Here is a 907,937-nt window from a genome sequence, read left to right on the forward strand (position 1 = left end):
TGAAGAGCAAGACGCTTTTCGGCGCCTACGCGGAAGATCCGTCGATCTTTCGCGACGAGCGGATTTTCCTTGCGATCTACGACAGCTATCTTTCCCGCGAAGCGTCGGCGGAGCAGAAGAAATGGAGAGCGAAGAAGGAGACCGAGCAGTTCGAGGACGGTCTCCTGGCGAAATCGAGCACGCTGACGACGTACGAAGGCTGGCGCAAGATGCCGGCGGGCGCGTGGCTGATCGACTGCTCCTTCATCAATTCCAGAAGGCCGAAATTTCGAGGAATATTCAGGGTCTGGGAAGGCGGACTTCTGGAATTGTCCGAATCCAGCATCCAATTCGCCTATCGGATGCGCTCGATAGTGATAGGAGACCGTTCCTTCAAGCTTTCACCGGCGGAGAAGCGTAGCATCGAGAAGAAGGCGGCCACGCTTATCCGGGCGGCTCATAGAAGTCGCAGCGACCTGCTCGCACTCGGCGATCTTGTGCGTATCTGTCGAAATTGAAAAAGTACGCCCATCCTTCGTGAGGAGGCGGCGTTTCCTCGTCGATCAAGTCGCCGGCGCCGGGTCTTCCTTCGTGCCACGTGCGACGATCCGCAGCGCGCCGTCCGGCAGCGGCCGCTGCAGCTTCAGCGCTTCCTCCGCCGGCGCGGTCATCCAGGTCTCGACCTCGTCGGGCGTCGTCAGGATCACGGGCATCGCCTTCGGGTGGATGGCGCCGACCTCGGCGTTCGGCTCCGTCGTGAGGAACGCGTAGAGGTCGTTCGTGGTCTCGCCTTCCTTGACCTTCCGGACAGACGTCCAGTTCGTCCAGATGCCGGCGAAGCAAGCGAGCGACCGGGTCTCGTCGAGCGCGAACCAGACGTCGCCGCCCTCGGGCTTGTTGAACTCACTGAACGAGTTGAACGGGACGATGCAGCGGTGCTCCGGACCCAGCCAGCGCGCCCAATGTTTGCTCTTCACGTTGCGGATGTTGGTCGTGCCGCCGTCGGGCTCCATCCGGAGCAATTCCTTGAAATCGACCTCCTTGCCCTTGGCTTGGTGCTTCTCGGCGCGCTTCTTGGTGGCATCCATCAGCGCCTTGGACGACGAAGGCATGCCCCACCGCGCGGTTGCAAGCTCGCGGCCGTCTCGTCCGCTGCGAACGATCGGCGCCTTGTAGTCCGGAAAGACGCCCGGCATCGGCGCGAGGTTGCCGACGTAGCGGTTGACCACGCGGAACAGCGCGCTGATGGCGGCTTGATTGGTGGTGATTGAATAGAGGTTGCACATCGTCAGGTCTCCGCAGCGGCCTGGCGAGCGCGCTGTGCCAACTGTAGCAGCGTGGCCGGCGGGCGGCGATTGACCTTGGCGCACTTGCTGCAGCGGAGCCGGCTCGCCAGGTCGTGCACGAAGGTCGTCGGCGGATGGCGCAGCGCGGCCAGGTCGACGTCCCGCTTGGTCTTGCACCGCGAGCATTCGATCTCGAGCCACGGGTAGCCCCCGTTCACCGCTTGGTCGATCGAGGGAGACGGGTCGATGGGCCGGCCGTCGCTCCACATCCGCTCGTTCCATGATTCGCACAGCAGCTTGTCCGCGGTCCGGATCAGAGCCTCGCCTTTGGCCCGGGCTTCGGCGGACTGGCCCGCGAGGATCGAAGTCATCGCGCGGGCCTTCCCCAATTCCTTCTGCAGCGCCTTGCGGTCGCCTCCGGAGAGTGGGGTCGGGTGGTATTTAGGGGCCATGGCCGTCCCGCCAGCGAACTACATGCCGCCAAAGTCCGGCCAGCACCCATCCTCTTCGTGACGCCCGGTCCGCTGGCCGCACGTGTTGTCCAGCAGACGCTGGCCGACGTCACGCCAGAGCGCCGCCGCACCGTACAGCCGGACCGCGTCGGCCTTCTGGATCTCGACGGTCCGCCCGCAGCGCCGGCAGCCGACCCGCAGCAGGTGCTGCGGGACATCGGCAAGTCGCCGCGTCCGGATGCCGGGGTCGGCCTGCCTGGCGTCGGCGCCGGCGTCCCGCAGCAAAGCGTCCCAATATTCAGCTGGCATCGGGTCCGCCGGACCGACGGGAGGCACTGTGGGGACGCGCCTGCCGACCGCAACTTCGGCGGCCATCTTCTCCATCTGCTTGGGGGTCGGCAAGCGCCAGCTGGCGGGGCGATCGGTCATGCCGAACTAGAACATATCATGAACATTGGAGTCCAGCCCGTTTGGCTGGGATAGTGGAACGGAATGTGTTCGCGCGCGACTAAAGTAAAAACGATTGCGCTTGCGGGACGATTCAACCCATGCGACGATTCTGCTGCTTTCGCGGGCACTCGGAGCTCCTAGAAAGCAGCGAGATCAATTTGGCTGGGTCATTTTCTCGACTTCTACATTGCCGACGAACGTCATGCGCGGAGCGCTGAGCATCAGGGAGGACATCACACCCCTGCGGTTCCAACGGCGAAATAGGAGGGAAGGAAGCCGGCCTGAGGCTGAGGTAGGGGCATGGGCATTTTGGAAGCGACCGGCAGACCCGAGCGGATTGTAGCCGCCTGGCGTCTTGCGGCGTCCGGATTCATGATGGCCGCCGTGGGCTGGAGGGCCATCTAAGGTGCCAAGCTATCTTGAGTTCTTCGCAGGCGGAGGAATGGTGCGCGCCGGACTCGGGGGCCGGTGGAAATGCCAGTTCGCGAACGACTTCGATCCTTTGAAGGTCCAAGTCTACTCGGACAATTGGGGCGAAAAGGAAATCCTGGAGGACGATATTCATAAGGTCGAAGCCGCCGACCTCGGGCGGCGCGCCGACCTGGCGTGGGCTTCGTTTCCTTGTCAGGATCTCTCGACTGCGGGCAACGGACTGGGGCTCGGCCAAGCGAATGGCCGCGATCGAACGCGATCCGGAACGTTCTGGGCGTTCATCGACCTCATGAAAAAATTGAAGGCGAACGGCCGCCTGCCCCGCATCGTCGTGCTGGAGAACGTCGTCGGGCTCCTGACCATCAACGGCGGCGAGGAATTCAAGGCGGTCATCGCCGCGCTCGACCGGTTGGGAATGCGCGCCGGCGCCGCCGTGGTGGACGCTCGACACTTCGTTCCGCAGTCACGACAGAGGGTCTTCATCGTCGCCGTTTCAAAGACCGCGAAGGTTGCTGACGCGCTCGTTCGCGACGAACCGCACCCGATCTGGCACCCGGATCCTTTGGTGAAGGCCGTCGGCAAGCTCTCAGGCCAGTGCCGCGAGCAGTGGATGTGGCTCAATCTCGGCGCGCCGCCCGAACTGAAGAAGACCCTGAACAAGATCGTCAAGAACAAGCCCGTCGGCGTCGAATGGCATACGCCGGCGGAGACGAAGCGCCTCCTGGCGATGATGTCGGACGCGCACAAGAAGAAACTGGCTGAGGCTAGGAACTCCGGCAAGCGCATGGTCGGAACGCTCTCGCTGCGGATGCGGCCCTCGCGCGGCAAGACCGTTCAGCGGACCGAGATCTGCTTCCGAGGTCTGGCCGGTTGCCTCCGGACGCCCAAAGGCGGCGGATCGCGGCCCCGCGTCATCGTCGTCAGGGGCGGCAACGTGCGGACGCGCCTCCTTGCGCCCTCGGAGGCGGCTTCGCTGATGGGATTGAAGGCCAGCTACCGACTGCCTGAAGTCTACGAGTACGCATTCAGGGTCATCGGCGACGGCGTGGCGGTGCCTGTCGTCTCGTTCCTGCGCGGAAAGCTCCTGACGCCGCTGCTGCGTTCGATCAAGAAGTCTGGCGGGGCCGAGGCGTCCAGGCCCAAGCAGACTGCGCGAGGGGCCGACCAAAGAAGCCGTCGCGGCCAGCTGGAGCTTCGCATCTGAAAATGACGGTGGCCCTCCCATGCACGTATCTGGAATGGGAGATCGCTCTAACGCGCCACTTCTTGTCTATCGGCCAGGGAGACGCTTCGCCGCTCCGATCTTTCGAAGTCACGGACTACACCCTGACGGAGGCGGTCGGCCAAAAACACACGGATCGGGAACGGGTGATCGAGGCCTTCCGTTCGACTTTGGCGGACAAGCAGGATGCGCTCGTAAAGGCGCTGCAGCGTGGAGAATATCGCAGATATTCGGGCGACGAGATTCCGGGCTGCTTCGCATATTTGGCGCTTACGATGCTGGTCGAGGGAATGATCGATCCCGACGCGAGCGGCCACGCGTTCCGGCCCAAGCTGGCCTCGTTTCTCAAATTGGACCGCGCCTTCCCGCACCTTCCCGGCATCAACCGCATGTGGCTGGACCTCGACGCCTGGCTCAAGGACAGGGCGGCGAGAGGATCGCCTTTCCGCGTGCTCGACCTGCCGCCCGAAGATGAATGGCGAACGCAGATCGGATACTCGGTGCACATGTCTTTTCCTTCCAGGAAAGACAAGCAGGTGGTCCAGAGCTTCCTTTCCGAAAACCGCGACGCGCTGTCCAGCCCGCTCGACTTCCTGGACCGCTTCAGGCGCGTCGCCGACGGCTCCAAGTCGTCCGCATATCTGAAATCGGCTTACAGCGATTTCGCGCGCAGCTATCTCGCCGGGCATCGCGCGCTGTCCGATCATCGCTTCTGGCGTCTGGTTCAGGCAATCAGCTTGGGCAGGAAGACGTCGTCGACGTTCGAGCTCTTGCTCGAGATGGTCCACGACGAGGACGATCTCTGGTCGTTCTTGGTCTCCGACCTGACGACCGGCCGCGGGCTCGGGTCTCACGCAACGCTCGCCAAGGCTCTTGTCGCATGCGCCGCCGTGGAGGGACACGATCTGACGCATGCCATCGATCTCGGCGTGGTCTTCTTCCATCAGACTGGGCATGCCCGCTGGGAAGCGATGCCGTCTCTCGCCGACGGACCCAGCAAGGTCATCGTAGGCCTGTCGCCGCGGGTCGCTGGCAAGATCGGCGCGAAGCTGGGGGTGCTGGAGCAGAGCGGCGATTGGGCCCTCACGCGCATCGTGCCGTCCGGCAAAGCGCACGACGTCATCAGCGCCGTGATCAAGCTTCCGTCGGCGGGAGAGCAGATCAGGAGCGTGCGGGTGTTCGGCGGAGTGCGCAGCGCCGGCGAGTGGCTTGGCAGGCCTCGGGTTCTGCCGAACGTTGCTGCCGATGCATGTGGCCTGTCGATCGCGCCTCGCGGCGGCGCGGCTGACCTCTCGGTCTCATGCGGGGAGAAGTCTCCCGGGACCTATGCGATCCGGAGCGAACGCGCCCTCCATGGGACGTACGTGGTGCAATCGGCCGCCGACGCGACCGGCACATCTCCGTCTTGGTCTCGCAGCCTCACTTTCGTTCGCGACGCGCACGTTCACCGTTCGATAGGCGAGGCAAAGGGCGCATCGGTCCCGGAATGGAGCGATGTCGTCGCCATGCAGGATAAGGTCGCCTCACCGCCTCGGGGATGGAGCGACATCCACCCCGCGCTCGATGACCTCATCGAGGCCGTATACGCGGGTGGAGGATCGTCCGGCTGGTCGGAGGCCGAGCTCGTGCCGATGCTCTCCGACATCCTCTCCGGCGAAGCCAGCCCATGGGACGTTCTGCGGAGCCTTCAGGAGGCGGCCATGATCGAGCCGATCCTGAAGCCAGGATGGAAGGGGCGCACTTGGATGCTGCGCCGGCCGACCATCGCGCCGCTGGGACCGCCCGCGGCCGGACTTGTCGTCGTCGATGGCTGCGTCGGCGCGCGTCTGGCCGAGGACTTCAGGGAGGCCGTCGCAGCCATGGGCGGCCAGCCGTTCCGATCGGGCGGGGTGGCGCGTTGGTCTCCGCCGCTCCTCGGTGCGGCCTCCGTGCAGCCCGACGAGCTTGCCGCGCGCCTTCGTTGGATGGTGGACTCGCCGAAGGTGGCAGGTAAAGCGCCGGCGTCGTTCGTCCGGACGCCGATCAGCCACGAGTTCTATGCTCCGGCTTCCTTTTGGTCATGGAAGCGCGGCCATTTCGTCACGGCCCGCGACGAAGACCGCGAGCCGGTGCGCCTGGTCCGCTGGAAAAGCGTCGCCGACCGTGATCACGATGTCTACGTGGTCTCCACCCGAGGAGGGGAAGCCAGGTTGCTCTCCAGGCAGGCGGCGATCGCGCATGCCCACGTCACTCGCCGCGCCGCGATGTTCAGCTTCGAGGCAGGGACACTTGTCCGGTCCGCCAGCGAGGGCGCGCTTCCGGCGCCGATCTCCTCCTGGCTCCGCTGCCGGAATCTCGCGAATGCAGGCTCGTCCGGCAAGCGGCATTATGCGTATCCCGCAGCGGCGACGGACCTCCCAAGACTCCAGAGCCTGCTTCCGAACATCGTCCAAGCCGATGCGGCTGGGTCAGCGCACGATGCGGCGCTCGCCGTGCGCAGGTCGCGCGACGGGACGCGCCTGCTTTGGATCAACGACAGCGTAAAGGCGGCGCGCGTGTTGCCGCCGGTTGGGTAGGTGCCAAGTGTCAAACGACAGCAACTTCGTGGTGGGCGTCTGCACGAGGACTCAGGGGCCGTCGGCCTTCGTCGAGGTGCGTGCGCAGTCGATCGAAGGCGCGATTACGGACATATCGGCGTCGTCCCATAATCTCTTCGGCAAAAGCGGCGAGATCGAGGTCAGGGCGGTGCGCCCCGCGCTGAAGCCGGGAGACTGGGTGCTCGCGCGTCCTTCGCTCGAAGGTCCTCCGAAACGGCAGCGTTACGTCGCGGCTTCAGGCAAGCGGCTCGTCTCCTTCGAGGATTTGTCGGGCCTCTACGCGCCGGAAGCGGCCCGCAGGCTGCTGGTCGAAACCGGGCGACAAGACGGCTTCGCGGGCGACAAGATCTTCCGCATCAGCGCGTCCGACATGATCGAAGTGCGGATGGCGGTCTCGCCCGATGGACGCTCGCGGATCGTCGATCCAAAAGACCTGAGGTCGCTGCCGCTCTGGCCCTACCAGGCGGACGCGCACATCCGTGTGCCGACCTCGACCGGCCATCTCGACCTCCTCGCCAAGGATGCCGCGGCGTCGCAGAGCGGGGTCGTCAACTGGAGCACGGACGCCGACTTCCTGGCGCAAGTCATTCGAAGCCTGGCAAGCGAGGGCGCGGAAGACGGCGCTCTAAATCAGGTGGCGACGCTCCTTTCTGGCCACGTCGCGAGGCTCGAGAACTCGCTCTCGGAGGCCGAGCGGCTCGATCCGCGGGTCGGGCACGAGATCATGCGCTCGAGACGGCTCGCCGATGTCATGAAGTCGCGCGACGACTTGCTCCGCGACTTCATGAACGTCCTTCGCTCGGATCCGGAAGTAAGGGCACAGCTGACCGCCCGCACCGAGGAGCTCGCGGCGGAAGCTGCTCAAGCCAGAAGCGAGACCCTCGTGCAGGAACGCACGGCCGCGCTCGAAGCCGACCTGAAGGAACGGCGCGCGGGCGGCGAGGCTGAGATAGCCGCAACGCTCCGCGAGCTTGAGGCGGCCGAGCTGGCCTCGATGACTGCGCGCCTGAAAACGGCAGAAGAGGCCGCGCTGGCGGGCATTTCGGCGAAGAAGGCGGAAGTCGAGACCGAGGTCGAGCTCCTCGCGGAAAGAAGTGCGCAAATCGAGGCGCAGAACGCCGCCGAGGGCGGCCGTCTCGCCGAAACGCAGCAGCTGCTGCGAACGCTCGACGCCGAACTCGCGAGCCGAAAGGACGAGATCGACCGCATCGTCCGCATCGAGTCGCTGCTGCACGCCCGAGGGAATGCGCCGGCGGAGAGAGCGCGGATTCCAGGGATCCGCCCCGTCAACGATGCGAAGCCGATCGCGCTCGGCGAACTAGCGGCCTGGGTCGACGCCAGCAAACTGCTATCGACGGCAGGCAAGCATCTCTGCGTTCGGGCCCTGACCGACCTGCTTTCTGGCAGCCTGCCTGTGCTCAGCGGGAGCGAGGTCGACGATTTCGTCGCGCTGCTGGCGGCGGCGGTCGGCGGAGGAAGGCATGTCTCGTTCGACTGCGACCCGACGGTGATCACGTTCGACGATCTCTGGGTCCGTCCCGCCGGCGGGGCGCCAACCGCACTGGGCGAAGCAGTCGCTGAGTGCGCCGGTCAGGGCGCGGTTCGCGTTTGCGTGCTCCGCAACATTGACCGGTCTGCCGCGCATCTCTGGGTGGAGACGCTGGCGGACAAGCTTCGCAGCGGCGTCATCCCTGAAAACATGCTGATCTGCCTGACGTTCGCGGAGCCGCCTAGCGAGGCGCTGGCAGAGGCTCTCAAGCGGCTCCCGTCCATCGACACGAGCGGCGCAATGGAGAAGGCTGGCGTCATTGCCGCGCTTGCGCGATCGCCTGCCGATCGCCTTGAGCGGCGCATCGAAATGTCGACGATCGAGCCGGCGTCCGGGCCTGCAGCCGCCGAAGCGGCCGGGAAGCTTCTGGTCAAGGACGTGCAGATCGGTTTCGCGGACGTCGACTGGTTCGCTCGCCTGGTGACGGTCGCCTCCGCGCTCCTCAAGAAAGACGCGGAAGATTTCATCCTCGCGGCGGCCCGCCGACGGGCGGCGGCCGAGAAGGGCGGCGCGCCGAGCAACGGAAAGCCGGGTCTGCGCGTGATCGAGTCCGGAGGCGCGTCGAATGCTTGACCCGGTCGGCGGCTTCGAACGCATCAAGGACTTCTTCATCGCCTACGTCGAGACGGCGTTCCGTATCTCCGATCGCAGGACCGCCGCAGCGCGCCGATCGCTGCTCGAGTCGGAGGGAATGCTCGCGGCGGCGCCGTTCGTCGAGCCGGTGCTTCGTTACTTGGCGGCCAAGGAGCCTATCGAGGAGCTCATCGACGATCCGGCGCTCGATCGGCTTTCACGAGCCGGAAAGGTCGCTTTCGCCGAGCTTTCACTGTCGGGGTTGTTCGACGGCGAGCCCGCGGACGGCGAGATCAAGCGCAAGTCGATCTTCGCGCCGTACATCCATCAGAAGGACATGCTGCTCCGGGGCGTGCAGCCCGGAAAGCCCGGCATCGTGACGTCGGGCACGGGATCGGGAAAGACGGAAAGCTTCATGCTGCCGCTGCTCGCGCAGCTTTCCGACGAGGCGGTGGGCTGGCCGGCCCCCGGACCCGGCTATCTACAGGGCCGCTGGTGGCGCGGTTCGGAGCGGTACCGGGCGCAGAGAGGCGGCGAGACCAGGCGCGCGGCCATCCGTGCGCTCGTTCTCTATCCGATGAATGCGCTCGTCGACGACCAGATGGTCCGTCTCCGCCGGACGCTGGATTCGGACGCCGCCCGGGCCGTCATGGACGACCGCTTCAAGGGCAATCGGATCTTCTTCGGCCAATACACCAGTGCGACGCCGGTCACGGGCTACGAGCGTCATCCGCGCCGGTTCGCCGATCCGGTGGAGAAGAAGCGCCGAGCACGGCGGCTCGGCAAGCTGCGCGCCGACATGCGCTCGTTCGAGAAGAGCCAGAATGCTGCCCGCGCGCATGACGCAATGAAGGCGGCCGACGCCGCAGCGGGAATCGCTCCGCCGGAAGACCCGACGCGCTACATCTTTCCGAGCGTGGACGGCGGCGAGATGGTCAGCCGCTGGGACATGCACGCCGCGCCTCCGGACATCCTCGTCACCAACGCGTCGATGCTCGGCACGATGCTGTCCCGTGAAGTCGAAGAGCGGATGTTCGAGGAGACCCGCGACTGGCTGCTGAGCGACGACAAGGCGTATTTCTACCTCGTCATCGACGAGCTTCATCTGGTGCGCGGCTCGGCCGGGACCGAGGTCTCGTTCCTGATCAAGTCTTTGCTGCAGCGTCTCGGCCTCGACGATCCGGAGCACATGCACAAGCTCCGGATCCTCGCGTCCAGCGCCTCGCTGCCGCTGGACGAGGTCCGCGGGCCCCAGAGCTTGCGGTATCTGCGGGATCTCTTCGCGCCGTTCGGCACCTGCAAGGAAGCAGGCGACCTCGGGACGACGGAGACCGAGTTCTGGCGCGGTTGCGTCGTGCCAGGCGAGGCGAACGTGCTCCCGTGGGCCGGACGGAGCCTCCCGCCGGAGCCCTTCGAGCGCCTGCTCACGGCGAGCGATCCGGACCAGCACGGGTTCGTCGCCAAGATCGAGCCGACCGAAGAGATTCGATCCACGTTCGCCGACGTGCTGGGCGCGCTTGGGATCGCGCGCGACGCACCCGACCGCGTGGCGCAGGCCGCGGTCCAGGCCGCTGCCGCCTTGACCGCGGCATGCCAAAGCGGCGACGGCGTCCGGGCGACCTCGGTCTCCGACATCGCCGCTCGCCTTTTCGGCCACAAGACTCGGATCGACGCCGTCCGTGGGCTCATGCTCGTCCGCGCGCTGCCCGAGAGCAAGCACGCCGAGTTCAAGACCAAGCTGCCGGAGGGCGTGCCGTCCTTCCGCTTCCACGGATTCATCCGGAACGTCGAAGGACTATTCGGATCGATCCGCGCCGTGGCGGACGGAATCGAAGTGGAGGATCTGACGACCGAGAGGGGCATCTCCCATGGCGTTCCGGCGCAAGGCGAGACGCGAGGCCGCCGCCTGTTCGAACTCCTATACTGCGAAGCTTGTGGAGAGCTCCTGATCGGCGGTCAGCGCGGCGACAAGAACTCGGGCGCCGTCGTCGAGATGCTGCCGTCGGCGGCGGACCTGGAGAACATTCCGGAGAAGGGCATCTCGGAATACTACGACAAGATGCTGTTCGATCAATTCGCGGTCTTCTGGCCACGGCGAGACGCATGGAAGGGCTCCGAGAAGGGGTTCGACCGCTGGGAGCCGGCTTCGCTCGATCCCAACACCGGCGCGGCGACGGTCGGCAGCGACGTGCCGCCCGGCCACATCGGCGGACATCTGTACTTCCAGACCGACGCGGCCGTGACCGTGAAGAGGAGAGTGGCGTTCCCCAAGACGGCGCAGCCCTTCTGCTGCCCGAAGTGCTCGACCGACTATTCGTCCAGGCCGAGGGAAAGCCGGTCCCGCTCTCCGATCCGTGCGTTCCGGACCGGCGTCGGGAAGGCCTCGCAGATGGTCGCCACCGAGATGTTCGAGCTCCTGCACGCCATCGGTGCCGACGCGAAGAGCATCGTCTTCAGCGACAGCCGTCAGGATGCCGCGAACCAGTCGCTCGAGATCGAGCGGCTGCATCTCCGCGACCTTCGACGCGAGATACTCGTTTCCGCCGCGAGAGCGGCGCTCAGCGAGGCGGAAGCCACGTATCTGACGAAGGACCAGCAGAACGCGATGATCGTCGAGATGGCGAAGACCGATCCCGGCGCCATCCCCGCGATGATCGAGGGCTGGAAGAAGAACTCGGGCGGCGGCGCGATCAGCGTCCCGACCCGAAAGGTCCGTCTCGACCACCTGCTGCAGTTCTCCGTCAACAGCACGAGCGTGTCTCGCATCACGTCGGAGCTCGTCCGGCTGGGCATCCATCCCTTCGACGAGTTCGGCAGAAAGCGCTTCAACCGGCAACCTTGGTGGCAGGCGTTCAGCCAGACCGCTGACGAAGTCACGTTCTCCGGCGCGTTGACCCCCGTCCTGCGCGGCGACCTCTCGCAGGAGATCATGAGGAGCCAGTACGAGCTCATCGAGGACGTGATCTTCGCGAACAGCTTCTTCGCGATCGAGGAGACCGGCCTCGCGTACCCGTCTCTGTCGGAGGACGACGGCGACGCCGCGGACGAGATGGACGCATGGCTCCGCGTTTTCGCGAGCGGCAACCGCGTCCAGGAAGGTCAGTATTTCGATCCGACGGACTACAAGCAGTGGCACTCCGCGCAGGATGTCCAGGAATCGAACAAGGTGCGGCGGTTCGCGGACCAGATCTTCGGCGCGCAATGGCAGATCGGCCTCGACGACGTGCTGAGGCGGCTAACGGCGAAGGATCAGCTCGGTGGCACGATTCAGGTCGGAAAGCTCTATCTCAAGATCGCGCGGAAGGACGATCCGTACTGGCGGTGCATCGCATGCGAGCGGGTGCACATGCATCGGGGCGTCGGCAGATGCACGCGCTGCTACGCGCCGCTGCAAGTGCCGCGGACTGGATCCGTCGAGGAGCTTTGGGATTCGAACTTCCTCGGACGGCGGATCGTGCGCGGCGCCGAGCAGGGCATTCCGCGCTTCAGGCTGAAGTGCGAGGAGCTCAGCGGCCAGACCGACGACTTCTCCGACCGCCTGCGGCGATTCAAGGACATATTCGTGGGCCTCGACAACCTGGTCGGCCAGCATGCGCAGGAGATCGACATGCTGTCGGTGACGACGACGATGGAGGTCGGCATCGACATCGGCTCTCTGCAGACCGTCTATCAGGCGAACATGCCGCCGCAGCGATTCAATTATCAGCAGCGCGTCGGCCGCGCCGGCCGAAGAGGGCAGGCGTTCTCGTTCGTCACCACGTTCTGCCGCGGCCGCAGCCACGACGCATTCTACTTCCGTCATCCGGAGTCGATCACGGGAGACCCCCCGCCCGCCCCGTTCCTTGCGGTAGACCACAATCCCATCCCGCTGCGGCTGCTGCGAAAGGTGTGGCTCCGGCAGGCGTTCGCGCTGGTGCGGAACGAAGCCATACGGGACGGGCTGCCGTATCCCGGGGACGATCTCACGCCGCCGGACGTGCACGGCGAGTACGTCCCGACGACTGAGTTCTACGAGGCGGGCTCCGCCTGGCCGGACAAGCTCCGCAAGGCTCTGGACGAAACGGAGGAGGTCCGTCAACGCTTCATCCGGACGGCGGTGCTGAAGCCAGCGCAGCGCCAGCAGCTTCTCGACAGGTCCGCGCCCGAGACGCTCATGGGCGAGATCATGGGCCTCGCCGCGCAGAAGCCACGGGTGCGCGGCGGCCTTGCGCAGTTCCTGGCCGAGCAGGGGCTGCTGCCGATGTACGGCATGCCGACCCGCGTCCGGAATCTCTATCTCGGCGCGAGGCGCGAGCCCGGCGTCGTGCCCGAGGAGTACGACTGGAGCCTGATGGATCGGGACCTCGAGATGGCGATCTACGAGTTCGCGCCGGGGGCGGTTCTCGTCAAGGACAAGGCGCGGCACCGCGTCATCGGCTTCACGGGGCCCCTGCCTGAGCCGGAGCGGCGCGGAAGGGAAATCGTCGTCGATCCGCCCAAGTCCGACTGGTTCGGCGAGGCGACCCACGTGGCGTGGTGCGGCGCTTGCGGCGCTGCGAGCCACACGGCCGACCGTCCCGGAGGGCCGGTCACGTGCGATGATTGCGGAGTCGACATCGCCGAGGATACGTTCAACTATTACGTCTCGCCGAGCGCCTTCCGCACCGACTTCCGCCCGACCCCCAAGGACGTCGAAACGCCCGGTCAAATGGCGATCCGGACGGTCGCGACGATCCAGCACGACGGCGTTCCCAGCACGATCGGCAGTCTGACGGTGCATGCAGGCGCGGGCACCACGATCATGAACCTGAACAGCGGCGTCGAGGACGAGAACGGCCAAGCAAAGTTCTTCAGCGCTGACGTCGCCACCGACAACGACGTGCTGGGCTGGCAGAAGAACGTCACTGTTCCCGAGCAGGCCATCGATCCGGACATCGAGCGGATCGCGGGAAGCCCGAGATGGACCCTTACAGCGCCGCACGGCATGCGTTTCGGGCTCCTCGCGCGCAAGGAGACCGACGCGCTCTTCCTCGAGGCGACCGGCTTCAATCGCCGGCTCAACCTGGATCTCGTTGCCCGGCGCGGCCTTCGGTCCAGAATTGGCGCCAGGTCGGCGGCCGTCAGCGCGACGCATCTGCTGGTGCAGAAAGCGGCGCTCGTTCTCGACGTGGCTCCGGACGAGTTCGAGGCGCTGGAGCCGCGACTCAGAGGCGACAGCCCGATGCTTCAGATCGCGGACACGCTGATCAACGGATCCGGACTCTGCCGGCGGCTTGGCGAGCCCGGGCCCGACGGCCGTCCTCAGATCGTCCGGCTGGTCGAGGATGTCCTCGGAGACGACGGGCAGTGGCCTCTCAGGGACTTTCTGAAGGAAGATCACGTCACTCGCTGCTCGACGTCGTGCTACGTGTGCGTGCAGCAATATCAAAACCGCAGATACCATCCGCTGCTCGACTGGAGGCTGGCGCTGGCGTACCTGCGCGGGATGATGGACCCGCACTATGCGTGCGGACTCGACGGGAATTTCGACGGACACCCTGAGCTTCGAGGTTGGCTCGAGAAGGCCCACTCTCTCGCGCAGGACGTCACGTCGATGCGACCGAGGACGCTTCGCTACGTTCGCGTCGGCCCCCAAGGACGGATCCCGTGCATCGAGGAGCGCACGGTGGATGGACGGCTCGAGCGGCGCTACGCGGTCGTCCATCCACTTTGGAGACTGGATGCCGCCTCGGCGCGCGAATTCGGCATCGCCCCGGACGGCAATCAGCTTTGCTTCGTCGACACGTTCGATCTGGAGAGGCGGCCGCTCAACGCCTTGAGGTTCGCCGCAGTCCGCCCAGAGGACACCGCTCTGACGCGTTGAGGCGGCTGATGTCTTGACGGCAGTCACCGCGTCTTGGGCGACCTCGCGACGACTTTTCGGCGGAGAATTCCAGCGAGCTTTCGGGGATTCTTCGCCTCGCACTCCCAAATGCGGACACATCGCCAGCCGGCCTTTCGCAGGTCGGCGGCGGCGCGCGCGTCCCTGCGTACGTTCCGGTCGAACTTGGCGGTCCAGTATTCGACGTTCGAAGCTGGCATGCTCGCCCTGCGGCAGTCGTGCCTGTGCCAGAAGCAACCATGCACGAACAATGCGATGCGCCTCGACGCGAAAACCAGGTCGGGCGTCCCGGGCAGATCTTTTCGGTGAAGTCGGAACCGCAGCCGCAATGCATGCGCTGCCTTGCGCACCGCCATTTCTGGCTTGGTGTTTTCCGAGCGGACCTGGGCCATCGTCCATGAGCGGAGCGACGGATAGCTTTCCTTCGAGCTGTGCGTATGCATTGCGGTTCGCTTAGCGGCCTTCAGGTAAGGCCGTTTTGGACGTGCTCGGACGGTTGCTCTGCGATGGACTGCCATTGCGCGTCTAAACCGTCGAGTCCAAGTAGTTCGTCAGACACCGAACTCTATTTCGTCATCGACCCTCGGGCACTGCAACTCACGTTTTCAGCTTTGCCCGCTTTTGTTTGCGGCGCTCAACATACTCGCGCGCGGCATCCTCTATTACCGACCATGCAGCCCGCCTCTCTTCGATCGCTACATCTTTGATGTCGGCGACGACCACGGGATCGAGCATCACCAAAACCTTGACCCGATTGCCGATCGGCGTCCGCAGCCCCCTGACGGGAGCTTTCCTCCTGCCGCCCATTCCACCTGTCCGCGTGATTCCACTTTGTTAACCATATCGGACAGGCGCCCGCGGTGCGAGCCATAAAGGCACCGTCTTATATAAGAGTGCGAGTTCCTCTTATATAAGAATTTTCACCAACCGCTTGACTCCAGCTCGCCTTTTGCGTTCTATGTTCTTGTTTTGTTCTAAGTCACGTTGAGGTCGGTAATGTCGGGCGTCGTTGGAAATTGGAGAGTCGAGCTCGTCGAGCGTTACCGCGATCTCTTCCATCCGCCGGCCGGCGCACCGATGTCTGCCCAGGGATCCCCCGAGTGCGGGTCCGGCTGGCGCGACTTGCTCGACAGGATGTGCGTCCGAATCCGGGCCGCGGTCCGGCCTGACGGTGGTGCATTCCGCTTCACCCAGATCAAGTCCAAGTACGGGACGCTGCGCGTCTACTGGGACGGCACGCTGTCTCCGGACGCGGCCGCCCTGGTCGAGGAAGCCATCGCCTTGGCGGAAGCCCGCAGCGCCTGTAGCTGCGAGATCTGCGGCGAGGAAGGCCGGCTCTATGAGGGCGCCTGGCTGACGACGCGCTGCACGACGCATGCCGAAGGTCGCTCGCCGGTCGCCGTCCGCCCTGGCTTCGAGAACATCTACATCGTCAGGTACGTGGTCGGCGGCAAGAGCCGGATCACCTGCCGCCGATACGACCGCGAGAACGACGCCTTCGTTGACGTTGATCCCGCCTCGCTGGACATCGAGGAGGAGTGAGATGGCGCGCACCCACGATTGGCGCATCGACCTCATCGAGGCACACGCCGCTCTCTTCCGCGCTCCCGTTGGACATCCGGAGCAGGCATCCGGCTATCCCTGGTGCAAAGTCGGCTGGCGCGATCTGCTCGAGCGCCTGTGCCAACGGATCGAGACCGCGCTGCGCGAAGGGGAGACCGTCCACTTCAACCAGATCAAGGAGAAGTTCGCCGGATTGCGCTGCTACTGGCGCGGCGACGTTTCGCCGCAAACGGCGGCGAAGATTCATGAGGCGGTGGCGCTCGCGGGGGCCCGCAGCGCCTGCACGTGCGAGCGGTGCGGGGCGGAGGGCAGGCTCTACAATGACAATGGCATCTACATGACGCGTTGCGTCTTGCACGGCCAGGGCATGCCCGTGCCATCCGGACCGGGGCAGCAGAACGTCCACGTTGTACGGCTCCCGACGCCCTCTGGCTTTCGTCTCGTCGCGCGGCGCTACGACCGCGAAGCCGACCGTTTCAGCCAACCGCCGTCGCACGACAGGGAGCACTGAAATGGCCAGATTCCGCTGCCGCGCCTGCGGGCAGGAAGGCGAGTTTACCTACATCGGCGGCCACGAATGCCCACGCTGCGGCTCCGCCGACGTGCAGTTCGCGCTCGGCATCGACGAGATGCCGGTCGAGCTCATAGACCGCATCATCGAGAGCCTCAGTCAGGCTGAGTCCCTGGATGAAACTCCGACCGACGAGGAGGACCGCTGACATGAGGCTCTGGATCATGTCCGACCTCCACATCGAACTCACCCGCGGTTGGGACCTGCCGGCAGCAGCCGATCGTCCGGCTTTCGACGTCTTGATCATCGCCGGCGATCTGATCCCAGGCGCGGAGCGCGGCGTCGCGTGGCTGCGCGAACGCGTGGCGGACCGGCCGGTCATCTATGTCATGGGCAATCACGAATCCTATGGCGGCGACATCGATCGCACGCTCGAAAAGGCCAGGGTCGCGGCCGAAGGAACGAACGTGTTCGTGGTGGAGAACGAGTGCGTCCGGATCGGTCACGTGATCTTTGCCGGCTGCACGCTTTGGACTGACTTCGCCATCCGCGGCGACGCATATCGTGGCATGGCGGTCGCGGGCGAGCGGATGAACGATTTCAAGAAGATCCGGACCGCGAATTACCGGCAGCGTTTCCTGCCACGACACGCGCTTACTCGGCACCTCACGTCCGTGGCGTTCCTGGAGAGCGAGATGCGCAAGCGACGCAACGGCAAACTCGTAGTCGTTTCGCACCACGCTCCAATTCCCGAGATGACCGACGACCCCGGCGGATCGGGCGAGGATCATACGCTCGATCCCGCATATCGGAGCGATCTCAGGCGGCGGCTGATGGTGTCGGTGCCGGACGACGGGAGCGGCGCGCTGCAGCCGGCGGATCTATGGGTCTTTGGCCACACCCACTCGTCTTTCGACGCCGAGATCGGCGAGACAACGCGGGTCGTGAGCAACGCCAAGGGCTACGGCCCGTGGCCCGGCCATCAGCGCGGCTGGGACAACCCGAATTTCAACGAGAAACTCGTCATCGAGATCTGAAAAGGGGGACGGCCATGATCGACGCTAGACAACCAGATTCGCACGGAGACCCGCGCCGCCCTTTCAATGGTTTGGGATGCTTCATCATGTTCACCTTGATGCTCGATGCCGAGCCTCTCGAAGATGAAGGCGAGGACTGACATGAGGCTCTGGATACTCAGCGATCTGCATATCGAACTCACGCGCGGGTGGGACCTGCCGCCCAGAGACGCGCGCCCTCAATTCGACGTCCTCGTCGTCGCCGGCGATCTGATTCCGCGGGCGGAGAGAGGCGTCGCGTGGCTTATCGAGCGCGTGCAGGACAAGCCCGTCATCTACGTGGCAGGCAATCATGAATTTTACGGTTGCGATATCGACAGGACCGTCGAGAAAGCGCGCGCGGCCGCGTCCGGGACGAACATCCACGTGCTGCAGAACGAAGCCGTCTCCATCGACGGCATCACCTTCCTGGGCGCGACGCTTTGGACTGACTTCGATCTGTTCGACGACCCGGAATACGCAATGAGGGTCGCTGGCGATGTCATGAACGACTACCGCAAGATCCGGCACGGCAATTATGAATTCCGGCTGCGCCCGACGCACACCCTGACGCGCCACCTGCAATCGCGCGACTTCATCGCGCGCGAGCTGCGGAAGGGTGGGCGAAACGTCGTGGTCACGCACATGGGGCCGGTGCCGGAAGCCATGCGACGCGGTTGCGAACACGACATTTCGTCGGCGGCTTATACCAGCGATCTCCGGGATCTCATCCGCGAGGGAGCGCCTGAACTTTGGGTGTTCGGCCACACGCATGAGAGTCGCGACTTCGAGGTCCGCAGCACGCGCATCGTTAGCAACGCCAAGGGCTACGGCCCGTGGCGCGAGGGTGAGACCTGGGACAATCCGAACTTCGACGTGAACTACGTCATCGAGATCTGAAAGGGAAAACGTCCATGATCGACGACAACCATCAGCCCGCCGAAACTCGCCCCGTCATTTCAATGCTTTCGGATGCTTCGTCATGTTCACTCCCACCCGCCGCGGCCGCCCCGACTTCTTCACATCCGCCAAGACCCCGACCCCGGTCCCTGCGCGACACGTTGCGTTGCGCGAGGCTCTCGTCCTGGCGTCTCTCGATCCGGCGGTCCGGTCGATCCTTCACGTTCCGTCGGCGCCTGCTGGGGCCGCGCAAGTAGAGGTCGTCGTCCTGCAGCATGACCGCGGACGATTCCATCTCGACGTCGTGCCGGCGCGCCGCGTGCGCGACCTCGACGAGGAGGGTCTCATCCAGATCGCGCTGCGCGACCTCGGTCTGGAGCCGCTCGTCGTCACGGCCGAGGACCTGCGCACCGAGCCCCGCAGATCCAATGCGCGCCTGGTCTGGTCATACAAAGACCGGCCAGTGCCCGTCCCGCTGCGCCTGAATATCCTGAAGACCGTTGCCGACGAGGGCCCGATCGAGCTTGGCCGCCTGCTCGAGATCATCCGCAGCGGCGAGGACCCCTCGCCGGCCGTGATGGCGCTCGCCTGCGCCGACCTGCTCGAAATCGACCTGACGTCCGAACCGCTCGGTCCATCCACCATGTTGAGAGCCCGCACATGAAAAAGCCGACACGCGGTCGCCCGTCCGGCACCGTCATCCGCATGACTCCGAAACGACGCCACGATCAACGCACGGCTCCGCTGATCGACCGCATCTACGACCCCAAGCTCGGCCGGTTCGAGGACGACGATGACGACGACCAGGTCGAGGGAAACTTCCTCCTCGAACCCGAGGAAGACGCGGCCCCGCCGGACGGCGACCGCCCGAACGCGGTGACCGCTCTGGTCGGAGCGGCCTTCGAGGCGGCCACGACGCCGGAGCTGCGGCGCCGCCTCCGCCATAACCAGGCGCTCTGCGCCATCGTCCATGTGCCGAGCACCGCTTGGGTCATGCCGGTCTCGCTCTATTTCCGGAGCACTTTCGGCGAACGCTGGCTGCAGCAGACCAGGCATGGCCCCACTCCGGGCGACAGAGGATTCTCGACCAGCTCTGCCTCGGTCTCCCTCGCCTTGTCGGGCGGCCAATCGGTCGTCGGCATTGCCGCCGATCTGGACCTGCTTCCCCGAGCGCTGATCGGCGCCGCGGACACGACGGTCCGGCTCACGCATCCGAATGGCACCGTGCTGAAGACGGCGATTGCCAGGTTTTCGAAGCGGACGGCCCCGCCGCTCGACGATTCAATCGCGGCCGATCTCGACCTCACCGACCTCGTCGCGGCATTCCGCCCCGGCGCCGGCCCCGCGCGGATCGTGCAGCGGCTCGCTGCGGCCGCCGCCGCGCTGCGCGTCTATGCCGACAAGAGGGAGACGACGCCATGCTCGTCGTGACGGTCGAGATCTTCCCCGGCGGGTTCGAGACCGCGCGGCGGACAGTCGGGACGCTGCGCATCGCGAACGAAAGCAACCTCGCCGACGTGTCGGACTACCAGGTCGTGGCCATTCGGTCCGCCAATCCCTTGACGGACGAGCCGGCAGGGGTCGCCGAATTCCGGGTCCTCGGGCACGACCGCCGGCAAGCCGTCTGGAAGCTCCTGCAGCGCGCCTGCGAGGAGGCCATCGTGGCCGACTGGGTCGAGCTCTAGGCCAATTGAGGAGAGAAAGATGCGCTTTCTGATGGTCCTGATGCCCCCAAATTCAGCGCCCGACCTTGCACCTACGATCGGTTTGCGTCGCCCGCCGGTCCGGCCCCCCTCGAAAAGGGCGGCCTCTAGGTCGCAGGCGCGAGGTTTTCCACAGATCTGTCGAGACCCAGGAAAACTTGGCTTTGTGGTCCGCGACAGGACGCCAGAGCGCGAACGGACCCTGCCGCGGTCCTTGCGAGCCAGAGTCCGGCCAAACCCGCTTTTCAAGGATTCGAGGTTTTTGTCACAAGCGGCGGTAGTGCCGACACCGCGGCCTCGGACGCGGATTCCCCTCCATCCGGAGTTTGCAAGTCCCGAGTCGGCAATGGACCTGGCGATGGAGCCCGAAACGACGTCAGCCTATGCCACACAAACAGATTCAACCAGCCAGTTGTGCTGGCCCAAGGTGGCGATCGTAGATTTGGCGGGGCCGGCGAGGCTTCCGAGATTCTCGTTGCGACCGAAACCAGCGATCGTCATCTTCCCGCCCGTAAACGCAAAAGAGGCCCAAAGCGAAAGGAGACGGACGACCCCATAGGCCAAAAAACGAAAGCGGCCCCGCGCGAACGGGACCGCCTTTCGTTCAAGGGTAGCCGACTTCGAGAAACCGGACACCGCCATCACAGAGACCCGCACCTGAACAGCTTGGCGCGGGCATGGCAAGGTCTCGGCCATCCGGTTTCTCCCAGATCCCCGCAATTCACCGCCCCGCCGGGAACACCCTTCCCGGCGAACGGCGAAGCCTTGCCGAAACCGGCGTCTACGAACTCACGGAGAGCTTTTTGACGAAACGAGACAACCGGATCAGCCGGATCGCCGCCGGCCTGGTGCAGAGCGGACCCCGCATCGTCGAATCCGACGACGGCGGACCGCTGCGCCTCATCATCAACGGCCGGCACATCAAACCTACCAGCCGGTATCCCGCTTTCAAGGCGAACGGGGCAGGCCTCCCGTGCGAGGCGGATCATGAGGAGGGGCTGCTGAAGATCAGCGACGCCGACAAGGCGGTCATCAGAGTCCTAGCCCAACCGCATCGCGTCGTGATCCCTGTGCCGTGGCAGAGCCCGCCGCTGATCTATTTCCCGGACCTGCGCAGAGACTTGGCCGACGGCACGGTCGAGATCATCGAAACCGAAGGAAAGAACGATCGCAGGAAGAAGGAGCCCCACTATCAATTCAAACTCGACGTCGTCCGCGAGGTCTATGCCGGCGAAGGCTGGACGTTCCGGACACTCGTGCAGAAGCAGATATTGGGCGGCCGCCTGTACAGGAACGCCCACGAAATCAGCACCTGGGCCTATGCAAAGATCCCGTCATCCCGCCAGTTTGCGCTGGAAGCCGCCATCGACGAAGCCGCAGGAGCGCTGCCTTTCGGCAAGGCGGCGGAAATCGTCGGCGGCGCGCCGCTGCTCTATGCGCTGGTGGTCCGCCGCTCGGTCTATTTCGACCTGAAGCTGCCGGTTTCGGACGACCTCCCGGTGATGCGCGTGGATCACGACGCACTGCGCCGCCATTCGCCGCCGTTGCTCTGAGGAATCTACGTGACCGTTTCTCTCGCCATCAAGCAAAACGATGTCATCGAACGAAAGCGCGACCTGTACCGCTATGCGCTCGAATTGCCACTGGCTCGCATGCTGTTCATGCCCGTGGAGCCCGGCCAGGGGGCCGAGTTCACCTGCACCGAAGACGAATTCGGGAAGCTCTTGAAGGAATGCGAAATCCGCGCCCACACCATCATCCGGGACCATAACGGCGACATCATCGCGGACGGTGACAAAGACCTCGCCCCCGGCAAGGATGACAGTAAAGCAGTCAATGACGCCCGTTCGCTGTTCTTCTTTCTGAAGAAATGGCACCAAAACCCGACGAGCCTCCACCACCCTCGTCTGGACGATTTCGTCGAAGAGCATGCAACGGAGGCACGCAAGCTCGGCCATACCTGGATGCCGAGTTCCGGCGCCATGCATCGCCACATCCTCAAGTACCCCGATATCGAGCAACTGACCGCCCGGTTCCTCATTTCGAAGTCGGGCACGGTGACGCGCCAGCGCTGGCATCCGGAGATTGGCAAACTCCTGGAAAAAATCATCGATTGGCACTGGGAAGAAGGAACTAGCGGCCGCCATCTGAGCGACTCGATCGCCGAATTCGATGGCTGGTTCAACGAAGCCGCAAAGCGCCTTGCCACGGATACCGCGCTCATCGAGCCGCTGCACAAGCCCAGCGATGAAACCGTGCGCGCCTACATCAACTCGGCGGAGTGCTATGAAACGGTCTGCCGGAAGTTCGGTAAGGCACGCGCCGATGCACAGTTCGCCGGCAACTACCATCCCATACCCGCATCCAAGCTGCTCGAGGTCGTTCTGATCGACAGCACGGTCCTCGACACTTGGTGTGTGCTCGACGACGAATTCATGCTTCCGCTGGGCAGGCCCACGCTGACCGTCGCCATCGACCTTTTCACAAGGATGATCCTGGCGGTCATCATCACGTACGAACCCCCGAGTCTTTACACCGCGATGGCGTGCTTGAAGCGCGTCAACATGTCCAAGGAAGACATCAACGAACGATGGCCGACCATCGTCCGTTCGTCTGACGGATGGGGCAAGCCGACCACGGTCGTGGTCGACAACGAGCTCGCCCAATCCGGAAAATCATATCAATCGGCCTGCGAGGACGCCAAGGTCCACGTCAAGTGGGCTCCTGTCGCTCGGCCTCAGTATAAGGCCGTGATCGAAAGATTCTTCCTGACGCTCAAGAAGATGCTGCTCGATAAGCTTCCTGGCGGCATCCCCTATAAACCAGACGTCATGCGGCAACTTGGTATCGACCCCAAAGAGGTCGCGACCATTCCGCTGAGCAAGCTCACCGAGCTTGTCAACATGTGCATCAACGACGTCTACCACTACGAACCCCATTCGACGATCGGAATGCCGCCGGCGCTGGCCTGGGAAAAATCCAAGCAGAAACACAAGCGCCCGTTCATCGGCGACATCGACTTCCTGGACAAGGCCTTCGGCGCGCTGGAAACAGGGGTGCTCACGACGTCCGGCATCAAGTTCGACAACATGGAGTTTCACGACCCCAAGACCACGGGGGCCCTGATGGACGATCTGGGCGGCAAGGCGCCGCGGCGGAAACGCCGCAAGTCGCTTCTATCATCCCTGAACCCCCAAGTGATGTTCAAGTACAATCCGGCGAACATCGAAGCCATCAGCGTCTGGAACGAGCTCCGGAAGGAATACATCCGCCTACCCAACATCGCCGGAGAAGGCGCCGCCGGTCTGTCGATTTGGCACTGGCGGATCCTGCGGATCTGGACCGAGCAGGAGAGCATCGCGTTCTCGACGCCGTCCGAACAATTGGCGGCCCGCCGCCGGCTCCGCGAAGCGGTCGAGGAACAGATACCGGCGGCGGCGTTCAAGGCTATCAAACAGCAACGCCGCATCCTCCACGAACCCTCGGAGCTCATCGAAGGCAAGATCACCTTGAAGACCAAGGCCCCTCCGACGGTCGGGGGGATGGCGCAGGACGACGTCGAAATCGACGTCGCCGCTTTCGCTCCCGATGGCAATCGCGTCCCGCCGCCGGGCCCCGCACGCGGCCGGAGCAAGGGCAAGAAGGTCGACGGCCGGACGAAGGAACGCATGAAGGAGGCCAAGCAGTCGGCTCCGGAACTTCGCTCAGCAAAAAGGGCCGACCTTGTGGCGGCCTTTGCCCGGGATGCCGCAACGAACCACCCCGCGCCGCCGGTCCAGGCCGGACCGGCTTCGCCTGCCTCGGGCGTCGACGCCTCGCTCGCAGCTTTCTTCCGCAAGCGCAACGCCGGCAAGACCGACGCCGGCGACACCAGCGTGTGAGACCTACACCATGACCCCTGCAATCTATTCGCCAGATGAAATCGCACGGCGCATAGCGCTCTTCGAGCGAATTCGCCACCCGCACAAACTATTGAGCGAGATTCATCGCGCGCTGAACATCGTCCGCGCCGAAGTCAACCAGTCTCGCGCCGACATGGTCGAATTCGCGAAACAAAACCCCGGAATGACGATCAAGCCAAGTCCGCTTCCGCTGATCTGCGTCATCGGACCGTCCGGCACGGCGAAATCTCACGTGATCAAGACCTACTACGAAGATGTCTGCCGAACCGAGAACTGGCAGGTGGGCAGGCGGGCAGTGTTCGACTTCGAACTGTCGGTCGACGCCAACAAGAGACAATTCCACGTCGATGCCCTGACGGCCTTGAAAGACCCCGATCCCGAGAAGGGTAACGAATCCGTGCTGCGGCGCCGCTTCGGCAAATTGACCGACAAGCTCGGCACCGAATTGGGCCTCTGCGACGAGGTGCAGCATTTCATCGCCAGCGACACCGGAAAGCGTACCAAGAGCGTCATCGACGCAATGAAGAAGACCCTCAACACCGGCATCTGCGCACTGGGGCTGTTCGGAACCCAAAAGGCCGCGGACATTTTCGATGCGAGCGAGGAGTTCGGCCAGCGAGCGCACATCCGGTTCGACCTCAAGGGAGGCAATCCCGACGTCGCCGACGACCGCGCGCTGTTCGTCGCCTTCCTGAAGACGTTCAAAACCGAAATCGAAAAGATGGGCATCCTCATCAGCACGAAGACGCTCGAGGACGCCGAGACCATCGGCTGCCTGTTCCTCCAGGCCAGCGGAAGACTGGGCCTGTGTCAGAGGATCATGAAGGCTGCCCTCCGCGTCGCGCTTGAGAGCGGCGCCACTACCCTCCTCCCGGTCCATTTCGCCGTCGCCATCGATCGCGGCAAGTTGCTGTTCGGGATCAAGGAGAACCACTTCGCGAGCCATGCCGAAGCGTTCGCAGACTAGTTCGGGCATCCCATCCATGAACACCTTCCCAATCCCGACGACTCCTCTACCTGATGAAAGCCTCATGGGCTTCGTCGCACGAGCCTGCGACGACAACGGGCATCCTTCGGTCATCCGTGTGCTGGAGCTCGCCGGGTTTGAGACGCTCCGGGCACGCTTTCTTCCGGTCAGCGAAACCGTTGATCTTGAAAGCCTCGCACAATTCTTCGGCTGCAAGGAAGCAGAACTGCGCTCGAGAATGCAGTTGCCCATCGAGGTTCAGGGCTCGCTGCCGAACACTTTCATTTCTCATTTCGGTTCGCCGGTCCGACGCTTGATGCGCGAACCGGCTCTTCGGCGCGTGTCTCCTGCATCCCTTCGCGTTTCGCCGCATCACAGGGCTCTCTCGGCACTGCGACCGCTGCGGTACTGCCCCGAGAGCGGCGAATTGCTGACGTCCGACTGCCCGAACCCGGCATGCGGCAAGCCACTCGGCTGGAATTATGCGCAGGGCATCCCTTTCTGCGAACACTGTCTCGACGACGACTTTTGTCCCACCACGGATCTGCGGGATCTGGAATTGCCGCGTCTTGTTGGGGACGAACTAGCCCTCTACCGCTCGGCAACGGGCTTGCTGACCGGTCACCCCGACGCCATGCGTGCGCTGCCCCCGGCTTTCGCGTCATGGCATGGGTGGGAAGTCTTCGACATGATCGTCATGCTGGGCAACCACCTATGCAGACGCTTTCCCGATCGGTTCAAACTGAGGGGGGCGGCGTGCTTCGCTCTTCCCGACTGGCATCAAAACCTCATGTCGTCCGCTCGCGCGGTTCTGAACTGGCCAGACGGCTTCGGCGACCTGGTGAAGATCCTGAATGATGCTGCCGGCACGCGCACTGGGCACTACGGCCGCCATAAAGAGCTCGGGCCCTTGGCCGACTTCGGTGACAATTACGGCGCGCTTCCGAAGGTCAAGGCCGCGATCGAACTCGCGATCGCCGGCCACTATGAGACCGTCCGCGGGTCAGCCCCCGAACGCAGCTATCAGGCGCCTCCGGAGCGTGCAGATGAGATGATCTCCTACCGCGAGGCCCTCACGAAGTACGATGTGACCACGATCTTCTTGACCTCGCTCGCGAAGAACAAGGACATCGAGGTCATCCAGACCGGGGACGAGAAGTTCGCCCCGACCTATTACAACGAGCGGCAACTCGTTGAATTGCTGGAGGCCCGTCGGGAGGTTTTGTTGATCGATCGCCTGGTGGCGATCACGGGTCTGCCCATGTTCGCGATCGAGGGATTGGTTGGGTCCGGCCACATCCACCTCGCCGCCGGTGCTCTGGCAAGATTTCGCGATCCATCCGTACATAAGTCCGAAATCGAACGGTTCGGAAGCAGGATCGAAGCCAATGCGAGCGCGGCCGGCTTCCAAGATGGCAAGCCTTTGATGAGAACGGTTTTGGATGCCGGCGGCGCCGGCGGCGGCCTGCTGGTGAGGCTGGTTCAACTTTGTCTCGATGGCCGAATTGAGTATTGGCTATCGGAACGCCGCGGCGGCTTCATTTCGCGAGTGGTCCTGTCCGCTAAGGCCGTCGGGCTCGTTGAGACAATGGTCGACGAAGTTGCGCCGGCCCCTACCCCGACGAAGATGACGCGTCGGGACGTCACGATGTATCTCGACATGCCGACCGAAGACATCGTCGCGTTCGTCAAGGCTGGGGTGCTGCAGGCGGAGTACAAGGTAAACGGGGAGAGCGTCCGACGATTCAACGAAAGCTATGTCACTACCTCCACGGTCGCGAGGCGGCTGAACATCAGCGTTCAAGGGGTCAAGCGCATCATGGATGGCCGCGGCGTACAGCCGGCGCATTCGGTCGATCCGCCTGGACGTTCGACGACTTTCGCCTGGCGCAGGGCAGACGTCATTCCGATCATCGAACGAAGCGTTCATGCCCCGCGACATCGTGAAGGTGTTGGATCGAGCACACAGCAGCCATTCGACGAGCATTCGGCTGATGACGACACTATCCCGTCGGACCGCCGATCGTCCAAGACGTCAAAACCGAAAGGAGCCGCTTTCGATGAGTGACAGCAGCACTGCACCGGCGGCGCCGACCGACGTATCTCGCCGGCCGAAAACGGGAGCCGAACGACAACGGGCCTTTCGCCAGCGCCAGCGGGAGAAACGCCAGATTGCGCTGGCTTCTGCCGGCATCGGTTCGCCTGGCCCGATCGGCGATCAAATCGCCGCCTTCGAGCCACCAGTCACGACGAACGTCACGGTCACGCCGGTAACGGTCAGCGCGTTACCCGTGACACTCGTCACGAAAGACGTGACGTCACGCGTCACGGAAGGCGTAACGTCTCGCGTTGCGGACGAAGTAACGGTGTCACGCCGTCACGTCACGGAGCGGAGTTCGATCGCTTCATACTGTCTAACGACGGCGGCACTGGCGCTCGCCGGCGTCGGCCTCGTTATGAATGGGTGGTTCGCCCGAACGCTCGGATCGACCGATCTGGCAGGCTGGACGTTCGTTGTGGGCGGCATGGCAAATGACGTCGTTGCTCTGACGGTGCCTGCAGCAGCCGCAAGGCTTTGGCTTGAACGGCAACGAGTGACTTCGGCAGTGGCGTGGCTGGTATGGTCCGCCTCTTTTGTTTTCGCTCTGATCTCTGGTCTGGGGTTCGCCTCCGTCAACATCGCGGATTCCACCCTGGCTCGCGCGTCACGCGTCACACCTGCCGTGACGATTGCTCAGGACGCGTTACGTGATGCCATGACGTCGCGTGACAGGGAATGCGCGGGCGGCGTCGGCCGCTTTTGTCGCGAGCGCGAGCAAACCGTGATCGAGCGTCAGCGTGCGCTGAATGCTGCGGTCAGTTCGGTCGAGCGGGCCGTCGATCCGCAAACCGAGGCCGCGAGTAAGATCGTCGCTTGGCTCAGTGCCGGGAATGCTAATCCCACAGCGGCGGACTTCGCGATGCTCCGATTGTTGCTGCTGTCGTTGCTTCCGCAGGTCGGTGGCCTCCTCTTGATGATTGGCCGAGTCCGCTGAGGGCTGCGCGCTCTTGCGACCGGGCTCCAGATTTGACAGAATCGGACGGTTCCGCCGCTTTTCCGCGAAACGACTCACCGTTATTGCGGAATCCGACTCACCACGGATTCAAGAACCCCCGGTTTTATTGAGTTCGGGCGACTCGCTCTTACCTGGGGCGGATACGAGCAGCTGCATCCCTCGCTGCGCGGTCATCCCAAGATCGTCTCGATGGAAGAGACCGACATCCGCTCTTACGAAGGCAAGCGCCTGCCGGCGCGGCCCGATGTCGTCGTCATCGACGTCAGCTTCATCTCGCTGAAGGCGGTGCTGCCGGTGGCGCTGTCGCTGGCGGCAGCACCGATGAGCCTACTCGCGCTGATCAAGCCGCAGTTCGAGGCCGAGCGGAAGCATAACAAGAAGGGGATCATCCGCGATGCCGCCGTGCATCAGGAGATCTGCGCCGAAATCGCGGCCTTCGCCGCCTCGCTCGGCTGCACCGACATCGAGGTGTTCCCCTCGCCGATCACGGGCGGCGACGGCAACATCGAATTCTTCCTGGGCGCGCGCCGTGGTTGAGCGTCTGACAATCGATCACGTCGGACATCGGGGCGACGGTGTCTGCCTCGACGGTCGCGAAGCGATCTACGTGCCCTATGCGCTCGGCGGCGAGACCGTCGAGGTCGAGCAGGTTCCCGGCCATCATCCCGACCGGCGCAAGCTGCTCGCTGTGGCCGTGGCAAGCCCCGAACGCATCGCGCCGTTCTGTCCGCATTTCGGCGTCTGCGGCGGCTGCGCGATCCAGCACTGGGCGGAAGCGCCGTACCAGGCCTGGAAGCGCAATATCGTGGTCGAAACGCTGGCACAAGCCGGCGTCGCGTGCGAGGTGGCGCCGCTGGTCGACGCCCATGGCGCGGGACGCCGCCGCATAACGCTGCATGGCCGCCTCGGCACGCATGAGATCCTGAAAGTGGGCTTTGCGGCAACAAGCTCGCATGACGTCATCCCGATCCATCGCTGTCCGATCCTCGATCCGGCGCTCGAAGGCGCGCTCGATGCCGCCTGGGCAGTCGCCGAGCCGCTGACGTCGAAAATGGCGGTCACGAAGCCGCTGGACATCCAGGTCACCGCGACCGAGAACGGCCTCGATGTCGATGTGCGCGGCTCAGGTCCCCTGCCGGCGGCGATGGTCGCGGCACTCTCGCGCGTTGCCGAGCAGCATCGCCTGGCGCGGCTGACGCGGCATGGCGAACTCGTGCAGCAACGACTGCCGCCGACGCTGCGCATGGGCCGCGCCGAGGTGACGCTGCCGCCGGGCTCTTTCCTCCAGGCAACCGTCGCAGGCGAAGAGACGCTGGCCGCGCTGGTGAGCGAGCGCATCGGCAAGGCGAAGGAGATCGCCGATCTCTTCTGCGGCGTCGGTCCATTTGCCTTGAGACTTGCGGAGAAGGCGCGCGTCGCGGCTCATGACAGCGACGCCGGCGCCGTCGCAGCGCTCGCGAAAGCCGCGCGCACCCCGGGCCTGAAGCCGATCACGGCCGCGCCGCGCGACCTGTTCCGCCGCCCTCTGGTGCCGCAGGAGTTGCGCGAGTTCGACGCCGTCGTGTTCGACCCGCCACGCCAGGGCGCGCAGGCGCAAGCGCTAAAACTCGCCGCAAGCAAGGTGCCGGTCGTGATCGCCGTGTCCTGCAACGTCGCGACGTTCGCGCGCGATGCGCGGCTCCTGATCGACGGCGGCTACAAGCTCGAGACCGTGGTGCCCGTCGACCAGTTCCGCCACACGCCGCATGTCGAGCTGGTGGCGCGGTTCAGCCGGTGACGATCCTGCCAGGGCCCTATGCCGAAGGCTCGAATTGCGGCTGCCAGCGCAACAGGTAGGACTGCAGCGAGCGCACGGCGACCGCCAGCAAAATTCCGACGAACATCATGACGAAGATGGCGACCATCATCTCGCTGGCGTTCGCGCGTGCCTCGGCTTCGATGATGAGCTTGCCGAGCCCGCGTTCGGCGCCGATGAACTCGCCGACGATGACGCCGATCAGCGCAAAGGAAACTGCGGGCAGGAGCGAGGCGAACACCCAGGCGAGCGCGGAGGGGATCACGACGGTGCGCAGCACGGTGAATTCGCTGGCGCCGAGCAGACGGGCGGCTGCGATCTGGTCGCGATCGACCGCGCGCGTTCCTTCGAATGTATTGAAGAACACCACGAAGAACACGACCAGCCAGGCGGTCGCGATCTTGGAGAGATCGCCGAGGCCGAAGATCAGGATGACGAGCGGCACCAGCGCGATACGCGGGATCGAGTTGAGCGCCACGACGTAGGGGCCGAACACGCGGGCCAGGAAATCGGAACGGCCGAGGATCAGGCCGGCCGCGATTCCGCTCGCCGAGCCGAACAAAAATCCCCACCAGGTGTTCTTCAGCGTGACCAGCGTGGCAAGCCACAAATTATTGTCGTTGCCGTTGATGCAGGCGGCAAAGCCGCCGGCATCGGCGAAGCAGCTGAGCCGCAGGAAGCTTTGCCAGATCAGCGACGGCTTGGCGACGAAATAGGGATCGAGGATTTTTGGCACGTAAGCCTTCGGCAGCAGCGCCTTGCTCCATTCAAAGCCCCACTGCCAGATGACGAGCACGGCTGCGAGAATGGCAAGTTGCCAGAACAGGATCACGGTGCGGCTTTTGGCCATGGTCAGTCAGCCCTGGTGCGGCGGAATTCTTCGCCGAGGGAATGCCAGATGTGGGAATAGAGGCGGCCGAATTCGGCGGTCTCGCGCACGCCCACGGGATCGCGCGGCCGCGGGATGGCGACGTCGAAATCCTCCTTGAGCCGCCCGGGCCGCGCCGAGAGCAGGATGATGCGGCTTGCGAGCGTCAGGGCCTCGCCGAGATCGTGCGTCACGAACAGCACGGTCTGTCGCTCGCGTTCCCAGATTTCCAGCAGCGTCTTGTGCATCTCGAGCTTGGTGTGGGTGTCGAGCGCGCCGAACGGCTCGTCCATCAGCAGGATTTCGGGCTCCAGGATCAGCGTGCGCATCAAGGCGACGCGCTGGCGCATGCCGCCGGACAGCATGCGCGGGAAGCTCTGCGCAAAACCTGTGAGCCCGGCCTTCTCGACAGCCAAAGCGACGCGCCGGGCACGCTCGGTCTTCGGCAGTCCCGCGATCTCCAGCCCATAGCCGATGTTCTGCTCCACGGTGCGCCAGGGAAACAGCGTGTCGCGCTGAAAGACGTAGTCGACCCTGGGGTTGACCTTGCCGGTCTCGACGGTGTCGTCGTCGATGAGGATGCGTCCGCCCGAGCGCGGCAACAGCCCCGCGACCATGTTGAGGATGGTGCTCTTGCCGCAGCCGGATGGGCCGAGCAGGGCGACGAATTCGCCCTGCTTGACCTCGAAGGACACATCATCGACCGCCACGAATTCGCGGCCGCTCGCATTGAAGCGTTTGGCGAGGCCTTGCACGGCGATGCGCGTACGCGCCGCTGCCCTGTCATCGTCGTCTCTCGCGCGCGCGAGGCCCGGGCTGGGTCCGGCCATCATTTGTATTTCGCCCTGGCTGCCTGGAGGAAGCTCATGTCGACGACATCCTCGTACTTGGTTTCGGGAATGTCGGTTCCCTTGCGGTACCAGGGCTTGGCACCGCGTTCGAACGAGGATCTGTCGATGCTGCCGTCATAGGCCCAGGTCGACTTGTCGAAGCCGAGCTCGGCGCTGATCGCATCGGGGTCGATGCCGGAGAAATATTTCGGCGTGACCAGCGCCTGCACGTCGGCCAGCGGCGTCGCCTTCACGAAGGCCATCGCGCGGTAGATCGCGTTGACGTAGGCCTGCACCATCGCCTTGTCCTGCTCGACAGTGTCCTGGAGCGTGTAGATCACGAGCACGGGCAGCGTGCCGCCAAAATCCTTCTCGAACACGCCGGGCTTTGACGTGTCGTAGATCGTCCTGCCAAAACCCTTCTTCTCGACTTCGACGATCCAGCTCGGCGGCGCCATGATGGCGTCGAACTGCTTGGTCTGGAGCGAGGGGAACATCGTGTTGGGCCCTCCGCCGGCGACCCAGTTCACCTTGTCGGCGAGCCCGCGCGCCTCGAACACATAGGTGCCGAACACCCAGGTGCCCGAGCCGATTGCGGTGGCGGCGACGATCGGCTTGGCGCCGTCAGCGCGCTTGTAGTCCGCGAGCTTCTCGACCGAATTGATGCCGCTCTCGTAGAGGTCCTGCCGGACCACGATGTTGGCATAGGAGCACACCATCTCGGTCGCGAGCAGGATCTTGCAGGGTTTGCCGCGCGCGCTCAGTTGCAGCGGATGGCTGGCATCGCCATGCGCGAACAGCGCCTGCCCTGCCGCCAGCGTCTGGCGACCGAACGTGCCCGCATTGCCGGTCACGAGCTTCGAATCGAGCCCTTCGTCCTTGAAGTACCCCTTCAGCTCCGCGATCATGCCGATGGCGTAGACCGGCGACACCGGTCCGAAGGCGAGCGAGACCTGCTTGTTCTCCGCGTGCAGTCGTCCCGGCAGCAGCGATGCACCGGCCAATGCAGAGCCCGCGATCAGCGCCTGGCGCCTGGTGATACTCATGTGCTCCTCCCGTGTTCTGTTTTGATCACGCCGATCAGTCAGGACGGCGTGACCTTGATCGTCCCTGCTTGTCGCAGCGTTTCGATTTCGTTCGCGGAAAGGCCGATCTCGCTCAAAATCTCGCTCGTTTGCTCGCCGATCTGCGGCGGATCGTAGCGGTTGGGCAGGCGGCGGCCGTCCATGGAGATCGGCAACAGCGGCGTTTTTGCCTCGCCGCCATCAGGCAGGCGAATGTCGGTCAGCCCGCCGGACTGGTTGAGATGCGGGTCATCGAAGAGATCGCCGGGCTTGTTCACCGGCGCGTATGGCAGATCGAGCTGCTCGAGGCGCGCGGCGAGATCGGCCTTGTCCCATTGCTTGAAGATCTTCGCGATTTCGGGGATCAGCCAGCCGCGATGGTCGACACGGTCGTTGCTCGTCGCAAAGCGCGGATCGGTCAGCCAGGATTCGCGATCGAAGGCGCGGCAGAACGCCTCCCATTGCTCTTCACCGACGATGGTGACGAACAGTTTTGAGCCATCCTTGGTGTCGAAGAGGTCGTAGACGGGCCAGGGGCTGTCCTTGATCGAATAGGGGATCGACGGCTGGCCGCTGACCACCTCGCACATCATGGCCTGCGCCATCAGGAACACGTTGTTCTCGTACAGTGCGCTCTGGATGTAACGACCGCGGCCGGTGCGCTGCCGCTCCGCCAGCGCAGCCTGGATCGCGATCACGCCGAACATGCCGCCCATGACGTCGTTGACCGAGGCGCCGGCGCGCATCGGCCTGTCGGGCAGGCCGGTCATGTAGGCAAGGCCGCCCATCATCTGCACGACCTCGTCGAGCGCGAGGCGGTTCTCGTATGGGCCCGGCAGATAACCTTTGAGCGAGCAGTAGATCAGGCGTGGTGCAAAGGCCGCGACGCTCTCGTAGTCGAGGCCGATGCGCTTCAACAGGCCCGGTCGGAAATTCTCGATCAGGACGTCGCTGCTCTCGATCAGCCTGCGCGCGATGTTCTGGCCTTCCGCGGTCGATGTATCCAGCGCGATGCTGCGCTTGTTGCGGCTGTAGGTGGCGAAGAAACCGGCGGCCGGTCCCTTGAAATAACGCGTGCGGTCGCCCTTGGGCGGCTCGACCTTGATCACGTCGGCGCCGAGATCGGCGAGGATCAGCCCGCAGCTCGGGCCCATCACCATCTGGCTGAACTCGATGACGCGAAGGCCGGCCAGCGGACGAAGCTCCGACGCGGTCTCGCGCATAGAAGCCGTCATGCCGCCCCCCTCAGGACCCTGGGGATGCCCGCCTCGTGCAGATGCCCCGTCAGATGTTTTTCCGGGATATGGCGAGCGAGAATCTCGCGGGTTTGCATCAGGCGATCGAGGTCGATGCCGGTGGACAGGCCCATGCGCTCCAGCATGAACACGAGATCCTCGGTGACGATGTTGCCGCGCGCACCTGGCGCAAAGGGGCAGCCGCCGAGCCTGGACACCGCCGCATCGAAACGGCGGATCCCCGCCTCGAGGCCGGCGACGGCATTGGCAAGGCCCGCGCCGAGCGTATCGTGCAGATGCAGGCGCAGCGTCATCTGCGATCCGACCTCGCGCCTGACAGCTTCGACGATCTGCCCGATCAGTTTGGGGGTGGCATAGCCGACGGTGTCGGCAAGCCCGATCTCGTCGGCACGGGCGTCGGCAAAGGCGCGCGCAACCCGGCACACGGCAGCTTCGCTGACCTCGCCTTCCAGGGAGCAGCCGAAGGATGTAGAGATCGCGCCCATCAGTTGCGGCCGCTGGTCCACCGGCCGGGCGTCGATCGCGGCGCGGACCGCGCGAAATCCGTCGAGCTGCTCTTCGACCGAGCGACGCACATTGGCGCGGTTGTGCGTCTCACTTGCCGAGATGACGAAATAGACGATGTTGACGCCGGCGGCGATGGCGCGCTCGGCGCCCTTAGGATTCGGCACAAGTGCGCCGATGGTCGCCGTCTTGTGCGTGAGCGCATGCGCCATCACCGCATCGACGTCGGCGAATTGCGGCACGACCTTTGGCGGCACGAAGGATCCGGCATCGATCTCGCGCACACCGGCGGCAGCGATCGCGTCGATCAGCGCGCATTTGGCTTCGGTGGGAACGAAGATGCCGAGATTCTGCAGACCGTCGCGGGGAGCGACCTCGCAAATATGAACATCCGGCGCGCGCGCCATCGGGCTCTCCCTGCTTGATTGTATATTGTTGCATAAAAGAACAATTCATGGGACAGTCTGTCAAGCCCTAAACTTTGCGTGCACTGCAATGACATCCGACAGTTCCCGACAGCGCGCCGCGAGGAACGGCGGTTCCGAGCGCGCCGAGCACCTCGCCGGCCTGATCATGGCGCTCGCCCGGCGCGAAGGTATGAAGGCCGGCGATCGCTTGATCGAACAAAGGCTTGCGGACGCGCTGGATCTTTCGCGTGCGCCGATCCGGCTCGGCCTGAAGGCTCTGGAAGCGGCGGGGCTGGCGCGCGGCGAGCCGCATCGCGGCTTCGTGCTGGCGAAGAACCCGACCAGCAGCGCAGCCCAACCCGCGCTCGCGGCAGTCAGGCGCAGCGAGCAGGTCTACGCGACGATTGCGGGCGATGTTCTCGCGACCCGGCTGCCGGCCGACGTCACCGAGGCGGAGCTGATGCGCCGCTATGAGCTGAGCCGGGCCGAGCTGCAGCGGCTGCTCGACCGCATCGCGGCCGAGGGGTGGATCGCGCGCCTGCCGGGCTATGGCTGGCGCTTTGCGGAGACCGTCTCCAGCCCCGAAGCACAGGCCAAGGCGATGGCGTTTCGCGTGGTGATCGAGCCGGCGGCGATCGCCCAGCCCGACTTCATGCTGTCGCAGGAGGTGATCGCACGCTTGCGCGAGCGCCAGCTGCGCGTCCTGGAGGGCGAGCTCGAGAAGATGACGATCGGCGAGGTCTATCATTCCGGCTGCGAGTTTCATGAAGAGATCATCCGCGGCGCCGGTAATCCGTTCTTCGTTGAAGCGCTCAAGCGGGTGAACTCGATCAGGCGCCTGTTCGCCTATCGCAGCTTCGCCGACCGCGACGGCATGCGGCGGCACGTGCGTGAGCATTTGCGCCTGCTCGACGTCCTGGAGGTGCGGCGCTACGCCGAGGCGGCGGAGCTGATGGCAAAACACCTGCAACGCCCGCTGGTGGCCGGCTTGTCTTGAGGCCTGAGGTAGGCAGCGGCGGCTGATTCTCCTGCGATTGCGAGCGGTGACAAAAATGTCGCATACTCAGAAAAGATCAGTGCCCTGCTTTGGAACTGGCTGATCTCCCGGTCCAGCCGGTCCGGAATCCGGTAATGTCCGCAGTTGTTACATTGTCCCTTTTTAATGCGGAACGACTCAAGTGATCATTGAAATCGCTTGTTCTGTAATTTGCATCGTCGCGATGCGGGCTATTTCGAAGACGTACAAGCGACGGCGAGACGTACTTTATGGCCCGTATATAACCCCGGCCGATTAATTGCCGGGCGGCGAAGTCGGCTCTGTCGTCAGCTTCCCCCAAGTCGAGGCGTGAACAGCAGCGCCCGTCGATGGCATGCGATTGCCATCAAAAAGAATGCGCCTGCCACCTGAATTGGCAGATAGGCAAATCCGCGTACCGGCGACTACTCTGGCAAAAAATACCGCCGGAGCATTGCCATGTCGGCTCAGATTATTCAGTTCAGCAAATATCGGAAATCCCGTGAACTCGCTCGGATGCACAGCGACATCGAAAGGAGCCTGACCAAGCTAAGCGAAATGGCCGCCCAAGTGTTCAACGCCTTACGAGACGATACAACCGCTGCCCCCTCTGGAGTGAGCGCTCGACAACAGACATATCCCATTGAACCAGGGCTCGACTGCCGGCCGCTTCCGTCATCCGACCTCCAGCGCGACCTTGGTCCGCACGCAGGCGGGCTGCGATGGCTCAGTGGACAAGACGACAATTCCTGATTGTCCGGGAGTGGGATCGCTGGATCACGAGGCAACGATTGCCACGCTATCGAACCACGCGCAAAGCAACTCTCGAATTTTTCCTCGAACTTCAAAATGCCAAGTCGCCGCTCCTGGACTTCAATCCACGCGGACGCGACAAATGGGCGATCGTGCATCGTTGGTTGGTAATTGCGGGGCGGGTGCCCGACGGTAGGCCGCGCTCAAAATAGGCAGCCATTCAATACGCACGGACTCCACTCGGCCACGCCGCCCTACCCCGCGCCTGCCGAGCCATGGCTGGCGCTTTGCGGCGACGGTCGCCACCCGCGGGCCGCTGGACCTTCTCCGAGAGCCGGTTACCATCGAGCTCGCGACGAGGTTTGCGCAGACACGTTGAACCTGCAGCGCGCCGGATTGACCCACATAGAGGACCCGCGGATTTCCGAGAGCGTCGCTCTCGTCACGGCCGATGGCTCGTGCGCGGTCCGGCAAAGCACAACTGCTGGTAAATGCCCGACACCGCATGGAGGTTGTCATGGAAGTCAATTCCGACAAGTTAAATGCCTTTATGGGCAAGATGATCACCGAGGTCGGCGCGGCCATGAACGCATCGCTGGTCCTGCTCGGCGACAAGCTCGGCCTCTACCGCGCCCTCGCCAAAGCACCGATGAACTCTGCCGAGCTCGCGAGCGCCACCGGAACGAAGGAGCGCTACATCCGCGAGTGGCTGGCGAGCCAGGCTGCGTCCGGTTACGTCGAATACGATTCCGCGTCGGGCAAGTTCTCGATGCTACCGGAACAGGCGATGGCGCTGGCCGACGAGGAGAGCCCGGTGTTTCTCGGCGCGGTTGGCAACGTCATTGCCGCGGCGTTCCTGGACGAGCCGAAGGTGACGGACGCCTTCAAGACCGGCAAGGGTGTCGGCTGGAACCGGCGCAGCGAGTGCCTGTTCTGCGGCACGGCCCGCTTCTTCCGCACCGGCTACAAGCACCATCTGGTGCAGGAGTGGCTGCCCGCGCTCGAGGGCGTGGTGGAAAAGCTCAAGCGCGGCGCCAAGGTCGCCGATGTCGGCTGCGGGCACGGCGTTTCGACACGGCTGATGGCCGAGGCCTTCCCGAACTCCCGCTTCTACGGTTTTGACTATCACGAAGGCTCGATCGAGACTGCACGCCGGTCTGCCGCCGAAGCCAAGCTCGGCGATCGCGTCAGCTTCGCCGTCCACTCGGCCAAGACCTATCCGGCCGAAGGATATGATCTCGTCTGCTTCTTCGACTGCCTGCACGACATGGGCGATCCCGTCGGCGCCGTCAGCCATGTACGCGAATCGATGGCGAAGGACGGCACCTGCATGCTTGTCGAGCCGTTCGCCAATGACCGCCTCGAAGACAACCTCAACCCGGTGGGGCGCGTCTACTACGCGGCATCGACCATGATCTGCACGCCGGCATCGCTCGATCAGGAAGTTGGTCTGGCGCTCGGCGCACAGGCCGGCGAAGCAAGGCTGCGCAAGGTCGCGCGCGAGGGCGGCTTGAGCCGCTTCCGTCGTGCCGCCGAGACGCCCTTCAACCTGATCCTGGAGGCGCGGATCTGACGTCGATCATGCCGGGCTCGGGTCTGCGCGCGACGTAACCGACGCGCAGGCCCGGCACGAAACCGCAACGCTCGTAGAAGCGATGCACGCGCGCGTCCTTGCGGCCGCTTTGCATGAGCACGTGGTGGCAATCCCTGGCCCAGGCCGCCTCCAGCGCCGCGGCGACGACGGCCCGCCCGTGTCCGCGCCCCTGAAATTTTGGGTGTGTCACGACATTCTCGAGAAAGCCGTGCCGGCGGCCGCCGCGCAACAGGTTGGGCGCGGTGATGAGCATGCAGGTGGCGACGATTTGGCCGTCGGCTTCCGACACGAACACGGCGAGGTCGTCGCGAGACAGGGTCTGCCGCCAGATGATTGCGGCCTCCTCAGGCGCAGCGCTCGCACTGACGTCGGACACGCGGAACAGCGCGAGCAGCCCCGCAAGATCCGACGTTTGCGCAAGCCTGGCGTTCGCCATCGATTTCACCCGGTCAGGACGACGCGCCAGTCTTGCCCGCTGCCGGTCCCGTTGGCAATGCGAACCATCAAGCATCCGCCCGGGAGTTGACCATCGTCGTCAAGAGGACCATACCCGCCGCCGGAAGCACACGGCACCGTGCGGGATCTCACCCGATGGCAGCGCAGACGGACATCCAGCGCGATCCGCTCATCGAGCGGGTGGTATCCACGCTTGGCGACGTCGCAGGCGTCGAGGCCATCGTGCTCGGCGGCTCGCGGGCGCGCGGGACGTCGCACGAAAACTCCGACTACGACATCGGGCTGTATTTCTCGGAAAGCCTGAAGCTCGACACCGATAGTCTGCAACAGGCGGCGCGGCAGGTTGCCGACGACCCCGAGGAGACGACGGTCACCTCGGTCGGCGAATGGGGACCGTGGATCGTCGGCGGCGCGTGGCTGACGATCGAGGGGCAGAAGGTCGACTTGCTCTACCGGAACATCGATGCGGTCCGCCGCACGATGGAGGCCTGCCGGACGGGGCAGATCAGCATGGACTATCAGCCCGGACATCCGCACGGGTTCTGCTCGGCGATCTGGATGGGCGAGATCGCCTGCTGTCAGGCGCTGCGCGACGAGCGCGCGGTGATCGCGGAGCTGAAGTCGATCGCACTGCCCTATCCAAAGCCGCTGCGCGAGGCTCTGATCCGGCGCTTCCGGTGGGAAATCCTGTTCAGCATCGAGAATGCCGAACTTGCCGCGCTGCGCGAGGATCAGATCCATGTCGCCGGCTGCGCCTACCGCGCGCTCACCTGCGTCGCGCAGGTGCTGTTTGCGCTCAACGGGGAATATCTCATCAACGAGAAGGCGGCCTTGCTGCAGGCCGCGGAATTTCCGCTGACGATCCCGGACCTGATTGAGCAGACCTCGGCGATCTGGCGGCGCATCGGAAACCATTCGTTCGGGGCGGCGCTTTCGAACCTACGCACGATTGAGCGGGAGCTGGCGGCACTCGAACCGCGCTAACGAACGGGCTCAGGTTCTCGCCTACCTGCCCCAGCGGTCCTGCCAGATCTTTTCCCCGATCAGGCAGCTCACGCGCGGCTCCTTGTCGGCGACGTGCACGACCTTGCGCTCGGGCGTGCGGCCGGCGACTTCCATCAGGAGCTTGGTGCGGATCGCCTCCTTGAACTTGTCGCGGTCCTTGATCGCGATCACGAAGGAGCCGGGGCCGCCGACCACGCAGTCCTCGTAGTAATAGTCGAGATTGTCGATATCCATGGTCGAATAGGACGGCTCCTTGACCATGATCGGCAGGCCGTTGATGACGATACCCTTCTCCAGCGCTGCGTCGCGCGAGACGGTGACCGGTCCGCCATTGTTGTTGGGACCATCGCCGGAGATGTCGATGACGCGGCGCAGACCGCGATAGGGATCCTCGTCGAACAGCGGCATCGCGAAATTGATCGCGCCCGAGATCGAGGTGCGTGAGGCGCGCCGGATCGGCGTCTTCAGGATTTCGGCAGCGACTGCATCCGCCGTCTCGGGCCCGTCAATCAGCCGCCAGGGGATGATGATCTTCTGGTCGCTGGAAGCGGCCCATTCGAAATAGGTGACCGCGACCCGGCCGTTGGGCCCCGCCTTCAGCGCCTGGAGGAATTCCTTCGACTGTAGCGCCTGGGCGTAGCCCTCGCGCTGGATCGCAAGCTCGTCCATATCCATGGAGTAGGAGACGTCGACGGCGAGGATCAGTTCGACATCGACGCTCTGCGCGTCCTTGTCTGCTGCTTGCTGCTGATATTTGGCCCCCGGTGCCGCGATGCTCGCGACGTCACCTCCGGCAATCACCCCGGCCACCAGCACAGCCCCGATCGAGATCAGCAAGCGCATCGCGCCCTCCCGTCGTATGACGCGATGGTGACATGCAAATGCATTTCCGCAAAGCGCGAAGATCGCCATGGCTTCACATTCGAGTTAGGGACGCACGCTCTTGCGCAAAGCTGCCGCAGCTCCGCCAACGTCGTGCCGCTTCGCGCTAGCGATCACCACGAACGTCATTCCGGGACTCGCGAAGCGAGAGCCCGGAATCTCGAGATTCCGGGTTCGGCTCTGCGAGCCGCCCCGGAATGACGGCGTGGACATCGAAGCAAAGCCGCCACCCTATTGTGCGGCGCGATTTCCATGCTAGGCTTGTCACACAGATGGGGATGGAGTCCCCCGATAACCGCCCGACGATGTCAGATTGTATGGGCTGATGACTCCTGCTTGAGGTGAGGCATTTTGGAAAGCCTCGCCTTCGGCGGGAGCATGGATAACCCGCCGGTGGCGGGTTTTTTGTTGCCTGAATGCGAAAGGCAAGAGGTGACGACGGCGACGCCAAATCCATCCGTGACCGCGGTCCCCAGGGGAGTCTGGGTGCTCGGCTTCGTGTCGCTGCTGATGGACGTCTCCTCCGAGATGATCCACGCGCTGCTGCCGGTCTATCTGGTTACCGTGCTCGGCACCTCCACCATGACGGTCGGCATCATCGAGGGCATCGCGGAGGCGACCGCCTCGATCACGAAGATCTTCTCCGGCGCGCTGTCGGACTGGCTCGGCCGGCGCAAGCTGCTCGCAGCGCTCGGCTATGGGCTCGCCGCGTGCACCAAGCCGCTGTTTCCGCTCGCGCCCAGCGCCGGATGGCTGGTTGCGGCGCGCTTCATCGACCGCATCGGCAAGGGCATCCGCGGCGCGCCGCGCGATGCGCTGATCGCCGACATTGCGCCGGCGCACCTGCGCGGTGCGAGCTTTGGCCTGCGCCAGTCGCTCGATACGATCGGCGCCTTCGTCGGGCCGCTCGCGGCGATCGGCCTGATGTGGTGGACGGCGAACAATTTCACGGCCGTGTTCTGGGTCGCGGTTCTGCCGGCGTTCCTCTCCTTTGCCCTGATCGCGTTCGCGGTCAGCGAGCCCGAGCCCGACGGGGCCCGCGCGCCGTCGCGTAACCCGCTCAACACCGCGGCGATGCGGCAGCTCGGCGCCGCCTATTGGTGCGTCGTGGCGGTCGGTGTCGTCTTCACGCTGGCGCGCTTCAGCGAGGCCTTTCTGATCCTGCGGGCGCAGAATATCGGGCTCAACGCGATGTGGGTGCCGGCGGTGCTGGTGCTGATGAACATCGTCTATGCGCTCTCGGCCTATCCGGCCGGCGCCTTGTCCGACCGCATCAACCGCACCGGCCTGCTGGCGCTCGGGCTCGTCTTTCTCGCCGCCGCCGATCTGGCGCTTGCGCTGCTGCCTAGCCTTGCGGGCCTCGCCCTCGGCGTCGTGCTATGGGGCCTGCATATGGGACTGACGCAGGGCCTGTTCGCGGCGCTCGTCGCCGATACCGCGCCGCCGAGCTTACGCGGCACCGCATTCGGCTACTTCAATTTGTTCACGGGGCTTGCGACGCTCGCGGCCAGCATACTCGCGGGCGCGCTGTGGGACGCCTATGGGCCGGCCGGCAGCTTCCTTGCCGGGCTGGGCTTTGCGCTGATCTCGCTTGCTGGACTGCTTGCGATCGGCAAGAGCTTCGCGAGACCAGTGGGACAGTGATGGGACAAGCAGGGGATCATTCGACGTGGTGAGCGGTATTCTTGCAATCGCAATCGGCAGCGTGCTCGGCGGCTGCGCGCGCTATTTCCTCTCCGGCGCGATCGCGCGGCGCTTCGGCGAGACGTTTCCCTGGGGCACCATGACCATCAACGTCACCGGTGCCTTCCTGATCGGCATTTTCGGTGCGCTGGCGACGCATCCGGGCTCGATCTTCGCAGCCCCGACGCCATGGCTGTTCGCAGTGACCGGTTTCCTCGGCTGCTACACCACCGTGTCCTCGTTCAGCCTCCAGACGCTGACCCTCGCGCGCAGCGGCGAGCAGCTTCCTGCGCTCGGCAACATCGTGCTCTCGGTCGGCCTGTGCCTCACCGCCGTGACGTGCGGCTTCCTGCTCGCTGACCGGTTCGGAGGCTAGAGGCGATGACCGCCCTCACCTCCAGTGCCCGCTGGCGCACCGCGCTGCTGTATGCCTGGGTCGCCGCCGGCAGCATCATCGGCGGGATGACGCGCTGGCTCGTCGGGCTCCTGCTGGACACCGGGCCCGGCTTTCCCTTCGCGACACTGTTCATCAACGCCACGGGATCCCTGATCATCGGTTTCTATGCGACGCTCACCGGCCCCGACGGCCGCGTGCTGGCGCGGCCCGAGCACCGGCAGTTCGTCATGACCGGCTTTTGCGGAGGCTACACCACCTTCTCCACCTTTAGCCTCGAGACCTTCCGCCTGTTCCATGGCGGCATGAAATATACCGCGCTGGCCTATATCGCGACCTCGCTCATCTGCTGGCTGGTGTCGGTGTGGCTCGGTCATATGATGGCGAGCCGCTATAACCGCTTGAAAAGGAGCTGATCATGCAAATTCCCCGTCAAGCAGTCCTGCTCCGCATCTTCATCGGTGAGAACGACCATTTCGACGGCAAGCCGCTCTATGAGGCCATCGTGATCAGCGCGCGCGAGCGGCACCTTGCCGGCGCCACCGTGCTGCGCGGGCCGATGGGCTTTGGCAAATCGAGCCGGCTGCACACCTCGAAAATCCTGCGGCTGTCGGAAGACCTGCCACTGGTGATCGAGATCGTCGACAGCGAGGACAACATCAACGCATTCCTGCCCATCCTGGATGGCATGATGTCGAGCGGGTTGATCACCTTGGAGAAGGTGCAGGTCCTGCAATATGGTGAGAAGGCCGCGTCATAAGCGCCGCAGCCGGAACCCCTCGCGTTTTTTGGAGGCGGAATGAACGACACCGTCACCAAGCCTAAACCTAAGACGAAGACCAAGGTCGAGCGGCCGCGGCTGCACAAGGTGATCCTGCTCAACGACGACTACACGCCGCGCGATTTCGTCACCCTGGTGCTGAAGGCCGAATTCCGCATGACGGCCGATCAGGCCTACAAGGTCATGATCACCGCGCACAAGCTGGGCGCCTGCGTCGTCGCCGTCTTCACCAAGGACATCGCCGAGACCAAGGCGACGCGCGCCACCGACGCCGGCCGCGCCAAGGGCTATCCGCTATTGTTCACCACCGAGCCGGAGGAATAGAGCGCGCCAGTCTGCCGCATGCATTTGCGTCAATTTTACCGATCCGCGCTACCACAGGTTTAATCTCCTGTGTCACCACCATGCGATGACAATCGCACTGCGCAAGCAACTCGAGCTCCGGTCCGCCCGCCACGAGACCTCGTTCGGTCCCTTCAAGCTTCTACATGCCCTGCCCTGGCTGATCCTGGCGGCCGCCATGCGGGTGATCGCGTTCGGCGGCGGTCCTGCGGCGCTGCCGGCGACGATCATTTCCGACTTGTCGGTGCTGCTGGCCTTCTTTGCGACGGCGCAGCGCTCGATCGAAGCCGCCGGCGGTCAATCCTCCCTCGGCGCGCTGACGATGGGTGAGCAGTTCAAGCTGTCTTTCGCGATCTTCTGGCGGATTACCCTTTTGATGATCGCCGTGTCCATCGGCACCGAGGCAATCGGCTATGCCGCATTGTCGCGGCACCTGATGGCCGGGCTCGACGGCATGGCTTTCGACCAGTTCACGCACGTCGGGCGTTTCTGGAGCGCATTGATCGCCACCCTGGTGCTCCTCATCATCGTCCATGCCGACCGCAATGACGGTCAGATCGCGCTGTTTGCCGCGATTGCCGAGTTCGCCCGGCGTGGGTTGTGGCTCGGGGCCGCCGTGATCGCGCTCGGCGTGGTCAACATCGCACTTTTCTACGGGCAGGAGCTGGTTCGCAGCGCGATCTGGAATTTCTGGCAGACTTCGCTGGCGAGCCAGTTCACCAAGAACCTGATCTATTTCGTCTTCATCTTCAGCTTCGCCATGCTGCGGCTATGGATCACCCTGACGATCCTGACGTTCGGGTTGAAGCAGTCGCATATTCGTGGGGACCACATCTGATCGTCGCAGTCATGGCGATCTCGGCGATCGAGTTGCCCATCCTCATGTTTCAATTCGGGTTGGGCCGGTACGGGCTGCGGGGCGGAAAAGATTCGCCTTCTCTCGCGAGGCGGCGCCATCTCGAAACGGACAGGATTGCAGCTAGGCCATGACTAGGCGCCAGCCGTCGTGTCGGGCAGATCGACGCGCTCGCCGCCTGGCTTGCTGACATAGAGATGGCTCTCCAGTACCGATTGCATGGTCTCAAACATCGCATAGAGATCGTCGCAATAGACCGAAGGATTGTCGTAGCCGTTGTTTTTGGAGAAACGATGCGGGAGATAGCCTCCCCCGCACGCGTTCATGAACTTGCACTGGCGACACTTCGCGCAAAGATTGATTGACGCATCGCGCGCGGCTTTCCAGCGAGGCTCGTTCCTGACCTCGTCGATCGCATGATCGAAGATGTTGAAGTTGGTCTTCGTAAAGCCGTCGCCTGCGATCCGCAGCACATCGTGAGCCTCCACGGTGCCATCGGTCATGACGGTGCAAAGCTCGACGGGTTTGTGGCCCACGCCCTCGGTCGGCGAATTGTTGCCAAGCAGGGCCGTGATCATGTCGGAAATGATACGGATATTGGTCGTCGGCGCCTCGCGATTCGCTTCCAGCCAGAGGTCAAACAGACCCTTGTAGAATGCGGCAATGGATGGTGGCTTCTCGTCCACCGTCGCGTCCGGGATCATGATGTCGTAGTTGGAGATTCCGCACGCGGCGAAAAAATCGGCATATTGCTGCGGCGCGTAAGCGGGATTGCAGACTGCCAGGGCAATGACGCCGATGTCGCGCGATACCAGCATGCGCGCGGCACGTTCCACGGCGGCATGGGTGCCCGTACCCTGAAACGTCCTGCGATGGAGGTCGTGAATATGTGCCGGCCCGTCCAGGCTGATCGCAACCGAAATGTTGCGGGCCTCGAAGCAGGCCAGCCATTCGTCATCGATCAACACGCCGTTGGTCGTGACGGCGATGGGTATGTCGCAGCCAGTCCGTGATGAAATGCCTTCGCAGGCCGCGGCAAAGCGGTGGAAGTTCTCGACACCCCACAGCAACGGCTCGCCGCCGTGCAGAATGATGGGAAAATCGACGAGGGAGAATCTGACGACGTGCTCCTCGATGCGTTGCAGCAATCGATGCTGCACGTCGGGGCTCATCAGCTTGGGCTTCCCATAAACGGACGCGTCGCGGAACCAGTAACAATAGGAGCAGTCGATGTTACATCTCGCTGCGACCTTGACCAGCAACTGCGTGATCGGCTGATCCTCGAAGGCGGTTAAATCTGAACCGTCAGCCGACATGCCGACACCGAGACGGGGTTGAAGGACCTACCTAGTATCCTCGAACAAATCCCCCTCGGCGGAACGCGCCCACGCCGGGAGCGTATCCCGCTCTGCGAAAGGCGCCAGCATTCGCCCCCTTGGCAAAAGCCCCTCGTCTGAAAGCGGCCTGGGTCACTACGGGTTCGCCGGAAACAACGCCTTGCTCCGCACTCTGCCCACGCAGATCGTTCAGTAATGCGTCGATACCCTGATGGTCGCTCTGAATTGTCGCGCCCGGCCCATGCAGTTGCATGAGGCTCGCCAAGACCTTCAGCGTCGTAATCGGCATGATGATGCTCCTCTTTTCGCGACGCTGTGCAGGATCGAACGAAAGGCCGGTATGTCGAACCGGCTGAGCAATGACGAACAGTATACCTTTTCTATCGTAACGGCAACGTGTCGGGCTCGGGCCCCCGGACTTCAACGGATCGAGATCCGGTCGGACTCCTCTAGCAGGCTGTTGAAGAAGTCTTCGAGCGACGCGCGATAAATGGGATGTCGTCGCCATTAAGGAGGCAGATTTCACCTTCGAGTGAGCCGTCATCCCGCAGTTCGGCCTAGCCATCACCGTTGGCTGGCTCCATTTCGTCGTTTCCCTGCCAGCCGAACTGGACGGCATCGCCGTCACAGGCTCCATGAATGCAGCCCGTGAGGCAATCGAAGGCGAACTCGCCGCCGTCGTCATCGAACAGGATGTAGGCGCCCGCCACGGCCATGTCGTAGCCTGGTGTCTCGACGACCCGCCATCTACCTCGGATGCTCATGCCGGTGCCGCCAGAAGCTTGGGCAGCCGGATCAGATTATAGGCCGCAAGCGCCAGGACGAAGACGGCATCCACCCGGTCGCGGCCTCGCAGCTTGACCTTGGCCAGGCCAGCGGAACTCTTGATCCAGCCGAAGACTTCTTCGATGCGTTTGCGGCAGCGTTGGCTGATGTCATAGCCGTCGTGACGCGTGGTACGCGCGTCGACCGCCGTCTTGCGCCGCTTGCCGGTCTTACTCAGATGTCCATTGATCGCGATATGCGGAGTAACCGATCTATCTCTCAGGTCATGCACGAACTGCGTGACGTCGTAGGCTTTGTCCGCCCCCAGAGTGACCCGCTTCGCACACCCGCGCCTGTCGATCATGGCAAGCGCAATCTCTCGTTCGGCGGTGCCAGTAGCTTGGCTCACTCCACCTAAAACCGCCAAACCATTGCGGTTCTCCATCAGCGCATGGCCCATATAGCAGAGTTTGGCCGGCTGGCCGTCGCCCTTTTTATAGAGCCTGGCCTCAGGATCGGTCGTGCTCTCATGGGTCTCGTTGGATCGCTTCTCCTTGTGGAAGCTGCGCTCGGCATTGCGTCCCGGACCGTCCTGATCTTTGTCGCTGCCATCCTTCCTCCGGAAGCTCTTGATCGAAGCCCAGGCTTCAATGAGCGTGCCGTCCACCGAGAAGTGATCGCTCGACAAAAGACGCTTCACCTTCGGCTGCGCCAAAAGCGCGTTCAAGAACTTGGCCGCAATCTCACCTTCAAGCAGCCGGTCGCGGTTCTTCGAGAAGGTTGAATGGTCCCAAACCGCATCGTCCACCCCAAGCCCGACGAACCAGCGGAACAGAAGATCGAACTCCATCCGTTCCATCAGATGCCTTTCCGAGCGAACCCCATAGAACGCCTGTAGGAGCATCGCCCGAAGCAGTTTCTCCGGTGCGATCGAGGGCCGACCGAAGTCCGTGTAGAGCTTGCCAAACTCCCCAGAAAGATCGCCCAGCGCCGCATTTGCCAGATCCCTGATCGCCCGCAGCGGGTGGTCGACGCGAACCCGAGCCTCCAGGTCAACATAACTGAACAGCGAGCCAGACCGTTCGTCACTTCCCCGCATCGTGCCACCCCAGCAAAATCCTGATCCTAGGGAATCACGATCCAAAACGCTTCGCCAGAGACTTCTTCAACAGCCTGCTAGGCCATGACGACCGGCGCTTCGTCGGCGAGGCCATAAACGCGCTGCGCCTTCGAAAAGCCGGCGATCGGGAATTCGCCGAGCTCGTTCCAGTCGGCGCCGCAGGCACGCACGAAACCTTCGGAGGCCACCACCGTCCGCCCCATGCGGCCGGCGATCTTCTCCAGCCGCGCTGCGAGATTCACGGCGGGGCCGATGCAGGTGAAGTCGAGACGGTTGCCGCCGCCGATATTGCCGTAGAGGATGTTGCCGACATGCAGCGCGACGCCGAAGCGGAAGCGCTCGATCGCCTCGCCGACCGGAAATGCCAGCGCATCGACGCTGCAGCGTGACTCACGCGCGGCCTCGAGCACGCGCGCACAGACGTGGTTCGCATCCCCGATATATTCGTCGATCGGAAACACCGCGAGCAGGCCGTCGCCCATGAATTTCAGCACCTCGCCGCCATGTGTGCGGATCGAGGCGACCTGGCAATCGAAATAATGGTTGAGGATCTCGACCACGGTCTCGGCCGGCAGACGGTCCGACAGCGCGGTGAAGCCGCGCAGGTCCGACAGCCAGATCACCGCCTGCATTGTGTCGGTGTGGCCGCGGCGGATCTGGCCGCCCATGATGCGCTCGCCGGCGCGGTTGCCGACATAGGTATCGAGCAACGTCGTGGCGGTGCGGCGGAGCGTAATGATCTCGGTGATGCGCGTCAGAGGTTTCGTCAACGCGCGCAGCGCCACGACCTGCGCATCGCTGAAGCCGCCGGGTTGCTTGGTGGTCAAGGTCATCGCGTGGACGGTACCGTCGAGGAAGCGCAGTGGCATCGCGACGTAATCTGTGGCGCCCTCCTGCTTGAGGTCCCCGAGAAACGGAAAGCGCTCGACGTCGCCGGGGCTGTCGGGATTGCCGCGCACCTCGAGGCCCTGGTTGAAGACGAGGCTCAACGGGCTTCGCTTGAATCCCGGCGTCTGCTGGATCTCGAAATCCACCGTGCCGACCTCAACCTCGGGGTCGCCCTGCCGCCAGATGAAATTGCGGCCGAAGATTTCGGGGTGCAGCGTGCGGATGAACACGCCGACCCGCCACAGCGGCAGGCCGGCTGCGACCATGCGCTCGCAAGCCTGGGCCATCATCTGGCTCGGCATCGGCGCCGAGCGCGCGCCGTCGATCAGCCAGTCGGCGATGGCGTTGATTTCGGATGCATCCATGGCACCCACAATTTGCGGGCGAACCTTGCGCCCCGTCAAGCTGCGCTGGCGGTTAGCGCGGGACGCCTACCGCCCCACCTGCCCGCGATCACGCAGGAAGTGGTCGGCGAGCACGCAGGCCATCATGGCCTCGCCGACCGGAACTGCCCGGATGCCGACGCAGGGGTCGTGGCGGCCTTTCGTGAAAATTTCGGTGTCTGCGCCCTTGCGATCGACGGTCAGGCGCGGCTGCAGGATCGACGAGGTCGGCTTCACCGCAAAACGCACCACCACCGGCTGGCCCGTGGAGATGCCGCCCAAGACGCCACCGGCATGATTGGACAGGAAGCGCGTGCCATCATTGCCGGTGCGCATCTCGTCGGCGTTCTCTTCGCCGGTGAGCTCGGCCGCGCCAAAACCGGCACCGATCTCGACGCCCTTCACCGCGTTGATGGTCATCATCGCGGCCGCGAGATCGGAATCGAGCTTTGCGTAGATCGGCGCACCGAGCCCCGCGGGCACGCCCTCTGCGACAACCTCGATCACGGCGCCGATCGAGGAGCCGCTCTTGCGGATGCCATCGAGATAGCTCTCGAAGAACGCCGCCTTGTCCTTGTCCGGACAGAAGAACGGATTCTTGGCGACCTCGTCCCAGTCCCATTTGTCGCGGTCGATCTTGTGCGGACCGATCTGCACCAGCGCCCCGCGCACGGTCACGCCGGGCAGCACTTTTCGCGCGATGGCGCCGGCGGCGACGCGCATCGCGGTCTCGCGCGCCGAGGAGCGCCCGCCGCCGCGATAGTCGCGCAGGCCGTATTTGGCCTCGTAGGTGAAGTCGGCATGTCCGGGGCGAAACTTGTCCTTGATCTCGGAATAGTCCTTCGAGCGCTGGTCGGTGTTCTCGATCAGAAGCCCGATCGGCGTCCCCGTGGTCACCTGCTCGCCGGTCTCGGGATGCGCCATCACGCCGGAGAGGATTTTCACCTGGTCCGGCTCCTGGCGCTGGGTCGTGAAGCGCGACTGGCCGGGCCGGCGGCGATCGAGGTCGCGCTGGATGTCGGCCTCGACGAGCGGGATCAGCGGCGGACAGCCGTCGACCACGCAGCCGATCGCCACCCCATGGCTCTCGCCGAAGGTGGTGACACGGAACATATGGCCGAAGGTGTTGAAAGACATCGCTGCTCGCTGGATCGGTTCCGGCGTGTGGTAACGCGCCCTCGAAGGAGGGTCAAATGGCGCCTCGTAGCCGCGGCGCGGGACGGTCACAACCGCCCATTGGCTACTTTGCATGGGGTTGTTTTGGGACTTTTTGCCCGGAACCCGAAATGCCCTTCGGGCGCCCGACCGGCGGTACCCCCGTTAACTATGCTTCTCCAGGCGGCCGGCGCGGAACACGTAAACGACGCCCTGCTCGATATAGAGCTCGGCGGCGCTCGCGGGGGTCTCCAGCCCCAGCGTCACCATCAGGGCACGCGCGGTGCCGCCATGGGCGACCGCGACCGTGTCGGTCCGGAGCTGGTCGTACCATTCGCGCATGCGGGCCTGGACGTCGGCATAGGTCTCGCCGTCCGAGGGCGCCACCGTCCATTTGTCGACCAGGCGCCGCGCGTAGACGTCGGGATCGGCGGCCTCGCTCTCCGGCAGCGTCAGTCCCTCCCAGGCGCCGTAGCCGATCTCGCGCAGGCGGTCGTCGAGCGAATAGTCGGCAATCGGCAGGCCGAGCTTGCCGCGCGCGAGCTCCATGGTCGTACGCGCGCGCCCGAGCGGGCTCGAGACATAAGGCAGCGAAGCCTTGTCGCGGCCTTCGCGCGCAAAGAGATCGGCGAGGATGCCGGCGGCCTGCACGGCCTGGCCGCGGCCGCGCGCATTCAGCGGGATGTCCTGCGTGCCTTGAAGACGCCCGAGCGCATTCCACTCGGTTTCGCCGTGCCGAAGGTAGTAGATCGTGGGCGTGGGCATTGTCGGAGGGAGTTAGCTCTTATGTTTGAGCATGATCTTTTCGGAAAACCGCTACACACTTTTCCGGATCATGCTCAGTCCTTCCCGCCCAGCGCCATATCGGGCGCATCCGGCCGCTTCATGCCGAGCACGTGGTAACCGGAATCGACATGATGCACCTCGCCGGTGACACCGCGCGACAGGTCCGACAGGAGATAGAGCGCGCTGCCGCCGACGTCCTCGGTGGTCACGTTACGCCGCATCGGCGCGTTGACCTCGTTCCATTTCAGGATGTAGCGGAAATCGCCGATGCCCGAGGCGGCCAGCGTCTTGATCGGTCCCGCCGAGATCGCGTTGACGCGGATGTTCTTCTCACCGAGATCGGCGGCGAGATAGCGCACGCTGGCCTCCAGCGCGGCCTTCGCCACGCCCATGATGTTGTAATGCGGCATCCACTTCTCGGCGCCGTAATAGGACAGCGTGATGATCGAGCCGCCGTCGGTCATCAGCTTCTCGGCGCGCTGCGCGACCGCGGTCAGCGAGTAGCAGGAGATCAACATCGACTTGGTGAAGTTCTCCTGCGTGGTGTCGACATAGCGGCCGTCGAGCTGCTCGCCATAGGCGATCGCGTGCACCACGAAGTCGATCTTGCCCCATTTCTCCTGCACGACCGCGAACGCCGCGTCGATGGTCGCGGCGTCCGTGACGTCGCAATGGCCGAGCACGAGGCCGCCGATCTCGGCGGCGAGCGGCTCGACCCGCTTCTTCAGCGCGTCGCCCTGATACGTGAACGCAAGCTCGGCGCCGGCGGCGTGGCATGCCTTGGCTATGCCCCAGGCGATCGAACGGTTGTTGGCAACGCCGAGGATCACCCCGCGCTTGCCCTGCATCAGACCCGAATTCTGCGCCATGCCTGTCATCCAATCGAGCTGGTCAAGGGGTCTGGAGGTACACCAGCGCTTCCCTGCGGTACAGTCCTAATCCGCCGCGTTAACGCTGTTTCGGTTGCCGGAATAGCCGTTCCATTCGGGTGTTATGATGAGTGAAGGCGCTCGCGCCAAACGTGAAGGACAATCGAGGCGGCATGAGCGCGTTTCGCCAGAGTGTTGAAGCCATGATCCCGGCGCTTCGGCGCTATGCTCGGGCGCTCGCACGCGATGCCGACATCGCCGACGATCTGGTGCAGGACACGCTGGTCCGGGCGTTGCGTTCGGAGCGGCTGTTTCTCGGGGGCGACGTCAGGAGCTGGCTCTACACGATCCTGACCAACCTCAACAAGAACCGCCGCCGCTCGCTGGCGAGGCGGCCGCAGTTCATGCAGCTCTCCGAGAACAATCCGGACGCCAGCGGGACGGAAGCCGAAGGGCGGGACATTGAGAAGGCGCTGGCGACGCTGGTGGAGGAGCAGCGCTCGGTGCTGCTGCTCGTGATGCTGGAAGGCCTGAGCTACCGCGAGGTCGCCGACATCCAGGGCGTGCCGATCGGTACGGTGATGTCGCGCCTTGCGCGCGCTCGGGCCCACATCAAGGCGGCGCTGGAGGGCGAGCGGCCGGCGCTGAGAAGGGTGAAATGATGGCAGGGTCCAGGCAAAGATCCACACATCGGATTTTCAGCGCCCTGTGCATGCAGCGGGGACGAATGGATTTGAACGGCGAACGATATTTTGGGCCGACGAGCCAGAGACGACCGATATGACCGAACGCAGGATTTCCGTGACCGAGGACGAATTGCACGCCTATGTCGATGGCGAGCTGCCGGCCGAGCGCCGCGCCGACGTCGAGGCCTGGCTTGCCGCCAATCCCGAGGAGGCCGAACGGGTCAACTCCTGGCGCGCGATGGCCGAGTTGCTGCACGCCCGCTATGACACCGTGGCGCAGGAGCCGGTGCCGAGGCGCCTGGAGCTCGAGCGGCTGGTGCGCCGTCCCAGGCAATGGCTCTATGGCGCCGCGGCGGCCGCCCTGCTGGCGTTCGTGGCCGGCGGCGCGGCCGGCTGGCTGGCGCACGACGCCGCCAATACGCCCTCGACCTTCCAGAGCTTCACCGAGGACGCGCTCGACGCCCACCGCCTTTATGTCGTCGAGGTCCGCCACCCCGTCGAGGTCCCCGGCAACGAGCGCGACCATCTCCAGGCCTGGTTGACCAAGCGCTGCGGCTGGACGGTGTTCGCGCCGAACCTCGAGGCGAGCGGGCTCAAGCTCGTCGGCGGCCGGTTGCTGCCGGGGCCGAACGGCCCGGCCTCTTTCCTGATGTATGAGAGCGCCTCCGGGGAGCGGTTCACGATCTACACCGCCAAGACCAAGACCGGCGAGACCCAGATGCGCTACACCACGATGGACAAGGACGGCGCCTTGTTCTGGGCCGATCGCGGCGTCGGCTATGTCGTGACCGGCGGCGGCGACCGCGACCGGCTCACCAAGGTGGCGCGCGCCGTCTACGACCAGGCGGAGAAGAACGGCACCTAGACAACGTCCAAGCGCATTCGCCAAGATTCGGACATTGAAAATTTGGAATCAAGACATCGGCGCGTCTCATTATCGCACCGGATGATCACGCGAAAATGAGCAGCGTTCGATCCGCCGATCGGCGCAGGCGGCCTCGATTGGGGTTTTTGGTACCGCGCTGGTCCCCCTCTCGAGGCCGCACTCTTTTCGCGGCTGCATTGCGGCAGCCGGCACGCCGGACACGATAGCGCCGCGACCGCGCTCCATGCGTCTATTGGAGCATTACCTGTTGGGAAAATGCTCTTTGCGAGCGCGTGATCCGTTCCCACGAGCGCGCCCCGCTCGTCCCGATCATGCGTTAGCCGAGCCCACTACGCGGATTGTAGGGGTGCTGGTCCCGCCACTTCTGCATCAATGCTTCAAGCTCGGCATCGTTCCCATCAGGCAGCATGATGCGGGTGGTGACGAAGAGGTCGCCTGTTCCACCCGATTTCGGCAGGCCCTTGCCCTTTAGCCGGAAAGTCCGGCCGCTGGAGGTGTTTTTCGGGATCGTCAGCTCGACCGCATTGCCGAGCGTCGGCACACGGACCTTGCCGCCGAGCACCGCCTCATAGAGCGTGACCGGCAGATCGATCCGCAGGTCGGCGCCATCGACCTTGAAGAACGGATGCGGGGCAATGGTGACGGTGATGAGCAGGTCGCCCGGCGGATGGCCCGGCGCAGTCTCGCCCTGCCCCTTCAGCCGGATCTGCTGGCCGCTCGCGACGCCGGCCGGAATCTTGACGTTGAGCTCCTTGCCGGTCGGCAGCCGGACGCGCTTGTCCCCGCCATGGACCGCCTCCTCCAGCGACACCGTCATGGCGACATTGAGGTCGAGATCGACCCCGACCCCGCCGGTGTCGAACTCGAACTGGGATCCGCCGCCACCGGGCCGCGCACCGCGCGCCGCGCCGCCGAACATGCTGTTGAGAATGTCCTCGAACGCGCCCCCACCCGGACCGCCACCGCCGGAGCGGAATGAATATTCGAAGCCGCCGGGGCCGGCGCGCCCGCGCGCGCCCCCGCCGCCCGGAAAGCCCTGGAAGCGCGGCTTGCCCTCGGCGTCGATCTCGCCGCGATCGAACTGCTTGCGCTTGTCCTCGTCGCCGAGGATCTCGTTCGCAGTGTTGATCTCGGCGAAGCGCTCGGCTGCCTTCGGGTCGTTCTTGTTGCTGTCGGGATGATGCTTCTTGGCGAGCTTGCGATAGGCGCTCTTGATCGCGGCAGCGTTGGCGCTCCGCGGCACCCCCAAGACCTCATAGGGGTCGCGCATCCGTCACGTCTCCCTTCACGGAAATCGATAGTGTCAAAAGGGCTCCCCACCCCCGTCTGAGGATCATCTGGGGTGCCCGTGGCATTTTTGCAACTAGGGTCGCTGAGCGAATCCTAGCTCCGCCATGGCTTTAGCGTATGAATCTCCCAGCGGCCATGGCCACTCTGGCAACCGGCGCCCTGGAGCCAGCTTTCGGTCTGACCGTTAACGTAGCTCGCCAGGAAATCCCGGCATTTGCGTCCGTCTTCGGCAGCGTAGGACTGCGCGATCGGGGTCACCGAACCGCGTGCACCGGTCTCCGGATTTTCCCAGTGCTGGCTGGCATCCTTGTCACCCTGGCTCAACACGTCGGACGCCGCGTTGCGGGCGAAGGCGAGATCGCCCTCGGTCGGCGCCTGATCCTTGGTGATCGAGCCAGTGACATCGCCCTCGCCCATCTTGGCGAACGGCCCTTTGGCAAGGACGCCGCCGTCATTGCGGGAGAGACTACAGCCGCCCGTGCCGAGCCCGATTAGAATCATTGTCATGGCGAGGCTGGAGGGCCGGATCGCCGATAGGCCAACGCTCCCCCATGCCCTATATAGGGCAGAAGCGGACAACAACGCGCTTTGGGCCGCGGAACGCAACTCGGACTCCAGACATGACCGATACGAGCTCGATGAAACACCAGACACCCTTAACATCCGGTGATTTCACCTCCGCCGACGAGCCGTTCGCGCTGTTCGAGGCCTGGTTGAACGAGGCGATCAAGAGCGAGCCGAACGATCCCAACGCCATGGCACTCTCGACCGTCGACGCGGACGGCCTGCCCGATGTGCGCATGGTGCTGATGAAAGGCTTTGATTCCGACGGATTCGTCTTCTACAGCCACATTGCAAGCCAGAAGGGCCGCGAACTCGCCGCAAATCCTAAGGCGGCGTTACTTTTTCACTGGAAGTCGCTGTGCCGGCAGGTGCGCATCCGCGGCAACGTGACGCCGGTGACCGATGCCGAGGCCGACGCCTATTTCGCCACGCGCCCCAAGCAGGCGCAGATCGGCGCCTGGGCGAGCAAGCAGTCGCAGCCGCTGGAGAGCCGCTTCGCCTTCGAGCAGGCGATCGCCAAGGTCGCCGCCAAATACGTCATCGGCGAGGTGCCGCGGCCGCCGGGCTGGAGCGGCTGGCGCATCACCCCGTCGCGGATCGAGTTTTGGCACGACCGCCCATTCCGTCTGCACGACCGCATCGAATTTCGCCGTGACGCGGCCGGCCAGCCGTGGTCCAAGACGCGGATGTATCCCTGAGCTGAAGAACCCCCCATGCCGCATTCATCCAATGCGCCGCGCCGCACGCTGCTCCTGACCGGGGCGAGCCGCGGCATCGGCCACGCCACCGTGATCCGCTTCTCCTCGGCGGGCTGGCGCGTCATCACCTGCTCGCGGCATGCGTTCCCGGAAGACTGCCCATGGGACGCCGGCCCTGAAGATCACATCCGGGTCGACCTCGCCGATCCCGAGGACACGGCGCGCGCGATCAATGAGATCCGCCGCCGCCTCGAAGGCGGCATGCTGCATGCGCTCGTCAACAACGCCGCAATCTCGCCGAAGGGCCCGGGCGGCTCCAGGCTCGGCTCGGTCGACACCGATCTCGACACCTGGACGCATGTCTTTCACGTCAACTTCTTCGCGCCGATCATGATGGCGCGCGGGCTGATCGAGGAGTTGAAGGCGGCGAAAGGATCGGTGGTGAACGTCACCTCGATTGCCGGCTCGCGCGTGCATCCCTTTGCGGGAGCTGCCTACGCCACCTCGAAGGCCGCGCTCGCCGCCCTGACGCGCGAGATGGCCTCCGACTTCGGCCGCGTTGGCGTGCGCGTCAACGCAATCGCGCCGGGCGAGATCGACACCTCGATCCTGTCGCCCGGCACCGAGAAGATCGTCGACCAGCAAATCCCGCTGCACCGCCTCGGCACGCCCGACGAGGTCGCCAAGATCATCTACGTGCTGTGTACGGAGACGTCGTCCTACGTGAACGGCGCCGAGATCCACATCAACGGCGGCCAGCACGTGTAGAACGCGGGCGAAACGATGGGTCGGTTCGCTACCACGGCGTCACTCTACGAACTCCTGCGGCCGCCTTATCCGCCGGAATTCTTTCGCAGCGTCGCGCAGCGGCTCGCGCTCGCCGAGCGATCCGCGCTGATCGACCTCGGCACCGGACCCGGTCTGCTCGCGCTCGGCTTCGCCCCCTATGTCGGCCGCATCGTCGGCGTCGACCCGGAACCGGACATGCTCGATGCCGCACGGCGTTCGGCCGCGCGCACTGGCCGGGATCTCAGGCTGATCGAGAGCAAGGCCGAGATGCTTCCCTCCGACATCGGCACTTTCGACCTCGTGACGATTGGGCGCGCCCTGCATTGGATGGATCGCGCGCCTACGCTCGCATTGCTCGAGCGGCTGGTCGCGCAAGACGGCGCGATCGCCATCTGCGCATCGTTCTCAACCCCCGATAACCGCAATCCGTGGCTCGACGACTACAATGCGGCGCGCTGCAACTGGTCGCCAGCCAAACTCTGGGAGGAAGCTGGCCGCGGCGAGCGAACGCATCGCGACCTGCCGGCCTTCTTCCGCGGCAGCACGTTTCAGGTCGCGGATGTGATCAAGGTCGAGACGAGGCACGAGATCAGCGTGCGTGACCTGGCGCGGCGCGTTCTCACCTTCTCCTCGTCATCGCCGGAAGCAGTGGGGGACAATGTCGAGGCGATGCTGCGCGATGTCGAGAAGCGTCTTGCGCCCTTCAGCCGCGACGGCGTGATCACCGAAACGCTGCTATCCGTGGCCGAGATCGTGAGGCCCTAAGGGCACCTGAGCTGGGTGACGATGCGGCGGGTTTTCAGAGGAATAATCCGTGTTTGGAAACGGAAGCAAGGCAACCCAGACAAAGCCGCCGCAAGACCTGGATTGCCTTAACCCCTCCCGTTTCTCAATCGGCACGAATCCGACGCGACGTCTCACGCAGCCGCGGAGTGGCTGCATTGAATGCGGTCGAGCAGTCGTCGTCATTCTCGCCGTCGAGCAGCGGAGCACCACAGTGCCGGCACAGCCGTGCCGACATCGACGACGCCTTGCCGTTCGCCAGGACCTGACGATAGCTCGCCAGATCGATGACGTTGCGGGGCGTCGTTATGCGTTTTTCAACCATGGCTGTTCCTCGCGGCTTACCCGCTGCTTATCGCAGACAAGTTTCGCCCAAACGTTCAGCCCAACGCTCAAATTTTAGCTGAGGAAATGAGGCAGAGAATGTGACCTAGATACCGTCTACGCAGCGCCACATTTCACAACAAGCGTTCACGGTCTCTCCGCAAACTGCGTAACAGTTCGGTAGCTATCTCACAGCCACTTCTTCCACTTGAATATCCAGTACGGAACAATCGCGGCGGCGAGCATCATCACCAGCGCCATCGGATAGCCGTGCACCCATTCGAGCTCCGGCATGGCCTTGAAGTTCATGCCGTAGATCGACGCGATCAGCGTCGGCGGCATCAGGACCACGGCCATCACCGAGAATAGCTTGATGATGTTGTTCTGCTCGAGATTGACGACGCCGAGCATGGCGTCGAGCACGAAGGTGATCTTGTTGGAGAGATAGGAGGCATGATCGGTCAGCGATGCCACGTCGCGCTGCATGGTCTTGAGCTGCTCGCGCATGTCCTTGGACCATTTCACGCCTTCCACGATGGCCGACAGGAACGTGACGACGCGGCCGATCGACACCAGGCTCTCGCGGACCTTCGAGGTCAGGTCGCCCTTGCGGCCGATCGCGATCAGGATCTGGGAATATTGCTTGGCGTGACCGTGGCGCTCGCTCTCCGGCTCGAAGATATCGTGCGAGACCTGGTCGATGTCGGCGCCGCAGCGTTCCAGAATGTCGGCGCAGCGGTCGATCACGGCATCCAGAAGTTCCATCAGCACCATCTCGCCGGTGATGGCGGGGGTGCAGGAGCGGCCGAGCTTAGCCTCGACCAGCGCAAAGGGCTTGGGCACGTCGTAACGCACGGTCACCAGGCGATGGTCGCCAAGGATGAAGGTCACCGCCGTGGTCCGGGGCATGTCGGTATCGGAGTGACACATCAGCGTCGCCGTCATGTAGCGCGCGCCGTTCTCGATATAGAGACGGCTGGAGATCTCGATCTCCTGCATGTCCTCCCGGGTCGGGATTGCGATCCCCGCCAGCCGCTCCACCGCCTTGTCCTCGGCGCCGGTGGGGTTGAACAGATCAATCCACACCGCGCTCTCCGGCAGCACCGAGAGGTCTTCGACGACGGCCTTTTTCAGGGCGGACTCGGAGGGAACGAACACCGAAAACATGAACTACTCCAGCGGGGGCCGAAAAGGCCAGCTCACGGCCCTTAGCGCGATTCTGACAGGTGCAGAATGACAATCACATTAACGGGGCGTTTGCATTTGTGGCCGGCTGGTGGCGTAACCGCGGCATGGAACCGACAGTTCTGCATCCTTTGCCCAAAAATCGGCCCAGAGGCTCAAAACTTGCGGCAAAAAAGCCACAGCTTGGGCTTTGCAGCGCGGGATAAGGCCCTAAACGCTGGAATTGTGGCAGGTTTCAACCGATAATAGGTCCATCGGAATCGTGGAACTTGGGCGGCAAGCTCAAGGCCTGCGCATGGGTATTTGTTTCGATTGGAACCAAGCCAATGTCGTCGCTGAAAGTTAAGTTGGGAATTCTGGCCGCCGGTTTGATGCTGACGGGCTGCATGCAGGCCACTCATTTCGAGGCGACCGATACCAAGGCCTTCAAGCCGAAGGACAAGGAACTCCTTGCCAAGATTCGGTACGAAAACACCCCCGTCGCGGAGCCCTTCCGCCGGGCCATCGTCGATTACCACCGCAAGGAGTCGCCGGGCTCGATCGTGGTCGATTCCGACAATCACTACCTCTACTACGTGATGGATGGCGGCAAGGCGATCCGCTACGGCATTACCGTCGGCGAAGAAGCCATGGCCTGGTCGGGTATCGCCAAGATCGGCAGCATGACCGAATGGCCTGCCTGGCATCCGACCCCCGGCGAAATCTCGCGCCTGGGCGTGCCGACCTATGTGGCGCCGGGTCCTGACAATCCGATGGGCTCCCGCGCGATGTATCTCTACTCGGGCGGCAAGGACACGCTGTTCCGCATCCACGGTACGAACCAGCCTGAATATATCGGCGCTTCGATCTCCTCGGGCTGCATCCGCCTGACCAACGAGGACGCGATCGACCTCTACGGCCGCGTCAAGGTCGGCACCATCGTGGTCGTGCTCGAGCCGAAGCACGGCGACTCCCCGTACAATTCGCAGCTCGCCCTGCGTGGCGGCGGCAACAGCAATTCACAGTACTGAGCTTTCCTGAGGCTTTCGAGAAAGCGTCGGCTTGCTACCGGCGCTTTTTTGTTGCCTGCTTTCGGGGCGCTTCGGCACCGCCGGCAGGCTCGTCCGGCTGTGAGCCGGATTTCGCCGCATCGCCCTGCTCCACACCCTCCTTGTCCTCCCCCGACTTGGCTGCCACCTCGCGCGGCGGAGCTTCCTCCGGCCGCTCGGCCGGCAGCAGCGGGGCGACCTGTGGCAGGGGATCCCAGACGTTCCACTGGCAGATCCGGTAATCGTTGCGGCGCTGCATCAGATCGAGATGGATGTGGTCCTCGTGATACCAGTCCGATCCAGGCCCCAGCACGGTTGAAAAGCGCGCGCAGACGGAATGCAGCACACGCTCGCGCAACTCGCGCGGCACGGTGCGGTCGGTCAACCCGATCGACTGCCCGTTGGCGAGCTTGAACGCGCGCACGTCGAGCGCGTTGGCGCGGCCGTGCTCCGACAGCATGGCCCCGACGATGCGGTTGCGGCCGCGACACTCGAAGGAATCGAAATTGTCGAGATCGCTGATGGTGCTCCCGAGGCTCGCGGCAAGCGGCGCCATGTCCGAACGGACCCAGTCGGCAATGGCCGATGCCATGCCGCAGCGAAGGATCGCGGCCGGCTTGACCTGCACCTTGCGCTTGTCCGGCAGCACGATCGCCTCGAGCCGCACCAGATCCTCGCCGCCGCAGGCGCCCGGGCCACGAATGTCGGGGATCGAGGGCGCAATTGCGATCTCCTCAGTGAGGGCGAGCCGGCAGGCCGAGGCCTGCTTCTCTGGTGGGGCCGCCGGTCCGGCCGGCTTGTCGGCAGCAGGCTTTTCTTCGGCCGCCGGCCGCTCCGGCACAGGCTTGGCCACTTCCTTGGGCACATCCTCCGGCCGCGGTCTCGGCAAGGGAATTTTGGCCGGAATTTTGGCCGGATGAACGGTGCCGCGAGGTCGCGGCGGACCGAAGCCGAACAGGTCGAGCGGCGCGGCATATTTCCGCGCCCCGGCAGGCGCAAGCGACAGCCCCAGCACGACGGTAACCATTGCCGCACCGGCGGACATATAGCCGCGACAAGACCATTTGCGGCAAAAGTCCGGCAGGCTAAAATTCATGACAATTCTTTGGCCCAGAGCTGAGAGCGATAACAAGTCCAGCCCTTATTCGGAGGAACGTCGGAATGCTTGGTTTGATGCAAGACTGGCCCCTGCTCTGCCACCGGATCATCGAACACGCCGCCAGGATTCATGGCAAGCAGGAGGTCGTCACGCGCTCGATCGAAGGACCGATCCATCGCACCAACTACGCCGAAATCCACGCGCGCGCCCTGAAAGTTTCGCAGATGCTGGAGCACGACGGCATCAAGCTCGGCGACCGCGTCGCCACGATCGCCTGGAACACGTGGCGCCACCTCGAGGTCTGGTACGGCATCATGGGCATCGGCGCCATCTGCCATACCGTCAATCCCCGCCTTTTCCCCGAGCAGATCGCCTGGATCATCAACCATGCGCAGGACCGCATCGTGATGACCGACATCACCTTCGTTCCGGTGCTGGAGAAGCTCGCCGACAAGCTGGGAAGCGTCGAGCGCTACGTCGTCCTCACCGACAAGGCGCACATGCCGCAGACCACGTTGAAGAACGCGGTCGCCTATGAGGAGTGGATCGCGAAGGCCGACGGCAAGTTCGCATGGAAGGATTTTGACGAGAACACGGCCGCCGCCATGTGCTACACCTCCGGCACGACGGGCGATCCCAAGGGCGTGTTGTATTCGCATCGCTCCAACGTGCTGCACGCCCTGATGGCCAACAATGTCGACGCGCTCGGCACCAGCGCCTCCGAGACAATGCTGCCGGTAGTGCCGCTGTTCCATGCCAACAGCTGGGGCATCGCCTTGTCCGCGCCTTCGCAAGGCACCAAGCTCGTGATGCCCGGCGCCAAGCTCGACGGCGCGTCGGTCTACGAGCTGCTCGATACCGAGAAGGTGACCCATACCGCAGGCGTTCCGACCGTGTGGCTGATGCTGCTCCAGCACATGGCGGCCAACAATCTGAAGCTGCCGCATCTGAAGATGGTGATCTGCGGCGGCTCGGCGATGCCGCGCTCGATGATCAAGTCGTTCATCGACATGGGCACGCGCGTCCGCCACGCCTGGGGCATGACCGAGATGAGCCCGATCGGAACGGTTGCGGCGCTCAAGCCGCCATTTGCCGAGACCACCGGCGATGCGCGGCTCGACGTGCTCCAGACCCAGGGCTATCCGCCGTTCGGCGTGGAGATGAAGATCACCGACGATGCCGGCAAGGAGCTGCCGTGGGACGGCAAGACCTTCGGCCGCCTGAAAGTGTCGGGCCCCGCGGTTGCAAAAGCGTACTACCGGATCGATGCCAACATCCTCGACGGAGAAGGTTTCTTCGACACCGGCGACGTCTCGACCGTCGACCAGGACGGCTATATGCGGATCACCGACCGTTCCAAGGACGTGATCAAGTCCGGCGGCGAGTGGATCTCCTCGATCGATCTAGAAAACCTCGCGGTCGGTCACCCCGCGGTCGCGGAAGCGGCCGTGATCGGCGTCCATCACCCCAAATGGGATGAGCGCCCGCTGCTGATCGTGCAGCTCAAGCAGGGCCAACAGGCCACACGCGAGGACATCCTGAAGTTCATGGACGGCAAGATCGCGAAATGGTGGATGCCCGACGACGTCGCCTTCGTCGACGGCATCCCGCATACCGCGACCGGCAAGATCCTGAAGACGGCGCTGCGCGACCAGTTCAAGGACTATCGCTTCCCGCACGCAGCGGCGTAGGGGATCACAAGAGCATCGGCGGCGCGGCCCCTGCGGGATCGGCAGGGGCCGCGTCGTTTTCGAGCGCTTACAATTGCGAGCAGCGAAAGCCCGCCTCCGGCCGGCTGAGGGACATCCGCTTGTTCGACCACCACAGAGGGATCCGGAACGGGGATAAAGGTGGGGGATAAACCGCTTCACAGCCCTGCGGAAAATGCGCTAGGTCAGCTTGCTCCCGTCGCCCGTGCCCCGCAACCGGCGACTGACATCGGTGATGGAACAGCATGGCCCGCAGGTTTTCCGCTCCCTACCAGTCAGAGCCCGTGTCCGGGCTCGCCAGCTGGGCGCGTAATCTGGCCGTGTTCGCGGTGGTGGCGGTCCTGGTCTCGATCATCATCGTCCGCTTCGGCTTTCTGGAGATCAAGCCGGCGCTGGCGACCTTCTTCGGCGGGCTTGCGATCGCGGGGCTCTCCATCCTGTTCGGGCTCGCGGGCTTTGCGGCGATCTGGCAGAACGGCTCGCGCGGAATGGCGCGCATCCTGTTCGCCTTCCTGATCAACGCGCTGATCCTCGCCTATCCCGCCTATCTCGCCTTCCAGTACCGCAGGCTGCCGGCGATCCACGACATCACCACCGATCCGATCGACCCGCCGCGCTTCGAGGCGCTGGCGCGCCTTCGCACCGGCGACGGTGCCAATCCGGCCGTTTATGCCGGCCTCTATTCGGCCGAGCAGCAGCGCCGCTTCTATCCGGACATCGAGCCGATCGAGCTCGAAATTTCCGTCGACCGAGCCTATGCGCTGTCGCTCCAGATCGCCAACAAGCGCAAATGGTTGATCATCGACGAGCGTCCGCCGCAGCCGCCGCGCCGCATCGGCCGCATCGAGGCGGTTGCGCGCTCGCCGATCATGGGGTTCCGCGAGGATGTCTCGATCCGCATCGTGCCTGACGGCGACGACTCACGCGTCGATATCCGCTCGGCCTCGCGTTACTTCGAGAGCGACCTCGGCAGCAACGCCGCACGCGTCAGCAAGTTCATCGACGATCTCAACACCGCGGCCGACGCTGATGCGCTGAAGCCGGCGAAGAAGGCGCCGGTCGTCCCGGTCAAGCCGCCGGCGAAGACGGTGAAGAAATAGCCTTCCGTCATTCCGGGGCGCGCAAAGCGCGAACCCCAATGCGCAATTGCGCATTGGGGAATCTCGCGCCACAATCTCCGGATTCCGGGTTCGATGCTGCGCATCGCTCCGGAATGACGGAGGTTAGGCCATCCTGTACGTCCCCGCAATCACGGGATCGCCGTCCGTCGCCACCACGCCGCGGGCGACGAGGTCCTCCAGATGCGCCAGCACGGAATAGCCGGCCGCCGTCGTGAGCCGCGGATCAATGCCGATATAGATCGCGCGCACCATGGTTGGGATGTCGGCCTCGCCCTTGGCAAGGCGATGCAGGATCGAGGCTTCGCGCGCCTTGCGGTGGCGGATCAGGAAGCGCACATAGCGCGGCCCTTCGGGAATCTCGGCGCCGTGGCCGGAGAAATAGAGATCCTCCTCGCGCGCTGCGAGCCGGTCGAGCGAGTCCATGTAATCAATCATCGAGCCGTCGGGCGGAGCCACGATCGAGGTCGACCAACCCATCACGTGATCGCCGACGAAGCTGAATTTCCGCTCGGGCCAGGCGAAGGCAAGGTGGTTGGCGGTGTGGCCCGGCGTCGCGACGGCTTCGAGCCGCCAGCCTGAGCCTTCGATGTCGTCGCCATGGGCAACCGTCACGTCGGGCGCGAAGTCGCGGTCGGCACCCGATTCCGGATTGTGCTTCTCGCTCTCGAAACGCGGGCGCGAGGCACGATGCGGGCCTTCGGCATAGACAGTCGCGCCGGTCGCCTGCTTGATGCGGCCGGTGTTCGGCGAATGATCGCGATGGGTGTGAGTGACGAGAATATGCGTGACCGTCTCGCCACGCACTGCATCGAGCAGCGCCGCCGCATGGGCCTCGTTGTCCGGACCTGGGTCGATGATCGCAACCTTGCCCTGACCCACGACGTAGCTGACCGTGCCGGTGAAGGTGAACGGGCTCGGATTGTTGCAGAGCACGCGGCGCACGCCGGGACGGACTTCCTCGACGACGCCGGGCTTCAGCGGAAAATTGCGGTTGAACGGGACGTCGTCGTTATCGGACATGATCTTTTCTTTGACGTCATTCCGGGGCGGCCCGCAGGGCCGAACCCGGAATGACGGAGGACCTGATCAGAAAAACGCCTGGATGCCCGTGATGGCGCGGCCAAGGATCAGGGCGTGGACGTCGTGCGTGCCCTCGTAGGTGTTCACGGTCTCGAGGTTATGGACGTGGCGCATCACGTGATACTCGATCGAGATGCCATTGCCACCATGCATGTCGCGCGCGACGCGGGCGATGTCGAGCGCCTTGCCGCAATTGTTGCGCTTGACGATCGAGATCATCTCGGGGGCGAACTTGCCTTCGTCCATCAGGCGGCCGACGCGCAGGCTTGCCTGGAGGCCCAGCGCAATCTCGGTCTCCATGTCCGCGAGCTTCTTCTGCACGAGCTGGGTCGCGGCGAGCGGCTTGCCGAACTGCTTGCGGTCGAGCGTGTATTGCCGGGCGCGGTGCATGCAATCCTCGGCCGCGCCGAGGGCGCCCCAGGAAATGCCGTAGCGGGCGCGGTTGAGGCAACCGAACGGCCCCTTCAGGCCGGACACGTTGGGCAGCAGTGCACTCTCGGGCACCACGACGCCATCCATCACGACCTCGCCGGTGATGGAAGCGCGCAACGACAGTTTGCCGCCGATCTTCGGCGCGGAGAGGCCCTTCATGCCCTTCTCCAGCACGAAGCCGCGGATCTGGTTGTCGTGCTCGGCCGACTTGGCCCAGACCACGAACACGTCGGCGATCGGCGCATTCGAGATCCACATCTTGCTGCCGGTCAGGCGATAGCCATCCGAGACCTTCTCGGCGCGGGTCTTCATGCCGGCCGGGTCGGAACCGGCGTCGGGCTCGGTGAGGCCGAAGCAGCCGACCCACTCGCCGCTGGCGAGCTTCGGCAGGTACTTCTTGCGCTGATTCTCGTCGCCATAGGCGTAGATCGGGTACATCACCAGCGAGGACTGGACCGAGTTCATCGAACGGTAGCCGGAATCGACCCGCTCGATCTCGCGGGCGACGAGGCCGTAGGCGACGTAGCCCGCATTGGCACAGCCATATTCCTCCGGCAGCGTGATGCCGATCAGGCCGAGTTCGCCCATCTCGTTAAAGATCTCGCGATCGGTCTTCTCTTCGAGATAAGCCTTGGTGACGCGCGGCAGCAGCTTGTCCTGGGCGTAGGCTCGCGCAGTGTCGCGCACCATGCGTTCGTCTTCGGTGAGCTGCTCGTCGAGCAGGAACGGATCGTCCCACTGGAAAGAAGCCGCAGCCGGCTTGTCCTTGGCCTGAGGGCGCACGCTCATGAAACGTCCTTTCGCATCTGGTTCCGTCTAATTGACCGTTAAATTAAAGCGCCGCAGCGCCAGTTGCAATTGCGTCCTGGTTTCGGTCGTTCCGGGCCGCGTGGCGCGCGCACGGAATGACCGCGCGTCAGGTCTCGAGCTGCTCGTTGGCGACGATCTCGATGCCAAAGCCGGACAGGCCCTTGTAGTCATGCACCGACGACGTCAGATGCCGGATCGAGGTGACGCCGAGATCGCGCAGGATCTGCGCGCCGACGCCGACCTCGCGCCACTGCCGGTTGCGGTCGGCCTCGGCCGTCGATTCATCAGGCAGGGGCTCCACGGGCACGCCGGCTGCGCCGTCGCGCAAGTAGACCAGGACGCCGCGGCCGGCCTTCTTGAAATGATCGAGCACGATCTGCATGCGCTTGTGGCCTGTGAAGATATCCTTGACGATGTTCGGCTTGTGGAAGCGCGTCAGCACATTCTTGCCGTCGCCGACGCCGTTATAGACGAAGGCGACATGGGCGATGGAATCGAAGGGCGAGCGGTAGGCATAGCCCTGCAACGGCCCGATCGGGCTTTCGGTCACGAAGGTCGCGACCCGCTCGATCAGCTTTTCGCGCGCCTGGCGGTATGCGATCAGGTCGGCAATCGTGACATGCTTGAGCTTGTGCCGGGCGGCAAACTGCGCGACCTGCTCGCCCTTCATCACGCTGCCGTCGTCGTTCATCAGCTCGCTGATGACACCGACGGGCGGCAAGCCGGAGAGCTTGCAGAGGTCGACGGCGGCCTCGGTATGGCCGGAGCGCAGCAGCACGCCGCCATCCTTGGCGATCAGCGGAAAGATGTGGCCGGGACGGGCGAAATCGCCGGCGCCGACGTTTGGATTGGCGAGCGCGCGGCAGCAGGAGGCGCGCTCCTCGGCCGAGATGCCGGTGCCGCCGTCGGGCTTGTAGTCGATCGAGACCGTGAAGGCCGTGGTGTGGGCGGAGTCGTTATGGGCGACCATCGGATCGAGCCGCAGGCGCCGCGCGTCCTCCGTGGTGATCGGCGCGCAGACGATGCCCGAGGTATGGCGGATGATGAACGCCATCTTCTCGGCGGTGCAGAGCGAGGCGGCGACGATCAGATCGCCCTCGCCTTCCCGGTCCTCGTCATCGGTGACGACGACGAGCTCACCCTTGGCAAAGGCCTGCAAGACTTCCTGTACGGTATCGGGCATGTCCAATCTCTGGCTATGGTGGCCGGAGGCTTAGCCGGACTTCGATCCGGGCGCTAGTGTCCCGAACGCAACCGCTTATGCCTTCGCTTGGTCCCGCCAGCACCCGGCTTGCACCGGAAATACCAGAGATATAGGCCCCTCCCGGGCTGCGTGGAAGGTCGCCGAGCGCGCCTAAGGCAGCACTTCGCGCCGCTCGCTCAATCGCAGGTCAAGCTCGGTCCGCTTGTCCTCCAGAAGGCCGGCCTGAGCCGCCTCGATGACCGTGAACAGCTCATGCGCATCGCTGAGGCGGGTCACGGTGACGTAGCTGGCGCCCGCCGCGTAGAGCTCGCCGACATCGGACAACAGATCGGCGGTAGCCACGATCAGGGCGCTCGGGTTGAGTGCGCGGACGTGGCGGACCAGCTTCTCGTTGGTAGCCCCCTTCAACAGCGCATCGGGCACGCTGAGAATGATCATCTCGGACTTGCCTACGCCGGCATGGACGAGCGTGTCGACGTTGCTGATGTCGCCGTAGATCACGTGCAGACCGCGCGAAAGCAGCGTCCGATACACATTGGGGTTGAAGTCGACGACCGTGATCTGCTCGAGCAGCACCGGCGCCTGCCGCTCGATCTCCGCAAGCAGCGCGCTCGCCGCGCGGAAAAAGCCGAGGATGACGATCCGCCGCGCCTCGCCATGGCCGCCCTCGCGCCCCTCCTCGGCGTGGCCGTGATCGAGGTCACGCAGGCCCAACCGCTTCAAGGGGCCGATCGCCCGGCGCGTGATCTCGTCACTCCTCATCATCACGAAGGTCGAGAGCACCGCGAGCACCACGAAGGCGAAGGAGGCGGCATTGGCGGTCTCCTGGGCGATGTGGTTGTCGGTGACGCCGGTCTGGATCACGACCAGCGAGAACTCGCTGATCTGCGCCAGGTTGATCGCCGGCAACAAGCTCGCGCGAAGCCCCTGCTGCATCAGATAGAGCGGCACGAAAGTGGTCACGAGGCGGCTCACGACCGTGAACGCCGCAATCATCACGGCAAGCCCGATTACCGACATGTTCGGCACGGGAATTGTCATGCCGAGCGCGACGAAGAACAGCGTGATGAAGAAATCGCGCAAGGTCGTGACCTTGGCGGTGACGTCGAGCGCGTAAGGAAAGGTCGAGAGCGAGACGCCGGCGATCAGCGCCCCCATCTCGCGCGACAGGGACAACCGCTCGGCGGTCTCGGCGACCAGGAAGCACCAGGCGAGCGCCCCCAGCAGGATCAGCTCGGGCCGGCGGGCGATCTGGTGGAACAGGCGCGGCAGCACGAAGCGGCTGACCAGCAGCGCGGCCGTGACCAGCACCACGACGCGCACGATCGAGAGCAGGATGACGCTCGCCTGCAACTCGGCAAGGCTCGGCTGCACGGCGAGGAACAGGATGGCGAAGATGTCCTGGAGCACAAGGACGCCAAGAGTGATGCGGCCGGGCAGCGTGTCCAGCTCGCGCTTCTCATACAGCACCTTGACGATGATGACCGTGCTGGAGAGCGCGCAGGCCACGCAGAGATAGAGCGCATCGAAATGACCGCCGCCGAGCGTCAGGCCGATGGCGGCGAAGAACAGGATGCCAAGCAGGCAGCCGCCGAGGAGCTGGCCGGCGGCCGCGAACAGGATCACCCGTCCCGCCCGCACGATCTTCTTCAAATCGATCTCGAGCCCGATCATGAACAGCATGAAGATCAGGCCGAGCTCGGAAATAACGCTGATCGATTCCTGCGACTTGACCCAGCCGGCGCCGAATGGACCTATGCAGAAGCCGGCGATAAGGTAAGCCAGGATCAGCGGCTGACGGGAGAAATGGGCCAGAAGCCCGAGCATCCAAGCGAACAAGATACAAAGAGTGATATCGCCAATGAGTTCGTGCATCTCAAAGCAGTCCTTTTTGCCGCACCCTAGAGGCGGCTCGCAGGGCGGCAAACGAGCAATTCGTCACATGCCAATTGTCCTGCCAATCGTGCTCGCATTGATAGGTGGCCTGCTCGGCATGGCGTTGCCTGCCGCGGCACAGCCGAAGGTCAATATCGAACAAGGTTTTGCCGATTCGCTGACAGCGATGCCGACAGAGGAACTCGCCGTCTCCGGCGGCTTCTACGTGCCGGCCTATTCCAGCGTCGCGATGAGCCAGGGCAAGCTGCGCGTCGACTTCTCGGTGACGCTGAGCGTCCACAATGCGTCGGAGAACCTCCCCCTCGTGCTGAAGCGTGTCGCCTATTTCGACACCGCCGGCAAGATGATCGAGAGCTACCTGAAATCGCCGGTCGCGCTGAAGCCGCTCGCGACGGTCTCCGTCGTCATCCCGACCGAGGACGTACGCGGCGGGACCGGCGCCAACTTCATCGTCGACTGGGCGGCAGCGAGCGAGATCGCCGAGCCCGTGGTCGAGGCCTTGATGGTTGGCGGTGTCGCCAATGCGCACTACGCTTTCATCAGCCAGGGCCGCCCGACCCGGACGGTCGGCAAGAAGTAACAGGCCGGCCGGCGCAATGCCGGCTGGCTCAACAAGAACAGAGGAAACCGCCCATGACTGCCCACTTCGACTTCGCGCCCCTGTTCCCGCCGGGGCTGCCGGCTCCTTCTGCGCGCTGGACCGGGCTTGCCAAATACAGCTTCGTCGGCGGCAACAATGATTCCGAGCAGGTGCCGGTCGATGACCTCATCGCGGCGGTCGATGCGGTGCTGCGGCGCGAGGGCCGCAACCTCGCGACCTACGGACTGGCACATGGTCCGCAGGGCTATCTGCCCCTGCGCCAATTCCTGAGCGCGAAGCTGAAGCGCGATGCCGGCATTGTCTGCGCGGTCGACGATCTCCTGATCGTCTCGGGCTCCTTGCAGGCGCTCGACCTCGTCAACCACACCCTGCTCGCGCGCGGCGATACCGTGATCGTCGAGCAGGAAACCTATCAGGGCGCGCTCAACCGTCTGACACGGCTCGGCGTGAATACGGTCGGCATTCCCCTCGACGGCGAGGGCCTTCGCATCGACGCTCTTGCGTCTGCGCTTGCCGACCTGAAGAGTCGCGGCATCCGGCCGAAATACATCTACACCATCCCCACCGTGCAGAATCCGACCGGCAGCATCATGCCGGAGAGCCGCCGCGCCGAGCTGTTGCGACTTGCGGCCGAATACGGCGTGCCGATCTTCGAGGATGATTGCTATGCGGACCTGGTCTGGTCAGGAAAGCGGCCGCCAGCCATCCATGCGATGAGCGACAAGGGCGGCGTCATCCATATCGGCTCGTTCTCCAAATCAATCGCGCCGGCGCTCCGCGTCGGCTTCATCGTCGCGCCCTGGGAGGTGATGTCGCGGATGCTCGCGCTGAAGACGGACGCCGGATCGGGCGCGCTGGAACAGATGGTGCTCGCCGAATATTGCCGGTCGCATTTTTCGACCCACGTGCCCGCGCTGACGCGCGTGCTGCGCACCAAGCTCGACACGCTGATGGAGGCGCTGAACGAGCAGTTCGGAACGGCGGCCGAGTTCGAGGAGCCCAAGGGCGGCATCTTCCTCTGGGTGAAGCTGCCCGATCATGTCGACACGCTAAAGCTTTATCAGGCCGCGCTCGCGGCCGGCGTCTCGATCAATCCGGGGCCGGAATGGTCGACCAGCAAGGGCCGTTCGGGCCCGCGGCTTCGGCTCTGCTTTGCGAGCCCTACCCATCAGCAGATCCGTGAGGGCGTCGCGGCGCTCGCCGAAGTCTGCCGCAAGGAGTTTGGCGTGCCGGCACGGATTGCGAACGTGGAGAGGGCGCGGGGTTGAAGCTGCGTCAGGCCGCCTGGGGCTGGCTGCCGTGGATCGCGGAGGCCAGCCGCAACAAGAGGACGATCGAGACGTTGCCCTTGCCGGCCTCGATCTGCGCGATGTAGCGCTCGGAGATTCCCGACCTGCGCGCGAGCTCCCGCCGCGACAGCTCGCAGCGCATGCGCGAGGACCGCACCCGCTCGCCGAGCTCCACCAGGAATTCGGTCTCGGAGTATGGCGGCACGGCCGTGCCACCCGGCAGCGCTTCGCCCGCGAAATCGGTGACTTCATCCAGCATTGATCTATCCACGATCGCCTCCCGAAGCCGGCATTATGGCGCAGCTTCGGCCCGCCTCATTGACGCGGATCAAATAGCGGAACGATTGCCGACCGGCGTGGACGACCAGGCTGGGCATGCTAAACTTCGCACTCGTTCGAGGGCGGGGCTCCTGAAGATATGAAGTTTTGCTCGAACCGCTGCGCGCTGGTTGCGCTCGTCTGGATTGCGCTCGTATCCGCGGCCGGCGCCGAGACGCTGGCGGCCACGATCATCAATTGGGGGCTGCTCGGCTCCTGGGCGATCGATTGCTCGCTCCCGCCCGATCGCGACAAGGGTGCGGTGCTCACCTACGAAGTCACCCCGGACGGCCGGGTGATGTACCGCCGCAACTTCGGCGACGCCAGGGACGAGAACGAGGTGGTGGCGGTTTCGACCGATACGGACGGACTGCTCACCATCATGGTGTCCTTTCCAGTACTGCATCAAACGCGCGAGTTCGGCCTCGCGCTGCAGAAGGACGGCAGCCTGCGCGCGATCTACAATCGCGGCGAGCGCGGCGACTACACCATCCGCGACGGCAAGTTCGTCAAGACGGGCGCCCCGACGCCCGCGCAGCACCGCTGCGGCAACAGCACGTGAGCGCGAACGCCGAAGCTGAACAGCCGTTCAGAATTCTCCCGACAGTTCCTCCGGAACGTTCGCGCGCATGCGCGGTTTAAATTGGCGTTCATTGGAGGAGGACATCATGAGGAAGCTTGGCTATGTCGCCGCCGCTCTCGGTGCACTTGCGATCGCGGTGCCGACGATGGCGAGCGCCGAGACGGTGGTGATCAAGAAGCACCATTACGGCCCCTACGGCACCCGCGCCGAATTCCGCGAGCACCGTGACTTCGGCTGGCATCGTGGCTGGCATCATCACGGCGACAATGTCGTCGTGATCAAGCGCGGTTATCGCCACTACGACTACTGATGCGCACGCTGAAAATGGCCCCACGGGGCCATTTCTTTGCGTACACGGATAGGCAGCGACACTAATCCCACGCCGGCGCGAAGCTGGCATTGACGCTGCGCCTGTCCTTCGGCAGCGCCGCGATTTTTCTGCGATCGTCATCATCGAGCGTGATCTTCAGCGCGTCGAGATTGGCCTGCTGGCTCTCTCGCCGTGATGCCTTCGGAATCGCAGCGACACCTTTCTGATCGAGCAGCCATTTCAGCCCGACCTGCGCGGCGGTCGCGTCGTGCTTGCGGGCGATCTCGCCCAACACCGCATCAGAGGCGATACGTCCCTGCGCGAGCGGGCAATATGCAACCAGCGGAAACGACTTTGCGGCGAGATAGTCGATGACTTTCGATTGATCGAGCATCACGTGATATTCAATCTGGTTGCAGGCGATCGGCGCCCTGATCTCGTCGACCGCGAGCTTGAGCAGCGCGGTGGTGAAATTGGCGACGCCAATGGCGCGGGTGCGGCCCTCTTCCTTCAGCTTCATCAGCGTCTCGAAGACCGCCGGCCAGTTCGCATTGCGCGACGGCCAGTGCACCAGATAGAGATCGACGTGGTCGAGCCGGAGCTTGTTCAGGCTGGCGTCGAAGGCGCGGCGGATCGCGTCCGGTGCCAGGTTCTCGTGCCAGACCTTCGTCGTGACGTGCAGCTCACCGCGCGGCACGCTGGCGGTCGCGATCGCGGCGCCGATCGGCTCCTCATTGGCGTACATCTCGGCGGTGTCGATGTGGCGATAGCCGAGCGACAGCGCGCTTTCGACCGCGGCGCGGCAGGCATCGCCCTGCATGCGGAACGTGCCGAGGCCGAGTTTGGGCATGCTGATGCCATGGATTGTCAGATCTTGGGTTTTCAGATTTTCCATGAGAGCACTCCTGACGAATTCCAGCCCGCTGGATGCGCGCGGCAAAGGCCACGCAAGCAGATTTTTCTGTGGTGGAAGAGAGCGATGGCGGGGTGAGCACTATAGCGGGGCGGCTAAGGCGCGGCCAATCAAGATCGGGTTAGCTGGGCCTCTTACGAATGCTGTGCCACCACAGCGGGCCGCACTTGCGGCTGCGGGAGGATGTCGACCGACCAGAGGTCGCGGTTGTCGACGTCCTTCAGGGTTACGGTCATAACTTCCGTGCGACCGTCGATGTCGACGCGGCCGAAGAACTGGAGTCCGAAGCAGGGCGCAAGATTCTCGCCCTGCTCGGAATTACAGCCGTGCTGGTACATCGCGACCGGTCCGAAGGTGTTGTCGAGCTCGCCCGGTCCCCAGGTGCCGGCATGGAGGGGGCCTGAGACGAACTCCCAGAACGGTTCGAAATCCTGAAAGACCGCGCGGTTGGGATCGTAGTAATGCGCCGCGGTGTAGTGCATGTCGGCCGTGAGCCAGACGATGTTGCGCACGCCGGCGCGCCTGATGAAGGAGAGCAGGTCCGCGATCTCGTGCTCGCGCCGGTCGGGCGGACCGTCGCCGAGCGCGACGGCATCGAGGCTGATCAGGCCGATCGGCAAGTCGGCCGCGACCACCTTCCAGGTCGCGCACGAAGCGGCGAGTTCGTGCTTCAGCCAGGCGAGTTGCTCACGGCCCAGGATCCAGCCGTCGTGCTCCTCGCCCTTGTTCCAGGTGCCGTCGCGGTAGCTGCGCATGTCGATCATGAAGACGTCGAGCAGTGGTCCGTAAGAAATCTTCCGATAAATACGGCCTTGCTGCTGCGGGATCTCGCGGATTGGCATGAAGTCGAAAAACGCACGCCTCGCGCGCGCGACCAGGCGTGAGGTTCCGTCGACGTCAAAGCCGGTCTCGTCGACGCTTCCATAAGGCGACCAGTCGTTGGTAACCTCGTGGTCGTCCCATTGTGCGAACATCGGCACCTGCGCATGGAAGGCGCGGAAATTCTCGTCGAGGTGGTTGTATCTGTAGTTGCCGCGGAATTGCGCCAGCGTGTGCGCGACTTCCGATTTCTCTTCGGTGACGCGGTTGCGCCAGATCTCGCCGTTCGGCAACTTCAACTCGGCAGGAATGGTGCAGTCGGCATAGATGTGGTCGCCGGAATGGATGAAGAAATCCGGGCGATTGTCGAACATGGTACGATAGCTGCGCATGCCGCCGCGCGACGTATCGATGCCCCATCCCTGCCCGGCAGTGTCGCCGGACCACACGAACGAGACCGACTGGCCAGCGGCCGGCGCGGTACGGAAATGTCCAGTGCGCGTTTCGCCGGCAACGCCGGTCGCGATGTCGTCGAAGCGCACGCGGTAGAAGATATCCTGTCCGGGCGGGAGGTCGCGCAGCAGCACCTTTGAGGTGAAGTCGGCGTCCGGCAGCGCGTCAGCGGATGCCGTGCACAGGATCGTCTTGAAGCTTTCGGCCGAGGCACATTCGACCCGCATCCGCGCAGTCCGGTCGGCACGCGCCCAGATGACGGCAGAGCCTTCGGACACGTCGCCCGACTGGATGCCGCCCGCAATCAGCGGGCGGTCGGCGGCGCGGCTGAGATTTGGTCTGGTGAGAGGGCCGAGGCCAGCGAGCGCGAGGGAGGACGTGGAGCGGACCAGGAACTGCCGCCGGGTCCATGCGCGCGAGGCGCGGAGCGTTGCCATTCAGGAAACCTTCGTCGAATCGCGACGAAAGGTGCCTGCGCTCCTTGACTCCAAGCCGACGGTTTCTTGACTCCGGGCCTACCGTTTTGCGACGGGCGGATGACGCTGCTCGCTCAACGTCTCCAGTTGCAGATGCCGCCCGACCTGCATGGCCAGGTCTGAATGCGCGTGTCCATCGCCAGCGCGTCCAACGGACTGGTGTGCCGATGCGCAAGCTTGGTGCGGGCAGCGCCACGCAGTTGCGTGCTCTTCGCGTGGGCAACCCGCGGCTCCGGCGCCTTCACGCGCTCGGTCGCGACCGTCTTCGGCGTGACGTCAGGCACGGCGCGCGCCGCGTCACTTCTTGCTTCCACCTCGACCGGCGCGAATTGCGTCGCGGGGCCGAGCCGCTTCGGCGACAGCACCGCCTTGGAGAGGTCGAGGCCGAGATACTCGTCAGGCTTGTAGTCGTCAGCCATCGCCGCGCTGCTGCATGCGAGCAAGAGCGCGGTGGCGAGGCTGAAAGAAACGCTTTTCAGGACCAAGAGACGCCTCCTGAAACTCAATTGAGGGCAATTTTACCCTCATCTAGGAGGCGCGAGACGGATTTCCAGCGGCAGATTGCCATCAGGGTTACCGGCCACCGAAGCCGTTCCCCGATTCGCGGACCTTTCGCAGGCTCAGGTACCACCGGCCAGCGTCTTGACCAGCCGGTAGAGATACTCCTGACCCCTGTAGAACGACGCCACGGGAACACGCTCGTCCTTGCCGTGGATGCGGTTTTCCCCAATATCGATCGCCATGCCGGAATGGCCGTAGGTCGGGATACCCGCATTGCGCAGGTAACTGCCATCGGTGGCACCGGAACTCATGACTGGGAGCACGATGGCGCCGGGGAAGAACTCGCCCGAGAGCTTTTCGATGGCGCCCATGATCTCCTCGTGCAGCTCGCTGGGCGCGCTGATGACAGCCGTATCGATCTGCGTCAGCTTGATGTCGGGATCCGCCAGCACCTGCTCCAGCGTCGCCTTGACCTCCTCGACTGGCTCGCCCGGCATGATGCGGCAATTCACCTTGGCACTGGCCGATTGCGGCAGCGCGTTGATGGCATGCCCGCCCTGGAGCATCGTCGCCACGCAGGTGGTGCGGAGCTGCGCGTTGTAGACTGGATTCGCAGCGAGCCGGATAAAGGACAGCGCCGCCGGGTCGGGTTTGTCCGACATCACGGCGCGCATGTCGGCCGCGGTCTGGTCGTTCTCGAACTGCGCGCTCTTCTCGAAATAGCCGCGCGTTGTCGCGTTCAGCTTGAGCGGGAAGTTGAACTTGGACAGGCGCACCAGCCCTTCGGCGAGCTTGTAGATCGCATTGCTCTTGCGCGGCACCGAGCTGTGGCCGCCGGGATCAGTAACGTCGAGCTGGAAGCTGACGGGGATCTTTTCGCTGGTCTGGACGCCGACGCGGATCGGCTTGCCGTCCTTCAGGCCAACGCCGGCGCCCTCGTTGAGGGCGAATTCGGCATCGATGAGGTCGCGCTTGTTCTTGATCAGCCACTGGATGCCGAGACCGTCGCGGTCGAATATCTCCTCGTCCGTCTCTAGCGCGACGATGATGTCGCGGTCGGGCTTATAGCCCTCCTGCTTGAAGCGGATCATGCTGGTGACGAAGGCCGACGCCATGTGCTTATCGTCGGCCGTGCCGCGACCGTAGTAGTAGCCGTCCTTCTCGGTGAACTTGAACGGATCGACCGACCAATCCTCGCGCAGCGCCGGCACGACGTCGAGATGCGCCACCAGGAGGATCGGCTTGCGGGCGCCGCTGCCGTGCAGGCGGGCGACAAGATTGCCCTTGGGCGGCGCGGGCGAGAAGACGTGCACGTCCGAATCGGGGAAGCCCACCGCCTTCAGCCGCGCCGCCATCGCTTCGGCCGCGCGCGCGGTGTCGCCGGTCGCGGTGGTGGTGTCGATCTCGACGAGCTCCTTGTAGACATCGTGGGAGAGCTGCTGCTGCGGGCTCAGGCCTTCGGCAGCCGCCGCACCGCCGGTGAGCAGCAGGGCCGCGCAAGCCACTGAGAGGAGCGCGTTCCGGCACGAGAAATTGTTGATGGTGATCGTCTTCTTCATCTCGTGCTCCCAGAATGCGGCCTCGCTGAATTCAGACAGCGGAGGCGCGCTTTGGCAAGCGCGAACGTTCTGCCGTTTTTGCAACCGCCCCCGGCTTATTTCGCGTCCTTCACCGCGATCACCTCGATCTCCACCAGGAAGCCGGGATTGGCGAGCGCAGCGACGCCGACCACCGAGCGGGCCGGCAGGTTGGGCTGACTTCCGCCAAAAAATTGGGTATAGCCTTCCATGAAGGCCTTGAAGTCCATCGGCGCCGACGCGTTGTGCACCAGGAAGACCTGCATCTTCACGACGTCGCCCATGGTGAGGCCGAGCCCCTCCAAAATGCCTTTGATGCGGTTGAGCACGCCGACGGTCTGAATTTTGGTGTCGCCATAGGCCTCTCGGCTCTGGGGATCGGCATCCTTGTTGGCAACCGGCGGCACCTGGCCGCTGACATAATAGGTCGTGGCATTGCCGGTGACCTGCACGGCCTGCGCGATCGGAAAGGTCGAGTTCGGAATGGGATGCCGGATGACCTCGGCGTGAGTGGTGCCCGCATGGGTAGTCGCAAGCAGCGCGCCAACGACCGCGGCGGTTCTGAAATTCATTGGTTCCCCCTCTTGCCGGGACGTCAGCGACGCGCGTCCCTCACCTCATTCGCCGTCACTGCATCATCATAGCTATTGCCGAAATGCGTGCGCAGATAATTCACGACGGCCGCGATCTGCGCGTCCGTCATCATCTCGCCGAACGGCGGCATGGCACGCCGGCCGTTGAGCACGAGATAGACGGGATAGCCGCGCGCTTCCAGATTCTTGTCGGCGACGAGCGACGGATAGACGCCGGCGCCAGAGGCCCCGCCGGCATCGGGCATGTGGCAGCCCTGGCAGACATTGGCGAACAGCTCCTCGCCCGTGGTCTCCGCAAAATTGAAGCCCGAGCTGAAGATGTGGTTTTCGGGGCCGTCATGCGCCCGCGCCGTTGCCGACAGCATCATGAGTGCCGACAAGGCAAGCCGCACCGGCCATCGCTCCCGTCGTAGGCCCTGCCTCGTCAAGCCCTGCCTCGTCAAGCCTTGCCTCGTCAAGCCTTGCCTCATCACGTCCTCACCACGCGGTCATGCAGCCGCGCAATCGCGTCGAGCGCGGAGAGGATCGCGCCCTCCTGCCAGGCCGGCAGTGCAGAGGCATGCTCGCCCGCGAGCACGATGCGGCCATCGATCTGGCAGAGGTTGTTGTAGTGCACGGCGCGCGTCTCGTCGCTCCAGTCGCCGCTGCAACCGAGCACGAAGGGCACCCGGTGCCAAGCGACCGCGATGCCGTTTTCGAATTCGCTTTTGTATTGCGGGTGAATGACGGCGCCGAACTCGACGGCGCGCGCGACCCGCTCGGCCGGCGACATCGCGGTGAATTCGTAGGAGTTCGGACCGTCGAACAGATAGGCGCCGAGCAGCACACCGCGTCCTGCGCGGTTGTAGTCGTAGTTGGGATAGGCGATCTGGCGGATCGGCAGATCGGTGTAGCTGATGCCGCCATAGATCGCCTCGTCCTCCTCCCAGAACCGGCGCTTGAATTGCAGGCCGATCTTGACGGACGCGGCATAGGGAACGGCATCGATCGCGGACTTCATGGCGGCGCCGACGTCCAGCGGCAACTGGCTCAGGATCGTCAGCGGGATCGTGCAGACGCACCAGTCGCCGTGCACCTGCTGCACCGCGCCCGGATTCTTGGCATCGACATAGCTGACGGTGACGCCGCGCGCGTCCTGCTGGATCTGCGTCACCTTGGCATTGTAGCGGATGAGATTGCCGACCTCCTTCGCAAAGGCCTTGCCGATCATGTCCATGCCGCCGACCGGCTGGAACATCGTGGTCTGAAAGTTGTAGTGCGCAAAGCCGCGCAAATAGCGCCAGAGCCGCGACTTCAGCACCTCCGGCAGACCAACCGGCTCGCTCGGCTCCGGCATCGCCGTCAACCCGCCGCCGGGATCCTTGGTGTAGCCGCGGAACTCCGCCGAGATCAGATTGGCCTTGTAACCATAGCCATTGTCGAGCGCGCCCCAGGAGCGCAGCGCCTGAAGCAGGATCTCCTGATCCTCTTTCGACACGGTCTCGTCGAGCTTGCCTTGCTGCGTCACCTTTGCGAGCAGCTCGGCGATCTGGCCCTGGAAATCCGCCTTCACGGCGCGCAGCCGCTGCGGCCTGCCGCCGAAGGCGCGCACCGAATGCAAGAGAGCGTTGTGGTTGAGCTGATTGAACGGCTCGAGCGCGACGCCCAGGCGCCTGCAGTAGTCGAGCAGCGCGCGGTGATGATAGGGAATGCGCCACGGCCCTGGATTGAGATAGAGACCGTCCTCGAACTCGCACACCTGCTTGTGGCCGCCGAGCTCGGTAAAGGCATCACCGCCGCGCAGCGTCCAGTTGCGGCCGCCGGGGCGGCTGTTGAATTCGAGGATCTGGACTGTGTAGCCCGCCTTGCGCAGCTCCAGCGCCGCGGTCATGCCGGCAAGGCCCGCGCCGAGCACGAGCACGGAGGCGCCCTTCGGATCACCTTCGAGCCGGATCGGCCCGTTGTAGCGCGACTCCGACGCGAGCCCGAGGCTCGTCATCGCGTGATACATCGCCGCGCTGCCGGCCACCGTGCCGATCAACGCAAGAAGATCACGTCGCCTGACGCTCACGGGTTCGCTTTGCATGGCGTTATGGGAGAGGGCCCAGTCCTGAGCCGTCAGCAAACAGCACGCCGCGGAGCGAGGCAACACACGCGTTGTTGATCGGCGCACCTTCGCACGGCGCGACGAGGATACTGATCGCGATCCTCGTCATTTTGGCCGCAAATACGACGTCACGCGACCTTGCGCGCCTCCGCCTTGCCATCGAGGAAGCCCATGAGCCGGCCGCGGATGATCTCGTTCGCCTCGGCCATGATGCGGTCGACGAGCTCCTTGCACGAAGGGATGTCGTGGATGAGGCCTGCGACCATGCCGCAGCTCCAGGCGCCGGCATCCATCTGGCCCTCGATCATGATTCTGGGATAGACGCCCGCGACCTGGTCGTGGATGTCGTCGATCTTCAATTTATCGCCCTTCTCGCGCTCGATCTCGAGCAGACGATCGACATTGGCGTTCTTCAGCACGCGCTCGGTGTTGCGCAGCGCGCGCATGATCAGGCGAGTGTCGAGCTCGGTCGCTGCGACCAGCGCATTCTTCACGCTCTGGTGCACCGGCGCCTCCTTGGTGGCGATGAAGCGCGTCCCCATGTTCATGCCGCTGGCCCCAAGCGACAGCGCTGCGACGAGGCTGCGACCGTCGGCCATGCCGCCGGAGGCGACGAAGGGAATCTTCAACTCTTCCGCCGCGCGCGGCAGCAGGATCATGTTGGGGATGTCGTCCTCGCCGGGATGGCCGCCGCATTCAAAACCGTCGACGCTGACCGCATCGCAGCCGATCCGCTCGGCTTTCAGCGAGTGGCGCACCGAGGTGCATTTGTGGATCACCTTGATCCCGGCCGCCTTCAGCGCAGGCATGTATTGTTCCGGGCTGCGGCCTGCGGTCTCCACGATCTTTACTCCGCCTTCGACGATCGCGGCGATATATTCCGGATAAGGCGGCGCCGAGAAGGTCGGAAGAAAAGTGAGGTTCACGCCGAACGGCTTGTCGGTCATCTCGCGGCAGCGCGCGATCTCCTTGGCAAGCAGCTCCGGCGTCCTCTGGGTCAGCCCTGTGATAATGCCGAGCCCGCCGGCATTGGAGACGGCGGAGGCGAGCTGGGCAAAGCCGACAAAATGCATGCCGCCCTGGATAATCGGATGCTCGATGCCGAACAGTTCGGTGATCGCAGTCTTCACGTAGACGTCCTCCCGGATGTTTGTCTGGCGCGAGTTTAGCCGTAGACCTGCGCCGCGGTCACCATTTCTCTCCGAAGGGACGGATCTCCATCTCGAAGGTCCAGGCGCTTCTGGGCTGCTGGTAGAGCTGCCAATAGGATTCCGCGACCGAGGCCGGCGGCATCAGGAGGTCGGGATTGTCGAGCGCGTCGGGACCGAGCGCTTCGAGGCGGCGCTGCCGCACCCATTCGGTGTCGACGCCGGAATCGATGATGAGGTGGGCGACGTGGATGTTCTTCGGCCCCAATTCACGCGCCATCGCTTGGGCAACCGCGCGCAGGCCGAACTTCGCGCTAGCAAACGCCGCATAGCCGCTGCCGCCGCGCAACGATGCGGTGGCGCCGGTGAAGAAGATGTTGCCGCCGCCGCGCGGCAGCATCAGCCGCGCCGCCTCGCGCCCCGCCAGGAAGCCGGAATAGCAGGCCATCTCCCACACTTTCCGGAACACGCGCTCGGTGGTGTCGAGGATCGGGAAATTGACGTTGGCTCCGACGTTGAAGACGCAGACTTCTAGCGGCGCGTGCTCATCCGCGTCGTTGAGGAAGGAGATGATCTCCTCTTCCTTGCGCGCATCGAGCGAGCGGGCGTGGATCTCGCCGCCGGCGGCTTCGATGTCGCGGACGAGCGGCGCGAGCTTGTCACCGTTGCGCCGTCCGGCGAAGACGGTGAAACCTTCGGCGGCGAACTTCTTGACGATCTCGGCGCCGATATAGTCGCCGGCGCCGATGATGGCAGCCGTGGCGTTTCGCTTGGACAAGGTCGCCTCCTCCTGTGGGGCCGCGACGCGGCGGCATCGACCGCCCGGGCGACGCGGGCCGTTGGGTGATATTGAGGTCGAGGCTATAGTTCTAAAATAGAACTGTCAAACTTTCGCTTTGCTGGCCAGATGTTCGAGCAGAATATCCTGATCTTCCGGACAGGTTCTTTTTCAGACTTAATCGAAAATCGCTGGACTGGTACCGCCGAGCTTGAGACCCGCCCCGTTCCGGGACCGTCTTCGCGTGCTCTCCACCCCGGCCCGGAACAACGCCGAAAGGCAGCGGTTCTCCCTGGTGCAATTCAAGGGCACCGCGACAGGTGCTCGAATCCATCCTGCCGAGCGAGGAGCGAGACATGAGCGACTTTCGCGACATCCAGCATGGCGTCAACGATCCCGTCAGCGGCGTCGACGTGAAGCGGCGGATCAACAACAACGAGACGCCGCACGAGCGGGCACAGCGCTACGCCGACGTCCGCGCGATGCCGAGCGCCCAAGAGGACGAACCGTTCCTGCCCGAAAGGCTGCGGCGGTCGCCGACCAGGCCGCTCAACCCGCGCACCGGCCGCAATCCGACCAACTAGTCGCAGACACGGAATGTCCCTCGTGCCTTGGCTTTACAGGATGGACACGGTGCCCGCTCGCCGACCGAACAACGATGGCACTCGTTACAGTCAAGCCAACCCGGATCGATATCGCGATCGCCGATGAAGTCGCCGCTCATGCCAGGCTTGGCATGAAAGAGGCCGCGAAATCTGGCCGGTCTCATCCGCAGCCGTGTTCTACCTCATCGTCTCGGCAAGCGTTGCAGCGGCGTTTGCGGTCGCACTGTCGCGTGGGGAACCGTCGCCGTGTCGATGTGGTGGCTGCGTCGCAAGCTGCGCGTCGTGCGCCATCGCCGACAGCACGGCCACGCATCGGCGAACGGGCTAGCGCCGAAGCGACAGAAACTCGTGCATCTCGACGGCGGCCTGAAGCTGCTCGAGACGCGCCGCAAGCAACTCGCGCTGCCTTCCACCCTGCAGTTTTGCAAGTTCGCCTTCGAGCCGGAGTCGGTGCGCTTCGAGCCGTTGCTCGAACGTGTGGGGATCAGAACGTTTCCGTTTCCGCATCGCGACCTCGTGGGGGTTGCAGGCCGGGGCTGTTGGCCCAGCGATCGAGTTGCTCAATTACTCTTCGATGACTTGGCCGGCGCGGCTCTGGCGCCTCGGGCTCTTCGGATAGTTTGCGCGGCAGTCTGACCTCGTCGGGCATGGCGTCTCTCCAGTTCTTGGAGCGATGTTGAGCTTCAGTATGATCCTTTGCAGCCACCCTCACAATTACATAAGTTATTGATTTTTCGTGATAATTTCACTCACTTGGCAGAATTTGAGAAGCCTGCGGAACCCGCGCCGAGTTGGTTCGTTGAGTAAACTACTCATCTTGCCAACTTTGAGTGGCTGAACATGAACGATCTTCGCGCCGAGCGACTGCAGGTCATGCTCTCGCCTGAAGAACTGAGTGCAGTCGACGATTTCCGCTTCCGCCACCGCATGCCGACCCGCGCAGCCGCTGTGCGCGAGATTCTCAAGCTGGGTCTCGCCGCTGCGGGCGTCGACGCCAAGGCCGGCGTCAAGTCGAGCGATTTCGGCGTGTTCGGCCGCGGGCCCGAGGGGCACACGCCGGACACCCCGAACGGCAATGCCGAGGATTGATCTCGATCGAGAATCCAAAAGCAAACGGCCCCGGCACGGGGGTGCCAGGGCCGTCCTTGGAGATTGCTTCCAGCCCACCGGGGGTATTTAGCCGAAAGCAATCCGTCTACGCGACGAAGATGGATTCGTTCCTCGTCCGAATCTCAGCCCGTCGGCGGCGTGCCGGAATCGTCCGGCGTCATGCCAGAGCCCGGCGCCTTGCTCGCATCATTCAACTTGGGATCACGCGTCGCTTCCTTCGAGGGCGAGCCTTTCGAACCGGACTCATGGACGGTCTGCGCGCGCTGCTTGTCACGCGGCTGGTCTTCGGCGCGCTTGTCGCGAACGATGCCATGGTTGGAATGCGTCATGGTTGCACTTCCAGCTTTGCGTTTGCCTTCAAGACGCTTACGCGCCGCAACGGCGATGGTTCCGGCGCGTCAGCGGGGATCAGGAAGGTGAGGCGCGCCTAGCTGCGCGCATGCTGTGCGACAGGCGGCGACGAGTGTGCCAAGTGGACTTGCCGGAGCGTCGTCACGGTCGCGAAGGTGACAGAAATGCCAAACGCCATGATGAGAACGAACAGAGCCAGACGGGGAGCCATTGCAATCCTCCTGCTGGAAATGAACAAACGCGGTTTTGTAGCGACTTTTCCCGGGTCATCATCAGTTGGTCGCGCATCGTCCGTGAGCGGTCTTACACGAGGACTCACGAACGCGAGAGCGGCTATGACGTCCGCTTCTTTTGCAGCACGCGTTGGGCGACTGGCGGGATTTCGCCGTCGAGCCAGTCCTGTTCCTCCGCCAGCGCCGACCAGGCTTCCGCCATCCGCTGGTAGCGCTTGAAGGCGGGTTGCCCTTCGGCCCGCTCGGCAAGATGCAGGCAGTTCTCGGCGTTTTCCCTGAAGATATCGGATTGCTTCATGTGGAACAGGTGGTGAGCACAGGTGCTGTATGCAACCGCCCTTACCGGATCGTAATGTCGCAGGAACTTCGGCTTAAGCCCGCTATTGACGGTCCAAGCACGTGATCGTCGCTACTGTCTGTTGTTCATGAGCAAGAACACGGCGGGGCGAGACTCCGCACGCACGCAGACGGCAACCGGCGCCATCAGCGGTCTTTATGCGGTCGGGCGATTCCAGCAGGGCCTGCTCGAGCACTTTCTGCGAGCGCCCGACAATGACGCGCTCAGCGCCCCGCGGCCGCTCGGTGCGCCGTTCTGCGCATAGGCCGCACCGGCGATCGGTAAGGTGGCCGCGATGGCTACGGTTACTATTCTCATAACTGGCTCCTTCCTTTCGCGGGCTAACCGGAGTTCGCGCGCTCCGTTCCGAACGACCCCGCCTCGCCGTTCCGCATTGGGAACGGAAAAAATTCCTGAAACCGGATGGAACCCTGTTCCCTCCCCTGCGTTGTTTTCGCCGGGTTGAGCGAGGCAGGTTCCAGTTTTTTCATGCTCCGATGTGGCAGCTTGATTTGGAATTTCGCTGACGTTCTATTTCCAAGACTGCGTGCTTGCGTTGGATTCGGATACGCACCTGCGGGGGAATGACATGAGCGACCTCGATCCCGGACCAGTTTCGCAATCCGGTCGTCGCGTCCCCAAACGACAAGTAAATGGCACTCCGGAAGCCGACTCCCGGCAGGAATTGCTGCTGGCATTGCAAGCGATGCGCAGCGGTGATTTTTCCGTGCGCATGAGCGGCGATTATCTCGGCATCGACGGCAAGATCGCCGACACCTTCAACGAGATCATCGCCGCCAACCAGCGCATGGCGCAGCAGCTCGAGCTGGTCGGCCAGGTGGTGGGCCGCGAAGGCAAGACGCGACAGCGCGTGAAGTTCGGGCTTGCGAGCGGCTCGTGGGCCGACATGGAAGGCTCGGTCAACACGCTGATCGACGATCTCCTGTGGCCGACGCGTGAGGTGACGCGCGCGGTCGCGGCGGTGGCGCAAGGCGACCTGCTGCAAACCGTCAAGCTCGACGTCGACGGCCGCCCGCTGCGCGGCGAATTCTTGCAGTCGGCGACCATCGTCAACACCATGATCAAGCAGCTCGGCGTGTTCACCTCCGAGGTGACGCGTGTGGCGCGCGAGGTCGGCACCGAAGGCAAGCTCGGAGGCCAGGCCCAGGTGCCGGAAGTGACCGGCGTCTGGAAGGATTTGACCGAGAGCGTCAACTCGATGGCGAACAACCTGACCAACCAGGTGCGCAACCTCGCGGAGGTGACGATCGCGGTGGCCAATGGCGACCTGTCCAAGAAAATCACGGTCGACGTCCGCGGCGAGATTTTGCAGCTCAAGGAGGCCATCAACACGATGGTGGACCAGCTCCGCTCCTTCGCCTCGGAAGTGACGCGCGTGGCGCGCGAGGTCGGCACCGACGGCAAGCTCGGCGGCCAGGCCATCGTGCCCGGCGTGGCCGGCACCTGGAAGGACCTCACCGACTCCGTCAATGCGATGTGCGGCAACCTGACCGCGCAGGTGCGCAACATCGCCCACGTGACCACGGCGGTCGCCCGCGGCGACCTGTCCCGCAAAATCACCGTGGACGTGCGCGGCGAGATTCTGGAGTTGAAGGACACCATCAACACCATGGTGGACCAACTCAACTCCTTTGCTTCCGAGGTGACGCGCGTGGCGCGCGAGGTCGGCACCGAAGGCAAGCTCGGCGGCCAGGCGCAAGTGCCTGGTGTGGCCGGCACCTGGAAGGACCTCACCGACAACGTCAACTTCATGGCCTCGAACCTGACTGCGCAGGTCCGCAACATCGCCGACGTCGCGACCGCGATCGCGAGCGGCGATCTCTCCAAGAAGATTACGGTGAACGTATCGGGCGAGATCCTTCAGCTGAAGGAAACGCTCAACACGATGGTCGACCAGCTCAACGCGTTCGCCGGCGAAGTGACGCGCGTGGCACGCGAGGTCGGTACCGAAGGGCGGCTCGGCGGCCAGGCCAACGTGCTCGGCGTCGCCGGCACCTGGAAGGACCTGACGGAGAGCGTCAACTCGATGGCGTCGAATCTCACCGCCCAGGTCCGCAACATCGCCGAGGTGACGACGGCGGTTGCCAACGGCGACCTCTCCAAGAAGATCACCGTGGACGTGCGCGGCGAAATCCTGGAGCTGAAGGACACCATCAACACCATGGTGGACCAGCTCAACGCATTCGCGGGCGAAGTCACGCGCGTTGCGCGCGAGGTCGGCACCGAAGGCAAGCTCGGCGGCCAGGCCATGGTGCGTGGCGTTGCCGGCACCTGGAAAGATCTCACCGACAGCGTCAACTCGATGGCCTCGAACCTCACCGGCCAGGTCCGCAACATCGCGGAGGTGGCGACCGCGGTCGCCAAGGGCGACCTGTCGAAGAAGATCACCGTGAACGTGTCGGGCGAAATCCTCCAGCTCAAGGAAACGCTCAACACGATGGTCGACCAGCTCAACGCGTTCGCCGGTGAGGTCACGCGCGTGGCGCGCGAGGTCGGCACCGAAGGCAAGCTCGGCGGCCAGGCCGAAGTGCCCGGCGTCGCCGGCACCTGGAAGGATCTCACCGACAGCGTCAACTCGATGGCGGGCAACCTCACCGCCCAGGTTCGCAACATCGCCGAGGTGGCGACCGCTATCGCGGGCGGCGACCTCTCGCGCAAGATCACCGTCGACGTACGCGGCGAGATTCTGCAGCTCAAGGACACCCTCAATACGATGGTCGACCAGCTCAACCGCTTCGCGGGCGAGGTGACGCGCGTGGCGCGCGAGGTCGGCACCGAAGGCCGCCTCGGCGGCCAGGCCAACGTGCCCGGCGTTGCCGGCACCTGGAAGGATCTCACCGACAGCGTCAACTCGATGGCGGGCAACCTTACCGCCCAGGTCCGCAATATCGCCGAAGTCACCACCGCCGTGGCGCGCGGCGACCTGTCACGCAAGATCACCGTGGACGTGAAGGGCGAAATCCTCGAGCTCAAAAACACCATCAACACGATGGTGGACCAGCTCAACGCCTTCGCTTCTGAAGTAACGCGCGTCGCGCGCGAGGTCGGCACCGAAGGCAAGCTCGGTGGCCAGGCCCAGGTGCCTGAAGTTGCCGGCACCTGGAAGGACCTCACCGACAACGTCAACTTCATGGCCTCGAACCTGACCGCGCAGGTCCGTAACATCGCCGAGGTGGCGACCGCGATCGCCGGCGGTGACCTTTCGAAAAAGATCACGGTGGACGTCCGCGGCGAGATCCTGCTGCTCAAGGACACCCTCAACACGATGGTCGAGCAGCTCCGCTCGTTCGCCGCCGAAGTGACGCGCGTCGCACGCGAGGTCGGCACCGAAGGGCGGCTCGGCGGTCAGGCCGTGGTGCCCGGCGTCGGCGGCACCTGGAAGGACCTCACCGACAACGTCAACTTGCTCGCCGCAAACCTCACCACGCAGGTGCGCAACATCGCCGAGGTCACGACCGCCGTCGCGCGCGGCGACCTGTCTCGCAAAATCACGGTCGACGTGAAGGGCGAAATCCTCGAGCTGAAGAATACCATCAACACCATGGTGGACCAGCTCAACGCCTTCGCCGGCGAAGTCACGCGCGTCGCGCGCGAGGTCGGCACCGAAGGCAAGCTCGGCGGCCAGGCCCAGGTGCCCGGTGTCGCCGGCACCTGGAAGGATCTCACCGACACCGTGAACTTCATGGCGGCGAACCTCACCGAGCAGGTACGCGGCATCGTCAAGGTCGTGACCGCGGTCGCCAACGGCGACCTCAAGCAGAATCTCACCGTGAAGTCGAAGGGCGAGGTCGCAGCGCTGGCCGACACCATCAACAACATGACCGAGACGCTCGCGACCTTCGCCGATCAGGTAACGTCGGTGGCGCGCGAGGTCGGCGTCGAGGGGCGCCTCGGCGGCCAGGCCAACGTGCCGGGCGCCGCCGGCACCTGGAAAGACCTCACCGGCAACGTCAACCTGCTGGCGGCCAACCTCACGTCGCAGGTGCGAGCCATCGCTGAGGTCGCGACCGCCGTGACCAAGGGCGACCTGACCCGCTCGATCCAGGTCGATGCCCGCGGCGAGGTCGCGGAGCTGAAAGACAACATCAACACCATGATCACCAACCTGCGTCTCACGACGGACGTGAACACCGAGCAGGATTGGCTGAAAACGAACCTCGCCAAATTCACCAACATGCTCCAGGGCCAGCGCGACCTCACCACCGTCGGCCGTCTCCTGCTCTCCGAGCTGTCGCCACTGGTGAACGCCCATACCGGCGTGATCTACCAGATCGAGAACGAGGACAGCCCGCAGCTCCGCCTGCTCGCCTCTTATGCCGGCGACGGCGCCTATCCCTATCCGCAGGTGCTGCAATTCGGTGACGGTCTCGCCGGGCAATGCGCACTCGACAAGCGCCCGCGCATAGTCGCGGACATCCCGGCCGACGTGGTGCCGGTCAACTCGGCGCTGCTGCGCGCCGTGCCGAAAAACCTGGTGGTGTTGCCCGTGCTGTTCGAGAGCCAGGTCAAGGCGGTGATCGAGCTCGCCTCGCTCGCCTCCTTCACGACCTCGCAAATGACATTCCTCGAGCAGCTCACCGACTCCATCGGCATCGTCCTCAACTCGATCGAGGCGACGATGCAGACCGAAGGCCTACTCAAGCAGTCACAACAGCTCGCGGGCGAGCTCCAGGCCCAGCAGCGTGAATTGCAGCAGACCAACGATCAGCTCGAGCAGAAGGCGCAGCAGCTCGCCGAGCGCAACGTGGAGGTCGAGCGCAAGAACCAGGAGATCGAACAGGCCCGCCGCGCGCTGGAGGAAAAAGCGACCGAGCTCGCGCTGACCTCGAAATACAAGTCCGAATTCCTCGCCAATATGAGCCACGAACTGCGCACGCCGCTGAACTCGATCCTGATTCTCGGCCAGCAACTCACCGACAACCCGGATGGCAACCTCTCGGCCAAGCAGGTCGAGTTCGCCCGCACGATCCACGGCGCCGGCACTGACCTGTTGAACCTGATCAGCGACATTCTCGATCTTTCCAAGATCGAGTCCGGCACGGTGACCGTCGACGCCGAGGAGATCCTGACCGCAAACCTGCTGGAGACCGTCGGGCGTCCGTTCCGGCACGAGGCCGAGAACCGCAACCTGTCCTTCAACATCGAGGTCGATCCGAACCTCGCCCGCAGCATCGTCACCGACTCCAAGCGGCTGCAGCAGGTGTTGAAGAACCTGTTGTCGAACGCCTTCAAGTTCACGGCCGAAGGCGTCGTGCGGCTGAAGGTCGCCGGCGTGCTTGGCGGCTGGACGCCGGATCACCCCGTGCTCAACGCTGCGCCGGCAGTGATCGCGTTCGAGGTCTCCGATACCGGTATCGGCATTCCCCTGGAGAAGCAGAAGCTGATCTTCGAGGCCTTCCAGCAGGCCGACGCCGGCACCAGCCGCAAATATGGCGGCACCGGCCTTGGGCTCGCCATCAGCCGCGAACTCGCAAGCCTGCTCGGCGGCGAAATCCACCTGCGCAGCGCGACCGGCAGGGGCTCCACCTTCACGCTGTACCTGCCGCTGAAATACTCGGGACCGACACTCGCGCCACGGGCCGCGCCCGTAGCCAACCAGCCGCCCGCGCTCCAGGCGCAGGCGACTGCGCCCGAGCGCGTCATCGAGCAACTGCCCGACGACCGCCTCAATCTCGAGCCGGGTGATACCATTCTGCTGATCGTCGAGGACGATCCGCATTACGCCCGCGTGCTGGTCGATCTCGCCCGCGACAAGGGTTTCAAGGTGCTGGTCGCCGCGCGCGGCGCCGAAGCCCTCGAGCTCGCCAAGCAATACCAGCCGACCGCGGTATCGCTCGACGTGTTCCTGCCGGATATGCTGGGCTGGACGGTGTTGAGCCAGCTCAAGCACAATCCGCTGACCCGGCACATCCCCGTGCAGATCATCACGCTGGACGAGGATCGCCAGCACGCGCTCGCGCGCGGCGCCTTCTCCTTCGTCAACAAGCCGACAACGACCGAAGGCGTTTCCGCCGCACTGACCCAGATCAAGGAATATGCAAGGCCGCGGCGCAAGCGGCTCCTCATCGTCGAGGACAACGAGGCGGAGCAGCTCTCCATCCGCGAGCTGCTGCATCACGACGACATCGAGATCGTGGCCACCGACACCGGCGCCGGCGCGCTCTCGACGCTGCGCGACGCTCCTTACGACTGCGTGGTGCTGGACCTGCGTCTGCCGGACATGAGCGGCTTCGAGGTGCTGGACCAGATCCGCAGCGACGAGGCTCTGTCGAATATTCCGGTCGTGGTCTTCACTGGCCGAGAGCTCTCGGCCGAAGAGGATGCCGAGCTCCACACCATGGCGCGCAGCATCGTGGTCAAGGGCGTGGAGTCACCCGAACGCCTGCTCGACGAGACAGCGCTGTTCCTGCACCGGGTGATCACGGAGCTGCCGACCGAAAAGCAGCGCATGCTGGAGAAGCTGAACAGTTCCGACGAGGATCTGATCGGCAAGACCGCGCTGCTCGTCGACGACGATGCCCGCAACATCTTCGCGCTGTCGAGCGTGCTGGAACGGCGCGGCATGAAGGTGTTGACCGCCACGACCGGCCGCGAAGCGGTGACGCTGGTGGAGTCCAGTCCGGAGATCGCGATCGTGTTGATGGACATCATGATGCCGCAGATGGATGGGTATCAGACCATCGGCGTGATCCGCGAGAACCCGGCCCTTTTGCGCCTGCCGATCATCGCGCTGACTGCGAAGGCGATGAAGGGCGACCGAGAGAAATGTCTGGAAGCGGGTGCTTCCGACTACCTCGCCAAACCCGTCAACACCGATCAGTTGCTGCTTGCGATCCGCATGTGGCTGCATCGCTGAGTGGGATCCGAGTATGGACCACGAAAAGGTCAACATCCTCCTCGTCGACGACCAGCCGGCGAAGCTGCTCGCCTATGAGGTGATCCTGAAGGATCTCGGCGAGAACCTCGTGATCGCCTCCTCCGGCCGCGAAGCGCTGGAGATCTTGCTGAAGAGCGAGATCGCGGTAATCCTGGTCGACGTCTGCATGCCCGAGCTCGACGGCTTCGAGCTCGCGGCGATGATCCGCGAGCATCCGCGCTTCCAGAAGATCGCGATGATCTTCATCTCGGCAATCCAGGTCTCCGATATCGATCGCCTGCGCGGCTACGAGATGGGCGCGGTCGACTACGTTCCGGTGCCGGAGGTGCTGCGCGCCAAGATCAAGGTGTTCGCCGAGCTCTATCGCAAGACGCGCGAGCTCGAGCGGCTGAACCGGGAGCTGGAGGATCGCGTTCGCGCGCGCACCGCCGAGCTCGAAAGCTCCACCGCCAAGCTGCTCGAGAGCGAGCAGCGGCGCAGCATGGCGATCGCCGCCGGCAAGATGGGATCCTGGGACTGGGACTGGATCAACGGCGACTGGATGTGGGACGAGGGCCAGTATCGCATCTTCGGCGTCAGCCCGGAGGCCTTCGACGTCACCTCGGCCAGCGTGCAGGCGCTGCTGCACCCCGATGATGTCGATCAATTCCGCAAGGCGATCGCCGAATTCAACACGGGCACACGCGCCTATGAAGCCGAATTCCGCATTCAGCGGCCGGATGGCGAGGTGCGCTGGTGCGTCGGAACGGCGGCGGCGACGCTGGACGGAAACGGTCGCGTGGTGCGGGTGAGCGGCGTCACTGTCGACATCACCGAGCGCAAGCGCGCCGAGGAGCGGCAGAACCTGCTCGCCCGTGAAGTCGATCACCGCGCCAAGAACGCCCTGGCGCTCGCGCAATCAATCGTCCGGCTGACCCGCGCCGACGACGTCAAGACCTACGTCAACGCCGTCGAAGGACGCATCAATGCGCTGGCGCGCGTGCACACCATCCTGTCGCTGTCGAGCTGGCAGGGGGCCGAGATCAGCAAGCTGATCGAGGAGGAGCTTGCCCCCTACTCGCTCGGCGGCCAGATTCGTCTGTCGGGTCCCGAGGTGCAGCTGGTTCCCGCTACCGCGCAGACGCTGGCGCTTGCACTGCACGAGCTGTTCACCAATTCGGCCAAATACGGCGCGCTGTCGACGCGGTCGGGGCGACTTGCGATCGGCTGGGAGGTAGATGGCGAGATGCTCGCGCTGACCTGGGAGGAATCCGGGGGGCCGCTGGTCAGGCAGCCAAAGACGCGCGGCTTCGGCACCAAGAGCCTGCTTGCGAGCGTCGAGTCCCAGCTCGGCGGACAGGCGCAATTCGATTGGCGTGCCGAGGGTCTTCTGTGCCGCCTCGAAGTGCCGCTGACGCGGAAGGCGACGCTGCCGGCAGCCGAAAAATTCGACGCTGCGATCGCCGGCGAATTGCAGCGCGCCTCAGGCTAGCGCCGGGCACACACCCTCACCGCCTGCATCTGCAACGGCGCATCCGCGATGCGCCCCTCGAGCCACGCTTCGCTCCGCTCAAGATCGCGCAGGGCCATCGCATAGCTTCGCGCGGCGCGCTGCTCCGCGCCACGCGGCAGCGTGCGCGCCTTGCGCAGCATTTCCGCCGCCGCGTTGCGATAGGCAAGCGAGCGGTACAGAAAGATCACCTTTCCCATGATCGAGCTTCCCTCGTCGTTGCTTCGGTCCTCATCTTCACAGGCCTCGCATGAACGCCACCTGAAGATCGCTCACCGTGAATGTTTGTTCCGGAAGATGCGGTGTTCGAGGAACTCACGGTGATCCGGCGCGTTTTCAGGATGATTGTCGAGGGTGACAATGCGAACGCGAAAATCGCCACGCTTGGTTTCGACCGCAGGCGCCATCACGCTGATGACGCAGGCGATGATGGGCGCGGCCCTCGGGCTCGCCTTTGGCCTCGCGCTCGTGCTCATCAATCCTGCCGTTGCGGCGCTGCTCAGAGCTGGTGGAAGCCCGACGATTGTCGTGTTTGTCATCACACTCGTGACGAGCTTTGCGATCGGCGCAACGCTGACCGGGGTCGTGTTCGTTTTGATGGATGACGAAGAAACTTGAAGCACGCGTTGCGGCGCATGCGGCATCATCGAGGCCGGCACGCTGCAACTGGCGAATGGCCGACCCAGGTTCGAGAATCTCGGCGCGCAGTTTCAGAGTCCGGTACGCATCCGGGTCCTCATCCACGGCGAGCACCCGGCTTCACCGGCGGACGGCCATGCGGGCCGGTTTGTGACCGTTCTTGTTGGGATCGCTCTTGAGGCCCGCGCGGAGGCCCATCCGCTCGCCGATATTGGGCAGGAGATCGCCGCCACCGGCCGACTTCCAGTCGACGATTAGTTGCTTCATGTCCTGGCGCAATCCGAGCAATCGGAGCGCGCTTTCGCTGCAATCACGATCGCGGTTGACGAGATCGCGCACCGACGCCTCAAGGTCGATCATCTCAGACCTTAACACACTGATTTTACGACGAATTTCATTAATTCTGTTGTCCATGACTTGTTAGAACAAAATAAGAACATATAGTCAAGAAACGATTCAGGGATGGAGAGTGGAAATGCGAGTGGAAGGTAAATACGACGCCAAGGATTTCCTCGCCGCGCAGATGACGCGGGCCCAGGTCCTGCGGCTGAGGCGGCTAAGCGAGGAGGCCTATCAGCCCGGCCAGTATGCCAGGGATCTCAGCTTCGACGAGGCGGCAAAGCGCATCCAGGCGCTGGAGGCCGAGATCGAGCTTGCCAATTCGTTCTGACCTGCCGGGTCAGCTCGCTCGGAACTATTGCGCGCCAGGCACTGTTCTCCCGCAACCGAGGGAGATCACCGATGGCACGCAAGGCAAAGAAACGGCGCTATTCGAAGAGCTCCGGCAAGGATGTCGAAAGCGAGATGCGCCGTTACAAGAAAGGCACGGCCAAGAGCGGTCCTGGCGGACGCGGTGGACGCGTGAAGAGCCGCAAGCAGGCGATCGCGATCGGCGTGTCCAAAGCGCGCAAGAAGGGCAAGAAGGTCCCGAAGAAGAAGACGTCGAAGCGGACGAGCTCGAAGAAGAAGTCGAGCAAGAAGCGCTCACGGTGAGACGACATTCGGCGGCGAAGCTCTCGTGCGCCGCCCAATGTCGATGCGTCGCCCTCAGATCATAGTGCCGGGCATGAAGCAGCGGATCGAAATCCCGAACGCGGTCTTGACCGGCCACACCATGGTGCGGCCGGCACGGTTGGGTTCAGTGATGATGGCTTCGTCAGGCACCTCGACCCATTGGCCGTCGATCCGAACGCGATAGTGCCCATTGTGGGATTCCCAGTCCGGATCGGCGAGGGCGACGCCATCGGCATCCGAGCAGCAGGGACCGAGATGGCTGCGCAGGCTGTCGAACCAGGGCTTGAGAGGTGAATCCGTATAGCGCCCGTCATCCCGCCCGGCGGCGCTTTGGGCAAAGAGTATGAGCGGCGCAAGGAGCAGCGCGCCCCTGCTGAAGGCCCTCAATCGATCCATCTTCGGCACCGACTTCCGACGAAGTCCGGTTCCACAAAGCGGCAACGCGACCGGAAGTTCCGCCTTGAGGACCGCCCTCGTCCGACGAGCAGCACAATGCGACTCGTGACCACTTTGAGTTAGTGTGGTTTTTGGGGCCGAAGCCTGTCCGCAACGCTCCCGTTAACGCGAATGTTATCGGAAGCCTGTGGGAATCTCCCCGAGACGCGAAAAGGCGGCCCGCGGGCCGCCTTTTGCCTGAGCTGCTTGAGGCCGATGCGCCGGCTTACGCCAGCGGCACCGCGACGAACTTCGTCGCCTCCGCGCTCTTCACCTGCAACAGCACGCTGCGTTTGCCAGCAGACTTCGCCTGCTTCAGCTCAGTCCGGACGTCGTCGATGCTGGCAACGGCCTTGCCGCCGACATTGAGGATGACGTCACCGGTCTGGATGCCGCGGCTTGCCGCCGGGCCTTCCGGATCAACCGAGGTGACGACGACGCCCTTCTGGCCTGCGCCCTGCACGTCGCCGGCCGGAGCGAGGCCGAGGCCGAGACGCGGCGTGCCGGCGGTCGACTGACCTTCATTCGCCTTCTCATTCGCCTTGGCCTGACGCTCGTTCGGCAGCTCGCCGAGGTTCACGCTCACGGTCTTGCTCTCGCCCTTGTGCCAGACGTCGAGCTTCACAGAGCTGCCCGGTGCCATCGTGCCGATGGTGCGGGCAAGATCGCGGGAGTCCTTGACCGCGGTGCCGTTGACGGCGGTGATGACGTCGCCGGCCTCAATGCCGGCCTTGGACGCCGGGCTGTTGTCCTGTGGCGTGTCGACGATCGCGCCACGGGCTTCCTTCAGCCCGAGGCTGTCGGCGATATCAGCCGTCACCGGCTGCACCTGGACGCCGAGCCAGCCGCGCGTGACCGAGCCCTTGTCCTTGAGCTGGGCGACGACGAGCTTCGCGGTATTGGCCGGGATGTCGAATCCGATGCCGACCGAACCGCCGGACGGCGAGAAGATCGCGGTGTTCACGCCGATCACGTTGCCGTTCATGTCGAAGGCCGGACCGCCGGAGTTGCCCTTGTTGATGGGCGCGTCGATCTGGATGTAGTCGTCATAGGGGCCGGCGCCGATGTCGCGGCCGTTGGCCGAGACGATGCCTGCCGTCACCGTGCCGCCGAGGCCGAACGGATTGCCGACGGCGACCACCCAGTCGCCGATCCGCGGGCGCTGCTCGGAGAATTTCACGAACGAAAAGTCCTTCTTGCCGTCGACCTTGATCAGCGCGAGGTCGGTCTTCGGATCGGTGCCGACGACCTTGGCCGTGTAGATCGTGCCGTCGTCCGCCGTCACCTGCACGGACTGGGCGTGGTCGACGACGTGATTGTTGGTCACCGCATAGCCGTCGGCCGAGATGAAGAAGCCGGAGCCTTCGCCGGTGATCACGCGGTGGCGCTGCGGCATGCCATTGGGCATTTGCTGCATGCCCTTCGGCAGGCGGAAGCCGAATTCCTTCGGGAACTGATCGAACGGCGAATCCTCATCCGAATCCATCCGGTTCTGCTGCAGCATCGCACTCTTGTCGTCGGTCTGATCGATCTTGACACGCACGGAGATCACTGCGGGCTTCACCTTCGCCACCAGGTCGGCGAAGCCGGGCGGGGTCGGCGTCGTCTCGGCAGCGAGCGCGGGCGAGGTGAAGGAGGCGCCGCCAAACGGCGAATATCCGGTCGGAGCAGCGGCAAGCACGGCAACGCCGAGCGCGGCCACGGTGCCGAGCAGCGCGAGGCGCCGGGGTTTCAGGATCGCACGCGGCCGGGCGGAATCGGGATTGATGTGGTCGTTCATGTCGAATTGTCCATGTTGGATGAGCAGTCGCCTTGCCCGCAACATTGACGATGCAACATTACGACGTCCCGTCCACGCGATTAATTCTTGGCAAAGAAAGCTGCGACGTGCCGCCGCGGGTGACGGCGCTTGATGCAGGTCAACGCGCATCGATGGATCGGTGAAAAATTACGGCGTGGAAATGAAATGATCTCCGCCGGAGGCGCCGCCATGATCAAAGATATTCTCGTCCACATCCCGACCGAACGCCCAATGCGCCCGGTCATCGACGGCGCGGTGTCGCTCGCAGCCGGCTTCAACGCCCATCTCGATGCGGTCTCGGTCGGCTATGTCGCAACCAGCACGGCCTATGTGATGGAGGGCGGCGCGGCGATGGCCGCCGTGTTCGAGATGGAGCGCGAACGAGCGGTGGAACGCGCCGAGACGGCGCTCACGGTGTTCGAGACGGAAGCCGGGCATGCCGGGATTTCCCGTAGTTGCCACCCGGTCGGTGCGATCCCGGCAGATGCGATCGACGTGGTCGGCGCGATGGCGCGACTCCACGATCTCAGCGTCGTGCTGCAGCCCGATGCAGAACAAGGATCCTTCGACAGCGACCTGCCGCAGGAGATCCTGTTCCAGGCGGGTGGGCCGGTGCTGTTCCTGCCGCATATCTTCCGCGGCACCCTCAAGACACGGCGGATCGGCATCGCCTGGGATGGCAGCCGCGTCGCGGCGCGCGCGATGCGCGACGCGATGCCGTTCCTGTCGCGGGCCGAGGAGATCGTCATCATGACGGTGAACGAATCGACGTCGGCGCCCGGCACGGCTTCGGCGGATCAGCTCGCAAGACATCTGGCACGGCTCGGGCTGGAAGCTCGGATCGTCAGCCTGTCGGCGAGCCGCGCCGACATTCAGCCGACCATCCTGTCACTCGCGGCCGACGAGAGCCTCGATCTTCTGGTGATGGGCGGCTACGGCCATTCGCGCTTGCAGGAGCGCGTGCTGGGCGGCGTCACCCGCGCAATGCTGCAAACGATGACGGTCCCGACGCTGATGTCGCATTAGCGCGAGCTTTGCGCCTCACGCGGCGGCGGTGCGCTGCCACTCTCCTGGGGCTGCTGCGTCGTCAGCGCCTCGTGTATTGCACGCGTCGAAGTGAGCCTTCAGCTCTGCTTCGGCGAGATGTTCGAAATGCTCGGCTTGGCCGAGAAGATCCCAGCTCTGCAGGGGTCGATACGCCGCCTGCTGACGGCACAGGGACGCCAGAGCACGGTACCGACGCACGTTCTCCATGAGAATCTCCCACCTTGGCCACGCCCGGCTTATTTCGCCGGTTTGCGTCACACTCATTGCACTCGTGCGAAACATTTTCTGCGCGGACTACTCTTTTCTTGAAAGAGTTAACGCGTACGCCGGTCCGTTGGCATTGCCCTGGGTCAAACTTCGGGGATGTTTCGCCGAGACCTGAGTTCTAATCATGCCACAAAGTTGCGGCATCTGTGGGGCAAGTCACAGCCAAATGAAGCAATTTTGGCTATGAGTTCCACGGTATGGCCGCAAACAAGGTAACGGCGGTACACAGGGGCTGCGACAGATGAGCATGCAGCCCGCGACTTCCCGAGCCGCACGGAACTGGAGCCGGCGGCTCTTTCATTTAGGCAGGTTAGGTAGCGGCGCCACTCCACCGCGGGAATCGCGCCAATCGCATCCAAATACCGCCACTCGACAGATTGCGGCAAGACTCCGATTAGCGGGCGGTGACTACCGGACGAGCTCGCTCTCGCCGGCACGTACCAGCGACGCCGAACTATATTGCAGCTTCGGAACCCGACTGGCTTCCGCGGCAACGCGGATGGCCGCGATGTTGTTCGCGTAGTCAGCGCTGCCGTTGCCGCGGAACACCGCCGATCCCGCCACCAGCGTATCCGCGCCGGCGGCTGCAACCACGGCCGCGTTGTCGTGCGTTACGCCGCCATCGACCTCGAGCCGGATCGGCCGGTCGCCGATCATTTTGCGGATGCGCTGGATCTTCTCGATCTGCGAACCCAGGAAGGATTGCCCGCCAAAACCCGGATTGACCGTCATCACCAGAATGAGATCGAGGCGGTCGAGCACATATTCGATCGCAGCTTCCGGCGTTGCCGGGCACAGGCTGACGCCGGCCTTCTTGCCGAGCGCGCGGATCGCCTGCAACGTGCGATCGAGATGCGGGCCGGGCTCGGCATGGACCGTGATGATGTCGGCACCGGCTTTCGCGAAGGCTTCGAGATAGGGATCGGCCGGCGCGATCATGAGGTGGACGTCGAACGTCTTGGTCGTGAACGGCCTGATAGCCTTGATCACGTCGGCGCCAAAGCTGATATTGGGCACGAAATGCCCGTCCATGACATCACAATGGATCCAATCGGCACCGGCCGCGTCGATCGCGGCGATCTCCTCGCCGAGCTTTGCGAAATTCGCCGCCAGGATCGATGGCGCAATGATGATTTCCTTCGTCATGGCTTTGCACTCCGCGCGTCAGCTCCGCCGCTGAACACGCGGCTCGCCAGCACGTCAGCGGAATCGATGGTCTCGAGGTCAGCGATGTCGAGCATGCGGTCGAGATCGGCAACCAGCCGGTCGGCCTGGCGCAACCGGATGCGATCGACCGCGTTGCGGATCGAGCGCGCATTGGAGAAGAACGGCTGCGTCCGCCGCAGCGCGATGTACTTTTCGAAAGCCTCGCGCGCGGCAGTCGAGAAGCGATATCCCCGCTCTTGCAACATCAAGTCCGCAATGAAGAGCAATTCGGCTTCCGAATAGTCGGGGAATTCGATGTGGTGGGCGATGCGCGAGCGGAAACCCGGATTGGAGGCAAAGAAATTCGTCATCCGCTCGCCATAGCCGGCGAGAATGACCACGAGGTCCTCGCGCTGGTTCTCCATCACCTGGAGCAGGATCTCGATCGCCTCCTGGCCATAGTCGCGCTCATTGTCGGGCCGGTGCAGGTAGTAAGCCTCGTCGATGAACAGCACGCCGCCCATCGCTTTCTTCAATATCTCTTTCGTCTTCGGCGCAGTATGGCCGATATATTGCCCGACGAGATCATCACGCGTCACCGAGATCACCTGCCCGCGCCGCACGAAGCCGAGGCCGTGGAGGATCTTCGCCATGCGCAGCGCGACGGTGGTCTTGCCGGTGCCGGGATTGCCGGTAAAGGACATGTGCAGCGTCGGCGGCGAGGATACGAGTCCCGCGCGCTGCCGGATCCGCTCGATCAGCAGCAGCGACGCGATCTGGCGCACCCGGCTCTTGACCGGCTTCAACCCGATCAGCTCCTGCTCGAGCTCGCGCAACGTCTCAGTGATCCCCGCCGCCTCGGCCTCCTTGCGCAGATCGAAGGCGGCCTCGCTGGTCTCGGTCTTTTGTGGCACATCAAGCATCGGCGCCTCGAATAAAAAGGGCTTCGCTGCGAACGAGCGGCGAAGCAGTTGTCCGCCAAGGAAGCGGAGCAGGGAGAGCTCCGCGCGGAAACGAATGCGCTTTACACTGAGGCGTGCTCGGCCGGCTTGCGGATGGTGGTGTAGCGGATCGCACGTCCCGCAGCCTCCTGCCGCACCAGCTCGAATTCGGCTTCCTTCGCAGGCCGATTGACGAGGAAGGAGATCCGCACCGACTCCCAGCCATGGCTGGAATCGAAGCCGCTGATCCGGATGTAGCTGTTACCATAGACCCTGCGGCACTCGGCGAGCTCCATCATCACGCCGGCAGCGTCCGCGAGATCGAACATCGGCAGGCCCCACATCTCCCAATAGGTGTTGCGGGGATGCGGATCATCGGTGAACTCGATGTTCACGGCCCAGCCGTTCGCAAGGCAATACTGCACCTGCTTGTAAATCTGGTCGTCGGTGAGATCAGGCAGGAAAGAAAAACACCCTTGCGTCAACTTCATCTCAAGTCTCCTCAAACGGTTTCCAGCGCTGTCGGAACGAAGTCCGGCGTGTCGGTGGATTGATAGTTGAAGGTGACGTCCTTCCAGACGTCGAGCGCGGCCTTCAGCGGCGTGCATGTTTGAGCCGCCTTGGCCAGGATCTCCGGCCCTTCATGGACGTAGTCGCGGCCCTCGTTGCGGGCGAGGATCATCGCTTCCAGCGCCACGCGGTTGGCGATCGCGCCCGCCGCGATCCCCATGGGATGACCGATCGTGCCGCCGCCAAATTGCAGCACGACGTCCTCACCCAGGAGGTCGAGCAACTGGTGCATCTGACCGGCGTGGATGCCGCCGGAGGCGACCGGCATCATCTTGTTCAGACTCGCCCAGGGCTGGTCGAAGAACAGGCCATGCTCGAGCTTCATCGGATTGAAGTCCTCGCGGCAGACGTCGTAGTAGCCGCGCGTGGTGTTGGGATCGCCTTCGAGCTTGCCGACCACGGTGCCGGCATGGATGTGGTCGACGCCTGCAAGCCGCATCCATTTGGCGATGACGCGGAACGACACACCGTGGCTCTTCTGCCGTGTGTAGGTCGAGTGACCGGCGCGATGCAGATGCAGGATCATGTCGTTGCGCCGCGCCCATTTCGCCATGGACTGGATCGCGGTATAGCCGATCACGAGGTCGATCATGACGATGACCGAGCCGAGCTCCTTGGCGAACTCCGCGCGCTCGTACATGTCCTCCATCGTCGCGGCGGTGACGTTGAGGTACGTACCCTTCACCTCGCCCGAGGCGGCTTGCGCGCGGTTCACGGCCTCCATGCAATAGAGGAAGCGGTCGCGCCAGTGCATGAACGGCTGCGAGTTGATGTTCTCGTCGTCCTTGGTGAAGTCGAGCCCGCCCTTCAGCGCCTCGTAGACCACGCGGCCGTAGTTGCGACCGGAGAGGCCGAGCTTCGGCTTCACCGTTGCCCCTAACAGCGGCCGGCCGAACTTGTCGAGCCGCTCGCGCTCGACCACGATGCCGGTGGCGGGCCCCTGGAACGTCTTCACATAGGCGACCGGGAAGCGCATGTCCTCGAGCCGCAAGGCCTTCAGCGGCTTGAAGCCGAAGACGTTGCCGATGATCGAGGCAGAGAGGTTCGCGATCGAGCCCGGCTCGAACAGGTCGAGATCGTAGGCGATATAGGCGAAATACGAGCCCGGCGAGCCCGGCACCGGATCGACGCGGTAGCACTTGGCGCGATATTTCTCCGCCGCGGTCAGGCGATCGGTCCACACCACCGTCCAGGTCGCGGTCGAAGATTCACCGGCGACCGCGGCCGAAGCCTCAATCGGGTCGACACCCTCCTGCGGCGTCACCCGGAACAACGCGATGACGTCGGTGTCCTTCGGCACATAGTCGGGCTCCCAATAGCCCATGCGCTTGTATTCCATGACGCCGGAGCGATAGCGCTCTTTGCCGCGGACCGTGCCTGCATGTGCGTTCATGTCTCTCTCCTGCTCTTCTCTCTGCTCTTTCCAATTGATTAGGCCGCGACGGGTTCGCGGGCGTCGATGCGCGGGTCCAATTCGCCGGCGCGGTATCGCCGCGCCATGTCGCTCATGGGAATGACCTTGATCTTGCCGGCATGGCCTGCGGTGCCGAACTGCTCGAAACGCTCGCGGCAGAGATCGCGCATCGCATCCATCGCGGGTTTCAGGAATTTGCGCGGATCGAACTCCGAACGCGCCTGCGACGCCACTTTGCGGAACACCGCGGTCATCGCCAGGCGGCAGTCGGTATCGATATTGACCTTGCGCACGCCGCTCTTGATGCCGCGGACGATCTCCTCCACCGGTACGCCCCAGGTCTGCGGCATCTCGCCGCCGAACTGATTGAACATGTCCTGGAGCGGCTGCGGCACCGACGAGGAGCCATGCATGACAAGGTGTGTGTTCGGCAGCCGGCGATGGATCTCCTCGACCACCCGCATCGCCAGGATGTCGCCATCCGGCTTGCGGCTGAACTTGTAGGCGCCGTGCGAGGTACCCATTGCGATCGCGAGCGCATCGACCTTGGTGGCGCGGACGAAGTCGACGGCCTGGTCGGGATCGGTCAGCAACTGGTCGTGGCTGACCTTGCCCTCGACGCCGTGACCGTCCTCCTGCTCGCCGCCGCCATGCTCGAGCGAGCCGAGCACGCCGAGCTCGCCTTCCACGGAGGCGCCGACCCAATGCGCGAGGTCGACGACGCGGCGGGTGATCGCGACGTTGTAGTCGTAGTCGGCCGCCGTCTTGGCGTCGGCCTTCAGCGAGCCGTCCATCATGACCGAGGTAAAGCCATGGGCGATCGCGGACGCGCAGGTCGCTTCGTCGTTGCCGTGGTCCTGGTGCATGCAGAGCGGGATGTCCGGATAGGTCCGCTCCAACGCATCGATCATGTGCGAGAGCATGAGATCGCCGGCATAGCTACGCGCGCCGCGCGAAGCCTGGATGATCACGGGCGCATCGACCTCGGCCGCCGCCTGCATGATAGCGATGCCCTGCTCCATGTTGTTGATGTTGAACGCCGGAACGGCATAGCCGTGGTGAGCTGCGTGATCGAGCAGTTGCCGAAGGGTAATGCGTGCCAAGGGAGTTCTCCTATTTGCCTGCGTTGGCGCGGTCGACCGAGCGCCTGGCCGCCCCTGCAACGCTCTGTGGTGTGATGTTGAATTCGCGATACAGCACCGGCGCCGGCGCAGAGGCGCCGAAGCCGCGCATGCCGACGAATTCGCCGTCCGCACCGATCCAGCGCGGCCAGTCTCCAAGGACGGCGGCTTCGATGCCGACGCGCGGCGCGGCGCCCAGCACGGCGGCGCGGTACTCCTCGCTCTGCTCCTCGAACAGCGCAAAGCACGGCGCCGAGACCACGGCCGCACGAATGTGCTCGGTCGCAAGCAGGCGCGCGGCCTCGATCGCGATCGAAACCTCCGAGCCGGTTGCGATCAGCGTCACATCGCGGCCCCCATCAGGCGTGACGACGAGATAGGCGCCGCGCGCGACGCGGTTCGTGCCGCGCGCATCGCTGCGGAAGGTCGGCAAGGCCTGGCGCGACAGGCACAGCACGGAGGGGCGCGTCGTCGCCTCCAGCGCGCAGTCCCACGCCTCCAGCGTCTCCACGGCGTCCGCGGGACGAAACACCAGCAGATTTGGAATCACGCGGAGCGCCGCGAGATGCTCGACCGGCTGGTGCGTCGGGCCGTCCTCGCCAAGACCGATGGAGTCATGGGTCATCACATGGATAACGCGCAGCCGCATCAGGGCTGCAAGGCGGATCGCCGGCCGGCTGTAGTCGGAGAAGGCGAGGAACGTGCCGCCATAGGGGATAAAGCCGCCATGCAGCGCAATGCCGTTCATCGCCGCCGCCATGCCGTGCTCGCGAATACCGTAATGGATGTAATCGCCGGCGAACCTGCCGCGCGTGACGGGAACCTGCGTCTTGGCATGCGTCAGATTCGAATGGGTCAGGTCGGCCGAGCCGCCGATCAGCCCGGGTAGCGACGGCGCGATGCCGTCGAGCACCTGTTGCGAGGCCTGCCGCGTCGCAAGCTTCGGACGCTCGGTGGCAAAACGGTCGCGCAATTTCGCCGACGCCTGGGCATAGGCGCTCGGCAGGGCCAGAACCTTGCCCTCGATGAACAGCTCGCGCTGCGCAGGGCTCGCGCCCTCATAGCGATCGAGCCAGGCGAGACGGTCGACCTGCCCGCGCTGCCCGATCATGCGCCACGCCTTGAAGATCGGGATCGGCACCACGAAGGGCTGATAGTCCCAGCCAAGAGTCCGACGGGCGGCCGCCGTCTGCTCAGTGCCGAGCGGCGCGCCATGCGCCTTCTCGGTGCCCTGACGGTCCGGCGCGCCATAGCCGATGATGGTGCGGCAGGCGATCAGCGACGGCCTTGCGGTATGGCGCTCTTCCGCGATCGCCTGCGCAACCGCCTCAGGATCATGCCCATCGACGCGGCGAACCGACCAGCCGGAGGCGGCGAAACGCGCGAGTTGATCGTCCGAGGTCGCAAGCGAGGTCGGCCCGTCGATGGAAATGCCATTGTCGTCGAACAGCACGATGAGACGGCCGAGCTGGAGATGACCGGCGAGCGAGATCGCCTCCTGGCTGATGCCTTCCATCAGGCAGCCATCGCCGGCGATCACATAGGTGAAGTGATCGACGAGGCCATCGCCATGCTGCGCGTTGGCCATGCGCTCGGCGAGCGCCATGCCGACCGCGGTGGCGATCCCCTGCCCGAGCGGGCCCGTTGTGGTCTCGACGCCCGGCGTGTGGCCGTATTCCGGATGCCCCGGCGTCTTCGAGCCCCATTGCCGGAATGCCCTGATGTCGTCGAGGCTGACGGCACCGCCGGTGAGATAGAGCAGCGCGTAGAGCAGCATCGAGCCGTGGCCGGCCGACAGCACGAAGCGATCGCGGTCCGGCCAGTTGGGATGCGCCGCGTCGAATTTGAGGAAGCGCGAGAACAGCACGGTCGCGACGTCGGCCATGCCCATGGGCAGGCCGGGATGGCCAGACTGCGATTGCTCGATGGCATCGACCGCAAGGAAGCGGACGGCGTTGGCGAGATCGGCATGGCTGACCGCGCTGAGGTCGGCTTCGGCATGAACCGAGATGTTCATCGGACCCTCCCGTTGTTGTCGTTGTTGTGCGTCACTTCATGCTTCGCTTGCGCTCGATGAGCTGCATGATCAAAGGCGTCAGGATGAGCTGCATCGCGAGATCGAGCTTGGCACCCGGGCAAACGATCGAGTTGGCACGCGACATCCAACTGTGCGGCAGCATCGAGAGCAGATAGGGGAAGTCGATGCCGCGCGGGTTCTTGAAGCGGATCACGACCATCGATTCGTCAGGTGTCGGGATCCAGCGCGCGATGAAGGGATTGGACGTGTCGACCGTCGGCACGCGCTGGAAGTTGATGTCGGTCTCGGTGAATTGCGGGCAGATGTAGTGGATGTAGTCCGGCATCCGCCGCAAAATGGTGTCGGTGACGGCCTCGGTCGAATAGCCCCGCGCGCTGCGGTCGCGGTGCAGCTTCTGGATCCATTCGAGATTGATGACGGGCACGACGCCGATCTTCAGGTCGGCATAGCGCGCGACATTGACCTTGTCGGTGACGACGGCGCCATGCAGGCCCTCGTAGAACAAGAGGTCGGAATTCTCCGGCAGCCGCTCCCATTCGGTGAAGGTGCCGGGAGGTGCGCCGTGCAACGCAGACTCCTCGGCATCGTGGATGTAGTGGCGTGTCACCGCGGTGCCGGTCTCGCCATAGTCGCGGAACGCCCGCTCCAGTTCCTCGAACAGATTGGTCTCGGGGCTGAAATGGCTGAAGTGCTTGTTGCCGCACTCCGCCTCCTTCGCCATCTGCGTGCGCATCTCGGCGCGGTCGTAGCGGTGGAACGCGTCGCCCTCGATGTAGACGGCATTGACGCGTTCGCGGAAGAAGATCTGCTCAAAAGTCTTCTTGACCGAAGTCGTTCCGGCGCCGGAGGAGCCGGTGATCGAGATGATCGGATGCTTCCTGGACATGCGCTATTCTCCTCACAGCCGGAAGAAGCCGCGCCGCGCGAACAGCGGCGCCGACACGCTCGCGACCAGCAGCGGATCGCAATGCAGCTCCTCGACGCGCCGCACCTCATGGTGCGAGCCCATGATCAGCGGCACGCGCTGGTGCAGATTGTGCGCGGCGAGATCGAGGATGCGCTCGCGCCCGGTCGAGGCCGCCCCGCCGGCCTGCTCCATGATGAAGGCCATCGGATGCGCCTCGTAGGTCAGGCGCAGCCGGCCGTCGCCGTAACCGGGACGCGCATCGGACGGATAGAGAAACACGCCGCCGCGAGTCAGGATGCGATAGGATTCCGCGACGAGTGAGGCGACCCAGCGCATGTTGAAATTGCGGTTCGCCGGACCGTCCACGCCGGCGAGGCATTCGTCGACGAAGGCGCGCACCGGCGCATCCCAGTGCCGGCGGTTCGAGGCGTTGATTGCGAACTCGTCTGCCGTCTCGGGGATCTGCACGCCCCGCCGCGCCAGGCGGAAAGAGCGCGTGCGATCCAGCGTGAAGACGTCAACGCCGTCGCCGAGCGTCAGCACCAGCGAGGTCTGGGGACCATAGGTGACGAAGCCCGCCGCAAGCTGCGCGGAGCCGCGCTGGTGGAAGGCAAGGCCAAGATCATCGGGAGCCGGCAGGATCGAGAAGATCGTGCCGACCGTCATGTTGATGTCGATATTGGAGGACCCGTCGAGCGGATCGATCGCGACGCAGATTTTTGCCGCGCGGTCGACGATCTGAGGCTCGCGCATCTCCTCCGAGGCAAGCGCAGCGATCGACGCTTTGCCGAGGCAGCGGCGCAGGACTGCATCCGCCCGCAGGTCGAGGTCGCGCTGCAGATCGCCGTCGCTGTTGCAGCCGGTGGTCAGACCCGAGGCATCGGACAACTGACCGGTGCCGGTGAGGTCGGCGATCTCGATCGCGGCGGCGGCGATGGCATCGACCGCGGCCGCCACGGCCAGCGCCTCGGGCGCGGTTTCAGAATACCGTTGAAGATAGTCGTCCAGCCTGAGTTGCCCGGTCATCTTGCGTCCATCCCCTCGCGGCTGCCGCTATCCTTGTTCCCGGATCAGGGAGTGGAGCGGCTGGTCCCAGCACGAAGAAATTGACAGAGCCGAACTAATAAGGAAAATTTCTATTCATAATGAGCGCCAAAGAATTTTCTTATAATAGCCATCCGGCGACCCAGCTCCGGCATCTGACGATCCGGCAGCTCCGGTCGCTCGCAGCGCTGTCGGCCAAGGGCAGCGTGACGGCGGCCTCGACACATCTCGGGCTGACGCAGCCGGCGGTCACCCAGCAACTCCGGCAATTGCAGGATCTGGCGGGGCTGCCCCTGGTGCAGCGGACCGGCGACGGCATGCTGCTGACGGAAGCGGGCAAGGAGGTGCTGGCGCTCGCCGATCGCGTCGAAGCCGCGATCGCGGATTGCCAGGGCGCGCTCGATCTTCTGGCGGGGCGAACCGGCGGCACGGTGCATCTCGGCGCGGTCTCGACCGCCAAATACTTCGTGCCGCACGCGATCGCGGCGTTCTCGCAGCGCTATCCGAAGATCGAGATCAAGCTGACCATTGGCAATCGCGAGGAGATCCGCGAGGCCATGCACGGCTACGATCTCGATTTCGCGGTGATGGGTCGGCCACCGGCCGACGTCACGGTCGACGTGCGCCAGCTGGGGCGCAACCCGCACATCATCGTCGCGCGGAAGGGGCACTGGCTGGCGAAGGATTCCGGCCTCAACCTGACCGACCTCGTCCACGAGACTTTCCTCACCCGCGAGCCTGGATCCGGTACTCGGACGCTGATGGAAGGCATGTTCCAGAAGTCGGATCTCGAGCCGATCATCGGCATGGAGATGAGCAGCAACGAGACCATCAAGCAGGCGGTGATCGCAGGCCTCGGCGTCGCGTTCATCTCCGCGCATACGGTGGCGCATGAGCTCGCCGAGGGCCGTCTCATCATCCTCGACGTCGCTGGCCTGCCGATCGTCCGGCAATGGTACGTGATCCGCCGCAGCGACAAGGTGCTGCTGCCACCGGCGCAGGCGATGTTCGATTTTCTGGGCTCGGAGGGCTCGAACTACCTGCCTGACGTGCCGGAATTGCGTGGACGGTAGATCCCGCCCGCGGTTGCCCTCACCGGCCGACATTGGGCCAACTTTAGGAAAGCCCGTATCGGCTCCTTAAGCCTGGCGTCGGCCGCTGTCGCAGCTTCCGTTTTTGCGACGCGCAAATGCAATTCTCTTAAGGATTGCCCGGCATCATGATTGAGCGTGCGGCGGCACGCCAGCGCGACGGCCCGCACGGACATGTCAACGCTTCCGGGACGACGATCCAACCATGCCCCCCAGGACATTCGATCTCGCGCACCCCTCGGATTCGAAGCGGACGATGCATGTGGGCGCCATACTTGCGGCGCTGGCGATCGCCGTTCTCGCCAAGACGGCCTGGTTCTCGGGGGCCGGTGCACAGCAGCCGCGCGGCCTCGTCGATTTCGACGACTTCTATCTCGTCGCGCAGAAGGTTTGGTCCGGCGATGTCGCCCAGGCCTACCAGCTCGACAAGCTCCTCCAGATGCAGATCGAGACGTTCGGCATCTCGAACTTCATGCCGTGGGCCTACCCGCCGCAGTTCGACCTCATGATCGCGCCGCTCGCGCTGCTGCCGCTCGGCGCGGCATACTTGCTGTTCACGGCCGCAACGCTCGCCTTTTATCTCGCGACATTGCGGTTGCTTGCAGGGAATGCCTTCGCGCTGCTGCTGGTCGTGCTGCTTCCGGCCCTCGCCGTGACGCTCGATTGCGGCCAGAACGGATTTTTGACCGGAGGGTTGATCGGACTCATCTGCCTCAACGTCGAGCGGAAACAGATATTCGCACAGATCATCGCCGGCCTTGCGCTCGCAGCGATGGTCATCAAGCCGCATCTGGCGGCGACCATGGTCGCCTATCTCGTGCTGACGCGAAGGTGGATGGCGCTGGCGACGGCTGCGATCGTCGTGCTGACGAGCTCGCTGTTCTGCACGCTGCTGTTCGAGCCCCAAATCTGGACTGCGTTCTTCGGCGCGATCAGGGACCAGGCCGCCTATCTCGCCCAGGGCGACCTTCCGCTCTATCGCATGATTTCGTTCTACGCGGCTCTACATTCGCTCGGCGCGGCCCCTTCCTTCGCCTTCGCAGGACAGATCATCGTCGCGAGCCTTGCGTTGCTGTCGATCGTGCTTGCCGTCGCGCGCGAGGCGCAGCCGCGCACCGCGCTCGGGGCCGCGACTCTGGCTTCGGTGATGGTAACCCCCTATGCCTATGACTACGATCTTCCGATCGCAGGCATTGGTCTTGCGCTGCTGCTTCCGGATCTTCTCAAGGCTGCAAACGCCCGCGAGCGGGGCGCCATCTACGGGCTGATCTTCGTTGCCGGCAGTTACGGCATGCTGCTGGCCGCCGGCCTGCGACTGTTCTACGACCCGCGCACGGCGGTGAGCCCCCCGCTGATTCCCTCGCTCGGCGGTCTCGCGATGGTTGCCTTACTAGCGCTGGTCCTGCTTCGGCTGCGGTTGTGGCCGAGCCCGGATCCGATGGCCAAGGCGAGTCCCTGACCCGCAAGTACTACTGCGAATTCGGCGCGACCGTCTTGTCGGTTGCCTTGAGGCCACCGCCATTGATCATCGTCACGGTCTGACGACAGAGATCGGCAAGACCGATCAACAGCACGCTGAACAGGAAGAACAGATTGATGTCATGCGCGTCGGCACGGGTCAGCGGGCTGAACTCGAAGAAGGGCGGCATGAAGGCCCACCAGACCAGCGGAACGGTGAGCAGGATGGCGAGCGCCGCCGCAGGTGCTCCCGCAACGATCCCCACGATGAAGACAGCCGGCAGGAACGCGGCGAAATAGAGCTGGGCGCCAAAGAGAACGCAAACACCCTGGAAGCCGGCCGAAGCTGCCAACACAATGACGGCGAACCCAAAGGCCTGCCAGGACCACGGCTGCATTTTCGGTCCAAAGAACGTTTCCGGGCGACCCATTGGAAATCCCCTTTTGCGCCGCGAACGCGGCTGAGGTTCCAGTCAAGCTAGCACACCTGTTCCGGGCCCGCGATAGTTGTGCAGTGCGGAAATGAGCCATGCGGGGCCGTGGTAAATGGCCACCGCTGCAAAAAGTCGAAAACAACCCCATGCAAAGTAGAAATGGCCTGTCGGCCAGGGGGCTTGCAGCCCGGGCGCGGCGGCCTTAGCCCTCACGCCGCCATCAGTTCCATGCGGGCTTCGGCAGGCCTGGACCAGCGTCGATCGCCGCCGGCGAAGTAGGCCTCGAGCTCGGCCAGCGCGCGGGATTCCCACTCGCTCGCCTGCTCCAGCAGAGACCAGCTCTGACGCGGCCGGAACGCGGCCGTCTGGCGGTGCAATGACGCGATCGCCCGATAGCGCCGTACGTTCTCCAGGATGGCTTGCCCGTCCATATCAAAACTCCCCAATTCCCATTCGCGGAGCCCAAGGTGCGTCAGAACCTTTTTCGATTCGTTAGCGGCGGACGCAGACGCGGCGGATAGTTTCCGAATCCTTGCCCGCGCCGCCAAACGCCTCACTCCAAGCAAGTGCCTCACTCGAAGGCAGCGTAGACCAACGCCGCGGCTGGCAGCGCTAAGCCGATCCAGGATGCAAGCATCCAGCCGCCATGCGCAAAGGCAAAGCCGCCGAGCGCGGAGCCCGCAGCACCAGCCGTGAAGAACGCCGCCATGTAGAGGCCGTTGAGACGGCTGCGGTGCTCCGGGCCGAGCGCGAAGATCGCGCGAAAGCCGAGGACGAGGTTGCCCTGCACGCCGAAATCGATCGCGATCGCCGCAATGACGAGACAGGCGAGATTCAGCGTGGAGCCGGCGGCGCCGAGATGCGTGATCAGGAAGGCGGCCGCGACCAGCAGCATGGCGGCGAGCGTCGCGCCGCGGCTATATCCGCGATCGGCAATCCGTCCAGCAATCGGCGCGGCCACCGCGCCGGCGACGCCAGCGAGCGCGAACAGCGCGATGCCGCGCTGGGACAGGCCGAACGCAGGGCTTGCCAGCAGAAGCGGCGTCACCGTCCAGAACAGGCTGAACGCTGCGAACAGGAAGGCTTGATACAGCGCACGACGGCGCAGCACCGGCGTCGTCCGCGCCAGATGCGGCATCGACCTCAGCAGTTCGAGATAATGCAGCCGCACCACCGGCATGCGCGTTGGCAGCGTACGCCACAGAACGCCAGCGAGCGCGATCATGAGCACCGTCGAGCCGAAGAAGATCGCATGCCACGAGGCGATCGACGTCACGAAGCTCGAAACCGGCCGCGCCAGCATGATGCCGAGCATCAGGCCGGTCGAGACATTGCCGACGACGCGTCCGCGCGTCGCCGCCGGCGCAAGGTGCGCGGCATAGGGAATGATGACCTGGACCGCGACCGAGCCGAGCCCGATGAAGAGCGCGGCGAGGAGAAACGGCAAGGCCTGCGTCGCGCAGGCAGCGGCAAGCAACGCAGCGGCGCCAAGTCCGATGACGGAGCAGATCAGCGTACGGTTCTCGACGAGATCGCCAAGCGGGACGATCAGCAGGAGCCCGAGGCCATAGCCGATCTGCGTCATGGTGACGATCAGGCCGGCAGCGTCGTGCGACAGGCCCAGCGCCGTGCTGATCGGCCCGATCAGCGGCTGCGCATAATAGATGTTCGCCGCGACCATGCCGCAGGCGGCGGCAAGCAGAAAGGTCAGGCGCCGCGAAACTGCGCCCTCGTCGGGCACCGCTTCGATCGTGGCATTCATCGTCATCACACGCTCCATTTATAGGAAACGATCGTTTCCTAATTAGGCAAACAAATCAGGCGAGCAGCTTCATCGCGATCCCGACCAGGCGCTCGCCATCGAGCGGCAGCCGGGCCTTGCCGACGACGCGGAGCCCTTGCGTCATGCAGATCATCAGGCGCGCGGTATCGTCGGGATCGACATGGCGAGGGACCGAGCCGTCGGCCTGCCCTTCGCGAATGAGGCCGGCGAGGAAGCTTTCATTGGTTTTGAGCCGGGCCGCGACCCACACCGCAATCTCCGGATCGACCGCGGCCAGCTCGACGGCACTGCCGACCACGAGGCAGCCGCGTCGTCCTTCGCTGCCCTGGGACGCCTCGACGTAGGAAAGCAGTACGTTGCGCAGGCGGTCGCGTCCGCTTGTACCCTGCGCGGCAGCGCGCCGAACCTCATCCTGGCGCCGCGCCGCGTAGCGCTCGAGCGCGGCGAGGAACACGGCATGCTTGTCTCGAAACGCCTTGTAGATGCTGCCGGTCGCGAGCTCCATTGCCTCGGTCAGATCTCCGATCGAGGTGGCGTGGTAACCGCGTTCGCAAAACACCCGCACCGCCTTGTCCAACGCGACATCCAGGTCGAACTCGCGCGGGCGGCCGGGCGGACGGGAGATGGGCTGCAATCCTCGTGCGTTCCTTCGCATCCGCACACGATAGGGAACAATCATTTCCAAATCAAGTCCGCCCTTGCCGTTTGACAGCCCGGCCGCCATTCGCGATTTTCAAAGCAAGATTCTCGCAAAGACATGATTCACCATCAAAGATCCCATTGGAGCCGAAGCCGTGACCCTGACCCGCCGGCGCGCCCTGCAGGCGCTGTCCGCCCTGCCCGCAGCCGGCCTCGCGGGTGCCGTGCCGCGCGTTGCCCGCGCCGCCGAGTTCGCGCTGACCTACGGCAACAACCTGCCGCTCACGCATCCGCTCAATATCCGCGCGCAGGAGGCCGCCGATCGCGTCGCGAAGGAGACCGGCGGCCGGGTCGAGATCACGATCTTCCCGAACAACCAGCTCGGCGGCGACACCGACATGCTGGCGCAGGTGCGCAGCGGCGCCATCACGTTTTTCACGCCATCGGCGCTGGTCGTGGCGACGTTGGCCCAGGTGGCCGCGATCAATGCGGTCGGCTTCGCCTTTGCCGACTACGACCAGGTGTGGAAGGCGATGGACGGCGCGCTCGGCGCGCATGTGCGCGCGGCTATGGCCAAGGTCGGCCTCCATGCGTTCGAGAAGATGTGGGACAACGGTTTTCGCCAGATCACGAGCGGCACCAAGCCGATCGAGGGGGCCAAGGACATGCGCGGATTGAAGATCCGCGTGCCCGTCAGCCCGCTGAGCGTTTCGATGTTCAAGGCGCTCTCGGCCTCGCCCACCGGCCTGCAATTCAGCGAGGTCTACTCGTCGCTCCAGACCCGCATCGTCGATGCACAGGAAAATCCGCTGCCGATCGTCCAGATCGCCAAGCTCTACGAGGTGCAGAGGTACTGCGCCATCAGCAACCACATCTGGGACGGCTTTTGGTTCGTCGCCAACGGCCGCACCTGGCATGCCCTGCCCGCGGACCTTCAGGCCGTCGTCGCCAGGGCCCTCAACGAGGCCGGCCTCAAGCAGCGCGAGGACATCAAGGCGTTCAACGCGACGGTGCAATCGGATCTTCAGGGCAAGGGCCTGGCATTCACGAAGCCCGCGCCCGACAGTTTCCGCGCCAAGCTGCGCGAGGCAGGATTCTACGGCGAATGGAAGACACGGTTCGGCAATGAGGCCTGGGGACTGCTCGAAAGCGCCGTCGGCAAGCTCGCCTGAATACCGCAGCGCATACGCGGCGGCGCAAATCCACGACACGACATTTGACGAGCCGAACCGGCGCGAACATCTTCTGTTGAAGAAGCCGGCACCCGTTGTCATATGGTGTGTCGTATTGCGAAAATAGCTTTACGATGGCGGAAAAAAGCGAAAAACAACAATCAGGTAAGTGCGGCGGCTCCAGAATTCCCTTCATTCTTTGCTGCAAGTTCTCCGAGGGGACCTCTGAACTAAGAACAATAGAGTCAAAGACTTGTAGTGTCCTTTCGATTTGAAGTTCGCTCGGGAGGGTGCGGCAGAATCAAGCGAACTTCGGATTCGGCACTCTAGCCTGTCGAGCATTTGCCATGAGTCAGCCCCCCTCCTCTTTCATCAATCGCGTGCTGGGCGTGATGAATTCCTTGCCCGATGCCGAGCGCCGTCTTGCCGAATTGACACTCGACTTTCCCGGGGATCTGGCGAGCTATTCAGCCTCCGAATTCGCCGCGCTGGCCGGCGTATCGAATGCGACCGTGAGCCGCTTCTTCCGGCGTCTAGGCTTCGACGACTTCAACACGGCCCGCCGCAGCGTACGGGCGGAAAAAAATATCGGTTCGCCGCTCCTGCTCGACGCCAAGCGCCGGCCTGCTCCCGATACGATCGCGTCGCATCTCGCCATGAGCCGCGCCAACCTGGAGGCGACGATGGCCCGCTTGAACGATGCAACCATTGACGAGATCACACAGGCGATCATTGCCGCACGGACGATCTGGGTTGCCGGATATCGCAGCAATCAGTCCTTTGCTGCCTATTTTCGCTGGCAAATCTTCCAGTTTCTGCCGAAGGCACAACTGCTTCCTGGGCCTGGCGAAACGATTGGCGAGTACATGGCGAACTTCGAGGCGTCCGACTGCCTCGTTGCATTTGGGGTTCGCAGGCGGGCACGGCCGTTGCAGCACCTGATTGCTCAGGCGGGCCGATCGAAGACGAAGGTCGTCCTGATCACCGACCATCTGTTCGGGGCGTCGCGCAGCGTCGACTGGATGATCCGCTGTGACGCAAAAGCACCCGGCGCGCTGGACAACCACACCGCGGTGATCGCCTTCTGCGACCTGCTGATCACCCGCCTCTTCCACGCGACTGGAAAAAAAGGCCGGCGGCATCTCGCCGCGGTCGAAACCGCGCACGACGCAGCCGACGAATTGTCGCCGCTTTAGGCAAACTGCCGCATCTCAATCGCGTGTCGGGATCTGCTGCCTTCACGCTAGGCGATGATTGCCAATATTTCCGTCACGCGCAGCATTGAAAATGTTTTTTCACAAGATAGACTTCTTGAAATTATATTATCGTTCGTTGACGTGGAGGATTACCGTGGAGACGGCTAACACCAGCTCGGCATCAAAGTCGTCGGCGGCGATGCAACAGCTCGAGTCGACGCTCGAGCAGATCGGCGTCACCAAGGCGCACAAGCACATCATTGCGCTCATCCTGTTCGGCTGCCTGTTCGACAGTTTCGAGCAGAACACCATCGGCATCGCAGGCCCGGCGCTTCGCGCGCAATGGGGGTTGACGGCGACGGATATCGGCCTTCTCAACACCATCACGTTCGGCACCGCCGCCATCGGACGGCTCACATCCGGTGCGATCGGCGACCGCTACGGGCGCCGGATCATGCTCGGCATCAATCTCCTGCTGTTCACCATCGGCTCGCTCGCATGTGCGCTGGCACCGAGTTTCGGCGCGCTCTGCGTGGCCCGCGCCATCGTCGGATTCGGTGTAGGCGGCGAAATTTCGACCGCCGTCACGATGCTGGCCGAGTTCTGTTCTCCGAGATTCCGCGGGACCGCCGCGGGCCTCGTCAACGTCGGGGCCGGTGGCTTTGGCAACTTCCTTGCGCCAGCCTTCGGTCTCGTCGTCTTCAGCCTGTTCTCCGGCTCGGAGAACTGGCGCTGGCTGTTTGCGTCGCTCGCACTTCCGGCGCTTCTCGTGGTGTTCTATCGCCGCTACATCCCGGAAACACCACGATTCCTGGTATCGGTCGGAAAATTGGCCGAAGCGAACCGGGTGCTGTCTATCCTCGCCTCCGGCTCGCTCAACCCGCGCGGCCTGGAAGTCACACACTATTTGACCGAGTCGAATGTGACGAACGAAGCCGCACCCAAGGGAGCGTGGACCGGCATCTTCAAAGGCCAATATCTGGTTCGGACGATCGCCGTCTCTATCGCCATCGTGATGAGCTACGGAGCTCAGCTCTCGGTGCTGACGCTGATGCCGATCATCTTCGTCGCGAAGGGCCACACATTGTCGGGCAGCCTGCTCTTCACCATGATCATTCAAAGCGGCAGCGTGCTCGGCACCATCGCGGCGTCGATGTTCGGTTACTATCTGCCTCGCAAGAAGGTGCTGACCGTCGGGGCCGTTTGCGCGTGCCTTGCCGCGCTTTGCATCGTCTACCTTGGCAACAGTCTGGTGATGCTGCTCCTGCTGGGCGCCCTGTTCCAATTTTTCGTGCTGTTGCTCAATACTTCGATTTGGATCTACGCGCCGGAGCTCTTCCCAACCCGGATGCGCGCGTTCGGCGTGGCGTTCATTCTCGCCGCGGGTTCGGCCGCGGGCTCGTTCGTGCCATCGATCTCGGGCCTGCTGTTCGACCACTATGGTATCATCGGCGTGTTCGCACTGGCGGCCGCGATGTATGCGGTCTTTGCGGCGTCGATCCAGTTCGGTCCGGAAACCTACGGCAAGCCGATGGAAGAGTCGGTGCGACCTGCCGAAGCGAGGCGCGAGACATCCGCGAAGTTTGCATGACGCTGCGCGCCGACGATGGGCATATCGTCCTGATCAATCCGAACAGTGCGCAATCGACCACGGAGATGATGCTGGCGATCGCGAGAAACTCGGCTGGCGAGAACGTATCCGTGATCGGCGTGACGGCGACGCGGGCACCGGCCATGATCGTGTCGCCGCAGGAACTCGAGAGCGCCGCCGACGAGGTGGTGGAGCTCGGACTCGCACGGCGGCAAAGCTGCCTGGGTTTCATCGTTAGTGCGTTTGGCGATCCGGGGCTCGAGGCACTGCGGCGTGAGTCGCAACTTCCCGCTACCGGCATTTGCGAAGCATCGATGTTGGCGGCCCACGCGGGAGGCCGCCGCTTTGGCGTCGCCACCGTAACCCCCGAGCTCGCCGACGCCATCGCGGCAAGGGCTCTGCATCTAGGGCTTGCGGGGTTCTACTCCGGCATTCGTTGTACACCCGGCGACCCGAGAGCCATCGCTGCACAGCCGCGCCGGCTGAACGAAGAATTGGCCGAAGCGGTCAAGGCGTGCATTGAGCGCGACGGCGCGGAGGCCGTCATCATTGGCGGCGGCCCGCTCGGCGAAGCGGCAACGCATCTGCAGGCGTTCTTCGCCGAGCCGATCATTGCACCGATCCCAAGCGCGGTGAGGCGGCTTCTTGGCCTGATCGAGCGACACTGAGTGCCGCCTGGGGCAGGCGCCGTTGGAGCGGACCGTCCCGAGCCATGCCGCGCGCACAGGCCGCCCTGCCGGCCCAGAATCGGCCGTGGACGCCCCCCTGAAATCCGTGCAAAAAGGCACCGCAAGCTGCGGCGGTTTCCCGCCAAGCCTCTGCAAAACGTCGACTTTTGGAAATAATGGTCGGAGTGGCAGGATTCGAACCTGCGACCCCTGCGTCCCGAACGCAGTGCTCTACCGGGCTGAGCCACACTCCGACAAGAAGGCGGCTTATAGCGTCGGGTTTGGCACACCGCAAGCGGCCGATTTGAGGAATTTTGTCCCAGTGAAAACGGGCCTGACCACCCAGATTCTATCGGCCGGACCGGCCGCCACCGATGCCGCCGCGCGGGCGCTTGGGGCAGGCCGGCTGGTCGCGTTCCCGACCGAGACGGTCTATGGGCTCGGTGCGGATGCCGCCAACGCGACCGCGATCGCCCATCTCTACGCCGCCAAGGGCCGCCCCGCCTTCAATCCGCTGATCGCTCATGTCACCGACCTCGCCGCCGCAAGGCGCATTGGACGGTTCAATTCGCAGGCGATCAGGCTCGCGCAAGCGTTCTGGCCGGGGCCGCTGACGCTGGTGGTGCCGAAGACGGATGACTGCCCGGTCGCTGAGCTTGCGACCGCCGGGCTCGATACGGTCGCGATTCGCGTCCCCGCCCATCCCGTCGCGCAGGCGATCCTGCGCGCCTTCGACGGGGCGGTGGTGGCGCCGTCGGCGAACATCTCCGGCCATGTCTCGCCGACGCTGGCGGCGCATGTGGAAAGCGATCTTGCGGGGCGGATCGACCTGATCGTCGACGGCGGGCCGGTCGAGGTCGGCGTCGAATCGACCATTCTCGGCTGCTTCGAGGCGCCGACGCTGCTTCGCCCCGGCGGATTGTCGCGCGAAAAAATCGAGGCCGTGCTGGGTGCGCCGCTGGCGCGGCCGCCGCACGATGTCGAGAGCGACGACAGCCAGCCGCTCGCGCCCGGCATGCTCGCCTCGCACTACGCGCCACGCGCCACAGTGCGGCTCAATGCGCATGATGTCGCGCCCGGCGAGGTGCTGCTTGCCTTCGGATCGGCCCTGCTACCCGGCGCCGAACAGGGCGCCGGCGTCATGAATTTGTCAGCGAGCGGTGATCTCGATGAAGCTGCCGCCAACCTGTTCGGCTATCTTCGCGCCCTCGATGCGAAGAGCCCGCGCGCCATCGCGGTGATGGCGGTGCCTGAGGAAGGGCTCGGCGAAGCGATCAACGACCGGCTGCGGCGCGCAGCGGTGGCGCGGTAACACGCGGTGAAGAGAGAAGAAGAGATGAACGTCACGACACCTGCCGTCGCTCCGCTTGCGCCGGAGCTGATCGAGAAATTCCGCGCCATTGTCGGCGCCAAATATGCCGTGACCGACCCGGCCGACATCGAGCCTTACCTCACCGAGGAGCGTAACCTGTTCCACGGTCGCTCGCCGCTGGTGCTGCGGCCCGCGACGACCGCGGAAGTTTCCGCGATCTGCAAGCTCGCCTCCGAACACAAAATCGCGCTGGTGCCGCAGGGCGGCAACACCGGCCTCGTCGGCGGTCAGACGCCGCACAATGGCGAGGTGGTGGTGTCCCTGCGCCGGCTGGACAAGATCCGCGAGGTCGATACCGCCTCCAACACCATGACCTGCGAGGCCGGCGTGGTGCTGCAAATCGCGCAGCAGAAGGCGGCCGAGGTCGATCGCCTGTTCCCGCTGTCGCTGGGCGCGGAGGGCAGCTGCACCATCGGCGGCAATCTGTCGACCAATGCCGGCGGCACCGCCGCGCTCGCCTATGGCGTCGCGCGCGAGATGGCGCTGGGGCTCGAGGTCGTGCTAGCCGACGGACGCGTGCTCAACGCTCTGTCGAAGCTGAAGAAGGACAACACCGGCTATAACCTGCATAACCTCTTCATCGGCGCCGAAGGCACGCTCGGCATCATCACGGCTGCGACCTTGAAACTGTTTCCGAAGCCGCGGGCGATCGAGACCGCATTCGTCGGGCTGAAGTCGCCGGCGGAGGCGCTGAAGCTGCTGACCATCGCGCAGGGCGAGGCGTCGACCGCGCTGACGAGCTTTGAACTGTTGGCGGAGATGGCGGTCGATTTCTCGATCCGCCACGGCATCGACGTGCGCGATCCGCTCGAGCAGAAGCATCCCTGGTACGTGCTGATGGAATTGTCCTCGCCGCGTGACGATGCGCGCGCCACGCTGGAATCGATCCTCACCCGTGCGATGGAGGAGGAGATCGTCGACGACGCAGTGATCGCCGCGAACCTCACGCAGCGCGCCGGCTTCTGGAAGCTGCGCGACGAGATGTCGGCGGCGCAGAAGCCGGAGGGCGGCTCGATCAAGCACGACATCTCCGTTCCCGTCGCCGCGGTGCCGGCCTTCATCGCGGAAGCCGATGCCGCGGTGGTCAAGCTGATCCCCGGCGCACGGCCGGTGCCGTTCGGCCATCTCGGCGACGGCAATCTGCATTACAATGTCAGCCAGCCGGTCGGCGCCAACACCGCCGACTTCCTCGCCCGCTGGCACGACGTCAACACGGTCGTGTTCGAGATCGTGCTGCGCATGGGCGGCTCGATCTCGGCCGAGCACGGCATCGGCGTACTCAAGCGCGACGAACTGCCCGACGTGAAGGACAAGACCGCGATCGAATTGATGCGGCAGGTCAAGGCAATGCTCGACCCCCTCCAAATCATGAACCCCGGTAAAGTGCTGTGAACGTGCCCGCGTCCCCTTCCCCGCTCGCGATCGCAGAGATTGCGGATGCCGATATTGAGACCGTCGTTGCGCTGTGGCAGAGCTGCGGCCTGACACGGCCCTGGAACGATCCGCATGCCGATATCGCGCTGGCGCGGCGCGAGGCCAATTCGACCGTGTTGATCGGGCGGGACGGCGCTGCGATCGTGGCCAGCGCGATGGTCGGCCATGACGGCCATCGCGGCTGGATCTATTACGTCGCGGTGGATCCCGATTGCCGCAAGCGCGGCTATGGCAGCGGCATCATGGCCGCCGCCGAGGACTGGCTGCGCCAGGCCGGCATCGCAAAACTCCAGCTCCTGGTCCGCCGCGAGAACAAGCAGGCCGGCGCGTTCTACACGTCCCTCGGCTTCGAAGAGTCAACGTCGGTGATGTTCGCCAAATGGCTCGACGGCCGCGACCCGACCCCTTAGAGGCCTGCATGTCCGTTTCCGATCGCGTCCGCGTCAAAGATGTCCGTGTGCTTTCGGACAAGAAGTACCTGCTGAAGGCCACGACCTTCGACTGGCGCCGCAACACTGGCGAATGGCAGACGCAGGTGCGCGAGGTCTATGACCGCGGCAACGGTGCGACGCTGTTGCCTTATAACCGCAAGCGGCGCACGGTCGTGCTGGTACGGCAATTTCGCTATCCGACATTCGTCAACGGCTATGACGACCTGCTGATCGAAGCCGCCGCCGGCATGCTCGACGACGCCGATCCCGAAGCGCGCATCCGCACTGAAGCCGAGGAGGAAATCGGCTATCGGCTGCACGACGTCCAAAAGGTGTTCGAGGCCTTCATGACCCCTGGCGCGGTAACGGAGAAGCTGCACTTCTTCGTCGCGGAATACGAACCGGAGATGCGGATTGGCGACGGCGGTGGCCTCGTCGACGAGGGCGAGGAGATCGAGGTGCTGGAGCTGTCGATCGACGAAGCGCTGGCGATGATCGCCGACGGCCGCATCGTGGATGCGAAGACGATCATGCTGCTGCAATATGCGGCGCTGCATGTGTTCCGGTAGGTAGGTCGAGCCACTTGCAAGGTGCCATCCCTTCTCCCCTTGCGGGAGAAGGTGGCGCGAAGCGCCGGATGAGGGGTCTCTATCCACGCGTTCGATCGTTGAGAGCTTCTCTCGCGGAGAGAGACCCCTCACCCGTCTCGCCGCTAACGCGGCGAGCCACCCTCTCCCACAAGGGGAGAGGGGAAGGCGGCAGACAATTTGCTCCAACACGCCTGCAATTCTGACCTGCGGCGCCCTGCCCGCTGTTGAGCAAATCGCAGACTATCTCTACTCTATCCGCAACGAGAACGAGAGGAGACGCGCCCCATGTCGGCTTCCATATCAGCTCCGCGCGATGATGAATTCGGCTTTGCGCCCGACTACGACGCCCCCATTCCCTATATGCAGCGGACCCGCGATTACTACGCGGCCATCGGCTACAGCACGCCGTATCGCTGGGCGCATTATGTCGACGCACCGTTCCAGCCGCTGAAGAGACCGCTGGCGCAATCGCGCGTGACGATCATCACCACGGCCGCGCCTTACGATCCGACCAAGGGCGACCAGGGGCCGGGCGCGGCGTATAATGGCGGCGCAAAGTTCTACGAGGTCTATGACGGCGACACCTCGCAACCGCACGATCTGCGCATCTCCCACATCGGCTACGATCGCAAGCACACGAGCGCGACCGACAGCGGCACCTGGTTTCCGCTGCCGCAGCTCCTGAAGGCCTCCGCCGCGGGGCGCATCGGCGAGATGAGCCCGCGCTTCTTCGGTGCGCCGACCAACCGCAGCCATCGCGTCACGCTCGACACCGACGCGCCGGAGATTCTGGCGCGCTGCCTCACCGATAAGGTCGATGTCGCAGTCCTGGTGCCGAACTGCCCGGTCTGCCACCAGACCACAGCGCTGGTCGCGCGGCATCTGGAGGAGAGCGGCATTCCCACCGTGGTCATGGGCTGCGCCAAGGACATCGTCGAGCACACAGCCGTGCCGCGCTTCCTGTTCTCCGACTTCCCGCTCGGCAATTCCGCCGGCAAGCCGCATGATATCGCCTCGCAGGCGCAGACGCTGGAGCTCGCATTGAGGCTCCTCGAGTCCGCCAGCGGCCCGCGCACAACGATGCAATCGCCGCTGCGCTGGAGCGAGGACGCTTCCTGGAAGCTCGACTACAACAACGTCGCGCAGCTAAGCCCTGAGGAGCTCGCACGGCGGCGCGCCGAGTTCGACAAGCAGAAGGAGATCGCGCGCGGCAATCGCGCGGCCTGACGGGAGAACGCGACGTGACGAGGCCGTTCGAAGGCGTCAAGATCCTCGACTTCACGCAAGTGCTCGCCGGCCCCTATGCGAGCTACCAGCTCGCGCTGCTGGGCGCCGACGTCATCAAGGTCGAGCGGCGCGAGGGCGAGGACATGCGCCGGACGCCGCTCAGCCGCGAATGGGCGGAGCGTGGGCTTGCGCCCGCGTTCCAGGCCATCAACGGCAACAAGCGCAGCCTGACGCTCGATCTGCAAAAGCCGGATGCGATCGCAATCGTCAGGAAGCTCGCCGCGCATGTCGATGTCGTCATGGAGAACTTTCGCCCGGGCGTGATGGACAAGCTCGGGATCGGCTATGAGGCGCTCTCCGCGGTCAATCCAAAGCTGATCTATTGCGCCGTGTCCGGCTTCGGCCAGACCGGCCCCGAGCGGCTGCGCCCCGGCTATGACGGCAAGATGCAGGCGCTCTCCGGCATCATGGCCATCACCGGCCATCCCGAGACCGGGCCGACGCGCGCGGGCTTTGCGGTTTGCGACGTGCTTTCGGGCGCGACCGCGGCGTTCGCCGTGTCCAGCGCGCTCTATCAGCGCGACCGCACCGGCAAGGGGCAGCTCGTCGACGTCTCCATGCTGGAGGCGACGCTGGCGTTCCTGTCGGGCCAGATCGCGGACTGGTCGGTCGCAGGCCATCGCCAGCAGCTCTCGGGCAATCAGGCCGTGAGCCGCAAGACCACCGCGAACCTGTTCAGGTGCGGCGACGGCTACATCCTGCTCGCGGTCAACAACGAGAAGCAATACCGCGCACTGATGACGGCGCTCGGCCGCGCGGACACGCTCGGCGATCCGCGCTTTGCCGACTGGTTCTCGCGCAACGAGAACGAGCCTGCGCTGCGCGCGATCATCGAGGAGGCGCTGGCGACGAAGAGCCCGCGCGAATGGGAGACGATTTTGGAGGACGCCGGCGCGCCCTGCGCCAGCATCTGGACAATCGAGGAGATCATCGACCATCCGCAGATTGCGGCGCGCGGCGCCATCCAGGAGCTCGACACTCCGTACGGCCGCCTGCGCTTCGCCGGCAGCGGGTTCAAGCTCGCGCACGGCGGCGGCAAGCTCGACCACATGGCGCCGGAGCTCGGCGCGGACACGGATGCGGTGCTGGGCGAGCTGGGCTTCGACGCGGCGGAGATCGCGGCGTTAAGGGCAAGGGAGATTGTGTGAGGGCGGCGCCACAAACTCCGCAGTCGTAGGGTGGGCAAAGCGAAGCGTGCCCACCGCATCGAGTAACCTGAGAGATGGTGGGCACGGCGCGTTGCGCCTTTGCCCACCCTACGGCGCCTGCAATCAGAACAACGACCCCTACCCGTCATCCGACGACGCGCCAACGGCTTTTCGCGCCACCTTCTTCTTCGGCGCTTCCGCCTCCATCTCCTCGGCGCTGATCGGCAGCAAAAGCTGCGAATCGTCATTGGCGACGCGGTTGACGCGGGTGGAAACCGGGTGCCAGGCGAACTCGCCGATCCGCGGGGCTGTCATCAGCGACAGAATCGCGTCGACCTCGTCGCCGCGACAATCGAGCCAGCGTTCGAAATCCTTCGGCGAAATCGTCACCGGCACGCGGTCATGTAGCGCGGCGAGATCCTCGCTCGCCGCCGCCGTGACGATCGCGACCGTGTCGAGCTCCTCGCCGTTCGGCCCGACCCATGTCTCGAACACCGCGGCGAAACCGAGCGGCTGTCCGTCGGCGCGGTGGATGAAATACGGCTGCTTGCGGCCGTCCACCGCTTTCCACTCGTAGTAACCGTCGGCCGGGATCAGGCCGCGGCGCCTGCGAATCGCGTTCTTGAAGGCGGGCTTTTCCAGCACCGTCTCCGAGCGCGCGTTGATCAGCAACGTAAAACCACGGGGATCCTTCACCCAGGTCGGCAGCAGCCCCCAGCGCATGAGCTGGAAATGCCGCGCGCCCTTGTCGACCAGCACCACCGGAATTGGTTGTGTCGGGGCGACGTTGTACCGTGGCGGGAAATTCGGCTGATCGAGATAGCCAAAGAGTTGCCGCAAAGCCGCCGGGGCCGAGGTTATGACGAAGCGTCCGCACATCCTTGAGCGCCTATATGGGGTCCGTTCAGCACCTTTTAACCCCCAACGTTAACACTGCGGCCGATGAGCTCAATGGTCGCCGAACCCGCGCGGACACATGTAGTGACGGGCCCCGAGGCGGCGGCCTGGGCTGAGCGGCTGCGTGTGGCCAACATCAACCCACGGACCGGGCTTGCCACCGACTATCTGAACCATTTCAATGAAGCCGTCATGCTGCTCGAAATGGTCCCGGACATGCCGGAATGCGCCGAAGACTTCCTGACCTGGACGCCGCTGTCCTATGCCGAGCATTTCACGGCCTCGAACTTCAAGGCGCGCGATCTCGCGATCGAGGCCTATGAGAAGGCCGCTCCCAACGTGCGCGCCCAGTTCGACCACATCACCGACACCATGACCTCGATCCTGACTGCGGTCGGGTCGGCCATGCGCGAGGTGGAAAAGGATACGACGCGCGTGCGGCTCGCCGAACAGGCCACCCTCTGGGTCAAGCCGCTGATCGCGGCCTGCGGCGGTATCATCAATGGCGGCGCAGAAGCCGACGTCGATACCATCATGTCGAATTGAGGCCGACGCCATGCAGCCGAGCCATCCCCAGCTCGCGGTCAGCGCCGCGATCTTCCGCGACGGCAAGGTGCTGCTGGTTCGCCGCGCCCGCTCGCCGGCCAAGGGCTTCTATTCGCTGCCGGGCGGCCGTGTCGAGTTCGGCGAATCGCTGCACCAGGCGCTGGCGCGCGAGGTTGACGAGGAAACCGGGCTGGCGATCGAGATCGTGGGTCTCGCCGGCTGGCGCGAGGTGCTGCCGTCCACGGGCGGCGCCGGCCACTACCTGATCATGTCCTTTGCGGCGCGCTGGACGGCCAGGGAGCCGGTTCTGAACGAGGAGCTGGACGATTTCCGCTGGCTCGCTCCCGACGCGCTGGGCGGCCTTGGCGACCTCAAGCTCACCTGGGGGCTGGACGAAGTCATCCAGGCCGCAGCGCGCCTGATCGGGTCCTGAGGGCCGGGGCGGCTGCCTTGCGTCTGCCGCCCTTAAGGGGCATACACGCCCCGATGTCCAAGCGATTTCCGGCCATTTTGGCCCTGATTCTTGCCTGCGTCGTCCTGCCCGCCCGGGCCCAGGACGTGGCTGCGCCGTTCGACGGCGACTTGCAGCGGCTGGCGGAAATCCTCGGCGGCCTGCACTACCTGCGCGGCATCTGCGGGGCCAATGAAGGCAACAAATGGCGCAACGAGATGCAGGCGCTGATCGACGCCGAAACCCCCTCCGGCGAGCGCCGCACGCGTATGATCGCCGGCTTCAACCGCGGCTATAACGGTTTTCAGCAGACCTACCGGAGCTGCACGCCGGCCGCGACGGTAGCGATCCGCCGCTACATCGAGGAAGGGTCGAAAATCTCCCGCGACCTCACGGCGCGTTACGCGAACTGAATTCAAACGCGATCTCGTCAGTGAAGCTCTGAGGTCGGAGAGTGTGTCGCAAGAACAACTCATCCACATTGTTCACCTCCGTTAACCTTTCCTAAAGATGTGGCCTAGGCGGCGTTAATCTGCGTGCTACACCTCTCAGGCAGCGCATCGCCGTGGATTGCGCCTCCAGCCATTCGAGTTTCATGAGCATTCCAGTGTCCTACGCCCCCGCCCGCGCACCGCTGCCCGACCACGAGCAGAAGCAGGCTGCCCTGAGCTATCTCAACGAGGCCTGGGCGGAAGCGCGCCATGACGGCGTCGACGGCGATTGCCTCGCACAGGCGAGCCTGTTTGCGGCGCTTGCCGAGCTCGTCGGCACCTATGGCGAGGACGCGGTGGCGAAATTTGTCGAGGGCTTTCCTGCCCGCATCCGCAACGGCGAATTCTCGGTCGCGCTCGCCAAGCAGTAGCCTAAAATCACCCCGCCGGAAGCGGCGGGGCGAAGTCTGCGGATGAATGACCTCGCGACAGGTCGCGATGGCTGCGCTCAGGATCGCACGAAAGCGCGCGTCACGAGATAAGCAATAGTCCGCAAAGCACCGGGAGTTTTTCCTGATATCGCAGGGGAAAACGTCACGGCTCTACGCTGAGCGTCGCTTTCATGTTCGGATGATAGCGGCAATAGTACTCCACCATCCCCGCCTTCTTCAGCACGAACGTCGCCGACTTCTTCGCCGGCAGGTTCACGTCGAAATCGCCGTTCCTCGCCGTCGCAGTGTGGGCAAACACGTCCTTGTTGGTCCACTCGACGGTGTCGCCGACCTTCGCCGAGACGTCAGCCGGCGATATCTCGAGATTCTCCATTGATATCTGCACCGATGCGGCGCGCGCCGGGACCAGCATCGACGCGAGCAGGATTGCGGTCATCGCCAACAGCCGTCCCGACATCATCGCCTCCAACCTATTTCAGCTCGGCCGCGACGTGCTCGGCGTGCTGCTGATGACCCTGAAAAATCTTCAAGCCCGTTTGCAGCAGGCCCTTCAGCTCCGCATTGTTCGCCGACGGAATGAGCTGGGTCTCGAGCGCGCCGTTGACCGCCTTGTGATAGGCGACCTCGTTCTCGACATAGGCCTTGTCGAAGGCCGCGCCGCTGAGCTTATCGAGCTCGGCGAGCTTGTCGCTCGCCTGCTTCGACAGCGTGCGGCTGGTGTCGTTGTCCTCCGGCGTGACGTTCAGCTTCTTGACCAGCGCGAGCGCCTGCTTGTTCACCGCCTCGTGGTCGCGCACCATGTCCTGCGCGAACGCTTTGACGTCCTTGTTGTTCGCCTTCTTCATCGCCTGCTTAGCGGCATTGATGTCGATCGCGCCCGCGGTGTAGGCGATATGGGCGATCTGCGGATCAGTGGGCTTTGCGCCTTGCGCCAGCGCAGGGCTGATCAGAAGGGCGATCGTGGCGATCGCCGCGCTGCATCGAATGAACATGGCTTGACACTCCTGTGGTGCCGGTCGTCTCCGGCATGTGACCTCACAGGCGTTGGATGGAAAACCGTCGCGGACGTTCCCGAGAAAATTACGCGCCGACGCCGAGCCGCTTCAGCACGATCTCGGTCAGGTGCTCGCAGCGCTGGCCGGCGAACGGGAACGCATCCATCACCACCGGTCCGATCTTCTTCTCGACATTCTCCCGCAGCATCGTGCGGGCGCGGTGCAGCCGCGTCTTCACGGTTTCAGGCTTGACGCCGAGCAATTCCGCGGTCTCCTCGATGGTCATGCCCTCCATCACGCGCGCGATGAAGACCATGCGGAAGACGTCGGGCAGTTCATCGACTGCGTGCTCGACGACGCGCTGGATTTCACGTTGGGCCATGGATTTTTCCGGATCGCCTGCGGTGGAGGACACGGGGAACTGGATGATCTGGGCTTCGAGCGCTGCTTCGGGCAGCGCGCCGAGCTCGACATGCACCTTCCGGCTTCTCACCCGGCCGAGCGCCTCGTTGATGGCGATGCGCGACAGCCAGGTCGACAGGCCGGACTCGCCGCGAAAGCCGTCGAGATGCGTGAACGCCCGAACATAGGTCTCCTGCACCACATCCTCGGCCTCGCTGTCGCTGCGCAGGATGCCGCGCGCCAGCCGATAGAGCCTGCGATTGTTGGCCTGCATGATCGCGCGCAGCGCCGCCTCGTCGCGGGCCCGCGCGCGCTCGACCAGCTCGGCCTCGGCCAGACCTGCGGCTTCCGATATTGCAGTGCGGCGGATGGCGGTCACGGGCTCGTCTCCAGCTTTTCCGGACATTGGATGCAGGACCGCCCAAAAGGTTCCCGCCAATCTACTCTCTGTCCGTCTCGATTGGCAGCTCAGGATCCTTGGCCCATTCGCCCATGGAACCGTCGTAGAGCGTCAGCCTGTCGTAGCCGAGTTGCGCCAGCAGGAAGAGATCGATGGTCGCGGAAATGCCGCCGCCGCAATAGCAGATCACGTTTTTGTCGCGTGTGACGCACTTGCGTAGCGAATTTCACTTCGGCATCGGCAAGCGTGGTCAGCGTCTTGTCGGCGGCATTGACCAGCGTTGCCGCCGGGACGTTGACGCTGCCGGGAATGCGACCGCGCCGCCCATAGCGGCTCGGTTCCTGCCCGCGATGAAACTGTGGCCCGAGCGCGTTGACGATCGTGGTGGAGGGATCGTCGATCTGCGCGAGCACGGCGGATTTGTCGACAAAGAAGCCTTCGCGCGGCGCGGCCTTGAAGGTCGTCGCCGGATAGCCGCCCGGCGGCCCTTGCTCTACCGGTTGCCCCTCCGCCTTCCACTTGTCGAAACCACCATCAAGCACGCGCGCATCGACGCCGAGCGAGCGCAGCATCCACCAGAACCGCGTCGCCCACATCATGCTGCCGATGCTGTAGAGCACGATCGTCTTCGACGCATCGAGGCCGTAGCGGCCGAAGGCGCTCTCGAGCTGCGCTGTCGCCGGCATCATGAAGCGCAGATGCGTGGATGGGTCGGAGAACTCGCCTTGCAGATCGAGGAAATCCGCGCCGGGAATATGGCCGGCCTCAAACGTCTTGCGGCCCGACACGACGAGATAGGGATCGGTGCTCCCTTGCGGCGCCGGCTCCAGATAGGTCGTGCAGTCGTAGAGGCGGAGGTGCGGCTGGCCGAGCATGGCCGCGAGCTGTTCGGTGGAGACGAGGGATGTGGGCTGGGTCATTCTCGCATCCTCGCTATCGCAAGGGATTGTACATCCCCGAGAGCCACGCGCACAAATCTATCACCGTTACCCTGAGGCGCCGGAGCGTAGCGGAGGCCTCGAAGGGCTACGGCCCGACTGCATCCCGGCCGTTCATCCTTCGAGGCTTGCCATGCGGTGCAGGTGCACCGCATGGCGCGCACCTCAGGATGACGGGACGAACGTTGTACGCGCGGCACTAGATCCTACTGCTTCAGCGTCTCCAGAAACCGGACCGGCTCGCCCTGTGACGGCGCCGCGAGCTCGCCTTGCCACATCACACGCTTGCCGCGGACGAAGGTGCCGACCGGCCAGCCCGTGACGCGTACGCCGTCGTAAGGCGTCCAAGCAGCTTTCGAGGCGATCCATTTGTTGGTGATGGTCTCGCTGCGCTTCAGGTCCACGATGGTAAAGTCCGCATCATAGCCTGCCGCGATGCGGCCCTTGCAGGCGATGTTGAACAGACGCGCGGGGCCGGCGCTGGTGAGATCGACCAAGCGGGTGAGCGACAGCCGGCCGGCATTGACGTGATCGAGCATCAAGGGCACCAGCGTCTGCACGCCGGTCATGCCCGAGGGCGAGGCCGGATAGGTCTTCTGCTTCTCCTCCAGCGTATGTGGCGCATGGTCGGAGCCGAGGATGTCGACGATGCCCTGCTCGATGCCGCGCCAGATGCCGGCGCGGTGATCGGCCGAGCGCACCGGCGGATTCATCTGCGCGAGCGTGCCGAGCCGCTCATAGCATTCAGGCGCGGCCATGGTGAGGTGATGCGGCGTCGCCTCGCAGGAGGCGACATCCTTGTGGTCGCGCAAAAACTCGATCTCTTCCTTGGTCGAGATGTGTAGCACGTGAATGCGCCTGCCCGTCTCGCGCGCGAGCTTCACGAGGCGCTGCGTCGCCAGCAGCGCCGCGGCCTCGTCGCGCCAAACAGGGTGCGAGCGCGCATCGCCCTCGATGCGCAACGACTTGCGCTCGTTGAGGCGATATTCGTCCTCCGCGTGGAACGAGGCGCGGCGGCGGATCACCTGGAAGATGCGGCGCAGGCTGTCGTCGTCCTCCACCAGCAGCGCGCCGGCCGAGGAGCCGATGAACACCTTGACGCCAGCGCAGCCCGGCGCGCGCTCGAGATGCGGCAGATCCTGCACGTTCTCGCGCGTACCGCCGATGAAGAAGGCGAAATCGCAATGCATGCGGTGATGGCCGCGCTTCACCTTGTCGGTGAAATCGGCTTCCGTCACCGTGAGCGGCGAGGTGTTCGGCATCTCGAACACGGCGGTGACGCCGCCCATCACGGCGCTGCGCGAACCGGTCTCGAGATCTTCCTTGTGCGTCAGGCCGGGCTCGCGGAAATGCACCTGCGTGTCGATGACGCCGGGCAGGATGTGCAGGCCCTTGCAGTCGATCACCTCCGCCGCCGCGCCTTGCGCGAGCGAACCGATCTCCGCGATGCGGCCATCCTTGATGCCGATGTCGCGGACGCCCTCGCCGTCCTGATTGACCACCGTGCCGGATTTCAGGATCACGTCAAAACGCTGGGTCATGGCTATCAGTCTCTCTCATCCCTCAGGCGCAGGGCTCCAGGCCTTGTCGTTTAAGCAGGGCGGGCTTACGTTCGAAGCCGACATGTCGCAAGAGATTTTCGCAATGAAAGCAGCGTTTCTCCCCGATCGGGGCGTGGTCAAGGTCGCAGGCGAGGATGCGCAGAGCTTCCTCAACGGCCTGTTCACCACGGATATCGGCAGGCTCAAGCCCGGGCTCGGCCGATTCGGCGCGCTGTTGACGCCGCAGGGCAAGATCATCGTGGATTTCCTGATCACGGAGGCACCCGCCGGCCATGGCGGCGGCTTCCTGATCGACTGCCCGAAGGCGCTCGCGGAAACCCTCGCCACCAAGCTGAAGTTCTACAAGCTGCGCGCCAAGGTCACCGTGGAAAATCTCTCCGACGACCTCGGCGTGCTCGCAGGCTGGGACGGCAAGCCTGCCGCCCAGCCGGACCTTGCTTTCACCGACCCGCGCGACGAGCGGCTCGGGTTGCGCATCCTGGTCCCCGCGGAACTCAAGGAGAAGCTGGCCGCGCTGATCGGCGCCGAGCTCGTCGATGCGTCCGAATATGACGCGCATCGCATTGCGCTCGGCGTGCCGCGCGGCGGGCTCGACTTCATGTATGGCGATGCGTTCCCGCACGAGACCAACATGGATCGCCTTGCAGGCGTCGATTTCGACAAGGGCTGCTATGTCGGCCAGGAGGTGGTCTCGCGCATGCAGCATCGCGGCACTGCGCGCACGCGCAGCGTCAAGGTGCTGCTCGACGGCCCTTCGCCCGAGGCGGGCGCGACCATCCTCGCCGGCGACAAGCCGGTCGGCACCATCGGCTCGACGGCGCAGGGCAAGGGCATTGCGCTGGTGCGCATCGATCGTGTCGCCGACGCGCTCGATGCCGGACAGACGCTCACCGCCGGCGGGCTCAATGTGAGGCTCGCGGAACCCGATGTGGTCCGCATTCCAGCGAAACAGCCCGTCGCATGAGCCGCGCCCCTCGCCTGCATGCCGACGGCCTGACGCGTTGCCCCTGGCCCGGCGAAGATCCGCTGTACGTTGCCTATCACGACACCGAATGGGGCGTGCCGGAATATGACGACCGCGCGCTCTATGAGAAGCTGATTCTCGACGGTTTTCAGGCCGGCCTCTCCTGGATCACGATTTTGCGCAAGCGCGACAATTTCCGCAAAGCCTTCGATGATTTCCAACCGGAGAAGATCGCGCGCTACAACGCCAAGAAGGTGCATGCGCTGATGAACGATGCCGGCATCGTGCGCAACCGCGCCAAGATCGACGGCACGATTCTGAGCGCAAAATCCTATCTGGAGATCATGGACAAGGGCCCCGGCTTCTCGAAGCTGCTCTGGGATTTCGTCGACGGCAGGCCTCTGGTCAACAAGTTCAAGACCACCGCGAGCGTGCCTGCCTCGACGCCGCTGTCTGTGCAGATCTCCAAGGAGCTGTCCTCGCGCGGCTTCAAATTCGTCGGCCCCACTATCGTCTATGCCTTCATGCAGGCGACCGGGATGGTCAACGACCATCTCGTCGACTGCCATTGCCACGCGACCTGCGGCAAGACGCAGCGCAAGCTACGCCTCAAAGTCAAATGAAGGCCGGCAAGCGCGCCGCAACCGATCTGCAGTCCCGCGCCTGGCAGCGCATGCTGTCCGGCCGCCGGCTCGATCTGCTCGACCCCTCGCCGCTCGACGTCGAGATCGCCGACATCGCGCACGGGCTGGCGCGCGTCGCGCGTTGGAACGGTCAGACCACTGGCGCACACATCTTCTCCGTCGCCCAGCATACGTTGCTGGTCGAAACCGTGATGCGCCACGAAAGCCCGCGCCTCGACCAGCGCGTTCGGCTCGCCGCTCTGCTGCACGATGCGCCGGAATACGTCATCGGCGACATGATCTCGCCGTTCAAGGCGGTGCTCGACGGTCACTACAAGGCGGTGGAGAAGCGCCTGCTCGGCGCCATCCACATCCGCTTCGGATTGCCGGCGGTGCTGCCCGACGAGATCACGCTGACCATCAAGGCCGCCGACCGCGGCGCGGCATATCTGGAAGCAATCGAACTCGCCGGCTTCAGCGACAGCGAGGCCAGGCGCCTGTTCGGCCGCGACCCAGGCCTGCCCGAAACCGTACTGCGCGACTACCTGACGCCATGGACGGCCGCCAGGGCCGAGAAGCGGTTTCTGGAGCGGTTCAATGCGGTGTTTTCGTAGCTCTGCTTGTTCGTAGCTTCGTAGGGTGGGCAAAGCGAAGCGTGCCCACCGATCAGAGCAAGGTGCAGGATGGTGGGCACGGCGCGTTGCGCCTTTGCCCACCCTACGGTGACGGCTATAATCGCGACCAAAAGGAACGCCATGATCCACGTCTGCTCGCTTGCCGCCCTGCCCGAAACCGTTCGTCTCACCGGCGCCAGCCATGTGCTGACCGTGATGGCCAATGTCGAGCAGGTGGTGCGGCCGGTGTCGGTGCTGCCGGCCAATCATCTGAAAGTCTCGATGGATGACATCACCGAGGAGCTGGATGGCTTCGTCGCGCCCTCGGAAGGACATATCAACCAGGTGCTGGACTTCGTCCGCGGCTGGGATCGCAGCGCGCCGCTGGTCGTGCATTGCTATGCCGGCATCAGCCGTTCCACCGCGAGCGCCTTTGCCGCGGCATGCTTGCTCAATCCGCATCGCGACGAGGTCGAGATCGCGAAGAAGATCCGCGCTGCCTCCCCGATTGCCTCGCCCAACCGCCGCATCGTCGAGCTCGCCGATCGCGCGCTCCGCCGCGACGGCCGCATGCTGCGCGCGCTCGACGAGATGGGCCCCGGCGCGATGATGGTGGAGAGCCGTCCGTTCGTGATCGAGCTCGAATGACCTCGCAAAACCCGTTTCCCGGATGAGCGACCAGCTGCTGACGCCGATCGAGATCGGCCTGACTGCCGCGATCGTCGCGATCGAGGCCCATGAGCCGCTGATCCTCACCGCGCGCGGCAGCGATGGCCTGGCCGGCCTGCCCTTCGGTCCGTTCGATGCGCTGACGCATCGCACCTTCGAGATCGGCCTGCGCGCCTGGGTCGAAGCGCAGGCGGGCTTAAGGCTCGGCTATGTTGAGCAGCTCTACACTTTTGGCGATCGCGGCCGGCATGCGGAAGCCGCCGACACCGGCGCACATATGGTGTCGATCGGCTATCTCGCGCTGACCCGCGCCGCCGACAACGGCGTGCGCGCGGCCGGCGCGTCGTTCGAGCCGTGGTATCGCTTCTTCCCCTGGGAAGACTGGCGCGAGCAGCCGCCGGCGATCATCGCCCGCGATATCATTCCGGCACTGACGCAGTGGGCCGAGGAGGAGACACCGGAGACGATCCGTGCGCTGCCGCGCAGGGATCGCGTGCGGCTCAATTTCGGCCTCGAGGGCGCAGCCTGGGACGAGGAGCGCGTGCTCGACCGTTACGAGTTGCTCTACGAGGCCGGGCTGATCGAGGAGGCGCGGCGCGACGGCCGTCCTGCGGCATTAGCGCGCAAGGCACTTCCCGCGCTCGGCCTCTCGATGCGGTTCGATCACCGCCGGATTCTCGCCACCGGGATTGCAAGACTGCGCGCAAAACTGAAGTATCGCCCTGTCATCTTTGAACTTTTGCCCGCCGAGTTCACACTCACGGAATTGCAGCACACGGTGGAGGCAATCTCCGGCCGGCACCTGCACAAGCAGAATTTCCGTCGTCTGGTGGAAAGCGAGGCTCTGGTCGAACCGACCGGCGTGATGTCGACACAGACCGGCGGGCGGCCGGCAGCACTGTATCGCTTCCGCCGCGAAGTGCTCCAGGAGCGGCCGGCACCCGGCTTGCGCGTCCGCTCCCGGCGCTAGGAGCATGTTACGCGGGTCGCTTTTCGCGGCTCGCCTGGAGGCCTTATGTTCGACGCCCCGTTCGACGTCTTCGCGGTGATGATCGCAATCGCCGCCTTCCTCATTGCATTGAAGGCCTCCAATCAGGCGACCGAATTGCGCCGGCGGCTGAGCACGCTGGAAGCCAATTTGCACACTCCGCGTCAGGTCCAGCCGCCGCCGCTCACGCCGCAGCAGGAGATGGAGCAGACGCTTGAGACTTCGACGCCGAGCATCGCAGAGCCGCCAACGCCTGACGCCGAGCTGGCGCCGCCCCTCGTCGTCGATCAGGCGACCCCGCCCCCCATCGACACGGACGCCACTCAAGCCGCGCCACCGCCTCCGCTGCCAGCTGCCGGGCCGGGTCTCGAAGAGCGGCTCGGCACCCGCTGGGTGGTGTGGATCGGCGGCCTGGCGCTCGCGCTCGGCGGCTTCTTCATGGTGCGCTATTCGATCGAGGCAGGCCTCGTCGGCCCCGGCGTGCGCGTGTTTCTCGGCGGCCTGTTCGCGCTGGGGCTGCTCGGTGCCGGCGAATGGACGCGCCGCAGGGAGAGCACTCTAGCGATCGAAGCACTGCCGACCGCAAACATCCCGGGGATCCTCACTGCGGCCGGCACGGCTGTCGCGTTCGCCACCATCTATGCGGCCTATGCGCTCTACGACTTCCTCGTCCCCGCAACCGCCTTCGTGCTGCTCGGCCTCGTCGCGATGGGCACGCTGGCCGCGGCGCTCTTGCACGGACGCGCGCTCGCCGGCCTCGGCGTCGTCGGCGCCTTCATGACGCCGATCCTCGTCTCCAGCGACAAGCCGGATTTTTGGGCGCTCTACGTCTATCTCGCCATCGTCACCGCGGCCAGCTTTGGCCTCGCGCGCATCCGGCTGTGGCGCTGGCTTGCGGTCACCACCACCGTGTTCGCGTTGCTGTGGACCTTCCCCGGGCTGGAACGTGGCCCAGAACTGGCCGGGCCGCACGTGTTTCACGTGATGGCTGGCTTCGTCCTCGCCGCGCTGCTCGTGGTCTGCGGCTTTCTGTTCGGCCCCAGCATCGATGACGGCCAGATCGAGCCGGTTTCCTCCGGCTCGCTCGCCGTCTATCTGTTCGGCGCGATGCTGGTCGTGCTGGCGAGCTTCCATAACAATGTCGTGCTGATCGCCTTCACCATGCTCGTCGCGGGGACGCTGCTCGTTGCCTGGCGGGCGCCGGCCGCCACCGGTGCGCTTGGCGCCGCCGCAGCCATCGTCTTCATCGTGTTCGCCAACTGGGCGGTACGTGCCAATCCGGACATGCTGGTGCTGCCCGGCGGTCCCATGCCCGGCATCGGACCGAACGCGACCGACGCCTCGGTGACGCTGCATCTGTTGATGGCGGCAACTTTCGCCGCCGGCTTTGGCATCGCCGGCTTCCTGGCGCAGGGACGCTCGACCTCCGCGATCATTCCGGTGGTATGGTCCTCTGTCGCGACGTTCACACCCGTCGCATTGCTGGTCGCGGTCTATGCGCGCATCGCGCATCTCGACCGCTCGATCCCGTTCGCAATCCTCGCGGTGCTGCTCGCCGCCGCCTTTGCGGCCGCGACCGAAGCGCTCTCCCGGCGCGAGAACCGACCGGGCCTTGCGATCTCGATTGCCCTGTTCGCCACTGGCACGCTCGGCGCGCTGGCGCTGGCGCTGACCTTCGCCCTGGAAAAGGGCTGGCTCACGATCGCGCTGGCGCTGATGTCGCTCGGCACGGCCTGGATCTCCATCCAGCGGCCGATCGCCTTCCTGCGCTGGCTTGCCGCAATCCTGGCCAGCATCGTCACCGCGCGCATCGTCTACGACCCGCGGATCGTCGGAGATGCCGTCGGCACCACGCCGATCTTCAACTGGCTGCTCTGGGGCTACGGCGTGCCGGCGCTGTCGTTCTGGGCGGCGAGCCGCTTCCTGCACCGCCGCGGCGACGACGCGCCGCTGCGGATGGTGGAAGCCGCCGCGATCCTGTTCACCGCGCTGCTCGCCTTCACGGAAATCCGTCACTTCGCCACCGGCGGCGACATGACGTCGCCGCCGTCGCTGCTCGAATTCGCGCTCCAGACCTGCGTGACGCTCGCCATGGCGATCGGGCTCGAACGGCTGCGGCTGCGCAGCGGCAGCATCGTGCACAATGTCGGCGCGATCGTGCTCACGGTGATCGCGGGCCTCATCAGCGTGTTCGGCCTCCTGATCCTGGAGAATCCGTGGCTGTTCAGCAGCATCGATGTCGGCGGCCTCGTGTTCAACCTGCTGCTGCTCGGCTATGCGCTGCCGGCGGTGCTCATGCTGCTGCTGTCCTATGCGGTGGCAGGGCATCGCCCCAAAGCCTACGCCAACACGATTGCGGGCAGCGCATTAGTGTTCGCCCTCGTTTACATAACGCTGGAGATCCGCCGTTTCTATCACGGGCCGATCCTGCTCTACGGCGCGACGACGGGCGCGGAGCAGTACACCTATTCGATCGGCTGGCTCGGCTTCGGCGTGGTGCTGCTCGGCGTTGGCCTCTTGGTCAACTCGGAGCGCGCGCGGCTGGCCTCCGCCGTCGTGATCGCGCTGACGATCCTGAAAGCCTTCGTCATCGACATGTCGACGTTGACAGGCGTGTGGCGCGCGCTGTCGTTCATGGGGCTCGGCATCGTGCTGGTCGCGATCGGTTGGCTCTACCAGCGGATCCTGTTCCGCCGGCAGGCGCAGCCAGCCGTCACGCAGACCAGCGCGTGAGCGTCAAGCGGCGCGGACCGACTCGAGGAAGCTCGCGACCTCGACCTTGAGGCGCGTGCTGTCGGAAGCAAGCGATTTCGCGGCCGACAGCACCTCGGTCGAGGCCGAGCCGGTCTCGATCGCACCGCGCTGCACGTCGGTGATGTTGGAGGAGACCTCCTGCGTACCGACCGAGGCCTGCTGCACGTTGCGCGAAATCTCCTGCGTGGCGGCGCCCTGCTCCTCAACGGCCGCGGCGATCGCCGACGACACTTCGGACAGCCGCTCGATGGTACCGGCGATCTCCTTGATGGCGCCGACGGATTCGTGCGTCGCCGTCTGGATGCCCGAAACCTGGAGGCCAATCTCCCCGGTCGCCTTCGCGGTCTGTTCGGCGAGCGCCTTGACCTCGGACGCCACGACGGCAAAGCCACGGCCCGCTTCGCCGGCACGCGCGGCTTCGATCGTCGCGTTCAGCGCGAGCAGGTTGGTCTGTCCCGCGATCGTGTTGATGAGCTCGACGACGTCGCCGATGCGCGCGGCCGCCTGCGACAGCGCGTTGACGCGCTCGTTGGTGCGCGCTGCCTGGTCGACGGCCTCCGCCGCCATCCGCGCCGATTCCTGCACCTGCCGGCTGATCTCGGTGATCGACGACGACAGCTCCTCCGACGCCGACGCGACCGACTGGACGTTGGTCGACGCTTCCTCGGACGCCGCCGCAACCACGGTCGCGAGCTCCTGGCCGCGCTGCGCGGTGCCGCTCAACGTGCTCGCGGACGCCTCGAGCTCGGTCGAGGCCGACGATACGGTCTCGACGATCTCGCCGATCATGGCCTCGAAATCGCGCGTGATGCCGTCGACGCGGTGCGCCCGTTCGATCTTGGCCTCGGCGTCGCGCGCCGCCGCCTCGTCGGCCGCCTTCTTGGCGATCAGCGCTTCCTTGAAGATCTGCAGCGCATCGGCCATCGAGCCGATCTCGGTCTGGGCGCCGCGATGCGGGACTTCGGCCGAGAGCTCGCCATTGCCGAGGGCCTGCATCGGCCGGACGATCGAGGCAATGCCGCGCGAGACGTCCTGCACGAGGAAATAGGCGGCCGCGATCGCGATCAGCACCGACGTCACGATGATGCCGAGCAGAATGCGAAAAGTGAAGGTGTAGCTGTCGGCGGCCTTCTTCGTCTCCGCCTCGGCGCCCTTGTTGTTGAGCTCGATGTCCTGCTGGAGCAGCGGATCGGCGGCCTGCGCCATCTTGGCGACCTTGGTCTGCAGCAGCTCGTTGGCGTCAGTCGGGAAGCGGCCGACGCCCTTGCGCGACAGCGTCATCACCTCCTGCACGCCATTCAGGTATTCGGCCCAGGCCTGGCTCCACTTGTCATAGAGGGCCCGCTCTTCGGGCGAGGTGATCAGGGGCTCATAGCTCTTGCGCGTCGTCTCGATGCGCTCGCGCAGCGACCCCATCCGCTTCTCTGCGGCGTCCTTGCCCTCGGCGCCGTCCTGCATCAGGTGCAGGCGGAGCGCAACCCGCAGCTCGTTGATGTCGGCGCGGAGCGATCCCAGCGCGCGGACGCTGGGCAGCCAGCTCTCGGAAATCTCGACCGTATGCGCGTTGATGGTCTGCATGGTGCTGATCGCCATGATGCCGACACCGGCGAGCGCGAGCACCAGCGCGCTCAACACGGTCAGTATCTTCAATCGGATCGACAGTTTCGACATGGCAATAATCCCGACAGATGGACGTTACGCAGAGCAGACGCAGTCGCTACCACCGCGACCGACAAAACAGACGATCGGACCGTGCTTCGTTCAACAATGCTGGCTGGTTCTCTTTGGGTCGAAGATGCGCCCCGAGTTCCAAGCCGCGGTTAATTTGATACCCCGTAGTAATACGTAATACGGTCGAATTGCGGGAATGATGCCTGCTTCGGTTTTCTGGATCGTTAACCCTGCGATTGCTTCGCCGCCGCATTGCACCATGAACGCACGCCGCCGCGGCACGCGGCGGCCGGAAGGGATCAGGACTAAGGGCTCCCGCTCAGACCTGTCGCGGTGTGCCGACCCTCATGCCGCGCGCACGGTGTCGAGGAATTTTCCGACCTCGAGCTTGAGCCGGTTGCTGTCGCTGGAGAGCGACTTAGCCGCGGCCAGCACCTGCGTGGAGGCTGACCCGGTCTCGCCCGCCCCGCGCTGCACGTCGGTGATGTTGGACGACACCTGATGGGTGCCCTGCGCGGCCTGCTGCACATTGCGCGAGATTTCCTGCGTCGCCGCGCCCTGCTCTTCCACTGCGGCGGCAATGGTCGAGGAGATCTCCGACAGCTTTTCGATGGTGTCGCTGATGTCGCGAATGGCGCTAACCGACTCCTGCGTCGCTGTCTGGATGCCGGAGATCTGCTGGCCGATCTCGCCGGTCGCCTTCGCGGTCTGCTCGGCCAGCGCCTTGACCTCGGAGGCCACGACGGCGAAGCCGCGACCGGCCTCGCCGGCGCGCGCCGCCTCGATGGTGGCATTGAGCGCGAGCAGGTTGGTCTGGCCCGCGATGGTGTTGATCAGCTCGACCACGTCGCCGATGCGGGTGGCCGCCTTGGACAATTCGCTGACGCGCTCGGTCGTGGTGCGGGCCTGGCCGACCGCCTCACCCGCGACGCGCGCGGACTGCTGCACCTGCCGGCTGATCTCGGTGATCGATGACGACAGCTCTTCCGTCGCGGAGGCCACCGACTGCACGTTGGTGGAGGCCTCTTCGGACGCCGCGGCGACCATCGTGGTCAGCTCCTGCGCGCGCTCCGCAGTGGAGGTGAGCGTCGAGGCCGATGCTTCAAGCTCGGTCGCAGCGGAGGACACGGTATCGACGATCTCGCCGACGGCGGCTTCGAAGCTGTTGGCGAGCTTGTGCATCTCGGCCTTGCGCTGCGCGGCGGCGATCTGATCCTGCCTGGTCTTGGCCTCGGCCTCCTCGCGCGCCTTCTGCTCGGACACGATCTTGAACTTCTCAACCGCCGCGGCGACGCCGCCGACCTCGTCCTTGCGGCCGAGCCCTGGCAGCACAACGGAGAAATCGCCACCGGCGAGCTTGTCCATGGCCATCGTGAGCGCGCGGATCGGCCGCGCAATCGTCACGAAGGACATCAGCCAGGAGCCGATCAGGACAAGCATAGCACATGCACCGACCAGTATGCCGATGCGCTCGCTGGAAGCCATCTCCTGCGCGGAGCCGGCGATCTCCTCCTCACTCCTGTGCCTGGCAAAATCGGCAATCTGGCTGGTAGCCTCGTCCATTTGTCCCGCGGTCGGCAGCGTGACCTCGCGGGAGAGGCGCGCGCTCTCTTCGGCAAGCTTGCTGAGACGAGCAGCAGCGTCCGCGCCGGTTGCTGCGATGGCCTCGCCGCGGATCGCCGCGATCTGCCGGGCGCCCCTGACATAATCGCCGGAGAGGTTCTTGACCTTCTCGATCCGCGCGTGGTTTTCCGGCGATTTCGACAGCTTAAGCATCGCGTCGGCTGTATCGTTCAGCGACCTCCAGCGCTCGGCGAGAGCGTCGCTCGCCTTTTGCACATCACCTGCAGTGTTGGCGAGCCGGATATCCCGGACGCTGAGCTGCATGCTGCGCACCCAGAGCTTGGCTTCGACGGCATCCCGCGCCAGCTCCTGCTGCGCGAAGGCAGCCTGGCTGGAACGACGCACATTGCCGTTGCCGACGATCTGGCTCGCGATCATGGCGACGACCAAAAGGATACCGAGCGCAGACGTCACCGCCAGCTTGGTACCGATCCGCAAATTCTGGACAAAGCTCAACATGGGCACGTTTCCCGGATAGGCGCGGCCAAGTCATTGTCGGCCGCTCTCGGCGTTGATCGCCCTTGCCTAAAAACTGAGCGACGGGAATTCCAATTTGGTTAACAGGGCACACCGGTGAAATACGGGAATTGAACGAAAACCCCTTGAAAACAAGCACGGAACGCGCGCTTAACAAGTTAACCACACGCAGCAGTAGGCTGCCCGGTTTCTAGCCAGCACGGCTGCGCTCCTACACCGCGTCGCCGACCAGGCTGACGCGAAACACGGGCTGCTCGCCTTCGTCGAGGAGATCCAAGACATGAAAACCGCCGCCCGTGTGAACACGGCGCGACGGCGGTGGCGTTGGGTTCAACGTCGATGGTCGAGGAAAGCCAGCGCGCACTGCGCGCAAGGCTCAGTCGGTCGAACGGCGCGTCAACGCGAGACGTGCACGCTCATGCCGCGCGCACGGTGTCGAGGAATTTTCCGACCTCGAGCTTGAGCCGGTTGCTGTCGCTGGAGAGCGACTTAGCCGCGGCCAGCACCTGCGTGGAGGCTGACCCGGTCTCGCCCGCCCCGCGCTGCACGTCGGTGATGTTGGACGACACCTGATGGGTGCCCTGCGCGGCCTGCTGCACATTGCGCGAGATTTCCTGCGTCGCCGCGCCCTGCTCTTCCACTGCGGCGGCAATGGTCGAGGAGATCTCCGACAGCTTTTCGATGGTGTCGCTGATGTCGCGAATGGCGCTAACCGACTCCTGCGTCGCTGTCTGGATGCCGGAGATCTGCTGGCCGATCTCGCCGGTCGCCTTCGCGGTCTGCTCGGCCAGCGCCTTGACCTCGGAGGCCACGACGGCGAAGCCGCGACCGGCCTCGCCGGCGCGCGCCGCCTCGATGGTGGCATTGAGCGCGAGCAGGTTGGTCTGGCCCGCGATGGTGTTGATCAGCTCGACCACGTCGCCGATGCGGGTGGCCGCCTTGGACAATTCGCTGACGCGCTCGGTCGTGGTGCGGGCCTGGCCGACCGCCTCACCCGCGACGCGCGCGGACTGCTGCACCTGCCGGCTGATCTCGGTGATCGACGACGACAGCTCTTCCGTCGCGGAGGCCACCGACTGCACGTTGGTGGAAGCCTCTTCGGACGCCGCGGCGACCATCGTGGTCAGCTCCTGCGCGCGCTCCGCAGTGGAGGTGAGCGTCGAGGCCGATGCTTCGAGCTCGGTCGCAGCGGAGGACACGGTATCGACGATCTCGCCGACGGCGGCTTCGAAGCTGTTGGCGAGCTTGTGCATCTCGGCCTTGCGCTGCGCGGCGGCGATCTGGTCCTGTTTGATCTTGGTCTCGGCCTCCTCGCGCGCCTTCTGCTCGGACACGATCTTGAACTTCTCGATCGCCGCGGCGACGCCGCCGACCTCGTCCTTGCGGCCGAGCCCTGGCAGCACCACGGAGAAGTTGCCACCGGCCAGTTCGTCCATCGCCGTGGTCAGAGAACGCATCGGACGCGCAATGGTCATGAAGGAAAACAGCCAAGTGCCGACGAGGACGACCACCACGCAGGCTCCAACGGCCGTCGAGAGCCGTTCAATTGCGACCATTGCTCGTGCGGCCTCTGCGTTCTCCTCTTCCGACTTTTGCCTGGCAAGATCCACGATTTGATTGGTCAGTGTGTCCAGTTCGGCGGCGATCGGCAGGGTCGTTTCGCGCGCGATGCGAACCGCCTCTTCGTTCAGCTTGGCGACACGAGCGGCGCCGTCCGCGCCTGCGCTCGCAGCTGCCACGATTTCGCTCCGCACCCCGGATATCTGTTGCGCGCCCCTGACATAGTCCGCGGCGAGCGACTTCAGCTTCTCGATCCGCGTACGGTTTTCCGCAGCATGCGACAGCTTCAGCATCGTATCGACGAGCGCATCTACGGCTCTCTGCCGCTCGGCCAAGGCGTCGCCGGCCTTCTGAAGATCCGCCGAACTGTTGGCGAGTCGAACGTCGCGGACGCTGAGCTGCATACCGCGGACTGCGACCTTGGCTTCGATGGCGGCTTGCGCGATCTCCTGCTGCGCGTGGGCTTTCTGACTGGTTTCGCGAATATTCGCGTTGCCGATCATCTGGCTCCCTATCATCGATACGACAAGTAGAACGGCAAGCGCCGACGCGGCCGCCAGCTTGGTACCGATCCGCAAATTCTGGACAAGGCTCAGCATGGATACGTTTCCCCGGAAACGCGCAGCCAAGTCATTGCCGGCGGCACGGACGTTGATCGCCCTTGTCGGGAAAGCTACCGGTCAGAGTTCGATCTTTTGGTTAACGGGGGCCCTCGGAGAACTACTGAGATTTCACGCTAAATAATTGAAATTGAAAGGATCAAATCTCGCCATAGTTGTAAATTGCAGCCTGAAGTCGCCGCTAGGTGCCTTTGCAGCCGATGGCATCCCCGAGCACGCTGATTCGAAAAACCGGCCGCGAATAGCGCCCGGTGCTGATCCGAAAATAGTACAGCGCCATCGTCGAGCCTTCGTATCGGGCCGCTCCCTGCCGACCGTCACGCAAGGCTGTGGCGCGAACAGCTACCAAGGCATGAAAACCGCTGCCCGTATGACTACGGCGCGGCGGCGATCACAGCTCGTCAGGTTTCAACGAAAACGGCGCGGAAAAGCATATGCGCTCGTTGCAAGGCTCAGTCGGTCGAGCGGCGCAACTCGAGCGGGCCTTCATTCTTCGGCGCTTCGGGCTTTGCTTCCGACTTCACCGGCTCGATGCGGCCGGTCTCGACGCGCGGCGTCTCGACACGCGCGGCAACTTCGGTAGCGGATGCGCCGACGGAGCCGGTCGTGCGCGGCGCATGCAGCGATCGCGGCCGCGCCACCGCGCGCGCCATCAGCATCTGGTTGCCGCCCTGGTGGTGGAAATCGCAATAGGCGAAGCCCATGCCCGAGACCGAGCCGCGGAAGCTGCGATCATCGGTCTTTTCCAGGTTGAAGCAGGGTTCGAACGGAATGCCCTTGATCGAGGCGCAGACGTTCTGGCCGCGGATCTGGAGTGTGTTGCCGGGCAGGCGAAGGTGGCGGACCGGGCCTGCGCCCGAGAACTGCACCGCGCCGGCGGCGCCGAGGTCGTCGAGAATGCGACCTGCCCCGCGGGTCCCGTCGAAGCAGGTGAAGGCGAACACCTTGCCGGCGACAAAGCGGCGCGCCTCATCGGCGTTCATGCTTCCTGCAACGGCCGGCACAATCGCAGCTGCCGCCGTAACGGCTCCCAACACAATACGCGCAAGCATGCTCTTACTCCGACGACCCCAGTAGCGGGCAAGCCTGATCTCTTTACCCGCTGCTTACCATACTAACCGTGGCGACATTGAAGCAGCTTGGTTGGTAAAGTCTGAACGCCGTTAGAGAATTTTTACCACGATGCGGCCGCGGACCTCGCCGGCGAGAATCTTCGGCCCCCACTCGACAATTTGGTCGAGCGGAATTTCCTTAGTGATTTCAGTGAGTTTCGTCCGATCCAGATCTGACGCCAGGCGCTGCCAGGCAGCCTTCCGCGGCGCAATCGGGCACATCACCGAATCGATGCCGAGAAGGCACACCCCGCGTAAAATAAATGGCGCGACCGAGGACGGCAGATCCATACCGGCGGCAAGTCCGCAGGCGGCAATCGCTCCGCCGTACTTCGTCATCGACAAAAGATTCGCGAGCGTGGTCGAGCCGACGCTGTCGACGCCACCAGCCCAGCGCTCCTTGGCGAGCGGTTTTGCGGGCGCGGACAGCTCGTTGCGGTCGATGACCTCGGCCGCTCCCAGGTCCTTCAGATAGCTCGCTTCCGCCGCGCGACCGGTGGAGGCGATGACGTGGTAGCCGAGTTTCGACAGCACGGCGGTCGCAACCGAGCCGACGCCACCGGCCGCGCCCGTCACCACCACGGGGCCGCTCTTCGGTGAGATGCCCTGCTTCTCCAGCGCCAGCACCGCGAGCATCGCGGTGAAGCCGGCGGTGCCGATCGCCATGGCGTCGCGCGCCGACAGGCCCTGCGGCAACGCGACCAGCCAGTCGCCCTTCACCCGCGCCTTCTCGGCATAGGCACCGAGATGCGTCTCGCCCATGCCCCAGCCGGTGCAGACGACCTTGTCGCCCGCCTTCCATTGCGGATGGGAAGACTGCTCGACGGTGCCGGCGAAATCGATGCCGGCGATCATCGGGAAGCGGCGCACCACCGGCGCCTTGCCGGTGAGCGCAAGGCCATCCTTGTAGTTCAGCGTCGACCATTCGACGCGCACGGTGACGTCACCTTCCATCAGTTCGGCTTCGTCGAACTGCGTCAATGCGGCGGTCGTGCCCTTGTCCGCCTTGTCGATCCGGATCGCCCTGAACGTTGCCACGACTGCACTCCCTGACTTGTTTCAGGGGATGTTTAGCCGATCAGGCAGGCTGCGCAACCGCTCGCTGAACCGGTTTCTCCACGATCGGCAGATTGATCAGCGCGGAGAGCACGCCGAACAGGATCGAGAGCCACCAGATCGGCGTGTAGGAACCGAAGCGCTCGAACACGATGCCGCCGAGCCAGACGCCGAGGAAGCCGCCAACCTGGTGGCTGACAAAGGCAAAGCCGTAGAGGGTTGCGAGCCAGCGTGTGCCGAACATCAGCGCCACCAGCGCCGAGGTCGGCGGCACGGTCGAGAGCCACATCAGGCCGGACACCGCACCAAAGGCGATCGCCGAGAACGGCGTGATCGGGAACGAGATGAAGGCGAGCGTTGCGAGTGCACGGATGAAATAGATCGTCGAGAGGATGTAGCGCTTGGGCAGATAGTTTTGCAGCCAGCCGACGCTCAGCGAGCCCACCATGTTGAAGAGCCCGATTGCGGCGATCACCCAGCCGCCAACCTGCGTGGAGATGCCGCGATCGACGAGGAACGCCGGCAGATGCACGGTGATGAAAGCAAGCTGGAAGCCGCAGGTGAAGAAGCCGAGCACGAGCAGAACATAGGAGCGGTGGCCGAAGGCCTCGGCGAGCGCCCTGGTGAAGGATTGCTCCTCAGTGGCCGGCGTGCTGGATGAACTCGCAACCGGCGACGTGGACAGCGCGAACGAGAGCGGAATGATCAGAAGCATCAGGCCCGCGAACACCGTGAGCGCCTGCTGCCAGCCGAAATTGTCGATCAGCGCGACGCCAACGGGCGCGAACAGGAATTGCCCGAACGAGCCGGCCGCAGTGCCGGCGCCGAGCGCGAGGCCGCGCTTCTCGGCCGGCAGGAGCTTGCTGAAGGCCGACAGCACGAGATTGAACGAACAGCCGGCAAGGCCGAAGCCGACCATCACGCCGGCGCCGATGTTGAGCGAGAGCGGCGTCGAGGAATAACGCATCAGCAGCAGACCGCCGGCATAGAGCACGGCGCCGACGCACATCACGCGAAACAGACCGAAGCGATCGGCGACCGCGCCGGCAAACGGCTGGCCCAGTCCCCACAACAGATTCTGCACGGCGATTGCGAGGCCGAAGACGTCGCGGCCCCAGGAAAATTCATGGCTCATCGGCTGGACGAAGAAGCCAAGGCTCGAGCGCGGACCGAAGCCCAGCATGCCGATGGCGCAGCCGCAGAGAATGATGATCGCTGGCGTGCGCCAGGAAGAAGGAGGAGTGGAAGAACGCGAAACCGGACCGACGTCGCCCACGCTTGCCGACATGCAATTTCCCTCTTCTGCCGTTGGCGGGTCCGGAATCGGCCGCCGCGCGGAACCAGTTAATGCATCTGCATGAAAATCCCAAGAGGGATGCCGGGCATTGCAGCCCTGCAAATCCCGCGCGGGGTGAGCGCTCGGGCGAGAGCACGGGCGAGAAGCACGGGAATGTGTCCGGATGGGTCTGGCGGTCACCGCTCTCCCATGCTATGTTTGATTTACTCATATTGAGCATATCAACCTGAGCTGCCGACCCATCTCCGAGCTGCGGATGGTGTCCGGCCAATCCTGATGCGGCTCGCGAACCCAACCGGCCTAGAAAGGCCGGATTTCTAACAGATCATATATACTCAAATTGAGTATATATGACGGGAGGCTTCAATGCCGATCTCTGGAATTTATGGTCCCGACGATTTTACCAAGCGGCCTCAGGGCGACCCCGCTCCCACCGCACGCAAGTCCGTCGACAATCACCGCCCCGCATTGCCGCGGCCCCTGCTGGAATGGACACCGCAGGTCGAGCAGGCCACGGCGCATCTCTACGCGCGCGTGAAGCACGTGATCCCGTCGATCGAGTGGCCGCTGATGGCGCCGACCATCAAAGCGATCAACGAGCTGAAGCAGGCGCGGGGCGCGGTGATCCTCGCGCACAACTACCAGGCACCGGAGATCTTTCACTGCGTCGCCGACATCGGCGGCGACTCGCTCCAGCTCGCAGTCGAGGCGACCAAGGTAAAGGCGGACGTCATCGTGCAGTGTGGCGTGCACTTCATGGCGGAGACGTCAAAACTGCTCAATCCGGACAAGACGGTGCTGATCCCGGATTCCCGCGCCGGCTGTTCGCTCGCCGCCAGCATCACGGGTGCGGACGTGCGCCTGCTGCGCGAAAAGTTTCCGGGCGTGCCCGTCGTCGCCTATGTCAACACCTCGGCGGAAGTGAAGGCCGAGGTCGACATCTGCTGCACCTCGTCGAACGCGGTGCAGGTGGTCGAAAGCCTCGGCGCGGGAAGCGTGATCTTCCTGCCCGACCAGTACCTCGCGAAATACGTTGCGTCGAAGACCGACGTGAAGATCATCGCCTGGAAGGGCGCCTGCGAGGTGCATGAACGTTTCACCGGCGAAGAGCTGCGCGCATTTCGCGACGCCGATCCGTCGGTGCAGATCATCGCGCATCCGGAGTGCCCGCCGGACGTGCTGGCGGAGGCCGACTTCACCGGTTCGACCGCGCACATGATCAACTGGGTGCGCGAGAAGCGGCCGAAGCGGCTCGTCATGATCACCGAATGCTCGATGGCCGACAATGTGCGCGCCGAGCTGCCCGACGTCGAGATGCTGCGCCCCTGCAATCTCTGCCCGCACATGAAGCGCATCACGCTGTCGAACATTCTGGACAGCCTGCTGACGCTCGGTGAAGAGGTGACGATCGATCCCGCCATCGCCGAGCGCGCGCGGCGTTCGGTCGAGCGGATGATCAATCTGAGGAATTAGCGCGACAACCAACGCTGTTGTCCCGGACAAGCGCAGCGCAGATCCGGGACCCATAACCACAGGCAGATGTCGTTGCGAAGAACGACGTCAAACAGCCTCGCAAAACAATTTCTGCCGCGAGTTATAGGTCCTGGCTTTCGCCAGGACGACAATGAGGAGACAACCATGCCCAACACCATCCACGATCTCACCCGCACCACCGACGACGTCGTCATCGTCGGCGGCGGCCTCGCCGGGCTGTTCTGCGCGCTGAAGCTGGCGCCGCGGCCGGTGACGCTGATCTCGGCAGCGCCGCTCGGACAAGGCGCATCATCCGCCTGGGCGCAAGGCGGCATCGCGGCAGCGGTCGGCGAAGGTGACAGCCCCGAAGCGCATGCGGCCGACACCGTCGCAGTCGGCGCTGGTCTCGTCGATGAAGCAGTCGCACTCGGGATTGCACGCGAGGCAGCACCGCGCATTCACGATCTTCTCAACTACGGCGTGCCCTTCGACCGCGATCTCGAGGGCAGGCTCGCGGTGGGTCGCGAAGCCGCGCATTCGGCGCGGCGCATCGTACATGTGCGCGGTGACATGGCGGGCGCGGCAATCATTGCGGCGCTCAGCGAGGCCGTGCGACACACGCCGTCGATCCGTCTGATCGAAGGCCTTGTCGCCGAGGCGCTGCTGACCGAGGACGGCGCCGTCACCGGGCTTCAGCTCCGTGACGCCAGCAATGTGACGTCGCGTCCCGTCACCATCGCTTCGCGTGCGGTGGTGCTGGCCACCGGCGGCATCGGACATCTCTACGCCGTCACGACCAATCCGGTGGAAGCAAGCGGATCAGGGCTCGCGATCGCGGCACGGGCCGGAGCGGTCATCGCCGATCCGGAGTTCGTGCAGTTCCATCCGACCGCCATCATGGCCGGCCGCGATCCGGCGCCGCTCGCGACCGAAGCGCTGCGCGGCGAAGGCGCAACGCTCATCAACGGCAAGGGCGAGCGCTTCATGGCGGCACGCCATCCGCTCGCTGAACTGGCGCCGCGCGACATCGTCGCACGCGGCGTGTTCGCGGAGACCGCTGCAAGCCGCGGCGCGTTCCTCGATGCGCGGGAGGCGTTGGGTGCGCGCTTCGCCGAGAAATTCCCGACCGTCCATGCAAGCTGCATTGCGGCCGGCCTCGATCCGGCGGTGCAGCCGATCCCGATTGCGCCCGCCGCGCACTACCATATGGGTGGCATCGCCGTGGACGCCCGCGGCCGTACGTCCATCGACGGGCTCTGGGCCGGCGGCGAGGTATCGTCGACCGGCGCGCATGGCGCCAACCGGCTCGCCTCGAACTCGCTGCTGGAGGCCGTCGTCTATGCCGCCCGCATCGCGGAGGACATCGCCGGCCGCGCGATCCCCTCACCGGCCTGGTTGCCGGAAGCGCTGGTGACGCCGCGCAACGCCGCGATCGACACGCGGGCCGAGACCAGTCTGCGCGCCATGATGAGCGCGCATGTCGGCGTGATCCGCGATGGCGACGGGCTTGTGCAGGCTGTGGAACATTTTGCGGTGCTTGAGCGCGATGCCGGCAGCGCCGCGCTGCGCAACATGGCGACCGCGGCGCTGCTCGTTGCCGCATCCGCCTTCACGCGGCGCGAGAGCCGCGGCGCGCATTTCCGCTCCGACCATCCGGCCGAGGCGCCTGCGTTCGCAAAGCGCACCATGACGACGCTCGCCGCGGCACGCGAGATCGCCGAAGCACTGACCGAACAGCCCGCGCGCCGGACGGCGCAAGCCATGATCGCCTGACGGAGACCCTTGTCATGACCCCAGCTTCCCTGCTTCATCCCGACGCCTTCCTGTCGCCGCTTGCGATCGACGAGGCCGTGCACCGTGCACTCGACGAGGATCTTGGCCGCGCCGGCGACATCACCTCGCTCGCGACGATCCCCGAGGCCAACACGGCCCGCGCGATCCTGGTGGCGCGCCAGGCTGGCGTCATCGCCGGTCTGCCGCTGGCGCTGGCGACGCTGCAGAAGCTCTCCGATGCCATCGAGGTGCAGGCGCACGTCCGAGATGGCGCGCGCGTCAAGGCCGGACAGCGCGTGCTGACGATGTCAGGCCCTGCCCGCGCCATTCTCACGGCCGAGCGGACCGCGCTGAATTTCGTCGGCCGGCTCTCCGGCATTGCGACGCTGACGGCCGACTACGTCCGCCAGACCGAAGGCAGCAAGATGCGGATCTGCTGCACGCGCAAGACAACGCCGGGGCTGCGCGCGCTGGAGAAATACGCAGTACGCTGCGGCGGCGGCTTCAACCATCGCTTTGGCCTGGATGACGCGATCCTGATCAAGGACAACCACATCGCGGTCGCTGGCGGCATCCGCCCGGTGCTGGAGCGCGCCCGCAGCCACGCCGGCCATCTCGTGAAGATCGAGATCGAGGTCGATACGCTGGCGCAATTGCGCGAAGTGCTCGATACCGGCCTCGCCGACGCGGTGCTGCTCGACAACATGGATATCGCCACGCTGCGCGAGGCGGTGAAGCTCGCGGAGGGTCGCGTTGCGCTGGAGGCATCCGGCGGCGTCACGCTGGAGTCGATCCCGGCGATCGCAGCGACCGGCGTCGACTACGTCTCGTCCGGCGCGCTGACGCACTCGGCACCGAATTTCGACTGCGCGCTGGATATCGAGGCGTAAGCCGCTACCGCCGCTCGGTCGCGCCGAGCTCGGCCGAGCTCCTGGCTTCCTGCGCGAGCTCGGCTGAGAGCGCGGCGGTCTGCGCCGGCGTGCCCCAGCTCGGCTCCTCGCTACCGTCACCCCAGGCGCGCGGCCGGTAGAAGGTGTGCACGCCGAACTTGTACATCTTCTTCATCTCGGCGACCCAGGACGGGCGCACCCAATAGGCGTGGTAGTGCGTCGATTTGCCGACCTCGGGCAGCCAGATCTGACCGTCGAGCGTCGCTTTCGCGATCTTCTTGGCGCGCTCCCACATGTCGGGCTCGCGGATTACGTCGGGATTGTTGTCGCAGGCGAAGGTGAACTGGCAGGCGAAGTGGCGGTACTTGTTCTGATAGACCACGCCGCAAACGGTGTCCGGATATTTGCCAGAGAACACGCGGTTCATCACCACCTGCGCAACCGCCATCTGGCCACGCACGGCCTCGCCGCGCGACTCGAAGTACACGGCTTCAGCCAGGCACTTCTCCGATCTGGCGCGCGACTTCTCGTCGAGGGCGAGCCGTTCGGCCGGCGACCTGACGCGCTGGTCGTCGGCGTTGACCTCGCCCTTGGGCGCAACGCTCTCGCCGCTCTCGGTCGCCCTCGCGACCTCCTCCGACGGTTGCGGCAGCGAGGCCATCACCTTCATGTCGGGGTCCGGCATCACGATCAGCGGCTCGGCGCCGGGCTGCCAGCTCTCCATGCTCTCGAGACTGCCGCCGAGCGACGAGCGGCCGAAGAACAGGTTCGACGTCTTGACGCTGAAGGGATCGCGCGCCGGCGCGGCCGGGACCCGCTTCAAATCGTTGAGCGGCTGTGCCGCAAGCGACAGCGCCGTGTCGCTTGCCGATGGCGTGCCTGAATATTGCGGCAGCGGCGGCGCGCGCAGCGCCTCCTCGAGTTCGGGATCAAGCGCGGCCGCGGACTCCGGCGACATCGCCTGCGGCAACGCGGCCGTCTTGGCGCCAAAGACCGAGCTGTTCGATGTCGCGGGATCCTGCGCGGCGGGCGCGGCGGATGGCGCCGCCGGCTCAGCCGGCGCGGGCGTGACGGTCGCGAGACGATCGCCCTTCAGCGTACGATCCACGCGCGGAAAATCAGCGGCCTGATAGCGCGGTGGCGTCTGGAGCGCCGGATTGCGCGCGATGCTGCCCGTGATGTCGCGGTCGTCCAGGCTGGCGAGGCGATAGCTCGCGCTCTGCGGAACCGCGGTCCCGATCGGACGGGCAAAGCTGTAGGTGGCGAGCTGGATCGAGGACGCCGCGGAAAATACCTGCTTCTGCCAGCGCTCGGCGACGCCGGGTTGCCGCGCGAGCAGCGAAGCAATGTCCTGATATCCGGTCTCTCTCGGCACCAATGCGAAGATGCAGAGACCGAAACCGAAGGACGCGAACCGCGCGCCCTTCGGATGGTTACGCAACACAAACATCGATACGCTCACGCAACGCTTACGCTAGAGAAGATCGAAGGCAGTGCGTCCGTGCAATTCGATCCTTTTTGTTGCTATCTAATTTAGGTTGCTGCGGAGTTAATCGACGTTGCAGGTGCACCACACTCAAGCAATCGCAGGTGTTTTCGCGGGGAGATCGGGCGCGTTGGTAAATGCGACCTCACGCAAACAGGTAAATGCCTGGTCAACGCATATGGTGAAGGAACTCTTCACGCGGTGTGTCATTGCGGGACGCGCGACAACAAACGCCGTCATTGCGCAACGGTCCTTCCACACAACCGCTGTCATGCCCCGCGAAGGCCGGGCATCCAGTACGCCGCGGCTTCTCCGTATACGTCACTGTCTCTGGATACTGGATCGCCCGCTTTCGCGGGCGATGACATCAAGAGTATGGGACGAGCGTGCAAGAATCTCGTCATTGCGCAATGACGACGTGGACGGGGCGGAGCTTGAAATGAAAAGAGGCGGAGCCTTGGCCCCGCCTCTTTCGTTGTCCGATCTAAATCTCGTTCACGCCTGGCTTGCGGCCGCCTTGCCGAGCGCGGCCTGGGCGGCGGCGAGGCGTGCGATCGGCACGCGATAGGGCGAGCAGGAGACGTAGTCGAGGCCGATCGCGTGGCAGAACGCCACCGAGGCGGGATCGCCGCCGTGCTCGCCGCAGATGCCGACCTTGAGCGAGGCGCGAGTCTTGCGGCCGCGCGCGACGCCGATCTTGACGAGCTCGCCGACGCCCTCCTGGTCCAGCGCGATGAAGGGATCGATCTGCAAGATTCCCTTGGTCACGTAGGGACCGAGGAAGCTCGCAGCATCGTCGCGGCTGATGCCGTAGGTGGTCTGCGTCAGGTCGTTGGTGCCGAAGGAGAAGAACTCCGCCGACTGCGCGATCTCGGCCGCGAGCAGGCAGGCGCGCGGCAGCTCGATCATGGTGCCGACCTGATAGGCGAGCTTGGTGTTGGTGTCGCGCATCACCGCCTGGGCGGTGGCATCGATGCGCGCCTTGACGAGGTCGAGCTCGGCCTTGGTGGCGATCAGCGGCACCATCACCTCGAGGCCCACGGCCTTGCCGGTGCGCCGCTGCGCCTCGACCGCGGCCTCGAAGATCGCGCGCGCCTGCATCTCGGCGATCTCGGGATACGCGATCGCGATACGGCAGCCGCGGAATCCGAGCATCGGGTTGAACTCCGAGAGCTCGCGCGCGCGGTCAGCCAGGCGGCGCGGGTCGGTGTTCATGGCGCGCGCCACCTCCTCGACCTCTGCGTGGGTGTGCGGCAGGAATTCATGGAGGGGAGGATCCAAAAGCCGGATCGTGACGGGCAGGCCCTTCATGATCTCGAACAGCTCGACGAAGTCGGCGCGCTGCATGGGCAGGAGCTTCGCGAGCGCGGCACGGCGCGACTGCTCGTCCTCGGAGAGGATCATCTCGCGCACCGTGCGGATGCGCGTCTCCTCGAAGAACATGTGCTCGGTGCGGCACAGGCCAATGCCCTGCGCGCCGAACTTGAGCGCGGTGCGCGCATCCTCCGGCGTATCGGCGTTGACGCGCACGCCGATCTTGCGGACCTGGTCGGCCCAGTTCATCAGCGTGCCGAACTCGCCGGACAGCTCCGGCTCGATCATCGGCATGCGGCCGGCGAGCACCTGGCCGAGCGAACCGTCGATGGTGATGACGTCGCCGGTCTTGAAGGTGCGCGAGCCGATGCTCATGGTGCCGCGGCCGTAATCGACACGGATCGTGCCGCAGCCGGAGACGCAAGGCTTGCCCATGCCGCGCGCGACCACCGCCGCGTGCGAGGTCATGCCGCCGCGGGTGGTGAGGATGCCCTCGGCCGCGTGCATGCCGTGGATGTCTTCGGGGCTGGTCTCGATACGGACCAGGATGACCTTGCGCCCGTCGGCCTGGAGCTTGGCGGCTTCATCCGAGGAGAACACGATCTCGCCGGAGGCCGCGCCAGGCGAAGCCGGCAGGCCGGTCGCGATCACGTCGCGCTTGGCATTGGGATCGATGGTCGGATGCAGCAGCTGATCGAGCGAAGCAGGATCGATGCGCGTCACGGCTTCCTTCTTCGAGATCAGGCCCTCATTGGCGAGCTCGACCGCGATGCGCAGCGCCGCCTTGGCGGTGCGCTTGCCGCCGCGGGTCTGCAGCATCCAGAGCTTGCCGCGCTCGACGGTGAACTCCATGTCCTGCATGTCGCGATAGTGCTTTTCGAGCTGCGTGTAGATGCGCGTCAGCTCCTTGAACGCCTCCGGCATCGCCGTTTCCATCGACGGCTTGTCGGAGCCGGATTCCTTCCGCGCATCCTCGGTGATGTCCTGCGGCGTGCGGATGCCCGCCACCACGTCCTCGCCCTGCGCGTTGATCAGGAACTCGCCGTAGAGCTTGCTCTCGCCGGTCGAGGGGTTGCGGGTGAAGGCCACGCCGGTCGCCGACGTCTCGCCCATGTTGCCGAACACCATGGCTTGCACGTTGACCGCGGTGCCCCAGGATTCCGGAATATCGTGCAGCTTGCGGTAGGTCATCGCGCGCGCGTTCATCCAAGATGAGAACACGGCGCCGATCGCGCCCCAGAGCTGGTCGTGCGGATCCTGCGGAAACTCCTTGCCGGTCTCGCGCGCCACCGCATCCTTGTACTTGCCGACCAGGTCGACCCAGTCCTCGGCGGTGAGATCGGTGTCGAGCGCGTAGCCCTGGCTGTCCTTGAAGGTGTCGAGGATTTCCTCGAAGTGGTGATGTTCGAAGCCGAGCACCACGTCGGAATACATGGTGATGAAGCGGCGATAGCTGTCATAGGCAAAGCGGCGATCGCCCGACAATTCGGACAGCGCTTCCACGGTCTCGTCGTTGAGGCCGAGATTGAGCACGGTGTCCATCATGCCCGGCATCGAGGCGCGCGCGCCGGAGCGCACCGAGACGAGCAGCGGGTTCTTGGCATCGCCGAACGCCTTGCCGGTCAGCTTGCCGACATAGTCGAGCGCCTTCTCGACCTGCGCTCTCAATTCCTTCGGATAGGCCTTCTCGTGGGCGTAGAAGTAGGTGCAGACCGAGGTCGGGATGGTGAAGCCGGGAGGCACGGGCAGGCCGAGATTGGCCATCTCGGCGAGGTTGGCACCCTTGCCGCCGAGCAGGTCACGCATTTCGGATTTGCCCTCGGCCTTGCCGTCGCCAAAGGTGTAGACCCACTTGCCTGCCTTGACGACGCCAGGCGCCGCCTTCGCGGCGACCTTGGGCGCAGCCGGCTTGCTGACCGGCTTGGTCAAAGGCTTGCTCAGAGTCTTGCTCAGAGTCTTGGCTGCGGGCTTGGCGACTGGCTTGGCAGCGGTCTTCACAGCGCTTTTGGGCAGCGCCTTGCGGGCCGCCGGGGCGGCTTTCGCCTTTGCGGAGGGCTTTGATTTCGCTGGCATTTTTTTAGGCTTCGAGGCGGCTTTGGCCATGGCTTGCACACAACCTGCGAGAGGAACGGGAAATCGCGGGCCTTACACCATTTTGAGCGGGCTCGCGCAAGTCGGACTGATGGGGGATGGAGACTTTACAAATGGAGCCACTTCAGCAGCCCAAGCCCAATCGCGCCGTTCAGGATCAAAAAGATCGCGACGATCAGGTTGAGGAGCCGCGGCATAATCAAAATGAGCACGCCCGCGATCAGCGACATGATCGGCGAGATATGGGCGACGGTGAGGTGCATGAAATATCTTTCTCGGGGCTTCGGAAGCGAGGCCTTGGGGGTGATGCGAATCGCGGCCGGATCATACCGGTCCCGGCCCGGCGAGTAGAGACGCACGAGCCCATACTTCAGTTCCCCCATCGCGAAAACTGCCTGAAATTGCCGCGGATGCGGCGCTCAATCTTTCGGAACAACGGGCAGGTGCATGCATTGGCAACCGGGTCGCGCCACTGGCGTGGCGCCGAATCATCTTCGTGAGGAGTTGCCCATGCGGAACAGGATTCTTGCACTCGCAGCGCTTGGCGTCGCGCTCGGCGCGCCCGTCGCGGCGCAAGCCCAGGCCGACGTCACGATCGGCCGTGCGCCTGCCGTGGTCGAGCGCAGTCCCGGCATCGCCGTCGAACAACGTCCGGCGTTTCGCGACTATGTCGTCGAGCAGCGCGTGCCGGCCTTCAGCGTGCCGGACCGCATCGTGGTCGGCTCCGTGCTGCCGGAGACCGGCATCACCTATTACGACGTGCCGCAGCGCTTCGGCCCGACGACCTATCGCTACACCGTCGTGAACGGCGAGACCGTGCTGGTCGAGCCACGCTCGCGACGCATCGTCGAGTTGATCGACTAAGAACACTGGACTAGATGTCCGGCGCGCCAATCAAGGCTCGGCGCGTGTAGTGTTTTCGGACATCAGGCCCTGCCCGGTCCTCCCCCCGCCGGGCGGGGCTTTTTTCGTTCTCGTGTCCCGGGCAAGCGAAGCGCAGACCCGGGATCCAGAAGCCGAGTACACGCTGCGTGGGCCCCGGATCAGCAGCGCACCACGCCGCGAAGGGCGGCGCGCTGCGCAGCATCCGGGGCACGAGAGCAATCAGTCCTGGATCTTCGAGAAGTCCGCCACCGCACGCGTGGCGCTGCGAATCTCGTTCAGCAGCGTCAGGCGGTTCTCGCGCACTTTCGGATCCTCGTCGTTGACGCGAACCTTGTCGAAGAAGGCATCGACCGGCGGACGGAGTTTTGCCATTGCGCTCATCGCGCCGGCGAAATCTTCCTTCGCGACGGCAGCGCCTGCTTCCGCCTTCACCTCGCCGATCGCCTTCGCCAGCGCCTTTTCCTCCGTGAGGCTGTAGAGCGCCGCATCGGGTGCGCCGTCGAACGTACGCTTGTCCTTCTTCTCCTCGATCGCGAGGATGTTGCTGGCGCGCTTGGTCCCGGCCAGCAGGTTCTTGCCGTCGTCGGAGTCGAGGAACTTGCCGAGCGCCTCGACACGACGAACGATCATCAGAATATCGTCCTGGCCGCCGAGCGCGAACACGGCGTCGACGAGATCGTGACGCGCGCCCTGCTCGCGGAGCTGGACTTTGAGGCGATCGGCGAAGAAGGCGAGGAGATCAATCGCAATCTTGTGGCCATCGATGAGGCCCTGGCTGGTTCCGGTCTCCAGTAACCCTGCCCTTGCCGATTGAGCCAACTTTTGAATCGACAGGCGAAGCGTGTTCTCGGCAATCAACCGGATCACGCCCAACGCCGCACGGCGCAGCGCATAGGGGTCCTTGCTTCCCGTCGGCTTCTCGTCGATCGCCCAGAAGCCGGCGAGCGTATCGAGCTTGTCCGCGAGTGCCACCGCGACACTGATCGGATCGGTCGGCACGCGATCCGCCGGCCCTTGCGGCTTATAGTGCTCTTCACAGGCGGCCGCGACGGACGCATCCTCGCCCTGGGCAAGCGCATAATACTTGCCCATCAAGCCTTGCACCTCGGGGAATTCGCCGACGACTTCCGTCAGCAAATCTGCCTTTGCCAGATGCGCGGCGCGCTTGGCCTTGGTGACATCAGCACCGACCAGCGGCGCGATCTCGGCGGCGAGCCGCTCGATGCGCTTGATGCGCTCGGCTTGCGTGCCGAGCTTCTCGTGGAACACGATCTGCTCGAATTTTGGCAGCCGGTCTTCGAGCTTCGTCTTGAGATCGGTCTCGTAGAAGAACTTCGCATCGCTCAGCCGCGCGCGGATCACGCGCTCATTGCCGGAGACAATCGCCTTGCCGCCGTCGGTCGCCTCGATATTCGCGACCGGGATGAACTTGCTCGCGAGCTTGCCCGTTTTGGGATCGCTCACCACGAAGCACTTCTGGTTGTTGCGGATGGTGGCGCGGATCACTTCCGCCGGGATCGACAAGAACTCCTGGTCGAACGAGCCCATCAGCACGACCGGCCATTCGACGAGACCTGCGACCTCGTCGAGCAGGTTCTGGTCTTCGACCAGCTCAAAGCCCTGCGCAAATGCGAGCTGCTTGGCGTCGGTCAGGATCGAATCCTTGCGGCGCTCCGGATCGAGCACGACTTTCGCGTTGAGCAGTTTTGCCTCGTAGTCCTCGAAGCGGCGCACGTTGATCGCGGCTGGTGCCAGGAAGCGATGACCATAGGTGGTCTGGCCGGTCTCGATGCCGTCGACCGAGAATTTCACCACATCGGGCTCTTCGGTCTCGAGCCCGAAGGTCGCGGTGATCGCGTGCAGCGGACGCACCCAGTTGAGCGAGCCCGACTTGGCCGAGCGCGCGCCCCAGCGCATCGATTTCGGCCAGGGGAAGGTGCGGATGATCACGGGGAGGATCTCGGCGATCACGTCGATCGCCGCACGGCCCGGCTTCTCGATCAGCGCGATGTAGAAGTCGCCCTTCTTGTCGCTCTGGATCTTCGCTTCGCTGAGCGAGGCAAGGCCGGTGGCTTTCAAAAATCCCTGGATCGCAGGCTCGGGTCCGCCGACGCGCGGACCACGGCGCTCTTCCTTGAGATCAGGCTGGCGCGCGGGGATGCCGTGCACGGTGAGTGCGAGACGGCGCGGCGTCGCGAACGCTTTCGCGCCTTCATAGACGAGGCCTTCGGCAACGAGCTTGTCGGTGACCATGCGGCGCAGGTCGTCGGCCGCCTTGGCCTGCATGCGCGCGGGGATTTCCTCGGAGAACAGCTCCAGCAACAAATCGGGCATCAGGCCACTCCGCCCGCTTCGGTGTGCACCCAGGCCTCGCCGCAAGCCTTGGCAAGCTCGCGCACCCGGAAAATGTAGCTCTGCCGCTCGGTCACCGAGATGACGCCGCGCGCATCGAGCAGATTGAACACGTGGCTCGCCTTGATGCACTGGTCATAGGCCGGCAGCGCCATCAGGTGCTCCCTGCGGTTGCTGGCTTCGCGCCAGCCGGCCGCGAGGTATTTCTTGCAGGCCTCTTCCGCCATCTTGAACTGCTCGAACAGCATCGCGGTGTCGGCATGTTCGAAATTGTGCCGCGAATATTCCTGCTCGGCTTGAAAGAAGACGTCCTTATAAGTGACCTTCTGGTCGTCTTCGCGGCCGTTGAAGTTGAGGTCCATGATGCGGTCGACGCCCTGCAAATAGCAGGCTAGCCGCTCGAGCCCATAGGTGAGTTCGCCCGCGACCGGCGCGCATTCGACGCCGGCAACCTGCTGGAAGTAGGTGAACTGCGACACTTCCATGCCGTCGCACCAGCATTCCCACCCCAGGCCCCACGCGCCCAGCGTCGGGCTCTCCCAGTCGTCCTCGACGAAGCGGATGTCGTGCACGGCGGAGTCGATGCCGATCGCGGCGAGCGACTTCAGGTACAGCTCCTGGAGGTCCGGCGGCGACGGCTTGAGGATCACCTGGAACTGGTAATAGTGCTGGAGCCGGTTGGGGTTCTCGCCGTAGCGGCCGTCCTTCGGCCGGCGCGAGGGCTGCACATAGGCGGCATTCCACGGCTTCGGGCCGAGCGCGCGCAGGGTGGTCGCAGGGTGGAAGGTGCCGGCGCCGACCTCCATGTCATAGGGCTGGAGGATCACGCAGCCGTAATCCGCCCAATAGCGTTGCAGCGCCAGGATCAGGCCCTGGAACGAGCGGTCCGGGCGCATATGGGCGGGCAATGAGGCGTCCATCGTCAGGTCAGGCTTTCGCGGGGGGTTTTGAATCGCGCGGGACCGTATCGACGGCAGCGGTGGGAATCAAGGCAAAGGGCGCCGGTTCGGGCCAATCAGCCCGCCGTTCCGGGGGATGTGGTAGGGTGGGCAAAGGCGCTCTTGCGCCGTGCCCACCATCTTTCGTTAACCGCATCAGAAGTGGCGCTTCCGCCTTCGCTCTTCGAGCTACGGCGGACAAGTCGCTTTGCCCACTCTACGGCAGCAACTAACCCGGGCGATACGCTCCGGTGATGGGGTCACGCTTCAGCGTCTGGATTTCCCCCATGCGGGCGGCTTCGGCGACGCGCGACAGGCGCATCTCCTCCAGCTCCTGGTTGATCCGGACAGCGGTCTTGTAGGCCCAGCGGACCACGGCTAGCCCGCCCAGGACGCCCGCGAATGCAACGAACGGCGGCATCGGTCGATCCTTGTTCAATGCTCAGCCCCCACGCACATTCTCGCGCAGACAGGCCCGCGCCGCAATTGGCTTGGTTCGGACCAAATGGCGCGGGCCCGCGGCTGCTAGAACCCGAATTTCGCCCAAATCGCCCGCGTTTCCAGCGCCGAAATCAGTTCATCCGGCAGCCCGACCGTCCCTTCCAGGGCCGAAAGCTGGCCAGCGCCGGGTGATTTGCGGCCAAACAAGCCCGCCAGCAGCCCGGTCGGCTGCGCGATCACGGGGGTGAGAACCTTCTCGCCATAGCGGGCACGAAGAGTTGAGCGGAGATCGCCGATCCCGTCGGCAAGGCCCAGCGAGATTGCAGTGTCACCCGCCCAATATTCGCCGGTGAACAGCGCGTCCTCGCCGCCCTTCAGGCGCGCGCCGCGGCTCTCCTTCACGAGTGCGATGAAGATCGCGTGGATGTCGCGCTGGAGCTTCTTCAGCCGCGCCACGTCATCGGGGTTTTCGGGCAGGAACGGATCGAGCATCGCCTTGTGCTCGCCGGCGGTATAGAGCCGCCGCTCGATGCCGAGCCGCTTGATCGCCTCCTGGAAACCGAAGCTGCCGCCGACCACGCCGATCGAGCCGAGGATCGAGGAGGGATCGCAGAAGATCTCATCGCCCGCGCAGGCGATCATGTAGCCGCCGGAGGCAGCGACGTCCTCGACGAACACCAGCACCGGCAGCTTCTTCTCGGCCGCGAGCTGCTTGATGCGCAGATAGATCTGGCGCGACTGCACCGGCGAGCCGCCGGGCGAGTTGATCACGAGCGCCACCGCCTTGGCATTGCGGAAGGAGAAGGCGCGCTCCAGCACCCGCGCCACGCCGGCGAGCGTCATGCCCGGCCGCAGTGGCGTCACCGCACCGATCACACCGGAGAGCCGCACCACCGGCACGACCGCGGCCCCGGGGCGAAAGCGCGCCGGAAGGTACTGAATGCATTTGTCGATCAGGCCGGACGTGCTGGGATCGTTCAATTGTTCGGCCATGCCGTTACCTCGTCTTAACCATTTCTTATCACGCGACTGTCATTGGAAGTGCCTGGAACGTGTTTTGCAAAGTCTCCGTGGGGAGGCTGCAATGAAGCAGCGGAGAACAACATGAAGATCTATCTGCTGATCATGCTGATGGGCGCGCTGTTCACGGCGATTCGCTTCACCACAGCACAGGAACAGCAGTCGAACTCGCTTCCCCAGTAGATCTTCAAGCTGTCGCCAGCGGCAGCACCGCCCTCCCCGAAAGAACTTCCCGTAACTCTTTTTTAGGCACGCGCGACTCCTCGTTGAGCATCAGGCTTGGCAGGATACGCGTCGGCGCCCTGCCGCCTTTGATGGCGCGGACCAGCACGCGGATCGCAGGCTTTTCCGCGTCGCCATGAACCGGCAACACCGCGAGGCTTCCGAAGCCGCGTGACAGCGCTGTCAGCACGTCTGCTATCCCATCTGCGCGCCAGATCAAGGTCAGCACGCCACCTGATTTGAGAATGCGCCGTGCTGCATGCACCCAGGCATGCAGAGTCTCCTCCGTCGCGACATGGGCGACGTGACGCGCCTGGTCCGGCGAGCCGCGATGGCGCACGGCATCGTTGAAGGGCGGATTCATCAGGACCACGTCGATACTGTCAGGCGAAAGGCCGCTTGCCGCGAAGCTCTCCGCACCGGCCGTGACGTCGAGGACGATCGTCTCGGCTTCAATCGCATTCGCGGCCGCGTTGGCGCGTGCGAGGCTGCCAAGCTCCGCATCGATCTCGACCAGGGTCAGGCTGATCCCGGGGACGCGACGCGCCAGCGCCAGCCCCGCCGCGCCGACGCCAGCGCCGAAATCGACCACGCGATCGCCTGCCTTGGCCGCGGTCGCCGCGGCCAGCAGGATCGCATCGTGACCGGCGCGGTGGCCGGACCGCTTCTGCATCAGCCGCAATTGCCCGTCCAGGAACGCGTCCTCGGTGAGGCCATCCTCCGTGACGCTTTGGGCGAGTTCAGTCATCGCCGCGCAATTCGTGGCTCAGGCCGGCCTCGGTGAGGAGCTGCCGCGCCTCGCTGGCATCGTCCTCATGGACCAGGATCCGGCGCGGCAGGATCCCGAGCGACCCCTCGATGATGCTCATGTTCTGGTCCAGCACCAGATGGTGGATATTGGCGCTGTCGAGCAGCGCGCCGATCGCCGACACCAGCACCATGTCGTTGGTCCGAACCAGTTCGCGCAAAACGAGCCTCCTGCCTGACGCGGGGTGGGCGGAAATGTCAATGGTTCCGCGGCACTTGCCGCGTCCGCCCGCAGTTTCTATTGTCTTGTCGTCAGAATAGCCCTTCCCGGGCAAATATTGGAGACCGGCGTGGCCGTAATCGTACCTTTCGAAACTCCCGGCGCGTCGATCGAAGAGCTGGTTGCCCTTGTCGCCCCCGACATGGAGCGGGTCAATGCGACCATCCTGTCGCGGACCGGCTCCGAGGTGACCATGATCCCGGAGGTCGCCAACCACCTGATCTCCTCCGGTGGCAAGCGCCTGCGGCCGATGCTGACCCTCGCCATGGCCAACCTCGCCGGCTACACCGGCGACGGCCATATCAAGCTCGCCGCTAGCGTCGAGTTCATGCATACCGCAACCCTGCTGCACGACGACGTCGTCGACGAGAGCGAGATGCGCCGCGGCAAATTGTCGGCGCGCATGCTCTGGGGCAACGAGGCGAGCGTGCTGGTCGGCGACTTCCTGCTCGGACAAGCCTTCCGCATGATGGTCGAGGTCGGCTCGCTGCGGGCGCTCGACATCCTCTCGGCAGCGGCTGCGACCATCGCCGAGGGCGAGGTGATGCAGCTTGCGGCCGCCAAAAATACCGCGACCACCGAGGACGAATATCTCGCCGTGATCCGCGCCAAGACCGCAGAATTGTTCGCGGCCGCCTGCGAGGTCGGGCCGGTGCTCGCCAACCGTCCGAAGGCCGAGCAGACCGCCTGCCGCTCGGTCGGCATGAATCTTGGCATCGCCTTCCAGCTCGTCGACGACGTGCTCGATTATGGCGGCAAGAGCGCCAAGCTCGGCAAGAACACCGGCGACGATTTCCGCGAAGGCAAGATCACGCTGCCCGTGGTGCTCGCCTTCCGCCGCGGCAACGACACCGAGCGCGCCTTCTGGATACGGGCGCTGGAGCGCGGCGAGATCGGCGATTCCGACCTTGATCACGCCATCGGGCTGATGAACAAGCACCGTGCGCTCGAGGACACGCTGAGCCGCGCCCAGCACTACGGCGCCATGGCCGTCGATGCACTGGCGCTGTTCCCGTCCTCGCCGATGAAGAGCGCGCTGGAGCAGGTCGTGGCGTTCTGCCTCGCACGGTCGCACTAGCGGCCTCCGCGCAAATGGTCGACGCGAATTTCTGGCTGTTCCTCGCCGCCGCCCTCGTCATTGCGCTCGTCCCCGGTCCCGGCATCTTCTACGTCGCGGCGCGGACCTTGTCGGAAGGTCGGGCAAGCGGTTTCGCCTCGACCGCGGGCACGGCACTGGGCGGCATGGTCCATGTGGTCGCGGGCAGCCTCGGCATCTCGGCCATCATCCTTGCGAGCGCCGAGCTCTTCGCCGCCGTGAAGTTCGCAGGCGCGCTGTATCTGGTCTGGCTCGGCATCCGCACCTTTCGTGGCGCCGGTCGGACGCTTTCGCTCGAGAACGAGCCCGTCCGCGACAAGCGCGCCTTCCGCGACGGCGCGCTGGTCGAGGCGCTGAACCCGAAGACCGCGGCGTTCTTCCTGGCCTTCATCCCTCAGTTTCTCGATCCGTCCGCCGCCAGCCCAACGCTGCAATTCATCCTGCTCGGCGCAATCTCGGTGACGCTGAACACGCTCGCCGATGTCGTCGTCGTGCTGATGGCCTCCCTCACGCGCGCGCAACTGATCGGCCGGCCGCGTCTCATGCAGCGCCTCACCCAGGGCTCCGGTGTTTTCATCGCAGGTCTCGGCCTTTCGCTGGCGCTGGTGCGGCGGCCGGTGCAAAGCTAGCGAGCCGCAGGATCGTGGCATGATGCTCGCCCCGAAAAGTCGCTTCTACGAGTCGCATGGCCTGCGGCTGCACTATGCCGACTGGGGCAATGAGGGTGCGCCGGTCATCATCCTGGTCCATGGCGGCCGCGATCATTGCCGGAGCTGGGATGTCATCGCCCGCGCGTTGCAGCCGCATTTTCACGTTCTCGTACCCGACCTTCGCGGCCACGGCGATTCCGACTGGACCAAAGGCGGCAGCTACGCGCTAACCGAGTATGTGTACGATCTGACGCAGCTCGTCCGCGCCATCGCGGCACCAGAGGTGATCCTCGTCGGCCATTCGATGGGCGGCATGGTGAGCCTGATCTATGCGGGATCGTTTCCGGAGCAGGTATCAGCGCTGGTGGTTCTCGACGGCGTGACCGTCCTGCCGGATGCGCAAAAGGCCCCCACGCAGGAGCGCATCACCAAATGGGTCGGCCAGCTCGACAAACTGCATGACCGCGCGACCCGTTCCTATCGCACGATCGAGGACGCGGCGGCGCAGATGAGGACCTACAACAAGCGCCTGTCCCGCGAACTGGCGCTGCACCTTGCAACGCACGGGGTGCGGCAAAACGAGGATGGCACCTATCGCTGGAAGTTCGATCCCTACCAGCGCGTCACTGCGCCGCAGCGGTTATGGCCGGACGATCACGTCGCACTCTGGGCACGCATCGCTTGCCCGACGCTGCTCCTGAATGCCGACGAAAGCTTCCTCGCCGGCTCCAGGGCGGCAGGCCTGGAGCGCTACTTCCAGAAGGCGCGCGTCGAAATGGTCTCCGGCGCGGGACACTGGCTGCATCACGACCGGCCGCACGAAGTGCTCGGCGCGATCGAGCGGTTTCTCGGGGTTGCCGAGGACAGTGCGGACTAGCTCCGCCGCCGTAGGTGGGCAAAGCGAAGCGTGCCCACCATTTCTATCGCGCGGCTTGGATGTATGGTGGGCACGGCGCTGTCGCGCCTTTGCCCACGGCGGTTGTGCCTAACTCAACGTCCCCGCATGCACCCACCAGCCGGGGTGCTCGCTCCGGATCGTCTCGGCTGCGGCATGCGCCTCGGCCGGTCCGCCGAAGATCGCAAAGCAGGTCGCGCCCGAACCCGACATGCGGGCGAGCTTGACGCCGGCGCAGGCGCGCAAGGCGTCGAGCACGTCGCCGATCACGGGCTCGATGCGCATTGCGGGGGCTTCGAGATCGTTGGCAACGGTCGAAAGCACGTCGACCCAGTCGTCGGTCGAGGCGCCCTCCTCCGGCCAGGCCGGCGCTTCGAGGACGTCGGTGGCGCCGACCAGCAGTTCGCCGTTGCGCAAGCCCAGCGCCTGGAACACGTCCTTGGTCGCCACCGGCACGCGCGGGTTCACCATCACGCTGGGCATGCTCGGCAGCTTCAGCGGCAGGAGCTGCTCGCCGACGCCGGTCATGTCGCAGGCGCGCGAGAGCAGGCACACGGGCACGTCGGCGCCGGTCGCGAGCGCGACCTCCTGCAAACGGGGATCGTCGAGCGACAGATTGTTGAGGCGCGCGAGCAGCCGCAAGGCTGCCGCAGCATCCGCCGAGCCGCCGCCGATACCGGCTGCAACGGGAAGCACCTTGTCGAGCGCGAAGGCGCCGAGCCTCAGGTTCGGCACGGCCTCAGTGAGAAGCCTTGCCGCCTTGAGCACGAGATTGTCGGCGGTGTCGCCGCAGGCTGCAGCCAACGGGCCCGTGGTGGTGAGCTTCAGCTCGCTTCCGGGCTCGAGCGTGAGACGATCGGCACAATCGGCGAATGCGACCACGCTTTCGAGATCATGATAGCCGTCGGTGCGACGGCCGACGACGCGAAGGCTCAAATTGACCTTCGCCCGCCCTTCTTCAATCAACGCCGGCATCGGCGACCAACCCCCAAACTCTTATTTGCGCATGATCTCCGCGCAAACGCTACGCGTTTGTCGCGAGGGAAAACCGCTGCACACTTTTCCGGATCATGCGTGCCCCGATCAACCGCCCTTGCCGTCGTCCTTCTTCTTCTCCGCCTGCGCGGCCGAAGAATTCGAATTGTCGTCGGTGAGACCGTTGGCGATCTTGGCCTCGATCTTCGGCAGATCGTCCGGTTCGGGCTTCAGATCGCGCGCATGCGACCACTGGAATTTGGCTTCCAGCGTGCGGCCGATGCGCCAATAGGCGTCGCCGAGATGGTCGTTGATGGTGGGATCCTCGGGCTTCAGGTCGATCGCACGCTCGAGGTTCTTCACCGCCTCCTCGTAATTGCCGATGCGGTAATAGGCCCAGCCGAGCGAGTCGACGATGTAGCCGTCGTCGGGCCGCTGCTCGACGGCGCGCTTGATCATCTTCATGCCGTCGTCGAGATTGACGCCCTGGTCGATCCAGGAATAGCCGAGATAGTTGAGGACATGCGGCTGGTCGGGCTGGAGCTCGAGCGCCTTCTTCATGTCGGCTTCCGCCTTGCCCCACTGCTTGGAGCGCTCCTCGCAGATGCCGCGATAGTAGTACCAGACGCTGTTGGGTTTGTCGGCGCCGGCAGGCAGCACATCGATGCCCTGCGAATAGGTCGCGCCGCAATCACCGAACTTCTTGCGGCCGCGCTCGATATTGCCGAGCGCCATGATGGCTTCGAGATCCTTCGGGTCTTCCAGAACCACGGATTTCAGGATCTTGATCGCCTCGTCGGTCTTGTCGGCGGAGTCGAGATCGACCGCGAGCTGGATCTGCGCATTGCGCTTCAACGGCGAGTTCGCCGGCACGCGCTCATAGACCTTGATCGCCATCTGCGGCCGCTTCACCGATTCATAGAGGTCGGCGAGCGACAGCAGCGCGAGCGGATGGGTCGGCTGAAGGTAGAGCGCGAGCTGGAGATAGACCAGCGCGAGATCCTCGCCGCCGCGGCGGGTCAGCGTGGCGCCGATGCCGTAGAGCGCTTCGGCCGCACCTCCTTGCGCGGAATCGATCAGCGGCGGCATCTTCTTGCCGGCGCGGGTCTCGCGCAGGCCGTCCTGGATCAGCGGATGGCGGGCGAGCTTCTTGTCGAAGGCCTCGTAGACCGTAGTCGCGGCGGCCGCATCCTTATTGCGCGACAGCCAGCGCGCATAGGCTTCGGTAATGCGCAGCATGGAATCGTCGAGCTTGTAGGCGCGCTCGAAGCGGGTTCCGGCGTCCTTCTCCTTGCCGGCGAGTTCGAGGATCATGCCCGCATGGAGGTCCTTGAACAGCGGATACCATTCCGGGCCGGTCAGCTTGTCGATGCTGGCGACGGCGGCCTTCGAGTCGCCCGCGCCATAGGCGGCCCAGCCGGACAACAACGTCGCGACCAGATCGGTGATCGGCCCGCGGATCGACTGGTTGATGTTGCTCTGGGCGGTCGCATATTTCTTCATCTTCAGGTCGTGCACGCCGACCACGAGGCGCGCCACGCGGTTCGACTTGTCGATGGTCAGGATGCGCTCGGCGAGCTTGACGGCTTCGTCGATGTCGCCATCCGCGACGGAGGAGATGAAGGCGCGGTCGAGCAACTCGTTGTTCTTGGGATCGGTGCGCAGCGCCGAGCGGTAGAAGGCGGCCGCGGACGAGGCGTCGCGTTCGACGCTGGCGTGGCGCGCGGCGAGATAGCTGCCCGCGCCGGTGAGCGACTTCAAATCATTCCGGGTCGGAAACTGTATCGCCGTGTCGGCCGGATGATCCGGCGTCTGCGCCAGCACCACCCCGGGTACTGCCACGATCGCAGAACCGGCAAGGGCGATGGCAGCAGCAGTCCAGCGGTTGAAACGATTTGAAAACATCAGGGCTCGCCTTAAGTTTGGAAAGTCGGGGTCGTCTCGCTTGCAAACGCGACCGGTGGCATCGGGACCCGGAACCGTCATGGCGGGGAACAATGCCGCTTTTGGCGCCCAATCGCAAGGATTCGGCGGGGTTTTAGGAAGCCGATTCGGCGTTCGCCCCTTACCGGCCCGTCCGCACGCTTTTACTATGGCCTTATCGTGGCCGCGGACGGTGATCCGCGGTCACCGCCCCTCACGCAATCGTGCGGCAGTTTGCCCGAATCCTACATGGCCTCGTAGTTCGGCCCGCCGCCGCCCTCCGGCGGAACCCAGGTGATGTTGCCGTTCGGATCCTTCACGTCGCAGGTTTTGCAGTGGACGCAATTCTGGGCGTTGATCTGGAAGCGCGGAGCCGCGCCCTCCTCCACCCATTCATAGACGCCGGCCGGGCAGTATCGGTTCGAGGGGCCGGCAAAGACGTCGTGCTCCGAGGTCTTCTGAAGGTTCATGTCGGCAACCCTGAGATGAACCGGCTGGTCCTCTTCATGGTTGGTGTTGGACAGGAAGACCGACGACAGCTTGTCGAAGGAGATCTTGCCGTCCGGCTTCGGATAGTTTTTCGGTGCGTGGCTCGATGCCGCATCGAGCGTGGCGCGGTCGGGCTTGGCGTGCGACTGGGTGCCGAACAGCGAGACGCCGAACAGCGTGTTGCACCACATATCGAAGCCGCCAAGCGCGACGCCGAGCACGGTTCCGAACTTCGACCACAGCGGCTTGACGTTGCGCACCAGGAACAGGTCCTTGCCGACCGAGGAAGATCGCCACGCGTTCTCATATTCGGCGAGCTCGTCATTGGCGCGGCCGGCGGCAAGCGCGGCTGCGACATGCTCGGCGGCGAGCATGCCGGTGCCCATCGCGTTGTGCACGCCCTTGATGCGCGGCACGTTGACGAAGCCGGCCGCGCAACCGATCAGCGCACCGCCCGGGAAGCTCAGGCGCGGCACCGATTGGTAGCCGCCCTCAGTGATGGCGCGCGCGCCATAGGCGAGCCGCTTGCCGCCTTCAAAGGTGCCGCGGATCGACGGATGGGTCTTGAAGCGCTGGAACTCGTCGAACGGCGACAGATAGGGATCGTCGTAGTTGAGATGCACGACGAAACCGACAGCGACGAGGTTGTCGTCGTAGTGATAGAGGAACGAGCCGCCGCCGGTCTTCATGTCGAGCGGCCAGCCGAAGGAATGCTGGATCATCCCCTTCTGATGTTTCGCGGGATCGATCTGCCAGACTTCCTTCAGGCCGATTCCGAATTTCGCCGGCTCGCTCTTCGCGTCGAGCGCGAACTTGGCGATGAGTTGCTTGGTGAGGCTGCCGCGCGCGCCTTCAGCGAACAGCGTGTACTTGCCGAGCAATTCCATGCCGCGGGTAAAGGAGTCCTTCAGCGAGCCGTCCTTGGCGATGCCCATGTCGCCGGTGGCGATGCCGCGTACGTTGCCCGCCTCGTCGTAGAGCACCTCGGCGGCCGCAAAGCCCGGATAGATTTCGACGCCAAGCGCTTCGGCTTTCCGCGCCAGCCAACGGCAGACATTGCCGAGCGAACCGATGTAGCAATGATGATTGTTCATCAGCGGCGGCATCAGGAAGTTCGGCAGCTTGATCGCGCCGCCCGCCGTCATCCAGTAGAAGCGGTCGTCCTTGACCTCTGTCTTCAGCGAGCAGTCGGGATCATTCCGCCAGTCGGGAATAAGCTTGTCGAGGCCGGCGGGATCGATCACCGCGCCTGAGAGAATATGCGCGCCGACTTCCGACCCCTTCTCCACCACGACGATGTTGAGATCGGCGTTGAGCTGCTTCAGCCGGATCGCGGCCGACAGGCCCGAGGGGCCGGCGCCGACGATGACGACGTCGAATTCCATGGATTCGCGCGGGGGAAGTTCTTCGGTGCTCATCTGATCTCAGCCCTTGAGACGGTCCTTGGTCGTTTGCGCCCCCTTGTTTCCGATTTTTCCGGGCAGGACAACCTCGGAAATGCGTTTCGCTGGGATGCAAGGCCCCCTAAACTAACCTAAATGTCACAAGTTGCCATGATCAGCGAACCCGCCCCCACCGTCCGCGAGTTGCTGGCCTTCTATCTGGAGGCCGGCGTCGACTGCGCGCTTGCCGAGGAACCGATCGATCGGCTCGCCGAGCCGGAGGCGCCGCCCCCGGTCGCACGCGTGGCGCCGCCGGTCGAGGCGCCGCGCCCGGTTGCAGCGCCAGCGGTGCTGCGCGGCGAGGCTGCGCCCGCGCCTGACGTTGCGATCGCCTCGGCGCGCGAGGCGGCGCGGACCGCGCCGACGCTGGAGGCGCTGCGCGAGCTGATGCAGAATTTCGACGGCTGCGCGCTGAAGAACACCGCAACGCGGCTGGTGTTCGCCGACGGCAACCCGGAAGCGCGCATCATGTTCGTCGGCGAGGCGCCGGGTCGTGATGAGGACATCGAAGGCCTTCCCTTCGTCGGGCGCTCGGGAAAGCTGCTCGACCGCATGATCGGCGCGATCGGGCTCGATCGCAGCAAGGCCTATATCGCCAACGTCATCCCGTGGCGGCCGCCGGGCAACCGCACGCCCACGCCGCAGGAGACGCAAACCTGCCTGCCCTTCATCCAGCGCCAGATCGAGCTCGTGAATCCCGACGTGCTGGTGACGCTCGGCAATCCCTCGACGCAGACGCTGCTCTCGACGCGCGAAGGCATCATGCGCACGCGCGGTCGCTGGTTCGACTACGACACGGGCGCGCGCGTCATCCGCGCACTGCCGACATTCCATCCGGCCTATCTGCTGCGCTCGCCGTCCTACAAGCGGCTGGCCTGGCAGGATCTGCGCGCGATCGCGAAGGTGATGGCGGGGTAGCTCGCACTCGTGTCCCAGACGCGATGCAGCGTGTAACGCTGCGCCGCAGAGCCGGGACCCACGTGTCCGCGGAGAGACAAGCCCCGGCTCAGCAGCGCAGCATTTCATGCCGCGCTGCGTCCGGGGCACGAGACCTCACGTCCCCTTCGGGCGCACGATGGCCCAGCCGATGCGGAGCAGCGGCTGACGGCCGTTCACCAGCCATTCGAAGGCGCGCGGCACTTCGGGCACGATGCCGGGGAAGCGTTTCGCAATCTCCGGCGGCGGGGTGCCGGCGGTGTCGGAGGCGCGCCAGACCACGACGCCGCCGGTCTCGCTGAACCTCGTCGGCGTGAACCAGGGCGTGCGCTGCGGCTCGGCGTCGATGAGGAGATGCGGCCGGCCGGAATGCAGCGCAATCAGGCTCGCAAGCTGCGTCTCGCCGGCGACCGCGCGCAGGCGCTGGTTGGTGCGTCGGGCAAAGCTGTCGTCGAAAAAGTCCGAGATCGCACGCGCCGGCATCGAGGTCGCGATCTCGCCGGTCCCGGTCCAAGGCATCAGGAGAACCGCCAGCACGACGCCCACGGCGGGTGCAGCGACGGCGGCCGCCCACACCGTGCGCAGCACGCGGGCGCGACGCATGGCAATCAGCTCGCCGGCCGCGACGATCACGGCGAGGCCCGACATCAGCAGCACGACGCCCGCCCCACCCGCGACGCGGTCGAACCCGTACAGGCCGGAGATCAGCACAGTGCCAAGCCCGGGCGCCAGCGCGAAGAAATAGACGAAGTTGCGCGCCAGCGGCTCGACCGGCGGCCGGTAGATGATCGGCGCGTCCTCGGTTTTACCGGCGAACCAGCTGGTGTTGAGGAAGGTCAGCACCGGGATCGCGGCCGCGCCGAGCAGGAGGCCGCCGAACAGCCAGGCCGTGTTGATCGCGCGTGCCTTCAAATCCTCAACCTGCAGCAAGGCCGGCATGGACAGCGTCTCGGCGCGCATCAGCCAGATCGCATAAGGCAGCACCAGCACGGCAACGACGACCAGCGCATAGATCGGATCGAGCGCGCGTAGCGTTTTGCGGCCGCCTTCGGTCGCGACCGCGAAGATGGCGAGCAGCACCAACAGGCCGATGGCGGCCGGCGTCGTCAGCAGCAGCAGCCCGGCGGCGATCGACCAGGCGAACCAGGCGTTGCCGCGGCGTTGGCCGATCAGCTGCCAGGAATGCAAGAGGAGCAGCGCCCAGAGCGGGCGCGCCAGCACCATCGGACCGAAGTCGAGCGCGGACGAGGAGAACGCCAGCACCGTCATCGTCAACAGCACAGCGAGCACCGCCTGCTGGGTGCCGACCACGGCGCGCGCGAGATGATAGAGCGCGATGAAGGTCGCGATCTCGCAGAGCTCCGCCAGCACATAGACGCCGATCATGTGGCTGCCGGCGGCGCGATAGGCGATGTCGGCAAGCCAGAACGCCAGCGGCGGCCCGAGCCCGGTGCCGACCTGATATTCGCGGCCGAAGGCGAGCAAGATCGCGAGGTTGCCGGGAGGACTGCGGTAGAAGACCAGCGCCACGAACAGCCACATCGCGGCCTGCAGCAGCACCACGATCCACACCACCAGCCGCGGCCGGGCACGGATCAGCTCGATGACCAGGGAGGTAAACCGCATGCAGCGTCCGAAATGATGCAGCCAACCCGTCCAAGCCGGCGCGTCCATGTTTGATAAAGCGCGCTACGCGTCGTGGCAACCAGCTCGTCTGCCTCTCCCGGTTCCTACGGGGAGAGGTGAAGTGGGAGCGAAACCCGCTGCTAGAGATTGGCCGAAACGTCGCCCCGTACGTCCGCCTCAACCTGCACCACCGCCTCATCCACGGCCGTGAACAGGTCGCGCTTGGGTTCGACCGTCCAGGGCATGTGCTTCTCGCGCGCCGCGACCACGGGCGCGAAGAAGCTGCGGTGATGGATGGAGGGACCGAGGCGGTCGAGCGCGTCGAGATGGTCGGGAACACCGTAGCCCTTGTGCTGCTCAAAGCCGTAGCCCGGGCAGTCCTGCGCCAATGCACACATCAGCCGGTCGCGCGTCACCTTTGCAATGATCGAGGCCGCTGCGATCGAGAGCACCAGGCCGTCCCCGCCGATCACGGCCTCGCAATCGCAGGCGGTGTCGAGCCTGTCGCGGCCGTCGACGAAGACGTGCTTGGGCGACTCGGGCAGCGCCACCACCGCGCGCTTCAGCGCCCAGAGCGAGGCGCGCAATATATTGTCGCGGTCGATGCGCGCCGGTGAGGCGACGGCGACCGAGACCTGCGCGGTCGCGCAGATCTTGTCGAACAGCTTTTCCCGCTCCTCGGCCGTCAGGCGCTTGGAATCGTCGATACCGCGCGGAACCCGGTTCGGGTCGAGAATCACGGCGGCCGCAACCACCGGCCCGGCCAGCGGCCCCCGCCCCGCCTCGTCGCAGCCGGCAACCGGCCAGACGCCGCGCTTGATCAGCGCGCGCTCGCGGCGAAAACTCGGCGGCTTGATGACGCCCTTGGCGGCCTTCGTCCCGTCCGTCCTGGCGGCCTTTTTCGGCACGGCCTTGGCCGGCTTCCTGTCTGTTTTCTCGGCGGATTTATCCCGAATCATGGCCGGGATCGTGCGCATGCGAGCCCGGCCGCGCAACCGGGAACCTCAGACAATTCCCACTATTCAGGCCCGCGTCTTCCTCAGAACAAGCTCAGCTGCTCGCCGCCGCGCTTCGGCTTGGCGAAATGGTCCGTGGTCAGCTTGGAGCGGCGCTTGTTCAGGCCGAGCCGCTCGCAGGCGATCTCGAAGCGGCGGCCGATGGTCCATGCCATCGGACCCGTGCCCTTCATCCGCTCGCCCCATTGCGAGTCGTAGTCACGCCCGCCGCGCATGTCTCGGATTAGCGTGAAGACGTGGCGGTAGCGGTCTGGATAGTTCGCCATCAGCCATTCGCGGAAGAGGTCCCGGACCTCCAGCGGCAGCCGCAGCAGCACGTAAGACGCTTCCTTGACGCCGGCATGCGCGGCCGCGTCCAAAATGCGCTCGATCTCGGAATCGTTCAGCGCGGGGATCACGGGAGCGACCATCACGGTGGTCGGGATACCGGCCTCGCCGAGTTGCTTCAGCGCCTCAAGCCGCTTCGGCGGCGTCGAGGCGCGCGGTTCCATCGTGCGCGCCAGCTTTGGATCGAGCGTCGTCACCGAGATCGCGACCTTGGCAAGGTTGCGCTTGGCCATGCGCGACAGGATGTCGATGTCGCGCGTCACCAGTGCCGATTTCGTCACGATGCCGACGGGATGGCCCGCGCGCTCCAGCACCTCCAGGATACCGCGCATGATCTTCCGCTCGCGCTCGATCGGCTGATAGGGATCGGTGTTGGTGCCGATCGCGATCATCCGCGGCTCGTAGCCGGTCGCGGCGAGTTCCTTCTCCAGCAGCGCCGGCGCCTCGGGCTTGGCGAACAGCTTCGACTCGAAGTCGAGCCCCGGTGAGAGGCCGAGATAGGCGTGGGTCGGCCGCGCGAAGCAGTAGACGCAGCCGTGCTCGCAGCCGCGGTAGGGATTGATCGACCGGTCAAAGCCGATGTCGGGCGAGTCGTTGCGGGTGATCACCTTGCGCGAGGTGTCGACCGCGACGGTGGTCTTGAATGGCGGCAGTTCCTCCAGGCTCTGCCAGCCGTCATCGAAGGCGACGCGCGCCTCGGCCTCATAGCGGCCGCTGGCGTTGGACTGGGCGCCCCGCCCGCGCCTGCGCTCGCTGTCGATCGCGACGGCAAGCTCAGGAAACGCGGAAGGCGCACCCGCCGGCTCGGAGGGCGCCGTGACCGGCGGGTGCCTGAGGGCATGAGAGGATGCTCGACTCATGAAGCCAAGATAGCACGCGAATGGAACAAATCAAGAACACGAACATAAAAACCGGAAAACAACCCCATGCAAAGTAGCCGCCCAAACTTCGCGCGCGGAAGTTTGACCTCCCGCAAAGGTTGCCGGCCGCAGTGCGGTTTGATGCCGAGCGCTAGAAACGGATCGATCGCAGGGGGACCGGGTTGGTGACGGTCGACGCAACAGGGTCAGCATGATCATGACAAGCCAACAACAAGCGCGCACGAGCGCAGGCGACCTCGACCTGCTCGATCGCTACTGGCGAGCCGCAAACTATTTGTCCGTCGGGCAAATCTACCTTTTGGACAATCCGCTGCTGCGCGAGCCGCTCCGCCCCGAGCACATCAAGCCGCGCCTGCTCGGCCATTGGGGCACGACGCCGGGGCTGAACTTCATCTATGCCCATCTCAACCGCGCGATCCGCACGCTCGATCTCAGCGTTCTCTATGTCTGCGGCCCCGGCCATGGCGGCCCGGGCATGGTCGCCAACACCTATCTCGAAGGCAGCTACAGCGAGATCTATCCGAACATCGGGCGCGACACGGACGGATTGCGCAAGCTGTTCAGGCAGTTCTCCTTCCCCGGTGGCATTCCGAGCCACGCGGCGCCTGAGACGCCGGGCTCGATCCATGAAGGCGGCGAGCTCGGCTACGCGCTGGTCCATGCCTATGGCGCCGCGCTCGACAATCCCGACCTGATTGTCGCCTGCGTCGTCGGTGACGGCGAAGCCGAAACTGGGCCGCTCGCGGCGTCCTGGCATTCGAACAAGTTTTTGAATCCCGCGCATGACGGCGCGGTGCTGCCGATCCTGCATCTCAACGGCTACAAGATCGCCAACCCCACCGTGCTCGGGCGCATGCGCGACGAGGAGATCCGTGACCTCTTCCGAGGGCTGGGCCACGAGCCGCTATTCGTCGAAGGCGACGATCCCAAAGCGATGCACCGGATCATGGCGGACGCGCTGGACGTGGCGCTCGCCAGCATCCGCTCCATCCAGCAACATGCGCGCGAAACAAAGGCCACGATCGAGCGACCGCGCTGGCCGATGATCGTGCTGCGCTCACCGAAGGGCTGGACCGGCCCCAAGGAGGTCGACGGGCTGAAGGTCGAGGGTTTCTGGCGCGCCCATCAGGTGCCGGTCGCCAATTGCCGCGAAAATCCGGCGCATCTCAAAGTGCTCGAAGATTGGATGAGGAGCTATGCGCCGGAGGAGCTGTTCGACCGTAGCGGCACGCTTGTTCGCGAGTTGCAGGCCTTGGCTCCGACCGGCGCTCGCCGCATGGGCGCAAATCCGCACGGCAATGGCGGGCTGTTGAAGCGCGAGTTGAAGCTGCCCGATTTCCGCAGCTTCGCCGTCGAGGTGAAAGAGCCGGGCAAGACGGTCGCGGAAGCGACGCGCGAGCTCGGCAAATTCCTGCGCGACGTGGTCAGGCTGAACGCGGATGCGCGCAACTTCCGCATCATGGGTCCGGACGAGACCGCGTCGAACCGGCTCGACGCCGTGTTCGAGGCGACCGAACGGGTCTGGATGGAGCCGACCGAACCCTACGATGTGCACCTCGCCCAGGGCGGCCGCGTCATGGAGGTCTTGAGCGAACATCTCTGCCAGGGCTGGCTCGAAGGCTATCTCCTCACCGGACGCCACGGCTTCTTCTCCTGCTACGAGGCCTTCATCCACATCGTCGACTCCATGTTCAACCAGCACGCCAAATGGCTGAAGGTCTCGCGCGAGCTGACGTGGCGGCGGCCGATCGCCTCGCTCAATTATCTCCTGACCTCGCATGTCTGGCGCCAGGACCATAACGGCTTCAGCCATCAGGATCCCGGCTTCGTCGACCTCGTCACCAACAAGAAGGCCGACATCGTCCGCGTCTATTTCCCGCCGGACGCCAACACGCTGCTGTGGGTCGCCGATCACTGCCTGCGCACCTATGACCGCATCAACGTCATCATCGCCGGCAAGCAGCCCGCGCCGCAATGGCTCTCCATGCAGGACGCGGCGACGCATTGCGACGCCGGCATCGGCATCTGGACCTGGGCCGGCACGGAAAGCGCCGACGGCGAGCCCGACGTCGTGATGGCCTGCGCCGGCGACGTGCCCACGGTGGAGACGCTCGCCGCGGTCGATCTCTTGCGCAAGGCGCTGCCCGACCTGAAGATCCGCGTCGTCAACGTCGTCGATCTCATGACGCTGCAATCGAAGGAGCAGCATCCGCACGGGTTGAGCGACCGCGATTTCGACTCGCTGTTCACGCGCAACAAGCCCGTGATCTTCGCCTATCACGGCTATCCCTATCTCATTCACCGCCTCACCTACAGCCGCGCCAACCATGCCGGCATGCATGTGCGCGGCTTTGCCGAGGAAGGCACGACCACCACGCCGTTCGACATGGTCGTGCTCAACGAGCTCGACCGCTATCATCTCGCGATCGAGGCGATCGAGCGCGTGCCCGGGCTCGCGACGAAAGCCGCGCACGTCAAGCAGCAGTTCCGCGACAGGTTGCTCGAACATTCGCGCTACGTGCGCGAGCACGGCGAGGATATGCCAGAGATCCGCAACTGGATGTGGCCGAACAGCGCAGGCGGATCGACGCGGGCTTAAAGCGCGATGCGATTAAGACGATTGGCCATCTTGGGGACACCTCTCCCCAGAGGGCCAAGCCGCTCAGTCCCGAGTCCTTCGGCGCTCCTCATTCCTGTCCGACGCAGGTCCATGCCGGAGCGTCCGCAGGACGGCAATGAAGAGCAGTGCTGCGACTGGCCAATGAAACCAGATTCTGTGCAGACCGGTGAAAACGTTGATCAGAATCAGAAAGCCCGAAACTGTGAGGATTGCTGCAATGGGACGAGGCAGGATCGCCCACCGATCCGCGATGGAGCTCATCCAGTTGGACGGCTCGTATCGGCCGCGAATCGTTTGAGCGCCAGCTTCCGAGCCTGCAGCTGCTCCGACCTGAGGAGCAGGGCTTCCACTATCTCGCCCAACGGCCCCGCCGCCCACGGTCACCCGATAGGTGGTTACGGGGGCCACGTTCTTCATCTGTTGCTGGCCGAGACAGTCAAACCCAACAGATAGTTTGTTGTGCACCTGATCGTAGACGGAAGCCGAGACCATGACGTCACCGGGCTCGGCGAGTTCTTGCAGCCGCGCCGCGATGTTGACCCCGTCGCCAAAAATATCGGAACCATCCACCATCACATCACCTAGATTGACGCCGATGCGAAACCGCATCTGGGGCGCGCGAGGTGGAGCCGAATTCTGACTGGAAACTTCCTGCTGAATCTCGACCGCGCATTGCACGGCCTCGACCACGCTGGCGAACTCGGCGATCACGGCATCGCCCCAAGTATTCACAATCCGCCCGTCGTGGCGCTCCACCAATCCTGCAATGGCAGTGCGGCAGCGGCGCAGCATCTCCAGCGTTCCCGCTTCGTCTGCTCCCATCAGGCGAGAATAGCCGTGCACGTCCGCGCACAGGACAGTCGTCAGCCGCCGTTTCACCTTGTCGTCGGTCATCGACCATATGGTATCTCACTGACCGCCAAATGCACCAGGCATCGTCTGGCGCGACAGCGGTTCCCAAGCCATTTCCTATCGGGCCAAGCCCGCGATGTCGCCTCCAGTCCCGAATGGCGCTGTTGACTTGCCGCGGTCAAAGCCGCCCGCGGAATGTGACATCTACATGAATGATCCGGCGCAAGACTGCGCAGCCGCGTGGCATGACGAAATCGTCTCGTCGTTGGGCAGGTCGTCCATGAAATCCCAGATCATCGCAGAGCTCGGACAAGGCGACATCCTGTTGCCGTCACTGGTGGCGGAAGGGCTCGCTGCCAACGATCGCGTCAAGGTGCGCCTGAGTGCGCTGCAAGCTGCGCGGCAGCACGCCGAGGCGCCCGAACGGTCGGCGACGGACCTTGCGATCGAAAGTCGCGCGATCGGAATCACGCCTGCGGGAATTGCGGGGCTGATCGGTGGCGCACGTCGGGTCGCTGCCATGGGTCACCGCACATGCGCGGACGCTTGTGACGCGGGTACCTGAGATTTGGCTCGGCTGCTGAACCCCCAACCCGATCAAGATAGAGCGGGCCTCCATTTGGGTAATCCCCTTGCGCACTCATCTTCCAGCGCGCTCGGCACTAGTGTGAATCGGTCAAGTCCTCGATGGGCCGCAGCCGGCAAAAATGCGCTCGCAAGCGCCCCCCTCATTGCCGGCCGTCGGAGCTGGGATCTGGCCAATGTCGACTAGAGACCTGGGAGATCGCCTTTCTTAAATCCTCAATTGCCAGAGAAGATGCTTCAATCCGAGAATATTACACGTCGCGTGTTCGAAGTTTCCGCGAGCGCCCAACCTGAGGAGATGCCGGCCTTTTCTCAGCCTTGGTTCTTACACGCCGTGTACAGGAAGGAATACCGCGCAGCCAAAGCATTCAATAAGGCCGGCAAGCTAGTATGTGTTTTTCCGTACGGCCAAACGAAGGTCATGGGCCTTTTTTCAAAAGTGACGAGTCTAGATCGCTGGAGGCGCCTCAGCTCATTCGTCTTTCTCGATAAACAGATGAGTGATGGAGAGAAGCGAGATGCGGTCGCCGATATCATAAAACAGCTTCCTGGATCGACGGCTTATTGCCAATTCATCCTGGATGACGGTTCCGGCATCATTCGCGACGCGCTCATCAAAGCCGGGTTTGAATGTATCAAAATGCCCAGGTACATCCGATCACCCAGCAAACAACGTTATGAGCGTGCTGACGCGTATGCGAACGCCAAAGACAATGTACTGAAAACCATCTCAAAGGACGGAAGGACCCGATACCGAGCAACAATAGAACGAGCAAAGATAGAAACCATCTCAGCGTCTGATTTTTGTAAGTTCTACGAAAGCAATCTTATTGGTAAAGGCGTGCAGAGCTATTCCCCGCTAGGCATTGCGGAAACACTCATCGAGAATGGTATCCACCGTCAGAAGGCCCTCACGCTCGCAGCAAAGGATAAAGACGGCCTAGAAGCTGCGGCAGTTTTCCTGTTTGATTCGAAAACCATCTACGCATGGTTGGCGACCAGAAAATATCATCCGGAAAGCAGGAAATTTGGCCACGATGATAAATACAAGAAATTCTGCATGGATATATTGGTCATCGAAGCCATGATCTTCGCAGAGATGCATGGCCTGGTTTATGATGCCGAAATTTTTCCCGTTGAAAGGAGCGACGTCACCCAAACTCCGCACAGAATTTTTGTCAACGAGAAGATACTCCACCTCACAAAAGAGGAATCCAGATTTCTCTTCCAAAGAAGGGGTTGGTCGTATGACCAGGCATGGCTGGTTTTCTACAGGATAAGGGAACTTGCAAAGCGAGCATTTGATAGTATCGAACGCCGCACACGTCGGCTCAGGGTCAGAAGCGCCTTTGGTGGCTCTGCCGGTGGCTTAGTCGGCTCTTGGCCGATGTTTCAGGGTGTCGCCCAGGCGACGCGACGGCGACCGAAATAGTTCGACTGTGGCTTGAACGTTACATCCGCCCACGATGAACCCGTTTAAACTTTGGTCCGTTTTGGCGAGTTCTCGGGGCTTTTCATGAAGAAACTTGCTTTGGCGGTGTCCGCTCTCGCGGTCAGCGCGATGGGTGCATCCGCGGCCGACCTGGCTGTGAAATCCCCTCGATATCAAGCGCCCGAAGCAGCCGTTTTGAGTTGGACGGGCTTTTATGTCGGAGTCTCGCTTGGCGGCGAGCAGGCCAACGCCGATTGGACGACCAACTCGGTTGGCGTTGTCGCACCGGGCTTTGTAATTCCTCCCCCAACGGTAGACGCTAGTTCGCCTAGGCGCTTTAGCACCTCAAGTGGTCGCTTTGGCGGCTTTGCCGGATACGACTATCAATTCGCGCCTCAGTGGGTTGCAGGCATTGTCCTCGATGCCGGGTATTTCAACGGCACCGTCACGACGGTCGGGGTGCCCGGCTGCACGATCACGTGCATCTTGGGTGTCCCGGGACCCGGAGCCGATGTATCGAGTGTAAGAGCTAGATGGGATGCGGATGTGCGGGGTCGGCTCGGATATCTGGTAACGCCCAATGTTCTGCTCTATGGGACCGGCGGTATTGCGTTCCAAAACTTCTCCAATTCGGCAACCTGCCAAACCAGCCAGACTGATCCTGTTTGCGGACCAACTGCAATCCCCATTTTTACGACGGCGACGAACAGCTCCACCCGAACTGGCTGGACGGTCGGAGTCGGCGTCGACGCGAGAATCTTCGCAAACTGGATGCTTCGCGCCGAGTATCGTTACTCGGACTTCGGAACGTGGAACAATTCGCTGTCGCTGGTATCCCCTGGTGTTTCAAATGTAACGTTAGCCACGAGCTTGAAACTCAATACGCACATCGGAATGGTCGGAATAGCGTACAAGTTCGGTGGGCCCGTCGTTGCAAAGTACTGAGTTCTCCAAACTTCGATCCTTTCTTAAAGCCACGCCCATCACCGGCGCATCCGGAAGCTAGAGCGATCAAGTGAGATCGACGGCCTGACGACCATCTCTCCCGGGCCGGGAGAGGTGAACAGCTCCTCAGCTTGGCGTGATCCCTCGGCGGCCGCGGCTCAGTGAGTGCCGGCGAATATCTGGATGCAGCCGATCACGACCTCGATCACGATCAGCACCACCACAGCCACTTCGAGGCGCAGTGAACGCTGCGTGTCGATGATATCGGTCAGCGCGTTTGCGGTCCCGGAAATCGCGGCAAGCTTGCGCTCGAGCGTATCGAGACGCTCCTTCAATTCATACTCGTCCTCGAGCCGCGAATAGAGGCGGTCGAGCCCGGGTTTCTCCCAGAGCACGTCGGGCTTCTCCGCGACGGCGACACGGCCTGCGACGCGCTGCTGCACCAGCAGCGCGTTGCCGATCAGTTGCAGGATTCCCTTGCGGCGGCGCGGCGTGCGGCCGCGCTGAGCAAGTTCGCGCGCAAACGGCTCGATAACGTCGAAGACGGCAGCAACGCGGCGCTCGTCGCGGGCGAGCGCCGTGCTCTTCGCAAGCGCATCCGCGATGAGAAGCAGACGGTCCTCGGAAAATTTGCTGAGGCAGATCGGTCCACCCGGCTGGATCACTTCGGCGTTTTCATCGTTGCAGAGCTGCGCCTGCGCGGTTTCCTCTTCATACGGGCTGAACTCGCCGAGCACGCGTGGCTTCAAGGTGTCGATCAACACCTTCTCCTCCGACGGCAGCAGCCCGATCAGCACCACGACGCCGTAGCGGAAGATCACGGCGAGTCCGGCATGGACGCGGAACGCGACCGGCGTCGACGACACCAGCGCTCCGATCTCGAGGCCCGCCGCATTGATGCGGTCGCCCAGCATCACGGCGCGGATCCGCAAGGCCGGCGCGGCGTCCTGCCGGGGTGATGTTGCGGTCGAGCCAACAGCGAGTTGATCGACGTTCACGCGAACATCCTGCTTGGACAGATCAGATCACCCGTTTGCATGTTTGCTCGTCCAGACTCGAAGGCCGCACGCGGCAAGGGCGGCCACTCTTGCAGGGATGTAGTCAGTCGTACTGCCCCGACAATCTCCGCAGTGAAATCAGGTTGCATGCGGTCAGGGCCCGCGCGCGGCTGCCGAAATATTACGCAATAATACGGCCTGCGTGCGACGGGCTTGGCTGCGGCCGGCTGCACGGTTTACCATCCCGCGACACCGCGAGCACCAACGCGCCGGCAAATCGTTGCGTCCGGCACCACGGCACGGTTATACGCTATAACAATTGCGCTTTTCCCGCAGCTTGAGACAATCGAAGCCTCAATCATGTTGAGCGTCATCATACCGACGGAAGGCGTCGAGCAGCCCACGGTCGCAACTCTGGCCGCGCTGGTCCCGGGTGCTGCTGCCGGCCTGATCAAGGAAGTTCTGCTCGTCGACGGCACGCGTAACGGCGTGATCGAGCGCGTCGCCGACGTCGCGGGCTGCCGCTTCATCGGCTACGAAGGCTCCTCGCAGGGCGCGGCGCTTGCCGCCGGTGCGCTGCAGGCGCGTTCGCCCTGGCTGATGTTCCTGCATGCCGGCGCCGTGCTCGAGACCGGCTGGATCGAAGAGACCACGCAGTTCATCCAGATTGTCTCGGCCAGCGGACGCGACCGCGCGGCCGTGTTCCGCTACGCGCGCTCGCCCTACGCCGATACCGGCCTGCGCGACATCATCCGCCTCGTGGCGCGCAAGATCGTGGGGCCCTTTGGCGATCAGGGGCTCCTGATCGCGCGCGATCATTACGACCGGATCGGCGGCTACCCGCCCCAGGCCCGCCGCTCCGAGGCGCGGCTGCTACGGCGGCTCGGCCGCTCGTCCCGGACGCTGTTGCGGAGCAAGATCGTCAGCATGGCGTGATCCAGAAGATACTTGCCAAAGTCAAATAATTGATTGACAATGGCAAGTATCGGAGGTGCCCCATGTCGTCTGATATGTCATCCAGTCTGTCATCAAGCGCGCCCTCGGGCGTTTCGGCCCGACGGGTCCCCGACGATCAGGTGGAGGCGGTTCGTGCCTTCAACCGCTTCTACACCCGCAAGCTCGGCGTGCTCGATCAGCAATTGCTGAAGACGCCCTTCTCGCTCAGCGAAGCGCGCGTGCTTTATGAGCTCGCCCATTGCGAGGCGCTTTCGGCCAAGGAGATCGGCATCGAGCTCGGGCTCGACCCCGGCTATCTCAGCCGCATCGTGCAGAATTTCGACGAGGCCGGCCTGATCGCGCGCAAGCCGCTCGCAACCGATCGGCGGCAATATCAGCTCAGCCTGACGGCGAAGGGCCGGCAGGCCTTTGCAAAGCTCGAACGCTCCTCACAGGAAGACGTCGCCGCGATGCTGCGGCCGCTCAACGAAGCCGATCGCAGGCGGCTGACCGGCGCGATGGACGCGGTCGAGAAGCTGCTCGGCATGGCGCGCGCGGAGCCGCCGCCCGCATCCCTGCGCGATCCGCGCCCCGGTGACATGGGCTGGGTGGTGCAGAGCCACGGCGCGCTCTATGCGAGCGAATATGGTTTTGATGCAGGCTTCGAGGCGCTCGTCGCGGAGATCGTCGCAAAATACATGACCTCTTACGACGCCTCGCGCGAGCGCTGCTGGATCGCCGACATCGAGGGGCGCCCGGTCGGCTCTGTGTTCCTGGTGAAGGCCAGCGACGACGTCGCCAAGCTGCGCCTCCTGCTGCTCGATCCCACCGCGCGCGGCCGCGGCCTCGGCCAGCGGCTGGTCGCCGAATGCGTCTCCTTCGCGCGCGCCTGCGGCTATCGGCGGATGACGTTGTGGACGCAAAGCATTCTGGTCGGCGCGCGCAAGATCTATCAGGACGCCGGCTTCAAGCTGGTGGCGAGCGAGCCGCATCGCAGCTTCGGCCAGAACCTGATCGGCGAGACCTGGGAGCGCGACCTCTGATGCGCGCGCGGCACGAGCTTTCGCGCCGCGTCACGGCAGAGCTCGTCGATCTCTACAAACGCCGCGCCCGCCGGCTGCGCGCGGAAGCATGCCGCGACCTGTGGCGCGCGGTGTGGTGTTCGCTGCGGCGGACGAGTTAGACCGTCGCGCCTTGCGCTTTCGGTCTGCGCAAATGCTCGTCGAGCCGCGGCATGATCTCGACGAAGTTGCAGGGGCGCGTGCGATAGTCGAGTTGGGCGGCGAGGATGCCGTCCCAGCCGTCGCGGCAGGCGCCGGGCGAACCCGGAAGGCAGAAGATGTAGGTCGCGCCGGCAACGCCAGCGGTGGCACGGCTCTGGATCGTCGACGTACCGATCTTGGCGTGGCTCATCATGTGAAACGCGATCGAGAAGCCGTCCATCCGCTTCTCGAACAAGGGCTCGATCGCCTCCGGCGTGACGTCGCGTCCGGTGAAGCCGGTGCCGCCGGTGGTGACGACGACGTCGACGCCGGCATCCGCAATCCAGCGGCGGATGACGGCGCGGATCGCCTCGACATCATCGGTGACGATCTCGCGCGCGGCCAGATGATGGCCGGCAGCAAGGATCCTGTCCGCCAGCGTCTGACCGGATTTGTCGTCGGGGAGCGCGCGCGTGTCGGACACCGTCAGCACCGCGATGTTGAGCGGGATGAATTGTTTTGTCTCATCGATGGAGGACATTGCGCTTTCCTCTCGTGTCCCGGACGCGGTGCAGCGCGCCAGCGATGCGCCGCAGAGCCGGGACCCATGTCCGAGAGACCTCTGAGGGGCCGGCATTGTGGGCCCCGGCTCAGCAGCGCAGCATTTCATGCTGCGCAGCGTCCGGGGCACGAGATTCGTGACTACAACGACCCGTTCCCGAAGGTGTTGCAGGCCTGCACCGTGCCTTGCTGATAGCCGGTCATGAACCAGCGCTTGCGCTGCTCGGCCGAACCGTGGGTGAAGGAATCAGGCACCACGCGCCCCGTGGCCTGGCGTTGCAACGTGTCGTCGCCGATCGCGCTCGCCGTGGTCAGCGCCGCGTCGATGTCGCCCGGTTCGAGGAAGTTCGGACGCTTCTTCGCCTCGCGGTTGACCCAGACGCCGGACAGGCAGTCGGCCTGCAATTCCACCTTCACCTGGAGCGCGTTGGCCTCGGCCTTGGAGCCGGCCTGCTGCTGCAGCCGCGTCACGCGTGGAATGATGCCGAGCAGATTCTGGATGTGATGGCCGGCCTCATGGGCGATGATGTAGGCGGTCGTGAAGTTACAGGCGGACTTGCCGGAACAGCCGCGGAAGCGTGTCTCGACCTCGCGAAAGAAGCCGGTGTCGAGGAAGATGGTCTTGTCCGGCGGGCAGTAGAACGGTCCCATCGCCGACTGCGCCATGCCGCAGCGCCCGCCATTGGTGGCGTTGCGGAACAGCACGATCCTGGGACCGGTGTAGGACTGGCCGCTGGCCTGGAAGATCTCGCTCCAGCGATCGTCGATCTCGCCCAGGATGCCGGAGATCATGCTGCCCATCTCGTCGGTCGGCGCGCCGCGCTTGGCCTGCCCGCCCGAGGCCTGGCGATCGGTCTGGTAGCTCGGTGCCTGGCCGCCGCCGGTGAGGATCTCGGCGCCGCCGATCAGGATGCGCGGATCGATGCCGAAGGCATAGCCGAGCAGGCCGAGCACGATGATGGTTCCGATGCCGAGGCCGCCGCCGCCCATCGGCAGACCGAACCCACCGCCGCCGCCACCGCCGAACCCACCACCACCCTCGTCGCGACGATCCTCGATGTCGTCGCTGCGGCGGAAATCATCGTAACGCATGGCGGCTTCCCTTTGAGTCCCTGATTGCATCTGCGGGGGTGCGCAACAGCGCAAGACCCCACCCGCATCACAAACGTAAAATTTCCGTTCTGTTAATCAATATCCTGCTCGGCAAAAATTGCCTAGTGCGGCACCTTGCCGACCGCTGCAATTTTTTCCGGGAGAGCAGCAATTATTTCCGAGAGAAAGTTTGGCGCAAGCGCGGCGATCGCAGCGGCGCGAACACGAAATATGCTGCAAAACACGAGTGATCCGCGCATCTTCCCGCGCGCGATGCGCGATGTCGACGCAATCTCGAGAAGATGCGGGTTAAGTCGTTTTTTACTTTGCGCGGTCAATGTAACGGCCAGTCGGTTGTTTGGTCCCGCGTCGCCGACAGCGTCGCCTGAGTCAGAGTTCTTGAGTCATGGTTGTGTCGCGTCGCGGGGCGTCTGCAAGGGCGCCCCGCACAAATTTTGAGTCCCCATCGCATCGCATCATCGTCGGCGATTGCGTCGCCGAGATGTCGAAGCTGGCATCCGGTTCGGTTGATCTGGTGTTCGCAGATCCGCCCTACAATCTTCAGCTCAAGGGCGATCTCAAACGCCCCGACGAATCCCATGTCGACGCCGTCAACGACGCCTGGGACAAGTTCGATTCGTTTTCCGCCTATGACGACTTCACGCGCGCCTGGCTGCTCGCCTGCCGCCGCGTGATGAAGCCGTCGGCGACGATCTGGGTGATCGGCTCCTATCACAACATCTTCCGCGTCGGCGCGATCATGCAGGACCTCGGCTTCTGGCTCCTGAACGACATCGTGTGGCGCAAGTCCAACCCGATGCCGAATTTCCGCGGCCGCCGCTTCACCAACGCGCATGAGACCATGATCTGGGCCGCGCGCGACGAGAAGGCCAAGGGCTACACCTTCAATTACGAAGTGCTGAAGGCCGCCAATGAGGACGTGCAGGCACGCTCCGACTGGCTGATCCCGCTGTGCACCGGCGAGGAGCGCCTCAAAGGCGCCGACGGCAAGAAGGTTCACCCGACGCAGAAGCCGGAAGGCCTGCTGGCGCGCGTGCTGCTGTCGTCGTCCAAGCCGGGCGATCTCGTGATCGATCCCTTCAACGGCACCGGCACCACCGGCGCCGTCGCAAAGAGGCTCGGCCGCAGCTACATCGGCTTCGAGCGCGAACGGACTTACGCCAAGGCGGCCGAGGAGCGGATCGCGGCCGTCGAGCCGCTGCCGGAAGAGAGCCTCGCCCCGTTCATGACTGCGCGCGAGGCGCCGCGCGTGGCGTTCTCCGAGCTGATCGAGCGCGGCATGATCATGCCCGGCACGAAGCTGTTCGACGCCAAAAAGAAGCTCGGGGCTCTCGTTCGCGCCGACGGCGCCATCATGCTGGGCGACAAGGTCGGCTCGATCCACCGCATCGGCGCCGTCGCGCAGGGCTCCGCCGCCTGCAATGGCTGGACCTACTGGCACGTCGAGACCAAGCAGGGCCTCAAGCTGATCGACGAGCTGCGCGCCGAAATCCGCTCCGGCATGGCGGAGTAGCGCCCCTTTTTCCCGATCGTCATTCCGGGGCGCGCGTCAGCGCGAACCCGGAATCTCGCGCCACAATCTCCAGATTCCGGGTTCTCGCTTCGCGAGCCCCGGAATGACTGGAATACTTGAACCACTCGGCCCCCGGGACTACATTCAGGTATCAGTTCCCGTCTTGACCGGTCGAGCCATGCGACGACAGTCCGAGACATTGCTGTTCCTGCCGCTGCTGCCGATCTTCCTGGTCGGCATGTTTCCGATGTTGATGATCGGACTGCTCGGCTTTGCCGGACTTGCCTTGTTCGGCGTGCTGCTCATCTGCGTCGGGCTCGCCAGCGGCAACGAGGCGCACGACACCTTCAATCACGACGTCATCGTCCACGGTTATCCCAAAGGCTCCGAGCGCGCCGCGCGGGCCTCCGACGTACATGCCGCGACGCGTCTTGCGCACCGCGTGGAAGCTGCGGGGCTCGGCGTGATCATCGTCGCCATCCTCGGCTTCCTCTACGCCGGCTGACCTGCACGGCGTGCAGGCTCCATCCACGAACTCGTCACTTGTGCTTCCCGCAAGGGTTCGGGCAAGAGAGGGCCGCCAGCGGCAATGATGCGCGCGTCCGATCTCGGCTCACACAGGACTGGGGAGACTCTCGATGCTCAAATTCTACTTCAACGGCTCGCCGAACCCGACCAAGGTCGCGCTTTATCTGGAAGAGTCAGCCCTGCCGTTCGAGCCAGTCGCGGTCGACACCCGCAAGGGCGAGCAGTTCACGCCCGAATTCCTCAAGATCAATCCCAACGCCAAGGTGCCGGCGATCGACGACGACGGCGCCATCGTGTTCGACTCGAACGCCATCCTGCTCTATCTCGCCGAGAAGACCGGCAAGTTCCTGCCCGCGCCCGCCGTGCGCGCGCAGACGCTGTCATGGCTGATGTTCATCGCCACCGGCCTCGGCCCCTATTCGGGACAGGCGGTGCACTTCAGGCACTTCTCGCCCAAGGACCAGGACTACGCGCATAACCGCTATCAGTATGAAGGCCACCGCCACTACCAGATCCTCGACGACCATCTGGCCAAGCACCGCTACATGGTCGGGGACAGCTACTCGATCGTCGACATGGCGCTGTGGGGCTGGGCGCGCATGGCCGCCTTCGTGCTCGGCGAGGACGCCCCTAGCAAATATCCGAACGTCAAGCGTCTGGTCGATGAGATCTCGGCGCGGCCTGCGGCAGCCCGCGCGATCGCGCTGAAGGACAAGTTTGCGTTCAAGGCCGTGATGGACGACGAGGCCCGCGACAACATGTTCAAGCACATGAAGACGAAGGTGGCCTGATCATCACGCGATCATTCCGGGACACGCGTTTTTCGCGTGACCCGGAATCTCCCTCAAGGCCACGCCGCGGTCAGGCGGCGTGCACCGAGTTCAGGAACTTTGCGACCTCGAGCTTGAGCCGGCTGCTGTCCGCCGACAGCGACTTGGCAGACGCCAGCACCTGCGAGGACGCCGAGCCGGTCTCGGAGGCGCCGCGCTGCACGTCGCCGATATTGGTCGACACGCGCTGCGTTCCGCGCGCCGCATGCTGAACGTTGCGCGAGATCTCCTGCGTCGCTGCGCCCTGTTCTTCCACGGCGGCCGCGACCGCGGCTGAAATCTCCGACAGCCGCCCGATGGTGCCGCCGATCTCCCGGATCGAGCCGACCGACTCCTCGGTCGCCGCCTGGATGCCGGAGACCTGCTGGGCGATCTCGCCGGTCGCCTTGGCCGTCTGCTCGGCCAATGCCTTGACCTCGGTGGCGACGACGGCAAAGCCTCGGCCGGCCTCGCCGGCGCGCGCAGCCTCGATGGTGGCGTTCAGCGCCAGAAGGTTGGTCTGGCCGGCGATCGTGCTGATCAGCTCGACGACGTCGCCGATGCGGGCGGCCGCCTTCGAGAGCTCGCCGACCCGCTCGTTCGTCCTGCCTGCCTGCGCCACGGCTTCATTGGCGATGCGTGCCGATTCCTGCACCTGGCGTGCGATCTCGCCCACCGACGAGGAGAGTTCCTCGGTCGCGGACGCAACCGCCTGCACGTTTGCGGAGGCTTCCTCCGAAGCGGCGGCGACCTCCGTCGACAAATCCTGGGCGCGCGAGGCGGTAGTGGTCAGCGTGCCGGCCGAAGCTTCGAGCTCGCCCGACGCGGACGACACCGTCTCCACGATCTCACCCACAGCCTGCTCGAACTGGTCGGCGAGCCTGACCATGTCGGCCTTGCGCTGCTCGGCCTGACGCGCCTCGAGCTCCTTCTGCTCGGCGCGCAGGCTCTCGGTCTCGGCCATGTTGTCCTTGAACACCTGGATCGCCTTGGCCATGTCGCCGATCTCGTCGCGATTACCGCGCCCGGGAACCTCGACCCTGAGGTCGCCGCCGGCGAGCGATCCCATCGCGCGCGTCATCGAGGCCAGCGGCCCGACGATGCTGCGGGCGATCAGGAAGGCGACGATGCAGCCGAACAGGATTGCAATGGCGCCTGCGGTCTCCTGGATCAACGTCGTGCTCGCAATGACGCTCTCGGTCGCGGCCCGCGAAGCCTGATATTCCGTCTTCAATCCGTTTTCCGCGACCTTGAGCTTGTCGATGCTTCGGACGATCAGGGGCGCGAGGTTGTTGTTGTAGATGTCGTCCGTCTTGAGCATCGCAGCGGATGTCGTCTCGAAGGCGTTCTTGTTGATCGTCAGCGATGTCTTCACCGGCGCGATCGCGGATCGGACCTCCGCCGGCAGCGTGGCACTCTCGAGCGCGTCGAGTTTTTGTTGTGTATTCTCGACGCTCGTCCTGAAGGCCGAAGCCCCCTTGCTGTCGCGCAAGGCCAGGAAGCGCCAGTTCGCAATTCGGACAAGAGCAATCTTGGATTCGATATCCGCGACCGCGGCCGCGAGGTCGGCGTCGTGGGAGCTGCGCGCAGCGATGACCAGCTTGGCGGTCTTGGCGGCAAGATCGTCACCACCCGGCAACAGGGTCGCCCTGCCCGTCCTCGTCTCGTTGACGGCATCGCCCAGATCGTCGCGCAGAGTCCGCATCTTCGCGATATCGCCGACGAGATCGTTGTAGAGCTTTCGCCGCTCATCGGAGAGTGTCTGTTTTGCTCCCACCTGAAGCAGCTGGGTCGCCGCGGCCTCCCGGTCTCCAGCCTCCCTGAGAGACGGCTCGTTCCAGTCATGGATGTAGCGCAGGTTGGCCCGCTGGATCGCCTGGAGATGGCTCGATATTTCCAGGACCCGCGCCGTGCTGTCCGAGAGAGCTGATGCCTTTGCGACCTGGTCCTGAACGGCCCACAGATTCCAGACCGCCACTGCGCCCATGATCAGGCCAGCCGCCACCAGAGCTGCGAAGCCGGTATAAAGACGCCCCCTGATCCTCAAACGAAAGCTCGGCATTTCCACTGTCCACCCACAAGCAAGAGACGCAGGCAGCCGGACGACCCCGAGATCGCCAGGCGCCTCCCCTGCAGCCGTCGATCGCCCCGTCGGCGATTCGTGCTGCGCCGCGACACAATGCGGGACACTTGTTAATTGTGTCCTTCTGGCGCTTCGCGTGGACGCCGATGGAACTCAGGCAGGAGAACGCAATGGGCAGGCTGGCGCTGCCACTTTGCTCAGAATCGGCCGAAAGGGTCGAACGGCAAGCGGATCGGACGCAAACTCATGCGGACAAGCGCATCCCGGGCGCTCGTCCGCAACCGTGAGACAATGCGACCCCAATCAGCCGGCGGCCCGGATGGCTGGTTGCGGAAACGGCCCCAGCGCCTTCTCGGTCAAAACCGAGTCGCAATATTCCCTGATCTCCCTGATCCTGCCGTCCTCGATGCGAAACACCAGGCAATAATCGTTGTCGTAACGAGCGCCTTCCTTGGTGACGTTGTCGCCCTTGGCCTCGACCACGACGATGTCGCCGTCGGCGATGAAGCGGTGGGCCACCGTGCGCGTGCGGTCGCGAAGGCGCGAGCGGACATGGCCGTGCAAATCGTTGAGGATCGCGTCCTTGCCGGTAAAGGTGCGCGACCAGGAATATTGCCCGGTGACGACCCATTTGGCGTCCTCCGCAAGGCTCGCGATGAACAGCGCGCGGTCACGCACCTCGGGGTCGGGATTGGCGGCGGCGGCGAAGATGTCCTGCACCAGTTTCTTGTTGGCGGCGGCGCTCATGGCGGCTTCTCCTTTGCTCGAGCTCGCCGGGATCATCGCCGTCTCACGCAAATTCTTCCAATCGATAGTGAATATGATATCTATTCACCTCATGAATTTGAATTCGCTTGACCTCAATTTGCTGAGCGCGCTCGACGCGCTCTTGCGCGAGGCTAATGTCACTCGCGCGGCTTTGAGGATCGGGCTGTCGCAGCCGGCGACCAGCCACGCGCTCCAGCGCCTGCGCGACCTCTTCGGCGATCCGCTCCTGGTGCGCACTGGCGGGCGCATGGAGCTGACGCCGCGCGCGCAGGCGCTGCGCGCACCGCTCGCTCAGGCGCTCGACCAGGTGCGCGGGCTGTTCGTGCCCGAGGAATTCGACGCGGCACACAGCGAGCGGCAGTTCCGTCTGATGATGCCGGACCTCGCGGTCGAGCTCTTGATGCCACCCTTGATGGAGAAGGTGACGCGCCTTGCGCCCAACGTCCGCATCGACGTGGTGCCGTGGCGGGGACCTGCGATCTTCCATGCGGAGTTTGCCCGCACCATCGATCTCGTGATCTCGATCGGCAACGCCTTCAAGGGATTTCACCGCCAACTGCTCTACACCGACAGCGACGCGCTGGCCGTGCGGCGCGGCCATCCCGTCGGGGCGAAGCTGAAGCAGCGCGAGACGTTTCTCGCCGCGCGCCATGTCGCCGTCATCATCCGCGGCCAGGCCGAGGATCTGATCGACACCTGGCTGCGCAGCAAGGGCATCGAGCGGCACATCGCGCTGGTCGTATCAGGCTATCTCGAGGCGCTGCATGTCGCCGCCCGCACCGATCTCGTCGCCTTCGTGCCGCGCCGGCTGATCCTCGCGCTGTCGAAACAGCTCACGCTCGCCACCGTCACGCCGCCACTCGATCCCGGCATCGACGAGCAGTTCATGTTCTACCCGACCCGCGCGCAGATGGATCCCGGCTCGATCTGGCTGCGACGGCTGATGCTGGAGACGGGACGGGGATTGGAGAAGCGGAAAGCTTCGTAGGGTGGGCAAAGCGAAGCGTGCCCACCACTTCTGTTGTAGCCTGGCGAGATGGTGGGCACGGCGCTACGCGCCTTTGCCCACCCTACAACCCGAAGTTTTACGCCTTGTGCGCGTCCATCACCTTGCGCACGGCGGGCCGCTCGGACATCCGCTTGAAATGATCGGCGACCTTCGGCGTCGCCCTGATGTCGACGCCGTCGCCTTCAAGCCAGAGCGACAGCGTGTAGAGATAGGGATCGCAGATCGTATACTGCTCGCCCATCACCCAGGGCCCCCTGAGCATCTTCTGGTCGATCAGCGAGAAGCAGGCGCCCATGGTCTTCGGGATCATCCGCTTCATGTCCGCGAACGACGTCTCCTCCGTCGCCCAGCGCACGCCGCGCATCTTGTGGGCGTGCGCCACGTGCACCGTCGAGCACAGATAGGAATTGAACGACTGCGCCTGCGCGAGCGCGAAGGCATCGTCGAGCGGCGCAAGCTTCGCACTCGGAAACACTTGCGCGATATAGGCGAGCATCGCCGGCGTCTCGGTCAGCACACCGCGATCGGTGACCAGCGCCGGCACGCGTCCCTTCGGGTTGATCGCAAGGTAGTCCGGGCTGTTCTGCTGGTTGCTTTTGAAGTCGAGCCGTTCGGCCGTGTAGTCGGCGCCCGCCTCTTCCAGGGCGATGTGGGAGGCGACCGCGCAGGTGCCGGGGGCGTAGTAGAGCTTGAGCATAGGAGACCTCGTATCGAAAGCCGAACGTTACCGGCCGGCCGGCGCGGCGTCCATAGGCCGCCCTCTTCGCAGTTGCCCACGGCCGCCTCCCCGTGCGAAGAGGCGGCCAATCGGAGGGGTTTTGACATGACGGTCCTCATCGCCGGCGGCGGCATAGGCGGGCTGACGCTTGCGCTCAGCCTGCACGGAATCGGCATTCCCGCAAAAGTGTTCGAGAGCGTCGCCGAGTTGAAGCCGCTCGGCGGCGGCATCAACGTGTTGCCGCATGCGGTGCGCGAATTGATCGAGCTCGGCTTGATAGACAAGCTCGATGCGAACGGCGTGCGCACCTGCGAGCTCGCTTATTTCTCCAAGCATGGCAAGCCGATCTGGAGCGAACCGCGCGGGCTGGAGGCCGGTTACAAATGGCCGCAGTTCTCGATCCATCGCGGCATCCTCCAGCAACTCCTGCTCGACACCGCGATCGAACGGCTCGGCCGCGAGAACATTCTGACCAGCCATCATCTGACCGGCTGGCATGAGACCGCAGACGGCGTCCGCGCCGAGTTCATCGACAAGGCGACCGGCAAGCCCTCCGGAGCTTACGAAGGCGCGCTCCTGATCGCGGCCGACGGCATCCATTCCGCCGTGCGCGAAAAGCTCTACCCGCAGGAAGGGCCACCGATCTGGAACGGCCGCATCCTCTGGCGCGGCGTGACGCCGGCAAGAGCCTTCCTCACCGGGCGCACCATGATCATGGCCGGGCACGAGATCCTGAAATTCGTCTGCTATCCCATCACCAAGGCGCCGGACGCATCCGGCAACCACCAGATCAACTGGGTTGCCGAGCGACACATGCCGCCGACCTATCAGTGGCGGCGCGAGGACTATAACCGCACCGCGCGGCTGGAGGAGTTCTTGCCGTGGTTCGAGGGCTGGCAATTCGACTGGCTCGACGTGCCAGGCCTGATCCGGAACTGCCCGCACGCCTACGAATATCCGCTGGTCGACCGCGATCCGGTCTCGCAATGGACTTTTGGCCGCGTCACGCTGTTGGGCGATGCGGCACACCCGATGTATCCGATCGGCTCGAACGGCGCCTCGCAAGCGATCCTCGATGCCCGCGTCATCACGCGCGAGATCCTGGCGCACGGGCTGACGAGCGCGGCGCTCTCAGCCTATGAGGCCGAGCGCCGGCCGGCGACGACCGATCTTGTGCTGCTCAACCGCAAGAACGGCCCGGAGCAGGTGATGCAGCTCGTCGAGGAGCGCGCGCCTGATGGCTACGACGTCGTCACCGACGTGCTGTCGCAGAAGGAGCTTGAAGACATCGCCGCGAACTACAAGCGCGTCGCCGGCTTCCAGGTCGAGGCCCTCAATGCCAAGCCGCCGCTCGTGCCGCGGCATGCCGATGCGAGGCGCGCGAGCACCTAGCCAGGCCCAACCGATCGTGCATGATGTGATGGCGCTTTGGGTCGTTGCCGCACGGTCCGCAATGCCGTTGACGGGCGCGAGTTACCCGGAGCGACGACCGCCCAATCGCTTGAGCTTATTGATGACGCGGATGGCGTAACCGAGCCCAGCCGGATTGGTCTGGCGCAAGAAGGCGACCTTTTTTACAAACTTTTCGACGTGCCATTTGGCGTGTGCACCCTCGCGGAAAAAGACAACGTCGCCGACACCGTAGCGTTTCGGCGTCATGCCATCGCTCTCGAGCACCATTGATCCTTCAAGGATCATGATCGTCTCGTCCAGATCGTAGTACCAGTTGAACTTGCCCTCGGTGCAGGACCAGATCAGGGTCATGGCAGTGCCGCACGCGCTGGTCGACAGCAGGTGCGAGCGCGCTTCCGGGTTTCCTTCAATGATCCAGGATGGCTCAATCGGGGACGGCTTGAGATCGACGTCGCAGTGGCCGGTCTCAATAAGCGCAAGCGTCATGGCTCACCTCAAGGCCTCAAGTAAAGCGCGGCTCGAAAATTTATCCCGTTCAAGTTTGTTAATTTCTAATCGGGGCCACCTACAATCAAAGCTTCCGCAGAGAATATGAAGTGGCCACTTTGCCGCACGTCAGCTCGACAATGCGTCGAACGTCGCGATTTGCCCGCAGGCTGCGCCCATCCACCCGCCTCTTATCCGCTGCGACAATAAGCGCGGAATCCAAATGCTCGCGCTGTTGAAACCGGCAATGATCGGTGCACTCATTGCGCGCGCAAGGAATCCGCGAGCACATCTTCTCATTGCACGCGTGGGTAGAACTCCATGCTGATGCGGAAGCATTGTCCCCCTTTTTGGGGAACGTGAAGAAGGTTCATCGCGCCTGTATCAGCGAACCACCCTCGCCGCATCGAGCAGGCGCTCGCTGGCGGTGGCGGTCGCAAGCAGCGTGCCGTCTTCGGCCATCAGCTTCCCTTCGACAAACGCGATCGTCCTGCCGAGCTGGGTGACTTTGGCCTCAGCGACGATCGGCCCGGGTTTGGCCGGCGCGAGGAAGTTCACGGTCATGCTGACGGTCGTCGTATAGAGCCTGCCTTCGCTCATCACGAGCACTGCCGGACCCATCGTATCGTCGAGCATCGCCGAGAGCAGGCCGCCCTGGATGAAGCCGGCGGGATTGCAGAACTCCGGCTTGCCCTCGAAGCCAAGCTTGATCCAGCCCTCCTCGGGCCGGGCATCCAAAAGGCGCCAGCCCAGGAGCTTGGCACAGGGCGGCATGTTGAAATCGTCGAGCGCGGTCTTGACCATCGGGAGCCTCCGTTTCGCTTCCCGATAGCGCAGCGCTGCTGCCAGCATGCTGTCAGGAGTGCGCGCGGAGCGAGAGCGCGCTTTAGAGACCAAGCCCGTGCGCGATCACCTTGCGCATGACGTTGGGCAGCGCCTCATCGGCAAGGGTTGCGATCGGCACCCACCGCATGCCCCTTGGCGCGCGGGTGCGGCCGTCGACCTCGGCGGTGTAGACCACGAGCTCCAGCGGGAAATGCGTGAACACGTGGGTGACCACGCCCAGCTTGCGCTGCCAGCGCGTGAGGCCCTTGATCCCAGGCGCCTGCCCGCGCGCAGCCTTGTCGTCCTGGCTGGCGAGCCAGTCCGAGCCCGGCACCTCGGTCATGCCACCGAGCAGACCCTTTTCGGGCCGCGAGCGGACCAGCAGCTCATCGCCACGGACGACGACGAAGGCCGCGCCGCGGCGCAACGTGCCGCTCTTCTTCGGCGCCTTGCGCGGAAACGTCTCCTGCGTGCCTTGCGCCCGCGCGACGCAATCCTCGTTCAACGGACAGAGTGAACACGCCGGCTTCTTCGGCGTGCAGATCGAGGAGCCCAGATCCATCAACGCCTGCGCGCTGTCGCCGGCGCGAGACCTCTCGTCGCCGGCGCGAGAATCGGCGAGCAGCGTTGCCGCCAATTGCTGGATCAGCGGTTTTGCCTGCGGCAATTCCTCCTCGACGGCGTACAGGCGCGACACCACCCGCTCGATATTGCCGTCGACCGGCATGGTGCGACGGTCGAACGCGATCGCGGCGATCGCCGCCGCCGTGTAAGGCCCGATCCCCGGCAACGCGCGCAGGCCCTCTTCGCTATCGGGAAACATGCCGCCATGCTCGCGCGCGACCGCAACCGCGCAGGCATGCAGATTGCGCGCCCGCGAATAGTAGCCGAGCCCAGCCCACATCCGCAGCACGTCGTCCTGCGAGGCGCGGCCGAGCGCCACAACGTCGGGCCAGCGCGCGACGAATTTTTCGAAATAGGGCCCGACCGCCTTGACCGTGGTCTGCTGGAGCATGATCTCCGACAGCCATACGCGGTACGGATCGGCCGTCTCGCCCGCTGCCGCGCGCCACGGCAACCGGCGGCGATGGCGGTCGTACCATTCGAGGAGCAATTTGGGGCGAGCGGAGGGGCAGGTGGCTGCCTGTGTCTTGTTTCGCTCGAGAGCTGCGCCTGATAGACTCATGCATCCATATAGCGTCATTCCGCGATGGTGCGTAAGCACCAGACCCGGAATCTCGAGATTCTCAGGTGCGCAATTGCGCACCATAGTTCGACGCTGCACATCGCCCCGGAATGACAGAAAGCTTCCATGTCCAAACCCGGCCCCATCAGCGCAAAGCCGCTGTCGATCCTGCTCAACGACGTCTTTGCCGAGGCCTACGCCAAGCAGGGCTTTGCGGCGCGCGAATTGGTGACACGCTGGGGCGAGATCGCCGGCTCCGAGATCGCCGCGCATTCGGAGCCGTTGAAGATGCAATGGCCACGGCCGGTCGAGGGCCAGCCGCAGGAGCCGGCGACGCTGGTGCTGCGGGTCGAGGGGCCGATGGCGCTGGAGATCCAGCACTCCGCCGACGTCATCCTGGAACGGGTCAACCGCTTCTTCGGCTGGAATGCAGTCGGCAAGCTTGCCTTCCGCCAAGCCCCCCTGTCGAGCCGCGGCCGCCCGGCGCGGCCCCGCCCGCCCGACGCCGGGGCGGTGGCGAAGGTGGCCGAGACCCTCGGCAGTATCGAAGATGAACAATTGCGGGACGCGCTGGCTCGGCTGGGTGCCGCAATCAAGCGAAATTGAGCCGCATTCCGCCGCTAATCTGGAGCCGTTGTTGCGGCCCGCCATTGCCTCCATTGCGGTTTCAAGCTAGCGACAGGCCGCTCAATCGGGGAGCTTTGGGCGTGCTTACGCCAATTTCGGGAGTTGGACCTTTGATGATCACCCGCCGCGTCTTCACCACGATGCTTTCGCTGACCGGACTTGCCGTGGCTGCCGGGTTGTCGCCGCTGCGGCTCATCACCGAGGCCATGGCGCAGAGCACCTCCGATGTCGCCAAGCCGGTGTCGCTGCCCGACATGGCGCTCGGTCCGGACAACGCCGCCGTCACCATCACCGAATTCGCCTCGATGACCTGCCCGCATTGCGCGGCCTTCAACGAGCAGGTGTTCCCGAAGATCAAGAAGGAATTCATCGACACCGGCAAGGTGCGTTACATCTTCCGCGAGTTCCCGCTCGACATCAAAGCCGCCGCCGGCTCGATGCTGGCGCGCTGCATCGCCAATGGCGACGCGCCGAAATATTTCGCCGTCACCGACATGCTGTTCCGCTCGCAGGCCGACTGGGTGACGAAGAACACCACGGAGACGCTTGCCCGGATCGGCAAGCAGGCGGGCCTCTCCCAGAGCCAGGTCGAAGCCTGCCTGAAGGACCAGGCACTGCTCGACAAGATCGCCGCCGACCAGAAATATGCGAGCGAGGTTCTGAAGGTCGATTCGACGCCGACCTTCTTCATCAACGGCGAGAAGATCAAGGGCGAGGCCTCGTTCGAGGAATTCGCGAAGAAGATCAATCCGCTGTTGAAGAGCTGATCTTCACGCTTTGATCCTGATTCGCGCTTCAAAAGCCTTGGGAAAAGCGTTGCTGGCCGGTTGCCCTTGAGCACCGGCGCGGCCATTGTCGCTTGTGCATAAGCCGCTCGAAGCGGTAGCCCAGACACCGACATTTGCCTTCTATGGTATTGTCACGGCAGGGAGATTCGCGTCCTGCCAACAGAGAAGCGTGTTTTATGAAGATCACCCGCCTGCGCCTTCATGGCTTCAAGTCCTTCGTTGAGCCCACCGACTTCGTGATCGAAGCGGGCCTCACCGGCGTCGTCGGACCGAACGGCTGCGGCAAGTCGAACCTCGTCGAAGCGCTGCGCTGGGCGATGGGCGAAACCTCGCACAAATCGCTGCGCGCCGCCGACATGGACGCGGTGATCTTCGCCGGCTCCGGCAATCGCCCTGCGCGCAACCACGCCGAAGTGACGATGACGATCGACAATGCCGATCGCACCGCGCCGGCGGCGATGAATGACAGCCAGCTTCTCGAAATCTCCCGCCGCATCGAGCGTGAGGCAGGCTCGGTCTATCGCATCAACGGCCGCGACGTGCGCGCCCGCGACGTGCAGATCCTGTTCGCCGATGCCGCCACTGGCGCGCGCTCGCCGGCCCTCGTCCACCAGGGCAAGATCGGCGAGATCATCCAGGCCAAGCCCGAGCAGCGCCGCCGCGTGCTGGAAGATGCCGCCGGCGTCGCCGGCCTGCACGCCCGCCGCCACGAGGCCGAGCTGCGGCTGAAGGCGGCCGAAACCAACCTCACCCGCGTCGAGGACGTGATCGGCCAGCTCTCCGGCCAGATGGAGGGCCTGAAGAAGCAGGCCCGCCAGGCCGTGCGCTATCGCGAGGTCGCGGCCAAGGTGCGCAAGGCCGAGGCGACGCTGTTCCATCTGCGCTGGATCGGGGCGCATGCCGAGGTCAATGATTCCGGCCGCACCCATGATCTCGCCGTGCGCGAGATGGCCGAGCGCACCCAGCACCAGGCGGAGGCTGCCCGCATCCAGGCGATCCGCGCCGCCGGCATGCCGGCGCTGCGCGACGCCGAAGCCCGCGCCGCGGCTGGCCTGCAGCGGCTGACCAATGCGCGCGAGCTGCTCGACCGCGAGGAAGAGCGCGCCAAGGAGCGCGCCACCGAGCTCGAGCGCCGGCTGACCCAGTTCGAGGGCGACATCGCCCGCGCCCAGCAGCAGACCATGGACGCCGACGTCGCGCTTCAGCGGCTCGACGCCGAGGATCTGGAGCTGAAGGAAGAGATCAAGTCGCGCGTCGAGAAACGCTCCGGCGTCGACGAGCGCGTCTCCGAGGCCGAGGCGACGCTCACCGAAGCCGAACAGCAGTTCTCCGAGCTGACCACGGCGCTTGCCGACCTCACCGCCAAGCGGAATCAACTCGAAGCCAACGTCCGCACCCACCGCGACCGCCTCGCGCGGCTCGACCAGGAGATCGCGAACGTCGCCGCGGAAGAGCAAAAGCTCGCCGAGGAGACCGGCGGCTTCGGTGATCTCGACGAGCTCACTGCTGCGGTGGAGAACGCCGAGCAGACGCTGGCGGCCTCGGAAGCTGCAGCCCAGGACAGCGAAGCCGCACACGTCGCGGCTCGCCAGACGCTGGAATCCTCGCGCTCGCCGCTGAATGAGGCCGACAAGCGCGTGCAGCGGCTGGAAACCGAGGCGCGCACGATCTCCAAGATCGTCAACGGCGAGACCAAGAATCTGTGGCCGCCGATCATCGACGGCATCACCGTCGACAAGGGTTTTGAAAAGGCGATCGGCGCCGCGCTCGGCGACGACCTCGATGCACCCGTCGATCCCTCCGCGCCGATGCGCTGGACCAACGCCGGTGTCACCGAAGGCGATCCGGCGCTGCCCGAAGGCGTCGTGTCGCTCGCCAACCACGTGCAGGCACCGATCGAGCTTTCGCGCCGCCTGGCGCAGATCGGCGTGGTGCCGCGCGAGCGCGGCGCCGAGCTCGTCTCGCAGCTCAAGACCGGCCAGCGGCTGGTCTCGCCGGAAGGCGACGTCTGGCGCTGGGACGGCTTTGTCGCGGCGGCTCACGCGCCGACCGGCGCGGCGCGGCGGCTCGCCGAGCGCGCCCGCCTCGTCGACATCGAGAACGAACTGGAGCAGGCCCGCATCGACGCGCAGATCAAGCGCCAGGCGCTGGAGAACGCGGAAGGCCAGTTGCAGATGGCCGCCGGCACCGAAGGCGCCACCCGCGAGGCCTGGCGCGCCGCGCAGCGCGAGCTCAATGCCGCGCGCGAGCGCCATGCCACGGCGGAGCGCGAGATCAACCGTCGCGCCGCGCGCAAGTCGGCGCTGTCGGAAGCGCACAGCCGCCTCGCCGCCGACCGCGCCGAGGCCGAGGCCGCGCACGAATACGCAGCGGCAGCGATCTCCGAGCTGCCGTCGAGCGAAGACACCGAGATCCGGCTCGCCGCCGTGCGCAGCGACATCGAGGGCCATCGCCGCATGGCCGCCCAGGTCCGCGCCGAGGCGCAGGCACTGGCGCGCGAGGCCGAGCTCGCCGACCGTCGCGTGCAGGCGATCCTCGCCGAGCGCACCGAATGGCAGAACCGAAAGCAGAGCGCGGCCTCCCACATCGACACCATCCAGGCCCGCATCACCGAGGTCTCGATCGAACGCAGCGACCTCGAAAACGCGCCGGCGGTGTTCGCCGAGAAGCGCAGCGCGCTGATCAACGAGATCGAATACGCCGAGAATGATCGCCGCGTCGCCGCCGACGCGCTCGCCGAGGCCGAAACGGCCATGGCAGAGACCGATCGCGTGGCCAAGTTGACGCTCGAAGCACTGTCCAGCTCACGCGAGGCGACCGCGCGTGCCGAGGAGCGCATGGAGGGCGCGCGGCGCCGGCTCGAAGACATCGAGCGCGAAATCCGCGACATGCTGGAGGTGGAGCCGCAGGCGGTCGCCGGCCTCGCCGAGATCGAGCCCGGCGCGGAACTGCCGCCGCTGCACGAGATCGAGGAGGACCTCGAAAAGATGCGCCGCGACCGCGAGCGCCTTGGTGCCGTGAACCTGCGCGCCGAGGAAGAGCTGCGCGAGGTCGAGGCCCAGCACACGGGTCTCACCACCGAGCGCGACGACCTCGTCGAAGCCATCAAGCGGCTGCGCCAGGGCATCCAGAGCCTCAACAAGGAAGCCCGCGAGCGGCTGCTGACCTCGTTCGAGGTCGTCAACAACCACTTCAAGCGCCTGTTCGTCGAGCTGTTCGGCGGCGGCGAAGCGGCATTGCACCTGATCGAGAGCGATGATCCGCTCGAGGCCGGTCTCGAGATCATCGCAAAGCCCCCGGGCAAGAAGCCTCAGACGCTGTCGCTGCTCTCGGGCGGCGAGCAGGCGCTGACCGCAATGGCGCTGATCTTCGCGGTGTTCCTCACCAACCCCTCGCCGATCTGCGTGCTGGACGAAGTCGACGCGCCGCTCGACGACCACAACGTCGAACGGTACTGCAACCTGCTGCACGAGATGACCAGCTCGACCGACACGCGCTTCATCATCATCACGCACAACCCGATCACCATGGCGCGGATGAACCGGCTGTTCGGCGTCACCATGGCCGAGCGCGGCGTCTCGCAGCTCGTGTCGGTGAGCCTGTCCGAGGCGGTGGACATTCTCGACCAGAACGTCGCGTGATATCTCTGGCGTCATTCCGGGGCTCGCGAAGCGAGAACCCGGAATCTCGCGACACAACTTCCAGGTTCCGGGTTCGCGACTTCGTCGCGCCCCGGAACGACGGTGGGCAAACATGATCTCACCCACCCTCCCCCCCGAACTCAAGGCCGCGCTCGACGGCAAGCTCCAGGGCTTCTCCCGCACCGATGCCGCGCAGCGGGCCGGGCGCATCTCGAGCACCTATCGCGCTGGCGGTGGCTCCGCCGCCATCAAGTCCGAAGCCGATGCGCTGGCCTATGCACTCGCGCGCATGCCCGCGACCTACGCCGCCGTTGCGGCCAGCTTGAATGCACTGATCGAGATCGCGCCCGAGCTTGCCCCGGACAGCCTGCTCGATGTCGGCGCGGGGCCCGGCACCGCGAGCTGGGCGGCCGCGGAAGCCTTTGCGTCGCTGCAATCCTTCACCCTGCTCGACGCCAACCGCACGTTGAGCAGCCTGGCGCTCGAGCTTGCGCAGGACAGCACGCGATTGGCCGACTGCCGCTATTTGCCGGGCGACGCGGGCACGAACCTCGCGGAAGCCGCGCCAGCCGATCTCGTCGTCGCGAGCTACGTGATCGGCGAGCTCAGTGAGCACGACCAGCGCGCGCTCGCTGACGCGATGTGGACCAAGGCGCGCCACGCCCTCATCGTGATCGAGCCGGGCACGCCGGCCGGCTACGCGCGCATCCTTGCGCTGCGTCAGCAGTTGATTGCATCGGGCGCGCATGTCGCGGCGCCCTGCCCGCACGACAAACCCTGCCCGCTCACAGCGCCCGACTGGTGCCATTTTGCCCAGCGCCTGCCGCGCTCCCAGGCCCACCGGCAGCTCAAGGGCGCCGAGGTCCCCTTCGAGGACGAGAAGTTCATCTATGTGGCGCTGACCCGCGCGGCGGTCGCCGCGCGCTTTTCGCGCGTGCTGGCAGAGCCGGATATCGGCAAGGCCGAGATCACCGCAAAACTCTGCACCGAAGAGGGCGCCGAGCTCGTAAAGGTGCCACGCCGCGACAAGGCGGCCTATGCCAGCGCCCGCCGCTGGCGCTGGCGCTGGGGCGACGCCGCGATGGCCGAAAGTTAACCTCGATCAGTGCTTTTCCCTTGAACTGGATTGGGCTCGCGCCCGACCAAGCCTTACTTGCCTTTTGCCTGCCTTCTCGAGCCGGCCTGCCGCCCGGCATCATTTTAGTCTACGCTATCCGCCTTCTTCCCCCTTCAGGAGTTCTCCATGTCGACCGGCTGGATCGTCCTCGGCGTCATCGTCGTCCTCGTGCTGTTCGCCTTCAGCGCCTACAACCGCCTGGTGGCGCTGAGCCAGCGCGTGGGCCAGGCCTTTGCCGATATCGACGTGCAGCTCAAGCAGCGGCATGACCTGATCCCGAACCTGGTCGAGACCGTGAAAGGCTACGCCGCGCATGAGCGCGGCACGCTCGACGACGTCATCAAGGCGCGCAATTCGGCGATGTCCGCACAAGGGCCGGCGCAGGTGTCCGCGGCCGAGAACCAGCTCTCCGGCGCGCTCGGCCGGCTGATCGCGCTGTCGGAGGCCTATCCCGACCTCAAGGCCAATGCGAACTTCCAGCAACTCGCAAGCGAGCTCTCGGACCTCGAGAACAAGATCGCGGCGAGCCGCCGCTTCTTCAACAACGCGGTCCAGGAATACAACACCGGAATCCAGCAGATGCCCGCCGCCTTGTTCGCCGGCATGTTCGGCTTCACGCGCAAGGACTTCTTCGATCTCGGCGCGAGCCGCACCGAGGTCGAGGCGGCGCCACAGGTCAAGTTCTGATCTGAAACGATAGACCGGCAGGACAGCGCGCCATGGCCGCGTATGGTCTCTACACGCATATCGCCTCGAACAAGTTTCGTTCGATGGTGCTGCTCGCGGGACTGTTCCTGCTGTTCTACGTGCTGGTCTATGCCGGCGCGCTGGTCGCCGAAGTCGTCATCAACGGCAATCAGTCCGTCGCCTATTATCTGACCCGCGCCTTCTCCGACCTGATCAAGGCCTCCCCTTTCGCGACCGTCGCCGCGATCGCCTGGATCGTGATCGCCTATTTCTTCCACCAGTCGATGATCGACGCCGTCACCGGCGGCCACGACGTGACAAGGCAGGAAGAGCCGCGGCTCTATAATCTCCTCGAAAATCTCTGCATCTCGCGCGGCATCACCATGCCGAAGCTGAAGATCATGGAGAGCCCGGCGCTGAACGCGTTCGCGACCGGCCTCAACCCGCGGCAATATGCGATCACCGTCACCACGGGTCTGATGAAGGCGCTGAACGACCAGGAGATCGAGGCGGTGCTGGGCCACGAGCTGACCCACATCAGGAACGGCGACGTGCAGCTGATGGTGGTCGCCGTCATCATCGCCGGTGTGGTCGGCTTCTTCGGCGAGCTGTTCTTCCGCCTGTTCACCAGCTTCAACTGGAGCTCCGGCGGCTCCTGGTCGTCGGGTTCGTCCTCCTCGTCGCGATCGTCCTCATCATCAAGCGACAGCAAGAGCTCCGGCGGCGGCGCGGTGGTGGTCATCATCATCGCGGTCGTGCTGATCGTGGTGGCCTGGCTGGTGTCGCAAGTGGTCAAGCTCGCGCTGTCGCGTTCGCGCGAATTCCTGGCCGACGCCGGCTCGGTCGAGCTCACCAAGAACCCCGACGCAATGATCTCGGCGCTGCGCAAGATCGATGGCCGTGGCGAGTTGCCGGGCGCGACCTCCGCCGTGATGGAGCTCTGCGTCGACAATCCCCGCGAGGGCTTCGCCGACCTGTTCGCGACCCACCCCTCGGTGGACTCGCGGATCAAGGCCCTGGTGAATTTTGCCGGCGGCCATGATCCAGGTCCGCTGCCGCCGCCATCGGATGAATCTGAGCAAACGGACACGCAGGCGGAACGGCAGGACACCCCGCCGGCGCTGCCCACCGGCCCGTGGAACGATTCCGCCACGCCGGCCGATGCCACGCAGGGTACCGCTCCCAGCCGCTCCGGAACCCCCGTCGGCAATCCAATGGGGCCTCCGATCGGGCCTTGGGGCCGTCATTGACCGCACAATTTGCCGCATCACGAGGCCGGGCGCGGAAGGGATTTTGTTGCGCTTGGGAAAAACCGCGGGAATTGCCGCAACGAGGCTAGGAGGAATTGAATTCTCCCTTGTTTCTGCCATGTTCGCGCCCAACAGCAGACTCGGGACATCGATTTGGCACCCGGCCGATCGCAACCAGCGATCGGCGGGCGCGCGTTAGGGGACAGCAATGGCAAAGCCGGCAGTGGTTGTGGTGGGCGCGGACAAGGGCGGGGTCGGCAAGACCACGGTTTCGCGTACCTTGCTCGATTATTTTTCCGCCAACAACGTGCCGACCCGCGCGTTCGACACGGAGTCGCCGCGCGGAACCCTGAAGCGCTTCCACCCTGACATCACCGAGATCGTCGATATGACGACGACGGCCGATCAGATGAAGATCTTCGACACGCTCAATGCGGTGAGCCCGTCGGTGACCGTGATCGACGTCCGCGCCGGCCTGCTCTCGCCGGCGCTGGCTTCGCTGCGCGACATCGGCTTCCTCGACGCCGCCAAGGCCGGCCAGATCACCTTCGCCGTGTTCCACATTCTGGGGCCCTCGATCGCCTCGCTGGAGGAGATCGCCGAGACCGCAGGTTTCATGACCGGCGCGAGATATTTCCTGGTGAAGAACTTCATCAACGATACCCAGTTCTTCCAGTGGGACCAGGCGACCTACAATTCCTACTTCCACCGCATCAAGGACGCGACCGAGCTGACCATCCCCAAGCTCAACGAAATGGCCTATGAGCAGGTTGAGGTCTCGTCCGTCCCGTTCCTGAAATTTGTCGCCAACAAGGGCACCCACGACGAAGCCGCGAACTATTCGTTCGTGCTGCGCGGCTACGTCCGGCACTGGCTGGCGAACGTCTGGAGCGAGTTTGACCGCATCCGGCTGACCGACATCGTCGGCTCCAAGCCCGCCGCCCGCAGCAGCGAAAAATAGTTGCGGGCAAGCTGCGGATGCGGCTGGATTGGGCGCCGAACCCGCCTGATATAGCTGCTAATGGCCGCCACGCCCGTCTACATCATCTGCTCCCCCCGACCGCAGGTCGGCAAGACGCTGCTCGCGCGCTTGCTGACCGAATTCCTGCTGCTCAAGAACGGCGATGTCGCGGCCTTCGACGTCAATCTGAAGGAGCCGTCGCTGCTCGACTATCTGCCGAAGGTCACCGAGACGGCCGACGTCATCGACACCTACGGCAAGATGCAGCTCATGGACCGCGTCATCGTCGATGACGGGCTCGGCAAGGTGATCGACCTCGGCTTCCACGCCTTCGACGAGTTCTTCAAGATGACCGACGAGATCGGCCTGTTGAAGGAAGCCGCCCGCCGCCACGTGGCGCCGATGATCCTGTTCGTCGCCGACACCGACCGCGTCTCGGGCCGCGCATACGAGACGCTGCACGCACAAATCCCGCGGATCAACCTAATCACCGTGGACAACGAACATGTCGTCCGCGGCGAGCTGCCGCCCGCCATGGCCGGCGGCCGGCTGCTGCGCCTGCCGGCGTTGCCCGGCTTCCTGAAGACCTATATCGACCGGCTCAACTTCTCCTTCACCGGCTATCTGCGCCAGGAGAAGGATTCGTCGACCGAGCTGCACCAGTGGATCCGGCGGAATTACCTCGCCTTCCGCGAGCTCGAGCTCAGCCTGATCCTGCAGAGCTCTTGATTATTTTACCCGGGTAATATTGACCAACCACCCGGCGGCTTGTATGACCTCGCGCGACACCCTCCCCACGAGACCAAGCCCATGAGCATCGACCGCAAGGCCGCGATTGCCGCCTACAAGGAGCGCAAGACCGCCGTCGGCATCTACGTCGTCCGCTGCGCGGCGACCGGCGAAGCCTGGATCGGCCAGGCGCTTGATCTGGAGAAGGTCCCCAACCGGATCTGGTTCACGCTGCGCCAGGGCGGACACCCCTGCCGCAGCCTTCAGGCAACCTGGAACGCGCATGGCTCCGCTGGCCTCAGCTTCGCGGAATGCGAGCGGCTGGACGAGGAGGAGATGAGCTATGTCCGCGATGCGCTCCTGAAGGAGCGCATGCTGCATTGGCTATCGGAGCTCAAGGCCGAGGCGATTTAGCCCGGCGCTCGGGCTTCACCTCTCCCGCTTGCGGGAGAGGGAGCGCACCACCGACGCGGCTTGCGCTCAGCTAAATCTCGTCGTGTCGTAGATTTGCTCGTCGAGGCGGCCGCAGAGTCAGTGCCCTTCGAACGTCATCAGCGTGCGCACCGGCACGTCCATGGCGCGCAGCTTGGCGGCGCCGCCGAGCTCGGGCAGGTCGATGATGAAGCAAGCCGCCATCACGTTGGCGCCGATCTGCCGCAGCAGCTTCACCGCGCCCTCGGCGGTGCCGCCGGTGGCGATGAGGTCATCGACCAGGATGACGCGCTCGCCGGGCGCGACCGCGTCGACATGCATTTCCATCTCGTCGATGCCGTATTCCAGCGAATAGGCGATGCGCACCGTGGTGTGCGGCAGCTTGCCCTTCTTGCGGATCGGCACGAAGCCGGCCGAGAGCTGATGCGCCACCGCGCCGCCGAGGATGAAGCCGCGCGCCTCCATGCCGGCGACCTTGTCGATCTTGTTGCCGGCCCAGGGATGCACGAGCTCGTCGACCGCGCGGCGGAAGGCGCGCGCATCCGCGAGCAGGGTCGTGATGTCGCGGAACATGATCCCGGGCTTCGGATAGTCCGGGATGCTGCGAACGCTCGCCTTCAGATCGTAGTCAAAGGTCATTGGTGCCTCTCAATCGACGCCCGCATTCAGCCGGAATGCGTTCTCGACAATTCTTAAACCTACCTCGCCGCCAAGCGACATCAGCGACTCCGGGTGGAACTGCACGCCGGCGACCGGCAGCGTCTTGTGCTCGAGCGCCATGGCGACGCCGTCCTCGGTGCTCGCCGTCACCGATAGAACATCCGGCATGCTGTCCCGTTCAACATACAGCGAATGATAGCGGCCGATCACGATCTCGTTCGGCAGGTTGCGCATCAGGCGCCCACCCCGCACCTGCACCCGCGACGGCCGGCCATGGGCGGGATGCGTCAGTTGCCCGAGCTCGCCGCCAAAATATTCGCCAATCGCCTGCACCCCGAGGCAGACGCCGAACACCGGCAGCTTGTTCTGAAGCGCCGCGTCGATGGTCTTCTTGATCCCGAAATCTTCGGGCCTACCCGGTCCGGGCGACAGCACCAGCAAATCCCACGTCTTCTGCTTGAGCATGTCGAGCGCATGCACATAGCGGACCACGGTGACGCTGGCGCCGACCTGGCGGAAATAATCGGCGAGCATGTGCACGAAACTGTCGTCGTGGTCGATCAGCAGCACCTGCTTGCCCGAGCCGGTCGCATCGGGTGCGAAGGTCGACAGTGGTTTTGGTGGATCGCCGCGCAGCGCCTGGAACAGCGCCGCCGCCTTCACCTGGCACTCGCGGTCTTCTGCGGCCGGATCGGAATCGAACAGGCAGGTGGCACCGACGCGCACCTCGGCGAGGCCATCCTTCATCCGGATGGTGCGGATGGTCAGGCCGGTGTTGATGCTGCCGTCGAAATTCACCGCGCCGATCGCACCCGCATACCAGCGGCGCGGCGAGCGCTCGTGATCCTCGACGAACTGCATCGCCCAGAGCTTTGGCGCGCCGGTGACGGTGACGGCCCAGGCATGGGTGAGGAATGCGTCGAGGGCATCGAAGCCGGGACGCAACATGCCTTCGACATGGTCGACGGTGTGGAACAGCTTTGAGTAGGTCTCGATCTGCCGCCGTGCCAGCACCTTGATGCTACCGGGGACGCAGACGCGCGCCTTGTCGTTGCGGTCGACGTCGGTGCACATGTTGAGCTCGAACTCGTCCTTCTCCGAATTCAGGAGCTGGCGGATCTGCTCGGCATCGCCGATCGCGTCGGTGCCGCGCGCGATGGTGCCCGAGATCGGGCAGGTCTCGACCCGACGGCCGTCGGAGCGCACGAACATCTCGGGCGACGCCGACACCAGGAATTCGCCGTCGCCGAGATTCATCAGCGCGCCGTAGGGCGACGGGTTGATGACGCAGAGGCGCTGGAACACTTCTGCCGGCGAACGCTCGCAGGGCTCGGCAAAGAGCTGTCCCGGCACGGCTTCGAAGAGATCGCCGCGGGCAAAGGCCGCGCGCGCGGTTTCCACCGTGGCCTGATATTCGCCCGGCGCGTGATCGGCGAAGCCCTGCCGCGGCGTCTTCAGGTAAGGGCTATCCGCGGTCTCGCGCGGCAGGCCCTCGGTCGACCGGCCCTTCCATGTGAAGTCGTAGCTCAGCACCACGCCGCGGCCGGTGGCGCGGTCATAGGCGAGCAGGCGATCGGGCACGTAGAGCACGATGTCGCGCTGGTCCTTTTCGCGCGCGCGCTTCTGCACGAGGTCCTCGATCTGGAAGACGAGGTCGTAGGCGAAGGCGCCGAACAGGCCGAGCAGCCCGTCGTCATTGGCGGAAAAAGCAGCGACGAGATCGCGCACCAGCGACATCACGCTGGCGCGCCGCGTGCGCTGGTCCTCCTCGACCGGCGCATCGCCGCGGATGATGTGGCCGGCAAGCCGCGAGGCCGTCTTCTCGGAGATCACCACACAGGGCTCGCGCAGGACGTCGGCGAGGAAGGCAATCAGCACCTGCCCGCGCTGGTTCAGCGCTTCGAGCTTGAAATTGACGCCTGATGTTTCGAGCTCGAGCGGCGGATCGGAGAAGCCGAGGTCAAAGCTCTCGTAGCGGCCGGGCACGGTCGTGCCCGACGACAGCACCACGCCGCGGCGGCGGTCGAGCAGGTTGACGAGATCGTCGAGCCGACTGGCGCCGCCGCTAAACTGTTCGGCCACGCGCGTGATCGAAAGACCCGCGCGGGTCACATAGTCGCTTCTGGCCGGAAGGGCAAAGACTGTCCTGTTCATGTGATCCTCTTGGGCTCCTCTTACGAGACTTGCCGAGGGAACGCCACACAGGACAAACGATCAGGCCGCCGCACTGCGTTGGCGACCTTCGACGATTTAGGGAAACGAAATCGCACCGGCCACCTCTTTAGGAGGTGCGCCACCAACGACGGGATGGGCGGACAGCGGTGCTCATGGGAGCAACTACACACCATGGCGCGGGGACGGCGTCAAGATGCCTTCCACCTGCCGTAGCCCGGATCAATACGCCCCGACCTCATATCCGATCGCCCGGAAGCCGGCGTCGGGGGCATAGCGGAATTCGAAGGTGAACTCGGAATTCGTGTCATGCCAGGTCAGCGCGCAGCGGCCATCGGGCAGCGACAGGAGCTTTGCGGTGTGCAGATGCTTGCGCATGAAGGGCGTGAACAGCGAGTCGTAGCGTTGCAGGAATTCGGCTTCGGTCTTGACCGGACCGCTCTGCACATCGTGCTTGCCTTCCCCCGACCAATACTCGACGGGAAAGGAGATCAGCTTGACGATGCGATTCTTGTCGTTCGCATTCGCCGCGCCTTCGAAGTCGGTCCGGAAAGCCCCGAATTCCGGCCCGTTACACGCGGGATCCTTGGCCCAACAAGGCGCCGCAAGGCCGGTCACGAACAATGATGCGATCAGGAAGGCTTTCATGGGGGATGCTCGGCGCCAATGTGTTGGCTCCGACGCAGCAGAGTGCCTGACTGCGCCGGAGCGACCGCCCGACACCGGTCGGCCTGCCTTGTGTCGCATCAGCTCGGCTCTGCGTTCATCCCAGATGCTTCCTGAAGAACTCCGTCGCGCGGCCCCAGGCGAGCTCGGCGGCTTCGCGGTCGTGCACGGCCTGGCGCTGCTCGTTGACGAAGGCGTGCTCGGCGTCATAGCGGAACAGCTCGAGCGACTTGCCGGCGGCCTTCATGGCCTTTTCGAAACCACCGACGAGCTCCGGCGTGCACCAATCGTCCTTGTTAGCGAAATGCGCCTGGAGCGGGATCTTGACGTCAGAAGGCTTGGCCGCCTGCTCCGGTGGGATGCCATAGAATACGACGCCGGCCGCGAGCTCCGGGATCTTGGTGGCGCCGATGATGGTCACCGCACCGCCGAGGCAAAAGCCGGTCAGGCCGACCTTGGCGCTGTTGCGCGCGAGATATTGCGCGGCGCCGCGCACGGTCTGCGTGGTGGCGTCCATGAAATCGAGCGAGTTCATCTCGCGATTGGCCGCATCGGTGTCGTGATAGGGCACCACCTTGCCCTTGTAGAGATCGGGCGCGAGCGCATCGAAGCCGGCGAGCGCAAAGCGGTCGCACAGGCCCTTGATCTGATCCGACAGTCCCCACCATTCCTGGATCACGACCACGCCCGGCGCATTGCCGCGCGCGGCATTGGCGAGATAGCCCGACGCATCCTTGCCGTCCGGACGCTTGAAGGTGATGACGGTGCCCATGCTTTCCTCCGACGAGTTTCTGGGGGCGTTGTGTGCATTTTGGCTGGTGTATCCGCGATAAGCAATCGCACCGAACAACACACTCTCGTGCCCCGGATGCAATGCAGTGCGCCGCCCTTCGCGGCGTGGTGCATTGCTGATCCGGGGTCCAGCCGTGGGCACGCTGGGTCCCGGCTCTGCGCAGCAGCGTTGCACGCTGCAGCGCGTCCGGGACGCGAACGCCGCCAACAAAAAAGCCCCCTTGCGGGGGCTTTTTCATTTCCATGGCTATACGGCCGCTCAATGCGCGGCGGCCCAGACCTTCTTCTTGGTGAAGTACATCAAACCGGTGAAGATGATCAGGAACACGAACACCTGGAAGCCGAGCTGCTTGCGCGCTTCCATGTGCGGCTCCGCGGTCCACATCAGGAACGTGGTGACGTCCTTGGCGTATTGCGCGACCGTGGTCGGCGAGCCGTCGTCATAGGTGACCTGGCCGTCGTTCAGCGGCTTCGGCATCTTGATGGCGTGGCCCGGGAAGTACTTGTTGAAGTAGGAGCCCTCCGGGATGGTCACACCTTCCGGCGCCTTCTCCTCAAAGCCCTGGAGCACTGCCGCGACATAATCCGGGCCCTGCTCCTGGTACTGGGTGAAGAAGTCGAAGATGAACCAGGGGAAGCCGCGGCCGTAGGAACGCGCCTTGGTGATCAGCGACAGGTCGGGCGGCGCCGCACCGCCGTTCGCCGCGCGAGCCGCCTGCTCGTTCGGGAAGGGCGACGGGAAGTAATCCGCCGGGCGGCCCGGGCGCTCGAACATCTCGCCCTGGTCGTTCGGACCGTCCTTGATCTTGTACTCGGAGGCAAACGCCGACGCCTGCGCCACGGAATAGCCGGGGCCGCCGGCTTCCGCGAGGTTGCGGAAGGCGACGTAGGACAGGCCGTGGCAGTTGGCGCAGACCTCCTTGTAGACCTTCAGGCCGCGCTGCAGCGCGCCGCGGTCGAACTTGCCGAAGGGACCTGCGAACGACCACTTGATGCCCGGCGGCCTGTCGGAGCCTTCCGAAGCACGGGCATCCCCGAGCGTGCCGGCGAACAGGGCGCCGGCAGCGACCAGCGCGACCACGACGGAGGCCGCGACCTTGCCGCCCCTGGCCAGCACCGCGTCCGCGATCGAGTTCGGCACCGGCCGCGGGGTCTCGATGCGGGAGAGCAGCGGCAGCACGATCAGGAAGTAGGCGAAGTAGCAGACCGTGAGCACGCGGCCGGCGATCACGTAGATGCCCTCCGGCGGCTGCGCGCCGAGATAGCCGAGCAGGATGCAGACCACGACGAAGATCCAGAAGAACTGCTTAGCGAGCGGACGATACTTCGAGGACCTCGTCTTGGCGCTGTCGAGCCAGGGCAGGAAGGCCAGCACGATGATCGCCGAGAACATCGCGATGACGCCAGCGAGCTTGTTCGGGATCGAGCGCAGGATCGCGTAGAACGGCAGGTAGTACCATTCCGGCACGATGTGCGGCGGCGTCACGCCCGGGTTCGCCGGGATGTAGTTGTCGGCGTCGCCGAGATAGTTCGGCATGTAGAAGATGAACCAGGCAAAGAGGATCGTGAAGCAGGACACGCCGAACAAGTCCTTGATCGTCGCATACGGCGTGAACGCCACCGTGTCCTTTTCCGTCTTGGCTTCGACGCCGTCCGGATTGTTCTGGCCGGCGACGTGCAGCGCCCAGACATGCAGGACGACGACGCCAGCGATCAGGAACGGCAGCAGATAGTGCAGCGAGAAGAAGCGGTTCAGCGTCGGGTTGCCGACGGAGTAGCCGCCCCACAGCAGCGTCACGATGCTCTCGCCGAAATAGGGAATAGCGGAGAACAGGTTGGTGATGACGGTGGCGCCCCAGAAGCTCATCTGGCCCCACGGCAGCACGTAGCCCATGAAGCCGGTCGCCATCATCAAGAGATAGATGATGACGCCGAGGATCCACAGCACCTCGCGCGGCTCCTTGTAGGAGCCGTAGTACAGGCCGCGCAGCATGTGGACGTAGACGGCGAAGAAGAACATCGACGCGCCGCAGGCGTGCATGTTGCGGAGCAGCCAGCCGTAGTTCACGTCGCGCACGATCAGCTCGACCGACTTGAAGGCGAGATCGGCATGCGGCGTGTAGTGCATCGCCAGGATCACGCCGGTGACGATCTGCATCCCGAGCATGAAGGACAGGATGGCGCCGAAGGTCCACCAGTAGTTCAGGTTACGCGGCGTCGGATAGGCGACAAACGAGGAGTGCATAAGACCAAAGATCGGCAGCCGCCGCTCGATCCATTTCAGGGCTGGATTGCTCGGCTGGTAGTCGGAGGGTCCGCTCATGATGCGATCCTGAGGAAATAAACGACGACGCGACGGCGCGAAGCTTCGGACGCGGGGTCCGAAGCTCAGCCGATCTGGATTTTGGTGTCGGAGACGAACTGGTAGGGCGGCACCGGCAGGTTTGCGGGTGCGGGCCCCTGGCGGATGCGCCCCGACGAATCATACTGCGAGCCGTGGCAGGGGCAGAAGAATCCGTCGTAATTGCCCTCATGGGCGATCGGGATGCAGCCAAGATGGGTGCAGATGCCGATCACGACCAGCCACTGGTCGTGCCCGGCCTTGACCCTGGCCTCGTCGGACTGCGGATCGGGCAGGCTCGCGACGTTGACCGCGCGCGCCTCTTCGATCTGCTTCTTGGTGCGGTGGCTGATGTAGATCGGCTTGCCGCGCCAGAACACCTTGATGTCCTGGCCCTCGGCGACCGGGGTCAGATCGACCTCGATCGGCGCGCCGGCGGCGATCGTCGAGGCGTCCGGATTCATCTGGGAAATGAACGGCCAGAGCGTCGCAACGCCCCCTACTGCCGCTGCTGCCCCCGTTGCAACGAAAAGGAAATCACGGCGTGTCGGATGGTCCGCCGAAGACGCTGTCGTCACGATTCCAACCCTTTCTTCTTATGCGACCGGCGGAACCGCCCCAGGGGGCGCCCAAAGGTCCCCAGAACAGGCTGCCGGCGCCCGCGGCCCCCCGCGGCGGCAGAACTTTGCTTGATCCGCGCCAAAACGAGCGAAACAGCAGTCCAGAATCGTTCTATTGGCACCCTTGCCGGGCGAGCGCAAGCCCGCTATCGGCGCGGAAGCGTGCAATGCACGAATTCCGCGGCCAGCGATGTTTCATTGAGACATTTCCGGCCCGCACCACCCCCCCGCAGCCCATGCAGATAGCGCTTTTCCAACCCGACATCCCCCAGAACACCGGCACGATTCTCAGGCTCTGCGCCTGTCTGGACATGGCCGCCCATATCATCGAGCCGGCGGGTTTTCCCGTCTCCGACCGCTTGTTCCGCCGGGCGGGAATGGACTATCTGGACCAGGTCAGCGTCACCCGTCACGACTCCTGGTCGAAATTTGAGGCATGGCGCACGGAACAAGGGTACCGGCTGCTGCTGTTCACCACCAAGGGAGCGACCAACTACCTTGATTTTCGCTACCAGCCGTCGGACATCCTGCTGCTCGGGCGCGAGAGCGCAGGCGTTACCGACGAGGTGGTCGCGGCCGCGGATGCGCGGCTCGTGATCCCGATCAAGCCGGGGCTGCGCTCGCTCAATGTGGCGATGACCGCGGCGATGGCCGCAGGCGAAGCGCTGCGGCAGGTCCGGAACCAATCCGCCTAGAATGTTTGGGAGAGCATGGTGAGTTACGCGGTCAAGGAAATCTTCCTGACGCTGCAAGGTGAAGGCGCCCAGGCCGGACGCGCTTCCGTGTTCTGCCGCTTTGCCGGCTGCAACCTCTGGAGCGGCCGCGAGGCCGACCGCGCCGGCGCCGTCTGCCAATTCTGCGACACGGACTTCGTCGGCACCGACGGCACGCTGGGCGGGCGCTACGCCAGCGCGGCGGACCTTGCGGCGACGATCGCCGCGCAATGGACGGGAACCGACGGTAACCGTTATGTCGTCCTGACCGGTGGCGAACCGCTGTTGCAGGTAGACGCCCCGCTGGTCGATGCGCTACACGCGAACGGCTTCGAGATCGGGGTCGAGACCAACGGTACGATCCTTCCGCCTGATGGCCTCGACTGGATCTGCGTCAGTCCGAAAGCGGGAAGCGATCTCGTCGTGCGGCGCGGTCACGAGTTGAAGCTGGTCTATCCGCAAGCGCAGGCGCTGCCGGAAGCTTTCGAAGGCCTCGCCTTCGAGCGGTTCTCGCTGCAACCGATGGACGGGCTGGATGTGGCCGAGAACACAGCGCGCGCCATCGACTATTGCCTGCGCCACCCGCAATGGCGGCTCAGCGTACAAACACACAAGACGCTCGGCATCAGGTAGCTGGCATCAGATAGGACTGACGTTCACAAGATGTGGGAATTGACGAAATCATTCCGCTTCGAGGCAGCGCATACGCTGTCGGGTACGACCTTTGGCGCGGCGAGCGAAGAGATTCACGGCCACTCCTTCCGCGCCGAGGTGAGCTTGCGCGGCACGCCCGATCCCGTGACCGGCATGGTGGTCGATCTCGGCCTCGTCCAGCGCGCGATCGAGGACGTACGGCTGACGCTCGACCACAAGTTTCTCAACAAGATCGAGGCGCTGGGCACCCCGACGCTTGAAAACCTCTCGCGCTTCGTCTGGGAGCGTCTTGCACATCTCGGCGGGCTGACCCGCGTCAGCATCCATCGCGACAGTTGCAACGAGAGCTGCGCCTATTACGGTCCGCAGGGTTAGACTTCGTAGGGTGGGCAAAGCGTAGCGTGCCCACCATTCAAGACGACGATCAAAGTGGTGGGCACGGCGCAAGCGCGCCTTTGCCCACCCTACGAGCCGGTCCGCTTTGGGATTTAGATATGGACGTTTCTACGATTGACGGCCGCAAGGCACGCGCGCGGAGCTGGTTCGAGTCTCTGCGCGACGACATCTGCGCAAGCTTCGAGCGGCTCGAGGACGACGCGCCGCAAGAGCTCTATCCCGGTTCGGCCGGCCGCTTCGTGCGCACGCCCTGGCAGCGCACCGACCACTCTGGCGCGCCGGGCGGCGGCGGCGTGATGTCGATGATGTACGGCCGCCTGTTCGAGAAGGTCGGCGTGCACTGCTCGACCGTGCATGGCGAGTTCGCCCCCGAGTTTCGCGCGCAGATCCCGGGCGCGGCGGACGATCCGCGGTTCTGGGCGTCGGGCATCTCGCTGATCGCGCATATGCGCAATCCCAACGTGCCCGCCGTGCACATGAACACGCGCTTCGTCGTCACGACGAAAGCCTGGTTCGGCGGCGGCGCCGACCTCACTCCCGTGCTCGACCGGCGGCGCACGCAGGAGGATGCGGACACGATCGCCTTCCACGCCGCGATGCAGGAAGCCTGCGCCGGGCAGAACGGCGTTGCCGACTACGACAAGTACAAGAAATGGTGCGACGAGTATTTCTATCTGCCGCACCGCAAAGAGGCCCGCGGCATCGGCGGCATCTTCTACGACTGGCATGACAGCGGCGACTGGGAAGCCGACCTCGCCTTCACCAAGGATGTCGGCCGCGCCTTCCTGAAGGTCTATCCGGAACTGGTGCGGCGCAATTTCGCTGATGCCTGGACGCCCGCCGATCGCGAGGAACAGTTGATCCGGCGCGGGCGCTACGTCGAGTTCAACCTGCTCTACGACCGCGGCACGATCTTCGGGCTGAAGACCGGCGGCAATGTGGATTCGATCCTGTCTTCGCTGCCGCCGGAAGTGAAATGGCCATGACGTCGATGAAGACCGCAAAGCCCCTGCCCCGTGCCATGCTGATCGATATGGACGACACCATCCTGTCGGCCTATGGCCGTCCCGAGATCGCCTGGAACACGATCGCAACCGAGTTCGCGGCCGAGCTTGCACCGTTGCCGCCGGCGCAGGTCGCCGCAGCCGTGCTGACGTTTGCGCGGAATTTCTGGGCCAATGCGGAGGCCGCCTGGCGGCTCAAGCTCGGCGAGGCCCGGCGGCTGACGGTGAAAGGCGGCTTCGCAGCGCTCGCCGCAAGCGGGCACCGCGCCCTGCCCGACGATCTCGCCATTCGCCTAGCCGACCGCTTCACCACCTATCGCGAGGAGGAGATGTTCGTCTTCCCCGGCGCACATGAAGCCATCGACCGGCTGAAGGCGCTTGGCGTCAAGCTCGCGCTGGTGACCAATGGGGCTGCCGACATGCAGCGCGCCAAGGTCGAGCGTTTCGAATTGACCCATCGCTTCGACCACATCCAGATCGAGGGCGAGCACGGTTTCGGCAAGCCCGAGGAGCGCGCCTATCTGCATGCGATGGACGCGCTCGGCGTCACCGCCGGGGAGACCTGGATGGTCGGCGACAATCTGGAATGGGAAGTCGTGACGCCGCAGCGCCTCGGCATCTACACAGTCTGGATGGACGTGCATGGCGAGGGCTTACCTGCGGGATCGCCGATCAGGCCCGACCGCATCATCCGCTCGCTGACCGAGCTGCTGCCGTAAGCGGTTACGGTTCCGGACGGCATTTTCACCATGCCGTGATGTATGAACTCCCTCACAATGTCATTGGCGACAATCGGAGATTGTATCGGCTCGGCTCCTGACCGAACATACCTGGAGGTCACCGGTGTCCCAGGACGATGCAGCCAGGCCAACCTCTGATGCGAAAGCGCCTCCGCCTTCCGAACCGCCACTATCGTGGTTGGCGAAATTCGATCGCGGGTTTACGCTCGTCAAAAGCCTCTCGCTGGTGACGATGCTGGGCAGCCTCCTCGTCGGCTACTTCCAGTATCTAAACTCCTATCAGGAGAAGGTGAGCGCCCAGGCCAAGGAAAACATGCTGGCAGCGGCGAAGACGTTCGACGATATCTCGACGAAATTCTCTCTGGTGCAGGCGCTGCAACAGCAGCTGTTCTCTGATTACTCGGCTGCGCTCGACGATCGCGCCGACGCCAACGAACGGACCCTTGCTGTCAACAACGCCCAGGACATTCTCAAGGTCTACGAAACGGCCCAACTGGCGTTGTTTGAAACCGGCGAGCTGCTGGCGCGAAACGCAGAAATATATATCGACTGGGCTTCGAACTTCAGAGACAATCCGTTAGTACGGCTTGGCCCAAACAGTGACCCGCTCGACCAATCCCTGCTTCGCGCCTATGACTTCGATTGCGATCACCACTTGCCGCAATTCATGCCTTCAGGAGGCGGCGCGTCGACCACCCCTCGCATAACTGCCGAGGATGCCTGTTCGATACATGCCCAATACAACCTTGACCCGGCATATTCGTATGTCGATGTTTGCCCGAAGAACCGGGAAAAGGCCGGCACGAACGATTCCGTCACGATTCACTGGTTCAGCGCCAAGCATCAGGTGCTTGTGATGCACTATTGTCTGCGCAACCTGCATGAAAGACTGGCGCCAGTGCGCTACTGGGCCTCGCAACCCGAGGCGAAGCTCGCGCGCAAGCCTTCACCCCAGGTCGACCGCGACCGCATTCAGGCAGCGATCGACCTCCAGGCCAAGCGCCTCAATGCCTTTATGACCCTCGCGACCTACCAGATGGACTGGATTCGCGAGAGCTATCGCCCGGACAGCTTTGCCTGCCATGTGCCGGTCGTCACATCCGTGGTTGGCTTTTTCAACGATGCATGCACCCCGATCAAGACGACGCCGATCATCAAGGCGCGCTGATTCCGCACGGTAATCTCTGAAGGGTCGCCATCACCTTGCTGTCGACCGACGCAGCCGTCCGTGATCGGCATGTCATGACGGCTTGCTAGCGTTGAGCCGCGTCGATCAACACGGAGGACAAATCCATGGAACTGAAAGCCGGCGATGTCGTGATGCTGAAATCCGGCGGCCAGCCGCTGACCGTCGTCGAGGTCAAGGAGGAGGACGTGCTCTGCCTCTGGATGGGCATGGAAGGCAATCTCTTCCGGGAGACGCTGCCGCTCACCGTGCTCGAACAGGCCGGGCCCGAAGAGGACGAAGACGACGAGGATGAGGAAGAGGACGAAGAGGAAGACGACGAGGACGAGGAATAAAGCGCGACGAGATTAGGTTCGATGGCTGCCACATAGGAAGTGCGCTCCCTCTCCCGCTTGCGGGAGAGGGCTGGGGAGAGGGTGTTTCCGCAATCGAGACTCCCAATGCGGAGAGAGCCCTCACCCGGCGCTTCGCGCCGACCTCCCCCGCAAGCGGGGGAGGTTTGACCGACCCCGCGGCCTCCGACTTTCGCCCATCCAACAAAACTCTCGAAAACAACCCCATGCAAAGTAGCCAGCGACTGCCGACGCGACGTTTTGCGGATTTTACGAAATTACTTGACGCGTCGGGCAAATCAGGGGCATGATGCCATCATCGAGAACGAGGGCGAGATCGCGGCCCCCAATTGAAGTCGGGCGCGATTTGCTTTGAACAACGCTCGGCGCCAGACGATCCTCTTGAACCTGCCGCAGTTCGACCGCAACCAAATGGGGCAGTAGATTGATTCTGCGCCAGCGGGAGCGGTGAACTGACGATGCTTGATCGAGCCTACCGGCAGCGCCTCGAAGCCGATCTTGCACGATGGGAAGCCGATGGCCTGATCACGCCTGCGGCCGTAGCCGCCATCCGCGGTGGGCTTCCGGCGGCAGCTTCTGGCTTCAGCATTCCCGTCGTGATGGGCATTGTCGGCGGCCTGTTGATCGCGGCCGCGTTCGTGGCCTTCGTCGCCGCGCATTGGGTGGAGATCGCGCGGCCGTCGCGTTTCGCAATTCTCGTCGCCGGCATCGTCGCGTCCAATGCGCTCGGCGCGTGGTTCGTCCGCACCGAACGCCCCATCCTCGCCGATCTCTGCGCGAGCGTCGGTGCGGTCATTTTCGGGGCCGGTATCGCACTCGTCGGCCAGATGTATCACCTCGGCGACGACTTTGCCGGGGGCATGCTGCTGTGGGCCGTGGGCGCGCTCTGCACGGCTGCACTGACCAGCTCGCGCGGCGCGCTTGCGGTGGCACTCGTCGCGGCAAGTATCTGGACCTGCCTGCGCATCGCCGACATCCACGACGGCCCGCACCTTCCGTTCGTCGCGCTCTGGCTCCTGACGGGCGCCCTTGCTGTGATCTGGAATTCGCGCGTGGCCGCTCATCTCGTCGCGCTGGCGGCGTTGCCATGGTGGATTGCGACGGCAACGGAGCTCGGCCTGCACGACCTGGAGCCGTTCCTCGTTCTCGCCAACGGCGCAGCCCTGCTGCTAGGCGGCGGGCTGGCGCTTGCCGCGACGCCGTGGCAGAGGACACGTGAAGCTGGCGGCGTATTGTCGACCTACGGCGCATTCGCGCTGGCGGTCGTCGCCGTTGTCGAGGTGATTGCAGCCAACGACATGCTCCATCCCGGGTCGGATGCCAGTCTCCAGCCAGCGTGGGCCATCGCGTGCGGCGTCGCTGCGACGATCGCAGCCCTCGCAGTCGGGGTGCTCCGACGACGCGCCGGCCCGGCCTTTGCCGGCGGCGCGATGGCGCTCATGATGATCGCGACCGTCATGTGGCAGTTGCGGCAAACCGGCGAGCCATGGCCTGCCTATGCCGTCGTGCTCAGCGCCATGCTCTGCCTCGTCGTCTCCGGAATGCTCGATGGCAGCCGCGCGCGGATGGTTGCCGGCTGGCTCGGCATCGCAGGCGTGATTGCCGGCATTACCTGGGCCGTCAAGGGCTCGCTGCTGCGTCGCTCGGCGTTTCTCGCCGCGGCGGGCGTCGTCGCGATCGCGATGTCGGCCGTGCTCAACCGTCTGCTGCCGAGGACCGAGACATGACCAGCGTCGCCGGCTCCTTGCAGCGCATCCCCAAGATCGCCCTCTTCGCAGCCGCCGCGCTGATTCAGTTCGCGCTCCTGGCCGCCATGATCGTCGATCGGGTCCAGATCCTGCGCAACGGCGCGGAGATCGCCCTGCAGACGCATCCCGTCGATCCCCGGGATCTCTTGCGCGGGGACTACGTTCGGCTCGGCTATGATATTTCGGATGTGCGGTCAGGAGCGCTGCAAGATAAACCCGCAGGGGCCCGCAATCCGATCGTGTTCGTCAAATTGACGCCCGATCGCGACGGTCTCTACAAGGCCGTCGCGGTGCACACCGAAGTCGTCCCGGTGGCAGGCCCGGAGGTGTTGATCCGCGGCCGCGTCACCTACGGCACCAATTGCGGCGCGGATTCCCGCGCCTTCTGCGCCACGCTGCACGTCAACTACAATCTGGAGCGCTATTTCGTTCCCGAAGGTGAGGGACGGAAGCTCGAGCAGGCGCGCGACAAGCGCAAGCTGACCATCGTTGCTGCGGTCACACCGTCCGGGCGCGCCGCGATCAAGCGGCTCTTGGTCGATGGCGAGCCTGCCTACGAGGAACCGTGGTTCTGAGAGAACGCCAGGAGTCTCAGATCAACTGCTTCACCGCCGCCGAGATCATCACGAGCCCGCCCGTGATCACCGCGACGTCGAGGATCGCGGCGTGGATGTGCACCGGCATCCGCTCGACGAAGGCCTTTGCAAGGAATGCGCCCGGCACCGCCATCCCGCCGATCAGGAGCGCGAACGCAAGGACCTGCGCGGTCACCGCGCCGGCGAGGCCGAACACCGAGATCTTGATGAGGCCGGTGCCGAGCGAGATCATCGCGTCGGTCGCGATCACCGCCGCGCCTTCGAGGCCCGCGGCCATCAGCAGCGAGAGCAGGATCACGCCGGAGCCGGAGGTGCCGCCGACCAGCACGCCATAACCGACCGAGCCCGCCGCGAGCCCGGTGTTGCCGATCTTGACCTGGCGGCGGCGCAGCACGCGGCGCAGCGGCACGCTCAGGATCAGCATGGTGCCGATCACCAGCGCCGCGCCGGCATTGGTCAGGCGCGTGTAGCCGTAGGCGCCGAGCGCCGTCGTCAGTGCCGCGCAGGCAAGCACGACGAGCGCGCGACGGCGATCGGCATAGCTGACATAGGCAATCGCGCGGCTGAGATTGGTGAAGATCGCGGAGATCGCAATGATCGGCACCACGGGCTCGGCGCCGACCATCGGCACCAGCACCAGCGGCATCAGGGCGCCGGTGCCGTAACCTGCGAGCCCACCGATGATCGAAGCAAACAACGCCATCAACGCCACCAGCAGAAGCTGCAGAAGCGAAATATCGGCGAAGCCTGAGACGATGGTCACGTTCTCTGATCGCGGCTGACGCGTGCCGCAGCTTGATCGGCGATGGAAGCGAGCGCCGCCTCGTCTAGGGGAAAATCCGCCGCAAGCCAAGCGTCCTCGGCGAGCGTCAACACATGTCCGAGCGCGGGCCCTTCCGCCATGCCGCGCGCGATGAAGTCGGCGGCCTTCAGCGGGAATTTCGGCGGCATCCAGCGTTGCGGCAGCTCGGCGAGTTCGCGCCAACGCGCCGAATTCACCTCGCCCGCGTCCCTCGCCCACGCCAGCAACACACGATCGTGATAGCGCTCGGCGCCGAGCCGATAGAGCAGCCGCCGCGCATTGGCCTCGTCCTTGTTGGCGAATCGCCACCAGCGGTGCCCCATCGAATCCAGCGCCTTGGCCTCCGCATTGCTGAGTCGGAGCCGCGACGCGACGCGCTTGGCATCCTCGGTCACGGCGACCGTCAGTCCCGCAAGCCGCCGGGTCGCGCTCGCAGCAAGGCCAAGCTCGTGCTCGATCGCGATCATGCTCGCCAGCGGCCCGGTATAGGCCACGCCGCCGATCAGCAACTGCAAGAGGCCGCCGTCGGCCATGGCGACCGCCGCGGGCGCAGCACCAGCTGCGACCAGCAGCTTCAGCATTTCCATGCGCACCCGCTCGGCCGAGAGACCCGCAAGCCCGGCGCGGCCACGGATGCAGGCGAGATAGCCGCCGCGGTCCGGCTCGCCCTGGCCAAAGGCGGCGTGGATGCGGAAGAAGCGCAGGATGCGCAAGTAATCTTCCGCGATGCGCTGGTCGGGATCGCCGATGAAGCGCACGCGCCGCAGCGCAATGTCGGCAAGCCCGCCGACGTAGTCGTGCACGACGCCCGTCGCGTCGACCGACAGCCCGTTCATGGTGAAGTCGCGCCGCTCGGCGTCCCTCACCCAGTCACGGCCGAACGCAACCTTGGCCTTGCGGCCGAAGGTCTGGGTGTCCTCGCGCAGCGTGGTCACTTCATAGGGGTGCCCGTCGATGACCAGGGTGATGGTGCCGTGGTCGATGCCGGTCGGCACGCTCTTGATGCCGGCGCTTTTGGCGCGCCGCATCACCTCCTCCGGCAATGCGGTGGTCGCGATATCCATGTCGCCCGGCCGCAAGCCGAGCAGCGCATTACGCACGGCGCCGCCGACCACGCGCGCCTCCTCGCCGTCGGCGTTCAGGAGCTGCAGGACGCGCGCGGTCCCGCCGGAGGTCAGCCAGGACGCATCGGCAAGCAGGGGCTCCGCGCTCATCTGCCAGCCCCTATTTCTCGACGCCCGGCACAAGCCTGCCGTTCTCGACATGCGCAGGGACATAGGTCGAGTTCGGCGAGGCGCCGGTGAAATGTGCAAGTCCGACCAGGCTGGCGATCACCAGCACCAGCGCGACCAGCACGAGGCGGGCGATGGTGTAGACCGGCCAGGACGACTGCACGAACAGGCCGGAGCGCGTCGCGACCAGGAACAGGGCATAGACCGCGAAGGGAACGAGGAAGATTCCGATCTCGGTCAGCGCCGGCCGGATCATGGCAAATAGATCCGCTCATACAACACACGCAGTATTCCGGCGGTCGCACCCCAGATGTACCGCTCGGCAAACGGCATCGCGTAATAGAAGCGCTCCATGCCGCGGAATTCCTTGCTGTGCACCTGGTGGTTCGCCGGATTCATCAGGAAGGATAGCGGTACCTCGAAGGCGTCATCAACCTCGGAATGGTTGATCACAAGCTCAAATCCTACCCGCACCCTTGCGACAGTCGGCAGGATGCGGAAGCCGAAGGCGGTGCCGTAGAGATCGAGATAGCCGACCGGCTCGACGAAGTCGCGCAACAGGCCGACCTCTTCCTCGGCCTCGCGCAGCGCCGCATCGCGCGGCGAGGCGTCCATCGCGTCGATCTTGCCGCCGGGAAAGGCGATCTGCCCGGCGTGGTCGTTCAGATGCGCCGAGCGCTGCGTCAGCAGCACGGTCGGCTCGGGCCGATCGATGACCGGGATCAGGACCGCCGCGGGGCGCACCGGCTGCTCGCGCGCAATGATCTCGAGCATCTTGTCGGTGCCGGGATCGCCCGACGTCGGCACGATGTTGGGATCATAGAGGGCGGACGGCACGTCGAAGGTCAGCCGCGCCTTGGAGCGGGCGAAGAAATCCGCCGCGCCCAACCGGACGGGTTCGTCCTTCAGAAACGGCCTGGTCAAAGCGCAGCCCTCACCTGTTCGGCATCCGCCATGGCAAAGAATTCGCCGTCCGACTCGACACCGAACATTGCCTGGCCATCGACCATCCGCTCCTCGCCCATGTCAACCAGATCGTAATAGAGCGCGCGTGTCACCTTGGCCCAAAGGTCAGAGCGTACGTGCAGGTAGGGCGTCAGCCCGCCGTCGACCGCCTGCTCGAAGCGCAAGCCATGCGCCACATCGCACCTCACCCAATCGTCGACATTGGTGCGGAAGCTCAGCACGCGATGGTTGCCCTCGCCCTCCTTCAGCATCTCGACCGCCATAAACGGCGCGTCGTCGACGCGAATTCCGACCTTCTCCACGGGCGTGACGAGAAAATGCTTGTCCCCTTCGCGCTTCAGGATGGTCGAGAACAGACGCACCAGCGCCGGGCGGCCGATTGGCGTGCCCATGTAGAACCATGTACCATCGCTGGCGATTCGAATGTCGAGATCGCCGCAGAACGGTGGATTCCACAGATGCACCGGGGGCAGCCCTTTTTGGGCAGCACCCGCGTTCTTGGCGGCGGCGGTCAACCCGTCAAGACCCCGATCGGTGCGCTGCCCTTGGTTCGCCATGGTTTGCCCTGACATTGTCTTTGGCACGATTGGTGCAGGTCTAATTTGTACCTCTGTGAGCGGTTCCACACCGGAATCATCCGGTGTGCAAGGTCGCCACTTCGTGATGCCGTACATATCCCGAAGCCGATAAGGTGGGGATAGCTAAATTCAGCGAATACAGGGCCTTTCTGCAAGTCTAGCATGGGGCCCAAAACCTGACATGTCACGAGCTGACATGACATGAGATGCGACGCAAGCAGGCCGCGTGAACGGCTTAAGGAGCTGACGGATGGCGGAAAGTGTCGAAAAACTCGAAGACGTGATCGTCCGCTCGGCGGAGCAGGTGTCGGGACAGATTCGCGCCGCCAAGGACGCGATCGCAACCGTCATCTTCGGCCAGGACCGCGTGATCGAGAACACGCTGGTGACGATCCTCTCCGGCGGCCATGCGCTCCTGATCGGCGTGCCGGGTCTGGCCAAGACCAAGCTCGTCGAAACGCTCGGCGTCACGCTCGGCCTCGATGCCAAGCGCATCCAGTTCACGCCCGACCTGATGCCGTCGGACATTCTCGGCGCCGAAGTGCTGGACGAGAGCACCGCCGGAAAACGCTCCTTCCGCTTCATCGCCGGCCCCGTCTTCGCGCAGCTCCTGATGGCCGACGAAATCAACCGCGCCAGCCCGCGCACGCAGTCCGCGCTCCTGCAAGCGATGCAGGAGCAGCACATCACGGTCGCCGGCGCGCGTCATGACCTGCCGAAGCCGTTCCACGTGCTCGCCACGCAAAACCCGCTGGAGCAGGAAGGCACCTATCCGCTGCCGGAAGCCCAGCTCGACCGCTTCCTGATGGAGATCGACGTCGACTATCCCGATCGCGACGCCGAACGGCGCATCCTGTTCGAGACCACCGGCGCCGAAGAGACGCTGGCGAAGGGCTCGATGACCGCGGATGCGCTGATCGCGGCCCAGCGGCTGGTGCGGCGCCTGCCGGTCGGCGATTCCGTGGTGGAGGCCATTCTGTCGCTGGTGCGCTCGGCGCGTCCCGGCCCCGACGGTGGCGAAACCGGCAAGCTGATCGCCTGGGGGCCGGGTCCCCGCGCCAGCCAGTCGCTGATGCTGGCGGTGCGCGCACGCGCGCTGCTCGACGGCCGCCTCGCGCCGTCGATCGACGACGTGCTCGACCTCGCCGAGCCGGTGCTGAAGCACCGCATGGCATTGACGTTCCAGGCGCGCGCCGAAGGCCGCACGATTCCGGACGTGATCCGGCAATTGAAGACACGGATCGGTTGATGGCCGCAGAGAACGGGCACACAGCGAAGGAGATCATTGCGATCCGACGTGCCGATGGCGAGAGCCGTACGCTCGCCGCTTCGCTGCCGCGCCTGGTGCTAGAGGCCCGTCGCATTGCCGCCAACGTCATCCACGGCCTGCATGGCCGCCGCCGCGCCGGCTCTGGCGAGAGCTTTTGGCAATATCGCCGCTTCGTCTCCGGCGAGCCGGCGCAGAACGTCGACTGGCGCCGCTCCGCGCGTGACGACCATCTCTATGTCCGCGAGCAGGAATGGGAAGCCGCGCACACGGTGTGGATCTGGCCCGACCGTTCGCCGTCGATGGCGTTCGCATCCAGGCAGGCGCGTGACTCCAAGCTCGAGCGCACGCTGATCGTGGCATTCGCGCTGGCCGAGCTGCTCGTCTCCGGCGGCGAGCGCGTCGGCATCCCCGGCCTGATGGCGCCGACCGCGAGCCGCAGCATCATCGACAAGATGGCGCAGGCGATGCTGCATGACGACGCGGAACGGCCGAGCCTGCCGCCGTCCTTCGTACCCTCGGCGCTCGCCGAGACGGTGGTGCTGTCCGATTTCTGGTCGCCGATCGCCGAGATCAGGAGCATGCTTGCGAGCCTCTCCGGCTCCGGCGCCCATGGCACGCTGGTGCAGATCGTCGATCCCGCCGAGGAGACGTTCCCCTATTCCGGCCGCGTCGAATTCGTCGAGCCCGAGGGCTTCGGCGTGATCACGGCGGGGCGCGCCGAGAGCTGGGCGCAGGACTACACCGCGCGGCTCGCACTGCATCGCGACCAGATCCGCGACGAGACCAACAAGCTCGACTGGCTGTTCGTCACCCACGTCACCGATCGCTCCGCCGCCGAACTGCTGCTGTTCCTGCATGCCGGCATGCAGGTCAGCAAATCGGGCGCACGCTCGACCACCGTCAAAGCGGGGCCCGCCGCATGATCGGAAGCCTGCCGCTCGCCTTCACCGAACCGCTGCTCCTGATCGGGCTCGTCAGCCTGCCGGTGCTGTGGTGGCTGCTGCGCGTGATGCCGCCGCGGCCGCGCCGCATCGAATTCCCGCCGACGCGCCTGTTGTTCGACATCGCGCCGAAGGAAGAGACGCCGTCGCGGACGCCGTGGTGGCTCACTGCGCTGCGCCTGCTCGCCGCGGCGCTGGTGATCTTCGCCGCAGCCGGCCCGATCTGGAATCCGCAGACGGGTCTTGCCGGCAGCAAGGCGCCGTTGATGATCATGTTCGACGACGGCTGGAGCGCAGCCTCGAACTGGGACACGCGGATCAAGGCCGCCGACGAGCTGATCGCGAATGCCGACAGCGACCGCCGCGCCATCGCGCTGGTGCCGCTGTCGGAGCCGAACCGCGACATCACGTTGATGCCGGCCGGTGCGGCTCGCGTTGCGTTGCGGCAGCTCGCGCCGAAGCCGTATTCCATCGAGCGCGTTGAAACTCTCACCACGATCGATCGTTTCCTGAAGGCCACCGGCGATTGCGAGATCGCCTGGCTGTCCGACGGCGTCGATACCGGCCGCGGCGAGGAGTTCCTGCAAGGCCTGACGAAGACGATCGGAGACCGCAGCTTGACGGTGTTTGAAGGCGGCACGCCCTCCCCGCTGGCGCTGGTCGCGGCGGAGAATGCGGCCGCCAAGATGGTCGTGAAGGTGCTGCGCACCGACAGCGGCATTGCCGCGGGCACCGTGCGCGCGCTCGACCAGAAGGGATCGCCGATCGGCGAAGCCCGCTACGCGTTCGCCCCGCAGGACAAGGAAACCGAGGCCGCCTTCGACCTGCCGGTCGAGCTGCGCAACGACATCACGCGGCTCGAGATATCCGGTGAGCGGTCCGCAGGCGCCGTGCAACTGCTCGACAAGCGCTGGCGCCGCCGCGCCATCGGCATCGTCTCCGGCGCGACCAGCGAGACCGCTCAGCCGCTGCTGGCGCCGACCTTCTATCTCACCCGCGCGCTGGCGCCGTTTGCCGACGTCCGCCTCGCCGACAAGGGCGCGCCGCAGCAGGGCATTACGCAATTCCTCGACCAGAAGCTGCCGATGATCATCCTGGCCGATGTCGGCACCATCGCCCCCGAAATCCGCGAGCGGCTCAATGCCTGGGTCGACCAGGGCGGCGTGCTGGTGCGCTTCGCAGGTCCCCGCCTGGCGCAGGCCGAGGACGACCTCGTGCCGGTGAAGCTGCGCAAGGGCGGCCGCACGCTCGGCGGCAGCCTGACCTGGGAGAAGCCGCAGCACCTCGCCGCCTTCACCGCGGACGGACCGTTCGCCGGCGTCCCTGTCCCCAAGGACGTCACCGTGAGCCGTCAGGTGCTCGCCGAGCCCGATGCGGTGCTCGCGACCAAGAGCTGGGCCTCGCTGGAGGACGGCACGCCGCTCGTCACCGGCGAGCATCGCGGCAAGGGTCTGGTCAGCCTGTTTCATGTGTCTGCCGACATGCGCTGGTCGGATCTGCCGATGTCGGGCACCTTTGTCGAAATGCTGAGGCGGATCGTCGACATGTCCGGCTACACCTCCAAGCCCGGCGCCGGCGTTGCCGGTGAGGCGAGCGCCGAGACGGTGGCGCCGCTGCACATCCTCGACGGCTTTGGCGCCTTCGGTCCGCCGCCGGCCACCGCAAAGCCGCTGTCGGCCGATTACCGCGACCGCGCCACATCAGATCATCCGCCCGGCTTCTACGGCCCGGCCGAGGGACCGCTGGCCGTGAACACGCTCGCCGCCGCCGACCGCATCGCCCCGCTCGACACCGCGAGCCTGCGCGCCCGGCATGCGACCTACACCAACGCCGAACCGCGCGATTTGCGCGGCTGGCTGCTCTCGACCTCGCTCGCGCTGTTCCTGGTCGACGCCATCATCGTTGCGCTGCTCGGCGGCGGCCTCGCCGCGCTCCTGCGCCGGCGCGCGGCGCCCGCCGTGCTCGCGATTGGCTTGATCCTCGCCGGCATGCTGTCGCCCGCGCCATCGCGCGCCGACGGTGCCGCCGACGATTTTGCGATGAAGGCGGTGTCGCAAACCCGCCTCGCCTATGTCGTGACCGGTAACGCCGACGTCGATTCCATCGTCAAAGCCGGCATGTCCGGGCTGACGCTGTTCCTGGCGCAGCGCACCGCGCTCGAGGCCGGCGATCCCGTCGGCGTCGATCCCACGCGCGACGAGCTCGCCTTCTTCCCGCTGATCTACTGGCCGATCGTTCCGGGCGCGCCAAAGCCGCCGCAGGACGCCATCAACAAGATCGACGCCTACATGAAGCAGGGCGGCACCGTGATCTTCGACACCCGCGACGCGGTCGAAGCGTCGCCCGGCGAGAATGGCGCCTCGCAAACGCCCGGCATGCAGGCGCTGCGCGAGATCCTCGCCTCGCTCGACGTGCCCGAGCTCGAGCCGGTGCCGCGCGAGCACGTGCTGACCAAGACGTTCTATCTGCTGCGCGACTTCCCCGGCCGCTTCAACACAGGCCAAACCTGGGTCGAGACCCTGCCGCGCGAGGAAGAGGACGACAGCGCGCAGCGCCCGGCGCGCGGCGGCGACGGCGTCTCGCCGATCATCATCACCTCGAACGATCTTGCGGGCGCCTGGGCGATCCGTCCCGACGGCCAGCCGATGCTGCCGCTGACGCCGGGCGAGCCGCGCCAGCGCGAATTCGCCTTCCGCGCCGGCGTCAACATCGTGATGTACACGCTGACCGGCAACTACAAGGCCGACCAGGTGCACGCGCCGGCACTGATCGAGCGACTCGGGCAATAGGAGCGACATGAATTACGGCATCGCGTTCACGCCGCTTGTCCCTGCGATCGTCTTGTGGATCGCGCTCGCCGCGATCGTCGTCATCGCAGCCCTCTTGCTGCTGGCCCGCGCGCGTGGCGCCGCGGTGCGCGTCGCCGCGCTCGCGCTGTTCCTGCTTGCGCTCGCAAATCCCTCCTTCACCCGCGAGGACCGCGATCCCCTCACCTCGGTCGCTGCCGTCGTCGTCGACAAGAGCCCGAGCCAGAATTTCGGCAATCGCACCCGCGAAGCTGCCCAGGCGCAGGAGGCGCTGGTCGACAGCCTGAAGCGGATCAAGGGCCTCGAAGTGCGCGTCGTCGAGGCCGGACAGGCCGACGGCGAGACCGACGGCACAAAACTGTTCGGCGCGCTCACCTCCGCGCTCTCCGACGTGCCGGTCGATCGCGTCGCCGGCGCCTTCCTGATCACCGACGGCCGCGTCCATGACATCCCCGCGAATGCCGCCGCGATCGGCTTCCAGGCGCCGGTGCATGCGCTGATCACCGGACAGAAGAACGAGCGTGACCGCCGCATCGCGATCACGGCGGCGCCGCGCTTCGGCATCGTCGGCCAGAGCCAGACCATCACCTACCGCCTCGACGACCAGGGCGTCACTGGCGATCGCGCCAAGGTCACGATCCGCCGCGACGGCGAGGTGATCAGCGAGCGCACGCTGTCGAGCGGCCAGACCGCAAGCGTCGACGTCGACATCAAGCACGCGGGCCCGAACATCGTCGAGATCGAGGCCTCGCCGCTGGAGAAGGAGCTGACGCCGGTGAATAACCGCGCGGTGGTGGCGATCGACGGCGTCCGCGACAAGCTGCGCGTGCTGCTGGTCTCCGGCGAGCCGCATTCCGGCGAACGCACCTGGCGCAACCTCTTGAAGTCCGACGCCAGCGTCGACCTCGTGCATTTCACCATCCTGCGGCCGCCGGAGAAGCAGGACGGCACGCCAATCAACGAATTGTCGCTGATCGCGTTTCCGACCCGCGAATTGTTCCAGCAGAAGATCAACGAATTCCAGTTGATCATCTTCGACCGCTACGCCCGCCAGGGCGTGCTGCCGATCGCCTATTTCGACAACATCGCGCGCTATGTCCGCTCGGGCGGCGCGGTGCTGGTCTCGGCCGGTCCCGACTATGCGTCGAACACCAGCATCTGGCGCACGCCGCTGGATTCGGTGCTGCCGGCCGAACCGGTCGGCGTCACCGAAAAGCCGTTCTATGCGCATCTCTCCGACACCGGCAAACGCCATCCGGTGACGCGGGGTCTCGAAGGCTCGGCCAGCGAGCCGCCGCATTGGGCCCGATTCTTCCGCACTGTCGACACCCGAAACGCGACCGGCTCGCCGGTGATGACCGGTGCCGACGGCAAGCCGCTGTTGTTCCTGTCGCGCTTCGGCGAAGGCCGCGTCGCGCTGCTGCTCTCCGATCACATCTGGCTATGGGCGCGCGGCTATGAGGGCGGTGGCCCGCATCTCGACCTGCTCAGGCGGATGTCGCACTGGCTGATGAAGCAGCCGGATCTCGACGAGGAGGCGCTGCGCCTTCAGGTGCAGGGCAAGGATCTCGTGGTGGTGCGCCAGACCATGTCCGACAGCGTGCAGCCGGTGACGGTGACCTCGCCCTCCGGCGTGACCCACGATCTCACGCTCAATGCCGGCGACCCCGGCGAATGGCGCGCGAGCCTGCCGGCTGGCGAGCTCGGTCTCTGGCAGGCCACCGACGGCACGCTGAAGGCGCTGATCAATGTCGGCCCGACCAATCCGAAGGAATTTTCGGAAGTCACCTCGACTACCGAGACCTTGAGGCCGCTGACGCAGGCGACCGGCGGCGATGCCGTGCGCGTCGTCGACGGATCGAGCGTCGAGCTGCCGCGCGTCGTGCCGGTGCGCTCGGCCTCCATCTTCCACGGCGACGGCTGGATGGGGGTCAGGATGCGCGATGCCAGCGTGGTGAAGGGCGTCGGCGTGCTGCCGATCTTCGCCGGGCTGATCGGGCTGCTCTTGCTGCTCGGTGCGTTTGCCGCGACCTGGGTGCGCGAAGGGCGCTGAGCCCCACGAATTCCGTTGCATGAAGATCACAGCGGGAGGCCGGCCGCAGCGGCCGCGCCTCCCGCTGTTGACATGCGCGCCACGATCCTGCGATGTTACATTGTAACATCGTGATGGCCGGGGGATTGGCCCTCGCGATGCGGGGTGCATTTTTCGAATGAAGTGGTTCCGCTCGAACGTCAGGCACGGCGCCCGGCTCGCGATCTTCGCGATGCTGGTGCAGTTCGCGCTGACCTTCGGCCACAGCCACTGGTTCGCACAGGCCGCGCCGCTGCTCCAGTCGTCGCAGCAGGCCAACGGCATCGCATCCGTCGATCGTACAGCGCTGCAGAAGCAGTCGCCGGCCAGTCCCGACCACGACCAGCAGGGCGACGACAATTGCGCGATCTGCGCCGTGGTCTCGATGGCGAGCACCGTTGTGTTCGCGACGCCGCCGCTGCTGCATCTGCCGCAGGCGGTCGAATTCCTCTACCGCACCACCGACGCCGAATTCATCCATCTGAAGTCGGCCAGCCACGCGTTCCAGCCGCGCGGCCCTCCCGCAACCTGATCTCCGTCGATTGAACCGCCCAACGGGCTGCCGCCGTCGCGCGTGCAAGCCTCCCGTCGGGCTTTCGAGGATTGATCCGCCGCGTGTCGGCGGCAGGCGCTCGTTGTCGAAGCCGGATTTCGGCCGCGCCTGATCGGAATCAGGACAATGTTGCTATCTTCAGGACCCTGCTTGGCGCGCGCAGGCGTGGCCACGCTCACGCTTTTCTATCTCAACAGCACCGCCATGGCGCAGACCGCCGCGCCGAGCAACGCCACGACCTTGCCCAGCGTTGAGGTCACTGCCCCCCCGCGCGTGCATCCATCGCGTCCACCGAAGCTTCGCACCGTACGAAAGCGTCTCCAGGCGCCCGAAACGCCGCCGTCGACCGCGGCGCAGACCGTGGCTGGCCAGAATGCGACGTTCGACCAGACCCGCGACAACGTCGTCGCCCCCATCGGCGCCACCTCGCACACGATGAACCGCCAGGCGATCGAGGCGCTGCCCCAGGGCAACAACGCGACGCTGGACAAGGTGCTGCTGCAATTCCCCGGAGTGACCCAGGATTCGGCTGCCAGCGGCGAGTTGCACGTGCGCAACGAGCACGCCAATTTGCAGTACCGCATCAATGGCGTCATGCTCCCCGACGGCGTCGGCGCATTCGGGCAGATCCTCGATACCGGGATTGTCGGCAGCATGAGCCTCCTCACCGGCGCATTGCCCGCGCAGTACGGCTTCCGCACCGCCGGCGTGCTCGACATCCAGACCAAGGCGGACGCCTTCAACAATTCCGGCGTCGTCGGCGTCTATGGCGGCAGCAACGGCACGATCTCGACCAACGTCGAATATGGCGGGACCGCCGGGCAGACGCAGTATTTCGTCTCGGGTCGCTTCCTCCAGAACAATCTCGGCATCGAGAACCCGACGGCGTCGGTGAACGCGATCCATGACCGCACCAATCAGGAGAAGGGATTCCTCTATCTGTCGACGGTGCTCGATCCCACCAGCCGTCTGACCTTCATGAGCGGTGTGTCGAACGCGACGTTCCAGATCCCGAACAATCCGGGACAGACGCCGAACTTCACGGCGTTCGGCGTGTCCAATTTCGACTCGTCGAAGCTCAACGAGCACCAGAACGAGTTCAACCAGTTCAACGTCGTTGCCTACCAGAAGTCGGTCGGCGAATGGGACACCCAGATCGCCTATTTCAACCGTTACAGCCAGCTGCACTTCTACCCCGACCCGATCGGAGATCTCGTCTTCAACGGCGCGTCCTCGGACGTCTATCGGCAGAGCCTCGTCAACGGCATCCAGCAGGACACCGCCTGGCGCGTCGGCTATGCCCACACGCTGCGCTTCGGCTTCAGCGTCAGCGCGGAGCGGACTTTGGTCAACAGCGGCACGACCGTGCTGCCGCTGGCCGACCCGACCGATCCCACCGCAGGCACGATCGACGCGCCGTTCTCGATCTTCGATTCCAATGCCAAGACCGGCTGGTTGACCGGGACCTATCTCCAGGACGAGTGGCGGATCACCAACAATCTGACCCTGAACGCCGGATTGCGTTTCGACCAGATGTACCAGTATGTGAACGCCAACCAGCTCAGCCCTCGCGTCAGCCTGACCTGGAAGCCGTTCGACGGCACCACGTTCCATGCCGGCTATGCGCGCAACTTCACGCCGCCGTCGCAGGTGATCGCCTCGCCCACCAATCTTGCTCTGGTGACGCCGCCCAACGCGCCAGCGAACACGCAGACGCCGGAGGTGCCGGTCAGCAGTCCGGTATTGCCGGAACGGTCACACGTGTTCGACGTCGGCGTTGTGCAGAAGATCTATCCGATTCCGGGCCTCGAGGTCGGCGTCGACGGCTACTACAAGATCGCGCGCGATCTGCTCGACGACGGCCAGTTCGGCGCGGCCTATGTGCTGAACGGCTTCAACTATGATCGCGGCGAGAACGTCGGCATCGAGGTCAAGTCGACCTATCGCAATGGCAATTTCAACGCCTATGCCAATCTCGCCTGGGCCAGGCAGATCGCGACCAACGTCGTCTCGAACCAGTACCTGTTCGGCCAGGACGAGCTCAACTACATCGCGACCCACTATGTCTACACCGACCACGCACAGACGCTGACGGCCTCGGCGGGCGCCTCCTATCTGTGGGACGGCACGCGCTACAGCGTGTCGATGATCTATGGCAGCGGCCTGCGCGCGGGCTTTGCCAACACCGATCACCTGCCCGCCTACACGCAAGTGAACCTCGGCCTGTCGCACGACTTCAACATCGTGGCGCCGAACAAGCCGACGACGGTGCGGTTCGACGTGGTCAACCTGTTCGACACGATCTACCAGATCCGAGACGGCACCGGCATCGGCGTGTTCGCGCCGCAATACGGGCCGCGGCGCGGCTTCTATGTCGGCGTCTCGCAGCGGTTCTAAAGCATGATCCGGACCCGGAGGGCCGCGTTAGCGCAAAGTGCGAAGCGGTTTTCCCTCGCGACAAACGCAGAACGCGTTTGCGCGGAGATCATGCGCAAACAACAGCCTAAAGCGCGATGACGATTCATCCTGATCTCATCGTGCTTTAGGTGCGTTTCTCGGGCAGATCAGCACCAAGATGCGATCATCGCGCAGAAGGCCAACCGATGGTGCCGCCTCTCCGCTTCCGCGATTCAGTCCTTTCTGACGTAGCGCCAGAGCAGATCAGCGATTTCGTCGCGGCGCTGAGCTCTCGCCTTTGGCGACGACATGTCCCAGGCGAATTGCGCCTCGAAGGTGTGACGGTTGGCGACCGAGAAGAAGCACAGCGCGTTCAGCGTCATGTGCAGTTCGATCGGATCGAGGCCGGGCCGGATCACGCCGCCAGCAACGCCGCGCTCGAGCACCTTGGCAATCTGGCTGATGCTCGGCCGCGTCATCTCCTTGAGTTTTTGGCTGCTGGTGATGTGCCGCCCGCGATGGATGTTCTCGATCGTGACGAGGCGGACGAATTGCGGATGGGCCTGGTCGAAATCGAAGGTGAATTCGGCCAGCCTGCGGATCGCGGCCTCCGGCTCCAGCTCGTCGAGATGAAGATCCTCCTCGGCAGCGCGCATCTTGGCATAAGCCATCTCGAGCACTGCGATGAACAGCTCTTCCTTTGAGTTGAAGTAGTAGAAGATCAGCCGCTTGGTGATGCTGGCGCGGGCGGCGATGGCATCGGTGTTGCCACCGAGCAGGCCATTCTCGGCGAATTCCTCGAAGGCAATGTCGAGGATCTCCTGCCGCGTTCGCTCGCGGTCGCGCCGCTTGATCGGCGCAGGCTTGGCGCCCCGCGCGGGCTGCTTCTTCACGCCTGGCATCTGGCAGTTCGGTCCTTCGTGGCGGCCGCAAGCCGCCTCGCCTCCATCAATAGCTCAATCGAAGGCCCTTGACATCAATTATCCTACCGATTAATTACTAATTATCCTGCTGATTAATTATGTAGACGATGATGACCCCGCTCGGCCTTGCCCATCTCACCGCATTGCAGCTCGCGCCGCCGGTCGCCGAAGCTGTCGCGGCTGGGCCTAACCAACGGAAGACATGACATGACCAGAATCAGGATTGGCGTCATCGGCGCGGGATTGATCGGGCGCAAGCATCTGCGCAAGCTGGCCGAGCACAGCAACTATGAGCTCGTCGGCATCGCTGACGTGAATGCCAAGCAGGTCGCAGCCGAGCAACCCGGCGCGCGCGTCTTCGAGGATTACCGAAAGCTGCTCGACGAGGCGCGGCCAGAGGCCGTGATCATCGCCTCCCCCAATCAGCTTCACGCCGAGAACGGCATCGCCTGCGCGAGGCGCGGCATCCACATCCTGATCGAGAAGCCGGTCACCGATACGCTGCAGACCTCCGCCGATCTGATCGCCGAGGTCCGCAAGGCCGGCATCAAGTCGCTGGTCGGCCATCACCGCCGCCATCATGAGCAGGTGAAGGCGTTGAAGGCGCTGGTTGCACAGGGCCGGATCGGCGATGTCGTCGGCGTCTCGGCGATCTGGGCGACGCACAAGCCGGCCGAGTATTTCAAGATTGCGCCCTGGCGGTCGCAGGCCGGTGGCGGCCCGATCCTGATCAACCTGATCCACGAGATCGATTTCATGCGATTCGCGATCGGCGAGATCGTCGCCGTCTCGGCGATCGCCGCAAACCGCCAGCGCAGCTTTGCAGTGGAGGACACCGCGGCAGCGTTGGTGGAATTCGAGAACGGCGCGCTCGGCACGTTCTTCCTCAGCGATTGCGCGGTCAGCCCCTGGACGATGGAGCAGGGGCTCGGCGAGTCGCCGGAGTTTCCCTATAGCGGGCAGAGCAGCTACCGCGTGATGGGCCGCCGCGGCACGCTCGAATTTCCGAGCCTCGATCAATGGATCCAGGCCAATGACGCGCAGGACTGGAACAAGCCGATCCAGGCTCAGGCCAACCATGCCGGCTCGATCGATCCCTATGTCGCCCAGCTCGATCATTTTCGCGACGTCATCCGCGGTGTGGCGACCTCGCTGCAGCCGGTCGAGGACGGCGCGCGCAGCCTTTTGGTGACGCTCGCCATCGCCGAAGCCGCCACGTCGGGACGGCGCATCGATCTGCGCGAGCGTTACGCGGCGCTCTCGACGTCGTAGCGCGAAAAATTCTCGCACCAGGAAGTTTCTGGGCGAGATTGTGTCACAGCATTGAGGGCCGTTGTGGCCGTCAGCCGGCGATCAGGGCCCGGCCCGGACGCGCGAAGGTACTGCGTCCGTCTGCGACCACGGCCTCGCCTGCCACGAATACCGAACGGATGCCCGCCGGCATTTCCGTCGGCGCCTCGAACGTCGCTTTGTCCATGATGGTATCGTCGAACAGAGTCATATCCGCGATCATGCCCGGTCGCAGGATGCCGCGGTCGGACAGACCGAAGCGCTGGGCGGGCATCGCGGTCATTCGCCGTACGGCATCTTCCAAAGTCAGCCAGCCTTGCTCACCTGTCAGCCGGCCGGCGACGCGCGGGAAACTGCCATAGGCGCGCGGATGCGGCTTGGTGCCCGGGCGCGGAATGCCGTCGGAGCCGACCATGTGCAGGCGATGGGTGAAGGCCGCGCGCAGGTCAGCCTCATCGAGCTGGAACATGATGATGCCGGTCTGGCCCTGGTCTTCCTCGATACACCGAACCATGAGATCGAATGGCGAGATGCCGAGCCCGCGCGCGGCGTCGACCATCGACTTGCCCTCGAGCGGCTTCAGCGCGGGATTGCCGGTACCGGAAATGCGCACATTGTGCCAACCGATCAGCACGATCTTGGACTGCGCGGCATGCGGATCGGGATCGCCTTCCTCCACCAGCACGCGAAGCGCCTCGCGCTTGCCCGGATCGCGCAGCCTCGCGCGCAGCGCGTCGATGCCGCCTTCGAGCGCGGCCGGCGGCAGCAATTGCAGCATGTAGGAACTGCCGGCAGGATACGGATACATGTCGAAGGAGATATCGATCCCCTCCGCCCGCGCGGCCTCGAGCCGGTCGAGCGCCTTAGGGATGGCGCCCCAGTTCGGCTTTCCCGCCGACTGAAGATGCGACAGCAAACCCGCCGCGCCGGAGGCGCGCAGGATCGCGATGAATTCGTCGATGGATTTCAACAGGCCCGCTTCGTAGCTGCGGATATGCGCCGTGAGCAGCTTGCCGTGAGCGCGCACGGTCGCTGCCAGCGCACACAGTTCATTGGTGTCGGCATAGGCGCTCGGCGGATAGACGAGGCCGAGCGACAGGCCGGCGGCGCCCTGGCTGAGCTGCTCTGCGAGCAACGCCTGCATGGCCGCGACCTCCTGGTCCGTCGCCGCGCGGCGTTCGTAACCGAGAACGGCGAGCCGGATCGCGGCATGCCCGACCAGCGAGACGAGGTTGAGCGCCACGCCCGGCCCTTCCAGGGCCGATCGATAGCCGTCGAAGCTGTCGAAGACTTCGTTCGGCCGGGTTTCGCCCGCAAGCCCCGAGAAGTGCAGGCGCAGCATCTCGGCAGAGCTTGCGGTCGCCGGATAGAGCGAGAAGCAGCAATTGCCGACCACGAGCGTGGTCACGCCTTGCAGCGCCTTCTCGGGCCTATCAGGCTCGCGCAGGCAGATCAGATCGTCATGGCAGTGCGCATCGATGAAGCCCGGCGCGAGATAGCATCCGCGCGCGTCGATGATGTCGGCCCCGTCCGCGGGCAAGGCAGCGCCGATCGCCGCAATGCGGCTGCCGCTGATGCGCAGGTCGGCCTCGAACCACGGCGCGCCGGTGCCGTCGATCAGGCGGGCATTGCGGATCAGGGTGTCCTTGTTTCTGCCTTGGTTTGTAACTTGGGGCATGCTCCCCTCCTCAGTGGACGGCAACGGCGTCTCGCGGCACTTCCTCGGCAAAATCGGGAATCGATTCGATCCGCCCCAGCACCACGACATAGAAGAAGATGCCGATCAGCAGCACGACGCCGGCGATCATGAAAGCGCCGGCAAACGATTGTGTCCAGTCGACCACGATGCCGGTCACGATCGGTGCGAGGACGCCCATCATGTTGTTGGTGAAATTGAGAATGCCGCCGACGGTTCCCGCGCCGCCCTTGGGCGCAATCAGCGACACGATCGACGACCCGACGGGCGCGGCGGCGGACAGCCCCGAGATCGCGATCGACAGCCACAGCAGCGCCCAGCCCGGCTTCACGGTGAACGCGGCGCCGATCACGGCGAGCCCCATCAGCATGCCGACGATGATCACCGACTGGCGAACCCTCGTGCTGTCGTAGCCCCGCGCGATCAAGTGATCCACCAGGAACCCGCCGATCAGGAGGTCCGACAACGTCGCGAAAATCCAGGGGATCGTCGAATAGCCCGCAGCCGACATCAGGTTCATATGCATGGTCTGGGCGAGATAGCCCGGGAGCCAGGTGAGGAAGAGATAGAAGGTGTAGCCATAGGCCGAGAACCCGATGGTCAGCCCCCAGACCTTGCGGTTGCGCAAGAGGTAGCCGAGCATGCGGCTCTGCCCGGCCGTGGCCGGGCCTTCCGGCGTGCCGCCGCCGGCGACGATGTAGGCATGCTCCGCCTTGGAGAGGTTCGGATCCTCGCTCGGATTTCGATAGATGACGTAGTAGGCGACGAAATACAGAAAGCTCAGCAACGCCGTGACGCCGAAGCCCCAGCGCCAGCCGTAGAGAAAGATCACATAGGCGACGAGCGGCACGCCGATCACGTTGGAGAATTTGGCGGCGGAATCGAAGATCGCGGTCGAACGCGCGCGTTCGTCGAGCGGAAACCAGTGGCCGGTCGCCTTCTGGCTTGCCGGAAACGCCGGCGCTTCCGCGACCCCGAGCAACAGACGCGCGGCGGCGATGCCCCAAAGTCCGCTGGCGAGCGCGGTGATGGTGGCAGCGACCGCCCAGAGGAAGCTGCTGGCGCGGCCGACGGTCGTGACGCCGAAGCGGTCGAGCACCATGCCGCCGGGGACTTGCAGCAGCGAATAGGTCCAGAAGAACGCGCTGCCGAGCAGGCCGATGTCGGTGGCGGTGAGGCCAAGCTCCCTGGTGAGTTCGGGCGTCGCGGCGGAGAGCCCGACACGATCGATGTAGTTGATGAGGATTCCGACGCCGAGCAGACAGCCGATCAGCCAGCGTCGCCCGGGTACCTGTTGGCTTGCCTTCGCCATTTTGAATCCTCTCCTCGAAAACGCGGGATGATGACTTTCGTGCCGTCGCAACACGGGATCCGCCGGCTGCTGTGTTGTCTCTTATACTGGACAACGTTATCTTATAGTGTCATGCTAGATATGACGGCGTCGTGATGTCAAGCCCGGACATTGCGAACCGCCTCGCCTGAATGCGTTGCGCACGCGGCGAAGACGGCGCGAAGACTGCGCACGAGAAGACAGCGCAAAGACGATGCGGGTGCATCGAGCGTGCGCAGCCTGTCGGCTCGGCTCAGTGGCGATCTGAGAGTTCGGTTGCGGTGGCGACCAGGTCGTCGAGCAGCGCGGCCCTGCGTTCCTTCAGCGAGTCTGCGGGAACGACAAAGCAAAGCGTCGCGACCGCGACCCCCTTCTTGTCGCGGATGGGCGCGGCAAGACACGACGTAAACCGATCGGACAGTGCCGTCGTCACGCATCTGCCGTCGCGCCTCGCGCGCGCGACATCCTTGATGAAATCACCGACATCGATCAGGCGTCCGTCCGGAAGGCGAAAATCCTCCTTCGGAACGAACGCACGAATCTCCGAAGGGCTCATGTGATCGAGCAGCAACCTGCCGGATGCAGTCCACGGCAGCGGCACCTCGACGCCGACATCCGTCGTGATCCGGAACAGGCCCGACCCGTCCCTTGTATCGACCACGACGTATTTGCGGCCACGTAGCGCGCAGAGTTGCGCGGTCGCGCTATGCTCGGTCGCCAGCCTGTCGAGGGCTTCGCGGCATCGGCGATGCAGGGGATTGGCCTCCGCATAGGCCCGGCCGTAGAGATGCACCGCCTTGCCGAAATAGACCTGGCCGCCCTCGCCAACGCTCTCGAGCAGGTCCGCCGCGATCAGGCGGTTGGCGATGGCATAGACCGTCGACCGCGGCGCGCCCATCTGCTTCGCGAGGTCGCTGAGCCTGGAGGGCGCGCGCAAATGCAGCAGCGCTTCCAGGAGATCGATGGTCCGATCAATCCCGTTCTGGCGTTCCGCGGGCTCGGCGCCCTTTTTGGATGCGGCCAAACTTCACACGTCCTTTCGTCAGGTTCGCACCCACGGTTTTTGGCACAAACCGCACCGACAGTATAGCGTATCCGGCTTTCGCATTCAGGATCGGTCAATCGGCGTTGGATGAGCACACGCCTTGATCTAGCCGCGCGCCCTGCTCCAGTCGGGACCGACCTGCCCGGACACCCCCTCGAACGCGCCATCGACGAGTTCGAAGACGAGGATACGGCTGGCATCGACCGGGCCCGGCATGGTGATGCGGCCCTTGGGCACCGGCTTGAAGCCGACGCGGCTGTAATAGGGCTCGTCGCCGACCAGCAGAACGATGGCGTGGCCCTGCGCCTTCGCATCCTTCAGCGCGCGCTCGAGCAGCAGGCGGCCAACGCCGCGGCCGCGGAACGGCGGCTCGACGGTGAGCGGACCGAGCAGCAGCGCCTTGGTATCGCCGATCGTGATCGGCAATTGGCGCACCGAGCCAACCATCAGCGTGCCGATGCGGGCTGTAAAGGAGAGCTCGAGCAGATGATCGACGTGCTCGCGGATGCGGTAGGCGCTGAGCACGTAGCGTCCGGGCCCGAAGGTGCGCTCGTGCAGCCGCTCGATCGCCTGCGCGTCGCCGGCGGCCTCGGGAAGGATGGTGACTGAGAGATCGTTCATCTTGGCATAGCGTTTTCGAGCGAGGTGGGCACCGGTTCGCGTTAAGAAAACGCGTCAATACAAAGAGCGGGATAGCATCTGAAAGGACCAAGGTCCATCGGCGCGGCGCTCAACTTCAGTTCCTTTTCAGCGCCGGCTGAGACAGGTAGGCGAGCATCTTCATTTCCCGCCGTCCTCGCGTGACCGTGTCGAGCACGAGCCCCGACGACACCGACAACAGCGCCGTGATCATCAAGCCCATCGACAGAAAGGCAGTCGGGAAGCGCGGCACGAGGCCGGTCTCGATGAAGGTGATCACGATCGGAATCGCGAGGATGATCGACACCAGCGCCAGCAGAATTCCGATCACCGTGAAGAAGCGCAACGGCCGCTCGGAGCGGTAGAGCTTGAGCATGGTGCCGAGGATACGAAAACCGTCACGCCAGGTGTTGAGCTTCGAGAACGAGCCTTCGGGGCGCGCGTAATAGGGCGTCTCGACCTCGGCGACCGGCAGCGACAGTTCGAGCGCATAAACCGCAAGCTCGGTCTCGATCTCGAAGCCGTCGGCGAGCACGGGGAAGGATTTGACGAAGCGGCGAGAGAACACGCGGTAGCCGGACAGGATGTCCTTGAAGGCCTGGCCGAAGGTCGACGACAGGAAGCCGGTCAGCATGCGGTTGCCGGTGCGATGGCCGCGCCGGTAGGCGGCCTGTGCCTGATCGATGCGAAGGCCGACGACCATGTCGAGATGTTCGTCGAGGAGCTTGTCGATCATGCGCGACGCGCTCGGCGCATCGTAGGTCGCATCGCCATCGACGAGCACATAGACATCGGCCTCGACGTCGGCGAACATGCGGCGCACCACGTGGCCCTTGCCCTGCCGCCGCTCGCTGCGCACGATCGCACCGGCCTCGCGCGCGACGCTCGCCGTGCGGTCGCGCGAATTGTTGTCGTAAACGTAGATCTCGGCCGAGGGCAACGCCTTGCGGAAATCGGCGACGACGGTCGCGACCGCCGCCTCCTCGTTGTAGCAGGGCACCAGCACGGCGATGCGAAGCTCAGTCGATGTCATCGCGACAGCGCTCCGACGCTTGCCGCCCCACGACGGAGCGGCGCCTCTTCAGAAGCTTCCACCGGCTGCATCAGCGCGGCAAAGGACGTGCTCCACAGCGTCAGCATCGCGATCGGCACGACGTAATAGGGTGTGAAGACCGGGTGGCTCAGGAAGAAGACGAGATTGACCAGGAGGTTGCCGGCGGCAACCAGCGCGACCTGGCGCACGCCGCCCTCGCCCGTCAGCAGTAGCCAGGCGGTCGCGCCGATCGCGAGCACGATCAGCCCGAACTGCATGTCGTGCAGATACTGGCCGAGCACGCCGAGGCTGAACGCGGGCGCGACGACGTCGGCGCTGCCATAGGTGGTGGCCAGCGGACTGCCGGCGTTGACGGCCTGGGCCACCAGGGTCGGCGTCATGCCGACAAGGACCGCAGCGCCGAAGCCAAGGCCCTGCGCGAAGGTGATGACCTTACGTGACCACACGAAGGGAATACCGAGGAACAGGAAATAGCCGGCCGCAAGCAGCACATTGGGCAAGCGGAAATTGACGGAGACCCCCAACAGGAGGCCGACCAGCATGATCGGCCACAGGCTCTGCCGCGCCCTGACCAGCCACCACGCTGTCAAGAATCCCGCGGCGGCGCAGACCGCCATGGTCGGCGCGATCGAATAGCTCGCCTTGGCCGGGTTGATCATGAGATAGACGGCGAGCGCGCCGAACACGCCGGCACCCGCAGTCAACGGCAGCGTGGGCGCCGCGAAGATGCCGATTAGCGCAAGGGCACAGACGATCAGGCTCGCGCTGACATAGAGCGGCACCACCTGATGCCCGGCCGGAAACAATGCGAGCAGCGCGCCCGTACCGGGCGGATATTGCAGCACGAATTTGTCGCCCGGCATCGGCGTGTGGCAGGGCCAGCGCGCCGGATCCTGCCATTCGGCGTAGGCGATCTCCTGCAGCTTGCCCCGGAAATAATGATCGTAATCCAGCGCCGCATTCGTGTTGAATCCACCGATGCCAAAGCGCTGGAACAGATGGGCCTGACGCAGATAGCAGACATCGTCATAGACGCCGCGCGCCTCGTTCCAGCGCGACATCGTCACGATGTTGCTGGCGAGGATCCCAAGGCAGATCAGGCCGAAGGTAATTTTGAGGCTCTTCATCCGTGGTCCATGGCGCGCGGGGAACGCGCCGCCCTAGTAGCATAGCCGCCCATCATCGCCACGTGACAATCTGCGGGCGGCCCTCCAGCACCTCCGCGATCCGCAGCCGCGTGCCGGGCGTGGTGCCCTCGGGGAGGGCCGAGCTTGCGAAAAACCCGCATTCGACGATCTCGCGGTTGGGCTCCGGCAGGCGGTCCTGGCTGAACTCCCTGACCACATAGACCGCGACATGGTCGCGGCGCGAGACGTGGCTGTTGAGGAAGATGCCGTGCAGCACCGCCTCCCCGGTGAGGTCGATATCGCCCTCCTCCTTCAATTCGCGCCGCATCGCAGCTTCCATGGTTTCACCGAGATCGACACCGCCGCCCGGCAGATACCAGCCGTCGACATAGCTGTGCCTGACCAGGAAGACGCGATCGTCCCGATCCAGCACCACAGCGCGGACTCCGAGCGTCATGCCGCGAGCGAGCAGGAAGTAGGAGTGGAAGACACGCCGCAGCAGGTACTCGTATTTCCGTCGCATCTGGTCCAGACGTGCTGCCATCAGGCTCCTTCCAAGACTCCCTTGAAGCTTTCCTTGAAGCTTTCCTTGCGTCGCAAGACAGACCTTGCCATTACAGCACGGGAATAGCGAGGCAATCGCGCATCTGATGGCACCGTTCACACTCGCGCATCTGTCCGACCCGCATCTAGCGCCGATGCCGAGGCCCCGGCTGATCGAGCTCGCGGGCAAGCGTGCGCTCGGCTATGTCAACTGGGCGCGCAATCGCCACAAATATCAGCGGCGCGAGGTGCTCGACGCGCTGGTCACGGACATGAAGGCGCAAGGCCCCGACCACATCGCGGTGACGGGAGACCTCGTCAACCTGGCGCTGGAGGCGGAGTTCGCACCAGCGCTGGCCTGGCTCGAAGGCGTCGGTCCGCCGGATCGCGTCACCGCGATCCCCGGCAATCACGACGCCTATGTCAGCGCGACCCGCCAGCGCTTTGGCGAAACTTTCCTGGATTACATTGCCGGCGACGAGCCTGCAGCGAGCTTCTTTCCCGCCGTACGCCGGCGCGGACCGGCGGCGCTGATCAGCCTGTCGACGGCGGTGCCGACGGCACCCCTGATGGCGACGGGCACGCTCGGCCGCGACCAACTCGCAGCGCTCGCAGCGGTGCTGGCGCGGCTTTCGAGCGAGGACGTCTTTCGCGTTCTGCTCGTGCATCATCCCCTGCGGTCGAAGTCGCGCCACAAGCGGCTGACCGATTCGGATGCGTTGCTCGCGCTGATCAGGCAGCACGGCGTCGAGCTGATCCTGCACGGCCACGACCACGTGCATTCGACGATGTGGTTCGAAGGGCCGAACGGCAACGTGCCGGCGGTCGGCGTGCCCTCGGCCTCGGCGCTGGCGCATGGGCGTTATCCTGCGGCGGCGTATAATCTGTTCGCCATCGAAAAGGACAATGCCGGCTGGCGCTGCGAGCAGGCCGTGCACAGCCTGGATCATGGATTGCAGGTTCGGCAGATCAAGCATGTGCGGCTGGTGTGAAACTGTCATTCCGGGGCATGCGAAGCATGAACCCGGAATGACGGTGCTGTTGCTCACCAGCTCTGCAAGACCGCAAGCACGGCGACGCCGAACAGGGCGGCGGCACCGAGGATGAAGCCGAGCAGGAAGGGCCAGATGCGCGAGCGGCGCGGCTTTTCCGGCTCCGCCGCCTTCGGCTCGGGCGGCACGACCATCGCGTGCTCGCGCTCGATCATGCGGCGGGCGACGTAGTCCGTCACCGCATCGACGATGACCGCGGTGTCATGCGATTCGGCGAGCACGATACGGCCGAAGCGGGTGTCCTGGACGAAGCGATACATCCGCTTGTCGCGTCCCATCATGATGTGGGCAACGACGTCGATCCACAGCCGCGGCGTGTCGCCCTGGCTGACGCCGCGGTCGAACAGGTCGATCTGCTCCGGGACCTGCGCGAACAAGGGATCGAGCGCGTCGTTGAGGATCTCCAGCCGTGCCACCTCGGCATCGCGCAGATCCACGACGACGCCGGTCCGGTCGGCGGCCTCGATCCGCGCCCGCAACAGCGCATCGCGCAGCCGCACGGTGCGCGGCTGGCTGGGATTGGTCCCGCTAATCTCGGGCTCTGACATTTTCGGCCTCGTAACTCGACTGGCGCCGTTAACCTATCAGCAACCATGATCTTCGCAAAGGCCGTATAATTCCAGATACTTACGCCGTCCAAAGACGGTTTTCCCTGTCCCAAAAACAGACGACCCCACCCAGGCAGAGCCTGGATGGGATCGTCCGTCCTTGGACGTTTCTTGATTTGAACGGCAGCGCCTTAGGCTGCCGGAGCGCGTTGGGGTTCTTCCACGATGGAGAAGCGAACGCCGGCCTTGTGGCGGTTCTCTTCCGAGACCACCCGCCAGGCGTCCTCGGCTTCCTTACGGGTCTTGAACGGACCCTGCACCTGGGCCGAGCCTTCCACGAGCTTGTGGAAGTTCATCGAACCGAACTCGCCGCCGATCACCCAGAAATTGCTGCCTTTGCTCATTGTCAGTCTCCTCACGTCCACCGTTAGCCGAACTGGTTCATCGTGTTGTGGGCGCCGCCCGCCTTCAGGGCAGCCTCGCCGGCGAAGTACTCCTTGTGGTCGTCGCCGATGTCGGAGCCCGCCATGTTCTGATGCTTCACGCAGGCGATGCCCTGACGGATCTCGGCGCGCTGGACGTTCTTCACATAGCCCAGCATGCCCTGCTCGCCGAAATATTCCCTGGCGAGATTGTCGGTGGACAGAGCGGCCGTGTGATAGGTCGGCAGCGTGATCAGATGGTGGAAGATGCCGGCGCGCTTGGCCGAATCGGCCTGGAAGGTCCGGATCCGCTCGTCGGCTTCGATCGCCAGCGGCGTGTTGTCGTATTCCGCCTTCATCAGCTCCGCACGGCTGTACTTGCTGACATCCTTGCCGGCTTCCTTCATCGCGTCATAGACCTGCCAACGGAAGTTGAGCGTCCAGTTGAAGGACGGCGAGTTGTTGTAGGCCAGCTTCGCGTTCGGGATCACCTTGCGGATGCGGTCGACCATCTTGGCGATCTGCTCGATATGCGGCTTCTCGGTCTCGATCCACAACAGGTCAGCGCCGTTCTGCAGCGAGGTGATGCAGTCGAGCACGCAGCGATCTTCGCCGGTGCCGGGGCGGAACTGATAGAGGTTGCTGGCGAGGCGCTTGGGACGCATCATCTTGCCGTTCTGGTTGATGATGACGTCGCCGTTGCGGGCGTTCGCCGCCGTCACCTCCTCGCAATCCAGGAAGCTGTTGTACTGATCGCCGATGTCGCCGGGCTTGTGGCTGACGGCAATCTGCTGCGTGAGGCCGGCGCCGAGCGAGTCGGTGCGGGTCACGATGATGCCGTCCTCGACGCCTAGTTCGAGGAAAGCATGGCGACAGGCGCGGATCTTCGCCAGGAAGACCTCGTGCGGCACGGTGACCTTGCCGTCCTGGTGGCCGCACTGCTTCTCGTCCGAGACCTGGTTTTCGATCTGGAGCGCGCAGGCGCCCGCCTCGATCATCTTCTTGGCGAGCAGATAGGTCGCCTCGGCATTACCGAAGCCGGCATCGATGTCGGCGATGACGGGCACGACGTGGGTCCGGAAGTTGTCGATCTTCTCGATCAGCGCCTTTTCCTTCGCCTTGTCGCCTTCCTTGCGGGCGGCATCCAAGCTGCGGAAGATATCGTTGAGCTCGCGGGAGTCCGCCTGACGCAGGAACGTGTAGAGCTCCTCGATCAGGGCCGGCACCGAGGTCTTCTCGTGCATCGACTGGTCGGGCAGCGGTCCGAACTCCGAGCGCAGCGCGGCGATCATCCAGCCCGAGAGGTACAAATAGCGGCGATCGGTCGTGCCGAAGTGCTTCTTGACCGAGACCAGCTTCTGCTGGGCGATGAAGCCATGCCAGCAGCCGAGGGACTGGGTGTACTTGGTGCTGTCAGCGTCATAGGCGGCCATGTCGGCGCGCATCAGCGCCGCAGTGTAGCGGGCAACGTCCAGGCCGGTCTTGAAGCGGTTCTGCAGGCGCATGCGCGCCACGGCTTCGGCGGTCACGCCGTTCCAGGTCTCCTTGGTCTTGAGGAGCGCTTCGGCCGCCTCAATCTCGCTCTGATAGGAAGCCGGTCCCTGGATGGCCCGGTCGCTGATCTCGCGCGGTTGGAAATTCATATCCGTGATCCCTTGGCTGGCGACAAATTGCAGCGTCTGTGTTCGCCGTTCTTGTCGACATTCTTGACAGTGCATTGCGAAATGCGTGCTGAGAGCTAAACGCGAGAATCCATATCTCGTACAGTAGGCTTGTATTCGAATGGTGATGTCATGTAACATAAGAACATGTCACATGTGTTATTTTGTAAAATTTGTAAAAACATTGGGTCAATGAGGCTGTCCTTATCGCCTCCGGAGAAGCGCTGAATGGCTACCGATTCCGGCAAAAAACTCTTCGTCGGCCCGCGCTTCCGGCGGATCCGGCAGCAATTGGGGCTGTCGCAGACCCAGATCGCCGAGGGGCTCGGGATCTCGCCGAGCTACATCAACCTGATCGAGCGCAACCAGCGCCCGGTGACCGCCCAGATCCTGCTGCGGCTGGCCGAGACCTACGACCTCGACCTGCGCGACCTCGCCACCGCCGACGAAGACCGCTTCTTCGCCGAGCTGAACGAGATCTTTTCCGATCCTCTGTTCCGCCAGATCGACGTACCCAAGCAGGAGCTGCGCGACCTCGCCGAGCTCTGCCCCGGCGTCACCCATGCACTGCAACGGCTCTACGCCGCCTATACCGAGGCGCGCCAGGGCGAGACGCTGGCGGCCGCGCAGATGGCCGATCGCGACGTCGGCACGCGCTATGAGGCCAATCCGGTCGAACGCGTTCGCGAGCTGATCGAGGCCAACCGCAACTATTTCCCGGAGCTCGAACAGGCCGCAGAAAGCCTGCGCGACGAATTGAACGTCCCGGCCGAAGGGCTTTACGCCGCCCTCGTGACGCGGTTGCGCGAAAAGCATTCGGTGCAGACCCGCATCATGCCGGTCGACGTGATGCGCGAGACCTTGCGGCGCTTCGACCGCCATCGCCGCCAGCTCCTGATCTCCGAGCTGGTCGATCCGCCCGGCCGCGCATTCCAGCTTGCGTTCCAGCTCGGGCTCGGTGAATGCGCCCAGCATCTCGAAACCATCATCGGTCGCGCCGGGCCGCTGGACGATGCGCCGCGGCGCCTGTTCCGCATCACGCTGGGCAATTATTTCGCCGCCGCCGTGATGATGCCCTACCAGCCGTTCCTCGCGGCAGCGGACGCGCTGAACTACGACATCCACGTGCTGGCGCAGCGCTTCAATTCCGGCTTCGAGCAGGTCTGCCACCGCCTGACAACGTTGCAGAGGCCGAACGCGCGTGGCATCCCCTTCTTCCTGCTCCGCGTCGACAATGCCGGAAACGTCTCAAAACGCTTTTCCTCCGGGACCTTCCCGTTCTCGAAATTCGGCGGCACCTGCCCTTTGTGGAACGTGCATTCGACCTTCGACACGCCGGACCGGCTTCTGAAGCAGGTGATCGAGCTGCCCGACGGCACGCGCTACTTCTCGATCGCGCAGATGGTGCGCCGGCCCGTCGCGCCCCACCCTCTGCCGCAGCCGCGCTTTGCCATCGGTCTCGGCTGCGAGATCCGCCACGCCTCGCGCCTCGTTTACGCCGCCGGCATGGATCTCGAGAAGGCCGAAGGCACGCCGATCGGCGTCAACTGCCGCCTCTGCGAGCGCGAAAACTGCGCCCAGCGCGCCGAGCCGCCGATCACGCGCACGCTGATCCTGGATGAGACGACAAGGCGGGTGTCGAGCTTCGCGTTCTCGAATGCGCGGGAGTTGTGAGGGGCGTGCAATTAGCGGCTGAGCGCACGCCATACATTCCGGTGTCGTCCCGGACAAGCGAAGCGCAGATCCGGGACCCATAACCACAAGATTGCGTTTGGCGAAGATTCGCAATTGCGATCTCGCGCCACAACTACTCCCTGGGGTTATGGGTCCCGGCCTTCGCCGGGACGACGACGGGAGAGAGAGCGCCGCAACGAACTCCTACGCCAGCGTATGCACGATCACCGGGCCTGCGGCGGCACTGGCATGGCCGGCGAGAAGCGGGCCCAGATCCTTCTCGATCCAGGCGATCGCGCGCCGGTTCGCCTCCTCCGCCTGCTCGAACTTGTCGAAGATGGAGATCGCGGTCACCGTGTCGTCGCCGGCATAGACCACGTAATAGGCACGAAAACCGTCGACATCGCTGATGATGGGAACCGCGCCTTCCTTGATCCGGCGCGCCAGCTCCTCCGCGCTCCCGCTTTTCGCCTTGGCCTGACGGATGGCGGCATACATGGGATCCTCCTTCCGGCTCGCTGCTCTGGGGCCTGGTGCCCTGCGGCGATGTTACGCCGAAGCGCGCAGCCGATCCACGCCCTCGCGCGAAGTTGTGCAAGCGATCTGCCCGCCCCTTCACATTGCCGTCCGGATGCGGCATCTGCATAGTCGCGCGCGACAATCGTGACCGTTACCAAGAGGACAAAAGACATGGCGGACGCCGACCTGGATGTCGTGATCCGGCAACTGGCAAGACAGCTCCACACGGGCCTGATGGCCCGCGCCAAGGAGCGGCGGGATCGCTTCAATACCCTGGCGGCCAAGGCCAAGGGCAAGGACGCCCGTGAGCGCTACAAGCTGATCGCGAAGAACACCATGGAGCAGGCCACCTCTGCGGCCAAGCGCCTCCAGATGTCCGCCGACAACGTCGCCGACAGCTACGCAAGGTCGATGCGCCTCGCAGCAACTGCCGCCGCCGAGACGGTTGAGAAGAAGCAGGCGGCTGAGAAGAAGCCGGCGAAAGAAAAGCCGGCGGGCAAGAAGAAGCCTGCAAAAAAGAAGGCCAAGTAACTGCCCTGCCTCACCGCAGCGGGGCGGAGATGTGGGTCGGCCTTGGCTCGCCGAGCTCGGTGAGCTTGGCGCGGGCAAGCTGATGGGCGGCGCCGTCGGGGCGCTCTGGAAGCGCGAGGACGGCTTCGAAATCGGCGCGGGCTTCCTCCGTCCGTCCCCTCGTGAGCAATGCGACGCCGCGATTGACGCGCGCGTCGACATCATTGGGCGCGAGGCGGATGGCGGTGTTGTAGCTCAGGATCGCGCGGTCGAGATCGCCCTTGGCCGCCAGCGCGAGCCCCCGCTCGGAATAGGACGTAGCGAGCTTCGGATCGAGCGCGATCGCCTGGTCGTAATCGGCAACCGCAAGATCGAGCTCGCCGTGCTGCCGATATGCCTGGGCGCGATCGCGGAAGGTGGCTGCGCGGTTGGGGTTGAGATGAATGGCCTGGTCGAAATCCGCGATCGCCCGTTTGGCGTCACCGTGCCGCAGCGCGATGCGGCCGCGCCCCTCGTAGGCGAACGCGATCAGCGGGCCGCGGAACGGGCTGAAGCCGATCACGGCCGAGCATACGTCGGGCTCGTTGGCATCGCCGCAATTGACGACGGTGTGCAACGACAATCCGACGAGAATGCCCGACACGATCAACAATGGCGCGGTTAATCTGGTCATCGCCGGCCGTCGCCGGCATCAGGCCGGCCACGCATCCCCTTTCAGACGCTTGAGGTCTGCAGGTGTTAGCACCGGCGGGGACGATCTTGTGTGCGCCAGCTCACAAAGCCGGCCACAATCTCGGCTGCACGGGCCTCAGGTCGCCCAGTCAGACGGTCCAGGAGAGCGCTCTCATCAGCCACATCGCCAGCAGGCAACACCAGCCCACTGCAGCAAGTGCGAAGGACATCAGGAGGAGCGCGCCTTCCGCATTGACCAGAAAACTCGCGTGCGACGCTGCCTCGTCCCGCACAGCCCGGTTCATGTGCAACATGTGCACCTCCGGCAATTCCGATTAAAGAATTCTCACACTCGGCAAGCCGTCCGGCCTGCCGACTCGCCAAAAAAGACGAGTTGCATTGGTGTGAATCAAAGCGAGTCGAAACGCAAGAGTCCTTTAGGACAACGACACGCGCGAATCGCAGCCCATCTCATCCCCACGGTCCGCGCGAGGACGAGCGGCCCCATGGACTTTGCGGGGGATAGTTTTCGTTGGCGCCAAGCGACGGCGCCGCGTTCGCGCCGAGTTCGGCCGCGAGCTGCTGGAGCGCGTCGAGGCGGTTCTGCGTCGAGGGATGGGTGGCGAAGAGATTGTCGACGCCGTGCCCCGACAGCGGGTTGATGATGAACATGTGCGCCGTCGCGGGATTGCGCTCGGCGTCGAAGTTCGGCACCTGATGCGCGGCATTCTCGATCTTGACCAGCGCGGATGCGAGCCACATCGGCTGACCGACGATGCGTCCGCCGAGATCGTCGGCGGCATATTCGCGGGTGCGGCTGATCGCCATCTGCACCAGCATGGCAGCAAGCGGCGCCAGGATCATCATCAGGATCGAGCCGACGATGCCGGGGCCGGAATTGCTGTTGCGATGGCCGCCGAAGAACATGCCGAACTGCGCCAGCATCGAGATCGCGCCCGCGACCGTCGCGGTGATGGTCATCAGCAGCGTGTCGTGGTTTTTGACGTGCGCGAGCTCATGCGCGATCACGCCGGCGAGCTCCTCGCGGCTGAGCTGATGCATCAAGCCGGCGGTGACGGCAACCGCGGCATTCTGCGGATTGCGACCCGTGGCGAACGCGTTGGGCTGCGCCTCGTCCATCACGAACACGCGCGGCATCGGTAACCCCGCACGGCCCGCCAGCTCGGCGACGAGACCGACGAGCTCCGGCGCGCTGGCGCGGTCGACCTCATGGGCACCGTACATCGAGAGCACCATGCGGTCGGAGTTCCAGTAGGTGAAGAGATTGGTCGCCGCCGCGATAACCAGCGCGATCATGGCCCCGGCGGCGCCGCCGATGAGATAGCCGACGCCCATGAACAGGGCGGTGAGGCCTGCGAGCAGAATTGCTGTGCGAAGATAGTTCATGGCCGCCTCCGTAAACCGGCCGTGGGCTAGCCTTCAGCCGGCGCCATGGAAGTATGGATACGCCGTCGCGCCGCAAGATAGGCCGCTGCGTCGGAGAGCCGCGGCGCGTGCACGCAAGGTGGCAGTTCGGCAATGGTAAACCTTACCGCGCATTTGTGCCAAAGCCCACGCCGAAGTTTACCCGTTGGAAAGGCAGCCGTCGCTTAATCGACGATAACCGGGCACCCCAGGCCTGCCTGGGCATTACCCGGTTCCATTGCCACCAGTCAGCAAGGTGACTGCCCATGATGGACCGGTCTCGAGCGGCTTCCGCCGGCGATACATCTCCGTCCTCCGCGCACGAGGCAGAAAGTGCTTCCGATGCCAGGAGTTTGGATGCCAGGAGCTTGCAGCATGCGCTGCAGGAGCGCCTGTTTGCCGAAGAGGAACACCCGCAGGAACCCGCCGCCCGGATGGAGGCCGCGGAACCGGCGCGACGCTGGCCACACTTCTGGCGGGGCTTGAAGATCGCAGCAGGCCTTGCCGTGATTGCCGTGTTCGGCTGGCTGCCGCTGCGCGCCATGTTGCAGAATTCCAGTGTCGAAGCCGTGCTGAACTCGCGCCTCGTCACCCTGCGTGCGCCGATCGGGGGCCGCGTCGCCGCGGCCGCCCCCCTCAAGGACCAGGCCAGGCTCGAGGCCGGCACCCTCGTGCTGCGCGTGGTGAACTCGCGCGGCGATCGCACGCGGCTCGACGATCTCCGGCGGCAGAAGTCGCGCCTGGAGAACGAGCGGCCAAGCGTCGCCGCCAAGCTCGCCTCCGCACAAGCCGCGCAAGCAGACCTCGCACGTCAGGCCGCGCAGTTCAGGGACGGACGCGTCCTCCAGCTCGAGGCGCGCATCGCCGAGATCCAGACCTCGATCGAGGCGGCCGCGGCGCGGCGCGAGGAGGCCAGCGCCGCCGTCGACCGCGCCTCGTCGCTGGCAAAAACCGGCAACGTCTCCACGGTCGAGCTCGCGCGGCTGACGCGTGAGCTTTCGGTGGCGCAGCAGACCGAGCTCGGCGCGCGCAAGCGGCTCGATGCGGCCAAGGTCGAGCTGACCGCGGCGCAGGCCGGCTCGTTCCTCGGCGACAGCTACAACGACCGGCCGAGCTCGGTGCAGCGCGAGGAAGAGATGCGCCAGCGCGCGCACGATCTCGAGGCCGATCTTTCGCGCATCGACACCGAGATCACCTGGCTTGGCAACGAGATCATCGTCGAAGAGATCCGCTTCGCCGATCTTTCCGAGGCCGACATCAAAACTCCGGTCGCAGGCCGCATCTGGGAGATGATGACCTCGCCAGGCGAGGACGTACAGGCCGGTCAGCCCCTGCTCAAGGTGCTCGATTGCAGCGGCGCGGTGGTCACGGCCAACGTCACCGAGAGCGTCTATAATCGCCTGCAGCTCGGCGACCACGCCACCTTCGAGCCGAATGACGGCGGCGAGCCGATCTCCGGCACCGTCGTCAACCTGACCGGCGCCGCCGGTGCGCCCGCCAATCTCGCCATCAATCCCGACGCGCTGAACAAGGAGCCCTATCGCGTGACGGTGGCGATCGGCGAAGCCGCCGTGCACGGTTGCACGGTGGGACGGACCGGGCGCGTCGTCTTTGGTCGCAACGAGACCACGCCATGATGGCAGCACTGGCGCCCGGCTTTCTCGCGCTCGGCGCCTTCATGGCGATGGTGCCGCTCTTGAGGCGCGACAACACGCTGGCGCGTTCGCTTTTGACCGGCGTGTCGTTCGTCCTCCTGCTGCGCTACTTCTACTGGCGCGTCACCAAGACCCTGCCGCCACCTGGGCTGACGGCGGATTGCTTCTTCGGCTATCCCTTCATGCTGGCGGAAGCGGCCTCGCTGGTCGCGGTCGCATTGTCACTCTTGTTCCTCAGCCGCACCACCAGGCGCACCACCGATGTCGACGGTCGCGCCACCGATCCCAAGGCGCCGCTGATCGACGTCTTCATCTGTACCTATAACGAGGAGCGATCGATCCTCGAGCGCACGATCATCGGCGCGACCGGAATGGAGTACGGCAATTACCGCGTCTGGGTGCTCGACGACGGCCGGCGCCTGTGGCTGCGGCACCTCGCAGGCGAACTCGGCTGCCACTACCTCACGCGTCCCGACAACCGCCATGCCAAGGCGGGCAACATCAACCACGCGCTCAATCATGTCGGCGCGCTGCCGGAACGGCCGGACTTCATCGCCGTCCTCGACGCCGACTTCGTGCCGCGGCCGGATTTTCTCGCGCGGACCATCAGCCTGATGGACGATGCATCCGTCGGCGTGGTGCAGACGCCGCAGCATTTCATCAACCCCGATCCGATCCAGACCAACCTCGCTGCGTCCGACGTGTGGCCCGACGAGCAGCGCTTCTTCTTCGACATCTTGATGCCGGCCAAGGATGCCTGGGGCGTCGCGTTCTGCTGCGGCACGTCCTCGCTGATCCGCTACGACGGCTTGAAGGCGATCGGTGGCTTTCCGACCGATTCGGTGACGGAGGACTATCTCGTCACGCTTCGCCTGAAGGAGCGCGGCCTCAAGACCGTCTATCTCAACGAGCGGCTGACGATCGGCCTCGCGCCGGAGGGGCTGAAGGAATACATCACCCAGCGTGGCCGCTGGTGCCTCGGCCTCATGCAGATCGTACGCGGCCGCAGCGGTCCGCTGTCGCGGGATTCGAAGCTCTCCTTCATCGACCGGCTGTCGCTGGTCGACGCTTTCATGAGCTGGGCTGCGGTTTACCCGACGAGGATGTTCGGGCTGGTCGTGCCCTGGCTGTTCCTGCTTTTCGGCATCAAGGCCGTGCAGGCTGATCTGTCTGAGCTGCTGCAGTTCTTCCTGCCGTACTATGTCTGGCATGGGCTCGCCATGACCTGGCTGTCGCATGGCCGTGCGCTTGCCATGATGACGGATGTGTCCCAGCTCGTGGCGGCGCCCGCGGTGCTCAAGGCGGTGACGACCGGCTTGCTGAAACCGAAAGGGCACAAGTTCAAGGTCACTGCCAAAGGCGGGGACCGCGACAAGAAATTCGTCGAATGGCCGCTGCTGCGGCTCTATGGCGGCATGCTTCTGATCACGCTCGCGGCCATCGCCTATGCCTTCATCCTGCACTTGCGCGGTGAGAACATCGCCTATGGCGGGCTGGCGCTGGGCTGGAGCCTCTACAACGCCGTCGTCCTCACCGTGGTCTGCTTCGTCTGCATCGAGCAGCCGCGCAAGCGCAAGGCCGAGCGGTTCAATCGCAACGAGACGATCCTGCTGCGCCAGGGCGGCGCGTCGCATCTGGCGCGGCTCGCCGATATCTCCATCACGGGCGGGCGGCTGATCGATCCCGACCCGCCCGCGGTCGGCAGCGCGATCGAATGCCGCATCTATGGCCGCGCCATCGCGGCGATCGTGGTGCGACGGACTGTGGACGGATTTGCCGTCAGGTTCGAGGAAGGCATGGACACGCGCGTCCATGCGATCCGGGCATTCTATGCCGGCGAATATGTCCGCGCCTATCGCGGTATCCGGGCGCTCCCGGTCGGCAAGGCGCTATTGCTGCGGCTGTTCGGCTAGGCGTCCAAGGGATGGCGTGAGGCCGGGACTTCACCTAAACTTCGGCAGATTCCACGATTGCCCTTCCCGCTGCCGGAAACCTTATGCTCCAGACCCGATTCGCGATCGCGGCCGTCACGCTGCTCGCACTCTCCACAACCGCTTCCGCCCAATTGCTGCCGCCGCCCGCAAAGCCCGCGGCGCCGAAGCCCGCCGCACCCTCGCCGCGCGCGGCCTCGTGCCACAATGGCGCGAGCTTCGACCGCTTCCTTACCGAGGTGAAGCAACAAGCGATCGCCGCCGGCGTGTCGCAGCGCGCGATCAGCGAGGCCTCACCCTACCTCGTCTACGATCAGGGCATCGTCAACCGCGACCGCGGCCAGCGCGTGTTCGGCCAGCTCTTCACCGAATTCGCCGGGCGAATGGCCGCGACCTATCGCATGCAGAACGGCCAGCAGCACATCAAGCAATACGCGGCAGCGTTCGCACGCGCCGAGAAGGAATACGGCGTGCCGCCGGCGGTGATCGCCGCGTTCTGGGGACTGGAGAGCGATTTCGGCGCCAACATGGGCAATTTGCCGACGCTGAAATCGCTGGTGTCGCTCGCCTATGACTGCCGCCGCTCGGAGATGTTCGTGGGCGAGACCATCGCGGCGCTCAAGGTGATCGACCGCGGCGATCTCAGCCCTGCCGAGATGATCGGCTCCTGGGCCGGCGAGCTCGGGCAGACGCAGTTCTTGCCGACGCATTACGTCAACTACGCCGTCGATTATGACGGCGACGGAAGGCGCGATCTGCTCCGCAGCGGACCGGACGTGATCGGCTCGACCGCCAACTACATCGCCAACGGCTTGAAGTGGCGGCGCGGCGAGCCGTGGCTGGAAGAGATCAAGGTGCCCGCAAACCTGCCGTGGGAGCAGACTGACCTCTCGGTGCAGCAGCCGCGCTCGAAATGGGCACAGCTGGGGGTGACCTATCCCGACGGCCGGCCGCTGCCGAACGACAATCTCGCCGCCTCCGTGCTGCTGCCGATGGGACGAACAGGCCCGGCCTTCATGGCCTATCCGAATTTCGCGGCCTACACCGAATGGAATAACTCGCTGATCTATTCCACCACCGCCGGCTACCTCGCCTCGCGCATCGCAGGCGCAGCTCCCATGCGGAAGCCCGCGCAACCGGTGGCGCAACTGCCGTTCAACGAGCTGAAGGAATTGCAGCAGCTCCTGGTGCGCGCCGGCTTCAACGTCGGCAAGGTCGACGGCGTGCTGGGCCAGCAGAGCCGCAGTGCCGTAAAGGCGATGCAGGTCAAGTACGGCCTGCCCGCGGATTCCTGGCCGACCGCGGAGCTGCTCGCGCGCATGCGCGGCGGCACCGCGCAGGCACAGCCGGCGGGCGTGGTGCGGTAGAATTTTTGACCCGCGAACGCCACCTCGGCGATTGTATTTTCCTGCGATGCTCCCATGTCTTGGGATCAGGAAACCTCCTGACATCCCAACGAGAAGAGAGAGCTTCACATGTCCTTTTACGACGCCGTCGTCCCTGCCTATTTGCAGATGCTGAATAGTCTCTCCGGTCTGCTCAACAAGGCGGAAGCCCATTGCGCGGCCAGGAAGATCGAGCCCGGCGTGCTGATCGGATCTCGGCTTTTCCCGGACATGCTGCCATTCGGCAAGCAGATCCAGCTCGTCAGCGACTTCGCGGCCAAGGGCTGTGCGCGGCTCACGCATACCGAGGTGCCGTCGATGCCGGACACCGAGACGACGTTCGCGGAATTGAAGCAGCGGCTGGCAAAGACCATCGACTTCGTGAAATCGTTCAAGCCCGAGCAGTTCGACGGCGCCGATGCCAAGGACGTCACATTCCCGGCCGGCCCCGACCGGTCCGTTACATTGAAGGGGCAGCAATTCTTCAGCTCGGTCTCGCTGCCGAACTTCTATTTCCATGCCGCCACCGCGCACGGCATCCTGCGCCATAACGGCGTCGAGATCGGCAAGCGCGATTTCCTCGGCATGAACTGAGATTTGTGATCCATATTTTCCGCGGCACGGAGATCAACTCCGCTGCCGCGGATGAAATTGCAGAAGAGCTATCCTCTTTCAGCTTCCTTGGTGTCGCCCTGGCGCAGCTCGCCTGCACTTTCGGAATGGCTTCGCCCTTGCGCAGCGTGTGGCGATGCACAAGTCTGCTTGACCTGTCACTGCCTGAGAGCATCCCCCCATGAGCCGTCCGACCAAATTGTTTGAGCCCTATAAGCTTGGCCCGATCTCGCTGGCCAATCGCTTCGTGATGGCGCCTCTGACGCGCAATCGCGCCGCGCCCGGGACTTTCGTGCCGAGCCCGCTTGCGGCCGACTATTACGGGCAGCGCGCCTCCGCCGGGCTGCTGGTCACCGAGGCAAGCCAGATCTCCCAGCAGGGCCAGGGCTATCAGGATACGCCCGGCATCTATTCCAAAGACCAGGTCGCCGGCTGGCGCAAGGTCACCGATCGCGTGCATGAGCGCGGCGGGCGCATCTTCATCCAGCTCTGGCATGTCGGACGCATCTCGCACACCGCGCTTCAGGCCAATGGCGGCGCGCCGGTCGCTCCTAGCGCGATCCGCGCCAAGGGCAAGACCTTCGTCAATGGCACCTTCGCCGACGTCTCCGAGCCGCGCACGCTCGAGCTCGCCGAAATTCCAGGGATCATCGACGATTTCAAGCGCGCCACGAAGAATGCGCTGGAAGCGGGTTTCGACGGCGTCGAGATCCATGGCGCCAACGGCTATCTGCTCGACCAGTTCGCGAAAGACGGCGCCAATAAGCGCACCGACACCTACGGCGGCTCGATCGAGAACCGGGCCAAGCTGATGCTGGAAGTCTCGAAGGCGGTCGCTGCCGAGGCCGGCGCCGATCGCACCGGCATCCGCATCTCGCCGGTTACGCCGGCGAACGACATCTCCGATTCCAATCCGCAAGCGCTGTTCGACCACATCGTCGACGGGCTCAATGCCTTGAAGCTCGTCTATCTGCACGTCGTGGAAGGCGCGACCGGTGGCCCGCGCGATTTTGCGCCGTTCGACTATGCGGACCTGCGCAAGCGCTTCTCCGGCGCCTATATCGCCAACAACGGCTACGATTTCGAGCTGGCGACGAAGGTGCTCGATGCCGGCGCTGCCGACCTCATCGCGTTCGGCAAGCCGTTCATCTCCAACCCCGACCTGGTCGAGCGGTTGAAGAAGGGCGCGACGCTCAACGAATGGGACAAGAACACCTTCTACGGCGGCGGCGCCAAGGGCTATACGGACTATCCGACGTTGGAAGCGGCCGACGCGGCGGAGTAGCGCATCAGACTGTCATTCCGGGGCGCGCGTGCGCGAACCCGGAATCTCGCTCCACAGCCTCTGGATTCCGGGTTCGATGCGGCGCATCGCCCCGGAATGACGGGGAGCGCAACTCCGCCACGCGCTCCGCGCCCAGAAACGCCATCGCCGTATCCATCTCGCCGACGATCATGCGCAAGACCGCTTCCGCGCCCTCCTCGCCGCCGGCGGCAAGGCCCCAGAGCGGTAGGCGACCGAGCAGGACCGCCTCGGCGCCGAGCGCGAGATATTTCAGCACGTCCGTGCCGCGACGGATGCCGCTGTCGGCGAGCACCGTCAGCCGTCCCTTCACGGCATCCGCGATGGCCTGAATGCATTCTGCCGGTGCAGGCAGGCAATCGAGATTGCGTCCGCCATGGGCGGAAACCACGATTGCCTCACAGCCGAGCCCAGCCGCGGTCTCCGCATCCTTGACGGCCAAGACGCCCTTGATGATCAGCTTGCCCGGCCAGATCTCGCGCAGCCAGCGCACATCGTCCCAGTTGAGGCGATGGTCGAGCCGCACGGCCTCCGCGATGCTCGGCCGGGTGATCGCCGTGCGGAACTCGTCCGGATAGTGGCCGTAGGTTGGCATGCCTTCGCCCAGGAGATAGCGCGCGAGAACACTGACGAGCCAGCGCGGATGCAGTGCGATGTCGATCGTGCTGCGCAGGCCGGGGACGAACGGAATGCCGAAGCCGTTGCGCTTGTTGTATTCGCGGTTGGGCGCGACCGGCGTATCGGCCGTGACGACCAGGGTCTCGCAGCCACAGGCGCGGGCGCGCTCCAGAAGCTTTGCCGTCAGTGCCCGGTCGCGCCAGACATAGAGCTGAAACCACAGCGTCGCATCGGGCGCGCCGCGCCGGATGGTTTCGACCGTCGTCACTGATTGCGTCGAGATGCAGACGGGAATGCCGACGCGGGACGCCGCGCGCGCAAGCTTCGTCTCGCCGTCATGCGCGACCAGGCCTGCAAGCGCCGTCGGCGCCACCACGAGAGGCGCCGTGAGCTGCTGCCCCAGGAGCGTCGTGTCGAACCTTCGCCTGTCGTGCCCGGTCAGCACCGACGGCGTCAGGGTGATCTCGTCGAGCGAGGCGCGCAAGCGCCTCAGCGCAACCCCATCCTCCGTGCCGCGGTCGATATACTCGAACAGGCCGCGCGGCAGGAAACTTCGCGCACGGCTGCGGTAGTCGTCGGCATTCAGCAGCATCCGCATCAGGCGGCGTAGCGGTTGAATTTCGACTTCGAGATCGAGGTCGCGGCGACATGGACGTGCTGCACCAGCTCGGCCTCGGCGCGCTCCTTGGTCCAGCGCGTGGTCGGCACGGAGATGTTGACCGCGGCGACCGCCCGGCCGTGCTCGTCGATGATCGGCGCCGCGACGGAAATGTCACCCATGACGCTCTGGTTGATCTGGATCGAATAGCCGCGCGTGGCCGCGACGCGCACCTGCTCGAGAAGCTTGTCCGGATCCGTAATCGTATACGGCGTAAGCGGCTCGAGCTGCGTACGCATCAACAGATCCTGCCGCACCTCCTCAGGAAGAGCCGACAGAATGGCTATGCCGGAAGCCGTGAAATAGGCCGGCAATCGGCTTCCGATCACGAAATCGATATGGATGAGGTGCCGGCCGGGAAAGCGTGCCACGAACACGACTTCGTGGCCGTCGAGCTCGTGCAGGTTGCAGGTCTCGCCGAGATTGCGGCTCATGTCGAGGAGATAGGGCGAGGCCTTGTCGATGAGCTCGTTGGCCTTGAGATAGCTGTGCGAGAACTGGAGCACCTTCGAGGTCAGCCCGTAATTGCGCGTGCCTTCGATGCGCTTGAGATAGCCGAGCGTCTCCAGCGTGTAGACCAGGCGCTGGGTGGCGCTACGGTCGAGATTGGCCGCGCGCGCGATATCGGCGAGCGTCATGAAGCGCTGCGGTCCGTCAAAGGTGTGCAGGACCTGAAAGGCTTTCTCGGTCGAGCCGACGAACAGCGACGAACGCGCCAGCTCGGCGCTTTTCTCGACGCGCTTTTCTGCACGAGTTTTATCCGGGCTCGCTTTGTCCAGGCTCTTGGCTTTGACAGCCTTCCTTGATCCGCCCTGGCCGCTACGCGCCATGTCTCCGTCCTTTCGTCACCCAACGTTTTCAGTGAGCGCCAACTGCTTCTTGAACTCGGCCCGGAATGCCGAGACCAGCGCGGGCGCGGGCTGCACCAGTGGCGCCAGCATCCGCGGCGCGTCGACACCGACCATGTCCATCACCGCCTTCATCGGCCCCGGATTGGTCTCGGCAAACGCCATGTTCATGAACGGGATCAGACGGCGGTGCAGGCTCAGTGCCTCTGCCGTCCGACCAGCAATCGCCGTCTCGTAAATCTGTCGCCAGGCGCGCGGCAACAGACAGGCAGTGACGACGATGCCGCCGGTCGCGCCGGCCGCGAGATGCAGCGGGAACAGGCTGTCCTCGCCGCTGAGCACTGCAAAGCTGTCGTCGACGCCGGCCACGACCTGAAGGAAATGATACATGTCGAGATTGCAGGCCTTCATGCCGATGATGTTGGGATGCTTCGAGAGCTCATGCAAAACCTTGGGCTCGATCGCGATCCGGGTGCGGTAGGGAATCTCGTAGATCAGGACGGGCACCGGCGAGGCATCGGCATAGCGCAGGAAGTAGTCGCGAACGCCGGCCTGAGTCGGATTGGTGTAATATGGCGTAAGAACCAACAGGCCGTCCACGCCCTCGGCGGCGAATTCCTTGCCCGCTTGAAGCGCGTCGTGGAAGCCGGTGTCGAGCACGCCGGCGATCACGGGCCCCCTGCCCGCCATGGCCTTCACCGACAGGCCCGCCATCCGGATGCGCTCGGCGCGTGACAGCGCGCCATATTCGCCGGTGCCGCCGAGCGGCACCACGCCGTCGATGCCCTGCTTGAGCAGCCAGGCAAACAGCGCCGAGACCGCCTGAGCGTCGATCGTGTCGTCGGCCTTCACCGGGGTAGGAATGGCGGGAAACAGGCCGCGAAGACGATTTGCAGTGAGCATGACGATAACCTCTGGTTGGAACGCGGGATGACTACCTTGCGGCAGCGCGCCGACGCAGGCGTTCGGCGACGAATATCAAGAGCCCCATGAAGATGAACAGGCAGGTGGAGACGGCGGCGATCACGGGCGAGACCTGAAGCGTCACCTCGTCCCAGAACTGCTTTGGCAACGTGGCGTTGAGGCCGCCGGTCGCGAACAGCGCGATGGTGAGCTCGTCGAACGAGGTCGCGAAGGCGAACAGGAACGAGGAGAACATGCCCGCGCCGAGGATCGGAAAGGTGATGTAGCGCAGCGTCGCAAAGGGGCGCGCGCCAAGGCTTTGCGCGGCATGGTCGAGCCGCGTGTCGTAGTTGCGCAGCACGGCCATCATGGTCATGACGACGTAGGGCACCGCGACGACGGTATGTCCGAGAATGAGGCCAAAGGCGCTGCCGACGAGGCCCATGCTCGCGAACACGTAGAACATGCCGACCGCGATGATCATGCGCGGCACGACGATCGGCGACAGGATGAAGGCGAGCCAGGCGGCCTTGCCGGGGATGTTGCTCCTCACCAGCAGAAACGCCGCGGGCGTTCCGATCAGCATGGCGAGCCCACCCGTCCCGAGGCCAACCAGCAGCGAGCGCAGGAACGCCTGGGTCCATACCGGTGAATGCAGCACGGTCTCATACCAATGCAGCGTAAATCCCTGCGGCGGCCAGTTGAGGCCGCCGGTGCCGAACGACAGCGGGATCATCAAAATCGTCGGCGCACTGATGATGATGAGCATGGTCCAGACGAAGGCCTGCAAGCCGAGGCCCGCCTGATCCGGATTGCGGTCGCGGCGGCGCCGCGGCAGCACGAGAATGATGCGATCGGAGATCACACCGAGCAGCGTCAGCACGGTGTCGCCGATCCTCTGGATAGGCCCGGCGAGGCGCGAGGGCGCCGCGCTGCGCGGCGCTGCCGCTCCCGTCATGGTCGACAGGCCGAGCAGCCGGTCGTAGGCCGCAAAGACGATGAGCACGACGATCAGGAGAAGCACGGAGATTGCGCCGGCAAATCCCCAGTTCAGGGTCTGCTGGACCTGGTCGATGATCAACTGCGTGATCATGGTCTCGCGGCGCCCGCCGAGCAGCGCCGGCACGATGAAGAAGCCGATCGCGGTGACGAACACCATGATGCCAGCCGCGGCGACGCCGGGCAGCGAGAGCGGAAAATAGATCTTCCAGAACGCCATGCCCGGCCGTGCCCCGAGCGTTGCCGCCGCGCGCGGCAGGTTGCGGTCGATGTTCTCCATCACCGAAAGCATGGTCAGCACGGCAAGCGGCAGCAGCGCGTTCACCATGCCGACGAGGACGCTGCCGAAATTGTAGAGCAGGCTCGCAGGGCTCGAGATGATGCCGAGCGACAGCAGGAGCTTGTTGATGACGCCGTTGCGCCCGAGCAGCACGATCCAGGCGAAGGCGCGCACCAGAAAACTGGTCCAGAACGACAGCAGCACCCAGAACAGCAGCGTCGCCTTCCGTTCCTTGCCGACGACGGAAATCAGATAGGCGATCGGGTAGCCGGTGACGACGCACACCAGTGTCGTCGCCAGCGAGATCTTCAGCGTGATGAGGAGGACATCGACATAGACGGATGAGGCGAAGAGCTGGCGGTACGGCGCAAGCGTGAATCCGCTGTCATTGTGGATGCTGAGCAGCAGCAACTGGCCGACGGGGTAGACCAGGAAGAAGACGAGCAGCAGGACGAGCGGGCCGCCCATCGCAGCCCAGGTCCAGGCCTGCGACCGGGCGCGAGAGCGCGTCGTGGTCCGGAGTTGTCCCGGCTCGATCGCAGGCGCTTTGGCCAATGCCATGGCGTCAGTGTCCCCCGCCGTCGCGGATCGCCACGGCATCCGCGGAATTCCAGCCGAGCGAGACGCGTTGGCCGATCTCGTAAGGCGCCGCGCTCGATCGCGTCGGATAGGCCGCGACGAGCTGCGGCATGTCGGCCTTTTCGGGCGCGATATAGAGCCGCGTCATGCTGCCGCTGATCATCACGTCGACCAGCCTGCCGGTGAGCTTGCCGTTTGCTGCGTCCGCGACATGGAGGTTCTGGGGACGGACCATGAGCTTGATCGGCTCGCCGGCCGTGAAGCTCGCGCCGTTGCCGACGGCGCGCGAGGCCGCCGTCTGGTCGGCCAGCACGACGTCGAGCCCCTGCGCATCGACCTGCCCCACCGTTGCGCTGAGCAGGTTGGACTCGCCGAGAAAGTCGGCGACGAAGACCGATTGCGGGCGGAAGTAGAGATCCTCCGGCGTGCCGAGCTGCTCGATCGCGCCTGCGTTCATCAGGCAGATGCGATCGGACATGGTCATCGCCTCCTCCTGGTCGTGGGTGACGTAGATGATCGTGGTGCGGAGCTCGCGATGGATGCGCTTGATCTCGAGCTGCATCTGGTCGCGCAGCTTCTTGTCGAGCGCGCCGAGCGGCTCGTCCATCAGGATGATCGCGGGCCGGTAGACGATGCAGCGCGCGAGCGCAATGCGCTGCTGCTGGCCGCCCGAGAGCTCGCGCGGATAGCGTTTTGCGACGTGCGGCAGGCGAACCGTCTCCAGCGCTTCCGCTGTGCGGCGGCGCGCCTCGGCGTCGGCGACCTTCCGCATCCTCAGCGGAAATGCGATGTTGTCCTCCACCGTCATGTGAGGAAACAGCGCGTAGTTCTGGAACACGACGCCGATGTCCCGGTCATAGGCCGGGCTATGCGTCACATCGGCATCGTCGACCAGGATCTGGCCTTCGTCCGGGTGCGCGAGCCCCGCGACCAGGCTGAGCAGCGTCGTCTTGCCCGACCCCGAAGGGCCGAGCAGCGTGAGGAATTCCCCCTTCGCGACGTCGAGACTGGTCGGCGCCAGCGCGACGAAGTCGCCATAGCGCTTGGTAAGTCCTTTGACGCGCAAGCTCGACGATGTCATGCCCTGCTCCAATCGCGAGGCTTAAGCCAGGATCCAGCTATTGAAGCGCTCGATGACGGCGGCCTGGTTGTCGTACCAGAACTTCGCATCGATCTTCAGGCCTGCCTTGATGTTGTCCGGATAGGTCGGACAGTTCTTGGCGAGCTCCGGCTTGACGTAGTTGAAGGCCTCCGGCTGCGTGAGGCCGGCGGGGAAATACTCCATCAGCGCCGCCTGGCGCTTCGGATCGGAGGCGAACTTGATGAACTCGCGGCAGGCATCCGCATTCGGCGTGCCGGCGAGGATCGACCAGTTGTCGCCGCCCCAGATGCCCTGATTCCAGACGATCTCGACCGGTGCGCCGGCCGCCTGCGCGGCCTGCGGACGCGACACCCAGGTCGGCAGCAGGTCGATCTCGCCCGAGGTCAGCATCTGCTCGACCTGCGCGCCGCTGGTCCACCACACCGCGACCTGCGACTTGATCTTGTCGAGCGATGCGAACGCCTTGTCGAGATCACAGGGATAGACCTGCGCGGTCGGCACGCCGGCGCCCATCAAGGCCTCCTCGATCGTGTCGAACGGATGCTTGCGCACGGCGCGGCGTCCCGGAAACTCCGCCACGTTCCAGAAGTCGGCCCAGGACTGCGGTGCCTTGCGGCCCTTGAAGGCGTCCGTGCGGTAGGCCAGCACGGTGGTGTAGACATTGGTGCCGACGCCGTAGGGCGACATGAATTCGGCGGGGATCGATTTGATGACGGGCTCGGATTCGAGGCCGTGCTTTTCGAGATATTGCTTGCTGCCAGTGGTCAAGAGCAGGATCGCGGGCCAGCTGATCTTGGCCATGTCCCAGGTGTAGTTCTTGGTATCGACCATGGTCTTGATCTGCGCGACCGGCTCGGCATTGGCCTGCACCCCGACCACCTCGATGCCGGTCGCTTCCGTGAACGGACGGTAGAACACCGCACCATAGGCCTTGGTGTAGATGCCGCCGTCGTCACGCACCACGATGCGTTTTCCTGCGGCGCGTGACGGGGACCAAACGGCCGGCGCGGCGAGCGCGACGGCACCTGCGCCGGCACCGAGAAGCAGGCGGCGGCGGGAGGTGATGATCTTCGGAAGATGGCTCATGTCAGTCCCCTCTATGCGATGTTGCGATGGATGGTGAAGAAATCTGCGCGTCCGCTGATGGCGGCGGCAGAACCTGGCCGGGATTGAATAGCCCACGCGGGTCGAAGGCCTGCCTCACGGCGCGCATCAGCGCGAGCTCGACCGGCGGCTTGTAGCGGGTCATCTGCTCCATCAAGGTGCGGCCGACGCCGTGCTCGGCGCTGAAGGTGCCGCGGAGCGATGCCGCGACATCGTTGACGGCATGACGGATGCGTTCGCCGACCGCGTCGCGATCCCTTAAGGCATCCCATTCGGCAAAGCCAAAGAAGGGAATGAGATGGATGTTGCCATCGCCCATATGGCCGACGATCACGAACGGCAGATCGGGAATGATGGCGTGCACCGCTTGCATCGCCTGCGCAATGAAAGCTGGCACCGCTGACACCGGAACGGCGCTGTCCGACGTCAGCCCGACGCCGGCCTTCTTGTTGGCTTCCGAAACGCTGTGACGCACCAGCCACATCGCCTTGCGCTGGGCTTCGCTGGCGGCAACGACGCCGTCGCTGATCAAGCCGGCCTCGAGCGCGCGCTCGAGCACCGCCTGCATGGTCGCGTTGAGCGCCTCGGCACCGCCGGTGTCGGACAGCTCGACGAGCACATGCCAGCTATCGACTTGCGCGACCGGGCAGCGGCGGCCCGGCACCTGTTCAAGGACAAGCTGGATCTGTTTGGCGTTCATCAGCTCGAAGGCCGAAAGCCGCGAATTGCAGGAAGCCTGGAACAGGCCGAGCACGTCGAGCGCCTGCTGCGGGCTGTCGACCGCGAGCCAGGCGACGGCCTCGGCGGTCGGCAGCGGATGCAGCTTCAGCACCGCGCCGGTGACGATGCCGAGCGTGCCTTCGGAGCCGATGAAGAGATGCTTGAGGTCGTAACCGGTGTTGTTCTTGCGTAGTGCGTAAAGGCCGTCCCAGATGGTGCCGTCCGGCAGCACGACCTCGAGGCCGAGTACGTTGTCGCGCGTATTGCCATAGCGCAGCACGCCGGTACCGCCGGCATTGGTGGCGATGTTGCCGCCGATCTGGCAGGAGCCCTCGGCGCCGAGGCTCACCGGATAGAGCCGTCCATTGGCTGCCGCGGTCTCCTGGATCGTGGCCAGCACACAGCCGGCATCGACCACCATGGTGTTGTTGACGGGATCGATCGACCTGATCCGCCGCATGCGCGTCAGCGCGATGATGACCGGCGGCTTGCCCTGCCCGGTCGGCGTTGCGGCACCGCACAGGCTGGTGTTGCCGCCCTGCGGCAGCACGGGCGTGCCGCTCTCGACGCAGAGGCGAACGATGGAAGCGACCTGCTCGGTCGTGGACGGCAAAACGGCGCAGAGCGCCGGCGCGCGATAACGGCCGCGCCAATCCTCGGTGAGGCCTGCAAGATCCTCCTCGCGAACGAGCACGGCGGTGTCGCCCAGCAAGCGCTTGAACGCCTCGATCAATGCCATCAACCGGCCTCCCGGATGGGACCGCCAGTGGCCCCGACCGCCTGTTTGATTTTAATTGCTATACGATTACTTCAATCGCATTATGCTGATCATGGATTTGGGATCGGGCGGAGTCAAGCGGCAGCCAATCGATTGACCGCGATGGAGACATCGCGTTGGCGTCCGCCAAGACGACGTAGGGGATACACGACGCTTCAACACACGCCGTCATTGCGAGGAGCGAGAGCGACGAAGCAATCCAAACTGCCGCCGCGGATGCATTCCTGGATTGCTTCGCGGAGCCTGTCATCGGGCCGCGCTTTGCGCGGACCCGGTGGCTCGCAATGACGGTGTTGAAGCACAGCGCAAAAGAAAAAGGCCGGGATCGCTCCCGGCCTTTCGTTTTGGATGAGGTGCTGCGCGAGGCTTACTTCACTTCCGCGCGCTTGGGCGGGGTGGCCGGCCACGACTTGATAAGCGTGTCGTAGTCGATCGTTTCGCCCTTCGGCTTCTCGTTGGCGAGCTTGCGCTGGGGCGCGATGGTGCCGTCCTTCTCGGCCTTCGCGAACCAGTACTCGGCCGACTCCTTCTTGTGGAGCTTCGGACCGCAGGCGCCCTGCACGCCGGACTTCTCAAGACGCTCCATGACGGCGTCCTGGGCAGCAGCGAGCGAGTCCATCGCGGCCTGCGCGGTCTTGGCACCCGACGACGCGTCGCCGATGTTCTGCCACCAGAGCTGCGCGAGCTTCGGATAGTCAGGCACGTTGTTGCCGGTCGGGGTCCACTGCACGCGCGCGGGCGAGCGGTAGAACTCGATCAGGCCGCCGAGCTTCGGCGCACGCTCGGTGAACGACTTGTCCCAGATGTCGGATTCACGGATGAAGGTGAGACCGACATGGCTCTTCTTCAGCGACACCGACTTGGAGACGATGAACTGGAGATAGAGCCAGGCCGCCTTGCGGCGGTCAGCCGGGGTCGACTTCAACAGCGTGAGCGAGCCGGCGTCCTGGTAGCCGAGCTTCATGCCTTCCTTCCAGTACGAGCCGTGCGGCGAGGGCGCCATACGCCACTTCGGCGTACCGTCCGCGTTCATCACGGCGATGCCCGGCTTTACCATGTCGGCGGTGAAGGCGGTGTACCAGAACATCTGCTGGGCGATGTTGCCCTGCGCCGGCACCGGACCGGACTCGGAGAAGGTCATGCCCTGAGCCTGCGGCGGAGCATACTTCTTCAGCCACTCGAGATATTTCGAGATGGCGTAGACCGAGGCCGGACCGTTGGTGTCGCCACCGCGATCGACGCTCGAGCCGACCGGACGGCAGCCTTCCATGCGGATGCCCCATTCGTCGACCGGCAGACCGTTCGGAATGCCCTTGTCACCGTTGCCGGCCATCGAGAGCCAGGCGTCGGTGAAACGCCATCCGAGCGAGGGGTCCTTCTTGCCATAGTCCATATGGCCGTAGACCTTGACGCCGTTGATCTCCTTGATGTCGTTGGTGAAGAACTCGGCGATGTCCTCATAGGCGGACCAGTTCACGGGCACGCCGAGCTCGTAGCCATACTTGGCCTTGAACTTGGCCTTGTAGTCCGGGTTGGTGAACCAGTCGTAGCGGAACCAGTAGAGGTTCGCGAACTGCTGGTCGGGCAGCTGATAGAGCTTGCCGTCCGGCGCCGTGCCGAAAGACTTGCCGATGAAGTCGTTGACGTCGAGCATGGGGTCGGTGACGTCCTTGCCCTCGCCGGTCATGTAATCCGACAGCACGATGGTCTGGCCGTAGCGGAAATGCGTGCCGATCAGGTCGGAGTCGTTGATCCAGCCGTCGTACACGTTCTTGCCCGACTGCATCTGGGTCTGCAGCTTTTCGACGACGTCACCTTCCTGGATGATGTCGTGCTTGAGCTTGATGCCGGTGAGCTCGGTGAACGCCTTGGCGAGCGTCTGCGACTCGTATTCGTGAGTCGTGATCGTCTCCGAGACGACGTTGATTTCCATGCCCTTGAAGGGTTCGGCGGCCTTGGCGAACCACTCGAGCTCCTTCTTCTGGTCGTCTTTCGACAACGTCGAGGGCTGGAATTCCGCGATCCACTTCTGGATCGTGGCGTCATCGGCGGCGCGAACCGGCGCCGAGGTCGCGAATGCAGCCGCAATGATAGCTGCGGCACTAGATACCGTCAGAAAGCTGATCTTGGTCAATGGACCTTTCCTTCTCCTAAACTGTCGCATGTTGTTCCTCCGTTGCAGCGACAAACTCTAACAGGCCCGGGTTGACCCCGGATCTGGTCTTCTTCGCGAGCTTCAGACCGTGCGGAATATGAGCGCGGCCGTGACAAGCGAAATTCCTGATGCGAGCCACAGGCTCGACAATTCAAACCCCTCCTCGCCGATCGGCAGCGTGCCGATCGTGTCGGTCCCGACCAGGCCGATCCAGGCGAGATGGATGACGGCCGCCGCGATCAGCGAGATGAACAGGCGATCGCCGCGCGTAGTCGGAATGCGCAGGACGCCCACGCGCTCCGCCTCGGGATAGGCGGCCGCAAGATACGTCATCACTGCGAGCGTGCAGGCGAGCGCGCTGAAGAAGATCGCGGTCGGTATCGTCCAGGCCATCCATGCGATGGATTCCATGGTTCGCCTCCTTACACGCGGCCGAGCGCGAAACCACGCGCGATATAGTTGCGGACGAACCAGATCACGAGCGCGCCCGGAATGATGGTGAGCACGCCGGCGGCAGCGAGCAGCCCCCAATCCATGCCCGCCGCGGACACCGTGCGGGTCATGATCGCCGCGATCGGCTTCGCCTGCACCGAGGTCAGCGTGCGCGCGAGCAAGAGCTCGACCCACGAGAACATGAAGCAGAAGAAGGCGGCGACACCGATGCCGCTCGCGATCAGCGGGATCAGGATCTTCACGAAGAAGCGCGGGAAGGAATAGCCGTCGAGGAACGCCGTCTCGTCGATCTCGCGCGGCACGCCGGACACGAAGCCTTCGAGGATCCACACCGCCAGGGGCACGTTGAAGATGCAGTGCGCAAGCGCCACCGCCCAGGGCGTATCGAACAGCCCGATCGCCGAATAGAGGTTGAAGAACGGCAGCGCATAGACGGCTGCCGGCGCCATGCGGTTCGACAACAGCCAGAAGAACAGGTGCTTGTCGCCGAGGAACCGATAGCGCGAGAAAGCATAGGCCGCCGGCAGCGCCACGGTGATCGAGATGATGGTATTGAGGACGACGTATTCCAGCGAGTTGATGTAGCCGGAATACCAGCTCTCGTCGGTGAAGATGCGCTTGTAGTGCTGCAGCGTCGGGGTGTGCGGCCACAGCGTCATCGTCGAGACGATCTCGCTGTTGGTCTTGAAGCTCATGTTGACGAGCCAATAGATCGGCAACAGCAGGAAGATCAGGAATAGCGCCATGATGACGCGTCGGCCGGGGATCGAGTGCATCAGGCCACTCCTTCCTTGGGCTGAAGCGCATGCGCGGGCTGGAGCGCACCGGCGGGCTTGCGCTCCGCCGCGGGCTCTTTCTCCGCCTGCGTCTTGCGCTCGACGCCGGCATTGGTCATCACGGTGTAGAACACCCAGCAGACGATCAGGATGATCAGATTGTAGACCAGCGACAGGGCCGCGGCCTTGCCGAGGTCGAACTGGCCGAGCGCGATCTTGACGAGCTCGATCGAGACGAAGGTCGTGGAGTTGCCGGGACCGCCGCCGGTGACGACGAACGGCTCGGTGTAGATCATGAAGCTGTCCATGAAGCGAAGCAGCACCGCGATCAGCAGCACGCGATTCATCTTCGGAAGCTGGATCGCGGTGAACACCGCCCAGCGCGAGGCGCCGTCGATCTGCGCCGCCTGATAGTAGGCGTCGGGAATCGACTTCAGGCCGGCGTAGCACAGCAGCGCAACCAGGCTGGTCCAGTGCCAGACGTCCATGACGATGACGGTGACCCAGGCGTCGATTTCGTTCGATACGTAGTTATAGTTGAGCCCCAGGCTGTTCAGCGTGTAGCCGAGCAGGCCGATGTCGGGACGGCCAAAAATCTGCCAGATGGTGCCGACCACGTTCCACGGAATCAACAGCGGCAGCGCGAGGATCACGAGGCAGGCCGCCACGGTCCAGCCCTCTCGCGGCATCGACAGCGCGATGACGATGCCGAGCGGCACCTCGATCGCGAGGATCACCAGCGAGAAGAACAGGTTGCGGCCGAGCGAGGCCAGGAAGCGGCCGCCAAGGTCGGTCGAGGGATCGAGCAGCTCCTTGAACCAGCCGACGCCGTTCCAGAAGAACTGGTTGTTGCCGAAGGTGTCCTGCATCGAATAGTTCACGACCGTCATCAGCGGGATCACCGCGGAAAAGGCGACGACGAGGAACACCGGCAGAACCAGGAACCAGGCTTTTTGATTGATGGTCTTGTCCATCAGACGGCTCCCTCAACCAGAAGGCTGTCCGCATAGACGTGGACATGCGACGGATCGAATTTCAGCCCGGCGGAGCCGTCGGAGCTGGTGAAGCCGCCCGGCGCGCGGGCAGCGAGCTTGGCATCGCCGACGCGAACGCGGGCGAAGCGGATGCGGCCGAGATCGTCGATCCGGTCGATCTTCGAGGTGAGCAGCCCCGGCGCCGGCGCGACCACGTCGACGAATTCCGGACGTACGCCAATCTCGATCTTGGCGCCGGTCGGCAGATGGTCGTAGCTGCGGTTGAGCGCGATGACGTGGCCGTCGATCCGCGCCTCGCGGCCTTTCACTTCCGCCGGCAGGATGTTCATGCCGGGCGAGCCGATGAAGTAGCCGACGAAGGTATGCGCCGGCTTGTCGAACAGCTCAGCCGGTGTGCCGCTCTGCACCACGCGGCCGTCATGCATCACCACCACGGTGTCGGCGAAGGTCAGCGCTTCGGTCTGATCGTGGGTGACGTAGATCATCGTGAGGTCGAGCTCGCGGTGCAGCGCCTTCAGCTTCGAGCGGAGCTGCCACTTCAGCTCGGGATCGATCACCGTCAGCGGTTCGTCGAACAGCACGGCGGCGACGTCGTTGCGCACCAGCCCGCGGCCGAGCGAGATCTTCTGCTTGGCGTCCGCCGTGAGCCGCGTAGCCTTGCGGTTCAGATAGGGCTCGAGATCGAGCAGGCGGCCGATCTGAGCCACACGCTTGTCGATATCGGCCTTCGGCACGCCGCGGTTCTTCAGCGGAAACGCCAGATTCTCCCCCACCGTCATGGTGTCGTAGATCACCGGAAACTGGAACACCTGGGCGATGTTGCGCTTCTGGGTTGACAGCGGTGTGATGTCCTTGCCGTCGAACAGGATTTTTCCGCGCGACGGCGTGATGATGCCAGAGATGACGTTGAGCAGCGTGGTCTTGCCGCAGCCCGAAGGCCCGAGCAGCGCATAGGCGCCGCCCTGCCGCCAGGTCATGGTTACCGGCTTCAGCGCGAAGCTCTCGGGAGCGGCATCATTGCCGCTGTAGGAGTGCGCGAGATCGACGAGGTCAATGCGGGCCATTTCGCACCTCCCTCACGTGTTTATGGAGCTGGGCGCGGCGACCAGGCGGTCGGCCGCGTCGAACACAAAGACATCCTGCGGATCGAGCACGGCGTCGAGCGTCTGGCCCGGCTCGAACTCGTGCACGCCGTGCAGCACCGCAACCCAGTTCGATCCGTCGCGGGTCAAATGCACGAAACTCTCCGAACCGGTGATCTCGGTCACCGTCACTGTGGCGTGGAAGGCGTGGCGATCGATCTGGCCATTGGCGAGCCCGAGCTGGTGGGCGCGGAAGCCGACGCGATAGGGTCCGTCGGCGAGACCGGCGTAAAGGCCGGAGGCCGGCGCCGAGCTGCCGCCGGCATAGGCGACCTGCCCGTTCTTCTTCTCGATGCCGACCAGGTTGAGCGGCGGGTCCGAAAACACCTGCGCGACGCGCAGCGTCTGCGGGCGGCGATAGACGTTGGAGGTCTCGCCCATCTGGAGCGCCCGGCCCTCCCACATGCAGACGGTGTTGCCGCCGAGCAGCAGCGCTTCGGACGGCTCGGTCGTCGCATAGACGAAGATCGCACCCGAGGCCTCGAAGATGCGCGGCAGCTCGGCGCGCAGCTCCTCGCGGAGCTTGTAGTCAAGATTGGCGAGCGGCTCGTCGAGCAGCACGAGATCGGCGCCTTTCACAAGCGCGCGCGCGATCGCGGTGCGCTGCTGCTGGCCGCCGGAGAGCTGGAGCGGCGTGCGCTTCAGGAACGGCTCCAGCCGCAGGAGCTTTGCGGCCTCCGCAACGCGCTTCTCGATCTCCTCGCGCGGCTTGCCCTGCACGCGCAGCGGCGAAGCAATGTTCTCAAAGACCGTGAGCGAGGGGTAGTTGATGAACTGCTGGTAGACCATGGCGACCGAGCGCTGCCGCACGTCGATGCCGGTGACGTCCTTGCCATTGACCAGCACCCTGCCCGTGGTCGGCTTGTCGAGGCCCGCGAGCAGCCGCATGATCGAGGTCTTGCCCGACAGCGTCGGCCCGAGCAGCACGTTGAGCGTGCCGCCGTCGAGCGTCAGCGAGACGTCGCTGATGTGCGGAACGCCGTCCACAGAGCGGCTGACGTGATCCAGTGTGACGGTCATGAGCGTCCTCCTGCTTCGAGCAGGGGACTTTGCGGCACGGCATGGCTGGCGATCCAGTCGTCAAGTGCCGCGATCTGATCGGCACTTAGTCGCAGGCCAAGCTTGGAGCGCCGCCAGACGATATCCTCGGCGGTCACCGCCCATTCGTTGTTCATGAGATAGCGCACCTCGCGTTCCGTCAGCGTGGCGCCGAAGGACTGGCCGAGATCGGCCGCCGACTTGGCCTCGCCCAGGAGCTTGATGGCGCGGGTGCCATAGGCCCGCGCCAGACGGCGGGCATGCTCGACAGAGAGGAAGGAATAGCCGCGCTGGAGGTCCGCGATCAGCGCATCGACCGCCGACACGTCCATGTCGCCGCCGGGCAGCGGCCATTTGCCGGTCCAGCCCTCGCGCGCCTTGGCGCTACGCAAATAGGGAGCGAGACGCTCGAGCGCCTCCTCGGCAAGGCGGCGGTAGGTCGTGATCTTGCCGCCATAGATCGAGAGCAGCGGCGCGCCGCCGCCGGGCGTGTCGAGCTCGAACACGTAGTCACGCGTTGCGGCTTTGGCTTCGCTGGCGCCGTCGTCATAGAGCGGGCGCACGCCGGAATAGGTCCAGACGACGTCCTCGGGCTTCACCGGCTTGGCCAGATATTCGCTCGCGGCGGTGCAGAGATATTGGATCTCTTCGGCCGTCGCCTTCACCTTGGCGGGATCGCCGTCATAGTCGCGATCGGTGGTGCCGATCAGCGTGAACTCATCCTGGTAAGGAATGACGAAGATGATCCGGCCGTCCGCGTTCTGGAACATGTAGGCGCGGTCGTGGTCGTAGAGCTTTTTGACGACGATGTGCGAGCCCTGCACCAGGCGGACTTTTGCCTTGGCGTTCACGCCGGCGCCGCGGCCGAGCACGTCCTCGACCCAGGGACCGCCGGCATTGACCAGAGCGCGGGCGCGGATCGTCGAACGCGCGCCGGTGATGGTGTCGACCATGCTGACGGTCCAGACGCCGTCGGACTGGCGGATTTCGGTGGCGCGGGTGCGGGTGCGGATCTCGGCGCCCTTGTCGGCGGCATCGCGCGCGTTGAGCACGACGAGGCGCGCGTCATCGACGAAGCAGTCGGAATATTCGAAGGCGCGTGAATAGCGGTTCGGGATCAGCGGACGGCCGACTTCATCCTTGGTCAGATCGACCGAACGGGTCGCCGGCAACAGATGGCGGCCACCGATATGATCGTAGAGGAAGAGGCCCAGGCGGAGCAGCCAGGCCGGGCGCAGGCCGGCGTGATGCGGCAAAACGAAACGCAGGGGGCGGATGATATGGGGCGCCACGCCCCAGAGGATCTCGCGCTCGATCAGCGCCTCGCGGACCAAACGGAATTCGTAATATTCGAGGTAGCGCAAGCCGCCATGGACCAGCTTGGTCGACCAGGACGACGTCCCGCTCGCCAGGTCGTTCATTTCGCACAGGAAAACCGTGTTGCCTCGGCCAACCGCATCGCGCGCGATGCCGCAACCGTTAACACCGCCTCCAATGATGGCGAGGTCGAAAATACGCTCCAACAGACGCATCCCCCGGCGACCGCCCGTTCGCTTGGGCGATTTTGCTTTCGGTTTCGATTAGATCAGAACCGAAAACGAAAGCAAGACGAAAGAAAGCGAAAATGGAACTTTTTTCGTGGGCAATTGGAGGACTTTTGCTGGGCAGTTGGATGAAAGGGTGGGCAGACCTGCCGCCCTCTCCCGTTGAGACGCTCACATCGAGCACGCAGAAATGTGGGCTGGGAGCGAGCGACTACCTCAGCCTCACCACCGGCGCCGCTTCCGGCGCGGAATCCTGTGCGGGCTCCGTCACCGCGTCGTCGTCGGACGAGCCTTTCGGCATCGCCTCAACAACCTCGATGCCCTTGCTGTGGCAGATCGTGGCGAGGCGCTCGGGGAGTTCCTGGTCGGTGACGAAGGTCTGGATCTGGCTGATATGGGCGATGCGCACCGGCGCGCTGCGGCGGAGCTTTGTTGAATCGGCGACCAGCATGACGCTGCGCGCATTGGCAATGATCGCTTGCGCCACCTGCACCTCGCGATAGTCGAAGTCGAGCAGCGCGCCCTCCTCGTCGATCGCGGATGCACCGATGATGGCGTAGTCGACCTTGAACTGGCCGATCAGCTGCGTCGCGGTCGAGCCGACCACCGCACCGTCGGCGCGCCGCACGGTGCCGCCGGCGACCACCACCTCGATGCGGGGATGGCGATAAAGCAGCATCGCGACGTTGAGATTGTTGGTGATGACGAGCAGGTCCTCGTGCGAGGTCAGCGCGCTTGCGACCTCTTCCGTCGTGGTGCCGATGTTGATGAAGAGCGAGCAGCCGTTCGGTATCAGCGAGGCGGCCGCAGCGCCGATCGCTTTCTTCTCGTCGGCGGCAACGAAGCGCCGCGCCTCGTAGGCGAGGTTTTCGACGCCCGAGGCAATGATGGCGCCGCCATGGATCCGGGTCAGCGAGCGGCGCTCGCAGAGATCGTTGAGATCCTTGCGGATGGTCTGCGCCGACACTTCGAAGCGGCGCGCGAGTTCCTCGACCATTACCCGGCCCGAGGCGCGGGCGATGTTGAGGATTTCGGCTTGGCGATGGGTCAATCCGGTCACGGGCGGCAACCTCACATCAGAGTTTTGCATGGTGCGGCGGTTCGACGCCGAGGTCAACGAGAGAGCACGGTAAAGTTAACGAACAGCGCGCCGGCGCCCTGCCCTCACCACTTCATGGCGGCCGCGACCAGCTCCATCAGGGCGTCATCATCGTACGCGCCGGCCGAGGCGACGGCACCGGCAGCGACCAGATCGTCGTGACTGAGTGACGTCCGCATGCCGATCGTCGGTATGCCCGCAGCCGAGGCCGATTGAATTCCGGAACGGGAATCCTCGAACGCAATCGAGGCATGGGCGGCGGCGCCGGCGAAGCGCAGCCCTTCCAGATAAGGCAGCGGATGCGGTTTGCCGTGCGGCAGTTCGTCGCCGATCACGATCGCCTTGAAGCGATCCATGATACCGAGCCCCGACAGCAGCATCTGCGCATTCAGCCGCGGCGCGTTGGTGACGGCGACCATGGGAATGCCCGTCGCGTCCGCCTTGTCGAGCAGCGCCATCAGGCCCGGCACCGGCTTGATCTGCCCGGCCACCAGCGTGCGGAAGATGTGCTCTTTCTCATCCATGATCGCTGCGCGGGCTTCGAGCGATTCCCGCGGCAGGAACCGCTCGCCGATCGACGCATTGGAGAAGCCCTGCAACTCCTTCGAAAACCGGGCGTGGTCGAACACATGACCGCGCGGTCCAAACACCTGATTGAACGCCTCGCGATGCAGCGCGTCGGTATCGGCGAGCGTGCCGTCGATGTCGAACAGCAGCGCATGGCCCGTAGCTTGCGACATTTCAATGATTCCTTTTCGTCGGGACGCACCAATAGCCGAGGAACGACGGAACCGAAACACTCGACAAATCCGCGCGCGGCTGTAACACTCGCGGGCAAGAGCAAAAAGGAGGAAACGATGACCATCAATCGGCGCGAACTGGCCGTCTCGGCCCTTGTACTGACAGCAGTCGGCGCGGCGCCCGCGTTCGCCGCTCCGGCGGAGGAAGAGGCGGTTGCGAAAAAAGTCGAAGCTTTTCGTCTCGCCCAGATCGCGGCGGATCCCAAGGCGCTCGGTGCGCTCTGCTGGGACGATCTCAGCTACAGCCATTCCAGCGGCAAGGTCGAGGACAAGGCGACCTTCATCGCCAACGCCACGGATGGAAAGTCGAAATTCCTGTCGATCGAGTATCAGGATCCGACCATCAAGGTCGTCGGCCCGGCCGCGATCGTGCGCTTCCACTGGATCGCCGAGCAGGAGATGGCGGCCGATGGGAAAAAAGTGCCGACCAACCTTCACATCCTGATGAACTGGCAGAAGCAGGGCGACGACTGGAAGCTGCTGTCGCGCGCCGCGACGAAGCTGTGATGTTCTTCCCCTCTCCCCTTGTGGGAGAGGGTGGCTCGCCGCGCAGCGGCGAGCCGGGTGAGGGGTTCTCTCCGCGAATTCATCTGTAAAACGAAATCATCTGCAAGAGTTTTGTTTGCGGAGACAACCCCTCATCCGGCGCTTCGCGCCACCTTCTCCCACAAGGGGAGAAGGTACAGCGGAGATCGCGGTTGGCGCATCTCAACTACGCTTCCGCATTCCAGTACATGTCACGCCGCTTCCTTCAAATCGCCATTCATCAGCCGTCGCGCTGCGCGTTCGGCTTCGCGGGCGTTGCGGAAGATCTGGCCTTCGAGGCGGTTGAAGCGATGGGAGGAAGCGAAGAAGCGGTATCCTTCTGGGTTGCGTACGACGATACCTGCGGTCTTTGAATCGACTTCGATGATGTAGCTGTCCGGCATTACCCGTGATCCTCAATGCGGGCAAATAACGGTGCTCCTGTCCAAAGGTTCCTAAGGACACTGCGGCCGTTTCCACCCCGAATCGACACGCAATGGAGTACGCTGCGACCTCATCCGTTTTGTGACTTGTTCTTGGCGAAGCCGCGACATCGGCGGCGCACGATCACCACATGCGTTAAGGCAACACATGCGTTGAGGCTCCGCGCGCTTACGTCGCGATCGGCGACTCGGTGCCGTTGACGGTCTGCGGGCGGCCGTGATCGTCGATCGACACATAGGTGAAGTTGCCGTCGGTGACGAGGAACGGATGCTGTTCGCCGCGGCGCAGCGCCCAGGCTTCGAGACGCACGGTGAGCGAGGTGCGCCCCACGCGCACGAGCGTGGCATAGACCGAGACGAGATCGCCGACATAGACCGCTTTACGAAAATTCATCGCTTCGATCGCGACCGTCACGGTGCGCGACTTCGCGACTTTCGAGGCGAACACGCCGCCACCGACGTCCATCTGGCTGAGCAGCCAGCCGCCGAAGATGTCCCCATTGGCGTTGGTGTCGGCGGGCATCGCAAGCGTGCGGATGCAGAGATCACCGCGCGGTTCGGTATCGGTCTGTTCGGTCATGCGTCTCTCATCTGACAGTTCTTACGCGGTCACGAGTACCATGCTTAGCTCGAGGCCGAATATCAACACCGTCATTCCGGGGCGCGCGAAGCGCGAGCTATGATGCGCAATTGCGCATCTGAGAATCCATTGGACCGCAGAGATCCGGGCCTGCGCTTATCGGCGCATCCCGGAATGACGGAAGACCTAGTCCGGCCTGACCATCTCGAACATGTTTTCCGGCTTGATCTCGAAATAGTCGCCGCGCCGTCCCGCACGGACGATCGGACGGGTCGCAGCCGTCTGGTAGACGCCGTCCTTGATGAAGGCCTTGTCGATGTGGACGGCGACGACCTCGCCGAGTGTCAACCAGGCGTCGGCTTGCCGGCCGTCGGCGCCCTTGAGGCGCACGATGTCGGACACTTTGCATTCGAAGGCGACCGGGCTTTCGCCGACGCGCGGCACGTTGACGAGCCTGCCGGGCACGGCGGTGAGCCCTGCGATCTTGAATTCGTCGACCTCGGGGGCGACATGGGCGGCGGTCGCGTTCATCTGTTTCGCCAGGTCCATGGTGGCGAGATTCCAGACGAACTCTTTTGTCGCTTCGATATTGCCGACGGTGTCCTTCCAGTTGGTGGAGGAGAAGCCGATGATCGGCGGGGTGTAGCAGAAAGCGTTGAAGAAGCTGTAGGGCGCGAGGTTGACGTGCCCGTTCGTGTCACGCGAGGAGATCCAGCCGATCGGCCGCGGCGCGATGATGGCGTTGAAGGGATCGTGCTTGAGGCCATGGCCCTTGCCTGGCTCGTAGAAGTGCAGGTCTTTCTCGGTCACGTTGGCTTTTCCCCGATCGTCATTGCGAGCGCAGCGAAGCACTCCAGAATCCCTCCGACGAGACAGTCCGGATTGCTTCGCTGCGCTCGCAATGACGGAGTTTGCTGGTTCGTCCTGCGCGCCATTATCTCGTCATTCCGGGCCGGTCCGCAGGACCGAACCCGGAATGACGGCCAGTCCTTATAGGAGAAATTCCGCCACGCGTCAGTGACGCGGCGACAGGCCTGCGATGACGAAATCGATCATCTGGTCGATCGTCGGGCCCGGCTTGGTGGCGCATTGGGCGATCATCTGGGGGTGGAAGAAGCGCATCATCGCGGTGCAGGCGCAGAGCGAGGCCAGCTGCAGGTCCGGAGCCTCGAATTCGCCGGAGGCGACACCCTGGGCGATCATCTGGCCGATGATCGAGGCGATACACTCCATATGGGCGACGCAGACGTCCCAGTCTTCCTGCATCGCGATCTCGACCATCTCATGCAGCTTGGAATCACCGACATAGCGCTCGGTATTCATGCGATGGATGGTCGTCAGAAGCTGCCGGAAGCGGTCGCGCACCGGACCGGGCTGGGCCACGATCCGCTGCGCATCAAGTTCGACCTCGCCCATCAACGCCCGGGCGACGGACTGATGGATCGCCTTCTTCGATTCGAAGAAGCGATAGACGTTGGCCGGACTCATCCGAAGCTCTTTGGCGATGTCGCCGACAGTGGTCTTCTGGTAGCCGATCTGGCGGAACAGCCGCTCGGCCACCTCGAGGATGCGCTCCCGGGTGTCGCTTTCGATATGTTCCGAAACCAGTGTCATCTGTCAGGACTCGTCAATACTCACTCTTCATCTATTCAGCGGCCTCAGCAAGCGGAAATGCGGGCTCGGCATCGCTACCATGTTGCGGTGCAACTTCCGGCTGCTCGGCCGTTCCAGCCTCGTCCAGGCTCTTGCGGAACCAGAGGGCATAGAGGCCCGGCAGATACAGGAGCGTCAGGAAGGTCGCAACGAACAAGCCGCCCATGATGGTGATCGCCATCGGGCCCCAGAACGCCGAGCGCGACAGCGGGATCATGGCGAGGATCGCAGCGAGCGCGGTGAGCACCACCGGACGGGCGCGGCGGACGGTCGCCTCCACGATCGCCTCACGCCGGGTCAGGCCATGGGAGACGTCTGTCTCGATCTGGTCGACCAGGATGACCGCGTTGCGCATGATCATGCCGGCAAGCGCGATCAGGCCGAGCAGTGCCACGAAGCCGAACGGCTGGTTGGCGACATTGAGCCCGAGGGACGCACCGACGATGCCCAGCGGCGCGGTGAGGAACACCAGGATCAGGCGCGAGAAGCTCTGAAGCTGGATCATCAGAAGCGTCAGCATCACCATGACCATCACCGGGAAGAGGATGAAGATCGAGGCATTGCCCTTGGCGGATTCCTCGAATGCGCCGCCCGGCTCGATGCGGTAGGCCGGCTCGAGGTAGTCCTTGATCTGTTGCAGCTTCGGCGCGATCTGGCTGGTGACGTCGGGCGCCTGCACGCCGTCGACGACGTCGGAGCGCACGGTGATCGCCATGTCGCGGTTGCGCCGCCACAGGATCGGCTCCTCGTGGGAATACTCGATCTTGGCGATCTGCTGGAGCGGAACGGCGACGCCATTGCGCGAGGTGATGGTGAGATCGCCGACATGGGCGAGGTCGAGCCGCTCGGACGGGATCGCACGGGCGACCACGCCGACCTTCTCGATGCCGTCGCGCACGGTCGTCACCTGCGCACCGGAGATCAGCATCGCGAGCGACTGCGAGACCTCCTGCGGGGTGAGTCCCATCGCACGCGCACGGTCCTGATCGACGACGAGCTTGAGGTACGGCGACTGCTCGTTCCAGTCGAGCTGGACGTCCTTGACGTTCTTGTTCTGCCGCATGACGTCGCGCACCTGGTAAGCGATCTCGCGCACCTTGTTGGGATCGGGGCCGATCACGCGGAACTGCACGGGGAAGCCGACCGGCGGGCCGAAATTGAAGCGGTCGACGCGGACGCGGGCTTCGTTGAGCGCACCGTCGGCAACGGCGTTCTCGAGCTTCGCCTTGATACGCTCGCGCGCCTCGACACCCTTGGCGACGATGACGATCTCGGCAAAGGCCTCGTTCGGCAGTTGCGGATTGAGGCCGAGCCAGAAGCGCGGCGAGCCCTGCCCGACATAGGCCGTGTAGGTCGCGATGTCCTTGTCGTCCTTCAACAGCTTCTCGGCGTCCTTCACCGCCTTTTCGGTGACGTTGAAGGCCGTGCCTTCCGGCAGGCGGAGCTGGAGGAACAGCTCGGGCCGCTCTGAGAGCGGGAAGAACTGCTGCTGGACGTGACCAAAGCCGACGATCGAGGCGACGAAGACGCCGACGGTCGCGACCACCACCGTGATGCGGTGGTTGACGCACCACTGCACGATGGCGCGAAGGCCGCGATACATCCGCGTCTCATAGACCGCGTGCGGATCGTGGTTGTGGTGCAGCTTGATGTTGGGGAGCAGCTTGACACCGATGTAGGGCGTGAAGATCACCGCAACGAACCATGAGGCGACCAGCGCGATCGCCACGATCCAGAAGATGCTGCCGGCATATTCGCCGACCGCCGAATTGGCAAAGCCGATGGGGAGGAAGCCAGCGGCCGTGACCAGCGTTCCCGTCAGCATCGGAAACGCAGTCGATTCCCAGGCAAAGGACGCCGCGCGGATGCGGTCCCAGCCCTGCTCCATCTTCACCACCATCATCTCGACCGCGATGATGGCGTCGTCAACGAGCAGGCCGAGCGCGATGATCAGCGCACCGAGCGAGATGCGGTGCAGGTCGAGCGACATCGAGTTCATGACGATGAAGACGATGCCGAGCACCAGCGGCACGGACAGCGCGACCACGATGCCGGTGCGCCAGCCGAGCGCGACAAAGGACACGAACAGCACGATCGCGAGCGCTTCCACGAAAGAGTGCACGAACTCGCCCACGGCGTGCTCGACCACGTTGGGCTGGTCGGCAATCAGCCCGACGTCGATGCCCTGCGGCACCGCCTTCATGAATTCGCCGGTCGCCTTTTCGACGTTCTTGCCGAGCTCGAGGATGTTGGCGCCCTTGGCGGTGACCACGCCGATGCCGATCGCGGGCTTGCCTTCCTGGCGCACCATGAAGCTCGGCGGATCGACGTAACCATGCGTGACGGTCGCGATGTCGCCGAGGCGGAAGACGCGGCCGTTGCTCTCGACGGGGGTTTCGGCAACGGCCTTGGCGCCGTCGAGCGCGCCGGTGACGCGCAGCGGCACGCGCTGCGAGGAGGTTTCGACCGTGCCGGCGGGGGTCACGTTGTTCTGCTTGGCGAGCGAATCGAACAGCGCCTGCGGCGTGACGCCGAGGGTCGCGAGTTTCGCATGCGAGAACTCGACATAGACGCGCTCGTCCTGCGTGCCGTAGACGTCGACCTTGGTCACGCCGGGAACCTTAAGGAGGCGCTGACGGAAACCTTCGGCGGTCTTCTTGAGCTGCGCATAGTCGGCGCCGTCGCCGGTCATCATGTAGAGAATGGAATCGACGTCGGAGAACTCGTCGTTGACGACGGGTCCGAGAATGCCCGAGGGCAACTGGCCCTGCACGTCGACCAGCTTCTTGCGCAGGAGATAGAAGAGATACGGTACGTCCTTCGGCGGCGTGCTGTCGCGGAAGGTCACCTGCATCGCGGTGAAGGCTGGCTTCGAGTAGGTCTGCACCTTCTCGAAATAGGGAAGCTCCTGGAGCTTCTTCTCGATGGGGTCGGCGACCTGGGCCTGCATCTCCTGCGCGGTGGCGCCCGGCCAGATCACGGAGACGTTGACCACCTTCACGGTGAAGAACGGATCTTCGGCGCGCCCGAGCTTCTGATAGGAAAAGAACCCGGCGGCGCCAAGCACGATCATCAGGAACAGCACCAGCGTCGGATGGCTGACGGCCCAGGCGGAAAGGTTGAAGCGCTTCATCGCACTCTCTCCAGAGGTGACCCAATTGCCAAGAACAAAACAACCAACCCTGTTAAACCCGTCATTGCGAGGTAGCGAAGCGATCCAGGGGGCTGGGCAGGTTCCGGATCACTTCGCCGCTTCTTCCATCGCATTTGCGCGACGGCCGAAACTCACCTCGCAATGACGAACCGTGTAACTAGAACGATAGCGAGGACACGATCCGGACCTTCTGGTTCGGATCGAGCTTTTGCACGCCGAGCGCGACGATCTTCGCACCCTCTTCCACGCCACTGGTGATGACGACGTCGTTGCTCTCGTAGGATTTCACCGTGACCGGCTTCAGCGCCACCGTGCCGTTGTCGTCGACGACATAGAAGGAAGGCTTGCCGCCTTCGTTGAACAGCGCCGACAGCGGCAGTCGCGCGACGCGCTCGCTCGCGGCGTCCGACAGCGTCAGTGTCGCGGTCATGCCCAGCGCGACCTTGTCGTCGGCTTCCGGCAGTGAGAATTTTGCAAGATAAGTGCGCGTGGCGGGATCGGCGGCAGGCGCGATCTCGCGCAGCTTGGCGGCGTATTTCTTGTTGGGCTCCGACCAAAGAGTGACGCTGGCGACGCCCGACTTGGCGCGTCCGACCAGCGTCTCAGGGATCGCGACGACCGCTTCCTTCTCGGCAAAGCGGGCGACGCGGATCGAAGCCTGGCCCGCGGCGACCACCTGGCCGGGCTCGATCAGCGTTGCGGTGACGACGCCGCGGGCGTCGGCGTTGAGCGTCGCGTAGGAAAGGGAATTCTTGGTCAACTCGACCGAGCGCTCGGCGCGATTCAACCGCGCGCGGGCCTCGTCGGCGGCGGCGCGGCTCGAATCCATCTGCGCGTCGGTGGTCCAGCCCTTGGCCTTCAGATCCTTGGCGCGCTGCTCGGCGGCAGCGGCCTGGGCCAGCACGCCGGTCGCGGCGGTCTGCTCGGCCACGGCCTGCTCGGCCTGGAGCTTCAGATCGACTTCATCGAGGGTCGCGAGCGGCTGGCCCTCCTCGACGGTCTGGCCGACCTCAACCAGGCGCTTGGCCACCTTGCCGGCGACCCGGAAACCGAGGTCGCTCTCGATCCGGGGCCTGATGGTGCCGACGAAGCTGCGCTCCGGCGTATCGGCCTCGTAATGGGCGGTTGCGACCAGAACCGGCCGCGGCGGCTCGGCTTTTTGCGCCACGGTGTCATTGCATCCGGCCAGCGCGACCGCCATCAGAGCCAGCGAAGCACCTGCCAAGAGCTTGGAATAGCTCGACAAAATCGACCGGACGAACATCGGACACTCCTGCGGCTGTGTTCTGGAGGAATGTCGACTAATCACTGATAAAAGTCAATAATCGTCAGTCATCAGAAAAACGTGAGCGTTAAGGGATGGTAAGGAGCCCCTTCCCGTCGCCCTGGCGAAAGCCAGGGTGAATCTAGATGGGGAAGTCATTCCGGGTCGATGCGCAGCGCCGAACCCGGACTCCCGAGATTCCGGGTTCGCGCTCCGCGCGCCCCGGAATGACGGCAACCCTCACCGCCCCTCTTCAGCGAACTCGTGCTCGCTCTCGTGACCGCCGACGAAGACCAGGACGCCGGCGATCAGGGGCAGGATGGCAAGGACCAGGAGGCCGGTCGAGGTCTGGCCGGTGGCTTCCTTGACCCAGCCGATCAGATAGGGGCCGCCGAAGCTGGCGAGATTGCCGATCGAGTTGATCAGCGCGATGCCGCCCGCGGCGGCCGTGCCGGAGAGCCATGCGGTCGGCAGGGTCCAGAACACGCCGAAGCAGCAGAACACGCCGATCGCGGCCACCGTCAGCGCCACCATCGTCAGGGTGGGATCGGTGAGATAGGAGGAGACGGCGAGCGCGACGGCGGTGAGGAGCAGCGGCGCGCCGACATGCATCACGCGCTCGCGCGTGGCGTCGGAATGCCGCGCCCACAGGATCATGGCGATGGTGCCGAACAAATACGGGATCGCGGTGACGAAGCCGGTCTGCGCGTTGGTGAGGCCAAAGGCCTTCACGATCTGCGGCAGCCAGAACTGCATGCCGTAGAGCGCGCCGACGAAGCCGAAGTAGATCAGGCTCAGCGTAATCACCTTCGGCGACGACAAGGCTTCGCCGAGCGAGAGGTGCTTCACCGCCTGCTTGGCCGCGATCTCCGAATCAAGCCTGGCCTTGAGCCAGGCCTTCTGCTCGGCCGACAGCCAGTCCGCCTTCTCCGGCTTGTCCGTGAGATAGAACCAGGTGACGATGCCGAGCAGAACCGACGGCACGCCCTCGATGATGAAGAGCCACTGCCAGCCCTGCAAGCCGAGCACGCCGTCAAGCCCGAGCAGCAGGCCCGAGATCGGCGCGCCGATCACGGTCGAGACCGGCACTGCGATGGCAAAGGCCGCGAGGAAGCGCGCGCGATATTCGGCCGGGTACCAATAGGTGAGATAAAGGATGATGCCGGGGAAGAAGCCGGCTTCGGCGACGCCGAGCAGGAAGCGCAGGACGTAGAAGCTGGTGACGCCGCTCACCAGCGCCATCAGCGCCGAGATGATGCCCCAGGTCACCATGATGCGGGCGATCCAGCGGCTCGCGCCGAATCTCTCCAGCGCCAGGTTGCTCGGCACCTCGAAGATGAAATAGCCGATGAAGAAGATGCCGGCGCCCCAGGAGAAGATCAGCGGCGTGAACTTCAATTCCGCATTCATGGTCAGCGCGGCGAAGCCGAGATTGACGCGGTCGAGATAGGAAAAGAAGTAGGCCAGCACCAGGAATGGAATCAGGCGCCAAGAGATGGCGCGGATGGTCGAGGTCTCGATCGCGCTCTTATTCGGGTTCTTGGCTTTGCCTGCGGAACCGGCAATGGTGGTGGTGGTCTGGCTCATGGCGTCCCCCTGGTTGTTGCTTTTCTTAGGTCTGAAGGCGGTTTTGAGCATCGCGGCGAAAGAGTCAATGGAGCGAGCAATGCACGGAACGCAATCGACCACCCCTGTTGCGCCGCCGCAGGCATCGCTGGTCCGCGCCGCCCTCGCCCTCGTCGTGATCGCCTGCGGCCTCGCCTTGCGCTGGTACGGCTTTCCGCTTGGGCTCTCCGCCTTCGTCGTGAAGTATGGCGGCTCGCTGCTATGGGCGACCATGGTGTTCTTCCTGGTCGGAGCCCTGCTGCCACACCTGACGCGGCCACAGATTGCGGGCATTGCGGCGGCGATCGCGATCGTCGTCGAACTGTCCCGGCTGGTGCATACGCCCTGGCTCGATGCGTTCCGCCTGACGACCGCCGGTGCGCTGCTCCTGGGGCGGATCTTTTCGCTGTGGAATATCGTGGCCTACGCGATCGGAATCGTGTTCGGCGCCTGGATCGACCGCCTCGTTGCGCTGCGTAGGGTGGGTTAGCCGAAGGCGTAACCCACCGCGGTTCATCCACGCGGAAACTGAAGTGGTGGGTTACGCTTCGCTAACCCACCCTACGCTGGCTACGAAGTCGCATCCTCCTCCGCCAATTGAAAGCGCTCGAAACGATCGAGCTCGTCCTCGATCCTGCGCTTCAGCTCCTTGCGGCCGGCGGTCTTTTTGCCGTTGCCGACCCAGGTCCATTTCTGCATCAGGAGTTTCTTGCTCTGCCGGTCGGCCTTGAGATCCAGCGCGGCCACGATCTCGTCACCGACGAGCACCGGTAGCGCGAAATAGCCGAGCTTGCGCCTGGCCTTCGGCACATAAGCCTCGAACAGATGGTTGTAGTCGAAGATGAGGTTGGTGCGCTTGCGCTGGATGATCAGGGGATCGAACGGCGAGAGGATGTGCACGAGATCGATCGGCGCGCCCTCGCCCGGCTCCAGCGCTGACGGCGCCGCCCAATGCTCCTGCTTGCCCGCGCCTTCCAAGGCGAGCGGCACGAGCTCGCCGCGTCGGACCCGTGATGCGATCAGGCGCGCAACCGCCTGCTTGCTCGGCGCGTCGAGATGGCAGATCGAATCGAGGCTCACGAGCCCTTGCGACCGCAGCGCGCGGTCGAGCAGGTAGGTCGTACCGTCCTTCGCAGAGGCCGGCTTCGGCAGCTTGTCCCAGCCGAAATGGCGCGTCATCAGCTCATAAGTTTTGAGCATACCCTGGCGTTCGCTGATCGTGACGACGCCGGTGTAGAAGGCGAGTTGCAACGCCCGCTTCGAAGGCTTGCGACTCTGCCACAGATGCTCCTTCTCCGCGAGGACATCGTCCTCGATGTCGCGGATCGTCAGCGGGCCGGCCCGCACCAGCCGCATCACCTTGCGCATGTCGGCCGGGGTCACCGAAGCGAACCATTTGTGTCCGTCGCGCCGGTGCCCGCGCATCGCCGGCAGGAAGAAACGAAAGTCGTTCGTCGGCACGTAGGACAGCGCGTGCGTCCAATATTCGAACACGCTTCTGTCGACGCTCTGGGCATGGCGAAGGTCGGCGCGGCGATAGGACGGGATGCGGCTGTAGAGAATGTGGTGATGGCAGCGCTCGATGACGTTGATGGTATCAATCTGCACGTAGCCGAGATGGGTAATCGCATCGGCGACCGCTTGCGCGCCCGCGCCAAAGGGCTCGCGTGTGTCGAGCCGCTGCGCGTGCAGCCAGATCTGCCGTGCCTGTGACGTGTGAAGCGCGAGTGGCTTGGGGGTACGGGACATTGCGAGCGGCAATGTAGCGGGATTCGCAAGAAGGCAAAGAACAACAGCAAAGAAAAAGCCGCGCTGCCACCTGCTGACAACGCGGCCGGAATCAGTACGAAGGCCTACACTACTTCATCATCTGCGCCTTCATGTAGTGCTTGCAGGCGCTGGGCATCTTGCCGTTGCTCATGTCGGTGTTGGCCATCGCCATTTCCTTGCTCATGCCCATCTTGGCCGAGCTATCGGGCATGGCAGCCACCGTCGTCAGCGTGGCGCCCATATTGGCGCCCGTGCAGGTCATCATCTTCGCCGAAGCGGGCGAAAGCGCGAGTGCGACAAAAGCGGCGGCCGTCAGCAAAGTCTTCATCGAAAAGTCTCCTCAAGTAAAACGAAACCGGCGTCATGCCGGCCTTCGCAATTACGTATTGTCCGCGAGGAGCGTTTCGCGGAGAAGACAATTTCATTGCTGCAGTGCAAAGAGCCGGCCGGCTCAAGGGCTGCGCTTCAATCCCTTGGCGCGGTCGCCAAGGCTGCCGGTCGCGATATCAGGCTCGCAGGCGGCCTTGCCGCGGTCGGTCGCCTGGCAGCGATAGACGCTGCCGGTCAGGCGGTCGACCAGCCACATATTGTCTTCGGTCGCGCCTTCCAGGCCGACATAGCGATTGGTGAGACCCGTGACCAATGTCGACAGCAGGATCGCGAGCGCGATCATCGCTGCGCCGATATAGATGGGCATAGTACTCTGCGAAGTCGTCCGATCCGGCGGGCCGCCACGATAGAACGGATACTCACTCGGCCTTGGCACTGGTCGGAACCGGCTCCCTTTGGCTGGCTAACGCGTCTTCTGGGGTGAAGGCATTTGCTAGGCGCCCATCTGGCCAATTTCTTGTTCGCAGGCGGGCCGCGCGGCGACGGCTTTGCGACCATGGTCGAGCAAGGGTTGCCGAAACGAAGAGGCGGCCCGGATCGGGCCGCCTCTGCTTCGCCTGTTTGCGTATCAGCGGCGACCGAACAATCCGCCCATCATGCCGCCGAAGAGGCCGCCGGGGCCGCCCATCGGGCCGCCACCGCCACCGCCGCCACTCCCATAATAGCGTCGGCCACCGCCACCGGACGAGCGCCGGCGCGCTGGCTCTTCGTCCGCCGACTCTGAGGAGGCGGAACGGGTCGAGACAATCTCCGACAGCAGCGCCTTGTGCTGCAGCTTGTTGAGGTAGCCGGTGGCGGGATAGCCACGTGCCGACTGCCAGCGCTTGATCACAGAGCGGGTCTCGTCATCGAACTTGCCGGTCGCCTTGACGTCAAAACCGAGCCCGGTGAGACGGCGCTGAACGTCGCGGCGCTGACCTTTGTCGAGACCGATCTGGTCTTCGGAGACCTGGTTGGCTTCCTCGGTAAAGGTCGCAGGATCGACCCCGGCCGTCAGGTTGCGCGTGGTGTTCGACGGACCGTCCTGCAAAGCCGCAATGCGAGCGAGGGCAATCGCTTTGAACGTGCCGTTCGGATAGTTGGTCAGATAGGCGTTGAGCTCTTCCACCTTGTTGGAATCCTTGATCGAGCGCCAGAACTCGACCTCGACGTCGGAGCCCTGCTTGGTCGAAGCCGATGCCGACGCGTTCGAGGCATCGCTCGCGGCAGCAGCGGGCACGCCAACCGGATTGAGATAGACGTTGCCGGTGAGGTTGGTGTGGCCCCAGGGCAATTGCCCTTTATTGGTCTCGTCGCTGACCTGGGCGCGGACCTTGGTCATCGCCTGCTGGATCTCGAGGCCGGGCTGGGCAATGTTGGCCACGAGCGCGCGGGTGAATGGGCTGTTGGTGCCGGCCTCGCCATCAAGGGCAGTTTGGCCAGGGCCGGTGGCAAAGGCGATCAGCGTACCCTCGCCCGACTTCATTTCAGCAAGGCCGGTCTGCACATTGACCGAGCGCGTTGCCTTGGCCGAACGAATCTTTGCTGCAAACGGGTTATCACGGCAGGCGTCCAGGAACACGAGCTTCACCTTGGCGTCCGCCATGGTCTGATCGAGCGTGATGTCGACGTTGATCGCCGCGCCCAGCTTGACGTCCATCTCGGATTTCAGGTCGGCGTCGATCGGCAACAGGTAGTTGACGCCGTTCACGGCAATGCCATGGCCGGCATAGAAGAACACGGCGACATCGGCGCCTTCGCTTTTCTTGCCGAACTCCAGGAGCTTTGCCGTCATGGCGTCGCGGGTGAGGTTGGAGCCCTCGACGACATCGAAGCCGACATTGCGCAGCACCCTGGCCATCGCCTTGGAATCGATCGCCGGGTTGGGGAGCTGCGGGACATTCTTGTAGGCGGAGTTGCCGACCACGAAGGCGACGCGCTTGTCGGCCAAGGCTGCGTTGCCGCTGACGAGAAATGCTGCGATCGAAATTGCTGCGATCAAGAAGCGCATGATCATTCTCCCCTGATCCAAACTTCCTCGCTGCCCTCGGATCGACTCAAGCCGATCCGATGGAAGCAATCTGATCCAGTCCACGAGAATGCACTGTGATCTGGATCACTCGGGGATTTCCGCTGCTCGAACCGAGCTGGAAGACGTTGCGACGGCTATCTTTCAGGCTGCTGACGCAGCGACAACAATGGCTGGTGACGAGCAATGCGGAGAGAATGTACCCGCTGGCGCGCGGAGTCCAGCGAGCGCAATGCGCCTCGCAAGATACGCGCCGAAAAACGGCAATCGATCGACGGCTCACCAGCTCAAAGAGACAGTCATGCTTCCCGAACAACAGACGCGAACGCTCTTGGTGGCAGGCCGCTGCCGGCAATCGAACAAGCAATTGGATGCCGACCGGCTCCGGCGCTAAAATGGGGCCGGACATCAAGGCGTTTCTGCAGGCCGTTTCTGAATGTGACTCGTATCACATCTGGGTGTTTGAACCTGGCCTAGGCTCGCAGCATCAAATCGCCATCAGGCGTAACAGCGAGGACTTACGACGATGACCCCTTTTGATAAGTTTTTCGGATTGAAGGCGATTACCATCTCCGCCGCGCTGTCGCTGACGGCCGGCCTGGCACTCGCCGGCGACAACAACGTCACCGCCAACCAGATCCTGGATGCGCTGAAGTCTAAGCCCCTGACCCGCGGCCTGTCCGCCGGTCCGCAGACTGAGACCGCGGATCAGGCCAAGGAGGCGAGCTTCCTGAATACCGTGCGCAACCGGCAGACCCGTTCGCTCTCGACGGGCGAGCGGGATCAGATCGCCGAGCTCGCGGCGAGCAAGCCGAAGATCGATCTGGAGATCCAGTTCGACTACAACTCGGCCAACATCGCCAAGACCTCGATGGGGTCGGTGCAGGCACTCGGCAAGGCGCTGTCCGATCCGGTGCTGAAGGGCTCGACCTTCGTCGTCGCCGGCCATACCGACGCGATCGGCAGCGATCCCTTCAACCAGGATCTCTCCGAACGGCGCGCCGACACCATCAAGAAGTATCTGGTGCAGAACTACGGCCTCAACGGCAGCGATCTCGTCACCGTCGGCTATGGCAAGACCAGGTTGAAGGACACCGCGAACGGTGCCGACCCGGTGAACCGTCGCGTCCAGGTCGTGAACATGGAAACCAAGACGACCGCCTCGAAGTGATGGCGGCGTCCAATTCGAAGAATCGCCCGCCGCGCCCGCGGCGGGCGATTCTCATATCCAGTTCTGGAAGATCATCAGCCGATTGAAGGTCAGCATCGAGGTGCCGACGAAGGCGGCGGAGATCGGCAGCATGACGGCGAAGCCGATGGCCGCGATAGCGACATAGACCCACAGCACCCAAGGCGGAAGTTTCCCACGTCGCAGCACATAGACCAGTGCGAGCGAGGACGCGGTTGCGGCCGGCAGATAGTAGTAGATGAAACCGAGCGTGCGCGGCAGCAGCGCCCATGCGAGATACGGGCCGAAATAGAATGCGGCGATGAGGAACGCATCCCAGCGCCGCGTGACGATGAAGTCGCGCAACACGACCGTCAGCGCGAGCAACGCCGGCCACAGCACCAGTGGATTGCCGAGGAAGACGACAGCGGAGATGCGGTCGTCGCCGATCTTGTCGAACAGGAACCATACCGGCCGCACGAGAAACGGCCAGGACGGCCACGAGCTCATATAGGTGTGGCCGGCGATCGCGGTCGTGGTGTTGTCGGCGAAGATACGCCGCTGGGCCTCGATCAGATCGGATGGCGATAGTCCGTAGAGCGGCACGAACGCGGCGAGATAGAATACCGCCGGCAACAGGACGAAGCAGAGCGCGAAATGCTGCGCCCTGAAATCCGGCCAGAGATCGGGGCGATACCAGTCGGTCGGCTTCGCGTCGGCAAACAGCGTGCGCCAGCTCTGCATCAAGCGGATCGCCGCGACGATGACGATGCAGGCAGCGAGCGGAAACAGGCCGCTCCATTTGCAGGCGGCGGCAAGACCGAACAATCCGCCGGCCAGCGCAAACAACCGGTGCGGCCGCTCTCTCCGAAAGCCGTGCATGAAGGCCGCTGACGCCAGCAGGCCCAAGGCCAGCGCAAAGATGTCGAGCATCGCAATGCGAGATTGCACGAACAGCATCTGGTTGAAAAAGGCGATCAGCGCGGCCGCGATCGCGGGGCCCTCCGCCGAAAACAGCGCGAGGCCGCAAAGATAGACCGCGACGACCGCGAGCGCGCCGAACAGCGTCGCCGGATAGCGCCAGCCCAGCGAATTGTCGCCGAAGGTCGCGATCGACAGCGCGATCAGCTCCTTTGCCAGCGGCGGATGCATCGGATTGAGCACGGGTTTCGGCATGACCGGTTCGAGCATCTGCCGCGCGGCCGGCACGTAATGCACCTCGTCGAACACGAACTTGTCCGGCGTTGAGACGCCGACCAAAAGCACGAGATGCGCCACCAGGAAAATCACGACAGGGATCACTGCGCTCCGCGACATCGGCGGCGTAGAAGTCACTTGCTGCTGTCGTTGTGGGGATGTTTTGCGTGGCAAATCTGCTTCACCGCGAAGAAAAATATCTTTGCTCACCGCATTGAACGCATTCTGCCGCAACTGTCACTAACCATGACGCTCGTGATGCGCTACTTGTGATAATTATACCACATCGCAGGCGAGCGCGATCCGGTACGATACGGGACACATCGATCGGCTACGAAATGAATTTGCGACTTCGCGTTCTTCTTCCTGCATTGCTTGCGGCTCTCTCTTGCGCGGCCTCCGCCGCACAAGCGCAGACGCGCGTCGGCGAAGCCGTTGTGATCCAGAACGAGGTGGTTCGGGTCGCCGCGACGGCGACGCAGATCAACGTCGGCGACAGCATGCTGCGCGACGAGACCGTGCGCACCGGTGCCGACAGCGCGGCGCGCTTCGTCATGGCCGACAGCACCAACCTGTCGCTCGGACCGGGCGCCACGCTCAAGCTCGACCGCACCGTCTTCAACGACGAGCACAGCTACCGCGACGTCGCGATCCGCATGACCACCGGCGCGTTCCGTTTCGTAACCGGACATTCGGAGAAGGCCGCCTACAAGATCACGACGCCGCTCGCGACCATCGGCGTGCGCGGCACCACGCTCGACATCCTTTCCCAGCGCGGCCGCTCCGTGGTCGTCCTGCAGGAGGGTGCTGCCAGCGTCTGCACGCTGAGCTACCAGTGCATCCAGCTCACGCAACCGGGCGACACCGCGATCATCACCTCGACGGGCGGCCGGACCACGATCAGCAAGACCAGCACGCCGCCCTGGACCTTTGCCGCGACCTGCACGGCTGCGCCCGGGCTGTGCTCGGTCAACCAATATGCGGACGCTGCGCCGACCATCACGCCCACCGTCCATGACGACGGCATGCTGTGCGGGCGGTGACCATGGCGAAGCTCGGGACTCGCAACATCGTTCTCTCGGCCGCGTTGATCGCGGTCACGTCGCTCGTGCTGCTCGCGGCACAGTTGCAGCCGGCTGCGGCCCAGTGCACCGAATGCTCGCCGACGCCGACACCCACACCGACCTCCAGTCCCTCGCCGACGCCCAGTCCGTCGCCATCGCCCGCGCCATCACCGACACCGACACCGACGACAACCTCGACCTCGACCGCGAACAGTCCGGGCACGGGGCCGACCGGAGCCGACTCCAGCGCCGGCTCGATCGGCGATCTCGCCAACCAGCGCTTCAACCAGATGATCACCAACCGGGTGCTCGGATCGGTACTGCTCGGCGTCAACGAGCAGGTCAATTGCAGCGACTGCATCAGCGCGTTCGGCTCGGCCGGCTCGTTCTCCGCCGGCGTCCATGGCCGCAAGGAGCTCACCAGCAACCTGTCGCTGCTCGCGGGCCTCGCCTACACGCAATACAATGAGGGCGGCTACCACGTCACCAGCGCGCCGATCGGCGCCTTTGCACTGCGCTACGATTTCACCGACTGGGGCTCGTCACGCCCGTTCTTCGACATCGGCACGGTGCTCACGCCCTGGGAGAAGGTGCGCTACACCCGCAACTATCAGACGAGCCTCGGCGCGGTCACTGTCACCGGCTCGACCGACAGCTCGAACTACGCCGTCTACGGCCGGGCCGGCTGGATGAGCCGGGTGTCGCCGCGCGACGAGGTCGCGGCCTCCGTCGAGTTCTGGCAGTTGTGGCAGCGGGTGTCCGGCTATAGCGATCCGACCGTCGCGTTGAACCCGTTCGATGCGACGATCGCGGGTGGCACCGACCGGACCAGCCTCGTCAAGCTCGGCGGGCAATGGACGCATTTGTTCGGCAGCACGGTGGAGGCCAACGTCAACGGCGGCTGGGTGCAATCGTTCGGCTCACATTCCGGCATCGTCGCCACCGTCACCGGCAACGGCACGGTGGTGCCGACCATGGGCAATCAAGGCTGGTTCGAATATGGCGGCCGCCTCGGCTTCCGCTTCGCGCAAGGGTGGATCGTCGACCTCTTCGCCAACGGCACGCTCGGCCCGCAACCCGTCGGCAACACCATCCACGGCGGCGTGGGCTTGCGGATCAACTATTGAGATGTAAGACGTTGTCGGCGTAGTTGCGCGCCACCAACTCCGCTGTCACGCCCCGGCTTGACCGGGGGCATCCAGCATTCCAGAGGCAGTGCCGTAGCAACCATTAAAGCGACGTCCGATTGCCGGGAGGATGACGCCGTGCTCGTGGCCGTCAAGGCGTGGCCTGGCAGCGGCGGATGTGAGGCGAGGCCGGCACGACGGCCAGCCTTGACGGCCGCTGTGCGCGGCGTCATTTGCGAGGGCAGGTCGGGACGAAGAAACGGTGCTTCGGCCGAACAAAGAAACGCGATCAGGTGGCGGGCACGCTCGCGATTTTGGGCGGTTCGGCGAGCCACGGCGTTCCGCGTGCGACGACGGCGTTGATGACGACGAGCAGCTTCCTGGCACAGGCGATGAGCGCGCGCTTGTGGCCCTTGCCGGCGGCGATCAGCCGGTTGTACAGGGCCATGAGCTGCGGATTCCAGCGGAATGATGCCGGTAGAGCCGCGGTGTAGAGCGCCCGGCGCAAGCGTTCGCGCCCGCCTTCGATGTGACGGACGCCAACGTGATCGCCGCTGTCGTTGTCGTAAGGCGCAAGCCCGACGAGGGCTGCGGCTTGCTCGCGCGTGACCTGGCCAATCTCGGGCATCCTGATCAGGATGGAAACCGCAGTCGGAAGGCCGCTGCCGGCGACGCCGTAGATCAGATCGAGCCGTTCGGCGAGATCGCGATGCTTGCGGATCGCTGCCACCAGAGCCTTGAACTCGGCTCGTTTGTGCCTGGCCAAGAGAGCAATCTGCTCCTTCCAGAGCTTCTGGATACGCGCGTTGCGGCAGCTCTCCAACCGGTTTTTGAGCTTTGCAATATCCTCTCCGATCTGCTCGATCATTGTCAGATGCTCGGCAAAGGGCCCCAGCCGAGGATCCGGAGCGGGGTGGATCTTCTTGGCCGCGGCGGTGCAGGCTGCAATCAGCGCTGCATCGATCTTGTCATTCTTGGCCCGCTGCAGGTGGAACATGGCAAAGGCGCGCACCTGGACCGGCTGAAAGACCACGACGACAAAACGTTTGCGTCGCAGCTCGGCGACGACCGCCCGCTCATAGCCCCCGCTCGCCTCGATCCCGACCCGTTTGACCTTCCGGCGCTGCAACCATTCCACCAGCACCTTGTAGCCTTCCGGTGTGTTCTCGACCTGCAACGGCTCCGAACAGCCATCGACTGCCACGTCAAGTTTGCGCTTGCCGGTATCGATCCCGGCACAGATCGTGATACGCTTGGCCATCTTCCTCGACCCTCCCTTGTGATGCGAACCTGAAGTTCGTTCAACCATGCGGGTCCCGATGAAGTGCCGATCGCGATCTTGCTACGAAACGCAGCCCTCAAGGCTTCGGTGGGCATCGATCCGATCGATCGGCGGCCCAGCTCGGGTGGCCGCCCGGGCTGGGCCATTCCTCACGGAACCAGGCCATTGTAATCCGGCGCGCTAATACAAGGGTGGGCAAAGCGAAGCGTGCCCACCGCTTCTGTCGCAATCGGGGAAGATGGTGGGCACGGCGCTTCGCGCCTTTTGCCCACCCTACAATCCGTTGTCGTGGCGCGCGCACGCCGTCACGCCGCCGACTTGCCGTCATAGGCCTGGCGCAACGCTTCGACATCGAGCTTGACCATTTTCATCATGGCCTGCATGGCGCGCTTGGCAGCGGCCCTGTCGGAGCTTGCGAGAAACTGGAACATTGCCCTCGGCACCACTTGCCAGGCCACGCCCCAACGATCCCTGAGCCAGCCGCACTGCTCTTCCCTGCCGCCATGAGCGAGGACAGCTGCCCAGATGCTGTCGACCTGCGCCTGATCCTCACAATCGATCTGCAGCGAAAGGGCGTGGGTGTACTCCATTTTCATCCCGCCATTCAGCGCAACGAGGCGCTGTCCGCCCAATGTGAACTCGACGACGAGCACGGAGCCTTCCTTGCCGGACGGATTGTCGGCGGCGTTACGCTGGACCTTCAGGATTTTCGAGTCCGGCATCAGGGAAACGTAGAAATTTGCAGCTTCCTCGGCATCGCGGTTGAACCACAGGCAGGGTGTAACCTTGGACATGGACAAAAACTCCTCTTTCGGGCGGGTCCCGATCCGAGGACGATGGAGTGGCCGGTGATCCGACAGGCCCGATGCTTTTTTTGTCAGGTCGCGATCGGCGTCGGCATCGTCAGGAATGCCCGCGTGGCGTGCCAGAACAGCGCCCGATTGATCGCCAGCACCACGGAATGCGCGGTTCCCGGCAGGATGACGAACTGCCGGTCGCCGTTTGGCAGCTTGTTGTAGAACGCCTCGAGGTCGGCGACGGTCGCGATGCCGTCGAACTCGCCGCGCACCAAGAGCACCGGCGCGAGCACCTTCTCCGGGTCCACCACCGGCAGGTTGGCCGTCATGTCGAGATAGGTGCCGGTCGGAATCTGGTCGCCGAACTGAAGCTCGACTTCGGCGAGCACATCCATCACGGCGGGATCGCTGGTTCCGGGTTTGTCGCGGGTCGCGATCGAGCGGATCATCTCGCGGTCGCGCTTGCGCATGTTGTGGGTGCGGTAAAAGTCGACCTGCTCGGCGCGCTTCGTCAGCGTCGGCGAGCCCTCGCCCTTGTAGGTGAAGGCCGCGAAAACCAGCCGGTCGATGCTGTCAGGCGCGACCATGGCGTAAGCGCCGGCCCGCAACGCACCCGAGGACTCCCCGACGAAATGGAATTTTCTCTGCCCGGTCTCGCGCGCGATCACCTCCACCGCGGCCTTCAGATCGGCAACGCCGCTTGCGATGTCGGAATTGCCGGAGGTCCGTCCCGACTTGCCGTAGTTCTCGTGGTCCAGCGTCCAACAGTCGAAGCCGTAACGGGCGAACTCGTTCATGGTGGAGTATTCGCCCTTGCCGGGCACGCTGAGATCGAACACCCGCGAGGTGACGGATGAGCCGTGCACGAACACCACGACCGGCCGCGCCGCCTCGCCCGCTTTGGGCGCCCCTAACCGCTTGCGGTACATCCACAAGGGCACGTCGCCCTTCTTCGCCCAGTATTCGCTGGACCAGATGTCGGCGGGTTGATCGGCGGCGCGGGCAGGAAGCGCGCCTGTCAGCGCCGCGCCGAGAATGCCGGCTCCCTTGATCAGGGTTCGCCGCGGCAGTGAATGATCGGGGTTCGCCATACTGACCTCCCTCGCCGCGTCTTGATGCGGGCTCGAGGCGAGCCTAGCAGACGTGGCGAAAGGCGTCAGCCCAATCCTCCGTCATTACGAGCCACCGGGTCCGCGCGAAGCGCGGCCCGATGGCCCGCAATGACGATGTGGCGAGAGATCAGTTCACTTCGCCTCGTTCGGATCGCGGTGCACCGGATCGATCCACAGCACGGTTTCGGGTTTCTCGACCGGCTCGATGTCGAGATTGATCGCGACCGCCTCGCCGTCGCTGCGCACCAGCACGCATTCCAGGACCTCGTCGGGGCTGGCGTTGATCTCCTGGTGCGGGACGTAAGGTGGCACGTAGATGAAGTCGCCGGGGCCGGCCTCTGCCGTGAACTGGAGATGCTCGCCCCAGCGCATGCGCGCCTTTCCTTTCACGACGAAGATGATGCTTTCGAGATGACCGTGATGATGCGCGCCGGTCTTCGCATCGGGCTTGATGCTGACCGTGCCCGCCCACAATTTCTGTGCGCCGACGCGCGCGAAATTGATCGCGGCCTTGCGGTCCATGCCCGGCGTCGAGGGAACATTGGGATCGAGCTGGTTGCCGGGAATGACGCGCACGCCATCATGTTTCCAGCGATCGTCGTGATCGTGTGCATGGTGGGAATGCGAATGGTCATGGCCGGTCATTGGTCTTGCTTTCTGTTGGTTCCGTGCGCGGCAAGCTAACCAAAGCCGCGGCATCAAGCCATACCAAAATCGGAACGCTCTTAGGCGCCCAGCGTTGTCCTTGCGATCAAGATCGAAGGAGATTTTTCATGGGTAGCACGACCGACAAGATCAAGGGCGCCACCAATGAGGCGATCGGCAAGGCCAAGCAGGGCATTGGCGAGGCCACCGGTTCCGATCGCATGAAGGGCGAAGGCACCGTGCAGGAGATCAAGGGCAAGGGCCAGCAGGCCATGGGCGATGCAAAGGACGCCGCGAAGGAAGCGATCGATCGCGCCGCGGCGAACGCCAAGCGCACGACAGAGTGAGGCGAGCAAGGCCGAAAGCGAAAAGACCGGCCGCGAGGCCGGTCTTTTTGTTTGCACGTCATTCCGGGGCGATGCGCAGCATCGAACCCGGAATGACGGCGTTGCCGTCACTTCACCCCGAGCAATTCCACGTCGAACATCAGCGTCGCATTCGGCGGGATGACGCCGCCGGCGCCGCGCGCGCCGTAGCCGAACTGCGGCGGGATGATCAGCGTGCGCTTGCCGCCGACCTTCATGGTGGCAACGCCCTCGTCCCAGCCGGCGATCACGCGGCCCTTGCCGATCGGAAACTCGAACGGCTCGTTGCGATCGACGGAAGAGTCGAATTTCTTGCCCTTCTTGCCGTTCTCGTAGAGCCAGCCGGTGTAGTGCATCACGCAGATCTGGCCGGACTTTGGAGAGGCGCCGGTGCCGACGACGCTGTCGATGATCTCGAGGCCTGAAGCTGTGGTCATGGTTTTTCCTGCGGTCTGGGCCGATGCCGGGGTGGAGACGAACGCCGGCACTGCGCCGATCACCGTGATCGCGAGAGCCGACATGAGGGTGAGAAGTGCACGCTGGACACGCTGCATAAGACACCTTCCGTTTGGAGCGGGAGGTGTCTAGCGCAACGCGCTCAGCGTGACCAGCCCGTCGAGGCCGCCTCGCTCAATAGCCGAGCGCGCAGCCGTCCTTGCGCGGATCGGAGCCGCCGGTCAGCGTCCCCTTGTCCCAGTCGATCCAGATCGCCTGGCCGCCGCCGAGCGGGCCGACGAGGCTCGTGGTCTTGTGGCCGAGCTTCTTCAGGCCGTCGACGACCGCGGCCGGCACGCTATCCTCGAGCTGATAGACGCCCTCGTAATGCAGGCCGCGTGGCATATCGATCGCCTCCTGCACGTCGCAGCCATAGTCGAGGATGTTGGTGAGGACATGCGTCTGGCCGACCGGCTGATACTGCCCGCCCATCACGCCGAACGGCATGATCGCGCGGCCCGCCTTGGTGAGCAGCGCCGGAATGATCGTATGCAGCGGGCGCTTGCCGCCGGCGATGCAATTGGGGTGACCCGGCTGGATGCGGAAGCCGCCGGCGCGGTTTTGCAGCAGCACGCCGGTCTTGTTCGACACGATCGCCGAGCCGAAGGAATGCGCGATCGAGTTGATGAAGGAGCAGACGTTGCGATCCTTGTCGACCACGGTGATGTAAATGGTCGAGGGGTTCATCGGCGGCGCGACGTTCGGCAGGTCGAGCAGCCCGTCCATGCGGATTTTTGCGATGTACTCGTCGGCGAATTCCTTGGCGAGGATCTTTGCGACGTCGATCTTCATGTGGGCGGGATCGGCGACATGCATCTCGCGGATCATGTAGGCGATGCGCGCGGCTTCCGCCTCGATATGGAAGCGCTCGACGCTGAGCGGCGCGAACTTCGTCAGGTCGAACCGGGACAGGATGTTCAGCATGACCAGCATGGTGATACCGGGCCCGTTGGGCGGGCACTGCCAGACGTCGTAGTCCTTGTAGGTCGTGCCTATCGGCGTGGTCACCTCGGTCGTATGACCAGCGAAATCGTCGAGCGTGTGCAGACCACCAATTCCGCGCAGCGTCTCAACCATGTCCTCAGCGATTCCGCCCTTGTAGAAGGCGTCACGGCCGTCCTTGGCGATCGCGCGCAGCGTCTTGCCGAGCTCGGGCTGTCGGATGACGTCGCCGGCCACCGCCGGCTTGCCGTGCGGCAGCAGATAGCGCTCGGTGTTGGTGCCGTTCTTCAGCTTCTCGAACTGGTTCTTCCAGTCGAAGGCGATGCGGGGGGCGACGACGTAGCCCTCCTCCGCCGCCTTGATCGCCGGCTGCGCCAGGCGGTCGAAGCCGAACTTGCCGTGGTCGCGCAGCACGGTCGCAAAGGCGTCGACCGCGCCGGGGATCGAGACCGCGTGCGCCGAGGTCAGCGGCACGGAATTGATCTTGCGCTCGAGATACCACTCGACTTGGGCGGCCTTCGGCGCCCGGCCCGAGCCGTTATAGGCGGTAATCTTGCCCTCGCCGCGCGGCTGCATCAGCGCAAAGCAGTCACCGCCGATGCCGGTCGATTGCGGCTCGATCACCCCGAGCAGCAAACTGCCCGCGACCGCCGCGTCCGCCGCCGTGCCGCCTTCGCGCAGCACCTCGACCGCCGCGAGCGCGGCCAGCGGGTGCGAGGTCGCCACCATCGCGTTCTGGGCGTGGACCGTGGACCTGCCGGGGAAATGGAAGCTTCTCATCGCCTGTTCTGCTCTCTTGCCGCGGACGCGCATACGTCGCGCCCTCTCGAAAATCCGGGTCTACATGACACATTCGGACCCCGCGGGGCAATGCTGGCATACCACGGAAATGGCAGCCATCCGCTGCGCGAATGGACTCGCGGGTTGCGGGTTTTCTGGGCGGCTGCCGCCTGCTAAACGAGCCGTCATGATTTACAAAGTCGCCGCTTTCTACCAGTTCGCGCGGCTCGCAGATTACCGCGAGCTGCGTGAGCCGCTGCGCGCGTTCTGCGCCGGCCTCGGCATCAAGGGCAGCGTGCTGCTGGCACAGGAAGGCATCAACGGCACGGTTGCAGGCTCTACGGAGGCGATCGATGCCTTCGCCTATGAGCTAGCACAGGGCGACATGTTCGGCGGTCGGCTCGACGATCTGGAGCTGAAATTCTCGACCAGCGAGGCGATGCCGTTTGGCCGGCTCAAAGTGCGGCTGAAAAAGGAGATCGTCACGCTCGGTGACGCCGCCGCCGATCCGACGCGGCAAGTCGGCACCTACGTCGATGCCGCACAATGGAATGCGCTGATCGCCGAGCCCGATACGCTGGTGCTCGACACCCGCAACGCCTTCGAGGTGGCGATGGGCACGTTCGAAGGCGCCGTCGATCCCGGCATCAGGAGTTTTGGCGAGTTCAAGGACTTTGCCGCGCAACAGCTCGATCCGGCAAAGCATCGCAGGATCGCGATGTTCTGCACCGGCGGCATCCGCTGCGAGAAGGCGAGCGCGCATCTGCTCGCGCGCGGCTTCGCCGAGGTCTATCACCTCAAGGGCGGAATCCTCAGATATCTCGAGCATGTGCCGGAGGAGCAAAGCCGCTGGCGCGGCGAGTGCTTCGTGTTCGACGAGCGCGTGGCGCTCGGCCATGGCTTGCGCGAGCGGCAGAAGGACGCCTCCCCCGATGAATGAGATCAAGACGCTCGGCGAACGCATCGACACGCTCGAAGCGAAGATCGCCTATCAGGACGACACCATCGAGCAGCTCAACCAGACCATCACCGCACAGTGGAAGCAGATCGATGCGTTGACGCGGCAGATCGCAGCTCTGAACGAGCGTCTTCAGGAGGCCGAAGCCAACGCGCCCGGAGCCGCCAACGAGCGCCCGCCGCACTATTGAGGCACTAGCCTCTTACTGCCCTGAAGCCAACGGCAGCAGATTGGAGACCTCGACCGACATCACCAGCCGGTCGCGCCCGTCCTGCTTGGCGCCATAGAGCGCGCGATCGGCGGCCTCGACGAGCGTTCCCGGCCCACCGGTTCGCTCCAGCCACGGGCGGCAGGTCGCACCGCCGACCGAGGCGGTGACGCAGCCGGCGGATTCGTTGGAGCTATGGACGAGCCCCGCGGCACGGATCGCCTGGCGGATCCGCTCGCCGATTCGGGCGCAGTCGGCGGCATCGATGTTCGGCAGCAGCACGGAAAACTCCTCGCCGCCGTAGCGCGCGGCGAGGTCGCTGACGCGCTGGACCTCCGCAGCGATGATCTTCGCCACGGTGCGCAGGCACGCATCGCCCGCGGGATGCCCATATATGTCGTTGTAGGCCTTGAAGTGATCGACATCGATCATCAACAGACCAAGGCTCGAGCGGTCGCGATAGGCCCTCGCCCATTCCTCGTCCAGCCGCTCGTCGAAGCGACGGCGGTTGGCGAGCCCGGTGAGGCTGTCCTCGGTCGCCAGCGCCTCCAGGCGCTCTTCCAGCTCTTTCTGCACCGTCACGTCGCGCGTGACGGCAACCGCACCGTCGATGCTGCCATCGGCTCTGCGCGTCGCGCGCAAGGTCGATTCGATCCAGATGTCGCCCTTCTCGCTATGACGGGTGCGATAAACGGTGCGCGCTTCGTCGATCTCGCCCCGCTTCAGCTGGTCGATGATCGCTTGAGCGGCCGGCAGATCGGCGGGGTTGATTCCGGCGAGCGCCGAGTGCCCAACCAGCTGGTTGGGCCGCCAGCCGACGACGCGTCTGGACGATGGCGAGGCGTACCGGACGCGATCGTCGATACCGATCCGGGTCACCATATCGCTCGATCCTTCCGCGATCAGGCGGAAATTGGATTCACTTGCCGCCAGCGCCGCCGCCATGCGCTGGCCGCGCAGCAATTGCCGCACCAGCACCGCGCCGATGATCGCGATCAGCATCACCAGCGCGAGCACATACAGCATGCGCGAAATGGCCGCCGCCCGCCAGGGCGCCAGCAATTCCTGGCGATCAACGGTCGCGATCAAGAGGAGCGGGAAGCGAGCGCTGCGCTTGTAGAAGCTGACGCGTTCGATGCCATCGAGCATCGACGTGAACTGATAGGCCCCGCTCGGCTGCAGCTTCGATTCACGAAACAGCGGCCCGTCGGCCACGCTGCGTCCGACGAACTTGTCATTGCTTGGGTCGCGCGCGATGATGATACCGTCGCCATGCACCAGCGTGATGGAGCTGTTCCGCCCGATCGGGAACTGCTGGTAGAAATGCGACAGATAGTTCGCACCGATCGTTGCGAGCACCACGCCGCCAAAGCTGCCGTCGAGCTTGTTGAAGCGACGCGACAGCGTGACCACCCACTCGCCATCGACCAGGCTCTTGATCGGACGGCCGACATAGGCCTCCCGCTTCGGCGAGAACTGGTGATGCCTGAAAAACTCGTCGTCGCTGAGCGTCGAGGTGACGGCGCCGGCCGCTGTCAGCCAGTTGCCCTTGTCGTCGATGATGGCGAGACTGTGAATGCGCTCGATCGCCTTCTTGCGGATTTCGAGGAGATTGCGAAGCTTGGCGATGGTGGAGGGGTCCGTGCCGTCCATTTCCAGGCGACTGACGACGCCGACGACACCGGAATCGAGCAGATCGAGGCTGTCCTCGGCGTGCTGGGTCAGCGATCGCGCGAGGTTCGCCATTTCCGTCTCGGTGCCGCGCAACAACGCGTCGCGCGAGCTCCATTCACGCCAGCCGCTGATGCCGAGGATCGCCGTGCAGGTGAGCACGACGAACGCCGCCGCCCGCAACGGCAGGCGGCTCAAGCCGGCTCTATAGCTCATGACGTTCATGCGAACAGGATTCTCCGATGCCCGGAAAATCCGCTGCTTCTGTTATCGAAACCTGAAAAGCGCAGCGCGATTCGCCTCAAACTGCGCCGATTTACGTAGTCCTACGGTGCTCGCGATCATCTGATCGCTAACGGCGGGTTAGCGCGTCGAGGGGGGATCGGCCCGCACGAGGCCTTAGCTGAAGATCGCCTTAACCTTGTCCCACAGCGAGGGGCTGTCCGCCTCCGCATCGGCCTTCGATGGCGTCGGCTGCGTGGCGCTGACGGGATCGGACGCCGGGAACGTATCGACCAGGCCGGCATCGAGCCTGGCATGGGTCTCGCGATCGGCGGCGAGCGCCTCGCGCAGATCGTCGGCGTGCTTGTCGTGCGGCGCGGGGTTGAATTTCTCAGCCATGAGTTCCTCCATTGGCCGGTCAACGTCGCCGCCCGCCGCGGGGTTCCTCTGTTCCGCTTGGCCCGGCGGGAGCGGCGGTGTATCAGGAACCGCAACATGTCCCAGGGATCATTCGTGCCGCCCTCCGCAAAGCCTTTCATCGACGTCCTCTCCGGCCAACGGCAGACCGTTCCGCCGGTCTGGATGATGCGGCAGGCGGGCCGCTATTTGCCCGAATATCGCGAGCTGCGCGCCAAGGCCGGCGGCTTCCTCGATCTCTGCTTCACGCCGGAGCTCGCTGCCGAGGTGACGCTGCAACCGATCCGCCGCTTCGGCTTCGATGCGGCGATCATCTTCTCGGACATCCTGGTGATCCCCTACGCGCTCGGCCGTTCCGTGCGCTTCGAGATCGGCGAGGGTCCCCGGCTGGAGCCCCTGGATGATCCAGACAAGGTCCGCACGCTGTCGGCGCGCGCCGACTTCGGCAAGCTCGAGCCGGTGTTCGAGGCGCTGCGCATCGTGCGCCGCGCGCTCGATCCGAACACCGCGCTGATCGGCTTCTGCGGCGCGCCGTGGACGGTCGCGACCTACATGGTTGCGGGCCAGGGCACGCCGGACCAGGCACCGGCGCGGATGATGGCCTATCGGCATCCGGAGGCATTCGCAGAGATCATCGATACGCTGGTCGGAAACTCCGTCGATTATCTGCTTGGGCAACTCGCCGCCGGCGCTGATGCGCTCCAGATCTTCGATACCTGGGCAGGTGTGCTGCCGCCGGCCGAATTCGCGCGCTGGTCGGTCGAGCCGACGCGGCGCATCGTCGAGGGCGTGCGCGCGAAGGCACCGGATGCGAAGATCATCGGCTTTCCCCGCGGCGCCGGCGCGCTGCTGCCGGGCTATGTGGAAGCAACGGGCGTCAACGCGGTCAGCATCGACTGGACGGCGGAGCCGGCCTTCATCCGCGAGCGCGTGCAGTCACGCGTCGCCGTCCAGGGCAACCTCGATCCGCTGGTGCTGATCACCGGCGGCGATGCCCTGAACCGGGCCGTCGACGAGGTGCTGGCGAATTTCGCGAAGGGACGGCTGATCTTCAATCTGGGCCACGGCATCCAGCCGGAGACGCCGATCGCCCATGTCGAACAGATGCTGAAGCGCGTGCGCGGCTGACGTATCGAAGTTCCATGCGTTGCCTCCCGGCTGCGGCGGGGGCGTGCCTTACAAAAAGCTCGAAAACAACCCCATGCAAAGTAGAACGGCCCCGCCGGCTGGACGCTCAGGCCGCGCCCAGGACATCTGACACGTCAGGCAAAACAGGAGCGCGATCCTACGCTCGCGCTGACCGTTTCGCGGGGGCTTACCGCGGCCGGCTGCGCTCGATGATCTCGGCCGCGCCCCTGGTCAGCAGGTCGAGCCCGACGGCGCGGCCGAGCTCGCGCGGACGGTTTGCGGGACCAGCGCGCGAAGCTTCGATGATGGTGTCGCCGGAGAGATCGAGCACCGATGCGGTGAGCGACATCTGATCACCATCAATCGTCGAGAACCCCGCCACCGGCGAATTGCAGTGGCCGTTGAGGACCCACAGCACCTCGCGCTCGGCATCCGCGCAGGCATGCGCGGCTGGATCATCGATCAATGAGAGAATACGCCGTGTCTGCCAGTCCTGCGCTGCGCATTCGACGGCGACGATCCCCTGCCCCGCCGCGGGCAACATCTCGGCCGCCGAGAATTCGTAAGCGATGCGGCTCGCAAGACCGACGCGATCGAGCCCCGAACGCGCCATGATCAGCGCATCGGCCGGACCGACCGCGCCGCCATCCGGCAGCCGCTGCAACTCGCGGTTATCGAGCTTGCGCACGCGCGTGTCGGCGGCACCGCGGAAGTGGATCACCTCGGCGTCCGGAAACAGCCGCCGCACATAGGCCGCGCGCCGCACCGCATTGGTGCCGATCTTGAAACCCTTGCCGCGCGACTGCCTGAACGCATCGAGCGAAACGCCGTCACGCAGCACCAGCGCATCGCTGGGCGGATCGCGCGACAGCGTGGCACCGATCACGAGGCCAGGGGTATCCTCATTGCCGGGCATGTCCTTCAGGGAATGCATCGCCGCCTGCAACTCGCCCGACAGCACGGCAGCGCGGATCTGCGCGACGAAGGCGCCGCCCTTGCCGCCATGTGGCAGGAGCTTGCTGGTCTGGTCGAGGTCGCCCGTGGTGTCGAACTTGACGATCTCGACGTCGATGTCGGGCACGGCGGCGGTCAGGCGGCGCGCGATCTCTTCCGTCTGTGCCAGCGCCATCGCGCTCTTGCGCGTGCCGATCCGCAATCGAATAGCCAAGCCCTGTGCTCCCTCTGGCGCGCTCTCTTGTTTAGGCATGATCTTCTCGGAAAACCGCTACACACTTTGCGCTAGCGCGGCCCTCCGCGTCCGGATCACGCCTACCGCGCATCCTCCAATATCATGTCGGAGGCCTTTTCGGCGATCATGATGATCGGCGCATTGGTATTGCCCGACACGAGATCAGGCATGATCGATCCGTCGACCACGCGCAAGCCCTCGATGCCTCTCACCTTGAGCCGCTGATCGACCACCGCGAGCGCGTCATTGCCCATACGGCAGGTCGAGGTCGGATGATAGATGGTGCTGCCGCGCTGGCGGCAAAATTCCAGGAGCTCCGCATCGGTCGCGACCTTGAGGCCGGGATCGACCTCCTCGACCACAAAGGGCTTGAGCGCCGGCGCATGCAATATCTTGCGCAGGATCTTCAGGCCCTCGACGTTGGTGCTGCGGTCGGTCTCGGTCGACATGTAGTTGATGCGGATTTCCGGCGGCACCGTCGGGTCCGCGCTCTTGATCCGTAGCGTGCCGCGGCTTTCGGGGCGGAGCTGGCACACCGACGCGGTGAAGCCGGAAAAATCGTGCAGCTTCTCGCCCATCTTGTCGGTCGAGAACGGCAGAAAGTGCACCTGGATGTCCGGCGTGGCGAGACGCGGACTGGTCTTGAAGAAGGCGGCCGCCGTGCCCGCCGCGATCGTCAGCCAGCCCTGGCGGAATAGTGCATAGCGTATTCCAGCCAGCGTGCGTCGGATCGGATGGTTGATGGCGTCGTTGAGCGTGATCGGCTGCGAGCAGCGCATCACGATGCGGACCTGCATGTGATCCTGGAGATCGTGGCCAACGCCCGGCGCGTCGAGCACGACTTCGATGCCATGCTTGCGCAGGAGGTCGGCCGGGCCGACGCCGGAGAGCTGCAAGAGCTGCGGGGAGTTGTAGGCGCCGCTCGAGACCAGCACCTCCTTGCGCGCCCGCGCGCGGCGCAAGGCCGAACCTTGGCGATATTCGACGCCGACGGCGCGGCGGCCCTCGAACAGGATGCGTTGGCCCAACGCCAAGGTTTCGATCCTCAGATTGCTGCGGCTCTTGGCGGGACCGAGATAGGCGACCGCGGTGGACGCACGGCGACCCTTGCGCGTGGTGGTCTGGAACAGGCCGACGCCTTCCTGCGAGGCGCCGTTGAAGTCGGGATTGTAGGGCAGGCCTGCCTCGACCCCCGCCTTGATGAAGGCCTTCGACAGGGGATCGGAGAGGATCAGGTCGGAGACCGGCAACGGTCCGCCGGTGCCGTGAAACTGATCGGCGCCGCGCGCCTGGTTCTCGGCCTTCTTGAAATAGGGCAGCACGTCGTCATGGCCCCAGCCGGCGTTGCCGAGCTGGCGCCAGCGGTCGTAATCCTCGTGCTGGCCGCGAACGTAGAGCAGGCCGTTGATCGAGCTCGAGCCGCCCAGTGTCTTGCCGCGTGGCTGGAACACCTGCCGCCCGTTGAGCTCGGGCTCCGGCTCGGTCTGGTACATCCAGTTGACGCTCTTCTCCTTGAACAGCCGACCATAGCCGAGCGGCACGTGGATCCAGATGTTGGAATCCTTCGGGCCGGCTTCGAGCAGCAGCACCGAATGCCTGCCGTTCGCCGACAATCGGTTGGCGAGCACGCAGCCGGCCGAGCCGGCGCCGACGATGACGTAGTCGAATTCGGGATCGTTTGAATGAGCGGATGGCAGTGGGGCGGTCATGCTTCTTCGGTTCTTATTGTTGTTGTAGGCGTTTCGGATCGAAGGTCCATAGCACACTCATGGTCACAGACGCAGCGCCTCGATCAGCGACTTGAACGCGCGGGCATATTCGGCGCCCGCTTTGGCGATGTCGGCACGACCGGCACACGCCACCGCGGCCTCCGTCACCGCGCCCAGCAACAGCCGCGCCAGTGGCTCGATCGGTTGCCGCGCGATCAGACCCGCGTCCATCGCGGCCGCAAGCGCACGCGGCATCTTGCCGCCAAAATGCTGCGCGTCGATTTCGCGCCAGCGTTCCCAGCCGAGCACGGCCGGGCCGTCGCGCAGGATGACCTGGCCGGTCGGGCCCTTGGCGGTCGCGGCGAAATAGTGCTGCGTGCCGGCAACCATCGCGGCAAGCACATCCTTCTCGGCACGAACGGCGCGGTCGATCTCGGCGACGAGGTCGTGCGAGACCTGGTCGAACACCGCGGCGAATACCGCCTCCTTGGTCTTGAAGTGATGATAGACCGCGCCCTTGGCGACGCGGGCGCCGTCGGCGATGTCGTCCATGGTCGTGGCGACAAAGCCCTGCGTCCCGAACAGGCGGCGCGCCGCCGTCAAGATCGCCTCTGTGGTCGCGGCCCGCCGCTCCGCCTGCTTTGCCATTTAGTCGCCTTTGGTCTTGCCACGTCAGAAGCCCCTCATGGTGAGGAGCGCGGAACGCGCGTCTCGAACCATGAAGGCCCGGATCTCACCCGTGGCCATCCTTCGAGACGCGCGTTCCGCGCTCCTCAGGATGAGGCAAGGAGTGCGTATGACGCAGTAGAACTAGTCGAATTCCGCTGCTGCGGCCAGTTGACTTTTCGACTGACGGTCGGTATTTACCGACCATCAGTCGGTTTCTAATCATGAGGTGCTGCCATGCCAAGCCGTGAGATTGTCGAAGCATTTGCGAAGCACCTGGAGGACGGCGACTTCGTCGGGGCGATCGAGCGGTTTTACGCAGCCGACGCCGCCACCTACGAAAACCAGGCCGAGCCCATGGTTGGCCGTGACAAGCTCGCGGCGAAGGAGCGCGGCGTGCTGGCTGCCTTCAAGAAGGTCAAGGCCGTGCGCCTCGGTCCAAGCCTGATCGCCGGAGACAATGTCGCCACGCGCTGGAAATTTGCCTTCACCAATGCCGAAGGCGTCACGCGCACGCTGGAGGAGATTGCGTGGCAGACCTGGCGCGGCGATGAGCTGATCGAGGAACGCTTCTTCTACGATCCGAAGCAATTGGCGCGGTGACGCGGGAACCGGGACCGCCGGCATTTGTATCGATTTATTACCGATACCCGCGGTTCCGTATGCACATCGTGCCGCAGCGATGCCGACGCGGGCGATAATTCATAGATCGTCAAAGGTTTGCAGCGAATTCTCTGACCTTGAGCCGAAATGAACGGCCAATGCTGCAGGCTCTGCGATGCGGTCCCAACTGACGTCCTATCTGGCAAAGCTGTTCGCCGGCGACCTCGCCGCGTTCGGCGGACCCGCAACCGACGACGCCGTCGCCGGCCACATCCGCGCGGAGCAGATGTCTCTCGTGCTCGGCTATTCCGTCGGCATCATGCTGGCCAATGCCTGCAATGCCGCCGTGCTTGCCATCGCGCTCTGGCATTCGCCCGACTGGAAGTTCGCCATGGTATGGGCGATTGCGGTCGCGGGCGCTGCGATCCTGTTCGGCGTGCAATCCCATAGCGCGCGCCGGATCACGAAGCCGCAATTCGTATCCCGTCGCGCCATGCACCGGCTGGTGCGCAACGCGTTCATCCTCGGCTCCGCCTGGGGCATCGTGCCGGTCGCATTCTTCGCCAACGCTTCCACCGGCGGTCAGCTCGTCATCACTTGTCTGTGCGCCGGCATGCTGGCCGGTGGTGCGTTCGCCTTCGCCACCATTCCGATTGCGGCCATCGCTTTCACGACTCCCCTCTTCCTCGGCATCGGGATCTGTCTCGGCAGCGGCGGCGATCCCGCTTATCCGCTGATGGCGGTCCTGGTCGTGGTCTACGGATCCGTGCTGCTGCGCGGCGTGTTCGTCAATTCCTTCACCTTCATGCGACGCATCATGCGGCAACTCGACGCGGAACGGTCGGTCCGCCAGGATCCGCTGACGCACCTGCCAAATCGTTTCGCGTTCAATGAGACTCTCGATGCCGCCTTGAAGCGACTGGCCTTGTCCGGCGAGGAGTTCGCCGTGCTGCTGCTCGACCTCGATCGCTTCAAGGAGGTCAACGACAAGTTCGGCCATCCGGCCGGCGACGAATTCCTGGTCCAGGTCGCCAGCCGCCTGCAACGCTGCACGCGGGCGGCCGAGCACGTCGCGCGCATCGGCGGAGACGAGTTCGCGCTGGTCATGGCCAATCTCACCCGGGCCGAAGACGCGCTCGAGATCGCGGAGCGATTCGTCACGGCCTTCGCCGAGCCGTTCCTGATCGAGGACCGCGAGATCATCGGCGGCACCAGTGTCGGCATCGTGCTGGCGCCGCGGGACGGCGATACGCAGCTAAATCTTCTCAAGCATGCCGATGCCGCACTCTATCGCGCCAAGAAGGCCGGCCCCGGCACGATCTGCTTCTTCGAGGCCACCGACGACAAGTCGGCCCGCGACCGCAAGGCGCTGCAATCGGATCTGGAGCTTGCGGTCGCACGGGACGAGCTGTTCCTGGTCTTTCAGCCGTTCCTCAGTCTCAGGGAGAACCGGATCACCGGCTTCGAGGCTCTGCTGCGCTGGAAGCATCCGGTGCGCGGATTGGTGCCGCCCAGCGAGTTCATTCCGATCGCCGAGGAAACCGGCCTCATTCACGAGATCGGCGAATGGGTCATCAGGCGCGCCTGCGCGACGCTTAAGGACTGGCCGGACCATATCAGGGTCGCGGTGAATTTCTCCGCGGCGCAATTCCACAACACCGGCATTCTCCAGACCATCGTGAGGGCCCTGGCCGACGCGAACGTCGCGCCCAGCCGGCTGGAGATCGAGATCACCGAATCCATACTGCTGTCGAAATACGGTTCGGCGTCATCGACCCTGAACGCGCTGCTGCAACTCGGCGTCACGGTGGCGCTGGACGATTTCGGCACCGGATTCTCGTCGCTGACCTATCTGCGCAAGCTGCCGTTCAGCCGCATCAAGATCGATCAGTCCTTCATCAGCGACATGCTGGCGCAGCCGGACTGCGCCGCGATCGTGAAGTCGGTGATCGCCCTCGCGCGGGACTTGAACATCGGCGTCGTCGCCGAAGGCGTCGAGACGGCCGATCAGCTCGAATATCTGCGCCAGACCAATTGCGACGAGGTGCAGGGCTATCTGATCAGTCGTCCCGCCTCGGCGGAGCAGGTTTTGGCGCTGCTGGACCCGAAGAAGCAGCGGGCGACCTACGCGGCGTAGGGCCGGCACTCACAAACGTCAGTCCGAGGGGAAGGCGGAAGCCGCCCCGCTTCGTCGTCCTCGACGGCTTCGCCCCTCAGCAGAAATTAACGTCGTGCGATCAACATGCCCAACATGTATTCCAAATGGCGTCGTCCTGACCAGTCGCAGCTCGAATATCGGATGCTGTTTTACGCCTTGCCGGGCCACGAGTGGCGGGTTGATACGATGCTTTCGCTCCTGAACGAACTGCTGGTCCTCGCCGGCTTAAGGATTCGGAGCCGCCGCTTGCATCTCGTGTCCTGGGCTGAAGCCCGATGCGCCGGGATGCCCGGAGGACGTGCTTGAAGACGCCGCTTGCATCTCGTGTCCCGGACTGAAGCCGGACGCGCCGGGATGGCCGGAGGGCGCGCTTGAGGATGCGGCTTGCATCTCATGCCCTGGGCTGAACCCCGATGCGCCGGGATGCCCGGAAGGCGTGCTTGAGGACGCCGCTTGCATCTCGTGACCCGGGCTGAAGCCGGATGCGCCGGGATGGCCGGAGGGCGCGCTTGAAGACGCCGCTTGCATCTCGTGACCCGGGCTGAAGCCGGATGCGCCGGGATGCCCGGAGGACGAGCTTGAGGATGCGGCTTGCATCTGATGCCCTGGGCTGAACCCCGATGCGCCGGGATGCCCGGCATGGTTTGATGAACCGTGATGCCCGCCATGGGAGTGCGAGCCTGAAAACACCGCTGAGAACGCCGCTTGTATCGCGTGTCCCAGGCTAAGGCTTGATGCGCCGTGATGCGCGCCATGCGACTGCGGGCTTGAGAACAGTGATTGCATCGCGTGCCCTGGAGCAGCGGTCGATGCCGAACTGCCGTGGCCGACGCCACCATGTCCCCCACCCACACCGCCGCCATGTCCACCGGATCCACCAACGCCAGCTCCTACCCCGCCACCTGCTCCCGCTCCGGCACCACCGCCGCCTCCACCACCACCGCCACCGCCACCGCCACCGCCACCGCCACCAGCGACCAGGGGCCCGGACGTCGCGATCAACAATGCCGGTATTGCGGTTACTGCAAGAAGCTTTGCTACCCTCGTCACGATGATCTCCTCTTCGCCTTCAATTCGGCGTCCAGCTCCAGGCTGCACTGCGGGGCTCGGCGGTAGTTGAAAGTCGAGCGCGACCAATGTTCCGCACAAAACGTGATCGAATAAGGCGAACGACCGCGCACACCGTTTTCTTCGCAGACTGTGACCGGAACGGCACATCTACCCGAGCGGCCCTCGCCGACGAGATCACACCGCGCACTTCCGCCGGCCGCAAGCCGGGTTCCGAGGCCAACGTCGCCCCTCACCGGCTGGAGATCGAGATCACCGAATCCATGCTGCTGTCGAAAATACGGTTCGGCGTCATCGACCCTGAACGCGCTGCTGCAACTCGGCGTCACGGTGGCACTCTCGCGCGGGACTTGAACATCGGCGTGGTCGCCAAAGGCGTCTGCGCCAGACCAATTGCGACGAGGTCCAGGGCTATCTGATCAGCCGTCCCGCATCAGCCGAGCAGATTTTGGCACTGCTGGACCCGAAGAAGCAGCGGGCAACCTACGCGGCGTAGGCTTGCGTTTTCGAATCTCCGTCCTCGTCGTGAGGAGCGCGCCCGCATGTGTGAAAGAGATCATATATGTGTGGATTTGATATTCGGCTTACATTTTCTTTTCCGAAGGCCTAGTCTCGCCGGACGATCGCTGCCGCGCTCTCGGGGGATAGAGGGCAAGCCTGGGGAATGGTGCCATGCGCTATTTCTTCGAGGACTGTGCGTTGGACACCGACAAGCGCGAGTTGCGGCGCGGGCCCGATATTGTGCCTACGCCGCCGCAGGTTCTCGATCTGCTCGAATATTTGATCCGCAGCAGGGATCGCGTCGTCAGCAAGGACGATCTCATAAACGCGGTTTGGAATGGTCGGATTGTATCTGACTCGGCACTAACGACCCGGCTGAACGCCGTCCGACGCGCGATCGGCGACTCCGGCGAGCAACAACGTCTTATCAAGACATTTCCACGAAAGGGTTTTCGTTTCGTGGGCGCTATACACGATGAGGATCGGTGCCCAGGAACCGCGGTGGTCTCCCTCGCAGAACCGTCAAAGCTTGCCCGCGCGACCGGGAGCGTAGCGGTTTCGGTCCCAGATCTCTCTGAAAGAGTAGTCGGCAAACGGCGATTCCATGACTGGCTGGGTCACCTCAGAGGTCGTATGAAGCTCGTCGGCGGGGCGCTGGCGTCGATTGCCACCATCGGTGCAATTGCCGGCGGCCTTATCGGTTATTGGAATGTCTGGAAGACGATCCGTACCGACGTCGTGCAGGAAGCTCAAAAGATTCAGGAACGACTGACAGTCAAGCCCGCGATCGCGGCTCGTCTCTCTCTCATCGTGTTGCCCTTTGCCAACCTCAACAACGGTGCAGAGCAGGAGCACTTTGCCGATGCCATCACGACAGATTTGACGACCGATCTCGCGCGAACGCCCGCCACTTTCGTTATTGGACGCGAGACTGCCTTTACCTACAAGAACAAGTCGATTGATCTGAAGCAGCTCGGGACGGATCTCGGCATCCGCTGGGCCGTGCACGGCGCGGTGAGACGCAACGGGGACCAGGTGCGGATCAACGTAACGCTAACCGATCTTCAGACCGCCCGCGACATCTGGTCAGATCGGTTCGACGGCGACCGGACAAATCTGGCCGTCTTGCAGGATAACATCACGGCGCGGCTTCTCTGCATTGCGCACCTGCACCTGCGTCAATATGAAGAAGCCATTGAACAGTGTAGCCGCTCGTTGAATATCGGCGCGAATTTTCAAGCCTACGTAAGTTGATTAGATCGCATCCGCCCGTTGCAGCGTGTCCACCGTGATGGTGCCCCGGGCGCGGGAGACGCAGGCGCAGATCTTCTGGTTCTCCTGCTTCTGATGGTCGCTGAAGAAGACGTCGCGATGGTCGATCTCGCCCTCGACATCGACGACGTCGATCGCGCAGAGACCGCATTCGCCGCGCTTGCAATCGTACATCACCTCGTGGCCGGCGGCGTTGAGCACGTCCAGCATGGAGCGTTCGCGCGGGATTTCGAACTCGACGTCCGAACCCTTCAGGCGCACGCGAAACGCTTCCGTCGGCAGCGAGCCGCTGGAGCCGAATGTCTCATAGCGCAGATCGGAGAGCGGGCGCCCTGCACCGAGCCAGGCATGGCGCGCGGCGTCCAGCATGCGCATGGGGCCGCAGAACAGCGCCAGCGCGTCCAGCGGCAATGAGGCGAACAGCGCGTCGAGATCGAGCCGCCTTCCCTCGTCGCTGGCGTGGACGACCAGACGGTCGCCCAACAGCGCGGTGAGATGATCGAGATAGGCGGCATCCCGACGCGAGCGCACCGCATAGTGCAGCGTCACGCCGGCGTCGCGCCGGACCAACGCCTGCGCGGCACCGACGATCGGCGTGATACCGATACCGCCGGCGACGAGGCAATAGTGCTTGCGGCTCCAGTCGACCGCGAGCAGCGACGAGGGCAGCGTGACGTCGAGCCGCGCGCCCGGCTGAAGCGACCACATGTAGCGCGAGCCGCCGCGGGAATCCTCGGCGCGGCGGACGGCGATCCGAAAGCCGCGGGGATCGGCCTCGCCGACCAGCGAATAGGACCGCGTCTCCGGCTGGCCGTTGATGGTCACGGCCACGTTGATGTGGCTGCCGACCGGATAGGCGGCGCCGTCGAATCGATCCGGCAGAATCAGGAACTCGCGGATGCTGGGCGAAAGGTCGCGCGTCTCGACCAGCGTCGCCGGAGTCCAGGTTTCGATGAATCGCATGGCACTCCCCTATTCGGTTGCAGACTTGATCAGCGCGAGCGCCGGCAACAGGTCGAGATGCGTCCGGTTGCGTAGCGCGAGCCGCAAATTGCGCACCGCGAGCCGCGCATGCTCGCGCATGATGGCTTCGGCGCGGGCGCCTTCCCGGTTCTCGATCGCGTCGATCACGATGCGATGATGCTCCTGCCCGATGATCAAAATCTGCTGCGCCTCGGGCAAGGCCGATTGCGCCATCACGAAGCCGCTGGGCGAAGCGAACGGCAGCGCCGAGGCGCGGTCGATCTGCCGGATCAGGGGTGGACTGCGCGACAGTTCAGTCAGCAATGCATGGAAGCGCGCATTGAGCGCGACATAGGACGAGAAGGCGTCGACCGAGATCGGCATCTGGCGCAACAGCTCGTCGATCGCGCCATGGCACTCCTTCAGCGGCTCGAGCTCGCGCGCGGAAACGCCGCGCTCGGCGGCGAAGCGTGCGGCGAGCCCTTCCAGCGTGCCGCGCAGCTCGATGGAATCGAGGATGTCGCGCTCGGAGAACGCCTTCACCATGAAACCGCCGGACGGGATCGCCTCCAGGAGGCCCTCCTCCTCCAGCCGCACCAGCGCCATGCGCACCGGCGTGCGCGATGCGCCCGTGGTCTCGACCGCCTGGAGCTCGGAGATGCGCTCGCCGGCACGCAAGGACCCCGAGAGGATCTGGTCGCGCAGTGCGAGCTGAGCCTTCACGGTCTGCGAGACGGAGCGATCGACCTCGCGCTCGGCCATGACCTACTCCGCGGCCTGAAGGTGTTGTGGCCCGTTTTCCTTCGCGACCATCTTGTCGATCAGCCGCCGCGACCACATCGCCCCGGCATCGATATTGAGATTGTAGAAGACGCGATCGGGGTTCTCGTCCATCGCGCGCTGCTGCGCTTCGAGGATCTCCTCGTCCTCGCGGAAGATGCCGGAGACGCCCTCGCGGATCTCGGTCGTGACGCGCTGGTCGCCGAGCCGATAGTTGCGGGCGAAGGCCCAGAAGTAGTGGCAGGTCTTCTCGGTTTCGGGCGTGATGGTGTTGAGCACGAAACCGTTGACGCCCTGCGAGCGATCGCCTTCCGGCGCGCCGGTGCCGGCCGGCGCCACGCCGACGTCGATGGCGACGGTGCACGGGGCTTCAAAGCGGATGATCTGCCAGCGGTCGACGAGGCCGGGCTTGCCGAGCTGCTTGGCCCAGAACGGCGGCGGCTCGATGTTGCGCATCCAGCGCGTCACCGTGACCGTCTTCTCGCCATGGGTGACGTCGAACGGCGCTTCGGCCACCGCCTCGTTCCCGATCGAGGAGCCGTGCACGAAGGTCTCGTGCGTGAGATCCATGAGGTTGTCGACCACGAGGCGATAGTCGCACTTCACCTGGATGGTCTTGCCGTCGCCGGCCCAGGCCGGATCGTCGTTCCAATGCATGTCGGGAACGAGCGCGGGATCAGCCAGCGCGGGATCGCCCATCCAGAGCCAGATGTAGCGGTGACGTTCGACCACGGGATAGGCGCGCACGCAGGCCGACGGGTTGATGGTCTCCTGCGAGGGCATGAAGGTGCAGCGCCCCTGCGCATTGTACTTCAGCCCGTGATAGCCGCAGACGACGGTGTCGCCTTCCAGCCGTCCCTTGGAGAGCGGCACCAGGCGGTGCCAGCAGGCGTCCTCAAGCGCCGTCACGGCGCCATCGGCCTTCCGGTACATCACCACATGCTTGCCGCAGATCGTCCTCGGCAGCAGCGCCTGCTTCACCTCGGCGTCCCAGGCGGCGGCGTACCAGGCATTCATCGGGAAGGGTTTTGTCACTGGTCTCTCTCCCAAGCGCTTGTGAATACGTTGTGTATACAATATCAGGTAAAAACTGACTGTTGGAGGTTTTTTAATACCTCCATTCAGATTTATGTATACAGGCTAGCAAAGATGAGCCGCGGGCTCGGTGCGACCTCTCCCGCTGGCGGGAGAGGCGTAGCCCGCCTCCAGCGGCCGTTCTGAGAAGACGCCAAGGCGCAGCCCTGGCTATGGCGAAGCGCCGGGTGAGGGCTTTCGCCACCCGGGGATTTTCTCCCGCAAATCTCAGACAATCCCGACGCGGAGGCACCCTCACCCCAGCCCTCTCCCGCAGGCGGGAGAGGGAGCGCACCGTCGCTGTGGTGGGAGCGAGGCTCGCCCCCCGCCGACTTACGCCCCAAACACCTTCTTCAGCCCGGCCTGGGCCTCCTGCTGGATGCGGTGCAGGTGATCGGTGCTGCGGAAGCTCTCGGCGTAGACCTTGTATACATCCTCGGTGCCGGAGGGCCTTGCGGCGAACCAGCCGTAATCGGTCTCGACCTTGATACCGCCGAAGGGCTGGCCGTTGCCGGGGGCCTTGCTCAGGGTGGCCCGGACGGGGTCGCCGGCGAGGTCTTTCAGGCCGAGCTGCTCCGGGGTTACCGACTTCAGCACGCTCTTCTGGGCCGCGGTGGCGGCGACGTCGATGCGCTCGTAATGGGGCACGCCGAGCTCGGCGGTGAGGTCGGCGAAGAGCTGGCTCGGGTTGCGTCCGGTCTTGGCCAGGATTTCGGCGGCGAGCAGGCCGAGGATGATGCCGTCCTTGTCGGTGGTCCACACCGTGCCGTCGCGCTTGAGGAACGAGGCCCCTGCACTCTCCTCGCCGCCGAAGCCGAACGAGCCGGTGACGAGGCCATCGACGAACCATTTGAAGCCGACCGGGGTCTCGACCAGCTTGCGGCCAAGCTTCCTGGCGACGCGATCGATCACAGAGCTCGAGACCACGGTCTTGCCGATCGCGGCATCCTTGCCCCAGTGCGGCCGGTGCGCGAAGAGATAGGCGATCGCGGTCGCAAGATAGTGGTTGGGATTCATCAATCCACCGGTCGGCGTCACGATGCCGTGGCGATCCGCATCGGTGTCGTTGGCGAACGCGACGTCAAAGCGGTCCTTCATGTGGATCAGGCTCGCCATGGCGTAGGGCGAGGAGCAGTCCATGCGGATCTTGCCGTCCCAATCCACCGTCATGAAGCGGAAGGTCGGATCGATCGCCTCGTTCACCACCGTCGCCTTCAGGCCGTAGCGCTCGATGATCGGGTGCCAGTAGTGCACGGCAGCGCCGCCGAGCGGATCGATGCCGATATTGACGCCGGCCGATTTGACGAGTTCGAGATCGACGACATTGCCGAGATCGGCGACGTAAGGCGTGACGAAATCGAACGCGTGGACGGAGGAGGATTTACGCGCCTTCGCGTAATCCATCCGCGCGACGCCCTTCAGCCCGTCGGCGAGCAAGGCATTGGCGCGCTTCTCGACGACGCCGGTGACGTCGGTGTCGGCGGGACCGCCATGCGGCGGATTGTATTTGTAGCCGCCGTCCTCCGGCGGATTATGCGACGGCGTGATGACGACGCCGTCGGCGAGGCCCGACGTGCGGCCCTTATTATAGGACAGGATCGCATGCGAGATCACCGGCGTCGGCGTATAGCCGCCGGCCTGGTCGACCATGACGTCGACGCCGTTGGCGGCGAACACCTCGATCGCGCTGACCAGCGCGGGCTCGGCGAGCGCGTGGGTGTCGATGCCGATGAACAAGGGACCGGTCAGCCCCTTCTCACGCCGGTAGTCGCAGATCGCCTGCGTCGTGGCGAGGATATGGCCCTCGTTGAACGAATTCTTCAGCGAAGTGCCGCGATGGCCCGACGTTCCGAACGCCACCCGCTGGGCCGGATCGGCCGTGTCCGGCTTGTTGGCGAAATAGGCCGTGACAAGCCTTGGAACATTGGCAAGCGCGCTCGGCGCAACCGGCTTACCCGCCGCGGGATCGACTTCTGCCACTGCAACTCCTTGCACATTCAAACGACAGCCGCGCACACCATACCATCGGTCAGGCCGTCGCCAAGCCGATTGCCGGGCCGGCCAGCGCCGCGCCACCGGCCGACGATCAACGCCCATCCACCACGAGACGATCCATCGGCAATCGTCCATGGGCGATCTCGTACTTTGGTGCCGGATGTCGGTTGATGCAGGACAAGGACGTTGCCGCGCCGCACCGGCAGGTTGTCTCCCGTTTGATCACTGAAGTGCCGGGAGTTGCAGCACTTTCACCGGCATGTCCCGAGGGGAGCAGATTCGAGATGATTGGACGTCAGATTTTTGCGCTCATGCTGGCAAGCGTCGCCTCGTCAACTCTTGCCGCTGAAGGCGATCCGGCCGTCGGCAAGGCCGTTTTCGAGCGAACCTGCGCAAACTGCCACGCGAGCGTGATCGGGGTGAACAAGGTCGGCCCCAGTCTTTGGAATGTCGTCGGCCGCAAGCCCGCCGCCGTGCCGGATTTTGCGTATTCGGAGGCGATGAAGGCCAACAAGGAGGCCTGGACACCGACCGCGCTGGACGGCTACCTCGCCGATCCCCGTGGCGATGTCCACGGCGTCAAGATGTTCTTCAAGGGGTTGCCGGACCCCGCCGAGCGCAGCAACGTCATCGCCTATCTTGCGACGCTGAAGTGAGCGGTTGAAGCTTGCTGGCGGCCGGAAAGTCTGGTGAACGCCCGTTCGCCGGATCGTTCGGCTCTGCTATGGTCTCGCGCGGCCACGGAGAATCATCCCGCCCATGAACCTCGCGCGCCGGCTCGTGCCCGTGCTCTGCTTGCTCGCCATCGCATGCGTAGCAGCTCACGCGAATGCCGCCGAGTTCTACACCGAGGATCTCCGCATCCCGATGGCCGCGGCGGGGCCGCAGGGGCTCGAGGCCTTCCTGGTGCGCCCCGCTGCGTCCAGGCGTTATCCGCTCGCCTTGCTGAGCCATGGCACCCCGCGGGATTTCGACGACCGCGCGACCATGTCGGCGCACAAATACTATGCCATCGCGCTGGAGTTTGCCCGGCGCGGATTTGCCGCGCTGATCGTGCTGCGGCGCGGCTATGGCACCTCGCCCGGCGACCGGATCGACAGCCTTGGCCCTTGCGCGCGCGCCGCCTATCTGCCGGCCACCGCGGTTGCGGTCGCGGACTTACGCGCCGCGATCGACGCGATGGCACGCAGGAGCGACGTCACGACGACCGGCATGATTGCCGTCGGCCATTCCGCGGGCGGGCTTGCCACCGTCGCGCTGACGACGCAGGCACCGCCCGGGCTCGTCGCAGCGATCAACTTCGCCGGCGGCCGCGGCTCGTCCAGCGACAATTTCGTCTGCAATGCTGATGACCTCGTGCAGGCCTTCGCGACCTTCGGCAAGACCTCGCGCGTGCCGATGCTGTGGGTCTATGCCGCAAATGACCTGTTCTTCGCACCCGTGCTGGCGCATCGCTTCTACAACGCGTTCCGCAGCGGTGGCGGCAATGCCAAGTTCATCGATGCGCCCGCCTATGGCGATGACGGCCACTATCTCTATTCCACCGTGACGCGCCCGCTCTGGACGCCGCTGGTCGACGCATTCTTGCGCGAGCGCGGGCTGGGCAGCCGCGAGACGTTGAGCCCGCCTGATCCGCTGCCGGCGCCCGGGCAGCTCTCAGGCTCGGGCAAGGACGAGTTTTCGCGCTATTTCGCCAGCATCACTCCGCACAAGGCGTTCGCGGTCGCGTCCAAAGGCGCCTTCGGCTGGCGCTCCGGCCGCGCCACAACCGACGACGCGCAGCGCGATGCGCTCGCCGCCTGCGGCAAATGGGCGACCGATTGCAGCCTCTATGCCGTCGACGACCATCTCGCGGGCGGCCAGGCGGCATCCGCGCGCTGACGCGTCAGCGTCCGCCGACGAGCGCACCGAGCCGCGCCAGGAACTCGGCGGCCTGGGCGCATAGCGTCGTGTTGGCCATGCCATGGGTGACGGCGAGGCGAAGCAGATCAGCCATCTCGGCGGCATCGCTCCTGCGACTCGCCTGCATCAGCGCGACGTCGAGCAGGAACGGAGCAAGCGCAGCCTGCTCGTTTGCCACGAGGTGCTCGAACATCTGCTCCCAATGCGCGCCGGTCTTCGGAATGCGCGCGTAGAGATCTGCCGCAAGCGTGTTCGGATAGCTCGAGCCTGGGATCGCGAACGGCGAGGCCATGCCGGCCTTGAGCGCAACCGCGCACAGCATGCCCATGACATAGGCCGTGTGATAGGACGTCGCGAGCGCGCATTTGGTCTTGTCGTGACCGCTCAGGCGCAGAAGCTGGCTCGCCGCCGACCGTCCCGCCGGCAGGAAGCCGACCTTGTCCTCGAGCGAGGCCACGACGCGGAAGCCGAACGCAGCGGCAGGGCTCCAGGCGGAGGAGAGCAGCGGCCAGGCCATCAGCGCTTCGGCCGCAAGGTCATAGTCCTCGACCACCAGCGCGCGGGCGAGCACGGCCGCCGATTCATCGAGGAACTCCTCGCGCGGCCGCGGCAGCCTTGGCTGCCAGTTGCCGAAATCGGTGAAATACATCACCGCATGGGTATGCGCGTAGGCATCCTCGCGCGTGCCGTTGAGCAGATCGATCGCGTTGCCGAGCGCGGTCTTGCGCGCGACCTGCGCGAAATCGGGTCCGGGTGGATCGTCGAGCCACAGCGCCAGCAGCCAGCCGATCTCAAGCTCGCGATAGGGCACCACCTCATGGCCCGGCCGCGCGGACGCCGACCAGCTTTGCGCGAGCAGCGTGTCGAAGGCGTCGTCCGGATAACCGAACGTGCTCAAGATGATGTGCGGTGTCGCAAGCTGAAGGCAGACCGAGGGATAGCGCGCCACGTCCCAGTGCATCTGCTGCGAGCGGGCGTAGGGCAGGAGTTCGGCGAGCAGCGCGTCGATAGCGTGGTGGATGCCGGGATGCGAGGCGTGCCGGCCTGCGATGTGGAGCAGCATGGCCGTTTCAGCGAGCGGCTTCTCTGCGGCGAAATTACCCTCGGGCAGATCCGAGCCGTCAAAGCCGTCCTCGCCGAGGAACTGGACCGTGCGCGCCGCGATCCGCATCGCCAGCCGCAGACGTCGCCGCAGGTCTTGACGAAACTCTTGGCGAAAGTCTCGATCCTGCGTGAGATCGACGTCGCGTCTGAGATCCGGCGCGACCTCGCCTTCCTGTAGGTGCTGCATATCCGCCTCCCGGAGGTGGCCGCGGCGCTGACGCGCCACGGCGGTCTCCAAAGCCGCGCTAGAGGTCAGGCGGGCCTCAGCGGCCGGTGACTTCGTTGCGAAGAACGGCCGGATCGATCTCCTCGGTCACCTCCACCTGGGGCGGAATGCAGTAACGGATGACGCGGTGACCGATGACGAAACCGAATTCGCCGTCGCGGCCGCTGGCGAGGCTCGCGCCGTTCTCGGCGACGAACTTTCCGAACGCGGCGAAGTCGAACGCTCGCGATGCCAGGAATTTGCGAACGATATCTTCCTTGTCTGCAGCGTGGCTCAATGTTGCCTCCATCGGCTTGGTGTGGGTCGATGCCGCGGCAAAGCCTGCCGCCAACGACGCTGCAAACGATGGCCCGAACTGCCGGCCGGGTGGTGTGAGCTACCTTACATTTCAAGAACTGTTGAGGACAACCGCAGCACCGGTTCCCGCGTTTTTGCGAGCCGCATTGGCGTGAATGGTTAAGGTAAACGGGACCTTTTGTTTCAAGAGCGCGCCGCCCCCCGGTATACGTTCCGCATCGCCAACGGACATTCACAAAGAGTACGGAGCAGGCGTCATGCAGGGGCAGGTCGGGACCGCCGGTGCTCGGATCGACGGACAAGCAACTGCGCCCTTCGGACGCTCGCACACGCTGGACGTCCTGCGCGGTCTGGCCATCGCCGGCGTGATGGCAATCCACGTCTCGCAGTCTTTCCCTTCCGGCGTGCGGATCGTCGATTTCGTGTTCGGCTGCGGCTGGGTCGGCGTCAACGTATTCTATTTCGTCAGCGCGATGACGATGTGCCTGATGTGGACGCAGCGCGCCGGCGAAAGCGATCCGACGCGCAAATTCTACATCCGACGCTTCCTGCGCATCGCGCCGCTGTTCTGGCTCGCCATTCCGCTCTATCTCGCAGTCGACGGCACCGGCCCGAGCTACAATGCACCCGACGGGATCGGGCCCGTGCAGGTCGCCCTGACCGCCACCTTCCTGCACGGCTTCTGGCCGGACAGCATCAACAGCGTCGTGCCGGGCGACTGGTCGATTGCCGCGGAAATGACGTTCTATCTCGTCTTTCCGTTCGTGATCGCGGCCTTCGGATCACGCCGCCAGCTCTACCTCGTGCTCGCGATCATCCTGCATCTGGTCAATGTCTGTGCCTTCAAGCCATTGGCCTATGCCTTCTTCACGGCCTATTACGGGCCTGGCCACGAGGCGTTCGTCTGGAACGCACTGCATTTGAGTTTCCTGAACCAGCTTCCGGTGTTCCTGACCGGCTGCGCACTGTTCTTCGGCCTGCGAGACGGATTTGCGAAATCCGACGCCGCGCTGTTCGCGATTCTCATCGCGTCGTCCTTCGTCGCCGACCGGGCGAGCGGATCGCACGAGTTCAACTATCTGATGATCAACCTCGTGCTCGGCGCCTTCGTCTTCGGCTGCATTCGCTTTGCGATCCGCTGGGCCCCGCTCGAGGCGCTGGGACGCAACTCCTACTCCATCTACCTGTCGCATTTCGCCGTCATCTACGGCCTGCGCCACGTCTGGCCGCTGGTGGACGGACTTGCCTCGCTGTTGCTGGCCTATGCGTGCACAGCACTGATCGCCTATCTCTTGTCGCTTGCGACCTGGCGGCTCGTCGAACGGCGCGCGCAGGATCTGGCGCACCGCCTCACCTCCTCGTCCGCCGCGCCGATTCCGCGCAGCGGTGTCGTCGCGGCGCGAAGTGCGGCCTAGAGCCTCTCGCTGATCGCGAGCTTGTAGCCGACGCCGGTGACGGTTGCGATCACGGGCGTCCCGCTGCCGATCAGCTTGCGGCGCAGCCGCGCCACCAGCGCATCGACCGTGCGCACGTCGACCTCGGTCTGGCGGTTGCTGACGACCTCGATGAGGTAGTCGCGGCTGAGCGCCCGGCCGTCGGCGCCGACGAGGGCGGCGAGCAGATCGAACTCGGCGCGGGTGAGCGCGACCGGCTTGCTGTCGCCGTCCATCAGCTCCCGGCGCATCAGATCGATGATCCAATCACCAAAAGCAATCGAGTTGTGGTTGCGCGCCGCCTTGCGATCGATCGAGCGCCGCCGCAGCACGCTGCGCGCACGCGCAAGCAGGTCGCGCAAATTGATCGGCTTGGTCACGTAGTGATCGCCGGCGACCTCGAGCCCGAGGATGCGGTCGACGTCGGTGTCGCGGCGCGTGACGAAGATGATGCCGGCATTGCTGAGCGCCTGGACTTCCTTGGCAAGCTCAAAACCGTCGCCATCGGGCAGCTGGACGTCGAGGAAGACGAGATCGGTGCGGACGCGCAGCGCCTGGCGGCATTCCGCGCAGGAGCCGGCGCCGACCACGTCGAAATTGTTCTCGCTGAAATAGCCGACCAGCATGGCGCGGGTCACCGGATCGTCCTCGACGACGACGATGCGGGCCGGGCGACGCAAGTCCTTCGATCGCAGGTCCTTGGATTGCAGGTCCTTGGATTGCAAGTCCTTCGATTGCAAGTCCTTCGATTGCAAGTCCTTCGATTGCAAGTCCTGGGACACGGAGGCGGCCATGGCGTCAGCCTTTCCCTGAACGTTCGACGTCATCGAAACGGCGCACACAGGAGCCAGCCGCGCAGATGCGCTCGCAACGCAATGCGTCGCGATGTGAACCCTCATTCACAATGCATTCGAAAGCCCCAGCGAACATGGCGCGATAGTACGCGCCTCGGCGTGTGCAAACAATATCGGTCACGGTCTTGAAGCACGGACCATGAATTGGCCCATTCTCATCCCACGCACCAACGCGCGGGCCACGCTCGCACAGGCGCTCGACGCCGCGCTCGGCCATCTCGTCGCGCGCGGGACCTGTATTGGGTCGAGCGGCGCACGCAGGATCTCGCACCCGACCTCACCGGGATCGCACCGGTCAACCATCCGGCCGGACATCGCCGCCGCTGCGGCTGGAAGCGCTGAACGCCCCTCTCCGTCCCCGGCGGCCGGATGCGGCTTGCCTCGCTGCCACCTTCGAATCTAGTGTACGCCTTGAAGAACCACGATATTCCCGGGATACGATGACAATCGGCATGCGATGCGCGACGCGGCGCGCAGTTCTTGGAGTTGTCGGCGGAGCCCTCAACGGCAATTTGCGCGGAGCGCTGGCCGATCCCAACGTCCACCAGCTGCTTTCTGCGCTCGATATCGGCGTCGTCACCGACACGCGCGTGGAGTTCTCTCGCATCATCAAGGCTGATTACGACCGCTGGGGCGGCGTGATCAGGTCCTCCGGCTTCACGTTGGAGTAGGCATCATGGAGGTCATACTGCTCGGCACTGGCGGCCCGCGCCCGGACCCGCGCCGCATGGCGACGACCACGCTGATCAGGCTCGGCGACGAGAATATCCTGTTCGATGCCGGCCGCGGCGTCATGGTGCAGCTCAGCAAGGCCGGCGTGCCGCTTGGCTCCATCAACACGGTCTTCCTCACGCATCACCACTTCGACCATATCGGCGACCTCTACGATGTGATGCTGAATTCATGGATCCATGGGCGCAAGGACGAGCTGCGCATCTATGGGCCTCCGGATACCGAACGGCTCGTCAATACGCTGGTCACGCAGGTCTACGACAAAGACATCACCTGGCGGGATCGAGGCGAGCCGAGCTTCGGCGGCTGGAAGCCGGTCGTCGCAACGGACATCGTTCCCGGTCCCGTTCTCGACACCGGTCGCTGGAAAATCACCGCCGACCTCGTCTCACATGGCGACGGCCTCGACATGCCGCCGGCCTTCCTCAAGCGCTGGATGTGTCTCGGCTACCGCTTCGAGGCTCAGGGCAAGGTCATTGCGATTTCCGGCGACACGGTCCCCTGCCCTGGTCTCGAGCGACTGGCACAGGGAGCTGACCTGCTCGTCCAGTGTTGCTTTCTCGCGACGCCGGAGATCAACAACGAGCATTTCCGCCGGCTTGCGAAATTCACGCTTGCCTGCGGCGATACGGTTGGCAAGGTCGCGGCCAAGGCTGGCGTCAAAAAGCTCGCACTGACCCACCACCGGCCGCGCACCGACGATTCCATGCTGAACGCGCTGCTCGCGGATGTCCGACAGGACTATTCAGGCCCCGTCGTGCTCGGCGAGGACCTCACGCGAATCGAGGTCTGAGAGCGAGGGCCGTCGCACCTCGAACGCGACCAAGCGCCTGCGTCACATCTGCTCGCAGCGGAAAAAGTGCCTGCGAAGGTCGTCCGGCCTCAGGACGATCCGACCTCGATCCGGAACGACAGCGTCTCCTCCGCCCCGGGCGCGACGTGCATCAGGCCCGGCTTGTCGCTGAACTCGCCGTCGAAGCCGGCGGGGCTCGCATAGCCGCGCCATGGCTCGATGCAGAGAAACGGCGCGCCCGACGGCTTCGACCAGACGCCGAGCTCGCGGAAGCCACGCCAACGTTTGATCGAGCCAATTCCCTGGTAACAGGGAATTCTGCAGGGAAATGGTCGCAGAAAGTCGCCCAGGTCGCTTGCGAAATTGCAGGAAGCGCCCGCGAATCCAGGCCTTTGCGGCCACGAATGTACGAAGCCGTAACAGGGAAATTTTAGATCTGATCAGGGAATGAGCGCGGCCTGAACAGGGAAATCGCCGTCGTCGGTGCGGTCGTCAAAGTCATCCCCATCTCATTGTCTCCACTCCGCGAATCTACCGACTTTTAATGTTGGTCCGCGATGTTAGCTTGAGCCGAATCCTGACGTCGCCAACGGGGAGCCAAAGTGATGCCGAGGCGGGTGCAGCCACAATGGGGGCGGACCGGGATGGTCCGGCTCGCCGGCGCTCGAAAAATCGATCACCGCAGCCCCGATTTCGTCCACGGCGCCGGACCGCACGGCACCGATCGCGGTCGCCAAGGTTTTCTCCTCAATCTCGCTCAACTCAGTGATCTCATGGAAGGCCTGCGTCTTCCTCGCTTACCTGGCCACGAGCTCGAGTGTCGTGCGTGGCTCAACCGCATCCGCGACATCGTGCTCAAGGACTGTTTGCAGACGGATCAGCAACCGACCCGACGCGAGGTGCATGCGGCGCTGGCCGAGCTGCGCAAGCAGACGCTCCTTTTCCTTGCATGCGCGGCAACGATCGGCCCCCGCGAGTGGCGCGCCGATGCCGCGGCAATCGCACCCGAAGGCCCGCTTAACGTCTTCTGCATGCTCCCGGAAGCGCTGTATGGTTTCGCCGCGCACGCCCGGTTTGAAGCTAGATGCAGCGCCGCGCCGCTTGGCATGCAACTGCTGGCCTTCGCCGAGGCGGCGGATGGTCTGGCGCAGGGTTTGAAATGGCTGGACTTTGTGGCGCAAGACAAAGCGTTCAAGGCGCTACCGCAAACCAGCGACTACGCTGTGGGCAACCTGGCCGACGCGGTTCGGATCGCGCAGCGCCTCGATCCGGCGCTCGAGCACGCCCTTGAGACTAGCAAGAAGCACGGCGGCCCGGAGCCCAAGCGCATCATGAAGCAGGCGGTGGTGTGGTTGGCCGAGCTGCTGGACTATTATGGCGGCACATTCACCCACAATCCGCGGATCAAAACCGAGTACAAAGGTCGGCCGCAAACGCCGGCGGGTCAATTCGTGTTCAGATTCCTCAAGCTGTGCGATTCCTCCATTACCGAGACGGCGGTCAGCCAATTCATGGCAGAGGCGATCGAATTCAGAAACCAGCAGCGCCGCTTGGCGACCGAGGAGACGTCTTCCTGATTGCGACAAGTGCCATGCTTCCCTCAACTGGTTTGCACCCGAGCGAGGGAGGACCAGTTGCAGAGCAAGTCGCAGACAAATGGGTGTCCGCTTCGGCACGACCTCACACCAATTTTGGTCCGGATCGACGAGCTGAAGCGGCTCGGCCGTGAGACGCGGCGTCACCCCAAGGCGCAGATCGGTAAACTCGCGGCAAATCTGCAAGAGTTCGGCGTCACGCTGCCCATCCTCATCGACCAGCACGGCGGGGTGATCGGCGGTTGGGCGGTCATAGCGGCGGCCCAGCAACTGGGGCTCGATGAGATTCCCGCTATCAAACTGGTCGATCTCACCGAACCACAGGCGCGCCGGCTTCGGCTCGCCCACAACCGATTGGCCCAGGACGCCAGCTGGGATCCGCGTGAGCTGCAGCTCGAGCTGTCAGAAATCCTGGCAATCGACGCACAAGTCGACCTGCAACTGACCGGATTTTCGGCCGGCGAAATCGACATGCTTCTCGCCGGCGCCGACGATCAAGAGGATGACGTGCCGACCGCGGAGCCGGGGCCACCTGTCAGCACACCAGGCGACACCCTCCTAGGTCCACATTGGATCCATTGCGGCGATGCGCTTCAGGCAGAGAGCTACCGCAAGCTCATGGGCGATGAACGGGCCAGGATGGTTTTTGCGGACCCGCCTTACAACTGCAAGATCAGTGGGCATGTATCCGGTCGAGGCCAAGTCAAACACGGTGACTTTGCGATGGCCAGCGGCGAGATGGCCCCGCCAGAATATGAAGCGTTTTTGACCAGCGTCTTCACCCAAATGTGCGACTGCGCTGTCGATGGCTCGCTGCATTTCATTTTCTCGGATTGGCGCGTCATGGGCGAGCTGCTCAGTGCCGGACGAGCGATCTACACCGAGCTCAAAAACCTCTGCATTTGGAACAAGAGCAATGCCGGCATGGGCTCGCTGTACCGCTCGCAGCATGAGCTGGTGTTCGTCTACAAGTTCGGCGCCGCGTCGCATATCAACAACATCGCGCTCGGCCGCCATGGACGCAACCGGACCAATGTCTGGAATTATGTCAGTCAGAGCGCGCTGAGCGGAACGTCGAAAAGCAAGCTCGCCCTGCACCCGACCGTCAAGCCGGTCGCGCTCATCGCCGACGCGATCCGCGATTGCACCAACGAGCACGACATCGTGCTCGATCCGTTCGGGGGCGCCGGAACGACGCTCATCGCCGCGGAGCGGACCCGCCGTCGGGCGCGGCTGATTGAAATCGATACGCGCTACGTGGATGTCACCATTCGCCGCTGGCAGCATGTCACGGGCAAGGCCGCGGTCCACGCCGAGACCGGCGAAAAATTTGACCAGCGGGTGCACCGTAGCCGTGGAGAGCGCTCGTGAGTCACAAATCCGGTAAGGGCGCCGGCTACGGCAAACCTCCCCTGCACACCCGCTTCAAACCGGGCCAATCCGGCAATCCCCGCGGTCGCCCGAAGGGAAGCTTGAATTTCGCCACCGACCTGAAAAACACCCTCTCATCCCCCATCACCCTGAACGAGGGCGGAAAATCACGGCGCGTCACCACGCAAAAGGCGGCCTTGCTGCGCCTCAGAGAACAAGCGCTCAAGGGCAACGTCAAGGCGCTCGATAAACTGCTCTCCTACGCGATGGCGATGAGCGGCGGCGCCGCGGAGGACAGCGCGAAGAGCCCCTCGGTTGAAGATCAGGCGATCCTCGACGCGTTTCGCGCGCAGATTCTGGCGGAGGCCCGCGACGATGAAGAGGAAGGTGGCCCATGAGCGACCTCGTCGCCGCGTTGATCCGACGCGACTTGCGTTACTTTACCCAAAAAGCCTTCTACACGGTCTTTCCGGGCACCGAGTATCTTCCGAACTGGCACATTGACGCAGTCGTTTACCAGCTTATGCGGATCAGCGCCGGCGAATGCCGGCGCCTCATCATCAGCCAGCCGCCCCGTTCGTTAAAATCGCTGTCGGTGTCGGTCGCTTTTCCCGCCTGGGTGTTGGGCCACGATCCGAGCCGCCGAATCATTGTGGTCAGTTATTCCAGCGAACTTGCCGCGGAACTACACCGCCAGTTCAGGATGGTGATTGATTCGGCGTGGTATCGAACCCTGTTTCCGGCCATGCGCCCGGTCAAGGACACCGGCTCCGAACTCGTGACCACCGCCGGAGGCAGTCGTTACGCCACCACGATTGGGGGGACTCTAACCGGTCGCGGGGCCGATCTGATCGTCATTGACGATCCACTTAAGGCAGAGGAAGCAATGTCGGAGCTGGCGCGCAAACGCGTGAGCGACTGGTATGGCGGGACGCTGGTCTCGCGATTGAACGACAAGGAAAACGGCCCGATCGTACTCGTCATGCAGCGCCTGCATGAAGACGATCTCGCCGGCCATCTGTTGCAGCTGGGTGGCTGGCACCACCTCGATCTCCCAGCCATCGCGGTTGAAGACAGCGAAATTCCGATCGGAAAAAATCGCCGATTCCGCCGCCGCACCGGCGACCTGCTGCATCCCCGACGCGAAAACAAGCTCGTGCTCGATCGTATCAAAGCCGAGACCGGCAGCCTGCAATTTTCGGCGCAATACCAGCAGCGGCCTGTTCCACTCGAAGGCAATCTGATCAAGCGAGAGTGGTTTAGCTGGTACGAGCAGCTGCCGGCCGCCGGCGCATCAGACTGTGTCGTCCAAAGCTGGGACACCGCCATGATGACCGGAAACGGCAACGACTATTCGGTCTGTACCACCTGGCGCGTCATCAAGAAGGATTACTATCTGCTCGAGGTGTGCAGGGTTCGGCAACAATATCCCGACCTCAGGCGGACCGTGATCGGGCTGGCGGCAAAACATAAGGCGGACGCGGTTTTGATCGAGGATGCCGGTCCCGGCATGATGATGCTGCAGGACCTGCAACGTGATACGCCGGACGGCATGCCGCGTCCGATTGGCATCAAGCCGGAAGGCAGCAAGGTCGATCGCACGGCTGCACAATCCTTCCGGATTGAAGCCGGACAAGTGCATCTGCCGGCAAACGCAGCCTGGCTCGACCACTATCTGCTGGAACTGCTAGCGTTTCCGCACGGCAAACACGACGACCAGGTTGACAGCACGTCGCAATTTCTGAAGTGGGTGGGCAATCATCCGATGTTCGATGACATCGAGCTCAACGTCATTTCGGTCGGCCGCGAGGACTATGGTTATGGCTACCCATAACCAGCCTGCCTGTTAGTGCGTCGTCGAGCTCCTTCTGCAGAACGAAGCCAATTGCGTCGCGTTTCTAACCTTAGCCTTCCTCTGACCTGAGAGACCGAAGCGCGCGCTTCTGCAGCGCTAGTGCGCTTCGCTCGTAGCGCTCAAGGCCGTTGAGCCGCCTCCCGATGGCTCCTGTCGGGCCATCGGATAGATCGGCCAACATCGCTTGGCGCAGCATTCGGACACGGCATAGGTCGCGCTTGGCATGTGCGACGGCAGCGGCCGCTTCCGATCCGATCGCATGCCCGAGGCCGGAGCAAATAGCGAACATGAGGGGCGCTAGCTCCAGGTCTTCCAGTGTGCCGCGGCGCGCGAGTCCGTGGCGCAAGGCGTTTTGGCTCGACGTTGTTTTTCCAGCCGCCGTTTTCGGGCCGGTGCTGCGCTGGGCGTTGCTGCGATTGGCTTCGATTTGTCGGTGTGACGCCATGTCCGCGCGTCCTCGGCTGCCGCCCCTCCTAGCCCTCGGAGGTTCCCTCCAAGCACCTGACAGATCAAGGTTTTTCGGGCCAAACAAACAACGATCTTGCTGCAGAAAGGACTGGCATTCCCACGCAAAAGGAGCGTTACTGGTCTGACCGGGCGTTCACCGATGGCCCCGGTATCTCACCCTGCGGGAGCGGGGGTTTTGGCGGTGCGGCGGCAAGCCGCGAGTGCCAAACCCAAGGAGATACCGGTGACCACGATTGCAGCCAATGGCGCCGAGGCGCCCCGTCCCATCATCAAGTTCAACCCGTACGACCGCCGCGCCTTTATTGGCGGCTCGGATGCCCGCATCATCATGGGCGATGACCAGGACGAGCTCATTCGCCTATGGCGCGAAAAGCGCGGCGAGATCGCGCCGCAAGATTTTGCCCACAACCTGATCGTTCAGCTCGGGACCGTCACGGAAGAGCTCAACCGGAGCTGGTATCAGCACGCCTCCGGCCAGACCGTCAAAGACGTTCAAAAGCGCCTTCGCCATCCCGTGCATGGCTGGATGGCCGCAACCCTCGACGGCCTCGTCCAAGAGACCGGCGCGGTGTTTGAAGCCAAGTTCATGCTGCCCTGGGGCTTTACCGAAGAGGCCGCCGCCGAAAAGCACATGGCGCAGCTGCAGCACAACATGTGGGTGATCGCCGCCCGCTCGGCAGTGCTCTCGGTGATTACCGGTGGGGGCAAATGGGTCGAGATCACCGTGCATGCCGACCCGCTCTATCAGCACCTCTTGCTGACCGCGGAAAAGAAGTTCTGGCGCTGCGTGCAGAGTGGCGAGCCGCCGCTCCTGTTCAGCATCGAGCCGCCGCGGCCGCGCCTCGCCGCCGTCAAGGTCGTTGACATGACCGCCTCCAATCTGTGGGCCGAGTGCGCGGCGACCTATCTGCGCACCCGGGAGGCCCATGGCGAGCACGAACTGGCCAAGGCGGAGCTTAAGAAGCTGCTGCCCGATGACGCCAAGGAAGCGTTCGGCCACGGCATCCGCGCCAAGCGCTCCAAGGCCGGCGCGGTCAGTTTTGATCCGGTTGAGATGGAGAGCGTCAATGCACCAGGCCAGTGAGCACATCGGTACGATTGCGGCGGCGCTGGCCCGCGCGCAGGCCGAACTGACCAACCCGGAAAAGACCCTGACCGCTCAGATCCGCTCGCCATTCCTGCGCGATGACGATCGGACCTTCCGCTACGCCTCGCTGGCCTCGGGCCTGGACATCGTGCGCAAGACCCTAAGCCAGCAGGAGATCGCCACCATCCAGATCACCCGGGTCGAGCCGGCGACCGGCCAGATCCACCTCACCACCCTCCTCGCCCACTCCTCGGGCGAGTGGATCTCCTCGGACTGGCCGGTCTGTGCCACCAGAGATGTCGAGGCGCCGCACCGGATGGGAGCGGCGCTGACCTATGCGCGGCGCTATGCCCTGTTCGCCCTGGTCGGGATTGCCGGCGAGGACGATCTGGACGCGCCGGACGCGCTGGCAGGCGTGCCGGAGGCCGAGCCGCAAGCGCCTCTTAGCGCCAAAGCCAAGCCCGCCAAGGGCGTCCTCAACCGCGCGCCGGTGCTGGGGCCGCCACAGTCCGCCAAGCTGCGGGAGCAGCTGCTGGGGCAGCTCGCAGCGGTGCCTCCCGGCAACGGCCTGCTCACCTGGGCCAAGGCCAGCCTTCCGCTCAAGAATAGCCTGCTGGAGGCCGACGCTCGGATGGTCGAAGCCACTTATCGGGCCAAGCTCGAGACCGCCTCAGGTCGCGCAGCCAGCGTCGTCCAACAATCGCCCGTCTCAGATGGCGAGCAAAACCCACGCCCAGAACCACTCGCGGCAGCTGATGCGGTCGCCGAGGCGGCGCTGCAGCCAGCGGCGCCCGAGACAGGGCTCGCCCATCCCAAGGACCCGCCCCGTAAGCGCAGCAAGGCGCACCTGCTGTTCGTCCGAGACCAACCCTGCCTGGTCTGCCAGCAAACCCCGTGCGATGCGCACCACCTCAAATTCGCCCAGCCGCGTGCCCTGGGCCAGAAGGTCAGCGACGAGTTCACGGTGCCGCTGTGCCGCGCCCATCACCAGGAGCTGCACCGGCATGGCAACGAACGGGCGTGGTGGGCGAACCTGCAGATCGCGCCGTTGCCGGTGGCAGAGGAGCTGTGGGCGGCGAGCCCCGTCCACCGCCCACCCAACGCGGCTGTCGGCACCGCGGCCCTCCCAAGCCTCGGTTCGGAGGCCTCACCATGAACGGCCCCTTCCAAACGGCACATCAGCTGACCGCGACCGCACTGCCGGCAGAGTTTGAGGTGTTGGCACCGCCGCCGCTGCTGCTCCCGGGCGAACAGCTCGAGCACTACCAGGCGCTACGGCAGGCGATCTTCGCCGACCTCGCGCCCCGATCCGCCATTGAGTGGCTGGTCGCGATCGATGTCGCTGAACTCTCCTGGGAGATCCAGCGCTACCGGGTGCTGAGGCACAAGGTTCTTGAGACCTATCGCCAGAAGGCAATCGAAGCTGCGCTCCGCAGCATCGACATGATCGGGATCGCCCCCGAATTCCAAGATGAGGCTGAATACTACACCCTGCAAAACGCCCTGAGCTGGCGGACAAATGCGGCGGCTGCGACCGAGATCGACACGCGTCTTGCACGCTATGGCTTCGACCAAGAGGCCATCAACACGGAAGTCTACGCACAGGCCCGCGAGATCTTCGTGCTGTTCGAGGGCCTGCTCAATGCCGCACAAGCCAAACGCATGCTGCTGCTGCGCGAGATCAGGAATCAGCGCCTCGCGGGCGGGCCGCTGCGTCAGAGATCAGGTTGAGGTCCCAACCGCAATCCGAAATGAAAGTATCTCCTCCCCGCCCGGCGCGATATGCATCACGCCGGGTTTGCTTGTGAACGCGCCGTCGAAGCCGGCCGGACTTGCAGTGCCCCGCCACGGCTCGATACAGAGGAACGGCGCGCCCGATGGCTTGGACCAGATCCCGACCTCGCGGAAGCCACTCCACGATACCTCTACCCATGGCCCCTGCCCGGCGGCATAACGGATCGAGCTGCTGTTGATCTGGTCAAGGATTATCGCATCGTCGGTAAAGAGGGCTTCAGATAGCGGCAGCACCTTGCCGCGCACCGGCGTGGGCTCCAGTGCTGCACGCAACAGACCGCCCTCCAGCCGGCGGATCGGATTCGGCTCATCCGCAGCGAAGGTCAGGGCGTAACTCTCCTTGGGCAAGCCGGGCTTGAGCGGCCAATTGAATGCAGGATGGCCGCCGAGCGAGGCCGGCAACGTCTCCTCGCCCGTGTTGCTGATCGTCAACATCAATTCCAGGCCAGCGTCATCGAGCGTATACGCGGCCACAAGACGAAACGCGAACGGATAGAGCGCGCGCGTCGCCGCGTCGTCGCAGAGCTCAAGCACGCAACGCGATGACGTGCGCTCGAGACAGATGAAGCGCCGGTCGCGCGCAAACCCATGCTGGGTCAGCCGGTAGGTTTGGCCGCCATTGTGCAGCTCATCGTTCTTGAGGCGGCCGACGATCGGAAACAGCAGCGGCGCATGGCGCGGCCATTCCGGTCCGGCCTGCCAGATGAGCTCGAGGCCGCTGTCGTGCTTGAGTGAGCACAGTTCAGCGCCCTGCGCCTTGATGGTCGCCGCCAAAGCGCCGCCTCGAATAGAGTGGGTGTCGTCCGTCATCTTTCGCGAGCTCCAAAACGGGCCAGGCGATCGGCACGGCTATTGCGCGCCGGCCGGATGGCTCGACACATAGTCCTCATAGGCGCGCCTTACGCCCTCAGCAATCGGGGCAGTTTTGTGGAGTACGGGGAACTAGGCTGGATCTAGTCGCTCGGAAACAAGTGCGACGGTTCAGTTCCTGCCAGCATTGACGGATTTTACGATCGCCTCATATCGGTAGCCTCCTGGATTGCTGGCCGACTCAGGGGGCCCAGGTGCTCGCTGAAAAGTCCACTCCTTTCGGAAAGAAGCGACTAGGGTAGCATCCTCGATCCGAAGAGGTTAGCTTCTGAGGACACCGGTTGTGCCTACGAGAACGAACTTGGAGAACAAATCCGAATACTCGAATGTCGCCGTATCGTAGCGATTCAGGACAAGCGTGCTCCACTGGCCCAGCAGCAAATTGCCATTCTCGTCGAACACGACGCTTCCGGCCACGGCGCATTTGACGGTGATCCGTTCGCCAGCGTGAAGCTTCGAAGATAGGATCGACACGGTCCCTTCAGTGTTCACGCCGACAGCATAGAGGCCTTCGCAGACAACTGTACTTGGCGCCACGATAGACTTCAAGAGAGTGTAGTTCGCAACGGGAGCCACCGCAAATGTCGACAGCAGCTTATTGCCGTAAAGGTACCACCCTGAATTGGTGGACGCTCCGTTGAAGAATTGATCGGCCGCTCCTGCGCAATCGTTGTTGATGGCGGAGCCTCTGCAAGAGGCGCCCCCTTGAATGCAATAGCCGCCGCCTACGCCGTCCGAGGCGGCGTTCGTGAAGTGACAATTCTCGATTATGCTTCCGCTCGTTCCCCCCACATGCCGAATAGCTCGCTGGGTGTTCTCGAAATAACAACCGTGATGAAGGATGTTGATGCTGTTGTAAACGTAGAATGCGGTCTCAGCGGATTGCGAGGTGCAACCGATGAACTTGATGTTGTAGGGAGCGTTGCCACCGACCGGGCTGCCACCTACGAGTTGACCGCCAGCGACTCCGGCGTTGTTGTACTCGGGGCCGATCTCGACGTTGGTACCGGTTCCTTTCGCGATGCCATCCAATTGGCACTCGCCATCGATGCTAAACTGACCGCACTGGCCTGTAAGCAGCAAGGCGCGCGAGTAGGTATCGTTAGCCCGAAAGATCGTGACGCGGCGCAGCTCGATGAATTGGTGCGCGTTCACGATGCCCGTTACGCCGCCACGAAACCACATTCCGAAGCCGCTGAAGCCCGAGACCGAAATATTCGAGAATATGGCCCACCAAAGTCCCCCGTTATAGGGAGCCTTGCTTGATGGGGTGGCACGAAGCTCGAAGCAGTTCTGCCTTGGATTTTCAGTGCTGCCTAGGCAAACGAAGTTCTCGTACCGACAATTGTTGACAGGGCCAGTATCCAACCTCCACATAGGATTGCTGGAGCCGCTCTTGGCTTTGAATGCGACGGGACGCTGGCCGACGCCGATGATGTCAACTCGGGCTTTCAGTGTGATGTTGTCCACGACATAGGCGACTCCGGCGGGAGGAGCGTAGACTTGACCGCCATTTGCTTGGGCGGCGCATGCATCAATAGCTGACTGAAGCGCTGCGCTGTCGTCTGTGGAACCGTCGCCGACCCCAGAAAAAATGATTATGCCCAGTGCACCTTGGATCTCTTGCAAGCTCATCTTCGAGTTCCCTCAGCCTGTCGATGGAACGGTTTGAACCCGCCATTCAACTCTTCTGAAGGATCTGTAATTCAGGTGTAAGCGGCAAGCTGAGGCCGTCAGGCGGCGTGGTTCCATGGCATAAGCGCGTCGATTTGGCTACTCGGCCAACCGTTGGCGATACGCCGAAGCGTTAGGGTGAGCCAGGCGAACGGATTGACGTGGTTCATCTTCGCCGTCTGCAGCAGTGTGGCGACGCTCGCCCAGGTCCGTCCGCCGCCATCACTACCAGCGAAGAGACTAATTTTTCTCGTAATTGTTTGCGGCCTGATGGCGCGTTCGACGATGTTCGAATCGAGCTCGATGCGACCATCGGTCAGGAAGCGTTCGAAGATGGCACGGCGCGAGACGGCGTAGCGGATCGCCTCGGCCAGTTTTGATTTGCTGGAGATTCGCCGCAAGGTCTGCTCCCAGAGATCGAAGAGATCTGCAACGACCGCCGCGGAGGCTTGCTGGCGCGAGGCAACGCGTGTGTCGGGGTCACGACCACGCACGGTCTTCTCGACCTGCCAGAGCTTTGCCATCCGCTCGATTGTCGTCGTTGCCACTCTCGAGCTCCCTGCAACGTGCAGCTCGTAGAACTTGCGCCTGCAGTGTGACCAGCAGCCAGCCAATGTGATGCCATCATTGCCGCGATCGGGGCGCGCCAATTTGTTATAGGCGGCATAGCCGATGGAGTGGACGCCCCCCGACGGCATCAAATGTGCCAAAGTGCGGGTGTTTAAGACCCGGTAAGGAGGACGTCCATGAACGAGATTAGCATCATTGGTTTGGATTTGGCAAAAAACGTCTTTCAGATCCACGGCGCGGGGCCAGACGGGAAGGTTGTTCTACGCAAGAAGCTCAACCGCGGCAGATTGCTCGAGTTTTTCGCCAGCTTGCCAAGCTGTGTGGTCGCGATGGAGGCCTGCGCCAGTGCTCATTACTGGGGACGGGAGATCGGCAAATTCGGTCACGATGTCCGGCTGATCAATCCCTCCTACGTGAAGCCATTCCTCAAGCGCCAGAAGAACGATGCTGCAGATGCGGAAGCGATCGCCGAAGCCGCGTCGCGCCCAACGATGCGCTTCGTCGGCGTCAAGAGCGCCGAGAAGCAGGCTTCTTCCATGGCATTCAAGGTTCGCGACCTGTTGGTTAGAGCTGGCTCCGCAAATTCGGACAGTAGCTTGAGTGGATTTTCTGCCTGAGAGCGGCGAGGCTTCTTGCCGCGAATCAGGAGCGAAGATGACGAAGAGGAGTCGCCGGACGCATTCTCCGGCATTCAAGGCAAAGGTGGCTTTGGCGGCCGTGAAGGGGGAGAAGACGTTGGCCGAGCTGGCGCAATTGTTTGATGTCCATCCGAACCAGATCACGACCTGGAAGACCCAACTCCTGGAAGGCGCCGCCGGAGTGTTTGGGCAGGACAACGGACCGGCCGAGGCGCCGGTCGATTTGAAGGCGTTACATGCCAAGATCGGCGAGCTTGCGTTGGAGAACGATTTTTTGTCCGGCGCGCTCACCAAGGCGGGCCTGCTGAGCGCAAAGCGATGATCGACCGCGACCATGATCTGTCTGTCGTGCGCCAGGCGAAGGTCCTGAACCTTGCCCGCAGTACGGTTTACTATGAACCTCGGCCGGTTTCGGCCGAGGACCTTGTCTTGATGCGCCGGCTCGATGAGCTGCACCTCGATTATCCCTTCGCAGGGGCGCGCATGCTGCGATCGCTGTTGCAGCGTGAGGGCATGCAGATTGGCCGCCGCCACGTCGCGACGCTGATGAAGCGCATGGGGATCGAGGCGATCTATCGCCGTCCGAACACGAGCAAGCCCGCACCGGGCCACAAGATCTACCCGTACCTATTGCGCGGATTGAAGATCGAGCGGCCGAACCAGGTCTGGGCAATGGACATCAGCTACATTCCGATGCGACGTGGATTCGTCTACCTCGCGGCGGTCGTCGATGTGTTCAGCCGACGGGTGTTGGTCCATCGCGTATCGATCACGATGGAGACGATATTCTGCGTCGAAGCGCTCCAGGAGGCGTTGGCGAAGCACGGCAGGCCCGAGATCTTCAACACGGATCAGGGTAGCCAGTTCACCAGCCTCGACTTCACCGGCGTGCTGCTGGACGCGAACATCGCCATCAGCATGGACGGCAAGGGTGCCTGGCGCGACAACGTGTTCGTCGAGCGGCTGTGGCGCACTGTCAAATACGAGGAAGTCTATCTGCGTGCTTACGACAGCGTGCTCGAGGCGCGAGCATCGATTTCCAAATATCTGGCGTTCTACAACCGAGGACGTCCTCACTCGAGCCTTGACGAACGCACGCCCGACGAGGCTTACTTCGGCGCGCAAACGATGGTGACGGCCGCATGATCGTCGCCAACGATTTTGCTGCGGCTCTGGTCGGGCTTACGCCCTCCCGACGCCACAGCAAAATCGTAAAGCCCCGCCTTCAGCATAACCCGGCAGGAATCCACTTAATTTTCGCGGGGCGCTGTCCAAACAACCGGGGCCAGCTCTGTTCGGCAGCGAACACAGACGATCAATGCGTTACGCGGACATCTGATGGAATACGGCTTGATCGTCGCTCAGGGTATCAGACACATCCCTCGTTTGAAGGAGCTGATGGAAACATATCACGACCTGCCCGATCTCGTCCGCGGCCTTTGCCAGGATCTCCTAAAGCATATTGAATCCCTGTCGGAGCAGATCGCAGAGCTGGAGAAGGGACTACGGGTTCGTGCCAGAGAGGACGATGTCGCCTCACGCTTGATGACCATTCCGGGCATCGGCGCAATCTGCGCCACAGCGATGGAAGCCTTAGCGCCCTCGGCGGAGACTTTTTCCAAAGGCCGTGATTTCGCGGCCTGGATTGGTCTCACGCCTAAACAGAATTCATCCGGAGGTAAGGACAGGCTCGGCCAAATCTCCAGGATGGGCCAACGAGATCTTCGACGCCTCCTTGTTCTTGGTGCAACCGCCGTGGTGCGCTGGGCAAGACGATATGGAGCGCCAGCCGGATCCTGGCTGGCGAGAATGGTTTCGAAGAAGCCCCCAAAGCTGATCGCAGTCGCTTTGGCAAACAAAATGGCGCGTATCGCTTGGGCCTTGATGGCCCACGGTGGCGTCTATCAAGCTCCGGCTTCTGGTACTGCGTAACGCAGAATCAGGGGACGCGAGACGTCGGGAATGTGGTAAGGTCTACCGGAGGATTATGGGCAAACGGTCAGAGACTGGATTGGAAGAATCATTAAGTCGATGAGTGCCAACAAGCACGCTTAGCCGAATTGGATCCGATCCACGCATTCCATAAGGGCCCGCGACGTGTCGAAGTCGCATCACGAGGCCGGACACACGTCAGCACCCGACCACATGCCTATACCGAAGTGAGATTTTGCTTGCATTTACCGGGGCGTCCACACACATCCACTTGCAGGATGCCCCGATAACCATGGAGATGCCGGACCGTGCATTCGCCGGAGCGGCTGTCTTCAAAGCGATAAGCCACCATCGGGGGACCACTGCCACCAAATGTTCGGTCATCTCGGGCATAGGCCCATAAGTAGGCCGTCTTCGTCGATCCGGAGCCGGGTGCGAGCGTCGGCAGGGTGGTTTCGTCGGCAAAGACCCGTTCGGCCTTCTTGACTTCGCTGAAGACGTAGTCGGCTACGATCTCGAGCTCGAAGCCGAGCTTGCCCATCCATTGCGCCATCAACTGGCGGTCGAGCTCGACCTTGTCGCGAGCGTAGATCGCCTCCTGCCGGTAGAGCGGCTGGCCATCGGCATATTTGGCGACGGCGATCTGGGCCAGAAGCGCTTCCGTCGGAATGCCGCCTTCAATGATATGGGCCGGGGCCGGCGCCTGGATGACGCCGTCCGCGTTCTTGAAGGCATACCTGGGACGGCGCGTGACGATCACACGGAACTTCGCCGGCACCACATCCAGACGCTCCGACACGTCCTCGCCGATCAGCACCTTCTGCTTGCCGGCATGCTCAGCCAGCTCTTCCGGCTCAATGACGGTTTCGACGCGTTCCAGATGGGGCGCAAAGCCCTTGCGCCCACGAGGTGCACGCTTGCCGTCCGCTTGCGCTCGGCCCTTGCTGACCTGGGCCTTGATCGCTGCGATGCCGGTCTCGATTTCCTCGAAGACGAAGGCCTGCTGTTCATCGTCGCCATTCGCAGAGCCGAGCTTTTCCGATCGCCGGCCGAACCGGGCGCGGTCGAAGGCCTTCAGGATCTGCGTCAGCCGCTCGATGCGCGCATCGGCATCGGCGTTGCGGGCCTTGAGATCGGCGACCTCGCTCTCAAGAGCATCAGTGCGGGCCGCCTTCCCAGCCATGGCAAGCACCATGGCCTTCAGCGTCTCTACGTCATTCGGGAGGTCGAGATCGGGCGCCGTCATTGGCTCGACCAGAGCACATTTTGCTCCGGTTCTCTCGCCCTTTCAGCTCACTGATTCACTTCGCCGCAGTGCTTTTACCCAACAATCTCCGGCGGCTTGACCGCCACGGTCCGGACCCGCTTCCAATCCATCCCATCCACCAGTGCCATCAACTGCGCCGGGCTGAGCTGTACCCGATGATGCCCGATCCGCGGCCAACAGAACTTCGCCTTTTCAAGACGTTTCAAATAGAGGCACACGCCGGAGCCATCCCACCATACGATCTTTATTCTGTCGGCTCTCTTGGCCCGGAAGACATAAAGCGCACCGTCGAACGGATCTGAGCCGGCATCGCGCACAAGCGCAACAAGGCCATCGATACCCCTGCGGAAGTCGACTGGATGGCTGGCCAGGAACACCTTCACACCAGAGGGGATCATGCCGAACGGACCGCCCGGATCACCCGCTGCAAGTGCGCCTCGTCGACATCCATGCCGGCGCGCACGACGATCTCGCCAATGGCAATCTCGATCACTGCGTCTGCCACAGAAGCCACCGCACCCTCGCAACCCGAGTGCCGCGAGCGATAAAGCTGCTCAGCCCGAGCATCACGGCGCCAAGCGAACAGCTGCGACGGGTGGATGCCGATCCGGTGGGCGATCGCCGATACGCTCGCGCCAGGCTCCAGTGCCTCTGTCACAACTTGCGCCTTGAACTCGTCCGACCAGCGTCGGCGAAGCTGCCGCGGCGCTCCCTCAAGACGCTCGGCGACCGCTTCGATCATATGGAAGGTTTTAGTTCCAGAACTAGGCGCAGACATAGAAGCTCACATCGGCTCACAAACTCAGCAGCCGATAGCCGATCGCTCACCCACTCCGCTAGATGGGGGCTCTTTGCCGCTTACATTCAGGTCGCGCGAAGTCGTTCCACTTTTCGCTTACAAATAGAATGCCCGCCCTCAAGGTAGCCACACCAGAACGCGACGAGTGGCGCAGCGACCGAGAGTTCGGGTGCGGTCACCCGATTTAGCGCGTCTGACCGCGAACGCGTGTGTCTGTGCGCCCCCGATCAACGTCCTGAGCAAGTTTTCCCATCATTGTTTCGCCGCGAACAATAGGTGCCGGACTGTCGTTCTCTGTCGAAATTAGCGTTGCGGGCGGCAGAATAGAACACCCGGCAGCAGTCAGATTGATGGGTGTACCGCTTTTACGCCCGATCAATGGCTCATCCAGCGGGCGTCGGCGCTTATGGTAGGCCTCCAATAGTGGGGTCTCGATCGCGAGATGGATGGCCCCTCCTACAACGATGGAGGCCACAGCACACGCAAGGATGATCTGTATCGATGCGCTTGTCGGCAGCAGCTTGACGACCACCGCAATTGCAAAGGTGTGGAATAAATAGATGGAGTAGGATGCATCACCTACAAAGAGCAGAGGCCTCGCACCAAGCTTATAGCCGGCGCATTCCAGCAACAAAATTCCAGTAACAAGGAAGAACGCCGGAACACCAAAATGCACGAGTCGCGGACCATAGGCGCCCGTGTGAACATATAGACCGAAAAGTGCAATGCCGATCAAAATTGAGAGCCAGCCGAGCAGCGGTCGACCAGTCAACATTCCTCTTGTCGCCGCAACGCCTAGAAGAAGCCCAAGGCAGAACTCTATGACGATGCTATTTTCATAGAAGGCTGGCACCGCGCCGCGTGGAGGAGCTAGCCAGCCCATCACGACCAAGGCCACCGAGAGCCACGCCATCAAGGCCACGCCTTGCATCGCTCTCGGCAAAAGCAACGCGACGGCGAACAACGCGTAAAAGAACATTTCATAATTCAACGTCCATCCTTGAAATAGCAGCGGCAAGTACTCGGCGGGGCTCGTAAGCGAGCGGTGCGGAACGAAGAACATTGAGAGGGCGAGGTGCTCTATCGAAACTTGCGTCCTCGGAAAGAGCTTGAGCCAGGCGGCTGCCGCCATTGCAATGGTCGCAACCCAATAGAGAGGCACAATCCGAGTTATGCGATCAGACATGAAGGCCAGCGGCGACTTGCCGCGCTCTGTGACGGTCCACATCACAAAGCCACTGATTACAAAGAAGATATCAACACCTGCCTGGCCAAGCCCCACCGAAAGACCGATGCGTTGGGCGGCGTGAAACACGACGACTGCTATAGCCGCGACGGCTCGTAGCACCTGAATGCCGTCGTATCGATTTTGGAACGCGGAACTGGTCAACAGGAAGTGCCTTGAAAGTTGGCTAACTGCGCGCAGCGCCACTTCCGAAACAGTGCATTACCCAAAATCGGCGAAACCACGTCCAGCATGTGGCGGCCGGCAGAATTATCGCCGTCGAGCGAACGTGATTGCACCGGGACCGCGGAAGCTTGGTGTGAGTTCCTCACAGTGCGTGCAGCCCGCTCCCCTCAGTGCCGAAATTTCGTTATTCCCACCCTCGTGGGCCTTGGTCGCGGCGAGTATTTGCACATCCGGCCGCGGAGGCTCCAGGCGTTCTCGAACATTCCCTTTACTCCAGCATTGGAGAGAGACCGAGCAGCGCCGAAGTACTAGCGACGGTCGGCGGGAGCCCCGCAGATTCGGTTCCGCAAGAGCATCGGGACCGTCCTAACGTGACATCCGGCAGCGCCTAGGACATCGTTTCGACGCTTGGCCAATCGGCCAATTCGACGACCATCAATGCAAGCCTTGTTGTCAGTTTGCTGATGAAGTCCGAAGGCATCCACCACGGATCGCCCGGCAGCGAGGATGCAAGAGCAGCGGTCATACGGCGAAAGTGCCGAGGGGTACTGATCTAAGTCTCTGGATTTTCCATTGCACGTCCTACAACCACCTCGTACGGGTTAACTTTCCTCTGCAAAGGTGCCTCGTCGCGAGCTTTTCCGGCGCGGCGGTGTTCACGATGAAATCGTGAACATCATCGTTACGTCTTAGCGAGAAGGTCTCGCATCTAGGCCCGTCGCATCATGCCTAAGAGATCATTTGGGAGTTCGCCGTTTGCCATCTTTGAGTACGCACCCAGAATCAACGCCATGCTGGCTGCGTCGACGATCTCTCCGCTAAGACACATTCTCACAGCTTCAGAAAACGGAATGCGCCGCTGCGCGATGGCTTCCTCTTGAGCGGGTTGTGGTTGTCCTTCCCTAAGCTGCCAAGCGATAAAACAAGGCGCCATCTCGTCTGTCACCCCTGGCGATGCCGTGAGATCGAACAGATGCAGCCACTTGTCGGCTTGGTATCCACTCTCCTCCAGGAGTTCCTGCTTGGCGCCGTCGAGCGAATCGATCCCAATCGGGATTCCGCCGCGGACGCATTCCCAAGTGTACTGGTCAAGCGTGTAGCGAAATTGTCCGATGATCGTCGTGAAGCCATGCTCGTCGATAGGAAGGACCGTGACTCCTCTGAACTTCATGCGGACGGATACATAGGGGTGCGTCTTCCCGCTGCGATGCAGAACTGTATCACGTCGAGCAAGGTAGTAGGGGCAATCGAATGCAATCTCGGAATTCAATCGCTGCCAAGGGTTTGTTTGGTCCGTCAAGGGCGCGTGCTCCTCTATACGTTTGTCCTCAAGGAAAAACCATTCATCGAACTGATCTGTGACGGCGTTCACCTCGTTGATAGCGGCTCTAGCGTGGTAGTCACTGCAACGGTAGTGTATCAAACTTGAGAGCAAACGCGATCGTCGGGTCCTCGTCCATCACAATGACCGTGCTGACGTCGTAGATAATTCCGGTCTCCAGACAGTGCCCAGTGACTCGCCCTCCAGAAAAGACGCGGCTCGATACTCTGTTGAGCAACTTTACCTGGAAAAGACAGAGCCTGCCCAAGGCATCAGCGCGCTTCGGCCGGCGCGCGAGCAGCCGGACGCAGACCAGCCCCAGCACCACCATGATCCCGGCGTTCGCGAGCAGGGTCGGCCCCTTGCCGCCAAGCGCGAGCCCGAAACCATAGGCAAGCGAGCCGACGGTCTGCCCCATGAAGAAGATGATGATGAACGAATGCAGCGAGAGCGCGGTGGCGCGCGCTTCAAATATGCCAAATTTAATAGCACGCCACGCTGGCCGGCGACGGCTCGCGCCTATTGCTATGCAACAATCAGCAGGTGAGGAGCTGCTAGGCTAAAGTCGTGAGCAACATCGGCCATAAAACCGTTGCCAAGACGACCGCAGGTATAAAGCATTGATCGCCAACTTTTCTAAGCATAGGCATATTCCAGCACAAACGCGCTTTGAGTCTGGACTCCGTGCAGCAATTGACGACGTCGTCTTTCAATTAATCTTCTTGATCAACCTTGAATGCTCGCCAGCGGGATTTTGCGAGAATGTTCACACGTCGTGCAGTACTGGGGGGGCTCAGTCTGGGCTTTGCGTCGGGTTCTCTTGCCGGAAGTAACGGCAGATGGTTGGCGCCCGTGCCTGATCTAGGCTACCGTTTCGCGAGCAATCGCACGCGCCCCGCATTCACGGGTGTCGCGGCGATGCCCAACAGTCAATACGTTGTAGGTCGGCATGTCTTCTACTCGCCAAACTACGAACAATACAACATTCGGTTCGTGATACCAAACTTCTGGACTCCGCAGGTTGCGTTTGCTCCATTTGAGGTCATGGGCGACGCGGGACGGCAAATCCTCGGCTTCGCGTTCAAGATCGGCTCGACATACCATCAAGCGACCATCAATGGCAGATCCAACTACACCACCGGCGTCGGTGATCCTTGGATTATCACCGATCCGCATCCTGTGAGATGGCCTGCCAACACACCGTTGTCGACCTTCACATATGATTTCTGTCCGGTCGGAATTCGACGACCGGTCAGCTACAATCCAATTCAAGCGAAATATGGCGATGGATGGGCCCAGAGTCCGACGGATTCGCTGGGAGAAATTCTCCACGGAGGCGCGATCCCGACCCCCGCCTTCGGCGCAACGGCACCTGGGCCGCTCTGCATCGTCGCGCAGGGTGCGCCAACCATGCAACCGGTAGGCCTAGTCCTTGGCGACAGCCTCGATGCTGGGGCTAATACCAATATCGCCAATCAGGTTGGAAGCCGCGCGAACATGGGTTTCTGGCCCATCGGACTTGACGATGACACGCCTGGTGTAGGCCGCATACCGTTCGCCATGTTCGCGGTCGGATCGACGAATTTCTTTTCGATCACTCGCGATCAGTTCACCCTCCGCCAGCGGTTGTTGGCCGCTCTTGGTTATCCTTTTACGTTCTTCGCGAATGGCCATGGGCAGAACCAGATCAGCGGCGGCGGTTTCAAGGCTGTTAAAGCGGCTGCGGATACCTCTTGGGCCTATCAGCGCGAGTTTCGTCGGCCCGATGGGTCGACGTTCAAGAACATCATTCGCACCCTCCAGCCGCTGGTGCAGGACGTGAGCAACAGCAAGTTCTCCGCCATCGCGAACCAAGCGACAAAGCCGCTCAATACCTTTCCGTCTGGAGAAAGGTATCTGTACAACGACTACGCGCGTAGCTTGCCACCAAACGTCGACGCCTGCATCGACACCTCGCCAGCTTGGACTGATCTGACCTTCCCCGATAAATTCAAGGCGCTGGGCCGCGAATCCAGAATTAAACTGGCGGTTTCGTCGGGGATCGTCATTATGGTCAGCGGCGCGCCACCGCTGGTCGGAGACGATATTGTGATCGGCGCGGATGCGGCCGGAGCGTTCGTTCGGAACGTTGGGAAAGTGGCTCCAAGTGGCTCTGATTGGATCGTGGAGTTTTCCGTCGGAGAAGCTGCGATCAGCACTGAGGTCATCGCTGGAGCGATCGTTCGTGCGACACCGACTCGAGATGGCATACACATGACCGGTCCTGTTTCTGCAGACGGCGCTAAGCCCATCATCGAAGCGAAAGCCGCGGGAGTTTTCTCCCTCTAAAGCGGGACGATAGCAACAACCTACTCGCTCGCCAGATAGGCCGAGTAACTGTGCCCGATACCATCCACGAGCGGGGTCCGCGCGCGCCAGCCGAGCTCCGTCAGGCGGCTGACGTCGAGCAGCTTGCGGGGCGTGCCGTCGGGGCGCGAGGTGTCGAAGGTGATGGCGCCGCGATAGCCGACGATGTCGGCGACGATGCGGGCGAACTCGGCGATGGTGACGTCCTCGCCGGTGCCGATGTTGATCAGCTCCGCGGCCGAATAGGTCTTCATGAGGTGGACGCAGGCATCCGCCATGTCGTCGACATAGAGAAACTCGCGCCGCGGCGTGCCGGTGCCCCAGACGGCGACGCTCGCCGCACCCGAGAGCTTCGCCTCGTGGAAGCGGCGGATCAGGGCGGCGACGACGTGGCTGTATTCGGGATGATAGTTGTCGCCGGGGCCGTAGAGATTGGTCGGCATCACGCTGATGAAGTCGCTGCCATACTGGCTGCGATAGGCCTCCGCCATTTTGATGCCGGCGATCTTGGCAATCGCATAGGGCTCGTTGGTCGGCTCGAGCGGGCCGGTCAGCACAGAATCTTCGCGCAACGGCTGCGGCGCCAGTTTCGGATAGATGCAGGACGAGCCCAGGAACATCAGCTTCTCGGCACCGGTCTGATGCGCGGCTTGGATGACATTCGCGGCGATCGCGATGTTGTCGTAGATGAACTCGGCGCGCAGGGTATCGTTGGCGACGATGCCGCCGACCTTGGCGGCGGCGAGAAAGACCACCTGCGGCCGCGTCTTCGCAAACCAGTCGAACACCGCAGCCTGGTTGCGCAGATCGACCTCGCTGCGATCGACCGTGACGAGCCGCACGTCCTCCCGTGCCAGGCGACGAAGCATCGCCGCTCCGACCATGCCGCGATGGCCGGCGACGTAGACGCTTTTGCCCTTCAGCTCAAGCGGTGTGACGGCCACTGGCGGCCTCCCGCTTCGCCTCGTCAAGATCGCTTGCCACCATCTCCTGCACCAGCTGGGCGAAAGTGCGCTTCGGCTTCCAGCCGAGCTGCGCGCGCGCCTTGCTGGAATCGCCGACCAGAAGATCGACCTCGGTGGGACGGAAATAGGTGGGATCGATCTTCACCACCGTCCTGCCGCTCTTCACATCGACGCCGATCTCTTCGACGCCCTTGCCACGCCATTCAATGCGGCGACCGACTTCACCGAAGGCGAGCTCGACCATCTCGCGCACCGAGCGGGTCTCACCGGTCGCGAGCACGAAATCACCCGGTTTATCCGCCTGGAGGATCAGGTGCATGCCCTCGATATAATCCCTGGCATGACCCCAGTCGCGCTTGGCCTCGAGATTGCCGAGATAGAGCACCTCTTCCAGACCGACCTCGATGCGGGCAACCGCACGGGTGATTTTTCGGGTGACGAATGTCTCGCCGCGGATCGGGCTTTCGTGGTTGAACAGGATGCCGTTGCTGGCAAACATGCCGTAGGCTTCCCGATAGTTCACCGTGATCCAGTAGCCATAGAGCTTGGCGACGCCATAAGGCGAGCGCGGATAGAACGGCGTCGTCTCCTTCTGCGGGATCTCCTGCACCAGACCATAGAGCTCCGACGTGGAGGCCTGGTAGAAGCGCGTCTCTTTCTCCATGCCGAGGATACGGATCGCCTCGAGCAGCCGCAGCACGCCGAGCGCGTCGGCATTCGCGGTATATTCCGGGCTCTCGAACGAGACGGCGACGTGGCTCTGGGCGGCGAGATTGTAGATCTCGGTCGGCCGGATCTGCTGCACGAGGCGGATCAGGTTGGTCGAGTCGGTCATGTCGCCGTAATGCATCAGGAACGGCACGTTGCCGACATGCGGATCCTGATAGAGATGATCGACGCGCGCGGTGTTGAAGGAGGACGAGCGCCGCTTGATGCCGTGCACGACATAGCCGAGCGACAGCAGATATTCGGCGAGATAAGCGCCGTCCTGTCCGGTAACGCCGGTGATCAGAGCGACCCGTTCAGCCATCGCCAAAACCTTGTCTCATCAAAAGCGGTTAGCGGCCGGGATAACCCATGCGCCCATCGGTCCGACATGCACGGCCTGTGGTTAAAACCGCGTGCAAACGAGGTCTTTCTTGGACATATCTGCCGCCGGGTCAACCCCGGATAGGCGCCACATCGGCTGCCCCTACTGGGCGCGGTCGACCGCGCTGACCAAGACGGGTGCCTTCGGTCCGGATATGGTGATCTGGAGGGTCGACGTACCCTCCTCGTGCCGGTTCTTGCCAACCACGACGAGCGTGAAGCTGTCCGTCCCGGAAAAATCGGATTTTGCATAGTAGCGGAAGCCCGGACCCACGAGGACGAGCTCGCCATTCGCCGGCTTCTCCGCAACCGAGACGCTGTAGATCTGCATCGTCGACCAGCGCAGGCCCTGGATGCAATCCGCACCCGGCGCGATGGTCATCGACCATTCCATGGTGTCGCCGGCGAGCTTGTAAGGCGTGATATCGCGCATGCAGTTCGGCGTGGCTTGGGCGGCGGGTCCGCACGCGAGAATGCTCAGCAACCCGACAATGGATGCACAAATCGACGTTCGCGACATGGTTCGCCCCCTTCCCGGCGTTGCGCACAGAGAATGGAGAGCGAACCTGAAGGTTCGGTAAGGCCGCGCAGCCAGCGCGTGGTGGTGGTTAAGGGGCCGCTAACACGCCCCATCTGCGCTCGAACGCGGAAGCCTATCAGACTTCGCCCCTTCAGACCTCGAAGCTGAGTTTGACGGCAGCAATGACGGCGATGCGATGCAGGCAGCCAGAAGGCAAGCAGTCGACAACGCGACCATCGAGGTCTCTCCCTGAAGCTCGACCACCCTAGTTACGAATGCTAAGACGAGCGTTGCGGTTCGTACCTGCAATTTCGAACGGTCCCAAAGTTGAGGCCCGCATCTCGCAAAGCTATAGTCTTGGCCCGGCGCGGACACCCGGTGCAGCGCGCATTTGAGATTTCAGCGAGTTCATCACGATATGATTCAATCCCTCAAGCCGGCACCCGTCTCCACGCCCATCCTCCTTGCCGCTGCGCTTCTTGCAGGTGCCGCAACCGCCATCGCGACAGACGCCTCCGCCGCGCCGACCGCCGAAGCGGCCCGAAAGTGCATGCATTATTCCTATATTGCCTATCCCTACCAGCGCCCGGGCTCGGTACGCATGAGCCCTGATCGCCAAACCTATTTTAGGGATTGCATGGCGAAAGACGGCAATGTGCCGGAGCCTCCCGCGCCGAAGCCGGCCCCTGCCTCGGCGGATGTCCACGCGCCGAAGAGCTAAGCCAAGAGCTGGAGCAACGGCGCCTGCGCCTCACTTCGGGGCGTTGTCGTCGACCTGGCCGTTGTTGGCGACGCATTTATTGAAATAGGCCTGCTGGTCGCGCCCCGATCCCTTGGTGCTTCCGGCGGCTGGGTTGGCCGGCTCACGCGGAGGAAATTGCTTGGTCGTCAGCGCGCTGCATTTCCTGGCCAGCTCGGCCGTGATCGCCTGCGCCGGAATTGGCGCTGAAAGCAGCGTGATACCAACAAGAGCAGACAAAAGAACGCCAAAGCTCAATTGGAACGGCATGATTTTTCCTTGTCGGATGAGGACAGCGGCACTATTCGAATATCCCTGACATAACCTGGGCACCGCCTGATAGTAGCTTCCTTCGTACCCGTTTCACATCCAAAATGGGGTATCGCCTTCCAGCGGCTGGAGAAAACACTGCAGAAGCCTTCACCAGAAATAACCTCGGGTGAATTGCGCCATACCGATCGCGACACGGCGGAGCCGGCTTCGACGGAGGTCCAGTTCGCGCTGGTGATCGCGCGCATGATCGACACGGTGAACAGCAGTCCCGCGGACATGCGACAGGCCATCTATGACCTCGCCCGCTACAAGCTGCAGGAGCAGTTCACCCACGCCGACGTCAAGGACGTGAAGCGGGCGCAGCAGGCGCTCGAGACCGCGATCCACGGCGTCGAGGCGTTCTCTGCTTCGCAGAAGCACTGCCTCCCGCCGCCGACGGCTTCCGACCACGGTCCAGCGCCCATTCACCATCTGCCCACGCCGGACGCGGCAACGCCCGCCCCGGCATGGTTAAATCCTCCATTGGAAATCAATTCCCAGCCTGCTGCGGCCTCGCGCCGCAGCTCTTCGCTCTGGTCACCCATCAAAAGAACTGCCGGCATGCAGCTCGTCCTGGGCGGGCTGTTGCTGGCATTCCAGCAGCGCGAGCGGCTGGTTTCGCTCGCGCAATATCTGCCGAAACAGGCAAAGCCTGTCGCCGCGCAGGTGGAGGTCAAACCGGCCCCAGAGCTCCCGCCGACGTCGGCGCCTGCGAAGCCCAATCCGTTGCGGCCGCAGGACTACGGAATCTACGCCGTCAACACCGACAAGCTGTCCGAGCTGCAATTGCTGCCGGGCCGGGCGCCCGATCTCCGCGTCGCGGTGTCGGCTGCCATCAAGGCCCCGAGCCAGACCGTTCTGCCGGACGGACATCCAAAATTCATCGTGTTCCGGCGGGATGCCGCCTCGAACGCAGCCGATCGCGCGGAAGTCCGGATCATCGCCAAGGTCGCCCGCGAATTTTCCGCCGACGCCGCCGGCAGGAAGCCGGACGACAGCGATCCCACATGGGTGATCCGTAACGTGTCGTTCCCGTTCCGCTCATCGCCGATCCCGGACAGTCCGGAAATGTACGAGCTACACGGCGAGGATCCTGCGCTTGAGCTCACCCCAGGCCGCTATGCCCTGATCCTCAGGGGCCAGGCTTATGACTTCACGGTTCCAGGGGAGATCGTGGATCCCCGGCATTGCATCGAGCGGGTCGTCCTGACAAGCGGCACGCTCTACACCGATTGCAAGAAGCTCTGAACCTCTTCCAAACCGCGCCCGAGAGCTTACCTGAAGCGAAAGCTCCTCGTTCACTTGTCCCCGATCTCGGCAGATGGAGGTTCCTCATGTTGGTCCTGCGATCGCTCATTCTCGTCATCGTCGCGCTCGCCATTGCAGCGCCTGCCCTTGCGCAGAACGCGCAGCAGCAAGGCGTACGAAATCGCAGCGTCAATGCGGGAACGCGTACGCCGGTTGCGACCCAGCCGAGCAACAACCCGTTTCAGAATCCGATCGGCCAGGGCGTTCCGCCGGCAGCATCCGCAAACCCGGCCCTCAATAGCAACCGGACGAATGTTCCGCGCTGAGATGGGCGACGCTCTGCTGGCTTGATGATCACGTTGCGGTCACGCCGAACTCTCGCAGCGTAAGCGACGCGAGCGCTGGCCCGACAATTATAACTATTCAGGAGAGTAGCCAGTTTGCTCCGTCCCACACTGCAACGGCCAGCACATACAGCCAACATAACGTCGCGGCTGCAACCGTCGTCAGGAAGCCGAGGGCGACAGCATTTTCGACGACAACGGAGGAACTCCTTTGATCCGGAGAAGCTGTCGCGGGGATCGTTTGATCGGACGATGGGAGAAGTGACACGCGAATCTCCGCAGAACGGCGGAATGAACGAGACACTCTCACTCTAGACATTCAATACGACGATTGTTCGATCGAGATTGTGAGGCTACTCACAATGTCGCGGCAAATTCGCCGCACTCCAAAATCTACTGTGATGTCACGTCGACTTCGATTGATGAAGTTCCACTAATGCGCAGCGAGCTGCCCGATATCACGAGCTTGAATGAATCGCTGCCGTGCGACCCCGGATTGGAGAGATAGCGAAACGACGGACCGGCGATGATCACGCGTCCGGCTTTCGGTTCCTCGACGACGATGATCTTGTCAATCATGAGCGAGGACCAGCGCAGACCCTGAATGCACTCGCCGCCGGACGTGAGCCTGATGGACCAGCGCACGGTGTCGGATTGCAGCCTCAAGGGTTCCGGATGCAGGATGCAGGTTCCTCCAGCGCGTGCAGAGACCGAGGACAACGCGACGGCGACCGCCGCGATAGAAATTAACGAAATTCGTTCTATCATTTGCCTTCCCCATGCTGCTCGCCGCCAATGTGAAACACATTCACATCCTGGGCCATGTTAATCAACCGGCGCGCCGTGCCCGACCGCCTCTTAACGGCTCCCGAGGAAGACACAGATTCTCCCGTAGATACTGCTAGGTGAACCCTTGCCGGAGCGCACGTCATCAACCCGTTGGATAATCGGCTAGATGCGATGCGGATCGCTGAGCGTTGCGCCAGAAAGACCCAAAAGAGCGCATTGCTCAAGATTCTGACACGAATGCTCGCCTCGACGCCGCTAGGGCATCAATAGGTCCGTTAGATCTTTCGATCGGGAGAAGAACGAATTTTGAGCAGCCTAGATCTTTCTTGGGCAGATATTGCAGGTCTGTCACAATCGGCCAATCATTATTAAGGCTTAACAAAGCGCTACAAATTGGGATACTTGACTATCCGGTAAGGATCAGGCGTGAACTCAATGACGACGAAATGGTTCAGTCTGTTTAGACGAAAGGAGCTTTTTGGATCCGCAGTGGCGCTCAGTGTCTATTGAGCGCATGGCATCGCACCCATGATCGATCGTTTTTGGATCGGCACACTCACCCGAAAAGCAGATTCACCATTATTGCTCGCATGAAGACAATCCGCCGCGGCCGGCTGCATAGGGACGCTCACGTGATGCTTGAGCTCGCTAGAGTCAATTCGAGAAAACTACGATGGGCCACGCCAGAAGTGGCCATCGCTCAGCCCATCACGGTTGGTTGAACCACAACGTCGTCCCGATCGCCCACCCAGTTCACGACACAGATGCAGACCAACACCCCATTGAACCGCAATAAAACGATCAACATCCTGGGCACGAGGGGATACCCCGCGGCACACGGAGGATTTGAGACATTCGCCGCTCGACTGGCACCCTACCTGCGCGATCGGGGCTGGTCCGTTAACATTTATTGCCAAATAGACCCCCACGAAGGAAAGCCTATTCCAGACTACGAAGATGACCTCGATGGAATCCACAGAATACACCTACACGGCTTCGGAAAGGGCTCGATTGGGAGCATTGCCTTCGATGCCCGATGCGCCTTTGACGCCCTCAAGCGACCAGGCATGGATCTCGTTCTAGGTTACAACACGGCGATCTTTAACGTCCTGCAGCGACTATACGGCCGCACCGTCATCATGAACATGGATGGAATCGAGTGGAAGCGGGCCAAATGGTCGAACCTCATCAAGGCGTGGTTTTATGCGAACGAATTTGTAGGGTATTGCACGTCGAGCGTTCCAATCGCCGACCATCCTGAGATAGCCAACCACCTTCATCGTCATGGCTGGAAAAGATCTGTAATGATCCCCTATGGAGCGGACTCGATCACGAACGCATCGGACCTTGCGGTTCGCTCGATGGGACTTGAACCCAGAAAGTACGTCATTTCCATCGCTCGTATCGAACCAGAAAATTCCCTCCTGGAGATAGTTCGCAGCTTCTCACTCAAGCCGCGTGGGTTAGCGTTGGTCATCTTGGGCAACCTGCAGAATTCCAATCCATATCATCGCGCAGTTTGCGCTGCCGCCTCGGATGAAGTCATCTTCGTCGGAGCAATCTACGAGCGAGAGAAACTGGCCAGCTTGCGATTTCATGCGCTTGCTTATCTGCATGGTCATCAGGTAGGCGGCACGAATCCGTCGCTCGTTGAGGCACTCGGCGCTGGAAGCGCTATCATTGCCCAAGACAATAAATTCAATCGATGGGTCGCAGGCGATGAACAAACTTATTTTGCGGACGAGAAATCCCTAGGGACGATATTTGAAACTGTGCTTGCTGACACAGATTATCTCAGCCGAGCGAGCGGAGCATCGCGTGAACGCCATAGGACAGAATTTACGTGGGACGATGTGCTGGGTAAGTACGAAACGCTCTTCGACAAGTTTCTCGACTAGTTCCCAAAATGCATTCGCGTCCCCTTCCCATGCAAATCCTCTGCGTCCACCAAGGCTACGAGCTTTACGGCTCCGACAGAACGTTCATCAGCTCGCTGCTGGCTCTAAGGAACAGATACTCCGACGCGAATATCTCAGTGGTCCTGCCACGCGAGGGCGATCTGTCTCGGACCCTGCTGGACATGGGCTTTCAGGTCACGTTAAGGGAGCTTTGGGTCCTGCGAAAAGCAAACGGTATCCGGAAGAACATCGTTCGCCTGCTCGCGCTGCCTTTTCATGTTCTGCGCGCGATGCGCGAACTGCGTAGCTACACGCTGGTATATATTAATACGTCAGTCATCTTCGATTATGCCCTCGCTTCCCGCTTCTCGTCATGCGCATCCATCCTGCACATTCACGAAATCCCGACGGGCTTGGCGATGCACCTCATCAAGACCATCATACACGCGACAACGGCTGTTCTCGTCTACAACTCCGCCGCTACAAAGCGCGCGTTTGGTCTTTCCGACGACCGCCGCCAGTTCGTGTTGCACAACGGGATTCCAGATCAGTCGCCCACCGCATCGAGGCAACCGTTTTCTGACGATGCCAGCAAGGCCTGCCTGCTTCTGATCGGGCGGATCAACGATTGGAAAGGGCAAGACCTCCTCGTCGACGCCGTTGCAGCGCTGCCGGCAGCGCATCGCGCAATCCTGAGCATCAAATTTGCAGGCGCGTCCTTCGAAGAGGGTCCGGAGACCGGCAGGCTTGTAGCAAAGGTCCGCGAGGCCGCACTGGAGACCCAGGTCGATTTCGAAGGATTTGTGAAAGATCCGGCCGATTTGTATCAGTGGGCTGACGTCGTTGTCGTACCGTCCAAGAAGCCAGAACCCTTTGGTCTCGTTGCCGTGGAAGCGATGGCCCACGCACGTCCAGTGATAGGCGCTGACCATGGCGGACTGACGGAGATCATCGTGGACAAGCAAACTGGCTTGCTATTCACCCCGAGAGACGCGACGGCTTTGGCCAAAGCACTGCAATTTGCCTTGGACGAGCCCGACACAATGCGCGCTTTTGGGATTTGCGGTCGTGAACGGTACCTGAAAGACTTTACCGAAGATCATTACAAGGAGCACTTTCTGCGCATTGTAGAGAAGGCCATAAACAAACTGACAGATTCCTCACGGGAGCGCCCAGCTAACCTTGGGAGCGACCGTTGATGGAAACTGGCAGACACAAGTTGTCCCCATCAACAACAAATCGCGATGACAGGCCCGATGAGAGTCGCTCGTGCTCCTTCGAGGGCCGAAGCAAGTTGGATGAGACCCGGTGAACAGAGATAAACTATTCTTGGCCGTCACTCTCGTTTGTCGGATCGGCGTTGGCATAGCGAGCCTGCTGGTCTTGGCGAGAGGCTTGGGACCGGCCAATTACGGTTTCATGGCTACGGTTCTCGCCTACTCGTCCATCGCCTCACTGGTGACCGACTTTGGATTTGGCATACAGGCACTACGGGACATCGGCGCCCAGCCTGATCGTGCCGGTGAGCTGATCGCGGCGTGTATCCGCGTCAAAAATCTGCTGGTCGCGACCGCCACCATTATTGCGGTCGGCGCATTATACTCGCTCAATCTGTCCACCGAGCTCTTTTGGGCCAGCTTGATGCTGTATGCGTCCATCATGATCATGTCCTATGGCGATCTTGCTATCATGACGCTGCGCGGCATCGGGCGTTTTGACGTCGAGGCCTATGCAGCACTGGTCGCAGTTGCGATATTTGTCGCAATCGTGGTGGGCATTGCGATCGTGAGGGCGGAAATTCTTACCCTTTCGGGCGCGTTGCTGCTCGCACGCGTCGCTCAGACGATCCTCTCATTCGCGGTGGTGGGTCGTTTCGTCAAATTCGGCAATTGTGGGTTTCGACGTCTGGGCGATTCCCTGCGGTTCGCACGGGAGTCTTCGGGTCTGGCGGTCGATACGTTCCTGACCGTCGTTCCGGGCCAATTGGACACCATCTTTGTGAGCAGTCTGCTCGGTCTGCACGCAGCCGGCACTTATCAAGTGGCATCGCGACTAGCGAACTATGTTCAGCTGCCAATTCAAATTCTCGCACAGGTTTATATGCCGCGCCTGGCCCACAGCCATCGCAACGATCGCGATGCCGCGGACAAGCTCGAGCGTCATATGGTCCTTGAGTTCTCCGGCATAGGTCTGGTCCTGGGGCTTGCGTTCGCGACCCTTGCGCCGATCGCGACTCCGGTGGCTTTCGGCGCAGAGTACATCGTTCCGTTTGACGTATGGGCCGCCTTCGCAGTCCTTTTCTGCGTAAAATCTTCGGCGGCGGCGCTCGGAGTTGCGTTGGTTGCCCGCCGAGGCGTGATGTACCGCGTGATCGGCCAGGCTGTGGGAGTTACAACCATCATACTCGGTATGCTCGTTCTCTTGCCAAAGTACGGTTTGGTGGCGGCTCCCGCCTCGATGGTTGCCGGCACCCTGCTAACGGGCGGCATATATCTCGGCAGACTTATCCTGTTAGCCCATAGATCGCGCTCGAATGATGCAGTCAAAGTCGAAGCGTGAAAAGAGAGAGAATCGTGACCGTAAAAGCGCGCAACAAGACTCTGGAAATAGGCCTTCTTTGGCACACCTTCAGCCATGGCAATCTGGGCGTCGATGCTCTGGCGCGCGGGCATGCCAATCTGCTGCGTCGTGCAGCGCAGAAAGTTGGTGTCGATGCGCATTTCACGTCGCTTGGTGCGGGCCAGAATCATCGCGCCGAACTGCCTAGTGACGTCACGAATGGCCCGGAGCCGCAGCTCAAACAGTTGATGAAGGGCAACTTCGGATTCCTTGACGCCGTCCGAAGCTGCGACGTCATTTTCGACATCGGCGAAGGCGATAGCTTTACCGACATCTACGGGGTGCGGCGGTTCGCGCGATTGGCCGGAACAAAGTTGGCCGCACTTGCGTTGGCCAAGCCATTGATCCTGGCCCCGCAAACCATCGGACCATTCAACAACTTGGTTTGCCGGCGTACTGCGATCATGGTGATGCGCCGCGCCACGGGCGTCTTTACACGCGACGATCTTTCCTCGGCGTTTCTCAGCGAAAGTGGAATTGCGAACGCCGCCGAGTTCATTGACGTTGCCTTTGCCGTACCTGTCGTCAAGCAAGCCAAGGCGGCTGACCGATTGCGGGTTTGCCTGAACGTCTCAGGCCTCCTCTATAATCAGGGATACACCGGCAAGAACGAGCTCGGCATGGCCCTCGACTATGCGTCCTTGACGCATTCCCTGATCGAGGGGATGAGCAAGCGATCGGGTGTTGAGATCCATCTGCTGGCCCATGTGAGCGGCTCGGGTGGCGCGGATGATGATGCCCCCGTCATGCACGAACTGAAAAGACGCTATCCTTCGGCAGTCACCGCGCCGTTGTTTGAAACCGCCGAGCAAGCCAAATCCTATCTATCGGGAATGGATTTCGTCGTCGCGGGGCGCATGCACGCCTGCATCGGAGCGTTCTCCGCCGGCGTGCCGGTCGTACCGATCGCCTATTCGCGCAAGTTCAACGGCCTGTTCAACACGCTGAGGTATACGCATTATATCGACGGCAAAGTCGACAACGAGGACGTCGCACTTGGCAAGATAATGGCGGCCTTCGATGCTCGGGACGCGTTGGCGCTCGACGTGGAAAGAGGGTTGACGATCGCAGACGCGCGCCTTGCACGATACGAAGATCAACTGATCCAAATTCTAACAGATGCTTCCGGGACGAAGTCTCGATAGTATTCATAGAGGGTTTCTGGAGCGCGGCATGAGGGATATATCGTGGAAGTAAGCCTTATTCTTGATCCACTTTTGAGCCGGCACGGTCCGACCTACATCGCCGCCAGGCTTGCCGAAGCGATGAATGGTCCCGAGGCACCTTGTCGTGTCTTCACCTCCGTCAACAAATGGTCCGGCGCTCCCCTCAAGGTTGAGGTCTTGACAGGCCTGCCAACCCCTGGATTTCTCGGCAGGATCCCGACCAGGGTTGCTAGAAAGTTGGTGATGCCCCTCGCGGAAAGAAAACTGCTCAGCAAGGTGCAGAACTCCAAGGGAAAGCAGATTGTTTTCACATTCGGCGACGTATCGCTTCCCTTGGCTCAAAAGCTGCACGCGCTGGGCGTTACCGTCGTTCGGGAAAAATTCAACTGCGCCCGCGCGACCGCCCGCACGATCCTCTATCAGGCCTACGGCTCGCTCGGCGTGGCGCCCTCGCATGGGCTGGATGACGCTTCGATCAAATACGAAAACGACGGCCTCGCGATCGCGGATGCGGTCTTTTGTCCGAGTCCTCAGGTTGCGAAATCGCTGCGTGCCCTAGGTATTCCGGACGATCGTCTGATCGCGACCAGCTATGGTTGGGAGCCGGCCCGATTCGCGGGTAGCCACAAATCCTTTCCTGCGGATGGAGGCGTCACGCTGGTTTTCGTAGGATATCTGTGCGTACGAAAGGGCGCGCATATTTTACTGGACGCTTGGCAAAAAGCTAATATCAAGGGCCGCCTGATCATCGCCGGTGCTATCGAGCCGATCATTCAGGAACGATATGCCAGCGTTCTGCAGCGTCCGGATGTGAAGTACATGCCATATACGGACGATGTTCCCTCTCTCTATCGGTCCGCGGACTGGTTCGTCTTTCCGACGCTTGAGGAAGGCGGTCCGCTCGTGACCTATGAAGCCGCCGGTTGCGGGGTTCCTGCATTGGTATCCCCGATGGGAGCCGGCGCATTTACGCGCGACAAGGTAGATGGAATTGTTCTTGATAGCGTCAACCCCGAGGAATGGGCCCAGGAAATTGCGTCTTTACCTTCGCGCGAAGAAGAGCGCCGTGGAATGGCCGCCTCGGCGAAAAGCCGCTCGCTGGACTTCACCTGGGACAAGGTGGGAGCGCGTCGTCGGGAAATCCTGCAAGGCAAATTTCGATAAACTAGGCGATGAGGCGGTTTCGTATGGGTGAACTGGCCCGTATCAAGCGCAATGGGCTTTGCCATGGTTGCGGCGCTTGCGCGACGGCGGTCGGGGGCGACAAGATCAAAATGTCTATGACTTCGGCAGGCTATTTGCGGCCTGAGGAGCAGCAGCCGTTGGCAACTGCCGATGAGGAAATCGTACAAAAAGTTTGCTCCGGAGCGGAGCTGCAACATTTGCCATCAACGGAGGTTAGCTACGACCGGTCCTGGGGGCCTATCGTTTCGCTCGAGACCGGATTTTCCACCGACGCGGACGTTCGCTATCTTGGTTCTTCTGGTGGTGTGATTTCCGCGATCGCGATCCATCTTCTCGAGACGCGCGCTGTTGACTTCATCCTCCATACGTCCGCCGACCCAAACGATCCCGTTGGCAATATCACCCGGCCCAGCACGACGCGCGCCGAGATCATCGAGGCCGCCGGCTCTCGCTACGCGCCATCCGCGCCTCTGGCGGATCTCGAGGCCTACTTGTCCAGAGAGCGCACCTTCGCCTTTATCGGCAAGCCATGCGACGTTGCAGCACTGCGACGAATGGCACGCTCGGACCCGCGCATCGATCGACTCATCCCGTTCAAGATATCGTTCTTTTGCGCCGGGGTACCAAGCCGCAAGGGTGCCCTAGCGGTCGTTGAAAAGCTGGGCGTCGAGCAGAACGAACTCGTCAAATTTTCCTACAGAGGACGGGGCTGGCCTGGCTGGACTCGCGCGACGCGCCGGGACGGGTCAGAGGAGAAAATGGATTACAATTCCTCCTGGGGATACATTCTGAGCCCGCGCGTGCAGTTTCGTTGCAAGATCTGTCCGGATGGCACCGGCGAATTTGCGGATATCACGTGTGCCGACGCTTGGTACAGCGAGGACGGCTATCCCGACTTCACGGAGCGTGACGGTCGTAGCCTGATCATGGCCCGCACACCCTCCGGCCGGGCGCTGCTCGACACCATCAGACAGGCGGGCGCATTGAGTTGTGAATCGTTGCCAATAGCCGACATCCGCAAGATGCAACCGCATCAGTACAACCGCAAAAGAGCGGTCTTCGTCCGCCTGCTGGCGATGCGCTTCAAGGCGTTCTCAACCCCGAAATATCGAGGTCTCTCCCTGCTGGCGTTGGCGCTGCAATCGTCCCCGGTCTGGCTACTTCGGAATTTTCTGGGAACGTACTTGCGGCTGCGCAAGTCCGAGAGTTTGTAAGCTCAAGCACAGCAGGCCTTGCCGAGCGGGCGCCGAACCAAAGTATGCGCGCAGCCAGGCTGCTTTGTTACCAGGAAAAATTGTGGTGGCAACAGCGACCGGAGCGCTGGCAATCGTATATGAAATCGCCAAGCCCCCGCTTGGAATACCTCAACGCTTTCAAAACAGTCCTCAGCTTCGTCGGACGGATTTTCAGAGCCAAGCAAGGCTGCAAATTGGGCCATATGCACAAATCCAGGTGTTTCAGTCAGGAGATCGTTGGGTCCGCTATTCGCAGCAACGAGGCTATTTCGGGCCGACCATGGGCTCACGCTTTGTAGCACCACAGCGCGAAAAAAAATCACGAGCAGAACTAGCGACTCTGGACCCAGGGTAGCTCCGCCCTACCGCAAACTCAAACTAGGCAACGATATTCGACGCCAGCCCCAGCGGAGCACGGGAAATCCGTTCCATCATCTCGCCTCATCGGCGGCCGATACATTTACTTGCGTGGGTCCCTTCAGTAAGTTTAGATCCGACCAAGAGAAGATAGATTGAGTTCATTTTCCAGCCGAGGCGCGGGCGTATATCCAAAATGACTTTCAGTCGACGTTTACTACTTGCGGGGTTTGCAGTCGGAGCACCCGCTGCAGCTGCGCAACCGGTTCGGGATCAGACTGACAAGGCTGACTCGGCCCTCCTCGATGTAAGAGATGCAGGATCGCTATCGCCAGATTCTGACAACACGAGTACATTTGATGGCGCCCTGGCTGGAGCGGCTGCTTCCGGAAAGGCGGGAATATTCATTCCGCCCGGGCGATGGCCCGGTAGCATTATTGTTAAACAGGACAACGTCCGGATCGTCGGTGCCGGTCGACCGGTTTGGACCGGCTCAGCACTTGCTGGGGGCACCATCATTGTCGGCGGGATCGAAAATCGCCGCGTCGGCACGGAAATTGGCCATCTCGGAGTAGATCAATCAACCGTTTCCAGCACCATCATTGACGGTCTCCATTCTGGAGGTGCTAGCGACGAAATCGCCGTTGGCTACTACTATCACGATCTAGCGTTTCTTGGTCGCGGGTACAGCGGAGGAAAATCTGCTCATGCCCTATTGATGCAGAATGGCACGAATTCCATTGTGGAGAGGATACTAGCAATAAGATATGCCCACGGCGTCGCGGTCAGGATGTCCCGCGCGCATGTGCGGGACATAGAGACAATCGATATGGAAGCTTCTTCCGTGATCTTCAAGTCAGACAGCATGTCCGGCAAGAATGACTGTATCGGAAGCAGCCTCGATGGGTTGAGCGCGAAGACAACTGCACCGCGGCGCAACGCCAACATCATTATCGAGAGCAGAGGCACCGGTAAGTCGACCAGGAATATCAGGGTACAAAACGTTCTTTCGGAAGGCTCCGCTTCTGCGACCATAACAGTCGACAAGGATCCGGGCGGCGAAGTCGACAATGTTCTCGTAAGTAACGTGACGTCGGACGGCTGTAGCGCCGACAGAGCGTTTGCAATAATTCACGGCACGAACATCACTCTCTCCACATGCATCGCTAAAGACAATGCAGGGTTCTCATTCCGAAACTCAGCAGCTACAGGTGTGAAGTTATTCGGTTGCGTTTCGATCAACGCAAAAGCAGCTGCATACTTCCAAGATGCACCGTTCGATTTCGCACAGATCAACAACGAGATCATCGGCGCAAAGATATCTGGCGCTCAGGTCGGTAGAGGCAAGCTGACCACCAAACTCCAGGACGGGTTGCTAGAATACGATGGCACTAGTCTGTACTTTACCACCGGCGGCGTACGCCGAATTGTAAATTTTAGCTGAGCTGACAGCACTTGTGCGATCGTTGCCACTAACTCATCCGCCGCGAAGAACGTAGATTTCAGCGCGGGATGATTTGAGGTTGGGCGATCGGCGGCGTGAAGATTTGAAACAACAAGAGCCCAAGCCACCGGATGAGGCCACCGTTGCCGGGCAGCGCCTTCACGTGGGTGACGAACTGGCCGCCCTTGGATGTGCCAAGTCGTGGCGACGGAGACCGCCAGCGCCAGCATGCGTCCGAGGAAATCTCACTGAGCGAGTCCGCGCGGGCTTCGATTGTGGGCAATGTCGCGGATGACGCGCCCGAGATCGGTTCTGAGCGTCTTCAAGGCCCGGTTGGCGCGCGTGAACTGCTTGGCATGAACATAGCGCTGGTGCTCGATCAACACGAACCTACCTACCCGTGCATCTTCCTCCAATGCCGCCACAGAATCACAGCTAATGGTTCAAGGGAACGGCAAAACGAAACTGCAAGCTATCGGCGCTTCACATCCCGGAAGCTCGCAGTCCCAATGCCGTCGCGCCCCGCAAGATCGACCTCCGCTCGATGGCTTAGGAGATCCTTCACGGCCGCCCAAACCTGTTGCGATGACTACCGCGACCCCCCTCGACTGTAAGGAAGTCGGGAAGCAAGAACGTTTGTGATTGGCCGTTCCAACAGAAAATATATCAGACTGGTGACCGCAAGAGCGAAGGCAATGGAGCATGCGATAGCTAGGTAAGGTGCAACAACTCCAATCTTCTTGAGGACCACGGGCACAATCGGCGCAACCAAAGGATGAAACAGATAGGTCGAGTAGGATGCGGCGCCAAGAAAAACAAAGGGGCGAGGCACCGTCAGCCCGGCACGCTGCTCTAACGAAACGCTCCCCCACAGGACAAAGAATGAGGCTAGCCCGATGGAAAGAATTGGAGGGATAGGAACGAGAACGCCGAAAACATCAAAAACGATAGAAAGCAGTCCCAACCCAATCGAGGCCAAAGAGGCCGTCACTCCAAGGATAATCTTCTTTCGAAAAAGGCCACCCAGCACCATGCCAAAAACGAAGTTGAGCATTATGCTGTCAAGCAGGAAATACACGATTGAGTGCCGCTCCATCTCGACCAAATCACTCCGAAAGAGCGAAATCAGGGAAATGACCAGAATAATAACTCCGACAAACTTTATCGGCTCAACCTTTAGCATCAGGGCCAGAGCGAACAGCAAGTAAAAGAACATTTCGAATACAAGTGTCCACCCCACCCCCAACAGTGGCTGGATCGTTCCGTCGATTGGATTATAGCTGGGAAGGAAAAGATATGACTTGATAATAAGCGGCACATCAAAGCCAGTGTGAAGAACTTGCTCAGCGGCAAACAGCGTTGCAACAACCTTAACACTGGTTGCGATCCAGTAGATCGGCACGATGCGTAATAACCGTCTCACCGAGAAAATCTTCCAGCCGTCATCACTGACGGCAAGTTTCTCCGATGAAATGATCATAACGAAACCGCTGATCACAAAAAACAAAACGACGCCCGACGCGCCCCTCCGCCAATATTCGAAGCTCCCATCGAGTCGCTCGTGAACATAGAAACCGCAATGGGTAATCAATACCAAAAAGGCTGCTAGAAATCGCATGAACTGAATAGAATTCAGTCGACTTGACGAAGCTTCCAACTTTAGTGAAGCGGGGTCCACCAAACCCTTCGCAAAGCCCGCCGAAGCTTGGGTTAGCATTTCCATGATCTTCCATTCGCCGCTAACGTCCGAGCCGGCAACATACTAGCCTTATTGCGGAGCTAGTATTGGCGGCCTGCGTGTATCCTATCTGAATGCCACATCGGGTGAAGACCGCCCCGGGATATGGGTTGGTTCCGTGGCTCTGATTGAGTCCGGCCTAGCTAGGTAATGGGCTGTGCAAAAGCCAATTAAAATGCTCAAAACTTGGCCCGGCGCTCCCGGATTATAGATACTTGCAATCATCGGAATATTCACAAGCGAAACAAGGACTAGACCTGCCGCGAAATTGCGGACTTCACTAGCCGATGGGTCCAAACCCGACCGAAGTTTTCTTCGAAACAGAGAAACCCATAGCCAAAACTGGACAAATATCAGCGCAAGACCAGCGCACCCCGATCGTACGAAAATGAAGGACCATGCGTTGTGGAACACGGGGATGTCCGTCAAATAGTCCGCCCCTAACTTAATGCGCCAAAGAATGGGGACGAGCGCGTGCCACCCAGTGCCGAATAGTGTTGCTAAAGCGCCCTCATCCCACACGTGCGAGAAAGCACGGAACGTTTCAAACCCGCGCCAGCCAACGTTGACTTCCGCGTCCGAGTAGCGCTGGATGGAGATGATCTCGACCACACCGCTGGGGAGCTTGTAAAACATCTGCCTAAGCAGATCAGGGTCAAAAATCAGCTGGATAAACGGCGTCGTCAAGACAAACAAGATCGCCGCCAATGAGACCGCGGCGAAAGGCACCAGAATCAGCGGCGCGTAGTAGCTGAAGACCAGGACGGCCATCGTAATAAGCCCGGATCTTGATCCCGAGAGATACATCGCCCCTGCTATCACCGGCAGCGCAACCAACTCAATGGGCTTTATTCGCAGCGATGTGACGTGCCCAACTACCAACGCAGCCGCAATTGCTACAGTAATATAGCCGACGCCAATGGCGTCCCGAAGCGCGTATCTGCTCTCTCCCTCAGCCCCACCAGTAGAGGCGTACTTATAGGCGTACATAAACGATAATATCACAGCTGCGATCACGATCGCTCTTCGAAGCAGATGGAAGGGCAATCTCATCCTAAGCTGGAGATAAATGCCTGCACCGATGAACACGAGAGGTCGCGACGTGTAGTAGGCTCCCTTAGCAGCATCCACACCCATCGAACCGCTCACCATGGAGACTATGCCGCCAAGCAAGGAAATCAGGATTAAAGGCCAGCATATCGCGAGCAGGTTTGCGGCGTTGCGTGGAGACGTAGCAACCAACAAAATAAATATCGGCAAGCACGCAACGTAGACGACTACCCATGGCGCTACCTCGGCGAAAACGAATAGCACGACCAAGAAGGCAGTCTTTAGCAGGTCGTCCTGGGTCATGCAGTCACTCACTCGCACCCAGCGTTTGAATGTTATTTGTCTGCGTAACGCGACTTGAGGAGGCGACTCGAATAGAGGATTTCGTGCGTGCGCCCGCGAACACATTTGATGATACTGTGCCGTGCGCGTTATCTAGGAATTCAACGGCCGGCTGCGCGCTTGCAGCGTTAGCGAAGCGACAGCCCGAAATCGTTGTGCCGACAGAATCCTTTCCAACTTGGATTCCGGCTTGCAGTTGCTCAAACCAGCAAGAGTCGAACGAGACGTTTTGGCTATGGGCCATTATTACGGCCTGTCGCGCATCCTGGAACGTGCATACGCTGAAATGAAGTAATGAGGGCTCCGGACCAGCCGACGCGCTGCTGTCACCGACCCGCCCAATCTCAACGAGCGTCAAATCCCCTATTCCACCGTTGTGATCGAATTGGCATTGCTCAAATACAAATTGTGCTACTTGCCCGGTAATCTTCAGCGCGGGACCCATTGCGTCCTTCGATAGGAACACAACAAAATCCCTCACGCTTACAAATTGATGAGGAAGTTGATAATTTCCGGGAACCGCGCCGCCTTGAAGTCGAACTCCTCTCGAAAACCCGATGAGTTGCACGTCCTGGAGAGCAGACCACCAAAACCCGCCATTTGGAGGAACAGAACCTGGAACCGCGGTTGCTTCGAAATCAATGGCCCACTGAGAGGGGTTTGTGGCAGCGGCCGGCGTTCCTCCGACCAACGTCATGCCCTCGATGGAAGTGTGAATAATGGGGCCGTTGCCAAGCACAACAAATGATCCGGTATATCCAGGAACTGCCTTTAGGCGTGTAGAGCCGCGACCCAAGCCCTTCAACTTTACGCGGCTTCGCATCTTGATTGATTGCACAAGATACTCGCCGGCCGGCAGAACCACCTCGCCAATTTTCCTATCCATCGCGATTTGCAACGCCATGTCGAGCGAGGAAGTGATATCGGTTCCCGGTTTAAGATCGTCGACCAAGTCCGTCAGGAATAGAGACCGCAAGGGGGTCACGCCGCTTTGCGCTGGTAAGGAAGCGGCTGTCGCAAACAGGCCCGACATAAAGCTGCGGCGACCAATGCGCGCCCGGCTCGTGAAATTTTGCTTCATGGGCACCTTTTCACCGCGGCGGCAAACGTCGCAATCCAAGTGTTCGACAGAAACAAGGCAGTTTCATCGCTTTTCTGTATGCCGCCCAAGACCCCGGCAACAAAGGCCCGTCTGCCAATCCGACTTGGGCCCGTGTAGTCACGTTTCATTTCGGCGGCCTGTTCAGTCGAGCCCAGCGCTATACACGGCGTAACTACACATTGCTTTGGTCCGATGAATGCTCATCCTTCCATGCGCCAGGTCCGAAAAAAAGTAGAGCAACGCCCGGATGAGAAAACCGAGGATCAAGGCGAATTTCAGAGCGACGAAATGCCACCGCGGTGACGAGGCCTTCACATGTTTAGCCAGAGCAGCGATCCATTTGTGGGATACAAAAAGAGCTGTTTCGTCGGACTTCTGGGTTCCCCCCTGCAAATGAACAACCTGAAGGCTAGGAACATATAACACCCGCCGATCGATGCCTCGCATTCGTTCGCACCACTCGACATCTTCACCATACATGAAGATCTCTTCCTTAAGGCCCCCGACGCGCGCAATAATATCACGGCGAACGAGCAGACACGCTCCGCAAATCCAATCAACGTCGACCAGTTCACGCAATAGCAAACCGGGCCGCGTCAGGTAGATGCTCTTGACCCCAGGAATGATGCGGTGGAGAAAAAGAGTGTGACCGACGGCATTCAACAATGTGTGAGACCAGCCTGCGTCGCCCACTTGATGACTCCCGTCCGGGTTCACCAACATCGGACCGGCTGCAGCGGCATCCGGATTTTCAGTCAGAATCGACGCCAGCGATCTGATCTGATCGAAGGATTTGAGAAAAGCGTCCGGATTAAGAAGAAGTACATACTCCCCTTCGCAGTACTGAAAAGCCGCATTGTTGCCGGCCGCAAATCCTCGGTTGTCCGCGCCGCCACGAAGTTCCACCTTGGGATAGCGATCTCTAATATACTGAAAGGTCCCGTCCGAGCTGTTGTTATCCCAAACAATGATCTGTATTTCGCTGTCCGGAATGCCAAGCAATGGCTCCAAACAGCGATCGATGAACGCCAACGAATTGTATGTGACAACGACAACGGAGATCTTCATTAAACGGTCTCGGCACGAGCCATCCTAAGCGCCGCGCGTATCTTGCCCCGACTGACGAGAAAGCAAATCGTCAAAGTAAGCAATGGTTCGTTTTAAGCCCTCTTCAACCGGCACTCTCGGTTCCCAATTCAGCTCCGCCCGAGCCTTGCTTATGTCTGGCTTGCGCTGCTTGGGATCATCCATTGGGAGATCCGAATAGACGACCTTGGATGAGGATCCCACCAAACGAACCACCGTGTTGGCAAGCTCCCCCACGGTTTGTTCCACCGGATTACCCAGATTCACCGGGCCGGTATATCCCGGCTTTGTAGCCATCGTCTTCATCATTCCTTCCACCAAGTCATCGACAAAGCAGAACGAACGAGTCTGCTTTCCGGTCCCGTAGATGGTGATGTCCTTCCCCTGCAACGCCTGCACAACGAAGTTGGAGACTACTCGCCCGTCATTTGGGTGCATCCTGGGTCCGTAAGTATTGAAAATCCGAATGACCTTTATGTCCATCTTATGCTGCCGATGATAATCAAAGAAGAGAGTCTCGGCGCATCGCTTTCCTTCATCATAGCACGAGCGGGGACCGATTGGATTAACATTGCCCCAATACCCTTCGACCTGAGGGTGCACCGTGGGGTCGCCGTATACTTCTGAAGTGGACGCTTGGAGCACAGGAATCTTGAGTCGTTTTGCGAGCCCAAGCATGTTGATGGCGCCGACGACGCTCGTTTTAGTCGTTTGGACAGGATCAAACTGATAGTGAATAGGAGATGCCGGACATGCAAGGTTGTAGATTTCGTCAACCTCTACGTACAGCGGGAAAGTAATGTCGTGCCGCAGTAGCTCGAACCGCTTTTGGTCGAGCAGATGTTCGACATTCGCTCGCCTACCGGTAAAGAAATTGTCCACACACAGAACCTCATGCCCCTGTGCGAGCAACCTTTCACAGAGATGAGAACCGATGAAGCCAGAACCACCAGTCACAAGCGAGCGTTTGGTCATTAGGTCGAACCTCGAACAAGCACAAAAATGGGAAGGATCAGCGAATTGGCCAACTTCAACTGCCCGGCATCGATCGATAGCTCAACTCAATTTTGCCGTCAGTGTGTACGTTTCAGACTGCCTTTGGAATAAGCGTGATGCGCTTCGGCCTGCAGTCGCCAAGCCAAAGGATATCAAACAATCTTAGGTATTCAAGAGGAGTCAAGTTGCACTGAGCCATTGGCGAGGCAAGTCACCTTCGCCCGAAAATTGTTGCTCGTTGTCTCCAGCCAGGCTAGCTACGGCCGACTCCTGAATTTGCGGCAAGCTTTCGCGCAGCTCCATTGCAACAATAGTGACGGGAATGATCCCAGGTGAAATAAACAGCAAGGACTAGAGTCCCCGCAGACGATAGAGTGTAACCCGTGACGACTCCATGAATCGGATCTTCGCAACGTCACCGGACGAACTCCTTCGAAGGGCGAAAAGAATAGTTAACGATTTGCCAGTTCGAAGGGATGGCAACTGCTTAGTCGATAGCGAGATCGCCCCGTTTGCACAAATGTCGAATTTGTGCGGCAGGCAGCGGGGAGCCAAAAAGCCACTTCGTGGAGGGTCTGTGAAACGTCTCATCTCCAGAATGACCCTGTCGTTCGCAATGTTAACTCTCTCATTGCCGGCCGATGCACAAAGTTTGAGCGGAAGTTTGCTTTCCGGTGAAATCATTGGCGGAACCCTCGGTGAGCGAGTTGACGCGCCGGCGAACCCGCCGTCAGGTATTCTTCAAGGGTCACGAAATTTAGATGCCGTAGGCAAGCCGTGTCTCAATGTGCTCGCCGGATCCGAGCCACAACTGATCAACAAGGCGATCTACAACCACCTCCTCTTGTTAGACAATCACTGTTCGAAGTCGATCAAGATCAAGGCCTGCTACTATCGAACGGATAGTTGCCAGGAGATCACTGCGCCCCCTTACAAGCGCCAGCGCTACGTGTTCGGCGTATTCACGACCCAAAATTTCCGCTTTTCCTTTCGCGAATATTCCAACAACTAGGGCGAACTATCGGCAGGTTCGACTTTCGTTTTTCAGGTGGCCACAGACGCCGCAGCACGAATGCAAAGATCAAGCAATTCCGGGCACCCCCGGAGACATTCACGCAGGCGACGCTCGGCCGCATTGCTCGCAAGCGCCGTTTTGGGCATCGCCATCGTCGCCGGCCTAACATGGGACCACCTTCGCTCGCCCATTGCGAGCGGTGGCGCAAGGTCCGTTGCTAGTTCGTCCGGCAGCTACGTCCTGCAGCTGAACGGGCCGGTCAGCCCTGCGTCAGGCGGCGCCATCGTCGCAATCGCCGATCATCTGTTCGAGCGCGAGGGCCTGAGCGTGCGCCTGATGCCGGGAACGAGTGACGCTGATGCCACGTCGGCAGTCGCCGGCGATCCGCACGCGATCGGCGTCGCCTCGGCGCAAGGCTTCCTCAAGGCGCGCGCCGAGGGTCTGCCTGTCGTGGCATTTGCCTCATCCTATGTCGCAAGCTCGGTGGAGTTTTACGCCCTTTCGAGCGTCCGGCTGCTAGAACCGGCAGATCTGGAGGGCAAGCGAATCGGGTACAGACCCGGCCTTGAGCCATCGACTGTTTTGAGTGCATTCATTGCCAAGAATTTCATCCGCCAGAGCGGGCTGAAAATCATCGAGAGCGACGGCGCCGTTTCCGATCTATTGAGTGGAAAGCTTGACATCCTGGTCGGTCGACGGGACGTGGAAGGCGTAACCTTAGAAGGTTCAGGTGCTCCCTATCGATCGTTGAGCCCTGGCGCATTTGGCGTGCATGTCATGGGACCTGTTTTCTTCGCGAGCAAGGAAGCGCTCGCATCGACGGCAACGCTCGAGCGATTCCTGATCGCGATTGCCAATGGTTGGGTCAGCGCCTATTCTGATCCGCACCGCACGGGTCCGATCATTCTACGCGCTGTCAACCAAGGTTTGGATGCCGATCAACTCGATCGCTTCATGGATGCTCAACGGCGCTTCCTGCGTCCATCCGGCGCCCGGTTTGGCGAGCTCGATCCACGAAGATTGAAGGACTTACAGGAGCAATTGCTGCGGCAACGCATCATCCAACAACCCACTGATCTCGCCAATGCAGTCAACCTCGGGATTCAGGCGGAAGTCTACCGGACGAAGTCCGAGCCTCTCTCCCCGATTGATCGTTGATCCTATGCCTCCTAAAGTGATTGTCTTTGGCGCAGCCAGCTTCATCGGAACGTGCTTGCTCCAATCCGTGGAGCCGAGCGTCGAACGTAGAGGATTTCGATTGATGCCTACGATCTTCCCTTGCCTTCGTTAGCCACAACATCAGCGGCGCAACCTTCCTCGGTGGTTGAGCCGGGCCGCCCCCCCATCAGTTCGGGAATTCAGGCCGCGGCGACCACGTGCCTTTGCATCGTGATCGCGCTGGTCCCGCTTCCGTTCGGATCGATGAGCCCCAGAATCCTTTGGGCGTGGGTGTTGGTGTTGTCGGCGATCACCCTGTTGGCGAGCCTGCGCCCGTTCGATTCGCGCGATCTGCACTTCCTATCGGGCGTATCGATCGTTGCAGTGGTCTGGTCATTTATAGTTGTGGAGCAGATCGCTCCGAATCCGCTCCTCTTCCGACGATTGATCGATCCGATCTGGGGGCAGGCGTCGCAACTTCTCACACAAGACGTGACCGGTGTTGTGAGCGTCGCACGAAATCAAGCATTTTTCGCAGCTGGGTCACAAATCGCGTGCATGCTGGCGTTGGTCTGCGGCTTCCTCGTTGGTCGGGAGCGCCGCGCTGCATACGCCATCGTCAAAACGATCACAATTTCGGGACTCTTGTACGCGCTCTACGGCATCATCGCCTTTGTGTTCTGGCCGGACCATTTGCTGTGGCTGGAGAAATTCAACTACCGCAATTCGCTGGTCGCCACATTTGTCAATCCCAACGTCGCTGCCGTCTATTTTGGTGCCTGCACCCTCCTGTGGCTGCTGCGGCTTGCAAACGCCGTCGACCTCTCCCTCACGAAGCCGACGCAAGGCTGGTACGCGCTCTGGAGCGCCGCGTTTCTCAACCGTCCTACGCCCCGCACCATCTCCTACCTGATTGCATCGTTTGTCGTGCTGTCCGCCATATTCATGACCGGGTCGCGGGCGGGCTCGATCATCTCGCTGCTGGCGATCAGCGGCACCACAGCAACATTATACCGGCGTCAGCTTGGGCTCAGGGGCTTGCTGCTGACCTTCCCGGCCGTGGCCATCTTGGTCATCCTGATGATGTTTCAGATACTCGGCTCAAGCGTGAATCAACGCATTGATTCAGAAGGACTATTTGATTCGGGACGTTGGAACGCCTATCTATCTACAATTGAGATCATCAAGGATCACCCCTGGTTAGGCACAGGTGTGGGAACATTTCGTTGGGCGTTTCCCGCCCACCGCAGCAGTGAAATTGCGATGGTCGGCATCTGGGAGCACGCCCACAGCACACCCCTGGAGCTCGCCGCAGAAATGGGCATCCCGTTTACCGGCGTTGTGGTTGCGGCGTGGTTGCTGGTGTTTTCAATCTTGTGGCGGGGAATTCTGACCCGCCAGCGGGATGAAATGTTGCCGTTGGCCGCATTCTGGGTTGCCATACTTGGCGTCTTGCATTCCCAGATCGACTTTTCGCTTCAGATTCCCGGATTTTCAGTCGTCGTTTTCTCCCTTGTCGGCATGGGACTTGCTCAAAGTGCCTCAAGCCGGACGACCTTAACCACGTGATGACCGTCTTAACCGCATGATAATGATGCAGTACCTAGCTCTGTACATTAGCTAATTTTGTCTTTAAATTCACTGCATTAGGTAGGGTGGCAGGAGGCTATTGCGATGCGATTCAGAACTCAATTTCGCGGTGCGGTGTTGGCGATTGCTGCATCATGCTGCTTTGCGGCAACGAGCTTCGCTGCGTGCACTAACGATCCCGATGCAGCCGCCAAGGCAGTGAACTTCCTGAGCAACCCCTCATCGCTACTCAACGGACCTAACGGCGCACGCAGCTCAGCTGAAATCGGCAGCGACGTCCGGGACTTCGTGGCAGCGAACCCCCAAGCGCTCCCCGCGGTCATTGCGCTGCTGAAGGGGGCCTCGGTCGAACAGCAGCAGGCGATCGGAACCGGCCTTGGAACGGCCGCCGACATCTGCAGGCGGCCTGACCTGAACTTCGCGATCGAGATCCAGACGCAACTCGCCAACAGCGACTCTACGGAAGCGCAACAGAAATTCGCCGCCATTACCGGAAATAATCCCATCCGCAGCGTTGCGGCCGGCGGTCTCGGAAGCGGTGTTGGCGTCTCGGGCGGCTCCGTTGGCGGTCAAACCAATCCGTCCACCGCTTCATCGGGAAGCAGTTCGAGCTTCCAGGCGTTCACGTCGAACAGCGTGTCGAACAATCCAGGCAGCTACTTCTCCGCTAGTGTCAGCAGCGCTAGCTCCTCCGGCTCGACGACGACAACCACTACGACCATTAAGGTTTGTACGGTCTCTACAACCTGCTAGCTGGACAATCGGTTGGGGCATTCTGCCGGCGGGTGTCGCCGATGCGCACGATTGTGCATCGGGATGAATAATGAATGGTAGATCCGAATGCTTCAAACGCGAATTCCTGGTCCTCGAGAAATCGAGCCGGCAAGTCCTGAATTTTTGTCGCTGCAGCAGACCGTCTCTTCCGCTGTTGCCTTGGTCGGCCGGCAATATCCGCTGATGATTTTTACGCTGCTGCTCTGCGTTAGCTTGGCAGGCGTATTTCTGCTGACAGCGCCAAAAAAATACACCGGCACGGCTGAGCTCATTATCGACACCCGAAAAGTCCCGGGCCTCCAGCAGCCATCGCAATCGTCAAACGACATGCCTGTCGACTCTGGAATGGTCGATAGCCAAGTCGAAATCCTGAAGTCGGAGACGATCGCCTTGGCGGTTATCAAAGACTTGCGCCTTGTCGATAAGCCGGAATTCAATGGTTCCTCGGGCGGCCTTCTCAGCAGCGTCAGCGGGCTCTTGCTCAGTGTATTTTCTAATGACCAGAAGTCAGACTATGTCGTCCTCCGAGGTGCGCTGGAACGCTTCCAGGACCAGCTGACGATCAAGCGCCTAGCCCTGAGCTATGTCATCGAAATCTCGTACCAGTCTTTGTCGCCCGACCTAGCGGCAGCGATCGCCAACGCCGTCGCCGAGGCCTACATCGTCGACTCCCTTGAGTCGAAATATCAGGCGTCGCGGCGCGCCGCGGTCTGGCTCCAGGATCGCATGAAAGAACTGCGCGCGCAGGCCTCAAGCGCAGAGCGGGCCGTCGCCGACTACAAAGCCAAGAACAATATCGTCGATGCCGGCGGGCGCCTCCTCACAGAGCAGCAGCTTGCCGAAATCAACAGCACGCTGACGGTGGCGCGGGCGCAACGTGCCGAAGCGTTGGCCCGACTCGACCGCATTACGACGATTCTCAAGTCGGACGAGAATGATTCGAACGTGATCCTCAACGACCTCGCGACGGTCACCGACACGCTCCAGAACCCCGTCATCCAAAAGCTGCGGCAGAGCTATCTCGAATATGCGGCGCGGGCGACAGACTGGGGCAATCGTTACGGCGCCAACCATCTCGCCGTCGTGAACCTCCGCAACCAGATGCGGGAGTTGCGGCGCTCGATCCTCGACGAGTTGAAGCGCACGGCCGAGAGCTACAAGAGCGACTACGAGATCGCCAAGAAGCGCGAGGAGGCGAGCCAGAAGAACCTGGACGAGACGATAGCGCAGGCCAACGACACGAGCCAGGCGCAGATCGTCCTGAAGGACCTGGAAAGCAACGCGCAAAGCGCGCGCGCGCTCGCCGATAATTTCCTCCAACTCTACATGGTCTCGGTGCAGCAGCAATCGTTCCCGATCACCGAGGCGCGCGTGATCACGCAGGCCTCCGTGCCGCTAAAAAAGAGCTCGCCGAAGACGCTCCTGATCCTGCTCGCCGCGATCGCGGGCGGTACGATCCTTGCGGCGATGGCTGGCATGCTGCGCGACATGATGGACCGCGTTTTCCGGACTGTCCCGCAGGTCGAGCGCTTGCTGGGCGTGAGCTGTTTGGCGTCCATTCCGGCGATCGATGTCGGCGGCATGGGCCGGCTTGGCAAGCCCGACAGCAGCCGCTCCCAGTTCAGCGATTCATTGCGACGATGGTGGCCGTTCGGCAGTCCGGCAGCCTCGACAACCGGCAAGACTCCGGCCGCAGCGAAGGCCCATGCGGTCGAGGCACCCGACATACGACAATTCACTGGCGAGCGGAAACTCCTTGCCAGAGATACGATCGGACGATTCGCCGTCAATTCGCCGTTCTCGCGCTTTGCGGAAGGAATGCGCTCGATCAAGCTCGCCACCGATCTCGGCAATTTTGGCACTGCGAACAAGGTTGTCGGCATCACATCGGCCCTGCCCAATGAGGGTAAATCCACCATCTGCGAAGCCTTGGCACAGGTCGTGGCTCAGAGCGGCGCGCGTACGCTCCTGATCGATGGCGACATCCGAAATCCGAGCCTCACCGGGCGCCTGACGCCTGAAGCAGAGGCGGGCCTGGTCGACGTGGTGCTTGGCAAGGGCTCCTGGCGAGACATGGTCTGGGTCGATCCGCAGACCAATCTGCATTTCCTGCCTTGCGTGGTCGCCTCACGGTTCTCCAACTCCGGAGACATCCTGGCCTCCCCGCAAATGGAGAAGCTGTTCCAGCAGCTTCGCGAGCAGTATGACCGCGTGATTCTCGATCTCAGTCCGCTTGCGCCTGTGATCGACGTGCGTGCAACCGGCGCGCTGGTCGACTCCTACGTCATCGTCCTCGAATGGGCACGCGCCAAGATCGACGTCGTCGAGCGCGTGCTGATCGAAACGCCCGTCGTGCGGGATCGGCTGATGGGCGCGGTGCTCAACAAGGTAAATATGGCGGTGATGAGCCGCTATGACTCCTACAATTCGGACTACTACCGCAATAGCTACTACAAGAGGTACGGCTACGTTGACTGACGAATGAACCGTCTCGCCAACGTTCTGCTGCGATCTGTCCTAATCACCGCGGCGCTGGCATCCGCGTCGTGGTCGATTGCCTATTTCGCCAACGCCGATCAGGCCATCCAGCTCGACGATATCGCCAATCGCATCATGTCGGGCGATGCATTCCAGCAGAAGCCGCTCGCCTCACTTGCGGCGGTCCTTGATGCCGCCGATAAGCGAAGCCTCTGCAATCCCCGTGAGATCAGGGCAGTGGCGATCATCCGGCTGCGTCAATACGAAGAGGCCGTCAGCGCGGCGGACCTCCGGCTCGCCGAGGGGCAGCTCAAGGTGCTCCGCACGGCGACCGACCGGGCGCTGAGCTGCGTACCGACCGAGGGCTTCCTCTGGTTCATCAGATATTGGATCGCGCTGTCCCACGGCGGCTCTGCAGCCGAACATTTCCATGAGCTCAGGATGTCGTATGCCCTGAGCCCGTTCGAGGGCTGGGTGGCCGTCCGGCGCAGTCCATACGTCCTGGCGATCTACGAGACCCTGCCGCCGGACCTGAAGGAGCAAGCCCGGCAAGAGTTCGTCGCCATGGTCAACTCCGCGTTCGTCGAAGAAGCGACGCGAATTCTGGAGGGGCCGGGCTGGTTAGCCAGGAAAGAGCTGCTGGCAGGGTTGTCGAACGTGCGCCTTGACCTCCGCATGCAGTTCGACAAGCGCCTCCGCACGGACGGGTTCAATGTCGAGATCCCGGGCGTCGCGCCCACCGAGTTCAGGCCGTGGCAATAAGCCTCGGGCTATGCCTCGCGATCCGCCGCGGCCGGATGCCACCGCGTGCGGCATCCGGCAAATTGCATTACTGACGGCTGGTGATCTTGAGGATCTGAGCGTTGTTCGCAGTCACGATGGTGTCGTTGGCGGTCGCGATCACGACACGCACGAACTGCAGGAACTTCGCCGTATCGACAGTCGCCGCATTGGCGGCGAACAGCACGTCCTTGTCGCGCATCTCGAACTTGCTCGCCAGGAAGAACCCGGCCGGATCGCGGAAATCGACATTGTAGACGACCGGGACGAGCGGACCAACAAACTTCGAGCAGTCGACGCCGAGGCGCTCAGCGAGCTCACGCGGCTCGCGCCGGTAGACGTAGACGCCGGCCGGCTCGGCCTGCGCATCGAGCAGGCCGCCCGCCTTCGCCATCGCCTGCGCCATGTTGATCTTCCACATGTCGAATGTGAACTGGCCCTGCGCGCCCGATGCGCCGAACGCCAGGAACACCTGCGGCTCGCGATAGACGTAGATGGTGTCGCCCGGATGGACCCACACGTTGTTGGCAGGCTGGTAGACCAGTGCACCGAACGGAACGGTTGCCCGCTTGCCATTACGCTCCAGCGTTACCCACGTCTCGTAGCCCTGCCCTTTCGGGCCGCCGGCACGCGAGATCACGTCGAGCACGCGCTCGCCCGCCGCGTTGGCCTGCAGGCGGCTCGGCGTGTTGACCTCGCCGAGAACACTGATCAAGGAGGTATTCTGCGTGATTAGCGCCACGACGACCTGAGGCTCGATCGCGCGATTGCCGAGCGCCTTGACGATATCCTGCTGGATCTCGCTTGGCGTCCGCCCCTGGGCCTTGATCGCGCCGGCATACGGGACCGTGATGAAGCCTGCCGAGTCGACATTCTGGTTCGGCAACGAGACGAAGTTGCCGGGACGGACGCCGGCTTCAGCCGGAATGAACAGACCGCCTGCGGCTGCTTCGAAGATGGTGACCGATACGACGTCGCCGATACCGAACTTGATGCTCGGCGGCGGCCGATGGTCGGGGAACGAGCCGGCGAGAGCACCAGGCCCGTATTCCCTCACGATGTTCAGCAGCTCAGCGTTGAGCTTCACAAGCCCGTAGTCAGGGCCCGATCGCGTTATCTCGCTCTTGATAACATGGTCCTCGGGTCCCGAGGACGGCATGATCGAACAGCCTGCCGAAGTGAGCAGGATGGCTGCCATCAGCCCTGCGAATGTAATGCCCCGTTTCACGCCAGTCCCCGTATTTTACCGCATCAGAATTGGGTCAAATCCCCAATGGAGTCAACGCGGCCTGTCCCCTGGGGAACAATAACCGCCGATTGTTGCGCCGCAGTTACACGTCTATTCCGGGAGGCCAATATCTGTGCGATCCGCTGCCCAGAAGTTGGCTGAAACGCTGCCTTTTGGATCAAGGAAGGGCCTTAATAGGCGTTGCGGCGGCGTGTAAGTTCTAGACAGGTCAGGACTAGAATCTTCAGGTCCAGCGCCAGACTCCAATTGTTGATGTACCACAGGTCGCAATCGACCCTGCCCTTCATCTGCTCGACGCGGGCGGTCTCGCCCCGATAGCCGTTGACCTGCGCCCATCCCGTAATCCCCGGCTTGACATGATGGCGATAGGCATATTCCGAGAGAATGTCGCCGTAGTGATCGTCGTGCGCCAGCGCATGAGGCCTCGGCCCGACCAGAGACATCTCGCCGCGCAGCACGTTGATGAGCTGCGGCACCTCGTCGATGCTCGAGCGGCGCAGAACGCTCCCGACCCTGGTCACGCGTGGATCGAACCGCTTGGCCTGCACGACCGTGGCGCCGTCCTCCATCACGGTCATCGTGCGGAACTTGAAGATCGGAAACTGCTTGGCGTTGAAGCCATTGCGCCGTTGCCGGAAGAACACGGGCCCCGGCGAATCGGACTTGATCGCGATTGCGCTCAGCAGCATCAAGGGCATGAGCAGGATCAGGCCGAGCGAGGCGCCGGCGATGTCAACCAGGCGCTTCGACAGCTGCTCGACGCGCGAGAGCGGGCCGCGCTGAATCTCGATCGAGAGCGACCGGCGCAGCCTGAACGACGGATTCTCCGCGAGCGAGCGGATGCGCCGGTCGGGCACCAACTGCACAGGCAGCGGGGAAATCCGCAACCGGTCCCGGACCAGCTCGAGCTTTCGGGTGTCGGTCCATGGAAACGCCAGCACGATCTCATCGACGCTGCGTTCGCGGCCGACGGCCAGCGCCTGCTCCAGCGAGGATGCTTCATCCTCGCTCATGGCAAATCCGCTGTTCCTGTCGCTGCTGAAGACGACGCGATCGACCTCGGTCAGACCGAACCGCTCCAGCAGTTCGTCGACGCCGAGCGCGGCGAGCTCTTCGCGCGTGCCGAGCACGATCGCGCGACGGCCCTGAACCTGTCCTTCCGCAACAGCGTTGACGACGAGACGTTTGGCGAACTGCCGGCAGACCAGGAGAAGCAGCAGCGCAAGCGAGCCGAAACAGATGATCGATCCGCGCGAGAATACCGCGCCGCTCTTCATCAGGAACGCCAGCAGCGTCAGCAGCAAGCTCACCATAAACCACTGCATGACGATCCGGCCGGCATCCCTTCTGCGCCTCGAGAACGCGATGCGAAGATCATAGAAGCCGCTGGACTGTCCGATCAGAACATAGAGCGACGCAGCGATGATGCCGGCTCCAAGTAGCTGGTCCGCATTCCTGAATTCGCCGTTTGCAACAATCTGATAGAGCCCGCCGCCGGCGATGCTCGCGAAGATGATGAGAAAGCCGTCGACCAGCGCTAGCACGTACTGAAGCGCGGAATAAGGGATCTTGAACTTGTGCCCCGATCCGCCCGGCTCCGGAGAACGACCAACAAGATCAGGGGACGGCGATCCAACAGCGCTTGAGCCACGCGTCGGCACGTTCTTTGGCGCGAGCTCTGACGAGTCGCTGCTGACTGAACTCTGAGGGATCAGGATCGCCTCCCAAGTACCGACAATTTAGTGCGAATTAACCAGCGGGAAGAGAACAACAATTATGCTGCAATGCAACAAAATTGCGCAATGCGATAGATCAACTTTTTATGTTAATTGTTATTTTAAGTGCCAAAGGATTGGACGGCAAGTCAAGCACGCAAGCGCGTTCAGGCAAATTAAACATTCGTAAAGGTCAGCGACAAAAAGTGACGCGCGTTTTCATTTTCCTTGCCCTGGCTCTGCTTGCTGCCGGCGGGGGGGCACTAGCTAACACGCTGCGTGTCGCCCAACTGCAAAACTGCGTTCCGGGCTCCAGCGCGGAGCAGCGGCAGCGTTGCGATGACGCCATAACCGAGCAGCTGAAGTCAACCAGCCGAACGACGCAGCTCGACCAGGGCTGGCGCCTGGTGACCACGACGGAGCCGGACGGCCGCGGCGAAGCCGTTTCGGTCATGCGCACAGTGGATTCGGCGAAGTCCGACCTCGGCATAGCAGGCCTCAGCCTTCGCTGCGGTCGAAACGGCGCCATCGAGGTGGTGCTCATCATGCTCGACCCGATGGCGCGCAGCAGTCACCCGAAAGTGGCGCTAACCGCGGGCACCGATCGCAAGGAGTTCGAAACGACGGTCGCCACCAGTGGCGAAGCCCTGTTGCTGCCGTCCGCGGCATCGAGCCTCGCGACCGGTGCTTGGCGTGACGCGGCGGAAGTGTCGATCGAAGTCACGACAAGCTCGAATCCGATCCGCGGCGTCGTTCCGATCGGCGGACTTCAGGCCGCGCTGCGCGCACTCGCGCCCCATTGCGCGATTCGATAGCGACGGTTGCTTCAATTGATTTAGCCCTTTTTTAGGAGTCCACGTGAAAAGGTGGAGGCGGAGATCAAACATGTTTCCGCTTGCCATCTTCCTGTTTCTTGCTGGTGCCACCCTTGCCTGGGCCTTTCGCGTCTGGGTCATGGTGCCTGTGACGCTGCTGGCAATGCTGGTTGGGTTCGGACTCACGCTCGCGCTCGGCTCGGATTTTCTCGGTGCGCTCGGCCGCGGCCTGCTGATCGGCGTCATGCCGCAGTTCGGCTACGCTTTGGGTCTCGTGACACGAAGCACGCTTGCCGGGATGCGCGCACCGAGAACCTCGCGCAGCGTCGCTTTGCTCTATCGCCAGCGTTCGACCGATCCCACACGCTAGGCTGCCGCTCCCGGGCTACATCACGATCGGACAATCTGTTCAACCAGCGCAAGGCGCCGGAGCCGGAAAGTTTGCGTCCCGCGATCCTTGTGCGATAGTCCCCGGTGACTGAGCATCTGGCGCTCGTCAGTCGCGCCGCAATTCCGAAGTTTTCCGACTTGTCGATCGCCTTTCGCCTGCTGATGATTCTGCTTGCGGCGACACCGGTCTTCGCGCTCACCTCGGGTGCGCGGGCCGAGGCTGCTTTTGCGATGGCCGCGGCGGCCATCCTGATCTCGGCTGCAACAGGCGCGCAGCGCGACGTCGCGCCCGCGATGCGGCTGATCCGGCGATTTTCCGTAGCGATGCTTCTCCCTGTCGTCTGGATGATGCTGCAAATCATGCCGCAACCATTCTCGAGCCTGACCAATCCGATCTGGTCCACGGCCGCGATTGCACTGAACGATCCCACACTTTGGGGCCGCATCAGCCTCGATCCGGGATCCACGATGCGCGGCCTTTTCCATTATTTGGCAATGCTCTCGCTGCTTACTGGCACCATCATCGTGACCAGAGATCGACACCGCGCCGAGACAACCCTCCTGGTTCTTAGCATTGTGACCGCGTTCATCTCGCTCGAACTGCTGCTAGGCCGGCTAGCCGAATTCGCCGGCATCATCCCTAATCCGGTCGAGGCCCTCATAACGGTCGCGGCGCTGGCGGTCCTTGCGGGCGGCGCCGTCATCATCATGGCGATTGAACGCCATCTGAGCCGCCGCGACCAGGACGAGTCGTCACTTACCCCGCTACTGTCCAGGCTTGCGATCGGCCTGACCGGCACGGTTCTCGGGATTGCCGCCGCGTCAAGCTTGGCGCCAAGGAATCTGCTTGTCGCGATCGCGCTTGGCTGCGCTACGCTGCTGTTCATTGCGGTGGTTCGGCGTATCGGACTGCGCACCTGGCCGTCGCTGACGCTGTTCCTCATCTTCGCGGGTCTAGCGACCATCCTTCTCATCCCGCATCTGCAAAATTCCCGTTCGGCGGGAATCGCCGGATTTGCGGCTGCGGATGGCGACTCGCTCTCACTGGCGGAGCGCGCGCTCTCCGACACGCCATGGCTCGGCAATGGCGTCGGCAGCTTTGCATTTCTGTCGCAGGTCTATCGCGATTTCGGTGCAGCGCCGACGCCTGCCCCGCCCTCGACGGCGATCTCCGTCGCGGTCGAATGGGGCTTTTCGGGATTGGTCGCGTTGGCGGCCCTGGCACTGCTGGTCTCTGCCGCCCTGTTCATGGGGGCGGTCAGGCGCGGACGTGACTCTTTTTATGCGTCTGCCGCGGCTGCCGGAATTCTCGCGCTGCTGTGCGGAGCCTTCTGTGATTCGGGCTTGCTTCTTCCGGCGACGCAGATCGCCGCCGCAGTGATGGTGGGCCTTGGGCTCGCGCAAAGCGAAGGACGCACCAAGGGCGATGCGGGCTAGGACGGCGATTAGACGCCGCGTGCCGCAACCGTCGCCCAGAGCTTCTGGCTGCTCGGGAGCTGCACGCGAACCCATCGGTAAGGCACGCGCGCCCAGGGCTTGATCTGGGGATTGAGGTTGTCGAGGACGAGGTCGCCGGTCCGGGTGCGAACCACCAGCACCAGATGATGCTCGCCCGAGCTGACCACGACTTCGGCCAGCAGCAGCGTCCTCGCCGGCCAGCCCCGCGCCAGCAGCTCATGACGCTTGCTCACGGCGTAGTCGTTGCAATCGCCGCGGGCGGGATTGATCAGCCATTTCTCGCCGGCAAGACCGAGTTCGTTGTTCTCGGGAATGATCTCGCGGTTGACGACCTGATTGATCTCCTTGAGATCGGCCCAGCGCTCCTCGGTCAGCTTGAGTGGACCGCCCCGAAAGATCGGCCGCTTGCGGCACTCGTCCTGGTAGCGTACGCAAAACTGCGTATACGCCATCGGCGGCAAGGTCGGCGCCTCCAGCTTGATATGCTGGATCGCCGATTGCAGTCCCATCGGCATGCCCAGCAATCCAGCGCGAGCCGGCTGGAACATGCTGAGCGTCGCCGCGATCGCGACCAAGGCCGAAAACTTACGCATGGATTGCTCCCCACATCTCTCTTGAGGTAGGAAGCTAGACCTAACGATTTGAGATTCTGCGCCGTTTCGCCCGTCAAATAGAACTAAAAGCGACGCACCCGTTGGTTAAACTGTTTACTATACCGGGACATACGCGTGTTCGGGTTCTGACCGGTAAGGCCCAAGAAGTTCGAAAAATGCTGCCATTGCGGCGATCAAAATCCAAATCCGAAAAGCCGAGATTGCCGGCGGGCATCCGCATCTACGCCATCAGCGACATCCATGGCTGCGCAGATCTGCTTCAGCAGATGTTCACCGTAATCGATCGTGACCTCTCGACCGGCACGGCCGAGCGCGCGATCCACGTGTTTCTCGGGGATTACATCGATCGGGGCCCCGACTCCAACCGTACCATCGAGCTTCTGGTCGAGCGCGGCCTCAAGCACGAGTCGGTTTTTCTCAAGGGTAACCACGAATCGTTCCTGTTCGACGTGCTCGAGGACGCCTCCCAGTTGCAGGACTGGAAGCAGTTCGGCGGGCTCCAGACGCTGGTCTCCTACGGCCTTCGACCCTCGCTCAACCCCGACGCCGAAGAACAGGCGGAGCTAGTGCGACAATTTGCGCAAGCGATTCCGCCGCGCCACCTGCACTTTCTGAAGAATCTCCGTCCCCGCTTCGTGTGCGGTGATTTCTTTTTCGTTCACGCCGGGGTCAAGCCGGGCGTCGCCCTCGCCAAGCAGCAGGAGCACGACATGCTGTGGATTCGCGATGAATTCCTCGATAGCAATCGGAATTTCGGCAAATACATCGTGCACGGTCACACGCCGGTGCAGCAACCCGATCTGCGGCCCAATCGGGCGAACATCGACACCGGTGCCTACGCAACGGGCAACCTCACGCTTTTGACAATTCAAGGCGATCGTCTACTCGCAGTGTGAACGATCCACCCTCTTGAGGACTGAATGCTCTCGTCGAGCCGAACCCGTATCGTCCTGATCATCCTCGCGCTCGCGACGGGCTGCTACGGAGCTGCATCGTTAATCGCAGAGGCGACGGCGCTGGACCGGCCGGAATTTCCATGGGATTTAAGCAAAGGCAGCCCACTTGTGTCGTCAGGTTCAGAGTGGCTTGGACTTCTCTTTGTATTCCGGTCGGACCTCGCGGCCGATCAGGTTCTTGCGGCGGCATTGAACGCAATCCAGAAGGGCAAGTCCGGTGGATCTGCTGCCGCGGACGATGAGCCGTTGCGGACGCGCCTCAAGCGAACGGTTGCGTTCGCCCCCTATGACGCCGGCCTTTGGCTCTCCCTCGCCCTCCTGGAGATGCAGCGCGATCCGAACAGCCCGACCACGGTCGAGGCGCTGCGAATGTCCTATCTAACGGCGCCAAACGACGCGCGTTTGATGCCGGCACGTCTGGATGCGGCCACGCGCTTCGACGCGGTTGCCGATCCCGACCTTAAAGAGCTGGCGCTGGGAGACGTACGCATCATGTTGACGCGCTCCCCCGCCCAAAAGACCGCCGTCGTTGCAGCCTACCGCCGGGCCTCGAGCCGCGGACGGGCCTTCCTGGATGAAGCCACCCAATCCATCGATCCGGCTTTTCTGCCCACCCTGCGCAGCTAGCCGCGTCGTGACGTCGCCAGCGCCGTGACATGCGGGACACGATGCGACGAGGAAATGTCGGGCAAAAATAAACCATATTGCCCGAGTTCGCCGGAGCGTCTAAGGTTGCGCCGAGTTGGGGAAACACGGCTATGCAATCTCTTCGCGGCATTCTCGGACTTGTGGCAAGCTTGACCTGCTTTGCAGTGCCTGCGTTGGCGGCCGACTATCCGGTCGCTCCGTTGCAGGAGCGCGCGGCGCGCGTGCTGCATATCGACCGCGGGCCTAATCCTTATTGCGGTCCGCGGTGCGGCTGCCCCACCGTCGTGCATGTCCGGCACCGCTCTCTTGAGCGCTCCTATTCGTACAATTTCGATCCGCGCACGCGCGACGAGGATCCGCACTACTTCTACGGACGGACGCGGACTTATGTGCGCTTTGCCAGTCCCGCCAATCCTGATCGCGTCCTGCAGTACTGATCTGCCGAGCCTGCGGCATACGCTGTAGCGGAAGCAGATCGCCTTGAGGTGAGCTGGCGCCCGTGTCTCTTTACCCGATCTGGCTCCCGCCCGCGCGATTCGGCCTACACGTGATGGCAGGCGCGATCGACAAAGCGCGCGAGGCTGTCCTCGATCCGGGTCTTAGGCCCAAAAATCGATATCCCCTTGGCACCATAAACGGACGTAAGCTGGCAAACTCCAGCGGGTCGTCGTTCCTTGCCGACCACCTCAAGCGCAAAATCTCAATGGAGTTCAGAATCTGCCCGCGCGACTGGCGGCGAGACTAGTTTGTGGCCGTCTGCTGGTAGTCCGGAAACCGGCTTAGCATGGCTGCCTTGATGAACTTGAAATGAGCAATTGAGGACCCGAGCTCCTTGAGCCGGCGCTGGCCGTTCTGGATCTCTTTGTCGAACAGATCCTGGTGGTGTTTGTCCAAGGCCTCGCGCTCCAGGTACTCGTCGTCGCCATTGCCGAAGGTCACCGCGGCGCGCGCGAGGACGTCCTCGACGCGGCGATTCAGGCCTGATTGCTCACTCTCTGCGGCGCGCAGAGCGGTCTCGATCGCATCCATGATGGCTTCGATGCGCGCGCGGTCGGTTTCCGCATCGCGCTCAGGCGAGCGCGCGCGAAATTCCGTCTCACCGCGAAAGCGGTCTCTCAGGAGAGAGTGGGTACGAGCCCGCAAGAACAGCTGAAACATGCGTGCATTTTCCGGTTTGAGGCGCCAGCCCAGAAAATGGGTCCGGCATGGTTAAGAAAGGCTAAAGCTTTCGCCCTTCTCTGCCCGGTTCTGCGCCATCCAGGCCTTCCACGCGCCCTCGTGCTTGGCATAGAGCTCGAGCCAGCGCTGCTCGCCGGCGGCCGGCCACCGACCATCATTTTCGCACGCAGCCTGCGTGCCGCCAATAGCTGCCGTGGGCTCGCCGTCCAGACGCTCGAACTCGCACGTTTCCTCCGGCGTGAGGCCGATCAGCACACGCCGCCCGATCGGATCGACAAAATATCGCCGCGGCGCGTTGTTCCTCAGGCTAGTCATGACGCGCCGCCTCTTTCACAATCCACGGACCGCTCAACCCGACGACCATAGACCCCGACAAAAAGCGGAATGCCCACCAGCGGCACGACCACAGCAATCAGCCAGATCATCAACTCAAGACCCCACTCAACGCAGCACGGACGGCAATTACTTTGCTTGCAAAATCCGTGCGCAACCTAGCTTCAGGGCGTCAGCCAAACAACCGCGCGCGCGATTTAACCTAACCCGACATGGTTACCCCCGAAGGCGGCTTGCCTCGCGTTGCCCAGTCTCTGCAGCAACTCCTCAGAAAGCGCGGTGCACCCTGGCCGGCCGAGGATTGGAGGGGCTATAGGGAGCGTAGAGCCGCCGGTGCTCCTGGCGCTTATGAGACCGCCACGCGCGCGCAGCGTACCCAAGAGCGAAACCAGCGAAGAAGATCAAGAGCAGGATCAGGACGGGCGCCATCGCAGTTTTTCCATTTGCGGAACGTTTCGATCTCCCCGGATATCCTGTTCATTCCCGCCATTCTCATCGTCCAGTTGTGACGACATCATGATGAACGCCGCTGAATTTCGTGTCAGGCTCGAGAATTTTTGGGCAGCACTGTGCTCGCGAGGTGAACTTTGATTCTCGTCAACCGAGGAACCAGAGGAACAGTTTCACCAGTAGCAGCGTAATGAAGTAGACCCAGCCTGCCATCGCAATCAGCGTCACGCTGAAAAATGCGCCTTCGAATGCCCGCTCTCTGATCTTTGCAAGAGGCAATGCCGTTAGAGCTCTCTGCAGCATGTCGGTCTTCGCGTTGTTGTTTGCGCGAGACATAGCAGAACGAATTCGACGATCTCGTGACGCCGGTTGTCTCGCACAACGAATGCAACGTGATTTTTCGGAGATAACAACAATGCGCGATTAGATTTGACGTTCAATCTAATTTATCGCGAGAACTAATTCTGCGCGCATCGGTTGTCGCGATCCGACGCACGCAAGACGGCGCGAGAATTCATGCGCGCATCTAGCGCGGCGCAATCGGGACGAACTCGGCCGTCTCGCCGTCCGGGCCAGACCTGTCGCGCAGGACGAAGAGCACTTTATCTGTCGACACGACATCGCCTGGTCAAAGGGTGTCATCGTTGAGCACCCGCTGAGATGCGATTTTCTCCGGCTGACCTGCGCATCGGAGATCTCGCTCTTGAACCGAGGCACCCGAGGAACAGCTTCACCAACAGCAGCGTGATGAGGTAGATCCAGCCTGCCATCGCAATTAGCGCCGCACCAAATGTCGACATAGCGGACCGAAGACGCAGGCGCGCGCTTTCCCGGTGTTGTCGCTGACAGTTCACAGCGAACGCTTTCCAGCGTCCGACACATATTTACAGGCTCGGGGAAACTCTCAGTTCATGCCGACCGAAGGGCGCACCGCGTCGGCAAGCTAGCCGGCGCTAGCCATCATGATGTCCAGCTCGCGCTCGAGGGCGCGCTGCCATGTCGGTGTCTCCAGACCAAAATCCCGGCGCAGACGCTCGAGACTGAGACGCGAGTTGGCCGGTCGCGTTGCCTTGACCGGGAACTCATCCGCGCGAATCGGATTGATGGTCTCGACCAGCAGATCCGCACCGCGCGCCTTCAGTCCGGCAACGATCGCCGCGGCGAACCCGTGCCAGCTTGTTTCGCCTGCACACACGACGTTGACGACACCTTTTCGTCGTTCAAATACGGAGTCCATGCCGGAGCGATCTCTGGGAATGATATTCGCCACGACATCCGCGATCGTCTTCGCCGAGGTCGGCGCGCCGATCTGGTCGGCGACGATGCGAAGCTCTTTGCGCTCTTTTGCCAGTCGCGCGATCGTCTTGAGAAAGTTCGCGCCGCTCGCCGCGTAGACCCAGGACGTGCGAACGATCAGATGAGGCGCGCCGGAGTCGGCAATGGCCGTATCGCCGGCCAGCTTGCTCGCGCCATAAGCCGATAGCGGCCCAGTCGCGCTGTCCTCACGCCAGGGCTCGGTGCCGGAGCCATTGAAGACGTAGTCCGTCGAGAAATGGATCAGCGGAACGTGATGACGCGCAGCCCATTCAGCCATCTCAGCCGGCGTTTCCGCATTGACGCGGAACGCAAGCTCGCGCTCCTCTTCGGCGCGGTCGACTGCCGTGTAGGCGGCTGGATTCACGATCAGATCTGGCTTCAAAGTGTCCAGCCTTGCCGCGATCTCATCCGGCCTCGACAGATCGAGCTCCTGACGCAACGGAGTTGCAACGGTTGCCCATGGCTGAAGCAGGGGCAGCAACGCGCCGCCTACCTGTCCCGCGGTTCCTGTCAGCAGAATCCGCATCAAACCTGTCCGTACACAGGGAGGTTCTTGACGTCAGCTAGAAGAGGCGCGGCCGCATCCTTCGCGGAGAGTGACGGATTTGAAATCCCCCAATCGATCCCGATCGCCGGGTCGTCCCAACGCACCGAGACCTCATCCTTGGGGCTGTAGGCGTTGTCGCACTTATAGAAGAAGTCCACCGTCTCGGAGAGGACGACAAATCCGTGGGCAAAGCCGCGAGGAACCCAGAGCTGCCTACGGTTCTCATCGTTCAGTTCGACGGCGACGTGCCGCCCAAATGTTGGGCTGCCGATGCGAACGTCAACGGCAACATCGAGCACGCGCCCCCGCAGAACCGTCACGAGCTTGCCTTGCGTCACTGGATTCTGCAGATGCAAGCCGCGAAGCACGCCGTAGCTCGAACGCGACAGATTATCCTGCACGAAGGGACGGACGATGCCGCTCTCCACATAACGACTTAACTGATATGTCTCGAGAAAGAAACCGCGCTGGTCCCCGAACAATTTGGGTTCAACAACAAGCACTTCCGGCAAGTCTGTCGCAATTACGTGCATCTGCGGTTACACACCTTGAGTATCAGCATTTACTGTGAGCCTATATCAAACTTGTGCACCGCACACCATCTGTTAGTTTATGGTTGGTAAATCTGCGAGGGACTATGAAGGGTATCATACTCGCCGGCGGAACCGGCTCGCGCCTCTATCCGGTGACGACCGTCGTTTCGAAGCAATTGCTTCCGGTATTTGACAAGCCGATGATCTATTATCCGTTGTCGACGCTAATGCTCGCCGGAATTCGCGAGATCTTGATCATCTCCACGCCTGCCGACAAGCCGTTGTTCCAGCGGCTACTTGGCGACGGCTCTGAGCTGGGCCTGAAGTTTTCCTACGCCACGCAAGAGACCCCTCGCGGCCTTGCCGACGCCTTCATTGTCGGCCGGAATTTCGTTGGCGATGACTCCGTGGCGCTCGTTTTGGGCGACAACATCTTCTACGGGCATGGCCTTCCGGAAATGCTGGCGAAGGCCTCTGCCCGCAAGAGCGGGGCCACTGTGTTCGGCTACGTCGTCAACACGCCTGAACAATATGGTGTGATCGAACTCGACAAGTCCGGCCGCGCGCTGTCGATCGAAGAAAAGCCGAAGCAGCCGAAGTCGGATGTGGCGGTAACCGGACTTTATTTCTACGACAATGACGTTCTCGATATCGCGGCCAATGTAAAGCCCTCGGCCCGGGGCGAGATTGAGATCACAGACGTCAACAACGCTTATCTCGAGCGCGGCGATCTGTTCGTGGAAGTGCTGGGCCGCGGATTTGCATGGCTCGACACCGGCACGCACGCCTCCCTGGTCGAGGCCAGCCATTTCGTGCAGATCCTCGAGCAACGGCAGGGACTTCGCATTGCCTGTCCGGAGGAAATCGCGCTAAGACGTGGGTATATCTCGCTCGAGGCCTTCAACCGAGTGGCCGAGAAGACCTCGAAGAGCAGCTACGGCGAATATTTGAAATCTGTCGCGCGCTCGTTCCGCGCCTGATGGCCGACATTGAGGTGATTGAATCATGCGGTTCAAGGGATCTACGATTTTCGTCACAGGCGGAGCGGGCTTCATCGGATCGGCCGTCGTCCGTCATTTGCTGCGCGACACGCATGCGCGCGTCGTCAACCTGGACAAGCTGACTTACGCTGCCAATCCCGAGTCACTTCCCGGCGCAGACGGCAATCCCCATTATGCGTTCGAAAAGCAGTGCATCTGCGAAGGGCCCTCGCTGCGAAAGCTCTTCGAAAAGTATCAGCCCGATGCGGTGATGAATCTCGCCGCCGAAAGCCACGTGGACCGCTCCATCGACGGCCCCGGCGAGTTCATCCAGACCAACATCGTGGGCACCTTCACCCTATTGCAGGAGGCGCTGCGCTATTGGCGAACGTTGCCGGCGGAACGGCGCGACCGCTTTCGCTTCCTCCACATCTCGACCGACGAGGTCTTCGGCACGCTCGGCGCCGAGGGGCTGTTCTCGGAAGAGACCGCCTATGCACCGAACTCGCCCTACTCCGCCAGCAAGGCGTCCTCGGATCATCTGGTGCGCGCCTGGCGCGAGACCTACGAGCTTCCGACCATGGTCACCAACTGCTCGAACAACTATGGTCCCTATCACTTCCCCGAGAAGCTGATCCCGCACATGATCATCAAGGGACTCGCGGGAGAATCATTGCCGGTCTATGGCGATGGTCAGAACGTCCGCGACTGGCTGTACGTCGAGGACCATGCCAAGGCACTGACGCTCGTGCTGGAGCGCGGCGTGGTCGGAGAGACCTACAATGTCGGCGGCCGCAACGAGCGGACCAACCTGCACGTCGTCGAGAAGGTCTGCGAACTCCTGGACGAGATCGTGCCTGCAAACACGGGTTCGCGGCGCAGCCTGATTTCCTTCGTCAAGGACAGGCCGGGCCACGACCGCCGCTACGCGATCGACGCGTCAAAGATCGAGCGCGAGCTGGGCTGGCGCGCTGAGGAGAACTTTGAAAGCGGCTTGGCGAAGACTGTCCGGTGGTACTGCGAGAACCGGAAATGGTGGCAGGCCATTCTCGATCGCGGGTATCAGCAGGCACGTATCGGCCTAGGCTGACGGATGCGCCTCGGCTCCGACCGTTGTGCGCCAGCATCCTGTTCAAGGACTTGATCAGCGCGGCACAACGGGGACGAATTGCGCGGCCTGCCCGTCCACGCCGGACCAGCCACGAAATTGCAGCAGGCCCTTGTCGGTCGAAACGATGTCGCCCGGCTGCAGCGTATCGTCGTTGAGCACGCGCTGGGACGCAATTTTTTCCGGCGGATCGGGCGGGATCGCCGCCCGCAATGGCGCCTGAAGCTTCCAGTCCAATCGCGCCTGATCCGCGCGCCTGCGCGCCTCGGAAATGCGGCGTTTCCAATCCTCGCGGGACATCAAGCTGTCGGGCGATGGGGCCGTCTCGGCGCCCGCCGCATCCGCCGGTGTTGATGCGCCCGGCGTTGAGACTTCGGCCGAAACGGACTCATCGCCCGCGAGCCCCTTTCCGCCGCCGGCGAACGTCGCCAGCACGAGCATGATCACGCCACAACGAGTTCGTCTTTGCATCATCGATCGCAGTCCACGGCTCGAAATATGCAATCAATTTAGCCGGTTATCCATTCAGCGTCATCAGGCTGAAACGACGCTCATGTGTTCTCAACCAGTGGGGTTGGGCTAACAGACGGGACCAATTTGACCACCCCGGCCTGAGCGCACTATCAATGGCCCTGATGCAGACGACGGTTCTTCCCCCTGCCAAGCCGCGGAGATGACATGACCAACCGACCGACTGTCCTCGTTACGGGAGGCGCCGGCTATATCGGCTCGCACGCCTGCCGCGCGCTGGCTGTGGCCGGCTATCAACCCATCGTCTATGACAATCTGTCTACCGGCCATAAGAGCTTCGTCGCGGGTCCGCTGGTGATCGGCGATCTGCTGGATGAAACGACGCTCGCCCGCACTTTCGCTGAACACGAGATTGCGGCCGTGATGCATTTTGCGGCCGCGAGCCTGGTCGGCGAGTCCGTAGCCGATCCGCAAAAGTACTACATCAACAATTTGCAGGGCACGCTGTCGCTGCTGAAGGCCATGCGCAATGCCGGCTGCCATCGCATCGTGTTCTCTTCCACCGGTGCGGTCTACGGCAACGCCGACAGCAAGACGCTGCCGGAGGCTTTCGCCTGCGCGCCGATCAACCCCTACGGCGCATCGAAATGGATGATCGAGCGCCTGCTCGCCGACTATCGCTCGGCGTATGGCTTCGGCGCGTTTTGCCTGCGCTATTTTAATGCCAGCGGGGCTGATCCTGCCGGCGGCATCGGCGAGCTGCGTGACAACGAGACGCATCTCATCCCGCGCGCCATGATGGCGCTGCAGGGACATGTCGGCGACTTCGCCGTCTTCGGCGACGATTACGACACGCCCGACGGCACCGCGATCCGAGACTACATCCACGTCACTGATCTTGCGGCCGCGCATGTCGCTGCGCTGAAACTGCTGCTCGAGAGACATGCCGGCGGCAGCTTCAATCTCGGCACCGGCACAGGCTTCTCGGTGCGCGAGATTCTCTCTGCGATCAAACAGGAGACCGGGCGGGAGGTCCCTCACGTCGTCAAGCCGCGACGGCCAGGCGATCCGACCTACCTGGTCGCCGATCCCTCCGCTGCGCGCAGCGTGCTGAATTTCGTGCCGACTCATTCCGACCTGCCCACCATCATTCGTACCGCCTGGGCTTGGCACCAGAAGGCTCATCCGGTGAAGCAGAAGTAACGCGGCGCCGTCGCCATCTGCCGGGTCAGAGCGAGGATTCACCATACGCGGATCGGCCTCGGCTAGCGAAACTCCCGTGGTTGTACGGAGCCACGCGCGCTGATTTCGTCGCGGTAAGGTTGAGCAGTTAGCTTAATCCGCAGTCTTTGTTGCGCATTTTCGTCAATCGCTTATCCCTCTTACGCACCGGGCTTCCCCAAGGCCCGGCCCCACCCAAGCAAAGCCGTCGAGCGAACATGGGTCGCTTGGCGGCTTTGTCGTTGTGTTAAGAGGATCGTTTTCGTCATGGCCCGCAAGCCCTGGTCATTCAAGGAAGACCGCCGGTTAATGGAGCTAGCCAAGTCTTCGGTTACGTTGGAAGAGGCGGCGAAACAGCTGGGACGGTCGCACGACGCTGTGAAGCGCATGGCGCTGCGACTTGGTCTGTCGCTCAAGTCCAAGGCCGTCAAGAAGAGCTGAGGCCGACGGCCAGGTTTTCGGAATTCTCCGGAATAGCCGCTCGATTCAGGCGGTCTCGACCCTTGGCTGTTGGCCACCCTTAGGACAAGAACGTCAAGCTGTCGCTCAACGTCGTGCCAAAACACCTCTTGAGCGCCGATAATCCGCGAGTTCGACCGCAGCCAAGCTGGCAAGATCGGCCAAACTTCCAACCGTTCAAAGAAGGTGTGCGGTCGATCTGGTTGCGACTATTGCCGGTCCTCGTATCGCTCGCAGCGGGGATCGCCACGCTTCACCAGTGCAAATTCGTTCAGTGGCGGGAAACACTGCTGAAGTGAGTACTGGTCGCCGTACGGAGGTGGCGAGCGGAAGCAAATCTTCACACCGATCGGCACCTCGTACACCCTACCCCCGATGGTATAAATGCACGGATCGGTCTTAGGCTGTGGCGCTTTCTCTTGCGCGAAAGCTGCAACGGGCAACAGGAGCACGGACAAAGCAATGGCGAACGCGCGCATAGGGAACTCCTCGAGTTTTTTACCCTTCGCTGACCATCCGTTGCATTCTATTGCCACAGCCGCGGACTACGCAACGTAGAAAGCGTTCGGCAGGGACGACGTTTGCGCCCTCTCGCCTTGAGGATGAAAACGAGCCACGGGCTGCTCATGAGACGAGCAAGTCCGGCACGCGCGCCGTCGCGCGGTCACAAGGACGTGTGCCCCCACAGAGCAGGATATTAACGATGTCCTGAACTTCCGCTGAGGCAAAGCTATCGTTGCTATAAAGATCGCCCCATGACCCGGAACAAGCTCATTGCCGCAACGGGCATTTGCCTCGCGCTGATCATCTACGCCACGCTCGCCGCGCTGACGGGGCGGCCGGTGCTGATCGGCCATGCCGAAGCCTATTGGGTCGTCGTGATCGAACGCTTCAGCGCATATGGCCTCCTGGGCTTCCTGCTGGCCTTCCTGCTGCCCGGGCGCTTCACCCAGGCCTGCCTGCTCGTGGTCGGCGTCGCCGTTTCGCTCGAACTCCTGCAAGCGCTGCGGCCGGACCGGGATGCCGCCTTCTTCGACGTCATCCAGAAAGCGGCCGGCGGGATCGTCGGGGTCAGCATTGCGCAGACCGTTTTGGCGTTTCTGCCCCGGCCGCGCTCCTGATCCGGCACTCCGAGCCTGGCAAGGGCGGCGTCGGCAGGAGAGTCAAGTCGATAGCAGACTTGCCGGATGACGCCTTGCCCGCCTATTGTCCCGCGGACATTGAGGAGAGACGTCGCCCATGATCAGAATTGTAATTGCGCTTTTGGCCGCTTCGCTGATCGCCGGTGAAAGCGCGTGGGCTCAAACCACTTCTTCGAACGGAATCCGCAGCGGATATGGCGCTCCGGCGGGTTCGCCGCCGTCGACGACGCCCACGACGTCATCTTCGACCACGTCGACCGGCACCCGCAATGTGGGAACCGGCCAGGGCCGGACCGAGGGCGCCATGGGCCTCACCCCGCAGCTCCAGAGAGAACTCGGGATCGGTCGCCAGCAATAGGCGGGATCCTGAGCCGCCGGACTTGGCGGCCCCCGTTCTGGTTGAACACTCGCGGCTAGGGAAAATTCCGATAGCGGATTTATGCCTGGTTCGAAGGCATTATGTCCGCTTGACGCGGCACCGACCATGTCATCCTTTGCGATGGATCGCGGAGGAGGACGCCTCAAGCCACGCCGCGCTTGTCGCCCTCTTCGCACGTCAGCAACTCGGCCATCTGCCGATGGGTATCGCGCAAGGCCTCGATCGCACCGTCGAGATCGAAATCCGACTCGCGAATGCTGGCGAAGAACCTGGCCGTCAGCGCCAGATTAAGCTTAACGCGCGTCGCGCCGTCGCTGCTCTTGCGACGGTGAAGCGACAGATGTCGCACCATGAGCCTGGCTTCCGCCGCGCTGCAAATGCAGAGCGTCGCGAGTTCATCATACGTCATCCAGACTTGGGGCATGTTCCTGACCGCCGGTTGCGAGACCCGCAACGTAGGGCGCATTCGTAAAAGCGAGGTTGCCGATCGCGACGTCTCTTTCACAACGCCACCAAAGGCAGCGCTTTCGTCGGACGCGAGGGCGTCCACTCGCATGATCCCGGCTACGGGAGAGAATCACTCGAGACCGCACAAATATCCGAAAGAGGTATGAGACGTACCCGAAAGGCCATTGGGACGCACGACGTTTGCCGCGCAGAATCTGCAATCGGTAAACAGCTGGCCGGCATGGAGATCACCATGATCAAATTTTTCCTCCCCGCAGTGCTTTTGACCCTCTCGGTCTCTGCCCAAGCTGGAGGAGCTGCGCAACCGTCGCAGTCCAGCAGCAGTCACCTAGGTGCCGTGGGAAACAGCCGCTCCCCCGTGGCCACGCAACCGAGCAGCAACCCGTTCAAGAATCCGATCGCTCAAGGTGTGCCACCTGCGGTTTCTGCCAACCCCGCCTTAAACAGTAACCATACGAACGTCCCGCTCCCCGGCTCGCAATGACCGGGGCTTCCGCCGGGTACCTTACCGCCACTCCCAGGGACGAATTGACGGCGAGATGATCTAGCGTATTTCTACGCCCACAACTATCACGGACGTACCGCGGATCCTGTGATTTTCTCCTAAGACTTCCAATCTAAAGGAATCAAGAGATCCCGCCGCTGACGGCGCTTTGTAGTGGAACGCCGGCCCGGAGATCCTAAGGCTGCCTGCTTTTGGCGGCTCAATGATCTTCACCTGATCGATCAGCATCGTGTTGCCGCGGAGCCCCTGCAAACACTCCGAAGACGAGCCGATGACGAAATTCCAATAGACGATATCTGCATTGAGCTCGAAGCCATCCAATTTCCAAACGCAATTGCCGGCAGAAGCGGGTAGCACACCAAGTTCCAGCAGCGTTGCGATCAGAGACGGAAACAGCAATCGTCGTCGATCCATCTGCGCCTCCTGAAAACTTGCCAATCATGATCTGCATTGTCGCAATGCGCATGCTCGCGTCGGTTCGTTCGCCGCGACCTCGCGGCAGGGTAGCACACTGCTGACACGATTTTACGGCGCGCTTCAGATCATCCGAAAGAGGTAGGGACCCTAGCCCGAATGGTCGCGTGAAACGGTCCGCGCCGAGAGCTACAAGATTAGTCTACTTGCGAACCAGGATGGCAGTCGTGAACTTCTTTCGCGGCCTTATGATCGCCATGCCCATCAGCATCGCTCTCTGGGTGCTGATCGCGCTATTGATCTATCTCACGTTATTCCAGTCATCACCCGTAGGCAGCAACGAGTTGGCTGCAATGTGACTGTCGGATCAGGTGCTGGCGCGTGCTCAATGCACCGCTGCGTAGAGGATCTTGTCCTGCGTCGCCTCGGCCGCGTCGAACTCGGCGACGATGCGCCCGGTGCGGGCGACCAGGATGCGGTCCGAGACCGCGAGCACCTCCGGCAGGTAGGAGGAGATCACGACCACCGCCTTGCCCTCGTCGGCGAGCCGTCTGATCTCGGCATGGATGTGCGGGATGGTGCCGACGTCGACGCCGCGCGTCGGCTCGTCGAAGATGATGATCGAGGGATCCTGCACCAACGTCTTGGCCAGCACGACCTTCTGCTGGTTGCCACCGGACAGCTCGATGATCTTTGCCTTGCGCTGCAGCGCGCTGATCTTGAGACGCTCGACCCAATAGTTGGCAAGCTTGCCGCGCCTTGCGCGCGACAACAGAAAGCCAAAACCCTTCCTGGTGGCGAGCTTGCCGAGATAGACGTTGTCGTCGACCACCATGGTCTCGAAGAAGCCGTTGGCCTTGCGATCCTCGGTGATGTAGGCGATGCCGTCGTTGATTGCCTGCCGCGGCACGCGGTAACGGATCGGCTTTCCGCGCAGGCGAATGGTGCCGCCATTGATCAGGTTTCGCTTCAGCGCGCCATAGATGATTTTCGCGATCTCGGTGCGGCCCGAGCCGATCAGGCCGGCGATCCCGACCACCTCGCCGGCATAGACGGAGAACGACATGTTCTTGACCGCCATGCCCATGGTGACGTTCTCGACCGTCAGCACTTTTTCGCGGCGCTGGTGGGTTTTCTCCTTGCGGCCATAGACGGCCTGCGCCACCTCGCGGCCGACCATGTGCTGCACCAGGCTATCGCGCGTGAGCTGCTTTGCCGGCGCGGTGATCACCAGCCTGCCGTCGCGCAGCACGGTGATGCGATCCGCGATCTGGAGCGATTCTTCCAGCGCGTGCGAGATGTAGATGATCGAGACGCCGCGGGCGCGCAGGTCGCGCACGAGATGAAAGAAATGCACGATCTCTTCGGGCGTAAGCGATGCGGTCGGCTCGTCGAAGATGATGATGCGGGCCTTGTTGTAGATCGCGCGCGCGATCTCGACCATCTGCTTCTTGGCAGTGCCGAGCATCGCCACGGGCGTTGCGGGATCGACGTGGAAGTTGAGCGATTGGAGGAGCTGCTGGGCCTGGATGTTCAGGGTGCGGAAGCGCGTCAGGAGCTTCTCGTTGCCGAGCTCGATGTTCTGAGCCGCCGTCATGGTCGGCACCAGGCTCGTCTCCTGATAGACCATGCAGATGCCGGCGTTCAGAGCATCGCGCGGCTGCTCGAATTGGGCCTGCTTGCCGTCGAGCCGGAACTCGCCCGAGGTGAGCCCGATCGCACCCGCGATCGCCTTGCACAGCGTCGACTTGCCTGCGCCGTTCTCGCCGACCAGCGCGTGCACCTCCCCCGGATAGAGATTGAAGTTGACGCCTTCGATGGCGTGCACGCCACCATAAATCTTGCTGCCGCCGATGATCTCGAGCACGGGCTCGGCCGCGCCGTTGGCGAGATTTGCACCGTCGCTCATCGGAGCTCTCCCGAATGGAGCAGAAGACAGCCGGTGCCGCGTGCGGCGATCACCACGCCCTGGCGCACCTTGCAGGCGGCCGTGACGCCGTGGAAGCGGCCGCCAGCGCGGCTGTGCAGGCTGTCGGCCGCCTCGCCCTCGGCATCGAGATGCACGAGTAATCCGTAGGAGCGCGGCGGCGCCCATGGTTTCTGAATGCCGAGCGCCTTGACACCGCCGATCTGCATCGGCTCCAGGCAGTCGGCGCCGCCGGCAAGCGCCGGCGCGATCCAGTAGCTCTCCGGCATCGTGCGCATCATCTCGTCGCGGAAATCGTCTTCCTTCAGCACGAACTCGATGAGATGCGTGCGTCGCGCGAACAGGCCGAGGAAAAAGCCCCGATTGCCATCTGGATGCAGCCTTGCAGGATAGCCCGGCAGATTGCCGGCAATGACCTCGCCCTGCCCCAGGCCATTGGCGGTCAGCGGGAGACGGCTGAGGCGATGGGCCCAGCTTTCGGTCAGCCACAGGCTGCCACCATCGGCCGAAACTGTGACGCCATAGGGATATGGCAGATCGCGCAACAGCACGGACGCATTCGCAAGGTCCGGACCGCAGACGATCAGCCGGCCATTGCTGCGCTTCTCCATCAGATCGCGCCGCCACTGATCCGGCGTGCGGCCGGTCGAACCCTCGACCGCGAAGATGCGCCCGTCCGGAGCCGCTGTGACCGACAGCAGACCTGGGAGACCACGGCCGTCGGCGGTGGCCAGCCAGCGCGGGCTGGGGTTGGCCGGGTCAATCGCGGCGAGGCCACGCCCGGCGACGCAAACCAGCAATCGCCCATCCGGGTGGATCGCGAGCCCACCCGCCTCGCCCTCGAACTCGGCAACCAGCGTCCGTGTCGATAGATCATCCCTCGAGAGCTTCAGGACCCGCTTGCCAGTAGACACGTAGATCGCGCCGTCCGCGGCCGCGACGACGTCGTCGACGCCGGGCAAGGGCTCGCCGATCACCGTGCAGCCGTCGAGCCGGTCGTTCGGGCTGAGCGCGCCGTCGAGCGGCGGGATCGCGTTCTGGCCGCCATCGCGATCGATGACGCTGCGGATGTCGCGCAGGAGGTGATCGAAAAATCCCATCGCTAACTCGCCACCCTGCTCTTGCCGCCCCAATAGGCGTCATACCCGGTCCAGCTCTCGTCGACGCCGTCGAGCTTGATGCGGCCTATGCGGTTGTTCTCGAGCCCGCCGAGATAGAGATAGCCCTTGTGCTCGCGCATCGAGGTCAGCGTCGAGTGCGAGATGCCTGTCGGGTCCCACCAGGATTCCAGCGCCTCACCCTGCTCGTTGAACTTCAGCACGCAGCCATGGTTGAGCGCCGGCGCGAGCCATTCGTCGGCGGGCACCTGCTTGACCATGCGCAGCCGGAAGCCTGGCTTGCGCACGGAAAGATCGAAGGTCGGCGTTCGTATACCGACCAGCGCCAGCCAATAGGTGCCGTCGGACGCGCGATTGATGTTGTCGGGGTTGCCCGGCAGCTCGTCGATCAGGACTTCGGTCTTGCCCTTCTTCGGTCCTTCGATCCAGTAGCGGAAGACCTTGCAGAGCGAGGTGCTCGCGATCAGCACCGACTTGCCGTCATGGGAGACGCAAACGCCATTCGGGAAATAGAAATGGTTGATGATCGTGCGCGTCGTCTTGGTCGCGGGATCGTAGCAGACCACGCGGCCGTTGGGCCGTGCCTCGAGGATATCGAGCGTGTTGGTCGTCATCTCGTAGCGCGTGGTGCAGTCGCTGAAATAGATCTTGCCGTCGGGCGCGATGTCGAGGTCGTCGGCCATGCGCAAGCGGGAGTCGTCGTTGAGCTTGTACCAGGTACGGTTGGTTTCGTCGGTGACCTTGAACACGCGCTGGTCTGGCGCGATGCCGTAGACGCCCATGCCGGCCACCGCGACGATCAGATTTTCGTCGCGATCGAACTGCATGCCGAGCGGCCGGCCGCCGATATGGGCGAACACCTCGCGCGTCTCGAAGTTTTTGCCGGAGAAGCGGATCACGTTGCCGTCGCGGGTCGAGCCGTAGACGCGGCCCTGGCGGTCGACAATGACGTCCTCCGGACCCTCGACCTGGTCGAGCCCGATCGCCTGCGCGCGGATCAATCGGTCGTTCTGGGCATAGGGCGATGCGGCGCCCGGCTGCACCGAGGGCGCCGGGGCCAGCGCGACATAGGCGGGGTTGACGTAGATCTTCTGGATCGCCTTGCCGCGGTTCTTCGACCATTTGACGTCGATGCCGACGGCGGCAAGCAGGATCATGCCCGTCACCGCCGAGGTGACATAGCCGGGAATGCCCATGCGCACGAGGCCGTTGATGAGAAGGAAGATGATCAACGCTCCGATCATCGCCCGCCACACCGTGCCCTTGCCGCCGGCGAGCGAGATGCCGCCGAGCACGACCGCGGTCAGCGCCTGGAATTCCCAGCCCACGCCGGTCGTAGAATCCGTGCTGGCCTGCCGTGCAGCATAAAAGATGCCGCTCGCCGCGCACAGCGTGCCCGACAGAACGTAGGTCAGGAACAGCATCAGACGGACGCGAATGCCGGCGTGCCGCGCGGCCTTGCGGCTCGCGCCGATCGCGGTCAGATGCCAGCCATAGCGCGAGCGCGACAAGAAGATGTGGCAGACGAGCAGCACGACGAACAGCGTCGCCGCATTGACGGGAATGCCGAGCACGCTGCCGGTGCCGATGAAATCCCAGGCATCGCTGTCCACCGAATTGGTGGCGAACACCTGGGCGTAGCCGGTATTGAGCAAATTGACCGAGGCGCGCAGGATGATCAGCGTCACCAGCGTGGTGAGGAACGGCCGGGTCTTCAGAAAGCCGATCAGGAAGCCGTTGATGCTGCCGAGCGCGGCACCGACCAGAAGCGTCGCCACGACGACGAGGCCGACCGGCCATTCCATCACCAGCAGGAAGAACAGCGCGGTGAAATTGCACAGCGCAAAGATCGCGCCGACGGACAGATCGATACCGCCGCTGATCAGGCAAAATCCCATGGCAAGCGCCACGAAGCCGAACTCGGCGAACAGCCGGAGCAGCGATAACGTGTTCTGCACCGAGGCGTAGTCGGGGATCGTGAGCGCGAAATAGAGCCACAGGCCGATCATCACCGTGAACGGCACCACCGGCTCGAACCATTGCTTCAGCAAAAGCTCGGACAGCAGCAGGCGGGGCGAAAACCGCCGCGCCGACATTGCAAGGGATTCGGCAAAGGCTTCGATCGTCGACATGATCCTGGCACTCCCAAGCAGCCGGCGTGCGAGAGGGCACGCCGGCCAACGTTCAGGTCAGCTCTTCTTGGGAAGTGCGAAGCAGTTGGCGCCGGAGGCGTTGGTCTTATCGAGCCAGATCGGCCGCGTGTAGAACTCGAGATTCCGCGTACCCGGCTTGTCGCCGAGCATCAGCAGCGTCTCGGCGGCGAACATCAGGTCGTGGCCCTGCTCGGTCGCCTTGTAGCTGAGGAATTTGTAGAAATTGCCGGAATTGACCTGATCGCAGTCGAGCGAGGAGCCCTCACCGGAGGCGAACACCTTGACGTCGTCGATCTTGCCGGCATTGCGGATCGCCTGCGCGGCGCCCGACTCCATGATGCCCCAGAAACCGATCGAGGCGCAAAGGTCCGGATGCTGCTGGATCACGGTCGCCGTGACGTTCAGCGCAGTGTTGGCATCCCAGTTTGCGGCCTGGTTCGAAACCACCTTGATGTTGGTGTCCTTGTTCAGGACCTCCATGATGCCCCCGACCTGGTCGACGCTGGCCGCCGCCGTCAGCTCGCCCTGGATGATTTGCACCTTGCCGGACTTGCCAGTGCCGGTGCCGCAAGCCTTGACCACTTCGGTCGCGAGCATCTTGCCGATCTCGCGCCAGTCGGCACCGACGAAGGCGCCGGACTTGTAGTTCGAGGACATGTTGATTTGGATGACATGCGTGCCCTGGCTCTCGGCGCGCTTCAGGTCCTTCATCAGCAGCGTCACGCTCGGGTTCTGCACGATCAGCACGTCGGGCTTCTGGTCGACCAGCGCGGTCAGGGCCTGCTGCATCGCCGACGGATTGTTGTTGGGATCGCGGACGATGAACTTCATGCCGCGCCACTCGGCCTCTTCCTGCACCACCCGGCCCCATTCATCGGAGAGGGGAACGCCGAGCGCGATCGGCAGGTATGCGATCGTCTTCCCTTGCAGAGATTTGTCGTAGGATGCGCGAAGCTCGCGCGCAGTCTTGGTGCCGCCTTCCTCCTGCGCGGCTGCCAACATCGGCAGCGCAACGAGCGCCACACCCGCCGCTGCGATCGTCCAGAACTTCCTATTCATGGGATCCTCCTCGTCCGGTTTGTTGATTGTCAAGAGCGGGATGCCGTTGGTCGGCACTCCTCGTCAGTCACCTTGCCGTGCCGTCTCCTCGTCCCGCGGATGCAGGAAGTTGTCGAGCACGATGGCAGCGAGCAGCACCACGCCCTTGATGATGTTCTGCACCTCGCTGTTGACGTCCATGATGGTGAAGGCGTTGAGCAAGGTGCCGATCAGGATGCAGCCGACCACGACGGAGAACACGCTGCCACGCCCGCCGATCAGGCTGATGCCGCCGATCACGACGACCAGAACGACGTCGAAGATCATGGTGCCCTGCGTGATCGCCATCTGCATGCTGCCTGTCGTGCCGACCCATACGAGGCCGGCGAGCCAGGCGAGGAAGGCGACCAGCGCATATTCGAGGACGATCAGCGGCCGCAGCGGAATGCCGGTCAGCCGCGCGGCTTCCGGATTGTCTCCCTGCGCATAGATGAAACGGCCGATCGAGGTGCGTGACAGGAACAGGTGCATCGCGATCGCCGAGACTGCAAACACCAGGATCGGCACGGGAATGCCGAACAGCCGCCCGGTGCCCGCGAACATCAGACCCGGTGCATCCTTCGGCGCATAGACCACCCAGGCCGGCGCGAGCCAGAATGCGAGGCCATAGATGACGAAGCCTGCCGCGAGCGTCACGAACAACGGCGGGGCCTCGACGAACGCAACCATCACGCCGTTGATCACGCCGATCAGGAGCGCGATCGCAAGGGCCAGCAGGACGGCGGCTCCGACCGGCATGCCGCGCTGCATTTCGATCAGCCCGATCGCCCAGCAGCCCGCCAGAGTCGCGACTTCGCTGAGATCGATACCGCGGCTGATCACGATCAGCCCCATGCCGAGCCCGAGCACGCCGAGGATGGAAATGCTTCGCAACAGATTGAGCAGGTTGGAAATTGTCGCAAAGCCGTTCAGCGTGAAGCCGAACACGATCAGCAGCACGATCGTGATCAGAAGAACGATCTGCTCCTGGTTGGGCTTGGCGATATTGAAGGGGATACGAGGAGTGGTGGCCGGAACAGCAACACTGCGCGATGCCAAAGGCCACCGCATTTGTTTCCTCCCACTCTTATTTTGATCACGAGTGTAGGAGCGGCAACCAGTATTCGTCAAATATATTTCTCAAATGCGAGCAGATCACGCTCTCGCGATCATCGTGTCGTCGAGGTCAGCGTTTGATACTTAGTTTGATTTGACGCGATGAGATTCCCGGCGCGCTGCGAGCAAAATCCGAAGTGGCTGCTGGCACAACCAAAAGGTGATGATTTCCACGAAGCGGCATATTCACGAGCCGCGGCCATCTCGTTGCCGCGAAAAGCGGCATCAGGCCAGCGGACTCTTTGACGGCCCGGGCGCGCGCGATGGACGCGGGCGCGAACGGCTGTCCATCGCCTTCGGCAATTTGTCCGGCTTGAGCTTGACGACCGCGCATTTGGCGTCCGTCGCCGGCACCTCATCCTGGCTGTAGATCAGGGTCGCCTCGAACAGCACTTCGGGCGCCTCGTTGGCGTGTCCGGAACAGGTCGCCATCGCGCCGGTGCAGATGCCGGAAAGATTGACCTCGACCTCGTCGGGACCGAACACCGTCGGCATGCCATCAGCATGGCGGCGGGTCGTCAGCACCGCGGTGAAGCGATCCTGATCGACCTGGTAGGAGCCGCCATAGGTGAAGAAGCTGTCGCCGCCCGATATCCGGCCCTGCACGAGGTGCACGATCCCAGTGCCCTGGCCATGCGAAGTCCTAAACCATGCAGCGTATTTGCCGTCTTTCAGCATGGAAAACACCCGCAATGAAAGTCGCGCGTATTTGCTACCAAGTCTTGGGCGCGACAATGGCCGATCGCACGGCCGTTTCGCGACGGTTAACGCTTCATCAAGGCAACTCGTCAAATTGCAATTCCCGCCGCCCGAGGCGACGCCGACAAACTCAGGTCGAGCACGGCTACTGCACCACGCCGAGATACAGGCTCGGATCGAAATAGTCGGATGCACGCACCGAACCGGCGACGCCTGCATCGACCATGAAGAAGTCACTGACCTGCTGCAGCCACTTCACCACTGTCCCGTCGGAATAGAGCCGTTTCCATTCCCGAGAGGAGAACATCTTCTGTGCCTTCAGAGACTCGACGACATCGGCAAGCGAAGCATGGGCATAATGGTTCTTGTGCAAGGCCTCGGCGGCCGCAGCGTTGTTACGCACGATATGGTCGTTAGCCTCGGCCCAGCCGCGGATGATCCGCACCAGCACCTCTTTGTTCTCCTCAAAATAGTCGCGCCGTGCGACCCAACCGCCGACTGCGGCCGATTGCGGATAAAAGGCCGAAGCGTCCACCAACTTGATCGCCTCCGGAAGCTTGTCGCGGACCTGGATATTGAACGGCACCCAGAGCGCGATTGCCGGGACATCGCCGGCGATAAATGACGCCACCGCAGACGACATGCTGCTGTTGCGGATCTCCACTTCGCTCGGATCGATGCCGTTGGCGCGCAACGCGACGCTCAGGAAGATGTGCGCCGTCGTCCTGGTGGTGGTTGCGACCGGCTTACCCCTGAGGTCGGCAAATGTCCGGACGCCCTTGTCCGGACGCACCCAGAGCTGAGCGGTGGCCACCTCGATGTCGTTGATCAGGAAAGCGCGGCCGTGTCCGAGCGCAAGATAGTTGGAGATCACGCCGCCAGCCGACAAAACATCAAGCTTACCCGCCGCCATCGCCTCGAACACGAGTGGGCCGGTGTTGAATTCGAACAGGTCGAAGTCGAGGCCATACTTGTCGAAGGCGCCGCGGTCGAGCCCGGTCCAGATCTGGCCGTCCACGGCGACGACATGCAGATAGCCCAGTCTGAGCCGCGTCCTCGTCTGCGCGATGGCAGGTGCCGCGAGCGCGGTGCCCGCGACGAGAGCACCTGCAGAGGCAATGAATTGCCGGCGATCGAGCCCGCGGACCGTTCTGACGCAGCAGCGGCTCATGCGGCGTCTCCTGCTGCTCGGCCGGCAGAACGAAGCTGCTGCCCGTGGTATCGCGCGACGCCATCCTCGGGATAGTCCACCAGGAAGCCGGACAACCGGACGAACGCGGCCTGTTTCTGCTCCCGCTCAATCAAGGAATAGACCTCTTCCCAGCGGCGGCACATCGCCAGTTCCAACTGGCTGGCGCCGGATCGTTGGCAGCGCAGTTCGCTGATGGTGACGGCTTCCGCAAATCCCTTCGGCGTGATCCGGTCGACACTGCGGAATACGAAAGCCTGCTCGGCTCGCGCGCGAACGGCCGCGCTGACCAGCACCCGCGTGCCATAGCTCTTGTTGAGGCCTTCAAGCCGGGAAGCGAGGTTGATGGTCGCGCCGAGCGCAGTGTAGTTCATCCGATCGGATGAGCCGATATTGCCGACCACAGCGTCGCCGACATGCAGACCAAAACGCGTTCCGTAAGGCGGCCAGCCCTCGCTCTCAAACTCCCGATTCAGGGCGTCGTTCTTGCACATGGCGGCAAGCACCGCCTGACACGCATCGAGCACATGATCGGGATCATCTGCGGGTGCGTTCCAGAACGCCATTACGGCATCGCCGATGAACTTGTCGATCGTGCCATGGCCGTTCATGATCTCTTCGGACAGTGCTGCGAAATAGCGCGAGGTATAGATCATCACCTGCGAGGGATCGGCCTTCTCGGTCTTGGCGGTGAAGTCGGCGACATCCGTGAACAGCACCGTGATCTCGCGCCGCGATCCGCCGAGGCTGAGCGAAGATCCGGTCTCGATCAATTGCCGGACGATCTGCCTGGGGATGAAACTCGAGAAATTGCGCACCACCGTGCGCATCGTGAACACCGAACGGCCGAGCTCCTCGATTTCGGCAATCAGCGAATGGATGCGCGGCCGCTCGGCGAGCTGGAAGCGCTGGATCTCATCGGTCTCGTACGCGATCTTGCGCAACGGGCGCGCCATCAGCGATCCCAGCCAGAAGGCGACGGGCAGGGATGCACCGACGAACGCCAGCGCCAACACGAACAGAGTCCGTCGTTCGCTCAGGATTTTCGAGAAGAACTCATCGAGCGGCGCCATCACAGCGAGCCTAACATTGGCCTCGCCTGCGGTTTCGATCGAATGGAAGGCGGCGACATAGGTTCGCCCTGAGCTGTCGGCGAAGAACTGCGGGGCCGGGCCGTTGCGGTGCCAGGCCTGGATGGCCAATGGGAGGCCGGCGAGCCCGATCGCCTTGATCGTCGGCAATTCGCCGCGCTCCTCGACCAGCTGTATCAGCGTGCCCATCTGCGGATGAGCGACGATGCGGTCGGCATCGTTAAACAGGAAGGCGATCCCGGATTCGCCAAGTCGCTGCCGGTCGAGCAGGGCTTCCGACTGATCCAGCAAGATATCGCCGGCGATCACGCCGCGGCGGCCCTCCTTCAGCGGCATCCGCAGCGTGTAGCCGGGCTCGCCGGTAGCGAAGAAGATGTAAGGCCCTGTCAGCAGCGTCTTCTCGTTCTTGAAGGCCTCGACATACCACGGCCGTTGCCGCGGATCGTAATCGGTTGGTCCGGGCGAGTCGGCAACCTCGATCAGGTTTTCTGACAGGAACTGCGTGCTGGAGGTCATTGCGGCGCCGGTCCTGGTGATGATGACCAGCCGGTAGACGGCGTCCTCGGGGATAGCGAGCCGCGCTCGAAAATCCGGCTTGGCGCGATCGATCACGTCCATTTCGAGGAACGAGCCATCTTCATATCCAACATAGAGGTTGAAGAGCTGACGGTTGTTACGCAGCATCGAGGCCATCAGCCCGTACAATCGCGAATTGTCGCTGATCTCGGCCGACTGAAGCGCGGGCAATCCGCCGAGGATGTTGAGGCTGTCGCGGACATCGCGGAACTGGGTGTCGATGCGATCGGCACCGAGTTGCGCGACCTTGTCGATAAAGCTCGCGGCTGCCGTGCGGGTGATCCGCGAGACACGCTCGAAACTCAGGTAGACGAGCGACAGCCCGACAAGCAACACCACGGCGATGAACACCGTGACGATCGACGCTCGAAAGCCGACCTGGAACGGGGGCGAACCTTTCGTCACGGTCATTTCACCATCGTCACGGTGTAGACCCAGCCCTTGCTGCCCTCGCCGCCGCAATCGCCGGGACTGCCACCAGCGTCACACCATGGATCGCGCAGAGCGCAGAGCATGGGCCTCTCCTGCGTTGGACAGACCGCGTACGTTTTCGCCTCGCATCTGACATCCCGCCTGCCTCCTAGTATTTCCGCACGATCGGCTTTGTCGCCGCCGGCTCGGGCGGGGCCGGCGACACCGAGAACGTGACCCACGCCGTCCAGGTCTTGGGGCGGTTCTCGACGTCGAGGTCCTTGTAGCCCCTGACATTGAGATAGCCCTGGTAGCCATCAGAGAGAGGAATGATGAAACCGATCTGCGGACCGAGACCGATCGCCCGTGCCCTGAAGCCGCCGAGCTTGGCGCCAGGACCGCTGTCGTCGGTGAGCTGCTGGAAGAAGTAACCGGCGAGGCCGATATGCACGTTCTTGCTGACGAACTGCGACGCCGCCCAGTCGACGTGGAAATCGATACCGTTCTGATACTGGAGGAACGGATTCATCCAATTGTAGGTGAGGCCGCCGACGACCGAGAACTCATGGCCGGTCTTGAGGTCGAGATAGGTATAGCCGGCGCCCGCATCGACCGCGGGAAAGCCAAAGCTCAGATTGGCGAGGCGGCTCGAATCGTAGGTGCCGCTCGGGATGTTACCGGTGACGTAGACCATCTCGTTGTGGACGCCTTGGTTCCATTTCAGGGTGCCCTGGTAGAACACGTCGGTCAGCGTCGTGCGATTGTCCGTTGCGACTCCCGAGATGCTATTCCCTCGCGGCCCGGTCAGCGTGGCGTCGATGCCGACGCCGATGTTTCCGGGCGCGGTAAGCAAGGTGAAGGCCGCCTGTCCGCCAAGCACGGACATCGGCGACGTATAGGTAAGGCCCTGAACGAGCACGTCGGCATGCGCGTTGAGGCCGGCGGTCACCGAGCCCGGTACACCGCCGCTGGTGACGAAGTTCTGTCCCCCTCCGGCATTGGCCTGCAGATGGATGTAGATCGTCGAGTACGCCCAGCCCGGCACAGTCGGAACTGCAGCAAGGCTGCCGAAGATGCCGGGAAGCCAGAAGCCGACGCCGCCGGAATCGGCGTGCGCCGGTTGCGCATGCATGATCAGCACGAGCGCGGTTGCCATTCCAAACCCAGCACGCTTGCGATAGTCGATATTCATCATCTTGTCCCTCCCACGCTCGTCTATTTCGTGCCGCTGCCTATCGTGCCCGCCTTCACTTCGGTGAAGTCGCCAGGCCAGATTCCCTTCCGGGTGAAGGTGTGGCTTCCGGGCCCATAGAAACGTCTGGCGTGTAGTGGTCCTCGTCGATCACTTGCAACGAGATGAAACGCTTGCCGGCGTCGGGCATCGTCACGGTCACCGGGCCGGCGTCGATATCGAAGACGGCTTGCGAATAGATGGTGTCGCGATTCATCCGAATGACGGTCTGCTTGTCGATCGACACCGTCTCGCGGGTGTGGACGAATTTTCCAAGCCCGCCATCCTTCGCGAACTTGCCGAAATACATGCCGGTCTCGGCGCGGACGAAATTGTGCGGCGTGACCGGGACCGCCGACTGCGCGGGCGCGGTTGCGGTGGTTAGGAGGAGGATCGAAGCGGACAGCGCGGCTTTTCCCATTGCTTCCTCCCGTTCAGAACGGAATGACGTAGTTGAGGATCGCGATCTGACGCAGGACCACGCGACGAACGACGTGTGTCGGCTTGACGTGATCGGTGTAGATCGCCGCTGTCCCGGCGCTGCCTGCCGGCAGGCGCCGCACGAAATCGGCGTCGTCGAGCCTGACGCGCACCACGAAAGGCGCGGCCTCGATTGCCTTCGGCGCCACGGCAGTCCCCGAGGTCTGCGTCTGCCCCGGCGCAATCGCCTGGAGCACGCTCTCGACCTTGCCGGCAACGATCTGCCCCGGCGCGAACTTGAAGGTGGCTTCGACCTCCTGGCCGGGTGCGACGTAGCGCGCGTCGTTCTGGTTGATTTCGACGCCGATGATGGTGCTGGAAGTATCGATGAAGGCCATCACCGGCGACAGCGGCAGGCTGGCGACCCGCGCGCCCTTGCGCAACGCGAGATTGGTGACGTAGCCCTCTGCCGGCGCACGCACGGTGGTCTTGTCCAGATTCCACTGCGCGGCTTCGAGCTGGCCGGAGAGTTGGTCGACCTCCGACTGGCGCTGCTCGACGTCGAAGCCCCGCCCCGCATCGCGCTCGTAGAGCTGCGTCATCTGCCCGAGCCGCGTTTTCGAGAGCTTGAGCTGCGCGTCGATCGCCTTGACCTGCGCCGCGTAGGGCGCTGGGTCGATCCTGAACAGCACGTCGCCGGCCTTCAGCGGCGCGTTGGCAGCGATGGGAACATCCGTCACTTCGCCCGCGACATCAGGCACGATCGATACCGCGTTGCGGACGACCAGCGCATCGCCCTGCGGCGCGCCCCAACCCATCGGGATCAGAAGCCCGAATAGCAGGAGCACCATGACAATGGCCGGCGAGGCCTTCCAGAACTGATTGAAGCGCACGATGCCGAAATGCACCAGGAGAAACAGCAGCACCAGATAGGTGTTGAAGATCGCGATCCCCATCACGGATCTCCCGCCTTGCGCGCGGGCACGTCGAGATAGGCCCAGATGAAGGCGATCGGCCACAATGCGAAGCCGAAGAACAGCGTGATCCAGCCGGCGACCGTCACCGCCTGCGCATGCGGATGCCCGCGCGACTTCGCGATGTGGCCGGGCAGCCAGCCGGCAATGCAGACGACCCCGATCGCACTGGCGAGCAGGATGACGAGCACGATCCACGCGAAGATGTCGTAGCCGCTCATGGCGTCTCTTGCTTTTGTTCTCGCCGCGCCGGCGGCGCGCGCCCACGCGCCGCCAAAGTCCTCCTGCGCGCTCTCGACAATCCGATCGATGCTGAGGAAGCGGTACCCTTTGCCATCACTTGTTGTTCGCCACCCCCACGGTGATCTTGTCCATCGCGTCGCTGACGGTGAAGCTCGCCGCCTTGGCGCGTGGCGGAAACTCCTTGAAGCTGTCGAGCCATTTCGTGACGATGGCCTGAGCCGGAACCAACAGGAAGGCCCGGTGCGCATGCCAGTCGGCATACAAGATGCTGTCGGGGCCCCGCTCGAATGGATCGGCCCGCAAATTATAGATGACGGGCGCGCGGAGCTTGGTGAATTGCCCCTGCCATACCCCGAGCGGCGTCTGCGGGTTGATCTCAGTGTGCTGCTCCAGGAAGCTGATCTTCCATTCTCGAACGCGAATGGCCATCAGATCGCCGTCGTCGCTCCAGTAAGGAAACTCCTCGCGCGGGGATTCCTTTGCGCTACCCTTGAAGAACGGCATCAGGTTCATGCCGTCGAGATGAACCTTGAAATTCCTGCCGTTCAACGCGTGGCCGCTCTTGACCTTCTCGACAAGGTCGGGCTCGCCGGCGGCGGCGGCGAAGGTCGGGATGAAATCCTCGTGGGCGCACAAGTCGTTGACGATGCTGCCTGGCTTGATCACTCCAGGCCAGCGAATGAGGCAGGGCACCCGGAAGGCTCCTTCCCAGTTGGTCGCCTTCTCACCCTTGAAGGGGGTCGAGCCGCCGTCGGGCCACGTGAAAGCCTCGGCGCCGTTGTCGGTTGTGTAAACGACAATCGTATTGTCGACGACGCCGAGATCGTCGAGGACTTTGAGAAGCTGCCCAACATGTCCGTCGGTCTCCACCATACCGTCCGGATAGAGGCCGAGGCCGGTCTTGCCATCCGATTCCTTCTTCAAATGCGTAAAGATGTGCATGCGCGTCGAGTTAAAATAGCAGAGCCACGGCGTTTGCTCGGCGTTCTTCCGCTTAATGAAATCGATCGCCGCCGCTAAAAACTCCTCGTCGATCGTTTCCATCCGCTTGGAATCGAGCGGGCCGGTGTTTTCGACGATCTGCTTGCCGACTCGTCCAAAAGCCGGGTCAACTCTCGGGTCATCCCGGTCGCTCGCCTTGCACTTGAGAACTCCGCGCGGCCCGAACCGGGTGCGGAAGCGCGGGTCCTTCGGGTAGTCGGGATTTTCCGGCTCCTCCTCGGCGTTGAGATGATAGAGATTGCCGAAGAACTCGTCGAAGCCGTGCACGGTCGGCAGATGCTCGTTGCGGTCGCCGAGATGGTTCTTGCCGAACTGCCCGGTGGCGTAGCCATAGGTCTTCATCACGTCCGCGACGCTCGGATCGAGTGGCCCGAGGCCGAGCTCGGCGCCGGGAAGGCCGACCTTGGTCAAGCCGGTGCGGATCGGCGATTGCCCGGTTATGAAGGCCGCCCGTCCCGCGGTGCAGCTCTGCTGTCCATACCAATCGGTGAATACCGCGCCTTCTCTGCCGATGCGATCGATGTTGGGCGTGCGATAGCCCATGATTCCCATATTGTAGGCGCTGACGTTGAACCAGCCGATGTCGTCGCCCATGATGAAGAGGATGTTCGGCTTGCGCCCCGACGTCGCTGCTGCGGGCGTTGTGGCGCTCTGCGCCTGCGCGAGCGCCTCTGTGGTCAGCGTCGCCGCGGCGACGATCGACGATGTGCCTAGCAGCAGATGTCTGCGATTGATCCTCTGGTCAGCCCGAGGCTCGTTGTTCTTGTTCTCCAATTCGCTGCTCATTCGATACTCCTATGTTGCAGCAACTCCTTCTCGTTCGTGACGAAGGGCGAGCGGCGACCTCACCACGCACCTGAACCCGACGTGACACGTCGACGTATCGACCGGCTCGGCGTGACGCGCGGCCGGACGATAGCGGCGGCAATAGTTCGGCGCGCAGAGATGCGAGCCGCCCTTCAGTACCTTGCGTGGAATATGGATCTCGGGTTGACATGGATCAAAGCTTGCCTCCTCGCGGCCGCCCCGCGGATTGAGCGGGATGCAGCACGGCTTGGCCGCGTCGGCCTGATGCCGCGGCGACCACCAGTCCGAGGTCCACTCCCAGACATTGCCGATCATGTCGTAGAGACCGTAGCCGTTCGGGGGAAAGGCCATGACCGGCGAGGTACGCTCGAACCCATCTTCGCCGAGATTCTGGACAGGGAAGCTTCCCTGCCAGACACTGGCCATGTGCCTGCCGCCCGGCGTCAGCGTGTTGCCCCAGGCGTATTCCTCACCCTCGAGCCCGCCGCGCGCCCCGAACTCCCATTCCGCTTCGGTCGGAATATCCTTTCCGGCCCAGCGCGCATAGGCGAACGCGTCGCTATAGGAGACGTGGACGACCGGATGATCGTCGAGCCCCCGGAGGTTGCTCTTCGGACCATAGGGATGCCGCCAGTTGGCGCCCCGCATGAAGGTCCACCACTGGCTCCAGTCCCTGAGATCGGTGATGCGCGGCAGCGGCGAGAACACCAGCGAGCCGGCATAGAGCATGTCGCGCACCGCGCCGGGATAGTCCTTCGCGTCAGGAACGATCTGGGCCTCGGTGACGTGGCCAGTCGCGTTGACGAACTCCTTGAACTGCCGGTTGGTCACCGGCGTGCGATCGATCCAGAAGCCGTCGACTGAGACGCGGTGGCTCGGCGCCTCCTCGGGATAGTCGTGATCGGATCCCATCAGGAAGGTGCCGCCGGAGATGAACACCATCTCGCCGGTCCGCGTGTCGTCCGGCCGCCACACGCAGTGGTCCGTGTCCACCCGCAACATGGTCAGACTCCACATCGTTCCCACTGCCTTAGGGCGGGGTGATCCGGGGATTTCGACAGCTGCGGCTTGCGCGTCTCAGGCGGCACATTGCTCGAGTTCCCATGTCTGCCGGAGGTTCGAAGAGCCGACGGCTCCTGCCCTCCTTTTTTCCACGCGCGCGTCACTGCGCACGCAGCCGGCCTTGCGGCGCGTGATCCGCTCTCGGCGGAGGATCGCGACGAATATCATTGAGGTTGCAAAGGCTAACTCAACTTTCGCGCGCTGTGATGTGCAGATCGTGCCAGCACGCGTCGCGTGCAGACGCCGCGCATTAGCGCAGGACGCGAGATTTTCCGAGCGCCTCCGCGCAACTCCAAGTTCCTTCGTGTGGAATTCAAGGAAGATTTTCCTCAACTTCGGAAGTCGGTTTGTCGCGCCGCCGTGATGACACAGGACTGCAACTTGCCGCAGAATCAACATGCTTCGGCATCACGCTGACGGAATGGGGACACATCTACTGGTTGATTCGCGAAGGCTCGACGGTTTCGAAGGGCTGCATCAGGCCGTCCACGGGACCCATGTCGACGTGATGCAGCTCGGGCGCGGCAGGCTCCGCGGCACCTTGTCTCATGTGGGCATTGGCGACTTTTCGCTCAGCATCGGCTCCTTCAACGTCGGCATGCGGACGCAGCGGATCTCCAGCGACGACAAGCTGATCGTCGGCATGCTGCTGACGGCCGAAGACCGGGTCAATCACTGGTCGTTCGATATGCGGCCGACCGACGTGCTGGTCATGCCGCCGCTGGTCGAGCATGACGGCATTTTCCACGGCGCCTCCGCTTATGCGGCGATGCGGCTCGACCTCGATGAGGTCGCCTCGATCTTCGGCGGCGAGCCGCGGCTTGCCGATCCCGAAAGCTGGCGCCACAAGAACCACTTTCGCGCCGATCTCGACGTCGGCCACGTCGCCGCGTCCCGGCTGAGCCGGATCGTGCTCCAGCTCGGCACGCATGACGGCGCCCTCTCTGCATCATCCGCCGAGTTCTGGAAGCGATCAATCGCCGAATGCATGGGGATAACTGTCCTGTCCTCATTGCCGCCGGACGGAAACGCACGCTTGCCGTCGGCGCGACGGATCATCCGAAAGGTCGAGGATTTTCTGGACGAAGCCGGGACCCGTCCGGTCCATATCTCTGAGATTTGCGTCGCGCTTGCTGTGCCGCGTCGCTCGCTGCATCGCGCCTTCAACGAAGTGTTCGGCGTCGGTCCGGTGACCTTCCTGCGCCACAAGCGCCTGTGCGCCATCCACTCGATCCTGCGCGAAAGCATTCCCGGCTCGACGACGGTGGCAACCGTCGCAATGCAGCAGGGCTTCTACGAGCTCGGACGGTTCTCGCACTACTACCGCGCGATGTTCGGCGAGTATCCGTCGCAGACGCTGGGCGTGCCGGTCGGCGAACTCATCGATCGGCAGCTTTGACGGCGGCCTCCAAACGGCTTCCCGGCCGATCGGGCCGCATCACGCCCTGCGTGCTTCGCATTGAACCTATCCCAAATAAAGTGCACCAATAACAAGAGTGATTCTGGTCACATTTCCTGCGGCCGTCCCCTGCTATGCGGGGACACCAGGGACCTTTTGAATTGGATGAGAAAGCACATGAGACGCCTGATCGGTGCCATGGCCGGCGTGTTTTGCCTTGCGGCGCCCGTGTGGGCCGAAACTCCGGCCGCGATCGTCGAGGACGTGCAGGGTAAGGTCGACGGCGTCGAGTTCATGGACTACGTGGCGCCCGGCAAGGTCATCAAGCTCGGCCCAAAGGGCACGCTGGTGCTCGGCTATCTCAAATCATGCTGGCGCGAGACCATCACCGGCGGGGTCGTCCTCGTCGGCGCCGAGCAGAGCTCGGTGCAGCTCGGTGACGTCCAGCGCGTCAAGGTGCCCTGCGACGCCAACGCCGCGCAGCTCTCCGAGCGCGAGGCCAACCAGAGCGCGGCGACGACCTTCCGCACCATGCGCTCGGACGCGAAGGGCGCGCCGGCAAAGCTGCCCACGATCTACGGGGTCTCGCCGCTGGTCCAGGCCAAGAGCGGCAGCACGCTGGTCATCGAGCGCACGGACGGCAAGGAGCCCACGATCACCGTACCGCTGAAGAGCGATGGTCTGGTGGCCGGCAAGTTCTACGACTTCGCAAAGGCCGGCAAGACGCTGACCGCCGGCGGCACTTATCTCGCCGTTTTGGGCGCGCGGCGCTTTACCTTCCAGGTCGATGCTCACGCGACTTCGTCTGCGACGCCGATCGTCGGTCGGCTGCTGCGGCTCGAATAGGCGGCGCGCGACGGCGCGATGCGAGGGATCGGCAGGCGGGACATCGTTGCGGCGGTCTTGATCGCGCTGCTCGTCGGCGCCGTCTTCACCTCGCCGCCTCTCAACAGGTTGCAAGGCCTTTCGCTCGACATCTTGACGGCGCTGCGCGCGACGCTTTTCAGCGATCGTCGCGATGCCGCCGCCTCACCCGTCGTCGTCATCGCGATCGACGACGAAACCTATGACACGCCCCCGTTCAAGGGGTCGCCGACGCTGACCTGGACGCGTGAAGTCGGACGCCTGATCGGCGCCGTGGTCGACGGCGGGGCCAAGGTGATCGGCTTCGACGTGATCTTTCCGAGCTCGATCGAGCAGTCGGAGATTCCCTTCGGCGACGCGCCACTCGGCGCTCGCATGAAGGGTTTCGACCGGGACTTCCTGATCGCCTTGCGCAAAGCGTCCGATGCCGGCAAGCTCGTGCTTGGCGCGATCGTGAGCAACAACCGTCCCGACTTTCCCGACCGCGCGCAGCAATTGGCGGTGAGGGGCAATATCCGCGCGCTCAACGTCAACACCGACCCCGACGACGTCATCCGGCGAATGCCGCTGAGCTTTTCGATCGACGGCAAACAGGTCCCCACGATGGCCGTCGAGCTCGCCGCGCGCGCCCTCGGCGCAAGGCCAGAGCTTGCGCCGGACGGCAGCACGGCGCTCGCCGGCTATGCGATCCCTAGCGCCGAGCCGAACACGCTGACGCTCAATTTCCGCGGCGTCGGCCACAATGTTCCGAAGTTTTCTTTTGCGGATTTGCGCGCCTGCGTGGAGAAAGGCGACGGCGAGTTCTTCCACCGCGCCTTCGATGGCAAGGTCGTCATTCTCGGCAGCGTGGTCAACGTCGACGACCGCAAGCTGACCTCGCTACGTCTTGCCGGTGGATATGACGGGACGCCCGCGCCGCGCTGTGCGCTGCCCGCCCCTTCACGGCCGGCGCCTGTGGCGCGCAGCGACATCGCCGGCGTATTCGTGCATGCGACCGTCGTGCGCAACCTGATGGAACGCGATGCGGTGAGCGAGCTCGGCTTCCCCATGCGGACGATTCTCACGATCGCCATCGCGGGAATCATCGCATTCGCTTCCTGCCTGCTTTCGCCAGGCCGCGCGATGCTCGCCTACCTTGCGATCATGGCCGTCTACACCGCTTGCGCGGTAAGCCTGTTCGTTCGCGCACAGGCCTTGCCGTTGACCGAGCCGGCGCTCGCAGGGCTTGCGGCCGGCGCCGTGATGATCGGCTACCGTTTCGTCATCGCCGATCGCGATGAACGCTTCCTGCGCAGGAGCTTTGCGCTCTACCTCGCCCCGCAGGTGATCGAGGGCATGGTGGCTTCCGGCAAGATGCCGGCGCTCGGCGGCGAGATGCGCAACGTCACCGTGTTCTTCTCGGACCTCGCCGGTTTCTCCTCGATCGCCGAAAAGATGACGCCCGGCGAGCTGGTCGCCCTCATGAACGAGTATCTCTCCGCCATGACCGAGGTCATCGAAAGCCATGGCGGCTACGTCGACAAATATATCGGCGATTCCATCGTGGCCGTGTTCGGCGCCCCGGTCGCCGATCCCGACCACGCCTGCAATGCCGTCCGTGCCGCGCTTGCCTGCAACACGCGGCTCGACGAGCTCAACCGCAGCCATGCCGCCTTCGAAAGCCTGGCGCACCGCATCGGCCTCAACACTGGCGAGGCCGTGGTCGGCAATATCGGCTCGCGCCGCCGCTTCAACTACACCGTCATGAGCGATACCGTGAACGTCGCCTCGCGCCTCGAAGGCGCCAACAAGTACTTTGCGACCTCGATCGTGGCCTCCGAAATGACGGTCGCGCAAACCGCCGACGGCTTCGTCTGGCGCGAGCTCGACGCCATCCGTGTCAAGGGCCGCGACGAGGCGATCAGGGTCTATGAGCCGCTAGCCGCACAAGGCGCGGAAACGGCGGAGCAAGCGAAGACGGCGACGGGCTATGCCGAGGGGCTTGCGTATTGGCGGGCGCGCGAATTCGCTAGGGCCGCAGCTTGCTTCGACCACCTCGCTGCGACCGATGCCCCGTCAACATTGTTTGCAAAGCGCGCCAAGGAACTCGCCGCCAACCCGCCTTCGCCGGACTGGACGCCGGTCAACACTCTGGAAGGAAAATAGCGGCCCGCCAGGCCGGTCGGCAGTCGCGCCTCGTCGCGTGCCGCCGGTCACAACCCGGAGAGCCCTCTTTTTCAGGCCCATGACATGACGTAGTGTGTAGCGAGCTGCCCTTCGAGACGGGACGGGCCGACGTCGCCGGTTGCCGGAATGGGCAGCGAGTAGGCCGTCGGCAGGCATCGCAGTCTGAAAGCAGCGCCGACCTTTGTGGCGCTCCCTCAATTTCAACATGAAGCAAGTTGGCCTGCCGCGCCCGGCAGGCAGGCGCACGTGTATCTCAGGGAGGATCGACATGGCGACATTCATACTGACGATCAACTGGACCGACCAGGGAATTCGGAATGTCAAGGATGCCCCCAAGCGCAGCGAAGCAGCGAAGGCGCTTGCCAGGAAAGTCGGTGTCGAGATCAAGGAGGTCTATCTCACCTCCGGCACGCATGACATTCTGGTTGTCGCCGAAGCACCGCTCGGTGACCACATCACAAAATTCGCGCTTGCGCTCGGCTCCCTCGGCAATGTGCGCACCAGCACCTCACGCGCCTGGACAGAGGCCGAGTGGGCCAAGCTGATATCTGAGCTGCCGTAAGCGGCTTCGGAGCCAGACAGGCCTGCGCAGAGTCCAGCGGGTTGGCGAGCCGTGATTTCGGCGCCCGGCGATCGGCGCCTCAAGGAGGTGCGATCAACGGGCGCTTCTGACATCGATACCCGGCTCGTCCACCGAAGCTGACGCGAGACTTTGTGCCGACATCATGAGGAGGTCAGGCTATGGAAATCGAAGGCACGACGTTCGGCACGATCACGATTGACGGCAAGACCTATGAACACGACGTGATCATTCGTCTGTCAGGCGAAGTGGCAAAGCGGAAGAAAAAGCTGTCGAAGAAGTACTACGGCACCTCGCACGTCCTTTCGAAGGACGAGGCGAAGTTCGTCTTTGAAGACGGATGCGAGCAGCTCATTCTTGGGACGGGCCAGATGGGCAATGTGCATCTATCGCCGGAAGCGGAGGCGTTCTTTGCGAGAAAGGGTTGTGCAGTCCTGCTCGAGCCGACCCCCAAGGCAATTCGTACGTTCAACCACTCGCATGCCAGGAAGATTGGACTTTTTCACATAACCTGCTGAACCATCCACCGTCAGAAGAGCCAAATAGGCCGGCGCGCCCTAAAACGGCAGCCCGACGTAATTCTCCGCGAGCAGGCGCTGCGCCGTCTCGGAGGAGAACAAATATTCCAGCTCGGTCTGCTGCAGCCTGTCCTCGTAGTCGATCCGGTCGGGGAAACGATGCAGCATCATCGTCATCCACCAGGAGAAGCGTTGCGCCTTCCAGATCCGCGCCAGCGCCTTGGCCGAATAGCCCTCAAGCCCGGAATCGTCGCCCTTCTGATAATGGGCGAGCATCGCGTGATAGAGATAGTAGATGTCGGAGGCTGCGCTGTTGAGCCCGCGTGCGCCGGTCGGCGGCACGATGTGGGCAGCATCGCCCGCGAGGAACAGCCGACCATAGCTCATCGGCTCGGCAACGAAGCTGCGCAGGGGCGCGATGCTCTTCTCGATCGATGGTCCGGTGATCAGGTGCGCGGCGACCTCGTCCGGCAAACGGCGCTTGAGCTCGGCCCAGAACGCCTCGTCCGGCCAGTCCTCCACCCTGTCGGTCAGCGGCACCTGGATGTAGTAGCGGCTGAGCACCTGCGAGCGCAGCGAGCAGAGTGCAAAGCCGCGCTCGTGCTTCACATAGATCAATTCCGGCGAGACCGGCTTGGTGCGTGACAGGACGCCGAGCCAGCCGAACGGGTAGACCTTCTCGTATTCGCGCAAGACGTCCCTCGGGATCGACTTGCGGCTGACGCCGTGGAAGCCGTCGGCGCCGACGATGTAGTCACAGTCGACGCGGATGGTCTGCCCGTCCGCACGGTAGGTCACGAACGGCTTGTCCGACTTCGGATCGTGCGGCGTGACGTCCTCGGCATTGTGCACGACCGTGCCGCCGAGACGGTCGCGCGCCTCGTAGAGATCGCGCGTCAGCTCGGTCTGGCCGTAGACCAACACCGAATTGCCCCCGGAATGTTTGTGGAGGTCGATATACGAGAGCACGCCGTCATGGGCGATCTCGAACCCCTTGTGGATCTCGCCTTCACGATCCATCCGCTCGCCGCACTGCGCCTCGCGCATCAGCTTGGCAAAGCCGTGCTCCAGCACGCCGGCGCGGATGCGGGCGAGCACGTGCTCGCGGCTGTATTTCTCCAGCACGACCGTGTCGATGCCCTTCAGGTGCAGGAGTTGGGACAACAGCAGCCCCGACGGGCCGCCGCCGATGATGCAGACCTGAACCTTCATTTTCCCGTCCTCCCGTTTGCGAGTTTTTCGCAGATTTCGCGCGGCAAACGGATGGAGGGATCGGCCTTTATCTTGTACAATTCGAACATGCCCCCTGCCCCCTCGACATCGGCCATCAAGGTCTACAATTTGTTCGGCGAATCCGGCGATCTGCCCGACGTCGTGCATTGCGAGACCATCGCCTCCCGCTCTGTGCTGCATGATTGGACGTTGGCCGTGCACCGCCACGCGCGGCTGCACCAGGTGCTGCTGATCGAGCGCGGCGGCGGCGAGGCGACACTCGACGGGCGCGTGGTGTCGCTGAAGCCGATGCAGATCGTCAACGTGCCGGTCGGCCACGTCCACGGCTTCCGCTTCGTGCCTGACACTCAAGGCTGGGTGCTGACGATCGCAGCCGAAATTCTCGACGAGGCGCTGCTCGCCTCGGAAGGCCTGCGCACCGCGCTGTCGCAATCGGCCGTGGTGCGCGGCACGCCGCAGATTCGCACCACCATGAAGCAGATCTTTGCCGAGCACGCAGGCCGCAACTTCGGCCGCGCGCATGTGCTGCGCGCGCTGTCGGCGGCGGCGATTGGCCTCGTGGCACGCGAACTCGCCGGCAGGAGCAGCGGCACCGGCTCGGCGGATTCCGACTTGTTCCGCCGCTTCGAGGCGCTACTGGAAGCGCACCATCTCGAACGCTGGAGCGTTGCCGACTATGCCAAGGCGCTGTCGGTGACGCCGACCCATCTCAACCGGATCACACGCACCGCTACTGGAGATACCGCTTCGCATCTGATCCTCAACCGGCTGATCCGCGAGGCTCGGCGCAACCTCGTCTACACCAACCTGCCGGTGTCGACGATCGCCTACGCGCTCGGCTTCGAGGATCCCGCCTATTTCAGCCGGGTCTACGCCGCCGCGACCGGACTTTCGCCGCGCGCTTTTCGCGCGCAGCTACATGGCGATGAATGACAATTGCGAGGGAGCGATTTGACGACCTAATTGCCGTTACGTCGCGTGCGGGTTGACGACGGTATAGCCGCGCAGTGACCGCGCGTGAATTCGCGTCGAGCGTCGACTTGAGTTGGCATCGTACGCCATCCACATGTCGCCTTGAAGGTGTTGCTCCAGAACAAAGACGTGTCCGCGTCGGGCCGCAACCATTCCCGGTGCGGGCGATGTCCGTGGGAAGCGCAGCCAATTGGCCGCAAGGTTCAATTCCGGGACGATCCGGCCGAAGACATGCAAGGCCGCGCCGCAGCCGCAGAAGCTCCGCGGGCATCCGGACGGGCGACCGCCGACGATCTGGGTGCCAGCAACATTCACCTCTGTCGCGGCGGCTGGAGCGCCAGCGACTGCTCCTCGCATCCCGAGGTGCGTTGGTCGCGTGTCCAACGAAACTCTCTCGTGACGAACTTGAGAAAATGAGAAGTCGCACGGCATCGTCACGTTGCATTCCGGTGCCGTGTTGGCGCGGGAAGGACGTGCTTCCGAAGCGATCGAACCGGTCACGATAAGAATAGACGCAATAAGAACAGGCTTAAACATGCAGGACTCCATATTGAACAGTCCTGCCCCGGCGCTTAAGGGCCAATACCAGTTTGGCGAAATTTGGTCTAAACAAAGGCCGATAGCCGTCTTCGGAGCGCTCGACAACGTTGCTCTGCGCGACGGAAGGAGGTCCGGGTCAAACGGCCCCCATTCATTTTGCAGCGAATTCCTACGGCGCTTCGCGCGGCACGATGATGCGGAATGTCGTTCCGGCGCCCGGCTCCGAGATGAGGCTCAGGACCTCGGCCGTCGCGGCCTGCCGCTCACTCGCTTCCTGGAGCTCGAGAGCAAGCTGCGTTGCTCCAGGTTTTGCCCGCGCGGAAACGGCGGCGCGCGACGCCTTCGGCGCGCTGCGTCGCTTTTTCGTCTTCGCCGTGCGGCTGCCCGATTTGCTCGGCCCGCCTGCCCTCGCGCGCTTTCCCATGGCCCTCCTCCGGCCCCAGAATAAGCCATCGTATCGGCTCGGGCGGATTACGGGAATGGTGATCAGCCGCGGGGGCCTCAGCAAAAGGCCGGCCTCACCATCCGATGATGCCGGCCTTCGTGGATATCGAGGACTATTACACGTCGAAGAACACAGTCTCCTCGGGCCCCTGTAGATTGATCGTGAAGGAGTACACGACCTTGCCGGCGCGCTCGCTGCGCTCAGCGATCAGGGTCGACCGCCGCACCGGCTGCTCGATCAGATTGAGCACGGGGTCAGCGGCATTGGCGGCCTCTTCATCCGAGAAGTAGAGCCGCGTGTTGAGCCCGATATTGATGCCACGGGCGACGATCCAGACATTGACGTGCGGGGCACATTTGCGTCCCGCTTTATCGGTGATCGCGCCCGGCTTGATCGTCTCGAAGGTGATCCGCCCGCTGTCGAAATCCGAACCCGCGCGACCCCAGCCGCGAAAGTCCTCGTCCAGTGCGCCGGCCGAGCGGTCGGCCGGATGGTTGTAGCGGCCGGCAGCATTGGCCTGCCAGATCTCCAGCAGCACGTCGCGCAGCGGCGTGCCGCTGCCGTCGAGCACGCGGCCCTCCAGCGTAATGCGCTCGCCTTTGGTGTTCGGCGTAACGAGCACGTTGGAGAAGTTCTTCTCGAAGATGTCGAAGCCGGCCATGCCCGGGATCAGTCCGATATGGACGTAGGGCCCGGCGGTCTGGGAGGCAGTTTCCTTGAGGTAGTTGAGCGGCTGCGCCATGACTTTAGTTTCCTTCCGGGCGATTTTCGAAATAGGTGGAGCGCGCTCCGCGCAGCACGATGTCGAAGCGGTAGGTGAGTGAGTCGAACGGCGTACTGGCATTGAGATCGAGCGGGGCGACGAGACGGTCGATCGCGTCCTTGTCCGGGATCGTCGTGAGGATCGGGCAGACCGGGATCAGGGGATCGCCCTCGAAATACATCTGGGTGATCAGCCGCTGCGCGAAGCCCGATCCGAACACCGAGAAGTGGATGTGCGCCGGGCGCCAGCTATTGACGTAGTTGCGCCAAGGATAGGGGCCGGGCTTGATGGTGCGGAAGTAGTAGTAGCCGCTGTCGTCGGTCAGCGCGCGGCCACAGCCGCCGAAGTTCGGATCGACCGGCGCCAGATAGGTGTCCTTCTTGTGCCGGTAGCGGCCGCCGGCATTGGCCTGCCAGAACTCGACCAGCGTGTTCGGCACGCCGCGGCCGGTTTCGTCCATTACCCGGCCGTGCACGATGATGCGCTCGCCGATCGGATCGCCGTCCTTGGCGTAGTTGCGGATCAGGTCGTTATCGAGCGGCCCAAGGTCGTTGTGACCGAACACCGGGCCGGTGATCTCCGAGATCGAGTTCTCCAGCGAGAGCAGCGACTGGCGTGGCGAGCGCAGCACCGAGGATTTGTAGCCGGGTGCGTGCGCCGGCGGATGGATGGAACGGTCGCGCTGGAAGAAGCCGCCATCGCCAAGCGGCGGCGTGAACGGCTCGGGGCGGTTGAGGCGGGTGGCGTCCTGCGCGGCTGCGATACGAGCGGCCTGGGCGATCATCTGGCGTTGTCTCCCTCTGGCGCCCGGTCGGGCGCGCGGTTTATCGGGAGAGGATGCGCCGGCCTATTCTCAAGATAAATAGATGAATTATAATGTATTGCATGAAGGAAATCGATCATTTGGCCCTCGACGGCCACTCGCTGTCGCTGTTCCTCGCCGTGCTGGAAGAAGGTTCGGTGACGGCGGCCGCGACCCGGCTCGGCCTCACCCAATCCGCGGTCAGCCATGGGCTGAAAAAGCTGCGGCGCATCGCCGGCGATCCCCTGTTCGCCAAATCCGGCCGCGGCATCGTCGCTACCGCGCACGCCCAGGCACTGGCCGCCAAGGCGCGCGCACTGATCGATGAGATGCGGAGCTTTGCCGGCGGCGTCACTTTCGAGCCGAAAGCTGCGCACCTGTCGCTGACGATCGCCGCCAATGATTTCCAGCGCGACCTGTTGCTGCCGCGCTTCTTCGGTCATGTCGCAGCCCAGGTAAAGAGCCTGAATCTGCGCGTGATCCCCTCGCAATCACCCTCGCCTGCCATGTTGCGCGAGAACCGTTGCGACCTCCTGATCAGCCCGCTGCCGCCGTCCGGCATCGACATCGTGCAGAAGCGCCTGCTCAGAGATCACTACGTCTGCTACTACGACCGAACTGCGCGTTCGGCGCCGGCGACGCGCAATGCCTATCTGGCCGCACGCCACGTCACCGTGGTCTATACCGACAACGAGCGGCTCGACTTCGACCGTAGGCTTGCAGCAAACGGCTTCCACCGTGACATCGCGATATCAGTACCGAGCTTCTCCGGCGTGCCGTCTTTCCTGCACGGCTCCGACATGCTGGCGAGCATGCCCAGCCTGCTTGCGGACGGCCTGATGCGCGACTTCGCGCATGTGCACATTCCGCTCGCCTCGCGCGCAAGGACGCTCGCCGAGCTGCCGATGTTCATGGTCTGGCACCAGCGTTACCAGAAGGATCCGGCTCATCGCTGGATCCGCAGCCAGCTCGAGACGGTCGCCACGACCGCCGCGGGGGCATGAACAGGGGGCGCCCTGCCCCCCGCCAAACCCACTGGTTGCGCCGCATCAGCCACGCTAGAATTCGGCCATGACCGTGACCGATATTGCGAGCCGAACCTATAATCACAGCTGGCGGCTGGACCCGATCGTCCGCAGCCTGCTCGATACCGACTTCTACAAGCTGTTGATGTTACAGATGATTCGGGAATTCTACCCGGATCAGAGGGTGACATTTTCGGTCATCAACCGCTCGCGCCATGTGCGCCTTGCCGAGATCATCGACGAGGGCGAGCTGCGCGCCCAGCTCGACCACGCCCGCACCATCCGCTTCACCAAGAAGGAGCTGATCTGGCTTGCCGGTAACACCTTCTACGGCAAGACCCACATGTTCTCGGCCGACTTCATCCGCTGGCTCGCCGAATTCCGCTTGCCCGAATACGAGCTGCGCAAGGTCGAGGGCCAGTACGAATTGCACTTCCACGGACCCTGGACCCACACCACGATGTGGGAGATCCCGGCGCTCGCGATCCTCAACGAGCTGCGCTCGCGCGCGGCGATCAAGGGCCGCGGCCGTTTCGAGCTCGACGTGCTCTATGCACGCGCCAAGGCCAAGCTGTGGACCAAGGTGGAGCGGCTGCGCCAACTCGAAAACCTGAGGCTGTCCGACTTCGGCACGCGCCGCCGCCACGGCTTCCTCTGGCAGCGCTGGTGCGTGGAGGCGGTGAAGGAAGGGCTCGGGCAATCCTTCATCGGCACCTCCAACGTCCTGCTCGCCATGGACAATGATCTCGAGGCGATCGGTACCAATGCGCACGAGCTGCCGATGGTGGCGGCCGCGCTCGCCAAGGACGACGAGGAGTTGCGCTTCGCGCCCTATCGCGTTCTCGACCAGTGGCGCCAGACCTATGGCGGCAACCTTCTGATCGCGCTGCCCGACGCTTTCGGCACCAAAGCCTTCCTGCGCGATGCGCCGGAGTGGGTTGCCGACTGGACCGGCTTCCGCCCGGACAGCGCGCCGCCGATCCAGGCCGGCGAAGAGATCATCAAATGGTGGGAGAAGAAGGGCCGCAATCCCAGGGACAAGCTGCTCGTCTTTTCCGACGCGATGGATGTCGGCTCGATCGAGGAGACCTATCATCACTTCTCAGGCCGGGTGCGCCTTTCCTTCGGCTGGGGCACCAACCTCACCAATGATTTCGTCGGCTGCCCGCCGGACGGCTCGGTCAATCTCGATCCGATCTCGCTGGTCTGCAAGGTGTCGTCGGTCGATGGACAACCGGCCGTCAAGCTCTCCGACAATCCGGAGAAGGCCACCGGCATGCCGTCCGAGATCGAACGGTATTTGCGCGTCTTCGGCGACGCCGGTCGCGTGCGCAAGGCCGTGCTGGTCTGAACCTCGCGGAACTCCGAGAGCTTTCAACCGGGTAAATGGCGCCTGGACGTTCCGCGGCGTGCGCCAGCAGGTTACGCGATCGGGCCTCCGCGGCCGTTCGATGCGGCATTCTTCGAGATCGCACCCGCCGAGCTACGACGGCGCGAGGTGGCGTGAGCCGCAAGGCTAGCCGGCTTGCCGCCGCTCCTGCGCGTAACGCACCAGGGCCGTGAAACGGTAGATGCCGTGCACGAACTTGCCATAGGGCATGGTGATGAACAGCGCGAACACCGCGCCGAGGTGCAGCGCGAGCAGCGGGCCCATCGCAGCAGTTTCGCGTAAGGCAAGCAGCACGAGGCCCGTGATGCCGGTCAGGCACAGCATGGCGATGAAGCCGACATCCATGCCGTAGCGGCCCTCGTCGAGCAGCTCGCTATCTCGCCGCATCTTGGCGGCGAACAGACCGACAGGCCCGACGACGAGGCCGATGCCGCCGAGCGTACCGAGCACGACCGGCAAATCCCACCACGGATAAGGCGCCTCACGTCCGAGCAGGTAGTGATAGAGCGTGCCGACGCATGTCGCGGCAAAGCACAAGAGGAAGCCGTAGAATGTAAGGTGATGGTAGAGCTTGCGCCGATCGGTCGGACGGTCGTCCTCATTGTAGCAGCCGACGCCGCCGCCATGGAGATAGCGGAGCTCGCCGGCATCGCGGATCGCCTGAAAGATCGAGCCACCATCCGCGCGGCCGCCGATCGGCGCGCCGATGTCGCGCCAGAACGTGCGAACGCTCATCACCAGCGCCAGGATCGCGTAAAGGAACGCGGCACCGAACAGTGCCGCCATCGCATTGTGCGGCATCAGCTTGTAGAAGGCGCCGGGGCCGGTGTGAACGCCGAACAGCACGTCACGTTCGTGCGCGGCCGCAAAGCCGAGGATGAACGCGGCCATGCTGAGCGCGGCCATGACGCTGATGACGAGACCGTTGCGTGCGAACACGCCGGACAGCGCCCGCGGCCAGGCATAGGCTGCATAGGACTCCGCGCGCGCAACGGCGAGCGTCTTCGGGACGTTGACGTTGAACTCGTGCGGCGGCGAGAACTGGCAATCGACGTAGCAGGCGCCGCAGGCATGACAGAGATTGGCGAGATAGTTGAGGTCGCCGTCTGAAAATGCACGGCGCATCTCCATCGCGGGAAACACCGCGCACAAGCCTTCGCAGTAGCGGCAGGAATTGCAGACCGTCATCAGTCGGTCGGCTTCGTCGAGAATCCTAGTTCCGTGCATGTTTCGCCGCTTCCCGTCCTGCGATCCGCCCGAACACGCTGCCGATGGTCATGCCGATGCCCGCGGCGTAACCCTTGCCGAGCACGTTGCCTGCCATGATCTCGCCGGCCGCGAACATGTTGGCCGAGGGCCTGCCGCCCTTCATCAGCATGCGCGCCTCCTTGTTCACGCGCGTGCCGAGATAGGTGAAGGTGATGCCGGGCCGCACCGGATAGGCGAGATAGGGTGGCGTCTCGATCCGCCGCGCCCAATGCGTCTTCGCCGGTGTGATGCCCTCGGTGCGGCAATCGTCGAGGATCGTATGATCGAAGGTGCCGGGCCGCACCGCGGCGTTGAAATCGGCGACCGTCTTTTCCAGCGCTACGGGATCGAGCTCGAGCTTTCCGGCGAGTTCCGCAACGGTCGCGCCGGCGATCGGCGGAAACAGCGTCGGCATGAAGCTCGTGGCGACGGTCGTATCGAAGATGATGTAGGCGATCTGGTCCGGCTGCGCTGCGACCAGCCGACCCCAGATCGCGTAGCGCTTCGGCCAGATGTCCTCGCCCTCGTCGTAGAAGCGCTCGGCATGCTTGTTGACGACGATGCCGAACACGACGGAGTCGTGCCGCGTGATGATGCCGCCGTCGAACTTGGGGGCCCGCGCATCGATCGCCACCGCATGGCACTGGGTCGGATCACCGATCTCCTGCACGCCCTTGGCGAGCAGCATCTTCAGGATCGAACCCCGGTTATAGGGCGTGCCGCGGATCAGGAAATTGTCGGCGGCATCGCCCCAATATTCCTTCAGCCATTCGATGTTGGCCTCGAAGCCGCCGGCGGCGGCGACCAGCGAGGTCGCGCGGATCTCGTTTACGCCGTCGATCGGCCGCTTGAGACGCGCGGCCAGAAACATGCCGCCCTCGACGACGAGATCGGTGACCTCGGCGTCATAGTGGATTTCGACGCCGAGCTGCTCGGCGGTGAGGTACAGCGCATTGAGCATCGCCCGGCCGCCGCCGAGAAAAAAGGAGTTGGTACGCCCGAGACTAAGCGTGCCGCCGAGCGAGGGTTGCCATCGCACACCCTGCTCCACGATCCAGTTCAGGATGTCCTTGGACTCCCGGATCATGTGGCGCGCGAGCTCCTCGTCGGTCCGTCCACCCGTCACCAGCAGCAGGTCCTTCCAGAACTCCTCTTCGGTATAGGGGCCGGTCAAGATCTCGGTCGCGGCGTCATGGGCGCAGCGCATGTTGCGGGTGTGGCGGGTATTGCCGCCGCGATAGAATTTAGGCGCGCCTTCCAGCACGACGACCGAGGCACCGCCGCGACGCGCGGCAATCGCCGCGCAGAGCGCCGCATTGCCGCCGCCGATCACCAGCACGTCGTATTTTCTGCTCATGCCGCCTGCCAGGTTCCCAGAGCTGGAGCCATTCCATGTTTTCCCGACGCTACCGCCGTTGCGCACGTTTGTATACAAAGATATACAAGTATTGCGCAACGTTCCGCTTTGCATGGTAACGATGCGCCGGGATCGGGAGAGAGCATGGCCAGGCGCTCGGCAAAGACAAGCGGATCGATCGATCGCGGTTCCGGCGTGGCGCTCGGCGAGGCCGTGTTCCGCTCGCTTTGCGAGGCACTCCAGGCCGGCAGCTATCGCGCCGGCGATCGCTTGCGGGAGGAGGAGGTCGCGCAGCGGCTCAACGTCAGCCGCACGCCGGTGCGCGAAGCATTGGGGCGGCTCGCCGCGCGCGGCTTCGTGCAACCGGCCGCGGGCCGCGGGGTGATCGTCCGCAATCTCGACATTTCCGAGGTGCTCGAGCTCTACGCCATGCGCGAGATCCTAGAGGGCGCCGCCGCCCGGCTCGCCGCCGAGCACGCCTCGCGCACCGAGATCGACGCGATGACCGATATCGAGCGGGCCTTTACCGAACACTCCGGCGATGCTGCCGAGATGGCACGGCTCAACCGCGCCTTCCACGAGGCGATCTGCCGCGCCGCGCGCAACCGCTATCTCGACAATGCATCGAAGGAGCTCCAGGACTGGATCGCGCTGCTCGGCCCGACCACGTTCTCCGTCACCGGCCGGCCTTCGACCAGTCACAGGGAGCATCAGGCCATCATCAACGCCATTGCCGCCCGCGACGGCGACAAGGCCGAAAACCTGGCGCGCGCACATATTCGCGAAGCGCTGCGGTGCCGACTGAAACTCTTGCAGAAACAATAGCGAGACGTCACCGAAACGATCGATCACGAAACCTTGTGGGAATGAGATCGCGGCCGTCGCGATCTCAGGGATGAACGGCGGGCTGTCGGAGCCTGCTGGTACCGCTGCAAGGAGACTTTCCATGACTGTCCGCAAGCCGTACGCCGCTGTCCTGACACTGACAGCGCTCGTGGTCGGCACAGTAGCATTTGCCGCCGCTCCGGTTGCGGCAACGGCCCGTCCGATCGTCGGCGCGCGAGTTGCGCCGACGCGGCCAGCCGCACATGCCTATCGGACCGGCGAAACGCCTGCATCGCACGTCCGTGCGCCGCAACCAACCGACCATCCCGATGGGACATTCCCGTTCATATGGCTCGGATGATCGGACAGGTGCCGGCTTGGTCTCGCGCTGATCAAGCTAGCACATCCGCGGCCGTGGCCTTCAACACGTCGCGCACATCGCTCGGGCTGAGCTGCACCTGCAAGCCGCGCTGTCCGCCATTGACGTAGACGAGGTCGTGCGCGAGTGCGCCCTCGTCGATGATGGTCTTCACCGCGCGCCGTTGCCCGAACGGGCTGATGCCGCCGACCTTGAAGCCGGTGACGCGCTCGGCCTCGAGCGGCTTCATCATCTGTGCCGACTTGCCGCCCGCGGCCACCGCGAGCTTCTTCATCGAGACTTCCCGGTCGGAAGGAACGACGACGCAAACCGGCTTGCCGTCGACAAGCGCCATCAGCGTCTTCAACACCCGCGCAGGATCTTCACCAAGCGCGGCAGCAGCTTGAAGCCCGATGCTCTCAGCGTCGGGATCATAGTCGTAGGCGTGGACGGTGAAGGATACACCGGCAGCAGAAAGTACGCGCGTGGCAGGAGTGACTTTGGACATGTGCCATCGTTTAGCACTGTCGTCGCGGTGAGCGAAGCGACGAAGCAATCCAGACTATCACCGAGGGGAAACTTCTGGATTGCTTCGCTGCGCTCGCAATGGCGGTGTGCGCACACAAACTACCACACGCTCAGCCGTCGTCCCGGCGAAGGCCGGGACCCATAACCACAGGGAGTGGTTTGGCGAAGACTGGTCGTTCGGGACTAGCACCGCCCCCAGTCGATAAACTACGCGGTTTGGGTCCCGGCCTTCGCCGGGACGACACCGAGGATTTGGCAGGCACGGTGCCGCGAAAAGACGGCTAAGCCCTACTCCGCCGCGTCGCGCATCTCGACGCGTTCGGCACGCGCGGCGCAGAACTTGAACTCAGGAATCTTGCCGAAGGGATCGAGCGCCGGGTTGGTGAGGAGGTTGGCGGCTGCTTCCGCGTAGCAGAACGGCATGAACACCATGTTCTCCGGCACGTCGCGGTCGGAGCGGACCTTGACCTCGACTGCGCCGCGGCGGGTCTCCAGGCGAATGAAGTCACCGGGTGCAAGCTTCTTCTTGCGCATGTCCTTCGGCGACATGAACGCCACCGCCTCGGGCTCGATCTGGTCGAGCACCTGCGCGCGGCGCGTCATCGAGCCGGTGTGCCAGTGTTCGAGCACTCGGCCGGTCGAGAGCACCATCGGGTATTCGTCGTCCGGCAACTCGTCCGGCGGAATGACCTTGGCCGGCACGATCTTGCCGCGGCCGCTCGCGGTCGGGAAGCCCGTGGTGAAGATGATCTCGTTGCCCGGCTTGTTCGGATCGTCGGCCGGATAGGTGACGGCGCCTTCGCGCACCAGCCGCTCCCAGCTGATGTTTTTGAGCGACGGCATCAGCTCCGCCATCTCGGTGTAGACGTCGCCGGGGCCCGAATAATTCCACGGCAGCCCCATCCGCTTGCCGACCTCCTGGATGATCCAGAGATCCTGCCGCGCATCGCCCGGCGGCTTGATGACCTGGCGCGCAAGCTGCACGCGGCGATCGGTGTTGGTGAACGAGCCGTCCTTCTCCGCGAACGCCGAGGCCGGCAGGATGACGTCGGCGTGGAACGCGGTCTCCGTGACGAAGAGATCCTGCACCACGAGGTGATCGAGCATCGCCAGCGCCTGGCGCGCGTGCTGGAGATCGGGATCGGACATCGCGGGGTTCTCGCCCTCGACATACATGCCCTTGATCTCGCCGGCGTGGATCGCGTTCATGATCTCGACCACGGTGAGGCCCCGGACGGGATCGAGTTCCTGGCCCCACAGCTTCTCGAAATTGCCGCGCATGTCGTCGCGGCCGACCGGCTGATAGTCGGGCAGGAACATCGGGATCAGACCGGCGTCGGACGCGCCCTGCACGTTGTTCTGGCCGCGCAGCGGATGCAGGCCCGTGCCGGGACGGCCAACCTGGCCGGTGATCAGCGCGAGCGCAATCAGGCAGCGTGCGTTGTCGGTGCCGTGGACATGCTGGCTGATGCCCATGCCCCAGAAGATGATCGAGGATTTTGCACGCGCGTAGGTTCTGGCGACCTCGCGCAGGGTTTGTGCCGGGATGCCGCAGATCGGCGCCATCTTCTCCGGCGTGAATTCCTTGATCTTCTCCTTCAGGTCCTCAAAACCCTCGGTGTAACCGGCGATGTACTGGTCGTCGGTCAGGCCTTCCGTGATGATCGTGTTGATCATCGCATTCAGCATCGCGACGTCGGAGCCGGGCTTGAACTGCAAATGCTTCGTGGCGTGACGCGACAGCGTCTGCCTGCGCGGATCCATGACGAAGAGTTTTGCGCCATTCTGCTTGACCGCGTTCTTGATGAAGGTCGCGGCGACCGGGTGATTCACCGTCGGGTTGGCGCCGATCACCCAGATCACTTCTGCGTCCATCGCGGCAGAGAACGGCGCCGACACGGCGCCCGAGCTCAGGCCTTCGAACAGCGCCGCCACCGACGAGGCGTGGCACAGCCGGGTGCAGTGATCGACATTGTTCGACCCGAAGCCGGTGCGCACCAGCTTCTGGAACAGATAGGCCTCTTCGTTCGATCCCTTGGCCGAGCCGAAGCCGGCCAGCGCCTTCACGCCCTTGGTATCGCGGATCTTGACTAGGCCCTTGGCCGCGATGTCGAGAGCTTCCTCCCACGACGCCTCGCGGAAATGGGTGAAGGGGTTAGCGGGATCGACCTGATCGTTGGCGTCCTTCTTCGCGTTCGGCAGCCGCACAAGCGGTTTGGTGAGGCGATGCGGATGATGGATGTAGTCGAAGCCGAAGCGGCCCTTGACGCAAAGACGATTGTGATTGGCGGGGCCGTCGCGACCCTCGGCATAGATCACCTTCTCGTCCTTGACCTCATAGGTCACCTGGCAGCCGACACCGCAGAACGGGCAGAGCGAATCGACCTTCCTGTCGGCATAGGTGACGCGGGTCTGGTTCTCGTCGAGCATCACGGCCGGCATCAGGGCGCCGGTCGGGCAGGCCTGCACGCATTCGCCGCAGGCCACACAGGTGGACTCGCCCATGGGATCGTCGAAGTCGAACACGATCTTGGCGCCGGCATTGCGGTAGGCCATACCGATGACGTCGTTGACCTGCACCTCGCGGCAGGCGCGCACGCACAGGCCGCACTGGATGCAGGCATCGAGATTGACGCGCATCGCCGGATGGCTGGCGTCGGTCTCCCAGCGCTCGGCGGCCGGGAAGCGGCTCTCGGTGACGCCAGTCGCCTCGGCCCAGTTCCAGAACTTCGAATCCGGATCGTGCGAGGTCTCGCGCGCCGGCTGGTCGGCAACGAGCAGCTCCATCACCATCTTCTGCGCCGCGACCGCGCGGGCGCTCTCGGTCTTGACCTTCATGCCGACCGACGGCGTGCGCTTGCAGGAGGCGGCGAGCACGCGCTCGCCTTCGATCTCGACCATGCAGGCGCGGCAATTGCCGTCGGGTCGATAATCGGGCGCCGGTGAATAGCAGAGATGCGGGATATCGCGGCCCTGACGTTTTGCGACTTGCCAGATGGTCTCGCCGGGAACAGCTTCGACCTGCTTGCCGTCGAGCTCGAACGTAATCCTGGTCATTCGGCCGCTTCCTTGAACTCGTCAGGGAAATATTTGATCACGGATGTAAGCGGATTCGATGCCGCCTGTCCGAGCCCGCAGATCGAGGCATCGCGCATCGCTTGGCTCAATTCGTCCAGGAGGGCACGGTTCCAGACTGGCCGCTGCATCAAGAGTGCCGCCTTCTGGGTTCCGACACGGCACGGCGTGCACTGGCCGCAGCTCTCGTCCTCGAAGAACTTCATCAGGTTCAGCGCGGCAGACCTGACGCTGTCCTTTTGCGACAGGATCACGATCGCGGCAGAGCCGATGAAGCAGCCGTACTTTTCCAGCGTCCCGAAATCGAGCGGGATGTCGTCCATCGACGCCGGCAGGATGCCGCCGGACGCACCGCCCGGCAAATAGGCGTAGAACGTGTGGCCGTCCGCCATGCCGCAGCAATATTCGTCGATCAGCTCGCGCACGGTGATGCCTGATGGCGCGAGCTTCATGCCGGGGCTCTTGACGCGACCCGAGACCGAGAAGCTGCGCAGACCATGGCGCTCATGACGGCCGTGGCTCTTCCACCAGTCGGCGCCCTTCTCGACGATGTCGCGCACCCACCACAACGTCTCGATATTGTTGATCAGCGTCGGCAGGCCGAACAGGCCGACCTGGAACGGATATGGCGGCTTGTGCCGGGGCAGGCCGCGCTTGCCCTCAATGCTTTCGAGCAGCGAGGATTCCTCGCCGCAGATATAGGCACCGGCGCCGCGCCGCATGTGCAGCGTCGGACCGCTGGCCGGCAGCTTTGCGAGCTCGCGCTCGAGAATCTCGCGGCCGGCGGGATATTCGTCACGCAGATAGATGTAGACGTCGGTGGCCTCGACCACATGGGCGCCGATCAGCATGCCCTCGATGAAACGATGCGGATCGGTTTCGAGATAATAGCGATCCTTGAACGTGCCGGGCTCGCCCTCGTCGCCATTGATCGCCATCAGCCGCGGACCGGGCTCGCCTAACACCGCGCGCCATTTGCGTCCGGTCGGAAAGCCAGCGCCACCGAGGCCGCGCAGCGACGCATCGTCGAGCGCCTTCAGCAGATCCTCCTTCGGCATTTCGCCGGAGCGTAGGCGGTTCAGCAGCTTGTAGCCACCGGCGGCGACATAGGCGTCGTAGTCGACATATTTCGGCAGATGCGCATGCGTGTCGCCGGCCTTCGCTGCCGCCAGCACGTTCCCGACTGTGGCGTGGTCGACGAAATTGTGGCCGACCTCGGCGGCGGGCGCGGTGTCGCAGCGGCCGACACAGGGCGCGCGCACCACGCGGATGCCGGGGCCGCTCGCGCTCTGGAGGTCCTCGAGCAGCTTTTCGCCGCCCAACATTGCACAGGTCAGGGAATCGCAGACGCGGATGGTGAGCGGCGCGATGTCGGGCTCGCCCTCCTTCACGACGTCGAAATGCGCATAGAAGGTCGCGGTCTCGAACACCTCGGCGAAGGCGAGCTTCATCTCGTCGGCAAGCGCGGCAAGATGCGCGGCCGAGATCTGGTGATACTTGTCCTGGATCAGGTGGAGATATTCGATGAGCAGGTCGCGCCGGCGCGGCCTGTCGCCGAGCAATTGCTCGATCTCGTGCGCGGCGGTCGGGTCGACCTGCCGCCCCTTGGGCGTGGCCTTGGCTCGCTTCCGTCCCTCGCCCGGATGTTCGAACGAGCGGACCTGGTGCACGTCGTGGCTCATCGATGCGTCTTGGTCCCTACTTTAGAATAGCTCCAATCTTAATCTCTGGCATGCCAGATGCCAACACAATTCTTGTCGTTCACTGAAGCAGTTAAGGGGCATGTAGCCGACGCTTCATGCCCCCAACGCAAACCGATTCACGGCTTTGCAAAGCCTAAGCGGCTCTTCAGCTCTTGCCCATGCAGTCTTCAATGTAGAACCAGCGGTCGTCACCGGCGAGGCCCTTGGCCTTGACCTCGGCACGGCAGGTCTTGAGCTTAGGCTTGTTGGCGGACCACTTGGCCTTCATGTCCTTCAGCTTCTGCACCGTCAGCTTGATCTTTCCGGACGGCTTGGCGTCGGTCGTCGCGGCGGGCGCCGGCGCGGTCTGTGCGGAAGCGGAGTGCATTGCGCCCGCCACGATCAGCGCGGCGGCAACACAAACGAGTTTGCGAACCATCGATATCCCCCGGATGTTCTTTTCAATCGATCGAGAAAACGAGGCCGCGGGAACGCGCGCATGTCGCGCGCCCCCGCGGCAATTTCATGAGACGGTCAGAAGATCTTGACTGCGCTCTCCAGCGTCTTCCACACGCCCCAGGCCAGCGGAACGCCGACGAAAGCCCAGAACAGCACGGCCCTGACATCAAGCCCGCCCTTGCCGATGCCGAACGAACCATGCTGGATGCTGGCTTCGCTCTTGGCGCTCGCGGCCTGGAGCTTGGCGACCTCCTCATTGCTCATGTTCCACTTCGGATCGACCGGCTTGATCAGATAGTTGCAGATCAAGCCCGCGATCAGCATCGCACAGAGGATATACATGGTGGTGTTGTAGAGCTGATCGCGCGGCACGCCGGCCGCGAGCTGGAACTCGCGGATGTAGTTCACCACCACCGGGCCGATGATGCCCGCCGTCGACCAGGCCGTCAGCAGCCTTCCGTGGATGGCGCCGACGAACTGGGTGCCGAACATGTCGGCGAGATAGGCCGGCACGGTCGCAAAGCCCCCGCCATACATCGAGAGAATGATGCCGAAGCCGAGCACGAAGAGCAGCTTAGAGCCCATCGCCGCAAACGTCGGCGCCAACGCGTAGAGCACGATGCCGAGCAGGAAGAACGTGTAGTAGGTGTTCTTGCGGCCCATATAGTCGGACAGCGACGCCCAGAAGAACCGGCCGCCGATGTTGAACAGCGACAACAGGCCGGCGAAGCCCGCTGCGATTCCTGCGATGACCGTCTTCTGTTCGGCCGAGAGCTGGCTAAAGGTCAGGTCGGGCAGGCCAATCAGCTTGCCTGCGAATATCTCCTGCAGCATGGGCGATGCCATGCCGATCACGCCGATGCCCGCCGACACATTCAAGCAGAGCACCCACCAGATCAGCCAGAACTGAGGCGTCTTGTGCGCATTGTTCAGATGCACGTGATGCTCGGTGATCATTGACTTCTTTTCGCTCGGCGGCGTCCAGCCTTCCGGCTGCCAGCCCGTCGGCGAGACGCGATAGGCAAAGGCACCGATCATCATGAAGACGAAGTAGATGACGCCCATCGCGACGAACGTCTCCCAGACGCCAACCGAAGTCGGTGTCTTGAAATAGTTGATCAGGAGGTTGGCGAGCGGCGCACCGATCATGGCGCCTCCCCCGAAACCCATGATCGCCATGCCCGTCGCCATGCCGCGACGATCTGGGAACCATTTCACCAGCGTCGACACCGGCGAGATGTAGCCAAGGCCGAGACCGACACCACCGATCACGCCGCAGCCGAGCCACATGATCCAGAGCTGGTGGACGTAAACGCCGAAGGCGCCGATCAAAAGACCACCGCCCCAGCAGCAGGCGGCGACGACGCCCGCCTTGCGTGGACCGGAGCGTTCGAGCCATCCGCCCCAGATTGCCGCGGAAACGCCGAGCAGCACGAAGAATAGCGTGTACATCCACCCCAGGCTCGCGACCTTCCAGTCGCAAGTCGTGGTGAAGAGTTCCTGCCACAGCGAAATGTCCGGACACGCCTTGCTCTGGCTGATGCCGATGGCGCGCGACAGCGGCAGCCAGAACACCGAGAAGCCATAGGCCATGCCGATGCAGAGATGGATGCAGAGCGCGGCCGGCGGCACCAGCCAGCGATTGAAGCCAGCCTTCGCGACCGTGTGCTCGCGATCGAGAATGCCCGCGCCGGCGCCCGCCAGTCTTCCTGCGCTTTCAATTGTAGCCATACAAATCCTCCCCTGCAGACCGCCCTTCTGAGCAACCCTGCTGCTACGATCCTTGTCCTCAGCCCGTAGCGGCGCAACCGTCCCTGCTGCTCCGCACAATCTATCGACGCGCGCCAGGATCACGACGCACATTCGAGAAGTCTAACCCCTTGGGTCGGACTCTATGCCCGACACCACGCGGCGTGGCTTCACATCAACCCGCTTGTTCCGCGTATCGCGGGCGCGAGTCAACCTCCGCGTCTCCACAGATGAAGCCAATTGGGACAGAAGCGCACATCGATGTCGATAGACAAATGGTCGGTATCGTCGAGGTGACAGCCTTAAGAACGCGCCGCACCATTGACGTTTCCTATCGGCGCATTCGTCTTTTCTATCAGGAACACGATGCGCGCGTCGTTGCGCTCCGTGATTTCGACCTTGTCGCCGGTCTCGCGGATCAGATTCGGGATGTCGATCACCGACAGGGGATCGGTGCAGTAAACTTCGAGCTGGTCTCCCACCCGCAACGGCTTCAGCGCCTTGCGCGTCTTCAAGGCCGGCAACGGGCATTTAAGCCCGGTGAGATCGAGTGTCGTTCTGGTCATGATCGCAACATGGCGGGGCGAGCGGAGGGCGTCAACGCGGGTCAGATCAGGTTTGCATAGGACAGAAATCCAATGCTCTGTCCGCGCTCGACCCGCGTCATCGCCTCGCCGAGTTCGACCAACCCATCGGTTTCGACGAGAGAGGACAGAAGCCCTGCTCCCTCGCGTGGAAACTTGATGGCTTCGAGCGCACCGTCCTCGGCCTTGCGCAGGGAGACGCGGACATATTCGCGCCGGCCCTCTTTTTTCTTGTAGGTGAAGGCGGCGCGCACCGGAATCGGGACAAGCGGCTCCGGCAGGCTGCCTGCGAGCGCCAGCACCGTCGGCCGCACCACGTGGACGAAGGTCACGAAGCTCGCGACCGGATTGCCGGGCAGGCCGATCAGCGGCGTGCCGCCGATGATGCCCATGGCGACCGGCCGGCCCGGCTTGATCGCCATCCGCCACAGCACTAGCGTGCCGATGCTCTCGACCGCGGACTTGACGTGATCCTCCTCGCCGGTCGACACGCCGCCAGTGGTGAGGATCAGGTCGTGCTGGCCTGCGACCTGCTTCAGCCCGTCCGCGAGCAAGGCTTGCTCGTCGCGCAAGATACCGAGATCAGAGACCGCGCAGCCGAGCCGGCGCAGCATCGCCATCAGCATGAAGCGGTTGGAGTCGAAGAGTTGCGAGGGCGCGCGCGCATCGCCCGGTGAGACCAGCTCGTCGCCGGTCGAGAACACCGCAACGCGGATGCGTCTGATGACGTCGAGCGCGGTCAGGCCGAAGGCAGCGGCGAGTGCGACGTGTTGTGGCCGCAAGCGCTGGCCGGTGCGCAAGGCGACGTGGCCTTGCTGAATGTCCTCGCCGGCAGGCCGGACGTTCGCGCCGGCCTTCAGCCCAGGCGGCAGCACGATCTTGCTGCTCTCATCGATACGCACGTCCTCCTGCATGAAGACGGTCTCGGCCCCCTTCGGCATCGGCGCGCCGGTGAAGATGCGTGCGGTGTGGCCGGGCTTGATCGGATGATCGACGGTGCTGCCGGCCGCGATACGGCCGTCGAGTGGAAACGCTTCTTCGTTCGCTTGCGGCAGGTCCGCATTGCGCACCGCATAGCCGTCGACCGCGGAATTGGTGAACGGCGGCAGCGGCAGCGGCGCGGCGATGTCGCGCGCGAGCACCCGCCCGTCGGCATCGACCAGCGCCACGGTCTCGATGTCGGCGATCGCGTTGACGCGAGCCGCGATCAGGCCGACGGCGTCGTCGACCGACATCATCGGTCCACCGAAGGCAAAGCAATCGTCGGACAGTTGCGCCATGATGCCTCGTCAGCGCGGAAGCGCGCTCTTCGCCATCGCCTCGTCGGCCGTCATCGCGGAGCGCAAGAGGAGCGCGGCAACGGCCGGAATATCATCGAGATGGACCGTCGGCAGCCTGGTTTCAACCGCAACGTCGGTCGCAATCCCGACAATGCCGGGATCGTCGGGAAACAGCAGCGGCTTGCCGTTGGCGGCGCGGTGCACCTCGATCTTGCGATGCGGCTCGCGCTTGAAACCTTCGACCACGACGAGGTCGACCGCCGACAGCCTTGCGAGCAGTTCCGGCAGCCGCGGCTCGGCCGCACCGCGCAGCTCATGCATCAGCGCCCAGCGATTTGCCGAGGACACCAGCACCTCGGCCGCACCCGCCTCGCGATGGCGCCAGGAATCCTTGCCCGGCACGTCGACGTCGAAATGATGATGGGCGTGCTTGATCACGGAGACGCGCAGGCCTTGCGCGTTGAAATGCGGAATCAGCCGCGTCAACAGCGTGGTCTTGCCCGCTCCGCTCCATCCCGCAAGGCCGATGATTTTCATTCCAGTTCGATCTCCGTCAGCCGTTTCACGCGGCCGGAACCACCATCTCCGTCATTGCGAGCGGAGGCATTTCCTTCATTCCCTCACATGCTTATATCGGCCTGAGCCGAATGTCATGCTAACCTCGCGCCCATGATGAAGATCGACAAAGCCCCGGTCCCCCTGATCGTTCCGAACCCGGACGACCCGCGCCTGACACAAAGCGTCGTCGGCGTCGACCAGACCGGCGCGAGGGTCGAGACCAAGGTGCCGATGGAGCGGCCGCTGACGCTCTATCTCAACGCCCAGGAGATCGTCACCATGATGACGATCGGCGACTATCCGGAGTATCTGGCGCTCGGCTATCTCCTCAACCAGAACATGCTGAAATACAGCGACGTCGTCACCGAGGTCGAATATGACGACGACCTCCAGGTCGTCGTGGTGCGCACCTCACATCACACCAATTTCGAGGCCAAGCTGAAGAAGCGCACGCAGACCTCGGGCTGCGCGCAGGGTACCGCGTTCGGCGACCTGCTCGAAGCGGTGGAAAGCGTGGCGCTGCCGAAGGCCGAGCTGCGCACCTCCTGGCTCTATCAGATGACGCAGACCATCAACACCATGCCCTCGCTCTATCTGGAGGCCGGCGCGATCCATGGCTGCGTGCTGTGCAAGGAAGGCACGCCGCTCTGCTACACCGAGGATGTCGGCCGCCACAATGCGGTCGACAAGATCGCGGGCTGGATGTACCGCCACGGCGTCGAGGCCTCCGACAAGATCCTCTACACCACGGGCCGGCTCACCTCGGAGATGGTGATCAAGACGGTGCGGATGGGCATCCCCATCCTGGTGTCGCGCTCGGGCTTCACCGCCTGGGGCGTCGATCTCGCCCGTCAGGTCGGGCTGACGCTGATCGGGCGCACGCGCGGCAAGCGCTTCATCGCGCTCGCTGGCGAGGAACGTATCGTCTACGACCAAAACCTCGCTTACGTCGAGGAAGAGTCGGCCAGGCACAAGCGCAAGGGTGAAGGTGGTGACGACTGAGATTCCGCCGACCGTGGGCGTGCTGCTCGCAGGCGGCCTGGCGCGGCGCATGGGCGGCGGCGACAAGCCAATGCGCACGATCGGCGGCCGCACCATTCTGGAGCGCGTGATCGCGCGGCTCAAGCCGCAATGTGACGGGCTGATCCTCAACGCCAATGGCGAGCCTTCGCGGTTTTCCGCGTTCGGATTGACCGTCGTCGCCGACGACGTGCCGGGCTATCCCGGACCGCTCGCCGGCATTCTCGCGGCGCTCGACTGGACCGCGGCGAATCGGCCCGGCATCGAATGGGTCGTAAGCGCCGCCGGCGACTGCCCGTTCCTGCCGCGCGACCTCGTCGCACGGTTGCACGCGGCACGCGCGGCGGAAGACGCACAGCTCGCCGTCGCCGCTTCCGGCGAGCAATCGCATCCGGTGATTGGATTGTGGCGCGTCGCCTTGCGCGACGAATTACGCCAAGCCCTCGTCGTCGAGGATGTCCGCAAGATCGACCGCTGGACCGCGCGCTATCCGCTCGCCACGGTGACATGGGCGATCACACCGCTCGATCCGTTCTTCAATGCCAACACGGTCGAGGACATCGCGGAAGCCGAGCGGCTGGCCGCTCTGGACGAGCGTTCGGCCTAATAAAGCTGAGCCTTGGGGAATTCGTTCAGCAATTGCGCCCACACGACCGCGAAGGCGATCAGGCCGCAGAGGCCGAAAAGCGTTGTGAAGCGCGGCAGCCGGCCGATCGCGACGAGCAGCCAGGCCGGCAGGAAGAACACGCCAAAGATCATGCCAAGCGGGAAGACGGCGAGCCATTGGAAGCCGGAGCCGTCACCCATCGGGACGTGCGCGATGGCATAGAAGGTGTAGAGCCAGAACAGGGTGCCGGTGGCCGCGACGAGAGTGGCGATCTTCCGGAAATGGAGCTGGGACGAAAGGGGCATAGTCTGATCCTCGCCACATTAGTCGTGGTGGCAGGGCGGCAAGTTCACTGCGGCGGGTCGTCCTGAACCGGCTTGGGCCAGGCTGCGACCAACCACCGTTCGATGGCTTTACCGGTTAACGGCGATGATCGAGATGGTCTGGGGCTTCCTGGTTTTCCTTGTCCGCGCTGTCAACGTCGCGCTCGACATCGCGATCTTCATCGCCGACACGAAATACCTTGCGCGGCTGGCCACCGGCGCCGACAAGCTCGTCAAGGTCCCACCGGCCCCCCAGCCGCTCCCGGGCGCGGCACAGCGCGCGCTTACAGAGGCGGAAGAGCGCGAACGCCTGGGGAGGCAGGCAAATCTGGCGGCGAGCGGCACGGTCCAGGCGTCATTGCCGTAGACCTGACGCTACCGGCTCTCTCCCTCGGTTCTACGCCGGCCGGAATCCGGCCCGTGCCAGTGCCGCGCGGCTTTCGTCCGAGGCAAGCGCATCCAGAAAAGCCCGCACCGCCGGGCGCTCCTTGCGCGCGCTCACCAACGCGAAATCATAATGCTCTTCTGCGAGCGGAATGAAACCGAGGCCGGAGGCATGGGCGACCGGTGCGATGGTCATGCCCCAGTCGGCGCGATGCTGCGCCACCGCGGCGGCCACCGCATTGTGCGAGCGCGGCTGATTCCAGTAGCCTTCGGGCCGCACGCCGCCGAGCAGGCGGTCGATCAGGATGCGTGTGCCGGCGCCCTGGTTGCGGTTGACCATGATGCAGGCAGGATCGGCGAGCGCAGCGGCGACGGCATCCTTTGCGCTCAGGCTCTCGAAGCGCCTGTCGCCCTTGCGGAACACGATGCCCTGCATGCGCCGCCAGCCCGGCACGAGCTCGAGACCGTCGGCGAGGTACGGCGTGTTGTAGGTCTCGGTCTTGTCGTCGAACAGATGGATCGGCGCCAGATCGCACTCGCCACGCCGCGCCGCCGCCAATCCGCCGAGACTGCCGACCGCAATCGAGCGCACGGAGAGGCCCGCATGCGCGAGCGGCGCGGTGACGAGATCAAGCCCGGTGCAATGGCTGCCGATGATGACGAGATCGGGCACACGCACATGCGGCGTGAACAACGTGACCTCGGCTTCAGTGCCCGCCGGCATCTGGTCGGCGAGCGCATCGATGCGCAAGAATCCGTCGGCCTGCGCGAAGGACGTGATCGCGCCGGAGCCCTTTCCGGAGGGGTACGCGATCAATCCGTCCTTGCCATCGACCAGCGACACCATCACGAACTCGGTGCGACCGAGCTCGGAGGCGATCCGCACCGGCACCTTCGCACTCACTTTGGCATCCGCGCGTGGCGGCAGGCCCGCCATCCGCCGCAGCACCGGCACGATCATGTCGTGGAAGGTGAACATGGCCGAGGTCGGAAAGCCCGGCAGGATCACCACCGGCTTGCCATCGCAGACCGCTAGGCACAGCGGTTTGCCGGGCTTGAGCGCGACGCCGTGGGCGATGATGCCGGGCTGGCCGAGGCGTCCGATGATACGATGGGACACATCGCCCGCGCCTTTCGACGTGCCGCCCGACAACACCAGCATATCGGCCTCCGCCAGCGCCTTGCGCATCGCGGCCTCGAGCTTGAGCTCGTCATCCGCAATGGCGCCGACGAAATACGCCGCGCCGCCGTTCTCGTCGATCGCCGCGGTGACGATCGCGCCATTGGTGTCGTAGATCGCAGCGGGCGCGAGCACCTCGCCGGGCTGCACCAGCTCGTCGCCAGTCGAGACGACTGCAACGCACGGCTTGCGCACGACCTTGACCTCGGCGATGCCGCAGGCAGCTAACATTCCGATCTCGCGCGAGCCGATGATGGTGCAACCGCGCAGCAGAGCTTCGCCGCGCGCGATGTCCGAGCCGGCATGGGACACGAACTGGCCCGGCGAAGCCGCGCGGCGGACCTCGATCGCCCTCGTCCCCGCCGGCTGGGTGTGCTCGACCATGACCACCGCATCGGCGCCGCGCGGCAGCGGGCCGCCGGTGGCAATTGGCGTCGCCGTGCCTGAGCCGACCTGATGTGTCGGCGCCTTGCCGCAGGCGATGATCTCGCTGTTGAGCTCGAGCCGCACGGGCGCGGCCTCGCTCGCCGCGGCAAGATCTGCGGAGCGAACCGCAAAACCGTCGACGTTGGAGCGGTCGAAGGGCGGCACGTCGATCGGCGCAAGGATGTCTTCGGCGAGCGCGCTTCCGAGCGCAGCCGCAAGCGTGCGCATCTCGCCCGGCAGCGCGCGGGGGAACAGCGCCGCCTCGAAGCGCGCCAGCGCCTCCTCGCGGGAGAGGATCTTGAGGAACTGCTCCTGGTCGACCGAACTGCGGTCGTTCGGCTGCGGAATCTCGTTCATGCCGGAACCCATATCATTCCCGCATCAGATAGGCATCGACCGGCGCGCCCGCCGCAAAGCCTTCACTGTCGCCGGGAACGAGCAGCCATGCATCGGCATGGGCGATCGCCCGCAAGGACAGCTCACCGACCGCAAGCGGCAGCCAGGCGCCTTGTTCCTCGCCCAGCAGCGCGATCTCCGCCATGCCGACGTTTGATGCGATCTTGCGGGCAAGCGGCAAGCTGACGGACTTACGCGAGGCCCGCACCGACAGATGATCCAGCACCGGACGAACCAGCGCGAGCCAAACCGCCAATGCCTGATCCGGCGCGCCCGGCAGCGCGACGACCGGAACTGATCTCAGCTTTCCGATCGCGGCCGTTCGTCCCGGCTGCATCGCAATGCCGTGGGCCAGGACCTCGCCGCGATCAGCCAGCGCGGTGACGGCAGCATCCTTGCGGCCGACGCCGGTGCCGCCGACGGTCAGCAGCAGGTCGCAGGCCGTGACGTCGAGCGCGTTCGCGATCGACGCCGCATCGCGTCCAACTGCGTCTGCCACCGTCACTTCGGCACCCGCGGCTCGCGCCAGGTCCACAACAAGCTGCGCAGCGGTCATGCCACCAGGCGTGTTGACCACGCGCAGCCGCGGACGTCGCACGCTCAACGTCTCCAGTGCTGCCGCTCGCGCCAGCAGCAGATCGCCGGTGCGAACAGGCATGCCCTCCGCGACGATCGAGGTACCGGCGGCCATGTCGCTGCCCGCGCACCGCACGCCCTGCCCCGGCAAGCCTTCCGCCAGCACCTGGCCGATCGGCCCCACAGTGTCGAGCGCATCAGCATCGAGCACGCAGTCGCATCCCTCAGGGATCGCATCGCCGGGCTCGACCCAGACCGGAGACGCAGTCAAAGGCAACGGCGAGTAGGAGGACGCGCCGACGAGATCGCTGGCGCGCAGCGCCCAACCGTCCGTGGCAGCGACATCATGAGGCGGATAAGCACCAAGCTGCGGCATCCCGGCCGCGACGCAGCCGAGCGCCTCGGCGAGCGGCAAATCGACCGGCGCAACCGGCTCAACGCCGCGCAGGATCGCAACAAGCGTGAGCTCGAGCGGCGTGAGCGATAGCGGCAGGCGCTGGGTCATCCCTCAGGTGGATCACGCAGCGCTCCGTTTGGCAACTCGCCTGGTCGGGCTACTTGCTAGTCAGGCTTCTTGGCCGCATCCGGAAAGAACAACTGTTGACCGTCGATCTTGTAGCCGGCGATTGCGGCCTGGCCCTCCGGCGAGATCAGCCAGTCGACGAAGGTCTGCCCCAACTCTTTTTTCACCGACGGATACTTTTCCGGATTCACCAGCATCACGCCATATTGGTTGAACAGCCGTTTGTCGCCCTCGACGACGACGTCGAGATCGCCACGATTCTTGAACGCAATCCAAGTGCCGCGATCGGAGAGCACATAGGCATTCATCGCGCTCGCGGTGTTGAGCGCCGCACCCATGCCCTGCCCGATCTCGCGATACCAGGCCCCCTTGTTGCTCGCGACATCGATGCCGGCGATGATCCAGAGCGCAAGCTCGGCGGCATGTGTGCCGGAGCGGTCGCCGCGCGAGACGAACGGCGCTCCCTTGGCCTCGATCGCCTTCAACGCGGTCGCGATGTCCTTGCCCTTGACGCCGGCGGGATCGCTCTTCGGCCCGATCAGTACGAAGTCGTTGTACATCACGTCGAAACGCTTCACGCCAAATCCGTCGGCGACGAATCTCTCTTCCTGGGGTTTTGCGTGCACGAACACGACATCGGCATCACCGCGGCGCGCGGTGTCGAGCGCCTGGCCGGTGCCTTGCGCGATCACCTTCACGTCGATGCCGGTCTTGGCCTTGAACATCGGCAGGAGATAACCGAACAGGCCGGAGTCCTGCGTCGACGTCGTCGAGGCCACGACGATCGAGCGATCCTCGGCCGACGAAGTCGAACTGACCGAGGCGATGCCCAGCAACATCGCGAGCGCAAGGAACGGGCGGCGAGAGGCCATCAGAAAACTCCACTTCAAATCACGAGATCGCCGCGCAGGAAGGCCTGCGCCTCCGGCGTCGACGGATGGTCCAAGAATTCGCTCGCTTGCGCGCGCTCGCACAGCGTCCCGCGCGCTAGGAATACCACCTCGCCCGCAAGCCGCCGCACCTGGCCGAGATCGTGCGAGGCCATCACGATCTTGATGCCGGATTGCGCCGCGCTCGTGACGATCTCCTCCACCGCGCGCGTCGCGGCAGGATCGAGATTGGCGGTCGGCTCGTCCAGCAGGAGAAGCTCGGGATCACGCGCGAGGGCGCGGGCGAGCGCCAGCCGCTGCTGCTCACCGCCGGACAGGAGCCGCGCCGGGCGGTGCGCAAGATCGGCAAGGCCGACCCGTTCCAGCAGCGCCGCCGCGCGCATCGTCCGGTGCGCGCGCGGCGCGCCGGCCTGCGCCAGGGCGTAGGTGACGTTGGCCGCAGCCGTGCGCCGCAACATCACCGGGCGCTGGAACACGAAGGCGCGGCGCGTCGGCGCCGGATCGCTGCGGCCGGCCCAACTGATGCGACCACGCGTCGGCGCCACAAGTCCCATGCACAGACGCAAAAGGCTGGTCTTGCCGGAGCCGTTGGGCCCGACCAGCAGTGTCGGCGCACCCGGTGAGATGGTGAGGCTGATGCGATCGAGGATCACAGCCGCGCCTCTCTGTAAGGAGACGTCCTCGAGCACCACGGGAAGATCGCTGATCGGCGCCCGCATGGTCACCCCGTCACCCGTTGCGACCAGACGCGCGTACCCCAGGCGGCCGCGTTGATGGCGAGCACGATGACGATCAGGATCGCACCGAGGCCCATTGCCAGCGGCAGATTGCCTTTGGACGTCTCCAGCGCCACGGTGGTGGTCATGGTGCGGGTAAAGCCGTCGATATTGCCGCCGACGATCATGACCGCGCCGACTTCCGCCGCAGCGCGGCCGAAGCCGGCCAGCACTGCCGTGAGCAGGCTGAAGCGCGCATCCCACAACAGCGTCGTCATGCGGCCGACCGCGCCGACATTCATGGCGCGAAGCTCATCGCGATACTCGACCCAGAGGTCCTCCACCGTCTGCCGCGTCAGCGCGGCGATGATCGGCACGATCAGGACCGTCTGCGCGACCACCATCGCCATCGGCGTGAAGAGGATGCCAAGCTCGCCGAGCGGCCCCGCGCGCGACAGCAGCAGATAAAGCGCAAGCCCGACCACGACCGGCGGCAGGCCCATCATCGCGTTGAGCAGCACGACCAGGACCGCGCGGCCCGGGACGTGCGTCAGCGCCAGCAATGCGCCGAGCGGCATACCGATTGCAGACGCCAGCGCGACCGCCGCAAGGCTCACACCAAGTGAGAGCCGTACGATCGCCAGCAACGCGGGATCGCCGCTGAGGATGAGTTGCAAAGCACTGAGATGATCGGGCATGGTTCCCATAAGACGACATTGAACTGCAAAAATTCCGGCCTGCGTCAAATGCCAAAATACAAACAAAGATATGCATAGGGATGCAGAATGGAATTTCTGACGACAAGTGAAGCTGCCGACTACCTCCGGCTGGGGGAGCGCAAGCTCTATGAGCTCGTCACCACCGGGGCGATCCCCTGTAGCAAGGTGACGGGGAAGTGGCTGTTCCCGCGCCATGAGCTCGATTTATGGGTGCTGTCGGGCCTGGCGCGCCCGGCCGGCATGCGGGCGACCGAGCCGCCACCGATCGTCGGCGGCAGTCAGGACAGCCTGCTGGAATGGAGCCTGCGGGAATCCGGCTCGGGCCTTGCCTCGCTCAACGAAGGCACGGCGCGGGGACTGGAACGGTTGCAGCGCCACGAGGTGATGGCGGCGGCGCTGCATTTTCACAGCCTCGACAGCTCGGACAATCTCGCCAATGACGCCAACGCCGCAGCCTTGCGCACCGCACCGGACCTGCACGACGCCGTGCTGGTCGGCCTGATGCGCCGCGAGCAGGGCCTCTTGGTGTCGCCGGGCAACCCGAAGCGGCTGCGCAGCTTGCCGGACGTGCTGGCGCTCGGCGCCAGGATCGCGCTGCGACAAGAGGGCGCAGGCGCACAGATGCTACTCGACGTGCTGCTCAAGCGTGCGGGCGCCTCATTTCGGGATCTGCGCCGGCTGGATACGCCGAGCCTCACCGGGCCCGACCTCGCCGCCACGATCCGCGCCGGCCATGCCGATTGCGGCGTCGCCACGCGCGCGGCGGCCAAGTCGGCCGGGCTCGATTTCGTCCCGCTGCTCTGGGAGAATTTCGATCTTGCGATGCGGCAGCGCAGCTACTTCCGCCCGCCGATGCAGGCGCTGATCCGGTTCCTCAACGAGAAAAAGCTGCGCCAGCATGCCGAGGAGCTGACCGGCTACGATACCTCGCCGGCCGGCCAGATCCGCTTCGCCGCCTGACCAACGTTGACGCCCGGCCCCAAATAGTTGCAAAAGAAACCAATTCAGCCGGGCCATACCCGACCGCAATCATGGGAACAGCGGCCAACGAGCCGCATGAGGGGAGGAATAGCGTGACTCCAGGCAGAACAGGACTGTCCGTCGTGGCCGCGATCGCGGCCGTGACGCTGCTGTCGGGCGCAGCTTTCGCGCAAGTGTCCGACGACGTCGTCAAGATCGGCGTGCTCACCGACATGAACGGCCCGGCCTCGACGCCGACCGGCCAGGGCTCGGTGACGGCGGCGCAGATGGCGATCGACGATTTCGGCGGCACGGTGCTCGGCAAGCCGATCAGCGTGGTGGTCGGCGACCACCAGCTCAAGGCCGATATCGGCGCGGCGCTGGCACGGCGCTGGTACGACGTCGAACAGGTCGACCTCATCGTCGACGTCCCCGTGTCCGCGGTGGGGCTCGCCGTGCAGAACATCGCCAACGAGAAGAAGAAGCTGTTCATCGCCCATTCGACCGGGACGGCCGACTTCCACGGCAAATTCTGCTCGCCCTACGCCATGCAGTGGGTGTTCGACACCCGCGCGCTCGCGGTCGGCACCGCGCAGGCGGTGGTCAAGCGCGGCGGCGACAGCTGGTTCTTCATCACCGACGACTACGCTTTCGGACACTCTTTGGAGCGCGATGCGTCCACGGTCGTGACGGCGAGTGGCGGCAAGGTGCTGGGCTCGGTGCGGCCGCCCTTGGCGACGCCCGACCTGTCCTCCTTCGTGCTCCAGGCGCAGGCCTCGAAGGCGAAGATCATCGGCATTGCCGCCGGTCCCCCGAACAACATGAACGAGATCAAGACCGGCGCCGAGTTCGGCGTGTTCAAGGGCGGCCAGCAGATGGCGGCGCTGCTCGCGTTGATCACCGACATTCACGGCCTCGGTCTTCAAGCGGCGCAGGGCCTGCTGCTGACGACCTCGTTCTATTGGGACATGGACGACAAGACCCGCGAATGGGCAAAGCGCTATTTCGCCAAGATGAACCGGATGCCGACGATGTGGCAGGCCGGAGTCTATTCGTCGGTGATGCACTATCTCAACGCCATCAAGGAGACCGGCACCGACGATCCGCTCAAGGTCGCAGCGAAGATGCGGGAAAAGCCGATCGAGGACTTCTTCGCCCGCAACGGCAAGCTGCGCGAGGACAATCTGATGGTGCACGACCTCTGGCTGGTGCAGGTCAAGTCGCCGGAGGAGAGCAAATATCCCTGGGACTATTACAAGATCCTGGCGACGATTTCCGGTGACCAGGCGTTCGGCCCGCCCGATCCGGCGTGCGCGATGGTGAAGAAATAGAATCGAGGCCAACTTTATCAACGCCGTCATGCCCGGGCTTGTCCCGGGCATCCACGTCTTTCCTCACAGGCCGAAGCACGTGGATGGCCGGGACAAGCCCGGCCATGACGAGCGCGGTCGTGCGCTACTTCATCACACCGATCTCGCGGAAATATCTCGCGACAGCGGGATGAATCAACTCCGGCTTCGGCGCGGCCGCAACCGTGTTCGCGGCCGTGGTCTCGCAGGCCTGCGGTAGCTTCTTGCAGAACTCGCCCTCGACGCCGTGCAGCGTCTTCGCCAGGCGATACGCGACATCGTCGGGCAGGTCCTCGCGCGTGAGCACAAAGCTCCAGGAGCCGAGCGAGGCGATCGGCGCGGTCTGCGTCGGATAGGAGCCGGCCGGCACCGTCAGCGGCTTGAGGAAGGAATGCTTTGCGCGGATACGCGCGATCTCGTCGGCGTTGGGCGCAATGAAGCGCGCGCCCGACGCGCTCGATGCGACCGCGGCAAAGCCCGGCCAGCCGATGCCGGCGCCCCAGAGCGCGGCGACGCGGCCGTCTTCCACCATCGCGGGACCGTCGCCGGCGCGGTCGAGATAGATCGCCTTGAAGTCCTCGTCCTGCTTGAGGCCGAGGCCGTCGAGCACGTAGCGCGCAAGGATCGGCAGGCCCGAGCCCTTCGCGCCGAACGCCACCGGCTGGCCGACGAGATCGCGGATGGTCTTGTACGGGCTATCCGCCCGCACCACGAACATGCCGGGGTTGGAATAGATCGCGGTAAGAATCTTCAGCGCTACCTTCGCGCGGCCGATGCCGGCGAAGGCCTCATAGGCCGGCTCGCCGGCGACCAAAGCGAGGTCGAGCTCGCCCTTCTCCAGCAGCGGAATGTTCTCGTTGCTGCCCTTGGTGTTGCGCGGGGCGATGATGAGCTGCGGATCGGCCGCGTTCATCATTTCGGCAAAGGCATTGCCATAGAGTGGGAAGCCGCCGCCGGGCGTCGCGGTGCCGAGACTGATTGTGGTTTTCGAGATGGCCTTGTCTCCGTCTTCTTGGCTTTGGGCCGAGGCTGCGCCTGCAAACAGCACCACACCCAGCATGATCAGCGAACGAAGTTTCATCAGGGCTCCTCGGCAAACGGCTGCTGCGTCAAGCTGAACTTGTGACGATGTAGGCAGCCGCTCGATTTTATGGAAGCATGACGGCAACGACAATAAAGCAATGGGAGGCGTCATGCTGGGAGTTTTGCGTCGCGGTCTTTTCGGTCTTGCTCTTCTGTCCAGCCTCGCCGGCGCTTCACCCGCAGCCTCCGCCGCCGACTACCCGAACCGCCCCGTGCACTGGCTGATCGGCTTCGCCGCCGGCGGCCCCGTGGACATCGTGGCACGGATCATGGCGCAGTGGCTGTCGGATCGTTTCGGCCAGCAGTTCATCGTCGAGAACCGCACTGGAAGCGGCGGCAACATCGCGGCCGCCGCGGCGATCAACTCTGCGCCCGACGGCTACACGCTGCTGTTCGTCGCGCCCAACAACGCGATCTCGACCTCGCTGTACAAGAAGCTGCCATTCGACTTCCTGCGTGACACCACGCCGGTCGCGAGCATCATGCAGCTCACCAACATGCTGGTCGTCTCCAATGCCATGCCGGTGAAGACCGTCCAGGAGTTCATCGACTATTGCAAGGCCAATCCCGGCCAGATCTCCTATGCGTCCTCCGGCAACGGCACCTCGGTGCACATGTCGGCGGAGCTGTTCAAGGCGATGACCAAATGCGACATGGTGCACGTGCCCTATAGGGGATCGGCGATCGCCTTCCCCGACATCATCTCCAACAAGGTGCAGCTGATCTTCGACAACCTGCCCTCCGCGCTGGAGCAGGCGCGCGGCGGCAATGTCCGCGCGCTCGGCGTCACCTCGCCAAAACGCTGGCCGAGCGTGCCTGACGTTCCCGCCATCGCCGAGACGGTGCCGGGATTCGAATCGGTCGGCTTCTACGGCATCTCGGCGCCCAAGGGCACGCCAGGCGAGATCGTCGATCTCCTCAACAAGGCCGTCGGCGAGGCGCTGAAAGACCCGAAGCTGGTGGCGCGGCTCGCCGAGACCGGCGGCATCCCCAGGCCAATGACATCAGCCGAGTTCGGCAAGCTGGTCACCGACGAGACGGAGAAATGGCGCAAGGTGGTCGAGTTCGCCGGGGTGTCGGTGGACTGATTGGCGGGATTGCGCCCTGGCCGAGGCCCGTGAACGGGCGGAGCAGACCCCACCCCGATCAAAATGTCGAAAACAACCCCATGCAAAGTAGAAGTGGCGGTGTGGACGGATGCGAGCGACGCCCGGACAGTTGACACGTCGGGCAAAACAGGAGCATAAGCGCAACATCGCAAATTTCGGTAATTCGTAAGCGACAGGTCAGGTATCGCTCGGGGGCGATGCCTGCGCTTCGGTCGTCGGGGTCGGCATTGCACCCTCGGCTCAGGCCCTGTAAACGGACGGCGCACCGTTGCCGGCCGCTACCAAAGCGGCCGCCTCGCGGCGGGGCCTGTAGCTCAATGGTTAGAGCCGGCCGCTCATAACGGTCTGGTTGCAGGTTCGAGTCCTGCCGGGCCCACCAGCCTTCGCTCGCTTCGCGAGCTTCGGCTCGGCAAGCCAGCGCCACAAGCGACCAGCGAAGGGTGTCACGCCGAAGCGCGCAGGGCGAAGATGGACTGGCGCAAGATCAGAGGCACCGCACCAGCAATGCCCCACTTCAATACTCATCCAGTAGTCTGCAGACTACCGCTCCACAGCTGGTCCGAATACCGTGTCTGTCACTCGATCGTAGATCCGGCTGCTTGCGCATACGAGAACGACATCAATGGGCATGCCGGCCGCCTGAGGCCGGCACTGAGCTTCGTATTTCCAGGATCAGATGGAGATTAACCGGCGATGCCGGTGTTGACGTACGTGGTAATGACCATCGGGTAAGCGCCGCCGCCTGTGACGTCGAGCTGATCGTCCGGCAGCGCATCAGTCATGGAAGCGACCGGCGCCTTTGCCTGCGCGGGTTCGCTGGGTTGGATAGTCTCGGAACGCGCTCCATTCGTCTCAGACGTATTTTCGGCCATTCGCAGCTCCTTTTGCATCCGATCTCGTTGCCCGCGACGGGAGTCTATGCCGCCGCATTTCGATGTGTCTGGGCCGGCAAGGCAAGGTTCAACATCCAGCCCGGGACTCGAGCGTCCTTGCTGGTAATTCAGCCCGCATGCCCTTCACATTCCAGTGAGGAATTTATACCTGCAGTCCTCCCAATTCAAGTAAAGGTTGCAGCACGCCGGGTCCGGGTGCCGCAAGTGCAGATAGTGACTTGAAAGCGTTGGTCTTTTGAGGCCAAATCCGATGGGGCGGGGGTCGGGGTCCCGCCGTTGGTGGGGGCTGCATGAGGGGCGGGATCAATCGGATGTTTCGGGAGGCCGCGATCGAGCGGTTGTCCCATCCCGATCAACTCGATCATGTCGTTGGCATTACGCGGCCATACGACTGGGTCGCTGCCCTGGCGCTCGCTGCCGGAATCGTGGTGCTGCTGGCCTGGGGAGTGCTGGGCCGCATTCCCACCCGGGTTTCGGGCGAAGGCATCCTGCTCAGCAGCGGCGGCCGACTGGTCGATGCCGTTTCGGCCGTCAGAGGGCGACTCGCATCTATCGATGTGCGGATCGGAGACGAGGTCCGCAGTGACCAGGAAATCGCGCGTGTCGTGCAGCCGGACGTCGAGCTGCGACTGCAGCAGGCACGAGATGTGCTTAAGGAGCGCGAGCGCGAACATTCCGATTTGATCGCGGCGATCTCGCGCGAGATCGAAGCCAAGCTCGGCAATTTCGCAGCGCAGGAGTCGGGCCTGCGCGAAGTCGCCGCCTTTGCCGAGCGGCGCGCCGCCTATCTGGTCGATGAGGTCGCCAAGCTCGAGCCCGCTGCCGCCGGCGGCTATGTGACCAGGAAATACCTCGAGGACCGTCGCGTCGAGCTCAATGCGGCGCGCGAACGGATCACCGATTCCAAAAACGAGATTCTCAAATTGAATGCGCAGCGGCTCGAGCTGCAGAGCCAGCGCGAGCGAGACCGATTGCAATCGGAATTCAAGGTGAATGATGCGAGACGCACGGTCGAGCAGCTTGCGGGTGAGCTCGAACGCGGATCGCGCATCCTCAGCCCGGCCGATGGCCGGATCGTCGAGGTGAAGGTTTCCAATGCGGTGGTACTGGCCGTGGGCACGCCGGTCGTCCAGATCGAAACCGCGAGCCCGACATTGGAGGCGACGATCTACATGCCGCCCGACCTCGGCAAGTCGATCAAGCCGGGAATGGAGGTCCGGGTCGAGCCGAACCCGGTCAAGCGCGAGGAGTACGGCGCGATCATCGGAACGGTCGCCGCGGTGTCCGACTTCCCGGTGACCCCCGAAGGAATGGCTGCCGAACTGCATAACGACACGCTGGTGAAACGCTTTTCGGAGAAGGGCGCACCCTACGCCATGCGCGTGGCGCTGGAGCGCGACGGCTTGACATCAAGCGGCTATCGATGGACGTCGGGCAAGGGTCCGGCGCTCGTGCTGTCCAGCGGCACGCTGGCTCGTGCCGAAGTGACCACGCGCGAGCAAGCGCCGATCAATCTCCTGGTCCCGACGGTCAGGCGGTTGACCGGGATCGGCGGCTAGGATTGCGCATGAGCGCATCATCCGCACCACCGCGCCGAGCTGGAGGAAGCCCGTTGCTCCGCTTGCGTGATCTTCTCCAGGCAATGGCCTTTCGTGCGCGCCGACGATCGATCACGCCGACCGTTCTACAGATGGAAGCACTGGAATGCGGAGCGGCATCGCTGGCGATGGTGCTTGCGCATTACGGGCGATGGGTACCGCTGGAGACACTGCGGGTCGCGTGCGGTGTATCCCGTGACGGCAGCAAGGCCAGCAACCTTCTGAAAGCCGCGCGGAGTTTTGGATTGGAAGCGAAAGGTTTTCGCAAGGAGCCGGAAGCGCTGAACGACCTGCCGATGCCGGCAATTCTCTTCTGGAACTTCAATCATTTCGTGGTGCTGGAGCGAATCGACGCAGATTGCGCCGAAATCAACGACCCTGCAGTCGGACGTTGCAAGGTCGAGCGCGCGGAGTTCAATCTTGCCTTCACCGGCGTCGTGCTGGCGATGGAGCCGGGCTCGGACTTCAAGACCGGTGGCGCGAAGCCGAATTTCTCCGCGATGCTATGGCGGTTGCTCCAGGGATCCCAGCGTGCCGTGATGCTGCTGATCGTCCTGAGCATGGCTTTGGCGATCCCGACGATCCTTGTGCCTACCTTCGTCAAGATATTCATCGATCATGTTCTGATCATGCACGTGGAAGGGTGGTTCAGGCCGCTCCTGATCGGTCTCGCACTGACGGCCCTCGGGCGCGCCCTGATCACGGCTTTCCAGCAGTCGCTGCTGCTGAGGCTCCAGACCAAGCTGACCGTGACCATGGTCGGAAAGCTGCTGTGGCATCTCATGGCAGTGCCCATGGACTTCTTCACCCAGCGTCATGCCGGCGAGATTGCCAGCCGCGTCAGCGCCAGCGAGGAGATCGCGGAATTGGTATCGAGCGGGCTTGCGACCAGCGCGCTCAATTTGGTTTCGATGATCTTCATCGCAGCGGCCATGGCGCTGTACGACCCCCTGCTGGCCGCGATCAGCATTGCGGTTGCGCTGGTGAATGTGCTGTTGCTTGCGTTCATCGCTCGTGAGCGTGAAGGGCTCAATCGCAAGCTTGCGATAGACAAGGCGAAGTTGACCGCGAACACGATCGAGATCGTCCGGTCTATCGAAACGATCAAGGCTGGCGGGCTCGAGAACGACGCGTTCGCCCGCTGGAGCGGCTTCCAAGCCAAGGTTCTGAATGCGGAACGAGATCTTGGACTGTATTCCACCATTCTCGAGATCTGTCCCGTAGTTCTGACCGGCTTGTCCTGTGCCATCGTGCTCGGGCTCGGCAGCCTTCGCATCATGGAGGGCGCCTTGACGATCGGGGGCCTGGTCGCGTTGCAGGCCTTGCTGCTGAGCCTGGTCGAGCCGGTCAATGCGTTGGTGCAGCAGACCTCCGCACTCCCTGCAATCAAGGCCAACTTGCTCCGGGTCGAAGACGTCTTCAATTATGCGAATGATGCGGCGCGGCCAACCATCGCGACGGAGCGTAAGCCGCCGGAAATGCCTGCCAAGCTCTCCGGGCACATCAGGTTGGTCGATGTGTCGTTTGGTTATTCCGCCCTTGAGCCACCGCTCATCGCGGGCCTGTCGCTCGAGATCGAACCCGGCCGCCGGATTGCGTTTGTCGGCGCGTCGGGCAGCGGCAAATCCACGATTGGTCGCCTGATGAGCGGGCTTTATCGTCCTTGGTCGGGCGAGATCCTCATTGACGGTTGGTCGATCGATCACATCCCCCGGCAGGTGTTTTCAGGCTCGGTTGCGTATGTCGATCAGGACATCCTGCTATTCGAGGGAACGGCCCGCAGCAATGTGACGCTCTGGGACGACACCATTGCGCAGGCTGGCCTGTCGCGCGCTGTCAGGGACGCGTCCATTCACGAGGATCTCTCGGTCCGCGCCGGCAATTACGACTGTCATGTTGCAGAGGACGGCCGCAATTTCAGCGGCGGCCAGCGCCAGCGGCTCGAAATCGCGCGGGCGCTCGCCGGAAATCCTTCCATTCTCATTCTTGATGAAGCCACTTCGGCACTCGATCCCGGCGTCGAGAAGATGATCGACGACAATCTGCTCCGACGGGCGTGCACTTGTATCATCGTTGCGCACCGGCTCAGCACCATCCGCGACTGCGACGAGATCCTGGTCATGAGCCAGGGGCGCGTGGTGCAGCGGGGCACTCATCGGGATCTGCTCGCCGAAGGTGGCGAATATCTTCGCCTGCTGACCGCCGAATGACCCGCGCCTTCCCACCATCGAATCTGGAGACACCGTGGACCGGAGCTGGGCAGGACCGGTTCGCGCTTGAGAGCCATCGGCCGTTGACGATTGGTCAGACTGATCGGACCTATCTGGTCGCTCGCGGCCATGTCGACCTGTTTGCCGTCATGCCCCCGGGCGATGACTCGCCGCCGCGCCGCTGGCATTTGTTTCGCGTCGCAAGTGGGGGATTGATCATTGGCCTGCCTGCATCGGCTCGTGGCGGGCGCGGCCTCGAAGTGATTGCGGTCGGTGGCCTCGATGCGGAGGTGATCTCTTGTTCTCGCCGCGAGGTGACCGACCGAGCGATGCTCGAAAAATGGTCCACGCTGCTGCTGGCGACGGTCGCGACGCTTCCGGGCGATATCTCTGCCTCTCACATCGATCTCGATGTCGAAGGCGAACTGGCACCCGGCGAGCTGCTGCGCATGTCGGGCGGGCAGGTCAGTTGGCTCAGCGTCGAGGAGGGGGCAATCGGGATCGTCGGCGTGGATCAGGCGATCACCGCGATCGATCCGCCCTGCCCGCTGTCACCGGGTACGTGCTTGGTGGCTGAGCGTCAAACGAAACTGCGCGTCAGGGACGGCGCAATGCTCACCGTCGCCGAGATCCACGCTGGCCTTGACGTCTTGCACACCTTGGTCGTGAACGCGCTCGCTGACAAATTCGACATGGAATGGACGGCCGACGTGGCGCGCCTGCAACGGCGCGCCACGCAGGAGGACTCGCGGGCTGAAGCCACGATTGGCCGCCTCGCGGGGATCATCGATCCGGGGGCTCTCGCGCCGGAGGACCTCGCCGAGGGGACCGACCGGGTATTGTTGGCCTGCCGGGCCGTGGCGGAAGCGATGGGAGTAGAGCTTGCACCGGCCGGCAAGCGCCTGCCTGATACCGACGATCTCACTGCGGTGCTCAAACTCGCGGAGGCATCGGGGCTTCGCAGCCGTCGCCTGCTGCTTCGAGCCGGCTGGTGGGCCAACAGCGCAAGCCCGTTTCTCGTGTTTCTCGGCCAGGAGCGCCGCGCGGCGGCGATCCTTCCCGGTCCCCGCGGCGGACATCTCCTGCTCGATCCCGCGACCGGGACGCGCAAGCCACTGACGCCAGATATCATTGCCGAGCTCGCGCCGGAGGCCGTGATGTTCTACCATTCACTGCCGGCGCGCTCCCTGGCCTTTCGCGATCTTGCGTCCTTCGTTGCGCCGATGCTTCGCGTCGATCTGTCGCGAATTATCGTCGCGTCACTCGGCCTTGGCGTGCTCGCGATGGCGACGCCGCTGGTGACCAAGGTCCTGATCGATTCGGTGCTGCCGCGCGCGGAGGCCGACCAATTGCTGATCTGTACGGCGGCTCTCGTCGTGGTGACGCTGATGGCGGGGGGCGTCCAGTTCATGCAGGGCGTCGCAGTGCTGCGGCTCGAGAGCAGGTTAGACTGGATGGTGCAGGCCGCCGTCGCCGATCGGCTGCTGCGCATGCCGATCGAGTTCTTCCGGAGCTACTCGGCTGGCGACCTTGCAGATCGTGCGCTGGGCATCGAAGCGATCAGGGTGATGATAACCACCCGGGCGATACGCGGAATGTTGGCGCTTGCCTCGTTCGTGTTCGCCTTCGCGGTGATGCTCTATCTCGACGCCCCACTGGGCCTATTCGCAGCCGTGCTTGCCCTCATTCGCTTCGTGATCGTCGGCGGCCTCAGCTTCGCCCGGGTGAAGCACGAGAGAGCGAACTTCGGCCTCAGAGGCTGGCTTCAGGGCGCAATCGTGCAGTTCGTGACGGGCATCGGTAAGCTGCGGGCCGCCAATGCAACGATCAATGCCCTCAATGTCTGGGTCGAGCGCTTCAGTCGCCAAAAGCGGCACTTCATCGCCTCCCAGCATGCGGCCAACGCGATGAAGAGCTTCGAAGCGGGCTTTCCCGCGATCGCGACGCTCCTGATCTTCGCGGGCTCCGAAGGGCTGGCGGCGACCAGCCCGATACATGATCTCGGCAGTTTCCTGGCGTTCTATGCCGCATTCGGGATTGCGTTGGGTGCCGCCGGGGAATGGGCGCAGGCTGCGGCCCAACTCGTTACTGTCATTCCCCGCATCGAGCGGCTGGGTCCGATTATTGCGACACCGATCGAAACCCCCGACGATGCGAAAGCGGTGGGCGAGATCGAAGGCACCATCGAATTCGCCGAAGTGTCGTTTCGCTACGGCACAGCCGGGCCGGCCATCGTGGATGGCGTCAGCCTGAGCGTCGCGCGTGGCGAATATCTTGCCATCGTGGGCCCCTCGGGCAGCGGCAAGTCGACGCTGTTCCGTCTTCTGCTCGGGTTCGAGAAGCCGCAGTCGGGCGTGATCTTCGTGGATGGTAAATCGCTCGAGACCATCGACCTCAGCTCCCTGCGGCGCCAAGTGGGCGTCGTGCTGCAAAATTCCAAGCTTTCTTCGGGCAATCTGTATGAGAACATCTGCGGTGGTGTCCATCTGCCGATCGACCGGGTTTGGGATATCGCGGGGGCCGCGGGGCTCGATCGCGACATCGAGGCGATGCCGATGGGAATGCACACTTTCGTCGCCGAAGGTATCAATACCTTGTCCGGCGGTCAGCGTCAGCGGCTGATGATCGCGCGGGCACTCGCACACAATCCGCGCCTGCTATTGATGGATGAGGCCACCAGTGCGCTCGACAACCGCAGTCAGGCCATCGTTACCGCCTCCATCAGGCGCCTCAACGTGACCAGGATCGTCATCGCGCATCGGCTCAGCACGGTGCAGTCTGCGGACCGGATCATCGTGCTCGACAAGGGACGGATCGTGCAGTCGGGCCGCTTCGATGAGCTCATCGCAGCCCCTGGCTTGTTTGCCGAATTCGCCCGCCGCCAGCTGCTGCAGGAGAACTAACCATGCGCAAGGTCCTTTTCATGTTCGGGGTGCTGAACGATTCCGACATCGAATGGATGGTCCGGTCCGGTCAGCGGCGCACGATCCGTGGCGGAGAGACCGTCATTCAGGAGGGCGTGCCGATCGAATCCATCATCCTGGTGCTGCAGGGGCGCATGGGGGTCGAGATCGACCGAGCCGGCGAGATCGCCCAGATCGAGGAGGGGGATGTCATCGGCGAGATGTCAATGGTCGATTCCGCGCCACCTTCCGCGACTGTTGTGGCGAAGATCGACGCGGTCGCACTGTTCCTCGATAAGACGATCTTGCAGCAGAAGTTGGCTGGCGATGCTCATTTTGCAAGCCGCTTCTATCGGGCACTTGCGATCCTGCTCTCGGATCGGCTGCGTGCAACCGAACGCCGGATGGCCTATGGCCAGGGCGCGGATCTTGCGGACGAGAACGCCCGCCTCAAAGACGAGCTGGACCCTGACGTGTTGGACCACCTTGCGATTGCGGGCGAACGATTCGACCGCCTGCGTAAGCAGGTCGAGGCCGCGGAGATAAGGAAGCATCACCGCTAAGAGCTGTAGACGCAAAGATCGCGACCTCGGCAAGTGCCGCTTTGTCGGAAATTCCGCGTCATCGGATTCCTGATGATTTACACGATGTAGTCTGTTTCGGGTCGCGAGCGGAAAGTCTCAACTTGAGTGGATGATTCCCGCTTCTCATCTGACAGCGGATGCGCAGCTCGGGCTCGCGAACCGGCGGAAGCTTGGACCGCACCAGTTTCACACCAGAAACAACCTGAATGAACCACAACAAACGCGAACGAGACCAAACAAAAACAAAGCGAAATCAACGAAATTGACCGTTATCCCGTCGCTCATAACGGTCTGGTTGCAGGTTCGAGTCCTGCCGGGCCCACCACATTGTTAGTCCGTCAGCATTCGCAACGATGCGTCCTCATCCGCTGAAGCGACATTTCCGCTGTTTTTGTAATGACTTTCAACGTGCAAACGTTCGCCGATGTTCGTAGGGTGTTTGCTAACATCCCGCCGTTTTGTTGGCATATTTGTTGGTATCTTATCGAAGCCGAAGCGAGATACCAACATGCCGCTCACGGATACGAAGTGTCGGAATGCCAAGAGGCAAGTCAAGCCACGCAAGCTCTCCGACGGCGGCGGCTTGCACCTCTTAATCAATCCTGACGGAGCTAAATACTGGCGCTTGGCCTATCGGTGGCATGGCAAGCAACGCACCCTTGCAATCGGCGTTTATCCGGCCATTGGGTTGATGGAGGCGCGCGCTGCGCGGGATGAAGCCAAACGTAACCTTGCTGCTGACATCGATCCTTCAGTAGTGAAACGGGAGCGTAAGCGGGCCGCAAAGATTGCAATTGACAATACCTTCGAAGCCGTCGCGCGCGAGTGGCACGAAAACTGGAAAGGTGCACGTAGCCCCTACTACGCTGCCCAGATCCTCCGACGTCTGGAGGCGAATGCTTTCCCGGCCATCGGTCGCCGTCCGGTTGCGGCGATTGAGCCGCCGGAACTTCTGGACATGCTGCGCAAGGTCGAGAAGCGCGGGGTGAACGAAACGGCGCGACGGCTAAAGCAACTCGTCGGACAAATATTCCGTTTCGCTATCGTGACCGGCCGAGCGAAGCGGGACCCCTCCGTTGATCTCAAGGACGCTTTACGAGCTACGGGAGAACCGCAACGTCACAGAGCGATGCCGCTTTCGGAGCTGCCAACCTTCTTGCAGAAGTTGGAATGTTACAGCGGCGAGCAGCAGACCAAACTTGCATTGAAGCTGGTAACCCTGACGTTTCTTCGAACGACTGAGCTGCGCGCCGGCAAGTGGGGCGAACTGGAGAACCTGGATGAGAATTCCGCTGTGTGGCGCATTCCGGCCGAACGTATGAAAATGCGCCTGGAGCATCTGGTGCCTCTGTCACGCCAAGCAGTCGCGGTATTGCGCGAGCTGCGCGCGCTTTGTGGCGGTAGTCCCTACATCTTTCCTTCGCCCGGAAAAGGCGACTGCATGTCCAGCAACACCATGCTCTATGCCATCTACCGGATGGGATATCACGGTCGCGCCACGACCCACGGTTTCCGCACCGTCGCTTCCACGATCTTAAACGAAACCAACTTGTTCAACCGAGATTGGATCGAACGCCAGCTTTCGCACGTAGAACGAAACGAAGTGCGACGCGCGTACAACGCCGCGGAGTGGATGCCTGATCGTCGAAGAATGATGCAGTGGTGGGCAGACCATATTACAGCGTTGGCTCTCGAAGGCGACAAAATCATTCCGTTGTCGCGCGCGGGCTAACTAAATGCCTTATTCTCCGAAGGGGGAGGCCACACGTTCGAATCGTGTCGGGTGCGCCATCGTTCCCGATGGCAGTCAGGCAACACGCATCTAGGCCTTGCGCAGTGGCGGTCGCGGACCACTGACAAATACATCCAGCTCCCGCACGCTTATGGGTCAGCGTGATGCCCATGATGTTGATGCGCCGCCTTGGGTTGCGCTCCATCGGGAGACGCATTCGCCGATGTGCCAGCGCATTTACTATTACAAGGGGCAGAGCGCCTTCACTCGTTGGCATGCGGTGCTCGCGCTCGAAGGTGGCAGACCGTCCAAATACGGCCGTTCATTCGGCGTAATACCAATCCTCATAATGATCGACCGATGTAAGCCCAATCGCGGAGCCCGATCGACATGATCTTCCACGGCTGCGCGATGAGGGTGTTCCAGGCGTAACAGCAGTGGTCGACGATGTCGTCGTAGGATTTGAAGACGCGGTTTGACAGCCAATTTTGGCGCATGAACTGCCAGATGTTCTCCTGGCTGTTCAGCTCGGGCGAACGCGGCGGCAATGGCAGCAGCGAGATGTTGTGCGGAACGCTCAGCTGCTTCGCTCCGTGCCATCCAGCCTGATCGAGGATGATGATGGCGTGGGCACCATGGCTGACCTTGGTGGATATCTCATCGAGATGAAGCTGCATTGCTTCGGTGTTGCAGAAAGGTAGTACCAGAGCGGCGCCAGTTCCGAGTTCAGGACATACGGCACCGAACAGGTACGTCGATTGCGTACGCTGGTCATGGGCTGCCCGCGGCCGCGATCCCTTTCTGGCCCAGCGATAGGTGAGCTTATTCTTCTGGCCCACCCGCATCTCATCCTGGAACCACACCTCTACCGGCGTGTCCGGCGCAAGGCTGCTGCGGATGTCCTCCACGCTGGAGTGGAAGTTTTTTTATATGCCTCGATCGCATCGGGATCCTGCTTGTAAGCTCTCGGCCGGGCGCTGACGTGTGAGAAGCCGAGGTCCTTGAGGGCGCGATAGACCGTGTCGTCTGATACCGAGATGCCAAACTCCTCGTGCAGCCGCATGATCAGGTCACACGCCCGCCAGCGCACCACGCCATGGATGGCCGGGATCGGCCCTTCGTCCACGATCTGCGCCAGAAACGCCCGATGCTCCTCGTTGAGCTTCGCCGGCGCACCTGGCGCGGGGACATTGATCAAACCATCCGGCCCTTGCTCGTTGAACCGGATCACCCAGTCGCGTAGCGTCTGCCGGTCCATCCCGCCGACCTTGGCGGCCTCCGTGCGCGAGGCGCCATCGAGCACCGCAGCAATCGCCAGAAGCCGCCGAACCTGATCGCTGTCCTTCGCCCGCCGCGCTAACCGGCGCACCTCAACCGCCGTCAAATCCGTCCGAACCGCAATCGGCTGGCCCATGGCAACTCCCTCCAATTGCCATGTTGAATCATCGACCCGCTGATTTGGAAAGCCCCACCGTGAGTCACCACCTCAGCGGATTAGTATAAGACTATTGGTAACGGGCTAGGCCGAGATCCTCTGTTTCGATGTCGGGCTTCCGCCCCGACACAAGGTCCGCTATGACCCGAGAGGACCCGCAACTCATTGTCCAACCGAGAGTGCCATGCCCGGTATTCACGAAAAGATTTCTAATTCTGGTCCGGCCGATAATTGGAGTCCCATCCGGCGTCATCGGTCGTAGCCCTGACCAGAAGGACGCGTTCTTGGGGTCTCCACCGGGAAACAGATCCATCACGGAATACTCCAGCGTTCGCCGGCGTGCCTCGACGAGATCATTGGTGTAACCTGAGATTTCAGCCATTCCACCGACACGAATGCGGTCCCCGAGGCGGGTAATCGCAATCTTGTATGTCTCGTCCATGACCGTCGATTCGGGGGCGCGCGAAGTGTCGGTAATGGGAATCGTCAGCGAGTATCCCTTGACAGGATAAACTGGCAGCTTGATTCCTATCTTCTTGAGGAGAAGCGGTGAATAACTTCCCAGTGCGACAACGACCGCGTCCGAACGAATAGCCCCGCGATCGGTGATCACACCACGCACTTGGCCGGCTTCGATGTCCAGTCCATTGATGCAATGTCCGTAACGGAAATCGACACCCAATGCCGCGGCTTTCTGCTCCAGCGCATTGGTGAACTTGAAGCAATCGCCGGTCTCGTCCTTCGGAGTTAAAAGCCCTCCGACTATTCGGTCGCGAACGTGGCGCAATGCGGGTTCGACCCGAACACAACCGTCTCGATCGAGCACCTCAAATGGAACGCCATCCGCTGCAAGAGCCTTCATGTCCTTTGCCGATGCATCGAGCTGCTGTTGTGTTCGAAACAACTGCAGGGTCCCCTGCATACGCTCGTCATAGTGCAACGAGGTCTCTTCCCTCACCTCGGCAAGTGCCTTGCGACTGTAGTCCGCCAGGCGGAGCATCCGTCCCTTGTTAAGGGCATACCGGCTGGCTGTGCAGTTGGACAACATGCGGACAAGCCAAGAGAGCATGGCGGCATCAAGCTTCGGACGAAGGATCAATGGCGCATGCCGCATAAGCATCCACTTGACGGCCTTCATAGGGATTCCGGGGGCAGCCCACGGCGAACAGTAGCCAAAGGAGACCTCCCCGGCGTTCGCATAACTGGTCTCCAGTGCTGGACCCGGTTGCCTATCGACAACGACGACTTCGTGCCCGAGCTTTGCAAGTTGATATGCGGTTGTGACGCCGATAATGCCCGCGCCTAAAATGGTGACTTTCATTCCTTTGGTCCAACGTTCTGCTTGACGATATTGATGCGGGGTGTTTGCCGGGAACGCATTAGCGATACTCTCTGCGGAAGCGATGACCGAGGCCCGTGAGAATTTCGTAGGCGATCGTGCCCGCGTCCGCTGCCAGCGCCTCGATTGTCTGATGAAGACCGATCACTTCGACGAGGCTTCCACAAAGAGCTGAGCGTTGTTCGGAAGTTGAGGCCGCAGCGCAATGGCTTCCTCCGCTTGCGCCACAAAAAAGTGTCTGCAGCCAGCATCAAGCAATGACCCCGCCACCTGGATGGCACCCAGACCATAGGCGAGGGCCTTGACGACTGCCGCAACGCTGGCCGGGTTCGCCAAGGCTGCGATACGCTCAAAATTCCGGCGCAGTGCGGTCAAATCGACGGTCATGTATCCGGGGAAGCCCTGTGCTTCCCCATCTACGAGCGCCTGCGGAGCAGTTCGGTCGAATTTCTTTTCGCTTTTCATGACGAAAGGCGTAGCGCAATAATCGAGCAAATGCTGCGCATTCGTTGCTTGATTATTCTGCGGAACCAGCAAAATTGGAATGATCAGCGATATTTTCGCACAAACTGGATTTCAGCGATGGACAGCATAGATCGCAATATCTTGCGCGCGCTGCGTGTGAATGCCCGGGTCAGCAATGTCAATCTGGCGGAGGAAGTTGGGCTTTCTCCTTCGGCTTGTCTGCGGCGCATCAAGCTTCTCGAGAAGGCCGGCGTCATTCGCGGATACACGGCGCTCGTCGAGACCGGCGCCGATTCGCAGGGGCTTGCCGTGCTGATCAACATCACGCTGGAACGGCAGACCGTGGAGTATCTCAATAAATTCGAGGCTGCGGTCCGCAAGTATCCGGAGATCCAGGAGTGCTACCTCATGACGGGTGGCGCGGATTACTTCCTGCGCGTGGAAGCAGCCAATGCTGTTGAGTTCGAGCGGATCCACAAGGAAATCCTCTCGACCCTTCCAGGCGTCTCACGCATCCATTCCAGCTTTTCGATTAGAAATGTGCTTGCAAACCGGCCAAAGGGCCGGCGCTGATATGCATCTTTTGCGGTCGAGCAGGCCGCGTATCGATGAATCTCCGCCGCCTTCCTCGGTCCGCAGTTAGCAACTAGATTGGTCGACAACTCGGCATATTCGAAGCCGGCCAGTGGGGCGCCGAGACTTAACCACCGATCCCGTCCCCTGCGCCGCAAATTCGGTGAACATCTTCCCAGATATTGATTTTTCTTGGTATGGCGGGCGCTTCCGCCCGTTTCATGGTCGCCGTCGCCACCGCTAAGCTAAGGCGTCACTGGCAAAACCGCTGGATAGCGCAAAATAGGCTGTGCAATCTCACGCTTCCTCACCGAGCGCACGGGGGGCGGGTCTGGATGCCTAAACAAGATTGGACCTGGCCAACGCGTCCAGCAACCGCTGCAATAGCTTTCACCAAACTAATCCGCTGAGAACCCTCAGTAATTGGAATGGGCGCCTCAGGGCGCGCATATGGGCTTGCGAGCACATGTTGCATATGCTACTGATATTTTTACCACTGTAGCATTTACAACATACCGAGTCTTGAGGGCCTTTCAAGACTAAGTCATCGGGATCGGCCATCCGCGCCAACAGAATTGAGCCATTGTAAATGGTTTCCCCATCGCCAGGCCCAAGGCAGACCAGCCCGACGCTGGCCGACGGGTTCGCTGAAATCGAGCGCACGGCCGAACATGCGGTCGACGATCTCGCGCGGATGGTGGCGGTCGACACGACCTTCCCACCCGGCGCAGGATATGAAGCGTTTGCCGAATTGATGGACAGCACTGTTGCGGCCCTTGGGCTGGAGTGTCAGCCCGTCGATGTGCCCGAGCACTTGTGGCGTGTGACGGGCGGCCCGGCCTATGGCCGCAGAGCCAATCTCACCGCGCGACGCCGATCCGGCAAGCCGGTGCTCGGACTTTACTTCCATGTCGACACCGTGCCGGCAGCGCCGGGCTGGACAACCAATCCGTTCCAATTGACGCGCGACGGCGATCGTCTGATCGGCCTTGGCGCCGCCGACATGAAGGGCACCATCGCAGCCGTTCTGCTGGCCCTGCGCGCCGCCGACGCAATCGGCCTTCCGCTCGGTTACGACCCGATGCTGCTGCTCTGCACCGACGAGGAAGGCGGGCTCTATCCCGGCGTGCGATATGTCGCCGAGCAGGGTTTACTCGAAGGCCACATTCTCAACTTCAACGGCACCGCGGCGCCGCGGATCTGGGCCGGCTGCTTCGGCCTCTTCACGCTTCTGCTGCGCGTGCACGGCAAGACCGTTCACGCAAGCGCGGCCGGGACCGCGGGTTCGGGTGCCAATGCCATCGAGGCCGCACTTCCGATCCTCAATGCACTTACGGCGTTGAAGCCGAAAATCGCCGCGCGGACGTCAGCCCTGCCTGCGCCACCGGGCGCAACGAGTCCGCTCGCGGCCCAACTCGATATTTCCGCCGCCCATGGCGGCCAATGCGGCGGCCAGATTCCGTCGCTCTTCGAAGTCCTCGTCTGTCGGCGTTATGCGCCGGAGGAAGATTTTCTGGCCGCGCGAGCCGAAATCGAGGATGCCATCGCCGCGGCCGCGCCTGGAGCCGACGTCGACGTGGTCCTCACCGGCCACCTGATGCCGACGTCAGATCCTACGGGTCCGCACTGGCCTCGCTGGCAGGAGGCACTGTCGGCCGGGTTCGGCTACGCGCCGGACGATTTCGCCAAATGGGGCGCGACGAGTTGTTCCGATTTCGGCTGGGTGCAACAGACCGGCATGCAGGAGATCCTGCTCACCGGCGTCGGCCGGCCGGACAACCGAGTTCACGCCCCCGGCGAATTCACCACGCGCGCCGACATCGTCGCGCTGGCGAAATCGGTGCTCGCCTATCTGTCCGCTGAATTCCGTTCGGACCTATCTCCCGAAACACCCGCTGCCCGCTAACCGAAGGAACCCGCTCCATGCTGTCTGTCACTCGCCGTCTTTTCCTTGCCGGAACCGCGATCAGCCTCGTCAACGCGCCGAAGATCACCTTCGCCGAAGCACCGAAGCGCGGCGGCGTCCTGCGCATGTCGGTGGATCAGGCGATGTCGGTGATTCATCCGATGCTGGCGCGCGTGAACCCCGAATACCTCCTGACCGAACTGCTGTACTCCAACCTCACGAGGCTGAAGCCGGACATGACCGTCGAGCCGGACCTCGCCCTTTCATGGGAGTCAAATGCCGCGCTGACCGAATGGACCTTCAAGCTGCGCCCGGGCGTGACGTTTCATGACGGCTCGCCACTGACCGCCGACGATGTCGTCGCCACGATCAATGCCATCCTCAATCCGAAGACCGCCTCCCCCGGCCGCACCAATGTCGGCCCGATCAAGGAGGTCGCGGCGCTCGATCCGTTGACTGTCAAATTCACGCTCTCCGGCGCTTATGCCGACCTTCCGGTGGCACTCACCTATCTCAATGCGCGCATCGTTCCGGCCAAGATCGTCGCCGGCGACCTCGCCAGCCTTTCGATCACCGCCAACGGCACCGGCCCCTTCAAGCTCACGTCCTACGAGCCTGATCGCCGGATCATCGTCGAACGCAATCCTGTCTATTATGATCCGATGCGGCCTTACCTCGACCGGATAGAACTGCTGGTCTATCCGGACCGCACCGCCGAGGCCTCGGCGATGATCTCCGGCGAGATCGATCTACTGCTTACGACCACGCCCGGCGAATATGAGCGCCTGGTCAAGGCCGACGGCGTCAAAGCGCTGCGCACGCCCTCAGGCCAATTCCTGAACATCAACCTCGGCTGCGACCAGAAGCCGTTCAACGACGTGCGCGTGCGCCAGGCGCTGGCCCTAGCGGTTGATCGCGAGGCGACCGTCGGCTTCGTCGCGGGCGGCTACGGCACGCCAGGCAACGATACGCCGCTGAGCTCCGCCTATCACTTCTACAAGAACATTCCATTGAAGAAGCCCGATATCGCCAAGGCGAAGCAGCTTCTGGCCGACGCGGGCTATCCCAACGGCATCGACCTGACACTGATCGCTTCCGACAAGCCGGCGACCCGAACGCAGCTCGGCGTCGCCGTGCGCGAGATGGCGGCGACCGCCGGATTCCGCATCAACGTGCAGACCATGCCGCACGCGACCTATCTCGACCAGGTCTGGAAGAAGGGCAATTTCTACGTCGGCTTCTACAACATGCAGCCGACCGCGGACGCGATCTTCAACCTGCTATACACCTCGAACGCGGCCTGGAACGAAACCCGCTGGAACAACAGCGAGTTTGACGCCGTCATCAATGCCGCGCGCGTCGAGAACGATGAAGCCAAGCGTACCGCGCTCTATGCAAAGGCCCAGAACATGATGAATGCTGAAGTCCCGACGGTGATTTCGGCGTTCTTTGACCTGCTCGCAGCGCAACGGTCCTACGTCGACGGCTACATCCTGCATCCGCGCGGCTCGGTGTTCCGTCTCGACATGGTCTCGCTCGGCGCCGGCGCGCCGAAGCGCGCCTGAGGCTGGAGAGGTTCGGTGTCACTCGCCTGGTTCATGCGCCGCCTGATGCTGATGGCCTACACCATCATCGTGGTCGCGATGCTGGTGTTCGTCATCACGCAGATCCTTCCGGCGGATGCGGCCCAGTCGCTGCTCGGGGAAAATGCGACGCCGGAGGTGCTCGCTGCGCTCCGGGCGAAGCTCGGGCTCGGCGATCCGGCCTGGCTGCAATATGCGCGCTGGGCCGGCCATGTCTTCACCGGCGATTTCGGCATCTCGATGCGTACCAGCCAGCCGGTCGGCCCGGAAATGCTGGCCGCGCTGTCACGCTCGCTGCTGCTCGCGGTCTCGTCCATCCTTGTTACGCTGGCCGTGGCGGTACCGTTCGGCATGGTGGCCGCGCTGCGGCAAGGCCGGCTTGCCGACACCGGCGTCAGCCTCATTGCCTATCTCGGCGTCTCGTTGCCGGAGTTCGTCACCGCAACGCTGCTGGCCCTCCTGCTCGCCGATACCCTGCACTTGCTGCCGGCGACCGGCTACGTCTCCCCGCTCGAGGATTTCGGCGGCGGCATCCGTCATCTGGCACTACCGGTGCTTACCGTCTCGGTGATCCTGATCGCCCACGTCATGCGCATGATGCGCTCCGAGACGCTCGACGTGCTGAAATCCGACTATATCCGCGCTGCGCGTCTGAAGGGGCTCCCTGAACGGCGCGTGCTGTTTCGCCATGCCTTGCGCAACGCGCTGCTGCCGGTCATCACCATCATCGCGCTCGATGTCGGCTATCTGCTCGGCGGCATCATCGTGATCGAGGAGATCTTTGCCATTCCCGGCATCGGCCGTGCACTGATGGTTGCCATCACGACGCGCGACCTTCCGTCGATCCAGGCGGGTGCGTTGATCATGGCCACGACCTATGCCGCCACCAACACGTTGGCCGACATGGCCTATGCGCTTCTCGATCCGCGGATCCGCTATGACTGAGCCGTTCATCCGCCTGCTGCGGAAGCCGCAGGGCTTTGTCGGCATCGTGTTGCTCGCGCTCGTCGCGATCGCCTGCCTGTTCGGGCCGGCATTGGCGCCCTATGCGCCGGAAAAGATCGATTTTCTCGGCAGGTTCCGCGCGCCTGGCTGGCAGAATTGGCTCGGCGCGGATCAATTCGGACGCGACATCCTGAGCCGTCTGATGGTCGGGGCGCGGTCGACCGTACCGATGGCCCTCCTCGCCACCCTCATCGGCAGCGCGGCCGGCGCGATCATCGGTGTCGGCTCCGCCTATCTCGGCGGACGCACTGACGAAGCGATCATGCGCACCAACGATGCCGTGATGGCGATCCCCGGTCTGCTGATGGCCCTGCTCCTGGTCTCGACGCTCGGCAATGGTGCCAGCAACGCCGTCATTGCCATCGCGATCGCCTTTGCACCCGGCATGGCACGGGTAACGCGCTCGGTGGCGCTCAACGTGCGCAATCAGGACTACGTGAAAGCCGCAATCGCGCGCGGCGATGGCGCGCTGTGGGTCGTCTTCCGCGAGATGCTGCCCAATGTCATGGCGCCGATCGTGATCGAATCCACCATCCGCGTGTCCTTCGCCGTCATGCTGTTCGCAACGCTGAGCTTCCTTGGCGTCGGCGCCCAGCCGCCCGCATCCGAATGGGGGCTGATGGTGGCGGATGCGCGCCAATACATGCATCAGGCGCCGTGGGGGCTGATCGCGCCATCGGTCGCAATCGCCCTCACTGCCATTGCCTTCAATCTAGTCGGCGATGGCCTGCGCGACGCGCTCAATCCAAAGGACGAGCGGTGACCCCTGCACTTTCGATTCAGAACTATACGCTTGACTATATCACGTCCGCCGGACCGGTCCGCGTGCTGCAGGACATCTCGCTTGAGATCGCACGGGGCGAGGTGCTCGGGCTCGTCGGAGAATCCGGATCCGGCAAGAGCTCGCTGGCCTGGGCCCTGATGCGCCATTTGCCCGCCAATGCAAGGGAAGTCGCAGGCTCCTTGCGGCTCGGTGATGTCGACCTCCAACGCCTCGGTCCGCGCGAGCTCACCGGGATCCGGGGACGCCGCATCGGGATGGTGTTTCAGGACCCGTCGACCGCGCTCAACCCAACACTCACCATCGGCGGCCAGATCACCGAAGCGCTCATCCGGCATCGCGACCTCAAGCCGCGCAAGGCCACTGCGCTCGCCATCGAGCTGCTCGACCACGTCGATCTCAACAATCCGGCCGCGGTGATGCGGCGCTATCCGCACGAAATCTCCGGCGGCGAGAAGCAGCGCGTCGTCATTGCCACTGCCTTCGGCTGCCGGCCCAACGTGATCCTGTTCGACGAGCCGACGACTGCGCTCGACGTCATCACCGGCGCGCGCATCCTCGAATTGTTCGCAAGGTTGCGACAAGAGACCGGCGTTGCCGCTCTCTATATCTCCCACGACCTCGCGCTCGTGACGCGGGTCGCCGATCGCGTCGCCGTCCTGAAGCGCGGCCGCCTGGTCGAACAGGCCCCGGCCGCGGAGATTTTTGGCGCACCGCGCCATGCCGAGACGCGCGCCCTCGTCGACGCCGTTCCGCGGCCCGAACGCCGCCTCGTCGATGACAGGCCGCGTGACGAAATTCTGCTCGCAGCCTCCGACATCGAGGTTCACTATGGCAGCACGGGACTGTTGCGTGCTGCTCCTGCCCCGGCAACGAACAAGATCACTCTGGATGTTCGCGCCGGTGAGATCCTCGGCCTCGTCGGCGAGTCCGGCTCGGGCAAATCGTCGATGGCACGCGCACTCACCGGACTTGCCCGTTTCTCGGGCAGGATCTCCTTCGACAATCAGCTGATCCATTCTGCGCGCGAGATGAACGCCGCCTATCGCCGCGACGTCCAGATCGTGTTCCAGCACCCGGATTCCTCGCTCAATCCGCGTCACAGGATCGCCGAGATCCTGTCGCGTCCCCTCAAGCTCTATGGCCGCAGTCTTGCCGACATTCCGCGCCTGCTCGATCAGGTCCGCCTGCCGGCACCTTACGCCGATCGTTGGCCGCACCAGCTTTCAGGCGGCGAGAAGCAGCGCATCGCCATCGCGCGGGCCTTCGCGGCGCGGCCGAAGCTGGTGATCTGCGACGAGATCACTGCGCCGCTGGATGTTTCCGTTCAGGCCCAGATCATCGAGTTGCTGCTCGCACTGCGCGCGGAGACCGGCACAGCCTTCCTGTTCATCACCCATGATCTCAACCTCATCCGCCAGATCGCGCACCGTATCGCGGTGATGCGCCGGGGCGAGTTGGTCGACCTGCTTCCGATCGAAGATTTCGATGCGAACCACATTCATCCCTACACCCGCGAACTGATGGCAGCCTCCCCCGTACCGGTCGGCTGACGACAAGGATTGCTTCGATGGATCACAACGCACTTCTCGCCCGGATCGACGTTCCAGCGGCCCTCGACCTCCTATCCCGCATTGTGCAGCACAAGAGCTACTCGAAGTCCGATGGTGAGAAGCAGCTCGCCGCCTTCATGGCTGGCCGCATGCACGAGATCGGCCTCGAGACCGAGCTCGCCTCTTTCGGCGATGAGGGCCGGGTCAATGCCGTCGGGCGCTGGAAAGGCGTGGGCGGCGGCAAGAGCCTGCTGTTCAACGGCCACCTCGACACCAACCCAGTGACCGAGGGCTGGACTGTCGATCCCTGGGCCGGCAAGGTCGACGACGCCTTCATCTTCGGCATCGGCGTCTCCAACATGAAGGCCGGCGATGCCGCCTATTTCTGCGCCGTCAAGACGCTGGTCGATGCCGGCATCAAGCTCAAAGGCGACGTCATCCTGACCTACGTCGTCGGCGAGCTGCAAGGCGGCGTCGGTACCTACTCGCTGGTCGAGCAAGGGCTGCGCGCGGACTACTTCATCAACTCCGAGCCGACCGACCTGAAGGCGATGACCATGCACGCTGCCGCGTTCATGTTCATCATCGAACTGACCGGCAACACCCGCCACCTCTCCAAGCGCGAAGAGGCGGTCGACGCGATCGCCGCCGCGTGCGACCTCATTCCGCGTCTCAACGCGATGAAGTTCACCGGTGCGCTTTCGCCGGAGCATGAAGGCATCAACCGCGTCCATGTCGGCGTCGTCCATGGCGCGCTCGGCCGCGAGCTGCACGAATGGCGCGCGCCCCAGGTCGCGGACTACGTGCGGATCAAGGGCTCGGGCCGCTATGCGCCGGGCCAGACCGAAGCGGGAGCGCTGGCCGACCTGCGCGGCGAGCTCGACGCGCTTGAGGCGCGCTTTCCGGGCCTCAAGGCCGAGATCATGTCAGAAGACCGCGCCGGCATACCCACAATGCCGCCGTTCGAGGTGGCGCACACCAGCCCGATCGTAGCTGCGGTCAACCGCGCCTATCGCACGGTGCGCGGCGAAGACCAGGCGACCGGGCCGGTCGCGCCAAGCTGCTTCTACGGCACCGACGCCGGTCATCTGCACTATTTCGGCGGCATGGAAGGCATCGTCTGCGGCCCCGGCGGCCGCTACAACACGATGCCCGACGAGCGCGTCGACATCGTCGATTTCGTCGACATGATCCGCATCTACATGCTCGCCATTCTGGAAATTTGCGCCTGATGCGATGCATCATCAGACATCCTTTTCTTGCGTTGAGGACACTTCATGCCGCGCATTACGATCATAGAAACCGGACTCGTCCTGCCTCAGTTGCGGGGACGCCATGGATCCTATCCAGAGATGTTCCAGCGCATGATCGGCGCGGTCGATGATTCGATCGACTTTGATGTCGTGGAAATTGCCAATGGTGAGCAAGTTCCCAACGCCACGGGCCTGGAGGCGATCCTTATCACCGGGTCGTCGGCCGGCGTTTACGAGAAACTCGGCTGGATCCCACCGCTCGAAGATTTCGTAAGGGCCGCCCATGCACGCCAAGTTCCGATGGTCGGAGTCTGTTTCGGCCATCAACTGATCGCGCAGGCGCTAGGCGGCACGGTGCGTAAATCGGAGAACGGCTGGGGAATCGGACGACATGTCTACGAGGTGGTTCCAGACAACGGCATCATCGAGGGGCGGCATTTGGCCATTGCTTGCTCGCATCAAGACCAGGTCGTAGAGGCGCCACGTGAGGCGCGCTCCATTCTTTTCTCGGACTTCACACCGTATGCCGGACTGCTCTACGCGAACGGCACAACATTGACCGTGCAACCGCATCCGGAGTTCGATGTGAACTACGCCACTGCGCTGTGTGACGCACGCAAGGGGATCGCGCCGGATGCGGTCGTCGCCGCAGCTAAGGCGTCGCTGGCGAAACCCCTGGATAGCGCAAAACTGGGCGGAGTGATCTCACGCTTCCTCACCGGGCGCATGGCGCCTTGATGCCGGCCGGGTCTGGATCGGATCCCGGGCGACACGTCCAGGAACCCTTGGAATAGCTTTCACTAGCTAACCAGCCCCAGAACCTCAGGTAATCGCAATGGGCGCCTCACTGCGCGCATTTGGGCTTGCGGGCTAATGTTGTATATGCTACTAACTCAGAAATAATTGTAGCGTTTGCAACAGGACGAATCTTGGTGGCCTTTCAAGATCAAGTCTCAGCAAATTTCGACCAGCTCACGGTGGCGCAACAGGATCTGGCGCGTCGCGCCCTGGAGCTCGGCGAGCGCATGGCGTTCATGACAAGCCGTCAGCTCGCTGAGGCCGTCGGCCAGAGCGACGCTGCGATCATCCGTTTTGCAAAGGCTTTGGGCTACGACGGCTTTCCGGAAATGCGGGATGCGGTGCGTGCGCGCCTGCTGGACGAGGTCGGTTCCAGCGGAATGCGACAATCAGAAACCAGCGATATTAGCGCATTCCAGCAAGCACTGGTCACCAGCGGGACGTCTCTGATCGAGGAGACTGAACGTCTTAACGCTCACGGCAAGATCAGCGCGGTGGTCGATCTCCTCATTTCTGCCCGGCAGATCTTCGTCACTGGCCACGGTACGACTTATCCGATGGCCGTCTACCTCGCCATGCATCTCCGTCAGTCGCTCGACAAGGCGCAGGTCTTCAACATCGAACACGGCGACCTCGCCGATCGGTTTCGTTCCGTTGGTCCCCAGGACGTGTTCATCGGCATCGGCTATCCGCGCTACCTACCCTATACGACCGATATCTTGAAACTCGCCCGCGAGGCAGGTGCCACTGTTGTGGCGATTACGGATCGAGGCTCCTCGCCGCTGGCTCGGATCGCACAGCATACCCTTTACGTAGCGCGCGCCAGCAGCGCTTCCGCGTGGTGGTCCCAGCTCGGCACCATGTTCATTGCCGACTGGCTCAACGCGCTGGTGCTAGCTCGCGACGAAACCACAATCACGCATTTGCGGCGCTCGGATGAGGAATGGAAGCGCCTCGGTCACTGGAAGAACGACAGCAACAATGCGCGCGAACCATCACTTGAACAGCATCGCCTGAGGGGCCTTCGCAACGGCAACGGGAAAGGTCCCAATAGCTCTAGCGCCACCGCCCCCCGCCATCCACGCAAGTAGCCAAGTGAAGGGAGTCCGCAAAATGTCAGAAAAGATGCGTTTGTCCCGTCGCTGCTTCCTCAAGTCCTTGGCCGCAGCCGGCCCCGGGGCCGCTGGAGGCCAGGTGGTCGTGCGAGGCCTGGGCGGCGCTTACCAGGACGCGATGACCGCCGCCATCTACGGGCCACCTACTGCAACGACCGGCATCGAAATCGTTGTCCAGCCCGCAACAGCGGCATAGGTGTCGGCCATGGTCGAAGCCGCACCCTACACGCGACCCGAATTGTTCTGAATAGATCGAACCGAAGAGAGTATGTAGATGTCGAACGCGTGCGATGCCACTCTCAGCCGCCGTCAGCTAATGCGGACTGCCGCTGGAGGACTCGCGCTCACGCTTGCAGCGCCGACCATTGCTCGCGCACAGACCAATGCCACGATCGTCATTGCGGCCGGTGGCGGAGCCTACGAGCAGGCCATGAAAGAAACGGTCATCCAACCCTTTATGGAGGCCACGGGCATTGAGGTCCTCTATAAGACGCAACTAGCCGAGTCTCACATCAAGGCACAGGTAAATGGCGGCAATGTCGAAGTCGACGCCGCTGAGCTAACCGGTACTCCGTTTAGGCCTCACCCGGAAGAACTTCTCGAGGAAATTGACTACGCTTTCTTCGAAAAGGAGACGATGAGTGGCCTGCTGCCCGAAGCCAAAGCGAAGTACGGTGTCGGATCTTACATTTATTCCTCGGTAATGGCTTATTCACTAGCCGATTGGCCCAGCGGAAAACCAAGACCTCAAACGTGGATGGAGTTCTGGGACCTGAAACGGTACCCTGGCCTCCGCACTCTGCAGGAGGCTGGCGCTGGGCATCCGGCCACTTTGGCATTTGCACTTATCGCCGCAGGCGCCGATCCGAACAATCTTTATCCCCTCGACCTTGATCGAGCTTTCAAAAGCTTAGACGCGATAAAATCTCATATACCTAAGTTTTGGACCGCCGGAGCTGAGCCGGCGCAACTCCTTTCTGATCGTCAAGTCGTTATCGGCTCTGCCTGGAATGGCCGCATCCAGACGCTCAAGGACCAGGGTGCGTCGGTTGACCTGACATGGAACCAGGGCGAACTCTCTGCCACTTACTGGGTCGTGCCTCGTGGTACTCGACGCAAAGAGGCCGTCATGCGCTTCTTGGCTTACGCAAGCGCGGCCTCGACCCAAGCACGGCTTCAGAGCCGAATGGCTTACGGTCCTACGAACGTCAACGCGCTTCATCTGATGGACCAGAAGGTGGCCACTCAACTTCCGACCGCCCCTGGCAATATTGACAAGCAGTTCTGGCGCAACGACCAGTGGTTGAACGCAATCGGATCGAGCGGAAAATCCAACCGCGACACTCTTATCGATCGCTGGACAAAGTGGGTTGCCAGCTAATGGAGGAAAGCAACTGCCGCCAAGTTGATTGAGGCCGGAGCGCGCAACACTTTCCGATCGTCCCTACCGAGATTGTCGTGGTGGGCAGCCCAGGTCACCGGCAGGGCGACCATGAAAGCGAGAACAGATTCATTTTTGGTCGATCCGCTGAATTCGAAATATCGAAAACGCTACGTCGCCGAGCTAGCAGGAAGTGTTCGCTAAACAGTCGAAAGACACGGACAACTTCCAACACCGATCACAGTAAGGGAGTGCAAACATGAACCGCAGAGACTTTTTGAAGCTTTCAGCAGCCGCGACCATCATCAGCTGTCCTTCAGTCCTTAGAGCGCAAGACAAGAAATTTGCTGGCGTCACGCTTAGTATCAATGGATACGGCGGTGACTGGGACCGCATCATACAAGAACGCATCGTCGCGCCGCTGGAGCGCAAAACCGGTTTGCAGGTTGTCTTCACGCCCGGAACCTCGCCTGCAGCGCTCGCGAAGGTTCTTGCCGCGCCAGAGAACCCGGCGTTCGACATTCTGATGGTTGACAGCCCCGTAATGCCGGAGATTCTCAGGACGCAGGCGGCTGCGCCCGTCACAAGCTCCGACGTCAAGAGCATCACTAAGGCGTTGCCTGGTACACGTGAATTTGGCGACTACGGCGTGCCGCTCGGCATGCCGTCAATTGTACTCGCGCGCAACACGAAAAGTGTCAAAGCGACCATAAAGTCGTTCGCTGATCTCGCTCGTCCGGATCTGAAGGACCGGGTCGGACTCTTCAACATCGAGAACACGGTCGGGCTCATGCAATTGATCGCTATGGCCGAGGCGAATGGCGGTAGCGTTGACAACATCGATCCAGGTTTCGTGGCGCTTGCAAAGCTGAAGCCAAATGTGGCGACTATCACGAGCTCTACCGTGAACATGCTCCAACTCTTGGAACAAGACGAGGTCTGGGCGGCACCATTTTTCGATGGTCGCGTAATCTCACTGCAAAAGGCAGGCAAGCCGTTCGAAATGGTGGAGCCAGCCGAGGGGACGTACTCGGTGGTGTCATACCTAAACCCCGTGAAGACATCCAAAAAACCGGAAGCGATTTATGCGTTTATGGAGGAAGCGCTCTCGGGCGAGTACCCAGCGGCCCTCGCGAGCTTCTTCGGCTATCGCCCGGCGGTAGATGTCAACATGCCAACTGAGGTCGCGGACAGGATGCTCAAACCCAAAAACCAAAAGTCAGTTGATTGGACCAAGGTTGCAGCGAACCGTGGAGCCTGGCTCAACCGCTTCAACAAAGAATTTCGCTGACCGAGCTGGCTGTTCCTCATGGGTATGAGGATGTCATCTAGGCTAGATGCCTCCAATGAACTTCTATGACAGAGGGTAATTGCGTTGGGTCACTCGAAGCTCACAAGAATTGCGACGCATTCGCCACTGATCCCGCCGACGCGGCAATGGGTCTGGTTCGCTATTCTAATGGCACCATCTTTCATATTCCTTCTGACCTTTCTCATAGTTCCATTCTGCGGATTGGTCAGGGTAAGTCTGTATCCTGGATCCACCGCCGTTGGCGCTACCGGCTACAGCCTGCAACAGTACGCGTTGATATTGTCAGACGGTTACTTCGCATCGGTGCTGGTTCAAACTTTCATAATCAGTGCCGAGGTCGCGTTGATATGCCTCGTGATCGGCTTCCCAGTTGGCTATTCACTTGCGCGACTGCCGCCACATCGCCGCAAGTGGCGGCTGATCGCCGTGGTCCTGCCGCTGACGCTTAGCCTCGTGGTCATCGTGTTTGGGTGGATGGTTGTGCTCGGCCGTAACGGCCTGCTGAATCAAGCGCTTGAGTTCCTAGGGATCGTGGATTCGCCGTTGCGACTCCTGTTCAACAGGGGAGCGGTAATCTTTGTGCTGGTACAGCAGTTCATTCCATTCATGATTCTATCAATCATGGGCGTTGTGTCGCAGATTTCACCAGCTCTCGAGGAAGCGGCGGCAAATTTAGGGGCAAATCGGTTGATAACGTTTGGCCGCGTCCTCATTCCACTCGCAGCTCCAGGCATTGCTACCGGTCTACTGCTCGTTTTCATCTTGTCGATGTCAGCCTTTATTACTCCCCGCTTGATTGGCGGCAATAAGGTGCAAATGATCGGCAGTCTGATCTATGAGCAAATTCTCGTCGTGCTGAACTGGCCACTAGGTGCTGCGCTCTCAGTTTGCTTGCTAATCGTGACATTCGTTTTGCTGACGGCAATCCGGGCTCTAAGTTTGTTGCTCGGAGAAACGAGGCAATGATGAAGCGTGATCTTTCCGACCATGCGCTTTCGGTCGCCGGAATTATCGTCCGGACCTGTGTGTACGCAATGATGCTCGCGCCCGCGATCATTGTTATAGGCGCATCGTTCACCCGCGGATCAATACTGCAGTTCCCGCCCGATGGCATATCGCTAGCGTGGTATCTCCGTGCTTGGCACAGTCAAGAATTTATGTCTGCCATGTGGGCCAGCGCCTATATCGCGCTCTTGGCGTCTGCAGTCTCGCTTGCCCTCGGGTTTTCAGCTGCTTTTGTGATCGACCGGTTTGCGTTTCCAGGACGGGCGGCATTCCAGTCACTGTTACTCTCGCCGATCGTGATACCCATCGTTGTTCTTGGTCTCGCACTGCTTTACCTCATGTCTGCTCTACGAATAGGCCCATCTCTTGAGGCTCTGTTGGTCGGGCACATTTTGGTTTCGCTGCCCTATGTCGTGCGAGCGTTGCTGAACGGATTGTCCCTTTTAAATACTGCCCTCGAAGAGGCCGCGCTCAATCTCGGTGCTTCGCCATTGCGAGTGGTGATGCGAGTGACTGTTCCCATGCTCGTGCCAAATCTCGTAGCGGGCGCAATCTTTGCTTTCGTAACTTCGTTTGGGAACATCACGCTATCGATCTTTCTCTCGGGCGCTTCTACCGTGACGCTACCCGTCCGGATCTTCTCGTTTGTGGAAAGCAGCTACGACCCAACGGTTGCAGCAATTTCCAGCTTGGTAATTTTCATTACGCTGGCGGTCATTCTGATTTCGGAGCGCCTCGTCGGGATGAGCAAGATCATCGGAAAATGAAGGGTTGGAGCTATCCGGCATGTCAAAAATAGACGTCTCGCTGAAAAGCATTCGAAAAGAATACGGCAGCCATGTTGTCGTTGAAGATTTTTCCATCGACATGTCGCATGGAGAGATCGTTTGTCTGCTCGGACCATCCGGTTGCGGAAAGACAACCACTTTGCGAATGGTCGCCGGGTTTATTCAGCCGACCGCCGGCCGTATTTGCATCGGCGGCGCAGACGTCACCGAAGCCCCTCCCTACAGGCGCAACACGGGCATGGTGTTTCAAGCTTACGCGCTCTTCCCGCACCGAACTGTGGAGCAGAATATCGCGTTCGGCCTTGAGTGCAGGAAGCTGCCGACTGATGTAAGGCGGCAGCGAGTCGGAGAAATGCTCGAACTGATCGAGATGCCGCACCTTCGCCATCGGCTACCTAAAGAGTTGTCGGGAGGCCAGCAGCAGCGAGTTGCCCTTGCGCGCGCTCTAGCGATTCAGCCGAATGTCTTGCTCCTCGACGAACCATTCTCGAATCTGGACGCGCAGTTGCGCGTGCGTCTTCGAGAGGAACTCCGCGAACTAATTAAGCGGGTGAACATAACGACATTGTTCGTGACGCACGATCAGGAGGAAGCGTTGTCTATCGCAGATCGCGTGGTCGTTATGAACAAGGGTATCGTGGAGCAGGTCGGGCGCCCAAGTGAGATATACGAGTACCCCCAGACAGAATTTGTTGCGAGTTTTATAGGAACGTGTTCGTCCCTAAAAGGGCGCTTGGACGGCAGCGGCCGCTTGCAGCTGAATGGAGACATCTGGCTACCGTGCGATGGTCCTGCGGGCGAAGTGACAGCGATTATTCGGCCCGAGTTCGTTCGGCCCGCCGCCAATGGGGAAACAGGATTCGTGCTCGCGGGACGAGTCGTTGGATCGAGCTATCTGGGACACATGAGCAGAGTAATCGTCGACGTAGCAGGCGAGAAGCTCGTAATGGATGCTCGGTTTCCGAATGATTCTACACCGGCGTGCGGCCAGCCACTAAATGTTGCCATCGATCCAAGCGGATTGCGGGTAATTGGCGGGTATAAAAGCCCTCAAATGGCGGAGCTCCGAAAGTGAGATGTTTCGCCAAGCGCTTTTGAACGCTCGAAATCCTGAATGACTGAAGATCTTCTGGAGCACCTGAAATGACTGAAAAAGCCTTGGGCATCCTGATGCTCGAAAACTCAGCCGAGCTTCCCGGCTATATGGCAGATCCCCGAACGTTCCCCTTTCCGACTAAGCGGATTACGGTCCCGGGCGCAACGACGGAGAAGGTTGTTGCAGGTGACCCGTCGCTGAGAGACGCTTACGCCCAATGCGCTCGCCAGCTTGAGAGCGAAGGCGTCTCGGCCATCACCGCGAACTGCGGGTTCACCGCGCTATTCCAGGACGCGGTATCCGGGGCAGTTTCCGTACCTGTAGGTCTATCAAACCTCATGCTCGTCCCTCATGTCGCGAAGATGCTGCCGTCTGGGAAAAGGATCGGTCTCGTCACCTTCGACTCGGGCAACCTGAAGGAGGATCATTTCAAGGCCGCAGGGTGGTCGTCAAAGGAAATTCCTGTTGCGATTGCCGGCATCGACGGCTCCGAATCGTGGCGCGAAATGATGGCGCCTATTCCCCTTCCAAAGATCCCCACCATGATCAGCGACGTGATGGCCGCTGTTAAATCGATCTTGGATTCACATCGTGATATTGGAGCATTGGTATTCGAATGCACCGGCTTTCCGGTTACTTCAGATGCCGTGCGCCGACAAACGGGATTGCCCGTGGCTGACATCCTCACACTTGCAGACATCCTGTTCGCGTTGGGTCCTCCTCGCAAATACAAGGATTAGTTTCAGCTGTGCTTGGACAGCACCGGGCAAGGAGAGCAAACGAACCTCATCTCCAAAATATCGCGCTCTTGAGGCGCTCTTCAATTAGCGGATAAATCCATGCGCTGCCTGCGTTTGTGTGTCAGAGGTTCTGCACGCCTTGTGCTGGCCCGGAGAGCGGCCCACGCTTAGAGCAACACACATCGAGACCAACTAAATCTGTGCTTAGCGCGCTCCAAAGCTCGCAAGTGACCTCACGAAAGGTGAATTCCAATGTTGTTTCCGAGGGACGAATATGAAGCGCGAGTGGCGCGGGTACGCCAGCACATGGCTGCGCGTAACATCGATGTTCTGATTATTGATCAGAGCGAATTCCTCGTCTATCTGACCGGCTTTCCGATCTCGGAAAACATGTACCGAGCCTGCCTTCTGCCCTGCGCGGGCGCTCCGACTATGATCCTGCGCGCCGTTGACCTTGGGCCGTTCAATGAAAGCTCGTGGGTGACGGAGTCCGTCGCCTTTGCCGATTGGGAAGACCCGATCCAGGTCCTTGCCGATACAATCGGTCGCCTTGGCTATGCTAGCGCGCGCGTGGGGATCGATGAGGAGTCCTATTGCATGCCACTGCGTCGCTTTAAGCAGCTCGCGGCTCGATTGACGGACGCAACTTTCGTGGATTTCTCCGGCGTCATGGCAACGCTCCGCGCGCGGAAAAGTGAAAGGGAAATCGCGGTGCTCAGGCGTGCCGCCAAAATCGGTGATCTCGGCATCGTAGCCGCGCTCAAGGTCGCTGGAGCCGGCAAGTCGGCGCGCGATGCGGCAGCCGCAGTCTACCAGGTCTTTATGCAGGAGGGTGCGGATGCCGCGCGTGCCGGCATTATCACAGCGGGAGTCGGAAACGCGTTTCTTCATGGCGGACTGACTGACGGACCGTTCGCTAAGGGTGATATTCTGCATATGGAGCTATTGCCGTACATCGACGGCTATAGTGCCCGCCTGATGCGCTCCGCTGTGATTGGCGAGATTGAGCCTCGTCGGTTGGAGCTTGGCCAGCGCTTGATCGAAATACAGGACCGTCAGTTCGAGGCAATGAAGCCGGGAGCCAGCGCCGCTGACGTCGACGCCGTGGCGCGAAAGGCTATGCTCGCCGGCGGACTACGAGCCGATTATTCAAATATCACGGGCTATTCGCTCGGCTGCTATCCACTGCATACCCCGCGTACTAGTGACTTCTCGCGCATTTTTCTGCCTACGGCCGATTGGGCGCTGGAGCAGGGCATGGTGTTCCACATGTATGTATCCGCCGACGGCATAGCATTCAGCGAGACGGTGCTCGTCACGGAGACCGGGTATGAGCGTCTAACGCGTTCGCCGCGACAAGTGTTTCAAGTCTAAGCACTGCAAAGGCCCCCAAACGTGGCGAGAGGCAAGATGCTTCGGCAATCACGTGGTCACCCGATTTCATCGTGAGTGCACAGAGCTCGAACCTTGATCCACGGATCAAGAAGCGCGTGGTTCAGGTGGCAAATCATTCCGCCACATGGGCCATGCAACCTAGTTGAATCCCGCAATGGGTTCCCTTTTTACCGGAGTGATAGATCCCGTTTGGCAACGGGCGATGAGCCAACGTTGTCCTTATGCAAGCGGTTTGTGGATCGTCGGGGGTTCAAGGAACGCGACCGAATGACCTAGCCCACGGGACGTCGTCAGTTGCCTCGTCCCGCAACTTCGACCGAGTGGAGTTCGACCAAATGGCGACTTTTAGCCAACTATCCGGTACGCAGCAGCAAGGCGAATTGATCGTCTCCGTCGGCGCCGTCGGCAATAGTGACTGGCGAACGAGTCTCATGCTCGAGAGTGAAGTCAATGGTCGCTTCAGAGCTGAAGCGAAGGAGGCGCTGAAGCCGCGCAAGCAAATAAAATGACCCGTTCTAGAAGAAACACGGTCACAGACAACTCGCCATAGAGTTTCAATCGTGCCTGTGGAATTTCGCGAGCTGCGCTGGGCGATCGCCGCGTCCCAGCACCGAAGCCTCCGCCAAGCGGCAGAGACGCTCAGGGTCAAGCAGTCGACGCTGAGTCGTTGCCTGCGCAATCTCGAACACAAGGTCGGCAGCACGCTGTTCGAGCGTACCAATGGCGGCACGCGACCAACCATCCAAGGTCTGGAATTCCTCGATGCCGCCGGGCGCATCGTGGGTGAGACGGAAGCCATAACGGCGCGCCTTAAGACCCACGCGAGTGGCGAGAGCGGCCGATTGATCATCGGCATCCATGCTTCCCTCTCGGCCGGCAATCTCCGGGCCACCCTCCTGGAGCACCGGCATCGCTTCCCCGATGTTGATCCACATCTGGTCGACGGAACGAGAGACCAACTGATCTCCGATCTCGTCAATTCCGCCATTGATATCGCGTTCGTGGCCGAGCCCAATCCGAGATGGAGCGACAAGACATTATTGGTTTGGAGCGAACGTGTCGTCGTCGCTCTTCCCGAACAGCACCCGCTGACAGCCCGCAACCTGGTTCATTGGGGCGAACTGCGGCAGGAAACGCTATTGTTGTCACAGCACGGCCCTGGCCCAGAATTCCACAAACTGCTCATCAACAAGTTGGGGGCTTCCGATCCGTGCCCTGTGCTTCGTCATGATGTGTCGCTCGATCGGCTCCTCACCCTGGTCGGCGCCGGCTGGGGGATGCTGCTGGCCTTGGAAGGTGCGACCGGCGCGACCTATCCGGGTGTCACCTTCCGCGAGGTGCACGACACCGAGGGACCGACGCGGCTGAGCTTCCGCGCTTACTGGCGTCAAGCCAACGGCAATCCATCGCTGCGTCCGTTCCTCGACCTGCTTCGCGAGCGTTATCCGGATCTTTCCGCTGACCCAGGTAGGGGCTGAGCCGCATTGCGCCGTACCTTTGCAAACGCTCGGTCGGATGCCATAAAATGCTCGATCATCGGCGCGATCAATTTTGCGGGCTCGGTCGGCGTCGTCGTGCCTGAGCTGCGCGTCAAAATCTCGGTATTGCGCGAGTTTCTCAGTGTGGCGGCTAGGCTGAAACGGCGAACGAAGACGTTGCCTCCATCATTATCGGTTGACGGACCGACATAGCCGCGGTGTCGCATAGAATGGCGCCGCAGCTTGCTGTCATACCTCGCAGTCTCGGCAGGCTGAACCTTGGCTGTCGCCGAAGCTGGCAACGGCTCGATCGTGCGTTGGGTCGGCATTCTCGGGCCTATTCTAGGAAATCCGGATGAGGGATTCACGTGGTCACGGATCGCGCGTTCCCTCTACTGCGGGCTTCCAGCGCCATCGCATGATCAGCGTCGGCCCGGGGGCACTTAGTTGCTCGGCTGGCATGCGATTGTTGAGCATCAACGACCTGCTGGAACAGTTCGATCTGTTCTCTTGGGTGTCGCCGGGTCCGCCTCGAACGCCTGCTTCCCCTTTGCCGCCCATAGCTCGCGCGCCCGTTCGCCCCGATCGCTTTGGAGTTTGTCGGCCATCCAGATGAGCGCGCCATAGATCATGGCGCGATCGTCGCCGGTCAGGTCCACAATACCGGCTTTGACGACGAGACCACCCAGCTCGATCAAGTGTCGCGTACGCTTGCGGCGCTCGACCTGCCAGGTGCGCATATCATGCCGTGCCCGTGCCGCCTGAAGCCGGTTGTGCGCCGCGCAGTTGCGTTGGAGCGCCGCCAGTGCCGTGGTCAGGCGCAGATGCAGTTCGCCGCGACCGGCCCTGAAAGAACGCGGCCCCACGCTTCGCCCATGCCTCCCGTTTTGCGGCGTCCTTCGTCTCGGCCAATACTATCAGCGCGCCGGCCAGTTCATCGGCGCCGAGGCCATCTGCCCCGGTGGCGATGACCAGTTCGCCGAGCTGTTGCACCTTGCGGCCCTTGAGGTCGCGCGCCTTATCTTCGAGCGCCTTCAGTTCGGCATCAAAGTCACGTGGCTTACGCATGGTCGTCTCCGTCAGTGGTGATGGAGAAATGATAGTCTAGCGCTGCGTCGAACGCCGCAATGTTGTCGAGACTGCCTGAGACGGGGTAGTCCCGCCCGAGAATTTTTCGAGGGAGGGCGCGCTTATACGTCGTTCCGACGTGCGCTTCGCTGTGCCACTGATCCGATCGCGATGGCGATCTATCATCTTCACGTCAAGGTCATTGGACGCAAGTCTGGCTCCAGCGCGGTGGCGTCGGCCGCCTACCGCTCGGGCTCGCGGCTGCGCGATGAGCGGCTTGATCGCAGCCACGATTTCTCCGGCAAGCGCGGCGTCGTCCATTCCGAAGTGATGTTGCCAGAGAATGCGCCGGAGGCATGGAGCGACCGCGAACGACTTTGGAACGATGTTGAGACGTTCGAGGTCCGCAAGGATGCCCAGCTTGCTCGCGAGGTCGAATTTGCCCTTCCCCGCGAGATGACACAGGCACAGGCCATCGAACTGGCCCGCGACTTCGTTCGGGGTGAATTCGTCGATCGGGGCATGATCGCCGATCTCAATGTGCATTGGGATATGGCCGAGGACGGCATGCCCAAACCTCACGCCCATGTCATGCTGACCATGCGCGCGGTGGACGAGAACGGTTTTGGCCAGAAGGTACGGGAGTGGAACCGCACCGAGGTGGTCGAGCGCTGGCGCGAACGCTGGGCGGAGATCGCCAATGAGCGGCTGGCCGAACTCGACATCGACGCGCGGATCGACCATCGCAGCCTCGAAGCACAGGGGCTCGCGCTTGAACCGCAAAGCCAGATCGGTGCGCCCGCCAAGCGTATTGAGAATCGGGGCATCGGGGGCGAAGCGACCGAGGCCGACCGCGCTGAGATGCACCGCGAGATCGCGCGCGGCAACGGCGAGCGGATTATCGCTGATCCTTCGGTCGCATTGGACGCCATCACGCATCAGCAATCGACCTTCACGCGGCGCGACATGGCGATGTTCGTGCACCGGCACAGCGACGGGATCGACCAGTTCAACGAGGTCATGGGCGCGATGCGTAGCGCGCCAAATCTGGTCGAACTCGGCAGGGACGCTCGGGGCGAGGATCGCTTCACCACCCGCGAGATGATTGAGGTTGAACAGCGCCTGCACCGTGCCGCTAAACTGATGGTGGAACGGGAACGCCATGAGGTGCGTAACGCGGACCGGGAAGCGGCGCTGGCGGTTGCGGAACGGCGCGGTCTTCTCCTGTCGGGCGAGCAGGTCGACGCGCTCGCGCATGTCACGGACGGGCACGATTTAGGTGTCGTAGTCGGCCATGCAGGGACCGGCAAGAGCGCGATGCTGGGCGTGGCGCGGGAGGCCTGGGAAGCGGCAGGCTATGAGGTCCGGGGCGTGGCGCTGTCCGGCATCGCGGCGGAAAATCTGGAAAGCGGATCGGGCATCGCGTCACGCACCATTGCCAGCATGGAGCATGGCTGGCAACAGGGCCGCGACCTACTCACGACCCGCGATGTGCTGGTGATCGACGAGGCGGGCATGGTGGGCACGCGCCAGTTGGAACGCGTGCTATCCCATGCTGCCGAATCCGGCGCAAAGGTCGTGCTGGTTGGCGATCCCCAGCAGTTGCAAGCAATAGAAGCAGGCGCGGCGTTCCGGTCGATCCATGAGCGTCACGGCGGGGTAGAAATCGGCGAGGTGCGCCGTCAGCGGGAGGACTGGCAGCGCGACGCCACGCGCGATCTGGCGACCGGCAGAACCGGCGATGCGCTTGAGGCCTACCGCTCCCGCGGCATGGTGCATGAAGCCCAAACCCGTGAGCAGGCGCGCGGCGATCTGATCGAACACTGGGATCGCGATCGGCAGGCAGCACCGGAGCGCAGCCGGATCATTCTCACCCACACCAACGACGAGGTCCGCGCTCTTAACGAGGGGGCGCGCGAGCGGATGCGGGCTGCTGGCGACCTGGGTGATGACGTGCGCCTGACGGTCGAACGCGGCGCGCGCCAGTTCGCCGACGGCGACCGCATCATGTTCCTGCAGAACGAGCGCGGGCTCGGCGTGAAGAACGGTACGCTCGGGACCGTCGAGCGGGTTAGCGCGCAATCCATGACCGTACAGACCGACGATGGCCGATCCGTGCAGTTCGACTTCAAGGACTACAACAAGATTGACCACGGCTATGCCGCGACCATCCACAAGGCGCAGGGCATGACGGTGGACCGCACCCATGTGCTGGCGACGCCGGGCATGGACGCCCATGGCAGCTATGTCGCTCTGTCGCGGCACCGCGACGGCATGGACCTGCATTATGGCCGCGACGATTTTGCCGGTCTGGACCGGCTCACCCGCACCCTGTCGCGCGATCGCGCGAAGGATATGGCCTCGGACTATGAGCGTGCCGATCCGGCCCAGTGCTACGCCGAGCGGCGTGGCATCACGTTCCGCGAGCGCGTTGCCGAAATCGTGCGCAAGGTCGTGCCGGAGAAGGTGCGCAACATGTTCGATGGCCTGCGCCCGTCTGCTGATGCCGTGCCTGGTTTGGACGACGCGCGGAGACCGGAACGGGAAGCGCCGGAAAGGGAAAGGAGCGATGCGGGGGCCGAGCGGCGCGAAACCGAAGCGCCGGAAAGGAAGGTGGCGGAAGATCCGGAAAAGGAATTGCGTCGGGTGCGCACACGGGCGCTGGTGCGCCATGCCCGCGCCGTGGATGCGATCTTCGAGGCGCAGGAAATGGGCGGCAAGGCAAGTCCCGAGCAGGTGAAAGAACTACAGGAGGCCCGCAAGGTCTTCGAGGACGTGCGGCCCCACGGCTCGCACGATGCCGAAGCCGCCTACAAGAAGAACCCGGAGCTCGCCAGCGAGGCAGCATCGGGCCGGATCAACCGCGCCATCCGCGCGCTCCAGCTCGAGACCGAACTGCGCATCAATCCGAGCCGCCGCGCCGACCGTTTCGTCGAACGCTGGCAGGAGCTCGGCCACACCAGCCAGCACCAGTATCAGGTTGGCGACATGTCCGGCTACAAATCCACGCGGGCCGCGATGGGCGATATGGCGAAAAGCCTCGAACGCGATCCGCAACTGGAATCCATCCTCGCAAACCGCAAGCGCGAACTTGGCATCAGCATCGATTTCGACTCAGGCCGCAGCCTCGGTCGAGAATTGGCCTTCATCCACGGCATCGACCTTGGCAGAGGGCGAGGCATCGGAATTTGACTATCCTATTTTTTTCCGCCGTCTGTGCGCCACGCTACGACGACGCGAAAAAGGATCTTGCGCGCGCGTCACGGTTTGCTCTTTCTGGATCAGGAGCGGTCAGAAACAGCCAGCAGGAGGCAGCGCGGCCATGCGAGAACCGGACCGTATCGTTCGCCTGAAGACCGTCCTTTCCCGGACCGGATTGTCCCGGTCCACCATCTACCGCAAGATCGCCGAGGGCACGTTCCCGGCTCAGCTCAAAATCAGCACCAACGGGACCGGCTGGCATGAATCCGACATCAACCGCTGGATCGCCGATCCCGTCTCGTGGCGTCCGAAACGCGAGTTCGATGAGGTCCGGTGAGGTCGGCGGTTGCCTCCCTTCGGCCATACCGTCCGGCGGCATGTCCTTTTGCTGCTGACGGCAGTGAACCGGACCGGCCTCAGGCCGTAAAGGCTGGCGCTGTCGCGCCCCCGCTTCGCGGCTTCGGCCTTGACGGCCTGACGCCGCCCCGGTTTGGGGCTCTCCAAGCAGTCAGCGCAGATTGGGGGCGCACAGCGCTCCCAATCCGGACCGATATGCCTATACCAACCGTGTGCTTGGCAACGGCTGCGACACCCGCGCCGTGGACCGCAAGGCTCGGGAAAGCCGCGTGCAGACCGGGCTGCGTGGGCGCATGATGCGCCGCCGACGCCATGCGCGCCTGTACGCAGGAAACCAATCGGCTCAACCGCCAGCGCCGAAGCTCGTCGGAATCCACCCCGCCGCGAGCTTGCCGAAGCCGCGAGAGCCAGCGCGGAGATCGTGCGCGTCCTCGAGCAAGGCGGTTGGCATCGCCCTGTCCGACCGGCTGACCGATCTCGAGGCCAAACAGGACAGTCTCACCGCCCGCTGAGGGGACGCCATGGCGTAGCACAGCGCAAACTTGGGCTGTTCATTTACGCCATGACGCGTGGCACAATGCGTACCATGCCTCACCCTCGCAAAGCCCATGACCAGGTTTCGACGAACAAGGCCGTGTCGAGTGTGGACAACGATAAGAGCACCGGAGTTGATCCGATAGATCCTTCGGCCCTCGGTTTTACGAAAGTAGCGTACGCGGTCGACGAGACACTTGAGTTGCTCAGTATCGGTCGCACTGCGCTGTACGCAGCGATCAAACGAGGTGACCTCAAACGCGTCAAATTCGGCAAGAAGACGTTGTTTTATGCTGCCGACCTTGCCGCGTTTCTGGCACGGCTCCGTCACCTGAGCGAATCGGATGAGAGCCGGCTTTATCGCGGGCCTCGCTAGAGCCCGCCGCGCCAGCGACAATCGACCGGCTCGTGCCGGAGTAACCTCAAAAACACTTTCCCGACCGATAGCGATCGAGCTACCTTCGTAGTTCGATCGGACGCGATGGGACGACCAGAGCGCGGCTGGCGAGTGCGTGTAGGGGGGCGGCGGCCCGATCTTCTTCCCCTTGGCAACTTCGTTGGTATCTTTGTTGGTACTCGCTGAATCAACATCTTGATAAGATCAAGAAATCCCTCAAGAAAAGCAGCTTCATATGACGGCTGCCGGGCCCACCAGCAAATCAATGCGTTTGGTCGCGCGGTCCAAACAAACCAAGACACGACTGCAGAAAATGCGAGGCGCGCTCGACTACTGAGCGCGCCAAGACGTCACTACTTTGGCGCGTCTGCCGTAGCTGCGAGGATCACTTTTGCAACTTCGGCTGGCTGTGAAATCTGTGGCGTGTGCCCGGCCGGCAAGCTCACAACATGAGCCGAGATCTTCTTGGCCATCGCCTTCTGCAGAGCCGGCTGAATCATGTGGTCCTGCTCGCTCACCACATACCACGAAGGTTTCGCCTTCCAGGCAGCTGCGGTAACCTTCTCCTCGAAGTTCTTTCCGCGCACCGGGCCTTGTGTGGCGGCCATCAGCCGGGTTTGATCAGCCGGAACGTCTTGGGCGAGGTGTTTCGCCACTCCCTCAAGGCTGAGCGTCAGGAACCCCTCCTTGTCCGCGAGAATGTGCTCGAAGCCGGACGGTGTCGGGTAGTCTTTCGACACGTCCGCTACTGACTGCCCTTCGGACGGAGCGAACGCAGCGACGTAGACAAGCGATTTGACGCGCTCGTGCTGACCAGCCTCCGTGATGACGACGCCACCCCACGAGTGTCCCACCAGAACGACGGGTCCGGTCTGCTTGTCGAGCATGCGCCGCGTGGTCGCAACATCGTCGGCCAGGGAGGTCAGCGGGTTCTGCACGGACACGACCGTCAGCCCTTTTTCTTGAAGCAAGGGAATGACCTTGTTCCACGCCGAACCGTCGGCAAACGCGCCGTGGACAAGCACCACCGTGGGCTTCTGCGCATCGGGGATTTCAGAGGAAGCTCCCGTAGAAGCTAGAGCCGCGCCGCCCATAGCGGCAGCAAAGACGGCTCTCTGTGTAAATGATCGCATTGGACTTTCTTCCGGGTGTGAGCTGGCCGAGGCCAGCGGAGGGCATAGTGCCGGTTGCAACGTCATCACCGTAGGATATAAAACAAAGCGAGATAAATTGGCGAAACTATAGATACAACAAACGGTTTGTTTCAAATGGATCGATTGGCATGCATGCGAGCTTTTGTAAGCGCGGTCGAACTCGGCTCCATTTCTGCTGCCGCTGCGGAACTTGACTTGTCCTCGCAGCTGGCGGGCAAGCAAATACGGGTCCTAGAGCACGGCCTGGGAATCAAGCTGCTGAACCGCACGACCCGTCGGCAGAGTCTGACCGATGGCGGTCGCGTGTTCTACGAGCGGGCGAAGAACATCTTGGCGGAAATGGAGGCGGCCGAAGCGCTGATCGCCGAAACCCGCTCGACACCACGCGGACGACTTCGAATCAGCGCGCCCATTACTTTCGGAAGTCACGCGCTGGCACCTGAAATCCCGGCATACCTGAAGCAACATCCGGAGGTGTCCGTGGACGTCAGTCTTACCAATCGGACCGTCGATCTGGTGGACGAGGGCTTCGATGTCGTTTTCCGCACCGGACCACTTTCAGACAGCACATTGCTGGCGCGACATCTGGCCTCGCTTCGAATGGTTCTTTGCGCGGCACCAGACTATCTCAAATCAGCGAAAAAACTGCGCAAACCAGAGGATCTGCAACACCACGAATGCCTCGTATTTTCGCACACGTCGCTTCGCACGCAGTGGTCGTTCGAGGGACCGCACGGTCGGGAGACCGTCCCGATCACGGGCAGATTCTCCACCGATAGCGGCGAAGCGCTTCGTGCAGCTGCCGTGGCAGGTATGGGTGTGCTTCTGCAGCCGCACGAACTCGTGGCCGAAGAGATCAAGGCGGGGCGCCTCGTAAGGCTCTTGCCAAAATACGAGCCCCCTGCCCGTCCGTTGCACGCGATGTATGCCCCCGATAGACGAATGACACCGAAGCTGCGTAGCTTCCTGGACTATGCAGTTCAGAGGTTCGGCGTGAAGCAGCAGAGTGCTGATGCGTAAGCATCGCGATTACGATGACAGCGGACTCAACGACTCCGCCGCTTTCGCAGGCTCGAAGGCTCACGAATGAAGCGCACCCTACTTTCCAGCCCCTCGCGCAGGCCCCTCAATCCTCGACCCGGTACAGCCGCCATCGCTCCGGCACGCCTTTGAGCTGGTGAACGCCGTGATCCCTGAAGCGAATTTGGGACTGCGACACGAGCAGGTCCTTGACCGCGCTCGAGACCAGGACTTCGCCGGCGCGCGCTTTCGCGGCGACGCGCGTGCCGATGTGAAAGGCGAGACCGACCATCTCGCCCCCGCTCACCGTGTACTCGCCCACATGCAGCCCTACCCTGATCTCGAGCCCGAGCGTGCGCACGGCCTTTTGGATCGCGGTCGCGCAACTGATACCGGCAGCCGGCGCCTTGAACGTCGCCAGCACGCCGTCCCCCGTCGTCACGACTTCCTTTCCGCGCGAGGTCTTCAGCTCCTTGCGCACGGCTGCGTAATAGTGGCCCATCACCTTCGTCCAACGCGCATCGCCGAGCTTCGCGGCCTTTTCGGTGGAGCGGACGATATCGACGATCAGGATCGTGGCGAGTGCCTGCTTGAGCGCGGTAGTGCGCTCGGCAGATCGGCGCCGGAGCGCAATAGGTCCGGTCAGCGGCTGATAGCGATGGTTGCGGCGCCGCGCGATTGCGGCTTTTGCATAGTCCTGGGCACGCTGCGCCGTACCGCAACGAACTGTTTTCTCCCGCGGCGGAAGCGCCCAGTAAACCTTCCGCCCATCTCCGGCGCCATGGACCTCCACGGCGCCCCACTTCAGGAAGACCGCCGAGCCAACGCGCCGAACACACCACGCCTTCGACGTGTATCCGGAAACGTTCGACTGATGGAGACCGATGCGAAGGAATTTTGGCATGAACGTGCGGCCGATTGAATGACCGTATGGGCCTACCTGGGGCAAAGCGTAGTCATACATTCCCGCGTTGGCAACAGCACTCCTGATCAACGATTTGGCCAACGGCTCTCGCGTCATCCAATTGACACGGGCCTCGCTTGTCGGCACGGTTTGTGTCCACGAACATGCGGGAACCGATTTGCAGCCCCGAGGGGCGTCCTGCGACGCTGCGGTTTGCGCATCGGCGCAACTGCTGAAGTTGACAGATGGCTCCATCGAGAACGGATATCGGCCGGCTTGATCTGCGAATGGAGCGTGATCCGTTGCACGCCGCCGCTCATCCGCCGGCGGAGGATCACGTTCACCCGGCCCGCGAGGCCTCCGCCGCGTCATCCACCCACTTCGGTTCCGGGGGAGACGAGCCGGACGACATGACCGCCTTTGCCAAATGGGTGGCGCGAGGACGCAGCATCTGGCGCAGGCATCTCCAGCGCGATCAGGCCCCGGAGGCAACCGGGCGGCCGAGAGGAAACGTCGAGCGCTGGTTGCTCGCATTGCTGAGCGTCGTCGTCATCGTGAGCTGCGCTTGCGTGACCATCGTCTTCACCCAGGTCAGGTCGCTCAAGGCGGAGATCACAACGCTGCAACGCGAGATCATCGCGCTCAAGCTGCACGTCGCCAGGCTCGATCAGATCGCAAGCGTCAACGAGGCACGCGACAGGCCAAGCAGCGAAACGCCCAAGCCGCCGGCGGAGCCTCGTCCTGACCAGGGCCCGCTCATCCTGTCGCGCGAAGAGATTCAGCTGATCAGAGACTTCATCAAGCCTGCCCCAATTACGGGTTCCACGACCGAGCCGATCAAGGTCGGCGATCCCGTCGCGGGAGACACCATTCCCTTCCCTTCTCCAATCACGGAGAAGGTGCGGAGACTGCTTGGCGCGAGATTTACCATCCGCAACGGCATCATCGTGATTACCCGGAACGGTAGCCGCCAGGCTGACGCCGTCATCGGGCCCAATTGACGAGATGCGGCCAACACCGCTCCGCCAACATCAACCGGCCTATTTTACGGGTATCCTGATTTCGCCCAGCCCCTCGATTCCTCCCGTCATCACCTGGCCCCGCTGCACGGGACCGACGCCTTCCGGCGTGCCCGTCATGATGATGTCGCCGGGCTTGAGCGTCATCGACTGCGAGCAGATCGAGATGATGTCCGGCACGGGCCAGATCAGCTTTGAGATGTCGGAGTCCTGCTTGAGCGCGCCGTCGACGGCGAGCCAGATGCGCCCGGCGTTTGGATGGCCGACCTCCGAGATTGGTCGCAGCGGGGCAATCGGCGCCGAGAGGTCGAAACCCTTGCCCCAGTCCCAGGGACGGCCCTGCTCGCGGGCCTGAAGCTGCAGATCGCGGCGCGTCAGATCGATGCCGACGCCGTAGCCCCAGACATGATCGAGCGCGCGCGCGACGGGAATGTCCGTCCCGCCCTGCCCGATCGCGACGATCAGTTCGATTTCGTAATGGAAGTTGGTGGTCTGCGGCGGATAGGGAACCGTCGTCCCGTCATCCACGACCGTGTCCGCGGGCTTCATGAAGAAGAACGGCGGCTCGCGATCGGGATCGCGCCCCATCTCGCGCGCATGCGCCGCGTAGTTGCGGCCGACGCAGATGATCCGGCGCAGCGGAAAGCGCGCCGCCACATTGTGAACCGCGACCGAGGCGTGCGGCGGCGGCGGCAGAACGAAATCGGAGTGAGTGTTGGCGTTAGGCATTGCCGCGGTCCTCTCGGAAAAGATGCAGGGCTTCCTGAATGGGTCGATCGGAATAGGAGAAGATCACGGCGTCGCCGTCGATCGCCTCGTGACGCACACGATGCCAGGAGGGGACGACGAAGATGTCGCGCTTGCCCCACGCGACGACGATGTCCTCGCCGGATCGCGACGAGATGACACTGCGGCCCCTGCCCTCGATCGGCACGAACACGGTCGCGTCGGTCGAGCGGTAAGCCGCCGTTGCAAATCCCTTCGGCAGGAGCTGGATGAAGGTCGCCATGGTGGCCATGGCGTGATTGCCCGTGATCGGGTTGGTGTAGCGCATCTTGAGACCGTGACACGCGTCCCAGGCGGCCGCGCGTCGCAGGCTTTCGAGCGCCTCGCGCGTTCGTGCATAGGGATAGTTGAACACCGGCGAGGTGCCGCCGCCGCCCCTGTGATCGACGGGAAGCAGGTTGTGGCCATAGCGGGCGTCGCTGTCGCCGACGGGACGGGTGATCGGCTGCTCGTCGACGTCGAGATGCTCGGCGAAGGATGCATCCAGCATCTGAATGACGGGAATATCGAGACCGTCCAGCCAGAACACCGGATCGGGGCTGGGGTTGCCGTGATCGTGCCAGGCCCAGGGCGGCGTGATGATGAAATCGCCCTCGTGCATGATGGTACGTTCGCCGTTCACCGCCGTGTAGGCGCCCTCGCCTTCGAGGATGAACCGCAGCGCGGATTGAGTATGGCGGTGGGCCGGCGCAACCTCACCCGGCATGACAAGCTGCACGCCGGCATAGAGATCCGTCGTGATTTTCGACTGGCCGCGAAGACCGGGATTTTCGAGGACCAGGACCCTCCGCTCCGCCTCCTTGGCGGTGATGAGACTTCCGGCTTCGAGCATGTACGCGCGGATCTCATCAAAGCGCCAGGATGCGGGGCGACACGCGCTTCTCGGTTCGGGCGTCACGAGATCGGCCAGCGACAGCCACAGGGCGGTCAGGTTCTGCTTGTCGATCTTGTCATAGAATGCCCGACGTTCCGGCGTATCGGCGGTCGGGGCCATGATCGTATCGTGGGACATCGTTCGTCTCGCTGTGATTAGTGATGAAGCGCTGCGGCCGGCACGATCGCAACCGCCGGCTCCCGTCGGCGAAGCGCGATCACCGCCAATCCCGCCAGCACGGCCGGCACTGCGGCCGCCAGAACGACGGACTGCGCATTCCATCCGAAGCCGAGCAGAACACCGCCTGCGACCGGGCCGATGATCGAGCCGATGCGGCCCACGCCCAGTGCCCAGCCGACACCGGTGGATCGGATCTCAGTCGGATAGAGGCCGGCCGCAAGCGCGTTCATGCCGATCTGCGCCCCCACCACGCCGAACCCGGCGAGGAATGTCGAGGTCATCAGCGTCCAGACGTTGGCCGATCCAAATGCGATCCCCGCGATGAAGAGGGCCGAAGCGGAATAGGCACCGCCGAGCACCAGATACGGATCGAGCCGGTCGACGAAGCGGCCGAGAACGATTGCGCCGACGACCCCTCCGGCGTTCAACACCGCCGTCGAGAGGATCGCGATGTTGAGCGGCAGGCCGCTCGCCTTGAGCAGCGAGGGCATCCAGTTCACCAGGAAGTACATGACGAGCAGGTTCATGAAGAACGCGATCCAGAGCAGCACCGTCATGGATGCGCGGCCTTCGCCGAGAAGCTTCGTCACCGGAAAGCCGGATGCTTTCGAACCATGCATGACATAGCGGCTCGCCGCCGAAGGCGAGATGGCCGGATCGAGCCTGACGAGCAAGCTTGCGATCTGCTCGTCTGCAACGTCGCGCGTCATCAGATAGCGGATCGATTCGGGCAACCAGACGAGCAGCACGATCAGGGTGACAAGAGGAAGCACGCCGCCCACGACAAAGACCGCTTGCCAGCCGAGCGCACCGATCAGAGGCGCGCTGATCACGCCGCCGATCGTCGATCCCAGCGGAAAGCCGCAGAACATGATGGCGATGAGCAGCGCGCGCATCCGCTTCGGCGCGTATTCGCTGGTCAGCGCGATGATGTTGGGCATCGCACCGCCGAGGCCAAGGCCCGTCAGGAAGCGGTAGACCAGCAGCTCGTTCAGCGTGGTCGCGCGCGCCGTGCCGAGCGCGAAGATGCCGAACAGCAGCACCGAGAGCAGGATCACGGATTTCCGACCGAAACGATCCGCCGCCGGGCTCAGCACGAAAGCACCGACCGTGAGGCCGGCCAGGCCCGCACCGAAGATCGGACCGAAGCCGGCCATGGCGATCCCCCATTGCTCGGCGATGACGGGCGCGACATAGGCGATCGCCTGCGTATCGAAACCGTCGAGCAGCGCGATCCACGCGCAGAGAACGAGGATCAGAAGCTGGAGGCGTCCGAACCGCGCCTCTTCGATGACCTCGGTAACGTCTATGATATTCGCAGCAGACATCACGAACTCCAGTGAGCTTGTGTTTCTAAGCCAGTGACAGTTCAGTAAGCTTTTAGAGACGGCGGGGCTGCTCGTTCAGGCCACCAACGGGGCGCTGCGCAGCTTCTGCCGATCGATCTTGCCCGTTCCCGTCTTCGGCAGATCGGACCAGTATTCGATCAGGCGTGGATATTTGTAGGGGAGCAGCTTCGACTTGACGTGATCCTGCAGCTCACGCGTCAACGACTCGCTCGCCGCATGACCGTCGCGAAGGATCACGAATGCTTTCGTGGTCATGCGGCGATCGGGAAGCTCGAGGCCAAGGACCGCGCATTCGCGGACGGCGGGATGATCCGACAGGCAGAGCTCGATCTCGACCGGGTAGATCCACTGGCCGCTCACCTTGATGAGATCGTCCACGCGACCGACGAAGGTGAAGAAGCCATCGGCATCCTCGACGAGCCTGTCGCCGGTCCAGATCCACCCCTCCTCGCGCATGGTCTGCTCGGTCTTGTCGGGCCTGTTCCAGTAGCAAGGCGCGTTGGAGTGACCGCGGACCCACATCACGCCTTCTTCGCCCTGCGCGACGGCCTCCCCTTCGGGCGTGGTCAGTCGGATCTCGTATCCCGGAACGCGCTTGCCGGCCGTCCCGGTCTTCTTCTGCTCGTGCGTGTTCGAGAGATAGATGTGCAGAACCTCGGTCGATCCGAGCCCTTCGACGATCTCGAGCCCGAAGCGTCGCCTCCAATCGTTGAAGATATCCTGCGACAGCACTTCGGCGGCCGACAGGCAGAGGCGCACGCTCGACAGGTCGGCCGTGTCGATGCGAGGATGATTCAGCAACGCGTTGTAGAGCGTCGGCAGGCCGAAGAAGAGGGTCGGCTTGAACCGGTCGATCATGTCCAGAACAGCAGCCGGCTCGGGCCGCCCGGCGAGCAGGACCGTGCTGGCGCCGACCGAGAACGGGAACGTGATCGAATTGCCGAAGCCGTAGGCGAAGAAGATCTTCGGCACGGAGAAACAGATGTCGGTCTCTTCGATTCCCAGGATGTGACGGCCGAAGCTGTCGGCCGTGTAGGCCATGTCGTGCTGGAGATGCACGATGCCCTTCGGCCGGCCGGTGCTGCCCGAGCTGTACATCCAGAACGCCATGTCGTCGCGGCGCGTGGGTGCAGCTTCCAGCTCTTCAGGAAACTGGGCGAACCATTGGTCGCCATTCAGAACCTTGATCGAGGACGCTTCGCACGCGGCATCGCCGTTGACGACGATCAGCGCGCGCAGCGACGTTCCCGCGATCGTCTCCTGGTCGAACAGGGGAGCATACTCGGCGTCGACGACCGCGACCGGCGCGGCCGAATCCTGAAGGTAGAAGCCGATGAGGTCCTTGGGCGACAACGTGTTGATCAGCATCGGCACGAAGCCGGCGCGGATCGCACCAAAGAACACCGCGGGATAGGACGCCGTGTCGTTCAGCAGGAGGAGCACGCGGTCACCGGCGACAAGCCCGAGCGATTTGAGCGCGTTTCCGCATTTGGCGGCCTTGGCGCACAGCTCGCCATAGCTGGTGTTGCCGGTCGCGGCGTAGATCGCGATCTTGTCAGAACGCCCCGCCCTGAGATTGTCGAACAGGATTTCGCTGGCGTTGTAGCGCTCGGCGATTTCGAAGCCGATCTCCTGCGCGCAGGGCGCATCGTCGGGCACATGGTCCACGATCGTGTGGCCGGTTCCGTCCGTCATGGGAACGCTCCTCATCATCACGATGCGTTGGCGATCAATGAACTGGCGTCGTAGCGCGCCATGAAGCCCGGCGACATCGAGCGGAGCTGATTGTCGTCGATCCGCCCCGAACGCGTGATGTAGCTGTAGCCGAAGTCCAGCGGAGCCAGCTTCATGTGCTCGGCAAAACGCTCGTACCAGGCCGCGCTCGTCCTTGCGGCTTTGACCAGTTTCTCCACCACCGGGCGGCGCGCGGCCTCGTAGTCTTCCAGCGCACGACGGAGACTGTGCGGCTCACTGTCCAGCGAATTGACAAGGGCGATGACGTCCTCGAGCGCGAGGCGCGTGCCGGATCCGATCGAGAAATGCGCGGTGTGGAGCGCGTCACCGACGAGAACCATGTTGCGGTGCGACCAGCGATCGTTCCACAGCCAGGGAAAATTCCGCCAGACCGATTTGTTGTTGACGAGAGGATGCCCTTCGAGCGTGTCGGCGAACACCTTCTCGCAAAGGGCCCTGCTCTCTTCCTCGGTCTTCTCCGCAAAGCCGGCGCGCAGCCAGGTTGCACGGTCGCACTCCACGATGAACGTGCTCATCGTCGGCGAGTAGCGGTAGTGATGGGCGTTGAAGCTGCCGAATTCCGTTTCGACGAAGGTCTGGGTCAGCGTCTCGAAGCGCTTGGTGGTGCCGTACCAGGCGAACTTATTGTCGTCATAAGAAAGAGACGTCTTGAAGTCGCCCTCAAAGCTCCTTCGCACCAGCGAGTTCACGCCGTCGGCGGCAACGATCAGATCGTATCCCGCGAGCTCATCGATCGAGCGCACAAGGTGGCCGAAGTGCAGATTTGCGCCGGCGGATCGTGCGCGCTCGGTCAATTGCGTGATGAAATCGAGCCGTCCGACCGCGGAGAAGCCGACGCCGTCGAGCGCGACGTGCTCGCCGCGGTGAACGAGCGTGATGTCGCGCCACGTCTCCATGCGCGCCGAAACGGCCTCGGCCGTTTCCGGATCATCGGCGCGAAGGAAGTCGAGCGCCTTGTCGGAGAAGACGACGCCAAATCCCCAGGTCGCGCCTTCCGGATTCTGCTCGAAGACGTCGACTTGGTCGTCGGGATGCCGACGTTTCCACAAATAGGCGAAGTAAAGCCCCGCAGGACCGCCCCCCATCACAGCAATGCGACTGAGCCGCATGACTTTCCCTTCCCTGTTGCTTTGCTTGCCGCTTTCTTATTGCGTATTATGCAATCGATTTCTCAATATGCAATATATTTTTGCGTAGTGAGGAAACACTTTTCTTATAGGGAATGCGCCTGACGAAGCTAAGCTTCGGCCCGGCGTCGTGCGGCAGGAGGGTTTTCGGATGTTTGAGACCGCTTTCACGATCGAATGGGGCGATTGCGACGAAGCCGGAATCGTCTTTTATCCCAACTACTTCTATTGGTTTGACTGCAGCTATCAGCGCTGGCTGCGGAGATGCGGATTGAGCCAGCGGGAACTCAGGCGCCGCTTCAAGAGCGTCACGCCGCTGGTCAATGTCGGCGCCCAGTTTGTGGGGCCTGCCCGCTACGACGACGAGCTGGTGATCCGCGCAGAAGTGGCCGAGTGGCACGAGCGGCGGTTTCGAATCGACTACAAGCTGTTGGTCGGTAACGTGCAGATTGCGAGCGGCTTCGAACAGCGCGCATGGGCCTCCGTCACGGACACAGGCGAGCTCCGCGGCGCCAGCGTGCCGCAGGAGTTCAAGGACATGTTGAAATGAAACGGACACGCCCGAAAGATACTGACGAAGAGAGCGGCGGGACGGCCCCCGGTGGCATCCAGGCTCTCGACGCTGCGCTTTCGGTCCTGCGAGTCCTGCGATCCTTTGACGGGCCGGCGACGCTGTCGGATATCGCGCGCGAAGCCGGCATGCCACCGAGCAAGGTGCATCGCTACCTGGCGAGCTTCATTCATGCGGGCCTTGCCGTACAGAAGGAGCGCTCCGGCCGGTACGACCTCGGCCGCGAAGCTGCAGAATTGGGTGTTGCGGCCATCAGCCGGAACAACTTCGTCGTCCGCGCCTCCGACGAGCTCGAGGAATTGGCCGCGACGACGGGCCAAGCCGCACTGCTGGCCGTCTGGAGCCACAATGGCCCGACCGTGGTCCGAATGGAGAGAGGTCCCCATCTGACGACCACGTCGATCGGTCTTGGCAGCACGTTTCCCTTGCTGGACTCCGCGACCGGACGCGTCTTCCTGTCCTATCTGCCGTCCCCACAACTGACCGCACGGCTGCAAAGCGAACTCGAGCGCGCCGCTTCTGCCGGCGTGAGCTGGCCGGATCTCAATCCCAACCCGGCAAGCGTCGAGGCATTGACGACGAAAATCCGGCGCGAGCGCATCGCCTATGTCGACGGACGCTTCATTCCGGGCTTGAGCGCGATCTCGTCCGCGATCACGAACTGGCAGGGCGAGATCGAAGTCGCTGTGACCTTGTTCGGCACGCACAAAGACTTGCTGCAGCCGGATAGTCCCGCGCGAGGCGCCTTGATCGATTTTGCCGCCCGTCATTCGATCGTCCCGCCAGCCCAACTCGCCGCTCCGTCACCCTAGATCATCAAACACGCGACGAAGATTGCCCTTGTGGCTGGCGAGAAGGTTCGCCGCTTCCGTCTTGTCGTATCCGAGCACGACGAGGGCGGCCAACTTGATGTCGCCGCCGGTCGCTTCCAAGGCAGAGGCAGCTTGCGCTTCGCTGCAACCGGCAATGCGGGCAACCATCGCCTCGGCGCGACGCTTCAGCTTCGCGTTCGTGGGCTGCATGTTGACCATCATGCCGCGGTAGACGCGGCCAAGGCGCAGCATGATGCCGGTCGAGATCAGGTTGAGGACGATCTTCTGGGCGGTGCCGGCCTTCATCCGCGTCGAGCCGGCGATGAGCTCCGGCCCGGTCTCGACGAGGACCGGATATTTCGCTGCAGCCAGCAGTGGGGCCTGGCGGTTATTGGCAATGCCGACGGTCACGGCCTGGTACCGGCCGGCCTGGCGCAATGCAGCCACGGTGAATGGGGTCGTACCGCTCGCGGCAATCGCGATGACCACGTCGTGCGATGACAGCCTTGCGGCTTCGATCTGGGCGATCGCGTCGTCGACGTCGTCTTCCGCGCCTTCCACGCTGGTGACGAACGCGCTCTCTCCGCCGGCGATGATGAAGTGGACCCGCTGTTGGGGCCATGCGAAGGTGGGCGTCAGCTCGGCGCCGTCCTGGATGGCCACCCTGCCCGAGGTTCCTGCGCCGACATAGACCAGCCGCCCGTCATCTCCGAGCGCATCCGCCGCCGCATCCGTCGCCGCGGCGAGCGCAGGAAGACACTGGCCGACGGCTGCGACCGCTGCGAGCTGACCTTCCCACATCGCCTCCAAGGCCGCGATCCCTGACCACGCGTCCAAATCCGTGAAGCGGGGATCGACGGCTTCAGTTGCGTTGGCGCGATCCATACGTTTCATGAGCTTATACCACCGTAGCGCGACGACTCTGAGTTGCCAGCGGCCGGCTTGGCGCGGGCCAAAGGCATGTCGCCGTTCGTCGCATCCTTGGGAATGCCAGCGCGACCGGTGGACTAACTTGGATCCCGGCACATCGGTTCCCCTCCGGTGGGAGCCAATGGTGGCGCTGGCGGTCCGGTCCCGCTCCCAACCAATATCTCAAAAACGCGGAAAATTGAGTCGCGAACGCATCAAAAAAATGCCGTGCCTGACGGCACGGCCAGTTTCAGGGAGCAAACCGGCGCGATGGATAGCCCGCTAGCGGGGCCGGCATTCCATCGCGGCGGAGTTCGGGATCGCTCAGTGGTCCATCTCAGGCGGGGCTCACCATTTGAGGGCTGCGGTGCGGACCGGATGGTCCCACAGCGCCGTCGTCTCGGCATCGAGCAGGCTCAACGTGAGCGAGCAGCCAGCCATGTCGAGCGAGGTGACGTAGCTGCCGACCAGCGAGCGGGTGATGCGCAGGCCGCGCTTCTCGAGCAGCTTTCGCGCGGCGTGGTACATCAGATAGAGCTCGATCGTAGGCGTACCGCCGAAGCCGTTGACGAGCAGGAGCGCTTCTGTGCCCGCGCGCGCGTCGAGATCCTCCGCGATGGCCGTCGCCATCTCGAAGGCGATGGCATCGGCCCGCTCCAGCTTGACGCGGCGGCGCCCGGGTTCGCCGTGAATGCCGACGCCCATCTCCATCTCGTCCTCGGCGAGTGCGAAGGTCGGCCCGCCCGCGGCCGGGACCGTGCAGCTCGTCAGCGCCACGCCCATCGAGCGCGTCTGCGCATTGACACGCTCGCCGAGCGCAACGCAACCGGCCAGATCAAGGCCCTTCTCGGCCGCCGCGCCGACGATCTTCTCGACGATCAGTGTCCCGGCGACGCCACGGCGACCGATGCTGTGGGTGGAGTTCTCGACGGCGACATCGTCATCCGTCACGATGGTCGCAATGCGGCCTTCGGCGATCTCCGCCGCCATCTCGAAATTCATGCGGTCGCCAGCATAGTTCTTCACGATGAACAGCACGCCGGCCTCGCTGGCGACGGCTTGGGCGGCCTCGACGATCTGGTCCGGCGTCGGCGACGTGAAGACCTGCCCCGGACAGGCGGCGTCGAGCATGCCGTAACCGACGAAGCCGGCATGCAGCGGCTCGTGCCCGCTGCCGCCGCCCGAGACCAGCGCAACTTTTTTCGGGTTGAGCTCGCGGCGGCGCACGAATTTGCGTTCCGATCCCAGCGTGACGAGATCGGCATGCGCGGCGGCAAACCCGTCCAGGCTCTCGGCCAGGACGTCGTCGACGGAATTGATGAACTTCTTCATACGACCCTCCCCATCACTGATGCCTCATTCTTTTTCCTGCATGATGGCAATCAGCCGGCGCGCGAACTCCTGCAACAGCGCGTCGAGCTGAGCATTCCGCTTGCCGCTGCCGAGATCGGGCAGATGCAGCGTCAAGGTCCGCTCGTGCGGTCCCTCGGTCAGCCGACTGATCCTGCGCGGGTGCGCGCGCGCATAGGCGCGCAGAAAGGCTGCCTTCGCCTGCGGTGGGAAGTGGCAGACGTCGAAGATCGTGTTGAGATGCTGCACCGGGATCGGCACCGGATAGGCCGGATTGGAGATCTGGCTGACGAAGCTCCGGTTCTTTCCCATGGCATGGGCGAGCCGCAGCCGCATTCCCGAGGGGCGCTTGTCCAGGACCTCCTTGAAAATGCGCTTGTAGACGGCAACGGCGCCGGCTTCCGCCGGCTCATCGGCAACGGCATCAGTCAAGTTTTCCACCTCCGCTGCCCAGACGATCGATCGTTTGCTTGATCTGCGCAAGCGCCGAGACATTCACGGACAGCTCCCGAAGCCCGCAATCGAGCAGCGCTGGAATGCAGCGCGGGTCGCTCGCCATGTCGCCGCACAAGCTCACCGGGCTTCCGGCGCGCCGGCCGTGCTCGGCAGTCCGCGTGATCAGCTCGAGAACAGCGGGATGCAAGGGATCCATCAGGGACGCGAGAGCTCCGTTCGAGCGGTCGCAGGCAAGGACGTATTGCGCGAGATCGTTCGAGCCGATCGAGAAGAACGCACTCTTGAAGCTGGCGATCGAAAGCGCCGCCGCGGGCACCTCGACCATGATTCCGAGTTCGGGAAGCATCGCGGCCGCGCCCTTCGCCTGCAAGCCCTGCACGATGTCGGCAAACAGTTTTCGTGCCGCCTCGACCTCGTCGGCCGAGGTGACCATCGGAAACATGACCTTGAGATTTCCGCGCACTGCCGCACGCGCAAGCGCGCGAAGCTGAACCGCAAAGATCTCGGGCCGCGCGAGACAAAGACGAAGGCCGCGAACGCCGAGGAAGGGGTTTGGCTCGGCGTCTGGCGTGAAGCCCGGCACCGGCTTGTCGCCGCCCGCATCAAAGGTGCGGATCGTCACCGGACGCCGCTCGGCCCAGCGCAAGACCTGGTCGTAAACCTGAAACTGCGTCTCCTCGTCAGGCAGGCCGCGCTCCGACAGCAGAAACTCGGTACGCATCAGGCCGACGCCGTCGGCATATTGCGCGTCCGGATAATCGAGATCCTCGACGCGCTGGATGTTGACGAGGAGCTTGATCCGTTCGCCGCGCCAGGACGCCGCCGGCCGCCGCAGGATCGCCCGGGCGGAGGCCCTGCTCTTGCGGTGGATCTCCCGCCGCTTCTCGAACAGGCCGATCTGCTCGATGCTGGGATCGAGCTCGAGGGTTGCGCCCTCGCCATCGAGCAGCGCCGTGGCCCCTGCCGCCGGCACCGTGCCGAGCTGCACCACCATCGGGATGCCGCGGGCGCGCGCCAGCATCGCAACATGGCTCGTCGGACTTCCGCGCAGCAGTGCCAGGCCGCCGCCGTCGGACCAGTCGATTTCCAGGAAGCGCGAGGGCGGCAGATCGTCCGCGCAGACGACCGCACCGCTCGGAATTCTCAGCGCATGGCCTTCGCCGCCGCGCAAGATGTTCAACACGCGATCGCGAAGGTCCGCGAGATCCGAGCTGCGCGCCTTCAAATATTCGTCCGGGGCCGAATTATAATCCGCGATCTGCTCGTCGAGCGCCGCGCACCAGGCGGCGTCCGCGGGCTCGCCCTCGCCAATCGCTGCCAGGATCCCGCTGACCAGATCCTCGTCCTCCAGCAGCGCAACCTGGAATTCCAGGATTTGCGCCGCTTCGCCGCCGGCGATCGCAGCCAGCTCGGCGATCTGCCGGCTCGCGGTGTCGATCGCACTGCGCAGCGCAAGCGCTTCATCGACCAGGGTGCCGGCGACCCGTTCGCCGTTCGCTCCCGCATCGACCCGGACGAACGGCCCCTGGGCAAATCCGATCGAGGCGGTTCTGCCGCGGTAGGCCAGTCCTGAAGCGCTGTCTCGCATGCTAGGCGGTCCCATCCGGAAAATCGGTTGCGATCAGATCGACCAGTGCAGCGACGGCGGCTTCCGCATCACTGCCCAACGCCTTGATCTCGATGATGCTGCCATGGGCCGCACGCATGGCCATGATCTTGGCCACGCTCTTGGCATTGATCCACTCGGCCGCACCGGCAACGCGGACGGAAATCTGCGCCTCGAACTTCTTGGCGAGCTTGGTCAGCTTGACCGCCGGGCGCGCGTGCATGCCGACTGCGTGCACCAGTTGCACGTTGCCCGTGAAGATCTGTCCGTTCACATTTGAAGTTTCCAGCATAGCCATATTCCATCATCGCTTCGCAGACATCAGTCGGCAGAGAGTTCCTCGGCCACCGCCCGCACCTCGGCCAGCGAGCTGCCGCCAGCCGCTTCAGTTGCCGCCATCACCGCGCCTTCGACGATCGGTGCGTTGCAGACGACAACCAGATCCCGCCGCTCAGGGTCCAGCATTTCGACCGCCATTTCGCTGTTGGTTTCGGCGCCGCCGAGATCAACGAGAATCGCAACACCCTTCGCCGACCAGGCGTCATTGATGGCATCGACGATCAGGGCGACGCTGGTCCCCAGTCCGCCATCGGGATTGCCGCCGCAGAAGGCGACCTTGACCTCGCTGCCGACCATCTGCCGCACCATATCGGCGGTGCCTTTGGCGATGTCCTTGGAATGCGAGACGATCACGATCCCCACGGTGTCGTTCATGGCTGCCCCTCCAGGCTCGCGCATACCGCTTGCAGGAGAAGGCAGCTCGACCGTGCGCCGGGATCGACATGACCGACGCTGCGAGGTCCGAGGAATGACGCGCGTCCCTTGGTCGCCTGCATCGGCGCAGTCCGCGCCGCGGCCTCGGCGGCCGTGGCGCGAATTCGCTCGACGATGTCGGGCCGGCCGGCATCCGTCTTCAGCGTCTCCAGCACGGGAACGAGCACGTCGAGCATGGTCTTCTCGCCGGCGTGAGAGCGGCCGCGTTTGCTCACCGCGTCGACCCCGCTCGCAAAGACTTCGGCGAGATCGTCGGGCAAATGCTTGTCATGCGAGAGCGCTTCACCCGCGGCAAGAAAGAAGCTGCCGTAAAGGGGCCCCGACGCGCCGCCGACGGTCATCACCAGCGTCTTGCCGATCGTCTTCAGCGCCTCGTCGAATGGCTGCGCGGAGATCGCGTCGAGCTTGCCGAGCACGGCCTCGAAGCCGCGCTTCATGTTCGTTCCGTGATCGCCATCGCCGATCGCCTGATCCAGCGACGTGAGCTCCGGCGCACTGGCGATGACCTGCTCAGCGGCCACCTTGACCAGCGATTTGAATGTCTCGGGTTGCAGCGACATTGAATGATCCTCAGTGAACCATGGCGTTGATGCGTTGCCCAACGCCGTCGAAATAGAGCGGATGCTTCAGGTGCAATTCAACCTCCTGACCGACCTGGAGCGGCTGGCCCGGATCCGCGAGCGTCACCAGCGTCTGGCCCTTATAGTCCAGGTGAACGTGATTCTGCTCACCCAGATGCTCGACCCGATGCACGCGGCCGATCAACCGCCCGCCATTGCGCGCGGCGATCTGCAGATGCTCCGTGCGGATGCCAATGGTCTCGGTACCGGGCGGAAGGACTATCTCCGAAGCAAGGCGTGCCGGAAGAAGGTTGATCTGCGGCGTGCCGAGCCGCGATGCGACGTACGTGCTGGACGGGCTCTCGTAGATCTCCCGCGGCGTGCCGAGCTGGAGAAGCTGGCCGTCCTTGATCACGCCGATGCGCGTGGCCATGGTCATGGCCTCCACCTGATCGTGCGTCACATAGAGTATGGTTGCACCGAGCTCGACCTGGATCCGCTTGAGCTCGAGGCGAAGCTCGGCCCGCAGCTTCGCATCCAGCGAGGACAGCGGCTCGTCCATCAGGTAGATCGACGGATCCCGCACCAGGGCGCGGCCGATGGCGACCCGCTGCATCTCACCACCGGACAGGCGGGTGGCGCGGTTGTTCAGCTTGCTGGCGATGTGCAGAAGCTCGGCGGTCTGTTCGACGCGCTTGCGGATGACCGGCTCCGGAACGCGGTGCGCCGGCGAGCGCAGCGGAAACGCCAGATTGTCGTAAACCGACAGATGCGGATAGAGCGAGTATTGCTGGAAGACGAACGCGATGTCGCGCGACCCCGGAGGATCGAGCGTGACGTCGCGGCCGTTGATCATGACCGAGCCCGAATCGGGTTGCTCGAGCCCGGTGATGAGCCGCAAGGTCGTGGTCTTGCCGGCGCCGCTCGGGCCGAGCAGGACGAGAAACTCGCCGTCGTTGACCGCAAGCGATAGCTCGCGCACCGCCTCGATCGCGCCAAAACGTTTGTTGATGTTGCGCAGAATGACGTCAGCCATGGCGAGCGCCTCCCCCGTTCGCGGTGCGGATCGCAAGGCCGCTGCCGGCATCGAACAGCGCCAGCCGTTCGGAGTGAAATTCGAGACCGACCGTCTCGCCGATCCGCACCGGCGTGGCTGACGGCAGCCGGGCCGCAACGCGTCCATGCGCGGTGTCGACGGTGACGATCTGATTCGTGCCGAGATATTCCGCGCCGAACACCTCGCCGCGCACCGGCGCCGCATCGGTGAAGCGGATATGCTCCGGACGCACGCCGAGTACCAGCGGCGCGCTGGCACGGTCCTCGCGGATCTCGGGTACGGCGATGTCGGTGTCATGGAAGCTGACCGCGCGATCGCCACAATGCAGGCCGCCCTCAAAGCGCAGGAAGTTCATCGACGGCGAGCCGATGAAGTCGGCGACGAACATGCTCGCGGGCCGGTCATAGATCTCCTGCGGCGAGCTGATCTGCTCGACGCGTCCCTTGTTCATGACCGCGATCTGGTCCGCCATCGACATCGCCTCGAGCTGGTCGTGCGTCACGTAGATCGTGGTCGCGCCGATGCGATCGTGGAGATCGCGGAGCTCGCCGCACATCAGATGGCGGAACTCGGCATCGAGGGCCCCAAGCGGCTCATCCATCAGGAAGGCCTTTGGCCGCCGCACCATCGCCCGGCCAAGCGCCACGCGCTGGCGATCGCCGCCCGACAGCTTTGACGTCTTGCTCGACAAGAGATGCTCGATCCGCAGCAGCCGCGCGGTCTCCTCGACCCGCTGGCGGATTTCGCGGCGGCCCATGCCCTGGCACTTCAGGGGAAAGCCGATATTGCCTGCGACGTTCATGTGCGGATAGAGCGCGAAGAGCTGGAACACGAAGGCGATGTCGCGGGCGGATGCGCGCTCGAAGGTCACGTCCTCGCCATCGAGCAGGATCTTGCCCTCGGTCGGCAGCTCCAGGCCGGCGATCATACGCAGCGTCGTCGTCTTGCCGCAGCCGGAGGGACCGAGCATCGCAAAGAAGGTGCCGTCGTCGATCGTGAAGTTCGAGCCTTCGACGGCGGTGAACTGATCGAACGATTTTCGCAGGTTTTCAACGCGGATCTGTGCCATCTCTGCCGCCCTATTCCGGAAAATGGCTCACGATGACGTAGCCGAGCGTGCCCGCCAGGATCGTCACGAACGAGTAGCTGTAGAGATCGAGCGAGAAGGGCTGCACCAGCATCACGATGCCGCCGCCGATCAGGATCGTCGCTCCCGTCTCCCAGGGACCGCGCCGGAACCAGCGCATCAAGCTACCATTGGCAATCGCAGAACCGCTCATTTGCGTACAGCTCCGAAGGTGATGCCGCGCAACAGATGCTTGCGCAACAGAACGGTGAACAGGACGATCGGGACGACGAACAGCGTGGTCGCGGCAGCAACCGCCGGCCAGTCCTGTCCGCCTTCGCCGATGATGAAGGGGATGAAGGGCGGCATGGTCTGGGCTTCGCCGCTGGTGAGGAGAACCGCGAAGGCATATTCGTTCCATGAGAAGATCAGGCAGAAGATTGCGGTTGCCGCGATACCTGTCACCGCCTGCGGCAGCACCACCTTGCGCAGCGCCTGCAATCGCGTGTAGCCGTCGACCAGCGCCGCCTCCTCGTATTCGCGCGGAATCTCGTCGATGAACCCCTTCAGCAGCCAGACCGCGAGCGAGACGTTGACCGCCGTGTAGAGCAGGATCATCCCGAGCCTGGTGTCAGTCAGGTTGAGCTGCCGGTACATCAGATAGATCGGGATCGCGACCGCAACCGGCGGCATCATCCGCGTCGACAGGATGAAGAACAGGAGGTCGTCGGCAAGCGGAATGCGGAAGCGCGAGAATGCATAGGCCGCAAGCGTGCCGAGGAAGACGGCGAGAAAGGTCGAGCCGAAGCCGATGATGAGCGAATTGACGAAACGCGGCACGACCTTCGAGGGACCGGCGATCACCATGTCGTGCTGGCGCACGAGCTTGTCGTACCAGGTCTCCGGCGGCGGCAGCTTTGCGATGAAGTCTGGCGTCTGCCGCGTGCGCACCGTAAACAGGTTCACATAACCCTCGAGCGTCGGCTGGAACAGCACCTTGGGCGGATAGGCGATGGCGTCGCTCTGCGACTTGAACGCGGTGGCGACGATCCAGACCAGCGGCAGGATCGTGATCAGCGCATAGAGGATGACCAGGCTGCCCGCTACCGCCTTTGCGCGCGGCGTAGACTCGACGATGGAGTGAGCGGTGGATTTGGCAACAGTGGCGGTCATCGCTGCTTCACCTTGTTGAGCACCTTGACGTAGATGTTGGCTGCACCGAACACGGTCACGAACAGAATGATGGCGAGCGCGGAGGAATAGCCGGTGCGCCATTTCTCGAACGCCGCGCGCTTCAGCGTGATCGAGACCAGTTCGGTGGTCGATCCCGGTCCGCCCGAGGTCAGGAGGTTGACCATGTCGAACATCTTGAAATTCTCGATCGCGCGGAACAGCACGGCGAGCATCAGGAACGGCACCGTCATCGGCAGCGTGATCGACCAGAACTGACGCCAGGCCGAGGCGCGATCGACTTCCGCGGCCTCATAGATGTAGTCGGGAATGGAGCGCAGCCCGGCGAGGCAGATCAGCATGACGTAAGGCGCCCACATCCAGGTGTCGACGAGAACGATCGTCCACGGCGCCAGCGCGACCTCGCCGGTCATGCTGAACGAGCTCGGCGGCACGCCGGTGAACAGGCTGATCAGGTAATTGAACGGTCCGATCTGCGGCTGGAACAGCAGGGTCCAGAAGTTGCCGACAACCGCCGGCGACAGCATCATCGGCAGCAGGATCATCGTGGTCCAGAAGCTGTGACCGCGAAACTGACGGTTGATGAGGAGCGCGAGCCCAAACCCGATCACCACCTGCAACGCCACCGACGAGATCACGAATTGCGCGGTGGTCTGGAGCCTGATCCAGACGTCCTCGTCGGAGAGAATGTCGGTGAAATTGTCCAGCCCGACGAACCGCAGCGGCAAGTAGGACATGCTGAGGTTGAGGCTCGTGAAGGAGAGCCTGATCATCCAGACCAGCGGAAAGATGTTGATCGCGAGCAGAAGCGCAATCGTCGGCGCGACGAACAGCCAGGCGATGGCCCGGTCCGACAGGCCGCGGACGCGTCGCGTGGTACGAGATTTGGCGGGCTCGCTCACGCCGGGGATCGTAACATGATCGGGTTGCAGGATCGTGGTCATCTTGTCCATCGGCTGGGGTTCGGCTTCCCCGGGGACACTTTCCCCGGGGAAACCAGTTAGGTCGATGTGGCTACCGGCGTTTATTGCGAGGCAACCAGCTTGCCCTGCTCCTTGAAGACCTTGGACCAGTCCTTGACCAGGAGATCGAGCGCCTGCTGCGACGTTCCCTTGTCGGCAACGACGTAGTCATGCGCGCGCTTCTGCATGTCGAGCAGCAGCTGGGCGTAGGACGGCTCGGCCCAGAAGTCCTTCACGATCGCCATCGACTCCAGGAACTGCGGAGCGAACGGCGCGCTCGCGGGGAAGTCAGGCGCGTTGACGACGGCCTTCAGCGCCGAGTAGCCACCGAGCTGCCACCACTTCTGCTGCACGGTCGGCTGCGCGAACCACTTGATATAGGCGAGCGCATCATCCTTGTGGTCAGACGTCGCGACGACCGAGATGCCTTGCCCGCCGAGCTGGGTGAAGTGACCGTTCGGGCCGGCCGGATTGACGAAGAAGCCGATCTTGTCGCCGCCGACGTTCGGGTCCTTGTAGAGACCGGGGAAGAAGGCGAACCAGTTCATCTGCATCGCCACCTGGCCGGACTTGAAGGCGTCGAGACCTTCCTGCATGTAGGCGTTGGTCAGGCCCGGCGCGGTGCAGCACTTGTAGAGTTCCTTGTAGAACTCCAGCCCCTTGGCGGCATCCGCCGAGTTGACGAAGCCCTGCATCTGGTACGGCTTCTTCGGGTTCTCGTAGTTGAAGCCGTAATTGTAGAGCACGTTGGTCACGCCCATCGTGATGCCTTCGGAGCCGCGCTCGGTGAAGATGTAGGCGCCATAGACCTTCTTGCCGTCGATCTCGCGGCCCTGGAAGAACGCGGCGATCTCCTTCAGCTCGTCAAAGGTCTTGGGCGGAGCGAGATCGCGGCCATACTTGGCCTTGAACGCCGACTGAATGTCGGGCCGCGAGAACCAGTCCTTGCGATAGGTCCAGCCCACCGCATCGGCCATCGCCGGCAGCGCCCAGTAGTTCGGCGAGTTCTTCGGCCACTGCGAATAGCCGACGACGGTCGCCTGGACGAAATCGTCCATCGAGATCTTCTCCTTGTCGAAGAAGTCGTTGAGCTTGACGTACCACTTGTTCTCGGCGGCGCCGCCGATCCACTGGCTGTCGCCGATGATCAGGTCGCAGAGCTTGCCGTGCGAGTTGAGCTCGTTGAGAAAGCGATCGGCATAGCTCGTCCAGGGGACGAACTCGTATTTCATCTCGATGCCGGATTGCTTGGTGAAGTCCTTGCCGAGCTCGACCAGGGCATTGGCCGGATCCCATGCCGCCCAGCACAGCGTGAGCTGCTTTCCCTGCGCCGCGGCTTCGCCGCCGCCCGTTATCACCAGTGCGGCGGCCCCAAGGACCGCAGACGTCACTGCACCACCTAGCCATTTGAGTCTTCGCATGTCCGTTTCCTCTCTATCGTTGAACCACCGAACCCGCTCGGCGCGCGCCCTTTTCGGAACGACGCCAAGACCCTGAAACCGAGTTGATGAGCGATGAGATGATGGAGAACGAGACTGACCGCGCCCGGAAACGGGTCCGGACGGGTTGGGCTCCTCCCACACATCAGCTCGATGCGCGATGTTTATTTTTTTGTAGTACTAAACCTATTACTAAATTATCGAGGCCGTCAAGCCGGTTTTGGCGCGCTCGACCAAAAGCTCACCGCGACCGCTTTCACCCGCGAATTTGCTGCGATGCAGCGGAATAGCAGTGATTTAGGGAGATTCGCTTCGCGCGCTTGAGCCCGGGCCGCGCCAACGCAGCCTCGCTTCGCGCGGTCGGAGCGCAAGCATCGTGTTTAGCAAATTGTTTTACTGAACGTTCAATGCGTCGCTGTTCCCACGCTGTGTCGTCGACTGCCTTCGCTTCGGCAACTGCGCTACAGTCAAAGGGGGCTGGCCTGATCGTCGTTCACTTCAGGAGCCCGCATGACCACGGCAATCTCGGTACTCGGCGGCGTAGGCCTTTTCCTGCTCGGCATGACCGTAATGACGGAAGGCCTGAAGGCACTGGCCGGCTCCGCCCTGCGCACCGTGCTCAGCAAGGCCGCGGCGACGCCGCTGCACGGCTCCTTCTGGGGCGCTGTCGTTACGCTCCTGGTGCAGTCATCGAGTGCAACGACCATGACGACGATCGGTCTCGTCAGTGCGGGCCTGTTGACGTTCCAGCAGGGGTTGGGGCTTGTGTTCGGCGCCAATATCGGCACCACGGGAACCGGCTGGCTGGTCGCACTCATCGGCGTCCGTGTCTCGCTCACCGCCGCGGCACTACCGATGATCTTCACCGGTGCGTTGACCAAGCTTCTGGCGCGCGGGCGAATATCCGGCGCAGGCGCCGCGCTCGCCGGATTCGGGCTCGTGCTTTTCGGGCTGACGACCTTGCAGCAGGGCATGGGCGGGCTCGCCGAACGATTGCACCCGGCGGACCTGCCTGCCGTTCTCACCGGCCCCGACGGGCGGTGGTGGTCGGGACTGTTCGGCGTGCTGGTGCTCGTCGTGATCGGCCTCGTGATGACTGCGCTGATGCAGTCGTCGACGGCCGCCGTCGCGGTGACCTTGTCCGGTCACTTCGCCGGTGCAATCGGGCTGGATCAGGCCTGCGCGCTGATCATCGGCCAGAATATCGGAACGGCAACGAGCTCCGCCCTCGCCGCGATCGGCGCGAGCACCACAGCCAAGCGGCTGGCCATCGCCTACGTTCTTTTCAAGCTCGTCGCAGCCCTGATCGCGCTCGTGCTTTTTCCCGTCACCATCCCCCTGCTCGTGCGTGCCTCGGACAGCATCGATGGCGTCACGCTACTGGCCGGATATCACACCGCCTACAACGTGGTCGGCGTGGTGGTCCTGCTGCCGCTGATCAACCAGTTCACGCGCCTGGTCGAGCGTATCCTGCCCGAGCGCGGCTCGCCGCTCACGCGGTGCCTCGATCCCTCGGCACTCGTGAACCCAATCGTGGCCGTCGAAGCGGTGCGCCGAACGATCGCGCGCGTGCTCGTAACGGTATGCGCCTGGGTCGAGGCGGCACTGGCCGGCCGAGCTGCACCGATTCGTCTCGGGAGGGACGCCGTATCGCTGCAGGACGCCGCCGACGCCCTGCGTCAGGCACAAATATTTTTGTCGGAGGTGGCCGGACCGCCTGACACCGAGGACGAGCAACGGCGTCTGACCAGCACATTGCACGCGCTCGACCACGCGTCTCGGCTGACGGACCTGGCGAATGGTGGAATCAATTTCGCTTCGGTGAGGGATGGACCGGAGGACATTCGCGCAGGAGAGCTCTGCGCAGAAGCGATGCGAAGCGCCGCTGCGCTCGCACGCGGCGTGGCAGCGCCAGCGCAGCCGGTCGCGCCAGTCCCGCATGGCGCCGACGCCATGGCCGGTCCGCGCGCGATCCAGACTGACGAGGCCATCGCCGAGCTCGAGCGTTGCACGACAGAACTTGGCGAAGTGCTGCGCCGCCACCGCAGCGCGACGCTCGGCGCCGTCGCCAATGCAACCCTCACTACCGATACCGCACTCGATCGCGTCGAAACGGTCCGCAGCCTCCAGGCGATGTCGCATCATGCCTGGCGCTCCGCGGCGCATCTCGTCGGTCGCGGTTAGACGTATTGTTTGAGCATGATCTTCTCGGAAAACCGCTTCACACTTTTCCGGATCATGCTCTAGGCCCCGAGGGCTTTCCGGTTGAAGTTTCGCAACAGGCGCAGCGTCAGCGTTCTGGCGTTCGCGACATTGAGTAGCCAGGCTGCGCCGGCATAAGCAACGCCGCCGGCCAAGCTCACGGCAATCAGTGACACCAGGCCGGTGCCGTTGACCTCCGAGCGGACCACGAAAATCGCCGCCGCCATGACCGCCGAAGCAACGCCCACGCCCGCGAGCCGGCCCGGATCGAACGGCAGCACGTAGGCGCGACGCATCAGGACGACCGCAGCCACGAAGCCGATGGCTTCGGTCGCGAACGTTGCCAGCGCTGCGCCATACAGCCCAAGGCCCGAAATCAGGCCGAACATCAGCGCGATGCTCAGCACCAGCGTGAGGAACGACTGCGCGGCCAGGATGAAGGGCCGCTCGGCGAGCTGGAAGCTGATCTGGACATAGAACTGATTGGCGATGCCGAGCATCCGCGCGACGACCAGCATCGGCAGCAGCGCCGACACGCCAGCGCGGAAGTCGACGCCGACGAGCGTTCCGGCGACCTGGTCAGCCGCGAGCGCGAGCCAGACTGCGACCGGCATGATGACGACGAGCAGGAGCTCGAGGCTTTCGTTGAGCCGTTCACGGGTCTCGGCGTGGCCCTCCTGGCTCAACGTCCGGAACACGATAGGCACGGTGGCCGCAGCGACGCTCGAGGCCAGCATCACGAGGAACTGCCGCGGCAGATCGGCTGCGACGCCGAAAATGCCGGCGGCATCCTTGCCGAGAAGGTACGCGACGATCAGCCGGTCGCTGGTCGAGTAGAGCGCGACCGACAGGCCGCCGATGGTCAGCGGCAAGCCGTAGCGCGCGAGCTGGGTGAGCTGGCTCTTCTGCCAGCGCGCGATCCTGGTCTGGTCGCCCGCGAGATTGAGAATGATGCCGGTCAGCGAGCCAAGCCCGAACGCCGCGAGCAGGCCCAGCCCGCCCCAGCCCAAGTAGATCGCGAGCAGCCCGAAGCCGACGCTCGACAGGCTGCGCACGATCGCAATGGCCGCGAACCTGTAGGGGCGCAATTTGGCGCGCTCGAACTCCTGACCGACATCGACCGCATTCGCGGTGATGGCGACGAACACGCTGGCGAGCAGCAGCTCGTAGCTGACGTCGCGATGGAACAGGAAGGTCAGCGGCGCCGTAGCACAGAGCGCGGAGACGGTCAGCGCGAAGGCAACCATCGCCGTGCCGCGAAAATCCACCTCGGGCGACATGGCCTGGTAGCGCGAGACCGACAGCTTGATCCAGGCAAAGAAGATTGCGCCAAGGATGCTGGCGATGCTGAGGCCCACGACGTAGACGCCATATTCCGCCGGGCTCAAGAGCCGCGTGTAGGTCGTGATCGCGAAAAAGCCGACGGCAGCCGGCAGGATGTAGGCCGCGAGATAGATCGAGAAATGGCGGTTCAGCATGCGAGCACGAGACGGGGTTCATCCCAGCCAATTAACGCTTCGTTAATCAGTTGGACCTTGGTTTGGCTGTTTTGACGACGGCGCTGCAGCATGCCGGAGAATACGCGCATAAAGCGACAATCCGGTCCGGCGAATGCGCCGTTAGGCTCTATTTCGTACGTTAGCGTTAAATTTGCGGTTGTCTTGAACTCGCAGGTGCGATCACCCATTAGAAATAGTGGTTTCGAGCACCGCCGACCGTCTTCAACGTGGACCGATTGACATGGAAGTTGCCGAACATGCTCGGACGGAGTTGCGCCTGCCCGATGCGGGGCGCAGCGACGCCGACAAGGGCATGAGCGCGACCTTGCATCCGTCACGGCCGGAGACCGCGCGCGGCGAGCGGACGGTGCTCAATCTCTTCTTCGAGGAGAAGGACAACCGCTGGTTCCGCGGCGACCGGCATCTGCGCACCTGGGCTCGGCGCCTGCTGCTCGGCAAGCCGTGGATCAACGGCCAGCAGCGCGTGTTCCTCAACCTGTGCGCCGGCCTCGACAGGCTCGGGATCCGCTACCGCGTCAACGACTACGGCTACATCCGCAAGCACCCTGACGAACTCGCCTGCATCATCGGCCGCCCCTTCGTGCTCGACTGGATCGACTGGAAGAATCCGATCCTGCTCGGCGTCGCCTCGTACAATCATCCGATCGACGATCCGGATCTGCTGACGCGGTATCCGATAAAACACATCGTGGTCCCCTGCCAATGGTACGCCGATATGTGCCGGCCCGGCTGGCCCAACATCGACGCCTGGCCGGTCGGCATCGATACCGACGCGTGGACGCCGCCCGTCGCGGAGCGCAAGAGCGTCGACGTCCTGCTCTATGACAAGATCCTGTGGGACCGCGACCGCCTCGAACCGGATCTGATCGAGCCGATCCGCGCCCGGCTCCGCGCCGAGGGCCGGACGTTCGAGGAAATCCGGTACGGCAGCTACAATGAGCAGGACTACCGCGCGGCGCTGGCGCGCTGCCGCACCATGATCTTCCTGAGCCAGAACGAGAGTCAGGGGATTGCGTGTCTGCAGGCACTCGCGAGCGGCTTGCCCGTGTTCGCGTGGGATCGCGGCGGGCCGTGGCGGGATCCGAATTATTTTCCGCACCGGGTCAGGTTCGATGGTGTCTCCTCGGTACCCTACTGGGACGATCGCTGCGGCATGAAATTCGTCGATGCCGAGGGCTTCAGGTCCCGCTGGAGCGAATTCTGGTCGCAGACCGGTGCCGGCCAATTTCAGCCGCGCCAATATGTGCTCGACAACCTCACGCTCGAAAAAGGCGCGTTGCATTACTACGAGATCGCGCAGGCCGTGATGCAACGTCTGTCGGCGCGTTAGGGAGTGCGCAACATGGCGAGCCTCGACAGACGCGAATTTCTCCTCGGCTCGGCTGCGGCGCTCGCGGCTGGCTCGTCGGCCAGTGCCCAGACCTCAAAGCAGCTCAGCCGACGCCCCGGCTACGGCGCGGCGGCCACGTTGTGGGATTTGCAGGCCGACCCGCGGCTCGGCGAGGCCATCAGCACATATTGCACGCAGGTCGTCCCGGTTCTCGAACTGAAATGGCCGATGCTGCGGCCCGATCCGCACACCTTTGCGTTCGAGCGCGCCGATGCGATCCTGGATTTCGCCCGGCAAAATGACCTGACGATGCGCGGCCACGCGCTCGCCTGGTATCACGACATCCCGGATTGGACGAAGCAGATCAAGGAGACCAAGGCGGCCGAGCGTGCCTTCGTCGATCACATCTCGACCGTGGTGTCCTACTACAAGGACAAGCTGACCTCGTGGGACGTGGTCAACGAGCCGATCCCGGACAATCCGCGCAAGATCACCGACCGGCGCGATTGCTACTGGTCGGGCATGCTGGGCGAGCGCTGGATTCCGCTGGCCTTCCGCACGGCGGCGGCGGCCGATCCCTTCGTCAAGCTCGCGATCAACGAGTACGACATCGAGTCCGCCAAGGACAGTTTCATCGCCAAGCGCGCGGCTTACCGCAACCTGATCCAGGACCTGCTCGATCAGGGCGTTCCGCTACAGGCGGTCGGATTGCAGTCGCATCTGCATGCCGAGCTCGAGATCGACAAGGACGGGCTTGCCGCTTTCGTCGCCGAGATGCGCTCGTGGGGGCTCGAGATCCTCGTCACCGAGCTCGACGTCGACGACCAGAAACTGCCAGGCGACCCAGCGCAGCGTGATGCCATCGTGGCGAAGCGCGTGGACGACCTCTTGACGGCGATCACCGCGAGCGGCCCGCTCAATTCGATCCTGAGCTGGGGTATCTCGGATCGCTACAGCTGGATCAACGGGATGTTCAAGCGACCCGACAAGCAGCCGAACCGGCCGCTGCCGCTCGACGGCAACTTTCAGCCGAAGCCGCTGATGGACGTGATCGCCAAATTCATGAAGGCCGCCTGAGCGGCGCGCCTCGCTATCGCACCGTTTTCGGCGCTTCGATCCCGGCGCCATCACCGTGATCGCCGGGTGCAAGGCTCGGCGCGCGTGAGCGCAGGCGGAACACCTCGCGGATGTCGTCGATCGAGGTCGACGAGTAGGACTGGATGCAGAGCGCGACCTGCCGGGGCGAAGCGGCGCGCATCATCGCTTCAATCGCAGCACGGTCGAGCCGGGTGTCGTCCCAGTGCGACACCGCAATGCTGTCCTCGGTAATCTCATGCGCCGCCAGATGCTCCGGCGAATTGGCGACGAAGTGGCCGTAGAGCAGGTATTCGGAGAATTTCTTGCGGCGGCACAGCGCCAAGATCCAGTTCGTTCCCGTCGCCGACTTGATCGCGTCGGTCATCGCCCGAACCGAATCCTTGTCCCAGACCAGCGCGTTGCCGACATAGTCGTCCGCTGGGAACGGCGTGTCGGGCACGCCGAGCAATTGATCGACGGTGCGCAGCCACAGGCAGTGCAACGGCGTCTCAGCACCGATCGCACCGCGCGCGACGAACAGCGGCGCCTTCGCGGAGCCTGCATACTGGCCGACGTCGAACTCGCGGAAGAACAGATTGTCTGAGTCCAGGATGCAGACGCGCTGCTCGGACGCGCCAAGCACGCCCGCAATCTTGACGATCTGCTGGATGTGCCAGCCATGCACCGGAGAGGACAACAGCGAGAGCCAGACCTTCCGGTTGCCCCGCCGCAGGAACGAGGGCGCGGCAAACAACCATCGCGGCAGATAGCGCGACACCGGCACGATCACACGCTTGTCGGAGGCGAACCGCGCGAACAGCGGAACGTCCTCGTCGTTAACGACGACGTAGTGCCGGGTGTATCCCGTTAACCACGTGTCGATGCTCTCGGCGAGCAGCGAGAAGCGCTCGAGATCCTTGGCGTAGCTGGCTGTCAGCAGTGCAACGGAATGCATGAACGCGCTCAGGCCGGGTTGTCAGGGGGCATTGCGGGCCAATTTATCGGGGCTGGGTACAGCGGGGAACTCACTTTCCAAATCAAGGTAAAGCCCCGCTGTATGTGTGCTTGGCTCGTTCTTGCGGAACGCAAGAGCCTTGCGACTCACTCCCCCTTCCCGCCCTTCAGCTTCGGCAGGGTCTCGACGATCTTCTGCTTGCCGTCGACGATCTCGGCCAGGAAACTCGCACGGTCGATGTCGCCGTTCTGGTCCCAGCTTGCTTCCATCAGCATGCCCGGGGCCTTGTCCGGCGTCAGCGTCAGGCCCTTCATCGCCGCACCGAAAGCCTTGCTGTCGAACTTGCCGATCTTCTCGGTGACGTATTTGACGAGATAGACCGCGGTGTAGCCCTTGATGCCGTTGTGGTCGGGCAAGTATTTGTAGCGCGCGCTGAACTTCTTCGCGAAGTCCTGGATCGCCGGAACCGGCGCATCGGCGCTGAGGCCGACATGGCCGCGCACGCCGTTGGCCGCGGGGCCGGCGAGCTCGACGACCTTCTGGCTGAGCAGCGTGGTCTCGCCGAACAGCGGCGTCGACAGGCCCTGGCGCCGCGCCTCGATCAGGAAGCGGGCGCTCTCCTCCTCGTTGGTGTAGACGAAGACGGCGTCGGCCTTGGCGCTCTTCAGCTTGATGACGTCGGAGCCGAAATCGACCTGGCCCTGCTCGGTCGAGATATCGGCCGCGATGTCGATATTGCGCGCCTTCATCTCCTTTAGAAAATTGTCGTGGCCGCCCTTGCCGAAATCATTATTGACCCAGACGAGAGCCACCGTCTTCACCTTGAGCTTGTCGTGCAGATAGTTGGCGATCTTCGGCATCGAGAACTGCTGACCGAAGGCCGTGCGGAAGACGAAAGGATTGCTCTGCGTGGTGATGTCGGCGGCTTCCGCCCCGACGATCTGCGGAATCTCCGCCGCTTGAGTCAGCGCCATGTTGACCTTGACCGAGCCGGAGTAGATCGGGCCGAGCACCACATACGGGTCCTTGTCCAGAACCTTCTGCACCTGGGCGCGCGAGACGCCGGGATTGCTCTGAGTGTCGAGATGCTCGGTCTCGATCTTGCGGCCGAGGATGCCGCCGGAGGCGTTGATCTCGTCGATCGCCAGCGCAACGCCGTCGCGCCAGTTGGTGCCGGAGACCGCGCCGGGGCCGGATAGCTCGACGACATCGGGGATGTAGACCGTCGTCTGCGCCTGCGCGATGCCTGCCCACAGCGACGCGGCGGCGACAATGCCGCTCCATTGTCCAAGAGCTTTCATAATATCCTCCCTCTATTTGTTTGTTATGTCGATTGATCCGCGGCGCCGTCGATGCCGAGCAGCCGTGCCGGCGTTCGCCACAACAGGCGGTGCTGGGCGGCCGGATCGGGAAAGAGCCGGCTCAGCACCGCGAGCAGCGGCCCATAATCCAGCCGCTCCGGAGCACGCAGGAACGGATAGTCGGAGCCCCAGACGCAACGATCGAGCGTGAACGCGTCGACCAGCGCCGCGATGAACGGCCAGGAGTCTTCGTAAGGATGCGGCAGCTTCGAGAATTTGTAGTAGCCCGACAGCTTGATGTGCGCTTCGCGCGTGCGGCCGATCGCCAGAAGCGCCTGGAAGGCCTTGCCGTTCAGGCCCTGCTCAACCGACGGCCGCCCGCAATGATCGATCACCAGCCTGACGTTCGACCTTTCGATCAGCGGCAGCAAAGCGAGCAGTTGATCCTGCTCGACCTGGATCTGCAGGAACAGGCCGAGATCGGTCAGCTTGGCCAGCAGCGGCGCGGTGTTGCGATAGTAATCGGTGCCGTGGAACGGCACGTTGAAGGCGACGCCGATCACACCAGCCGCTTTGAGCCGCTCCAGCTCCCTCACATCGACGTCGTTCTCGACGACCGCGACGCCCCTGAAGCGGCCCTTCCCTTGCGCGAGCGTGTCGAGCAGGATGCGGCTGTCGCTGCCATAGCCGGTGTTGGTGGCGACGACGAGCGCGTGCCTGACGTCGAAGACGTCGAGCACACGAAGAAGCTGCGCGGCCGGCGCGATCTCCTGCCCGCTCGGCCGATAGGGCGTTACGGGCGAGTATGGAAACCGCGCGGGATCGATGGCATGGATGTGGCAGTCGATCTTGGGACACGCCGGGATGGTCATGGCGAAGTGCTTCTAGAAGGTCGCTTCGATGGCCTTGATGAGATCGGGCGTCACGTCGGGCATGACGCCGAACCAGGCCTTGAAGGCGAGCCGCGCCTGGTTGAGTAGCAGGCCGAGCCCGTTCACGGTCTTGCAGCCGCGCGCGCCGGCCTCCGCCAGGAACGGCGTCTCGAGCGGCGTGTAGATGAGATCGGCAACCAGCGTCGACGGCTTCAGCCGCGACAGGTCGATCTCGAGCGCGTCCTTGCCGACCATGCCGCGATCGGTGCAGTTGACGACCAGGGCCTTGTCGGCGACCGCGGCGCTGCGCTCCGCCCAGGCGACCGTGCGGAGGTATGCGCCGAACTCCTTGGCCAAAGCCTCCGCCTTGTCCGCCGTACGGTTGGCGATCAGGATCTCGCGCGCGCCGTTTTCGAGCAGCGCCACGACCACCGCGCGTGAGGCGCCGCCGGCGCCGAGCAGCAAGATCGGTCCCTCGTCGGCACGCCAATCCGTACGTGCATCGCGCAGGCTCTGCACAAAACCGTTGCCGTCATTGTTGAATCCGGACAGCGTGCCGTCCTCTTCGACGACGATGGTGTTGACGGCGCCGATGCGGCGCGCGGTATCGTTGACGCGCGAGAGCAGCGCCATCGCCGTCTGCTTGTGCGGCATGGTGACGTTGCAGCCGCGGAAGCCGAGGGCGACGAGGCCCGGCAGCGCGTCCTTCAGCCGCTCGGGCTGAACCGCGAGCGGCACATAGACACCGCGGATGCCGTGGGCATTCAGCCAATAATTGTGAATCACCGGCGAGCGCGAATGCGCGACCGGCATTCCGATGACGCCGGCGAGTCCAAAGCCGTTTGCGGACATGCTTTCGATCCATCCTCCGTTGGCACGACGCTATGCCACGCGTCGGCCGGCCCTTGCCGGCGCCAGGGCGGCCGACGGGCGTCTTTTGGTCAATTGTACAAGATTATTAGGCGGAACGCCAATCGCAGGCAATCGGAATCTCGGGCCAAAGGCCCGGCCGCGCATCGCGCAAATTGTGAAATGGGGGCAAGCGCCGGCTGTAGCCGTCCGTCGCCAGGCCCGGAGCAATGCCGTGGAAGCGCCAGAGGCGCGTTCTCACCCCGACGGCGACGCTTACCGCTCCACGCCGACCTGTTGCGTGCCGAGCTGCTTGAGCAGTTGCACCGCCTGCGTCAGATCCGGCGTCAGGAAACCTTCGCTGAACTTGCCGACGACGGGGCCGAGCAGCCGTTCGGCCTGCCCGGCCTTGCCCGCGTCCTGCCAGAGCCGCGCCAGGCTGATTGCGGTCGTGAGCTCCCAGGACAGTGCACCCTGCTTGCGGGCGACGTCGAGCGAGAGCTGATAGAGATCTTCGGCATCATGGGCCGAGGTCGGCCCGCCTTCGGTGAGCGTGATCTCGCCCTGCAACCGATAGACTTCGGCAAGGTAGGAGTGATCACCGGTGCGCCGTGCGGTCGCGAGCGCGCCGTCGAGCGCGCGCAAGGCCGCCTCGCGGAAGCCGGCCTTCGCATAGGCCTCGGCCAACAGGCATCTGAACCAGCAGCCGGCGAGCCAGGAATCCATTGCCTCGTATTCGTCGAGGCCGACGCGCATCTGACTCAACCCGTCGTCGACATCGCCGAGCTGCGTCAGCGCCCAGCCGCGCAGGATCGCAGCCTGTTGCTTCCAGTGCAGGAAATTGTGCTCGCTGGCGATGACCATGGCGCGGTTGGCATGATCGCGGGTGCCTTCGACGTCGCGCAGGTGCTGGCAGAGATAGGCGCCGAACACCAGAGCGAAAGCGAGCGTGAAGGGATGGCGGATCTTCTCGGCGTTGGCGATCGCCTGCCCGCTGTGCTGGCGTGCCGCATCGGAGCGGCCAAGGAACCACAAGAGATAGCCGAGATAGGACAGCGACACGACGCCGGGATCGGTGCCGTGCCGCACCATCAGGTCGGCGTGCAGATCGGGGCTGTAGAGATCGACGCAGCGGTGCAGATGATGCTGGGCAGCCGCAAAACGCCCGCGATAGAGCATGGTCATCGCGATGGCACGATGCGCCTCCATGAGATAGCCGGTCCGCTGCGCGGGCAGCGCCCGCTCGTTCAGCCGCACGCGCTTGGCGAACTTCAACAGCTCGACGCTGAGATCATGCGCGCGCGTCAGATCCGCGCGGATGAAATGGCAGACCCAGAGCCCGCGCGTCGCCGCAAACGTCTTCTCCTCGTCGTCGAGCTGCCGGCCGAGCTCGAGGGCGCGGATGTAGTTCTCCTCGACCTCCTGCACCGCGTAGCCCTTGGCTGCGATCAGCGCGTTGCCCAGCGCGATACGCAGCTCGAGCTCGATCTGGTCGGCGCCCTGCATGCGCGCATTGGCCTGGACGACACTCAAGCCGCGGCGCAAGTGCCCGATCGCCTCCAGATTGCCGCCGGTCTTCGCGGCCTGCTTGCCGGCCTTGAGCCAGAAGCTCGCGGCGCCTTCGCTCTGGCCGGATTCGGTCAGATGATGGGCGAGAAGCTCGGGCTCGCGCGCGGTCTTTTCCGGGTACATCTCGGCGAGCACCTGGGCGATCCGCGAATGCAGCTTGCGCCGCTCGCTGTGCAACAGGCTGGCATGCGCCGCGTTCTGGATCATCACGTGCCTGAACGCGTAGAGCGCTTCCGGCGGGTGGCCGTGGCGCACGATCAGGCCGGCCTCCTCCAGATGATCGAGCGCCGCCTCGATCTGGTCGGCGGGCGTGTTGGCGACCGCGTGAAGCGTCTCGTAGGAGAACTCGCGGCCGATGGTGGCGCCGATCTGCGCGATCTTCTTGAACGGGCCCATGCGGTCGAGGCGCGCCATCAGCGAGTCCGTCAGCGTCGCCGGGATCGCGAGCTGCCGCCACTCGCCGGACAGCACGTAGCGGCCGTGCCGTTCGGTCAGCAGGTTGGATTCGAGGACGGTCTTGGTCAATTCCTCCAGGAACAGCGGCACGCCGTCGGTCTTGACGATGATCTCCTCGACGATCTCCTTGGGCAGCTCCCGCCCCGCGACGCGCTCGACGAGGGTCGTGCGCAATTGCCGGCTCAGCCGGTTCAAGACCAGCGTGGTGACGTGCGAATGCGCATTCCAGCTCGGCTGAAACTCCGACCGCGCGGTGATGACGATGAGGATCGGCTGGCCATGCACCTTGTCGACCAGAAGATCGATGACCTCGCGCGAGGTCGGATCGATCCAGTGCAGGTCCTCGAAGGCGATGACGAGCGGCTGCTCGCGCGCAAGCCCAAGCAGATGATTGACGATGGCGGACACCGTCGCGTCCTTCTGCTGCTGCGGCGACAGGTCGAGCGGCGGGTAGCGGTCGCCCGTCGGGATCGACAGCAGCGCGGCGAACAGCGGGGTCACCTGCGCAACGTCGCTTCGCGTGGCGGCCACGGCCGCCTCGAGATTCGCGAGCGACATTGCAGTCGCGTCCTCGCGGTCGAGCCCGAGCGCGAATTTGAGCTGCGCACTGAACGGGTAGAAGGCGGTCGAGGTATAGTACGGAGAGCACTGCAGCGAGATCTGCCCGTGCCGCTCGCCCGCGATGGCCCCGAATATCTCCTGGACAATGCGGGACTTGCCGATCCCGGGCTCGCCGAACAGCACCACGACCTGTCCGTCGCCCTGCCTCGCCTGCTGCCAGCGCCCCGTCAGCAGCGAGACCTCCTCCTCGCGGTTGACGCGCGGCGTCAGCCGCGCGCCCATAGACGCGGCGAAGCGCGTCTCCACACGCGAGGGCCGCACCACGTGCCAGGCCTGGACCTTCTCGGAAAGACCCTTGAGCGCCTGCACGCCGAGATTGCGGTAGTCGAACTTGCCCTTCAGCAGCGACTGTGTGGAGGCGGAGATGACCACGCCGTTCGGCGGCGCCAATCCCTGCAGCCGCGCGGCGAGGTTGACGGTTTCGCCGACTGCTGAATCGCGCTCCTCGGTGCCCTGGCCGACGAGATCGCCGACCACGACGAGACCGGTGGCGATGCCGATCCGCACCGCCGGCGCGTGGCCCAGCGCGCCGCGCGGCTCGATCTCGCGGGCTGTCGACAGCAGCCGCACGATCTCGAGCCCGGCACGCACCGCGCGCTCGGCGTCGTCCTCATGTGCGGTCGGATAGCCGAAATAGACCAGGATGCCGTCGCCGACGTAGCGGGCGGCAAAACCCTCATAATGCTTGACCACGCGGACGCAGGTCTCGCGGAAGCCCGCGATCATGTCGCGCACGTCTTCGGGGTCGAACTGGGCCGAGAGCGGCGTCGAATCCACCATGTCGCAAAACATGGTGGTGAGCTGCCGCCGCTCGGCGCCGACCTCGGCGCGGGCCGCTGTCAGCGGGACAGGCGGAGGCCCGGCCGGTTCGGGCGAAAGCAGCGTCGCCATCGCCCGGCGCAGCCGCTTGCGATCGCCGAGCGGCAGGCCGAGCTCCGCGAGATCGGCCTCGGTCAGGTCGGGCATGACATCGAGGCCGAGGCGATGCCGTGCAAAAAGTTCGGTGTATTGGCCGAGCCCCGCGCCCTCAAGCCAGCCTTTCAAATCCGTTTCCGTCGCCGCGCCCGGCTCCGTCTCCAGCATGCTGCTTCCGTTCGACTGAACACTCCGCCGCAGAGAATATGCCCTCAACCACAAACTTTGAGAGACAAAACTCCACCTCGGACGGGACGCGTTTCACAGTTTTTTGAAGAATAGCTCAATCGGATCGAAAACGCACGGCACCCGGCTCACCCGGGATTTGCCCTCGCAAGATCCGGCCTCGCCCCACACGTGAGGAGAGGCGAAGACGGGCTTCACCGCGCCTCTTCAAAACCCGCGAGCACCGACGTCAGGTTCGCGCCGAGGATATCGGAGAGATAGCCGCCTTCCTGCACGAACACGGTCGGCAGTCCCATGCGCGCGATCGCCTGGCCGATGCGGCGGAAGCCGGGCGTGGTGACGCTGAGGCCCTTGAGGGGATCGTGCTCGGAGGCATCCAGACCAAGCGCCACGACGAGCGCGCCGGGCGCGAATGCGTCGATCGCGGTCTCGGCACGCGCGAGCGCCTGCATGTAGCCGTCGTCGCCCGTGCCGATCGGCAGCGGGATGTTGAGATTGGTGCCAAGCCCCTCGCCCTCGCCGCGCTCATATGCATAGCCCCACACGAACGGGTAATACGCAACCGGATCGGCATGGATCGAGATGGTGTAGACGTCGGGCCGCGCATAGAAAATGCCTTGCGTGCCGTTGCCGTGATGCACGTCAACGTCGAGGACCACGACGCGCTCGTGCTTGAGCCGCAGATGCGCGGCCGCGACCGCGCTGTTGTTGAGGAAACAAAAGCCGCCGGCCATGTCGCGATAGGCGTGATGGCCGGGCGGACGGCAGAGCGCGTAGGCAGCATCCTCGCCGTCCATCACGAGCTGCGCCGCGGTGGCCGCAACATCCGTCGCCGCGCAGGCCGCAGCCCAGGTGCCGGGCCCGATCGGCGCGGCGGTATCGGCGGTGTGCCAGCCGAGCTTGCCGACGATATGCGTCGGATAGGTCGCGGCGTGACGTACCGGATGGATGTTGCCGATCATCTCCGGACCGGAATCGCCGAGCGCGCTCCAGGCGTCCCAGGCCTCGGAGAGGAAGGCGAGATATTCCGGGCTATGGACACGCGCGCGCGGCCCCTGCCCGAATGTGGTCGGCTCGACCAGTTGATGCTTGCCGTCCTTCAAACCCTTGAGCAGCCGGTCCGCGCGCTCGGGCTGCTCGGTCGTGCGCTTGACGACCCCGCGCACCAGGAAGAATTGCGGATCGTGGCTGCGATGCAGTTCGGTATGGACGGCTTTCACGTGGGCGGCTCCATTGCCTTGGGATCGGATGACGTCTTGATCCCGGCGGCGCCACGATGCAAGCAAGATCAGTGCCGCATCTTGCGTGCGTGCCCTGCGCGGAACGCGGATCGCCGCTCAGCAACGGCCGCGTTGCAGGCAATGCTCGCGGCCCTGCTGGTCGGTGCGGAAGGCCTCGATGAAGCCGCCCTGGCGCTGCGTGACGAAAACGGTCTTGCCGTCGTCGCCGCCGAAGGCGAGGTTGGTCGGCTCCTTGCCTTTCAACGCGACCTCGCGCTGAACCGCGCCGTTGGGCTTCATGATCGCGATCGTGCCCTTGAGAATGCGCGCGACATAGAGCCTGCCGCTGACGTCGGTGCGCAGGCCGTCGATGGTGTCGGGCTGGAACGCCTTGATCAGCTTCGCATCGATGAGCTCCGTACCGCGGATGCTGTAAGACCATATCTCGCCGCTGTTGGATTCGCCGACGTAGAGCGTCTTGCCGTCGGGACTGAGATCGATGCCGTTGGTGGTTCCCATCGCGCGCGGCGCCGTCATGAGCTGGCCCTGCACCGATCCGTCGCTCACCTTGACGATGCGCCAGACGTGGCCCTCGCGTCCCTTCCAGTTCGGATCGCTCGCATAGATCGTGCCGTCGCGCGCGATCGTCATGTCATTGGGCTGCTTCATCTCGTCGGAATGAAACCAGAGTCGCGCCTCCGCGCTGCCCTTGGGAAGCGCGAAGATGTTGTGCCCCTTGTAGTCGGCGACGAACATGGTGCCGTCGCGATCGAAGCGGACGGAGTTGCCGACGCTGCCTTGCGGAAGCTCCGCGAACGTCTCGGAGGCCGCACTTCCCGCCGGCAACCTGCCGATCGTGCCGGGCTTGCCGAGATTGACCACGAACAGATTGCCGTCGAGATCGACGGCCGGCCCTTCGATGCCGAAGGTGTATTCGCCCGCCGGCGTCACCTGCGCGCTTTCGAACAGCTTCATCTCGGCAAGGGCCGGCTGCGCGGCGATCGCCAGGAGCACGCTACTGCAGAGGCACCAGATCGTTCTGCTGGATGTAGTAGCCATCGTCGTCGGTGCATTCGCCGTTGAGATATTGATCGGCCGGCCGGTAGAACCGGCTGAAGCCGGCTTTGTCTACAGCGATCCTTTGTGTCACGACGACGACCTTGGCGGCCGGCATTTCGCCGCATTCCTTGCCGCTGCGCGCAACAAATTTGCGCGTCGGCGGGCCGGGCTTGATGCGCATACGCGTTCCCGGAACCATACTTGCAACCAGCGAGTCCGCATAGTCGAGCAGGCGGGCGTAGCCGGGCTCGATCTTCGCCAGCGCTTCGCCGCCCGGCGGCATCAGCTTGTCCGCGCCGAGCCCGCGCAGGCGGGTGCGCAGCTTTCCGGACCCGGGATCACCGGGATAGATCCAGCCGTCCTGCGACAACATGAAGCGCAGCACGGTCTGATCCTTCTCGGGGTCCGCCTGGCCCGGCTTGAGACCGAAATCCGAATGGCAGCCGACGCAGTGCTTCTCCACGAGTCCCTTGCGCAGTGCCGAGAGCCGATCCCTGTTCTGTGCGTCCTTGGCAACGAAGGCGGCGAGCTGGTTGACCTGCGCCGCGCTGCGCATGTCGCAGGGGAGCGGCTCCGGCGCATTGGCATCAGTGCGGTCGATCCGGATCACGGTCTGGTTCTTGTCCTCCACCAGCCAGATCGCGCCATCCTCCGCAACCGTGATGCCGACCGGCGCGCCCTGAGGCCGCGCGCCGTTGACGCGGTGCCAGCCGGAGATCAGCTCCTCGAAACGCGCCGCCGCGACCTCGCCCGCGTGGGTCTGGAAGCTGCGCGTCGGCTCGGCGGCGCAGCTCACATGGTAGCGGACCGGCGGCGGATTCCCCTTGGGGAAACCGTGATCGTCGACGTCATAGACCAGCAGACGGCTGCCGGTTGGGCGATAGCCATGAAGCGCGATCAGCAGCCTGCCTTCCAGCTCCGGAAACTTTTGGCCGTGATAGTAGAGCATGCCGAGCGGCGCGCCGTGCGGCGGCAGCAGCGAAAACGGCTGCTTGTAGAGGGCGCCGTTGGTGCAGAGGTTCTTGTAAGGACCCGATTGCAGCACCAGCCTGAATTCCGGGCTCACCGTCGAGAGGTCGTAGCAATAGGGCCAGCCGTAGTGCTTGCCCTGCTCGATCGCGTTGATCTCCTCGTTCGGCTTGAAGATATCAGGCAGGTCGCGGCCGTTCTCGCCTTGCAGGAAGGCGTAGCCGGGATCGGGAAATTGCGGATGCAGCGCCAGCGCCATCGAGTTGCGCAAGCCGCGTGCATAGACCTCGTGCGGCGGATTGGGATCGTTGGGCTTCAATGTCGGGAAGACGCCGCCTGAAGGCGGCGTGAACATCCAGATCGCGGCGAGTGCCGAGGCGCCTTCCGCCGGCGCGCAAGGCCGCGTGATTGGCGGGTGGGTAATGCAGTCGTCGCTATGCGAGCCGACATTGACGAACAGCCGCCCGGTCCGGTCGAACACGAACTGCTTGAGCGGATGCGCGCTCTCCTCGAGCTTGGTGCCGTCGGGTAGCGTCAGCCGGCGGCCCGGCAGACGGTGAAGGACAGTCTCGACCGTGCTGCGCGGATTGTCGGCAAGCGGATCGACGCGGAAAATCGTCTCGTCGGTGGAGGCATAGAGTTTCTTGTCGGGACCGATCGCCAGACCGAAGGGATATTCGATCCCCGTCAGCAGCTCCCTGATCCGCTTGCCCTCGGCTGCGCGGGGATCGAGCAGCAGCAGCCGGCCGTCGGTGTGGCCCCAGCCGCCCATGTCAGCGACCACGAACAGCTCATGACCGGGGATCTGGATGATCGATCGCGGGAATTTGAGATGATCCTCTTCGCTGGCGACGAGACCTGCGCAAAACCCTTGGCGGAGGTCGATCTTGAGTTTGGGGAAGGCGAGATCGCCGCTGCCGCAGGTATCCGCGCCGATCGCATAGCCGCTTTTCCGGATCTGGTCGGACGATGCCGGCGGCGCAAGGCCAAGCCCCGCAGCCAGCAGAACGCATGCAAGCGCGCGCGGCCAGCCAAAGGCTTTTCTCGTGGATTGCAAGGCCCCCTCCCCTCGACGCCGGCAAATCCAGAGTTCCACGCCTCGGTTGCGCCGTCCAGCCGAAGGTGAAGGTTAAGAATCGGTAACGCGCTCACCGTCCCGTGAATCGGAACATCCGTAAATTCCCTTACCGGGTTGAACCCGAATATTTCTGACAACGTCAGAGTGTTATGGGTTGAATTGCGTCCGAATCGCTTCGTGGAGGAGGCGGCTATGGTCCAAGTTTATTTTCACTGCTCGAATACTGACGGCCTGTTGATCGACCGGCGCGGCACCGCGGTGTCGAACCTGACCGAGGCCCGCGACCGCGCCGCGCAAATCATGCACTCGATGATCATGGTCCCCGGCGAGGAAGACTGGCGCGACTGGATCCTGCACGTCAGCGATGATGACGGCGAGGAGATCTTCGACCTGCCGTTCAGCTCCATGCTGGGCAAGCCGCACTGAGGACAATGCCATGCTGATCGCTTCGCTCACGCTGTTTCGCCACCACGTTTCCGCGATCGCCACGCGGTGGCAGACGCTGGTGAAGCTCGCGGGCAATCCCTACCGTCCCGAGTTGCACTACATGCGCGGTCCGGGGCCGAAATGGCACGCCAAGCACGGCAACCGTCGCAGGGATGGCCGGCTCTGAGCCCGGGCTCGCCGGACCGAAGCACGTCGTCTTTTCCAGTCCCGACCACGCCTCCCGCGACGGTTAGAGCTTCCAACAGGGAACAGCCTTGTCTACCTTGCCCGCCTTTTCAGGCTGCAGGGACCATTTCATGTCGAATGAATTCCACTTGGATCATTACCTGGCGCGCATCGGCCATCGCGGGGCGGTGAACCCGGATCTGGCCACGCTCACCGCACTTCACAGCGCTCACGTCGATGCGATCCCGTTCGAGGGGCTCAATCCGCTGTTGAGCCGGCCCGTCCTTCTCGATCTGCCGGCCGTGCAGGCCAAGCTCGTCGATTCCAGGCGCGGCGGCTATTGCTTCGAGCAGAATGCGCTGTTCAAGGCGGCGCTCGAACGCATCGGCTTCAGCGTCACGGGCCTTTGCGCCCGGGTGCGCTGGATGGCCGCACCTGACAGCCCGCTCGGGCCAAAGACACATATGCTGCTCAAGGTCGAGCTGCCCGAGGGGCCTCATATTGCCGATGTCGGCTTCGGCGCCTGCGTGCTCGACGCGCCCCTGCAGCTCGAGACGAACATCGAGCAGCGCACCGCGATGGGCAATTATCGCCTCGTCGAGACCGACGGCCTCTATACGATCAGCGCGCAACGGCCCCCGGGATGGCGCACGATGTATGTCTTCGACCTCGTGCCGCAGATCCAGTCCGACTACGAGCTCAGCAACTATTTCACGTCGACCAGCTCGGCCGCACCCTTCACCAGCACGCTGATCATGGAACGCGTCGCAGCGGATGTGCGCTACAAGCTCGCCAACCGCCGGCTGACCATCGAAGGGCGCGACGGCGAGGTGAAGAGCGAGCGCACGATCGACGGCGCCGACGAGCTCGGCCGGGTGCTGCATCAAACGTTCAACGTCGAGCCGCCCGTGCCGGTCGAAGAGGTGTTTGCGAAGATCGGGGGATAGACATTCGAGACACGCGTACTGGCTTACCCTCTCCCCTTGCGGGAGAGGGTGGCTTCGCGCAGCGAAGCCGGGTGAGGGGTCTCTCTCCGCCAGTGAACCTGTCGCAGCGAATTCGCGGAAAGCCCCCTCATCCGTCGCGCTGCGCGCGACACCTTCTCCCACAAGGGGAAAAGTTTGCACTTCCTTGCAGCGTCTTGCATTAGCCAGGCGGCTTCTAAACCCATGATATCCATAGTAAATTCTGCACAGTCCTGAAGTGGGGCGCAAGAGGTTGCACCCCGCACTTCCCGACACCGGGCCGGACACTAAAACAAACAGGAATGTGCAAGATCATGGCTAAGCCCCGCAATTATTCTCTTGAAAGTCCGACCGCGCGATTGAGGCTCGCTATCCGCAAGAAGCCCTACTGGCAACGGCTCGGCCCCGGCCTCTCCCTTGGCTATCGCCGCAACGAAGGCGCAGGCACTTGGTCGATCCGCGCCGCTGATGGCCAGGGCGGTGAGTGGCTGAAGAAGTTCGGCGTCGCCGACGACTTCGACAAGCCCGATGCAAAGACGATCTTCAACTACGGCCAAGCCGTCACCGAAGCCCGCAAGCTGGTGCGCGGCGGCGACCAGGATGAAGTTGAGGAGGAGCAAGGGAATAAGCCCGTCACCCTCGGCATCGCGATGGACCGCTACAAGGACGACCTGGTCTCGCGCGGCGCGAACGCCAGCAACGCTACGACCCCGAAGGGCCATCTGCCCGCCAGCCTCTTGAGCAAGCCAGTGCCGCTGCTCGATGCGCAGGAGCTGCGCAAGTGGCGCGATGGCCTGCTGGCGAAGATGGTCCCGGCCAGCGTCAACCGGTACTGCAAAGTGATCAGGGCCGCGCTCAACCTCGCCGCGGCGAGCGACCGGCGCATCAAGAACGAGCACGCCTGGACGACCGGGCTCGAAATGCTGCCGGATGCCAACGAGGTCAACAATGTCATCCTGGCCGATGGGCAGGTCGTCGGCTTTGTCGCGGGTGCCTATGCCCACGACGAAAAGCTGGGAGAGTTCGCCGAGGTGCTGGCCCAGAGCGGGGCGCGGCCCTCGCAAGCTGCTCGGCTCTGCGTGCGGGACCTGATCGCGCACAAGACCGAGCCGAGGCTGATGATGCCGAAGTCGGCCAAGGGCGGCGGCCGCAACCGCACCAGCAAAAAGGCCGAGCGCTACACCGTGCACATCACCCCGGCGCTGGCCGAACGGCTGGCGAAGGCGGCTAAGGGTCGCCCCGCGAGCGCGCCGCTCCTGGTACGGAGCAACGGCAAGACCTGGGGCGTCGATGGCAAGGGCGTCTCTGACGACTATCGCGACGACGTTGCCGAGGTCGTCAAGGCCATCGGGCTCGATCCGGACGAGGTCGGCATGTACGCCTTGCGCCATAGCAGCATCGTCCGCAACCTATTGCTCAACGTCCCCATCAGAGTCGTCGCTGCAAGCCACAACACCTCGGTAGCGGAAATCGAGCGGACCTATTCGAAGTTCATCACCGAGCATTCCGGCAACCTCTCGCGCCGCGCTCTGCTCGATCACGAGGTCGTACCGTCCGATAACGTCATCCCGCTAGCAGCGGCGTGATGAAGCCAATTAGCACTGCTTTGGCAGATTGTCGGTTTCGCCGCGCTTTATAGGATTCCCGAAAATTTTTCGATGATTCATGGGTGGGCTCTTGGAGGGCTGGCCATGGCCGGATGGGAAGACGGGGGGCTGGAGCCCAAGTTCCCAAGTTGCGGGACGAGCATAATGTTGCCGCCTAGCGGATTGTCTATGGTCGGCCCCCCACTCCCTGGTTCCAGGTGCGCTGTGTAAGTGTGACCGTGTATCCGCAAGTTTGCGCGCTCAAGCGGCGTCCTCGGCAGCTGGCCCCTTGTGCTCAGTACGCGGATTATGCAGGGCGGAGCCCGTTGGCAGCCGTGCTCCCAGCCTAGGACGAGATATCCGACATCCTCCTCTAAGGATCGATCCACGAAGCTCGGGCCAGCCTCGCCAGACGATGATGGCCTAGCGATGTCTGGCGGCGGTGTATTCAGATCCACAGGCGACGGGAGCTCCGTAGCTTCTTGCCGCAGCGTCGGTGGTTCCCCGCTGCTGCCTGCATTCGGCGGCCCCTCGACGAGTGGCGACTCGGGATCACCGGGGAACCTACCGGCACCATGGCCACGACTGGCGTTTTCGGCTTGCCAGGTCAGTTCGCGCAAATGCGTTCCCGCAGCAAGCCAGTGTCCACGCCTTGGCACAGAACCACATATTTCGCCGACAAGTTGCCGACCAACGGCACGTTGTGTCACCCGATCGAACGCATCAAAGACAGTGAGCCTTGACGGCCGATTTGCCTCGGCAGAAGTGCCCTCGGCTAGACGACCACGCCCAATTCTTACGGGCCTGTCGGGCTCGGCAAGACGAGCAGCTCCGGAGGTAAAGGCGACGTCGAAGGCCTCGGCCCCAGCTGAGATTGCCGGCCAGCGAAGATCGATGCGCCCCGTCTGGGACTGGTCGAACGCAGATCGAGCTAACAATTGTCCTACCAGATTGAGGGTGTATTCCGCGGTACTGGCCCCCCATCCTGGCGGGGTCAGTAGGGCATCGTTCGATACAAGCTGGGAGGCATAAGACACGAGGTTTAAGATCTCGCGGACGTAGCTGTAAGCAATGTTGGCGTTGGACCGAACCACTGCTTCGTAGGCGGAGGCCTTCTCCTCCGGTGAGCCGTGAAGGTTTGCACGGGCCATTGTGCCGCCGGTGTGCGCCGTGAGGACGAATGTTCCCACGGCCGCTCCCAGGCTGGCTACGAAACGCAAGAGCTGGTCTGCGGGCGCGTTGGGCGTTCCGGCGAGTGAGAGGGCCGCTGATGGCGCCGACCGCTCTCCGCGAAATCCTCTCCAATAAGCCTGCCAATTGCCTGTCGCCCGCCATGTGTGCACGCCCGCTCTTGCGCCAGCGATTGATCCCATCACTATGCTGACCGCAGCATGTACTGCCATCGCAGTATCGCTGCCCTTTTGTGGATTTTGCGAATCAACGGAGTATTTTTTCACCCCCGCCCCAGCGAGGCGACCAACAAAGGTCTCTAACGCCCCCAATACTGCGATCACCATTAACAGCACGGCCGTCCGATACCACCATCGGTCGCGGCCAGCAGAGCGCACCTCTTGACGCTCCGTTCGCGCGATCGCATCGGGTGACTGCGATTCGCTGTCCCGGAGCGGGGGTTCTGCGTGCCCTGCAACATCCTGTTCGTCGCGAGAATCTCCAGAGCACGGTGTCCCCGTTGCGACAATTTCACAGGCCATTGAGAGTTGTTCGGATGTGCTTTCGTGCGTTCGTCGCTGGTCATCAGTTAGCGTAGGCGGACCACCGACGTTATCTGGGACCCACACTCGAATAGGGGTTGGATCGCTCTTGCTCCCCCGCAGAGCCTCAGCCACGGCTCCGCCCGTGCAGCCAAGCTTTGGCCTGCAGTGCCAGCGCATCAAGCAACGGCGCGAATGTTGGCGGGTCGATCTGCGCAAAATCGAACCTCTGACCCAAAACAAGGTGCTGGCTCGACGGATTGACGAAGAACAGCGGCGCACCAAGCAGGAAGTTCTCAAGGTTTCGGGACAATGCAAGTCCAACCAAGTCATGCTCGGCGGCCGTAGAAATCATGCCCGCGTCGAGCAGCACGGCGGCTAAATCCTGTCGGTCTCCACATGGATGAATGAATGTGCAGATAATGTCGTGCACAATCAGCGTTCGATCCCGAGCGAAGTCCCCAATATCGTCCAGCTTCATTGTACTGGAGTAGTGGCTGAGCCACTGAGAGAAAGCACATGCCACAATGCCCCTCCATGACAGTCTTTCTAACCTTAACCATTGTATGTTTCAGGCGTGTGACTGACACCTCGTTCTGCCTGGCGGCGCTCGACGACGCCTTGGCACGACACGGCCGACCGAAGATTTTCAACACCGATCAAGGCTCGCAATTCATCAGCGCGGCCTTCACCGGCGCGCTTGCGGCCAGGATCAAGATCTCCATGGATGGCTGCGGCCGCTGGATGGACAACTTGTTCATCGAACGGCTGTGGCGCTCCCTCAAGCATGAGGATATTTACCTCAAGGGCTACGCCGACGGCCGCGAGGCCGGCATCGCCGCATGGATAGAGTTCTAAAATGAACAGCGCTTGCAGCCGAGCGTTCTCTTGGGTAACCCGCATGTGCCTCAACCTCTCGCGCCTAGCGTGCAGTTGGAGATTACCAAGGGACGGGGGATACCCTTCCACCGCTAGAGACTCCTCAGCGCCGATGTCATCGGCTGCGGGCAGCTCGTTACTACACGCCGCTTACGCGGAGCTGTTTTTGCGTTCTGCGGTGGCGCGCTTGACGCGCTCGCGGTGGCATTCCTTGCAGACCGTCATCGTCGCGTCCCGGAGGCCGGGGCGCACCTGCACATAGAAATCGCCGAGCGGCTTCTCGTTGCAGCACGCCTTGCAGACCTTGGTCGCGATAACCTGCGTGTTCATCGTCGGCTGATCTCCGTCATCTTGCCGCAGTGCCAGCACTTGGTGCGGCTGCGTTCGCGAAGCCGCTGCATTTCGTCGATATAGCGCTCGCGCGCGCGGGACCACTGCGTTTCCTCGCTCGCCATGATCCGCAGGACAAACATCGGATCGAGCCGAGTATGGCAGCGCCCGCATTCCACCTCGGTCTCGCCCTCGCGCAGATAGTAGGTCACCGGGACGAAGCCGCGCCCTTCGACGTAGTAGGACCGATGATCGCAGCCGTCGCGGTCGCCCCAGCGGTCGACCACCTTGAGGAACGACGGCTCGCCAGCGGGCGGGTCCTTGAATCTGACCGGGAGGCGCGAAATCTTATCGTCGCCCATCTCACGCTCCTTTGCGGCCAAACTTGCGCTTCGGCCAGCGGCTGGGCGGTCGGGGCTCGCCCCGATCCTTGGCCAGGAGCCGCGCCCGGAATTCCTCCCCGGCCTTCTCGATCCGGCGCGTCTTTGCCATCTGCGGGATATCCCGCTCGCGCGTCTTGACGTTGTGCTCCTCGATTAGCATCGGCGTCAAATTCCAGAACTCATCCGAGCCGCCTTGCGCGTGATAGAGCCCATGATCGAACCGGAAGAGCGAGAGCACCTGGTCCTCGGTCATCTTCACCGCATCCTCGTGCGGGATGATCTTCACCAGCTTGCCGGTGCCGTCGTCAGTCAGCATCTCGCAAAGCGTCGCCGCGAGCTTCGTCTTGAACGAGATGTGGCCGCGCCGCCGCATCAATCCTCTTCGACAGGCTCGTTCGTCCAGGAATCCGGGTCGGTCAGCACGTCGGGCCGATAGCGTCCGAGCTTCTCCTTCCGGCACTTATCGCAGACCCGGCACAGCGGAATGCCGCGCGCATCGCGCTCCCCACGACTGCTTGCCGGACCGGGAGGGGCAAAGATTATCGGCCATACTTGCGCTCCTCATCTCGTCTTCAGCGGCGTGGGCGTTTCGTAAATCGTCACCAGCTCGACGACGGCGAACTGCTCCCGGTACAGGCAGTCTGCCGCCAGCGCGTCAGCCAGCTGCATGGCCTGGTCGGCCCGGTGCAGCTCGGCGACGATCTCGCCCTTGGTCAGGTTGATGACGCGGAAGGTCATTGCAGCCGCTCTTTCACCTGATCGGCGATCATCTGCCGCGTATACGCCGCCCAATGGTCGAACTCGTCCACGGCGTCGAGCGGATTGATGAAAGGGACCGTCGTGAACACGGAGACGGCCATGCAGCCGATGATATTGTACGCAACCCCTGGGGTCACGCCGTTGATGAGGGTGAGCAGCACGTTGGCGGCATCGCGACCGATATCCGCGTCCCGCTCAGCCATCTCCTCGTCCTGCTGTGCGCTCATGACGCTGCTGGTCCCATGATCTCGCGGAAGTGCTCACGACAAACGTAGCTCGTCAGCGGATGCCTGATCGGCTGCGGGTCGTCGGCGAAGACCACTTCCTCGACCGTGTGCGCGGCGGGCTTGCCGCAGAAGCAGCGCTCGCCATCGCGGCTCCCAGGATGCGCCGCTGATCGCTCAACCAGGCCAAGCAGCCAGACCACCAGATTGGCGCGGTCAGGCAGCATCAACTCATTGCCGGGGTTCGCCTCGCGCCAGCGGCGCACCGCCCGCATGTCGGCCTCCCACTGCAGATCGAAAATGTCCTGCAGCTCGGTTGCTTCTTCTTTGGCTGCGGCCAGCTCGGCCCGAACGGTCTCGAATTCGTTCACTTCAGCACCTTCTGGATTTCGGACAGCGACTTCTCGATCTTGTCGGCCAAGGCGAACAGGCGCTGCGCTTGGTCGAGGTGCGGCCGCAATGCCTTGATGTCAGTGAGCACCTTGTGCGCTTCAATGACCTGCTGGCGAATTTCCTCGTTGCCGACTTCGTCGCCGAAATTCTCCTCCCGGAGTAGCTTCACCCAGGCGCGCGGCACGCCGAGATCGGTCGCCACCTTTTCGTCGGTCCAGCCGCGCCCGTAGCCGACCTTGCCGTCGATATAGACATCGTTCAGCTTCTCAAAAATGATGCGCCGGTCTTCGCGCGTCATCACCCTGGCGTTCTCCTGCACCACCTGCAGCGGCTGCTCGGTTTTGTTCACCACGGGCTTCTCCTCAGATTTCCGGATTGCTGCAAACTTCGCTGCGTTGAAGCATTTGGGGCAGCGGTGGGTCGTGGCGGTCTTGCCGATGCGCCAACCCTTCTGCTCCAGTTTGCGCGCGATGAACTGCCACTCGATGTTGCTGTCCATGCCGCGCCCATTCGCCATCACGTTCACCGGGAGCGGAACGGCGGCCTCGCAATTCGGGGCTCCGCATCGGGCAATGATGCCCCGCACCAGTCTGCCGTCATCGCCGTAAGGCACTCGCGTATGCTCGAACACAGTCGAAACGACGTTACTCATCCTTCGCCCTCACTTCCGAAAGGAGCCGGTCGATCACCGCGCCGATGATCGAGGACGGCTGGCCCTGGCCGTCGCGGGTGATGGCGCTCGCCATATTCTCGATCTGCGCGCCGTATTGCAGCGCGAGCGACAGCAGGACTGCACCATCCCGCGCGATAGCCTCGACGGCTTCGCCCAGACTTGCCACCCGAGATGAAGACCTCACCGAGCGCGCCGTCCTCGTAGAAGCCGAGCGTGACGGCATAGCCTCGATTGAGGCCGCCGAAGCTGATGTCGAAGGTCTCGGCGCAGCGGCAAGGTCCTGCGGTCGGTCATCGCATGTGTTCCCGGTGCTGCTCGTCAGTGTCCAGATCGACGATATCGACCCAGCCGATGTCGGCGCGCTGGCGGAAAGCCGACAGCTCAACCATCAGGCTGGCGTTCGTGGCGTGCACCGTCGTGATCGCGCACATGCCGCGTCGCTTCCCGTTATCGGGGTCCTCGACGCCGTAGAACGCAGATACACGCCACCGCCAGGCCATCACGCCGCCTCGGCGATCTTCGGCTTGCGCACTCGCCGCTCGCTCTCAAGCGCACCGGAAACCTGGCGGATGCAGGAGATCAGGTCGTTAGCCTGCGCCTTGGTGCTGATCGCCGCAGTGATGTGCAATTCGAGCGCGTCGTTCTCGGTCTTCAACTGGATGTCGGCCCCCTTGGGAATACGCATAGTCTTCTCTCCTTGTTTGCCAGCACGCTGGCGTTGCTTAAGTCGCTTTGTGAAGGATGATGTGCATGACCTCGGTCAGCCGCGCCTGGTCGGCGATGCCGATCAGGCCGAGGCTGTCTGCGAACTGCTTGTCGTTCTTCAGCTCCATGAGGAACGCGGTGATGGCGACGCGGACCGCCATGCTCTGGCCTTCGGTCAGCGGGTGCCCGTCGATAGTGATCGTCGCTTCCATCACCGCCGCCCCGTCTCGGTGAACATCTCGGCCTGCGGCGCTTCGGCGGCGGCCAGAGCCGATAGTCCTCGCGAATCGCCACCATCAGGTCGATCTCGCGCTTCGCCTGGGCCTCGGTCATGAAGCCGTCAGCGACGCGCCGCCGATAGACGTGCTTGCGGTAGCCGATCTCGCGCAGCACGCAGCGCAGCTTGTCGGTGGTTGTGGTCATCAGGTCCCCTCCAGCTCGCGCGCTCTGAGCCAGGCCTGCGCGCTCTCGACGGAGATCAGCACCCGCCGACCGGCGCGAAATTCCTTCGGACAGAGCTGGCCCCGGTTGTTTGGACAGCGCCCCGCGAAAATTAAGTGGATTCCTGCCGGGTTATGCTGAAGGCGGGGCTTTACGATTTTGCTGTGGCGTCGGGAGGGCGTAAGCCCGACCAGAGCCGCAGCAAAATCGTTGGCGACGATCATGCGGCCGTCACCATCGTTTGCGCGCCGAAGTAAGCCTCGTCGGGCGTGCGTTCGTCAAGGCTCGAGTGAGGACGTCCTCGGTTGTAGAACGCCAGATATTTGGAAATCGATGCTCGCGCCTCGAGCACGCTGTCGTAAGCACGCAGATAGACTTCCTCGTATTTGACAGTGCGCCACAGCCGCTCGACGAACACGTTGTCGCGCCAGGCACCCTTGCCGTCCATGCTGATGGCGATGTTCGCGTCCAGCAGCACGCCGGTGAAGTCGAGGCTGGTGAACTGGCTACCCTGATCCGTGTTGAAGATCTCGGGCCTGCCGTGCTTCGCCAACGCCTCCTGGAGCGCTTCGACGCAGAATATCGTCTCCATCGTGATCGATACGCGATGGACCAACACCCGTCGGCTGAACACATCGACGACCGCCGCGAGGTAGACGAATCCACGTCGCATCGGAATGTAGCTGATGTCCATTGCCCAGACCTGGTTCGGCCGCTCGATCTTCAATCCGCGCAATAGGTACGGGTAGATCTTGTGGCCCGGTGCGGGCTTGCTCGTGTTCGGACGGCGATAGATCGCCTCGATCCCCATGCGCTTCATCAGCGTCGCGACGTGGCGGCGGCCAATCTGCATGCCCTCACGCTGCAACAGCGATCGCAGCATGCGCGCCCCTGCGAAGGGATAATCGAGGTGCAGCTCATCGAGCCGGCGCATCAAGACAAGGTCCTCGGCCGAAACCGGCCGAGGTTCATAGTAAACCGTACTGCGGGCAAGGTTCAGGACCTTCGCCTGGCGCACGACAGACAGATCATGGTCGCGGTCGATCATCGCTTTGCGCTCAGCAGGCCCGCCTTGGTGAGCGCGCCGGACAAAAAATCGTTCTCCAACGCAAGCTCGCCGATCTTGGCATGTAACGCCTTCAAATCGACCGGCGCCTCGGCCGGTCCGTTGTCCTGCCCAAACACTCCGGCGGCGCCTTCCAGGAGTTGGGTCTTCCAGGTCGTGATCTGGTTCGGATGGACATCAAACAATTGCGCCAGCTCGGCCAACGTCTTCTCCCCCTTCACGGCCGCCAAAGCCACCTTTGCCTTGAATGCCGGAGAATGCGTCCGGCGACTCCTCTTCGTCATCTTCGCTCCTGATTCGCGGCAAGAAGCCTCGCCGCTCTCAGGCAGAAAATCCACTCAAGCTACTGTCCGAATTTGCGGAGCCAGCTCTGACCCTTGCCCTCGTCGCGCAGGTTGAAGTAGTGCCGCTCCGAGATGCGGAAGGCGCGGCAGAACTCGGAGACCGTGTAGGCAAGCTGAGTCATCGGGGCCTCCGACTTCTTGCGTGCTTTGGTTTTCGCTTTCGCGGCGGACATCATCAGTTCGCCCCCTTCCGACGATGCAGGTAAGCGTTGATCTCTTTGATCTCGTCTGCGACGCACCGGTCGAAAAGCCCATGCATCTGGTGCTGATGCGAGGGCGCGAAGCAGGCGACGTATTCGGCGACCAGATAGGCCAGCGCAGCGCCCTCGCTGTCGCAATCCATGTCGGCGCTGGCCAGGTGGAATGTCTCAATCAGCTTCGTAACGTTGTCAGCGATCTTGTCTTCATCAACCGGCACGGCGGCACCTCCAGGACAATCGACGACCGCTGTGGAAATAGCGGCGTCCGCGCTTGCCGCAGACCGGATCGCGGGCGACAGGGCGATTGGTGCGGAGGGATGGGCTCGAGCCACCGACGTGCGGATTTTCGATCCGCCGCTCTGCCGACTGAGCTACCCCGGCGCGCGGCTCGTCCTGGTCGAAGCGCCCGATGCGACGCGTCCATATCGCATCGAAGTCATCGTCGTCGGCCAGGACCGGCGATGCCAGTGCGGCCGCGAGGCATTGCAGGACGGCGCGGCGCGCGATCATGCCCGAGCCCTCCGCTTGCGCTTGTTCTGGGGCGCAGGTCGTTGGCTCATATCCTCACCGCGCGACGGCGTTGTGCGAGACGCCGCCTCCGTAGCCCCACCGGACCCAAGGGTGTGACGATCCAGCAACTTGCGAACGCGATAGGCCTCGGCGAAGTGATCGCCCGCATGGCAATGCGAGGTCTCGCTGCGGCAGAGATCGCCGCAGCAGATGGCCTGTGCAATTTCGAGGTCGCTGGGTCGGGTCATGATCAATGCTCGGTCTTGTCTGCCTCGGCGTGGCCGTTGCCGCTCGCCTGGGCCAGGAACATCGGCATCTCGCCCGTCTCGGTGGTGAGCTGGGCGGCTGCGATGTCGCGCTCGTTGTCGTGGAATTTGCGAAGCCCGAGCATCAGGCTGCCGCCGATCTGATCGAGCAGGCTCTTGATAACCTCGGCGCGGCGCATCAGGTTGTCGCGCTCGGCGTTCACCTTGGCGACCTGGCGGCGCAGGCTCTCGTTCTCGAACTCGATCAGCGCCTTGTTGCGGTTGAGCACCTCGTTCTCGGTGCGCAGCGACTGCAGGTCGGTCTCAAGCGAGGAACTTTCGTTCGCGAGGTTCATGGTCTCTCCTTTGTTGTGGCTACATCAACGACCAGAGCAGCTCCGCCACGTAGATCAGCACGATCCAGACGGCGAAGTTTGCGAGCAGCATCAAGAGGCGAAGATGGTTTGCACTCATTCCGCGAGCTTCCTTCGGATTTGAGATCGGATCGCGGTGTGAAACCATCTGCCGATGGCCGTGCCGCGATGGAGGATCACGAGGGATCGTTTCCCCTCTGGGCCGGTGAAGTGGACGCGCGTGTGCTTGGCACCTTGGGAGACGCGGACATTCGAACCGCCTTCCTCGTGAACGGCGGCGACCACATCGCGCACCAGCTTCCGCATCATCCGACCTCCTCAGCGAGGACGCGGCGGATGAAGGCTTCGTACCGCTCGCAGGCGCGGATGACCGCGCTGTGGTCGATGTTGAAGCTGCGCGCGATCTGGTGATAGCTCGCGCCGGTCGCGACCTTGGCGAAGGCCATGATCTTCTGGCGCGAGGCGAGGATGTCCCGATTGGGTCTTGTCCGCAGATCGTTGAGCGTGACGCCGAACACCTGTGCGCCGACCGAGCACGCGATGGTGCAATGGTTGAGGTAAGGGCGCGCTGCGCTGATCGCGTTGAACTCGTCGAGCATTTTGCGATAGCGAGCCGCATCAGTCGCCACGAGCGGCACTGCAAGCGAGCTACCCTGCACATGCGGCCAGCCGAGCTGCATGAGCGCATTGTCGTCCACGATAAAGCGGAACATCACCCGTCACTCCGGTTTACGCATCACTCAAAGGACGATCACCCGCACCGTCAGTCACATGCGCAGTCGAAGGTGCTTCGCCTTCGGATTTCGGCTTGGGCTTCGGCGCGTGCGCTGCGGCATGCGCGTCGATGGCGGCGATGGCCGCCTGGCCGATCGGGGGAGCGGTGCCGCTCAAGCGCTGCGCCAGGCGCGGCGAAACGTCCTTGGCGGTGTCGGAAGCGACGGTGAAGCCCGCATCCTCCATCTCGTCGCGGCCATACATGCCAGCGATGATGTCGGGGCAATACATGCGCGCCCAGTCGCGGCTCATGTTGTAGAACAGCTGCAGATCGGGCTTCTTGTCCCAGAGGGGCGAGCCCTTCACCTTGCCCTTGTCGTTGTGGCCAGGATGCAGCTTGCCGAGCGTGAACTGGTCGGGATCGGCGTCGAGCGGCGGGAAATGGCGCGGCTCCTTCTCGCCCTTGAAGGTTGCCCAGACCCGGCAGCGACGCTTGTTGCCTTCGCCTTCATAGCCAACCTGCAAGCGGGTCAGCAGCGGGGCACGCTGCTCGATGATCGCGTGGAAGAACTGGGACTCGTAGGCAACCCGCTCGACCTTCTGGCCGTTGACGTACTGCTCGACGGTATACGTCCAGCTCGCGAGCGACAGCGGCGAGATGTCCAGCTCCTGCGCCTTCATGCAGATGCCGAACATGCCGCCGACGTTGCCCTGCAGCCACGGCGGGATCATCGGGCCTGCGGCCGACAGCAGCTTGGCAGCATCGACCATGTCGCGCAGGTTCGCGTAATCGACGCCGCCGCCCTTGAACAACGTGACGCCTTCCGTGCGTTCGCTGACCACCTTTTCGGCATCGCCGCGTGCAAGATCACCTCGCGTAACGCGAGGCTGCGTTGCTTCCGGTGCATCCGAGAGTTTAGTGTCCGCCATCATTGCATTGCCTCACTGCGATTGCGTTTCCATTTGAAGGAACGCTTGTTTTGCTGCTCAGATCGCGTGGCCCAGCGGACGTTATTAGGTTCGTAGTCGCCGTCGTTATCGGGCCAGCGGTCGAGAGAATGATCAGGTGAAGGGCGCGGTCCTACGTCGGCAAGGAAAGCGGGGAATGACTTCGTCCAACGATCACAGACCTTGATGCCGCGCCCGCCGTAATCATCCCAGTTAGGTGCATCCTGGTTGGTGCATCGATACTTCATCCCGGACCAAGCCCGATATTCAGGTGTCATTTGGTCGCCGATGCATGCACCGTGATCGACGTTTTTGCTCAGGGTATTCGTCTCGACCCTGCGACACCCGCACGATTTGGAGTGGCCGTTCTTGAGGTTGCCAGCCCGCACGTCGATGCGAGCGCCACACTCGCAATCGCAAATATAGATCGTCGGCGTTCGCGCACTCGCTTTCACCTTCAGTGCCGCGACAGTGAGCCGCCCGAAGCGTTGTCCGGTGAGGTTAACGAACTGCATTAGGCAGCCTCCCGCAGCTCAAATTTGATGCGGTCATCGACCGACTTGCGATACCAGTCCGGAAGGTCGATATACTCAGCATCGGCGTGGTCGTCGCCGGGTCCCGGCCAGTGTTTCGACTGGTAGCACTGCAAGAACGTCTTGCGGGCAAGCTCATTGAGAGCGTGACCGCGCGCGATGTCTTCGTCTTTCATGGTGACGGCGCGGACGCAGAACGGTGCGTTGCTCTCGACAAAGAGGAAGGTGAAGCTCGTGGCGGGCAGGCCGAGCGCCGTCGCGCCCTCCATCACCAGTGCGGCCTGTTGGACATACCCGTATTCAACGATTGCCTTCTGAAGATCGCGCCAAGCCACCGACTTCGTCGTTTTCAAATCGACGAAATCGCCGCTGTCGTTGGGGGTGTCGTCGGGCCGCGCCTTTTCGAAGAAGCCATATTTGTTGCGCCAGATCAACGACCGCTCCGGTGCGCCGCCGAGAATGCCCTGCTGGACGAGCGGAAACTTGCCAAGCGCGACGATCATGCCCTTGGCACGCTCGACCATCTCGGGCGTCATGATGTACTTGCCAGCCGCGATCTGCGCGGCCTTCCAGTCGCGCCATTCTTTCCGGTTGCCCTGATAGGCCACGCCACCGACCGTTGCGGGGCGAAGGACGCAGTCGTGATCGAAGGGCTCGCCTGCAACTGCGGCATGCACGAAGCGGCCCAGCGCCATCGACTCACTCTGCTCCGCATCATCAACGTGCGCGGGGTTGAACCGCGACCGCTCGAATGCATGCGCAGGCGACTTGTTCAGGTTGCGGTAGAAAGACGACGACGTGCTGACCTCGACGCACAGGTCAGGGCGATGATAGACGGCCAAGGGGATGCCCCGATAAGCACCAGGCGTGGCGATCTGGTTTCCGTCCCACTGGATAGACTGCATGACGACACGAACCTCCGGCGCAAAGCAGTGACGACCTTGGCGCGAGCCAAGGGCGGCGAAGTGCGATGATTTGGAAGCGGGTCACCTGCTACACGGCAGGTGATGACACCGTGGTTTCGAGATCATGAGGGGCGATGGTGATTTGCTGTTCTTTGCGCCCGCCTGATGTGATCGATTGTCAATCTCGCCTATTGCAGTGTCAACAGCTCGATGCAGCGCAGACCCGGAAAGTTTGATGCAGCGTGTTGCGACGCTTAACAGCCGCACCACTGAGTCTTCTTCGCTCGTCGATATTTCCTGCCGGTTGAGTCAGACCCGTTATTTTGAGCTGCGCGCAAAATTTCTCGTGACATGAGGCATCATCAGGGATGATGAATGCGGATGCGGTTCAGCGTCTGGGACACCCCCGAGTCCGAACAGGTTCTTCGCGCGATGTGGATGGAAGGCAGCTCAGCGGCGTTGATCGCAGATGCCCTGCACACGTCGCGCAACTCCGTCATCGGCAAGGTCCATCGCCTCGGGTTGTCGCGGACTCGGCGCAAGCCGAAGGTCGCGAAGCAGCCGACCAGGAGGTCCAACGTCGTCCCGCTGCGCCGCAAGACGGCGAAGCCGACGAAGCGTCCTGGCGAGCCGGTGCCGTTCCTCCGGGTGAAGTGGTTTCACTGCCGCGCCGTGCTCGATCAGCGCGGCAAGGACGGGCTCGCGCTGTTCTGCGGCGAGCCGAAGACCATCGGCTCGCCCTGGTGCGTCAAGCATCGGCGCGTGTTCACTGCAGCGAGGGTGCCCTGATGACAATGCGCGAGGCCCGGTGATCACTCCCGCTTCACCGTGGCCCTGCAAAACGCAAAGGGACACCAATGGCGAAAGCAGCGAACACGACCAACGATTTCGAACCCGAAGTCGTGCAGGAACTCCTGGGGAAGATCGACGGCTACCACGCCGACCTGGCAAGCGAGCGCGGCACGTTTATGAAGACCTGCCGCAGCATCCGCGAGAGCATCAACGCCGTCTACCAGGAGGCCAAAGCGCGCGGCGTCCCGACGAAGGAATTGCGCGCCCTGGTCAAGATCAGGGAAAACGAAGAAAAGAACCGCCAGATTTATAACGAGCTTGAGGCCGACCAGCAGCAGGTTCTCTCGATGCTGGCGACCGCCGAGGGCGTGAAGGATCTGCCACTCTGGCGGGCGGCATCCCTCGCCATGGACGCAGCCACCGCCACCGCTCACTGACGGCGGCGTCCCATGCCGTACAACCCGCGCATCATGGCGCTCGATCTCGCGTCGCGCACCCCGGCGCGCGATAGATACGTCTACGCCCTCTATGCGAGCGGCCAGCTCTTGCCGTGCTACATCGGTGTAGGCAAGGGCAATCGCCTCAATCAGCACTGGATCAATGCGAAGAACGACCGGTTCCGGGGCAATCTGAGAAAGCATCGAACTCTTCGTGCATGTTGGCTGCGCGGCATCGACGTGCGGGCCGAGAAGATTGCTGTTGACCTGACCATAGATCAGGCTGGCGCGATCGAACGCTTTCTAATCGACTGCTACGGCCGCCGTGATCTCAGGACAGGCTGTCTATTGAATGCCTCGGCCGGGGGTTTCGGCACGAGAAACTTCGCGCCGAGTACGCGAGCCAGGTTGGCGGAAGCGGGCCGCAGGCACATGGCCCGACCAGAAATCAGGGCGATGCTCGATGAACGCAAGGCGACCCCAGAAGCTAGATCGAAATTGATCGAAGCAAACAGGCGGCGGCCTCCTCCATCAATCGAGAGCAGGGAGAAGATGGCTGAAGGATGCCGTCGCAAAAATGAACGTAACCCTGAGAGCTACGCAACGTTTCTTGCTTGCCGGAGACCTGGCGGAAATCGAGGTTGCAAGCAATCTGCCAAGGCAAGAATCGCCATATCGGCGTCGCTTCGCGAACAATGGAAAGACCCTCAATTAAGGGCAGCGAGATCGGCAACCTTCAGAAATCCCGCGCCAGGGACAAAAGCTCTTATGGACGCATCGCGCTTTGGTAGGAAGCCAATGCTCGGCAAAAAACACTCTCCGGAAACACGAGCGAAAATGTCAGCAGCGCATCGTGCGCGCCTGCAAACACCTCAAGAAGAATGAGCTAAATGTTACCGCGTATACTTGCCCTTGATTTGGCGTCCAGAACTGGATGGGCCAACGGCTGTCCGAGTGATGCAACGCCGCGATCCGGCTCCGTGCGCTTTGCGCGCGAGGGCGCGAGCATGGGCGTGCTGTTCGCGGGCTGCAGGCAGTGGCTGTCCGACTTCCTTGCCACCGACCCCGACATCAAGCTGATCGTCTTCGAAGCCCCGATGACGCCGCAGCAGATGGCGGGTCGCACCACCGCCGACATCATGCGGAGGCTGAGCGGCCTCTGCGCGGTGGTCGAGGAGCTGGCCTGCACGCGCGGCGGCTACGCCGTGCGTGAAGCGCGCGTGTCCGATGTGCGGGCGCACTTCATCGGCTCGAACCGCCACAAGCGCGACCAGGCCAAGGCGTTGACGATCAGCGCCTGCCACCGGCTCGGCTGGGCCCCCTCCGATGACAACGCCGCCGACGCGCTCGCGCTTTGGCACTACCAGGCTTCGATCCTCGACCCGCAGCTCGCAGTGCAGACCTCGCCGCTGTTTCGGCGGCGGATCGCGGCGGCAACGATGGGAGCATGACGCATGCCGCGCATCAGGACCATCAAGCCGGAATTCCCGCAGTCGGAAACCATCGGCAAGCTGTCGCGGGAAGCGCGCCTGCTTTTCATCCAGCTTTGGACCATTTGCGACGATGAAGGGAGGACTCGCGCAGCCTCGCGAATGCTCGCGAGCCTTCTCTACCCCTACGACGAGGACGCTCCGAGCCTCATCGACGGATGGCTGGCCGAGCTTGAACGTCATGATTGCATCGTCCGTTATGTGGTTGAGGGCTCGACTTACCTCCAGGTCAATAACTGGTTGAAGCATCAGAAGATCGACCGTCCTGGAAAATCGAAGCTGCCGGTTGTCAGCGAAGGTTCGCGATTGCTCGCGAATGATCGCGAGGATGCATCGACGGACCTAGGATCTAGGACCATAGGACCTAGGACCGTGGACCAGGGACCTAGGACCAATGCCGCGCCTGTCGGCGCGCCGCGCGTTGCGCGCCCTGGCGAGCTTGATCTTGGCCAGGCCGAGGCAGCGAAGCCGACCAAACCGCAACGAGCCGATCCCGAAACCGAGCTGTTCCGCCGAGGCCGGGAGGTCCTCGGCAACAGCGCAGGCGGTGTGATCTCCCAGCTGCTCAAGGCGAAGGGCAAACCCGAGCTTGCACGAGCGGCGGTGGAGGTCGCCGCGACCAAGGAAAATCCCCGCGAGTACATCGGCGCGATCATTCGCGGCAAAGCCGAAGAGGACACACCGAGAGGAGCAATCCTGTGAACCAGCGTCTGCGTCTCGACGAGGTTCTGCGCATGCTGGCAAGCGTCGGCTGCGATCCGCGATCCTTCACGGGGTCGAAGGCATTCCGCTGCCCTGCGTGCTCGCACCAGCGTCGCAAGAAGTTCTACCGCTGCCTGTCCATCCGGTCCGATCCGGATGGTTTTTTCTTCCGCTGTTTTCACTGCGACGACTTCAAGGGGAGCTATCGGTATGAATACGCTCGCGCCAACGACCGCCGCGTTCTTCGAAGCAAGGGGGATATCGCCCGAAACAGCTACGCGGTTCGAAGTTTATACGGGAGCCCTCACCGGTGAGAAGCCCGACCGGCGCGTGGTCGCGAACCCGCGCGGCAACATCGTGGTCTATCCGTTCCTGGAGCACGGCGTGGTCGTGAACGAGAAATATCGCGCAGAGCGCAACGGCGAGAAGCTCTTCTGGCATCGCAAGGGCGGCAAGCGGACGTTCTGGAACGCCGATGCCCTCGACGACCCGGCGCTTGAAACCGGCACGCAGCCGCTGGTCATCACCGAAGGCATCGAGGACGGCATGGTCGCCATCGAGGGCGGCTGGCCGCTCACCGTGTCGGTGCCCGATGGCGCGCCGCCTGTGCCGAAGGATGGCAGGCCGCTGCCGCCGCTCGATCCGCAGACCGAGCCGAACGGCAAGTTTGAATTCCTGTGGCTTAACCGGGATCGCCTGGGGCGCGTGAAGCGCATCATCCTGGCGGTCGATGACGATGGGCCTGGGCAACGGCTCGCCGCTGAGCTCGTGCGGCGCATCGGTGCCTGGCGCTGCCAGTTCGTCAGCTATCCGACCGGCTGTAAGGACCTGAACGACGTGCGGCGCAAGCTGGGCCCGGATGCCGTGGGCACGGTGCTGCGCGAGGCCAAACAGTACCCGGTGCGCGGGCTCTACCGGCTCTCCGAGTATCCCAACCTGCCGACGCTGGTGCCGGTCTCGTGCGGCTGGCCTATCTTCGACGGCTTGCCCGGCAACGGCTGGATGAAGCTTTTCCCTGGCGAGTTCATGGTCGTGACCGGCATCCCGAGCCACGGCAAGTCGACCTGGATTTTGAACCTACTGTTCAAGCTCGCGCTGCTTCACGGCTGGCGGGCCGCGATCTTCTCGCCCGAAATGCCGACCGTGCCGTACCTGCGCGACAAGCTTCGCAAGATCGTCTCGGGCAGCGACGCAGCCGATCCGGCGACAGACCAGTTCATCGAAGACAATTTCGTCTTCCTCGACAACGACCCCAACGACGAGGAAGAGGACGACATTACGCTGGAATGGATCGTCGAGAAGGCGCGCGATGCGGTCAAGCGCGACGGCATTCGCGTGCTGGTCATCGATCCCTGGAATGAGATCGAGCACGCGCGGAAGCCGGACGAGACCACGCACGAGTACATCGGGCGCGCGATCCGCATGCTGAAGCGGTTCGGCCGCCAGTATGAGGTCGCAGTGATCGTGCTCGCCCATCCGACGAAGGACGTTTACGAGCGCGGCAAGCTGCGGACGGCGACGCTGTATGACATCGACGGCTCGGCGCACTGGTTCAACAAGCCGGACCACGGGCTGGTGATCGAGCGCGATCCCGTCAAGGCTGAGACCACCGTGCACATCTCGAAGGTCCGCTTTGAGCAGACCGGCTATCGCGGCGCGATCCGGATGAGCTTCGACCTGGAGACGCAGCAATTCAGTCAACTTCAGGAAAACCAAGGGGAGCTGGCCTATGAGTGACGTGCTGCTGATCCGGCGCGAGCCGATGAAGTTCAATCCGCTGGAAGACCTGGTGATGGACGACGAGGCTCCGTCGATCTGGGACGGGCCCCACGTCGGCAAGCGGCTGTCCGAGGCGATGCAGACGCTGCGTATGCTGCCGATGCCTGGCGTCTGCGGCTATCGGCCTGGCTGGCCTCCCTACGTCTACGAGTTCGACGATCTGGTCGAGCAGCACAAGCAGGGCGAGCTGGAGCGGACGCAGCAGCTGCAGAACCGCACCAGGCTGCTGCCGTCGCTTCGCGATATCACGCGCATGGAAGCGGCGATCTGTTGGCCTGCGCAGTACCTGGGGCGGCTCGTGCATCTCGTCCTGGCCGTGAATGCCATGGCGCTGGCGCACGCCCTGGAGCGCGATGCCGGATGGGTTGCGGCCAAGCGCGGCGGCTACGCCGACACCTGGCGGCAGCGCCACGACCAGGGCTGCGAGATCATCGCTCGCGGATTGCGCAACGAGCTGGTGCCGGTGTTCTGACGACGAGTGCGTGAATGGAATTTGAAATCCCCCACGGCGCGGAGCGCGAATATCTGATCATCTTCGGCGTGGCAGCGGTCTACATTGGCACGAGTCCGATTGGCGAGCCCTGCATCGTCGGCGCGACGCGCGATCTCAATCTGACCCTGCGCGGCATGCAGCGAAAGTGGCTTCGGTCGGAAATCTCGTGCGCCTACTGGGTCAAGGACCGCGATATTGCCGAGGCAATTGCTGTCGAGGTCAGCGGCGTGCTTCCGCATGATCAGGACGGGCGGCTCGCGGTGCGGGCCGAGACGGCCGCGCGGCAGATCGAGACGGTCGCTCGCGACTGGCATATCCCCCTGACAAATCACGACGCCGCGATGGCGCGCGTGAAATCGGCGGTCAGGCACGTCCAGGAGGTGATCGATGCGGCGAATAAGACTGGCCAGCTCGCCTGGTTCAACACCGCCTATCGGGCCTGGCGTCTCGACGCGAAAAAGATCGGGGCCGGGATGAGCTACGCTGAAGCGCGAGCGCGGCTGCGCAAGGCAGTCACCAAGCGGCTGATTACGTTAGACGTTCTCGATTGCAGCGAAACGCTGCTCGCCGAAATCTTCCCGGCGCTGACGCTTGCGCGCTGAAAGATTTACGTTGACGGCTCAAAAAATCGGGATCATTCATCGCGCGCAAGCGGCCCCAATTGCGTCCTGCGCCGCGCAACTCCTCCCCCACCGATTTACGTTGACGGCTGAGTCCTGGCCTGCGCTTGATTGCAGCACAGCTCGATGCCCAGAGCCGAGCGCTCTCGGGTCGAGGCCGTGGTTTCATCATGCACAGAGACTTGGACTAACCGGCTTCCGGCAACGGACGCCGGTTGTTTTTTGGCAACGCGTGATGCACGGAAGTTGATGTCTGCTTTGCTCCTAGAGCGACGCGGTTGCTGCGCGGTAGCGAAATGTCGCGATGGGCCAAAGCCGGAAGTAGATTTAATGCAGATAGGGTCGGATTGCTCGGTTTTTTCAGTTAATAGCCCGAGGAATGGCCACAATAAGAGCCGTGAGAATGATGTCCCGAGAATGGTCACCGGGCTTCCCGAATATTGCTCTTATCCGTGTCTCCCCCTCCATCCTGGCATCGCGCTTGTAGTCGGGATGCTCTTGTAGCGCCGTCATGGCGTTTTGAACGACGGCGGTCGTATCGACGTTGCGACTGAAGATAATCAGGGCTGTTTTCGTGTCTCGCCACGTCACGTAGCTGAGCAACTGATCGATGGCCTCCGTAAACTCCTTCTGCCCGTGCCAGATTTTGCACTCGGCGACAAATAGGTTGACGTTATCATCCCTGACGATGATGTCGGTGTGCCCGGCGCCGTTAAAGGTTTCGCCGGTCGCTGTCCCTTCATACTGGCCATTGAGCTGGACCAGATAATGGTCGCGGATCGTTTCCTCGGGCGCAGCCGAGAAAACCCTCGGGTTGCGCTCCATAACGAAAGACATATTCTCGATGATGCGAAGGATGTTCTGGTATTCAGCCTCAGCGATCGTTGGTTCCGGCCTGAATGTACCACTTGGCGTCCTTACGATCGCCGGGACGCGCCGCACTACAGGCGACACAAAAGTCAGAGGCGCACCCTCACGATGTTGAAGGGGGTAACCAAGGGATGCGGCCAGATGCCTCGCATTGAGTAGACGGGTCCGCCGCCCATTCACAATGCGCTGCGCTTCTTGTTCCAGTGAAGCGTTGAACGGATCGATCTGGATGGCCTCATAGCCGATGTATTTATTGATCTTGGCAATTTCAGCATCAAAGGAAGCTCGTAGTTCTTCCGTCGTTACATCTCCGATCGCAGCTCTGCGAATGAGAACCGAACCTTGCATATTGCGTGAGTCAATCCGGGCAACTGTCGGCTTATCCAGGTCGTGCGTGTCCGGCTGGTGATTCAGCAGCCCCGAAGCTCCCGTGTATGGGACCTCAACGGAATAAATGAATCCGTCTGTCGGCACCGTCATTGGGAAGATTATCGTGTTTTTAAATTCGGTCGGTGTCTGGGAAACAGGCTCTCCGAGTTGCAAGGGCGGCAGATAGGCGTCCGCCGCAATCGCCTGAATAAGATCGTCGGGGGAGTTCTGCAGGAAAAGATCATCAGATAACTCGTCGATGGTGTTTTCCATTTTATGAATCTGGTCGCGCAACACTGTCGTCAGGCTTCGCTGCGAAAATAGCGGGTCAGGTGGGGGAGGCAGAATCGGCATGGAATAGCCCCGGATTGAAAGGCTTGGCAATATCACCTTTCCCGTGTGCAATACAAAGCTATGTTAGGGGACACTTCCGGTCAGGGTCACTTTCGACCGTGTCTCCGGGCTTTGCCTGCTATTTGATGTCTGCTTTGCCCCAAAAGCAACCGGTGCCGGGGCCATGCCATAAAACCCGAGAAGGGCGGCGATCGGTTACGCTGTTCGCGACCGTGCGCCAGCCGCTGCCCAACGGGGCCGGAATGCGTCGCGCCGATGGCCGAGAAAACCAACATGGTTAGACAGCTCGCCAACAACATCGTTGAGAGCCTGCGCGCTCAGCCGCTCGTCCTGGCGCTGGTCCTGATCAACGTCATCGTGCTTGCAGGCTTCGCCTTCACGCTGCACGAGGTTGGCAAGTCAATCGCGCGCAAGGACGCGATGCTGCAGAGCTGCATCGACAAGCGCTGAACAGAAAAAGGCCCGGATTGCTCCAGGGCCTTTTTGGTCGGGATCGGCGGATTATCAAAATCGGGCTTCTAGCACCGGCAATGGCTTCTCGCGCAGGATCGCGCAGAAGATGATCGCGAGCAGCGGCGAAAAGAAAAACGCGATCAGAAACCAGCCGAAGCCGGATCGATTGCGTCTCACGCTGGCGAAGAGGCCAACGGCGATGCATAGTGGAAGCCACATCAGAAAAACGAACGTCATTGCTTTTGCTCCTATTCGGTGGGCGCGCGTGATTGCCGCCCCTCACTGGCTCAAGCCCGGAAGCCGAAGCACCGGGCAAGAGCTGGAGGATGCGCGAGCCGTTAGGCCAGCTTGTATGAGGTGACCCCGTCCTCTCGGGTGCGCTCGGCCTTCGCGCCGTTCGGCAGCCGGGTGAGCGCGGCGCGCAACGTGTGCGCCTGCCAACCCAGGGCCTCGCACATCTTCTCGACCGTCGAGCCCTTGCCGCCGAGCAGATCGAGCAGCATCGCGGTCTTCGATCCGGCGCGCGGGCCCTTCGCCTGGTCGCTCTTAGCGGCGACCGCCTTCTTGGCAGAGGCCTTCTTCGCGACGGGCTTCTTCGCGACGGGCTTCTTCGCGGCGGGTTTCTTCTTGGTAGCCATTTCAACTTCTCCTGGTTTGCGCGGCCGACCGGAATGGTCCCCGCTGCACTGCCCCGAGCCCAGAAACCCGTTCGGGTGCTGGGCGTGGGCAGCCAAGGAGGCTGCGGCTTAATCTCGCGCGAGCTTCACGCTCTTGGCCCAAGCATTCAGCGTCTTGATCCAGGCGTCGTATGGACCTGCGTAGCCTTGCCGGAAAGCAGCGCCTTGTCGGCGCGATCCATCAGACGTTCGATGATGCGCTCCAGCCGGTCTTCGGTTGGCTTGTCGATATCGCAAGCCGGAAAGATCGGCAGGTGCATGCCGTAAGGCGAGTCGAGCATTCGATTTCTCTTTCGTGGTTTCGCGCCTGGCGTTGATTGCCGCGCCGTTTCGTTGCCCCGTACATCGCTCTGCTGCGCCCTGACATCCAGTCGAACCGTAGCCATGGCATTGCAAAGATGCTGCAGAAGCAGCAATGGAAGTGCTGGCAGCGTTTTACGGATTACCGAAGGAAGCAGCGTCCTTTGCCGGAAGTGCCCAGGGATATGGATCGGCCGGTTAGGCTTTCCCCAAGGCCACAGGCCGCCCGTGTGGCGCGCGGCGATAGGGACGGCCCAATCCTCGGCAAGGCGGAAAGAACGCGCGTGTGGCCAAACCGTGCGGCTCGGCAGAGTCGCGGAACTATTGGTTCCGGCTCGATAGACGAACATTCCCCATTCGGGCAGTGCGGTTCCGATCCGCCAGGGCGCAAGGGCCATGGGCACGGACGGCGACGCCCTGGTTCGGAAAACGAGTACCGATTGCGCAGCGGATTTCGGCCCAACCCTTTGAAGTCTGTCGGGAATTTCTTTCTCCGGGCCGGGGGGCGGCACCGAAAATCCTAAAGGAACCCATTTCCGAGCGCGGCGGCGCTCCAATTTTAGCGCCCGCACTTCCAAAATTTCGGGAAAGAAAAACATTTTCTACGGCCAAAAAGCTTCGACTTCTCAATGGCATAGCCGCAGATCGGGAATTGCCCGGAACCCACTTAGCGGGCTCCCGGATCGGCTAAGTGGGTTCCCTTAAGTCGGAATTCGCAGCGGTATTTTGCTGCCATTTTCAGAGTTGCAATGCCCATTCCCTTTAGCGGCCCTGAGATACCGGCGCTGCGGAATATTCGTCTAGGGGTCAAAACCCCGCGAAATCAACGGTTTGCCGGGGCCGCGCCCTGGCGCTTCCCAAGGGTTCCGATGGATCGAAACAACGCCGCTGCGCCAGGCGCGGATTGGGCTGCCTGGGCCACGGAAAGGCGTCCGCTGGCTGCCTTGATCCCTTATGCCCGCAACGCCAGGACGCACTCCGAGGCGCAGGTGCAGCAGATCGCGGCCTCGATCCGCGAGTGGGGTTGGACCACTCCGGTGCTGGTCGATGACGCCGGGATGATCATCGCTGGGCACGGGAGGCTGTTGGCTGCCGAGCGGTTGGGGATACGAGAGGTCCCGGTCATCGTCGCTCGCGGTTGGACGGAAGCGCAGAAGCGCGCCTACGTCATCGCCGATAACAAGCTCGCCGAGAACGCGGGCTGGGACGACGCGCTGCTCAAGATCGAGGTGGCCGATCTTACGGCGATGGGTTTCGATCTTCCGCTGATCGGCTTTTCCGACCGCGAGCTGGCGCGGCTGACGAACTCCAACCCTGGGCTCACAGATCCCGACGAGGTCCCTGATCTTCCGGTCGAGCCGGTGGCGCGGCGCGGCGACGTTTGGCGGCTTGGCCGTCACCGCCTGGTCTGCGGCGATGCCACCGACCGGGCCGACGTTGGCAGCGCGCTCGCGGGCGTGACGCCGCATCTGATGGTGACCGATCCGCCCTATGGTGCGAATTACGATCCGAACTGGCGCGAGCGCGTCTATCGCAGCGACGGGACCAAGGTCGGCGCTGGCGCACGCGGGCTCGTCCTCAATGACGACCGCGATGATTGGACCGAGGCCTGGCAGCTCTTTCCAGGCGACGTTGCCTACGTCTGGCACGGCGCGCTGCATGTCGGCGTGGTCGAGGCGAGCCTGATCGCGAGCGGCTTTCAGATGCGCGCCCAGATCATTTGGGCCAAGAGCAATTTCGCCATCGGGCGCGGCGACTATCACTGGCAGCACGAGCCGTGCTGGTACGCGGTGCGCAAGCACAAGGTCGGGCACTTCAACGGGGCCCGCGATCAATCGACGATCTGGGAAATCCCCAAGCAGCAATCGTCCGAGACCGGCCACAGCACGCAGAAGCCGGTCGAGTGCATGAAGCGGCCGATCGAGAACAATTCGTCCGCAGGCCAGGCGGTCTACGACCCGTTCACTGGCTCGGGCACCACCATTATCGCCGCCGAGATGTCGGCGCGCTCCTGCCACGGCATCGAGATCAATCCGGCATACGTCGATGTCGCGGTGCTGCGCTGGCAGGCATTTACCGGCGAGCAGGCGCATCGCGAGAGCGACGGCCGCCGTTTCAACGATCTCAAGGAGTCTGTCGATGCCTGCGCGAACGATCCCGACGCAGCTGAAACTGTTGCGCGGCAATCCAGGCAAGCGACCGCTGCACACTGACGAGCCGCAGCCCGAGGTAGCGGCCAACCTGCCTGATCCGCCGCCTTTCATCACTGGCTACGCAGCCGACGAATGGTGGACGGTCGGCGCGGAGCTGCACCGGCTCGGCCTCTTGACCATCGTCGATGTCGCGCCGCTTGCCGCCTATTGCCACGCCTATGGCCAGTGGCGCATGGCGGCCGAGGCGCTGGCGCGGATGCAGAACAACGATCCGCTGATGAACGGCATGATCATCAAGACCAAGTACGGCGACGCCGCGCAGAACCCGCTGGTCTACATCGTGCGCAAGGCCGCAGCGGACATGGTGCGCTACGCCGCCGAGTTCGGCCTAACCCCTGCCGCACGCACCCGCATCAACGCGGGCGTCCAGGGCGAACAGTCGCAGAGCAAGTTTGCCGGTCTCCTTGCCGGTTAAGCGCACGCCGCAGGGCAAGGCCCGCGCTAAAGCGGTTATCGACTTTATCGAGCGATTGACGGTGCCCAGCGGCACCGGCCAGGCCAAACCGTTCAAGCTCGACGCCTTCCAGAAGCTTTTCATCCGCGACATTTACGAGCCGCACATCGGTGCCAACCGCGCGGTGCGGCGGGCGATCCTGTCGATTGCGCGCAAGAACGGCAAAACCGCGCTCATCGCTGCAATCGTGCTCGCCCACCTGGTCGGGCCCGAGGCCATCGTCCACGGCGAGATTTATTCGGCCGCGAATGATCGCGACCAGGCGGGCATCGTCTTCAAGTTCGCGCGCCAGATCGTGGACCTGGAGCCCGAGCTGGCAGCCGAGATCGAGGTCGTTCCCTCGACCAAAACGATGATCGGCAGGCGCACCGGCTCGGTCTATCGCGCGGTCAGCGCTGAGGCTGGGACGAAGCACGGCTATCTGCCGAGCCTGGTGATCTATGACGAGCTGGCCCAGGCCAAGAACCGCGAGCTGTACGACGTGCTGGATACCTCGTTCGGCGCGCGGCAAGAGCCGCTGTTCATCATCATCTCGACGCAGAGCAACGACCCTGAGCACGTCCTGTCGAAACTGATCGACGACGGGCTGTCGGGCGTCGACCCCTCCATCGTCTGCCATCTCTACGCAGCCGACGAGGATTGCGACCTCGACGACCAGAGCCAATGGGAGAAAGCCAACCCAGCGCTCGGCAAATTCCGCGACCGCGAGGACCTGGCGACCGCGATCCGCAAGGCGCAGCGCATGCCCGCCGAGGAGCCGAAGGTCCGCAACCTGTTCCTGAACCAGCGCGTCGCGCCAGTCGCCTCGTTGATCAGTCGCGCCGAATGGATGGCGTGCAATGGCGACGCGGCGCTGCGAGACGGCGAAGAGGTTTACCTGGCGCTCGACCTGTCCAGCGTCGTGGACCTCACCGCGCTGCTGGTGGGATCGGTCGACGATCCTTGCCGGATCGTGCCGTACTTCTGGAAGCCGCGCGAACACCTCAACGAACACTCAAACCGCGATTTCGGCGCATCGAGCCGCCGCTACCAGGAATGGGCCGAGGCCGGTCACCTGCTGATCAGCCCCGGCCGGACCATCGACCCCGAGGCGATAGCTCTCTTCATTGCCGGGCTGACGCAGCGCTATCGCGTGAAGGGCCTGGCGTATGACCGCTGGCGCATCAACGATCTGCTGCGCGAGTTCGATCGCATCGGCCTGCAAGCCTGCCAGGACGGCGAGAAAGGCGGCGACGGGCTGCGGCTCGTGCCCTGGGGCCAGGGCTTCAAGGACATGGGGCCAGCCATCGACGCCGTCGAGCTGGCGATCATCGAGCGCAAGCTGCTGCACCCGAACAATCCGATCCTGAACTGGAACATGGCGAACGCCGTGGCCACGATGGATCCGGCGGGCAACCGCAAGCTCGACAAAGACAAGGCCCGGTTTCGCATCGACGGCGCGGTGGCGCTCGCCATGCTGCTCGGCCTGCGCTCGCGCGACCGCACCACGACGAAGCCGGTCGATATTGAAGCTCTCATAGGCTAGGCACATGCCGGGTAAGATCGATCTTGCTGGACAGCGGTTCGGGCGACTTGTCGTTCGAGCCGAGGTCGGTAGCACACGCGGAGGCATTTGTTGGCTCTGCGATTGCGATTGCGGAGAGCAGATCGAAGCGACGGCCTGTCATCTTCGACATGGCACGCACTCGTGTGGCTGCCTAAAAAGGGAACGTGCGACGACTATTGGACGCCAACAGCGTCCCCGGCACGGACATGCTGGTCGTGGTCGAAAGACGCGGGCATACCATAGCTGGGAAGCGATGATCCAGCGATGCACGAACCCCAGCACGAAGGCCTTCAAGAACTACGGCGGACGCGGCATTACAATCTGCGATCGGTGGAGGCAGAGCTTTGAAGCCTTCCTTGCCGACATGGGTGAGCCTCCGCAAGGCCATACGCTCGACAGAAAGAACAATGACGGCGGCTACGCGCCGGGCAATTGCCGCTGGGCAACGCGCGCCGAGCAGAATTCAAATCAGCGGGCACGAGATCAGGTCGCGTTGATCGGATGAGCACGCCCAGCAGCGAGTGGAAGCACTTCTACGACACCGGGTTTTGGCAGCGCCGCCGCAAGCTGCAGCTTCAGGCGCATCCGCTGTGCAAATTCTGCCTGGATCGCGGCGTCGTCGCCATCGCGACGGTTGCCGACCACGTTGAGCCGCACAAGGGCGACTGCAACAAGTTTGCGCTCGGTCCGCTGCAGTCGCTATGCAAAGCATGTCATGACCGAACTAAAAGGGTGATCGAATTGCGTGGTTGCGGCCTTGATGTCGATGATAACGGCTTCCCAACAGACCCGAACCATCCTTTCAATAAGAACTCGCGATAAAGGGGCAAAAGCGAAGACTTGGATTTTTGGACGCCACGTCTGCAACAAACGCTATTTGCGCTTCTGTCGCCAAGGGTTATTTGACCTGCTGCCAGCTCCGGAAATTCCATTTCCGAAGTGCTCAATAGTGGGATGTGAAGAGTTCTCTTCTTGCGGCAGCAAGTTGCGTCTTTGCAAGAAGAATTACACGACGGCATTGCCGTGGCAGGCTGATGTATGAGCCGATCCATGGCAAACTGCGGATTACTACACACTGGTATGGCCTCCGGCGACTTTTTGCATTGCCGGACGCACTCAACCACTCTCTCCAAACATCAATTTTGCGCCGGAAAGTAGCGAGTGCTGCAACAGGCTCGACTCGATTGAATAGTGGATGTTGCACTCCGCGCTCCAAAGGTTGTTCTCGCAGTTGGACAACACCGGCCCGTCAGCTTGCTGTCAGCTTGACTGACTATCATTCGCGATGAGGGAGCGACACAACCTTAGCACAAGGTTAAAGCGACATGCTCAATCGCATCAACTGCTCATCAACACTCGCTGACCAAGCTGACGAGCTAAGCAAGTCGGCATTCGGTGACAACTTTGATAAAGCTCTTGCGAGTCTGCCCGAAGGAATGGGGTGCTGCACCAGTAAGGCAGAAGCCTCGGATCCAGCCAACCCCGGCACCTCCTCTCCACCTAGGATGAGCAGCTCCCTGTCCCAACACATGACGGCCGAATTGCAGGGCGCGAATAGAGCTAACATCTGCGTTGGGCTCGCTGCAGGATGGCTTAGCAATCTCCCGAACAGCCCGAGATCCCGAATGACTGCGCTGTTACCCGGATCGGACGGGCACCGCTCAGCGGCTGCGTGCCAGCAGAGGTATGAGACGCTTATGCGATCTTCGCGAAACGAGGAGACAGAAACGTCTGAGGCGGGTTTTCATGCAAGAGCCACCGTGTTGCGGAACGCTGGCCTGGATCCGTCCGAAACAGGGAATACGTACAAATTTGGCAATGACACGAGCTTCGCGGAGTTGGCGCGCAAAATCACCACCGATGGGAGAAACTATTCGCTCGGCTTGTGTTTCGAGCGGCGTGGGCGGCGTGAAAGACACTTGGTTGCGACCTCAGCATCGGGCGGAATGATTACGCTGTTCGATCCTAATTATGGAGAATTTGCTGTTCGGTCGCAGCAGATCGGGGAGTTGTTCGAAAACCTCGCCAATCGTTACAGGAACCCCAATCGATTGGAATTGTTGAGTATCACCACGCAAAGGGTACGGACACAGTAAGGCCTTGCGGTAGCCCACGATGCCCAACCGGATTCTCTGCGATCCATTTCGCAGGGTGTCCCGGTGCTGCGATCGCGACAGCAAGGTCGTTTTTTTACCCGCGCAAGATCAAGAGCCTCCGTTGGGATCTTGACCTCCATGGTCCTTGCGAGCAAGCATGCCTTCCAGGTCACGTACCCGTTCCTCCGGCCGCTTGACCTCGGATGCGGCGACCACTTGACCATCCGCCCGCACTGCGTCCTTGCCCACTTTGCTCATCAGTCGTCTCCATAGGAAGACCGGTCTGGGGAGACCTCATGGCGACGGGCAGCGTCTCGTTGACGACCAAGAGCTTCTGTTCCGTCGTAAACCGACGCTGACGGCAACGCCGATGATGACTTCCACCTTCGAAAACATCTCTGACATAAACGTATGCCTAGGACTCGCTCAAGCCTCGTATCCCACAGCCGAGACAAATGGCCATACCTACCCGCACCGCAAGGTTCTGGTGCGGAGCCATCGTTGGATGGTTTGCGAAGATGAACGCAAGCTGGTTGCCGATCATCTCGACGACAAGCTGAACAATGAGCGAACTAACCTTACGGCTTCATGCCCAAGGTACAACGCCACGCACGGCCTGTTTACGAGTTGGTTTCCGAAGCATCAAGGCGATCCTTTCTTGCTGAATTTGTTCCAGAGGGGTCAGATTTGACATGCCGCTTCTGCGATGGCGTGCGGAGCACGGTGAGGCTCCACTTGTCACGCTGGCTTGCGCGCGAATCGTCGAACTCTCCCCAGAGGACGGCAGCGTCGGGTCGAACACCGTCTACATCAAAGGCGAAGGCACCATCGAGTCCTTTGGCAACGCTCCTCCCGGCGACGTCGACCCGCAGGGACGAAAGTGGGGCCTCGCCATCACCAAGACCGTGTTCTTCGACGCCGGGATCATCCTGAAGCAGTCGGACCGCATAGCGACGTTAAGCGAGCGAGATCGCGTGATGCTGACGCCATGTGTCGGCATCTATCGCTGCAACGGCGGCAGCAACTGGGGCGAAATCCTTTTTGCCGCGACCGGCGCAGCGGAAGTCTCGCGCCGCCTCGACAGCATCGAAGAGCGGCTCGCCGAGATCGAGCGACGCTTAGCGAAATAAACCCCGAGATGGGCCGCGATTGACTGCTCTGGCGCGACCGCGCGCCGGACGCCGCCCGCGCGGGCTTCATTCTCCGAAAAGGGAAAGACCCCGATGAAGCACGAGAGCCAGAGCGCGTTCCGCCGCGAACCGCGCGAGCCGGTCGTCGGCGGCAATCTGTTCACGCGCTCGCTCGCTGCGAGGACCATCGCTAGCCTACGGCGCAGCCAGGTCGCCGATGTTGCCGCCGAGATGTGGCCCAGCGACCGTCTCTTGCATCAGCACATCACCCGCGCCGCATCCACCCCCGCGATGACAAGCGTGGCGGGCTGGGCTGCCGAGCTTGCACAGAAGCGCACCGCCGACGTGATCGAGGCGCTCGGGCCAGCGTCTGGCGCGGCCGACGTGCTCAAGCAGTGCCTGGTGCTCGACTGGGATGGTGCGGGGCTGATCGGCGCGCCTGGGTTTGCCGCCGGCGCAGGGAACAGCGGCTTCGTCGCCGAAGGCCAGCCGATCCCGGTGCGGCAGCTCAGTGTCGGGCCCGCGCAATTGCAGCCCTACAAGCTGGCCACGATTGCCGCGCTGACGCGCGAGATGGTGGAAAGCAGCAACGCCGAAGCGCTGATCAGCGACGCACTCGTGCGTTCGACCGGCCTTGCGTTAGATGCGGTGTTCTTCGGCAGCGCCGCCGCAACGGCGGCTCAACCCGCTGGCATCCGCAACGGCATCGCCGCGACGGCACCGAGCGCCAATGCCGACGGCTTCCAGGCCTTCGCCGAGGACGTTGCGACGCTGATCGACGCGGTCGCGCCGGTCGGCGGCAAAGGGCCGTACATCCTGATCGGCTCGCCTGGTCGCGCCGCGATGATCGCGACGCACTACATCAGCTTCAAGGACGAGACGCAGTTCAGCGTCGTGGCATCGGGTGCGGTCGGCAACGATCTGGTTTGCATCGCGCCGAAGGCAGTGGTCGCGGCGCTGAGCGCCGACGCTGACGTGGAGACCGCGAGTGCGGCAACGCTCGTGATGGACACCGCGCCTGGAGCGGCGGGCACCATGGGGCCGGAAAAGGATATGTTCCAGTCCGACAGCCTCGCGGTGAAGGTGCGCTGGCCGGTGTCCTGGGCGCTCCGGAATGCGGGCGCGGTGGCATGGCTGACGCCCGCGTGGAAGTGACCATGCAGCCATTCGTCGATGATCTGCCCGAACTCGACCCGGTCATTTTCCACGAGCCGACTGAGTATGGCTGGCGCGGGTTGACGGCGCAGGGCGAAGTGCTGGAGGTCAAGAGCGGCAACGGCGTACCGGACTCGATCATCGTCGCGCGCGCTGGCAAGCCCATCGGCCGTCGCGCGGTCACGAACGAGGTGACGGTCGACATCGACGGCTATCTCGCGCATTTCAATCGCGTGGTCGCGCTCTATCGCGACAACCGGGTGGACGAGGCGCTGATAGAGTCGGACGCGACGTTGAAGGCCGCGCCGACGCTTCGCGCCAGGTTCAATCGCGCGATGGTGCTGCTCGCGGCTGGCCGCTGGGCCGAGGGCCTCGACGAATATTGGCGCTGCGAGCAGGAAGCGCCGTTCATGCGGGCCCAGGTGCGCGAGGCGCTGGACCGTGGCCTGCGCCCCTGGCGCGGCGAAGATGTGCGCGGCAAGCGGCTGCTGGTGCTGCACGCGCACGGCTTCGGCGACACCATCATGATGCTGCGGTATCTGCCGAAGCTGCTTGCGATGGGTGCTGACGTTGCACTGGACATGCCGCCTGAGCTGCAACGGCTGACGCGGCGTTGGCCCTCAGCCGATGACTGCGACTATTTCTGCCCCATCCTGCACCTGCTGCACTTCCTGCGCGTCACGCCCGACAGCGTCGATGGCAGCCCGTACATGGCGATCGAGGCCGATCTGATCAGGCGCGTGCGGCTGGCACGGAATGGCCGCTATCGGATCGGCATCGCCTGGTCGATCGGCAAGCCGAGCCATGGCGATTATCCGCGCGAGATACCGCTCGGCGAACTGATCGCAGCGCTGGGCGATGCCGAATTGCACAGCGTCCAGGTTCAGAACGCTGATGAAGCGCGGGCCCTGGGCGTCCACGTCCATGAGTTCTCGGACTTCGCCGATTGCGCGGCGCTGATGATGCAGATGGACGAGATTGTCAGCGTCGATACGGCGGCGCTGCACCTGGCCGGAGCGATCGGGCATCCGCGCGTAACCGCGCTGCTCTCGTATTGGGCCAGCTGGCGTTGGCTCGCGCCCTGGTACGCCGACATGCGGCTGTGCCGTCAGGCCGCGGCAGGCGACTGGGCGAGCGCGCTCGCCGCTCTGCGCCGCTAACTCTTCGAAAGGATCGTCATGCCGAAGCCAACAGCCTCGCGGCTGCGGGCATTGCTGCGCTACGACCCGTCCACGGGAGTGTTCACCTGGCGCGTTGACGGTCGAGGGTGTTACCAGCGCAAGGGCGCAAGGGCCGGAACGATCAACAGCAAAGGCTATCGGCAAATCTGCATCGATGGAGCGATCCATCTCTGCGGTCGGCTCGCCGTGCTTTGGATGACGGGCCGCTGGCCCATCGAACTTGTCGATCACCACAACCGCGTCAAGGACGATGATCGCTGGAGCAATCTGCGCGACGCCGACTATTCGCAGAATGGCGCGAACAGCCTAGCGCGAAAGGGCTGCAAGGGCGTCGTCCGCGCGCGGGGCAAGTACGAAGCGCGCATCAAGGTCAATTACCGAACGATCTATCTCGGCCGCTTCAATCGGCCAGAGGACGCGCATGCCGCCTATTTCGCCGCCGCCGAAAAGCACTTCGGTCAATTCGCGAGGAGGGCCTGATGGACGAGCGCGTCAAGCAGGACATCGAGCCGGATGACGGTGAAACTTATGAAGATTGGATGGATAGGTGCCTCGACGAACTCGGCGACGAGGACGCCTGCCAGCTGATCTGGGACAACGAGGGCGATGACGACGAGTGCGCTGCGACCGGCATCAAGCACAAGACGCGCGCGGGCCAGCTCACCGGCCTCGAGTTCGTCCTCTCGGACGAAACGCCGGACCGCATGGACGATGTCATTCTCAGCGACGGCTGGGACCTGAAGAACTTCAAGCGCAACCCGATTGCGCTGTTCAATCACAAGAGCGACTTCCCGATCGGGAAGTGGAGCAACCTGCGCGTCGAGAACAAGCAGCTCCGGGGTCAGCTTGAGATGGCCCCGTTCGGCACGTCCGAGCGCATCGATGAAATCAGGAAGCTGATCGACGCGGGCATCCTGCGCGCCGTCAGCGTCGGCTTCAGACCGCTCGAAAGCAAGCAGCGCGAAGGCAGCGACTGGGGCGTGACCTTCGTTCGAAGCGAGCTGGTCGAGACGTCGCTGGTCGCAGTGCCAGCCAATCCAAACGCCTTGGCCGTGGCCAAGTCGCTGAACATCTCCCCGCAAACGATGGACCTCCTGTTCGCCAAGCACGGCAGCATAGACGCGAGGACCAGACGTCGCGGGATCACTGGCGAGCAAGCCAAGACATCTCGTAATCGAAAGGGCAGCGCCATGTCTGGCCTGGCTCAACGCATTACCGACTTGGAGGCGCAGATCGTCGCCAAGCGGGACCTCCTCGAAGCCCATCTCGCCAAGATGGACGACAGCAACGTCAGCGACGCCGACCTGGAGATGACCAGCAGGTTCAATTCCGACATCGCCCAGCTCGAAAAGACCCGCTCGGCGCTGGTCGACTCCGAGAAGCTGCTGGCGAAGTCCTCGGCCGACGGCAACGGCGCAAGCCGCAGCCGCTCGCTCTCGACGACCGTGATCACGGGCGCGGATCGCGAGCGCATCGCCGCTCCCGCGATCATCGTCAATCGCAAGAAGGACCTCGATCTGCTCGACTACATCGTGCGCGGCGCCACGGTGGCGGTGATCGCCAGGGTGACCAACAAGTCGGTCGAGGAGACGCGGCAGCGCATCTACGGCGACGACGAAGGCACCAAGGCCATCGTCGAGATCGTCACCCGCGCGGCTTCGGCCCCGGCGATGACCACCGTCACCGGCTGGGCGCAGGAACTGGCGCAGACGACCTATGCCGATCTGATGCCGCTCCTGATGCCGAAGGCGATCCTGACCCGCCTTGCGCCGAAAGGCCTGACGTTGGACTTCGGCACCTCTGGCCGCATCGTCATCCCGACCCGCTCGCGCACGCCGTCGCTGGCTGGCTCGTTCGTCGGCGAAGGCATGGCGATCCCCGTTCGGCAGGGTGCGTTCACCTCGCAGACGCTTACGCCGAAGAAGATGGCCGTGATCTCGACCTGGACACGGGAGATGGGCGACCATTCCGTTCCCGCGATTGAGGGCCTGATCCGCCAGGCGATCCAGGAGGACACCAGCGTCGCCGTCGACTCGGTCCTGATCGACGCCAACCCGGCGACCACGATCAGGCCCGCTGGCCTGCTCAGCGGCGTGGCGGCGACCGGCGCGACGGCGGGCGGTGGCATCGCGGCGCTGGTCGGCGACATTACCGCGCTGATCAACTCCATCAGCACGGCGACCTACGGCAACGTGCGCAATCTGGTCTGGCTCGCCAACCAGACCGACTTGCTGCGGGCCTCGCTGCTCTCGGCGGCCAACATCGGCATCTTCCCGTTCAAGGCAGAGATCGCCGCCGGTTCGCTGAACGGCATCCCGATCATCGACAGCGCCACGGTCGCTCCGAAGACCCTGATGCTGGTCGATGCTGCCGACTTCGCCGTCGTCGGCGGCGAGGCTCCGCGCATGGAGATGAGCGACCAAGCCACGCTGCATATGGAGGACACCAACCCGACCGATCTGGTCGCTGGGTCGCCTGGCACGGTGGCCTCGCCGCAGCGCTCGCTGTTCCAGACGGACTCGCTCGCTCTGCGCATGGTGATGCCGCTCAACTGGGTCCAGCGCCGGGCAGGCACCGTCGCCTGGACGCAGAACGTCACCTGGTGACCAGCGCTGACCGTGCGCTGTCTTGAGCAGCGCACGGCCATCCCCAACGAGGAGGATTTCCCCATGACGACCAAACTTGCAGACGATCCGCAGACCGAGGCCGCTAAGAAAGCGGTCGCAGACGAGAAGAAGGCCAGCGACAAGTCGCGTACCGAGTTTGCCGAGCGCACCAAGGGCAAGCCGACGCCGACGCAGGAGGAGAATGATCTCGCGATGTGCGGCGCGCATATCCTTGAGCACGAGGACGATGGCAGCGGTCCCGACCCGCACCAGGCCAAGGTCCTTGAGGCCGAGAAGCCGAGCGCGCGGCCTGCCGGGAACTACCAGACCAGGTCGGCGCATCGCAGCGAGTGACCGGGTGTGGGAGACTGGCTGTCGCGCGTTGCCAATCGGCTGATCGGAAAGACCGAGGGCGAATACCATCCCGGCCCATGGTATTTGCCGATCACGGGCGGCTGGATTCCCGCTGGCGTGGGCGATTATCTGAACTGGTGGCAGAAGGGTTACGACCTTATCGGGCTGTCAGCGCAATCGGCCATGGTCGAGGCCTGCGTCTCGGCCTATGCGCAAACCGTCGCCATGTGCCCCGGCGATCACTGGCGGCTCAACAGCAAGGGCGGGCGTGACCGGGTCAAGAACTCGGCGCTCGCCCGTTTGCTGCGTCATCCCAACGACTATCAGTCGATCAGTGATTTCCTGCTGAATGCGACGCGGGCGCTGTACCTCGACGGCAACTGCTATGCGCTGGCGCTGCGGAACGACCGCTACGAGGTCGACGAGCTGCACCTGATGAAGTCGGAGCAGTCGTTTCCGCGCATCGCGGTCGGCGGCGAAATCTTCTACCAGTTGCACGGTAACGACGTGATCTCGGCGCGGCTCGGTGAGTCCACGGTCCTGGTGCCGATGCGTGACGTGTTGCATATCCGGCTGCACACGCTGAAGCACCGCTATCCGGTGCCGCTGATCGGCGAGAGCCCGATCGTCGCCGCCTATGGCGACATCGGCGTCGGCAACGCCATCGCGCGGCAGCAGCAGTCCTTTTACATGAACGAGGCGCGGCCCTCGGCGGTGCTGTCCACCGACCTGGTGCTGGACAAGGACCAGGTCCAGGCGCTGCGCGACCGCTGGAACGACCAGGCCAAGGGCCTGCACCAGGGCGGCACCCCGATCCTGACGGCGGGGCTGAAGGTCCAGCCCTGGTCAGTCGCCGGCAGGGACGCGGCGACCGCCGAGATGCTCAAGCTGACGAACGAGCACATCGCGCTCGCCTTCCGCATCCCGCTGCAGATCCTCGGTCTCGGCGGCGCAGCCTACGGCTCGACCGAACTGCTGATGCAAAGCTGGATCGCTTCGGGCCTCGGCTTCTGCCTCAACCACATCGAGGAAGCCTTCGGCGTGCTGTTCGGGTTGAAAGGCCAGCCCGACGAATATGTCGAGTTCGATACGGCGGCATTGCTGCGGTCGGCGATGAAGGATCGCATCGAAGCGCTGGCGCGCGGGGTCCAAGGCGGCATCTTCGCGCCCAACGAGGCCCGTCAGCAAGAGGGCCTCGATGCTGTCGCGTTCGGCGACGAGCCGCGCGTGCAGCAGCAAGTCGTCCCGTTGAGCGCAGCGGGCAAAATCCCGGCATCGCCTGCGCCGCCATCGGCTCCACCGGCACCGCTCCCGTCCGAAAAAGGCAATCGCGATGACATTCAACGGGAAGTCAGAAACCTATTTAGACTCACCGAGCACATCGGACGGCGGCGACTTGCTCCTTGACGCCTGGCGCGAGGCCCTGGCTCAGGTGCTGGAGGCCCAGCAGTGGCAATGGCAGCGCGAGCGCGCCCTCATCGAGGCGCAAGCCGCAGCGACCGTTTCAGAGTTCAGGGCCCACGTCTCGGAGCTGAAGGCCCAGCTCGCGACGCTGCGCGGCGAGTTCGCTGAGCTGATCAATGCGCGCCTGGCCGAACTGCGGAACGGCGCGGATGGCGCAGCGGGTGAGCCTGGACCTCCAGGCCTGCCTGGCCTTCCCGGCGAGAAAGGCGAACCAGGCGAGCGAGGTCTGCAGGGCGAGCGTGGACCAGAGGGCGGGCTCGGCGAGCGCGGCGATCCCGGTGAGCCCGGGCTGCAAGGTGAGCGCGGGCTTGACGGTGCCCCCGGCGAGCGCGGCGAGAAAGGCGATCCAGGCGAACGCGGCGATCCCGGCGAGCCCGGGCCGCAAGGTGAGCACGGGCTTGACGGTGCCCCCGGGGAACGCGGCGAGAAAGGCGATCCAGGTGAGCGCGGCGATCCCGGCGAGCCTGGGCCGCAAGGTGAGCACGGGCTTGACGGTGCCCCCGGGGAACGCGGCGAGAAAGGCGATCCAGGCGAGCGCGGCGATCCAGGTGAGCCCGGGCTGCAAGGTGAGCGCGGGCTTGACGGTACCCCCGGGGAACGCGGCGAGAAAGGTGATCCCGGCAAGCGCGGCGATCCAGGTGAGCCGGGGCCACAAGGCGAGCCCGGAGAACAGGGCGAGCGAGGACACGATGGCGCGCAAGGCGAAAAAGGCGATCCCGGCGAAAAAGGCCAGGCAGGCGGCGAAGGCCCCCAAGGCGAACCCGGTCCGCGCGGCGAGCAAGGCGAGCGTGGCGAAAAGGGCGAGCCCGGTCAGGACGGCAAGAACGGCGCGCCGGGGGAGCTGAAGTGCGCGAGCCCGTTTGCCGAGGGCTCCGTCCACTATGAGGGCGATATCGTCACGCACCACGGCTCGACCTACCAGGCCAGGTGCGACACCGCTCGCGCACCGCCACATTCCGATTGGTCCTGCATCGCGGCTGCGGGCCGTAACGCCACCATGCCGATAATCTGCGGCACCTATCGCGAAGGCGAGACGTACAAGTTCCTGAACATCGTGGCGCTCAACGGCTCCGCGTTCGTCGCGCGCTGCGATGATCCGGGACCGTGCCCAGGCGACGGCTGGCAGCTGATCGCCTCGGCGGGTCGCCAGGGCAAGCCGGGGCCGAAAGGCGAGCGCGGCGAGCCTGGTCCGCGCGGACTGCCCGGAACGAACGCTGCGGCCATCGTTCGGTGGGAAGTCAACCGCGCGGCCTACACCATCACACCCGTCATGTCGGATGGCAGCCAGGCCGCGCCGATCAACGTCCGCGCGCTGTTCGAGCAGTATCACGAGGAAAGCGATGGCTGACATCAGCGTCAACGTGATCACGCCAGCCGCCAGCTACGACCTGGCGTCGCTCGACGAGATCAAGGCGCTGATCGGCATTGCGTCGACTGACACCAGCGAAGATGACCTGTTGCAGATGTGGATCACGACCTATTCCGACATCATCGCAACGACGTGCCGCCGGGTCTTTGCCAAGGAAACGGTCCTCGAAACCTGGCGCGGTGACACCAAGCCGTTCGATACCGACAATGGGCGGGTCTTTCTCACACACTATCCGGTCGCTGATGGCGACATCCAGTCTGTCACCGGACCCGATGGCGCGGACCTTAGCGGCACCTACGAGTTGGAGAACGCCAGCGGCAAGCTGCAGTTTTTCAACACGTCCTGGAGCGAGCCGATCCGCATCACCTACACGGGCGGCTATGAGCTGCCCGACGAAGCGCCGCCCGCGCTCAAGCAGGCGCTGGCGTTGCTGGTTCAGAGCGCGCGGGTGTGGCAATCGCGCTCGATGACGGCGGGCGTGCGCTCGATCTCGCATCGCGAGTCGCGTGTGCAGTTTTTCGACGTGAACCAGGCGCTGGAGAAGATGGGCGGCCCAGGGCCGCTCGGCATGGCGGCCGGAATGGTTGAGCCGCTGCTGTCGGCGTACATGCGCTACTATGTTTGAGATCAAGGTCGAAGGCGTCAGCGAACTGCTGAAAAACTTCGACACGTTCGGCAAACAACTCGACGAGCTTCATAAGCAGGCGCCCGAGGAGCTGGTCGACTGGCAGCGCACCGACATGCGCCGCAAGTATCCGAACATCACCGTCAGCCAGGACCAGGACGAGACGACATCGGAAACCGACATCTGGCCGCGCTCGCGAAACGAGCAGCCCGGAAGCGGCTTCCGCAGGCCCAGGCGGCCGGCGCTCGCAGCGCCGAAGCAGTATCGCGCGAAGGGCGCGGGCCGCGCGCCGCCGTCGACGCGCCCGATCCTGCGCACAGAGCTGTTCACCAAGCTGGTTGACCGGATGACGAGGCTTCTGACCGAGGCGATGAAATGGCCGTGAACCTGGACGTGCTCTTGCAGTCGCCCATCTTCGATTTCTGGGCGGTTGATTGCACGTTCGTCCCGCTGAAGTCGCAGCCGTCTGCAGGCAGCTATCCGGGGCGCGGCATCCTCAACACCTATTCGACCGACGTGACCGCGCTCGACGGCTCGCTGTACTCCGACCAGCGCACTATCCTCGACATCCGCGAGAGTGAGTTCGCGGCGCTGCCGATGCAGAACGATCACGTCATCATCCCGGTCGACTGCAACAATGTGCCGAAGGGCGAGTACCAGATCGTCGATGCGGTCAGCGATGGCGGCGGACAGACCATGCTGACCATCCGCAAGTACGAAACGGTCATGTGATGGGCGTTACCGACACGCAGAGCTATTCGCACGTCATCCGGAACGTGTTCTTCGATGCGGTGTCGGCCGACCCCTTCTTTGCGAGCTACACCTGTCGCAAAAACAAGATGCTGGTCGCTCGGCCCGAGTACCTGCCTTATCTCGGCGTCTACGTCCTCGAGGAGACGATGCTACCCGACGGCGACGGCAACGCTGGCGAGGTACGCTTCATCCATGCGCTGCGCATCGGTTTCTCGGTCCTGATGGCCAACAACGACCAGGACGCGCTGGAGGCGCAGCTCGACGCTGCCTGCTGGCGGATCATGAACCGGCTGTGGCTGGACGAGTACATCATGAACCTGCTGGACACGATGAACCCGAACACCGGGAAGCAGAACCCCGATAACACCAGGATCGAGAGCATCGAGCGCGGCGTGCGCCGCTATGTCTGGGGCAATTCGGCGTTCAACAACGAAACCCCAGTCGGCGAGGTGCAATACGACATCACCTGCCGCCACCGCACCTATTGGTCGCCGGTCATCCCGGACGATCTGCTGACCATCGAGATGCAAACCGGCATCAAGCCAGGCGACACCCAGGACGAGATGGGTCAGCGGCAGCAGCTGCACGCTGTCTATCAGTTCGACCCATCAAGCTTCAGCGCGAAGCGGGAGTTCAAGCAAAGGAGCAAGGGCTATGGCCGTTAGCAAGGCATCGCTGCGCGGGCTGCGCATGAACGAGCGAATGGAAAAGATGCGGGAGGCCAACAAGGCGGCACAGAAAACCGTCCGCGTGACACCCGCGAACCACATCATGCGTCGGCTGTTGAAGCACCCGCACGCTGGCGGCTTCCCCAAGGAAGGCGGTGCGGAGTGGCCGGATGATCGCTTCACGAAGCGCCGGATCGCGGATGGCGACATCACGCGCGAGGACGACGCGCCCAAAGACCGAAGTCGATCCCATCGAAGGCAAGAAGATAGCAGCGCCGCCTAATAGTGTCGGCGCGCTATGCTTATCTTCCGCTTTGTTTCTTCTGAGTGATGGCGGCCAGACATCGCGTTGTGTTTGCCATCGCGCCGGATTGCTTCGAATGCCTTCTTGACGGCCTGTTGGGTGCGCTTGCGCTCTGAGTGGTCGGAATAGCGCCGCAAGGCAGCTTGCCGAATCTTCTCGCGATGCTCTGGCGATTTCGCGACTCCGCGCAAACCGCGACCGTCGGTGAAGCCGCCTCGGCCACGATTCCAGCCGATGCCAGGGCGCGGTCGCAGCTCTGCTGCGTAAGCCAAACACTCAGCCTTCGATGCTTCGAGCAGCATCTTGACCTGAAAACCAGCAGGCAGGCGACGGCTTCGCCGATGGGCATAGAGCCGGCGCTTCAAACAGCTCGTCACTCCAACCCAACCGTGAAGCCACGGTGAATTGCAGCTGTCGTCGTGCAGACAATACACCATCCACTGAGGAGATAGGGCCATGCCAATTTCGTTCGCAAATGTGCCATCGAACATTAAGGTCCCATTGTATTGGGTCGAAGTGGACCCTTCTATGGCGGGCCTGCCGACGATCAACCTGCGCGCTCTGCTGGTCGGCGTCGCGAAAGGCGGCACGGCCGAGCCTGATATTGCGGTGCCCATCGGCAGCCAGGCCCAGGCTGATGCACAATTCGGCGAAGGCTCCGAGCTGGCGCGGATGTTCAAGGCTTTCTTCGCGAACAACTTCGCCAACGAGATCTGGGGCCTGCCGATGACCGAGCCGACCGGCTCAATGGCGGCCACTGGCGATATCGTCATCACGACCGCGCCGACCGAAGCTGGCACGATCCATCTCTACGTCGCGGGCGATTATGTCCCCGTCAACGTGCTGACGACCGACACGCCGACGGCGATTGCCCAGGTGATTGCCGATGCGATCAACGCCGACACCGGGCTGCCGGTCACGGCGGCGGCGGTGACGGGCACTGTGACGCTCACCTCGGTCTTCAAGAGCATCAACGCCAACGAGATCAACGTCTCGATGAACTATTACGGCTCGATTGGCGGCCAGCAGACGCCGGTCGGCCTCGGTATCACCTTGCCCGCGACCGGCTTCCTGACCGGCGGCACCGGCACGCCCCCGTTCACCACCGCGATCACCAATCTTGGCGATGAGCCGTTCGAGTACGTTGCGATGCCGTACACCGACAGCAATTCGCTGTTCGAGTGGGACCAGGAATACGGCTTCACCGACCAGGGCCGCTGGGGCTGGCGGCGCGAGCTGTTCGGCCATGTCATCTCGGCCAAGCGCGGCACCTATGCCGCGCTGCTCACATTCGGCGACACCATGAACAGCGGCGTCGAGTCCATCATGGGGTTCGAGGTCGCTTCCCCGTCGCCGTCCTTCGAATGGGCGGCGGCCTATACGGCCAAGACGCAGCGGGCCTTCATCAACGACCCGGCGCGACCGCTGCAGGCGTTGTCGCTCAACCAGATCAAGGCCGCGCCGATCCACCAGCGGTTCGATTTCGTGGAGCTGAACTCGCTCGCATCGAACGGCATCGCGATCCAGAAGATTGGCGCGGACGGCCAGCCGATGATCGCCCGAGAGCAGACGACCTACCAGCTGAACCTTTATGGCCAGCCGGACGATGCTTACGAGCTGATGACCACGCTGGCGACGCTGGCGAAGCTGCTGCGCAACCAGAAGCAGGCGATCACCTCGAAATTCCCGCGGCACAAGCTCGCCAACGACGGCACCAAGTTCGGCCCAGGCCAGGCCATCGTCACCCCCGGCATCATCAAGGCCGAGCTGATCAACCAGTATCAGCAGGATATGTACGACGGCCTGGTCGAGGACCTGGTCAACTTCAAGCGCAACCTCCAGGTCGAGCGCGACCCGAACGACCCGAACCGGGTCAACGTGCTGTACCCGCCCGACCTCATCAACCAGCTGCGCATCTTCGCGGTGCTTGCGCAGTTCAGGCTGCAGTACGACCGCGGCATCGACACCCAGATCATCGGCCAGCCGCAGCCGCCGTTCAACGCGGCGTCGGGCGCGTCCTGACCGGTGGCACCAATCCGACTGCGGCTTCTCGGTCAATGCAATAAATGCAGGACAATTTATCCGGAAGAAACGGATGATTTTTTTCCACGGCATACACGGCGTGGCCGACTGGAGTTGCGCGCGACATGCAAGGCATGCGCCTCTGGGCAGAGCCAGAGTTACGGCGAGGCGCATGCAGACAAAATCAGGGAATACAATCGAAACCGGGCCACCCGTCCCGAATATCGCGCAACGATGCAGCGTGCTCAGCGCCGATTTCGTGCCAAGCCGGGGTTCAAAGAAATTGAAAGAGCGCGCTATCGGCGCGCTACGCAAACGGCTGAAGGCCAAGTTAGGTTTCGTGTCAAAAACAGCCGCCGCCGCGCACGCATAAGAGGTTCTGCGCGGCATCATACAGCTGCTGCTGTCCTGCAGGCGTTCGAAGTGCAGGATGGACACTGCTTCTATTGCGCGGCAGATCTGTCAGCAACGGCTTGGACGGTCGATCACCTCATCCCTCTCATACGCGGCGGCAGCGATGGTCCAGAGAACATCGTGGTCGCTTGCCCATCCTGCAATTTTCGGAAGGCCGATCGCACTCCAGAGGAGTTTGCGGCTGGCATATCTCATAGGAGGAAAATGTGGCGCAAAGGATTGCTGGTATAGCGTTCCTCACTGTCGATGGGACGCAATTGGCGCTGCGCGGCAACTTCACCGTCAGCCCGTCACCGGTCGAGCGCACCATGATCGCAGGCCAAGACGGCGTGCACGGCTATCAGGAGCTGCCGCGCGTGCCGTACATCGAGGGCGATCTCTCGACGTTGCCGGGTTTCTATTTGGAGGACTTGCTCGCCGAGACCGATGTCACCGTCGTCGCCCAGCTTGCCAATAACATGCAGTACATCCTCACGGGCGGGACCTGCAAAGGCGGCTTCGAGAACAACACGCGCGATGGCCAGGTGCGCGTGCGCTGGGAGGGCATCACCTGCCAGGAGGTTAGCCTCGCATGAACGTAGCGCCGAAACGAGAAGGCTTCGTCGACGGGAGGCCCACGCCGAAGGTCATTGACGCCGAACCGCTGCCGCAGTCAGAAGCCAAGCCGTCGCGCGCGATGCCGCCGCCCGAGGTCGAGCCGTCGCCCGCCGAGCAGCCGCCGATGTGGCAGGATGAATGGCCGCTCAAGGTCAAGCTGATCAACAAGCCCATTCACAACAACAAGGGCGAAAAGATCACGGAGCTGGTCTTGCGGGAGCCCCGCGCGGGCGACATCAACCGCTACGGCAATCCGGTGCGCATCAACCAGGACGGCGACGTGGTCTGGGACGAGCGCAAGATGACCTACATGATCGCGGCGCTCTCGGACATCCTCGCGCCGTTCATCGAGGACATGCATCCTCGCGACTGGAATACGGTGGCGATGAAGCTCCGAAATTTTTTTCTGCCCGATCCACGGGCCTGGTAGGCGACGAGGACGAGATCATCCTCGACTGCTACCGCCTGGCCCGCTGGTACCACGTCAGCCCCGAAGTTTTCCTGTCGATGCCGTTTAGCGACGTGCGCATCCACCTTGAGCGCACCGCCACGCTGGATCGCAGGCAGCAACCCCCGAAAGACGACGACTGATGCCCACGGAGCAAGAGGAGCTGAAGCTTATCGTCTCGCTGGTCGATAACGCTTCGCCTGGCCTCGACAAGATCGTCGAAAAAACCAAGGAGATGGGTGGGCCGCAGGTCAAGGAAGCCCACGAGAAGATGCGGCGTGGGACCGAGGAGCTGAGCAAAGCCTTCAAGGAAATGACAGGCGGCTTCGGCGAAGCTTTCAAGGCGCTGGGCTCATTCCGGGGCGGTCTGGTCGCTGGTGCTGGCGGCCTGGCGCTGTTCGGCGTCGAGATGACCAGGCAGGTCGCCGAGATGAAGAAGTGGGCCGAGGAGCTGCGCGGCATCAGCCAGGCGGCAAAATCCATCGGCGTCGATCCCGCCTCGATGAAAAATATCATCAGCCAATTCGAGGCTGTCGGGGTCAGCGCGGACCAGACGCAAGCCAATCTCGGTAAGATGGCCGAGGCGGTTGCCGACTTCAACCGCCAGGGCAGCGCGCTGCGCCGCGAACTGCTGCACATGGCGGGACCGACGCCAGAGGCGCAGGCGAATATGCGCGAATTCCTCGACAAGGTCGTCCGCGCCAGGACCGAGGAAGAGCGATACAACGCGGTCGCCGAGGCCCGCAACAACGTCCTGAAGAACGCGCTGGCCAACGGCTACACGCTCCAGGAAGCGACTAATCGTGCGAACGCATTCGCCTCGCACTTTTGGGACAAGACGATGGAGGCGAAGGAACGCCTCAACCAGCTGTCGGCGGAAGAGCAGCGCATCCAGAACGAGCGGATCGCCAAGGCGCGCGAGTTCGCCAACATCACGGGCGACATCGCTTCCGAATGGGCCGACATCATCGAGGAGCTGAAAGCGCCGTTCCTCGACCCCGCGATCAAAGCGGCAAAGGTGTTCCTGGAGGTCAGCAAGGAAATCCACGAGTGGCTGAAGAAGAACTACGAGCTGGCGAAGCCTGACGAGGCCAAAAAGTCGATCCAGGACACGTTCGGCAAATTCCGTGGACCGCTGCAGCTCGGCACGCCGCAGGCCGAGGAGCAGAAGAAGACCACCGAAGAAAACACCGAGGCCCAGAAGCAGCTGAAGCAGTCGAACGATCAGCTCATCGACGCGCTGAAGCAGCAGGGCTACTCGCCGATGAGCTATACGGGCGGCGGCGTCGGCCGCAATCCGTTTCTGCAGAACGCGAGCTTTACCACGGGTGGGCCGCGGGGCTTCAGCTACGGCGGCGGTGGTGGTTATGGTCCGTTCGGCGGCGGGCGCGGCTTCGGTGGCGGTGGTGGTGGCGGCGGCAACAGCAGTTACGGCGGCGGCGGCTCGGGCGGCTATGGCGGCGGCGGTGGTGCGCCGTATGGCAGCGACACGGGCGGCGAGACGGGCGGCCCTCAGAGCGGTCCCGCAGGCGATCCCAGCGTGCCGTCCGACATCCTGGCCAAGGCGCGTTCGGTCGCGCTGCACGGCGGCCCGCGCGCTGTCGAGCAGTTCATGGCCAGCCAGGGCTATCCCAAGCAGGGCAGCTGGTGCGGCGAGTTCGCGGCGTCCGTCGTCAAGTCGGTCGGCGGCACGCCACCAAAGGGCGCGGCCATCGCATCGAATTGGCGCAATTGGGGCACCCCGGTCGCACCGGGAGACGTGCAACCTGGCGACATCGCGGTCGCGGATCGCGGCGTGCGAACCGGAGCGACGGGTAGCCACGTCACTATCGTTGAGGACATCAACCGGAAGGCCGGGACCTTCACCGGCCTCGGTGGCAACCAGGGGCGCGGGTTCGAGTCGCAGTTTGCGCTGAAGGGCTACAGCTTCCGTCGCTCGACCGGCGAACCGCCGAACGGGCAGACTGCAGGTCCCGGCACGGGCGCAGGCGCTGGCGGCACGCCAGCAACAGCGGACGGAGCCAAGGGCGCGGGCGGCGACCAGCGCGCCGCGATGATGGCAGAGGTCAACCAGGACCCTGCCACGAAGCAATTGCTCTATCGGATGATGCGTTCCGAGGGCGGCGGCGCTCCCACGGTCGAGGCGCTGTTCAATCGCACGCAGATGATCCGGCAGAAGGTGCCGGGCTACAAGATCGGCGACGAATTGCGGAGCGGCTTCTATGGCCCGATCAACCGGGGCCAAACTGGCGGCCCTCTCAGCGAGAACGAGCGGGCGAAATACGACAAAACGCTGGGCGAAGTGGTTGGCGGCAGCGACTACATCCAAGGCCGCACCAATCAAGGCATGGCGTCCGATCCCGGCGCGGGTCTTCCGGGTCGCGTGCCGGTGCCGGGCTCACATGAGGTCTACAATTATTGGGAAGGCCGACGCAAAGGCGTCAACTTCTCAGTCGCCGACAGCGCGCGGTTTGCACGCGAGCGGCTCGATAGCCGGATGGCTGCGGCCAACAAGGTCGAGGGCTCGGGCAAGATCAGCGTCGACGTGAACGCGCCGAAGGGCACCAAGGTCGACGCCCAGGGCGGCGGCATCTTCAAGGACGTTGAGATCAATCGGCAAACCCAGATGGAGCGCGCGAGAAGCGGGCCCGAGACGATATCGATATGAGCACCATTTTCGAGATCACGCCGAACAAGCCGAGCTGGCGCGACGACTGGGTTCGCGCGACCTACAACAACGCGCCCTTCCATTGCGAGGCCAACAGCCGCGAGAGCGGGCGGCGCATTGTCGAACATCAATTTCCGAAGAAGGAATATCCCTATGCCGAGGACATGGGGCGCATGGCGCGCGAGTTCACCATCCGCGCCTATTGCATCGTCTACGCCCGCGACGATGACGATCTGTTTCGCACCGACTATCGCAAGGTGCGCGACCGGCTGATCGATGCGCTGGAAACTGAAGGCCCAGGCATTCTGCAGCTCTCGACGCAGCCGCCGCAGACCGTGGTGGTGGCGAAATATCGGATGACGGAGGAAGAGCGCTTCGGCGGCTTTTGCACGTTTGACATCACTTTCCTCGAGTACGGCACCGACCCGCTGTTCGATCCCGGCCAAGAGGACACCCAGGCAACCGTCGCGAACGCCTCGCAGGCCGTGCGCGACCAGGTGCAGCGCACGCTTGCGCCGCCGTCTCCGTCCATCGGCACAGGAGCGATTGAGGTATGAAGCGGACCGACGCGAACGAGGCTGCGCCGCTCGTTGACCGCATGCTGGCGCATTTGCTGTCGTTCGTTCCAGCCAAGGGGCGTCCCGGCATCGATGCGAGGACCGCCATCGGCGACACGCGGGCGAACGCATACAAGCTGCTGATCGGCGATGCGATGGGGCCGCCCCTCGACAACTGTTTCGACCAGGCTTGCCAGGCAGGCGTCAGCTGGCAGCAGCTCGAAAAGGTGCGCAGCCAGATCGTCCAGGAGAAGCCGGTTTCGCTTGGCGCGGTGCTACTCCAGAACGCTGGCATCCGCCTCTGCCTGGCGACGGAGGCGCACATCATCGCGGGGATGGCCTTCGTCAGCCGCCAGCAGGTCGATGCGATCAAGGCTGCGCTGTTTCAGCCGTTCATGGACAGCGAGGAGGTTGCCGCCGACGACATGGATCAGATGACCTTCCAGTCGCTGATCACGCTGCACGGGGCGATCAGCAATCATCTCGTGCAGACCGCGCTGCCGCTGCCGCGCATGCTCAACTATCAATTTTCCAAGCCGCTGCCGAGCCTGGTCATGGCGTACAAGCTTTATAGCGATGCATCGCGCGCCGACGAGCTACGCGACGAGAACAAGATCGTGCATCCCGCCTTCTGCCCGATGCTCGGCGAAGCCTTGTCGGCGTGATCGATGCCAAAGCCGCAGGAGACTGCCGTCCTCGTCGTCAACGGGCTCAAGTTCGAGGACTGGGAATTCGTCATGGTCCGGCGCAACTGGGGCGACTCCTACGCTTATTTCCAGTTCAGCGCAGCCGAGCGCGACCCGATCTTCAAGCAAGGCAGTCCATTCCCCGATTGGCAGAAGCTGCAGTTCAAGCCCGGCGATCATTGCAGCGTCTATCTCGCAGGCTTCCTGGCGATCACCGGCTTCATCGAAATCCGCCAGGTCGCCTATGACGCCTTCAGCCATGGCGTGATGCTGGTGGGAAAGAGCTACACCGCAAACGGCGGCAAGAGCAGCGTCGATACCCAGACCGGCAGCTTCGACAACAAGAACCTAGCGCAGATCGCGCAGGAGGTCTGGGCTCCTTACGGCGTCGGCGTCAAGACCATCGGCCAGCTCGATCTGACGCCATTCGACAAGCTGCAGAACAACAAGGGCGAGCCGGTCTGGGACTTCATGGAGCGCATTGCGCGGGATCGCGGGGCGCGGCTGGCGTGCGATGCCTTCGGCAACTTCCTGCTGATCGGCCAGCACACGTCGCCCATCGTCGCCGGTCTGATCGAAGGGAAAAACATCCTGTCGTGCCAGTGCATCATCGACAGCACGATGGTGTTCGAGACCTATGATGTGCACGGCAGCTCGCAGGGCAGCGACGATCACAACGGCACCGACGCGAGCGAGCAAAAGGCGACGGCGAGCACGGGCGTGGGGAACGTCCTCTACAGCAAGCTGATCACGCCGATCGAGGAGTCCGTCAAGTCGCAAGGCGAGATGCAGGCGCGGGCCAACTACGAGAAGATGTGGCACGACGGCACGCACATCCAGGCGACCATTACCGTGCAGGGCTGGCTGCGCGAAGGTGTGACGCTCTGGAGCGAAGGCGAGCACGTCCATGTCTATTCGCCGATGGCGATGCTCGACACTGAGCTCGCCATCCAGCAGGTGATTTTCACCCAGGACGACAAGAAGGGCAGCATCACCGTGCTCAATTGCGTCGATCCCGAGTGGCTGAACGCCCAGCCGAGCTACAGTGTCGGCCCGACCAGCACGTCCAAGCCGCCCAGCATTCCGCCGAACCAATCGGCCAATTCAGTGTGAAGGAACGCACATGCACCGTGCCACACCGCTCAACAGCTCGCTCCGGGGCTATTCCGCTGGCGGTGCGCGCGGCGTCGTCGATCAGGTCGATGACAGCAAGCTGATGCAGGAAATGGGCGGAAACTTCATGGCCAACGAGACGCGCAGCGGCGTCGAGGCCCCGCAGAACTATGGCTTCACCTCGGTCGTCTTCGACGCCGAGAAGGACGCCATGGGCAAGATCAAAGCGAGCGCGGAGCACTTCTCGGCCTTCATCGGCGGCAGCCGCTCGTTCCCGGTCGCTGGTTCGATGGATGATCGCCGCCACCGGCTCTACAAGCTGGAGAAAGGCGACACCGCGATGTTTCGCGGGCGCGGCGACAAGCAGCAGTTCCACCTGTCGCAGGATGGTGGCTTCTGGACCGCGCCGCAGGACAAGACCGTTCGCATGCATTTGCTGCAGGAGGACAGCGAGAGCAACGCAACGATGAACCAGGGCGGCGGCTCCAGCGGCTCGGGCGGCAGCTCGTCAGGCGGCCACGCGGCTGCCCGTGACGCGAGCGGCGGTTCAAGCAGCGGCGGCGGCCAGCAAGGTGGCCAGCAGCAGAACCGAGGACAGCAGGCGCGCTACAAGGACGGCCAGAAGTCGCCGATGTTCGTCGAGGTCACCAAGGACAAGACGCGGATGGGCGGCAACCAGTGTCACCTCGCGCTCGCCGATGGCAAAACGTACCTGCACTGCCACACCGACAAGCAGGTTTATGTCGGCGCGGAGGCAGGCAAGGCATCCTTCGATTACCTGGTCACGCTGTCTGGCCCGTGCGTCAACTCGCTCGGCAAGATCGGGTGAACAATGCCAGCGGGCTACAATGTCCCTGACATCCGGCTCGTCCAGAACAACGTCTTTCCGCAGTATTCCGTCACGGTCGATTGGTCGCTGCTGCCGGATGGCACGCTCGATGATACCCAGGCGCTGGCCACCGCGATCATCGTCGCGCTCGGCACCAACGCGCTCGCTGGCCCGAACGATATCCTGCCCGATCCCGACTCCAGTGATCGCATGGGCTGGTGGGGCGACATGGACGCGCAGGCGATCTGGGGCGGCTGGGATATCGGCTCCAAGCTGTGGCTACTGCGCCGCTCGAAGATCACGCCTGCCCAGGCGCGGCAGGGTTCCACGCTGGTGATGGTCGAGAACTACATCGCCGCTGCGATCCAGCCGTTCGTCGACCGCAAGATTTGCTCGGGCTTCGATGTGTGGGTGACCCGCGTCGACACGCAGCGGATCGATGCCCTGCTGCGCATCTATCGCGGGCCTCTTCCTGAAATCGAGCTTCGCTACGCCGTCCTCTGGGACGCAATGCAAACATGAACAAAGAGAAACGCAGGGCATATCTCAGGCGTTGGGAAGCGGCACATCGGGAAGAGCGAAATAAGCCGCGCGGCAACTACAAAGAGCGTGCGCGGCGATATCGCCAAAGGCATCCTGAGAAGCGGTGCGAGGCTGAGGCACGACGGCGTCGTGATCCAGTAGAACGAGCGGCAGACGCAATCGGCCGCAAAATGCGTCACATCATAAGCGGCAGCTTTCCAAGCGACATCACCGCGCTCGGTTACGATGGCGACGTATTGAGACGCCACATCGCAGCACAATTCCTGCCGGGAATGTCGTGGGCCAACTACGGCGAATGGCACGCCGATCACATCAGGCACGTTCCGCTTGCCTGACGAGATGTTGGAATGCTTCGCGCTATCCAATCTGCGGCCACTCTGGGCCATCGACAACGTCACTCACGGGAAACGAGATGCCCTGGCAGACCCCTTCCTTACGCGCCGTCCGTGAACTGGTCCGCGATGCGGTCAACGCTTCATTGCCTGGAGCGGATGCCAACGTCCCGAACAGCGTGCTGCGGGTTCTCTCGGATAACCAGGGCGCGCTCTGCCACTTGACGCTGCAATATGTCGACTGGCTGTCGCTGCAGCTTCTGCCCGACACCGCCGAGACGGAATGGCTCGATAGGCACGGGCAAATCTGGCTGGTCAACGCGGACGGCTCGACCGGCCGCAAGATGGCGACGCTCGCGATCGGTTCGGCGCAATTCCAGGGCATCATCGACGGCACGGTGGTCCCGGCCGGGACGCAATTGCAGAGCGCGGTCGAGCTGCCGGTCAATTTCAGCTCGCCGAATACGGTGGCGACGTTTGAAACCCTTGAGGACATCACCACGTCGGCGAGCGTGCCGGTCACCGGCAACATCCGGGCGGTCGATGCCGGATCATTCGGCAATCTACCGGACGGATCGGGGCTGTCGCTCAACCCGACGGTCCCTGGCGTCATCAGCACGGCCTTTGCCTACGCTCTGACTGGCGGGACCGACACCGAGACCGACGACGAGCTGCGCGCCAGGATTTTGCAGCGCATCCGCAACCCGCCGATGGGCGGCGCGCAAGCTGACTATGTCTCCTGGGCTTTAGCTGTTCCTGGCGTCACGCGGGCCTGGGCCAATGTCGAGCAAGGCATCGGCACCATGACCGTCCGCTTCATGATGGACGATCTGCGCGCCGACAACGACGGCTTCCCGCTGCCGGAGGACATCGCGACGGTCGGTGCCTACATCGACAAGATGCGGCCCGTCACCGTGAAGGATTGCTTCGTCGCCGCGCCGATCAAGTACTTCCTCGACCTGACCATCGCGGACCTCAACCCGAACACCGACGAGTGCAAGGCCGAGATCGAGGCGCAGCTCAAGGACATGCTGTTCCGGATGGCCGCGCCTGGCCAGACGATCTTCTCGGCGTGGATCAGCGCTGCGATCATGAAGGCTCCGGGCGTGATCTCGCTCGATCTGGTTACCAACAACGACTTCGTCATGCCCAACATCGGCAGCATGGCGGACTTGGGTACAATTCTCTACGAGTAAATGAGCAAGAGCCGCAAGCGTAACCTCGATCGTCAGCGGGAGTGGCGGCGCGCGAATGCGGATAAGGTCCGTGGCTACGACCGCAAGTCGTACCTGAAGCACAAGGAGAAACGCTTGGCAAAATCCGCGCGCTGGAAAGCGGATAATCCAGAGCGCGTTCAAGAATATTCGACACGCAAGGAGCGGTGCGCGCAGCGAACCGCATACCAACGCCGGTTTTATGCAAAGAAGCTTGGCTTTGCCGAATGTGTCGAGTACCCACCGCCACCGACTGATAGCAAATGCGCGATCTGTCACCGAGAGTCGCCGCTTGCCCTCGACCATGACCATGAGACTGGACAATTTCGAGGCTACATATGTCGCGACTGCAATCTGGGGCTTGGCAAGCTGGGCGACAGTATCGAAAGCATTCGGCGCGTGCTTCAGTATCTGGAGCGTAGCCAATGAGCGACCGGCATATCCGCCGTGCCGGAAGTGACTATCGCGATGCCTTCCTCGAATTGTTGCCGCAGGGCCAGGCGTGGCCGAAGCATTCCACTGATAGCGTGCTCTGGCAGGCCTGCGACGGACTGAACAATTACTGGGGCTATGTCGATGGGCGCGCCGCCAATCTCCTGGAGATCGAGAGCGATCCGCGTAAGACCGTTGAGCTGCTGCCAGACTGGGAACGCAACTGGGGCCTGCCTGATCCCTGTTATACCGCGCCGCAGACGATAGCCCAGCGCCAGGCCGCACTCGTCGCGCGCATGACGCTGTACGGCTCGCAGTCGCGAGAGTTCTATATCAACTTCGCGGCTTTCCTCGGCTACACGATCACCATCACCGAATATCGCCCGTTCATGGTCGGCATCGACGCTTGCGGGAATAATCGCGTCTATGGCGACGGCACCTTCATGCAAGATCAGTGGGGCCGCCCGATTCTCACTCCGGACGGCACGCCGCTCCAGAACGGTGAGCTGAGCGAGTGGCCGAACTACGGCCTCGGGCCGCCTGAGAACCGCTATTACTGGACCGTGCACGTCCACCAGGCCGACCTGCACTGGTTCAGGTGCGCATCGGGCCAGTGCGGCGTCGATCCGCATCTGCGCATCGGTCGCGCGCAGGACCTCGAATGCATCCTGGACCGCTGGAAGCCCGCGCACACGCAGATCATCTACGACTACACGGACCTTCATCCTCGCGATCCGATGGAAGGGACGCCCTAGCGATCCAAACATTTTCAATCTGAGAACACAGCGTTCCGCAGGTTTGCGGGACGCCGTGAGAGGACGCGCGCATGCTCTACATCCAGCCCTATGGCGTGAGCGATCCGAACGCGCCCTACATCAACGGCAATCCGGCGACTGGCACGCAGGGCTCAATCCCGCCAGCCGCGTCCATCGAGTATCCGCAGCGCGAGATCGTCAACCTGATCAGTGACGGCGGGCTCGTGCCTGATAACGCCGACCTGAGGCAGCTCGGTCAAGGCGTGCAGGGCGGCAAGCTCAATTACGCGCTCGATGCCGGAACGGCGAATGCCTATCAGGTGACGCTGACCCCGGCACCGACCGCCTTGCGCGCCGGTCTCGTCGTGCGGATGAAGGTCGGCAATGCGCCCACCGGGCCGTCAGTGCTCAACGTCAACGCGCTCGGCGCAAAGCCGATGAAGAAGCGCGGCAATAAGGACATCCAGAGCGGTGACTTCGCCGCTGGTGACGTCATTGAGTTGGTCTATGACGGCACCGTGTTCTTCCTCATCGGCGCAGACAGCGTCACGATGCTGGGCGCATCGCTGGATTACTACGTCGCAACCACCGGCAGCGACACGCTCAACGATGGAAGAACGGCAAGCACCCCGTTCGCGACAATCCAACATGCCATCAATGTAGCTCAGACTTTCAATCTCAACGGCTATAGCGTCACGATCCACGTGGCCAATGGTGTCTACATCGGACAGACCGTTGCTCCGCCGATGAACGGCTCAGGCTCGATCAATATCCTCGGCAACGAGGCGACGCCATCCGGTTGCCAACTCACGTGCAGCACCGGAACGACATTCATTCTTTATGGCAGCGGTTATCTTGTCGCTGGCTTCCAGATCAGCAACACCGGGACGACGGCCGGTACCGGCGATCCGGGCAATTGCCTCTGGTCGCATGGCAACAATGGCGCGGTGACTGTTCGCAACATGCAATGGGGGTCGGCTGTTGCCGCTCAGGTCGCTGCGACTGACGGAGGTACGCTTGGCATTACGGGCAACCACATCATCTCGGGTGGCGCTTCTTGGTTTGCATGGGTGCAAATCAACTCTCTGATCATCTGTGATCCGGTCAATCGACCGACTGTGAATGTCATCAACCCGGTGTCGTACTCCGGACCGTTCATCAATGCGAATTGTCTGGGCGTCTGGGCAAACCAGCTTGGGACAATCACCGGTTATGGGAACGTCAGCGGGAAAAAATACGACGCTGAATTGAATGCCATCATTGCCACTGGCGGTGCTGGCGTCAATCACTTCCCCGGCACTGTGGCAGGTACGACAGGCTCAGGCGGACAGTACGGTTAGGAGCAGTGACGATGGTCATAACCTATAATCCGACCGATTGGTATTGGCTCGCCGACGACGGGCGCATCTTCTCCAGCTCGAAGCAGACCAAGATCGCCTCGGATGAGGCAGACTATGCGGCGTGGAGCGGAATGGGTGGAGTGCCCACGGCGTGGCCGCGCGACATCCAAGGCAACCAGACCGACCGCGCCCTGCAGGAGGTGCTGCAGCCCTACAACATCTTCGTGACGCTGGAAGCCTATGCGGCCTATGTGCGCTGGACGAGCGAAACCCTCAGTCTCGTCATCAATGGCTATGTGGTCGGGACCGACGATAGATCGAAGCTGATGATCATCGGCGCGCGGAACGCGGCAGGGAACGACCCGCAATTCACCACCGATTGGGTGACGGAGGACGGCAGGCTGGTGCCGATCGACGCACGGCAGATGATCGATTTGTCGGATGGCGTGCAAGATCACATTGGGTCCTGCTTCGCGATCTACTCGCAGGTCAAGGCTGGGATCGATAGCGGGGCGATCACGACGCACGAGCAGATCAACGATGCGTTTGTGAACATCCCGCTGTCGAAGAAGCTGGAGAACGTGTTCAAGTCGAAGCCGAAAGGCAAGAAATGACCACGGTCAACATCAGCACCGAAAGCGACGCCGACTTTCGGCGCGCGTTCGTCTACCAGACGGTGGATGGCGCACCGATCGATCTGACCGGCTGGACATTTCACATGATGCTGCGGCCTCACGTCGAGGATGCCACCGTGTCGATGGAATTGACGACCGAGAATGGACGCATCGCCCTGGTCGATGCCGTCAACGGCAAATTTGAATTGGTTGTTCTGCAAGCGGACTTGGAGCAGCTTGCGGCGCACGAGTATCAGCAATCGTTGATTGCGAGCAACTCTGGCGCGCAAATCCGTATCTGGCGCGGGACCTGGGCTCATAGCATGGGACCGTCGCGATGACGGATGTCGTTGTCAGCGCCGACGATGATGTGCTCGTCATGCAGGACGAGGATGACGTTCAAGTCATTCTGGCGGACCCGATCACGATCATCGAAGTGCCAGAGCAAGGCCCGCCCGGTCCGGCAGGTCCGCCCGGTCCTGCGGGTCCGACAGGCGCACCCGGCCCCAAGGGCGACAAGGGCGATCAAGGCGACCAGGGTCCGCAAGGTGACGTAGGTCCGCAAGGACCAAAGGGCGACACGGGTCCTGCTGGTCCTGCTGGCCCTGCTGGTCCTCCCGGTACGAGCGCGTCGGTCTACGTCTCCGATACCGCCCCGGTTGGCGCACCCGACAAGAGCCTGTGGTGGAAGTCCGACACTGGCGTGCTCTATGTGCTGTACAACGATGGCACGAGCACGCAGTGGGTGGTGACCATTCCGTCGCCCGATCTGAGTGCTTACGTCTCGACTGCGGTGCAAGCGCTCGCGGCATCGCAGAAGACGCAGGCGCGCTCCAACATCTATGCCGCGCCGTTCGATGCGCTCGCCTACAACGGCATGCAGCACAACGGTTCGTGCGATGTCAATCAGGTGATTGGCACCGGGTCCACGAGCGGCAATGCTTATCTCGTCGATAGTTGGGCGGTGAACAGCTCAGGCGCTCAGGTCTTGTCCTGCTCCTGCGTTCTCGATGCGCCTCCCGGTTTGCGATCTTCGCTCAAGGTCGCTGTCACGACGGCTAACGCCTCACCTGGATCAGGTGACTGTGCCTTTCTGATCAATCGCATCGAAGGCAATAGAACGATGAAGGCGGGCTTTGGCAAGTCCACCGCCATGCCCCTCACGATTGGGTTCTGGTCGAAGCACCACCGCACTGGACTCTATTCCGGCGTCTATGAGAACGGCGCGTGCAATCGAAGCTTCCCGTTCACCTATAGCCAAAACGTCGCCGACACGTGGCAATTCAACGCGGTGCCGATCACGGGTGACGTTACCGGAACGTGGCCGACCGACAACAGTTTCGGAGCGCAAGTTCGTTTCTGCTTGATGGCCGGAAGCTCGCTGGTTGGCACTCCGAACGCGTGGGCTGCGGCGAACCTCGCTGGAGCGACAGGCACCATCAATGGTGTCGCGGCAACGACTGACACGTTCCAAATTACTGGCTTGATCGTGCTACCCGGACTTGAACTGCCCTCTGCTGATCGCGCCGCCTGCATCATGCGTCCATATGATCAGGAACTTCTGCAAGCCCAGCGATATTTGTGGCTATGGAACGGCAATCAGTATCAACGCGTCGCTGTTGGCATGTGCGACACGGCCACGACCTGCCAGACGGTCATCTGGACGCCAAATATCATGCGAGCCGTGCCTGCTCCGGTGCAAGTCAACATGTCAGCGAATGGCGTCGCGGTGACCAGCATAGGCGTGGTGGGTATCGTCACGACCAATGCGGTGTCTGTTCAATGGAGCGTCGCAAGCGGCCTAGCTGCCGGATCGGTCGGGTCAATTTACTCGAATGTCGCTGGCGGTGGCGCTATGAGCCTTGATGCGAGGTTATGATGGCACTGGACTTCCCCAACACTCCGAGCGTGGGTCAACTCTACCCGTCGCCAGCGGTGGCGGGCGTGCCGGTGTATCGTTGGAGTGGCGTGACGTGGGATGCGCAAAATCTGACAGGTACAGACGCGCCGAGCGACGGTAAGACCTACGGTCGATTGAATGCGGCTTGGTCGCAAGCACTGCCTATTGCTGGTGGCACGTTGACTGGTAACTTGACGATTTCATCCGGCGGTCAACTAATCATCTCTTCGGCCGTTGGCCAGATAACCTTGAACAAGGCATCAGGTAGTGCGGGGACAAATTGCTCGATTGGTGGGTTCACCACAGGGAATGCGCGTTGGGTCATGGAGTTCGGCAATGCTGCATCGGAGAGCGGCAGTAACGTGGGCAGCGACTTCGACATCATCCGTTACAATGATGCCGGCGTCGCCATAGATACGCCGTTCAAGATCACCCGCTCGACTGGTGTCATCACGACTTCGATTGATCTAAAATGCGGTGGTGCCCTTACCGCACTTGGGAACAGCATTGTCGTACAAGCACAAGCCGGTGCCAACGCTAATCTGTTCTTTAATGATGAGACCGGCGCCAACAAGTCCACAATGTACTGGGAGCGTTCTTCCGGGACTTTCCACGTAACGAATGCAACCAAAGACTGGCAGTTTCAATCAGGTGGACAATTTCTAAGCGCTCTCGGTTATGTGTGCAAGCAAGGTTTTAGCGGAGGCTATGGCGGCAACAGTTTCAATCTTTTTTACAATTCCGGGCCGTGTCAACTGTGGATCGACGCGACCAACCTCGGCAACATCAGCGTCACCTCGGACTATCGCACCAAAAAGACGTGGCCGATCTGCGGAGCATGTGGTCGACCGTTAAGAAATTGCGGCCGATCTCATACACGCAGAAGGACTTCACGCCGCCATCGCAATTGGAGTACAACGCCAAGGCTCGTGATGAGGGGCAAGAGGTTGGAACAGCTCCGATGTTCGCGGGTGATGATATCGAGCGTTGGGGTTTCCTAGCCCACGAGCTTCAAGAGGCAATGATTGATAGCGCAGCGAGTTGCCCGAAGGATGCGCCGGATGCGATCCAATCTCCGAACCCGTGGACGATCATCGCGGCTCTGACCAAGACGCTTCAGGAGGCAATGGCCCGCATTGAGATGCTGGAAGCCGCCGCGCGTTGACGCAACGAACCTCCCGGCCTAGGCCCCGCTTCGGCGGGGCCTTTTTTGTGCCCAGCCAGACCCGGCAGCGATGTTAACGGGCCTGCGGCCTTTCGAGCATGTTGATCTGTTCCGCATGGATGCGATCAGAAAACCGGTGCAAGCGACGCTCGGCTTGCAAGATCTGTCCCGCGAACGACTCGGCAAGGTCGTTGATCGTCTCGACCACCATCCACGCGCGGTCGACCTCGGACAGGCTCTCGTAGTCCTTGGCCTGGTACAGCCGCGCGAGTTGCTTCTTTTTCGTCACGATGCGGCTTGCGATCTGCGAGAAGATCGATTTGATCATCGCGCTGCGTTCGGGCGTGTTCACCTCGTAGCCAACGCCGACCCAGTCGATCACGTACGGCTGGCATCCGGCCTCAGTCATTCTCGGATGAACTGCTGACCGGTTGATCTTGACGCGAAGCTGGTTACGCTGGTCGAGATAGCTGCGCCAGGCCGCCGACCGCTTACCTCCAGCTGGGCGCTCGATCAGCTTGTGGGACTCGATCCAGCTGTCGAACTCGTCGGCGTTGAACCTCATTCCGATAGGAAACCGCTTGTAGAACTGGCTGGCGAGGTCGACCTGCGCCTTCCCCCGTCGCGGGTTTGCATCGCCCCAAGGGCATGTTTGGCGTTGCGGACACGACGGAGCTTTGCAACCTGTTTCCTCACTGCAGCTCTCCGACGATCTGCAAGGCTTCGCGTGCATTGTTGATGGCGTTGCGCAATTCGGCGTTGGCAGTGAGCGTCACGCCCGTCGGTGCCCGCTCGCAGTGCGTCTTCAGCTTCTTGGCTTGCGACAGCATGGCGTTCGCCTGCCGTGAGAGCTGGTGCTGAAACTCGGTCGCCTGCCGGGTCCAATCGGACTTCAAGGCGCGGTCGTGTTCGTCGCCGTCAACCCGCCGCTGCTTCACCCGGATGTCATGCACCATGTAGGCGATGCGCTCGCTGATGAACCGGGCAGTGACGTCGATCTGGTTCTTATAGGCGATCTCGACCAGCTCGCGCGCGAGAGCTGCCTGATTGCTGACCGGCAGCAACGACGCGACATTCGGCGCGGTGACGGCCTTGCGGAAGGCTTCCAACAATCCGGCCTGATCGAGCACTTTCGCCACGCCTGCGAGATCGAACGTGATCGGCGTGCTGACACTCGTGTTGCGAGCGCTTCGTGCGACATTGGTGGCTTTCTGCGCCTGGCTGTGCTGCTTCGCACGCTGGGTAGCAGCCTTTCCTTTGGCGTTCGCCTTGGCCTTGGCCGCCTCGGCTGCTTCCCGCTCGCGCCTGGCCTTCGCCTTGTTAGCTTCGTCGGCAGCGGCCTTGGCCTTAGCGGCGGCAGCTTGACGGCGCGCTTCGGCAGCTGCGGCCTCACGCTCAGCTTCCGCCCGCTCGCGCTCGGCCGTTTCCAGCTCTGCGACGGCGGCGGCGTTCTCGTCTTCGACCTCGGTCGCGACTTCGTCGATGATCCGGGCATAGTCGCCGGAGGATTTCAGGACGGCCAGTTGCTGACGGACGGTGTGTTCGTTGATGTCGGGTACATTCTGGAGAAATTCGGTGATGATTGGCTCGCCGATGCCTTTGGCGCTGGCGATGTTGCCTTGCAGCTTGTCGAGGTCGTGGTTTCTCGCGAAATCACGAGAAACCCCTCCCGTCATGATCTGCTTTGCCAGATAGCGCAGTGCCGCCGCCACGGTGCCGACCTGCGCCGTGCCTGATTGTCCGCGCTGCGTTGCGTTCTCCCTCGCGTAGATGCGGATCATGCCGACCATGTCGATGTCGCCGACGAACAGATCGGCGCTCTTGATGCCAGCCTTGAGGGCTTCGGCTACCCGGTGGTGCCCCGCAGCGATCTCCAGCTCGCCGTTCTCGTTCTTGCGCAGGACCACGCCGCCCCAGAACCCATCCTGCCGGATCGACTTCTCTAGATTGACGACGACGTCGGGTGCCATCGGATCGACCTTGAAATCGCGGGCCGGATTAGGCTTCAACTGATCGAGCTTAACGAGCATCACACTCCCTTTCGAAACGTCCGTGGCCGCCGCTTAGCGGGGCTTTTTTTGTGTCTTGAACCAGACTGGCAGCGTCGAAGGCCCTGGGTGCCCTATCGGGAATTCCCGAGACGCGGTCATCCCCGCTCATTCGTTCCCTCCCGCGCGGCGTCACACAACATGGAAAGGATTTCGGCGGCCTTGCGCCGGGCGATCTTCTGCCGCTTGATCATGCCCTCGTGGGTCACATAGCGGGTGAAGGCGTTCGTATCGATGATGCGAGCGGCTTGCTCGATGATCTCGTCTTTGGTCGTCATTTCTTCGACCTCGGCTCGATCAGCTGCCGGAACGCATCCCGTCCTTCTTCGCTCTCGGCCCACGCCTCGGACTCCTCCGGGCTCGCGTCGAAGTCCCCATTGATGTGCCGCTTTCGCACAGCCTCGATGGCCTGGGCCCGCTTCTGATCGTTGAACGACAGCGCGACCTGGGCTGCCACGCGGAGGTCCTTTTCCAGCTCCATCTCGGGAAGATCGAGCGGGGAAAGGAAATCGTGATAGAAGCCGGTCGCCGCGCGCTCGGCCATCTCGTGCAGCCCGACCTCGCGCAATGCGCCAGCCAGCTTGTCCTTGGTGTGCTCGGTCATGAAGGCTCCAGCTCAACGAAGTTGATGGCGACGCGACCGGGCTCGTATTCCTCGACCCACACGCGATAGGGACGGCTCGGCGGATATCCAGAGAAGCCGAACGCCTCCAGCACCATCTTGGCGGCGTGCTCATTCGGGACCTTGCCGGGAACGCGCGAGGAGATTGAGAGATGCCGGAACAGTCCGGAGGCCTGCTCCTCGAACGAGATCGCGGCGACGTAGGACCCGAGCTGCACGGGATAGCTCGGATATTCCCTGCGGAGCGCCTCGATGCGGTCAGGGTCCGGCCGCTCGCCGAGCTTCAGCGTATTGGTCGGATGGTCTCGGTCGTCGACAATGATCTGCCGCATCTTTTCCCAGGGCATCGGCTTGGCCAGCGCCGACCGGATCGCCTTAGCGATCTCGGCCCGCTCGTTTTCGCCGATAATGAGTACGCCGCTCATTGCATCGTCTCCCCATCGGGTCCGATTTCCATGATCTCGGCGCGCTGGGACAGCTTGATCAGCTTGATCGTCTTGCCGCTCATCGCCGCGATCCAGCGCGCCCAGGGGAGACACAGTTTCAGCCGCTCCTCGTCGGCGGCGATCAGCGGGATCAGCGTGCCGGGTCCCATCAACGGCGCGGCGCAGAGACCTTCACCGGTCTCGTCGCTGGAGATGAAGGCCCAGACAGCGTCGATGCGCCTCAACTCGTTCGGCGGGGAATGCACTTCGGGATCGTCGTCGCGCGGATCAGACATAGCTGGGCCTCCTCGTCAGTGCCTCAGTGCCCCTCCGCGGCCAGCGAGCGCGTCAGGGAGATGATGCTGCGCCGGACCTGCTGGCTTTCCACCCGTGACCAGGCCTCGATCAAATCGATGCCGTCCCTGCTCGCGACGAACTCACTAACCAAACTGTTCTTCTGCTTGTCCCATGGAAGGTCCCCACCGATCAGAGCCGCCACCGTGGTCTTGAGGAAAGCGGCGATCTCGCCCAATCGCGCCGCTGCGACACGGTTGGTGCCCTTCTCGTACTTCTGAATTTGCTGGAAGCTGACGCCCAGGGCCTCCCCCAACTCGGACTGGCTGATGTGCAGCTCAAGCCTCCGCGACCGGATATTCCTGCCGAGTTCGCGATCCCCATCGTTCACCGCACGCGGCGATGTCTTTTGTCTACGGCGCATCTTTGCGCTCCTTCATTACATGCCCAGTTTTTAGCATCGCGCCGCCCAGATCGAGCTCTGCGCTGCGCCTCGTTTCCTTCCAGCTGGTCGTTTATCTCGGGGAGTTCTCCCTTCTCGTATCCGCGCTACGTCATTCGCTCATGCGGATGCGGCCTGCTCCACTTGGTGCAGCTGCCGAGCGCGCTTCTTCCTCGTAGTCGGCTTCGCCGGCGCGACCTTTTTCGTCTTCTTTGCGGACGGCGTCGGCACCGCTGGCTTCAGTCTGACCTCGCCACGGTAACTCTCGATCTGTTCGTGTTGCTTGAGGTATTGCAGCTTCAATTTGATCTGCGTCGGGGTCAGGCCGGTGTCGCGCACCAGGGCCGAGATCGCGACCCATTTGTCGAGCGACAGATACTCGACCAGCTTGATGCTGCGCGACGACGGCTTGATCACCGGGGCGGCCGGTTGCGGCTTCGGAACGTGCGTTGTGAGCACCTCGCGCATGCCGGTCGCGATCTTGGTAAGCCGCAGCACCAGCTCGGTCAGATCGGCGACTTCTCCGCGCAGCGCCTTCATCTGGTCCGGGATCGGGACGACGGCCTCGGGTTGCGGCAACTCCAGCGCCTTCGTTAAGGGCTTCGGCTTCTCCGGCTTGTCGTTCTGAGACTTCAGCGTCACGTTGTCGGCGCGCAGCAGCTTACGGACCTCGGCGCGCGTGTTCATGCGGGCCCGCCAGTCGCTGGCCGTCTTCGCGACGATCACGCGGCGGACCTCCTTTTCCGGCACCACCTGCCAGGCGATCTCGATGTGCCCGCCATTGGTGTCTCGGGTCTGCCCCTTGACACCATGCAGCTTCAGTTCGTTGAGCGCGATCTCGGTCAGTTCATTGCTGTACGCCATTCCCTAAACCTATCCCTTGCCGTTCGTCTCGATGGTCGCCGACGCTCGACCACCGAGCGCCTCCGCGATTTCTGCTAATGAGTGAGTGCGGCCCGCAGCGATGCCGCTGTCGATCTCGCGCCATTGCCCCGCCAAGTCGAACGGTGGCGCGAACACGGCGAGAGCTTTCCTGGAGTTGAAACGGATCAGCGCAGCAATGCCCTTTTCGGCGCGGCGGGTCAGCCAGCGTCGCAGGGCGGGATCGCGGTGGGCATCGCGGTGGTGCGGATCGACCCATACCTGGACGACCTGAATGTTCTGAGCGTCGCCCGTCTCGTTGTCGCGGACCGTGACGAAGTCGGGCATGAGATCGAGCACATAGTGCGATCTATCGGGTCGCGACAGATCGTCAGCGTCATCGTTGATCAGCCAGCGACAATTCCACAGGCCGCACTCAGGCGGCATCTTCGCCGTGTGATAGACGGCGCATCCCTTGTGGAATTGTTGAAAGCGGCAACGTTCGCCCGCAGCCTTTTGTAAAGGCGGCACAGGCAAAAGCTTGCAACACAACGAGCAGTCACCGCAGCGTCTCATCGGTGCCCGTCCAATCTATGCACATTAGTCGCGCGGCTTGTGCCGCTGCTTATGTGTTGATGATTAGTATGATGATTGTGGCGAAATAAATTTGGCCGCACAGGTTTTCGCCACAGCCAAAGTTGAAATCCGAGTTGAGCGATTATTCAGTTGTCGTCCGAGTTGACTATGGCCAACCCGAACGACAACCTTTAGGACAGATGGACCGGCGAGGAAGACTATGCACATGCCCGACTTGCCGTAGGCGGCGATATCGGGTCCGCCTCGCCGACACTGGCCCGCCCTTCGTCATCCGAAGGGCGGGCTTTTTTCATCGACATGCGAGCGCGGTCAATCCGGACAATTTGTCCACTCGACGAAAGTAGCTAGGCGTATAAAAATCTCATAAGTGCCGCGTTACTGCATCGTAACTTGGCGCGCGGACGGTGCTTCGCTAGAGGCGTGTGGGGGCGCACAAGGACTTGATTTAGGAATGATGCACGGCGTCCCTTTCAGCCTGTGGCAACATCAGGCTGCGATTGTCTACCAGATGATCCTCACCATCTGCTTGACGCTTCACCGCGATCACGGGCGCAAGAGCCACGTGGGCGCCGCGAGCGAGGAACTCCTCGTGGCCATGGTGATCCGCGTCAACGACGGCGCTGGCCTTCCGCCGATCTCGATCAGCGCGATAGGGAGGCAGCTCAACATGTCGCGCACCAGTGTTCGTCGCGCGGTCGGCGCGCTGATCCGCCACAAGGGCGTGATCTGCAAATGCCGCGATGGCTACATGGGCAATCCGAAATATGTGGCGGTGCGGCCCGACGCCGATGATTACATCCCGCATATCCAGAACGCGATCACCACAGCCGCCACCCAGCTTGCGACGCTGAGGAGAGCAGCGGCCCGACGCGGCCCGAAGAATGGTGTTCGGGCGCGGTCGGTGCGAAAGGCCAAGGTCGCCAAGAAGGCGGATCGGTAAGAGCCGTGACCGGCCCCACACCGGACGCTATAAGGGGCCATGATCACCGAAGTCCTCGCACAGATCCGCGCGCCCAGCTTCACAGCCGGTATCGTGCTGTTCGACGACGTGGTCGTCGAGACGGCTTCCGTCGTCCGCTACATGCGACGATGGTCGCGAGACAAGGTGCGCGCGGAATGCGAGCAACGAGGCTGGACCGTCAGCGTTGTGAATGTGATGAAGCGCGAGGATGTCACGGCGCCGCCGAATGCCGAAGCTCGACATCGTGCAGCACGGGGAGAGCTTTGAGGTCGTGCGGGCCGACGGGTTAAAGCGACCCTTGGCAAATGGGAGGCGTCCATATAAGAACCATGAACCCGGCAGTGGATCACTCTTGTCTATCGGGGTTGACGCCGTGCCTGCGATTAAAGAACGGACGACTAACTGCCGGGATATCGAACAGCAGTTGGGATATTTGCCAGAAGTCTCGACAGAGGCGGACCACAAATAGACCCATCGTCACTCAGCGATACTGTCTTGCCAGTCGTTGGCGATTTTTAGGAAGTTGGCCAAGAGGGTATGACCATGCTGCGTCAGAATCGATTCGGGGTGAAACTGAACGCCATAAGTCGGTTCAGTGAAGTGGGCGAGCCCCATGATTTCCTCCCTTTCGCTTCGGGCGGTGATGAGAAGCGGGATGGCCTCTGCGGCCGAGGCGGGCAGTTCGACTGCAAGCGAATGATAGCGCCCGGCGTTGAACGGACTCGGCACGCCTTGAAAAACCCCACTTCCATCATGGAGAATCGGAGTAGCCCGCCCATGCAGCGGCTCTTGGGCACGTCGCACCAAACCGCCAAATGCCTCACCAATGCACTGGTGGCCAAGGCAGATGCCTAATATCGGGATTCTGCCACTGAGTTCGCGTACGAATGCCAGACAGTTTCCGGCGTCCTCCGGAGCGCATGGTCCGGGGGACAGAACGATAGCAGCAGGCCCGAGTTCCAGGATCCCGCTGACGTCGATCGCGTCGTTTCGAATTACACGAGGTACTTCATCAAGCTCGGCGAGATACCGTGCCACGGTAAATACGAACGAATCGTAATTGTCGATGAGGAGGATCATGGGTCGCTCGAATCGAGTTCCTCGAAGGCCTGCAGGATCCGCTCAGCCTTATCAAGAGTTTCTTGGTATTCCGCTGCTGGATTCGAGAGCGCCGTAATTCCTCCGCCGGCGTGAAACGATGCCCGTCCATTCAAAAACGTCACGGTGCGTATGGCGATGTTAGTGTCCATGAAGTCGTTGAAGCCGAGACAACCGATCGCTCCGCAATACGCGCCGCGCGTCTCCCGCTCGATTTCGGAGATGATCTCCATAGCGCGGAGCTTCGGCGCGCCCGTCACCGAACCACCCGGGAAGGCGGCCAGGAGAACATCGAGCGCCGTGTTTCCCCTCATCAGTGTTCCGGTAACCGAGGATACCAAGTGGTGTACTCCGGCGTAGCTTTCGAGCGAGACCAGTGAAGGCGTTTTCACGCTGTGTGGGCGACAGACGCGAGACAGATCGTTGCGCAAAAGGTCGACGATCATGATGTTTTCGGCGCGGTCCTTTTCGGAAGCAAGAAGCGCCTTGGCGCTGCGCGAGTCTTGCTCGGGGTCGTTGGCACGTGGCGCGGTCCCCTTGATCGGGCGTGTCTCGACTTCCTGGTTTTCGACCTTCAGGAATCGCTCGGGTGAGCTTGAGGCCAATGCAAAGTCGCCGTGCTCAAGATAAGCACAGAACGTGGCAGCGTTCCGGCGGCGTAGTTTCAAATAGAAGGCCCAGGGATCATAGCCAAATGGAAGATCGGAGATGAGGCGCTGGGCCACATTCGCCTGGAATATATCTCCTTCCAAGATGTAATGTATGACACGCGCGACAGCAGCTTCGTAGCTATTTTGTTCAAAGTTCGAGCTCCAGCGTGAGCGCGGGATTGATGGCGCAGGACCTCGAGCCTGCGAAACATCAAGGGCGAGGCGCACCTCGAAAAGCGCGGCTCGCTCCCGTGCGCGTGCCAAGCGGCTACTTAGATCTTTCTCCGGGTACCCAGACGAGATGATCCAGGCCCGATTTTCGATTTGGTCAAAAGCCACAACAACGTCATAGAATCCGAGCATGATCTCGGGCACCGGCCCCACCCCGGCAGCCGCCGGACGGGGCACGCGCTCAATGAGTCGTCCCATTTCGTAGCTAAAGAACCCAATTGAGCCCGTTTGGAATGGCGGCAGGCCTTTGTGTCTCTGGTGCGAGAAACGGCGCATCAGCTGCGCCAACTCGTAAAGTGGTTCTTTGCCTGTGTGTTCGCCGTTCCAATATGACTCGCCGTGCTCGACCACCAGGCGACCGAACGGTGCTGCCGTCACATAGGAATAGCGTCCAAGGGTCGAGTGGCGCATCGCGCTGTCAAGGAAGGCCAGCTCGCCAAGTGGACGCAGGCGAGCGGCCGCTATATGCGGTTCGATCCACGCAATCTCGCGCACGTGCATGGGCCCGCGCGTGAGGTTTTCTCCTTGTTCCGTTGCATCGCACATCAGAAGACGCCATCGCCCTCCATCGCAGAGAACAGCGCACGCATATTATCCTTATCGAAGCCCTGGTTCGACACGCGCGTAACAAACTCCAACTGCATTCCACTGTTCGCATCGCGGCGAGTGAAGGACTGATTCAGGCCAGGTCCTTCGATGATGCCTGTTAACAAATCGGCTCCCCTCTCCTTTGCGTCCGCAAGCACCTGCTCCTGATTGTCGACCTCGATCGCCAAATGCTGGATACCAGGCCCGTATGCATCGATATACTGGCTCACATTAGATTTTGGTGAGGTGCCCTGACACAGAACGAAAGTGACAGCACCTGCTCGCATCGTCGCAGTTTTCATCCCGCTGACGAGACCTTCGATGTCGGCACGGTCGATCAACTCAAAGCCGTACTGACTTCTGAACAGACCAATCGCGGCCTCTAGATCGCGAACAGCTATCGCGACATGATCGATGCGTGAAGCGTTTCGCGCGAGAAGACTGGCGACAGGCGCATCATTTGCGCCGACAACTCGCCTCCTTTCCAAGCTACACGCTTCTTCAATGATCAGATTGTAAAGGCGGCGAACGAACCTAGCGTCAAGGCCGCTCTTGACCGCGAACGCCGCAACACGCGCATGGACGGCCTCAACACGGGCGGGCTGCATAATGCTAATGCCGTGCTTTCGCTTGTGCTCCGCAATTCGTTCACAAATGGCGAAGCGCCCGCTTAAAGCCCGCATCAACTCGTCATCAAAGCTATCGAGCTGCACGCGCAGGCGATCGAGCTCGGCATCATGGATATCCTGTCCGTCCATTTGTTCCTCCGGTGAAGCGCATTGCGCATGTCTAAACACATCATCTTGGCAGCCATCCGAGCTTGTGCATGCCCACGCGAAGAGCCGGTCCAGAATGAGCGTCGTCTGCGTCGAGAGGGGCGCTCTGTCGAAAATGTCAGCAATTGTAAGTTAGGCCCGAACTGGCTGAACAAAAGTTGGGACCGCAGCTGGAACGAGATCTTCCTGAGTGCCGTAGGTGTGGCAACACGAGCTACGCTCGGACTTTGATTGTTGTAGTCGTATTCCCCCTGTTCCTACTGACCGAGATACTAATCCCGCGGTGCTCACAACGGGCTCATGTTCGTCCACGCTCAGGACGCGAAGAGAACCATGCAAGCGACGTGCCCAACTGGAAGCTGCTGATTTCAGCCGCTTTGTCTAGCTGAGCGTAGCGTCAACTTGTCGGCAGTGTCTCAAACCCGACGCCGACGCGCCTACTCTCAAATGATGGCTTATCGGCGGGTACCGAAGCCTCGCGCTTGCTCTCGGCCGCAGCCGATTTTCCACAACATTGACCGAAATATGCGAACCGTTCGAGCGGCCTTCGGGTTGCTATGAGCAGAAGCTCAACATTCCTGTCGCATCGGAAGCGGCAAGTGACGGTCGCTTCGGACGTGGTACTCTGACAGGCCTAGATAGGCCAGTCAGCCGACGCGCAGATTGTCGGCAGCGGTTTTGCCTAGACGTTGTCTGCTGCGAAGAGGACTCCACAAAACGAACTAGCAAGGTTCGCGCCGCTCAAGCCTGAAATCCCCGCAATCTCAAACGCCATCAGAGAAACAAGCTCCCGCTCAATCGTTTAGAGAATTGTTCACGGGCGACGGTCTACCCGTGGCACCCGTCAGCCAAAGAAAGACCGCCCTCGATAGCAATCGGTCGGATGTAATAGGTCCGCCGCGGCTCCCGTTCGAGCAACTCTCCCGACTTTTCGTCCACGGGATTGCCATGCTGGTCCGTTTGGCACCGTAATCAGGCGATTGAGATGAGTCTCGATTTCACGAAGGGTAGCAATGATCGGCGTTCCAATGGGGCAACGAATACCGTGGAATACGTCCCATGCGGAACGAGGGGCTGACTATTGAAGGAGACGCCCCTTCTTCCTGGCTCTTCATTGTGCCAGCAATGTCGCGTAAGCATCTTATTCGGTCCTCTCTAAAGGAAAAATCGGGCATGCAAACAGGCGCTCGCAAGTCGCGGCGGCCGGTTTGAGACGTGGCGCGAGATCACTCCACTCACTGCGAAGGTAGTCGAGCACTTCCTTGCCGTCCCCACCTAGCCTCTCGAGTGCCGCGATCAGGCGCAAGCGGACTGTCGGCGCAAAAGGATTCTCCGTCTGGATCTCAGCAAATGTCTCGGGCGTGCCGGTCAGCATGCGCCCGACTGCGGCCAGGAGAAGGTGATAGGGGGGCGGACCAACCTCAAGCGGAAATGCGGTGTCCTCGTCGCGAAGGATGCTCGCGAGCGACAGGAGCAGCGCATGCGTAGCCAGCTGACGCTGCGCAAGCAGTTGGTCGTGAGCTGCGGCATCGAGTGCGACAAGGCTCGCAGCCGTGTGCCGTAGAAGCTGCAGAAAGGCTTCGAGCCTCGGCCCTGATCTATACGCGACCACCGCGACTGGACGATTTGCCCAACCGAGCTCCGGGCCAAACAGTGGATTGAGGCCAAGATACTCCACCTCGCGAGGTAAGGTAGCCGCCCAGGAGGCGGGTCTCGTCTTGACCGAAAGCGTCTCGATCAACAGTGTGTCGCCCTTGAGCTGCCGACAGACGGATTTGAATGCGGCTTCTGCTACCGTGAACGGCAAGGCAAGAACGACAATATTGGACTCCGCAATGGCGGATTCGGCCTCCTGCGTCAGGTTCATCGCATCGCTCACGATCAGGTCCTTATCTATGTCAGCCACCCGCCCGTGATCCACGAAGCGTATGCGTCCGCCGGACGTTTTGAGAAGCTCGGCGAGCTTCAGCCCGACGCGTCCGGCGCCTATGATCGTGACTTGTGAACCTTGCATCATGTGTTCCCGCCTGTTCGCGATTAGAGCGTTTGCGACGCTTCAACTGCTACGCAGCTTCAGCCATCAATTGAGGAGCATGCTCTCCCTCGCAACGTCAATCACAATTCATGCCACGTCTAAACTTGCGAGGCCGTTCCAGCGGGCAACCTCACCAGAGCGAACAGGGACAATCAATCCGGAATCGGCGTGGATTCGATCAATCAGAAACGCGCCATCTCATTCGTCGACCTCACGAGCGCACAAGTTCTGAGACCTGGGAAGTCGGCTCACTGCCCTGACACAAAAGAACCAAATCGAGGCCTCAAGAACAGCAACCATAATATGATCGATCCCGCGAGATTGCGACCGTGGACTCGCGGTTGTCCGGATCGTCTGAAGTCGTACTTACTCCGAGTTTGCTATCCATCGCTTCGGCGTTGCATTCTCTTTCGATCGGACAATCAGGCCAAAGCGACCTCATCGCACGAGCGCCAACAAACCCTCTACCAGCAGGTAAGCTCTGGGTTACCGACAAGGTTCTTCAGAATTCTCTGATCGAGCTCCGCCAGCTCAGCCTTACACTTGGCTATATCCAATTGAGCGCGGAAGAGTGTGGCTTTGAGCTCTTCTCGCCGTCTCAATTCTTCTCGAAGTTCGCAGCGCCCCCGCATCAGGCGTCCCCCGTTTGATAACCATTACCACTCAAGACTAGGAATCGTAGACCTCCAACTCTAGGAGGGATTCGTTATTTGAGTAGCGCCAAAGCAAGCTCGCGGTCACTCGAGTTCCACATACGTACAACGTCGTCGACGGAACCTATCAGCTACATTTTCTGGAGGCCAGTTCCGCTTGAAGAGAATGCTCCCTGATTGGCAGATGCAACGCGGCAGCCAGCAGGGCGAGGAACATGTCTACAACCAGCATCAGCGTGTAGACGCCAGTGGCATCAAAGACCAAGCCTCCAAGCCAGGCACCAAAGAATGCTCCGACTTGGTGACTTAAGAACACGATACCGTAGAGCGTTGCGAGATAGCGCGTTCCATAGATGTGTCCCACCAATGCGCTTGTCATGGGCACGGTTCCCAACCAGAGGAATCCTATCACGATGGCAAAGGCGTACAGCGTAACCTCGGTCCACGGCACGGTGAGAAAAACTGCGATTCCGAACGCACGCAGGAAATAGGTCGCGCTCAAGACGAGCTTTTTGGGCCAGCGCCCGGCAAGCAACCCAGCCCCGTACGCTCCCGCAATATTGGCCAAACCGATCAGAGAAAGCATATTGGCGCCAACGGACGTCGGAAATTGACATGTCGCGACAAGGCCCGGCAGGTGCGTCGCGAGAAACGCGAAGTGAAAGCCGCAAGTGAAGAAACCTGCATTGATGCACCAAAAGGTCGAGTGGCCGAATGCTTCGTTGATCGCGCCGGTCAACGATGCGCTGGACCCGCCGTCTGCCTCAATTTCGGTGGGGCCCTTTAGAGGAGGAGCGAGCGGTGTGATCAGGAACGCGAGAAGCCCGAGAACGATCAACGCGGCCGACCAATCATACAAACGAGTCAGAAACTGCGCCGTTGGTACTATCGCGAACTGCCCGAACGACCCGGCCATGGTGACGATCACCAACGAAAGTGTGCTCCAACTAGGAGGAACGCGGCGCGTGACTGCACCGAATACAATCGGAAATCCAGTTGCACTCGCCGCAATTCCCATCAGCACACCAACACCCAAATAGCACTGCCCAACGGCCTCGGCGGTTGACATCAGGACAAACCCGGCCAGAAACAGCAAGCCGCCTGATGCCAACACGCGGGCGGTACCAAACTTGTCAGCAACTGCGCCGGCGAGCGGTTGCGTGAGGCCCCACAAGATCTGCTGCACGGCAATTGCGAGCGCGAACTCTCCGGCAGTCCAATGCAGTGTATGGATCATCGGTTGGAGGAATAGCCCGAGGCTTTGGCGCAAGCCCATGTTCAACGCCAGTATTAGGCTGGCGCTAGCAAGCGCGACCCACGCGAGCCGGTCCCAGGATCGACTATTGTCCAGCAAGGAACGTCCTTTCGGGTCTACCATCACAACAACCACCCGACGAATCGAGGCCCCCGCCTGCCGAAGGAATATTCGAATAGTCCCTGCCCACTACGTCGAAGAGTCACCCAGCGCCTTTGCGAAGCGCATTGTTGTGAAGGTGAAGAGAATTGAAGTTCTATCGACGTCGTAACCGAAGCGCTAAAGTCGCACGAAACAGTGCTTGTTCTTCTCCCCGTTTGGAAGCCAACCAGTCTGCCAGTGGGTCGCTCGATACGGTTTCCCCGGTAGGCAGACCAGAAGCCCGGTCCAGATACCAGTCAATCGCCTTGCGATCCCAACGCTGTGTGCCGGGGATCGCCCCGGGCACATACCCTTCTGTACCCACATGTTGAACGCGCCCTCGGAGCAGCTGCAATATGCGGCTGCATCGGCCTTGGTGAAACCCCGAGGGTCGATCTGGCTGGCGCGTTTTATCCGCTCCGAACGCCCCAACTCGGCGGGCGAAAGCGCTGTCTCTACCACGCGCCGCCAACTTCAACTTGGCCAGCCTCAAGCGGCAGAAGCTGAAGCGGCAGAAGCTGACGACCGAATGTATTGTCCCGAAAAAGCTTCGCACAACTACCAGGACTGGTCGTCGCCAGCGGATCAGTCTCAGCGACTGGGAGCAACGCGGGCACGACTCGGCGCCAGGTCGATTGGGATAAGGATCGGGCGCTGTCCCTACCGCGCCCGCGCTGCCAATCGAGGTTAGCAGCGGACGTGACTCGGCGCTTTGTCCGGTCCTGGTAAAGCGCTGTCCCTGCCACGCGCCGCCAATGGTTCTCTATCCGGGCGAGCTTTCCAAAAGCTGACGAGACCCGCGCGGCAATTCAAAAACGAAAAGCGGCCCGTATGGGCCGTTTGCCGTCGAGACTGAGAACGCTGCGCCTCCCGACTGATGCAAGCGCGATACGGCCGCCAGAGCGCGTCGCTAAAAGGTAAGCGGCAAGCTGAGGCCGTCAGGTGGCGTGGTTCCATGGCATAAGCGCGTCGATTTGGCTACTCGGCCAACCGTTGGCGATACGCCGAAGCGTTAGGGTGAGCCAGGCGAACGGATCGACGTGGTTCATCTTCGCCGTCTGCAGCAGTGTGGCGACGCTCGCCCAGGTCCGTCCGCCGCCATCCGAAGGGGCTGCATGATGCAGGGATTTCAAGCAACGAAGTTCGAGTAACATATCCGTTCCATCCCGACGCCGGCCGAGACCTGGTCATTCTCAGCGAACAAATCCATGATGGCCGTCGCCACTTCACAGTTCGCCGCGAGAACGGTCGTCTCCATCTTCTGCCGGCATGGATGACGGAGCCCGAAGCAGCATCGACGAAAATTGTAGCTGATCCGTTTCTACCGGTAGACCGGCTTCTTGAGCTTCGGACATTTCTTGACGTCCTCGTAACCTCGCGTTGGGAGGAATCGCCTCCCGCTGAGGGAGGAGCCCTTGTCCAAGACGATACAAAAGAGGCAGCAACCGGATCTGTTCGAAACAGCGCGAGCGGAGCATCTACCTCCGGCGGTGCAAGCCGAGGCCGCAAAGTTGCTGTCGCTTCTGCTCAACGAAGCCGTAGCAAAGGTGTCTGCCCCACCCGCCCAGTCAAGTCAGGAGGTGGATCATGACGAAGATCACCACTGATCACCTGGCGCGCAGCGCCGTGGTCTACGTTCGACAGTCCTCGGTCGACCAGGTTGTCCACAACCTGGAGAGCCAACGCAGGCAATACGGCCTTGAGGCTCGCGCTCGTGCACTCGGCTGGAGCGATGTCGAGGTTATTGATGATGATCTCGGCAAGTCCGGCGGCGGCGTTGCAAGACGTGGATTTGAGCGGCTGTTGGCGTTAATCTGCGAGGGGCGCGTCGGTGCGGTGTTTTCAATCGAGGCTTCCCGCCTCGCTCGAAACGGTCGAGACTGGCACACGTTGTTGGAATTTTGCGGCTTGGTCGGCACGCTCATTATCGACGAAGATGGCGTCTATGATTCTCGGTCGATTAACGATCGATTGCTCTTGGGGATGAAGGGTACGATGAGCGAGCTGGAGCTCAGCGTCATTCGACAGCGATCAGTCGAAGCCGTCAAACAAAAGGCCCGGCGCGGCGAGCACTTCACGACGGTCGCGGTCGGGTATGTGAAGACGAAGGATGATCGAATCGAGAAAAACCCGGACGTACGTGTCCGCGAGGCGCTGGATCTCGTCTTCAGGAAGTTTGTGGAGCTCCAATCGATCCGGCAGGTCTTGCTCTGGTTGCTCCAGGAGAAGATCGCGCTACCCTTCGCCGTTGGAGGTTCGAACGATCCGAAAATCGAATGGCGTACACCACGCTACACAACGTTGAATCACATGCTCACCAACCCTGTGTATGCCGGTGCCTACGTGTTCGGACGACGGGGTGTCCGGATGACGATCGAGAACGGTCGGAAGAAGGTAAAGCGAAATCCCCAACGAGATTGGAAAGCCTGGGACGTGCTGCTCCGCGACCATCACGAGGGCTACATCTCCTGGGATGAGTTTATTCGAAACCAGCGTCTCATTGCAGACAATGCCAACGGCAAGAGCTATCTGGGTCGGGGCGCCGTCCGACGCGGCGAGGCACTTCTCCCTGGGCTTTTGCGCTGCGCGCGATGTGGTCGGCGGTTATACGTTCAGTACTCAGGTCGAGGCGGCGACACGCTGAGATATGTCTGCCGCGGAGATTTCACCCAGGCAGCCGTCGCAGCTTGTCTTGGCTTCGGTGGAATGCGCCTCGATCGGATGGTGGCGCGAGAGGTGCTGGAGCGGCTTCAACCACTTGGCGTTGAGGCTGCGCTGAATGCAATGAAAACTCAGGACGCGGAACATTCGGAAAACTTGCTTCAGCTCCAAAGGTCTCTTGAACAGGCGCAGTACGAAGCAAACCGAGCGTATCGCCAATATGACGCGGTCGACCCCGACAATCGTCACGTCGCTGGTGGACTCGAGCGTCGCTGGAACGAGCGCATCCAAGCTGTGCGTACAATTGAGCGAGAAATCGAGGGTTTGACCAGTTCGCCTTCTCCTGGACTTAGCGCCGGCGATCGCGAAGCGCTGCTTAAGCTCGGGGACGATCTGAATAGAGCTTGGCAACGCCCCGGTGTTACGTCGGAGATCAAGAAGAAGATCCTGCGTACAGTGCTGTCGGAAATCATCGTTGACGTGGATCAGGACAATCAGCATCTGGACCTCATCATCCATTGGCAAGGTGGCGATCACACCCGCTTGAAAGTTAAGAAGAACCGTGTCGGCGTGACGCGTTGGACGACCGACACCGAGGTAGTGGATCTTGTGCGCATGCTCGCACGTCAAATGCCTGACTACTCGATCGCCGCCTTGCTTAATCGCTCCGGAAAAACAACCCCGCACGGGGCATCCTGGACGAGAACCAGCGTATGTTCGTTGCGCAGAACCCGCGAGATCGCTCGTTATCGTGAGGGGGAACGCCAGGAGCGAGGTGAGCTCTCGTTAATCGAAGCAGCGGAGATGCTCGACGTCAGTCCATCAACCATACGTCGCATGATCACTGAGGGACGATTGCCCGCGCAGCATTTATGCAAGGGCTCGACATGGATCATCAAACAATCTGATCTCACGCGACCAGACGTAAGCCAGGATGCCTCTCGCAGGCGATCGCGCCGCGGTCGGCCGCCTTGCGACGCCAACCAGAAATGCCTTCAATTCTAAGGAGATAGACAGATGAGTAGTATGAAGCGCCCTCGTCACTACCAGCGAAGAGACTATTTTTTCTCGTAATCGTTTGCGGCCTGATGGCGCGTTCGACGATGTTCGAATCGAGCTCGATGCGACCATCGGTCAGGAAGCGTTCGAAGATGGCACGGCGCGAGACGGCGTAGCGGATCGCCTCGGCCAGTTTTGATTTGCTGGAGATTCGCCGCAAGGTCTGCTCCCAGAGATCGAAGAGATCTGCAACGACCGCCGCGGAGGCTTGCTGGCGCGAGGCAACGCGTGTGTCGGGGTCACGACCACGCACGGTCTTCTCGACCTGCCAGAGCTTTGCCATCCGCTCGATTGTCGTCGTTGCCACTCTCGAGCTCCCTGCAACGTGCAGCTCGTAGAACTTGCGCCTGCAGTGTGACCAGCAGCCAGCCAATGTGATGCCATCATTGCCGCGATCGGGGCGCGCCAATTTGTTATAGGCGGCATAGCCGATGGAGTGGACGCCCCCCGACGGCATCAAATGTGCCATAGTGCGGGTGTTTAAGACCGGCAAGGAGGACGTCCGTGGACGAGATTAGCATCATTGGTTTGGATTTGGCAAAAAACGTATTTCAGATCCACGGCGCAAGGCCAGACGGGAGCGTCGTTCTGCGCAAGAAGCTCAATCGCGGCAGATTGCTCGAGTTTTTTGCCAGCTTGCCGATCTGTGTGGTCGCGATGGAGGCCTGCGCAAGTGCCCATTACTGGGGACGAGAGATCGGCAAATTTGGTCACGATGTCCGGCTGATCAACCCCTCCTACGTGAAGCCCTTCCTCAAGCGCCAGAAGAACGATGCTGCAGATGCGGAAGCGATCGCCGAAGCCGCGTCTCGATCAACGATGCGCTTCGTCGGTGTCAAGAGCGCCGAGAAGCAGGCTTCTTCCATGGCATTCAAGGTTCGCGACCTGTTGATCCGGCAGCGCACGCAGACCGTCAATGCGCTGCGCGGACATCTTATGGAATACGGCTTGATCGTCCCTCAGGGCATCAGACACATCCCCCGTTTGAAAGAGCTGATGGCAACCTATCCAGACCTGCCCGATCTCGCCCGGGGTCTTTGCCAGGATCTCCTGAAGCATGTTGAATCCCTGTCGGAGCAGATCGCAGAGCTGGAGAAGGGACTACGGGCTCGTGCCAGACAGGACGATGTCGCCTCACGCTTGATGACTATTCCGGGGATCGGCGCAATCTGCGCCACAGCGATGGAGGCCTTGGCACCCTCGGCGGAGACTTTTTCCAAGGGCCGTGATTTTGCGGCCTGGATTGGTCTCACGCCCAAACAGAATTCATCCGGAGGTAAGGACAGGCTCGGCCAAATCTCCAGGATGGGCCAACGAGATCTCCGACGCCTGCTTGTTCTTGGTGCAACCGCCGTGGTGCGATGGGCAAGACGATATGGAGCGCCAGCCGGATCCTGGCTGGCGAGAATGGTTTCGAAGAAGCCCCCAAAGCTGATCGCAGTCGCTTTGGCAAACAAATTAGCGCGTATCGCTTGGGCCTTGATGGCCCGCGGTGGCGTTTATCAAGCTCCGGCGTCTGTCACTGCATAACGCAAAGCCAGAGGCCGCGAGACGTCGGGAATGTGGTAAGGTCTAACGGAGGATTATGGGCAATCGGTCAGAGACGGGATTGGAAGAATCATTAGGTGGATGAGTGCCAACAAGCACGCTTAGCCGAATTGGATCCGATCCACGCATTCCATAAGGGCCCGCGACGTGTCGAAGTCGCATCACGAGGCCGGACACACGTCAGCACCCGACCACATGCCTGTACCGAAGTGAGATTTTGCTTGCATTTACTGGGGCGTCCACACACGTGATTTTGTCGTCAGTATCTGTGGCAAAGGAGCAGTGTGCAAATTCCTGCAGGAAATGCGGGTAGCCCTCTGACAAGTTGGCAATTAGCCGCTTGGCATCGTCATCTATTTCGATCGGCGTATCGCTATTCGTGTTTGCTTGGTCGATGCCACGATCAATGACCATCATTCGCTCGGCAAATTCGAGCGGTTTTAGCTCCAGGATGTTGAAGATCCGCAGACTCGATTCATGGGAGTCTTTCAATTTCTGCATAAGGTCAGGTAAGCCACTAAGGCCGATGCACACTCGCTCGCATCGCCGGCGCGACAAGCGCTCTGTCAACAGCTTGCAGAACTGTCCTAGGTGAGCATCACTCGGCGGTCGGTCCGACTCATCGATCAAGATCAGTACCCCCTCAACCGCTCCGAGCGATTCTTCAATCAAGTCCACAAGAACATCGGTGAGTTCATCGAGCCTCCTGTTATTTGTTGCAAGAGGTTGGGGGCGATCGTATCTCACGCCCGAGATCTGAAACCGGCTTAGAAAGTCCCAAGCTTTCTTACAGTTTTCGAGGAGTGGTTGTCTGTTTGCAATTTGCCGCTTTAGTTCGGCGAGAATGGCATCGACGATATCGTCGTATCCCATGGCGGCATGAAGCTCCGTATTTACTACCACGAAGCTCAGCCTATTCTTGCCATCATAGGTAAAATCCCCCCGTGCCAAGTAGTCTACCCATAAGCACAAGGACGACTTGCCGATCCCTCGCTCCCCCTCAATGATAAAATGCTGAGGATTTCCGTTCCTTGTCTGCAATAGGGACTGCTCAACAACCTCGATCTCTTCGATGCGTCCTACGAACGTTCCAGGCGAAATGACGCTGCCAGGTCGAAACGGATTTAATTTTGGCATGTCGACACCATTGAATTTCCCGCGGCCCGACGAAATCGCCGACGCCCGCGAGAGACGATGACACGCGGGGGGAGCAAGTGCGATAGCATTCGCGCTTGTCCCACCTATTCACAGGGGCAGCCGGAGGGCGAGCGCAAGCCCGCCGATCAGGCCGAAAAAATCTCGATGATCTGCTTGGAAGTTAACCGGCCGCTACCTAGCCGATCGCGCATCGGCAAATAGACGCTCAGCATCTTTCGATATCGCGGGAGAGATGTTTGCGTGTGCGAGTTGTTCGTGGCTCCAGGAAGATCTTTGAAACGCCTCAAATGCTTGACCAAGTAAGCAGCGACACCATAATGAGCGTCGTTATTGCCATCGAACCCGGGAAACTTGTCGAGGTCATGTGCGGAATATCCCAATTCGGTCCGGACCTGCTCTAGCTCTGGCAGTTCCTGAAAGTGAAACATGGCCAGGCTGAACATCTCGAGGATGTCGACCGTTTCCTCGACCACTCGCGGCGTTTCATCCGATCGCTCGAACGGTATCCCGGTGAATTGCCAGTCGAAACCCCATAGCTGGTTGGCGTAGATCGTCTGCTCAACGAAATCGGGATCAATGTCCGGTTGGCCTCCCAAGCGCTTCGAGATGTCGGCCAACATCAGAACGATCAGTTTCTCACCATCTGTCATCTTCACGGTTGTAGCCTCCCAGTTGGATACGGGACGCTATCGCAACCTTTGCGCGCACGAAAGCTGATTTAGTCCTTACTCATGCGGCCTGTGGAACCAACGCCACTGCTCACACCAGTTTTGTCCTCCAGACGCCCGATCTTTTGTTTGTGGGATCGAACCTCATTGTTGAGATCGTCCACCTGCTTCCAGAGCTCGATGATAAGGTCAGGCAAGTTAAGCCCCCCGCCTGCTGATGTCTTTAGGTTTTCGATATCCTTTGCTGAGCGGCGAAGCACTTCTGATTCTCCGATTGAGGATCATGACTAGCCTGGCGGTGGGTATGGATCACGCCCATCGGTCCATTCGTTTCTGAACCTGGAGTACTCACCATTGAGCGAAGCTTTCCAGTGGCCCTTATGGCGCGTGTCAAGCTATTGAACGCCAGCCATAAAAGCGTTTCTCCGGCATCGCCCCTATGATCCGGACCTTTGCAAACCTGACGCGGTCGCCTCAACTACCGGATCTGATGGGAGCAACGTAGCGCCTGCACCCCGCCTAATTCCTGCCGGATTGCCGAACAACTAACGGCTACGGTGGTCTTCGCTGGGCGCAATGCCTCGCGCAGGAAGCCGCACGAATAAGCCAGACCTCACATGTGCGAGCTCGTAGGAGTCGCCTGTTTCCTGGCGGTGCTTGTGGTTGGTGTGTATGGGCGTGCGCGGTCGAAGAAAACTGGATCTACGAGAACTGCGGCGGCTGGAGCACATTTGTTTAGCAGAAGCTGAGCACTCGACCCTGGAGCTAGAACGGATCGGGCTACTAAAGGTCGCAGAAGATTGCAGGCGGGCAGCCGAGGAGATCGATCGGAATCGGCCGATGGATAAGGCGCTATTGATCGCGTGGACATGCGTTCTAGTCGTCCTGGTGCTGTTCGTCGCGCTGTACCTTCCGTGGTCGTGAGTGGGGGATGGCCGGCGACGTGGCGCCGGCGACGATCGATGAGGCGCTTGCTCGCGAAATCGCCGTCCGTCACCTCCTGGGACGGAAGCAGCGGAGGTGACACGGCGCCTTGGAGGAGTGCGAACCCGACGCTCCCTACCGCACCCGCGCTGCCAGCGAAGTTTGCGGCGGTGACTCGGCGCTCGCGTAGTGGCGAGACCAGACCCCTGAAGCACTGCCCCTACCACGCGCCGCAAACTTTATTGGCCTTTGCCCTTAGATTAGCAAAGCTGACCACCTCGTTTCCCCGAGAATCTCAATTCCCTAGGATGGTACCTATTTGCATCGTGGAGAAGTACCGCAAGCACCTATCAGGATTGGTGGCCGCCTAATCCAACCGTTGTGGACTAGGCTGGTCCTGAGCCTTTTGCCAGATTCAAGATTCAGGAGACGTGAATGGCCAAACGCGCACGCATTCGCTGCATCAACACGACAGACAGAAGGAACTCTCACGAAAGACTCTCACATGTTGGCGGTGCGGCATGCCGATTGCAGGAACGAATAACCAGCAATTGCAGGACGTCGCACGCATCACCGCGGCTCACGATTACACAAAGAGACTTGCTCGATTGATCCTGATCAATGCGAGGTTGAAGCTGTAAAATTGTGGGCTACGGGCCTCGAGAAGCGCCGCTCCCTTGCATTCCCCTTGTTTTGGCGACCGGAGAGACGCATCGATGAACCCAGGACAGGACCAACCGGGGGACGGCGTTACGACTGTCTCTTCCGAACGAGACCAACAGCCAGGCTGCCTATGCACGCTCACCCGGGCCGCAACGCAGTGGGTTGGATCCTTGACCAGGGCGCGCATCTCTGCCGCTGGCGATCCGACGAACCGCGAGGCTCGGGCTTCTCGCGAAACGGCGCAGGACCAGGTTCTGGAGGGCTGGGCTGCCGACGACGGACAGGGTGAACAGGAGAATCGGCAAGAGGCCGTAAGACGAACGAGAGCCTGGCTTGATGCCGCCGCGGCCCATGCGCCGCTGGACCTTTCGTTCCTATCCCTGACAGCCTTGCCCGCCGCCTTCCCGGCCGGGCTCTTGCGCCTCGACGTCCAGGACAATCAGCTGACTACTTTGCCCGATAACCTTCCGGCCACGCTTCTGGAGCTCAACGCTAGCTTCAACCGGCTGACCAATCTGCCGGCCCGCCTCCCGGCCGGGCTCGAATTTCTCGGCGCGAGCAACAACCAGCTGACCAGCCTGCCCGAGACGCTGCTGACGCGGCTCGGCCCTGAGTGCGTCGCTGATCTGACGGGTAACCCGCTATCCGAGCGGGTACGGACCAATCTGGCGGCAGCCTGCGACGTCCCGGGCTATGCCGGCCCATACCTCTTCTTCTCGCGAGGCGAAGGATCGGAGCAAGCGCCGCCGCGGCCTCTGCCCGAGGTCGTCGCGGACTGGCTGGAGGGCGAGCCGCAGGTGGTGGCCGCCTGGCAGACCGTCACTGATGAACCGAGCGCCCAGCAGTATGCCTTCTTCCTCGACAGGCTGCGGCACACCGTGAACTATGGCAACCCCGAGTTCCGGCAGGCGGTGGCCGAGGATTTGCGGCAGGCGGCAATCAGGCCGCGGTTGCGCGAGCAGTACTTCGAACTGGCCTTCGGGGCGAGCGAGACCTGCGAGGATCGCATCACTTTGACCTGGAACGGCATGCAGTCCGCACGTCTAAACGCCGATGTCGAGGACGGGGCCTATGACGAGCGGCTCAACGAGCTCATCGAGCAAGCCCGCGTGCTGTTCCGCTTGGACCAGCTCGAGAAGATCGCCCGGCAGAAAGTCAGCTCGCTCCGCTTTGTCGACGAGATCGAGGTCTATCTCGCCTATCAGATCAAGCTGCGCGAGCGGCTCAAGCTGCGGCATATCGCTCCGGACATGCGCTTCTTCACCGTCTCCTACGTCACCGAGGACGACCTCATTGCGGCCGAGACGCGCGTGCGAGACGAAGAGGCGGCAGGATTCGCCGACTATCTGGTAACCTCGCAACCCTTGGAAACCGTGGTGAGCCGCATTGCACCCGAGGCTTATGCAGCGATGCAGGAACGGCTCGCCGATGCGATGGGCGAGGAGTTCGAGACGCGCATGCAGCAACGGCTCGCCGATCTTCACCTGACCGATGCCGCGCCGGAGCTCATAGCCGAAGCCGCGCAGGGGCTCGGACCCGATCTCCTCAAAGAAATCACCCGCGAGATCAAGGGCGCGTTGATGCGCAAGGTGCTCGGGGACCGCGGTCTCGAGTTATGAAGTGGCGCTCCGTATGCGGGGGGGGATCCTGTTTCCATGCGATCGGCGGCGCAAGGGGGCATTCCTGCCGAAGTTGGATCCGGACCAAGCCGGAGATCGCGCTAGTCTTACTGAGTGTGCGCGGGAAGGCCGGCAAGGAATAGTGCCGGTACGCAGTGCGAAGCGACCGGTAAGAACCTCCAATTTCAAGCGGCACGTTGATTGCGTCGTTCGGGGGGCGCCGGCGGACGCGGTTCTCTCCGAATGTCCGCTCTTCGAAACCGACTTAGCGTTCATGAGAACGTCGAAACTTTCGAGGGGAGGTAGGCCCTCATCGCCAGCCATTGACCAGCGCGGCCTACAAATTCTTGTAGTTGACCAGTGCAACGTTCTTCGGGCCGAATCGCGCTCACGATGAGCACTACCTGTTTAGGGGCATCAAGCGCAATCAGACCGTCAAGAAGGAGAGCCAACGTGATGTCTCCAATAGAAGCCATCGCTAGTTGGCTGGAAGCGCAAGATCTGGACCTGCAAATCGACGTCGCGTCATTCGCCTCGTTCTTGATTTTCGAGGATGGCGACGTTCCCTCGCTTAGCACGCCGGAGCAGCTCGAAGCTGTTCGTCAATGGTTGAGCGAACCCGAATTGGAATCGCACGCCGCCGCAAGCCGTGCTCTGACCTTCCGTATCTCCATGGATTACTTCGTCGAGGGTAGAACGACCGGCTGCGGATGGAAACAAACCGAAGCAAAGCTGCGCAAAACTCTGGACGAAGCTAAGCGCGTCGGGAAGTTTTCGGCTGCACGCAAGGCGCAAAGGATGCTTGAGCTATTGCCCGCACGACAAGCAAGATGGCATGAGGTGGCGAGATCCTGGAATGAACTGGCTTCGACTCGCCTGACACTCAAGGCTCTCACTGACGGAAAGGAATTGAGCTATGGCTGATTCTGGGTGACGCGGCCTGATCAGGCGGCGTGGCTTTCAGCGGTCGGAATGACCTCGATGCCGTCAGTAAACTTTACACCGGCGATGACCTTCGGCAACTGATTTGTTCCTTTCAATCGGCGCCAGGTCTTCGATGCGGCGCCGATCAACTTGAACACCATCAGCTTCGCGGTTTTCGGCGAGAGCGATCCTTTCGTTCGCACCGTCCGGTGACGCACCGTGGCGAACACACTCTCGATCGGATTCGAGGTGCGCAGATGAACCCAATGCTCGGCAGGGAGGTCGAAGAACGCGAGCAGCGCCTCACGATCCTTGATCAAGCACTCGACCGCAGGCCCGTATTTGGCACGGTATGTCTCGACGAAGGTGTCGATCGCGGCTTCGGCTTTCACCCGGCTCGGTGCCAGATAGACGTTCCGCAGATCGTTCTTCATCGCGCCCTGCACGGATTTGGCGACCTTGTCGAGCACGTTGCTGACTTTGTGGCACCAGCACCGCCGGTGTCTGCGCGCTCATCGCCGTCGCATGCGCTGGGGCTGCAGTACCGAGCTCGCGCGGGCTTCGGCTTTTCTTTCTTAGTGCCGAGGCCACAGCGGCTGGAAATGCCCCGGCGTGTGCAAAATGTGCACCAGTCGACCTTCCTGACCCAGGACAGGATGCACGGTCCACCCGCCATTCGCATGTGCCTCGATGGCTTGAATGCGCAGGCCAAAACTGGTCGCCAGCACGACCCCGACACCAGCGCCGTAAAGGTCGATTTCGCCATGCGGATCGACCGTGCCGTCTTGAACCAGGCTATTCCGCAACGACTGAGCCTGTTGCTGAAGTTGCTGAGTCTGCGGCGTTTCGTCGTCCGGTCGCTCCGTGTTGCTGGCCAATTGAAGAACCGTTTCCAGCAGGCAATTCAGTCCTTGGCCACTGGCTTGTCCCACGTAGGCATTGAATCGCGCCAAAAATGCTTGGAGCGTGTCGCTCAACGGGCCGACAGACAAGGCAGGCAGCGATGCGCCCGCGAGTGCCTGTGAGGGCGCCTGGTGATGTGCCGCGGGCGGCCCTCCGATGGCGGCGGCGCTGTGCCGATCGGAGCCAGAAGTACTGGTGTGTTGCCAAGGATCGCTGACGATGTTTTCTTCGAAATGACGCCCCCAAAAGCCCGTGGGCATCTCTGATGGTCCCATGCTTTCGGCACCGCTGGTGCCACCCCAGTCCTGTGCGCCAATCGGTCGTGTGTCGCCGTGAGCAAAGTCCTGGGGAACATACTCTCCGATGTCCGGAAGGCCGTACAGTGCCTGCGAACCGCCTTGCCCGGAGGACGATGCACCGGCTGTGGACGATGCCGCGACCGCAGATGATGGAACAGTTCCGGGGCGCACCTGCACCGGTCCCTGGTGTTCAAACCCGGGTTCCGGAATCAGCATAACGTCACCGCCGAGCAAATTATTTAAGGTCGCGACCTCCCTTCTTCCTCTCCCTGCCCACTGCGCCGAATACGATCGATCAAGGATCCTCAGATGTGTCGGCCGACACGGCCCCGGCAGGAGTCCGCGTGCGTCGAGGGCGCGGATCAGCTCGGGGGGAGCCGGTTGGATGCCGTGCTCCCAGCCCAAACTGACCAAACTTCCAAAATCGGACGCCGACAGGCGAGCGACGAAACTCGATGACGCTTCCGAAGTACCGGCAAATGAAGATCGTCCGGTGGCTTGATCCCACAGCGGCGGCCAAGCCGGTAGGGCGGCTGCCGGAGCGGATGACTGTTGCGACAGGCTTAAGGAAGACGGCATGCCTTCCCAAAAGTTCGCGAGGTCCCAACGGTCGGCGGGCAGCTGGCCAACTTGGTCCACTTCCTGCCAGAGCTCCTCCGGATCGACAGCTTGCAATGGCGAATGGGCTGCCTGTTCCCCCATCTGCCAGGAGCCGACTGCGCCCGAAACACCGTCCCCGAGGCTACTGTTGCCGGACTCACGTATCAGGCCGATAGGCGGCGTAGTCTCTGTTCGCTGGTTGGAACGAGCTGCATCATCGATGATATGTCCGCGTTCTGCCGTGGAACTGTGATGTGGAGGCCCGCGATCAGCTAATGTGTTTGAGCCACGATACTCACGAAGCGCTTGCAAGGCGGTTTTCAGGTCCGTCAGGTGGCGGGCACACCGTGATACCCTGTGGGCGTGGTCGAGCAGCGATTCGTGATCGAGTGCAGTAATCGTTTGACTTGGCCCGAGAGAATTCGCCAAGTTACGCAAAGTGCGATTATACCGCCGGGCGGTCTTGCTGTGCCAGTCTCGGTGCCCAGCAGCTGCCTCGATGGCCCGGTCGATGAGACTCTCGTCTTCCACAGAGAAAGGCTCGCGATGCCTCCGAAGGATCGTCAACGCGGGACCCACATGCGGGTCTTTCGGAAAAAACTCGTCGGCGTAAGCGACCAAGGAAACATGATCGAGTGCATCAATGGTTTGGCCTCGCGCCCCTAGACGATTGCCCAATCGACGAAGAGCGCGAGCGTAAACGCATACTGTTCCTTCTGTTAGATTCCCGCGCTCGGCCTCGATAGCCGAGTTGATGAGGTTCTCGTCGTTATCGGACAGATGAGGATAGTTAGGGTTTGAGCGCGGTGGGCGGCCCCCTGCGATGGGAGCAGCACCGCCTTGGCGCTCCTCGGCCAAGTGCTGCTCAGAGTCCTCGTGCGCGACCTGGTCTACCGCTCCTGGCGCGGCCAGCTCTGCCTGTTGTTGCAACATGGCGTAGTACGCCTGCAGCCAACCTAGATCGACTGGATCGAATGGATCGAAATTGTCTGGGTCCACGCCAATCTCCCGCGTCCGAAGCTAGATCGTCGCAAGTTCTCCACTTCAGCGCCAAAAGCGGGAGGGGGGGTGAATTGATCGGGATAGGGCGACAGTCCCGCACGATCGTGGGTAACAACTTTGATCCCTGGCCGGCGCTTTAGCCAGCTGCGCTGGGGTGGCTCCATTCACCGACAGGCCCATATTCGCACAGACCGTAGAATTGCGGACCTACCAAAGCTGGGCGGCGGCGATCAGGCTAAGCGCACTCCGTCTCGTCTGCTTCGTCATCATCCGCTCCATCTGTGATGGGCCGGGGTCCCATTAATCATTTCCCAGTTTACTTAACAGCGACGCGACTCGGCGCTGATCCTCTCCGCCCTTGTTGCGTTGAGAGCGGCGCCCGCGTGCGTTTGATCGACGAACGACCCATGCAAGGTAGTGCTAGTCCAGCTCTCCATTCACCGTGACCGGAAGGGCCGTATTGGCCTCAGTCAAGGCCGTTCCACCGAAGTAAATTAAATTACGCCGACGTTCGCCGCTACTGACCGCGAATCAGGCCTCACCAACCTCAAAGAATCGTTCGTAAGGTCCGTCTGCGAAGTGCCGCCGCAGCTCATGAAAGTTCTGTACGGTTTGGTCTAGCGGTCGCGTTTCTTGGCGCTGAAGCATGGCGCTACCAGACAGCTGAAGCGCTGGGACCCCCAGGAACGCCCAAACCGTTGCCAGGCAGGCGCTTGGTTGGTGATGTAGCCTTTCATACTCGATCACGAGCATACTGGTCGACGCGAAGGACTGAGCAACTCGGGCATGGAAATCGTCCGCGGCCTTGAAATAGGCCTCGCAGTCGGCGATTGACAATGTAATGCGCGGCGACGGTGCCGCCTCGCCGTCAGAACTGAATTTCAGCCATTGGCCACTCTGCCTTGCTTGCACCAGCGATCGAAGCGATTCCATAGTGTTTCTCCGAAGCACGAGGATGACCTTGAGGCGTGGCCAACGAACCAGCTCGGCAAAAACACCGGGACGATCGTGAAACTGCGGTTCGTTGATCTTGCAACCAACATGCGTCAGCTTGGCCCTATCGCTTCGCGTCGGATAGCGCAGATACGCAAGCTCGAGAAGCTCGCGATCGCCCCGCAACAAACGATCCTTATCGTGCCAATTCGTATCAGATGTATTCAGCAGCTCACCGTTGCTCAACACGTTCGGATGCTCATTCAGTAACTCTTCAAGATAGTGGGTGCCAGTCCTCGGCATTGCCAGAATTACAAATGGCTCGGGCGGCGATGTAGGGCGGGTCATTGCATCTTCCTTAGATAACGTTGCTTGCAACGACTCGAGATCGCATCAACGACGGTAACGTTAGCAGGCTCATGGTCCCTGCGTTTCGCAGTAGCGGGCTCGCATCTGGATACGTCCGGATGTCTCATGGTGCGATTTGGCGATCGCATAACCTTCTGCGATCATTTGTCGAGTAGCCTTGGATGGTTTGCGGCATAGGGGCTGATGACACAAAAAGTCGGCCACACCAGATGTTTGGCCAGCACACCTAAGACAACCATCCGGTGTAAAAAAGCAGACTAGTGCCGTCGTCAAACGTCAGATAGAGACTGCAGCGTCTGCCGGTGTCAGCGCTCTCGTTAGGCGCGCTAGATACGGAGGCCTCGAAGCGAGGGTTGTTCTTAGAGCCAGAGCAACGATCGATATCCATCCGGATATGCCCGAGTTAAATTTCAATAAACTGACGTTTTCTACCCTCATTTCTTTGGATTGGTAAAATCGATTATATGGATGTGGGACACATCCAGTTTGTGGATAAATAACCTAGCGCTGCGCGAACTGGAGGTGCCATCGGTTTGCGACCTTGTCGCCAATGGCAGTCATGATCCGTGCCGGTTCTCGCGCCTTGAGGATGGCCACGATGGCGTCAGGCTTGCCCTTTCGAAATACGGGTCGATAAATTCGTCACGACGGCCCTTCGGCGCTTCGACAATCGGGATGTTGCGTTTCTCGGTCCGCTCCGTCACCCAGCGTTGAAACTGATTGGCGATGGCGCGCAGTGTGTCTCGGGTCACCGGGTATAGCTGGCGATAGGTATTGAAAAAGCCGACTACCCGCTCGGGCTGCTGGAAGGTTGAATCAACTGAAATGGACCGATGAACGCGTCCAGGCCGAAAGCGGCAGCTGCCGCCTTGTCGATGAAGGCGTCGACATCCGAGTCCGGCTGTACCTCGTCGCGGGAGTAAGAGCCGAAAAGATAAAGGCCGCTCACGCCAAAGGCCCGCAGTTTCGGTTCGGTGGTCTTCAGACGCGCAATGACTTCGGCGGCGTACATGGTTCGAGTTTACCACAAGCATATGGATGCGGGCACAAGCGAAGCGCTGACGGGCTGGTTGGCGAGAGCTACGTGGGCGATGCGCCACCAAGGCCCTCCAGTTCGAGAGATCGCACGTATGAGACAGGCGACGGATTTGCAAAGGCCGGTGCGCGGCGGTCGTGTCACGGATCTGCACAGATTGGAGAGCTTGAATGGCGGATTTGTTGCAAATCCGTTGCTTTGGCCGTTCACGCAATGAGTGGGCTGAGAAAGTCGATGTGAAGCTATGCCGCGCGGGCATGTTTAGCGCGGCACGCAGACCTGCATGTAGCCGCTTACTGGGTTGTATCGGTTTTTGCCGTATTTGGTCCGTTCATGCAGTTGCTGCCGAGGCTTCCGTGTCGACCTCCTCGCTCGACGCAAGCCAGTCGAACTATCCTTGCCGGGGTAAGGCATATCTCCGATTATGATTCAGAAGGGTAGCGGGAAGCAGCGGCCAGGGCATACATCCCCCAAGGCATACTTCTGTAATGGGCCTTTGTTCGTCAAGTCCCTCTGAACAAATCTCATCGCCAGGATCATGCTTCTGTCCGTGGTCGGCACGAAGACCGCCACACCATGCCATCAGATCCAGAGCCGACAGGTCAATCTAGGACGCGTGATCTGCCGCAGCATTCACAGCACTACTCACGACCTTGCCAAGCCCTCGTCCCGGCGACGGGACACTCAGGAGAACGTACCGTTTCCGGCTCGTTCCGAATCTTCTCTATCTCCTATGCAGCCGCAGCGGTCTTGCTCCAGCGGAACTCGGTCGCGTCCACCCACATGCGATGCAGCACAACGCCCAACTTGCGAGCAAGGGCCACTTTGGCGCGCTTCATGCCGCGCCGTCGCGCAACCTCGAGTGCCCAGCGCTTCAGGCTCGAGAAGCGTGTCGCACGCGTCAGCTTGATATGCGCCGCTTCAAAGAGCGCGGTGCGCACCATGGCGTCGCCGACCTTGCTGATGACGCCGTCCCGGTCGGTCTCACCCGACTGATATTTTTTCGGCGTGAGCCCGAAGTAGGCGCCGATCGTACTGGATTTTACGAACCGCGCGATGGATCATCTACCGCCGAGCGGTATGTCAGGGCGACCAAAGCACCGACACCAGGTGTGCTCATCAATCGCCGGCAAACTTTGTCGGCCCGCGCGATCTTCAGCATCTCGCGATGCAGCCTGGTGAACTCGTTCCACAATGCCGTCCTCGCAGCGAGCATCGCGCCAATCACCGTTTCCAGGGTCACGTGCCCCGCTGTCAATTCCCGAATGCGCGCTCAAACCGTCCACGGCTCACTTCGCCGACCTTCAGCCCATAGCCACGCAAAATCCCGCGGATGCTGAGTTCGACGTCGAGAAGCTTGCCTTGCAGAAGCTTGCGCCCAATGAGAAGGGCGCGGGTGTCCTTGCAAGGCACCGATTTCGCGTGAACCGGACGGTACCAGCCCATCCGCAGCAACTGAGCGATCCCGCGGGCATCCTTCCGGTCGGTCTTGACGGTCATAGCTGAGAGTGCTGCTTTCACATGCCGTGTCTCGAGCAAAACCTCATCGCATCCGCCGGCCACAAGCCCGGCATGCAGCCACTGCGACAACGGCCCTGCTTCGAGCCCAATGCGGCTGACAGGTAATTCCAGCTCGTCGAAATAGCCAATAAGCACCTCAGGCCCGCTGGCGACCTTGACTTCGCGGACGACCTTGCCAGTCCCGTCAACAACGCAGATGCTGCTCTCTTTCAAAGACACGTCGATCCCCGCATAATAGTCCATGGCTGTTCCTCACTTGATGCCTGGAGCCGATCATTCGGACTCCGTTTCAACATCATCATTCTGAGGGACAGCCACCTAACCTGGCTAGCCTCGCGAAGGCCGGCCCATTACGGCATCTAGGCCGTTCAAGCGGAAACTAGCTTCATAAGCCCTTGTCATCCCCGCCGATTTGGGGAAAGTTCCATCTCCAGCAATCGGAGGTGGAAATGGAGGGGCTGATTGAGGTCGGCGGCGATATATCTGCCGCCGCGACGGCACTGGCCGGTCTATTGCTGGTTTTCCTCGGCGCGATTGCCGTAGCGTTCGAGGGTTATCAGCCGCAAGAGCGCAATCCGATTCGAGGACGTTACCAACGCCGAGCATGGCTAGGGTTCGTCGGATTCGTTTTCGCTATTCTCGCCGCCGCCACAGGCATCGCGGGGAAAGCCTTTCACCAAGAATGCATCGCCCTCATCGGGGCGCTCTGCTTGGTCGTCGCCCTTATCATGAGTCTATTGGTTGCTCTCTTCTCAGCCTTGGAGATTCGCTGATGGCTCTTACCTTGGAAGCAGAACAGCGGCTCAGCGAAGTCGGGTTGGTGGAGTTGTTTGACGGGGACAGACCTGCTTGGCTTGACGCAGCTCAACAAACCAAGGCTTTCATTGCAGGAAACTTCCCAGAGGGCGCTAGGATTCGCCGCGATGACGTTGCGAAGGCTTTGATTCCTATTCTTGAGGTGAACGAAGTTCTTAAAGACGCGTTGCATGAAAAGAAGTTGAGAGGAAAATTTTGGATTAAAGATTTTGCGGATTTGATTATAGATAGGACGTGGGATGAACTTTAGCGGAGCGAACAAATGACCGACAAGAAGATGACAGCCGAGGAATTTGTGCGCCGCGTTCTCGTCCAGAGCTTCAAGCAGAGAGTCGACAAGGACACCCTCAAAGAAGTCGCCAAGAAGGTCAAAGAGGCGGTTCCGGCCAAACAAAGGCCCTCGCGCGCTCGCGAGGCGGCTTAGCGCTCTAGATGGCGTTCCAATAGCCGGTGCAATCAATGCTCTTGCCCCGCTTCAAGGCTAGGGTCTGTACTCAATAAGGATTCCGGCTGAGCCCGGTTTGTGATTCAAGGTCTCCGAAGATGATTTGGAGGCCGGGATGGCGAAGGCGCTCTACCTTTTGAACGATGCGGAATGGCGGCGGATCGAGCCGTTGTTGCCCCGTGGTCGGCGTGGAGCGCGTCGCGTCGACGATCGCCGGGTGATCAGCGGGATCGTCTACATGCTGCGTTCGGGCGGTCGCTGGCGCGATTGCCCGGCGGGGTATGGTCCCTACACGACGATCTACAATCGCTATAATCGCTGGAGCCGTCAGGGGATTTGGCACGACATCTTCAAGGCTCTGACCGGTCATAGCGGCATCTTCGGCACCGTCGCCATCGACAGCACCCACGTCAAAGCCCACCGCTCCGCCGCTGGCGCAAAAGGGGGGACTTCGCGCAAGGTATCGGCCGCTCGCGCGGCGGGCGCACGACGAAGCTCCACGGCCTGACCGACGCCAAAGGACGGCCTCGGGTGCTTTTGCTCACCGCCGGCAATGTCAACGACATCACCGTTGCCGCCGATCTGGTCCGCGCTATCGGTCCCTTCCGCCGCCTGATCGCCGACCGCGGATACGACGCCGATCACCTGCGCCACCTGATCAAGGGCCGCAAAGCTGAACCGGTCATCCCCTCGACCACATCAAGGCGCAGCCCTATTCCTTACGACAAACGCGCTTACAAGCAGCGAAACCGCGTCGAACGTATGTGGTGCAGACTCAAAGACTGGCGTCGCATCGCCACCCGATACGACAAACTCGCCAGGAATTACCTCAGTGCAGCCTTCATCGCCGCCGCAGTCACCTATTGGCTCAATTGAGTCCGGACCCTAGCCCAGCAACCCGCTGCGTCTGATCACCATTCGAGACGCCGCGGTTGTCCTCCCGCCATGAGGACTCCTGCGCATAGCGGAGGAGGTACGGCCCGGCGATATGGTGGTGAATGCCGATCTCGCCCCGGCGAAGGCGGCTGAAATACTCCTCGGCCATGTTGGTGCAGACACCGTCAAGACTGCATGCCTCCTGATGGTTGATGCGTTTCACCTCGAAACGCTCATGGAGGTGGTCCCAAGCAGCGGCTTCATCGGTATGAACCGTGGTTCCCTTCGCTATGCGGGAGCGGATAAATGAGGCAGCTTGGCTTTCGCTGTTGAACACGGCCGGGACCGAGTTGCCGCTCGCGGACGATCACAACCACCTTGCGCTTGCCGTTCTGGTTGCTGGCAAAACGCCGGTCCTTGCGGTGCTCCTTGAGGTTGGCGGGCTTCACGTAACCGCCGTCCACCTCGGCTTCTTTCTTTTCCCCGCCGACCACGCGGCCCTTGAGTTCGTCCGCCGTCACCCTGTACGTGGCTCTGCGCACCAGGCCAGCGGTCGCGCTTGGCATCGCTGATCGCGTCTGGACCATTGGAGACCTGATTGATGCCGTGCTGCCGTTGGAGCCGAATAGGCCGGTGCGGGTGAAGCGAACTTTCCGGGTAATCGATGGTGGCCTGTCTTGACTCTGACGGACGACTCACCCGGACTACCCGATGCTCTGTCGAAAGGGCAAATCCAGCGAAAGGAGGTGATTGAAATGACTACTGGCAAAAAGGCGGCATCGGATGCTTCGCGCATCCTGCGCAGCCCGAAATCGACGCCGAAGCAGAAGGAAGTCGCGGCTTCCGATCTCGCTCAGCGTCGCGGGGCTAAGCGGAAGGGGAAGTAACGACAGCTCAGTTTCCCGAGCTGTCGTTACCAGCAAGACGTTCCTCAGCCAACTTCACTGCCACGTGACGGTTGAGGGCGTCCGAAACCAGCGCGGGGCCTATCGGGCCTCGCGCTGTGTTATAAGAAGTCCGCATTTCACCGTTTTGATCCCAGATAACAATCGCAAAACCAGCGATTTCATCCCCCATTTGGTTTGCGGCGGCCCGGCACAGTTCTTGCGGCATAGATCCCATAGCTTTGCCGCTTCTCATTCGAAACGGCCTTCAGGCTAACGGGGCGGGACATTGGCTCCATAGATATCGCCTTCGGCTCCATAGATATCGCCTTCGAATTTTTGAATCTTATCCGACTTATTCCCGCAACTCACAACTAACTAAGCCGATTCTCGCCTATAGCCCAGACGCATAGGTTGTGCGGTTGTGGATCGTTCTCGAAAAGGCGTCTGTAAGGGGCGGGGCCGAGATCAGGTGTCGCCCGCGCCTTTTGCCCTGTGGATATCAACCCACGCCGCCTAATGCTGCGGCCTTAGCTTCATCCCATGTGGTTCGTCATCGGCCGCCTGTCCGGCCCGGGTGACGCATGGTTTACCCAGTGGGTTTTCCCGCGAGGTTCATGCGAAGCTTAAGCTTCATGATGACCTCCTTTCATCGGCCCGGAATTGAGCCGTGTCCTAATCTGCCGAAATAGGTGTCCTAATTAGGACAGCACCCGATGGCGAGGCGGTCTTTTTGGCGTTGACGAGATATCGGACTTCGATAGCCCGCAGTCGCGTAAGCACGACGCCAACATCCAGCTCTACGCCTTCGACATGCTCGCAGGCGGCGGCGACGACTATCGCAAGCTGCCGCTGTTCCTTCGGAAGCAGAATCTGGCCCAACTCCTGGCGCGCCGCCCCGAGGGCATCCACGCCGCGCCTTTCGAGCAGGGCGAGATCGGCCCCGATCTATTCCGGGCCGCCTGCAAGATGGGCCTGGTCTCAAAGCACCGCGAGCGCGCTTATCGCGGAGGCCGGAGCGCCCCTTCGCAGCGGCGACATGATAGGCTTTAGGCGGGGAGACCAAGCGGGAGAACGGCCATGCCAAAGGCTTACTTAATCGCTGAGCACATCATCACCGAGCCCGCTGTGTTTGAGGAGTACCGGGTCAAGGTTGGACCGATGATCGAAAAATATGGCGGGCGGTATCTGACCAAGCGCGATGCGCATCGATTTCCCGAAGGTGGCCATTGGGAGCCCGAACGCGTCGTGATCATTGAATTTCCCGATCGGCAATCACTCTACGATTGGTCCTGAGTATCGGCCGCTCATTAAGTTGCGGAAAGAAAGGACCAGCGATCTGGATATGTTGATCACGCTTGAGGGGGTCTAGCACGCGGGGCGTCGAAGGCGACAATGGAGCTTTCGCGGAACGGCGCAAGGGCAAGTTGCGGCGCCGACAATTCCTGGCAATACATCCGGTCGATCTTGCGCTGCATTGGCGCATAACAGGCGCATGCGACGCGCTCGAGCCGCGCCCGGTCGATCTCTACAAAGCCGCGCCGGTCGGACGGGATGGCGCCCGCTGCGCGAAGCTTGCTCATCGTCAGCGTCACCGTCGTTCGCCGCACCCCCAGCAATTGGGCAAGCGCCTCCTGCGTCAGCGGAAGCACGTCGTCGGGAACGCGGTCGTGGAGCTGTAGGAGCCACCGCGCCATGCGGCGATCCACCCGATGCAGCGCATTGCAGGCGGCCACGTGCTGGAGCTGCAACAACAGCGCGCGGGCGTGGACCTGCACGACATTCCTGATGGCTTCGCTTTGCGCATAGGCAGCCCGGAATTTCGCAACGGAAATCAGCGACGCTGTGCCGGCCACGCGAGCAATAGCGGTCACGGATGAAAGCGATGGGCCGAGCACAGAGAGCGAAGCCAAAGCGCCTTCCCGTCCCATCAACGTGGTTGCGACGGTTTGCCCGTCGGGCATATCGAGCATGAAGGCGATCGCGCCGCTATGGGGAAAATAAACCTGGTCGAGCTGATCGCCCGACCGCACTAAGACGGCGTCGGGTTGGAACGAGACCTTCTGGAAATGCGGCGTGAGCAAGCCCAAATCCGCTGGCGGCAACGCCGCCAAAAGCCGATTCTCAGTGCTGGTCGAGATATTTAAGGCAGCATCCATGAATGTTATTTCGACTTAAAGCGACGCGCGGCCATGGTCCAGTTTCTCTTGAGGCGGATTTTGTTCTTCTGGCAGCATCATTAGGAAAAGCAATTGCAAAATGCGTATGGGTAACACCGTAGGCGTCGAACGAGTAAGTTCCTATTCCCGATACGTGGCATATGCATTCCCGGGCTTCTGGCCCTAGCCGGAGAGCCGTGCCAAACTGCTTATGATCGGCTCAGGTCAGGGATCTATTCGGTCATATTCCCTAACATATGACATCACGCTCAGAATTTATCAGGCGTATGCTTGCCCCCATCACCGCTCGGATTGTGGCTTTTATCGGTGATGAGAACGCCGGTTGCGCTCCCGCCTTCCCCTCATGGAAAGGAGCAGCGCCGTGCAAAAGCGACGGCGTATCAAACAAACCAGCACTCTTGAACAGCGATTGCTCGAGGAGGCAGAGCGTCTGCGCAAGCAGGCCCAAGGCAATCCGTCAGGCTTCGAACGCGAAAGACTGTTGCGCCGCGCGCGCCAAGCCGAGACAGCCGCCCATGTCAATGAGTGGCTGTCGTCCATGGCATTGAAGCCGCCAACCTAATGCGGGGACGGTCCAATGGGCGATTATCGAGCATTCGTTCTGAGCGAGGATGGTCACATCCGCGATGCGCGGGCATTTGAGGCGGTCAGTGATGACGCGGCGGTGAAGGTCGCGCGGCGCCTGATCAATCGTCACGGCATCGAGTTATTGCAACTCGATCGCAGGGTCGCGATCATTTACCCCGATGCGGTGGTGCGCGCTGCCTCCTGACTAAGTGTTCAATTGGCGCGCACTTGGCCACTAGCTCTAACGGAACGGAGCAGCGCGCTTAAGCGCCGGTGGACTGTGAGGCATTGACTTCGGATCGGAAGGAGACCGATGTGTCCCACATGATACTTACTGGCGCTGGCGTATCGATGGATGCACGCTCGTTCGTCGTTCTGGAAATTACCGATGAAGAAAAGGCTTTTGAGGTCGCGCGACGGATCGCTGAAAGCACAGGACGTGAAGTGACCGTGCGCGATGCGACGTGGGTAGAGGTGATAACCATCCGGGCGGAAAAGAAACACTGAGAAGCGCTCGGCCTAAACGGCGGCATAGCTGAAGGAACGACTCTCCTAAGCCCGAATTGGCTGTTTGGGCCACAAGTAAAAATGGCCCGGCGGTCCCGCCTTGTGTTCGAGCTGTGGGAGCAGGCGGGCAAACCCGAAGGACGCGACGACGAGTTCTCGAACCAAGCGCAGAGAGAATTGCAGGGCGATGAGCGCGACGACCCAAACAAAGGTGTCGACATTTAATTCCGTTGTCGCCCTGCGTTGCAGAGGGAAACGAAATCCTTGTCAGGCGCCGCTGCCGCCTCGGACGCGTGGCCTTGTCCATTTCGAGAAGTTCGATTTGGAGTGCCGCGTCTCGGTAGCCGAGCGAGACCAGCGCATTGTGCGCATCGATGCGATCGATCGTGCCCGCGACGTATTGCACCACGGTGTTTCGATAGTAGGTGCGCCATTGCGCGAGATAGTTCGAGCCGATTGACGGCCTTGTCCCGCGCAATGCGCTGGATGGTGGCTCGCGAGCCTTTCGTCGTTAACGCCGCATTCAGGATTGGGGGAAGATCAAGACCCCCGCACATCCGGGCCGCCCAGGACACCCACGGTCGGCGCGCAGAAAAAATACTTGAAAAGACTTGAAAAACGCTATTCCCGACACTTCACGGACACTCGCGGGGTTAGCCATTGAGAGTGTTGCGTTTTTTCCGGTAATAAGCTTCCCACAAGGGGAGAAGGGAAGAGCCCTCCGAATGCGGCAATAGCGCGAACATTCTCGCTCTCATCGACGACGACAGCGGAACAAGAGGCACGAGCGGAGCTCTTCTCACTCCTCGATCAGTTTCAACCACTCGTCTTCGGTGAGCACCTTGACGCCGTGCTTGTTGGCCTCGGCAAGCTTCGATCCTGCACCCGGCCCTGCGACCACCAGGTCGGTCTTCTTCGACACCGATCCCGACACTTTCGCGCCCAGCCGCTCCGCGGTCGCCTTGGCCTCATCGCGCGTCATCTTCTCCAGCGAGCCTGTGAAAACCACCGTCTTACCGGCGACGGCCGAATTGCTCTTCGGCTTCTCGGCGTCGATGATGTCGACTTCGCCGGTCAGCCGCTCAACGATGCCGCGGTTGTGGCTCTCGCCGAAATAGTCGGCGATGCTCTTGATCACGGTGTCGCCGATCTGATCCAGCGCGTCCATGTCGGCAATTGTCTCCTCGTCGCCGTGAGCGACCTTCAGGCAGGCGTCGTGGAAGGCGTCCCAGGAGCCATAACCGCGCGCCAGCGCCAGAGCCGTGGTCTCGCCGACATGACGCATGCCGAGCGCGTAGATGAAGCGCTCCAGCGCGATGTTGCGCCGACTCTCGATCGCGCTGAAGAGGTTGCGCACCGAGGTCTCGCCGTAACCCTCGATCTCCTCCAGCTTCAGCTTCGCGTTGCGCTTCTGGAGCGTGAAGATGTCGGCGGGCTCCTTCACAAAACCTTCGTCGAAGAAGTATTGAAGCTGCTTCTCGCCGAGCCCGTCAATGTCGAACGCCCGCCGCGACACGAACAGCTTCAAATGCTCGATCTTCTGATAGGGGCAGGCGAACTCGCCGGTGCAGCGGGCGCGCGAGCCCTCCTCGCCGGCCGCCGTCTCCTCGCGCACCACATCGGTGTGCAGCGGGCACGGGCACTTCTTCGGGAATTGGAATTCCTTGGCATTCTCCGGCCGCTTGTCAATGACGACGTCGACGACCTGCGGGATGACGTCGCCAGCGCGCTGGATCACGACGGTGTCACCGATCCTTAGGTCGCGGCCCTCGCGCAGCACCTCGCCCTTGTTGCCGATGCCCTTGATGTAGTCCTCATTGTGCAGCGTGACGTTCTGCACGATCACGCCGCCGACGCCGATCGGTTCGAGCTTGCCGACCGGCGTGAACGAGCCGGTGCGGCCGACCTGGATCTCGATGTCGCGCAGCACCGTCATGGCGCGCTCGGCCGGAAACTTGTGCGCGATGCCCCAGCGCGGCGTGCGCGACACGAAGCCGAGCCGCTCCTGCCAGTCGATGCGGTCGACCTTGTAGACGACGCCGTCGATGTCGTAGTCGAGCTCGGCGCGCTGCTCTTCAATCGAATGATGAAATGCGAGCAGTTCCTCGACGGAGTGACAGAGCTTCGTCAGCGGATTGGTCTTGAAACCGCAGCGCTCGAACCAGTGGATCATGCCGCTCTGTGTGCCCTCCGGCATCGCGCTCATCTGCCCCCACGCATAGGCAAAGAAGCCGAGCGGGCGCGAGGCGGTGATGCCGGGGTCCTTCTGCCGCAGCGAGCCTGCCGCCGAGTTGCGCGGATTGGCAAAGATGGTGTCGCCGGCCGCCTTCTGCCGCTCGTTGAGCGCGAGGAATGCCTTCTTGGTCATGTAGACCTCGCCGCGCACCTCGCAGATATCAGGGACGTTGCGGCCTTTGAGCTTCTTCGGCACGTCCTCGAGCGTACGGATGTTGGCGGTGACGTCCTCGCCCTCCGCGCCGTCGCCGCGCGTCGCCGCGGTGACGAGCTCGCCGCCCTCATAGCGCAGCGACATGGAGAGCCCGTCGATCTTGGGCTCGGCGGAGAAATCGATCCTGTCGTCGGCAAGCTTCAGGAAGCGCGCGATGCGGCCGACGAAATCGCGCACGTCCTCTTCCGCAAAGGCGTTGTCAAGCGACAACATCGGCACCGCGTGCCGAACCTTCTTGAAGCGTCCGGACGGCGCCGCGCCGATCTTCTGCGACGGCGACTCCGGGCTGACGAAGTCCGGAAAGCGCTTCTCGATCGCATTGAAGCGCTGGCGCAGCGCGTCATATTCGGCGTCGGTAACGGTCGGCGCATCGTCCTGGTAATAGCGCTTGTCGTGCCCCTCGAGTTCGAGGGCGAGCCGCACGTGCTCGACCTTGGCCTGCGCCTTGGTGAGATCGGCGACGTCGGGAAGCGTCTTCGCTTTGGATTTTGCTGCTCTTGCCATGGTCCCTGAATACGACAGACGCGGCGCGAGGGTAAAGGCGTGTGGAAATCTCGTGCCCCGGACGCTGCGCAGCGCGAAGCGGTGCGCTGCTGATCCGGGGCCCATCTTGAGGCACCATTATAGGTCCCGGCTCTGCGGAGCAGCGCTGCGCGCTGCACCGCGCCCGGGACACGAGATCGTCAAGCCGTCGCCGCCCTCAGCAAGCGTTCCGCAGCCGCCCTCGCCTCCGCGGTGATCTCCGCTCCCGCCAGCATCCGCGCGATCTCCTCGCGGCGGTGGTCGGCGGCGAGCGCATTGACGCGGGTGGCGACGCGCTTGCCCTTGTCGAGGGCGTCCTTGGAAATCAGGAGATGCTGGTCGGCGCGGGCGGCGACCTGCGGGGCGTGGGTCACGGCCATCACCTGCACCTGGCCGGCAAGCCGCGCGAGTCGCGCGCCGATGGCATCTGCCACCGCGCCGCCGACGCCGGTGTCGATTTCGTCGAACACCAGGGTCGGCGCCGAACCGCGGTCGGACAGCACGACCTTCAGCGCGAGGAGGAAGCGCGACAGTTCGCCGCCGGAGGCGACCTTCATCAGCGGCCCCGGCTTCGTGCCCGGATTGGTCTGCACCCAGAACTCGACGCGATCGAAACCCTGCGGCCCCGGGGCGCGCTCATCGGTCTCGACCTGGGTCATGAATTTCGCGCGTTCCAGCTTGAGCGGGGCGAGTTCAGCATTGACGGCCTTGTTGAGCTTTTCGGCCAACTTCTGGCGTGCAGCCGAGAGCTTCTTGGCAGCAGCAGCGTAGCGCGCATCGGCCTCGATCGCGGCCTGCTCGAGCTTCTTCAACTGTTCGGCGCCGGCGTCGATCAGCCTGACATCGGCCGCGTATTTCGCCGCAAGCGCTGCCAGGCCATCGACCGGCGTCGAATATTTGCGCGAGGCGGCGCGCAACGCGAACAGCCGTTCCTCGATGCGTTCGAGCTCCAAGGGGTCGAAATCGGTTGCGGCGAGCGCGGCCTGAAGATGCTGGTCGGCCTCCTCCAACGAATTGATCGCCGCGTCGATCGCCTTCACCGCGGGCTCGACCAGCGCCGGCGAATTGACGCCGCGGCGCTCCAGCCTTCGCACCGCCGCCGAAAGTGCCGCGACCGGCGAATTGTGACCGCCGACGATTTCCTGCGCCTCGCGCAGGTCGGAGGCGATCTTCTCGCCCTGCATCATGGTGGTGCGGCGGGAGGCTAGCGCCGTCTCCTCGCCGTCCTTGGGCGCAAGCTGCTTCAATTCGTCCGAGGCATGGCGCAGATAATCCGCCTCGCGCGCGGCGCGCTCCATGCCGGCACGATGTTCCTCCAGCGCCGTATTTGCTGTGCGGCGCGCGTCCCACAGCGCTTCGACCGCCGTGACATCCTTTTCGAGGCCGGCAAAGGCATCGAGCAGGCGGCGGTGCGTGGAAGCATCGACCAGCGCGCGCTCGTCATGCTGGCCATGGATCTCGACCAGCGCAGCGCCGACCGCCTTGAGGGTCTGCACGCTGATCGACTGGTCGTTGATGAAGGCGCGGGTGCGGCCGTCGGCGAACTGCACGCGGCGCAGGATCATTTCATCGGTATCCTCGAGCCCGTTCTCGGCGAGGATCTTCGCGGCGGGATGGGCCTTCGGCACGTCGAATACGGCCGTGACCTGCCCCTGCTCCGCGCCGTGGCGCACGAGGCCGGCATCGCCGCGGCCGCCGAGCGCCAGCGCAAAGGCATCGAGCAGGATGGATTTTCCCGCGCCGGTCTCGCCGGTCAAAACCGCAAGGCCGGTCGCGAATTCGATATCGAGCCGTTCGATCAGGACGATGTCACGGATCGACAGACGCGCCAGCATGGAACCCCAAATTTCCTAGCCGCCGAGGCCCATCTTCTTGAAGGTCCTGCTGATCCAGGACCCCTGATTCTCGCTCGGCTCGAGACCGCCGGATTTTACAAGATTATAGGCGTCCTTGTACCAGCGGCTGTCAGGAAAATTGTGCCCGAGCACGGCGGCCGCGGTCTGCGCCTCGCCGACGATGCCGATCGCCATATAGGCCTCGGTGAGGCGGTAGAGCGCCTCCTCGACGTGACGCGTGGTCTGGTACTGCGTGACCACGGTCTTGTAGCGGTTGATCGCGGCCGTGAAGTCGCGCTTCTGCGCGTAGTAGCGGCCGACGGCCATCTCCTTGCCGGCGAGCTGGTCGCGCCCGCCCTCGATCTTGGCCTTGGCGCTGGTCGCATATTCGGAGTTCGGATATTTGCGCACCACCTCTTCGAGCGAGGCGATCGCCTTCTCGGTGCGGCTCTGGTCGCGGCTGATGTCGGGAATCTGGTCGTAATGGGAGGCCGCGATCAGATATTGCGCGTAGGCCGCGTCCGGGCTGCCGGGATGCAGGGTGACGTAACGGCTCGCAGAGCCGATACAGCTGTCATAGTCGCCGGCCTGATAGGACGCGTAAGCCGACATCAGAAGCGACTTGCGGGCGAGGTCGGAATAGGGGTGCTGCCGGTCGACCTCCTCGAACTTCTTGTTCGCAGCCTTGATGTCCTTCTTCTCGTTCATGAGGTACAGGCCCTCATTATAGAGCTTGTCGGCCGGCTCCTCGACGAAGGTATCGTCCTTGGCGGTGAATTTGTCCCACAGCTCGCCCGCGCCGCAGCCGCCGAGCGGCAGCGCGAGCGCGAGGAATGCGGTGGCCTGCAGCAACCGTCGCGCCGAGGGCACGAGCGAAGCCGTGAATGATTCGCGCGTCATACGCTGTGCTGACATGAATTTAAGACCTGACGCCCTGTGATGCGCTGCCCGCCACGCCATGACCCCGTCATGGCCGCGAAATCTGCCGTATAAGTTTGCCCGTGCTTCGGCGCCCTGCCATGCGACCCAAGCCGGTGTAACCAAAAACGATCGTTAAGGTCCCGGATAGGCAGGCATTTCGCCCGGATTAAGGCGACGATGTGTACCGATGCTAGTCGATCATGGTTACCAGGAAATGCCGGATGGACCAAAGCGGCCGGAATCGGCCCTTCAGGACACGTCCGGCCCGTAGGCGGCGGCAATCCGGCCACCCACGATGCCGCTGCCGACCTCGACCACGGGACGCGTGGTGCGGCGAGCCGCCTCACCTTCGACCACCCGCCAAGCGGTCCGATCGGCAAGCAGCGCGGTCAGGACGGCGTGGTTGAGCTTGTGACCGCCGCGGACCGAGCGATAGGCGCCGAGCAGCGGCAGGCCGGCCAGTGCCAGATCCCCCACCACGTCCAGCACCTTGTGGCGCACGCATTCGTCGGCGTAGCGCAGGCCTTCGGTATTCAGCAGCCGCTCCTCGTCGAATACGACGGTATTCTCGAAAGAGGCGCCGCGCGCGAAGCCTGCGCCCCAGAGACGCGCCTGATCGCACATCAGGCCGAAGGTGCGGGCCCGCGCGATCTCGCGGCGGAAGCGCTCCGGGCTGAGCTCGAACGTGTAGGCCTGCCGGCCGATCACGGGATTGGCGAAATTGATCTCGATCTCGGCGCGGAAGCCGCTGGCGTAAGGCCGTAGCTCGCCGAAGGAATCGCCGATCGCAACCGAGACCGGCTTCAAAATCTGGATGAACCGGCGCTGCGCCGGCTGGCTGACAATACCGGCCTGGTCGATCGCCGCGACGAACGCCGCTGCGCTGCCGTCCATGATCGGAACTTCCGGACCATCGATCTCGATGGTGGCGTTGTCCACACCCATGCCGCGCAGTGCTGCAAGCACGTGCTCGGCCGTCGACACCAGAGCACCGTCGCTGTCGCCAAGCACGGTCGCGAAATCGGTCGCGATGACCTGCTCGGCGGTGGCCTGCACTTCGCGGTCGCAACCTTCGAGGCCAGTGCGGACAAAGATCAAGCCTGCATCGACATGTGCAGGCCCCAAGGTCAGCGTGACAGGGAGACCGGAATGAACGCCGACGCCAGTCACGGTGGCCTGCGCGCGGAGCGTTGTTTGCCGGCTAAATTTCATCAGGAACTGCCCACCCTACGACCCACTGCGACTTATACTGGACTGAACTGGCCGCCCGAGGCACCAGCTCGAATCTCCGTATCCCCAAGTCACGCGCAAACCATAGTCACTGCCCCAAACAAGCCAACTCACGCTTTTTTACCAATTGTTACCCCAACTCTGCCGCATTCGGGCGTGGCGTGATCCAATTTGCGCCACGTTTGGAGCCGGTTCCGGCAACTTTAATCCAGCACGGAATACATAATTAATCATTTAAAATCAGTCGGTTGCTTTCGCACCCTGGGACCGCAGGAGCCAAAAGCAAAGGTCCCGGCGAGCGATTCGCCGGGACCTTTTCCATCAGGTGGATTGTAACAATCCTCACGTTGCCTGCCGGCGCAGGAAGGCCGGGATATCAAGATGGTCGTCTCCCTGTGGCGCCGGCGCAACAGGCGCGGGGCGACCATGGACATCCAAACCTTGCGGCGCGGGCCGGCGGGCATACTCTGATACTGGTTCGCTGGCTGCGATCTGCTGAGCCACGCTGCGCTGCGGCTTGCGCTCGGGCATTGGCGCCATCGCCGGGCCGGTGGTGCGCGCGGCGACCGGCGGCTCGCTCTCCTCGTCGCGACGGCCGAGGCCGACATTGGCAAGGCGCTGCAACAGCGACAGGCGGGTCTTCTGGGTCGGCTCGTCCTCGGTCTCTCGGCCCTGGCGAATCTCGGCCTGGGCCGGCATCGGCAGGTCCTCGAGGCGCGGCATCCGCGGCGCACGCATCGGCGGACGCTCGGCCTGCGGCGGGATGAAGGTTTCCGGCGTCATCGGCTCCTGCATCGCGACGGGGGCTGCTTCCGGCTCGGGGAACAGCGAGGGCTTTTGCGCGATCGGACGCACGGTGACGTCGCCATAGGTCTGGGGCGCCGGGGCCTGCGGCACTTCGGGAGCCACCGCGGCGGCAATCGCAGCCAGCGCAGCGCGCTCGACATTGGGACGCGGCGCCATGGGGGCGGCAGCGACCGGTGAGTGCGCAGCCGGCGGGATCTGCGCCTCCAACCTCTGGGCGCGCTCGGCGAGCCGCTGATTGTCCGCGCGCAGCCGCGCGGTGAGATCGGCGAGCCGGGTTTCAGCCACGGGAGCCGGAGCCTGCGGGGCGGCAACGGCGACGGCCGGTGCGCTCGAGGCCTGGCTGTTGCGGGCGATCGCCGCCTGCTCGATGCCGGTGGCAACGACCGAGACGCGGATCAGGCCGTCGAGGGCTTCGTCGAAGGTGGCGCCGACGATGATGTTGGCGTCCTGGTCGACCTCCTCGCGGATGCGGGTCGCGGCTTCGTCGACCTCGAACAGAGTGAGGTCCTTGCCGCCGGTGATCGAGATCAGGAGGCCCTTGGCACCCTTCATCGAGGAATCGTCGATCAGCGGGTTGGCGATCGCAGCTTCGGCCGCGGTCAGCGCGCGCTTGTCGCCAGAGGCTTCGCCCGTGCCCATCATTGCCTTGCCCATCTCACGCATCACGGCGCGGACGTCGGCGAAGTCGAGGTTGATCAGGCCTTCCTTCACCATCAGGTCGGTGATGCAGGCAACGCCCGAATAGAGCACCTGGTCGGCCATCGCGAAAGCGTCGGCGAAGGTGGTTTTCTCGTTGGCGACCCGGAACAGGTTCTGGTTCGGAATGATCAGGAGCGTATCAACGACCTTGTGCAGCTCGTTGATGCCGGCTTCGGCGGTGCGCATGCGGCGGCCGCCTTCGAAATGGAAAGGCTTGGTCACCACGCCGACGGTGAGGATGCCCATGTCGCGCGCGGTCTTGGCGATCACCGGAGCGGCTCCGGTGCCGGTGCCGCCGCCCATGCCGGCAGTGACGAACACCATGTTGGCGCCCGAGAGATGGTCGCGAAGCTCGTCGATCACCTCTTCCGCAGCGGCCGCGCCGACGTTCGGCTGCGAGCCGGCGCCGAGGCCTTGCGTGACCTGCGTACCCATCTGCACGATGCGCTGCGCCTTCGACATCGTCAGCGCCTGCGCGTCGGTGTTGGCGACCACGAAGTCGACGCCCTGAAGGCCCGCCGTGATCATGTTGTTGACGGCGTTGCCGCCGGCGCCGCCGACGCCAAACACGGTGATCCGCGGCTTCAGTTCGTGAATATCAGGAACGTTGATGCTGATGGTCATGGTTGCCTCTCGATCACGCGCGCGTGGGTTCGCCCCGGCCGGCGGCCGCGGGAGTTGGTGAAAATCCGGGAACGTGGAAACGAGTCATCAGAAGCCCTCGCGAAGCCATCGTCCGACCTTTCCGAAATAACCGCCGGTCCCTGTCTTGGTCTGCCGCGTATGCCGCGGTTCGACATGTTCAAGGTGAACATATTGCGGGTAGACCAGAAGCCCGGCGGGCACCGCGAAGGCGGCGTTCTTCGCCTCATTGGGCAGCCGGCCGAGGCCGAGCGGTCGGCCGATCCGCACGGGACGGCCGAGAATTTGCGTGCCGAGTTCGACGAGCCCGGTGAGCTGCGAGGCGCCGCCCGAGAGCACGACACGGCCCTTGGGCTCGGCCGCGAAGGGCGATTCCTTCAGCTTGTCGCGGACCATCTCGAAGATTTCCTCGGCCCGGTGCTTGACGATGTTGGCGATGGTGGCGCGGGAGACGATCTGCGGCAGATCCTGCTCGTCGCCGGCGGTCGGCACCGACATCAGCTCACGCGAATCCGATCCGCCGGTGATGACCGTGCCATAGAACGTCTTGATTCGCTCGGCGTCGGCGATGGTCGCCGACAGTCCACGCGCCAGGTCCATCGTGATGTGATGACCGCCGACCGCAAAGCCTGCCGCATGCACGAAGCGGCCGCCGGAATAGACGGCGATCGTCGTGGTGCCCGCCCCCATCTCGACGACGGCCGCGCCGAGATCGGCCTCGTCGTCGGTCAGCACGGAGAGGCCGGCGACATAGGGGCTCGCCGCCATGGCTTCGACGTTGATGTGGCAGCGCTCCACCGCCAGCATCAGGTTGCGCGCCACGGTGGCGTCGCAGGTCACGACGTTCATATCGACGCCGAACTGGCGCGCGACCATGCCGCGGGGATCGCGGATGCCCTTGACGCCGTCGAGCGTGTAACCGACGGGGAGCGCGTGCAGCACGGTGCGGCCCTCGCCGGTGGCATGGCGCATGCCGGTAGAGGTGACGCGACTGACGTCGGCCGGCGTGACCGCGCCGCCGCGGATGTCGGCCGCGGCCTCGACCATATGCCCGGCGAGCCTGCCGCCGGAGACCGACAGCAGCACGGATTCGACCCGCACCTTGGCCATCTTCTCCGCAAGCCCGACGGCCTGGCGCACCGCCTGCTCGCATTCGCCGAGATCGATCACCGCGCCGGCCTTCATGCCGCGCGCCTGGATCTGGCTGTAGCCGGTCAATTCCACCGCATGGGTGCGGCCGCGCAGCGCCTCGCTCGGCGCGGACGGCTTCAGCCGCGCGATCATGCAGGCGATCTTGCTGGTGCCGATGTCGAGACAGGCGACGAGCCCGGCGCGCTTATGCGGCATCGGGCGGGTCTTCGGGGTCTGGGTGCGATCGAGACCGGTCATGCGGAATCACCGGCCTTCTTCTTGGACTTCTTGTCCTTGAACAGCTCTTCGCGCGCCTTCGCGGCGTCGTCGGAGAGCTGCACCACGAGACGGTCGGGCAGACGCATGTCGACGGCGACGATGTCCTTGGAGAACAGCTTCTCCTCCTTGTCGAGCTTGGACAGGGCGGCAAGCGCATTGCCGATGTCCTGCTCGGGGAGCCGCACGTCGAGGCCGTCCTTCAGCCGCAGATTCCAGCGGCGCTCGCCGATGAAGATCGCCGCCTTGGTCACCGACTGCACCTGGGGATAGCGCGCGAGCAGCGCGAGGAAATCGCGTGCCTGGGTGGCGGCGCCCTTGCCGACCACGAGCGGCAGAGTCAGGAAGCGGCGCGAAACGTAGGGCTCGAGCACGGCGCCGTCGTCGGCGATCACGGAGAGCCGGCCAGCTTCCTGCCACAGCGCGAACGCCTTGCGCTCGGTGATGTCGATCTGGAGCTGGCCCGGATAGAGCTTCAGCACGGTCGCGTCCGCGATCCAGGGATTGGCCTTCAGCTTGTCGCGCAGGCCGTCGGCATCGAGGAACAGCAGCGAGGAGCGGCCACTGACACCGCCGATGGCGAGGATCTCGTCCTGGCTGAGCTGCTTGCGGCCGTTGATGACGACGGAGGTGATGCGGAAGCCGGCGGAATTGGCCAGCGCATTGCGGGCATCGCTGACCGCGGTGATGAAATCCTGGAGATGGCCGCCCTTGACGATGCCGAGGCCGGTAGCGCCTGCGAGCAGGATGACGGTCAGGCTGATCCCGACCCGGCGCGGCAGGAAGCGTTCGACCAGTGCGACGATGCGCGGCGTCGGCTCCCGCTCCGGAACGGCCTTGGCGCGGGCGCGCTTTTCCTGGAGCTTCTCTTCGCGCCTGTCCTGGCGCTTCCGCTCGACCCACTCGCGCAGAAGCACGACCGCTCCAATAGCGGCCGCCTTCAGGTCAGCTTGGGGCCTCAGCGATCGAAATACCGACCTGGTGAGGTTGCCTGCACCATCCATTGCACGAGCTCGTCAACAGTTAGCCCGCGGAAATTTCGCGGGTTTCTCGCGCCCATGACGTCTCGGACCTGCCGGCCGGGTGGTCTTCAGCAGAAGAAGCCTCTCCCCTTCAAAGCGTTGGCCTGAGACGGGAACACCCGCGACAGCCCTCGCGCCGGCAGCCAAATCGCCATATGCGCCGCCAGCGTTAACCTTCGGACTTCCTGGTAAACAAAAGGTAAACTTCGTTAACGGCTGGAGCTTTTTGCCTCGTCTTGTGAGGCATTTATGCCGCTATCCACGGCATTTTACCGATTTTGGGTTCCAAAACGGGCCGTTTCGCCCGTCCGGCCGTTAACCAACCCTAATTATTTCCGCACGCGCCGTTCGGCGAGCTCGATCAGGTCGCGCAGGAAGTCGACGAACGCGATCCCCTGCGCCTTCAGCGCCTTGGGATAGAGCGAGGACTTGGTGAGGCCCGGCAGCGTGTTGGTCTCGAGATAGACGAGGCCCTTGTCCGACACGATGAAGTCCGACCGGGAATAGCCGGTGCAGGACATCGCGCGATGCGCCCGCATCGCCTGGTCCATCAGCGCGGCCGTGACCTCCGGCGAGAAGCGGCCGGGACAGATCTCCTGGGTCGATGAGAGCAGATACTTTGCGGCGTAGTCGAAATTGCCCTCGCCCGGGATGATCTCGATCGGCGGCAGCGAGATCATCGAGCCGTCCGGCCGCTCCAGCACGCCGCAGGTCGCCTCGATGCCGGCGATGTAGGGCTCGATAACGTACTCTTCGTGCTTCGCAGCGTTGCGGACGGCAACCAGATCCTGCTTGGCGTTGACGAAGATCAGGCCGTAGCTCGAACCATCGCGCGCCGGCTTTGCGATCAGCCTGCCGTATTCGGCAAAAGCGTCGTCGATGTTTTCCAGCGCGATGCCGATCGGCGGCGTCACGCCGCCGAGCGCAGCAAACTGCTTGGCGGCGATCTTGTCGAAAGCGAGATGCGAGGACGCCGAGCCCGATCCGGTGAAGGGCACGCCGCGCGATTCGCACATGACCTGCAATTCGCCGTTCTCGGCACAGCCGCCATGTAGTGCGAGCACCAGCACACGGTTCTCCGCTTTCGCCTGGTCCAGCGCCGCTTCCAGCGCAATGCCGCGCGTGCCCGGAATGAACTCGTCCTCGAAGGGACGGGCGTGTTCGGCGAGTTGCTTCGACTGGACGACGTGCACCTTGTCCTGGACATCCCAGAACCAGAGATCGGCTTCGGGCAACGCCTGCTGCAGGGCCTGCGCGCTTGCGACCGAGACCAGACGTTCCCTGTTGGAACCGCCGAAGAGAATGGTGATGCGCATGTGTTCAGTCACCTTGCTTCTGTCTTTCCGGGGCGATGCGCAGCATCGAACTATGGTGCGCAGTTGCGCACCAGAGAAGCTCGAGATTCCGGGTTGCGCTTCGCGCCCCCGGAATGACTATTAGCTGGGAGCCCCGATCCTTTTGATTTCCCAGTGTAGCTCAATTCCGGAATTCGCCTTCACGCGTTCGCGCACGGTCTCGCCCAGTGTCTCGATGTCGTGGCCGGTCGCATCGCCGGTGTTGATCAGGAAATTGCAGTGCATCTCCGACACCTGCGCGCCGCCGACGCGCAGGCCGCGGCAGCCGGCGGCATCGATCAGCTTCCAGGCGGAGTGGCCGGGCGGATTCTTGAAGGTCGAGCCGCCGGTCTTCTCGCGGATCGGCTGCGCGGTCTCGCGATGGCTTTGCACCTCCGCCATGCGGGCGCGGATCGCCTCCGCATCCTTGATTACCCCATGAAAGCGCGCGGAGGTGAAGATGATCGAGGGATCGACGCCGCTGTTACGATAGACGAACTTCATTTCGGCGTTGGAGAAGGTGTGCTTCACGCCGTCGCGACCGACGCCGGTCGCCTCGATCAGCACGTCCTTGGTCTCGCCGCCATTGGCACCGGCATTCATGCGCAGCGCGCCGCCGATCGTGCCGGGGATGCCGAAGAAGAATTCGAGCCCGCCGATATCGGCGCTGGCCGCCACTTCCGCGACGCGCTTGTCGAGCGCGGCAGCCCCCGCGGCGACGATGTCGCCGCTCGCACTCGCATCGCCAAAGGCGCGCGGCGCAAGACGGATCACGACGCCCGACATGCCGCCGTCGCGCACGATGAGATTCGAGCCGACACCGACGACGTAGACCGGAATGTCGGTTGAGAGATGCGCGAGGAAATAAGCGAGATCGTCCTCATCGGCCGGCGTGAACAACACCTGCGCCGGACCACCGACGCGAAACCAGGTGAGCTCGGCCAGCGACTGGTTCGCCAGCAGCCGCCCGCGCAGGTCAGGCATTGCGGCTTTCAGTTCAGGCGTGATGTCGGGGAAGCTCATGCGAGACCACGCACCTCTTGTAAGTGAGGCACTCTGCCCCCGTTCCCTCCCCCCTTGTGGGGGAGGGCCAGGGAGGGGGGTAACCCCAAGCGACGTCGGAGTTCGTGGCTACCCCTCTCCCGCACCCTCCCCCACAAGGGGGGAGGGAGCGCAGTGTGCCGTGCGGCAACAAAGGAGTTACACAAGACCATCATCACCCCAGCGCCTTCAATTCGCCGGGCAGCGCATACGCCCATTGCGTGATGTTGCCGGCGCCCAGGCACACGACGAGATCGCCTGACTTCGCCACGCCCTTGACGATGCCGGCAAGATCCGGGGATGCCGGCAGCGGGATCACCTGGCGATGGCCGTGGGCGCGCAGGCCGGCGACGAAATGATCGCGATCGATGCCTTCGATCGGCGCCTCGCCGGCGGGATAGACCTCGGCGACGATCACCGCATCCGCATCGTTGAAGCAGGTGCAGAATTCCTCGAACAGCGATTGCAGGCGGGTGAAGCGGTGCGGCTGCACCACGGCGAGGATCTTGCCGTTGGTGGATTCGCGCGCCGCCCTCAGCACCGCCGATATCTCGACGGGATGGTGACCGTAGTCGTCGATCACGGTGATGCCGTTCCACTCGCCGGTCTTGGTGAAGCGACGCTTCACGCCGCCGAAGGTGGCCATCGCCTGGCGGATCGCCTCGTCAGAGACGCCGAGCTCATGCGCCACCGCGATTGCGGCCGTGGCGTTGGAGGCGTTGTGACGTCCCGGCATCGGCAGCGTGAGATCCGCGATCTCATGCACGGCGCAGCTCTTGCGATCGCGGATCGCGACCTTGAATTTCGATCCGCCGCCCATCGGCGTGAGATCGACGAGCCGCGCATCGGCCTGCGGGTTCTCGCCATAGGTGATGATGCGGCGATCCTCGATCTTGCCGACCAGGCTCTGCACGGTCGGATGATCGATGCACATCACGGCAAAGCCGTAGAACGGCAGGTTCTCGACGAAGTTTCGGAACGCGTCCTGCACGGCTTCGAACGTCTTGAAGTGATCGAGATGCTCGGGGTCGACATTGGTGACGATCGCGACATCGGTCGGCAGCTTCAGGAACGTGCCGTCGCTCTCGTCCGCTTCCACCACCATCCAATCACCGGCACCCAAGCGCGCATTCGAGCCATAGGCATTGATGATGCCGCCGTTGATCACGGTCGGATCGAGGTCGCCGGCATCGAGCAGCGTTGCGACCATCGTCGTGGTGGTAGTCTTGCCATGGGTGCCGGCGATCGCGACGCAGCTCTTCAGCCGCATCAATTCGGCCAGCATCTCGGCGCGGCGCACCACGGGAATGCGTTGCGCGCGCGCCGCCATCAATTCCGGATTGTCGCGCTTGATCGCGGAGGAGACCACCACGACGTCGGCGCCGTCGACATTCTCGGCCTTGTGGCCGACCGAGACCTTTGCGCCCTTCTTGCGCAGCCGCTCGAGATTGTAATTGTCGGAGGCGTCCGAGCCCTGCACGGTGTAGCCGAGATTGACCAGCACCTCGGCAATGCCGCTCATGCCGATGCCGCCGATCCCGACGAAGTGGATGGGTCCGATCCCGCGCGGCAGTCTCATGATGTGTTCCCTGACCTCGTCGCCTAGCGAAGGCGGCATCTGGGTGATGTCACGGCCAAATCAGCCGCGCGCCTCTGGTACTGGATGCCCCGCTTTAGAAGGCGAAGACAAGGGCTTTTTCGCGTCAGAGTCCGGCGACCTTAACCACCAGATCGGCCAGCCGCTCGGCGGCATCGAGCCGGCCGGCGCCGCGGGCAGCCTCGGCCATGGCGGCAAGCCGCGCGGGCTCGGCGGCGAAAGCAGAGATCTCGGCGGCCAGCCGGTCCGAGGTGAACTCGGTCTGCGGGATGCGCAGGCCGCCGTTCACCTGGGCGAGCACGCCGGCATTGGCGAACTGGTCCTGGTCGATCGAGCCGGGCAGCGGTACCAGGATCGAGGGTCGCCCGATCGCGGCGAGCTCGGCGACCGTGCCGGCGCCCGAGCGCGACACCACCAGATGATTGGACGCAAGCCGCGCCGGTAAATCCGTGAAGAACGGCGCGAGCTCGGCATTGATCTTGAGCTTGTCGTAGACCGCGCGCACCCGCGTCATGTCCTCATCGCGGACCTGCTGGGTGAGGATCAGCCGGCTCCAGATCGCAGGCTCGAGCCGCTCGATCGCGCCCGGCACGATGTCGGCCATGATGCGCGCGCCCTGGCTGCCGCCAACGACGAGCAGGCGAAGCGGACCGTTCGGCTCCGGCGGCGCGTACTTCACCGCGGCGGCCGCAAGGACCGCCGGACGCATCGGGGTGCCGACCGTCGTGGTCTTCGGCGCCAGCGCAGGATCGCGATCGAGCACACCCGGCAAGGACGTCGCGATCGCGCGGACATGGCGCGCCAGGAAACGGTTGGCGCGGCCCAGCACGGCATTCGCATCGTGGATGATGCCGGGCACGCCGGCGAGTTTTGCTGCGATCAATGGCGGCAGCGTCGGATAGCCGCCGAAGCCGACGACCGCGACCGGCCTCGATCGGCGCATGAGGTTGAAGGCGGACAACGTGCCGGTGGCGAGGGTGAAGCCGGCATGGGCAAGCTGAATTGGATTGCGGCCGCGCGCGGTCTCGCTGGCCACGACGTCGATCATGTCCGTGCTGAACAGCCCGCTGTAGCGGAGCGCACGCGCGTCCGTGACGAGACGCACGCGAAAACCGCGCCGGATCAATTCGACGCCGAGCGCTTCGGCCGGGAACAGATGACCGCCGGTGCCGCCCGCAGCGAGAAGAATCAGGGGGGAAGTGTTCATGACGGGCTCTTTTACAGGCAGTCAGCCATCATGGCGAGCCAGTCACGGTGTTCGTGCCTCGGGCGCAGCGCAGCGCGCCGCTCCTTCGCGGCGTGGTGCGCTGCTGAACCGGGGCCCATGGTTGCGACGTTCTGGGTCCCGGATCTGCGCTTCGCTTGTCCGGGACACGAGAGTCTTCACGCGTAGCTGCGCATCGCCTCGGCGTGGCCGATCGACTCGACCTCGGTGCGCGGACGCAGCCGTGTCAGTGCCAGCATCATGCCGACGCCATATGCGAGCGTCACGATCGAGGAGCCACCATAGGAGATGAACGGCAGCGTCATGCCCTTGGCCGGGATGAGCTGAAGATTGACCGACATGTTGATCGCGGCCTGCACGCCGAACAGGATGGCAAGGCCGGAGGCGGCGAAGCGCGAGAACACGTCCTCATTGGCATAGGCGCGCGACAGCGTGCGGATGACGATGAAGGCGAACAACGCCAGCATCGCAAGGCACAGGATGATGCCGAACTCTTCGGCGGCGACCGCGAAGACGAAGTCGGTGTGGCTGTCCGGCAGGCTGCGCTTGGCGATGCCCTCGCCCGGCCCCAAGCCGAACCAGCCGCCGTTGTAGAAGGCTTCCATCGCGGTATCGACCTGGAAGGTGTCGCCGGAAGCCGGATTCATGAAGCGCTTGATGCGACCTGCAACGTGCGGGACGAAGAGATAGGCGCTGAACAGGCCGGCGGAGGCGGCGCCCGCGAGCCCGAACACCCAGATCATCCGCATGCCGGCGATGAAGAACAGCGCGCCCCACACCATCAGGATCAGCATGGTCTGGCCGAAATCGGGCTCCATCACGAGGAGCGAGACCAGCATCAAAAGCAGCACCAGCGCCATCGAGGTGGCTGGCATCTCCGGGCGCTTGGTCGATTCCGCGAACAGCCAGGCGGCGATGACGACGAAGGACGGCTTTGCGGCCTCGGAGGCCTGGATGTTGACGCCGAGCAGTGTGATCCAGCGCCGCGAGCCCTTCACCTCGGGACCGATGGCGAGCGTCACCACGATCAGGATGATGCTGATCGCGAAGATGATCAGCGCGCTACGCCGGATCGCACGTGGCGACAGAAACGACACGCCGATCAGCACCATGAAGGACGGCAGCAGAAACATCACGTGCCGGCTGAAGAAGTGGAAGGGATCAAGCCCGATGCGGGTCGCAACCGGCGGGCTCGCCGCCAGCGACAGGATCACCCCGGTGAGCATCAGCGCCAGGATGACACCGAGCAGCGGCTTGTCGACGGTCCACCACCACTCGGAAAAGGGGGTGCGTTCTTCACGGGAGAGCATGGGCGGCCGACTTTCGGACAAAGATCAGCCCATTGGTCGCCGAGGTTGGTTTACGCGGGGTTAATGGGATTGATGAAGTTGTGAAGAGTCTCGTGCCCGGACGCAGCGCAGCGCTCTTGCGGTGCGCTGCAGAGCCGGGGCCCATTGTGGCTCCTGGGTCCCGGCTCGCGCTACGCGCGTCCGGGACACGAGGGCCCTACACCACCGGCTTCACGCCCGGCAGCGCCTGGACCAGCTCGCGGAACCTGGCGCCGCGGATCTCGAAATTGCGGTACTGGTCGAAGGAGGCGCATGCGGGTGAGAGCAGCACGACGGCCTCGCCGAGGCCTGATGCTTCCGCATCGCGCGCGGCGTGCTCGACGGCGACGTCCAGCGTCTGGCTGATCTCGTGCGGCACCTGGCTGCCAAGCGTGCCCGAAAACTCCTGCGCGGCCTCGCCGATCAGATAGGCTTTTCGGATGCGCGGGAAGAAGCCCGTGAGGCTGGTGATGCCGCCCATCTTCGGCTTGCCGCCGGCGATCCAGAAGATGTCGGCAAAGGACGACAGCGCATGCGCGGCAGCGTCCGCGTTGGTGCCCTTGGAGTCGTTGACGAACAGCACGTTGCCACGGCGGCCGACCTGCTCCATGCGATGCGCAAGGCCGGGGAAGCTGCGCAGGCCGTTCTGCAGGACATCGAGACTGATACCCATGGCGAGCGCGGCGGCGGAGGCGCAGGCCGCGTTCTGCGCATTGTGCAGGCCGCGCAGCGAACCGATGCCGCCGAGCTTCGCGACCTCGCTGCGGGCGCCGCCCGAGGCGCGCAGAACCGTGCCGTGCTCGACATAGATGCCGGAGGCGACCGGATTCCTGACTGAGATGCGCACCACGTTCTTGCCGGCGCGGTCGAGCCGGTCTGCGATGTCGCGGCACCAGCCGTCATCGACGCCGACGATCGAGGTGCCGCCTGCTTGCACGCCGGCAACCAGTCGTTCCTTCACCGCGGCATAGTGCTGGATGGTGCCGTGGCGGTCGATGTGGTCCTCGCTGACATTGAGCAGAATGCCTACGGAGGGATCGAGCGATGGCGTGAGGTCGATCTGGTAGGAGGACAGCTCAACGACATGGACGCGGCCCATGCGCGGCGGCTCCAGCGACAGAATCGCGGTGCCGATATTGCCGCCCATCTGGGTGTCGTAGCCGGCAACCTTGGTGAGATGCGCGATCAACGCGGTCGTCGTCGACTTGCCGTTGGTGCCGGTGATGGCGACGAACGGCGCGTTCGGTGCGTGGCGCCGCCGCTCGCGGCAGAACAGCTCGATGTCGCCGATCACCTCGACGCCGGCCTCGCGCGCCCTCAAGACGCTCCAGTGCGGCGCAGGGTGGGTGAGCGGCACGCCAGGCGCGAGCACGAGTGCCGAAAAATTCGCCCAGGATACGCTGCGCAGATCGGCGGTGATGAAGCCTTCCTGCGCCGCCTTGGCGAGATTGTCGGCACTGTCGTCGCCGGCGATCACCTCGGCGCCGCCGGCCTTCAGGGCGTGACAGCTTGCAAGGCCCGAGCCGCCGAGGCCGAAGACTGCGACCGTCTTGCCGGCGAAGGAGGTGACCGGGATCATAGCCCCACTCCCGTCATTCCGGACGGCGCGTAGCGGCGATCCGGAATCTCGAGATTCCGGGTTCTCGCTTCGCCAGCCCCGGAATGACGGAAAAAATGAAGTACCGCCATCACCACTACCGCAGCTTCAGCGTGGAGAGGCCGGCGAGCGCAAGCATCACCGAGATGATCCAGAAGCGGATCACGATCTGCGGCTCGGTCCAGCCGAGCTGCTCGAAATGGTGATGGATCGGCGCCATCTTGAAGATGCGTTTTCCCGTCAGCTTGAACGAGACGACCTGCACGATCACCGAGACCGCCTCCAGCACGAACAGGCCGCCGATCACGGCGAGCACGATCTCGTGCTTCACCGCGACCGCGATCGAGCCGAGCATGCCGCCGAGCGCCAGCGAGCCGGTGTCGCCCATGAAGATCGAGGCCGGCGGCGCGTTGAACCAGAGGAAGCCGAGGCCCGCGCCCAATAGCGCACCACAGAGCACCGCGAGCTCGCCGGTGCCCGCAACATATTTGATCTGGAGGTAATCGGCGAACACGGCGTTGCCGGCCAGATAGGCGATCATTGCAAAGCTCGCGGTCGCGATCATCACCGGCACGATGGCGAGGCCGTCGAGACCGTCGGTCAGGTTCACCGCATTGCCGGCGCCGACGATGACGAAGGCGCCGAAGATCACGAAGAACCAGCCGAAATGCAGCACGACGTCCTTGAAGAAGGGAATCGCGAGCGCGGTGGAGGAGGGATCGCGGTTGAGCCGCACCAGCGCGTAGCAGGCGACCAGTGCGATGATCGCCTCGATCAGCAGGCGAAGCTTGCCGCCGAACCCGCTCGTCGTCTGCTTGGTCACCTTCAGGTAATCGTCATAGAAGCCGACGAAGCCAAAGCCGAGCGTTACCGCGAGCACGATCCAGACATAGGGGTTGAGCGGGTTGGCCCACAGCACCGTGCCGACCGTGAGGCCGGACAGGATCATCAGCCCGCCCATGGTGGGCGTGCCCTTCTTGCTGAGATGCGATTGCGGGCCATCTTCCCGGATCGGCTGGCCCTTGCCCTGGCGAATGCGCAAATGATCGATGATCCACGGCCCGAACAGGAACACGAACAGCGCGCCGGTGACGACGGCACCGCCGGTGCGGAACGTGATGTAGCGGAAGACGTTCAGCAGGGTGCGAAACGCACCAAAACTCGGAAATGTGTTGGAGAGCTCGATCAGCCAGTAAAACATTCAGACAGTCCTATGCCGCCTCTTCGCGTGCGGCCTTGCCGGAAAGCGCATGCGCCGGCTTTCATCATGTGGTCGGGCGACCCTCAAAAACCGGACGGCCGGAATGGCGGGATCAGACACGGCGCTTATCCAGTTTACGCCTTTGCCTGCAACGCGGCCACTAGCCCCGGCACAAACTTGTTGACCCAGAACATCTTCTTGCTGCCCTTGACAACCACGACATCGCCTGCCTTCAGCACGTCCGCCACATCTCGCGGGGCCAGCGTGGCTGGGTCGTCATGCCAGCCAAGGCCCTTGGCCGGCGGCAGCTTCTGGTAGAGATGATGCATCAAGGGACCGACGCAGTAGACGCCGTCGATGCCATCGAGATGCTTTGCAAGATTCACGTGATAGGACGGCGCGTCAGTTCCCAGCTCGAGCATGTCGCCGATCACGGCGATGCGGCGACCACTGGTCATGTGGCGCGCTTTGAGGCTTTCCAGGGCCGCGGCCATGCTGGCCGGGTTGCCGTTGAAGCTGTCGTCGATCACGGTGACGCCGCCGACGGTCTGCTCGATGCCGCGGCCGGTCATGATGCCGACGCCATCGAGCCTTGCCGCGAGTGCGGCCGCATCGAGATGGGCCGCGTCGATTGAGGCCAGCGCGGCCAGCGCGTTGTGGACACGATGCGGCGCGCCGGGCGTGAGACTGAAGTCGATCTCCTTGCCGCCGACCAGCGTACCCACCTGCCAGCTTTCGCCCTGCGGCGTGTGCCTGAGCTCGCGCACCTCGGTGCCGTCGCCGAAGCGGATGACCTTGCCGCGCCATTCGGGTGCGGCGATATCGGCCGGTAGCACCAGCACGCCCTCGTCGGGCAGGCCCAGCGCGATCGAGACCTTCTCGCGCCGGATCGCTTCGAGCGAGCCGAGCTTTTCCAGATGCACCGGCTGCACGTTGACGACCAGCGCAACCGTCGGCTGCGTCAGCCCGCTCAGCCGCGCGATCTCGCCGGTCTGGTTCATGCCCATCTCGACGACCCAGAGGCTCGCATCAGGCCTCGCATTGCACAGCGTCAGGGGCACACCCCAGAAATTGTTGAAGCTCGACGGGCTCGCATAGGCGTTCGGATAGGCCGCGAGATATTCCTTGGTGCTGGTCTTTCCGGCGCTTCCCGTGAGCCCGATCACCGGCCCCTTGAAACGGGCGCGGGCGGCGCGCGCGAGGCCCCAGAGGCCGTCGATCAACGTGTCCTTGACGACAAGCTGGGGAATGCGGATTCCCGCGATCTCATGCGGCACGATCATCGCGGCCGCACCCGAGGCTTCCGCCTTGTCCGCGAACTCCCAGCCGTCCCGCGCGCTGGCAAAGGCCGAGATGAAGCCGCCGCTCGGCGTGCCGCTCAGCGCGACGAACAAGCTGCCCGGCTTCACCAGGCGGCTGTCCTGAGTGACGAAGTCGATGGCCGTGTCGGGGAACGATCCCGCGATCCCCAGCGCGCGCGCGACCTCGGCAATTGTCCACAATGGCGCGCTCATGAAACCCTCGTCGCTAGTGCGGCGGCGACCGCCTCGTGATCGCTGAACGGCAGCACATCGCCGCCGATGATCTGCCCGGTCTCGTGGCCCTTGCCGGCAATCAGCAGCGCATCGCCCGGCTCGAGTTCCTCGATTGCAGCGCGGATCGCCGCTGCGCGATCACCAATCTCTTTCGCGCCTTTTGCGGCGCTAAGGATCGCGGCGCGAATGGCTTCCGGTTTTTCGCTGCGCGGATTGTCGTCGGTGATGATGACGCCGTCGGCATTCTCCGCCGCGATCGCGCCCATGATCGGGCGCTTGCCGGCATCGCGATCGCCGCCGGCGCCGAACACGACGATCAGCTTCCGCTTCGCATAGGGCCGCAGCGCCTGAAGCGCCTTGACCAGTGCGTCCGGCTTGTGCGCGTAGTCGACGAAGATCGGCGCGCCGTTGCGCTCGCCGACGAGCTCGAGCCGACCCTTGGCGCCTTCGAGACGTTCGAGGCTCGCAAACACGCCTCCCGCATCGCTGCCGGTGCCGATCGCAAGGCCAGCGGCAACCAGCGCGTTCTCGATCTGGAACGCGCCGACCAGCGGCAGCCTGATCGAATATTTCTTGCCGCGATGCTCGATTGCGAGCTGCTGCGAAAAGCCCTCGACCTCAGCATCGACGAGGCGGATGCCCTCGCCTGCCCCGTCGCCGTTGCGGCCGACCGCCATCACGCACAAGCCGCGCGACCTCGCAGCCTCGATCGCCTCAGCCGAGCAATCATGGTCGGCGGAGATCACGGCCGCGCCGCCAGGTGCGACCAGATCGCGGAACAGCCGCAGCTTCGCAGCAAGATAATGCGCGACGGTCGGATGATAATCCATGTGGTCGCGCGAGAGATTGGTGAAGCCGCCGGCCGCGACGCGCACGCCGTCGAGGCGGTATTGATCGAGCCCGTGCGAGGACGCTTCGAAGGCAAGATGCGTGACGCCATCGCGCGCGATCTCATCGAGCTGCCGATGCAGGGCGATCGGATCGGGCGTCGTCAGCGAACCGTAGACCGTACGCTTCGGCGAGACCAGGCCGATGGTCCCGATGCTGGCGGAGACGTGGCCGAGCAGCTCCCAGATCTGCCGCGTGAACGCTGCGACCGAGGTCTTGCCGCTGGTGCCGGTCACTGCCGCGATGGTCGCGGGCTGGGCAGGGAAGAATTTTGCCGCCGCCAGCGCCAGCGCACGGCGGGGATTGGAGACCGCGATGAACGGCACGTTGCAATTGGGCGGCGCATGGTCGCCGACGACGGCGACGGCGCCTGCGGCAACGGCAGCATCGATGAAGCGCGCGCCGTCGGTCTTGCTGCCCGCAAGCGCGAAAAAGAGATCGCCTGGCTTGACCGTGCGGCTGTCGAGCGCAAGCCCCTTCACCTCGAGCGCCGCGACGGCGGGCTCGATTGCGGCATCATTGCCCAGAAAATCCTGACCTAAGAGGTCGCGCAGTTTCATGGCCTTACAGTCGAGATACCAAGCCGGATCCGGGCCGACTCGGGACAGCCTGGGTACGGCTTACTGGGTTGTCCTGGATGCTGCAAGAATAAGGCGGTCGGACGGCGGCAGGTCAAAACGAGGCTCGATGCCCAGGAGCGGCGCGATACGGGCGATGATCTTACCCCCCGTCGGCACAGCATTAAAGCCCGACGTAATGAAGCCATACGTCTCCGGCAGCGGCTGTGGCTCGTCCAGCATGACCAGAATCTGATATTTCGGATTATCAGATGGCATGATCGCGGTGAATGAGTTGAGCACGCGCTTCTTGGCATAGCGGCCGTTGATGACCTTCTCGGACGTGCCGGTCTTGCCGCCGATATAGTAGCCGGGAACATCGGCCTTCTTGGCGGTGCCTATCTCGGCGTTGAGCCGCATCAGATAGCGCATCTTGTCGGAGGTCTCGGGCTTGATCACGCGCTTGGCCATCGCCGCCGCTTCTTCTTCGCTGCGCTTCAGGAACGTCGGAGGAATCAGGTTGCCGCCATTCATCAGGGCGTTGATGCCCATCACCGCTTGTAGAGGCGCCACGGACAGGCCTTGACCGAACGCGATGGTGACTGTGTTCAACTCACCCCAACGGCGCGGCACCAGCGGAGCCGCGCTCTCTGGCAACTCGGTGCGCAGCCGCGTCAACTGGCCCATTTTGGCCAGGAACGCCTTATGCGCCTCGACGCCCTGACCAAGTGCGATCCGCGCGGCGCCGATATTGGAGGAGTAGGTGAACACTTCCTTGGTGTTGATGAAGCGACCAAGCATGTGGCTGTCATGGATGGTGAACTTGCCGTAGTGCAGATTTCCCCGTGCGTCCCACGACGAGTTCAGGTTGATCTTGCCGGAATCAAGCGCCATTGCCAGTGTGAACGCCTTGAAAGTCGATCCCATCTCATAGACGCCGGTGGTCAGACGATTGATACGCTCGGGGTCGTGGGCTTCTTTCGGATTGTTGGGATCGAAGTCCGGCAGCGAGACCATCGCCACGATTTCGCCGGTCTTGACGTTGGAGATGATGCCCGAGGCCGCCTTGGCGTGGAACTTCTCCTTCGCCTTCAACAGCTCGTCACGCAGCGCGTGCTCGACGCGCAAGTCCACCGACAGCTCGATCGGCTTTTGCAGACGGTCAGTGGCGAAGCCCGCGCGATGGAGGTCGGCGAGCCCGTTATTGTCGAGCCACTTCTCCATGCCGGCGATGCCCTGGTTGTCGATATTGACGAGACCAATGAGGTGGGCGACCTCGTTGCCGGTCGGATAGACGCGCTTGTTCTCGCGCAGGAACCCGATGCCGGGAATGCCGAGCTTGTGGATTTCCTGCTGCTGCTTCGGTGTGATCTCGCGCTTCAGCCAGACGAAACCCTTTCGCGAGGACAGCCGCTCGCGCACCTCGGCCTCGTCGAGGTCGGACACGGTGGCGGTCAGGAGTTCGATCGCCTCGTCCTTGTCGATGATGCGGCGCGGCTCGCCGAACAGGCTCGGCGCCTTGACGTCGGTGGCAAGGATCTCGCCGTTGCGGTCGACGATGTCGGGCCGCGCGGTCGCAACCACGTCCTGCGCGCCGCCGCGGCGGGCGCTGTGGACGTCGGCACCGATGGCGAACATCACGAGACGGCCGCCGATCAGGAGGTAGACCGAGGCGAAGGCAAGCATCGCCAGGCCGACCCGCGCGCGCGCCTTCGCCGCGCGATCGACGTTACGCCCGTAGAGCAGGCTGCGGATCAGCCGCTGACGCCAAGGCTCACTTGACCGTTCGACAGGCTTTGCGGGTTTGCCCGGAGTGACAGCGCTCATTGCTTGTCCTCCGGCTGCGGCACCGAGCCCGTGACCGTGTCGGCGTCGGTTGCAGCTTCGATGGTGTTGATCATGGCGCCGATCGGATCGGGCTCACCCGGCTTGACCAGCCGCGGCGGACGGTCCGGCAGGTTCTTCAGCTGATCGTATTGCGTGCCATTGACGGGCTTGAGCGGCAGATGCCGCTCGGCAAGTCCTTGCAGCCGCAGCGGCGCATCGAGCTTGGACCATTCGGAGCGCAGCGCGGCGATGGCATCACGCTGCTCGCGGATGTCGGCATGCAGCCGCAGCACCCGCTCGGTGCGGGCGGTGGATTCCATCTTGATCCGGTAGACATAGGCCGCGGCGAAGATCAGCGCGCCGATGACGAAGAGGTGAATGATGCGCATGCGCTAGCCACCCCTCATGACGTCGGAAAGGCTCGGCCAGGACGATGACTCGCCTTCGGCATGCGCGGCAGAAGCGGTCCGCTCTGCGGCGCGCAGCTTCGCGGAACGCGCGCGCGGATTGTGCGCGACCTCCGCCTCGCCGGCAACGACCGGACGCCGCGTCAGAAGCTGGAAGCTCGGCGGCACCTGTGCGACCTCGGGCAGGTGCCGCGAGCCGCCGCCGGTCTTGGCGCGTTCGCTGAGGAAATTCTTGACGATGCGGTCTTCCAGCGAATGGAAGGACACCACGACCAGCCGCCCACCGGGCCGCAGCACACGTTCGGCAGCCGCGAGAGCGGTCTGAAGCTCTTCGAGCTCTTCATTGACGAAGATGCGCAGGCCCTGGAACGTCCGCGTCGCCGGATGGATATCGCCGGGCTTCGAGCGCACGACCCTTGCAACGAGATCGGCGAGCGCGCGCGTGGTCGTGATCGGCGCTTCCTGGCGCGCCGCGACGATGGTGCGCGCGACCTTGCGCGAATGCCGCTCCTCGCCGAAGAGATAGATGATGTCGGCGAGATCGCTCTCGGACGCCTTTGCGACCACATCCGCGGCCGTCGGCCCCGACTGCCCCATCCGCATGTCGAGGGGACCTTCGAGCCGGAACGAGAAGCCGCGGCCGGCCTGGTCGAGCTGCATCGAGGAGACGCCGACGTCCATGACGACACCGTCGACGCGGTCGACGCCTTGCGCGTCGCAGACCTCGGCGAGATTCGAGAAGCGGTCTTCGACAAGCGTCAGGCGCCCGCCAGACCGGTCGACCAGGTCAAAGCCACCGGCGATCGCCGTGCGATCGCGATCGATGCCGATGACACGGGTTCCCGGCACATCCAGGATGGCACGGCTATAGCCGCCGCCACCGAAGGTCGCATCGACATAGACGCCGCCCTCGCGCGGCGCGAGATGCTCGATCGCCTCGCGGCCGAGAACGGGAATGTGGGCGGCCGAACTCATGCACCCGGCTCGCAAGCGGTGCGGGCGAGATCGATGGTTAACGCGCCCATCACGTCTCGAATTGTTCCGCTTCGCGGCGGTTCCACGACTCAACCCCTGTACGGCACGTTCGCCCAGCCCGGCGGTCCCAGGCTGCAGACCCTGTTTTCCGCATGGAATTTGTCGGGCAGCCATGGGATTTCGAACAAAAGACGCGTTGGCCGCCTCCGGACGCGGGGCGGCTCTTCACCTCTCAGTAACGGCCCTTAGCGTTAAGAAAGCGTTGCTGGTTCGATTACAAGTCAAAAAGGTAAAATCAGTGGTGATGCGTCATCCACACACACCCGACAAAATGCGCCCGTTAACCGAAGCCTGCGATTGCGCGGCCGCAAGGGTAAAGGAATAGTAAGTGAAGGGCTTGAAGCGCCCGCCGCTCCCGTCCGATTGAGCCTCATAATGTCGTCCGGTTCGTCCGCGTCATCAGGATCTGATTCGAAACGTCAACGCGTGCTCCCGGTTCCCAAGGCCGCGGCGAGCGTGCGGACGTTCGATCCCGATTCCTCCATCGTCTCTGACATCATCCCCTCGCCGAATCATGGCGAGCGTAACAAGGGCCGGCTGCCGGACATGATCCTGCTGCACTACACCGGCATGCCCGATGTCGAGGGCGCGCTGGCGCGGCTGTGCACGGCGGGCACCGAGGTCTCGGCTCACTATGTCGTGCTCGAGGACGGCCGCATCGTGCAATGCGTGCCGGAGAGCAAGCGCGCCTGGCACGCCGGCGTCTCGTCATGGGCGGGCGAGGACGACGTCAATTCCTGCTCGATCGGCATCGAGATCGTCAATCGCGGCCATGACTGGGGCTATCCGGAGTTTCCGCTGCGCCAGATCGCCGCCGTGATCGCGCTGTGCCGCGGCATCATGCTTCGCCGCAAGGTAGCGCCGCACCGGGTGCTCGCCCATTCCGATGTCGCGCCCGCGCGCAAGAAGGATCCCGGCGAGAAATTCCCGTGGCACTCGCTGGCCAATTCCGGCGTCGGCCACTGGGTGACGCCGGCGCCGATCGTGCGCGGCGAAAGCCTGATGCTCGGCACCATCAGCGACGAGGTGCTGAGCCTGCAGCAGGCGCTCGCCAAATACGGCTATGGCGTCCCGTTGACCGGCAAGTACGATGCGACGACGATGGAGGTCGTCACCGCATTCCAGCGCCACTTCCGCCCGGCGCGGCTGGACGGCGTCGTCGATCACTCGACGCTATCGACATTGCAGGCGCTGCTGGCGAGCTTGCCGCAAGAGGGAACGACCCTCGCCGCAAAATGACGGCGCAAGCCACATGCGCCGTCATTGCGAGCGCAGCGAAGCGACGCAGTAGACCCTCACCCTGAGGAGCGCGCTCTTCGCGCGCGTCGCGAACGGCGAGGCCACCGGCCGGGCCTTCATCCTTCGAGACGCGCGTTCCGCGCTCCTCAGGATGAGGGACTGACTATCTCATTTCCTTCACCCGTCGCGCATACAGCCTCCGCAGCGGCTCGAGCTGCGTCGCCGCCGTCGCCGCGGCATACGCCTCGCGCGCCTCCTCCTTCCGGCCGAGCCGTCGCAGCAAATCGGCGCGCACCGCGGGCAGCAGTTCATAGCCGTCGAGCCCGCCGCGCGCTGCGATCGCGTCGACGAGATCGAGCGCGCGTGCGGGGCCGTCGACCATGGACACGGCCGCAGCATGGTTGAGCTCGATCACCGGCGACGGGTTGATCCGTAGCAGCACTTCGTAGAGCCCGGCGATCTGCGGCCAGTCAGTCTCCTCATAGCTCGGCGCCCGCGCATGGAGCGCGGCAATCGCCGCCTGCACGGCGTAGGGCTGCGGTCGGCCGGGCACGGACAGCGCATCGTCGATCAGGTGCAAGCCTTCCTCGATCTGCACACGATCCCACAGCGTACGGTCCTGCTCTTCCAGCAGCACGATGTCGCCGGCCGACGTCTCGCGTCCGGCGCGGCGCGCATCGTGCAGCAGCATCAGGGACAGCAGGCCCTTGATGCCGGCACGATCAGGCATCAGGCGGTCGAGCAATCGGCCGAGCCGGATCGCCTCGACCGCAAGATCAGGCCGCATCAGGTCTGCACCTGACGTCGCGACATAGCCTTCGGTGAAGACGAGGTAGATCACGGCGAGCACGCCGTTGAGGCGCAGCTCCAGCGCGTCGCGCTCGGGCACCTCGTAGGGAATGCCGGCGAGCCTGATCTTCTGCTTGGCACGAACGAGACGTTGCCCCATCGCCTCCTCGCTGACGAGAAAGGCGCGCGCGACCTGCGCCGTGGTGAGCCCGCACACCGTGCGCAGCGTCAGCGCGACTTGCACTTCCGGCGCAAACGCGGGATGGCAGCAGGTGAAGATCAGCCGCAGCACGTCGTCGTCGAGAATGGCGCCCGGCTCGTCGGAGACCTGCGCGTTGAGTTCGAGCTCATGGACGAGCTGTTGCTGCTTGCCGCGAAATGCGACCTGGCGGCGAACGCGGTCGATCGCCTTGTTGCGCCCGACATTGACGAGCCAGGCGCGCGGATTATCGGGGACATCGTGCGAAGACCAGCGCTCCAGCGCGACCGCAAAGGCATCCTGGAGCGCGTCCTCGGCGAGATCGAAATCGCCAACGAGGCGGATCAGCGTGGCCAGCGCCCGCCCCGCCTCGTCGCGGAAGATCTTGTCGATGTCGGTGGACGAGATCACTTGTAGATCATGACCGGCCTGACTTCGATCGACCCATCCCGGGCTCCGGGAATCCGCGCAGCCAGTGCAACGGCGGCGTCGAGATCCTTGGCTTCGACCAGATAGTAGCCACCGAGTTGCTCGCGCGTCTCAGCGAACGGACCATCGGTGGTCAGGGTCTTGCCGTCGCGAACGCGCACGGTGGTCGCCGTCGTGGTCGGCTGCAGCCCGTCGCCGGCCTTGAAATGGCCGCTCTGGATGATGGACTGCGTGTAGACGCCATACTCAGCCGACATCTTCTGCCGGTCCTCGGGCGTCATCTTGGTCAGTTCAGCTTCGTTCCGATAAATCAGCAGCAAATACTGCATTGCTCACTCCTGTTGCTCGGCTTGATCGCCTACATCCAGTCGAACGGGGCCAGCACCAAACGACATCTTCGGGATCTTTTTTTGCACGCCGTCGATGTCGATGGCCGGGATCACTTGTAGATCATGACGGGTCTGACTTCGATCGACCCGTCCCTGGCTCCGGGAATCCGCGCAGCCATTGCGATTGCGGCGTCGAGATCCTTGGCGTCGACGAGATAGTAGCCGCCGAGTTGCTCGCGGGTCTCCGCGAACGGACCATCGGTCGTTAGGATCTTGCCCTCGCGAACGCGAACGGTGGTCGCCGTCGTGGTCGGCTGCAGCCCGTCGCCGGCCTTGAAATTGCCGCTCTGAACGATGGACTGGGTATACGCACCGTACTCCGCCAACAGCTTCTGGTAGTCCGCAGGGTCCATCCTGCTCTGTTGAGCTTCGTTCCGGTAGATCAGCAGCAGATACTGCATCGCTCACTCCTGTTGTTCGGCTGGATCGCCGACATCCGGTCGAACGGGGCTCACGGCCAACGACATCTTCAGGATAAATTATTTTCGTCGCCGCGTGCGCGGCGATATCGCCTTGACGAAACCGTCATAAATGCCCATTGCGTACACCGTCAGTCGGCCGGACGGCCGCTCCGGCAAGTGTCGAAAGGCCGCCGGGGAGGAAAGTCCGGGCTCCCTTGACATGCGGTGCCGGATAACGTCCGGCGGGGGCGACCCCAGGGAAAGTGCCACAGAGAACGAACCGCCTCGCTTCGCCTTCGGGCCTGGTGGGGCAAGGGTGAAAAGGTGCGGTAAGAGCGCACCGCGGTTCCGGCAACGGAGCCGGCATGGCAAACCCCACCGGGAGCAAAACCGAATAGGGACGGCTTAAGCGGGCTGTTCGCGCAAGCGATAACGCCGCGGGGCGATGTCAGGCCCGCCGTCCGGGTAGGTTGCTCGAGGCAATGTGCAAACATTGTCCCAGAGGAATGGCCGTCACGTATCGCCTGCGCAAGCAGGCGGTGCCCTACAGAACCCGGCTTACAGGCCGGCTGATGCTCTAAAGCGTTTTCGAGCGAAGTGGTTTTCCGGTTCGCGAAGAAAAAGCGTCTTACTAAGGAAGCAACGAGGGGTTCGATGCTGACCGCATCGGGCCCCTCACCATTTCATGACGCTGTCATTCCGGGGCTCTCGCTTCGCGAGCCCCGGAATGACGATCGTGGGCTACGCCACGATCTTCTCGAGCACCGCCATCAGCGCCTCCGGCGCCGTGACGTTCGGCGCGTGGCTGGCATCGAGCTCGAAATAGCGCCAGCCGGCCTCGCTCTTCGTGCGCCTGGCAAACTGCCCGAACACGTTCCCTGGCGGAATGCGCGTGCAGTAGATGTAGCTGCGCGGCATCGACGGCTCGCCATGTCCAAGCTTCAGCTTCGTCTCGAAGCATTTGACCGGCATGTTGACACGGCCCGCGTTGAGCCAGTCGAGATCGGCTTGCGGCGTATCCGGCGGCGGCGGATTGGGCGGGATGCGGTAGCCGTCGCCTGCGGCGGCGGCTTTTCGCATCGGCTCGCGCCCCTGCTCATTCAGATCGAACAGCGACTGGCCATCGCGCGGCACGAAGGCGTCGAGATAGATCAGTTGCGTGATGCGGTCGCGGGCGCGATCGGCAACGCCGGTTGCGACCATGCCGCCATAGCTGTGGCCGAGCAGCACGATGTCGCTGAGGTCCTCGAACCTGATGACGTTGAGGATGTCCTGGATATGCGTCTCCAGGTCGATCGAGGGATTTGCAAGATGCGACCGCTCGCCGAGGCCGGTGTAGGTCGGCGCCACCAGACGATGGCCCGCCTGCGCCATCAGCGGATGCATTTTCTTCCAGGCCCACCCGCCGGACCAGGCGCCATGACAGAGCAGGAAGGTTTTGGGCGCGCGTGCGGTCATCGGCGTTTCCATCGTTTCTTGTTCGGTGCGATGGAGTGTAGCGGCCGACCGCGCGATGTAAACGTCGCGACGCGCTCAGGCAGCGCGCGCTGCGGGTTTGGCCTTGACGAGCACCGGTGCGAACTGGCTGGCTTCGCGCCGTCGCTTGGCCTCCTCAAAGCCGTGCATGCCGACCTGCCATTGCAGTCCCACGATGGCGCCCTTGGTCGGCTGCAACAAAGCGAGCGAAGCGAACAGCGTCACCGGCAGCCACACGGCCAATTGCAGCCAGACCGGCGGTGCATAAGCCGTCTCGATCGCGAGGATCGCCGGCACCACGAGATGGCCGACCACGACGATCACGAGATAGGCGGGAAGATCGTCGGCGCGGTGGTGAAAGAGCTCCTCGCCGCAGACGTCACAGCTGTCGGCGACTTTCAGGAAGCGCTTGAACACATGGCCCTCGCCGCAATGCGGACACCTGCCGCAAGAGCCCCGCCACATCGCCTTCGCCAGAGAGACTGAACCCGTCACCATGAGAACACCTCTTTCTTTTCGATCCATACAATAATATCTTGCATCCATACATTCAAAGAAAAAGATCAGACTTGCATGGATTGGGTCCCTACAATCGCGGAGCTCAGCGGCCCGCGCTATCAGCGCATCGTCGACGCCATGGAGGCCGACATCGCCGCAGGAAGGCTGGTGCGCGGCCAACAATTGCCGACGCAGCGCGCACTGGCAAAAGCGCTTGGCATCGATCTCACGACGGTGACGCGCGCCTATACCGAGGCGCGGCGGCGCGGGATCTTGGAAGCACGGGTCGGACAGGGCTCGTTCGTCTCGGAGACCAGCGCGCGACGAACGGTCGACCTGCCCCACCCGGTCACGATCGATCTGTCGATGAACGTTCCGCCGCATCCGCTGGAGGCGCAGCTCGATGAACGCATCCTTGCCGGGCTCGAGGCGATCCGCCAGCAATCCGGCCTGACCGCCTATCTGAACTATCAGCCGCCCGGCGGCAGCGCGCATGAGCTCGATGTGGCGGCCAAGTGGATGCGCGCGCGCGTTCCCCACGTCCGCCCCGACCGGCTCGTGATCTTTCCCGGCACGCAGACAATTCTGTTCAACCTCGTCGCCTATCTCGCCGGACCTGGCGATGTCGTGTTGACGGAAGCCCTCACCTTCCCCGGCATCAAGGCGGTCGCCGCACGGCTCGGCATCGAGCTTATTGGCGTTGCGATGGATGAAGGCGGCATCCTTCCTGACGCACTGGCCAAGGCGTGCCGCGAGCACAAACCGAAGGCGGTCTATCTTATTCCGACGCTGCACAATCCGACGACGGCGACGTTGTCGGCGGAGAGGCGGAGCGCAATCGCAAAAATCATCCGCGACGCCGACACGACGCTGATCGAGGACGACGCCTATGGCCTGCTGGACGGTTCGGCGTCGCCGATCGCCAATCTCATTCCGGAGCGGGCTTATCTGGCGACCACACTGTCCAAATGCATCGCGCCCGCGCTACGCGTGGCCTATCTGGTGACGCCCGACGCCGCCGCGCAGCAACAGATGCGCAGCTATCTTCAGGCGGCCGTGCAGATGCCCGCGCCGCTGATGGTCGCGCTCGTCACCCATTGGCTCGAGACCGGCGTCGCCGATCGCATCATCACCGCGATCCGCAACGAGGCGATCGGCCGCCAGCAGCTCGCGCAGCGCGCACTGAAGGGTTTTCAGTTCCTGGCCAAACCTGCCGCGCATCATCTCTGGCTGCGTCTGCCGGAGGGGCGGAGCCGGACGGAGATATCAGCGCAACTGCTGCGCAACGGGCTTGCGGTCATCGCCAGTGACGCCTTCGTGGTCGGCGATCATCCGCCGCATGCGGCGCGACTATCGCTTGGCGCGGCGCGCAATCGCGCCGAGCTCGGCCAGGCGTTGCAGATTCTCCTCAGTGCGCTGCACAGACCGGTCGACGCACGACAGATCGTCTAGTACACCGCCGACGACAACAAGGACATTGGTGTGGATACGCTCAACTACGCTCTGTTGCTTTTCGGCGCATTGGCCGGCGGCTTCGTCTCCGGGCTGGCCGGTTTCGGTACGGCGCTGATGGCGCTCGGCATCTGGCTCTATGTGCTGCCGCCGTCGCTCGCCGTGCCGCTGGTGCTGATCTGCTCGGTGATCGCGCAAGCCTCGACGCTGCCCTCAATGTGGAAGAGCTTCGATCTCTCGCTGGTCTGGCCGTTCCTGATCGGAGGACTCGCCGGCGTACCGCTGGGGACGATGATGGTGGCCCAGGCCGACCCAAAAGTGTTCAAGCTCAGCATCGGCGTGCTGCTGCTGATCTTTCCGACCGCGCTCTACCTCAACAAGCGGCCGCTCGCCTTCAAGTCCGGCGGCAGGATCGCCGATGGCGCGATCGGTTTCGCCGGCGGCATTTTGGGCGGCCTTGCCGGATTGTCGGGGCCGCTGCCGATCCTGTGGGCCAACATCCGCGGCTGGAACAAGCATGAGCGGCGCGGCATCTTCCAGCTCTTCAATTTCACGGTGCTGGCAGCCGCGCTGGTGTTGCAGACGGCGTCAGGCCTGGTCGCGACGCAGGTGATCTGGCTCGCGCTGATTGCGTTTCCGGGTACGCTGGTCGGCGCCTGGTGCGGCGCACGCGTCTATCACGCGCTGAGCGATAAGCATTTTGGCGACGTCGTGCTCGGCCTGTTGTTCCTGTCTGGTCTCGGCCTCGTCTGGAACAGTTTTGGCGCGCACTGAAGCGCGATGAGATCGGCATGAATCGTCATCGCGCTTTCGCAGGCCACATCGCGTAGAGGACGATGACACCGAGCGCGCGCCCCATTGCGCCACGACGAGCCGTGGGCAAGGGACAAGCGCATGAACCCTATTCCGCCGCCGCCGCGCGCGCAGTCGGTGCGTCCGGTTCAGGTCCGACTTGTGTTGCAGCGACCTCCCCTGGCGCCAGACGTTTGCTGAACTCACGGCGCAGCAGCCACACGCTGAGAGCAGCCTGGAGTGTGGTCGCCGCGATCGACACGTACCACACATGCTCGATCCGGAATCCGGGCCGCGTCGAGAGCCAGACGGCGGGCAACGCATAGGTAAGCACGCGCGACACCGAGCTGAGCAGCACCGGCTTGGTATTGCCGAGGCCCTGGAACATGCTCGAGCAGGTGAAGATCAAGCCCTGCGCCACAAGGTTCAGGGAGATCATCTGGAGAAACAGCGAGGCAACCGCCATGGTCTCCCGATCGCTGGAGAAGCCGGCGAGCAGGAGCTGCGGTTTCCACTGCGCCAGGATCATGAACGCGATCATCACAAGCGTGCCGATCAGCGCCGCCTTCAGGAAAGTCTCCCGCACCCGTCCGCTATTGCCGGCGCCGAAGTTCTGGCCGGCGATCGGGCCGGCCGCGAGCGCGACGGCGAGCGCCGGCATCTGGATCAGACCCAGCACCCGCGTCCCGATGCCGAAGCCTGCCTGCGCCGCCGCGCCGAAATCGCGCAGCACGTAGTAGACCACCGCCATGTAGACGAAGATCATCGCGAACTCGCCGCCGGCGGGCAGCCCGACATTGAGGATGCGCTTCCACTGATGCAGCCGGGGACGCCATTGCGAGGGATCAAAGCCGACATAGCGCTCCAGTCTGCGGAAATACACCAGCAGCATCACGACACCGATGACAACGCCGATCGTGCTTGCCAGACCCGCACCGGCAACGCCGAACGCACGGCCGGTACCCCAGCCGGTGATCAGCACCGGTGCCAGCACGATGTTGATGATCACCGCGATCGCCTGCACCAGCATGGTGGGCCGCACGATGCCGGTGGCCCGCAGCGCGGACGCCATCACCTGGATGGCGAATTGCAGCGCCAGCGCCGGCATGAACCACAGGAGATAGGTGGTGCCCGCTTCGATCGTGGCTGCGTCGGCGGCAATCCCGCGCATATAGGGACGCGCCAGCACGGCCCCGGCGACAAGCGTCAGCAGTCCGAACAGCAGCGCCAGGGCGACCGACTGGTTGAAGATCAGATTGGCGTCATCCCGGTCCTTGCGACCCACGGCATGCGCGATCAGCGCGATCGTGCCGACCCCGAGCACCTGCATCAGCGCGTTGACGAGGAATCCGGCGTTGCCGGCCGCGGCCACGCCCGCAATGGCGGCCTCGCCCAGTCCCGAGACGAAATAGAGATCGACCAGCTGGCAGATCATGATCGTGATCATGCCGACCACGATCGGGGGCGCCATGGTCAGGATGTGGCTTACGATGGAGCCGCGTGTCAGGTCCTTCATGTCATTTCCATTTCCGGCGGCGTAGCTTTCGGACAAGCGTCCGTCAGCCACGCGCCACTTCCTCATCCCACTGCGGCATTCGGTCCGAACTCGATCACCTGACGTTCGAACAGGCCGCGATAGAGGCCACCCGGCCGTGCCGTCAGCGCTTTATGCGTGCCCTGCTCGACGATCTCGCCGCGGTCGAACACCAGGATGCGATCAAGGCTGCGCACCGTGGACAGGCGATGCGCAATCACGATCGAGGTGCGGCCCTTCATCAGCCGCTCCATCGCCTGCTGGATCAACGCCTCCGATTCCGAATCCAGGCTCGAGGTCGCCTCGTCCAGGATCAGCACCGGCGCGTCCGCGAGGAACGCGCGCGCCAGCGCGACGCGCTGCCGCTCGCCGCCCGACAGCTTTACGCCGCGCTCGCCGACCAGCGTGCCGTAGCCCTTCGGCAGGCGCAGGATGAAGTCGTGCGCATTCGCCAGCCGCGCTGCCTGCTCGATCGCTTCCAGGCTGGCGCCCGGCCGGCCATAGGCGATGTTCTCGGCAAGCGAGCGGTGGAACAGGATCGGCTCCTGCTGCACGATCGCGATCTGGCTGCGCAGCGATTGCTGCGTCGCTTTCGCAATATCCTGCCCGTCGATCAGCACGCGGCCATCGGAGACGTCGTAGAGCCGCTGCACCAGCTTGACGAAGGTCGTCTTGCCGGAGCCGGAGCGACCGACAAGTCCCACGCGCTCGCCAGCGCGGATGTCGATCGACAGGCCGTCATACAGCGGTGCGGGGTGGCCACCGTAGTGGAAGGTCACGTCGTCGAATACGATCCGGCCGCCCTCGATCAGGATCGGCGTCGCATCGGGCGCATCGGCAATGCCGATCGGCTCGTCATGGATCGCAACCAGCTCCTCCATGTCGTTGACCGAGCGCTGCAGGTTGTTGATGTGCATGCCGACATCGCGCAGATAGGCGTGGATGATGTAGTAGCTCGTCAGCACATAGGTGACGTCGCCGGGCGAGGCGCGCCCCGCCATCCACAGCAGCACCGAGCCGCCGATCACCGACGCGCGCAGGCATAGCAGCAGCGAGAGCTGCCCCAGCGCCGTGTAGTTGTAGCGCAGCCAGGTCCGCCGTACCCGCACGCGCCAGCGCTTGACGACGCGCGCGAGCCGCGCATCCTCGCGCGCCTCCGCGCCGAAGGATTTCACCACCGCGTTGCAGGTCAGCGCATCCGCCAGCGTACCGCCGACCTTGGTGTCCCAGGCATTCGAGACGCGCGCAGCCGGCGCGATGTAGCGCGTGGAGAACAGCGCGGTCATCGTCACATAGACCAGCGCGCCGAGCGCGATCACCGCGCCGAGCGAGGCCCAGTGCACCCCGAGCAGGATCATCGAGCCGACGAGCACGCTGAGCGAAGGCAGCAGCGCCAGCAGGATGGTGTCGTTCAAGAGGTCGAGCGCCCACATGCCGCGGGTGATCTTGCGCACCGTCGAGCCGGCGAACGAGTTGGCGTGCCAGTCGGTCGAGAAGCGCTGCACGCGCATGAAGGCGTCCTGCGCGATGTCAGACATCAGCTTCAGCGTGAACGGCACGATCACCTGCAAGCCGGCCAGCCGCAGCACCATCGAGGTAAAGCCCAGCGCCACGATCGCGCCGAACGCGACCAGCGCCGCGTGGCGCGCGGCGGGATCGTCCGGTCCGTGCGTCAGGGCGTCGACAAGGCGGCCCGAGAACACCGGCATGAAGAGGTCGGCAAGGGTCGCGCCCAACAGGCCGCCGGCGACCGCGAGCGCGCGCCCCGGCTGCTTCAGCCAGTGGCGGAACACGAAGGGCAGCACCACGCGTATCGCCGCGGGCTTTTTTGACAGTGCGGTCATGGCGTTATCCGGCTGCGCTCTGGCGCAGTCCGGCTCCATCGATGGACGCATGACGGCCACGAAGGCCGAAAATGGCGTCGCTAGATCAGGTTGTCGCTTGGGAGTTGGAGCGGCCGGGGAATCAGGCCCGGTCGAAGCTGGCGAAAACGGTCTCTAAAGGACCGAGCACACACCGAGCTTGAAAAATTTAGACATCGAGCGCGGGCGTACGATCTGCGAATGCGTGGAAATCATGCAAATCCCTCCCGGTTCGAGCAATGAGGAGCGCTTTATAGATGCGCCGGTTGCGATTTGCAACACCGCTCGCGCAAGATGTCGCGCGAGTGTTGCAAATTTAATGCGCGTCGCCGCCGCCTGCGAGGGATGCCGGCTTGTTCAGGAGCGTCACCAGCAGGCTCAGGCTGAGATAGAACAGCGTCAGCATGAAGAAGGCGTCGCCATAGCCCATCACGACGGCCTGCCGGTGCACGATCTGGGTGAGCTGCTTCATCGCCATCAGCGTGGCGTCGCCTAGGCCCTGGAACTTCTGCATGAAGGTGTTGAGCGTCTCGGTCGCCGTCGCGTTGCCCCAGGTCACGCGCTCCTGAAGCCGCGTGATGTGCAGATCGGTGCGGTTGTTGAGCACGGTGTTGATCACGGCGAGGCCGACGGCGCCGCCGAGGTTGCGCATCAGGTTGAACAGGCCGGAGGCGTTCTTGACCCGGTCAGGCGGCAGCGTGCCGAGCGCGATGTTGTTGGTCGGCACCATCGCGAACATCATGCCGATGCCGCGCAGGATCTGCGGCAGCAGCAGCTCGTAGAAATCGAAGTCGCGGGTGATCCAGGTCATCTGGTAGGAGCCGATCGCGAACACGATCAGCCCGAACGCGATCATGTAGCGCATGTCGAAGCGCAGCATGAGACGGCCGACCAGCGGCGCGACCAAGAACATGGTGGCGCCGGAGACGAACATGGTCTCGCCGATCATCAGCGCGCTGTAGCCGCGCACTTCGGCGAGATAGCGCGGGTAGATGTAGGTCAGGCCGTAGAGCCCGATGCCGATGCAGAACTGCAGCACGCAGCCGACTGCGAAATTGCGGTTGGAGAAGGTGCGCAGGTTGACGATCGGCTCGGCCGCGGTGAACACGCGCCAGAAGAAGGCGATCGCCGAGATCGCGCAGACCCAGGCGAAGACCGCGACTGAGGTGTCCTGCAGCCATTCATATTGCGGGCCTTCCTCGAGCACATATTCCAGCGAGCCGAGGAAGCCGGCCATGAAGATCAGGCCCCACCAGTCGAAGCGGTCGAGCAACTCGAAATGCGGCTCGTCGAAATCGACCAGCGCCAGCACACCCAGTGTGATGCCGATGCCGGGCACGACGTTGATGAAGAACAGCCAGTGCCAGGACATCAGGTCGGTGATGTAGCCGCCGACGGTCGGCCCCACGGTCGGCGCCAGCGTCGCGACGAGACCAATGATGGGGCCCACGATGTGGAATTTCGTGCGCGGAAAGACCGTGTAGGCCGAGGCGAACACCGTCGGGATCATGCCGGCGCCCAGGAATCCCTGAAGCGCGCGCCAGAGGATCATTTCCTCGATCGAGGAGGCGAAGCCGCACAGCAGGCTCGATATCGTGAAGCCGGCCGCCGAGATCGCAAACAGCAGCCGCGTGCCGAGCGCGCGCGACAAGAAACCCGACAGCGGGATCGCGATCACTTCCGCGATCAGATAGGCGGTCTGGACCCAGGAGACTTCGCTCTGGCTCGCCGACAGGCCCGCCTGGATCTCGGATAGCGAGGCCGAGACGATCTGGATGTCCAGGATCGACATGAACATCCCGAACACCATGATGATGAAGGCGAACAGCCGCTTCGGCGCGATGCTCTCCGAAGCGGGGTTCGCCATCATGGCGGGACTAGCGGTCGTGGCGGTCGCCATCGTGTGGCCTCGTAAGCGCGCCGGCCTATTGCGGATGGATCATCGTGGGATCGTCGAGATCGACTTCGTTGTCGGCGTCGGCCGCGCCCTTGTTGGTGTCCACCGTCGCGTAGACCGACATGCCGGCGCGGAGCAGGTTCTGGCGCGCGACCGACTTCGGCACGCGAATCCGGACCGGCACGCGCTGCACGATCTTGGTGAAATTGCCGGTGGCGTTGTCCGGCGGCAGCAGCGTGAACACCGAGCCCGCACCCGCAGCGATGCTGTCAACCACGCCGCTGAATTTACGCATGCCGTAGGCATCGACCTTGATCGTCACCGGCTGGCCGGGACGGATGCGCTTGAGCTGGGTTTCCTTGAAATTGGCGTCGATATAGACCTCGTCGAGCGGCACGATGTTGCCGAGCCGCTGGCCGACTGCGACGAAGTCGCCGGTGTTGACGAGGCGATTGGAGAAGGTGCCGTCGACCGGCGCGCGCACCGCGGTGAAGCCGAGGTCGCGCTGGGCTTTCGCGAGCGAGGTCTTCAACTCCGCAAGCTGTGCCTGCGCTTCGGCCTGCTGCGCCTTGGCGACGTCGACATTGCTGACTGCGACGTCGTAAGCGGCCTGCGCGGCCTTGACCGCGGCGGCGCCCTGGTCGCGTCCGGCTTCCGAGGTTTCGAACGTGGCGCGCGAGGCAAAGCCCTTGCTGCTCAATGCCTGCTGGCGCTCATAGTCGAGGTCGGCGCGCTTGAGGCCGGCTTCGGCAGAGACCAGCTGCGCCTTGGCCTGCACGACCTGGCTGTCGAGCGCTGCAACCTGGCGACCGATGCGATCGATGGTGGCCTGCTGGGTCGCGATCTTGGTCGCGGCGGCCTCGACGGCGATCTTGTAATCGCCGTCATCGATGCGGAAGACGACGTCGCCGGCATGCACCAGCGTGTTGTCGCCGGGCAGGATCGAGGAGATGTGGCCGGCGACGCGCGCGCCCAGCATGGTGTTGTTGGCGCGCACATAGGCGTCATCGGTCGAGACGTAGAAGCGGCCGACCAGCGTGTAGTAGCCGGCATAGCTCGCGGCCGCGAGCGCAAGCAGAAGGCCGACGCCGATCAGGACGAATTTGCGCTTGCCGGATTTCGGCGGGACGGCGCCCGGTGCAGGCGCGCCGGTTGCCGGCGTCGCCGGGGCAGGCTTCTCGATTGCCGGCTTCTCCGGTGTTTCGTCCGCGCGGCGCTTGCTCTCTTCGGCCACGGTCCGCAACTGCTCGGCCAGTGCCGCCGCATTGTCGCTCGCCGCTTCGCCCTGAGCTGGCGCTTGATCCAGGGAATCCTGGCGAAGGACGCGCGCGGCCTGGTCTCTCGATACGGCCATAAAGGCCTCCCCACAAAACACGCGATCGGACGGACCGCGACGCGGCCCCTCGTCTTCGCCAATCGACAAATACCATTGACCGAACGGTTCGGTCAATATAGATTATTCAGGTCGGACCCTAGTGACTGGAATCCTTTCTTTGGGTTTCCGGCGCCAGAAACCTTAGGGAACCCTGAATCAATGGTTGCAGCCGTTCGCGACACTGTCGCTATCGTCTCCGAAGAGGACAGCTCCAAGCGCCGCCAGATCCTCGACGGCGCCCGCAGGGTGTTCATGGACCTCGGCTTCGACGGCGCCAGCATGGGCGAGATCGCGCGCGCGGCCGCGGTTTCCAAGGGCACGCTCTACGTCTACTTCGCCGACAAATGCGCGCTGTTCGAAGCCATCCTCGAGGAGGAAGCACTTCAGCACGGCCAGGTCGTCTTCAACTTCGACCCCGCCCGCGATGCCGAGACCACGCTGAAGGAATTCGGCCAGGCCTATATCCATTTGCTCTGCCGGCCCGGCGGGGGATCGGCGATCCGCACCGTAATGGCGATCGCCGAGCGCATGCCGGATGTCGGCCGCCGCTACTATGGACGCGTGCTGGACAAGACCATCAACCGGCTCGCCAACTATCTGAAGGCCCACGTCGCCTCCGGCGACCTTGCGATCGACGACTGCGACCTCGCCGCCTCCCAGTTCATGGAATTGTGCAAGGCCTCGCTGTTCCTGCCCTTCATCTTCCAGGCCGCGCCGGCCCCATCGGAAGAGCGCATGACCGAGGTGGTTGACAGCGCGACGCGGATGTTTCTGGCGGCGTACCGGGGGAAGTGAGAGGGCGCCACGGCGCGTAGCCGTGTCACGCGCTCGCCAAGCCCAACAGTGTCGTTCCCCGCGAACGCCGCAGCCTCTCCGTATCCTCGCGCTGTCTCTGGAATACTGGATCGCCCGATCAAGGTCGGGCGATGACAGCGAGAATATGGTGCGCAGCGTAACCCAGGCTCGTCATTGCAGTGCGCCGCGTTGCACACGCGTCCCGCGCGACGCTATACATAAGCCATGTCCCACGATCTTCACCTTCACCGCACGCCGGTCGACGTTCTCAATTATGAGATCGTCCAGGAGCAGGCCTCTGCGTTCGGGCGGATGGGGCGAGCGCTGGAACAAGCGCTGGCGAAGCTGCGCGAATTCGATGCCACCCATCCGCCCTCGGATGCGCCGGCATCGACGCGGCAGGCACGACACGCCCTGGTCATGGAGGCCGGCCACGCGCTTTGGATGTTCGTGGTGCAGCGGGAGGCATGCGGCATGCGCGACAGCCGCCCTGTCATGCGCGACTACAACGTGCCGGGCGAGGTGCAGCGCTGCATGGGGCTGGTCCCCGCAACATCGATACGAGCCACAAGGTGAGTTACCGACCTCGCCGGCCTTTCCGGATGGGCGGGAACCACGTCTGGCGCGGGGCTTGAAAAAGGTCGAGCCTCGACCTCTCGTTACGCCGATGTGCCGCGCGCTTCCGCCGCCTACCAGGCGCCGACGGCAATCAAGACGATAATGGTCAGCGCGAAAATGCAGACGATCGTCGCTGGGACGGTCAGCCAATCGGGTGTCATCGTTGCCTCCCGAGCGGTTCTACGGAAAGCTTAAGCCGGTCGGCTCAAAAGAGATATGAATTGGCTAACACCCTACGACGAGACTGCATTTTCAATCTGAGGACGCCGAGCGTCACCTCATGCGCTCTTGGTTGATCGCGCGCATCGCATGGTGCGAGCTTCAACGTGCCGCATACCGGTCTCGATGCGTTTGCCGCATGTCAGATTGCATCCATTGGCACATGCAGTCGGTGGTGAGTCATTTCGCGCAGGAGTTGGATTTTCCAGTCGCGCGATGCTCTCCTGAGTTGTCCGACGAAGTCATCCTGAAACAGAATGCTGCTATGTTTGGAGGCGTTGGCTCTGCTCCTTGCACCGACAAATCAACTGACCGCTCCTTGGAGCTTTGGAATAGGCGCAGCCCGCGAACACGCCGATGTCGGGCCAGCTATCCAACGGGTCGGTGACAACCAGTCAATTTGTGATGGAAATTTCTTCAGCCAGTGATCGTCAACGACGGGGGTGATCATGCCCGCCATATTCGACCTGCTCTATCGCGAATATTGCCGCGCCCGCCTCGCTGAAATGCGCAAGCAGCTCCTGATCGCCCGTGAGAGTGCTGAAGTTCCGCAAGCGAATTGCGATGTCGCCGACGACACTGATCCGGCCGGTGTCGGTGGGGCAGACCCGCAGTACGAAATCGGCCGCGGCGCGCCAAACTGACGGGACCATCGTCCGCCGTACGTGCCCCCTACTCGTCCTCGAACTCGTCTTCCTCGTTGACTCTCTCGCGCTTGGCTTTGCGGCCGAGCGAGCCGGTCACGTAGGGATCGCGCGTATTGGCGTAAGGATTGCGCTGCTGCGCGCGCGCGGCGACCTCGTCGCCGGAGACGGCGGCCGGCTGGCAGATCAGTCGGCGGCTGGCGCGGCGCATCAGGTCAACATGGATGTGATCGTAGTGATAGACGTTGGAGCCCGGTGCGAGCACGGTGGTGAAATGCGCACAGGCACCGGACTGCACGTCGCGCAGAAAACCCTGCTCCTCCGGCAGGCCGCGCCAGCCGTCCTTCACCGAGATGCGGCGGCCATCGGCGAGCGTGAAGGCGGCGATGTCGAGCGCATTGCCGAAGGCATGCTCTGAGATATGGGCGTGCGGATTGCCGTTCATGCCGCGGCAGGAATAGGCGGAAATCTGCTTGATCTCGACCACGCGCTGGCCGAACCAGCGCATCGCCGACGGCTGCACGGTGTCGGCGAACCAGCGGTCGAGCTCGGAGACGATCGGACAGGCCAACGTCGCGGTCGGCTTCACCGCGACCGGGCCGACGGCGCCGACGGGACTACCCTGCGCAGGACCAAGCCGCGGCAAGGGCTGCTGCTCGGGGCGCTGCGCATACGGCGCCTGCGATTGCGAGGAGTAATTCGGCCGCGCCGGATAGCTCGGCGCGTTCATGTAGCGCGCGGCGCCTGCCGCATCCGTACCCTCGGGCGGCAGGTCGATCTCATCCTCCTGCGCCGGCGCGACGCCGGGCGCGCTGAGCGAGATCGGGCCTGAGGCTCCACCATATCCGGACGGCTGGCTTTGGCGCTGCGGATAGCTCGATGCGTTCGGATAGGCCTGGTTCGGATAGCTCTGGCCTTGCGGATAGCTCGGCTGAGTTCCAGGCCAGCGCGGCTGGTTGCCGATGCTCCCCGGCGGGCGCAGCTCCTCATCGGCAAAGCCAAAGCTGCCGGAGGCTTCGCCGATGGCGGCCACTTTCAGCGGAAATTCGGCGCCGCAGGCACCGGGGCCGGAGATCGGCTCGATCCGGACGATCTCGGCGCTCTCTTTGACCGCGCCGGATTTCAGGCAAGCGGCTTCCGCCTCGGCCCGCCACGGCTCGCGGTCGGCTTGGAAGAAGCCGCGTCCGCAACCCGCAAGCGAAACAAGGACGATGGAGCCGACGAGATACAAACGAACTCCGCGCGTCATGTGCACAGGTTCGGTGAATTTACTTAAAGACTCTTCAACACGTTGATTTTACGTTTCTTTAACCATGCTCGCCGGCCCGCAGTAGCGGGCGCGCCAGCTCAGCGACAGCAAGGCTGCCTTTTTCAGATGGAGACTCGCTGTTAACCTTGTTGGCTGCGCGCAAAGACGCGCGAACAGAGGGAACTCCTTTATGACGTTCGTCGGCAGCGTGAGCGTTGTGACTGCGTACCTCGCACTGGCCTTTGTCGGAGCCATCGTGCTCGGCGTGATCTAGTTTTCAGACATCGACGACGCGTAGCGGGCGCGCCTCGCGCGATCTCGCACGCCTCGTCATGGCCGTCCTTCGGTCAATCATAGTTCGAGCACTCCGATCCCGTGACGCCGCCGATCTTGAAATCGCGGCACATCATGCCGGGATTGTCCGGGTCGGGATAGCGGTCGTCCTTTTGGCGAATCGTGTGGCCAAAGCGCCAGCCGCGCGACAGCATGCAGCGCTTGTATTCGCGCGAGGTCACCGTGCCGTTCTGCGGCTTGCCGAACTGCGCGTCACAGAACGCACTATCCACCTGCAGCTCGTCAGGACCCCGCTGCCGCTTCAGCGTGTCGCGATAAATGTCGGTGTCGGCACGCGCCGCGACGACGCTGCCAGCGAGCAGCGCGGCGACGAGGATGAGGCGGGACATGTTGGCTCTCCTTTGCATCGATCTTCAGTGATCGGTCGCCAGCAAGGGCGAGAGCGGTTCGATAAAGGGCGATTACAAATCGGACAGGAGCGGAACGCGCTTTCGCACCAACTGTGATGCAGCTCACCCCGACGGCGCCGATACTTGTGACATCAGTCACGGAAGCCGCGGCGGGCTGCACGTAGGGTCGAACCACGCTCAGTCCATGACCGACATCCGGCCACACCGTATCCACGCTGCCTTTGGGAGGCTGCCATGACCAGGCTTTCAGTCGCCGCTACCGCGCTCTTCCTCGCTTCGACCGCAATTGCCCATGCCGGCAATGCGATCTCCTTCGAGATCGAAGGGCAGCGCATCCATATCCAGGCCCCGCGAAACTGCGCCTCGCTGGACTGCGTCACCATCGTGGCGCCCGGCCTGTCGAACAAGCCGATCAGGCTGAACAACATCAACCTCAACGGTTTTGGCTCCAAGGACGACGACGACACAGCGTCGTCGAGCACGACGACCACGGCCCCGCCGGCTCCGGCGCCCGCCGCGCAGCAACCGGCGCCGCAGCCCCAGGTCCAGGCGACCGTTGCTGCAGCTCCGATCGTGACCGCGCCGCCTGCGCCGTCCCCGACCGTTGCCTCACCGGCCACCACCGCGGCCGTCGACACCACCGCCACGCCACGGGCAGCCCCCGTTGCACCGCCGGCGCCGGTCGCCGCACCCGTCGCGCCCGCGCCGGCCCCTGTTGCGGCCGCGCCCGCCCCCGCTTCGACCACGCCGCTCGGCGTGTGGGCGACCGAGGAGAACAAGGGTAATGTGCGCGTCGAACAATGCGGCGCCAATCTCTGCGGCTATGCCGAGAAGACCAACGAGAAGATCCTGATCAACATGATGCCCGATGGCGCCAAGTGGAGCGGCCGCATCCACGATCCCGATTCGGGACGCAACTACGACTCCACGATCGCGATGAAGGGCCCGAACCTGCTCCGCGTGCAGGGCTGCGCCTTCGGCGGCATGTTCTGCGGCGGCCAGACCTGGAAGCGTATCGGCTGACGCGCGGAGCGCATCAGCCCGAGGCGATGCGAAGCATCGAACCCGGGATCTCCCACCAAAATCTCCAGATTCCGGGCTCGCGACTTCGTCGCGCCCGGAATGACGAGCAAGGATCATGGCGCCACGTCCCGAAATCCGGGACGTGGCGTTTGAACGTTGGCAACGCCTGTGCGACAGATGTTCATCCGCCATTCAGCCATCTCCGGCTGAAATCGACTGATCTCGCCTCGTGTCTTCACCGGGACCTCACTGTGGCTTTGATGCTGGCTTGGCGCCGCTGCGTGCTCGCGCTTCCGCTGCTTGTTGTGTCGTTGGCCGGCGCGACGGACGCATGCGCATCCGACGCGACCCTGCTCGCGCAGGCGCAGCCGGCGCCACAGGCAACGCCGACACCGTCTCCTTCGCAGGCGCCCGCGACACCGGCGGCTGACGCGCAAACCGCCGCGCCCGAAGAGCCGATCGGCAACGTCGCGACCGTGACGGGGATCGCGACCGTGATCCGCGACAAGAATTCCTATCCGCTGAAGGCGCGCGACGACGTCTATCTCAATGACGTCGTGCAGACCGCCTCGAACTCCTCGCTCAGCATCGCCTTCAACGATTCCACCACGTTCAATCTGTCGGCCAGCGCCAAGATCACGATCGACAACTACGTCTACGAGGACGGCGGCAATAAGAACTCCGCGATCTTCGACGTCGGCAAGGGCACGGTCGCCTTCGTCGCCGCAGCGGTGGCCAAGACCGGCGACATGAAGATCACGACGCCGACGGCGACGCTCGGCATCCGTGGCACCACCGGCGTCATCGAGGTGCCGGCGGACGGAAGCGCTGCTGCGACGGCCGCGAACAACGTCAACATCAAGCTCTATCCCGACGCCGACGGCAGGGTCGGCCACATCGACGTCAACGACCGCACCAGCGGCGCGCGGCTCGGCGCGCTGACGCAAGGCGCATCGGGCTTTGCCATCCGGCCCGGGACCGGCGGTGCGCGCTTTGCCGCGGTGCCGATCACGATTGCTCCGCAACAGGTCGCGCGCGATCGCGCCTTCGTGAGCCAGGTGCATCAGGCCCAGACCACCGGCCGGCAGATCGTCACCGAGCAGCGCGAATTCCGCAGGGCCAATCCGGGCGCGACCCCGCGCATTCCGCGGCCGGTCCAGCCGGCGGCGCCGCAGCAGCAACAGCCGCGGCCGAACGGTCAGCCTGGGCAGCAGCCGCAGCGGCCCAATGGCCAGCCGGGACAGAACAACCGTCCAGGCCAGCCGCAGCCGGGTGCGCCGAACCGTCAGGGCACGCAGCAGCCACAGCGGCAAGGACAAGGCGGCGCAGGTCAGCCGGGCGCGCCGCGCGCAGGCCAGGGCCAGCAGCAAGGCACAGGCCAGCAACCGGGCGCGCCGCGCGCGGGACAGACGACGACGCCAGGCGGCGTGACTGCTCCCCCGTCGCCACGCAACGGACAGGCCCCGACGCAACAGCCCGCTGCGACTCCACAGCCCGGCACGACGCCCGCGCCGCAGTCGCCACGCAGCGGTCAGCCCGTGCCGCCCGCCATCCAGCCGCAGCCAGGCGGCATGCAGCGGCAACCTGGATTGCAGCAGCGCCAGCCGGGCCTGCAGCGCCCGGCACCGCGCAAGCCCGCGCCGCCGCCGAAGGAGAAGAAGGAGCGGCGGTAGCGGTGCCGCTGTCGCAACTCGCAAGCTCGCTTCCCTTCTCCCCTTGCGGGAGAAGGTGGCGCGAAGCGCCGGATGAGGGGTTCTATCCGCGAGCACGACTAAGAGCCTTGCGCGCGGATAGAACCCCTCACCCGCCGCGCTTCGCGCGGCACCCTCTCCCGCAAGGGGAGAGGGTGCAGTTTCACTGCGGAGAGAAAAAGAAATCAGCTCACGCTTCGCCGCGAAGCCAGGCTTTCACCTTTTGCAAGAGACCATGGCGCAGCTCTTCGACGGAAGCCGCCTCCGCGGGCGTCAGCGTCTGCATCGCAGCATCGACGTCGTCCATGGCGAGCGGCGGCGTGGCTTCCACTTCACTCGGTGCGAGGCCGGCGGCGGCGAGTGCGATCGGGCCGACATGCATGAGGAACGCACGCTCATATTCGCGCGACAGCCGCGCGGCCGCATCCTCCAACGTCAGCCAGTCGACCGCCTTGATGTCGTTCATCAGCTTGCGGACCGGACCGCCGTCCGCTTCCATGCGCCAGAAATGCACGATCTTGGAGCGGCCGCCGGATGGATAGGCGAGCGTGCCCAGGAATTCGTGGATGGCGACGTCGTGGCCGGTCTCTTCCAGCACCTCGCGGTGCGCGGCCTCCCTCGGCGTCTCGCCATCGTCGAGCTTGCCCTTCGGCAAGACCCATTCATTACGCTTGCGCTGGCGCACCACGGCGATCAGCGGCGCATCACGCCGCAGCACAATTCCCCCTGCCGCCTGAACCGGCGCCCGCGCCATAACTCGTTACCTGCCGTGTCGAAAGATCGTCCCGGCGGACGATATAGGCCGCCGACACGGCGGATTGAAGGCTTACTTTTTTCGCAGCAGCGCCTGCCCCGCACGGATGCGCGCGCCCTCGGCAATCCCGTCGCAGAACGTGAAATCGCCGGGCGCGAGGATGATGATGGTCGAGCCGTGCTCGAACCAGCCGAGCTCCTCGCCTTTCTTCACGTTGACGTCGCACGGGAAATTGACCGGGCCGCGGGTCTGCGCATTCAGCACCATGTCGAGAAAGTGCAGCCGGATACTCGCGACGAGAATAGCCGCCACCGGCACCAGCGTCACTGCCTCGCCGGTCGACAAATGCGTGCGGATCACCGCGCGCTCGTTCTTGCAGAAGAGACGCTCGACCCGCTTCAGCGCGATCGGGTTGACGTTCCAGACGTCGCCATGGATCAGCGTGACGCGTTCGATATGCGCGTCATAGGGCGCGTGGAAGCGGTGGTACATGCTCGAGATCAGCCGCAGCGTGACGAAGGAGCCGTTGCGATGCTGCTCGACCAGGCCAGGATCGCCGAGGAGATCGAGCAGCGAATAGGGCGCGCCCTTGACCTGGAACAGCTCGGTGTCGGCGATCTTGCCGTGCGCGCCGACGATGCCGTCGGACGGACTGGCAACGATCGCGGGATCCGGATCATAGGGACGCAAGCCCGGCTTCAGCTCCCGCGTGAAGCAGTCGTGCAGGCTCTTGAAATGGGTCTTGCGCGCCTCCGACAGATCGAGGTCGGAGAACAGCTTCCACAGCGCGATCGAGCCGTCGCGCACCAGCGGGTTCTCGATCTTGGAGAACCAGCCCATGAAGCGGGTCAGCGCAGCGCGCGGAATGCGGTTGGTCAGCAGGAAATTGAGGTCTTCCTGCTGGGTGAAAGAGGCGATGAGGGCTTTGACTGTCATGAATCTGTCAGCAGGTCCGGTTAGCGCTTGTTGTCATGGAAACGACACTCCCGATTCTCTCATTGTCCGTGGCCGCCGCAGCGTCCGCTGCCGCCGCCTTTCCGAAGCTCAAGGCGCGCATAGAACTCTCCCGCGCCAAGCACCGCTCGCTCTCCGGGCATTCCAAGATGTCGCGCCGGGTGGCGCGGCTGATCCCGTTCTACGAGTTCGAGGGCGACGATTATTTCGCCTGTGACGGCGCGCCGGCGAATATCGCAGCCCAGCGCCACGACGGCTTCTTTCGCCTCGCCGGTCTCTACGCCGCGCGCTACGCCAAGGGCCGTGCGCTGACGAAGGAGGCGGCGGAAAGAATCTCCGACCTGCAATTCACCGAAAGCTATCGCGTGCCGTTCCAGTTCTCCCGCCTGGTGCGCGAGAACCTGGGCACCTCGAGCTTCATGCAGTCGTCCAGCGGCGTCACCGTCACCGATCTCGACGGCAACGTCTCCTACGACCTCACCGGCTCCTACGGCGTCAACATCTTCGGCAACGACTTCTACAAGGAGTGCATCGGGGAAGGCGAGAAGCGCGCCCATGCGCTCGGTCCTGTGCTCGGTCCCTACCATCCCGTGATCGCCGAGAACGTGACCCGGCTCTGCCGGATCTCCGGCCTCGACGAAGTCTCCTTCCACATGTCCGGCACCGAAGCCGTGATGCAGGCCGTGCGCCTTGCGCGCTACCACACCAAGCGCACGCATCTGGTGCGCTTTGCCGGCGCCTATCACGGCTGGTGGGGCGACGTGCAGCCCGGCGTCGGCAACCCCATTGCCGCACACGAGACCTACACGCTCGCCGAAATGTCGGAGAAAACGCTGCATGTGCTGCGCACGCGGCGCGACATCGCCTGCGTGCTGGTCAATCCGCTCCAGGCGCTGCATCCGAACGCCAACGCGCCCGGCGATTCCTCGCTGGTCGACTCTTCCCGCGGCGGCAACTTCGACCGCGAAGCCTATGCCGCCTGGCTGAAGAAGCTGCGCGAGGTCTGCACCGAGCGCGGCATCGTGCTGATCTTCGACGAGGTCTTCGTCGGCTTCCGTCTCGCTCCCGGCGGCGCCCAGGAATATTTCGGCGTGCGCGCCGACATGGTGACCTACGGCAAGAGTCTTGCCGGCGGCCTGCCGGTCGGCGTGGTCTGCGGCAAGAAGGAGCTGATGCGCCGCTTCCGTGACGATCGTCCCGCCGACGTCTGCTTTGCCCGCGGCACCTTCAACTCGCATCCCTACGTCATGACGGCGATGGATGAGTTCCTGAGCCGGCTCGCCAGCCCGAACTTCCGCGCGATCTATGACGGGCTGGATGCGACCTGGGACGGCCGCGCGCAAAAGCTCAACCAGATGCTGAGCGACGCCGATCTGCCGGTGCGCGTCGCCAACCTGTCCTCGATCTGGACCGTGAAATACACCGAGCCGTCCCGCTACAACTGGATGCTCCAATACTATCTGCGTGCCGAGGGCCTCGCCTTGAGCTGGGTCGGCACCGGACGGCTGATCTTCAGCCTGAACTACACCGACGCTGATTTCACTGAGGTCGCCGAACGCTTCGTTCGCGCCGCGGAGAAGATGAAGGCCGACGGCTTCTGGTGGCACGATGCTGGCCTCACCAACAAGCGCATCAAGCGGCAGATCCTGAAAGAGATGCTGGCCAAGCGCTTCGGGCGCTGAAGGCGACTCTCCCCACATAACCACCGTCAGTCCGGGGCGATGCGAAGCATCGAACCGCAATGCGCAATTGCGCATTGTGGATTCTCGAGATTCTCTGGTGCGCAACGGCGCACCATAGTTCGGTCCTGCGGACCGCCCCGGAATGACGGCGTATGGAGCTTCCAAGACGTGGATGCCCGGGACGAGCCCGGGCATGACGTAACCTTTGGACATCGGAGTGTTGGGTGAGAGCCGCGCGCTCAGGCGTGCTGCTCTTCGAGCTCGGGCTCGGAGATGAAGCCCAGCGTGTGTTCGGGGTTGAGGTGCAGGCCGGGATCCATCAGCTCGCCGCGCATCAGCGCCAGCGGAGCATTGCGATAGAGCATCAGGTCGTGGAACGGGTCGGTCAGGATCTTGGTCATCCAGACGAGGCCGGTCTCGACGTCGCGGATGAAGAACAGGTGCACGGTGCGGAACAGCAAGCCACCCGCGCCGACCGCAAGCCAGATCTTTGCGACCTGCCGCATGAAGTCGGTCGCGCCCGCGAACGGCTTGAACAGGCCGAACAGCGTCGGATCGAGGAACAGCACCAGCGGCGACAGCGCCCAGATCACCATCAGCACGACCTTGCGCTGAAGGTTGTAACCGACCTTGATCTCTTCCTTGTGCTCGTGCGTCGCCTGGTTGATATGGTCGTAGCCCTTCGGCTCGAAGAAGAAGTGACCGGCCTGGCGCGAGGTCATCGACACCAGCCAGCCGACCAGCCCCGAGACCACGGGATCGACGAACAGCCAGAGATAGGCGAACAGGAAGCTCGCCGCGCTGACGAAGTGCAGGCTCTGATTGATGCGGCTGTGATGATAGTAGCGGTGGTCGTCCCAGCGCTGGATGCGGAGCTGCTCAAGGAATTCTTTGATCATTCTTTCCCCCAAAAGGCTTCGTGTCAGGAGATACAGGGATTCGATGTAGGGCGTGTGACATCATCATTTTGTCATGTGACGATGTGCGCGACGCGGTGACGCATGACTAACTCTATCTCCTCATCCTGAGGAGCTTGCGCAAGCAAGCGTCTCGAAGGATGAGGCCCACCTAGCAACAGCCGGGCCTCTATGGTTCGAGACGGCGCTTGCGCGCCTCCTCACCATGAGGGGCAACGACACGCTCAGGCCGCTTTGGCGACCTGAACCTTGCGGAAGCGGACCAGCGAGAAATGTCCGAGCGGCGGAATCAGGCGGCGCTCGGCGAGCTCCATGCCGTGCGCGCTCGCGAGCCACTTCGCGTAGCGCGACCAGGCGAACTCGGCGGTGCGGAAGCCGAGGTGACGCACCACCGGCTGGAGCTTCTGCTCGATGAAGCGGCGCATGCCGTCATCGGCGCTGACGCGGGTCAGGATGATCAATTCGCCGCCGGGACGCAGCACGCGGGCGAACTCGTCCAGCGCGACTTCCGGGTTGGGCACGGCGGTGACAACATATTGCGCCATCACGACGTCGAAGGAGTTGTCGGGAAATTCGAGCTTCTCGGCGTCCATCACCGCGAGGCCTTCGACGTTCTTCAACTTCAGCTCCGAGACGCGGCGGCGCGCCTTGTCGAGCATGGCCTCCGAAATATCGGTGCCGAAGATGCGGACGTTCGGCGCATACATCGGCAGCGAGATGCCGGTGCCGACGCCGACCTCGAGTACGCGGCCGCCGAGCTTGTTGGTCGCCGTGATCGCGGCCTGCCGGCCCTTGGCAAACACGCCGCCGAACACGAGGTCGTAGACCGGCGCCCACCGGTCGTAGGCCTGCTCGACCGTGCCGCGGTCGAGGTCGAGCTGCTGCGACTCTTCAAACTTCATAGTCTTGGCCATTAGCAAAAGTCCTGTCTGGTTCAGATGTTCCGGATCAGCCGCGCACCGGCCGCCGCGCAATGACGGGCGTCGGACGCAGCGAGCGGCTGGGCTGGAGTGAGGTGAGGTTTCCGACGAACTGACGCGCACTGTTTTCCCATGAGCGCGCCAGCGCGAAGTTGCGGCAGGTCTCGCGCGACATGGTGAGCGCGCGCAGGCACGCGGCCCGCAGATCGTCGTCGATCGCGCCGATCGGATGATCAGCGATGACGTCCTTGGGACCCGTCACCGGAAACGCCGCGACCGGCGTGCCGCAGGCGAGCGCCTCGAGTTGCACGACGCCGAAGGTGTCGGTGAGGCTCGGGAATACGAAGACGTCGGCAGCCGCGAGATGCGAGGTGAGATCGGCGCCCTTCTTCTCGCCGAGGAAGACGGCGCCGGGATACTTCTTCTCGAGCTGCGCCTTCTGCGGCCCATCGCCGACGACGACTTTGGTGCCGGGCAGATCGAGCGAGAGGAACGCGTCGAGATTCTTCTCCACGGCGACGCGCCCCATCGCCATGAAGATCGGCCGCGGCAGGTCGAGCTTTGCCGGACTATCGGGATGAAACAGCGTGGTGTCGACGCCGCGGGTCCAGAAGCCGAGCCGCTTGAAGCCGCGCTCGGAGAGCTCCTGGCGCAGCGACGGCGTCGCCACCATGGTCATGGCGGCGGCATCGTGGAAGTGCCGCAGCACGGCGTAGCCGACACTGTCCGGAATGCCGGTGCGGACCGAAACGTATTCGGGGAAGCGCGTGGTGTAGGAGGTGGTGAAGGCGAGCCCGCGCCGGCGGCAATAGGCGCGCGCCGCCCAGCCGATCGGGCCTTCGGTTGCGATGTGCAGCGCTTCCGGAGCTGCCGCTTCGATCCGCCGTGCGATCTCGGCCCGGCTCGGCAGCGCGATGCGCAGGCCCGGATAGGTCGGCAACGGCAGCGAAGAAAAGCCGTCCGGCGTCAGGAACTCGATCTCGACGTCGAGCGCCTTGGCGGCGGCGGCCAGCGAAGTCAGCGTCCGCACCACACCGTTAACCTGCGGATGCCAGGCGTCAGTCGCAATTAATACCCGCATGGGGAAATCCCGAGAGTTTGATGATTCTCGGCTTTCGACCATCAACCATGGATATTTCAGGCGTGTGACGTCACAGAAGTGTCGGCCCACTGTTTTGTTCGTTAACGGGTCGGCACGGCCACGAAACTGTCATGAAACAATCCTTGCCGCGACGAAACCGTTTTCGATTCTTCGCGCAAACGTCCCGAAACTTTTCGCCGTTAGGAGTTCAGGCAACGGAGCACCGCAAAGGGCCGCGGTGATCAAAAATCCGATCCGACAGGGGCGATCAATGTTCAATCTGGACACGTTGAAGACGTATTCGCGCACCGTTGCGCTCAGTGCCGTTGCGATCACCGCGATCGCGTTTGCCGGCCCGGCACATGCCGCGCCCGTGCAGCTCTTCCCCTTCTTCCCGCCGCCGCCCGGCTTCGCCGCGCCGCAGCCGCTGCAACCCTATCAGCCCTATCAGCCGGCGCCGTCCTATCAGACCGCACCGTCGGAGGACCAGGACAGCGTCGAGACGCCCGCCCGCTTCCGCCGCCAGGTCGTCAGCTATGCAACCCGCGAGGCGCCCGGCACCATCATCATCGATACGCCGAACACGTATCTCTACTACGTGCTCGGCAACGGCCAGGCCGTGCGCTACGGCATCGGCGTCGGCCGTGACGGTTTCACCTGGTCCGGCGTCCAGTCGGTGACCAAGAAGGCCGAGTGGCCGGACTGGACCCCGCCGCCGGAGATGATCGCCCGCCAGCCCTATCTGCCGCGCCACATGGCCGGCGGCCCCGGCAACCCGCTTGGCGCTCGCGCCATGTATCTCGGCGGCACCGTCTACCGTATCCACGGCACCAACGCGCCCGACACGATCGGCAAGCACGTCTCCTCCGGCTGCATCCGCCTGACCAATGAAGACGTCACCGACCTCTATTCCCGCGTCAACGTCGGCACCAAGGTCGTGGTGCTACCGATGACCGACCGCCGCGCAGACCTCGGTAGCGCGACGCGGTAAACGGCGAGACATCGAGACGTTTACGGCCCCTGGTGTACCTGGGGCCGTTTTCGTTTGGGCCGGAGACCGCGTCTTCATCCTTCGAGACGCCTGCTTCGCAGGCTCCTCAGGATGAGGTCTGAATGCGCGGCCATCGCGCCCGACCGATTTCGTCCCATAGTCGAGAGGTTGTCCGCTCGGCACTTGCGCCAATCCACGGACGCCAGTTAGCCTCATCCTGAGGAGACCGCGAAGCGGTCGTCTCGAAGGATGGGGCGGGCACGATGACAGACGGCGCGTACCTCTACATTCTCAAGTGCGCGGACGGGAGTTACTAGATCGGCACGACGCGCACCGCGCTCGAGATCAGGATCGCGCAGCACAACGCCGGCACATTCGGCGGCTACACCTCCTCGCGCAAGCCCGTGACGCTAGTCTATTCGCAATGGTTCGACCGGATCACGGACGCGATCGAATGCGAACGGAAACTCAAGAAATGGAGTCGGGCTAAAAAGGAAGCCTTTATGCGCGGAGATTTCGCTGAACTTCAGCAACTGGCGGAGCGCAAGTCTCCCCATCCTTCGAGACGCCCGCCTGCGGCAGGCTCCTCGGGATGAGGACTGAGTCCGAGGCAGCCTCCCTCGGAGGGATTCTGCCATGGCTTCCTCGTTGCGAACACGCGTGCGCAGCAGCGCGTCTGGCGGCGCCTTGGCGGAACAACCGCAGGACGCGAATCGGTCGATGATCTCAGCCGGCGGTCTTGCCTGCCGAGAGGCCGAGCACGCGATCGACCATCTGGCCGGACAGGCCGAGATAGTTCGCGGGATCGCAGTGGCGACGGATGGCATCGACGCCGCCGAGCGCGGCCACGATCTCGGGAACGTCGGAGAGGATGCCGGCGAGATCGCCGCCACCTTCGATAGCCTTGCGGCAGGCATCGTAGACGACGTCATGCGCATGCTGGCGGCCGAGCTTCGGTGCGGCCGCCATCATCACGGCTTCGGCGACGATGAGGCCGTGCGTCAGGCCGAGATTGGCGCGCATGCGATCCTCGTGCACGACCAGACCCGCCAGCATGAATTTCGCATTGGCGAGCGAGGACGCCGTGAGCAAGAAGCTCTCCGGCAACGACACCCATTCGAGATGCCAGGGACCGGTCGCGCGCTCGAAATCGTGGATCATGCCGTCGAGCATGGCGGCGACATGCTGGCGCACCGCTTTGGCGGCGGCGAGCATCAGCTCGCTGGAGATCGGGTTGCGCTTCTGCGGCATGGTGGAGGACGCGCCGCGGCCATGCACGAAGGGCTCGGAGAGCTCGCCGAATTCGGTCGCGCACATCAGCATCACGTCGGTGGCGATCTTGCCGAGTGTGCCGGTGATGAGACCAAGCAGCGTCACCGCTTCCGCGATGCCATCGCGCGCCACGTGCCAGGTGATCGGCGGCTGGCTGAGGCCGAGCTCTTCACAAAACAGACGCTGCATGTCGAGGCCGCCGTCGCCGACCGAGGCGAGCGTGCCGGCCGCGCCCGAAAACTCGCCGAGCAGGATGCGCGGCCGCGCCTGGTCGACGCGCTCGATGTGCCGGTCGATCGAGGACAGCCAGATCGCGGCCTTGTAGCCGAAGGTCACCGGCAGGGCCTGCTGGAGATGGGTGCGGCCCGCCATCGGCGTGTCGCGATGCTTGCGCGCGAGGTCGGCGAGGATCGTGCGCAACTCCCTCAGGTCGCGCGCAACGATGTCGAGCGCAGCGCGGATCTGGAGCACGTTGGCGGTGTCCATGATGTCCTGCGTGGTCGCGCCCCAATGGACATAACGGCCGGCCTCGCCGGCGGCCTCGGAAAGCTGATGGACGAGCGGCAGGATCGGATAGCCGACGATCTCGGTCTCGTGGCGGAGCTTGTCGAAGTCGAGCTTGATGCTGCGGGCGGCGGCATCGATCGCGGCGGCGGCGTCCTTCGGCACGACGCCGGCGCGGGCCTGGGCGCGGGCGAGCGCAGCCTCGGCTTCCAGGTAGCGGCCGACTAGCGCCTCATCCGAAAACACCGCGCGCATCTCGGCGGTGCCAAACATGTCGCGGAACAGCGCGGAATCGAAGACGGTGCTCGCCATGGGTTTCCTTCATTATGTTCGTGCACAAGCTTGCGTACGAACATAGTGGCATCCGGCGAAATGAGCGACAATCAAAGGTTGCCTTCGGTGCAACCCGTGTGCTCAATTCGCCGGCCGAGGGACGTCCGCATGAAGAAGACCGTTCTCGAATATCGTGATCGCGCCTCCGGGCTCCAGGGCATTCTCGTTACCGATGGAGACGAAAGCAGGACATGCCGTCAGCTGACCACAACACTGCCGCCGTCAGACTGCTCACGCCAGCGGACGCGACGCTCTATCGAGAGATCAGGCTGGAGGCGCTCGAAGCGCATCCGGGAGCCTACTCCAGCGTGTTTGTGCGCGAGCGCGACATGGCGCTTTCCTGGTTCGAGGAGCGCCTCGCGGCCTCCGACGTTTTTGGCGCCTTCATCGAACAGGAGTTGTGCGGCGTCGCCGGCTTTCGCCGGCAGGACGGGACGAAGACCGTGCACAAGGCGATGCTCTGGGGCATGTATGTGCGGCCAGCGGCGCGCAGCTTCGGCGTGGGACGTCGCCTCGTCGACGCCGTCGTGGCGCATGCGGCGCAACGGGTCGAACAGCTTCAGTTGTCCGTCGTCAGCGACAACGAACCCGCCTTGCGTCTTTATACCCGTGCCGGGTTCATCGAATACGGTCGCGATCCGAAGGCGCTCAAGCAAGATGGCCGATATTTCGATGAGATCCTGATGAAGCTGTTCCTGGACGGGAGCACCGGATGAATGAACCGCAACTCAGAACCCTGCTCGACGGCGGCAAGTATTTCGAGGCCCCGCGCTGGCATCAGGGGCGGCTGTGGTTCGTCGACTGCCTGGCGCGCACCTTGCTCAGCATCGGCCCATCGGGCGACCGCACGGAACATGCAACCTTCGCCGACGACATCCCCTGCGGCACCGGCATCCTGCCGGACGGCAGGCTGGTGGTGTTGACGATGTTTCGCAAGCGTCTCCTGGCCTATGCCGATGGTGTGCTCTCGCCTTATGCCGATCTGTCCGGCATCGCCACCGGCACGATCGACGACATGATCGTCGACGGGCCCGGACGCGCCTATGTCGGTGATCTCGGCTTCAATCTGCCACCGCCGCCCGAGCGCGGCGCCGATGGGCGCATCATCCTGGTGACTCCGGATGGTGAGGCGCGCATCGTCGCCGAAGGGTTGCGCTTCCCGAACGGCATCGCCGTGTCGGCCGATCATGACAGGCTCGTCGTCGCCGAGATGGACGGCGAATGCCTTGCCGACTACGAGATCGGCAGCGATGGCAGCCTGCACTTCCGCCGCCGCCTTGCTTGCGGGAAGGAGCCGGATGGCATCTGTCTCGATCGCGATGGCGCCGTCTGGGTCGCGTCCTATGGTGAAGGCGCCTTCATCCGGATCGATCGCGACGGACGCGAGCGGCAGCGCATCAACGTTCCCGGACGCCGCGGCATTGCATGCGCGCTTGGCGGCGCCGAGCGCAGAACGCTGTTCGGCATCAGTGCGGCGACATCGCCGGAGGAACTGAGACAAGGCAGATCGTCGGCGCGGATCGATATCGTCGAGGTGGAGACGCCGGGATCGGGTTATCCCTGAGCTGTCATATTCATCGGCGCCAGCAAGGGGCCAAATCCTACCACACTCAAGCTCCAAGCCCGGCCGCACCAATCAGGCTACGTGATCACCTCCCAGAAGATCACGACCTCGGCAACGAATGCCAGCGTGAACAGGATGGTTCGCACATAGGGAATGCCGGCCAGGTAGACGACGGCGTGGGCAAGCCGCAGATAGAAGAAGCTTGCGGCACAGAATGCGGTCGTCGCGTTGGCCTGGCCCGCCAGTTGCGCGACGATGACCAATGCTGCAAACGGCGCGAACACCTCGATCGCGTTCAGGTGGGCGCGATTGGCACGCTGGCCCCATGCGGGCACCGGCCGCGGCAGAGCGGGATCGGCATAATTCTTCGGCTCGAGCGGGCCGTTGGTCCTGACCTGGCAGACGATATAGGGAATCCACAAGGCGGCGGTCATCATCGCCGTCAAGACGAGATATTTGAGGTCGGTCGTCATCTGCGCCTCCCGGATTGGATGCCGCCGGTCGCGCGATGTGGCCGGTCGGCCCTATCCAGACGTACGGGCCGTCGGCGGATCGACACCGCCGGGCGATTTTCTTGATCACTCGATTGTGCGCAGCAGTGAGGTCGATCCCGCCGCCGCGGTGCATCTCCGCCCGGTTTCGGCCACTCTGGCGCCGCCTTCCCCCGCCCTGTAGACTCGCGAGCCGGGGCCGGTTCGGGGGATTGATGCGTCTGACGTTGAACTTGAAGACTATCCTGATCGCGGTCGCGGTGATCGCGGTGTCGTTTTTCGTGAGCCTGAAGGCCATGGACTGGCTGTCGTCGCGCGGCGCAGGGACCGCGCCCGCAGTCGCGCAGTTGCCGCCGCTGCCGCCGGTCTCGAAGAGCTCGATCGTGGTGGCGCCCGTTGCGATCGCGCTCTCGGCGATCCGCGAGGCCGCCGACAAGAGCGCGGCGCGCAATTTCACCGGCAAGGCCGACAATCCGATCTCGCAGATCCTGCAGAACGCCGATATCGGCTGGACCGCCTCGCGCGGGCCGATTGCCGCGAGCGGCGACAAGGACGTGCTGACGCTGTCGACACCCCTGACCGGCAAGCTCAACGTCACGGGATCGCTGTCCTCGAAAGCGACCGGCGCGCTCGGCGAGGCGCTCGGCAGCGTGCTCGGCAACAACGCCGCCAAGCAGATCGGCGCCGTCAACATCAAGAACCTGAATGCCAGCGCCGAGATCAAGGGCAACGTGGTCATCACCTCGCGCCCGAAGCTCGCCGCCAACTGGCGCCTCGAGCCCAATCTCGGCGCGCAGGTCAATCTCGGCGACACCAACCTCTCGGTCGCCGGCGCCAAGGTCAACGTGCCGGCGCAGGTCAAGCCGCTGATCGACAAGAACGTCGGCGATCAGCTCAACGTGGTCTCTGAGCGCATCCGCAACGATCCGAGCCTGCGCGAGAATGCGAAAGCGCAATGGATCAAGGCCTGCCGCTCGATACCGCTGCAAGGCTCGGGATCGTCGGCCGCATTGCCGCCGCTCTGGCTGGAGATGAAGCCGATCCGCGCGATCGCGGCCCAGCCGCGCGTCGATGCGCAGGCCGTGACGCTACTGCTCGGCATCGAGGCCGAGACCCGCGTCACCACGACCCAGACCAAGCCCGAGTGCCCGTTCCCCGAGAAGATCTCGATCGTGCCGCCGACCGGTACCGGCGTGAGCATCGGCGTGCCGATCGACGTGCCCTTCACCGAGATCAACAAGCTGATCGCAACCCAGATGGTCGGCCATACCTATCCGGAAGATGGCTCGGGTCCGGTCGACGTCACCGTCAGGAGCGTCAACGTGATTCCCTCGGGCGACCGGCTGCTGATCTCGCTTCTGGTGCGCGCCAAGGAAAAGAAAAGCTGGTTCGGCCTGGGTGCCGAGGCAACCGTACATATCTGGGGGCGGCCGATGCTCGACCAGGCGCAGCAGACGCTGCGGCTCGCCGACATCCAGCTCGCGGTGGAATCCGAGGCCGCGTTCGGCTTGTTGGGGGCCGCGGCGCGCGCGGTGGTGCCGCACCTCCAGCAGGCGCTGGTGCAGAAGGCCACGCTCGACCTGAAGCCGATCGCTGCGAACGCGCGCGACAAGATCGCGGCCGCGATCGCCGACTACCAGAAGTCCGAGGACGGCCTGCGCGTCGAGGCGAATATCGACAACCTGACGCTCGCCGACATTGCCTTCGATTCCAAGACGCTGCGCATCATCGCGGAAGCCGGTGGCTCGCTGAACGTATACGTGACGAAGTTGTCGGGGATGTAGGCTGGCGCCCTTTCTTCCCTTCTCCCCTTGTGGGAGAAGGTGGCGCGAAGCGCCGGATGAGGGGTCTCTATCCGCGCGCTCACCACTAGAGGATCACTCGGGGAGAGATACCCTTCACCCGCGCTCGCTGCGCGAGCGCACCCTCTCCCACAAGGGGAGCGGCGAAGGAACAGCGCCGCCCCTTCCCTTTTTGCATCCCGCCATGACCGGGATCGCTTAGCTGCGGCCGCCGATAGCCGCTAGAACTGCTCCCCTACAACGAAGCCCAAAGAACAACGCTCAGGGAGAACAACCATGCATAAACTGTTTGCCGCGCTCGCGGCGAGTCTTGCTGTTGCGGCCAGCTCCGGCGCGGCGCAGGCGCAGATTTCCGACGACGTCGTCAAGATCGGCGTGCTCACGGACATGTCGAGCCTCTATGCGGACGCCACCGGCAAGGGCTCGCTCGCCGCCGTGCAGATGGCGGTCGCCGATTATGGCGGCAAGGTCGCCGGCAAGCCGGTCGAGGTGGTCGCCGCCGACCATCAGAACAAGCCCGACGTCGGCGTCAACATCGCGCGCAACTGGTACGATAACGAGAAAGTCGACGCGATCTTCGATGTGCCGACCTCCTCGGTGGCACTGCCGATCTCGGCGCTGACGCGCGAGAAGAACAAGATCAACATCAACTCGGGCGGCGGCTCGTCGGACATCACTGGTGTTGCCTGCTCGCCCAACACCGTGCACTGGACCTACGACACCTATGCGCTGTCGAACGTCGCCGGCAAGGCGATGGTGAAGCGCGGCGAGGACACCTGGTTCTTCGTCACCGCCGACTACGCCTTCGGCCAAGCGCTGGAGCGCGACGCCGCCAACGTCGTGAAGGAGAGCGGCGGCAAGGTGCTCGGCGACGTCCGCCATCCGCTCAACTCCTCCGACTTCTCCTCCTTCCTGCTCCAGGCACAGGCCTCCAAGGCCAAGGTGGTGGCGCTGGCCAATGCCGGCGGCGACACCACCAACGCGCTGAAGCAGGCCTCCGAGTTCGGCCTCACGCAAGGCGGCCAGAAGATGATCGCGCTGTTGCAGGAGATCACCGACACGCGCTCGCTCGGAATCAAGGCCACGCAGGGCCTGATCGTCACCGATGCTTTCTATTGGGACATGAACGACGAGACGCGCGCCTTCTCAAAGCGCTTCAACGACAAGGTCGGGCACATGCCGACCATGATCCAGGCCGGGCTCTATTCGGCGACCATGCACTATCTGAAGGCGATCGAGGCCATCAAGACCGACGAGGCGCCGAAGGTGATGGAGCAGATGCGCGCAACCCCGGTCAACGATTTCTTCGCCAAGAATGGCAAGATCCGCATCGACGGCCGCATGGTCCACGACATGTATCTGTTCGAGGTCAAGAAGCCCGAGGAGTCCAAGGGCGAGTGGGACCTCTACAAGCTGATCGCCACCGTGCCGGGCGACGAGGCGTTCCGACCGCTCGACAAGGGCGGCTGCCCGCTGGTGGGCCACTGAGCCGATTGGGATCGACGATCCGCGATGCTGCGGGTCCAGTCACTCCTCATCCTTCCTCAGGGTGAGGGTCGATATCTCCTTATGAAGACACAGACGACAAGGCGCCCGGACAAACCGGGCGCGTTGCGTTTGAACGTCAACGCCGCACTACTCGGCGTACTTGAACTCCGGCATCTTCTTCAGCTCGTCCTTGGTCGCGTTGAACACCGCGTGGTCCGGATACCACTTCGACGTCAATGACGTCGCAGCCGGCGCCGTGTTGGTGGCCGGAGCAGCGCCCGTGGTCGTGGTCGAGGCCGGACGGCCAGGCGGGTTCGCATTGCTGGCGGTGCCATAGGACACCGGCTCGGTCGAGAACTTCACCTTGTCGAACGGCACTGCGACGAGGTGCTCGCCCATGCCGAGGAAGCCGCCGACGCCGAGCACGACGAGCTTGATGTTGCCGCTCTTGTCCACCAACAGATCGTTGATCGAGCCGACGCTCTCGTTGGCCTCGTTATAGACCTTCAAGCCCACCATCTTCGACCCGCGCCAGTCACCCGAGGCCGAGTTCGCTGTCGTCGTCGTGGCGGCCGCGTTCGGCGCCTTGTCGGTGGTGGTCGTCGGATTCTGGGCGAACGCGACGGTTACAAGCAACGCGGAACCGGCAAGGCCGGCCGCGATCGATCTCATCAACATGATGTCCTCTCCTTGATCGAAAACTCGTGTGGAGAGAACCGCGCATGTTGGCCCGCAGTTCCTAACCTGCGGCAATTTCGTCACGCGTTTCGCGCGCACTGCGTCGCGAAGCAAGTTCCGCAGCGAGACGATTTTGAATCGACCGCGAAGGCACGCACAGTTCCCCGCCGACTCTCATGCTCCCTGGGAGAAGAATGAGTGACGACGGGGACTGCGCCGACCTGGCGTCGCGGTCAGGTCTTGTAGTCGATGAGCAGTGCGGAGATCTGCGAGCTGCTCGATGAGCTGTTCGCATTTCCGGAAGCGCCGTAGGACGACGTCGACGACGACATCGATTGCTGGAGCGCCTGGAGGAATTGCTGGAGGATCTCGGCGGTGGAGCTGTCGCTCGAAGTGCTGCTCGTCGAGTCCGTCGAGGAGCTGGACGAGGTGGACGAGCTGTCGTCCGACGGCGGCGGGCCGGGCGGCGGTCCGCCCGCACCTCCCGGACCACCCGCGCCGCCCGGGCCGTTGGCGAAGGCGGACTGGAACACGCCCTTCAGCTCGGTCGCCTGATCGGAGGTCAGCGTGCCGTTCGAGACCTCGTTCGCGATCAGGTCGTCGATCTTGGACTTCATGTCGTCGGGCGACGACTGGGTGCCGCTCGAGGAGTCGCTGGACCGGCTCTGCTGGATCGCCGAATCGATGTCGGTGAGCGCGGTCGACAGCGCGGATTGATCCGACGAGGAGACCGTGCCGGCGGAGACCTCCGACTGCAATTCCTGCTGCAACCGCTGCAGCGGCGACTGGTAGGTGCCGGCGGAGGCCGCCGAGATCGAAGTCATGATGGCTCCGTGGGTTTTGCGGGGTTCCTAAACTGACGGCGTCACGATATGGTTAACGGCCTTAACAAGACCTTGCCGCACCCCGTTCGAGTCGTTACCGGACATTGCGGAAAGGGCCTTTAGAAACATCCAGAAACAAAAAACTTCGCCACTCGAGACGAATCTCCGACAAACAGAGCACATGGCTATTCCTTCGCCCAACATCCTGGTCGTCGAGGACGACCGAGAAACCCGGACGTTGATTGCGAAATACCTGCGCAACAACGCCTGCAACGTCACCGCCGTCAGCGACGGCCGCGAGATGGCGCGCGCGATGGCCGACCATCGCGTCGACCTGATCATCCTCGACGTCATGCTGCCCGGCGAGGACGGGCTCAGCCTCTGCCGCAAGGTGCGCTCGGAGGCGCAGACGCCGATCATCATGCTGACCGCGCGCGGCGAGGACGTCGACCGCATCGTCGGGCTCGAGATGGGCGCGGACGACTACCTGCCGAAACCGTTCAATCCGCGCGAGCTCCTGGCCCGCATCAACGCGGTGCTGCGCCGGCAGGCCGCAGCACAGGCCGCCAGCTCGATCGAAGGCGCGAGCACGCTGGCCTTCGAGGGCTGGCGCATCGACCTGCGGCTGCGCGAGCTGCGCAACCCCGACGGCGCGCGCGTGGCGATGACGAGCGCCGAGTTCGACCTGCTGCGCACCTTCTGCGAGCGGCCCGGCCGCGTGCTGTCGCGCGACAGCCTGCTGGACCTCACGCAGGGCCGTGCCACCGGCTCGTTCGAGCGCTCGATCGACGTGCTGGTCAGCCGCATCCGCCGCAAGATCGAACCCAACCCGCAGGATCCCACCATCATCAAGACGGTGCGCTCGGGCGGCTATCTGTTCACGCCGAGGACGGAAGCGGTTACGGCGACCCTGAATAGCTGACCCAAAGCGGCCCGCCATGAATCTGTTCGGGTTCTTCCATCTCAGGAGCATTGGCGGACAGATCGCTGCCCTCGTCGTGGCGTCGATCATCGCGCTTCATTTGATCCTCACCGCCAGCTTCCTGATCAGCCGGCCGGACCGTGCCGAGATGCCGCCGGACAGCTCGCATCAACTGGCCAATGCCGCGCTGCTGCTCGGCAGCGCCGGCGCGAGCGAGCGGCCGCGGCTCATCGCCGATATCGCCCGCGCGTTTCCCACGCTCGACATCGTCGAGCTCGCGCCAGGCGCGGCCGCTGCAATCGAGGACACCGAAGGCCAGCACCTGCACGGCATGCGCCGACACCTCGGTCACGGCTACAAGGTGATGACGCTGTCGCCCGAGGGCGGCGCGCACCGGGTCGGCGTCCAGTTGCCCGACGGCACGATGATTACCGGTCGCGTCGAGCCGGAGCCGCGGCCGCCGCGGTTCTGGGGCGGGCCGTGGATGATGACGCTGCTGTTCGCGCTGATCAGCGTCACCATGCTGGGCCTGTGGGCCGCGCATGCGCTCGCCCGCCCGCTGTCATCCTTTGCGCGCGCCGCCGAAGGTTTCAGCCTCGACGGCACCGCCGAGCCCCTGCCCGAGCGCGGGCCCGAGGAGATCCGTTCCGTCGCGCGCGCGCTCAACCGCATGCAGGAGCGGATCGCTGGGCTGATGGCCGATCGCACCAAGATGCTGGCGGCGATCAGCCATGACCTGCGCACGCCGATCACGCGGCTGCGCCTGCGCGCGGAGTTCATCGAGGACGAGACGCATCGCAAGCGCATGCTGATCGACCTCGACCAGATGCGCGCAATGCTGGAATCGGTGCTCTCGCTCTTGCGCAACGACCGCAGGATAGAGGCGGTGACGCTGGTCGACATCGCAAGCACGCTGCAACTGATCGCCGACCAGTTCGCCGACATGGGCCACACCGTGTACTACGACGGCCCTGCGCAAGCGACCGCTGCGGCGCGTCCCGACGATTTGCATCGCGGCATCACCAACCTCGTCGAGAATGCGGTGCGCTTCGGCGCCGAGGTGACGATCCGCCTCGGCGTCTCCGGCACCAGGCTGACGATCGATGTCGAGGACGACGGTCCCGGCATTTCCGACGAGCGCAAGCAGGACATGCTGGAGCCGTTCGTGCGCGGCGACGACGCGCGCAACATGGACGACACCACCGGCTTCGGGCTCGGCCTCTCCATCGCACGTGCGATAGCGATCGCCCATGGCGGCGAGCTGTCGCTGCATGACCGCCAGCCGAACGGCCTGATCGTGCGCATGCAGCTGCCGGTCTGGCAGCCGAACAGCCTGGCAGCGTGACGCCAAGGCCTCAGGCGGCGAGCGCGTGCTCGGGAGCCGGCTCGTCGTAGATCGCGATCGCCTCGAAGCGATAGCCGCAGGCGCGGCATTTCCAGAGATAGGAGACCCGGCCATTGCCCGGCTCGATCCAGTCGGGGTGCGCGATCGGCGTGCCGCATTGCGCGCATGGGTTCTGCCTGGGGATGTCGCCGATGTCCGATTGAATCAGGTCAGAGTGCGTCAGGTCTGATTGCATCAAATCTGATCTGGTCATGGCACGTCTCCCGATACGCGTTTTTTTGATTTGGTTTTTTTTGGCCATTCTTCAGGGGATGCGCGAATGGACAGGCACGCTGTCGCGTGCGGCCTCAGCCTGCTGCACCTCACCTGCGGAGAACTTAACGCATGTTTAAGTCGTAAAGACGACGGCGCGACCGAAATTTTTGACGGCGGCGTTTCGCCACATCATCGCCGTGTTCCACGGGCCTAACGCGGACGGGTGCAGGCCATCTGGACCGAGAGATATTCGATGAAAACTTTAATCGTTGCCGCCGCAATCGCGGCCGGATTGTCATTGCCGCACGCTGCAGTCGCGGGCGAAGCGGAGTACGCCGAGATGGTTGCGGCACATGCGCGCGCGAACGGCGTGCCGGAAGCGCTGGTGCATCGCGTGATCATGCGTGAAAGCCGCTATCAGCCGCATCTGGTCGGCCACGGTGGCACGATCGGGCTGATGCAGATCAAGCTCGCGACCGCCCGCGGGGTCGGCTACACCGGCGACGCCGCCGGCCTGCGCGATCCCGAGACCAATCTCACCTATGCCGTGAAATATCTCGCCGGCGCCTATCGCGCCGCCAATGGCGATTACGGCCGAGCCATACATTATTATGCAGGCGGCTATTACTACGCCGCAAAGCAGCAGCGGCTTCAGGCTGCCCAGCAGGCGGATGCATTGGGCAACGCCTGGCTCGAGCCGAATGGCAATCCGCAGCCGATGTTCGCCCCGCACAAGCGGATGGCGCGAAACGTCACCAACGCGAGGGCGCAGGACCAGAAATAGCTCTCGTGTCCCGGACGCGCTGCAGCGTGAAACGCTGCTGCGCAGAGCCGGGACCCAGCGCCACGCATCGATCGGCCCCGGCTCAGCAGCGCACCACGCCGCAAAGAGCGGCGCGCTGCGCTGCGTCCGGGGCACGAGACCGGTGAAGTTCCCGTAAGACGCGTTGACACACAGCGTCACTTGCATACATTAGCGCCGTTCCGAGGGGTGCTCCGAGGAGGAGCTGAGATACCGCTAAATGGGCAAGCCCGCCCAGAACCGCGGTGACCCTTTGAACCTGATCCGGGTCATGCCGGCGAAGGGACAGGGATGTACCAGACGACCAAACGACCGGATTCACCGGTTTCCATCATCGGCGCAGGCATCGCAGGGGCTTGGCAGGCGCTGTTGTTCGCGCAGGCCGGCCACGCCGTCACTCTGCACGAGCGCAGTGACGCAGGCATGACGGACGCCACCAGCCACTGGGCCGGCGGCATGCTCGCGCCCTATTGCGAGGCCGAGGTGGCCGAGCCCATCATCAGCCGGCTGGGCCTGCGCTCCCTCGACATCTGGCGGCGCGAATTGCCGGATACGCCGTTCAACGGCTCGCTGGTGGTGGCGCTCCCGCGCGAGCGCAACGATTTCGAGCGCTTTGCGAGGATGACGGAGGGCCATCAGCGGCTCGATGCCGCCGGTCTTGCCGGGCTCGAGCCGTCGCTCGAAGGGCGCTTCCGCGAGGCACTGTTCTTCCCGACCGAGGGCCATGTCGAGCCGCGCCGCGTGCTGCCGAAGCTGCACGAGCGCATTCGCGCCGCCGGCGGCACCATCAAGTTTTCCAGCGACGTCAGCGCTGAGGATCTCGACGGCATCGTGATCGATTGCCGCGGGCTCGTGGCGCGAGAGGAACAATCGGAGCTGCGCGGCGTCAAGGGCGAGATGATCCTGATCGAGACCAGCGAGGTGCAGCTTGCGCGCCCGGTCCGGCTGATCCATCCACGCTGGCCGCTCTACGTGATCCCGCGCGAGGCGGGCCTGTTCATGCTGGGTGCGACCTCGATCGAGGCGGAGGACACCGGCGTCAGCGTCCGCTCGGCGCTGGAGCTGCTGGGCGCGGCCTATGCCGTGCATCCGGCCTTTGGCGAAGCCCGCATCGTCGAATTCGGCTCGGGTCTTCGCCCCGCCTTCCCCGACAATCTGCCGCGCATCGGCGTTCGCGGCGACAGGATCGCGGTCAACGGGCTCTACCGCCACGGCTTCCTGATCGCGCCGGCGCTCGCCGAGCTGACGCTCGCTTACGTCGAGCGCGGCCAGATCGACAATGAGGTGATGCAATGCGCGTGATCGTCCAATGCGTTTGATCATCAACGGCGAGCAACGCGAGGTGAGCTCGGTAAGCGTCGACACGCTGCTCACCGAGCTCGACTACGAGGGCACGCATTTCGCCATCGCGCTCAATTACGACGTGGTGCCGAAAAGCCGCTGGGCCGAGACAGAGCTCAAGGCCGGCGACGAGATCGAGATCATCACGCCGCGGCAGGGAGGGTGAGGATGATGTTGGCCTGCCACCACGAGTTCCGCCGTCATCCTGAGGTGCGAGCCGCCTTCGGCTCGCCTCGAAGGATGGCCGCGCGCGTTGCTGTCATCCTTCGAGGCGCGCAAGTGCGCGCACCTCAGGATGACGATCCTCGCAAGTTGCCCGCAAGGAAATTAAAGACATGGTGACCTTCTACGGCAAATCCTTCGCCTCCCGCCTCCTGATCGGCAGCGCGCTCTATCCCTCGCCGGCGATCATGCAAGGAGCGATCCGCGCCTCGGGCTCGAACATCGTCACCGTGTCGCTGCGACGCGAGGCCGCCGGCGGCAAGACGGGCGACACCTTCTGGAACCTGATCCGCGAGCTCGACGTCACCGTGCTGCCGAACACGGCCGGCTGCCGCAGCGTGCGCGAGGCGGTGACCACCGCAAAGCTCGCGCGCGAATTGTTCGGGACGTCCTGGATCAAGCTGGAAGTCATCGCCGACAACGACACGCTCCAGCCCGACGTCGTCGGCCTGGTCGAAGCCGCCACCATCCTGATCAAGGACGGCTTTGAGGTCTTCCCCTATTGCACCGAGGATCTCTCGGTCGCGAACCGCCTGGTCGACGCCGGCTGCAAGGTGGTGATGCCGTGGGCTGCGCCGATCGGCAGCGCCAAGGGCATCACCAATCGCGACGCGCTGAAACTGCTGCGCGAGCGGCTGCCCGACATCACGCTGGTGGTCGACGCCGGCATCGGCGCGCCGAGCCATGCGGCGCACGCACTCGAGCTCGGCTATGACGCCGTGCTGCTCAACACCGCGATCGCCAAAGCCGCCGATCCCGTGGCGATGGCGAATGCCTTCCGCCTCGGCGTCGAGGCCGGCCGCACCGCTTATGAGGCCGGGCTGATGAACGCCCGCGACTTCGCCTCCCCGTCAACCCCTGTCGTTGGGACCCCGTTCTGGCATGCCGTATCCTGATCCTTTCTACGCGGTCGTCGACAGCCTTGCCTGGGTCGAGCGCCTGGCCAAGCTCGGCGTCGGCACGATCCAGCTCCGCGCGAAAAATCTCAACGACGCCGAGGCGCTCCAGATCGTCACCGATGCGCTCGCCGTCACCCAGGGCACGCAAGCAAAACTCGTCGTGAACGATTATTGGCGCGCGGCGATCGTCGCGGGCGCAAAGCATCTGCATCTCGGCCAGGAGGATCTGGTCGACGCCGACCTCAAGGCCATCCGCGATGCCGGCCTGACGCTCGGCATCTCCACCCATGACGAGGCGGAGCTTGCGACCGCACTTGACGCGCAGCCCGACTATGTCGCGCTGGGCCCGATCTTCTTCACCACGCTGAAATCGATGCGCTTCGAGCCGCAGGGCATTCCGAAGATCACCGAATGGAAGAAGCGCATAGGCCACATCCCGCTGGTTGCAATCGGCGGCATCAAGTTCGAGAACGCCGCGGAGATTTATGCGGCGGGCGCGGATTCCATCGCCGTCGTCTCTGACGTCACGCAAAATGCCGACCCGGACGCGAGGGTGCGGCAATGGCTTGGGCTTGGTAGCAAGGAGGCTGCGTGATGCACGTCCCCAACTCTTCATCCCGTCACCCTGAGGTGGCCGCTTCTTCAGCGGCCCTCGAAGGGCGACGGCCCGGCTCGTTCATCCTTCGAGGCTCGCGTTCCGCGAGCACCTCAGCGACGAGCGCTACGCGCTCGCACCGGGGATGACGAGATCGACAATGCATCCAGGAATTTAAAGGAGGATCTTTCATGAACATCCGCTCCAATCCCGACAAGACCGTCCCCGCCGTCACCACCGGCCCGCTGCCCTCCTCGCGCAAGATCTTTGCCTCGCCCGATGCGGCGCCCGATCTGCGCGTGCCGCTGCGCGAGATCATCCTCTCGGAAGGCGCGGGCGAGCCGAACCTGCCGGTATATGACACCTCCGGCCCCTACACCGATCCGAGCGTGACGATCGACGTTAACGCCGGCCTGTCCCGCAACCGCAAGGCCTGGGTGCTGGAGCGCGGCGGCGTGGAGGAATATGAGGGCCGCACGATCAAACCGGAGGACAATGGCAGCGTCTCCGCCGAGAAGGCGGCGCGCGCGTTCAGCGCTTATCACAAGCCGCTGCGCGGCCTCGACGGCCACAAGATCACGCAGCTCGAGTTCGCCCGCGCCGGCATCATCACCAAGGAGATGATCTACGTCGCCGCCCGCGAAAACCTTGGCCGCAAGCAGCAGCTCGAACGCGCGGAAGCGGCGCTTGCCGACGGCGAAAGCTTCGGCGCCGCGGTGCCCGCCTTCATCACGCCGGAGTTCGTACGCTCCGAGATCGCGCGCGGCCGCGCCATCATTCCGAGCAACATCAACCACAGCGAGCTCGAGCCGATGATCATCGGCCGCAACTTCCTCACCAAGATCAACGCCAATATCGGCAACTCGGCCGTGACCTCGTCGGTCGAGGAAGAGGTCGAGAAGATGGTGTGGGCGATCCGCTGGGGCGCCGACACCGTGATGGACCTCTCCACGGGCCGCAACATCCACACCACCCGCGAATGGATCCTGCGCAACGCGCCGGTGCCGATCGGCACCGTGCCGATCTACCAGGCGCTGGAGAAGTGCGACGGCGATCCCGTCAAGCTGACCTGGGAGCTCTACAAGGACACGCTGATCGAGCAGTGCGAGCAGGGCGTCGACTATTTCACCATCCACGCCGGCGTGCGCCTGCAATACATCCACCTCACCGCCAACCGCGTCACCGGCATCGTGTCGCGCGGCGGTTCGATCATGGCGAAGTGGTGCCTGGCGCATCACAAGGAGAGTTTCCTCTACACCCATTTCGACGAGATCTGCGATCTCATGCGCAAATATGACGTCTCGTTCTCGCTCGGCGACGGCCTGCGTCCGGGCTCGATCGCGGATGCCAACGACCGCGCACAGTTTGCCGAGCTCGAGACGCTCGGTGAGCTCACCAAGATCGCGTGGGACAAGGGCTGCCAGGTCATGATCGAAGGCCCCGGCCACGTGCCGATGCACAAGATCAAGATCAACATGGACAAGCAGCTCAAGGAATGTGGCGAGGCGCCGTTCTACACGCTTGGACCGCTGACCACCGACATCGCGCCGGGCTACGACCACATCACCTCCGGCATCGGTGCGGCCATGATCGGCTGGTTCGGCTGCGCCATGCTCTGCTACGTCACGCCGAAGGAGCATCTCGGCCTGCCCGACCGCAACGACGTCAAGACCGGCGTCATCACCTACAAGATCGCGGCCCACGCCTCCGATCTCGCCAAGGGCCACCCCGCCGCGCAACTGCGCGACGACGCCCTCTCCCGCGCCCGTTTCGAATTCCGCTGGACCGACCAGTTCAACCTCGGCCTCGATCCGGACACCGCAAAGAGCTTCCACGACGAAACCCTGCCGAAGGAAGCCCACAAGGTCGCGCATTTCTGCTCGATGTGCGGCCCGAAATTCTGCTCGATGAAGATCACGCAGGACGTGCGCGACTATGCGGCGACGCTGAACGATCCGGCAGCGGTCGGCATGTCGATGCAAGGCAGCATCGAGGACGGCATGGCCAAGATGAGCGAGAAGTTCAAGGAGATGGGCTCAAGCGTGTACCTGGATGCGGAGAAGGTGAAGGAGAGCAATCGGGTGCTGTGAGGCTCTCCGCTCCGTGTCCGGGCTTGACCCGGGCAACCTTCAAAAGTGAAGAAGCCGGGCGAAAGCCCGGCTTTCTGTTTATCAGAGAAGCACCTAAACGAGAGCGATCGCAGCCTCAGCTCAATGCAAGTTCATTTGGCCCCTTCGATGTCCGACAGCGATCTGCACCGCCTCCCCGACCAGCTCCGCGAAAACCTCCGCCTCGTCTTCGTCGGCACCGCCGCCAGCACGCGTTCGGCCGAGCTCGGGCACTACTACGCCCATCCCGGCAATCGCTTCTGGCGGGCGATCCATGAAGCCGGCATCACGCCGCGGCGCTATCAGCCGAGCGAGTTCGCCGCGCTGCTCGAACTCGGGATCGGCTTCACCGATCTCTCCAAGTCGGGCGCCGGGATGGATCACCAGATCGAGGCTGAAACGATCGACGTGGCGGGGTTTCGGATCAAGATAGAGAGGTATCGTCCGAAGACGATTGCGTTCACCAGCAAGAAGGCGGCGAGCCTGTTTTATGGCAGACCGTCGAGCACGATTTCGCTTGGGCGGCAGCCGCACGATGAATGTCCGGCCGAGGTGTTCGTGCTGCCGTCGCCATCAGGCGCGGCGTCCGGGCATTGGACGCTGGAGCCGTGGCGGGAGCTTGCGGCGTGGATCGGTTCATAGGATCGGCGAACAACAGCCCGTTACATTCCGCCGTCGTCCCGGCGAAGGCGCCGGGACCCATAACCCCAGGGAGAGGTTTGGCGAAGACTCGTCGTTCGGTACTACGACCACTCGCAACTGATAGATCACGCGGTATGGGTCCCGGCCTTCGCCGGGACGACGGCGGGGATTTGGCAACGTCGTGCCGCCAAAATCGACGCAGATAAAGTTGTCGGATTCCGCCCCGGCCATTCGTCCTCTGGATACATCGCGCAGCACCGGAGCCCCCAGATGCTTCCCATCATCACCGCCTTTGAAAACTCGCCCGACCGCGGCGCCGGACAGGCGCGCGACATGCGGGTTCGCTGGGCGCTCGAAGAGGTCGGCCAGCCCTACCGCGTTCGCCTCGTCTCGTTCGAGGCAATGAAGCAGCCGGCGCATCGTGCGCTGCATCCGTTCGGGCAGATTCCGACCTATGAGGACGGCGATCTCGTCCTGTTCGAGTCGGGCGCGATCGTGCTCCACATCGCCGAGCGCCACGCCGGACTGCTGCCGGATAACGCCAATGCGAGGGCGCGGGCGATTGTGTGGATGTTTGCCGCATTGAGCACGCTGGAGCCGCCGATCGTCGATCTCGGGATGGCCATGCTTTTCGAACGCGACAAGAGCTGGTACGCGGAGCGCCTGCCGGTCCTGAAGGATCGCGTCCGTGTCCGGCTCGGCGAACTGTCCCGTCACCTCGGCGAGGCCGACTGGCTCGACGGCGCGTTCAGCGCCGGCGATCTCCTGATGGTGACCGTGCTGCGCCGGCTGAGCGCATCGCGCCTGCTGGAGGAATATCCGAGCCTTTCAGCATATGTCGCGCGTGGCCAAGCGCGTCCGGCCTTCAAGCGTGCCTTCGATGCGCAATTGGCGGTTTTCACCGCCGCGCCGCGTTCGTAGCCAGCTCGTAGGGTGGGTTAGCGCAGCGTAACCCACCACTTGGCATCCAAGACTTGGCATCCAAGGCTTCGCGAGAAGTGGTGGGTTACGCCTTGCGCCTTCATTCGTGGAGCGAGCGAGTTTGTGAGCGGCTAACCCGCCCTACGAGAGTTGCGCCACACTCCAGCATTGCGTCCGCCGCAAAGCCCCTGCATGCTGCTTCCGTAGAACTATAGGGAGCGCCGCCCATGCTGACCCTCTATTCCTACCCCGAACTGTTCGGCGTCGCCGACAACAACGGCTATGGCCTCAAAGTCTACGCGTTCCTGAAACTCGCAGGCGTGCCGTTCGTGCATGAGCACGTGTTCGATGCCTCCGCCGCGCCGCGCGGGCAGCTGCCCTATGTCGTCGACGACGGCGAGACGATCGGCGACAGCGAGACGATCATCGCGCATGCAGTCGTGAAATATCGCCTGACCATCGATGCCGGACTTTCGCAGGCCGCACGCCGGACCAATCTCCTCGTCACGCGCATGCTGGATGATCTCTACTGAGTGATGTCGTATTCGCGCTGGAAGGACGAGCGCTACGTCCAGGCATTTTGCGATGCGTTTATGGCGCAGCATCCGCAAGTGGATGCCGAAGGGCTGGAGAAGGCGAAGGCCTACAACGCGCAGCGCTATTATTATCAGGGCATCGGCCGCTACACGCCCGGGCAGGCCTATGCGCGGGGGCTCGCGGATCTCGGGGTGTTGTCCGAGATCGTGCCTGCGAAGGGTTTTGTGCATGGCGCGGCGCCGACCAGCGTCGATGCCGGCATCTACGGCTTTCTCGCCAACATCCACTTCTTTCCGATCCCAACGCCACTCAAGGCCTTCGTCGATGCGCACGAGAATCTCGTCGCGCATTGCGAGCGGATTCATGCGGCGGTGAGCGGAGACTGAGAACTAGCGGCCTCACATCCAGTCCTCATCCTGAGGAGGCCGCGAGGCGGCCGTCTCGAAGGATGGCCGCGGGCGAGAGACGGGCCTGCATGGTTCGAGACGGCGCTTCGCGCCTCCTCACCATGAGGGTCTGGCGTCGGAAAATGCGGAAAGATGGTGGGCACGGCGCTTGCGCGCCTTTGCCCACCCTACAACCCAGCCGCTCTACCGCATCGTGATCGCGAGGCCGCTGAGGTCCGCATTCGCCATCAGGCCGACCTGCGTGCCGGAGAGCTCCAGCACGGCGCCCTTCTGGTTGGTGAGCACGATGGCGCGGGCGCCGGCACCCACCGCAAGGCCAGCACCGGCGGCGCCGTAGACGCCGGCGACGTCCGACGGGCGGAAGATGTTGGAGACGCGGCCGCGCAGCACGGTCCTGGAGCCGCCGAACACGAGGCCGTAGTCGAGGCCGCCGGTCGAGAGCGCGTAGGAGCGGCCGCGGAAGTTGAGCACGCCCGAGCCGCCCGAGCCGCCGATGATCCAGCCCGCCTTGTAGATCGTCAGCGTCACGAAGCCGCTGTCGGCCTGCGCGGCGGTGGAAAGGCCGGCAAAGGCGGCAATGGCGACGAGCGCGGCGCGGAGAGAGGATGCGAATTTCATGGGGCGGCTCCGGAAAGGATTGGCAGGGGAAAGCGAATCAGGACGCGCGAATCTATCCGATGGATCGCGGCGGCAAAATGTTCGGCAGGCGACAGCAGCGCGGATGTCATTGCAAGTCCCTCACATGCAGCTAGGCTGCACCAATCCGCCATTCGGGCTCGGAGGTCCCCATGCCGATCCAGCATTTCGCACCGCCGCCGCACGTCAAGGCGCCGCCGCTGTCCTTTGCCACCCGCGTCGGCGACCTCCTGTTCATCTCGGGCATTCCCGGCTTCGACGCCCACGGCGCGCTGCCCGAGGGCTTCGAGGCGCAGTTCGCCAACGTCGTCATCAACATCAAGCGGGTGCTGGCGGAGGCAGGCAGCTCCACGCATGACCTCGCCAAGGTCAACGTGCTGCTGACCCGCGCCTCCGACGTCGCGGCGATGAACGCGCTCTATGCCGGCGCGTTCGGCCCGCCGCCCTATCCCGCGCGCACCACCTGCGTGGTGCATGCGCTCCCCGATCCGAGGATGCTGATCGAGATCGAGGCGGTGGCGTCGCTGGCGAAGTGAGAGATTGCGCGCGAATGGGCCTCATCGTCGTCCTGGCGAAAGCCAGGACCCATTACCCCGAACGGTTCTGGTTTAGCGCGAGCTGAGCAACAAACATCGTGCAACACGGTGAAATCACACGGTATGGGTCCTGGCGTTCGCCAGGACGACGCCAGGCAATCGCATCGCAACTGACATATGCGTGAACGACGGCGGCATCGGCTTGCAACGAGCCTGCTTTTGCCGCACGAGATTTGCGGACTTCAGACGTCAACAAGGGGATATATTTCAATGCGTCGCGTTCTTGCTGTTTGTGCCGTCGCCGGCATCGCCTCATCGGTCTTTGCCGTGCCGGCGTCCGCCAAGGTCGGCTATTACGTGATCCGCTGGGACAACACCGGCATCTGCCAGATCTGGAATGAGGACCTCCGTTACAAGCCGACGGAATGGCCCTCGACCTACAAGGTGGTCAGCAAGCCATTCCCGACCTTCACGGCCGCCAATGACGTGCAGCTCAAGCTGCGGGCCGAGCGCCGCTGCACGCTGTAAGCGGAAAGCAGAGATCAACGATTTTGCGGGGGCGGATGCGCTGACAGCGTCATCCGCCTTTTCGTTGCACGGGCCGTTAACCCTCATTTTCAGGCAAAATCCAGCAATTTCTGCTGGTCAAGCTTTGAACCTGTTTCGGCCGGGGAACTACTCACCTGTTGTCCGGGCCGCAGCCTCCAAACGGCCCGCGCCACGCCTCCCAGACATTGTCGGGAGGAGCATCACATCTTTCATTTGAGGAGCTATCATGCGTCGTTTTTCCATGCTGTGTGCCGCTGTCGGCGTTGCTGCTGCTGCCTTCGTTGCCACCAGCCCTGCTGAAGCCGCCGGCTATCACCTGATCCGCTGGCAGAACACCGGCATCTGCCAGATCTGGGACGAAAGCATTCCGACGACGCCGTGGCCGTCCGACTTTCATCGCGTCAGCCATTCCGTTCCGACCTTCGTCGACGCGCTCGCTTTGAAGGAGCACGCGCTGAAGAAGGGTCACTGCACCCTCTAAAGCTATCGTCGATCGACGGACGCTTAGAAGCGGGCAAGGGCGCGAGCCGCGTCCTTGCCCGTTCGCATGTTTGACAAGGGGACAGCTCGATGCGCACTGCGATGACGAAAGCTGCGGTCCTCGGATTGTCGCTTCTGTGGCTCGTGACGCCGGCTCAGGCGCAGGCCCCGCAATCCTTCCGCGTGATCTCGCCGATCTTCAGCCAGCTCGTCAGCTTTGCGATGCCGTCGAATTTTGCCGCGGTGTTCGAGAACACCAAGGGCGGTCACTACATCCGCGAGGCCGCGCTCAAGGGCGAGAGCGCGCAAGCCTGGACGCAGATGATCACGGTCACCGGCGAGAAAGGTGCTTCCGGCAATCCGGGCCTGACGCCGGAGAAATTCGCCGGCAACATCGCCGGCGGCTTCAAATCAGCCTGCCCCGAGAGTTTCGCCGCGAAGGCGCTCGGCACCACCAGGTTCGGCGGCTTCGATGCGTTCATCGCCGTGATCGGCTGCGGCAGCGTCGACACCGGCCCTGAGCGTCACAGCGAAACCGCCCTGCTGATCGCGCTGAAGGGCGAAGCCGACTACTACACCATTCAATGGGCCGAGCGCGGACCCGCCTCCGGCAAGCCGCCGCTCGACGACGAGAAATGGCCCGCACGCCTGCGCGAGCTGCGCCCGATCGACCTCTGCCCGATCGTCGCGGGCGAGAAGGCGCCCTATCCGAGCTGCGTGAACAGAAGCTGACGCCTCACGCGTCCTTGTGCGCGCCGGGGTGAATCAAAACGTCCCGCGCGGCGGCGAGGTCGAGGAAGGCCTGCTCGCTGCCGCCGCGATCGGGATGCATCGTCTTGGCGAGGCGGCGATAGGCCTGATGGATATCGTCGCAGGTGAGCTGCACCGCGAGCGGCAGGCCGAGCGTGCGGCGCGCGCGTTCTTCGCTGGTAAGCTTTTTCGGTAGCGCGTTGCGACGGCCGAAGCGCGGTGCCGTCAGGCCGTGGATCACCTCGAGCACGACACCGAGGCGGCGCTGCGCCGCGACCGTGATGTCGTGGGCTTCGCCGTCATGGGCGGCCTGGCGCAGGATCGGAATCGCCTGCTCGGCCGCCTGGCGCAGCGTCGTATCGGTGCTCGCACGCGCGATCTCGGCCGCAAGCCGGCCCGCCTCGTCCCAGTCGACGGTGTGGGCGGTCCGCAGGCGTTCGAGAGCCAGCTTCCAGGATTCAATCCGGTCCATCATGCGCGCAACACTTAGCAACGAAGGCCAGTATGCCAAGCGCGGCGTTTCCGACGCCTTAATTTCGGGTTAGCCTTTCGCGAAACTTCGAGATGAATCCGGCAACACCAAAAAAAACAGTCGAGGAAGCGCCAGCCGTTCTTGCTCGGTGTCATCCCCGCGAAAGCCTTCGCCGGGCATGACAGCGAGTTTGTGACAGGCCCTTACTCATATCGCTACGCAGCTTGTGCCAATGGCGGCGGCTTTGCGGTTATCCCAAGGTGAATTCAAGCATTTCGCCGTTGTTAACCATCCGTTAACCAAACCCGCCCACCGTAGAACTACGGCTTGGGGGTCGTTTGTTCTCGATCCGCTTCCATCGACGGAAGCGGGCGTTGGTCGGGAGGTGTGTTAATGACCATTGTTTACGCGGCTGCGTCCGCATCGGCTGCGCAGTCCCTTGCCCCCAATGAAATCGTTCCGCTCCTGATTGGCGCGACCGTCGGCGAGATCGAGCGCGAGCTCGTGCTCCAGACGCTCGCCCGCTGCGACGGCAACCGCACGCGCGCCGCGCGCGTGCTCGGCCTCTCCGTGCGCACGCTGCGCAACAAGATCCGGATCTACGCAGCCGAAGGCATCGACGTGCCCGCCTATCACGATTAGAGCGTAAGGCCACAGCTCCATCCGCCTTTGATGTCGACCGAGGCCGCCAAACCGGCCTCGCGCAATTGCTGCTGTCGTGAAACGCCGCTAATTAACGGGCTTCTCGATCAGGAGCAGTGGCGTGGCGGACGATCAGGGGCGGCAAGGGCGACAGGGACCTCAGGGTCCGCGTGGGCGGCAGGGCGAGCCGGGGCGGGCGGGCCCGCAGGGACATCCCGGGCGGCGCGGCCCGGATGGCGGGCGCGGCAAGCCCGGGTCGCAGGGCAAGCCCGGACCGGTCGGAAAAGCCGGACCGCAGGGCAAGCCGGGTGCGCAAGGCAAGCCTGGCGAGGCCGGCCCGCGTGGCCCCATCGGCGCGCAAGGGGCAGCCGGACCGCAGGGACCGGCCGGTCCGCAAGGCCCGCGCGGCGAAGCCGGCCCGCCCGGTCAATTGCCCCAAATCGAGCAGGTGCTGCCATGGCTGGAGCAACTCTTTGATGCCTGGGACGAGCGGCGGCGCCAGCGCGAGCGCGAAGCGGTCGAGCGCGAGGCGCTGGAAGCTGCCGTCCAGGACGATGGCGAGACGGACGTCTTCGCCGATGACGACAGCGACGCGCCGGATGGCGACGACGACGATCACAAGAAAAAGAAGAAAAAGAAGAAGCACGGCAACAAGGACAAATAGGCGCGGCCCGCGCCTATTGCACGGACCGATCATCCTTGTGCGGCAACATGCCCATGCGCTCGAGCTGCCAGCGCATGGCGCGGTACCAGACGTAGCCGACCGCCGCGCCGCAGGCCGCCAGGATGACGAGATTGGCGCTGCTGTAGGAACCGCTCCACCACATCATCCAGGTCGTCCACAGCACCGTGAAGATGGCGGCACCGGCTTTGAGGGAGATCAGGGGGCGGCTCATGGTCGTGCTCCGGGTTCGCTCGAAAACCCCGGCGACCATCATCGCGCCTCGCGCCGCGAGGGACCGTGAGCCAGGTCACGCTGGGCGCTAGCCGAAGCGCAGCCGCGAGCGCTCCTTTGCCTTCTCGGCCTCCACCGCACGATCCCGCACCGGCGCATGGGTGTGCAGCGAGGTCAGAAGCCGCCGCGCCGCCTCCGACACCTCCGTCACCGCGCGATCGAACGCCGCCTCATTGGCCTGCGACGGCTTGTTGAAGCCGGACAGTTTGCGCACGAATTGCAGCGCGCTGGCCTGGATCTCGTCCTCCGTCGCCGGCGGCTCGAAGTTGAACAGCGTCTTGATGTTGCGGCACATAAGTTCCTCCTGAAAGGCGCTCCTGTTCGAAGACGATCGGCGTCAACCCAATGCTACATGCCGGGTCCGCCGATGTCATCGGCACCACGGTGGGTCAGAACGGAACGGCGACGCCAAGCCGCTCGAAGAAGGCGCGCCCCTTCGGCGTGAGACGAAGCAAGCACGAATGAGCCGGCGGGCTCGTTGGGCCGGCCGCAGAAATATTCCGCTCTGACGATGCATCACCGCGAAAATGTTGTGGCGGCCGACCCTGTATCCGCTCTCGCCCCCCGGGGCGACGCTGCTAGGATCGCTCTCGAAGCGGCCCGAATGAAACGAGCTGCACAGGAGAGAGAGAACCATGAAAGCTTCGTGCGTGGCGCTGTCGGCCGCCCTGCTGTCCATTTCGATGTCGGCGATGGCCGCCGATTATCCAGCCCCGAAGCAGGGCGACTGGATCGCCAGGGATTTCAAGTTCCACACCGGCGAAACCATGGCCGAGCTGAAGCTGCACTACACAACGATCGGCGAGCCGACCGGCCAGCCCGTACTGGTGCTGCACGGCACCGGCCAATCGGCCGCAGGCCTGCTGACGCCGGCTTTCGCAGGCGAATTGTTCGGCGCCGGACAGCCGCTCGATGCGTCCAAATATTACATCATCATTCCCGATGCGGTCGGCCACGGCAAATCGTCAAAACCGTCCGACGGGATGAAGGCGAGCTTTCCGAAGTACAATTACGACGACATGGTCGACGCGCAGTACCGCCTTGTGACGGAAGGCCTCGGCATCAAGCACTTGCGCCTCGTGATCGGCAATTCCATGGGCGGCATGCAGACCTGGCTGTGGGGCGAGAAATATCCGCAAAGCATGGATGCGCTGGTGCCGATGGCCTCGCAACCGACCGAGATGGCATCGCGCAACTGGATGATGCGGCGGATCATGCTCGATACCATCCGCAGCGATCCCGACTACAACGGCGGCAATTACACCAGCCAGCCGCGCATGATGAAATACGCCATCGTCACCTATGGCATCGCAAGCATCGGCGGAACGCTCGCCTATCAGGCCCAGGCGCCGACGGCGGCAAAGGCCGACAAGATGGTCAACGAACGGCTCGCTGCACCAATCACCGCGGATGCCAATGATTTCGTCTGGCAGTGGGAATCCTCACACGATTACAATGCCTCGGAGCCGCTGGAGCGGATCGAGGCGCCGCTGCTGCTGATCAATGCCGCCGACGACGAGCGCAATCCGCCGGAGACGGGCGTTACGGAAGCAGCGATGAAGCGGATCAAGAACGGCCGCCTCTACCTGATCCCTGCGAGCACGGAGACGCGCGGTCACGGCACCACCGGCAATGCAAAGTTCTACACCGAGCAGCTTCGTCAATTGCTCCAAACCGCGCCACAGCGGACGATGTGAGCGCGCTACGCGGCCGTTGATTTCGCATCGCATCAACCGCCGCGGATGCGCTCCGCATATTATTTGAGCATGCATCGAGCCAGCAGCTCGGGCTTAATCGCGTCAACGACACGAATCGACGCGCGGCTCAACCGCGCGCCCGTGACACGACGCGCGATATGGAGGATCGCATGCGCAAGTTTGCGCTGCTCGTTTGGCTGACCGGCACGACGGCACTGACCGGCGCTGCGCTTGCATTCGACAATGGGCAATATGACAACGTCCCGCCGGACATTCGCGCCTGGTTCAAGAGCGTGATGGCGCCGAACGGTGTGCCCTGCTGCGACATCTCCGACGGCCACCGAACCGAATATGACGTGCGCGAGGGCAGCTATTGGGTGCCGATCGAGGGACAGTGGATGGCGGTGCCCGAGCGCGCCATCATCCGCGATCGTGGCAACCCGGTCGGTCAGGCCGTGGTGTGGTACGTGCACCATCAAGGCCGCATCATCATCAGCTGCTTCGTGCCGGCAGATGCGGTCTAGCGCATCATGACATGCTGGATTTCGTTAGCTGGGCGCAGCCCGATCAGTTAGTTTGACGCGCCAGTTCAAACGGAGGCACGCCGTTGACCGACCTTTGCGCCGAAGATCTCGCCGCCATCTATCCGAAGCCGAGCCCGCGCGTGATCGCGAAAGCGCGGCCCGCGATCGACGTGCATGCCAGGAAGTTCATCGAGATGTCGCCGTTCTGCGTCCTGGCGACATCAGGCACTGATGGTAGCGTCGACGCCTCGCCGCGCGGCGGCGGCGCCGGCTTCGTTCACATCGCTGGCCCCAATCAGTTGCTGATGCCGGATCGTTCCGGCAACAACCGAATCGACAGTTTCAGGAACGTCGTCGAAGGCTCGGGCTTCGTGCATCTGTTGTTCTTCGTGCCGGGCATCGACGAGACGCTGCGCGTCGGCGGACGCGGCACGCTGTCGGCGGATCCGGAGCTGCTCGCCTCGATGGTCGAGTTCGGCAAGCCGCCGCGCGCGGTGCTGAGTGTTGCGGTGAGCGAGGTCTACTTCCACTGCGGCAAAGCCTTGATGCGCTCAAAGCTATGGTCGCCGGAGGTGAAGGTGGAACGCGCGGTAATGCCGAGCATCGTCCAGGTGATCCACGACCAGACGGGCTTGGGCGAGCCCGAGAGCCAGGACGTGGTGGAAGCGCGCTACAAAACGCAGTTGTAGCTGGGACAACAGGCTCATCGTCGTCCCGGACAAGCGCAGTGAAGCGGAGCGCAGATCCGGAACCCATAACCACAGGATCTAGTTTGACGAAGACTCGTGGTTGCCAGTCGTGCGCCACAACTTCTCCCTGGGGTAATGGGTCCCGGCCTTCGCCGGGACGCCCCTGGAGTGTGCGGCACTAGAGGTGCCAACTAATGCCCCTCGCCCTCGAGCCCGCCGACGTGCTTCTGGGTGTAGAGCTCGAGGCCGATGCGGCCGATCAGGTCGAGCTGGGTCTCGAGGAAGTCGATGTGGTGCTCCTCGTCGCTCATCAGCTTCTCGAACAGGTCGCGCGTGACGTAGTCCTTCACGCTGTGGCAGTAGGTGGCCGCTTCTTGGTAGAGCGCGCGCGCGCTAATCTCGGCGGCGAGATCGCAATCAATGATCTCCTTGACGTTCTGGCCGATGCGCAGGGGATCGAGCACCTGCATGTTCGGGAAGCCGTCGAAGAACAGGATGCGTTCGGTGAGCTTGTCGGCGTGCTCCATCTCCTCGATGGATTCCTTGCGCCAGACCTTGGCCATGTCGCGCAGGCCCCAATTGTCGAGGAAGCGGTAGTGCAGCCAGTATTGATTGATCGCGGTGAGCTCGTGACGCAGTGCCTTGTTGAGATATTCGATAACTTTCGCGTCGCCCTGCATGATTCACTCCAGCTCTTGCGGCTTCTTCGGTAATAAACCGAATTTAGAACGCTTCTAAAACAACTTTGGAACGAGAGCAACCCATCGCAGGGTCGCACCCCGGGAATAAGCTCAGCCGATGGAAGAAATGAAGTCAGCAGGCTGCGAGAGCGAACTCGGCCAGCTCGACGATTTCGTCGTTGGCGGCGACCTGGTGGCTGTGCGGGCAGCCGGCACAGCAGGACTTGGCGCACGGGCCGAGGGCTTCATCGATGATGGTCTTGATGGTGCGTGCGCAGCGTCCGCATTCGGCGCTACAACCGAGGCAGCCATAGACCTGCTTGGCATGACGCACGGCGTCGTCGGAATCGGCGACGGCGGCGCGGATGTCGTCATCGCTCAGCACGTTACAGGAACAGACGATCATGGAAAGCGGCAGGCCCTTCGGTGATGCACCATCATCGATATTTAAGGGCTCGGCCGGATGCAAAAGGAAAAACCGGTATTTGAAGCTATTCCAAACTGAGCCGCGATTCAGCCTAGAACGGGTCTAAAAAGACAACTTGCGCTGGATCAAGGTTGCAACCGAATTGAGGCCTAATCGCCGCCTCCGCCACCACCGCTGTCCCCGCCTCCTCCGCAATCGCCACCACTGCTCCCGCTGTCACTGCTGACGCTACAGGAGCCGCTGTCGCTCGGATTACCGGAACTATCAACCGACGAAGTATCGCTGGAGAACCAGCTCCCCAGCGCAAAGCCGTCAGTGCTTCCAGAATAGCTGTCGCCGCCATCGGCACCAGCGCCTGCACGCGAGCGCCGCCGGCCGCGATTCTGCACATGGGCCATCAGGGCGTAGCCGATGACCGAGGTGACCCCTACGGCGATCAGGGCATTCATCATCAAACTGCTCATGGCTCACTGCTCGGATTTCGTGCGTCGCGGGAGCCACCTCCCGCACGCATTCGTCGCCCCCCGCAGGCCTTCCGTTCATTGATCATTCAAGCAGAATGTGGAACCTTAGGTCCGGAACCACGTCCGCGTCCGCTGTGTTGAAAGGTCAAATCCATGAAGAAATCGCTGCTGGCATTCGCTGCCGCCGCCACCCTGGCGGCATCGGCGCTCGCGCCTGCGCCGGCCCATGCGCAACGCGGTGTCGCCGCGGGCGTGGCCGCCGGCATCGTTGGCGGTGCCATCGTCGGGGGTGCGCTGGCATCCCCGTATTATTACGGACCCGGCCCCGGTTACTATTATGGTCCAGGCTATGCGCCTCCGCCCCGCTACTACGGCCCGGGCCCGGGCTATGCCGCCGACGACTATTACGGCGGCTGCGTCTGGCAACGGCAGCGCTTCTGGGACGGCTATGCCTGGCGCGTCCGTCGCGTCAGAGTCTGTGGCTAAGACGTAAAAACCGGTTCATTACGGATGCCCCGTTCATCTCGGGGCCCGAAAAAGACCGCTTTTTCTCGTCACAGCTCCGCGTGCGTTTACCGTGGATTGACCATTTGCGCGCTTCCTAGCCCAGAGGCCAATTACATCAGAGTGTGCGTGAACCTTTGAACCCGTGGCGTTCCTAACAAGGAGCGTCCATCTCCCAGGAGAGCCTAGAGCATGAAGAAGACTTTTGTTGCCGCCCTCACGGTTGCGACGGTCGCCGGTTCGCTGGTGACTGCCACTCCGCCCGCCAAGGCCAATGACGGCGTCGGCGCCGGCATCGCTGCCGGCCTGATCGGCGGCGCCATCGTCGGCGGCGCCATCGCGTCGAGCCGTCCGGCCTATGGCGGACCGGTCTACGTGGCCGAGCCCCCGCCGCCTGCGCCCTGCTACTGGCAGCGCCAGCGTTACTGGGACGGTTACGGCTGGGTCGTCCGCCCGGTTCGCGTCTGCTACTGATCTGATCGTAAGGCGCTAACGCGCCACGATCGAAGCCCGGCCGAGACCATCGGCCGGGCTTTATTCTTTTCAGGCGCGGGACGATCGTTCGGCTACCGTGCCGCCTGAATCGAGCGCAGCACCTCTTCGCTCGGCCAGCAATCGACCTTCAGTCCCGCCGACTTCTGATAGGCGCCGAGCGCCGCACGCGTCAGCATGCCGGCCTTGCCGTCGAGCTTGTCCTTGTAGAGCCCGATGCGCGTCAGCCCGCGCTGCATCGCCTCGACATCCTTGGTGCGCAACTGCTTCGAGGCCGACCAGGGTGTCGCAAACGGCAGCGGGCTCGTCATGCGGTCGCTGAGGTGGCCGACGAACAGCACGTAGAGATCCGAGAAATTGTATTCCTTGATGACGAAGTAGTTCTTCGTGGTCAGGAACGACGGGCCATAAATGCCTTCGGGCTGAAGCAGCGATGCCGGCTGCGCGAGTTCAGCCGCACTCAGCTTCTGCCCGCGCACCGGCACAAAGCCTTCGCGCAGCCACTGGCCGATCGGCTTCGTCACTTCCGGCACGCCGCTGGTACAATCGACCTTCGCCGGCGCCTGCACCTCATAGGCCCAGCGCACGCCGCTCTGCCAGCCCTTGTTGACGAGCTGCTGCGCGGCGGAGGCCAGCGCATCTGGCACCGAGTGCCAGATGTCGATGCGGCCGTCGCCGTCGAAATCGACGCCATGCTTGTAGTATTCGGACGGCAGGAACTGCGTGAGGCCGGTGGCGCCTGCCCAGGACGCGCGCATGTCCTTGCGCGTCACCACGCCCTCGCCGAGGATCTTCAGCGCGAGATTGAACTCGTTGCGATACGTGTCCTTGCGCCGGCCGACATAGGCCTGCGTCGCAAGCACGCGCACGAGATCATAAGGCAGCGTGTAGCGGCCATAGTCGGTCTCGCGACCCCAGATCGCCAGCATCACGGTGGCCGGCACGCCGGAGTTCTTCTCAATTTCTGTGAGCGCGGGTCGATACTTTTGCAGGAGCCGCTGCCCCTCGCCGGCAAGGCGTGCGATCGAGGCTTCCTTGATGTAATCAGCAGGCACCTGCACGAACTCGGCCTGCGACGGCGCGCCGGTCGCGGGCCGTCCCGGCAGGATCAGATCAGGCAGCTTGTAATCCGGCTCGAGCCCGCGCGTCTGCTCGTCAAACGTCGCGCGCGACACGCCCTCAGCCTGCGCCTCCGGCCAGAGCGAGGCGATGAACTGGGCGAAGGCGGCGTCGGCGGCATGGGCGGACGACCAGCCGCAGGTGACCACAATCACCGCAGCAATGAGCGTCCGCCGCATCATGCTGAAATCACCGCGTCAGCTTCTTGTACTTCACGCGGTGCGGAAGGATGCTGTCCTGGCCGAGGCGACGCATCTTGTCCTTCTCGTAGTCCTGGAAGTTGCCTTCGAACCATTCGACATGGCTGTCGCCCTCGAAGGCCAGGATGTGGGTCGCGATGCGGTCGAGGAACCAGCGATCGTGGCTGATGATGACAGCGCAGCCGGCAAAATCCTCCAGCGCCTCTTCGAGCGCGCGCAGCGTGTCGACGTCGAGATCGTTGGTCGGCTCGTCGAGCAGCAGAACGTTGGCGCCGGACTTCAGCATCTTGGCGAGATGCACGCGGTTGCGCTCACCGCCGGAGAGCGCACCGACCTTCTTCTGCTGATCGGCGCCCTTGAAGTTGAACGACGAGCAATAGCCGCGCGAATTGACTTCCTTCTTGCCGAGCAGGATCAGCTCGTTGTTGCCTGAAATCTCCTCCCACACCGTCTTCTTGCCGTCGAGCGCGTCGCGCGACTGGTCGACATAGCCGAGATGCACGCTCTCGCCGACGGTGATGGTGCCCTTGTCAGGGGTTTCCTGCTTGGTGATCATCTTGAACAGCGTGGTCTTGCCGGCGCCGTTCGCGCCGATCACGCCGACAATGCCGCCCGGCGGCAGCTTAAAGGTGAGATCGTCGATCAGCATGCGCTCGCCGAAACCCTTGCTGAGGCTTTCGAAATCCACGACATTCTGGCCGAGGCGCTCGGCGACGGGAATCGTGATCTGCGCCGTCTGGGTCTGCTTTTCGCTCGCCTGCTTCAACAGCTCTTCATAGCGCTGATAGCGCGCCTTGGACTTGGCCTGGCGTGCCTTAGGCGAGGATGCGATCCACTCCTGCTCGCGCGCCAGCGTCTTCTGATGCGCGGCATCCTCGCGGCCTTCCTGCTCCAGCCGCTTCTGCTTCTGCACCAGCCAGGACGAATAGTTGCCCTCGTAGGGAATGCCCTTGCCGCGATCGAGCTCGAGGATCCAGCCCGTGACGTTGTCGAGGAAGTAACGGTCGTGGGTGACGATCAGGATCGCGCCGGGATAGTTGCGAAGATGCCCTTCAAGCCACGACACGGATTCCGCGTCGAGATGGTTGGTCGGTTCGTCCAGCAGCAGCAGCTCGGGCTGGTCGAGCAGCAGCCGGCATAGCGCGACGCGGCGGCGCTCACCGCCGGAGAGTTTCGTGACGTCGGCATCGTCGGGCGGGCAGCGCAACGCGTCCATCGCCTGGTCGACCTTGCTGTCGAGATCCCAGAGGCCCTGGGCCTCGATCTCGTCCTGGAGCTTGGTCATCTCATCAGCCGTCTCGTCCGAGTAGTTGACGGCGAGCTCATTGTAGCGGTCGAGGATCGCCTTCTGCTTGGCGACGCCCTGCATGACGTTCTCGCGGACGGAAAGCTTGGGATCGAGCTGCGGTTCCTGCTCGAGGTAGCCGACGCGGGCGCCCTCGGCGACCCAGGCCTCCCCGGTATATTCCTTGTCGAGGCCGGCCATGATCTTGAGCAGCGTCGACTTGCCCGAGCCGTTGACGCCCAGCACGCCGATCTTGGCGTCCGGGTAGAAGCTCAGGCGAATGTTGTCGAGCACCTTGCGGGTCGGGTAGCTCTTGGTCAGGCCTTCCATGAAATAGACGAACTGGCGCGCCATCGGTCCCGTGAAACCTTCGATTTGAGGAAATTTGCTTGCTGCCGATGTAGCGATCCTGCCCCCAAAGGGCAACGTTTTCCCTCCGTTCACCACGGATGAATACGGGATGGACACCATGCGGGCAGCCGATCCCTACAATTGAAACCATTTTTTAATAAAGCAGGCCAAAGCTGGTCGTGGCGCCACAAAAAGCGCCACCCGCGGCAGAAGCGGCGGGGAGAACAGCGAGGCCGCATCATGGCAATGATCGAGACAACCTCTCATCCCGTCCCGGCAGGAGCCGGAGGCTCGACCCTCTTCGCCGAGCTCCGCGCGTTCTGGGTCCGGTTCTTCGTCACGGCTTTCAACCCCTACCGCCCGGAACTGCACTACATGCGCGGCCCCGGCCCCGCCTGGCGCGCCAAGCACGGCATGGATGCACCGTTCCGCCTGAAGCCGCGCGACCTCTGAGCCCTCATCTGCTGCCGGATTTTTGAAGCGCCCTGCCGCTTGCGCCGCTTACCGATTGCGCGCAAGCATGGCGAGGTTCGATCGATGGCGCCCCTGCCCGCGCTGTCGCCCCTCGCCATGGATGGACGGTTTTCCCGATGACGCGGCTGCGCTGTGCAATTCTCGACGATTATTTCAACATCGCCCAGGACGTCGCCTACTGGTCGAAGATCTCCGACCGGGTCGACGTCACGGTGTTCAATCACCCCTTTGCGTCCGAGCAGGCCGCGGCCGGCGCACTCGCCGATTTCGAGATTATCTGCGCGATGCGCGAGCGCACGGCGTTTCCCAAGAGCCTGTTCGAGGCGCTGCCCAAGCTGAAGCTGCTGCTGACCTCCGGCATGCGCAATGCCGCGATCGACATGGAGGCGGCGAAAGCGCGCAACGTCGTGATCTGCGGCACGCAATATTCCCGCGATCCGACCGCGGGGCTCACCATGGGCCTGATCCTCGAATTGACCCGCGGCATAGGCCGCGAGAACGCGCGCATGCATGCGGGCGAGTCCTGGCAGACTTTCGCCGGCATCGAGATCGAGGGCCGGACGCTTGGCGTTGTCGGGCTTGGCAAGCTCGGCAGCAAGGTCGCGGGGATTGCGAAGTCGTTCGGGATGAACGTCATCGCATGGAGCCCCAACCTGACGGCCGAGAAATGCGGGGAGCTCGGCGTCGGCTACGCCAGCAAGGAGGAGCTGTTTGCGAAGGCGGACATCATCACCATCCACGTGGTGCTGAGCGAGCGCTCGCGGGGACTGGTCGGCGCCGCCGATCTCGCGCGGATGAAGCCGACCGCCTATCTCGTCAACACCGCGCGCGGGCCGATCGTCGACGAGGCGGCGCTGCTCGAGGCGCTGCAACAGAAGAGGATCGCGGGTGCCGGCATCGACGTGTTCTCGGTCGAGCCGCTGCCGGTCGACCATCCCTTCCGCAAGCTCGACAATATCGTGCTGACGCCGCATCTCGGCTACGCCACCGCGGACGGGCTGCGCATCCATTACGGGCAGATGGTCGAGGCGATCGACGCCTGGTTCAAGGGCGAGCCACAGCGAAGGCTCGCCTGATCAAAACTCCGCAACCGTCATTGCGAGCGTCTGGTGACACCGAGCCGCGCGGAGATGGGGAGGTGCTCGTCTCGTCACAGGCGCCCTTCGCGTTCAACCGCCCGATCCGTCAAACAGCTGCAGATAATCCTTGAGATAGAAATGGATCGCCTGGTCGGCCAAGAACAGTAACAAAACACTCGACAGCAGGATTGCCCCCATCCTGACGATGTCTCTCCGGCTATTTATGCGATACGCGCGGTAAATGAGATAGGCGGCTACAGCGCCCCATGCCCACATCAAGATCTCGTCCGGAAAGTCACGCGCCGCACCATATGCGGTCTCGCTTGAGTATCCGTGTGAGCGGACCGCAAGATAAAGGACCGACATTGCGGGCATCAGCGAGAACAAAATCGCCAACATGGAGCGATATGCCCACGTCATGAGCAAGCACCTGCGGGTTCACGGAGCCACACATTCTATTCCGTCATCCGCCCTGCCCGAAATCGAGTTGCAGATAGTCCTTGAGATAGAAATCGACAGCGTGTTTGGCAGACAGGAACAACAAAACATACGACAGCAGAATCACCCCGAGATGGACAACGCCTCTCCGGTTATTTAGGCGGAATGCGCGGTAGACGAGATAGAGCGCTACCGCGAAGCTTACCCAGATCAAAACCAGTCGAGGAAGTTCAACCGCCGTATCATACTCGGTAATATGGCTATCGGGAAAACCTGCAAACATCAAAGAGAATGCAAGATCCTGGGCAAAGGCCAACGGCGTCAGCGAAAACAAAACTGCCAATAGCGCGCGGGATGTCCGTTTCATGCACCGAACCACGCGATCATTTCAGCCCGCCAATATTCTCGCGGCGTGGTTCGATGGTGAGCCGTCCAGGTTGTCTTGACCTTGCAACGTGGCGCGTGATCCCATTTGCAGCCGCCCAGGTCCTGCCCTATCGGGGCAGGTCAGGACTCCAGACAGGAGACCTAGCGCACCGTCACCGGCGCAGGCAGTGGCGGAACGACCGTGGGCTGCATGCCGGGGACCGGAGGCGCCATCTGCGCGGTGGCGGGTCCGCCGGGCGGCGGCGCGGCCGAAGCGGTAGCTGTGCCGGGCGGCGGGCCACCGGGCATCACGACGACGCGGGTGCCGACCTTGACGCGATCGAACAGGTCGGAGACGTCCTCGTTCAGCATGCCGATGCAGCCCGAGGAGACAAACTTGCCGATCGTCGAGGGTTGGTTGGTGCCGTGGATGCGGTACACCGTCGAGCCGAGATACATCGCCCGCGCGCCGAGCGGATTGCCGGGACCGCCGGCCATGAAGCGCGGCAGATAGGGCTGGCGCTCGATCATTTCCGTCGGCGGATGCCAATCCGGCCACTCCGCCTTGCGGGTGATCTTTTGCACGCCGGTCCAGGTGAAACCATCGCGGCCGACGCGCACGCCGTAGCGGATCGCGCGGCCATTGCCGAGCACATAATAGAGGTAGGTGTTCGGGGTATCGACAATGAGCGTACCGGCAGGCTCCTTGGTCTGGAGCGTCACTTCCTGCCGGCGCAGGTTCGGCGACAACTGCGTGGGCGCCGCGTCAGGCTGCTCCTCGGGCGGAAGCGCCGCAATCGTCACCGGCTGGCCATTCGGGCCGGTAGGCTGCTGCTGGACACCGCCGGTCGCGGCCGGTCCACCGACACCTTCCGGCGGCCGCAGACCGTCGCCGGCGCCCTGCGGCGCGGCGGGACGGTCGGCATAGATCACCGCGGGCGGGCCGGCGGGGCGGCCATAGCGGGGATCATCCGGCGACATCACCGGCCCCTGCGGCACATTGTTGGAATAGGCGGGCGCACCAGCCGGACGGCCGTAACGCGGATCATCCGGCGATACCACCGGCCCCTGCGGAGCGTTGTTGGAGTAGACCGGCGGACCGCCGGCGGGGCGACCATAGCGCGGATCGTCAGGCGACATCACCGGACCGGAGGGGCCGGGCGGCGGCAGCGCAGCGGAGTTCCGCGGCTGCGGCGGCACCGCGTCGTCGTCATCCTCGAGCGCGTCGAAATTCGGCACGCGGTCGCCGGGACGATATTCGGACGGGGAGCCCTGCTGATAGACCGGGGCCTGCTGGACTGGATAGCTCTGCTGAGCCTGCGCGAGCGAGGCTCCCGCCGCAGCGGCTGTTGCGGCAGCGCAAATCGTCAGAAAATGTTTGATCATCATCGCCCTAGTTTAGTCCCCAGGCCCGTCCGGACCGTTAACGGCACATGGACGAAGATCGCGGCGCATTCAAGACAAAACAGGCCGATTCGGGCCTGATTTGGTGAATTGTGATCGGCGGCGCGATCGTTGCTCCGGTGCATCACGGAGCGGAAATCGCGCGGGCCCGCTGGGCGCCGGACTCACCGCCCCCGATTTTTTACGGAACGGCTTGGGAGTGTTCGGGTATTCTCGAATCGGCCTGATTCGCCCTCGCTTTGACCTGTATCCCGCGCGGCGAACGCGGCAACTCAGTACCGTCACCGCGTTCAGATGGCTCAAGGGCCTCGGCAGCAACCTGCCAAGGCGGAAATTGCCCTTCGATGCTGCCCGGCTTTCGCTTCCTGCTTGCCGCGATCCTGTTGTCTACCTCCATCCTGGTGTTCGGCTTAGGGGCCGCCGCGCTGCTGCGGGCGACGCATGAGCAGTTCGTCAGCAACCCGTCCTGGCGAAATGGCCCGCAGGAGCAGGTGTTCGCGCAAGCGAGCGAACCGGCGCAGCCGGTGCTCGCAGTGTTCCGCGCCGAGCCGCTGCCGTCCTCGACCTCGGTACGGGACGACGTCCCGACCGTCGGTCTGCCCGAGAGCGGACCTGAGCAGGTTGCCGCACTGACGTCGGAGGTGAGCAGCGAGCCGGTCGCACTGGCCAGCGAAACTGCCGCTGCTGAAGCTCCCTCTCCGCCGGCCGAGACGCCGGCGCCGCAATCTGCGTCGGCCGAAACCACACCTTCGACCAGCGAGACCATGCCCGCTACCGGCGAGGCGGTGCCGACGCCGGTCGCAGCAGCCGAGCCACAACAGGCTGATGCCGCTAGCTCCGCGCCGTCCTCCGACACAAGAATTGAGGTTGCCGCCCTCGCCGATCCCGCAACTGCCGTGGCCCCCGAGCCGCCGCCGGCGAAGGTCGAGGCGACAAGCGACACTGCCGACAAACAGGCTACCAAGCGCCCCGCGCATCGGGCCAAGAAGCGCCACCGGATCGTACGGCGCCCGCCACCACCACCGGTCATGCCAGTGCAGCAGACCTTCAATCCCTTCGCCACGCAGCCACTGCAGCAGTATCAGTATCGGCAGCAATATCAGCAGCCGGCCTACGCGGCGACCACCCGCGCCCGATGAGCGGGCCTCACGCCGGCCCGGTCGCGATCGCCGGGCCGCCCTCCTGGCCCCATTCCGACCATGAGCCGTCATAGAGCGCGGTGTCGGTGACCCCGAGCCGATACAGCGCGAGCGTCAGCACGCCGGCGGAGACGCCGGAGCCGCAGCTCGTCACGATCGGCGCGTCGAGCTTGACGCCGGCGCCGGTGAAGGCGGCGCGCAGGTCGGCGAGCGGTTTCATTTCGCCGGTCGCGGCGTCGAACAATTGGGCATAGGGCACGTTGCGGGCGCCAGGGATGTGGCCGGAGCGGATGCCCGGCCGCGGCTCCGCCGCGCGGCCCTCGAAACGCTCCGCCGGACGCGCATCGATCACCTGCTCGGCACGGCTTTCGACGTTGGCGATCAACTGCTGCATGCTGCGCACGCGCTTCGGATCATAGCTTGCCTTGAAGGTCGCGGACTTCGGCTTCACCTCGCCGCCCTCCACGGGACGTCCCTCCGCGCGCCACTTCTTCAAGCCGCCATTGAGGATGCGCACGTTGCCGTGGCCATTGGACAAATACATCCACCACGCCCGCGGTGCGGCGACCCAGCCGCCGGCATCGTAGATCACGACAGTGTCGGCATTGGAGATGCCGAGATGGCCGACGTCGCGGCCGAACTGCTCGGCGCTCGGGAACATGTGCGGCAACGGGTTGGAATGGTCGGACACCGCGTCGACGTCGAAAAACACCGCGCCCGGCAGATGCGCGGCGAGGTAGTCGTCCTTCGGCAGCGGCAGCACGCCCGGCAGCTTGAAGGTGGCGTCGAGAATCTTGACGTTTGCATCATTGAGATGCGCGGCGAGCCATTCGGTAGAGACGAGGGGATCGGTGGCGGTGGTCATTCGGCATTTTCCTTGTCATTACGAGGCGTGCACAGTCCAAGCGAGGTTGAAGCAGTGCGCGTCAAACTCCGCTGTCATCGCCCGGCTCGACCAGGCGATCCAGTATTCCGGAGGCGGTCGTGATTGAGCCGAGAGGCCGCGGCGTACTGGATTCGCCGCCTTCGCGGGGAATGACGCCGGAGATTGGAGTAGCAGCGAAGCGCCCTCACCCCTTCTTCTTCGGCTCCCACTTCTCCACCGGCCCGCCGGCATCGCGCCAGGCGGCATAGCCGCCGGCGATGTGGGCGACGGGTTTGAGACCCATGTCCTGCGCGGTCTTGGCGGCGAGCGCGGAGCGCAGGCCGCCGGCGCAATGGAAGACGAACTTCTTGTCCTCCTGGAAGATCGGCTTCGCATAGGGGCTCTGCGGATCGATCCAGAATTCGAGCATGCCGCGGGTGCAGGCGAACGCACCGGGAATGCGGCCGTCGCGCTCGATCTCGCGGGGGTCGCGGATGTCGACGATGACGACGTCGCCATTCTTGGAGATTTCGATGGCGTCCTTGGCGGACAGCGTCTCGATCTCGGCATTGGCCTCGTCAATCAGCGCCTTGATGCCGCGGGTGATGTTTTGGGGCATGTGCTTCTCCCTCTTGTTGCCTCGTCGTTCCGGGGCGATGCGACGGGACCTCGAAGCGGCCCGGAGCATCGAACCAGGAACCTCGATCCATACTTACAGCATCGAGATTCCGGGTTCGCCCTTCGGGCGCCCCGGAATGACAGGGTGCTAGTGCGTCAACTCCTTCATCGCGCCCTCAAGCCCCTCGATGGTGATCGGGAACATGCGGTTCGCAAAGATGCGGCGGATGATGGTGGTCGATTCCGAATAGTCCCAGTGCTTCTGCTGCACCGGGTTGAGCCACACCGCATGCGGATAGGTGCGGATGATGCGATCGAGCCAGACCGAGCCCGGCTCCTCGTTGACGTGCTCGACCGAGCCGCCGGGCACCATGATCTCGTAGGGCGACATCGAGGCGTCGCCGACGAACACGACCTTGTAGTCGTGCGGATATTTGTGCAGCACGTCCCAGGTCGGCGTGCGGTCGGTGAAACGCCGCTTGTTCTGCTTCCACACGCCCTCATAGAGGCAGTTGTGGAAGTAGAAATACTCCATGTGCTTGAACTCGCTCTTGGCCGCCGAGAACAGCTCCTCGACCTGCTCGATATGCGAATCCATCGAGCCGCCGATGTCGAAGAACACCAGAAGCTTGACCGCGTTGCGCCGCTCGGGGCGCATGACCACGTCGAGATAGCCGTGGTTGGCGGTTTGCTTGATCGTATTGTCGAGATCGAGCTCGTCCGGTGCGCCGGTGCGCGCGAATTTGCGCAGGCGCCGCAGCGCGACCTTGATGTTGCGGATGCCGAGCTCGACATTGCCGTCGAGATCCCTGAACTCGCGCTTGTCCCACACCTTCACGGCGCGGTTGTTGCGGTTCTTCTCCTGCCCGATGCGCACGCCCTCGGGATTGTAGCCATAGGCGCCGAATGGCGAGGTGCCGGCCGTGCCGATCCACTTGCTGCCGCCCTGATGGCGGCCCTTCTGCTCCTCGAGCCGCTTCTTCAGGGTCTCCATGAGCTTGTCCCAGCCCATGGCCTCGATCTGCTTCTTTTCTTCTTCCGTGAGATATTTCTCGGCGAGCTTCTTCAGCCACTCCTCGGGGATCTCCGCCTTGTCCATGGCGTCGAGCAGGCTTTCCAGCCCCTTGAACACGGTGCCGAAGACGCGGTCGAACTTGTCGAGGTTACGCTCGTCCTTCACCAGCGAGGCGCGCGACAGATAGTAGAAATTCTCGACCGTATAGTCCGCGAGGTCGGCGTCGAGCGCCTCCATCAGCGTGAGGTATTCGCGCAGCGTCACAGGGACCTGCGCGTCGCGCAATGAGGTGAAGAATTGCAGGAACATGGATGACAGATTGCCCGTCGGATGGCTCCCGTCAAGGGGCGCAGCTTTCGGCCGAGGTCTGGACCGGGAGGCTTTTTGCTCTAAAATTACCGCGCTTGAGGCTTGGATTTAGGGATGTTTGCCATGGGAATTGTCGCAGCGCTGATCATCGGAGCGATCGCCGGCTGGCTCGCGGGAAAAATTGTTCACGGGGCGGGATTTGGGCTGATCGGCAACATGGTGGTCGGCATCATCGGCGCGCTGGTCGCGAGCTGGATCCTGCCGCAACTGGGCATCGGGCTTGCCACCGGCACGTTCGGCGCGATCCTGGACGCCACCGTCGGCGCGGTGATTGTGCTGGTCATCCTTTCGCTGATAAGACGGGTCTGAACAGCTTGACCGAACCCGAACGGCCGCTTTCAGCGGCCGTTCCTGTGTGGGCACGAGCCACTCCGCCCGCACCATGAACGACAAGGACGCGCGATGAAGTTTACCGGCACCAAGGACTATGTTGCGACCGACGATCTCAAGGTCGCGGTCAACGCCTCGATCGTGCTGGAGCGCCCGCTGCTGGTGAAGGGCGAGCCCGGCACCGGCAAGACGGTGCTGGCCGAGGAAGTCGCCAAAGCGCTGAACGCGCCGCTGCTCACCTGGCACATCAAGTCCACCACCAAGGCGCAGCAGGGTCTCTACGAATACGACGCGGTGTCGCGCCTGCGCGACAGCCAGCTCGGCGATGCCCGCGTCTCCGACATCAAGAACTACATCAAGCGCGGCAAGCTGTGGGATGCCTTCACCGCCGAGCAGCGCCCGGTGCTCCTGATCGACGAAATCGACAAGGCCGACATCGAGTTTCCGAACGACCTGTTGCTCGAGCTCGACCGCATGGAATTCCACGTCTACGAGACCGGCGAGACGATCAAGGCCAAGCAGCGCCCGATCATGATGATCACCTCCAACAACGAGAAGGAGCTGCCGGACGCTTTTCTCCGCCGCTGCTTCTTCCACTACATCAAGTTCCCCGACGCCGAGACCATGGGCCGGATCGTCGACGTCCATTTCCCCGGCATCAAGAAGCGCCTGGTGGAAGAGGCGCTGCGCATCTTCTTCGAGGTGCGCGAGGTGCCCGGCTTGAAGAAGAAGCCCTCGACCTCCGAACTGCTCGACTGGCTGAAGTTGCTGCTCAACGAGGAAATGACGCCGGAGCAACTGCGCGAGCGCGACCCGCGCAAGCTAATCCCGCCGCTGCACGGCGCCCTGCTCAAGAACGAGCAGGACGTGCATCTGTTCGAGCGGCTGGCGTTCCTGAGCCGTCGCGAGGTCTGAGGCGCGTCCAGGAGCAACCCGTTAGTCCCGTCATCCTGAGGTGCGAGCAACGCAAGCCTCGAAGGATGAACGGCCGAGATGCAGTCGGGCCGTCGCCCTTCGAGGCCTCCGCTGCGCTCCGGCACCTCCAGCGACAATGGCTTCGCCATTGCGCGGGGGTGACGGTGAGACACCCGGAGGTTTCGCAAGCGCTCAACCCATCCCCGCCCGCGCGGCATTGGAGCAGTCCGGTTCGAACGCTGCCCTGTGGGAAGATCAGTACTTCGCGACGAGCGGGCCACCCCAGCGGTAGTTCAGGCGAACCAGGCCGATGTCGACGTCCTGACCAATACGGCCGGTTCCTGCAAAAGCGCCCGGCGGAAGACCAAAGACCCCAGTGAAGTAGAAGTTCACGTCGCGATGACCCATGAACAGGTGATCGTACTCAAGACCGACCGACCAGTTCGGAGCGAAGCCAAATTCGAGGCCGGCCCCCACCGCGCCGCCCCAGCGCGTTTCGCTTGCAGTGTCGATCGCCAGCCCGGTCGGAATATCGAAAGCTCGGTATTTGTCCCTGACGACTGCAGCGCCACCCTTCACATAGAGCAGCACGTTGTTCCAGGAGTAGCCGACCTGGCCCGTGAACAGCCCGAACGCATCGATCTTTGATTCATCCTGGACGTTCGCAAAGACGAGGTTGGCGTTGGACCCCCTGAAATCGGCCCAGTTGCCCTGTGCCTCCACGCCGAACACCCAGTTCGCCGTCTGCCAGCGGTAGCCGATCTGACCGCCGACGGTGCCCCCTGTGGCGTCGTGGCACCCCATAAAAACGGGCGGAGCGACGAGCACACCAGCCATATTGACCAGGTCCCAGCACTTGTGGGCGGAGCCTCCGCCGCCATTGATGCCGATGTAGAAGCCGCTCCAATCATAGACCGGAGCCACTATGGGAGGGGGCGCTTTGGTGTATGGCCGCGCCGCCAGATCAGCGGCCGAGGCAGGAGCGACGAGCGCGATCAGAGCAATCGTGCCCAGCAAGATCTTCTTCATGGTGTCGACTCCGAATCGAATCTACTGCGGAGCCCCCACGCACAACCTATCATTGTCCTCCAAAATTCACGTCACCCGAACGCCACACCGCGGAGAAAGGTGAGAGTTCCTCAACCGGACGTTGATACCGCAGCCATCGCGGATTTTGCCTGGCTCATGGCGCGTAGCTTGTAGAGCGCAGAAGCCGTAGGGTGGGTTAGCGTCAGCGTAACCCACCGCTTCTTAGCAGGTGGAAAGCAAAGAGGTGGGTTACGCTTCCGCCTTCGCTCTTCGAGCGACGGCGGACAAGTCGCTTACCTACCCTACTCCTCACGCCACCGCCGTTTCCGGCACGTTCGCCGCTTCCATCGGCTGCTTGCCGCGGATCAAATCCGAGGCGCGGTCCGCAATCATCATCGTCGAGGCGTTGAGGTTCGCCGAGATCATGCGTGGCATCACGGAGGCGTCGACGACGCGCAGGCCTTGGAGACCGTGGACGCGGAGCTGATCGTCGACCACGGCCCAGGTGGACTCGGCCGGGCCCATGCGGCAGGTGCAGCCGGGGTGGAAGGTGGTGGTGCCGCGCTCGGTTGCTGCCGCGAGGAATTCGTCATCCGTGTTGATGTTCGGCCCCGGGAAATCCTCGTAGGCGTAATAGGGCGACAGCGGCACGGACTTGAGCAGGCGCCGCGCGAGCTTCATGCCGCCGACGATGACGCGGCGGTCGAGCTCGGCGTCGAGATAGTTGGTCTGGATGATCGGCGGGGCAAAGGGATCGCTCGAGCGGATGCGGACATAGCCGCGGCTTTCCGGGCGCTGCTGCCAGGAGGCGACCGTCATGCCGGGCTCGTCCTCGAGCTGGCCCTGCACGCCTTCCTTGTAACTCGCCGGCGTGAAGGTGAGCTGGAGGTCCGAGCGATCCGGACTCTCGCCCGAATACCAGAAGCAATAGACCATGGTCGGCGACAGCGACAGCAAGCCGCGGCGCGCCGTCGCCCATTTCAGCGCCTCGACCCAGAGACGCCAGCCGCGGCGGAGCTCGTTGATGGTCTTGATGTCCTTGACGCGCGCCACCGTGCGCGGCGCGTAATGGTCCTGCAAGCCTTCGCCGACCGGGAGCGCGTGGCGCACCGCGATGCCGTGCGATTGCAGCAGATCGGGCGAGCCGACGCCGGAGAGCTGGAGGAGCTGCGGCGAATTATAGGTGCCGCCGGCGAGGATCACTTCCTTGTTGGCGCGCACTTCGATCGGCGTGCCGCCGCGGCCGCCCTTGATGTAGCGCACGCCGACCGCGCGCTTGCCCTCGAAGATGATTTCGGTGGCGTGCGCGTGGGTATGCACATGCACGTTCGGCCGCTTCATCGCGGGCTTGAGGAACGCGGTCGAGCCGGAGACGCGCAGGCCGTTGTCGATGGTGCGCTGGCAGTAGGACACGCCTTCCTGCGTCTTGCCGTTGTAGTCGGGATTGCGGGGAATGCCGAGCGACACAGCGCCTTCCATGAAGGCCTCGCAGAGCGGATCGCGCCATTCCATGGTGGTGACGGTGAGGCTGCCGTCGCGGCCGCGATAGAGATCCTCGCCTTCACCGACCCGCTTCTCCAGCCGCTTGAAGTAGGGCAGCACGTCGGCATAGCTCCAGCCGCGATTGCCCATCTGCGCCCAGGTGTCGAAGTCGAGGTTCTGGCCGCGGTTGTAGATGTGCCCGTTGATCGAGGACGAGCCGCCGAGCGTCTTGCCACGCGGAGCGTAGATGCTGCGGCCGCCGGTCCAGGGTCCCGGCTCCTGCTGGTAAGCCCAGTTGATGCTCTTCATGTGGAAGGTCTTGATGAAACCCGCCGGCAGATGGATGTAGGGATGCCAGTCGCTCGGACCTGCCTCGAGCACGCAGATGCTGGTGTTCGGATCCTCGCTGAGCCGATTGGCGAGCACGCAGCCGGCCGAGCCGGCGCCAACGATCACATAGTCAAATCTGTCCATCTTGCCTCAAGCTCCCCTCAACGCGGCTTGTCGTTGAGTTGATAGGTCAAATGCGCCTTCACCGTCGGCCATTCGGCGGCGGTGATGCTGTAGACGACGGTGTCGCGCAGCGCGCCGTTCGGCGCGACCTGGTGGCTGCGCAAAATGCCGTCCTGCTTGGCGCCAAGCCGCTCGATGGCGCGCCGGCTCTGGTGATTGAAAAAATGCGTGCGGAACTCGACCGCGATGCAGTTGAGCTGCTCGAAGGCATGGGTCAGCAGCAGCAGCTTGCACTGCGTGTTGAGGGGACTGCGCTGCGCGCTCTTGGCGTACCAGGTCGATCCGATCTCGACGCGGCGGTTGCTCGCATCGATGTTCATGTAGGTGGTCTGGCCGACGATCTTGCCGTCGGCGTCGAACACCGTGAAAGGCAGCATGGAACCCGCAGTCTGCAAGCCAAGGCGGCGATCGATCTCCTTCGCCATGTTCTCAGGTCTGGGGATCGCGGTGTACCAAAGCTTGTCAAGCTCGCCGTCCTTGACGGCCTCCACCAGGGCGTCGCGATGCTGCTGCGACAACGGCTCGAGCCGCGCATGCTCGCCGCGCAGGGTGATGGGATCAGGCCAGGGCATTCTATCGTTCCTCATGATTGTCATTCCGGGGCGGCTCGAAGAGCCGGACTATGGTGCGCACTTGCGCACCTGAGAATCTCGAGATCCCGGGTTCTATGCTCCGCATAGCCCCGGGATGACAATCGCGTTTTACGCGATTGTCACTTATTCAAAAAATTCAACGGCAAACCGCCGCGCGGCCAGTCCATGGCGATCAGTTCACCCCTGCCCGACAGCGTGATGTAGGCGGTCTTGAGCTCAGGGCCGCCGAAGGCGATGTTGGTGGTGACGCGGTCGCCGGTCGGGACCTGCTCGACCAGCTTGCCATCCGGCGCGATCACCGAGATGCAGCCGGAAACCAGCGTTGCGACACAGACATTGCCGTTGGCCTCGACCGCAAGCGAGTCGAACATCTGGTAGCCGCCAAGCCCCGCGATCGGGTTGCCGCGCTCGCCGCGATAGATCACCTCACGCGGCTTGAGCGTGCCGGGTGCGGAGAGCTCATAAGCCCAGAGCCGCGCGGTCGGCGTTTCCGCGATGTAGACGGTGTTCTCGTCCGGCGACAGCCCGATGCCGTTCGCCGGCAGCACGCCGTGCACGACCTCGACGATGTCGCTCATGCCGGGCTTGAGATAGTACATCCCGCCGACATCCATGTCGCGCGCACGACGCTTTCCGAGGTCGGAGAACCACAGGCCGCCATGCCGGTCGAAGACGAGATCGTTGGGACCGCGCAAATCATGCTCGCCGCATTTGGTCACGACGGTCTCAACCTTGCCCGATTGCAAGTCGACGCGCTGGATCGCGCCGCCGAGATAATCATCGGGCTGCGGCCCAGGCATGATCATCTTGCCAGCCGGGATCCAGGAGAAGCCGCCGTTGTTGCAGATGTAGATCTTGCCGTCGGGGCCGAGCGCAGCGCCGTTCGGCCCGCCGGGAATTTTTGCGACGATCTCTTTCCGCCCGTCGGGATAAACGCGCGTGAGCCGTGCCCCGCGGATCTCCACCAGCACGACCGAGCCGTCCGGCATCACCACCGGCCCTTCCGGAAACTCGAGGTCGGTGGCGAGAACGCGGACGTCGGACATTTTGGCCTCCCGGCGGCTTGTTATGGCTTGCACGGGAGATGTCGGCCCCGCACGCAAGATTTGCCTGCGGTTATGGCAAAGTCGCTCCCGCTTGCCAAGCAAGCGGCCGGGTATGCCAGCGTTGCGCCGCCCTATTCCTTCACCGGCACCCAGATCTCGAAGCCGCCATTGCCGGTCTTGGGATCGAACTTCTCGTCATAGCGTTCGAAGTTCGGTGCGTCCGCGGCCTTCAGGTTTGAGGCCGGCAGCCACTGATTCCAGATCGTGTTGACGGTGCGGCGGATCGAGGCGACGTGGTCGGCGTGGGTGAAGACCGCATAGCGCTGCTCGGGAATGCGGATGCGACCAAAGCGCCGCGGCAGGTCGGAGAAGTCGGAGACTTCGACGCCGGCGATGTAGTCGAAATTGCCGGCGTCATCGCCGTTGCAGCAGACGCCATAGGCGACTTGATATTTCCCTTGGCCGACGCACGCGGGAATGTCGGCGACCTCCTGGTGGAAGCGGTGCCAGAGGCCAGGGATGACGGCGCCATTGTCGCAGGAGATGCGCTCACCGAGGCCTGCGACGAGGAAGGCCTTGGCGGTTTCGAAGCGGGGCGGTGCGAGATTGTCGAGCAGTGTGGCGTCCATGAGGATCGGCTCCTGAAGCTTGAGTTGGCTCGTGCACGTTGCCGCCCTGACCGCCTCGGGTGTCACGCCAAAATGGTCGCGGAACGCGCGGGTGAAGGCTTCGTGGGAGCCATAGTCCGCTTCCAGCGCGAGTGACAAAATGTCCGGCGCGCCGCGCGCCAGGTTACGCGCGGCTTCCGTGAGCCGCCGCGCCCGCACGTAGCGCATCACCGGAAATCCGGTCGCTGCCGCAAACGCGCGCACCATGTGGAAGCGCGACACGCCGCCGATCTCGGCGATCTGGTCGAGCGTCATCGGCTCGGCGAGATGGCTTTCGATGAACCAGAGTGCGCGCTGGGCTGGGTTCATGAACTTACGGCCCTCATTCGAAGCGTGGCGATGGTGCACGAATTGCAGACGCCGCGCTTGATCAGGATTGCTGTCGCACACATGCGGTTTCGGAAGGGGCAAAGCGACTTGTCCGCCGTAGCTCGAAGAGCGAAGGCGGAAGCGTGCCCACCATTTCCGTTGCCATACGCAGAAGTGGTGGGCACGGCGCAAGAGCGCCTCTGCCCACCCTACTTGTCCTTCGTTTCCTTCGCCGCTGGCGCGTCCTGCTTCTTCTTCAGATCCTCGGCCGTTTTCGTCTGCGCGGCCTGGAGATCACTGAGCGTCTTCTGCAAGCCCGCCACCGTCGCTTTCAACGCGTCGATCTGCCGGTTGGCGGCGTCGATCTTCTGCTGATGATCGAGGGTGAGCTTGGTCATCGTCTTCTGGAGAAAGTCGACATTGCTTTGCAGGCAGCTCGTCCGCCGCTCCCAGGTCTTCTCGACCGTGCAGATCTCGATGCCGGGAACATCCTGCGCGCGGATGCGTCCCGTTGACATCGTCACGAGCAGCAAAATCGCGACACATAGCGAAGCATTCCGGCCCGGCATGCAGGTTCCTCATGAGAACGTCGATCACGGCAAATTGCGCTGACGGCGCGCACGCCCATGACGATACCATACTGGCACCGCATTCTCGCGTTGAGCTTGGGCGGTTCCTCCGGGTGGGAGGACTAACGACGGATGCGGAGAGTGGGGCGGCTCGACCCGTATCCTTTTTTGAGGGGAGATCATTGCGAATGGCAACGCGCGAAAGACGTCTGGCCGAATTCAACGGCGAGGGAGAACCACCGCCTGGCATGCCGGTCGAAGTGCTTTGCGAAGACCATAGTGGAACCTATACCCTGCCCTTTGCCTGCCGCTATGTCGGGGGGCGCTGGCAGAATCATGAGGCCGGCATCGCCGTAGAGGCGACGGTGATCGGCTGGCGCCTGCCGCGCGTGAAGCAGGCGGGCGTAGCGTAGAGGCGGACGACCTGTCTCAAAATGCGACGGGGCCCGGCCGTTCTTTAAGATTTGGAACGCGGACCGAACGAATCGCGTCCGAATCAGCCGCCGGGCTCCGTTGTCGGCCTGTTCACCACTAGATGTCGGCGCGGCGCAGCGTCGATGTACCACATCAAGCAGAGACGCGCGCGGGCAGAGCCCCGCGGCCGGCGGCAAAGGTTAATCGCGCCCTGCGAACGGGCAGCCGACCCGAAAGGCTGCCTAATATTCGACCTCGAGCTCCTCGATCTCCGCCGGCTCCGCCTTGGCGGCCGCGATCCATTCCTGCATCTCGCCCATGCCCATGATGGTATCGGCATAGGCCTTGAGCCGCGGCTCGAGCTTGACGTCATAGGTTACAAAACGCGTCACGACAGGCGCGTACATCGCATCCGCCATGGTGCGCTTCTCGCCGAACAGGAATGGACCGCCGGATTTTTCCAGGCAGTCGCGCCAGATGATCCAGACGCGGTCGATGTCGGCCTGCGCGCGCGACCAGATCTTGAAGCCGGGAAAATGGCCCTTCAGGTTCACGGGCAGTGAGGCGCGCAGCGTGGTGAAGCCGGAATGGATTTCGCCGCAGATTGAGCGGCAATGGGCGCGCTGGATGCGGTCGGCCGGCAACAGCCCAGCGGCCGGCATGATCTCGTTGAGATACTCGCCGATCGCCAGCGTATCCCAGATGGTGGCGCCCTCGTGCCGCAGGCACGGCACCAGGATCGAGGAGGACAGCAGCAGGATCTCGGCGCGCGCGGACGGGTCGTCCGGCGCGGTCACGATCTCCTCGAAATCGAGCCCCGAGAACTTTGTCAAAAGCCAGCCACGCAGCGACCACGACGAGTAGTTCTTGCTGCTGATGGTCAGTGTCGCTTTCGCCATATGGCCCTTCCCTCGCGCCTGAATTCCTGACGCCGCCGCCCGTTATGCGCGGTGCCCAAAGTTCGTGCTTCCCCGTATTCCACAGCAAGCGACATGCCAGTTCTCAGGGCGAATTGACTCGAATCTGGCGTCGATATTGCATGGTGCCCTGGGGTCAGGGTGGGCGTTTCAGTAATGATGTCGATGTATTATCAGGCCTTTCAGAACCACATGGATCTGACCGAGCCATGGCGGGCCGGGGCTTCGTCTGCCCTGAAATACCTCAACCTGGTGCCGCAGGGGATGTCGGGTGCCGTGGTCGGCCGCTTGTCGGCTGCGCTGGAGCTGATCTCGCGCTCCACCATCACCTATGACCGCCCGGCCTATGGCATCGACAGCGTGATGGTGGGAAATCGCGAGGTCGGCGTCCGGGAGGAGATCGCCTACGCCACGCCCTTCGGTTCACTGCTGCATTTCAAAAAGGACGATGGCCCCGAGCAACCGCGCATGCTGCTGGTGGCACCGATGTCCGGGCATTTCTCAACCCTCCTGCGCGGCACCGTGCAGACGCTGCTGCAAGACCACGACGTCTACATCACCGACTGGCACAATCCGCGCGACATCCCGCGCAGCGAAGGCCGCTTTGGCCTCGACGACTACACCGAGCACCTCATCGACTTCCTTGCTCAGCTCGGACCGCGCCCGCATATGGTCGCGATCTGCCAGCCCTCGGTGTCCGCCCTCGCGGCCGCCGCGATCATGTGCGAGGACAATCATCCGTCGCGGCCAGCGACGCTGACGCTGATGGCCGGCCCGATCGACACGCGGGTGCAGCCGACCAAGGTGAACGAGTTCGCCAAGAGCAAGCCGATCACCTGGTTCGAGCGCAATCTGATCAACTACGTGCCGGTGCAGTGCCGCGGCGCGTTCCGCAAAGTCTATCCGGGCTTCGTGCAGCTCACCGCCTTCGTCTCGATGAATCTCGAGCGCCACATCAAGCAGCATCTCGACCTCGCCAATCACATCGCCAAGGGCGAGAAGGAGAAGGCGGCGACCATCAAGACCTTCTACGACGAATATTTCGCGGTGATGGACCTGCCGGCAGAGTTCTACATCGAGACTGTGCGCGACGTCTTCCAGGAGCATCTCCTGCCGCTCGGCAAGATGACCTATCGCGGGCGCCCGGTGAACCCGAAGGCGGTCAGCCGCATAGGCCTGATGACGGTCGAGGGCGAGAAGGACGACATCTGCTCGATCGGCCAGACGCTCGCGGCGCAAGATCTCTGCACCGGCGTGCGCGCGTACCGCCGCGTCCATCACATGCAGGCCGGAGTCGGCCATTACGGCGTGTTTTCGGGCAAGCGCTGGAATAACGAGATCTATCCGCTGTTGCGGGATTTCGTGCACGTCAACTCCTGAACCGGTTGCGCCCCTCTCCAACCCGGACGGCGCGAAACGCAGTCCGGGTCGTCGGCGTCGGCCGTGCCGTCCCCGGATTACGTTGCGCTGCATCTGCGCTACAGTCCCGACGGGAATGTTCCTTTCTGGGGAAAGTCCACCGCTTGACCTGGTCGAAAATTGACCGGCGACGGCCGGAAGCGGAGTCTGTCGCTCATTTTGGCCCGCGAGCACGTCAGGAGAGCGGCCCGGCGGCCGTCCGCTTTTGCGGCTGAAGTCTTGGGTATGAGAGCATGAGACTCAGGGGGCTTCTGATCCTCGCGATGGTCGCGCAGGCCGCGGTGACTGCCGCCGCCGTGTTTGCGTCCTACGTCATGATCGGCGCGGACAGCCAGCGCGCGTTCGGCACGACGCAACTGCTCGCCCTGCTTGCAAGCGGCCTTGTTGCCCTGCTGCTCGCGCTCGGTTGCGCGCGCGTGATCGAGAGATCGCAGACCAAGCGCGCCGCAGCGTTGCATGCGGATCAGGCGGAGACACGACGGGCGCTTGCCGACAGCGCGCGGCAAACGCAGGCGGTGATCCGGACGGCGCTCGACGCCTTCGTGCAGACCGATGAAGACGGTGTCGTCGTCGCCTGGAGCCCCCAGGCCGAGGCGCTGTCGGGATGGACGCGAACCGAGGCGGTCGGCGCCGACGTCGTCGAGCTGGTGGTGCCGGGGCCGCTCCGCGCCGCCTTCCGGCAGCGCATGAAGCGACGCCTGAGCGAATTGTCGGAAACCCCCATTGGCATGCGCTTCGAAGCGGTCATGGTCCACAAGAGCGGCGACGAGATCCTGATCGAGGCGTCGAGCACGGGCTTGCGTCTCCGCGACCGCACCATGGTCAATACCTTTGCAAGGGACGTCACCCAGAAGCGCGTCGCCGAGGAGCAGCTCATCCAGGCCCAGAAGATGGAGGCGGTCGGCCAGCTCACCGGTGGTATCGCGCACGAGTTCAACAACATGCTCACCGTCATCACGGGAACGATCGAGATCCTCGCCGAGGCCGTGAACGACAGCCCGCATCTTTCGACCATCACCAAGCTGATCAGCGAGGCGGCCGACCGCGGCGCGGCGCTGACCTCGAGCCTGCTCTCCTTCGCAAGGAAACAGGCGCTGCAACCGACCGAGATCGACGTCAACGAGCTGCTCGAAGAAGCCACCCGACTCTTGCGCGCGACGTTCGACAAGCAGATCGAGATCATGACCAGTCTCGATCGTGCGGTCTGGCCTGCGCTGGTCGACCGTGGACAGCTCAGCTCGGCGCTGCTCAACCTCGCGATCAATGCCCGCGACGCGATGCCTGCGGGAGGCAAGCTCACGCTGAGAACGCGCAACGTCGTACTCGGCGTTCGCGAAGCCGTAACGATCGGCGTCGGCTATGCCGGCGACTATGTCGAGATCGAGGTCACCGATACCGGCACCGGCATTCCGCAATCCATCCTCGACCGGATCTTCGATCCGTTCTTCTCGACCAAGGAGGTCGGCAAGGGAACGGGGCTCGGGCTCAGCATGGTGTTCGGCTTCGCCAAGCAGTCCGGCGGCAGCATCAAGGTCGCTTCCGAGGAAGGTCGCGGCACCACGTTCAAAATCTACCTCCCCAAGGCCGACACGCGCGCGCGGCGCCCGGCGGGCGAGGACGCGCACAAGGTGCCGGGCGGACACGAGACCATCCTCTGCGTCGAGGACGACCGCGACGTGCGCAACTACGTCACGGTCCAGCTTGCAAGCCTGGGCTACAAGGTGATTGCCGCCGCCGATGCTGCCGAGGCGCTCGCGATCGCAGCCGAAGGTGCGCAATTCGACCTGCTGTTCACCGACATCGTGATGGCCGGCGGCATGAACGGACAGCAGCTCGCCGAACAGATGGTAGCCTCGCGGCCGTCCCTGCGCGTCCTCTTCACCTCAGGCTACGCCCATGACTCGCTCTACGCGCAGGCGCGTGCGGGGCAAGGCGCGCCGCTTCTGACAAAACCCTACCGCAAGGCAGAGTTGGCGCGCATGCTGCGCCGCTGCCTCGATACGGCCGTGGATTCCGTCGGCGATCCGATCCCCACGCCCTATTCCGTCGAGGCGGAGCGCGATCGTTTCCTGCGCGAGCAGTCCTCCGACGGGGACACGAAACGCGACCGCACACGGGACTGAGATATGGATCGACAGACCAAGGCCACGCTGTGGGTCGCCTTCATCGTAATCGCGTCGTATTTCGTGTGGTTCTATCTCGACTGCGCAATGGATGAGGCCTGCCATTTCGTCTGCGAAGGCAACGGCCGCCGCGGCTGTCACACGCAATGGACGTCGGATACGGGCAAGCCTTAACAACGGGCCGCTCAGATCATCGCATCACAGCGACGCGCTGCTGCAATCCTGCTCGGCGGGCAGTTCGTCGGCGTTGGGGTCACCCGGCGCCGTCGCCCAGGCGAGCTCGACCAGCGTTACGATTCTCCGTCCGGCGCCGTCGAGCTGGCAGACGATCAGACCCTGCTCCTCGATATAGGTGAGAAGACGCTGCGCGCGACGCAGCGAGTGCGAGCCGTAGGCGCGTGCGATCGCGGCATCGCCCGGGCATGGCCAACCTTCCTTCGCCGCGCGGGCGATCATCATGAAGACGCCCTGCATGTCCTCCGGCAAGATCGAGGCACGCAGCGAAACGTCCTGCCACGCGTCGTCCTCCGCGATATCGGTCGCAAGGCCGGCGCGGGCGCGCGTCAACATGCGGCGGAATTCGCTGAGGTCCGGCGCGGCCGAACCGAGACCTTCGATGCGACAGCGGACGACGAACTCCTGATAAAGCACGCCGATCGCGCGGAAGCCGGCATCGGGCTCGGCCAGAATGGCGCGCAGGATGCGGTCCAGGCGCTCGCGCCGTTCCGCCAGCTCCTCGGCGCTCGGCTGCTGCTCCACCGGTTCAGGGCGAATCTCCGGCGCCGCCGACTTTGCCGCCATGAGCTGGCCGAGCAGGTCCGGCGCCGGCCGGCGCTGCGGCCTGTTCGCCTCCGGCGGCGGGGCGGCGAGGATGATGGCGCGGGCGTCCTCAAGCGTCGCTTCCGGCAGCGGCAGCAGCCGCGGAGTCGCGTTGCGCGGCTTCGTCTCGGTCGCGCCGATGCGCAAGCCGAGCGGACGGCGCGAGAGCGCCGGGCCGAGCGCCATGAACTGTCCGCGCTCTAGGTCCCGGAACGCGTCGGCCTGTCGCCGCTCCATCCCCAGCAGATCGGCGGCGCGCGCCATGTCGATGTCGAGGAAAGTGCGGCCCATGAGGAAATTGGAGGCTTCGGCAGCGACATTCTTGGCGAGCTTTGCCAGCCGCTGCGTTGCGATCACCCCGGCGAGCCCGCGCTTGCGGCCGCGGCACATCAGATTGGTCATGGCGCCGAGCGAGAGCTTTCGCGCCTCGTCGGACACTTCGCCTGCAACCGCCGGCGCGAACAACTGCGCCTCGTCCACCACCACAAGCATCGGGTACCAGTGGTCGCGCTCGACCTCGAACATCCCGCCGAGGAAGGCTGCCGCACGGCGCATCTGATTCTCCGCGTCCAGTCCCTCGAGATTGAGCACGGTGGAGACACGGTGGATGCGCGCGCGCTCGCCGGCGACCTGAAGGCCCCGCTCGGTGTGATCCTCCGCCTGGATCACGAGGTGTCCGAATTGCTCCGCCAACGTGACGAAGTCGCCTTCGGGATCGAGAATCGCCTGCTGCACCCAGGGCGCGCTCTGCTCCAGGAGCCGGCGCAAGAGATGGGACTTGCCGGAGCCCGAATTGCCCTGCACCAGGAGGCGAGTCGCCAGCAGTTCCTCGAGGTCCAGAGTCGCCGGGGCGCCGGCCGTCGTCTGCCCCATCTCGATCGCAACGGTCATGTCCCGACTCAAGCCCTTCCTTCGCGGAGGAGGGGCTTATCAAGCTGATGGGGAGACGTCGAGCGGAACCAAGAATAAGCCACTGCCGTCAGCGAACATCGCCGGCCTCCATCGCTGCTGGCGGCCCGTTGCTTACGGCGCAGAAGCCGATTAACGATGCTCCATGACCAAATGGCGGCCGCAATCCATCGTTCGAGTTGTGGCCATTGGCCTGCACTGGCGCGCAGGACGCTTGCTAGCTGCCGAAGTCCGCGATGACTCGGGCCGACTCAAGGGCGTGCGTCCACTCGGTGGCGGGGTTAACTTCGGTGAACCTTGGCGAACCGCGCTCGCCCGAGAGTTCAATGAGGAACTTGGCATAGATATCGATGTAAAGGGCGCCCCTCTGGTGATGGAGAACATTTATGTTCACGAGGGTGCAGCAGGCCACGAAGTGATGTTCATCAGCGAGGTCGAATTTCTCGACAATGCATTTGAAGATCAAGACAGCATCGATTTCCGGGAAGATAGTGGGGCGCCAAGCGTCGCGCGCTGGTTTGACCTGGCGGCTCTCGACCTTGACGACGGCCCCAAGCTGTATCCGACTGGTCTGAAGGACCTATTGCTGGGACGCAAGAGCTGCGGTCCCGTGGAGTGCCGCGTCAGCTCAGCCGGCGCCTGAGCGTGGCCGAGGGCGTCTCGCCGAATTTTTCTCGATAGGCCCCGGCCATGCGGCTCAAATGCGTGAAGCCGAGATCGAAGGCGATATCGGTGATCGAGCAGTCCGGCGCGCCCTGCGACAGACGCGCGTGGAGCGCGGCAAGGCGCATGTCGAGCAGCATCTCGGAAATCGACAGGCCGAAATGCCGGCGAAAGCCGAGCTGAAGCGCGCGGATGCCGATGCCGGAGGCACAAGCGAGGTCCGCGAGGTCGAGCGGCTCGGTCGCCCTCGCCGCGAGGCAATCGCGCGCGGCACGGAGCGCGCGCGGCAGCCGTTCGGCCTGCCCTGAGAAGGTGCGGATGGCGTCGGACAGGCCGTGTTGCTGGCCATTGAGGAGACAGTCGAGCAGCGTCTCGCGCCAGTCGGCGATGGCGACCGCGGACAGTCGGCCGGCCGGTCCCAGGCGTTCGGCCAGCGTCATCAGCTCATCGAGCCTCGCCCAGAGGCTACGCGCGGCCTCCGCATTGAGATCGATCGCCGGATCGAACTCGACCGTGCCGGCAGCACGCCCCGACAGCGCGGCCGCACGCTGCTCGACCAGGCGGCGGTCGAGCAACAGAATGAGCTGCGCGCAATCCTCCCACACCATCCGGGTCGGCATCGTCGGCGACAGCAGCGAGGCGGTTGAAGTGGGAGAGGTCTCCAGTTCGCGGGCGCCGGCTCTGATCCGGGAAAATCCCTTCAGCGGAATCTGCACCAGGAAGAAGCGCTCGAGGCACCCGGGATCGATCGTGACCGAGCCGCCATAGGCGACGTAGTTGCTGGAAAAGCCGTCAAAGGCCGCGCAATTGTGCCGGGCGTAGAAGCCGGGCGCCCTCGCCTGAAGCGGCTTAAGTTGATGCGGGCAGAAGATCCGTCCGATCTGGTCGGCCGCCTCGTCGACCTCGGCGGTCGCGACGCGAGCGAAGGCCGCGAGCCTTTCGGCCCCGGACCGGGACGCGCCCATTTCCAGCTCGGCTGCGGACATCGTCGATCACGCTCGGTGCCACGAATTATTTTAAGCCTATAATAGTTCCGCAGGTTCGAAAAGAGCCGCATCGCAAAAACGTCGTGCTGCAGGGCAGCAGATTCGTTTAGCGGATAGACAGCCCCCTCGCCCCGGGCGGATGCTCCTTCCCGCCGGTCTTTTGATGGAGGGAGCCATGACTGCACTCGAAAAAGGCATTACTGCAAGCGGCACGGGTTTTGGCGGCAAGAGCTGGAACATCTTGGGGCAGCTCTATTTCCCCAAAGCCATCTGCGACTCAACGTTCGCGTTCGAGACCAACAGCGAGCCCGGCCAGTTCGTGCCGGTGCACGTCCACCCGACCCAGGACGAGTTCATCCTGGTGCAGGAAGGCGTACTCGACCTCAAGCTCGACGGGGTCTGGACGAAGGCAAAGGCCGGCGATCTCGTGCGCATGCCGCGCGGCATCCCGCACGGCTATTTCAACAAGTCCGACAAGCCGGCGCGCGCGATGTTCTGGGTCTCGCCGATGCAGAAGCTGGAAGCGCTGTTCAACATGCTGCACAATTTGGCCGACCCCGCCGAGGTCGTGCGCATCTCGGCGCAGCACGAGGTGGACTTTCTGCCGCCCGAGGCCAACGACTAGGCGACACGCCTCCTCGTTCACTTCAGTCCCGTCCCAAGTCCAGCGGCCGCGCTTCGCGGCCGAAGGGACCTGCTGCGCCCAAAACATCACCAACTGCGAGCAAACCCATGGTCACCCCCAAGCATGTCTGCGTGATCGGCGCCGGCCTCTCCGGCCTCGCCGCCGCAAAAGCCTTCTCCACCCGCGGTCACAAGGTCACCATCGTCGAGCGCAGCGCCGACCTCGGCGGCGTCTGGGAGCCGGCACGCTCCTATCCGGAGGTGCAGACGCAAAGTCCAAAGGATCTCTATCGCTACACGGACCGCGCGATGCCGGAGGCCTATCCGGAATGGCCGACGGGACCGCAGGTGCACGCCTATCTCAACGACTATGCGCAGAGTTTTGCTCTCAACCGCATGCTCCGCCTCAACACCAAGGTCGAGAACATGGAGCGACGCGCCGACGGCAAGCCCGGCTGGACGCTCGCGCTGTCGGACAATGCCGGAGCGACGACGAAGGAGGATTTCGATTTCGTTGCGGTCTGCACCGGTCAGTTCAACGAGCCGCGCGAGCTGGGCTGTCCCGGTGAAGAGACTTTCAAGGCGCAGGGCGGCCAGATCCTGCATTCCTCCAAATACAACGACCCTTCGATCGCCAAAGGCCGTCGCGTCGTGGTGCTCGGCGGCTCGAAATCGGCGACCGACATCGCGGTGAACGCGGTGAAAGCGGGCGCGCGCGAGGTTACCATCGTGTTTCGCGAGCCAGTGTGGCGCATCCCCTATTTCATCGGCGGGCTCGTCAACTTCAAGCGTATCCTCTACATCCGCGCCCAGGAGCAGATGTTTCCCGGCTGGGGCGCGAGCGCACTGGCGCGCTTTGCGCATCGCGTCACGGCACCCCTGGTGTGGGCGAACTGGCGCGGGCTGGAGAGCCTGCTCAAGGCGCAGCTCAAGCTCAAGCAATGCAAGATGGTGCCGAAGGAGCGGATCGAGGACGGCGTCAACTGCTCGGTGCCGATCGCAACGCCGGGCTTCTACCCGATGGTCGCCGACGGCCGCATCAAGGCCGTGTTCGGCACCTTCGATCACTACGAGGGCAACACCATCGTGATGAGCGGCGGCGAGCGTGTTCAGGCCGACGTCGCCGTGCTCGCGATCGGCTACAAGCTCGGCGTACCGTTCCTGCCTGCGGCCTATCAGTCAAAACTGGTCGACGCCGACGGCCAGTACCGGCTCTATCGCCTGATCGCCAATCCTGATCTGCCGGACATGGGTTTTGTCGGCTTCAACTCGTCGTTCTGCACTATGCTCTGCGCCGACCTCGCCGCCAACTGGCTGGTGCGCTACGCCGACGGTCAGCTCGCGAACCAGCCGACCGCGCAACAGATGCGCGACAACATCGAGATGATGCTGCACTTCAAGCGCGTCGAGCGCCCGGCGGCCGGGGTCTATGGCGGCCTCTGTGTGGCGCCCTATCACTATCGCCATTTCGACGAGCTGATCGCCGATATCGGCGCGAAGGAGCAGAAGCGGGGCGGCCTCGCGGAGCGCTTCCTGCCGCCGGACGCGGATGCTTATGCGCGGTATCTCGCGTCGGCGCCGGATTACCGCGCGGCGGCGTGAGGGCGGCGCCTCCATTGGGGTCGGCACATGCTTAGCGACCTCAGTCCAGTACCGTCTCGAGATCGGAGTAGATGACGTCCGCCGTGCGCTGGTAGTGCTGCTGGAGCAGTGCCACGGCTTCATCCGTTATCCGGTCGAGCACCGCCTGAAGGATCTGCGCGTGCTCGGCGCCGACTTTCCGCACCGGATAGGCCTTTGCGATCGACATCATGCGGTAGTGATGGAGCCGTCGGCGAGTTGCTCGCGGAAGCCGAGCAGCGGACGCGAGCCGCATAGCCCGATCAACGTCGCGTGGAAGGCGCGATGGGCCTTCTTCCAATCCGGATTATCCTCGAACTTCTCGGGATCGAGCGCCCCGCAGAACTTTGCGCAATGGGTCCAGCACGTGCCCTTCGTGCTGAGCCACATGCTGGTGGTGCTCGGCACTTACATCCGCCTCCAGGTCGACGAGTCCACGCTGGCGCAAACACCCTAGCGGCTTGCCCCCTTCACGAGGGGGCATCTGCTTTCCGAGAGCGGCCACACCGTCTCTTCCGGCCGAATTTTCCGCGCGATCTCGAAATAGTCCCAGGGATATTTGGACTCCGAAGGCTTCTTCACGCGGGCGAGATACATGGTCCGGGTGACGCGGCCGTCCTCACGAAGGGTCGCATTCTCCGAGAAGACGTCATCGATCGGGATCTCGCGCATGGCAACAGCGACCCGATCGGCGTCGTCGGTGCCCGCCTTGGCGACGGCCTTCAGATAGTGGCGCACCGCTCCATAGACCCCGGCATGCAACATCGATGGCGGCATGCCCGTTTTCTCCATGAACTGCTTCGACCAGGCGCGGGTCGCATCGTTCAAATCCCAATAGGATGCGGTGGTCAGGTACGTCCCCTGCGCCGCCTCGAGACCCAGCGTGTGCACGTCCTGAAGGAACAGGATCATGGCCGCAAGATTCTGGCCGCCATTCACGATCCCGTACTCGTTCGCCTGCTTCATCGCATTGATGGTATCGTTGCCGGCATTGGCGAGCCCGATGACCTTGGCGCCGGAGGATTGTGCCGTCAGCAGGAACGAGGAGAAGTCCGCGCTGTTGAGCGGGTGACGAACACTGCCCAGCACCTTGCCGCCGGCAGCGGCAATCACGTCGCTCGCGTCCTTCTGAAGCTGCTGGCCGAAGGCATAGTCGGCGGACAGGAAGAACCAGGAGGTGCCGCCGGCCTTGACCACCGCTGACGCCGTGCCGTGCGAGACACCATAGGTGTCGTAGGTCCAGTGTACGCCGAACGGCGAGCATTGCTCGTTGGTCAGCGCGGTCGTGCCCGCGCCGGAATAGAGGACGATCCGCTTCTTTTCGCGGGCAAGGCCCTGGATCGCAAGTGCGACGCCGGAATTCGGTACGTCGACGATCGCATCGACACCTTCGACGTCGAACCATTGCCGGGCGATCCCGGTGCCGACATCAGCCTTGTGCTGGTGATCCGCGGCAATGACCTGGACCGGCTTGCCGAGCACGGTGCCGCCGATTTCGCGAACCGCCATCTCGGCTGCGACCAGCGAGCCTTTTCCGGTGATGTCGGCGGTGACACCAGCCATATCGGTCAGGACGCCGATCTTGACGACGTCGCCGCTGATCTGGGCTTGCGCGGCGATCGGAAGCATCAGGGCTATCAGCGCGCCGCCGAGCAGAGCTGGACTCATCTTTGGTCTCCTCCCTATCTTGTGTTTGTTGTCGTCGCGTCAGCAGCCGATCGCATCGAGCCAGGCAAGGATCACAGCAGCCAGCTCATCGCTGTTGTCCTCGAGCATCATCATGTGACCGTTGCCGGTGATGCCGCGATCCGGCAGCCACAGATGTTCAGCGCCGAAATAATTTGCGGTCGCGTCGTCGACCTCACGGGGATGACGAGGATCGCATTCGCCCGTGACGATCAGAATGCGATGGGCGCGGAGCTTCGCCGGATCAGATATTTTGAGCCCACGTCCGCCGATGTTAAAACGTTCGTTCAAAAGGCGTGCGCTTTCCGGCACGATGGAGGCGAAGTAGTCGTTGAAGGCGTTTGACGGGAAACGCTGCGTGTTGGCCCAGTAGGCGGCAGCAAACTCGGCGTTGAGCCGCACCGGCCGATCCTCCATCGCATAGACCGGCCGCCCGACCCGTGCATCGTCGCGGAGCGCCAGGATCGCGGCTGGATCGTCGGGCAAATCCCGCAGCAGATTAGCAGGCGGTCCGGGCGCAATGCCGACGATCGCGCCGATGAGATCGGGGCGGTGTTCCGTCATCCACCAGGCCATCGGACCGCTCGCCGAATGCACGAGCAGCACCGCGGGACCAATTTCCTCGAGCAAGACGAGCAGCGATCTCGCGATATCTTCAGTGCCAAGTCTCGGGAAATCCGCTCCCTGCGGCGAGCGGCCATGGCCGGGCCAATCCGGCACGAACACATGCCGGCCCGCGGCCGCGAATCGCGGTGCCCCAGCCGGGCCGCCGATCCGGCGTTGCAAGGTAGCACGTCCCGGTATGCGCCGCGCCGTGCGCCATGACGACCGGGATCTTGTCCGGCAGCCCGTGCGGCGGCCGCACATGGTCGACGAAGATCGGATGCGCCTCGGTGCCCGAATAGAAGCACGGCGCGCCCTCCTCGATCGACCCCGCTGCGTGCCTCCGTCGCGATGGCGGAATATGCCCTCGATCGTCCACAGCTAACGCGATCCTCCGATTCTTGTCGTCTCTGCCGCGATGTTAAGGTGATAGCGAGCCAGAAAGCAATGAGAAAGTCACATATGAGACTATCTGCGAAAAGCCGAAACAGTGCGGCGGCGCGCAACCAGCCCGGACAAGGCGCGAGCGGCATGGCGTCCGTGCTCGGCGGCACCGAGATCAGGATCGCCTACAAGATGGGCTACGTCCTGAACTTCTACCGGGAGCCTTCGTTTCGGAAGATCGAGATGGACCTCGGCATCACCCGCCCCGAGATCGTCACGCTCATCTTCCTGAATTATCGCGAGGGCGTAACCGCCAGCGACATCTGCGAATTCTCCGGCCATCTCAAGGCCAATATCAGCCGCGGAATCATCCTTCTGGAGAAGAAGAAGCTGATCCGCCGCGACATCGACACGACCGACAACCGCCGCCAGCAGCTCTATTTGACCCCGGCCGGCCGCGCCCTCTACGCAAAATACATCCCCGCCCTGCGCAAGCGCGAGCGCGCGATGCTCTCGTGCCTGTCCCCTTCCGAGCGCAAGCAGTTCGAGAGCCTGCTGGACAAGCTCGCAGAAAACGTGCCGCACTGGTCGGCCCTCGACGAATTGTGACCGGATGACCCGAAGCGCGCGGTTTGGATTTGCTTGGCGGCGGGGAAAGCCCGGCCGCCGTCCGCAATTTTGGATTGTCCCGGCCTACGGCTGATGCGAGATTGGAGCACCGAACGGGGATAATCTGAATTGTGACGACGGTGGGCTTCACCGCACTTGATCTCGGGCTTCGCGGCGCGGCGAGCGGCGTGTTCTTCTTGATGATGCTCGTGCTGCTGCGTCTGCGGCCCTTCAACAAGCATGTGTGGCTCGGCCTTGCGATGTCGACCGGTGGCGCGGCCTTCGCAATCGCGACCGCACCGTTCATCCCGAAATCCTCGCTCTGGTGGACGCTGTCGATCCTGTCCGGGCAACCTGTCGTGATCTGGCTGTGGGCAAGGATCACGTTCGAGGACGATTTCGTCCCCCTGCCCTGGCATGGCGCAATGTGGCTTGTCATCGTCGGTTTCAGCTTTGTGGTCAGCCTCACCTGGACGAGCTATCCGGCCTTCGCGCACCGCGGCGCTGATGTGCTGGCCGCCGTCGTCGTCCTGCTGATGCTGTCCGCCGCTGTCCATATGGTGAGGACCTGGCGTGCCGACCTGGTCGCCCGGCGGCGCCGGTTGCGTACCGCGGCACTCGTCATCAATCTCATCTTCGTCGTCCTCATCGCCGCCTCAGGCCTGCCGCCTCCGCCCGTCACCGGCGTCGGCATATCCGGCAGCCTTGCCACAGCGGCCGGCTTGTTCATGCTGGCAATGCTCGGGGGCTTCGGCCTCTTCAATGCCCAGATCACCGCGGCTGCGCGCGACGCGACCGTGGCGATCGCACCTCCCGATGCGGCCAGCGAAGCCGCAGCCGTGACCTCGGACGGCGGTGATCGCGCACCAATCGACCCGGCCCTGCTGCGTCGTCTCGACAATCTGATGACCGTCGAGCGGGTCTACCGGCAGGAAGGGCTCTCGATCGGCCGGCTGGCGGCCATGCTCGATCTGCCGGAATATCGGCTCCGCGAGGCGATCAACGAGGGGCTGGGCTATCGCAACTTCAACGCCTTCCTCAACAGCTATCGGATCGACGATGCCAAAGCGGCGCTGTCTGATCAGAGCCAACGCGATGTCCCAATCCTGACCATCGCCATGGACGCCGGCTTCCAGTCGATCGGGCCTTTCAACCGCGCCTTCAAGGCAGCCACCGGCATGACGCCGACTGAATTCAGGCGTGACGCACAGGTAGCGGGCGCGGAAAGCGAGGCGAACCGCAATATCGCCCGGTCCGGCCAGGGATTCGGCTAGCCGAACTGTGGATCGGGGCAAGAGAGGATCGGCGACGAGCCGCACTACACCAAGACGCGTTCGATGCGGGGCTCAGCGCTCCGGCTGATAGTCGTCCGTCGGCGTCTTGAGGAAGGCGATGATGTCGGCTTCGTCCTGCGCCGTCATCGCCGGCGTATCGCCGAGGTGGCAGTCGAACGGCGGATCGTTGACGTCGACATTGGTGTGATATTTCGCGTGTTTTTTGGGCGGCGTGTTTGGCCGAGATCTTCGGCGCGCTCGTTCGACGGGAGGCCGCCCTATTCCGTCCGGATCGGCGCGTCCCTCAGGCCGTTGGAGTCATAGGCCTTGCGCAAGGTGCCATTGGCGAGCGCATCGGTCATGAACCTGGTGACGAACGCCAGCGCCTGCGAATGGCCGAGCGGCACGGCGACCGCAGTGACCGTCTTCTTGAAGGTCTCGTCCAGCACGCGCGTGCCGGGAATCTTCTGCGCCATCTTGTTGAGCTGGTCGCGCGACAGCGCGAAGGCGTCGATCTCGCCATTCTTCAGGAGCTCGAAGATCTCGTCATAGGTCTGATAGCCCATGACCTTCGCATTCTTCAGATGCGCGAGGGCGCCGCGCATCGTGGTCGTGGCGTTGACGGCGGCGACCTTGATACCGGGCTGATCGAGCGTCGCAAAACTGGTCACGCCCGATCCTGGCTTGACGATGTAGGTGGCGTCGGCGACCTCGTAGGTCGGCCCGAACGCCATCCTGGTCTCGCGCTCGGGATCTTTCGGCAGGAACGTGACGTCCCAGTCTCCCTTCGCAGCCGTGTCGGTGATCTGCCCGGAATTGTCGTGCACCACATATTCGACTGCTACGCCGAGTTCGGCCGCCATCGCCTTGCCGAGGTCGACGGGCACGCCGGCGAAGCCTGCTTCGGTCCTGGTCGACCAGAACGCACCGCCGGCCGGGCTGATCGCGATGGCGATGCGCAATTTGCCGGTCGGCGCAATTTCAGCCCTGAGATCCCCCGCCATCGCCGGCATCGCCATCATCGCGGCGAGCGCGAGGCCAGCGCAGGCCGGCCAGATCGAGATCGGCATGTCATCAGTCTCCCCGTCCGCCCGTCCGTCATCCGCGCTCAATCGAAATTGTGGTCGATCATGCGCCCGGTGAAAAGTAGATTTGTCAGAATTGCAGACAAAACTGTCACATGCCGCGCCGCTCTTCGCAGTGCAAGACCATCGCGCCGCCATGGCTATGGTGTTCCACGGCTCCCCGTTTGTTGCTATCAAATCGCAAGGCGACCTGCCGCAGGCATGCAACAGACGGGGAACACCGCAATGACGCGCGCGAATCTCGCTTGTCCCACACGGCACGATCAACGATCGGGACAGATCGGGCGGCTCCTCGCCGCGGCGACGGCGTTCGTTGCGCTTGCCGGCTGCGAGCAGAAGAATGTCTACGCGCCGCCGCCGCCGCCCAAGGTGGATGTCGCAGTGCCCGTGCAGCGCGCGGTGACGCGCTATGTCGAGGCCACCGGCAACACTGCGCCGATCAAGAGCGTCGATCTCGTGGCGCGCGTGCAGGGTTTCTTGCAAACGATCGACTACCAGGACGGCACCTTCGTCAAGGAAGGCACCCAGCTCTTCACGATCGAGCCCGAGACCTACAAGCTGAAGCTCGAGCAGGCGCAGGCGGCGGAAGTCGGCGCGCAGGCCACGGTCAAGCAGGCGGAAGCCGATTTCAAGCGGCAGACCGAGCTCGTGCAGCGGCAGGCGGTGTCGCAGTCGACGCTGGATACGTCCACGTCCACCCGCGACAATGCCCAGGCCAGTCTCCAGCAGGCTCAGGCCAATACGCGTCTCGCAGCGATAAACTACGGCTACACAAAGGTCACCGCGCCGTTCGACGGCATCGTCAGCGCGCACCTGGTCTCCATCGGCGAGCTCGTCGGCGTCTCCTCCCCGACGCAGCTCGCGACCATCGTCGCGCTGGACCCGATATGGGTGAACTTCACGGTCAACGAGCAGGACGTCCTGCGCATCCGCGCCGAAGCGGCGCGCCGCGGAATGACCGTCGCCGATCTCAAGCAGTTGCCGGTCGAGGTCGGCCTGCAGACCGAGACCGGCTATCCGCATGAGGGCCACCTCGATTATGTCTCGCCCACCCTCAATTCGTCGACCGGCACGCTCGCGGTGCGCGGCCTCGTGCCCAACGACAAGCGCGTGCTGCTGCCCGGCTATTTCGTCCGCGTCCGGGTGCCCTTCGACCAGGACAAGGCCGCCCTCCTCGTCCCCGACACCGCGCTCGGCAGCGACCAGGGCGGCCGTTATCTCCTGGTGGTCAACAACGAGAACACGGTCGAGCAGCGCAAGGTGCAGATCGGCCAGGTGGACAACGGCCTGCGCGTGATCGAAAGCGGCCTGAAGCCGGACGACCGTATCGTGATCGCAGGGCTGTTGCGGGTGATCCCGGGCCAGAAGATCGATCCGCAACTGACGAAGATCGACCAGCCGCAGGTATCGGCCAAGTAGGAGCCGCCGGCCATGATCTCAAAATTCTTCATCGAGCGGCCGGTCCTCTCGAATGTCATCGCGCTCCTGATGATCCTGATCGGCGGCGTCGCACTGTTCAATCTCGCGATCGCGCAATATCCGGACGTGGTGCCGCCGACGGTGCAGGTCACCACCCGCTACCCCGGCGCCAGCGCCAAGACGGTCATCGACACGGTCGCGCTGCCAATCGAACAACAAGTCAACGGCGTCGAGGACATGCTCTACATGCAGTCCTACAGCGGCTCCGACGGCACCTATACGCTGACCGTGACCTTCAAGATCGGCACCGACCTCAACTTCGCGCAGGTGCTGGTGCAGAACCGCGTCTCCAGCGCCTTGTCGCAATTACCGCAATCGGTGCAGAACCAGGGCGTCACCGTGCAGAAGCGATCGACCTCGATCCTGCTGTTCGTCACCCTGACCTCGCCGGACTCCAGGTTCGACAGCCTTTATCTGAGCAACTACGCCACCATCAATATCCGCGACGAGCTGTCCCGCCTGCCCGGCGTCGGCAACGTCACGGTGTTCGGCGCCGGCCAGTATTCGATGCGGGTATGGCTCGATCCCAACAAGCTGCTGGCCCGCGATCTGGTGCCGCAGGACGTCATCAACGCGATCCAGCAGCAGAGCCAGCAGGTCTCGGCCGGCCAGGTCGGCGCGCCGCCGACGCCGCCGGGTCAGGCGTTCCAGTACACGCTCAACGTCAACGGCCGGCTCGACGACGCCACCCAGTTCGAGAACATCATCGTCAAGACCGGCACCAGCGGCGACGTCACGCGGGTGCGCGACGTCGGCTGGGTCGAGCTGGGGGCACAGACCTACAGCCAGATCTTCTCGCTCAACAAGCAGCCCGCCACCGGCATCGGCGTGTTCCAGTCGCCCGGCGCCAACGCGCTGCAGGTCGAGCAGGCCGTCGAAAAGAAGATGGCGGAGCTCGCCAAGCGATTCCCGGAAGGCATCAAATACGACACGCCGTTCGACACCACCAAATTCGTGCAGGCCTCGGTACATGAGGTCTACATGACCCTGATCGAGGCCGGCCTGCTCGTGCTGGTCGTGATCCTGGTGTTCCTGCAGGACTGGCGCGCGATGCTGGTGCCGGCGACGACCGTGCCGGTCACCATCATCGGCGCCTTCGCCGCGATGGCCGCGCTCGGCTTCACCATCAACATGTCGACGCTGTTTGCGATCGTGCTCGCGATCGGCATCGTCGTCGACGACGCGATCGTGGTGGTGGAAGGCGCCGCGCACAACATCGAGCAGGGCATGAACGGTCACGACGCTGCGATCCGGGCGATGGATCAGCTGTTCGCGCCGATCGTCGGCATCACCTTGGTGCTGATCTCGGTATTCCTGCCGGCGTCGTTCCTCGCCGGGCTCACGGGGCGTATCTATTCGCAATTCGCGCTGGTGATCGCCGCGACCGCGCTCTTGAGCGCCATCAATGCGGCGACGTTGAAACCGACGCAGTGCGCGCTGTGGCTGCGGCCGACAGTGCCGCAGGAGCAGCGCAACTTCTTCTACCGCGGCTTCAATGCCGTCTATAACCGCGTCGAGCGCGGCTATACGCGGCTGATCAGTACGCTGGTCAGGCACGCAGGCGTCTCGGTCGCAGCTGCGCTCGTCCTGATCGGGATCGGCGGCTACGGCCTGTCACGGGTGCCGACCGGCTTCCTGCCGATCGAGGACCAGGGCTATCTGATCGCCGCCGTGCAGCTTCCGGACGGCGCCTCGCTCGAACGAACCCAGAAGGTGCTCGACAGAGCAAGTGAGCTCATCAAGGATACGCCGGGCGTCCAGCAGGTCATCACCATCGCCGGCATCTCGGCGCTCGACAACAGCGCGAGCCTTGCGAATGCCGGTGTCGCCTACATCATCCTGAAGGACTGGGGTGCGCGCGGCAAGGGCGAGGATCTGCGCTCGCTGGTGTATGGCCTGAACGACAAGCTCGCGACCGTCATGGAAGCGCGCACGCTGGTGCTGCCGCCGCCGCCGATCCAGGGCATCGGCAACGCGGCCGGCTTCTCGATGCAGGTCGAGCTGCGCGACGGCAACAGCGATTTCGCAAAGCTCCAGGCGATCACGAGCGCGATGGTCAGCAACGCCCAGAGCCAGAGCGCGCTCCAGCGCGTCTCGTCCTCGTTCCGCTCGTCGGTGCCGCAATTCAATGTCGAGATCGACCGTATCAAGACCCAGACGCTGCACGTGACGACGGATCAGGTTTTCTCGGCGCTGTCGACCTATCTCGGCTCGTCCTACGTCAACCAGTTCAACAAGTTCGGCCGTGTGTTCCAGGTCTATACCCAGGCCGATCCGGCGTTCCGCGTCACCGAACGCGACATCGCCAACATGCAGGTGCGCAACTCGAACGGCGACATGATCCCGATCGGCACCGTCGCCAACATCACGCCGGCCACGGGCCCGTCGCTGATCAGCCTCTACAATCTCTATCCCTCTTCGACCATCGTCGGCCTGCCGGCGCAGGGCTACTCCTCCGGCGAATCCCTGCAATTGATGGAGGAGATCGGAGACAAGACGCTGCCGCCCGGCACCGGCTTTGAATGGACCGCGATGTCCTATCAGGAGAAGGCGGTCTCGAACCAGATCTACTGGGTGTTCGGCCTTGCCATGCTGCTGGTCTATCTCGTGCTCGCCGGCCAATACGAAAGCTGGTACGCGCCGATTTCGGTGATCCTCGCGGTGCCGCTGTCGCTGATCGGGCCGATGCTGGTGCTCAATGGTTTGAAGATCGACAACAACCTCTACTGCCAGATCGGCCTGATCCTCTTGATCGCACTGTCGGCAAAGAACGCGATCCTGATCGTCGAGGTCGGGCTCGAGCTGCACGTCCGCGACGGCAAGCCGCTCATGGAATCCGCAATCGAAGCGGCGCGCGCCCGCTTCCGGCCGATCCTGATGACGTCGTTCGCCTTCATCCTCGGCGTCGTGCCGCTGGTGCTCGCAACCGGCGCCGGCGCCAGCGCCCGCAAGTCGATCGGCATCACCGTGTTCTCGGGCATGCTCGCCTCGACCTGCCTTGCGGTGCTGTTCGTGCCCGCCTTCTTCGTGGTGGTGCAGCGTTTCGAGAACTGGCGTTCGTCGAAGAAGAAGGTGGCGCCCCATGGGCAGCCGGCCGCGGGGGCGAAATCCTAGGCGTTCTCCCTCTCCACCAGGGCGAGAGACAAAAACGTCGAAAACAACCCCATGCAAAGTAGCCGATGACGTCAGTGTGAAGACTTTCGTATTTTACGAAATAATTTGACACGTCGGGCAAATCAGGGGCATAAGGGCATCATCGCAGCGAGGGTCGCCAGTACCGGACGATCAAGCCCGACCTGATCCCATCAGGCCCTAAAGCGCGGCTTTAGGTTGAATCGTCGTCGCGCCTTAGCTCTTTGTTTGAGCATGATCGTTCCGCGTGCGAGGGAGGCCCGCTGCAGACTTTGCGCTAACGCGAGCTACCGTGGTCTTCCCGGTACCGGGAAGGCCGCCGAAGACTATGAGTACAGGTGGTTGGTTGATCATGCCTCATCATCGATCGGCATGCTTTGATCCGCAATGGGTCATTCTCGACCGGGTCGAGCCAGCAGCAAGTCCGGTCACATCCGCCGTGCCCAAAAGCGGAAATGAATTCAGAGCATTGGGCTGGTGCATTCCCAGTCTTCAACTTCGCTCGATATTCGCCGCCCGAGATCGCGGCCTGCGTATCGATGGCGCATAGGTCATGTTGCCGCGCGGTCAAAACCCGCGCGACGATAGGTGGTATTGTTTTTTGTCGCAAAGGCACGTCCTTTTGAGAGCGGATTTTATCGATCGTGGGTTGCGCTCTCGATAGAGGCCAGCGAATGCTTGAGCTTTGGAACAAATGGTACGAGACCCTGGCCTCGATCGAGGCGCTTGCCACTGTCGTCGTTATTGCCGTGGTGGCTGCTGGCGCAATTACGCTGGTGGAAGGTCGGCGGCATCCGACAAAACACTGATTTGGGGAGACATCGGCAAACCGGTGATCTAGACGAGAGGCGTGCCCCGTGTCGATGATCGGCTTGATGAACCTACGCTGGCCCGCTACTCGGCCGGACTCGGCGCCAGCGCGGCTGAGGGCGTCCTGATCTCGCGCGGCAGGATGATCGCAGCCGCAATCGCGAGCAGGCAGAGCGCGGCGAAGGCGCGCAGCATGGTGACGAAGCCGCCCTGCTCGTAAAGCCAGGCGACCAGGCCGACCGAGGCGCCGGCCGCGGTGAAGCCGACGAAATAGCGCACCGCATAGGCGCGCGAGCGCCATTCCTCGGTGGTGTATTTGCCGACCATGGCGTCGTTCACCGTGACCTGCCCGAACGCGCCCATGACGATGCCGATCGAGACCACGATCAGTGGCAAATTGGACAGGCTCGCCGCGAGATACAGGAACGGCGCCAGCATGAAGGACAGCGGCAGCGCCACCGTCTTCAGCGAGTAATGATCGAGCAGCCGGCCGATCGTGTACTGCGTCATCGCGCCGAACACGTAGACGCAGGCTGCGATGACCCCTAGCAACGCCGGGCTCCTGGTGAGGTCGGCGAGCCGTTCGGCGAACAGCTTTGGCAGCGCCACCGTGACGGCATTGAATGTCGTCGAGATCGCGATCACGACGATCAGCAGCGAAAGGACCACGCGCCACATGTCCTGCTTGGCGACGCGCGCCTGCGCCGCCGCCTGCTTGCTGCCCTTGCGGTCCTCGTGCACGACGGTCATCGCGAAGGCGATGCCGATCAGCATCGTGACGAGCCCTGGAACGATGAAGGCAAAACGCCAGCCGAGATATTGCCCGATCACGCCGGTGACCAGTGCCGACGACGCAACGCCGAGATTGCCCCAGACGCCGTTCAGTCCCATCTCACGGCCGAGCCGGTCGGCATAGGACACGATCATGGCGGTGCCGACGGGATGGTAGATCGAGGCGAAGATGCCGATCGCGAGCAGCGCCGCGCCAAGCTGCGCCTGCGTCTGCACGAAGCCGACCGAGACCATCGAGGCGCCGATGCCGATGAAGAAGATCACCATCATGTGGCGGCGGCTCCAGCGGTCGCCCAGCCAGCCGGTGAGCAGCGATCCCGCGCCGAAGGCGATGAAACCCGGCGTCGCGTATGGCAGCAGCTCCGAATAGGCCATGCCGAGCGCCGGCCCCATGATGATCACGGCGGCGGCGAAGATCAGCATCGCGTAGTGATCGATGAAATGGGCGGCGTTGACGAAACCGATCACCCGGCCGGGGCTGTTCATGACGTGCGAATCCTCTCCTGCTCCGAAATCGGTTATATGTCGGAGCCATGACGGGATGCCGCCAATGACTGTCGTCGAAACGCCAATTCGGGAAGTGCGCGGAAACCACCGCTCGACCGCGGGCGTGCACCTCGTCGCGCGCGATTACCCCAAGGGCCTGCGGCTCGACCCGCACATGCACCGCGAGGCGCAGCTCGTCTATGCCGCGAAGGGCACGATGCAGGTGACCACACCCAAGGGCCGCTGGCTGGTGCCGCCGGACCGCGCGGTCTGGGTTCCGGCCCACCTCGAACACGCCATCGACGTGCTCGCCGACATCGAGATGCGCACGCTCTACTTCGACCTGCCCTGGCTGAAGCGCGAGCAGCGCAACCAGGGCCTCGCCAAGGAGTTCGTGGTACGGGTGTCGCCGCTGCTGCACCAGGCGATCCTGGCCTTGTTCGACACGCGCAACACCTCCGAGCGCACCGAGCTCCTGGTTCGCCTGGTGATGCTGGAACTGCACCAGGCCGAGGATTCCGCGACCTTCGTGCCGCTGCCGCATGAGCCGCGCTGCCGGCGCGCCGCCCTGATCGTGCTCGACGATCCGACCGGGAGCTACGAGATCGACGCGCTCGCGCACGAGGTCGGAACCTCCGCGCGCACGCTGTCGCGGCTGTTCTCCACGGAGACGCAACTGAGCTTCAAGAGCTGGTGCCAGCGCGCCCGCATCGCGGCCGCGATCGAAAGGCTGTCGACGGATGCCGATGTTTCGGTCAAGCAGCTCGCCGCCCAGCTCGGCTATGCGAGCGTGCCCGCCTTCTCGGCCGCTTTTCGTCAGGTCACGGGCCGGACGCCGACGGAATTTGCGCGCAAGGAGTAGCTCCAAATCTCAGTGTCATTGCCCGCGGGCAATCCAGTATTCCAGAGACGGCAGTGATTGAATCGATGGGCCGCGGCGTACTGGATGCCCCGCCAGAGCCTGTCATTGGGCTCGCCGGAGGCGAGGCCCGGTGGCGGGGCATGACAGCGTGCTTGGGGCGCACAGGATAGCTTCACATGCAGCACACTCGCGCTTGATTGTGATCGGCTTCCGCCTAAATCCCGTGTAAGCTTCCGCACTGCACAAACCGGATTCGAAAAGCCCAGATGGCCAACGCCTTTTTCTCCGACCTGCTCGCCACGATCTCCGAGCGCGGACGCACGCTGCTTCGCCGCGGTGACGCCTCGGACACACGACGGGACGCCGGTGGCCTGATCGAGCTCTGCGAGGCGCTGCTGTCGGGCCGGGGCGAGGCCTCGGGTACCGCGATGGCGCGCGAGGTGCTCGATCACTATCAGGACCTCGATACGACGGGGCGCCGCGCCTTCTTCGCGGCGCTGGTGCGCGATTTCGGTCCGGACCGCGAGAAGCTTGCCCTGACGGTCGAGAAATGGCGCACCCAGCCGAGCGACGAGGACGCCAGTGAATTGCATTTCGCTTCGGAGCCGCGGCGGCAGGAACTGGTCCGCCGCCTCAACCGCGCGCCCGGCGGCACCAGCGATCTCGTCGCCATGCGCGCCGACCTGCTCGGCATGATGAACGGGCACACCGACCTCGCCGCGCTCGACCGCGACGTCGTGCATCTCTTGAGTTCGTGGTTCAACAGGGGGTTTCTCGTGCTGCGCAGGATCGACTGGTCGACACCAGCCAACATCCTCGAAAAGATCATCCGCTACGAGGCCGTGCACGAGATCAGCGATTGGGACGATTTGCGCCGCCGCATCGATCCGGTCGACCGCCGCTGCTACGCCTTCTTCCATCCCGCGCTGGTCGACGAACCCCTGATCTTCGTCGAGGTGGCGCTGACCGAGACGATCCCCGGCGCGATCGCGCCGCTGCTCGCGGTCGACCGCGAGCCGGTGCCGATCGAACGCGCGCGCACCGCCGTGTTCTACTCGATCTCGAACACCCAGCGCGGCTTAGGGGGCATTTCCTTCGGCAGCTTCCTGATCAAGCAGGTGGTCGAGGAGCTGCGCCGCGAGCTGCCCAAGCTCGACACCTTCGTGACGCTGTCGCCGGTGCCGGGCTTCGTGCCATGGCTGAAGCAGGACAAGGACCTGCCGTTGTCCGATGAGGATCGCGAGGTGCTGAAGCATCTCGACGAGCCGAAGTGGTTCGAGAATGCGGAACTGACCGCGCAGCTCCGCGGCGTGATCGAGCCGCTCGCCGCCTATTATTTCCTGAAGGCGCGGACGTCGAAGGGCCGGCTGATCGATTCCGTCGCCCGCTTCCATCTCGGCAACGGCGCCCGGCTCGAGCGCGTCAACTGGCTGGGAGACCTCTCGCCGAAGGGCCTGCGCGAGTCCGCCGGCGTCATGGTCAACTATCTCTACCGCCTCGACGACATCGAGAAGAACCACGAAGCCTACGCCAACGACGGCACGGTCGTCGCCTCGAGCGCGGTGAAGAAGCTGCTGAAGAGCGAAGGGCGAAGGCTGCTGGATATGCGGCTGTCGTAGGCACCGGCGCCCCCTCAACGTCGTCCCGGACAAGCGAGCGTAGCGAGCGCTGATCCGGGACCCATAATCACAGGATTGAGTTTGGCGAAGACTCGGGGTTATCAGCCAGCGCCATAACTCCTCCTTGGGGTTATGGGTCCCGGCCTCCGCCGGGACGACACCGAGTAGTCGGCGCTGCCGTCTCGTCTCACCCCTACTCCGCCAGCGCCTTCATCTCCTTATAGAGATCCGACTTGCCCTCGAAGCCGATGCCCGGGAGGTCCGGCATGGTGATGTGGCCGTTCTCGACGCGGACGCCGTCGGGGAAACCGCCATAGGGCTGGAACAGGTCGGGATAGCTTTCATTGCCGCCGAGGCCCAAGCCCGCCGCGATGTTGAGCGACATCTGGTGGCCGCCATGCGGGATGCAGCGGCTGGGCGACCAGCCATGGGTCTTCAGAACTTCCAGCGTGCGCTGATATTCGCAGAGGCCGTAGGACAGCGCACAGTCGAATTGCAGCCAGTCGCGATCGGGCCGCATGCCGCCATGGCGGATCAGGTTGCGGGCATCCTGGTGGCTGAAGAGGTTTTCGCCGGTCGCCATTGGCGCCGGATAGAATTCTGCCAGCGCAGCCTGCAGCGAATAGTCGAGGGGGTCGCCCGCCTCCTCGTACCAGAACAAGGGATAGTCTCGCAGCATTTTGGCGTAGGCGATCGCGGTCTCCAGATCGAAGCGGCCGTTGGCGTCGACGGCGAGCTGCGCGTCCTTGCCGATCTCCTTCAGCACCGCTTCGATGCGCGTGCGATCCTCCTCGATTCCCGCGCCGCCGATCTTCATCTTCACGACGTTGTAGCCGCGATCGAGATAGCCGCGCATTTCGCCGCGCAGCATCGAAAGGTCCTTGCCGGGATAGTAGTAGCCGCCGGCGGCGTAGACGAACACGCGCGGATTGGCCTTGACGCCGTGACGCTCGGCAAGCAGGCGAAACAGCGGCTTGCCGGCGATCTTCGCCACCGCATCCCACACCGCCATGTCGATGGTGCCGACCGCGACCGAGCGTTCGCCGTGGCCGCCCGGCTTCTCGTTGGTCATCATCGCGGCCCAGACCTTGTCCGCGTCGAGATTGTCACCGGCCGCGTCGAGCAGCGACTTCGGCTCGGCCTCGAGGATGCGCGAGGCAAAGCGCTCGCGGATCAGCCCGCCCTGCCCGTAACGACCGTTGGAGTTGAAGCCATAGCCGACGATGCGCTTGCCGTCACGCATGACGTCGGTGACGACGGCAACGAGGCTCGTCGTCATCTTGGTGAAGTCGATATAGGCGTTGCGGATCGGCGAGGAGATCGGTTTGGTGATCTCGCGGACGTCGACGATACGGACGGACATGGGTTTGGCCTTCGGTGGTCGAGAGGAACTTCGTCAAACTGCCTCCCCGTCATCCTGAGGTGCGAGCCGTGGGACGCATCGCGTCCCACGGAGAGCCTCGAAGGATGAACGGCCGAGGTGCAGCCGGGCCGTCGCCCTTCGAGGCTCGCCGAAGTGGCGAGCACCTCAGGGTGACGGTGATGCATTTGGGCGCGCGGCGCCTCTACGTCGTCATTGCCATGACGGCTTCGCCGTCATTTCTTATCCCTGAAATACGGCTCGACCGGCCCGTGCACCTTGATCGTCAGCGGGTTGCCGCGGCGGTCCTTGGCACTGCCGGCGGTGACGCGGACCCAGCCCTCGCTGATGCAATACTCCTCGACATTGGTCTTCTCGACGCCCTTGAAGCGGATGCCGACGTCGCGCGCCAGGATGTCCGCGTTGTAATACGGGCTGCTCGGATCGACCGACAGGCGGTCCGGGAATTCGTCGCTCATGATTGTCTCGCTCACAACAGTGTCTCGATTTGTTGGCGCAGCCCCTCGGGCCGCGCGGTCGGCGCGTAGCGCGCCACCACCTTGCCTGCACGGTCCACCAGGAATTTTGTGAAATTCCATTTGATGGAGGCACCTAACAGGCCGGATTGCTGACGTTTCAGGTACTCATACAGCGGATGCGCATTGGCGCCATTGACGTCGATCTTGGCGAACAGCGGAAAGGTGACGTCGTAATTGGTCGAGCAGAACGCCTGGATCTCGCTCGCCTTGCCGGGCTCCTGCGCACCGAACTGGTTGCAGGGAAAGCCGAGCACCGTGAAGCCACGCGGGCCGAGGTCGCGGTGCAAGTCCTCCAGCCCACGATATTGCGGCGTGAAGCCGCATTTGCTCGCGGTGTTGACGATGAGCAGCACCTGTCCCTCAAAGCGTCGCATCGGCACGTCCTCGCCGAGAAGCGAGTTGGCCGAAAAATCGTAGATGGCCGACATCGTTGTCCTTTAGCCTACGGGATCGATCGGTGAGGCTGGCACGCCGCCCGCCTCGATCGCCTCGCCGGCGAGCAGGCAGAGGTCCTCACGATAGCGTCCGGAGACGACATGCACGCCGACGGGCGCCTTGCCGACGAGACCGGTGGAGACCGCGAGGCCCGGCAGTCCCATGAAGGGAATGGCGATCTGCGGCAATTGCGCGTCCCAGACCCGCTTGAAGGATGCCTCATCCTTGCGATCGAGATGGTCGGGAAACGGCAATTCGCCGGAAACCGGCGTCAGCACCACCGCGTATTTTTCGAAGAACAGCATCCATTCGCGGGTCAGCGTTGCCCGACGCATCAGCGCCTTGGCGTAGGCCGCCTGGTCGAACGGGGTGACCCTGGCGCGGTTGCCGCGCAGGCAGGCGAGCGCGCCGGGATCGCCCTCGCGTTCGGCGGCCTCGAGCGCGGCCTCATAACCGTCGCCGAGCCAGAGCCTGGTCTGCCATTCGGCAGCTTCCCGCATCGGCGGGGTGTTCTCGATCACCTCCACCGTCCAGCCTGCCCGCTCCAGCCGCTTGCCGGCGTCGATGACTGCGGCCGTCACTTCCGGCGCAGTCGCAAGCCCGTCCGGATTGAGGCACAGCGCCGCGCGCCTGGGCATCGCCGGTCCCTCGAGCGGCGCTGGCACCCACCAGGGGTCGCGGACGTCGCGGGCCGCCATCGCGGCGAGCGAAATCCGCAAATCATTGATGGTGCGCGCCAGCGGCCCGGAGACCGCGCTGATCTGCGGCCCGATCGGGCGTTCCGGCAGTGCCGCGTTGAAGGCGGGAATCCGGCCCATGGTCGGCCGCAAGCCGTGCACACCGCAGGCGTAGGCGGGATAGCGGATCGAGCCCGCGATATCGGTGCCGTGGGCGATGTGGCCGATGCCGGCCGCGACCGCCGAACCTGCACCTCCGGACGAGCCGCCCGGGGTCAGCGAGGCATCGCGCGGATTCTTGGTGTCACCGTGGATCAAATTGGTGGTGAACCAGCGGTAGGAAAAGGCCGGGCAGTTGGTGCGGCCGAGGATGACGGCGCCCGCCTTGCGCAAATTGGCGACCACCGGATTGTCGGCCTTGGCGATGACCTCGCGCTGGATCTTCAGGCCATTGGTGGTGGCAAAGCCCTCCTGGTCGACATTGACCTTCACCGTCACGGGGACGCCGGCCAGAAGGCCCGGATCCTCGCCACGGGCGATCGCGCCATCCACCGCTGCTGCCTGCTTGAGCACGTCCTCCGGCCGGTGGTCGATCACCGCATTCAGCCTGGGATTGACGGCATCGAGCCGGGCCAGGCCCGCCTTCGCGGCTTCGGTGGCTGAAACCTTCCTGGACCGGATGAGGGTGGCGAGGTCGGTGGCCGACAGGCGCCAGAGATCTTGCATGACGTGCTCCGTGTGGAGCGGGTCTTTTAGCGCCGGTCAGGCGGCAAAGCCATGCGCATTACGCAGGGGCGGAATCCCGATCGTCAGTGCCGGGTGGCGGATTGATCGGGCAGGTCCAGAAGCGCCTCGGTGAAGGGAAATTCCAGCACGATCTCACCGTCGACGTCGGTGACCTCGATGACCGCCTCCAGCAGCGCCGGCTGGGTGCCTTCCGATTTCAGCACTTCCAGAATCATCTGGCGCGCCACTTCCCAGGCGCGATCGGGATTGCGCAGATCCTCGCCGTCAGGATCCACGATCAATTCGTCGCCGATGCGGGTGTTGAAGAAATATCTGGGCATGCCTTGATCCAATGGGGTCGCCTGTAGCGGATTGAAAGCCGCTTCGCACTCACAACTGCTTTATCCGGACAGGGATGACACCCTATCGTTCGTTCTTTGCACATCGTCGTAATTTGCATGGGGTTGTTTTGCTGTTTTTGCGTCATCTCCGCGGCGCGATCGGGCCTTTCCGTGTTTGCAGCGCAGCATTGCGGCTACCTACTACCTAGGTCTCGGAAGATTTAACTGGCGAACTTTTCTGCCCGCAGTAGTTTAACGGGGGGCGGACACGTCCGATTTCTCAGAAAAAGGAGGGCCACAATGGCTTGGAAAGCGCCGAAGATCGTCGAAGTACCGTGCGGCATGGAAATCAACATGTATGTGAGCGCCACCCGCAAGTAAGGGCGCTGATTTCACGTTGAGCGCAGGTGGATCCTTCGGGTGCGCCACGTTCCCGGACGAAGGGAATTGTGCCGGCCTCAAGATCCACCGCGACACGTGCCTCCAGGAGACGGATTCATGCTTCGCGTCGTCGTCCTGGGCGCCGCGGCTGGCGGCGGGGTCCCGCAGTGGAACTGCGGGTGCACAGGCTGCCGGGCAGCGCGCGCTGACTCCAGACAATTGCAGAGAACCCAGGCTTCGGTCGCCTTCAGCGCCGATGGCGACAACTGGTTCCTGATCAACGCCTCTCCCGACCTCCGGCAGCAGTTCAACGCGACGCCGCAGCTGCATCCGAAGCCGGGGGCGCTACGCCACACGCCGATCGCAGGCGTGATCCTGACCAATGGCGAGGTGGACGCGGTGGCGGGCCTCTTGTCGATGCGCGAGGGCTCGCCCTTCGCGATCTACGCCCATGACAAGGTGCTGGCGATCCTGAAGGCCAACAGCATCTTCAACGTGCTGAACGAGAAGAACGTCAAGCGCGAGCCGATCGGGGTCGACGAGCCGTTCGAGCCGCGCCTTCCCGACGGCGCACGCTCCGGCATCGAGGTGGTTGCGTTCGAGGTAGCCGGCAAATCGGCCTGGTATCTGGAAGGCAAGGCGCATCCCGGCGGCAGCAGCGGCGCCGGCGATACGCTCGGCCTGAAGATCACGGACAAGTCGACCGGCAGGAATTTCTACTTCCTCGCCGCCTGTGCCGAGGTCACCGACGCGCTGAGAGCGCAGATTGCCGGCGCATCGCTGGTGTTCTTCGACGGCACGGTGTGGCGCGACGACGAGATGATAAAGGCCGGCCTCGGCCACAAGACCGGCAAGAGCATGGGACATGTCGCGATGTCCGGCGAGGACGGCGCGATCGCGCGGCTCGCCGGCCTCGATATCGACAGGAAGATATTTCTGCATATCAATAACTCGAACCCGGTGCTGCTGCCCTCCTCGCCCGAGCGCAAGGCGGCCGAACATGCGGGCTGGCAGATACCCGCCGACGGAACGGAGATCGTGCTGTGAACGCCATGACGCTGCCCGGAATGACCGCACTCTCGATCGGCAACGACATCAGGCTCAACTCGACCGAGGAGCTCGAGGCGACGCTGCGCCACATCGGCGCGACGCGCTATCACAGCCTGCATCCGTTCCATAAGCTCCTGCACGGCGGCAAGCTGAACAAGGGCCAGGTGCAGGCCTGGGCACTGAACCGCTACTATTACCAGAGCACGATCCCGCTCAAGGACGCGGTGGTGATCTCGCGCTTTCGCGACCGCGCCACGCGGCTGGAATGGCGCCACCGCATCGAGGATCATGACGGCGATGTCGGCAGCGAGGGCGGCATCGAGCGCTGGATCAAGCTGACCGAAGGCCTTGGGCTGGACACGGCCTATGTGGAATCGACTGAGGGCATTCTCCCCGCGACGCGCTTTGCGGTCGAGGCCTACGTGCATTTCTGCCGCGAGAAGAGCCCGTTGGAGGCGATCGCCTCCTCCCTGACGGAGCTGTTCGCGCCGAGCATTCACGAAGAGCGCATCAGCGGCATGCTGGAGCACTATGATTTCGTCAATCCTGATATCATGAGCTACTTCAAGCGCCGGCTGACCCAGGCGCCGCGCGATGCGAATTTCGCGCTCGACTACGTCAAGAAGCACGCCAGGACGGCGGAGGAACGTGCGGCCGTCTGCAACGCGCTGATCTTCAAGACCAACGTGCTGTGGGTGCAGCTCGATGCGCTCTATCATGCCTATGTCGATGGGCACATTCCGCCGGGCGCCTTCGTGCCCAAGGTCAGCTAAAAAGGCGAGCTGGAGAGGACAAGCAATGGCCGGGCCGCGTCACATCAGCGTCAGCGAAGCGAGCCGGCCCGTGCTGCCGCGGCATGCCAAGCTGAAATACGACGAGACGCGGAAAGTCTGGGTGATCCTGGCGCCGGAACGGGTGCTGGCGCCGGACGAGATCGCGGTCGAGGTCCTGCAGCTCTGCGACGGCATCCGCAATGTCGGCGATGTGGCCGACCAGCTCGCCGCGAAGTATGCTGCGCCGCGCGATGCGATTTTGACTGACGTGATCGCCATGTTGCAGGACCTTGCGGACAAGGGCTTTTTGACCGAAGCCCGGGAGAAGACGGCATGAGTGACGTGCTCGGCGACCCCGGCGTTCCCCACGATGTCAGCGACAGCCTCGCTGTGCTCGAAAAGCAGCGCTCGACGGCGGAGACGTTTGGAATTCCGCTCGCCGTCCTGCTCGAGGTCACGCATCGCTGCCCGCTGCAATGCCCCTATTGCTCCAACCCGGTCGAGCTCGATCGCGCCGGCAAGGAGCTGACGACCGAGGAGTGGAAGAAGGTCTTGACCGAGCTCGCCGAGATCGGCGTGCTCCAGGTCCATTTCTCCGGCGGCGAGCCGACTGCGCGGAAAGACCTCGTCGAGCTCATCAAGCATGCGAGCGACGCGGGCCTCTATACCAATTTGATCACCTCGGCCGTGCTGCTGACCCGCGACAGACTGAGCGAGCTTGCGGATGCCGGCCTCTGCCATGTGCAGATTAGCTTTCAGGGCACCGAAGATATCGCCGCCGACCGCGTCGCCGGCTACAAAGGCGCGCATCACAAGAAGCTCGAAGTCGCGCGCTGGACGCGCGAACTCGACCTGCCGCTCACCGTGAACGCGGTGATGCACCGCCAGAACCTGCACCAGCTCCCCGACATCATCCAGATGGCGGTCGATCTCGACGCCGACCGGCTCGAGGTCGCCAACGTCCAGTACTACGGCTGGGCGCTGAAGAACCGCGCCGCGCTGATGCCGACGGTCGCGCAGCTCGACGAGACCACCCGTCTCGTCGAAGAGGCGCGCGAGCGCCTCAAGGGCACGCTCGCGATCGACTACGTCGTGCCGGACTATTATGCGCTACGGCCGAAGAAGTGCATGGGCGGCTGGGGCCGGCAGTTCTTCAACATCTCACCCGCCGGCAAGGTGCTGCCCTGCCATGCGGCCGAGAGCATCACCGGGCTCGACTTCGAGTCGGTACGCTCCAATCATTCGATCGCCTGGATCTGGCAGAACTCGGACGCTTTCAACCGCTACCGCGGCACCGGCTGGATGAAGGAGCCGTGCAAGACCTGCGAATTCCGCGAGATCGATTTCGGCGGCTGCCGCTGCCAGGCCTTTGCGCTGACGGGCGATGCGGCCAATACCGATCCGGCCTGCGCGCTGTCGCCGCTGCACGAGACCATCTTCAAGCAGGCCGAACGCGAAGCCGAAGGCGAGACCAACCGCTTCCTCTACCGCAACTTTGCCGGTGGCACTTTGGAGCCTGACCCTGCGGAGTCCGGCAAGCATGGCGCCTGACGCCGACGCGGCCAAATCGGCCAAGGAATCGGCAAAGCAAGCCGATCCCTTCGCGCCGCTGACCTCCGAAATGCTCGCCGTCTCCGACGGCCACGAGATCTATGTCGAAAGCGCCGGCCGCGCCGACGGCATCCCAGCCGTCTATCTGCATGGGGGTCCCGGCAGCGGCTGCCAGCCCGATCATCGCCGGCTTTTTGATCCCGAGCGATTCCATGCCGTGCTGTTCGACCAGCGCGGCGCCGGCCGCAGCCGACCGAAGGGCTCGCGCGAGCACAACACCACGCAGCATCTCGTCGCGGACATGGAGGCGATCCGCCAAAAGTTCGGTTTCGAACGCTGGATGGTGATCGGCGGTTCCTGGGGCGCGACGCTGGCGCTGGCCTACGCGGAAGCTCATCCCGAGCGCGTCTCTGGCATCGTGTTGCGCGCAACCTTTCTCGGCACACGAGCGGAGGTCGAGACTGGCTTCACGTCGCGGCTGCCGCAATTCTATCCCGCGCTCAACGAGGACTTTTTGAGCCTGCTGTCGACCGAAGAACGAGAGCGGCCGATCGAGGCGTACTGGCGACGCATTCTCGATCCCGCTCCTGATCTGCATGGCCCCGCCGCGCGCGCCTGGCACGACACCGAGCGCACCCTCTCCGAACACAAGCCGGCGCGCACGCGGCTCGATCTCGCCACGCTCAACGTGTGGCGCACGCTGCCCGCGACACCGTTCATGGAAGCACACTACTTCATCAATGACTGCTTCATGGCGCAGGATCAGCTGCTGCGAAACGCCGGCAAGCTCGCCGGCATTCACGGCATCATCATCCAGGGCCGCTATGATCTGTTGTGCCCGCCTGAGACATCTTGGGCACTCGCGAAAGTGTGGCCCACTTCCGAGATCCGCATCGTGGAAGAGGCCGGGCATTCGCTCTATGATCCCGGCGTGAGGGACGCGGTGATGAAAGCGATCGCGGACCTCGGCTCGAAGATCGTGCGCGAAAGCTCTAGCCCCTCATCCTGAGGAGCGCTCCGACGGAGCGCGTCTCGAAGGATGGAGGCCGAGCTGCAGCAGCGGTGCCTTCATGGTTCGAGACGCCGCTTCGCGGCTCCTCACCATGAGGGTCGAGAGTTCGGATGGGAAGGACAACAAGAAAATGCCGCTCGCCGGGAAGGGCATGCTGCTGACGTCGATGAATATCGACGCCGGGCATGAGGCTGATTTCAACCGCTGGTACGATCGCGAACATCTTGCGGAGCGGGTAGCGATCGACGGTTTTCTGGAGGCGCGGCGCTACGTCGCGCACGCTGCCAGCCCCAAATATCTCTGCCTGTATTCGACGACGACGCTCGACGTGCTCGACAGTCCCGCTTATCGGGCACGGCTTGCAAGCCCGACCGACTGGTCGCGCCAGACCATGGCGCGGTTTGAGAACATGATCCGCGCGGTGGCGCGCATCACCATCAGCCGTGGCACCGGACGCGGCGTCGCGCTCGGCGTGGTCCGGCTGCGCCCGACGCCCGACAATGCCGATCGATTGCGTGATGCATTGCGGGAAAAGCTCGCGCCGGAAAAACACGACGGCATCATCTCGATGCACCTGCTGGAGAGTGATGCAGAGCTTTCCGGTCCGATGGCCGAGATTCCGTCGGTGCGCAGCGGCGCCAACGATTGGTTCGTGCTGATCGACGGCACGCGCGTCAGCGCCGTCTCTGCCGTGATCGCCGAGCGCTTCACCGGCCCAGCAGCATCACCGTCCTCGCTTCCCGTTTCCGTCGGCACCTACTGCCTGATGTGGGACCTTGCGAAGAGCGACATCGCACGCGGCTGAAATCATCACACGCATGACGAGATGCTGCACCGCCGCATAATGTTTGCTTCTGTGAATGCTCTGTGTGCGTAGCTCCTATGAATGCGGGGCGCCGCCCAAATTTGCCTTTGTGCGCGCCTCGGAATGGTTCTAATAAGGTAAGCCTATGATCCAATTTAAAAACCATATCGACGCGTAAGCGTTCGCCAAGCTCAAGAAGGCCGCCGGGCGCTTGAGCCTGTGCGGACAGGGTAGGAATGAAACCGACCGACATCGCGGCCCCCGACTACTTTCACAAGGTAGTCGATTGCCAGTGGGCCTGTCCTGCGCACACCCCGGTTCCCGAATATATCCGTCTGATCGCACAAGGCCGCTACAGCGACGCCTATATGATCAATTGGAAATCGAACGTGTTTCCCGGAATTCTGGGACGCACCTGCGATCGTCCATGCGAGCCGGCATGCCGCCGCGGACGCGTTGAGGAAACGCCGGTCGCGATCTGCCGATTGAAGCGCGTCGCGGCCGACTTCAAGGATGACATCAAGCAGCGCCTGCCGCGTCCCTCGCCGAAGAACGGCAAGCGCATCGCACTGGTCGGCGGTGGCCCGGCGTCGCTGACGGTGGCGCGCGATCTCGCACCGCTCGGCTATCACTGCACCGTGTTCGATGCCGATCCGGAAGCCGGCGGCATGATGCGCTCGCAGATCCCGAAATTCCGGCTGCCGAATTCGGTGATCGACGAGGAGACCGGCTACATCCTCGAACTCGGTGTCGAGTTCAAAGGCGGCCACCGCATCGAAAGCATGAAGGCCCTGCTCGCGGACAAATACGACGCGGTCTTCGTCGGCTCCGGCGCGCCGCGCGGCCGCGAGCTCGACATTCCCGGCCGCAAAGAGGCAGCGGCGAACATCCATATCGGCATCGACTGGCTGTCCTCTGTCTCCTTCGGTCACACCGACAAGATCGGCAAGCGCGTTATCGTGCTCGGTGGCGGCAACACCGCGATGGACTGCTGCCGCACCGCGCGCCGGCTCGGCGGCCAGGACGTCAAGGTCATCGTGCGCTCCGGCTTCGAGGAGATGAAGGCCTCGCCCTGGGAGAAGGAGGACGCGATCCACGAGGACATCCCGATCCTCAATTACATGGTGCCGGTGGAATTCAAGCATGTAGGCGGCAAGCTCATCGGCGTCACCTTCCAGAAGGTCCGGGCCGAATACGACGCCAAGGGCCGGCGCAATCTCGTTCCCTCAGGCGAACCGAACCAGACCATTCCTTGCGACGACGTGCTGGTCGCGGTCGGCCAGGAGAACGCGTTTCCCTGGATCGAGCGCGACTGCGGCATCGAGTTCGACAAGTGGAATATGCCGAAGGTCGATACCAAGACCTTCGTCTCGACCAACCCAAAGGTCTTCTTCGGCGGCGACGCCGCCTTCGGGCCGAAGAACATCATCTGGGCGGTCGCACACGGCCATGACGCCGCGCTGTCGATCCACAGGCTGCTCTCGGGCGAGGACATCAACGAGCGCCCGCTGCCAGAGGTGCACGTCACCTCGCAGAAGATGGGTATCCACGAATGGAGCTATGACAACGACATCTCGCCGGACAAGCGCTTCAAGGTGCCGCACCGCGATAAGGTGGTGGCCCTGAAGGACATCCGCGCCGAGGTCGAGCTCGGCTACGACGTCAAGCTGGCGCTCGGCGAGGCCCATCGCTGCCTGAACTGCGACGTGCAGACCGTATTCTCCACCTCGCTCTGCATCGAGTGCGACGCCTGCGTCGACATCTGCCCGATGGATTGCATCACCTTCACGGAGAACGGCGAGGAGGTCGATCTGCGCCAGCGCCTGAAGGCGCCATCGCCGCATCCCGAGCAAGCCCTCTACGTCTCCGGCGATCTCAAGACCGGGCGCGTGATGGTGAAGGACGAGGACGTCTGCCTGCATTGCGGGCTGTGCGCCGAGCGTTGTCCCACCGGCGCCTGGGACATGCAGAAATACCTCATCGATATGACTCACGCAGGATCATCATGTCCGACAAGAAGCCGATCAGCAGCGTAAACGACTTCGTCGTCCGCTTCGCCAACGTCAACGGCTCGGGCTCGGCTTCGGCCAACGAACTGTTCGCCCGCGCGATCCTGCGCCATGGCGTACCGGTCTCCCCGCGCAACATCTTCCCCTCCAACATCCAGGGCCTGCCGACCTGGTATGAGGTGCGGGTGACGGAAGCCGGCCATCTCGGCGCCCGCGGCGGCGTCGACATGATGGTGGCGATGAACCCGCAGACCTGGGACAAGGACGTCGCCGGCATCGAGCCGGGCGGCTACCTGTTCTACGATTCCACCAAGCCGATGCCGTCGACGAAATTCCGCGGCGACATCACCGTGATCGGCGTACCCCTGACCGCGATCGCCAACTCGACCTATACTGATCCGCGCCAGCGCCAACTGTTCAAGAACATCATCTATCTTGGCGCGCTCGCCGCGCTGCTCGACATGGATCCCAAGGTGATCGAGCAGTTGATCGGCGAGCAGTACAAGGGCAAGGAGAAGCTGCTCTCTTCCAACGTCCATGCGCTGCATCTCGGTCGCGACTGGGCATTGCAGAACCTGAAGTGCCCGATCGGGCTGCGGGTGAAGAAGGCCGACAAGGTCGGCGACCGCATCTTCATCGAGGGCAACAGCGCAGCGGCGCTCGGCGCCGTCTATGGCGGTGCGACGGTATGCGCGTGGTATCCGATCACGCCGTCTTCGTCGGTGGCGGAAGCCTTCACCAGCCACTGCAAGAAGTACCGGCACGATGCTGCGACCGGAAAGGCGAAATACGCGATCGTGCAGGGCGAGGACGAGCTTGCCTCCATCGGCATCGTGATCGGCGCCTCCTGGAACGGCGCCCGCGCCTTCACCGCGACCTCCGGCCCCGGCATCTCCCTGATGACGGAGTTCATCGGCCTGTCGTATTTCGCCGAGATTCCGGCCGTGATCATGAACATCCAGCGCGCCGGCCCCTCGACGGGCATGCCGACCCGCACGCAGCAATGCGACATCATCGCCTGCGCCTATGCTTCGCATGGCGACACCAAGCATGTGCTGCTCTTCCCCGAGGACCCGGCCGAGGCCTTCGAGTTTGCGGCGGCGGCGTTCGATCTCGCCGAACGGCTTCAGACCACGATCTTCCTGATGCTCGATCTCGATATCGGCATGAACCACAGGCTCTGCCGCCCGTTGAAATGGGACGACGCGCGGCAGTATGACCGCGGCAAGGTGATGACCGCAGAGATGCTGGAAGAAGGCCGCGACTTCGGCCGCTATCTCGACGTCGACGGTGACGGCATCCCCTATCGCACCTATCCCGGCACGCATCCGACCAAGGGTTCCTACTTCACCCGCGGGACATCGCGCGACCGCTATGCGCGCTACTCCGAGGAAGGCACGGTTTATGCCGACAACATGCAGCGCCTGGTGCGCAAGTTCGAGACAGCGCAGGATCTCGTGCCACGGCCGCTCCAGGCCAATGCGGAACGGCCGACCAAATATGGCGTGATCTATTTCGGCTCCACGGCGCCGGCGATGGACGAGGCGATCGGCCTTTTGGAAGCCCGCGGGCATCAGCTCGACCGGTTGCGCATCCGCGCCTTCCCGTTCCATTCGAGTGTCGCGAGCTTCCTCGCCGAGCACGATTTCGTCTACGTCGTCGAGCAGAACCGCGACAGCCAGCTCCGTCAGCTCATCGTCAACGAGAACGGCATCGACCCGGTGCGTCTCGTACCGATCGTGCATTACGACGGCTCGCCGATCACCGCCCGTTTCATCGCAAAAGCCATTGGCGACCACCAGGATCACCTCAAGGTGACCCCGCTCCGCAAGGCCGTGTCATGACCTACATTGCAAAGCCGAAATTTCATCACCCTGGCCTGAAGAAGAACGAGCTCGGCTACACGCATCGCGACTACGAGGGCAAGATCTCGACGCTGTGCGCCGGCTGCGGCCACGACTCGATCACGGCCTCGATCATCGAGGCCTGCTACGAGCTATCGATCGAACCACACCGGGTGGCGAAGATTTCCGGGATCGGCTGCTCGTCGAAGACACCCGACTATTTCCTCGGCAATTCGCACGGCTTCAACTCCGTGCACGGCCGCATGCCCTCGGTGCTCACGGGGGCCAACCTCGCCAATCGCGACCTGATCTATCTCGGCGTCTCCGGCGACGGCGATTCCGCCTCGATCGGTTTCGGCCAGTTCGCCCACTCGATCCGGCGCGGCGTCAACATGACCTATATCGTCGAGAACAACGGCGTCTATGGCCTGACCAAGGGCCAGTTCTCGGCGACCGCCGACCGCGGCTCGAAATCCAAGAAGGGCGTCACCAACACCGACAACGCCATCGACCTCGTCGCGATCGCGCTGCAGTTGGGGGCGACCTTCGTCGCGCGCAGCTTCTCCGGCGACAAGACCCAGCTCGTGCCGCTGATCGCAGCCGCGATCCGCCACAAGGGCGCGTCCTTCATCGACGTGATCAGTCCCTGCATCGCCTTCAACAACCACGCCGGCTCGACCAAGAGCTTTGACTATGTCCGCGAGCACAATGACGCGGTGAACCGGCTCGACGTGCTGGTCGGCCGCGACCCGATCAGCGTCGACTACGCGCCTGGCGCCGTGCAGGTCGTCGAGCAGCACGACGGCAGCAAGATCGCGCTCCGCAAGATCGATGCCGACTACGATCCGCATGACCGGCTAGGGGCGATGACCTTCCTCCAGAAGCACGCCGCCAAGGGGCAAATCGTCACGGGGCTGCTCTATGTCGATCCGGACGCGGAGGATTTGCACGAGCATCTCGACACGGTCGAGACGCCGCTGAACAGGCTGGAGGCCGACGATCTCTGCCCGGGCTCGGCCGTGCTGGACAAGATCAACGCCAGCCTGCGCTGATCTCCTATCGCCCTGCCGCGGCGGGCTGCCTGACGCGTATGGAGATCTTCTCCGAGACGACGGGCGGCTCGAACGGATAGTGCTTCGCATCCCCCAGCACGAGCTGCAGGGTGTGCGTCCCCGGCGCCAGTTCGAGAAAAGTCTCGGTCTGCCCCGCTCCAAAATGAAGATGCGACTTGTCCTGCGGAATCGGCTCCTTGGGGTCGACTGGATCTTTGACGTCGATCAGCAGATGGTGATGGCCGCTGTTCTGGTAATCGTCGCCGGCATGCGTCACGCCCATGTTGCGCAGGCCGAACCGGACCCAGAATCCGCTTCTGATCTTCTGACCATCGCGCGGCGTGATGAAATAGACCTTTGCGTCCTTCGGTGCCGGCTTGGCTTGCGAATAGGCTGCGCTGGAGGACAATGCGAGCAACGCCGAAAGCGCGAGGCAGCAGACGATTTTCATCGCATCTCCTTCCGCGCTTACGGACCAAGCGCTATGCGGAAGCCGTGGGTCGGATAACGAACATTGGTATCGTAGCCGTCACGGTTCGCCGGTCGCACATATCGCGCGTCGTTTTTCCAGGACCCCGAGCGCAGAACATGCGAGGTGCAGTCGCCGCCGACCCAGGCCGAGCCGTCGGCCGGGGCGCCCTGGTAGTTCTTGTGCCAGCAATCCGCGACCCACTGATCGACGCCGCCGCCCATGTCGTAAAGCCCAAAGGGATTTGGCTTGAAGCTGCCGACCTTGACCGGCTGATCGGCCGAGACGTCGCCGCAATCCTTGCAAGCGGCCATGCCCGGCTGCGCCTTGTCGCCCCACCAGTATTTTGTCTGGGTACCCCCGCGGGCGGCATATTCCCATTCAGCTTCGCTCGGAAGCCGGTACGGCTTCTTTGTCGCCTGCGCGAGCCAGCCCGCATATTGCTGCGCGTCCGTCCAGCTCACATTCGTGACGGGGGCGTCGTCCTTTCCGATCGCCGTAAATCCGCAAGCCTTCGCCGCGGCACATTCGTTCCATTCACGAACCGTCACGGGATATTTCCCGATCGCAAACGGTTTGATCGCCACCTGGTGGATCGGCCTTTCCGTCGCGTCATCGTTGCTGCCCATCGCAAGACTGCCGGCACGGATCGCGACCATTTCCGGCTCCTGGATCGACGCCGCGGATTGCATCGGGGCCGGTGACGGCGAAGCTGCCGGCGATGGCACTGCAGTTGGCGATGGCACCGCAGTTGGCGATGGAGAAGCCGCGGGAGCGGCCCGTGGCGCTGGCGCCGGCGGGCTCGGCTCGAGCGGAACAGATTGCGGTGTCGGGGAAACTGAAGGAGCCACGATCGGAGGGGCGGCAGCTTGTTGATTCACCCGGCTGCGGTGCTGCGCAAGTACGTACCAAAGCACGTAGCCGGCAATCACCAGCAATGTCGCGATCAGAAGGAACAGCAGGATGTTCTCGCGCCGGCCCCGGGTCCTGGCTACGGCGTCTGCATCCGGCAGCACGCGATAGACGCGCACGGGATCGGTGATGTTCTTCACCTTGCGGTCCCCGAGCGACTCGTAGCCGCACACCACCTTGTGCTTGATCTGCTCGTAGATCGCGCCCGAGATGAACACCTGACCGGGTTCGGCAATACCTTCGATGCGCGTCGCAATGTTGACGCCGTCGCCGTAGATGTCGTCCGATTCCACGATGACGTCGCCGAGATTGACGCCAATGCGGTATTCGATCCGGGAGTGCTTGGGAAGCGAGGCGTTGCGACCGATCAGATTCTGCTGGATGACGATGCTGCATCGGACGGCCTCGACAGGACTGTCGAAAATGGCGATGAAGCCATCGCCCGTCGTCTTCACCAGGCTTCCATGGTGCTCAACGATGCTGGGCTGGATCAGATCGCGCTCGATCCGCTTCACGCGCACATGCGTGCCTTCCTCGTCGGCCTGCATCAAGCGGCTGTAGGACGCGATGTCACCGACGATAATGGCGGCGAGGCGGCGAGGCATTCCGCTATGCGAAGGCGGCTCACCCTGATTCCCCGATTTGAAGTTGCGAATTTCACCCATTGCTGGGGCTCCACAAACTTGCAAATGGCGGCTTGCGCGTTCAACGCTCGAAGAGCGTTACGTACGAAGTGCAGGCTATCACACCGCCCGCGAGGGACAAAGCAAAGTGCGACCGGGTCGGAGCTTCTGGCAAGCGCTGGCGGTCGGGTTCCCAGCGAAAATGCCGCCAGACTCTTTGAACTTTCTTGGCGTTGCTAGCGACTAAAGCTCGCAACGACACTTCGTCGCGCCAAGCGAGAGCTCGCTCACTCGATGGCTTCGTCGGCGCTCGCCAGCAGTGCCGGCGGCACCTCGACCCCCAAGAGCCTCGCCGTCCTCAAATTGATGACGAGCTCGAATTTTGTCGGCGCCTGCACCGGAAGATCGGCCGGCTTCGTTCCGCGAAGAATCCTGTCCACATAGGAAGCGACCTCGCGGAACAGCTCCGGGAAATCCAGCCCGTACGACATCAGCGCGCCGCTTGCCGGAAAGCTGCGGAACGGATGGATGCTGGGAATGCGCAGCTCGTTGGTCAAGCCGACGATCAGATCCTGATGCAGGATCGGCAGGGAGTCGGGGAGCGTCATCAGCCCAGCCCGGGGCGAACCAACGGCGCCCCGAATGGCGCGCTCGATCTCGCCGGCATCGCGGACGTAGATCGTCTGCACGTTCACGCCGGTTTCGCGGCCGTCGCTCTCGATCTGGCGGGCGAACGGCGCGCTGGTGTTGTTGTCGGGATTGGCGATCAGGACGATGCGCTCGATCGTCGTGTCGGCGGCCTTCAGCAGATCGACCCATTTGCCCCCGACCGCGAGCTCGAAATTCGTGAAGCCGGTGAGGCTTCCGCCGGGATGTGACAAGGACGCCACCACGCCGAGCTCGACGGGATCAGCCACCAACAGGAATACGACGGGTATGGCGCCCGAGTACCTGCGCATTGCCTCGAGCGCAGGACTTCCCTGTGCGATCAGCAGGTCCGGCTTCCGCTGCACCAACGAAGCCGAAGCCTCCGACAGGGAGGATGACATCGGTTCGGCCAGCCGCAGGTCGAACTCCAGATTATCGCCATCGCGCCAGCCGAGCTCGCGCAACCGGTCCAGGAGCGCGGCGCGGAGCGGCAGCAATTGCCGCTCGCTGAACGAGGAGACCATGCCGACGAGCCTCCGCGGCAACGGCTGGGCATTCGCCGCAAGCCATGGCGCGGCCATCAGGAGCCCCGTTGCGCGGATGAAGGCACGCCGGATCATGTGCGGCCCGGATTGGCAGAAGTCGAATGCATCTCGCGCATGTACCAGCATCCGGCCATCCAGGGGATAGGTAAATCCAGGCCTGCCCGGCCCGCCAGGCCATCGCGGACAGGTGAACGCATCCTGCCCAAGTGGCGACTAACCGCCAATACCCCGCCGGCCGCCTACCTCACCTCTCACACCAACGCGCTATTGCGCAAGTCAACGCGAGCGCGACTCTTCTTCCTTCTCCCCTTGCGGGAGAAGGTGGCGCGAAGCGCCGGATGAGGGGTCTCTCTCCGCGAATTCAGATGCGAGAGACGAGCACGGGGAAAGAACCCCTCACCCGGCTTCGCTTCGCGAAGCCACCCTCTCCCGCAAGGGGAGAGGGTGAGAGCATCCGCAAAAGCAGCTACGCCGCCGCCGGGATCGGCCGCGGGCTGACCACGTACTCCCGCAATACCTTGTCGTTGGCATCGACCTCGATCAGCGACACGTCGTAGGTCCAGAGATCGGCCAGGTGCTGTAGCACGCGCTTGGCGTCGGTCTCGTTGAGCTGCGAGCCCTTGATGACGTGGTGATGCAGGATCAGCCGGCGGTCGCCGGCGAGGTCGACGTCGACCACCTCGATATTGGCATCGATGAAGCCGACATCGTGCTGGCGCGCGAGCTCACGGCGGACGCGGCGGAAGCCGCGCTCGTCGTGAATGGCGTCGACCCGGATGCCGGCGCGCTCCTCCGGATCGTCGTGGAGATGGAACATGCGCAGGTGCCGCATCAGCCTAGGACTGAGGAACTGCCCGATAAAGCTCTCATCGCGGTAGTTCGCCCAGACATCGCGCAACACCCCCATCGGATCGCCCTTGCCGGCAATGTCCGGGAACCACTCACGGTCCTCGGCTTCCGGATTCGTAGCGATCCGCTCGATATCCTGCATCATCGCAAAACCGAGCGCATAAGGATTGAAGCCGGAGAAGCGCGGGTCGTCGAACTCGGGCTGAAACACCACGTTGGTGTGTGACTGGAGGAATTCGAGGAAGTTGCCGTCGGTGATGCGTCCCTGCTTATGCAGGGTCGACATGATGCGATAGTGGACGTAGGTCGCCGTCCCCTCGTTCATCACCTTGGTCTGGCTCTGCGGGTAGAAATACTGCGCGATGTGGCGGACGATGCGCAGCAATTCACGCTGCCAGGGCGCCAGACGCGGCGCGCTCTTTTCCAGGAAGTAGAGCAGGTTTTCCTGCGGCAGGCCGAGCAGCTTGCGGCGGCGTTCGATGCTCAGTACCGACCGGCTCTTGGCAGCGCCCTTGGGCACCGTGCGCCAGAGGTCGTTGAAGACCTCTTCCTCGTGCTGGCGACGGCGGCCGGCGCGCTTTTCCTCGGCCCGCAGATCGATGTTCTTTTTGCCCGGATACCGGTCGATGCCGTGCGACATCAGTGCATGCGCCGCGTCGAGCGTGCGCTCGACCTCGACGCGGCCATAGCGCGCCTCGCATTGCGAGACGTAGGTCTTGGCGAAGTCGAGATAGTCCAGGATGCCGTCGGCATCGGTCCACTGCTTGAACAAATAGTTGCTCTTGAAGAAGTGGTTGTGGCCGAACGCGGCATGCGCGATCACCAGCGTCTGCATCGTCGCCGTGTTCTCTTCCATCAAATAGGAGATGCAGGGCGAAGAATTGATGACGATCTCGTAGGCGAGGCCCATCAGGCCCTTGCGATAGGAGGCCTCGTGAAACGCAAAATGCTTGCCGAAGGACCAGTGCTTGTAGAACAGCGGCATGCCGACGGAGGAGTACGCGTCCAGCATCTGCTCGGCGGTGATCACCTCGATCTGGTTCGGATAGACGTCGAGGCCGAGTTCCTTTTTCGCGACCGCCTCGCAGGCATCGTGGATACGCTGCAAGGTGTGGAAGTCCCAGTCCGCGCCTTCGAACAATCGCCCGGTCTTGTCCGTCATGGAGCGGCTTTCTCCTGATTTTCGCGGCGCTGGAACAGGTCGTGGAACACCGGGAAGATTTCGCCGCGCTCGCTGACCTTGCGCATCGACAGCGGCGCGCCGCTGTTGCGCAAGCGCTCATAGAGCGTCCAGAGCGAGGAGTCGGAGAGATCGAAGGCGCTGCCGCCGGACTCGCCAACCTCGAGATAAGCGAAGAACTGGCAGACCGGCAGGATCTTATCGGTCAGGAGCATGCCGGCGAGCTCGCCGTCGGAATAGGAGTTGTCGCCGTCGGAGGCCTGGGCTGCGTAGATGTTCCAGTCCGACGGATTGAAGCGCTCGCGCACGATCTCATGCATCGCCTGGAGCGCGCTCGACACCAGCGTGCCGCCCGAGGCCGGACCATAGAAGAAGGTCTGCTCGTCCACCTCCTCCGCGCGGTCGGTGTGGCGGATGAAGACGATCTCGACGTGCTTGTAGCGGCGCTTCAGGAAGACGTAGAGCAGCATGTAGAAGCGTTTGGCGAGGTCCTTCATGTGCTCGGACATCGAACCGGAGACGTCCATCAGGCAGAACATCACCGCCTGCGCCACCGGCTTCGGCACCGTCTCGAAGCGACGGTAGCGGATGTCGAGCGGATCGATGAAGGGGATGCGCTTGGATTTCGCCTTCAGCCTCTCGAGCTCGGCGACGAGCGCTGCGCGCTCGTCTTCGTCGGTGCATTCGGCAATCCTGGCTTCCAGCTCGTCCATCTCGCTCTTGCGCGGACGGCGCAGCGCGATACGGCGTGCGAGCGCGAGCCTAACGGTCCGGCCGACGGAGATGTTCGCAGGCGAGCCGGACGTGGTGTAGCCGGCGCGCTGGAGGCCCTCGCTCTCGGTCTGGGTGATCTTGCGCTTGGCAAGATCGGGAAGCTCGAGATCATCGAGGAAGAGATCGACGAACTCATCGCGGCTCAAGACGAAGCGAAAGGCGTCCTCGCTGTCGCCTTCACCGGGACCGGAGTCCTTGGCGCCGCCCTGCCCCGAACGCTGCAGATAGTCGCCCTCGATGAACTTCTTGTTCCCGGGCAACACCATGTCGCGCGTGCCGCCCTCGCGGCGGAAGCGCGGCTCATGCATCCCGTCGAGGGGGATCGTGACCTCACCCCCCTCCAGGACGTCCTTGATGTCGCGTTCCTGCGAGGTCTTCTTGACGGCGCCCTGCACCAAGGACTTGGCCCGACGCAAGAACCGCTGGCGGTTCTCAAGACTCTTGCCGCCCGGATTCAGGCGCCTGTCAATAATGTGGGCCACTTTCGCATCCGCCTCAACCGGCCTGCTTCACACGCATGTACCACTCCACCAGCCGGCGAACCTGACGCTCGGTGTAGCCGCGCTCCACCATGCGTGCGACAAACTCGCCATGCTTCTTCTCGGTCTCGCCGTCCTTCTTCGACCCGAACGAGATCACTGGAAGCAGGTCCTCGACCTGAGAGAATATCCGCTTTTCGATCACATCGCGAATCTTCTCGTAAGAGGTCCAGGTCGGATTCTTGCCGCCGTTCTGCGCGCGCGACCGTAACGAGAATTTGACCACCTCGTTCCGGAAGTCCTTCGGGTTGGCGATGCCGGCCGGCTTCTCGATCTTGGTCAACTCCTGGTTCAAGAGTTCGCGATCCAGCAGCTGTCCCGTATCGGGATCCTTGAAATCCTGATCCTCGATCCAGGCATCGGCATAGTCCACGTAGCGATCGAACAGGTTCTGGCCGTAATCCGAGTAGGATTCGAGATACGCCTTCTGGATCTCGTTTCCGATGAACTCGGCGTAACGCGGCGCAAGTTCGGCCTTGATGAATTCAAGGTAGCGTTTCTCGGTCTCCTCCGGAAGCTGCTCGCGGCGGATCGCCTGCTCCAGCGCGTACATCAGATGCACGGTATCGGCAGCGACCTCCTGCGGATCGTGGTTGAAGGTCGCGGCCAGGATCTTGAAGGCAAAGCGAGTGGAAACGCCGTCCATGCCCTCATCGACACCGGCGGCATCGCGGTATTCCTGAACGCTGCGCGCCTTGGGATCGGATTCCTTCAGGCTTTCGCCATCGTACACCCGCATCTTGGCAAACAGCGTGGAATTTTCGTGCTTGCGCAGACGTGACATCACCGAGAACCGCGCCATCGTCTCCAGCGTCGCGGGCGCGCAAGGTGCCGAAGCGAGCTCTGAGCCCTGGATCAGCTTTTCGTATATCTTCTGCTCTTCGGTGTACCGCAGGACATAGGGTACCTTGATCACGCAGATGCGGTCGATGAAGGCCTCGTTGTTCTTGTTGGACTTGAAGCTCGCCCACTCGGCCTCGTTCGAGTGCGCGAGGATGATGCCGGTGAAGGGGATCGCGCCGATGTTCTCGGTGCCGATATAGTTGCCCTCCTGTGTCGCGGTGAGCAGCGGGTGCAGCATCTTGATCGGCGCCTTGAACATCTCGACGAACTCGAGGATGCCCTGGTTGGCGCGGTTGAGACCGCCGGAATAGCTGTACGCATCCGGGTCGTTCTGCGCGTAGGTCTCGAGCTTGCGGATGTCGACCTTGCCGACCAGCGAGGAGATGTCCTGGTTGTTCTCGTCACCCGGCTCGGTCTTGGAGACGGCGATCTGGCGCAGCCGCGACGGCTGGATCTTGGCGACGCGGAATTGCGAGATGTCGCCGCCGAAGGCTTCCAGCCGCTTGTAGCACCACGGGCTCATCAGGCCGGTGAGACGCCGGCGCGGAATGCCGTACTTCTCTTCCAGCATCGGCCCAAGATGATCGGGATCGAACAGACTGAGCGGACTCTCGAACACCGGGCTCAGTTCGTCGCCGGCTTTCAGCACATAGATCGGCTGCACTTCCATCAGCGACTTGAGCCTCTCGGCGAGCGAGGATTTGCCGCCGCCGACCGGGCCGAGCAGATAGAGGATCTGCTTGCGTTCTTCGAGGCCTTGCGCGGCGTGACGGAAGAAACCGACGATGCGCTCGATCGTTTCTTCCATGCCGTAGAATCCGGCGAAGGCTGGATAGGTGCGGATCGTACGGTTCAAAAAAATACGGCCAAGGCGTGGGTCCTTGGCCGTGTCAATCGTCTGGGGGTCACCGATCGCAGCTAGTAGTCGCTCGGCTGAATTCGCGTATTTCATGGGATCGCTTCGACACGATTCCAGATATTCCGCCATCGACATGTCGTGCTGGCTTCTCGCCTCGAACGACCGAGCGAAAGCGTTGAACAAAGAATCGTTGTACATGATCCCTCTCCGCGTGATTTCCGCTACTCAAGCTGAAACGAAAGCAGTTACCGGACCGTTCCTCAGCGCCCGTCTCGAATCAGCATGAGCACATGACGATCATTGGACACCCGGGCGCCTTCTCGGCGCAACGCACTACGTAGGCACCGGGTGAGTTACGAACAGGCACTTGCCTGTTATTTATGCGAATCTACACCCGTACTTGCTAATTTCCAGCAAATGTCGCCCCGCCGCAACATCCGGGCGTTACCGGGGATTGGTCCATCCGGCAGCGCAGCATAGCCGTCCGCCAACGGCAAACTTGTGACGCTTTGACGGCGAAGCCTTGAGCGTCGTGATGGCTCTTCTGCTGCAATGCGGCGCGCCGCTCACTCGCGTCGTGACAAGCCTGGCAGGCTCGCAGCAGCATAGCGAAGTCCGTCGCCAGCCCAGCCGGATCGATGACGATGGAATCCACATCACCCTCTGGCGAGATTGCGCGCCTGCTCCTGACGCAGCGAAGTTGCCGCCGCAGTGCCGGCGTCGATGTCAACACAACGGTTTTGCTTCCGCGGCTTTCGCGCACCGAAACGTCTTGGATCGAGAACGTCTTGGATCGAGTCCCAGAGCAGGAATTCGTTGCCGATGCGCAGATCGCGGATGCCGTTACGGCCGACGATGACGACCGGCCTCCGCTCGGCCGGCAACATCCAGATTAGGCGGCAGGTGACGAGCCCGAACAGGAGAACACCCGCACAGCGCAAGGCCGTCGGATTTTGCGTGCATGCTTATCCCCCAGCATGGCAGTTCATGTATGAACTGACGCAACCCACCGCAGGGGCAAATGCTTGAGCCCGCGAGACGAACTCCGCTCAGCGAAGGCTGGCGCTACGCAAAGGACTTTGACCGAAAAGCTTGCTCTGACCGACAAGCTTGCGGTCAACGACTTTCACGCAACGGACAACCGGTCGACCGGATCGCTATAATCTCAACAGAGTTATGCCGAGAGTACGACGCACATACCCTTGATTGGTTCCCTCCCAAGGTCGTGTTAACACACCATAGCGCGTCAGGACCGGCGCTGGAACCCCTCGCCCGCCACCGGCTCGGAGAAAAGAGAGATCATGAATCCCGTCAAAGAACTGGAAAAGCACGGTCAGGCCGTCTGGCTGGACTTCCTGGCCCGCGGCTTCATCGCCAAGGGCGACCTGAAGCGGCTGATCGAGACCGATGGCGTCAAGGGCGTCACCTCCAACCCGTCGATCTTCGAAAAGGCGATCGGCAGCTCGGACGAATATGACGCCCCGATCGGCAAGGCGCTGAAGCGCGGGGACCGTCCGGTCGCCGACCTGTTCGAGCAGCTCGCGGTCGAGGACATCCAGAACGCCGCCGACGTGCTGCGCCCGGTCTACAACCGCCTGAAGGGCCAGGACGGCTTCGTCAGCCTGGAGGTGTCGCCCTATCTGGCGATGGATACCAGGGGGACGGTCGCGGAAGCCCGGCGGCTCTGGAAGGATGTCGATCGCAAAAACTTGATGATCAAGGTGCCGGCGACGCCGGAGGGCCTGCCGGCCATCGAGCAGCTCATCGGCGACGGCATCAGCGTCAATATCACCCTGTTGTTCTCCAAAGAGGTCTATCTGGAGGTCGCCGAGGCCTATCTTGCGGGCCTTGAGAAATACGTGGCCGGCGGCGGCGATCCGTCGCATGTCGCAAGTGTCGCAAGCTTCTTCGTCAGCCGGATCGACAGCGTGGTCGACAAGCAGCTCGACGACAAGATCGCCCGCGCCAACGACCCCAGCGAAAAGGAGCGCCTGGCGGCGCTCAAGGGCAAGGTCGCGATCGCGAATGCAAAACTCGCCTACCAGGACTACAAGCGCCTGTTCTCCGGGCCACGCTGGGACAAGCTCGCCGCCAAGGGCGCCAAGCCGCAGCGGATGCTGTGGGCCTCCACCGGCACCAAGAACAAGGACTATAGCGACGTCCTCTATGTCGAGGAGCTGATCGGCCCCAACACCATCAACACCGTGCCGCCGGCGACGCTGGATGCGTTCCGCGACCACGGCAAGCTGCGCGACAGCCTGGAGGAGAATGTCGAGGAGGCCGCCCACGTGCTGGACGAGCTCGAGCGCTCCGGCATCTCGCTTGACGAGATCACCGAGGAGCTCGTCAAGGACGGCGTGAAGCTGTTTGCCGACGCCGCCGACAAGCTCTATGGCGCGGTCGCCTCCAAGCGCGCCACCGTGCTCGGGGCAGCGATCGACCGCCAGCACTTTGCCCTTGGCGAGCGGCTCGGCAAGGCCGTGACCACGAGCACCGAGGACTGGCGGGCCAATGCAAAAATCCGCAGGCTCTGGCTGCACGACAAGTCGGTCTGGACCGGTGCGGACGAGAACAAGTGGCTCGGCTGGCTCGACTGCGCGGCGAAGGCCGACGTTGCCGACTATGCGGACTACGCAGGGCGCGTGAAGGGCCAAAGATTCTCCGACGCCGTCGTGCTCGGCATGGGCGGATCGAGCCTGGGACCTGAGGTGCTCGCCGAAACCTTTGCACGGAAGGCGGGCTTTCCGAAGCTGCATGTGCTCGACTCGACCGACCCCGCGCAGGTGCGGGCGATGGAAGCCAAGATCGACATCGCCAACACCGTTTTCATCGTGTCCAGCAAGTCCGGCGGCACCACCGAACCGAATGCGATGAAGGATTATTTCTACGACCGCGTCGCGCAAGCAGTCGGCTCCTCCGTCAAGACCGGCCATCGCTTCATCGCGGTGACCGACCCCGGCTCATCGCTGGAGAAGGCTGCCAAGACGCTGAACTATGCCCGCATCTTCTACGGCGAGCCCTCGATCGGCGGGCGCTATTCGGTCCTCTCGCCCTTCGGGCTGGTACCGGCCGCGACCGCCGGCATCGATGTCGGAAGCTTCATCAAGCACACGCTCGCGATGGTGCGCTCCTGCGGACCGGACGTGCCGCCGCATGAAAATCCCGGCGTGCAGCTCGGCCTTGCCATGGGGCTCGCCGGTCTCGAGGGCCGCGACAAGGTGACGATCTTCTCTTCGAAAAAGATCGCTGATTTCGGCGCATGGGCCGAGCAGCTCATTGCGGAATCGACCGGCAAGGAGGGCAAGGGCCTGATCCCGATCGACGGTGAACCGCTCGGAGATCCTTCGATTTACGGCAACGACCGCTTCTTCATCGATATCCGTACCGAAAGTGAGTCGGACGCGGCTCACGAGGAGAAGCTCGCGGCACTCGAGCGTGCGGGTCACCCCGTGGTGCGTATCGTCATGAAGTCGGTTGACCATCTCGGCCAGGAGTTCTTCCGCTTCGAGATGGCGACCGCGGTCGCGGGCTCCATCCTCGGCATCAACCCGTTCGACCAGCCCGACGTGGAAGCTGCCAAGATCAAGACCCGCGAGCTCACCGCCGCGTTCGAGAAGACCGGCACGCTGCCGCCCGAACAGCCGGTCGTCAGCACCGCGGACGCCGATCTCTACACCGACGACGCCAACGCCGCGGCGCTCCGTGCCGCCGGTGCGAACGGCGACCTCACCTCGTGGCTAAGAGCGCATCTCGGCCGCTCCACGCAAGGCGACTATGTCGCCCTGCTCGGCTACATCGCGCGTGACAAGGCCACGATCGAGGCTTTGCAGGCGATGCGGACGGAGGTGCTCGAAAAGCGCCATGTCGCCACCGCCGCGGAATTCGGTCCGCGCTTCCTGCATTCGACCGGGCAAGCCTACAAGGGCGGGCCAGACAGCGGCGTGTTCCTGCAAATCACGACCGACGACGCCAAGGACCTTCCGGTGCCGGGCCAGAAGGCGAGCTTCGGCGTCATCAAGGCGGCGCAGGCGCGCGGCGACTTCGACGTGCTCACCGAGCGCGGACGACGCGCGCTTCGCGTGCACCTGAAGGGTGGGCTGAAGAAAGGCCTTGCCGCGCTGAACGCCGCGCTGTCGCAAGCGTTGAACTGAAAGAGGATACCTCAATGCAGCTCGGCATGATCGGCCTCGGCCGGATGGGCGGCAACATTGTCCGCCGGCTGATGCGTAACGGCCATTCGGCCGTGGTCTATGACAAGGACGCCAAGGCCGTCGCCGACCTTGCCGCGGACGGGGCGCAGGGCGCGAATACGCTCGAAGAGTTCGTCGCCAAGCTCGACAGGCCGCGCACAGCCTGGGTGATGCTGCCCGCCGGCCGCATCACCGAGACGACGATCGAGACGCTCGCAAAGCTGATGCAAGCCGGCGACGTCATCATCGACGGCGGCAACACGTTCTGGCAGGACGACGTTCGCCGCGGCAAGGCGCTGAAGGAGCGTGACATCCACTATGTCGATGTCGGCACCTCCGGCGGCGTCTGGGGGCTCGACCGCGGCTATTGCATGATGATCGGCGGCGACAAGGCCGTCGTCGACCGGCTCGATCCGATCTTCGGCACGCTTGCGCCGGGCGCGGGCGACATTCCGAAGACACCGGGTCGTGAGGGCCGCGATCCCCGCATCGAGCAGGGCTACATCCATGCCGGCCCGGTCGGCGCGGGCCATTTCGTCAAGATGATCCATAACGGAATCGAGTACGGCCTGATGCAGGCCTATGCCGAGGGTTTTGACATTCTCAAGAACGCCGACACGGAGGCACTGCCGGCGGATCATCGTTTCGATTTCGATCTCGCCGACATTGCCGAGGTGTGGCGACGCGGCAGCGTGATCCCGTCCTGGCTTCTCGACCTCACCTCGACCGCGCTCGCCGACAGCCCGGCGCTGGCGGAATATTCCGGGTTCGTGGAGGATTCCGGCGAAGGGCGCTGGACCGTGAATGCGGCGATTGACGAGGCAGTGCCGGCCGAAGTGCTGACCGCGGCGCTGTTTGCCCGCTTCCGGTCACGCAAGGAGCACACCTTCGCGGAGAAGATCCTCTCCGCCATGCGCGCCGGCTTCGGGGGGCACAAAGAGCCGAAGCAACCGGGCTCATCCAAGCCCAAAGCCTGAAGGCCGGCCATTCGTGACAAAAGATCCGCAGCCCCAACGCAAACCTGAAAATTGCGCCTTCGTCATCTTCGGCGCGAGCGGCGACCTCACCCATCGCCTGGTGATCCCGTCGCTCTACAATCTCGCCGCCGAGAACCTGTTGCCGGAGAAATTCTGCGTCGTCGGCGTCGCCCGCAAGGGCATGTCGAATGACGAGCTGCGCGACAGCCTGATGCAAGGGCTTCGGGAGCATGCGACCCGCCCGGTGGACGACGTCGTCGCCCAGCAACTCCTGCAATGCGTCACCTTCGTCGAGGCTGACCCAAAGGATCCGCCATCCTTCGATGCGCTGCGCGAGCACCTGGACGCACTCGAATGCTCGCGCGGCACCGGCGGCAACCGGTTGTTCTATCTTGCGACACCGCCGGCGGCGTTTGCGCCGACCGCGCGCGAGCTCGGCCGCACCGGTTTGATGAAGGAGGATAACGGCGCCTGGCGGCGGCTCGTGGTCGAAAAGCCCTTCGGCACCGACCTTGCCTCGGCCCGCGCCCTGAATGCCGAGCTTCTGAAGATCATGGAGGAGCACCAGATCTATCGGATCGATCACTATCTCGGCAAGGAGACGGTGCAGAACATCCTGGTGATGCGCTTTGCCAACGGCATGTTCGAGCCGATCTGGAATCGCAACCATATCGATCACATCCAGATCACCGTGGAGGAACGACTCGGCGTCGGCCATCGCGGCGGCTTCTACGACGCCACCGGCGCGCTCCGCGACATGGTGCCGAATCATCTGTTCCAGCTCCTGTCGCTGGTCGCGATGGAGCCGCCAACGCGTTTTGAGGCGCGCGCGGTGCGTAACGAGAAGGCCGAGGTGCTGGCAGCAATCCAACCGCAGAGCGAGGCCGAGGCACTGAAGAACTCGATCCGTGCGCAATATGTGGGAGGCCGTGTCGGCAGCGAGGAGCTTTCCGATTATCGCGGCACTCCCGAGGTCAATCCGGACAGCACCACCGAGACCTTTGTCGCGCTGAAGCTCGCCATCGACAATTGGCGCTGGGCCGGCGTCCCTTTCTATCTGCGCACCGGCAAGGCACTCGCCAGCAAGCGCACGGAAGTGGCGATCAAGTTCAAGCAGGCGCCGCTCGCGATGTTCAGCGGCACGCCGATCGATCGGCTGTCGCAGAATTTCCTGACCATCGGCATTGCCCCGACCGAAAGTATCGAGCTGCAGTTCAACGCCAAGCTGCCCGGCCCCAGCGTCTCGATCGACGGCGTCGAGATGAAATTTCGCTACGGAGACTATTTCAAGGCCGAGCCCAGCACCGGCTATGAGACGCTGATCTACGACTGCATGATCGGCGACAACATCCTGTTCCAGCGCGCCGACGCCATCGAGGCGGGATGGCGGGCGGTACAGCCGCTGCTCGATGCCTGGAAGAAGGCGGGCGCCGGTGGCCTCGAACTCTACCGCGCCGGAAGCGACGGCCCGCTCGGCGCCGACGAGTTGCTCAGGCGCGACGGGCGAAGCTGGCGGAAGTTCACCTGATGGCACCTGCTGACCAGCCCAGGCTGATCGTCGTCGCTGATGCCGAGGCGCTCGCGCGTAGCGCGGCCGAACGGGTGATGGCGCGGATATCGGCTGGTCCTGGCCGCATCGCGATCTGCCTCACCGGCGGATCGAGCCCGAAGCAGCTCTATCAGCTGCTCGGCACGGAGACCTACCGCACCAGGATTCCCTGGCCGCGCGTGCACTGGTTCATCGGTGACGAGCGCTTCGTGCCGGACAGTGATCCCCTCAACAATATGAACGTTGCGCGCGCCGCGTTTCTCGACCGCGACGCACCGCCCAGCAACATCCATCCGATCCCAACCACGACCGGTGGGCCCGACGAGAGCGCGGCCGCCTATGCGCGGGAGCTGCAATCGTTCTATGGAGCCGACCGGCTCGACCCGTCAAAGCCGCTGTTCGACCTCGTCCTGATGGGCGCGGGTCCCGATGGCCACACCGCATCGCTGTTTCCCGGCTATCCCGCGCTCGAGGACACCGACCGCTGGGTGGTCGGCGTGCCCAAGGCCAATGTCGCCCCCTTCGTGCCGCGGGTGACCCTGACATTGCCTGTGCTCGCCTCCTGCCGCGAAATGCTGTTTGAAATCGAAGGCGCCGGCAAGCGGCCGGTCTTGACGCGCCTGCTCAATAACGAGAATCTGCCCGCAGCACGCGCGCGCTCGAACGGCGAGACCGTCTGGTTGGTCGATAAGGCCGCGCTTCCGGAGGATTTTCGTGGCGGGCGCTGAACTACCCTGCGCATTGATCGTGATGGGCGTCTCGGGCTCGGGCAAGAGCACGGTCGCGGAGGCGCTCGGCAAGCGCCTCGGCTGGCGTTTCAAGGACGGCGACAGCTTTCATCCCGCCAGCAACGTGGCAAAGATGGCAGCCGGCCATCCGCTGACCGACGAGGACCGGTGGCCATGGCTCAACGCCATCGCCGACGAGATCGAGCGAACCTGTGAGGCGGACGGCCATGTCATCATCGCCTGCTCGGCGCTGAAGCACACCTATCGCGACGTGCTTTTGCGCGGTCGCGACGACGTCCGTTTCGTCTTCCTGAAGGGCAACCAGGAGCTGATCGCCGACCGGCTCGCCCACCGCAAGGGCCACTTCATGCCGCCCGAGCTGCTGACCAGCCAGTTCAAAACGTTGGAGCCGCCGGAAGCGAGCGAACACGTGATCACCGTCTCGATCGACGAGACCATCGAGGCGATCGTGGATGGCGTCCTGCGGCAATTGAAATTCGACGGCGAGAAGCACAAGGCCATGTCATGACGCCCATCTCACTCGTGGTCTCCGACGTCGACGGCACGCTGCTGACCAAGAGCAAGACGCTGACCGACCGCGCCAGGGCTTCGGTGCAGCGGCTGCACGCGGCCGGCATCGGCTTCACCATCACCTCGAGCCGCCCCGCAATCGGCATGCGCTTCCTGATCGAGCCACTATCGATCGCACTGCCGGTCGGCCCGTTCAATGGCTCCTCGATCACCGATCCGCAGATGAACCCGGTTGAGCAGCATCTCATTCCCGCGACCGCGGCCGCGCGTTCCCTGCAGATCCTCAGGGAGTTCGGCGCCGACATCTGGGTCTTCACCAACGACAAATGGCTCATAGACAATCCCGACGGCAACTATGTCGCGCATGAGCAGCACACGATCCGCGCCGATCCGACCATCGTGCCGGACTTTACGCCGTACCTCGCGAGCGCCTGCAAGATCGTCGGCGCGAGCGCGGATGCCGCCGGGCTGGAACGTTGCGAGAAGGTGATGCAGGAGGCGTTTGGTGCGCAAGCGACCGCCGTGCGTTCGCAGACCTACTATCTCGACATCACACCGCCCGGCTTCAACAAGGGCACCTTCGTGCAGGCGATGGCGCGGCGCCTCGGCATTGCGACCGATGCAGTCGCGACCATCGGCGACATGCAGAACGATCTCGCGATGTTCCGCGTCAGCGGCCTCTCGATCGCCATGGGTAATGCCACCGACGATGTCAAGCAGCAGGCGACGCTTGTCACCGCGACCAACGAACAGGACGGGTTCGCCGAGGCGATGGAGATGATCCTGAAGCGGAACGGACTCGGCTGAGGTCGTTACTGTGATCGCTGAACCGCCGGCTTCTCGCTTTCCTGCCGTGCGGCTGACAGATTGTGCGCGGTGTTGATCAGCGCGATATGGGTCAGAGCCTGCGGAAAGTTGCCGGTCTGGCGTCGCGCCAGAGAGTCGTATTCCTCGGCCAGGAGCCCGACGTCATTGGCGATGCCGACCACCCGGTCGAACAGCGCCTGCGCCTTGTCGAGGTCGCCAACGAGCACATGAGCATCCGCAAGCCACAGGCTGCAGGCAAGGAACGCCCCTTCGATCGGCGGTGTCTCCTCGGACACTTCGCGGGGATCATGCCGCAGCACGAATCCGTCGCGCATCAGGTGCTGTTCGACCGCCGTGATGGTGCCGCGCACCCGCGCATCCTTTGCCGGAAGGAAGCCGACCGCCGGCAGCAACAGCACGCTGGCGTCGAGAACCTTCGAGCCGTAGGATTCGACGAAAGCGTTCGCCTCGGTATCGAAGCCTCTCTGACAGACGTCGCGGTGGATGGCGTCGCGCAAGGTGCGCCAGTGCAGCAGCGGCGCCTTGAAGCCGAAGGTCTCGGCGCTCTTGATGCCGCGGTCGAAGGCAACCCAGGTCATCACCTTCGAGAAGACGTAGTGCTTAGGCTTGCCGCGGAGCTCCCAGATGCCGTGGTCGGGATGATCCCAGACCTCGGCCAAGTGCTGGAGCACGGCGCATTCCAGCGCCCAGCTTTCGTCGTCGAGCTTCAGTTTCGCCATGCGCGACTGGTGGAACGCATCGATCAGCTCGCCATAGACGTCGAGCTGCAATTGCGCGTGGGCGGCATTGCCGACGCGAACCGGCTTCGCCCCCTCATAGCCGTCGAGCCATTCGGCCTCCCATTCGAGCAGCCGCCGCTGGCCCCAGATGCCGTACATGATCTGCATGTTCGCCGGTGAACCGGCGGCCGCGCGCAACAGCCAGCTATGCCAGGCGGATGCCTCCTCGGTATAGCCGGAGTTCATCAACGCCAGCAGCGTGAAGGTGGCATCGCGCAGCCAGCAGAATCGGTAATCCCAGTTGCGCATCCCGCCGAGCTTTTCCGGCAGCGACGTGGTCGGTGCCGCGACGATGCCGCCGGTCGGGTCAAAGGTCAGCGCCTTCAGCGTGATCAGCGAGCGCATGATGAGATCGTGATATTCGCCGTCGCGATTCGAGCGGCTGCACCAGTCCTTCCAGAAAGCTTCCGTCTCCGCGAATGCGCGCTCAGGATCAATTGCCTCGGGCGGATCGAGATGCGACGGGCCATAGGTCAGCACGAAGGGGATGGTCTCGCCCCCGGCCACCTCGAATTCGGCGACGGTGGTGAGATCCTCGCCGCGCGTCTCGACGGGCGTGCGGAGCACCGTCATGTCCTGGCCGCAGATCGCAAGCACGGCGGAGCGATCCTCGGTCCGCCTGACCCAGGGGATATCGACCCCGAAGCCGAATCGGATGACGAGCTCCATCCTGAGCTTGACGCGGCCTTTCAGGCCGCGCACCAGCCGCACGATGTCGGATGCCTTGCCGCGCGGCGGCATGAAGTCGATCAAGGCGACGGAGCCGCCGGCCGTCTCGAAACGGGTCTCAAGGATCAGCGTGTCGCCGAGATAACGGCGGGAGCAAGCCGTGACGGCTTCGCTCGGCGCAATCTGCCAGCGGCCGTTCCTTCTGGTGCCGAGGATCGCGGCAAAGCAGGCGTCGGAATCGAAGGCCGGCCAGCACAGCCAGTCGATCGAGCCGTCGCGGCCGACGAGGGCCGCGGTCTCGCAATCGCCGATCAGCGCGTAATCTTCGATCTTCTGTGACAATTCCGTGTGACCCACCTGAAATTGTCGTGGCTGAACTCTAACGGTGCGACCGCTCCCGCGTTGCTGTTTTCAGCGCGCCGCGATCGATGCTCGACGCGATCTTGTCAAGCGCGACCGGCAGCCGCTGGCGCCAGTTGGGGTGCTCGTCGATCGTGCCGGGGATGTTCGGCTGGTCGACCACGCCCAGGAGATCCTCGAGCGATACCGCGAGAAGGCGGGACGGCGTCCGGGACAGGAAGGCCAGCACCGAATAGAGATCGTTGGCCTGAATGGCGTTGAAGCGCAGGATCTCGTCGAGCATGCCGAGGGCGTGCCAGCGCGCCTCCTCGTTCTCGCCGGGGTCGAGCCCGAGCGAGAGCTTCATCTTGAGATCGCTGAACGAACGCCAGCCGGCATAGGTACACAGATCATGCGTGTTCAACGTGACCAGCGCGTTGGACCGGTAATGATCGAGATTGCGGAAACGCCCGGCGTCATCGCGTTCGAACATCATCACGAGATAGGACCAGATGCCCCAGTCCTGCATGGTCTCGCGAAAACCTTCCGGCACGGTGCCGAGATCCTCGCCGATCACGATGCATTTGTGGGCGGCGCTTTCACGCGCGACTGCCGCCAGCAGCGCCTCGAACGGCATCTGCACGTAGGCGCCGTTGTCCGGCTTGAAACCGCGCGGCACGAGGTAGAGCCGTTTCAGCCCGAGCACGTGATCGAGCCTGATCGCGCCGGCATGGCGCATCGAGGCGGCCAGCATGTCAGCGAACGGCACGAACGACTGCGCTTCCAGACCGCCGGCATTGAAGCCGGCGAGGCCCCAATCCTGGCCCACCGTGTTCAGCACATCGGGCGGTGCGCCGACCGCGAGATGGCGGGAGATCGCGCCCTGCTCGTTCCAGGCGTCGAACCCGTCCGACTGCACGCCGACAGCGACATCGAGATAGAGCCCGACCTTCATGCCGAGCCGGCCTGCGAGCTCCTTGGCCGCAGCCAACTGCCAATCGGCCGTCCATTGCACGAACTCGACGAACTCGACCTCGTCGTGATCGGGGCCTGCGCGCAGCTCCGCGCATTTGGTCTCGTCAGGCCGCTGCCACTCCGACGGCCATTCCCACCACGGTCGTCCCGGGAAGCGATGGCGCAGCACCTCGAAACAGGCAAAGCGCGTCAACAGAGGACCCCGCTCGAGGCGGAAGGCGTCGAACGCCTGTCGGCGGCCAGGGCCCGCCTTGGTCTTGAACGCATCGAACGCGGCGCGCAGGCCGCGCCATTTCAGCGGCCCTGCCTCGCGGTATCGCACGCGGTCGCCTTCGCGCAAGGATGCCGCCATTGCGCGCACATCCGGCAGCAGATCGAACGAAAACTCCGGAATCTTGTCGACGTCGATGTAGAGTGGGTTGAGGAACAGCCGGCTGTTCGGCGAATAGGGGCTGCAGTCGGACGGCCGGTCGTCGAACAGCGCGTGCAGTGGGTTGAGGCCGACGCCATCTGCGCCGAGCTCCTTGGCAAGCGCAACGAGATCGGCAAGGTCTGTGAAATCGCCGATCCCCCAATTGCGCGCGGAGCGGACGCTGTAGAGCTGCACCGCAAGCAGCCAGCCGCGGTCGAACTCGCCGGTGAAAGCGCGCTCGGGCGCCACGATCAGCGGCGCCTCTTCCGCCGCCCCGGACGCATCGACGAGCTTCAGCCGGTGGTAGCCAGACGGCAGATTATCGGGCCAGACAATGATGCGCTCGCGCGCCTCGCCCTGCGCGACCGTCACGGTTCCGTTGACGACCGACCAATGCAGCGGAAGTTTGGCGGCCTCGGTGAGGTCGGTGCGTGGCTGCCGGCCGGTGCGGACCAGGACAGCACCGCTGACGAAACGGTAGGCGCGCTTTTCCGGCAGGGCATTGAGGATCGACGTCAGGGCATCGGGCGCGGTGACCCGCAGCTTGCCCAGGGCATCGACGAATTCGGACTGGACGCCCTTGGTTCTGGCTTCAGCTAAAAGATCCATTCGGCACGCAGTTTGCAGGCCACCAAGAGCGGGCGGCATCCATTTTTGTTAGGCGGAGGAAGAAGATAGTCGGGATTAACGCGCTGAGCGCGGCGATCGTTCCTGGCTGGAACTAATGACACACAAGAGGCTTTCTATATAGGTACTAAGCGTCGGTTCCCGACAAGGGACACGAGACGCTGCTTTGTTGTCAATGGCATCACCGTGAACAAGACAATTCAAACTGTCGAGAGTGTCGCAGCCGGTGGCGCTTTCCTTATTGAAGACGTCTATCCGCTGGTCGATGGCGGCCGCTTTCCCGTCAAACGCGTCGCGGGCGAGCGCGTCGATGTCTGGGCGGACATCTACCGCGACGGCCACCACGCGGTCAGCGCCGCGCTGCTCTGGCGCCGCGAGCAGGATCGGGAATGGCAGCGCACGCCGATGCTCCATCATGGCCATGACCGCTGGGTCGGCGCGTTCACTCCGCCCGGGCCGGGCCAATATGTCTACGCCATCGAGGCATGGACCGACGAATTCGCGACCTGGCGTCACGGGCTCGCGATCAGGCAGCGATCCGGAGCCGATGTCACGCTCGATGCGATCGAGGGCGCCGCCCTCCTGACCAGAGCCCATGGCGCGGACGATGACGCCGCCGCGATCATCCTGCGGCAATGCGAGGATTTCCTGCAATCCGGCGAGGTCACCCCGCTGATGGCGGATGAGCTGAGGGACGCCATGGCCGACAGCCAGTCGCGGCCCGACCTCACCCGCTCGCCCCTCTTCCCGCTGGTCGCCGATCGCGACGAGGCACGCTTCAGCACGTGGTACCAGATGATGCCGCGCAGCCAGGGCAAGGTCGCGGGCCAGCACGGCACGCTCAGGGATTGCATCGCGCGTGTCCCCGACATCGCCGCGATGGGTTTCGACGTACTCTACTTCACGCCGATCCATCCGATCGGCCGCACCCGCCGCAAGGGCCGCAACAATTCGCCGGTCGCCGCCGCAGGCGATCCCGGCTGTCCCTATGCCGTTGGCGCGTCCGAGGGCGGTCACGATACGTTGCACCCGGAGCTCGGCACCATCGAGGATTTCCGTGCGCTGGTTGCGACCTGCCTGGAATACGGCGTCGAGCTCGCGCTCGATTTCGCGGCTCAGTGTTCGCCGGATCATCCCTGGCTGACGCTGCATCCGGAATGGTTCAAGTGGCGGCCGGACGGCTCGATGCGGACGGCGGACTATCAGGACATAGTCACTCCCGATTTTGGCTGCGTGACCCGAAGCGAATTGTGGAACGCCTTCCGCGACGTCATGCTTTTCTGGATCGACCATGGTGTGACCATCTTCGCGATCGACAATCACGACACCGCGCCCTTCAGCTTCTGGGAGTGGTTGATCCGCGACATTCGCCGCCGACATCCCGAGGTAATCCTGTTCTCCAAGACCTACACCCGGCCGAAGCTGATGAAGGGCCTCGCCAGGCTCGGCTTCGCCCAGTCCTTCAGCTATTTTCCGTGGCGAACGCAAAAATGGGAGCTGGAGCAATATTTGGCTGAAATGACCGGCTATCCCGAGCGCGACTTCCTTCGCCCCAACCTGTTCGTCAACACGCCTGACGTCTTGCCGTATCATCTCCAGAGCGGCGAGCCCTGGATGTTCAAGTCGCGCGTCGCGCTGGCAGCCATGTTGTCGGCCACTTACGGCATCTATAGCGGCTTCGAGCTGCTCGAGCACCAGGCCGTTCCCGGTCGCGAGGAATATCTCGATTCCGAAAAATACGAGATCAGGGTTCGCGACTGGGACCGGCCCGGCAACATCAAGCCCTACATTGCCGAGCTCAATCGCATCCGCCGCGACAACAAGGCGCTGCAACAGACGTCGAATTTGCGCTTTCTCGGCACCGACGATGGCGACGTGATCGCCTTCGTCAAGGAGTCGATCGACCGAACCAACACCGTCCTCGTCGCGATCGCTCTGTCGTCCAGCGCGCGCGAGGTCTGGCTCCCGCTTGGCGACGTCACGACCAGCGTGAACGGGGAACGTCGCCACATCGCACGCGTTGAGAACCTTCTCACCGGCGAGCAGTCCGCAATCGAATGGGGCGGAATCCGGCTGCGCATCGATCCATATCGCGATCCGGCGCTCTCGTTCCGCTGCCTGGCGTGAGGATCCGCGGCATGAACGTTCTTTCCTCAGTTGACGAGAAGAGGGTCGAAGCTGCCGAGGTCGTGGACGAGCTCTGGTACAAGGACGCGATCGTCTACCAGCTCCACGTCAAGGCGTTTGCCGACAGCAACCATGACGGCATCGGCGACTTCGCCGGGCTGACCGAAAAACTGCCATACTTGCAGGATCTCGGCGTCACCACGCTGTGGCTGTTGCCGTTCTATCCCTCGCCCGGCCGCGACGATGGCTACGACATCGCCGATTACGGCTCGGTCAATCCCGATTTCGGGACGATGAAGGATTTCAAGCGCTTCATCCAGGAGGCACAGCGGCGCGGCTTGCGGGTGATCACGGAGCTCGTCGTCAACCACACCTCCGACCAGCACAGATGGTTCAAGCGCGCGCGACGGAGCCCGGCGGGCTCGAGCGCCCGCAACTGGTATGTCTGGAGCGACACCGACCAGAAATATCAGGGCACGCGGATCATCTTCACCGACACGGAGAAGTCGAACTGGACCTGGGATCCGGAGGCCGGCGCGTTCTACTGGCACCGTTTCTTCTCGCACCAGCCCGATCTCAATTTCGACAATCCCCGGGTGGTCAGCGCCATCATCCAGGTGATGAAGCGCTGGCTCGATGCCGGCGTCGACGGATTCCGGTTGGATGCAATCCCTTATCTCTGCGAGCGCGAGGGCACCTCGAACGAGAATCTTCCCGAGACGCATGCCATCATCAAGCGGCTGCGCCAGGAGCTCGACGCCTACTCCAAGGGCAAGCTGCTGCTGGCCGAGGCCAATCAATGGCCGGAGGACGTGCAGGAATATTTCGGCCGCGGCGACGAATGCCACATGGCCTATCATTTCCCGCTGATGCCGCGCATCTACATGGCGATCGCGCAGGAGGACCGCTTTCCGATCACCGACATCCTGCGCCAGACGCCGGACATTCCGCAGAGCTGCCAATGGGCGTTGTTCCTGCGCAACCATGACGAACTGACGCTGGAGATGGTCACCGACGTCGAGCGCGACTATCTCTGGTCGACCTATGCCAACGATCCGCGGGCGCGGATCAATCTCGGCATTCGCCGACGGCTTGCGCCGCTGATGGACAACGACCGACGCAAGATCGAGCTGATGAACTCGCTCCTGCTGTCGTTCCCGGGCACGCCGATCATCTACTACGGCGACGAGATCGGCATGGGCGACAACATCTATCTCGGTGACCGCAACGGCGTGCGCACGCCGATGCAGTGGAGTCCGGACCGCAATGGCGGCTTCTCGCGCTGCGACCCGGCCCGCCTCTACGCGCCGTTGATCATGGACCCCGTCTATGGCTATGAGGCCGTCAATGTGGAGGCGCAGTCGCGCAGCCTGTCCTCGCTGCTCAGCGCCACCAAGCGCCTGATCTCGGTGCGCAAGTCGACGCTTGCCTTCGGCCGCGGCACCATGACCTTCATCCGCCCGGCCAACCGTTCCGTGCTGGCCTATGTCCGGCAATATCACGATGAGGTCATCCTGTGCATCGCCAACCTCTCGCGCGCAGCACAGGCGACCGAGCTCGATCTGTCGCCGTGGAAGGACAGGATCCCGCAGGAGATGCTCGGCCGCACGCGCTTCCCCGCGATCGGCGAGTTCCCTTACATGATCACGCTGGGGCCCTACGGCTACTATTGGTTCCAGCTCCGCGAGCGCGACAAGTCCGAGCCGGTGACGCCGCGCGCGGTGCCCGAATTCGAGACGCTGGTGGTGCCGGTCAACTCGACCTGGGTCTCGCTTGCGCGCGAGCGCGGCGTCTTCGAACGCGACGTGCTGCCGGGATTTTTGTCGCGGACCCGCTGGTATCCGGAGCGCAGTCCCAAGCAGATCCGGCCGACCCTGACTTCTGCGGTCCCGTTCTGCGACATCGGCGACAACCGGCCTTGGCTCGCATTCTTCGAGGCGACGCAGCGCGGCGTCACGTCGCGCTATGTGATGCCGATGCAGATCGAATGGGTTCGCTTCGACCGCGAACGCTTCAACCCAAGGGCGCTGGCCGCGGTACGCCAGGGCGCGCGCGAGGGAACGCTGCTCGACGTCGCGACCGACCCGATCTTCATCGGCCTGTTCCTGCGCAATCTCAGCCAGTCCCTGGTCGTCGAGGAAAACAATCTGCGCCTGGAGTTCAAGCCGACCAGCCGCTTCGGTGCGAGCACCGTCAAGCAGCCGGAGCAGATCCGCGCCATCGAGCAGGCCAACAGCACCGCCCTGGTCGACAATCAGTATGTCACCAAGATCTATCGCCTGCTCGAAACCGGCACCAACCCCGAGATCGAGCTCGGCCACTACCTCACCGAGGTCGCCCAGTTCGCCAACACGCCCGCGCTGCTTGGCAGCGCCGAGCTGGTGGAGGATGGCGGGCGGAGCGCCGTCGGCGTCGTGCATGCCTATGTCGCGAACCAGGGCGACGGCTGGGCGGTGACCTCTGGCTATCTCGACCGCTACATCGACGAGCAGCGTCTGCTCGCCGCAAGCGAAGCCCCGCGCGAGAACCAGGACCAGGTGCCCTATCTGCATTATCTCGCCCAGACCGGCCGGCGGCTGGCTGAGCTGCATATCGCGCTCGCCAGGGCCGAGGGCGCCGATCTCGCGCCCGAACCTGTCACCCCCGTAGACGTCGCGCGCTGGACCACGGATCTCCTGCAGCGCGCCGAACGTACGTTTGAAACGCTGGCCCAAAGCCGCAACGGCTTGCGGGAGACCGATCGCCCGCTGGTCGACCAGCTCCTGGAGCGGCGCTCGGCCCTTTCCGACCTGCTCACGAGGCTATTGCCATCCGACATCGGCGGGTTGAACATCCGTCATCATGGCGACTTCCGCCTGGGGCAGATTCTGATCGTGAAGGACGACGTCTTCATCATTGATTTCGATGGCAATCCCCACCTCCCGCTGGCCGAGCGGCGGCGCAAGGCACCCGCGGCGCGCGACGTCGCTAGCCTCGTCTGCTCGATCGACCTTGCCGTGACCGCGGCGCTCGACCGTGCACTCAAGGGCGCGCCGGACGAACAGGGACGGCGCGCGACCGCGCTCGGCGAATGGCGCGAGCGCGCCACGGCGACGTTCCTCACCGCCTATCGCGAGGCCATGACCGACCGGCGCCTGCGGACAAATGATCCGCATTCGGCGGACGGCCTGTTAAGATTTTTCCTGCTTGATACAGCGTTCGATGAGGTGGAGTACGAACTGTCCCACCGGCCGGAGGCGCTCAATGCGCCGCTGACCGGGCTGCTTCGCATTCTGTCCAATGCGGAGAGCGAAGCACATGCCTAAATTGTCTGCCGAGGCCTATGCGATCATCGAGGGCCGCCACTCCGATCCCTTCCACTATCTGGGGCTCCATCCCGAAGGCGACAAAAGCGTGGTGCGCGCCTTCCTGCCCGAGGCCTCCGATGTCGAGGCGGTCGGCGAGCATGGCGAGGTGGCGAAACTCGACCGCATCCACGAGTCCGGCCTGTTCACGGGCGCGCTGCCCAATGGCGCCAAGCGCTACCAGTTGCGCGCGACGTTCGGCGGCAATGTCGTCGAGCTCGAAGATCCCTATCGCTTTCCGCCGATCCTGACCGATTTCGATCTCTATCTGCTCGGCGAAGGCACGCATCAGCGACTCTATGACAAGCTCGGCGCGCATCCCATGACGCTCGACGGCGTCGACGGTGTCGGCTTCGTCGTGCTGGCACCCAATGCGCGGCGGGTCAGCGTGGTCGGCGACTTCAATTTCTGGGACGCCCGGCGTCACCCGATGCGTGTGCGCGGCGTCGGCTATTGGGAGCTGTTCATCCCGCATGCAAAGGCGGGCGATCACTACAAGTTCGATATGGTCGGACCGCACGGCCACAATCTGCCGCTGAAGTCCGATCCTCTGGCGTTTGCCGCCGAAGTGCGGCCGAAGACGGCGTCGATCGTGTTCGATGAATTGCACCTTCCGCGCCCGCGGCCGGCGCCCGACGGCATCAACGCGCTCTCGGCGCCCATGTCGATCTACGAGGTGCATCTTGGCTCCTGGCGGCGCAAGGGCGACGGCGAATGGCTGACCTATCGCGAGCTCGCCGAGCAGCTTCCGGCCTATGCGCGCGACATGGGCTTCACCCATCTCGAGTTCCTGCCCGTCAGCGAGCATCCCTTTGACGGTTCATGGGGCTACCAGCCGACCGGCCTTTATGCGCCGACCAGCCGCTTCGGCCCGCCGGAGGATTTCGCCGCGCTGGTCGACGCCTGCCATCGCGAGGGGATCGGCGTGCTGCTCGACTGGGTGCCCGGACATTTCCCCGACGATCCGCACGGCCTCGGCCATTTCGACGGCACCGCGCTCTACGAGCATGCCAACCCCTTACAGGGTCGCCATCTCGACTGGGGCACGCTGATCTACAATTACGGCCGCACCGAAGTGACGAACCTCCTGGTGTCGAACGCGCTGTTCTGGCTGGAGCGCTACGCCATCGACGGCCTGCGCGTCGACGCGGTCGCCTCCATGCTCTATCTCGATTACAGCCGCCCTGCGGGCGCCTGGATCCCGAACCAGTATGGCGGGCGCGAGAACATCGAGGCGATCGCGTTCTTGCGGCGCTTCAATACGGAAGTATTCGCGCGCTTTCCGCAGGCCACGACCGCAGCGGAAGAATCCACCGCCTGGCCCCAGGTTTCCCGGCCCGTCGAATTTGGCGGCCTCGGCTTCGGCTACAAATGGAACATGGGCTGGATGCACGACACGCTGAACTACATCAGCAAGGATCCGATCTACCGCAAGCACCATCACGGCGAGATCCTGTTCGGCCTGCACTACGCCTTCTCGGAAAACTTCATCCTGCCGCTGTCACACGACGAGGTCGTGCACGGCAAACGCTCGATCCTCGGCCGCATGCCGGGCGACGAGTGGCAACGCTTCGCGAACTTGCGCGCCTATTACAGCTTCATGTTCGGCCATCCCGGCAAGAAGCTGCTGTTCATGGGCGGCGAGTTTGCGCAAGGCAAGGAATGGAATCACGACCAGTCGCTCGACTGGCATCTGCTCGAACACAAGAACCATTCCGGCATCCAGTCGCTGGTCCGCGACCTCAACCGGCTTTACCGCGCCGTGCCTGCGTTGCATCAGATGGACTGCGATCAGGCCGGCTTCGAATGGCTGATCACCGATGATGCCAACCGCAATGTGTTCGCCTGGCTGCGCAAGGGATTTGACGCCCGTGCGCGCTGTCTCGTGATCGTGAATTTCTCGCCGAACGTCTATCGCAACTATCGCGTCCGGGTGCCGTTTGCCGGCAAGTGGCACGAGGTTCTCAATTCCGACTCCGCTCATTATGGCGGCAGCAATGTCGGGAACGTCGGAGAGGTGCAGGCGGTTGACGGCAAGACGCCGGAGCTGCGCCTGACCATTCCGCCGCTGGCTGCGATCTTCCTCGTTCCGGAAAGCTGACCCATGCGACTGACCGCCGGAACGCCCGCACGCCTCGGTGCAAGCTGGGACGGACGCGGCACCAACTTCGCGCTGTTCTCCGCCAACGCGCAGAAGGTCGAGCTGTGCCTGTTCGACAGCCAGGGCCGGCGCGAGCTCGAGCGCATCGAATTGCCCGAGCGCACCGAGGACGTCTGGCACGGCTATCTGAACGACGTCTCGCCGGGCCAGCTCTACGGCTACCGCGTGCACGGCCCCTACGAGCCCGAGCACGGCCACCGCTTCAATCCCAACAAGCTGCTGCTCGACCCCTACGCCAAGCGGCTCGCCGGGCGGCTGGTGTGGAGCGACGCGCACTTCGCCTATCGCACCGGCAGCCCGCGCGAGGATTTGTCCTTCGACCGGCGTGACAATGCACGCGGCATGATCAAGGCCGTGGTCGTCGACGAGACCTTCAACTGGGGCCGGCGCGAAATCCGCCCGAACATCCCCTGGGACGAGACGATCATCTACGAGGCCCACGTCAAGGGGCTGACGCAGAGGCGCGACGACGTGCCGCCGAACCTGCGCGGCACCTTTGGCGGACTGTCCTCGCCCGCCATGATCGAGCATCTGAAACGGTTGGGCGTGACCACCGTCGAGCTGCTGCCGATCCACGGCTTCATCGACGACCGCGTGTTGGTGGAGAAGAAGCTCGTCAACTACTGGGGCTACAACACCCTCGCCTTCTTCGCACCGGAGCCGCGCTACGCACAGGACAATCCACTGGATTCCTTCCGGACTACCGTGGCGCGCCTGCACGATGCCGGCATCGAGGTGATGCTCGACGTTGTCTATAACCATACCGCTGAAGGCAACCATCTCGGCCCGACGCTGTCTTTCCGCGGCATCGACAACGCGTCCTATTACTGGCTGAACCGCGAGAACCCGCGCTACTACGACGACTTCACCGGCTGTGGCTCGTCGGTGAACCTCACCCATCCTCGCGTGCTCCAGATGGTGACGGATTCGCTGCGCTACTGGGTCGAGGTCTGCCATGTCGACGGCTTCCGGTTCGATCTCGCCACCACGCTCGCGCGCGGACCGAACGGGTTTGATCGCGGCAGTTCGTTCCTGACCGCGGTCCGCCAGGATCCGGTGCTCCAGGGCGTAAAGCTCGTCGCCGAACCCTGGGACCTCGGCCTCGGTGGCTATCAGGTCGGCGCGTTTCCCTCGCAATGGTCGGAATGGAACGACCGCTATCGCAGCGCCATGCGCCGCTACTGGAGCGGCGAAGGCAGCCTGATCGGCGACGTCTCGAGCCGCATGACGGCGTCATCCGACCTGTTCCACCATGACGGACGCAAGCTGCGCGCCAGCATCAACCACATCACCGTGCATGACGGTTTTACGCTGGCCGACCTCTTCAGCTACAACCAGAAGCACAATGAGGCCAATGGCGAGGACAATCGCGACGGCTCCAACGACAACCACAGCAACAATTGCGGTGTCGAGGGCCCGACCGACGATCCGCAAATCCTGTCGCTGCGCCGCCAGCTCCGCAAGAACGTGCTCGCCTGCCTCATGCTCGCCCAGGGCACGCCGCTGCTGCTCGCCGGCGACGAGATCGGAAACACCCAGTCCGGCAACAACAATGCCTATTGCCAGGACAATGAGGTGGGCTGGGTGCTCTGGGACAATCTCGGCAAGGACGGCGAGGACATGGTCGAGTTCGTGAACCAGCTCGCCGAGATCCGCCGCCGCTTCTCGCAGCTCCGCAGCCAGAGCTGGCTCGACGGCCGCCGCGCCAACGGCTCCTACGGTGTCCTGTGGCTGACGCCGGCGGCCGAAGAGATGACGGAGAGCGACTGGAATTTTCCGGAAGGCAGATTTCTCGCCTATGTGCTCGGACCGCTGGAACCCGGCGTGTCCGCGATCTTTATTGTCCTGAACGCCGCACCGGAAGAGATCGGATTCAAATTGCCCAAAATGGCCGAATACAAGGGCTGGCAGCAGATCCTGAATACGACCGATGCCAAGCTGAACACGGTCGATTTCCTGCCTGGCACCGACAGCAAGGCGCCGCCGCGCTCGGTGCTCGCCTTCGCGGGCGCGCTATGAGGCCATCCTTCGGCGCCAAGGCAAGCAAGGAGGGCGTGTCGTTCCGGCTCTGGGCGCCCGGCGCCAGGCGGGTCGACCTCGTGCTCGACAAGCGCCATGCGATGCGGCGCCGCGAGGACGGCTGGCACGTGGCCGATATTGCCGGGCTGACGGCGGGAGCCCGCTATCAGTTCAGGATCGACGACGAGCTCGACGTGCCCGATCCGGCCTCGGCCTTCCAGCCTGAGGATGTCTTCGGGCCGAGCGAGGTGGTCGATCACGACAGTTTTGAGTGGCGCGCCGGAGATTGGCGCGGGCGCCCGTGGCATGAGACGGTGCTGCTGGAATCCCATGTCGGCACCTTCACGACGGAAGGCAGCTATCGCGCCATGATCGACAAGCTCGATCATCTCGTCGCGACCGGGATCACCGCGCTGGAATTGATGCCGCTGGCGGACTTCGCCGGCAAGCGCGGCTGGGGCTATGACGGTGTGCTGTGGTATGCGCCCGACAGCGCCTATGGCCGGCCCGAAGACTTGAAGGCGCTGATCGACGAAGCGCACCTGCGCGGCCTCATGGTCTTTCTCGACGTCGTCTACAACCACTTCGGACCCGAGGGAAACTATCTCGGCCGTTACGCGCCGAACTTCTTCACCGATGCCCATACGCCGTGGGGCAGCGCAATCGATTATCGCGTGCCGCAGGTCCGCGCCTTCGCGGTCGAGAATGCGCTCCACTGGCTCAGCGACTACCGCTTCGATGGCCTGAGGCTGGACGCCGCCAACCACATCATGGCGATCCCCGGCGAGCAGTCGGTTTTGCATGATCTCAGCATTGCCGCGGGCCAGCTTGCGGCGGCCACCGGGCGGCACATCCATCTCGTGCTGGAGAATGGCGACAATCGCGCGAGCCTGCTCGATCCCACTGAAGAGCCGCCGAACGGAAAATATCGCGGCCAGTGGAACGACGACTATCATCACGTCTGGCACGTGATGCTGACGCGCGAGTCCTCCGGCTATTATGGCGACTATCAGCGCTCGCCGAGCGGCGATCTCGCCCGCGCGCTGGCGTCGGGCTTCGTCTACCAGGGCGAGGTCTCCGCGTTCTGGGGCAACAAGCCGCGGGGCGAGCCGAGCCGGCAGCTTCCGCCGGATACTTTCGTCAACTTCCTGCAGAACCACGATCAGATCGGCAACCGGCCGTTTGGCGATCGGTTGGAGAGCATTGCGAGCCCCCGGGCGATCGAGGCCGCGCTCGCCGTGACCCTGCTCGCGCCGATGGTACCGATGCTGTTCATGGGCGAGGAGTGGGGATCGAACAAGCCGTTCCCGTTCTTCTGCGATTTCCACGGCGATCTCGCCAATGCCGTGCGCGAGGGACGGCGCCAGGAATATGCCTGGGCCTATGCAAAGTATGGCGACGAGGTGCCCGACCCGCTCGATCCGGCAACCCCGCAATCCGCCGTGCTCGATTGGGACTCGCGCAGCCCTGAGCACGACGCGCGGCTGTCGCTGGTCCGCGAGCTCCTGCGCATTCGCCGCACCGAAATCATGCCACGGCTTGCCGGCGCAGCCTTTGGCGAGGCCAAGGCCGCGGAGAGCGGGCTTTTGACGGCGCATTGGCGGATGGGAGACGGCGCGACGCTGCGCCTGACCGCCAACCTTTCGGATCGCGAAATCGCATCACCTCAAATCACGGGCACGCCGATCTGGGGCGGCGAGCCCGGCGATCGACTTCCGCCCTGGTCGGTGGTCTGGCGCCTTACGAGGTGAGCATGCCTCCCGCCATTCCGCTCGCCACCTATCGCCTGCAATTCACCGCCGATTTCAACTTCGACGACGCCGCCAGGATCGTGCCTTACCTCAAGGCACTCGGCATCATGCATGTCTACGCCTCGCCGCTGATGAAGGCGCGCAAGGGCTCGACCCATGGTTACGACATCGTCGACCACAGCCAGTTCAATCCGGAGCTCGGTGGCGAAGCCGGCTTCGTCCGCTTCAGCGACACACTGAAGCAGCATGATGTCGGCCTGATCATCGACTTCGTTCCAAACCACGTCGGCGTCCACTTTGCCGACAATCCCTACTGGCTGGACGTGCTGGAATGGGGACCGGCCTCGCCGCACGCAGCTTCCTTCGACATCGACTGGGACCAGTTGCCGTATCGCGCCCGCGGCGGCGTGCTGCTGCCGATCCTCGGCTCGGCTTATGGCGAAGCGCTGGAACGCGGCGAGATCGAGCTGCGCTATGATGCGGGCGAAGGCAGCTTTTCGGCCTGGTACTTCGAGCACCGCCTGCCGATCGCACCCGAGCGCTATGGCGAAGTCCTGCGAATGATCGTGAGGGAGGCGGATGCCACCGAGAGCGAGGCAGGAAAACACCTCCTGGCGGTCGCCGAACGCTACAAGGGGCTGCGTCATCCGAACCGCGAGGAAGCGCCGGCCTTCAAGGCCGAACTGAATGCGATCGCCGGCGCTTGCGAAATCATGGAGCGAGGTCTTACCGCCTATCGTTCGGCCAAGGACCGCCCGACGCAAACGCTTGCCCTGCATCACCTGCTCGAGCGCCAGCACTACAAGCTCGGGCATTGGCGGCTGGCCTCCAGCGACATCAACTATCGCCGCTTCTTCGACGTCAATGGTCTTGCCGGCCTGCGGGTCGAGGACGCCAGCACCTTCGCGGCGACACACCGGCTGGTCAAGCAGTTGGTCGCGGACGGCAGGCTGCAGGGTATCCGGCTCGATCATATCGACGGCTTGCGCGATCCCGCGCAATATTGCCAGCGGCTGCGCCGGATCGTGCGCGACGCGCAAGGCACTGCAAAGCCATTCTACACCGTGATCGAAAAGATCCTGTGCGAGCACGAACGGCTGCCGCGCTTCGCCGGCGTTCACGGCACCACCGGCTATGAATGGATGAACGTCATCACCCAGGTGCTGGTCGATGCCAGGGGGCTCGACGCGCTCGACGAAACCTGGCGCCAGATCAGCAACCGCTCGCCGCGGCTTGCGCCCTATCTGATGGAAGCCAAGAGGCGCGTGCTGGACACGCTGCTCACCAGCGAGTTCACCGTGCTGACGCGCCTGCTCGCCCGCATCGCCAATGGGCACTACTCGACCCGCGACTTTTCCGCCGACAGCCTGCGGCAGGCGCTCGAGCTCTACGTGCTGCATTTCCCCGTCTACCGCACCTACATCACGACGAGTGGACCGACCGCTCACGACCGCAAGCTGATCGAAGAGACCATCGCACGCGCTCGCGCGGAATGGTTCGCGGCTGACGACGGCATTTTCGACTTCCTGCGCGACGCGCTGACCATGGACCTGCTGAGGCCGGATCGGCCGCCGCACAGCACCCCGCGCGTGCGCCGCTTTGCGCTGAAGGTACAGCAATTCACCGGGCCGATGGTGGCGAAGTCGCTGGAGGATACAGCCTTCTATCGCTATCACCGCCTGCTCGCACTGAACGAAGTCGGCGGTGATCCCGCCGCAAAGGCTCTCGCGCTACCGGCGTTTCACGAGGTCATGAAGGCGCGCGCCAGGGAATGGCCGCATGGCATGACGGCCACGGCCACGCACGACACCAAGCGCGGCGAGGACGCGCGGGCACGGCTCGCAGCGCTCAGCGAGATCCCGGGCGAATGGACCAGCGCGGTGGCACGCTGGAAGGTGCTGAACGTGCCGCACATCACCACGCATGGCGAGATGCGCGCGCCGTCGGCGACGTTCGAATACATGCTCTACCAGACGCTGCTCGGCGCATGGACGCTCGGACCGCCTGACGCGAGCCTCATCGACCGCATCCAGGCCTACGCGCTCAAGGCGGCCCGCGAGGGCAAAGAGGAGACGAGCTGGCTCAATCCGAACGAAGCCTACGAGCAAGGTTTGCGGAATTTCATCGCGAAAGTCCTCGACCCCGCCGTCTCCGCCGAATTCCTGGACGCGCTCCAGACCCTCGCCCGGCGCGTTGCCCTGCTCGGCGCGCTCAATTCACTTGGCCAGCTCACTCTGAAGGCGACACTCCCGGGCGTACCGGATTTCTATCAAGGCACCGAATTCTGGGATCTGTCGCTGGTCGACCCCGACAACCGGCGTCCCGTTGATTTTGCCGCGCGAAGTGGTGCACTCGCTTCGCTCAAAAGTCCGGATTGGGACAGCCTCGCCGGGCACTGGCAGGATGGCCGGCTCAAGCTCGCCTGGACGCAGCGGCTCCTCGAATTGCGCACCGGGCTCGCCGATGTCTTCACCCGTGGCGACTACCAGCCGCTCGAGGTGAGCGGGCCGCACGGCGACCACGTCATCGCTTTCGCGCGGCGCCACGGACGCGATGCCGCGGTCATCGCGGTCGGACGATTGTTTGCACCGTTCACCCAAGGCGGTCGTGAATGGCCGACCGCTCAAGCCTTCGACGCAAGCGTCAACGTGACGGGCTATGCGATCGCAGGGCACGACGGTGATGAGCTGCGGATCTCGCAGGCGTTTCGCGCGCTTCCCGCAACGGTGCTCAAGGCGCGCGTTGCGAGCGCAGCAAGGCCAGCGCGACCCCGCGGACGGGCCTGACAGCGAGACCTACTTCCCGTCACCTTTGGTCAGCAGCAATTGCCCGCGCTTGCGAATGGTGGCCTGCGCCAGCTCGGCGAAGCGCTGCAACGACCAGGGCAGCACCACCTCGACGCGCACCTGATCCTCACCGACGTCGATCTGGCCTGCTGCGACCTGGCCGAGCGCGCGGATGCGGAAATTCATGCGGTCGCCCTCCCAGCGCTCCTCCTCGACATGCATCACCGGAATGCTTGCGGCCGCGCGGCCAAGCCCGGACTTCAGACGACGCGCGGCCTCCTCGCGACCGAGACGGTGCGGGATCGAAACGACGAGCGGTGCTGACATGGCCCAAGCCTTCCCTTCACTGACCTTCACATAGTCAGGCCAAGGGAAATGCAAAAGGTTCCGCCGCCCTCGATCTTCCTGCGGTGATCCGATTCAGGAACTTTCGCTTCTACGGCCGGTTGCTCTCGGGGAACGTCAATCAATAGGCAACGGCCTTTCTCGAAGGGCCGGCGGAGATTTGCATGTCCATCGGTACCATCATTCTGATCATTTTAGTCATCGCTCTGCTCGGCGGCTTCAGCGGCATCGGCGGCGGCCCGTTCTATGGCACCGGCTATTACGGTGGCGGAGGGCTGGGACTGATCATCGCCGTCCTGCTGATATTGCTTCTGATGGGACGGATCTAGCTTTGATCGTAGCTCTGAAATCGTAGGGTGGGCAAAGGCGCGAAGCGCCGTGCCCACCTCTTCTATCTCAATCCGCGGAAATCATGGTGGGCACGCTACGCTTTGCCCACCCTACGGTTTCCGCGTCTGCGGCGAATGACTACTTCACCTTCGCCGCCAGCTTCTTGATCGCGGCCTTGATCGGCGCGGCCGCGTCGTCATAGCCCTCCCAGGCCTTTGATCGCGCCAATAATCCCGGCACCGTGCGCAGCGTATACCGCTTCGGATCGAGATCACCCTTCACCTGCGCCCAGGTCAGCGGCATGGAGACGGTCGCGCCGTCGCGGGCGCGCGGAGACAGCGGCGCCACGGCCGTCGACAAGCGATCGTTACGCAGATAGTCGAGGAAGATCTTTCCGTCGCGCAGCTTCTTGGACATATTGAGCAGGTATCGCTCGGGATCATCATCCGCCATCCATTTGCAGACGCCTTGTGCAAAGGCCTTGGCTTCCTTCCAGCTCACCTTGTCCTTCGCGCCGTAGAGCAGCGGCACCACCACATGCAGGCCCTTGCCGCCGGTGGTCTTGCAAAAACTTTCCATGCCGACATCGGAAAGGCGCTGCCGCATCTCCTTGGCCGCTTCGACCACGTCGGCAAAATCGACGTCCGGCGCGGGATCGAGGTCGAAGACCAGACGTCCGGGCGTGTCGTAGGCATCCGGCGCGCAGTTCCAGGGGTGCAGCTCGACGCCGCCGATCTGCGCGACCGCAGCCAAGCCCTCGACACGGTCAATCTGCAAATACGGCTTGCGGTCGCCCGAAACTTTTGCGAGCTCGAGCAGGTTCGACGTGCCCTGCATGGCGTGGCGCTGGAAGAACTTTTCACCATAGATGCCATCAGGCGCGCGCAGGATCGAGCAGGGCCGCCCCTTCAGATGCGCGATCATCCAGTCGCCGACCGCCTCGAAATAGCGCGCGAGATCGAGCTTCGTGACGGGTTCGCCATCGCCGCCATCCGGCCAGAGCTCCTTGTCCGGCTTGGAGATGGCGACGCCCATCACCTCGGCGGCGCCGGCCTGCTTCAGCCGCGTTCCCGCCTTTGCATTGCCCTTCCGCGGCGACGGCTCGGCAAGCTCGGTCTTTACCGGGGTCTCGGCCTCGACCTCCTCGGCCGGCTTGTCCTGCCGCAGGCCCTTGAACGCCGCCTGGCGGATGTTGCCGTCGGCGGTGAAGCCCGCGAACTCGATCTCGGCCACGAGCTCGGGTTTCAGCCAATGCACGTCGCGGGTCTTCTTCGGCGCGTTCTTGCCGCCGAACGGGCTCTCCTTGGCCTCCGCCGCCTTCAACAGCGGTATGATGCGCTTGACCTTGTCGGCACCAAAGCCAGTGCCGACGATGCCGACAAAGGCGAGATCATCGCCGCGGTGCACACCCGCCATCAGAGAGCGGAATTTGCCATTCGTGGTCTTGTAGCCGCCGATCACGACCTCATGGCCGGCGCGGCATTTTGCCTTGGTCCAGCTTTCGGTGCGCCCCGAACGATAGGGTGCGTCGAGCTTCTTCGAGACCACGCCTTCGAGCTCGAGCTTGCAGGCCGATTGGAGCACCGCATCGCCACCGCTCTCGAAATGCTCGACATAGCGAATCTGGCTCGACTTCTTCCTGCGCGCGCCCAGCAACTCCTTGAGCCGCGCCTTGCGTTCCCCGAGCGGCAGCCGGCGCAGGTCAAGACCTTCCGCAAACAGGAGATCGAAAGCAAAGAAGATGAGGTCATCGGTCTTGCCGTCCGCAAGCGCCGCCTGGAGCGCGGAGAAGCTCGGCGCTCCGTTGTGGTCGAGGGCTACGATCTCGCCGTCGATCAGCACATCCGGCAGCGCGCCGCCTTCCTTGGCGATTGATGCGAATTTTTCGGTCCAGTCGAGACCTTTGCGGGTCTTGAGCGTCGCTTCGCCGTCCTCGACGCGAAGCTGCACGCGGTAGCCATCGAACTTGATCTCGTGGCACCAGCCCTCGCCCGGGTGCGGACGCTCCACCGCCGTGCAGAGTTGCGGCGCCACGAAGTCCGGCATCTCCGACACCCTCTTCGCGGTCGTTGCTGTCGTCGCCTTGCCCTTCTTCAAGGCCACGCGCGGCGCAGGCTTGATGGTGCGCGTCTCTGGCTCGGTGCGATTGGACTGCCAGACCGCATCGGCCTTGCCCTTGGTGCCCTTCGCCAGCATGAACGGCTTTGGCGCGCGCCCCTTGCCCCCGGCGATCTGCTCCATCGCCCGGCCGGAGGCGACCGATTTGTCCGCGTCCAGGATGTCGTTGCCCTCGCCTTCGCGGGCATAGTCGTCGCGGTGTTTGATCAGCAGCCAGTTGGTGCGCTTGCCCCCGGTGCGGTCGTTGCGCATGCGCACGAGCACCCAGCTTCCATGCAACTTGTCGCCGTGCAGCGTGAACTTGAGGTCGCCCTTCTTGAAGCCGCGCTCGGGATCTTCAGACTCCCAATAACCGCGGTCCCACAGCATCACCGTGCCGCCGCCATACTGGCCCTCCGGAATGGTGCCTTCGAAATCGCCGTAGTCGAGCGGATGGTCCTCGACCTCGACCGCCAGACGCTTGTCATGCGGGTCAAGCGACGGCCCCTTCGTCACAGCCCAGGACTTGAAGACGCCGTCGAACTCCAGCCGAAGATCGTAATGAAGCCGGGTCGCATCGTGCTTCTGGATCACGAACCGCCGCTGCTTCGAAGGCGCCACCGCGGCCTCGCCCGAAGGCTCCGGCGTCTTGTCGAAATCGCGCTTCTTTCGGTAGGTGGAGAGGTTTCTCAGCACGAGCGGCCCCGCATTCTCTGGACTTCAGCCTAACACGGCCAAAGTCCGGCGCGGAACCAGAACAGTTGAACGTGCGCTAAGGTTCCTGAGGCGCCGTCGTCGTTCCGGGGCGCGTGCAACGCGAACCCGGAATGACGGAGTTCGTGGCATCAATCCCCCGCCTTCAACCGATACCCAATTCCCGTCTCGGTCAGCACATATTGCGGCCGCTCGGGATCGGCCTCGATCTTCTGGCGAAGCTGGCGGACGTAGACGCGCAGATATTGCGCGTCGGTCAGCTCGTCCCATAGCTCCTTCAACAGGAACCGGTGCGTCAGCACCTTGCCGGCGTGCTGCACCAATACGCGCAAGAGATCATATTCCTTCGGCGACAGCTTTATCTCGCGCTCGCCGACCTTGACGATGCGCCGCACGAGATCGACTGAGAGATCGCCGGTGCGGAACACCGGGCGCTCGCCCTTGACCTGGAGCTGATGCCGAAGCGCAGCCCGCAGCCGCGCCAAAAGCTCGTCCATGCCGAACGGCTTTGTCAGGTAGTCGTCGGCACCGAGATCGAGCGCCTGCACCTTGCCGGCCTCGTCACCGCGGCTCGACAGCACCACGATCGGCACGCTCTCGTTGCGCGCGCGGATGGTGCGGAGCAGCTCGTGGCCCTGGATGTCGGGCAGGCCGAGATCGAGGATGATCAGCGCCGGCTCCTCGGTGAGCTTTTCCAGCGCGGTCTTGCCGTTCGGCGCTTCCAGGATGTCATAGCCCTGCGTGGTCAGTCCCATCCGCAGCAACTTGCGAATCGGCGGCTCGTCGTCGATGACCAGAACCTTGATCGAGGGTGCGCTCATGCGGCGGTATCCAATGCGTTGGTCTGTGCGGGGATCGGCAGACGAATCGTGAGCACCGCACCACTGCGATCCCCGCGGTTCGCAGCCGTGATCGTGCCGCGCATCGCCTCGACGAAGCCGCGGGAGATCGCAAGTCCGAGCCCGGTGCCGGGCCGGACATGATCGCCCTTCTGCACACGATAGAACTTGTCGAACACGCTCTCGAGCTCGCCCGGCGGGATACCCTCGCCTTCATCGGTGACCTCCAGCACGACACGATCCCTGTCGCGCTGGCTGCGGATTGCGATCGTGGTATCCGGCGGCGAATATTTTGCCGCGTTGTCGAGCAGATTGAACAGCACCTGCTCGAACAGCACGGCGTCGAGCTCGAGCATCGGCAGATCGGCGGCGAGCCGGAGCTCGACCTTGTGTCGCGTCAGGATCTTGCTCGCCCGCCTCAGCGCACTGCCTACGATTTCGCTGACGTCGTGCAGCGCTGTGTTCGGCACGATCGCGCCGGATTCGAGCTTGGTCATGTCGAGCAGATTGGCGATGAAGCGATTGAGCCTCTCGGATTCGTCGATCACGGTTGCCAGCAGGTCGCGCTTCTCGGTATCGGACAGCGCGCCGGCGAGATCACGCATGGTCGAGGCCGCGCCAAGCACGGAGGCGAGCGGCGTTTTCAGGTCGTGCGAGATCGAGGTGAGCAGCGCCGAGCGCAGCCGCTCGGATTCGACCGTGCGCTTGACGCGGTCCATATCTTCGACCAGCAGCACGCGCTCGATCGCGAGCGCGCCCTGGTCGACCAGCGCGTCGAGCAGGCGGCGCTGATCGGGCGTCAGCAGCGGGCCGGTGCGGTCGTTGTCGATGCCGATGACGCCGATCGGGCCGCGCCCGGTGCGCATCGGCAGGAACAGACGCTTTGCGCCGGGCAGCGTGTCGGAGCCACGGCCGGCAGACCGGTCGTTGCTCCAGGCCCAATTGGCGGCGGCAAGGTCAGCCTGGTCGAGTTCATCCTCCGGCGGATAGCCCGACTTCACCGTCAAGAGCCCCTCCTCCGGCAACAGCAGCACCACGCGGACCTTCAGCATTAGCGCGATCTGGTAGGCGGTCGCCCACAAGACATCGTCGAGGGTCGCGGTGCCCGCCAGCTTGCGGCTGAAGGCATGGAGTTGCTCGGTCATCCTGATCCGGCCGATAGCCGTGTCGGCCTGGGTGCGCACTCGGGCAGCGACGTTGGACACCAGCATCGCCACCACCATGAACAGCACGAAGGCCGCAACATTGGTCGGATCGGTGATCGTGAAGGTGTAGATCGGCGGCAGGAAAAAGAAGTTGTAGGCAAGCGACGCCGCGACCGTGGCAAGCAGCGACGGCCAGAGCCCATAGCGCACGGCGACAGCCACCACCGCCGTCAGCAGCACGAGATCGACGTTCTCGATACCGAAGTACGGCTGGATCAGCTCGGCCGCGCCAAGTCCAAGCAGGGCGATCCCGAGCGCCTTGAGATAGGGGCGCGGATCGAACGGCTCGGTACGGGCGGCGGTCTGCACCGCTGTTTTCGGCGCAGCCTCGCCGGGCAATTCGTCGCCGGAAATCACGTGCACGGTGATGTTGCCGGAGCGGCGCACGAGGTCGTGCACCACCGAGCCGCGCGTCATCTCGAACCAGCGCGAGCGGGTCGACTTGCCGATCACGATCTGCGTGACGTTGTTGCCTTGCGCAAAATTGACGACGTCGTCGGCTATGCGGCGGCCGACCGCGGGGATGGTCAGCGCCTCGCCGCCAAGGGATTCGGCAAGCCGCAGCGTATCTGCGAGCCGGTCGCGCTCCGCGTCCGAGAGCTGGAGCGATCGCCGCGTCTCGATCGAGATCGCGGTGAATGGAGCGTGCAGCCGGTCGGCCAGCCGTTTGGTGTAGCGCACGAGGCCCGCCGCGCGCGGATCCTCGCTGACGCAGACCAGGATGCGCTCGCCCGCGGCCCAGGGACCAGCGATGGCGTTGGCCTGCATGTGAGTGAGGAGCTGCTCGTCGACGCGCTCGGCGGTGCGCCGCAGCGCCAGCTCGCGCAGCGCCGTGAGATTGCCCGGCGAGAAATAATGCTCCAGCGCCCGCTCGGCCTGCTTGGGCACATAGACCTTGCCCTCCCTCAACCGCTGGATCAGGTCGTCGGGCGTGAGGTCGATCAGCTCGATCGCATCGGCGCGGTCGAACACCGAATCCGGCACGGTCTCGCGCACCCGCACATGGGTAATCTGGGCGACGACGTCGTTCAGGCTTTCGATGTGCTGGATGTTGACGGCGGTGTAGACGTCTATGCCGTTCGAAAGGAGCTCCTCGACGTCGAGATGGCGCTTGGGATGACGGCTGCCGGGCGCATTGGTGTGGGCGAGTTCGTCGACCAGGGCGATTTGCGGCCTGCGCGCGATCACCGCATCGAGGTCCATCTCCTCGATGACCTGCCCGCGATAGTCGAGTTTCTTGCGCGGGATCACCTCGAGCCCGCGGAGCAGCGCTTCAGTCTCCACGCGGCCGTGGGTTTCGACGAAACCGACGACGACGTCGATGCCCGCCTTGCGCTTGGCGTGCGCGCTTTGCAGCATCTCATAGGTCTTGCCGACGCCGGGGGCGGCGCCGACGAAGATCTTGAGCTTGCCACTCGCGCTCTCCTCCCGGCGCGCTGCTTCCAGCAGCGCCTCGGGCGAAGGACGTTGTTCGGGATCGCGGCGCTCTCGGACCATCAGCGCATTATAATCATCCGGCCTCGGGGAGCCTAGGCCGCTACTTGGCGGCTCGGTCGAGCGCCAGGTTCAACGCCAGCACATTGACCCGGGGCTCGCCGATCAGGCCGAGCAGACGGCCCTCGGTGTTGGCGACCACGATCTGCCTCAGCGAATCCTCCGGCATGTTGCGCGCCTTGGCCACACGCGGCACCTGGAATTGGGCGGCTTCCGGCGAAATGTGCGGGTCGAGACCGCTGCCGGATGTCGTGACCAGGTCGAGCGGAACGGGCTGACCCGGGTTTTCCGCCTTCAGCTTGTCCACATCTTCTTTCAGCCGGTCGGCCAGCGCCTTGCTGGTCGGACCGAGATTGGAGCCGCCCGAGTTGGCCGCGTTGTAGGGCGCGGACACGGTCTTGGACGAATCATTCGGATCCGGCGCAACCGTCGCCGACAGGCGGCCGTGGAAATATCTGTCCTCCTTGAACTCCTGCCCGATCAAGGCGGAGCCGACAACCTTGCCGTCCTTCTCGATCAGGCTGCCTTGCGCCTGGCCTGGGAAGAGCACACCGGCAATGCCGGTCATCGCGAGCGGATAGGCCAGTCCCGTGATGACGGTCAGCGCGACCAGCAGGACGATGGCGGGGCGGATTTCTCTGAGCATTGTATCTCTCCAAGTTCTCCGTCATTGCGAGGAGCGAAGCGACGAAGCAATCCAGGCTCGCAGCCGCGCGGGCATTTCTGGATTGCTTCGCTTCGCTCGCAATGACGACTACGCAAGGTGCAAGGCGGTCACGACCAAGTCGATCGCCTTGATACCGATGAAGGGAATGATGATGCCGCCCAAGCCGTAGATCAGCAGGTTGCGGCGCAGAAGCGCACCGGCGCCAACCGCGCGATAGGCAACGCCTTTCAGCGCGAGCGGGATCAGCCCGATGATGATCAGCGCGTTGAAGATGATCGCCGACAGGATGGCGCTCTGCGGGCTCGACAGGTTCATGACATTGAGCACGTTGAGCTGCGGATAGAACGCCAAAAACATCGCCGGGATGATCGCAAAATACTTGGCGACGTCGTTGGCAATCGAGAACGTCGTCAGCGCGCCGCGGGTCATCAACAGCTGCTTGCCGATCTCGACCACCTCGATCAGCTTGGTCGGGTTGGAGTCGAGATCGACCATGTTGCCGGCCTCGCGCGCAGCCTGCGTGCCCGTGTTCATGGCGACGCCGACGTCGGCCTGCGCGAGCGCCGGCGCGTCGTTGGTGCCGTCGCCGCACATGGCGACCAGCTTACCCTTGGCCTGCTCGTCGCGGATCAGCTTGAGCTTGTCCTCGGGGGTCGCCTGCGCGAGGAAGTCGTCGACGCCGGCTTCCGCCGCGATCGCGGCCGCGGTCATCGGATTGTCGCCGGTGATCATGATGGTGCGGATGCCCATGCGGCGCAGCTCCGCAAAACGCTCGCGGATGCCGCCCTTGACGATGTCCTTGAGCTGGACGATGCCCAGCAGGCGACCGTCCTTGGCGACCGCCAGCGGCGTACCGCCGGACTTCGACACATCATCCGCGATCGCCTGGATCTCGCGTCCGACCTCCGAGAGCGCAGCCGGCTGCATGGCGCGCGCCGCATTGCCCGAGGCGACCGCCAGCGGCGAACCACCGCCGATATAGTTGAGCATCGCATCGATAGCGCCCTTGCGCACCGATGAGCCGCCCGCATCGACGCCGCTCATGCGGGTTTGCGCCGTGAAGGGGATGAAGGTGGCGCCGAGCTCGGCCATGTCGCGGCCGCGGATGCCGTATTTCTCCTTCGCCAGCACGACGATCGAGCGGCCTTCCGGGGTCTCGTCGGCGAGCGAGGCGAGCTGCGCGGCGTCGGCGAGTTCCTGCTCGGTCACCCCGCGCACGGGTCGGAATGCAGTCGCCTGACGGTTGCCGAGCGTGATGGTGCCGGTCTTGTCGAGCAAGAGCGTGTCGACGTCGCCGGCGGCCTCGACGGCGCGGCCGGACATCGCCAACACGTTGAAGCGCACCAGGCGGTCCATGCCGGCAATACCGATCGCCGACAACAGCGCGCCGATCGTGGTCGGGATCAGCGTCACGAACAGCGCGACCAGCACGATCACCGAGATCGAGCCGCCGGCATAGGCCGCGTAGCTCGGAATCGTGACGGTCGCGAACACGAAGATGATGGTGAGGCCTGCGAGCAGGATGTTGAGCGCGATCTCGTTCGGCGTCTTCTGCCGCTCGGCGCCCTCGACCAGCTTGATCATGCGGTCGATGAAGGTCGAGCCCTGCGCGGCGGTGATGCGGACACGAATCCAGTCGGACAGCACCTGCGTGCCGCCAGTCACCGCGGAGCGGTCGCCGCCGGATTCACGGATCACGGGCGCGGATTCGCCGGTGATCGCGGCCTCGTTGACGGAGGCGACGCCCTCGATCACCTCGCCGTCAGACGGAATCGTATCGCCGGCCTCGACCAGCACGATGTCACCGACCTTCAAGCTCGTACCCGGCACGAGCTTGAATGTGCGGTCGGAGCCGGTCAGCAGCTTGGCCTGGCTTTCGGTCCGCGTCTTGCGCAGCGAATCCGCCTGTGCCTTGCCGCGGCCTTCGGCCACGGCTTCTGCGAAATTGGCGAACAGCACCGTGAACCATAGCCAGAGGATGATCTGGAATGTGAACGCGAGGTTCGCACCGCCTGTGAGAAGATCCCGCACGAAGATCACCGTGGTGAGCGCGGCCACGATCTCGACCACGAACATCACGGGATTCTTGATCATGACCCGCGGATCGAGCTTGGTGAAGGATGTGCGAATCGCCGGCACGACGATCTTGGGATCGAGCATCGCCGAGACTGAAGCGCGCTTTTGCAGTTTCATGGTTTCCATGGAGGTCACTCCAGACAAATTCGATCAGAAGACGTTGCCGGCGTTCATCGCGAGATGCTCGACGATTGGTCCGAGCGCGAGCGCCGGGAAGAAGGTCAGGCCGCCGATGATCAGGATGACGCCGACGACCAGACCGACGAACAGGCCGCCGGTGGTCGGGAACGTGCCGGCTGACGGCGGATGCGTCTTCTTGCTTGCGAGAGAGCCGGCAATGGCCATGGCCGGGACGATCATGAAGAAACGGCCGACGAACATCGCGCTGGCAAGCGTCAGGTTGTAGAAGAAAGTATTACCGGTCAGGCCCGCGAAGGCCGAACCATTGTTGCCGGTCGCCGACGTGTAGGCGTAGAGCACTTCGGTGAAGCCGTGCGGACCAGCGTTGGCCATCGAAGCCACGGCCGGCGGGAACACCACCGCGACCGCGGTCCAGCCGAGATACATCAAAGGCAGTACCAGGATGGCGAGCATGGCCATCTTGACCTCGCGCGCCTCGATCTTCTTGCCGACGTATTCCGGCGTGCGGCCGACCATGAGGCCCGCCACGAAGATCGCGAGGATCACGAACAGCAGCATGCCGTAGAGGCCGGCGCCGACGCCGCCGACGATGATCTCGCCGAGTTGCATGTTGATCAGCGGGATCATGCCGCCGAGCGCGGTGAAGCTGTCATGCATGGCGTTGACGGCGCCGCAGGAGGCGGCCGTCGTGATCACGGCGAACAGCGAGGAGGCGACGATGCCGAAACGGACCTCCTTGCCTTCCATGTTGCCGCCAGCCAGCCCAAGCGCCTGGAGCGTCGAGGTACCATTGGCTTCCGCCCAATAGGTGAGGGTGACGCCGGCGAGGAACAGCACGCCCATCACGGCGAGGATCGCCCAGCCCTGACGCTGGTTGCCGACCATGCGGCCGAACACGTTGGTCAGCGCGGCACCGAGGGCAAAGATCGAGATCATCTGCACGAAGTTCGACAACGCCGTCGGGTTCTCGAAGGGATGCGCCGCATTGGCGTTGAAGAAGCCGCCGCCATTGGTGCCGAGCATCTTGATCGCCACCTGCGAGGCGACCGGGCCGACCGCGATGGTCTGCTTGGCGCCCTCCAGCGTGGTCGCCTCGACATAGGCCCCAAGCGTCTGCGGGATGCCGTCCCAGACCAGGAACAACGCATAGACGATGCAGATCGGCAGCAGCACATAGAGCGTGCAGCGGGTGACGTCGACCCAGAAGTTGCCGATGGTGCGCATCGAGGCGCGCGAGAAGCCGCGGATCAAGGCAACCGCAAGTGCGATGCCGGTCGCGGCCGACAGGAAGTTCTGGTGCGTGAGGCCCAGCATCTGCACGAGATAGGAGATCGTGCTCTCGCCGCCGTAGTTCTGCCAGTTGGTGTTGGTGATGAAGGAGATCGCCGTGTTCAAGGAGAGATCCTCAGCAACCGCGGGCTGGCCCGCCGGATTGAAGGGCAGCAAGGCCTGGAGCCGCATCACACCGTAGATGATGAGGAAACCGCCGACATGGAACAGGAGCATCGAGACCGTGTAGGTCAGCCAATGCTGCTCGCGCTTCTCGTCGACGCCGGAGATCCAGTAGAGCCCGGCCTCGACCGGGCGCAGCACCGGGGACAGGAAGGTACGCTCGCCGTTGAAGAGGCGCGTCATGTACCAGCCGAGCGGCTTTGTCAGCGCGAGGATGGTGACGCAAAAGAGAATGATCTGGAGCCAACCGATAACAGTCATGGCATTTGGTCCTTGAGAACCGGCCTTCCGCGCAGCATCGGTAGAAGAACCGCGAGCAGCACCGCCACAAGGGCGGCGTCGGCCAGAAGCAGTTTGAGGAGCAGCAACACCCTAGAATCGCTCGGGCCGAAGCAGCGCGTAGGTGAGGTAGAAGAGAAGGCCGAGCGAGACGGCACCGGCGAGCGAATAGTCGAAGATCATGGCGTCGCTCCCGTCACAGCCGTTCGCAGGCGTAGGTGTAGCCGATCGCGAGCGCGAAGAAGGCGAAGCCCAGCGCCAGCATGATGATGTCGAGCATGAGAATGTCCCTATGCAACCGGGCGCGGTCCATGGACGGATGCCGCGCTGTCGGGCGAGAAGTGCCACCCGAGGCATAGGTTTTCGAGATGGAGGCTATGGCGACGATATAGGAATCTCATAAAGGCCGGGGGCGCGGGCCGAGAACAGCGAGGTAAATGAAGCTGTCGCCCCGCCGCCCCTGCGCAATTGCGCACCAAGCCGGGATGACATTTGAGGGTGTGGAGGGTTTTGCCGCCCCTTACGCACATCGCTCCGACCTTTATGAAATCCCTATATTTTTCTCCCCCGTCCCACCTCGCTTTCAAATGCGCTTGCCGCGATCCTGATGGCGTCGGCTGCGGAGCTGCGGCCGGCCGAGGATCGAGACGCCGTCATGTCTGCCATTCCGCAAAACTTCGATCCGGCTTCGCTCGGCGAGCAGCTTCGCAGCGCGCACACGGTCACGCGGCCCCTGATGCTCGACCTCATCGACAAGGCCTGCCGTCGCTTCCCTTCGCTCGGACAGAGCGAGCGAACCGCGCGGCTGATGCGCCTGATCGGCGCCGAAGCCTGGGTCGATGCAACGCTCGCATTAGTAGAGCTCGAGCTACCGCTGTGGCAGGTCCGCCGCATCGCCTATGACGAAGGCGAATGGTATTGCGCGCTCTCGCGCGAGCGCGAGTTGCCGGACTGGCTGGACAGTTCGGTCGAGGGGCGGCATTCCGACCTCGCACTGGCGCTGCTCTCGGCCTTCGCGGAGGCGCAGGCGCTCACCGCAGAAGTGACCCGGCCCAGCGTGCCGTCCGTCCGCCAGCCCGTGAGCCCGCTCTACGAGCCGGTCAATTGCGACCATTTCGGTTGACCGCAATCCCCATCGCACCAAGAGGATACCGCCATGTCGATGCTCACGCATCGCTTCGAACAGCCCTTTCGTCCCCTAGAGAGGAAGAGCGTTCCCGAAGCCTGGATCTCGAACGCCCACGCCGCGACCATCCGGCGTGTCTGCTTGGGCACGCTGGCGCTCCTCTCGATGGGAAGCGTGCTGACCGTGCTGATTGCCTTGAAGACCGTGATCTTTATGCAGCGATTTCACTTCTGATCGGCCCGCCGGCAGTTCGCGCCGACCGGAACCGCCTTTATGTACCTCCTATGCGATGCCGCCTCCGGCCCTCTCGCATTCCTATGGCCTTCCGGCCCACGATAGGGCGAGCGAATTTCTCGAGAAGGCCACCATGGCCGCAATCACCTTCAACGACGCCGGTCAGACCCGTCCGCGCCGGCGGACGTGGGAGAAGCCAGATACAGCCGCGGTCGTGCACCCCAATCTTCAACCGCTCGATCCTGAAATCGTCAGCGCCGCCATTCCGGCTTTCTTCATCGGTCGCAACAAGGTCGGCCTATGGGTTGCGCGTGAAGCGCAGGGCTGCCTTGGCGGGCTCTTCCTGTTCAAGAGCTCGGCGATCCATTTCGCCCATGCGCAGAGCCGACCTGCACGGTGCGCGCTTATCTTTCCGTCTGAAACATTCGAGCTCGATGTCGACAATCGCGGCAATCCGCTCGTCGGAGAACTCGCAAAGTGGATGGTCCGCGCGATGCGCCATCTGGCGCGGCTTGCGACAAGGTAGCCCTTGCGGGAGTGCACGCAGATGATCGAACTCAAGATCATCTTCATGATCGCGCTGATGGGGACACTGCTCATCGGCATACGCGTCGGTGCGGCACCGGGCAACTAGCATGCAGTCCGCCAAGGCAAATCTCGAGCACGCGGTCACGGTCACCATCTTGACCATGACGCTGAGCCTGATCTGGGGCGCGGTCCTGACGCTAGTGATCACGCTGATCGCGCGCGGATTGGGCGTCTAGGTCGGAGGCACCGGTGGCGGCCTACGAGGCCGGGACTGAGGTCGCGATGCCCGCCGGTTAGGCAGCTCCTGCGCAGGGAAAACGCTGCCGCCGATCTGGCGCAAGCTCGGGGAACCGTGTAGAGCGGTTACCATGGGTAGCAGCAACGTCCACGTCGTCGATCACCCCCTGGTCCAGCACAAGCTCTCGCTGATGCGGGAAAAGGACCGCTCGACCAAGAGCTTTCGCGAGATCCTGAACGAGATCGGGATGCTCTTGTGCTACGAGGTGACGCGCGACCTGCCGCTGGAGCTCGTGGAAATCGAGACGCCGATCTCGCCGATGCAGGCGCCGAAAATCGCCGGCAAGAAGCTCACGCTGGCGCCGATCCTGCGGGCCGGCGTCGGCTTCCTCGACGGCATGCTGGCGTTGATGCCATCCGCCCGCATCGCCCATATCGGGCTCTATCGCGATCCCGCGACCTTGCAGGCCGTGGAGTACTACTTCAAGGCGCCGCAGGATCTGTCTGATCGCACCGTCATTCTGATGGATCCGATGCTGGCGACCGGCAACTCGGCCTGCGCCGGCGCATCCCTGCTGAAGGCGCGCGGCGCCCGCGACATCCGCTTCGTCTGCCTGCTGGCCGCCCCGGAAGGCGTCGCGCAGTTCCAGGCGGAGCATCCGGACGTGCCGATCTGGACCGCCGCGGTCGACGAGCGGCTCAACGACCACGGTTATATCGTGCCGGGCCTGGGCGATGCCGGCGACCGGATGTTCGGCACCAAGTAGACAGTTTTGCGCGACCGGGGTACTGCGGTAGCCATGCGCCCCAACGATCGCTCGCTGCAATCGCTGATCGGGATCGAGACCTTCTCCGATCCCGCGCTGGTGTTTGACGGCACGCCCGTGCCGCGCGCCGAATTGTCGGGCAGGATCGACCAGACCGCGGCGTGGCTCGCCGCGCAAGGCATCGGCAAAGGCGATGTGGTCGCGGTGTGGCTGGTCAACCGCATCGAATGGATCGCGCTGTTGTTCGCCGCGGCCCGGCTTGGCGCAATCGTCGCCGCGGTCAACACGCGCTACCGCAGCGCGGAAGTCGCCCACCTCCTCCGCCTCTCCGGTGCGAAGCTTCTGGTGATGGAGGCCGCGTTCCGCTCGATCGGCTTTGCCGCCATTCTTTCGGATATCGCGCCAAGCGACGTGCCGGCGCTCGAAAGGCTCGCCGTGGTTGGCGCGGATACGATTCCCGCGCAATGGCCCTGCATACGCTTCGACGCCTTCGAGACGCGCTATCCGGCGGCGCCATCATGCGGCGACGTCGACCTGCCGGTGCTGCTCTACACCACCTCGGGCACGACCAGGGGGCCGAAGCTGGTGGCGCACTCGCAAACGACGCTGGCCACGCACGCGGCTGCCATCGCCAAGGCGCTTGCGCTTTCGCCGCAACGCCATTCGCTGCTCGCAATGCTTCCGTTCTGCGGCACGTTCGGAATGACGGCCCTGCTTGCCTTCCTCGCGGCTGGCACCACCATCCACGTGCTCGACGCGTTCGAGGCCGCGCCGACGCTCGAAATCCTCGGCGCGCACAGGATCACGCATGCGTTCGGCTCGGACGAGATGTTTCGCCGCATCCTCGCCCTCACCGATGCGCCGCGCCCGTTTCCGCACGCGGAAGTGCTTGGCTTCGCCGCGTTCCAGCCCGGTTGGCGCGAGTTTGCGGTGGAGGCCGAGGCGCGGGGCTTGCCGCTGTTCGGCCTGTACGGCTCGAGCGAGGTGCAGGCCCTGTTCTCGATCGGCCGGCACGACGCCGCCTTCGCCGACCGCATCGAAGGCGGCGGCTGGCCGATGTCGCCGGCCGCTCGCGTGCGCATCCGCGATACGGACAGCGGCGAGCTGGTGGGGCCCGGCGTCTCCGGCGAGATCGAGATCAGCGCTCCCTCGCGCTTCCTTGGTTATTTCAACAATCCGCAAGCGACGCGCGAGGCGACCACCGCCGACGGCTTCTTCCGCACCGGTGATATCGGCCGGCTGCGTGACGAGGGCTCCTTCGTCTACGAAACACGGGCGGGCGATGCCATGCGGCTCGGCGGCTTCCTGGTCGCGCCCGGCGAGATCGAGGATGAGCTCAAGTGCTGCGCCGGCGTTGCCGATGCGCAGGTCGTCGCCGTCGATCTGAGTGGACAGGCCCGCTGCGCCGCCTTCGTGATCCCTACGGAAGAGCCGCCGCAAGAAGCCACACTGATCGCGCATGTGCGCGAGCGGCTGGCCGGCTACAAAGTCCCCGCGCGCATCTACTTCGTCGACGCCTTCCCCGTCACCGACAGCGCCAATGGCGTCAAGATCCAGCGCGCCAGGCTGCGCGCCATGGCCATGGAAAGGATCGCCGCCGAATAGCGCCGCCTATTTCAGGTAGCTCGCGAGATTCATGCCCAGGATCTTTGCGAGCGCCGAATAGGACGCGGTGAGCTGGGACTGGTAGGTCGACAATTGCGCCGTGACCGCCGCGACGTCGACACTGGTGAGATCGCTTCCCAGCGTCTCGGCATAGCTCTTGTAATCACTCTGGCGCGCGCTCGCCGTCTCGATCTGCGAGGCCGAGCTCGACAGTTTCGCCTGCACGGCAGCGGTGTCGTCCAGCGCAGTGCTCGCCAGATCCAGCGCGCTGGTGATGTCCGACGACGACAGCGAGGAGCTGTTGGCGACGAATTTGAGGACGCGCATCACCTCTTCGAAGGCCGAATTGTCCGCCGTCACGCCGTAGGCCACGCTCTGGTCGGTCGCAACGCGGACCGAGGCGATCTCGCTGTCGCCGTTATAATAGCTGGTGTCAGCCGTCGTGGTGGATCCCGTGCCGGTGGCGAAGCTCGTGAGGTCGACCGGCGCTGTCTCCGTCTTGCCCCCGGCAAACACGTACTGGCCGTCATACTGGGTGTTGAGCAGCGATCCCATCTCCTCCAGCATCTGCTGTGCCGAAGAGATCACCGAATTGCTCTCCGTCGAGCTGCCGGTCGAGGCGGCGCTGAGCTGCGAACGCAGCTGTGTGATGATATCGGTCATCGAGCCGACCGCGGAATACATCACCTGCACCTTGCTGTCGGCGAGCGTCGCCGCGTCGACATAGGATTGCGCCCGCGTCACCGAGACCTGGAGGTTGACCACGTGCTGCGCGGTCGAGCCGTAGCCGCCGAAATCGGACGAGATGACCCCCGACGATTCCTGGATCTGCTCGTTGGCCATGACCGCCTGCACGCGCATCGCGTCCGCGATCATCGTGTTCGACTGCGCAAACGTGGCCACCCGCATCGCCACCATGGCCCGCTCCTCGCTTAGCCCGACTGCACGGCGGTCAATAGCGCCGAGTACATGGTGTTGATAGCCTGGATCAGGGCGGAGGCCGCCGAATACTTGTTCTGGAGCGTGCTAAGCCGGGCCGATTCCTCATCAAGGTTGACGCCCGATTGCGACGACAGCGAGCTCGCATAGGTCGACTGCGCGGTCTCCTTGGCGGTGTAGTTGGTCGAAGCCTGCGAGGACTTGCTCGCGACGTCGGAGACGATCGCCGCGGCGTAGTCGGCGAACGAGCCGGTGGTCGCGGCCAGCCCCCCCGCCGACGAGAACGTCCGCGAGTCCGTCAGCGCGTCGTAGAAGTTGTTGACGACGGTCGCCGAGCCCGACGTCAGCACCTGGCTGCCGACAGTCAGGCTGGATGACGAATCCAGCGTTGCGAGCTGCAATTCATCGGTGCCGGAGAGAATGCTGCTGTTGACCGCGATATCGGACGCGCTCGTGCCCGTCACCAGATCGTTGAGACCAAAATACTCCGAGAACCCTTCACTGGCGCTTCCGACCGAGCTCGTCATCTCGTTGATCGCGACGCCGTCGCTGGAATCGGTCGACGTGATGGTCAGGTGTCCGTTCGAATCGATCGAAGCCGAAAGCCCGGAGATGCCGTTGATGGCGGTCACGAGATCCCCGACCGTGGAATAGGACGAGAGGTCGAGATCGCTGTAGGAAACGAGGTTGCCGCTCTGATCGGTGACGGCAAGGCGCACCGTGCCGGTCGCGGACAGCGCCGTCGCGCTGGTCACGCTGGTCGTACCGGTGAGGGTGGTCGGCGGCGGCACCGATGAGGCGCTGTTGGAGACGCCGTTCATTGCCGAGGCGAGCTGCTGGGCAAGCTGGTCGAGCTGGGACTGCGCTGCCGGCAGGGTCTTGTCGCGGAGCGTGATGAGGGCGCCGATGTCGCCGCCGGTGATCTGCGAGGTGATGTCGACCCCGTTCACCGTGATGGCACTGAAGCCGCTGGACGACGATCCGGCGCTGTAGACGGTCGATGAGGAGACGTTGGCTGCCGTCGTATAGCTGATCGTGTGCGCGGAGCTGTCGACCAGCGCCTGGCCGGACGTGGTGTAGATCTGGAGATCGCCGTTCGATGCCGTGTAGTAGCTGACATTCATCTTGGAAGCGACGTCCTGCAGCGCGGTGTTGCGCTGGTCCTCCAGATCCGCCGTGGACTGGCCGGTCGCTGCGGTCTGCTTGATCTCGGCGTTGAGCTCGGCGATTTGCTCGAGGTCGGTATTGACGTCGTCAATCGACGAGGAGATGTCCTGGTCGGCGTTGGAACGCAGTTTCTGGATGCCGCTCGAAGTCTCCCGTAGCTGGCTCGCGACGTCGTCGAGCGCACTGACGACATTGGATTGCAACGAGGCGCTGTTCGGCGTGCTGGCGAGCGAGGACAGCGCCGATTCCAGCGATGCGATCGTATTGGCCAGCGAGGTTCCGGTCGAGGAGCTGCTTGAGCTGCTGGTCGAGCCGTAGAGCTTCTCGAGCGAGGTCAGATACGTGTTGGTCGTGTCAGCCGAGCCGAGGTCGGAGGTCGCAGAGATCAGCGACTTCAGCAGGAGCTTGTCGACGTTCGACGTGATGCCCGTCACCGTGACGCCGGTGCCGACACCGCTGGTGACGCTGCTGGCCTGGTTCGCGGTCTTCTCGGTGTAGCCCGTCGTGTCCGCGTTCGAGATGTTCGACGACGTCACGCTGATCTGCACTTGCGTGGCCGAAAGCCCGCTGAAGGCGATCAATCGTGCGATATCGAGCGACACGGCGGCTGCCCTTCCTGTCCTCAGGCCTGACGAATGGTGCCGCTGGAGACCGCGCGCGCGGCGAGCCGGCCCGAGGCGCCGTAGGGCGACACCGAGGCGATCTGCTCGCGGATCGCCTGCATCACCGCCTCGATGCGGCGGTTGCTGGCCTCGATCGCGGCGCGCAGGCGCACCAAATTCTCGTCCATCGCCGCGCGCAGCTTCAGGATCCGCTCCATGAGCTGTTCGCGCAGGATCCGGTCGCGGACATGCAGGCTGGTCGAGCCGGCGGCGCATTCCGCAACGGTCCTTTCGAAGACCTCCGCCAGCCGGTTCTTCTCGTCGACTTGCTTCAGGCGCGAGGCCGGAAGCCCCTTGGCGAGCTCGGCGTTCTCTTCGGCGACCAGCGCGGTCAAGCCGTCGATCAGCGCGATCAGCGATTTGATGCGCGCGTCGCCCTCGGCGACGCTGGTCCTGGTCATTTGAGCCTGTTTCATGTTCGTTGCTTTCGTGGTCTCAATTGTGCCGCCGGCCGCGGCCGATCTGGGCGCCGCGCAAATAGGCGCCGATCGCCGTGGTTCTCACGCTTGTCTGCCGCGTTTCGTCTTTGATCGCCTCGGATTCGCGGATCAGGCCGCGGCGCGCCGTCTCGATGTCGTCGAGCAACGCGAGCAATTCGCCGCGCTCTCCGCGAGCGGCGTGGGCCCGCGCGATCAGCCGCCGCAGTCGCAGCAATAGCGCCTCTCCCGCGGCGTGGCTCCGTTCCCCGCGCATTGCCTACCTCATCGCCGAGATCAGGGTGTCGTACATCTTGTTGACGGTCGAGATGACCTGCGAGGCCGCGGAGTAGGCCTGCTGCGCCGAGATCATGCTGGAGAACTGGCTCGAGGTGTCGGTGGTGGAGGATTCGAGCTCGCTGCCATAGATCGTGCCCGCACCATTCTCGCCGGAGGCCTGCAGCGTCGGGTCCCCCGACGTGACGGTCGCCGAATACATCTGGTCGCTGCTGGCCGAGAGACCGTTCGGGTCGGCAAAGGTCGCCACCGCGATCTTGTAGATCGCGATCGTCTTGCCGTTGGAATAGGTGGCATCGACCACGCCGTTCTTGCCGATCGCGATGCTCGACAGCGTGCCGTAGGACAGGCCGTCCGAGGTGATGCTGGTGACGTTGACGGATGGTGTGGTTTCGCCCGATGCATATTGCGTGAGGCCGTCGGTCCCGCCCACGGTGCCCATATCCAGCGTGATGGTGCTGTCGGCCGCGCCGTCGGTCCAGCCTGTCACCGAGACGGTCGCTGGGCTCGGGCTGGTGCTCGCCAGCGAGCCGTCGCTGTTGAATGTGATGGCGACCGTGCCGCTGCTCGTGCCGGTCGTGGTCGAGGTGTCCGACGACGAGGTCGGATTGGCGAAGCTGGCGCTCCAGGTGTTGGTGGCGGTCTTGGTCCAGGTGATCTGCATCGAGTTCGCCGCACCGAGCGAGTCGTACACCGTCATCGAGCTGGTATAGGTGTCGCCCGTGGCGGCATCCGACGGCAGGTTCGCCGCGATCGTCGTCGTGGTGGTCGCGCTGCCGCTGGTCGATGCCACCTCGGTGTTGATGGCCTCGAGATTGCTGGCCGATTCATTGCCCGACACGTTGCCGTCGGCGTCGGTGCGCCAGCCCTCGAGATAATAACCGTTGTTCTCGAGGTAGCCCGCGTTATCAATGGTGAAGGCGCCGTTGCGGGTATAGGAAACCGTGCCGCCGGACGTCGCGTTGGTCGCCACGAAGAAGCCCGAGCCCTGGATCGCAACGTCGGTCGCGTTGGACGTCGCAGCCAGCAGGCCCTGCTGGGTGATATTGGCCCGGCCGGAGACCGTGACGCCGCCCGAGGCATAGGAGGTTGCGTTGCTCGATGCGGTGACGAGGTCATCGAACATCGCAGACGTCGTCTTGTAGCCGGTCGTGTCGGAATTGGCGATGTTGTCGCTGATCATCGACAAGGACTGGCTCTGCGCGCTGAGCGCGGAGATTGCCGAAGAAAGTGCGCCGCTGAGACTCATGATCGAACTCCGGAAAAAATCAGGACGTGACGCCGATAATGTTGGCGGCGCTCACCGCGACACCGTTCACCGTGAGCGATGGCGTCGAGGTCGAGGTGTCGATGCCGGTCACCGTGCCGGTGACCGTCGTGTAGTTGAGTACCGAGCTGCCGGCGGAGTCAGTCGCGGTCATCGAGATCGTGTACTGGCCGCCGTCGGTGAGCTGGTTGCCGGACGAATCCTTGCCATCCCAGGTGAAGCTATTGGAGCCGGCGGTGCCGGTGGTGGTGGTCGTATAGACCGTGTTGCCGGACGAATCCTTGATCGTGATGGCAACGTCCGAGGACGCGGCGGACAGCGAGTAGCCGAACGTCGCCGAGCCGCTGCTCAGCGTCGCGGTGTCGCCCTTCGCTTCCACCGTATGGCCGATGTAGTTGACCGAGTTCAGCGTCACGAGGCTCGAGAACGAGCTCGCGAGCGCGCTGAGATTGGTGTTGATCGACTGCTGCTGACTGAAATTGGCGTAGGACGTGAGCTGGTTGATGAAGTCCGTCGTCGACGTCGCGTTCAGCGGATCCTGGTTCTGCAACTCGCTGACGAGCAGGCTGAGAAACTCATTCGACGTCAGCGATGAGGTGGATGAGGAGCTCGACGACGATGTCGTCGTCGTTGCTGTCGAAGTGGATGTCGTCGCGGCAACGGTCATCGAAAAACCCCGGTTCATGTGCAACGCGCGGCTAGCGAACGCGTCGGGTTGCGCTTGAAATCTGTGTGCTGATGAAACGCGCGGGCGCGTGAATTCAGGCGGGGATTCGCGCGGCGCGATGCGCTTTCCGAGGCGGCAAAATCTGCCGTGTATGGCGAGAGAGCTAGCGCCGCGGCAACGACTCCCTCTCCCCGTTCTTACGGGGCCACGACGAGCCGCGCTCGCGCTGAGTGGGTTGGAGTGAGGGGCTGCCTCAGCGCAGACGGTGAAAGAGGCACTCGCGGAGACTCCCCCTCACCCGGAATCCGCGCTACGCGCGCATTCCGACCTCTCCCCGCAAGCGGGGCGAGGTGAAGAATTCTGCGTCCGCTTCAAGGTCGAAGCTATTGAAACACGTGAAAAGTGGAGCTCAGTTGCCCGCGGTCTCGTCCTGGGCGTGGGGCTTGGCGGGATCGGCCGTCCGCAGGGCGGCGGCGACGGTACGATCGGCAAGTCCGGCAGGCGCCCGCACAGGAGGAGCGGCCAGCGCATTGCGGAGCGCGCGTGCCGCTTCGAGCAGAGCACGGGCATCGGCGGAATGACCAAGCAGCTCTTCGGCGGACGAACGACGGTCTTCGGGCCAGAAGGACAAGTCCTCGCCCAACCGATCGATCAGATCCTCAAATTCGCTGACGTCCATCGCCCGGGTCCCGCACCCCCGGGCATGTCATAAAGCATTGCGGAGGCGACGGAAACCGAATTCGCCTGTCTGGACGCGACAACACCGGCAATGGCCCGCGGAATTGCCGCCGAGAACCGCCGCCCGGCCGCATCGCGCGCGGAGAAATACGGGAGGCAGGAACCCGCGCCGGTCGAAGCGGAAGCGAGCCCGACGGGCTCAGCGCTTCTGCGCCGTATCGCCCGGCCCGGTCTTGGCCGTGCGCACGGTCGTATCGACGAATTCCCAGGCCTCGCGCAGCTCGGTGAGCCCTGCGATGATCCGTCGATAACTCTCGCGTGCGTGCGGTCGGCCATAGGCCCGCAAGCTCGCAAGGATCATTGCATTGTAGGTCTGGTAGAGCCGCTCGGCCACCGCGCCGCCCTTGGTAAAATCGAGATTGTGACCGAGCCCGCGCAAAATCGCGGTCGCCTTCATCAGATACTCATGCCCCTCCTCGAAACGTCGCGCCTCCTGCGAAGCAAGCGCCTTCTGAAGAAACGTGATCGCGCCGCCAAGCAGCATCGACACCGCCTTGAGCGGCGGCACGGTGGTGGCCGCACCCCGATAGGCCTGATTGGCCATGTACGCCATCGGATTATGCATCATTAACTACTCGAGCTGGAGTTGAGCAAAGCCTTGAGATAGGTCAGCGTGTTGTTGGCGCTCTCGATCGCAGCCTGGTACTTCGCATATTGCGCTTCCAGCTGCGTCTGGTAGGCCGACGCCGCACTTTGGATATCGTCGACCTTCTGCTGCAGGTCGTCGTCGCGTGTTTCCAGGTTGGTGATGAGCGTCTGCAGCGAGCCGGTGCTGGACGAAGCATTCTTGGCGATCTGGTAGAGCTGTGTGGCGATCCCCGATGTCGACGTCACCGTGATCGATTGCGAGGTCGTTCCCGAATAGGTGAAGGCCATACCCGCATAGGCCGTGCCGGCATTGCCGATGATCGTGGTACCGCTGACGGTGAATAGCGACGAGTCGCCGCCGACCGAGGCGGAGCTGAGATTGCCCGAGGAATCGACCGTCAGGTCCAGCGTGAAGGATTGCGGCGACGTTCCGGTATTGACGACGCTGAGCTGGCTCGACGAGGTCGTGGTCTGTGCCGACAGGAGAGTGGTCACGCCGCTGAGATTCGTACTCAGGATCTCCGAGAGCGTGGACGTGTCGAGCTCGAGCTCGTTCGAATCGTTGAACGACAGCCCGAGATCGGCCATCGTCAACCCGCCCACTGTGCTGTTGAGCGCAGATTCAAGCTGGCTCGTGATGTCGCGCATGGTGCCGTCGCCGAACAGCACGGCGCTGGACGAGGCGGTGCCGTCGGAATTGGTCGCCTGCTGTGCAATGACCGCGTCGCGATAGGCGTTGTAGTTGGTGACGAAAGTCGTAAGTGCCGACGTGATCTGACTGGTATCCGTTCCGATGCTGATATCCAGCGTCGCGCCGCTCGTCGTCGCCTGCAAAAGGTCGAACGTGACGCCGGTCAGCACATCGGTGATGTCGTTGGTATCCCGGGTCATCGAGATGCCGTCGAGGGTGAACTCGGCCGCCTGCGCGGTCTGCAGCACGTCACTGAACGATCCGGAGCTGTCAGTCACTCCCAACTCGTTGAGGATGTCGTCACCGGACGTGCTGGAATAGCTGATATCCGCCGCATCTTCGGTTCCCGTCAGCACCATCTCGTAGGAGCCGCTGGAGACCTGGACGATCGAGGCCTGGACATTGGTCGTCGAGGTCTGGGCGTTGATGGCATCGACGATGTCCTGGAGTGACATCGTGCTGGTGACGGTGATGTCGGCGGTGCTGCCGCTGCCGAGCCCGAGCGAAAACGTCCCGGAATAGCCGAGCTCGTCCGTCTGGCTCGACTGCGAGGTGCCGACCACCTTCTGCGCGGTCGCGATCTGGCTGATCGTCAGCGTGTGGTCACCGGTCGCGGCGCCATTGCTGACGCTCATGGACAACGCAGATGATGCGCTGACGTCGCCGGTCGAGCTGAGGGTCGCGGAGCGTGTTGCGAATACGTTGGTCGCCAGCGAGTTGACGACGGACGTGGCGAGCGAGGCCAATCCGGAATAGAGCGTCTTCAGGTCGGTCTGAAGCGTCTGGTAGGCGGAGACCTTGGCCTCGTTGTTGGTGATCGTGGTCGATATCGTCGTCGCGGCAGTGAGCTTGGCATTCACCGCCGATGTGATCAGCGCGCTCCAGTCGAGGCTGGTCGAGGTCGTCGTGCCCGTCGTTGTCACCGAGGAAGCGCTCGATGTCGTCGAACTGGTCGACGTGCTGCTGGTGCTTGAACTGACACTGGTCACTGATGTGCCCGACCTATCGCAGGAAGAGCCGGGCCGGCCTCATGCCGGCCCGGAGAGACGATCCTTAGCCGAGCAGCTTGAGCAGGTACTGCGGCATCTGGTTCGCCGCGGATTCGGCCGAGACCGCGGCCTGGGTCTTCACCTCGGCTGAGGACAGCGTGGCCTGTTCGGCCGCGATATCGACGTCCTTGATCGCCGAGTTGGCGGATTCGAGGTTCTGGGTTTGGGTCGAGATCGAGTCCGAAGAGAAGTTGAACCGCGATTCCTGCGCACCGATCGAGGCGCGGGCGGCCGAGACCGTGTCGATCGCGGTGTCCAGCGCCGTCAGCGCCGAGGTCGCGCCCGCCTGGGTGCTGACGTCGAGCGAAGTGACGGCGAGCGAGGACGCCGTCAGGCTCGACAGCGTGATGGTGATCGTATCAGAACCGGACGAGCCGACCAGAACCGAGACGCCCGACGAAAACACGCTGGTGCCGTCGAGCAGGCTCTGGCTGGAGTAGCGCGTGCCGCTCGCGATCGAATCGATTTCGCTCGTGAGCTGCGAGAATTCCGATTGGATGTAGGCGCGGCTGGAGCTGGTCGTGGTGCCCGAGGACGACTCGGAAGCCAACGACTTCATGCGGGCGAGAATGTCGGAGATGTTCGAGGCGCCGCCGTCGGCGGTCTGGAGGACCGCGGTCGCCTGCGAGGCGTTGGTCGCGGCCTGCTGCAGCGTGGTCACGTCCGAGGAGATGCGGGTAGAGATCGCGAGGCCGGCAGCGTCGTCGGATGCCGAGGTGATGCGCGAGCCGCTCGACAATTTCGAGAGCGCGCTGGTCTCTTGCGCGGAGTTGATGTTGAGGTAGCGGACTGCGGCGTTCGCAGCGGTGTTGGTGGAAATCGCGGGCATTGCAGGCTCCTGTGCTGATGGGCATGACGTGCCGCATCGTGATTAAGCGACTGACGACGACGCGGGCGCAGCCCCGTCCGTTCGCTCAAACGGCGGAGCGCAACGAGATCAGGCGAAAAAAATTTCGAACGCGGGATTTTATGGTTAGCAATCGGTAAACGCGGTGCGGATGTCGCGTTCGTGCCGCCGCAGCAACTGGCGGAGCTGCTGGCGGCCGCGCTTGAGAAGCGACTCCACCGCAGCGACCGTGGTGTCCATCACCTGGGCGATCTCGCCGTTGCTCATGTTCTCATGATACGACAGGATCACCGCGATGCGCTGCTGCTCGGGCAGCCGCTGCATCGCGACCTCCAGCATGTCGTTCACCTCGTTGCGCTCGATGATGTCGGCCGCATCTGGCTGGCCATCGGCGACTTCCGGCACCGTGTCGACGTTCTCGGTGCGCGGCTTGCGGCGTAGGTCGATGCAGCGATTGGAGATGACGCGGTAGAGCCAGGTCGAGAATTTCGCGCGGCCATGCTGCCAGCGTCCGCGATGGCTCCAGATCTTGAGCATGGTGTCCTGCACCACGTCCTCGGCATCCGCGGCGTTGCCGACGATGCGCAAGGCGATCGCGTAGGCGCGATCGATGTGACGTTCGACCAGCATGCGGAACGCCGCTTCGTCGCCGGTCGCAAGACGATCGAGCAGCTCGCTGTCTTCATCGAGGACGATCTCGGCGGCCGGTAACGTGTCCGGCGCGAGCGGCGCCGACGGCATTATCGGCAAGGTCTCGTCGACCGGCACCGTCGTCGTGACTTCGGCCTCGGCGGGCGCCCAGACATCAAGCGCGTAACTCATCCCGCAATCTCCAACCCGCAATGCCGGCGGCGCATATTCCACACGGCTTCCAGGCGTTGAACGCTGCGCCGAACCAATCCAGGCGGAGAATTTTTGTTATTTTTCAAGATGTTATCCGGAATCTTTTGCCGAGTGACCGGCAACAATTGCCGACGTCGCGCGAAGCGCGCGCTTCTGTCCTGCAATCATCGACATCGTCTCGCGTCATTTGCGGATCATTCATCCCGAACAGATGCAGCTTCAAAAACTCGAGGAGATACACGGCACTAAAACGAACACGCGCTCTGCGCGCGAGGCACGCGGCGATCGATTGTGTCCAAGTGTGAATGAACGCGAGACGATTTTCTCACTCGGCAATTTTTGCCGAATCACCTTTTTCGAACCTAGCGGATTTTTTGAATCTGTCAGTCGCGACCTGCGCGGTTTTGAATCGCGCGCGAACTTTTTTCGTCACGAGCGCGCCTGACTTGCAACACAGCTCCGTTAATCGGTTCGATGGGCGGGGAATTGCAGCATGAAAATCGCGACGGCCGGCACGAAACGTCGGACGAGAATTGTTTCTGCTTGGTCATTCGATGTTTTCGATACGTTTCTGGTACGCGCCTGCACGACGCCAGATGGCGTGTTTGAAAGGACTTACGAGCTCTCCGGCATTTCAAGAATATGTCCGAACGTTTCCGCCAGTTTCGTTCAGCATCGCATCCAGGCCGAATCGCGCGCACGCAGGACCGCAAAGGACAAACGCGGCGCGAGTGAAGTCCACATCGCCGAGATCTATTCCTATTTTCCGTTCAAGCTGTTCGGACTTGATCGCCGCAATCTCGACGATCTCGTCGAGGCCGAGTTCGCCGCCGAGCTCGAGCTTTGCCGCATCAACCCGGAAATGCTTCAGCAATATGCGGACATGAAACGCGCCGGTCATCGCACCGGATTCATCTCGGACACCTACTGGGATTCCGCCCAGCTCGCCCGCCTGCTGCGCGCCTGCCACCCGGGCCTCGCCTGGGACTTCCTCTACGCATCCTGCGATCACGGCAGCAGCAAGAGCGAGTCCTTGTTCGCCAGATACATCACTGATCAGGGGGTCGATCCGGCGGCCTCCTTTCACGTCGGCGACAACGAGAACGCAGACATAAAGGGCGCGCGGCGCCACGGCATCCGCCCCCGCTACTATCCGCAAGCCTCGGCGCAATTGGCCTCGAAGCTCCAGCGCGAGACCACGATGTTCGAGCTGTTGTGCCAGGGCAAGCCATCGCGGCTCGACCACGGCGCACGCACGCTGCGACGGATGGTTGCGGCGCGCAGCGCAGAGAAATCACCGGCATTCCAGTTGGGCGTGACCGTGCTCGGTCCGGTGATGACCGCGTTCGACGCTTTCGTCGTGGCGCGCTGCAAGGCGCTGACGCAGCCCGGCCGCCGCGTGGCGCTCGGCTTCCTCGGCCGCGACGGTTTTCTGTCGCACCGGATCTGGCAGGAGCGCCACGGCGCAACTTCGGCCTATGTCGAGATCAATCGCCGCGTCAGCCTGATCGGCTCCGCCGATTCGATGGAGCCGCTCTGCGATCTCCTCGGCAAGGTGCTCAGAATCGACGCGCCGACGCTGCGCGACATGATCAAGATCCTGCCGCCGAAGGTCGCCGCCTTCTTTGCGAGCTATCCGGACGGGATCGCGCCCGGCGACGAGCTTGCCGAAGCGCTGCCGGACCTGATGGACGCCGGCGAGATCGCCGAGCTTGCCGCCGGCTTGCGCGCCCGCCTGCTTGCCTATCTCCGCCACACCATCCCCGGATTCGACGATTGCACCGACCTCGTGCTCGCCGATCTCGGTTATTCCGGTAGCGTGCAGAAGGCGCTGCGCCGCATCTTCGACCAGGAAGGCATCAAGATCCGCCTGCACGGCGCCTATCTGATCTCGCTCGATGACGCCTTCGACGACATCGCCGAGGACGATACCGCTGAAGGCTTCGTCTCCGATCTCGTGGTGACGCCCCATGTCAAGCGCATGTTGATCCGCAACGTCGCGCTGCTCGAGCAGGTCTGCTGCTCGGCTGAGGGCTCGGTGCGCGACTATCGGGACGAGACGGTTCTGCGCGAGATCAATCCGCGCCCCACCGAGCAGATCGCGCTGGCCGCGGAGATCCAGTCGGGCGCACTGACCTTCGCGGCGAGCGCGGACAAGATCGCCTCCGAATACGACCTGCTGCCTTATGCTGCGCTCGATGTCGCCGCGAGCTGGAGTGCGGCGACACTGGCGCGCCTGTTGCTGCTGCCGGACGACGACGAGATCGCACTGCTCGGCGGATTGAAGCACGACGTCAATCTCGGCACCCATGCGCTGGCGCCGCTGATCGATGGCGCGTTCGTCCGCAACCAGCTCACCGCCCGCGGCCTGTCCGCCGCCTGCACCTCGGCAGCGCCGCCGATGTGGCTTGCCGGCAGCTTCGCCGGCCTGTCGCCGTCCTATTCCTATCTCTACACGCTGTTCGGCGCGAACCGCCTGCCCGCCGACGTGTTCGAGGAGGCCCCCTGCGGCGCCTTGCAGATCGGCCTGTTCCGAACCGACGGCGGCGCCTCGATGGAAACCGTGACCGTCTATCGCACCGGACTTGGTGAGTTGCGGCTGCGCATCCCGCTATCGCGTGCGACGGCGGTCGCAACGATTGCCGTGCCGCTGGCAAAACTGGCCCGCGAGGGGCTCCTTCACGGCGTGACCATCCAGAGCGGCGACAGCGTTCGCGACGCAGCCGACAGCCAGGAGGTGACGGGGATCGCCGCCGACAGCCTGATCCATGCCGGGCTCCAGCGAAACGGCCTCTATTACCGCACCGAGAACGACGATGGCTGCCTCTTGATCCCGGTCGGGCCGATGGCACGCGACGTCGCGGTCTATTCGATCGCGCTCACCTCGCTCAGTCACGCCCGCATCCTCGCCCCCGCGCTCGAATAATGCGCCTGATCGCGTCCCCTCGCCCGTTGAAGCCCAAGGGCCGATACGAAATGAGGGGGCACTGAGTTGACGGACGGAACGCACACAGATCTTGACGGCCTTCTGCGCACGGCCGGCATCCGGCTCGGCGAAGCGCAGCGCCATCGCCTTGGCTGGCTGGTCGGCAGCTACGGTGCCCCGACGACGCAGATCGCGCATGAAGGCCGCCGGGGCAGCGGCGTGATCGTCGTGACCGAGCCGCCGAGCGGCGCCGCGGCCGAGCTGTTCTACCGCACCCTGACGCCGGGCTGCGCCGTCGTCATCCCGCTCAGCGAAAACCCGGGCTTCGACTTCCTCAAGTCCAAGCTGACCGAGTTCGGCACCGTCGGCCCGAGCGCCGAGGGTCCGCATGAAATGTGGTGGGGCGGCATCGGCTGGTCGAAGTTTCTCGCGGCCGCCGATCAATGCACGGTTCGCCCGCGCGTCATCTCCTATCACCCTTACGGCACCGACCCCGACGCGATCCGTGCCTTGCAGCGCTCGCTCGAGGCCTTTGAGCTCGACGGCCATATCGAGCCGATCGCGGCCGAGCTCGGCGAAGAGGTGCTTTGCTTCGAGAAGGCCGAGTTCATCGCGCGGATGTGGAGCCGCTACCGCGAACCGCTGCTGTTCGTCGAAGCGGGCGCAGTACTGCGCGAGGCGCCCCTGCTGCCGACCTCGCTCGGCTGCGACATCGCCCTCCACAAGTGGAACCGCTGGGAGATGTCGGCTCAAACTCTCTATCTCGGTCGCACGACCGGCGCCGAGCAATTGCTGCAGGCCTGGCACCACCTCGCCGCCTCCCATCCCACGATCTGGGAAGGCTACCTGCTCGACCAGGCCTGGAGCCACGCCTCCTCGCATGGTCCGCTCGACACGGTCTGGCTCCCCCGCTCCTACCATACGCTGACGGGTGACCTCGCCTCGAGCCGCGCCACCATTATCCATGCGCAGCCAACGACCACGACCGAGCTCGGGCCTGATCCCAGCTTCGCATCCCTCGTGCGCGCGGCCCGCCGCGCCGGCCGGACCGGCGCGCGAGACGCCTTCATGGTCATGACCTCTCGGGCCGCCGCCGACAACGGCGTCGCCGTGATCCTGCGCGACATCGAGGCCAATGAAGCGCGCGCGGTCGCCGCCACCGTCGAGGCGGTGACCGGCGCCTTCGCCCGCGACTGCGGCGGCTATGGACGGTTCGAGCTGTCACTCTGCGGCTGGCAGGACGATGTCAACACGGCACGGGAAGCGGCGCGCCTTGCGCGCTATCGCGTCGTCGAGATCGCGCCGGGCCAGAAGATTGCCGGCGACTTCTTCGCCAGCGCCGCGGCCGAAGCCACGCGCTGCCACCTCATTCCCTGACGAGAGCGAATCCGATGCTGAAGACCATCATCCTGCTTACACAAACCGGCCAACAGCAGCTACCGCTTGCCGCGCTGCTCCGCGAGCACAACCCAAGCCTCTCCTTCTGCTCGGCGCTGTCGGCGCGCGATCTGCTCGCCATCGCACCCGAAACCTTACGCGATGCGCGGCTGGTGTCCTTTGCCAACGACATCGCGATCCCCGAGAAATTCCTGCTCCAGCTCGGCTGCGGCGCCTACAAATTCTATGTCGCGCCCGTTCAGTATCCAGGTCTGCCGACCGCGCCCGACGACAGCGACGATCCGCGCTGCTTCTCGGCGATCGCGCAATCGATGACGATCTGGCCGGACACTCGGCGCGTGGTCGGGCTCGAGACCCTGACCGTTCCGGAAAGCGCATCGCCCACCGAACGCGAGCGGCAGACATTCACGCGCCTCGCGCACCTGTTCTGGCGGATGTCCGGCATGATCGCGAATGAAGCGACCGAGCTGCCGGGGATCATCGACAACACCGAGAGCAAGCCGAGCTTTGCGCAGATGAACTGAGGCTAACGGCCTTTCTTCTTCAGCTCCCCGGACAAGGCGTCGCGATGCTCAGGCGCCGCGATCGCGATCAGGCGGCGCGCGCGTTCGACTCCGGCCAAAGACGGCGGCCTGAACTTTACTCGAATGCTTGAACGGGCGGCGCCGAGGTCGGCGCCGGCGCAGCCGGAGCTGCCTGAGCCGGCGGGTTGTTGGCCGGGCCCATTTGGGCGACACGGCCATCGGCTTCCATCGCCCTACTGCTGGTGGGACCCGGGGCCGCGGAGGCGGGCGTCGGCGCGACTGGGGCGGACGCTGGAGGCGCCGAACTCGGGACGCGATTCGCTTCTCTGCGTGGCCGCTGCCGGCTCGTCGCCGACCGAGAACCGCGCAAGCCCCACGAGCGCGCGATGGAAGGGCCCGCGGCGTAGCCAACAAAGGCGCCGGCTACGGCACCGACCGGCCCCAGCACGACAGCGCCGGAGACGGCTCCAAGAGCAGCATCGCCGGCGCGTTCCTGCGCAACGGCACCTGCCGGAACCAATACCAGCATCACGACTGCGGCCATCAAAGATTTGTTCATCGGAGCGCCTCCCTCACGGGAAATTCACTCTTACGAAAATATGGCAGCAGGACGTTTGTTTATCGCCCAACAAAGGGCAATCGGCCGATGGAACTCCGGCAATCGGGAAACTTCCGCCGGGATGGTTGTCCCGGCGGAAGCGGCTCAACTTAGGCGATCTTGATCGACATGTCCGGCAAGCCTTCCAGCTTGCACAGGAGCACGTCACCCTTCACCACCGGGCCGACATTCTCCGGCGTGCCGGAATAGATGATGTCGCCCGCCTTCAGCTCGAAGGCTTCCGACAGTTTTGATATCTGCTCGGCGACGCTCCAGATCATCTTCTCGAGATCGGAGTTTTGCCGCATCACACCGTTCACCGCGAGCGAGATCGCACCCTTGCTGAGATGCCCGACCTTCGAAGCGGGATGGATCGGGCCGATCACCGCGGCATGGTCAAAGCTCTTGCCGATCTCCCACGGCTTCTTCTCTGCAGCCATGCCGTTCTGAAGATCGCGCCGGGTCATGTCGAGGCCCAGCGCGTAGCCATAGACGTGATCGAGCGCCTTCTCCGGCGGGATGTTGCTGCCGCCGGATTTCAGCGCGGCGACGAGCTCGACCTCGTGATGGTAGTTCTTGGTCAGCGACGGATAGGGATGCTCGGCGACCTCGCCGACCGCGACGTTCTGGATAGCATCGGTCGGCTTCTGGAAGAAGAACGGCGGCTCGCGGTTCGGGTCCGAACCGCGCTCGATCGCATGCGCGGCATAGTTGCGGCCGATGCAGTAGATGCGGCGGACCTGGAACACGTCCGTCTCGCCGACGATCGGAATGGCGGTCATTGGCACCGGGAAGATCGGCTTCGGTCCCGCCTGCGCGGCAACCGGCGCCGCCTCGGCAATGGTGGCCGCCGTTGCCGCGGCAGCGGTCGCAAGCAGGTCGCGTCGCGAGGGTGAGGAGGTCTTTTTCATGTTTTATGCTCCCGTGAGGCAGCTCTGCTGCCGATCCGGCTGATAATGGATGTGGCCAGTCGCGGCAACGTCGTCGGTATCGTCCTATTTGCCGAGGCGACGGCGTGCTGCGGCGCATCGCCCGAGCCGATTTGCCTTTCCCTCTAGCATGGAACTTGCATAAATTCTGGGCGATAGGGACGCCGCATGAACCTCATCAGTCTCGATATCCGCATGCTCAGGTCGCTGATCTCGGTCGTCGAGACCGGTAGCATCACCGAGACCGCGCGCCGGCTCGGCCGCACCCAGCCGGCGATCACGCTGCAATTGCAGCGGCTGGAGGAACTGACCGGCAAGCAGCTCTTCCTGCACGGCGGCCGCCGGCTGACGCTGACCGAGGACGGCACCACGGTTCTGACCTACGCCAAATCCATCCTGCGGTTGCATGACGAGCTGATCTCGCAGCTCGCTTCGCAGGAGATCGAGGGCCAGGTCGTGCTCGGCACGCCGGATCTCTACGCCGCCTTCATGCTGCCCTCGATCCTCAGCGTGTTCCGAAAGTCGTTTCCGCGCATCCAGGTCGAGCTCAATTGCGCGCTATCGACGCCGCTCGTGGGCCTCGTCAAGCGCGGCGACGTCGACATCGCGCTTGTCACCCGCATGAACGATTTCACCGGCGGCCAGGTGGTGCGCCGCGAGCAGCTCGTCTGGATGACCGGCGAGCAATCGGCCGCGCATCAGGAGCGGCCCATCCCGCTGGCGCTGCTGCCGCAGGGCAACATCTATCGCGACTACGCGATCGACACGCTCGAGCGCGCGAACCTGCGCTGGCGCATCGCCTGCGTCAGCGAAAGCGTCGGCGGCCTGCAGGCGGCAGCCTTCGCCGGCATGGCCGTGACCGTGCTCGGCCGCAGCGCGCTGGTGCCGGCGATGCGCGAGATCGGTCCGAACGAGGGCCTGCCGCCGCTGCCGAAGGTCGAACTTCTGCTCTACAAGTCGAGCGGCGCCACCTCGAAGGCGGCCACCGCGCTGCACGACTATCTCGCGCACTACCTGCGCCTCGACGAAGAGCTCAGCGGCCACGGCGTTCCGATCGAGCTGTCATAGCGCTGCTACGCTTTGGCGCGCGCCCGCCCCTCCTTCCGCAGCGCCAGCGGCGGCCAGAAACTTGACCATGGCTGCGCCTCTTCGAACGCGGCGGCGATGCGGAAGATGGTCGGCTCGTCGAGCCAGTGCGCCACGATCTGCAAACCGATCGGCATGCCGTCGCGATCGAAGCCACAGGGCAGCGTCGCCGCCGGAAGTCCTGCGAGATTGATCGGCCAGGTGAACGGCGACCAGCCGAGATGCGGATCCACCGCAACGCCGTCGATGCGATCGACGCCGAGCTGGCCGGCCTCGAATGCCGTCACGGCAACCGTCGGCGTTACCAGCACGTCGACCCGCTCGAACAGTTTCAGGAAGGCGCTGCGTGCCTGGCCGCGACGATAGCCGGCCTCGATGTAGTCGGTGCCGCTATAGTGACGGCCGGCGCTGACGAGGTCGCGGTAGTCGGTTTCGGAGCCGGCGAGATCGGCCGTCGTTCTGCTCGCGACCGCCGCCGCCTGCTCCGTGAAGGCGATCGGCTTCAGCGTGTGCTCGAGGATTCCGGGGTCCAGGCCCGGACCGTCCATGCTCACCTTCGCGCCGCAGGATTCCAGGATGGCGAGCGCCGTGTTGAAGGCGGCGCGCACGTCCGGGCTGACCGCGGCATAGCCGAGATCGACGCTGGCGCCGATGCGCACGCCGTTCAAGGGAACGGCTTTGGTATCGAAGCGGCGCGGCGACACCGGAAGGCTCGCCGGATCGCGCAAATCGTAGCCCGCGATGATCTCCAGCGCGAGCGCGGCATCCGCGACCGTGCGCGTGATCGGCCCGGTATGCGCGAGCGAAGCCCAGGACGGCGGCGAGAATCCGGGCGAGCGCGGCACCAGGCCAAAGGTCGGCTTCAGCCCGAACACGCCACAGAACGACGAGGGCACGCGGATCGAGCCGACGCCGTCGGTGCCGATCGCGATGGGGCCGCAGCCGGCGGCAATCGCTGCCGCCGCGCCGCCGCTCGATCCGCCGCTGGTACGATCGAGATTCCAGGGATTTCGCGTGGTGCCGGTGACGGGACTATCGGCGGTCAGCTTGTAGCCGGACTCGCACGTCGTCGTCTTGCAGGTGATGATCGCGCCTGATGCCTTCAGTGCCGACACCACGGCGGCATCGACGTCGGGCACGAACGCCTTGTTCAGCGGCGAGCCGCCATAGGCGGGCACACCGGCGACGAACACAAGGTCCTTGATGGTCACGGGAATGCCGGCAAACGGCCCCTTGGCTCCGCCGTTGCGCATCTCTTTCGTGAGGCGATCGGCGTCCGCCCTCGCCTGCTCGTACATCGGCGTCACCACCGCGTTGCAGGCCGCGTCCGTCGCCTCCAGCGCCGCAATGGTCTCGTCGACGACGTCGCGCGGGGTGAATGCCTTGCGCTTGTAGCCGGCGAGGATCTCGGTTGCAGAGAGCGCGCCGAGGCCAGTCGGCACCGGCAAGGAGGCCGTTCGGCCGGAACCATCAGTCATCATCAATCCCAGAAGTCTATCCGAGCGCCGCGTCGACGGCGCGCTTGGCCATTACCGTGACGAGATGCGCACGGTAGTCGGCCTCGGCGTGAATGTCGGAGGTGAGCCCGTCGGTATCGATCCTGATCGCCGCGATCGCCGATGGATCGAAATTCTGCGACAGCGCTTGCTCCATCGGTGGAACGCGGAACACGCCGGGTCCGGCGCCGGTCACGGCGACGCGCACGCCGTCGGCGATTTTTGCGACGAACACGCCAACCAGCGCATAGCGCGAGGCCGGCGCCTTGAATTTTGCGTAGCCGGCCTTGAGCGGCAGGGGAAAGCGGATCGCCGTGATGATCTCGCTCGCCTGAAGCGCGGTCTCGAACAGGCCGAGGAAGAACTCGTCGGCCAAAATCTCGCGCGTGCTGGTGACGATGGTCGCGCCGAGCCCGAGCACGCCGGCCGGATAGTCCGCCGCCGGGTCGTTGTTCGCGACCGAGCCGCCGATGGTGCCGCGGCTGCGCACCGCGGGATCACCGATCATGGAGGCCAGCGCCGCAAGCGCAGGGATCCTGGCTTGCACCAGCTTCGATGCCGCGACCTCCGCATGCGGCGTCATCGCGCCGATCGTGATCGTGGCGCCACCGTCGCTGATGCCCTTGAGGCCCGGCAGCCTCGAAAGATCGATCAGCGCCGCTGGGCTTGCCAGCCGCTGCTTCAGCGTCGGGATCAGCGTCATGCCGCCGGCGACGAGCTTGCTGTCCTCGATCGAGGTCAAAAGCTTCGCGGCGTCGGGAATCTCGTCCGGCTGGTGATATGCAAACGATTTCATTGTTTGTCCTCCCTATTCCGCAGCGACCGGCAGCGACGCGTTTTGCAGCAGGCGCCAGATCCGGTTCGGCGTCGCCGGCATGTCGACATGGGTGACGCCGAGATGGGACAGCGCATCGACCACGGCATTGATGACGGCGGCCGGCGAGCCGATGGTGCCGACCTCGCCGCAGCCCTTCACGCCCATCGGCGTGTGCGTGCACAGCGTCGAATGGGTCGCGACCTTCATCATCGGCAGATGATCCGCACGCGGCATGCAGTAATCCATCAACGAGCCCGACAGGAGCTGGCCGGAGCCGTCGTCGTAGACGGCGTTCTCGTAGAGCGCCTGCCCCACGCCCTGCACGATGCCGCCGTGCAACTGCCCCTCGACGATCATCGGATTGATGACCGTGCCGACGTCGTCGACCGCGGTGTAGTTGACGAGCGTCACGGTCCCCGTCTCCGGATCGACCTCGACTTCCGCGATGTGACAGCCGCCGGGATAGGTGAAGTTCACGGGATCGTAATAGGCCTGCTCCTCCAGTCCCGGCTCCAGCACCTCGAGTGGATAGTCGTGCGGCACGTAAGCGGCGCCCGCGATCTCCTCGAACGTCTTGGTGCGGTCCGTGCCGGCCACCGAGAACTTGCCGGCCTCGAACTGGATATCCACTTCGGCAGCTTCGAGCAGATGCGCCGCGATCTTCTTGCCCTTCACGATCACCTTGTCCGCGGCCTTCGACAGCGCGGCGCCGCCGACGACGAGGGAGCGCGAGCCATAAGTGCCCATGCCGAACTGCACGCGATCGGTATCGCCGAACACGATGTCGACATTCTCGAAGGACACGCCGAGTTTGTCCGAGACGATCTGCGCGAACGTCGTCTCGTGACCCTGGCCGTGATTGTGCGTGCCGATCATGACCGTCACCTGGCCGGTCGGATGCACGCGCACCGTGGCGCTCTCGTAGAGGCCGCCGCGTGCGCCAAGCCGGCCGGCGAAGCGCGACGGCGCGAGGCCGCAGGCCTCGACATAGGTCGAGTAGCCGAGCCCGCGGAATTTTCCCTTGCGCTGCGAGGCCGCCTTGCGCGCGCCAAAATTCTTGACGTCGGCCGCGACCAGCGCGCCGTCGAGACATCCCATCGGATCGCCGGAATCGTACTGCACCAGCACGGGCGTCTGATAGGGATAAGCTTCCTTCGGGATCATGTTGCGGCGGCGGATCTCGACGCGGTCGATGCCCATCTCACTCGCTGCAACGTCGACGATGCGCTCCAGCACGAAGGTCGCCTCGGGGCGGCCGGCGCCGCGATAGGCATCGACCGGCACGGTGTTGGTGAACACCACCTTCACGTTGCAGTAGATCGCGGGCATGGTGTAGACGCCGCTGAGCAGGGGACCATAGAGATTGGTCGGGATGTTCGGCCCGAAGGTCGAGAGATAGCCGCCCATATTGGCAAGCGTCTTCACCCGGAAGGCCAGGAACTTCCCGGTCTCGTCCAGCGCCAGCTCGGCCTCGGTGACATGGTCGCGGCCGTGGCGGTCCGACACGTAGCCTTCCGAGCGGCTCGCCACCCATTTGATCGGCCGCATCACGCGCCGGGCGGCCCAGGTGATCACGGCCTCCTCGCCATAGTGGAACTGCTTGACGCCAAAGCCGCCGCCGACGTCGGGAGCCACCACGCGCAGCTTGTGCTGCGGGATGTTCAGCACCAACGCCCCCATCAGGAAGCGCACGACGTGCGGAAACTGGCTGGTGCTCCACAGCGTGTAACGATCGGTGCCGGGCTCGTATTCGGCGATCGCCGCGCGCGGCTCCATCGGATTGCCGATCAGGCGATTGTTGACCAGACTGAGCTTTGCGACATGCGCAGCTTTGCGGAAGGCGGTCTCGACCGCACCCTTGTCACCGAGCTCCCAATCGCAGCAGATATTGTTCGGCACGTCGTCGAACAATTGCGGCGCGCCTGGATGGACCGCATCGAGCACGCCCACGACCGAGGGCAGCACCTCGTAGTCGATCGCTAGCAGCTCCGCCGCCGAATTGGCCTGCTCCACCGTTTCCGCGACGACGAACGCCGCCATGTCGCCGACGAAGCGTACCTTGCCTTGCGCCAGCATCGGAAACGGCGGCTCCTTCATCGGCACGCCCTTGGCATCCGTGATGCCCCAGCCGCAGGGCAGCGAGCCCAAACCGTCGGCCGCGACATCGTCACCGGTCAAGACCGCGACGACACCGGGCGCGGCCAGCGTGGCGCTCTTGTCGATGCCACGCAGGATCGCATGTCCATGCGGCGAGCGGACGAACACGCCGGCCGCCATGCCGGGACGCTTGATGTCGGAGACGTAATTACCGCGTCCGGTGAGGAAGCGCTGGTCCTCCTTCCGCTTCGGAGCCGCGCCGATCCCGATCACATTGCCCATGGTCACTCTCCCTTGGCCGCAGCGTTCATCGCGGCTGCACCGGCCATCACGGACAGGACGATGTTCTGGTAACCGGTGCAGCGGCAGATATTGCCCTCGAGACCATGTCGGACCTCCGCCTCGGTCAACGACGGCTTGTCCTTGGCGAGCGCAACGGCGGTCATCACCATGCCGGGTGTGCAGAAGCCGCATTGCAGGCCGTGATTCTCACGAAAAGCCTCCTGCATCGGATGCAGCCGGTTCGAGCCGGGCGCGCCCTGCAAGCCTTCGATGGTGAGGAGCGTCGCGCCGTCGAGCGCGGGCGCCAGCAGCGTGCAGCTCTTCACCGGCAGGCCGTTGAGATGCACGACGCAGGCGCCGCACTGGCTGGTGTCGCAGCCGATATGGGTGCCGGTCAGGTTGAGCTGCTCGCGCAGAAGCTCAGCGACGAGCGTTGCCGGCGCGACATCGACCGTGGTCGGCCGGCCGTTGAGTGTGAAGGATATCTGCACGATCAAAACTCCCTGTGCGCGACGGGTTTTAGGCAAGCGGGCGGGCGCGGTCGGTGGCCCAGGTGGCCAGCACGACATCACCGACATTGAGCGGATCTGCGAAGAAGGTCTTTTCCGGCACGTACGCGACGAACTCGTCGGGCACCGTGTCGAGCATGACCTTGACGAAGTAGCCCTGATATTCGATCGCGAGCACGCGGCTCGGCAGCGAGGTCGCGCAGCCCGCGGGCAGCGTCTGACCAGGCCGGAGCAGCGTGACGTCGTCGCGGCGCACCGCGATATCGACCGTGTCGCCGACACTGATCTTCGCCCGCGCCTGGAGCGGCACCTCGATGCCATCAGGCGCGGCCCGCGCCAGCACAAAGCTCGTACCGTTCACCTTCTCGACGCGACCCGACAGCACGTTCTGGCCGCCCATGAACTCCGCGACGTAGCGGTCATGCGGATGGGCATAGACATCCCGCGCCGGTCCCGCCTGCTTGATCCTGCCCTGCTCCATCACCACCACGAGATCGGCGAGCGCGATCGCCTCGAGCTGGGTGTGGGTGACGTGGATGAAGGTGATGCCGAGCTCCTGCTGCATCCGCCGCAGCTCCTGGCGCATCTGCACGCGGAGCTGCTCGTCGAGCGCGGACAGCGGCTCGTCCAGCAGCAAGACCCGCGGCTCTGTAATCGCGGCGCGCGCCAGCGCGACGCGCTGCTGCTGGCCGCCGGAGAGCTGGGCCGGCAGGCGATCGGCAAAGCTCGTCAGCCGCACCTTCTCGATCATGGCGTCCGCTGCACGCAAGCGGTCAGCCTTGGACATACCGCGGACGCGCAGCGCGAACGCGATATTCTCGCGCACGGTCAGGTGCGGAAACAGCGCGTAGGACTGGAACATCATCGCGGTGCGCCGCTGCACCGGCGCGAGGCCAACGACGTTCTGGCCACCGATCACGATTTCGCCTGCTGTCGGATCCTCATGGCCCGCGATCATGCGCAAAATCGTAGTCTTGCCGCAGCCGGAGGGGCCAATGAAGCAACAATAGGCACCGTCGGCAATCTTCAGATTGACTCCGTCGACCACATTGGTCACGCCGTCAAAACTCTTGCAGACGCCCGCCAGTTCGATATCGCCGCGTTCGATCGCCATTCCAAAAAACCTCTAGCCTTTCGCCCCTCGGCCGCGCTTCTTCTGAATCAGCACGATAGTGCCGAGGCTCGCACCGATGACGATGAAGGAGATGATGGTTGTCACCGTGCCGAGCGCATAGAGCGAGGGCGAGGTGACGTTCAGCGTCATGCTCCAGATCTCGAGCGGCAGCGTATTGAGCGAGCCGGCGGTCTGCAGGCTGCGGGCGAATTCATCGTAGGACAGCGTGAAGCCGAACAGCGCGACCGCGACGATGCCCGGCGCCAGGACAGGAACGATCACCAGCCAGATGGTCTGCCAGCGGCTTGCGCCTAGATCGTAGGCCGCCTCATCCCATGCACGGTTGTAGCGCGACATCACCGCGAACATCACCAGCACGCCGAAGGGCAACGTCCACGAGAGCTGCGCGCCGAGCGCGGAAGTGTACCAGCTCGCATTGAGGCCGAGCGCCTGGAACAGGAGCCCTGTGCCGAGCCCGAGCACGAGGCCTGGCGCGACCAGGCTGCCGATCATCATGTAGAAGACGACGGCATCGCCCGCAAAGCGCCGGCGGAAGCCGAGCCCCGCGAGGAACGAGATCACCACCGTGATGATGGTGACGATGACGGCGAGCTTGATCGAGCGGTCGAACGAGCCCTTGACGTCGCCGGTCCGCACCTGCGTGAAGAGATCGACGAACCAGTGCATCGAGTGGCCCTTCATCGGGAACACCAGCCCGCCGCGGATGTCCTGGAACGACAGGATGTAGATGCAGATCATCGGGCCGTAGAGCGCGAGCACGTAAAGCGCAAACAAGCCCGCTAGCACGTAGAAGGTCCAGGGACGCTCGCCCCGGCTCGGCGCAATCGCCTTGGTCGTCGCGGGAGCGACCACACCTTGCATGTCGGCGAGCACCGCGCTCATCGCGTGATCTCCTGGCGGATATCGACGGTGCGCAGGATCAGCGACACGATCGCGACCAGCACAAGCGTCAGCAGCACGGCGCTCGCCGCCGCGGTCGGATATTGCAGCACGCCGACGTCCTCGTAGAACGCGCTCACCACCGAGGCCGAGCCGCCGCCGGACATCACCTTGACCACGAAGAAGTCGCCCATCACGATCGAAACCACGAAGATGGTGCCGAGCGCGATGCCGCTCTTGGACATCGGCACGACGATCAGGCGCATGATGTCGAACCGGCTTGCGCCGGCATCGATCGCGGCCTCAACCAACTTCTTGTCGATCCGCGCCATCGCGTTGAAGATCGGCACGATCATGAAGATCGTGAGCTGGTGGACATAGGCGATGACAACAGCGAGGTCGGAGAACAGCAGCACTTCGAGCGGCTGGTGGATCGCGCCCGTCGCGAGCAGCGCCTGGTTGATCAGCCCTTCCTTGCCGAGCAGCGGAATCCAGGAAATCATCCGGATGATGTTGGAGGTCCAGAACGGTACGGTGCAGAGCAGGAACAGGCCGATCGCGAGGAGCTGGTTACGGACGTGGAACACCAGGAAGTAGGCGACGAAGAAGCCGATGATCAGGGTGAAGATCCAGGTCAGCACCGTGAATTTGATGGTCGCGAGATATAGCTTCAGCGTCAGCGCCGAATGCAGCACCTCGATATAGTTCGAGAGCGTGAAGCCGGGCGTCAGCCCGCCAAAGCCGTCGGTGGCAAAGAAGCTCGCCGCCAGCACGACCAGGATCGGCGCGACGAAGAACGGCACGAGCACCAGAACCAGCGGCGATACGTAAAGCCAGCCGGCGAGATTGGCGCGTGATGGGGGTTGACTGGACTGCATCTCGGCGAACGCCTTCGGTCTCTGCAGCCGGCGCGTCGCCGCGCCGGCTCTCGCTTACGTCAGGGAAAAGCAGGATTTAGGCCACCTTGAAGTCGTTCCAGCGCTTGTTCATGTAGGCGGCTTCATCCATCAGCGTATTCCAGCAGGAGATGTTCTTGACGCGGTCGAGGAACGAGCCGCCGTCGCGCTTGGTGCCGGACTTCTCCATCGGCACACCATAGGGATCGTTGATCACCTCGGGCGCGGGCTGGCCCTCGTACCAGAACGCCCATTCGGCCGGCGTCAAAAACTTCTTCGCGGTCGACGGCACCGGGCTGTAATAGCCGTAGCGCGCGACGAAGCCGCCCTGCCAACCCGAGAGATACCAGTTGAGATATTCGTAGGCCGCGTCGAGCTTCTTGCCGGACAGGTGCTTCATCAGCCCCATGCCGTTGCACCAGCCGCGATAGCCTTCCTTGCCGTTCTTGACGTTGACCGGCGCGTAGACGCAAGGGATCTCCTTCACGCGTACCGCGGCGACCGCCGGCGACCACATCGACTGGATAATCACCTCGCCTGCGGCCATGAGCTGCACCGACTGGTCGAAGGTGGTCCAGGTCGCGCGGAACTGGCCGTCCTTCTTCAACTCGATCAGCTTGTTGCAGGTGAAGTCGATCTCCTCCTTGGTCATGTTACCCTTGTTGCCGTACTTGATCAGGCCCGCGCTCTCGAAGCAGAGCGCCGCATCCATGATGCCGATCGCGGGCACGTCGAGGATCGCGGCCTTGCCCTTGAATTTCGGATCGATCAAATCCTTCCACTCGGTGACCTCGTGGCCGACGAGGTCGGGCCGGTAGCCGATGGAGTCGGCGTTGTAGACCTGCGGCAGGAACGTCGCCCATTCGGTGACTCCGTCGTGCAGATCGGTGGCGTCGGGCTTGGCGATGTACATGGCTTCATAGGGCGAGATGCCCTGGCGCGGGATCTTGTGGCCGTCGATCTCGCCCTTGGTGAAGATCGGCAGGATGTTGTCGAATTCCTTGACCTTCTTGACCTCGATGCCCTGGATGACGCCGCGCTTGGCCGCGAGCTTGGCCTGCCAGCCCTCAAGGTCGGCGATATCGACCGTATTAGGCTGGCTTATGAAGCGGTTGATGGCGGCCGAGGTGTCGAGATTCTGCATCGTCACCTTGAAACCGAGATCCTTGGCTGCCTGGTCTCCGATCGCCTTCACCACCGAATAGGAGACGCCGACGTGGCGGAGCTCTATGTCCTTGATCTCCTGCGCCCAGATGGTTGGGAAACCGCTGACCGCATCCGAGCCAGCGGCCGCGCCGGCAACCACCGCCGCACCCTTCAACAGCGTGCGCCGGCTCAGCTTTTTCGACTCCCTGTCCTTCGTTCCGGCCTGGTCAGCGCCGAAATTCCCCTTATTCCTGTCAGGCATGGCAACCCTCGTTGGTTACGATGAACTCTCTCGCCGATCGTCCGTGATCGGTGCGGATGTGATCAGTTGCGCGTGAGGCTATTGACCGGATTTCGCGAAGTAAAATTGGAAGTAAAAATTCGCGATATAAACGGGACTAATGGTTTGCACCGATGCATGTGGATTTGGCAGCGCGCATAAGAAGGCGCCAGAGCGTGTATACAAAGCGACGGGTTGAACGGAGCATGCGGCCTTGCGCGACGCGCGCGTTTTGCGTCGGGCTGCTCGTCGCGACGACATGCCACGCGCCTTGTGCGAGCGAGTCTTCGCTCGAGCCCGCGCGCATGACGGCAATCGGCACGATCGACGCTCGCTTTCAATCCTACAATGTCGAGATGGTCGAAGTGACGGGCGGCCGCTTCTGGACGCCGTACGCCGGACGCTCCAATGCGCAGATCGCGCGCGACCGCTACAGCTACAGGCCGCCGATCGATCTCGCCAACACGCGGCTACGCAAACTCGCTGCCGCTCTTGGCCCGGCCTACATGCGCGTCAGCGGCACCTGGGCGAACGCGACGTTTTTTGCCGATACTGACAACGCGCCGGCCGCACCGCCTCCCGGTTTCGACTCCGTGCTGAGCCGCGCGCAGTGGCGCGGTGTCGTCGACTTTGCACGCGCGGTGGATGCGGAGATCATGACGTCCTTTGCCATCAGTACGGGCGGCCGCAGTGCAGACGGCCGTTGGATGCCCGACCAGGCGCAACAGCTTCTCGCCTTCACCCAGTCACTTGGTAGCCACGTCGCAGCCGCCGAATTCATGAACGAGCCGACGCTCGCGGCAACGAACGGCGCGCCGCCGGGCTATGGTGCAAAGGCCTATGGCCGCGACTTCGCGATCTTCCGCGCGTGGATGCGCCAGCATGCACCTGACACGCTGATCGTCGGCCCCGGCTCCGTCGGCGACTCATCTTCGCCATCAACCGATGGCATCCGGACCCGCGATCTGCTCGCCGCATCCGGCCACGACCTCGATCGCTTCTCTTATCATCACTACAACACGCTCTCGCCGCGCTGCGGCGTCCGCAACGATCCGGCGCGAGCGCTGTCGGCGGATTGGCTCGCACGCACCGATCGCACGCTTTCGGTCTACCGCGGCTTGCGCGACGAATTCGAGCCTGGCACACCGATCTGGTTGACCGAGACGGCCGATGCCGCCTGCGGCGGCAATCGCTGGGACGCGACCTTCCTCGACACGTTCCGCTATCTCGACCAGCTCGGACGGCTCGCGAAGGCAGGCGTGCAGGTAGTGATGCACAACACGCTTGCCGCAAGCGACTACGGCCTGCTCGACGAGGCGACGTTTCGCCCGCGACCGAACTACTGGGGTGCGCTGCTATGGCATCGCCTGATGGGAACGACCGTGCTCGACGCCGGTGTGAGCAGCACGCCCGACCTTCGCCTGTATGCGCATTGCCATCCCAGGACGCCGGGCAACGTGTCCATCCTCGCGATCAACACATCGCGGACCGAGTCACGCAGCATGAAGCTGCCGATTGCATCGGAGCGCTACACGCTGGATGCGATGCCGCTCCAAAGCTCGACCGTGCGATTGAACGGAAGGACACTCGAGCTCGACGTCAACGACGTCTTTCCCCTGCTCGAAGCGCGCACGACGCCGGCCGGGACAATTCTCTTGGCACCGGCCACCATCACCTTCCTGGTGATGTCGGACGCTGCCAACCCTGCCTGCCGATGGCCGTATGAACTTTGAATTGGATCGAGCGTGAGGTCGCACCTTGCCGCATCATTGCGAGGAGCCACCCGGTCCCGCCTTCGGCGGGCCGGATGACAGGCTCCGCGACGAAGCAACCCAGAGTTTTTTCGCGGAAAGATTCTGGATTGCCTCGCTGCGCTGGCAATGACGGGTCTGCGGAGGAAGCACGCACGATGCTTCCGTGAGGCGGTCAATTCGCCGCCTGTCTCTCCGCCGGCATGTAGATCTGCGCGTAGCCTTCCTTGATCGCCGAGGTGATGCGATCGAGCCGCCGGTCGATGTGTTTTTCCAGCACGGAAACGCATGTCGCTTCGTCGCGCGCCTTGAGGCCCTCGACGACGGTGCGATGCTCGGCCTGCGTGTTGGAGCGGTTGGCGCGGTCCATGTCGATCCAGCGCACGAAGCGAATACGGGCGTTGACGTTGCGCAATACGCGCAGCATCTCGGCATTGTTCGACATCGCCATCAGCCGCTCGTGAAAGGTCTCGTCCAGCTCGACCAGTTCGACCGACGAACGCTCGCCGGGATCGGGCCCGGTGGCTTCGAGGAATTTGAGCAACGCGTCGATGTCCTCTTCCCTGGCGCGCTTGATGGCGAGGCGGACCGAGGCGATCTCGATCGACTTGCGCAGTTCGTAGAGATCGAAGATCTCGTGCGCATCCAGCTCGCGGCAGAAGAAGCCCTTGCCGGGCGTGAAGCGCAGGAACCCCTCGGTGTTCAGGCGATTGAGCGCTTCACGCAGCGGCGTACGACTGACGCCGAGGCGCTTTGCCAGCTCGCCTTCGTTGAGCCGTTCGCCCGGCTTGAATTCGTAGCTCACGGCCATCGCCTTGAGCTGTTCATAGACGCGATCGACGATGCTGTCCGAGGCAAGTTCCAGATGCTTGTTCATGGGCAGCTTCTCGACCTCTAACCAAACCGGCGCGGCCGCAGTCCGGCATGAAACCACGTGATCATGGAATAAATATCATAAACAGGCAGGCCCACCTCCGCCTGCAATGCGGCAGCGTAAGGCGGCATGTTGGTGCATTCAAGCACGATGGCGCCGACATCAGGATGCTTTGCCACGAGCGCCTTGCCGGCTTCGACCACGTCGCGCTCGGCCTGGGCGATATCCATGTCGTCCTTCTCGGCCTTGATCAGGACGCGGAAGAACTCCTTGCCGTTTTCGGTGCCGACGAGCGGCGTGTCGAGCGGCACGCCAGCGCCTTCCAGGTGAGCCGGCGACAGCGTCGAGCCCGACACCGTGACGAGGCCGACGCGCTTGCCGGGCGGCAAGGTCGCCTGCACCCACGGCACCTGCATCAACGATGACGTCGCCACCGGCACGCCAACGGCGGCGGCAAGCTCCTTCTGAAACAGCGCGAGGAAGCCGCAATTGGTGGTGATGGCTTCGGCGCCCAGCCGCACCAGCTCCTTCGCCGCTTCGATAAAGTCCGGCAGCAGTCCGGCGGCGCCCTTCAGCACCACCTTCTCCGGCGAAGCGCCGCTCACCACGCGATAGAGCACCGGGAACGGCCAGGTCGTGCCATTGCCCATGTCACCGGGGATGCGGGGGAAGCGTGCTTCCAGCATCAGGATGCCGAGCGGCGCGCCATAGAGCGCTTTGCCGCCACGGGCGATACGGGAGGAGGAGTTTTGCGGATTGGTCATGATGCGATCTCAGAGGAAGCGGCTGGGTGCGAACGGTTCGAGCGGAATCTCCGGCGCCTTGCCGCTGACGAGCTGCGCGACGAGGCGGCCGGTGCGGGCGGAGCCGACAAGGCCGATATGGCCATGGCCGAACGCATAGACGATATCGCGCGAGGCGCGGGCATAGCCGATGCAGGGACGGCCATCCGGCATGCTCGGGCGGTGGCCGAGCCATATCTTGATGCGTGAGGCCGGAATGTTTTTCGGCAGCTTCGGAAACATGCTGAAGAGATTGTCGCGCAGGATCTCGGCGCGCCTCCAGTTCGGCTCGGCATCGAGACCCGCGATTTCGACCGTGCCGGCGGCACGCAGGCCCTTGTTGGTCCAGTTCACGACCATCTTGGCATCGGACGCCATCATCGAGCTGCGGGGGCCTGATTCCGGGTTCTCGATCATGACGTGATAGCCGCGCTCGGTCTCGAGCGGCAGCGGATCGCCGACGGATGCGGTGAGCAGCTTTGAGCGCGCGCCGGCTGCGATCACGGCGGCATCGCAGGCGATCTCGCCGCCCTCAGTCAGAACGGCAACGAGCTTGTTGCCGTTGAGCTTGAGGCCGGTCGCCTTGGCGCGCACCAGTTTTGCGCCACTGGCGAGCGCATGAGTGGCGAGCGCCGCGACATAGGCGCCGGGATCGCGGCAGCGTCCGGCCTCCTCGACCACCACACCGAATGTGTAGCGTGGATCAAGCTCAGGCTCGCGCTGGCGCATCTCGTCTGCGGAAAGCTCCAGCCATTCGACGCCGACGCGCTTGCGGATGCGCCAGCCGAGATCGCCGTCGAAATTCCCACGCGAAGGGAAGACGTGCATGACGCCGTTGCGTTCGATCAGCTCGGAAACGCCGGCCTCGTCCGCCAGCTTCTTGTGCAGGAGCGGCGCATCCTTGAGGAGCGCGCGCAGCGCGACCGCCGTTGTCTCGACGCGCGCTTCGGTCCAGCCCGACAGCAGATATTTGATCAGCCAGGGCAAAGCCTTCGGCAGGTAAGACCAGCGGATCGCGAGCGGACCGAGCGGATCCAGCAGATAGCCCGGCACCTTCTTCCAGATTCCGGGCTCGGCCGGGGGGATCACCGAATGCGACGACAGCCAGCCGGCATTGCCATAGCTCGCCGCCTGCTCGCCACCGGGCTCGCCCGGATCGATCAGCGTGACACGATGGCCCTCGCGCAGCGCTTCGATGGCGCTGATCACGCCGACCGCGCCGGCGCCGATGATGGCAATTTGGCGGCCTTCCGACATCAGCGCGACTTCTCCTGTGGCACGAAGTCCTTGCCGACAGACATGGCACGAGGATCAATAAGGCAATGCAGGATCGACGGCTTGCCCGAAGCGAGTGCGCGCTCGAAGGCCGGCGCAAACTCTTCCGTGCGCTCGACCCGCTCGCCATGACCACCGAAGGCTTTTGCGTACATCGCAAAGTCCGGGTTCTTGAGCTGCGTGCCGACGACGCGGCCAGGATAGTCGCGCTCCTGGTGCATGCGGATGGTGCCGTATTGCGCATTGTCGATCACGACGACGATCAGCGCTGCGTCATACTGCACGGCGGTCGCAAACTCCTGGCCGTTCATCAGGAAGCAGCCGTCGCCGGCAAACGCGACGACGACGCGATCCGGATATTGCCGTTTTGCAAGCACGCCCGCCGGCACGCCATAGCCCATCGAGCCCGAGGTCGGCGCAAGCTGCGCAGCGAAGGCGTGGAAACGATGATGGCGATGCAGCCAGCCGGCATAGTTGCCGGCGCCGTTGCAGACGATCGCATCCTTCGGCAGCCGGTCGCGCAGCCAGGTCATGACCTGTCCGTACTGGAACGAGCCCGGCAGCTCGCGCGCGGTCTCGGTCCAGGCAAGATAATCCGCATGCGCCTTGGCCGCTTCGCCCTTCCAGGCCGGCTGCGCGGCAGGCTTCAGCGTCTCGACGGCGGCGGCGAACGCAGCAGGCGTGGCCTGGATCGCGAGCGTCGGCTGATAGACGCGGCCGAGTTCTTCCGAGCCCGGATGAACATGGATCAACCTTTGGCTCGGCACGGGAATGTCGAACAGCGAGTAAGACGAGGACGGCATCTCCGACATGCGGCCGCCAATCAGCAGGATGACATCCGCGCCGGTGATGCGCGCCTTCAGGCTCGCGCTCGGCCCAATGCCGAGATCGCCGGCATAGTGCGAATGATCGGCCTCGATCAACGACGCGCGGCGGAACGAGGTCGCGACCGGCAGGTCGAACCGCTCGGCGAAGCGCGCGATGCCCTTGGCCGCTTCCGCGGTCCAGCCGGAGCCACCGAGAACGACGAGCGGGGCCTTTGCGCCCGCAAGCATCGCAGTCAGACGTTCGAGATCGGCCGGCGCCGGCCAGCTCACGGCGGGCTCGACGCGCGGCGCATCGGCAACCGCCGCCGTCTCGGTCAGCATATTCTCCGGCAGCGCGATCACGACGGGACCGGGGCGGCCCTGCATCGCGACGCGGAACGCGCGCGCGACGAGCTCGGGAATGCGATCGGGACGATCGATCTCGACCGCCCACTTCGCCATCGTGCCGAACACCGCCTTGTAGTCGAGCTCCTGAAACGCCTCGCGCTCTCGCATGCCGGTATCGACCTGGCCGACGAACAGGATCATCGGGGTGGAATCCTGCATCGCGATGTGGACGCCGTGGCTGGCATTGGTCGCACCGGGGCCGCGGGTGACAAAGCAGATGCCGGGGCGGCCCGTGAGCTTGCCATAGGCTTCCGCCATCATCGCGGCGCCGCCTTCGGCGCGGCAGATCATCACGTCGATCGAACTGTCATGCAGCGCGTCCAGCGCGGCGAGATAGCTCTCGCCCGGCACGCAGGTGACGCGCTCGACGCCTTGCGCAACCAGCTGGTCGATCAGGATCTGGCCCCCGGTGCGGGCGTTACGAATGGTCATGACAGCTCCCTGAAAGGCTTTAGCGATGCGCTCGAGTGCGCGTCGGCTTGTTCTGAGGTGGCGTAGGACAGGCGGACAGAGCGCGCAAGATCGAAAGGCTTCTCATATCCTGCGCAGGCGTCATGCCCGTCCCCGATGTTTGCAACTACCGGCCAGTGGCGATGATGCGGCGGCAATGATCGAGCGCCGCACCGATCAGATTGTCGCTCGCTTCCGGCGTACGGAACGCCGAATGCGCCGACAGCGTCACGTTCGCAAGCTTGGTCAGCGGATGGCCCGCCGGTAGCGGCTCGACCGTGAAGACGTCGAGGCCGGCATGGCCGATGTGGCCCGAGCGAAGCGCCTCGATCATGGCGTCCTCATCGACCACCGCGCCACGCGCCGTGTTGATGAGGATGCTGCCCGGACGCATCATCGCGATGCGCTCGCGGGAGAGGAATCCTTTGGTCTCATCGTTGAGCAAAAGATGCAGCGAAACGACGTGGCTCTCCGCCAGCAGCTTCTCCAGCGCAACGAACTCGACGCCCGGATGCGTCTTCGGCGTCCGGTTCCAGGCGATCATCTTCATGCCGCAGCCCGCCGCCATGCGCGCGACTTCCGCGGCGATGCCGCCAAAGCCGATCAGGCCGAGCGTCTTGCCGGTGAGCTGGAGGGCGTCGCGGCGCAGCCAGTTGCCCTCGCGCATGCCGCGATCCATCTCGCCAAAGCCTTTTGCGGAGGCCCACATCAGCGCGATCGCGCATTCGGCGACCGCGGTGTCGCCATAGCCCTTGATGGTGTGGACAGCGATGCCGTGCTGGCCAAGCTCGTCCGGATTCATGTAGCTGCGCGCGCCGGTGCCGAGGAAGACGACGTGCTTCAGAGCCGCACACTTCGCGGCGACCGCCGTCGGCACCGCGGTGTGATCGACGATCATGATCTCCACCCCGTCCAAGAGGCGCGGCAGGTCGTCGGGCGAGATTGCCGGGTTGCGGTTGATGCCGACCGGGAGGCTGTCCGCACGCAGCAGCTTTTCGGTGACGGCGGCAAGCGTGTCGTTGGCATCGACGAACAGGGCACGCATCGGCTGATCTTTCTCTTGACTGAAAATACCGTATTGCATTTTAAGCTGAATACAGAAATAGTCCAGAAGCCGGGTTGGATGTTCAGGGGTAACTGCCCAGGAGAACTGCCATGAATCGCAGGGACGCACTCACCACCGTTGCCCTCGCCGGCGCTGCGATGGCCGCAGCCACCTCGGCCAAGGCTGACACCGCACCAAGCTCCACCCTCGACCGCATCAAGAAGAGCGGCGTGTTGCGGATCTCGGTCATCGCCGGCCAGGATCCCTATTTCCACAAGGACCTCGCCACCAATCAATGGTCGGGCGCCTGCATCGACATGGCGAACGACATCGCCGGCAAGCTCGGCGCCAAGGTCGAAACGCTGGAATCGACCTGGGGCAACCAGATCCTCGACCTTCAGGCCGAGAAGATCGACCTCGCCTTTGCCGTGAACCCGACGCCCGAGCGCGCACTGGTCATCGACTTCTCCTCGCCCATTCTGGTGCACTCCTTCACCGTCATCACCAAGAAGGGATTTGCCAAGCCGCAGACCTGGGCGGAGATCAACAAGCCCGAGGTCAAGATCGCCGTCGACATCGGCTCGACGCATGAGACGATCGCGCGGCGCTACTGCCCGAAAGCGACGATCCTCGGCTTCAAGGAGCGCAACGAGGCGATTCTCGCCGTGTCCACCGGACGGGCGGATTGCAACATCTCGCTCGCCGTGCTTTCGGTCGCGACGCTGAAGAAGAACCCGACGCTCGGCGAGCTTGCGGTGCCACGGCCGCTGCTCACGCTGCCGACCAATCTCGGCATCCGCGCCGAAGGCGATCGGCGTTACAAGGATTTCCTCAGCGCCTGGGCCGACTACAACCGCGCGCTAGGCCAGACCCGCGAATGGATGCTCAAGGCTTTTGAAACCGTCGGCCTCAGCGCGGAGGACATTCCGCCCGAGATCCAGTTCTGACGGACGCGCAACGTCCGCGCAGGCATTCAAACCCAGGGCCAGTTTCACCTAGCCCTGCACTATCATTTCAATTCCGCTAATGGACGACCAACACCGGCACGCTTCCGTCCACCAGAACCTCCGATGTTTGACTCCCCAACAAAAATTTCCTGAGGCCGCGACGCCCGTGAGAGGCCATGACGATCAAGTCGCAGCCTCCAGACTTTGCTGTTTTGATGATCGCAGTAGCCGGGTGCGCATTCGGAACATGCAAGAGTTCTGCCGAGATCCCGATCTGCTCCGCCATGACTCGAGCTTCATCGAGGATTTTGCCCGCACGTTCCTTGCAGGCTGCGTCAAAGCTATCAACCTCCTTCTGCGAGGGAATCCATCCCGAGGCGTGTCCGCTCCCATAGTCGACCGGCAGCGGTTCCGTCACGGTGACGACTGTCACCTTGGCATTCAGGGCCTTTGCCAAGGCAATCCCATGCTCAACGCCTTTTCTCGCGACATCCGATCCGTCCGTGCTCAAGAGAATATTGGCGTACATTCGGGGGCTCCCTTGCTCGTCGAACATTTTCCCTAAAGCTGCGAAGTACGGACGCGCCTCGGATAGTCAGCTCATGAAGGTAGACCGGAAGCGAATGGCAAGCCTTCAGACGGGCGGTTTTGACCGCAACCGGATATCAGCTCCAACGCCCGGCGCATTGATCTGACCCACCGAGTGGTCCCTCACTGACAAACGAGCACGGGGGTTTTCGCCTGCGTCAGCACCTTGTTCGTCACGCTGCCGATGAGAAGCATGGAAAGTCCGCTGCGCCCATGCGATGACATGACGATGAGATCGCAGCCTTTGTCTTCGGCTGCTGCGATGATGGCTTGATGGGGGTGCCCGCTCTCCACTTGAATCGTCTCGCAGGAAACGCCAGCTCCCTTTGCCGCCTTTGCCGCGCGATCCAACACGCTCCTGGCCTGTTCCTTGCGCACTTCAGCATATGTCGCGACGGCTTCAAGGAACCGCCCTGTTAATTCTGAAAACGGTTCCACGACGAAGATGACGGAAACCTTGGCGCCAAGGGATTTCGCCAGCGCCAAGCCATGCGCCACCCCATGCTCCGCGAGTTCCGACCCATCTGTCGGAATGAGAATATGCCGGTACATGCTTCACCTCCCGATTGTCCGGACGTATCGCTACCTTCCGAAGGTTGCGCCCACGTTCCGGAGACCGTCTTGAGATAAATCAATCTATTGCGCGGCGCCGTTTGCGAGATCCCGGATTTCGCTTCGCCGGGCTACAAGGCGGACCTCGACGTGTTTAGCCTGCCCGCATCATCGTCTTCTTGTTATCTGTGGCCGGGGCGGATCGATCCTCAAGCTCCGCCCACAGGCGGAAGCGCTCGCCGTCATTGAGGCGAGCAACATGGAATGGCCGGTCGAAGATGGCGAGAGGCTCCTTGCCGAGCTCGAACCGCGGCCAAGCGTCGTCTGTGTCAGGCGCGCCGGTCGCGACCAAGCGCAGCATGCTGGCCTGGAGGCGCGCCGCAACTTCGATATCGCCAGGCGTCATCGGGCCGCCCTTGCGCCGCAGGATGGGGCGATCGATGAAGTCAGGCAGGTGCGCCCAGACACAGGCATTGTCCGCGCCGTGCGTCGGCCCTTGCGACACGAAAGGCTCCAGCGTTGGGCGATGATCGAACCGGTTCAGCCAGACAGCACCGCCGGCCGCACTCTGATGGCGCGCAATCGCGGCCAGCGGCCGATGCCAGAATGCATCCGACAGCAACGCCTCGTAAGGATCTTCATCGGGACGCGCCGTCGCGCGATAGCAGCCGAGCAACCGCTCGAAGCCGGCGTCGCCGAAGGACGCACGGATGTGCCGCTCGGTAACGCCGATCATCGCGGCAGGCGGCGTGCTCTTCAAAAACATCACCATCTCGTCGCGGCAGGAGCCGAGCCAGAGTGAGGCATCGCGCAATGCGCCATCGGCGATCGCCGAGATCGGATCGCGCGGGATCACCGCACCATCGAGCACCGGGCCGAACACGGTGCCAGCTTCGGTTTCATCGGCCAGCCTGCGACCGACACTCTCCACCGCCGCGAAGAGCTGCGGCAGCGGCACCGTCGCAATGGCGCCCGCGTCGTTTTCAAGCTTGAGCTCCGCGATCACGCGCCGCGCGACTTCGTCAGCATGCGCGGGGTTCATGATGCCGCGGCCCGGCGCGCTGAAGGCGATGGCCCGCGCGAACTTGCCCTTCGCCTGAGGCAGGGTAGCCAGCGCGATCACGATTGAAGCACCGGCGGACTGGCCGAACAGCGTCAGCGCATCGGGATCGCCGCCGAAATTCGCGATGTTGGCGCGCACCCAGTCGAGCGCAGCGAGCGCATCCGACATTGCGAGATTGTTGGCCTCCACCAGCCTGGCACCGAGGCGATGCAGTTGCAGGAAGCCGAGCGGCCCGAGCCGGTAGTTGATGGTGACGATGACGGCAGGCCCCTGCGCTGCCAGGAAGCTGCCGTCATAGTCGGCGCCGCCGCCGGTGACGAAGGCGCCGCCATGGATGAAGAACAGCACCGGCAACGGCCGATCGGCCGCGGCCGGTGCGAAGATGTTCAGGCTGAGACAGGCGGCTTCATCCGCATGATCGAGATGGCCGGGCTGCGGCGCGTAGGCGCCGTATTCCGTGCAGGCGATCGGCTCCGACCAGGCGCGCGGCGGCACCGCTTTTGCGAAGCGCGGTGCGGTCGCATAGGGTACGCCCTTGAAGGCGCGCACGCCCTTCTGCGCGAGGCCGATGACCGGCCCGTTCGTGGTCGAAACTGCCTGCGTGAACATGCGAACGTCACCTCTGCTCTAGCCGCGCCGCCTGCCGAGATCGGCAATGTCGACCTTATGCGTCTCGCGCGCCGTCGCGGCGGCCGCGGCCGAGATCACGCAGCAGGCGGCGACGAAGGTCGCGACGGGAATCCACCCGTTCGGCCCCTCGCCGACCAGGCTCGCGCTCACCAGCGGCGTGAAGCCGGCGGCGAGGAAGCCGAGCTGCGTGCCGATCGCGGTGCCGGAATAACGCACGCGCGCCTCGAACATTTCCGCATAGAACGACGGCCAGATCGCGTTCGGCGCGGAGTAGACGATGTACAGGCCAATCGCGGCGGCGAAGATCGCGGGCGTGCTACCCGACGTCACTAGCATGAAATAGGGGAATAGCAGCACGGCACAGCCGAGCACGCCGCCGATGAACACCGGTTTGCGGCCGATCCGGTCGGCGAGCAAGGCCCAGAGCGGCTGCGCAATCAGCGCTACGACATTGCCGAGCACGCCGGCCCACAGCATGGTCGGACGCGCAACGCCGAACTTGCTGGTGGCATAGCCGAGTGCGAACACCGCGGTCAGGGTGCTGACGGTCGCGATCAGCGCGCAGACGATGACGCGCAGCACGTCGGGCCAGTAGTCGCGGAGCAGTGCAACCACGGGAAAGCGCGCGACCTGCGCCTTGTCCTTGATCTCTTCGAAGACCGGCGTCTCCGGCATGGTCCGCCGCACGAGGTAGGCGACCAGCAGCACCAGCGCGGAAAGCAGGAACGGAATGCGCCAGCCCCAGCTCAGGAGCTGGTCTTCCGGCAGGCTCGAGACCGGGATGAACACCAGCGTCGCCAGGATCGCGCCCGCCTGGGTGCCGCTCAGCGTCCAGCTCGTGAAGAAGGCGCGGTTGGAGTTGGCGGAATGCTCGAGCGTCAGCGAGTTCGCGCCGCTCTGCTCGCCGGCCGCCGACAAGCCCTGCAACAGGCGCAGCAGCGTCAGGATGATCGGCGCGGCACTGCCGATCGTCTTGGCATCCGGCAACAGGCCGATGGCAAGCGTCGAGGCGCCCATCACCACCAGCGTAAACAGCAGCACCGTCTTGCGGCCGATGCGGTCGCCGAAATGACCGAGGATAACGGCGCCGACCGGACGCGCAATATAGCCGATGCCGAAGGAGAGCAGCGCGAGCAGCGTCGCGGTCGCGGGATCGACGTTGGCGAAGAACACTTTTGGAAAGATCAGCGCGGCCGCAGTGCCGTAGATGAAGAAGTCGTAGTATTCGAGCATGCTGCCGACGAAGCTGACGAGCGCGGCGCGCTTCGGAAGCTTGTTCTGTACGCCTTCAGTTGCGGATGGTGCGTGCAACGATGCGGTTGACGTCAACGTCATGAAATTCCTCCCCGTGTGATGCGCGGCAGATCCCGCGTCGTTGCCGGCGACCACGTTGGGCTGCGCCGGTGCTGCGATGACTTGCCGTCACTCTCTTTCCTTCATAATGTACGAACTAGTACGTTTATGCAAGGCCGCATCGAAGCCCCGCCCGGAGTTGCGAAATTTGCCTTCACCTTCAAGGTGATCCATAGAAACGCGTGGGAGAAACAGTGATGCTGAAGCGCATGCCCCCTGCCCACAAGCGCACCAACGACCCCGAGCGCACCAAGCGCGACATCATCGAAGTGGCGACGCAGGAATTCGCCTCCGAGGGCTATTCCGGCGCGCGGGTCGACGCGATCGCGGCGCGCACCCGCACCTCCAAGCGGATGATCTATTACTATTTCGGCGGCAAGGAGCAGCTCTATCTCGCGGTGCTGGCGGAGGCCTATCGCAACATCCGCGCGCTGGAGGACCAGCTCGACATCGAGCGCTGCGACGCGCCCGAGGGCTTGCGGCGGCTGATCGAGGCGACCTTCGACCATGACGAGCGCAATCCGAACTTCATCCGCCTCGTCAGCATCGAGAACATCCACCACGGCAAGCATCTGAAGCAGAATCCGCAACTGCGCCAGCTCAACGCCAGCGTGATCTCAACGCTGGACCGGATCCTCGCCCGTGGTCGCAAGGAAGGCATCTTCCGCAACGACGTCGACGCCGTCGACCTACATCTTGCCATCAGCTCCTACTGCTTCTTCCGCGTCGCCAACCGCCACACCTTCGGCGCCCTGTTCGACCGCGATTTGAGCGAGCCGAAAGTGCTGGCAAAGAGCCGGACGCAGATCGTGGAGATGATCTTGGCGTGGCTGGGGGCGAAGGCGAGCGAGTAGCAATGCTAGCTAAAGCGTGATGAGTTTTGGGTGAATCGATGCGAGCCGAGAGCTCAGAACACCTCTCCCGTAGGGAGAGGTGAACCCCGGACGGCCGAAGGTCGCCGTATCTGTGCGTCAATTGCCGGTGGGCATCGCAATGTGGACGCCTTCCTTCGCGAGTTGCTCCCTGACCCACTGGAACTTCTGGTAGTTCGAGATGGTGATGGGACCGGTATAGCCGAAGCCCTGGAGCTTACGCGGCGGGTAATCGACGTAGGACTTCATGAGCTTTTTTAGTTGTTCTTCCATTACCGGAGCGATCCAGGTGCTTTCGGTGAAGTTGTTCATGAAGATGTCGTAACGCTCCTGCGGGTCCGCCCACAGATCGAAGATTTGAGGCGCGGTGGCGACATATTTCTCAGCGCCTTTCCAGCCCAGGTTCGTGTCGACGGCCAAGCCTCCGGTCAAGGCCCCGTCGTCACCACGCAGATTGAAGACAAATTTCCAGTTGTGCCAGCGGAAGGCACCGGGACTGAGCTCATCCTCTGTAAAGTAGAACCAGGATTCTCGGGCGAACTTGCCCGCGTCGAACAGGATCGGCGACATGTCGTAGCTGTCGAAGATGATGGGTTGCCCATCGCGGTCCTTGTCCGGAAGCTTTACGTCGGCAAGGGACGCGAACGTGGCCATGAAGTCCAAGCCGCCGACAATGTCGTGATTCTTCGTGTTGGCCTTGATCTTGGGGCCCCAGGCAATGGCTGGCACACGGTTGCCACCTTCGCGCACCGTCCCCTTGGTCCCACGGAACGGCGTATAACCGGCGTCAGGGTAGACGTCCTGCCAGGCGCCATTGTCCGTGGTCCAGAAGATATACGTGTTCTTGTCTAGGCTGAACCGCCACGGGTTTGCCGGAGGCTCCAACTCCTGAGAGGATGGAGCCATGACAAGCAAGACGACGAACAAGTTTTCACCCGAGGTCCGGGCTCGTGCGGTTCGGATGGTTCTGGATCATGCGAGCGAGCACCCGTCGCGGTGGGCGGCCGTGACCTCGATTGCGGCCAAGATCGGCTGCACACCGCAGACGCTGCACGACTGGGTCAAGAGGGACGAAGTCGATAGCGGACACCGGGCCGGCGTTCCGACCGACATGGCCGAGAAGCTGAAGGCGCTGGAGCGGGAGAACCGTGAGCTTCGGCAGGCGAATGAGATCCTGCGCAAGGCGAGCGCGTATTTTGCGATGGCGGAGCTCGACCGCCGGTCCAAGCCATGATCGCCTTCATCGACGATCATCGTGGGGCGCATGGGGTCGAGCCGATCTGCAAGGTCTTGCCGATCGCCCCTTCGACCTACCACGCCCATGTGGCCAGGCGGCGCGATCCTGCCAGGCTGTCGGCGCGCGCCAGGCAGGACGCTACCCTGAAGATCGAGGTTCGGCGGGTGTTCGATGAGAACTTCCGGGTCTATGGCGTGCGCAAGGTCTGGCGGCAGCTCGAGCGGGAAGGCTTCGATGTTGCCCGCTGCACGGTGGCGCGACTGATGCGGGACATGGGTTTGCAAGGAGTCATCCGCGGCAAACCCGTCAAGACCACGATCAGCGACAAGGCCGCGCCATGCCCGCTGGATCACGTCAACCGCCAGTTCAGGGCGCCAAGGCCGAACGTTCTTTGGCTCTCCGACTTCACCTATGTCGCGACCTGGACCGGCTTCGTCTACGTCGCCTTCGTCATCGATGCCTACGCCCGCAGGATCGTGGGGTGGCGGGTCTCGCGCACGGCGCATGCGGGCTTCGTGCTCGATGCGCTGGAACAGGCCCTGCACGATCGCCGGCCGGTCCATCGCGGCGGGCTCGTGCACCACAGCGACAGGGGCAGCCAATACGTCTCGATCAAATACACCGAGCGTCTGGCTGAAGCTGGTATCGAACCTTCTGTCGGCAGCGTCGGGGACTCCTATGACAACGCTCTCGCCGAAACCATCAACGGCCTCTACAAGGCCGAGGTGATCCATCGGCGCGGGCCATGGCGCAGCTTCGAGTCCGTCGAGTTCGCGACGCTGGAATGGGTGGACTGGTTCAACAACCGAAGGCTCCTCGAGCCCATCGGCAACATCCCGCCGGCCGAAGCCGAGCAACGCTACTACGCCATGCTGGAACAACCCGCCATGGCGGCATAACTTAAACCAAATTGCCTCCGGCAAACCCGGGGCGGTTCAAGGCCGAGTGCACGGACTTTATCCATCACATGGCCGATATGCGTATCGGCTTCGACGAGAGAGTCCGCGTATTTGCTTTTCGATAGTGATTTATGAATGAAGTCGGGGTGCGGCAGGTTCGGCTGGTGCACCTTCATGAAGTTGACGCTCATGAAAAATGGCTGGCTCGAACGTGCGTTGCGGTCGAGATAGTCTAGCGCAGCTTGCTCGACATAGGTGTCCAGGAAGGGAATGCCGACAATACCCTGCTGCGGCGTGTTGACGTATTCGCCGTTGACCTTGAACTCCTCACGCGCGGGCTCCCCTGCGTTGCCCGATAGCGCCCCCTTGGTCACCTTCTGGAACAAAGCGCGCAGCTCAGTGGGCATGTTGGGAAACCACTCCGGATCACCGTAGGTGTAGGCGTTGAGGTGATAGAGAAACGCATACTTCATTTCGTCATAGCCCTGGGCATTCGGTAGCGCGTAGTCGGCTTCACCCAGGTGCCACTTGCCGGTGAAAAAGGTCTTGTACCCCGCCGTCTTAAGCACGGATCCCAAAGTCCACTCCGCTTGCGGCAGCCCGCCGCCCTGTCCCTGGAAGGCCACCGTGGTCATGCCGCTGCGGTTCGGGAAGCGACCCGTCTGCATCGCCGCGCGGCCCGGCGTACAGCTCGGCTGGGCGTAGAACGAGAAGAACGTCATGCCTTCATTCGCAAGGCGATCGAGATTGGGGGTAGGCATACCGCGGCCTGGGCCACCGCCATAGGGGCCAGAGTCGCCGTATCCAAAGTCATCCGACACGATCAGGATAATGTTGGGCTTCTGCACTTGTTGAGAGAATGCGGGAGCGCATGCCATCATGGTGGCGGCGCACAAAACGACAAGATTGCCCTGGAGTTGTCTGAGCACGCTCATGGTTGTTTCCTCGTTTGTGTGCTTCGAGGCCAAATGCAGCGTTGGTCCGACTTCGACCCGCGGTCGGTTTTGGGGGGAGCTGTCGGACGTTATTGACTAAAGACAGAGTGTCCCGCCCTTTTCTTGATCTAGATCAACCTGCCGCTGGTCACTAGCCGACGTGGGCTGAGGTCCGTTTCGGGTCAAAACCGGCGGTCAGCGCAATCATCGCATTGCGTCCGGTCTCCCGCAGACAGCCGACATGGCCACGGCTCGTTCGTTGTTCGGCTCAGGGCTAAATGGGGGCATTGGTGTTGCGTTCTATTTTGTGAGCGCAAGGAGCCTGCCATTCGGCCGATTATGCTCCACGAAGCGCGCTCGCCCTCCGACTGACCTGCTCGCGCTCATCCTGTACTCACAAATGCAAGCGTGGATGATGCGGCAATTGCCACACCACCACGCATCGCCTTGAGATGGATTACTTGCGCTCGACAAGAAGGGCCCGACAATCCGTTTCACCAAGATTTTCGGCTGTATGCGAGGATGTGATTGGTCCCGCAGTCGCCACTCCCGCCTGGTTCTTCAACTCGCGGGTCGTGCCATCCGGATTGTGAACACGCACGGTGCAATCGTCGAGTGCGTAGACCACAAAGGGAAGCGGATGAGAATGCGGCTTATCCGTCGCACCCTTCTTCCAGGTGGCGACGATCACACGAAAGTTCTGATCTTCAAAGATCACCTTATAGACCGCCGGGTCGGCCTGATAAGTCGGAGCAGCGTCCTGCGCAGCGGCCGAACCGATCCAAATCGCTGCTGCACTCAGGCCAAGCATTGCACGTCGAACCATATCCAAATTCCTTTCAAGGGACGTATCGGAAGAAAAGCGCTAGCAGGCTGTTGAAGAAGTCTTCGAGCGACGCGCGATAAATGGGATGTCGTCGCCATTAAGGAGGCAGATTTCACCTTCGAGTGAGCCGTCATCCCGCAGTTCGGCCTAGCCATCACCGTTGGCTGGCTCCATTTCGTCGTTTCCCTGCCAGCCGAACTGGACGGCATCGCCGTCACAGGCTCCATGAATGCAGCCCGTGAGGCAATCGAAGGCGAACTCGCCGCCGTCGTCATCGAACAGGATGTAGGCGCCCGCCACGGCCATGTCGTAGCCTGGTGTCTCGACGACCCGCCATCTACCTCGGATGCTCATGCCGGTGCCGCCAGAAGCTTGGGCAGCCGGATCAGATTATAGGCCGCAAGCGCCAGGACGAAGACGGCATCCACCCGGTCGCGGCCTCGCAGCTTGACCTTGGCCAGGCCAGCGGAACTCTTGATCCAGCCGAAGACTTCTTCGATGCGTTTGCGGCAGCGTTGGCTGATGTCATAGCCGTCGTGACGCGTGGTACGCGCGTCGACCGCCGTCTTGCGCCGCTTGCCGGTCTTACTCAGATGTCCATTGATCGCGATATGCGGAGTAACCGATCTATCTCTCAGGTCATGCACGAACTGCGTGACGTCGTAGGCTTTGTCCGCCCCCAGAGTGACCCGCTTCGCACACCCGCGCCTGTCGATCATGGCAAGCGCAATCTCTCGTTCGGCGGTGCCAGTAGCTTGGCTCACTCCACCTAAAACCGCCAAACCATTGCGGTTCTCCATCAGCGCATGGCCCATATAGCAGAGTTTGGCCGGCTGGCCGTCGCCCTTTTTATAGAGCCTGGCCTCAGGATCGGTCGTGCTCTCATGGGTCTCGTTGGATCGCTTCTCCTTGTGGAAGCTGCGCTCGGCATTGCGTCCCGGACCGTCCTGATCTTTGTCGCTGCCATCCTTCCTCCGGAAGCTCTTGATCGAAGCCCAGGCTTCAATGAGCGTGCCGTCCACCGAGAAGTGATCGCTCGACAAAAGACGCTTCACCTTCGGCTGCGCCAAAAGCGCGTTCAAGAACTTGGCCGCAATCTCACCTTCAAGCAGCCGGTCGCGGTTCTTCGAGAAGGTTGAATGGTCCCAAACCGCATCGTCCACCCCAAGCCCGACGAACCAGCGGAACAGAAGATCGAACTCCATCCGTTCCATCAGATGCCTTTCCGAGCGAACCCCATAGAACGCCTGTAGGAGCATCGCCCGAAGCAGTTTCTCCGGTGCGATCGAGGGCCGACCGAAGTCCGTGTAGAGCTTGCCAAACTCCCCAGAAAGATCGCCCAGCGCCGCATTTGCCAGATCCCTGATCGCCCGCAGCGGGTGGTCGACGCGAACCCGAGCCTCCAGGTCAACATAACTGAACAGCGAGCCAGACCGTTCGTCACTTCCCCGCATCGTGCCACCCCAGCAAAATCCTGATCCTAGGGAATCACGATCCAAAACGCTTCGCCAGAGACTTCTTCAACAGCCTGCTAGAGAATTCCTTGGGCCGCAGCAGCGTCGCGATCGACCTGTCTTTTCCGGATGTTCGACAGCTCTCTGCCGCACGCCAGCATCCAGGCCCAAAGCGGGCCGTTGCAGCAAGCTAGGTGCAATCGCGGCATGATTGGCGGAATACCTTGCGCAGATCGCAGGGGGCTAATAGGCTTTTAAGGCTTAAGGTGAGGGGCGGCCGTGGAACGAGACGAACTTGAGCGCCTTGTCGGCGGCCGGTTGCGGCTAACCTTCGACGAGATTTTAAATCACCCCCGCCTGCCGGAAGCTCGGCGCGCCTATCTTGACAGCTTCGTACACCTGTACGAAGGTGATCCGTTTTTGGTTCGTCTGTTGCTTGAGGCGGGCCGATTCCTCGTCTTTCACTGCGTGGCGGTGCTCGAGGCAGCGCAAGACCCCTCGAGACGTGAGACCTGGTTCACAGTGGCTGCGCTAAAGCGGCAACTGGCCATGTTCGGCTATGCGAGTGGCCGGCAAGTGGATCATCTTGTCGCGCGATTGCGCGAGGTTGGATTTATCGAGCAGCGTCGAGTCCCCGGCGACGGGCGCGTGCGGCTGCTTGCGTCCACGCACAAGCTGCGCACTCATCACACCGAGTGGCTCGCAACGCACTACATCCCGCTTGCGATGCTTTTCCCCGATCATGATTACAGCCCGGTGCTGTCGCGCAATCGCGCATTTCACGTCCTCCACTGCAGCACATGCCTCCCATTCAATCCCGTGGCTGCCCGCCTGATGATGACGCTGCCGGACACCCTGCTGTTTTTCACACACGCAGCGGGACCACTGATCCAGAACGCTGTGCTGAAGGCTGCAATGGATGCCGCCGATCCGAACGCTGCGATACCCTACATCGAAGCCGCCGATCGTTTCGGCGTCTCCCGCACCCATGTCCGCAACTTGATGGGCGATGCGGAATCGGCGGGACTGGTCAGGATCACCGGGCACGGTGGCCATAGCATCTCGATCCTGCCGCGGTTTTGGGCCAGCTACGATCGCGGCCTGGCTATCGGGATGTATCTTCACGACGCCGCCAACCTCGTCGCGATGCGACAGTGGACGAAGGGCCACACGGATGGTGACACGACCGCCCTGCTTGATCGCACAATGACTGCTGGTCATTCGCCTTAGGTCGAACGCTCAGTTTGATCTCGCTGTCAGCGCGCGGCAGTCAGATCCGTCACCGACTTGGGCTTCCACCGACAACACAAAGGTTGCCGCGGTGGGGATCGCGGTCAGAAAAGGCGCGCCACCGTAAAACTACGGAAGGCCAGCGACTTGGATTTGCGCTGTTCGCCTTGACCCCATAGGTTCCCGGAGGGAACCGATCCTGGGCTGGATCGGAAGATGGCTGGGGCAGCCTGATGGGTAAAGGCTTGAGTTCGGGCGGCTTTCAGGCCGTTCCGGGTCTGCGTGATGCGCGTTTTTCTGCTGGTTTGGCGCGGCGTACGGCGCTCGCAGCCATCATTGCAATCGGGCAGATCGGTTCGATCCGCGCGCAAGATGTTCCCGCTGATCGCACAGCACACTCGTCCGGTAGCCTCGAGCCATCTGTGCAGTTGCCGCCGGTGACGGTCTACTCCAAGCGCAAGCGCACCGCCAAACCCAAGCCTGCCAAGCCAGCGGTTGTGGTTGCGCCAGCCGCGCCCACGACGCAACGCGCCAACGTTCCGGCGCTGCCCGACGGCGTCGCGCTGAACGGCGGCCCGCCCGTGACGCAGACCACCGCCGGCCCGGTGAGCGGCTATCGCGCGCTCACTTCGGTCTCGGCGACCGGGACCGACACACCGATCGAGCGGATTCCGCAGGCGGTTGCGGTCGTGCCGCGCGCCGTGCTCGATGACCAGCAACCGCTCGCGCAAATGGATGGGCTGCGCAACATCTCGGCCGTGACGCCGATGTCGGCCAACACTTTCATCGGCTATGCCTACAAGGTGCGCGGCTTTCCGGCTGACCGCTATGTCGACGGCTTGCCGAATTATTATGACGGCGGCGACAACACCTCGCTCGCCAACACCGAGCGGATCGAGGTGCTGAAAGGTCCGGCCGGCATTCTCTACCAGGGCGGCATCGGGCCTGTCGGCGGCATCATCAACACGGTCTCGAAGCTGCCGACCGAGAACCGGTTCGCCGAGATCGGCGTCAACGCGGGCGGTTACCGGCTGTGGAACACCTGGTTCGACGTGAACCAGCCGATCACGAGCGGAGGCACGGCGCTGTTCCGCATGACCGGGGATTTCGAGAAATCCGGCGACTTCGTCGATGTGATCGAGCACCGCCGCTATGCGCTCAATCCGACGTTTCTCTTCAACGATAATGACGGCACGCGCCTTACCATCCAGGGTAGCTTCTCGTCGCGCTCGTTCCAGAACTACACCGGGCTGCCCGGCGCGGGCACCGTCGACCGGTCGCTGTTCACGATTCCGCCGACGCTGTTTCCCGACCGACCCGATCTCGGCCGCAGCTGGACGACCTACAACGGCGTGACAGTGCGTCTCGATCACGAGTTCAATGCGGTCTGGTCGGCCAATGCCACGACCCACGTCAGCGAGATGCGGCTCGAGCAGTTCGGACATTTCCTCGGAACCGATATTCCGCTGTTCGGCTCGACGTTCCCGTTTCTCAGCTTCCACCTGCCGGTGGATACGCGCGAAATCGCTTCGAATGCCAACCTTGTTGCCAAATTCGCGATTGGGCCGACCAGGAACACGGTTCTGTTCGGGGCGGACAGCGATCACGTCGCCGACAAAATTCGCGACGATCTCGGCTTCGCCGGCCTCGTCGACTTCGCCAATCCAGTATTTCCCGCATACACGCCGCCGACCGCGAGTGCGTTCAACTCCAACAACCTCTACGTCAACAGCGGGCTGACGGCGCAGTGGCAATCGGACATCTATGAGCGGCTGCACCTGCTCGCTGGCATGCGTCTCGCGAATGTCTATATCCACGGCACCGACACGGTGGCAGGCAGCGATTTTACCACCAATGCCTGGAAGCCGCTGCCGCGGTTCGGTGCGGTGGTCGATCTCCTGCAAGGAGTATCGGCCTTCGCGGACTACTCGCAAGGCTACCGCGGTGTCCCATTCTTCAATGCCGCCGGCGCGCCAAAGCCCGAGGATGCCGAGCAGACCGAGGCCGGGTTGAAGCTCGCGCTGCCGTCCGGCTTTACCGGCACCCTCGCGTGGTTCACCAACACGCGGCGCAATGTCATGAACCTGCTGCCGGGAAGCATCTTCCTCGCCACGCAGGTCGGCGAGCAGCGCGCAGAGGGGTTCGATGCGGACCTGACTTGGCAGCCGTTCGCGGGTCTTTCGATCCTTGCAAGCTACGCACACGTGAAAGCCATTGTCACGAGGGATCAGCTATTCGCGCCCGGCACCGTGCTCGAGCGCGTGCCGCGCGACTCCGGCCGGTTGTGGGTGAACTACAAGTTCGGGGACGGATGGTTGCAGAATATCGCGATCGGGGCCGGCCTTTACGCGGCCTCCGCGCAGGCGGTGGCGCTCGACAACATCTATTTCACACCAGGATATGTCACGTTCGACGGCAAGATCGCCTATGAGACGGATCACTGGAGCATCGGCGTGACAGGGAAAAATCTCGCCGATCACCGCTACTTCGTGCCCTACGCGACCGGCTCCGGATACATCATGCCGGCCGACGGTCGCACCGTGCTGGCTTTCGGGAGGCTGAGATATTGAGCGGCGCGGCAAGAACTGATGGCAACGCAAACTGCGCCGACCGCGCCTTGCCGCCCGAGCTGGCATCGTCCTGAAAGGTCAGCGGCGAGAAGGCCAGCGCGGCGTTCCCACTGTCCGGGAAGGCCGCGTGGTATTTCTTGCAGGTGCGATGTTCAGCCAACCGGTCCGGGAATCCAGTAGTCGCCGGCAAGCGGACTAACTCTTACGTCAGAAATAACGCCGAGCTGCAGGCTTGGATCGAAATGGCGCATCGTCCGCTCATTGAGGTCAATGATGCGGCCAGGCCTTAGTGGCCCCACGTCATTTATCTTGACGATGACCTTCTTGCCCACGGCCTCGACGAGGGCATACTTCGGCCTCGCGCCAAATTGGACCCCACCAAATTTCTGACGCAAGCTCGTCTTGATGGCAGCCGCCCAGACAGAGGGATCATAACGCTCGCCGGAGGCTGTGTTCGGACCGCCCTCCTCCTTGCCGGGCTTGAACGGATTATACATGGATGCTGCGCCAACGATCGCATTTCCACAGGCGGCATTGACGACAGCGCTTGAGTGAACTCCATCCGTTTCACTTCGGGCAACGGTAACAGAAACGGCAAGCGCAACCACGGCGCCGCAAATTGCGGCGCCCGAGCAGAACACCATCATAACTCCTTTGATTTTCTCGATCGTACGGTTCCCCGATGCCGCCAAACATGCCCAAGCGAACGCGGAAGCGTTCACGAACTTGCGCCGGTATTTTGCGGATTCGTGCCAACCCTGGCGACGGAACCGTTGCGGGAACCAGGGTGGTTCCTCGCATGTCGTTCTAAGTTCTCACCGACTAAGACAGAGAATGCGTCAGCAGCATGACTGAATGGAACCTGGCGTGAGTGCCGTATGCGACGTCGGCCAGGGGTCGCGAACGGCAACGTTCCAACTGATCGCAAGATTCCGCTTCGCCTGTCAGAAGCTGACGTCTGCGCCTTTACGAGTACACGCTCAACTACGCCGCGGCCTCTCCGTATCCTCGCGCTGCTTCTGGAATACAGGGCGTGGACTCATTGACGCGCAGCCAGCCACAGCCGGATCGATGCGAGCTGGACGAAGGCAAGGTAGTTGGCTGCAAGCTTGTCGTAGCGCGTCGCGCGCCCGACGACATTGCTTGATCCGATTGAAGAACCGCTCGACTCTGTTGCGACATTCAACACATCAAAATCCTAGGTTGTTTGCTTCCTCACATGGGATAACATGATGGCGATGCTGCCCGACCGCGCGAGCCTGCGAATGAAAGAGGTGTTTTAACAAAAAGTCGCCATCTGAACTCAACGAGGCAAGACCATGAGAACTGGACAATTAATCCGGACGTCTGCTCTGTTGATCTCATCGCTCTGCGGTGCCGTGCCCACCTTGGCGCAACAACCTGCTACTCCGCCTCTGATAGAGCAGCTCAACAACGGCAACTGGTTGCCGCAAGGCGAAGCCGAAGCTCTCCGCGACGAACTGTTCTACCAGCGCGCCATCCAGGCCTATATCTATCTGCTGCCAGCGCTGAACGTCATCGGCATGCGCGACGGTTCGGAGGCCGCGTTCGGCAAGGGTTACAACGTGCTTCCGATCTGGAAGGATCGAATGGATGCACGCACTTGGGTCACTACGCCCAACGCTGACGTAATTTATTCCATGAGCTATCTCGATCTCAAGGAGACCGGACCACTTGTCGTTGCGGCGCCATCCAACGTCATCGGCATGTTCACCGACTTCTTCCAGCGCACCATCACCGACGTCGGCGCCATAGGACCGGATCGCGCACGCGGAGGACTCTACCTCCTACTGCCGCCGGGCTATGACGGTGAGGTGCCCCAGGGTTATTTCACCTTCAAGTCGCCGACCTACAATGTTTTCCTGTTCTTCCGTACCCTCATGCCCAAGGGCGAGAACGGGCCCGACCCCAAGCCGGCCGTCGCGCAAGCGGAAAAGACGCGCGTCTATCCGCTCTGGACGATGGAGAAAGACGTCAAGCCAATGCAATTCCCGAATGCCAGCGGCAAGCGCGTCAACATGATGTACCCGGTCGACAATACCTTCTGGACGAAGCTCAAGGCGCTGGTCGACTACGAGCCCATTTCCGCGATCAGTCAGGATATGCGCGGCGTTCTAGCCTCGATCGGCATCATCAAGGGAAAGCCGTTTAATCCGACGGCAAAGCAGCAAGAGCTTCTGAAGAAGGCGGTCGAGACGGCGCCGAAGATGATAGTCGCCATGCGTCAATTGGGGCGGTCGGACGAACGCAATCGCTACTACAAGGACAGGCAGTGGGAGAACGCCTGGGCCGGCGTCACATCCGAATGGTATCAGGACAGCTATCTCGACTTCGACCAGCGGGCGACCTACTTCCAAGCCGCTTATTCGTCAGCCCCCGCCATGGTGATGCGCACGATCGGTGCTGGCTCGAAGTATCCTGTCGCGTATCGCGATGCGAACGGCGACTTCCTCAACGGCTCGAACATCTACAAGCTGCACCTGCCGCCTAACCCGCCTGCAGCGCTGTTCTGGGCCGTCACCGCCTACGATTTCATGGACGGCACGATGGTGGAGACGCCGCAACTGATGCCGTCGATCAACGGCTTCAACAAGGTCGCGACCAACAGTGACGGTTCCGTCGATCTGTGGTTCGGCCCGACGAAGCCGCCAAATGCGCCGGATTCGAACTTCATCCAGACTGTCAACGCACGCAATTTCCTGATCGCCTTGCGCCTCTACGGCAGTGGAGTCGAGTTCTTCGACCAGACCTGGAAGCCGGACGACGTCACGAAGCTGAATTGAACATTCCGCAGGCTTGACTGGAAAGAGGAATATCAAATGACATCGATCTGGGACATCACCCGCCGTGACGCGATGAAGTTGGGAGCAGGTGCTGGGTCGCTCGCTGCAATCGGTACCGGGGCCGCTGTTCCCGTAACATTGTCCACCGCCTCGGTGCTGGCCGCCACTGAAACCGCGCAAGCGCAGTCCACCAAAGGTGCGGAATCGGTCGTCACAGAGCCCGCAACCGGTGTCACGATACACCCGGAATACGCCCGGACGATTGCGCAGATGGCCTATGTCTGGGGCTGGCCGATCGTGAACATGATGAACCGACGTGCAACGATCACGCAGGCGCCAACGGTCGGCCTGATGAACGGTGTGTTGCCGGTGGCGCCGCGTGGCCATCTCGGAATGCTCCACGATTATATCGACCCGGCGGAGACATTCGTCACCTGCCCGAACCAAGACGTAGTCTACGGCCTCGGATTCTTCTCGCTCGATGAAGAGCCCGTGGTCGCGCAGGTGCCGGATTTCGGCGATCGCTTCTGGGTCTATGCGATGTACGACGCCCGCACCGACCAGTTCGGCCACCTTGGCAAGGCGTACAATTCGAAGCCCGGATTCTATCTGTTGGTCGGTCCCAGGTGGAAGGGCCTGAAGCCTGCCGGGATCACGGACATCATTCGTTGTCCGACCGAGCTCGCCAATACCATTCCTCGGATATTCCAAGACGATACGCCCGAGGACAAGAAGGCCATTCAGGCGGTCGTCAACCAGATCGTCTTCTACCCGTTGAAGGAATTCGACGGCCAGATGAAGACGATCGAATGGAGCAAGCTGCCGAGCGTGCCGGGCCCGAAATCGGACGGTGAGACGAAATGGGTCGTGCCGGAAAAATTCTTCGACCAGCTCGGCGAGGCGCTCGACACTGTCGATGCCCTGCCCGGCGAAGAGGCCCTCTATGCACAATTTCGTCTGTTACTGGATTCGGCAGCCAAAGATCCGGAGCTGAAAAAAATCCTGCTGACGACCGCCGTTGAATCGGAGCAGAAGATCATCCAGCCGTTCTTTCAGTGGAAATACAACGGCCGCCCCGCCGGCAACGGATGGAATCGCTCGACCAACAACGCGCAGTTCGGCATCGACTACTACAACCGGACCGGGACGGCGAAATCGAACATGTTCGACAACAGGCCGACCGAAACCCAATATTTCTACGCGGACGATGACGGCGCGGGCGCGGAGCTGAATGGCAGCGGCAGCTACGAGATCAGCTTCCCGCCCGGACAGGAACCACCGGTCAGCGGCTTCTGGTCACTGACCATGTACAACGACAAGCACCTCTTTCACCCGAACGAGCTCAAGCGCTATTCGCTCGGCACCAAAAACAAGAACCTCAAGCGCAATCCAGATGGCTCGCTGACGCTCTATGCCGGTGCGAAGTCTCCGGGCGGAGACAAACAGTCGAACTGGCTTCCGGCGCCTGACGGGCATTTCTCGCTCTACATCCGCGCCTATTGGGGCAAGGAGGGTATCCTCGACGGTTCGTGGAAACCGCCGGTCATTCGGAAGGTCACTTAATGGCATCGGGGCTACATTGTCAGTCATCACCTGACGCCCCGTCGTGTCCGCCTGTGGCCCTTCGCATCATTTGTTGCGTTTGCCGATTTGAACGACGGACCAATGTCTTACGGCGCGCAAGGTCATCCCACCCGGGCGGCGGCCGTTCTACTTTGCATGGGGTTGTTTTCGAGGTTTTGGTGGGAAGCGTCCCGATGGGCCGCCTCACCCGCTCTTCCGCTGCCGGGCGCTCGCCAGCAGCACCAGCATGAAGGACGCCGCCGTCATCAGCGTGGAGATCGCGGCAATGGTCGGATCGATCTCGTCGCGGAGCGCGGTGAACATGCGCTTGGTCAGCGGCTGGTATTGGCCGCCGGAGATGAACAGCGCGATGATGGTCTCGTCCATCGCCGAGATGAAGGCGAAGATCGCGCCCGCCACCACGCTCGACTTGATCTGCGGCAGCGTCACCGCGAAGAAGCTGCGCAGGCGGTTCATGCCGAGGCTGCGCGCGACCATCTCCTGCGCGGGATCGAAGCTTTGCAGGCCGGCGAGCACGGAGATGACGACATAGGGCAAGCCCAGCATCACGTTGGCGAGCACCAGGCCCGGCAGCGTCGCGACCAACCCGACCCTTGCATAGATGAAGAAGATGCCGACCGCAGTGATGATGATCGGCACCACCAGCGGCAAGAGCAGTGCCATGTGGATCACGCGCATGATACGCAGCTTCGACTGGCTGATCGCGTAGGCGGCGGCAACGCCGAGCGGCGCTGCGATCACGACCGTGAAGGCCGCGACGATCAACGTCACCTGCGTCGCCTGCATCCAGGCGGGGTTCGAGAAATATTGCTGGTACCAGCGCAGCGACAGCGAAGGCGGCGGGAACGTCAGGAAGCGTGCGCTGGAGAACGAGATCGGCACGATGATCAGGACCGGCAGGATCAGATAGATCAGCACCAGTGCGCAAGCCGCGATCAGGACGATCCGTGCAGGCGAGATCGTTCTCATTTCTGCCCCAACACGCGATCGAGCGAAATGAATCGACCGACGACGAAGAAGATCAGGAGCACGCTGAGCAGAAGGACGACGGCAACCGCGCTCGCCGCACCGAACTGGTTGTAGAGCTCGACGTTGCGGCTCACCAGCATCGACACCATCACCGTGCGCCCGCCACCGAGCAGCTCCGGCGTGATGTAGAAGCCGAGGCAGAGCACGAATACCATGGTCGAGCCGGCGAGCACGCCCGGCAGCGAGAGCGGCATGAAGACGCGGAAGAAGGTGAACGCCGGACTCCCACCAAGGCTGGCACCGGCCTGCATCAAATCGTTCGGGATCTTCTGCATGGTGGCGTAGAGCGGCAGCACCATGAACGGCAAGAGGATGTGGACGGTGGCGACCACCGTGCCAAATGTATTGTGGACCAGCGCCAGCGGCTCGCCGATCACGTCGAGATAGCGCAGGAACTGGTTGATCACGCCGGTGCGCTGGAGCAGCGCGAGCCAGGCATAGGCGCGCACCAGCACGCTGGTCCAGAACGGCAGCACGACGAGCGCCAGGATGACGACGCTCCACGCCTTCGGCACCGCGTTCGCGGCATAGGCCACGGGATAGCCGAGCACAAGCGCGAGCACCGTCACCAGAAGGCTGATCTCGAAGGTCAGCGCGAAGCTGCGCCAGTAGATGTCTTCGTTGAGGATGCGGCGATAATGCTCGAGCGTGAAGCCGTCATGATAGATCGACTGCCAGGCGAGCCAGCCGACCGGCAGCACGATCAGCAGGAGGATGACGAGCAGCGCCGGCGATACCAATGCCAGCATCAGGCCGTCCTCACGGCGCTGATGTCTGAGCGAAGGATCTGATTTTGGTGTCGTCAACGCTGCCTCGCGGGTTGATCGGTCCGGTTCGGCGGCCACCGAACCGGCCGGCTTACTTCTGCATGAACGCGGCCCAGCGCTTCTCCGCCGCCTCACCCGCCGGCGAAGACCACCAGGCGTAGGACATCAGCGCCTGCTTTGCCGCATTCGCGGGCTCACTCGGCAGTTGCGCGGCGCGCTCCGGCTTGATCACGCCGGTGTCGAAGGCCTTCGGGTTACCCGGGCCGTAATCGATATTCAGCGGCAAATTGGCCTGATGCACGGGATCGACGGCCTCGTTGAGGAATTTCACCGCCGTCTCCAGGTTAGGCGCGCCCTTGAGAACGCAGAGCGAGGTGCTTTGCAAGATACCCTGGTTGTAGGTGAAGGTGACCTTTGCCCCCTCCTTGGCAACCGCGCTGACGCGGCCGTTCCAGGCCATCTCCATGTCGACCTCGCCGTCGTTGAGGAGCTGCGCCGACTGCGCACCTGAGGTCCACCACACCGTGATGTTGGGCTTGATCTCCTCCAGCTTCTTGAACGCGCGATCGACGTCGAGCGGATAGAGCTTGTCGGGCGCAACGCCGTCGGCCATCAGCGCAGCTTCCAGCGTTGCGATGGGGTGGTTGCGCAGCGCGCGACGGCCGGGGAATTTCTTGACGTCCCAGAAATCGGCCCAGCTATTGGGCGCATCCTTCGGGAACGTCTTCTGGCTGAAGGCGAGCACGCTGGAATAGAACTCGTAGGACACCGAATAGGGACTGCGATACGCCTCGGGCATCGCCGCGGCATTCGGGATCTTGGAGAAGTCGAGCTTCTCGATCAGCCCCTGCTCGCCACCGCGCAGGCAATAGCCGGTCGGCGTGTCCACCACGTCCCAGATCGGCTTTCCGCTGCCGACCTGCGTCTTGATCGCGGGCCAGGCATCGGGAATGGAATCCTGGTTGATGGTGATGCCGAGCTTCTTGGCGGAGGGATCAAGGATCGCCACCGTCTGCGCCTGCTGATAGGCGCCGCCTTGCGAGACGAACGTGATCTGCTCGGCGGCGTCAGCCGTCGTGCAAGCAAGTCCAAACGCTCCGAGCGATGCGCCCAGAAAAGCATGTCCAAACCTGAAACCCAGCTTCGTCGTCATCCTCGCCTCCTCTGTCGCCAAAAAGAAACTCACTGCCCGATCGCGTCCAGGAACTGGTACCAGCCGGCGACCATGCGCACGGCGGGCTCGCGGAAGGCATAGAACGGAATGACCTTGAGGCGGCTCGCATCGAGCAGCCCGACATCAGGCTTTTCGCCGCGGACGAAGGCGGCGAGATAGCGGCCCATCAGGCTCGACATCGCGACGCCCGCACCGTTGTAGCCCATGGAGAACAGCGTGCGGTCGTCCAGCCGGCCGATATGCGGCACCGAGTCCAGCGTCATGCCGACGAGGCCCGACCATTTGAACGCGACCGGCACGTCCGCGAGATCAGGGAAGATGCCGACCATCGCCTTGCGCAACGCCTCAAAAGCGGCTTCCGAATCCTGCTTGCCGAAAGCGCCGCGGCCACCAAAAATCACGCGGTTGTCGACCATGCGGAACCAGCGCATCATGCGCTTGGTCTCGGTGTAGGTGCGTCCCGTCGGCATCAGGCGTCCCGCGAGATTATGCGGTAGCCGATCGCTCGCGATGATGGCGCTGCGGAACGGGATCAGCGTGCGCTGCATGTGCCGGGTCGCATCCGTCAGGTCGGAATAGCTGTTGGTGGCGATGATCGCCTGCTTCGCGCGCACCGCGCCTTGCGGCGTCTCCGCGACGATGCCGCCTGGCTCGCGCCGCAGCTTGAGGACCGGCGTGTCCTGGAAGATGGCAACGCTGCGGCGCGCCACGCCGTCGGCGAGGCCGCGCACATAGTTGAGCGGATGGATGCCGCCGGAACCGGGATTGAGCACGCCGCCGACGAAAATGTCCGAGCCGGTCTCATCGCGTACGCCCTTGGCGTCGAGGATGCGGACCTCCGCATCGCCCATCTCGCGCTTCATCCAGCCGGCTTCATTGATCGCGGCCTTCAACGTCGTCTCATTGTGCGCGGCCTTGACCTGGCCGGTCCGCGTCAACCCCGCGCCGGTGATGCCGAATTCAGAGACCAGTTCCTCGACGATATCGGTGGATTCATGCGCGATCTCATACATGCGCCGCGCCATCGCGCGGCCATGCGCGGCGTCGATCTCGCGGAACGACAGGCGGAACTTTGCGGTGATCACCCCGCCATTGCGACCGCTTGCGCCCCAGCCGGGGCGGTTCGCCTCCAGCACAACCGGCGAGAGGCCACTTTTGGCGATGTGGTGCGCTGCGGAGAGGCCTGTGTAGCCCGCCCCGATGATCACCACATCCGCCTGATGCTCGCCCGACAGGATCGGAAACGCGCGAGCAGGCTCCGCCGTGCTCGCCCATAGCGAGTTGGCGGATGGCTGCGCGGTCCAATTCCCTGTCATGCGTCCGCTCTTGCTTAGGCAGCGCCGACGGCGGCGTCGGCGAAGGCCTTCATGGTGGGGAAATGGAAGTCGGGCTTGGTCAGCGTCGGCACCTCAGGCGTTCCGCCGAAACCGGCGAGCCCCTGACGCCGCTCGATCCAGCACACCTTGTAGCCGAGCTTCCGCGCGATCCCGATGTCATGATACTGGCTCTGCGCCACGTGCAGGATGTCCGACTGCTTGTAGCCGAACGCCGACTGCCGGCCCTTGTTGTAGGCGAAGAACTCCGGATTTGGCTTTGCAACGCCGGTGTCATCGGCGCAGACGGTGTCGTCGAAGGGATTGCCGAGCGCATGCGCGTAGCAGGACAGCGCGACACGATCGGCATTGGTCATCGCGACCAGGCGGAATTTCGTGCGCAGCCGCTTCAACGCTTCGACTGAATCGGCGAACGGCGCCCAGCGCAGCACGGCGAGCTGGAAGACGTCGCAGGACGCATCATCGGCCGCCAGGCCCAATTCCTTCGCCAGATAGCGATAGACGTGGAACATCACCTCGCTCGAGCGCTCGGGATGCGCATCGCGGCCGCGCTTGTAGGAGGCGAAGATCTTGTCGTCAGAGAGCTCGGCCGGCGTCTTGCCCGAGATCCTGCGCACCGCTGACAGCACGCCGGTCTCGAAATCGATCAAGGTGCCGACGACGTCGAAAGTGAGGACCTTGAAATTGCTGAACGCGGTTTGGGACGACATTGGGCTTCTTCTCTTTGGTTGGAACAAGGTGGGAGCTAGTCCACCCTCGGCACAACGATGGTGTCTTCCGGGTGAAGGGTGACGGTGAGGCTGCCGCCGACCGGCGGAATACGGCGATAGGCCTCGTGATAGGTCGGCTGGCGCAGGCTCAGCGCGGAGCCGTCGGCGAGGCTGAGGAAGATGCGCAGGCTCTCGCCCTGGTAGACGATGTCGGTGACGGTACCGGTCAGCCGGTTGCAGGCCCCATCACCCGCACCGTCGTCGATCAGGAGCTTTTCGCTGTGCACCGCAAGCATCAGCGCCTCGCCCGGTGGGACAGCTCGGGCGCTGCGCAATACAGAATTGCCGAGCGCGACGCTGCATGAATCAATGCGGCGGACGGGCAGGAGCGTGGCCTCGCCGATGAAACTCGCGACGAAGGAATCCGCGGGATGATCGTGCAGGCGCGCGGGCTCGTCGATCTGGATCAATTTGCCGTCCTTCATCACGGCGACGCGGTCGCTCATGGTCAGCGCCTCGCGCTGGTCATGGGTGACGTAGATGATGGTGGCGCCGATGCGCTTGTGCAGCGTCCGCAGCTCGATCTGCATGGATTCGCGGAGCTGTTTGTCGAGCGCTGAGAGCGGCTCGTCCATCAGGATCAGGCGCGGCTCGAAGATCATGGCGCGCGCCAGCGCCACGCGCTGGCGCTGGCCGCCGGAGAGCTGCGCGATGCCGCGATGCTCGTAGCCGGTGAGCCCCACCATGGCGAGCGCGGCACGCACCCTGTTGGGCCAGGTCGATTTCGGCAGGCGGCGGGCGCGCAAGGGAAAGGCGACGTTCTCGCCGACGCTCATATGCGGGAACAGCGCGTAGTTCTGGAAGACCACGCCGATCTCGCGCTTGTGCGGCGGCATGTAGGTGACGTCGCGGCCGCCGAAATAAATCGAGCCGGAGGAAGGCAGGATGAAGCCGCCAAGGATTCCAAGCAGCGTGGTCTTGCCGGAACCGGACGGGCCGAGCAGCGAGACGAACTCGCCGGCGTCGACATTGAGCGACACGTCATCGAGGGCGCGCACCGCGCCGTAAGCCTTGCTTGCAGACCTGATCTCGACGCTTTCCGCTCGTTTGTCCAACGATCGACCCTCGTCACGCCCCTAGGCGGCGCGCCTCACTGCACACCATAAGCTTGCTTTATAGACAGGCCGCAGGATCAGCTTGCGATTGCAGCTTCACGAGCACGCAATCTTCTCTCCCAAGCCTTATCTTTAGCCTGTCATGCCAATGACACCAGAGTTGGCAAAACTCGGCAATTGCCAAATTCTCACCGCTCGCATAACATCAAGTTATGCCCGAGCTCCGCCGGATGCTGCCCTCCTCCAACGCGCTGTTCGTCTTCGACGCAGCGGCGCGCAATGGCAGCTTCACGGCGGCGGCGGCTGAGTTGAACGTCACGCAGCCTGCGGTGAGCCGGATGCTCGGCCAGTTCGAGGAGCATCTCGGCGTTCGCCTGTTCGACCGCAAGGCGGGGCGCGCGGTGCTCACCGAGGAAGGCGAACTGCTGTATCGCCGCGTGCTCGAAGGCTTTCGCAGCATCGAGACCGGGCTGATCGAGATCGAGCGGCGGCGCAAGGGCACCGAGACGGTGACGCTCTCCGTCTCTTCCGCCTTCACCACGCATTGGCTGATGCCGCGCATCGACAAGCTGCAGCGGCACTTTCCTCAAGTCGACCTTCGCTTCCAGCTGATCTCCGGCGCGCTGCGCGGGCCGGTCGAGAATGTCGATCTCGGCATGCGCTTTCGCGACCGCGAGGAGCCTTACTCCGGCGGCACGCTGGTGATGAAAGAAGTCATGCTGCCGGTGTGCAGCCCCACTTACATGAGCGAGGCGGAGCCCGCGGAGGGCAACACCGTCATCCGACTCGCCGAGACGCCCGGCGACTGGGCGGCGGATTATCCAAAGTTTCTCACGAAGCGCCGCGGCCCGGCCAAGGCGCTGAGCTTCACCGACTATGCCGTCGTGGTACAGGCCGCGCTGCTCGGCCAGGGCATCGCGCTCGGTTGGCTCACCGTCGCTTCACATTGGCTGCTCACCGGCGCGCTGGTGCCGGCCTCCGACGCGCTCACCACCACGCGCCGCATCTGCGAATTCCTGCCGCCGCGCAACCGGCCGATGCGGCCGATTGCGGCGGAGATCCGCGACTGGATCATCGCGCAGATGCGCAGCGAGATCGCGGCGATCGACCAGCTGTATCCCAAGCTCGCATTGATGGCCGCCTGCTATTGATGCGTGATCGCGCGGATCGCGCCGCGCAACTCGGCGAGGCCACGCAGACGGCCAATCGCGGTGTAACCGGGGTTGGTACGCTTAGTCGCGGCGAGATCATCGAGCATGCGATGGCCGTGGTCAGGGCGGAAGACGATCTGCTTGTCAGGCACCCGCCGCGCGTTTTCCTTCAGGAGTGCCTTGAGCACGGCGACCATGTCGACGTCCCCATCGAGATGATCGGACTCGTAGAACGACAGACCATCGGCCTCGCGCTTGGTCGCACGCAAATGCGCAAACGCGATGCGCGGGCCGAAGCGCTCGGCCATCGCTGGCAGGTTGTTGTCGGCGCGCACGCCGAGCGAGCCCGTGCACAGGCAGATGCCGTTGGCTTTCGACGGCACGGCGTCGAACAGCGCCTGATAATCGTCGGCCGTCGAGGCGACGCGGGGCAGGCCGAACAGGGGGCGTGGCGGATCGTCAGGGTGCAGCGTCAACGACACGCCGAGTTGCTCTGCCACGGGCGCGACGCGCGCGAGGAATTCGGCGAGATGCTGGCGGAGGATCTCGGGCGTGATGTCGCGATACTGCTCGAGCCGGTCGCGAAACTGCGGAAGGGTCATCGGCTCGGTGGTCGAGCCGGGCAGCGCGCTGGCGATGACCATAACGAGATAGTCGATGTCGGCCTGGCTCATCTGCTCGAAGAGTTTCTTCGCGCGGGCCTGCTGCTCAGGTGAGTACTCCTGGAGCGCGGCGGGACGCTTGAGGATGTGCAGCTCGAACGCGGCAAAGCGATCCGCGTCGAAGCGCATGGCGCGGGCGCCGTTCGGCAGCTCCCATTCGAGATCGGTGCGGCACCAGTCGACCACCGGCATGAAATTGTAGCAGATGATCCTGATGCCGGCGGCAGCGACCGCTTCCAGGCTCGCGATCCATGCCTCGATCGAGCGGGTTGCCTTGGCCCCAAGCCGCTTGACGTCGTCGGGGATCGGGATCGACTCCACGACCGACCAGGTCAGCTGCGAGCGGCCGGGCTGGCCGTTCTCGATAAAATTCTTGCGCTCCTCCACGCCTTTGCGCGTCCAGGCCTCGCCGATCGGCACTTGATGCAGCGCCGAGACGATGTCCGTCGCGCCGGCCTGCCTGACATCATCGAGCGACACGGGATCATCGGGCCCGTACCAGCGCCATCCCTGCAACATCATGACATTTCTCCCGGCTCAGTTCGCGGTCAGCACGACCTTGACGCTCTGCGAGCGGTCGAGCGCGAGCCTGAGCGCATCGGGCGCCGTCGACAAGGGCCGCTCGGCGGTGACCAGCGACAGCACATCGACGCTGCCATTGGCAATCAGTTCCACTGCGGTTGCAAATTCGAAGCCGAAGCGGAACGAGCCGCGCAGGTCGATCTCCTTGGCCATCACCGCATTGGCCGGTGTCGGAATCTGACCGCCCGGCAGGTTGCCGATCTGCACGACCGTGCCGCCGCGCCTGACGATGCCGATGGCGCTGGCAAGGCCCGCGGCCGTTCCGGAGACCTCGAAGGCAACGTCGTAGGGCCGCGCGGCGGCCTGCGCCTTCAGGCCCTCCTCGCCACCCGAGACGTTCTCGACATGGGAGGCGCCGAGCCGGGTCGCGAAAGCAAGCGGCGCCGGCGCGATGTCGGCAACCGTAATGTCGGCCATGCCGGCGCGACGTGCCGCGAGCATGGTGAGGAGCCCGATCGGCCCCGCACCAAAGATGATGCCGCGTTTGCCCTTGACGTCACCGGCGCGCGCGACGGAGTGGAGGCAGACCGCGAGCGGCTCGGCGAGCGCCGCGGCCTGATACGACACGTGGTCCGGAATCTTCACACACTGTGCCGGAATCGCATCGAAGTAATTGGCAAAGCCGCCCTGCATGTGCGGGGTCTTCGAGGCCGAGCCCATGAAGAAGATGTTTTCGCACAGGTTCGGCCGACCTTCGCGGCAGGCGACGCAATGGCCGCACCAGCGCGACGGATTGACGGCGACGCGATCGCCGACCTTCAGGTTCGGCGCGGATCCCGCGATCTCCACGACCTCACCGGAGATCTCATGGCCCAGCACCAGCGGCGACTTCACCACGAAATCGCCGGTGCGAGCGTGGCGGAAGTAGTGCATGTCCGAACCGCAGATGCCGCCGGCGCCGAAGCGGATACGCACCATGCCGACGCCAAGCTTCTCGAGCGGATGCTCGATCATGCGCAGGTCTTCGGGGCCGAACAGGGTTGCAGCGAGAGCGACTGAGGTCATTTGGAGAGTCCCATATATTTAGGCAGCCAGAGCGTCAGCTCCGGAATGTAGGTGATGGCGATGAGTGCCAGGATCAGGGGCACCAGCCAGGGCAGGATCGCCATGGTGGTGCGTTCCACGGAGAGTTTTGCCACGCGGGCCAGCACGAACAGCACCATGCCGAGCGGCGGATGCAACAGGCCGATCATCAGGTTCAGCGTCATGATCAGGCCGAAATGGATCGGATCGATGCCGAGCTTGAGCACGATCGGCAGCAGGATCGGCACCAGGATGGTGATCGCCGCGATGGTGTCGATGAAGCAGCCGACGAACAGAATCAGGATGTTGGCCAGCAGCAGAAACACCCATTTGTTGTGGGTGACGCTGAGCATCCAGTCGGAGAGCGTCTGCGCCGCCTGCGACACGGTCAACAGCCAGGCAAAGATCGAGGCCGCGGTGACGATGAACAGCACCGAGGCCGTGGTCTCGATGGTGTCGAAGGTCGCCTTCGCCACCGTCTTGAACGTCATGGTGCGGTAGCGCACCATGCCAAGGAACAGCGACCAGATCACCGCAGCGACCGCGGCCTCCGTCGGCGTGAACCAGCCAAGCGTCATGCCGCCGATCAGGATCACCGGCGCCATCAGCGCCATCACCGCGGAGAAGTCGAAGTACCAGTCGATCGCGAGCAATGCGCCAAGGCCGATGACGACGGCCATGTTGGTGGAGACGCCGGCGAGCGTCATCAGCCAGATCGCGAGCGGGAAGCTGAAGACGATGATGACTTCAAGCCCGGCCGAGCCGAGCTGCGGCCAGGAGAATGGCGTATCGCTGCCCCAGCGATTCCTGTGGGCGAAATAGGCAACCGTCGCCATCATGAACAGCGTCATCACCACGCCCGGGATCACGCCGCCCAGAAACAGCGCGCCGATCGAGACGTTGGCCATCATGCCGTAGATCACGAAAGGCAACGACGGCGGAATGATCGGGCCAAGCGTGGCAGACGCGGCCGTGACACCAACGGAGAATTCGGTGGTGTAGCCGTGGTCCTTCATCGCCTTGATCTCGATGGTACCGAGACCGGCAGCATCCGCGATCGCGGTGCCGGACATGCCGGAGAAGATCACCGAGCCGATGATGTTGACGTGACCGAGGCCGCCGCGCATCCAGCCGACTAGCGCGACCGCGAATTTGTAGATGCGGCCTGTGACGCCGGCAATGTTCATGAGATTGCCGGCGAGGATGAAGAAGGGCACCGCGAGCAGAGGAAAGCTCTCGACGCCCGCGATCATGCGCTGCGCCAGCGTGACGTCGGGCGTCACGCCGCTGACGAGGATATAGAGCAGCGAGGACACCGCCATGGCGAGCGCCACGGGCAGCCCAAGCAGCATCAGGATCAGAAAGCCCCCAAGCAACAGCAGCATGGCATCACCCTTCCGTTCCGTCGTAGGCACCGGGACGTTCGAGGATCGAATAGCCCTGCCGCCAGTTCTCTACCGCCACCTGCACCGACCGGCCGAACATCACCACGAAGCCGAGCAGCGCGAGATAGTAGACGTAGTTCTTGGGGAAATTGATTGTCGTCATCGGCTCGTCGCCGATGACCTGGATGTAGATCCAGACCAGGCGGATGGCGTAGCCGAAGAACACGATGCGGATCAGGTCGATCACGGTCGACAGCGCGCGCGCCGCCAGGTGCGGCAGATAGCGGTAGACGAGATCGACCTGGATGTGCCGCGACAGCCGCACGCACATGGACGAGCCGATGAAGACCACGCCGATCAGGCAGTAGGTCGCGATTTCCTCAGTCCAGGCGTAGCTGTCGTTGAGCACGTAGCGCGTGAAGAACTGAAGGAAGACGCAGAGCGCCATCACCCAGAAGATCGCGAGCGCCAGCCAGTCCTCGAAGGCGTAGTGACCGAGATCGACCTTCGGCGTCGCCTCTTCCTCGAAAGTGTGGGCGATCTCGTCCGCGGTGATCTGCCGGTGCAATTCGGCGGTGGACATGTGTTTACTCCCCGGAGGAACTGAACGTCATTCCGGGGCGATGCGTCAGCATCGAACCCGGAATATCGAGGTTCCGGGTCTGGTGCTGACGCACCATCCCGGAACGACTGCATCTCGTCACTTCACCGCCTGGATGCGTTCCCAGTCGGCCTTGCGATAGCCAAAGCTCTCGAAGGAGACGTTCTTCATCACGGTGTCGCGGAACTCGTTCTTGTCGACCTCGGCCACCGTCAGGCCCTTCTCCTTGAAGAAGCCGATCAGCTTGGCTTCGCTCTGCTTGATCTCCTCGGTCGCCTTCGTGGCCGCTTCCTGGGCGACGTCGGTGAATATCTTCTTGTCTTCGTCGCTCAGCTTTTTCCAGAGCCCGCCGGACACCACGGTGTTGAGATGGTCGACGATGTGGCCGGTCAACACGATGTGCTTCTGCACCTCGTAGAACTTCTTGGCCTCGATCGTGGTCAGCGGATTCTCCTGCGCCTCGACGGTGCCGTTCTGGAGCGCGAGATAGACCTCGGCGAACGCAATCGGGGCGGTATTGGCGCCGCAGGCCCGCGGCATCGCGAGATAGGCCGGCACGTCGGGGACGCGCATCTTGAGGCCCTTCAGGTCGGCGCAGGCCTTGATCGGCTTGTTCGACGAGGTCTGGCGCACGCCGTAATAGGTCACCGCGATGATGTGATGGCCGCTCTTGTCCTCATAGCCCTTGGCGAGCTCCTTGAAGATATCGCTCTTGGTATAGGCCAGGAGATGATCGGCATCGCGGAAAGTGTAGGGATAATAGGTCACGCCGATCGGCGGAAAGCTCTTGGCGGCGAAGCTCGAGCCGGAGATGATGATGTCGACCGAGCCGAGCGAGAGGCCCTGGTTGAGGTCCGTCTCCTTGCCGAGCTGGGAGGCCGGATAGACGTCGATCTGGTAGCGGCCGTTGGTGCGCTTTCCGATCTCCTGCGCGGCCCAGACGGAGGCCGTATGGAACGGCTCCGAGGTCTCGTAGACATGGGCCCATTTGAGCTTGGTTTGCGCCATGCCGGCATTGGTGGCAGCCAGCATTGCTGCGACTGAGGCCGCGAGCACCATCGTCATCTTCCTGAACACTGATTTTTCCTCCATTGTCTAAGTCTGCTTCTTGTTTGCCCGGTCCGATGGTCCGGGCCGCCCATAGTCATCGCCGCCGCGTGCCGCTGCCCGCGGCCTGCTTTTTTGGCGGTCGTTTTGGTTTTGACGGACGCGCGGCCGATCGCGCCGCCCGGGTGCGGGCGGGCGCCGGTACCGCGCCGGCCTCGGTTCCGAAATTTCGTGCAAAGCGCTCCTGCGAGCGCGCCAGATGATCGCGCATCGCCTCACGGGCAGCCTCGGGATCGCGCGCCGCAATGGCGTCGCGCACGACGCGGTGCTCATCGAGCGCGGCCCGCCAGGTGCGCGGGCTTTCGAAGTAGTGCGCGAGCTGCGAGAAGTAGGGATTGAGGCGCTGGTCGAAGAGTTCGCCGACCACGCGCACCAGAACGGCGTTGCCGAGACAGCCGGCGATCGCGACGTGGAAGGCGCGATCGTGGACCATCGAGGCTTCGCCGGGGTGCTCGACGTTCTCCATCGCGATCAGGGAGGCGTCGATGCGCGCGAGATCGTCCTTCGTCGCCACGCGCGCGGCCTGCTCGGCGATGGCGCCTTCGAAGAATTCGCGCGCGCGGAGCAGCTCGAACGGGCCTTCGATCAGGGTTGCGGGAACGGACGTTGCGGGATTAGCGGGCTCGATGACGTAAATGCCGGAACCGACGCGGATGCGGACGCGGCCTTCGACCTCGAGCGCGATCAGAGCTTCGCGCACCGTCGGCCGCGAGACCTTGAGCTGCTCGGCGAGCTCGCGCTCGGTCGGCAGCCGGCTTCCAACGGCGTACTCGCCGCTGTCGATCAGAGCCCGCAATTGATCGGCGACCTGGCGATAAAGCCGTCTCGCCTCCACAGCTTCCAGCGGCACGCTGGCCTCCCTGAAAGGGCTCGTCCGGGGTGACGATCTCCGGCGGCCCGCCAATTTTTGGAAAATTGGTCTTACCAATTGACCAGAGCATTGACCGAGGAAAGCCGGCATGTCAAGCAGCAGAAAAGCAAAAGGGGGAGACGACCATGCGGCTTGGCCGCGCCAATCTCGACCAGCTGCCGTCCGGCATCCGCCGCCCGGCCTATGACCGTTCCCGCGTCACGCCCGGCGTCGTGCATCTCGGTTTAGGAGCCTTTCATCGCGCCCATCAGGCTGTCGTCATCGACGATTGCCTTGCCGCCGGCGCGCCCGCCTGGGGCATCATCGGCGCGAGCCTGCGCAGTCCCGACACGCGCGATGCGCTTTCCCCGCAGGATCATCTCTACACGGTCGCGGTGCGCTCGGCCGAAGGCACCGACCATCGCGTGATCAGCGCACTCGTCGGCAGCGAGGTCGCGCGTGAGGACCCGGCGCGGCTGATCGCGAAGATGGCCGATCCCGCCATCCGCATCGTCTCGCTCACGGTTACCGAGAAGGGTTATTGCCACACGCCGCAGACCGGCGATCTCGACGAGCGGCATCCCGACGTCGTGCATGACCTCAACAATTTCGACGCGCCGCGCTCGGCGCCTGGCTTCATCGTCGCCGCGCTTGCGCGGAGGAAGACGCAAGGGCTTGCGCCCTTCACCGTGCTCTGTTGCGACAACCTCGCCGCCAACGGTCACACCGTGCAGCGGGTCGTGACGCAGTTTGCCGCGCTGCGGTCGAAAGATCTCGGCAAGTGGATCTGCGAGCACGTCGCCTTCCCCTGCACCATGGTCGACCGCATCGTACCGGAAACGACCGATGGCGATCGCGCGGCTGTTTCAACCGCGCTCGGGATGCAGGATGCATGGCCGGTAATGACCGAGCCGTTCACGCAATGGGTGGTCGAGGACCGTTTCTCCGCGGGCCGTCCCGATCTTGCCGCCGCTGGCGTCGAGCTCGTCACTGACGTCAAGCCGTTCGAGCTGATGAAGCTGCGGCTGCTCAATGCCAGCCATTCGGCGCTGGCCTATCTCGGCTATCTCGCGGGCTATGAGACCATTGCCGACACCATGCGTGATCCGCACTTCGCGCGGCTTGCAGCTGGGGTGATGGAAGATGCTGCGGTGACGCTGACGATGCCGGCAGGCACCGATCTTTCCGCCTATCGGGCGTCGCTGCTGAAACGCTTTGCGAATCCGGCGCTGCACCACCGCACCTGGCAGATCGCCATGGACGGCTCGCAAAAACTGCCACAGCGGCTGCTTGGCACGATCCATGACCGATTGCGCCGGGACCTGCCGATCCAGACGCATGCGCTAGCGGTCGCAGGCTGGATGCGATACGTCACGGGAAGCGACGAGCAGGGCCGCGCGATCGACGTGCGCGATCCCCTTGCGCGCGAATTCGCAAGTATTGCGCGCGAGCAGGGTCCGGTTGCGGAGCGTCTTGCTCCGGCGCTGCTTGGCATTGGCAAGGTGTTCGGTCCGCTGGGCGCTGACCCGCGCCTGCGCGAGGCCGTGACCGACGCGCTCGGCAAGCTCTATGCGCAGGGCGCGCGGCGAACGGTGGAGAGCTGCCAGACTAGCTCCTGAAATCTTGCGGTCAAACTCCGAGCGCGGCTTCGCCCGGCTCACGCCCGGGGACGCTCAGATGGACCTCGTGCCCCTGACGGATCGCGAGCGAGGCTGCGGCGGCGGCCGATTCGAAGGCCGATTCCTTGGTCTCGTACTCGCCGTTGATGTTGCCGTCATGCAGCACACCCCATTGGTCGCGCACCGGCACGATCGCGTATTGAGCAAGTCCCATGGGTCCCTCTCCCGAGGCTCGATGCTGTTGCCTTCGCCGGATACAACGCTGGCCGTGAGCCGCTGTTCCGCCAGCGCGCCGCCGGAACACCACCGCCCAGTCGACGGAAATTGCTCTTGATTTTTGCCCGCGGTTGGCCCACCCGGGAGGTATGAGCAAGAGCGCGATCATCGCCGCCAACGCAGCCTTCTATGCCGCCTTCGCAGCCGGCGACGTCGCGGCCATGGAACGGCTATGGGCGGACGACGACGGCATCTCCTGCGTCCATCCCGGCTGGCCCGGCATCATCGGCCGCGCCACGGTGATCGGGAGCTGGCGTGACATCCTGCAGAACCCGAGCCGGCCGCAGATCGCCTGCGCGGAGCCGCATGCGATCGTCGAAGGCGACAGCGGACGGGTGCTATGCATCGAGATCGTCGACGGCACTGCGCTTGCCGCCACCAATCATTTCCGGCGCATCGGCAACGCCTGGCTGCTCGTCCATCACCAGTCGAGCCCGATTGCGCAGATCGTCGAGCAGACGCACGACGATCCGCCAGGGCCGAGCCGCAGCTTCCACTAGCAGCCTAACCGGTCACCAGCTCGGCAGCACCGCGCCCTTGAACTTGGTCAGGACGAATTCCTTGACCTCGGGCGTGTGGTAGCTGTCGACGAGGATCTTGACCCACGGCTTGTCCTTGTCGGCGGCTCGCACGGCGATGAGGTTGACGTAGGGCCCCTTTGGATCCTCGCGCAGGATCGGGTCCTTTACAGGATCAAGCCCGGCCTGCGTCGCGTAGTTGGTGTTGATCGCCGCAGCGTCGACGTCGTCAAGGGCGCGCGGCGCCTGCGCTGCGTCGACCTCGATGAATTTCAGCTTCCTGGGATTGTCGGTGATGTCGAGCACCGTCGGCTTGAAGCCAACGCCGTCTTTCAGCTTGATCACGCCCTTGTCGCGCAACAGAAGCAGAACGCGCCCGCCATTGGTCGGATCGTTCGGGATCGAGACCTTGCCGCCATCCGGAATGTCCGCCCAGTTCTTGTGCTTCTTCGAATAGACCCCGATCGGGAAATTGACGGTCAGCCCCACCGCCTCGATCTTGTAGCCGCGATCGGCCTTCTGGTTGTCGAGATAGGGCTGATTCTGAAACGAGTTGGCCTGGATGTCGCCGGCATCGAGCGCGGCGTTGGGCACGACGTAGTCGGAAAACTCGACGAGCTGGATATCGAGCCCGTTCTTCGCCGCGATCGGCTTCACCGCCTCGAGGATCTGCGCGTGCGGCCCCGGCGTCACGCCAATGATGGTCTCCGCCGAAGCCGCCGCCGACCAGGCGGCGAGCACGGTCGAAAGAATCAGAACGGAACGAAACGACATTCTTGGTCTCCAACGGAATTCACAGTCACTGGCCCCGTCTTCTCTCGCTTGGCCGGCGAAATCAATGAAATGGAAGTTCAAATTTGCCGGTGCAACAGGGTGCGGCTTCTCCGTATGCGGCCAAAAGGGGAATGGAGTCGGCGTTGCAACCGTGGCTGTTCCTCATCCTGAGGAGCGCGGAACGCGCGTCTCGAAGGATGAAGGCCCGGGAGGTGGCCCTCGCCCTTCGAGATGCGCGCAACCGCGCGCTCCTCAGGGTGAGGGATCGATACCGTTACCGACGCCCCCCCGGCCGATACTGCGTGTCAGCTCGCGCCGGAGCCGCCCTGCACGATCTTCTCGTTCAGCTTCTGATCGACCGTCTCGACCGTGCGGTCGATCTCTGCATTGGGTACGCCGAGCTGGTGCGAGATCAGCTTCACCAGGAGATCGACCCGCTCGATGAACGGCGCGCCGGCCGCGACCGCGCGGGCGGCAGACGACGGCTTGAGCAGGCTCTCCGCCGCCCTGGCGTATTTCTCGAACGGCACCTGGTCCTTCGGATCGGCGCCGAGACGCCGCGCGAGCGCATCGACGTGATCGTAGATCGATTGCGAGCGCTTCAGATCAGTGTGCACGGCATCGCGGATCGACTGCGGCTCGTGCGGCGTGATGCAGCGGTAATTGCCCGTGAGGAGCATCGACCATTTCGCGAGCGGCACGAACAACGAGTCGAACACCTTGAGCTTCACCGGAACGTCCTGGCCGTCGAGCGTGACCGCGTCGATATCGGCCTCGAGCTCGCGGAGCACCTTGTTGTGCTTCTCGTCCTCGAACACCGACGCCTTGAAGTTGGTGGGCAAGCCGACATGCAGCACGTTCGCCGCCTCTTCCGGCGGACGGAAGGCTTGCGGATCCGGCGAGCAGAGCGTCACCAGCCCCGGCTTGAAGCGCTCCCACACCTGCGCATTGGTATAGGCCTCCTCGAGATCCATGCCTGACAGAGCCGGGATGCGCTTCAGATAGGGCAAGGGCGGCATGTTCATGATCGACAGGCAGGGGAGCCCCGCTTCCGCGATCTTGATCATGAGCACGCGCACGGTGTGATTGGTGTATTGCGGCTCCTGCATCGCAAGGCCGACGAGATCATAGCGGGAGACGTCGACATTGCTGGGCGTCACCGCGTCGAGCTTGCCGGGCAGGTCGCGCGAGAAGATCGCGCGATGCACCGCCTCGTCGCGTAGCTTGATACGCACCTCGGTACCGTCCCGATTGATCAGCTCGGCCGTTTTTGCCCGGCACACCAGGGTCACGTTGTGACCCGCCATCAAAAGCTTGGTCCCCAGCAGGGAGCCGTAGGAGGCCCCGAGGATCAGAATGTTGCGCGCCATGCTCCCTCTTTCACAAACGATCTCGGTCACGAACGAAGCGATAATCCGAAGTATTTCGGACATTCCGCCATACTAGGTATTTGGTATGCCAGCAATGCCTAGCGGTGTCTATCGCCAATTGACGGACCCATGGCCCGTGTCCAGCACGCGCCAACATCCGGTTCGGCCGAACGTCCCCTTTGCGCCAGGAGCTCCCGGCAAGGCCACAATTTGAGCCCTAACAAACATTGCCGGACTGACGGCTCAAACTCCGGTGCCTCGTCGAGATGAGAGCGAACGTTTGGGTCCTCACTCATCCAGGACGTCGAGGAACAGCTCGACCTTTCTAAGCGGTCCCTCGGCACCCTTGTTAAGGTAGACAACCCGATCACCGTCGCGTTGCAGCGATCGCGCCTTGTGCTTCCGCAGCCGTCCCGGAAGGAACGTTGCAGCTACCGCCTCCGACCCGACATCCAGTCTTATGATCCCTCTTCGCCTGCAATCAATTCTGAGCCTTGCGACGGAAAAGAAATCGCGGGCCGCCGGCGGCAATTTACCGAATCGACGGGAAGTCTCCTCCTCCAGGTCGTCCAATTCGTCCTCGTTTCTGCATCTGGCCGTGCGGGCATAGATTTCGAGCCGAACCACCTCCGATTGCACGTAGCTCGCCGGCAACAATTCCGCTAACGGCACATTCAGGTCGGGCAACCAGAAGTCAGCTGCTCTATCGACGGTCTTCTCCGAGGCCATTTTCAGAAGGTGGCTGTAGAGCACGGGTCCAAAGACCTGCACGTGGCCCGACTGGCGCTCCGAAAGCAAATCCCCCGCTCCTCTGAGGTCGAGATCGCGCGCACTGATTGCGAAACCCGCGCCAGGTCTGTTGAACTCCTCGAGCACAGCCAACCGCTTCTCGGATCGTTCCGAGTCCGAATCGGACAGCAAGTATGCAAACGCGCGTATCCCGCTGCGTCCGACCCTTCCTCTGAGCTGATGGAGCTGCGCAAGACCGAACTTTTCCGGCCAACAGACCACCATCGTATTTGCACGCGGGATATCAAGGCCGCTTTCCACGATGTTGGTCGCCAGCAGCACGTCCGCCGCACCTTCAACGAAACTCATCATTCGGTCATCGATTTCATCCATCGGCAACTTGCCATGGAGCGAGACGATACGGAGATCCGGAGCTACCGCTTGTACTCGCGTCAGCAACGGGTCGAGGTCCTGAATGCGCGGGCAGATAAGGAAGCTTTGCCCATGGCGCCTTTGCTCGCGCAGCAAAGCCGCGGCAATAGCCGCATCCGAAAGCGGAGCGATCTTGGTGACGACCGGAAGCCGGTGAACTGGCGGAGAAGCAATGACACTGAGATCCCTGAAACCCGCAAGACCTCCCGCGAGTGTCCGCGGTATCGGCGTGGCGCTCATCCAAAGGGCATGGATGCCTTTGGCGAGCTCTGAAAGCTTCGTCTTCTCCGCCGCCCCAAAATGCTGTTCCTCATCGATAATGACCAGACCAAGCTTGGCGAAGCTCACGTCCTTGGAGGAGAGGGCCTGCGTCCCAACCACGATCTTCAATTTTCCGCTATTCAGCCCCGCCCTCACTTCTCTCGTCTCCGAGGCCGAGTTGGCTCGCGACAGGTTTCCTACATCGATACCGAATGGGGCGAAACGCTTGCGGAATGTTGCGACATGCTGTCTTGCCAAGACGGTCGTGGGTACGGCGATCGCGACCTGCTTTCCAGACAGCACAACGGCGGCCGCAGCTCGCAGCGCCACCTCGGTCTTGCCGAATCCGACATCGCCGCAAATGACCCTGTCCATGGGATGACCCGACGCAAGGTCATCCAGAACGTCTCGAACAGCTTTCGCTTGGTCGACCGTCGTAGAATACGGAAACCGTGCGACGAACCGCTCATAGATAGGGCCAGGGGGGACGAGTTTCGGAGCCCGGCGGCGGCGTCGCTGGCTGATGTGCCTGGAGAGCTGCTTTCCGACGGTTTGAATTTCATTCTCCGCCTCGCTGCGCCGGGCCCACCATGTACTTCCATCGGCCTTGTCCAGCGCCAGCCCGCCGAGCTCCGACGCATAGGGCCAGATTAGAGCCAGATCGGCCGGCGGAACGAGAACGGCGTCGTCTCCCGCAAATGCCAGCCTGATCATCTCACGCGACGACACGCCCCCCGTTGCCAAGGTCTGCAATCCGTCGAGCAAAGCCAGCCCTCGCTGCAGATGAATAACGACTGCGCCCGGCTCCGGCACGTCCGCGTGGTCGAAAGGCGCGTTCCAGGCTCTGGACATGGGCAGCGGATGATGAGCCCTGCTCCCAAGCACGTCGGAGGCCGTCACGACGACAAGAGGCTTTCGGCCAGGGACGACAAAACCTGCATCGAAGTCGGCGAGAAGTGCCGCTTCGCGATTGCGTCCGGCCGTGGCCTCGGTCCAGTCAGGAAAACGCTCCGCCTTGACGCCGCTCATCCGCTCCATGGCGCGCAGGTCTTCCTCCTGCGCCGCAAGCAACATGAGGCGAGAACCAGACCGCCGCGCCTCGTTGACAAAAGCGCGGAGAGCCTTCCTGGGCGAGGCAACCTTCGAAAAATCCGGCGTGGCGATGAAGGGTGACTTCTGAGACAGCCGGTTCATACGCCCGGTCGCCTGCTTCCATTCGCGCCGGCCAATATATTCGCGCTCTCTATCCGCGCGACCGGCCGCCTCCTCGATCGTGCTCAGCCAGCTATCGGCGTGCGCTGAAACCCCTGCATCCGCAATCCACTTGGCTCCACCACAATAGTCAAACAGACTCGCGCGCTTTCCGCGCTTACTCACGATCACCAGCCGCTCCGACATCGGGTCGATGAGAAGCTCTTTCGTTTCAAAAACGATGTCATGTTCTATCGGATCGAACGCCACGATCCGCAATATCGTCCGACCGGAATGCTCTACTCTGAACGGACCGAGTGCGCCGGCGGGAAAAATCTCGAATGTCTTACCGTGGAACAGCGCGCTACCGGGATAGTCAGCCTCCTCATCGAGGTCGTAGCCGAGCGCCTCGAGCTGAGCCCGGAGTCCTTGCTCGGAAAATGCTCCGCCGACCTTCAGACGGAGGACCAGGCGAGACCAACTCGCCGGCAGGGGCAGGCGCTCCATTACGGCCTCTGCAGTGGACACGAGCAGGATCGGCTGCTCCGGCTTGGCAAGACGCCTCAAGACCGAGCTTCGCCTACCCGCGATTTCGTGCGATGGCTCCAACTGATCCAACGGCAGCGTATTCAACCTAGGAAAAACGAGCACATCGCACGAAGGATCGAGGGCATGAATGACGGCACCCAGCCGTTCGGCCCTGCTCTCGTTTTCGGCAAGAAAGACGACGCCTTTGCGGCCAGCCTTCCTCCATTGCCCGAGTAGATGAAGGGCCACCATGCCCAAGGGTGACGAAGAAGAGATAGCAGTCCGCGATGAAGAATTCTTTCGTTTCGTTGCCTTGCTGGCAACGCGCGCTTTGCTGGAACGGCTCACGTTGAACTCGTCGTTGAATCGCGACCAGCCGAGGACCGATGGCGCGTGTTGCTTCGAACAGGCCCGCTCCAATTTGGGAGCCAAGCCTCGGGAAGCGTACATATTCGAGTTTCGCCGCGGATGCACATCTAATTATCCCGTGAAGCATCGCCTCCACCATGCACTGCGCCCTGGATCTCGGCGGCTGAAGCGGCGCAGCGACGCAACTCTAGAAATTATTCGCTCGTTCCCGCGCGCCGCGTCGGCGCGTCAGCCTCTCGGCGGGCGGCCTGTGGGCAAGCGCAACACTCGGTCCTCTTTCCGATCTCGGTATCTCTGTCCCAGGCTCGAACCTCCAAGCGACACGGCCCCGGTGCCGAACATCCGCCGCCCCTCGGCGCTCGGCAACCACCCGTGCGCAATTGGCGCGGCTTGCGCGCGGGGCTTGCGAGGGCCTGACTCAGAAGCCGAAAGGCAGCGCCCCCTCCACGCTACAAAGACGAAATCCTCCCTGCCTGCGCTCGCCGGGCTCCTCCCGCAACAAACTCAAATTTGAGCATTTCCGTTGCACCGACATTAAGTCAGGTCCAAGGCGCTGGCCCGTGCTTTACCGCTCGTTCAACCCTGCGATGGCCAAGTGGCGCTGTTTCTCTGAATTGTTTTGCTTTGAACATTTTCAAGCCGCGAGTAGCACCTATGGTCGAAACCGCATCGCTCCTACTCGATCTGGAAGAGACTGTTGCAAGAGGAAATCCCGAGAGCTGTCTGCGGGCGATGTGGCACGCGACCGACGTCCTGATCGCGGGGACCTATTCCGAGGACCAGATCTGGACGTTCGGCGAGATCATCGGCCGCCTTGCCCGGGAAATCGAAAGGACGTCACGTGCGCGGCTGGCGGGAAGGCTCGCCGCCAGCAACAATGCGCCCTACAAGCTGACGAGCCAACTCGCCTCCGACGACTGCATCGACGTGGCATCGCCTATCCTGAGGCAATCGCAGCGCCTGGACACCGAAACCTTGATCGCATGCGCCAAGAACAAGAGCCAGCAGCATCTCCTCGCGATCTCCCAGCGCCAGACCGTTCCGGAGGCCGTGACTGACGTCCTCGTGGTCCGCGGCGGCAACGAGGTCGTCAACTCGGTGGCGGCAAATAGCGGTGCAAGCTTTTCGAACTCGGGCTTCCTGCACCTGGTGCGGCGCTCCGAAGGAGATTCAATCCTCGCTGAATCCGTCGGGCTGCGAAAGGACATCCCCCGGCATCTCTTCCATCAGCTGATCGCCAAAGCCTCCGCAGAAGTGCGCCAGAAGCTCGAGCGCGAGCGGCCCGATATCGGGCCGCAGATTCACCGAGTCGTCGTTGACGTCACGGGCGCGGTGCACGCCAGGTTCGGCCCGGCCTCCAAGGATTATTTCCTCGCGAAGCGAACGGTCGCGAAGCTGCACGAGCGCGGCGAGCTGACCGAGGACAAGGTCTTCGAGTTCGCCCATTCGCTCAAGTTCAACGAGACGGCCGTCGCGCTATCTTTGCTGTGCCCGTTGCCTGTCGACGTCGTCGAACGCGCATTGATCGAACGGGATCGCGAACCTGCATTGATCCTGGCCAGATCGCTGAACTTTTGCTGGCCGACCACGATGGCACTCTTGTTCCTCGGGGCACCCAACTATCGCATCACGGCCGGCGAGCTCGAACGGTTGAAGCTCGATTTTCATCGGCTCGACGTGAAAGCCTGCCGGGGCGTCATGGCCGTATACCGTTCGCGCAAGGACGAAGCCGGAAGCGGTCCCTTCCAGCGCCCACGAAACGCGATCTAGCGGCCACGTCGCGGGGCCCGGCGCTCGCGATAAATCGCGATCGCGCGCTCGCTAACGAACGCGTTTCCCGCTATTGAACCGATGGATCCTGCGGGGCTTTATCCTCGCCGGACTTGTTGCGCGAATGCCGGAGCTTCTGGTGAACTGGCTGCCCGGGCGCACGCCGATGCGCGGCCCCGTCGCAATCGCGGAGACATCACGATGACCGTCACCATCTACCACAACCCGGCCTGCGGTACCTCGCGCAACACGCTTGCGATGATCCGGCAGATCGGCGTCGAGCCCGTCGTCATCGAATATCTCAAGACACCGCCGTCGCGCGAACGGCTCAAGGAGCTGGCGGCGGAGATGGGTATTTCAATTCGCACGCTCCTGCGCGAGAAAGGCACGCCCTATCGGGAGCTTGGCCTCGACGACCCGAAATGGACCGACGACCAGTTGCTCGATTTCATGATGGCGCACCCCATTCTCATCAACCGTCCGATCGTCGTGACACCGAAGGGCGCGCGACTGTGCCGTCCCTCGGAGGCTGTGATCGATCTCCTGTACGATCCCGTTGGGCGTTTCGTGAAGGAAGACGGCGAGGTGGTCGAGCCGCGATAGGCTTCGATCGGATCGCCAAGGGCGGCCGCGTCACGCTTGTGGGCGCGTGCCGCAACATGGCGATGCGCCTGAACGACCTATGCCCCTCGCATTTGCCGTAAGTTTTGCGAAAACTTTAGCCGGCCGATTTACTCGAATTTTCGTTCTGATGCCCTAGTTCCCTGCCGGGTTCCGCTCGGTTCCGCAAAGCAACATTGCGGCAACCTGTGGAGCTGGTCACGAGCGGCCTCGCCACCCACCGATCACGCAGCGAGTCGCTCCAATAACATCCGGTCTGACTTGTCGAGTGGGCTTGGCGAGCCAGCAAGTCAGTCGGGCAAGACGAAGTTTGAATGACGATTTTGGAATGACCATGAACTTGGCACGCGAGTCGATCGAGCTTTTGGGGCAGCTCGCGCGGATTTTCCTGTTTGAAGAGGTCAAGCACGGCTTGCGCGATCGGGAATGGATGGCGCTGCGCTTCCTTGCCCGCGCGAACAGATTTTCGCGGACACCTTCGGCGCTGGCGAGCCATGTCGGCACCACCCGCGGCACCGCGTCCTCCATCATCCAGGAACTCGAACAAAAGGGATATCTGGAAAAGTCGCGATCCGCCAAGGACAAGCGCTCAGTGACGCTCAGCGTGACGCAGCAGGGCAAGAAGTTTCTGATGCGCGACCCCGTCAATGCCCTGGTGGATGCGATTGCGCTGCTCGACGGGGAGCGCAAGATCAGCTTTCGCGACGCCCTTCGTCACGTGCTGGACCAGTCGGATACCGGCCAGCAGCGGCACCGCGCCGACGTTTGCAGAGGCTGCATGTTCCTGAGGGAAACCCGCGGCAATCCCGAGAGCGGGACGCCT

The 907,937-nt window shown here is 63.5% G+C and carries 867 protein-coding genes, 3 tRNA genes, 1 other RNA gene, 18 pseudogenes, 2 riboswitches and 1 other annotated feature (2 of these 892 cut by a window edge); of the genes and pseudogenes, 410 read left to right on the forward strand and 479 right to left on the reverse strand.

What is annotated here, in order from left to right; all coding sequences use genetic code 11:
- Positions 1-497, forward strand: the 3' portion of a protein-coding gene (locus tag NLM33_RS15920; RefSeq protein WP_254096951.1) for a phospholipase D family protein. Its footprint begins 514 nt before the window's first position; the window shows 497 of its 1,011 coding nt (coding positions 515-1,011); the start codon falls outside the window, past its left edge; its stop codon occupies positions 495-497.
- Positions 498-542: 45 nt separating this feature from the next.
- On the opposite strand, the gene NLM33_RS15925 is transcribed toward NLM33_RS15920, so the two are convergent.
- The 3 genes from NLM33_RS15925 to NLM33_RS15935 are packed head-to-tail and all read right to left on the reverse strand — an operon-like array spanning position 543 to position 2,146.
- The gene (locus NLM33_RS15925; protein WP_254096952.1) at positions 543-1,265 is read right to left on the reverse strand and encodes an SOS response-associated peptidase; all 723 of its coding nucleotides are present in this window, start codon (positions 1,263-1,265) and stop codon (positions 543-545) included.
- Positions 1,266-1,267: 2 nt separating this feature from the next.
- On the reverse strand, positions 1,268-1,717 hold the full coding sequence (locus NLM33_RS15930; protein WP_254096953.1) for a hypothetical protein: 450 nt from the start codon (positions 1,715-1,717) through the stop codon (positions 1,268-1,270).
- An 18-nt stretch (positions 1,718-1,735) separates the two neighbouring features.
- The gene (locus tag NLM33_RS15935; protein WP_254096954.1) at positions 1,736-2,146 is read right to left on the reverse strand and encodes a hypothetical protein; all 411 of its coding nucleotides are present in this window, start codon (positions 2,144-2,146) and stop codon (positions 1,736-1,738) included.
- Between the two features lie 427 nt (positions 2,147-2,573).
- Between NLM33_RS15935 and NLM33_RS15940 the strand changes: the two genes are divergently transcribed.
- Genes NLM33_RS15940 through NLM33_RS15955 form a run of 4 tightly spaced genes read left to right on the forward strand, consistent with a single transcriptional unit; the run spans position 2,574 to position 14,361 of the window.
- Positions 2,574-3,803 carry a DNA cytosine methyltransferase gene (locus NLM33_RS15940; RefSeq protein WP_254096955.1) on the forward strand — a complete coding sequence of 410 codons (1,230 nt, stop codon included), beginning with the start codon at positions 2,574-2,576 and terminating at the stop codon, positions 3,801-3,803.
- A gap of 2 nt (positions 3,804-3,805) precedes the next feature.
- Complete coding sequence (locus NLM33_RS15945) at positions 3,806-6,376, forward strand: hypothetical protein (RefSeq protein ID WP_254096956.1); 2,571 nt, start codon at positions 3,806-3,808, stop codon at positions 6,374-6,376.
- Positions 6,377-6,383: 7 nt separating this feature from the next.
- The gene (locus tag NLM33_RS15950; protein WP_254096957.1) at positions 6,384-8,519 is read left to right on the forward strand and encodes a hypothetical protein; all 2,136 of its coding nucleotides are present in this window, start codon (positions 6,384-6,386) and stop codon (positions 8,517-8,519) included.
- The gene (locus tag NLM33_RS15955) at positions 8,512-14,361 is read left to right on the forward strand and encodes a DEAD/DEAH box helicase (protein ID WP_254096958.1); all 5,850 of its coding nucleotides are present in this window, start codon (positions 8,512-8,514) and stop codon (positions 14,359-14,361) included. The genes NLM33_RS15950 and NLM33_RS15955 overlap by 8 nt, the downstream gene beginning before the upstream one ends.
- A 23-nt stretch (positions 14,362-14,384) precedes the next feature.
- Here the strand turns inward: NLM33_RS15955 and NLM33_RS15960 are convergent, their stop codons facing one another.
- Both NLM33_RS15960 and NLM33_RS15965 read right to left on the reverse strand, forming a co-directional pair.
- Positions 14,385-14,897, reverse strand: coding sequence for a very short patch repair endonuclease (locus NLM33_RS15960; protein WP_371929957.1), 513 nt, complete (start codon positions 14,895-14,897; stop codon positions 14,385-14,387).
- Positions 14,898-14,976: 79 nt separating this feature from the next.
- Positions 14,977-15,186: a hypothetical protein gene (locus tag NLM33_RS15965; protein ID WP_254096960.1), complete on the reverse strand. Its 210-nt coding sequence runs from the start codon at positions 15,184-15,186 to the stop codon at positions 14,977-14,979.
- 189 nt (positions 15,187-15,375) lie between these two features.
- Between NLM33_RS15965 and NLM33_RS15970 the strand changes: the two genes are divergently transcribed.
- The 9 genes from NLM33_RS15970 (at position 15,376) to NLM33_RS16005 (ending at position 20,093) form a co-directional block, all read left to right on the forward strand.
- On the forward strand, positions 15,376-15,921 hold the full coding sequence (locus tag NLM33_RS15970; RefSeq protein WP_254096961.1) for a hypothetical protein: 546 nt from the start codon (positions 15,376-15,378) through the stop codon (positions 15,919-15,921).
- 1 nt (position 15,922) lies between these two features.
- Positions 15,923-16,453 carry a hypothetical protein gene (locus NLM33_RS15975; protein WP_254096962.1) on the forward strand — a complete coding sequence of 177 codons (531 nt, stop codon included), beginning with the start codon at positions 15,923-15,925 and terminating at the stop codon, positions 16,451-16,453.
- 1 nt (position 16,454) lies between these two features.
- Positions 16,455-16,661 carry a hydrogenase maturation nickel metallochaperone HypA gene (locus tag NLM33_RS15980; RefSeq protein WP_254096963.1) on the forward strand — a complete coding sequence of 69 codons (207 nt, stop codon included), beginning with the start codon at positions 16,455-16,457 and terminating at the stop codon, positions 16,659-16,661.
- 1 nt (position 16,662) lies between these two features.
- Complete coding sequence (locus tag NLM33_RS15985; RefSeq protein WP_254096964.1) at positions 16,663-17,490, forward strand: metallophosphoesterase; 828 nt, start codon at positions 16,663-16,665, stop codon at positions 17,488-17,490.
- Positions 17,491-17,504: 14 nt separating this feature from the next.
- On the forward strand, positions 17,505-17,630 hold the full coding sequence (locus NLM33_RS49260) for a hypothetical protein (protein WP_256570531.1): 126 nt from the start codon (positions 17,505-17,507) through the stop codon (positions 17,628-17,630).
- Position 17,631: 1 nt separating this feature from the next.
- On the forward strand, positions 17,632-18,408 hold the full coding sequence (locus NLM33_RS15990) for a metallophosphoesterase (protein WP_254096965.1): 777 nt from the start codon (positions 17,632-17,634) through the stop codon (positions 18,406-18,408).
- 82 nt (positions 18,409-18,490) lie between these two features.
- The gene (locus tag NLM33_RS15995) at positions 18,491-19,072 is read left to right on the forward strand and encodes a hypothetical protein (RefSeq protein ID WP_254096966.1); all 582 of its coding nucleotides are present in this window, start codon (positions 18,491-18,493) and stop codon (positions 19,070-19,072) included.
- Positions 19,069-19,839, forward strand: a complete 771-nt coding sequence (locus tag NLM33_RS16000) for a hypothetical protein (protein WP_254096967.1) — start codon at positions 19,069-19,071, stop codon at positions 19,837-19,839. The genes NLM33_RS15995 and NLM33_RS16000 overlap by 4 nt, the downstream gene beginning before the upstream one ends.
- A complete protein-coding gene (locus NLM33_RS16005) occupies positions 19,827-20,093 on the forward strand; it encodes a hypothetical protein (protein WP_254096968.1) in 267 nt (88 codons plus the stop codon). The genes NLM33_RS16000 and NLM33_RS16005 overlap by 13 nt, the downstream gene beginning before the upstream one ends.
- A gap of 399 nt (positions 20,094-20,492) precedes the next feature.
- Here the strand turns inward: NLM33_RS16005 and NLM33_RS16010 are convergent, their stop codons facing one another.
- Complete coding sequence (locus tag NLM33_RS16010; RefSeq protein WP_254096969.1) at positions 20,493-20,807, reverse strand: hypothetical protein; 315 nt, start codon at positions 20,805-20,807, stop codon at positions 20,493-20,495.
- A 107-nt stretch (positions 20,808-20,914) separates the two neighbouring features.
- Here NLM33_RS16010 and NLM33_RS16015 point away from each other — a divergent pair, with 107 nt between their 5' ends.
- The 7 genes and pseudogenes from NLM33_RS16015 to NLM33_RS16045 all read left to right on the forward strand — a co-directional run bounded on the left by NLM33_RS16015 (position 20,915) and on the right by NLM33_RS16045 (position 29,813).
- Entirely contained in the window at positions 20,915-21,664 is a 750-nt protein-coding gene (locus NLM33_RS16015; protein ID WP_254096970.1) for a hypothetical protein, read from the forward strand.
- Between the two features lie 9 nt (positions 21,665-21,673).
- Positions 21,674-23,992 carry a hypothetical protein gene (locus NLM33_RS16020; RefSeq protein WP_254096971.1) on the forward strand — a complete coding sequence of 773 codons (2,319 nt, stop codon included), beginning with the start codon at positions 21,674-21,676 and terminating at the stop codon, positions 23,990-23,992.
- A gap of 10 nt (positions 23,993-24,002) precedes the next feature.
- On the forward strand, positions 24,003-24,980 hold the full coding sequence (locus tag NLM33_RS16025; protein WP_254096972.1) for an ATP-binding protein: 978 nt from the start codon (positions 24,003-24,005) through the stop codon (positions 24,978-24,980).
- Positions 24,981-25,044: 64 nt separating this feature from the next.
- Positions 25,045-27,048: a hypothetical protein gene (locus NLM33_RS16030; protein WP_254096973.1), complete on the forward strand. Its 2,004-nt coding sequence runs from the start codon at positions 25,045-25,047 to the stop codon at positions 27,046-27,048.
- Entirely contained in the window at positions 27,041-28,015 is a 975-nt protein-coding gene (locus NLM33_RS16035) for a hypothetical protein (protein WP_254096974.1), read from the forward strand. The genes NLM33_RS16030 and NLM33_RS16035 overlap by 8 nt, the downstream gene beginning before the upstream one ends.
- 159 nt (positions 28,016-28,174) lie before the next feature.
- Positions 28,175-28,573: pseudogene (locus NLM33_RS16040) on the forward strand (SAM-dependent methyltransferase); the annotation flags it as partial.
- The gene (locus NLM33_RS16045; protein ID WP_254096975.1) at positions 28,566-29,813 is read left to right on the forward strand and encodes a class I SAM-dependent RNA methyltransferase; all 1,248 of its coding nucleotides are present in this window, start codon (positions 28,566-28,568) and stop codon (positions 29,811-29,813) included. The pseudogene NLM33_RS16040 and the gene NLM33_RS16045, both read left to right, overlap by 8 nt.
- Positions 29,814-29,829: 16 nt before the next feature.
- On the opposite strand, the gene NLM33_RS16050 is transcribed toward NLM33_RS16045, so the two are convergent.
- The 5 genes from NLM33_RS16050 to NLM33_RS16070 are packed head-to-tail and all read right to left on the reverse strand — an operon-like array spanning position 29,830 to position 34,760.
- Complete coding sequence (locus NLM33_RS16050; RefSeq protein WP_254096976.1) at positions 29,830-30,681, reverse strand: ABC transporter permease; 852 nt, start codon at positions 30,679-30,681, stop codon at positions 29,830-29,832.
- A 2-nt stretch (positions 30,682-30,683) separates the two neighbouring features.
- Positions 30,684-31,532: an ABC transporter ATP-binding protein gene (locus tag NLM33_RS16055; protein WP_254096977.1), complete on the reverse strand. Its 849-nt coding sequence runs from the start codon at positions 31,530-31,532 to the stop codon at positions 30,684-30,686.
- Complete coding sequence (locus NLM33_RS16060; RefSeq protein ID WP_254096978.1) at positions 31,529-32,575, reverse strand: ABC transporter substrate-binding protein; 1,047 nt, start codon at positions 32,573-32,575, stop codon at positions 31,529-31,531. The genes NLM33_RS16055 and NLM33_RS16060 overlap by 4 nt, the downstream gene beginning before the upstream one ends.
- Positions 32,576-32,613: 38 nt before the next feature.
- Complete coding sequence (locus NLM33_RS16065; RefSeq protein WP_254096979.1) at positions 32,614-33,828, reverse strand: CaiB/BaiF CoA-transferase family protein; 1,215 nt, start codon at positions 33,826-33,828, stop codon at positions 32,614-32,616.
- On the reverse strand, positions 33,825-34,760 hold the full coding sequence (locus NLM33_RS16070) for a hydroxymethylglutaryl-CoA lyase (protein ID WP_254096980.1): 936 nt from the start codon (positions 34,758-34,760) through the stop codon (positions 33,825-33,827). The genes NLM33_RS16065 and NLM33_RS16070 overlap by 4 nt, the downstream gene beginning before the upstream one ends.
- An 88-nt stretch (positions 34,761-34,848) precedes the next feature.
- Here NLM33_RS16070 and NLM33_RS16075 point away from each other — a divergent pair, with 88 nt between their 5' ends.
- Together NLM33_RS16075 and NLM33_RS16080 are read left to right on the forward strand one after the other, a co-directional pair.
- Positions 34,849-35,757, forward strand: coding sequence for a GntR family transcriptional regulator (locus NLM33_RS16075; protein WP_254096981.1), 909 nt, complete (start codon positions 34,849-34,851; stop codon positions 35,755-35,757).
- Positions 35,758-37,045: 1,288 nt separating this feature from the next.
- Positions 37,046-38,101, forward strand: coding sequence for a class I SAM-dependent methyltransferase (locus tag NLM33_RS16080; protein ID WP_254096982.1), 1,056 nt, complete (start codon positions 37,046-37,048; stop codon positions 38,099-38,101).
- Here the strand turns inward: NLM33_RS16080 and NLM33_RS16085 are convergent.
- On the reverse strand, positions 38,073-38,558 hold the full coding sequence (locus tag NLM33_RS16085; protein WP_254096983.1) for a GNAT family N-acetyltransferase: 486 nt from the start codon (positions 38,556-38,558) through the stop codon (positions 38,073-38,075). The genes NLM33_RS16080 and NLM33_RS16085 overlap by 29 nt on opposite strands.
- Before the next feature lie 155 nt (positions 38,559-38,713).
- Between NLM33_RS16085 and NLM33_RS16090 the strand changes: the two genes are divergently transcribed.
- A complete protein-coding gene (locus NLM33_RS16090) occupies positions 38,714-39,562 on the forward strand; it encodes a nucleotidyltransferase domain-containing protein (protein WP_254096984.1) in 849 nt (282 codons plus the stop codon).
- A 21-nt stretch (positions 39,563-39,583) separates the two neighbouring features.
- Here the strand turns inward: NLM33_RS16090 and NLM33_RS16095 are convergent, their stop codons facing one another.
- The gene (locus NLM33_RS16095; protein ID WP_254096985.1) at positions 39,584-40,426 is read right to left on the reverse strand and encodes a DUF1194 domain-containing protein; all 843 of its coding nucleotides are present in this window, start codon (positions 40,424-40,426) and stop codon (positions 39,584-39,586) included.
- Positions 40,427-40,730: 304 nt separating this feature from the next.
- Positions 40,731-40,807: riboswitch (Fluoride riboswitch) on the forward strand.
- Between the two features lie 90 nt (positions 40,808-40,897).
- Here NLM33_RS16095 and NLM33_RS16100 point away from each other — a divergent pair.
- From NLM33_RS16100 to NLM33_RS16125, 6 genes are all read left to right on the forward strand, one after another.
- The gene (locus NLM33_RS16100; RefSeq protein ID WP_254096986.1) at positions 40,898-42,109 is read left to right on the forward strand and encodes an MFS transporter; all 1,212 of its coding nucleotides are present in this window, start codon (positions 40,898-40,900) and stop codon (positions 42,107-42,109) included.
- A 25-nt stretch (positions 42,110-42,134) separates the two neighbouring features.
- Positions 42,135-42,524, forward strand: a complete 390-nt coding sequence (gene crcB, locus NLM33_RS16105) for a fluoride efflux transporter CrcB (RefSeq protein ID WP_254096987.1) — start codon at positions 42,135-42,137, stop codon at positions 42,522-42,524.
- Between the two features lie 5 nt (positions 42,525-42,529).
- Positions 42,530-42,958: a fluoride efflux transporter CrcB gene (gene crcB / locus NLM33_RS16110; protein WP_254096988.1), complete on the forward strand. Its 429-nt coding sequence runs from the start codon at positions 42,530-42,532 to the stop codon at positions 42,956-42,958.
- Positions 42,959-42,960: 2 nt separating this feature from the next.
- Positions 42,961-43,302, forward strand: a complete 342-nt coding sequence (locus NLM33_RS16115) for a DUF190 domain-containing protein (protein ID WP_254096989.1) — start codon at positions 42,961-42,963, stop codon at positions 43,300-43,302.
- Between the two features lie 39 nt (positions 43,303-43,341).
- On the forward strand, positions 43,342-43,647 hold the full coding sequence (gene clpS / locus NLM33_RS16120) for an ATP-dependent Clp protease adapter ClpS (RefSeq protein ID WP_254096990.1): 306 nt from the start codon (positions 43,342-43,344) through the stop codon (positions 43,645-43,647).
- Positions 43,648-43,732: 85 nt separating this feature from the next.
- Positions 43,733-44,503, forward strand: a complete 771-nt coding sequence (locus NLM33_RS16125) for a hypothetical protein (RefSeq protein ID WP_254096991.1) — start codon at positions 43,733-43,735, stop codon at positions 44,501-44,503.
- Positions 44,504-44,655: 152 nt separating this feature from the next.
- Here NLM33_RS16125 and NLM33_RS16130 read toward each other — a convergent pair whose 3' ends face one another.
- The 8 genes from NLM33_RS16130 to fabI all read right to left on the reverse strand — a co-directional run bounded on the left by NLM33_RS16130 (position 44,656) and on the right by fabI (position 51,824).
- The gene (locus NLM33_RS16130; protein WP_254096992.1) at positions 44,656-45,837 is read right to left on the reverse strand and encodes a radical SAM protein; all 1,182 of its coding nucleotides are present in this window, start codon (positions 45,835-45,837) and stop codon (positions 44,656-44,658) included.
- 31 nt (positions 45,838-45,868) lie between these two features.
- Positions 45,869-46,147, reverse strand: coding sequence for a hypothetical protein (locus NLM33_RS16135; protein WP_254096993.1), 279 nt, complete (start codon positions 46,145-46,147; stop codon positions 45,869-45,871).
- 268 nt (positions 46,148-46,415) lie between these two features.
- Positions 46,416-46,622 carry a hypothetical protein gene (locus NLM33_RS16140; protein WP_254094631.1) on the reverse strand — a complete coding sequence of 69 codons (207 nt, stop codon included), beginning with the start codon at positions 46,620-46,622 and terminating at the stop codon, positions 46,416-46,418.
- Entirely contained in the window at positions 46,619-47,722 is a 1,104-nt protein-coding gene (locus NLM33_RS16145; protein ID WP_254094633.1) for an IS5 family transposase, read from the reverse strand. Before NLM33_RS16145 ends, NLM33_RS16140 begins: the two co-directional genes overlap by 4 nt.
- Positions 47,723-47,799: 77 nt before the next feature.
- The gene (locus tag NLM33_RS16150; protein WP_254096994.1) at positions 47,800-48,996 is read right to left on the reverse strand and encodes an adenylate/guanylate cyclase domain-containing protein; all 1,197 of its coding nucleotides are present in this window, start codon (positions 48,994-48,996) and stop codon (positions 47,800-47,802) included.
- Between the two features lie 66 nt (positions 48,997-49,062).
- On the reverse strand, positions 49,063-50,151 hold the full coding sequence (gene aroC / locus NLM33_RS16155; protein ID WP_254096995.1) for a chorismate synthase: 1,089 nt from the start codon (positions 50,149-50,151) through the stop codon (positions 49,063-49,065).
- A 183-nt stretch (positions 50,152-50,334) separates the two neighbouring features.
- On the reverse strand, positions 50,335-50,934 hold the full coding sequence (locus NLM33_RS16160; RefSeq protein WP_254096996.1) for a histidine phosphatase family protein: 600 nt from the start codon (positions 50,932-50,934) through the stop codon (positions 50,335-50,337).
- Positions 50,935-51,008: 74 nt separating this feature from the next.
- The gene (gene fabI, locus NLM33_RS16165; RefSeq protein WP_254096997.1) at positions 51,009-51,824 is read right to left on the reverse strand and encodes an enoyl-ACP reductase FabI; all 816 of its coding nucleotides are present in this window, start codon (positions 51,822-51,824) and stop codon (positions 51,009-51,011) included.
- 173 nt (positions 51,825-51,997) lie between these two features.
- On the opposite strand from fabI, the gene NLM33_RS16170 reads away from it, so the two are divergent.
- Both NLM33_RS16170 and NLM33_RS16175 read left to right on the forward strand, forming a co-directional pair.
- Positions 51,998-52,486: a sigma-70 family RNA polymerase sigma factor gene (locus NLM33_RS16170; protein WP_027524403.1), complete on the forward strand. Its 489-nt coding sequence runs from the start codon at positions 51,998-52,000 to the stop codon at positions 52,484-52,486.
- A gap of 118 nt (positions 52,487-52,604) precedes the next feature.
- Positions 52,605-53,375 carry an anti-sigma factor gene (locus NLM33_RS16175; RefSeq protein WP_254096998.1) on the forward strand — a complete coding sequence of 257 codons (771 nt, stop codon included), beginning with the start codon at positions 52,605-52,607 and terminating at the stop codon, positions 53,373-53,375.
- 337 nt (positions 53,376-53,712) lie between these two features.
- Here the strand turns inward: NLM33_RS16175 and NLM33_RS16180 are convergent, their stop codons facing one another.
- Together NLM33_RS16180 and NLM33_RS16185 are read right to left on the reverse strand one after the other, a co-directional pair.
- Positions 53,713-54,666 (reverse strand): DnaJ C-terminal domain-containing protein, encoded by a 954-nt coding sequence (locus NLM33_RS16180; protein ID WP_254096999.1) that lies wholly within the window; start codon positions 54,664-54,666, stop codon positions 53,713-53,715.
- A 113-nt stretch (positions 54,667-54,779) separates the two neighbouring features.
- Positions 54,780-55,193, reverse strand: coding sequence for an RT0821/Lpp0805 family surface protein (locus tag NLM33_RS16185; protein ID WP_371929958.1), 414 nt, complete (start codon positions 55,191-55,193; stop codon positions 54,780-54,782).
- 113 nt (positions 55,194-55,306) lie between these two features.
- Here NLM33_RS16185 and pdxH point away from each other — a divergent pair, with 113 nt between their 5' ends.
- The 3 genes from pdxH to NLM33_RS16200 are packed head-to-tail and all read left to right on the forward strand — an operon-like array spanning position 55,307 to position 57,502.
- A complete protein-coding gene (pdxH, locus tag NLM33_RS16190) occupies positions 55,307-55,948 on the forward strand; it encodes a pyridoxamine 5'-phosphate oxidase (protein ID WP_254097001.1) in 642 nt (213 codons plus the stop codon).
- A 15-nt stretch (positions 55,949-55,963) separates the two neighbouring features.
- On the forward strand, positions 55,964-56,716 hold the full coding sequence (locus tag NLM33_RS16195; RefSeq protein WP_254097002.1) for an SDR family NAD(P)-dependent oxidoreductase: 753 nt from the start codon (positions 55,964-55,966) through the stop codon (positions 56,714-56,716).
- 15 nt (positions 56,717-56,731) lie between these two features.
- Entirely contained in the window at positions 56,732-57,502 is a 771-nt protein-coding gene (locus NLM33_RS16200) for a class I SAM-dependent methyltransferase (RefSeq protein ID WP_254097003.1), read from the forward strand.
- 124 nt (positions 57,503-57,626) lie between these two features.
- Here the strand turns inward: NLM33_RS16200 and NLM33_RS16205 are convergent, their stop codons facing one another.
- Positions 57,627-57,845 (reverse strand): hypothetical protein, encoded by a 219-nt coding sequence (locus NLM33_RS16205; protein ID WP_254097004.1) that lies wholly within the window; start codon positions 57,843-57,845, stop codon positions 57,627-57,629.
- Positions 57,846-58,033: 188 nt separating this feature from the next.
- Positions 58,034-59,011 (reverse strand): magnesium transporter CorA family protein, encoded by a 978-nt coding sequence (locus tag NLM33_RS16210; RefSeq protein WP_254097005.1) that lies wholly within the window; start codon positions 59,009-59,011, stop codon positions 58,034-58,036.
- A 344-nt stretch (positions 59,012-59,355) separates the two neighbouring features.
- Between NLM33_RS16210 and NLM33_RS16215 the strand changes: the two genes are divergently transcribed.
- A complete protein-coding gene (locus tag NLM33_RS16215) occupies positions 59,356-60,039 on the forward strand; it encodes a L,D-transpeptidase (protein ID WP_254097006.1) in 684 nt (227 codons plus the stop codon).
- Positions 60,040-60,073: 34 nt separating this feature from the next.
- Here the strand turns inward: NLM33_RS16215 and NLM33_RS16220 are convergent, their stop codons facing one another.
- Complete coding sequence (locus tag NLM33_RS16220) at positions 60,074-61,153, reverse strand: extensin family protein (RefSeq protein ID WP_254097007.1); 1,080 nt, start codon at positions 61,151-61,153, stop codon at positions 60,074-60,076.
- Positions 61,154-61,218: 65 nt separating this feature from the next.
- Between NLM33_RS16220 and NLM33_RS16225 the strand changes: the two genes are divergently transcribed.
- Together NLM33_RS16225 and NLM33_RS16230 are read left to right on the forward strand one after the other, a co-directional pair.
- Positions 61,219-62,847: a fatty-acid--CoA ligase gene (locus NLM33_RS16225; protein ID WP_254097008.1), complete on the forward strand. Its 1,629-nt coding sequence runs from the start codon at positions 61,219-61,221 to the stop codon at positions 62,845-62,847.
- Between the two features lie 263 nt (positions 62,848-63,110).
- Complete coding sequence (locus NLM33_RS16230) at positions 63,111-63,965, forward strand: DUF1499 domain-containing protein (RefSeq protein WP_254097009.1); 855 nt, start codon at positions 63,111-63,113, stop codon at positions 63,963-63,965.
- A gap of 123 nt (positions 63,966-64,088) precedes the next feature.
- Here the strand turns inward: NLM33_RS16230 and NLM33_RS16235 are convergent, their stop codons facing one another.
- From NLM33_RS16235 to NLM33_RS16250, 4 genes are all read right to left on the reverse strand, one after another.
- Positions 64,089-65,006 (reverse strand): MBL fold metallo-hydrolase, encoded by a 918-nt coding sequence (locus NLM33_RS16235; RefSeq protein WP_254097010.1) that lies wholly within the window; start codon positions 65,004-65,006, stop codon positions 64,089-64,091.
- Between the two features lie 66 nt (positions 65,007-65,072).
- Complete coding sequence (locus NLM33_RS16240; protein ID WP_027524388.1) at positions 65,073-66,287, reverse strand: acyl-CoA dehydrogenase; 1,215 nt, start codon at positions 66,285-66,287, stop codon at positions 65,073-65,075.
- A 127-nt stretch (positions 66,288-66,414) separates the two neighbouring features.
- Entirely contained in the window at positions 66,415-67,491 is a 1,077-nt protein-coding gene (gene ribB, locus NLM33_RS16245) for a 3,4-dihydroxy-2-butanone-4-phosphate synthase (RefSeq protein WP_254097011.1), read from the reverse strand.
- A 171-nt stretch (positions 67,492-67,662) separates the two neighbouring features.
- A complete protein-coding gene (locus tag NLM33_RS16250; protein ID WP_254097012.1) occupies positions 67,663-69,387 on the reverse strand; it encodes a cation:proton antiporter in 1,725 nt (574 codons plus the stop codon).
- 67 nt (positions 69,388-69,454) lie between these two features.
- On the opposite strand from NLM33_RS16250, the gene NLM33_RS16255 reads away from it, so the two are divergent.
- Together NLM33_RS16255 and NLM33_RS16260 are read left to right on the forward strand one after the other, a co-directional pair.
- On the forward strand, positions 69,455-69,988 hold the full coding sequence (locus tag NLM33_RS16255; RefSeq protein ID WP_254097013.1) for a DUF3124 domain-containing protein: 534 nt from the start codon (positions 69,455-69,457) through the stop codon (positions 69,986-69,988).
- A gap of 53 nt (positions 69,989-70,041) precedes the next feature.
- Positions 70,042-71,277 (forward strand): PLP-dependent aminotransferase family protein, encoded by a 1,236-nt coding sequence (locus NLM33_RS16260; RefSeq protein WP_254097014.1) that lies wholly within the window; start codon positions 70,042-70,044, stop codon positions 71,275-71,277.
- A 7-nt stretch (positions 71,278-71,284) separates the two neighbouring features.
- Here the strand turns inward: NLM33_RS16260 and NLM33_RS16265 are convergent, their stop codons facing one another.
- Positions 71,285-71,557: a helix-turn-helix domain-containing protein gene (locus tag NLM33_RS16265; RefSeq protein WP_254097015.1), complete on the reverse strand. Its 273-nt coding sequence runs from the start codon at positions 71,555-71,557 to the stop codon at positions 71,285-71,287.
- 159 nt (positions 71,558-71,716) lie between these two features.
- Here NLM33_RS16265 and NLM33_RS16270 point away from each other — a divergent pair, with 159 nt between their 5' ends.
- Positions 71,717-72,178, forward strand: a complete 462-nt coding sequence (locus tag NLM33_RS16270; RefSeq protein ID WP_254097016.1) for a hypothetical protein — start codon at positions 71,717-71,719, stop codon at positions 72,176-72,178.
- Positions 72,179-72,284: 106 nt separating this feature from the next.
- Positions 72,285-72,509 (forward strand): hypothetical protein, encoded by a 225-nt coding sequence (locus NLM33_RS16275; RefSeq protein WP_254097017.1) that lies wholly within the window; start codon positions 72,285-72,287, stop codon positions 72,507-72,509.
- Positions 72,510-72,570: 61 nt separating this feature from the next.
- Here NLM33_RS16275 and NLM33_RS16280 read toward each other — a convergent pair whose 3' ends face one another.
- The 9 genes from NLM33_RS16280 to NLM33_RS16320 form a co-directional block, all read right to left on the reverse strand.
- Complete coding sequence (locus tag NLM33_RS16280) at positions 72,571-73,404, reverse strand: aldo/keto reductase (RefSeq protein ID WP_254097018.1); 834 nt, start codon at positions 73,402-73,404, stop codon at positions 72,571-72,573.
- A 152-nt stretch (positions 73,405-73,556) separates the two neighbouring features.
- Complete coding sequence (locus NLM33_RS16285) at positions 73,557-75,131, reverse strand: alkaline phosphatase (RefSeq protein ID WP_254097019.1); 1,575 nt, start codon at positions 75,129-75,131, stop codon at positions 73,557-73,559.
- 113 nt (positions 75,132-75,244) lie between these two features.
- Positions 75,245-75,655 carry a hypothetical protein gene (locus NLM33_RS16290; RefSeq protein ID WP_254097020.1) on the reverse strand — a complete coding sequence of 137 codons (411 nt, stop codon included), beginning with the start codon at positions 75,653-75,655 and terminating at the stop codon, positions 75,245-75,247.
- A gap of 135 nt (positions 75,656-75,790) precedes the next feature.
- Complete coding sequence (locus NLM33_RS16295) at positions 75,791-77,230, reverse strand: M20/M25/M40 family metallo-hydrolase (RefSeq protein ID WP_254097021.1); 1,440 nt, start codon at positions 77,228-77,230, stop codon at positions 75,791-75,793.
- A 95-nt stretch (positions 77,231-77,325) separates the two neighbouring features.
- Positions 77,326-77,820 (reverse strand): RidA family protein, encoded by a 495-nt coding sequence (locus tag NLM33_RS16300; RefSeq protein ID WP_254097022.1) that lies wholly within the window; start codon positions 77,818-77,820, stop codon positions 77,326-77,328.
- 23 nt (positions 77,821-77,843) lie between these two features.
- Entirely contained in the window at positions 77,844-78,269 is a 426-nt protein-coding gene (locus tag NLM33_RS16305) for a cytochrome c (RefSeq protein WP_254097023.1), read from the reverse strand.
- A gap of 41 nt (positions 78,270-78,310) precedes the next feature.
- Complete coding sequence (locus NLM33_RS16310) at positions 78,311-79,906, reverse strand: NAD(P)/FAD-dependent oxidoreductase (RefSeq protein WP_254097024.1); 1,596 nt, start codon at positions 79,904-79,906, stop codon at positions 78,311-78,313.
- Between the two features lie 149 nt (positions 79,907-80,055).
- On the reverse strand, positions 80,056-81,057 hold the full coding sequence (locus tag NLM33_RS16315) for a nitronate monooxygenase family protein (protein WP_254097025.1): 1,002 nt from the start codon (positions 81,055-81,057) through the stop codon (positions 80,056-80,058).
- Positions 81,058-81,115: 58 nt separating this feature from the next.
- The gene (locus tag NLM33_RS16320) at positions 81,116-81,853 is read right to left on the reverse strand and encodes an SDR family oxidoreductase (protein ID WP_254097026.1); all 738 of its coding nucleotides are present in this window, start codon (positions 81,851-81,853) and stop codon (positions 81,116-81,118) included.
- A 356-nt stretch (positions 81,854-82,209) separates the two neighbouring features.
- On the opposite strand from NLM33_RS16320, the gene NLM33_RS16325 reads away from it, so the two are divergent.
- The 3 genes from NLM33_RS16325 to NLM33_RS16335 all read left to right on the forward strand — a co-directional run bounded on the left by NLM33_RS16325 (position 82,210) and on the right by NLM33_RS16335 (position 83,547).
- Positions 82,210-82,437: a hypothetical protein gene (locus tag NLM33_RS16325; protein WP_254097027.1), complete on the forward strand. Its 228-nt coding sequence runs from the start codon at positions 82,210-82,212 to the stop codon at positions 82,435-82,437.
- 267 nt (positions 82,438-82,704) lie between these two features.
- A complete protein-coding gene (locus NLM33_RS16330; protein WP_254106201.1) occupies positions 82,705-83,094 on the forward strand; it encodes a hypothetical protein in 390 nt (129 codons plus the stop codon).
- Positions 83,095-83,298: 204 nt separating this feature from the next.
- Positions 83,299-83,547 carry a hypothetical protein gene (locus tag NLM33_RS16335; RefSeq protein WP_254097028.1) on the forward strand — a complete coding sequence of 83 codons (249 nt, stop codon included), beginning with the start codon at positions 83,299-83,301 and terminating at the stop codon, positions 83,545-83,547.
- A gap of 143 nt (positions 83,548-83,690) precedes the next feature.
- On the opposite strand, the gene NLM33_RS16340 is transcribed toward NLM33_RS16335, so the two are convergent.
- Entirely contained in the window at positions 83,691-83,897 is a 207-nt protein-coding gene (locus tag NLM33_RS16340; RefSeq protein WP_254097029.1) for a hypothetical protein, read from the reverse strand.
- Positions 83,898-84,252: 355 nt separating this feature from the next.
- The gene (locus NLM33_RS16345) at positions 84,253-84,450 is read right to left on the reverse strand and encodes a hypothetical protein (protein WP_254097030.1); all 198 of its coding nucleotides are present in this window, start codon (positions 84,448-84,450) and stop codon (positions 84,253-84,255) included.
- A 127-nt stretch (positions 84,451-84,577) separates the two neighbouring features.
- Between NLM33_RS16345 and NLM33_RS16350 the strand changes: the two genes are divergently transcribed.
- From NLM33_RS16350 to NLM33_RS16360, 3 genes are all read left to right on the forward strand, one after another.
- Positions 84,578-84,754 carry a hypothetical protein gene (locus NLM33_RS16350; protein WP_254097031.1) on the forward strand — a complete coding sequence of 59 codons (177 nt, stop codon included), beginning with the start codon at positions 84,578-84,580 and terminating at the stop codon, positions 84,752-84,754.
- 324 nt (positions 84,755-85,078) lie between these two features.
- Positions 85,079-91,366, forward strand: coding sequence for a HAMP domain-containing protein (locus NLM33_RS16355; RefSeq protein ID WP_254097032.1), 6,288 nt, complete (start codon positions 85,079-85,081; stop codon positions 91,364-91,366).
- A gap of 13 nt (positions 91,367-91,379) precedes the next feature.
- On the forward strand, positions 91,380-92,858 hold the full coding sequence (locus NLM33_RS16360) for an HWE histidine kinase domain-containing protein (RefSeq protein ID WP_254097033.1): 1,479 nt from the start codon (positions 91,380-91,382) through the stop codon (positions 92,856-92,858).
- Here the strand turns inward: NLM33_RS16360 and NLM33_RS16365 are convergent.
- Positions 92,855-93,076, reverse strand: a complete 222-nt coding sequence (locus tag NLM33_RS16365; protein ID WP_254097034.1) for a hypothetical protein — start codon at positions 93,074-93,076, stop codon at positions 92,855-92,857. The genes NLM33_RS16360 and NLM33_RS16365 overlap by 4 nt on opposite strands.
- Positions 93,077-93,290: 214 nt before the next feature.
- Here NLM33_RS16365 and NLM33_RS16370 point away from each other — a divergent pair, with 214 nt between their 5' ends.
- Positions 93,291-93,494: a hypothetical protein gene (locus NLM33_RS16370; protein WP_254106203.1), complete on the forward strand. Its 204-nt coding sequence runs from the start codon at positions 93,291-93,293 to the stop codon at positions 93,492-93,494.
- 141 nt (positions 93,495-93,635) lie between these two features.
- Here NLM33_RS16370 and NLM33_RS16375 read toward each other — a convergent pair whose 3' ends face one another.
- Positions 93,636-93,875 (reverse strand): hypothetical protein, encoded by a 240-nt coding sequence (locus tag NLM33_RS16375; protein ID WP_254097035.1) that lies wholly within the window; start codon positions 93,873-93,875, stop codon positions 93,636-93,638.
- 115 nt (positions 93,876-93,990) lie between these two features.
- Here NLM33_RS16375 and NLM33_RS16380 point away from each other — a divergent pair, with 115 nt between their 5' ends.
- Positions 93,991-94,185 (forward strand): DUF3072 domain-containing protein, encoded by a 195-nt coding sequence (locus NLM33_RS16380; protein WP_254097036.1) that lies wholly within the window; start codon positions 93,991-93,993, stop codon positions 94,183-94,185.
- Between the two features lie 71 nt (positions 94,186-94,256).
- Positions 94,257-94,508, forward strand: coding sequence for a DUF6496 domain-containing protein (locus NLM33_RS16385; protein WP_254097037.1), 252 nt, complete (start codon positions 94,257-94,259; stop codon positions 94,506-94,508).
- 54 nt (positions 94,509-94,562) lie between these two features.
- On the opposite strand, the gene NLM33_RS16390 is transcribed toward NLM33_RS16385, so the two are convergent.
- Together NLM33_RS16390 and NLM33_RS16395 are read right to left on the reverse strand one after the other, a co-directional pair.
- The gene (locus NLM33_RS16390) at positions 94,563-94,925 is read right to left on the reverse strand and encodes a hypothetical protein (RefSeq protein ID WP_254097038.1); all 363 of its coding nucleotides are present in this window, start codon (positions 94,923-94,925) and stop codon (positions 94,563-94,565) included.
- Between the two features lie 265 nt (positions 94,926-95,190).
- The gene (locus tag NLM33_RS16395; protein ID WP_254097039.1) at positions 95,191-96,744 is read right to left on the reverse strand and encodes a Do family serine endopeptidase; all 1,554 of its coding nucleotides are present in this window, start codon (positions 96,742-96,744) and stop codon (positions 95,191-95,193) included.
- A gap of 210 nt (positions 96,745-96,954) precedes the next feature.
- Here NLM33_RS16395 and NLM33_RS16400 point away from each other — a divergent pair, with 210 nt between their 5' ends.
- Positions 96,955-97,791, forward strand: coding sequence for a universal stress protein (locus tag NLM33_RS16400; protein WP_254097040.1), 837 nt, complete (start codon positions 96,955-96,957; stop codon positions 97,789-97,791).
- 15 nt (positions 97,792-97,806) lie between these two features.
- Here NLM33_RS16400 and NLM33_RS16405 read toward each other — a convergent pair whose 3' ends face one another.
- From NLM33_RS16405 to NLM33_RS16445, 9 genes are all read right to left on the reverse strand, one after another.
- Entirely contained in the window at positions 97,807-98,019 is a 213-nt protein-coding gene (locus tag NLM33_RS16405; protein ID WP_254097041.1) for a hypothetical protein, read from the reverse strand.
- 468 nt (positions 98,020-98,487) lie between these two features.
- A complete protein-coding gene (gene rpe / locus NLM33_RS16410; RefSeq protein ID WP_254097042.1) occupies positions 98,488-99,225 on the reverse strand; it encodes a ribulose-phosphate 3-epimerase in 738 nt (245 codons plus the stop codon).
- Positions 99,222-100,148: a CbbX protein gene (gene cbbX, locus NLM33_RS16415; RefSeq protein WP_254097043.1), complete on the reverse strand. Its 927-nt coding sequence runs from the start codon at positions 100,146-100,148 to the stop codon at positions 99,222-99,224. The genes rpe and cbbX overlap by 4 nt, the downstream gene beginning before the upstream one ends.
- A 101-nt stretch (positions 100,149-100,249) precedes the next feature.
- The gene (locus NLM33_RS16420) at positions 100,250-100,657 is read right to left on the reverse strand and encodes a ribulose bisphosphate carboxylase small subunit (RefSeq protein WP_254097044.1); all 408 of its coding nucleotides are present in this window, start codon (positions 100,655-100,657) and stop codon (positions 100,250-100,252) included.
- An 11-nt stretch (positions 100,658-100,668) separates the two neighbouring features.
- Entirely contained in the window at positions 100,669-102,129 is a 1,461-nt protein-coding gene (locus NLM33_RS16425) for a form I ribulose bisphosphate carboxylase large subunit (RefSeq protein WP_254097045.1), read from the reverse strand.
- A 38-nt stretch (positions 102,130-102,167) separates the two neighbouring features.
- Complete coding sequence (fba, locus tag NLM33_RS16430) at positions 102,168-103,253, reverse strand: class II fructose-bisphosphate aldolase (RefSeq protein ID WP_254097046.1); 1,086 nt, start codon at positions 103,251-103,253, stop codon at positions 102,168-102,170.
- Between the two features lie 10 nt (positions 103,254-103,263).
- The gene (gene tkt, locus NLM33_RS16435) at positions 103,264-105,288 is read right to left on the reverse strand and encodes a transketolase (protein WP_254097047.1); all 2,025 of its coding nucleotides are present in this window, start codon (positions 105,286-105,288) and stop codon (positions 103,264-103,266) included.
- Between the two features lie 31 nt (positions 105,289-105,319).
- Entirely contained in the window at positions 105,320-106,195 is an 876-nt protein-coding gene (locus NLM33_RS16440) for a phosphoribulokinase (protein WP_254097048.1), read from the reverse strand.
- 12 nt (positions 106,196-106,207) lie between these two features.
- The gene (locus NLM33_RS16445) at positions 106,208-107,242 is read right to left on the reverse strand and encodes a class 1 fructose-bisphosphatase (RefSeq protein WP_254097049.1); all 1,035 of its coding nucleotides are present in this window, start codon (positions 107,240-107,242) and stop codon (positions 106,208-106,210) included.
- A gap of 119 nt (positions 107,243-107,361) precedes the next feature.
- On the opposite strand from NLM33_RS16445, the gene NLM33_RS16450 reads away from it, so the two are divergent.
- Together NLM33_RS16450 and NLM33_RS16455 are read left to right on the forward strand one after the other, a co-directional pair.
- Positions 107,362-108,333 (forward strand): LysR family transcriptional regulator, encoded by a 972-nt coding sequence (locus NLM33_RS16450; protein WP_254097050.1) that lies wholly within the window; start codon positions 107,362-107,364, stop codon positions 108,331-108,333.
- 223 nt (positions 108,334-108,556) lie between these two features.
- Positions 108,557-109,810 (forward strand): glycosyltransferase family 87 protein, encoded by a 1,254-nt coding sequence (locus NLM33_RS16455; protein ID WP_254097051.1) that lies wholly within the window; start codon positions 108,557-108,559, stop codon positions 109,808-109,810.
- Between the two features lie 10 nt (positions 109,811-109,820).
- On the opposite strand, the gene NLM33_RS16460 is transcribed toward NLM33_RS16455, so the two are convergent.
- The 4 genes from NLM33_RS16460 to NLM33_RS16475 all read right to left on the reverse strand — a co-directional run bounded on the left by NLM33_RS16460 (position 109,821) and on the right by NLM33_RS16475 (position 112,750).
- A complete protein-coding gene (locus NLM33_RS16460; protein ID WP_254097052.1) occupies positions 109,821-110,240 on the reverse strand; it encodes a DUF4118 domain-containing protein in 420 nt (139 codons plus the stop codon).
- A gap of 212 nt (positions 110,241-110,452) precedes the next feature.
- A complete protein-coding gene (locus NLM33_RS16465; protein WP_254097053.1) occupies positions 110,453-110,674 on the reverse strand; it encodes a hypothetical protein in 222 nt (73 codons plus the stop codon).
- A gap of 140 nt (positions 110,675-110,814) precedes the next feature.
- Positions 110,815-112,011 (reverse strand): MFS transporter, encoded by a 1,197-nt coding sequence (locus NLM33_RS16470; RefSeq protein WP_254097054.1) that lies wholly within the window; start codon positions 112,009-112,011, stop codon positions 110,815-110,817.
- A gap of 49 nt (positions 112,012-112,060) precedes the next feature.
- Entirely contained in the window at positions 112,061-112,750 is a 690-nt protein-coding gene (locus NLM33_RS16475; protein ID WP_254097055.1) for a TetR/AcrR family transcriptional regulator, read from the reverse strand.
- Positions 112,751-112,820: 70 nt separating this feature from the next.
- On the opposite strand from NLM33_RS16475, the gene NLM33_RS16480 reads away from it, so the two are divergent.
- The 4 genes from NLM33_RS16480 to NLM33_RS16495 all read left to right on the forward strand — a co-directional run bounded on the left by NLM33_RS16480 (position 112,821) and on the right by NLM33_RS16495 (position 117,292).
- The gene (locus tag NLM33_RS16480) at positions 112,821-113,837 is read left to right on the forward strand and encodes a TRAP transporter substrate-binding protein (RefSeq protein WP_254097056.1); all 1,017 of its coding nucleotides are present in this window, start codon (positions 112,821-112,823) and stop codon (positions 113,835-113,837) included.
- Between the two features lie 290 nt (positions 113,838-114,127).
- Complete coding sequence (locus tag NLM33_RS16485) at positions 114,128-115,033, forward strand: MurR/RpiR family transcriptional regulator (protein WP_254097057.1); 906 nt, start codon at positions 114,128-114,130, stop codon at positions 115,031-115,033.
- A 199-nt stretch (positions 115,034-115,232) separates the two neighbouring features.
- Positions 115,233-116,624, forward strand: coding sequence for an MFS transporter (locus NLM33_RS16490; protein ID WP_371930122.1), 1,392 nt, complete (start codon positions 115,233-115,235; stop codon positions 116,622-116,624).
- Positions 116,621-117,292, forward strand: a complete 672-nt coding sequence (locus tag NLM33_RS16495) for an aspartate/glutamate racemase family protein (protein WP_254097059.1) — start codon at positions 116,621-116,623, stop codon at positions 117,290-117,292. The genes NLM33_RS16490 and NLM33_RS16495 overlap by 4 nt, the downstream gene beginning before the upstream one ends.
- A gap of 177 nt (positions 117,293-117,469) precedes the next feature.
- Here NLM33_RS16495 and NLM33_RS16500 read toward each other — a convergent pair.
- Positions 117,470-117,546: transfer RNA gene (locus NLM33_RS16500), tRNA-Pro, on the reverse strand.
- A gap of 68 nt (positions 117,547-117,614) precedes the next feature.
- On the opposite strand from NLM33_RS16500, the gene NLM33_RS16505 reads away from it, so the two are divergent.
- The 6 genes from NLM33_RS16505 (at position 117,615) to NLM33_RS16530 (ending at position 123,554) form a co-directional block, all read left to right on the forward strand.
- A complete protein-coding gene (locus NLM33_RS16505; RefSeq protein ID WP_254097060.1) occupies positions 117,615-118,604 on the forward strand; it encodes an L-threonylcarbamoyladenylate synthase in 990 nt (329 codons plus the stop codon).
- 24 nt (positions 118,605-118,628) lie between these two features.
- Positions 118,629-120,056, forward strand: a complete 1,428-nt coding sequence (locus NLM33_RS16510) for an FAD-binding oxidoreductase (protein WP_254097061.1) — start codon at positions 118,629-118,631, stop codon at positions 120,054-120,056.
- Positions 120,057-120,058: 2 nt separating this feature from the next.
- Positions 120,059-120,508, forward strand: a complete 450-nt coding sequence (locus NLM33_RS16515) for a GNAT family acetyltransferase (RefSeq protein ID WP_254097062.1) — start codon at positions 120,059-120,061, stop codon at positions 120,506-120,508.
- An 8-nt stretch (positions 120,509-120,516) separates the two neighbouring features.
- Positions 120,517-121,098 (forward strand): NUDIX domain-containing protein, encoded by a 582-nt coding sequence (locus NLM33_RS16520; protein ID WP_254097063.1) that lies wholly within the window; start codon positions 120,517-120,519, stop codon positions 121,096-121,098.
- 318 nt (positions 121,099-121,416) lie between these two features.
- Positions 121,417-122,346, forward strand: coding sequence for a glycine reductase (locus NLM33_RS16525; RefSeq protein ID WP_254105813.1), 930 nt, complete (start codon positions 121,417-121,419; stop codon positions 122,344-122,346).
- A 14-nt stretch (positions 122,347-122,360) separates the two neighbouring features.
- Positions 122,361-123,554, forward strand: a complete 1,194-nt coding sequence (locus NLM33_RS16530) for a CaiB/BaiF CoA-transferase family protein (RefSeq protein WP_254097064.1) — start codon at positions 122,361-122,363, stop codon at positions 123,552-123,554.
- Between the two features lie 138 nt (positions 123,555-123,692).
- Here the strand turns inward: NLM33_RS16530 and NLM33_RS16535 are convergent, their stop codons facing one another.
- Entirely contained in the window at positions 123,693-124,433 is a 741-nt protein-coding gene (locus NLM33_RS16535; RefSeq protein WP_254097065.1) for an SOS response-associated peptidase, read from the reverse strand.
- A gap of 63 nt (positions 124,434-124,496) precedes the next feature.
- Here NLM33_RS16535 and NLM33_RS16540 point away from each other — a divergent pair, with 63 nt between their 5' ends.
- From NLM33_RS16540 to NLM33_RS16555, 4 genes are all read left to right on the forward strand, one after another.
- Positions 124,497-124,997, forward strand: a complete 501-nt coding sequence (locus tag NLM33_RS16540; protein ID WP_254097066.1) for a hypothetical protein — start codon at positions 124,497-124,499, stop codon at positions 124,995-124,997.
- A complete protein-coding gene (locus tag NLM33_RS16545; protein ID WP_371929960.1) occupies positions 124,954-125,430 on the forward strand; it encodes an NUDIX hydrolase in 477 nt (158 codons plus the stop codon). The genes NLM33_RS16540 and NLM33_RS16545 overlap by 44 nt, the downstream gene beginning before the upstream one ends.
- 53 nt (positions 125,431-125,483) lie before the next feature.
- Positions 125,484-125,861 (forward strand): TIGR02301 family protein, encoded by a 378-nt coding sequence (locus NLM33_RS16550; RefSeq protein WP_254097068.1) that lies wholly within the window; start codon positions 125,484-125,486, stop codon positions 125,859-125,861.
- Between the two features lie 182 nt (positions 125,862-126,043).
- On the forward strand, positions 126,044-126,310 hold the full coding sequence (locus NLM33_RS16555; RefSeq protein ID WP_254097069.1) for a hypothetical protein: 267 nt from the start codon (positions 126,044-126,046) through the stop codon (positions 126,308-126,310).
- Between the two features lie 163 nt (positions 126,311-126,473).
- Here the strand turns inward: NLM33_RS16555 and NLM33_RS16560 are convergent, their stop codons facing one another.
- The 5 genes and pseudogenes from NLM33_RS16560 to NLM33_RS16580 form a co-directional block, all read right to left on the reverse strand.
- Entirely contained in the window at positions 126,474-126,788 is a 315-nt protein-coding gene (locus NLM33_RS16560; protein ID WP_254097070.1) for a cupredoxin family copper-binding protein, read from the reverse strand.
- A 13-nt stretch (positions 126,789-126,801) separates the two neighbouring features.
- Entirely contained in the window at positions 126,802-127,323 is a 522-nt protein-coding gene (locus tag NLM33_RS16565) for a DUF4142 domain-containing protein (RefSeq protein WP_254097071.1), read from the reverse strand.
- 88 nt (positions 127,324-127,411) lie between these two features.
- On the reverse strand, positions 127,412-128,134 hold the full coding sequence (locus NLM33_RS16570; protein ID WP_254097072.1) for an RNA polymerase sigma factor: 723 nt from the start codon (positions 128,132-128,134) through the stop codon (positions 127,412-127,414).
- 34 nt (positions 128,135-128,168) lie between these two features.
- Positions 128,169-129,048: pseudogene (locus NLM33_RS16575) on the reverse strand (sulfurtransferase).
- A 224-nt stretch (positions 129,049-129,272) separates the two neighbouring features.
- Positions 129,273-130,607, reverse strand: a complete 1,335-nt coding sequence (locus tag NLM33_RS16580; protein ID WP_254097073.1) for a dihydroorotase — start codon at positions 130,605-130,607, stop codon at positions 129,273-129,275.
- A gap of 103 nt (positions 130,608-130,710) precedes the next feature.
- On the opposite strand from NLM33_RS16580, the gene NLM33_RS16585 reads away from it, so the two are divergent.
- The 6 genes from NLM33_RS16585 to NLM33_RS16610 all read left to right on the forward strand — a co-directional run bounded on the left by NLM33_RS16585 (position 130,711) and on the right by NLM33_RS16610 (position 137,219).
- Positions 130,711-131,592 (forward strand): folate-binding protein YgfZ, encoded by an 882-nt coding sequence (locus NLM33_RS16585; protein ID WP_254097074.1) that lies wholly within the window; start codon positions 130,711-130,713, stop codon positions 131,590-131,592.
- Positions 131,589-132,215 (forward strand): DNA-3-methyladenine glycosylase I, encoded by a 627-nt coding sequence (locus NLM33_RS16590; protein ID WP_254097075.1) that lies wholly within the window; start codon positions 131,589-131,591, stop codon positions 132,213-132,215. The genes NLM33_RS16585 and NLM33_RS16590 overlap by 4 nt, the downstream gene beginning before the upstream one ends.
- Positions 132,212-132,829 (forward strand): HD family hydrolase, encoded by a 618-nt coding sequence (locus NLM33_RS16595; RefSeq protein ID WP_254097076.1) that lies wholly within the window; start codon positions 132,212-132,214, stop codon positions 132,827-132,829. The genes NLM33_RS16590 and NLM33_RS16595 overlap by 4 nt, the downstream gene beginning before the upstream one ends.
- 141 nt (positions 132,830-132,970) lie before the next feature.
- Positions 132,971-133,477 carry a tyrosine phosphatase family protein gene (locus NLM33_RS16600; RefSeq protein WP_254097077.1) on the forward strand — a complete coding sequence of 169 codons (507 nt, stop codon included), beginning with the start codon at positions 132,971-132,973 and terminating at the stop codon, positions 133,475-133,477.
- 22 nt (positions 133,478-133,499) lie between these two features.
- Positions 133,500-134,468 carry an NAD regulator gene (locus NLM33_RS16605; protein WP_254097078.1) on the forward strand — a complete coding sequence of 323 codons (969 nt, stop codon included), beginning with the start codon at positions 133,500-133,502 and terminating at the stop codon, positions 134,466-134,468.
- 45 nt (positions 134,469-134,513) lie between these two features.
- Complete coding sequence (locus tag NLM33_RS16610) at positions 134,514-137,219, forward strand: DUF2339 domain-containing protein (protein ID WP_254097079.1); 2,706 nt, start codon at positions 134,514-134,516, stop codon at positions 137,217-137,219.
- Between the two features lie 3 nt (positions 137,220-137,222).
- Here the strand turns inward: NLM33_RS16610 and NLM33_RS16615 are convergent, their stop codons facing one another.
- From NLM33_RS16615 to NLM33_RS16640, 6 genes are all read right to left on the reverse strand, one after another.
- Entirely contained in the window at positions 137,223-138,911 is a 1,689-nt protein-coding gene (locus NLM33_RS16615) for a methyl-accepting chemotaxis protein (protein ID WP_254097080.1), read from the reverse strand.
- Positions 138,912-139,256: 345 nt separating this feature from the next.
- On the reverse strand, positions 139,257-140,993 hold the full coding sequence (locus NLM33_RS16620; protein ID WP_254097081.1) for a methyl-accepting chemotaxis protein: 1,737 nt from the start codon (positions 140,991-140,993) through the stop codon (positions 139,257-139,259).
- Positions 140,994-141,427: 434 nt separating this feature from the next.
- Positions 141,428-143,170, reverse strand: a complete 1,743-nt coding sequence (locus NLM33_RS16625; protein ID WP_254097082.1) for a methyl-accepting chemotaxis protein — start codon at positions 143,168-143,170, stop codon at positions 141,428-141,430.
- Positions 143,171-143,643: 473 nt separating this feature from the next.
- The gene (locus NLM33_RS16630) at positions 143,644-144,243 is read right to left on the reverse strand and encodes a hypothetical protein (RefSeq protein WP_254097083.1); all 600 of its coding nucleotides are present in this window, start codon (positions 144,241-144,243) and stop codon (positions 143,644-143,646) included.
- A 111-nt stretch (positions 144,244-144,354) separates the two neighbouring features.
- Positions 144,355-145,341 (reverse strand): MDR family oxidoreductase, encoded by a 987-nt coding sequence (locus NLM33_RS16635; RefSeq protein ID WP_254097084.1) that lies wholly within the window; start codon positions 145,339-145,341, stop codon positions 144,355-144,357.
- Positions 145,342-145,381: 40 nt separating this feature from the next.
- On the reverse strand, positions 145,382-146,647 hold the full coding sequence (locus NLM33_RS16640) for an MFS transporter (protein WP_254097085.1): 1,266 nt from the start codon (positions 146,645-146,647) through the stop codon (positions 145,382-145,384).
- 375 nt (positions 146,648-147,022) lie between these two features.
- Between NLM33_RS16640 and nadA the strand changes: the two genes are divergently transcribed.
- The 3 genes from nadA to nadC all read left to right on the forward strand — a co-directional run bounded on the left by nadA (position 147,023) and on the right by nadC (position 150,792).
- Positions 147,023-148,129 carry a quinolinate synthase NadA gene (nadA, locus tag NLM33_RS16645; protein ID WP_254097086.1) on the forward strand — a complete coding sequence of 369 codons (1,107 nt, stop codon included), beginning with the start codon at positions 147,023-147,025 and terminating at the stop codon, positions 148,127-148,129.
- Positions 148,130-148,294: 165 nt separating this feature from the next.
- Entirely contained in the window at positions 148,295-149,902 is a 1,608-nt protein-coding gene (locus NLM33_RS16650) for an L-aspartate oxidase (protein WP_254097087.1), read from the forward strand.
- Positions 149,903-149,916: 14 nt separating this feature from the next.
- On the forward strand, positions 149,917-150,792 hold the full coding sequence (gene nadC, locus NLM33_RS16655) for a carboxylating nicotinate-nucleotide diphosphorylase (protein ID WP_254097088.1): 876 nt from the start codon (positions 149,917-149,919) through the stop codon (positions 150,790-150,792).
- 4 nt (positions 150,793-150,796) lie between these two features.
- Here the strand turns inward: nadC and NLM33_RS16660 are convergent, their stop codons facing one another.
- The 3 genes from NLM33_RS16660 to NLM33_RS16670 all read right to left on the reverse strand — a co-directional run bounded on the left by NLM33_RS16660 (position 150,797) and on the right by NLM33_RS16670 (position 155,946).
- Complete coding sequence (locus NLM33_RS16660) at positions 150,797-152,242, reverse strand: cell wall hydrolase (protein ID WP_254097089.1); 1,446 nt, start codon at positions 152,240-152,242, stop codon at positions 150,797-150,799.
- A gap of 531 nt (positions 152,243-152,773) precedes the next feature.
- Positions 152,774-155,695 carry a pyruvate, phosphate dikinase gene (gene ppdK / locus NLM33_RS16665; RefSeq protein ID WP_254097090.1) on the reverse strand — a complete coding sequence of 974 codons (2,922 nt, stop codon included), beginning with the start codon at positions 155,693-155,695 and terminating at the stop codon, positions 152,774-152,776.
- A gap of 95 nt (positions 155,696-155,790) precedes the next feature.
- Positions 155,791-155,946: a DUF3096 domain-containing protein gene (locus NLM33_RS16670; protein WP_254105814.1), complete on the reverse strand. Its 156-nt coding sequence runs from the start codon at positions 155,944-155,946 to the stop codon at positions 155,791-155,793.
- 247 nt (positions 155,947-156,193) lie between these two features.
- Here NLM33_RS16670 and NLM33_RS16675 point away from each other — a divergent pair, with 247 nt between their 5' ends.
- On the forward strand, positions 156,194-156,547 hold the full coding sequence (locus NLM33_RS16675; protein WP_254097091.1) for a DUF1236 domain-containing protein: 354 nt from the start codon (positions 156,194-156,196) through the stop codon (positions 156,545-156,547).
- A 240-nt stretch (positions 156,548-156,787) separates the two neighbouring features.
- Here the strand turns inward: NLM33_RS16675 and glyS are convergent, their stop codons facing one another.
- The 6 genes from glyS to NLM33_RS16705 all read right to left on the reverse strand — a co-directional run bounded on the left by glyS (position 156,788) and on the right by NLM33_RS16705 (position 162,509).
- Positions 156,788-158,902: a glycine--tRNA ligase subunit beta gene (gene glyS / locus NLM33_RS16680; protein ID WP_254097092.1), complete on the reverse strand. Its 2,115-nt coding sequence runs from the start codon at positions 158,900-158,902 to the stop codon at positions 156,788-156,790.
- Entirely contained in the window at positions 158,902-159,840 is a 939-nt protein-coding gene (locus tag NLM33_RS16685; RefSeq protein ID WP_254097093.1) for a glycine--tRNA ligase subunit alpha, read from the reverse strand. Before NLM33_RS16685 ends, glyS begins: the two co-directional genes overlap by 1 nt.
- 247 nt (positions 159,841-160,087) lie before the next feature.
- The gene (locus NLM33_RS16690; protein WP_254105815.1) at positions 160,088-160,279 is read right to left on the reverse strand and encodes a hypothetical protein; all 192 of its coding nucleotides are present in this window, start codon (positions 160,277-160,279) and stop codon (positions 160,088-160,090) included.
- A 104-nt stretch (positions 160,280-160,383) separates the two neighbouring features.
- Positions 160,384-161,292, reverse strand: coding sequence for a S49 family peptidase (locus tag NLM33_RS16695; RefSeq protein WP_254097094.1), 909 nt, complete (start codon positions 161,290-161,292; stop codon positions 160,384-160,386).
- A 214-nt stretch (positions 161,293-161,506) separates the two neighbouring features.
- Complete coding sequence (locus tag NLM33_RS16700) at positions 161,507-162,289, reverse strand: tRNA1(Val) (adenine(37)-N6)-methyltransferase (protein ID WP_254097095.1); 783 nt, start codon at positions 162,287-162,289, stop codon at positions 161,507-161,509.
- Positions 162,282-162,509, reverse strand: coding sequence for a DUF2007 domain-containing protein (locus tag NLM33_RS16705; RefSeq protein WP_254097096.1), 228 nt, complete (start codon positions 162,507-162,509; stop codon positions 162,282-162,284). The genes NLM33_RS16700 and NLM33_RS16705 overlap by 8 nt, the downstream gene beginning before the upstream one ends.
- Before the next feature lie 129 nt (positions 162,510-162,638).
- Between NLM33_RS16705 and NLM33_RS16710 the strand changes: the two genes are divergently transcribed.
- From NLM33_RS16710 to NLM33_RS16720, 3 genes are read left to right on the forward strand one after another with little or no spacing between them, the layout of a single operon-like run.
- A complete protein-coding gene (locus NLM33_RS16710) occupies positions 162,639-163,646 on the forward strand; it encodes a polyprenyl synthetase family protein (protein ID WP_254097097.1) in 1,008 nt (335 codons plus the stop codon).
- A 14-nt stretch (positions 163,647-163,660) separates the two neighbouring features.
- A complete protein-coding gene (locus NLM33_RS16715; RefSeq protein ID WP_254097098.1) occupies positions 163,661-164,293 on the forward strand; it encodes a LysE family translocator in 633 nt (210 codons plus the stop codon).
- A gap of 22 nt (positions 164,294-164,315) precedes the next feature.
- Positions 164,316-165,191 (forward strand): alpha/beta fold hydrolase, encoded by an 876-nt coding sequence (locus tag NLM33_RS16720; protein ID WP_254105816.1) that lies wholly within the window; start codon positions 164,316-164,318, stop codon positions 165,189-165,191.
- Positions 165,192-165,299: 108 nt separating this feature from the next.
- On the opposite strand, the gene NLM33_RS16725 is transcribed toward NLM33_RS16720, so the two are convergent.
- The 3 genes from NLM33_RS16725 to NLM33_RS16735 all read right to left on the reverse strand — a co-directional run bounded on the left by NLM33_RS16725 (position 165,300) and on the right by NLM33_RS16735 (position 170,014).
- A complete protein-coding gene (locus NLM33_RS16725; RefSeq protein WP_254097099.1) occupies positions 165,300-166,184 on the reverse strand; it encodes a 4-(cytidine 5'-diphospho)-2-C-methyl-D-erythritol kinase in 885 nt (294 codons plus the stop codon).
- Between the two features lie 108 nt (positions 166,185-166,292).
- Entirely contained in the window at positions 166,293-168,089 is a 1,797-nt protein-coding gene (locus NLM33_RS16730) for a tetratricopeptide repeat protein (RefSeq protein WP_254097100.1), read from the reverse strand.
- A gap of 263 nt (positions 168,090-168,352) precedes the next feature.
- The gene (locus tag NLM33_RS16735) at positions 168,353-170,014 is read right to left on the reverse strand and encodes an electron transfer flavoprotein-ubiquinone oxidoreductase (protein WP_254097101.1); all 1,662 of its coding nucleotides are present in this window, start codon (positions 170,012-170,014) and stop codon (positions 168,353-168,355) included.
- Between the two features lie 135 nt (positions 170,015-170,149).
- Here NLM33_RS16735 and NLM33_RS16740 point away from each other — a divergent pair, with 135 nt between their 5' ends.
- Positions 170,150-170,956 (forward strand): uracil-DNA glycosylase family protein, encoded by an 807-nt coding sequence (locus tag NLM33_RS16740; RefSeq protein ID WP_254097102.1) that lies wholly within the window; start codon positions 170,150-170,152, stop codon positions 170,954-170,956.
- Positions 170,957-171,091: 135 nt separating this feature from the next.
- On the opposite strand, the gene NLM33_RS16745 is transcribed toward NLM33_RS16740, so the two are convergent.
- The 3 genes from NLM33_RS16745 to NLM33_RS16755 form a co-directional block, all read right to left on the reverse strand.
- Positions 171,092-172,600, reverse strand: coding sequence for a glycosyltransferase family 39 protein (locus NLM33_RS16745; protein WP_254097103.1), 1,509 nt, complete (start codon positions 172,598-172,600; stop codon positions 171,092-171,094).
- A 140-nt stretch (positions 172,601-172,740) separates the two neighbouring features.
- Entirely contained in the window at positions 172,741-173,559 is an 819-nt protein-coding gene (locus tag NLM33_RS16750) for a ribonuclease HII (RefSeq protein WP_254097104.1), read from the reverse strand.
- 80 nt (positions 173,560-173,639) lie between these two features.
- Positions 173,640-174,803, reverse strand: a complete 1,164-nt coding sequence (locus NLM33_RS16755; protein WP_254097105.1) for a PA0069 family radical SAM protein — start codon at positions 174,801-174,803, stop codon at positions 173,640-173,642.
- A gap of 217 nt (positions 174,804-175,020) precedes the next feature.
- Here NLM33_RS16755 and NLM33_RS16760 point away from each other — a divergent pair, with 217 nt between their 5' ends.
- Positions 175,021-177,423: a phosphoketolase gene (locus tag NLM33_RS16760; RefSeq protein ID WP_254097106.1), complete on the forward strand. Its 2,403-nt coding sequence runs from the start codon at positions 175,021-175,023 to the stop codon at positions 177,421-177,423.
- A 63-nt stretch (positions 177,424-177,486) separates the two neighbouring features.
- Here the strand turns inward: NLM33_RS16760 and NLM33_RS16765 are convergent, their stop codons facing one another.
- Positions 177,487-178,338, reverse strand: a complete 852-nt coding sequence (locus tag NLM33_RS16765; RefSeq protein WP_254097107.1) for an adenylate/guanylate cyclase domain-containing protein — start codon at positions 178,336-178,338, stop codon at positions 177,487-177,489.
- Between the two features lie 238 nt (positions 178,339-178,576).
- On the opposite strand from NLM33_RS16765, the gene NLM33_RS16770 reads away from it, so the two are divergent.
- From NLM33_RS16770 to NLM33_RS16780, 3 genes are all read left to right on the forward strand, one after another.
- On the forward strand, positions 178,577-178,861 hold the full coding sequence (locus NLM33_RS16770) for a hypothetical protein (RefSeq protein ID WP_254097108.1): 285 nt from the start codon (positions 178,577-178,579) through the stop codon (positions 178,859-178,861).
- A 252-nt stretch (positions 178,862-179,113) separates the two neighbouring features.
- On the forward strand, positions 179,114-180,313 hold the full coding sequence (locus tag NLM33_RS16775; protein WP_254097109.1) for a hypothetical protein: 1,200 nt from the start codon (positions 179,114-179,116) through the stop codon (positions 180,311-180,313).
- 84 nt (positions 180,314-180,397) lie between these two features.
- The gene (locus tag NLM33_RS16780) at positions 180,398-181,258 is read left to right on the forward strand and encodes an outer membrane protein (protein ID WP_254097110.1); all 861 of its coding nucleotides are present in this window, start codon (positions 180,398-180,400) and stop codon (positions 181,256-181,258) included.
- 158 nt (positions 181,259-181,416) lie between these two features.
- On the opposite strand, the gene NLM33_RS16785 is transcribed toward NLM33_RS16780, so the two are convergent.
- Positions 181,417-182,256 carry an RMD1 family protein gene (locus NLM33_RS16785; protein WP_254097111.1) on the reverse strand — a complete coding sequence of 280 codons (840 nt, stop codon included), beginning with the start codon at positions 182,254-182,256 and terminating at the stop codon, positions 181,417-181,419.
- Positions 182,257-182,616: 360 nt separating this feature from the next.
- On the opposite strand from NLM33_RS16785, the gene NLM33_RS16790 reads away from it, so the two are divergent.
- On the forward strand, positions 182,617-183,192 hold the full coding sequence (locus NLM33_RS16790; RefSeq protein ID WP_254097112.1) for a glycosyl transferase: 576 nt from the start codon (positions 182,617-182,619) through the stop codon (positions 183,190-183,192).
- 74 nt (positions 183,193-183,266) lie between these two features.
- Positions 183,267-184,235: a helix-turn-helix domain-containing GNAT family N-acetyltransferase gene (locus NLM33_RS16795; RefSeq protein ID WP_254105817.1), complete on the forward strand. Its 969-nt coding sequence runs from the start codon at positions 183,267-183,269 to the stop codon at positions 184,233-184,235.
- Between the two features lie 136 nt (positions 184,236-184,371).
- On the opposite strand, the gene moaB is transcribed toward NLM33_RS16795, so the two are convergent.
- The 3 genes from moaB to NLM33_RS16810 all read right to left on the reverse strand — a co-directional run bounded on the left by moaB (position 184,372) and on the right by NLM33_RS16810 (position 186,385).
- Entirely contained in the window at positions 184,372-184,935 is a 564-nt protein-coding gene (gene moaB, locus NLM33_RS16800; protein WP_254097113.1) for a molybdenum cofactor biosynthesis protein B, read from the reverse strand.
- 161 nt (positions 184,936-185,096) lie between these two features.
- Positions 185,097-186,047: a neutral zinc metallopeptidase gene (locus NLM33_RS16805; protein WP_254097114.1), complete on the reverse strand. Its 951-nt coding sequence runs from the start codon at positions 186,045-186,047 to the stop codon at positions 185,097-185,099.
- A 122-nt stretch (positions 186,048-186,169) separates the two neighbouring features.
- Complete coding sequence (locus NLM33_RS16810) at positions 186,170-186,385, reverse strand: hypothetical protein (protein ID WP_254097115.1); 216 nt, start codon at positions 186,383-186,385, stop codon at positions 186,170-186,172.
- 68 nt (positions 186,386-186,453) lie between these two features.
- Here NLM33_RS16810 and NLM33_RS16815 point away from each other — a divergent pair, with 68 nt between their 5' ends.
- The 3 genes from NLM33_RS16815 to NLM33_RS16825 all read left to right on the forward strand — a co-directional run bounded on the left by NLM33_RS16815 (position 186,454) and on the right by NLM33_RS16825 (position 188,900).
- Entirely contained in the window at positions 186,454-187,581 is a 1,128-nt protein-coding gene (locus NLM33_RS16815; protein ID WP_254097116.1) for a site-specific DNA-methyltransferase, read from the forward strand.
- Between the two features lie 178 nt (positions 187,582-187,759).
- Positions 187,760-188,086 carry a hypothetical protein gene (locus NLM33_RS16820; protein WP_254097117.1) on the forward strand — a complete coding sequence of 109 codons (327 nt, stop codon included), beginning with the start codon at positions 187,760-187,762 and terminating at the stop codon, positions 188,084-188,086.
- Positions 188,087-188,219: 133 nt separating this feature from the next.
- Positions 188,220-188,900, forward strand: coding sequence for a glutathione S-transferase family protein (locus tag NLM33_RS16825; protein WP_254097118.1), 681 nt, complete (start codon positions 188,220-188,222; stop codon positions 188,898-188,900).
- A 70-nt stretch (positions 188,901-188,970) separates the two neighbouring features.
- Here the strand turns inward: NLM33_RS16825 and NLM33_RS16830 are convergent, their stop codons facing one another.
- Both NLM33_RS16830 and NLM33_RS16835 read right to left on the reverse strand, forming a co-directional pair.
- Positions 188,971-190,980, reverse strand: a complete 2,010-nt coding sequence (locus tag NLM33_RS16830; RefSeq protein ID WP_254097119.1) for a methyl-accepting chemotaxis protein — start codon at positions 190,978-190,980, stop codon at positions 188,971-188,973.
- A 324-nt stretch (positions 190,981-191,304) separates the two neighbouring features.
- A complete protein-coding gene (locus NLM33_RS16835) occupies positions 191,305-191,748 on the reverse strand; it encodes a nuclear transport factor 2 family protein (RefSeq protein WP_254097120.1) in 444 nt (147 codons plus the stop codon).
- Between the two features lie 91 nt (positions 191,749-191,839).
- On the opposite strand from NLM33_RS16835, the gene NLM33_RS16840 reads away from it, so the two are divergent.
- Positions 191,840-192,757: a LysR family transcriptional regulator gene (locus NLM33_RS16840; protein WP_254097121.1), complete on the forward strand. Its 918-nt coding sequence runs from the start codon at positions 191,840-191,842 to the stop codon at positions 192,755-192,757.
- Positions 192,758-192,854: 97 nt separating this feature from the next.
- On the opposite strand, the gene NLM33_RS16845 is transcribed toward NLM33_RS16840, so the two are convergent.
- Positions 192,855-193,475: a glutathione S-transferase family protein gene (locus NLM33_RS16845; protein ID WP_254097122.1), complete on the reverse strand. Its 621-nt coding sequence runs from the start codon at positions 193,473-193,475 to the stop codon at positions 192,855-192,857.
- Between the two features lie 126 nt (positions 193,476-193,601).
- On the opposite strand from NLM33_RS16845, the gene NLM33_RS16850 reads away from it, so the two are divergent.
- Positions 193,602-194,888 carry a flavin-dependent oxidoreductase gene (locus tag NLM33_RS16850; protein WP_254097124.1) on the forward strand — a complete coding sequence of 429 codons (1,287 nt, stop codon included), beginning with the start codon at positions 193,602-193,604 and terminating at the stop codon, positions 194,886-194,888.
- Positions 194,889-194,969: 81 nt separating this feature from the next.
- On the opposite strand, the gene NLM33_RS16855 is transcribed toward NLM33_RS16850, so the two are convergent.
- The 3 genes from NLM33_RS16855 to mutY form a co-directional block, all read right to left on the reverse strand.
- Positions 194,970-195,395, reverse strand: a complete 426-nt coding sequence (locus tag NLM33_RS16855) for a cupin domain-containing protein (RefSeq protein ID WP_254097126.1) — start codon at positions 195,393-195,395, stop codon at positions 194,970-194,972.
- Positions 195,396-195,779: 384 nt separating this feature from the next.
- Positions 195,780-196,199, reverse strand: coding sequence for a PaaI family thioesterase (locus tag NLM33_RS16860; protein ID WP_254097128.1), 420 nt, complete (start codon positions 196,197-196,199; stop codon positions 195,780-195,782).
- 82 nt (positions 196,200-196,281) lie between these two features.
- Positions 196,282-197,406 carry an A/G-specific adenine glycosylase gene (mutY, locus tag NLM33_RS16865; RefSeq protein WP_254097130.1) on the reverse strand — a complete coding sequence of 375 codons (1,125 nt, stop codon included), beginning with the start codon at positions 197,404-197,406 and terminating at the stop codon, positions 196,282-196,284.
- Between the two features lie 126 nt (positions 197,407-197,532).
- Between mutY and NLM33_RS16870 the strand changes: the two genes are divergently transcribed.
- From NLM33_RS16870 to NLM33_RS16910, 9 genes are all read left to right on the forward strand, one after another.
- Complete coding sequence (locus NLM33_RS16870) at positions 197,533-198,012, forward strand: DUF721 domain-containing protein (RefSeq protein WP_254097132.1); 480 nt, start codon at positions 197,533-197,535, stop codon at positions 198,010-198,012.
- Between the two features lie 131 nt (positions 198,013-198,143).
- Positions 198,144-198,800 (forward strand): DsbA family protein, encoded by a 657-nt coding sequence (locus NLM33_RS16875; RefSeq protein ID WP_254097134.1) that lies wholly within the window; start codon positions 198,144-198,146, stop codon positions 198,798-198,800.
- Between the two features lie 197 nt (positions 198,801-198,997).
- Positions 198,998-202,462: a chromosome segregation protein SMC gene (gene smc / locus NLM33_RS16880; RefSeq protein WP_254097136.1), complete on the forward strand. Its 3,465-nt coding sequence runs from the start codon at positions 198,998-199,000 to the stop codon at positions 202,460-202,462.
- Positions 202,463-202,574: 112 nt separating this feature from the next.
- Entirely contained in the window at positions 202,575-203,558 is a 984-nt protein-coding gene (locus NLM33_RS16885; RefSeq protein WP_254097137.1) for a small ribosomal subunit Rsm22 family protein, read from the forward strand.
- A gap of 147 nt (positions 203,559-203,705) precedes the next feature.
- Positions 203,706-204,266, forward strand: coding sequence for a LemA family protein (locus NLM33_RS16890; RefSeq protein ID WP_254097138.1), 561 nt, complete (start codon positions 203,706-203,708; stop codon positions 204,264-204,266).
- A 32-nt stretch (positions 204,267-204,298) separates the two neighbouring features.
- Positions 204,299-205,516 (forward strand): M48 family metallopeptidase, encoded by a 1,218-nt coding sequence (locus NLM33_RS16895; protein ID WP_254097139.1) that lies wholly within the window; start codon positions 204,299-204,301, stop codon positions 205,514-205,516.
- A gap of 208 nt (positions 205,517-205,724) precedes the next feature.
- Positions 205,725-206,477, forward strand: a complete 753-nt coding sequence (locus NLM33_RS16900) for a hypothetical protein (RefSeq protein ID WP_254097140.1) — start codon at positions 205,725-205,727, stop codon at positions 206,475-206,477.
- A gap of 60 nt (positions 206,478-206,537) precedes the next feature.
- Positions 206,538-207,206 (forward strand): hypothetical protein, encoded by a 669-nt coding sequence (locus tag NLM33_RS16905; RefSeq protein WP_254097141.1) that lies wholly within the window; start codon positions 206,538-206,540, stop codon positions 207,204-207,206.
- Between the two features lie 81 nt (positions 207,207-207,287).
- Complete coding sequence (locus tag NLM33_RS16910) at positions 207,288-207,620, forward strand: GIY-YIG nuclease family protein (protein WP_254097142.1); 333 nt, start codon at positions 207,288-207,290, stop codon at positions 207,618-207,620.
- A gap of 117 nt (positions 207,621-207,737) precedes the next feature.
- Here NLM33_RS16910 and NLM33_RS16915 read toward each other — a convergent pair whose 3' ends face one another.
- From NLM33_RS16915 to petA, 6 genes are all read right to left on the reverse strand, one after another.
- Positions 207,738-208,277 (reverse strand): adenine phosphoribosyltransferase, encoded by a 540-nt coding sequence (locus NLM33_RS16915; RefSeq protein WP_254097143.1) that lies wholly within the window; start codon positions 208,275-208,277, stop codon positions 207,738-207,740.
- Positions 208,278-208,286: 9 nt separating this feature from the next.
- Positions 208,287-210,452 carry an anthranilate synthase component I gene (locus NLM33_RS16920; RefSeq protein ID WP_254097144.1) on the reverse strand — a complete coding sequence of 722 codons (2,166 nt, stop codon included), beginning with the start codon at positions 210,450-210,452 and terminating at the stop codon, positions 208,287-208,289.
- A gap of 240 nt (positions 210,453-210,692) precedes the next feature.
- Positions 210,693-211,118, reverse strand: a complete 426-nt coding sequence (locus NLM33_RS16925) for a hypothetical protein (RefSeq protein ID WP_254097145.1) — start codon at positions 211,116-211,118, stop codon at positions 210,693-210,695.
- A gap of 115 nt (positions 211,119-211,233) precedes the next feature.
- On the reverse strand, positions 211,234-211,908 hold the full coding sequence (locus tag NLM33_RS16930) for a dienelactone hydrolase family protein (protein ID WP_254097146.1): 675 nt from the start codon (positions 211,906-211,908) through the stop codon (positions 211,234-211,236).
- 279 nt (positions 211,909-212,187) lie between these two features.
- Entirely contained in the window at positions 212,188-214,251 is a 2,064-nt protein-coding gene (fbcH, locus tag NLM33_RS16935) for a cytochrome b/c1 (protein ID WP_254097147.1), read from the reverse strand.
- A gap of 65 nt (positions 214,252-214,316) precedes the next feature.
- Positions 214,317-214,847, reverse strand: coding sequence for a ubiquinol-cytochrome c reductase iron-sulfur subunit (gene petA / locus NLM33_RS16940; protein WP_254097148.1), 531 nt, complete (start codon positions 214,845-214,847; stop codon positions 214,317-214,319).
- Between the two features lie 278 nt (positions 214,848-215,125).
- Here petA and NLM33_RS16945 point away from each other — a divergent pair, with 278 nt between their 5' ends.
- The 9 genes from NLM33_RS16945 (at position 215,126) to NLM33_RS16985 (ending at position 222,258) form a co-directional block, all read left to right on the forward strand.
- Positions 215,126-215,584 carry a tRNA (cytidine(34)-2'-O)-methyltransferase gene (locus tag NLM33_RS16945; protein ID WP_254105818.1) on the forward strand — a complete coding sequence of 153 codons (459 nt, stop codon included), beginning with the start codon at positions 215,126-215,128 and terminating at the stop codon, positions 215,582-215,584.
- Positions 215,585-215,602: 18 nt separating this feature from the next.
- Complete coding sequence (queE, locus tag NLM33_RS16950) at positions 215,603-216,235, forward strand: 7-carboxy-7-deazaguanine synthase (protein ID WP_254097149.1); 633 nt, start codon at positions 215,603-215,605, stop codon at positions 216,233-216,235.
- 30 nt (positions 216,236-216,265) lie between these two features.
- A complete protein-coding gene (locus tag NLM33_RS16955; protein ID WP_254097150.1) occupies positions 216,266-216,631 on the forward strand; it encodes a 6-carboxytetrahydropterin synthase in 366 nt (121 codons plus the stop codon).
- Between the two features lie 119 nt (positions 216,632-216,750).
- Positions 216,751-217,638 (forward strand): oxygen-dependent coproporphyrinogen oxidase, encoded by an 888-nt coding sequence (hemF, locus tag NLM33_RS16960; RefSeq protein ID WP_254097151.1) that lies wholly within the window; start codon positions 216,751-216,753, stop codon positions 217,636-217,638.
- Positions 217,629-218,375: an HAD family hydrolase gene (locus tag NLM33_RS16965; protein ID WP_254097152.1), complete on the forward strand. Its 747-nt coding sequence runs from the start codon at positions 217,629-217,631 to the stop codon at positions 218,373-218,375. Before hemF ends, NLM33_RS16965 begins: the two co-directional genes overlap by 10 nt.
- 124 nt (positions 218,376-218,499) lie before the next feature.
- A complete protein-coding gene (locus tag NLM33_RS16970; protein WP_254097153.1) occupies positions 218,500-219,564 on the forward strand; it encodes a hypothetical protein in 1,065 nt (354 codons plus the stop codon).
- A 125-nt stretch (positions 219,565-219,689) separates the two neighbouring features.
- Positions 219,690-219,917 carry a DUF2158 domain-containing protein gene (locus tag NLM33_RS16975; RefSeq protein WP_254097155.1) on the forward strand — a complete coding sequence of 76 codons (228 nt, stop codon included), beginning with the start codon at positions 219,690-219,692 and terminating at the stop codon, positions 219,915-219,917.
- 476 nt (positions 219,918-220,393) lie between these two features.
- Complete coding sequence (locus NLM33_RS16980) at positions 220,394-221,662, forward strand: DUF2157 domain-containing protein (protein WP_254097157.1); 1,269 nt, start codon at positions 220,394-220,396, stop codon at positions 221,660-221,662.
- Positions 221,659-222,258: a GDYXXLXY domain-containing protein gene (locus NLM33_RS16985; protein WP_254097159.1), complete on the forward strand. Its 600-nt coding sequence runs from the start codon at positions 221,659-221,661 to the stop codon at positions 222,256-222,258. The genes NLM33_RS16980 and NLM33_RS16985 overlap by 4 nt, the downstream gene beginning before the upstream one ends.
- A 16-nt stretch (positions 222,259-222,274) precedes the next feature.
- On the opposite strand, the gene NLM33_RS16990 is transcribed toward NLM33_RS16985, so the two are convergent.
- Genes NLM33_RS16990 through NLM33_RS17010 form a run of 5 tightly spaced genes read right to left on the reverse strand, consistent with a single transcriptional unit; the run spans position 222,275 to position 225,836 of the window.
- The gene (locus tag NLM33_RS16990; protein ID WP_254097161.1) at positions 222,275-223,042 is read right to left on the reverse strand and encodes a TSUP family transporter; all 768 of its coding nucleotides are present in this window, start codon (positions 223,040-223,042) and stop codon (positions 222,275-222,277) included.
- Positions 223,039-224,295, reverse strand: a complete 1,257-nt coding sequence (locus NLM33_RS16995; RefSeq protein ID WP_254097163.1) for a CCA tRNA nucleotidyltransferase — start codon at positions 224,293-224,295, stop codon at positions 223,039-223,041. The genes NLM33_RS16990 and NLM33_RS16995 overlap by 4 nt, the downstream gene beginning before the upstream one ends.
- A 10-nt stretch (positions 224,296-224,305) precedes the next feature.
- A complete protein-coding gene (locus NLM33_RS17000) occupies positions 224,306-224,569 on the reverse strand; it encodes a DUF6111 family protein (RefSeq protein WP_254097165.1) in 264 nt (87 codons plus the stop codon).
- Positions 224,566-225,237, reverse strand: a complete 672-nt coding sequence (locus NLM33_RS17005) for a CoA pyrophosphatase (protein ID WP_254097167.1) — start codon at positions 225,235-225,237, stop codon at positions 224,566-224,568. The genes NLM33_RS17000 and NLM33_RS17005 overlap by 4 nt, the downstream gene beginning before the upstream one ends.
- On the reverse strand, positions 225,234-225,836 hold the full coding sequence (locus NLM33_RS17010) for a DUF1285 domain-containing protein (RefSeq protein ID WP_254105819.1): 603 nt from the start codon (positions 225,834-225,836) through the stop codon (positions 225,234-225,236). Before NLM33_RS17010 ends, NLM33_RS17005 begins: the two co-directional genes overlap by 4 nt.
- A gap of 271 nt (positions 225,837-226,107) precedes the next feature.
- Between NLM33_RS17010 and NLM33_RS17015 the strand changes: the two genes are divergently transcribed.
- The 6 genes from NLM33_RS17015 to NLM33_RS17040 all read left to right on the forward strand — a co-directional run bounded on the left by NLM33_RS17015 (position 226,108) and on the right by NLM33_RS17040 (position 235,896).
- Positions 226,108-227,106, forward strand: coding sequence for a MoxR family ATPase (locus NLM33_RS17015; RefSeq protein WP_254097169.1), 999 nt, complete (start codon positions 226,108-226,110; stop codon positions 227,104-227,106).
- Complete coding sequence (locus NLM33_RS17020) at positions 227,106-228,050, forward strand: DUF58 domain-containing protein (RefSeq protein WP_254097171.1); 945 nt, start codon at positions 227,106-227,108, stop codon at positions 228,048-228,050. The genes NLM33_RS17015 and NLM33_RS17020 overlap by 1 nt, the downstream gene beginning before the upstream one ends.
- On the forward strand, positions 228,047-230,857 hold the full coding sequence (locus tag NLM33_RS17025) for a DUF4159 domain-containing protein (protein ID WP_254097173.1): 2,811 nt from the start codon (positions 228,047-228,049) through the stop codon (positions 230,855-230,857). The genes NLM33_RS17020 and NLM33_RS17025 overlap by 4 nt, the downstream gene beginning before the upstream one ends.
- Positions 230,858-230,864: 7 nt before the next feature.
- Positions 230,865-232,928, forward strand: a complete 2,064-nt coding sequence (locus NLM33_RS17030; RefSeq protein ID WP_254097175.1) for a hypothetical protein — start codon at positions 230,865-230,867, stop codon at positions 232,926-232,928.
- A gap of 157 nt (positions 232,929-233,085) precedes the next feature.
- The gene (locus tag NLM33_RS17035; RefSeq protein ID WP_254097177.1) at positions 233,086-233,478 is read left to right on the forward strand and encodes a DUF2946 domain-containing protein; all 393 of its coding nucleotides are present in this window, start codon (positions 233,086-233,088) and stop codon (positions 233,476-233,478) included.
- Positions 233,479-233,664: 186 nt separating this feature from the next.
- Positions 233,665-235,896 carry a TonB-dependent receptor gene (locus tag NLM33_RS17040; protein WP_254097179.1) on the forward strand — a complete coding sequence of 744 codons (2,232 nt, stop codon included), beginning with the start codon at positions 233,665-233,667 and terminating at the stop codon, positions 235,894-235,896.
- A gap of 233 nt (positions 235,897-236,129) precedes the next feature.
- Here the strand turns inward: NLM33_RS17040 and NLM33_RS17045 are convergent, their stop codons facing one another.
- Positions 236,130-236,798 carry a TetR family transcriptional regulator gene (locus NLM33_RS17045; RefSeq protein ID WP_254097180.1) on the reverse strand — a complete coding sequence of 223 codons (669 nt, stop codon included), beginning with the start codon at positions 236,796-236,798 and terminating at the stop codon, positions 236,130-236,132.
- Positions 236,799-237,026: 228 nt separating this feature from the next.
- On the opposite strand from NLM33_RS17045, the gene NLM33_RS17050 reads away from it, so the two are divergent.
- Entirely contained in the window at positions 237,027-238,091 is a 1,065-nt protein-coding gene (locus NLM33_RS17050) for a Gfo/Idh/MocA family protein (RefSeq protein WP_254097182.1), read from the forward strand.
- 70 nt (positions 238,092-238,161) lie between these two features.
- Here the strand turns inward: NLM33_RS17050 and NLM33_RS17055 are convergent, their stop codons facing one another.
- From NLM33_RS17055 to NLM33_RS17085, 7 genes are all read right to left on the reverse strand, one after another.
- Positions 238,162-239,787 carry an amidohydrolase family protein gene (locus NLM33_RS17055; RefSeq protein WP_254097184.1) on the reverse strand — a complete coding sequence of 542 codons (1,626 nt, stop codon included), beginning with the start codon at positions 239,785-239,787 and terminating at the stop codon, positions 238,162-238,164.
- 10 nt (positions 239,788-239,797) lie between these two features.
- On the reverse strand, positions 239,798-241,117 hold the full coding sequence (locus NLM33_RS17060) for an MFS transporter (RefSeq protein WP_254097186.1): 1,320 nt from the start codon (positions 241,115-241,117) through the stop codon (positions 239,798-239,800).
- Between the two features lie 271 nt (positions 241,118-241,388).
- A complete protein-coding gene (locus NLM33_RS17065) occupies positions 241,389-242,159 on the reverse strand; it encodes an IclR family transcriptional regulator (protein WP_254097188.1) in 771 nt (256 codons plus the stop codon).
- Positions 242,160-242,285: 126 nt separating this feature from the next.
- The gene (locus tag NLM33_RS17070; protein WP_254097189.1) at positions 242,286-242,801 is read right to left on the reverse strand and encodes a GNAT family N-acetyltransferase; all 516 of its coding nucleotides are present in this window, start codon (positions 242,799-242,801) and stop codon (positions 242,286-242,288) included.
- Between the two features lie 115 nt (positions 242,802-242,916).
- Positions 242,917-243,852 (reverse strand): glycosyltransferase family 2 protein, encoded by a 936-nt coding sequence (locus NLM33_RS17075; RefSeq protein WP_254097191.1) that lies wholly within the window; start codon positions 243,850-243,852, stop codon positions 242,917-242,919.
- Positions 243,849-245,000, reverse strand: a complete 1,152-nt coding sequence (locus NLM33_RS17080; RefSeq protein ID WP_254097193.1) for a hypothetical protein — start codon at positions 244,998-245,000, stop codon at positions 243,849-243,851. Before NLM33_RS17080 ends, NLM33_RS17075 begins: the two co-directional genes overlap by 4 nt.
- Before the next feature lie 52 nt (positions 245,001-245,052).
- A complete protein-coding gene (locus NLM33_RS17085; RefSeq protein WP_254097195.1) occupies positions 245,053-245,544 on the reverse strand; it encodes an NUDIX domain-containing protein in 492 nt (163 codons plus the stop codon).
- A 106-nt stretch (positions 245,545-245,650) separates the two neighbouring features.
- On the opposite strand from NLM33_RS17085, the gene NLM33_RS17090 reads away from it, so the two are divergent.
- Positions 245,651-246,535, forward strand: coding sequence for a metallophosphoesterase (locus tag NLM33_RS17090; protein WP_254097197.1), 885 nt, complete (start codon positions 245,651-245,653; stop codon positions 246,533-246,535).
- A 53-nt stretch (positions 246,536-246,588) separates the two neighbouring features.
- On the opposite strand, the gene NLM33_RS17095 is transcribed toward NLM33_RS17090, so the two are convergent.
- From NLM33_RS17095 to NLM33_RS17105, 3 genes are all read right to left on the reverse strand, one after another.
- Complete coding sequence (locus tag NLM33_RS17095) at positions 246,589-247,143, reverse strand: hypothetical protein (protein WP_254097199.1); 555 nt, start codon at positions 247,141-247,143, stop codon at positions 246,589-246,591.
- A 191-nt stretch (positions 247,144-247,334) separates the two neighbouring features.
- Positions 247,335-247,547, reverse strand: coding sequence for a hypothetical protein (locus NLM33_RS17100; protein ID WP_254097201.1), 213 nt, complete (start codon positions 247,545-247,547; stop codon positions 247,335-247,337).
- Between the two features lie 23 nt (positions 247,548-247,570).
- Positions 247,571-249,208, reverse strand: a complete 1,638-nt coding sequence (locus NLM33_RS17105) for an isocitrate lyase (RefSeq protein ID WP_254097203.1) — start codon at positions 249,206-249,208, stop codon at positions 247,571-247,573.
- Between the two features lie 246 nt (positions 249,209-249,454).
- Between NLM33_RS17105 and NLM33_RS17110 the strand changes: the two genes are divergently transcribed.
- Positions 249,455-250,900: a short-chain fatty acyl-CoA regulator family protein gene (locus NLM33_RS17110; protein ID WP_254097205.1), complete on the forward strand. Its 1,446-nt coding sequence runs from the start codon at positions 249,455-249,457 to the stop codon at positions 250,898-250,900.
- A gap of 204 nt (positions 250,901-251,104) precedes the next feature.
- Here NLM33_RS17110 and NLM33_RS17115 read toward each other — a convergent pair whose 3' ends face one another.
- Positions 251,105-251,398, reverse strand: a complete 294-nt coding sequence (locus NLM33_RS17115; RefSeq protein WP_027522803.1) for an antibiotic biosynthesis monooxygenase — start codon at positions 251,396-251,398, stop codon at positions 251,105-251,107.
- A gap of 192 nt (positions 251,399-251,590) precedes the next feature.
- On the opposite strand from NLM33_RS17115, the gene NLM33_RS17120 reads away from it, so the two are divergent.
- Positions 251,591-251,950 carry a hypothetical protein gene (locus NLM33_RS17120; protein WP_254097207.1) on the forward strand — a complete coding sequence of 120 codons (360 nt, stop codon included), beginning with the start codon at positions 251,591-251,593 and terminating at the stop codon, positions 251,948-251,950.
- Positions 251,951-251,960: 10 nt separating this feature from the next.
- Here NLM33_RS17120 and NLM33_RS17125 read toward each other — a convergent pair whose 3' ends face one another.
- From NLM33_RS17125 to htpX, 3 genes are all read right to left on the reverse strand, one after another.
- Positions 251,961-252,602 (reverse strand): tetratricopeptide repeat protein, encoded by a 642-nt coding sequence (locus NLM33_RS17125; protein ID WP_254097208.1) that lies wholly within the window; start codon positions 252,600-252,602, stop codon positions 251,961-251,963.
- 148 nt (positions 252,603-252,750) lie between these two features.
- Complete coding sequence (locus NLM33_RS17130) at positions 252,751-252,915, reverse strand: hypothetical protein (protein ID WP_254097210.1); 165 nt, start codon at positions 252,913-252,915, stop codon at positions 252,751-252,753.
- Between the two features lie 157 nt (positions 252,916-253,072).
- Complete coding sequence (htpX, locus tag NLM33_RS17135) at positions 253,073-254,008, reverse strand: zinc metalloprotease HtpX (RefSeq protein WP_254097212.1); 936 nt, start codon at positions 254,006-254,008, stop codon at positions 253,073-253,075.
- 386 nt (positions 254,009-254,394) lie between these two features.
- Between htpX and NLM33_RS17140 the strand changes: the two genes are divergently transcribed.
- The 5 genes from NLM33_RS17140 to NLM33_RS17160 all read left to right on the forward strand — a co-directional run bounded on the left by NLM33_RS17140 (position 254,395) and on the right by NLM33_RS17160 (position 260,894).
- A complete protein-coding gene (locus tag NLM33_RS17140) occupies positions 254,395-255,663 on the forward strand; it encodes an HlyD family secretion protein (RefSeq protein ID WP_371929961.1) in 1,269 nt (422 codons plus the stop codon).
- Positions 255,660-257,594, forward strand: coding sequence for a glycosyltransferase (locus tag NLM33_RS17145; protein ID WP_254097216.1), 1,935 nt, complete (start codon positions 255,660-255,662; stop codon positions 257,592-257,594). The genes NLM33_RS17140 and NLM33_RS17145 overlap by 4 nt, the downstream gene beginning before the upstream one ends.
- Before the next feature lie 83 nt (positions 257,595-257,677).
- Positions 257,678-258,979, forward strand: coding sequence for a lytic murein transglycosylase (locus NLM33_RS17150; protein ID WP_254097218.1), 1,302 nt, complete (start codon positions 257,678-257,680; stop codon positions 258,977-258,979).
- A 108-nt stretch (positions 258,980-259,087) separates the two neighbouring features.
- Positions 259,088-259,591 (forward strand): DUF1993 family protein, encoded by a 504-nt coding sequence (locus tag NLM33_RS17155; RefSeq protein ID WP_254097220.1) that lies wholly within the window; start codon positions 259,088-259,090, stop codon positions 259,589-259,591.
- Between the two features lie 199 nt (positions 259,592-259,790).
- Positions 259,791-260,894, forward strand: a complete 1,104-nt coding sequence (locus NLM33_RS17160) for an alkene reductase (protein ID WP_254097222.1) — start codon at positions 259,791-259,793, stop codon at positions 260,892-260,894.
- 4 nt (positions 260,895-260,898) lie between these two features.
- Here the strand turns inward: NLM33_RS17160 and NLM33_RS17165 are convergent, their stop codons facing one another.
- From NLM33_RS17165 to NLM33_RS17240, 16 genes are all read right to left on the reverse strand, one after another.
- Positions 260,899-262,128, reverse strand: a complete 1,230-nt coding sequence (locus NLM33_RS17165; protein WP_254097224.1) for an alpha-hydroxy acid oxidase — start codon at positions 262,126-262,128, stop codon at positions 260,899-260,901.
- Positions 262,128-263,018: an IclR family transcriptional regulator gene (locus NLM33_RS17170; RefSeq protein WP_254097225.1), complete on the reverse strand. Its 891-nt coding sequence runs from the start codon at positions 263,016-263,018 to the stop codon at positions 262,128-262,130. Before NLM33_RS17170 ends, NLM33_RS17165 begins: the two co-directional genes overlap by 1 nt.
- Before the next feature lie 15 nt (positions 263,019-263,033).
- Entirely contained in the window at positions 263,034-263,939 is a 906-nt protein-coding gene (gene dapA, locus NLM33_RS17175) for a 4-hydroxy-tetrahydrodipicolinate synthase (RefSeq protein WP_254097227.1), read from the reverse strand.
- Between the two features lie 31 nt (positions 263,940-263,970).
- Entirely contained in the window at positions 263,971-265,779 is a 1,809-nt protein-coding gene (locus tag NLM33_RS17180; RefSeq protein ID WP_254097229.1) for an ABC transporter permease subunit, read from the reverse strand.
- A 4-nt stretch (positions 265,780-265,783) separates the two neighbouring features.
- Positions 265,784-266,878: an ABC transporter ATP-binding protein gene (locus tag NLM33_RS17185; protein WP_254097231.1), complete on the reverse strand. Its 1,095-nt coding sequence runs from the start codon at positions 266,876-266,878 to the stop codon at positions 265,784-265,786.
- A 21-nt stretch (positions 266,879-266,899) separates the two neighbouring features.
- Complete coding sequence (locus tag NLM33_RS17190) at positions 266,900-267,985, reverse strand: ABC transporter substrate-binding protein (protein ID WP_254097232.1); 1,086 nt, start codon at positions 267,983-267,985, stop codon at positions 266,900-266,902.
- Between the two features lies 1 nt (position 267,986).
- Positions 267,987-269,462: an FAD-binding oxidoreductase gene (locus NLM33_RS17195; RefSeq protein WP_254097234.1), complete on the reverse strand. Its 1,476-nt coding sequence runs from the start codon at positions 269,460-269,462 to the stop codon at positions 267,987-267,989.
- A gap of 406 nt (positions 269,463-269,868) precedes the next feature.
- Positions 269,869-271,665, reverse strand: coding sequence for an ABC transporter substrate-binding protein (locus NLM33_RS17200; protein ID WP_254097236.1), 1,797 nt, complete (start codon positions 271,663-271,665; stop codon positions 269,869-269,871).
- A 72-nt stretch (positions 271,666-271,737) separates the two neighbouring features.
- Complete coding sequence (locus tag NLM33_RS17205) at positions 271,738-272,067, reverse strand: DUF2160 domain-containing protein (RefSeq protein WP_254097237.1); 330 nt, start codon at positions 272,065-272,067, stop codon at positions 271,738-271,740.
- 11 nt (positions 272,068-272,078) lie between these two features.
- A complete protein-coding gene (locus NLM33_RS17210; RefSeq protein WP_027522785.1) occupies positions 272,079-272,885 on the reverse strand; it encodes a carbohydrate ABC transporter permease in 807 nt (268 codons plus the stop codon).
- Positions 272,885-273,859 (reverse strand): carbohydrate ABC transporter permease, encoded by a 975-nt coding sequence (locus NLM33_RS17215; protein ID WP_254097239.1) that lies wholly within the window; start codon positions 273,857-273,859, stop codon positions 272,885-272,887. The genes NLM33_RS17210 and NLM33_RS17215 overlap by 1 nt, the downstream gene beginning before the upstream one ends.
- The gene (locus tag NLM33_RS17220; RefSeq protein WP_254097240.1) at positions 273,859-274,944 is read right to left on the reverse strand and encodes an ABC transporter ATP-binding protein; all 1,086 of its coding nucleotides are present in this window, start codon (positions 274,942-274,944) and stop codon (positions 273,859-273,861) included. The genes NLM33_RS17215 and NLM33_RS17220 overlap by 1 nt, the downstream gene beginning before the upstream one ends.
- Positions 274,945-274,956: 12 nt before the next feature.
- On the reverse strand, positions 274,957-276,042 hold the full coding sequence (locus tag NLM33_RS17225; protein ID WP_254097242.1) for an ABC transporter ATP-binding protein: 1,086 nt from the start codon (positions 276,040-276,042) through the stop codon (positions 274,957-274,959).
- A complete protein-coding gene (glpD, locus tag NLM33_RS17230) occupies positions 276,039-277,592 on the reverse strand; it encodes a glycerol-3-phosphate dehydrogenase (protein ID WP_254097244.1) in 1,554 nt (517 codons plus the stop codon). Before glpD ends, NLM33_RS17225 begins: the two co-directional genes overlap by 4 nt.
- Positions 277,593-277,815: 223 nt before the next feature.
- Positions 277,816-278,664, reverse strand: a complete 849-nt coding sequence (locus tag NLM33_RS17235) for a DeoR/GlpR family DNA-binding transcription regulator (protein ID WP_254097246.1) — start codon at positions 278,662-278,664, stop codon at positions 277,816-277,818.
- 104 nt (positions 278,665-278,768) lie between these two features.
- Positions 278,769-279,443 (reverse strand): HAD family phosphatase, encoded by a 675-nt coding sequence (locus tag NLM33_RS17240; protein WP_254097248.1) that lies wholly within the window; start codon positions 279,441-279,443, stop codon positions 278,769-278,771.
- 117 nt (positions 279,444-279,560) lie between these two features.
- On the opposite strand from NLM33_RS17240, the gene NLM33_RS17245 reads away from it, so the two are divergent.
- Entirely contained in the window at positions 279,561-280,010 is a 450-nt protein-coding gene (locus tag NLM33_RS17245) for a nuclear transport factor 2 family protein (RefSeq protein ID WP_254097250.1), read from the forward strand.
- 230 nt (positions 280,011-280,240) lie between these two features.
- Here the strand turns inward: NLM33_RS17245 and NLM33_RS17250 are convergent, their stop codons facing one another.
- The 7 genes from NLM33_RS17250 to NLM33_RS17280 form a co-directional block, all read right to left on the reverse strand.
- A complete protein-coding gene (locus tag NLM33_RS17250; RefSeq protein WP_254097252.1) occupies positions 280,241-280,432 on the reverse strand; it encodes a hypothetical protein in 192 nt (63 codons plus the stop codon).
- 208 nt (positions 280,433-280,640) lie between these two features.
- Positions 280,641-281,051 carry an acyl-CoA thioesterase gene (locus NLM33_RS17255; protein WP_254097254.1) on the reverse strand — a complete coding sequence of 137 codons (411 nt, stop codon included), beginning with the start codon at positions 281,049-281,051 and terminating at the stop codon, positions 280,641-280,643.
- A 186-nt stretch (positions 281,052-281,237) separates the two neighbouring features.
- Positions 281,238-281,861, reverse strand: a complete 624-nt coding sequence (locus NLM33_RS17260) for a flavin reductase family protein (protein WP_254097256.1) — start codon at positions 281,859-281,861, stop codon at positions 281,238-281,240.
- Positions 281,862-282,065: 204 nt separating this feature from the next.
- Positions 282,066-282,665: a TetR/AcrR family transcriptional regulator gene (locus NLM33_RS17265; protein WP_254097258.1), complete on the reverse strand. Its 600-nt coding sequence runs from the start codon at positions 282,663-282,665 to the stop codon at positions 282,066-282,068.
- A gap of 31 nt (positions 282,666-282,696) precedes the next feature.
- Entirely contained in the window at positions 282,697-285,837 is a 3,141-nt protein-coding gene (locus NLM33_RS17270; protein WP_254097260.1) for an efflux RND transporter permease subunit, read from the reverse strand.
- 178 nt (positions 285,838-286,015) lie between these two features.
- Complete coding sequence (locus tag NLM33_RS17275) at positions 286,016-287,122, reverse strand: efflux RND transporter periplasmic adaptor subunit (RefSeq protein WP_254097262.1); 1,107 nt, start codon at positions 287,120-287,122, stop codon at positions 286,016-286,018.
- A 240-nt stretch (positions 287,123-287,362) separates the two neighbouring features.
- Positions 287,363-288,709, reverse strand: coding sequence for an MFS transporter (locus tag NLM33_RS17280; RefSeq protein ID WP_254097264.1), 1,347 nt, complete (start codon positions 288,707-288,709; stop codon positions 287,363-287,365).
- A 79-nt stretch (positions 288,710-288,788) separates the two neighbouring features.
- Between NLM33_RS17280 and NLM33_RS17285 the strand changes: the two genes are divergently transcribed.
- Complete coding sequence (locus NLM33_RS17285; RefSeq protein WP_254097266.1) at positions 288,789-289,217, forward strand: DUF2809 domain-containing protein; 429 nt, start codon at positions 288,789-288,791, stop codon at positions 289,215-289,217.
- An 80-nt stretch (positions 289,218-289,297) separates the two neighbouring features.
- Here NLM33_RS17285 and NLM33_RS17290 read toward each other — a convergent pair whose 3' ends face one another.
- The 4 genes from NLM33_RS17290 to NLM33_RS17305 all read right to left on the reverse strand — a co-directional run bounded on the left by NLM33_RS17290 (position 289,298) and on the right by NLM33_RS17305 (position 292,877).
- Positions 289,298-290,476 (reverse strand): winged helix-turn-helix domain-containing protein, encoded by a 1,179-nt coding sequence (locus NLM33_RS17290; protein WP_254097268.1) that lies wholly within the window; start codon positions 290,474-290,476, stop codon positions 289,298-289,300.
- 109 nt (positions 290,477-290,585) lie between these two features.
- Positions 290,586-290,825, reverse strand: coding sequence for a hypothetical protein (locus tag NLM33_RS17295; RefSeq protein ID WP_254097270.1), 240 nt, complete (start codon positions 290,823-290,825; stop codon positions 290,586-290,588).
- A gap of 123 nt (positions 290,826-290,948) precedes the next feature.
- Positions 290,949-291,194, reverse strand: a complete 246-nt coding sequence (locus NLM33_RS17300) for a hypothetical protein (RefSeq protein WP_254097272.1) — start codon at positions 291,192-291,194, stop codon at positions 290,949-290,951.
- 261 nt (positions 291,195-291,455) lie between these two features.
- Entirely contained in the window at positions 291,456-292,877 is a 1,422-nt protein-coding gene (locus NLM33_RS17305) for a caspase family protein (protein ID WP_254097274.1), read from the reverse strand.
- A 95-nt stretch (positions 292,878-292,972) separates the two neighbouring features.
- Between NLM33_RS17305 and NLM33_RS17310 the strand changes: the two genes are divergently transcribed.
- Positions 292,973-293,425, forward strand: coding sequence for a hypothetical protein (locus NLM33_RS17310; RefSeq protein ID WP_254097276.1), 453 nt, complete (start codon positions 292,973-292,975; stop codon positions 293,423-293,425).
- Positions 293,422-294,066, forward strand: coding sequence for an OmpA family protein (locus NLM33_RS17315; protein WP_254097278.1), 645 nt, complete (start codon positions 293,422-293,424; stop codon positions 294,064-294,066). The genes NLM33_RS17310 and NLM33_RS17315 overlap by 4 nt, the downstream gene beginning before the upstream one ends.
- 51 nt (positions 294,067-294,117) lie before the next feature.
- Here NLM33_RS17315 and NLM33_RS17320 read toward each other — a convergent pair whose 3' ends face one another.
- Positions 294,118-295,380: a phospholipid carrier-dependent glycosyltransferase gene (locus NLM33_RS17320; protein ID WP_254105820.1), complete on the reverse strand. Its 1,263-nt coding sequence runs from the start codon at positions 295,378-295,380 to the stop codon at positions 294,118-294,120.
- A gap of 218 nt (positions 295,381-295,598) precedes the next feature.
- Here NLM33_RS17320 and NLM33_RS17325 point away from each other — a divergent pair, with 218 nt between their 5' ends.
- The gene (locus tag NLM33_RS17325) at positions 295,599-296,303 is read left to right on the forward strand and encodes a FecR domain-containing protein (protein ID WP_254097280.1); all 705 of its coding nucleotides are present in this window, start codon (positions 295,599-295,601) and stop codon (positions 296,301-296,303) included.
- Between the two features lie 2 nt (positions 296,304-296,305).
- The gene (locus NLM33_RS17330; RefSeq protein ID WP_254097282.1) at positions 296,306-297,451 is read left to right on the forward strand and encodes a hypothetical protein; all 1,146 of its coding nucleotides are present in this window, start codon (positions 296,306-296,308) and stop codon (positions 297,449-297,451) included.
- Positions 297,452-297,740: 289 nt separating this feature from the next.
- Here the strand turns inward: NLM33_RS17330 and NLM33_RS17335 are convergent, their stop codons facing one another.
- The 4 genes from NLM33_RS17335 to NLM33_RS17350 all read right to left on the reverse strand — a co-directional run bounded on the left by NLM33_RS17335 (position 297,741) and on the right by NLM33_RS17350 (position 301,287).
- Positions 297,741-298,712 carry an IS110 family transposase gene (locus NLM33_RS17335; protein ID WP_254095913.1) on the reverse strand — a complete coding sequence of 324 codons (972 nt, stop codon included), beginning with the start codon at positions 298,710-298,712 and terminating at the stop codon, positions 297,741-297,743.
- A gap of 326 nt (positions 298,713-299,038) precedes the next feature.
- Positions 299,039-299,527, reverse strand: a complete 489-nt coding sequence (locus NLM33_RS17340) for a VOC family protein (protein WP_254097284.1) — start codon at positions 299,525-299,527, stop codon at positions 299,039-299,041.
- A gap of 83 nt (positions 299,528-299,610) precedes the next feature.
- Positions 299,611-300,621 carry an alpha/beta hydrolase gene (locus tag NLM33_RS17345; RefSeq protein WP_254097286.1) on the reverse strand — a complete coding sequence of 337 codons (1,011 nt, stop codon included), beginning with the start codon at positions 300,619-300,621 and terminating at the stop codon, positions 299,611-299,613.
- 153 nt (positions 300,622-300,774) lie between these two features.
- Entirely contained in the window at positions 300,775-301,287 is a 513-nt protein-coding gene (locus NLM33_RS17350) for a cupin domain-containing protein (protein WP_254097288.1), read from the reverse strand.
- Positions 301,288-301,415: 128 nt separating this feature from the next.
- On the opposite strand from NLM33_RS17350, the gene NLM33_RS17355 reads away from it, so the two are divergent.
- Positions 301,416-301,634, forward strand: a complete 219-nt coding sequence (locus NLM33_RS17355) for a CsbD family protein (protein ID WP_254097290.1) — start codon at positions 301,416-301,418, stop codon at positions 301,632-301,634.
- A 107-nt stretch (positions 301,635-301,741) separates the two neighbouring features.
- On the opposite strand, the gene NLM33_RS17360 is transcribed toward NLM33_RS17355, so the two are convergent.
- Together NLM33_RS17360 and ggt are read right to left on the reverse strand one after the other, a co-directional pair.
- On the reverse strand, positions 301,742-302,206 hold the full coding sequence (locus tag NLM33_RS17360; protein WP_254097292.1) for an FKBP-type peptidyl-prolyl cis-trans isomerase: 465 nt from the start codon (positions 302,204-302,206) through the stop codon (positions 301,742-301,744).
- A gap of 76 nt (positions 302,207-302,282) precedes the next feature.
- On the reverse strand, positions 302,283-303,869 hold the full coding sequence (gene ggt, locus NLM33_RS17365; RefSeq protein ID WP_254097294.1) for a gamma-glutamyltransferase: 1,587 nt from the start codon (positions 303,867-303,869) through the stop codon (positions 302,283-302,285).
- Between the two features lie 187 nt (positions 303,870-304,056).
- On the opposite strand from ggt, the gene NLM33_RS17370 reads away from it, so the two are divergent.
- Together NLM33_RS17370 and NLM33_RS17375 are read left to right on the forward strand one after the other, a co-directional pair.
- The gene (locus NLM33_RS17370; protein WP_254097296.1) at positions 304,057-304,809 is read left to right on the forward strand and encodes a rhodanese-related sulfurtransferase; all 753 of its coding nucleotides are present in this window, start codon (positions 304,057-304,059) and stop codon (positions 304,807-304,809) included.
- A complete protein-coding gene (locus tag NLM33_RS17375) occupies positions 304,802-305,017 on the forward strand; it encodes a SlyX family protein (RefSeq protein WP_254097297.1) in 216 nt (71 codons plus the stop codon). Before NLM33_RS17370 ends, NLM33_RS17375 begins: the two co-directional genes overlap by 8 nt.
- 12 nt (positions 305,018-305,029) lie before the next feature.
- Here NLM33_RS17375 and NLM33_RS17380 read toward each other — a convergent pair whose 3' ends face one another.
- Positions 305,030-306,931 carry a diguanylate cyclase gene (locus tag NLM33_RS17380; protein WP_254097299.1) on the reverse strand — a complete coding sequence of 634 codons (1,902 nt, stop codon included), beginning with the start codon at positions 306,929-306,931 and terminating at the stop codon, positions 305,030-305,032.
- Between the two features lie 174 nt (positions 306,932-307,105).
- Positions 307,106-307,327, reverse strand: a complete 222-nt coding sequence (locus NLM33_RS17385; protein WP_254097301.1) for a hypothetical protein — start codon at positions 307,325-307,327, stop codon at positions 307,106-307,108.
- A gap of 114 nt (positions 307,328-307,441) precedes the next feature.
- Here NLM33_RS17385 and hemE point away from each other — a divergent pair, with 114 nt between their 5' ends.
- Entirely contained in the window at positions 307,442-308,473 is a 1,032-nt protein-coding gene (hemE, locus tag NLM33_RS17390; protein WP_254105821.1) for a uroporphyrinogen decarboxylase, read from the forward strand.
- Positions 308,474-308,660: 187 nt separating this feature from the next.
- Here hemE and hemC read toward each other — a convergent pair whose 3' ends face one another.
- The 3 genes from hemC to NLM33_RS17405 all read right to left on the reverse strand — a co-directional run bounded on the left by hemC (position 308,661) and on the right by NLM33_RS17405 (position 312,019).
- Positions 308,661-309,641 carry a hydroxymethylbilane synthase gene (gene hemC / locus NLM33_RS17395; protein WP_254097303.1) on the reverse strand — a complete coding sequence of 327 codons (981 nt, stop codon included), beginning with the start codon at positions 309,639-309,641 and terminating at the stop codon, positions 308,661-308,663.
- Positions 309,642-309,742: 101 nt separating this feature from the next.
- Positions 309,743-311,371 carry a GMC family oxidoreductase gene (locus tag NLM33_RS17400; RefSeq protein ID WP_254097305.1) on the reverse strand — a complete coding sequence of 543 codons (1,629 nt, stop codon included), beginning with the start codon at positions 311,369-311,371 and terminating at the stop codon, positions 309,743-309,745.
- A gap of 63 nt (positions 311,372-311,434) precedes the next feature.
- Positions 311,435-312,019 carry a TetR/AcrR family transcriptional regulator gene (locus tag NLM33_RS17405; protein WP_254097307.1) on the reverse strand — a complete coding sequence of 195 codons (585 nt, stop codon included), beginning with the start codon at positions 312,017-312,019 and terminating at the stop codon, positions 311,435-311,437.
- 255 nt (positions 312,020-312,274) lie between these two features.
- Between NLM33_RS17405 and NLM33_RS17410 the strand changes: the two genes are divergently transcribed.
- The 4 genes and pseudogenes from NLM33_RS17410 to NLM33_RS17425 all read left to right on the forward strand — a co-directional run bounded on the left by NLM33_RS17410 (position 312,275) and on the right by NLM33_RS17425 (position 317,621).
- Complete coding sequence (locus tag NLM33_RS17410) at positions 312,275-312,640, forward strand: nuclear transport factor 2 family protein (protein WP_254097308.1); 366 nt, start codon at positions 312,275-312,277, stop codon at positions 312,638-312,640.
- Between the two features lie 175 nt (positions 312,641-312,815).
- Positions 312,816-314,777, forward strand: coding sequence for a bifunctional diguanylate cyclase/phosphodiesterase (locus NLM33_RS17415; protein WP_254097309.1), 1,962 nt, complete (start codon positions 312,816-312,818; stop codon positions 314,775-314,777).
- A gap of 1,301 nt (positions 314,778-316,078) precedes the next feature.
- Positions 316,079-316,362: pseudogene (locus NLM33_RS49665) on the forward strand (GGDEF-domain containing protein); the annotation flags it as partial.
- Between the two features lie 176 nt (positions 316,363-316,538).
- The gene (locus NLM33_RS17425; protein WP_254097311.1) at positions 316,539-317,621 is read left to right on the forward strand and encodes a winged helix-turn-helix domain-containing protein; all 1,083 of its coding nucleotides are present in this window, start codon (positions 316,539-316,541) and stop codon (positions 317,619-317,621) included.
- Here NLM33_RS17425 and NLM33_RS17430 read toward each other — a convergent pair whose 3' ends face one another.
- The 4 genes from NLM33_RS17430 to pgm form a co-directional block, all read right to left on the reverse strand.
- A complete protein-coding gene (locus NLM33_RS17430) occupies positions 317,622-318,602 on the reverse strand; it encodes a PDR/VanB family oxidoreductase (protein WP_254097312.1) in 981 nt (326 codons plus the stop codon).
- Positions 318,603-318,611: 9 nt separating this feature from the next.
- Positions 318,612-319,364 carry a GntR family transcriptional regulator gene (locus NLM33_RS17435; RefSeq protein ID WP_254097313.1) on the reverse strand — a complete coding sequence of 251 codons (753 nt, stop codon included), beginning with the start codon at positions 319,362-319,364 and terminating at the stop codon, positions 318,612-318,614.
- Between the two features lie 3 nt (positions 319,365-319,367).
- On the reverse strand, positions 319,368-320,417 hold the full coding sequence (locus tag NLM33_RS17440; protein WP_254097314.1) for an aromatic ring-hydroxylating dioxygenase subunit alpha: 1,050 nt from the start codon (positions 320,415-320,417) through the stop codon (positions 319,368-319,370).
- A 372-nt stretch (positions 320,418-320,789) separates the two neighbouring features.
- Positions 320,790-322,436, reverse strand: a complete 1,647-nt coding sequence (pgm, locus tag NLM33_RS17445) for a phosphoglucomutase (alpha-D-glucose-1,6-bisphosphate-dependent) (RefSeq protein WP_254097315.1) — start codon at positions 322,434-322,436, stop codon at positions 320,790-320,792.
- A gap of 299 nt (positions 322,437-322,735) precedes the next feature.
- Between pgm and NLM33_RS17450 the strand changes: the two genes are divergently transcribed.
- Complete coding sequence (locus NLM33_RS17450; protein ID WP_254097316.1) at positions 322,736-323,107, forward strand: cytochrome c family protein; 372 nt, start codon at positions 322,736-322,738, stop codon at positions 323,105-323,107.
- Between the two features lie 103 nt (positions 323,108-323,210).
- Positions 323,211-324,332 (forward strand): S9 family peptidase, encoded by a 1,122-nt coding sequence (locus NLM33_RS17455; protein ID WP_254097317.1) that lies wholly within the window; start codon positions 323,211-323,213, stop codon positions 324,330-324,332.
- A 4-nt stretch (positions 324,333-324,336) separates the two neighbouring features.
- Here NLM33_RS17455 and NLM33_RS17460 read toward each other — a convergent pair whose 3' ends face one another.
- Together NLM33_RS17460 and NLM33_RS17465 are read right to left on the reverse strand one after the other, a co-directional pair.
- Positions 324,337-325,644: a hypothetical protein gene (locus tag NLM33_RS17460; RefSeq protein ID WP_254097318.1), complete on the reverse strand. Its 1,308-nt coding sequence runs from the start codon at positions 325,642-325,644 to the stop codon at positions 324,337-324,339.
- Between the two features lie 76 nt (positions 325,645-325,720).
- Positions 325,721-325,960, reverse strand: a complete 240-nt coding sequence (locus NLM33_RS17465; protein ID WP_254097319.1) for a hypothetical protein — start codon at positions 325,958-325,960, stop codon at positions 325,721-325,723.
- Positions 325,961-326,237: 277 nt separating this feature from the next.
- On the opposite strand from NLM33_RS17465, the gene NLM33_RS17470 reads away from it, so the two are divergent.
- Entirely contained in the window at positions 326,238-327,395 is a 1,158-nt protein-coding gene (locus NLM33_RS17470; RefSeq protein WP_254097320.1) for an acyltransferase, read from the forward strand.
- Here NLM33_RS17470 and NLM33_RS17475 read toward each other — a convergent pair.
- Positions 327,392-328,207, reverse strand: coding sequence for a response regulator transcription factor (locus NLM33_RS17475; protein ID WP_256570532.1), 816 nt, complete (start codon positions 328,205-328,207; stop codon positions 327,392-327,394). The genes NLM33_RS17470 and NLM33_RS17475 overlap by 4 nt on opposite strands.
- A gap of 500 nt (positions 328,208-328,707) precedes the next feature.
- Here NLM33_RS17475 and NLM33_RS17480 point away from each other — a divergent pair, with 500 nt between their 5' ends.
- Positions 328,708-328,938 (forward strand): hypothetical protein, encoded by a 231-nt coding sequence (locus NLM33_RS17480; protein ID WP_254097321.1) that lies wholly within the window; start codon positions 328,708-328,710, stop codon positions 328,936-328,938.
- A 5-nt stretch (positions 328,939-328,943) separates the two neighbouring features.
- Complete coding sequence (locus NLM33_RS17485; RefSeq protein ID WP_254097322.1) at positions 328,944-329,792, forward strand: MBL fold metallo-hydrolase; 849 nt, start codon at positions 328,944-328,946, stop codon at positions 329,790-329,792.
- Between the two features lie 89 nt (positions 329,793-329,881).
- Here the strand turns inward: NLM33_RS17485 and NLM33_RS17490 are convergent.
- Positions 329,882-330,073: pseudogene (locus tag NLM33_RS17490) on the reverse strand (aldose 1-epimerase family protein); the annotation flags it as partial.
- 363 nt (positions 330,074-330,436) lie between these two features.
- On the opposite strand from NLM33_RS17490, the gene NLM33_RS17495 reads away from it, so the two are divergent.
- From NLM33_RS17495 to NLM33_RS17525, 7 genes are all read left to right on the forward strand, one after another.
- Positions 330,437-331,369: a hypothetical protein gene (locus NLM33_RS17495; protein ID WP_254097323.1), complete on the forward strand. Its 933-nt coding sequence runs from the start codon at positions 330,437-330,439 to the stop codon at positions 331,367-331,369.
- Positions 331,370-331,426: 57 nt separating this feature from the next.
- The gene (locus tag NLM33_RS17500; protein WP_254097324.1) at positions 331,427-332,758 is read left to right on the forward strand and encodes a DNA methyltransferase; all 1,332 of its coding nucleotides are present in this window, start codon (positions 331,427-331,429) and stop codon (positions 332,756-332,758) included.
- Positions 332,755-333,156, forward strand: coding sequence for a DUF5681 domain-containing protein (locus NLM33_RS17505; RefSeq protein ID WP_254097325.1), 402 nt, complete (start codon positions 332,755-332,757; stop codon positions 333,154-333,156). The genes NLM33_RS17500 and NLM33_RS17505 overlap by 4 nt, the downstream gene beginning before the upstream one ends.
- The gene (terL, locus tag NLM33_RS17510; protein WP_254097326.1) at positions 333,153-334,592 is read left to right on the forward strand and encodes a phage terminase large subunit; all 1,440 of its coding nucleotides are present in this window, start codon (positions 333,153-333,155) and stop codon (positions 334,590-334,592) included. The genes NLM33_RS17505 and terL overlap by 4 nt, the downstream gene beginning before the upstream one ends.
- A gap of 712 nt (positions 334,593-335,304) precedes the next feature.
- The gene (locus NLM33_RS17515) at positions 335,305-336,165 is read left to right on the forward strand and encodes a YqaJ viral recombinase family protein (protein ID WP_254097327.1); all 861 of its coding nucleotides are present in this window, start codon (positions 335,305-335,307) and stop codon (positions 336,163-336,165) included.
- Positions 336,149-337,324, forward strand: a complete 1,176-nt coding sequence (locus tag NLM33_RS17520; RefSeq protein ID WP_254097328.1) for an ERF family protein — start codon at positions 336,149-336,151, stop codon at positions 337,322-337,324. Before NLM33_RS17515 ends, NLM33_RS17520 begins: the two co-directional genes overlap by 17 nt.
- Positions 337,321-337,899, forward strand: a complete 579-nt coding sequence (locus NLM33_RS17525; protein ID WP_254097329.1) for a hypothetical protein — start codon at positions 337,321-337,323, stop codon at positions 337,897-337,899. Before NLM33_RS17520 ends, NLM33_RS17525 begins: the two co-directional genes overlap by 4 nt.
- On the opposite strand, the gene NLM33_RS17530 is transcribed toward NLM33_RS17525, so the two are convergent.
- The 3 genes and pseudogenes from NLM33_RS17530 to NLM33_RS17540 form a co-directional block, all read right to left on the reverse strand.
- Positions 337,891-338,772 (reverse strand): aldose 1-epimerase family protein, encoded by an 882-nt coding sequence (locus NLM33_RS17530; protein ID WP_254097330.1) that lies wholly within the window; start codon positions 338,770-338,772, stop codon positions 337,891-337,893. The two genes, NLM33_RS17525 and NLM33_RS17530, sit on opposite strands and share 9 nt — an antisense overlap.
- 321 nt (positions 338,773-339,093) lie before the next feature.
- The gene (locus tag NLM33_RS17535; RefSeq protein ID WP_254097331.1) at positions 339,094-340,467 is read right to left on the reverse strand and encodes a glycoside hydrolase family 55 protein; all 1,374 of its coding nucleotides are present in this window, start codon (positions 340,465-340,467) and stop codon (positions 339,094-339,096) included.
- Between the two features lie 98 nt (positions 340,468-340,565).
- Positions 340,566-341,177: pseudogene (locus tag NLM33_RS17540) on the reverse strand (transposase); the annotation flags it as partial.
- A gap of 75 nt (positions 341,178-341,252) precedes the next feature.
- Here NLM33_RS17540 and NLM33_RS17545 point away from each other — a divergent pair.
- The 3 genes and pseudogenes from NLM33_RS17545 to NLM33_RS17555 all read left to right on the forward strand — a co-directional run.
- A pseudogene (locus NLM33_RS17545) lies at positions 341,253-341,645 on the forward strand (transposase); the annotation flags it as partial.
- Between the two features lie 85 nt (positions 341,646-341,730).
- Positions 341,731-342,860 (forward strand): IS3 family transposase gene (locus tag NLM33_RS17550; protein ID WP_254095161.1). Its coding sequence is split into 2 segments (ribosomal slippage): positions 341,731-341,983 and positions 341,983-342,860, totalling 1,131 coding nucleotides; the frame shifts between segments, so codons are not numbered across the junction.
- Between the two features lie 147 nt (positions 342,861-343,007).
- A pseudogene (locus tag NLM33_RS17555) lies at positions 343,008-343,646 on the forward strand (IS110 family transposase); the annotation flags it as partial.
- A gap of 244 nt (positions 343,647-343,890) precedes the next feature.
- Here NLM33_RS17555 and NLM33_RS17560 read toward each other — a convergent pair.
- From NLM33_RS17560 to NLM33_RS17585, 6 genes and pseudogenes are all read right to left on the reverse strand, one after another.
- A pseudogene (locus NLM33_RS17560) lies at positions 343,891-344,892 on the reverse strand (IS66 family transposase); the annotation flags it as partial.
- 74 nt (positions 344,893-344,966) lie between these two features.
- Entirely contained in the window at positions 344,967-345,311 is a 345-nt protein-coding gene (tnpB, locus tag NLM33_RS17565) for an IS66 family insertion sequence element accessory protein TnpB (RefSeq protein ID WP_254097333.1), read from the reverse strand.
- A complete protein-coding gene (locus tag NLM33_RS17570) occupies positions 345,308-345,655 on the reverse strand; it encodes a transposase (protein ID WP_254097334.1) in 348 nt (115 codons plus the stop codon). The genes tnpB and NLM33_RS17570 overlap by 4 nt, the downstream gene beginning before the upstream one ends.
- Before the next feature lie 241 nt (positions 345,656-345,896).
- Positions 345,897-347,102, reverse strand: a complete 1,206-nt coding sequence (locus tag NLM33_RS17575; protein WP_254097335.1) for an acyltransferase — start codon at positions 347,100-347,102, stop codon at positions 345,897-345,899.
- A 730-nt stretch (positions 347,103-347,832) separates the two neighbouring features.
- Positions 347,833-348,495 (reverse strand): NUDIX hydrolase, encoded by a 663-nt coding sequence (locus tag NLM33_RS17580; protein ID WP_254097336.1) that lies wholly within the window; start codon positions 348,493-348,495, stop codon positions 347,833-347,835.
- Between the two features lie 235 nt (positions 348,496-348,730).
- Positions 348,731-348,913, reverse strand: a pseudogene (locus tag NLM33_RS17585) (MFS transporter); the annotation flags it as partial.
- A 449-nt stretch (positions 348,914-349,362) separates the two neighbouring features.
- Between NLM33_RS17585 and NLM33_RS17590 the strand changes: the two are divergent.
- Entirely contained in the window at positions 349,363-350,772 is a 1,410-nt protein-coding gene (locus tag NLM33_RS17590; RefSeq protein WP_254097337.1) for a hypothetical protein, read from the forward strand.
- Between the two features lie 20 nt (positions 350,773-350,792).
- Here the strand turns inward: NLM33_RS17590 and NLM33_RS17595 are convergent, their stop codons facing one another.
- From NLM33_RS17595 to NLM33_RS17605, 3 genes are all read right to left on the reverse strand, one after another.
- Positions 350,793-351,734, reverse strand: coding sequence for a GDP-L-fucose synthase (locus NLM33_RS17595; RefSeq protein WP_305880490.1), 942 nt, complete (start codon positions 351,732-351,734; stop codon positions 350,793-350,795).
- On the reverse strand, positions 351,715-352,785 hold the full coding sequence (gmd, locus tag NLM33_RS17600) for a GDP-mannose 4,6-dehydratase (protein WP_254097338.1): 1,071 nt from the start codon (positions 352,783-352,785) through the stop codon (positions 351,715-351,717). The genes NLM33_RS17595 and gmd overlap by 20 nt, the downstream gene beginning before the upstream one ends.
- A gap of 162 nt (positions 352,786-352,947) precedes the next feature.
- Positions 352,948-353,277 (reverse strand): cadherin-like domain-containing protein, encoded by a 330-nt coding sequence (locus NLM33_RS17605; protein ID WP_254097339.1) that lies wholly within the window; start codon positions 353,275-353,277, stop codon positions 352,948-352,950.
- A 505-nt stretch (positions 353,278-353,782) separates the two neighbouring features.
- Between NLM33_RS17605 and NLM33_RS17610 the strand changes: the two genes are divergently transcribed.
- Positions 353,783-354,085: a hypothetical protein gene (locus NLM33_RS17610; RefSeq protein WP_254097340.1), complete on the forward strand. Its 303-nt coding sequence runs from the start codon at positions 353,783-353,785 to the stop codon at positions 354,083-354,085.
- Between the two features lie 30 nt (positions 354,086-354,115).
- Here the strand turns inward: NLM33_RS17610 and NLM33_RS17615 are convergent, their stop codons facing one another.
- Positions 354,116-354,373 (reverse strand): hypothetical protein, encoded by a 258-nt coding sequence (locus tag NLM33_RS17615; protein WP_254097341.1) that lies wholly within the window; start codon positions 354,371-354,373, stop codon positions 354,116-354,118.
- Between the two features lie 174 nt (positions 354,374-354,547).
- Here NLM33_RS17615 and NLM33_RS17620 point away from each other — a divergent pair, with 174 nt between their 5' ends.
- Together NLM33_RS17620 and NLM33_RS17625 are read left to right on the forward strand one after the other, a co-directional pair.
- Positions 354,548-355,663 (forward strand): hypothetical protein, encoded by a 1,116-nt coding sequence (locus tag NLM33_RS17620; RefSeq protein ID WP_254097342.1) that lies wholly within the window; start codon positions 354,548-354,550, stop codon positions 355,661-355,663.
- A gap of 86 nt (positions 355,664-355,749) precedes the next feature.
- Positions 355,750-355,989 (forward strand): hypothetical protein, encoded by a 240-nt coding sequence (locus tag NLM33_RS17625; RefSeq protein ID WP_254097343.1) that lies wholly within the window; start codon positions 355,750-355,752, stop codon positions 355,987-355,989.
- A 411-nt stretch (positions 355,990-356,400) separates the two neighbouring features.
- Here NLM33_RS17625 and NLM33_RS17630 read toward each other — a convergent pair whose 3' ends face one another.
- Positions 356,401-356,586: a hypothetical protein gene (locus tag NLM33_RS17630; RefSeq protein ID WP_254097344.1), complete on the reverse strand. Its 186-nt coding sequence runs from the start codon at positions 356,584-356,586 to the stop codon at positions 356,401-356,403.
- Between the two features lie 974 nt (positions 356,587-357,560).
- On the opposite strand from NLM33_RS17630, the gene NLM33_RS17635 reads away from it, so the two are divergent.
- The 7 genes from NLM33_RS17635 (at position 357,561) to NLM33_RS17665 (ending at position 366,700) form a co-directional block, all read left to right on the forward strand.
- The gene (locus tag NLM33_RS17635) at positions 357,561-358,694 is read left to right on the forward strand and encodes a DUF1972 domain-containing protein (protein WP_254097345.1); all 1,134 of its coding nucleotides are present in this window, start codon (positions 357,561-357,563) and stop codon (positions 358,692-358,694) included.
- A gap of 29 nt (positions 358,695-358,723) precedes the next feature.
- Positions 358,724-359,893: a glycosyltransferase family 4 protein gene (locus tag NLM33_RS17640; protein ID WP_254097346.1), complete on the forward strand. Its 1,170-nt coding sequence runs from the start codon at positions 358,724-358,726 to the stop codon at positions 359,891-359,893.
- 130 nt (positions 359,894-360,023) lie between these two features.
- Positions 360,024-361,253 (forward strand): oligosaccharide flippase family protein, encoded by a 1,230-nt coding sequence (locus NLM33_RS17645; protein WP_254097347.1) that lies wholly within the window; start codon positions 360,024-360,026, stop codon positions 361,251-361,253.
- 14 nt (positions 361,254-361,267) lie between these two features.
- The gene (locus tag NLM33_RS17650; RefSeq protein ID WP_254097348.1) at positions 361,268-362,458 is read left to right on the forward strand and encodes a polysaccharide pyruvyl transferase family protein; all 1,191 of its coding nucleotides are present in this window, start codon (positions 361,268-361,270) and stop codon (positions 362,456-362,458) included.
- A gap of 42 nt (positions 362,459-362,500) precedes the next feature.
- Positions 362,501-363,643 carry a glycosyltransferase family 4 protein gene (locus NLM33_RS17655; protein ID WP_254097349.1) on the forward strand — a complete coding sequence of 381 codons (1,143 nt, stop codon included), beginning with the start codon at positions 362,501-362,503 and terminating at the stop codon, positions 363,641-363,643.
- Between the two features lie 23 nt (positions 363,644-363,666).
- A complete protein-coding gene (locus tag NLM33_RS17660) occupies positions 363,667-364,878 on the forward strand; it encodes a Coenzyme F420 hydrogenase/dehydrogenase, beta subunit C-terminal domain (RefSeq protein ID WP_254097350.1) in 1,212 nt (403 codons plus the stop codon).
- A 574-nt stretch (positions 364,879-365,452) separates the two neighbouring features.
- On the forward strand, positions 365,453-366,700 hold the full coding sequence (locus tag NLM33_RS17665) for a hypothetical protein (RefSeq protein WP_254097351.1): 1,248 nt from the start codon (positions 365,453-365,455) through the stop codon (positions 366,698-366,700).
- Between the two features lie 245 nt (positions 366,701-366,945).
- Here the strand turns inward: NLM33_RS17665 and NLM33_RS17670 are convergent, their stop codons facing one another.
- The 7 genes from NLM33_RS17670 to NLM33_RS17700 form a co-directional block, all read right to left on the reverse strand.
- Positions 366,946-367,083 (reverse strand): hypothetical protein, encoded by a 138-nt coding sequence (locus NLM33_RS17670; protein WP_254106205.1) that lies wholly within the window; start codon positions 367,081-367,083, stop codon positions 366,946-366,948.
- Positions 367,084-367,289: 206 nt separating this feature from the next.
- The gene (locus NLM33_RS17675) at positions 367,290-368,423 is read right to left on the reverse strand and encodes an acyltransferase (RefSeq protein ID WP_254097352.1); all 1,134 of its coding nucleotides are present in this window, start codon (positions 368,421-368,423) and stop codon (positions 367,290-367,292) included.
- A gap of 81 nt (positions 368,424-368,504) precedes the next feature.
- Positions 368,505-369,791 (reverse strand): hypothetical protein, encoded by a 1,287-nt coding sequence (locus tag NLM33_RS17680; protein WP_254097353.1) that lies wholly within the window; start codon positions 369,789-369,791, stop codon positions 368,505-368,507.
- 4 nt (positions 369,792-369,795) lie between these two features.
- Positions 369,796-370,911, reverse strand: a complete 1,116-nt coding sequence (locus NLM33_RS17685; RefSeq protein ID WP_254097354.1) for a glycoside hydrolase family 55 protein — start codon at positions 370,909-370,911, stop codon at positions 369,796-369,798.
- Positions 370,912-371,073: 162 nt separating this feature from the next.
- Positions 371,074-372,000, reverse strand: coding sequence for a glycosyltransferase family 2 protein (locus NLM33_RS17690; RefSeq protein WP_254097355.1), 927 nt, complete (start codon positions 371,998-372,000; stop codon positions 371,074-371,076).
- Between the two features lie 24 nt (positions 372,001-372,024).
- The gene (locus tag NLM33_RS17695; RefSeq protein ID WP_254097356.1) at positions 372,025-372,993 is read right to left on the reverse strand and encodes a UDP-glucuronic acid decarboxylase family protein; all 969 of its coding nucleotides are present in this window, start codon (positions 372,991-372,993) and stop codon (positions 372,025-372,027) included.
- Between the two features lie 201 nt (positions 372,994-373,194).
- Positions 373,195-373,362, reverse strand: coding sequence for a hypothetical protein (locus NLM33_RS17700; protein WP_254097357.1), 168 nt, complete (start codon positions 373,360-373,362; stop codon positions 373,195-373,197).
- Between the two features lie 229 nt (positions 373,363-373,591).
- Between NLM33_RS17700 and NLM33_RS17705 the strand changes: the two genes are divergently transcribed.
- The 4 genes from NLM33_RS17705 to NLM33_RS17720 all read left to right on the forward strand — a co-directional run bounded on the left by NLM33_RS17705 (position 373,592) and on the right by NLM33_RS17720 (position 377,530).
- A complete protein-coding gene (locus NLM33_RS17705; protein ID WP_254097358.1) occupies positions 373,592-374,026 on the forward strand; it encodes a hypothetical protein in 435 nt (144 codons plus the stop codon).
- A gap of 141 nt (positions 374,027-374,167) precedes the next feature.
- On the forward strand, positions 374,168-375,187 hold the full coding sequence (locus NLM33_RS17710; RefSeq protein WP_254097359.1) for an ABC transporter substrate-binding protein: 1,020 nt from the start codon (positions 374,168-374,170) through the stop codon (positions 375,185-375,187).
- 231 nt (positions 375,188-375,418) lie between these two features.
- On the forward strand, positions 375,419-376,756 hold the full coding sequence (locus tag NLM33_RS17715) for an O-antigen ligase (protein ID WP_254097360.1): 1,338 nt from the start codon (positions 375,419-375,421) through the stop codon (positions 376,754-376,756).
- A 105-nt stretch (positions 376,757-376,861) separates the two neighbouring features.
- Positions 376,862-377,530 (forward strand): hypothetical protein, encoded by a 669-nt coding sequence (locus NLM33_RS17720; RefSeq protein ID WP_254097361.1) that lies wholly within the window; start codon positions 376,862-376,864, stop codon positions 377,528-377,530.
- Between the two features lie 92 nt (positions 377,531-377,622).
- Here the strand turns inward: NLM33_RS17720 and NLM33_RS17725 are convergent, their stop codons facing one another.
- Entirely contained in the window at positions 377,623-377,823 is a 201-nt protein-coding gene (locus tag NLM33_RS17725; RefSeq protein WP_254097362.1) for a hypothetical protein, read from the reverse strand.
- Between NLM33_RS17725 and NLM33_RS17730 the strand changes: the two genes are divergently transcribed.
- Positions 377,732-380,029 carry an AAA family ATPase gene (locus NLM33_RS17730; RefSeq protein WP_371930123.1) on the forward strand — a complete coding sequence of 766 codons (2,298 nt, stop codon included), beginning with the start codon at positions 377,732-377,734 and terminating at the stop codon, positions 380,027-380,029. The genes NLM33_RS17725 and NLM33_RS17730 overlap by 92 nt on opposite strands.
- Before the next feature lie 3 nt (positions 380,030-380,032).
- Positions 380,033-380,791 (forward strand): hypothetical protein, encoded by a 759-nt coding sequence (locus NLM33_RS17735; protein WP_254097364.1) that lies wholly within the window; start codon positions 380,033-380,035, stop codon positions 380,789-380,791.
- A gap of 67 nt (positions 380,792-380,858) precedes the next feature.
- On the opposite strand, the gene NLM33_RS17740 is transcribed toward NLM33_RS17735, so the two are convergent.
- Both NLM33_RS17740 and NLM33_RS17745 read right to left on the reverse strand, forming a co-directional pair.
- Positions 380,859-382,037, reverse strand: coding sequence for a polysaccharide biosynthesis/export family protein (locus tag NLM33_RS17740; protein WP_254097365.1), 1,179 nt, complete (start codon positions 382,035-382,037; stop codon positions 380,859-380,861).
- Between the two features lie 191 nt (positions 382,038-382,228).
- Positions 382,229-383,602 (reverse strand): undecaprenyl-phosphate glucose phosphotransferase, encoded by a 1,374-nt coding sequence (locus NLM33_RS17745; RefSeq protein ID WP_254097366.1) that lies wholly within the window; start codon positions 383,600-383,602, stop codon positions 382,229-382,231.
- Positions 383,603-383,853: 251 nt separating this feature from the next.
- Here NLM33_RS17745 and NLM33_RS17750 point away from each other — a divergent pair, with 251 nt between their 5' ends.
- The 3 genes from NLM33_RS17750 to NLM33_RS17760 all read left to right on the forward strand — a co-directional run bounded on the left by NLM33_RS17750 (position 383,854) and on the right by NLM33_RS17760 (position 386,415).
- Positions 383,854-384,588, forward strand: coding sequence for a hypothetical protein (locus tag NLM33_RS17750; protein WP_254097367.1), 735 nt, complete (start codon positions 383,854-383,856; stop codon positions 384,586-384,588).
- Between the two features lie 70 nt (positions 384,589-384,658).
- A complete protein-coding gene (locus NLM33_RS17755; RefSeq protein ID WP_254097368.1) occupies positions 384,659-384,958 on the forward strand; it encodes a hypothetical protein in 300 nt (99 codons plus the stop codon).
- 104 nt (positions 384,959-385,062) lie between these two features.
- Entirely contained in the window at positions 385,063-386,415 is a 1,353-nt protein-coding gene (locus tag NLM33_RS17760; protein ID WP_254097369.1) for a hypothetical protein, read from the forward strand.
- 8 nt (positions 386,416-386,423) lie between these two features.
- Here NLM33_RS17760 and NLM33_RS17765 read toward each other — a convergent pair whose 3' ends face one another.
- Entirely contained in the window at positions 386,424-387,029 is a 606-nt protein-coding gene (locus NLM33_RS17765) for a transglutaminase-like cysteine peptidase (RefSeq protein ID WP_254097370.1), read from the reverse strand.
- A 176-nt stretch (positions 387,030-387,205) separates the two neighbouring features.
- On the opposite strand from NLM33_RS17765, the gene NLM33_RS17770 reads away from it, so the two are divergent.
- The 3 genes from NLM33_RS17770 to NLM33_RS17780 all read left to right on the forward strand — a co-directional run bounded on the left by NLM33_RS17770 (position 387,206) and on the right by NLM33_RS17780 (position 389,091).
- Positions 387,206-387,946: a metallophosphoesterase gene (locus tag NLM33_RS17770; RefSeq protein ID WP_254097371.1), complete on the forward strand. Its 741-nt coding sequence runs from the start codon at positions 387,206-387,208 to the stop codon at positions 387,944-387,946.
- 24 nt (positions 387,947-387,970) lie between these two features.
- The gene (locus NLM33_RS17775) at positions 387,971-388,633 is read left to right on the forward strand and encodes a hypothetical protein (RefSeq protein ID WP_254097372.1); all 663 of its coding nucleotides are present in this window, start codon (positions 387,971-387,973) and stop codon (positions 388,631-388,633) included.
- A gap of 131 nt (positions 388,634-388,764) precedes the next feature.
- Positions 388,765-389,091, forward strand: coding sequence for a hypothetical protein (locus NLM33_RS17780; RefSeq protein ID WP_254097373.1), 327 nt, complete (start codon positions 388,765-388,767; stop codon positions 389,089-389,091).
- Positions 389,092-389,395: 304 nt separating this feature from the next.
- Here NLM33_RS17780 and NLM33_RS17785 read toward each other — a convergent pair whose 3' ends face one another.
- From NLM33_RS17785 to rfbC, 5 genes are all read right to left on the reverse strand, one after another.
- The gene (locus NLM33_RS17785) at positions 389,396-389,812 is read right to left on the reverse strand and encodes a hypothetical protein (RefSeq protein ID WP_254097374.1); all 417 of its coding nucleotides are present in this window, start codon (positions 389,810-389,812) and stop codon (positions 389,396-389,398) included.
- 51 nt (positions 389,813-389,863) lie between these two features.
- A complete protein-coding gene (locus NLM33_RS17790) occupies positions 389,864-390,148 on the reverse strand; it encodes a hypothetical protein (RefSeq protein ID WP_254097375.1) in 285 nt (94 codons plus the stop codon).
- A 615-nt stretch (positions 390,149-390,763) separates the two neighbouring features.
- The gene (locus tag NLM33_RS17795; protein ID WP_254097376.1) at positions 390,764-390,919 is read right to left on the reverse strand and encodes a hypothetical protein; all 156 of its coding nucleotides are present in this window, start codon (positions 390,917-390,919) and stop codon (positions 390,764-390,766) included.
- 640 nt (positions 390,920-391,559) lie between these two features.
- Positions 391,560-392,459, reverse strand: a complete 900-nt coding sequence (gene rfbD, locus NLM33_RS17800; RefSeq protein WP_254097377.1) for a dTDP-4-dehydrorhamnose reductase — start codon at positions 392,457-392,459, stop codon at positions 391,560-391,562.
- On the reverse strand, positions 392,459-393,013 hold the full coding sequence (gene rfbC, locus NLM33_RS17805; protein WP_254097378.1) for a dTDP-4-dehydrorhamnose 3,5-epimerase: 555 nt from the start codon (positions 393,011-393,013) through the stop codon (positions 392,459-392,461). The genes rfbD and rfbC overlap by 1 nt, the downstream gene beginning before the upstream one ends.
- 104 nt (positions 393,014-393,117) lie before the next feature.
- Between rfbC and rfbA the strand changes: the two genes are divergently transcribed.
- On the forward strand, positions 393,118-393,993 hold the full coding sequence (gene rfbA, locus NLM33_RS17810; RefSeq protein ID WP_254097379.1) for a glucose-1-phosphate thymidylyltransferase RfbA: 876 nt from the start codon (positions 393,118-393,120) through the stop codon (positions 393,991-393,993).
- 25 nt (positions 393,994-394,018) lie between these two features.
- Complete coding sequence (gene rfbB / locus NLM33_RS17815; RefSeq protein WP_254097380.1) at positions 394,019-395,083, forward strand: dTDP-glucose 4,6-dehydratase; 1,065 nt, start codon at positions 394,019-394,021, stop codon at positions 395,081-395,083.
- 54 nt (positions 395,084-395,137) lie between these two features.
- Here rfbB and NLM33_RS17820 read toward each other — a convergent pair whose 3' ends face one another.
- Positions 395,138-395,548 carry a hypothetical protein gene (locus NLM33_RS17820; RefSeq protein ID WP_254097381.1) on the reverse strand — a complete coding sequence of 137 codons (411 nt, stop codon included), beginning with the start codon at positions 395,546-395,548 and terminating at the stop codon, positions 395,138-395,140.
- Between the two features lie 231 nt (positions 395,549-395,779).
- On the opposite strand from NLM33_RS17820, the gene galE reads away from it, so the two are divergent.
- The 4 genes from galE (at position 395,780) to NLM33_RS17840 (ending at position 398,752) form a co-directional block, all read left to right on the forward strand.
- Positions 395,780-396,775, forward strand: a complete 996-nt coding sequence (galE, locus tag NLM33_RS17825) for a UDP-glucose 4-epimerase GalE (RefSeq protein ID WP_254097382.1) — start codon at positions 395,780-395,782, stop codon at positions 396,773-396,775.
- Positions 396,776-397,060: 285 nt separating this feature from the next.
- Complete coding sequence (locus NLM33_RS17830) at positions 397,061-397,234, forward strand: hypothetical protein (RefSeq protein WP_254097383.1); 174 nt, start codon at positions 397,061-397,063, stop codon at positions 397,232-397,234.
- A gap of 773 nt (positions 397,235-398,007) precedes the next feature.
- On the forward strand, positions 398,008-398,373 hold the full coding sequence (locus tag NLM33_RS17835) for a VanZ family protein (RefSeq protein WP_254097384.1): 366 nt from the start codon (positions 398,008-398,010) through the stop codon (positions 398,371-398,373).
- 118 nt (positions 398,374-398,491) lie between these two features.
- Positions 398,492-398,752: a hypothetical protein gene (locus NLM33_RS17840; protein ID WP_254097385.1), complete on the forward strand. Its 261-nt coding sequence runs from the start codon at positions 398,492-398,494 to the stop codon at positions 398,750-398,752.
- Positions 398,753-398,915: 163 nt separating this feature from the next.
- Here NLM33_RS17840 and NLM33_RS17845 read toward each other — a convergent pair whose 3' ends face one another.
- Positions 398,916-399,323: a hypothetical protein gene (locus tag NLM33_RS17845; protein WP_254097386.1), complete on the reverse strand. Its 408-nt coding sequence runs from the start codon at positions 399,321-399,323 to the stop codon at positions 398,916-398,918.
- A 462-nt stretch (positions 399,324-399,785) separates the two neighbouring features.
- Complete coding sequence (locus tag NLM33_RS17850) at positions 399,786-400,160, reverse strand: hypothetical protein (RefSeq protein WP_254097387.1); 375 nt, start codon at positions 400,158-400,160, stop codon at positions 399,786-399,788.
- Positions 400,161-400,387: 227 nt separating this feature from the next.
- Between NLM33_RS17850 and NLM33_RS49265 the strand changes: the two genes are divergently transcribed.
- Positions 400,388-400,519 carry a hypothetical protein gene (locus NLM33_RS49265; protein WP_256570533.1) on the forward strand — a complete coding sequence of 44 codons (132 nt, stop codon included), beginning with the start codon at positions 400,388-400,390 and terminating at the stop codon, positions 400,517-400,519.
- A gap of 26 nt (positions 400,520-400,545) precedes the next feature.
- Here NLM33_RS49265 and NLM33_RS17855 read toward each other — a convergent pair whose 3' ends face one another.
- The 14 genes from NLM33_RS17855 to NLM33_RS17920 all read right to left on the reverse strand — a co-directional run bounded on the left by NLM33_RS17855 (position 400,546) and on the right by NLM33_RS17920 (position 417,196).
- Positions 400,546-402,069, reverse strand: coding sequence for a sugar ABC transporter ATP-binding protein (locus tag NLM33_RS17855; RefSeq protein WP_254097388.1), 1,524 nt, complete (start codon positions 402,067-402,069; stop codon positions 400,546-400,548).
- Positions 402,066-403,187, reverse strand: coding sequence for an SMP-30/gluconolactonase/LRE family protein (locus NLM33_RS17860; protein ID WP_254097389.1), 1,122 nt, complete (start codon positions 403,185-403,187; stop codon positions 402,066-402,068). The genes NLM33_RS17855 and NLM33_RS17860 overlap by 4 nt, the downstream gene beginning before the upstream one ends.
- A gap of 2 nt (positions 403,188-403,189) precedes the next feature.
- Complete coding sequence (locus NLM33_RS17865) at positions 403,190-405,337, reverse strand: SMP-30/gluconolactonase/LRE family protein (protein ID WP_254097390.1); 2,148 nt, start codon at positions 405,335-405,337, stop codon at positions 403,190-403,192.
- Positions 405,338-405,394: 57 nt separating this feature from the next.
- Positions 405,395-406,417 carry a sugar ABC transporter substrate-binding protein gene (locus NLM33_RS17870; RefSeq protein WP_254097391.1) on the reverse strand — a complete coding sequence of 341 codons (1,023 nt, stop codon included), beginning with the start codon at positions 406,415-406,417 and terminating at the stop codon, positions 405,395-405,397.
- 63 nt (positions 406,418-406,480) lie between these two features.
- Positions 406,481-407,506 (reverse strand): ABC transporter permease, encoded by a 1,026-nt coding sequence (locus tag NLM33_RS17875; RefSeq protein ID WP_254097392.1) that lies wholly within the window; start codon positions 407,504-407,506, stop codon positions 406,481-406,483.
- A gap of 270 nt (positions 407,507-407,776) precedes the next feature.
- Positions 407,777-408,229, reverse strand: coding sequence for a hypothetical protein (locus NLM33_RS17880; RefSeq protein WP_254097393.1), 453 nt, complete (start codon positions 408,227-408,229; stop codon positions 407,777-407,779).
- 166 nt (positions 408,230-408,395) lie between these two features.
- Positions 408,396-409,421, reverse strand: a complete 1,026-nt coding sequence (locus NLM33_RS17885) for an ABC transporter substrate-binding protein (RefSeq protein ID WP_254097394.1) — start codon at positions 409,419-409,421, stop codon at positions 408,396-408,398.
- Positions 409,418-411,517 carry an adenylate/guanylate cyclase domain-containing protein gene (locus NLM33_RS17890; RefSeq protein WP_254097395.1) on the reverse strand — a complete coding sequence of 700 codons (2,100 nt, stop codon included), beginning with the start codon at positions 411,515-411,517 and terminating at the stop codon, positions 409,418-409,420. Before NLM33_RS17890 ends, NLM33_RS17885 begins: the two co-directional genes overlap by 4 nt.
- A 169-nt stretch (positions 411,518-411,686) precedes the next feature.
- Positions 411,687-412,712, reverse strand: a complete 1,026-nt coding sequence (locus NLM33_RS17895) for a transporter (protein WP_371929962.1) — start codon at positions 412,710-412,712, stop codon at positions 411,687-411,689.
- Positions 412,713-412,764: 52 nt separating this feature from the next.
- On the reverse strand, positions 412,765-413,169 hold the full coding sequence (locus tag NLM33_RS17900) for a DUF1254 domain-containing protein (RefSeq protein WP_254097396.1): 405 nt from the start codon (positions 413,167-413,169) through the stop codon (positions 412,765-412,767).
- Between the two features lie 13 nt (positions 413,170-413,182).
- The gene (locus NLM33_RS17905; RefSeq protein WP_254097397.1) at positions 413,183-414,124 is read right to left on the reverse strand and encodes an HlyD family secretion protein; all 942 of its coding nucleotides are present in this window, start codon (positions 414,122-414,124) and stop codon (positions 413,183-413,185) included.
- Positions 414,124-414,363: a DUF3302 domain-containing protein gene (locus NLM33_RS17910; protein ID WP_254097398.1), complete on the reverse strand. Its 240-nt coding sequence runs from the start codon at positions 414,361-414,363 to the stop codon at positions 414,124-414,126. The genes NLM33_RS17905 and NLM33_RS17910 overlap by 1 nt, the downstream gene beginning before the upstream one ends.
- 115 nt (positions 414,364-414,478) lie before the next feature.
- On the reverse strand, positions 414,479-416,173 hold the full coding sequence (locus NLM33_RS17915; RefSeq protein WP_254097399.1) for an arylsulfatase: 1,695 nt from the start codon (positions 416,171-416,173) through the stop codon (positions 414,479-414,481).
- A 9-nt stretch (positions 416,174-416,182) separates the two neighbouring features.
- Entirely contained in the window at positions 416,183-417,196 is a 1,014-nt protein-coding gene (locus tag NLM33_RS17920; protein ID WP_254097400.1) for a formylglycine-generating enzyme family protein, read from the reverse strand.
- A gap of 481 nt (positions 417,197-417,677) precedes the next feature.
- Here NLM33_RS17920 and NLM33_RS17925 point away from each other — a divergent pair, with 481 nt between their 5' ends.
- From NLM33_RS17925 to NLM33_RS17945, 5 genes are all read left to right on the forward strand, one after another.
- Positions 417,678-418,655 (forward strand): helix-turn-helix domain-containing protein, encoded by a 978-nt coding sequence (locus NLM33_RS17925; protein ID WP_254097401.1) that lies wholly within the window; start codon positions 417,678-417,680, stop codon positions 418,653-418,655.
- A gap of 177 nt (positions 418,656-418,832) precedes the next feature.
- The gene (locus tag NLM33_RS17930; RefSeq protein WP_254097402.1) at positions 418,833-419,501 is read left to right on the forward strand and encodes a hypothetical protein; all 669 of its coding nucleotides are present in this window, start codon (positions 418,833-418,835) and stop codon (positions 419,499-419,501) included.
- A gap of 18 nt (positions 419,502-419,519) precedes the next feature.
- On the forward strand, positions 419,520-421,664 hold the full coding sequence (locus tag NLM33_RS17935; protein ID WP_254097403.1) for an adenylate/guanylate cyclase domain-containing protein: 2,145 nt from the start codon (positions 419,520-419,522) through the stop codon (positions 421,662-421,664).
- A 289-nt stretch (positions 421,665-421,953) separates the two neighbouring features.
- Positions 421,954-422,247 carry a GYD domain-containing protein gene (locus tag NLM33_RS17940; protein WP_254097404.1) on the forward strand — a complete coding sequence of 98 codons (294 nt, stop codon included), beginning with the start codon at positions 421,954-421,956 and terminating at the stop codon, positions 422,245-422,247.
- A 179-nt stretch (positions 422,248-422,426) separates the two neighbouring features.
- Positions 422,427-422,783, forward strand: coding sequence for an Mth938-like domain-containing protein (locus NLM33_RS17945; RefSeq protein ID WP_254097405.1), 357 nt, complete (start codon positions 422,427-422,429; stop codon positions 422,781-422,783).
- A gap of 39 nt (positions 422,784-422,822) precedes the next feature.
- On the opposite strand, the gene pobA is transcribed toward NLM33_RS17945, so the two are convergent.
- Entirely contained in the window at positions 422,823-423,995 is a 1,173-nt protein-coding gene (gene pobA / locus NLM33_RS17950) for a 4-hydroxybenzoate 3-monooxygenase (protein ID WP_254097406.1), read from the reverse strand.
- A gap of 51 nt (positions 423,996-424,046) precedes the next feature.
- Between pobA and NLM33_RS17955 the strand changes: the two genes are divergently transcribed.
- A complete protein-coding gene (locus NLM33_RS17955) occupies positions 424,047-424,949 on the forward strand; it encodes a helix-turn-helix domain-containing protein (RefSeq protein WP_254097407.1) in 903 nt (300 codons plus the stop codon).
- Between the two features lie 36 nt (positions 424,950-424,985).
- Here the strand turns inward: NLM33_RS17955 and NLM33_RS17960 are convergent, their stop codons facing one another.
- The 4 genes from NLM33_RS17960 to pcaH all read right to left on the reverse strand — a co-directional run bounded on the left by NLM33_RS17960 (position 424,986) and on the right by pcaH (position 427,520).
- On the reverse strand, positions 424,986-425,525 hold the full coding sequence (locus tag NLM33_RS17960; protein WP_254097408.1) for a hypothetical protein: 540 nt from the start codon (positions 425,523-425,525) through the stop codon (positions 424,986-424,988).
- 172 nt (positions 425,526-425,697) lie between these two features.
- Positions 425,698-425,952, reverse strand: coding sequence for a hypothetical protein (locus NLM33_RS17965; RefSeq protein ID WP_254097409.1), 255 nt, complete (start codon positions 425,950-425,952; stop codon positions 425,698-425,700).
- A gap of 136 nt (positions 425,953-426,088) precedes the next feature.
- The gene (gene pcaG / locus NLM33_RS17970) at positions 426,089-426,715 is read right to left on the reverse strand and encodes a protocatechuate 3,4-dioxygenase subunit alpha (protein WP_254097410.1); all 627 of its coding nucleotides are present in this window, start codon (positions 426,713-426,715) and stop codon (positions 426,089-426,091) included.
- A 4-nt stretch (positions 426,716-426,719) separates the two neighbouring features.
- Entirely contained in the window at positions 426,720-427,520 is an 801-nt protein-coding gene (gene pcaH, locus NLM33_RS17975) for a protocatechuate 3,4-dioxygenase subunit beta (RefSeq protein WP_254097411.1), read from the reverse strand.
- Between the two features lie 92 nt (positions 427,521-427,612).
- Between pcaH and NLM33_RS17980 the strand changes: the two genes are divergently transcribed.
- Complete coding sequence (locus NLM33_RS17980; RefSeq protein ID WP_254097412.1) at positions 427,613-428,542, forward strand: LysR family transcriptional regulator; 930 nt, start codon at positions 427,613-427,615, stop codon at positions 428,540-428,542.
- 67 nt (positions 428,543-428,609) lie between these two features.
- Positions 428,610-429,914 (forward strand): nicotinate phosphoribosyltransferase, encoded by a 1,305-nt coding sequence (pncB, locus tag NLM33_RS17985; protein WP_254097413.1) that lies wholly within the window; start codon positions 428,610-428,612, stop codon positions 429,912-429,914.
- 165 nt (positions 429,915-430,079) lie between these two features.
- On the opposite strand, the gene tcuB is transcribed toward pncB, so the two are convergent.
- Together tcuB and tcuA are read right to left on the reverse strand one after the other, a co-directional pair.
- Positions 430,080-431,180 (reverse strand): tricarballylate utilization 4Fe-4S protein TcuB, encoded by a 1,101-nt coding sequence (gene tcuB / locus NLM33_RS17990; RefSeq protein WP_254097414.1) that lies wholly within the window; start codon positions 431,178-431,180, stop codon positions 430,080-430,082.
- On the reverse strand, positions 431,167-432,558 hold the full coding sequence (gene tcuA / locus NLM33_RS17995) for an FAD-dependent tricarballylate dehydrogenase TcuA (RefSeq protein ID WP_254097415.1): 1,392 nt from the start codon (positions 432,556-432,558) through the stop codon (positions 431,167-431,169). The genes tcuB and tcuA overlap by 14 nt, the downstream gene beginning before the upstream one ends.
- Positions 432,559-432,702: 144 nt before the next feature.
- Here tcuA and NLM33_RS18000 point away from each other — a divergent pair, with 144 nt between their 5' ends.
- Both NLM33_RS18000 and NLM33_RS18005 read left to right on the forward strand, forming a co-directional pair.
- A complete protein-coding gene (locus NLM33_RS18000) occupies positions 432,703-433,383 on the forward strand; it encodes a GntR family transcriptional regulator (protein ID WP_254097416.1) in 681 nt (226 codons plus the stop codon).
- A 121-nt stretch (positions 433,384-433,504) separates the two neighbouring features.
- Positions 433,505-433,744 carry a hypothetical protein gene (locus NLM33_RS18005; protein ID WP_254097417.1) on the forward strand — a complete coding sequence of 80 codons (240 nt, stop codon included), beginning with the start codon at positions 433,505-433,507 and terminating at the stop codon, positions 433,742-433,744.
- A 31-nt stretch (positions 433,745-433,775) separates the two neighbouring features.
- On the opposite strand, the gene ybaK is transcribed toward NLM33_RS18005, so the two are convergent.
- The 8 genes from ybaK to mobB form a co-directional block, all read right to left on the reverse strand.
- Complete coding sequence (gene ybaK / locus NLM33_RS18010; RefSeq protein WP_254097418.1) at positions 433,776-434,249, reverse strand: Cys-tRNA(Pro) deacylase; 474 nt, start codon at positions 434,247-434,249, stop codon at positions 433,776-433,778.
- A 308-nt stretch (positions 434,250-434,557) separates the two neighbouring features.
- Positions 434,558-437,326: a formate dehydrogenase subunit alpha gene (fdhF, locus tag NLM33_RS18015; protein ID WP_254097419.1), complete on the reverse strand. Its 2,769-nt coding sequence runs from the start codon at positions 437,324-437,326 to the stop codon at positions 434,558-434,560.
- Positions 437,323-439,026, reverse strand: coding sequence for an NADH-ubiquinone oxidoreductase-F iron-sulfur binding region domain-containing protein (locus NLM33_RS18020; RefSeq protein WP_254097420.1), 1,704 nt, complete (start codon positions 439,024-439,026; stop codon positions 437,323-437,325). Before NLM33_RS18020 ends, fdhF begins: the two co-directional genes overlap by 4 nt.
- Before the next feature lie 166 nt (positions 439,027-439,192).
- On the reverse strand, positions 439,193-439,465 hold the full coding sequence (locus NLM33_RS18025; RefSeq protein WP_254097421.1) for a hypothetical protein: 273 nt from the start codon (positions 439,463-439,465) through the stop codon (positions 439,193-439,195).
- 95 nt (positions 439,466-439,560) lie between these two features.
- Entirely contained in the window at positions 439,561-441,216 is a 1,656-nt protein-coding gene (locus NLM33_RS18030; RefSeq protein ID WP_254097422.1) for an OFA family MFS transporter, read from the reverse strand.
- A 320-nt stretch (positions 441,217-441,536) separates the two neighbouring features.
- A complete protein-coding gene (locus NLM33_RS18035; protein WP_254097423.1) occupies positions 441,537-441,800 on the reverse strand; it encodes a sulfurtransferase TusA family protein in 264 nt (87 codons plus the stop codon).
- A 41-nt stretch (positions 441,801-441,841) separates the two neighbouring features.
- Entirely contained in the window at positions 441,842-443,098 is a 1,257-nt protein-coding gene (gene glp, locus NLM33_RS18040) for a gephyrin-like molybdotransferase Glp (RefSeq protein ID WP_254097424.1), read from the reverse strand.
- A 9-nt stretch (positions 443,099-443,107) separates the two neighbouring features.
- A complete protein-coding gene (mobB, locus tag NLM33_RS18045) occupies positions 443,108-443,635 on the reverse strand; it encodes a molybdopterin-guanine dinucleotide biosynthesis protein B (RefSeq protein ID WP_254097425.1) in 528 nt (175 codons plus the stop codon).
- 132 nt (positions 443,636-443,767) lie between these two features.
- Here mobB and fdhD point away from each other — a divergent pair, with 132 nt between their 5' ends.
- Together fdhD and mobA are read left to right on the forward strand one after the other, a co-directional pair.
- Positions 443,768-444,658 (forward strand): formate dehydrogenase accessory sulfurtransferase FdhD, encoded by an 891-nt coding sequence (gene fdhD, locus NLM33_RS18050; RefSeq protein ID WP_254097426.1) that lies wholly within the window; start codon positions 443,768-443,770, stop codon positions 444,656-444,658.
- Complete coding sequence (mobA, locus tag NLM33_RS18055; RefSeq protein ID WP_371929963.1) at positions 444,639-445,283, forward strand: molybdenum cofactor guanylyltransferase MobA; 645 nt, start codon at positions 444,639-444,641, stop codon at positions 445,281-445,283. Before fdhD ends, mobA begins: the two co-directional genes overlap by 20 nt.
- On the opposite strand, the gene NLM33_RS18060 is transcribed toward mobA, so the two are convergent.
- Entirely contained in the window at positions 445,280-445,588 is a 309-nt protein-coding gene (locus NLM33_RS18060; RefSeq protein WP_254097428.1) for a hypothetical protein, read from the reverse strand. The genes mobA and NLM33_RS18060 overlap by 4 nt on opposite strands.
- Before the next feature lie 124 nt (positions 445,589-445,712).
- Here NLM33_RS18060 and NLM33_RS18065 point away from each other — a divergent pair, with 124 nt between their 5' ends.
- Entirely contained in the window at positions 445,713-445,973 is a 261-nt protein-coding gene (locus NLM33_RS18065) for a hypothetical protein (protein WP_254097429.1), read from the forward strand.
- 30 nt (positions 445,974-446,003) lie between these two features.
- Here the strand turns inward: NLM33_RS18065 and NLM33_RS18070 are convergent, their stop codons facing one another.
- The 5 genes from NLM33_RS18070 to NLM33_RS18090 are packed head-to-tail and all read right to left on the reverse strand — an operon-like array spanning position 446,004 to position 451,395.
- Positions 446,004-447,953: a molybdopterin biosynthesis protein gene (locus NLM33_RS18070; RefSeq protein WP_254097430.1), complete on the reverse strand. Its 1,950-nt coding sequence runs from the start codon at positions 447,951-447,953 to the stop codon at positions 446,004-446,006.
- 13 nt (positions 447,954-447,966) lie between these two features.
- Positions 447,967-449,073 (reverse strand): molybdopterin-binding protein, encoded by a 1,107-nt coding sequence (locus tag NLM33_RS18075; RefSeq protein ID WP_254097431.1) that lies wholly within the window; start codon positions 449,071-449,073, stop codon positions 447,967-447,969.
- Positions 449,074-449,129: 56 nt separating this feature from the next.
- Complete coding sequence (locus NLM33_RS18080) at positions 449,130-449,963, reverse strand: extracellular solute-binding protein (protein WP_254097432.1); 834 nt, start codon at positions 449,961-449,963, stop codon at positions 449,130-449,132.
- Between the two features lie 14 nt (positions 449,964-449,977).
- Entirely contained in the window at positions 449,978-450,700 is a 723-nt protein-coding gene (locus NLM33_RS18085) for an ATP-binding cassette domain-containing protein (RefSeq protein WP_254097433.1), read from the reverse strand.
- A 2-nt stretch (positions 450,701-450,702) separates the two neighbouring features.
- The gene (locus tag NLM33_RS18090; RefSeq protein WP_254097434.1) at positions 450,703-451,395 is read right to left on the reverse strand and encodes an ABC transporter permease; all 693 of its coding nucleotides are present in this window, start codon (positions 451,393-451,395) and stop codon (positions 450,703-450,705) included.
- Positions 451,396-451,482: 87 nt separating this feature from the next.
- Between NLM33_RS18090 and NLM33_RS18095 the strand changes: the two genes are divergently transcribed.
- Both NLM33_RS18095 and NLM33_RS18100 read left to right on the forward strand, forming a co-directional pair.
- Positions 451,483-452,376: a helix-turn-helix transcriptional regulator gene (locus NLM33_RS18095; RefSeq protein ID WP_254097435.1), complete on the forward strand. Its 894-nt coding sequence runs from the start codon at positions 451,483-451,485 to the stop codon at positions 452,374-452,376.
- Between the two features lie 113 nt (positions 452,377-452,489).
- Complete coding sequence (locus tag NLM33_RS18100; protein ID WP_254097436.1) at positions 452,490-453,707, forward strand: ABC transporter substrate-binding protein; 1,218 nt, start codon at positions 452,490-452,492, stop codon at positions 453,705-453,707.
- Positions 453,708-453,831: 124 nt separating this feature from the next.
- Here the strand turns inward: NLM33_RS18100 and NLM33_RS18105 are convergent, their stop codons facing one another.
- The gene (locus tag NLM33_RS18105; RefSeq protein WP_254097437.1) at positions 453,832-454,806 is read right to left on the reverse strand and encodes a TAXI family TRAP transporter solute-binding subunit; all 975 of its coding nucleotides are present in this window, start codon (positions 454,804-454,806) and stop codon (positions 453,832-453,834) included.
- 112 nt (positions 454,807-454,918) lie between these two features.
- Here NLM33_RS18105 and NLM33_RS18110 point away from each other — a divergent pair, with 112 nt between their 5' ends.
- Positions 454,919-455,896 (forward strand): tripartite tricarboxylate transporter substrate binding protein, encoded by a 978-nt coding sequence (locus tag NLM33_RS18110; protein ID WP_254097438.1) that lies wholly within the window; start codon positions 454,919-454,921, stop codon positions 455,894-455,896.
- Between the two features lie 324 nt (positions 455,897-456,220).
- Positions 456,221-456,296, forward strand: a tRNA-Ile gene (locus NLM33_RS18115).
- A 304-nt stretch (positions 456,297-456,600) separates the two neighbouring features.
- Here NLM33_RS18115 and NLM33_RS18120 read toward each other — a convergent pair.
- Positions 456,601-456,789 carry a hypothetical protein gene (locus NLM33_RS18120; protein WP_254097439.1) on the reverse strand — a complete coding sequence of 63 codons (189 nt, stop codon included), beginning with the start codon at positions 456,787-456,789 and terminating at the stop codon, positions 456,601-456,603.
- 332 nt (positions 456,790-457,121) lie between these two features.
- Here NLM33_RS18120 and NLM33_RS18125 point away from each other — a divergent pair, with 332 nt between their 5' ends.
- The 5 genes from NLM33_RS18125 to NLM33_RS18145 all read left to right on the forward strand — a co-directional run bounded on the left by NLM33_RS18125 (position 457,122) and on the right by NLM33_RS18145 (position 465,837).
- Positions 457,122-458,369, forward strand: coding sequence for an NHLP bacteriocin system secretion protein (locus NLM33_RS18125; RefSeq protein ID WP_254097440.1), 1,248 nt, complete (start codon positions 457,122-457,124; stop codon positions 458,367-458,369).
- A gap of 53 nt (positions 458,370-458,422) precedes the next feature.
- Positions 458,423-460,618: an NHLP family bacteriocin export ABC transporter peptidase/permease/ATPase subunit gene (locus tag NLM33_RS18130; RefSeq protein WP_371929964.1), complete on the forward strand. Its 2,196-nt coding sequence runs from the start codon at positions 458,423-458,425 to the stop codon at positions 460,616-460,618.
- Between the two features lie 83 nt (positions 460,619-460,701).
- Positions 460,702-463,521 (forward strand): NHLP bacteriocin export ABC transporter permease/ATPase subunit, encoded by a 2,820-nt coding sequence (locus tag NLM33_RS18135; RefSeq protein WP_254097441.1) that lies wholly within the window; start codon positions 460,702-460,704, stop codon positions 463,519-463,521.
- Between the two features lie 20 nt (positions 463,522-463,541).
- Positions 463,542-464,084, forward strand: a complete 543-nt coding sequence (locus tag NLM33_RS18140) for a cyclic nucleotide-binding domain-containing protein (RefSeq protein WP_254097442.1) — start codon at positions 463,542-463,544, stop codon at positions 464,082-464,084.
- A gap of 529 nt (positions 464,085-464,613) precedes the next feature.
- Entirely contained in the window at positions 464,614-465,837 is a 1,224-nt protein-coding gene (locus tag NLM33_RS18145) for an integrase arm-type DNA-binding domain-containing protein (RefSeq protein WP_254097443.1), read from the forward strand.
- A gap of 344 nt (positions 465,838-466,181) precedes the next feature.
- Here the strand turns inward: NLM33_RS18145 and NLM33_RS18150 are convergent.
- The 4 genes from NLM33_RS18150 to NLM33_RS18160 form a co-directional block, all read right to left on the reverse strand.
- Positions 466,182-467,251 (reverse strand): IS630 family transposase gene (locus NLM33_RS18150; protein ID WP_254096555.1). Its coding sequence is split into 2 segments (ribosomal slippage): positions 466,182-466,765 and positions 466,765-467,251, totalling 1,071 coding nucleotides; the frame shifts between segments, so codons are not numbered across the junction.
- Between the two features lie 91 nt (positions 467,252-467,342).
- Complete coding sequence (locus NLM33_RS18155) at positions 467,343-468,593, reverse strand: D-amino acid dehydrogenase (protein WP_254097444.1); 1,251 nt, start codon at positions 468,591-468,593, stop codon at positions 467,343-467,345.
- Between the two features lie 58 nt (positions 468,594-468,651).
- A complete protein-coding gene (locus NLM33_RS49670) occupies positions 468,652-468,759 on the reverse strand; it encodes an alanine racemase C-terminal domain-containing protein (RefSeq protein ID WP_371929965.1) in 108 nt (35 codons plus the stop codon).
- A complete protein-coding gene (locus tag NLM33_RS18160) occupies positions 468,756-469,076 on the reverse strand; it encodes an alanine racemase (protein WP_254097445.1) in 321 nt (106 codons plus the stop codon). The genes NLM33_RS49670 and NLM33_RS18160 overlap by 4 nt, the downstream gene beginning before the upstream one ends.
- Before the next feature lie 108 nt (positions 469,077-469,184).
- Here NLM33_RS18160 and NLM33_RS18165 point away from each other — a divergent pair, with 108 nt between their 5' ends.
- From NLM33_RS18165 to NLM33_RS18250, 18 genes are all read left to right on the forward strand, one after another.
- Positions 469,185-469,649 carry an Lrp/AsnC family transcriptional regulator gene (locus tag NLM33_RS18165; protein WP_254105826.1) on the forward strand — a complete coding sequence of 155 codons (465 nt, stop codon included), beginning with the start codon at positions 469,185-469,187 and terminating at the stop codon, positions 469,647-469,649.
- 589 nt (positions 469,650-470,238) lie between these two features.
- Positions 470,239-471,555 (forward strand): M20 family metallopeptidase, encoded by a 1,317-nt coding sequence (locus NLM33_RS18170; RefSeq protein WP_254097446.1) that lies wholly within the window; start codon positions 470,239-470,241, stop codon positions 471,553-471,555.
- A 17-nt stretch (positions 471,556-471,572) separates the two neighbouring features.
- Positions 471,573-473,120, forward strand: a complete 1,548-nt coding sequence (locus NLM33_RS18175) for an ABC transporter substrate-binding protein (protein ID WP_254097447.1) — start codon at positions 471,573-471,575, stop codon at positions 473,118-473,120.
- Between the two features lie 15 nt (positions 473,121-473,135).
- Positions 473,136-474,083, forward strand: a complete 948-nt coding sequence (locus tag NLM33_RS18180) for an ABC transporter permease (RefSeq protein WP_254097448.1) — start codon at positions 473,136-473,138, stop codon at positions 474,081-474,083.
- Positions 474,076-474,906, forward strand: coding sequence for an ABC transporter permease (locus tag NLM33_RS18185; RefSeq protein ID WP_254097449.1), 831 nt, complete (start codon positions 474,076-474,078; stop codon positions 474,904-474,906). Before NLM33_RS18180 ends, NLM33_RS18185 begins: the two co-directional genes overlap by 8 nt.
- Positions 474,903-476,477 (forward strand): ABC transporter ATP-binding protein, encoded by a 1,575-nt coding sequence (gene nikE / locus NLM33_RS18190; protein ID WP_254097450.1) that lies wholly within the window; start codon positions 474,903-474,905, stop codon positions 476,475-476,477. The genes NLM33_RS18185 and nikE overlap by 4 nt, the downstream gene beginning before the upstream one ends.
- 17 nt (positions 476,478-476,494) lie before the next feature.
- Positions 476,495-477,709 (forward strand): M20 family metallopeptidase, encoded by a 1,215-nt coding sequence (locus tag NLM33_RS18195; RefSeq protein WP_254097451.1) that lies wholly within the window; start codon positions 476,495-476,497, stop codon positions 477,707-477,709.
- 45 nt (positions 477,710-477,754) lie between these two features.
- Complete coding sequence (locus NLM33_RS18200; RefSeq protein ID WP_254097452.1) at positions 477,755-478,468, forward strand: type 1 glutamine amidotransferase; 714 nt, start codon at positions 477,755-477,757, stop codon at positions 478,466-478,468.
- Between the two features lie 194 nt (positions 478,469-478,662).
- Positions 478,663-479,619 (forward strand): MurR/RpiR family transcriptional regulator, encoded by a 957-nt coding sequence (locus NLM33_RS18205; RefSeq protein ID WP_254105827.1) that lies wholly within the window; start codon positions 478,663-478,665, stop codon positions 479,617-479,619.
- Positions 479,620-479,917: 298 nt separating this feature from the next.
- Positions 479,918-481,024, forward strand: coding sequence for an ABC transporter substrate-binding protein (locus tag NLM33_RS18210; RefSeq protein WP_254097453.1), 1,107 nt, complete (start codon positions 479,918-479,920; stop codon positions 481,022-481,024).
- Between the two features lie 259 nt (positions 481,025-481,283).
- Complete coding sequence (locus NLM33_RS18215) at positions 481,284-482,315, forward strand: extracellular solute-binding protein (protein ID WP_254097454.1); 1,032 nt, start codon at positions 481,284-481,286, stop codon at positions 482,313-482,315.
- 300 nt (positions 482,316-482,615) lie between these two features.
- Complete coding sequence (locus NLM33_RS18220) at positions 482,616-483,302, forward strand: ABC transporter permease (RefSeq protein WP_254097455.1); 687 nt, start codon at positions 482,616-482,618, stop codon at positions 483,300-483,302.
- Positions 483,302-484,108, forward strand: coding sequence for an ABC transporter permease (locus NLM33_RS18225; protein ID WP_254097456.1), 807 nt, complete (start codon positions 483,302-483,304; stop codon positions 484,106-484,108). The genes NLM33_RS18220 and NLM33_RS18225 overlap by 1 nt, the downstream gene beginning before the upstream one ends.
- 19 nt (positions 484,109-484,127) lie before the next feature.
- A complete protein-coding gene (locus NLM33_RS18230; RefSeq protein ID WP_254097457.1) occupies positions 484,128-485,204 on the forward strand; it encodes an ABC transporter ATP-binding protein in 1,077 nt (358 codons plus the stop codon).
- 68 nt (positions 485,205-485,272) lie between these two features.
- A complete protein-coding gene (locus NLM33_RS18235; protein ID WP_254097458.1) occupies positions 485,273-485,965 on the forward strand; it encodes a hypothetical protein in 693 nt (230 codons plus the stop codon).
- 252 nt (positions 485,966-486,217) lie between these two features.
- Positions 486,218-487,339 carry a Xaa-Pro peptidase family protein gene (locus tag NLM33_RS18240; protein WP_254097459.1) on the forward strand — a complete coding sequence of 374 codons (1,122 nt, stop codon included), beginning with the start codon at positions 486,218-486,220 and terminating at the stop codon, positions 487,337-487,339.
- Positions 487,340-487,695: 356 nt separating this feature from the next.
- A complete protein-coding gene (locus NLM33_RS18245; protein WP_254097460.1) occupies positions 487,696-487,869 on the forward strand; it encodes a hypothetical protein in 174 nt (57 codons plus the stop codon).
- A 51-nt stretch (positions 487,870-487,920) separates the two neighbouring features.
- Positions 487,921-488,838 (forward strand): LysR family transcriptional regulator, encoded by a 918-nt coding sequence (locus NLM33_RS18250; RefSeq protein ID WP_254097461.1) that lies wholly within the window; start codon positions 487,921-487,923, stop codon positions 488,836-488,838.
- Here NLM33_RS18250 and NLM33_RS18255 read toward each other — a convergent pair.
- The 3 genes from NLM33_RS18255 to NLM33_RS18265 all read right to left on the reverse strand — a co-directional run bounded on the left by NLM33_RS18255 (position 488,802) and on the right by NLM33_RS18265 (position 489,906).
- On the reverse strand, positions 488,802-489,167 hold the full coding sequence (locus tag NLM33_RS18255) for a DUF2274 domain-containing protein (protein WP_371929966.1): 366 nt from the start codon (positions 489,165-489,167) through the stop codon (positions 488,802-488,804). The genes NLM33_RS18250 and NLM33_RS18255 overlap by 37 nt on opposite strands.
- Before the next feature lie 147 nt (positions 489,168-489,314).
- Positions 489,315-489,578: a conjugal transfer protein TraD gene (locus tag NLM33_RS18260; protein ID WP_254097463.1), complete on the reverse strand. Its 264-nt coding sequence runs from the start codon at positions 489,576-489,578 to the stop codon at positions 489,315-489,317.
- A gap of 1 nt (position 489,579) precedes the next feature.
- The gene (locus NLM33_RS18265) at positions 489,580-489,906 is read right to left on the reverse strand and encodes a conjugal transfer protein TraD (protein ID WP_254097464.1); all 327 of its coding nucleotides are present in this window, start codon (positions 489,904-489,906) and stop codon (positions 489,580-489,582) included.
- Positions 489,907-490,077: 171 nt separating this feature from the next.
- Here NLM33_RS18265 and traA point away from each other — a divergent pair, with 171 nt between their 5' ends.
- The 3 genes from traA to NLM33_RS18280 all read left to right on the forward strand — a co-directional run bounded on the left by traA (position 490,078) and on the right by NLM33_RS18280 (position 494,374).
- Positions 490,078-493,098, forward strand: a complete 3,021-nt coding sequence (gene traA, locus NLM33_RS18270) for a Ti-type conjugative transfer relaxase TraA (protein WP_254097465.1) — start codon at positions 490,078-490,080, stop codon at positions 493,096-493,098.
- Between the two features lie 130 nt (positions 493,099-493,228).
- A complete protein-coding gene (locus NLM33_RS18275) occupies positions 493,229-493,444 on the forward strand; it encodes an AlpA family transcriptional regulator (protein ID WP_254097466.1) in 216 nt (71 codons plus the stop codon).
- A 597-nt stretch (positions 493,445-494,041) separates the two neighbouring features.
- Complete coding sequence (locus NLM33_RS18280; protein ID WP_254097467.1) at positions 494,042-494,374, forward strand: helix-turn-helix domain-containing protein; 333 nt, start codon at positions 494,042-494,044, stop codon at positions 494,372-494,374.
- A 374-nt stretch (positions 494,375-494,748) separates the two neighbouring features.
- On the opposite strand, the gene NLM33_RS18285 is transcribed toward NLM33_RS18280, so the two are convergent.
- Entirely contained in the window at positions 494,749-495,528 is a 780-nt protein-coding gene (locus NLM33_RS18285; RefSeq protein ID WP_254097468.1) for an alpha/beta fold hydrolase, read from the reverse strand.
- 135 nt (positions 495,529-495,663) lie between these two features.
- On the opposite strand from NLM33_RS18285, the gene NLM33_RS18290 reads away from it, so the two are divergent.
- Positions 495,664-496,569: a LysR substrate-binding domain-containing protein gene (locus NLM33_RS18290; RefSeq protein WP_254097469.1), complete on the forward strand. Its 906-nt coding sequence runs from the start codon at positions 495,664-495,666 to the stop codon at positions 496,567-496,569.
- A 106-nt stretch (positions 496,570-496,675) separates the two neighbouring features.
- Here NLM33_RS18290 and NLM33_RS18295 read toward each other — a convergent pair whose 3' ends face one another.
- On the reverse strand, positions 496,676-497,473 hold the full coding sequence (locus NLM33_RS18295) for an adenylate/guanylate cyclase domain-containing protein (protein ID WP_254097470.1): 798 nt from the start codon (positions 497,471-497,473) through the stop codon (positions 496,676-496,678).
- A 245-nt stretch (positions 497,474-497,718) separates the two neighbouring features.
- Between NLM33_RS18295 and NLM33_RS18300 the strand changes: the two genes are divergently transcribed.
- A complete protein-coding gene (locus NLM33_RS18300; RefSeq protein WP_254097471.1) occupies positions 497,719-498,474 on the forward strand; it encodes a hypothetical protein in 756 nt (251 codons plus the stop codon).
- Positions 498,475-498,513: 39 nt separating this feature from the next.
- Here NLM33_RS18300 and NLM33_RS18305 read toward each other — a convergent pair whose 3' ends face one another.
- The 5 genes from NLM33_RS18305 to NLM33_RS18325 all read right to left on the reverse strand — a co-directional run bounded on the left by NLM33_RS18305 (position 498,514) and on the right by NLM33_RS18325 (position 504,545).
- Positions 498,514-499,221 carry a fumarylacetoacetate hydrolase family protein gene (locus NLM33_RS18305; protein WP_254097472.1) on the reverse strand — a complete coding sequence of 236 codons (708 nt, stop codon included), beginning with the start codon at positions 499,219-499,221 and terminating at the stop codon, positions 498,514-498,516.
- Positions 499,214-500,290, reverse strand: coding sequence for a gentisate 1,2-dioxygenase (gtdA, locus tag NLM33_RS18310; protein ID WP_254097473.1), 1,077 nt, complete (start codon positions 500,288-500,290; stop codon positions 499,214-499,216). Before gtdA ends, NLM33_RS18305 begins: the two co-directional genes overlap by 8 nt.
- Positions 500,291-500,307: 17 nt before the next feature.
- Positions 500,308-501,660, reverse strand: a complete 1,353-nt coding sequence (locus NLM33_RS18315) for an MFS transporter (RefSeq protein ID WP_254097474.1) — start codon at positions 501,658-501,660, stop codon at positions 500,308-500,310.
- A 75-nt stretch (positions 501,661-501,735) separates the two neighbouring features.
- Entirely contained in the window at positions 501,736-503,376 is a 1,641-nt protein-coding gene (locus NLM33_RS18320; RefSeq protein WP_254097475.1) for a benzoate-CoA ligase family protein, read from the reverse strand.
- A gap of 17 nt (positions 503,377-503,393) precedes the next feature.
- Positions 503,394-504,545, reverse strand: coding sequence for an FAD-dependent monooxygenase (locus tag NLM33_RS18325; protein WP_254097476.1), 1,152 nt, complete (start codon positions 504,543-504,545; stop codon positions 503,394-503,396).
- A gap of 169 nt (positions 504,546-504,714) precedes the next feature.
- Here NLM33_RS18325 and NLM33_RS18330 point away from each other — a divergent pair, with 169 nt between their 5' ends.
- A complete protein-coding gene (locus tag NLM33_RS18330; RefSeq protein WP_254097477.1) occupies positions 504,715-505,113 on the forward strand; it encodes a thioesterase family protein in 399 nt (132 codons plus the stop codon).
- Entirely contained in the window at positions 505,110-505,946 is an 837-nt protein-coding gene (locus NLM33_RS18335) for an IclR family transcriptional regulator (protein ID WP_254097478.1), read from the forward strand. The genes NLM33_RS18330 and NLM33_RS18335 overlap by 4 nt, the downstream gene beginning before the upstream one ends.
- Here NLM33_RS18335 and NLM33_RS18340 read toward each other — a convergent pair.
- From NLM33_RS18340 to NLM33_RS18400, 13 genes are all read right to left on the reverse strand, one after another.
- Positions 505,938-506,840, reverse strand: coding sequence for an N-acetylmuramic acid 6-phosphate etherase (locus tag NLM33_RS18340; RefSeq protein ID WP_254097479.1), 903 nt, complete (start codon positions 506,838-506,840; stop codon positions 505,938-505,940). The genes NLM33_RS18335 and NLM33_RS18340 overlap by 9 nt on opposite strands.
- A 363-nt stretch (positions 506,841-507,203) precedes the next feature.
- Entirely contained in the window at positions 507,204-508,187 is a 984-nt protein-coding gene (gene dhaK, locus NLM33_RS18345) for a dihydroxyacetone kinase subunit DhaK (protein ID WP_254097480.1), read from the reverse strand.
- A 24-nt stretch (positions 508,188-508,211) separates the two neighbouring features.
- A complete protein-coding gene (locus NLM33_RS18350) occupies positions 508,212-508,637 on the reverse strand; it encodes a hypothetical protein (protein WP_254097481.1) in 426 nt (141 codons plus the stop codon).
- On the reverse strand, positions 508,630-510,249 hold the full coding sequence (gene ptsP, locus NLM33_RS18355) for a phosphoenolpyruvate--protein phosphotransferase (protein WP_254097482.1): 1,620 nt from the start codon (positions 510,247-510,249) through the stop codon (positions 508,630-508,632). Before ptsP ends, NLM33_RS18350 begins: the two co-directional genes overlap by 8 nt.
- 1 nt (position 510,250) lies before the next feature.
- Positions 510,251-510,559 carry an HPr family phosphocarrier protein gene (locus NLM33_RS18360; RefSeq protein WP_254097483.1) on the reverse strand — a complete coding sequence of 103 codons (309 nt, stop codon included), beginning with the start codon at positions 510,557-510,559 and terminating at the stop codon, positions 510,251-510,253.
- 29 nt (positions 510,560-510,588) lie between these two features.
- A complete protein-coding gene (gene dhaM, locus NLM33_RS18365; protein WP_254097484.1) occupies positions 510,589-510,981 on the reverse strand; it encodes a dihydroxyacetone kinase phosphoryl donor subunit DhaM in 393 nt (130 codons plus the stop codon).
- Positions 510,978-511,601 carry a dihydroxyacetone kinase subunit DhaL gene (dhaL, locus tag NLM33_RS18370; RefSeq protein ID WP_254097485.1) on the reverse strand — a complete coding sequence of 208 codons (624 nt, stop codon included), beginning with the start codon at positions 511,599-511,601 and terminating at the stop codon, positions 510,978-510,980. The genes dhaM and dhaL overlap by 4 nt, the downstream gene beginning before the upstream one ends.
- Before the next feature lie 10 nt (positions 511,602-511,611).
- Positions 511,612-512,637, reverse strand: a complete 1,026-nt coding sequence (locus tag NLM33_RS18375) for an ABC transporter ATP-binding protein (protein ID WP_254097486.1) — start codon at positions 512,635-512,637, stop codon at positions 511,612-511,614.
- Positions 512,630-513,727: an ABC transporter ATP-binding protein gene (locus tag NLM33_RS18380; protein ID WP_254097487.1), complete on the reverse strand. Its 1,098-nt coding sequence runs from the start codon at positions 513,725-513,727 to the stop codon at positions 512,630-512,632. Before NLM33_RS18380 ends, NLM33_RS18375 begins: the two co-directional genes overlap by 8 nt.
- A gap of 10 nt (positions 513,728-513,737) precedes the next feature.
- Complete coding sequence (locus NLM33_RS18385; RefSeq protein WP_254097488.1) at positions 513,738-513,938, reverse strand: hypothetical protein; 201 nt, start codon at positions 513,936-513,938, stop codon at positions 513,738-513,740.
- The gene (locus NLM33_RS18390) at positions 513,935-514,897 is read right to left on the reverse strand and encodes a carbohydrate ABC transporter permease (RefSeq protein WP_254097489.1); all 963 of its coding nucleotides are present in this window, start codon (positions 514,895-514,897) and stop codon (positions 513,935-513,937) included. Before NLM33_RS18390 ends, NLM33_RS18385 begins: the two co-directional genes overlap by 4 nt.
- A complete protein-coding gene (locus NLM33_RS18395) occupies positions 514,894-515,868 on the reverse strand; it encodes a carbohydrate ABC transporter permease (RefSeq protein WP_254097490.1) in 975 nt (324 codons plus the stop codon). Before NLM33_RS18395 ends, NLM33_RS18390 begins: the two co-directional genes overlap by 4 nt.
- A gap of 71 nt (positions 515,869-515,939) precedes the next feature.
- Positions 515,940-517,298: an ABC transporter substrate-binding protein gene (locus NLM33_RS18400; RefSeq protein WP_254097491.1), complete on the reverse strand. Its 1,359-nt coding sequence runs from the start codon at positions 517,296-517,298 to the stop codon at positions 515,940-515,942.
- A gap of 528 nt (positions 517,299-517,826) precedes the next feature.
- Between NLM33_RS18400 and NLM33_RS18405 the strand changes: the two genes are divergently transcribed.
- A complete protein-coding gene (locus NLM33_RS18405) occupies positions 517,827-519,500 on the forward strand; it encodes a Na/Pi cotransporter family protein (RefSeq protein ID WP_254097492.1) in 1,674 nt (557 codons plus the stop codon).
- 59 nt (positions 519,501-519,559) lie between these two features.
- Here NLM33_RS18405 and NLM33_RS18410 read toward each other — a convergent pair whose 3' ends face one another.
- Entirely contained in the window at positions 519,560-520,996 is a 1,437-nt protein-coding gene (locus tag NLM33_RS18410) for a lipopolysaccharide biosynthesis protein (protein ID WP_254097493.1), read from the reverse strand.
- Between the two features lie 334 nt (positions 520,997-521,330).
- Here NLM33_RS18410 and NLM33_RS18415 point away from each other — a divergent pair, with 334 nt between their 5' ends.
- Positions 521,331-522,368: a glycosyltransferase gene (locus NLM33_RS18415; RefSeq protein ID WP_254105828.1), complete on the forward strand. Its 1,038-nt coding sequence runs from the start codon at positions 521,331-521,333 to the stop codon at positions 522,366-522,368.
- A 12-nt stretch (positions 522,369-522,380) separates the two neighbouring features.
- Entirely contained in the window at positions 522,381-523,445 is a 1,065-nt protein-coding gene (locus NLM33_RS18420) for an endo-1,4-beta-xylanase (protein ID WP_254097494.1), read from the forward strand.
- Positions 523,446-523,458: 13 nt separating this feature from the next.
- On the opposite strand, the gene NLM33_RS18425 is transcribed toward NLM33_RS18420, so the two are convergent.
- The 8 genes from NLM33_RS18425 to NLM33_RS18460 all read right to left on the reverse strand — a co-directional run bounded on the left by NLM33_RS18425 (position 523,459) and on the right by NLM33_RS18460 (position 535,423).
- Positions 523,459-524,400, reverse strand: coding sequence for a DUF6492 family protein (locus NLM33_RS18425; protein ID WP_254097495.1), 942 nt, complete (start codon positions 524,398-524,400; stop codon positions 523,459-523,461).
- 146 nt (positions 524,401-524,546) lie between these two features.
- Positions 524,547-525,701, reverse strand: a complete 1,155-nt coding sequence (locus NLM33_RS18430; RefSeq protein WP_254097496.1) for an ABC transporter substrate-binding protein — start codon at positions 525,699-525,701, stop codon at positions 524,547-524,549.
- Positions 525,702-525,724: 23 nt separating this feature from the next.
- Positions 525,725-526,573: an amidohydrolase gene (locus NLM33_RS18435; protein WP_254097497.1), complete on the reverse strand. Its 849-nt coding sequence runs from the start codon at positions 526,571-526,573 to the stop codon at positions 525,725-525,727.
- 12 nt (positions 526,574-526,585) lie between these two features.
- On the reverse strand, positions 526,586-527,425 hold the full coding sequence (locus NLM33_RS18440; protein ID WP_254097498.1) for a shikimate dehydrogenase: 840 nt from the start codon (positions 527,423-527,425) through the stop codon (positions 526,586-526,588).
- Between the two features lie 273 nt (positions 527,426-527,698).
- Positions 527,699-531,151 carry an AAA family ATPase gene (locus tag NLM33_RS18445; RefSeq protein ID WP_254097499.1) on the reverse strand — a complete coding sequence of 1,151 codons (3,453 nt, stop codon included), beginning with the start codon at positions 531,149-531,151 and terminating at the stop codon, positions 527,699-527,701.
- Between the two features lie 212 nt (positions 531,152-531,363).
- Complete coding sequence (locus NLM33_RS18450) at positions 531,364-532,389, reverse strand: histone deacetylase family protein (RefSeq protein ID WP_254097500.1); 1,026 nt, start codon at positions 532,387-532,389, stop codon at positions 531,364-531,366.
- A gap of 117 nt (positions 532,390-532,506) precedes the next feature.
- Entirely contained in the window at positions 532,507-533,448 is a 942-nt protein-coding gene (locus NLM33_RS18455; RefSeq protein ID WP_254097501.1) for an SMP-30/gluconolactonase/LRE family protein, read from the reverse strand.
- Positions 533,405-535,423, reverse strand: a complete 2,019-nt coding sequence (locus tag NLM33_RS18460; RefSeq protein WP_254105829.1) for a sorbosone dehydrogenase family protein — start codon at positions 535,421-535,423, stop codon at positions 533,405-533,407. The genes NLM33_RS18455 and NLM33_RS18460 overlap by 44 nt, the downstream gene beginning before the upstream one ends.
- 264 nt (positions 535,424-535,687) lie before the next feature.
- Between NLM33_RS18460 and NLM33_RS18465 the strand changes: the two genes are divergently transcribed.
- The 4 genes from NLM33_RS18465 to NLM33_RS18480 all read left to right on the forward strand — a co-directional run bounded on the left by NLM33_RS18465 (position 535,688) and on the right by NLM33_RS18480 (position 538,658).
- On the forward strand, positions 535,688-535,921 hold the full coding sequence (locus NLM33_RS18465) for a hypothetical protein (protein WP_254097502.1): 234 nt from the start codon (positions 535,688-535,690) through the stop codon (positions 535,919-535,921).
- Positions 535,922-535,931: 10 nt separating this feature from the next.
- Positions 535,932-536,108: a hypothetical protein gene (locus NLM33_RS18470; protein WP_254097503.1), complete on the forward strand. Its 177-nt coding sequence runs from the start codon at positions 535,932-535,934 to the stop codon at positions 536,106-536,108.
- A 130-nt stretch (positions 536,109-536,238) separates the two neighbouring features.
- Positions 536,239-537,054 carry an arylamine N-acetyltransferase gene (locus NLM33_RS18475; protein WP_254097504.1) on the forward strand — a complete coding sequence of 272 codons (816 nt, stop codon included), beginning with the start codon at positions 536,239-536,241 and terminating at the stop codon, positions 537,052-537,054.
- Between the two features lie 332 nt (positions 537,055-537,386).
- Positions 537,387-538,658, forward strand: coding sequence for a site-specific integrase (locus NLM33_RS18480; RefSeq protein ID WP_254097505.1), 1,272 nt, complete (start codon positions 537,387-537,389; stop codon positions 538,656-538,658).
- Between the two features lie 1,839 nt (positions 538,659-540,497).
- On the opposite strand, the gene NLM33_RS18485 is transcribed toward NLM33_RS18480, so the two are convergent.
- Complete coding sequence (locus tag NLM33_RS18485; RefSeq protein WP_254097506.1) at positions 540,498-540,743, reverse strand: CesT family type III secretion system chaperone; 246 nt, start codon at positions 540,741-540,743, stop codon at positions 540,498-540,500.
- 212 nt (positions 540,744-540,955) lie between these two features.
- Between NLM33_RS18485 and NLM33_RS18490 the strand changes: the two are divergent.
- Positions 540,956-541,225 (forward strand): annotated as a pseudogene (locus NLM33_RS18490) (IS3 family transposase); the annotation flags it as partial.
- Positions 541,226-541,399: 174 nt separating this feature from the next.
- Here NLM33_RS18490 and NLM33_RS18495 read toward each other — a convergent pair.
- The 22 genes from NLM33_RS18495 to NLM33_RS18595 all read right to left on the reverse strand — a co-directional run bounded on the left by NLM33_RS18495 (position 541,400) and on the right by NLM33_RS18595 (position 550,996).
- Positions 541,400-541,579 carry a hypothetical protein gene (locus NLM33_RS18495; RefSeq protein WP_254097507.1) on the reverse strand — a complete coding sequence of 60 codons (180 nt, stop codon included), beginning with the start codon at positions 541,577-541,579 and terminating at the stop codon, positions 541,400-541,402.
- A complete protein-coding gene (locus NLM33_RS18500) occupies positions 541,576-541,941 on the reverse strand; it encodes a hypothetical protein (protein ID WP_254097508.1) in 366 nt (121 codons plus the stop codon). Before NLM33_RS18500 ends, NLM33_RS18495 begins: the two co-directional genes overlap by 4 nt.
- Position 541,942: 1 nt before the next feature.
- Positions 541,943-542,335, reverse strand: coding sequence for a hypothetical protein (locus NLM33_RS18505; protein WP_254097509.1), 393 nt, complete (start codon positions 542,333-542,335; stop codon positions 541,943-541,945).
- A 188-nt stretch (positions 542,336-542,523) separates the two neighbouring features.
- Entirely contained in the window at positions 542,524-542,700 is a 177-nt protein-coding gene (locus NLM33_RS18510) for a hypothetical protein (RefSeq protein ID WP_254097510.1), read from the reverse strand.
- Positions 542,697-542,948, reverse strand: a complete 252-nt coding sequence (locus NLM33_RS18515) for a hypothetical protein (protein ID WP_254097511.1) — start codon at positions 542,946-542,948, stop codon at positions 542,697-542,699. Before NLM33_RS18515 ends, NLM33_RS18510 begins: the two co-directional genes overlap by 4 nt.
- Entirely contained in the window at positions 542,945-543,316 is a 372-nt protein-coding gene (locus NLM33_RS18520; protein WP_254097512.1) for a hypothetical protein, read from the reverse strand. The genes NLM33_RS18515 and NLM33_RS18520 overlap by 4 nt, the downstream gene beginning before the upstream one ends.
- Complete coding sequence (locus tag NLM33_RS18525) at positions 543,313-543,990, reverse strand: hypothetical protein (RefSeq protein ID WP_254097513.1); 678 nt, start codon at positions 543,988-543,990, stop codon at positions 543,313-543,315. The genes NLM33_RS18520 and NLM33_RS18525 overlap by 4 nt, the downstream gene beginning before the upstream one ends.
- Positions 543,983-544,195, reverse strand: a complete 213-nt coding sequence (locus NLM33_RS18530; RefSeq protein ID WP_254097514.1) for a hypothetical protein — start codon at positions 544,193-544,195, stop codon at positions 543,983-543,985. The genes NLM33_RS18525 and NLM33_RS18530 overlap by 8 nt, the downstream gene beginning before the upstream one ends.
- 106 nt (positions 544,196-544,301) lie before the next feature.
- Positions 544,302-544,511 (reverse strand): hypothetical protein, encoded by a 210-nt coding sequence (locus NLM33_RS18535; RefSeq protein ID WP_254097515.1) that lies wholly within the window; start codon positions 544,509-544,511, stop codon positions 544,302-544,304.
- Positions 544,511-544,696 carry a hypothetical protein gene (locus NLM33_RS18540; RefSeq protein WP_254097516.1) on the reverse strand — a complete coding sequence of 62 codons (186 nt, stop codon included), beginning with the start codon at positions 544,694-544,696 and terminating at the stop codon, positions 544,511-544,513. Before NLM33_RS18540 ends, NLM33_RS18535 begins: the two co-directional genes overlap by 1 nt.
- Before the next feature lie 37 nt (positions 544,697-544,733).
- Positions 544,734-544,928, reverse strand: a complete 195-nt coding sequence (locus tag NLM33_RS18545; RefSeq protein ID WP_254097517.1) for a hypothetical protein — start codon at positions 544,926-544,928, stop codon at positions 544,734-544,736.
- Between the two features lie 210 nt (positions 544,929-545,138).
- The gene (locus NLM33_RS18550) at positions 545,139-545,381 is read right to left on the reverse strand and encodes a hypothetical protein (protein WP_254097518.1); all 243 of its coding nucleotides are present in this window, start codon (positions 545,379-545,381) and stop codon (positions 545,139-545,141) included.
- Positions 545,378-546,507, reverse strand: a protein-coding gene (locus NLM33_RS18555) for an IS3 family transposase (RefSeq protein ID WP_254095161.1) whose coding sequence is annotated in 2 segments (ribosomal slippage) — positions 545,378-546,255 and positions 546,255-546,507 — 1,131 coding nt in all. Because the reading frame shifts where the segments join, the coding sequence is not laid out codon by codon here. The genes NLM33_RS18550 and NLM33_RS18555 overlap by 4 nt, the downstream gene beginning before the upstream one ends.
- A gap of 59 nt (positions 546,508-546,566) precedes the next feature.
- On the reverse strand, positions 546,567-546,689 hold the full coding sequence (locus NLM33_RS49270) for a hypothetical protein (protein WP_256570534.1): 123 nt from the start codon (positions 546,687-546,689) through the stop codon (positions 546,567-546,569).
- 53 nt (positions 546,690-546,742) lie between these two features.
- Complete coding sequence (locus NLM33_RS18560) at positions 546,743-546,985, reverse strand: hypothetical protein (RefSeq protein WP_254097519.1); 243 nt, start codon at positions 546,983-546,985, stop codon at positions 546,743-546,745.
- Between the two features lie 87 nt (positions 546,986-547,072).
- Positions 547,073-547,150 (reverse strand) — tRNA-Phe (locus NLM33_RS18565).
- A 377-nt stretch (positions 547,151-547,527) separates the two neighbouring features.
- Entirely contained in the window at positions 547,528-547,878 is a 351-nt protein-coding gene (locus NLM33_RS18570) for a hypothetical protein (RefSeq protein ID WP_254097520.1), read from the reverse strand.
- Between the two features lie 114 nt (positions 547,879-547,992).
- A complete protein-coding gene (locus tag NLM33_RS18575; RefSeq protein ID WP_254097521.1) occupies positions 547,993-548,202 on the reverse strand; it encodes a hypothetical protein in 210 nt (69 codons plus the stop codon).
- Entirely contained in the window at positions 548,202-548,609 is a 408-nt protein-coding gene (locus NLM33_RS18580; protein WP_254097522.1) for a helix-turn-helix domain-containing protein, read from the reverse strand. Before NLM33_RS18580 ends, NLM33_RS18575 begins: the two co-directional genes overlap by 1 nt.
- Before the next feature lie 16 nt (positions 548,610-548,625).
- Positions 548,626-549,540 carry a recombinase RecT gene (locus NLM33_RS18585; RefSeq protein WP_254097523.1) on the reverse strand — a complete coding sequence of 305 codons (915 nt, stop codon included), beginning with the start codon at positions 549,538-549,540 and terminating at the stop codon, positions 548,626-548,628.
- A complete protein-coding gene (locus tag NLM33_RS18590) occupies positions 549,540-550,073 on the reverse strand; it encodes a hypothetical protein (protein ID WP_254097524.1) in 534 nt (177 codons plus the stop codon). The genes NLM33_RS18585 and NLM33_RS18590 overlap by 1 nt, the downstream gene beginning before the upstream one ends.
- Positions 550,073-550,996 (reverse strand): PD-(D/E)XK nuclease-like domain-containing protein, encoded by a 924-nt coding sequence (locus tag NLM33_RS18595; RefSeq protein ID WP_254097525.1) that lies wholly within the window; start codon positions 550,994-550,996, stop codon positions 550,073-550,075. The genes NLM33_RS18590 and NLM33_RS18595 overlap by 1 nt, the downstream gene beginning before the upstream one ends.
- A 375-nt stretch (positions 550,997-551,371) precedes the next feature.
- Between NLM33_RS18595 and NLM33_RS18600 the strand changes: the two genes are divergently transcribed.
- The 8 genes from NLM33_RS18600 (at position 551,372) to NLM33_RS18635 (ending at position 557,291) form a co-directional block, all read left to right on the forward strand.
- Positions 551,372-551,785: a GcrA family cell cycle regulator gene (locus NLM33_RS18600; protein ID WP_254097526.1), complete on the forward strand. Its 414-nt coding sequence runs from the start codon at positions 551,372-551,374 to the stop codon at positions 551,783-551,785.
- A 68-nt stretch (positions 551,786-551,853) separates the two neighbouring features.
- Positions 551,854-552,225, forward strand: a complete 372-nt coding sequence (locus NLM33_RS18605; RefSeq protein WP_254097527.1) for a GapR family DNA-binding domain-containing protein — start codon at positions 551,854-551,856, stop codon at positions 552,223-552,225.
- Between the two features lie 12 nt (positions 552,226-552,237).
- Positions 552,238-553,110 carry an NUMOD3 domain-containing DNA-binding protein gene (locus NLM33_RS18610; RefSeq protein WP_254097528.1) on the forward strand — a complete coding sequence of 291 codons (873 nt, stop codon included), beginning with the start codon at positions 552,238-552,240 and terminating at the stop codon, positions 553,108-553,110.
- A 122-nt stretch (positions 553,111-553,232) separates the two neighbouring features.
- Complete coding sequence (locus NLM33_RS18615; RefSeq protein ID WP_254097529.1) at positions 553,233-553,676, forward strand: hypothetical protein; 444 nt, start codon at positions 553,233-553,235, stop codon at positions 553,674-553,676.
- Between the two features lie 3 nt (positions 553,677-553,679).
- Positions 553,680-554,417 (forward strand): hypothetical protein, encoded by a 738-nt coding sequence (locus NLM33_RS18620; protein ID WP_254097530.1) that lies wholly within the window; start codon positions 553,680-553,682, stop codon positions 554,415-554,417.
- A 210-nt stretch (positions 554,418-554,627) separates the two neighbouring features.
- On the forward strand, positions 554,628-556,154 hold the full coding sequence (locus tag NLM33_RS18625) for a DnaB-like helicase C-terminal domain-containing protein (protein WP_254097531.1): 1,527 nt from the start codon (positions 554,628-554,630) through the stop codon (positions 556,152-556,154).
- Complete coding sequence (locus NLM33_RS18630; protein WP_254097532.1) at positions 556,147-556,668, forward strand: hypothetical protein; 522 nt, start codon at positions 556,147-556,149, stop codon at positions 556,666-556,668. Before NLM33_RS18625 ends, NLM33_RS18630 begins: the two co-directional genes overlap by 8 nt.
- Before the next feature lie 14 nt (positions 556,669-556,682).
- Entirely contained in the window at positions 556,683-557,291 is a 609-nt protein-coding gene (locus tag NLM33_RS18635) for a hypothetical protein (protein ID WP_254097533.1), read from the forward strand.
- A gap of 378 nt (positions 557,292-557,669) precedes the next feature.
- Here the strand turns inward: NLM33_RS18635 and NLM33_RS18640 are convergent, their stop codons facing one another.
- Positions 557,670-558,902, reverse strand: a complete 1,233-nt coding sequence (locus NLM33_RS18640; protein ID WP_254097534.1) for a hypothetical protein — start codon at positions 558,900-558,902, stop codon at positions 557,670-557,672.
- A 273-nt stretch (positions 558,903-559,175) separates the two neighbouring features.
- Here NLM33_RS18640 and NLM33_RS18645 point away from each other — a divergent pair, with 273 nt between their 5' ends.
- Positions 559,176-559,352, forward strand: a complete 177-nt coding sequence (locus NLM33_RS18645) for a hypothetical protein (protein WP_254097535.1) — start codon at positions 559,176-559,178, stop codon at positions 559,350-559,352.
- Between the two features lie 54 nt (positions 559,353-559,406).
- Here the strand turns inward: NLM33_RS18645 and NLM33_RS18650 are convergent, their stop codons facing one another.
- The 3 genes from NLM33_RS18650 to NLM33_RS18660 form a co-directional block, all read right to left on the reverse strand.
- A complete protein-coding gene (locus tag NLM33_RS18650) occupies positions 559,407-559,592 on the reverse strand; it encodes a hypothetical protein (protein WP_254097536.1) in 186 nt (61 codons plus the stop codon).
- 101 nt (positions 559,593-559,693) lie between these two features.
- Complete coding sequence (locus NLM33_RS18655; protein ID WP_254097537.1) at positions 559,694-559,993, reverse strand: DUF3489 domain-containing protein; 300 nt, start codon at positions 559,991-559,993, stop codon at positions 559,694-559,696.
- A gap of 146 nt (positions 559,994-560,139) precedes the next feature.
- Positions 560,140-560,931 (reverse strand): hypothetical protein, encoded by a 792-nt coding sequence (locus tag NLM33_RS18660; protein ID WP_254097538.1) that lies wholly within the window; start codon positions 560,929-560,931, stop codon positions 560,140-560,142.
- Between the two features lie 270 nt (positions 560,932-561,201).
- Between NLM33_RS18660 and NLM33_RS18665 the strand changes: the two genes are divergently transcribed.
- From NLM33_RS18665 to NLM33_RS18685, 5 genes are all read left to right on the forward strand, one after another.
- Positions 561,202-562,545, forward strand: coding sequence for a site-specific DNA-methyltransferase (locus NLM33_RS18665; RefSeq protein WP_254097539.1), 1,344 nt, complete (start codon positions 561,202-561,204; stop codon positions 562,543-562,545).
- Positions 562,472-562,960, forward strand: a complete 489-nt coding sequence (locus tag NLM33_RS18670; RefSeq protein ID WP_254097540.1) for a phage terminase small subunit P27 family — start codon at positions 562,472-562,474, stop codon at positions 562,958-562,960. The genes NLM33_RS18665 and NLM33_RS18670 overlap by 74 nt, the downstream gene beginning before the upstream one ends.
- The gene (locus NLM33_RS18675) at positions 562,950-564,524 is read left to right on the forward strand and encodes a terminase large subunit (RefSeq protein WP_254097541.1); all 1,575 of its coding nucleotides are present in this window, start codon (positions 562,950-562,952) and stop codon (positions 564,522-564,524) included. Before NLM33_RS18670 ends, NLM33_RS18675 begins: the two co-directional genes overlap by 11 nt.
- A 522-nt stretch (positions 564,525-565,046) precedes the next feature.
- Positions 565,047-565,367: an HNH endonuclease gene (locus tag NLM33_RS18680; protein ID WP_254097542.1), complete on the forward strand. Its 321-nt coding sequence runs from the start codon at positions 565,047-565,049 to the stop codon at positions 565,365-565,367.
- A 707-nt stretch (positions 565,368-566,074) separates the two neighbouring features.
- A complete protein-coding gene (locus NLM33_RS18685; RefSeq protein WP_254105830.1) occupies positions 566,075-566,641 on the forward strand; it encodes a YopT-type cysteine protease domain-containing protein in 567 nt (188 codons plus the stop codon).
- A 108-nt stretch (positions 566,642-566,749) separates the two neighbouring features.
- Here NLM33_RS18685 and NLM33_RS18690 read toward each other — a convergent pair whose 3' ends face one another.
- Entirely contained in the window at positions 566,750-566,899 is a 150-nt protein-coding gene (locus NLM33_RS18690; RefSeq protein ID WP_254097543.1) for a hypothetical protein, read from the reverse strand.
- Positions 566,900-567,333: 434 nt separating this feature from the next.
- Here NLM33_RS18690 and NLM33_RS18695 point away from each other — a divergent pair, with 434 nt between their 5' ends.
- The 7 genes from NLM33_RS18695 to NLM33_RS18725 all read left to right on the forward strand — a co-directional run bounded on the left by NLM33_RS18695 (position 567,334) and on the right by NLM33_RS18725 (position 574,474).
- Entirely contained in the window at positions 567,334-567,771 is a 438-nt protein-coding gene (locus tag NLM33_RS18695; protein ID WP_254097544.1) for a hypothetical protein, read from the forward strand.
- Between the two features lie 93 nt (positions 567,772-567,864).
- The gene (locus NLM33_RS18700) at positions 567,865-568,926 is read left to right on the forward strand and encodes a phage major capsid protein (protein ID WP_254097545.1); all 1,062 of its coding nucleotides are present in this window, start codon (positions 567,865-567,867) and stop codon (positions 568,924-568,926) included.
- Positions 568,902-570,086, forward strand: a complete 1,185-nt coding sequence (locus NLM33_RS18705; RefSeq protein ID WP_254097546.1) for a hypothetical protein — start codon at positions 568,902-568,904, stop codon at positions 570,084-570,086. Before NLM33_RS18700 ends, NLM33_RS18705 begins: the two co-directional genes overlap by 25 nt.
- An 18-nt stretch (positions 570,087-570,104) precedes the next feature.
- Positions 570,105-570,587, forward strand: a complete 483-nt coding sequence (locus NLM33_RS18710; protein WP_254096591.1) for an HNH endonuclease — start codon at positions 570,105-570,107, stop codon at positions 570,585-570,587.
- The gene (locus tag NLM33_RS18715) at positions 570,587-572,713 is read left to right on the forward strand and encodes a phage major capsid protein (RefSeq protein WP_254096592.1); all 2,127 of its coding nucleotides are present in this window, start codon (positions 570,587-570,589) and stop codon (positions 572,711-572,713) included. Before NLM33_RS18710 ends, NLM33_RS18715 begins: the two co-directional genes overlap by 1 nt.
- Before the next feature lie 63 nt (positions 572,714-572,776).
- Positions 572,777-573,067 (forward strand): hypothetical protein, encoded by a 291-nt coding sequence (locus NLM33_RS18720; RefSeq protein ID WP_254096593.1) that lies wholly within the window; start codon positions 572,777-572,779, stop codon positions 573,065-573,067.
- Between the two features lie 6 nt (positions 573,068-573,073).
- The gene (locus tag NLM33_RS18725) at positions 573,074-574,474 is read left to right on the forward strand and encodes a phage portal protein (protein ID WP_254096594.1); all 1,401 of its coding nucleotides are present in this window, start codon (positions 573,074-573,076) and stop codon (positions 574,472-574,474) included.
- A gap of 97 nt (positions 574,475-574,571) precedes the next feature.
- Here the strand turns inward: NLM33_RS18725 and NLM33_RS18730 are convergent, their stop codons facing one another.
- Positions 574,572-575,435: a hypothetical protein gene (locus tag NLM33_RS18730; RefSeq protein ID WP_254096595.1), complete on the reverse strand. Its 864-nt coding sequence runs from the start codon at positions 575,433-575,435 to the stop codon at positions 574,572-574,574.
- 93 nt (positions 575,436-575,528) lie between these two features.
- Between NLM33_RS18730 and NLM33_RS18735 the strand changes: the two genes are divergently transcribed.
- From NLM33_RS18735 to NLM33_RS18760, 6 genes are read left to right on the forward strand one after another with little or no spacing between them, the layout of a single operon-like run.
- Complete coding sequence (locus tag NLM33_RS18735) at positions 575,529-575,879, forward strand: hypothetical protein (protein ID WP_254096596.1); 351 nt, start codon at positions 575,529-575,531, stop codon at positions 575,877-575,879.
- Positions 575,872-576,525 (forward strand): hypothetical protein, encoded by a 654-nt coding sequence (locus NLM33_RS18740; RefSeq protein WP_254096597.1) that lies wholly within the window; start codon positions 575,872-575,874, stop codon positions 576,523-576,525. The genes NLM33_RS18735 and NLM33_RS18740 overlap by 8 nt, the downstream gene beginning before the upstream one ends.
- Complete coding sequence (locus NLM33_RS18745) at positions 576,518-576,910, forward strand: hypothetical protein (RefSeq protein ID WP_254096598.1); 393 nt, start codon at positions 576,518-576,520, stop codon at positions 576,908-576,910. Before NLM33_RS18740 ends, NLM33_RS18745 begins: the two co-directional genes overlap by 8 nt.
- A complete protein-coding gene (locus tag NLM33_RS18750; RefSeq protein ID WP_254096599.1) occupies positions 576,901-577,257 on the forward strand; it encodes a hypothetical protein in 357 nt (118 codons plus the stop codon). The genes NLM33_RS18745 and NLM33_RS18750 overlap by 10 nt, the downstream gene beginning before the upstream one ends.
- The gene (locus tag NLM33_RS18755; RefSeq protein WP_254096600.1) at positions 577,257-577,943 is read left to right on the forward strand and encodes a hypothetical protein; all 687 of its coding nucleotides are present in this window, start codon (positions 577,257-577,259) and stop codon (positions 577,941-577,943) included. Before NLM33_RS18750 ends, NLM33_RS18755 begins: the two co-directional genes overlap by 1 nt.
- 37 nt (positions 577,944-577,980) lie before the next feature.
- On the forward strand, positions 577,981-578,229 hold the full coding sequence (locus NLM33_RS18760; protein ID WP_254096601.1) for a hypothetical protein: 249 nt from the start codon (positions 577,981-577,983) through the stop codon (positions 578,227-578,229).
- Here NLM33_RS18760 and NLM33_RS18765 read toward each other — a convergent pair.
- Complete coding sequence (locus tag NLM33_RS18765; protein WP_254096602.1) at positions 578,226-578,741, reverse strand: NUMOD3 domain-containing DNA-binding protein; 516 nt, start codon at positions 578,739-578,741, stop codon at positions 578,226-578,228. The genes NLM33_RS18760 and NLM33_RS18765 overlap by 4 nt on opposite strands.
- Before the next feature lie 37 nt (positions 578,742-578,778).
- Between NLM33_RS18765 and NLM33_RS18770 the strand changes: the two genes are divergently transcribed.
- From NLM33_RS18770 to NLM33_RS49685, 21 genes are all read left to right on the forward strand, one after another.
- Positions 578,779-580,272 carry a phage tail sheath C-terminal domain-containing protein gene (locus tag NLM33_RS18770; RefSeq protein WP_254096603.1) on the forward strand — a complete coding sequence of 498 codons (1,494 nt, stop codon included), beginning with the start codon at positions 578,779-578,781 and terminating at the stop codon, positions 580,270-580,272.
- 172 nt (positions 580,273-580,444) lie between these two features.
- The gene (locus NLM33_RS18775) at positions 580,445-580,645 is read left to right on the forward strand and encodes a hypothetical protein (protein WP_254096604.1); all 201 of its coding nucleotides are present in this window, start codon (positions 580,445-580,447) and stop codon (positions 580,643-580,645) included.
- A gap of 50 nt (positions 580,646-580,695) precedes the next feature.
- Positions 580,696-580,917: an HNH endonuclease gene (locus tag NLM33_RS49675; protein ID WP_371930116.1), complete on the forward strand. Its 222-nt coding sequence runs from the start codon at positions 580,696-580,698 to the stop codon at positions 580,915-580,917.
- Positions 580,893-581,261: a phage tail tube protein gene (locus tag NLM33_RS18780; protein ID WP_254096605.1), complete on the forward strand. Its 369-nt coding sequence runs from the start codon at positions 580,893-580,895 to the stop codon at positions 581,259-581,261. The genes NLM33_RS49675 and NLM33_RS18780 overlap by 25 nt, the downstream gene beginning before the upstream one ends.
- A complete protein-coding gene (locus NLM33_RS18785; protein ID WP_254096606.1) occupies positions 581,258-581,713 on the forward strand; it encodes a phage tail assembly protein in 456 nt (151 codons plus the stop codon). Before NLM33_RS18780 ends, NLM33_RS18785 begins: the two co-directional genes overlap by 4 nt.
- A gap of 160 nt (positions 581,714-581,873) precedes the next feature.
- Complete coding sequence (locus tag NLM33_RS18790) at positions 581,874-584,399, forward strand: CHAP domain-containing protein (protein WP_254106195.1); 2,526 nt, start codon at positions 581,874-581,876, stop codon at positions 584,397-584,399.
- Positions 584,396-584,956: a DNA circularization N-terminal domain-containing protein gene (locus NLM33_RS18795; RefSeq protein WP_254096607.1), complete on the forward strand. Its 561-nt coding sequence runs from the start codon at positions 584,396-584,398 to the stop codon at positions 584,954-584,956. The genes NLM33_RS18790 and NLM33_RS18795 overlap by 4 nt, the downstream gene beginning before the upstream one ends.
- Positions 584,953-585,621, forward strand: coding sequence for a hypothetical protein (locus tag NLM33_RS18800; RefSeq protein WP_254096608.1), 669 nt, complete (start codon positions 584,953-584,955; stop codon positions 585,619-585,621). The genes NLM33_RS18795 and NLM33_RS18800 overlap by 4 nt, the downstream gene beginning before the upstream one ends.
- Positions 585,622-585,624: 3 nt before the next feature.
- Complete coding sequence (locus tag NLM33_RS18805) at positions 585,625-586,755, forward strand: phage baseplate assembly protein (protein ID WP_254096609.1); 1,131 nt, start codon at positions 585,625-585,627, stop codon at positions 586,753-586,755.
- A gap of 10 nt (positions 586,756-586,765) precedes the next feature.
- A complete protein-coding gene (locus NLM33_RS18810) occupies positions 586,766-587,584 on the forward strand; it encodes a phage baseplate assembly protein (protein ID WP_254096610.1) in 819 nt (272 codons plus the stop codon).
- Positions 587,585-587,587: 3 nt separating this feature from the next.
- Positions 587,588-588,106, forward strand: a complete 519-nt coding sequence (locus NLM33_RS18815; RefSeq protein WP_254096611.1) for a phage GP46 family protein — start codon at positions 587,588-587,590, stop codon at positions 588,104-588,106.
- Positions 588,103-588,462: a hypothetical protein gene (locus NLM33_RS18820; protein WP_254096612.1), complete on the forward strand. Its 360-nt coding sequence runs from the start codon at positions 588,103-588,105 to the stop codon at positions 588,460-588,462. The genes NLM33_RS18815 and NLM33_RS18820 overlap by 4 nt, the downstream gene beginning before the upstream one ends.
- Before the next feature lie 77 nt (positions 588,463-588,539).
- On the forward strand, positions 588,540-589,655 hold the full coding sequence (locus NLM33_RS18825; RefSeq protein ID WP_254096613.1) for a baseplate J/gp47 family protein: 1,116 nt from the start codon (positions 588,540-588,542) through the stop codon (positions 589,653-589,655).
- Positions 589,656-590,102 carry an endonuclease domain-containing protein gene (locus NLM33_RS18830; RefSeq protein ID WP_254096614.1) on the forward strand — a complete coding sequence of 149 codons (447 nt, stop codon included), beginning with the start codon at positions 589,656-589,658 and terminating at the stop codon, positions 590,100-590,102.
- Positions 590,099-590,860 (forward strand): YmfQ family protein, encoded by a 762-nt coding sequence (locus NLM33_RS18835; protein ID WP_254096615.1) that lies wholly within the window; start codon positions 590,099-590,101, stop codon positions 590,858-590,860. The genes NLM33_RS18830 and NLM33_RS18835 overlap by 4 nt, the downstream gene beginning before the upstream one ends.
- A 71-nt stretch (positions 590,861-590,931) precedes the next feature.
- Entirely contained in the window at positions 590,932-592,200 is a 1,269-nt protein-coding gene (locus NLM33_RS18840; protein ID WP_254096616.1) for a hypothetical protein, read from the forward strand.
- An 11-nt stretch (positions 592,201-592,211) separates the two neighbouring features.
- Positions 592,212-592,814, forward strand: coding sequence for a DUF4376 domain-containing protein (locus tag NLM33_RS18845; protein WP_254096617.1), 603 nt, complete (start codon positions 592,212-592,214; stop codon positions 592,812-592,814).
- Positions 592,811-593,155 (forward strand): hypothetical protein, encoded by a 345-nt coding sequence (locus NLM33_RS18850; RefSeq protein WP_254096618.1) that lies wholly within the window; start codon positions 592,811-592,813, stop codon positions 593,153-593,155. The genes NLM33_RS18845 and NLM33_RS18850 overlap by 4 nt, the downstream gene beginning before the upstream one ends.
- 38 nt (positions 593,156-593,193) lie before the next feature.
- Positions 593,194-594,693, forward strand: a complete 1,500-nt coding sequence (locus NLM33_RS49495) for a hypothetical protein (RefSeq protein WP_305880486.1) — start codon at positions 593,194-593,196, stop codon at positions 594,691-594,693.
- A complete protein-coding gene (locus NLM33_RS49680) occupies positions 594,693-595,715 on the forward strand; it encodes a hypothetical protein (protein WP_371929943.1) in 1,023 nt (340 codons plus the stop codon). The genes NLM33_RS49495 and NLM33_RS49680 overlap by 1 nt, the downstream gene beginning before the upstream one ends.
- Positions 595,676-595,879 carry a hypothetical protein gene (locus tag NLM33_RS49685; protein ID WP_371929944.1) on the forward strand — a complete coding sequence of 68 codons (204 nt, stop codon included), beginning with the start codon at positions 595,676-595,678 and terminating at the stop codon, positions 595,877-595,879. Before NLM33_RS49680 ends, NLM33_RS49685 begins: the two co-directional genes overlap by 40 nt.
- A gap of 73 nt (positions 595,880-595,952) precedes the next feature.
- Here NLM33_RS49685 and NLM33_RS18865 read toward each other — a convergent pair whose 3' ends face one another.
- The 9 genes from NLM33_RS18865 to NLM33_RS18905 all read right to left on the reverse strand — a co-directional run bounded on the left by NLM33_RS18865 (position 595,953) and on the right by NLM33_RS18905 (position 600,931).
- On the reverse strand, positions 595,953-596,444 hold the full coding sequence (locus tag NLM33_RS18865) for a hypothetical protein (protein ID WP_254096620.1): 492 nt from the start codon (positions 596,442-596,444) through the stop codon (positions 595,953-595,955).
- Positions 596,445-596,571: 127 nt separating this feature from the next.
- Positions 596,572-597,909: a ParB/RepB/Spo0J family partition protein gene (locus tag NLM33_RS18870; protein WP_254096621.1), complete on the reverse strand. Its 1,338-nt coding sequence runs from the start codon at positions 597,907-597,909 to the stop codon at positions 596,572-596,574.
- 116 nt (positions 597,910-598,025) lie between these two features.
- A complete protein-coding gene (locus NLM33_RS18875; protein ID WP_254096622.1) occupies positions 598,026-598,205 on the reverse strand; it encodes a hypothetical protein in 180 nt (59 codons plus the stop codon).
- Positions 598,202-598,531 (reverse strand): hypothetical protein, encoded by a 330-nt coding sequence (locus NLM33_RS18880; RefSeq protein ID WP_254096623.1) that lies wholly within the window; start codon positions 598,529-598,531, stop codon positions 598,202-598,204. The genes NLM33_RS18875 and NLM33_RS18880 overlap by 4 nt, the downstream gene beginning before the upstream one ends.
- Positions 598,528-598,974: a hypothetical protein gene (locus tag NLM33_RS18885; protein WP_254096624.1), complete on the reverse strand. Its 447-nt coding sequence runs from the start codon at positions 598,972-598,974 to the stop codon at positions 598,528-598,530. Before NLM33_RS18885 ends, NLM33_RS18880 begins: the two co-directional genes overlap by 4 nt.
- Positions 598,971-599,270 (reverse strand): hypothetical protein, encoded by a 300-nt coding sequence (locus NLM33_RS18890; protein WP_254096625.1) that lies wholly within the window; start codon positions 599,268-599,270, stop codon positions 598,971-598,973. Before NLM33_RS18890 ends, NLM33_RS18885 begins: the two co-directional genes overlap by 4 nt.
- Positions 599,271-599,293: 23 nt before the next feature.
- The gene (locus NLM33_RS18895; protein WP_254096626.1) at positions 599,294-599,692 is read right to left on the reverse strand and encodes a helix-turn-helix domain-containing protein; all 399 of its coding nucleotides are present in this window, start codon (positions 599,690-599,692) and stop codon (positions 599,294-599,296) included.
- A 138-nt stretch (positions 599,693-599,830) separates the two neighbouring features.
- The gene (locus NLM33_RS18900) at positions 599,831-600,574 is read right to left on the reverse strand and encodes a hypothetical protein (RefSeq protein ID WP_254096627.1); all 744 of its coding nucleotides are present in this window, start codon (positions 600,572-600,574) and stop codon (positions 599,831-599,833) included.
- 9 nt (positions 600,575-600,583) lie between these two features.
- Positions 600,584-600,931, reverse strand: a complete 348-nt coding sequence (locus NLM33_RS18905) for a hypothetical protein (RefSeq protein ID WP_254096628.1) — start codon at positions 600,929-600,931, stop codon at positions 600,584-600,586.
- A gap of 688 nt (positions 600,932-601,619) precedes the next feature.
- Here NLM33_RS18905 and NLM33_RS18910 point away from each other — a divergent pair.
- Together NLM33_RS18910 and NLM33_RS18915 are read left to right on the forward strand one after the other, a co-directional pair.
- Positions 601,620-602,108, forward strand: coding sequence for a hypothetical protein (locus NLM33_RS18910; RefSeq protein WP_254097547.1), 489 nt, complete (start codon positions 601,620-601,622; stop codon positions 602,106-602,108).
- Positions 602,109-602,147: 39 nt separating this feature from the next.
- Positions 602,148-602,396: a hypothetical protein gene (locus tag NLM33_RS18915; RefSeq protein ID WP_254097548.1), complete on the forward strand. Its 249-nt coding sequence runs from the start codon at positions 602,148-602,150 to the stop codon at positions 602,394-602,396.
- Between the two features lie 210 nt (positions 602,397-602,606).
- Here the strand turns inward: NLM33_RS18915 and NLM33_RS18920 are convergent, their stop codons facing one another.
- The 6 genes and pseudogenes from NLM33_RS18920 to NLM33_RS18945 form a co-directional block, all read right to left on the reverse strand.
- Positions 602,607-603,209, reverse strand: a complete 603-nt coding sequence (locus NLM33_RS18920) for an aminodeoxychorismate/anthranilate synthase component II (protein ID WP_254097549.1) — start codon at positions 603,207-603,209, stop codon at positions 602,607-602,609.
- Complete coding sequence (gene pabB / locus NLM33_RS18925) at positions 603,206-604,654, reverse strand: aminodeoxychorismate synthase component I (protein ID WP_254097550.1); 1,449 nt, start codon at positions 604,652-604,654, stop codon at positions 603,206-603,208. The genes NLM33_RS18920 and pabB overlap by 4 nt, the downstream gene beginning before the upstream one ends.
- A complete protein-coding gene (locus NLM33_RS18930; protein WP_254097551.1) occupies positions 604,654-605,454 on the reverse strand; it encodes a chorismate mutase family protein in 801 nt (266 codons plus the stop codon). The genes pabB and NLM33_RS18930 overlap by 1 nt, the downstream gene beginning before the upstream one ends.
- 1,159 nt (positions 605,455-606,613) lie before the next feature.
- Complete coding sequence (locus NLM33_RS18935; protein ID WP_254097552.1) at positions 606,614-607,489, reverse strand: prephenate dehydrogenase/arogenate dehydrogenase family protein; 876 nt, start codon at positions 607,487-607,489, stop codon at positions 606,614-606,616.
- 798 nt (positions 607,490-608,287) lie between these two features.
- Complete coding sequence (locus tag NLM33_RS18940) at positions 608,288-609,514, reverse strand: MFS transporter (protein ID WP_254097553.1); 1,227 nt, start codon at positions 609,512-609,514, stop codon at positions 608,288-608,290.
- A 980-nt stretch (positions 609,515-610,494) separates the two neighbouring features.
- Positions 610,495-610,668: pseudogene (locus tag NLM33_RS18945) on the reverse strand (transposase domain-containing protein); the annotation flags it as partial.
- Positions 610,669-610,971: 303 nt separating this feature from the next.
- On the opposite strand from NLM33_RS18945, the gene NLM33_RS18950 reads away from it, so the two are divergent.
- Both NLM33_RS18950 and NLM33_RS18955 read left to right on the forward strand, forming a co-directional pair.
- Positions 610,972-611,163 (forward strand): hypothetical protein, encoded by a 192-nt coding sequence (locus tag NLM33_RS18950; RefSeq protein WP_254097554.1) that lies wholly within the window; start codon positions 610,972-610,974, stop codon positions 611,161-611,163.
- Complete coding sequence (locus NLM33_RS18955) at positions 611,144-613,222, forward strand: recombinase family protein (protein ID WP_254097555.1); 2,079 nt, start codon at positions 611,144-611,146, stop codon at positions 613,220-613,222. Before NLM33_RS18950 ends, NLM33_RS18955 begins: the two co-directional genes overlap by 20 nt.
- Here NLM33_RS18955 and NLM33_RS18960 read toward each other — a convergent pair.
- A pseudogene (locus NLM33_RS18960) lies at positions 613,128-613,739 on the reverse strand (IS66 family transposase); the annotation flags it as partial. The gene NLM33_RS18955 and the pseudogene NLM33_RS18960 overlap by 95 nt on opposite strands.
- 41 nt (positions 613,740-613,780) lie before the next feature.
- Between NLM33_RS18960 and NLM33_RS18965 the strand changes: the two are divergent.
- On the forward strand, positions 613,781-614,806 hold the full coding sequence (locus NLM33_RS18965; protein WP_254097556.1) for an IS110 family transposase: 1,026 nt from the start codon (positions 613,781-613,783) through the stop codon (positions 614,804-614,806).
- A gap of 198 nt (positions 614,807-615,004) precedes the next feature.
- On the opposite strand, the gene NLM33_RS18970 is transcribed toward NLM33_RS18965, so the two are convergent.
- The gene (locus tag NLM33_RS18970) at positions 615,005-615,961 is read right to left on the reverse strand and encodes an AAA family ATPase (protein WP_254097557.1); all 957 of its coding nucleotides are present in this window, start codon (positions 615,959-615,961) and stop codon (positions 615,005-615,007) included.
- Between the two features lie 146 nt (positions 615,962-616,107).
- A complete protein-coding gene (locus NLM33_RS18975) occupies positions 616,108-616,632 on the reverse strand; it encodes a YfbU family protein (protein WP_254105831.1) in 525 nt (174 codons plus the stop codon).
- Between the two features lie 1,775 nt (positions 616,633-618,407).
- On the opposite strand from NLM33_RS18975, the gene NLM33_RS18980 reads away from it, so the two are divergent.
- On the forward strand, positions 618,408-619,856 hold the full coding sequence (locus NLM33_RS18980) for an NEL-type E3 ubiquitin ligase domain-containing protein (RefSeq protein WP_371929967.1): 1,449 nt from the start codon (positions 618,408-618,410) through the stop codon (positions 619,854-619,856).
- Between the two features lie 453 nt (positions 619,857-620,309).
- On the forward strand, positions 620,310-620,780 hold the full coding sequence (locus NLM33_RS18985; RefSeq protein ID WP_254097559.1) for a hypothetical protein: 471 nt from the start codon (positions 620,310-620,312) through the stop codon (positions 620,778-620,780).
- Positions 620,781-620,800: 20 nt separating this feature from the next.
- Here NLM33_RS18985 and NLM33_RS18990 read toward each other — a convergent pair.
- From NLM33_RS18990 to NLM33_RS19010, 5 genes and pseudogenes are all read right to left on the reverse strand, one after another.
- Positions 620,801-621,283: pseudogene (locus NLM33_RS18990) on the reverse strand (transposase); the annotation flags it as partial.
- A gap of 72 nt (positions 621,284-621,355) precedes the next feature.
- Positions 621,356-623,581, reverse strand: a complete 2,226-nt coding sequence (locus NLM33_RS18995) for a hypothetical protein (RefSeq protein WP_254097560.1) — start codon at positions 623,579-623,581, stop codon at positions 621,356-621,358.
- Positions 623,582-624,115: 534 nt separating this feature from the next.
- Positions 624,116-624,865 carry a sulfotransferase domain-containing protein gene (locus NLM33_RS19000; protein ID WP_254097561.1) on the reverse strand — a complete coding sequence of 250 codons (750 nt, stop codon included), beginning with the start codon at positions 624,863-624,865 and terminating at the stop codon, positions 624,116-624,118.
- 808 nt (positions 624,866-625,673) lie between these two features.
- On the reverse strand, positions 625,674-625,898 hold the full coding sequence (locus tag NLM33_RS19005) for a nucleotidyltransferase family protein (protein ID WP_254097562.1): 225 nt from the start codon (positions 625,896-625,898) through the stop codon (positions 625,674-625,676).
- A 755-nt stretch (positions 625,899-626,653) separates the two neighbouring features.
- Positions 626,654-627,686: pseudogene (locus tag NLM33_RS19010) on the reverse strand (IS110 family transposase).
- Positions 627,687-627,892: 206 nt separating this feature from the next.
- On the opposite strand from NLM33_RS19010, the gene NLM33_RS19015 reads away from it, so the two are divergent.
- The 4 genes from NLM33_RS19015 (at position 627,893) to NLM33_RS19030 (ending at position 629,580) form a co-directional block, all read left to right on the forward strand.
- A complete protein-coding gene (locus tag NLM33_RS19015) occupies positions 627,893-628,216 on the forward strand; it encodes a hypothetical protein (RefSeq protein WP_254097563.1) in 324 nt (107 codons plus the stop codon).
- Complete coding sequence (locus NLM33_RS19020) at positions 628,216-628,509, forward strand: hypothetical protein (RefSeq protein WP_254097564.1); 294 nt, start codon at positions 628,216-628,218, stop codon at positions 628,507-628,509. Before NLM33_RS19015 ends, NLM33_RS19020 begins: the two co-directional genes overlap by 1 nt.
- 12 nt (positions 628,510-628,521) lie before the next feature.
- Complete coding sequence (locus NLM33_RS19025) at positions 628,522-628,683, forward strand: hypothetical protein (RefSeq protein ID WP_254097565.1); 162 nt, start codon at positions 628,522-628,524, stop codon at positions 628,681-628,683.
- Positions 628,684-628,819: 136 nt separating this feature from the next.
- A protein-coding gene (locus NLM33_RS19030) for an IS5 family transposase (protein ID WP_371929940.1) occupies positions 628,820-629,580 on the forward strand; the annotation gives its coding sequence in 2 pieces (ribosomal slippage) (positions 628,820-629,158 and positions 629,161-629,580; 759 coding nt in all).
- Here the strand turns inward: NLM33_RS19030 and NLM33_RS19035 are convergent.
- Entirely contained in the window at positions 629,573-629,917 is a 345-nt protein-coding gene (locus NLM33_RS19035; RefSeq protein ID WP_254097566.1) for a transposase, read from the reverse strand. The two genes, NLM33_RS19030 and NLM33_RS19035, sit on opposite strands and share 8 nt — an antisense overlap.
- Positions 629,841-630,146, reverse strand: a complete 306-nt coding sequence (locus NLM33_RS19040) for a hypothetical protein (protein WP_254097567.1) — start codon at positions 630,144-630,146, stop codon at positions 629,841-629,843. Before NLM33_RS19040 ends, NLM33_RS19035 begins: the two co-directional genes overlap by 77 nt.
- 189 nt (positions 630,147-630,335) lie before the next feature.
- Here NLM33_RS19040 and NLM33_RS49275 point away from each other — a divergent pair, with 189 nt between their 5' ends.
- From NLM33_RS49275 to NLM33_RS19050, 3 genes are all read left to right on the forward strand, one after another.
- Positions 630,336-630,467 carry a hypothetical protein gene (locus NLM33_RS49275; RefSeq protein ID WP_256570535.1) on the forward strand — a complete coding sequence of 44 codons (132 nt, stop codon included), beginning with the start codon at positions 630,336-630,338 and terminating at the stop codon, positions 630,465-630,467.
- Positions 630,468-631,277: 810 nt separating this feature from the next.
- Complete coding sequence (locus NLM33_RS19045; RefSeq protein ID WP_254097568.1) at positions 631,278-631,517, forward strand: hypothetical protein; 240 nt, start codon at positions 631,278-631,280, stop codon at positions 631,515-631,517.
- 27 nt (positions 631,518-631,544) lie between these two features.
- On the forward strand, positions 631,545-631,760 hold the full coding sequence (locus NLM33_RS19050; protein ID WP_254097569.1) for a DUF1330 domain-containing protein: 216 nt from the start codon (positions 631,545-631,547) through the stop codon (positions 631,758-631,760).
- A 56-nt stretch (positions 631,761-631,816) separates the two neighbouring features.
- Here NLM33_RS19050 and NLM33_RS19055 read toward each other — a convergent pair whose 3' ends face one another.
- Complete coding sequence (locus NLM33_RS19055; protein ID WP_254097570.1) at positions 631,817-632,623, reverse strand: Crp/Fnr family transcriptional regulator; 807 nt, start codon at positions 632,621-632,623, stop codon at positions 631,817-631,819.
- A 382-nt stretch (positions 632,624-633,005) separates the two neighbouring features.
- Between NLM33_RS19055 and NLM33_RS19060 the strand changes: the two genes are divergently transcribed.
- The 4 genes from NLM33_RS19060 to NLM33_RS19075 all read left to right on the forward strand — a co-directional run bounded on the left by NLM33_RS19060 (position 633,006) and on the right by NLM33_RS19075 (position 633,943).
- Entirely contained in the window at positions 633,006-633,206 is a 201-nt protein-coding gene (locus NLM33_RS19060) for a hypothetical protein (RefSeq protein WP_254097572.1), read from the forward strand.
- A 15-nt stretch (positions 633,207-633,221) separates the two neighbouring features.
- Positions 633,222-633,416, forward strand: coding sequence for a hypothetical protein (locus NLM33_RS19065; protein ID WP_254097574.1), 195 nt, complete (start codon positions 633,222-633,224; stop codon positions 633,414-633,416).
- A gap of 119 nt (positions 633,417-633,535) precedes the next feature.
- On the forward strand, positions 633,536-633,718 hold the full coding sequence (locus NLM33_RS19070) for a hypothetical protein (RefSeq protein WP_254105832.1): 183 nt from the start codon (positions 633,536-633,538) through the stop codon (positions 633,716-633,718).
- Between the two features lie 81 nt (positions 633,719-633,799).
- Positions 633,800-633,943 (forward strand): DUF2934 domain-containing protein, encoded by a 144-nt coding sequence (locus NLM33_RS19075; protein ID WP_254097576.1) that lies wholly within the window; start codon positions 633,800-633,802, stop codon positions 633,941-633,943.
- Positions 633,944-634,517: 574 nt separating this feature from the next.
- Here the strand turns inward: NLM33_RS19075 and ligA are convergent.
- The 19 genes from ligA to rsmH form a co-directional block, all read right to left on the reverse strand.
- Entirely contained in the window at positions 634,518-636,671 is a 2,154-nt protein-coding gene (ligA, locus tag NLM33_RS19080) for an NAD-dependent DNA ligase LigA (protein ID WP_254097578.1), read from the reverse strand.
- A 179-nt stretch (positions 636,672-636,850) separates the two neighbouring features.
- Positions 636,851-638,524, reverse strand: coding sequence for a DNA repair protein RecN (gene recN, locus NLM33_RS19085; RefSeq protein ID WP_254097580.1), 1,674 nt, complete (start codon positions 638,522-638,524; stop codon positions 636,851-636,853).
- 15 nt (positions 638,525-638,539) lie between these two features.
- Positions 638,540-639,439 carry an outer membrane protein assembly factor BamD gene (locus NLM33_RS19090; protein WP_254097582.1) on the reverse strand — a complete coding sequence of 300 codons (900 nt, stop codon included), beginning with the start codon at positions 639,437-639,439 and terminating at the stop codon, positions 638,540-638,542.
- Between the two features lie 255 nt (positions 639,440-639,694).
- Positions 639,695-640,657 (reverse strand): UDP-3-O-acyl-N-acetylglucosamine deacetylase, encoded by a 963-nt coding sequence (lpxC, locus tag NLM33_RS19095; RefSeq protein WP_254097584.1) that lies wholly within the window; start codon positions 640,655-640,657, stop codon positions 639,695-639,697.
- Between the two features lie 360 nt (positions 640,658-641,017).
- Positions 641,018-642,805, reverse strand: coding sequence for a cell division protein FtsZ (gene ftsZ, locus NLM33_RS19100; RefSeq protein ID WP_254097586.1), 1,788 nt, complete (start codon positions 642,803-642,805; stop codon positions 641,018-641,020).
- An 87-nt stretch (positions 642,806-642,892) separates the two neighbouring features.
- Positions 642,893-644,212: a cell division protein FtsA gene (gene ftsA, locus NLM33_RS19105; RefSeq protein ID WP_254097588.1), complete on the reverse strand. Its 1,320-nt coding sequence runs from the start codon at positions 644,210-644,212 to the stop codon at positions 642,893-642,895.
- Entirely contained in the window at positions 644,209-645,234 is a 1,026-nt protein-coding gene (locus NLM33_RS19110; RefSeq protein ID WP_254097590.1) for a cell division protein FtsQ/DivIB, read from the reverse strand. Before NLM33_RS19110 ends, ftsA begins: the two co-directional genes overlap by 4 nt.
- A 347-nt stretch (positions 645,235-645,581) precedes the next feature.
- Positions 645,582-646,568: a D-alanine--D-alanine ligase gene (locus NLM33_RS19115; protein WP_254097591.1), complete on the reverse strand. Its 987-nt coding sequence runs from the start codon at positions 646,566-646,568 to the stop codon at positions 645,582-645,584.
- A gap of 120 nt (positions 646,569-646,688) precedes the next feature.
- A complete protein-coding gene (murB, locus tag NLM33_RS19120; RefSeq protein ID WP_254097593.1) occupies positions 646,689-647,609 on the reverse strand; it encodes a UDP-N-acetylmuramate dehydrogenase in 921 nt (306 codons plus the stop codon).
- 193 nt (positions 647,610-647,802) lie between these two features.
- Complete coding sequence (gene murC / locus NLM33_RS19125; protein ID WP_254097595.1) at positions 647,803-649,206, reverse strand: UDP-N-acetylmuramate--L-alanine ligase; 1,404 nt, start codon at positions 649,204-649,206, stop codon at positions 647,803-647,805.
- 124 nt (positions 649,207-649,330) lie between these two features.
- The gene (gene murG, locus NLM33_RS19130) at positions 649,331-650,431 is read right to left on the reverse strand and encodes an undecaprenyldiphospho-muramoylpentapeptide beta-N-acetylglucosaminyltransferase (protein ID WP_254097597.1); all 1,101 of its coding nucleotides are present in this window, start codon (positions 650,429-650,431) and stop codon (positions 649,331-649,333) included.
- A gap of 176 nt (positions 650,432-650,607) precedes the next feature.
- Positions 650,608-651,759 (reverse strand): putative lipid II flippase FtsW, encoded by a 1,152-nt coding sequence (gene ftsW, locus NLM33_RS19135; protein WP_254097599.1) that lies wholly within the window; start codon positions 651,757-651,759, stop codon positions 650,608-650,610.
- 196 nt (positions 651,760-651,955) lie between these two features.
- On the reverse strand, positions 651,956-653,356 hold the full coding sequence (gene murD, locus NLM33_RS19140; protein ID WP_254097601.1) for a UDP-N-acetylmuramoyl-L-alanine--D-glutamate ligase: 1,401 nt from the start codon (positions 653,354-653,356) through the stop codon (positions 651,956-651,958).
- Between the two features lie 115 nt (positions 653,357-653,471).
- The gene (mraY, locus tag NLM33_RS19145; protein WP_254097603.1) at positions 653,472-654,575 is read right to left on the reverse strand and encodes a phospho-N-acetylmuramoyl-pentapeptide-transferase; all 1,104 of its coding nucleotides are present in this window, start codon (positions 654,573-654,575) and stop codon (positions 653,472-653,474) included.
- A 134-nt stretch (positions 654,576-654,709) separates the two neighbouring features.
- Positions 654,710-656,089, reverse strand: a complete 1,380-nt coding sequence (gene murF / locus NLM33_RS19150; RefSeq protein WP_254097605.1) for a UDP-N-acetylmuramoyl-tripeptide--D-alanyl-D-alanine ligase — start codon at positions 656,087-656,089, stop codon at positions 654,710-654,712.
- Complete coding sequence (locus NLM33_RS19155) at positions 656,086-657,558, reverse strand: UDP-N-acetylmuramoyl-L-alanyl-D-glutamate--2,6-diaminopimelate ligase (protein ID WP_254097607.1); 1,473 nt, start codon at positions 657,556-657,558, stop codon at positions 656,086-656,088. Before NLM33_RS19155 ends, murF begins: the two co-directional genes overlap by 4 nt.
- Before the next feature lie 60 nt (positions 657,559-657,618).
- A complete protein-coding gene (locus tag NLM33_RS19160; RefSeq protein ID WP_254097609.1) occupies positions 657,619-659,382 on the reverse strand; it encodes a penicillin-binding protein 2 in 1,764 nt (587 codons plus the stop codon).
- Positions 659,379-659,771, reverse strand: a complete 393-nt coding sequence (locus NLM33_RS19165; RefSeq protein ID WP_254097611.1) for a hypothetical protein — start codon at positions 659,769-659,771, stop codon at positions 659,379-659,381. Before NLM33_RS19165 ends, NLM33_RS19160 begins: the two co-directional genes overlap by 4 nt.
- Before the next feature lie 3 nt (positions 659,772-659,774).
- The gene (rsmH, locus tag NLM33_RS19170) at positions 659,775-660,764 is read right to left on the reverse strand and encodes a 16S rRNA (cytosine(1402)-N(4))-methyltransferase RsmH (protein WP_254097613.1); all 990 of its coding nucleotides are present in this window, start codon (positions 660,762-660,764) and stop codon (positions 659,775-659,777) included.
- A 435-nt stretch (positions 660,765-661,199) separates the two neighbouring features.
- Between rsmH and NLM33_RS19175 the strand changes: the two genes are divergently transcribed.
- Positions 661,200-662,063, forward strand: coding sequence for an N-acetylmuramoyl-L-alanine amidase (locus NLM33_RS19175; RefSeq protein WP_254097615.1), 864 nt, complete (start codon positions 661,200-661,202; stop codon positions 662,061-662,063).
- A gap of 163 nt (positions 662,064-662,226) precedes the next feature.
- Here NLM33_RS19175 and NLM33_RS19180 read toward each other — a convergent pair whose 3' ends face one another.
- The 3 genes from NLM33_RS19180 to NLM33_RS19190 form a co-directional block, all read right to left on the reverse strand.
- Complete coding sequence (locus NLM33_RS19180; RefSeq protein ID WP_371929968.1) at positions 662,227-663,462, reverse strand: RNA polymerase sigma factor; 1,236 nt, start codon at positions 663,460-663,462, stop codon at positions 662,227-662,229.
- Positions 663,459-663,809 (reverse strand): YciI family protein, encoded by a 351-nt coding sequence (locus tag NLM33_RS19185; protein WP_254097617.1) that lies wholly within the window; start codon positions 663,807-663,809, stop codon positions 663,459-663,461. The genes NLM33_RS19180 and NLM33_RS19185 overlap by 4 nt, the downstream gene beginning before the upstream one ends.
- Positions 663,810-663,919: 110 nt before the next feature.
- Positions 663,920-664,270 carry a YciI family protein gene (locus NLM33_RS19190; RefSeq protein ID WP_254097619.1) on the reverse strand — a complete coding sequence of 117 codons (351 nt, stop codon included), beginning with the start codon at positions 664,268-664,270 and terminating at the stop codon, positions 663,920-663,922.
- Between the two features lie 149 nt (positions 664,271-664,419).
- On the opposite strand from NLM33_RS19190, the gene rnpB reads away from it, so the two are divergent.
- Positions 664,420-664,847: RNase P RNA component class A (rnpB, locus tag NLM33_RS19195), an RNA gene on the forward strand.
- A 164-nt stretch (positions 664,848-665,011) separates the two neighbouring features.
- Here the strand turns inward: rnpB and NLM33_RS19200 are convergent.
- Both NLM33_RS19200 and NLM33_RS19205 read right to left on the reverse strand, forming a co-directional pair.
- Positions 665,012-665,728 (reverse strand): alpha/beta fold hydrolase, encoded by a 717-nt coding sequence (locus NLM33_RS19200; protein ID WP_254097621.1) that lies wholly within the window; start codon positions 665,726-665,728, stop codon positions 665,012-665,014.
- 75 nt (positions 665,729-665,803) lie between these two features.
- A complete protein-coding gene (locus NLM33_RS19205; protein WP_254097623.1) occupies positions 665,804-666,244 on the reverse strand; it encodes a DUF983 domain-containing protein in 441 nt (146 codons plus the stop codon).
- A 75-nt stretch (positions 666,245-666,319) separates the two neighbouring features.
- On the opposite strand from NLM33_RS19205, the gene NLM33_RS19210 reads away from it, so the two are divergent.
- Positions 666,320-667,696: a PLP-dependent aminotransferase family protein gene (locus tag NLM33_RS19210; RefSeq protein WP_254097625.1), complete on the forward strand. Its 1,377-nt coding sequence runs from the start codon at positions 666,320-666,322 to the stop codon at positions 667,694-667,696.
- Between the two features lie 30 nt (positions 667,697-667,726).
- Positions 667,727-668,470: a sulfite exporter TauE/SafE family protein gene (locus NLM33_RS19215; protein ID WP_254097627.1), complete on the forward strand. Its 744-nt coding sequence runs from the start codon at positions 667,727-667,729 to the stop codon at positions 668,468-668,470.
- 127 nt (positions 668,471-668,597) lie between these two features.
- Here the strand turns inward: NLM33_RS19215 and NLM33_RS19220 are convergent, their stop codons facing one another.
- The 4 genes from NLM33_RS19220 to NLM33_RS19235 all read right to left on the reverse strand — a co-directional run bounded on the left by NLM33_RS19220 (position 668,598) and on the right by NLM33_RS19235 (position 675,135).
- On the reverse strand, positions 668,598-670,004 hold the full coding sequence (locus NLM33_RS19220; protein WP_254097629.1) for an MATE family efflux transporter: 1,407 nt from the start codon (positions 670,002-670,004) through the stop codon (positions 668,598-668,600).
- 62 nt (positions 670,005-670,066) lie between these two features.
- On the reverse strand, positions 670,067-671,866 hold the full coding sequence (locus NLM33_RS19225; protein ID WP_254097631.1) for an ABC transporter ATP-binding protein: 1,800 nt from the start codon (positions 671,864-671,866) through the stop codon (positions 670,067-670,069).
- A 334-nt stretch (positions 671,867-672,200) separates the two neighbouring features.
- Positions 672,201-673,784, reverse strand: coding sequence for a DHA2 family efflux MFS transporter permease subunit (locus NLM33_RS19230; protein WP_254097633.1), 1,584 nt, complete (start codon positions 673,782-673,784; stop codon positions 672,201-672,203).
- 25 nt (positions 673,785-673,809) lie between these two features.
- On the reverse strand, positions 673,810-675,135 hold the full coding sequence (locus NLM33_RS19235) for an HlyD family secretion protein (protein ID WP_254097635.1): 1,326 nt from the start codon (positions 675,133-675,135) through the stop codon (positions 673,810-673,812).
- 180 nt (positions 675,136-675,315) lie between these two features.
- On the opposite strand from NLM33_RS19235, the gene NLM33_RS19240 reads away from it, so the two are divergent.
- From NLM33_RS19240 to NLM33_RS19250, 3 genes are all read left to right on the forward strand, one after another.
- Complete coding sequence (locus NLM33_RS19240; RefSeq protein WP_254097637.1) at positions 675,316-675,951, forward strand: TetR/AcrR family transcriptional regulator; 636 nt, start codon at positions 675,316-675,318, stop codon at positions 675,949-675,951.
- A 225-nt stretch (positions 675,952-676,176) separates the two neighbouring features.
- Entirely contained in the window at positions 676,177-676,527 is a 351-nt protein-coding gene (locus NLM33_RS19245) for a DUF6665 family protein (protein WP_254097639.1), read from the forward strand.
- 710 nt (positions 676,528-677,237) lie between these two features.
- Positions 677,238-677,432, forward strand: a complete 195-nt coding sequence (locus tag NLM33_RS19250) for a hypothetical protein (protein WP_254097641.1) — start codon at positions 677,238-677,240, stop codon at positions 677,430-677,432.
- 28 nt (positions 677,433-677,460) lie between these two features.
- Here the strand turns inward: NLM33_RS19250 and NLM33_RS19255 are convergent, their stop codons facing one another.
- Both NLM33_RS19255 and NLM33_RS19260 read right to left on the reverse strand, forming a co-directional pair.
- The gene (locus NLM33_RS19255) at positions 677,461-678,681 is read right to left on the reverse strand and encodes an extensin family protein (RefSeq protein WP_254097643.1); all 1,221 of its coding nucleotides are present in this window, start codon (positions 678,679-678,681) and stop codon (positions 677,461-677,463) included.
- Positions 678,682-679,028: 347 nt separating this feature from the next.
- Positions 679,029-679,364 (reverse strand): hypothetical protein, encoded by a 336-nt coding sequence (locus NLM33_RS19260; RefSeq protein ID WP_254097645.1) that lies wholly within the window; start codon positions 679,362-679,364, stop codon positions 679,029-679,031.
- 255 nt (positions 679,365-679,619) lie between these two features.
- Between NLM33_RS19260 and NLM33_RS19265 the strand changes: the two genes are divergently transcribed.
- Together NLM33_RS19265 and NLM33_RS19270 are read left to right on the forward strand one after the other, a co-directional pair.
- The gene (locus tag NLM33_RS19265) at positions 679,620-680,408 is read left to right on the forward strand and encodes a DUF2147 domain-containing protein (RefSeq protein ID WP_254097647.1); all 789 of its coding nucleotides are present in this window, start codon (positions 679,620-679,622) and stop codon (positions 680,406-680,408) included.
- 260 nt (positions 680,409-680,668) lie between these two features.
- Positions 680,669-682,081 (forward strand): FecR domain-containing protein, encoded by a 1,413-nt coding sequence (locus NLM33_RS19270; protein ID WP_254105834.1) that lies wholly within the window; start codon positions 680,669-680,671, stop codon positions 682,079-682,081.
- A 208-nt stretch (positions 682,082-682,289) separates the two neighbouring features.
- Here the strand turns inward: NLM33_RS19270 and NLM33_RS19275 are convergent, their stop codons facing one another.
- A complete protein-coding gene (locus NLM33_RS19275; RefSeq protein ID WP_254097649.1) occupies positions 682,290-682,853 on the reverse strand; it encodes an NUDIX hydrolase in 564 nt (187 codons plus the stop codon).
- Positions 682,854-682,925: 72 nt separating this feature from the next.
- Positions 682,926-683,789 carry an archaetidylserine decarboxylase gene (gene asd, locus NLM33_RS19280; RefSeq protein WP_254097651.1) on the reverse strand — a complete coding sequence of 288 codons (864 nt, stop codon included), beginning with the start codon at positions 683,787-683,789 and terminating at the stop codon, positions 682,926-682,928.
- A 35-nt stretch (positions 683,790-683,824) separates the two neighbouring features.
- Between asd and NLM33_RS19285 the strand changes: the two genes are divergently transcribed.
- The gene (locus NLM33_RS19285) at positions 683,825-685,489 is read left to right on the forward strand and encodes an aminotransferase class III-fold pyridoxal phosphate-dependent enzyme (RefSeq protein ID WP_254097653.1); all 1,665 of its coding nucleotides are present in this window, start codon (positions 683,825-683,827) and stop codon (positions 685,487-685,489) included.
- A gap of 239 nt (positions 685,490-685,728) precedes the next feature.
- Here NLM33_RS19285 and NLM33_RS19290 read toward each other — a convergent pair whose 3' ends face one another.
- The 3 genes from NLM33_RS19290 to NLM33_RS19300 all read right to left on the reverse strand — a co-directional run bounded on the left by NLM33_RS19290 (position 685,729) and on the right by NLM33_RS19300 (position 688,407).
- A complete protein-coding gene (locus NLM33_RS19290) occupies positions 685,729-686,388 on the reverse strand; it encodes a hypothetical protein (protein ID WP_254097655.1) in 660 nt (219 codons plus the stop codon).
- Between the two features lie 242 nt (positions 686,389-686,630).
- On the reverse strand, positions 686,631-687,320 hold the full coding sequence (locus NLM33_RS19295; RefSeq protein ID WP_254097657.1) for a class I SAM-dependent methyltransferase: 690 nt from the start codon (positions 687,318-687,320) through the stop codon (positions 686,631-686,633).
- 34 nt (positions 687,321-687,354) lie between these two features.
- Positions 687,355-688,407: a glycosyltransferase family 1 protein gene (locus NLM33_RS19300; RefSeq protein WP_254097659.1), complete on the reverse strand. Its 1,053-nt coding sequence runs from the start codon at positions 688,405-688,407 to the stop codon at positions 687,355-687,357.
- Between the two features lie 271 nt (positions 688,408-688,678).
- Here NLM33_RS19300 and NLM33_RS19305 point away from each other — a divergent pair, with 271 nt between their 5' ends.
- Both NLM33_RS19305 and NLM33_RS19310 read left to right on the forward strand, forming a co-directional pair.
- Complete coding sequence (locus NLM33_RS19305) at positions 688,679-689,398, forward strand: L,D-transpeptidase (protein ID WP_254097661.1); 720 nt, start codon at positions 688,679-688,681, stop codon at positions 689,396-689,398.
- 317 nt (positions 689,399-689,715) lie between these two features.
- Positions 689,716-689,994 carry a GIY-YIG nuclease family protein gene (locus NLM33_RS19310; protein ID WP_254105835.1) on the forward strand — a complete coding sequence of 93 codons (279 nt, stop codon included), beginning with the start codon at positions 689,716-689,718 and terminating at the stop codon, positions 689,992-689,994.
- A 130-nt stretch (positions 689,995-690,124) separates the two neighbouring features.
- Here NLM33_RS19310 and NLM33_RS19315 read toward each other — a convergent pair whose 3' ends face one another.
- The gene (locus NLM33_RS19315) at positions 690,125-691,486 is read right to left on the reverse strand and encodes an adenylosuccinate lyase family protein (RefSeq protein ID WP_254097663.1); all 1,362 of its coding nucleotides are present in this window, start codon (positions 691,484-691,486) and stop codon (positions 690,125-690,127) included.
- 212 nt (positions 691,487-691,698) lie between these two features.
- Between NLM33_RS19315 and NLM33_RS19320 the strand changes: the two genes are divergently transcribed.
- Positions 691,699-692,223 (forward strand): GNAT family N-acetyltransferase, encoded by a 525-nt coding sequence (locus NLM33_RS19320; protein ID WP_254097665.1) that lies wholly within the window; start codon positions 691,699-691,701, stop codon positions 692,221-692,223.
- Positions 692,220-693,071: an SMP-30/gluconolactonase/LRE family protein gene (locus NLM33_RS19325; RefSeq protein ID WP_254097667.1), complete on the forward strand. Its 852-nt coding sequence runs from the start codon at positions 692,220-692,222 to the stop codon at positions 693,069-693,071. Before NLM33_RS19320 ends, NLM33_RS19325 begins: the two co-directional genes overlap by 4 nt.
- 77 nt (positions 693,072-693,148) lie before the next feature.
- Here NLM33_RS19325 and NLM33_RS19330 read toward each other — a convergent pair whose 3' ends face one another.
- The gene (locus NLM33_RS19330; protein WP_254097670.1) at positions 693,149-693,544 is read right to left on the reverse strand and encodes an MAPEG family protein; all 396 of its coding nucleotides are present in this window, start codon (positions 693,542-693,544) and stop codon (positions 693,149-693,151) included.
- A gap of 233 nt (positions 693,545-693,777) precedes the next feature.
- Between NLM33_RS19330 and NLM33_RS19335 the strand changes: the two genes are divergently transcribed.
- Positions 693,778-695,346, forward strand: coding sequence for a DUF4403 family protein (locus NLM33_RS19335; protein ID WP_254097672.1), 1,569 nt, complete (start codon positions 693,778-693,780; stop codon positions 695,344-695,346).
- 294 nt (positions 695,347-695,640) lie between these two features.
- On the forward strand, positions 695,641-696,852 hold the full coding sequence (locus NLM33_RS19340) for an ABC transporter substrate-binding protein (RefSeq protein ID WP_254097674.1): 1,212 nt from the start codon (positions 695,641-695,643) through the stop codon (positions 696,850-696,852).
- A 147-nt stretch (positions 696,853-696,999) separates the two neighbouring features.
- Here the strand turns inward: NLM33_RS19340 and NLM33_RS19345 are convergent, their stop codons facing one another.
- Both NLM33_RS19345 and NLM33_RS19350 read right to left on the reverse strand, forming a co-directional pair.
- A complete protein-coding gene (locus tag NLM33_RS19345) occupies positions 697,000-697,530 on the reverse strand; it encodes a PRC-barrel domain-containing protein (protein ID WP_254097676.1) in 531 nt (176 codons plus the stop codon).
- A gap of 233 nt (positions 697,531-697,763) precedes the next feature.
- Positions 697,764-698,354 (reverse strand): hypothetical protein, encoded by a 591-nt coding sequence (locus NLM33_RS19350; protein ID WP_254097678.1) that lies wholly within the window; start codon positions 698,352-698,354, stop codon positions 697,764-697,766.
- 181 nt (positions 698,355-698,535) lie between these two features.
- On the opposite strand from NLM33_RS19350, the gene NLM33_RS19355 reads away from it, so the two are divergent.
- Positions 698,536-699,276, forward strand: a complete 741-nt coding sequence (locus tag NLM33_RS19355; protein WP_254097680.1) for a response regulator — start codon at positions 698,536-698,538, stop codon at positions 699,274-699,276.
- Between the two features lie 16 nt (positions 699,277-699,292).
- The gene (locus NLM33_RS19360; protein ID WP_254097681.1) at positions 699,293-700,621 is read left to right on the forward strand and encodes an ATP-binding protein; all 1,329 of its coding nucleotides are present in this window, start codon (positions 699,293-699,295) and stop codon (positions 700,619-700,621) included.
- A 10-nt stretch (positions 700,622-700,631) separates the two neighbouring features.
- Here the strand turns inward: NLM33_RS19360 and NLM33_RS19365 are convergent, their stop codons facing one another.
- Positions 700,632-700,856 (reverse strand): hypothetical protein, encoded by a 225-nt coding sequence (locus tag NLM33_RS19365; RefSeq protein ID WP_254105836.1) that lies wholly within the window; start codon positions 700,854-700,856, stop codon positions 700,632-700,634.
- Positions 700,857-701,129: 273 nt separating this feature from the next.
- Here NLM33_RS19365 and NLM33_RS19370 point away from each other — a divergent pair, with 273 nt between their 5' ends.
- The 9 genes and pseudogenes from NLM33_RS19370 to NLM33_RS19410 all read left to right on the forward strand — a co-directional run bounded on the left by NLM33_RS19370 (position 701,130) and on the right by NLM33_RS19410 (position 709,329).
- Positions 701,130-701,660: a lytic transglycosylase domain-containing protein gene (locus NLM33_RS19370; protein ID WP_254097682.1), complete on the forward strand. Its 531-nt coding sequence runs from the start codon at positions 701,130-701,132 to the stop codon at positions 701,658-701,660.
- A gap of 193 nt (positions 701,661-701,853) precedes the next feature.
- A riboswitch (TPP riboswitch) is annotated at positions 701,854-701,982 on the forward strand.
- The gene (locus NLM33_RS19375) at positions 701,970-702,980 is read left to right on the forward strand and encodes an FAD-dependent oxidoreductase (RefSeq protein WP_254097683.1); all 1,011 of its coding nucleotides are present in this window, start codon (positions 701,970-701,972) and stop codon (positions 702,978-702,980) included. Its footprint overlaps the riboswitch before it by 13 nt.
- Before the next feature lie 7 nt (positions 702,981-702,987).
- Positions 702,988-703,185, forward strand: a complete 198-nt coding sequence (thiS, locus tag NLM33_RS19380; RefSeq protein ID WP_254097684.1) for a sulfur carrier protein ThiS — start codon at positions 702,988-702,990, stop codon at positions 703,183-703,185.
- Between the two features lie 169 nt (positions 703,186-703,354).
- Positions 703,355-704,137, forward strand: a complete 783-nt coding sequence (locus tag NLM33_RS19385; RefSeq protein ID WP_254097685.1) for a thiazole synthase — start codon at positions 703,355-703,357, stop codon at positions 704,135-704,137.
- Entirely contained in the window at positions 704,124-704,735 is a 612-nt protein-coding gene (locus NLM33_RS19390; protein ID WP_254097687.1) for a thiamine phosphate synthase, read from the forward strand. The genes NLM33_RS19385 and NLM33_RS19390 overlap by 14 nt, the downstream gene beginning before the upstream one ends.
- Positions 704,736-704,926: 191 nt before the next feature.
- Positions 704,927-706,825 (forward strand): phosphomethylpyrimidine synthase ThiC, encoded by a 1,899-nt coding sequence (gene thiC, locus NLM33_RS19395; protein ID WP_254097689.1) that lies wholly within the window; start codon positions 704,927-704,929, stop codon positions 706,823-706,825.
- Between the two features lie 147 nt (positions 706,826-706,972).
- Positions 706,973-707,485, forward strand: coding sequence for a mismatch-specific DNA-glycosylase (locus NLM33_RS19400; RefSeq protein ID WP_254097691.1), 513 nt, complete (start codon positions 706,973-706,975; stop codon positions 707,483-707,485).
- Positions 707,486-707,755: 270 nt separating this feature from the next.
- The gene (locus tag NLM33_RS19405) at positions 707,756-708,406 is read left to right on the forward strand and encodes a glutathione S-transferase family protein (protein ID WP_254097693.1); all 651 of its coding nucleotides are present in this window, start codon (positions 707,756-707,758) and stop codon (positions 708,404-708,406) included.
- A 227-nt stretch (positions 708,407-708,633) separates the two neighbouring features.
- A pseudogene (locus NLM33_RS19410) lies at positions 708,634-709,329 on the forward strand (glutathione S-transferase family protein).
- A gap of 204 nt (positions 709,330-709,533) precedes the next feature.
- On the opposite strand, the gene NLM33_RS19415 reads toward NLM33_RS19410, so the two are convergent.
- Positions 709,534-709,968 carry a hypothetical protein gene (locus NLM33_RS19415; protein WP_254097695.1) on the reverse strand — a complete coding sequence of 145 codons (435 nt, stop codon included), beginning with the start codon at positions 709,966-709,968 and terminating at the stop codon, positions 709,534-709,536.
- A gap of 170 nt (positions 709,969-710,138) precedes the next feature.
- Here NLM33_RS19415 and NLM33_RS19420 point away from each other — a divergent pair, with 170 nt between their 5' ends.
- The 4 genes from NLM33_RS19420 (at position 710,139) to NLM33_RS19435 (ending at position 712,283) form a co-directional block, all read left to right on the forward strand.
- Complete coding sequence (locus NLM33_RS19420) at positions 710,139-710,522, forward strand: RidA family protein (protein ID WP_254097697.1); 384 nt, start codon at positions 710,139-710,141, stop codon at positions 710,520-710,522.
- A gap of 270 nt (positions 710,523-710,792) precedes the next feature.
- Positions 710,793-711,050: a hypothetical protein gene (locus NLM33_RS19425; protein ID WP_254097699.1), complete on the forward strand. Its 258-nt coding sequence runs from the start codon at positions 710,793-710,795 to the stop codon at positions 711,048-711,050.
- 247 nt (positions 711,051-711,297) lie between these two features.
- Complete coding sequence (locus NLM33_RS19430) at positions 711,298-711,552, forward strand: hypothetical protein (RefSeq protein ID WP_027522405.1); 255 nt, start codon at positions 711,298-711,300, stop codon at positions 711,550-711,552.
- An 89-nt stretch (positions 711,553-711,641) separates the two neighbouring features.
- Entirely contained in the window at positions 711,642-712,283 is a 642-nt protein-coding gene (locus NLM33_RS19435; protein WP_254097701.1) for a hypothetical protein, read from the forward strand.
- 4 nt (positions 712,284-712,287) lie between these two features.
- Here NLM33_RS19435 and NLM33_RS19440 read toward each other — a convergent pair whose 3' ends face one another.
- Complete coding sequence (locus tag NLM33_RS19440) at positions 712,288-712,776, reverse strand: DnaJ domain-containing protein (protein WP_254097703.1); 489 nt, start codon at positions 712,774-712,776, stop codon at positions 712,288-712,290.
- Between the two features lie 390 nt (positions 712,777-713,166).
- Here NLM33_RS19440 and NLM33_RS19445 point away from each other — a divergent pair, with 390 nt between their 5' ends.
- Together NLM33_RS19445 and NLM33_RS19450 are read left to right on the forward strand one after the other, a co-directional pair.
- Complete coding sequence (locus tag NLM33_RS19445; protein ID WP_254097705.1) at positions 713,167-713,415, forward strand: helix-turn-helix domain-containing protein; 249 nt, start codon at positions 713,167-713,169, stop codon at positions 713,413-713,415.
- Between the two features lie 121 nt (positions 713,416-713,536).
- On the forward strand, positions 713,537-714,079 hold the full coding sequence (locus NLM33_RS19450) for a collagen-like protein (protein ID WP_254097707.1): 543 nt from the start codon (positions 713,537-713,539) through the stop codon (positions 714,077-714,079).
- A 13-nt stretch (positions 714,080-714,092) separates the two neighbouring features.
- Here NLM33_RS19450 and NLM33_RS19455 read toward each other — a convergent pair whose 3' ends face one another.
- Together NLM33_RS19455 and NLM33_RS19460 are read right to left on the reverse strand one after the other, a co-directional pair.
- Positions 714,093-714,311, reverse strand: coding sequence for a hypothetical protein (locus NLM33_RS19455; RefSeq protein WP_254097709.1), 219 nt, complete (start codon positions 714,309-714,311; stop codon positions 714,093-714,095).
- A gap of 87 nt (positions 714,312-714,398) precedes the next feature.
- Complete coding sequence (locus tag NLM33_RS19460; protein ID WP_254097711.1) at positions 714,399-714,665, reverse strand: DUF2277 domain-containing protein; 267 nt, start codon at positions 714,663-714,665, stop codon at positions 714,399-714,401.
- Between the two features lie 340 nt (positions 714,666-715,005).
- Here NLM33_RS19460 and NLM33_RS19465 point away from each other — a divergent pair, with 340 nt between their 5' ends.
- The 3 genes from NLM33_RS19465 (at position 715,006) to NLM33_RS19475 (ending at position 717,280) form a co-directional block, all read left to right on the forward strand.
- A complete protein-coding gene (locus NLM33_RS19465) occupies positions 715,006-716,067 on the forward strand; it encodes an alpha/beta fold hydrolase (RefSeq protein ID WP_254097713.1) in 1,062 nt (353 codons plus the stop codon).
- 170 nt (positions 716,068-716,237) lie between these two features.
- Entirely contained in the window at positions 716,238-716,591 is a 354-nt protein-coding gene (locus NLM33_RS19470; RefSeq protein WP_254097715.1) for a hypothetical protein, read from the forward strand.
- A gap of 83 nt (positions 716,592-716,674) precedes the next feature.
- A complete protein-coding gene (locus tag NLM33_RS19475) occupies positions 716,675-717,280 on the forward strand; it encodes a pyridoxamine 5'-phosphate oxidase family protein (protein ID WP_254097717.1) in 606 nt (201 codons plus the stop codon).
- A 191-nt stretch (positions 717,281-717,471) separates the two neighbouring features.
- On the opposite strand, the gene bfr is transcribed toward NLM33_RS19475, so the two are convergent.
- From bfr to NLM33_RS19490, 3 genes are all read right to left on the reverse strand, one after another.
- On the reverse strand, positions 717,472-717,960 hold the full coding sequence (gene bfr / locus NLM33_RS19480; protein ID WP_027522416.1) for a bacterioferritin: 489 nt from the start codon (positions 717,958-717,960) through the stop codon (positions 717,472-717,474).
- 133 nt (positions 717,961-718,093) lie between these two features.
- Entirely contained in the window at positions 718,094-718,366 is a 273-nt protein-coding gene (locus NLM33_RS19485) for a bacterioferritin-associated ferredoxin (protein WP_254105837.1), read from the reverse strand.
- A gap of 170 nt (positions 718,367-718,536) precedes the next feature.
- Positions 718,537-718,851 carry a hypothetical protein gene (locus NLM33_RS19490; protein ID WP_254097719.1) on the reverse strand — a complete coding sequence of 105 codons (315 nt, stop codon included), beginning with the start codon at positions 718,849-718,851 and terminating at the stop codon, positions 718,537-718,539.
- A gap of 153 nt (positions 718,852-719,004) precedes the next feature.
- On the opposite strand from NLM33_RS19490, the gene NLM33_RS19495 reads away from it, so the two are divergent.
- Both NLM33_RS19495 and NLM33_RS19500 read left to right on the forward strand, forming a co-directional pair.
- On the forward strand, positions 719,005-719,337 hold the full coding sequence (locus NLM33_RS19495; protein WP_254097721.1) for a hypothetical protein: 333 nt from the start codon (positions 719,005-719,007) through the stop codon (positions 719,335-719,337).
- Positions 719,338-719,547: 210 nt separating this feature from the next.
- Positions 719,548-719,829 carry a hypothetical protein gene (locus NLM33_RS19500; RefSeq protein ID WP_254097723.1) on the forward strand — a complete coding sequence of 94 codons (282 nt, stop codon included), beginning with the start codon at positions 719,548-719,550 and terminating at the stop codon, positions 719,827-719,829.
- Positions 719,830-719,921: 92 nt separating this feature from the next.
- Here the strand turns inward: NLM33_RS19500 and NLM33_RS19505 are convergent, their stop codons facing one another.
- Both NLM33_RS19505 and ettA read right to left on the reverse strand, forming a co-directional pair.
- Complete coding sequence (locus NLM33_RS19505; RefSeq protein WP_254097725.1) at positions 719,922-721,148, reverse strand: lytic murein transglycosylase; 1,227 nt, start codon at positions 721,146-721,148, stop codon at positions 719,922-719,924.
- 7 nt (positions 721,149-721,155) lie between these two features.
- Positions 721,156-722,805 carry an energy-dependent translational throttle protein EttA gene (ettA, locus tag NLM33_RS19510; RefSeq protein ID WP_254097727.1) on the reverse strand — a complete coding sequence of 550 codons (1,650 nt, stop codon included), beginning with the start codon at positions 722,803-722,805 and terminating at the stop codon, positions 721,156-721,158.
- 237 nt (positions 722,806-723,042) lie between these two features.
- Here ettA and NLM33_RS19515 point away from each other — a divergent pair, with 237 nt between their 5' ends.
- Both NLM33_RS19515 and NLM33_RS19520 read left to right on the forward strand, forming a co-directional pair.
- Positions 723,043-723,255 (forward strand): hypothetical protein, encoded by a 213-nt coding sequence (locus NLM33_RS19515; protein WP_254097729.1) that lies wholly within the window; start codon positions 723,043-723,045, stop codon positions 723,253-723,255.
- Positions 723,256-723,392: 137 nt separating this feature from the next.
- Positions 723,393-724,352 (forward strand): D-2-hydroxyacid dehydrogenase family protein, encoded by a 960-nt coding sequence (locus NLM33_RS19520; protein ID WP_254097731.1) that lies wholly within the window; start codon positions 723,393-723,395, stop codon positions 724,350-724,352.
- A gap of 93 nt (positions 724,353-724,445) precedes the next feature.
- Here the strand turns inward: NLM33_RS19520 and NLM33_RS19525 are convergent, their stop codons facing one another.
- The 3 genes from NLM33_RS19525 to NLM33_RS19535 form a co-directional block, all read right to left on the reverse strand.
- Complete coding sequence (locus tag NLM33_RS19525; protein ID WP_254097733.1) at positions 724,446-724,775, reverse strand: hypothetical protein; 330 nt, start codon at positions 724,773-724,775, stop codon at positions 724,446-724,448.
- A 43-nt stretch (positions 724,776-724,818) separates the two neighbouring features.
- On the reverse strand, positions 724,819-725,160 hold the full coding sequence (locus NLM33_RS19530; RefSeq protein ID WP_254097735.1) for a hypothetical protein: 342 nt from the start codon (positions 725,158-725,160) through the stop codon (positions 724,819-724,821).
- 161 nt (positions 725,161-725,321) lie between these two features.
- Positions 725,322-726,545: a L,D-transpeptidase gene (locus tag NLM33_RS19535; RefSeq protein ID WP_254097737.1), complete on the reverse strand. Its 1,224-nt coding sequence runs from the start codon at positions 726,543-726,545 to the stop codon at positions 725,322-725,324.
- A gap of 362 nt (positions 726,546-726,907) precedes the next feature.
- Between NLM33_RS19535 and NLM33_RS19540 the strand changes: the two genes are divergently transcribed.
- On the forward strand, positions 726,908-727,702 hold the full coding sequence (locus NLM33_RS19540) for a hypothetical protein (RefSeq protein ID WP_254097739.1): 795 nt from the start codon (positions 726,908-726,910) through the stop codon (positions 727,700-727,702).
- Positions 727,703-727,709: 7 nt separating this feature from the next.
- Here the strand turns inward: NLM33_RS19540 and sseA are convergent, their stop codons facing one another.
- The 3 genes from sseA to NLM33_RS19555 form a co-directional block, all read right to left on the reverse strand.
- Positions 727,710-728,567: a 3-mercaptopyruvate sulfurtransferase gene (gene sseA, locus NLM33_RS19545; RefSeq protein WP_254097741.1), complete on the reverse strand. Its 858-nt coding sequence runs from the start codon at positions 728,565-728,567 to the stop codon at positions 727,710-727,712.
- A 205-nt stretch (positions 728,568-728,772) separates the two neighbouring features.
- A complete protein-coding gene (locus tag NLM33_RS19550) occupies positions 728,773-729,186 on the reverse strand; it encodes a rhodanese-like domain-containing protein (protein ID WP_254097743.1) in 414 nt (137 codons plus the stop codon).
- A gap of 147 nt (positions 729,187-729,333) precedes the next feature.
- The gene (locus NLM33_RS19555) at positions 729,334-730,509 is read right to left on the reverse strand and encodes a VWA domain-containing protein (RefSeq protein ID WP_254097745.1); all 1,176 of its coding nucleotides are present in this window, start codon (positions 730,507-730,509) and stop codon (positions 729,334-729,336) included.
- 123 nt (positions 730,510-730,632) lie between these two features.
- Here NLM33_RS19555 and NLM33_RS19560 point away from each other — a divergent pair, with 123 nt between their 5' ends.
- Complete coding sequence (locus NLM33_RS19560; RefSeq protein ID WP_254097747.1) at positions 730,633-730,878, forward strand: GlsB/YeaQ/YmgE family stress response membrane protein; 246 nt, start codon at positions 730,633-730,635, stop codon at positions 730,876-730,878.
- 93 nt (positions 730,879-730,971) lie between these two features.
- Entirely contained in the window at positions 730,972-731,814 is an 843-nt protein-coding gene (locus NLM33_RS19565; RefSeq protein WP_027522430.1) for a MoxR family ATPase, read from the forward strand.
- 255 nt (positions 731,815-732,069) lie between these two features.
- Here NLM33_RS19565 and NLM33_RS19570 read toward each other — a convergent pair whose 3' ends face one another.
- The 6 genes from NLM33_RS19570 to NLM33_RS19595 all read right to left on the reverse strand — a co-directional run bounded on the left by NLM33_RS19570 (position 732,070) and on the right by NLM33_RS19595 (position 738,023).
- Complete coding sequence (locus NLM33_RS19570) at positions 732,070-732,843, reverse strand: outer membrane protein (RefSeq protein ID WP_254097749.1); 774 nt, start codon at positions 732,841-732,843, stop codon at positions 732,070-732,072.
- Between the two features lie 309 nt (positions 732,844-733,152).
- A complete protein-coding gene (locus tag NLM33_RS19575; RefSeq protein ID WP_254097751.1) occupies positions 733,153-734,799 on the reverse strand; it encodes a GMC family oxidoreductase in 1,647 nt (548 codons plus the stop codon).
- Between the two features lie 17 nt (positions 734,800-734,816).
- Positions 734,817-735,410, reverse strand: coding sequence for a GNAT family N-acetyltransferase (locus NLM33_RS19580; protein WP_254105838.1), 594 nt, complete (start codon positions 735,408-735,410; stop codon positions 734,817-734,819).
- A gap of 140 nt (positions 735,411-735,550) precedes the next feature.
- Complete coding sequence (locus NLM33_RS19585; RefSeq protein ID WP_254097753.1) at positions 735,551-736,477, reverse strand: SMP-30/gluconolactonase/LRE family protein; 927 nt, start codon at positions 736,475-736,477, stop codon at positions 735,551-735,553.
- Between the two features lie 131 nt (positions 736,478-736,608).
- Positions 736,609-737,454: an AraC family transcriptional regulator gene (locus tag NLM33_RS19590; protein ID WP_254097755.1), complete on the reverse strand. Its 846-nt coding sequence runs from the start codon at positions 737,452-737,454 to the stop codon at positions 736,609-736,611.
- A 209-nt stretch (positions 737,455-737,663) separates the two neighbouring features.
- Positions 737,664-738,023 carry a hypothetical protein gene (locus NLM33_RS19595; RefSeq protein WP_254097757.1) on the reverse strand — a complete coding sequence of 120 codons (360 nt, stop codon included), beginning with the start codon at positions 738,021-738,023 and terminating at the stop codon, positions 737,664-737,666.
- Between the two features lie 188 nt (positions 738,024-738,211).
- Here NLM33_RS19595 and NLM33_RS19600 point away from each other — a divergent pair, with 188 nt between their 5' ends.
- Positions 738,212-738,436 carry a hypothetical protein gene (locus NLM33_RS19600; RefSeq protein ID WP_254097759.1) on the forward strand — a complete coding sequence of 75 codons (225 nt, stop codon included), beginning with the start codon at positions 738,212-738,214 and terminating at the stop codon, positions 738,434-738,436.
- A 243-nt stretch (positions 738,437-738,679) separates the two neighbouring features.
- Here NLM33_RS19600 and NLM33_RS19605 read toward each other — a convergent pair whose 3' ends face one another.
- Positions 738,680-739,336 (reverse strand): glutathione S-transferase family protein, encoded by a 657-nt coding sequence (locus NLM33_RS19605; protein WP_254097761.1) that lies wholly within the window; start codon positions 739,334-739,336, stop codon positions 738,680-738,682.
- Between the two features lie 174 nt (positions 739,337-739,510).
- Here NLM33_RS19605 and NLM33_RS19610 point away from each other — a divergent pair, with 174 nt between their 5' ends.
- The 3 genes from NLM33_RS19610 (at position 739,511) to NLM33_RS19620 (ending at position 743,070) form a co-directional block, all read left to right on the forward strand.
- Positions 739,511-740,734, forward strand: coding sequence for a polyhydroxyalkanoate depolymerase (locus tag NLM33_RS19610; RefSeq protein ID WP_254097763.1), 1,224 nt, complete (start codon positions 739,511-739,513; stop codon positions 740,732-740,734).
- 272 nt (positions 740,735-741,006) lie between these two features.
- Entirely contained in the window at positions 741,007-742,896 is a 1,890-nt protein-coding gene (locus NLM33_RS19615; RefSeq protein ID WP_254097765.1) for an ATP-binding protein, read from the forward strand.
- Between the two features lie 3 nt (positions 742,897-742,899).
- Positions 742,900-743,070, forward strand: coding sequence for a hypothetical protein (locus NLM33_RS19620; protein WP_254097767.1), 171 nt, complete (start codon positions 742,900-742,902; stop codon positions 743,068-743,070).
- Between the two features lie 24 nt (positions 743,071-743,094).
- On the opposite strand, the gene NLM33_RS19625 is transcribed toward NLM33_RS19620, so the two are convergent.
- Positions 743,095-744,606: an ATP-binding protein gene (locus NLM33_RS19625; RefSeq protein WP_254097769.1), complete on the reverse strand. Its 1,512-nt coding sequence runs from the start codon at positions 744,604-744,606 to the stop codon at positions 743,095-743,097.
- A gap of 163 nt (positions 744,607-744,769) precedes the next feature.
- Between NLM33_RS19625 and NLM33_RS19630 the strand changes: the two genes are divergently transcribed.
- Positions 744,770-745,267, forward strand: coding sequence for an NUDIX hydrolase (locus NLM33_RS19630; RefSeq protein ID WP_254097771.1), 498 nt, complete (start codon positions 744,770-744,772; stop codon positions 745,265-745,267).
- Here NLM33_RS19630 and NLM33_RS19635 read toward each other — a convergent pair.
- Positions 745,248-746,273 carry an AraC family transcriptional regulator gene (locus NLM33_RS19635; protein ID WP_254097773.1) on the reverse strand — a complete coding sequence of 342 codons (1,026 nt, stop codon included), beginning with the start codon at positions 746,271-746,273 and terminating at the stop codon, positions 745,248-745,250. The two genes, NLM33_RS19630 and NLM33_RS19635, sit on opposite strands and share 20 nt — an antisense overlap.
- Before the next feature lie 175 nt (positions 746,274-746,448).
- Between NLM33_RS19635 and NLM33_RS19640 the strand changes: the two genes are divergently transcribed.
- Positions 746,449-746,898 carry a cupin domain-containing protein gene (locus NLM33_RS19640; protein WP_254097775.1) on the forward strand — a complete coding sequence of 150 codons (450 nt, stop codon included), beginning with the start codon at positions 746,449-746,451 and terminating at the stop codon, positions 746,896-746,898.
- A gap of 107 nt (positions 746,899-747,005) precedes the next feature.
- Positions 747,006-748,499, forward strand: a complete 1,494-nt coding sequence (locus NLM33_RS19645; protein ID WP_254097777.1) for an NAD(P)/FAD-dependent oxidoreductase — start codon at positions 747,006-747,008, stop codon at positions 748,497-748,499.
- A gap of 40 nt (positions 748,500-748,539) precedes the next feature.
- On the opposite strand, the gene NLM33_RS19650 is transcribed toward NLM33_RS19645, so the two are convergent.
- From NLM33_RS19650 to NLM33_RS19670, 5 genes are read right to left on the reverse strand one after another with little or no spacing between them, the layout of a single operon-like run.
- Positions 748,540-748,710, reverse strand: coding sequence for a hypothetical protein (locus NLM33_RS19650; protein ID WP_254097779.1), 171 nt, complete (start codon positions 748,708-748,710; stop codon positions 748,540-748,542).
- Positions 748,707-748,925 (reverse strand): hypothetical protein, encoded by a 219-nt coding sequence (locus tag NLM33_RS19655; protein ID WP_254097781.1) that lies wholly within the window; start codon positions 748,923-748,925, stop codon positions 748,707-748,709. Before NLM33_RS19655 ends, NLM33_RS19650 begins: the two co-directional genes overlap by 4 nt.
- A 45-nt stretch (positions 748,926-748,970) precedes the next feature.
- Entirely contained in the window at positions 748,971-750,185 is a 1,215-nt protein-coding gene (locus NLM33_RS19660; RefSeq protein ID WP_254097783.1) for an ABC transporter substrate-binding protein, read from the reverse strand.
- Between the two features lie 39 nt (positions 750,186-750,224).
- Positions 750,225-750,929: an alpha/beta fold hydrolase gene (locus NLM33_RS19665; RefSeq protein ID WP_371930124.1), complete on the reverse strand. Its 705-nt coding sequence runs from the start codon at positions 750,927-750,929 to the stop codon at positions 750,225-750,227.
- Positions 750,859-751,185, reverse strand: coding sequence for a hypothetical protein (locus NLM33_RS19670; protein ID WP_254106207.1), 327 nt, complete (start codon positions 751,183-751,185; stop codon positions 750,859-750,861). Before NLM33_RS19670 ends, NLM33_RS19665 begins: the two co-directional genes overlap by 71 nt.
- An 83-nt stretch (positions 751,186-751,268) precedes the next feature.
- On the opposite strand from NLM33_RS19670, the gene NLM33_RS19675 reads away from it, so the two are divergent.
- Together NLM33_RS19675 and NLM33_RS19680 are read left to right on the forward strand one after the other, a co-directional pair.
- Positions 751,269-751,799, forward strand: a complete 531-nt coding sequence (locus NLM33_RS19675) for a MarR family winged helix-turn-helix transcriptional regulator (protein ID WP_254097785.1) — start codon at positions 751,269-751,271, stop codon at positions 751,797-751,799.
- 131 nt (positions 751,800-751,930) lie between these two features.
- A complete protein-coding gene (locus NLM33_RS19680) occupies positions 751,931-753,073 on the forward strand; it encodes an AraC family transcriptional regulator (RefSeq protein ID WP_254097787.1) in 1,143 nt (380 codons plus the stop codon).
- A gap of 278 nt (positions 753,074-753,351) precedes the next feature.
- Here NLM33_RS19680 and NLM33_RS19685 read toward each other — a convergent pair whose 3' ends face one another.
- Entirely contained in the window at positions 753,352-754,143 is a 792-nt protein-coding gene (locus NLM33_RS19685; RefSeq protein WP_254097789.1) for a transporter substrate-binding domain-containing protein, read from the reverse strand.
- Between the two features lie 240 nt (positions 754,144-754,383).
- Here NLM33_RS19685 and NLM33_RS19690 point away from each other — a divergent pair, with 240 nt between their 5' ends.
- From NLM33_RS19690 to NLM33_RS49280, 3 genes are all read left to right on the forward strand, one after another.
- Complete coding sequence (locus NLM33_RS19690; RefSeq protein ID WP_254097791.1) at positions 754,384-755,577, forward strand: efflux RND transporter periplasmic adaptor subunit; 1,194 nt, start codon at positions 754,384-754,386, stop codon at positions 755,575-755,577.
- Positions 755,578-755,589: 12 nt separating this feature from the next.
- A complete protein-coding gene (locus tag NLM33_RS19695) occupies positions 755,590-758,751 on the forward strand; it encodes an efflux RND transporter permease subunit (protein ID WP_254097793.1) in 3,162 nt (1,053 codons plus the stop codon).
- Positions 758,752-759,443: 692 nt separating this feature from the next.
- Positions 759,444-759,578, forward strand: coding sequence for a hypothetical protein (locus tag NLM33_RS49280; RefSeq protein WP_256570536.1), 135 nt, complete (start codon positions 759,444-759,446; stop codon positions 759,576-759,578).
- An 85-nt stretch (positions 759,579-759,663) separates the two neighbouring features.
- Here NLM33_RS49280 and NLM33_RS19700 read toward each other — a convergent pair whose 3' ends face one another.
- Positions 759,664-760,857, reverse strand: coding sequence for an MFS transporter (locus tag NLM33_RS19700; RefSeq protein WP_254097795.1), 1,194 nt, complete (start codon positions 760,855-760,857; stop codon positions 759,664-759,666).
- 64 nt (positions 760,858-760,921) lie between these two features.
- Here NLM33_RS19700 and NLM33_RS19705 point away from each other — a divergent pair, with 64 nt between their 5' ends.
- Both NLM33_RS19705 and NLM33_RS19710 read left to right on the forward strand, forming a co-directional pair.
- Positions 760,922-761,719 (forward strand): helix-turn-helix transcriptional regulator, encoded by a 798-nt coding sequence (locus NLM33_RS19705; RefSeq protein ID WP_254097797.1) that lies wholly within the window; start codon positions 760,922-760,924, stop codon positions 761,717-761,719.
- 266 nt (positions 761,720-761,985) lie between these two features.
- On the forward strand, positions 761,986-763,338 hold the full coding sequence (locus tag NLM33_RS19710) for a malonyl-CoA decarboxylase (RefSeq protein ID WP_254097800.1): 1,353 nt from the start codon (positions 761,986-761,988) through the stop codon (positions 763,336-763,338).
- Positions 763,339-763,531: 193 nt separating this feature from the next.
- Here NLM33_RS19710 and tarD read toward each other — a convergent pair whose 3' ends face one another.
- From tarD to NLM33_RS19735, 5 genes are all read right to left on the reverse strand, one after another.
- Positions 763,532-764,701: a D(-)-tartrate dehydratase gene (tarD, locus tag NLM33_RS19715; protein WP_254097802.1), complete on the reverse strand. Its 1,170-nt coding sequence runs from the start codon at positions 764,699-764,701 to the stop codon at positions 763,532-763,534.
- 233 nt (positions 764,702-764,934) lie between these two features.
- Positions 764,935-765,177, reverse strand: a complete 243-nt coding sequence (locus tag NLM33_RS19720) for a DUF3297 family protein (RefSeq protein WP_254097804.1) — start codon at positions 765,175-765,177, stop codon at positions 764,935-764,937.
- An 11-nt stretch (positions 765,178-765,188) separates the two neighbouring features.
- Positions 765,189-765,665, reverse strand: coding sequence for a glutathione peroxidase (locus NLM33_RS19725; RefSeq protein WP_254097806.1), 477 nt, complete (start codon positions 765,663-765,665; stop codon positions 765,189-765,191).
- A gap of 9 nt (positions 765,666-765,674) precedes the next feature.
- Positions 765,675-767,075 carry an amidase family protein gene (locus NLM33_RS19730; RefSeq protein ID WP_254097808.1) on the reverse strand — a complete coding sequence of 467 codons (1,401 nt, stop codon included), beginning with the start codon at positions 767,073-767,075 and terminating at the stop codon, positions 765,675-765,677.
- A gap of 83 nt (positions 767,076-767,158) precedes the next feature.
- The gene (locus NLM33_RS19735) at positions 767,159-767,416 is read right to left on the reverse strand and encodes a hypothetical protein (RefSeq protein WP_254097810.1); all 258 of its coding nucleotides are present in this window, start codon (positions 767,414-767,416) and stop codon (positions 767,159-767,161) included.
- A gap of 300 nt (positions 767,417-767,716) precedes the next feature.
- Between NLM33_RS19735 and pqqA the strand changes: the two genes are divergently transcribed.
- The 10 genes from pqqA (at position 767,717) to NLM33_RS19785 (ending at position 777,893) form a co-directional block, all read left to right on the forward strand.
- Positions 767,717-767,797: a pyrroloquinoline quinone precursor peptide PqqA gene (pqqA, locus tag NLM33_RS19740; protein WP_007595659.1), complete on the forward strand. Its 81-nt coding sequence runs from the start codon at positions 767,717-767,719 to the stop codon at positions 767,795-767,797.
- Between the two features lie 117 nt (positions 767,798-767,914).
- Positions 767,915-768,844: a pyrroloquinoline quinone biosynthesis protein PqqB gene (gene pqqB, locus NLM33_RS19745; RefSeq protein ID WP_254097812.1), complete on the forward strand. Its 930-nt coding sequence runs from the start codon at positions 767,915-767,917 to the stop codon at positions 768,842-768,844.
- Between the two features lie 20 nt (positions 768,845-768,864).
- Complete coding sequence (pqqC, locus tag NLM33_RS19750; protein WP_371930125.1) at positions 768,865-769,620, forward strand: pyrroloquinoline-quinone synthase PqqC; 756 nt, start codon at positions 768,865-768,867, stop codon at positions 769,618-769,620.
- Between the two features lie 25 nt (positions 769,621-769,645).
- Positions 769,646-769,957, forward strand: coding sequence for a pyrroloquinoline quinone biosynthesis peptide chaperone PqqD (pqqD, locus tag NLM33_RS19755; protein WP_254097816.1), 312 nt, complete (start codon positions 769,646-769,648; stop codon positions 769,955-769,957).
- The gene (gene pqqE / locus NLM33_RS19760) at positions 769,954-771,171 is read left to right on the forward strand and encodes a pyrroloquinoline quinone biosynthesis protein PqqE (RefSeq protein ID WP_254097818.1); all 1,218 of its coding nucleotides are present in this window, start codon (positions 769,954-769,956) and stop codon (positions 771,169-771,171) included. Before pqqD ends, pqqE begins: the two co-directional genes overlap by 4 nt.
- A complete protein-coding gene (gene pip, locus NLM33_RS19765) occupies positions 771,161-772,180 on the forward strand; it encodes a prolyl aminopeptidase (RefSeq protein WP_254097820.1) in 1,020 nt (339 codons plus the stop codon). Before pqqE ends, pip begins: the two co-directional genes overlap by 11 nt.
- Before the next feature lie 133 nt (positions 772,181-772,313).
- Entirely contained in the window at positions 772,314-772,988 is a 675-nt protein-coding gene (locus tag NLM33_RS19770) for a DUF4286 family protein (protein ID WP_254105840.1), read from the forward strand.
- A gap of 236 nt (positions 772,989-773,224) precedes the next feature.
- Positions 773,225-775,024: an FAD-dependent oxidoreductase gene (locus NLM33_RS19775; protein WP_254097822.1), complete on the forward strand. Its 1,800-nt coding sequence runs from the start codon at positions 773,225-773,227 to the stop codon at positions 775,022-775,024.
- The gene (locus NLM33_RS19780; RefSeq protein WP_254097824.1) at positions 774,994-776,841 is read left to right on the forward strand and encodes a 2-oxoacid:acceptor oxidoreductase subunit alpha; all 1,848 of its coding nucleotides are present in this window, start codon (positions 774,994-774,996) and stop codon (positions 776,839-776,841) included. Before NLM33_RS19775 ends, NLM33_RS19780 begins: the two co-directional genes overlap by 31 nt.
- A complete protein-coding gene (locus NLM33_RS19785) occupies positions 776,838-777,893 on the forward strand; it encodes a 2-oxoacid:ferredoxin oxidoreductase subunit beta (protein WP_254097826.1) in 1,056 nt (351 codons plus the stop codon). Before NLM33_RS19780 ends, NLM33_RS19785 begins: the two co-directional genes overlap by 4 nt.
- Positions 777,894-777,897: 4 nt before the next feature.
- Here the strand turns inward: NLM33_RS19785 and NLM33_RS19790 are convergent, their stop codons facing one another.
- The 7 genes from NLM33_RS19790 to NLM33_RS19820 all read right to left on the reverse strand — a co-directional run bounded on the left by NLM33_RS19790 (position 777,898) and on the right by NLM33_RS19820 (position 787,075).
- Complete coding sequence (locus tag NLM33_RS19790; protein ID WP_254097828.1) at positions 777,898-778,344, reverse strand: DUF4399 domain-containing protein; 447 nt, start codon at positions 778,342-778,344, stop codon at positions 777,898-777,900.
- Positions 778,345-778,361: 17 nt separating this feature from the next.
- Complete coding sequence (locus tag NLM33_RS19795; RefSeq protein WP_254097830.1) at positions 778,362-779,939, reverse strand: SUMF1/EgtB/PvdO family nonheme iron enzyme; 1,578 nt, start codon at positions 779,937-779,939, stop codon at positions 778,362-778,364.
- A 245-nt stretch (positions 779,940-780,184) separates the two neighbouring features.
- Positions 780,185-781,216: an ABC transporter substrate-binding protein gene (locus tag NLM33_RS19800; protein WP_254097832.1), complete on the reverse strand. Its 1,032-nt coding sequence runs from the start codon at positions 781,214-781,216 to the stop codon at positions 780,185-780,187.
- A 340-nt stretch (positions 781,217-781,556) separates the two neighbouring features.
- Positions 781,557-783,101, reverse strand: coding sequence for a SpoVR family protein (locus tag NLM33_RS19805; protein WP_254097834.1), 1,545 nt, complete (start codon positions 783,099-783,101; stop codon positions 781,557-781,559).
- Positions 783,098-784,375 (reverse strand): YeaH/YhbH family protein, encoded by a 1,278-nt coding sequence (locus NLM33_RS19810; RefSeq protein WP_254097836.1) that lies wholly within the window; start codon positions 784,373-784,375, stop codon positions 783,098-783,100. Before NLM33_RS19810 ends, NLM33_RS19805 begins: the two co-directional genes overlap by 4 nt.
- Before the next feature lie 13 nt (positions 784,376-784,388).
- A complete protein-coding gene (locus tag NLM33_RS19815) occupies positions 784,389-786,332 on the reverse strand; it encodes a PrkA family serine protein kinase (protein ID WP_254097838.1) in 1,944 nt (647 codons plus the stop codon).
- A gap of 458 nt (positions 786,333-786,790) precedes the next feature.
- On the reverse strand, positions 786,791-787,075 hold the full coding sequence (locus NLM33_RS19820; protein ID WP_371929969.1) for a hypothetical protein: 285 nt from the start codon (positions 787,073-787,075) through the stop codon (positions 786,791-786,793).
- A gap of 360 nt (positions 787,076-787,435) precedes the next feature.
- Here NLM33_RS19820 and NLM33_RS19825 point away from each other — a divergent pair, with 360 nt between their 5' ends.
- From NLM33_RS19825 to NLM33_RS19850, 6 genes are read left to right on the forward strand one after another with little or no spacing between them, the layout of a single operon-like run.
- On the forward strand, positions 787,436-790,285 hold the full coding sequence (locus tag NLM33_RS19825) for a bifunctional transaldolase/phosoglucose isomerase (RefSeq protein WP_254097840.1): 2,850 nt from the start codon (positions 787,436-787,438) through the stop codon (positions 790,283-790,285).
- A gap of 14 nt (positions 790,286-790,299) precedes the next feature.
- Entirely contained in the window at positions 790,300-791,301 is a 1,002-nt protein-coding gene (gnd, locus tag NLM33_RS19830; protein ID WP_254097842.1) for a phosphogluconate dehydrogenase (NAD(+)-dependent, decarboxylating), read from the forward strand.
- A gap of 13 nt (positions 791,302-791,314) precedes the next feature.
- The gene (gene zwf, locus NLM33_RS19835) at positions 791,315-792,829 is read left to right on the forward strand and encodes a glucose-6-phosphate dehydrogenase (RefSeq protein WP_254097844.1); all 1,515 of its coding nucleotides are present in this window, start codon (positions 791,315-791,317) and stop codon (positions 792,827-792,829) included.
- Positions 792,829-793,578 carry a 6-phosphogluconolactonase gene (gene pgl / locus NLM33_RS19840; RefSeq protein WP_254097846.1) on the forward strand — a complete coding sequence of 250 codons (750 nt, stop codon included), beginning with the start codon at positions 792,829-792,831 and terminating at the stop codon, positions 793,576-793,578. Before zwf ends, pgl begins: the two co-directional genes overlap by 1 nt.
- Positions 793,565-794,107 carry a gluconokinase gene (locus tag NLM33_RS19845; protein WP_254097848.1) on the forward strand — a complete coding sequence of 181 codons (543 nt, stop codon included), beginning with the start codon at positions 793,565-793,567 and terminating at the stop codon, positions 794,105-794,107. Before pgl ends, NLM33_RS19845 begins: the two co-directional genes overlap by 14 nt.
- Positions 794,104-794,916, forward strand: coding sequence for an HAD family hydrolase (locus tag NLM33_RS19850; RefSeq protein ID WP_254097850.1), 813 nt, complete (start codon positions 794,104-794,106; stop codon positions 794,914-794,916). The genes NLM33_RS19845 and NLM33_RS19850 overlap by 4 nt, the downstream gene beginning before the upstream one ends.
- Before the next feature lie 5 nt (positions 794,917-794,921).
- On the opposite strand, the gene NLM33_RS19855 is transcribed toward NLM33_RS19850, so the two are convergent.
- Positions 794,922-796,727, reverse strand: coding sequence for a glycoside hydrolase family 15 protein (locus NLM33_RS19855; RefSeq protein WP_254097852.1), 1,806 nt, complete (start codon positions 796,725-796,727; stop codon positions 794,922-794,924).
- A 37-nt stretch (positions 796,728-796,764) separates the two neighbouring features.
- A complete protein-coding gene (gene malQ, locus NLM33_RS19860) occupies positions 796,765-798,720 on the reverse strand; it encodes a 4-alpha-glucanotransferase (RefSeq protein WP_254097854.1) in 1,956 nt (651 codons plus the stop codon).
- A 204-nt stretch (positions 798,721-798,924) separates the two neighbouring features.
- On the opposite strand from malQ, the gene NLM33_RS19865 reads away from it, so the two are divergent.
- Genes NLM33_RS19865 through treY form a run of 6 tightly spaced genes read left to right on the forward strand, consistent with a single transcriptional unit; the run spans position 798,925 to position 812,926 of the window.
- Positions 798,925-800,865 carry a maltotransferase domain-containing protein gene (locus tag NLM33_RS19865; protein WP_254097856.1) on the forward strand — a complete coding sequence of 647 codons (1,941 nt, stop codon included), beginning with the start codon at positions 798,925-798,927 and terminating at the stop codon, positions 800,863-800,865.
- A gap of 11 nt (positions 800,866-800,876) precedes the next feature.
- Positions 800,877-804,170, forward strand: coding sequence for a maltose alpha-D-glucosyltransferase (gene treS / locus NLM33_RS19870; RefSeq protein WP_254097858.1), 3,294 nt, complete (start codon positions 800,877-800,879; stop codon positions 804,168-804,170).
- Positions 804,163-806,310 carry a 1,4-alpha-glucan branching protein GlgB gene (gene glgB, locus NLM33_RS19875; protein WP_254097860.1) on the forward strand — a complete coding sequence of 716 codons (2,148 nt, stop codon included), beginning with the start codon at positions 804,163-804,165 and terminating at the stop codon, positions 806,308-806,310. The genes treS and glgB overlap by 8 nt, the downstream gene beginning before the upstream one ends.
- 3 nt (positions 806,311-806,313) lie before the next feature.
- On the forward strand, positions 806,314-808,389 hold the full coding sequence (gene glgX, locus NLM33_RS19880; protein ID WP_254097862.1) for a glycogen debranching protein GlgX: 2,076 nt from the start codon (positions 806,314-806,316) through the stop codon (positions 808,387-808,389).
- Positions 808,386-810,140, forward strand: coding sequence for a malto-oligosyltrehalose trehalohydrolase (gene treZ / locus NLM33_RS19885; RefSeq protein WP_254097864.1), 1,755 nt, complete (start codon positions 808,386-808,388; stop codon positions 810,138-810,140). Before glgX ends, treZ begins: the two co-directional genes overlap by 4 nt.
- A gap of 2 nt (positions 810,141-810,142) precedes the next feature.
- The gene (treY, locus tag NLM33_RS19890; RefSeq protein ID WP_254097866.1) at positions 810,143-812,926 is read left to right on the forward strand and encodes a malto-oligosyltrehalose synthase; all 2,784 of its coding nucleotides are present in this window, start codon (positions 810,143-810,145) and stop codon (positions 812,924-812,926) included.
- Between the two features lie 9 nt (positions 812,927-812,935).
- Here the strand turns inward: treY and NLM33_RS19895 are convergent, their stop codons facing one another.
- On the reverse strand, positions 812,936-813,253 hold the full coding sequence (locus NLM33_RS19895) for a polyhydroxyalkanoic acid system family protein (RefSeq protein ID WP_254097868.1): 318 nt from the start codon (positions 813,251-813,253) through the stop codon (positions 812,936-812,938).
- 182 nt (positions 813,254-813,435) lie between these two features.
- Here NLM33_RS19895 and NLM33_RS19900 point away from each other — a divergent pair, with 182 nt between their 5' ends.
- The gene (locus NLM33_RS19900) at positions 813,436-813,600 is read left to right on the forward strand and encodes a DUF3309 family protein (protein WP_254097870.1); all 165 of its coding nucleotides are present in this window, start codon (positions 813,436-813,438) and stop codon (positions 813,598-813,600) included.
- 139 nt (positions 813,601-813,739) lie between these two features.
- On the opposite strand, the gene ligD is transcribed toward NLM33_RS19900, so the two are convergent.
- The 7 genes from ligD to NLM33_RS19935 form a co-directional block, all read right to left on the reverse strand.
- Positions 813,740-816,394: a DNA ligase D gene (gene ligD / locus NLM33_RS19905; RefSeq protein WP_254097872.1), complete on the reverse strand. Its 2,655-nt coding sequence runs from the start codon at positions 816,392-816,394 to the stop codon at positions 813,740-813,742.
- Positions 816,395-816,543: 149 nt separating this feature from the next.
- On the reverse strand, positions 816,544-817,233 hold the full coding sequence (locus NLM33_RS19910) for a response regulator (RefSeq protein WP_254097874.1): 690 nt from the start codon (positions 817,231-817,233) through the stop codon (positions 816,544-816,546).
- On the reverse strand, positions 817,230-819,953 hold the full coding sequence (locus NLM33_RS19915) for a sensor histidine kinase KdpD (RefSeq protein ID WP_254097876.1): 2,724 nt from the start codon (positions 819,951-819,953) through the stop codon (positions 817,230-817,232). Before NLM33_RS19915 ends, NLM33_RS19910 begins: the two co-directional genes overlap by 4 nt.
- Positions 819,954-819,993: 40 nt before the next feature.
- Positions 819,994-820,596, reverse strand: a complete 603-nt coding sequence (locus tag NLM33_RS19920) for a K(+)-transporting ATPase subunit C (RefSeq protein WP_254097878.1) — start codon at positions 820,594-820,596, stop codon at positions 819,994-819,996.
- Positions 820,597-820,704: 108 nt separating this feature from the next.
- Positions 820,705-822,819 carry a potassium-transporting ATPase subunit KdpB gene (gene kdpB, locus NLM33_RS19925; protein ID WP_254097880.1) on the reverse strand — a complete coding sequence of 705 codons (2,115 nt, stop codon included), beginning with the start codon at positions 822,817-822,819 and terminating at the stop codon, positions 820,705-820,707.
- Between the two features lie 24 nt (positions 822,820-822,843).
- Positions 822,844-824,547, reverse strand: a complete 1,704-nt coding sequence (kdpA, locus tag NLM33_RS19930) for a potassium-transporting ATPase subunit KdpA (RefSeq protein ID WP_254097882.1) — start codon at positions 824,545-824,547, stop codon at positions 822,844-822,846.
- A gap of 111 nt (positions 824,548-824,658) precedes the next feature.
- Positions 824,659-824,748 carry a K(+)-transporting ATPase subunit F gene (locus tag NLM33_RS19935; RefSeq protein ID WP_018454042.1) on the reverse strand — a complete coding sequence of 30 codons (90 nt, stop codon included), beginning with the start codon at positions 824,746-824,748 and terminating at the stop codon, positions 824,659-824,661.
- A 424-nt stretch (positions 824,749-825,172) separates the two neighbouring features.
- Here NLM33_RS19935 and NLM33_RS19940 point away from each other — a divergent pair, with 424 nt between their 5' ends.
- From NLM33_RS19940 to NLM33_RS19960, 6 genes are all read left to right on the forward strand, one after another.
- Complete coding sequence (locus NLM33_RS19940) at positions 825,173-825,688, forward strand: hypothetical protein (protein WP_371929970.1); 516 nt, start codon at positions 825,173-825,175, stop codon at positions 825,686-825,688.
- Between the two features lie 33 nt (positions 825,689-825,721).
- A complete protein-coding gene (locus NLM33_RS19945; RefSeq protein ID WP_254097884.1) occupies positions 825,722-825,925 on the forward strand; it encodes a hypothetical protein in 204 nt (67 codons plus the stop codon).
- 133 nt (positions 825,926-826,058) lie between these two features.
- A complete protein-coding gene (locus tag NLM33_RS19950) occupies positions 826,059-826,451 on the forward strand; it encodes a hypothetical protein (RefSeq protein ID WP_254097886.1) in 393 nt (130 codons plus the stop codon).
- A gap of 109 nt (positions 826,452-826,560) precedes the next feature.
- Entirely contained in the window at positions 826,561-826,689 is a 129-nt protein-coding gene (locus NLM33_RS49285) for a hypothetical protein (RefSeq protein WP_256570537.1), read from the forward strand.
- 132 nt (positions 826,690-826,821) lie between these two features.
- Positions 826,822-827,457, forward strand: a complete 636-nt coding sequence (gene upp / locus NLM33_RS19955; protein ID WP_254097888.1) for a uracil phosphoribosyltransferase — start codon at positions 826,822-826,824, stop codon at positions 827,455-827,457.
- Between the two features lie 33 nt (positions 827,458-827,490).
- Positions 827,491-829,062, forward strand: coding sequence for an AMP-binding protein (locus NLM33_RS19960; protein WP_254097893.1), 1,572 nt, complete (start codon positions 827,491-827,493; stop codon positions 829,060-829,062).
- Positions 829,063-829,068: 6 nt separating this feature from the next.
- On the opposite strand, the gene NLM33_RS19965 is transcribed toward NLM33_RS19960, so the two are convergent.
- The 11 genes from NLM33_RS19965 to NLM33_RS20015 all read right to left on the reverse strand — a co-directional run bounded on the left by NLM33_RS19965 (position 829,069) and on the right by NLM33_RS20015 (position 839,212).
- The gene (locus NLM33_RS19965) at positions 829,069-829,980 is read right to left on the reverse strand and encodes a flagellin (protein ID WP_254097895.1); all 912 of its coding nucleotides are present in this window, start codon (positions 829,978-829,980) and stop codon (positions 829,069-829,071) included.
- A 14-nt stretch (positions 829,981-829,994) separates the two neighbouring features.
- Complete coding sequence (flgK, locus tag NLM33_RS19970) at positions 829,995-831,770, reverse strand: flagellar hook-associated protein FlgK (protein ID WP_254097897.1); 1,776 nt, start codon at positions 831,768-831,770, stop codon at positions 829,995-829,997.
- Between the two features lie 20 nt (positions 831,771-831,790).
- Positions 831,791-832,246, reverse strand: coding sequence for a flagellar protein FlgN (locus NLM33_RS19975; protein WP_254097899.1), 456 nt, complete (start codon positions 832,244-832,246; stop codon positions 831,791-831,793).
- Between the two features lie 19 nt (positions 832,247-832,265).
- Positions 832,266-832,523 (reverse strand): hypothetical protein, encoded by a 258-nt coding sequence (locus tag NLM33_RS19980; protein ID WP_254097901.1) that lies wholly within the window; start codon positions 832,521-832,523, stop codon positions 832,266-832,268.
- A gap of 3 nt (positions 832,524-832,526) precedes the next feature.
- Positions 832,527-833,792 (reverse strand): flagellar hook protein FlgE, encoded by a 1,266-nt coding sequence (gene flgE, locus NLM33_RS19985; protein WP_254097903.1) that lies wholly within the window; start codon positions 833,790-833,792, stop codon positions 832,527-832,529.
- Between the two features lie 19 nt (positions 833,793-833,811).
- Entirely contained in the window at positions 833,812-834,477 is a 666-nt protein-coding gene (locus NLM33_RS19990; RefSeq protein WP_254097905.1) for a flagellar hook assembly protein FlgD, read from the reverse strand.
- A gap of 409 nt (positions 834,478-834,886) precedes the next feature.
- Positions 834,887-835,156, reverse strand: a complete 270-nt coding sequence (locus NLM33_RS19995) for a hypothetical protein (RefSeq protein ID WP_254097907.1) — start codon at positions 835,154-835,156, stop codon at positions 834,887-834,889.
- Between the two features lie 198 nt (positions 835,157-835,354).
- Positions 835,355-835,783, reverse strand: a complete 429-nt coding sequence (gene fliS, locus NLM33_RS20000) for a flagellar export chaperone FliS (RefSeq protein ID WP_254097909.1) — start codon at positions 835,781-835,783, stop codon at positions 835,355-835,357.
- Positions 835,783-837,483 (reverse strand): flagellar filament capping protein FliD, encoded by a 1,701-nt coding sequence (fliD, locus tag NLM33_RS20005; protein WP_254097911.1) that lies wholly within the window; start codon positions 837,481-837,483, stop codon positions 835,783-835,785. The genes fliS and fliD overlap by 1 nt, the downstream gene beginning before the upstream one ends.
- A gap of 64 nt (positions 837,484-837,547) precedes the next feature.
- Positions 837,548-838,372 carry a flagellin gene (locus NLM33_RS20010; protein ID WP_254097913.1) on the reverse strand — a complete coding sequence of 275 codons (825 nt, stop codon included), beginning with the start codon at positions 838,370-838,372 and terminating at the stop codon, positions 837,548-837,550.
- A 144-nt stretch (positions 838,373-838,516) separates the two neighbouring features.
- The gene (locus NLM33_RS20015) at positions 838,517-839,212 is read right to left on the reverse strand and encodes an RNA polymerase sigma factor (protein ID WP_254097915.1); all 696 of its coding nucleotides are present in this window, start codon (positions 839,210-839,212) and stop codon (positions 838,517-838,519) included.
- A gap of 514 nt (positions 839,213-839,726) precedes the next feature.
- Here NLM33_RS20015 and NLM33_RS20020 point away from each other — a divergent pair.
- The 3 genes from NLM33_RS20020 to NLM33_RS20030 all read left to right on the forward strand — a co-directional run bounded on the left by NLM33_RS20020 (position 839,727) and on the right by NLM33_RS20030 (position 844,081).
- Positions 839,727-842,159: an HAD family hydrolase gene (locus tag NLM33_RS20020; RefSeq protein WP_254097917.1), complete on the forward strand. Its 2,433-nt coding sequence runs from the start codon at positions 839,727-839,729 to the stop codon at positions 842,157-842,159.
- Between the two features lie 66 nt (positions 842,160-842,225).
- On the forward strand, positions 842,226-843,536 hold the full coding sequence (locus NLM33_RS20025; protein ID WP_254097919.1) for a hypothetical protein: 1,311 nt from the start codon (positions 842,226-842,228) through the stop codon (positions 843,534-843,536).
- 14 nt (positions 843,537-843,550) lie between these two features.
- Entirely contained in the window at positions 843,551-844,081 is a 531-nt protein-coding gene (locus NLM33_RS20030; protein WP_254097921.1) for a hypothetical protein, read from the forward strand.
- A 115-nt stretch (positions 844,082-844,196) separates the two neighbouring features.
- Here the strand turns inward: NLM33_RS20030 and NLM33_RS20035 are convergent, their stop codons facing one another.
- Both NLM33_RS20035 and NLM33_RS20040 read right to left on the reverse strand, forming a co-directional pair.
- Positions 844,197-844,640, reverse strand: a complete 444-nt coding sequence (locus NLM33_RS20035; RefSeq protein ID WP_371929971.1) for a hypothetical protein — start codon at positions 844,638-844,640, stop codon at positions 844,197-844,199.
- Positions 844,641-844,789: 149 nt separating this feature from the next.
- A complete protein-coding gene (locus NLM33_RS20040; protein WP_254097923.1) occupies positions 844,790-845,590 on the reverse strand; it encodes a fumarylacetoacetate hydrolase family protein in 801 nt (266 codons plus the stop codon).
- A 186-nt stretch (positions 845,591-845,776) separates the two neighbouring features.
- Between NLM33_RS20040 and NLM33_RS20045 the strand changes: the two genes are divergently transcribed.
- Positions 845,777-846,676, forward strand: a complete 900-nt coding sequence (locus tag NLM33_RS20045) for a LysR substrate-binding domain-containing protein (RefSeq protein WP_254097925.1) — start codon at positions 845,777-845,779, stop codon at positions 846,674-846,676.
- Between the two features lie 5 nt (positions 846,677-846,681).
- Here the strand turns inward: NLM33_RS20045 and NLM33_RS20050 are convergent, their stop codons facing one another.
- From NLM33_RS20050 to NLM33_RS20085, 8 genes are all read right to left on the reverse strand, one after another.
- Complete coding sequence (locus tag NLM33_RS20050) at positions 846,682-848,172, reverse strand: amidase (protein WP_254097927.1); 1,491 nt, start codon at positions 848,170-848,172, stop codon at positions 846,682-846,684.
- 16 nt (positions 848,173-848,188) lie between these two features.
- Positions 848,189-848,986: a xanthine dehydrogenase family protein subunit M gene (locus tag NLM33_RS20055; RefSeq protein ID WP_254097929.1), complete on the reverse strand. Its 798-nt coding sequence runs from the start codon at positions 848,984-848,986 to the stop codon at positions 848,189-848,191.
- A gap of 12 nt (positions 848,987-848,998) precedes the next feature.
- Positions 848,999-851,386: a xanthine dehydrogenase family protein molybdopterin-binding subunit gene (locus tag NLM33_RS20060; protein WP_254097931.1), complete on the reverse strand. Its 2,388-nt coding sequence runs from the start codon at positions 851,384-851,386 to the stop codon at positions 848,999-849,001.
- 2 nt (positions 851,387-851,388) lie between these two features.
- Positions 851,389-851,877: a (2Fe-2S)-binding protein gene (locus tag NLM33_RS20065; RefSeq protein WP_254097933.1), complete on the reverse strand. Its 489-nt coding sequence runs from the start codon at positions 851,875-851,877 to the stop codon at positions 851,389-851,391.
- A gap of 28 nt (positions 851,878-851,905) precedes the next feature.
- A complete protein-coding gene (locus NLM33_RS20070) occupies positions 851,906-853,009 on the reverse strand; it encodes an ABC transporter ATP-binding protein (protein WP_254097935.1) in 1,104 nt (367 codons plus the stop codon).
- Positions 853,010-853,021: 12 nt separating this feature from the next.
- Entirely contained in the window at positions 853,022-853,912 is an 891-nt protein-coding gene (locus NLM33_RS20075; RefSeq protein ID WP_254097937.1) for an ABC transporter permease, read from the reverse strand.
- A complete protein-coding gene (locus NLM33_RS20080) occupies positions 853,909-854,787 on the reverse strand; it encodes an ABC transporter permease (protein WP_254097939.1) in 879 nt (292 codons plus the stop codon). Before NLM33_RS20080 ends, NLM33_RS20075 begins: the two co-directional genes overlap by 4 nt.
- A 76-nt stretch (positions 854,788-854,863) precedes the next feature.
- Positions 854,864-856,213 carry a PotD/PotF family extracellular solute-binding protein gene (locus NLM33_RS20085; RefSeq protein ID WP_254097941.1) on the reverse strand — a complete coding sequence of 450 codons (1,350 nt, stop codon included), beginning with the start codon at positions 856,211-856,213 and terminating at the stop codon, positions 854,864-854,866.
- A gap of 323 nt (positions 856,214-856,536) precedes the next feature.
- Between NLM33_RS20085 and NLM33_RS20090 the strand changes: the two genes are divergently transcribed.
- Positions 856,537-857,964: a hypothetical protein gene (locus NLM33_RS20090; protein ID WP_254097943.1), complete on the forward strand. Its 1,428-nt coding sequence runs from the start codon at positions 856,537-856,539 to the stop codon at positions 857,962-857,964.
- Positions 857,965-858,157: 193 nt separating this feature from the next.
- Here the strand turns inward: NLM33_RS20090 and NLM33_RS20095 are convergent, their stop codons facing one another.
- From NLM33_RS20095 to NLM33_RS20115, 5 genes are all read right to left on the reverse strand, one after another.
- Positions 858,158-858,859, reverse strand: coding sequence for a GntR family transcriptional regulator (locus NLM33_RS20095; RefSeq protein ID WP_254097945.1), 702 nt, complete (start codon positions 858,857-858,859; stop codon positions 858,158-858,160).
- A 17-nt stretch (positions 858,860-858,876) separates the two neighbouring features.
- A complete protein-coding gene (locus tag NLM33_RS20100) occupies positions 858,877-859,620 on the reverse strand; it encodes an aspartate/glutamate racemase family protein (protein WP_254097947.1) in 744 nt (247 codons plus the stop codon).
- A 9-nt stretch (positions 859,621-859,629) separates the two neighbouring features.
- Positions 859,630-860,895: an FAD-binding oxidoreductase gene (locus NLM33_RS20105; RefSeq protein ID WP_254097949.1), complete on the reverse strand. Its 1,266-nt coding sequence runs from the start codon at positions 860,893-860,895 to the stop codon at positions 859,630-859,632.
- Positions 860,895-862,559: a thiamine pyrophosphate-binding protein gene (locus NLM33_RS20110; RefSeq protein WP_254097952.1), complete on the reverse strand. Its 1,665-nt coding sequence runs from the start codon at positions 862,557-862,559 to the stop codon at positions 860,895-860,897. The genes NLM33_RS20105 and NLM33_RS20110 overlap by 1 nt, the downstream gene beginning before the upstream one ends.
- A gap of 145 nt (positions 862,560-862,704) precedes the next feature.
- Entirely contained in the window at positions 862,705-863,622 is a 918-nt protein-coding gene (locus NLM33_RS20115; RefSeq protein WP_254097954.1) for an NAD(P)-dependent oxidoreductase, read from the reverse strand.
- 110 nt (positions 863,623-863,732) lie between these two features.
- Between NLM33_RS20115 and NLM33_RS20120 the strand changes: the two genes are divergently transcribed.
- The gene (locus NLM33_RS20120) at positions 863,733-864,569 is read left to right on the forward strand and encodes a transporter substrate-binding domain-containing protein (protein ID WP_254097956.1); all 837 of its coding nucleotides are present in this window, start codon (positions 863,733-863,735) and stop codon (positions 864,567-864,569) included.
- Between the two features lie 76 nt (positions 864,570-864,645).
- Here NLM33_RS20120 and NLM33_RS20125 read toward each other — a convergent pair whose 3' ends face one another.
- The 4 genes from NLM33_RS20125 to NLM33_RS20140 form a co-directional block, all read right to left on the reverse strand.
- Positions 864,646-865,098, reverse strand: a complete 453-nt coding sequence (locus tag NLM33_RS20125) for a universal stress protein (protein ID WP_254097958.1) — start codon at positions 865,096-865,098, stop codon at positions 864,646-864,648.
- A 182-nt stretch (positions 865,099-865,280) separates the two neighbouring features.
- The gene (locus tag NLM33_RS20130; protein WP_254097960.1) at positions 865,281-865,709 is read right to left on the reverse strand and encodes a universal stress protein; all 429 of its coding nucleotides are present in this window, start codon (positions 865,707-865,709) and stop codon (positions 865,281-865,283) included.
- Positions 865,710-865,863: 154 nt separating this feature from the next.
- Positions 865,864-867,381 carry a carboxylesterase/lipase family protein gene (locus NLM33_RS20135; RefSeq protein WP_254097962.1) on the reverse strand — a complete coding sequence of 506 codons (1,518 nt, stop codon included), beginning with the start codon at positions 867,379-867,381 and terminating at the stop codon, positions 865,864-865,866.
- An 18-nt stretch (positions 867,382-867,399) separates the two neighbouring features.
- Positions 867,400-868,737 (reverse strand): MFS transporter, encoded by a 1,338-nt coding sequence (locus NLM33_RS20140; protein ID WP_254097964.1) that lies wholly within the window; start codon positions 868,735-868,737, stop codon positions 867,400-867,402.
- A 215-nt stretch (positions 868,738-868,952) separates the two neighbouring features.
- Between NLM33_RS20140 and NLM33_RS20145 the strand changes: the two genes are divergently transcribed.
- A complete protein-coding gene (locus NLM33_RS20145) occupies positions 868,953-869,609 on the forward strand; it encodes a TetR/AcrR family transcriptional regulator (protein ID WP_254097966.1) in 657 nt (218 codons plus the stop codon).
- 117 nt (positions 869,610-869,726) lie between these two features.
- Here the strand turns inward: NLM33_RS20145 and NLM33_RS20150 are convergent.
- Positions 869,727-870,479 (reverse strand): annotated as a pseudogene (locus tag NLM33_RS20150) (sulfatase-like hydrolase/transferase); the annotation flags it as partial.
- A 52-nt stretch (positions 870,480-870,531) separates the two neighbouring features.
- Here NLM33_RS20150 and NLM33_RS20155 point away from each other — a divergent pair.
- Positions 870,532-871,763, forward strand: a protein-coding gene (locus NLM33_RS20155; protein ID WP_254094988.1) for an IS3 family transposase whose coding sequence is annotated in 2 segments (ribosomal slippage) — positions 870,532-870,823 and positions 870,823-871,763 — 1,233 coding nt in all. Because the reading frame shifts where the segments join, the coding sequence is not laid out codon by codon here.
- Positions 870,816-870,932: a sequence feature (AL1L pseudoknot), on the forward strand. It overlaps the preceding gene by 117 nt.
- Before the next feature lie 35 nt (positions 871,764-871,798).
- Here the strand turns inward: NLM33_RS20155 and NLM33_RS20160 are convergent.
- The 4 genes and pseudogenes from NLM33_RS20160 to NLM33_RS20175 all read right to left on the reverse strand — a co-directional run.
- Positions 871,799-872,644 (reverse strand): annotated as a pseudogene (locus NLM33_RS20160) (sulfatase-like hydrolase/transferase); the annotation flags it as partial.
- Between the two features lie 511 nt (positions 872,645-873,155).
- Positions 873,156-873,524, reverse strand: a complete 369-nt coding sequence (locus NLM33_RS20165; RefSeq protein ID WP_254097968.1) for a hypothetical protein — start codon at positions 873,522-873,524, stop codon at positions 873,156-873,158.
- Between the two features lie 147 nt (positions 873,525-873,671).
- Complete coding sequence (locus NLM33_RS20170) at positions 873,672-873,878, reverse strand: hypothetical protein (RefSeq protein WP_254094631.1); 207 nt, start codon at positions 873,876-873,878, stop codon at positions 873,672-873,674.
- Positions 873,875-874,978 carry an IS5 family transposase gene (locus NLM33_RS20175; protein WP_254094633.1) on the reverse strand — a complete coding sequence of 368 codons (1,104 nt, stop codon included), beginning with the start codon at positions 874,976-874,978 and terminating at the stop codon, positions 873,875-873,877. Before NLM33_RS20175 ends, NLM33_RS20170 begins: the two co-directional genes overlap by 4 nt.
- Before the next feature lie 279 nt (positions 874,979-875,257).
- Between NLM33_RS20175 and NLM33_RS20180 the strand changes: the two genes are divergently transcribed.
- Both NLM33_RS20180 and NLM33_RS20185 read left to right on the forward strand, forming a co-directional pair.
- Positions 875,258-876,208 (forward strand): hypothetical protein, encoded by a 951-nt coding sequence (locus NLM33_RS20180; protein ID WP_254097970.1) that lies wholly within the window; start codon positions 875,258-875,260, stop codon positions 876,206-876,208.
- A gap of 233 nt (positions 876,209-876,441) precedes the next feature.
- Positions 876,442-878,778: a TonB-dependent siderophore receptor gene (locus NLM33_RS20185; protein WP_254097972.1), complete on the forward strand. Its 2,337-nt coding sequence runs from the start codon at positions 876,442-876,444 to the stop codon at positions 878,776-878,778.
- Positions 878,779-878,930: 152 nt separating this feature from the next.
- Here NLM33_RS20185 and NLM33_RS20190 read toward each other — a convergent pair whose 3' ends face one another.
- The gene (locus tag NLM33_RS20190; RefSeq protein WP_371930126.1) at positions 878,931-879,425 is read right to left on the reverse strand and encodes an RlpA-like double-psi beta-barrel domain-containing protein; all 495 of its coding nucleotides are present in this window, start codon (positions 879,423-879,425) and stop codon (positions 878,931-878,933) included.
- A 392-nt stretch (positions 879,426-879,817) separates the two neighbouring features.
- A pseudogene (locus NLM33_RS20195) lies at positions 879,818-879,956 on the reverse strand (IS5/IS1182 family transposase); the annotation flags it as partial.
- 141 nt (positions 879,957-880,097) lie between these two features.
- Between NLM33_RS20195 and NLM33_RS20200 the strand changes: the two are divergent.
- A complete protein-coding gene (locus tag NLM33_RS20200; RefSeq protein WP_371929972.1) occupies positions 880,098-881,582 on the forward strand; it encodes a DUF1254 domain-containing protein in 1,485 nt (494 codons plus the stop codon).
- 36 nt (positions 881,583-881,618) lie between these two features.
- The gene (locus NLM33_RS20205; protein WP_254097978.1) at positions 881,619-883,145 is read left to right on the forward strand and encodes a DUF1254 domain-containing protein; all 1,527 of its coding nucleotides are present in this window, start codon (positions 881,619-881,621) and stop codon (positions 883,143-883,145) included.
- A gap of 204 nt (positions 883,146-883,349) precedes the next feature.
- Here the strand turns inward: NLM33_RS20205 and NLM33_RS20210 are convergent, their stop codons facing one another.
- The 6 genes from NLM33_RS20210 to NLM33_RS20235 form a co-directional block, all read right to left on the reverse strand.
- On the reverse strand, positions 883,350-884,135 hold the full coding sequence (locus tag NLM33_RS20210; RefSeq protein ID WP_254097980.1) for an ABC transporter permease: 786 nt from the start codon (positions 884,133-884,135) through the stop codon (positions 883,350-883,352).
- Positions 884,132-884,944 (reverse strand): ABC transporter permease, encoded by an 813-nt coding sequence (locus NLM33_RS20215; protein WP_254097982.1) that lies wholly within the window; start codon positions 884,942-884,944, stop codon positions 884,132-884,134. The genes NLM33_RS20210 and NLM33_RS20215 overlap by 4 nt, the downstream gene beginning before the upstream one ends.
- Positions 884,945-885,053: 109 nt before the next feature.
- A complete protein-coding gene (locus NLM33_RS20220) occupies positions 885,054-886,115 on the reverse strand; it encodes an ABC transporter substrate-binding protein (protein ID WP_254097984.1) in 1,062 nt (353 codons plus the stop codon).
- Between the two features lie 29 nt (positions 886,116-886,144).
- Positions 886,145-887,452, reverse strand: coding sequence for an FAD-binding oxidoreductase (locus tag NLM33_RS20225; protein WP_254097986.1), 1,308 nt, complete (start codon positions 887,450-887,452; stop codon positions 886,145-886,147).
- 14 nt (positions 887,453-887,466) lie between these two features.
- Positions 887,467-888,180 (reverse strand): HAD family hydrolase, encoded by a 714-nt coding sequence (locus NLM33_RS20230; RefSeq protein WP_254097988.1) that lies wholly within the window; start codon positions 888,178-888,180, stop codon positions 887,467-887,469.
- Between the two features lie 35 nt (positions 888,181-888,215).
- On the reverse strand, positions 888,216-889,295 hold the full coding sequence (locus NLM33_RS20235) for an ABC transporter ATP-binding protein (RefSeq protein ID WP_254097990.1): 1,080 nt from the start codon (positions 889,293-889,295) through the stop codon (positions 888,216-888,218).
- 212 nt (positions 889,296-889,507) lie between these two features.
- Between NLM33_RS20235 and NLM33_RS20240 the strand changes: the two genes are divergently transcribed.
- Entirely contained in the window at positions 889,508-890,446 is a 939-nt protein-coding gene (locus NLM33_RS20240; protein ID WP_254097992.1) for a LysR family transcriptional regulator, read from the forward strand.
- Here NLM33_RS20240 and uxuA read toward each other — a convergent pair.
- The 6 genes from uxuA to NLM33_RS20270 all read right to left on the reverse strand — a co-directional run bounded on the left by uxuA (position 890,440) and on the right by NLM33_RS20270 (position 896,656).
- Positions 890,440-891,630, reverse strand: a complete 1,191-nt coding sequence (uxuA, locus tag NLM33_RS20245; protein ID WP_254097994.1) for a mannonate dehydratase — start codon at positions 891,628-891,630, stop codon at positions 890,440-890,442. The genes NLM33_RS20240 and uxuA overlap by 7 nt on opposite strands.
- 15 nt (positions 891,631-891,645) lie before the next feature.
- The gene (locus NLM33_RS20250; RefSeq protein ID WP_254097996.1) at positions 891,646-892,695 is read right to left on the reverse strand and encodes an L-idonate 5-dehydrogenase; all 1,050 of its coding nucleotides are present in this window, start codon (positions 892,693-892,695) and stop codon (positions 891,646-891,648) included.
- Positions 892,692-894,098, reverse strand: a complete 1,407-nt coding sequence (locus tag NLM33_RS20255; protein WP_027524737.1) for a TRAP transporter large permease — start codon at positions 894,096-894,098, stop codon at positions 892,692-892,694. The genes NLM33_RS20250 and NLM33_RS20255 overlap by 4 nt, the downstream gene beginning before the upstream one ends.
- A gap of 4 nt (positions 894,099-894,102) precedes the next feature.
- Positions 894,103-894,681 (reverse strand): TRAP transporter small permease, encoded by a 579-nt coding sequence (locus NLM33_RS20260; RefSeq protein WP_254097998.1) that lies wholly within the window; start codon positions 894,679-894,681, stop codon positions 894,103-894,105.
- A 117-nt stretch (positions 894,682-894,798) separates the two neighbouring features.
- Positions 894,799-895,758 (reverse strand): sialic acid TRAP transporter substrate-binding protein SiaP, encoded by a 960-nt coding sequence (locus NLM33_RS20265; protein WP_371930127.1) that lies wholly within the window; start codon positions 895,756-895,758, stop codon positions 894,799-894,801.
- An 85-nt stretch (positions 895,759-895,843) separates the two neighbouring features.
- Positions 895,844-896,656, reverse strand: coding sequence for a FadR/GntR family transcriptional regulator (locus NLM33_RS20270; RefSeq protein WP_254098002.1), 813 nt, complete (start codon positions 896,654-896,656; stop codon positions 895,844-895,846).
- Positions 896,657-896,802: 146 nt separating this feature from the next.
- Between NLM33_RS20270 and NLM33_RS20275 the strand changes: the two genes are divergently transcribed.
- A complete protein-coding gene (locus NLM33_RS20275; RefSeq protein WP_254098004.1) occupies positions 896,803-898,275 on the forward strand; it encodes a mannitol dehydrogenase family protein in 1,473 nt (490 codons plus the stop codon).
- A 10-nt stretch (positions 898,276-898,285) separates the two neighbouring features.
- Here the strand turns inward: NLM33_RS20275 and NLM33_RS20280 are convergent, their stop codons facing one another.
- Positions 898,286-898,489, reverse strand: a complete 204-nt coding sequence (locus NLM33_RS20280; protein ID WP_027524742.1) for a hypothetical protein — start codon at positions 898,487-898,489, stop codon at positions 898,286-898,288.
- A gap of 151 nt (positions 898,490-898,640) precedes the next feature.
- Between NLM33_RS20280 and NLM33_RS20285 the strand changes: the two genes are divergently transcribed.
- Positions 898,641-899,051 carry a nuclear transport factor 2 family protein gene (locus NLM33_RS20285; protein WP_254098006.1) on the forward strand — a complete coding sequence of 137 codons (411 nt, stop codon included), beginning with the start codon at positions 898,641-898,643 and terminating at the stop codon, positions 899,049-899,051.
- A 12-nt stretch (positions 899,052-899,063) separates the two neighbouring features.
- On the opposite strand, the gene NLM33_RS20290 is transcribed toward NLM33_RS20285, so the two are convergent.
- From NLM33_RS20290 to NLM33_RS20300, 3 genes are all read right to left on the reverse strand, one after another.
- Positions 899,064-899,843 carry a MetQ/NlpA family ABC transporter substrate-binding protein gene (locus NLM33_RS20290; protein WP_254098008.1) on the reverse strand — a complete coding sequence of 260 codons (780 nt, stop codon included), beginning with the start codon at positions 899,841-899,843 and terminating at the stop codon, positions 899,064-899,066.
- A 305-nt stretch (positions 899,844-900,148) separates the two neighbouring features.
- Entirely contained in the window at positions 900,149-901,213 is a 1,065-nt protein-coding gene (locus tag NLM33_RS20295; RefSeq protein ID WP_254098010.1) for a ketopantoate reductase family protein, read from the reverse strand.
- 288 nt (positions 901,214-901,501) lie between these two features.
- Positions 901,502-904,606: a DEAD/DEAH box helicase gene (locus NLM33_RS20300; RefSeq protein WP_254105843.1), complete on the reverse strand. Its 3,105-nt coding sequence runs from the start codon at positions 904,604-904,606 to the stop codon at positions 901,502-901,504.
- Between the two features lie 771 nt (positions 904,607-905,377).
- Between NLM33_RS20300 and NLM33_RS20305 the strand changes: the two genes are divergently transcribed.
- The 3 genes from NLM33_RS20305 to NLM33_RS20315 all read left to right on the forward strand — a co-directional run.
- Entirely contained in the window at positions 905,378-906,493 is a 1,116-nt protein-coding gene (locus tag NLM33_RS20305) for a DUF2336 domain-containing protein (protein WP_254098012.1), read from the forward strand.
- Between the two features lie 201 nt (positions 906,494-906,694).
- Positions 906,695-907,096 carry an arsenate reductase (glutaredoxin) gene (gene arsC / locus NLM33_RS20310; protein WP_254098014.1) on the forward strand — a complete coding sequence of 134 codons (402 nt, stop codon included), beginning with the start codon at positions 906,695-906,697 and terminating at the stop codon, positions 907,094-907,096.
- Positions 907,097-907,448: 352 nt separating this feature from the next.
- On the forward strand, positions 907,449-907,937 hold the 5' portion of the coding sequence (locus NLM33_RS20315) for a MarR family winged helix-turn-helix transcriptional regulator (RefSeq protein ID WP_254105844.1). Its footprint extends 90 nt past the window's final position; the window shows 489 of its 579 coding nt (coding positions 1-489); its start codon is at positions 907,449-907,451; its stop codon lies beyond the right edge, outside the window.

The organism is Bradyrhizobium sp. CCGUVB1N3 (assembly GCF_024199925.1).
Lineage (GTDB): Bacteria > Pseudomonadota > Alphaproteobacteria > Rhizobiales > Xanthobacteraceae > Bradyrhizobium.

Excerpts from the sequence above, each read along its gene's own strand:
- NLM33_RS15925 (WP_254096952.1), bottom strand. The coding sequence starts at position 1,265 with ATGTGCAACCTCTATTCAATCACCACCAATCAAGCCGCCATCAGCGCG.
- NLM33_RS15930 (WP_254096953.1), bottom strand. The coding sequence starts at position 1,717 with ATGGCCCCTAAATACCACCCGACCCCACTCTCCGGAGGCGACCGCAAG.
- NLM33_RS15935 (WP_254096954.1), bottom strand. The coding sequence starts at position 2,146 with ATGACCGATCGCCCCGCCAGCTGGCGCTTGCCGACCCCCAAGCAGATG.
- NLM33_RS15945 (WP_254096956.1), top strand. The coding sequence starts at position 3,806 with ATGACGGTGGCCCTCCCATGCACGTATCTGGAATGGGAGATCGCTCTA.
- NLM33_RS15955 (WP_254096958.1), top strand. The coding sequence starts at position 8,512 with ATGCTTGACCCGGTCGGCGGCTTCGAACGCATCAAGGACTTCTTCATC.
- NLM33_RS15960 (WP_371929957.1), bottom strand. The coding sequence starts at position 14,897 with ATGGCAGTCCATCGCAGAGCAACCGTCCGAGCACGTCCAAAACGGCCT.
- NLM33_RS15965 (WP_254096960.1), bottom strand. The coding sequence starts at position 15,186 with ATGGGCGGCAGGAGGAAAGCTCCCGTCAGGGGGCTGCGGACGCCGATC.
- NLM33_RS15970 (WP_254096961.1), top strand. The coding sequence starts at position 15,376 with ATGTCGGGCGTCGTTGGAAATTGGAGAGTCGAGCTCGTCGAGCGTTAC.
- NLM33_RS15975 (WP_254096962.1), top strand. The coding sequence starts at position 15,923 with ATGGCGCGCACCCACGATTGGCGCATCGACCTCATCGAGGCACACGCC.
- NLM33_RS15980 (WP_254096963.1), top strand. The coding sequence starts at position 16,455 with ATGGCCAGATTCCGCTGCCGCGCCTGCGGGCAGGAAGGCGAGTTTACC.
- NLM33_RS15985 (WP_254096964.1), top strand. The coding sequence starts at position 16,663 with ATGAGGCTCTGGATCATGTCCGACCTCCACATCGAACTCACCCGCGGT.
- NLM33_RS49260 (WP_256570531.1), top strand. The coding sequence starts at position 17,505 with ATGATCGACGCTAGACAACCAGATTCGCACGGAGACCCGCGCCGCCCT.
- NLM33_RS15990 (WP_254096965.1), top strand. The coding sequence starts at position 17,632 with ATGAGGCTCTGGATACTCAGCGATCTGCATATCGAACTCACGCGCGGG.
- NLM33_RS15995 (WP_254096966.1), top strand. The coding sequence starts at position 18,491 with ATGTTCACTCCCACCCGCCGCGGCCGCCCCGACTTCTTCACATCCGCC.
- NLM33_RS16000 (WP_254096967.1), top strand. The coding sequence starts at position 19,069 with ATGAAAAAGCCGACACGCGGTCGCCCGTCCGGCACCGTCATCCGCATG.
- NLM33_RS16005 (WP_254096968.1), top strand. The coding sequence starts at position 19,827 with ATGCTCGTCGTGACGGTCGAGATCTTCCCCGGCGGGTTCGAGACCGCG.
- NLM33_RS16010 (WP_254096969.1), bottom strand. The coding sequence starts at position 20,807 with ATGGCCGAGACCTTGCCATGCCCGCGCCAAGCTGTTCAGGTGCGGGTC.
- NLM33_RS16025 (WP_254096972.1), top strand. The coding sequence starts at position 24,003 with ATGACCCCTGCAATCTATTCGCCAGATGAAATCGCACGGCGCATAGCG.
- NLM33_RS16030 (WP_254096973.1), top strand. The coding sequence starts at position 25,045 with ATGGGCTTCGTCGCACGAGCCTGCGACGACAACGGGCATCCTTCGGTC.
- NLM33_RS16035 (WP_254096974.1), top strand. The coding sequence starts at position 27,041 with ATGAGTGACAGCAGCACTGCACCGGCGGCGCCGACCGACGTATCTCGC.
- NLM33_RS16050 (WP_254096976.1), bottom strand. The coding sequence starts at position 30,681 with ATGGCCAAAAGCCGCACCGTGATCCTGTTCTGGCAACTTGCCATTCTC.
- NLM33_RS16055 (WP_254096977.1), bottom strand. The coding sequence starts at position 31,532 with ATGATGGCCGGACCCAGCCCGGGCCTCGCGCGCGCGAGAGACGACGAT.
- NLM33_RS16060 (WP_254096978.1), bottom strand. The coding sequence starts at position 32,575 with ATGAGTATCACCAGGCGCCAGGCGCTGATCGCGGGCTCTGCATTGGCC.
- NLM33_RS16065 (WP_254096979.1), bottom strand. The coding sequence starts at position 33,828 with ATGACGGCTTCTATGCGCGAGACCGCGTCGGAGCTTCGTCCGCTGGCC.
- NLM33_RS16070 (WP_254096980.1), bottom strand. The coding sequence starts at position 34,760 with ATGGCGCGCGCGCCGGATGTTCATATTTGCGAGGTCGCTCCCCGCGAC.
- NLM33_RS16075 (WP_254096981.1), top strand. The coding sequence starts at position 34,849 with ATGACATCCGACAGTTCCCGACAGCGCGCCGCGAGGAACGGCGGTTCC.
- NLM33_RS16080 (WP_254096982.1), top strand. The coding sequence starts at position 37,046 with ATGGAAGTCAATTCCGACAAGTTAAATGCCTTTATGGGCAAGATGATC.
- NLM33_RS16085 (WP_254096983.1), bottom strand. The coding sequence starts at position 38,558 with ATGGCGAACGCCAGGCTTGCGCAAACGTCGGATCTTGCGGGGCTGCTC.
- NLM33_RS16090 (WP_254096984.1), top strand. The coding sequence starts at position 38,714 with ATGGCAGCGCAGACGGACATCCAGCGCGATCCGCTCATCGAGCGGGTG.
- NLM33_RS16095 (WP_254096985.1), bottom strand. The coding sequence starts at position 40,426 with ATGCGCTTGCTGATCTCGATCGGGGCTGTGCTGGTGGCCGGGGTGATT.
- crcB (WP_254096988.1), top strand. The coding sequence starts at position 42,530 with ATGACCGCCCTCACCTCCAGTGCCCGCTGGCGCACCGCGCTGCTGTAT.
- NLM33_RS16115 (WP_254096989.1), top strand. The coding sequence starts at position 42,961 with ATGCAAATTCCCCGTCAAGCAGTCCTGCTCCGCATCTTCATCGGTGAG.
- clpS (WP_254096990.1), top strand. The coding sequence starts at position 43,342 with ATGAACGACACCGTCACCAAGCCTAAACCTAAGACGAAGACCAAGGTC.
- NLM33_RS16125 (WP_254096991.1), top strand. The coding sequence starts at position 43,733 with ATGACAATCGCACTGCGCAAGCAACTCGAGCTCCGGTCCGCCCGCCAC.
- NLM33_RS16130 (WP_254096992.1), bottom strand. The coding sequence starts at position 45,837 with ATGTCGGCTGACGGTTCAGATTTAACCGCCTTCGAGGATCAGCCGATC.
- NLM33_RS16135 (WP_254096993.1), bottom strand. The coding sequence starts at position 46,147 with ATGCCGATTACGACGCTGAAGGTCTTGGCGAGCCTCATGCAACTGCAT.
- NLM33_RS16140 (WP_254094631.1), bottom strand. The coding sequence starts at position 46,622 with ATGAGCATCCGAGGTAGATGGCGGGTCGTCGAGACACCAGGCTACGAC.
- NLM33_RS16145 (WP_254094633.1), bottom strand. The coding sequence starts at position 47,722 with ATGCGGGGAAGTGACGAACGGTCTGGCTCGCTGTTCAGTTATGTTGAC.
- NLM33_RS16150 (WP_254096994.1), bottom strand. The coding sequence starts at position 48,996 with ATGGATGCATCCGAAATCAACGCCATCGCCGACTGGCTGATCGACGGC.
- aroC (WP_254096995.1), bottom strand. The coding sequence starts at position 50,151 with ATGTCTTTCAACACCTTCGGCCATATGTTCCGTGTCACCACCTTCGGC.
- NLM33_RS16160 (WP_254096996.1), bottom strand. The coding sequence starts at position 50,934 with ATGCCCACGCCCACGATCTACTACCTTCGGCACGGCGAAACCGAGTGG.
- fabI (WP_254096997.1), bottom strand. The coding sequence starts at position 51,824 with ATGGCGCAGAATTCGGGTCTGATGCAGGGCAAGCGCGGGGTGATCCTC.
- NLM33_RS16170 (WP_027524403.1), top strand. The coding sequence starts at position 51,998 with ATGAGCGCGTTTCGCCAGAGTGTTGAAGCCATGATCCCGGCGCTTCGG.
- NLM33_RS16175 (WP_254096998.1), top strand. The coding sequence starts at position 52,605 with ATGACCGAACGCAGGATTTCCGTGACCGAGGACGAATTGCACGCCTAT.
- NLM33_RS16180 (WP_254096999.1), bottom strand. The coding sequence starts at position 54,666 with ATGCGCGACCCCTATGAGGTCTTGGGGGTGCCGCGGAGCGCCAACGCT.
- NLM33_RS16185 (WP_371929958.1), bottom strand. The coding sequence starts at position 55,193 with ATGACAATGATTCTAATCGGGCTCGGCACGGGCGGCTGTAGTCTCTCC.
- pdxH (WP_254097001.1), top strand. The coding sequence starts at position 55,307 with ATGACCGATACGAGCTCGATGAAACACCAGACACCCTTAACATCCGGT.
- NLM33_RS16195 (WP_254097002.1), top strand. The coding sequence starts at position 55,964 with ATGCCGCATTCATCCAATGCGCCGCGCCGCACGCTGCTCCTGACCGGG.
- NLM33_RS16200 (WP_254097003.1), top strand. The coding sequence starts at position 56,732 with ATGGGTCGGTTCGCTACCACGGCGTCACTCTACGAACTCCTGCGGCCG.
- NLM33_RS16205 (WP_254097004.1), bottom strand. The coding sequence starts at position 57,845 with ATGGTTGAAAAACGCATAACGACGCCCCGCAACGTCATCGATCTGGCG.
- NLM33_RS16210 (WP_254097005.1), bottom strand. The coding sequence starts at position 59,011 with ATGTTTTCGGTGTTCGTTCCCTCCGAGTCCGCCCTGAAAAAGGCCGTC.
- NLM33_RS16215 (WP_254097006.1), top strand. The coding sequence starts at position 59,356 with ATGTCGTCGCTGAAAGTTAAGTTGGGAATTCTGGCCGCCGGTTTGATG.
- NLM33_RS16220 (WP_254097007.1), bottom strand. The coding sequence starts at position 61,153 with ATGAATTTTAGCCTGCCGGACTTTTGCCGCAAATGGTCTTGTCGCGGC.
- NLM33_RS16225 (WP_254097008.1), top strand. The coding sequence starts at position 61,219 with ATGCTTGGTTTGATGCAAGACTGGCCCCTGCTCTGCCACCGGATCATC.
- NLM33_RS16230 (WP_254097009.1), top strand. The coding sequence starts at position 63,111 with ATGGCCCGCAGGTTTTCCGCTCCCTACCAGTCAGAGCCCGTGTCCGGG.
- NLM33_RS16235 (WP_254097010.1), bottom strand. The coding sequence starts at position 65,006 with ATGTCCGATAACGACGACGTCCCGTTCAACCGCAATTTTCCGCTGAAG.
- NLM33_RS16240 (WP_027524388.1), bottom strand. The coding sequence starts at position 66,287 with ATGAGCGTGCGCCCTCAGGCCAAGGACAAGCCGGCTGCGGCTTCTTTC.
- ribB (WP_254097011.1), bottom strand. The coding sequence starts at position 67,491 with ATGCCCGATACCGTACAGGAAGTCTTGCAGGCCTTTGCCAAGGGTGAG.
- NLM33_RS16250 (WP_254097012.1), bottom strand. The coding sequence starts at position 69,387 with ATGCACGAACTCATTGGCGATATCACTCTTTGTATCTTGTTCGCTTGG.
- NLM33_RS16255 (WP_254097013.1), top strand. The coding sequence starts at position 69,455 with ATGCCAATTGTCCTGCCAATCGTGCTCGCATTGATAGGTGGCCTGCTC.
- NLM33_RS16260 (WP_254097014.1), top strand. The coding sequence starts at position 70,042 with ATGACTGCCCACTTCGACTTCGCGCCCCTGTTCCCGCCGGGGCTGCCG.
- NLM33_RS16265 (WP_254097015.1), bottom strand. The coding sequence starts at position 71,557 with ATGCTGGATGAAGTCACCGATTTCGCGGGCGAAGCGCTGCCGGGTGGC.
- NLM33_RS16270 (WP_254097016.1), top strand. The coding sequence starts at position 71,717 with ATGAAGTTTTGCTCGAACCGCTGCGCGCTGGTTGCGCTCGTCTGGATT.
- NLM33_RS16275 (WP_254097017.1), top strand. The coding sequence starts at position 72,285 with ATGAGGAAGCTTGGCTATGTCGCCGCCGCTCTCGGTGCACTTGCGATC.
- NLM33_RS16280 (WP_254097018.1), bottom strand. The coding sequence starts at position 73,404 with ATGGAAAATCTGAAAACCCAAGATCTGACAATCCATGGCATCAGCATG.
- NLM33_RS16285 (WP_254097019.1), bottom strand. The coding sequence starts at position 75,131 with ATGGCAACGCTCCGCGCCTCGCGCGCATGGACCCGGCGGCAGTTCCTG.
- NLM33_RS16295 (WP_254097021.1), bottom strand. The coding sequence starts at position 77,230 with ATGAAGAAGACGATCACCATCAACAATTTCTCGTGCCGGAACGCGCTC.
- NLM33_RS16300 (WP_254097022.1), bottom strand. The coding sequence starts at position 77,820 with ATGAATTTCAGAACCGCCGCGGTCGTTGGCGCGCTGCTTGCGACTACC.
- NLM33_RS16310 (WP_254097024.1), bottom strand. The coding sequence starts at position 79,906 with ATGCAAAGCGAACCCGTGAGCGTCAGGCGACGTGATCTTCTTGCGTTG.
- NLM33_RS16325 (WP_254097027.1), top strand. The coding sequence starts at position 82,210 with ATGAGCGACTTTCGCGACATCCAGCATGGCGTCAACGATCCCGTCAGC.
- NLM33_RS16335 (WP_254097028.1), top strand. The coding sequence starts at position 83,299 with ATGAACGATCTTCGCGCCGAGCGACTGCAGGTCATGCTCTCGCCTGAA.
- NLM33_RS16340 (WP_254097029.1), bottom strand. The coding sequence starts at position 83,897 with ATGACGCATTCCAACCATGGCATCGTTCGCGACAAGCGCGCCGAAGAC.
- NLM33_RS16345 (WP_254097030.1), bottom strand. The coding sequence starts at position 84,450 with ATGAAGCAATCCGATATCTTCAGGGAAAACGCCGAGAACTGCCTGCAT.
- NLM33_RS16350 (WP_254097031.1), top strand. The coding sequence starts at position 84,578 with ATGAGCAAGAACACGGCGGGGCGAGACTCCGCACGCACGCAGACGGCA.
- NLM33_RS16355 (WP_254097032.1), top strand. The coding sequence starts at position 85,079 with ATGAGCGACCTCGATCCCGGACCAGTTTCGCAATCCGGTCGTCGCGTC.
- NLM33_RS16360 (WP_254097033.1), top strand. The coding sequence starts at position 91,380 with ATGGACCACGAAAAGGTCAACATCCTCCTCGTCGACGACCAGCCGGCG.
- NLM33_RS16365 (WP_254097034.1), bottom strand. The coding sequence starts at position 93,076 with ATGGGAAAGGTGATCTTTCTGTACCGCTCGCTTGCCTATCGCAACGCG.
- NLM33_RS16370 (WP_254106203.1), top strand. The coding sequence starts at position 93,291 with ATGACGCAGGCGATGATGGGCGCGGCCCTCGGGCTCGCCTTTGGCCTC.
- NLM33_RS16375 (WP_254097035.1), bottom strand. The coding sequence starts at position 93,875 with ATGATCGACCTTGAGGCGTCGGTGCGCGATCTCGTCAACCGCGATCGT.
- NLM33_RS16380 (WP_254097036.1), top strand. The coding sequence starts at position 93,991 with ATGCGAGTGGAAGGTAAATACGACGCCAAGGATTTCCTCGCCGCGCAG.
- NLM33_RS16385 (WP_254097037.1), top strand. The coding sequence starts at position 94,257 with ATGGCACGCAAGGCAAAGAAACGGCGCTATTCGAAGAGCTCCGGCAAG.
- NLM33_RS16390 (WP_254097038.1), bottom strand. The coding sequence starts at position 94,925 with ATGGATCGATTGAGGGCCTTCAGCAGGGGCGCGCTGCTCCTTGCGCCG.
- NLM33_RS16395 (WP_254097039.1), bottom strand. The coding sequence starts at position 96,744 with ATGAACGACCACATCAATCCCGATTCCGCCCGGCCGCGTGCGATCCTG.
- NLM33_RS16400 (WP_254097040.1), top strand. The coding sequence starts at position 96,955 with ATGATCAAAGATATTCTCGTCCACATCCCGACCGAACGCCCAATGCGC.
- NLM33_RS16405 (WP_254097041.1), bottom strand. The coding sequence starts at position 98,019 with ATGGAGAACGTGCGTCGGTACCGTGCTCTGGCGTCCCTGTGCCGTCAG.
- rpe (WP_254097042.1), bottom strand. The coding sequence starts at position 99,225 with ATGACGAAGGAAATCATCATTGCGCCATCGATCCTGGCGGCGAATTTC.
- cbbX (WP_254097043.1), bottom strand. The coding sequence starts at position 100,148 with ATGCTTGATGTGCCACAAAAGACCGAGACCAGCGAGGCCGCCTTCGAT.
- NLM33_RS16420 (WP_254097044.1), bottom strand. The coding sequence starts at position 100,657 with ATGAAGTTGACGCAAGGGTGTTTTTCTTTCCTGCCTGATCTCACCGAC.
- NLM33_RS16425 (WP_254097045.1), bottom strand. The coding sequence starts at position 102,129 with ATGAACGCACATGCAGGCACGGTCCGCGGCAAAGAGCGCTATCGCTCC.
- tkt (WP_254097047.1), bottom strand. The coding sequence starts at position 105,288 with ATGAACATCTCGGTTCATGCCGAAGCCGACCTCAGCGCGGTCAGCCAT.
- NLM33_RS16440 (WP_254097048.1), bottom strand. The coding sequence starts at position 106,195 with ATGTCCAGGAAGCATCCGATCATCTCGATCACCGGCTCCTCCGGCGCC.
- NLM33_RS16445 (WP_254097049.1), bottom strand. The coding sequence starts at position 107,242 with ATGACCGGGCAACTCAGGCTGGACGACTATCTTCAACGGTATTCTGAA.
- NLM33_RS16450 (WP_254097050.1), top strand. The coding sequence starts at position 107,362 with ATGAGCGCCAAAGAATTTTCTTATAATAGCCATCCGGCGACCCAGCTC.
- NLM33_RS16455 (WP_254097051.1), top strand. The coding sequence starts at position 108,557 with ATGCCCCCCAGGACATTCGATCTCGCGCACCCCTCGGATTCGAAGCGG.
- NLM33_RS16460 (WP_254097052.1), bottom strand. The coding sequence starts at position 110,240 with ATGGGTCGCCCGGAAACGTTCTTTGGACCGAAAATGCAGCCGTGGTCC.
- NLM33_RS16465 (WP_254097053.1), bottom strand. The coding sequence starts at position 110,674 with ATGGACGGGCAAGCCATCCTGGAGAACGTACGGCGCTATCGGGCGATC.
- NLM33_RS16470 (WP_254097054.1), bottom strand. The coding sequence starts at position 112,011 with ATGACGATGAATGCCACGATCGAAGCGGTGCCCGACGAGGGCGCAGTT.
- NLM33_RS16475 (WP_254097055.1), bottom strand. The coding sequence starts at position 112,750 with ATGGCGGCCGGGCTGTCAAACGGCAAGGGCGGACTTGATTTGGAAATG.
- NLM33_RS16490 (WP_371930122.1), top strand. The coding sequence starts at position 115,233 with ATGCAACAGCTCGAGTCGACGCTCGAGCAGATCGGCGTCACCAAGGCG.
- NLM33_RS16495 (WP_254097059.1), top strand. The coding sequence starts at position 116,621 with ATGACGCTGCGCGCCGACGATGGGCATATCGTCCTGATCAATCCGAAC.
- NLM33_RS16510 (WP_254097061.1), top strand. The coding sequence starts at position 118,629 with ATGAACGTCACGACACCTGCCGTCGCTCCGCTTGCGCCGGAGCTGATC.
- NLM33_RS16520 (WP_254097063.1), top strand. The coding sequence starts at position 120,517 with ATGTCCGTTTCCGATCGCGTCCGCGTCAAAGATGTCCGTGTGCTTTCG.
- NLM33_RS16535 (WP_254097065.1), bottom strand. The coding sequence starts at position 124,433 with ATGTGCGGACGCTTCGTCATAACCTCGGCCCCGGCGGCTTTGCGGCAA.
- NLM33_RS16540 (WP_254097066.1), top strand. The coding sequence starts at position 124,497 with ATGAGCTCAATGGTCGCCGAACCCGCGCGGACACATGTAGTGACGGGC.
- NLM33_RS16545 (WP_371929960.1), top strand. The coding sequence starts at position 124,954 with ATGGCGGCGCAGAAGCCGACGTCGATACCATCATGTCGAATTGAGGCC.
- NLM33_RS16550 (WP_254097068.1), top strand. The coding sequence starts at position 125,484 with ATGTCCAAGCGATTTCCGGCCATTTTGGCCCTGATTCTTGCCTGCGTC.
- NLM33_RS16555 (WP_254097069.1), top strand. The coding sequence starts at position 126,044 with ATGAGCATTCCAGTGTCCTACGCCCCCGCCCGCGCACCGCTGCCCGAC.
- NLM33_RS16560 (WP_254097070.1), bottom strand. The coding sequence starts at position 126,788 with ATGTCGGGACGGCTGTTGGCGATGACCGCAATCCTGCTCGCGTCGATG.
- NLM33_RS16565 (WP_254097071.1), bottom strand. The coding sequence starts at position 127,323 with ATGTTCATTCGATGCAGCGCGGCGATCGCCACGATCGCCCTTCTGATC.
- NLM33_RS16570 (WP_254097072.1), bottom strand. The coding sequence starts at position 128,134 with ATGTCCGGAAAAGCTGGAGACGAGCCCGTGACCGCCATCCGCCGCACT.
- NLM33_RS16580 (WP_254097073.1), bottom strand. The coding sequence starts at position 130,607 with ATGACCCAGCGTTTTGACGTGATCCTGAAATCCGGCACGGTGGTCAAT.
- NLM33_RS16585 (WP_254097074.1), top strand. The coding sequence starts at position 130,711 with ATGAAAGCAGCGTTTCTCCCCGATCGGGGCGTGGTCAAGGTCGCAGGC.
- NLM33_RS16590 (WP_254097075.1), top strand. The coding sequence starts at position 131,589 with ATGAGCCGCGCCCCTCGCCTGCATGCCGACGGCCTGACGCGTTGCCCC.
- NLM33_RS16595 (WP_254097076.1), top strand. The coding sequence starts at position 132,212 with ATGAAGGCCGGCAAGCGCGCCGCAACCGATCTGCAGTCCCGCGCCTGG.
- NLM33_RS16600 (WP_254097077.1), top strand. The coding sequence starts at position 132,971 with ATGATCCACGTCTGCTCGCTTGCCGCCCTGCCCGAAACCGTTCGTCTC.
- NLM33_RS16605 (WP_254097078.1), top strand. The coding sequence starts at position 133,500 with ATGAGCGACCAGCTGCTGACGCCGATCGAGATCGGCCTGACTGCCGCG.
- NLM33_RS16610 (WP_254097079.1), top strand. The coding sequence starts at position 134,514 with ATGTTCGACGCCCCGTTCGACGTCTTCGCGGTGATGATCGCAATCGCC.
- NLM33_RS16615 (WP_254097080.1), bottom strand. The coding sequence starts at position 138,911 with ATGTCGAAACTGTCGATCCGATTGAAGATACTGACCGTGTTGAGCGCG.
- NLM33_RS16620 (WP_254097081.1), bottom strand. The coding sequence starts at position 140,993 with ATGTTGAGCTTTGTCCAGAATTTGCGGATCGGTACCAAGCTGGCGGTG.
- NLM33_RS16625 (WP_254097082.1), bottom strand. The coding sequence starts at position 143,170 with ATGCTGAGCCTTGTCCAGAATTTGCGGATCGGTACCAAGCTGGCGGCC.
- NLM33_RS16630 (WP_254097083.1), bottom strand. The coding sequence starts at position 144,243 with ATGCTTGCGCGTATTGTGTTGGGAGCCGTTACGGCGGCAGCTGCGATT.
- NLM33_RS16640 (WP_254097085.1), bottom strand. The coding sequence starts at position 146,647 with ATGTCGGCAAGCGTGGGCGACGTCGGTCCGGTTTCGCGTTCTTCCACT.
- nadA (WP_254097086.1), top strand. The coding sequence starts at position 147,023 with ATGCCGATCTCTGGAATTTATGGTCCCGACGATTTTACCAAGCGGCCT.
- NLM33_RS16650 (WP_254097087.1), top strand. The coding sequence starts at position 148,295 with ATGCCCAACACCATCCACGATCTCACCCGCACCACCGACGACGTCGTC.
- nadC (WP_254097088.1), top strand. The coding sequence starts at position 149,917 with ATGACCCCAGCTTCCCTGCTTCATCCCGACGCCTTCCTGTCGCCGCTT.
- NLM33_RS16660 (WP_254097089.1), bottom strand. The coding sequence starts at position 152,242 with ATGTTTGTGTTGCGTAACCATCCGAAGGGCGCGCGGTTCGCGTCCTTC.
- ppdK (WP_254097090.1), bottom strand. The coding sequence starts at position 155,695 with ATGGCCAAAGCCGCCTCGAAGCCTAAAAAAATGCCAGCGAAATCAAAG.
- NLM33_RS16670 (WP_254105814.1), bottom strand. The coding sequence starts at position 155,946 with ATGCACCTCACCGTCGCCCATATCTCGCCGATCATGTCGCTGATCGCG.
- NLM33_RS16675 (WP_254097091.1), top strand. The coding sequence starts at position 156,194 with ATGCGGAACAGGATTCTTGCACTCGCAGCGCTTGGCGTCGCGCTCGGC.
- glyS (WP_254097092.1), bottom strand. The coding sequence starts at position 158,902 with ATGCCCGATTTGTTGCTGGAGCTGTTCTCCGAGGAAATCCCCGCGCGC.
- NLM33_RS16685 (WP_254097093.1), bottom strand. The coding sequence starts at position 159,840 with ATGGACGCCTCATTGCCCGCCCATATGCGCCCGGACCGCTCGTTCCAG.
- NLM33_RS16690 (WP_254105815.1), bottom strand. The coding sequence starts at position 160,279 with ATGCCGCCGTTCGTTGCATTCGCGGGCGTCCTGGGCGGGCTAGCCGTG.
- NLM33_RS16695 (WP_254097094.1), bottom strand. The coding sequence starts at position 161,292 with ATGGCCGAACAATTGAACGATCCCAGCACGTCCGGCCTGATCGACAAA.
- NLM33_RS16700 (WP_254097095.1), bottom strand. The coding sequence starts at position 162,289 with ATGACTGAACTCGCCCAAAGCGTCACGGAGGATGGCCTCACCGAGGAC.
- NLM33_RS16715 (WP_254097098.1), top strand. The coding sequence starts at position 163,661 with ATGGTCGACGCGAATTTCTGGCTGTTCCTCGCCGCCGCCCTCGTCATT.
- NLM33_RS16720 (WP_254105816.1), top strand. The coding sequence starts at position 164,316 with ATGCTCGCCCCGAAAAGTCGCTTCTACGAGTCGCATGGCCTGCGGCTG.
- NLM33_RS16725 (WP_254097099.1), bottom strand. The coding sequence starts at position 166,184 with ATGCCGGCGTTGATTGAAGAAGGGCGGGCGAAGGTCAATTTGAGCCTT.
- NLM33_RS16730 (WP_254097100.1), bottom strand. The coding sequence starts at position 168,089 with ATGTTTTCAAATCGTTTCAACCGCTGGACTGCTGCTGCCATCGCCCTT.
- NLM33_RS16735 (WP_254097101.1), bottom strand. The coding sequence starts at position 170,014 with ATGAGCACCGAAGAACTTCCCCCGCGCGAATCCATGGAATTCGACGTC.
- NLM33_RS16740 (WP_254097102.1), top strand. The coding sequence starts at position 170,150 with ATGATCAGCGAACCCGCCCCCACCGTCCGCGAGTTGCTGGCCTTCTAT.
- NLM33_RS16745 (WP_254097103.1), bottom strand. The coding sequence starts at position 172,600 with ATGCGGTTTACCTCCCTGGTCATCGAGCTGATCCGTGCCCGGCCGCGG.
- NLM33_RS16750 (WP_254097104.1), bottom strand. The coding sequence starts at position 173,559 with ATGATTCGGGATAAATCCGCCGAGAAAACAGACAGGAAGCCGGCCAAG.
- NLM33_RS16755 (WP_254097105.1), bottom strand. The coding sequence starts at position 174,803 with ATGAGTCGAGCATCCTCTCATGCCCTCAGGCACCCGCCGGTCACGGCG.
- NLM33_RS16760 (WP_254097106.1), top strand. The coding sequence starts at position 175,021 with ATGACAAGCCAACAACAAGCGCGCACGAGCGCAGGCGACCTCGACCTG.
- NLM33_RS16765 (WP_254097107.1), bottom strand. The coding sequence starts at position 178,338 with ATGACCGACGACAAGGTGAAACGGCGGCTGACGACTGTCCTGTGCGCG.
- NLM33_RS16770 (WP_254097108.1), top strand. The coding sequence starts at position 178,577 with ATGAAATCCCAGATCATCGCAGAGCTCGGACAAGGCGACATCCTGTTG.
- NLM33_RS16775 (WP_254097109.1), top strand. The coding sequence starts at position 179,114 with ATGCTTCAATCCGAGAATATTACACGTCGCGTGTTCGAAGTTTCCGCG.
- NLM33_RS16780 (WP_254097110.1), top strand. The coding sequence starts at position 180,398 with ATGAAGAAACTTGCTTTGGCGGTGTCCGCTCTCGCGGTCAGCGCGATG.
- NLM33_RS16790 (WP_254097112.1), top strand. The coding sequence starts at position 182,617 with ATGTTGAGCGTCATCATACCGACGGAAGGCGTCGAGCAGCCCACGGTC.
- NLM33_RS16795 (WP_254105817.1), top strand. The coding sequence starts at position 183,267 with ATGTCATCCAGTCTGTCATCAAGCGCGCCCTCGGGCGTTTCGGCCCGA.
- moaB (WP_254097113.1), bottom strand. The coding sequence starts at position 184,935 with ATGTCCTCCATCGATGAGACAAAACAATTCATCCCGCTCAACATCGCG.
- NLM33_RS16805 (WP_254097114.1), bottom strand. The coding sequence starts at position 186,047 with ATGCGTTACGATGATTTCCGCCGCAGCGACGACATCGAGGATCGTCGC.
- NLM33_RS16815 (WP_254097116.1), top strand. The coding sequence starts at position 186,454 with ATGGTTGTGTCGCGTCGCGGGGCGTCTGCAAGGGCGCCCCGCACAAAT.
- NLM33_RS16820 (WP_254097117.1), top strand. The coding sequence starts at position 187,760 with ATGCGACGACAGTCCGAGACATTGCTGTTCCTGCCGCTGCTGCCGATC.
- NLM33_RS16825 (WP_254097118.1), top strand. The coding sequence starts at position 188,220 with ATGCTCAAATTCTACTTCAACGGCTCGCCGAACCCGACCAAGGTCGCG.
- NLM33_RS16830 (WP_254097119.1), bottom strand. The coding sequence starts at position 190,980 with ATGCCGAGCTTTCGTTTGAGGATCAGGGGGCGTCTTTATACCGGCTTC.
- NLM33_RS16835 (WP_254097120.1), bottom strand. The coding sequence starts at position 191,748 with ATGAGCGCCGCCGCCAACAAGAAACTGGTGCAGGACATCTTCGCCGCC.
- NLM33_RS16840 (WP_254097121.1), top strand. The coding sequence starts at position 191,840 with ATGAATTTGAATTCGCTTGACCTCAATTTGCTGAGCGCGCTCGACGCG.
- NLM33_RS16845 (WP_254097122.1), bottom strand. The coding sequence starts at position 193,475 with ATGCTCAAGCTCTACTACGCCCCCGGCACCTGCGCGGTCGCCTCCCAC.
- NLM33_RS16850 (WP_254097124.1), top strand. The coding sequence starts at position 193,602 with ATGACGGTCCTCATCGCCGGCGGCGGCATAGGCGGGCTGACGCTTGCG.
- NLM33_RS16855 (WP_254097126.1), bottom strand. The coding sequence starts at position 195,395 with ATGACGCTTGCGCTTATTGAGACCGGCCACTGCGACGTCGATCTCAAG.
- NLM33_RS16860 (WP_254097128.1), bottom strand. The coding sequence starts at position 196,199 with ATGGTCAAGACCGCGCTCGACGATTTCAACATGCCGCCCTGTGCCAAG.
- mutY (WP_254097130.1), bottom strand. The coding sequence starts at position 197,406 with ATGAGTCTATCAGGCGCAGCTCTCGAGCGAAACAAGACACAGGCAGCC.
- NLM33_RS16870 (WP_254097132.1), top strand. The coding sequence starts at position 197,533 with ATGTCCAAACCCGGCCCCATCAGCGCAAAGCCGCTGTCGATCCTGCTC.
- smc (WP_254097136.1), top strand. The coding sequence starts at position 198,998 with ATGAAGATCACCCGCCTGCGCCTTCATGGCTTCAAGTCCTTCGTTGAG.
- NLM33_RS16885 (WP_254097137.1), top strand. The coding sequence starts at position 202,575 with ATGATCTCACCCACCCTCCCCCCCGAACTCAAGGCCGCGCTCGACGGC.
- NLM33_RS16890 (WP_254097138.1), top strand. The coding sequence starts at position 203,706 with ATGTCGACCGGCTGGATCGTCCTCGGCGTCATCGTCGTCCTCGTGCTG.
- NLM33_RS16895 (WP_254097139.1), top strand. The coding sequence starts at position 204,299 with ATGGCCGCGTATGGTCTCTACACGCATATCGCCTCGAACAAGTTTCGT.
- NLM33_RS16900 (WP_254097140.1), top strand. The coding sequence starts at position 205,725 with ATGGCAAAGCCGGCAGTGGTTGTGGTGGGCGCGGACAAGGGCGGGGTC.
- NLM33_RS16905 (WP_254097141.1), top strand. The coding sequence starts at position 206,538 with ATGGCCGCCACGCCCGTCTACATCATCTGCTCCCCCCGACCGCAGGTC.
- NLM33_RS16910 (WP_254097142.1), top strand. The coding sequence starts at position 207,288 with ATGAGCATCGACCGCAAGGCCGCGATTGCCGCCTACAAGGAGCGCAAG.
- NLM33_RS16915 (WP_254097143.1), bottom strand. The coding sequence starts at position 208,277 with ATGACCTTTGACTACGATCTGAAGGCGAGCGTTCGCAGCATCCCGGAC.
- NLM33_RS16920 (WP_254097144.1), bottom strand. The coding sequence starts at position 210,452 with ATGAACAGGACAGTCTTTGCCCTTCCGGCCAGAAGCGACTATGTGACC.
- NLM33_RS16925 (WP_254097145.1), bottom strand. The coding sequence starts at position 211,118 with ATGAAAGCCTTCCTGATCGCATCATTGTTCGTGACCGGCCTTGCGGCG.
- NLM33_RS16930 (WP_254097146.1), bottom strand. The coding sequence starts at position 211,908 with ATGGGCACCGTCATCACCTTCAAGCGTCCGGACGGCAAGGATGCGTCG.
- fbcH (WP_254097147.1), bottom strand. The coding sequence starts at position 214,251 with ATGAGCGGACCCTCCGACTACCAGCCGAGCAATCCAGCCCTGAAATGG.
- NLM33_RS16945 (WP_254105818.1), top strand. The coding sequence starts at position 215,126 with ATGCAGATAGCGCTTTTCCAACCCGACATCCCCCAGAACACCGGCACG.
- NLM33_RS16955 (WP_254097150.1), top strand. The coding sequence starts at position 216,266 with ATGTGGGAATTGACGAAATCATTCCGCTTCGAGGCAGCGCATACGCTG.
- hemF (WP_254097151.1), top strand. The coding sequence starts at position 216,751 with ATGGACGTTTCTACGATTGACGGCCGCAAGGCACGCGCGCGGAGCTGG.
- NLM33_RS16965 (WP_254097152.1), top strand. The coding sequence starts at position 217,629 with ATGGCCATGACGTCGATGAAGACCGCAAAGCCCCTGCCCCGTGCCATG.
- NLM33_RS16975 (WP_254097155.1), top strand. The coding sequence starts at position 219,690 with ATGGAACTGAAAGCCGGCGATGTCGTGATGCTGAAATCCGGCGGCCAG.
- NLM33_RS16980 (WP_254097157.1), top strand. The coding sequence starts at position 220,394 with ATGCTTGATCGAGCCTACCGGCAGCGCCTCGAAGCCGATCTTGCACGA.
- NLM33_RS16985 (WP_254097159.1), top strand. The coding sequence starts at position 221,659 with ATGACCAGCGTCGCCGGCTCCTTGCAGCGCATCCCCAAGATCGCCCTC.
- NLM33_RS16995 (WP_254097163.1), bottom strand. The coding sequence starts at position 224,295 with ATGAGCGCGGAGCCCCTGCTTGCCGATGCGTCCTGGCTGACCTCCGGC.
- NLM33_RS17000 (WP_254097165.1), bottom strand. The coding sequence starts at position 224,569 with ATGATCCGGCCGGCGCTGACCGAGATCGGAATCTTCCTCGTTCCCTTC.
- NLM33_RS17010 (WP_254105819.1), bottom strand. The coding sequence starts at position 225,836 with ATGGCGAACCAAGGGCAGCGCACCGATCGGGGTCTTGACGGGTTGACC.
- NLM33_RS17015 (WP_254097169.1), top strand. The coding sequence starts at position 226,108 with ATGGCGGAAAGTGTCGAAAAACTCGAAGACGTGATCGTCCGCTCGGCG.
- NLM33_RS17020 (WP_254097171.1), top strand. The coding sequence starts at position 227,106 with ATGGCCGCAGAGAACGGGCACACAGCGAAGGAGATCATTGCGATCCGA.
- NLM33_RS17025 (WP_254097173.1), top strand. The coding sequence starts at position 228,047 with ATGATCGGAAGCCTGCCGCTCGCCTTCACCGAACCGCTGCTCCTGATC.
- NLM33_RS17030 (WP_254097175.1), top strand. The coding sequence starts at position 230,865 with ATGAATTACGGCATCGCGTTCACGCCGCTTGTCCCTGCGATCGTCTTG.
- NLM33_RS17035 (WP_254097177.1), top strand. The coding sequence starts at position 233,086 with ATGAAGTGGTTCCGCTCGAACGTCAGGCACGGCGCCCGGCTCGCGATC.
- NLM33_RS17045 (WP_254097180.1), bottom strand. The coding sequence starts at position 236,798 with ATGCCAGGCGTGAAGAAGCAGCCCGCGCGGGGCGCCAAGCCTGCGCCG.
- NLM33_RS17050 (WP_254097182.1), top strand. The coding sequence starts at position 237,027 with ATGACCAGAATCAGGATTGGCGTCATCGGCGCGGGATTGATCGGGCGC.
- NLM33_RS17055 (WP_254097184.1), bottom strand. The coding sequence starts at position 239,787 with ATGCCCCAAGTTACAAACCAAGGCAGAAACAAGGACACCCTGATCCGC.
- NLM33_RS17060 (WP_254097186.1), bottom strand. The coding sequence starts at position 241,117 with ATGGCGAAGGCAAGCCAACAGGTACCCGGGCGACGCTGGCTGATCGGC.
- NLM33_RS17070 (WP_254097189.1), bottom strand. The coding sequence starts at position 242,801 with ATGAACGATCTCTCAGTCACCATCCTTCCCGAGGCCGCCGGCGACGCG.
- NLM33_RS17075 (WP_254097191.1), bottom strand. The coding sequence starts at position 243,852 with ATGACATCGACTGAGCTTCGCATCGCCGTGCTGGTGCCCTGCTACAAC.
- NLM33_RS17080 (WP_254097193.1), bottom strand. The coding sequence starts at position 245,000 with ATGAAGAGCCTCAAAATTACCTTCGGCCTGATCTGCCTTGGGATCCTC.
- NLM33_RS17085 (WP_254097195.1), bottom strand. The coding sequence starts at position 245,544 with ATGGCAGCACGTCTGGACCAGATGCGACGGAAATACGAGTACCTGCTG.
- NLM33_RS17090 (WP_254097197.1), top strand. The coding sequence starts at position 245,651 with ATGGCACCGTTCACACTCGCGCATCTGTCCGACCCGCATCTAGCGCCG.
- NLM33_RS17095 (WP_254097199.1), bottom strand. The coding sequence starts at position 247,143 with ATGTCAGAGCCCGAGATTAGCGGGACCAATCCCAGCCAGCCGCGCACC.
- NLM33_RS17100 (WP_254097201.1), bottom strand. The coding sequence starts at position 247,547 with ATGAGCAAAGGCAGCAATTTCTGGGTGATCGGCGGCGAGTTCGGTTCG.
- NLM33_RS17105 (WP_254097203.1), bottom strand. The coding sequence starts at position 249,208 with ATGAATTTCCAACCGCGCGAGATCAGCGACCGGGCCATCCAGGGACCG.
- NLM33_RS17110 (WP_254097205.1), top strand. The coding sequence starts at position 249,455 with ATGGCTACCGATTCCGGCAAAAAACTCTTCGTCGGCCCGCGCTTCCGG.
- NLM33_RS17115 (WP_027522803.1), bottom strand. The coding sequence starts at position 251,398 with ATGTATGCCGCCATCCGTCAGGCCAAGGCGAAAAGCGGGAGCGCGGAG.
- NLM33_RS17120 (WP_254097207.1), top strand. The coding sequence starts at position 251,591 with ATGGCGGACGCCGACCTGGATGTCGTGATCCGGCAACTGGCAAGACAG.
- NLM33_RS17125 (WP_254097208.1), bottom strand. The coding sequence starts at position 252,602 with ATGACCAGATTAACCGCGCCATTGTTGATCGTGTCGGGCATTCTCGTC.
- NLM33_RS17130 (WP_254097210.1), bottom strand. The coding sequence starts at position 252,915 with ATGTTGCACATGAACCGGGCTGTGCGGGACGAGGCAGCGTCGCACGCG.
- htpX (WP_254097212.1), bottom strand. The coding sequence starts at position 254,008 with ATGAACTATCTTCGCACAGCAATTCTGCTCGCAGGCCTCACCGCCCTG.
- NLM33_RS17145 (WP_254097216.1), top strand. The coding sequence starts at position 255,660 with ATGATGGCAGCACTGGCGCCCGGCTTTCTCGCGCTCGGCGCCTTCATG.
- NLM33_RS17150 (WP_254097218.1), top strand. The coding sequence starts at position 257,678 with ATGCTCCAGACCCGATTCGCGATCGCGGCCGTCACGCTGCTCGCACTC.
- NLM33_RS17155 (WP_254097220.1), top strand. The coding sequence starts at position 259,088 with ATGTCCTTTTACGACGCCGTCGTCCCTGCCTATTTGCAGATGCTGAAT.
- NLM33_RS17160 (WP_254097222.1), top strand. The coding sequence starts at position 259,791 with ATGAGCCGTCCGACCAAATTGTTTGAGCCCTATAAGCTTGGCCCGATC.
- NLM33_RS17165 (WP_254097224.1), bottom strand. The coding sequence starts at position 262,128 with ATGCGGATGCTGCTGAATGCCGACGACTACCGCAGCCGTGCGCGAAGT.
- NLM33_RS17170 (WP_254097225.1), bottom strand. The coding sequence starts at position 263,018 with ATGGCGCGTAGCGGCCAGGGCGGATCAAGGAAGGCTGTCAAAGCCAAG.
- dapA (WP_254097227.1), bottom strand. The coding sequence starts at position 263,939 with ATGCTCACTGCAAATCGTCTTCGCGGCCTGTTTCCCGCCATTCCTACC.
- NLM33_RS17180 (WP_254097229.1), bottom strand. The coding sequence starts at position 265,779 with ATGGCATTGGCCAAAGCGCCTGCGATCGAGCCGGGACAACTCCGGACC.
- NLM33_RS17185 (WP_254097231.1), bottom strand. The coding sequence starts at position 266,878 with ATGACATCGTCGAGCTTGCGCGTCAAAGGACTTACCAAGCGCTATGGC.
- NLM33_RS17190 (WP_254097232.1), bottom strand. The coding sequence starts at position 267,985 with ATGAGCCATCTTCCGAAGATCATCACCTCCCGCCGCCGCCTGCTTCTC.
- NLM33_RS17195 (WP_254097234.1), bottom strand. The coding sequence starts at position 269,462 with ATGGCATTGATCGAGGCGTTCAAGCGCTTGCTGGGCGACACCGCCGTG.
- NLM33_RS17200 (WP_254097236.1), bottom strand. The coding sequence starts at position 271,665 with ATGCGACAGTTTAGGAGAAGGAAAGGTCCATTGACCAAGATCAGCTTT.
- NLM33_RS17205 (WP_254097237.1), bottom strand. The coding sequence starts at position 272,067 with ATGGAATCCATCGCATGGATGGCCTGGACGATACCGACCGCGATCTTC.
- NLM33_RS17210 (WP_027522785.1), bottom strand. The coding sequence starts at position 272,885 with ATGCACTCGATCCCCGGCCGACGCGTCATCATGGCGCTATTCCTGATC.
- NLM33_RS17215 (WP_254097239.1), bottom strand. The coding sequence starts at position 273,859 with ATGGACAAGACCATCAATCAAAAAGCCTGGTTCCTGGTTCTGCCGGTG.
- NLM33_RS17220 (WP_254097240.1), bottom strand. The coding sequence starts at position 274,944 with ATGGCCCGCATTGACCTCGTCGATCTCGCGCACTCCTACAGCGGCAAT.
- NLM33_RS17225 (WP_254097242.1), bottom strand. The coding sequence starts at position 276,042 with ATGACCGTCACACTGGATCACGTCAGCCGCTCTGTGGACGGCGTTCCG.
- glpD (WP_254097244.1), bottom strand. The coding sequence starts at position 277,592 with ATGCGTCTGTTGGAGCGTATTTTCGACCTCGCCATCATTGGAGGCGGT.
- NLM33_RS17240 (WP_254097248.1), bottom strand. The coding sequence starts at position 279,443 with ATGTCGCAAGCTACGGGCCATGCGCTGCTGTTCGACATCGACGGCACG.
- NLM33_RS17245 (WP_254097250.1), top strand. The coding sequence starts at position 279,561 with ATGACCATCAATCGGCGCGAACTGGCCGTCTCGGCCCTTGTACTGACA.
- NLM33_RS17250 (WP_254097252.1), bottom strand. The coding sequence starts at position 280,432 with ATGCCGGACAGCTACATCATCGAAGTCGATTCAAAGACCGCAGGTATC.
- NLM33_RS17255 (WP_254097254.1), bottom strand. The coding sequence starts at position 281,051 with ATGACCGAACAGACCGATACCGAACCGCGCGGTGATCTCTGCATCCGC.
- NLM33_RS17265 (WP_254097258.1), bottom strand. The coding sequence starts at position 282,665 with ATGACACTGGTTTCGGAACATATCGAAAGCGACACCCGGGAGCGCATC.
- NLM33_RS17270 (WP_254097260.1), bottom strand. The coding sequence starts at position 285,837 with ATGAAGCGCTTCAACCTTTCCGCCTGGGCCGTCAGCCATCCGACGCTG.
- NLM33_RS17275 (WP_254097262.1), bottom strand. The coding sequence starts at position 287,122 with ATGTTCGTCCGGTCGATTTTGTCGAGCTATTCCAAGCTCTTGGCAGGT.
- NLM33_RS17280 (WP_254097264.1), bottom strand. The coding sequence starts at position 288,709 with ATGAGCCAGACCACCACCACCATTGCCGGTTCCGCAGGCAAAGCCAAG.
- NLM33_RS17285 (WP_254097266.1), top strand. The coding sequence starts at position 288,789 with ATGCACGGAACGCAATCGACCACCCCTGTTGCGCCGCCGCAGGCATCG.
- NLM33_RS17290 (WP_254097268.1), bottom strand. The coding sequence starts at position 290,476 with ATGTCCCGTACCCCCAAGCCACTCGCGCTTCACACGTCACAGGCACGG.
- NLM33_RS17295 (WP_254097270.1), bottom strand. The coding sequence starts at position 290,825 with ATGAAGACTTTGCTGACGGCCGCCGCTTTTGTCGCACTCGCGCTTTCG.
- NLM33_RS17300 (WP_254097272.1), bottom strand. The coding sequence starts at position 291,194 with ATGCCCATCTATATCGGCGCAGCGATGATCGCGCTCGCGATCCTGCTG.
- NLM33_RS17305 (WP_254097274.1), bottom strand. The coding sequence starts at position 292,877 with ATGCGCTTCTTGATCGCAGCAATTTCGATCGCAGCATTTCTCGTCAGC.
- NLM33_RS17315 (WP_254097278.1), top strand. The coding sequence starts at position 293,422 with ATGACCCCTTTTGATAAGTTTTTCGGATTGAAGGCGATTACCATCTCC.
- NLM33_RS17320 (WP_254105820.1), bottom strand. The coding sequence starts at position 295,380 with ATGTCGCGGAGCGCAGTGATCCCTGTCGTGATTTTCCTGGTGGCGCAT.
- NLM33_RS17325 (WP_254097280.1), top strand. The coding sequence starts at position 295,599 with ATGAATTTGCGACTTCGCGTTCTTCTTCCTGCATTGCTTGCGGCTCTC.
- NLM33_RS17330 (WP_254097282.1), top strand. The coding sequence starts at position 296,306 with ATGGCGAAGCTCGGGACTCGCAACATCGTTCTCTCGGCCGCGTTGATC.
- NLM33_RS17335 (WP_254095913.1), bottom strand. The coding sequence starts at position 298,712 with ATGGCCAAGCGTATCACGATCTGTGCCGGGATCGATACCGGCAAGCGC.
- NLM33_RS17340 (WP_254097284.1), bottom strand. The coding sequence starts at position 299,527 with ATGTCCAAGGTTACACCCTGCCTGTGGTTCAACCGCGATGCCGAGGAA.
- NLM33_RS17345 (WP_254097286.1), bottom strand. The coding sequence starts at position 300,621 with ATGGCGAACCCCGATCATTCACTGCCGCGGCGAACCCTGATCAAGGGA.
- NLM33_RS17350 (WP_254097288.1), bottom strand. The coding sequence starts at position 301,287 with ATGACCGGCCATGACCATTCGCATTCCCACCATGCACACGATCACGAC.
- NLM33_RS17355 (WP_254097290.1), top strand. The coding sequence starts at position 301,416 with ATGGGTAGCACGACCGACAAGATCAAGGGCGCCACCAATGAGGCGATC.
- NLM33_RS17360 (WP_254097292.1), bottom strand. The coding sequence starts at position 302,206 with ATGCAGCGTGTCCAGCGTGCACTTCTCACCCTCATGTCGGCTCTCGCG.
- ggt (WP_254097294.1), bottom strand. The coding sequence starts at position 303,869 with ATGAGAAGCTTCCATTTCCCCGGCAGGTCCACGGTCCACGCCCAGAAC.
- NLM33_RS17370 (WP_254097296.1), top strand. The coding sequence starts at position 304,057 with ATGATTTACAAAGTCGCCGCTTTCTACCAGTTCGCGCGGCTCGCAGAT.
- NLM33_RS17375 (WP_254097297.1), top strand. The coding sequence starts at position 304,802 with ATGAATGAGATCAAGACGCTCGGCGAACGCATCGACACGCTCGAAGCG.
- NLM33_RS17380 (WP_254097299.1), bottom strand. The coding sequence starts at position 306,931 with ATGAACGTCATGAGCTATAGAGCCGGCTTGAGCCGCCTGCCGTTGCGG.
- NLM33_RS17385 (WP_254097301.1), bottom strand. The coding sequence starts at position 307,327 with ATGGCTGAGAAATTCAACCCCGCGCCGCACGACAAGCACGCCGACGAT.
- NLM33_RS17400 (WP_254097305.1), bottom strand. The coding sequence starts at position 311,371 with ATGACCGCCCCACTGCCATCCGCTCATTCAAACGATCCCGAATTCGAC.
- NLM33_RS17405 (WP_254097307.1), bottom strand. The coding sequence starts at position 312,019 with ATGGCAAAGCAGGCGGAGCGGCGGGCCGCGACCACAGAGGCGATCTTG.
- NLM33_RS17410 (WP_254097308.1), top strand. The coding sequence starts at position 312,275 with ATGCCAAGCCGTGAGATTGTCGAAGCATTTGCGAAGCACCTGGAGGAC.
- NLM33_RS17415 (WP_254097309.1), top strand. The coding sequence starts at position 312,816 with ATGCGGTCCCAACTGACGTCCTATCTGGCAAAGCTGTTCGCCGGCGAC.
- NLM33_RS17425 (WP_254097311.1), top strand. The coding sequence starts at position 316,539 with ATGCGCTATTTCTTCGAGGACTGTGCGTTGGACACCGACAAGCGCGAG.
- NLM33_RS17430 (WP_254097312.1), bottom strand. The coding sequence starts at position 318,602 with ATGCGATTCATCGAAACCTGGACTCCGGCGACGCTGGTCGAGACGCGC.
- NLM33_RS17435 (WP_254097313.1), bottom strand. The coding sequence starts at position 319,364 with ATGGCCGAGCGCGAGGTCGATCGCTCCGTCTCGCAGACCGTGAAGGCT.
- NLM33_RS17450 (WP_254097316.1), top strand. The coding sequence starts at position 322,736 with ATGATTGGACGTCAGATTTTTGCGCTCATGCTGGCAAGCGTCGCCTCG.
- NLM33_RS17455 (WP_254097317.1), top strand. The coding sequence starts at position 323,211 with ATGAACCTCGCGCGCCGGCTCGTGCCCGTGCTCTGCTTGCTCGCCATC.
- NLM33_RS17460 (WP_254097318.1), bottom strand. The coding sequence starts at position 325,644 with ATGCAGCACCTACAGGAAGGCGAGGTCGCGCCGGATCTCAGACGCGAC.
- NLM33_RS17470 (WP_254097320.1), top strand. The coding sequence starts at position 326,238 with ATGCAGGGGCAGGTCGGGACCGCCGGTGCTCGGATCGACGGACAAGCA.
- NLM33_RS17475 (WP_256570532.1), bottom strand. The coding sequence starts at position 328,207 with ATGGCCGCCTCCGTGTCCCAGGACTTGCAATCGAAGGACTTGCAATCG.
- NLM33_RS17480 (WP_254097321.1), top strand. The coding sequence starts at position 328,708 with ATGACAATCGGCATGCGATGCGCGACGCGGCGCGCAGTTCTTGGAGTT.
- NLM33_RS17485 (WP_254097322.1), top strand. The coding sequence starts at position 328,944 with ATGGAGGTCATACTGCTCGGCACTGGCGGCCCGCGCCCGGACCCGCGC.
- NLM33_RS17495 (WP_254097323.1), top strand. The coding sequence starts at position 330,437 with ATGGTCCGGCTCGCCGGCGCTCGAAAAATCGATCACCGCAGCCCCGAT.
- terL (WP_254097326.1), top strand. The coding sequence starts at position 333,153 with ATGAGCGACCTCGTCGCCGCGTTGATCCGACGCGACTTGCGTTACTTT.
- NLM33_RS17520 (WP_254097328.1), top strand. The coding sequence starts at position 336,149 with ATGCACCAGGCCAGTGAGCACATCGGTACGATTGCGGCGGCGCTGGCC.
- NLM33_RS17525 (WP_254097329.1), top strand. The coding sequence starts at position 337,321 with ATGAACGGCCCCTTCCAAACGGCACATCAGCTGACCGCGACCGCACTG.
- NLM33_RS17530 (WP_254097330.1), bottom strand. The coding sequence starts at position 338,772 with ATGACGGACGACACCCACTCTATTCGAGGCGGCGCTTTGGCGGCGACC.
- NLM33_RS17535 (WP_254097331.1), bottom strand. The coding sequence starts at position 340,467 with ATGAGCTTGCAAGAGATCCAAGGTGCACTGGGCATAATCATTTTTTCT.
- tnpB (WP_254097333.1), bottom strand. The coding sequence starts at position 345,311 with ATGATCCCCTCTGGTGTGAAGGTGTTCCTGGCCAGCCATCCAGTCGAC.
- NLM33_RS17570 (WP_254097334.1), bottom strand. The coding sequence starts at position 345,655 with ATGATCGAAGCGGTCGCCGAGCGTCTTGAGGGAGCGCCGCGGCAGCTT.
- NLM33_RS17590 (WP_254097337.1), top strand. The coding sequence starts at position 349,363 with ATGCCCAACAGTCAATACGTTGTAGGTCGGCATGTCTTCTACTCGCCA.
- gmd (WP_254097338.1), bottom strand. The coding sequence starts at position 352,785 with ATGGCTGAACGGGTCGCTCTGATCACCGGCGTTACCGGACAGGACGGC.
- NLM33_RS17605 (WP_254097339.1), bottom strand. The coding sequence starts at position 353,277 with ATGCGCGATATCACGCCTTACAAGCTCGCCGGCGACACCATGGAATGG.
- NLM33_RS17610 (WP_254097340.1), top strand. The coding sequence starts at position 353,783 with ATGATTCAATCCCTCAAGCCGGCACCCGTCTCCACGCCCATCCTCCTT.
- NLM33_RS17615 (WP_254097341.1), bottom strand. The coding sequence starts at position 354,373 with ATGCCGTTCCAATTGAGCTTTGGCGTTCTTTTGTCTGCTCTTGTTGGT.
- NLM33_RS17625 (WP_254097343.1), top strand. The coding sequence starts at position 355,750 with ATGTTGGTCCTGCGATCGCTCATTCTCGTCATCGTCGCGCTCGCCATT.
- NLM33_RS17630 (WP_254097344.1), bottom strand. The coding sequence starts at position 356,586 with ATGATTGACAAGATCATCGTCGTCGAGGAACCGAAAGCCGGACGCGTG.
- NLM33_RS17635 (WP_254097345.1), top strand. The coding sequence starts at position 357,561 with ATGCAGACCAACACCCCATTGAACCGCAATAAAACGATCAACATCCTG.
- NLM33_RS17640 (WP_254097346.1), top strand. The coding sequence starts at position 358,724 with ATGCAAATCCTCTGCGTCCACCAAGGCTACGAGCTTTACGGCTCCGAC.
- NLM33_RS17660 (WP_254097350.1), top strand. The coding sequence starts at position 363,667 with ATGGGTGAACTGGCCCGTATCAAGCGCAATGGGCTTTGCCATGGTTGC.
- NLM33_RS17665 (WP_254097351.1), top strand. The coding sequence starts at position 365,453 with ATGACTTTCAGTCGACGTTTACTACTTGCGGGGTTTGCAGTCGGAGCA.
- NLM33_RS17675 (WP_254097352.1), bottom strand. The coding sequence starts at position 368,423 with ATGGAAATGCTAACCCAAGCTTCGGCGGGCTTTGCGAAGGGTTTGGTG.
- NLM33_RS17680 (WP_254097353.1), bottom strand. The coding sequence starts at position 369,791 with ATGACCCAGGACGACCTGCTAAAGACTGCCTTCTTGGTCGTGCTATTC.
- NLM33_RS17685 (WP_254097354.1), bottom strand. The coding sequence starts at position 370,911 with ATGAAGCAAAATTTCACGAGCCGGGCGCGCATTGGTCGCCGCAGCTTT.
- NLM33_RS17690 (WP_254097355.1), bottom strand. The coding sequence starts at position 372,000 with ATGAAGATCTCCGTTGTCGTTGTCACATACAATTCGTTGGCGTTCATC.
- NLM33_RS17695 (WP_254097356.1), bottom strand. The coding sequence starts at position 372,993 with ATGACCAAACGCTCGCTTGTGACTGGTGGTTCTGGCTTCATCGGTTCT.
- NLM33_RS17720 (WP_254097361.1), top strand. The coding sequence starts at position 376,862 with ATGCGATTCAGAACTCAATTTCGCGGTGCGGTGTTGGCGATTGCTGCA.
- NLM33_RS17725 (WP_254097362.1), bottom strand. The coding sequence starts at position 377,823 with ATGAGCTCAGCCGTGCCGGTGTATTTTTTTGGCGCTGTCAGCAGAAAT.
- NLM33_RS17735 (WP_254097364.1), top strand. The coding sequence starts at position 380,033 with ATGAACCGTCTCGCCAACGTTCTGCTGCGATCTGTCCTAATCACCGCG.
- NLM33_RS17755 (WP_254097368.1), top strand. The coding sequence starts at position 384,659 with ATGTTTCCGCTTGCCATCTTCCTGTTTCTTGCTGGTGCCACCCTTGCC.
- NLM33_RS17765 (WP_254097370.1), bottom strand. The coding sequence starts at position 387,029 with ATGCGTAAGTTTTCGGCCTTGGTCGCGATCGCGGCGACGCTCAGCATG.
- NLM33_RS17770 (WP_254097371.1), top strand. The coding sequence starts at position 387,206 with ATGCTGCCATTGCGGCGATCAAAATCCAAATCCGAAAAGCCGAGATTG.
- NLM33_RS17775 (WP_254097372.1), top strand. The coding sequence starts at position 387,971 with ATGCTCTCGTCGAGCCGAACCCGTATCGTCCTGATCATCCTCGCGCTC.
- NLM33_RS17780 (WP_254097373.1), top strand. The coding sequence starts at position 388,765 with ATGCAATCTCTTCGCGGCATTCTCGGACTTGTGGCAAGCTTGACCTGC.
- NLM33_RS17785 (WP_254097374.1), bottom strand. The coding sequence starts at position 389,812 with ATGTTTCAGCTGTTCTTGCGGGCTCGTACCCACTCTCTCCTGAGAGAC.
- NLM33_RS17790 (WP_254097375.1), bottom strand. The coding sequence starts at position 390,148 with ATGACTAGCCTGAGGAACAACGCGCCGCGGCGATATTTTGTCGATCCG.
- NLM33_RS17795 (WP_254097376.1), bottom strand. The coding sequence starts at position 390,919 with ATGCTGCAGAGAGCTCTAACGGCATTGCCTCTTGCAAAGATCAGAGAG.
- rfbD (WP_254097377.1), bottom strand. The coding sequence starts at position 392,459 with ATGCGGATTCTGCTGACAGGAACCGCGGGACAGGTAGGCGGCGCGTTG.
- rfbC (WP_254097378.1), bottom strand. The coding sequence starts at position 393,013 with ATGCACGTAATTGCGACAGACTTGCCGGAAGTGCTTGTTGTTGAACCC.
- rfbA (WP_254097379.1), top strand. The coding sequence starts at position 393,118 with ATGAAGGGTATCATACTCGCCGGCGGAACCGGCTCGCGCCTCTATCCG.
- rfbB (WP_254097380.1), top strand. The coding sequence starts at position 394,019 with ATGCGGTTCAAGGGATCTACGATTTTCGTCACAGGCGGAGCGGGCTTC.
- galE (WP_254097382.1), top strand. The coding sequence starts at position 395,780 with ATGACCAACCGACCGACTGTCCTCGTTACGGGAGGCGCCGGCTATATC.
- NLM33_RS17830 (WP_254097383.1), top strand. The coding sequence starts at position 397,061 with ATGGCCCGCAAGCCCTGGTCATTCAAGGAAGACCGCCGGTTAATGGAG.
- NLM33_RS17835 (WP_254097384.1), top strand. The coding sequence starts at position 398,008 with ATGACCCGGAACAAGCTCATTGCCGCAACGGGCATTTGCCTCGCGCTG.
- NLM33_RS17840 (WP_254097385.1), top strand. The coding sequence starts at position 398,492 with ATGATCAGAATTGTAATTGCGCTTTTGGCCGCTTCGCTGATCGCCGGT.
- NLM33_RS17850 (WP_254097387.1), bottom strand. The coding sequence starts at position 400,160 with ATGGATCGACGACGATTGCTGTTTCCGTCTCTGATCGCAACGCTGCTG.
- NLM33_RS17855 (WP_254097388.1), bottom strand. The coding sequence starts at position 402,069 with ATGAGCGACGGTGCAAATCTCGCCAACGGCGCGGCCGAGCCCGTGCTC.
- NLM33_RS17860 (WP_254097389.1), bottom strand. The coding sequence starts at position 403,187 with ATGGGATTTTTCGATCACCTCCTGCGCGACATCCGCAGCGTCATCGAT.
- NLM33_RS17865 (WP_254097390.1), bottom strand. The coding sequence starts at position 405,337 with ATGTCGACGATCGAAGCCTTTGCCGAATCCCTTGCAATGTCGGCGCGG.
- NLM33_RS17870 (WP_254097391.1), bottom strand. The coding sequence starts at position 406,417 with ATGAATAGGAAGTTCTGGACGATCGCAGCGGCGGGTGTGGCGCTCGTT.
- NLM33_RS17875 (WP_254097392.1), bottom strand. The coding sequence starts at position 407,506 with ATGCGGTGGCCTTTGGCATCGCGCAGTGTTGCTGTTCCGGCCACCACT.
- NLM33_RS17880 (WP_254097393.1), bottom strand. The coding sequence starts at position 408,229 with ATGCTGAAAGACGGCAAATACGCTGCATGGTTTAGGACTTCGCATGGC.
- NLM33_RS17885 (WP_254097394.1), bottom strand. The coding sequence starts at position 409,421 with ATGAGCCGCTGCTGCGTCAGAACGGTCCGCGGGCTCGATCGCCGGCAA.
- NLM33_RS17890 (WP_254097395.1), bottom strand. The coding sequence starts at position 411,517 with ATGACCGTGACGAAAGGTTCGCCCCCGTTCCAGGTCGGCTTTCGAGCG.
- NLM33_RS17895 (WP_371929962.1), bottom strand. The coding sequence starts at position 412,712 with ATGATGAATATCGACTATCGCAAGCGTGCTGGGTTTGGAATGGCAACC.
- NLM33_RS17900 (WP_254097396.1), bottom strand. The coding sequence starts at position 413,169 with ATGGGAAAAGCCGCGCTGTCCGCTTCGATCCTCCTCCTAACCACCGCA.
- NLM33_RS17905 (WP_254097397.1), bottom strand. The coding sequence starts at position 414,124 with ATGGGGATCGCGATCTTCAACACCTATCTGGTGCTGCTGTTTCTCCTG.
- NLM33_RS17910 (WP_254097398.1), bottom strand. The coding sequence starts at position 414,363 with ATGAGCGGCTACGACATCTTCGCGTGGATCGTGCTCGTCATCCTGCTC.
- NLM33_RS17915 (WP_254097399.1), bottom strand. The coding sequence starts at position 416,173 with ATGAGCAGCGAATTGGAGAACAAGAACAACGAGCCTCGGGCTGACCAG.
- NLM33_RS17920 (WP_254097400.1), bottom strand. The coding sequence starts at position 417,196 with ATGTTGCGGGTGGACACGGACCACTGCGTGTGGCGGCCGGACGACACG.
- NLM33_RS17925 (WP_254097401.1), top strand. The coding sequence starts at position 417,678 with ATGGGGACACATCTACTGGTTGATTCGCGAAGGCTCGACGGTTTCGAA.
- NLM33_RS17930 (WP_254097402.1), top strand. The coding sequence starts at position 418,833 with ATGAGACGCCTGATCGGTGCCATGGCCGGCGTGTTTTGCCTTGCGGCG.
- NLM33_RS17935 (WP_254097403.1), top strand. The coding sequence starts at position 419,520 with ATGCGAGGGATCGGCAGGCGGGACATCGTTGCGGCGGTCTTGATCGCG.
- NLM33_RS17940 (WP_254097404.1), top strand. The coding sequence starts at position 421,954 with ATGGCGACATTCATACTGACGATCAACTGGACCGACCAGGGAATTCGG.
- NLM33_RS17945 (WP_254097405.1), top strand. The coding sequence starts at position 422,427 with ATGGAAATCGAAGGCACGACGTTCGGCACGATCACGATTGACGGCAAG.
- pobA (WP_254097406.1), bottom strand. The coding sequence starts at position 423,995 with ATGAAGGTTCAGGTCTGCATCATCGGCGGCGGCCCGTCGGGGCTGCTG.
- NLM33_RS17955 (WP_254097407.1), top strand. The coding sequence starts at position 424,047 with ATGGAGGGATCGGCCTTTATCTTGTACAATTCGAACATGCCCCCTGCC.
- NLM33_RS17960 (WP_254097408.1), bottom strand. The coding sequence starts at position 425,525 with ATGTTTAAGCCTGTTCTTATTGCGTCTATTCTTATCGTGACCGGTTCG.
- NLM33_RS17965 (WP_254097409.1), bottom strand. The coding sequence starts at position 425,952 with ATGGGAAAGCGCGCGAGGGCAGGCGGGCCGAGCAAATCGGGCAGCCGC.
- pcaG (WP_254097410.1), bottom strand. The coding sequence starts at position 426,715 with ATGGCGCAGCCGCTCAACTACCTCAAGGAAACTGCCTCCCAGACCGCC.
- pcaH (WP_254097411.1), bottom strand. The coding sequence starts at position 427,520 with ATGATCGCCCAGGCCGCTCGTATCGCAGCCGCGCAGGACGCCACCCGC.
- NLM33_RS17980 (WP_254097412.1), top strand. The coding sequence starts at position 427,613 with ATGTATTGCATGAAGGAAATCGATCATTTGGCCCTCGACGGCCACTCG.
- pncB (WP_254097413.1), top strand. The coding sequence starts at position 428,610 with ATGACCGTGACCGATATTGCGAGCCGAACCTATAATCACAGCTGGCGG.
- tcuB (WP_254097414.1), bottom strand. The coding sequence starts at position 431,180 with ATGCACGGAACTAGGATTCTCGACGAAGCCGACCGACTGATGACGGTC.
- tcuA (WP_254097415.1), bottom strand. The coding sequence starts at position 432,558 with ATGAGCAGAAAATACGACGTGCTGGTGATCGGCGGCGGCAATGCGGCG.
- NLM33_RS18000 (WP_254097416.1), top strand. The coding sequence starts at position 432,703 with ATGGCCAGGCGCTCGGCAAAGACAAGCGGATCGATCGATCGCGGTTCC.
- NLM33_RS18005 (WP_254097417.1), top strand. The coding sequence starts at position 433,505 with ATGACTGTCCGCAAGCCGTACGCCGCTGTCCTGACACTGACAGCGCTC.
- ybaK (WP_254097418.1), bottom strand. The coding sequence starts at position 434,249 with ATGTCCAAAGTCACTCCTGCCACGCGCGTACTTTCTGCTGCCGGTGTA.
- fdhF (WP_254097419.1), bottom strand. The coding sequence starts at position 437,326 with ATGACCAGGATTACGTTCGAGCTCGACGGCAAGCAGGTCGAAGCTGTT.
- NLM33_RS18020 (WP_254097420.1), bottom strand. The coding sequence starts at position 439,026 with ATGAGCCACGACGTGCACCAGGTCCGCTCGTTCGAACATCCGGGCGAG.
- NLM33_RS18025 (WP_254097421.1), bottom strand. The coding sequence starts at position 439,465 with ATGGTTCGCAAACTCGTTTGTGTTGCCGCCGCGCTGATCGTGGCGGGC.
- NLM33_RS18030 (WP_254097422.1), bottom strand. The coding sequence starts at position 441,216 with ATGGCTACAATTGAAAGCGCAGGAAGACTGGCGGGCGCCGGCGCGGGC.
- NLM33_RS18035 (WP_254097423.1), bottom strand. The coding sequence starts at position 441,800 with ATGACCAGAACGACACTCGATCTCACCGGGCTTAAATGCCCGTTGCCG.
- glp (WP_254097424.1), bottom strand. The coding sequence starts at position 443,098 with ATGGCGCAACTGTCCGACGATTGCTTTGCCTTCGGTGGACCGATGATG.
- mobB (WP_254097425.1), bottom strand. The coding sequence starts at position 443,635 with ATGAAAATCATCGGCCTTGCGGGATGGAGCGGAGCGGGCAAGACCACG.
- fdhD (WP_254097426.1), top strand. The coding sequence starts at position 443,768 with ATGATGAAGATCGACAAAGCCCCGGTCCCCCTGATCGTTCCGAACCCG.
- NLM33_RS18060 (WP_254097428.1), bottom strand. The coding sequence starts at position 445,588 with ATGCCCCTTTCGTCCCAGCTCCATTTCCGGAAGATCGCCACTCTCGTC.
- NLM33_RS18065 (WP_254097429.1), top strand. The coding sequence starts at position 445,713 with ATGATCGAGATGGTCTGGGGCTTCCTGGTTTTCCTTGTCCGCGCTGTC.
- NLM33_RS18070 (WP_254097430.1), bottom strand. The coding sequence starts at position 447,953 with ATGAACGAGATTCCGCAGCCGAACGACCGCAGTTCGGTCGACCAGGAG.
- NLM33_RS18075 (WP_254097431.1), bottom strand. The coding sequence starts at position 449,073 with ATGACCCAGCGCCTGCCGCTATCGCTCACGCCGCTCGAGCTCACGCTT.
- NLM33_RS18080 (WP_254097432.1), bottom strand. The coding sequence starts at position 449,963 with ATGGCCTCTCGCCGCCCGTTCCTTGCGCTCGCGATGTTGCTGGGCATC.
- NLM33_RS18085 (WP_254097433.1), bottom strand. The coding sequence starts at position 450,700 with ATGCGGGCGCCGATCAGCGATCTTCCCGTGGTGCTCGAGGACGTCTCC.
- NLM33_RS18090 (WP_254097434.1), bottom strand. The coding sequence starts at position 451,395 with ATGCCCGATCATCTCAGTGCTTTGCAACTCATCCTCAGCGGCGATCCC.
- NLM33_RS18095 (WP_254097435.1), top strand. The coding sequence starts at position 451,483 with ATGGAATTTCTGACGACAAGTGAAGCTGCCGACTACCTCCGGCTGGGG.
- NLM33_RS18105 (WP_254097437.1), bottom strand. The coding sequence starts at position 454,806 with ATGAAACTTCGTTCGCTGATCATGCTGGGTGTGGTGCTGTTTGCAGGC.
- NLM33_RS18110 (WP_254097438.1), top strand. The coding sequence starts at position 454,919 with ATGCTGGGAGTTTTGCGTCGCGGTCTTTTCGGTCTTGCTCTTCTGTCC.
- NLM33_RS18120 (WP_254097439.1), bottom strand. The coding sequence starts at position 456,789 with ATGGCCGAAAATACGTCTGAGACGAATGGAGCGCGTTCCGAGACTATC.
- NLM33_RS18125 (WP_254097440.1), top strand. The coding sequence starts at position 457,122 with ATGTTTCGGGAGGCCGCGATCGAGCGGTTGTCCCATCCCGATCAACTC.
- NLM33_RS18140 (WP_254097442.1), top strand. The coding sequence starts at position 463,542 with ATGTTCGGGGTGCTGAACGATTCCGACATCGAATGGATGGTCCGGTCC.
- NLM33_RS18145 (WP_254097443.1), top strand. The coding sequence starts at position 464,614 with ATGCCGCTCACGGATACGAAGTGTCGGAATGCCAAGAGGCAAGTCAAG.
- NLM33_RS18155 (WP_254097444.1), bottom strand. The coding sequence starts at position 468,593 with ATGAAAGTCACCATTTTAGGCGCGGGCATTATCGGCGTCACAACCGCA.
- NLM33_RS18160 (WP_254097445.1), bottom strand. The coding sequence starts at position 469,076 with ATGAAAAGCGAAAAGAAATTCGACCGAACTGCTCCGCAGGCGCTCGTA.
- NLM33_RS18170 (WP_254097446.1), top strand. The coding sequence starts at position 470,239 with ATGGTTTCCCCATCGCCAGGCCCAAGGCAGACCAGCCCGACGCTGGCC.
- NLM33_RS18175 (WP_254097447.1), top strand. The coding sequence starts at position 471,573 with ATGCTGTCTGTCACTCGCCGTCTTTTCCTTGCCGGAACCGCGATCAGC.
- NLM33_RS18185 (WP_254097449.1), top strand. The coding sequence starts at position 474,076 with ATGACTGAGCCGTTCATCCGCCTGCTGCGGAAGCCGCAGGGCTTTGTC.
- NLM33_RS18195 (WP_254097451.1), top strand. The coding sequence starts at position 476,495 with ATGGATCACAACGCACTTCTCGCCCGGATCGACGTTCCAGCGGCCCTC.
- NLM33_RS18200 (WP_254097452.1), top strand. The coding sequence starts at position 477,755 with ATGCCGCGCATTACGATCATAGAAACCGGACTCGTCCTGCCTCAGTTG.
- NLM33_RS18210 (WP_254097453.1), top strand. The coding sequence starts at position 479,918 with ATGTCGAACGCGTGCGATGCCACTCTCAGCCGCCGTCAGCTAATGCGG.
- NLM33_RS18215 (WP_254097454.1), top strand. The coding sequence starts at position 481,284 with ATGAACCGCAGAGACTTTTTGAAGCTTTCAGCAGCCGCGACCATCATC.
- NLM33_RS18225 (WP_254097456.1), top strand. The coding sequence starts at position 483,302 with ATGAAGCGTGATCTTTCCGACCATGCGCTTTCGGTCGCCGGAATTATC.
- NLM33_RS18230 (WP_254097457.1), top strand. The coding sequence starts at position 484,128 with ATGTCAAAAATAGACGTCTCGCTGAAAAGCATTCGAAAAGAATACGGC.
- NLM33_RS18235 (WP_254097458.1), top strand. The coding sequence starts at position 485,273 with ATGACTGAAAAAGCCTTGGGCATCCTGATGCTCGAAAACTCAGCCGAG.
- NLM33_RS18240 (WP_254097459.1), top strand. The coding sequence starts at position 486,218 with ATGTTGTTTCCGAGGGACGAATATGAAGCGCGAGTGGCGCGGGTACGC.
- NLM33_RS18245 (WP_254097460.1), top strand. The coding sequence starts at position 487,696 with ATGGCGACTTTTAGCCAACTATCCGGTACGCAGCAGCAAGGCGAATTG.
- NLM33_RS18255 (WP_371929966.1), bottom strand. The coding sequence starts at position 489,167 with ATGCCGACCCAACGCACGATCGAGCCGTTGCCAGCTTCGGCGACAGCC.
- NLM33_RS18260 (WP_254097463.1), bottom strand. The coding sequence starts at position 489,578 with ATGCGCACCTGGCAGGTCGAGCGCCGCAAGCGTACGCGACACTTGATC.
- NLM33_RS18265 (WP_254097464.1), bottom strand. The coding sequence starts at position 489,906 with ATGCGTAAGCCACGTGACTTTGATGCCGAACTGAAGGCGCTCGAAGAT.
- traA (WP_254097465.1), top strand. The coding sequence starts at position 490,078 with ATGGCGATCTATCATCTTCACGTCAAGGTCATTGGACGCAAGTCTGGC.
- NLM33_RS18275 (WP_254097466.1), top strand. The coding sequence starts at position 493,229 with ATGCGAGAACCGGACCGTATCGTTCGCCTGAAGACCGTCCTTTCCCGG.
- NLM33_RS18280 (WP_254097467.1), top strand. The coding sequence starts at position 494,042 with ATGCGTACCATGCCTCACCCTCGCAAAGCCCATGACCAGGTTTCGACG.
- NLM33_RS18285 (WP_254097468.1), bottom strand. The coding sequence starts at position 495,528 with ATGCGATCATTTACACAGAGAGCCGTCTTTGCTGCCGCTATGGGCGGC.
- NLM33_RS18290 (WP_254097469.1), top strand. The coding sequence starts at position 495,664 with ATGGATCGATTGGCATGCATGCGAGCTTTTGTAAGCGCGGTCGAACTC.
- NLM33_RS18295 (WP_254097470.1), bottom strand. The coding sequence starts at position 497,473 with ATGCCAAAATTCCTTCGCATCGGTCTCCATCAGTCGAACGTTTCCGGA.
- NLM33_RS18300 (WP_254097471.1), top strand. The coding sequence starts at position 497,719 with ATGGCTCCATCGAGAACGGATATCGGCCGGCTTGATCTGCGAATGGAG.
- NLM33_RS18305 (WP_254097472.1), bottom strand. The coding sequence starts at position 499,221 with ATGCCTAACGCCAACACTCACTCCGATTTCGTTCTGCCGCCGCCGCCG.
- gtdA (WP_254097473.1), bottom strand. The coding sequence starts at position 500,290 with ATGTCCCACGATACGATCATGGCCCCGACCGCCGATACGCCGGAACGT.
- NLM33_RS18315 (WP_254097474.1), bottom strand. The coding sequence starts at position 501,660 with ATGTCTGCTGCGAATATCATAGACGTTACCGAGGTCATCGAAGAGGCG.
- NLM33_RS18320 (WP_254097475.1), bottom strand. The coding sequence starts at position 503,376 with ATGACGGACGGAACCGGCCACACGATCGTGGACCATGTGCCCGACGAT.
- NLM33_RS18325 (WP_254097476.1), bottom strand. The coding sequence starts at position 504,545 with ATGCGGCTCAGTCGCATTGCTGTGATGGGGGGCGGTCCTGCGGGGCTT.
- NLM33_RS18330 (WP_254097477.1), top strand. The coding sequence starts at position 504,715 with ATGTTTGAGACCGCTTTCACGATCGAATGGGGCGATTGCGACGAAGCC.
- NLM33_RS18335 (WP_254097478.1), top strand. The coding sequence starts at position 505,110 with ATGAAACGGACACGCCCGAAAGATACTGACGAAGAGAGCGGCGGGACG.
- NLM33_RS18340 (WP_254097479.1), bottom strand. The coding sequence starts at position 506,840 with ATGAAACGTATGGATCGCGCCAACGCAACTGAAGCCGTCGATCCCCGC.
- dhaK (WP_254097480.1), bottom strand. The coding sequence starts at position 508,187 with ATGAAGAAGTTCATCAATTCCGTCGACGACGTCCTGGCCGAGAGCCTG.
- ptsP (WP_254097482.1), bottom strand. The coding sequence starts at position 510,249 with ATGCGAGACAGCGCTTCAGGACTGGCCTACCGCGGCAGAACCGCCTCG.
- NLM33_RS18360 (WP_254097483.1), bottom strand. The coding sequence starts at position 510,559 with ATGCTGGAAACTTCAAATGTGAACGGACAGATCTTCACGGGCAACGTG.
- dhaM (WP_254097484.1), bottom strand. The coding sequence starts at position 510,981 with ATGAACGACACCGTGGGGATCGTGATCGTCTCGCATTCCAAGGACATC.
- dhaL (WP_254097485.1), bottom strand. The coding sequence starts at position 511,601 with ATGTCGCTGCAACCCGAGACATTCAAATCGCTGGTCAAGGTGGCCGCT.
- NLM33_RS18375 (WP_254097486.1), bottom strand. The coding sequence starts at position 512,637 with ATGGCTGACGTCATTCTGCGCAACATCAACAAACGTTTTGGCGCGATC.
- NLM33_RS18380 (WP_254097487.1), bottom strand. The coding sequence starts at position 513,727 with ATGGCACAGATCCGCGTTGAAAACCTGCGAAAATCGTTCGATCAGTTC.
- NLM33_RS18385 (WP_254097488.1), bottom strand. The coding sequence starts at position 513,938 with ATGAGCGGTTCTGCGATTGCCAATGGTAGCTTGATGCGCTGGTTCCGG.
- NLM33_RS18390 (WP_254097489.1), bottom strand. The coding sequence starts at position 514,897 with ATGACCGCCACTGTTGCCAAATCCACCGCTCACTCCATCGTCGAGTCT.
- NLM33_RS18395 (WP_254097490.1), bottom strand. The coding sequence starts at position 515,868 with ATGGACAAGATGACCACGATCCTGCAACCCGATCATGTTACGATCCCC.
- NLM33_RS18400 (WP_254097491.1), bottom strand. The coding sequence starts at position 517,298 with ATGCGAAGACTCAAATGGCTAGGTGGTGCAGTGACGTCTGCGGTCCTT.
- NLM33_RS18405 (WP_254097492.1), top strand. The coding sequence starts at position 517,827 with ATGACCACGGCAATCTCGGTACTCGGCGGCGTAGGCCTTTTCCTGCTC.
- NLM33_RS18410 (WP_254097493.1), bottom strand. The coding sequence starts at position 520,996 with ATGCTGAACCGCCATTTCTCGATCTATCTCGCGGCCTACATCCTGCCG.
- NLM33_RS18415 (WP_254105828.1), top strand. The coding sequence starts at position 521,331 with ATGAGCGCGACCTTGCATCCGTCACGGCCGGAGACCGCGCGCGGCGAG.
- NLM33_RS18420 (WP_254097494.1), top strand. The coding sequence starts at position 522,381 with ATGGCGAGCCTCGACAGACGCGAATTTCTCCTCGGCTCGGCTGCGGCG.
- NLM33_RS18425 (WP_254097495.1), bottom strand. The coding sequence starts at position 524,400 with ATGCATTCCGTTGCACTGCTGACAGCCAGCTACGCCAAGGATCTCGAG.
- NLM33_RS18430 (WP_254097496.1), bottom strand. The coding sequence starts at position 525,701 with ATGAAAGCTCTTGGACAATGGAGCGGCATTGTCGCCGCCGCGTCGCTG.
- NLM33_RS18435 (WP_254097497.1), bottom strand. The coding sequence starts at position 526,573 with ATGACCATCCCGGCGTGTCCCAAGATCGACTGCCACATCCATGCCATC.
- NLM33_RS18440 (WP_254097498.1), bottom strand. The coding sequence starts at position 527,425 with ATGTCCGCAAACGGCTTTGGACTCGCCGGCGTCATCGGAATGCCGGTC.
- NLM33_RS18445 (WP_254097499.1), bottom strand. The coding sequence starts at position 531,151 with ATGCTGGAGACGGAGCCGGGCGCGGCGACGGAAACGGATTTGAAAGGC.
- NLM33_RS18455 (WP_254097501.1), bottom strand. The coding sequence starts at position 533,448 with ATGGCTACTACATCCAGCAGAACGATCTGGTGCCTCTGCAGTAGCGTG.
- NLM33_RS18465 (WP_254097502.1), top strand. The coding sequence starts at position 535,688 with ATGGTCCAAGTTTATTTTCACTGCTCGAATACTGACGGCCTGTTGATC.
- NLM33_RS18470 (WP_254097503.1), top strand. The coding sequence starts at position 535,932 with ATGCTGATCGCTTCGCTCACGCTGTTTCGCCACCACGTTTCCGCGATC.
- NLM33_RS18475 (WP_254097504.1), top strand. The coding sequence starts at position 536,239 with ATGTCGAATGAATTCCACTTGGATCATTACCTGGCGCGCATCGGCCAT.
- NLM33_RS18480 (WP_254097505.1), top strand. The coding sequence starts at position 537,387 with ATGGCTAAGCCCCGCAATTATTCTCTTGAAAGTCCGACCGCGCGATTG.
- NLM33_RS18495 (WP_254097507.1), bottom strand. The coding sequence starts at position 541,579 with ATGAACACGCAGGTTATCGCGACCAAGGTCTGCAAGGCGTGCTGCAAC.
- NLM33_RS18500 (WP_254097508.1), bottom strand. The coding sequence starts at position 541,941 with ATGGGCGACGATAAGATTTCGCGCCTCCCGGTCAGATTCAAGGACCCG.
- NLM33_RS18505 (WP_254097509.1), bottom strand. The coding sequence starts at position 542,335 with ATGCGGCGGCGCGGCCACATCTCGTTCAAGACGAAGCTCGCGGCGACG.
- NLM33_RS18510 (WP_254097510.1), bottom strand. The coding sequence starts at position 542,700 with ATGACCTTCCGCGTCATCAACCTGACCAAGGGCGAGATCGTCGCCGAG.
- NLM33_RS18515 (WP_254097511.1), bottom strand. The coding sequence starts at position 542,948 with ATGAGCGCACAGCAGGACGAGGAGATGGCTGAGCGGGACGCGGATATC.
- NLM33_RS18525 (WP_254097513.1), bottom strand. The coding sequence starts at position 543,990 with ATGAGTAACGTCGTTTCGACTGTGTTCGAGCATACGCGAGTGCCTTAC.
- NLM33_RS18535 (WP_254097515.1), bottom strand. The coding sequence starts at position 544,511 with ATGGCCTGGCGGTGGCGTGTATCTGCGTTCTACGGCGTCGAGGACCCC.
- NLM33_RS18540 (WP_254097516.1), bottom strand. The coding sequence starts at position 544,696 with ATGCGTATTCCCAAGGGGGCCGACATCCAGTTGAAGACCGAGAACGAC.
- NLM33_RS18545 (WP_254097517.1), bottom strand. The coding sequence starts at position 544,928 with ATGGAAGCGACGATCACTATCGACGGGCACCCGCTGACCGAAGGCCAG.
- NLM33_RS18550 (WP_254097518.1), bottom strand. The coding sequence starts at position 545,381 with ATGATCGTCGCCAACGATTTTGCTGCGGCTCTGGTCGGGCTTACGCCC.
- NLM33_RS49270 (WP_256570534.1), bottom strand. The coding sequence starts at position 546,689 with ATGACTCAGCTTGCCTACACGGTCTCCGAGTTCTGCCGCGCCTTCCGC.
- NLM33_RS18570 (WP_254097520.1), bottom strand. The coding sequence starts at position 547,878 with ATGAACCTCGCGAACGAAAGTTCCTCGCTTGAGACCGACCTGCAGTCG.
- NLM33_RS18575 (WP_254097521.1), bottom strand. The coding sequence starts at position 548,202 with ATGCGGAAGCTGGTGCGCGATGTGGTCGCCGCCGTTCACGAGGAAGGC.
- NLM33_RS18580 (WP_254097522.1), bottom strand. The coding sequence starts at position 548,609 with ATGTTCCGCTTTATCGTGGACGACAATGCGCTCATGCAGCTCGGCTGG.
- NLM33_RS18585 (WP_254097523.1), bottom strand. The coding sequence starts at position 549,540 with ATGGCGGACACTAAACTCTCGGATGCACCGGAAGCAACGCAGCCTCGC.
- NLM33_RS18590 (WP_254097524.1), bottom strand. The coding sequence starts at position 550,073 with ATGCAGTTCGTTAACCTCACCGGACAACGCTTCGGGCGGCTCACTGTC.
- NLM33_RS18595 (WP_254097525.1), bottom strand. The coding sequence starts at position 550,996 with ATGCAGTCTATCCAGTGGGACGGAAACCAGATCGCCACGCCTGGTGCT.
- NLM33_RS18600 (WP_254097526.1), top strand. The coding sequence starts at position 551,372 with ATGCGGATGCGGTTCAGCGTCTGGGACACCCCCGAGTCCGAACAGGTT.
- NLM33_RS18605 (WP_254097527.1), top strand. The coding sequence starts at position 551,854 with ATGGCGAAAGCAGCGAACACGACCAACGATTTCGAACCCGAAGTCGTG.
- NLM33_RS18610 (WP_254097528.1), top strand. The coding sequence starts at position 552,238 with ATGCCGTACAACCCGCGCATCATGGCGCTCGATCTCGCGTCGCGCACC.
- NLM33_RS18615 (WP_254097529.1), top strand. The coding sequence starts at position 553,233 with ATGGGCGTGCTGTTCGCGGGCTGCAGGCAGTGGCTGTCCGACTTCCTT.
- NLM33_RS18620 (WP_254097530.1), top strand. The coding sequence starts at position 553,680 with ATGCCGCGCATCAGGACCATCAAGCCGGAATTCCCGCAGTCGGAAACC.
- NLM33_RS18625 (WP_254097531.1), top strand. The coding sequence starts at position 554,628 with ATGAATACGCTCGCGCCAACGACCGCCGCGTTCTTCGAAGCAAGGGGG.
- NLM33_RS18630 (WP_254097532.1), top strand. The coding sequence starts at position 556,147 with ATGAGTGACGTGCTGCTGATCCGGCGCGAGCCGATGAAGTTCAATCCG.
- NLM33_RS18635 (WP_254097533.1), top strand. The coding sequence starts at position 556,683 with ATGGAATTTGAAATCCCCCACGGCGCGGAGCGCGAATATCTGATCATC.
- NLM33_RS18640 (WP_254097534.1), bottom strand. The coding sequence starts at position 558,902 with ATGCCGATTCTGCCTCCCCCACCTGACCCGCTATTTTCGCAGCGAAGC.
- NLM33_RS18645 (WP_254097535.1), top strand. The coding sequence starts at position 559,176 with ATGGTTAGACAGCTCGCCAACAACATCGTTGAGAGCCTGCGCGCTCAG.
- NLM33_RS18650 (WP_254097536.1), bottom strand. The coding sequence starts at position 559,592 with ATGACGTTCGTTTTTCTGATGTGGCTTCCACTATGCATCGCCGTTGGC.
- NLM33_RS18655 (WP_254097537.1), bottom strand. The coding sequence starts at position 559,993 with ATGGCTACCAAGAAGAAACCCGCCGCGAAGAAGCCCGTCGCGAAGAAG.
- NLM33_RS18660 (WP_254097538.1), bottom strand. The coding sequence starts at position 560,931 with ATGTTTTTCTTTCCCGAAATTTTGGAAGTGCGGGCGCTAAAATTGGAG.
- NLM33_RS18665 (WP_254097539.1), top strand. The coding sequence starts at position 561,202 with ATGGATCGAAACAACGCCGCTGCGCCAGGCGCGGATTGGGCTGCCTGG.
- NLM33_RS18670 (WP_254097540.1), top strand. The coding sequence starts at position 562,472 with ATGCCTGCGCGAACGATCCCGACGCAGCTGAAACTGTTGCGCGGCAAT.
- NLM33_RS18680 (WP_254097542.1), top strand. The coding sequence starts at position 565,047 with ATGAGCACGCCCAGCAGCGAGTGGAAGCACTTCTACGACACCGGGTTT.
- NLM33_RS18685 (WP_254105830.1), top strand. The coding sequence starts at position 566,075 with ATGACGGCCGAATTGCAGGGCGCGAATAGAGCTAACATCTGCGTTGGG.
- NLM33_RS18690 (WP_254097543.1), bottom strand. The coding sequence starts at position 566,899 with ATGAGCAAAGTGGGCAAGGACGCAGTGCGGGCGGATGGTCAAGTGGTC.
- NLM33_RS18695 (WP_254097544.1), top strand. The coding sequence starts at position 567,334 with ATGCCGCTTCTGCGATGGCGTGCGGAGCACGGTGAGGCTCCACTTGTC.
- NLM33_RS18700 (WP_254097545.1), top strand. The coding sequence starts at position 567,865 with ATGAAGCACGAGAGCCAGAGCGCGTTCCGCCGCGAACCGCGCGAGCCG.
- NLM33_RS18705 (WP_254097546.1), top strand. The coding sequence starts at position 568,902 with ATGGCTGACGCCCGCGTGGAAGTGACCATGCAGCCATTCGTCGATGAT.
- NLM33_RS18710 (WP_254096591.1), top strand. The coding sequence starts at position 570,105 with ATGCCGAAGCCAACAGCCTCGCGGCTGCGGGCATTGCTGCGCTACGAC.
- NLM33_RS18715 (WP_254096592.1), top strand. The coding sequence starts at position 570,587 with ATGGACGAGCGCGTCAAGCAGGACATCGAGCCGGATGACGGTGAAACT.
- NLM33_RS18720 (WP_254096593.1), top strand. The coding sequence starts at position 572,777 with ATGACGACCAAACTTGCAGACGATCCGCAGACCGAGGCCGCTAAGAAA.
- NLM33_RS18735 (WP_254096596.1), top strand. The coding sequence starts at position 575,529 with ATGCCGATAATCTGCGGCACCTATCGCGAAGGCGAGACGTACAAGTTC.
- NLM33_RS18740 (WP_254096597.1), top strand. The coding sequence starts at position 575,872 with ATGGCTGACATCAGCGTCAACGTGATCACGCCAGCCGCCAGCTACGAC.
- NLM33_RS18745 (WP_254096598.1), top strand. The coding sequence starts at position 576,518 with ATGTTTGAGATCAAGGTCGAAGGCGTCAGCGAACTGCTGAAAAACTTC.
- NLM33_RS18750 (WP_254096599.1), top strand. The coding sequence starts at position 576,901 with ATGGCCGTGAACCTGGACGTGCTCTTGCAGTCGCCCATCTTCGATTTC.
- NLM33_RS18755 (WP_254096600.1), top strand. The coding sequence starts at position 577,257 with ATGGGCGTTACCGACACGCAGAGCTATTCGCACGTCATCCGGAACGTG.
- NLM33_RS18760 (WP_254096601.1), top strand. The coding sequence starts at position 577,981 with ATGGAAAAGATGCGGGAGGCCAACAAGGCGGCACAGAAAACCGTCCGC.
- NLM33_RS18765 (WP_254096602.1), bottom strand. The coding sequence starts at position 578,741 with ATGTTCGATGGCACATTTGCGAACGAAATTGGCATGGCCCTATCTCCT.
- NLM33_RS18770 (WP_254096603.1), top strand. The coding sequence starts at position 578,779 with ATGGCGGGCCTGCCGACGATCAACCTGCGCGCTCTGCTGGTCGGCGTC.
- NLM33_RS18775 (WP_254096604.1), top strand. The coding sequence starts at position 580,445 with ATGCAGACAAAATCAGGGAATACAATCGAAACCGGGCCACCCGTCCCG.
- NLM33_RS18785 (WP_254096606.1), top strand. The coding sequence starts at position 581,258 with ATGAACGTAGCGCCGAAACGAGAAGGCTTCGTCGACGGGAGGCCCACG.
- NLM33_RS18790 (WP_254106195.1), top strand. The coding sequence starts at position 581,874 with ATGCCCACGGAGCAAGAGGAGCTGAAGCTTATCGTCTCGCTGGTCGAT.
- NLM33_RS18795 (WP_254096607.1), top strand. The coding sequence starts at position 584,396 with ATGAGCACCATTTTCGAGATCACGCCGAACAAGCCGAGCTGGCGCGAC.
- NLM33_RS18800 (WP_254096608.1), top strand. The coding sequence starts at position 584,953 with ATGAAGCGGACCGACGCGAACGAGGCTGCGCCGCTCGTTGACCGCATG.
- NLM33_RS18805 (WP_254096609.1), top strand. The coding sequence starts at position 585,625 with ATGCCAAAGCCGCAGGAGACTGCCGTCCTCGTCGTCAACGGGCTCAAG.
- NLM33_RS18810 (WP_254096610.1), top strand. The coding sequence starts at position 586,766 with ATGCACCGTGCCACACCGCTCAACAGCTCGCTCCGGGGCTATTCCGCT.
- NLM33_RS18815 (WP_254096611.1), top strand. The coding sequence starts at position 587,588 with ATGCCAGCGGGCTACAATGTCCCTGACATCCGGCTCGTCCAGAACAAC.
- NLM33_RS18820 (WP_254096612.1), top strand. The coding sequence starts at position 588,103 with ATGAACAAAGAGAAACGCAGGGCATATCTCAGGCGTTGGGAAGCGGCA.
- NLM33_RS18825 (WP_254096613.1), top strand. The coding sequence starts at position 588,540 with ATGCCCTGGCAGACCCCTTCCTTACGCGCCGTCCGTGAACTGGTCCGC.
- NLM33_RS18830 (WP_254096614.1), top strand. The coding sequence starts at position 589,656 with ATGAGCAAGAGCCGCAAGCGTAACCTCGATCGTCAGCGGGAGTGGCGG.
- NLM33_RS18835 (WP_254096615.1), top strand. The coding sequence starts at position 590,099 with ATGAGCGACCGGCATATCCGCCGTGCCGGAAGTGACTATCGCGATGCC.
- NLM33_RS18840 (WP_254096616.1), top strand. The coding sequence starts at position 590,932 with ATGCTCTACATCCAGCCCTATGGCGTGAGCGATCCGAACGCGCCCTAC.
- NLM33_RS18845 (WP_254096617.1), top strand. The coding sequence starts at position 592,212 with ATGGTCATAACCTATAATCCGACCGATTGGTATTGGCTCGCCGACGAC.
- NLM33_RS18850 (WP_254096618.1), top strand. The coding sequence starts at position 592,811 with ATGACCACGGTCAACATCAGCACCGAAAGCGACGCCGACTTTCGGCGC.
- NLM33_RS49495 (WP_305880486.1), top strand. The coding sequence starts at position 593,194 with ATGCAGGACGAGGATGACGTTCAAGTCATTCTGGCGGACCCGATCACG.
- NLM33_RS49680 (WP_371929943.1), top strand. The coding sequence starts at position 594,693 with ATGGCACTGGACTTCCCCAACACTCCGAGCGTGGGTCAACTCTACCCG.
- NLM33_RS49685 (WP_371929944.1), top strand. The coding sequence starts at position 595,676 with ATGTTCGCGGGTGATGATATCGAGCGTTGGGGTTTCCTAGCCCACGAG.
- NLM33_RS18865 (WP_254096620.1), bottom strand. The coding sequence starts at position 596,444 with ATGAGGTTCAACGCCGACGAGTTCGACAGCTGGATCGAGTCCCACAAG.
- NLM33_RS18870 (WP_254096621.1), bottom strand. The coding sequence starts at position 597,909 with ATGCTCGTTAAGCTCGATCAGTTGAAGCCTAATCCGGCCCGCGATTTC.
- NLM33_RS18875 (WP_254096622.1), bottom strand. The coding sequence starts at position 598,205 with ATGACGACCAAAGACGAGATCATCGAGCAAGCCGCTCGCATCATCGAT.
- NLM33_RS18880 (WP_254096623.1), bottom strand. The coding sequence starts at position 598,531 with ATGACCGAGCACACCAAGGACAAGCTGGCTGGCGCATTGCGCGAGGTC.
- NLM33_RS18885 (WP_254096624.1), bottom strand. The coding sequence starts at position 598,974 with ATGAGCGGCGTACTCATTATCGGCGAAAACGAGCGGGCCGAGATCGCT.
- NLM33_RS18890 (WP_254096625.1), bottom strand. The coding sequence starts at position 599,270 with ATGTCTGATCCGCGCGACGACGATCCCGAAGTGCATTCCCCGCCGAAC.
- NLM33_RS18895 (WP_254096626.1), bottom strand. The coding sequence starts at position 599,692 with ATGCGCCGTAGACAAAAGACATCGCCGCGTGCGGTGAACGATGGGGAT.
- NLM33_RS18900 (WP_254096627.1), bottom strand. The coding sequence starts at position 600,574 with ATGGCGTACAGCAATGAACTGACCGAGATCGCGCTCAACGAACTGAAG.
- NLM33_RS18910 (WP_254097547.1), top strand. The coding sequence starts at position 601,620 with ATGATGCACGGCGTCCCTTTCAGCCTGTGGCAACATCAGGCTGCGATT.
- NLM33_RS18915 (WP_254097548.1), top strand. The coding sequence starts at position 602,148 with ATGATCACCGAAGTCCTCGCACAGATCCGCGCGCCCAGCTTCACAGCC.
- NLM33_RS18920 (WP_254097549.1), bottom strand. The coding sequence starts at position 603,209 with ATGATCCTCCTCATCGACAATTACGATTCGTTCGTATTTACCGTGGCA.
- pabB (WP_254097550.1), bottom strand. The coding sequence starts at position 604,654 with ATGTGCGATGCAACGGAACAAGGAGAAAACCTCACGCGCGGGCCCATG.
- NLM33_RS18930 (WP_254097551.1), bottom strand. The coding sequence starts at position 605,454 with ATGGACGGACAGGATATCCATGATGCCGAGCTCGATCGCCTGCGCGTG.
- NLM33_RS18935 (WP_254097552.1), bottom strand. The coding sequence starts at position 607,489 with ATGATGCAAGGTTCACAAGTCACGATCATAGGCGCCGGACGCGTCGGG.
- NLM33_RS18955 (WP_254097555.1), top strand. The coding sequence starts at position 611,144 with ATGACGAAGATCACCACTGATCACCTGGCGCGCAGCGCCGTGGTCTAC.
- NLM33_RS18970 (WP_254097557.1), bottom strand. The coding sequence starts at position 615,961 with ATGCCAAAATTAAATCCGTTTCGACCTGGCAGCGTCATTTCGCCTGGA.
- NLM33_RS18975 (WP_254105831.1), bottom strand. The coding sequence starts at position 616,632 with ATGACAGATGGTGAGAAACTGATCGTTCTGATGTTGGCCGACATCTCG.
- NLM33_RS19000 (WP_254097561.1), bottom strand. The coding sequence starts at position 624,865 with ATGACCCGCCCTACATCGCCGCCCGAGCCATTTGTAATTCTGGCAATG.
- NLM33_RS19005 (WP_254097562.1), bottom strand. The coding sequence starts at position 625,898 with ATGTACGCCGCCGAAGTCATTGCGCGTCTGAAGACCACCGAACCGAAA.
- NLM33_RS19015 (WP_254097563.1), top strand. The coding sequence starts at position 627,893 with ATGGAGGGGCTGATTGAGGTCGGCGGCGATATATCTGCCGCCGCGACG.
- NLM33_RS19020 (WP_254097564.1), top strand. The coding sequence starts at position 628,216 with ATGGCTCTTACCTTGGAAGCAGAACAGCGGCTCAGCGAAGTCGGGTTG.
- NLM33_RS19025 (WP_254097565.1), top strand. The coding sequence starts at position 628,522 with ATGACCGACAAGAAGATGACAGCCGAGGAATTTGTGCGCCGCGTTCTC.
- NLM33_RS19040 (WP_254097567.1), bottom strand. The coding sequence starts at position 630,146 with ATGCCAAGCGCGACCGCTGGCCTGGTGCGCAGAGCCACGTACAGGGTG.
- NLM33_RS49275 (WP_256570535.1), top strand. The coding sequence starts at position 630,336 with ATGACTACTGGCAAAAAGGCGGCATCGGATGCTTCGCGCATCCTGCGC.
- NLM33_RS19045 (WP_254097568.1), top strand. The coding sequence starts at position 631,278 with ATGCTCGCAGGCGGCGGCGACGACTATCGCAAGCTGCCGCTGTTCCTT.
- NLM33_RS19050 (WP_254097569.1), top strand. The coding sequence starts at position 631,545 with ATGCCAAAGGCTTACTTAATCGCTGAGCACATCATCACCGAGCCCGCT.
- NLM33_RS19055 (WP_254097570.1), bottom strand. The coding sequence starts at position 632,623 with ATGGATGCTGCCTTAAATATCTCGACCAGCACTGAGAATCGGCTTTTG.
- NLM33_RS19065 (WP_254097574.1), top strand. The coding sequence starts at position 633,222 with ATGGGCGATTATCGAGCATTCGTTCTGAGCGAGGATGGTCACATCCGC.
- NLM33_RS19070 (WP_254105832.1), top strand. The coding sequence starts at position 633,536 with ATGATACTTACTGGCGCTGGCGTATCGATGGATGCACGCTCGTTCGTC.
- NLM33_RS19075 (WP_254097576.1), top strand. The coding sequence starts at position 633,800 with ATGGCCCGGCGGTCCCGCCTTGTGTTCGAGCTGTGGGAGCAGGCGGGC.
- ligA (WP_254097578.1), bottom strand. The coding sequence starts at position 636,671 with ATGGCAAGAGCAGCAAAATCCAAAGCGAAGACGCTTCCCGACGTCGCC.
- recN (WP_254097580.1), bottom strand. The coding sequence starts at position 638,524 with ATGCTGGCGCGTCTGTCGATCCGTGACATCGTCCTGATCGAACGGCTC.
- NLM33_RS19090 (WP_254097582.1), bottom strand. The coding sequence starts at position 639,439 with ATGTCAGCACAGCGTATGACGCGCGAATCATTCACGGCTTCGCTCGTG.
- lpxC (WP_254097584.1), bottom strand. The coding sequence starts at position 640,657 with ATGAAATTTAGCCGGCAAACAACGCTCCGCGCGCAGGCCACCGTGACT.
- ftsZ (WP_254097586.1), bottom strand. The coding sequence starts at position 642,805 with ATGACCATCAGCATCAACGTTCCTGATATTCACGAACTGAAGCCGCGG.
- ftsA (WP_254097588.1), bottom strand. The coding sequence starts at position 644,212 with ATGACCGGTCTCGATCGCACCCAGACCCCGAAGACCCGCCCGATGCCG.
- NLM33_RS19110 (WP_254097590.1), bottom strand. The coding sequence starts at position 645,234 with ATGGATGGTGCAGGCAACCTCACCAGGTCGGTATTTCGATCGCTGAGG.
- NLM33_RS19115 (WP_254097591.1), bottom strand. The coding sequence starts at position 646,568 with ATGCGCATCACCATTCTCTTCGGCGGTTCCAACAGGGAACGTCTGGTC.
- murB (WP_254097593.1), bottom strand. The coding sequence starts at position 647,609 with ATGAGCTTCCCCGACATCACGCCTGAACTGAAAGCCGCAATGCCTGAC.
- murC (WP_254097595.1), bottom strand. The coding sequence starts at position 649,206 with ATGAGACTGCCGCGCGGGATCGGACCCATCCACTTCGTCGGGATCGGC.
- murG (WP_254097597.1), bottom strand. The coding sequence starts at position 650,431 with ATGAACACTTCCCCCCTGATTCTTCTCGCTGCGGGCGGCACCGGCGGT.
- ftsW (WP_254097599.1), bottom strand. The coding sequence starts at position 651,759 with ATGCTCTCCCGTGAAGAACGCACCCCCTTTTCCGAGTGGTGGTGGACC.
- murD (WP_254097601.1), bottom strand. The coding sequence starts at position 653,356 with ATGATCCCGGTCACCTCCTTCGCCGGCAAGACGGTCGCAGTCTTCGGC.
- mraY (WP_254097603.1), bottom strand. The coding sequence starts at position 654,575 with ATGTTTTACTGGCTGATCGAGCTCTCCAACACATTTCCGAGTTTTGGT.
- murF (WP_254097605.1), bottom strand. The coding sequence starts at position 656,089 with ATGAGCGCGCCATTGTGGACAATTGCCGAGGTCGCGCGCGCGCTGGGG.
- NLM33_RS19155 (WP_254097607.1), bottom strand. The coding sequence starts at position 657,558 with ATGAAACTGCGCGACCTCTTAGGTCAGGATTTTCTGGGCAATGATGCC.
- NLM33_RS19160 (WP_254097609.1), bottom strand. The coding sequence starts at position 659,382 with ATGAGCGCTGTCACTCCGGGCAAACCCGCAAAGCCTGTCGAACGGTCA.
- NLM33_RS19165 (WP_254097611.1), bottom strand. The coding sequence starts at position 659,771 with ATGCGCATCATTCACCTCTTCGTCATCGGCGCGCTGATCTTCGCCGCG.
- rsmH (WP_254097613.1), bottom strand. The coding sequence starts at position 660,764 with ATGAGTTCGGCCGCCCACATTCCCGTTCTCGGCCGCGAGGCGATCGAG.
- NLM33_RS19175 (WP_254097615.1), top strand. The coding sequence starts at position 661,200 with ATGTCGTCCGGTTCGTCCGCGTCATCAGGATCTGATTCGAAACGTCAA.
- NLM33_RS19185 (WP_254097617.1), bottom strand. The coding sequence starts at position 663,809 with ATGCAGTATTTGCTGCTGATTTATCGGAACGAAGCTGAACTGACCAAG.
- NLM33_RS19190 (WP_254097619.1), bottom strand. The coding sequence starts at position 664,270 with ATGCAGTATCTGCTGCTGATCTACCGGAACGAAGCTCAACAGAGCAGG.
- NLM33_RS19200 (WP_254097621.1), bottom strand. The coding sequence starts at position 665,728 with ATGACCGCACGCGCGCCCAAAACCTTCCTGCTCTGTCATGGCGCCTGG.
- NLM33_RS19205 (WP_254097623.1), bottom strand. The coding sequence starts at position 666,244 with ATGGTGACGGGTTCAGTCTCTCTGGCGAAGGCGATGTGGCGGGGCTCT.
- NLM33_RS19210 (WP_254097625.1), top strand. The coding sequence starts at position 666,320 with ATGGATTGGGTCCCTACAATCGCGGAGCTCAGCGGCCCGCGCTATCAG.
- NLM33_RS19220 (WP_254097629.1), bottom strand. The coding sequence starts at position 670,004 with ATGAAGGACCTGACACGCGGCTCCATCGTAAGCCACATCCTGACCATG.
- NLM33_RS19225 (WP_254097631.1), bottom strand. The coding sequence starts at position 671,866 with ATGACCGCACTGTCAAAAAAGCCCGCGGCGATACGCGTGGTGCTGCCC.
- NLM33_RS19230 (WP_254097633.1), bottom strand. The coding sequence starts at position 673,784 with ATGGCGACCGCCACGACCGCTAGTCCCGCCATGATGGCGAACCCCGCT.
- NLM33_RS19235 (WP_254097635.1), bottom strand. The coding sequence starts at position 675,135 with ATGGCCGTATCGAGAGACCAGGCCGCGCGCGTCCTTCGCCAGGATTCC.
- NLM33_RS19240 (WP_254097637.1), top strand. The coding sequence starts at position 675,316 with ATGGTTGCAGCCGTTCGCGACACTGTCGCTATCGTCTCCGAAGAGGAC.
- NLM33_RS19245 (WP_254097639.1), top strand. The coding sequence starts at position 676,177 with ATGTCCCACGATCTTCACCTTCACCGCACGCCGGTCGACGTTCTCAAT.
- NLM33_RS19250 (WP_254097641.1), top strand. The coding sequence starts at position 677,238 with ATGCCCGCCATATTCGACCTGCTCTATCGCGAATATTGCCGCGCCCGC.
- NLM33_RS19255 (WP_254097643.1), bottom strand. The coding sequence starts at position 678,681 with ATGACGCGCGGAGTTCGTTTGTATCTCGTCGGCTCCATCGTCCTTGTT.
- NLM33_RS19260 (WP_254097645.1), bottom strand. The coding sequence starts at position 679,364 with ATGTCCCGCCTCATCCTCGTCGCCGCGCTGCTCGCTGGCAGCGTCGTC.
- NLM33_RS19265 (WP_254097647.1), top strand. The coding sequence starts at position 679,620 with ATGACCAGGCTTTCAGTCGCCGCTACCGCGCTCTTCCTCGCTTCGACC.
- NLM33_RS19270 (WP_254105834.1), top strand. The coding sequence starts at position 680,669 with ATGCTGGCTTGGCGCCGCTGCGTGCTCGCGCTTCCGCTGCTTGTTGTG.
- NLM33_RS19275 (WP_254097649.1), bottom strand. The coding sequence starts at position 682,853 with ATGGCGCGGGCGCCGGTTCAGGCGGCAGGGGGAATTGTGCTGCGGCGT.
- asd (WP_254097651.1), bottom strand. The coding sequence starts at position 683,789 with ATGACAGTCAAAGCCCTCATCGCCTCTTTCACCCAGCAGGAAGACCTC.
- NLM33_RS19285 (WP_254097653.1), top strand. The coding sequence starts at position 683,825 with ATGGAAACGACACTCCCGATTCTCTCATTGTCCGTGGCCGCCGCAGCG.
- NLM33_RS19290 (WP_254097655.1), bottom strand. The coding sequence starts at position 686,388 with ATGATCAAAGAATTCCTTGAGCAGCTCCGCATCCAGCGCTGGGACGAC.
- NLM33_RS19295 (WP_254097657.1), bottom strand. The coding sequence starts at position 687,320 with ATGGCCAAGACTATGAAGTTTGAAGAGTCGCAGCAGCTCGACCTCGAC.
- NLM33_RS19300 (WP_254097659.1), bottom strand. The coding sequence starts at position 688,407 with ATGCGGGTATTAATTGCGACTGACGCCTGGCATCCGCAGGTTAACGGT.
- NLM33_RS19305 (WP_254097661.1), top strand. The coding sequence starts at position 688,679 with ATGTTCAATCTGGACACGTTGAAGACGTATTCGCGCACCGTTGCGCTC.
- NLM33_RS19315 (WP_254097663.1), bottom strand. The coding sequence starts at position 691,486 with ATGGCGAGCACCGTCTTCGATTCCGCGCTGTTCCGCGACATGTTTGGC.
- NLM33_RS19320 (WP_254097665.1), top strand. The coding sequence starts at position 691,699 with ATGCCGTCAGCTGACCACAACACTGCCGCCGTCAGACTGCTCACGCCA.
- NLM33_RS19325 (WP_254097667.1), top strand. The coding sequence starts at position 692,220 with ATGAATGAACCGCAACTCAGAACCCTGCTCGACGGCGGCAAGTATTTC.
- NLM33_RS19330 (WP_254097670.1), bottom strand. The coding sequence starts at position 693,544 with ATGACGACCGACCTCAAATATCTCGTCTTGACGGCGATGATGACCGCC.
- NLM33_RS19335 (WP_254097672.1), top strand. The coding sequence starts at position 693,778 with ATGCGTCTGACGTTGAACTTGAAGACTATCCTGATCGCGGTCGCGGTG.
- NLM33_RS19340 (WP_254097674.1), top strand. The coding sequence starts at position 695,641 with ATGCATAAACTGTTTGCCGCGCTCGCGGCGAGTCTTGCTGTTGCGGCC.
- NLM33_RS19345 (WP_254097676.1), bottom strand. The coding sequence starts at position 697,530 with ATGTTGATGAGATCGATCGCGGCCGGCCTTGCCGGTTCCGCGTTGCTT.
- NLM33_RS19350 (WP_254097678.1), bottom strand. The coding sequence starts at position 698,354 with ATGACTTCGATCTCGGCGGCCTCCGCCGGCACCTACCAGTCGCCGCTG.
- NLM33_RS19355 (WP_254097680.1), top strand. The coding sequence starts at position 698,536 with ATGGCTATTCCTTCGCCCAACATCCTGGTCGTCGAGGACGACCGAGAA.
- NLM33_RS19360 (WP_254097681.1), top strand. The coding sequence starts at position 699,293 with ATGAATCTGTTCGGGTTCTTCCATCTCAGGAGCATTGGCGGACAGATC.
- NLM33_RS19365 (WP_254105836.1), bottom strand. The coding sequence starts at position 700,856 with ATGCAATCAGACCTGACGCACTCTGACCTGATTCAATCGGACATCGGC.
- NLM33_RS19370 (WP_254097682.1), top strand. The coding sequence starts at position 701,130 with ATGAAAACTTTAATCGTTGCCGCCGCAATCGCGGCCGGATTGTCATTG.
- NLM33_RS19375 (WP_254097683.1), top strand. The coding sequence starts at position 701,970 with ATGTACCAGACGACCAAACGACCGGATTCACCGGTTTCCATCATCGGC.
- thiS (WP_254097684.1), top strand. The coding sequence starts at position 702,988 with ATGCGTTTGATCATCAACGGCGAGCAACGCGAGGTGAGCTCGGTAAGC.
- NLM33_RS19385 (WP_254097685.1), top strand. The coding sequence starts at position 703,355 with ATGGTGACCTTCTACGGCAAATCCTTCGCCTCCCGCCTCCTGATCGGC.
- NLM33_RS19390 (WP_254097687.1), top strand. The coding sequence starts at position 704,124 with ATGCCGTATCCTGATCCTTTCTACGCGGTCGTCGACAGCCTTGCCTGG.
- thiC (WP_254097689.1), top strand. The coding sequence starts at position 704,927 with ATGAACATCCGCTCCAATCCCGACAAGACCGTCCCCGCCGTCACCACC.
- NLM33_RS19400 (WP_254097691.1), top strand. The coding sequence starts at position 706,973 with ATGTCCGACAGCGATCTGCACCGCCTCCCCGACCAGCTCCGCGAAAAC.
- NLM33_RS19405 (WP_254097693.1), top strand. The coding sequence starts at position 707,756 with ATGCTTCCCATCATCACCGCCTTTGAAAACTCGCCCGACCGCGGCGCC.
- NLM33_RS19415 (WP_254097695.1), bottom strand. The coding sequence starts at position 709,968 with ATGAAATTCGCATCCTCTCTCCGCGCCGCGCTCGTCGCCATTGCCGCC.
- NLM33_RS19420 (WP_254097697.1), top strand. The coding sequence starts at position 710,139 with ATGCCGATCCAGCATTTCGCACCGCCGCCGCACGTCAAGGCGCCGCCG.
- NLM33_RS19425 (WP_254097699.1), top strand. The coding sequence starts at position 710,793 with ATGCGTCGCGTTCTTGCTGTTTGTGCCGTCGCCGGCATCGCCTCATCG.
- NLM33_RS19430 (WP_027522405.1), top strand. The coding sequence starts at position 711,298 with ATGCGTCGTTTTTCCATGCTGTGTGCCGCTGTCGGCGTTGCTGCTGCT.
- NLM33_RS19435 (WP_254097701.1), top strand. The coding sequence starts at position 711,642 with ATGCGCACTGCGATGACGAAAGCTGCGGTCCTCGGATTGTCGCTTCTG.
- NLM33_RS19440 (WP_254097703.1), bottom strand. The coding sequence starts at position 712,776 with ATGATGGACCGGATTGAATCCTGGAAGCTGGCTCTCGAACGCCTGCGG.
- NLM33_RS19445 (WP_254097705.1), top strand. The coding sequence starts at position 713,167 with ATGACCATTGTTTACGCGGCTGCGTCCGCATCGGCTGCGCAGTCCCTT.
- NLM33_RS19455 (WP_254097709.1), bottom strand. The coding sequence starts at position 714,311 with ATGAGCCGCCCCCTGATCTCCCTCAAAGCCGGTGCCGCCATCTTCACG.
- NLM33_RS19460 (WP_254097711.1), bottom strand. The coding sequence starts at position 714,665 with ATGTGCCGCAACATCAAGACGCTGTTCAACTTCGAGCCGCCGGCGACG.
- NLM33_RS19465 (WP_254097713.1), top strand. The coding sequence starts at position 715,006 with ATGAAAGCTTCGTGCGTGGCGCTGTCGGCCGCCCTGCTGTCCATTTCG.
- NLM33_RS19470 (WP_254097715.1), top strand. The coding sequence starts at position 716,238 with ATGCGCAAGTTTGCGCTGCTCGTTTGGCTGACCGGCACGACGGCACTG.
- bfr (WP_027522416.1), bottom strand. The coding sequence starts at position 717,960 with ATGCAGGGCGACGCGAAAGTTATCGAATATCTCAACAAGGCACTGCGT.
- NLM33_RS19485 (WP_254105837.1), bottom strand. The coding sequence starts at position 718,366 with ATGATCGTCTGTTCCTGTAACGTGCTGAGCGATGACGACATCCGCGCC.
- NLM33_RS19490 (WP_254097719.1), bottom strand. The coding sequence starts at position 718,851 with ATGAGCAGTTTGATGATGAATGCCCTGATCGCCGTAGGGGTCACCTCG.
- NLM33_RS19495 (WP_254097721.1), top strand. The coding sequence starts at position 719,005 with ATGAAGAAATCGCTGCTGGCATTCGCTGCCGCCGCCACCCTGGCGGCA.
- NLM33_RS19500 (WP_254097723.1), top strand. The coding sequence starts at position 719,548 with ATGAAGAAGACTTTTGTTGCCGCCCTCACGGTTGCGACGGTCGCCGGT.
- NLM33_RS19505 (WP_254097725.1), bottom strand. The coding sequence starts at position 721,148 with ATGATGCGGCGGACGCTCATTGCTGCGGTGATTGTGGTCACCTGCGGC.
- ettA (WP_254097727.1), bottom strand. The coding sequence starts at position 722,805 with ATGGCGCGCCAGTTCGTCTATTTCATGGAAGGCCTGACCAAGAGCTAC.
- NLM33_RS19515 (WP_254097729.1), top strand. The coding sequence starts at position 723,043 with ATGGCAATGATCGAGACAACCTCTCATCCCGTCCCGGCAGGAGCCGGA.
- NLM33_RS19520 (WP_254097731.1), top strand. The coding sequence starts at position 723,393 with ATGACGCGGCTGCGCTGTGCAATTCTCGACGATTATTTCAACATCGCC.
- NLM33_RS19525 (WP_254097733.1), bottom strand. The coding sequence starts at position 724,775 with ATGACGTGGGCATATCGCTCCATGTTGGCGATTTTGTTCTCGCTGATG.
- NLM33_RS19530 (WP_254097735.1), bottom strand. The coding sequence starts at position 725,160 with ATGAAACGGACATCCCGCGCGCTATTGGCAGTTTTGTTTTCGCTGACG.
- NLM33_RS19535 (WP_254097737.1), bottom strand. The coding sequence starts at position 726,545 with ATGATCAAACATTTTCTGACGATTTGCGCTGCCGCAACAGCCGCTGCG.
- NLM33_RS19540 (WP_254097739.1), top strand. The coding sequence starts at position 726,908 with ATGCTGCCCGGCTTTCGCTTCCTGCTTGCCGCGATCCTGTTGTCTACC.
- sseA (WP_254097741.1), bottom strand. The coding sequence starts at position 728,567 with ATGACCACCGCCACCGATCCCCTCGTCTCTACCGAATGGCTCGCCGCG.
- NLM33_RS19550 (WP_254097743.1), bottom strand. The coding sequence starts at position 729,186 with ATGCCCCAAAACATCACCCGCGGCATCAAGGCGCTGATTGACGAGGCC.
- NLM33_RS19555 (WP_254097745.1), bottom strand. The coding sequence starts at position 730,509 with ATGTTCCTGCAATTCTTCACCTCATTGCGCGACGCGCAGGTCCCTGTG.
- NLM33_RS19560 (WP_254097747.1), top strand. The coding sequence starts at position 730,633 with ATGGGAATTGTCGCAGCGCTGATCATCGGAGCGATCGCCGGCTGGCTC.
- NLM33_RS19565 (WP_027522430.1), top strand. The coding sequence starts at position 730,972 with ATGAAGTTTACCGGCACCAAGGACTATGTTGCGACCGACGATCTCAAG.
- NLM33_RS19570 (WP_254097749.1), bottom strand. The coding sequence starts at position 732,843 with ATGAAGAAGATCTTGCTGGGCACGATTGCTCTGATCGCGCTCGTCGCT.
- NLM33_RS19575 (WP_254097751.1), bottom strand. The coding sequence starts at position 734,799 with ATGGACAGATTTGACTATGTGATCGTTGGCGCCGGCTCGGCCGGCTGC.
- NLM33_RS19580 (WP_254105838.1), bottom strand. The coding sequence starts at position 735,410 with ATGCCCTGGCCTGATCCCATCACCCTGCGCGGCGAGCATGCGCGGCTC.
- NLM33_RS19585 (WP_254097753.1), bottom strand. The coding sequence starts at position 736,477 with ATGTCCGACGTCCGCGTTCTCGCCACCGACCTCGAGTTTCCGGAAGGG.
- NLM33_RS19590 (WP_254097755.1), bottom strand. The coding sequence starts at position 737,454 with ATGAACCCAGCCCAGCGCGCACTCTGGTTCATCGAAAGCCATCTCGCC.
- NLM33_RS19595 (WP_254097757.1), bottom strand. The coding sequence starts at position 738,023 with ATGCCGGGCCGGAATGCTTCGCTATGTGTCGCGATTTTGCTGCTCGTG.
- NLM33_RS19600 (WP_254097759.1), top strand. The coding sequence starts at position 738,212 with ATGGCAACGCGCGAAAGACGTCTGGCCGAATTCAACGGCGAGGGAGAA.
- NLM33_RS19605 (WP_254097761.1), bottom strand. The coding sequence starts at position 739,336 with ATGGCGAAAGCGACACTGACCATCAGCAGCAAGAACTACTCGTCGTGG.
- NLM33_RS19610 (WP_254097763.1), top strand. The coding sequence starts at position 739,511 with ATGATGTCGATGTATTATCAGGCCTTTCAGAACCACATGGATCTGACC.
- NLM33_RS19615 (WP_254097765.1), top strand. The coding sequence starts at position 741,007 with ATGAGACTCAGGGGGCTTCTGATCCTCGCGATGGTCGCGCAGGCCGCG.
- NLM33_RS19620 (WP_254097767.1), top strand. The coding sequence starts at position 742,900 with ATGGATCGACAGACCAAGGCCACGCTGTGGGTCGCCTTCATCGTAATC.
- NLM33_RS19625 (WP_254097769.1), bottom strand. The coding sequence starts at position 744,606 with ATGACCGTTGCGATCGAGATGGGGCAGACGACGGCCGGCGCCCCGGCG.
- NLM33_RS19630 (WP_254097771.1), top strand. The coding sequence starts at position 744,770 with ATGACCAAATGGCGGCCGCAATCCATCGTTCGAGTTGTGGCCATTGGC.
- NLM33_RS19635 (WP_254097773.1), bottom strand. The coding sequence starts at position 746,273 with ATGTCCGCAGCCGAGCTGGAAATGGGCGCGTCCCGGTCCGGGGCCGAA.
- NLM33_RS19640 (WP_254097775.1), top strand. The coding sequence starts at position 746,449 with ATGACTGCACTCGAAAAAGGCATTACTGCAAGCGGCACGGGTTTTGGC.
- NLM33_RS19645 (WP_254097777.1), top strand. The coding sequence starts at position 747,006 with ATGGTCACCCCCAAGCATGTCTGCGTGATCGGCGCCGGCCTCTCCGGC.
- NLM33_RS19650 (WP_254097779.1), bottom strand. The coding sequence starts at position 748,710 with ATGATGTCGATCGCAAAGGCCTATCCGGTGCGGAAAGTCGGCGCCGAG.
- NLM33_RS19660 (WP_254097783.1), bottom strand. The coding sequence starts at position 750,185 with ATGAGTCCAGCTCTGCTCGGCGGCGCGCTGATAGCCCTGATGCTTCCG.
- NLM33_RS19675 (WP_254097785.1), top strand. The coding sequence starts at position 751,269 with ATGAGACTATCTGCGAAAAGCCGAAACAGTGCGGCGGCGCGCAACCAG.
- NLM33_RS19685 (WP_254097789.1), bottom strand. The coding sequence starts at position 754,143 with ATGCCGATCTCGATCTGGCCGGCCTGCGCTGGCCTCGCGCTCGCCGCG.
- NLM33_RS19690 (WP_254097791.1), top strand. The coding sequence starts at position 754,384 with ATGACGCGCGCGAATCTCGCTTGTCCCACACGGCACGATCAACGATCG.
- NLM33_RS19695 (WP_254097793.1), top strand. The coding sequence starts at position 755,590 with ATGATCTCAAAATTCTTCATCGAGCGGCCGGTCCTCTCGAATGTCATC.
- NLM33_RS49280 (WP_256570536.1), top strand. The coding sequence starts at position 759,444 with ATGCTTGAGCTTTGGAACAAATGGTACGAGACCCTGGCCTCGATCGAG.
- NLM33_RS19700 (WP_254097795.1), bottom strand. The coding sequence starts at position 760,857 with ATGAACAGCCCCGGCCGGGTGATCGGTTTCGTCAACGCCGCCCATTTC.
- NLM33_RS19705 (WP_254097797.1), top strand. The coding sequence starts at position 760,922 with ATGACTGTCGTCGAAACGCCAATTCGGGAAGTGCGCGGAAACCACCGC.
- NLM33_RS19710 (WP_254097800.1), top strand. The coding sequence starts at position 761,986 with ATGGCCAACGCCTTTTTCTCCGACCTGCTCGCCACGATCTCCGAGCGC.
- tarD (WP_254097802.1), bottom strand. The coding sequence starts at position 764,701 with ATGTCCGTCCGTATCGTCGACGTCCGCGAGATCACCAAACCGATCTCC.
- NLM33_RS19720 (WP_254097804.1), bottom strand. The coding sequence starts at position 765,177 with ATGAGCGACGAATTCCCGGACCGCCTGTCGGTCGATCCGAGCAGCCCG.
- NLM33_RS19725 (WP_254097806.1), bottom strand. The coding sequence starts at position 765,665 with ATGTCGGCCATCTACGATTTTTCGGCCAACTCGCTTCTCGGCGAGGAC.
- NLM33_RS19730 (WP_254097808.1), bottom strand. The coding sequence starts at position 767,075 with ATGCAAGATCTCTGGCGCCTGTCGGCCACCGACCTCGCCACCCTCATC.
- NLM33_RS19735 (WP_254097810.1), bottom strand. The coding sequence starts at position 767,416 with ATGCCCAGATATTTCTTCAACACCCGCATCGGCGACGAATTGATCGTG.
- pqqA (WP_007595659.1), top strand. The coding sequence starts at position 767,717 with ATGGCTTGGAAAGCGCCGAAGATCGTCGAAGTACCGTGCGGCATGGAA.
- pqqB (WP_254097812.1), top strand. The coding sequence starts at position 767,915 with ATGCTTCGCGTCGTCGTCCTGGGCGCCGCGGCTGGCGGCGGGGTCCCG.
- pqqC (WP_371930125.1), top strand. The coding sequence starts at position 768,865 with ATGACCGCACTCTCGATCGGCAACGACATCAGGCTCAACTCGACCGAG.
- pqqD (WP_254097816.1), top strand. The coding sequence starts at position 769,646 with ATGGCCGGGCCGCGTCACATCAGCGTCAGCGAAGCGAGCCGGCCCGTG.
- pqqE (WP_254097818.1), top strand. The coding sequence starts at position 769,954 with ATGAGTGACGTGCTCGGCGACCCCGGCGTTCCCCACGATGTCAGCGAC.
- pip (WP_254097820.1), top strand. The coding sequence starts at position 771,161 with ATGGCGCCTGACGCCGACGCGGCCAAATCGGCCAAGGAATCGGCAAAG.
- NLM33_RS19770 (WP_254105840.1), top strand. The coding sequence starts at position 772,314 with ATGCCGCTCGCCGGGAAGGGCATGCTGCTGACGTCGATGAATATCGAC.
- NLM33_RS19775 (WP_254097822.1), top strand. The coding sequence starts at position 773,225 with ATGAAACCGACCGACATCGCGGCCCCCGACTACTTTCACAAGGTAGTC.
- NLM33_RS19780 (WP_254097824.1), top strand. The coding sequence starts at position 774,994 with ATGTCCGACAAGAAGCCGATCAGCAGCGTAAACGACTTCGTCGTCCGC.
- NLM33_RS19785 (WP_254097826.1), top strand. The coding sequence starts at position 776,838 with ATGACCTACATTGCAAAGCCGAAATTTCATCACCCTGGCCTGAAGAAG.
- NLM33_RS19790 (WP_254097828.1), bottom strand. The coding sequence starts at position 778,344 with ATGAAAATCGTCTGCTGCCTCGCGCTTTCGGCGTTGCTCGCATTGTCC.
- NLM33_RS19795 (WP_254097830.1), bottom strand. The coding sequence starts at position 779,939 with ATGGGTGAAATTCGCAACTTCAAATCGGGGAATCAGGGTGAGCCGCCT.
- NLM33_RS19800 (WP_254097832.1), bottom strand. The coding sequence starts at position 781,216 with ATGCTGGTACATGCGCGAGATGCATTCGACTTCTGCCAATCCGGGCCG.
- NLM33_RS19805 (WP_254097834.1), bottom strand. The coding sequence starts at position 783,101 with ATGACGGACAAGACCGGGCGATTGTTCGAAGGCGCGGACTGGGACTTC.
- NLM33_RS19815 (WP_254097838.1), bottom strand. The coding sequence starts at position 786,332 with ATGTACAACGATTCTTTGTTCAACGCTTTCGCTCGGTCGTTCGAGGCG.
- NLM33_RS19825 (WP_254097840.1), top strand. The coding sequence starts at position 787,436 with ATGAATCCCGTCAAAGAACTGGAAAAGCACGGTCAGGCCGTCTGGCTG.
- gnd (WP_254097842.1), top strand. The coding sequence starts at position 790,300 with ATGCAGCTCGGCATGATCGGCCTCGGCCGGATGGGCGGCAACATTGTC.
- pgl (WP_254097846.1), top strand. The coding sequence starts at position 792,829 with ATGGCACCTGCTGACCAGCCCAGGCTGATCGTCGTCGCTGATGCCGAG.
- NLM33_RS19850 (WP_254097850.1), top strand. The coding sequence starts at position 794,104 with ATGACGCCCATCTCACTCGTGGTCTCCGACGTCGACGGCACGCTGCTG.
- malQ (WP_254097854.1), bottom strand. The coding sequence starts at position 798,720 with ATGGATCTTTTAGCTGAAGCCAGAACCAAGGGCGTCCAGTCCGAATTC.
- treS (WP_254097858.1), top strand. The coding sequence starts at position 800,877 with ATGAACGTTCTTTCCTCAGTTGACGAGAAGAGGGTCGAAGCTGCCGAG.
- glgB (WP_254097860.1), top strand. The coding sequence starts at position 804,163 with ATGCCTAAATTGTCTGCCGAGGCCTATGCGATCATCGAGGGCCGCCAC.
- glgX (WP_254097862.1), top strand. The coding sequence starts at position 806,314 with ATGCGACTGACCGCCGGAACGCCCGCACGCCTCGGTGCAAGCTGGGAC.
- treZ (WP_254097864.1), top strand. The coding sequence starts at position 808,386 with ATGAGGCCATCCTTCGGCGCCAAGGCAAGCAAGGAGGGCGTGTCGTTC.
- treY (WP_254097866.1), top strand. The coding sequence starts at position 810,143 with ATGCCTCCCGCCATTCCGCTCGCCACCTATCGCCTGCAATTCACCGCC.
- NLM33_RS19895 (WP_254097868.1), bottom strand. The coding sequence starts at position 813,253 with ATGTCAGCACCGCTCGTCGTTTCGATCCCGCACCGTCTCGGTCGCGAG.
- NLM33_RS19900 (WP_254097870.1), top strand. The coding sequence starts at position 813,436 with ATGTCCATCGGTACCATCATTCTGATCATTTTAGTCATCGCTCTGCTC.
- NLM33_RS19910 (WP_254097874.1), bottom strand. The coding sequence starts at position 817,233 with ATGAGCGCACCCTCGATCAAGGTTCTGGTCATCGACGACGAGCCGCCG.
- NLM33_RS19915 (WP_254097876.1), bottom strand. The coding sequence starts at position 819,953 with ATGGTCCGAGAGCGCCGCGATCCCGAACAACGTCCTTCGCCCGAGGCG.
- NLM33_RS19920 (WP_254097878.1), bottom strand. The coding sequence starts at position 820,596 with ATGCTCAGAGAAATCCGCCCCGCCATCGTCCTGCTGGTCGCGCTGACC.
- kdpB (WP_254097880.1), bottom strand. The coding sequence starts at position 822,819 with ATGGAAACCATGAAACTGCAAAAGCGCGCTTCAGTCTCGGCGATGCTC.
- kdpA (WP_254097882.1), bottom strand. The coding sequence starts at position 824,547 with ATGACTGTTATCGGTTGGCTCCAGATCATTCTCTTTTGCGTCACCATC.
- NLM33_RS19935 (WP_018454042.1), bottom strand. The coding sequence starts at position 824,748 with ATGATCTTCGACTATTCGCTCGCCGGTGCCGTCTCGCTCGGCCTTCTC.
- NLM33_RS19940 (WP_371929970.1), top strand. The coding sequence starts at position 825,173 with ATGGCGTCGGCTGCGGAGCTGCGGCCGGCCGAGGATCGAGACGCCGTC.
- NLM33_RS19945 (WP_254097884.1), top strand. The coding sequence starts at position 825,722 with ATGTCGATGCTCACGCATCGCTTCGAACAGCCCTTTCGTCCCCTAGAG.
- NLM33_RS19950 (WP_254097886.1), top strand. The coding sequence starts at position 826,059 with ATGGCCGCAATCACCTTCAACGACGCCGGTCAGACCCGTCCGCGCCGG.
- NLM33_RS49285 (WP_256570537.1), top strand. The coding sequence starts at position 826,561 with ATGCAGTCCGCCAAGGCAAATCTCGAGCACGCGGTCACGGTCACCATC.
- upp (WP_254097888.1), top strand. The coding sequence starts at position 826,822 with ATGGGTAGCAGCAACGTCCACGTCGTCGATCACCCCCTGGTCCAGCAC.
- NLM33_RS19960 (WP_254097893.1), top strand. The coding sequence starts at position 827,491 with ATGCGCCCCAACGATCGCTCGCTGCAATCGCTGATCGGGATCGAGACC.
- NLM33_RS19965 (WP_254097895.1), bottom strand. The coding sequence starts at position 829,980 with ATGGTGGCGATGCGGGTGGCCACGTTTGCGCAGTCGAACACGATGATC.
- NLM33_RS19975 (WP_254097899.1), bottom strand. The coding sequence starts at position 832,246 with ATGAAACAGGCTCAAATGACCAGGACCAGCGTCGCCGAGGGCGACGCG.
- NLM33_RS19980 (WP_254097901.1), bottom strand. The coding sequence starts at position 832,523 with ATGCGCGGGGAACGGAGCCACGCCGCGGGAGAGGCGCTATTGCTGCGA.
- flgE (WP_254097903.1), bottom strand. The coding sequence starts at position 833,792 with ATGAGTCTCAGCGGCGCACTTTCTTCGGCAATCTCCGCGCTCAGCGCG.
- NLM33_RS19990 (WP_254097905.1), bottom strand. The coding sequence starts at position 834,477 with ATGACCGTTGCCGCGACGACATCCACTTCGACAGCAACGACGACGACA.
- NLM33_RS19995 (WP_254097907.1), bottom strand. The coding sequence starts at position 835,156 with ATGGACGTCAGCGAATTTGAGGATCTGATCGATCGGTTGGGCGAGGAC.
- fliS (WP_254097909.1), bottom strand. The coding sequence starts at position 835,783 with ATGATGCATAATCCGATGGCGTACATGGCCAATCAGGCCTATCGGGGT.
- NLM33_RS20010 (WP_254097913.1), bottom strand. The coding sequence starts at position 838,372 with ATGCCCGCGATTTCCACCAACACCGCTGCGAACGCCGCAGTCCGCTAC.
- NLM33_RS20015 (WP_254097915.1), bottom strand. The coding sequence starts at position 839,212 with ATGAGTTACGCGCTTGATGTCTGGGCGCCCGCCGAGGCCGAAGTCACG.
- NLM33_RS20020 (WP_254097917.1), top strand. The coding sequence starts at position 839,727 with ATGAAAATCGCGACGGCCGGCACGAAACGTCGGACGAGAATTGTTTCT.
- NLM33_RS20030 (WP_254097921.1), top strand. The coding sequence starts at position 843,551 with ATGCTGAAGACCATCATCCTGCTTACACAAACCGGCCAACAGCAGCTA.
- NLM33_RS20035 (WP_371929971.1), bottom strand. The coding sequence starts at position 844,640 with ATGAACAAATCTTTGATGGCCGCAGTCGTGATGCTGGTATTGGTTCCG.
- NLM33_RS20040 (WP_254097923.1), bottom strand. The coding sequence starts at position 845,590 with ATGAAAAAGACCTCCTCACCCTCGCGACGCGACCTGCTTGCGACCGCT.
- NLM33_RS20045 (WP_254097925.1), top strand. The coding sequence starts at position 845,777 with ATGAACCTCATCAGTCTCGATATCCGCATGCTCAGGTCGCTGATCTCG.
- NLM33_RS20050 (WP_254097927.1), bottom strand. The coding sequence starts at position 848,172 with ATGACTGATGGTTCCGGCCGAACGGCCTCCTTGCCGGTGCCGACTGGC.
- NLM33_RS20055 (WP_254097929.1), bottom strand. The coding sequence starts at position 848,986 with ATGAAATCGTTTGCATATCACCAGCCGGACGAGATTCCCGACGCCGCG.
- NLM33_RS20060 (WP_254097931.1), bottom strand. The coding sequence starts at position 851,386 with ATGGGCAATGTGATCGGGATCGGCGCGGCTCCGAAGCGGAAGGAGGAC.
- NLM33_RS20070 (WP_254097935.1), bottom strand. The coding sequence starts at position 853,009 with ATGGCGATCGAACGCGGCGATATCGAACTGGCGGGCGTCTGCAAGAGT.
- NLM33_RS20075 (WP_254097937.1), bottom strand. The coding sequence starts at position 853,912 with ATGAGCGCGGTGCTCGCCGACATGCAAGGTGTGGTCGCTCCCGCGACG.
- NLM33_RS20080 (WP_254097939.1), bottom strand. The coding sequence starts at position 854,787 with ATGCAGTCCAGTCAACCCCCATCACGCGCCAATCTCGCCGGCTGGCTT.
- NLM33_RS20085 (WP_254097941.1), bottom strand. The coding sequence starts at position 856,213 with ATGCCTGACAGGAATAAGGGGAATTTCGGCGCTGACCAGGCCGGAACG.
- NLM33_RS20090 (WP_254097943.1), top strand. The coding sequence starts at position 856,537 with ATGACGGCAATCGGCACGATCGACGCTCGCTTTCAATCCTACAATGTC.
- NLM33_RS20095 (WP_254097945.1), bottom strand. The coding sequence starts at position 858,859 with ATGAACAAGCATCTGGAACTTGCCTCGGACAGCATCGTCGATCGCGTC.
- NLM33_RS20100 (WP_254097947.1), bottom strand. The coding sequence starts at position 859,620 with ATGACCAATCCGCAAAACTCCTCCTCCCGTATCGCCCGTGGCGGCAAA.
- NLM33_RS20105 (WP_254097949.1), bottom strand. The coding sequence starts at position 860,895 with ATGTCGGAAGGCCGCCAAATTGCCATCATCGGCGCCGGCGCGGTCGGC.
- NLM33_RS20110 (WP_254097952.1), bottom strand. The coding sequence starts at position 862,559 with ATGACCATTCGTAACGCCCGCACCGGGGGCCAGATCCTGATCGACCAG.
- NLM33_RS20115 (WP_254097954.1), bottom strand. The coding sequence starts at position 863,622 with ATGCGTGCCCTGTTCGTCGATGCCAACGACACGCTTGCCGCCGTCACC.
- NLM33_RS20120 (WP_254097956.1), top strand. The coding sequence starts at position 863,733 with ATGAATCGCAGGGACGCACTCACCACCGTTGCCCTCGCCGGCGCTGCG.
- NLM33_RS20125 (WP_254097958.1), bottom strand. The coding sequence starts at position 865,098 with ATGTACGCCAATATTCTCTTGAGCACGGACGGATCGGATGTCGCGAGA.
- NLM33_RS20130 (WP_254097960.1), bottom strand. The coding sequence starts at position 865,709 with ATGTACCGGCATATTCTCATTCCGACAGATGGGTCGGAACTCGCGGAG.
- NLM33_RS20135 (WP_254097962.1), bottom strand. The coding sequence starts at position 867,381 with ATGTTCACGCAGGCAGTTTCGACCACGAACGGGCCGGTCATCGGCCTC.
- NLM33_RS20140 (WP_254097964.1), bottom strand. The coding sequence starts at position 868,737 with ATGACGTTGACGTCAACCGCATCGTTGCACGCACCATCCGCAACTGAA.
- NLM33_RS20145 (WP_254097966.1), top strand. The coding sequence starts at position 868,953 with ATGCTGAAGCGCATGCCCCCTGCCCACAAGCGCACCAACGACCCCGAG.
- NLM33_RS20165 (WP_254097968.1), bottom strand. The coding sequence starts at position 873,524 with ATGGTTCGACGTGCAATGCTTGGCCTGAGTGCAGCAGCGATTTGGATC.
- NLM33_RS20170 (WP_254094631.1), bottom strand. The coding sequence starts at position 873,878 with ATGAGCATCCGAGGTAGATGGCGGGTCGTCGAGACACCAGGCTACGAC.
- NLM33_RS20175 (WP_254094633.1), bottom strand. The coding sequence starts at position 874,978 with ATGCGGGGAAGTGACGAACGGTCTGGCTCGCTGTTCAGTTATGTTGAC.
- NLM33_RS20185 (WP_254097972.1), top strand. The coding sequence starts at position 876,442 with ATGGGTAAAGGCTTGAGTTCGGGCGGCTTTCAGGCCGTTCCGGGTCTG.
- NLM33_RS20190 (WP_371930126.1), bottom strand. The coding sequence starts at position 879,425 with ATGATGGTGTTCTGCTCGGGCGCCGCAATTTGCGGCGCCGTGGTTGCG.
- NLM33_RS20200 (WP_371929972.1), top strand. The coding sequence starts at position 880,098 with ATGAGAACTGGACAATTAATCCGGACGTCTGCTCTGTTGATCTCATCG.
- NLM33_RS20205 (WP_254097978.1), top strand. The coding sequence starts at position 881,619 with ATGACATCGATCTGGGACATCACCCGCCGTGACGCGATGAAGTTGGGA.
- NLM33_RS20210 (WP_254097980.1), bottom strand. The coding sequence starts at position 884,135 with ATGAGAACGATCTCGCCTGCACGGATCGTCCTGATCGCGGCTTGCGCA.
- NLM33_RS20215 (WP_254097982.1), bottom strand. The coding sequence starts at position 884,944 with ATGCTGGCATTGGTATCGCCGGCGCTGCTCGTCATCCTCCTGCTGATC.
- NLM33_RS20220 (WP_254097984.1), bottom strand. The coding sequence starts at position 886,115 with ATGACGACGAAGCTGGGTTTCAGGTTTGGACATGCTTTTCTGGGCGCA.
- NLM33_RS20225 (WP_254097986.1), bottom strand. The coding sequence starts at position 887,452 with ATGACAGGGAATTGGACCGCGCAGCCATCCGCCAACTCGCTATGGGCG.
- NLM33_RS20230 (WP_254097988.1), bottom strand. The coding sequence starts at position 888,180 with ATGTCGTCCCAAACCGCGTTCAGCAATTTCAAGGTCCTCACTTTCGAC.
- NLM33_RS20240 (WP_254097992.1), top strand. The coding sequence starts at position 889,508 with ATGCCCGAGCTCCGCCGGATGCTGCCCTCCTCCAACGCGCTGTTCGTC.
- uxuA (WP_254097994.1), bottom strand. The coding sequence starts at position 891,630 with ATGATGTTGCAGGGATGGCGCTGGTACGGGCCCGATGATCCCGTGTCG.
- NLM33_RS20250 (WP_254097996.1), bottom strand. The coding sequence starts at position 892,695 with ATGACCTCAGTCGCTCTCGCTGCAACCCTGTTCGGCCCCGAAGACCTG.
- NLM33_RS20255 (WP_027524737.1), bottom strand. The coding sequence starts at position 894,098 with ATGCTGCTGTTGCTTGGGGGCTTTCTGATCCTGATGCTGCTTGGGCTG.
- NLM33_RS20260 (WP_254097998.1), bottom strand. The coding sequence starts at position 894,681 with ATGTCCACCGCCGAATTGCACCGGCAGATCACCGCGGACGAGATCGCC.
- NLM33_RS20265 (WP_371930127.1), bottom strand. The coding sequence starts at position 895,758 with ATGGTGCTCGCGGCCTCAGTCGCAGCAATGCTGGCTGCCACCAATGCC.
- NLM33_RS20275 (WP_254098004.1), top strand. The coding sequence starts at position 896,803 with ATGCGGCTTGGCCGCGCCAATCTCGACCAGCTGCCGTCCGGCATCCGC.
- NLM33_RS20280 (WP_027524742.1), bottom strand. The coding sequence starts at position 898,489 with ATGGGACTTGCTCAATACGCGATCGTGCCGGTGCGCGACCAATGGGGT.
- NLM33_RS20285 (WP_254098006.1), top strand. The coding sequence starts at position 898,641 with ATGAGCAAGAGCGCGATCATCGCCGCCAACGCAGCCTTCTATGCCGCC.
- NLM33_RS20290 (WP_254098008.1), bottom strand. The coding sequence starts at position 899,843 with ATGTCGTTTCGTTCCGTTCTGATTCTTTCGACCGTGCTCGCCGCCTGG.
- NLM33_RS20295 (WP_254098010.1), bottom strand. The coding sequence starts at position 901,213 with ATGGCGCGCAACATTCTGATCCTCGGGGCCTCCTACGGCTCCCTGCTG.
- NLM33_RS20300 (WP_254105843.1), bottom strand. The coding sequence starts at position 904,606 with ATGGTGGCCCTTCATCTACTCGGGCAATGGAGGAAGGCTGGCCGCAAA.
- NLM33_RS20305 (WP_254098012.1), top strand. The coding sequence starts at position 905,378 with ATGGTCGAAACCGCATCGCTCCTACTCGATCTGGAAGAGACTGTTGCA.
- arsC (WP_254098014.1), top strand. The coding sequence starts at position 906,695 with ATGACCGTCACCATCTACCACAACCCGGCCTGCGGTACCTCGCGCAAC.